Source organism: Sphingomonas sp. (assembly GCA_019635535.1).
GTDB lineage: Bacteria > Pseudomonadota > Alphaproteobacteria > Sphingomonadales > Sphingomonadaceae > Allosphingosinicella.
In genome coordinates, this window is the sequence record JAHBZH010000001.1 from 255,001 (window position 1) to 1,147,090 (window position 892,090).

Genomic DNA, 892,090 nt, shown 5'->3' on the forward strand with positions numbered 1-892,090 from the left:
CCGGGGATGCTGTGGTTCGCGCGCGCCGTCGGCTTCGCGATCGCGGCCAGGCTGTGGATTCGGCCGCGCTTCCGATTCGACGGTGCCGGCGCGATGGCGCGCTATGGCGGGGCGATGACCTTGGTGCAGTGCTGCTGGTTCGTGCAGAGCCAGTCGGATGTGGTGATCGGCGGGCGGATGCTCGATGCCCATATGCTGGGCGTCTATACGACCGGCCTGTTCCTCACCCAGATCATCGCCGCCAAGTTCGTGCCGCCATTGAACGAAGTCGCCTTCGCCGCTTATTCGCGGATGCAGGAGACGCGGCGCGACGCGATGGCGGGCGCCTTTGCCAAGACGGCGCGGCTGATCATGCTGGTCGCGCTCCCCTTCTATTTCGGCCTTGCCGTCACCGCCGAGCCGCTGGTGCTGACCGTGCTGGGCGACAAATGGGGCGAGACCATCGCCGTGATCCCGGTCCTCGCCATGGCGATGCCGCTGATGACGCTCCAGATCCTGTTCGCGCCCGCCACCAACGCGCTCGGGCGCCCGGCGCTCGCGGTCTATACGGGTGCGTTCGGCGCGGCGATGATGGTCGTCGCCTTTCTGATCGGCATCCAGTGGGGCATCATCGGCCTCGCCTGGGCCTGGCTCGGCGGCATGGCGGCCTTGCTGGCGGTGACCGTCGCCATCTCGCTGCCGGTGATCGGCGCACGGCTCGGCGCGCTGGCTGCGGCGGTGCGCCCGGGGCTGGCGGCCGCGACCGCGATGGCGGTCGCCGTGGCGCTGCTCGATTCTGCGCTGCCGCCGCTCGCCAATCCCGTGCGGCTGGCCGCGCTCGTCTCGTTCGGGGCTGCGGCTTACGGCGCTTTGCTGTTCGTCTTCGCCCGCGCCGCGGTTGACGAAGTGATCGCGATCGTCCGGCCGAATCGGGCCGCGCCTCAGACGCTCTGAATGTAATCCAGCATCGCGGCGGCCTCCTGCTCGATCTTGTCGAGCCGGTATTTGACCAGATCGCCGATCGAGACGATGCCGATGATCCGGCCGCCCTCGACCACAGGCAGATGGCGGATGCGCCGCCCGGTCATCAGCGAGAGCGCGCCCATCACTTCCTTGTCCGGTTCGACGGTCAGCGCCGGCGAGGTCATCAGCTCGCCGACCGTCCGATCCAGCGCCGCCGCGCCCTCTTTCTTGAGGCAATAGATCACGTCGCGTTCCGACATGATGCCGACGACGGCGCCGTCGCTCACCACCGGCAGCGCGCCGATCCGCTTCTCGGCCAGCATCGCCACCGCCTCGCGCACCGGCAGGTCGGTGCCGACGGCCAGCACGTCTGGCCCCTTGGTCTTCAAAATCGCGGCAATCGTCATGGCGAGGAGCCCTCCTTCTGCCATCCTCGTCGGACTAACGCCGACTCGCCCCTTGATGATCCCATGGGCGGCGGCCAAATGGAAGCCATGCCCCGCCACGATCCCATACCGCGCCAGCCGGACGCGCCGCATGACGGGAGCGCTCTGGCCTGGGCGCGTTATCGCAGGTTCATGGGTTGGATGGCGTTGCTCGCGCTCGCGGTCGCGCTGCTGGCGGTCGCCTGGCTGGCGACCGGCGACGCGCCGCTGCGGCTGCACATGGTGATCGCCACGATGCTCGGCGTCGGGTTCACGATGCTCGTCGGCACCGGCCTGATGGGCCTGGTCTTTCTGTCGAATCGCACCGGCCATGACGAAGACGCCGCACAAGGAGCGCATGACGATGAACGCTAAGAGCCGCGAACCGATCCTGCGCGTCGCGCCGCGCCCCGGCGACATCAACGCCAACGGCCACATCTTCGGCGGCTGGGTGCTCAGCCAGATGGACATCGCCTCGGGCATCGTCGCCGCGCGCGAGGCGGAAGGTGCGGTCGCCACCGTGGCGATCGAGGCGATGACCTTCATCGCGCCGATCCTGCTGCACGACCTCATTTCGGTCTACGCCGAGGTCGAACGGATCGGCCGCACCTCGATCGCGATCCGCATCGAGGTGATTGCCACCCGCGACCGGGGACGCGAGGAGGTGAAGGTCACCGAAGGCGTCTTCACCTTCGTCGCGCTCGACGAGAATCACCGGCCCCGCCCGGTGAAGCGCGGCTAGTCCGTCTCGCCGTCGGCGCGAATCCGAATCCGGTAATTCAGCGCGGCAATGCCGTTGGCGGGCACGTCGGTTGCCCAAAGCGGGCGGCCGTTGCGCCGGGCGAGGCGGCGGGCCGGGCGGAAGCGCGCATCGGTGTCCATGAATTCCGCCTCGAAGCGGACCGGCACGGGCCGGTCGCTTGCCACGACCAGCCGATAATCGCGCCAGCGCCGGCTTTCCGCGACCAGCTCGATCCGGGTGGTCACTCCGGGCGCCTCATCAAGCTCGATCTCGACATCGTTCTCCACCGCCCGATCGGGCAGGAACCCCTCGCCGATCAGGATCGGCCGCCCCATCGCTTCGGCGAACAGCCGGAAGCCGCCGGCGGGCAAGGGAAGGCCGAGACCGTCGGCGGTGCGGTTGCGCGTGACCAGCATCTGCGTGGTCGGCGCCGGCGTCCCGTCACCATCTTCGTCGTGCGGCATGAGCCAGCTTCGATAGACCAGACCGGCGCGCACGCCCGGGCGGGTCATCAGCGCCACCTGCTTCTGCGCATTGGCGGCGACCGTGACCGGCTCGGGAATGCGGTACAGCTTCAGATCGCCCAGATCTTCCTGCTCGGCGGTCACCACGGCGATCGGGGTGGACGATTCGAGATCGGCACGGCGCATCCGGCTGCCCGTCACGATGATCGCTTCGGAAAGATATACGTCATCGAATGCGACCGCCGGGGGCGCCGGCTGAGGCATGTCCTGAGAGGCGATATCGCTCGTCCGCCCCTGCGGCCAGCATTGCAGGTTGAGGGCGCCGCCCGCGCGCGGCTCGGCGTGGACATCCTCGCGGTTGATGTTTCCCGCGACGGCCTGGGTGTCGGCGTTCGGGAAGCTGGTCTCGTCCTGGCTCGCCAGCGTCAGCCAGGCGAAGAGATCGATGCGCCGGCCGTCCTCCGACAGATGGGCGAGATAATTGGCCTGCCAGTCGAAGCCGCTGGCGAGATAGGAAAGCGTGACGGTGGCGGTGACCGGCCGACCGGCCCGCGCCCGCACGGACAGGGTCGGCCGGGCGGACAGCCCCGCCGGCACGCCGTCCAGGACGAGCGTTTCGGCAAGACCGGTGCAGCGCAGCGCCTCGAAACCCTCGGCGGTCTGGAGCACCAGCGCGCCGTCCGCGCCGCTGCGGATCACCGCCTCCTGCTCGCGCACCTCGCCGGTCGCGTTCGAGGTCCGGCGCAGATGGACGCGCCGGCCGAGCGACTGGCCGATCAGGGTTGCGGGCGACAGCAGCAGGGCGTCGCGGTTGCGCTCGATTATGCCTTCCGGAAAGCCGGTAATGATCGCGCTTTGCGGCAGGATGCCGCCGGCCACGCCTTCGAAGCGGATCGTCGATTCGCCGGCGGGGATGGCGATCGTCCGCGTCTCGCTGATCAGCGCATAACCATTCAGCCAGTCGAGATTCGGCTCCTCATCCGGATCGCGCTCGGGATCGCGATAGACGGTGACCGCCACCCGCTCCGGCGCCGCCGAGGTGACGACCTCCTGCGCGATCGCCTGGACCGCCCACAGGGCAGCAATGCCCGCAAGGAGGACGCGCGCGCGCCGCATCGCTTCAATGCCGCGACTGGAAGGTCACATCGACATCGACCGAGCCGTTGGCCGGGACCGGCACGCGCCAGACCACCTGATCCGCCGACAGCCGCTCGCTCGGCAGGCTTTCCGAGACGATCCGCGTGTCGCCCCAATAATTGCCGACGCCGGACTGGAAGACGCTGACCGTCACCGGCACCGGCCGGGCATTGGAGACGGTATAGCGCATCCGGGTCTGCCAGAAGGCCGTGCGGGTCAGGTCCTCGCGCTCGCCGGTGGTGACGCCGCCCTGCGGATCGACGATCCGGAAGCGCGACGTACGCTGCCATTCCTCGACGCTGATCCGCTCGCGCGCCTCGACGACCGGGCGGACCTGCACGTCGAACGCCTGACCGGTGACCAGGCCCAGCTCTGACCCCATCGGCGTGTGGCCGATCCCGCTTTCGCCGATGAATTGCGGATTGCCGCGCGCGTCGCGCTGATAGACCCGCACCGTGCCCGCGGGGAGCGCATCGCCCAGCCCCTGCGCGCGCGAAGAGGAGAAGCGCAGCACCGTATTGGCGCTTTGCGGCTGTTCCAATGTGGTCAGCCAGCCGAGGCGATATTCATAGGCGCGCTGGGCCGGGGCGCCGGCGACGTCGAGGAAGCTCACCTGCTTGGTCTGGCGGTTGGCGATCGTGGTGCGCTCGGGCAGCGGATAGAGATAGTAATCGCCGATCCGTTCGCGGTCCGCGGTCTCGGTGCCGGCCTGGCGCACGCCCGGCGAGCGCGGCGGCATGGGCGGACGGCCGCGCACATTCTGCGCCTGCCCCTGGCCGACCGCGCCGGCGACCAGCAGGGTGTCGGCATTGGTGAAGGTCGTGCCGCTATTGTTGGTGAGCGTGATCCAGCCCTGCACGTCCATCCGCCCGGCATCCTCGTCGAACAAAGCGACATAATCGGCGGACCAGCCGAGGCCGGGGGTGAGATAGGTGAGGGTGAGCGGTCGCCGGCCGGCGCGCGCGCTCTGCACCGTCACCGACAGCGTCGGCCGCGCGCGCAGATTTTCCGGCACCCGATCGAAGATCACGCGCACCGGCAGGCCGTCGTCGCGCAGCACCTCGATCCGCTCCCCGATCTGCAACACCACGCCGTTGTTCGCGGCCAGCACCCGCGCCCGCTCGCGCAGCTCCTGACCGGTGGCGGGGTTGGTGCGCACCAGAGTGATCGTCTCGCCCACCGCCTTCTGCATCAGCGCCTGGGGCGAGAGCAGGTCGAAATCGAAATTCTGCTCAACGATGCCGATGCCCGGGCCGGTGAGCGTCACCGTCTGCGGCTGGATCTGGGCGGAGACGTCGGGGAATTCGATCCGGGTGCGCCCCGAGGGGACGTCGAGCTGGCGGGCGTCCTGCACCAAGGCGAGATTGTTGTTGTAGATGGTGACGGCGACCTCGCCCTGCGCGGTCTGCGACGGCGGCGGAATCACATTCTGGGCGAGCGCCGGGCCGGCGAACAAGGCGATGGAGACCAAGAGCATCGCACGCATGAAAACGCTCCCCCGAAACAGGTTCGAGGGAGCGTCCTACAGGTCCACGATCAGGTCAAGCGGCGGGCGCGATATCCTCGTCACCGGCGCGGGGACGACGGACGGTCCGGCGGCGCGGGGCGCGGGCCGGCTGATCCTCGTCCCCTTCGTCGGGCGGCGTGGAGGGCGCGATCGACGGCGGCAGGCTGTCGAGGGCGATGCGCTCGCCCGCTTCGTCCTCGCCTTCGGCCTCCTCGTCGCGCTGGCCGCGCGGGCGGCGGGCGCGATATTCGCCGTTGCGCTGGCCGCGATCCTCGCGCTCGCGCGGAGCGCGTTCGCGGCGCGGCGGCGCGGCGTCCTCGGCCTCATTGGCCTCGGCGGCCATTTCGTCCTCGCCCTCATCCTCGGCGTCATCGTCGCCGCGCTGGCGGCGCTGTTCCTCGTAGCGGGCGCGGCTTTCGCCGAGCACGCGGAAATAGTGATCCGCATATTGCAGATAATATTCGGTCTGGACCCGATCGCCCTGCATCTGCGCGTCGCGGGCGAGGCCCTTATACTTTTCGAGAAGCTGGGCCGCGTTGCCGCGCTGCCGGTTGTCCTGGCGATTGCCGGGACCGGGATTGCTGCCGGGCGGGCGACCGCCGCCCCCGCGACCGCGCCTGCGGCCGCCTTGACGATTGTTGATCAAACGAAAATCCTCACCAAGGATGGTTCACTTTCAACCCGGCCGGGCCAATCCCGGCCATTCCATTTGCACGACCCCGCAAGGCTGAATCCGCGCTTTCGGCGCACATCCAGGCACCTCGCCAAATCGCCGTGTCGAGCGACAAGCAATCGGGGGTCGGCGACGTTCGGGCCCTCACGCATCCATGCTGTGGCTGGCCCCGTCCCTGGCCCCTATGTAGCCACCGCGCCGCCCAAATCCAAGGGAAAAAGCTTAATCGTCCCGTAAAAGCCGCAGAACGAGGCAGCGCGCGATCCCCTTAAGGTCGGCGCGTGACGAAATGGTGAATCCCGCCTCGGCGAAGAGAGTGCCCGCCGCCGCCGCCTGTCCTGCGCCGATCTCGACGCAGGCGATGCCGCCGGGCGCCAGCAGCCGTGGCAGCCGGGGCGCGAGGCGGCGATAATCGTCCAACCCGTCGGCTCCGGCATAGAGCGCGCCGGCGGGTTCCCAATCCGCGACATCGGCGGGAAGGGCCGCGTCTTCCTCGATATAGGGCGGGTTGCACAGGACGAGATCGAAGCGCTCTTCGACGCCCTCGTCCCAATCGCCCGGACGGAATTCGGCGCGTTCTGCGAGGCCGAGCCGCTCGGCATTGCGGCGGGCATAGACGAGCGCCTCTTCGGATCGGTCCACGCCAAGCCCGCGCGCGTCCGGCCATTGATCGAGCGCGGCGAGCAGCAAGGTGCCCGGCCCGGTGCCGAGATCGAGGATTGCGGCGGGGCCGTCCGCGCCGAAATGATCGAGCGCCGCCTCGATCAGCGTCTCGCTGTCCGGCCTTGGGACGAGCGCGCCGGGACCGACCGCCAGCTCGATCGTCCAGAAGGCGCGCGTGCCGGTGATATAGGCGACCGGCTCATGCGCCAGCCGGCGGCCGACGAGATCGTCGAAGGACCGCGGCGCCGGATCGCGCGTCCGGCCCAGCAACATCGCCTCGCGCGGCACGCCCAGCGCATGCGCCATCAGCAGTTCGGCATCGAGGCGCGGCGTCACGGACACGCTCTCGAGACGCCGGGCGGCGTCGCGCAAGGCGTTCTGCACGATCATCCCTGCGGCAGGATCAGCCGCGATACCGCGCGGCGATCGCGGCGAGGCCCGCCTGGATGTCCGCTTCGGAGAGCCAGCGACCGTTCACCATCACGCCGGCGCGGCGCCGGACATTGGCGACATCGGCGAGCGGATCGGCTTCGAGCAGGATGAGGTCGGCGCGCCGTCCGGTCGCGATCGTTCCGAACCTCTCCTCCTCGCCGAGGAAGCGCGCGACGTTGCGGGTGCCGGTGAGAAGCGCCTGATAAGGCGTCAGGCCGGATTCGACGAGAATCCGAAGCTCGTGATGGATCGAGAAACCCGGCACCTGGAAGATCTGCGGCGCGTCCGAGCCGAGCAGCAGGCCGGCGCCGGCATCGTGAAGCGCCCTGATCAGCCGGCCGCGCATCTCGACGAAACGCTGCGCCGTCGCCGCGTCGTAGCCCGGCTGGGCCTGCAGGCCGCCTCGCGCCTGCGCCCATTGCGCCCGCATCTGCGGCGGCACATAGGCCATTTCCGGCCAGGCCAGCAGCGCGTCCGTGGTCGGGCTGGCGAGCAGGAGGTGGTGCATCAGGCTTTCGGTCGGCACGTTCCACACGCCGGACGCGACGATGCGCGCGACGAGCGCGGGGATGCGCGCCTCGTCCACCGCATCGGCGTGATTGACGCCGAAGAAGCCGCCCGGCCCGGACGCCGCACCTTCCGGCAACAGCACCGTCACGAAATCGTCGAAATGATCGACCGTCGCCTGCCGCGCCTCCAGCGCGCGCATCAGGCCGACCTCGGCCGGGACATGGCCGCCGAGCGTCATGTTCTGCGCCCGTGCCGCCGCGACGATCGCGTCGTAGCGCGGCCGGTCGAGGCCGGGATGGATTTTCAGGAAATCGTAGCCCGCCGCCCTTTGCTCGGCGACCATGCGGCGCGCATCCTCCGGCGTCGCGACGCTGTTGCCGTTGAGCGAGGGGCCGGACGTGTAGATGCGCGGCGAGACGATCTCGCCCCGCTCCGCCTGCGCGCGCAGGGGAAGATGGTGCGGCGCGCCGAGCATCGAGCGGGCGAAGGTGATGCCGTTGGCGGCGTAGAGGAACAGCACATCGCGCGTCCACTGCGCCTGATCGGCCTGGGGCGGGACATGGGCATGCATCTCGGCCAGCCCCGGCATCAGATAGCGGCCCCGCCCTTCGATCCGGGTCGCGCCCGCCGGGACCGCCGTGCTGGCGGACGGTCCCATCGCCACGATCGTGCCGTCGCGGACGATCACATTCTGGTTCGGCAGATGGCCGTCCCGGTCCATCGGCACGACCGTCACATTGACGATCGCGTAGGTGCCGGCGGACTGTGCAGCGGCCGGCGCGGTGGTGAGCAGGCCGAGCAGGCCGAGCAGGGTCAACAAAGCGGTCAACAGCCTCGGCACGAAATCTCTCCTCTCATCTGTCCGGAGCGCTCCGGCACCGTGCCACGCGCGCCGCGCGGCGGCAACCGGCCCGGCGTCGGATCGCCGGGCCCTTGGAATGTAGGATTTCCCCTGTCATCCTCGCGCCGACTCGGGCCCTGCCCGGCTCGCCGGCTTTTTGAACCGTCCATCTCCATTGCCGCCACGATCACCCTTGCGGGAGGGGCGATGCCCCCCGACAGGGCATGAAGTTAGTCAACTTCCGCGCCGCAAAACGGTCGGGGTGCGCGCAGCGGGGCTCAGCTTTCGTCGAGATGCGCCAGCCGCTCGGCCTCGTCCTCGGCGATCAGGGCGTCGACCAGCTCGTCCATCTGGCCTTCCAGGATTTCGGGCAGACGGTGCAGCGTCAGGTTGATGCGGTGGTCGGTCACGCGTCCTTGCGGGAAATTGTAGGTGCGGATGCGCTCGGAGCGGTCGCCGGAGCCGACCATCGAGCGGCGCGCGCCGGTCCGCTCGGCGGCGAGCCGCTCGCGCTCGGCCTCGTAGAGTCGGGTGCGCAGCACCTTCATCGCCTTGGCCTTGTTCTTGTGCTGCGAACGCTCGTCCTGCTGGATGACGACGATGCCGGTCGGAAGATGGGTGATGCGCACAGCGCTGTCGGTCGTGTTCACGCCCTGCCCGCCGGGACCGGAGGCGCGGTAGATGTCGATGCGCAGCTCCTTCTCGTCGATCTGGACGTCGACCTCCTCCGCCTCGGGCAGCACCGCGACGGTGGCGGCCGACGTGTGGATGCGCCCGCCGCTTTCCGTGACCGGCACGCGCTGGACGCGGTGGACGCCGCTTTCGAACTTCAGCCGCGCGAACACGCCCTGGCCGGTGACCGAGGCGATCGCCTCCTTGAAACCGCCAAGCTCGGCCGCCGTCGCCGACACCATCTCGAACCGCCAGCCCATGGTCTCGGCGTAACGCTGATACATGCGCAGCAGATCGCCGGCGAAAAGCGCCGCTTCGTCGCCCCCTGTGCCGGCGCGGACCTCGAGCATCGCCGGGCGATCGTCGGCCGCGTCGCGCGGCAGCAGCTTCAGCGCCAGCGCCCGTTCGGCCGCCTCGAGCTGCTCGCGGTTCAGCGTCAGCTCCTCGGCCGCCAGCGCCCGCAGTTCCTCGTCCGCCTCCTGCGTCATCTCGGCGAGCGACTTGGCCTCGTCGCGCAGCCGCCGCACCTCGCGCGCCGCCTCGGCCACCGGCTCGATCTCGGCATAGTCCTTGGACAGCTTCACGAACTGGTCGGCGGGCAGATCGCCCGACGACATGGCCTGCGACAGCTCCTCCCGCCGCGCCTCGATCGCGGCAATGCGCTCGGCGGAGATGCGGGTCATTCGTCGTCGCTACCAGATACGATCTGGCGAGGCCCAACGGCCGACACTACCGCCAATCGAATTTCCCGCCGCAAGTCGGATTCGCTCGTCAGATAGCTAATGTGCACCTTGCCTACTGGATCCGACGTCGCACGGACAAATACCACAGCGTGATGGTCGCGCTTTTTCGCGTATTCAACGCGCTTGCGACTATTCCCGCGATAGGCTGTGTCCACGGCAATTTCGTGAGCTCGCAAGCTAGAAGCAATTCGCTGAGCTTCCTCTTCAACCTCTGAATCGTCCGCGATTACTGACAGAACTATCCCTCTTTCCGGCGCCTCGATCATCATCGCCAGCCGCTCGATGCCTGCCGCCCAGCCGACAGCAGGCGTGTGCGGGCCGCCGAGGCTTTCGATCAGGCCGTCATAGCGGCCGCCGGCCAGCACAGTGCCCTGCGCGCCGAGGCGGTCGGTGACGAACTCGAACGCGGTGTGGCGGTAATAGTCGAGGCCGCGCACCAGCCGCGCGTTGCGCGTCCAGGCGACGCCGGCCGCGTCCAGCCCGGCGGTGACGGCGGCGAAGAAGTCGCTGGCCTCGCTGGTCAGGAAGGCGTCGATGTCCGGCGCGCTGTCGGCGATCGGGCGGTCGCGCGGATCCTTGGAATCGAGGATGCGCAGCGGATTCTTGTCGAGGCGCGCGATACTGTCTTCGGACAGATCGCCGCGATGCGCCTCGAAATGCGCCACAAGCGCCGCGCGCCAGGCATCGCGCGTCGCCGCGTCGCCCAGCGTGTTGAGCTGGAGCGTGATGCCGTCCGCGATGCCGAGCTCGTGCAGAAGCTGATCGGCGAGGACGAGCAGCTCCACGTCCGCAGCCGGGGCGTCCGTGCCGATGATCTCGGCGTCCAATTGGTGGAACTGGCGGTAGCGGCCCTTCTGCGGGCGCTCGTAGCGGAAGACCGGCCCGTAGGTCGCCAGCTTCATTGGCGCGTGCTGCTGCCAGCCTTCGCTCAAATAGGCGCGACAGATACCGGCGGTGAATTCGGGACGCAGCGTGACCGAATCCCCGCCTTTGTCGGCGAAGGTGTACATCTCCTTGGAGACGACATCGGTGGTCTCGCCGATCGAGCGGGCGAACACCTCGGTCGCCTCGAACACCGGGATCTCGATCCGCTGGAACGCATAGAGGCGGCGCACGCGATCGAACGCGGCCGTCACCGTGTGGAAACGGTCGGCTTCCTCTCCCCAGATGTCCTGGGTGCCCCTGATCCTCTGCGGCCCCTTGCTCATTGGGCGCCGCCTTTAGCAGCTTTGCCGCGCGGCGGAAGGCCCGCGTAAAATTTGTGCAGGTGCGAAGAAAGCGCTTCCTTGGCCCCGTGCGCAGCGCCTATAGGCGCGCCGTCATGAACATCGACCTCATCCCCGTAGGGGACAATCCGCCCGAATCGATCAACGTCATCATCGAGGTGCCCACTGGCGGCGAACCGGTGAAATACGAGTTCGACAAGAAATCCGGCGCGCTCTTCGTCGATCGCATCCTGCACACGCCGATGCGCTACCCGGCCAATTACGGCTTCGTGCCCCACACGCTCTCGCCGGACGGCGACCCGCTCGACGCGCTGGTCATCGCCCGCTCGCCCTTCGTGCCGGGCTGCGTGGTGCGCGCCCGCCCGATCGGCGTGCTGAAGCTGGAGGACGAAGCGGGCGGCGACGAGAAGCTGATCTGCGTCCCGGTCGACACGACCTTTCCCTATTATTCCGACATCGGCGAGCGGCAGGACCTGCCCTCGATCGTGCTCCAGCAGATCGAGCACTTCTTCAAGCATTACAAGGATCTGGAAGAGAAGAAGTGGGTCCGGATCGGCCAGTGGGGCGACGCCGCCGAAGCGCGCGTGATCGTCACCGAGGCGATCGAGCGGGCAAAGGCGGCGAAGGGCTAGACGCGCCCGCCTCGTTGCGGCAGCGTGCCGGTCCATGATCCGGCATCTGACCATCGGCGCGGCGCTGACCGTGGCCGCCACCGCCGCCCTCTCGCAGACCGAGGCGCCCATGTCCGCATCCGACAGCGCCGAGGCGCGCACCCGCGCCGCGATCGAGCGGATCGAGGAATTGAACCCGCGCCTCAACGCGGTGATCGCCGTCGATCCCACCGCGATCGATCAGGCCCGCGCGCTGGACCGCATCCGCCGCGCGCGCGGCCCCCTCTTCGGCATGCCGATCCTGATCAAGGACAATATCGAGACCGAAGGCCCGCTGCCGACCACGGCGGGCAGCCTCGCCCTCATCGACAATGTGACCGGGCGCGATTCGCCTCTGGTCGCGCGGCTGCGCGCGGCGGGCGCCGTCATCCTCGGCAAGGCCAATCTCTCCGAATGGGCGAACATCCGCTCGTCCGATTCGATCTCCGGCTGGAGCGCGGTGGGCGGGCAGACGCGCAACCCCTATGCGCTCAACCGCAACACGTGCGGCTCCAGCTCGGGCAGCGCGGTGGCGGTGGCGGCGGGCATGGTGCCGGCGGCGATCGGCACCGAGACGGACGGCTCCATCACCTGCCCCGCCGCGCTGAACGGCATTGTCGGCTTCAAGCCGAGCGTCGGCCTGGTCAGCCGCACCCACATCGTGCCGATCAGCCACAGCCAGGACACACCGGGGCCGATGACCCGGACGGTGCGCGACGCCGCGCTCATCATGAACGCGATCGTCGGCACCGACCCGGCCGATCCCGCTACAGCCGAGGCCGACGCCCGGCGCGAGGATTATGCGGCGGCGCTCCGCACCGACGCGCTGCGCGGGCGGCGGATCGGCGTGATGCGCTTCTCGGCGGGCTTCGGCACCGACGTCCCGTTCGAGGCGGCGCTCGCCGTGCTGCGCGCGCAGGGCGCCCAGCTGGTCGAGATCCGCGAGCTGCCGATCAACCGGCAGGACATGGGCCGCAACGAGTTCGCCGTCCTGCTGGCCGAGCTGAAGCACGATCTCGACGCCTATCTCGCCACCACGCCGGCGGCGGTGCGGACGCGCACGCTCGCACAGGTCATCGCCTTCAACGAGGCCCATCGCGACCGGGAAATGCCTCTCTTCGGCCAGGACACGTTCCTTCAGGCGCAGGCGACGAACGGCCTCGACGATGCCTGGCGGGAGGCGCGCGAGACCTCGCTGCGCCTCGCCGGACCGGAGGGGATCGACCGGCTGCTGAGCGAGCACAATGTCGTCGCCCTGGTCGCGCCGACCCGGCCCGCTGCCTGGCTGATCGACGCCGTCCATGGCGACACCAGCCCCGGCGGCGGCCCGGCCGGCAGCCTCGCCGCTGTCGCCGGCTATCCGCACCTCACATTGCCGATGGGCGAGGTGCGCGGCCTTCCGGTCAACCTCTCCTTCATCGGCCCGAAATGGTCCGACGCGCTGATCCTGTCGCTGGGCTATGCCTATGAGCAGGCCGCCAATGTCCAGCTGGAACCGCGCTTCCTCGACTCGATCGAGGAGAGCGGCGAAGTGGCCCCGCATCTGCGGCCGGCGGCACGCTAGCGTTTCTTAGGCCGCTTCTTCGCCGCGCCCCTTAGGCCCGCCGCCACCGCCAGCCCGGCCCAGCGCTGCATCGCCTCGGGATCGTCGTACACATCCGCCGGCGCGCGACGATAGTTCAGCGTCTGGACGGTACCGTCCTTCTCGGTGAAGCTGTAGCGCTCGCAGCCCTCGGCATCCCAGATCGCCTCCGATTCGGCGTCGGCCTTGAACCAGATCTCGTCCTCGACGACCGCGAAGATGGTTCCGTCGAGATAGAGCACGGCTACGCCCATCATCTTGCGCAGCGTCACGTCGCCGATCGGCGAGAGAGCCTCCTTCGCCCATTCGTAAAGGCCCGCGTCGAAGCTCATCCGTGGGTCAGCTTCAGGCCCGCGATACAGGCGACGATGCCGAGGATGAGCAAGGCGCGCACCAGGCCGGCGGGCTCGTCGAAATACCAGATGCCGACCAGCACCGTGCCGATCGCGCCGATCCCGCCCCACACCGCATAGGCCGTGCCCATCGGAATGGTACGCGCGGCATATTCGAGCAAGGCCATGCTGATCCCCACCGAGACGAGGAAGGCGATCGTCCACGGCACGTTGCGGAAGCCGTCGACGAAGCGCAGCGAGGTCGTGAAGCCGATCTCGAACATGCCGCCAAGAATGAGGAGCGCCCAGGCCATGGCGAAAGAATTAGCCTCCGGGACGCTGCCGCGCTAGCCATGGACCATGGCAGGCAGGCCCGCCAGGACGATCGGCAACCGGCTCGCGCCGGCGCGTTTCATCGTCTTCGCGTTGCTGCTCGCCGCCGGCATTCCCGCCGCCGCCTTGTTGCTGGAAGATTGGCTGGTCGGCATCATGCTCGGCTTCGACGGCGCGGCCCTGGTTTTCCTGCTGTCCTGCCTGCCATTGGTCGGCATCGGCGATGCCGCAACGATCCGTGATCATGCCCGCAACAATGACGCGAACCGCACGATGCTGCTCCTGCTCAGCGGCATCGTCTCGGTCGTGGTTCTGGCGACGATCGCGGCCGAGATGGCAGGCGGACAGCAGACGCCTTGGCCGGTCGGCGCGCTGATCGTCGCGACTTTGCTGATCGCCTGGCTGTTCAGCAACATGACCTATGCGCTGCATTATGCTCACCTGTTCTACGGGGGCCGCGGCGGCGGCATCGATTTTCCGAAGACCAGGGAGCCAGTCTATTCCGACTTCATCTATTTCGCCTTCACGCTGGGCATGACCTTCCAGACATCGGACGTGGCGATCGCCGATCCGGCCGTCCGGCGGATCGCCACCCTGCACTGCCTCGCCGCCTTCGTGTTCAATCTCGGCGTGCTCGCCTTCACGATCAACGTGCTGGGCGGCTAACCCGCCGGAAAGTTGCGCGCCATCACGGCGGCGATGGCCGGATGGGCCAGCGCCGCGTCCGCCGCCGCCGCGATGCGCGGGGTTTTTGCGTCGAACCAGGCGCGACCCGGCCGCCAGTGCACCATCGCCGCGACATAGATGTCGAGCGCGGACAGGCGTTCGCCCAGCGCATGCGGTGCGCCGACCTCCGCCTCGAACTGCAGCCAGAGCTGTTGGCGATGCGCCATGACCGACGCGACCAGTCCCTTCTCGTCCGTCGTCCAGCGCTCCGGATAATCGGCATAGGTGAAGGTGGGATAGACGCTCGCCACCAGCCAGATCAGCCGGCGCAGGAAATGCGGCCGCTCCGGCGCCGCCGGCGGCGGGGCGAGCGGCGCGCCGGGCGCCAGCTCGGCGAGCAGGAGCGCGATCGCCGCGGATTCGGTCATCACCGTCCCGTCCGCCAGCACGAGCGTCGGCACCTGTGCAAGCGGATTGAGCGCGATCAGCTTCTCCCGCATCGGGCCGGGGCGGTCGAAGCCGTCGACATCGACGAAATCGTGGGGGATGTCCGCGACGGCCAGCATCGCCTCGACGATCGTCGAGCCCCAGCCGCGCGCGCCATAGAGGGTCATGCGGGTCATTGGCCGATCTCCACTTGCGGCGCCTGGACCATTTTGCTGGGCCGCGCCGCGATCACACAGGCGGCGACGATCATCGCCGCGCCGGCCAATGTAAGCAGGCGCACTGGCTCGGCGAAGATCAGCCAGCCGAACAAGGCGGCCCAGAGGAAGCCGGTATATTCGGTCGGCGCGAGATATTGCGCCTCGGCCCGCGCATAGGCCCAGGACAAAGCCAGCAGCGAAGTGAAGGCCAGCGCCGCCGCGCCGATGATGGCGGGAAGCTCGTGGACCGGCGGCCAGACGGCGAGGAACGGCGCGCCGAGCAGGAAGCAGCTCGTCATGATCGCGCTCATGAAGAAGGCGATCTCCACGGGTTTCGCTACCAGGGCCTGCTGGCGCATCAGGATGATATTGTAGGCGTAGAGCCCGGCCGAGGCGAGGATGGCGAGCGAGCCGCGAAAGGCGTCCGGCCCCAGCTCGGCCCGCGCCTGTCCCGCGAGGATCACCAGCACGCCGGCGAAGCCGAGCAGCGAGGCCAAGATGGCGCTGCGCGCGATCTTCTCCTTGAGAATGATCGCGGCAAGATAGAGCGCGATCAAGGGCGCGACGAAGGCGAGCGCGATCGCCTGCGCCATCGGCACCCGCGCCAGCCCCCAGAAGAAGAGGAAGGCCATCACGGCGGACAGGGCGCCGCGCAGCAGGTGGATGCGCAGGACATGCGGCGCCGGCCAGGACAGGCGGCATCCGAAGAAGATCGCGCCGCCGAACAGCGCACCGGCCATCGTCCGCCAGAGCAAGGCGTTGTAGGTGCCAAGCGCCAGAGCAAGATGCTTCATCAGCGCATCCATCACCGAAAAGAGCGCGATGCCGAGGACCGCGACGGCGAAGGGAATGGCGATTGAGGGCGCGGGCGGCGAGGACATTGGCGGCGCCATAGCGAGCCGACTCAACCGTGGCGAGCCATTCCCGATCAAGGCGCGGCTCGGCTGAGCCGCCGCGCCATTCTATTCGCCGGAATCGGGTCGGACTTCGTCGCGACGGATGACTTTCCCCACCTCCAGCTCGTCGATGCGCAGCTTGCGGATGTGCGCCTTGCCGATCCAGAGACGTCCGACGGCGAGCGCGCCAAGGGCCAACGCTCCCATCGCGGCAGCGCCGAGCGCGGCCGAACCCAGAATCGACATGCCGGTCGCCGATGCGCCGGTTGCCGAAGCTCCCGTGGCGATGGCTTCGCGCGCCTCGGGCGGCGCGTGGACGACGTCCGCCAGGGCGGCCTTGTGCTTCATTCCGCCGCCGCCGGCACGGCCGCGCTGTCCGCCTCGATCTCGGCCGCCTTCGCTTCCACGAGCTTCACGATATGGTCGATCATGTCGGCATCCTGGACATGATGGTCGGTGACGCCGGACAGATAGACCATATGCTTGCCGTTGCCGCCGCCGGTGATGCCGATGTCGGTCTCGCGCGCCTCGCCCGGGCCGTTGACGACGCAGCCGAGCACGGAGAGCGACATCGGCGTGCGGATATGGCCGAGCCGCTCCTCCAGCTTCTCCACGGTGCGGATCACGTCGAAACCCTGCCGCGCGCAGGAGGGGCAGGAGACGACCCGCACGCCCCGGTTGCGGATGCCGAGCGCCTTCAGGATTTCGAAGCCGACGCGCACCTCCTCCTCCGGCTCGGCGGAGAGCGAGACGCGGATCGTGTCGCCGATGCCGAACCAGAGCAGCGAGCCGATGCCGATCGCCGACTTGACCGTGCCGCCGCGCAAGCCCCCCGCCTCGGTGATGCCGAGATGGAGCGGGCAATCGACGGCCTCGGCGAGCTGCTGATAGGCGGCGACGGCGAGGAACTGGTCCGACGCCTTCACCGCGACCTTATATTCGTGGAAATCATGGTCCTGGAGCAGCTTGATATGGTCGAGCGCGCTTTCGACCAAAGCCTCCGGGCAGGGCTCGCCATATTTTTCGAGCAGGTCCTTCTCGAGGCTGCCGGCATTGACGCCGATCCGGATCGAGCAGCCGTTCGCCTTCGCCGCGCGCACGACTTCGGCGACCCGTTCGGACGACCCGATATTGCCCGGATTGATGCGCAGGCAGGCGGCGCCGGCGTCCGCCGCCTCCAGCGCGCGCTTGTAGTGGAAATGGATGTCGGCGACGATCGGCACCTGCGCGGCACGGACGATCTCGCGCATCGCGGCGGTCGATTCGACGTCGGGGCAGGACACGCGGACGATGTCCGCCCCCGCCTCCTCGCAACGGCGGATCTGGTCGATCGTCGCCTTGGGATCGGAGGTCGGCGTGTTGGTCATGGTCTGGACCGTCACCGGCGCGTCGCCGCCGACGGCGACATGGCCGACCATGATCCGCCGCGACGGGCGGCGCTGAATGTCTCTCCAAGGGCGAATGGACATGGCCGCGCATATAGACCTTGCCGGAGGCAGCGCCAAGCGACCGTGAAAACGCGAATCGATCCGTTCGCCGAAGCGCGGCATCGGCAACGCCGTCCGTTCAGGAAATCGCGATTCAAGCTGAACACGGGGCGCGGAAGTTGACGAACCTGACGCTACGCCGGGGATCGGCGCCCCTCCCGCACGGCCCGCCCAAGTCCTGAGAACAGTCCATTTCGGCAGGGCGGACCGGCACGGCATTCCGGCAGCGTGACAGAGGATTTCCTACATTGCCAGAGAGCGGCCTGCCCGAAATTTCCCGCTGTTCGAAGCCGGGAAGGGCTTGCGTCAGCAGGTGACGACCAATCAGGACACCTATCGGCGGCTGTTCGTCTTGGTCGAGCGCACCGCCGCGGAGGTCAGATAGCGCCCAGACGGTGCCGGGTTGACCCGACAAGGTCCGCCGGGGACAATGCGCGACAGCGGGCAATCTGGGAGAGACGGATATGCGCAAACGACTTGCACTGGCGGCCTTGCTGTTCGCCGCGCTGCCGGCAACCGTGGCGGCGCACCATGGCTGGAGCAGTTATGACGCCAACCGCACGATCACCCATCAAGGCACGCTGACCGAACTCAGCTGGTCCAACCCGCACGGCACGGCCAAGACCAATTATCAGGGCCGCAGCTGGGATGTCATCCTGGCGCCGGTTTCGCGCATGGAAGCGCGCGGACTCAGCGAGGCGATGATCCGGCCGGGTCAGCGCATCACCCTGGTCGGCTATCCGCGCCGCGACGGCACGGCGGAGATGCGGATCGAGCGCGTCATCGTCGGCAACGCGACCGTCGAGCTGCGCTGACCCTTGGAGTGGCTGGCGAGCCTGGCGGTCGCACTTGAAGCTTCGGGATTCGGGCAATGGGCCGGGCGGTCAGCATGGGCCTATCCGGCCGCCAATGTCGTCCACGTCTTCGGCATCATCCTGTTGATCGGCGGTATCGGGCTGGTCGATCTCAGAATCCTCGGCGTCTTTCCGCGCCTGCCGCTCCAGCCCTTGTCGCAGGCGCTGACTCCGCTCGCGATCGCCGGCCTGGTGCTGATCGCCGCGAGCGGGATCATCATGTTCGCCGCCGATGCACGCGCCATGGCGGCGTCCGACATGTTCCAGCGCAAGCTGGTCCTCATCCTGATCGCGCTGGCCAATGCGGCGGTCTTCCGCCTCCTCCATCGCGGCGCGGGCTGGATCGATCGTCCGCCCGCCTCCGCGCGAATCATGGCCTTGGCCTCCTTATTGCTGTGGCTCCTCGTCGCGGCGGCCGGCCGGATGGTCGCCTATAGTTGAAAGCCTCAGGTCAGGCTCAGCACCGCCCAGCCGGCCAGCAGCAGGACCAGGAACGCGGCGATCAGCCAGGGGCGGCGCTTGTGGCTCGCGTGAAACATCATGAACATCACTCCTTCTCCTCCTTGGGCGGGCGGCCGCGCTTGCGCTGTTCGGGCGCGGCGACCTTCACCCCGCGCCGCGCCAGCGCCTCGCGCAGCAGCACCTCGATCTCGGCATTGACGCTGCGGAACTCCACCGCCGCGCACCGCTCCAGCGCGTCCCACAGGGCCGGCTCGATGCGCAGCGGAAAGGCTTTCTTCGGCGTGTTGGGCACGAGCCGGCTCCCTTACTGGTAGAGCGAGCCGGCGTTCACCACGGGCTGCGTGTCGCGTTCGGCGCAGAGCACCACCATCAGGTTCGACACCATCGCCGCCTTGCGCTCGTCGTCGAGGTGGACGACGCCCTTCGCCGACAGCTGGTCCAGCGCGGTCTCGACCATGGTGACGGCGCCCTCGACCAGCCTGGCGCGGGCGGCGATCACCGCTTCGGCCTGCTGGCGGCGCAGCATCGCCTGGGCGATCTCCTGCGCATAGGCGAGGTGCATGATCCGCGCCTCGTCGATGACGATGCCGGCGCGCGCCACCCGCTCCTGCAGCTCCTTCTCCAGATCCTCGCCGACGATCTCGGCATCGGCGCGCAAGGTCACTTCCTTATGCTCGATGTCGTCATAGGGATATTTGCCGGCGATCGCGCGCACCGCGCTTTCGATCTGGATGTGGACGAAGTCCATATAGCTGTCGACGTCGTAGAGCGCCTGGGCCGTGTCGGCGACGCGCCACACCACATTGGCCGCGATCTCGATCGGATTGCCGCGCAGGTCGTTCACCTTCAGCTTGTCCGACGTGATGTTGTGGATGCGCGTCGAGATCTTGGAGCGGATCAGCCAGGGCAGCACCCAGCGCAGGCCGGTCGTCCGGTCGGTGCCCTTGTAATCGCCGAACAGCAGGATCGCCGCCGCCTGGTTGGGCTGCAGGAAATAGAAGCCGCACAGGATGAAGATGAAGGCGACGCTGCTCAGGACGAGCAAGGTCGCGCCGATCGCGTCCTGCCCATCGACAAGCATGCTGACGCCCAGGATCCCCGCGGCGATGGAAAGCAGCAGGATGAGCAGCATCACATAGCCGCTGCTGGTCCGCGCCGGGCGCTCGCTGGAGGCGCGCAAGGCATGGATTTCATTCGTCCGGATTGTGTTCGGCATGGTTCGACCTCCTCCTGATTCGCATTAATTCTGATATCATAATTATATTTTTCCGATTTGTACAAGCAAAATCGTTTCGGCGGCATTCGGGCAGGGTCCGACGGGAGTGGCGTGGGAGCGACGATCTGCTATGCGGGGCCGCCTGTGAAAGGGGATTGCCGATGCGTTTCCTGTCCGTCCTGATCGGAGCGATGCTGATGACGACCGCCGCCCAAGCCCAGCAAGCCGCAACGACCGGGGAGCGCCCCGCCTGGCGCCTGGTCATCCATGGCGGCGCGGGCGTGATCGAACGGTCGCGGCTGACGCCTGAGCAGGACCGCGAGATCCGCGCCGCGCTCGACCGGGCGCTGGCGGCGGGGCAGGGCATACTGGCCGGCGGCGGCGCGGCGCTCGACGCGGTCGAGGCGGCGGTGCGCGTGCTGGAGGACGATCCCCATTTCAATGCGGGGCGCGGCTCGGTCTTCACCTGGGACGGCCATATCGAGATGGATGCGGCGATCATGGACGGGCGCGACCGCAATGCCGGCGCTGTCACCGGCGTCACCGCGACGCGCAACCCGATCCGCCTCGCCCGCGCGGTGATGGAGGACAGCCCGCACGTCTTTCTCTCGCGCGAGGGCGCCAATCAGTTCTCGATCGACCGGGGCCTGCCGCAGGAGCCCCCCGAATATTTCCAGACCACCGAGCGCCGCCGCCAGCTCGACGAGCTGCGCTCGCGCCCCAGCGCCGAGCATTTCGACGTGCATCTGAAATACGGCACGGTCGGCGCGGTGGCACTCGACCGGAACGGCCATGTCGCCGCCGCGACCTCAACCGGCGGGCTGACCGGCAAGCGCTGGGGCCGGATCGGCGATTCGCCGATCATCGGCGCCGGCACCTATGCCGACGACCGCGCCTGCGCCGTCTCGGCGACCGGCGCGGGGGAATTTTTCATCCGGGCCGGCGTCGCGCACGAAATCTGCGCGCGGATGCGGATGGGCGGCGAAACTCCGCAAGCCGCCGCCGACTCGGTAATGGCCGAAGTCGCGGCGATGGGGGGATCGGGCGGCGTCATCGTCGTCACCCCTCGTGGCGACGGCATCTACAGCTTCAACACGCCGGGCATGTATCGCGGCGAGGCCTCGCCCGCCGGCCGCTCGGTGGCGATCTATGGCGACGAGGCTGCCGCGCGATGATCCGCAAGCTCTGGCTCGCGCTGCTGATCGCGCTGGCGCCCGCGCCGGCGACCGCCTGGTGGGAATATGGCCATGAGGTGGTGGCGCGGATCGCCTGGCTGGAGGTCAGCCCGCGGACCCGCGCCGAGCTGCGCCGCCTGCTCGCCCAGTCGCGCCTGCTCGACACGCCGACCTGCGGGGCGCACACGATCGAGCTGGCGAGCTATTGGCCGGACTGCATCAAGACGCTGGGCGACCGCTTCAGCTACGCCTCGCCCTGGCACTACCAGAATGTCGATATCTGCCGGCCGTTCGACCAGGCATCGGCCTGCCGCGACGGCAATTGCGTGTCCACCCAGATCGCCCGCAACGCGCGGCTGCTCGGCGACCGCACGGTCCCGGCGCGCGAGCGGCTGATGGCGCTGGCCTTCCTCGTCCACTTCGTCGGCGATCTGCACCAGCCGATGCATGCCGGCGATCATGGCGATCTCGGCGGCAACCGGGTGCGCGTCAGCTACGGCATCATCGCCGGACGCACGAACCTGCATCTCGCCTGGGACGGCTATATCGCCGAGCGCGCCATTTCGACGCCGCCCGGCGGCGCCGACGCGATCCGCGCCGGGCTTGGCGCGGCGGAAAAGGCCGAAATGCGCGGCGGCGAGATCGAGGATTGGGCGCGGGAGAATTGGGAGATCAGCCGCGAATTCGCCTATGGCACGATCCGCGCCGATCCCTGCACCCGCGAAGCGGAGGGAGAACGCCCGGTGATCACCGAGGAGATCACCGGGCGGCTCATTCCGGTCGTGCGCCGGCAGGTGGCTCGCGGCGGGCTGCGCCTCGCCCGCTTGCTGGACGAGGCGCTGTCGCCGCAGGGCTGATTATTCCGGCACCACCGTCACGGCACGGCGGTTCTGCGCCCAGGCGCTTTCGTTCGAGCCGGGCACGGCCGGGCGCTCCTTGCCCCAGCTGATCGTCTGCATCCGGCTGGGATCGACGCCGCGCGACTGGAGATAGTTGCGCGCCGCATTGGCCCGGCGATCGCCAAGCGCCAGGTTATATTCGCGGGTGCCGCGCTCGTCGGCATGGCCCTCGATCGTGACGCGCACATTGGGGTTGCGCGTGAGCCAGGCGGCCTGCGCGTCGAGGATGCGATTGGCCTCGTTGTCGAGCGAGTAGGAATCGAGCGCGAAGAAGACGCGGTCGGAGGTCACGCTCTGCAGGAAATCCGCGCGCGAGCCGGGTACGACGGCGCCGCCGACCGTGCCGTCCTGCTCCCAGTCACCCGGCGTCGACGAGCTCGGCGGCTCGGGCGGCAGATCGGCGGACCGCCGCGCGCAGCCGGCGGTCAGCGAAAGCGCGACGGCGATTGTCGCCAGTCCGGTCATCCTCATTGCTTGTTTCATGTCGTTTCTCCTTGTCCTTGCTTTTCGAAAAACTGCTAATCGCGTAACGGCGACCAGGCCGGATCCGATCCGCCGAGCGGCGTCGGAACCCGGCGCGTGACGCCGGAGCCGACATCGACGTACCAGAGCTCGCCCTGGCTGGCGCCGCGGGTGAACATCACGGCGCGGCCGTTCGGCGCCCAGGTCGGGCCCTCGGCGAAGCCGCCACTGGTCAGGATGCGCTCGCCCGCGCCGTCCGGCGACATCACGCCGATCCGGAAGCCGCTGGTCTTGGTGAAGGCGATCAGATCGCCGCGCGGACTCCAGACCGGCGTCGCATAGCCGCCGCCGCCGAAGCTGATCCGGCGCTGGTTCGATCCGTCCGCGTTCATCACGTAGAGTTGCTGGGTGCCGCCCCGGTCGCTTTCGAAGACGATGCGGCGGCCGTCCGGCGAATAGGAGCCGCCGGTATCGATGCCCGGCGCGTTGGTCAGCCGCTGCGGCGTGCCGCCGGCGACGGGGACGCGATAGACGTCCGTGTTGCCGTTCACGGCCATCGAGAAGATGATGTGGCGGCTGTCCGGCGAATAGCGCGGCGCGAAGGTCTGGTAGGGCGCGTTGACGATGGGGCGGGTGCGCCCCGAATCGAGTTCGTAGATCATCACCCGCGGCCGTTCGCCTTCATAGGTCATGAAGGTGATCGTCTGCTGGTTCGGCGCGAAGCGCGGGGTCAGCACCGTATATTGGCCGTTGGTCAGGAAACGGTGATTGGCGCCGTCATAATCCATGATCGCGAGACGCTTCACCCGCCGGTTGGCGGGCCCGGTTTCCGAGACATAAACGATGCGCGTGTCGAAATAGCCGCCCTCGCCGGTCAGCCGCGAATAGATGGTGTCGGCGCAGCGGTGCGCGGCCCGGCGCCAGTCGCGCGGCTGGACGACATAGCCCTGCCGGGTCAACTCGGTGCGCGCGGCGACGTCGTAGAGATAGCAGCCGACCGTGATCGAGCCGTTGCCGTTGGCCTGGACGAAGCCCTGGACCAGATTCTGCGCGCCGGTGGTCTGGAAATAGGGGAAATCCGGCGCCGTTACCTGCGGGAAGGACACCGGACGCAGGCCACCCGGCCCGATCGGCGTGAACAGGCCGGAATTGCGCAGGTCCGCCGCGATGATGTCGGCGACCTGCCGGCCGAGCGCCTGGGTATTGCCCGCCGGCGTGTCGGTCGGTTGCGGCGTCGGCATATGCGGGATCGCGATCGGCAAGGCGGCGCGCCGGCCGCCAGTGACGTCGACGACGAGCTGGCCCTCGTCCTGGTCCTGCGCCAAAACGGGCGTAGCCAATGTCAGGCTCAAGAGAGCGGCGATGATCGCGAAAATACGCACGTTTCTGATCCTCATCCCGGCAACCGATAGTTCATGGTGAAATTGCTCCAACCGCGCGGCACATCGTACAGTTCCTGCGGAAGGCCCCGGAGCGGGGAGCAGCCGACGAAGGCGGCGACCGCGATGTCGGCGACGCGCTCGGCATAACGGCGGTTCTCGTCATCCAGCCCGCGCTGGGCGCCGACGCGCGGCCGTCCGGCGAGCGAGCCGTCGCGGTTGAGCCGCAGGCTGACCGGCGTGACGATGCGCTCCGCGCCGGGACCCGGATAGACCTGCCGATCGGCGCAGGGCTGGACCTGCCGTGTAATCGCCTGGGCGATGTCGGCGGCGGCCTGTGCGCTCATCGTCGCGGCGGGCGCCGCCTGCGCGCGCGACGGCGAGGGATCGCGGCCGATATTGTCGAGATTGAGGTCGCCGAGTCCCGGCGCGCGGCTGCGCTGCGAGCGGCCGCGCGCCTCCTCCGGGCGGCGGCGGTCGGTCGGGTCCGCCTTGGGCTGGGGCTGGCGCGCGCGCTCGGGCGACGGCGCGGAGGTGCGCGGTGCCGGTTGCGGCGGTGCGGGTTCGGGGGCCGACGGCGCGGCTTCCTCGGGCGGCCCGGCCTCCGGCGCGGTGGCCTGGGCCGGCGGCTCGGCGACCGGCGTCGGCGAGGCGGAGACGAGCGCGATATCGTCGACGAACGACACGGAGATTGCGTCCGAGACGGGCGGCGGCGCGGAGGCGGCGAACAGGCCGAGCGTCAGCGCGGCGAGCAGGGCGGCATGCCCCGTCACCGCGACGCCCAGCCCGGTTGCCTCCGCCCGATCCATCAGCGTGCCCCGGGCATCAGCGCGCCTCGCCCGTCGCGGTGCTGACCAGCGCCACGCGGCGCAGGCCGGCGCGGTTGATCTCCCCCATCACCTGCATCACCCGGCCGTAATCGAGCCCGCGATCGGCACGCAGATAGATGCGCGGCCCGCCTTCCTCGCGGCTGGCGGCGGCGATCGACTGGAGACGCGGCGCGAGGCCGTCATCCCCCATCGGCGCATCGTCGACGAAGATCGCGCCGGTCTCGTCGATCGAGATCGACACCGGATCCTGCTCCTGGTCGAGCGCGGCCGCCTTGCTTTCGGGGAGATCGACCTGGACGCCAGTCGTGAGCAAGGGCGCCGCAACCATGAAGATGATGAGCAGCACCAGCATCACGTCCACCATCGGCGTGACGTTGATCTCCGACATCGGCGTCCTGCGGCCGCGCCGGCCGGGGCCGAGAATGGGGCCCATCGCCATCTAGAATTCCTCCCCGAGATTTCTCGGGGAACGGGACCATGCGCAGCCTGGTGGAGGGGCCCCTCCACCGCACTTCGTGCGGTCTCCATGGGCAGGTTCGGATCGCCCCGCGATCCGAAGCCATGTCCGGGGGACATGGCGACCAGCCCATCCCGCAAAAGCAGGGGAGGACAAGAATGTCGCATGAGCAGGTGCGGATGTCCCCCGGACATCCGCAGCCATGCCAAGGCATGGCAGCCTGCTCATCCCTCCATCTCCAGCTCGCGCGAGAGCGCGCCGTGGAAGCCGTCGGCGAAGCGCTGGAGCTTCGCCTCGATCCGGTTCACGGTGAAGCTGAAGCGGTTATAGGCGATCACCGCCGGGATGGCGGCGAACAGGCCGAGCGCGGTGGCGAACAAGGCCTCCGCGATGCCCGGCGCGACCACGGCGAGGCTGGTGCTCTGCTGCCCGGCAATGTCGGCGAAGGCGCGCATGATGCCCCACACCGTGCCGAACAGCCCGACGAAGGGCGCGACCGAACCGACCGTGGCGAGGATGTTGAGCCGGCCGGCGACCCTGTCGGTCTCCGCCGTCACCGCCGAATGGAGCGCGACGGCGAGCCGGCCGCGCGTGCCTTCCTTGTCGACGCTGCGCCCCGCCGTCGAGCGGCGCCATTCGGCGACCCCGGCGGCCAGCACCTTGGCGGACGGCAGATCGCCCTTGCCCCGGCTTTCGTAGAAGCTGTCGATATCCTCGGATTTCCAGAAGTCGCGCTCGAACCGCTCGTTCTCGCGCGCCATGCGGCGCAGCTTCAGCCACTGGCCGACGATGATCGTCCAGGTCCAGATGCTGGCGAGGACGAGACCCACCATGACCGACTTCACGACGATGTCGGCCTGCATGAACAGGGCGATCGGCGACATCACATCGCCCGTGGCTCCAATATGCGTCACTTCGCTCCTTCCTCTTTCAGCCGCTCGAAACGATCGAGCCACTCGCGCGGCTGGCGCTGCGGTCGGCCGTCCGGCGCGATGAACGCCGCCGTGACCGTCGCGTCGGCGAGGATTTCCCGCCCGCGCATGACTCGTTGATGAATGACGCTGGAGGCGGCGCGCACCTCGACGAGTTCGCTCAGGATCCGAAGATCGTCGTCGAGCTTCGCCGGCGCGCGATACTTGATCCGTACCTCCGCGACGACATAGACGCCGCCGCCAGATTCCAGCGTCGCGCGCTGATCGATGCCCAGGGCGCGCAGCATGTCGGAGCGGGCACGCTCCATATATTTCAGATAGTTGGCATAATAGACGATGCCGGCCGTATCGGTATCCTCGAAATAGACGCGCAGGGCGAAATGGTGGACGCCGTCCACCCAGCCGCCTTCATAGGGCCGGTCGATCTCTCTGCTCACGCGAGCGGCTGTATCGGCGGGCGACTCCGCGGCCAAGCCCCACTCGGAAGCGAGAGACGAAGCGAGCCGAAAGCGCGGCGGGTTAACGCGCCAGCAAAGCCGCGCCCTGCGCCTCCACGATCCGGATGAGATCGCCCTGCGCGACGCTCATGTCGATCAGGTGCGTTCCCCAGCCGGGCACGCGCTGACCCATCATGTAGACATCGCCGGGAATCCGGTCGGTACGCGCGTCGGTCCGATCCGCATGGACGGTGAGCGCGAGCCAGCCCGCCTGTCCGTCATGCGCGCAGGCGCCGGAGACCAGCCCCTCGGTGCGCAGGAAGGGCGCGGCGGGCGGCCCGGCCGAAGACCATGTGATCCGCGGCGCCCCATCCTGCGGCGGCGCAGCGGCGAACCAGATGGAATCGAGCGCGCCGTCGCCGCCGGCGAGGCGCGAAGGATCGGTGCAGGCCGCCGTCATGCCCGGCCGCATCGCCCGGCCCAGGAACGAGCCGCGCGGCGGCGGACTGTCGGCGCGGAAGCTCATATAGGAGATGACGCAGCCGGTCTGGCCGGGCCGCTCGCACAGCGGCGTCGATCGGAACGTGCCGCCGACGACCTGCCCTTCCGGCACCTCCACCGCCCAGCCGAGCAGCAATGCGGAAACCATCCGTTCCGCCTCCGGACGCCCCTCGATCTCCTGCGCCAGCAGGGTCGTCAGGTGGATCGCGCCCTGGCTGTGGCCGATCAGCACGAACGGGCGGCCCTGATTGTGGTGCTCCAGATAATAGCGCCAGGCGTCGCGCACGTCGCCATAGGCCCGCGCCATGACCGGCAGCACGTCCTGCCCCCTCAGCACCGCGGCGATGCTGGCCAGCGTGCCCTGGCGATAGATGGGCGCGAACGGGCGGCAGATGCCGGCGAAGCGCCCAAGCTGGACGGAGGCCGTGCCCTGCTCCTCCGGGCCGGCGTTCATGTCGCTGTTGAGCCCGGGATCGCGCGAGACGGTGGGATAGACGTAGAAGCAGTCGATCGGCGGATCGGCGGCGGGGCGCGCGGGCACGACCGGGCCATAGCCTGCCGGCGTCAGGTCGGCGGTCGGCAGCGGCATGGCGCAGGCGTCCGGCCGCCCCGGCAGGCACAGCCAGCTCGCCGCTTCGGCATAATCGACGGGCGCCGCCGCGTCCTGCGCCAGCGCGGGCGTGGCGGTGAAACCGAGCGCCAGAGCGGCAAGCATAGCCTTCATCGTCATGCTCCTCATTTCCCGTCGAACAGGCCGGACTGCCCGCCCGTGGGCTGCGGCAGGCCGAGATGGGTCCAGCCCGGACCGTTCAGGCAGCGCCCGCGCGCGGTGCGGGCGATCAGGCCCAACTGGATCAGATAGGGCTCGATCACTTCCTCGATCGTGTCGCGCGGCTCGGAGAGACCGGCCGCCAGCGTCTCCACGCCGACCGGGCCGCCGCGATAGATGTCGGCGATCATGGTGAGATAGCGCCGGTCCATCGCGTCGAGGCCGAGATGATCGACCTCCATCCGGTTGAGCGCCGCATCGGCGACCTTCGCGTCCACCTCGGCGGCGCCGTCGGCCTGGGCGAAATCCCTGACCCGGCGCAGCAGCCGCCCGGCGATGCGCGGCGTCCCGCGCGAGCGGCGCGCCACTTCCTTCGCGCCATCCTCGGTAAGCGCCAGACCGAGCAGCCGCGCCGCGCGGCGCACGACCTGCTCCAGCTCGTCCACCGAATAGAATTGCAGCCGCACCGGGATGCCGAAGCGGTCGCGCAGCGGCGTGGTGATGAGGCCCTGCCGCGTCGTCGCGCCGACCAGGGTGAATTTCGGCAGGTCGATCCGCACCGAGCGCGCCGACGGCCCCTCGCCGATCATCAGATCGAGCACCCGGTCCTCCATCGCCGGATAGAGGATCTCCTCCACCGCCGGCTGGAGCCGGTGAATCTCGTCGATGAACAGCACGTCGCCATCCTCGAGATTGGTGAGCAGGGCGGCGAGATCGCCCGACTTGGCGATCACCGGCCCGGACGTAGCGCGGAAACCCACCCCCAGCTCGCGCGCGACGATCTGCGCCAGCGTCGTCTTGCCCAGCCCCGGCGGCCCGAAGAACAGCACATGATCCAGCGCGTCGCCCCGCCCCTTGGCGGCCGCGATGAACACCCGCAGATTCTCCCGCGCCGCCTTCTGCCCGACGAACTCGTCGAGCGTCTTGGGACGCAAGGCGGCGTCGAGGTCTTCGGGCCGGCGCTCCGGCGTGGTGAGGCGGTCGGGATCGGTCAATGCTGACATGCCCCGCTCTGGTAATCCCACGCGCCGCCGGAATCGAGACAGCGATCAACTGCGAACCAGCGCTGCGCCTGAACGAACAGAAGCGCGCCCGCAATCAGGACACCTAGCGGGATTCCCCAGCGTAGAAAGCGCCGGCCGTTCACCGTGCTGCCTTTTTGAGCGCGATGCGGACCAGTGCGTCGAGCGTTGCATCCGGCCCCAACTCCGTTTCCGCCTTGGCCACGGCGGCGGCGGCTTCGGCGGGGCGGAAGCCCAGATTGGCGAGGGCGGAGGCGGCATCTTGCGCCTTGCTGCCGGCCGGAGCGGAAACGGCCGCGCCGCCCGGGCCGAGCGCGATGCCGCCCGCCTTGTCCTTCAGCTCGTTGACGATGCGCTGGGCGAGCTTGGGGCCGACGCCCTGGGCGCGGGCGATCATCGCGTGGTCGCCCGACGCCACCGCGCGGTGGACCTCGTCATGGGAGAGCGCGGAAAGGATGGCGAGCGCGACCCGCGCGCCGACGCCCTGCACGGAGATGAGCAGCCGGAACCAGTCCCGCTCCGCCGCGCTCGAAAAGCCGACCAGCCGCAGGAAATCCTCGCCGACGAGCATTTCGGTGTGCAGCACCACCTCGTCCCCGATCGCGCCGAGCGCGGAGAGGGTGCGCGAGGAGGCCGAGACGAGATAGCCGACGCCGCCCACGTCGATCACCGCGTGATCCGCGCCGAACCCGTCCAGAAGCCCCCTCAGTTTGGCGATCATGACCGGTTGGTAGCCGTTCCTTCCCGTCATTGCGAGCGCAGCGAAGCAATCCAGTCCTGTGCTGGATTGCCGCGTCGCTACGCTCCTCGCAATGACGGATCGCGCGCTGTCATCCCAACCTGCGCGCGCTCGCGAGATGATGCGCATGGGTGATCGCCACCGCCAGCGCGTCGGCCGCGTCGGCGCCGGCGATCTTCGCGGCGGGCAGCAGCCGCTGGACCATCGCGTGGACCTGCGCCTTCTCCGCGCCGCCGGTGCCGACCACCGCCTTCTTGACCAGCCGCGCGGCATATTCGGCGACCGGCAGCCCGCGCCGGGCGGCGGCGAACAGGACGACGCCGCGCGCCTGCCCCAGCTTCAGCGTCGATTGCGGATTCTCGTTGAGGAAGATCTCCTCGGCCGCCGCCTCGCCGGGCCGATGCGCGTCGATGACTTCGCCCAGCGCCGCCTCCAGCGTCACCAGCCGTTCGGCCAGCGGCGCCTTCGCGTCGGTCCGCACCTGCCCGTTGGCGATATGCGACAGCCGGTTCCCCTCGGCCGCGATCACCCCCCAGCCGGTGCAGGCCAGGCCGGGATCGAGGCCGATGATGATCAACACGATTCAAGCCCCTCCCCTTCAGGGGAGGGGGAAGGGGTGGGGGCGGCGGACGAACCGCGCCAGCGATCGGGAAGCAGTTCAAGCATCCGTAGAATTTCGGTCAGCACGCCATGCATATTGGCCATGACATCGTCGTTGGTGAAGCGGATTGTCGTGAAACCCCGTTCCATCAGGAGCCGATCGCGTTCCGTATCTTCTTCGCACGCATGCGTTTCGCCATCGACCTCGACGATCAGCGCCCTGGCCGGGCAGAAAAAGTCGGCGATGAACGGTGGAATCGCGGCCTGACGGCGAAACTTGAATCCGCCCAGCTGCGAATTAGAGAGGTGGCGCCAAAGGCGCTTTTCAGGCTCCGTGGGCTCGCGGCGCATCCGGCGTGCTCTTTCGCGAAGGTCGCGCCCTGATCGCACGCCTGCCCCACCCCTCTATCCCCTCCCCTGAAGGGGAGGGGCTGTACTTCAGCCCAGCTTTTCCAGCACCGCGTCCGGCACTTCGTAATTGCCCCAGACGGTCTGCACGTCGTCATCGTCCTCGAGTGTATCGACCAGCTTCAGGAGCAACGCCGCATCGCTCTCGCCGACTTCGACCGGGGTCTGCGGGCGCCAGGCGAGCTTGACGTTCTCCGCCTCGCCGAGCGCGGCTTCGAGCGCCCCGGCGACAGTGTGGAGATCGTCGATCGAAGTCCAGATTTCGTGGCCGTCCTCGCTCGATTCCACATCGTCGGCGCCGGCCTCGATCGCGGCTTCGAACACCTTTTCCGCATCGCCGGCGGCGGCGCCATATTCGATCAGGCCGACGCGCGAAAAGGCGTGCGTCACCGATCCCGACGCGCCCAGATTGCCGCCATTCTTGGAGAAAGCGGTGCGCACATTGGTCGCGGTGCGGTTGCGATTGTCGGTCAGCGCCTCGACGACCAGGGACACGCCGCCCGGGCCGAAGCCCTCATAGCGGATTTCCTCGTAATTCTCCGCATCGCCCTTCGACGCCTTGTCGATCGAGCGCTGGATATTGTCCTTGGGCATGGACTGCGCCTTGGCGGCGTTGACGGCGGCGCGCAGGCGCGGGTTCATGTCCGGATCGGGCAGGCCCATCTTCGCCGCCACGGTGATTTCGCGGCTCAATTTGGAGAACATGCCCGACCGCTTTTTGTCCTGCGCGCCCTTGCGGTGCATGATGTTCTTGAATTTGGAATGGCCGGCCATCTGTCCCTCCTTCAGGCGAGGCCGAGAGCGGCTTTGTAGGTGTCCAGGATCGCTTCCATCTCCTGGCGGTCGTGCGTTTCCATTTTCCGCAGCCGCACGATCTGGCGCATGATCTTCGCGTCGTAGCCGCGCGCCTTGGCTTCGGCATAGACGTCCTTCACGTCGTCGGCGATCGCCTTCTTCTCTTCCTCGAGCCGCTCGATCCGCTCGATCAGCAGCCTCAGTTCGTCCGCCGCAATGCTGCCTTCCGCCAATTCACGCTCCATCGATTCCGGTTGAGGGGGAGCCTGTAGGATGTGCCGGCGATACGCTCAAGCACCTTGCGCTGTCACAATGACCGTCTAGACATGCCACCGATGTCATCGCCCCAGCTCCTCCCGCGCAATCGCAAGGTGCGCATCCTCGCCACGCTCGGTCCGGCCAGCGACGATCCCGCGACGATCCGCCGCCTCGCCGAAGCCGGCGCGGACGCCTTCCGCATCAATATGAGCCATGGCGGGCACGAGGATCATGCCCGGCGGATCGCCGCGGTGCGCGCGCTGGAGGGCGCGCTGGGCCGGCCGACCACGATCCTCGCCGACCTGCAGGGCCCCAAGCTGCGCGTCGGACGCTTCAAGGACGATCGCGCGACGCTCCTGCCCGGCCAGGCCTTCACCTTCGATCGGAAGAAGGCGCTTGGGGACGCGACCCGCGTCGCTCTGCCCCATCCGGAAATCTTCGTCGCCGTCGAGCCGGGATCGCGGCTGCTGGTCGATGACGGCCGCCTGGTCTTCCGCGTCATGGCCTGCGATGCCGACACGATCGCCTGCGAGGTCGAGGTCGGCGGGATCATTTCCAACAACAAAGGCCTGAACGTCCCCGACGTGGTGCTGCCGCTCGCTGCTCTCACCGAAAAGGACCGGACCGATCTCGTCTTCGCGCTGGAGCAGGGCGTCGACTGGATCGCGCTCTCCTTCGTGCAGCGGCCCGAGGACGTGGCCGAAGCGCGCCGGCTGATCGGCGGCAAGGCGGCGTTGCTCGCCAAGATCGAGAAGCCGGCCGCGATCGACCGGCTGGACGACATCCTGGAGCTGGCCGACGCGGTGATGGTCGCGCGCGGCGATCTCGGCGTCGAATCGCCGCCCGAGGACGTGCCCCCGCTGCAGAAGCGCATCGTCGAGGCGGCGCGGCGGCTGGGCCGGCCGGTCGTTGTGGCGACCCAGATGCTCGAATCGATGATCGTCTCGCCCTCGCCGACCCGCGCCGAAGTCTCCGACGTCGCCACCGCCGTCTATGACGGGGCCGACGCGATCATGCTCTCGGCGGAAAGCGCCTCTGGGCAGTATCCGCTCGAAGCCGTCGCCATGATGGACCGGATCGCGGCCAGCGCCGAGGCCGATCCCACCCACCATGCCCGCGTCCATTTCACCGAGACGCTGCCCGACGCCACCACCAACGACGCGATCGCCCGCTCGGCGGCGGACATGGTGCGGACCGTCGGCGCCTCGGCAATCGTCTGCTTCACCAGTTCGGGTTCGACCGCCCGGCGGGTGGCGCGCGAGCGGCCGATCGTTCCCCTGCTGGTGCTGACGCCCTCGCTCAAGACGGCGCGGCGAACGGGCCTGCTCTGGGGCAGCCACGCGGTGCGCACCCGCGACGTGCACAGCTTCGAGGAGATGGTCGGCAAATCGAAGCGCATGGCGCTGCGCCACGGCCTCGCCGCCGCCGGCGAGAGGATCATCGTCACCGCCGGCGTGCCCTTCGGCGTGCCGGGATCGACCAACGTGGTCCATGTCGCCCGCCTGATCGGCGACGAGCTGGACCGGCACGCCGGCTAGAGCAACCCTGCCGCCACAAGCCGGGCGCGCAGGTTGCCGGCATCGATGAACAGGTGCGCCTGCATCCCCACCGCTTCGGCGCCGGCGACGTTGATCGCGCGGTCGTCGATGAACAGGGCTTCGGCGGGGCGCAACCGGAAGCGGTCGAGCGCGCGGTAGTAGATCGCGGGATCGGGCTTCAGCAGCCTCTCCTCGCCCGACACCACGATGTCGCGAAACCGATCGAAGAAAGCCGCTTCCCGCGTCCGGAAGGGCGGCCAGAAATCGGCGGAGAAGTTGGTGATGCCGAACAGCGGCACGCCCCGGGCATCCAGCTCCGCCACGATCTCGTGCACACCGGGCATCGGTCCGCTGATCGTCTCGCCGAAGCGATCGCTCCAGGCGGCGATCAGATGGGCATATTGGGGGAAGGTCTCGTTGAGCTCGGCCGCCGCTTCGGCATAGGGCCGGCCGCCGTCGAGCGTCTCGTGCCAGGCGTAGAGATCGGTGTCGGCGATAAACCGCAGGCGCGCCGCATCGTCCGCGATCTGCGTGACGAGAAAGGAATCGGGATCCCAGCCGTAGAGGACGTTGCCGACGTCGAAGACGACGGCGGTGACAGGCACCTAGGGGGTCAGCCCTGGCGCGCCTTGAAGCGGCGGTTCGTCTTGTTGATGACGTAGGTGCGGCCCCGGCGGCGGATCACGCGGCAGTCGCGATGGCGCGACTTCAAGGACTTCAGAGAGTTGCGGATCTTCATGGCTGGGAACGCCTGCCTGTCTCTAACGATGCTGTTGTGCGGAAAAAAACGAGGCGTCCACCTAGTCGCCGGGCGTGCCCAAGTCAAGCGGCGCGCCAGGGCGGCGAAACCGTGCGACAATGGAGAATAATCTTTCCTAACGATAAAACCGTCTCTATCGGATTGGAAGATTATTCCAACAGGGAATCATGCATGGACCGTACAGACTATCGCATCCTCGCCATCCTGCAGGAGGACGCCTCGCTTCCGGTCGCCGAGATCGCGAGCCGGGTCAACCTGTCCCAGACGCCCTGCTGGCGGCGCATTCAGAAGCTGGAGGCGCAGGGCGTGATCCAGCGCCGCGTCGCGATCGTCGATCCGGTGGCGGTCGGGCTCGGCATCTCGGTCTTCGTCGAGATCGAGGCGGCCGATCATTCGCCCGACTGGTTGAACGGCTTTTCCGTCACGGTCGCGGCGATGCCCGAGGTGATGGACGTCTATCGCATGGCCGGCGACGTCGACTATCTGCTGCGCGTCGTGGTCGGCTCGATGGCGGAGTTCGACGATTTCTACCGCCGGCTGATCGCCGAGGTGCCGTTGAAGAACGTCACTTCGCGCTTCGCGATGGAGCGAGTGAAGAGCAGCACGGCCTATCCGCTCGCTCGCCATATCGAACGCTGAGGCGCGTTTCACCCGCACGAAAAGACCCCCGGCGGCCAAACCGGGGGTCGATCGACCGCTTCATTCTGGGAGACCTCAGCGGTGCGGGAAAGGAATGGCGATCGATCCGCTTACTGACTGTTCTCCACCGCATTCTCGGTCACGGCATTGTCGGCCGCCGCGTTCGCGTCGGCCTCGTCGCCGGCAGTCTCGCTTTCGAGCGCCTCCGGCGTGAGATTCTGAAGTTCGTCGACGCTCTCGTTGACGGCGACATTCTGCTCCGCGCCGCCCCCGCAGGCGCCGAGCGCGACGAGGCCGGCCGCCAGCAAGGTCGTGGAAATCTTTCGCATCGTTGCAATCCCCCTGACATCGAATCGTGGAGCCTGAAAAGACCATCGCTTCGCCTCCGCGGCAATGCGGGACCGGCGAACGATGCAACTTTGCACGATCCCGCCCGCAGACACGCCGCTTACCGCAATTTCCTTCGCTTCGGCGCGGATCCGATTGGTAGAATCGCCTCCCGCGCCTCAGCCGCGCTCGGCGAGCCTGCGCTCCCAGGCGAGCGCGTCGGCGACGATCGTGTCGAGGTCGTCGCGCGCCGGTCGCCAGGGCAAAGTGGCGAGGATACGGCCATTGTCGGCGATCAGCGCCGGCGGATCGCCCGCGCGGCGCGGCTGCATCCGCCGTTCGATGCGAAGATTCGTCACCCGATCGACGCTGTCGAGCACGTCGAGCACCGAAAATCCCCGACCATAGCCGCAATTCAGGAGGTGGCTGGTGGCCGGATCGGCGATCAGTGCGTCGAGCGCCGCGACATGGGCGGCGGCGAGGTCGCCGACATGGATATAGTCGCGCACGCCGGTGCCGTCGGGCGTGTCATAGTCGGTGCCGTACACATCGACATGGCTGCGCTTGCCGGTGGCGGCCTCGACCGCGACCTTGATGAGATGGGTGGCGCCTGCCGTAGACTGGCCCGCGCGCCCTCGCGGATCGGCGCCGGCGACATTGAAATAGCGCAGCGCGCAATAATTGATCGGATGGGCGAAAGCGGCGTCGGCCAGCATCCGCTCGGTCATCAGCTTGGACCAGCCATAGGGGTTGATCGGCTGGGTCGGCATGTCCTCCCGGACCGGCACGGTCTCCGGCACGCCATAGGTGGCGGCGGTCGAGGAGAAGATGAAGTGCCCGACCCCGCCCCGCACCGCGCTTTCGATCAGCGCGCGGCTCTTCACCGTATTGTTGAGATAATAGCCGAGCGGATCGGCCACCGAGTCCGGCACGACGATCGATCCGGCGAAATGCATGATCGCGCTCACGCCCTGCTCCGCGATGACGCGTTCGACCAGCGCCTGATCGGCGATATCGCCCTCGATCAGCGGCACATCGCCGGGCAGAACCCAAGCGAAACCGGTGGTCAGATTGTCGATCACCGCCACCGGCCGGCCCGCGTCGCGCAGCGCCAGCACCGCATGGCTGCCGATATAGCCCGCGCCGCCCGTCACCAGCACCGTCATCCGCTTCGCACCCCTCTTATCGAGCCGTTGGGTTATTTGCCGCTAAGAATCGTTACACCTTCTGTATAGTGCCATTCGCCGACAGGGAGTGGATCATGAAGAGATCGATCGTGCGTTTGAGCCTCATTCTGGCCGCAGCGGCCACCGCAGCCGGCTGCGCCACCGACACGGGCGGCAGCGCCCAATCGGGCGTCTCGGTGACGCGCTTCCACCTCAATCAGCCGATCGCACGCGGCGAGATCGCGGTCGAGGCATCGGATCTGGAAGACGCCAACAGCATCGCATTCGCCGAGCGGGCGCTCCCGGTCGCGCGCGAGCTGACCCGGCTCGGCTGGACCGTGACGGTGCGCAATCCAAATTCCGAACATGTCGCGGTGGTGCGGATCGAGCAGGGCCGCCGCGCCGCGGCCCGGCGCTCCGGGCTCAGCATCGGCATCGGCGGCGGCACCGGCGGCTATCGCAGCGGCGTCGGCGTCGGGCTGGGTACGACGATCCCGATCGGCGGCTCCGGCCCGATCGTCGTCACCGAGCTGTCCGTCCGGATACAGCGCCGCTCCGACGCGACGGCGATCTGGGAGGGCCGCGCCCAGCTCGAAGCGCGGGAAAGCGCTCCGCTCGCCGATCCACGCAATGCGACGAACCGGCTCGCCGCCGCGTTGTTTGAGGGCTTCCCCGGAGAGTCCGGGCGCACTATCAGGGTCCGGTAACCCCGCTTAATATCAATCAAGGAAACAATGACTCTCTCCATTTCGAGCGCCTTCGACGGCGGCAATATCCGTTTGGTTTCCATCGACGGCGACCGTGTGGACCTGGAAATCGTCAAGGATCACAAGTCCGATTTCTATCAATGGTTCTATTTCCGCGTGACCGGCGCCGGTGGCCGGCCGCTGACGCTGAACATCCTCAATTGCGCCGGGGCCGCCTATCCGCACGGCTGGGACGGTTATCGGGCCTGCATGTCGGAGGACCGCGAGGACTGGGTCCGCGTCGATACCGGCTATGCGGACGGCATATTGTCGATCACCGCGACGCCGCCTTCGGACAGCGTCTGGTTCGCCTATTTCGCCCCCTATACGATGGAGCGCCATCACGAGCTGATCGCCTCGGTGATCGGCTATCCCGGCCTCGCCTACCGCTCGCTCGGCCAGACGCTCGACGGGCAGGAGCTCGATTATCTCGAGCTGGCCGGCGGCCCGCTGCAGGTCTGGCTCTATGCGCGCCAGCATCCCGGCGAGACCATGGCCGAATGGTGGATGGAAGGCGCGATCGAGCGGCTGCTCGACGAGCATGATCCGGTCACCCGCAAGCTGCGCGAGAAGGCCAGCTTCCACATCGTCCCGAATATGAACCCAGATGGTTCACGACGTGGACACCTTCGCACCAATGCGGCGGGCGTCAATCTCAACCGCGAATGGCACGCACCGAGCCTGGAGCGCAGCCCGGAGGTCCATTACGTCCTTGAGGAGATGAAGAAGACCGGCGTGGATTTCGCCATGGACATCCATGGCGACGAGGCGATCGAGGCGAATTTCCTCGCCGGCTTCGAGGGCATCCCCTCGTTCAAGACCGAGCAGCAGGCGCTCTACGACGCCTTCGCCCGGGCGCTGGTCGGCATCTCGCCCGATTTCCAGACCGAGCGCGGCTACGACATCCCGCCGCCCGGCCAGGCCAATCTGTCCATGTCCACCGCCCAGCTCGCCGAGCGGTTCGGCGCGGTGTCGATGACGCTGGAAATGCCGTTCAAGGATTATGACGCGCTGCCGGATCCGGTCCATGGCTGGTCGCCCGACCGTTGCCGGCTGCTGGCCCGCGCCTGCCTCGACGCGCTCCATGCCGTGATCGACGACGTCGCGGCCTATCGCGGCTGATGCCCCGCCTCGTCCTCATCCGCCACGGCCAGTCGGCCTGGAACCTGGAGAACAGGTTTACCGGCTGGTGGGACGTGGATCTGACGGAGCAGGGCGTCGCCGAGGCGAAGACGGCGGGCGAGCTGCTCGCCGCCCGGGGCCTCGATTTCGATCTCTGCTTCACCAGCGTACAGACCCGCGCGATCAAGACGCTGAACATCGCGCTGGAGGCGATGGGGCGGCTGTGGCTGCCGGTCGAGAAGCACTGGCGGCTGAACGAGCGGCATTATGGCGGCCTGACCGGCCTCGACAAGGCGGAGACCGCGGCGAAGCATGGCGCGGAGCAGGTGCATATCTGGCGCCGCTCCTTCGATATCCCGCCGCCGGCGCAGGAGCCCGCCGGGGATTTCGATCTCACCAACGACCGCCGCTATGCCGGCATCGCCATCCCCGCGACCGAGAGCCTCAAGGACACGATCGCGCGCGTATTGCCTTATTGGGAGGAACGGATCGCCCCGGCGCTGCGCTCCAGCGAGCGGGTGCTGATCTCCGCCCACGGCAATTCGCTGCGCGCTTTGGTCAAGCATCTGTCCGGCATTCCCGACGACGAGATCACGAGCCTCGAAATCCCGACCGGCCAGCCGATCGTCTACGAACTGGACGACGATCTCGGCGAGATCGAGCGTTACTACCTCAAGGACCGTTAGGCGGCCTGCGGCAGTCGGCGGGCGGCAAGGCGATCGACGAGGGCGTCGATCTCGGCTTCCGCCTGCGTCAGCGATTCCTCGACCCGCCTGTCGGAAAACTCGTCCCATTCGACCGCGACGGACCAGTTTTCGGCGATGCCGATGAAGCCCAGCGGGACGCGCAGCGACGTCTCCACCAGATTGAGGGCGGCGAGCGGCCCGTCCGGCGCATAGCCCCCGTCGCCCCGCGCGCTGACGATCACCAGCGCCTTGCCCGGCGGCAGCAGCGGCCAGTAGAGATCGTCGCCCTTGCGTGACGGATCGAAGCCGAAGGTCCGCCTGATCCGCACGACATTGTCGATCCAGGCCTTGAGCGTCGAGGGGATGCCGAAATTGTACATCGGCGCGCCGATGACGATCACATCCGCCTGTTCCAGCTCAGCGATCAGCGCATCGCTTTCGGCGAGCACGGCGTCCGTCGCGGCGGTGCGGCGGTGCGGCTTCGCGAAGGCGGCGGCGACCCAGTCGCCGGTGACCGCCGTCGGCGGAGCGATAGCGAGATCGCGCGCGATCACGCGCGCGGCGGGGGCCCGAGCGGTCCAGCGATCGAGGAAGCGACGGGTCAGCCGGCGCGTATGCGAGCCGCGCGCGTCGCGCCCCGACAGGCCCGGTCGGGCGCTTGAATCGATGTGCAGCAGAGTCGTCATCTCCAGTCTCCCATGAATGAACTTGGCTCAGGCAATGCCTTCAGGCCGGGAGATGGCGACATGGAACGCCCTCGACAAAATCGAATTCGTCAGGCAATGGATGAATGAAACTCACTTATGCGACAACTCCCGCCCCTTGCCGCGCTGCGCGCCTTCGAGGCCGCCGCGCGGCATCTGAGCTTCAAGCGCGCCGCCGCCGAGCTGGGCGTGACGCCCACCGCGATCAGCCATCAGGTCCGGCTGCTGGAGGAGGTGCTCGCGCTGAAGCTGTTCGACCGCGGCGTGCGCGAAGTCGCGCTGACTCCGGCGGGGCAGCAGCTTTTCCCCGCCCTGCGCGACGGGTTCGACACGATCGCCGGCGCGCTCGCGGCGCTGCGCAAACCGGGCCGGCGCATGCTGACCCTGACCGCGCTCCGCACCTTTGCCGAATATCGGCTGGTGCCGCGTATCGAGGCGTTCCGCGAAGCCAATCCGGGACTGGACCTCCGCCTGCACGCCTCGGAAAGCGTGCTCGACCTCACCGCCGGCGAGGCGGACGCGGCGGTCCGCTACGGGCGAGGACCGTTTCCCGGGCTCGTCTCGGAACCGCTCTATACTGAACGGTTCGCGCCCTTGTGCAGCCCTTCGCTCGGCCTCGAACGGCCGGAGCAGCTGGCCGACATGCCGCTGTTGCACAGCGAATGGCAGCGCCAGGGGCCGCACGTGCCGAGCTGGGCGCGCTGGGGCGAGGAAGCGGGTCTACGCGGCATCGACTGGCGGCGCGGCACCGTCTTCACCGACGAAAGCCATGCCGTGCAGGCGGCGATCGCGGGCAAGGGCGTCGCGCTGCTCAGCCCGGTGATGCTCGCCGGCGAGATCGCGCGCGGATTGCTGGTCGAGCCATTCGGGCCCAACCTGCCGGGGCTCGACTTCCATTTCGTCCATTCCGGCGATCCGCGCCGGGCCGGGGACATGGCGGCGCTGCGGGCATGGCTCGGCGACGCCATCGCGGCGGTCAGAATTCCTTGACGCGCGCCATGTTGCGCTGGGCGCGGACGAGGACTTCCTCGGCGCCGTCGCCGGGCAGGATCGCGGCCACGCCGACCGTCGCCCTGAGCCCGACCCGGGTGCCGCCGAGGTCGAGCGGCTGGCCCGCGACGAAGCGGGCGATGCGCTCGCCGGTCTCGATCGCCGAATCGGCGTCGAGATGATCCAGGATCAGGCCGAAGCCGCCGCCCAGCCGCGCCGCGACGTCGGTGACGCGGATCAGGCCCTTCAGCAGCCGTGCGATATGGGACAAGGCGGCGTCGCCGGCGATCCGGCCGTGATTGTCGTTGATCGCCCGCAGGCCGCAGACGTCGATCGAGAGCAGGGCCGCCGGCGTGCGATGCCGCTGCGCCTGGCCGACGACCCGGTCCAGCTCGCGGCGGAAGGCGCGGTCGTTGGCGAGGCCGGTCAGCGGATCGGTGTCGACGGCGTCCTCGAGATCGCCCAGCCGGGCGCGCGTCTCCGCGAGGGCGGCGCGCAGCAGCGCATTTTCATCGGCCAGCCGCGACAGCGCCTCGCGCACGTCGGGCGCGCAGGCATCCCATTCCGTTCCCACCGCGAAATTCGGCCGTGCCGTCACAGCTTGCTCCATTGCCCCGACATCCGCCCGGCATAGCTGATATGGGTTAACAACGCGCGAAGGACGGCGGATTGCCGAAGGGCGACAGGCCAGTTAAGGCGTCCGCTTCGTCGACCAGACGGGTTCGAGACTATGACCGCCGGAACGCCTCTCATCGGGATCATCATGGGCAGCCGCTCCGACTGGGAGACGATGAAGGAAGCCGCCGACATTCTGGACGGGCTCGGCGTGCCTTATGAGACGAAGGTGGTCTCGGCCCACCGCACCCCGCAGCGACTCTACGATTATGCGACCGGCGCCGCGGCGCGGGGCCTCAAGGCGATCATCGCCGGTGCCGGCGGCGCGGCGCACCTGCCGGGCATGGCGGCGTCGATGACCCGGCTGCCGGTGCTCGGCGTGCCGGTCCAGTCCAAGGCGCTGAAGGGGCTGGATAGCCTCCTCTCCATCGTCCAGATGCCGGCCGGCGTACCGGTCGCGACGCTGGCGATCGGCAAGGCGGGCGCGGCCAATGCCGGCCTGCTCGCCGCCGCCATCCTCGCCACGTCGGACGATGCCCTGGCGCAGCGGCTCGATTCCTGGCGCCGGGCGCAGACCGAGGGGGTGGCCGAAAGCCCCGAATGATCGTCCCGCCCGGCTCCACCATCGGCATCGTCGGCGGCGGCCAGCTCGGCCGGATGCTGGCGCTGGCCGGCGCGCCCCTGGGCTACAAATGCCACATCTACGCGCCCGACGAGACGCCGCCCGCCGGCGAGGTCGCGGCGCGCGTCACGCGGGGCGGTTTCACCGACGAAGCCGCCTTGGCCCGCTTCGCCGCCGAGGTCGATGTCGTCACCTACGAATTCGAGAATATCGCCGCCGGCCCGCTGCGCGCGATCACCGAGCGGGTGGCGCTCTGGCCGCCGCGCGAATCGCTGGAGATCGCGCAGGATCGGCTGGACGAGAAGCGGTTCGTCACACGCCTCGGCGGCCGCCCCGCGCCCTTCGCCGCCGTGAACGACCGCGCCGGGCTGGACGCGGCGCTGGCCGAAATCGGCGCGCCGGCGATCCTGAAGACCCGCCGGCTGGGCTATGACGGCAAGGGGCAGGCGCGGATCATGGATGCGGGCCAGGCGGATGCGGCCTGGGAGGCCGTGGCGGGGGCGCCGGGCGTGCTGGAGGGCTTCGTCGCGTTCGACGCGGAATTCTCGATCCTGCTGTGCCGGGGCGGGGATGGCGAGATCGTCCTGTGGGACGCGCCGCGCAACGTGCACGAGAACGGCATCCTCGCCCGCTCGATCGTGCCGGCCGGGGAAGCGCTTGCCCCCGCCATCGCCGAAGCCGAGGCGCTGGCGAGACGTGTCGCGGAGGCACTGAATCATGTCGGCGTGCTGGCGCTGGAATTCTTCGCGGTCGGCGAACGGGCGCTGTTCAATGAAATGGCGCCGCGCGTCCACAATAGCGGCCACTGGACGATCGAAGGGGCGGCGACCTCGCAATTCGAAAATCACATCCGCGCGGTCTGCGGCCTGCCGCTCGGCACCACCGAGCGCACGGCGCCGCACGTCGAGATGGCCAATCTGATCGGCAAGGATGTGGAGGGCTGGCGCGGTCTGCTCGCCGAGCCCGGCGCCCACCTCCACCTTTACGGCAAGCACCATGCCCGCCCCGGGCGCAAGATGGGCCATGTCACCCGGCTGACCGGCCGGGCGGACTGAACCGCCCGGCCGTATCGCGAGGCTATTGCGCGGCCGGCGCCGGCGCGCCCTGCGCCGGGATCACCTCGACCGGGATGCCGAGCTGGTCGAGCTGGGCGCGCACCCGGCTCGCATCACCCACCACGACCCAGATGAAATTGTCCGGATTGATGTAGCGGCGGGCGGTCTCGTCGAGCACTTGCGTGGTCATGCCCCGATAGCGGTCGGCGATCGTTTCCCAATAATTGTCCGGACGGCGATAGAGCGCGTTGGAGCGCAGCGCACCGAGCACCGCCGGCGAGGTTTCGAACTGGCCGGGCAGCTGGCGGGTATTGCCCAGGACCGTCCGCTCGAGCTCGGCCGCGGTTACGCCGTTCGCACCGAGGAAGCCGCTCACCTGCTCCCGGATCGCCTGGATCGAATCGCCGGTGCGATCGGCCTGGACGGGCGCCTGGATGATGAAAGGCACCTGATGCTCGCGCAGGTTCGGGCCGCCGCCCGCGCCGTAGGACCAGCCCTTCGTTTCGCGCAGATCCATGTTGATGCGCGCGAGGAAGTTACCGGCGAGCACTTCGTTGGCGGCGGTGAGGTTGAGCAGATCCTGCGTGCCCTCGGCGGGCAGCAGCTGGCCGGCGAGGATGAACGATTGCGGCGATTGCGGCCGGTCGATCAGGACGATGCGCGGGCCGGCCGCCGGCGCGTGCGCCGGGAAGGTCTTGGTGCCGCGCGGCGTCCTGGGCGCCCGCCATGCGCCGAGGCGCGTCTCGAGCTGCGCCACGAACTCGCTGAGCGGGAGATCGCCGACCGCGAAGATCGTCGCATTGTCGGGCCGGATCCAGGCCTGGTGGAACGCGATCAGCTCATCGCGGGTCAGCGCCTGCACCACCGCCGGATCGCCGGTGCCGGTGCCCGGCTTGCCATAGGGATGATCGGCCCCGTAGAGCAGTGCCGGCAGCGCGCGCAGCGCCAGGCCCTGAGGCTGGGTCATCTCCTGTGCGATGCCGGCGAGCTGCTGCTGGCGGATGCGCTCCACTTCGCCCGGCGCGAAGGCCGGATTGCGGATCACGTCCGAAAGCAGATCGATCGACGGCCCCAGATTGGGGGTCAGCGCGGTCAGCGAAACGATCGTCCGGTCCAGGCTCTGGCCGGTGCCGACGGTCGCGCCAAGCCGCTCCTGCGCCTCGGCCAGCTGGGTCGAATTGAGGCTGGTCGTGCCCTCGGTGAGCAGGTTCAGCATCATCGCCTGGGTGCCGAGCCGGGTGCTCGGATCGGCGGCGGCGCCGGCATCGAACTCGACCGCGATCCGCGTGACCGGGACGGTCTGGCGGCGCGCGTAGATGACCTGGATGCCGTTCGAAAGCCGGGCCCGTTCGGTGGCCGGGAAATCGAGCTCGGCAGCGCCGGTCACGCCCGGCGCTTCGCGCGGCGCGAAGGGCAGCGGCGCGAGCGGCTGATCGCCTTCCTGCGGCGGTGCATAGTAACGCGGCCTGTGGCCGGCCGGCTGGGCCTCGCTTGCGCTCCGCGAGCCGGTGACGCCCGGCGCCTCCTCATAGGCTTCCCGCTCGCCGGGATCGACGCGAATGGCGAGCACCGGCCGCGAGAGCCAGCGCTGCGACGCGGCGCGGACCTGGTCCGGCGTGGCGCGAGCAAGCTGCTCCAGCCGGGTCCGATAAAAATTGGGATCGTCGGCATAGAGCATGCCTTCGGCCAGCGCGACGGCCTTGCCGCCGAAGCCGCCGACCTGCTCGAGACCCTGGACGCGGCCGGAAAGCGTCCGCATCACCGTGCGCCGGACCTCGTCCTCGGTCGGTCCGTTGGCGACGAACTCGGCGATGAGCTCGTCGAGCCGGCGCGATACCGCGTCGGCATCCTGCCCCGGCCGCACGTCGACGAAGACTTCGAACAGGCTAACCCGCTGGAAGGGCTGGACGTAGGCGGCCACGCGCGTCGCGGTCTGCTCGCCGCGCACCAGCGCATTGTCGAGTCGCGAACTGGACAGCCCGCCCAGTACGGCGGCGGCGACCTGGAGCGACACCTGGTCCGCGTCGGTCAGGCTCGGCACCACCCAGTTGCGGTAGAGCCGGGTATTGGCGACGCGATCGTGCATGGTGAGATCGACGCGTTCCGGCAGGGTCGGCACGTCGGCCTGCGCCGGGTTGTTCACCGGGCCGCGCGCGATGTCGCCGAAATAGCGCTCGACGAGCGGACGCGCCTCGGCGGCGTTGATGTCGCCGGCGAGCACGAGCACGGCATTGTTGGGCCCGTATTTGTCGCGGAACCACTGATGTACCGTCTCCATCGTCGCCGCCGACAGGTCCGCCATCGAGCCGATCGTCGAGTGGCGATAGGGATGGCCTTCGGGAAACAGCGCCTCGAGCTGGGCATAATCGACCAGGCCGAACGGCTGGTTGTCGCCCTGACGCTTCTCGTTCTGGACAACGCCGATCTGGTTGGTCAGATTCTCCTGCGTCACCGCGCCGAGCAGATGGCCCATCCGGTCGCTTTCCAGGAACAGGGCCTGCTCCAGCGCCGGGCGCGGGACAGTCTGGAAATAATTGGTGCGGTCGAACCAGGTCGTGCCGTTGAGGTCGGTCGCGCCGATCGCGCGGGTATATTCGAAATATTCGCCCGGCGCGTTTTCCGAGCCGTTGAACATCAGATGCTCGAACAGATGGGCGAAGCCGGTGCGGCCGGCCGGCTCGTCCTTGGAGCCGACATTGTACCAGATGCTGACCGCGACGATCGGCGCCTTGCGGTCCTCATGGACGACGACGCGCAGGCCGTTGTCGAGCGTGAAGGTCTCGAACGGGATGTTGACCCGCGCCAGCAGCGCCTGCGGATCGGCGCCCTGGGCCTGCGCGGCCGGCTGGGCGACCGCCGTCTCGCCGGTCAGCGCGGCAATGCCGGCCAGCGATATGCCTGCGGCCAATGCGAACGAAGTGAATAGCTTGCGCATGCGACTCCCCTAGTCTGTCGACGAGACAGTAACGCAGTGTTCGGTTATGGCAAGACACTCCGGGAGGAATTGTCGGCCTCCTCTTGTGTTGCTTCGGGGCAACACTACATCGCGGCAAAGCAGGACAGGGGCTGAAGCGCAATCATGAACCTCGAGAAATTCACCGACCGGGCCCGCGGCTTCCTCCAGTCGGCCCAGACCGTGGCGACGCGGCTCAATCATCAGCGCATCGCGCCGGCGCACGTGCTGAAGGCGCTGCTGGAAGACGAGCAGGGCATGGCCGCCGGGCTGATCGCGCGCGCCGGCGGCGACGCGGCGGCGGCGCGGCGCGAGACCGACGCGGCGCTGGCCAAGATTCCGGCGGTGTCGGGCAGCGGCGCGAACGCCGCCCCGGCGCTCGACGGCGAGACGCTGCGCGTGCTCGATTCCGCCGAGCAGATCGCCCAGAAGGCCGGCGATTCCTATGTCACGGTCGAGCGGCTGCTGCTCGCGCTCGTGCTGGCCACGACCACCGACGCCGGCAAGGCGCTCGCCGCGGCGGGCCTGAAGCCCGAGGCGCTCAACGCCGCGATCGAGGAGCTGCGCGGCGGCCGCACCGCCGACACGGCCGGCGCCGAGGACCGCTACGACGCGCTCAAGAAGTTCGCCCGCGATCTCACCCAGGCCGCGCACGACGGCAAGCTCGATCCCGTCATCGGCCGCGACGAGGAGATCCGCCGCACCGTCCAGATCCTCGCCCGGCGCACCAAGAACAATCCGGTGCTGATCGGCGAGCCCGGCGTCGGCAAGACCGCGATCGCCGAAGGCCTCGCGCTGCGCATCGCCAACGGCGACGTGCCCGACAGCCTCAAGGACCGCCGGCTGATGGCCCTCGACATGGGCAGCCTGATCGCCGGCGCGAAATATCGCGGCGAGTTCGAAGAGCGGCTGAAGGGCGTGCTCGACGAGGTGAAGGGCGCCGAGGGCGACGTCATCCTGTTCATCGACGAGATGCACACGCTGATCGGCGCGGGGAAGTCCGAAGGCGCGATGGACGCCTCGAACCTGCTCAAGCCCGCTTTGGCCCGCGGCGAGCTGCACTGCATCGGCGCGACGACGCTCGACGAATATCGCAAATATGTCGAGAAGGACCCGGCGCTGCAGCGGCGCTTCCAGCCGGTCTTCGTCGGCGAGCCGACGGTCGAGGACACGATCTCGATCCTGCGCGGGCTCAAGGAGAAGTACGAGCTTCACCATGGCGTGCGGATCACGGATTCCGCGATCGTCTCCGCCGCGACCCTGTCGAACCGCTACATCACGGACCGCTTCCTGCCCGACAAGGCGATCGACCTGATGGACGAGGCCGCCAGCCGCATCCGCATGGAGGTGGAGTCGAAGCCCGAGGAGATCGAAACGCTCGACCGGCGGATCATCCAGCTGAAGATCGAACGGGAGGCGCTGAAAAAGGAAAGCGACGAGGCCTCGAAGGACCGCCTCAAGGCGCTGGAGGCCGATCTCGCCAATCTCGAGCAGCAATCGGGCGAGCTGACGGCGCGCTGGCAGGCGGAAAAGGACAAGATCCACGCCGAGGCCAGGATCAAGGAGCAGCTCGACACCGCCCGGCTGGAACTGGAGCAGGCGCAGCGTTCCGGCGATCTCGCCAAGGCCGGCGAGCTGCAATACGGCACCATCCCGGCGCTGGAGAAGCAGCTCGCCGAGGCCGCGACGGCGAGCGGCGACGCGATGCTGCGCGAGGAGGTGACCAGCGAGGACATCGCCTCGGTCGTCTCGCGCTGGACCGGCATCCCGGTCGACAAGATGCTGGAAGGCGAGCGCGAGAAGCTGCTCGCCATGGAGGAGATGATCGGGCGCCGCGTGATCGGCCAGCAGGACGCGGTCGAGGCGGTGAGCCGCGCCATCCGCCGCGCCCGCGCCGGACTCCAGGACCCGAACCGGCCTTTGGGCTCCTTCCTGTTCCTGGGCCCCACCGGTGTCGGCAAGACCGAGCTCACCAAGGCGCTCGCCGGCTTCCTGTTCGACGACGACACCGCGATGGTCCGCATCGACATGTCGGAATTCATGGAGAAGCATAGCGTCGCCCGGCTGATCGGCGCGCCGCCCGGCTATGTCGGCTATGAGGAAGGCGGCGTGCTGACCGAGGCGGTGCGGCGGCGGCCCTATCAGGTCGTGCTGTTCGACGAGGTCGAGAAGGCGCATGGCGACGTCTTCAACATCCTGTTGCAGGTGTTGGACGACGGCCGCCTCACCGACGGTCAGGGCCGCACCGTGGACTTCACCAACACGATCATCATCCTGACCTCCAATCTCGGCAGCCAGTATCTGTCGGGCCTCGGCGACGACCAGCAGGTGTCGGAGGTGGAGGACCAGGTGATGGAGGTGGTGCGCGGCCATTTCCGCCCCGAATTCCTGAACCGGCTGGACGAGATCACCCTGTTCCACCGGCTCAGCCAGGAGAATATGGGGCCGATCGTCGCCATCCAGGTCGCGCGCGTCGGCAAGCTGCTCGCCGAGCGCAAGATCGGCCTGGAGCTGACCGACGGCGCGCGCGCCTGGCTCGGCCGGGTCGGCTACGATCCGGTCTATGGCGCGCGCCCCCTCAAGCGCGCGGTGCAGAAATATCTGCAGGATCCGCTCGCCGACGCGATCCTGCGCGGCGACGTGCGCGGCGGCCAGACGGTCAGGGTCGAGGAAGGCGACGGCGCGCTGGTGCTGCTGCCGGAGGAGACGACTGGACAGCAGGCGGCCTGACCGCGCATCATCGCACCCCATGTCCGGCACCGACGTCAACAGCCTCTTCGCGCGGGCCGAGCGCGCCTTCATGGCCGGCCGGATCGATGAAGCGCGGCGCGACCTGATCGCCGTGGGGCGGGCCGCCGGCGATCACCCGGCCGTGCTGCATCTGCTTGCCCTGGTCGAAAAGAAGGGGGGCAATCTGACCGCCGCGCGCGGCGCCTTCGAGCGGGCCGCGACGCTCGCTCCGAACGATGCGCAATTGCTGGGCAATCACGCCAACCTGCTCGGCGAGCTTGACGAGACGGATGCGGCGCTGGCGCTGTACGCGCGCGCGATCGCGGCCAGTCCCCGCTTCGCCGATGCGCGGCACAACCGCGCGCTGCTGCTGCAACGGCTCGGCCGGCTCGACGAGGCGCTGGCCGAGTTCGACGCGCTGCTTGCCTTGGCGCCGGAGGACGGCCGCGCCCATGCCGCGCGCGGCGCGGTGCTCCGCCAGCTCGATCGGGTAGACGATGCCGCCACGGCCTTTGATGCGGCCCTGCGCGCCGATCCCACCCGCCTTACCGCGCTGCACGGCCGCGCCCGCGTCGCGATGGAGCGCGGCGAAGCCAATGCCTCCGAACTCTATGTTCAGGCGCTGCAACGCAACCCCGGCGATCTCGAGCTGGTGCTGGGCCTGGTCGAGGCTTTCGAGGCCGAAGGCAATCCGCTCGGCCTCGAGCTGCTCACGGAAACCGCCGCGCGCCATCCCGGCTGGATCGCCGGCCAGGAAGTCCTTGCCCGCATGCGCGCGGAGATCGGAGAAACGGAGCGTTTCGCCGATCATTATGTCGCGGCGCTCGCCCAGCGCCCGCACGACCGCGCCCTGCACATGTCGCACTGGCGGAGCCTGGCGCGCGGTGAGCGCCATGGCGAGGCGCTCGCCGCCCTGCGTGCCGCCAGACCCGCGCTCGGCGAGGATGACGACATTCTGCTGATCGAGGCCGGCTTCGCCATGGAAGCCGGTGAGCTGGCCGAAGCACGGGCGCTGCTCGACCGGCTCGATGCAGCGCGGCCCGACATCGCCTTCGCGCGTGGCCGCGTCGCCCTGCGGTCGGGCGATCCGGACCAGGCCGCGGCCTTGTTCGAGCGCGTCGTCGATGCGGACGGCACGTCGATCAACGGCTGGGCCAATCTCGACCTCGCCTGGCGGCTGAGCGGGGATGCGCGGCACGAATGGCTGTCGGGCCAGCCCGGCCTGTACGGCCCGCGCGACATCGGTCTCGACGCGGCGGAGCTGGCGCGAACCGCCGCGCTGCTGCGTACGCTCCACGTCACGCGCGCGCATCCGATCGGCCAGTCGCTGCGCGGCGGCACGCAGACGCGCGGCAGCCTGTTCGCGCGCGGCGAGCCGGAAATCGTCCGGCTGCGGGACGCGATCGCCGAGGCGGTGCGCGCGCATTTCGCCGGGCTTCCGCCGCGCGACGATCGCCACCCGCTGCTGCGTCACCGCGACGCGACGCCCGCTTTCTCCGGCTCGTGGTCGGTGCGGCTCACCGACCGGGGTTTCCACGTCAATCACATCCATCCGCAGGGCATAGTGAGTTCGGCCTGCTATATCGCGCTGCCGGACACGATCGGCGACGATGCGGCTCGGGATGGCTGGCTGGAGCTCGGCCGCCCGCCCGCCGAGCTGGGCCTGTCGCTCGAACCGCTGGCCGCGATCGCGCCCAGGCCGGGGCGGCTCGCCTTGTTTCCCAGCTATCTTTTCCACGGCACCCGCCCCTTCGCGGCCGGCGAGCGGCTGACCGTGGCTTTCGATATCGTCGCCCGATGAGCCGCGGCGCCTGGGACGGCTATTGGGGCAAGGGCGCGTCCGGCTGCCTGCCCGATGCCGATCCGCGCTTCGGCCGCGCGCTCGAAACGCTGTGGCGCGATTTCGCGAGCCGGCTGCCGCGCGGCGCAAAGCTGCTCGATCTCGCCACCGGCAGCGGCGCGGTGCTGCGCGCCATCGCCGCGGGCGGGGCGAAGCTCGATCTGACCGGCGTTGATTCGGCCCGAACCCTCCCGCCCGCGCCCGGCGGCATCCGCCTCAAGGCGGCTGTGTCGATGGAGCGCCTCCCCTTTGCCGACGCCCGGTTCGATGCCCTCACCAGCCAGTTCGGCATCGAATATGGCGATGTCGGGGCCGCCGCTGCGGAAGGCGCCCGGGTGTTGAAGCCGGGCGCTGCCGTCCGCCTCGTCGTCCATCGCGCCGAAGGACCGATCGTCGCGCACAATCTCGCCCGCCGCGCCGCGCTGCACTGGGCCCGGCACGAGAGCGGCGCGCTCGATCGCGCCCGCAAGCTGGCCGAGGCGCGCCGTACCGCCCGCCTCGCGACCCCCCCTTCTTTCCGCGCCGCGCCGGATGAAGCGCTTCGGCGTTTCAACGGACAGGCCGCCGCCGAGTTCATGGCCGCGATTCTCCAGACGCTCGACATGGGCATCGCCCATCCGCCGGCCGAAACGCTGGACGTGCTGGCGGAGCTGGAGCGGCGCGCCGACGGAGAGATCGGCCGGCTGGACGCGCTGGCCGCCGCCGCGCGGGACGAGGGCGCGATCCGCGCCCTCTCGGCGACGCTGCATGGCGCCGGACTGGCGATGCGCGATCCCGAGCCCGTCGCGGCGGGCGGCGACGCCTTCGCCTGGCTGCTGGACGGCATCCGCGTCTAGCACCGCACCGCCGGCCGGAAGACCGCCTGGGATATTCGACAAGAAAAAGGGCGACGGACCGAAGTCCGCCGCCCTCTCTCATGCCTGTCTTCCGGCCAGCGGTTAGAAGCGCAGGCTCGCGGAGACGAAGAAGTCCCGTCCGATCACGTCATAGACGCCGGGATAGGTGTTGGCCTGCTCCTGGTTGTCGCCGATGATCGGCGGCGTCTTGTCGAACAGATTGTTGACGCCCAGGTTCAGCGTGAGATTGTCGTTCACGTTGAACGCGAAGGCCAGGTCGAACAGGTCGTAGCTGCCGATCCGCTCGACGATGAAGTCGGTGGTGTCGTCGTCGTCGCGCACCGAGCCGACATGCCGCCAGCGGAAGCTGGTGGTCATCGGACCGTCCATCCACGACAGGCGGCTCGACCACTTCCACTTCGGCGTCGGATTGCCGCAGTTCAGGCCGAAGCGACCGGCGCACTGGACGATCTCGTCCGGCAGGTCGGTCAGCGGCGTGAAGTTGTTGTCCCAGGAATAATTGCCCAGGAAGAAGAAGCTCAGCCGCGAGCCGCCGGAGCCCAGCAGGCTGGCGTTGAGCGGCAGGCTGTAGTCGATCTGGAAGTCGATGCCCTCGGTGCGGAAGGCCGACAGGTTGGCGTTGGTCGCAGTAACGATGTTCGGCGGCCCCGAGATGATGCCCTGCGCGTCGCGGGAGATCAGGCTGCAGATGCCGCTGCTCGCGTCCTGAACGACATTGTAGCAGAAGTTCAGGATGCTGTTCACGCCGCCGCCGGCCGCCGCGATCGCGTTCTCGATCGTGATCTTGTACCAGTCGACCGTGACGTTGAGGCGCGGAATGAAGCTCGGCCGCAGCACGACGCCCGCCGTCCAGGTGTCGGAGACTTCTTCCTCGAGGTTCGGGTTGCCGCCGAACACGCCCTGGATCTGGGCGTTGGGCTGAAGGAAGGCCTGACCCACGTTGGACGCCGGCACGCCGGTGGCGATGCAGAGCGCGCGGATCGTCGCATCGGTCGCCGCCGAGGCGAGGGCGCACGGATCGGTCGCCGGCGGGAAGCCCACCGCCTGGCCGCCGAACAGCTCGCCGACGTTCGGCGCGCGGACGGCGCGCTGATACTGGCCGCGGAAGGTGATGTCCCGGATCGGGGCGAACTCGGCGCCGGCCGCATAGGCCCACACGCCGCCGACATTGGCCAGCGAATAGTCCGAGTAACGGGCCGCGCCGCTCAGCTCGAACCGGTGGATGAAGCCGTCCTGGACGATCGGGATGCGAACCTCGCCGAACACTTCCTTGGCGTCATAGCTGCCCTCGGTCGGCTGGCCGGCGTTGAAGCCGACCACGTCGCCCGACGACAAAGCCGTGTCGGGGATGAACCGGCCCGACATCGACCGCCACTCGACGCCCGCCGCGAAGGCGACCGGATCGGTGGCCGAGCCGAAGGTGAAGAGCGGGCCCGAAATGCTGGCCTGCGCCACCTGCAGCTGCGAGATGTCCTGGTTTTGCGCCAGGATCGAGATCGCGTCCTGGCACTCGGGGCTGAGCTGCCCCTCGCCGAACACGTTGCAGGTGCCGTCCGCCGCCAGCCGGGTGAAGGCCGAGCGCGACACGTTGCCGAGCTGGACCGACGCGTTCCGCGTGCGGGCGAACATGTAATAGACGTCGTAGGTCAGCGTGTCGGTCAGGTTGCCGCGCACGCCGGCCAGCACGCGGAAGGCGTTGCGGTCGTCGGTGACGTTGCGCGACGCGATGCCGGTGGTGCGGGTGTTGGTCTGGAGCCGCACGAAGCCCGGCTGGAGCGGCCCGAACGTGGCCGTGCCGGCGGTGAAGCCGCCATAGGGGTTCGCGCAGATCGGCACGCCGTCGCCATCGACGCCGCACGCCGCCGCCGCCGCGATGGCGGCCTGCTGGTTGGCGGCGATCTGCGTGAGCTGGGCGAAATCGGCCGCCGAGACCAGGCCCTGGATGGCGGCCAGCTCGAAGTCGACATTCTGCGTGATCGGCGTCGCCGCGAGCTCGTTGGCCACGCGGTTGTTGATGTAGTTCACCTCGGCATAGGCGTTGATGCCCTCGGCGATCTCATATTCGCCATAGCCGCCGAGCATCCAGCGCTCCTGCGGGACCATCAGATAGTTGGCCGGAGCGTAATTGTAGCTGTCGGTGACGCCGTTATAGGGCGTGCTGGTGCCCGGCGTGCCGAAGAAAGCGCCGCCGCCCGGATAGTTGGTGCCCTCGGCGATCGAGAAGCAGCCGGCGTTGCGCGGCGGATTGCCGGTGCCGCCGCAGCTCGCGCCGGCGCCGATCGCGAGTGTGCTCGCCGCCACGAAGCGGCCCTGCGGGACGCCGGCGGAGCCGAGCGGGATCAGGCTGGTGTCGCCGTCGCCGAGCGCGAAGAACGAGAAGTCTCGGTCGGCCTGCATGATCTGGCCGCGATTGAAATATTCGGCGAACACCGCGACGTTGCCGCGGCCGTCGGCGAACTGGGTGCCGATCGCGACATAGGCGTTGTAGCGGCGGCCGTCGCCTTCCTCGGTGATGCTGTACTGGCCGCCCATGAGGATGCCGTCGAGATCGCGGCGCAGGCGGAAGTTGGTGACGCCCGCGAGCGCGTCCGAACCGTAGACCGCCGAGGCGCCGCCGGTGACGACGTCGACGCTGTCGATCAGGAACTGCGGAATGGTGTTGAGGTCGACCGTCTGCGCGGTATCGAAGAAGATGTAGCGGCGGCCGTTGACCAGGACGAGGTTACGCTGCGAGCCGAGGCCGCGCAGGTTGAGCGTGGCGACGCCGCCGCCCGGATTGTTCGAGAAGGAGTTGGCGCCGGGGATCACCTGCGGCAGGGTGTTGATCACCTGCTCGACGTTGACCGCGCCGGACAGCGTGAACTCTTCGTCGCTCACCACCGCCAGCGGGCTGGTGGAGGTGAGGTCGCGGCGCGCGATGCGCGAACCGGTGATGACGATCGCCTCGCCGCTTTCGGCTCCGGTTTCCGAAGATACAGGCGGCTGGTCGTCCTGCGCGAAAGCCGGCGTGGCGATCGCGGCCGCGCCCATCAGCAGCGTCGATGTGAGCAGGCGCTGACGAAGAATCGTCTTCATGTATAATCCCCTAGCAACGGCGGCTAACCGCCTAGATGAAATCGGTCGGACGGCGCCCGTTTTCCCGGGTCGTTCCTCCAGCCGACAACAAACCAAAAAACGGCACGACGGCCGTTTTCAGCGGTCCGTTTAAGACAGCTGACGAAAGTAAGGCAATCACCCTTTACTTTCGTTAGGTGAGTTCTGGGCTGGCTGTAGCAAAAAGGACACAATGGCCCTGCGGCGCGCGCGGCGCGGCGCGGGCATCGGCCTTGCCACCGCGCCGCGCGAACCGCTAACGTCCGCAGGCAACCCTTCCCGGATGAATGTGGAGTCCCCATGCGCCTCATGCCCCTCGCCGCCGCGTTCGCCGCCATCGCATCCGCCGCGCCGGCCACGGCCCAGGACGCGGCGCGCGATCGTCCGGAAATCGTCGATCGGCTCCTCGCCTGTCGCGCGCTCGAAGCTCCGGAAGCGCGGCTGGCCTGCTTCGATCGCGAGGTCGCCGCGTTCGAGGCGGCGCAGGCGGCGAACCAGCTCGTCGTGATGGATCGCGATCAGGTGCGCCGCACCCGGCGCACATTGTTCGGCCTCGTTCTGCCGGATCTCGGCATCTTCGGCGACGACAATCGCGGGCCGGAGGCGGCGGTCTCGGAGATCGAGACGACGATTCGCAGCGCGGCCCAGAACACGCTCGGCAAGTGGATCATCGTCCTTGAGGACGGCGCGCGCTGGATCCAGACCGACACCCGCGATCCGGCGCGCGATCCGCGTGCGGGCATGCCGATCCGCATCCGTCGCGCCGCGATGGGCTCCTATCTCGCCAATATCGACGGGCAGACCGCGATCCGCGTCCGCCGCGAACGCTAGGCGCTATCGCCCCATCGCGCCGGCGGCGGCCTGCGGATCGAGCCGGGCGCCGTTCCAGACGAGGCTCCAGTGGAGATGCGGTCCGGTCGCCCGGCCCGTCGCGCCGACCGTGCCGATCGGCTGGCCCTGGCGCACCGCGTCGCCCTCGCGCACGTCGGCGCGCGCCAGGTGCAGGAAGGCGCTGCTCAGGCCCAGGCCGTGATCGATGATGACCAGATTGCCTTCCAGGCTGAAGGCGGGGGGCGGGGCCAGCACGACCACGCCGTCGGCCGGCGCGACGACCGTGGCACCGGCGCCGGCGGCGACGTCCGTGCCGCTGTGATAGGCGGCGGGTACGCCGCCGCGATAGATGCGCTGCGAACCGAAAACGCCGCTGATTCGTCCCTGCGCGGGCCAGATCATCCGCTGGCTCCAGCCCTGCGCGTCGGTCCGCCGTGCCCGCGCCGCCGCGATTCGCGCCAGCTCGCTTTCGCGGAGGCGCTGATATTCCGGGGTCGGCCCGCCGGACGGGCGCGCCATATTGATCCGCTGAATCGGCCAGCCGCGTGGGGCGACCCGCAATATCTCCACCACCTCGCGCCCGCCCTCGAGCCGGGCGACCAGTCGCGCCGTCTCGCCCGCGTCGCGGTCGATGCCGAGCAGAAAGCGGCCGTCCGCCGCGAACGGCACCTCGCGGCCGTCGAGCGCGAGCGACACCGTGCCCTCCGGCACATTGGCGCGCAACAGCGCGCCCTGGCGCGGCTCGCCGAGGATCCGGAAGGACTGGGCGTGCGCCGCGCCGGCCAGCGCGAGGGCGCACAAGGCCATCGAAAGGGCCGGCGCGCGCATCAGCCGAGAATGCGGACGGCCGCCCGCTCGGCTTCGCTCAGCAGCGGGTTCCAGGTGTCGAGGATCAGGATCGCGCGCGGACGGTCGCTGTCGTTCCAGGCCTCATGCTCGATCGTGTCGTCGAACGCCCAGGCCTCGCCGGCCTTCCATTCGCGGGTTTCCGCGCCGACCCGGAAGCCGCAGCCGTCCGGCACGACCAGCGGCAGGTGGACGGTGGTGCGGGCATTGGCCGAGCCGGTGTGCGGCGGGATGCGCGTGCGCGGCTCCAGGATCGAGAACATCACGGTCGGCGCCTTGCCGGGCACGTCGAGCAGCGGCAGCGTGTCGAGCAGCGCCGCAGTTGCCGGGCAGCGCGCGCAATTCTCCTCCTGCCGCACGCCGTCCTTCCAGAAGAACCAGGCGCTCCAGCGCGGCGAATGGTTGAGCTCCTGCCACTGGTTGACCGGCTGGGTCGGGTCGAAGGCGACATAGGGGCGGAAGCCGTCATTGCCTTCGTCCCACAGCGACAGCAGGTCGCGGGTGATCTCCTCCGTCCCCGCCTCAAGCCGGGGGAACCAGTCGAACAGTGCGCGGTCGAAGAATTCGATCGCCGGCAGATAGGGGAAATGGCCGTCGGTCGGCTGCTGCTGATAGACTTTCCGCCGGCCGAGGCGCTGCTCCGCATAGGCGCGGGCGCGGCTGAGATCGGCAGCCGGAAAAGCGGCGAAGAGATTGGCGAGCGGTCCCTCGATCTTGCGCGCGCGCCGTTCGTCGTCGGCCCGCACGATCGCGCGCCCTTCCTCCAGCGCATGGCGGATCGAGTCGGGAAGCCGCGCCGGGTCCGGCGTGGCGGCGAACAGCGCGCGGTAGACCTCCGCGCTTTCCGCCGTGCGGCCCAGGCGATGCAGCGCCTGCGCCTTCTGGAGCAGCGCCGGCATCATATAGGGATCGAGCGCCAGCGCCCGGTCGAGGCTGGCGATCTCGCGCGCCGCATCGCCGGCGGCGCGGTGGGCGATGGCGAGGTTGAGCCAGAGCGGCGGTGCGGCGGCATCGGCTGCGGTCGCCTGCTCGAAGCTGCGGATCGCGCCGGCCGCGTCGCCGGCGCCCAGCGCCACCAGCCCCAGCGCATTGAGCGCACCGGCATGGCCCGGCTCGGCCGCGACCGCGGTTTCGAGCAGCCGGCGCGCTTCGGCCGCATCGCCCCGGCGCCGCGCGTCGTTGGCGCGTGCCAGCAGCTCGGCGGCGCGCATCAATCCTTGCCTTCGGCCTGCACCGAAGCCTCGGCGGAGACATAGGCCTCCTGCCGCTCGACGCTCCAGTAGCGCAGTTCGGCGAGCGGGATGGACTGGCCCGTCACCGCGCAGACGACATGGTCGCCGGGCACGAGCATCCGGTAGCTGCCGGGCAGATAATGGAGGCGGGCCGGCCGGCCCTTGTTCGACATCAGCATGGCATCTTCCCAATCACAACAGCTTGGGCTGATCAAGCTTGCCGGACGCCGAAGCGCCCTTTCGGGACGATGGCGGTCCGCCCTCGCCGGCCAGCGCGTCGATCTCGGCGTCCTGGAATTTGAGCCGCAGCGCGCGCGCCTGGCGGGCGGCGGCGGCGGAGGTCAGGACGTGGCCGTCCTTGTCCCTGACCAGCGCATAGCCGCGCTTGAGCGGCAATTCGGGATGCGCCGCCTCGGCGATGCGCCAGAGCGCCGCCAGCCGCTCGCGCGCCCTGCGGTGCGCGGCCTGGAGCAGGCCCGGCCGCAGCGCGCCGGCGGCATGGCCCAATTCGCCGCGCGCCCGGTCGATCCGCCCACGCAGGCCCCGCGGCAGCCGTTCGGCCAGCTCGTCCACCCGCTGGCGCTGGGGCGCGAGCAGTTCCTCGCGCGCCGGCCAGTGGCGCAGCAGCGCCTGGAGCTGCTCGCCGCCCCGCTCGGCGGTCCGCCGCGCCATGCGCTCGGCCCGCCCTCCCAGCTCGCGCACCTGCGCGGCCAGCTCGGCGCGCACCGGCACGGCCAGTTCGGCGGCGGCGGTCGGCGTCGGCGCGCGCCTGTCGGCGGCGAAATCGCACAGGGTCGTGTCGGTCTCGTGGCCGACGGCGGAGATGGTCGGAATCGCCGAGCCCGCGACGGCGCGCACCACGATCTCCTCGTTGAACGCCCACAGATCCTCGATCGAGCCGCCGCCGCGCGCGACGATGATGAGGTCCGGCGGCTCCGCCAGCGCGTTCAGCCCCCGCACCGCCGCCGCGACCTTCTCCGCCGCCCCCTCGCCCTGCACCGGCACGGGCCAGAGCAGCACATGGGTCGGGAAGCGATCCTCCAGCCGGTGGAGGATGTCGCGGATCACCGCCCCGGTCGGCGAGGTGACGACGCCGATCCTGCGCGGCGCGAAGGGCAGCCGCCGCTTGCGCCCCTCGTCGAACAGCCCCTCTGCCGCCAGCGCCTGCCGGCGCTTCTCGAGCAGCGCCATCAGCGCGCCCTGCCCGGCCAGCTCCAGCCGCTCGACGACGATCTGGTAGCGCGAGCGGGCCGGATAGGTGGTGAGCTTGCCGGTCGCGACCACCTCGATCCCGTCCTCCGGCTGGAAGCGCAGGCTCCCCGCCTGCCCGCGCCAGATCACCGCGTCGATATTGGCGCTCTCGTCCTTCAGCGTGAAATAGCAATGGCCGGAGGCGACGCGCTTGAAACCGGAAATCTCGCCGCGCACCCGGACATGGGCGAACGCACCCTCCACCGTGCGCTTCAGCGCGGACGACAGCTCCGATACCGAAAGGGCCGGCGCGTTGTCGCCCGGCGCCTCGCTTGCTAGGAGCCCCGCGTCGTCGGGAAGGAAATCGTCGTTCATGAATGTTTTGCTCATCGGTTCAGGCGGACGCGAACATGCGCTCGCGTGGAAGCTTGCGCAATCGCCGCTGCTCGGCAAGCTCCATGCCGCGCCGGGCAATCCGGGCATCGCCGGGGAAGCGGAGCTGGCCGCGCTCGATCCCGCCGATCATCGCGCGGTGATCGATTTCTGCCGCCGCCAGTCGATCGACCTGGTCGTTGTCGGCCCGGAAGCGCCCCTGGTCGATGGCCTCGCCGACAACCTCCGGGCGATCGGCCTGCCGGTCTTCGGTCCGAACCGGATCCCCGCCCAGCTCGAAGGCTCGAAAGGCTTCACCAAGGATCTGTGCGCCAGGCACGGTATCCCGACCGCCGGCTATGTCCGCGTCACCGACCGGCTGGCGGCGGAAGCGGCGCTGGGCGATTTCGGCCTGCCGGTCGTCATCAAAGCGGACGGGCTCGCCGCCGGCAAGGGGGTGATCATCGCAACCACGCCGGAAGAGACCGAAGCCGCGCTCGACACGATGTTCGACGGCACGTTCGGCGCGGCCGGCGCGGAGCTGGTGATCGAGGAGTATATGACCGGCGAGGAGGTCAGTTTCTTCGCGCTCGTGGATGGCGAGACCGTCCTCCCCTTCGGCTCGGCGCAGGATCACAAGCGCGTCGGCGACGGCGATACCGGCCCCAATACCGGCGGCATGGGCGCCTACAGCCCCGCCGCCATCTTCACGCCCGATCTGGAGACGCGCGTGATGGACGAGATCGTCCGGCCGACCGCCCGCGCATTGGTTGAGGCGGGCACGCCCTATTCGGGTATCCTCTATGCCGGCCTGATGCTGACGCCCGATGGGCCGAAGCTCATCGAATACAACGCCCGTTTCGGCGATCCCGAATGTCAGGTGCTGATGCTGCGGCTGGAGAGCGACCTGCTCCAGCTCATGCTCGCCACCGCCAATGGCGAACTCGCCGCCGCGCCGCCGCCCCGCTTTTCCGACGATGCGGCGCTGACCGTGGTGATGGCGGCGAACGGCTATCCTGGCACGCCGGAGAAAGGCGGGGCGATCGACGGCATCGCGGCGGCCGAAGCGAACGGCGCCAAGGTCTTTCATGCCGGCACGGCGCTCGCGGACGACAGGCTCGTCGCCAATGGCGGGCGTGTGCTCAACGTCACCGCCTCGGGCAGGATGGTGCCGGAAGCGCAGGCCGCCGCCTATGAAGCCGTCGATGCGATCGATTTTCCCACCGGCTTCTGCCGCCGCGACATCGGCTGGCGCGAGGTCGCGCGGCTGAAGGGCTGACATGGCCGGGCGTTCAGGGATATTGTGACGGACGCGAACGTTGGGGAAGACGATGCCGGCCTGGGGCAAGTTTCTGATCGGACTCGCGGCGGCGCTCGCCGCCGGCTGGGCGAGCCACGGGCCGCTCGGCCATGGCGCGGCCTTCGTCGACAATCTGCAAGCACAGGGTGATGCCGTGCTTGCGCGGACGGAAGTGCCGGGCGTCGCCGTCCGCTTCGATCGCGATCCGCTACGCCGCCGGGCGATCCTGTCCGGTCCCGCCGACGATTTCCAGCGCGAGGGTCAGGGCCAGTTTCCCGGCATCAACGACCGGATCGCGGCCATTCCCGGCGCCGCCGGCTTCCGTTGGGAGAATGAACCATGATCCCGCTGCTCGTCGAAACCTGGCTGCTCGTCGCCATCGCCTATCTGCTCGGCGTCGGCGTCGGCTGGATCCTGTTCCGGCCGAAGCGCGAGAGCTTCCTGTGAGGCCCCGCATATGCTGACCCTCGCCCAATCCAATCTCCCGCTGCTCGCCGTCGCTTTCGTCATCGGTCTCGCCACCGGCTGGTGGATGTGCCGCCGCCGCAAGCCCAAATAGGAAAGCCTGCCTGTCATGACCTTCGACACCACCACGATCGGCATCGTCCTCGCCGTCCTCGCCGTCCTCGTCGTCGGCTTCCTGGTGATGCGCCCGAAAAAGCCGGCGCCGCGCGTCGAGCGGCGCGAGAGCGAACCCTATGTCGCCGCCACCGATCGCCCCTATGTGAAGGCGAAGGTCGCGGACGGCGGCGAGGGCGATGCGGTCACCGACAGCGCCGCCGCCGCCACCGCCGACGTGGCGGGCGAGGTGCTCGGCGTCGATGCCCATCGCGAGCTGCCCGGCGCTTCGGGCGCGCCCGACGATCTCGGCAAGCTCAAGGGCGTCGGCCCGAAGCTCATCGCCCGCCTCCACGAGCTCGGCGTCAACCGCTTCGACCAGCTCGCCGGCATGAACGCGGCCGAGCTCGCCCATCTCGACGACCGGCTCGGGCCGTTCAAGGGCCGCCTCGCCCGCGACCGCGTCGCCGAGCAGGCCGACTATCTCGCCCGGGGCGACATCGACGGTTTCGAGGAGAAGTTCGGCAAGCTGGGCTGATCTGCTCCCGTCACTCCGCGCGGCGGCCGCGCGGCGATGGCGTGGCGAGCAGCTTGTCGATCTTGCGCCCGTCCATGTCGACGATTTCGAAGCGCCAGCCGCCGAAGGCGAAGCGTTCGCCCACTTCCGGCAGGTGCTTGAGCACCGCCAGCGCCAGGCCGGCCGCCGTCGCATAATCGCGGTCCTCCGGCAGGCGCAGGCCGAGCTGGTCGGCGAGCATGTCGGCGGCGACCGAGCCGGACACCCACCAGCTTCCGTCGTCGCGCTCGACGAGCGGCGGATCGGTGTCCTCGTCCTGGTCGGAGGCGAAGGCGCCGGCCAGCGCGCCGAGCAGGTCGGCCGGCGTCACCAGCCCTTCGAAATGGCCATATTCGTCATGGACGAAGGCCATCGGCACCTCGGCCTCGCGCAGCACGTTCAGCGTGTCCATCGCGTCCATCTGGTCGGGCACGACCGGCGCGGCGCGCATCAGCGCACGCAGGTCGAGAGGGCGGCCCGCGATGAAGGCGGTGACGATGTCGCGCGCCTGGACGACGCCGACCAGATTGTCCACCGAGCCTTCCGCCACCGGCAGCCGGCTGTGCGGCATCGCAAGCAGCGCGGCGCGCACCGCATCCGCGTCGGCATCGGCGTCGATCCAGTCCACCTCGGTGCGCGGCGTCATCACCTCGCGCGTCGGCCGGTCGGCGAGCCGCACCACGCCGGAGATGATCGCCCGCTCGCTTTCCTCCAGCAGCCCCGCCGTCGTCGCCTCGGCGACGACCATATGCAGGTCCTCGGCGGTGACATGATCGGATGATTCGCGCTTGAGCCGGAGCAGGCGGAAGACGAGGCCGGTGGTGCGGTCGAGCAGCCAGACGAACGGCGCCGTTATCCGGGACAGATAGTGCATCGGCAGCGCGATGACGCAGGCGATCGGCTCGGGCGTGCGCAGCGCGAACTGCTTGGGCACCAGCTCGCCGATCACCAGCGAGGCATAGGTGACGAGGATGATGACGGTCGCAAAGCCCAGCGTCTGCGCGGTGGCCGGATCGACGCCGAGCAGCGCGATGCGCTGCCCGATCGGACCGCCCAGGCTGGCGCCGGAATAGGCGCCGTTCAGGATGCCGACCAAGGTGATGCCGATCTGCACGGTGGACAGGAAGCGCCCCGGATCGGCGGCGAGATCGAGCGCGGCCTGAGCGCCGGGCCGCCCGCGCTTGGCCATCGCCTTCAGCCGGGCGCGGCGCGCGGAGACGATCGCCAGCTCGGACATGGCGAACACGCCGTTCACCGCCACCAGCAGGGCGATGACGAGAACATCCAGCCAGGGGAAGGGATCGAGGGGCGCGGACATGGCCTGTCCGCCATGTGTAGCCGCAACGCTTTCGGTTGCACAACAGGTTCGTGAGTTCCGATTCAAGCCGGATGCGGAACAAGCGCGCCCTTACGGCGGTTATCCAGCCGTCCAACGACCATCCTGCCAAGGGGATTTTGCATGACCAGTAGGCTTTTCACCGCCGCCGCGGCCACCGCCGCCTTGCTTGCCACCACCGCCTGCATTTCCGACCCGAACACGGGCGAGCAGCGCGTCTCGCGCGCCGCGATCGGCGCCGGCGCGGGCGCGATCGGCGGCTATCTGCTCGGCGATCTGATCGGCGGCCGGCGCGACCGCACCGAGCGCATCATCGGCACCGGCGTCGGCGCGCTCGCCGGCGGCGCGATCGGCGCCTATATGGATCGGCAGGAGCAGGAACTCAGGCGCCGCACCGCCGGCACCGGCATCGAGGTGGAACGCCAGGGCGACGAGCTGGTCCTGCACCTGCCCGCCGCCGTCACCTTCCCGATCAACCGCTACGACATCCAGCCGCAATTCCGCGCAACGCTCGATGACGTGGCCCGCACGCTCGCCGATTATCCGCAGACCCTGGTCGATGTGTACGGTCACACCGATCCTTCGGGCGGCGATGCGATCAACATTCCGCTGTCGCAGAACCGCGCCCGCGCGGTCGCCGACTATCTCGCTTTGCGGGGCGTCAACCAGGCCCGCATCGCCTCGCAGGGCTTCGGCTCGTCGCGGCCGCTGCCGGGCAACATGAACCGGACCGAGTCCGAACGTCAGGCCAATCGCCGCGTCGAGATCCGGGTGGTACCGTTGACGGCCTAGTCCCGCCGCGCCCGGAAAAAGTCCCGCAACATCGCCCCGGCCTCGGCCTCGCCGATGCCGGGGTAGATTTCGGGCGCGTGGTGGCAGGTCGGCTGCGCGAACAGGCGCGGGCCGTGCAGCACGGCGCCGCCCTTGGGGTCGCCCGCGCCGAAATAGAGCCGGCCGATCCGGGCCAGCGCGATCGCGCCGGCGCACATCGCGCAAGGCTCCAGCGTCACCCACAGGTCGCATTCGTCGAGCCGCGAGGTGCCGAGCGCGTCGCCGGCGGCGCGCAGCGCGACCATCTCGGCATGGGCGGTGGGATCGGACGCGTCGCGCATCCGGTTGCGCGCGACCGCGACCACCTCGTCGCCGCGCGTCACCACCGCGCCCACCGGCACCTCGCCAGCGCGCGCGGCGGCGGCGGCCTCGGCCAGCGCCAGGCGCATCGGTTCGGGCAGCGGAAAGCTCATGGCTCCGCTGCTAGCGGCCCTGCGCCTCCCGCGAAAGTCCGGCTTTACTGGGCGTTCGTCTCGGCCGGCGCCTGGGCGTTGCCGTCGGTGACGGTGATGCTGGGAATGCCGACCTGGCGATTCTCGATCCGGATCGATGGCAGCTGGACGTTGGCCGGCGTCGTGCCGACCTCGATGTCCTTGGTTTCCAGCGAGATGCTGTTGCCCTGCGGGCGCAGGTTGACCATGCCGGTCATCACCAGCGCGATGGCGATGACAAGCACCAGGACGATGAGCAGCAAAAGGGTCCGCAGCATGAAATCCTCCCATTGCGGGCATGAGCTTTGCCGATGAACGAAAAGGCGCCCCTTTGGTTGCCGGGCCGCAACGAAAGCGAAACGCCCCTAGGCGGTTGACGAATCTCCCCATGCCATCTATCTGCGCCCCGCTTTGAAGGGGTCTTTCGGGCCCGATTCCAGGAAGAGATCGACATGTCGCGCATTTGCGAGCTGACCGGCAAGGGCCGGCTGGTGGGCAACAATGTTTCCCACGCCAACAACAAGACCAAGCGCACGTTCCTGCCGAACCTGCAGAACGTGACCCTGATCTCGGACGCGCTCGCCCGGGGCGTGAAGCTGCGCGTGTCGATGAACGGCCTGCGCTCGGTCGAGCATGTCGGCGGCCTCGACAATTGGCTGGCCAAGACCTCGGACGAGAAGCTGAGCCTCAAGGCCCGCCGCCTGAAGCGCGAGATCGCCAAGAAGCAGGCCGAAGCCGCCTGAGCTTTCGCGCGGTGACGGCGCCCGCCGTCACTCGGCCAGCTCGAATTCCAGCAGCAGGGTGCGCTGGAAGCCCATGAAATTGTCGTCGGAGGCGATGCGCACGATCGTGCGCCCGCCTTCGCGCGCCACGCTCAGCGCCTCCAGATTGTCGGTGGTCAGCGGCCGGGCGAATCGCGCCAGCTCGCGCCCCTCGATCGTCGTCCCCCGCCGCCGGTCCGGCATCTCCGCGATCGTCAGCACCGCCGGAAAGCGGCCGAGGCCCGCCCGCCGGTTGAGGATCAGCAGGCGGCCGTCGGGCAATTGCGCCGCGTCGGTCGCCCGGTAGCCCGGCACCCGGCGATATCGCCCGGGCAGCGCGTTCGTACCCGCCATGGCCGGATCGCCGTCGAACAAGGCGATGCGGCTATGATCATCCCCGCCGCCTTCCTCGATCGCCAGGAAGCGCCCGTCCGCCAGCCGCACCAGCGTTTCGGGCCCGCTGTTGCGCCCCCAGTCGCGCATCGCCGCCGGTCGCGCGAAAGCTTCCAGCCGCCAGTCGGAGCGCCGGTGGCGCGCGATCAGGTTGTGCCGCTCGAACGCCACCCAGGCTTGGTCCCCGTGCACCGCCAATGCCTCGGTGTCCCGATCGCGCTTGCGCAACGCGGATGCATGGCCGAGCGGCAGCGCGATCACCCGCACCCGCGCCGGCCCCGCGCCGGGCAGCGGGAACAGCAGCACGTCGCCCGAATCGCTGATCGCAATCACCTGGCCGCCTTCGACATGCATCGCCGAAATCCCGCCGAGGCGCGGCTGATCGCTGGCCAGCGCCCAGCCCCGCCGGAAGATCAGGCCGCCGACGCGCCGCTGCGCCGGATCGTCCGGGTTCAGCGCGACCGGCACAGCGAACAGCCGTCCTTCGGCGGTCTCGGTGCGCTCGGACAGCGGTTCGGGCGCGATGAAGGTGGTCAGCGCGAAGAAGCCCGCCAGCAGCCCGAGCAGCCGCCATGCCTTGGGCGGTCCACGCCGTTCGTTCAGAAAAGTCGCCACTTTTATGAACAATTCCTGTCGGGTGCATTCAGCGCCGGATCAACGCGGGGATGCGAAAAGGCCGTCATGTCATCGACGGACCGCCTCCCGAATCGGGGCCGGCGGCCGGAGATGCGGAAGGAGGAAGATACCATGTTCAAGAAGCTCGCACTCTCCACCGCCGTCGCCGCCACGGCCCTCACCGCCCTGCCCGCCGCCGCGCAGGCGCAGAGCCGTCACGGTTACTACGACAGCCGCGGCTACGACTATCGCAACTATGACCGGCGCTACGACAATCGGCGCTATCAGAACAACCGCTACGACAGCCGGGCTTACTATGCCGGCCGTTACGACAATCGTCGCTACCACAATTATTACGGGCAGCAGCGCTGCGGCGGCGACACCGGCACGATCATCGGCGCCATCGCCGGCGGCCTGCTCGGCAGCCAGGTGGCGGGCCGGGGCGATCGCACTATCGGCGCCCTGATCGGCGGCGCGGCCGGCGCGCTGGCCGGCAACGCGATCGACAAGAGCGATTGCCGCCGCTGACGCTGACCCTCAACCCCAGGTCGTCCTCCTGTTGCGTAACGAGGACGGGGCCGGTCGCCCGAAAGGGCGGCCGGCCTTCTTATTACTCAGGGCTTGTCGAACAGGCTGGCGAGCTGCTCGATCATCGTCCCGCCGAGCTGCTCGGCGTCCATGATCGTCACGGCGCGGCTGTAATAGCGCGTCACGTCATGGCCGATGCCGATCGCGACCAGCTCGACCGGCGAGCGCGCCTCGATCCAGCCGATCACCTGCCGCAGATGCCGCTCCAGATAGGTGCCGGAATTCACGCTCAGCGTCGAATCGTCGACCGGCGCGCCGTCGGAGATGACCATCAGAATCTTGCGGTCCTCGGCCCGCCCGATCAGCCGCTCGTGCGCCCAGAGCAAGGCCTCGCCGTCGATATTCTCCTTGAGCAGCCCCTCGCGCATCATCAGCCCGAGATTCCGGCGCGCATGCCGCCAGGGCTCATCCGCCCGCTTGTAGACGATGTGGCGCAGGTCGTTGAGCCGGCCCGGCTGCGGCGGCCGCCCGTCGGTCAGCCATTTCTCGCGGCTCTGGCCGCCCTTCCACGCCCGCGTCGTGAAGCCCAGTATCTCGACCTTGACGCCGACCCGCTCCAGCGTGCGCGCCAATATGTCGGCGCTGATCGCGGCGATCGAGATCGGCCGCCCGCGCATCGATCCCGAATTGTCGATGAGCAAAGTGACGATCGTGTCGCGAAACGCGGTGTCCTTCTCGACCTTGTAGGACAAGGAGAACATCGGATTGACCACGACCCGCGCCAGCCGCGCGACGTCGAGCAGCCCTTCCTCCTGATCGAAATCCCAGGACCGCGACTGCTGCGCCATCAGCCGGCGCTGCAAGCGGTTGGCGAGCTTGGTCACGGCGCCCTGCAAATGGGTGAGCTGCTGGTCCAGATAGGCGCGCAGTCGCCCCAGCTCCTCCTCGTCGCAGAGCGCATTCGCCTCGACCACCTCGTCATATTGGGTGGTGAAGACCCGATAGTCGAATTGCGGCGCCAGATCGGACAAGGGCCGGTTGGGCCGGAACGGCATCATGCCTTCCTCGCCGTCCTCGCCCATCCCCTCGGCGGCGTCGGACATCTCCTGCTCGGACCAGTCGCTTTCGGATTCCTCGCCCGATTCCTCCTGCTCGCCCCGGATCTCGGCCTCGCCTTGGCCGGAGGCGCCGTCGTCCTCATTCTCCTGGTCGTCGTCGCCGCCTTCCGACTGGTCCTCGCCTTCGCCTTCGTCGCCCTCGTCCGGTTCGGCCGGCGCTTCGGGATCGCCCTCGACCAGCTCGAGATCGCGCAGCAATTTCCCGACCAGGTCCGCGAACGCCGCCTGATCGTCGAGCGCGAGGCCGAGCGCGTCGAGCTGCGCGCCGGCCTTCTCCTCGATCCAGTCGGACACCAGCGCCAGCCCCTCGCGCGCTTCCTCCGGCACCGGCTCGCCGGTCAGCCGCGCGCGCACCATCAGCCCGACGGCGGAGCCCAACGGCACCTCCTCCCGGTTGCGCGCGCGCACCAGCGGATCGGTCCGCAGCCGCAGCCGCGCCAGGCTGGCAAGATTGCCGCGCACGCCGGCCATGCTCCGCGCCCCCAGCGCCTCGCAGCGCGCCTGCTCGGCCGCGTCGAACACGGCCCGCGCCACCTCGTCGCCCGGCGCCCCTTTGGCGTGCAGCTTCGCATTGTGATGCCTGAGGCGCAGCGCCGCCGCGTCGGCAAAGCCCCGCGCCTCGGCCACCTCGGCGGCGGGCAGCCCCCGCCCCGGCATCGGCGCGCGCACGGCCTTGCCCGACGCGCTCGGCGCATCGGTCGTGAAGCTCAACTCCACCTCCCCGTCCGCCGCGATCGCCCGCGTCGCCCCGGCCAGCGCCTGGCGGAAAACTTCGAGGGGATTTTCTTCGGCCACCTAATTCCTCCCCGGAACGGGGAGGGGGACCGTGGCGCGCAGCGGCATGGTGGAGGGGTCGGCACGGTTTCGGAGGCAGCACGGCCCCTCCACCGGCCTGCGGCCGGTCCCCCTCCCCGTTCCGGGGAGGAATGGACTCATGCCTTCCCCACCACGCTTTCCGGCAAGTCCTTGCCGAACACGCGCTGATAATATTCCGCCACGACCGGCCGCTCCGCCTCGTCGCACTTGTTGAGGAAAGACAGGCGGAACGCGAAGCCGACATCGTCGAAGATCAGGGCGTTCTGCGCCCAGGAGATGACGGTGCGCGGACTCATCACGGTGGAGATGTCGCCGTTGACGAAGCCGCGCCGGGTCAGTTCGGCGACCTTGATCATCCGCTCGACCTCTTCGCGGCCGCCCTCATGGTCGTATTCGCCGGACTTGGCGAGGACGATCCGCGCCTCGGTCGCGGCCGGCAGGTAGTTCAGCGTCACCACGATGTTCCAGCGGTCCATCTGGCCCTGGTTGATCTGCTGCGTGCCGTGATAGAGCCCGGTCGTGTCGCCCAGCCCGACCGTGTTCGTCGTCGCGAACAGCCGGAAATAGGGATGGGGGCGTATCACCCGGTTCTGGTCGAGCAGGGTCAGCTTGCCCTCCGCCTCCAGCACGCGCTGGATCACGAACATCACGTCCGGCCGCCCGGCATCATATTCGTCGAAGACGAGCGCGGTCGGCGTCTGCAATGCCCAGGGCAGCAGCCCTTCGCGGAATTCCGTCACCTGCTGCCCGTCCTTCAGCACGATCGCGTCGCGCCCGATCAGGTCGATACGGCTGATATGGGCGTCGAGGTTGATCCGGATCAGCGGCCAGTTCAGCCGCGCCGCGACCTGCTCGACATGGGTGGATTTGCCGGTGCCGTGATAGCCCTGGATCATCACCCGGCGGTTCTTGGAAAAGCCCGCGCAGATCGCCAGCGTCGTGTCCGGATCGAAGACATAGGCGGGGTCAAGATCCGGCACCCGCTCGTCGGCTTCGGAGAAGGCCGGAACCTCCATGTCGCTGTCCACGCCGAACAGCTCGCGCACCTTCGCCATCTTGTCGGGCGCGTCCATCACGGTCGCGGCGCGGCTGTCGGGATTGGTGTTGGGAATGTCTGCCATGGTCTGTCTCGAATGAAATGTCAGGCGAAGGCCGGGCGGCTCTTGAGCGCCGTATAAGCCTCGATGGTCTGCTGCAATGCCTTCTCGTGGGTCCGGTCCCCGCCATTACGGTCGGGATGATAGCGCCGCACGAGCTCCGAATAACGCCGGCGCAGGTCCATGCGGTCCGCGTCCATCTCAAGACCCAGCGTGCGCAGATGCTTGCGGTCGCCGTCGCTGAGCGGCCTGCCGTCCTTGCGCTCCCGTGGCTGCATCGCCTGGAAGCGCGCCCCGATCGCATCCAGCGGATCGGCGAAATCGGCCCATCTGGGCGGCCGGTCGGCCCCGCCGGTGACGAAGGCCCGCGTCTCCCGGTCCCAGCCGCCATAGGGGTTCTGCGCGTCGGCGATCTCGTCCGGCGTCATGCCGTCGAACCAGTTATAGCCGCTGTTGAATTCCCGGACATGATCGAGGCACAGCCAGCGCCACTCGCCCGGCCCGTCGAATCCCGGACGCACTGCCCCGGGCGCGCGGAACTCGCCGGGCGCGTCGCAGCCGGGATGCGCGCAATGCTTGGCGCGTCCCTCGACCCGCCCGTGAAACTGCTCTCTCCTGTTCGAACTCGCCAACCCGACTGCCTTTCCCAATCGACCTCACTATATAGGGCCAATGACCGACACATTCACCGGCCCCGTCGCCGCCGAAATCGAGAAGCGCCTGCGCGCCGCCCTGAATCCCACCCGCCTCGCCGTCATCAACGATTCGGACAAGCATCGCGGCCATGCCGGCCATGACGGCTCCGGCGAAAGCCATTTCACCGTCGAGGTCGAGGCGGTGCAATTCGCCGCCATGACCCGCCTCGCCCGCCAGCGCGCCGTCAACGCCGCGCTGGGCGATCTGATGCAGGAGCGGGTTCACGCGCTGGCGATCCGCGCGACGGCGCCGGGGGAGTAGCTGCGGTAACGATCGTTATAGGTGGAAAGCGGCCCTGAATCCCCCTCCCTTGCAGGGAGGGGAGACAATGACCGCAACGGGTCGAAAGCGGGCATTGCTCCGCAAATGGTATTGCTGCACTCTTTGCAGGTGAACATCTCTTACACTGCCATTGCCATCTTCGGCTCCATCATTGCGGTGACTTCCGGATGCACTGGCACGCAGGAAAATGTTGAGCGTGCGTGCACTCCTCCTCCAACCGAATGGGGGGAGCCACATAATTTTGGAGGACTTCCACGGCTAATTAACCGGGTAGCTGTGGATAGAAACGGCGCTATTTACTGGAACGGTCGACAGTCCAGCTTACGACAGGTGTCGGATTATTTCGACATCATTATCTCAATGAGACCAGAGCCTACAGTATTTCTGGAAACTGAAATGGGTGCGCCTTGCGCCACGGTCGAGACACTCCGGGCGGAGATGGCTCGACGACTGGAATGTGACAGGACGCACATCTGCGACGAAGGCATCATGAGCATTTGGGAAGCCATTCCTGATCCGCCAGGTCGGCCGCCTTCCTAGCGTCTGTTTACGGCCTACATTTCTGCAATAGGTCGAAAGCAGCCCCGCCCCCTACTTCCAATGTAGGAAACCCTCTGTCACGCTCGCCCCGAATCGGGGTTTCGGCCCCGGCTCGCCGGCTCTTTGAATTGTCCGTCTCACGCGTAAAAATCTCGCGGCCCACCATCGCGCATATGGGTGAAGATGCTGAAGTTCCGCACCGACGCCCACCGATCTTGGACTGACTTTTGACTGACTTTTGAACTGCCCGCAGCCACTTCGCTTCGCTTCGTACGCGATCCGGCGTAGGATGCCGCCATGACCGACACTCTCTTCGAGCAGACGCTCACCCCCACCACCCACGATCTCGGCGGCTTCAAGGTCCACCGGACGCTTCCGCACCGCGAACGCACCACGATCGGCCCCTTCATCTTCTTCGATCAGATGGGGCCGGCCCACCTCGCGCCCGGCACCGGCATCGACGTGCGCCCGCATCCGCACATCAACCTGGCCACCGTCACCTATCTTTTCGCCGGCGCGATGGACCATCGCGATTCACTCGGCACCTTCGCGACGATCGAGCCGGGCGCGGTCAACCTGATGACCGCCGGCAAGGGCATTACCCATAGCGAACGCTCGCCCGCCGCGATCCGCGCCGACGGCCCGGAACTGTCCGGCATCCAGACCTGGATCGCCCTGCCCAGCGCCAAGGAGGAGATCGATCCGGCCTTCGAGCATGTGGCGAAGGCCGATCTGCCGGTGGTCGAGGGCGGCGGCGCCACCGCCCGGGTCGTGATGGGCAGCTTGTGGGGCGCGACTTCGCCGGTCACGCAGCACAGCCCGATCATCTATGCCGACATCCATCTCGAGGCGGGCGGCGCGATGCCGATCGATCCGGAAGCCGATGAACGGGCCATCTATCTCGCGGAAGGCGAGGCCTGGCTGGACGGCATGGAGCTGGAGCCGGCCATGCTCTACGTGCTGCGGCCCGGCATCTCCGCCACCCTGCGCTCGGCCGGCGGGGCCCATGTGATGCTGTGCGGCGGCGCGCCTTTGGACGGCCCGCGCCACGTTTTCTGGAATTTCGTCTCCTCCCGCCGCGAGAGGATCAACCAGGCCAAGGAGGACTGGAAAGCCGGCCGCTTCACCCTCCCGCCCGACGACAAGGACGAGTTCATCCCGCTCCCCGAGGTGCCCAAGACAGTGAGCTATCCGTGACCCTTTCGGAGGCCCGCCTCGCTTTGCCCACGGGCGTCACGCTCAACGTCCAGACCGGCGGCGCGCGCGGCGGGGAGCCGATCCTCTTCCTGCACGGCTTCCCGGAATCGCACCGCACCTGGCGCGCGGTCGCGCCGGCGCTGGCGGCGGACCATTTCATCGTCGCCCCCGACCAGCGCGGCTTCGGCGCCTCGGACAGGCCGGAAGGCGTCGAGGCCTATGCGACCGATCGCATCCTCGAGGATCTGATCGCATTGGCCGACGCGCTGGCGCTGGAGCGCTTCACCCTGGTCGGCCACGACTGGGGCGGCGCCGTCGCCTGGCTCGCGGCGCTCCGCCATCCCGACCGGCTGAAGTGCCTGGTGATCGTCAATTCGCCCCATCCTTTGGTCTTCCAGAAGTCGCTGATCGAGGACGAGGCCCAGCGCGCTGCCTCGCAATATATGAACGCCTTCCGCAACCCCGCGATGGAGCAGGGCATCGCGGCGATGGGGCTGGAAACCTTCTTCGACAAGAGCTTCGGCGGCCACACCGATCTCACCGCCATCCCGCCGGACGAGCGCGCCCATTACCTCGCCGATTGGTCGCAGCCCGGCGCACTGACCGCCATGCTGAACTGGTATCGCGCCAGCAGCATCGTTGTGCCGGCACCCGGTGAGGCGGCAGAACTGCCCGCTTGGACAAAAGCGCCTTTCCCGAGCATCACCATGCCCACGCTCGTCATCTGGGGTCTAAAGGACAAGGCGTTGCTGCCGGTCCAGCTCGACGGCCTCGACGCACTGGTCGAGGATCTGCGCATCGCCGCTACGCCGGAGGCCGGCCACTTCATTCCCTGGGAACATCCGGACTTCGTGGTCGCCGCGATCCGGGATTTCATTGCCGAGACAGGTTAGCGACCCTATGGCGCGCGGCATGGCCACCACTCCGAAACGCTCGCGGTCGCGCTCCGCCGCCCGCCTCGCCGCCGTGCAGGCGCTCTATCAGCAGGAGATGGAGGGCACGCCGCTCGCCGCCCTCCTCCACGAGTTCCACCATCACCGCCTTGGGCAGCGGATCGACGATGTCGAATATGCCGATGCCGAGGTGGATTTCTTCGACGACGTGGTGGCCGGCGTCGATGCCCGCCGCGAGGAGCTGGACGGCCTGATCGCGGGCAAGCTCGCCGATGGTTGGTCGCTCGCCCGGCTGGACAAGCCGATGAAGGCGATCCTGCGCGCCGGCGCCTATGAGATCGCCGCGCGCGCCGACGTGCCGGTCGGCACTGCGATCAGCGAATATGTCGATGTCGCCAAGGCTTTCTACGACGCCCGCGAATCCGGCTTCGTCAACGGCCTCCTCGACGCCATCGCGAAAGAGGTGCGGCCATAGACGAAGCCGCCTTCATCGCCGCCCTGCGCGCGCTGGCCGATCATCCGGCGGCGCGGGAGCTTGCCGACGATGCGGCGGTGCTGGAAGTGGGCGGCACCAGCCTCGTGCTCACCCACGACATGATCGTCGAGGGCGTCCACTATCTCGCCTCCGATCCGCCCGGGGACGTGGCGTGGAAGCTGGTCGCGGTGAACCTCTCCGATCTCGCCGCCAAGGGCGCGCGGCCGGTCGGCGCGCTGCTCGGCTATGCGCTGGGCGAGGGCGAATGGGATGCCGCCTTCGCCAAAGGTCTCGGCACTGCGCTCGCCGCTTTCGGCCTGCCGCTGCTCGGCGGCGACACGGTGGCGATGCCGGCGGGCGCTCCGCGCGCTATGGGCCTCACCGCACTCGGTGAGGCGAAGATCGCTCCCTCCCGTGCCGGCGCCAAGCCCGGCGACCTGATCTGGGCCAGCGGCGCGATCGGCGATGCCGGAGCGGGTCTCGGTCTGCTCCGGCAGGGCAAGACCGAGCCCGCCGCCTTGATCGAGCGCTACCGCAATCCCCGCCCCCGGCTGGAGGCGGGCCAGCGCCTCGCGCCGCTGGTCACGGCGATGATGGACGTCTCGGACGGCCTGCTGATCGATGCCGGGCGGATGGCGGCGGCGAGCGGCTGCGCGCTGGCGATCGAGCTCGACGCCGTGCCGCTGTCGCGGGATTATCTCGATCATGCCGGCGGCGATCGCGCCGCGCGCCTGAAGGCGGCGACCGCCGGCGACGATTACGAGCTGCTGTTCGCCGCGCCCGAGGGCAAGGCGGCCGCCATCCTCGCGCTCGCCGAGGAGATCGGCCTGTCGCTGTGCCGGATCGGGCGGTGCGAGGCCGGCGCGGGCCTGTCCCTGCGCGATGCCGCCGGGCCGGTGCCGCTGCCCGCCAGGACCGGCTTCGAGCATGGCCGCTAGGGTCCCGATTCCGCCCGTCGCGCGGGCGGTTGCAACGCCTCTCCTTCCCACCTAGGCTCCGCGCCGCGCGCTTCCCTAAGGCGCCAACGATTCCACAGGGGGAAGGACTTTCATGAACGTCGTGCTCATCGCGATAGGCTGCGGGCTTGTCGCCGTACTCTACGGTATTCTCACCTCGATGCAGGTGCTGCGGGCCTCGGCCGGCAACGAGCGCATGGTCGCCGTCGCCGGCGCGATCCAGGAAGGCGCCAAGGCCTATCTCGGCCGGCAATATACCACGATCGGCATTGTCGGCATCCTCGTCGCCGTGCTGGTCGGCTATTTCCTCGGCACGACGGCCGCGACCGGCTTCGTGGTCGGCGCGATCCTGTCGGGCGCGGCGGGCTATATCGGCATGAACATCTCGGTGCGCGCCAATGTCCGCACCGCGGAGGCCGCGCGCACCAGCCTGCAGAGCGGCCTCACCGTCGCCTTCCGGGCCGGCGCGATCACCGGCATGCTTGTCGCGGGCCTCGCCTTGCTCGCCATCTCGGCCTTCTTCTACGTCCTCGTCGGCACGCAGGGGAATGCGCCCAACGACCGGGTCGTGATCGACGCGCTCGTCGCGCTCGCCTTCGGCGCCTCGCTCATCTCGATCTTCGCGCGCCTTGGCGGCGGCATCTTCACCAAGGCCGCCGATGTCGGCGCCGATCTGGTCGGCAAGGTCGAGGCCGGCATTCCGGAGGACGATCCCCGCAACCCGGCCGTGATCGCCGACAATGTCGGCGACAATGTCGGCGATTGCGCCGGCATGGCCGCCGACCTGTTCGAAACCTATGTCGTCACGGTCGGCGCCACGATGGTGCTGATCGCCCTGCTCGTCGCCACGGGTGCGGAGCAGATGCTGGCGCTGATGAGCCTGCCGCTGATCATCGGCGGCGTGTGCATCCTGACCTCGATCATCGGCACCTATTTCGTCCGGCTCGGCAAGGGCCAGTCGATCATGGGCGCGCTCTACAAGGGCTTCTGGCTCACCGCGGTCCTTTCGGTCCCGGCGATCTGGTACGTGACCCAGCAGACGCTCGGCGACATGAGCGCCGTCATCGGCGGCGCAGCCGGCGATGCGGGCAGCTTCACCGGCTGGGATCTGTTCTATGCGATGCTCGTCGGTCTCGGCGTCACCGGGCTGATCGTGTGGATCACCGAATATTATACCGGCACCAATTATCGCCCGGTGAAATCGATCGCCAAATCCTCGGAGACCGGCCATGGCACCAACGTCATCCAGGGCCTGGCGATCAGCCTGGAATCGACCGCTCTGCCCACGCTCGTCATCTGCGTCGGCATCATCCTGTCCTATCAGTTCGCCGGCCTGATCGGCATCGGCTTCGCCGCCACGGCGATGCTGGCGCTGGCCGGCATGGTCGTCGCGCTTGACGCCTATGGGCCGGTCACCGACAATGCCGGCGGCATCGCCGAAATGTCGGGCATGGAGGATGACGTGCGCACCCGCACCGACGCCCTCGATGCGGTGGGCAACACGACGAAGGCGGTGACCAAGGGCTATGCGATCGGCTCGGCAGGTCTCGCCGCCCTGGTGCTGTTCAGCGCCTATACGACGGATCTGCGCCTGTTCGCGGGTGATCTCGGCGTCGCTTATGCCGACATCGATTTCACTCTGGCCAATCCCTATGTGATCGTCGGCCTGCTGCTCGGCGCGCTGCTCCCCTATCTGTTCGGAGCGATGGGTATGACCGCCGTTGGCCGCGCGGGCGGCGCGGTGGTCGAGGAGGTGCGTGGCCAGTTCCGCGACAATCCGGGTATCATGGAAGGCACGTCGCGGCCCGATTATGCCCGCACCGTCGATCTCGTCACCAAGGCGGCGATCAAGGAGATGATCGTCCCGTCGCTGCTGCCGGTGTTCGCCCCGATCCTGGTCTTCTTCGTCGTGCGCGGCGTGGCGGGACCGGAGCAGGGCTTCGCGGCCCTCGGCGCATTGCTGATCGGCGTCATCGTCTCCGGTCTGTTCGTCGCCATCTCGATGACCTCGGGCGGCGGTGCCTGGGACAATGCCAAGAAGTATATCGAGGACGGCAATCATGGCGGCAAGGGCTCGGAAGCCCACAAGGCCGCCGTCACCGGCGACACGGTAGGCGATCCCTACAAGGATACGGCCGGTCCGGCGGTGAACCCGATGATCAAGATCACCAACATCGTCGCGCTGCTTCTGCTCGCGGCGCTGGCCGGACACGGCGCCGGCTGATTTTCACATGATCGGGCATGGAAGGCCCCGCCCGGCTTGCCGGGCGGGGCCTTTTCTTTGCTTTCGCCTTGCTTTCGATCCGACTCGGGTCCTACCTTGCGACTGGCTTCGATAGTGTTGGGGGGCATCGATGTTCGGGAGATTCTTGGCTACATTGCTGTTTGTTCTCGTGGGCGCTGCACCCGCGCTCGCACAGGCGGCTGCGTCGCGCACCCCCGTCCCACTGGAAGTCTTCGCGAGGCTTCCGGAGACCGAATCGCCGCGCATCAACACGAACGGCACGGCGCTAGCGACCAAGATACGCGCCGGCGGAGAGCAAGTGCTTGCGATCATCCCGCTCGATACGCCCAATGCCCGGCCCATGATCATCGCGCGCGACGGCGAATTCGACCGGCGCGAGGATATCCGCACGATAAACTGGTCCTGGGCCGATCCCGACAACCTGCTGATATGGCTCGCTTCCCGTCAGGATTTCCAGGGCCAACCGGTTGATGTCGTGCGTGTCGTTGGTTTCAATCGACAAACGCGCAGCTTGACGCCCCTTGGCTGGGACGGTGCCTTTCTCAGCGCCGGCCGCGTGATCTGGACATCGAGATCCGGCCCGCCGCGCATCCTGCTCGAGCGTTACGCCATGGAGCGCGGTGAGCGGACGTTCAATCCGGAGGTCGTCGAGGTGGACGTCACGACGGGACGCCATCGGGTCGTTCAGCCGCCGCAGCGTCTGGTTTCAGGCTGGAGCGCCGATGGCGAAGGCAATATCCGGCTCGGTACGTCCTTCGATCGCACGACCGGACGGGTGACCGCGCTCTATCGTTCTGGCGGAACCGGCGCTTTCAGAACGATCATCCGCCAGCGGACGGAGCGTTATGCGGAGCCGCCGCTGCCGCAGATTTTCCTCCCCGGCGACCGGGCATTGGCGCTGAGCCGTCACAGCGGTTTCAATGCGCTGTACGAGCTCGATCTGGAAACGATGGAATTCGGCAGGATGGTGCACAGCGTCGAGGGCTATGATCTCGAGGGAGTCCTGACCAATCCGAACGGCGATGCCCTCGATGGCGTCGTCGAACTGCGGCATCGCCCGGTGCGCCACTGGTTCGACACGCGTTTGCGCGAAATCCAGTCGGTTCTGGACGAAGCGTTCGGGGCCGGAAACGCAACGATCACGTCCGCCGATCGCGCGCGCGAGAATATCGTCGTGCGAGTCGCCGCACCCAGCCAGCCCGGCGGCTTCTATCTGTACCGGACCCAGACGGGCGATGTGCGTCATATCGGCTGGGTCAACACCGAGATTCGCGACACCAGCCTGAACCCGGTGAGCACCATCCGCTATCGCGCCAGCGATGGTCAGACGATCGAGGCCGTGCTCACCCTGCCGCGGCTCCGGGAGGCGCGCAATCTGCCGCTGATCGTCCTGCCGCATGGCGGCCCCTGGGCGCGGGATTATGAGACATGGGACATCTGGGCGCAGCCGCTTGCGGAGATGGGCTATGCCGTGATCCAGCCCAATTTCCGCGGATCGAGCGGCTATGGCCAGGAATGGGAGGCGGCGTCCGACGGCAATTGGGGCATGCGGATGCAGGACGATCTCAACGACGCGGTCAATCATCTTGCCGCCGAGGGCATCGCCGATCCGGGCCGCGTCTGCATGTTCGGCTGGTCCTATGGCGGCTATGCCGCTTCCCGGGCGGCGCAGCGCGACGGCGACCGCTACCGCTGCACGATCAGCGGCGCGGGCGTGCACGATTTGCCGGATATGGTCGCCTATGACCGCAACTATCTAGGCCGCTACGGGTCGCAATATATCGGCAGCGCCGCGACCCGGTTGTCCGACATTTCGCCGGCGCGCAATGCCGGACAATTCTCCGCTCCGATCCTGATCGTCCATGGCGCGCGCGACCAGCGCGTACCGGTCGCGCAGTCGCGCGGACTCGTTCGGCGGCTGCGCGCCGCGGGTAAGGTGGAAGGCCGCGACTTCGTCTATATCGAACAGCCCCGCAATACCCACAACCTCCCGCTTGAGGCCGACCGGCTGCAATTGCTGGAGGAAGCGCGTCGCTTCTTGATGCAGCACAATCCACCGGATTGAAGTGCCCCGACAATGCCGCGATGGCCGGGCTTTCCATTTCCGGGCCCAGCGGCTAAACGCGGCCCGCTCAAATGAAGCTAGCTGGGATGTGAATGGCCAAGGAAGAACTTCTCGAAATGCGCGGGCAGGTGGTCGAGCTGCTGCCTAACGCCATGTTCCGCGTGAAGCTGGAGAACGGCCACGAGATCCTGGGCCATACCGCCGGCAAGATGCGCAAGAACCGCATCCGCGTGCTGACCGGTGACGAGGTTCTGGTCGAGCTGACGCCCTACGATCTGACCAAGGGTCGGATTACATACCGTTTCAAGTAGCGGGGCACCGCATGATGCGGCTCGTCCTCGCTTCCTCCTCACCCCGCCGCCGCGAACTGCTCGCGCGGATTGGCGTCGTGCCCGATCGGTTGGCGTCGCCCGAAATCGACGAGGAACCGCATCCCGGCGAGCTGCCGCGCCCCTATGTGCTGCGCCTCGCGGCTGAGAAGGCGGCGGCGGTCGATCGCGCCGCGGACGAGATCGTGCTGGCCGGCGACACCACTGTCGCGGTCGGGCGACGCATCCTCGGCAAGCCAGACGACGAAGGCGACCTCCGCCGAATGTTGGCCCTGCTCTCCGGACGGCGCCATCATTGCTATTCCGCTGTCTGCGTGATCGGCGCGGACGGACGTCCTCGCACGCGCCTGTCCGACACCATTGTCACCTTCAAGCGGCTCAGTGATCGCGAGATCGACCGCTACGTCGCCAGCGGCGAAGGCATGGGCAAAGCCGGCGGCTATGCAATTCAGGGCCTCGCCGAAGCCTATGTCCGCTATCTGGCCGGCAGCCATTCGGGCGTGGTCGGCCTGCCCGTGTTCGAAACCCGCGCCCTGCTCGAAGCGGCGGGCTACGATTTTGGCTGAGTGGTTCTATGAGGAAGGGATCGGCGAGAATCGCGCGATCCTGGTCGAGGATGGCGCGATCCTCGAAGCCGCGATCGAACTGCCCGCACCTTTCAATGTGGGCACGGTGATCCCCGCGCGCCTCGTCCAGACCCTGATCCCGCGCCGGCGCGGCATTGCCGTGCTGGACGGCGGGGTAGAAGCATTGATCGAGCCGCTGCCGCCCGGCCTCACCGAAGGCGCGACCTTTCATGCAGAGATCGTGCGCGAGGCGATGCCGGAGCCCGGCCATGCCAAGCGCGCCATCGTCCGCGCGACGGACGATGCGCCGCGGCCCGGCCCCACTTTGCTTGAGCGGATCGGGACGGTGGCTCGGCCGACACATGGCGGCGATCCGTTCGAGGCGGCTAGCTGGTCCGAATTGCTGGAGGAAGCCGCCACCGGCGAAATCGCCTTTACCGGCGGCGCGCTGCGGATGAGCCCGACGCCCGCCATAACCTTGTTCGATGTCGATGGCGTGCTGCCTCCGGCCGAGCTGGCCGAAGCCGGCGCAGCGGCGGCGGGCCGCTCGATCCGGCGCTTCGGTATCGGCGGCTCGATCGGCATCGACCTGCCGACCCTGCCCGACCGGGCGGCGCGCCAGCGCGCGGCGGCGGCATTGGACGCCGTTTTGCCTCAGCCCTTCGAACGTACCGCGGTCAACGGCTTCGGCTTTCTCCAGATCGTCCGCCGCCGGACCCGTGCGTCATTGCCGGAAATCGTGCGCGCCGATCCCGCCGGCGCGACGGCGCGGGCGCTGCTCCGGCGCGCCGAGCGGGCGGAGGGAACCGGCGGCCTGATCGTACAGGCCGCGCCGTCCGTCATCGCGTATATCGAAGCGCGACCCGACTGGATCGCGCTGCTGTCCCGCCGCACCGGCGTCGCGCTCGCCTTGCGGGCCGAGCCCGGGCGCGCCATATCGACCGGGTATGTCCACCGTTCCCAAGACTGACGCCTGTCCTCTCTGCGGGAAGCTGGCGGCTCAAGCCTTCCGCCCCTTCTGCTCGCAGGGCTGCCGCGACCGCGACCTTTTGAACTGGCTCGGCGACGCTTATCGCGTGCCCGGCCCGCCGGCCGAGGACGCGGTGGACAGCGAGGGGCTGGACAGGCACGCCGACCCGCCTCTATAGGCGCCGCTTCCGCATTCGCCGGAACGCCCAGGTAGCTCAGTTGGTAGAGCACGTGACTGAAAATCACGGTGTCGGTGGTTCGATCCCGCCCCTGGGCACCACCCCCTTGCCATCGCTATCATTGCAATCATGACGCGTCGGTAACGATTTGGCGGTGCCTCCGCACGCTTGGCTCATGGCAAACGCCGCAGCGTAAAGAGGCTGTTAACCATTGTCCTTCAGATATGACCCCACAGCAACTTAATTCGCGACCGGGGGGATTTCGTGACCAGCAATGATGGCTTCCGCTCGGCGGACGCGGCCCAGTGACGGTGAACGTGGTCGCATCCGGTCCGGAAGCGATGGTGATCGGCGAAACGCCGGCGATCCTCGCGCTTCGCAATCTCATTCGCCATGTCGCGCCGAGCGAGGCTTCGGTGCTGCTGACCGGCCCGTCCGGCAGCGGCAAGGAAGTGGTCGCCCAGGCGATCCATGCGGCGAGCGGCCGGGGCGACAAGCCCTTCGTCGCGGTCAATTGCGGCGCCATCCCCCGCGAATTGCTGGAATCCGAATTGTTCGGGCACGAGAAGGGTTCGTTCACCGGCGCCCATGCCCAGCACAAGGGCAAATTCGAGGAGGCCCATGGCGGCACCCTCTTCCTCGACGAGATCGGCGACATGCCGGCCGACATGCAGGTGAAGCTGCTGCGCGTGCTCGAGGAGCGCGCCGTGCAGCGGGTTGGCGGGCGCGGCCACATCGAGGTGGACGTGCGCATCGTCGCCGCCACGCACCGCGACATCGACCGCGCGATCGACGATGGCAAATTCCGCGAGGACCTATTCTACCGCCTCGCCGTCTTCCCGATCGACATTCCGCCGCTTTCCGAGCGGATCGAGGACATTCCGCTGCTGGTGCAGCACTTCCTGGACAAGCAAGGCAAGCGCGCCACTGGCATGAGCTTTGCGCCGGCCGCTCTGGCGCGGCTCGCCGATCATGGGTGGCCCGGCAATGTGCGCGAGCTGCGTAATTTCGTCGAGCGGGCCTGCATCCTGTTCGCCGGCCGGCCGGTCGGAGCGGACGAGGCCGCCTCGCTGCTGCTGCGCCGCGGCCGGGTCGGCGCGATCGAGCGCGCCGCGCTCTGGGAAGCCACCAATCGCATCACCACCGCAGCGCAAAAGGCCGAGCCCCAGGCCGACGAAGACGAAGACGTCGTCGTGCCGATCCGCGCCGAAGTCGAGATCGCCGATACAAGCGAGCTGGCAGCCGGTCAGCCGGTCGCGCTACGCGACATGCTCGCCGAGATCGAACGTCGCTATATCGAGGAAGCGCTCACCATTTCGGACGGCGTCGTCGCCGATGCCGCGCGGATGCTCTCATTGCAGCGCACGACGCTGATCGAGAAAATGCGCAAATATGAGGTGAAGGCGGCCTGAGGCCGCGACCGCTCAGTCGGCGGGCTGCTTCGCGAGCGCATCCCAGGCACTCGCGATCTCGAACAGCATGTCGCGTGCCTGACCGATCTTGTCGGCGTCGTTCTCGCGTCCGGCAGCGACGAGCAGGCGGCGCGCCTCACGATAGATAGCGACCAGCCCGCGTGCAATCTCCCCGCCCTTCTCGAAGTCGAGGCTGGTCTCTAGCCCGGTGAGGATGGCGAGCGCGCGCGACTGGCGCGCATTGCGCTGGACGAAATCGCCGCGCCGCGTCGCCACCGCCATCGCGTCAATCGCTTTCAAGAGCTCCTCGTACATGACCTGCACGAGTTGGTGCGGGCTGGCGCCGTCGATCCGGCTGGCCAGGTCCACGCTTTGATAGCTCGCCTTGGCGGCCACGAATTTCCCCCGCGACATGTACATCACTCACTCCCGCAACATGTTTTTCATGCCGGACTTTACGGTTTCCGGATCAATCCCGACCGTTGGTCCACATCTTGATCTGCTGATCGAGATAGGACTGGGTCGCCTTGAAGGACGATACGCGCCGCTCCATCGACGTGAAGGTGCTCAGCAGCTGGTTGTAATATTTGTCGGAGCGCGTTTCGAGCTGCTCGCGGTCTTCGGCGATCTTCTTCGCCTCGGCGCGCAGCCGGTCGTTGCTGCCCTCGAAGGGGCCACCCCGGGCGCGCAGCGCATCGCGGATGCCCTGCAGCGCGCCGCCCAGGCCCGGATCGATAGTGATCGTCGCGCTGCCGACCGCGCCGCCGACGCCGAGGATCAGGCCGATCGCCGGCGAACCCGCCCGCGCCACCAGATTGACGCCGACCCCGGTCATGGCGACGCCGTTCAGCATGCCCGAGGCCGGATTGCCGTCAACGGCCGGCACGACGTCGGCGACCGTGTAGACGCCCGGCTTGACGCTGCCCATCGCGCTTTTGATCGTCAGGAATGCGCTGGAGCTGTGCTGTGTCGGATTGAACAGGGCCTCCACCCCGTCCGGATCGCTTGCCAGCGCCTGCTGGAGCTGCCCGACATTGACGCCGAGCGTGCCGTCGCGATTGGTGCGCACGCCGATTTCGGCCAGGGTCTTGGGGCCGGTGCCTTCGCTCGCCAGCATCGTCGAGGGCAGCTGGGCGAGCTGGCGCTGCATCTCGCGCAGGCCGAGATCGCCGCGCAAGGGCCCGCCTTCGCCGTTGACGCCGGGGCGGGTCGCCTCCGCGATCATCGCCATCAGCTCGTTATAGGCCGCGACGAAATCCTGTACGGCCTGGCCGATCGCCTCGGTCGGGCGGGTCACGCCCACCGCGACCGCCTGGCCGGGCGCGGCGCGCTTCAGGTCGATCTGCACGCCGTCGATCAGGTCGCTGAAGCTGTTGGTGGCGCGGCGAACCTGAACGCCGTCGACGACGACGACGGCGTCCTGCGCCGGCTGAGCCTGGGTCATGCCGCCGACGACCGAGGGGCCGAATGCGAACCGCTCCAGGCCGCTGTCCGTCCCGTCCGGCACCGAAAGGGTGAAGGCATTGGCTTCACCGGTCGCGCCCTTGACCACGAGCCGGGCGCCGTCGACGCCCGTCACCACGCTCGCCGTGACGCCGGCACCGCTGGCGTTGATCGCACGGGCCAGGCCATCGAGATTGTCGTTCGCCTCGTCGATCGTGACCGTGAAGCTGCCGCTCGCCGTGGTGATCGTGAGCTCCCCCTGGCCGACCGGATCGGCGCGATTGGCGAGCGGCACGGATGCCACCGTCTGCGCCTGGGCGATCTGCATAACCTCGACCGATGCGGAGAGATTGCCGATCCGCGCGCCGGGCTTGGCGACGGCGGTGAAGACGCTCGGATCAGAAACGCTGGGCTGGCTGAACAGGCTGCCGCCGGAGATCAGCCCGGACAGTGCCGCCGCGAAGGAGTCGATCGCGTTGCTGACCGAGGCCAGGGTCGAAACCTTGGCCGCATTGGCCTGCTCACGCTTGACGATCAGCGCTTCCTTGGGCGCCTTGGCGGCAGCTGCCAGACCATCGACCAGCGACTTGATGTCGAGGCCGGAACCAGCGCCGAGCGCAAAACCGATGGAGGAAGTGCTCATGTCAGAAACGTCCTTGCCGTTCATGTGAAAGGAACGGCGCGGACGGCGGATTCTTTAGCGAAAACGGGGTGGAAAATTCAGCTTTTCAGCATGTGCAGCGTACTCGGGTCGATGCGGGTCTGCGCGCGTAGCGACCGGCCCGGATCGGAGCGCATCCGGCCGGCCATTTCGGCGCCGTCCTGGGCGGCGTTCGAATGCTCTACGCGCAGCTCGCGCGCGAGCTGGTCGACCCAGGGCTCGACGGGAACGCCGATCCGGTTCGCCATCGCCAGAAGGCGCTCGACCTCCTCAAGCGTGAATCGCCGATGTCGCGCCGCGTCGCTCACCCCACCGCCTTTCGAGTTTCTTGCACACTCGATAACGGCGCGGCGCGGCGGCGTTTAAGCTTCCGGTCGGCCTTCGGTGTCGAAGCGCATTTCGGGCGGCAGCTCGATCGGCGGCGGCTGGTTGCCGGCCTTGAGCGTGGCTTCGAGGTTGAACACGAAGGCGAGCACCGTCGCCACCGCCATGTAGAGATCCTCGCGGATGATCTGGCCTGGCTGGCTGGTATAATAGAGGGCGCGGGTGAGCTGCGGATAGGAGAGCATCGGCACGTCGTGCTCGGCGGCGAGCTCGCGGATCGCCTCGGCGGTAACGCCGCGGCCCTTCGCGACCACGACCGGTGCGAAATCCATGCCCTGGCGATAGCGCAGCGCGACCGCGAAATGGGTCGGGTTGGTGAGCACGACGGTTGCCTCGGCCATCGCGCCCCGCGCCGAATTGCGCGCGGTCTCGAGCTGGCGGCGGCGGACGGCGGCGCGCAGCTCCGGCGCGCCTTCGGTCTGCTTGTGCTCCTCCTTCGTCTCCTGGCGGGTCATCTTCAGCCGCTGGAAGCGTTGGTACATCTGCGCCGGCACGTCGATCCCGGCGATCACCGCCAACGCCATGCCCATGACGAGCACGGCAATGACGAAGATGCCGCCAATGTCCGAAATGGCGGGCCGGATGTCCTGCGAAGTCAGCCCCACCATCGTCGGCAGGTTGCTGACGATCACCCAGATCGCCACCGAGCCCAGCAGCAGCACCTTGGCGACCGACTTGCCCAGCTCGATCAGCCCCTGCATCCCGAATATCCGCTTGATGCCGGTGAGCGGATTGAGCTTGTTGCCCTTGAACGCCATCGCCTTGCTGCGGAAGCCGAACGAGCCGAGCATCGCCGGCGTCCCGATCGCGGCGACCAGGGTCACCCCGAACAAAGCGGCGATCGGCAGCACGATGATGCCGAGCAGCCGCACCGTGGCGCTGCCTGGATCGAAATTCCGGATGTCCGAAACGTCGAAGCTCAGCGCATCGACGATCATGATCTCCAGCGCGCCGATCATCATCGGCCCGGCCAGCGCGATCCAGATCGCGCCGCCGATCACGACCAGGGCGGTGCCGAGCTCGCGCGACTGGAGGACATCGCCCTTCTCCGCGGCGTCGCGACGCCGCTTCGGAGTCGGGGCTTCTGTCTTCTGGTCCTTGTCCGCATTTTCGGACATGGCTCAGCCCCCCATCGCCAGCAGGCGCGATTGTTCCAGGCCGAGCCTGATCGCGCCGGCAATGCCTTCGCCCAGCACTGGCGCAGCGATGGCAAGCAGCACGACCCCGGCGAGCAGGGCCGCGGGAAAGCCAACCGCGAACAGGTTGAGCTGCGGCGCCGAGCGCGCCAGCACGCCCATCATGATCTGGACGAGCACGATCGCGAAGGCGACCGGCAGCGCGATCGAGAGGCCGGCGGAAAAGAGCACGCTGCCGAAGAAGACGAGGCCGCGAATGCTTTCCTGGCTCATCCAGGCATCGCCGGGCGGCAGGGCGCGATAGCTTTCGACGATCGTCACCGCCAATGCGAGATGCCCGCCTATGGCGAGGAACAGCAACGTCGCGACGATCGAGAGGAACTGGCCGACCACCGGATTGCTCTGTCCGCTCGATGGATCGACCATCGCCGCGAAGCCGAGGCCCATCGCGTTGCCGATCACTTCGCCCGCGATCACCGCGGCGGCGAAGCCGATCTGCACCGCGAAACCGATGGCGAGGCCGGCCATGATCTCGCCGGCGATCAGCAGCACGCCCTCGAACGAGGCAAGGCCGTCTGCGGGCAGGACGAACTGGGTGGCGCCGAGCGCAGGAATACCGAGCGCGAGCGCGACGATCAGGCGGAGCTGGACCGGGACGGCGGGCGACCCGAAGATCGGCGCGGCCAGCATCGCGGCGCCCGGCCGCAGCATCGCGACCATCCACAGCCAGAGCTGCGCCTCTATGGTCGCGAACGCCGTCGGGATCATCGCGTCAGCTCGGGGATTCGCGCGAAGATGTCCTGGGTGAAATCGGCGATCAGCATCAGGATCGCGCCGCCGAAAATGGCGAGACAGATGCCCACCACGATGAGCTTCGGCACGAAGGTCAGCGTCGCCTCGTTGATCGAGGTGGCGGCCTGGAACATGCCGAGGACGAGGCCGGCGACCAGCGCCGGGATCAGGATCGGCGCCGAAGCCAGCGCCAGGACCCAGAGCGCCTGCTGCGCGACGCCGATGAAATAGGCCGAGCTGTCCATGTCATCCCCCCGCGAAGGATGCGGCGAGCGACCCCATGGTGAGCGCCCAGCCGTCGACGAGGACGAACAACAGCAATTTGAACGGCATCGACACGATCGTCGGCGAGAGCATCATCATGCCCAGCGACATCAGGGTCGACGAGACGACGAGATCGATGATCAGGAAGGGCAGGAATATGAGGAAGCCGATCTGGAAGGCGGTCTTCAATTCGCTGGTGACGAAGGCCGGCAGCAGGATCGAGAAGGGCACCGCCTGCGGCGATTCGAACCGCTCGACGCCGGCGAGATCGGCGAACAGGCGCAGGTCGGTCTCGCGCGTCTGGCGGATCATGAAACCGTGCAGCACCGTGCCGGAGCGCGACACCGCTTCCTCGATGCCGATCTGGCCTGCGCCATAAGGCGTATAGGCGGTCTCGTTGATCTGATCGACCACCGGACGCATCACGAACAGCGAGAGGAAGAGGGCGAGGCCGACCAGCACCTGGTTCGGCGGCGTCTGCTGGAGACCGATCGCGGTGCGCAGGATCGACAGCACGATAATGATCCGGGTGAAGCTGGTCATCATGAGCAGGATCGACGGCAGCACCGTCAGCAGGCTCATCAACAGCAGGATCTGCAAGCTGAGCGAGAGCGGGCGGCCGTCGCCGGCGACCTCGCCGAGCGCGCGATCGAGCGCGCCGGGCTGGCCGCCCGCCTGGGCGAAGGCCGGCACCGCGGCGAACAGTGCCGCGACAGCGAGCAGGATCAGGAATATGGGTCCGGCACGCCGGACCCGGATCAGCGCCTCAGTCATGATGCGACGGCTCCGCTCCGCTTTCCGAGAGGAGCTGGACGCCGCCGCGCGAGACGGCGATCAGGAGGTTCTTGCCGCCGAACTCGACGACGGCGAGGCGGCCGGTGGCGCCCAGAGGCACCGCATCGACCAGCTTCACCAGACGCTCGCGCTGGCCCATGGCCATGCCGGGCTGCAGCTTGCGCCACAGGTAAAGCGCGCCATAGGCCAGCCCCGCGACGAGGGGGATGAGAATGACGAGCTTCAGGAGATAGGCGGTCATCATTTCCGACGCTCGTCGCCCGGGCCGAGCGCCTCTAGCGCGACGACCTCGACCACGCGGATGCCGAAGCGGCCGTTGACGGTCACCACCTCGCCTTTGGCGATCAATGTGCCGTTGGCCATGATGTCGAGCAGTTCGTGGCTCTGGCGGTCCAGCTCGACGACGCTGCCTTCGGCGAGATCCATCAGCTCGGAAAGCTTGAGCGCGGTGCTGCCGACCTCGACCGAGAGCCGGACGGGGATGTCCGCGAGCAGGCCGTAATTGCGGCGCCCCAGCGCCTCGTCCAGCGGGCTGGCCTCGACGATATCCTGGGCTTCCTTCACGACACGAACCTCCTCTGTTCGACCTTTTCGATTTTGAGCGCGGCACGCCCGTCATGCTCGCCGATCGTCCCGATCGCGAAGCGCCTGCCCTCGACGATGAGCGGCACATGCGCCGGCAGGCTGACCGGAATGACATCGCCGGCGCGCAGCTGCATCAGCTCCGACAGCGGCAGTTCGGGGCGCGCCAGCACGGTGCGTGCCTGGATGCGGACCTCGCCGACGGCGGCGTTCATCCGACGGCGCCAGTCGCCGCCGGTGAAGCCGGCCTCGTCGGAGGGCTTGGCGACGAGCATATGCTCGAGCGAGCGCAGACCCGACACGGGGTAGAGAATCTCGACCGTCGCCGGCTGCTCCGGCCAGGACGAGATGGTGAATTGCGAAACCGCCACCGCCTCTTCGGGCTTGGCGAGCGCGGCGAAGCCGGCATGGGTCTCGCGCGAACGGAATTGCGGCTGGACCGGCACGACTTCCGACCAGACTTGACCCAGAGCCGCTGCCAGGCTGTCGGCGATCCGGACGGCAAGATTTTCCTCGGTGGGTGTGAATTCGCGCATTCGGCGGGTCGGCGCATCGCCGGCGCCGCCATAATAGGCATCGACCAGCCGGCCGATGAATTCCGGCTCCAGCCGGACCATGATCGCGCCCTTCATGGGCTTGAAGCCGTAGAGGCTGAGGCTGGCGAACTCGTTCTGCTCGGCCTGCCAGTCGGCGAAGCCGCGCACCACGGTCGGTTCGACCGCGACCTGGGATTTGACCCGGGAAAAGCCCTCGATCAGGTCGCGCACGCGGCGGACCATCCGTTCGTTCAGCCGATCGACCGCCGGCAGGACCGCCATCGGGCGACCGGCCTCGCCGCCGAACGGAAACGGCCGGGTCGAGCCCGGCGGCGCGTCGCCGCCGGCCTCGCTGTCGCCAGCTCCGCTCATGAGGGCCGATATTTCTTCGCCCGAAAGGGTCGGTTTGTCGGTCATTGCGTGACGAAACTCGTGAAGTACACGTCGTCTATGCCGCCGAAACCTTCCCGATTGGTTAACACGTTGTTTATCGCGTTTCGCAACTCCTCCTTAAGCGCTTCCTTGCCGGCGACAGTGGAGATCGCGACCGGGTCCTGTTCGGACAGCGCCAGCAATATCGCCGAGCGAACGGCCATGTCGTGAGTCGCCAAACGCTCGGCGACGCGCTGGTCGTAATAGGTGGAAACGCCCAAACCGATCTGCACGAAGGAATCGCCGCCGCGCATGTTCGACGTGAACGCTCCTTCCATCGGAATATAGGTGGCCTTGAAGATGCGGGGGTCCGGACGGCCATTGGGCGCGCGGGCACGCTCACGCGCTTCTGTCGCCGCGGACTCGCTGACGCCCTCGCGCAGTACCAGCTTGGGTTCGTTCGGATCTTCCTGGCTGGCATGGCCGCCGCCGAAGATCGAGCCATTCATGGCATAGAGCCCGCCGGCCGCGCCGCCGCCGCCGATCACGATCAGCAGCAACAGGAGCACGACGATCTTCTTCAGCTTGCCGCCCTTCTTCTTGACGGGCGCTTCGGCGGCTTCGTTCGGGGTATCGCTCATTTTCGCCTCCTTCAGGCGTATCGGTCTGAACTGGCGCGGCCGGGCTCGGCCACCGGAGCGGCATCGAGACCCACGCCGCGCGCGGTACGGATGAAATTGGGTTGGCGTCCGTCCTCCTGACGCCGCGGATCGCCGGACGCCTGGTGACCGGTGCCGGCAAGGTCGACCTCGGCATGGGCGATGCGCACGCCCTGCGCGCGCGCCTCCAGCAACAGCCGGGGCTGGGCATCCGCGATGATCGCGCGCGCCGCCTCGGTTTCCGCGATGAGCCGTACATTCGTGCCATTATCGCCTTGCGTCAGCTCGATGCGCAGATGACCCAGCGTCTGCGGATGCAGCCTGAAGCGCATCGGGCCGTCATTCGCGCCGGAGCGGACGATGTCGCGCGCCAGGCGATCCAGCCATTCGCTGTCATGGGCGAGATCGAGCTCGCGTTCGATCGCCTGATCGGCCGGCGGCGGCAGCGGCGCCGCGGCGCGCTGCACCGGCGCAGGCTGCACGGTCGAATCGGTGGCGATCGGCGCGGCGACGGCGGAAACGGGCTGGGCCTGTACCGGAACTGACGGTGCCGGCGTCTGGATCGCGGGGGTTGACGCCGACGCGCTGGGGGTAGCCTTCGCGGCCACCGGCCGACCCGCTTTGACGATCCCGGCCGGCGCCTCTGCGGCTTCCGCCTGCCCCGCTTTCGCTCGCGCCAGGGCCGCCTTCAGCGCGGCCTTGACCGGCTGAGGCAAGACAGGCGCATCGCTTTCGGGCGTTTCGCCGTCGTGACCGGGCGACGCGGAGATCGGCACAGTCGGTTGCGGCACGGATTTCGACGCCTTCCCCTCACCTGGCACCGCAGGTGCCGATGCCTCGGCCACAACAGGCTTTAGGGGGACAGGCGCGGCGGGAATCTGCACCTGCGCGGCCAGCAATTCGGCATCCGTCGACACCGGTGCCGGCGTCTGCGCGGGCATCGCGACCGTGACCGTGACGGGATAGCCAGCCTGGGCCTGCAGGATCGGAATGACATCGGCGGCCGGGGTGAAGGCTTGCGGCGCGGCGCCGTCATCCTCGGCCTCGTCGGCCGCATTTGCCGCATCGCCAGCTTCGTCTTCCTGGCCGGCCGACACAGTTTCGCCGTCCGTCACGGGGCGGACCTGCGCGTCGAAGACCGGCACGTCCGCATCGGGCAGGCCAGGGCCATCCAGGATCGTCTCGCCGGACGGTACGATTGAAAGCAGGCTGGCGAAGACATCGCCGCCCTCGCCTTCGGCGGGCGCAGCGGCGCCGGGCACGGCCGGCGGCAAGGCGGTTCGCATGTTCGGGACCGATGCCATCACTCCTGTTCTCCCCGATTGGCGCGGCCGGGCCGGCGCGCATTCTGTTGCAGCCGGCGCTCGGCCAGCTCCTCGGCCAGGCCGATCGCGACCTGCTCCAGTTTCTCGGCGCTCTCCTGATCGCGCCGGGCGGCATGCTGCTCGCCCATCAGCGAGGCGGCGAGCGCGCGCGCCGTTTCGATCGTCGGGCCAAGGCCGTGGCGGGCGGCGTCGAGCCGCATCGCCAGCTCGCCCACCCGCGCCAGCGCGGCGCCGGTGGTCGCGCCCTCGGCGGGCCGCAAATCGCTGCGCATGCGCGCGAGGCGCGCCTGGTTCATCTCCAGCATCGCCACGCGATTCGCCGCCTCGACCGCCGCGCTGGCGGCCAGGCCGTGCTGGATCTTGCGCACCCTCACGATGCGCTGGCGCTGGCTGACGAGCCCGTTCATGACGTCATCAGCCCGGTCAGCGCCGCGACGGAATCGGCGAAGGGCGCGCGTTCGCCCGGCGCCTGGCGCAGGAAATCGAGGATTTCGGGACGACGCAGGATCGCCTCGTCGATCAAAGGATCGCCGCCCGCCGCATAGGCCCCCATGAGGATGAGATCGCGATTCTCCTCATAAGCCGACCACAAGCGGCGCAGCGCCTTGGCCGCCGCCGCATGATCGGGCGCGGCGATATCGGCCATGACGCGGCTCAGTGAACGGCCGACGTCGATCGCCGGATAGACGCCCTGCTCGGCGAGCGAGCGCGAGAGGATGATATGCCCGTCAACGATCGCGCGCGCGGCATCGACGATCGGATCGTTGGTGTCGTCGCCGTCGGCGAGCACGGTGTAGAGCGCGGTGATCGAACCGCCGGTCTGCGCGTCGGCGCCGGCCCGCTCGACCAGCTTGGGGATGAGGCCGAGCGCGGAGGGCGGATAACCTTTCACGGTCGGCGGCTCGCCCAGCGACAGGCCGATCTCGCGCTGGGCATGGGCGACGCGGGTCAGGCTGTCGAGCAGGAGCAGCACCTTGAGCCCGCGCGCGCGGAAGTCCTCGGCGATCGCGGTCGCCCGCATCGCGGCGCGCAGCCGCAGCAGCGGCGCATGATCGGCCGGCACCGCGACGACCACCGCCTTGCGGCGCACCTGCGGCGGCAATTTGGTGGCGAGGAAGTCGCTGACCTCGCGCGAACGCTCGCCGATCAGGCCGACGACAATCACGTCGGCATCGGCACCGGCGATCATCTGGCCCATCAGCACCGACTTGCCGACGCCGGAGCCGGCGACGATCGCGATGCGCTGGCCGACGCCCGCGGTGAGCAAGGCATTGACCGCGCGCACGCCCGTGTCGAAGGGTGCAGTGACGCGGGCGCGATCGAGCGGATTGCCCCGCCGGCCGGCGAGCGGCCATTTGTCGGTGGCCGCGATCGGCCCCAGGCCGTCCAGCGGTTGACCGAGACCATCGACGATGCGGCCGAGCAGCGAGGGGCCGACCTCGACCATCGAGGAGCTCGCGTCCGGCTCGACCCGCGCCCCATTGGCATGGGCCGCATCGCCGTCCAGCGCCATCAGCAAGGTGCGATCGCCGCGAAAGCCGACCACTTCCGCACGCGCGACATGATTGTCGGCCGCGACGATGCGCGCACCGGAGCCGACCGGCCGCTTGAAGCCGGTCGCCTCCAGCATCAGCCCGTCATAGGCGGCGAGCCGGCCCACGCGGCGGGGCCCGTCCTCGCCGGTATCGATCCGCGCCAGCAGGTTGCGCGCCTCGGCCATCAGCGCGCTCATTGCGGCGCCGCCATCTTGTCGAGCGCGGCGCGCAGCCGCTCCAGCCGGATTTCCGGGCCGTCCTCGACCCAGCCATGGCCGGTTTCCAGAACAAGGCTGCCGCGCGGCAGCGAAGGATCGCCCTCCAGCGCCAACTCCAGATCAGCGGGCGCGAGATAGGCAATGTCGTCGGGATGGACGCGCAACTTCGAAGGCTCGACATTCTCGCCGATCAGGGCTGCGGCGGCCTTGGCCCGCGCAAGCAGCCGGGCGGCGTCGACCTCGACCTCGCCGACCGTGTCGCGGACCAGCCGGTCCACGGTTTCGGCGAGCAGCAGCGCCAGCGCATTGGTCGGCTCGGGCTTCAGCACTTCCAACGCACCGACCAAGCGGATCAGCGCGTCGCGCTCGGCGGCGAATTCAGCCTCTACGGTGCGGCGGCCTTCCGCCACGCCCTGCTCATAGGCATCGGAGCGGGCGCGCAACCGCTCCTGCTCCGGCGTCATCGGCGGCATGTCGATATCGACGCGCGAGTCCGGCCTATCACCGGAGCCACGCACGCGAAAGCCGGCATTGGCACGGCGCAGCACGAAGCTGCCCAGGCTGGTCGGCTCGTCGTTCGCGGCCGTGCCGCCGCCCCGCATCAACCTAGACATAATCGTCGCCCCGGCCGGCGAGCATGATCGTGCCAGCGTCAGACAGGCGCCGCGCGGTGGCGAGCACTTCCTTCTGCGCCTCGTGTACCTCTGCGAGGCGCATCGGGCCGCGCTCGGCCATCTCGTCGCGGATCGAATCGGCGGCGCGGCCGGACATGCAGCCCAGCATCTTCTCGCGCAGCTTCTCGTCCGCGCCCTTGAGCGCCACGACCAGGATCTCGCTTTCGACGTTGCGCAGCAGGATGCCGAGATTCTTCTCGTCCAGCTCGTTGAGATTCTCGAAGATGAACATCTCATCCTCGATCCGCGCCGCGAGCTGCCGATCGACCTTGCCGAGCGTGCGGATGATGCGCTGGTCCGAGCCGGGGCGCAGGTTGTTCATGATCTTCGCCGCCTCGCTGGCGCCACCGCGCACCGTGGCGGGCGATGAGGAGACGCGTGCGACTTCGCGCACAAGGATCTTTTCGAGCTCCGCCATCGCCTCGGCGGTCACCGCCTCCAGCTTGGCGATGCGGTAGACGATGTCGGGCTGCTGCTCGGCGGGCAGGAGCTGGAGCACGTCGGCGGCGGCCGGCGGCTCCAGATGGGCAAGCACGACCGCAGCGATCTGCGGATGCTCGTACTCGATAAGGGCCGCGATCGTCTTGGCGTCCATCCAGCGCAGCGCATCGAGCGCACGGCTGCGGGTCGGCGGGGTGATGCGGGCGAGCACGTTCTCGGCGCGCTCGGCGCCCAGCGCATGCTCCATCACCGCGCGGATGCGCGGCGCGGCGCCGAAGCCGATCGTGGTGCGCGCCTTGGCGCGGCCCATGAAGGTGTGGAAGACCTGCTCGACCTCGTTCTCGGACACGTCGGCGACGCCGAACATCGCACTGCCCAGATGCTGGACCTCGTGCGGTTCGAGATGGCTCAGGATTTCCGCCGCCTCGGCATCGCCCAGCATCATCAGCAGGATCGCGGCGGCCTCGCTGCCATTCGGCTCGGCGGCGGTCTGCGCTTCCATCACATTGTCCATGGCTCAGGCCTCCTTGCCGCCATCGGCGCGGATCAGGTCGCGCACCACCAGGGCGGCGCGGGCGGGATCCTGGCGGACGAAGGTGCGGATCAAGGCGGCACGGGTCTCGTAGTCGCGCGAGGCCTCGATCATTTCCAGCGACACCTTCATGTCGTGATCGGCGCGGGCGCGGTCGGCCAGCGCGGTCGCGATCTCGCCGCCGACCTGGCTGCGTTCCGTACGCTTGGTCTCGGCGCGCGCCGCCAAGGCGGCGGTCGTCTTCTTCATCATCGGCCGGCCGATGCCGAACACCACGATGAGCGCGACGATGAGCGCGGTGACGTTGCGGGTGAGCGGCGAGGACCAGACGCTCTCGGCGGTGTCCATCCAGCCCGTCTGCGCCTCCGCAGCCGCGGCGAAATTCCGGGCGGACAGCGCCACGACATCGCCGCGCTGCTGGTCGAAACCGACTGCCCCCTTGACGAGCTGCTCGAGCGACTGGAGCTCCTGCTGGCTGCGGGGACGCGCACCTTCGGGGTTGCGCAGGGCGACCGCGACGGTGAGGCGCTTGACGACGCCGGTCTGCTGGCGCGTCACGGACACCTCGCGGCCGACCGCGAAGCTGCGATTGTAATTCTCGGTCCGGCGACCATTGGCGACGGCGGCCGCGCCCGCATCGCCCTCGGCAGGCTGCGGCACGATCGTGCCGCCCGGCGCGGCCGCGACCTCGGAGGCCGGCGGCGGCTCGTTGGAAAGCGCACCCGGAATGCCCCCCGGAGCGCCGCCGCCGCCGCTGGTGTCGGTGGACAGCTGGCCTTCCTCGCTGCGCAGCGCGCGGGCGTCGGCCGGGAAGCCTTCGCGGGTCGACTGGACTTCCGAGAAGTCCATTTCCGCATGGACCTCGGTGGTGAAATTGTCGCTGCCCACGATCGGCGTCAGCAAGGTCGTGATCGCACGGCGGTAGCGGTCTTCGACAGCGTTCTGTACCGCGATCTGGCGCTCGGCGGCGGCGCCCTCGCCGCCGGAACGCGACAGCAGGCGGCCATTCTGGTCCACCACCGAAACGCCGTCCGGCGAGAGGCCAGGTACCGAGGAGGCGACGAGATGAACGATCGCCTGCACCTGGGAATCGCCCAGCGAACCGCCGGGATAAAGCGAGAGCATCACCGACGCGGCCGGCTCCGCCCGGTTGCGGACGAAGACGCTCGGCGATTCCACCGCGAGATGGACGCGCGCCGTCTGGACGGCGTCGATGCCTTCGATCGTGCGCGCGAGATCCAGCTCGCGCGCCGCGCGGATGCGCTCCGATTCGACCGCGCGGCTGGCGCCGAGCGGCATGCCGGTGATGACCTCGCTGCCATCCTGGCCGCCGCGCGGCAGCCCACGCGACGCGAGCAGCATCCGCGCGCGGTGATAATCGTCCTCCGAAACCGTGATCGACCCGGTCGACCGGTCGATCGAACTGGCGACGCCGGCACTGTTGAGCGCTTCGACGGCGGCGGCCTTCTCCTCGTCGGCCAGGCCGGCGAAGAGCGTGCGGCTGGGCGCGGCGCTGACCGTCATCCAGACGATCGCGGCAAGCGCGACGAGCGCCAGGAAACCCAGCAGCGGCAGGCTTTTCGCGACTGCCGGCTGCGCCATCAGGTTGCGGGCATTCTGAACGACGCCGTTCAGCGGGTTGGGCGCCGCGGGGGCGGCGCTCGCCAGCGGACGGGCGGGGCTCAGGGCCAGATCGTTTGCGGTCGTGTCGCTCATGTTACACCGGCATGCTCATGATGTCCTTGTAGGCGGTCAGGAGTCGGTTCCTGACTTGGAGGGTCGCCTCAAATCCGATCGACGCCTGCTGGCGGGCCAGCATGACGGCGGCGATGTCCGTGGTTTCGCCACGCTCGTAGGCCTCGGTGATCGCCGAGGACTGCGCCTGCATTTCATTGACGCGGGAGACGGCGCTGCGCAGCGCGTCGCCGAAACCGCCGGCGGCCGGCGCACCGCCCGCCTCGCTGGCGCCGCCGGCGCCGCCCATCCCGGCGGCGCGCTGCAGCGCGCTGTTCTGTTCGAGGATGGCGGATCGCAGCGCCATCAATCGGCTGGCTTCGATGGACATCTCTTTTGCTCCTAGGCGGCCACGGCGCGCATTTCGGCGAGCCGGTAGCGCAGGGTTCGTTCACTGATGCCGAGGCGGCGCGCGGCATGGACGCGATGGCCGCCGACTTCCTCGAGCGCGGCGCGGATCGCCTCCGCCTCGGCCGAGCGCGCGGCATCCTCGAGCGACATGGCGACGGCGGGGCGCGGCATTGCGGCGCGGTCGATGATCAGATCGGGCGCGTGGATGCGCTCGCCGGCATGCAGCAGCAGCGCGCGTTGAATGACGTTTTCCAGCTCCCGGCAGTTGCCGGGCCAGACATGGTTCATCAGCCGGTCCATCGCCGCGGCGGTCGGAAACGGCAAAATCATGCCGGCCGGGCAATGGCGCAGCAGCATGGCGGCGGCGATCGCGCGGATGTCGAGCCGGCGCGCGCGCAGCGGCATCAGGTTCACCGGGACGACATTGAGCCGCCAGTAGAGATCGGCGCGGAAACGGCCGGCTTCGACCTCGGCGGCCAGATCGCGATTGGCGCAGGCGATGACGCGCACGTCGATCGGCTCCGCCCGGACGGCCCCGACCGGAAGGATCTCGCGCTCCTGGAGCGCGCGCAGCAGCTTGGCCTGGAGGGGCAGCGGTATCTCGGCGATCTCGTCGAGCAGCAGCGTGCCGCCGTCCGCAGCGCGGAACAGGCCTTCCCCGTCGCCGCTGGCGCCCGTGAAGCTGCCCTTGCGGTGACCGAACAGGATCGCCTCCAGCATCGTTTCGGGCAGCGCGGCGCAATTGACCGCCGTGAACGGCCCCTTCGCGCGCGGCGATACGGCGTGGATGTAGCGGGCCATGCCCTCCTTGCCGGTACCGGTTTCGCCGAGCAGCAGGACGGAGGCGTCGCTGACGGCGATCCGTTCGGCGAATTCGATTGTCCGGGCGCTCGCGGGCTCGCCGCAGGCGGGGCGTCGAGCGGGCCGGACCAGCTCGGCGGCCATCGCATTGCCGAAGGCGAGATCGTCCTGGCCGAAGGATAGACGCGCAGGGGAAGTCGCGGTGGCGCGGGTCAGGGCCGGCGCAGCGCCGAAATCGACGATCAGATCACCCGGCTTCGCGGCATCGGCTTCCTCCGGAGCACGAATGGCGGGGTCTTCGGCCCAACCGGTGTCGGCGGCAAAGCGCACGACAGCGAAACCTGCCCCCTCCAGCCATGCGGCCAGCGTGGGATTGGCTTTCGCTACCGTCTCGCTCACTCCGATCATCAACCATCCCCGGATTAGGTCGGCCAAATGGAAGCAAGCAGCGTGCCAGTTTTGCCAGTCCTCACGCCTTCCTCGCGCACGAGCAATCCGGCTCGGCCCAGTGTCGGCGGATCGACGGACCCAGCGTCGAAAAACCGACACGCGAACAAAATGAAATTAAAAGCCCGAAACGCGCGGTCGTTACTGCAATCGTGGCACGCTTGGGAACGACCCCGGCAGCCTCGAATGAGCGGGAAAGGAACCGACAATGACCGTTATCAACACCAACACTGCCGCCCTGCGCGCGCAGAATGGCAGCCGGGTCGCGAATCAGGCCCTGCAGGTCGCGATGGAGCGTCTCTCCAGCGGCAAGCGCATCAACACCTCGAAGGACGACGCCGCCGGCCTCGCGATCGCGAGCTCGATGACGTCGCAGATTCGCGGCATGAGCCAGGCCATCCGCAATGCCAATGACGGCATTTCGATGGCGCAGACCGCCGAAGGCGCTCTGTCCGAAGTCACCAACATGGTGCAGCGCATCCGCGAACTGGCCGTCCAGAGCGCCAGCGGCACCTATTCCGACGACGACCGGGCCAATCTCCAGGTCGAAGTCGACGCGCTGCTCACGCAGATCGACGACATCATCACCAACGCCAAGTTCAACGGCGTCGAGCTGTTCGGCTCGGGTGCGGACACGATCACGGTCCAAGTCGGCGCCAATGCCGGCGAGACCGTCGATATCGAGTTCGAGGCGCTGGATCTCGGCATCGATGCCATCGACATCAGCGATGCGGCCGACGCCTCCACCGCGCTGGAGACGCTGGACGACGCGCTGACCACGGTTGCCGAACTGCGCGCCAAGCTGGGCGCCGGCCAGAGCCGCCTGGAGTCGGTGGTCAACAACCTGACCAACAACGTCACCAACCTGACCGACGCGCGGTCGCGGATCGAGGACGCCGATTTCTCGGCCGAGACGACCAACCTCGCCAAGGCGCAGATCCTGAGCCAGGCGGCGACCGCCATGCTGGCCCAGGCGAACCAGAGCCAGCAGAATGTGCTGAGCCTGCTTCGCTAAGGCGTTTTCCCGAATGGGAGGCGGGGAGCCCGGCGCGGATCATCGCGCCGGGCTCCTTTCGTTTCAGGCCGTCAGGTCCAGTCGGAAAGCGCGCCGCGCAGCTTGTCGAGTGCGGCTTTCTTGATCTGGCAGATGCGCGCGGCACCGACGCCGAGCGTCTGGCCGATCTCCTCGAGGTTCATCTCCTCGACGAAGTAAAGCTGCAATACCATCGCATCGCGTTCCGGGAGATCGCCGATCGCGCCGGCGATCGCGTCTTTCAGGCGGCCGCGGTCGATCACCTCGTCGGCCCGTTCCTCAAGGTCCGCGAACCACATCGAATGGTCGGAATAGACCTCGTCCATGGATTCATGGTGAACGGCCTGACTGGCGTCGACCAGCTCACGATAGGTGGCGGGATCGAGCCCCATTTCCTCTGCCATGTCGGCATCGTCAGCGCTGCGGCCCAGCCGGGCCTCGAGCTGCTGACGGACCGCCGCGAGCTCGCGACGCCGGCCCATTGCGGCACGGCAGATCGCGGCGTGGCGGCGCAGATGATCGATCATCGCGCCGCGGATGCGCAAGGTCGCATAGGTCGCGAAAGCGTGGCCGCGATCTTCGAAGCCGTTCGCCGCCTCGACCAAAGCGACCATGCCGATCTGGACGAGATCCTCGACATCGATGGCGGAGGCGACGCGGCCGTGCACATGCCAGGCGATCTTGCGGACGAGCGCCATGTGCCCGCGCACCAAGGCGTCGGGTCCGGCCCTCGCCTGTCGCCGATAGGTGGCGACGCCCTCATGCGGATCGATCAGCGCCATCAACCCGCCCCCATCAGGCACAGGCTACGTTCCGCCTCGGCCCGCGGGCGCGAAACCGGGCGCACGAGCTGGCGCGCGAGGCGGGCGAACGCCTTGGCGGATGGCGCGCCGGGAAAGGCCAGCATGCAGCATGTCTTGCGCAGGACCGCTTGGCGCACATAGGAATCGTCCGGCACCGCGCCGGCATAGACCAGCTCGACTTCGAGAAAGCGTGTCACCACCGACTTGAAATGATCGAACAGTTCGCGCGCGGCGATGTCGTGCCGGACCATGTTGGCGAGGACGCGGAAACGCTGCGTGCCGTGGCTGACGGCGAGCGCTTTCACCAGCGCATAGGCGTCGAGGAACGAGGTCGGCTCCGGCGTCAGCACGATCAGCGGCGCATCCGCCGCCGCGACCAGCGCCAGACCGGCGGCATCGATGCCGCTGCCGGTGTCGATGACGATATGGTCATATTCGCGGGCATAGGGCTCCAGTGCGGCGAGCAGCCGGGCGCGCTCGGCGGAGGAGAGGGTCGAGCCGCTACCCGTGCCGCTATGGCCGGGGACGAAGGAGATGCCGCCGGGTCCGGGCTGGACCAGGTCCGCCATCGCGCAGCGGCCGGCGAGCAGGTCGCCGATCGTCCAGCGCGAATCCACGCCCATCAGGATCGCCGCATTGGCGAGGCCCATGTCGCAATCGACCAGCATCACCCGTTCGCCCGCCTTGGCCAGCGCGACGGCGAGATTGACGCTGACATTGGTCTTGCCGACACCGCCCTTGCCGCTGGCGACGGCGATGACCTGGGCGCGGCGGGACAGTTCGAAACTCACAGGGCGGCCTCCGATTCGAGCATGGGCTGTTGCGGTTCGCCGCCGACCACGGCGACGACCTCGACGGGCTTGCCGTCGGGGATTTCGAGGAAGGACAAGACGGGCACGTCCGGCAGATGCGGCGCCAGCAACCGCGACAGCGCGCGACGCGCGATCGGCGAGGTGACGACCACGAAGCGCCGCCCTTCGCCGAGCAATGGCCCGGCGACCTCGCCGATCGCCTGGACGATCTTCTGGCCCAAAGCGGGTTCGATGGGATGAACCGCGTCGCGTCCGGCGCGCACCGCCTGGGCGAGCAGACCCTCAAGTCCGCCGTCGAGCGTCACCACCGGCAGCGGCATCTTCACCGGCACGATGGTCTGCACGATCAGCGCGCCGATCCGTTGGCGGACCGCCTCGACGAGCTGGATCGGGTCGCTCTCCTCGCGCGCGGCATCGGCGGTGGCCTCGGCGATGCGGCGGAAATCCTTGAGCGGCACACCTTCCGCCAGCAAGGCGCGGCAGAGCGCGGCGAGGCTGACCAGAGGCAGCGGCTGTGGCGTCAGATTGGCGGCGAGCTGCGGCGCGCTGTCCTTCAGCGCATCGACCAGCTTCTGGGTCTCGTCCATGCCGAACAGGTCGGCGGCGGCGGTCTGGATGACCTGGTTGAGATGGGTGGCCACCACCGTCGAGGGATCGACCACGGTATAGCCGGCGACCACCGCTTCGGCGCGCTGCGACGGCGGAATCCACACTGCGTCGAGCCCGAAAGTGGGGTCCTTCACCTGGCGGCCTTCGATCGTATCCAGCAGATCGCCGGAATCGAGCGCCAGCAAGTCGTCCGGCCAGATCTCGTCCTCGGCGACGACGACGCCGGCGACGGTGATGCGATAGGTGTTGGGCGCCAGCGCCAGGTCGTCCCGCACCCGCACCATCGGCACGACGAAACCGAGCTCGCGGGAGAGCTGCCGGCGGATGCCGGTGATCCGCGCCATCAACGGCGCGCCTTTGCGCTCGTCGACCAGGCCGACCAGGCCGAAGCCGATGTCGAGGCCGAGCGCGGCATCGTCGCTGACTTCGTCCCAGCCGATCATCGTCGGCGAGGGCGGCGGTGCCGCTTCGACGATCTCGGCCGCAGCGGCTTGCGCCTTGGCCGCCTTGTGCAGCTTCCAGGCGATGAAAGCGGCGCCGATCGCGGCGGGCAGCACGATCAGGTGCGGCATGCCCGGCAATATGCCGAGGAAGAACAGGATGCCCGCCACCGGGGCCCAGGCCCGCGCGGAGGCGAACTGGCTGGTGATCTGGCCGGACAGGTCGAGCGTCGAATTGACGCGCGTGACGACCGAGGCGGCGGCGATCGACAGCAGCAAAGCCGGGATCTGCGCGACCAGCGCATCGCCGATCGACAGCAGGACATAGACCGAAGCGGCTTCCGACAGTGACAGGCCGTGGCTCAGCGTGCCCAGCGTCAGGCCGCCGATGATGTTGATGACGAGGATCAGCACGCCGGCGATCGCGTCGCCCTTCACGAACTTGGAGGCGCCGTCCATCGAACCGTAGAAGTCGGCCTCGGTGGCCACTTCCTGGCGGCGCGCCTTGGCTTCGTCGGGCGTCAGCAGGCCGGCATTCAAGTCGGCGTCGATCGCCATCTGCTTGCCGGGCATCGCGTCCAGGGTGAAGCGCGCCGAGACTTCCGACACACGCCCCGCGCCCTTCACGATGACCACCAGGTTGATGATCATCAGGATCAGGAAGACGAAGATGCCGACGGCATAGTCGCCGGCGATGATGAAGTTGCCGAACGCCTCGATGACATGGCCGGCGGCGGCGGTGCCTTCATGGCCGTTGACCAGCACGACGCGCGTCGAGGCGACGTTGAGCGCGAGCCGCAGCAGGGTCGCGAACAGCAGCACCGTCGGAAAGGACGAGAAATCGAGCGGCCGGGCGACGTTCAGCGCCACCATCAGCACTGCCAAACTGATCATGATGTTGGTGATGAAGCCGATATCGAGCAGCACCGGCGAGACCGGCACCACCATCAGCACCACGAGCAGCAGGGTGGCGATCGGCAGCACCGCGCCGCGCCCCACGCCGAGCCAGGCCTTACGCTTCAACGCGGCCGTGCTCATGTCAGGAAACTCCCAGGCCGGCGAGCATCAGATAGGCGAGCCGGGCCTGATGCGGTGACGGACGGACGAGGGCGTCGCGGTTGGCGAGCAGCTCAGCGGGTTCGACCTCGGCATCGGCATCCGTGTTCAGCGCCGCCAGCCGCGCCGACATCGCCTCGCTCGGCGGGCCGAAAGGGGTGGCGGGCGCGGATGGCGCCATCGGCCCGCTGTCCATGCGCGCGGCGAAGCGCTCGCGGATCTCGGCGAAGCTGCGCGGCGCGCCGGCCCCGTCATAAAAGATCGCGCGATTGGCGCGCGCCGCCGCCGGCAGCAGCCGGGCTGCGGGTGCATCGGGACTGGCCTCATGCGCGCGCAGGAATTGCGCGGCGCCGCCGGCGCCCAGGAAATGGGCGAGATAGAGATCGACCGGTTCGGCCGCACGGCCCAGCCGGCTTTCGAGATGCGCGCGATTGTCGGACGCGAATTCGGCGGCCATCGCCGCCGCCGCCTCGGGCTGGCGGCGCAGATCGAGCACCGCCCGGCGCGTCGCCGGATCGGAAATGTAATGGCGCCCGTCCGGCCCCTGCCGGATCGCGTCGGCGGCCCAGCCCAGGCCGTGCGCGGCGCCATGCTTGTTGACGGTGGCGAGCCAGGTCTGATCGATGAACTGATAGAGGCCGGTCGCGCTGGAGGTCCGGGCGCGGGCATCCGGGTTCAGGCTGCTTTCGATCCGCGCCTGATTGAACAAATAGCGGAAATCGACGCCGGTCCGGGCGGACGCGGCGCGGATGGCGGCGCCGACACGGTCGCCACCGGCTCGCCCGGCCTCCTGGTACATCGTCGTCGAAATCATGACGCCCCTTCCTTGTCGGGGGCATCAAAGCAAAGGGCGTGCCAAACCGTGCCGGACGCCGTCCCGAATAAGGAAGCCGCCGGGGCCAATCCAAAAGTCAGTCAAAAGTCAGCCCAAGAACGGGCGCGCGGGCGGTGCGGAACTTCAGCATCTTCACCCATATGCGCGATGGTGGGCCGCGAAATTTTTTCGCGTGGAGCGGACGATTCAAAGAGCCGGTGAAGCGCAGCCGAAACCCCGATTCGGGGCGAGCGTGACAGAGGATTTCCTACATTGGAAGTGCCAGACCGGAGGCCGGATTCGGCTCACGCGAAGGCGCGAAGGGGCCGAACGCTTCCCGACAGCCGCGAATGGCCCCGGCCGTCTCGCCTCACGGGCACCTTCGCGCCTTCGCGTGAAACCTGAAAGGGCGCGTGGCCGCGCCGGGCCGCGCCTAGCGCGGATTGGCGCTGTAGGTGAGCGTCGGCGCGCGGCCGGCCATCACGGAGAGGGTATCGACGCGGCGGCCGACCATGTCCGTCAGGAAATTGACGCGGCCCTGCGCCGCCTGGGCCAAGGCGGCGAGGCTCGCGAGCCGTTCGCGAAAGCCGGTGCGGTCGGCGGGCATTTCCGTCGCGCGCGCCGCTTCGACCGCGGCGGCGAGATCGGCGGTGGCGCTTTCGATCGCGGCGAGATCGTTCGCGTCGAGCGCAACGATCAGGGCCTCGTGCGACGCGGCCAGGCGATCGAGAAGCTGCAGGCTCATCAGCCGCGCGACGGGATGTCGAGCGCGATCATGCGCTCGGCGATCTTGTTCGCATCGACCGGATAGCGGCCCTCGGCGATCGCCGCACGGATCGCGGCGACCTTGGCGGCATCGACCGGCGGGCCGCTGGAGACGAGCTCGAAGACGGCGCTTTCGACCTGCCCCTGGCGCGCACGAACGGGCGCATCGCCCGCGGCTGCGACCGGCGCGCTCTTCTCGGCGCCACGCGGCAGCTCGATGCGTGCCGGACCGGTTTTTCCCACACCGTCGATCATCTCAAATCCTTTCGCTCCGGGTCTACAAATGGAGCTTCACGACCTGTTAACGGCCGCAATCCGATTCAATTAAATCCGGGCAGCGCGACGCGCCCGTCGGCGGTGACCTGGCCGGTGAACGGCGCGGAGCGGCGGTCGGTCCGCACACGGATGCGATCGCCCGGCGCGCCGTCCTGCTCGGCGGTGCCGAGCGTGCTCACCGTGAAGCTGCTGGTCATCGCCACCACCTCGACCTGGTCGCCGCGCCGGATCACCGGCTCGGCCCGAACCTGCGCCGCGCGCGCCATCGATCCGCCGCCACCGACCAGCGGCACGCGGATGCGCCAGCCATGCGCCACGCAGCGCACCGTCAGCGCGCCCAGCGCCGGCTCCTCGATCGTGGCCGGCTGCGGGCAGGCGGCGAGGCGCAGGCGACGATCCAGCGGCGCCATTGGCCCGCCCGGTTCGCCGACATTGGCGCCCAATGCGGCCGCGATGCGGCTGTCCAGCATCTCGAGATTCTCGAAGCCCTGCGCGACGGCCGGAGCCGCGCTGGCGGCAAGGACCAATAGCGACAGGCGTCGGAAAATCGTCATCATGGCGGTCACTCCAGTCGTTTCGCCGAAGCAAAGCAACTGCCGTGCCAGATTGGTGCTAGCGCGGGACGATGGCGATCGCCTGGCCGGCCGCGTCGCCGGCATCCTCGATGCGGATCTCGATATCGCCCTCGTCGACGCCATGTTCGCCCAGCACACGCGCCGCGGCCGCGCTGCGCGCCGCCGCCAGCTCGAACCGGTCCAGGCGAAGGCCGGCTTCGGTACCGCCCCGGCTGACGATCCTGAGCGGCCGCCCGGCCCAGCGCTCACCCGCTTCGGCCAGCGTCGCGCGGCCATCCTCGTTGAGACGCGCTTCGCCCAGCTCGAACAGGGTGTCGGCGCGATAGGTCTCGCCGAACGGCGCCGCGGCGACATGGCCCGCCGCGCCGTCCGCCTTGGGCCGCGCCGACTCCATCGCATGGAGCATGACGAAACAGCCGATCAGCAGCAGGCCGAGATCGGCGAAGCTCACCGCCCAGCGGGGAACGGCGGCGTTCATCCCGCCTGCCGCCCCTTGCGCTCGCGCCACAGCGCCATCGCATTCGTCTCTTCCACGCGCGCGACTTCGATCAGCCGATCGACGACGCGCTGCTGCCATTGACATTCCGCGCGCGACAGCCGCTCCAGCCGGGTCGCAATCGGCCCGGCGACGCAGGCGGCGACAAGCAGCCCGTACAAGGTGGTCAGCATCGCGATCGCCATGGCCGGCCCCATCGCCGAGGGGTCGCTCATCTTTGCGAACATCGCGGTCAGCCCGATCACGGTGCCGATCATGCCCATGGACGGCGCCAGCTCGGCGGCGTGCCGCCACACGCCGATCGCCGCCGCATGGCGCGCGCGGCGCTCCTCCATCTCCTCGTTCGCCCAGGCCGCGAAGGCCAGCGCGCCCGATGAGTCGGCCAGCCGGCAGGCGGCGCGGTGGACGAAGTCGCCGGGGCTCTTCACCCGGTCGGCGCAGAAGATACCCTTATATTCTGAAATGCGCTCGATCTGGCGGACGGCGCGGCGTGCGGCCTCGCCGTCGGCGACCGGGTCGGCGCGAAGCAGCGGACCGAATGCGCCGAACGCGCGGCCGATGTCGCCGCGCGTCGTCGACAGCAATGTCCCGACGACCGTTCCGCCGATCACGATGAGGACGGCAAGAGGGTCGAAGAACTGATCCAGCACAGCGATCATCTTCGACCCTCCCGTCCTCCGGCAAGACTTTGCCGGTTCCGGCAAGAAACTGCCGACCCCGCCCCTGAACCTTCAGGCGCCACAGTGAATGTTCCGCCCCGCGCCAAATCTGGCACGGGCGTTGCATGAACGAGCGCGGATGCCTCCACCCGTCAAAATAACGGCGGAATGGGGCCGAGCTTTAGGAGGAGCTGTCATGGCTCAGGGCGAAGGTCTTTTCGGCGTGCACGGCACGGCGCTGGCGCTGCGGTCGCAGCGCCTGTCGCTGCTGGCGTCGAACATCGCCAATGCCGCGACCCCGGGCTACCGGGCGCGCGACATCGATTTCAATCAGGCCCTCACGCGCGCGTCGCGCGGGATGAATACGCAGAGCGCAGCGCAAGCCAGCGTCGCCTATCGCGTCCCGATCACGCCGTCGGTGGACGGCAATACGGTGGAGCTGTCCACCGAGCAGACGCTCTTCGCGGAAAATGCGGTCCAGTACCGCACCACCCTCGCTTTCCTGGAAGGCCGGATCTCGACGATCCGCCGGGCGCTCAAGGGAGAATAAGCCATGGACAGGCCCATGACCGTCTTCGATATCGCCGGGCGCGCCATGTCGGCGCAGCTGGTGCGGCTGAACGCCACCGCCTCCAACCTCGCCAATGCGGGATCGGTCTCGGGCAGCGCGGAAACCTCATACCGGGCATTGCGCCCCGTCTTCCGGACGGTGGAAGCGGAGCCGGGCATCGCCACCGTATCGGTCGAGCGCGTCGTCCAGTCGCGCGTCGAACCGACCCGCCGCCACGATCCCAATCATCCGCTGGCCGACGCCAATGGCGACATCTGGGAAGCCGGTGTCGACAGCTCGGCCGAGCTGATCGACATGATCGAGGCGGCCCGCCAGTACCAGAACAATGTGCAGGTCCTCCAGACCGCCAAGACCCTCACCCTCGACACGATAAGGATGGGCCAGTGACCACCATAACCGGCTTGAACGGCTCGTCGAACGCATCGACGACCGGCGTTTCCCCCCAGGTGCTCGGCCAGGCCGAGTTCCTGCGGCTGATGACGACCCAGCTCACCACCCAGGATCCGTTCAACCCCGTCGACAACACGCAGATGGTCGCCCAGATGGCGCAGTTCAGCCAGGTCGCCGGCATCGCCGAGATGAACCGCTCGCTGCAGGCGATCGCCGCCAGCCTCGGCGGCAGCCGTCTGTCCGAGGCGTCGAGCTGGATCGGCCATTCGATGCTCGTCGAAAACGACATCGCGACGCCGCTGCGCGACGGCTCCTATGCCGGCGAATTCTATCTCGAGAACGACGCCAGCCAGGTCACCGTCAGCTTCGTCGACGCGAACGGCGCGGTCGTCCACAGCCAGGCGCTCGGCGCCGTCGATGCCGGCGCCGCCGCCTTCGCCTGGGACGGCAAGGACGCGGACGGCGAATATGTCGCCGGCGGCCCGCTGCGGATGGTCGTGACCGCCAACGTGAACGGCAACACGATCAATCCCGCCACCGCCACCTGGACGTCGATCGGCGGCATCCAGTCGCCCGCCAATGGCGGCGAAAGCCTTCTCGTGACCGGTCTCGGGCTGCTTCGGCCCGATCAGGCCATCCGCCTCGCCTAACCCGATTTCAGCAGGAGCAACGCCATGTCCTTCTATACCTCGCTCTCCGGCCTGCGCGGCGCGCAGACCGATCTTTCCGTCCTCGCCAACAACATCGCCAATGTCGGCTCGATCGGCTTCAAGCGCAGCCGCGCCCAGTTCGGCGACATCACCCCGGCCAGCAGCACCACCGCCGGCCAGGGCGCACGCCTGAAGGGCATCGAGCAGCAATTCACGCAAGGGGGGTTCGAGACCAGCGCCCGCGAGCTCGATCTCGCGATCAGCGGCGCCGGCTTCTTCGTCACCCGCGATGCCGTCGCCAACGGCACCACCTTCTTCTCGCGCAACGGCTCGCTGTCGGTCGACGGCCAGCGTTACCTGCGCGATTCGAACGGCGGCTATATCCAGGTCCTGCCGGTGGACATCGACGGAAACGTCACCGCCACCGGGCTCGAGGCGGCGCGCAACATCCAGCTGCCGCTGACGTCGGGCACGCCGCGCGCGACTTCGCTGGTCGAGCTGACGGTCAATCTGCCGTCCAACGCCGACAAGCCCGAGGATCGCGCGGTCTACAGCCCCAGCAGCCCCTACGCGTTCGACCGGCTCGATCCGAACAGCTACAATTATTCGCAACAGATCACGGTCTATGACGCCGCGGGCAACGCCCAGTCGGGCACGCTCTATTTCGTCCGCACCGGTTCGGTCGCGGCGGGCGATGCCGAAAACAGCTGGGACGTGCGCCTGTTCGTCGGCAACGAGGAGGCTTCGGCCGGCGGCACGCCGACCGTGCCGCCCACCCCGCTGCAGCTCACCTTCGATGCCGCCGGCGCGCTGACCGATCCCACGGCCCCGGCCGCGTTCAGCAGCGTCTTCCCATCGGGCGCGTCGGCGCCGATCTCGCTGACCCTCGACTTCGGCAGCGTGACGGCGCAGGCGCCGGGCGCGTTCAATGTCGCGGCGATCAGCCAGGACGGCATCGCCTCGGCCAAGCTCAGCGACATCTCGATCGGCGAGGACGGACTGATCACCGCCGCGTTCAGCGACGGCACGATCCAGGCGCTCGGCAAATTGCTGATCGCGACCTTCTCCAACCCGGATGGGCTGCGCGAGCGCGGCGACGGCCGCTGGTCGGTGACGGGCGACAGCGGGCCGGCGATCGTCGGCGTGGCCGGCTCGGACGCCTTCGGGCGCATCCAGTCCGGCGCGCTCGAACGGGCCAATGTCGACATCACCGAGGAGCTGGTCGCGCTGATCGCCGCCCAGCGTAACTTCCAGGCCAACGCCAAGGCGATCGAGACGGCCAATTCGATGGCCCAGTCGATCATCAACCTGCGCAGCTAAGGGCACGCGCCCGAAGGAGCCTGAGCCATGGACCGGCTGATCCACACGTCCCTGACGGGGCTGCGCGGGGCGATGGCCCGCCAGACCACGACCGCGCACAACCTCGCCAACGCGAACACGACCGGCTTTCGCGCCGAAATGTCGTCCGCGCGCGCCCTGTGGGTGCAAGGCCAGGGGCTCGAGTCGCGGGCACCCTCCTCGCGGGAAGTGCTGGCCGCCGACATGCGCGCCGGCACCGTGACCGACACCGGCCGCGACCTCGACATCGCGATGCAGGGCGAGGCCCTGCTCGCGGTGCAGGCCGCCGACGGCAGCGAGGCCTATACGCGGCGCGGCGACCTCCAGGTCTCGTCCAGCGGCCTGCTCACCACCGGCGACGGGCGCCCCGTCCTCGGCGACGGTGGTCCGATCACCATCCCCGCGGCCGATTCCATGCGCTTCGCCGACGACGGCACGATCTGGATCGTGCCCGCCGGCGGCGATCCCAACGTGCCGCAGCAGATCGACCGGCTGAAGCTCGCCAACCCCGCCGGCTCGCGCGTGCTCAAGGGGATCGACGGCCTGTTCCGGGTCGAGAATAATGGCATCCTGCCCACCGATCCGGAAGCCCGCCTCATTCCGCGCAGCCTGGAAGGCTCGAACGTTCAGGTCAGCCAGGCGCTGATCGAGATGATCGAGGCCAGCCGGGCCTGGGACACGCAGCTCAACCTCATCACCACCGCCCGCGACATCGACAGCGCCGGCGCCGAACTGATGCGCCTGCCGAGCTAGGCGCCAGACAAGGAGTCACGATATGTCCAACGCAGCCCTCCAGGTCGCCCGCACCGGGCTCGACGCCCAGGCGGAGCGCATGCGCGTCATCGCCAACAACCTGGCGAACGTGAACACGACCGGCTTCAAGCGCGACCGCGCCGAATTCGAGACGCTCGCCTACCAGATGATGACCGCCGCCGGCGCGCGTTCGTCCGGCGACAATCAATATGCGACCGGGCTCAATCTCGGCACCGGCGTGCGCGTCGCGGGTACCGGCCGGATCATGAGCCAGGGCTCGCTCAGCATCAGCGACAATCCGCTCGATCTCGCGATCGAGGGCGACGGTTATTTCCAGATTTCCCGTCCCGACGGCACGATCGGCTTTACCCGGGCCGGCAATTTCAAGCTGTCTTCGGAGGGCGCGATCGTGACTTCCGACGGCCAGCCGCTGCAGCCGCAGATCCAGATCCCCGAAGGCGCGGAATCGGTGACGATCGGCGCCGACGGGACGGTCTCCGTCACCCTGCCCGGCCAGGTCGAGCCGTCGCAGGTCGGCCAGATCGAGGTCGCCCGCTTCATCAATCCGGCGGGCCTGCGCGCGCTGGGCAACAATCTTTATGCCGAGACCGCCGCCAGCGGGACGCCGCAGGTCGGGCCGGCCGGCGCGGAAGGGCGCGGCGCGATCCGCCAGGGCGCGCTCGAATCCTCGAACGTCAGCGTCGTCCAGGAGCTGGTCGACATGATCGAGACCCAGCGCGCCTATGAGGTCAATTCCAAGATGATCTCGGCGACCGACGAGATGCTCCGCAATGCGAACCAGCAGCTCTAAGATGCGGCGCGCCCTCATCCTCGTCCCCGCCGCGCTGGCGCTCTGCGCCTTCCAGCGGCCGTCTCCGGAGCACCGCCCCGCTTATGCGGCGGAGGCGCCGGCGCCGGCCGCCAATGGCGGCATCTTCCAGGCGAGCCGGGGCTATGTGCCGCTCACCAACGGCCAGCGCGCCGGCACGGTGGGCGACATCCTGACCGTCGTGCTGGTCGAGCGCACCCAGGGGCAATCGACCACCACGTCCGGCACCAACCGCGAAGGCAGCATCGGCCTGACGCCGCCGAGCACCGGTCCGCTCTCCTTCTTCCAGCCGTCCGACGTGTCGGCCGGCGGGGCGAACGAGTTCACCGGCCGCGGCCAGACCGCGCAGTCGAACAGCCTGATCGGCGAGATCAGCGTCACCGTCGCCGAGGTCTATCCGAACGGCACGATGCGCGTGCGGGGCGAAAAACAGCTCCGCATCAACCGCGGCAACGAATCCATCCGCCTGACCGGCCTGGTCCGTCCGGGCGATGTCGGCCCCGACAATCGGGTGGCCTCCACCCGGATCGCCGATGCCCGGATCGAATATCTCGGCCGCGGCGAGATCGCGCGGGCCAGCCGCCAGGGCTGGCTGCAGCGCTTCTTCACCATGCTCAGCCCGTTTTGAGGTGTAAGATGATCCGTTCGATCTTCCTCGCGCTCTGCGCCGTCTTCATGGTCGCGACGCCGGCCCAGGCGACGCGGATCAAGGATCTCGGCGCCTTCCAGGGCGTGCGTCCCAACCAGCTCGTCGGCTATGGCATCGTCGTCGGCCTGGCGGGCACGGGCGACGACAATCTGGAATATGCCACCCAGGGCATGACCGGCGTCGCCTCGCGCTTCGGCCTCACCTTGCCCCCGGGCGTCAATCCGGCGCTCAAGAACGCCGCCGCCGTGATGATCACGGCGGAGCTGCCCGCCTTCGCACGACCCGGCCAGCGGCTCGACATCACCGTCTCCGCGCTGGGCCGTGCCCGCTCGCTGCGCGGCGGCACGCTGATCATGACCCCGCTGCGCGGCGCGGACAATGAAATCTATGCGATGGCGCAGGGCAATCTCGCCGTCGGCGGCCTTGGCGTCTCCGCGCAGGACGGCAGCCAGGTTTCGGTCAACGTGCCCTCGACCGGACGCATCCCGGGCGGCGCCACGGTGGAGCGGGCGGTCGAGACCGGCTTCGCCACCGCGCCGACCCTGACCTTCAACCTGTCCGAATCCGATTTCACGACGGCCCAGCGCATCGCCGACGCGATCAACCGCAATCTCGGCCAGCCCGCCGCGCGCGCGCTCGACGGCGTGTCGGTCGCGATCGAGGCACCGCAGGGCGCCGAGGTCCGCGCCGCGATGATGAGCCGGATCGAGAATCTGCCCGTCGAGCCCGGCGACGCGCCGGCGCGCGTCATCGTCAATGCCCGCACCGGCACCGTCGTCATCAACGGCGCGGTCCGGATCATGCCGGCGGCGGTGAGCCACGGCCGGCTGACCGTGGCGGTGCAGGAAAATCCGACCGTGGTGCAGCCGATGCCCTTCTCGCGCGGCCAGACCGCGGTGGAGCAGAACAGCAATATCGAGATCACCGAACGCCGTTCGCCGATGTTCGATTTCGCGCCCGGCGCGTCGCTGTCCGAGATCGTCCGCGCGGTCAATGCGATCGGCGCGGCGCCGTCCGACCTGGTCGCGATCCTCGAAGCGCTGAAGCAGGCCGGCGCACTGCGCGCCGAGCTGGTGATCCTGTGATCGGCCCCGCCGCCGCGACCGGCCCCGCCGCCGGCGCCACGCCCGCCGATCCGGCGGCCGATCGCCAGCGCGCGCAGATGCAGCAGGCGGCGCAGGCGTTCGAGGCGATCTTCCTGCGGCAGATGATCGGTTCGATGCGCCAGGCGCGGCTCGCCGAGGACGTGTTCGGCAGTTCCGCGACCGATCAGTTCCGCGACATGGCCGACGCCCAGCTCGCCGACAACATGTCGCGGCAGAACAGCTTCGGCATCGCCGAATTGCTGACGGCCCAGTTCAACCGGAGCGGGGGTGCGCGATGAGCGACCTGCTTTCCATCGGCTCGTCGGGCCTCGCCGCCTATCGCAGCGCGCTGAACGCGATCGGCGAGAATGTCGCCAATGCCGAGACGCCCGGCTTCTCGCGCCGTTCGGTCGTGCTCAAGCAATCGCTGACCAGCTCCGCCGCCGACATCGCCTATCGCGACCAGATCCTGTTCAACGGCGTCACCGTCGTCGGCGTGCAGCGCGCCTGGGACCAGTTCAAGGCGACCGAGGCGCGCTACGCGAACAGCGCCGCCGGCCGGGCCGAGGTGCGCCAGCAATGGCTGACCAGCGTCGAGGCGGCATTGGGCGACGGGACCTCCGGCATCGGATCGCGGCTGACCACCTTCTTCAACGCCGCGACGTCGCTCGCCGCGAATCCGGACGACCGGCTCGGCCGCGGCGCGATGCTGACCGCGCTGGCCGACGTTTCGACGGCGTTCCGGACCACCGCGGAAGCGCTGGCGCGCGTTTCGGACGGGATCGCCGGCACCGCGAAGCTGGAAGCGACCGCGGTCACCAACGCGCTTGCCGCCTTGCACAATATCAACGGCACGATCCGTGCCTCCACGCCCGGCAGCGCGCCGCGCGCCTCGCTTGAGGACCAGCGTGACCAGCTGATCGACTTCATCGCCGAACGGCTCGACATCGCGGTGACGGTCAGCGCCGACGGCAGCACGCGCATCACTTCGGGCACGGACAGCGGCCTCGCCCTGCTGGACGGCCAGGGCCCGGGCCTGATCTCGGTCGCGACCGCCGCCGACGGCCGCATCGCGCTCAGCCTGTCGGCCGGCGGCACGACCGTGCCGCTGCCCGCATCCGGCGGCCGGCTCGCCGGCCTCGTCGAAGTCGCCTCGACCGCGTCCGACCGGCGCGCCGCGCTCGATACGCTCGCGGCCGATTTCGTCGCCACGATCAACGGCTGGTCCGCCACCGGCCTGGACGCCAATGGCGATGCCGGCGGCGATCTGCTGGAGGCGCCGGGCGGCGCCATTGCCATGCGCGCTCTGGTCAGCGATCCGGATTTGGTCGCCGCCGCCGGCAGCGACGGCACCGCCAACGGCAATCTGCTCGCGCTCGAGGCCGTTCGCACCGCGAGCGGGATCGAGGGCCGCTGGGACAATCTCGTTTCCGACAATGCCCAGTCGCTGGCATCGGCCAGGACCGAGGCCTCCGCTTCGGCGGCATGGCGCGATCTCAGCCGCGCGGCGCTCGACGGCGTGACGGGCATCGATCTCGATTACGAGGCGGCGGAGCTGCTTCGTTTCCAGCAGGCCTATACCGCCTCGGCGCGCATCATCCAGGTCGCGCGCGAGACGATCGACGCGCTGTTCAACGCGCTGTGATGAGAGGAAGAGCAAGATGATCAGCGGCACCCGCTATCAGCTGACGCTGGAAATCAACCGGCAGATGGCGCTCGCCCGCGATATCGCGCGCGGCCAGGTCGAGATTTCCACCGGCAAGCGCATCCAGGCCGCTTCGGACGACCCGGTCGGCGCGGCGCGGGTGTCGGATATCGCCCGGACGCAGGCCAATGACGCGGCCTGGAAACGCAACCTCGATCTCGCGTCCGCGCTCGGCGCGCGCGCCGACACGGTGCTCGCATCGATCGAGACTGCCGTCGGCCGTGCCGGCGAACTGATGGTCGCCGCCGCCAACGGCTCGATGTCCGCCGAAAACCGTGCGACGATCGCGCTGGAGCTGCGTTCGATCGCCGCAGAGCTGGAAGCGCTCAAGACCGCCAAGGATTCGCGCGGCAACAATCTCTTCATGTCGCCGAGCTCTCTCCAGATTCCGGTCGCGCCCGGCTTCACCATCGTCGCAGTCGCAACGCGCGAGGAAGTGTTCGAAAACGTCGCCACCGGCTCCGGCGCACAGGACATCGCCGCGATCGTCGCGGCCGCCGCCGACGCGCTGGAGGAACCTGACCCCACCCTCCGCCAGGCTGCGATCGACCAGGCGCTCGACGATGTGAGCGCCGCCCAGCGCCACGCCGCGACATTGCGCGGCGAGAATGGCGCGCGCGGCAACCGCATCGATCAGATGCTGGAGCGGATCGAGAATAGCGGCCTGCAGCTCGCCGAGGAGCGCAGCGGGCTGGAAGACACCAATGTCATCGAGGCGCTGGCCCGGCTCAACGCGCGCCAGCTGACGCTGGAGGCCGCCCAGGCGGTCTTCGCCCGCATCAACCAGAACACCCTGTTCGACATCCTGCGCTGACGCGCCCTGCGCGCTAAACGCGGTGCACGCCGCGTTAACCCTAAAGTCCCCGCCTCCCTGCCGTTAACTCTCTAGGGAAGGCCAGGTTTCAGCCTTCCGACTGGCCAGTCACGCGGGGATCGGAATGTTCGCAGCCGTCGGCATAATCGTTGTCATCGTGATGGTGTTCGGCGGCTTCCTCGTGAGCGGGGGGCAGATCGGCATCATCGCGCATGCGTTGCCGGTCGAAATGACGATCATCGGCGGCGCGGCGGTCGGCGCGACCATCGCCGGCAATTCGATGCGCGAGCTGAAGGCGTTGCTGGGCGGCCTGGGCAAGGTGTTCAAGGGGCCGACCTACGCCAAGCAGGACTATCTCGACACCATCTTCCTGGTCTCCAAGCTGATGAAGATGTTGCGCACCGACGGCCCGGTGGCAGTCGAGCCGCATATCGAGGATCCCAAGTCGAGCGCGATCTTCGCCGAATATCCCAAGCTCCTGAAGGATGACACGCTGATCCACCTGATCTGCGACACGCTGCGGCTGGTCGTGGTCTCCTCCGGCACGCTCGATCCCCGCGCGGTCGAGGAGGTGATGGACAATGCCATCAAGACGCACCACCACGACGCCGTCCGGCCCGCGGACTCGCTGCAGACGCTGGCCGACGCCCTTCCCGCGCTCGGCATCGTCGCCGCCGTGCTCGGCGTCGTGAAGACGATGGCCTCGATCGACCAGCCGCCGGCCATTCTCGGCGCGCTGATCGGATCGGCGCTGGTCGGCACCTTCCTGGGCGTCTTGCTCTCCTACGGCTTCGTCGGCCCGTTCGCGAACCGCGCCAAGCAGGTGATCGAGGGCGACTCGGCGATCTACCAGGTCGTCAAGCAGATCATCATCGCCTCGCTCCACGGCCATCCGCTGCCGCTGGTGATCGAGGCGGCGCGTTCCGGCATCACCCATTCGAACCAGCCGGCCTTCGCCGACGTGTTCGACGGGATGCGGGGTCGCTGAGCCATGGCCTCGGCCGCCAAGCGCGGGCGCAACGAGCCGCCCCCCATCCAGCCGATCATCGTCAAGAAGGTGGTCGCCGACGGCCATGGCGGCCATCATGGCGGCGCCTGGAAGATCGCCTATGCCGATTTCGTGACGGCGATGATGGCCTTCTTCCTGCTGATGTGGCTGATCGGCGCGACCGACGAGGACCAGAGGCGCGGGCTGGCCGACTATTTCACGCCGACCCTGATCGAATATCGCCGCGACAGCGCCGGATCGGACGGCATTTTGGGCGGCGATTCGATCATCGCCGACGACAATTATCCGCACCGCGCGACCCAGACCGGATCGCGCTCGATCGTCATCCCGCGCGATGTGACCGGCGGGATCGAGGAAGGGCGCCAGCCGACCGCGGAGGACCGCGAGCAGTTCGGCCGGCTGCGCGACGAATTGCTGCGCCGGATCGACCAGACGCCGGAGCTGCGGCGGCTGCGCAGCCATGTCAGCTTCACCCAGAACGAGGAGGGGCTGCGCATCGACCTGATGGACGAGGCCGATTATTCGATGTTCCGGGTCGGCACCGACCAGTTGCTGCCCGAGGCGCAACGGCTGGTCCAGGAGGTCGCGCAGGTGATCGCCGGCGTGCCCAACGCGGTCGTCGTGCGCGGTCACACCGACTCGCTGCCTTATTCGGCGGGCCAGACGATGAACAACTGGCGGCTTTCGACCGGCCGGGCCGAGACGACCCGCGCGACGCTGCAGGGCTCGGGCGTCTCGATCGAGCGGATCGCGCGGATCGAGGGCGTCGCCGATCGCGATCCCTTCGTGCCGCAGGACCGCTACGACCCGCGCAACCGGCGCATCTCGATCACCCTGGCCTGGCGCGGCAGCGCCGTGCGCCGTCCGACGACCAATCTGGCCGAGGCCACCGCACCGGCCGCGTCGGCGGCCGCGGCGCGGCGCCAGCCTTAGGTAAAATTAACCATCCTTCCCTAGGCAGGAACGATGAAAATGACCCGGCTACAGAGCGATGACGACGCCCTTTACCAGCGGATCGGCGCGTTTCTGGCCGAGCATGGCCTGCCGCCGAGCCCCGGCAATTATGCGCTCGCCCATCAGCTCTTCGCCGACGAGGACGCGCCGGCCGCGCGGGCGGTGAAGGCGGCGACCGCCGACGGCGTCCGCCTCACCCAGTGCGAGGCCGACGGAATCATGACCGCGCATGCCGTGCCGGGCGGCGGGCGGTCTTCCGGCGTCGATCCGGCGGTGCTCGGCGCGGCGAAACGGCAGATCGAGGCTTTCGCCGAGATCGTCGAAAGCACGCGTGCGCAGGCCCAGACCTACGGCCGCGACCTGGCCCAAGGCGCCGCCGAGCTGGAACAGTCCGGCGGATCGGCCGAAACCCTGATCGCGATCACCCGCACGATGATCGAACGCACCCAGGCGGCCGAGCAACAGCTCACCGCCGCGCGCGACGAAGCGCAGACGCTGCGCGTCAAGCTCGCCGAAGCCGGGCAGGAGGCACGCCGCGACCCGCTGACCGGCTTGCCCAACCGTCGCGCCTTCGAGGAACATCATGCCGGGCTGGAGCAAGCGGGCGGCCTGATCAGCCTCGCCATTTGCGACATCGACCATTTCAAGCGCGTCAACGACACTTATGGCCACGGCGTCGGCGATCGCGTGCTCAAGATGGTTGCCGACCTGCTGAACGAATGTTGCAGCGGCCATTTCGTCGCCCGGCTGGGCGGCGAGGAGTTCGTCGCCGTGTTCGACGGACTGAACGCGGCCGAGGGCGCGGCCATCCTCGACGAAGCACGCGAGCAGCTTGCTGCCAAGCGCCTCAAGGTCCGCGAAACCGACGCGCCGCTCGGCCAGATCTCCTTTTCGGCGGGGGTCGCCTGCGGAACGTCGGCATCGGCGGACGTGCCGCTCGCCCGCGCTGACGCCCTGCTCTACCAGGCCAAGGATGCGGGCCGGAACCGCGTGCTCTTCGAAGGCGGGCCGGACGAGACCTAGAAATAGCCCGCGCGCTTCTTGCGCTCCATGCCGGCGCCCTCCTCGCGGTCGATCGCGCGGCCCTGACGCTCGGACAGGGTCGAAGCCTCGAGCTCCGCGATGAGCGCCTCCAATGTCGCCGCCTCGCTCTCGATGGCGCCGCTCAGCGGATAGCAGCCCAGGGTGCGGAAGCGGATGCTGCGCGTGACCGGGACCTCGCCGGGATGCAGCGGCAGGCGATCATCGTCGACCATCAGGATGAGGCCGTCGCGCTCGACCGTCGGGCGCGGCGCGGCGAGATAGAGCGGGACGATCGGAATGTCCTCGGCCAGGATATAGTACCAGACGTCGCGCTCGGTCCAGTTGGAGAGCGGGAAGACACGCAGGCTTTCGCCATTTGAGTGACGGCAATTGTAGAGGCTCCAGAGCTCGGGCCGCTGCCGGCGCGGATCCCAGCGATGACCGGCGGCGCGGAAGCTGAAGATACGCTCCTTGGCGCGGCTCGCCTCCTCGTCGCGCCGCGCGCCGCCAAAGGCGAGATCGAAGCCATGGCGGTCGAGCGCCTGTTTCAGGCCCTGCGTCTTCCACATCTCGGTGTGGAGCGGCCCGTGATCGAAGGGATTGATGCCACCGCGCTCGGCCTCCGGATTGCGCCAGACGATCAGCTCCATGCCGTTTTCCGCCGCGACCCGGTCGCGCAGCTTATACATGTCGCGGAACTTCCAGGTCGTATCGACATGGAGCAGCGGGAAAGGCGGCGGCGCGGGAAAGAAGGCCTTGCGGGCGAGGTGGAGCATCACCCCCGAATCCTTGCCGATCGAATAGAGCATCACCGGGCGCCGTGCCTCCGCCGCCGCCTCGCGGATGATATGGATGCTCTCGGCTTCGAGCCGCCGGATATGGGAGAGGGCGGGGGCGTTCATGTACAAGACCCTGCGCGGATCGGCCGGGCAAGACAAGGAGGAGGCCATGTTCGTCGCGGTCTATTGGTGGCGGGTCCATCCGGGCAAGGAGGCGCAGTTCCGCGAAGTCTGGCGGCGCGGGACGGAAGCGATCACCCGCATCTACGGCAGCTATGGTTCACGCCTGCACCGGGATCGCGACGAGCGCTTCGTCGGTTATGCCGAATGGCCCGACGAGGCGACCTGGCGGAAGGCGTTCGACGCGAAGATGGTCTATGACGATGCCGAGGCGCGGGCGATGTTCGTCGATGCCGTCGCCGAAACGCCGCCCGGCAACGCGCCCGTCTTCACCATGACCGTCACCGACGATCTGCTGACGCAAAGTACGCTCGGCACCCGATAGGGCAGCGCCTCAGCGCGCCAGCGCGATCCGCTCCGCGACCGGGCGGATGACCGGGGCCGTACCGTCGCCGACGACCGCGAAGCCCGACCAGTAATACGGATGCGAGGTCGCGGCATCGTCCATCAAGGCGCGTTGCGCGGTCCGCAGCGCCGACGCCGTCCCGGTGCCGCGCGGGGCGGTGAACAGGCCGGAGATCAGCCGTTCGGTGGCATCGAAATCGTCGGGCACCGGCCAGTGGCTCGCCACGATGATCCGGCCGCCGGCGCCGATGAAGGCGCGCACCAGGCCGTCCAGCGCGAAATCGCCGCCGGTGGTGAGGCCGGCCGCGGCGCTCGCCGCCTCGCCCGCCCGCGCCGCCGTGTCGCAGGCCGAGAGGATGACGAGATCGGCATCGAGCCGGAGATCGAAAATCTCGGCGAAGGTGAGCAGCCCGTCCGATCCCGCCTCGCCGAAGCTGGTCATCAGCGCCGGCTGAGTGGGACATTCCGGCCGCGGCGGCGCGACCAGCCCGTGCGTCGCGAAATGCAGGATGCGGTATTGATCGAGATTCTCGCGCTGCTTGATCGCCGTGTCGGTGAAGGCTTCGCCGGTGACGATATCGGTCGATCCGCCGATCGCGCGCTGCGCGGTATAGAGCTCGCTCGCCGAAATCGGCCGGTTCCAGGCGGCGAGCGACCAGTCGCATTCGCCAATGCTGCGCGTCCCCGCGCCCTGCTGGAGAAAGCCCTGCGTCGTCGCATTCTGGCCGAAGCCGAGATATTCGGCGGTGGCCCGCGACGGCGGCGCGGCGCGCACGTCGCGGAAGGCGCGGGCCGAAACCGCGGTGCTGATGTCGCGGTCCCGCCCGAGCCAGGCGACGCCGCGGAAATCGAAGCCGTCATCGTCGGGATCGGCGGCGCGGGCGAGATAGGCATCGACCCCGGCGCGATCCATGACGAGCAGGTTGGGCGGCAGCCTGAGCATCGCGCCGTCGGGCTCGAAGATCAGGTGGGTGACTGCGGCCATCTCGCCGGCGACCGGCGCGAACAGCTCGGTGTAAAGCTGATGCGCGAGGGCGACATCGAACGGATAGGTAATCTGCTGTCCGCCTTCGACAACGCTGATCGTCCGGCGCAACGCATCGACCTGCCGCTCCAGTTCGGCCGGACGGGCGGCGATGCGGAAGGTGCGCGCCGCGCTCGCCGTCGCGAAGATCGCATAGATCTGGTCGCCGACGACGAGCATCTTGTAATAGGCCTCGCCGGGCCGCAGCAGGGCCTGCAGATCGGCCAGCGTGATCGCGCTCGACGACACCGCCCGGTAGCGTGGGAAATCGGCCAGCCGCGCCTGGGTGGCGACCTGATCCTGCTGAAGCCGCGCGATGTTGGAGCGCAGCTCGCCGATATGTTGCAGCTCGGCGGTGGAGGGATTGGTGTTGCCCTCCAGCCGCGCCAGATCGACGCGCGCGCGCTCGATATCGCGGGTGAGATTGACGGACTGGCGGAACAGCCGCGACGCCTCGTCGCTGCCACCCGAAAGCTCGCGCGCCAGCACCGCCTGCGTCTGCGCCACGCCGGGCCGCACCAGCACCTGGCTCGCGGCGAAGAAATCGGCGGCCGCGTCGCTTCGCCCGGAAAGCAGAGCGAAATATGGGTTGAGGATGCGCCGCAGCGTCGCCGAGCTGTCGCCGTTCTCCGCGATCGCCGCGACGATCTCGCGATAGATGGACGCCGCCTCGTCGGTACGGCCGGTGCGCGCGTAGAAGGCGGCGAGACGCCCCTTCGCGCTGAACAGCGCCGAGGAATCCGGATAGTCGCCGGTGAGCAGGCCGATCGCCGCGCGATGCTGGCCCTCCGCGCCGCCCAGATTGCCCTGCGATTCCGCGATCCGGGCGAGATCGCCGAGGATCTGGGCGCGCATCCACACCGTCGCCGCGATTCGCCCGCCGCGGATCGCGACCAGGCTGTCGAGCGCGCGCTGGTAGGTGAGCGCGGCTTCGTCCGCCCGCCCCTGCAGCCGCAGCACCGTGCCCCGCAATTGCAGCGCCTGGCCATCGAGTATCTGGACCTTGTCTTCCGGCGTCAGGCCCTCGAGGCCGCCAAGGCGCCGCGCGCCCGGCGATTCCGCGGTGAGCCGCGCGGCGGTCGCACGATCGAGCTGGAGCGCGCGCACCGCATCGCTCGGCGGCGGGCCGGCCAGCACACGATCCAGCTCCACCAGCGCGTCGGCCGAACGGCCCTGGTTGAGCAGGTGCATGGCCCGATAATTGCGCAAGCGCCGTTCGTTCACCGGATCGCCGCCGGCCAGCACGGCCGCGCGCGCGAACAGGGTGTCCGCTTCGGGATAGCGACCCAGATTGGACTTTTGCAGCGCTTCGTTGGCGAGCGCTTCGGCCCGGTCGGCGGGATCTTCCCGCCGATCGGTGATCGCGGAGAAGAATTCGGCGGATTCGGCGTAATTGCCGGCATTGTTGCGGCGATAGGCTTCATCGAGCGCGCGCTGCGGATCGAGGCTCGCGGCCTGGACGCGCGCGAAGGCGATGGGATCGCCGGCACCGGTCGTGGCGACATCGACCTCGCCCGCGACGACGCGATTGGCGATCACGCTCCTCAGACCCAGCCGCAACACGCTGTCATAGCCGGCCAGCCCCTCGGCCGCGTAGAGGATGTTGCCGGAGGGGACGAGATAGACATTGTAGGCGACGTCGGCATCGGTCAGCCGGCACGACAAGGTCTGGACGGACCCCACCCCTTCGATCGCGGTCGGCGCGCCCGCCGCGCAGGTCGCGCGGCCTGCCCGGGCCGCCGCCAGCCGCGCGACCGGATCGCCGGCGCGGGCGCGCAGCGCATAGATCGATCCCACTGGCACGGTCGCATCGCGACAGGTGATCGAATAACCGCGGTCGAACATGTCCTGGAACACGCGATCGGTGATCGTCGTCTGGGCACTGCACAGCAGACTGCTGCCGGAGCCGATCCGGAAGCTGTCCTGAAGGCTGATCGACTGCGCGGACGCCGGGCCGGCGACCATCGCCGTGGCCGCCGCCGCACCGATGAGGCCGAGGGTACGCCTGATCATCTCAATATCCTCCATCGCCCGCCGGCTCGCACGGCTCTTCGGGCGTGCACACCTCATCCTCGCTGTCCCACACGCCGCTGTCGCCGCCGCTCGTCACCGGCTCCTCGAGCAGGGATTCGGACGCGAAGCTGACATCGACGAACTGCTGCCGGTCGGGGTTCGGCGGCGGCACGCTTTCCTCGACCTCGTCGATCGGGCCTTCGATGATTTCCGGGCCGCCCGGGACCGGCTGCTCCGGGTCGCCGCCGCAGCTGCCGGTCGCGATGAAGCAGGTGTTGAACTGGGCATCGGCGAGATAGCCGGACGACGCGCCGAACGCGACCTCGCGGAAATAGGGCGTGTTGATCACGAACGTGCCATCGGCATTGATCCGCCGGCCGAACGCATAGACGTCGATCGGACCGGACGAACTCGGCTGGACGGTCAGCGTGTTCTGGGTGACGGTGATGCCCGCGAACTGGTCCGCCGTGCCGCTGTTCTGCACGAAGAGCGTGCTGCCGACGCGGAAGAGAATGTCCCCCGCCTCGATATAGCCGCGCTCCTGGACTTCGCCGTCATTGGCGAGCAGCGCGTCGTTGCGGCCCTCGAAATTCGGGTCCTCGATAAGCCGATCGATGATCGACTGGCTCGCCGACCAGATATTGGCCGATTGGATGCCGAGCGATCCGGTCGGAAGGCCGGCGCTGTTCAGCACGCGGATGCTGCCCGCGGGGTTGATGATCTGGACACGCTCGCCGGCGACGATGTCGATGCCGGACGTGGCCGAACCATTCTCGATCCGCAGCGCGCCTTCCACCTGGACGATGCCGCCGGCGCCCTCGCCCGCCGTGACCGAAATCTGCAGCCGGTTGACCGCGGCGCCCGTCTGGGTCGGCGTCGCGCTCAAGGTCAGATCGCGGACGACGAGATCGGCCGGACGGCTCGGCGCGCTGCCGGTGGGCGACGCGTCGATCTGCAGCGAAGCGGTGCGGATCCGGCCCAGCTCGGCCTGGGTCAGCGTATAGCCGGGGCCGGTCGCACTCCCGCCGATCACCGTCTGCGCGCTCTGCGGAGCGACGCTGAGCGTGATCCCCGTGGTGGTGGAATCGCCCAGGAAGCCGGTGCCGGGAATGTCGATGTCGCGCGACGCGATGAAAATGTCCGGCGACACGACCGTGCCGGCGATCGTCGCGAGATTGGCGACGTTGACGCCGATCGTCTGGCTGGCGCGGGTCAGCGTTCCGCTCGACGCCGTGAAATCGCTGCCGAAGACGGTCAGCGAAGCGACATCCACGGTGGGCGCACTGCCCGGCCGGTTGCTGTGCGTGATGACGACGGCGCCGGGCGTGTCCAGATTCCAGGCGCCGCCGCTGAGCCGGCCCGAATCTGTCGCCGCGATCGAGATGCCGGTCTGTGAAACGATATCGGCGCTGCCCTGGAGCGCGATCGTGCCGGCTTCCGGCTCGATGTTGACCGCCGCGACCGAATCCACGTCCAGCGATCCGGTGAAGGTCAGCGTGCCGTCCTGGGCGCGGATATAGACCGGCGCCGCGAGTTCCGGAATTGAGGGTGCCCCCGGCCCGAACGTCGTCAGGCTGGCGCTTCCGAAGGTCGCGGTGCTGCCGAGCACGTCGATGAAACCGGTGCCGTAACGGCTCTGGCCAAACGTCGCACCCGCGCCGCCGGTGCCGCCGGCGACGCCGCTGAACGCGCCGATCGTGTTGGTCGAGCCGATCGTCGTCTGGAAGCGCGTCGTCAGCAAGGCCGCGACACGACCGCCGGAACCGTTGCCGCCCGCGCCGGTATCGCTGGATCCGCCCGTGCCGTTGGCAACGAAGTCCACACTGGTGGCCGTAAGCGTGCCGCCGCGCGAGAGCAGGGTGGCCGAGCCGCCCTGGCCGTCGCCGCCCGCGCCGCCATTGGCACCCCCGGCGCCGCCGACCGCCGAGGCATCGGCGGTTACCGTGCCGAATTCGACCACGCCGTTCGTGTCGCCGCTGCCATTGCCGCTGGTGCCCCCGGCCTGAACGAAGCCGCCGAAGGCGTCGCCGCCGCGTCCGCCGACGCCGGTCGTGCCGGCGCCGCCGGCGCCGCCGACCGCGGTCGAGGTCATGGTGAGCGACGCCACGCGCAACGTGCCGTTCAGGCTGTTCGCTTCTGCGACGATCAGGTCGCCGGCGGCAGCATTGCCGCCAGCGGCGCCGGTGCCGCTCGCAGAGGTGCCGCCGGCACCCCCGACGGCGGAATTGTCGAGACTGGCCGACGCCAGCTCGATCAGGCTGTCTTCCGGACCGTTGAAGGCGGAGATGGCGACCGAACCGCCCTGGCCGTTGCCGCCAGGGCCGGATGCGCCCGCGCCGCCCGTGCCCCGTGATTTCAGGGTCGCGGAATTGCCGGTCACGGTGCCGCCGAACGAGGAAAGGAACGATCCGCCCGAAGGCGCCACGACCGGCGAATTGACCTGTATCCCGCCGGTGCCGGCACCGCCGGTCGCGCCGTTGCCGCCAAGCCCGTCGCTGAGAATGACGGCATCGTCGAAGCTCAATTCGCCGCCAATGGACACATAGACAGTCGCGGCGCCGCCCGTGCCCGCGCCCCCCGTACCTGTCCCGCCCGTGCCGCCAACGCCGCTCACCCCGGCGAAGAGATCGCCGAAGCCCACTTGCCCGCCGCGCGCGGAAATTTCGATGAAGCCACCGGTGCCGTCCCCGCCGGAAACGCCGCCGGCGCCGCCCGCTCCGGACGCGGCGAACACGGTATCCCCGAACGTTGCGCTGGCGGGTGCGCTCGAGCCGTACCCCGACTCTTGCGTTCCGGCGCGAATATCACCGCCGAACCCCGCGCCGCCGGCGTTCGTGCCGGTGCCGCCGAGCCCGTTGGCGCTGGCAGCGACATCACCGAACTCGATCGCACCGCCGCCCTCCTGGGCGACGATGTAGATGGAGCCGCCCTGGCCCTCGCCGCCAACGGCGCCGTCGCCGCCCTCGCCGAACGCGGTGATGGCCACGGAATCAGCCGTCAGGATCGAGCCCGGCGAGCTGAAAGCGATCAGGTCGATCGAGCCGCCCGTCCCCGTGCCGCCGACCGTGCCGTCCTCACTATTGCCGCCGAAGCCGCCCAGATCGACGCTGATCGCGCCGAGGTCGATCTGGCCGGCGCCGGCACCGGCGGACATGAAACCGCCCACCCCTTCGCCACCCGTCGGCCCCGCGCCGCCCTGGCCCGAAAGATCCACCGCCATCGACGAGCCGAGCGCGACGTTCCCGCTGAAGGCGCTGATGAACAGATCGCCGCCGAAGCCAGCGCCCGCGACGGCGCTTCCGTCCGGCTCCTCGATCGCGCCGCCGGTGCCGCGCGCGACGATCTGGCCGGCGCCCGCGAACGAAACGGAACCGGAGAATGCGTTGATCGACACGGTGCCGCCCGACCCGCCCGCGCCCTGGCCGGTTTCCAGCCCGTTCGACCGGCTGCCGGTGCCGCTGACATCGACGAACAGACCGCCGTCGACGGTAATGCTGCCCGTCTGGGCGGAGACGATCGCGTCGCCGCCGAAGCCGTTGCCGCCGAGATCGGGTACATAATCGGTGACCGCGCCTTCGCCGGTCGCCGTCATCGTCAGATCGCCGCCGATCGCGATGGCCCCGTTCCCGGTCGTCACGACCCGGACGATGCCGCCGAAGCCATCCCCGGCCTCGAAATCGTCGTCGTTCTCGAACTCGCCGACCGCGGACGCATCGAGCGAGGCGTTGCCGGCGATCGTGACCGATTCGCCGTTTTCTGCCGTGATCTCGGCGATGCCACCGGTCACGTCGACGCCGAGCGGGGCGAATTCGCCCTGCCCGACACCGGCGCCGACGCCGTAGCCGCTTTCGAATTCCAGTGCGCCATAAGCGGTGAGGCTGACATTGCCGCCAACCGTGACCGTGCCGTTCACCGCGCCGAGCTGTGCCCGTTCAAAGGCCTCGGCGGTATAATCGCCGGTGAAGGACAGGGGACCGTCCTCGCTGGTCGCGATCACGTTGCGCGTCGCCCGCGCGAACACGTCCGATGTGAAGCTGCCGCCCGTGATGTAGATGTTCGATTCGGCATATTTGGCTTCGCTGCCGAGCTGGCCGTTCTCGATGTTGAAGCCGGCGGACAGGACGATCTGGCCATTCTCGATGCTCGCCGAGACCGCCTCGTCGAAGCCGACAGATCCCGAAACCAGCATGTTCGCCACGGCAAAACTGTCGAGCGGCGCTGTGACCATGAAAATCCGGTGCGGGTCGCCTGCGCCCGTGCTGGCCGGCCCGCCGGTCGTCCCGGTATGGATGATCGGCGTCTCGTTGAAGCTGCCGAGGTTGACGACGATGTCGAACAAACCATCGTTGATCGTGTAGGAAACGTCCTGCGCGCCGATATAGGCCGCGGTGCCGTTCACATAGGTGCTGCCGCCATGATCGACGAACGATCCGGCAAGGACCACGTAGCTGCCTTCCGCGGTCGCCCGGATCTGCGCGCCGGGCTCGGTGACGACCCCCGCGCTGGTGAACGAGCCCATGTCGAGGCCGCCGCCGGAATTGATGAAATCGCCATAGCCGGTCTCGTCGAACACATTGAGCGTCGTCAGCACCAGATTGCCGACATCGAACACAGCCGTCGATCCGACGATGATGCCGCCCGTATTCTGGAAGATCACAGTGCCGCCAGGATTGCCGTCGATCCGGCTCAGGACCGTGCCGTCGAAGCGCACCGGACCGCCGTCGAGCGAGAAGATGCGGTTCAGCACCGCGAAATTGGTGACTCCGGAGCCGTTCTGGAACGTCGCCACGCTGCCGGTGGGCAGGAAATCGGTTTCCGCCCTGTTCCAGTTGATGATCGCGGTGGACGAGTTGACCGTGATCGTTTCCGCCCCCGGCGTGGGTGTCGTGTTGCGCGAAAAGTCGACGCTTCCCGCCTGGACGGACGGATTGGCGTCGTTGAGCTGGAACGCTTGGGCCGAGGCTTTGTCGCCATGCGCGGCCAGCGCCAGGGTCGAGGCCGTCGCGCAGCCGACGAGCAGGTGCCGGCGCCAGGCGTCGCGGCGGGTGGCGGCACGACAGGGAACGGGATGAAGGAAGCGAGCCATCATCAGAAACTCCATGGCCACAAACGGGTGGTGAACGTGATCAGGAAGCGGGGATCGCCGCGCTCGACCTGCAGACCAGCGCGTTGCAGCGGCACTGCGAGCGTGGCTTCGATGCGGAACTTGTCGCCATAAGCGGCCCGGACGCCGCCGCCGGCCGAGCTCAATTCCTGACGCGGGACGGGCGCCACGATATCCTCGTTCCAGGCCCAGCCATGATCGAAGAAGACGAACGGCTGAAATGCCCAGGCGTCGCGCGAACGGGGGTAGGCGCTGCCGTAGCGCAGCTCGGCCTGGAAGCCGATGCCGCTGTCGCCCAGGATCGTGCCCGGATCGTAGCCACGGCCGAATGTATAATTGCCGCCCGAAATCTCCTCGAAGGCGAGCAGCGGATCGCCGCTATATTGGGCGCGCGCGCCCAGCGACATGGTGATTTCCGGTATCGGACGATATTCGCCATAAACGCCGCCGCGGATCACCGTCGCGGTCGGATCGCCTTCGAAGCGGCTGGGCGGGACGATTCCCGGCGCCAGGCAGTTGACGAAGCCCGGACCGCACGGATCGGACGCACCGAAAAGATCCAGCCCCTGGCGGATTTCGACATTGCCGCCGAACCGCCAGCGCGGCTCCACCGCCGTGTAGCGCAGATTGCCGGGATCGATTCCGACCGCGTCGAAATCGAGCCGCGCGAAGGCGACGCGCAACCGATCCCGGTTGAGATCCAGTCCGTTGAATTCGACGTCCTGGTTGATGACATCGAGCCCGATCCCGCCGCGCAGCGTCCGATCGATCCGGCGGACGAAAGGGTAGCTCGCCTGCAGGGTCGCGAGCAGGGTGCGCGCGCGGATATCGACATTGGGATCACCGATATCGGGCCGCCCCCAAGCGTAGGTGAACTGGCCGCCGATCGCCAGGCCCTCGCCCCCGATCCGGAAATCGTGCGCGAGCTGGAGCGTGCGCTGTTCCTCGAAATCGGCGGTGGAGAAGAAGGACAGGGTGGTCCTGTCGCCCATGCCGGTCAGACCGAAGAATTGCGCGCGCGCCAGGCCGCCCCAGCGGCCGAGCTGCTTCGATCCGTAATTCTGGATGCTGAGATCGGCGAGCGCGGTGGTTCGCAGCACCGTGACTTCGCCGATCACCTCGCCGCGCGCGGTGCCAGCGGAGCGCAGGGCAAGCCGGACATTGTAGCCCGGCAGGTCACCGGCGAGGAGCAGATAGCGCTCCGCCCGGAAGCGGTTGAACACCTCGTCCTCGGTCAGGCGATCCAGATAGGCCGCGATCGTCCGCTCCGCGCGTCCGGCATCGCCGCGCACCCGCAGGCCGACGAGGCGCGCCTGCAGGACCCGGAAGCGCACATTGCCGTCGGCGATGCGCTGCTCGGGCACCTCCACCACCGCGACATAGCCGGCCTCGCGCAGGATCGCCGCCGCGCGATCGCGGATCTCGCAAACGACCGAAACGGAATGTTCACGCCCGACAAAGGGAAGGAAGGCCGGCCGCAGATCCTGCTGTGACAGCCCGCGCAGATCGTCGAAGACGGCGTCGTTCAGGGTGAAGCGGATATTCGCATATTCCGGCCGGTCGAGTGCGCAGGGCGCCCGGGGCACGCCCTCGTCGATGGTCAGCCGGGCGCGGGGCGGCGGGGCGGAATCGGGAACAGGGCGCTCCACCTCCTCGCGCGTCGGCGGCACAGGCGCGACCTGGGCCTGAACGGCCGTCGCCAGCATCGCGGCGCAGCCCGACACCAGGACGGCACGGATCACACGGAGCGGATGCCCATGAAAATGCCGGCGCGGGACGGCATCGTCCACACGGTCATCTTCCGCCGACAAGACCATATGCACACCCCCCTCATTGGTACACTGGATCTCTATGAGAAGCGGCTGGCATAGCAGATCATATCGGGGGGCCAAACCCCGAATAATCGAATGTTACGGAGGCGTTGCGGAATCTTCCTGCGACGCAAACTGGGGATTGAGGTCGCGCACGTGCAGAAGGAAGGAGCGAGGCCGTTTCATCAGGCGATCGACATATTCGACGCGCAGCCCGACCGTCTCGGCGATCCGCGCGACGAAATGGACGCAGTTGCGCCGGTTGAGATTGTACGACGGCTGGGCGCGATCGCGCCATTCCGCCACCACCGCCATCACCGCATGATATTGCGCATCGTTCAGCGTCAGCGCGAACTGCCGATCGCTGCGCGCGATCTGACGCGGCCCTTCGACGACCACCTCGCCGGCGACCGAGCCCCACAATATCGCCGGCGTGATCGCCTTGGCGGTGAAGCCGTAGCTGGTATCGATCTCTTCGCCGGTCGAATCGATCGTGCCACGCAGGCTGACGAAGGCATGGGGGAAATTGTTGCCGCCGAGCTCACGCGAATAGAAGGCGATCTCGACGGCCGCCTGGGCGGGTGCGCCGATCATCAGCAGCACCAGCATCCACAAGGCGCTGCGGGCAGGCCGCGCGATCGTCAGGAAGCCGGCCATTTCCTTCATCTGCCGGAAAGCCGGGTCATCCCCGGCCAATGACACCCTTCGCCGCGCGCCCGGCGGCGGCGGCAGGCCCCTTTGAGCGTCGCGCGATCGCTTTCAGGCGGCGGCGGCGCAATATCGCGACAAGTTCGATCGCGCCGAAGACCACGAAGGGCAGCGCGCATAGCGCCACCGCCCAGACCCATTCATCCTGCAATTCCAGGTCCCTGTCGATTCATGGACATTGACGGTGTCTGATAGTCGGCCAACCAAGGCGGCACAAGGGCGCCCGCCTCGGGTCAGCGCATCGGAGCGATTGAACGGGGCGCCCGGCGCGCCTATCTGGCGGCCTTCCTCAAGCCTTGCAGCGATTGTTCCGCGACGTTCCAGCCATGCCCGTCCAACGCCTCCTCGATCTCGTCAGGAAACGTCCGTCCGCCGGGGGCAGCATCCCGGACGGGCGGCGCGTCTATGCGGTGGGCGATATTCACGGCCGGCTCGACCTGCTCGACGCTCTGCTCGCGGAGATCGAGTCGGACAATGCCTCGCGCGGACCGGCGGACACGCTTGTCATCTTCCTCGGGGACCTTGTCGATCGCGGCCCCGATTCGCGCGGCGTGGTCGAGCGGCTGATCGCCTACAGCAAGGGCCCGGCTCCCACCCGCTTCCTGATGGGCAATCACGAGGAAGTGTTCCTGCGCGCGGTCGGCGGCGACCTTAAGGCGCTCAAATTCCTCATCCGGATCGGCGGCCGCGCGACGATCCTGAGCTATGGCATCGACGAGGCCGAATATCGGAGCCTCGATTATGACGGCCTTGCGGCGGCGCTCAGGGCGCGGGTGCCGTCGGAGCATGTCGCCTTCCTGTCCGCGTTCGAGGAATGGATCGAGATGGGCGATTATCTGTTCGTCCACGCGGGCGTGCGTCCCGGCGTCGATCTCGCCGAACAGCGCGGCAGCGACCTGCGCTGGATCCGCGACGATTTCCTTCTCCACCGCGACAGCTTCGGCAAGCTGGTCGTGCATGGCCACAGCATCACGAAGGATGTGGACCTGCGCTCCAACCGGATCGGCATCGATACCGGCGCCTATGAAAGCGGCAAGCTGACCGCGATCGCCCTGGAGGGCGCGGAGCGCTGGTTCCTATCGACCTGAATCTTCGCCGGCCGGCGCGGCGATGGGAGGCGCAGGAATTTCGCCAAGCGCGCGGGCGCGGCGCACGGCTTCGACTTCGCGGCGGATCAGCGCCACCCGGGTGCGCCAGCTGCCGTGCGTCGGGCTGCCCAGGAAATTGAGCCCGCGCCGCCCGAAGCGCTCCCAGAAGGCAAGGGCGGCGCCGAGATCGTATCCCGCGCGATCGAGCAGATAGACGGCGAACCGGTCGGCCTCCTGCTCGGTCTCGCGGGTCAGCCGGGCATTGCGCCCGAATTGGCGAAGCACTCCTCGCTGGATGCCGGCCGCGTCCAGACGGGCGCGATGGCGCAGGATGTTGTGCGCGAGCTCGTGGGCGAGCACGGCGGCGAGCTCGTCGTCCGATCCGACATAGGCCCCGATCGCACTCGTCACCTGGACATAGCGCCCGTCGGCCAGCGCGTTGAGCCGGCGCGACGGGATGAGCTGGAACCGCGACGCGCACCCGCGCGCGCCGCGGACCTCGACCTCCAGCCTCCCGCCCCCGCGCCGCAGGCCGATGACGGCGACACGATCGGCAAAGGCCGCCTCGAGCGCTTCCAGAAGCGCTTCCATCCGCTCGAACGTGCGCGGCTCATCCGGCCGGCCGGCCGGCAGGGCGGTGCCGTCGAGATCGAGAATGATGTCGTCGCGGCGCACGCCCGCTTGTTCCGCCGGGCCGCCTTCGGCCAGCGCGAGCACGCCGGGGCCGGCATCGATGCCGAAGGCGCGAATCGCGGCGTCGCGAAAATCGGCGCCATATTGCGACAGGTCGTGAAGCGCGATCCCGGGCAGCCATGCCGTCGTCGCGCACAGATCGACCCCGGCCACCGCGAGCCGATGCCCGACCGTGGCGACGCGCGCATCCAGGTCGCGCATCGCCGACAGGGATTCGATGCGCGATCCCGCCTGCCCGAAAGCAGGCCCGGCAAGTCCGGCCGCAAACATGACGGCGGCAAGGGCAAGTCGCCCCGAGGAAGCAATAGTCAAGATTTCATGCTGCACATTGCTGAAACACTACCTTTGCGATATCTACAATTAATGATGACTTAACCATTTCTGAGCGAAAGCAGGTGCGCGTTACTCCAATCGCGGCCGTCGTTCTCTCGCCGAAATGTCTTGCAAATCGGCAACAGTATGTTTGCGGGTGGTCGGGAGCGCGGTTTTGGGGTTGTCATATCATCATCGCTGTGGCAGTGCCGCTTCTGCCAGCTCAGCAGGGAGTTTGAAATGAGTTTCAAGAAGGCATCTATGGTGGCGATGCTCGCGGTCTCGATGGCCAGCACGCCGGTTCTGGCGCAGACCGCCACGTCTGCCTCCTCGCTCTCGGTAGCGGCTCAGTCGCGCGCTGGTGCGGACATGGATTCGGCCGATGCGGTCAACGGCGGCTGGTTCATCCCGCTGCTCGCGATCCTCGCCGTTGTCGGCGGTGTCATCGCTCTCACCAGCGGTGGTGACGACGCGCCCACGAGCCCGTAGTCGCGCCGACAGGCATGAAAAGAAATAGCGGCCTTCGGGCCGCTATTTTTTCGCCCTGAGATACCGTAGGGCATTGCCGGAGACCAATCGAAATATGGCCGCGCGACCGCGTCGGCTGCAAGGGCCGAGGGCCACAGAGACTTTCCATGGCCACACTTGTTACCGGCGTTGCCGGTTTCATCGGGTTCCACACGGCACGAAACCTGATGGCCCGGGGCGAAACCGTCGTCGGGATCGATGCCATAAACGATTATTACGATCCGGCGCTCAAGACGCGCAGGATCGACGAGCTTCGCAAGCTGAACAGCGGCGAGCTTTGCTTCGAGCGGGTGGACTTCGCCGATCACGAAGCCCTGGAGGCGAGCCTCGCCTCGCACGATTTCGACCGGATCATTCATCTCGGAGCGCAGGCCGGCGTGCGCTATTCGATCGACAATCCCCGAGCCTATATCCAATCCAACCTCGTCGGGCACCTCAATCTCCTGGAAGTCGCGCGTCATCGCGGCGTATCGAATTTCGTCTACGCCTCCTCGTCGTCGGTCTACGGCAGCAACAAGACGCTCCCGTTCCGCGTCGAGGACAGGGTCGATCAGCCCATATCGCTCTATGCGGCGACCAAGAAGTCGGACGAGCTGATCAGCGAGACCTACGCCCATCTCTATCGGTTGCCGCAGACCGGCCTGCGCTTTTTCACGGTATACGGCCCATGGGGCCGGCCCGACATGGCGATGTGGATTTTCACCCGCAAGATCCTTGCCGGAGACCCGATCCAGGTCTTCAATCATGGCAATATGCGGCGCGATTTCACCTATATCGACGATATCGTGAAGGGCGTTGTCGCCTGCCATGACAATCCGGCGCCCGATGACGGGTCGGCCAAGGCGGGCGGCAGCGTCTCGCCGCATCGCCTCTACAATATCGGCAATCACCGCTCGGAAGAGCTGATGCGGATGATCGGGCTGCTGGAAGACGCCTGCGGCCGATCGGCTATTCTCCAGATGGAACCGATGCAGCCGGGCGATGTGGCCGAGACGTTCGCCGACATCGATGCGATCCGCCGCGATCTCGGCTTCGAGCCGACCACCTCGATCGACGAAGGTGTCCCGGCCTTCGTGGAATGGTACAAGGACTATCATCGCCTGAAAAACTGACCTTGGACACGGTGAGTGGAAGCGGAATAAGCGATGACTCACGATGACAGCGCCCGGTGCCGCTGCTAACAGGCCGGCTGTTCGATGGCGTGAACCGTCCGGTAACAGAGAGTTGGATGACCAAAGCCTCAGCAAAGCGCCTGCGGCCGCAAAATGAGTTCGTCAATCACGGCCTGCATTCGGTGGCGCCGGTGGCGTTCATGGGGCGGCTTCGTTACCAATGCCTGCTCGGCATTCTCCTCACGGTTATCCTGCCTCTCTTCGCCTACAGGCTGATGCGCCCGGATTTGGTCTGGGGCGAGCCATATGGCCTGAACACGGCCGGAGGGTCGCTCATCGCCTTCATCATCGCAATCTATCTGTTCCGGCGCGTCGTGACCTTTCCCGGCGTGGGTATCGTCGGCCATGTCCTGCCGGCTCTGACCGCGGGCTACGGCCTCATATTGTCGATCTATTTCGCGCTGCGGCTCGATTACAGCCGCATGGTATTCGGCATGAGCTTTGCGGCCGCGATCATCTTCTTCTTTCTGGTGAGCGCCTATCTTCGCAACCGCAAGGGGCAACGCTTTTACGTCGTGCCGTCGGCAAGTACCGTTAGTGTCGCGGCCATTCCGCATGTCGAATGGGTCATCCTGCGCGAACCGCGGATGCCAACAGATTCCAACGCGGTGCTGATCGCGGATCTGCGCGCCGATCTCGGGCCCGATTGGGAACGGCTCATCGCCGACGTGGCTGTCGCCGGACAGCCCGTCTACCACATCAAGCAGGTGCAGGAATCGCTGACTGGCCGGGTCGAGATCGAGCATTTGTCCGAAAACAGCTTCGGCTCGCTCATTCCCAATCTCAGCTACAGGAAGATCAAGCGCATCATAGATCTGGCGACATCGATCGCACTTCTGCCACTGATCGTCATCCCCGGCCTCATCGTCGCCATCGCGATCAAGACGGATACGCCCGGCCCTGTTTTCTTTCGCCAGCTGCGCCGCGGCTATGGCGGCCGCACGTTCAAGGTTCTGAAGTTCCGGACCATGCATCACGGCGACCCGTCCGAAGCCGTGGATCGCGACGAGGCGATCACCCTGGCTGGCGATCACAGGATAACCAGCGTCGGGAAATTCCTGCGGCGAACGCGCATCGATGAGCTTCCCCAGATATGGAACATCATCAAGGGCGAGATGAGCTGGATCGGGCCCCGGCCGGAGGCGCTCAGCCTATCGGACTGGTACGAGGCCGAACTGCCCTTCTATACCTACCGGCATATCGTGCGACCCGGCATCACCGGCTGGGCACAGGTCAATCAAGGGCATGTCGCGGACCTCGAATCAGTACACTCGAAGCTCCACTACGACTTCTACTACATCAAGAATTTTTCGGCCTGGCTGGACCTGCTCATTCTGGGCAAGACGATTTCCATCGTCTTTTCCGGCTACGGCGCGAAATAGAGCCGCGCGCAGCACTCGCTCGCACGCGTCCCCGACGCCCGTCTTGCAACATATCGCCTCCGGGCACATTCAGGCCCGATCAATCTGCTTCAGGGTAATGGCGCCCATGACTTCGCTGAACCGCCGGCATTTCATCCGCGCCGCCAGCGCCGCCGCCCTGCCCGCTCTCCTGATCAATTGCCGGAATGCGCCGGCCGACGCCCAGCGTCGCCGGGCGGACGATTTGCACGTGGCCGATTTCCGCGCGCCCGGCCTCAGCGACCGCCAGATCCTCGAGCGAGCCTTCGAAGCCTGGACCGGGCAGGGCGGAACGCTTCACCTCGAGCCAGGGCATGTCTACGATCTCGGGGTCCACGCCGACGGCAGCAACGTCTTTGTCGTCTTCGGGCTGGAGGACGCCGTTCTGGCCGGAAACGGGGCGACCCTGCGTCTCCATTCGCGCGGCCATTACGTCTTCAACATCCTCTATCTCGCCCATTACCGGACTCTGCGGATCGAGAATCTGCGCTGCATCGACACTGGCTATCGCGGCATCTACCAGGCTGGCGGCCGGTTCATCGTGCTCGATGCCGGCCAGCGGGACAGCGTCGACGTCACGTTCGACAATGTCGCCGGAGAAAGGCTGGTCAGCTTCATCACCGCCCAGGGCGTGCCGGGTGGTCCCCGCGTCCGCGGCATCCACATCGCGCCCAGTTGCCGGGCCGCCCAGGTCTTCTATGCGATCAGCTGCCAGAACAATGGCGACGATCTGACCGGCGGCCTCAGCACATTCAACTGCGCGCGCTCCTATTATCCGTACGGCGTCTCGAACCATCGCCTCGCGCTGCGCATCCACCATCAGGGCGCCCGCCATGGACCGGTCGCCGACATCGCGGTGCCGATCGTAAGCTACGGCCGCCCCACCTCGCTAATCAGGCTCGATGTTGCTTTCTCCGGGACCCTCGTTTGGGGCCGCGCCTGTGTGGCGCTTACGCACCAGCATGCGCCCGAAGACGGCCCGTCGGTGATCGAGGATATCGATCTGAACATCGTCATCGAGCCGGGAACGACCGCCGAATACGACATCCCCCGCCTCGATTTTCGCAATTATCTCGCCGACAGCACGCCGACGACGGGCCGGACCGCGAACATCTGGCGACGGATACGGATCGGCGGGCAGCTGCGGCCCGGCCGCGCGCCCGCGATCGTTTCGCGGGTCACCCCCGAAACGCCGCCCGATATCACCATCCTGCCCGACACGACCGGGGCGAGCGCCGCCGAGATCGACGTCCCGACCTTCCGCATCAATCGCCTGCGGCGTGGCGGTTAAGCGGCGGTGTTCCGGTCCGGAATGTCCATCGCGCGCAGCATCTCCGCGTTGATCCGCGAGACATCGAACCTTTCTTCGGCCAGCGTGCGACTTTCCTCCCCCATGCGTACGATCAACGATGGCTCATCGATGAACCTGATCATGGCCTGTGCAAGCGCGACGGAATCACGCGCCGGCACCAGAAAGCCGTTCAAACCGTCCACGACCGTGTCCCGACAGCCGGGAACATCGGTAGTGATAACAGCACGTCCCACGGCAAGCGCTTCTTGTGTGCTGCGTGGCTTGCCCTCGCGATAGGATGGCAGCACGTAGACGCTGCTTCGGGCAAGCCACGGACGAACATCCTCGACATGATCATACCAGTGCAGCAGGCCCCCGCTCACCCACGCATCGATTTCCGCGCGGCTTAGCGATCCGGGATTGGGATCAAATCCGCCCAGCAGCACGAAATGCGCGCCGGACCGTTGTTGGCTTACGATCCGCGCCGCTTCGGCATATTCGCGTATCCCTTTTTCGCGCAGTAGACGCGCCATGAGCAGAAACGTGACCGGCCGCAGGGGCGGCGACGACTGCGGCAGCTGGTCGAGATCGACGCCCGTGCCGGCGATCTGTACGACGCGCGCCGGCCCCGTCAGACGCGCCCGGGTGAAGAAGTCAACGTCGTCTCCATTCTGGAAGAAGACGACCTCGCACGAAGCGAAGCCGAGCTTGTACAACCGCATAACCAGCCAGCGCAGCAAACGCCGTCTGACGGGAAGGCTTCCTCCATCTGAAATGAAGACATAGCCCACGCCGGCGACCATCGCGAAGCGCCTTGGCACGCCCACGGCTCTGGCGGCGAGGCTCCCGTAAATCACCGGTTTGATGAAATAGCTCAATACCGCATCCAGTTCGAGCGCGCGCAGCTGACGCGCGAGGCGTATGCTATCCAACAAATCCCGCAAGGGCCGCATCCCCGTCCGTTCCATCGCAATGTCCACGGGCTCGGCGCCGAACTCGCGCACGCGCTCGCGCGTCCGTTCATCGAAATCGGGTGCAAGCGCGAACACGCGGATGCCCCGATCGACCAGCGACCGGATCAGGGGCCCACGAAAATTGGAAAGGGAATAGGCACCATTGGAAAGCACCGCCATCCGCTCGATTTTCCGGTTCTTCCTTCCCTTGCGCGAGAGATCAGGCACGCATCACCTGGGCGAAGGAAGGCAAATCCTGCGTGCGCGGCGGCGCCTGCTCCCGCAGCCAGGCCTGGAACATCAGCGCGGTCCACAGATGATGGTGCCAGCGCCGTCGTCCCGAGACATGCTCCTCCCACAATCGCCGGATGGGCGCGGGATCGAAAAAGCCGTCGTCGCGCAGGCGGCGCGGATCGAGGAGATCCTCGGCCCAGTCGCGCAGCGGACCTCGCAACCATTCGTCGATGGGGACGCCGAAGCCCATTTTCGGCCGTTCCACCAGCGGCTTGGGCACGTAGCGGAACAGCACTTCGCGCAGGATGTGCTTGCCCACCCCGCCGCGAACCTTCGCGGACTGGGGAATCTGCCAGGCGAACTCGATGACGCGATGGTCGAGGAACGGGACACGGCTTTCCAGGCTCACTGCCATGCTCGCACGATCGACCTTGGCCAGAATGTCGTCCGGCAGATAGGTCAATGTGTCCTTGTACATCATCGACTGGCAGAAATCCGGAAATGCCGGCCCTTCCTCATCCAGTATCGACGGCGGCTCCTCCCCGCCCAGAACCAGCATCCGCGGTTCCTTGAACGTGGAGACCAGCCGGCGATAGAATGACGCCGGCGATTGTTCGGACAGGATTTCTCCGACCTTCGGCAAGCGATCCGCGAGATTCAGATTGCGGTAGCGCGGTACCAGGCCGGCAATGCCGGCCGCCATCCTGCCCGTCACCGGCGCGGCGAGCGTCGCCGCCATCGCCCGGCGTGCGCCCAAGGGCAGCCTGGAAATCCGGTTCCAGATCCGCATGCCCAGGAAATAGCGATAATAGCCGGCGAAGAGCTCGTCGCCGGCATCGCCGGAAAGGCTCACCGTCACATGGCGGCGCGTCAGCTCGGAAACGAGATGGGTCGGAATCTGGGACGAATCGGCGAAAGGCTCGTCCCAGATCCGGGACAGACGGGGAATGACGGCCAGCGCATCGTCCGGCGTGACATGCAACTCGGTATGTTCGGTGCCCAGATGCCGCGCCACAGCCTTGGCATGCACGGCCTCGTCATAGCCCTGCTCGCGGAAGCCGATCGTGAACGTGCGGACGGGTCGCGAAGACTGCGCCTGCATGAGAGCGACGATGGTCGATGAATCGATCCCGCCCGACAGAAACGCCCCGAGCGGAACATCGGCCTCCATCCGCAACCGTACGGCGTCTCGCAGCAGGGCATCGAGCCGGTCCACCAATTCCGGCCCGTCGGCGAGAGGTCGGGCGGCGCCGGCCTCGGCGACGGAGCGGAAATCCCAATAGGGGGTCGGCGGACCGATATCCCGCCCCCCGTCGCGGATTTCGATGAAATGCGCGGGCGGCAGCTTGGCGAGCCCGCGCCAGATCGTATGCGGTGCTGGAATGTAATTATAGCGCATGAACAGAGTCAGCGCGTCGCGATCGACATCGCCCGAGAAGCCCGGATACGCCTTGAGCGCCTTCAGCTCCGAAGCGAAAAGGAAGCTGTTCCCCATCCGGCCATAGTAAAGCGGTTTCTCGCCGGCCCGGTCGCGCGCCAGGATCAGCGTTCGCGTCTCCCGGTCCCACAGGGCCAGCGCGAACATGCCGTTCAGGCGGGTCAGGGCATCATGCACGCCCCAGAGATCGATGGCCGCAAGCAGCACTTCGGTGTCGGAATAGCCGCGCCACGGCAGCCCCGGAACCTGCGCCTCGATCTCGGCCCTCAGCGCCCTGAAATTATAGATTTCGCCATTATAGGTCACGACGAACCGGCCGGAATGGGACGCCATCGGCTGATGTCCCGCCTCCGAAAGATCGATGATCGCGAGCCGACGATGGCCGAGCGCGATGCCGGCCTCCTTGTCGAGCCAGTGACCGGAGCCGTCGGGACCGCGATAGGCGATCGCGTCCGTCATCGCGGTGACTGCCCGCTCGGCCCCCGCGAAAGCGCCGGCCGTCAGGAACCCCGCAATCCCGCACATCAGCCGGCCTTCCTTTCAGGACTGCGCCCAGCTGCGAGAGCCCGGCCTCGAATCTGTATCATGGAGTCTATCTCCCGGCCGCCGAAGCTTCGGCGGCTTCCTCGTAAAGCGCATCATAACGCGCGACGACCGCGGACAGCGAATAGTGATGCTCGATCCGCTCGCGGGCTAGCCGGCCGAGATGAGATCGGCCTTGTCCGCCCAAATCTATCATCGCGGATAGCGCGGCTGCGATGGTGGACGGGCGCTTGTCTGCGCAGACCGTCCCCGCATCGCCGACGATCTCACGGCAATCCCCGGCATCGGTGACGACGCAGGGAATTGCGCAGGCCATCGCCTCTCCGATCGTATTGGGAAAGCCCTCGCCATGAGACACGTTGCAGGCGATGTCCAAGGCGTTGGTAATCGCCGGAATGTCGCTGCGGTCTCCCAGCAGGAGCGACCGCTCGGCCAGCCGGGGATCGGCCATGAGATGCGCGACCTGCGGATTCTCCCGCGTCATGCCGCTGCCGGCGAAAAGGAAGCGAACGGCGGGTTGGCCGACCATGAGCTCGCTCGCAGCGGCAAAGAAGCCCTCATGATTCTTCCAGGGATCGAAACGCGCGATCAGGCCGATCAGGATTTCGTCGTCCCGGACGCCCAGATCGCGGCGCATTGCGCGACGGGCGACGGGCGACGGCTGAAAGCGCTCCAGATCGAAGCCGTTGGGAATGATCCGGCGCTTTTGACGGGCATAGCCGATGGCCTCGTGCTCCAGCGCACCCTGTGTAGAATTGTACACTATCGCCGCTGGCCGTCCTGAAAGACGCGCATTGACGGCGATGATCCGCCGGGTGGTCCAGCGATCGCACTTCGGGACCGACAGCGACTGGCGTATGTTCCACAATAACGGGCTCCGGCGACGCGTCAGCCAATGCGCCGCCGTCGCGGCGAGATTGCCGTGGCTCATCCAGCCCTGCACGATGTCGGCCCGCTCTCGATCGACCAGGCCGCCCACAGTGAAGAGGCCGGAGAGATTCCGACCCCGGCGCCCCACATTCAATGCATGGACGCGAATCCCGGCCGCGGCCAATTCTTCGCCCACGGGCCCAATCGCACCGAGCGAGAGCACCATATGCTCGTGCGCTCCCCCGCCCAGTGCCAGCTTCGCCAGCATCGCTTCCGCGCCGCCCCGGCCCAGGCCGGCTATGAAGTGGAGAATCTTCATCAAAATCCATTTGGATCGAAGCCGTTCGACGACATTCGCCAAAGCCACCTAATCCATCGATAGCGTGACCGAAAGCGCTTTTGGCGGTCCTTTCGCGGTAGGGCGGGGCATGCTAGGGGGCACTTTCTTTCTCCCTGCCTCTCCGAGTTCCCTTTCTGCCGATGTTAATGCAGATTCGTTCCTCGCATGTCTTCCAGGCAGCGGTTTTTGCCGCGCTTTTCGTGCTGATCGGCTGGCGCGACATCAACCCGTACGGCTTCTCCGATCTCGAAGCCTATCGTGCCGGGTTTCAGTCCCAATGGTATCTGTTCGAGCTTCTCAACACGTCCCCCATCGAGTTTTTCCTCGGCGAGGGGCTTTGGGTCCGATTGTTCGACACCCTGCACGGAATGGTTGGCGACATCGATGCCGCCTTCACGATCGTTTCGCTGACTTCCGTTTTCCTGATCGGCCTGTTCGTCGTCAAGCGCTCGGGATCCGCCTGGTATCTGCTTTTTCTGTTCAATCCGGCGTTCGTGGAACTCACGCTCTCCCAGATCCGCTCGGGGCTCGCCTGCGCGCTGTTCTGGTCCGCGACGCTGATTTCGCACCGCCCTCTCAAGATTGCCCTGCTCGTGATCGCCGCGGCGATCCACACGTCCTTCTTTCTGTTCGGGCTATTTTATCTCGCCTATGTCGTGCTGGAGAACAGGCGGATATTGGACAACATATCCCGCAATGCGATGGCGATTTTCGTCGCATTTATCGTGATTGGTGTTGCGATCACTTCGATAAGGGTCACAGCCCTTTCGGCAATTAATGACCATCGCGCACTTTATGTGCTTGATCATACATCAGGAATATTGCTCTCTGTCGCATGGCTTTCGTTCGCCGTCACATTCATGATGTTCCGGAACGACAAGAAGATGGGATTCGAGCCGATATTCTATATATTCTGCGCCTCCATGGCGCTTGCATCGGCGGTGATGGACCTTTACGGATCGCGTTTTTCTGCCCTCGCCATTCCCGCGCTCGCCGTGATGGCGGCGGGCCTGGCACCGCAATATCGCTTCATCTACATCTTTCAGTTCGCGTTCTTCACGGCTATATATTTCTATTATTGGCTAGTCTGAGCGCGCGCCGCCAGGGACAGGATCGCGGCGGGACGCAACTCCCATGATCTCAAGATAGCGATCGACCGCTCTCTCCTCGTCGAACAGTGCCGCCCGATCGGCCACCGGCGGATGTTCGCCAGCATCCAGGACCTGCGCGATCGCGCGCGCCAGCGCAAGCTCGTCCTCGACAGGAACGAGCGCCCCCCATTTCCCGTCCTCCAGGACCGCGCGCGGCCCGGAGTGGCAATCCGAGCTGACCACGGGCGTGCCGCATGCCATGGCCTGTATCAGGGCGCCCGGCATCCCTTCGAAACGGGACGGGAGGACGAACACGTCCGCGCGCCTCATCGCGGCAAAAGGATTGGCCGCGAAACCAGGCAATGCGACGCTGTCGCCCACGCCCAGGCGATCGACGAGCCTCTCCAGAGCCGCCCGCTCCTGTCCTTCGCCAAGAAGGACGAGCCGCGCCGCACGGCTTTCACGCAATCGCGCGAAGGCCCCGATCAGGACATCGAAACCCTTTTCCGGGGACAATCGGCCGACGCCCAGCACGACGGGCAGGCCCTTATCCGCCAGCCAGGGATGGTCGGGCACCTCTTCGGCCAACGACCGCAGACGATCTGAGACGATCGGGTTGGGCACATAATATATGCGCCGCGCATCCAGCCGCAGCCCTTCGGCCAGTTCGGCGATGATCGGCTCGGACACGACGGTGACGGCATCCGCCCAGGGATAGGTCACGCGCATGAGGCCCCGCATGATTCTGTTCCTCGGCGTTCGGGCGTAGCGGCGGACGCTGAGGAAGCTGGTACGCTCGCTGATCACCATCCGGCCGCGCCAGCCGGACAGGCGGCGCGCGAGCAAGGCGACGACATTGGCGTGGCTGAGCGCGGAGAGCAGGGCAATGGGCGATTCCCGTCGCAGATAATCGCGCAGCGGTAATATGCAGGTCATGACGCGGCTGCGGCCGAGATCGACGATGCGGACACCGGGGCCAACCTCGTCCATGAAACGACCGCGTGCCGAAGCAAGCACGAGGTCGACGGCGTGTCCCCGCGCGGCGATCGCGTTGGCGAGCGTAATCATGACATTTTCCGCCCCGCCGCCCTCGAGGCTCGGCAGGAAGATGCTGATCGCTCCGCGCGGCTCGTCAGTCATGGTTGCATGGGCAAGCGCCGCCGGTTTCAGCCGCGGCGAAAGGTGAATTCGGCGCAGCCGGTTCCCAAAAGGCCGAAATCCTTCGGCCGCGGCCGTTCGACTATCGGCCTGAAGCCGAGCCGGGCGAAGCATGTCTTCACTTCCTCGGGCGTGGCCGACTCGTAAGGATAGCCGCCGAGCCAATCGTGAACATCGTTATGGAAATTCATGCCGCGCTTTCCCTTGTAATTGGCGACATAGGTCCAGGGATTGCGCCGGGTTACGACGAGACCGACATAGAACGCGGCCTTGTAAATCCCGCGGATCGCCGCCCGCACCGGTTCTGCCATATTTGTATAGAGGCGCTTTTCGAGCCTCCAGAAGCCGCAGGTCGGACGCTTCTGGTAGAGTGCGATCGCGAAATGCCCCCCCTGGCGCACCAGGCCGGCCGCCTTTTCGATCGCGGCCCACATCGCTCCCGTGTGGTGCAGCACGCCCCATGAATAGACAATGTCGAATTCGCCGAGTTCCTCGCGGTGGGCATCGAAAATGCTCAGCTCGCGGATCGTGACCGGCGCGCCCGGCGCATATCTGTTCAGCAAATCGCGCGCGGCGGACACGGAATTCGGATCGATATCCACGGCAACCACCTCGGCGGCGCCCAACCGCAACGCGGCCAGACTGTGCAGCCCGGATCCGCAGCCGATGTCGATGAACCGGCTGCCGGTAATCGCTTCCCGCGGAAGCAGGTCAAGCAGGCCGCGCTCGGCTTCGCGGATCGCGTCATCGTCCACATTGGCAAGATAGTCCCGCCAATTCTCGCCGAACTCGAAGTGGGTTTCGAGCCGCTGCAACCCCGGTTTGTTCATGATCGTAACCTTGTTCGTGTCAGCGACTGCAGAACGCGCGTCGAAGTCCTACTTGGTCCCCGTCGGAATTCAGCCCTGCACCTAAGGCCATGAGGGAAGGGAGGCAATCAGTTTCTCGACAGTGATCGTCAGTGAAATCAAATACATAACTGAAATCGCGATGCGAAAACATGCTATTCGCGCGCTTTCGGCTGGCGGGTTCGCAGGGTCCACAGCAGCACGCCGCAGGAAAATGCCTGCATCGCCGTCGTCGAGACGACCAGGCCGACCAGACCCAATGGGCCCACGAGAATGAAGCTCAACGACAATTTCAGGATCAGGCCGGCGAAAGCCAGCCAGGCCGCCAGCCGGTAGCGGGCAACGCTGTACAGCAGCTGCGACGCCGTGATCATCGCGAAATAGAAGGGCAACTGCGTCAGGCTCCAGCGCAGCACTTCGGTGACCTCGCGCGTGTCGTCCGTCGTGAACGCTCCGCGTTCAAACAGCAGCCGCACGATGTGCTCCGCGAACGGCCAGATCAGCAGCACGGCGCCGGTGCCGGAAGCGAAAAGCAGCCAGGTCCATCGCCGTGCGACGTGGTAGAGCGCATCGGGATCGCTCGCCTTCATCCGCACGAAGACGGGCAGGATCGCGCGCCCGATCGCGGTCGCTCCCAATGCGAGAAAGAGCGCCTGTATCCGCGTCGCATATCCCAATGTGGCGATCGACCCGCCGGCCATGTCGGCCGCGAAGAACTGATCCACAACCGTGGTAAGCGCCATCAGCAGCTGCGTCGCGAACATGATGCCGGCCCCGGCGCGAAATTCCGCCCAGGCGGGCGAGGCGAAGCCGAACCGCGGCCGCGGCGCCTCCCTCCCCAGCAGCAGCATGGTGATGACCAGCTGGGCCGCGAAACCGGCGAGCGTCCCCCACAACAGCACCTGCAACCCGCCGACACTCCACAGCAACAGCGCTCCCAGCAGCACGAGCGCCGGCATCCCTTCCAGCAAGCTGTTGGCGTGGCGCCCCCGGGACATCAGCAGAACGGACCCGGAATTGGCGGCGAGGCCGAGCGGAACCGCGAAAGCGAGATAGTTGACGGCCGTGACCGCATGACGATGCGTTTCGGCCTCGAGACCAAGCGTCGAGAAATCCAGCAACAGCCGCAGCGCCAGCCAAACGACCAGTCCGGTCGCGAATCCCAGCAGGACCACCGCGCCGAGCAGCTCGCCGCGGAATCGCCGTTCCTCGGCCGGCGCGGAATTCCGCAATCGCCCGTCAAGCGGAATGACGACCGCGATGGCGATGCTGTACCAGAGCGCGGCGGGCATCATGATTAGATTGAAAACAAAGAGATAGGCATCGACGACCGATCCGGTGCCGAAGGTCTGGGCAACGACCATTTCCTTGGCGGCGGCCACGCCCTTGGCGATCAATATGAAGATGGCGACGACCGTCATGCCCCGCGCGATCGTGCCGTGCACGCCGGTCCATGCCGACAGCAGGGAGGAGGGAAGCACCCGTTTCAGCACCGAATGATCCCTACCCGCCCGAGCTCGCGTCGCAGGCAATTGCCGGTCGATCTGGAGAAGGCGCGCACGTCAAATGCGCCGCAGCGAAATCGATCCGATCCAGGGCCATTCGGGCACCCCCCGATCAAGGCTCCCCTTGACGCGTATGGCGAACCACTGGTTCGCGCAGCCGGACGGCACGCTGAATTCCATCCCCAGCCGGCGCGCCTCGGCGTCCGCCGGTGGAAAATCTGTTTCGGCCAGGCGCCGTGCCGGCTGACCGGCACATTCGATCCGCACGAGCGGCCGCCGAAGCGCATCCTCGGCAACGCTGCCCACCAATGCCTCCGCGCGATATCGGCCGGGCGGCAGACGAAGCAACTGTCGTGCGACATCGCCGGCCACGCTTGAGCCCGCCGGCACATAGAGCACGAAATCCTGATCGGAACCATCCCGCAGCCGGCGATCCGGAATCAGCTCGCCATCCTCGGCGAACGACCAGTCGAAGGGGGGAAGCCGGCGTTCGACCCGAAAATTCCCGTCCCTGAGCAAGCCTGGCTGCCGAGCCGGCAGGCCTCGCACATCGACATACGCGGCCCAGGCGAGATCATGTCGGCCCGCTCCGCTCAGCCGGCCGAGCAGGATCGTGGCGAGTTCGCGATCCTGCTCATCCGACCAGTCAAGCATCCCTTGGAACACCGTCGCGAATGCAGCGGCGTCGTTCCCTGCGCCGAGATAATAGGTCAGGAAGTTGCGCCACCAGTTCGGCCGCGCAAGCAGGATTCGATTCACTTGTCGGGCGATTTCGGGGGTCTGAGTGGCGTTGGTGAGAATGGGGTAGAGAACCGGCTTCACCTCCTCGGACGTGCGCATGATCGTATCGTAGTGGCGAAGCGCGCCGGCGATATCATCCGCCGCCACCCGGTCCTCGATCAGCCAGAGTTCGGTCAGCATGTCGCGCTTGGTGATCGTCTCCGCATAGGCGAGCAGCCGTCGCGCCTCCAGCCGACGACCCTGCAGATCGGCGACAAAGCCCATCACGCGCAACGCCGCGACCGCCGTCGGATCGCTTCGATAGGCATCACGGGCATATTCGCTTGCCAGCCTTATGGTCTCGGCCGAGGGCGCCTGGCTGGAGGATAGCAGCTGTTGGGCAAGCCCCGCGCGCGCGCGCGCGTCATAGGGGGCGACAGCGAGCGCGATCTGCGGGCGCGCATATCTGAACACGCCGGCCGCCGTCACCGAAACCAGCAGCGCGGACAGGACGAGGCCGGCGATGCCCGCCATCAGCCATCCAAGGAGGCCAGACCGCCCGGTCGTCACACCCATTGCCCGTCCGCCCGCGTCAGCCGTCAAGTCGTTTGCTCGGCATTCCGTCCATAACCATAGCCATATTCATAGCCGTAAGCCGTGCGCCTTGCCTCAAACTTGGTCACGACCGCGCCCAGCATGTGCGCATTGGCCGCCAGTAGCCGGGCGATCGCCACGCGGGCCTGGCCGAGCTTGGTTTCGTTGGCTTCGATCACGAACACCGTGCCTTCCGTGCGACTGGCAAGCAACGGCGCATCCGCCAGGCCCATGACGGGAGGCGAGTCGATGACGATATGGTCGAAACGGTCATTGAGCTGCCGAAGGAGTTCGGCGAGCCGGCCGCCGGAGAGCAGCTCCGCCGCGCTGGGCGGTTGCGGCCCGGCCGGCATGACCGCCACATCGCCCGGCAGGGTGTGGATCATGTCGGACAGATTGTCGTCGCCGGCGAGAAAGTTGCTGAACCCGCGATCATTGGAAAGGCCCAATATGTGGTGGAATGACGGCGAGCGCATGTCTCCGTCGATCAGCAACACGCGCCGGCCGGTCCGCGCCAGGGATCGCGCGACGGCATAGGCCGTGGTCGACTTTCCTTCGCCGGGCCGCGTGCTCGTGATGGCGAGCGTCGCCGGAGCGCCATGATCCGTCGTGAAGGCCAGGCTGGTCTGCACCGCAAGATAGGCCTCGGAAAGATCCGACTTCCGATCGCCCACCAGCGCATAGGGATCCTCGTCGCCGGACGTTCTGGGAACCGTGCCGAGCAAGGGAAGGCCGAACAGATTATGCACTTGCGACGGATCCGAAATGGCATCGTCCATCTGCTCGATCACCAGCGCCAGCACGAAACCCGTAACGCCACCCAGCGCCATGGCGAGCACCAGATAGATGAGAATCCGCGGACTGGAGGGGCGCTCGGGAATCTGCGCGATGTCCACGACCGAAATGTTGTTGATCCCCACGCCGCCGGCAACACCGATCTCCTTGTAGCGCTGCAGCAGCGCGTCATAGAGTTGGCGATTGGTATCAACCTCGCGCTGGTAGATGTTGTACTGAATACTGCGTCGGCGCTGATCCAGCAGGCCCGCCTTGAGCTGCTCCACGCGCCGCGTCAGATTGGCCTCGCGTTCGGTGCTCGCCACGAAATTCGAGCGCAATGTGTCGCGCACCCTGTTTTCCTCCCGCTCGATCGAGCGGTCGAGCTGCTCGATCTGCTGGCGCAGCGCAACCACGGGGGGATATTCGGGTTCGAATTGCACTTGCAGCCGGGCAAGCTCGGCGGCGGATTCCGCGCGCCGCTGCCGCAGGCCGGAAATCGCCTGGTTCTGAAGCGCTTCGCCAACCTGATCGCCGGGCGCGCCGAGGCGGCTTTCGGCCTGCACGCGATCGGCGGTCGCCGTGGTCAATTCCCGATTGAGCGCCGCCAGATCGTCGACAACGAGCGGTCGCTCGCCCATTCCGAACGCCGGGCTGGCCGGCAGGTTCACGAGCCCTTCCCGCTCGGCATAGCCGACAAGCACTCTTTCGGACTCGTCCAGCCGGGTGCGCAGCTGGTCTAGCCGCTGTTCGAGGAACTGGCGCGCATAGGAGGTCGCGGCAAAACGACGCTCCAGCGCCATGCGGATGAAATGCTCGCCCCAGGCATTCGCAACCCTTGCGGAAAAGGCAGGATCGGGGCTCGTAAAGTTGACATGAACGAGGCGCGAAAGGCGGACCGGCGCGACCGAAAGATTGCGCAGCAACTGGTCGGCGACCTTGCGAATCCGTTGCTGGCGCGACGAGGCCCCAGGCCGGACACGGCCGTTTTCAAACCAGGTGTCCGTCTCTCGCATCTCGAACATCTGGAAGAAGCTCGCATCGTCGAAAAGGCGCAGCTCGGTCGCGACGCTGGCCGCCAGCGCATGCGACTGCAGCAGTCCGTATTGCGTCTGGTAGAATTCCATGTCCGCCAGTCCGGTTTCCGGCTCCACGCCCTGCACCCGGACGATATTGTTGCTTTCGCGCTGAATCTCGATCGTCGCGCGCGCGGTATACAGGCGGGTCATCAGCAGGATCACGATGGTTGCCGCCACGATCGCGGTGACGATGCTGCCGAAAATGAGCCAGCGGCGGCGCTGAAAGACAGTCAGATAATGCCCGAGCAGCGGAAACAGCGTCACGGAATCTTCGGCGGCCGGCGCAGGAGCAGCGTTTTGACCTGCGTATCGGAGGTTCATATCGTTCATCTGTCTGATTTCTACCGCCGTTGAATGAGCGCAATGATCGGTGCCGTCAGCAGCGCCGAGCTCTGGATGATATCCCGGAAAATCCGGCGCGCGCGCGATTCGCCTACCAATACGACGTCCTGGGCATAGACTTCCGGATCCTGATAGAGCCCCGCGCGAATGGCGCGGATGTCGTAAAGCGCCGCCATGCGCTGTCCATCGACGGTGCGAAACAGCACGACATGATTCAATCGGGCAAATTCGGTGGCACCCTGCGCGCGGGCGATCGCCTGCATCAGGGTCATGCGGCCCACGATCGGATAGAGGCCCGGGGTGGTCACTTCCCCGTCGATCGTCACCACGCGGCTGACGCTCTCCTCTATGTTTACGGTAACCTGAGGATTGCGGACATATCGCCCCGCCAGGCGCCGCTCGATTTCCTGGGCGACCTGAACAGGCGACAGCCCCCCCGCATGGACCTCTCCGACCAACGGAAACGAAATCACGCCGGCCGCATCCGCCTGGACCGTCCTGGCCAATTCTTCAACGCCGTAGATTTCGATCTGCAGCCGATCGAACGGCATGATGGTGTAGGGCTGCCCCGGCGCTGCCAGATCGGCCGCGGAGGGCGGCGGCAGCACGCCGGTTTCAGAAACCGTGACATATTGAGTGGTCTGCAACGGCGGTGAGGAGGAGCAACCGGCGACCATCAGTCCGCTCAAGGCAGCGGTCGCGCTCCAGAAAAACCTCATCGACTACCTTTCATACGCATAATCGGGGGGTGAACTAGTCGCATTAATCCCGGTTCAAGATGAGCGCAACGCTACGACGCCAGGGCTTCGCTTCGGTTCCGTGGGCGCGCCGTCCCGCCGAGCCATCCGCAGGCGACCGAGAAGAGGACCGTCAGCATCGGCGTTCGGAGAGGATAATCGACAAGGCTGGCGATCAGCAGCAGCAAGACCGTGGCCGAGCCCAGAACGGCATAGGATTCGCCCAGCCGGAACGCCGCAACGCTCCGCCACAGCCACCATCCGATCAGAACGAGTAGCAGGACGAGCGCGGGAACGCCGCCCGTTATCGCCAGTTCCAGCAGGTCGTTGTGCGCGTGATTGAGGTAGCCGGCGGAGAGCAACTCGAGCGGCTCGCCCGCCCGGAAAACGGGATCGAACGAGCCCAGTCCCGACCCGACCGGAAAATAGTCCCGAGCCAATGCGACAAGCCGGGGGAAAATCTGGACACGTTGTTCGACTTGGAAGTCATTGGCGGCCAGCCGTTGCAGGGTTTCGGCCCGGCCGAATGCGAGGAAGGTCAGCGCGCCGCCGATCGCGATGACGGCGACGAAAGCCAGGATGAGGGACCGACCGTGCGCAGCCGGGCGGCCACGGCGCACCGCCCGCTCCTGAATGTACTGAAATCCGGCCCAGAAGCTTGCGACGCCGCCCAGCACGAGCCCCGCGCGCGAGCCGGTGACCATCAGCATCAACAGAAACAGCACCGCCACCAGCACAATGCTCGCGCGCTTGATCTGGCGGGCCTGCGCGTCGCCCCGCATGCGCGATGCCCAGATCGCCAGCATGGGCAGGGTCACAGCCAGCAGCATCGCTTGATGATTTCTGTTGGCGAAGGCACCCACGGCAGCGCCTTCGTTGGTGATTCTGTAGAGATAGAAGGAACTGGCGCCCCCGCTCGCCAATTGCAGCACGGCCAGAAGCGCGCTGAAAAGCGACAGGACGATGATCGGCGTGATCAAATGCTCGCGCTGGGTTGGATCGAGCTTCGCGAACCCGATCAGAGCCGCGAACGGGACGATCATCGATGCCAGCGCGTTGCGGGTGAGATCCGGTGCAAGGCTGATCGGGCGCCAGGGCTGCGAAATGCCCATGAGCTCCGCACCGGGAACGAACGGTTCGCGCCCCGGCAGCGCTGCCCACCAGTCAGCCGGAAGCGGGATCAGATGAATGGCGGTCAGCAACGTGAACCAGACCAGCAGCCAGAACGGCATCCGGATCGCGCGGAAATCGAGCGGGCCGGGAAGGAAAAGAAACGCGATCAGGCAAAGGGCGGCGACGGGACGCACATAAAGCAGGGAGAGAACGTCGTCGCGCGATCCTCCGCCACCCGCGAAGCAGGCTGCCAGCAAGATCAGATAGAGATAGAATGGGAGATTGTTCGCCAGGCCATCGCCGCCGAGCCGAAAAGCCGGACGGCGCGACGTGCCCGACGACGCGGAGCGACCTCCAGCCGCCATCAGGCTCTCGCCCATGCGCGCGGCGTCTTGTCCGGGCTTCTCACAAGGTCCACCGGCCCACGGCTCCCAAATCCATCTCTCGCCACATCCCTTTCAGATCGGCCACCAGGCCGCCTTCATGCACGAGATCGCGTACCCGCCGGGGAGACAGGCTTCTATACGCGTCATGCGACACCGCCGCAAAAATCATGTCGTAACGGCCCTCCAGCGCATCCGCCTTGAGTTCGATCTCATATTCGTGAAGCGCTTCTTCGGGATCCGCCAACGCATCGTGAACCGTCACGTCATGACCGAGCTCGCGCAGACGCCGGATGACATCGACCACCCGGCTGTTGCGCAGATCGGGCACATTCTCCTTGAACGTCAGACCCAGCACCAACGCGGAGCCGGGCCGTTCGCTACGCGCCGCATGCAGGCTGTCCGCGACCCATTCGCCCATGCCGTCGTTCGTCGATCGGCCCGCCAAGATGACATTGGGCTCATGTCCCAGCTCCCGCGCCCGGTGGCTGAGATAATAAGGGTCCACGCCGATGCAGTGCCCCCCCACGAGTCCCGGCTGGAACGGCAGGAAGTTCCATTTGGTCGAGGCCGCATCGAGCACGTCCCAAATGGAAACGTCCATCTTCGCGAAAATCTGCGTGATCTCGTTCATGAACGCGATGTTGATGTCGCGCTGCGCGTTCTCGATGACCTTGGCCGCTTCCGCGACCTTGATCGAAGCCGCCGGAAAGACGCCCGCCGACGTCGCTTTCCCGTAAAGCGCCGCAAGGCGATCCAGCGTGGCGGGCGCATCTCCGGCCACCACCTTCACGATCGCCTCGAGCCGGTGAACCCGATCGCCCGGATTGATGCGCTCGGGCGAATAGCCCACAAAGAAGTCCGAACCATGCGCCAGGCCCGCCTGCCGCTCGATAAGCGGCACGCAAATATCCTCGGTCACTCCGGGATAGACGGTGCTCTCGTAAACCACGATGGGCCGGGCGGATGGCTCCAGCAGCGCCGCCACCGTCCGGGTCGCGCTCAATATCGGACGAAGATCGGGTTCGTTCCGCTCATCCACAGGCGTCGGTACGGTAACGACATAGATGCTCGCCCCCGCGCACTCTTCCGGCTCGCAGGTCAATCGCAGCCGCGCCGCCGACAGCGCGCCGGGCTCGACTTCGCCCGTGCGATCATGACCGCGAGAGAGTTCGGCGATGCGGCCCGCGTCGATATCGAGGCCGGTGGTGTCAAAGGACTTCGCGAGTGCGACAGCCAGAGGCAGGCCGACATAGCCGAGGCCGACCACGACAACTTTTTCTTGATTCATTATACTTGCTTATCTGGGGAAGGAGGCTGCTTCATTCGAGCTGTCCGGCGCTATTTACCTGTCTTCGCCCGGTCCGCCAACCCGAAAGCCAACGCGTCCCATCGGCAATGCCGCGCCGAGCAGCCCACAGACTGCCTCAGGGATCCTGATGCCGCCGCTTTCCCTCGACATGACGTCGGGCGCGACGATGCGACAGGATCGACGGGAGAAACAAGACTGCCGCCGCGTACAAGCCGAGCGCCAGCACAAGAACGATCAGCAGCTTAACCATTTTCGCCCCCTATCCTGTCCATGGTGCACCAAAGGCAGCGTCATCCCGGCCATGCTGAAAGTCCTAGCGTTTCGCGTGCGCGGAGCCAACCCGGAGGTTTGCGACCCGCAAACCGGTGATCAATTGAAGAAATGGGGCGTCATCGGGCAGGTTCCCGCCGGGGAGACGGCGCGCGCGTAACGCTCGCCCAGATGCACATAATAACAAATGCGCCGGTTGCCGACATACGCCTCGCGGCTGAAGATCGCCATCGCGGGTATCGGTCTCACCAGTGGCGAATCCTCCCCCGGGTCCCGGAAGGGACAGCGCTCCTCCAAAGCCACGCGCCGTTCCTGAACCTCCGGTGCGCGAAGGGCGTTCTGGGGCCGGCCTTCCCGATCGCTTCGGGACTGGTCTTCCCGACCGCTACGGGATTGGCCATGGCTCTCCTCCGGGCTCGGCGCCTGGCCGCGAACCATGTCGGGCCGCGAGGAGTTGGGAAGGCCATAGACACAGACCCGCCGCCCCGCATCGACCCGCTGCCGCAGCAGGCGCGAGAGTGTCGGCGGGTTGGGGCCGCGATCGCGGGGCACCTCAATGGCCTGGGGATTGACCTGCAGGCCTCCGGCCAGGAGCAAAGGCAATAGCTGAAGCATCGTGTCTTTGGACCATAAGCCCGCATCGGATGGCGAGTCAAAGTTCCAGTCCTCCCGAAATCCGCCCGCAACGGCGACAGGATCGCCGATCCGCACCGGCAAACATTGACCCGTTCGTCCCGTGAGGGCAGGGCCATGTCGATCATGAGAAAAATGTCTGTTGCGGCCCGCATGGCTGATCGGGGAATAGTGTCGGAAGAGCAATGATGACGGGCAGGAAGAAATATGCACTCGGCCTGCTCGCCGCCTTTTTCATGGGAGGCGTATCCAGCATCATTGCATTGAAGCTGCAATTGCCTCCCTACCACACATTCGCGAACCTGTATTATCAATGGGTACGCCCGACTTTGGTCAAAGACGATCCGGACGAGGCCGTCGTGCCTCATATCCGCATCGCCACGGAAGCGGATGTCGTCCGCACGCGCGAACAGCTCATCGCCTTCTTCTGGCCGGACGGGATCCCGGCCGGCGTCCCCCAGGTCGAAACCGACCTATCCTCACCGAGCAGCCATGCCGCCGAACGCGTGGACAGGTTCACAGTTCGGATGGATCATGGGATAACGTCGATCGCGTATCGGTTCATACCCAAAAACCGGAACGGGCATCTCATACTCTATCATCGCGGCCATGAAGGCAGCAGCCCTCATCACGACCGGAATATCTCCCAGCTGATCGGGCAGGGTTTCGAGGTCGTGGCTTTCTGGATGCCGTTGACCGGAGAGAATTCCCAACCCTGGATCGAACATCCCTCGATCGGCCGGCTCCGCCTGCTGACCCACGATCATTTACGCTTTGCGCATGAAGGCGGACATCCAACGAGATTCTTCATGGAACCTGTGGTCTTCGTCCTGAATCACTTGACCGCGACCGAACGATATCGATCGATTTCGATGATCGGACTCTCTGGAGGCGGCTGGACGACCGCTGTTGCATCGGCGATCGATACCCGCATCCAGTTCAGTTTTCCGGTCGCCGGATCCATGCCGCTTTCGATGCGGAGCGGCGGGGACCTGGGCGATTATGAGCAGGTCTCCTCGCAGCTCTATTCCATCGCCAATTATTTCGAGCTTTACGTGATGGGCGCTTCCGGCGAGGGCCGCCGTCAGCTGCAAATCCTGAACGAATTCGATCCGTGCTGCTTCTCCGGCCGCGCCGCGCTGAACTACGCCGAGACCATCGACAATATCGCGACCGGCAAGTTCGACGTGATGATCGATAGCAGCCACGGCCGTCACGAGATATCGAGAGGGGCATTGACCAGGATTGTATCCGAGATTCTCGGCAATGCGCCGCCGTCTCGGACATGACGTTGGCGCCCCGGCCATTGCGGCGGCGCGTTCCTCGCGGCCGTTGACGAAATGCCTTATATGATCCCGGCCGTTCACCCGTTCGGCGAGTGTCATGCAATGCCGTTTGCGCTGGAGACCGGCTTTGGCCGCTAAAAGGCTTTCAACGCGGGCCGTAAGCCGACCGTGGGGACGCACCGCGTTCCCGGTTGAATTCGAACATGTGCAAACCGATGCCCCTGTCGGCGAATTCTGGTTCATCGATACCGACCGCGACGATGCCCAGCTGCTCGTCAAATATCTCTTCACGTCCGAACGTCTCTCCATCCAGGTCCATCCGGACGATGCGGCCGCGCGCGCACGTGGCCTTGCGCACGGCAAGGACGAGGCGTGGTACATCCTCGACGCTGAGCCCGGCGCAGTGATCGGCCTCGGCCTCACCGAAACCATCCCGCCCGAGGCGCTTCGGACCGCCGCGCGCGATGGCAGCATCGAGGGGCTGATCGACTGGCGCCCGGCCAAGGCCGGCGATCTGTTCTGGTCTCCCGCCGGCACGATCCACGCCATCGGCGGCGGGCTTTCGCTGATCGAGGTCCAGCAAAATCTCGATCTCACCTATCGGCTCTACGATTATGGCCGGCCACGCGAGCTGCATCTCGACGATGCGGTCGCCGTCGCCGATCCGGCGCCAGCGTCCCCGCCGGCAAAGCCGCGCGACCTGGGCGCGGAGCGGTCCGTTCTGGTCGAAGGCAGCTCCTTCATTCTCGAGAAGTGGGCCTTAGCCAGCCGGGCCAGACTGCAGTCGGACGACGGCGAACTATTGCTGATGCCGATTGCCGGCAACGGCCGGATAGATGGCGGGCAATTGTCCCCGGGCTCGGTGTGGCGGGTGGACGGCGAGGCCGAGCTCGACGCGGGCAACGGCCTCGAACTGCTCGCCGCCTATCCCGGAGCGACGGTCGTCGAAGAGATTTGCGTCTTCATCTAGGACGGGTCTGGCACGGCCCTTCCCGACCCGCTAGAGGCGCGCCATGACCACGCGCACCGAAACGGGCGACACGGCCCCAGCGATCGAGAGCCGCGACGATCTCGTCGCCGTCTTCGCCAGGGGCGAAAAGCCGAAAGCCGCCTGGCGGATCGGCACCGAGCACGAGAAGTTCGTCTACCGCTGCGCCGATCATCGCGCGCCTTCCTATGACGAGCCCGGCGGCATCCGCGATCTGCTGGGCGAGATGGCGGCCTATGGCTGGTCGCCCGTTTACGAGGGCGATACCGTCATCGCCCTGTCGGGCCCCGACGGCACGATCAGCCTGGAACCCGCCGGCCAGCTTGAGCTTTCCGGGGCCCTGCGCGCCAGCATCCACGAGACCTGCAGCGAGGCCGGGCGACATCTGGAGCAGGTCGTCGCGGTCGGCGACAAATTGGGGCTCGGATTCCTCGGCCTCGGCATGTGGCCGGACAAGACCCGCGCCGAGCTGCCGCGCATGCCCAAGGGCCGCTACAAGATCATGCTCGATTACATGCCGAAAGTGGGCAGCTTCGGCCTCGACATGATGCTGCGCACCTGCACCATCCAGACCAATCTCGATTACGCCTCGGAAGCCGACATGGCGCTGAAATTCCGGGTCGGCCTCGCGCTCCAGCCGCTCGCCACCGCCCTCTTCGCCAATTCGCCGTTCACCGAAAGCAGGCCCAACGGCTTCCTGTCCTTCCGCAGCCATATCTGGTCCGATACCGATCCGGACCGCACCGGCATGCTGCCCTTCGTGTTCGAGGACGGCTTCGGTTACGATCGCTATCTCGATTACGCGCTCGACGTGCCGATGTATTTCGTCTTCCGCGACGGCCGTTATATCGATGTCTCGGGCCAGTCGTTCCGCGATTTCCTCGACGGGCGGCTGCCGGCACTGCCGGGCGAGAAGCCGATCCTGTCCGATTTCACCGACCATCTCTCGACGATCTTCCCGGAAGTGCGCCTGAAGTCCTTCCTCGAAATGCGGGGCGCCGATGGCGGGCCGTGGAACCGGATCTGCGCGCTGCCGGCCCTGTGGGTCGGCCTGCTCTACGACCAGGGCGCGCTCGATGCGGCCTGGGACGAAGTGAAGCACTGGTCGCTCGCCGAACGCCAGGAACTGCGCGATGCCGTGCCGAAGCTCGGCCTGGCCGCGCCCGTGCCCGGCGGCGGCACGCTGCGCGAGCTGGGCGGCCGCATCCTCGCCATCGCCGAAAGCGGGCTGAACGCGCGCGGCCAGCTCAACTCGTCGGGCGACAACGAATCCGGTTTCCTCGATCCGCTGCGTCAGATCGTCGCCTCGGGGCAGACGCCCGCAGAGCGGCTGCTCGAACGCTATGAAAGCGAATGGGCGGGCGACGTCTCGCGCATCTATGCGGAAGAAAGCTTCTAGCGCTTCGCCGACCGCCGACGCAGGTCCTCAACGCAGCGCGCGGCAGTCCGCCCGTCCCAATGCTCAGGACGCACCGGCGCCCATTGCGATGCGCGTGCCTCACGAAGGGCTTCCAGCAACGTATCGGCATTGACCAGTCGATTGGTCCCTTGCGTGACCGTGATCGGCCGCTCGGTATTCTCGCGCAGGGTCAGACAGGGAATGCCGAGATAGGTGGTTTCTTCCTGGATGCCGCCGCTGTCGGTGATCGCCGCGGCGGCGTTGGAGACCAGGCTCATGAAACGGACATAGGACATCGGCTCCGCGAGGCGGATGCCGGCCTGCTCCAGCCGCGTGCGCAGGCCGAATTCGGCAAGCCGCGCGGCAGTGCGCGGATGGACCGGAAAGACGATCGGCAGTTCCGCCTGGACGGCGATCAGCGCATCGACCAGCGGCGCCAGCGTTGCCAAGCGATCGACATTGCTCGGCCGATGAAGCGTTACGACCGCATAAGACTGTCCCTTCAGCCCGAACGCGGCCGGCGCATGCTCCGCCTCGATCCGTGAACGCACCAGCTCGAAGCTGTCGAGCATGATATTCCCGACCCGGCTGATCCGCGCCTCGGGAATGCCCTCGGCGCGCAGATTCTCGTCGCCGTCGGGCGACGGTGTCCACAGCACATCGGACAGCACATCCGTCACGAGCCGGTTCAGCTCCTCCGGCATCGTCCGGTCGCGGCTGCGCAGCCCCGCCTCGAGATGGACGACCGGAATGCCGAGTTTCGCTCCTGCCATCGCGGCGGCCGCGGTCGAATTCACGTCGCCGACCACGACCAGCCAGTCGGGACGGTCGACCCGCGCGATCGCCTCATAGGCGATCATCACCTTGCCGGTCTGCTCGGCATGGGTGCCCCCGCCGATGCCGAGATGATGGTCGGGCGCGGGCAGGCCCAGCTCTGCGAAAAAGCTGTCGGACATCGCCGCGTCGTAATGCTGGCCGGTGTGGATGAGCACGGGATCGAAATCCCGGGCCGCGACCAGCGCATGCCAGAGCGGCGCGATCTTCATGAAGTTCGGCCGGGCGGCGGCGATCAGGTGGACGCGGGCGAGCGGCATCCGCTTTCCTTATCGGGCGCACGGCGCGGCGCAAAGCCGGTCACTGCGTCAGGACCAGTTCGTCGCTGACGGTCCAGTGGCCGTCAAGCCAGGCGAGGATTTCGCGCGCTGCGGGATGATCGAAGGCGGCATAGCGATCGCGCAGGCCGGCCAGCCGGTCGCCGAGCCGGTCCAGCCCCCGATCCTGCAGGGTCAGCAGGTCGCGCCCGATCCGCTCGGCCAGCGCCTCGCCCAGCACGTCGCGCGCCGCCCGCACGAAGGCGGCGCCATATTCGTAGGCGTCTCCCTTGGCATAGCTTTCCGCCAGGGTCAGCGCCGGGATGCGGCTCAGCATGGGCTGGGAAGCCGGATTGATGCCGTGCCCCGCGATCAGGCCGCCGATCGCCGCCGGCCGGCCGGTAAAGGCGCGCAGATGCAGGTGCTGCGACATGCGGGCACCGTCGTTCACCGGATAATTGTCCCACAGGAAGGGCTTGCGGCGGAGCTGCTCCGCGACCCGGGCGAGATGCCCCGGCGCGATCTCGCGCGCGCAGACCTCCTCGCCCGTCCACATCACGTCGATCGCAGGATCGAGGAGGCGGCCGAGCGTTGCCAGATAATGCGGCGGCCGTGCGCCAAAGGCGACATCGAGGATCGGATCGTCCGAATAATAAGACGGGCACATCAGGATGCGCCGCGCCGCGCCGCGTTCGGCGGCGAAATGGACGATCGCCGCCTGCCGCGCGGCGAGCCCGGGGACGTCGCCGCGCATGTCGTCGAACAGGATGGCGAGATCGTCGGGCTGGAGCTGGGCCAGCTCCACCAGCTTCTCGCCGAACCGGCCCTGCCAGCCGCGTTCGGCCTGCAGGTGCAGTTCGAAAGGCGTCAGGCCGATGCCGAAACGGACATTTTCCAGTCGACAGAAATCGCGGAAGGCGAGGAGTTCGGCGAACTCGCCGCCTGGCCAGGGCTCCTGCCAGCGGCGGCGCAGCCAGACATCGGCCTTGGGCGCATAAAGATAGAAGCCGTAGCCGTGGCCACGCAGGAAGGCGACAGTCTCGCGACGCGCCGCCCAGCTCCAGGGCCGCCCGAAAAAACCTTCGATCAGCCCCAGCTCAGGCGTCATCGCCCGCCTCCAGATCGTTGATCGCCTCGTGCACGGCCACCTCGATCTCGCGTCGGGGCAGGCCGGGGGCGACTGCGGGCAGGAAGCGGAAAGTGACGAGGCCCGGCTTTTTCACGAAGGCATGACGCGGCCACAGCCGCCCGCTGTCCAGCGCGACCGGCGCGACGGCAAGACCGAGCGCGCGATAGAGCCCGGCGAAGCCCGGCTGGAGCGGCGGACGCGTGCCAGGGGCGACGCGCGTGCCTTCGGGAAAAATGAGGATCGGTCGCCCGTCCGCCACCGCCGCCTCGGCCGCGCGCAGCATCCGCCTGAGCGCCGCCGCGCCACCCTGGCGATCGACCGGAATCACCCCATAGCGGCGCACCACCCAGCCCCAGAGCGGAATGTCGGCAAGCTCACGCTTCAGCACGACCGCCGGCTCGTTCAGCAGCAGAATCATCTCCATCGTTTCGAACATCGACTGATGCTTGACCGCGACCAGGACTGCCCCCGGCGGCGGTGCGCCTTCGACGCGTGCGCGGATGCCGAGGATGTGCGCTGCGCACCAGCGATGGAAACGGCACCAGCTATGCGCCCATGACCGGATCGCTCCGGTGCCGAGCAGGCTGATCGGAAAGGATAGGAGGACGGCGATCACCGTACCGCCATAGAAGACCAGCGCGAACAGGGCCGAACGGACGAGAGACATCAAATGCCGATCAGGTCCGCCGCGCGACCGAGCAGATATTTGTTGTACTCCAGGAAGATCGCGCGGAAATCCGGCTCTGTCGGCACGGCATCGACGACGATCCCGATATCGCCGTCGATCCGCTTGCGAAGCTCGTATCGCGCGCGCGGCATGTGCAGGTCGTTGGTGACCAACCGGAGCGAGCGAAAGCGCCGCCGCTCCATCCAGCGCGCCACCTCGTCGGCATTGGATCGGGTGTCGAACGATTCCCGTCCCAGCACGACGCGCTGATCGAACAGATCGGCATAATCGGGATATTGCGCCTTGAGTTCCGACAGCCGCACCGTGCGATTGACACCGGACACCAGCATCCGCTCCGCCCGCCCTTGCCGCAACATCTCCAGCCCCCGTTCCATCCGTCCCGGGCCGCCGGTCAGCACGACGATCGCATCGGTTCGCGCGTCGCCGGCGGGACGCGGCAGCAGCACCGCGAAGGCGGCATAGCCGAGCGCATAAGCGAGCAGCATGAACGAGACGAGGCGGATGAGCGCACGGATCATAGCAACCGCCCCAGTGCGCGCAGAATGGTCACGCGCGCAACCAGCATCGCGAGCAACACACCCAGCAACGGCAGGACCAGCAGCACGCCCCAGCCCAGGGGAGAGATCGACGCCGCGCCGAGCAGCTCCGAGCCCAAAGCGGAAACCCGGTCGCCGAGCCCGATCAGCACGACGCCGGCGAGGATGAAACCGACCAGCCCGCCGAACAGGGCGTCGAGCGCGATCCGGCGCTGAAAGAGTCGCGCGACCTGTATGTCGGTGGCGCCCATCAGATGCAGGATCTCGATCGTCTCGCGATGCGTGTCCAGCGCGGCACGAGCGGCGAGCACGACCGTCGCCGCCGTCGCGCCGACCATCAGCAACACAAGCCCCGCGGCCAGCCATTTGAGCGCGCCGATTAGATCGGCGAGCGGCGCCAGCCATTGCGCATGGTCGTCGACGCGCGCGGAAGGCGCTGCGGCGACGAGCGCCGTGCGCAGCCGACCCGCCTCTCCACCCCTCGCCTCGCCGAAATCGACATCGATCAGCGCCGGAACGGGCAAATCCGCCTGGAGTCCGCCAACTCCGATCCAGGGCTCGAGCAACGCCTGGATTTCTTCGTCCGGCACGATGCGGACCGCAGCGACGCCGGGCACATCGCGCGCCGCCGCCGCCGCCGCGCGGACCTGCGCTACACGCGCGTCTGGATTGGCCTCGACGATCTGGACGGTGAGCCGCCCGCCGATCTGGTCCGACAGCCGCGCCGCCGCGCCCGCCAGCCCCAGCCCCGCCGCCGCCGCGAGCACGGTGAGGAACATCATGATCGCGATCACCCAGGGCATCGGCCCGGCCAGCCGCCCTTCGGGAAGCAAACCGCGCTCCGCTGCGCCGAACTTGCGCGCGCGCGCCTTCATACCCGGCGCCTCATTGATCCACCCGCTTCGGCGGATGCTTGAGCGCGCCGGTGGGATCGGAGATCTGGCCGCGATCCAGCCGCAGCATCTCGGCCCGTTGGACGCGGGCAAGCAGATGGAGATCGTGGGTCGCGACGATCACCGTCGTGCCGAGCTTGTTCAGCGAATCGAACAGATGGAGCAGCCGCAGCGCCATCTCCGGATCGACATTGCCGGTCGGTTCGTCGGCGACGAGCAGCTCCGGTCGGCCGATGACGGCGCGGGCGATGGCGACGCGCTGCTGCTCGCCGCCCGACAGCGTCGCCGGTCGCGCACTCGCCCGGTCGGCGAGACCGACCCAGGCGAGCATTTCGCTCACCGGCGTCTGCAGGTCGCTGTCATCGACTCCCGCGACCCGCAAGGGAAGGGCGACATTGTCGAAGGCGGACAGGTGCGGGACCAGCCGGAATTCCTGGAAGACGACGCCGATCCGGCGGCGGAAACCCGGCAGCCGTCCGCGGGGCATGGTGACGATGTCCTCGCCGAACAGGCGGATGAGGCCCCGGCTCGGCCGCAGCGCGAGATAGAGCAGCTTCAGCAGCGAGGTCTTGCCCGCACCCGACGGTCCGGTGAGGAAGTAGAAACCGCCCTCGCGCAGCGAGAAGCTGAGATCGGACAGCGTCTCGGCGCCCGTGCCGTAGCGCAGGCCCACATTCTCGAAATGAACGATCGATCCGCTCGCGTTCAAGGAAATCGCCTCCCGCGCCATGACGGCGACGCCAGCAATGGCACGGCCATGGGGCCGGCTTCAAGCGGCACGCCATCGCTTCATAAGCTTGCACAAGCGGCGCGCCTGATGTTTAGAGTCATGCGAACGCCAGGGGGTATGCTGCGTCGATGATCCTGTCCTGTCCGTCCTGCCAGACCCGCTACGTGGTGCCGGACAGTGCGATCGGGCCGGCCGGACGCAAGGTGCGCTGCGCGAGCTGTCGGCACAGCTGGTTTCAGGAGCCGGCGCCACTCGATCTCGCCGCCGCCCCCGCCGCGACGATCGGCGCGCCGCCGCGAGCTCAACAAGAGCCTGCGCCATGGCCCGAAGCGGCGGCCGCCGCGCCAGAACCGATCATGCGCGACGCCGACGTCGAGGACAGTTTCACTCGCCCGCGCCGCAATCCGGCACGGAAGTGGACGGTTGCGGCGATGATCGTGGCGATCCTGATGACCGGCGCCGTGTTTGCCATCCAGTATTTCGGGCTGCCGGAGATCGGCCAGCGAATCGGGCTTCCGGTTCAGGCCGGCGACGCCTTGGGGCTCGAAGGGGAAGTCGATCGGCGGCAGCTCGCCAGCGGCAACGAGCTGCTCGAGGTGCGCGGCACGATCACCAACCGTACCGACGAGGTGCAGCGCGTCCCGCAAATCCGCGCCGAATTGAAGGACGCGCAGGACCGCGTCGTCTACAGCTGGTCGATCGCTCCGCCGGTACGCGAGCTGCAGGCACGCGGCGCCGTCACCTTCAACAGTGCCAATGTCGATGTACCGCGCGGCGGGCGGCGGCTCAGCCTGACCTTCGGCCCGGTTTCCTAGAAGCCGAAGCTCAGGCGGATCGCCGCGCCGAGATCGGTGCGCGCGGCCTCGACATGGCCCGGCTCCAGGCGCGCGAAGACATTGGCGCCGAGCGTGCCGCCGCCCCGGAAGACCGACAGGGCATAGGCCGCTTCGAAATCGATTTCCCGGCCGGACGGCGCGAGGCCGAAGACGCGCATCTCGTAGCCGGGCGTCAGCGTCGCATAATCGTAGGAGACGGGCACGTTCATCCGGTAGCCGCCGGCGCGCACGCGCAGCGGCTGCATCGCGCGCAGCGCCAGCCGGTCGCCCGCCACGAACGCGCCGGACCGCGCCAGATCGGCCGACCAGGCGTCCGTCGCGAGGCCGCCGCCGTCGACCAGCGCACCCGTGCCGGGCATCGTCGTCCAGCCGCGCCGGTAGCCCGCCGCGACCGTCCAGTCCCGACCCAGATGGTAGCGCGCGCCGACATCGAGGAACCAGCTCGACGCCCCGCCCGGCGCGAACGCGAAGCGACCGCCGAGCACCGTGCGTTCCTCGGCCAGTCGCGTCAGTCCGAAGCTGAAGTCGGCGCGCCCCAGGCGCCGGTCGGCGACGATCGAGAACAGGCCGTATCCCGGCTCGCGCTGGCCGCGCGTCAGATCCGGCAGCCAGACCCCTCCGCGTTCGCCGGTCGCGGTCAACGCGACGGGGCCGAAATCGTGGCGTGCGCCCACGGCCAGGCCGCTATCGGCGAAGAAGCCGGCACGGTTCATCGGGTCGCGTGCGACCAGGAACGGCAGCGCGACCTGATCCGCCAGGCGTTGCTGCAACGTGCGACCGCTTTCCGAAATGCCGAGCGCGAAGGCGGTTCGCTGCGACAGGCGACTGAGCGCATAGCCGGCGACAGCGCGCGCGGCGCGCGCATCCTCGCCGGTCAGGCTGGTTTGCGACATCCCCACGCGAGGCTGTCCGGCAAGATTGCGACGTACCGTGATCGACACCATCGTGGCACCCGCAACGGCATGGCCGGTGGCGAGATCGCCCTGCAGCAGCCCTTGCTCCAGCGGGCGCTGCGCCGGGGCGCGCTCGATCGTGCGCGCCAGATCGACCGCATAAGCGCGGGCATAGTCGTCGAGCACGATCACTCCGGCCATTTGCGGCCCCGCATCGCCCATCGGATCGGATGCCGCACCCGCGCCCAGGGCATCGATCGGCACGCCGCTGCCCGCCAGGCTCATCGTGCCCTGCGGCTGGAAGGCGCGCGTAATATTGAGGATGCCACGGCCCCAGATCGGATCGACGCCCGCCGCGCCGACGTCATCTGCGGTGGTCAGCAGGAGCTGGACGATCTGTGCGCCGGTCAGATTCGGGAAGGCGCTGGCGAGCAGCGCCACCGCGCCGCTGATCACCGGCGCCGAAAATGATGTCCCCGACCACAGGGTCGCGGTGCCGTTCTCGTCGATCGCGCGCACCCTGACGCCGAGTGCGACCAGATAGTGAGACGCGCCCGATCCGGCACGGTTCGAGAAGCTGGCGAGATTCCGGAATTCGTCCATTGCGCCGGCGATGATAACCTGGCCGCTGCCCGCCTGTGCCGCCGCGACGGCGAAGGCGGACGGATCGAGGGTGCTTTCATTGCCGGCCGAAATGACCACCACCATGCCGGCGGCGACGGCGCGGCCGATCGCGGCATTGACGGCCGAGCTGGGCTGATCGCCGCCAAGCGAGATATTGGCCACTTTCGCGCCGTTCACCCGGGCGATGTCGAGCGCCAGGGCGATATCACTGCCGCGGTGCAGGCAGCCGTCGTCGGGATCGCAATCGTTGGGATTGGCGGTGTTGAGCGACAGGATGCTTGATTCGAAGGCGACGCCCAGCGAGCCCGTGCCGTTGCGCGCCGCGCCGATCACCGCTGAAACGGCTGTGCCGTGGCCTTCCTGATCGACGATCCCGCGATTGGCGGCGACGTCTTGGCTCGCTGGATGGATGCGGCCGGCAAATTCGGCGAGGGACGCGTTGATGCCGGTGTCGATCACCGCGGCGACGACATTCTGCCCGCGCCCGCCCGCATTCCAGGCACTGATCGCCCCCGACGTCACCGCGGCGTTCGAGCGTCGATATTCCGCGTCGTCGAAATTGACCGGGGGAGGGGGTGGCGGCGGCGGAGGGGGCGGCGGTGGAGGGGGTGGCGGCGGCGGCGCGGGTGGGGGTGCGGAAATCGGCTGCGGCCCGGCGCCGCCGGTGCTGCCCCCGCCGCAGCCGGACACGGCGATCGCCGCCGCGCAGACGGTCAGGATGAGCGCCGCTCTGGAAGCCTTCAACGCCATACCCAGAAGCTCCGGAGGTCGTGGTTCGACCTATTTCAGAGGACGGTCATGGGCGCAAATGCTTTCGTTTTGCTGAAAGCGCGATCTGGGTTACGGGCGGCCTCATGATTGCGGGCCTTTCCCATGTCGAAAATTGGATCTTCGATCTCGACAACAGTCTTTATCCGGCCTCCTGCGACCTCTTCGCGCTGGTCGACCGGCGGATCGGCGAATATGTCGCCCAGCTATTCGACGTCGATGCCGTGGAGGCGCGGCGCATTCAGAAAGGCTATTTCGCGAGCCACGGCACGACGCTTGCCGGACTGATGGCCACGCACGGTATCGATCCGCACGACTTCCTCGATTTCGTCCACGACATCGACATGGCACGCCTCGTCGCGGACCCCGGGCTGGTCGCGGCGCTCGACCGGTTGCCGGGGCGCAAGTTCGTCTTCACCAATGCCGACGAAGCCTATGCCCGGCGCGTGCTGGACAGGATCGGCCTCGCCAACGCCTTCGACGGTTTCCACGACATCCACACGATGGGCTATGTGCCCAAGCCCGATCCCAGCGCCTATGCGGCGATCTGCGACCGGCACGACATCGATCCGGCGCGCGCTTTGTTCGCCGACGACATGGCGCGCAACCTCGCCCCCGCCAAGGCGATCGGCATGACGACGCTCTGGGTCGACAACGGATCGGAGCAGGCGGGCGGCGCCGCGCACGGGGATTTTATCGATCACAGCACGGACGACATCGCGTCCTGGCTGCACCGGGCTTTGCGAGAGGAAGTGGCATGACGGAGGAGCTGCGGCGGACCATCGAGGCCGCCTGGGACCGGCGCGAGTCGATCGGCGCGGGCGACGCGGAGCTGAAGGCCGCGGTCGCCGAGGCGATCCGCCGGCTCGACGCGGGCGAGGCACGCGTGGCCGAGAAGGGCGCGGACGGCGGCTGGACCGTCAACCAGTGGCTGAAGAAGGCCGTCCTGCTCTCCTTCCGGCTCAATCCGATGGAAGCGATCCCCGGCGGGCCGGGCGGCGCGGTCTGGTGGGACAAGGTGCCGTCCAAGTTCCTCGGCTGGACCGAGGCCGAGTTCGAGGCGGCGGGCTTCCGCGCCGTGCCGGGCGCGATCGTCCGGCGCGGGGCGCATGTCGCGAAGGGCGCGGTGCTGATGCCGAGCTTCGTCAATATCGGCGCCTTCGTCGGCGAAGGCACGATGATCGACACCTGGGCGACGGTGGGGAGCTGCGCCCAGATCGGGCGCAACGTCCATATCTCCGGCGGCGCGGGGATCGGCGGGGTGCTGGAGCCGCTGCAGGCCGGGCCGGTGATCATCGAGGACGATTGCTTCATCGGCGCACGCTCCGAAGTGGCCGAGGGCGTGGTGATCGAGCAGGGCGCGGTGCTGTCGATGGGCGTCTTCATCGGCGCCTCGACCAAGATCGTCGACAGGGCGACCGGCCAGGTCTTCATGGGCCGCGTGCCGAGCTATTCGGTGGTCGTTCCGGGCAGCCTGCCCGGCAAGGAAGGCGCCCCGTCCCTCGCCTGCGCCGTGATCGTGAAGCGGGTGGACGCCCAGACCCGCTCCAAGACCGGGATCAACGAACTGCTGCGGGACTGAACACCCGCACGATCATAAGCGGCCCTTATTACTTTGGCCGCAGGATTCGTGACGCGTCCGCGCGCCGGAGTCCTATGAACGGCGAATGGCCCTGACCAACCAGATGCGGATGAGCGGCGCCGACTGGGGGGTGCTGCTGCTCCTCTCCGCGATCTGGGGCGCCTCCTTCCTGTTCATCGAGATCGCGGTGGAGACGACGGCGCCCTTCTCCCTGGTGGCGATCCGTCTCGCCCTCGCGGCGCTCGCCTTGTGGGGCGTGCTCCTTATCCGGCGCGAGCGGCTGGACCTGCCGCCCGGCGCACCCTTCGCCTTCCTGATCCTGGCGCTGCTCACCAATGTCGTGCCGTTCATCCTCTTCGCCTATGCCCAGCGCGAGATCACCGGCAGCCTGGGCGCGATCCTCAACGCCACGACGCCGATCTGGGGCGTGATCGTCGCGCACATTGCGCTGGCCGACGAGAAAGCGACGCCCGCCAAGATCGCGGGCGTCATCCTCGGCTTCGGCGGGGTCGCGGCGATGATCGGCCCCGATTTCCTGAGCGAGGTGGGGACCAGCGTTCCCGCCCAGCTCGCCTGCCTCGCCGCCACGCTCTGCTACGCGCTCTCCGGCGTCTATGCGCGGCGCTTCAAGCCGATGGGCGTCCGGCCGATAAGCGTCGCGACCGGTCAGCTCAGCGCCGGCGCGCTGGTGATGATTCCGCTCGTCCTGCTGTTCGAGCCGCCCTGGGCGACGCCCGGCCCCTCGACCGGCGCCTGGGCGGCGCTGATCTGCCTCGCCCTGCTCTGCACGAGCTTCGCCTATATCCTCTATTTCCGCCTGGTCGCCTCGGCCGGCGCGACCAATTCGCTGCTCGTCACCTTCCTCATCCCGGTGAGCGCGATCCTGCTCGGCGCGATCTTCCTCGGCGAGCGGCTGGAGCCGCGCCATGTGCTGGGCCTCGCGCTGATCGCGGCCGGGCTGGCGGCGATCGACGGGCGGCTGCTCAGGCGGCTGAGGCCGCCGGCGCCGACGGAGGCCTGTCCCGAGAGCTAGGCGCGTCGCGGGGCTGGGCCGGGGCAACAAGCAGGCGGCGAAATTCAGCATCTTCGCCTATATGCGCTACGGTGACCCCGCGAATTTTTCGGACGGGACGGACGCTTCAAAGAGCCGGTGAAGCGAAGGCGGAACCCCGATTCGGGGCGAGCGTGACAGAGCATTTCCTACATTGGAAGCGGGTGGCGGAGGGTCGGCTTTCGACCCGTTGCGGACATTGGGTTTCGCTTTCGCCAAAGGCTGGAGCGAGGCAGTTGCGTTTGCAAAACGAACAAGGTAACACTGAACCATATGGTTCAGTGTGTAACGCCTTCCCTCGATCTTTCGTTTGCGGCGCTGTCAGACGCGACGCGGCGCGGCGTGCTTGAGCAGCTCGGCCGAGCGGACGCGTCGATCACCAGCCTGGCCGACAAGTTTCACATGACCCTGACCGGCATGAAGAAGCATATCGCCGTCCTTGAGCGGGCGGGCCTCGTCGTGACCGAGAAGGTCGGACGAGTGCGGGCGTGCAGGCTTGGGCAACGCGGCCTCGTGGCGGAGGCCGAATGGATCGAAGCGCATCGCAAGCTCTTCGAGGCGCGGTTCGATGCCTTGGACAAGATCATTCTCGAGATGAAACAGGAGGAAGAAGATGGACCGGCAAACGAGTCATCACCCGGTTGCGCAGAACCGCACGGCGGTTGAGCGGAAGTCCGACCGGGAGCTGGTTGTCACGCGCCTGTTCGATGCCCCGCCGCACCTTGTGTTCAAGGCGTGGGCCGAAGCCGAGCTGTTCCGCCTTTGGTGGGTTCCGAAGGGCGCCGGCATTACGCTCCTCTCCTGCGAGATGGACGTCCGCACCGGAGGCAAGTACCGGCTGGAGTTCGCCGCCGGCGGGACCGACACCATGACCTTCTACGGCAAGTATCTGGCGGTGGTGCCGGGCGAGCGCATCGTCTGGACGAATGAGGAAGAGGATGACGGCGCGGTCACCACCGTCACCTTCGAGGACCAGGACGGAAAGACGCTCCTGACGTTCCACGAGCTTTATCCTTCCAGGGAAGCGCTCGACGAAGCGATGGCCGGGTCGGCGGCCGGGCTGCCCGTGCAGCTGGATCAGCTGGACGAACTGCTCCCGACGATCGGCGAGTAGCCGCAAGCGGAATAGAAAAAGGGCGGCCCGAATGTCCGGTCCGCCCTTTCGCTCGCTGGTGCTGCTCTTCGATGTTGATCGTTCTGAAACCGGCGTCCGTTTTCCAACCATTGCGGACAGCGCCCGCCGCTATCCCGCGTCCGCCTCGCGGATCAGGTTCGTGGTGCGCTCGTCGCCCCATTCGGCGAGGCCGGTCATGCGCCAGACCTCCCGCCCTTCGGCATCGTAGAGGATGGTGGTGGGCAGGGTGTCGACGCGCAGGCTCATCATGAAATCGAGGCGGGGATCGAGATAGGGCTCGAGCTCGGCGAAATTGCGCTGGGCGAAGAAATCGGTGACCTTCGCCCGCCCGTTCATGTCCTGGCTGAGCGCCAGGACAAGGAGATCGTCGCCCTCGCGCGCGGCGAGCGCGTCGAGCGCCGGCATTTCGACGATGCACGGGCCGCACCAGGTCGCCCACAGATTGACCAGCACGGTGCGCCCCCGGAAGGCGGCCATCGTCACCGGACGGCCCTGCGGATCCTCGAACGGGACGTCGGGCGCAAGCGTGCCGGCATGGGAGCGATCGAGCCGGCCGGTGGGGTAACGCTGCCCGGCGGGCGGCGCGGCGGTTCCGAGGGCGGCCGCCCCGGCGGCGTTGCCTTGCGGGGACGCGGCGTTTTGCCTATCGCATCCCGCCAGTACGAGGCCCGTCGCGAGGGCAGGGAGAAGAGCAATCGTCAGCCGCAAGGACCAGGACTCCAATGCGATGTGGGGCGGGCGCTTCGACGAAGGCCCATCGGCGATCATGCGCGAGATAAATGCCTCGATCGGCTTCGACAAGCGCTTGTGGCGCCACGACATCGCCGCGAGCAAGGTCCATGTCGCGATGCTCGCCGCGCAGGGCATTGTCGAACGGGCCGACGCCGACGCGATCGAGGAGGGACTGGACCGGATCGCCGACGAATATGAGGCGGACGGCGTCCCCGAGGACGCGGCGCTGGAAGACATCCACATGCATGTCGAGCACCGGCTGGCCGAGCTGATCGGCCCGGCGGCGGGGCGGCTGCATACGGCGCGGTCGCGCAACGACCAGGTGGCGACCGATTTCCGGCTGTGGGTGCGCGATGCGATGGACGGCGCGCTGGCCGGGATCGCGGCGCTCCAGCGAGCGCTGGTGACGCGCGCCGGCGCGCATGCCGACACGGTGATGCCGGGCTTCACTCATCTCCAGTCCGCCCAGCCGGTGACATTGGGCCATCATCTGATGGCCTATGTCGAGATGCTGCGGCGCGACGCCTCGCGCTTTTCCGACGCGCGGGCGCGGATGAACGAATGCCCGCTGGGCTCGGCGGCCTTGGCCGGCACCTCCTTCCCGCTCGACCGGAAGGCGACGGCGGCCGCGCTCGGCTTCGACCGGCCGACCGCAAATTCGCTCGACGCCGTCTCCGACCGCGACTTCGCGATCGACTATCTGACCAGCGCGGCGCAATGCGCGCTGCACCTCTCCCGGCTGGCCGAGGAGTTCGTCCTGTGGGCGAGCCAGCCCTTCGGCTTCGTCGCCTTGTCCGACAGCTTCTCGACCGGCTCGTCGATCATGCCGCAGAAGCGCAATCCCGACGCGGCCGAGCTGGTGCGCGGCCATGCCGGGCGCATCCTGGGCGCGATGACGGCGCTGATGGTGACGATGAAGGGCCTGCCGCTCGCTTATTCGAAGGACATGCAGGACGACAAGGAGCCGGTCTTCGAGGCGCACGACCTGCTCACCTTGTCGCTCGCGGCGATGGCGGGGATGGTCGAGACCGTGACCTTCCGCGCCGAGCGGATGCGGGCGCTGGCCGAGAGCGGCCATGCGACCGCCACCGACCTGGCCGACTGGCTGGTGCGCGAGGCGAATGTGCCCTTCCGCGAGGCGCACCATATCACCGGGCGGGCGGTCCGGCTGGCCGACGAGGCGGGCACGGCCTTGTGGGAACTGCCTTTAGAGAGGCTGCAGGAGATGGACCCGCGGATCGACGCGCGCGTTTTCGACGTGCTGTCGCTCGACGCCTCGGTTAGAAGCCGGACGAGCTATGGCGGCACCGCGCCGGAGCAAGTGCGCGAACGGATCGCGGCGGCGCGCAAGGCGCTGGAAATGGACGGGGAATGAAGCCTTTCGCACCTGTGCTGCTGATCGCGCCGCTGATCGCCGGCTGCGGACTGCGCGAGCCGCTCCAGCCCGTCGAGGGCCAGAGCGCGCCGCCCGCGCCCGCCGCGATGAACCGGCCGCTCACCACGCAGGAGATGATGACGCCGCCGCCCATCGCCCGACCGCAGCGGGTGGACGAACTGCTCCGCCGGTCCGAGGAGCGAACCGACGACCGTTTCGACATGCCGCCGCCCGATCTTCCTGTCGACGAGGCGCCGCCGCCGCCAGAGGACGAAGAGCCCCGATGAGGCCTGTCCGCAAGGCTGTCTTCCCGGTCGCCGGGCTCGGCACCCGCATCCTGCCCGCCACCAAGGCGATCCCGAAGGAGATGCTGACCATCGTCGACAAGCCGCTCATCCAATATGCGGTGGAGGAAGCGCGCGAGGCCGGCATCGAGCAGATGATCTTCGTCACCGGGCGGGGCAAGGACGCACTGGAAGACCATTTCGACATCGGTTTCGAGCTGGAACGGACGATGACGGAACGCGGCAAGAGCCTCGATCCCCTGGACGGCACCCGCTTTCCGCCCGGCGCGATCGTTTCGGTCCGTCAGCAGGCGCCCTTGGGGCTTGGCCATGCCGTCTGGTGCGCGCGCGAGATCGTCGGCGACGAGCCCTTCGCGGTGCTGCTGCCCGACGACCTGATGGTGGGGGCGCCGGGCTGCCTCAGCCAGATGGTTCAGGCCTATAACGATGTCGGCGGCAATATCGTCTGCACCCAGGATGTGCCGCGCGAGCGCACGGCGAGCTACGGCATCGTCACGCCCGGTGCGCAGAAGGGCGCGCTGACCGAGGTGGAGGGGCTGGTCGAGAAGCCGCGCCCGGAAGCGGCGCCGTCGACGCTCGGCGTGGTCGGCCGCTATATCCTGCAGCCGGAGATCATGCCGATCCTGGAAACGATCGGGAAAGGCGCCGGCGGCGAGATCCAGCTCACCGACGGCATGGCCGCCCTGATCGGCCGCCAGCCCTTCCACGCCGTCACCTTCGCCGGCGACCGGCACGATTGCGGCGACGCCAGAGGCTTCGTTCTCGCCAATCTGGCGCTGGGGATGGCGCGGGACGACATCGCGCCGGCCTTGCGCGCCTGGCTGGACCAGCGCTGATGGATTTCGCGCTCGTCGTCGGCGACGGTCCGGCGCGGGCGCTGACGCTCGACGAGGCCGCCGCCTACAAGGGCGCCGGCTTCCTGTGGATCCATCTGGAAGGCCGCGACGCGGAGGACCTCGTCCGGCTGAAGGCGCGCGACGACATTCCCGATATCGCCGCCGGCGCGCTGATCGCCACCGAGACGCGGCCGCGCTGCGACGAGATCGGCAATGGCGCGCTCATCAACCTGCGCGGGCCGGGCGACTGCGATCCGGCGGATTCGGACCGGCTCGTCTCGATCCGGCTGTGGGTGACGGACCGGGAAGTGACATCGCTGAGCCGCCGCCCGCTGGGGGCCACGAACATGGTCCGCGCCAAGATGGAGGCGGGCCATGTGGTCGATTCCGGCGATCTGGTCGCCGCCTTCGCCTGGGCGATCTCGACCGAGCTGGACCCGGAAGTCGCGGCGCTGGGCGACGCCCTCGACGAGGTGGAAAGCGACCTGGAGGGCGAGCAACTCTATCGGCTGCGCCGGACGATCACCAGGGTGCGTTCCGACGCGATCGGCTTCCGCCGCTTCGTCGCGCCCGACCGGGACGCGCTGCGCACCCTCGCGGCGCTGGAGTTCGACTGGCTGGCCAAGGACGACCGGCTGCACATCGTCGAGGCGGCCGACCGCTTCGCGCGGATGGCCGAGGAGCTGGAGGCGGTGCGCGAGCGCGCGGCTTTGCTGCACGAGCAGATCACCGATTTGCGCGCCGAGCAGATCGACCAGCGCGCGCTGCTGATCTCGATCGTCGCCTTCATCTTCCTGCCGCTGACCTTCATCACCGGGCTGCTCGGCATGAATGTCGAGGGCATCCCCTATGCCCGCGCGCCCTGGGCCTTCTGGGGCGTGGCCGGCTTCTGCATCGCGATCGGCCTGGGCGTGCTGGTCTGGTTCTACCGGTCCCACTGGCTGCGGCGGTAAGTTTCAAGCCTCCAGCTCGACGTTCCAGTAGAGATAGTCGCGCCAGCTTTCGTGAAGATAGCCGGGCGGGAAGGAGCGGCCATGCTCCTGGAGCTGCCAGGTGGTCGGGCGGAAGGGATGGCGGCGGATGTGCATATGGGCCTGCTTCGGCGTGCGGCCGCCCTTCCTGAGGTTGCACGGCGCGCAGGCGGCGGCCACATTCTCCCAGGTCGTGCGCCCGCCCTGCGCGCGCGGCACGACATGATCGAAGGTCAGCTCCTGGATGCCGCCGCAATATTGGCACTGGAAGCGATCGCGCAGGAACAGGTTGAACCGCGTGAAGGCGGGATATTCGCTGGGCCGGACATATTGACGCAGCGCGATCACGCTCGGCAGGCTGAGCTCCAGATTGGGGCTGTGCACCTTGCGCTGATAGGAGGCGACGATGTCGACCCGCTCCAGGAACACCGCCTTGACCGCCGTCTGCCACGACCACAGGCTGAGCGGATAATAGGAAAGCGGCGTATAATCGGCGTTCAGCACCAGCGCCGGGCAGCTGTTCGGATGACGGAGGAGATCGGGGTGGTACACAAAAAACTCCGTTCCAGGGAGAATCCCCGAAACGCCGCCCCCGATACCGTCGCACCCAGAATGCGGGAGAAAGGCGGCCCGGCCGTCTTCTCCGTGTCGACGCGTCCATGGCTGGTGGACGTGACGCCATGATGACACCATAGGTTGACTCTCGCGGTCAAGCGGGGATTTTTAACATGCAGCCCGTCACCCGTTTCGCCCCCTCGCCCACCGGCCGGCTCCATCTCGGCCACGCTTTCTCCGCGCTCGCCGCGCACGATTTCGCCCGGGAACTGGACGGGAGCTTCCTGCTGCGGATCGAGGATATCGATCCGGGCCGCACCCGCGCCGCCTTCGTCGACGGGATTTTCGAGGACCTGCTGTGGCTCGGCCTCGAATGGGACGGGGAGATCGTCTACCAGTCCGAGCGGCTGGACGCCTATGCCGGGGCGCTGGAGCGGCTGAAGGCGGCGGGGCTGCTCTATCCCTGCTTCTGCACCCGCGCGGACATCGCGGCGAGCGTGAGCGCGCCGCATGGCCCGGAGGGAGCGGTCTATCCGAGGACGTGCCGGGGGCTCGTCGATCCCGATCTGTCGCGGCCGCATGCCTGGCGGCTGGACATGGGCAAGGCCGTGACGCGCGCGGTATCGCTGGAGTGGACCGACCACGGCCGGCCGATCGCCGCGACGCCGGAGATGTTCGGCGACGTGGTGCTGGCGCGCAAGGACGCGCCGGCCAGCTATCATCTGGCGGTGACGATCGACGACGCGGCGCAAGGCGTGACCGACGTAACGCGCGGGCGCGACCTGTTCGCATCCGCCCATGTCCATCGTCTGCTCCAGGCTTTGCTCGAGCTGCCGACCCCGGCCTATCGCCATCACGAGCTGCTGGCCGGCGCGGACGGCGAACGGCTCGCCAAGCGGCACGGCGCGCCGACCCTGGCCGAGCTGCGCGAGCGCGGCGCCGATCCCGCGGCACTTGTCGCCGGACTCAGAACCGGGAAATTGCCGGCTGGATATTCGCTCGGCGAAGCGTAAGGGTGCGCGCATGACCGTTCTTCTCGTGATCCTCCTCGTCCTCGCCGCCGGCGCGACGGCCTATATGCTGTTCCGGGGCCTGCAGGGGCTGCTGCTGGGCAATGTGACGCCCCAGCAATCGCAGAACCTGATGCGCAAGCGCGTGCTGTTCCAGGCGGTGGCGATCATCATCGCCATGCTGATCCTGCTGCTCGCCAGCGGGCGCTGAGGCGGCCCGGATGGTCCGGCTGAACAAGATCTACACGCGCACCGGCGATGCCGGCGAGACCGGGCTGGTCGACGGATCGCGCGTTTCCAAGGCGAGCCCGCGCATGATCGCGATCGGCGACGTCGACGAGGCGAACTGCGCGATCGGTGTCGCCATGCTTCATATCGGCGACGAGGCGGCGGCCAAGCTGGCGCGCATCCAGAACGAACTGTTCGATCTCGGCGCCGACCTGGCCACGCCCGGCGAGGATTTCGCCGCCAGCGAGACGGCGCTCCGCATCACCGCCGGGCAGATCGACCGGCTGGAGGCCGAGATCGACCGGATGAACGCGGACCTGGAGCCCTTGCGGAGCTTCATCCTGCCCGGCGGCGAGCAGGCGGCCGGCCTTCATTTCGCCCGCGCCGTGGTGCGCCGGGCCGAGCGGTCCGCGGTCGAGGCGGCGCAGAGCCTTTCGCTCAATCCGCTCGCGCTCACCTATCTCAACCGGTTGTCGGACCATTTGTTCGTGCTGGCGCGTTGGGTGGCGCGTGACGATGGCGGGGATATCCTCTGGAAGCCTGGAGCGACACGCGCGGGCTGACATTTCGTTCTTGTTATGTTTCGTCGCATGCGATAGCCAATCCCCGGGAGGCACATGATGGCGACACAGGCCCGGCCCGACATGGCGAGCGCGCTCGGCGCGCGTTATGCCGAGGTGCGCCGGCTCAGCCTCGACATCGCCGCACCGCTCTCCGACGCCGATGCGACGATCCAGCCCATGCCCGACGCCTCGCCGGCGAAATGGCATCTGGCGCATACGACCTGGTTCTTCGAGACCTTCGTGCTGCGCGACCATGTGCCGGGTTATCATGTGCGGGACGACGGCTGGGCCTATCTCTTCAACTCCTATTACGAGGGCGAAGGCGAGCGGCAGCCGCGCGACCGGCGCGGGATGCTGAGCCGGCCCTCGCTGGACGAAGTACGGGCGTGGCGAGCCGGGGTGGATGCGGCGATGCTGGATGCGCTGGACGGGCTTTCGGAGGCGGCGCGCGACCTGGTCGAACTGGGCCTCCACCACGAGCAGCAGCATCAGGAGCTGATGCTGATGGATCTGAAGGCGACGTTCGCCGAGAATCCGCTGGCGTCCGCGCTCTGGCCCGCCGCGCCGGAAGCGGCGGGCGGCGATCCAGGGCCGATCGGCTGGATCGAGGGCCGGGAGGGGTTGGTCGAGATCGGCCATGGCGGCGGAACTTTCGCCTTCGATTGCGAGGGGCCGCGCCACAAGGTTTTTGTCCATCGTCATGCTCTCGCCGATCGGCTGGTGACGAACGGCGAATGGGCCGAATTCGTCGATGCGGGCGGCTATCGCGATCCCTTGCTCTGGCTGGCCGACGGCTGGGCCTGGGTGAAAGAGCATGGAATCGAGGCGCCGCTTTACTGGCGGCGGGACGAAGGCGGCTGGCGGCGCTTCGGGCTGGACGGGCTGCGCGCCGTCGATGCCGCCGAGCCTGTCTGCCATATCAGCTATTATGAGGCCGAGGCCTTCGCCCGCTGGGCCGGCGCGCGGCTGCCGACCGAGGCGGAATGGGAGTCGGCGGCGGCCGGGCTGGACCCGGACGGGGGCAATCAGCTCGACCGGGCCGGCGCGGTTCGGCCGCTGCCTTCGGGAGACAGTGCTCCGGGCGTCCCCCGCCAGATGTTCGGCGATGTGTGGGAATGGACCGGCAGCGCCTATCTGCCCTATCCGGGCTTCCGCCCCGCGGCGGGCGCCGTGGGCGAATATAACGGCAAGTTCATGTGCGCGCAGATGGTCTTGCGCGGCGGATGCTGCGCCACGCCGCGCGGCCATATGCGGGCGAGCTACCGCAATTTCTATTATCCCCATCAGCGCTGGATGTTCTCGGGGCTGCGGCTGGCGAAGGATCTGTAACGCATGGATGCCGTCACCCGCCGTCCGGTTGCCGATCCGGCCTTTCGCGCCGACGTGCTGGCGGGGCTCGCCGCGCCGATCCCGGCCATCCCGGCACGCTGGCTCTACGACCATCGCGGATCGGAATTGTTCGAGGAGATCACCCGGCTCCCCGAATATTATCCAACGCGGACCGAGACGGCGTTGCTCGAGCGCCACAGCGGCGATTTCGCGCGGCTGATCGCGCCGGACGCCGCCGTGATCGAATTCGGCTCCGGCTCATCCGCCAAGACCCCGATCCTGCTGCGCGCGATCGACCCCGGCGCCTATGTGCCGATCGACATCAGCGGCGATTTCCTGCGCGAATCCGCCGATGCGCTGGGTGCGGACTTTCCCGGCCTGCCCGTCATCCCGGTCGAGGTGGATTTCATGGGGCCGATCGCGCTGCCCGGCGCGGTGCGCGCGATGCCGAAGCTCGGCTTCTTCCCCGGATCGACGATCGGCAATCTGGTGGCGCGCACCGCCGTCGATCTGCTGCGCGCGATGAAGGAGACGCTGGGCGAGGGATCGCGGCTGCTGATCGGCATGGACCGGATCAAGGATGTCGATGTGCTGCGCGCCGCCTATGACGATGCGGCGGGCGTGACGGCCGAGTTCAATCTCAACCTGCTCCACCGGATCAATGCCGAGCTGGAGGGCGACATTCCGGTGGACGCCTTCCGCCACCGCGCGATCTGGAACGACGAATTGAGCCGGATCGAGATGCATCTGGAGGCGCAGCGCGATGTCGCCTTCTCCGTGGCCGGGGAACGCTTCGTCTTCCGGGCGGGTGCGACGATCCACACCGAGAACAGCCACAAATACGGCCATCGGGACAGCCGCCTGTTGCTGCGCGCCGCCGGCTGGGGCGTGGTCGAGGAATGGACCGACGCAGAGCAATGGTTCTCGATCCTGCTCGCCGAAGCGGAGCCGCCGCGCTTCGCGCCCTGACTTCTTGTATTGCTATTGCGAACTATTCTCATTAATTCGATGAGCAGGAGGATGGCCATGCTCGTCGAAACGCTTTCGCGCACCCCGGATCTGAGGAATATGGCGGCGGCGGAGGCGCGCACCGTGATGGCGATGCGGCTGTGGATCGTGATGGGCAAGCTCGGCCATTGCCCGCTGCGCGCCGTCACCGACCGGCTGGGATCGCCGCGCGCCGCCGCACAGCTTCACCTGCTGATGGCCGAGATCGGCGCCGCCTGGCCCGACCCCTTCTGTGCCGCGCCGCCCTGCTGCCCCCGGCTCAGCCATGACGAGGCGCTGGCGCTCGACATGGTCCGCACCGGCGGGCGCGGCGACCGGCCCTGCTTCGACCGCCTGCTCGCCGACATGCTCCCCGCCGACATGCGCGAGCGGCTCTACCGCTCCGCCATGGTGCTGAGCGACGAGCTGGCGCGGGCGTAATGCGGAAAGCGTAAATCAAGCAATTAGGCGGGTCTCTGGTCCGACACGCGATGCGTCCGCACCCGTTTCGCCACACATGATCGTGGCGAACGCCAACCAAAGCGCATCTCGATCCTGCTGGGCTGCGGGGAACGCTATAAGGAGCGATTGAAATACGTCGCCAGTCGTCCGCCAATTGGGGGCATCTCCATAGTCGAGTGCGACATTGAAGTGTCGCTCCACAGCCTGGATGGCGGCCACTTCATCGCCATCTCCGCCAAGCCCAATTGTTTTCAGAGACTCTGCTGACATGGTTTCGAATTAGCCGTTCTTCGAACCCTTCGGCAATTGCGGTCTTCTACCCTTAGGGAACATCAGACCCACGATACCCTCCTGACGCACATGTCCTAGCATCACCCGCCCCGGCTGCGTTACGCAAGGGACGATTCGCGGGCGGAGGGCTGGGATTGGCCGGGCACCATCATCACGATCATGGCGGCCATGCGCACGGCCACGCCCATGCCCATGCGCCGAAGGATTTCGGCCGCGCCTTCGCGATCGGCATCACGCTCAACGTACTGTTCGTCGCCGCCGAGGCGGCCGCCGGGATCGTCTTCAACTCGATGGCGCTGCTGGCCGACGCGGGGCACAATCTGGTCGACGTGGTCGGCCTCGCCATCGCCTGGCTCGGCGCGGGGCTGGCCAAGCGCGCGCCGACGCGGCGCTTCACCTGGGGCTATCGCGGCGCCTCGATCCTCGCCTCGCTGAGCAACGGCGTGCTGCTGCTGATCGCGGTGGGGGCGATCACGGCCGAGGCGCTCGGCCGGTTCCGCGATCCGCCCGACGTGCCGGGCGGCGTGGTGATCCTGGTCGCGGCGATCGGCGTCGTCGTCAATTTCGGCACGGCCCTGCTGTTCGTCAGCGGGCGCAAGAAGGACATCAACATCCAGGGCGCCTATCTCCACATGGCCGCCGACGCGGCGGTGTCCGCCGGCGTGGTCCTGGCCGGCTTCGCGATGATCTGGACCGGGGCGCTGTGGATCGACCCGGCGATCAGCCTGGTCATCGCCGCGATCATCCTGTGGAGCACCTGGGACCTGCTCAAGCAATCGGTGCTGCTCTCGATGGGCGCGGTGCCGCAGGGGATCGAGACCGAGGAGGTCGAGGCCGCGCTGGCCGAGATGCCGGGCGTCACGGCGGTCCACGATCTCCACATCTGGGCGGCGGGCACCAGCGCGACCGTGATGACCGCGCATCTGGTGATCGACGGGCCCTATCCGGGCAACGGCTTCCTGCAGGACGCGCAGCGGACGATGCACGACCGTTTCGGCATCGGCCACGTCACGCTCCAGATCGAGGTGGAAGGCGGCGCGGACTGCGCCGATTGCGGGGCGCCGGCGCACGGCTATTGAGGCCGCTGGCGGGCAAGGCGGTTTGGCCCTATCCTGCGCCGGTCCCGCTTCCCGCAAGGAGTCGCCCAGACATGCGTGCCCTCGCCCCGATCGTCGTCGCCGCGCTCGCGCTGATGCCTGTTGCCGCCCTGCCGGCCTTGCCCGAAGGTGCCCGCGCCCCCGATTTCACCACCACCGGCGCGCTCGCCGGGCGGCCCTTCCGCCTGCATCTCGCCGAGCAGCTCCGCCACGGTCCGGTGGTGCTCTATTTCTATCCGCGCGCCTTCACCGAAGGCTGCACCGCCGAGGCCAATGCCTTTTCCGAAGCCTCGGCCGAATTCAGCCGGCTCGGCGCGCGCGTGATCGGCATGTCGGCAGACGATTACGACACGCTGCGCCGCTTCTCGGTCGAGGCGTGCCGCAACGCCTTCCCGGTCGCGACCGCCAGCGCGGAGACGATCCGCGCCTATGACGTGCTGCTGCGCGAGGGCGCCAATCTCACCAACCGCACCTCCTACGTGATCGCGCCGGACGGGCGGATTCTCCATGTCCACAGCAATATGGACTGGCGCGAGCATGTGACGAGCACGCTGGCCGCCGTGCGCCAGTGGCATGCGCGGCAGCGATAAGGAGCGTTCCGATTCCGTAACGTACGGATTTGTTGGAACCTTTCGCCGAGACGGCGCTTTGTGACCCCGGGATGCTGGATGTCACGCGGCGTTCCCGGGGCGTCGGGCCTATGGCCCTGACGCCCCGCTTTGTGACGCGACGAAAGGGGTTTCGATGAAGATTTTGACCCAGGGGGCGATCGCGGCGGGCCTGCTCACGCTGACCGCGTGCGGCACCAACACCCCCGCCGAGAACGCGGCCGAAAATATCGAGGCTGTGGCCGACAACCAGGCCGACTATCTCGACAGCCTCGCCGACAACACCGCCGATCCGACGCTCGAGCAGAGCCTCGAGAACCAGGCGGACGCGGTGCGCGAAGCCGGCGAGAACCGCGCGGACGCGGTCGAATCCGGCGCACTTCCGCCGCCGCCCGACACGAACGGCATGTAAGCCGCGGGGCGCCCGCCGTTCGGGCGCCCCTTTTTCCCAGACCCAAGCGCCGGTATGACGGGGGCGATGACTCTTCTCCGCTGCGCCGGCGCGCCGCCATGAGCGGCGACATCAAGCTCCACCAGAGCTGGCTGGCCCCGCTCGCGGTCGAATTCGCCCAGCCCTACATGCGCGTGCTGAAGGATTTCCTGCTGGCCGAGAAGGCCGCCGGACAGCGCATCTTCCCCAAAGGGGGCGAATGGTTCCGCGCGCTCGATCTGACCCCGCTCGGCCAGGTGCGCGTCGTCATCTTGGGCCAGGACCCCTATCACGGGCCGGGCCAGGCGCACGGGCTGTGCTTCAGCGTGAAGCCGGGCGTCGCGATCCCGCCCAGCCTCGTCAACATCTACAAGGAATTGCGCGACGATCTCGGCTTCGCACCGGCGGCGCACGGCTTTCTGGAACATTGGGCGAAACAGGGTGTGCTGCTGCTCAACAGCGTGCTGACCGTCCGCATGGGCCAGGCGGCATCGCACCGCGACCAGGGCTGGGAGCGCTTCACCGACGCCGCGATCGCGCAGGTGAACCGGCAGGCCGATCCGGTCGTCTTCCTCCTCTGGGGCGCTTATGCACAGCGCAAGGCGGCGCTGGTCGACAGCATCGAGACGGGCGGACGGCACCTGGTGCTGAAGGCGCCGCACCCGTCGCCGCTCTCCGCGCATAACGGCTTTTTCGGCTGCCGCCACTTCTCCAAGGCGAACGTCTTTCTCGAAAGCCGGGGACTGGAGCCGATCGACTGGCAATTGCCGGCCGATCCCGAACGCTGATCGACCCGCCCGCCGCGACGAATTTGACGTTGCGCGGCGCAACGCTAACAGGGCCGCCAGGGCATGAAGGACCCCTTTTCGGAGAGCAGGATGAGCGACGACGAATATGTCTATGACGAGGCGCGCGGCGAATGGCTGCCGGCCGCCGAACTGAAGGCGCAGCGGGTCGAGGCGGACGCCGTGGAGGTCCGCGACGCCGTAGGCAACTTGCTCGCGGACGGCGATCAGGTGACGCTGGTCAAGGATCTCGAAGTGAAAGGCGCCGGGCAGACGCTGAAGCGCGGCACATTGATCAAGTCGATCCGGCTGACCGGCGACCCGCAGGAGATCGACTGCCGCTACGAAGGCATCAAGGGCCTCGTGCTGCGCGCCGAATTCGTGAAGAAGCGCTGAAGCAGGCATGACCGGAACGCGACGGGGACGCTGGTGGGCGATTCCGGTTCTGATCGCCGCCGCCTGGCTCTACTGGACCGACGGCCATCTGCTGCCGCCCAGGACCATCCGCACCGATGCGGGTGACCGCGTCGAGGTGATCGACGGCGACAGCCTGCGCATCGCCGGTCGGGTCGTGCGGCTGCAGGCGTATGACGCGCCCGAATATCGGCAGGAATGTGCGGACGCGCGGGGACGGCCCTGGGCCTGCGGGCAGGCCGCCCGCGAGCGCCTGATCGTCTTGGCCGACGCCGGCGGTCTTGCCTGCGCCGATCTCGGCCGCGACCGCTATGGCCGGACGATCGCCCGCTGCCGGACCCGGGACGGCGATATCGGCGCCGCCATGGTCCGCGAAGGCATGGGGCGAAGGCTGCGCGGCGCCCGGGACGACCGTTACGCGAACGAGGAGGTCGCCGCACGTCGGGCCGGGCGCGGCATGTGGCGAGGCACCCACGAGCATCCCGCCGACTGGCGCGACGCGCAGCACCGGTCCTGACACCGATAGGCTAGCGGCCGCGGCGCGGATCCTGCAGGCGCCGGGTGAGATGTCCGGCGAGGGCTCCGGGCAGCGCGGCGACGGCGCCGGCGACGGTCGCGACGGCGATCTCCACCAGCCAGAGATCATGCGATGCCGGATCGCCCGCCCGTTCCACGACCACCCGCGCCACGACCGCCAGCGGCAGGCAGGACGCCATCATCGCCCAGGCCAGCAGCGGCTGCGCGAGCCCGCCCACGACCAGCATCATCGCCATGGCCGAAAGACCGGCGAGGCCGGCGATCATCAACGGATCGATCAGGCCGCCGCTATTGTAGGGAGCGATCCAGTTCGGCAGGCCCGCCAAGCATAGGCCGGCGGCGAAGGCGAACACAAGCCAGGGCACGCGATTTCGAAACATGGCGATGCGATCATCCATCCGGACGATTAAGAATGTGCCACGACTTATGGTTTAGAGCGGGCCATTGGCGCCTTGCCCTTCCGGATTGCGCGCGACATGCGTTTTGAGCCTGACACCGCCGCGCTCGCCAGTTAAGCTGTCGAACAGCGCGATTGGGGAGTTCGCCATGAAGCCTGTGCGTATGGGATTGTTGCTGTGCCTGGCGGCGCTGGTGGCGGCCTGCGGCGGCGGTGGCGGCTCGTCTTCGAACAATTCCGGCGGATCGAATCCGCCGCCGATCTCGACCTGCTCGCTGCGCGACCGTCAGAACTGGGCGGCGGCACAGATCCGCGAATGGTATTTCTTCCCGGAGACGCTGCCCGCCAGCCTCGATCCGGCGCCCTATCCCTCGGTCGACGCCTATATCGACGCGCTGACCGCCAGCGCCCGCGCGCAGGGGCGCGATCGCTTCTTCACCTACATCACCTCGATCGCCGAGGAGAATGCGTTCATCAATTCGGGCCAGAGCGCCGGCTTCGGCATCCGTCTCGCCATCGCGTCCGGCACGCGGCTGTTCGTCGCCGAGGCCTTCGAAGGCGCGCCGGGGCTGGCCGCCGGCATCGACCGGGGCACCGAAATCCTCGCGATCGGCACGAGCAGCGCGAACCTGCGCACCGTTTCGTCGATCCTCGCCTCCGAAGGCAGCGGCGGCATCACCAACGCGCTCGGGCCCAACACCGCCGGAACGACCCGCGTGCTGCGGATCACCGACGCCGGCGGCACCCGCGAGGTGACCGTCGCCAAGGCCGATTTCGAGCTGCTGCCCGTGTCCACCCGCTATGGCGCGCAGATCATCAACGACGGCGGCCGGCAGGTCGGCTATGTCAACCTGCGCACCTTCATCGGCACCGCCGATCCGGCGCTGCGCAACGCCTTCGCCCAGTTCCGCGCGGCGGGAATCACCGAGATCATCGTCGATTTCCGCTACAATGGCGGCGGGCTGGTGCGGATCGCCGATCTGATGGGCGATCTGCTTGGCGGCAACCGCACGGCATCGGACGTTTTCTCCTATACCGTCTTCCGGCCGGAAAAGTCCTCGCTCGACGAGACGCGGCGCTTCCAGGTTCAGCCGCAATCGGTCTCGCCGACCCGGATCGCCTTCATCGGCACGGGCGGCACGGCGTCGGCCAGCGAACTCGTGATCAACGCCTTCATTCCCTATCTGGGGAGCAGCACCGCGCTGGTCGGCACCAACACGTTCGGCAAGCCCGTCGGCCAGGTCGCGATCGACCGCGCCGCCTGCGACGACCGGCTGCGCGTGGTGGCCTTCGCCACCCAGAACGCGGCGCGCCAGGGCGCTTATTATAACGGCCTCGCCGGCGTCATGCCCGCGACCTGTCAGGCCGGCGACGATATCAGCCGGCCGCTCGGCGATCCGCAGGAGGCGTCGGTCGCCCGCGCGCTCGATTTCCTCGCCGGACGGAGCTGCAACCCGATCACCTCCGGTATCGCGGCGCAGACGCTGCGCGCGCCGGACGAGCGGCGCGAGCTGCTGACCCCGGAACGGCCGAGCGCGGCGCAACGCGACGTCCCGGGCCTGTTCTAAGCGCCGAAGTCGAAGCCGAGCTGGCCGGGTTTCTGTGCCGCCGGCGCCCTGCGGCAGAGATTGTGCAGCTCGACCATGTCGAGATGGTCCTTGCCGGCATCGAGCAACAGCAGGCCGAGCTCGTCTTGCGCATCCTTGCCGACGCGGGCGTGCAGCGCGAGCGGCGCTTCGGGCGACAATCTGGCCAGGCGCGCGCTGCAGGCGGCGAGATCGCTCTCCACGATCCGGCGCATGACGAGCAGGCTGCGCCGCCCGTCCGTCACCCGGCCCAGATAGAGATCGCTGCTCTCCTCATAATCGATCCGCCCCGTCGCCGCGTCGGCAAGCAGGAAGGCGACGCGCACCATCCGCCCCCGCCCCGCATCCGGCAGCAGGATCATCGGCCGGCGCGCGGGATCGCCCGGCGGACGCGGACCGTGACGCAGATACTCCGTCGGGAAGGAGAGGCTGATCGCATGCCAAGGCGCGGCCTCCGGCGCGGGCAGCCAGCGGGTCGCGCGCGGGCCGGCGCCGACGAGGCGGCAACCGATCACCGCATCGCCGCCGTCCAAGGCATAAGCGAAGGCCAGGCCCCGGCGGCGCAGCACCAGCTTGATGCAGCCGAACCCGCCCGCGCCGGCGATGCGGAACACGCCGTGCCGGTCGGCGCGCACCGTCCAGGCGCCTGACACCAGCCGTTGCGCCCGATCGGCGACCGCGAAGCGCAGCGCCGGCACCGACACTTCCGCCCCGCGCGACGCGATCCATGCATAGGCGCCCGGCCCGCTCATCCCGACCCCCTTCCCGAACGCATCCTAGCGCCGGAGCCAAGCGGGTCCAGCACGGGCTGGACGCCGGACGCCACGCGTCTAGTCTGGCCGGCATGACCCGCTTGCTCGCCAGCCTCGCCGCCCTGCTCGCACTTGCCGGATGCGGCGGCCCGGAACCGGCGATCGCGCCTGTCAACGAGGCCGAACCGGTCAACGCCGCCGGCGTGGCCGAGCCGGTGCCGGAGCGGGCGCGGGTGCGGCTGGAGACGACGGCGGGCGCGATCGTGGTGGAGCTGGACGGCGCCCGGGCGCCGGTCACCACCGCCAATTTCCTGCGCTATGCCGAGGAGGGGCGGTTCGACGGCACCAGCTTCTACCGCGCCGCACCGACGCAGGGCGCGCGCGAACGCGGCTTCGTCCAGGGCGGCATCCGCCGCTCCTATCGCCGGATGCTGCCGCCGATCGCACACGAGCCGACCGACGAGACGGGCCTGCGTCACGAGGCCGGCACGATCTCCATGGCGCGCAGCGCGCCCGGCATGGCGATGGGCGAATTCTTCATCACCACCGCGCGGATGGAGAGCATGGACGCGCGCGGCGGCGAGCCCGGCTATGCCGCCTTCGGCCGGGTCGTGGAGGGCATGGACACGGTCCGCGCCATCCTCGCCATGCCGACCGATCCGCAAGCCGGCAGCGGCGCGATGCGCGGCCAGCTGCTCGCCGAGCCGGTGACCATCGTCACCGCGCGGCGCGTGGCGGACGACTAGGTAACCGGCTCGATCAGATCCCACAGATTGCCGTACAGATCTTCGAACACCGCGACCTTGCCATAAGGCTGGCGCGCCGGCGGGCGGACGAAGCGGACCCCCTTGGCCGTCATCGCCGCATGATCGCGATCAAAATCGTCGGTGTGGAGGAAGAGGAAGACGCGGCCGCCCGTCTGGTTGCCGATGGCGGCGGCCTGCTCGGGCGTCGTGGCGCGGGCGAGGAGGAGAGTCGCCGAGCCCGCAGGCGCACCGGGCGGGGCGATGACGACCCAGCGCTTGTCCTGCTCCGGCTGATACCTGTCCTCGACCAAAGTGAAGCCGAGCGTGCCGACATACCAGGCGATCGCCTCGTCATAATCGCGCACGACGAGGCTGAGCTGGACGATGGACTGACGCATGGAATTTTCTTCCGTCACCCGCATTGCGTCAGGCTGAGGCCGTTGCCGTCGGGATCGCTGAAAAAGGCGACCTTCGCGGCACCGTCCGGCGAGGTCCAGATGCCGCGCGCATCCTGCCCCATGCCTTCGTAGATGGTCATCGCGACGCCCCTGGCGGCGAGCGCGTCGACGACGGCCGCGATGTCCGCCACCTCCCAGCCCAGCACGGGGTGGGGCGAGGCGGCGTGGCCCGGCACCTCGGTGAGGCGCAAGGTCACGCCGGCGAGATCGAACAAGGCGGCGAAACCGTCATCGCCCGTGCGCTTCAGGCCGAGCGTGTCGGCGTAGAAGGGTTCGGCGACCGCGCGGCTGGCGGTGTTGACCAGGGCGACGGGACGGGCGGTGGCAAGCGGCATGGCGAGTCTCCTTCATGGACGGCGATGCGGCGATCATGCCGCAGCCGGCGGCGCGAAACCATCGCCCGGACGGGTGATTTTCCCCAGGCAGACATGCGCGCGCTACCGGGTGTCGCGGGCGAGACCGAAGCCCGGTTGGGTGATACAAGCGAGTCGCGACGTCCGCCGAATGGATGCGGACGGGCTTTCGGGAGGGACCGATGGACAGACCTCGACTCTTTCTGGGTTCGTCCGGCAAGCAGGAGAAGCTGCTCCAGGCGTTGACCCGCGGGCTTGGCGACATCGCCCGGGTCGAGCCCTGGACGACCAGCTTCAATCCCGGAACATCGACGCTGGAGCGCCTGATCGAGCTCACCCGCGAAGTCGATTTCGCGGCGTTCGTCTTCGCCCAGGACGACTGGACGACGATCCAGGCGACCTCTTCCAAGCCGGAAGCCGGTCAGGCATCGCCGCGCGACAATGTGGTGTTCGAGGCCGGCCTGTTCGGCGGCGTGCTGGGTATGCGCCGCACCTTCATCCTCCATGCAAGCGGGGCGAAGCTGCCGACCGACCTGCTCGGCCTCACCTGCGTGCGCTATCCCGGCGAGATGACGGCGGCCGAGATGCGGACCGTCAACCAGAAGCTGCGCAAGGCGATTGAGAATGAGGGGCGCCTGACGCGCATCGAGGGTTGCTGGTGGCAATTCTCGCTCACCGAGCGCACCGCCAAGGAGCCGTCGGCGCTGAGCCTCCTGACAGTTTCGCGCGACCGGACCGGCGCGCTCGAACTAAAGGGCAGCTCCTGGCGCGAGGACGGCATGCTTTCGGCCCGTTACTGGAGCGAGGCGGCGAAGGAGAGGGAGGCCGGCCTCTTCTATTACTGGAGAGGCGAACGGCCGCTCGACCCGGACGCGCCGGAGTTGCACGGCACCGGCGAGATCCGGCTGGAATCGGACGACCGCGCCGCCGGCTATTTCACCACCCGGTCGGATTCCGATCCGGCGCTCAAGGCACGGACGGCCGGCATCTTCTGGCGCGCCAATGCCGACGATGTCGGGATCATGGAAGGCCGCGACGACAAGCGGCGCGCGGCGCTGATCGCGGAACGGCTGGGCGACTGGAAGGCGGTCAGGAACGCCTGATCCGCCGCCGGGCGCGGGCGCGGGCGGCAACGCGATCTTCACCGGCCAAGGTTATGCCGCGCCGACCATGAGGCGAGCGGGAGCGGGGCGATGGGCGAGATGGCGATTCAGGACCGGAACGCGCGCTATCGCGGGAATATCGACTGGAAGGCCGTGCGCGATTGCTGGGCGACGCGCGCGGCGGACATTCCCGAGGACGCGACGATGGCCGGGCTCGGCCGCGAAAAGGCCTCGCATCGCGGCATCGGCGCGCGGCGCGGACTCACCCGGCTGCTGACCGCCGGGGTCAACCAGGATTTTCTCGACGAGATTTGCGCGCTCGAGCGCCTCGAATATCTCTGGCTCGGCTGGCCGGTGACGGCGCACGATCTGTCCGGCCTCGCGCGGCTGCAGCGGCTGCGCTTCCTCAAGATCGACAGCCCGCGCAACGTGACCGACTTCGGCGCGCTCGCCGACTGCCCGGCGCTCGCCAGCCTGTTCGTCGAGAACGCCAAGCATATGCCCGGCCTCGACTGGCTCGCGCCGCTCGGGCCGCGCCTCGCCGTGCTGGGGATCGAGGGCAGCATGTGGACGATGCAGAAGGTGGAAAGCCTCGCTCCGCTCGCCGGCTTCGCGATGGAGGCGCTGTTCCTCACCTCGGTCCAGCTCAGGAACAAGGACCTGACGCCGCTCGCCCGCTGCCCCAACCTCGCCTGGCTCTCCTGCGCCCGCTTCGCGCCGAAGCCGCGCTTCGAGGAGCTGAAGGCGCTGCGGCCGGACATCGAATGCAGCTGGTTCGACCGCTACGAGATTTGAGGGCGGCGGTTGCCCGCGGGATCAATCGATGATCTCGGCACCCCCCTCGGCCGCCATCCGCGCCAGGGCGTCCTTCATCTCCTTCAGCCGTTCCGGCGAATGGCCTTCCCACTCGGCGACCTCGCCGACGATCCGCAAGGGCGCGCGGGAACGGTAGGAACTGGTCGGATTGCCGGGAAATTTCTTGTCGGTGAGATTGGGATCGTCCTCGAACTCGGCCGTAGGCTCGACGATGTAGATGCGCTCCCGCGCGTTCTCGTTTCCTTTTGGGCCCCTGGCCAGCTCGCAGCCCCAGATCGCCGATTCGAGCGCGCCGGAGAAATAGATCCAGGAGAGCTTGCGGTCGGCATAGTTGGAGGCGAAGCCGGGCGCGAGCAGGTCGCCGACGGACAAGTCGGCGCGGGTGCCGTGGTAGAAGGGCGGGGCGGCATCGCTGGCGTAGGTCATGGCGATGCCAATAGCGGCGGCTCAGGCCGGCGGGAAGGCGCGCGCGGGCGGTGAGGCCAGGGTGACGAGATTGCCGTCGGGATCGCGGACCTGCGCCAGCGTCGAATAATCGCCGGGAATGTCGTCGCCGAGCGCCAGCCCCAAGCCCGCCAGCCGGCGGCGCTCGGCCGCGAGATCGGCGACATAGAGGAAGATCGTGCCACGCCCGGCGATCTCCGTGCTGGTCGAGACCATGAGGCCGCCCGCGTCGGACAGCTCCCAGTTTAGAAGAGTCGGCATCGGCCGGGTATCCGGCCCGCAGCCGAGCAGCTTCGTATACCAGCCCTCGGCCGCCGCGAGGTCGGCGACGAGCAGGGAGGGGTAGGTTTTCTGAAGGTTCATTCTGGGTCTTCGGAGTGGGCCCAGGAAGAGAGGTTAGGCTGCGAGAACTTCACTCAACGGAATACCATAGCTTGCTTTGCCCAAGAGGCTCGAAAAATCTTGGTGCCGGAGCGATAAGTCGATGTCTTCCCAGACTCTCAAGAAAATCAGCTCAACTATACGCTGAGCTGAGTTTGAATCTATGTCAAACGCGCCCCTGCTGCCCGTGTGGACAAGTGCTGATCTAACTCCATAGAGTTTCCTGATATCAGTAGATATATATTGCCTATTCTTATTATCATCTGACAGCAACACCGCAGCATTACGAGAAATTGTTTGAATAACTGGAGATGTTTTATCGGAGTCAGAAAGCAGAGACTCGATTGCTGTGAAAAAATATAGCAATCTATCTGATCGATCTACGCTCCTGCGACCTCTCGTCATCCACCCACATCCTTGATAGAAGCGCTCGGCAACAGATTTAGGTTTTGCCTCAAACACCTTGTCTATTTTTTTCTTAATATCGTGATTTTCAAGGGTGTCGGCGGCTTCCTTCGTTAGACGATAGTCATTCGGTGCGGTCATTCCGCCAAGCTGCGCTTCGCCGTCTTGTTTTAACGTGAAACTGTGGTCTCGCCCATCATGGGGCAAAAATGGATGAGCCTCAACCTTGCCCAAAGCGGGTGCCAATGGGCCAAGATGCTCGTACTTGACAGCCATTCTAAGCAAACTGAGGGCTACGTCAGTCAGCCAGAGGCCCTCCTCCTCACGAATGGGGTCTGCCGCAGCCAAATTGATGGCCCACATCGTAGGAGGAAGCGATGTAACTATGTCTGCTTCTTCAGAGGTTAAAATGATTGATAGAGACCAGTCCTGCCCCACTACAAATTTGAATTGCTTGTTTATTTTTCGAAATTCTTCGAGACGCGCCTCGGCTCGATCAATGGCGACTCGGCCAATTACAATCCGATCCACTCCGGTGGGTAGGCGTACTAATGGGCAAGGTCGGAAAAACTCACTAACTGATGCAGACTTTGCTTCGATTAGCTCAAGTGCGTCATTCAGAAAGTCTATTTGATCAAGTTGAGCATGATTCTTAATTGATATGATAAAATCCCAAAGAGCTTTATCCAAAACCTTTGCATGACCCTTTAACGGACCAAGTTTGTTTATAGCTTTTCTCACGAACAAATGCTGAGCCTGAAGAGCTTCGTCAGAGATTTCAAACGCTACGCCATTGTGAAGACGAAAACGTTCAAACTGCATGGCTCCAACGTCAGGCTCTGAGCACTTCAATGCTTCAATAGCAAAATGCTTCAGAGACTGACGAAGCTCTGGGGTCTTTAGCGACATGTCTTGCTCCGTCTCCTCCTCTGCGATAGAATTGTCGGCACTCTTTCTGCTTTGCGGCAAACTCTCTTACTTTTTAAGTGATTTTCATCGAGCAGAAACTGGCGGTCTTGGCGCCCTCCACGGGAAGGGCCAAATCGAGATATTGCTCGACGGTGTCGGGGTCGAGCGACAGGTTGAACTGGTAGCGCCAGCGGAACTCGAAGCGGGCGACGGGCGCTTCACCCCCTCCCCCGCCTAACCATCGGGGTCTGGAGCGGCGACGTCTCGGTCCTGATCTCGCCGATCTTCTCGAAGCCGAAGCGTTCGTAGAGCGGGATGTTGCGCGGGTTGGAGCTTTCCAGATAGGCGGGGCGGCCGTCGGCGTCGATGCGGGCGATCGCCGCCTCCATCAGGGCGGTGCCGAGGCCCTCGCCCTGGCGGGCGGGATCGGCGGCGATCAGGGGCAGATACCAGTGCGGCTCCTTGGGGTGGAACGCCGCCATCCTGGCGAAGAGCGCGGCCATCTCGGCCTTGCGGTGTTCCGGCGTCTGTTCGTCCAGGATCGCGGCCATGCGTTCGCCGTCCGCCTTCACGCCGGGAGGCAGCCAGGTGGCGACCGCCGCGCCGTCGTCGGCCACGAAGGCGGTGCCGTGATCGAAGGCCGCGCCGCCGAAGGCATCGAAGAACTCGTCGCGCCGGTCGAGATAGAGTGCCGGGTCCGGCGAGGCCCAGCGCGCCATCGGATCGGCGGCAAAGCCGAGCACGATGGTTTGCAGCAGCCGCGCCTTGTCTTCCGGCCTGCCGATGGTGATCTTCGCCATGCCCGCCTGCCTCCGTACCGTGAACGCTCAGTCGTGCTCCCGCCCGCCGGCGCCCATATACAGTTCGCTGCCGGTTTCCTTGAAGACCTTGCTCATCTCGGCCATGCCGGCTTCCGCTTCGGCCAGGGCTTCGGGGGAGGGGTTCGCGTCCGCCGTGCCGGCCCCTCCACCATTCGGCTGCGCCGAATGGTCCCCCTCCCCGTTCCGGGGAGGAATTTCGGTGGCGGCGAGGAATGAGTCGGCGCTCTGATTCTGTCGCGCCGCAAACTCCCTGACCTCCTGCGAAATCTTCATCGAGCAGAATTTGGGGCCGCACATGCTGCAGAAATGGGCGGTCTTGGCGCCTTCGGCGGGGAGCGTCTGGTCGTGGTATTGCTCCGCCGTGTCGGGGTCGAGGCTCAGGTTGAACTGGTCGCGCCAGCGGAATTCGAAGCGCGCTTTCGACAGCGCGTCGTCGCGGAGCTTGGCGGCGGGGTGGCCCTTGGCGAGATCGGCGGCGTGGGCGGCGAGCTTGTAGGTGACGACGCCGACCTTCACATCGTCGCGGTCGGGCAGGCCGAGATGCTCCTTGGGCGTGACGTAGCAGAGCATCGCCGTACCGTACCAGCCGATCATCGCGGCACCGATGCCGCTGGTGATATGATCGTAACCCGGCGCGATGTCGGTGGTGAGCGGCCCCAATGTGTAGAAGGGCGCCTCGCCGCACGCTTCCAGCTGCTTGTCCATATTCTCCTTGATCTTGTGCATGGGCACGTGGCCCGGCCCCTCGATCATCACCTGCACGTCCTGATCCCAGGCGCGCTTCGTCAGCTCGCCCAGCGTGTAGAGCTCGGCGAACTGCGCCTCGTCATTGGCGTCGGCGATGCTGCCGGGGCGCAGGCCGTCGCCCAGGGAATAGGCGATGTCATAGGCCTTCATGATCTCGGTGATCTCGTCGAAGCGTTCGTAGAGGAAGCTCTCCCTGTGATGGGCGAGGCACCATTTCGCCATGATCGAGCCGCCGCGGCTGACGATGCCGGTGACGCGCTTTGCCGCGAGCGGGACGTAGGGCAGGCGCACGCCCGCGTGGATGGTGAAATAGTCGACGCCCTGTTCGGCCTGCTCGATGAGCGTGTCGCGGAAGATTTCCCAGGTCAGCTCCTCGGCGATGCCGCCGACCTTCTCCAGCGCCTGATAGATGGGGACGGTGCCGATCGGGACGGGCGCGTTGCGGAGGATCCATTCGCGCGTGTCGTGGATGTTGCGCCCCGTGGACAGGTCCATGACGGTGTCGGCGCCCCAGCGGATCGCCCAGACCATCTTGTCGACCTCGGACGCGACATCGGAGGCGACGGCGCTATTGCCGATATTGGCGTTGATCTTCACCAGGAAATTGCGGCCGATCGCCATCGGCTCGGATTCCGGATGATTGATATTGCTGGGGATGATGGCGCGGCCCCGGGCGACCTCGTCGCGGACGAATTCGGGGGTGACGTAATCGGGGATGGACGCGCCGAAATCCTCGCCGTCGCGGATGTGGCCGCGCACCTGCGCGCGGCCCAGATTCTCGCGGATCGCGACATATTCCATTTCGGGCGTGACGATGCCGCGCCGGGCATAGTGCATCTGGGAGACGTTCGCGCCCGGCCTGGCGCGGAGCACCTTGCGGCGGACATTGGGAAAAGGAGCGACGCCGCCGGAGCGGTCCGGGCCGAGCTGGCCATTGTCCTCGGGGCGGACCTCGCGCTGGGTCACCTCCTCGACATCGCCGCGGCCGCGAATCCAGTCGCGGCGCAGCTCGGGAAGGCCCGCCATGATGTCGATGCGGGCGTCCGGGTCGGTATAGGGGCCGGACGTGTCGTAGACGCGCAGGGGCGGCTCGCCGGAGGACGGCTCCAGGTCGATCTCGCGCATCGCGACGCCGAGTGGGCCGACATGGATCTTGCGGCTGCCGCGAATGGGGCCGGTGGTGACCTTGAGTTCGGTGCGGGCGGGGACGTCAGCCATCGTCATCTCTCCTTTTTGGGGAGGAGAACGGGCGGGCCGCCTCTCCCTCCCTACGCCGGTGTCAGCCGGATCAGGTTCGGCGGGTCAGGGCTTCAGCCCAATCTCAACCGCTCAGGCGCGGTCCCCCGGGGAATGGGGCCACCCTAGCGGTTCGGGCGCGGCTTTGAAAGCGCGGCGATTGACGCGGCGCGCTGTTGCGGTGCAGCATGGCGGCATGGCCTCCACCCCGCCGCCGATCGCGCAGAATCCCGACATACGCTATCTCGGGCGGGTGCTGGGCGACGTGATCCGCGATCAGGGCGGCCCGGCCCTGTTCGAGCGGATCGAGCGCATCCGTGCCGCTTCGGTGGACGAGCATCGCGGGCGGGCGGACGAGGAGGCGGTGAGCGCGGCGCTGGGCGCGCTCGACCTGGACGACACGCTCGCCTTCGTGCGCGGCTTCATGCTCTTTTCGATGCTCGCCAATCTCGCCGAGGACCGGCGCGGGCTGGCCGCCGAGCCGGGCGCGGACCTTGCGTCGGCGCTGACGCGGCTGGAGGAATTGGGGATCGGCACGGACGCGGCGCTGGCGCTGCTCGAACGGGCGCTGGTCGCGCCGGTGCTGACCGCGCATCCGACCGAGGTGCAGCGCAAATCGATCATCGACCATCGCAACCGGGTGGCGGCGCTGATGCGGCTGCGCGATACGGGCGCGGAGGAGACGGCGGACGGCGAGCCGGTCGAGGCGGCGATCCGGCGACAGGTGTCGCTGCTCTGGCAGACCCGCGCGCTGCGCCGCGAGCGGCTCTATGTCGCCGACGAGGTGGAGAATGCGCTGCAATATCTGCGCGACGTGTTCCTGCCGGCGATCCCGATGCTGCACGCGCGCTGGGAACGGGCGTTCGGCCGGCGCACACCCGATTTCCTGAAGGTCGGCAGCTGGATCGGCGGCGACCGCGACGGCAATCCCAACGTGACGGCGGATTCGCTGCTTTATGCGCTGGGGCGCGCCTCGACGGCGGCGATCCTCTCCTATCTGGCGCAGATCCATGCGCTTGGCGCGGAGCTGTCCATCTCCTCCGAGCTGGCCGCGCCGGGCCCCGAACTGGAGGCGCTGGCGGCGGCGGGCGGCGATCATGGCCGGACCCGCACCGACGAGCCCTATCGCCGCGCGCTGACCGGCATCTATGCCCGGCTCGCCGCGACCTACGAGACGCTGACCGGCGGTCCGCCGCCGCGTGCCGCCGCGATCGCGTCGCGCGCCTATGCGGCGCCGGAAGAGCTGCGCGGCGACCTGGACGTGCTGGCGCACGCTTTGGGCCCGGACGGGGGCGGGGCGCTCGACCGGTTGATCCGCGCGGTCGAGACGTTCGGTTTCCATCTCGCGACGCTGGACCTCAGGCAGAACGCCGACGTCCACGAACGGGTCGTGGCGGAATTGCTGGCGGTGGCAGGGGTCGAGGCGGATTATCGCGCGCTGGACGAGGCGGCGCGGGTAAAGCTGCTGCGCCGCGAGCTGGCCGGCGCGCGGCTGCTGGCCAGCCCGTTCGCGGACTATTCGGAAGAGACCCGGTCCGAGCTGGAGATCGTGCGCGCGGCGGCCGAGGCGCATGCACGCTACGGTGCGGCGGCGATCACCACCTATATCATCTCCAAGACCGAGAGCGTGTCCGACCTGCTTGAGGTCAACATCCTGCTCAAGGAAGCGGGGCTGTGGCGGGACGGCAAGCCGGCGATCATGGCCGTGCCCCTGTTCGAGACGATCGCCGATCTCCAGAACGCGCCGGACGTGATGACGCAATGGCTGGGCCTGCCCGAGATCGCGGCGGCGGCCAAGGCGCGCGGCCATCAGGAAGTGATGGTCGGCTATTCCGATTCCAACAAGGATGGCGGCTATCTGACCTCGGTGTGGAGCCTGCACCAGGCGAGCCGGGCGCTGGCCGAGGTGTTCGAGACGGCAGGCACGGCGATGCAGCTCTTCCACGGGCGCGGCGGCGCGGTGGGGCGCGGCGGCGGCTCCAGCTTCGCGGCGATCCGTGCCCAGCCGCGCGGCACCGTGCAGGGCCGCATCCGCATCACCGAGCAGGGCGAGGTGATCGCCGCCAAATATGGCAATGTTGAAAGCGCCGCGCTCAACCTGGAAGCGATCACGGCGGCGACCCTGCTCGCCAGCCTGGAGGTGCGATCGGCCCGGCGGCGCGATATCTTCTACACGGCGATGGACGGGATTTCCGCCGGGGCCGAGCGCGCCTATCGCGAACTTGTCTACGGGACGCCGGGCTTCCGCGCCTTCTTCCGCCAGATGACGCCGATCGCCGAGATCGCCGACCTCAAGATCGGATCGCGCCCGGCCAGCCGCACGAAGAGCGACCGGATCGAGGATCTGCGCGCCATTCCCTGGGTCTTTTCCTGGGCGCAGGCGCGGGTGATGCTGCCGGGCTGGTACGGCGCGGGCCATGCGCTCGCCGCGTTCGACGACAAGCCGCTGATCCGCGACATGGTCGAGGCCTGGCCCTTCTTCCGCGCGACGCTCGACAATATGGAGATGGTGCTGGCGAAGTCGGACATGGCCATCGCCGCGCGTTACGCCGGACTGGTCGAGGAGCGGGCCGCCGCCGACGCCATCTTCGGGCGGATCAGGGACGGCTGGGAACGCACCCGCGACGCGCTGCTGGAAGCGACCGGCCAGTCGCGTTTGCTGGAGAAGAACCCGGCGCTGGACGAATCGATCCGGCTGCGCCTGCCCTATATCGGGCCGCTCAACCATCTCCAGATCGAGCTGCTGAAGCGCCACCGCGCCGGCGAGAACGATCCGCGCATCCGCGAGGGCATCCAGCATTCGATCAACGCGATCGCGACCGCGCTGCGCAACAGCGGGTAGGAGAGGAGGCGGGCCTTCCACCCTCTCATGCCATCGCGAGGCGCGAAGGGCCGGGCTAAAGCGGCAGCGTTAGGTCGCGGGGTTCCGGGGGCGTCTCGCCGTCCTGGCCGGACAGATTGGACAAAGTGAGGCCGAGCAGGCGGATGCCCTTTTCGGGTGAGAGCAGGGTCCGCAGCAGCGCCACGCCGACGGCGAGGAACTCGTCGCGGTCCGTCACCATGCGATCGAGGCTGCGGGCGCGGGTTCTGATCCGGAAATCGCTATATTTCACCTTTAAAGTAATCGTCCGGCCGGACAGATTCTTCTCGGTGACGCGGCGCCAGACGGTGTGGCTGATCCGGTCGAGCTCGGCGACGAGGGCGGCCTCGTCGGTCAGATCGTCGAAGAAGGTGTCCTCCGCGCCGATCGACTTCCAGGGGCGGTTCGGCTTCACCTGGCGGTGGCAGATGCCGCGGGCGAGATCGTGATAATAATCGCCGGAGCTGCCGAAATTGTCGGTGAGGAACGCCCGGCTTCGCGCGCGCAGGTCCGCGCCGGTGTGGATGCCGAGCCGCGCCATCTTCTCCGCCGTGCGCGGGCCGATGCCGTGGAAGCGGCGGACCGGGAGGGTGGCGACGAACGCCTCGCCCCGGCCGGGCGGGATGACGCACAGGCCGTCCGGCTTGTTCTGGTCCGACGCGAGCTTGGCGAGGAACTTGTTGTAGGAGACGCCGGCCGAGGCGGTGAGCTGCGTATCCGCGCGGATGCGGGCGCGGATTTGCCTGGCGATCTCGGTGGCGATGCCGATGCCCTGCAGATCCTCCGTCACGTCGAGATAGGCTTCGTCGAGACTGAGCGGCTCCACCAGCGGCGTATAATCGGCGAAGATCGCGCGGATCTGCTGGCTGACCTCGCGATAGGCATCGAAACGGGGTTTCACGAAGACGAGATCGGGGCAGCGGCGGATCGCGGTGGCCGAGGGCATGGCCGATTTGACGCCGAACCTGCGCGCCTCGTAGCTCGCCGCCGCCACGACGCCGCGATGCATGCCGCCGACCGCCACCGGCCGGCCCCGCAATGCCGGATCGTCGCGCTGCTCGACCGACGCGAAGAAGGCATCCATGTCGACATGGATGATCTTGCGCACGGACTCGACGGGCGGCGGATCGGCGGCTAAGGCGTTCACGCTTTGTGCTTATACGCCCGTCGGCGCGCCGCAACAGTCCCAAAATGAGGCGGGCGCGGCGGCGATGTGGCGGGCCTGTTTCGAGTTGCGTAAAGGTGTCCGGCTATGGCGAGGGGGAGACGAAGCGGCGTGTTGATCGCCGGCGGCGGGGTCGCCGGATGTCTCGCCGCACTCGCGCTGGCGCGGCTGCGCCCCGATGTGAAGCTGCTGATCGTCGAGGAAACCGAACGGTTCGGGGGCGAGCGGCGGCGGTTGATGTTCGATGCCGAGCTGGACGGAGCGGAGGCGCGCGCGCTGATCGGCGCGCTCCGCGGCGATTCCTGGCCGGGCTTCTACGTCGCGTTTCCGGGCTTCAGCCGGAAATTGAAGGCCGGGCTGCTGAGCTTCGGCCCGGATGCCCTCCACGACGCGATGGTCGCCACGCTGAAGCCGGATCAGTACCGACTCGCCGCCAAGGTGGTCGCGGTGCGCGACGATGCGCTGGTGCTGGACGGCGGCGAGGAGATCAAGGCGGAGGGCGCGATCGACGCGCGCGGCGCGTCGAACCTGTCGATGCTGGAGCTGCTCTACGAAAGCCGGCTGGAGCGCGACTGTCGGCTGAGCGCGCCGCACCGGGTCGATCGGCCGGTGCTGATCGACGCCCATGGCGGCGCGGCCGAGGGGATCGGCCACATACGCTGCGTGCCGATCGACGCGGACCGGATCGCGATCGCCGACATCAGGGTGAGCGAGCTGGCGCAGCCGGACGAGGGCGCGGCGGCGCGGATCGACGCCTATCTGAAGCTGCGCGGCTGGACGGCGGCCGGGATCGAGACCGAACGCAGCGTCTCCCGCCCGCTGCCGATCGGCGGCGATTTCGCCTCCTTCTGGCGGATCGGCGGGGCGCGGGTCGCGAAGCTGGGGCTGCGCGGCGGTTTCGTCCATCCCGCCACCGGACGCGCCACCGCCGATGCGGTCCACAACGCGCTGGCGCTGGCCGCGCAGAAAGACTTTTCCGGTGCCGCGCTGCACGACCTGTTCGAGGGACGCGCGCGGGCCGCCTGGAAGAAGCGCGCCTTCCTGCGCGAGATGAATGCCGCCATCGCCGCCGCCGCGCCGGACCGGCGCCGCGCGATCAGCGCGCGGCTATATGCGCTCGACCCCGGCCTGATCGAGCGTTTCCACGCCGACCGGCTGGGCCTGCTCGACCGGCGCAAGCTGATGCAGGCGCTGAAGGGCTGACTCGGGCCGGCGAGGCGCTATGCTGCCGTGCGAAGGAGCCCCGCCATTCGTGCCCGATCCAGCCCGCTCGCCGCCCTTGCCGGGGCCCTTGTCTTGACCCTTGCCACGCCGACTTCGGCCGAGCGGCCCCGCGCGCGGGAGGCCGGCATCGCGTTCGGCGTGCTGCCGACCGGCCCGAACAACGCGATCACCGATGTCGCCGGGGTGCGCGTCGGCCATGTAACCCTGATCGAGGGCGAGACGGTGCGGACCGGGGTGACGGCGGTGCTGCCCCATGGCGGCAACATCTTTCAGGACAAGGTGCCGGCCGGCTTCGCGGTCGGCAACGGCTTCGGCAAGTTCGCCGGATCGACCCAGATCGTCGAGCTGGGCGAGATCGAGACGCCGATCCTGCTCACCAACACGCTCTCCGTGCCCGAGGCGATGGCGGGGACGATCGCCTGGACGCTGGCCCAGCCGGGCAATGCGGAGGCGCGGTCGGTCAATGCCGTGGTGGGCGAGACCAATGACGGGTTCCTCAACGACATCCGCGCCCGGCGGGTGACGCCGGATCATGCCCGCCAGGCAATCGAGGCGGCGCGCGAGGGGCCGGTGGCGGAGGGCTCGGTGGGGGCCGGGACCGGCACGATCGCCTTTTCCTGGAAAGGCGGGATCGGCACCGCATCGCGCCGGCTGCCGGCCAGCCTGGGTGGGTGGACGATCGGCGTGCTCGTCCAGTCCAATTATGGCGGCGCGCTCGACGTGGCGGGCGTGCCCGTCGGGCGGGCGCTGGGCCGCTATTATCTGATGGACCATGTCGACAGGCCGGCCGGCGACGGATCGGTGATCGTCGTGATCGCGACCGACGCGCCGCTCTCCGACCGCAATCTCACCCGGCTGGCGCGCCGCGCCTTTCTCGGCATCGCTCGGACCGGTTCGCCGATGACCAACGGATCGGGCGATTATGCGCTGGCCTTCTCCACCCATCCGGACGTGCGCCGGACGGCGGCGCGGCGCGCGGCGGAAAGCGTCTATCCGGAGCTGCCCAACGATGCGCTGTCGCCGCTCTTCCAGGCGGCGATGGAGGCGACCGAGGAGGCGGCGATCAATTCGATGTTCGCGAGCGAGGCGATGGACGGCCATCGCGGCCGGATCGAGGCATTGCCGATCGACGAGGTGGTGCGGCTCCATCGGCAAAGCCGCGACTGATACATCGCGCGACAGTTCAGCCACGGTTCATTCCGGCTCTGATGTGATAATGTCACATCATTGAGTGGGAGGTGATGATGCGTGCTTTGGCTTTGGCGTCCATATCCGCTTTGCTGCTGAGCGGCATTCCCCCGGCCCCGATCGATCCGCTGCCCGCCCAGAGCGCGGCGCGGCGCCCCGCGCCGCCGATCGACGCCGATACGCTCTGCGCGCCCTATCTGGACAATTTCGAGAGCGGGATGCGCTATCGCGCGCCGATGACCGGCGCCCGGGCCCAGCGCACGCCAGGCTTTGCACCCCCGGCACCGCCGCCACCGCCCGCGCCGCCACCGCCGCCGCCCAGTGTGGCCATGCCCGACATGGTCGCCTCGGGAACCCGGATCGCGCCGCCGATGCCCGGGCCCTATCCGGCCCCGGCGGAGAATCGCGAGCGTTATGCGGGCGAGGCCGTCTCCAACGTGCTGGCGGTGGCGGAAGCCCCCGTCTCCACCTTCTCGGTCGATGTCGACACCGGCAGCTACGCCAATGTCCGGCGGATGCTGACCCAGGGCCAGATGCCGCCCGGCGCGGCCGTGCGCACAGAGGAGATGCTGAACTATTTCCGCTACGACTATCCGGCGCCGCGCGACCGTTCGCAGCCCTTCACGGTCAGCGCCGACATGACGCTGACGCCGTGGAACCCCGATACGCGGCTGCTGCGCATCGGCCTGCGCGGCTACGATCTGCCGCGCGCCGAGCGGCCGGCGGCCAATCTCGTCTTCCTGGTCGACGTTTCCGGATCGATGTTCTCGCGCGACAAGCTGCCGCTGGTGCAATGCTCGCTGGCGCTGCTGGCCGAGCAGCTTTCCCCGCGCGACCGGGTGTCGATCGTCGCCTATTCGGGCTGGACCGGAATCGTGCTGGAGCCGACCTCCGACCGGCGCCGGGTGATCGATTCGCTGGCGCAATTGCGGGCGGGCGGCGCCACCGCCGGCGGGGCGGGGCTGGAGCTGGCCTATGCGACGGCGCGGCGGGCGATGATCCCGGACGGCATCAACCGGATCGTGCTGGCGACGGACGGCGATTTCAATGTCGGCGTGACCAATACCGAAGCGCTGATCGACCGGGTCTCGCGCGAGCGGGAGAGCGGGATCACGCTGACCACTTTGGGCTTCGGCACCGGCAATTACAACGAAGCGCTGATGGAGCGGATCGCCGATCACGGGAACGGCAATTACGCCTATATCGACAGCCCGCGCGAGGCGCAGAAGGTGCTGGCCGACGAAATGGCCTCGACCCTGTTCACCATCGCGCACGACGTGAAGATCCAGGTCGAGTTCAACCCGGCCTATGTCCGCGAATATCGCCTGATCGGCTATGAGAATAGGGCGCTGCGCGAGGAGGATTTCGCCAATGACGCGGTGGACGCGGGCGAGATCGGCGCGGGACACCAGGTGACGGCGATCTACGAGATCGTGCCCTTCGGCGCGCCGGGCTGGCTGCCGGAACGGCGCTATGGGGCCAACCAGCGGGCGGATTCGCCCGGCAACCCGCAGGGCGAGCTGGCGCATCTGCGGCTGCGCTACAAATTGCCGGGCGAGACGCAGTCGCGGCTGATCGAGCGGCCGGTGGCGGCGGGTCTGGTCCGCGCCGCCCGCGCCCCGGCCGGCGACAGCGCCTTCGCCGCCGCCGTTGCGGCCTATGGCCAGCTCCTGCGCGGCGACACCAATATGGGCCGCTTCACCTTCGCCGACGCCCGCGCGCTGGCGGAGCAGGGCGCGAACGGCAATTGGTGGCGGCGGGAGTTCGTGGACCTGACTCGGCTGGCGGAACGGCAACGTTTCGCGGGCGGGGGGAAATAGGCGGCAGTTGCGAAAACGGGCGGCTTACTGTATATACAGTGTAGATACAGAGGGCCGCCCATGAACATGCATGTCCGCCGATGGGGCAACAGCGCGGCGGTGCGCATTCCCGCCGCGACGCTGGAAGCCGCCGGCCTGAAGCCCGACGATCCGGTCGAGGTGCGCGAGGAGAATGGCCGGATCGTGATCGAGAAGGTGCGACCCGAGCCGGTCACGCTCGATGAATTGCTGGCCGGGATCACTCCGGAGAACCGGCACGAGGAAACCGATTTCGGCCCGCCAGTCGGGAAAGAAATGTGGTAGCCAAGAGCTGGACGCCCGACGCGGGCGATATCGTCTGGCTCCAGTTCAATCCGCAGGCCGGACACGAGCAAGCGGGACACCGCCCGGCGGTCGTGCTTTCCACCGCCGCCTATAACGGCAAGACCGGCCTGATGCTCTGCGTTCCGCTGACCACGCGCGTGAAGGGCTATCCGTTCGAAGTGGCGGTGAAGGGCAAGCGCGGCGGCGTGGCGCTGGCGGACCAAGTGAAATCCCTCGACTGGCGCGCGCGCAAGGCGACACGGAAGGGGAAGGTGGACGCGGCGGAATTGGAGGAAATAAGGGCGAAGCTGCGGGTGCTGGTGGGCTGAAGATCAGCGCAACAATAGCTTCGTCACGACTGCCGACACCTGATTCTCATAGGAAGTACCGGCCAGCTTGGTCAATTCAGCCTTGAGCCAGGCCGGACCCCGGAAGAACCAGTCGCGCTGCCCAAACAGTTCAAGCAGTTTCGATTCATCTCTACCATAGACCTTGCCCGCCACCAGACCGAGCTGGACCTTCACGTCCGGCCGGCACATCTCCTGCTCGACCATTTGATCCCCCAAGCGACGCAGAACCACCTCGCGCATCTTTTGCCGGCGAAACAGCTTGTATGTTTTGCTGTCCGCGTCGCCGCATATCTCGACGTAGGTGACGCCGCGCGAATCCAGGTAGCTTTTGCATTCGAGCGCCAGCAGCCTGTTCGATCCGCCATGATAGGCGACCAGATCGATTTCCGGCCGAGGCATTGAGGGAAGGCCGATCTCCACCTTTTCCGCCTTGCTGAGATCGACCTTCACCGATGTTCGGACCCAGTAGCCCAAACTCCAGAATATCTCGGCGACGACATGCTCGAAGGCGTCCACGCCGCTTAAACGTCCAGATTCGCCACGTTCAGCGCGTTTTCCTGGATGAAGTCGCGCCTCGGCTCGACCACGTCGCCCATGAGCCGCGTGAAAATCTCGTCCGCCAGATCGGCCTGGGCGACCTCGACCTTGAGCATCGCGCGGTTGGCGGGGTCGAGGGTGGTTTCCCAGAGTTGCTCGGCGTTCATTTCGCCGAGGCCCTTGTAGCGCTGCACGCTGAGCCCCTTGCGGCCGGCGGCGAGGATCGCCTCGAGCAGCTCGGTCGGGCGGGTGACGAGCGCGCCGCGCGGATCGGGGGTCTGGCTCTTCGCCGGGCCGCCCTCATTTTCCTCGGCTTCTTCCGCCTCCTCGGTCTGGACGGAAGAGGATTTGAGCGAGACGAGGCGCGCGATGCCGGCATAGGTGGCGGCCTCGGGCACGACCAAGCCGTGCAGCTTGCGCGCCTCGGCGGAATCGAGGAACTTGTGATCGATGACATGGGCGTCGGTGACGCCGCGCCACAGCCGGCGCAGGACATAATCGCCGTCCGCGCCGATCTCGGCGGTCCACTGGCCCTCCTCGTCCACCGCGTTCAGCCAGTCCTGGGTCAGCGCCAGCGCGGCGGCCCGCGCTTCCCGGGCCAGCGAGGGGGCGAGCGCGCCGGTCAGCGCCAGCGCTTCGATGATGCCGGGATCGTAGCGGCGCGGCACATAGGCCATGAGCGACCGCACGCGGCGGGCATGGCCGGCAAGCGCGCGCAAATCGTCGCCCGAGCGCGGCCCCTGCGCCGTCTCCAGCGCGGTCAGCGAGACGCCGGCCTCGATCAGATAATCGTCAAGCGCGGCATTGTCCTTGAGATAGACCTCCGAGCGGCCCTTCGCGACCTTGTAGAGCGGCGGCTGGGCGATGAAGAGATGGCCGCGCTCGATGATCTCCGGCATCTGCCGGTAGAAGAAGGTGAGCAGGAGCGTGCGGATATGCGCGCCGTCCACGTCGGCGTCGGTCATGATGACGATCTTGTGGTAGCGCAGCTTCTCGATGTTGAACTCGTCGCGGCCGATGCTGGTGCCGATCGCCTGGATCAGCGTGCCGACCTCCTTGGACGAGAGCATCCGGTCGAAGCGGGCACGCTCGACGTTCAGGATCTTGCCCTTGAGCGGCAGGATCGCCTGATAATGGCGGTCGCGTCCCTGCTTGGCCGAGCCGCCGGCGCTGTCGCCCTCGACGATGAACAATTCCGACTTGGCCGGGTCCTTCTCCTGGCAGTCGGCGAGCTTGCCGGGCAGCGAGGCGATGCCCATCACCGATTTGCGGCTGGCCTCGCGCGCCTTGCGGGCCGCCTCGCGCGCGGCGGCGGCGTCGATGACCTTCTGGATGATCGTGCGGGCATGGCCGGGATTTTCCTCCAGCCATTCGGAGAGCTTGTCGGCGATCAGGCTCTCGAGCGGCTGACGGACTTCGGACGAGACGAGCTTGTCCTTGGTCTGCGAGCTGAACTTGGGATCGGGGAGCTTGACCGAGACGATCGCGGTCAGCCCCTCGCGCATGTCCTCGCCGGTCAGGCTCACCTTCTCCTTCTTCATCATGCCGGACTTGTCGGCATAATTGTTGAGCGTGCGGGTAAGCGCCGCACGGAAGGCCGCCAGGTGCGTGCCGCCGTCGCGCTGCGGGATGTTGTTGGTGAAGCAGAGGACCTGCTCGTAATAAGAATCGTTCCACTCGAGCGCGACATCGATGCCGATATCGTCGCGCTGGCCTGAGACGGCGATCGGCTCCGGGATCAAGGCGGTCTTGGCGCGATCGAGATATTTGACGAAGGCCGCGATGCCGCCCTCATAATAAAGCTCGTGGCTGACCTCCTCCTCGTGCCGGGCATCGGCGAGGATCAGGCGGACGCCCGAGTTGAGGAAGGCGAGCTCGCGGTAGCGATGCTCAAGCTTCTCGAAATCGAACTCCGTGATCTTGAAGGTGGCGGGGCTGGGCAGGAAGGTGACGCGCGTCCCCTTCTTCCCGTTCGCCGGGCCGACGACCTTGAGCGGGGCCACCGCGTCGCCATGGGCGAAGCGCATATAATGCTCCTCCCCGTCCCGCCAGATGGTGAGATCGAGGAACTCGCTGAGCGCGTTCACCACCGAGACGCCGACGCCGTGCAGGCCGCCGGAGACCTTGTAGGCATTGTCGTCCGACGTGTTCTCGAACTTTCCGCCGGCATGGAGCTGGGTCATGATGACCTCGGCCGCCGAGACGCCCTCCTCGGCATGGATGCCGGTCGGGATGCCGCGGCCATTGTCCTCGACCGAGACGGAGCCGTCCGGGTTCAGCGTGATGCGAATGAGGTCGCAGTGGCCGGCCAGCGCCTCGTCGATCGCATTGTCCGACACCTCGAACACCATGTGGTGAAGGCCCGAACCGTCGTCGGTGTCGCCGATATACATTCCGGGCCGCTTGCGGACCGCGTCGAGGCCTTTCAGCACCTTGATGGAATCGGCGCCGTAGCTGTTTTCATTCGAGGAGGATGCCATGCCGATCATATAGGGAATCGGGGGGCGGAACCCAAGGGAAAAGGGCGGATTCAACGGGGTTCCGGGGCAAGCCTGCGAAAGTGACGAATTTGCCCGCGAACGTCGCTTCCGGACGGGCCGGCGCGCTCGACGGGCTTTAGCGTATCGCTATCGTCCGCGCGGGCGCAACGCCGGGCGACCCGTGATCGCGCCGGCCGGGATAAGGGCGGTAACGAATGGCCGATCTGCTGGCGACAATCGCATTGCACTGGACCTTGATCGGGTTGCTTGCGCTGGCGATCCGATATCTTTTCCGCCAGCCGGTCAATACCGTCGCTCTGGCATGGGCGCTCGGCTGCACATTGGTCTATTTCGTGGCGGTCATGCTGGTCGGCGGCCTTCAGGCGCATCTGCCGCTGCTGGCCGGGCTTCAGTTCAACTGGACCGGCAAGACCATCGCCATCGTGCTGACGCTCGTGATGATGATGGCGGTCCCTGGCGCGACCCGGCAGGAATTCGGTCTCGTGTTGCGCCAGACGCCGGGATCGCTGATGCCCGCCATTCTCGTCACGGCCGGCCTGTGCGCCTTTGCCTGGGGCATAAGATGGCTGCTCGGGGCCCACGGAACGGCGACGCCGGAGGCGCTGCTCTACCAGGCGACGATGCCGGGGCTCGACGAGGAACTGTTCTTCCGGGGCCTGCTGCTCGCCTTGCTGGTGCGCGCCTTCGCCGACCGCTGGCCGCTCGGCGGCGCCGCGATCGGGCCGGGGGCGATCGTCGCGACCTTCCTCTTCGCCGCCGGCCATGCGCTGATGATCCGCGGCGGCGTGTTCATGTTCGAGCCGGTCTTCCTCGCGTTCAGCGCGGTACTCGGCTTCGGGCTGCTCTGGATCCGCCAGCGAACCGGCTCGCTGCTCCTGCCGATTATCGCTCACAACATCATCGATCTCGGCGGCGCCCTGCTGTAAGACGGCTTAAGCGGGCGCGACGACCCCGCCGACCACCTCAAACCGCGCGGCGGCGCCGAGACCGTCGAACGGCGCAGCTTCCGTTCCGGTCATCCAGACCTGCCCGCCGGCCTCGCCCAGCCGGGCGAACAGGGCGGCGCGGCGGACGGGATCGAGATGGGCGGCGATCTCGTCGAGGAGGAGGATCGGGCGGCGCGCGGTTCGCTCCGCGACCAGATCGGCATGGGCGAGGACGAGGCCGATCAGCAGCGCCTTCTGCTCCCCCGTGGAGCAGAAAGCGGCAGGCTGGGCCTTGGCGGCGTGGGTGACGGCGAGATCGGCGCGGTGCGGGCCGGCCAGCGTGCGGCCGGCGGCGGCATCGCGGGCGCGGGACGCGGCGAGATCGGCGGCCTCGCCGCCCTCCAGCGCGATCAGGGCGCGGGCGAAGGGACCGTCCGGCGCTGCGGCGAGGCGTTCGGCGAGCGCCGCGACGGTGGCGGCGCGCGCTTCGGCGAGCGCGGTGCCATGCTCGGCCATGCGCCCCTCCAGCGCGGCGAGCCAGGCCTCGTCCCACGGCCCGTCTTCGGCGAGCAGCTTGTTGCGGGCGCGCATCGCGGCGTCGTAGCGCGCGGCATGGGTGGCGTGGCCCGGCGCCAGCGCCAGCACGAGCCGGTCGAGGAAACGGCGCCGGCCGGAGGCGGGTTCGGTGAAGAGACGGTCCATCGCCGGGGTGAGCCACAGGATCGAGAGCCAGTCGGAAAGCGAGGTGGCGGACCCCTGCGCACCGTTGACTCGCACCTGCCGCCGCTCCGGAGCGGCGGCGAGCGTGCCGGTGCCGAGGTCAACATCGCCGTCCGGCCCGGACAGCCGCGCCGACACCGCGAAACCGCCGGGACCGCCCTTGCGCGCCATGTCGGCGAGGCTGGCGCCCCGGAGGCCGCGGCCGGGGGAGAGCAGCGACACCGCCTCCAGCAAGTTCGTCTTGCCCGCGCCATTCTCCCCGGTGAGGATGACGAAACCCGGCCCAGGCGACACCAGCGCATCGGCATAGGAACGAAAGTCGGTCAGGCTGAGGCGGGAGAGATGCACATCCTTGCTCTACCCTATGCGCGCGCACCTTCAACCTTCCCCGTGCGGCGTCATGGCGCTAGCGTCTCGCCGGGATGGAGGATGCGCCCGCAGACGAGGAGGGAGCGATCCCGCCGATCGAGGTGGCCGGCAACCGGCTGACCCTGCTGCCGGACGGGCCGACGCGGCTCGACGCGCTGATCGCGCTGATCGACGATGCCGAGACCTCGCTGCGCGTCCTCTATTATATCTGGGAAGATGACGCGACGGGCCGGCGGGTGCGCGATGCGCTGGTCGCGGCGGCCGGGCGCGGCGTGGCGGTCTCGCTGCTGGTGGACGGCTTCGGCGCGGCCAACGCGCCCGAGCCCTTCTTCGCGCCGCTGGCGGATGCCGGCGCGCGCTTCTGCCGCTTCATGCCGCGTTTCGGCCGGCGCTATCTGCTGCGCAATCACCAGAAACTGGTGCTGGCCGACGAGACCAGGGTGATGATCGGCGGATTCAACATCGCCGACGATTATTTCGGGACGATCGAGGACGGCGCCTGGCGCGATCTGGGCCTGATCGTCGAGGGCCAAAGCTGCGCCAGCCTCGCTTATTATTTCGACGACCTGTTCAAATGGGCGATGAATCCCGACGGCAAGATGCGCCAGCTGCGCCGCGTGCTGAACAAGCACAGCGTGACCGACGGGGCGCTCCACTGGCTGTTCGGCGGGCCGACCCGGCGCCTCAGCCCCTGGGCGCGGACGGTGCGGCGCGACATGCGCTTCGCGCGCAAGCTCGACATCATCGCCGCCTATTTCGCGCCGGGCCCCTTCCTGCTGCGCCGCTCCGGCAATGTCGCGAAGCGCGGCGCGGTGCGGCTCGTCACCGCCGCGAAATCGGACAATCGCGCGACGATCGGCGCGGCGCGCTACACCTATTGGACCCTGTTGAAGCGCGGCGTGCGCATCTTCGAATATCAGCCGACCAAGCTGCACACGAAATTGTTCGTGATCGACGATGTCGTCCATATCGGATCGGCCAATTTCGACATGCGCAGCCTGTTCCTCAACCTGGAGATGATGCTGCGGGTCGAGGATGCCGGCTTCGCCGCGGCGATGCGGCGCTTCGTCGATGGCGAGATCGCCGAATCCGTGGAGATCACCCGCGAATCCCATCGCGCGCAGATGTCGCTGCTCAACCGGGCGCGCTGGGCCTTAGCCTATTTCCTGGTGGCGATCGCCGATTTCCGGATCACCCGCCGGCTCAATTTCGCCGGCGAGCCAATGCCCGACTGAATAGAGCCCTAACCCGCGTCCTTATGTGCCCAGAAAAGCTGGCAGGGCGGGACATTGATCCATTCGATGCCGCGATCGATCCGGTCGAAATAGGGATCGAGGAAATCGCGGACCTTCGGCGAGAATTGGTAGACCAGGAACGTGCCGCCCGGCCGCAGCGCCGCGTAGGTCGCCTGGGCGATGGCCGGGCCCACGCCGGCGGGCAGCGTCGAGAAAGGCAGGCCGGAGAGGACGTAATCAGCGGCCTCGAAGCCGCAATCGGCGATGATCTGCTGCACGTCGGCGGCCGATCCGGTGACGGCGAACAGCCGGTTGTCGGTGAACTTGCCGCGCAGATAGCGGATGAAATCCGGATTGGTATCGATCGCGATCAGGGTCGCGTCCGGGGCCATGCGCTGCAGGACATGCTCGGTGAAGGTGCCGACGCCAGGGCCATATTCGACGAACAATTTGCAATTCGTCCAATCGACCTGGCCGAGCATCTTGTCGATGGTCGCGCGCGAGGAGGGAATGATCGAGCCGACCATCACCGGATGCTTGATGAACCCGCGCAGGAAATGCCACAGCGGACCGCCGCCCGCGCCGCGCGCGAAGCGGCTCTCCCTACGCGCTTCGTCCCAGGATGCCGACATGCCCAAGTCCAGAAAGTTGCCGCAAAGGTCCGCGTTGGCAAATCGGCGGCGGCTTGGCAAGCGTGAAGGGGCGACCGCGATCCCGATACGGCGCATCGGAACGCGTTCGAAGAGAGAGGAAAATCACCTGATATGAGCGCCTTGGGCCTTTCGCGCGGACGCATGGCGTTGCTTTTCTCGGTGATGCTGGTGGCCGCCGCCGGCAACACCGCGATGCAATCGCTGCTGCCCGCGATCGGCCGGGTGCTCGCCGTGCCCGACCTCTGGGTGGCGCTCGCCTTCAGCCTTTCGGCCATCCTGTGGGTGGCCGCGGCGCCCTATTGGGCGCGCCGCGCCGACCGGCGCGGGCGGCGCGCGCTGATGCGGCTCGGCCTCTACGGCTTCATCTCCTCGATGCTGATTTGCGGCGGCGCGCTCGCCGCAGGGCTGGCGGGGCAGCTCGGCGCTGTCGCGGTGTTTGCCATCTTCATTCTCGGGCGCGGCCTCTACGGCGCGCTGGGCTCGGCCTCGCCGGCGGCGGTGCAGGCCTATGTCGCGGCGCGCACCGACGGGACGCAGCGGGTCAACGCGCTGGCGGTCATCGCCTCCTCCTTCGGGCTCGGCACGATCATCGGCCCGGCGCTCGCGCCCGCCTTCATCTTCCCGCCGCTCGGCCTGTCGGCGCCGCTGATCGTCTTCGCCGGGATCGGCGCGGCCGTCCTCGCTTTGCTGATCCTGCGCCTGCCCGACGACACGCCGAAGAACCCGGCGCGCGGCTCGATCGTCTCCTATCCCTCGATCGGCGGCGCGGACGCCAGCATGCCCGGCGAAAGCGACGCTCCGGCGCCGCTGCGCTGGCGGGACGCGCGGGTGCGGCCCTGGCTGATGGCGGGGATCGTCGGCGGGCACGGCCAGGCCGTGATCCTGACCGTGATCGGCTTTCTCGTCATCGACCGGCTGGCGCTACCGCCCGATCATGCCCAGCAATGGATCGCGATCGTGCTGATCGTCGGCGCGCTCGCCACTTTGCTCGCCCAATGGTGGCTGATCCCGCAGCTCAGCCTGTCGCCGGGCCGGCTGGTGGTCTGGGGATCGGTGGTCGCCGCCGGCGGCAGCGCGATCACCGGGATGGCGGAAAGCGTCTATGGCATCACCATCGGCTATGCGCTCGCCTCGCTGGGCTTCGGCCTGTTCCGGCCCGGCTTCACCAGCGGCGCCAGCCTGGCCGTGGACTTGCACGAGCAGAATGCCGTGGCCGGCATGGTCACCTCGGTGAACGGTCTTGCCTATATCGCCGCGCCGGCGATCGGCGTCGGGCTCTACATGGTGAGCTGGCCCGCGCCGTTCATCGCCACCGCGATGCTGATGCTCGGCCTCGCCTGGTGGGCGATGGTTACTCCGAGCCCTTCGGACCGCGCGGGGTGAGCATGCCGGGCGCGATGAAGCCGATGCCGGCGACGCTGCGCGCCTCCTGCATCAGGCTTTCCTGGATGCGGGCGTAATCCGCCTCCATCTCCGGCGTCACAGAAGCGCGGGTCTCGCTCAGCGCCCTCTCGAATTCGGCCATCGTGACCTTCACCGCGTCGATCCGGGCACGCAGGGCGAACAGGCCCGCGCGGCGCACCAGATCCTCGAGATCGGCGCCGGTGAAGCGCGGCGTGCGCGCCGCCAGCGCGTCCAGATCGACATCCTTGGCGAGCGGCATCCCCTTGGTGTGGATGCCGAGAATGTGCCGACGGCCGCTCTGGTCCGGGACCGGGACATAGACCAGCTCGTCGAAGCGGCCGGGGCGGAGCAAAGCCGGGTCGATCAGGTTGGGCCGGTTCGACGCGCCGATCACGACCACCGACTGCAATTCCTCCAGTCCGTCCATTTCGGCGAGGATGGTGTTCACCACCCGCTCCGTCACCTGCGGCTCGCCCCAGCCGGCGCCGCGCGCGGGGACGAGGCTGTCGATCTCGTCGATGAAGATCACGGTCGGCGCGACCTGGCGGGCGCGGGCGAAGAGGCGGGCGATCTGCTGCTCGCTCTCGCCATACCATTTGGAGAGCAGATCGCTGGACTTGGTGGCGATGAAATTCGCCTCCGCTTCGCGCGCCGTCGCCTTGGCGAGCAGGGTCTTGCCGGTGCCGGGCGGGCCGTAGAGCAGGAAGCCCTTGGCCGGACGGATACCGAGCCGGCGGAAGCTGTCCGGATGCTTCAAGGGGAGCTCGACGCCCTCGCGCAGCCGCTCACGCGCCTCGTCGACGCCGCCGATATCGTCCCAGCCGACATTGGGCATCTGGACCATCACCTCGCGCATGGCCGAGGGCTGGACGCGCTTCAGCGCCTCCTCGAAATCCTTGCGGGTGACGCGCAGATTGTCGAGCACCTCGGGCGGGATCGTGCCTTCCTCGAGGTTCAGCTCCGGCATGATCCGGCGGATCGCCTCGATCGCCGCCTCGCGGGTCAAGGCGGCGAGATCGGCGCCGACGAAGCCGTATGTCTGGCGGGCGAGCTGCTTGAGGTCCACCCCTTCCTCCAGCGGCATGCCGCGGGTGTGGATGGCGAGGATCTCGCGCCGGCCGCTCTCGTCCGGCACGCCGATCACGATCTCGCGGTCGAAGCGGCCGGGGCGGCGCAGCGCCTCGTCGATCGCCTCGGGCCGATTGGTGGCGGCGATGACGATCAGATTCTGGCGCGGCTCCAGCCCGTCGAGCAAGGTGAGAAGCTGGGCGACGAGGCGCTTTTCCGTCTCGCCCGTCACCTGGCCGCGCTTGGGCGCGATCGAATCGATCTCGTCGATGAAGATGATCGCGGGGGCATTGGCGTTCGCCTCCTCGAACACCTCGCGCAGCCTTTTCTCCGACTCGCCATAGGCCGATCCCATGATCTCCGGCCCGTTGATCAGGAAGAATTGCGCATCCGATTCGTTCGCCACGGCGCGGGCCAGCCGCGTCTTGCCGGTGCCGGGCGGGCCGTGGAGCAGCACGCCCTTGGGCGGATCGACGCCGAGCCGCTCGAAAATCTCGGGATAGCGCAAGGGCAGCTCGACCATCTCGCGCAGCTGATCGATCGTGCCGCCGATGCCGCCGATATCGTCATAGGTGACGTCGGCGCGGCGGGTGTCCTTGGCCTCGGTATATTCGGGGCGCAGCTCGACCTCGGTATTGGCGTCGATATGGACGATGCCCTTGGGCGCGGTCGAGACGACGATGAGGCGGATTTCCTGCAGCGCGAAGGCCGGCGCGGTCAGCATCTGCCTGAGCTCGGGCGGGATATCGCCGCGCGGCACCTGCTGCTGGCCATGGGTGGCGACGACGTCGCCGGCCGTCACCGGCTTCATCCCGAAGCTGCGTTTCAGCGCCTGGGCCGAGCCCTGCAGGCGCAGATTCCTTTGTGCGGGCGCGAAGACGACGCGCTGGGCGGGCTTGGATTCGGCCTTGCGCACCTCGACGAAATCGCCCGAGCCGATCTCGGCATTGGCGCGCTGCAGGCCGTCGAGGCGGATGATCGCCAGCCCCTCGTCCTCCGGATAGGGGCCGATGGCGCGTGCCGGCGTGACGCGCTTGCCGACCAGCTCGATCACATCGCCTTCGGCCAGCCCCAATTCGGTCATCAGCGCGCGCGGCAGACGGGCGACGCCGCGACCGCTGTCGTCGGGGCGCATCGTCGCCACCTGGAGGCGCGTCGGCTTGCTTTCCTGATCGGCCATCGGACACCCGTCTCCTTGTTGTCGCCTTTCACATAGGCGCCGCGGCCCGTTCCTCCAACCGGAGGGGCGCGCGCGGGTTACACGGGCATGAAAAAAAGGCCGCCCCGAAGGACGGCCCGGAAGTTTTAGGAGAGGATGCCTGAAAGGCAGGGTCTTTTTTGCGCTTGCACAGTTTTTGTGCAAGTGCGAAGAAAACATGCCTGAGTGCAAAATATGCATCCGCAAATGTGAGGATTTCACATAGCTGTAGTAAAAATAGTGCACTTTGCGCCGCACAATAACACAGAGGATGTCTTCCGGGAGGCGCGAAACGATGAAGAGACTGCCGCCGCTCACCGCGATCGAGGCGTTCGTGCAGACCGCGCGGCTCGGATCGGTCAAGGCCGCCGCCGACGCGCTCGCTCTGTCCTCGCCGGCACTCACCCGGCGCATCCAGTCGCTCGAGCGGCATGTGAGCCGCCCGCTGTTCGAGCGGCGCCACCAGTCGATCCATCTCAATGCCGACGGCGAGCGGCTGCTGCACGAGATCGGCCCGGTGCTCGATGAGCTGACCCGGGCGCTGGAGCGCGCCACCGGCGACAATGCCGAATTGCGCCTGCGCCTCGGCGTGCTGCCGCTCTTCGCCTCCAACCGGCTGATGCCGGGGCTGGCGGAGCTGCGGAAGCTTCACCCGCAGCTCCATATCGATCTCGACACCGGCCCGGACGCGATCGCGCGGCTCGACGACGGGCTTGACGCGGCGATCGTCCTCGCCCGCGCGGTCGATCCCGGTCTCCACGCGCGCCGGCTCGGCGCCAACCGCGTCGTCGCGATCGGCGCGCGCGACCTGCCCGACGCGCCGAAATCGCCAGCCGATCTCGCCGGCACGACCGTGCTCGCCCATCGCGACCTGCCCGACGTGTTCCGCGACTGGTGCCGCGCGGCGGGCGTCCCGGACCTCAAGCCCGCCGCGACCGACATGTTCGATTCGGGCCAGCTCCTGCTCGGCGCCGCCGCGCAGGGGCTCGGCGTCGCCTTCATGTTCGAAATGCATCTGGAGGGCGCGCACGATCCGCGCCTGACCCGCTTGTTCGGAATCGCCGCCGAAAGCCCCTATGCCTATTGGTTCGTCTGTCGCGACGGCGCGCTGAACCGGCGGCCGGTGCGGCTGTTCCACGACTGGCTGATGGGCGAGTTCGGGATCGGCTAGAGTTTCAGGCCGGCGACGATCCGCCGCATCAGCGCGCGGGGCAGGATCCGCGAGGACTGCGCCGTGACCTTGTTCATCAAACCGGGAATGACGATCGCACGATTGCGGTCGAGGCCCTTGAGGCCGGCGCGAACGACGCCGGCGGCATCGGTCGAGAAGCGGTCGAACCGCGCCGAGGTGACGCCGGCGACCGCGCCGAATTCGGTGGCGGTCGGGCCGGGGCAGAGCGCGGTGACGCGCACGCCCGTACCCTTCAGCTCCTGATGCAGCGCATCGGTGAAGGACAGGACGAAGGCCTTGGTGGCGAAATAGACGCCGAAACCGGGGCCGGACTGGAAGGCGGCGGTGGAGGCGACGTTGAGAATCGCGCCTTTGTCTCGGGCACGCATGCCGGGCAAGGCAAGATGGGTGAGCTCGACCAGAGCGGCGACATTGAGGTCGATCATCTCGCGCTGGCGATCGCGCGGCAGATCGGCGAAGCGGCCGACCAGGCCGAAGCCGGCATTGTTGATCAGCGTATCGACGGTGAGGCCCCTGGCCTCGACCTGCGTGATCAGCCGCGCCGCGGCGTCCGGCGCGGCGAGATCGGCGGCGAAGACATGGACCTCGCCGCCCAGCTCGGCGGCCAGCGCCTCCAGCCGGTCGCGGCGGCGCGCGACGAGGGCGAGCGTTTCGCCCCGCGCCGCGCAGGCCCGCGCGAATTCCGCGCCGAGGCCCGCCGACGCCCCAGTGACGAGCGTGACGGGCCGCGCCATGGATCAGTCGCGCAGGCTGGCTTTGACGATCTTGCCCGGGGCGCGCGGCGGCTCGCCCTTGGGCAGCGCATCGACATGCTCCATGCCCTCGGCCACTTCGCCCCAGACGGTATATTGGCCGTCGAGGAAGCGGGCGTCGTCGAAGCAGATGAAGAACTGGCTGTTGGCGCTGTCCGGATTCTGCGCGCGGGCCATGGAGGCGATGCCGCGCACATGCGGTTCGCGGCTGAACTCGGCGGGCAGGTCCGGCTTGTCGGAGCCGCCCATGCCGGTGCCGGTCGGATCGCCGCCCTGCGCCATGAAGCCGTCGATGACGCGGTGGAAGATCACGCCGTCATAGAAACCCTCGGCGGTCAGCTCCCTGATCCGCGCGACATGCTGGGGCGCGAGATCGGGGCGCAGGCGGATGACGACGTCGCCGCCGCTATCGAGATTGAGGACGAGCGTGTTCGAGTCTTCGGACATGTCTTTCTCCTTGGGTTGGGCCGACTTAGGGTCCGTATTCCCCATCCGCAACTCGACAGGCCGGATTCCCGCGCCTAGGAAGCCCCGGTCCAACGCAAATCCGGGGAGACAGCGATGAGCGAAAGCGAACTCGAAGCCCCGGAAGAAGCGGGCGTAGCCGACACCCGGCTGGACGAGGACGACCGGCTGAAGCCCGAATTCGTGCGCGAAGTGCTGGCCGCGCTGGAAGCCGGCGACGCGGACGGCGCGCGCGCGCTGGTCGAACCGCTCCATCCCGCCGACATCGCCGACCTGCTCGAACTGCTCGACCGCGAGCATCGCCGCGCGCTCGCCGCCGCTCTGGCCGGGGTGCTCGACGGCGACGTGCTCGCCGAGATGAACGATTGGGTGCGCGACGAACTGCTCGACGCGCTCGAACCGCACGAAGTCGCCGAGATCGCCGGCGAGCTGGAGACCGACGACGCGGTCGCGATCATCGAGGATCTGGAGGAGGACGAGCAGCGCGCCGTGCTGCGCGCGCTCGATCCCGACGATCGCGCCGCGATCGAGGAGGCTTTGTCCTATCCCGAGGAATCGGCCGGCCGCCTGATGCGCCGCGACGCGGTGGCCGTGCCCGAGCACTGGACGGTCGGGCAAGTGATCGATTTCCTGCGCGCCGGCAAGGAGATGGCGACCGATTTCTGGGAGGTGTTCGTCGTCGATCCCGCGCATCGGCCGGTCGGCACCTGCCTGCTGTCCTGGATTTTGCGCACGCCGCGCCGGATCGCGATCGCCGACGTGATGAAGCGCGAGCAGACCCTGCTCCCGGTCGATCTCGATCAGGAGGAAGTGGCGCTAAAATTCCAGAAATATGCGCTGATCTCGGCGGCGGTGGTCGACCAGGCCGGGCGCCTGGTCGGGATGATCACCGCCGACGACGTCGCCCATATCATTCAGGAGGAAGCCAGCGAGGACGCGCTGCTGCTGTCCGGCGCCGGCGTCGAGGGCGACATCAACGAGCCGGTGCGCGACAGCTACAAGGCGCGCGTCAAATGGCTGGCCGCCAATCTGGTGACGGCCCTGGTCGCCTCCGGCATCATCGCGATGTTCGGCGCGGCGATCGAGCAGATGGTGGCATTGGCCGTGCTGATGCCGATCGTCTCGGCGATCGGCGGCAATGCGGGCACGCAGACCATGGCGGTGGCGGTGCGCGCGCTGGCGATGAACCAGCTGACGAGATCGAACACCTGGCGCACGGTCTGGCGCGAGATCCGGATCGCGCTGTTGAACGGCCTCACCATCGCGATGCTGCTCGGCGTGGGCGCCGCTCTGGTCTATTCCAATCCGGCGCTGGGCGGCGTGATCGCCGCCGCAATGCTGATCAACATCGTGATCGCGGGCCTGTCCGGCGTGGTCGTGCCGGTCGCGCTGGAGCGGATGAAGCAGGACCCGGCGGTCTCGTCATCGGTGTTCGTGACGATGATCACCGATTCGATGGGCTTCCTCGCCTTTCTCGGTCTCGCCGTGGTGTCCGGACTGGTCGGCTAGCGCCCCGTCCCGCAGCGCACCATGCCCGCGCCCAGGCCCTGCACATTGCAGGAGGGGCGGCCCGCCACCGTCACTTCGCCCAGGCCGTTGGCGTTGATCCGCGCGGTGCGGCCGGCGGCGAGCGCGACCGTGCCGGTGGTGCTGGTCGTCGCGGTCACATCTCCGGCGGCGAGCGCGGCGGCGGCGAGATCGCCGGAGCCCTGCACGTCGGCGCGCACCGAACGGGCGCGACCGCTGACCTCGATCCGGCCCGAACCGAGCAGGCCGAGCGAGAGATTGTCGGCCGCCACGCCGGTCGCGGCGAGACGGCCGCTGCCCTCCAGGCTGAGATCGACGCGCAGGCCCTCGATCCCTTCGATGTCCAGCCGGCCGGGGCCGATCACCCGGGCCGAGCGCAGGCTGCGGGTGGACAGTGTGATTTCCAGCACGCCCTGCTGCGCGCCGGGATTGCCGCCCCAGGCGGAACGGTTCGGGCGGATGCGCAGGGTCTGGCCCTGCGTGTCGATGATCACGCGGTCGATCGATGCCTGCGGCCCGCTGGCGCGGGCGGCGGTCGGCCGGCCGGTCACCAGCCGCACGACATAGGGCCCTTCGACCGTCACCCGATCGAAATCGGTGATCGAATAGGTCCGCTCGGCGCCGGTCGCCGGCACGGCGAGCAAGGCGAGGCCGATCAAGGCGGGCAGCGCGCGTGTCATGACGGCGAGCATGACCGCAAAAGCTTAACCGTCAATGGCGAAGCGCCGGACCCGCGTCAGTTGGCGCAGTTCACGCTGCCCGAGCCCATGCGCGAGACCGAGCAGCTCGCCCCGCCGCGCACATTCACGTCGCCCGACCCCATCACCGAGCCCGATACCGATTCGGTGGCGCGCAGCGAGATATCGCCCGAGCCCATGATCCGCACCCGGGCACGGCGCGTCTCGAACCCGCCGAGATCGGCGTCGCCCGATCCGGCGATCGAGATTTCCGTCTCCTCGGCGCCACCGTCCACGTCGATCCCGCCCGAACCCGTGATCGAGAAATCGGCCTGGCGGGCGCGCAATGCGCCGATATCGAGATCGCCCGAGCCGGTCACGCTGGCGGCGAAGCGCTCAGCCTCGGCCCGATCGACGGTCAGATCGCCCGAGCCGGTCACGGATGCCCCTTCGAGCGCCGGCACGGTGACGTGAATGGTCGCGCGGCCGCCCGGCCCGCGCCAGGACCAGCTGCGCTGCGTGCCGACACGCAGCACGCCGTCCTCCACACGGATGTCGAGGCCGTCCAGCACGGCAGTGTCGCCTTCGGCGCGAACCGAGACGGCGCCACCCACGGCGACATTCACGTCATGCGGCCCGAACAGGGTAACCGAGCGGAATTCGCCGACCTCGAAGCTGCGCTGGCCCTGCTCGCCGCTCGCCTGCGCCTGATTGGGCTGGGCACCGACCGAGCAGGCGGCAAGGCCGGCCGCCGCCAGAGCGAGCACCGAGACCATGATGGAATTGCCGCGCATCGCATCCTCCCTAACTGTATTGGTTGGATAATACAGGATGGCCCCGAAAAAGCAATGCAAAAGGCGGCCCCGCCGGGACCGCCTTCGCATCTTATCGTACGGGCCCGTCGGCCCGCCGGAACCGAAGTCCAACCTCAAGCCTCGACGCGGACCTTGTGATGGACCGTCGCAGCCTTGTTCAGGATGTCGAGGATCTTCGCCAGCGCGGTCTTCTCGTCGACTTCCTCCATCGCGCCCAGCTCGCGGGCGAGACGGGTCGAGGCGGCCTCGAAAATCTGCCGCTCGGAATAGCTCTGCTCCGGCGCGTCGTCGGGGCGGAACAGGTCGCGGACCACTTCGGCGATCGACGCGAGGTCGCCCGAATTGATCTTCGCTTCATATTCCTGGGCACGGCGCGACCACATGGTGCGCTTCACCTTCGGCTTGCCCTTCAGGGTGGCCAGCGCCTCCTGCATCGTCTTGTCGGACGACAGCTTTCGCATGCCGACGCTCTCCGCCTTGTTGGTCGGAACGCGCAGTGTCATCTTTTCCTTCTCGAAGCGCAGCACATAGAGCTCCAGCTCCATGCCCGCGATGTCGGTGCTCTGCAGCTCGATCACGCGGCCGACGCCGTGCTTGGGGTAAACGACATAATCGCCAACGTCGAAGTTCAACGCCTTCGTTGCCATCAATCGAAACCTTCCCATGGAAAACAGCCGCCGGAAAGATCGAAAGGTTCCGCGCCTTCCCCCGACAGGCGCGACCGATGCTTCCGAAAATGCGGCAATTCGCTATTGATGGATATCATATAGCAAGAAAATCAAAGGAAATCCACCCCGGCCGCCATAAGCGACCGACGGCGGCTTCCCCGCAAGGCGCGAAACTGCGACCGGTGTCAGGCCGCGCCGCGGCGCCCGTCCAGACTCCAGGCGCCGGGGCCCGAGAACACGAAATAGAGGAAGACGAAGCAATAGAGGATCGCCGCGTCGCCGCCATTGTTGACCGGGAAGAAATCCTGCGGCGCATGCGCGTACCAATAGGCCACCGCCATCGTGCCCGAGGCGAGAAAGGCCGCCGGCCGGGTGAACAGGCCGAGCACGATCAGCGCCCCGGCGGCCAGTTCGACCAGCCCCGCATAGGCGCCGAGATGAGCGAAGGCCGGGCCGCTGCCGGCCATCTGCCCGGCGGGGAAGCTCAGGAATTTCTGGGTGCCGTGGGCGAGGAAGATGAGGCCGCTGACGATGCGCAGCAGGCCGAGAAACTGGGGCGCATATGCGGAAAGGCGGGATGCATCCATGCGGGCGGCTCCATCTTGAGGCACCCTCAAGCTAGCCGCCTGGCCGGAAAAGTCACCTGTCGGTTTTGAGAATCCGCCGTTGCGGAAATCCGATGTGCCGGGTCAGTCGCCCTCGCCCGGTTCGGCCGAGAAATATTTGTCGAACTTGCCCTCTTCGCCCTTATGCTCGTCGGCGTCGGCGGGGCTGTCCTTCTTGCGGGTGATGTTCGGCCATTCGGCGGAATAGGTGGCGTTGAGCTCCAGCCACTTCTCCAGGCCATTCTCGGTGTCCGGCAGGATCGCCTCGGCCGGGCATTCCGGCTCGCACACGCCGCAATCGATGCACTCGCTGGGATTGATGACGAGCATGTTCTCGCCCTCGTAGAAGCAGTCCACCGGACAGACTTCGACGCAATCCATATATTTGCAGCGGATGCAGGCATCGGTGACGACGTAGGTCATGGCAGTCTCTATCTCCCCGATGCCGTCCCTAAGCGGGGGCGCCCGGCTCCGTCAATTCGCAATAGTGCGCCCGCGCCTCGGCCGGGGGGCCGCGGCGAGCCGGCAGCGCCTCGACCTTCAGCACGCGTACCTTGCCGCGTTGCGCGAAGCTCAGCACATCACCGACGCGGATCGGGGCATGGGCGCGGTCGATCACGCGGCCGGAGAGGCGGATGCGGCCCTGCTCGGCCAGTTCCTGGGCCTGGCCGCGCGTCTTCGCGATCCGGGCGAACCAGAGGAACTTGTCGAGCCGCAGGCTGTCAGCCACGCTTTAGCTCCGCGAGTGCGGCGAAGGCATGACCCTTTCCCGGCGGCCTGCCGCGCGGCGAACGCGGGCGCTCCCGCCCGCGCCAGACCCAGCCGGGGCCTTCCTCCGGTGCGTCCGTCACCTCCCGGAAGCCGAGATCGCGCATCAGCCGGGCCAACGCCTCGGGCTTCAGACCCAGCGAGGTGACGAAGGCGCTGTTGACCGGCGGGCGATTGCCACCGTGACGCGCCTCATGCGCCTGGCGCGCGATCCGCTCGGCCATGTCCACCCGGATCCATTGCGGGCCGGCGGCACGGAAGCCGAGCCGCGCTTCGCCGTTCGGCTTGCCTTCCAGCGGAAACACCACGGCGGAGACGGGCGGCAGCGCCGGCATCGGTGCATCGGCCGCGGCGGCGCGCAAGGCGGCGCGCCAGCGCATCGCGTCCGGCTTCAGCGCGGCGGGCATGAAGAGGTCGAGCGCACCGATCCGCACGCCGAGCGCGGTGACGGCGCGGCGCTGCTCCTTGTCGAGCGCGCCCAGCGCCCCGGCCACCGCATCGCGCGTCACGATTCCGCCCTCGTCCACCAGCAAGGCCAGCAGTGCCCGGGCCGGCGCCGGCGTAGCGGGGTTCTGCGCGGCATGGCCGGCGGCGCGGAGCGGCCCCAACACCGTCTCGACCTGGTCGCGCAGCCAATATTTCAGCCTTAAAATAACTGACTCGCGGCCCTGCGGCGAAACGCTGTCGATGCGCCGGTCGAGATGGACGCGGGGGCTGAGCAGATTCTTGCCCGGGCCGAGCCGCGCCACCTCATGCCCGCGCCACAGAACCGTGACCGGCCGACCCGCCTCGGTGCCCAATGCGAAATGATCGTCCGTGTCGGCGACCAGAGCGGCGGCACGCTTCTCATATTCGCCGGCGAGACGGCGCTCGGCGGTGGCGAGCAGCATCTTGCGGTCGGCATGACGGGCGGCTGGATCCACCTCGAAGGCGAAGCCGTTCAGCCGGCCGATCGCATAGGTGCCGACGCTGACCTCGCCTTCGGCGTCGATCTCGACCGGGAAGGCGCCCGCCCCGGCCTTGCCGAGATCGCGCATCAGCACGGCGGTGCGCCGGTCGACGAAGCGCTGGGTCAGCCGCTCGTGCAACGCATCGGACAGCTTCTCCTCGACCGCCATGGCGCGCTCCGCCATCTGCGCCGGCGCGGCCAGCCAGTCCGGGCGGTGCGCGACATAGGCCCAGGTCCGCACGCCGGCGAGCCGATCGGCGAGCGTCTCGATATCGCCCTGCACATTGTCGAGCTTGGCGACCTCGCTGGCGAACCAGTCCGGCGGGATGTGGCCGTCGCCCTCGCTCAGATGGCCGAAGAGGCGCGCGACCAGCCGGGCATGATGCTCCGGCCCGGTCTTGCGGAAATCGGGCAGGCCGCAAGCGGCCCACAGGCGGCGGACCAGATCGGGCGTGGTGGCGCGCGCCGCGACCGGGTCGGCGGACAGCAGCTTCAGCACCGCCAGGTCCTCCGCCTCGGGCGCGGCGCGCAGGCCGCGGATCACCGGGCGGCGCTCCAGCGAGCGGATCAGCGGCGCGACCCCGCGAAAATCCAGCTCGCTCTCGCGCCAGTAGAGGAAATCGAGCGGCTGGAAGCGATGCTCCTCGATCGCCTCGATCTCCTCGGGACGGAATTCGGCGGCATCCTCGCCCTCGAACGTCAGCGAGCCGAACGTGCCGTCGCGCTGGTGACGGCCGGCGCGGCCGGCGATTTGCGCCATCTCCGCAACGGTGAGCCGGCGGCGGCGCTGTCCGTCGAACTTGGCGAGTCCGGCGAAGGCGACATGGGCGACGTCCATGTTGAGGCCCATGCCGATCGCGTCGGTGGCGACGAGATAATCGACCTCGCCCGCCTGATACATGGCGACCTGCGCATTGCGGGTGCGGGGGCTCAATGCCCCCATCACCACCGCCGCGCCGCCGCGCATCCGGCGCAGCATCTCGGCGACCGCATAGACCTGCTCGGCCGAGAAGGCGACGATCGCCGAGCGCGGCGGCAGGCGGGACAGCTTGGTCGCGCCGGCATAGGACAGGGTCGAAAAGCGCGGCCGGGTGACGATCTCCGCCTCCGGCAACAGCGCGCGGACCATCGGCTTCAGGCTTTCCGAACCCAGGATCATCGTCTCCTCGCGACCGCGCGCATGGAGCATGCGATCGGTGAAGACATGGCCCCGCTCAGGGTCGATGCCGAGCTGAGCCTCGTCGAACGCGACGAAGGCGAAATCGCCGTTTGTCGGCATGCTCTCCGCGGTGCACAGGAACCAGCGCGCGTCCTTGGGCAGGATCTTCTCCTCGCCGGTCAGCAATGCGACCTGGTTCGGCCCCTTCATGGCCACCACCCGGTCGTAAACCTCTCGCGCCAGCAAGCGCAGCGGAAAGCCCATCAGGCCGGAGGAATGCGCGCACATCCGCTCGACGGCGAGGTGAGTCTTGCCGGTATTGGTCGGCCCGAGAATGGCCTTGAGCGGCGCGCGGGCGAACGTGGACATGGACGGTAGATCGGCCGCCCGTCGGCAAATCGCAACCTTTTCCGGTGCTTGATGGCCGGACTCGGCTCGTCCGGCAGGCTGGCCGGTTCGTCGCAACAGGGCGGGAGGGGCGAAAGTCGTAATTTGACTTTAACCTCTTTTCTTCACAACCCTCGCCACTTGCCGAGCGGGGATGCGCGGCAGGGGCAAACGGGCGCGGGGACGGACCAGCCTTGTATCGATTCAACGAGATCGTCACCCAGCCGGGGAGCGGCGCGGCCGCGCTCCGCTCCGGCGACGCGCTCGCACGCCCTGCCTCCGCGCAATTCGGCGCCAGGGTCGCCGATCTCGGTGCGCGCGTCGGCGATCTCGATCTCGTCGTCGATCTCGGCCAGCGGATCGGCTCGCGCATATGGTGGCGCGGTCTCGTCACCTGCGCCGCGCTCTGCGCCGTCGCCATTTCCTTCGCCCCCGATCTCGGCCCCGTCGCCGGCCATTCGCCCGCACCGCTGCCCGACGCCCAATTCGCCGAGGCGCGCACGCTCGCCATCGCGCCGCTCGCTTATGGCGGCGACACCGGCCGGCGGATGGCGCCGACCGACGCGGTCGAGCCGCTGACCGACACGCCGGAGCGCCCGATCGTCGAGCTGCGTGCCACCCTGAGCCGCGGCGACGGCCTCGCCCGCGCGCTCGAACGCGCCGGCGTGGGCGCCGCCGAAGCCGCCCAGGTCGCCACCCTGGTCGGCGAGGCCGTCCCGCTTTCCGACCTGCGCGCCGGCACGGTGCTCGATCTCACGCTCGGCCGCCGCCCGAACCGCACGGTTGCGCGCCCGCTCGACGCGATGGCATTCCGCGCCCGCTTCGACCTCAGGATCGAGATGGCCCGGGTGGACGGCCAGCTCGTCCTGCGCCCGATCCCGATCGCGGTGGACGAGACGCCGCTGCGTATCCAGGGCCGGGTCGGTTCGAGCCTCTACCGCTCGGCGCGCGCCGCCGGAGTGCCGGCGCGGATCGTCGAATCCTATATCCGGGCGCTCTCCACCCAGATCGGGGTGCCCTCCGACCTGCGCTCCGCCGACCGTTTCGACATCATCATCGAGCATCGCCGCGCCGAGACCGGCGAAACCGAAACCGGCCAGCTCCTTTATGCGGGCCTCGATCGCTCCTCCAGCCGCGACCTGCAGATGATGCAATGGACCTCCGAAGGCCGTGCTCAATGGTTCGAGGCTTCCGGCGTAGGGCGTCAGCGCGGCGGCATCCAGCAGCCCGTGCCGGGCCGGATCACGTCCAATTACGGCCTGAGGATGCATCCCATCCTGGGCTATTCGCGCATGCATCGCGGCCTCGATTTCCGCGCATCCCACGGCACGCCGATCGTCGCGGCGATGGACGGAACGGTCAGCGGCGCCGGCCGCGCGGGCGGCTATGGCCTGCAAGTGCGGCTCAACCATTCGGGCGGGCTTGCCACGTCCTATTCGCACATGAGCCGGATCGCGGTGTCCCGAGGCGCGCGGGTGCGGCAGGGCCAGGTGATCGGCTATGTCGGCTCGACCGGCCTGTCGACCGGCCCGCACCTCCATTACGAGATGTATCGGAACGGCCAGACCATCAATCCGCGCTCGGTGCGCTTCACCGAGCGGGCGCAATTGTCCGGCACCGAACTGGCGAATTTCCGCGCCCGCCTGCGCACCTTGCTGGCGACCCCGCTGGGCGCCGCGCGGCAGGCCGGGGCCCCGGCCGAAGCCGCGCAAGCCGCGCCCTGAACCGGAACGTCTCCGCGTCGAAAAATTATTTCCGCGTTCGTGTCGAACCTCGTTCGCCGTGGCGATGAACGATGCGCGTGATGATGTTCGTGAAGGCGACCGATGACAGCAAGGCCGGCCTCTAGCCTTCACCTGAGATGGCGAAGGCGTGCGGCTGATCGCCTTTAGCGGCCCTGCGCGCGCCACCTCTTGACGACGCGGCCGACCATCTGATCCTCCTCGCCGCTGTGCCGCCACAGCTCGGAGAAGAGCGGATCGGACGAGGCCGGCCGCCGGTCGCGCTCGAGATCGTCGAACGAGACGCGGATCGGAATCGACACGCCTTCGCCGCAGATGATGCATTCGCGGTTGCGCAGCGCCGGGATGACATCCAGGAATCCGCGCGAGCCTTCCGGCATGGCGGATTTCACGAACGCCTGGTCCCGGTCGTTGTTGAGGCGCATCGCAACGATCGTGCCGCATTGCGAGAGCACGCCTTCGGCAAGATCGGACGGGCGCTGCGTGATGAGGCCGAGCGACACGCCGTACTTACGGCCTTCCTTGGCGATCCGCTCCAGTACCTTGCGCACGGCTTGGCCGGTCGAGGTCTTGTCGGAAGGCACATAGCGGTGCGCCTCCTCGCAGACCAGCAGGACCGGGCGCTGCACCTCGTTGCGCGACCAGATCGCATAATCGAAGACCAGGCGGGAGAGCACCGCGACGACGACCGAAACGATGTCGGTGGGCACGCCCGACACGTCGATGATCGAGATCGGCTTGCCGTTGGCCGGCAGGCGGAAAATCTTCGAGATGAAGGACGACATCGAATCCGCAACGAGCATGCCGGAGAACATGAACTGGTAGCGGGGATCGGACTTCAGCTCGTCGATCTTGCTCTTGAGCCGCATATAGGGCGCCGTGTCGGTCGCCTTGTTGAGCAGGCCCATGTCGTTGGTGATCGCCGCGGTGAGATCCGACAGCGCATAGGGAATGGGCGAATCCACGGTGAGCTTGTTGAGTCCTTCGGCCGCGCGGTTCCTGGTACGGGCCTGGAGCAGGCATTTCGCGAGGATGTCCATGTCCTGCTGCCGCTCGGCGCCCTGCGAGGTCAGGATCACCTCGCAATGCTCCTCGAAGTTCATCAGCCAGTAGGGCATGGCAAGATTGTCGACGTTGAACAGCTCGCCATTGCCCTTGAACGCGGCCGAATATTCGCCGTGCGGATCGATCATCACGATATGCCCTTCCGGGCTCGCATCGCAGATCCGGTGCATGATGAGAGCGGCGGAGGTCGATTTGCCGGTGCCGGTCGAGCCGAGCAGCGCGAAATGCTTGCCGAGCAGCGCATCGACATAGAGCGCGGCCCGGACATCCTTGGTCGGGAAGACGGTGCCGATCTCGATATGGGCGCGTTCGTCGGCGGCGTACATCTGCTTGAGATCGCTGGCCGTCACCGGATAGGCCTTGCTGCCCGGGATCGGATAGGCGGTGATGCCGCGCTTGAAATTGACCAGCTTGCCGGTTGCCGGATCCTCGTCTCCCTCGCCCAAAAAATCGATGTCGGCGACGACGACATCCGCCTCGGCATCGGCGACACGCAGCGCGCCGACATTGGCGAGCAGCCAGCGGCGACCCGACGCGATCTTGATCTGACTGCCGACCTGGCCCGACATGGCGACCGAGGGATCGACATCGCCGGCGACCTCGACGAGCCGGCGGCCGATCATCTCGACAACCGCACCGCTGCCGGAAATCTCGCTGACCGCGCCGAGCGCCTCATGCTGTGCGTTCAGCCCCATCCGGCCGTTCGGCCGCGGCGCGGAATCGACATCGTCAGCGGAGGGAAAGCTGTGGAGGTTCATGGAATCGGTCATCGCGCCCGGGATCCTTCAGGTCGGTTGTCTCCGACCGCCTTAACCGGTCCGGGTAAACAACCGGTTTGCGATCCTGTCTGGAAGGCCGTGAGAGCTTCGCAGAAGCCGCACCGGCCGCAAAAGCTAGCGTCGCTGGAACAAAGCGCTCGCGCCCCAGCCGAGCAGCAGCGACAGGGCGACCGCGACGATGCCGTAGGCAAGCGACCAGCGTTCCGCCGCTTCGGCGATGAAGCGCTCGAAGCCCAGCTTGTCGATACTGATCTCGCGCACGGCGCCGGCGATGACCCGGCCGTCGCGGATCAGGAAGGTCTCGGCGGTATAGTCGCCGACCGGCACGCGCGCCGGGATCGAGATGCGGGCGCGGTAGAGCACGCCCTCGCTGATCTCCACACCGTCCGGAATCTCCTGATAAAGCCGGTGACGCCGGCGCAGGTCGATGAAGCCGCGCTCGAACCGGCGCAAAGTGTCCGAATCGGCGCCGCCGCCTGGCGACAGCTGAAGATTGCCCAGTCCCAGCTCGTAGATCGCCGCCGTGCGCTCGTCGACCAGATCGCCGAGCGGGCGCGACGATACGACCGCGTAGAAGCTCGGCGCCGAACGGAAGCGGACGCGATCGACGTTCATCCAGATTCCGGCGACCTTCTGCTTCTCGCGCACCACGATCGGCTCCATCGGCCCCTTGAGGACAACCGCCACATCCGTGCCCGGCTCCGGCGCGCGCCCGTCCGGGTAGACGATGGCGCCGAACAGCAGCAGCTCGGCGCCGGTGAAGCTGTAGCGTATCTCGACCTGGCGCTGCGATACGTCCGGCACCAGCCGAGGTTGGGCCTGGCCGAGCAGAAGGGGCGCCAACAGGGCGAGAAACAGAAGGCGCGGCCGTCTCACAGCATCTGTACCGTATAGATTTCCTCGGGCTGCCAGCCGAGCTGGAGCGCCATCCTCAGCGCGACGCCGAGCACGACGATGGCGAGAATCATGCGCAGCAGCTCCGGCTTCATCGCCTGGGCGAAGCGCGCGCCATATTGCGCACCGATCACCGAGCCGAGCAGCAGCAGGCCGGCAAGCACGATGTCCACCGACCGGGTGGTGGTGGCATGGACAAGCGTGGTGACGGCGGTGACGAACAGGATCTGGAGCAGCGAGGTGCCCACCACCACCGCCGCCGACATGCCGAGCAAATAGATCATCGCCGGCACCATGATGAAGCCGCCGCCGATGCCGAGCAAAACGGTCAGAACCCCGGAGATGAAGCCGAGCGCCAACGGCGCGAGCGGTGAGATATAGAGGCCCGAGCGATAGAAGCGCCAGCGCATCGGCAGCATCGCGATCAGCGGATTGTGCCGACGCGCCGGACGATCTTCCCCGGTTCGGGAGGATAGAATGCCAAGCGCGGTGGCCGCCTCTCTGGCCATCATCAGCCCGATGCTGCCGAGCAACAGGACGTAGAGGATCGAGATCACCGTATCGATCTGCCCGCCCTGCTGGAGCAGGCGGAAGACGAAGCCGCCGGCGAGCGAGCCGAGCACGCCGCCCGCGATGATCACCGCGCCCATCTGGACATCGACGCCGCGCCGCCGGCGATGGGCGAGCACGCCGGATATGCTGGTGCCGGTGATCTGGGTGGTGGCCGAAGCGACCGCGACCGCCGGCGGGATGCCGTAAAAGATCAGGATCGGCGTGGTCAGGAAGCCTCCGCCCACGCCCACCATGCCGGTCAACAGGCCGACCAGCCCGCCCAGGCCGATGATGACCAAAGCGTTCACCGAGAGGCCAGCGATCGGCAGATAGATGTCCATGGGGCGCCGACCCTAGACCAATATCGATGCCGGCGTCACGCTCCGGGCGCGTCGGGCGCGAGCCATTGCAGACGTATCGCGTCGCCCAGCGCCGCGCCTTCGTCGCGAGCCGTCACCCCGACCTCGGCAAAGGCCGCGATTACGGTCTCGCGCGCCTCGGCATTGCCGCCGGAAACGCCTACCGGGAGGCGCAACCGGCGGGCGGCCCAGATCGCCGCCGTCAGCGCCCGCGCGCCGGCTTCGTCGGGAGCTTCGTCCGCGATCGCAATCTGCGGCAGAGCCGCCGGCGGCGGCGTGAAGGCGAGCGACCAGCCTTCCAGGCCGCGCGTCGCCCGCTCGACGAGCGCATGATAGGTCTCGATCGAGGCACCGGGTAGGGCCGCCATGGTCACCGCCGCGCGCTTGCCGGTCTCATCCATCACGATGGATTCCGGCGCGACCCCGGCCAGCAGAGCGATCCGGTCGCGCAGATCGGCGCCGAGGCGGCGGCGGTCCTCGCCTGCCTGCGCCCGGGCGAGCTGCGCCGATTCGCCCGCGCCGGGCCGGTTGCCGACGAGCACCTGATCGACGCGCAAGTCGATCGGCCGCCCGGTAAGGCGCTGTGCCGCGCGTGCCGCTTGTGCGCTCGCCTGTTCGGACAAAGCGGGGGTGAGCACCACCGCCCGCACGATTACCGGCGTTCCCGTATAATCGATGTCGATCTGGCTGATCCGCGAACCGTTCGGAAAGGGCGTCAGCACCGCATCGCGGATCTGACGGGAGGCCACTGTCTCCCATGCGATCTTGTGAAGCGCGACCCCCAGCGGAACGGCGAGCGCGATCATCACGGCGGTCAGCACAAATCCCTGCAATTGCGTCTGCTTCGGCGACAGGTGGGCGCCGAAGCCGTAGAGCCGGACGAACAGGGCGATCGTCGCCGCCATCGCGATCAGGTTGGTGAAGAACAGTAAGGCGGCGCCGCCGGCCGCCGTCCAGTTCCAGGTCGCCATGCCGAAGCCGACCACGGCCAACGGCGGCATCAGGGCGATCGCGATGGCAACGCCGACCACGGTGCTCCCCATGCCGCGGATCAGGCCATAGGCGCCGGCCAGCGCGGACAGGATGGCAACGAGCAGATCGAACAGGTTGGGCCTGGTGCGCATCGCGATCTCGGCCGTCACCGTCTGAAGCGGCGACATCATCACGAAGATGGCCGAAAAGAGGATGGCGATGACCGAACCCAGCGCGAGCGCGAAGGCGGCGCGGCGCACCTCGATAAAATCGAACGTCGCGAGGCCGAAGCCGAGCCCGACGATCGGCATCATCAAGGGAGAGATCAGCATGGCGCCGATCAGCACCGCCGAAGACGGCAACAGCAAACCGAGTATCGACATCGCGGCGGAGATCAGGATCATGAAGCAATAGCGCGCGCTCCAGCCGGATTCTTCCGCGACCCGGCGCACCACGTCTTCATGATCGACTTCGGCGATCACCGTTCGTCGCCACCACGCCCAGAGCCGGTTGCTCAGGATTCCGTGCGCTTCGACGGCCATGGGTCACTCCTCACGATGCTCGTCCGGCTTTCCCCCCAAACGAAACGTGCGGCAAGATCAGAAATCCGCGCCGATCGTCAGTGCCGGGCCCGACATGGGGCGCGTATCGCCGGCCAGGCGGAAGCGCCAGTCGGCGGAGAGGCGCAGGTTCGCGCCGGCGACGGGCAAGGGCAGCGAAACTTGCGGCCCGGCATCGAGCCGCGCCGCGCCAGGCTGCGCCGCGCCCCAGGCGCCGCCGCCGATCTCGGCCGGACCGAGCCTCAAGCCGACGCGCACGGCGCCGTCGGCGAACAGATCGCGCGAACGGAGGCCGGCCGCGCCGACCTGGGCATAGGCATCGAGCCGCGCGCCAGCCGGCAGATCGATGCTGCCGCCTCCGTGAATCACCGCCGCGAAGGCGGAGCGACCGCCGTCCAGTTCCTGCCGCCGCTCGACGAGCAGATGAACAGGCAGCCGCGCGACCGGACGCCAATCGAACCCGAAGGCGGCCTCGGCGCCCGGACCGCGCAGCGGCGCGGAGATACGAGCCGACAATGCGAATGGACGGCCTGGATCGCCGTTCAGGCGATAGAGCAGCCGCCCGCCCGCCTGGCTGCCGCCGAGGACGCCCCCCGGAGCGAGCGGCTGTGCGCCGCCATCCCGGCGCACGAGGAGCCAGGCCGATCCGGACCAGCGGCGCGATGCACCCGAGGGCCTGGCAAGCGTTTCGGGCCGACCGGCGCCATGCTCCGGGCCGGGCGGCATCGAGGAGGTTGGCGAAGGGGCGGGCATGGCGGGATGCGGTGCCGGTTCCGCAGGTGGCGGCGCCGGAACCGGCATCGGCACCGGATGCAGCCTCATCCCGCTTGCTCCGTACGCCACTGCTGGGCCGTGCCGCCGCATCCGGGAATCCGGCATCGCGCCCATTCGTGTTGCCAGCCGGGATTGCCGGCCAGCCACAGGCGGCTCCATCGCCGCCGTCATCCTCGTCGATTGCGGAGCGGTACTTTCCGCGACGGGCCAGCCGATCCAGACAGCCGCGCGCAACACCGCCCAACCGCCGATCACCAGCGCGAGAAAGCGCAGCGGCGGCGGCGCGTCCCGCCTCATTCGGCCGGCAGACGCGCCGGAAAGGCATGGGCGGTCTTGCCCCAGGCGGTCGCGCCGGTGCGCCGCCCGGTCAGATAGCGCATGACCGCTCTCCGCGCGGCCAGCATGGCGATGATATTGGCGATGACGACGCGCGGCAGCGCGCGCAGCCCCTCGCGCAAGCCATAGGTGCGCGCGACGAAGCCGAAGCGCATCGCCAGGCGCCAGACGAGCAAGCCGAGATTGATGGTCAGCAAAAGAGTCAGGAAGACCGGAATCGGCTGCATCGCCCGGCCGGCGAACAGCTCCAGCGCATAAAGCGCGCCCCACAGAACGAGCGTGGCATAGGCCGCGAACAGGATCAGCGCCGCCAGCACCGCGCGCCGGTCGCGCAGGCGCATCCAGCGTTCGGCCAGACCGCCGCGCCAGCCGAGCCTGTCCCAGCCGGCCAGCGCGATGCCCATCATCCAGCGCGATTTCTGCGCGACCGCCGCATCCAGCGTGGAGGGGAAATAGCCGCGGGTGGACACGACCGGGCGCCCTCGCCCCGCCGGCAGACGGACGAAGGCCGCCCGGCCGCCCATGATGCGCAGTTTGAGACCGAGTTCGTAATCCTCGGTCAAGCTGGCCGGATCGAAAGGCACGCCATGCGCGGCTGCCAAGCGGTCCAGCGCGGCGCGCGCGATCGCGCAGCCGACCCCCGCCGAGGGGATAGCGGCACCGAGCGCTTCGCGCACCACCAGTTCCTTGCCATGCGATTCGGCGAATTCGTCCGCATAATGGCCGCCGATCCAACGCGATTTGGGATCGATCAATGGCACCACCGGGAGCTGGACGAGATCGAACCGCTCGATCAGCGCATCGAACAGCTTGAGCTCCGCCGAATGGACCACATCCTCGGCATCGTGCAGCACCACCGCCTTGCAGCGCCGGCCCTCCGCCGCTTCGTCGGCCCGCATCGCATCCCACAGCCGGTTGAGGCAATCGGCCTTGCTGGTCGGCCCAGGCGCCGGATTGACGACCAGATGGATGCGATCGCCAACGAACGGCCGGACCGCGGCGATCGTCGCCGGATCGTTGGGATAGCAACCGACATAGAGGCGCCAGTCACCCCCGCCGAACGCGGTGCGCGCGTGGGCGAGCATGTTTGCGATCACGCCCCCCTCGTCCCAGGCGGGCACGAACACCGCGATCCGTCCCGACGCGGCGGGCGGAGCTAGGCTTTCGGCGCAGGTCCTGGGCCAATCGCGACCAAGCAGACGCCGCCGCAACGTCCGGCCGATCCAGATCAGATCGATCGCGATATCGCCAAGTCCAAGAAGAAGGAAGCCAACGGCCGCGAACAAGGCCGATTCGCGCATGACGATCTCGCCAGCGGCAATAAAGCCTTCCAGCATACAGACCGAATCTCCCCCGTTTCGGAGAGGGTTTCATCCATTATGAAAATAACGAGTGCAAGTGGATTCGAGCAATGGTGGAACTGATCTAGAATCCGCCAAGGAACGATGCAACATTGCTTCCAATGGCGTCTATCGCATATCCGCCTTCCATTAAGACAAGGCAATCGGCGTTCATATCCGCGATCTGCTGGCCGATAACCGCATAGTCTTCGGTCTTCAGCCGGAAATGGGAAATGGGATCTCCGGCGAACGTATCGGCGCCATAGGAGCAGATCAGCAGGTCCGGCCCGAAGCGCGCGATACGCTCCAAGGCCGCGCCCAATGCGGGGCGATAAGCGGCGAGATCGGCGCCGCGCGGCAGGGGCAGGTTGAGCGTGGCGCCTGCGCCCGCGCCCGCCCCGGCCTCGTCGGCATGGCCCCAATAATAAGGATAGTCGGTCCGGGGATCGGCGTGGATCGAGACGAACAGCACGTCGCCGCGATCGTAGAAGATGTCCTGTGTGCCGTTGCCGTGATGATAGTCCACGTCGAGGATCGCGACGCACCGGCCGGCGGCGGTCGCGGCCTGGGCGGCGATGGCGGCATTGTTGAGATAGCAATAGCCGCCGAGATAGTCGGCGCCGCAATGATGGCCCGGCGGCCGACACAAAGCGAAGGCGGCGCGCTCCCCGGCCAGCACGGCATCGAGCCCGGTGAGCGCGGTCTGCGCCGACCAATAGGCGCCCTCCCAGGTGCCCTCGGCGATCGGGCTGGAGGCATCGAAGCTGAAGGCGCCGAGCCTGGCGTCGATCCGGGTCAGATCGAGCGGGCGGCGGCGCACCACCGGCCAGGCATAGGCGCCGGCATCGCCCGGTCGCCCCGCCGCGCGCCACTCGTCATGGGCCGACCGCAGGAAAGCCAGATAGGCCGGGTCGTGAACGGCGCGCAGCGGCGCCTCGCCATGATCGACCGCCGGTTCGACCGACGCGAGCGCGGCGAGGATCGCCGAGGCCCGCGCCGGGCTTTCAGCGTAAGGCACGAATGCGCCGTTGTGCAGTTCCTGCGTCGGCGCATGAGCAAGCTGGCGCGCGTCGTAAAAGCAGCGCACTTTGGCCGCCTATTTTCCCGCCCTGCGCGCCTGTATCGCCAGCAGCGTCATCGAAGCCCCGATGGCGAGGCCGGCATAGGTCTTGATCGTCGCGGCGCCGTCGTTCCACACGCTAAGCCCCGCCGCGCCGAAGAACAGGAGCGCGGCGGCGGCGAAGAGCAGGCTCTGTTTCATGCGCGATTCCTACAGCTTCTCGGTCAGCTCGGGCACGATCTTGAACAGGTCGCCGACCAGGCCGATGTCCGCGACCTGGAAGATGGGCGCGTCCTCGTCCTTGTTGATCGCGACGATCGTCTTGGAATCCTTCATGCCGGCGAGGTGCTGGATCGCGCCGGAAATGCCGATCGCGACATAGACTTCCGGGGCGACGATCTTGCCGGTCTGCCCGACCTGATAGTCGTTGGGCGCATAGCCCGCGTCCACGGCGGCGCGGCTGGCGCCGACCCCGGCCTTGAGCTTGTCCGCGAGCGGATCGAGCAGGGCATGGAACTGATCGGACGAACCGAAGGCGCGGCCGCCCGAGACGATGATCTTGGCGCTGGTCAGCTCCGGCCGCTCGGACTTGCTGAGTTCCGAGCCCACATAGGCGGACAGGCCCGCGTCGCCGCCGCCGGAAACGGCTTCGACCGTTCCGGAACCGCCCGTCGCCGCCGCCTTTTCGAAGGCGGTGGTGCGCACGGTGACGACCTTTTTCGCGTCCGACGACTTCACCGTCGCGATCGCGTTGCCGGCATAGATCGGCCGGGTGAAGGTGTCGGCGCTCTCGACGCTGAGGATATCACTCACCTGCATGACATCGAGCAAGGCGGCGACGCGCGGCGCGATATTCTTGCCGGTGGTCGTCGCCGGGGCGACGAAATAGTCGCCATGGTCCTTCATCAAGGCGGCGGCGACCGGCGCGACATTCTCGGCGAGATTGTGGGCATAGGCCGCATCGTCCGCGACATGGACTCGTGTGACGCCGGCGATCTTGGCGGCGGCTTCGGCGACCGCGCCGACGCCTTGCCCCGCGACCAGCGCATGGACCTCGCCCAGCTTCGCGGCGGCGGTGACGGTGGCGAGGGTGGCGTCCTTGATCCGGCCGCCTTCATGCTCGACGAGGACGATCGCGACGCTCATGCCACCACTCCCAAAGTCTTCAGCTTGCCGATCAGCTCATCCACGTCCGCGACCTTGACGCCCGCCTGGCGCTTGGCCGGCTCCTCGACCTTCAGGGTCGTCAGGCGCGGCGCCGTGTCCACGCCGTAATCGGCGGGGGTCTTCTGCGCGAGCGGCTTGGACTTGGCCTTCATGATGTTGGGCAGCGAGGCGTAGCGCGGCTCGTTGAGGCGCAGGTCGGTCGTCACCACCGCCGGCGTGTTCAGCTTCACCGTCTCCAGGCCGCCATCGACCTCGCGGGTCACGTCGACCTTGCCGCCGGCCAGCTCGACCTTGGACGCGAACGTGCCCTGCGGCCAGTTCAGCAGCGCGGCGAGCATCTGTCCGGTCTGGTTCGAATCGTCGTCGATCGCCTGCTTGCCCAGGATCACCAGGCCCGGCTGCTCCTCCTCGGTGACCTTGGCGAGCAGCTTGGCGACGGCCAGCGGCTCCATCTCGTCGTCGGTCTGGATCAGGATCGCGCGGTCCGCGCCCATCGCCAGCGCCGTGCGCAAAGTCTCCTGCGCCTTGGCCGGACCGATCGAGACGGCGACGACCTCGGTCGCCGCGCCCTTCTCCTTCAGTCGAAGCGCCTCCTCGACCGCGATCTCGTCGAACGGGTTCATGCTCATCTTGACGTTGGCGAGATCGATGCCCGTGCCGTCCGCCTTCACCCGCGGCTTCACGTTGAAATCGATCACGCGCTTCACGGCGACCAGCAGCTTCATGCTTTCCCCTCTCTACCTGTGCGGGCGCCCGGCCGCTCAGGCGACCTTGGCCACCTCCGCGACAATCTTCCTGGCGGCATCGCCCAGATCGTTGGCCGGCACGATCGCCAGCCCGGAATCGGCGAGGATCGCCTTGCCTTCCTCGACATTGGTGCCTTCGAGCCGGACGACCAAGGGCACCGACAATTGCACCTCCTTCGCCGCCGCGACGATGCCCTCGGCGATGATGTCGCAGCGCATGATACCGCCGAAGATGTTGACCAGGATGCCCTGCACGGCGGGATCGCTGAGGATGATCTTGAAGGCGGAGGTCACCTTCTCCTTCGAGGCGCCGCCGCCGACGTCGAGGAAATTGGCCGGGAAGGCGCCGTTCAGCTTGATGATGTCCATCGTCGCCATGGCGAGGCCGGCGCCGTTCACCATGCAGCCGATATTGCCGTCGAGCTTGATGTAGGCGAGGTCGTGCTTCGACGCCTCGAGCTCCATCGGGTCCTCCTCGGTCTCGTCGCGCAATGCCTCCAGGTCCTTGTGGCGGAACTCGGCGTTGGAATCGAAGCCAACCTTGGCGTCGAGGACGAGGAGCTTGCCGTCATCCGTCACAGCCAGCGGATTGATCTCGATCTGCGCGGCGTCGGTGCCGATAAAGGCGTCGTAGAGCAGGGCCGCGGTCTTCTGCGCCTGCTTGGCGAGATCGCCGGTGAGGCCCAGCGCATTCGCCACCGCACGGCCGTGATGGGGCATGAAGCCGGTCGCGGGATCGACGGTGAAGGTGTGAATCTTCTCCGGCGTGTCGTGCGCGACCTCCTCGATGTTCATGCCGCCCTCGGTCGAGACGACGAAGGCGATCCGGCCGCTGGCGCGATCGACGAGCAGGGCGAGATAGAATTCCTTCGCGATGTCCACGCCGTCGGTGATGTAGAGCCGGTTCACCTGCTTGCCGGCGGGGCCGGTCTGCACCGTCGCCAGCGTGTTGCCGAGCATCTCGGACGCGGCCGCGCGCACCTCTTCGGCCGAGCGGGCAAGGCGGACGCCGCCCTTCGCGTCGGGACCGAGTTCCTTGAACTTGCCCTTGCCGCGCCCGCCGGCATGAATCTGCGCTTTCACGACATAAAGCGGCCCGGGCAATTTGCCGGCGGCGGCCACCGCTTCATCGACGCTCATCGCGGCATGGCCCGCCGGAACGGGGACGCCGAACTTGGCCAGAAGCTCCTTGGCCTGATATTCGTGAATGTTCATCGCGCCGGTCCTAAAGCATAGACTCGCCGCGATGGGAAGCGCTGCGATGCAGCATCCTCAGTCGATGCCGCGATCCGGGTCGGCGCATGCCCGCAAAAAGGCCGCGATCCGCGCCCGGCCTCCATATTCCGCCCAGTCGGCGGGCGTGCCCTGAAACAGACTGTCCTTCAGATCTAGCCGGGCACCGCGCGAGACGAGCAGCCGAACCGTGCCCTCATGGCCGGAAATCGCTGCCTGATGCAGTGGCGTCGAATGGGCGTGCGCCCCGACCGGATTGTAGCGGTCGGGATTCTCGCCGGCATCCAGGAACAGCGCGACGACGTCCGTGCGGCCGTGATGCGCGGCGTTGGCCAAGGCGAGGTGGCGCTGCGGTGCTCCGGCGCCGGGCAGAAGACGCCGGGCATCCTCCGTCAGGCCCAGCGCGGCGGCAACCGGCAAGGTCAGCGCCGCGCCGCGACGGAGCAGCGCGTCGGCCGCCGCAAACTCTTCATGGGCGAGCGCCGGCTGCATCGCCTGGTCCGGATCGCCGCCGTGATCGCACAGCAGGTCGATCAGCGGCGATTGGGCACCCGCCTCGCGCACCACCCGGCCGGACGCGACGAGCGCGAGCGCTTCGTCGACGGCGCCCACGTCCTTGCCGCCGCCGGCATCGAGGATCAGCCGCGCGATTTCGACGATATTGGGCGGCAGGCTGTCGTTGCGAACCGGATTTTCGGCGACGAAGGCAAGCAGCGCCGGATTGCGGAAATAGTTACCGCCCTCGAAGGCGACATGGCGCGCAGCGAGGCCGGGATGCGCGGCGAGATGCGCGGCGAGGGCAGCGGCGTCCCCGTCGTCGATCAGGTCCACCGCGAGGCGGAACGCCGGATCGGCGATCTGATGATGATGGGGAACGTCCGCGCCGGGCGCGGGCGGGCCTTCGACATGCGCCTTGAGGCGCGGCCAGCTGGCGAAGCCGCGTTCGCGCGCGATCGCGAGCAGCGCATCGCTCCATGTCAGCGGCGACGCAACGATGGCCGCGTCGCTCGCGTCCGCCAGGCGCGGGTGGAATTCGCGCAGGCGCTGGCAGGCTTGCGGGTCTCCCCCGGCGCGGGCGCGCAACAGACGCTGGGCGTCGCGCTTCAGGTGGGCGAGATCGGCGCGCGGCGGCAAGGGTTTCACGGGCATGCGAACCTCCTCATGGGCCCGACGTCCGCCTGTGTTCGGGCAAGGAAAGTTCGTGGCTGACGATACGCAACGTCACGGGTGGGCCTTGCCCTTTCCGCGGACCGGACGCGCCCCGATGCGCGTGGGATCGAATTGGCATGGCGCCGCGCCGATGGCAAGCGACAGCCCGCCAGCGAAGCTCAGGCCGCCCGGCCGATCGCCTTCTGGCGCCTCCGCTGCACCGATGAGCCCAGGCCGATCGCCTCGCGATATTTGGCGACGGTGCGCCGGGCGATGTCGAAGCCCTCTTGCCTGAGCATCTCGACGAGCTGGTCGTCGGACAGGATCCGGGTCGGCTCCTCGGCGGCGATCAGCGCCTTGATCCGGCTCTTCACCGCCTCCGACGAAGCCGCGTCGCCGCCGTCGGCCGACTGGATGCCGCTCGTGAAGAAATATTTGAGCTCGTAGAGCCCGCGCTCGCAGGACAGATATTTGTTGGAGGTGACGCGGCTCACCGTCGATTCGTGCATGCCGATCGTCTCGGCCACCGCGCGCAGGGTGAGCGGCTTCAGATGCGCGACGCCATGTCGGAAGAAGCCTTCCTGCCGGGTGACGATTTCGGACGCGACCTTCATGATCGTGCGCGCGCGCTGATCCAGCGCCTTCATCAGCCAGTTGGCGCTCTGCAATTGCTCGCTGAGCCACGCCCTGGACTGCTTGTCCTGCGGCCCGCTGGACAGCTCCTGATAATAAGTGCGGTTGACCAGCAGCCTCGGCAACGTCGCGCCGTTCAGCTCCACCGCCCAGCCCGCGCCGCGCCGGGCGACGAACAGGTCCGGCACGATCGCGTCGATCCGGTCCGAAGCCATGAAGCGGCAGCCGGGTTTGGGATCGTAGGCGCGCAGCTCGCGGATCATGTCCGCCATGTCCTCGTCATCGACGCCGGTGATCCGCTTCAGCGCCGCGATATTGCCCTTGGCCAGATAATCGAGATTGGCGATCAGCCGCGCCATCGCCGGATCGTAGCGGTTCGCATCCTTCGCCTGGAGGGCGAGACATTCGGAAAGGTCGCGCGCGCCGACGCCCGCCGGATCGAAGGTCTGGAGGATGGCGAGCACCCGCTCGACCTCATGCAGCGCCACTCCGAGCCGCTGCGAGATGTCGAGCAGGTTGCCGGTGAAATAGCCGGTCTCCTCGATCTGCTCGACGATGCGCTGGGCGATGACGAGATCGGCGCCGGACAGGATTTCGCCGGCCTGGGCGAGGAGATGATCGTGCAGCGACCGGCTCTCGGCGGCGAAGCTGTCGAAGTCCGGCCCATCCTCCGGCATCCCGGCCGAACCGGAAAGACCGCTGCCGCTGCCCAGACCCAGGCCGCCGTCGAGGCCGCCCAGCGCATCGGCGGGGCCGTCCTGGTGGAAATCCTCGCTGTTGGTGTCGATGTCGAGCGCGGCATCGCCGCCGCCGGCGTCGATCTCGGGCAAAAGCTCGCCTTCGAATTCGAACTCGTCGCCTTCGTATTCGGCCTCCGGCGCGGGCTCCGCCCGGTCCGGGCCTTCGCCCTCGCCGCCGCCCACTTCGAGGAGAGGATTCTTCTCGATCTCCTCGGCGATGAAGGTTTCGATCTCGAGGTTCGACAGCGCGAGCAGGCGGATCGCCTGCTGCAGCTGCGGCGTCATCACCAGCGATTGCGACTGCCGAAGATCGAGGCGGGGCCCGAGCGCCATGGCTACAGCTCGAAGCTCTCCCCGAGATAGAGGCGCCGCACATTCTCGTCGGCGACGAGATCGGCGGGGCTGCCGGCGAAGAGCACCTGGCCGCCATAAATGATGCAGGCGCGATCGACGATCTCCAGCGTCTCGCGGACATTGTGATCGGTGATCAGCACGCCGATGCCGCGCGCCTTCAAGGCGACGATCAGGTCGCGAATGTCCTGGATCGAGATCGGATCGATGCCGGCAAAGGGCTCGTCGAGCAGCATGATCGAGGGATTGGCCGCCAACGCGCGGGCGATCTCGCAGCGCCGCCGCTCGCCGCCCGACAGCGCCATGGCCGGCGCGTCGCGCAGCCGCTCGATATGGAATTCGCCGAGCAGCTGCTCCAGCCGCGCCGTGCGCGCCGCCTTGTCCGGCTCGGCCACCTCCAGCACCGCCATGATGTTCTGGCTGACGGTGAGGCCGCGGAAGATCGAGGTTTCCTGCGGCAGATAGCCGAGCCCCAGGATCGCGCGGCGGTACATAGGCAGGCCGGTAATGTCGGCGCCGTCGAGCAGGATGCGGCCGGAATCCGGCTTCACCAGCCCCATGATCGAATAGAAGCAGGTCGTCTTGCCGGCGCCATTGGGCCCGAGCAGGCCGAGCACCTCGCCGCGATCGACGCCGAGCGAGACGTCGGTCAGCACCGCCTTCTTGTCGTAGGACTTGGCGATCGAGACGACCGAAAGCCCGCGCGCGAGCTCGCCGACGGCCGCATCGGTCTCGGTCCGCTCGATCGGCAGCGTTTCGTTCATGGATACTCCCGCCTGTGTCGGCCTCTAGTTAGGCGTTCGGGCGGAAAGCCTCAACCGGCAAGAGTCTTGCATGGCGGCGATGCGACGCGTCGGGCGGATCAATCGCCCTGCGGGCGCTGCGGCACGGTGAAGCGGCCGGTGACGCGCCCGCCGCTCGCCTCGCCCGGCGCGCCGGACGTGCCGCCGTCCATCACCGCCCGGCCGGTGCTGAGATCGAGCACGAGCCGCCCGCCGCGCACGTTGGAATCGCCCCGCGTCAGCGTCACGCCGCCGATCATCGTCACCAGCCTCCGGTCGAGATCGTAGATCGCGAACTGGCTGCGCGCCGTTTCGGACGGGCTGGTCAGGGTCACGCCGCCGCTCGCCTCCAGCCGCTTGATGTCGATGCCGCTGGTATTGGCATAAGCGACGGTGAGGCGCGGCGAGGCGAGGCGCAGGGATCCCTGCCGCACATCGACATTGCCCGAGAAGACCGCGCGGTCGGCGCGGTCGAGCACCTCGATCCGGTCGGCGGCGACATCGACCGGCGCATTGGTGTCGTGGCCCTTCAGCGCCGAGGCGCCGCTTTGGCCGACCGCCGGCTGCGCGGCGGCCAGGGCCAGGGCCAGGCTTGCGGCCATGCCGGAGGCGGCGAGCCAGCGGGTCATGCTCATCGCATCGCTCCCTGCACGATATGGAGGCGGGGCCGGCCGGTCAGCACGACCCGGCGCTCGCCGAGATCGGCCTCCAGCCGCCCGCCGGAAAAGGTGCCGAGCGGCATCCGCCCCTCGACCGCGCCGTCGCTGGCGAGCCGGCGGGTGCGCAGATCGACCGTCACGTCGCGCGTCTCCATCCGGTAGCCGTCGGCGGCGGTCAGCAGGATCGGGCCGAGGACGTCGACCTTGTCGCCGGCGACATCGTAGCGGGCCCGGTCGGCCCGCAATTCGGCCGGACCGCTTTCCAGATCCATCCGGGCCTGCATGCCGCTGATCTGGACGGGATCGGTCGCGGTTCGCTGCAGCGCATGGCGCGCGTCGATGAGGAAGGCGCGCCCCTGATCGTCGACGCCGCGATATTGCGCGGCCTGGACCTGCATCCGGTCGTCCGCCTGGTCGACCTTGTTCTTGTCGAGCAGGAAGCTGACCTCCTGCTTGTCCTCGAACGGCGCGAAGGCGAGGAAGGCGAGCACGACGCCGATCAGCGCCGGCAGGCCGATCTTCATCGCCTGGACGACGCGGTCGTGGCTGCCGCCGGGCGCCGCCCAGCCGCGCTTGACCAACCGTTCCTGATCGGCCAGCTCAGACATGGCGCGGCTCAGACATGGGCGAAGATGTCCTGTTCGTCCCAGCCGGCGATATCGAGCGCGGCGCGATGGGGCAGGAAATCGAAACAGGCCTGGGCCAGCCCGACGCGGCCTTCGCGCACGAGCCGCTCGTCGAGCTTCTCCTTCAGCGCGTGGAGATAGCGCACGTCGGCGGCGGCATAGTCCTTCTGCGCGTCGCTGAGCTCGGGCGCGCCCCAGTCGGAGCTTTGCTGCTGCTTGGAAATCTCCTGGCCGAGCACCTCCTTGACCAGGTCCTTGAGACCGTGCCGGTCGGTATAGGTCCGCACCAGGCGCGAGACGATCTTGGTGCAATAGACCGGCGCCGCGACCACATCGAGATAGGCCTGGATCGAGGCGAGATCGAAGCGTGCGAAATGATAGAGCTTGAGCCGGGCGGGATCGGCCAGCACCGCCTTGAGATTCGGCGCCGAATAAGCGCTGCCCGGCGCGAAGCGCACCAGATGCTCGTCGCCGCGCCCGTCCGAAATCTGCACCAGGCACAATCGGTCGCGGCCGACCTGCAACCCCATCGTCTCGGTATCGACGGCGACCGGGCCGGGGCCGAGCGCGCCGGCGGGCAGGTCTTCTTGATGAAAATGGATCGTCATGACTGGCCGAGATAGGGCCAAGCGGGCGCACGCTCAATGGCCTGTCGCGGCAAATGGCAAGCGAAGCAGGACGGAGCCACGATCCGGGGCGAGCAATCGCGCGAAGATCGGCGGCAAAACTCCTCGCCGGACAGGCTTTTTTCCGCTATAGGATTCGGCGTCGCGCCGCTTTCCGGCGCGAAGACCTTTGCGCGTTCTGCCCGGCGCGGTGGTTCTGACAGGGGATTGGGCGCTGGAAAGTACTTGAATCAAATGGGTTTCGATAGAGGGCGCCGCGGCGAGCGCGGCGGTCGCGGCAGAGACAAGCGCGACAATATCGGCGGCGGTGAAGATTTCGGCGGCGGTGGATTCGACAGAGGCGGCTTCGGCGGCGGCGACAGGTTCGCCGGCGGCGGCGGTGGAGATCGATTCGGCGGCGGCGGCGGTGGCGGCGGCGGTTATCGCGGCGGCGGCGGCGGCTTCGGCGGCCCGCGCGGCGGCGGTGGTGGTTTCGGCGGCCCCCGTGGCGGCGGCGGGGGCGGGGGCATGCCCCCGCAGGTCGTCGGCGAGGCCAAGGGCGTCGTAAAATTCTTCAACGGGCACAAGGGCTTCGGCTTCATCGTTCGCGACGATGGCGGCGAGGACGTGTTCGTCCACATTTCGGCCGTCGAGCAGGCAGGACTGACCGGCCTGGCCGAAGGGCAGCCGCTCGAATTCACGCTTGTCGACCGCGGCGGCCGTGTCTCGGCGACCGATCTTCGGATCGAAGGCGACCCGCTCCCCGTCGAGGAGAGCAGCCGCGATCGCGCGCCGCAACGTCAGCTGACCGGCGAGAAGGCCTCCGGCACGGTCAAGTTCTTCAACGCTGCCAAGGGCTTCGGTTTCATCACGCGCGATGACGGGCAGCCCGATGCGTTTGTCCACATCTCGGCGGTGGAACGCGCCGGCATGATCTCTCTCAACGAGGGCGACCGGATCGAGTTCGAGCTGGAGGTCGATCGGCGCGGCAAGACCGCGGCGGTGAACCTGGTTCCGATCCAGTAAGCCTCGGCTCACGCGGCAAACGGAAAGGCCGGCCTTCGCGCCGGCCTTTTTCGTGCAGGCGCCGGCCGGCCGCGTTTTAGCTGCGGCTCGCCTCGAACAGGAACCAGGCGCGCTTCTCGGCGCGGTCGGTCCAGTCGTCGAGGATGCCCGAAGTCGCATTGTCCTTCGCCTCGTCGACGATCTCCTTCGCCTCGCGCAGCGCTTCGACCAGCTTCAGATTGTCCTCGCGCAGCTCGGCCAGCATGTCCTTGGCCGACACGAAGTCCTTGTCATTGTCCTTGACGCTCTGCCGGCGCGCGATGTCGCCGATCGAACGCAGGGTGGCGTTGCCGGTCTTGCGCACCCGCTCGGCGATCTCGTCGGTGGTGAGAAGGATGTCGGCCGCCTGCTCGTCGAGCAGCAGGTGATAGTCGCGGAAATGCGGGCCCGAGACGTGCCAGTGGAAATTCTTGGTCTTGAGATAGATCGCATAGCTGTCGGCGAGGATGCCGTTCAGCGCGTCGGCGACCGTCTTGGTGGCGTTGCTGGAAAGATCGGTCGGCGTGTTCAGCTTGGCGGCGGTGTCGGACATGTTTGCCTCCTGGTCAGCGTTGGCACCGAGATAGGAATCGCGAGCGGCGCGGACCATAGCCCAGACCGGCCCGCCCTGCCGACAAATATCGATGGCTGTGATCGACGGGCTTGATCAAGGCTCAGGCGAGCCGGAGCGTCTGCATCGCCACGATGAAGCCGATGACGAGGAACAGGCCGGCGACGGTGAAGCGGATGGCGCGCAGCGGCACGGCCCTGGCCAGGCGATCGCCGAGCAATGCGGCCGGGACGGTCGCGGCCAGCAACCCCGCGCTGGCGCCCGCCATGGCCAGCCAGACCGAATCGAAGCGGGCGGCGAGCGCGAAGGTGAGGAACTGACCCCGGCTGCCGGTTTCGGCGGCAAGGCACAGGATCGCGGCGACGAGGAGAAGCGGCAGCTTCATCGAGCCGAGCGAAGGCGTGCCGCGCGGCACGAAGGCGGCGAGCGCGTCGAGCAGCAACGCCAGCGCGACCATCAGCGACGCGGCGCGCGGCGGGATGGCGGCGCCGATCAGGCTGCCCGCCCAGGCCGCGACCAGGCTGCTCGCCAGCGCCGCGACGATCAGCCCGGCCAGCACGAGCCCAGGCCGGCCGCTGCGCGCGGCGAGCAGGGCGACGATGAGCTGGGTCTTGTCGCCCCAGCCGGACAGGAAGGCGGCGACGAAAGTGGTGACGAGCGGCTCCATCGGCGCCCTCAGGCGCTGAGGCGCACCGAGATCGAGGCGAGCATCGCTTCGCTCGCCGTCGCCGATCCGGTCGGGCCGCAGCCGACCGCGTCGCGCAGCCGATCGAAATAGATGTCGGCCGGGCAGCCGCGCGGATTGGCGCGCACCGCGCGCTCCAGCGCATCGGCGAGGCAGACCACCGGCACCATGCCATAGGCCGCCGCCATGGTGCGGACGGACGCGATCTGCTGGACGAAATCGCGCACCTTCATCTTGCGCGCCGCCCGCTGGAGGCTGTCGAGCCGGTCGCACAGCTCCGAGCGGACCAGAATCATGCCATCGCGTTCCCAGTGCATCTTCGCGGCTCCCCCTGTGGGCACGAGAAGACCATGCGCGCTTATGGTTACCACTGCGTTAAACCGCCGGACGCTTGACAGAATCGCTCGCAATCGTCAGAGGCGAGCCGGAAACGAGGGCGGCGCTGGCGCCGCTTTCTTTTTTTACGCCACCGATTTTTTGAGAGAGGCTGTCATGGCCAAGCCGACCACGGTCAAGATCAAGCTCGTCAGCTCCGCCGACACGGGCTTCTTCTATGTGACCAAGAAGAATCCGCGCAACATCACCGAGAAGATGACCTTCCGGAAATACGATCCCGTTGCGCGCAAGCACGTCGAGTTCAAGGAAGCCAAGATCAAGTGACGACCCGCTAGGGCCGTCATCCCGGATTCGATCCGGAATCCAGCTTGCTTTCGACCGCTTCTCCGCCGCTCCCGGCATCCGGCTCGGGGGCGGCATTTTCTTTGTCCGGCGCTTGCCCATCGGTCGTGCCCGCAAGAAGCTCGCGCACCGCCTCGACGAACTTCAGCACCGAAATCGGCTTGGACACATAGCCTTCCGCACCGGCATCGCGGATGCGCTCCTCATCGCCTTTGGCGGCATAGGCGGTGACGGCCATGATCGGCGTCGTCATCAACTCGCCGTCCATCTTCATCTGCTCGATCAGCTCAAGCCCGCTGACATGCGGCATCTGGATGTCCATGACGACGAGGTCCGGCGCGAAGTCCCGTGCCCGCGCGATCGCCTCGCGGCCGTCGCGGACCGGCTCGGCGGCATAGCCATGGGCGCGCAGCAGGTCGCAGAACAGCTTCAGATTGAGCTCGTTGTCCTCGACAATCAGGATTTTTTGTCCCACGGCCCGTTCCTAGGCGATGCGCGATCAACAAACAAATAACGACGAAGCCTTGGCCTTGTCCGCATTGGGCTGGGCCCTGACCGACGACATGCGGGCCGCGCGCTTCCTGGCGCTGACCGGATTGACGCCCGATGCATTGCGAGGCGGGCTCGGCAAGCGATCGACGCTCGCGGCCGTGCTGCGCTTCCTGGAGGCGCACGAGCCCGACCTGATCGCCTGCGCCGCAGCGATCGGCGCCGACCCTGCCGATCTGCCGGAAACACGGCGGAGACTGGAGGGATGAAGCGACCGCTCCTCATCAGCGATTGCGACGATGTGCTGCTGCACTTCCTGCCTCATTTCGCCGAATGGCTGGACGAGACGCAGGACATTCTCTTCGATTTCGAAATGCCCGGTTTCGCGGGGGCGCTGCGCCACAGAAGCGGCGCGGCAGTCGCCGAAGACCGTATCTGGCCACTGCTCGACCTGTTCTTCCACCACGAGATGCACCGCCAGAGCCTGGTCGCCGGCGCGGCCGAGGCGCTGGGGACGATCGGCGAGGTGGCCGACATCGTCATCCTCACCAATATCGGCGACGCCCATCATGCCGGCCGCATCGCCCAGCTCGACGCCTTCGGCATCCGTCACCGGGTGATCTGCAATCAGGGCGGCAAGGGCCGCCCGGCGCGCAAGCTGATCGCGGAAATGGGCGCGGGCGCGACCGTCTTCGTCGACGATCTCGGCCCGCATCACGAATCGGTGGCGAAGCACGCGCCGGACGTCTGGCGGCTGCACATGATCGCCGAGCCCCGCTTCGCCGCGAAGACCCCGCCGGCCCAGCATGCCCATGCCCGGATCGACCCATGGGACGAGGCTTTGCCCTGGGTGCTGGCGCGGCTGACGGCCGGCAAGGCTTGACCCGGCGCATCCCCGGATGCTTAGCCCTTGGCCATGACCGACAGCATATCCACCCGCCTCGCCGAACTCGGCATCAGCCTGCCCGAACCCGCCGCCCCCGTCGCCGCCTACGTGCCCGCCGTGGAAATGGGCGGCCTGCTCTATCTCTCAGGCCAGCTGCCGTTTGACGCGGACGGCAAGGTGATCACCGGGCGGCTCGGCGAGGATCAGGATCTGGAACATGGCCAGGAAGCGGCGCGCGCCTGCGGCGTCATGATCCTCGCGCAGATCAAAAAGGCGCTCGACTCGCTCGACCGGGTCGAGCGGATCGTTCGGCTCGGCGTGTTCATCAGCAGCGCCGCGGATTTCACCGATCAGCCCAAGGTCGCCAACGGCGCCTCCGAGCTGATGGAGCAGGTCTTCGGCGAAGCCGGTCGCCATGCCCGCAGCGCGGTGGGCGTGCCGGTGCTGCCGCTCAATGCCGCGGTCGAGATCGATGCGATCGTCGCGGTCAAGGCCGGCTAGACTCGTCGCGCTTTTCGCGAAGCCCTTCGCGCATCGCGGCCTCCATGGCCGCGGCCTCGTCGAGAACAGCCGCGCCGCCTTCCTGGCCGCGATCGAGGCCGGTCACGGCATCGAACTGGACGTGCAGGCGAGCGCCGACGGCGAAGCGATCGTCTTCCACGATTACGATCTCGTCCGGCTGGCCGGCGCGCCCGGGCGGCTCGCCGAAATGGACGCCGCCGCGATCCGTGCGCACCGCCTCACCGGCACCGAGGAGACGATCCCTGCACTCCCCGAAATCCTGGCGCTGATCGACGGTCGCGCGCCGCTGCTGATCGAGGTGAAATCGCCGGGCTGGCGGGTCGGGCCGCTCTGCCGGGCTGTGAAAGCCGCGCTCGATGCCTATGTCGGGCCGGTGGCGGTGATGTCGTTCAATCCCCTGATCCCCGGCTGGTTCGCGGCACACGCCCCCGATATGCTGCGCGGGCTGGTCGTGACGGAAGACGGCAATCCCGCGCGCAAGCGACTCCGGCGCAAGGCCGCGCTGGCCTGGTCGCGCGCCGATTTCCTCGCCTGCGACATCCGCGACCTGCCTTCCGCGTTCGCTTCTTCTGCTCGCGCCAGGGACCTGAAGATCGGCACCTGGACGGTCCGCACCGAAGCCCAGCGCGCGACGGCGGCGGCCCATGCCGATCAGGTCATCTACGAAGACCTGCCATGAGCGACGAGCCGGTCGTCGCCCGCATCGCGCCGGGCGTGGCGCGCTTCGCTGCCGAGGACTGGGACCGCTGCGCAGGAACGGAAGACCCGTTCCTCAGCCACGCCTTCCTCGCCGCGCTGGAGGAGTCGGGCAGCGCCACGGCGGAGACCGGCTGGCAGCCCGTGCCGGTCGCGATCGACGGGCCGGGCGGGCGGCCCGACGCGGTGATGCCCGCTTATGTGAAGAGCCACAGCCAGGGCGAATATGTCTTCGACCATGGCTGGGCCGACGCCTTCCAGCGCGCCGGCGGGGCCTATTATCCCAAGCTGCAGATCGCGGTGCCGTTCACGCCGGTGCCGGGCCGTCGGCTGCTCACCCGTGCGCCGGAACTCGCGCCGGCGCTGATCGGCGCGGCGGAGCGGATCGTCGCGGCGCACGGCTTGTCCTCCGCCCACGCCACCTTCCTCCACCCGGACGAGGCGCCCCTGTTCGAGCAGGCCGGCTGGCTGATCCGCGCCGACAGCCAGTTCCACTGGCTCAACCAGGGGTTCGCGACGTTCGACGATTTCCTCGCCACCCTGACCTCGCGAAAGCGCAAGGCGATCCGCAAGGAACGGACCGCGGCGGTGGACGGGCTGGAGATCGTCCACCTCACCGGCGCCGCGCTGACCGAAGCGCACTGGGATGCCTTCTGGGCCTTCTACCAGGACACCGGCGCCCGCAAATGGGGCCGGCCCTATCTCACCCGGCCCTTCTTCTCGCGGCTCGGCGAGACACTTGCCGACAAGGTGCTGCTCATCCTTGCCTTGCGCGACGGGCGCCCCATCGCCGGCGCACTCAACCTGATCGGCGCACAGGCGCTCTACGGCCGCTACTGGGGCTGCGTCGAGGACGTACCCCATCTCCATTTCGAGCTCTGTTATTATCAGGCGATCGACTTCGCGATTTCAAATGGCCTCGCACGGGTCGAGGCAGGCGCGCAGGGCGGGCACAAACTGGCGCGCGGCTATCGGCCGGTGCCGACATATTCCGCCCATCATATCGCCCATCCCGGCTTCCGGCGCGCGGTGGCGGACTTTCTCGCCGCCGAGCGCGCGGCGGTGGCGCGCGAGATCGCGGCGCTGGATGAGCTGACACCCTTCCGGAAGAAGAGTTGAAGACTATGGCTCCGGCGCCAGCCGCAGCGCGACACGATAATCCGTTTCCGGCCAGCGCGGCGCGTCGCACGAACCGGTGTGGAGATTGCCGTCCTGTCCCATACGCGCCGCCACCAGCACTTCCTGGCCCCGCTCATACCAGATCGCGCATTGCGGTCCCGTCCTCAAGGAGGCGTGACGGACCTCGATCCGCTCCGGCGGCAGCGCCCATTGCGACGGCATCTTGAGTGGCGCGAGCAGTTCGAATGTGGTGATCGAGAAGGTCTCGGGACCGGCGGGATCGGGCACGCTCGCCACGACCCGGCCGCGAAAGATCGCGTCGGCATGACCGACATGCTCGGCCGCGCTCGACAACGGTCGACAGGAGCAGGCGAGGGCCGCGGTAACGGGCGACAGGGCAAGGAGGCCGGCCAGCAGGGCAAAAATCGTTTTCATGTCCAACCTCTAGTCCGGTCACCGCAACACGCGCAATGCGCCGCGAAGACACTCCATTTCAGACGGCCTGTTCCGGAAACGGTCGTTTCGGCGCCGTTCATCGCCCGCGCGGCACGTTGCCCGAATCGCTGGCGGGGGAAGCGCGATGATCCGATGGCCCGTTCCTGTCTCTGTCCTGCTTGCCGCGCTGTGGTTGCCCCCGGCATCGGCCCGGACGCTGGAGCCGGCCACCCTGCCGGGCATGTGCGTGACCATCGACCCGGTCGAAGGTTCGGTGAGCCGCCCTTGCGACGGATCGGCGGCGCAGCGGCTGGCGTTGCCGGAAACAGGCCCCGGACCGATGCGTTTGGGCGATGCCTGCCTGGCGCCGCGCGGCGGCGGGAACTACCCGCCGCTCGTTCCGCTGCGCTGCGACGGATCACCCGGGCAAAGCTGGACGATATCCGCCGATCATGTCGTGCGGAACGGCGAGGGACGATGCCTGGCCCTGCTCGCTTTGTCTGCGCGCGATGGCGCGCGCGTCTATGCCGCGCCCTGCCCCGCGCGCTACCCGCCGCAGGCCTGGCGGATCCGGGCCTTCGACTCCCTCGGTTATGCGCCAACGCGCGGGCGGCTGCGCTGGGCGCCTCGGCCCGATCTCTGTCTCTCCCTTGTCCGGCCGGGCACCTTCATCGGGCTGGAGCCGTGCGCCGAGGTGCACCGCTGGGAGCAGGTCTTTTCCTTCGATCGCCGCGGCCCGGGACAGTTCCGGATGTCGGGCACCTGCCTCAGCGGCAATGCCGGCAGCGGCGGGCTCGCCTTGCGCCGTTGTCGGGTGAATCCGGAGATGCACTGGTTGCTGGAGGAAGGTGGTGCACTCTCGAACGGGGCCTCGCATTGCATCGAGCCGCGCCTGACGAATGGACGCTGGGTGGCCGCGCTGACATTGTGTGCCGCAATCCGGGAGCAACGCTGGACCTTCGAGGAGATGGCGCCGCCATGATCGCCTTCCCGGGCGCCGGATGCGGCCCCCGTCGGCGGGTCAGGCGGCCCGGCGTTCGGACGAGAAATCGGCGAGCCAGGCGCGGGCCTGGCGTTGCGCCTCGGCGATCTCCCGCGCGGTCATCTCTTCGGAAATGTCGGCGCGACATTCCTGCGCCAGCGTGCTGCCGTTCAGGGCCGCCAGATTGAACCATTTGTGCGCTTCGACGAGATCGACGGCGATCCCGCCGCTGCCGGTCGAATAGGCGACGCCCAGTTCGTAAAGCGCCTTGACGTCACCCGACGCCGCATCGGCGATGCGGCTTTCGATCAGGAACGCGGCTGCTTTCGCGCTATGTGCCATGGAAAATCCCCCACACCTGCGTGTCCGGGACGATGTCTGGCGCACCACTTCCAAACAAATGGTTAACGCGAAAGTGACAATGTCAGGTGTGCACTAGGCCGGCAGCACCGGCAGATTGTCGATGAGGCGGGTGCGGCCGATCCGCGCGGCGGCGAACAGGCGGGCCGGGCGATCGAGCGCGGCGAGCGGCGCGAGCGTCTTGGCGTCGCACAACGCCACATAGTCGATCGGATCGAAGCCCGCCTCGGCGAGCCGCGCTTCGGCCCGCGCCAGCACCTCCGCGACCGCTTCTCCCTCGCCCAGCGCCCGCGCCGCCTCGCCCAGCGCGCGGGGCAGGGCGCGCGCGGCCTTGCGCTCCTCGTCGGTGAGGTAGGCGTTGCGCGAGGAGAGGGCCAAACCGTCGGCGTCGCGCTGGGTCGGCACGCCGACGATCCCGATTCCCATGTCGAGATCGCGGACCATCCGGCGGATCACGCAAAGCTGCTGATAGTCCTTCTCGCCGAACAGGGCGATGTCGGGCCGAACCTGGTTGAACAGCTTGGCGACGACGATCGCGACCCCGTCGAAATGGCCGGGCCGGGCGGCGCCGTCGAGCCCGTCGGTGATCCCGCCGACATTGAGCGTCGAGGCGAAGCCTTCGGGGTACATGGTCGCGGCGTCCGGTGCCCAGAGGAGCGCGCAGCCCGCTTCCTCCAGCATCCCCGCATCCGCCGCCTCGCGCCGCGGATAGGAGGACAGATCCTCGTTGGGGCCGAACTGGGCGGGATTGACGAAGATCGAGGCGACGACATGATCCGCCCGGGCGCGGGCCTCAGCGACCAGGGCCATGTGGCCGGCATGGAGCGCGCCCATCGTCGGCACGAGGGCGACCGTGCCGCCTTCCGCGCGCAACGCGGCGACGGCGGCGCGCAGCGCCTCGATCTCACGGATGATTTGCACCGCCTGTTGGCCTCCGATAGAGGAAATCGCGCGCGGCTCTTTGGGCGCGCCAAGGTTCAAGATCAAGTCTGGGGCAGCGTCGACATGGCCGGAACGGGCCCGCATTTCCTGGTATTCGCCAACGAAAAGGGCGGCACCGGCAAGTCCACCACGGCGGTGCACAGCGCCGTTGCGCTCGCCGCGCGCGGCCGCCGCGTCGCCGCGATCGATCTCGACACGCGCCAGCGCACGCTCGGCCGCTATCTCGACAACCGTGCCGAGACGGTGAAGCGGCTGGGCGTCGAGCTGCCGATGCCCGCCCACGCCACCTTCCATCCCGACGGCGCGGAAAGCCTCGACGATCTGATCGCGCGCATGGCCGAGGGCGCGGACGTGCTGGTGATCGACACGCCGGGGCGCGACGACCCCCATGCGCGCGCCGTGATGGTCCGCGCCGACACGCTGGTCACGCCGATCAACGACAGCTTCGTCGATCTCGACCTGATCGGCGAGGTCGATGCCGAAACCTACCGGGTGCGTCGCCCCAGCTTCTATGCCGAGCTGGTGTGGAACAGCCGCACCCAGCGCGCCAAGACGCAAGGCCAGAGCGTCGACTGGGTCGTCCTCAGGAACCGCATGCAGCATATCGAGGCGAAGAACATGCGCCGGGTCGGCGCCGCGCTGAACGAGCTGTCCCGCCGGGTCGGCTTTCGCGTCATTCCGGGGCTGGGCGAGCGCGTCATTTATCGCGAGCTCTTCCCCAAGGGCCTCACCCTGCTCGATCTCCAGCAGATCGGCGAAGTCGGCATCGCCCATGTCGCGGCGCGGCAGGAGCTGCGCGAGATGCTCGCCGGCTTCGCCTTGCCCGACGACGCGGCCGACAATCCGCCGCGTATCGCCGCCGCCGGATGATCGTCAAGGCGCTCGTCCTCGCCGCCGTCGCGGCGATCCTCTGGCTGTGGTGGCGGCGCTCCGCGCGGCCGGCGGCGATGACGCCGCGCGAGGCGCGCGAGCTGCTCGGCGTCACGCCCGGCGCGAGTCTGGAGGAGATACGCGACGCGCATCGCCGGCTGATCGCGAAGGTTCACCCCGACAGCGGCGGATCGGACGCGCTCGCCAGCCGGGTCAACCTGGCCCGCGACGCGCTGGTCGCCGAGCTGCGGCGCGGTCCGCCGCGCGCGCCCTGACATTTCACGGAGTTTCCATGAGTCACGTTTTCCACCCCACCATTCTTCGCGAATATGACATTCGCGGCATCGTCGGCGAGACGCTGGGCGATGCCGACGCTTATGCGCTCGGCCGCTCCTTCGGCACTGTGGTCCGCCGCGCCGGCGGCACGCGCATCGCCGTCGGCCGCGACGGTCGGGAAAGCGCGCCGGCGCTGGAGGACAGTCTGACCCAGGGACTGACGGCCAGCGGCGTCGACGTGGTGCGGGTCGGCCTCGGGCCGACGCCGATGCTCTATTACGCCGCGGCCGAGCTGGATGTCGCCGGCGGCATCATGATCACCGGCAGCCACAATCCGGCCGAATATAACGGCTTCAAGATGACGCTCGGCGGCAAGCCCTTCTTCGGCGCCGACATCCAGCAGCTCGGCGTGATGGCGGCGGCGGCCGATTGGGAAACGGGCGAAGGCGCCGTTTCCGACGAGGAGGTGATGGACGCCTATGTCGATCGCCTCCTCCAGGGCTTCGACGGCGCGCATTTCCGGATCGGCTGGGACGCGGGCAACGGCGCCGCCGGGCCGGTGCTGGAGCGCCTCGTCGAGAAGCTGCCGGGCGAGCATCACCTGCTCTTCACCCAGGTCAGCGGCGCCTTCCCGAACCATCATCCCGATCCGACCGACGAGGCGAATCTCAAGGATCTGAAGCAGCTCGTCCACGCCCACGGCCTCGATTTCGGCATCGCCTTCGACGGCGACGGCGACCGGATCGGCGCGGTCGATTCGCTCGGCCGGGTGGTGTGGGGGGACCAGCTCCTGTCGATCCTCGCCGAGCCGGTGCTGGCGGAGCTGCCGGGCGCCACGATCATCGCCGACGTGAAGGCGAGCCAGGTCCTGTTCGACCGCGTCGCCGAGCTGGGCGGCACGCCGCTCATGTGGAAGACCGGGCACAGCCTGATCAAGTCCAAGATGAAGGAAACCGCCGCCCCGCTGGCCGGCGAGATGAGCGGCCATATCTTCTTCGCCCACGAATATTACGGCTTCGACGACGCGCTTTATGCCGCCGTGCGGCTGATCCGCGCCGTCTCGAAGCTGGGCGGCTCGCTCACCGCCCTGCGCTCGGCGATGCCCAAGCTGGTCAACACGCCGGAGCTGCGCTTCCAGGTGGACGAGAGCCGCAAGTTCGCGGTGGTCGAGGAAGTGCTGGACCGCCTCGCCGGCGACGGCGCGCAGGTGGACCGCACCGACGGCGCCCGGGTCAACACCGACGACGGCTGGTGGCTGCTGCGCGCGTCCAACACGCAGGACGTGCTGGTCGCGCGCGCCGAGGCGCAGGACCAGGCCGGGCTCGACCGGCTGGTCGCGCAGATCGACGCCCAGCTCGCCGCCTCCGGCGTCGCGCGCGGGCCGCGGGCGGGGCACTGATGCCGCCCCTCAATCTCGACGCGCTCGCCTTCGCCGTCGCCTGGGCGGCACTGGCGTTGCTCGCCGGCATGGTCGGCGGCTTCTGGATGGGGGGCGGACTGGCGCTGGCGCTGCTCGTCGTGGTGATGCCGCTCAGCGCCTTCACCCTGTCGAAGACGGGCGATTTCGCGCTGGAGCGCAAGGTGCGCTGGGCGATGTTCGCCGCCGCGGCCTTGGGGCTGATCGTCACGCGGGTTTTCTAGGGCAGCTTAAATCGCGGCGGCGTGGCTATATGGTCGGCATGGCGCCCGGCTCCGATTCCTCCCTGCCCGCGATCCTCGCCGGCTGGTTCGCCGCGAAGGGCTGGGCGGTGCGCCGGCACCAGCGCGACATGCTGGCCGCCGCGCGCGCCGGAAGGAGCGCCTTGCTCGTCGCGCCGACCGGGGCGGGCAAGACCATGGCGGGCTTCCTGCCCAGCCTGGCCGAATTGATCGAGACGCCAACCGACGGCCTGCACACGCTTTACGTCTCGCCGCTGAAGGCGCTGGCGGTGGACGTGCGCCGCAACCTGCTGGCGCCGATCGACGAGATGGGCCTGCCGATCCGGGTCGAGACCCGCACCGGCGACACGCCCGCCGACCGCAAGGCGCGCCAGCGTGCCCGGCCGCCGCAGATGCTGCTCACCACGCCGGAATCGCTGAGCCTGCTGCTCAGTCATCCGGATGGCGACCGTTTGTTCGAAGATCTGGGTACCATCGTTATCGACGAGATCCACGCCTTCGCCAGCACCAAGCGCGGCGACCTGCTCAGCCTCGCCATGGCGCGGCTGCAAAAGCTGGCGCCGAGCCTGCGCCGTGTCGGCCTGTCCGCCACCGTCGCCGATCCGGAAGCCTATCAGGGCTGGCTCGCTCCGCATGGCGACGCCTCCGAAGTGGCGTTGGTCCGGGGCGATCCCGGCGCCGAGCCGAAGATCGACATCATGCTGCCCGAAGAGGCGCGAATCCCTTGGTCCAGCCATAGCGGCAAATGGGCCGCCCCCCGGGTGATGAAGGAGATCGAGGCGCACCGCACCACCCTGGTCTTCTGCAATACACGCGGGCTCGCCGAGTTGATCTTCCAGGAGCTGTGGGCGGTCAACGACGCCAATCTGCCGATCGGCATCCATCATGGCAGCCTGGCGGTGGAAGCGCGGCGCAAGGTCGAGGCGGCGGTGGCGGCCGGCAGGCTCCGCGCGCTCGTCTGCACCGCCAGCCTCGATCTCGGCGTCGACTGGGGCGATGTCGATCTCGTCGTCCAGATGGGGGCGCCCAAGGGCGCCTCGCGCCTCATCCAGCGGATCGGCCGCGCCAATCACCGGCTCGATCAGCCCAGCGAGGCGATCCTCGTGCCCGGCAACCGTTTCGAATATCTGGAGGCGCGCGCCGCCTTCGATGCGATCGAGGCGGGCGAGCTGGATGCCGAAACCTTTCGTCCCGGCGCGCTCGACGTGCTCGCCCAGCATGTCATGGCCATGGCCTGCGCCGGGCCGTTCCGCGAAGAGGAGATGCTCGCGGAGGTGCAAGGCGCCGCGCCTTATGCCGGCCTCGACGCCGAGACGTTTGGCCGCATCCTCGGCTTCATCGAGAGCGGCGGTTATGCCCTGCGCGCCTACGACAAGTTCAAGCGGCTGACCCGCGCGCCCGACGGAACATGGCGGGTGAGCCACCCGCGCTTCATTCAGCAGCACCGGATGAATGCCGGCATCATCGTCGATGCGCCCGTGCTCGACGTGCGCTTCCGCAACGGCCGCAAGCTCGGCACGGTTGAAGACTATTTCGCCTCCACCTTGAGCGTCGGCGACACCTTCTTCTTCGCCGGGCTCAGCCTGGAGGTCGAGCGGCTCGACTCCGCCGAGATCGTCGTGCGCGCCACGAAGAAGTCCGCGCGCATCCCGACCTATGTCGGCGCCCGCCTCGCCATGACGACGCGCCTCGCCGACCGGGTTCGCCAGTTCCTTGCCGATCCCGCTTCCTGGGCGCGCTTCCCCGACGATGTGCGCGAATGGCTGGAGGTGCAGGCGCGCCGCTCCGTCCTGCCGCGTCCCGACCAGCTCCTCGTCGAAACCTTCCCGCACGAGGGGCGGCACCATATGATCGCCTATAGCTTCGAGGGCTGGAACGCGCATCAGTCGCTCGGCATGCTGCTCACCCGGCGGATAGAGACGGCGGGGCTCAAACCCTTGGGGTTTGTCGCCAACGATTACGCGCTGGCCTGTTACGGGCTGGAGCCGGTCGCCGACCCCGCCAGCCTGTTCAGCGCCGATCTGCTGGAGCAGGAATTCGTCGAATGGGTGCAGGGATCGAGCCTGCTGAAACGCGCCTTCCGCGAGGTCGCGGTGATCGGCGGACTGGTCGAGCGCCAGCAGCCCGGCCAGCGCAAGTCGGGGCGGCAGGTCACCTTCTCGACCGATCTCATCTACGACGTACTGCGCCGCTACGAGCCCGATCACCTGCTGCTGCGCGCCGCCTGGGAGGATGCGAAGACGCGGCTCACCGACATCGGCCGCCTGTCCTCGCTGCTGGAGCGGGCGGCGGACACGATGCTGCATATCGATCTCGACCGCGTCTCCCCCCTCGCCGTGCCGACGCTCATCATGATCGGGCGCGAGATGGTGCCCGCGGGCGTCGCCGAGGACGAACTGCTGATCGAAGCCGAGGCGCTGGCGGAAACGGCGATGCGGTTGACGGACGCGCCTTGCCGTCCTTGAATATGGCTTCCTCCAGCGGAGTTCGCCATGCGCCTGACCATCGCTTTAGCCCTTGCCGCCTCATTCGCCATTCCAGCCTCGGCCCAGTCCGAGCCCGACGTGACCGGCGAAATCCGCGAAATGCACGAGCGGATGATCGTGCTCGACACTCATCTCGACATTCCGATGCGGTTCGACGACGGCCAGTGGGACTTTTCGCAGCGCAACCGCTTCGAATGGGACGGCAGCCAGGTCGATCTGCCGCGCATGATCGAAGGCGGTCTCGATGGCGGCATGTTCGTCATCTATCTCGGCCAGGGCGACCTGACGCCGGAGGGCTATCGCGAGGCGCGCGACCGCGCGCTGGTCCGCGCCGCCGCGATCCACCGCGTGATCGGCGAGAATCGTGACGCCATGGGCCTCGCGCTGACCGCCGAGGATGCGGAGCAGCTGGTGCGCGAGGGCCGGCGCGTCGCCTTCCTTTCGATGGAGAATAGCTGGCCGCTGGGCGAGGATCTGTCGCTGCTGCGCACCTTCCACCGGCTCGGCGTGCGCATGGCCGGGCCGGTGCACAGCCGCACCAACCAGTTCGCCGATTCCACCACCGGCGAGGCGCGCTGGAACGGCCTGTCGCCGCTCGGAAGGCAATGGGTGGCGGAAATGAACCGGCTCGGCATCGTCATCGACGGCAGCCACAGCTCCGACACGGCGATCGACCAGATGATCGAGCTGTCGCGGGTGCCGATCGTGCTCTCCCATCACGGCGCGCGCGTGCTTTACGATCATCCCCGCAACACCAGCGACGAGCGGATGCGGCGGTTGGCGGCGAGCGGCGGCGTGCTGTTCCTCAACATGGTGTTCCTGGCCGCCGACGACCGTTCGCCGGAGCGGTCGGCGATCGAGCGGCGGCAGGCGCAATGGGATCGGCTTTCGCCCGAAGAACGCCGCCGGCTGATGGCCGACAAGGCGGCGCTGGACGCGCAACGTCCCTTCACAGACGCGGACTTCGAAACCTTCATGCGCGCCGCCCTCCACATCATCCGGGTGATGGGCGTCGATCATGTCGGCTTGGGCGCCGACTGGGACGGCGGCGGCGGCGTGGTCGGGCTGGAGGACATTGCGGGGCTGCCGCGCATCACCGCCCGGCTGCTTCGCGAAGGCTATAGCGAGGCGGACATCGCCAAGATCATGGGCGGCAACCTGCTGCGTGTGCTCCGCTCGGCGCAGGCTGGTGCCGAGCCCGAATTTCGCGTGCACGCGCAAAGACCCACTTCCTGATCGGATTCCCACTGCCCTCCGCTTAGCTCTTTCTTCATAACAAAGAGGGAGTTAGGCTTTCAGGGAAGACCGGCTCTGGAGAGGAGGCCGTCGCACGCGATGAAGTCGATCCTGCCTCCGCCCGATGCCGGCGGCCTGCCCGTTCCGCCGGGCGGCACCGCAGCGGCGGCCTGGGCGCATGACTGGTCCGCGACGCCGCTCGGACCGCCGGCCGGCTGGCCGCGAGGACTGAAGACCGCCGCCAGCATCGTGCTCGGCTCCAACGTGCCGATGTTTCTGGGCTGGGGACCCGAACTGCTGCTCATCCACAATGACAGTTTCGGCGAGATCGTCGGTGACCGGCGCCCCGCTCTGGGCCGGCCGATGCGTGAAATCTGGGCCGATATCTGGCCGCTGGTCGGCGCCAATCCGGAGCGCGCCCTGGCCGGCGAGACGGTCTATATGGAGGCCGATCCCCGGCCCGTCCGCCGCAGCGGGCGCGAGGAGATGATATGGTTCACTTATTGTTACAATCCGGTGCGCGGCGATGACGGCGAAATCGCCGGCATCTATTGCGTCATCACCGCCGCGAACAGCGACGAGCGCACAGAGGAACGGCTGCGTGAGAGCGAGGAGCGGTTCCGCCTGATCGCCGATTCCGCGCCGGTGCCGATGTGGGTGACGAAGCTCGACCGCAGGCGCGGCTTCGTCAACCGCGCCTATGTCGATTTTCTCGGCATCTCTTACGACGACGCGGTGGATTTCGACTGGCGCGAGATCATCCACCCGGATGACGGTGCACGCATCCTCGCGGAATCGATCGCCGGCGAGGCTTCGCTACAGACCTTCGCGCTAGAGGCACGTTTTCGGCGCGGCGACGGCGAATGGCGCTGGCTGCGTTCGATCTCGCAGCCGCGCTGGGGGGCGGGCGGAGAGCATATCGGCTTCATCGGCGTCGCCCACGACATCACCGAATGGAAGCTGGCCGAGCAGGCTTTGCGCGACGTCAACGAGACGCTGGAAAGCAAGGTCGCGGCGCGCACCGCCGACCTCACCCAGGCGCTCGACCGGCTTACCGCCGAGGTGGCCGAGCGCGAACGGGCCGAGGAGGCGCTCAGGCAGGCGCAGAAGATGGAGGCGGTTGGGCGGCTCACCGGCGGCATCGCGCATGATTTCAACAATCTGCTGACGCCGGTGATCGGCGGGCTCGAGATCATCGCCGCCGGGCTCCAGGAGGAACGGCTGAAGCGGATCGCCGAGATCGCGCTGGAGGCGGGTCGGCGCGGCGCCAAGCTAACCTCCCAGCTCCTCGCCTTCTCGCGCATCCAGCGGCTCAACATGGCGCCGGTGGAGGTCAACCGGGTGATCGGCGATCTGCGCCAGATCCTGAGCCGCACGATCGGGCCCGACATCGTGATTCGCACCACGCTCGACGCTGAGGCGGGGTACGCCCTGTGCGACGAGAACCAGCTCGAGAACGCGATCCTCAATCTCGCGATCAACGCGCGCGACGCGATGCCGGATGGCGGCGAGCTCCTCATCTCGACGGAAATTGTCGCCGAGCCGGGCGGCCCGGACCTCGACGCCGGCGACTATATCGCGCTCACCGTCGCCGATACCGGCCACGGCATGGCGCCGGAGGTCGCAGTGCGCGCCACCGAGCCCTTCTTCACCACCAAGCCGTTCGGCAAGGGCACCGGGCTCGGCCTGTCGCAGGTCTATGGCATTGCCCGCCAGGCGGGCGGCACGCTGCGTATCGACAGCCGCGAGGGCGGCGGCACCGCGATCCGCCTGCTGCTCGCCCGGGTCGAGCCCGAAACCGATCGAATCGAAACTGCGGATTCGGGGGCGCGCCATGCGCATGATCCGCATATCGGTGCGCACGTCCTGGTGGTGGACGACGACGCGGATGTCCGCGCCTTCATCGCCGATGCGCTGACCGAGCTCGGCTATCGCGTCGAGACCGCCGGGGATGGCGAAACAGCACTCGCCGCGATCGCGAACGCCGCGCCGGACCTGATGCTGGTCGATTTCGCCATGCCCGGCATGAACGGGGCCGAGGTCGCCCGCGCCACGCGGGCGCTCGAGCCCGATCTGCCGGTAATGCTCGTCACCGGCTATGCCGAAAGCGCGCAGGTCGAATCCGCGCTCGGCGCGAACGTGACCGTGCTGCACAAGCCGTTCGGCACCGAACAGCTCGCGGCCGCCGTCGACGGAGCCTTGCGCAAAACAGATCCTCTTGAACCCGGAACAAGCGCTCCTAAATCCTGATCCGTCGGAAAGCCCGTTCGGTTTCCGATGCGTTGCAGACGGGGCCCGTGCCTCGGGCGCGCCCCGTTCAATGTTGCTCAATGGAGGACTTTGGACATGACACGCTTTGATTTCACCCCCTATCGCCGCTCGACCGTCGGCTTCGACCGGTTGTTCGATTTCCTGGAGAGCGCGAACCGCGCCGAACAGGACAATTACCCGCCGTTCGACATCGAGAAGCTGGGCGACGATTCCTACCGGATCACGCTCGCCGTCGCCGGCTTCAAGCGTGACGAGATCGAAATCACCGCGCAGCAGAACATGCTGATCGTCACCGGCCGCCGCGCGGAGACACGCAGCCGCGACGGCAATTTCCTGCATGTCGGCATCGCCACCCGCGCATTCGAACGCCGGTTCGAACTGGCCGATTTCGTCCGGGTGACGGCGGCCGATCTGAGTGACGGCCTGTTGTCGATCGAACTCGTGCGCGAAATTCCCGAAGCGATGAAGCCGCGCAAGATCGCGATCGGCGGCGGCGCGCCCGCCACGATCGAGGCGGCGCCCGCGGCCCAGCGCGACAAGGCCGAGGCGGACGAAAGGCAAACCGCCTGACCCGAAAGGACCGGCGCCGGAACTTCCGGCGCCGGTTCCGCATTTGGAGCGGATGCTCGATCACGATCCGCTCGCGCTCTTTTCCTGGTCCGAGCTGACGCTTCGGCTGGGCGTCGCCACGTTGGTCGGCCTGTTGCTCGGGCTCGACCGGGAGCTGAACGGCCATGCGGCGGGGGTTCGCACCCATGCATTGGTCGCGTTGAGTTCGGCAATGATCATGGCCTCCTCGCTCATGCTCACCGTCCAGTTGCGCGGCGACGATTTCCAGCCCGATCCGCTGCGCGCGATCCAGGGGCTGTCCCAGGCGATCGGTTTCATCGCCGCCGGCGTCATCTTCGTGCGCGGCGCCAATGTCGTGAACCTCACCACCGCGGCGAACATCTGGGTCGCCGCCGCGATCGGCATCGCTTCGGGCGCGGGGCAATACCGGCTCGTGCTGGTCGGCGCGGGCATGGGACTTGCCTTGCTGACCTTGGCGAAACTGGTCACGCGGTTCCTGCCCGCGCCGGCCGGAGAAGATGAACCGCGTTAAACATCGCGGTTCAGGCGTCGTTTAGACGCAGGCGGCTAGCCAAACTTCGTTCCGGAAGCTAACGGGCGCGCTTTCGCGTCGAGGCGGCCCGGCAAGACGAGACAAGATCAGAGATATGTGATGCGTGTGTGGAAGAAGAAATTGCAGAACCCGTTCGCACTGGTCGGCCAGGGCTTCGTGCTCGGCGGGATTCTCTTCTTCGCGCTCAACGCTCCCGGCGAGGCATCGCCCGTGGTGCCGATTGCCGTAGAGACCGCGCGCTGACCGCTTGAACCCGGCCCGGCCCGCTTTATAGCGGGACCCATGGTTCGCCTTTCGTTCTGTGAACATGAGTTCCGCGCGCTGCCGCAGGGCGCCTTGTTCTGGCCCGCCCGACGCGCCTTGCTGGTCGCCGATCTCCATCTCGAGAAAGCGAGCTGGTTCGCCAAAGGCGGGCAGATGCTGCCGCCTTACGACAGCCTGGCGACGCTTGCCGACCTTGGCGCGCTTGCGCGCGCGACCGAGGCCGTCGAAATCTGGTGCCTGGGCGACAGCTTCCACGACGGCGAGGGCGTGGGACGTTTGCCGGCCGGCGCCCGCGAAGCGCTGACCGCGCTCACTGCCGCGACGCGCTGGACCTGGATCGTCGGCAATCACGATCCCGCGCTCGCCGATGCCTGTGGCGGCCGGGTCGTGGACGAAACGGAGGTGGACGGCATCGTGCTGCGCCACGAGGCCAAGCCGGGCGAAGCGCGCCCCGAGCTGTCCGGCCATTTCCACCCGAAGCTCAGGATCAGCCGGCGCGGCCGGATGGTCTCGCGCCGCTGCTTCGTCGCCACGAAGAGCAAGCTGATCCTGCCGGCCTTCGGCACGCTGACCGGCGGGCTCAATGCCGGCCATCCGGAAATAGCCCGCGCGGTCGGCGCACCCGCAGAAGCATTGGTGCCTTTGGAGGATCGGCTGCTGCGTTTCCCGCTCGCCGCCTAGGCGCACACTGCCGGGATCAATCCGCGTACCGCATTGCCGATCAGGAAGCCGTCGGCGAGGTCGGCCTCGGTCAGGTCCGCTTCCCGTGCGCGGCCTTCCTCAATCAGCCGTTCGCGCAAGATGCCCGGCAGCAGCCCGCGCGACAGCGGCGGCGTGAGCAGCGCGCCGTCCCGTTCGACGAACAGGGACGTGAAGCTGCCCTCGGTCAGGAAGCCGGCGGAATCGCGGAACAGCACTTCGAGCGTGCCTGCCGATGCGCGCGCGTGATCGTAGAAAGCGCGGTCGCTCGTCTTGTGGCGCAGCCGGAAATCCTCGGCCGGCACCGGCAGATCGGCGATCGCCGCCCGCACCGGCCCATCCAGGGCGGGCGGCGGCGCCCTGAGCTCGATCGCCATCGCGCCGCTCGGCGACAGCAGCAGTCTGACGATGCTCGGCCCCGCGCGGAAGGTGGCAGCCTGCAGTTCGTTGCGCGCTTCATGGCGATCGAACGGAAAATCGAGCGCCTCGGCGCTGCGCTTCAGCCGGGCGAGATGGCGATCGAGCTCGGCGATCCCGGCATGAGGATCGAACGCCATCGTCTCAATGAGGTCGAAGCGCCGCGTCGTCGCCAAGAATTCCCCCTTCGTCAGACATTCGCGCCATTCCGGCCCGGCGCGGCTGTCCGCGACGATGCCGGAGCCCAGGCCCAATCGCGCACGCGTCTCGCCCGCTTTGATGACCAGGGTCCGGATCGCGACATTGAACGCCGCCGCGCCGTCCGGCGCAAATCGGCCGATCGCGCCGGTATAGACGCCGCGCGGGCCCTTTTCGAGGGTGTGGATGATCTCCATCGCGCGGATCTTGGGCGCCCCCGTCACCGAGCCGCAGGGGTGGATCGCGGCGAGCAGATCGACCGGCCCGGCGCCCTGCTCCAGTTCGGCCGTGACCGTCGAGGTCATCTGGAGCACGGTCGGATAAGTCTCGACGGCGAACATCTCCGGCACCTTCACCGTGCCGGGCCGGGCGAGGCGCGAGAGATCGTTTCGCAGCAGATCGACGATCATCAGATTTTCGGCGCGCTGCTTGGGATCGTCGCGCAGCGCGGCCGGATCGCTGCCGGCCGGAGCCGTGCCCTTCATCGGGCGGGTGACGACATGGCCGCCGTCGCAGGTGAAGAACAGCTCCGGCGAGAAACTCAACAGCCAGTGATCCCCGGTGAAGACGATGCCGCCATGCCCGGCGCGGGCGCGCTTGCGGATCGTCGCGTAGAGCGCACGCGGGTCGCCCGCTATGCGCGCCTCCGCCTGGAAGGTCAGGTTCGCCTGATAGATGTCGCCGGCGGCGATATGCGCCAGCACCGCGTCGATCGCGGCGCGATAGTCGGCTTCCGCGATCAGCGGCCGGGGCCTGCTCGCCCAGGCCCCGCTGCCATCGGGCAGCAAGGCGGCGGGATCGACCCGTTCGGCCCGGTCGAACATGCCGAACCACAATAATGGGGGCGCGTCCGGCGACGGCGTTTCGGCGCGCGGCGCCAGTCTGTCCTCCAACGCCAGCCCGGCCTCGTAGGACAGGAATCCCGCGGCATGGCGCCCGCGCAGCCGCTCCAGGCAGGCACGTATCTCGGCTGGCTCGTGCGTCGCGACGATCTCGGTCGGGCCCGCATAAAGCCACGCCTCGCCGCCGCCCCGTGCATCGTCGAGCAGCACGAAGGGCCCGGCGCTTGTCATCGCCCGGCTTCCGGTCCATGCCCCCCGGCAAGGAGAGAGCCTTTGGTTTGCAGCGTCTTCGATCTGTTCAAGATCGGCGTCGGCCCGTCCAGTTCACACACAATGGGTCCGATGACGGCGGCGTGCGACTTTGTCGAGGGGCTGCGCGACGCCGGCCTGCTGGAGTCCGTCGTCCGCGTCGAGGCGGACCTCTATGGATCGCTCGCGCTGACCGGCAAGGGTCACGCCACCGACCGCGCCGTCCTGCTCGGCCTGTCGGGCCTGCGCCCGGCCGCGCTCGATCCCGACGAAGCGGAGCGGATCGTGACGCGCATCCGCGACACCGGGCGGCTCATGCTCGCCGGCGCGCACGATCTCGCCTTCGACGAGGCGGCCGACCTGCGCTTCAACCAGCGCGAGCGGTTGCCGCACCATTCCAACGGCATGCGCTTTACCGCCACCGCGGCTTCCGGCGAGGTGGAAAGCCAGGTTTATTATTCGATCGGCGGCGGCGCGATCGCCGATGAAGCGAGCGTGGGCCGGAACGCTCCTCCCGAGGGAGGTTGGGACGTGCCCTTCCCTTATGCCTCCGGCGATGAGTTGCTCGCCATCGCCGCGCGCGAGAGTCTCGGCATCGCCGAGCTCGCCCGCGCCAACGAGCGCGCCGGTCTGTCCGATGCCGAGATCGACGCGGGGCTCGATGCCATCGCCGCCGCCATGTCGGCCTGCACCGACCGGGGCATGGGGCAGGGCGGCATTCTGCCCGGCGGGCTCAACGTCAAGCGCCGCGCGCCGGGCCTCCATGCCTTGCTCACCGAGCGGGCCGAGCGCTGTTTGCAGGATCCGCTCACCGTGATCGACTGGGTCAACCTCTGGGCGCTGGCGGTCAACGAGGAGAACGCCGCCGGCGGCAAGGTCGTGACCGCGCCGACCAACGGCGCGGCGGGTATCGTTCCCGCCGTGCTGCGTTATTATCAGCGCTTCACGCCCCGCGCCGACGCGGCCGGAGTGCGCACCTTCCTGCTCGCCGCGGCCGCGATCGGCGCGCTGTTCAAGGAGAATGCCTCCATCTCCGGCGCCGAGGTCGGCTGCCAGGGCGAGGTCGGCGTCGCCTGCTCGATGGCCGCCGCCGGGCTGACCGCGGCGCTCGGCGGGACGAACGGCCAGGTCGAGAATGCCGCCGAGATCGGCATGGAGCACAATCTCGGCCTCACCTGCGATCCGGTCGGCGGGCTCGTCCAGGTGCCGTGCATCGAGCGCAACGCGGTCGGCGCGGTGAAGGCGATCGAGGCCTCCCGCCTCGCCATGATCGGCGACGGGTCGCACCGGGTCAGCCTCGACCAGGTGATCGAGACGATGCGACGGACCGGCCTCGACATGAACGAACGCTACAAGGAAACCAGCCTCGGCGGCCTCGCCGTCAACGTGGTGGAATGTTGATTTAGAAGAATCGCGTCATCCAGTAGAAGAAGGCGCTGATCAGCGCCGCCGCCGGCATGGTGATCACCCAGGCGACGACGATGTTGCCGGCAACCCCCCAGCGCACCGCCGAGGCGCGGCGCGCGGCGCCGACGCCCATGATCGCGCCGGTGATCGTGTGAGTGGTCGACACCGGGATGCCGAGCCAGGTCGCCCCGAAGAGCATGACCGCGCCGCCCGTCTCCGCGCAGAAGCCCTGGTGCGGCGTGAGGCGGGTGATCTTCGAGCCCATCGTGTGGACGATCCGCCAGCCGCCGAACAGGGTGCCCAGCCCCATCGCCGCCTGGGCCGAGATCACCACCCAGAAAGGCACGTAGAATTCATCGCCCAGCATGCCTTGCGAAAAGAGCAGGACGGCGATGATGCCCATCGTCTTCTGCGCATCGTTGCCGCCATGGCCGAGCGAATAGGCCGCGGCCGACATGAGCTGCATTCGCCGGAAGCTCTTGTCCGCGGTCGGCGCGCTGACTCGTCGGAAGCCCCAGGAGCTCAACACCACCAAGAGTAGCGCGACCAGCATGCCGAGCATCGGCGCCAGGAAGATCGCGACGCTGGTCTTGATCACCCCGGAGGAAACGATGACGCCGAGCCCGCCCTTTGTGATGCCGGCGCCGAGCAGCCCGCCGATCAGCCCGTGGCTGGAGCTGGACGGGATGCCGAGCGCCCAGGTGATCACGTTCCAGGCGATCGCCCCCATCAGCGCCCCGAAAATAACCGCCGGATCGATGATGTCGGCCGAAACGATGCCCTTGCCGATCGTCTCGGCGACATGGAGGCCGAAGAACAGGAAGGCGATGAAGTTGAAGAAGGCCGCCCAGCAGACCGCGACCGGCGGGCTGAGCACCCGCGTCGCCACGACCGTCGCGATCGAATTGGCGGCATCATGCAGACCGTTCAGGAAATCGAACAGCAAAGCCACGCCGATCAGCGCGACCAGCAGCGAGAAGGCGATGGTCGGCTCCATCAGGCGTGGTCGATCACGATGCCCTGGATCTCGTCGGCCACATCCTCCAGCCGGTCGAGCACGCGCTCGACATGGCTGTAGATTTCGCGCCCGACGAAATAGGCCATCGGCCGCTTCGCCGCCTCCTTCTGGTAGAGCGCCTTGAGGCCGGCAGCGTGGAGCTCGTCGGCGCGCCCTTCGAGATGGACGATCGCCTCGGTGATCTGGTGGAGCCGGTGGGCGTTGCGGCCGATATGCTTCATCAGCGGCACGCCTTCCTGCACCAGTCGCGCCGCCTCGGCCGCCATCTTGGCCATTTCGAGCAATTGCGGATCGAAGCGTTCGACCTCGTAGAGCGTGATCGCCTTGGCCGTGCCCCACATCTCGTCCATCGCATCGTCCATCGATGAAGCCAGCGCCGTTATCGCGCTGCGGTCGAACGGGGTGATGAAGGAGCGGCGCACCGCGACCAGCACGTCGCGGGTCACATCGTCGGCGGCATGTTCGTGCTGGGCGATGCGGCGGCAGGATTCGGCGATCCCCTCCTCGCCGGCGAACATCGCCACCATCGCGTCGGTGCCGGAGACGAGGATGTCGGCATGACGGCGGAACATGTCGAAGAAGCGGTCTTCCTTCGGCATGATCGCGCGAAACAGCTTGAGCACGCCGAAGCCGCTCGCCAGCAGGCTCTCGCCGTCGCGCACCTGTCCCGGCGTCATCGGCCCCGCGCCGGGCGGCCGAAAGGCAAGGATGAGGCCGCGCAGGCTGCGCTCCGCCACCGATCCGGCCGCGTCGGCCAGACTGAACCATCGCGTCGAGCGCTCGTGCCGCTCCGCCCAGTCGTCCAACTGTCGGGTCACCTTCAACGGGAAGACCGCCACATCGGCCGGCACCGCGTCGCCGTCGCCGCGCTGCTTCACATAGCGATAGGTGCCGATCGGCTCGGCCGTGACCTCGCCCTCGACGCCGGCTTCCTCGCGCGCCTCGCGCATCGCCGAATCGCGCGGCAGCAGGCCCGGCTCAGGATTGCCCTTGGGAATGATCCAGCGCCCGGTGTCCCGCGATGTGATGAGCAGGATCTTGACCTCCCCGTTCGGCTCGATCCGATAGGGAAGCACACCATATTGTTCGATCACATCGGGCCCCGGCTTGCGTTCGCCGTCATCTAAACGTCACATTTCTGTAAAATGCCAGCACAACATGCATGGGCCGCCGCGCTTGACTCGCGCCCCGTCGAATGGCCTGTAGCGACACATAGGAAGGGGGCTTCCATGGGCGTTTCGATCATCGACGGCGCGATTGAGGCTGCGGACCTCAAACGGGCGACGGGCAGGGTCCGTATCTATCGCAGCATCACCATCCGGCGCGGCGACGGCCAGACCGAGGAAGTGAAGAAGCCCATCGTCCACGCCGATCTGACACCTCATGTCGAGCCGGGCAAAAGCGGGCGTTTCTACCTGTTCCAGTCGATCGATCATCGTGGCATCCATGCCGTCCGCCCGCATGGTGGCGCCCCCGTTTTCCGCTATCCGCGCACCAACGAGCTGGCTGGCATGGGGCTGACCCTCTTCACCGCCGTCTGGATCGCAATCAGCCTCAATTATATCGGCGATTTCTCGATCTTCGCGCTGCTCGGCTTCCTGATCGGCGCGACGGTCTGGGTGTTGAACTGGCGGCTCCGCCGGTCCGCCGAACGGCAATATGCCGATGACAATGGCGGGATGATCTAGTCCGTCCGTAGGCCCTGCCAGCCGCGCTCGCCGGACGCATCGGGATCGGGCCGCATCGTCGCGCCGTCGATGATCGCGGCATAAGCGCGCCCGCCCGCCATGAACCGCAACTTGTCGCCGCGCAGCGTCGCGTCGGACAGCGCGAACGACCGCCCTTGCGCGGTGAGCGTGCCGCGCACCTCCTGGAATCGCTGCTCTAGCTCGAGCAGCATCCTCGTCCCGTCCGCGCCGGTCAGCGCCCACTGGCCCCCGGCGACCGCCGGCACGATCCACAGATAGGCGTTGCGCCCGTCCACCTCGCGATGCGCGTCCGGCTGCCAGTCGCCCATCGCGAAGGCGTGGCTGACGATCCGCGTGCCGGGCCTGAGCTCGGTGAGCAAGCGGGGACGCAGCCGCAGATTGACGTCCGGCAGCAGGTAGATGGCGATCACGCTCGCCTCGCGAATCGGCGTCGCGAACAGGTCCTGCCGGCGAAAGGCGACGCGTCCCTCGACCCCGGCGAAGCGCGCCGCGTTCGCTGCCTCGGCGACACGGTTCGGATCGATATCCACGCCGAGCCCGCGCGCGCCGCGCCGGGCGGCGGCGATCACGATCCGCCCGTCGCCCGATCCCAGGTCGATCAGATAGTCGTCCGGCCCGATTTCGGCCATGTCGAGCATTGCCTCGACCATCGGCGCGGGCGTCGGCACATAAGGCACATCCGGCTCGCGCTGGCTCAGCGACGCGACGACGGGGTTGAGCGGCTGGAAGAGTCCGCCCGCCTGGAAGGCGCAGGCGCCGAGCAGCAGGCTGCCGCCGGCGAGGAGGAGCAACCGGATCATGAAACGGGCTTATCACAAGCCCCGGCGCTTGTATCGCGCGCGACACCGGGCCATGTCCCTGGCATGGCCGCCCCTCCGCTTCGCGCCGCGATCATTCCGGTGACGCCGCTGCAGCAGAATTGCTGCCTGATCTGGTGCACCGCGACGATGAAGGGCGCCTTCACCGATCCGGGCGGCGATCTCGACCGGCTGAAGGCAGCCGCGAAGCAGCAGGGTGTCACGATCGAGAAATTGCTGCTTACCCACGGCCATATCGACCATTGCGGATCGGCCAAGATACTCGCCGATGAGCTCGGCGTGCCGATCGAAGGGCCGCACGAGGACGACCGTTTCTGGATTTCCCGGCTGGAGGATGATGGCCGGTCCTACGGCATCACCGGCAAGCCGTTCGAATCGGATCGCTGGCTGGTCGACGGCGACACGGTGACGGTCGGCGATCTGGTGCTCGACGTCTATCATTGCCCCGGTCACACGCCGGGCCATGTCGTCTTCCACCATCCGGCCTCGAAGCTCGCCATCGTCGGCGACGTGCTGTTCCAGGGATCGATCGGACGCACCGATTTTCCGATGGGCAACCATCAGGATCTGCTCGATGCGATCACTAACAGGCTCTGGCCGCTGGGGAACGACACCGCCTTCGTCCCCGGCCACGGCCCGATGAGCACGTTCGGCCATGAGCGGGCGACCAATCCGTTCGTCGCCGATCGGGTGCTGGCGCGCGGCTGACGGCGGCGTCGCCACGGCCCGTCGCGGGCCATGGAACTTTTTCCGATAAGTGTATCACTGAACTAATACGCTGTTCGGCTGGCGTTCAGGTTCGGCGCGCCAAAGGCGCCTGATCGGCCCGTGCTTCAAAGGGCTGCCAAAGGGAGTTTGAAATGTACAAGTCTGCTATGTTCCTGCTTCTCGCCGGTGCCGCCGCGAGTCCCGCCGTGGCGCAGGAGCCCGCCCCGTTCCAGGGCGCCCGCGTCGAAGGCATCGTCGGCTACGACCGGGTCAATATCGAGGGCGACGGCGCCAATGGCGTCGTTTACGGCGTCGGCGTCGGCTACGATATCCAGCGCGGCCGGGGCGTCTTCGGCATCGAGGCCGAAGTCACCGATTCCAGCGCCGACGCGTGCGTCGGCGATGTCGTGATCGCGGGCGACGCGCTGTGCGCCAGTGCCCGTCGCGACCTCTATGTCGGCGCTCGCGCCGGCGCGGCGGTCGCGCCGAACCTGCTGCTCTATGCCAAGGCCGGCTACAGCAACGGCCGGGTGTCGCTCGACTATGACGACGGCCCGGGCACGACCGTGGCCGACTATCGGATCAGCGAGAATCTCGACGGTATCCGTGTCGGCGCGGGCGCCGAATATGCGATCGGCCCCAATTCCTTCCTGAAGGCCGAATATCGCTATTCGAACTACGAACAGGGCTTCGAGCGTCATCAGGTCGTCGGCGGCTTCGGCTTCCGCTTCTGATCGCTCCGGATCGGAGACCGGAATGGGGCCGGGGCGGCAGCGCCCCGGCCCCTTTTTCATGCAATTGGGCTGGCGACATAGACAAGTCCCGCTATAACAATTTTTCAATTCCGGAATTGCGACCGAGCAGGGGTAATCATGAAGGCGACGATCGAACGGGCGACGCTCCTCAAGGGGCTGGGGCATGTCCATTCCGTGGTGGAACGGCGCAATACGATCCCGATTCTGTCCAACGTGCTGATCGAGGCGGGCGAGGACGGCTCGATCCGGTTGATGGCGACCGATCTCGACCTGCAGATCAACGAGACGGTCGAGGCCAATGTCACCGAACCGGGCGCGACCACGGTGCCCGCCCACACTCTGTTCGACATCGTGCGCAAGCTTCCCGAAGGCAGCCAGGTCGAGCTGATCGCCGCCGAAGGACGGATGCAGGTCAATGCCGGGCGGGCACGCTTCACTCTCGCCACGCTTCCGCGCGACGATTTCCCGATCATCGCCGAGGGGGAGCTGCCGACCGCGTTCGAGCTGCCCGCCGCAACGCTGCGCCAGATCATCGACAAGACGCGTTTCGCCATCTCCACCGAGGAGACGCGCTATTATCTGAACGGCATCTACCTGCATGTCTCGGACGAGGCGCAGCCGGTGCTGAAGGCCGCCGCCACCGACGGCCACCGCCTCGCCCGCGTCACCGTGCCCCGCCCGGACGGCGCCCAGGGCATGCCGGGAGTCATCATCCCCCGCAAATGCGTCGCTGAGCTCAGGAAACTGCTCGATGAGGTAGACGGCTCGGTCCAGGTCTCGCTCTCGGACAGCAAGATCCGCTTCGGGCTCGGCAATGCCGTGCTCACCTCCAAGCTGATCGACGGCACCTTCCCGGATTACAACCGGGTGATCCCGACCGCGAACGACAAGCTGCTCAAGATCGACCCGCGTGCCTTCGAGGAAGGTGTGGATCGCGTCTCGACGATCGCCAGCGAGCGCACCCGCGCCGTCAAGATGGCGCTCGACCGCGATCGGATCACACTTTCCGTCACTTCGCCGGAAAACGGCACGGCGGCGGAAGAGGTGCCGGCGGATTATGCCGCCGACGGCTTCGAGATCGGCTTCAACGCCCGTTATCTGCTCGACATATTGGGCCAGATCGAGGGCGATGCACTCGAGGTCCACCTCGCCGACGCCGCCGCGCCCACCTTGCTGCGCGAGAACGACAAGGCGCCGGCGCTTTACGTGCTGATGCCGATGCGGGTCTAGGAGAGAGGGCCGACCCTCACTACATTGACTCCGCAGGCCCGCGCTGATAGGCGCGCGGGCTTTCCCGCAGGGCCGGATTTTCTGAAGATTGGAGCTGCCGCATGGCGCGCGTAACCGTCGAAGATTGCGTCGACAAAGTCCCCAACCGGTTCGACCTCGTCCTCCTCTCCGCGCAGCGCGCGCGGCAGATTTCGGGCGGCGCCGAGCTGACCATAGATCGCGACCGCGACAAGAACCCGGTCGTCGCACTGCGCGAGATCGCCGAAGAGAGCGTCCGCCCGCGCCATCTGGAAGAGGCGCTGGTCGGCAGCCTACAGCGCGTCCAGATCGATGACGACGACGTCGCGGACGAAGTGGGTTCGCTGAGCGCTTCGGCCGAAGCGCTGCGCCTCACCGCCGCCGCACCCCAGCGCAACACAAATGCCGGTGCGGACTACGACGGCTGACGCAAGTTTCGCTTCCGTAATGATTGCGCGTCCGCAACAATATCTTGAGGATTCACAGGTCTTTTAGGAACATTATCCGCCATTCTGCGTAACTCTTGCCTGAGACATGGCTCGTATGTTGCATTAGGAGGCGAATGTGTACGCAAAAAGACTTTTGACGATCCTGAGCGCATCGACATTGGCCATCAGCCCGATTGCCGTGAGTGCGGCCACGCCCTTGAGCGTGGCGAATGCAAATATGCGCGCCGGCGCCGTCACAACCGACTCCAGCCAGCTTAATGGTGGCGTCGGGATCGGGCTCGGCTTGCTGATCTTTGTCGCGATCATCGCGATCGCGGTATCGAGCGATAGCGAGGGCGGCACGCCGACCAGCCCCTGATCGTCTGTCCTCCGACGTTTGGCCGCCTCCGCATGTCCGGCATGCGGAGGCAATTTGCGTCAGGGCAAGAAAGAGCGCTTCATTCAGGCGGGAGTTGGTCGCGGTCGAGCCATTCCAGTTCTCCCAATTCGAGCGCGCGCCCATCGGCGGCGCGCACCGCGATCGGCGCAATCGGACGTCGGGTGTGGCGATCGACCAGGACCGGATTGCCCGGCACGTCCAGCACCCATTTCTCGCCCCATTGCCGCAGCGAGATCAGCACCGGCAGCAGATCGCGGCCCTTTTCGGTCAGGCGATAGGCGATCTTGCGCCGGTCAGCCGGGTCCGGCTCGCGCGCCAGGATGCCGTGCTCGACCAGCCGAACCAGCCGGTTCGACAGGATGTTCCGCGCGATGCCGAGCGTCGACTGGAATTCCTCGAAATGATGCAGCCCATTGAACGCGCCGCGCAGGATCAGGAACGACCAGCGCTCGCCCACCGCCTCCAGCGCGGCGGCGATCGAGCATTGGCGCAGCAATTCGCGGTGGCGTTCGACGTCGAGCATGAGGCGCGATCCTACGCTGTTTCTGGAGTCATGGATATGGGCGCCGCTTTCCAGTTGCAAATGAAAACTGTAAGCACGCCGCGCGCCGACACATTCTCTACTGATCGAATTCTATTGATCGAAGCGCCTTCGCGCCACATCTTGGCGTCGTGCTCAGGCAGTATGAACTGGTCGAGAAGGTCAAGGGCTATGACCCGGACGCCGACGAGGCGCTGATCAACCGCGCCTACGTCTTCTCGATGAAGGCGCATGGCTCGCAGACCCGTGCTTCGGGCGACCCCTATTACAGCCATCCGATCGAGGTCGCCGGCATCCTGACCGACCTGCGTCTCGACGACGAGACGATCGTCACCGCGATCCTGCACGACACGATCGAGGACACGCTGGCGACGCCGGAAGAGATCGAGAAGCATTTCGGCGGCAATGTCGCCCGGCTCGTGGACGGCGTCACCAAACTCTCCAAGATCGAGGCGCAGAGCGAGAGCCAGCGCGCGGCGGAGAATCTGCGCAAGTTCCTGCTCGCCATGTCCGGCGACATCCGCGTGCTGCTCGTCAAGCTCGCCGACCGGCTGCACAACATGCGCACGCTTCATTTCATCGATAATGAGGAGAAGCGCCGCCGCATCGCCCGCGAGACGATGGACATCTACGCCCCGCTCGCCGAGCGAATCGGCATGTACGAGTTCATGACCGAGATGCAGACCCTCGCCTTCCGCGAGCTCGAGCCCGACGCCTACGAATCGATCACCAAGCGGCTCGCGCAACTGAACAAGGGTGGCGGCAACGATCTCATCCAGCGCATCGGCCGCGGCATCAAGGCGCATCTTGAGGCACACGGCGTTGAGGCCGAGGTGACGGGTCGCGAGAAGCATCCCTTCTCCATCTGGCGCAAAATGGCCGAACGCCATGTCAGCTTCGAGCAATTGTCCGACGTGATGGCCTTCCGCGCGATCGTCGGCAGCGTCGACGAATGTTATCGCACGCTCGGCCTCATCCACCAGCGCTGGCCGGTCGTGCCGGGCCGCTTCAAGGACTTCATCTCGACGCCGAAGCGAAACGGCTACCGTTCCATCCACACCACGATCATCCATGACGAGCAGATGCGGATCGAAATCCAGATCCGCACCGCCGAGATGCACGCCCAGGCCGAGCACGGCCTTGCCGCTCACTGGGCCTACAAGGAAGGCATGGTCGAGGCGAGTGCGGACCATCCCTGGATTCACGACCTGGTCGAAATCCTCGACCATGCCGGCAGCGCCGAGGAGTTGCTCGAACATACCCGCATGGCGATGTACACCGACCGCATCTTCGCCTTCACGCCGAAGGGCGAGCTGATCCAGCTGCCCAAGGGCGCGACGCCAGTCGATTTCGCTTATGCCGTGCACACCGATCTCGGCGACCAGACGGTCGGCGCCAAGGTCAACGGCCGGGTGATGCCGCTGCGCACATTGCTCGACAATGGCGACCAGGTGGAAATCCTGACCTCCAAGGCTCAGCACCCCCAGCCCGCCTGGCTGTCCTATGTCGTCACCGGCAAGGCGCGTGCCAAGATTCGCCGCTGGGTGAAATCCAAGGAGCGCGAGGAAACGGTCTCGCTGGGGCGGAAAATCTATGACGAGATCGTCCAGCGCCTGCCCGCGGCCTTGGGCTGGGAGGCGATGGCCGAAGCGCTGCGGCGGCTGAAGCTGCCCAATGACGAGGCGCTCATGGAGGCGATCGCGCTGAAGCGCGTGGACGACGTGCAGGTCATGGAAGCGCTGATGCCGGGCTCGGCGACGCGCGACGGCGCCAAGCCGCCGCCGCAGCGCACCGCCATCTCGATCAAGGGCCTCACCCCCGGCGTCGCCTTCCAGCTCGCCGAATGCTGCCACCCCATTCCGGGCGACCGCATTGTCGGCCTGCGCCGCGAAGGCGAGGGGATCGAGGTGCACACGATCGGTTGCGACACGCTGGCCAGCGGCATCGATGCCGACTGGGTCGATCTCGCCTGGGGCGACGAGACGGATGGCGGCACCGCGCGCCTGTCGGTTATCGTCAGGAATCAGCCGGGAGCGCTCGCCATCGTCGCCGGCATCCTTGGCACGCACGGCGCCAATATCGTCAGCATGGACCAGACCGCGCGCGACGGCTCGTTCCACACTTTTCATTTCGACATCGAGGTGCACGACGTGCAGCACCTCATGCGCATCCTGGCGGCGCTCAGGGCCACCGACATGGTCTCGACAGCCGAGCGGTTGTAGAGCCTAAACCGCTTCCAACCGGAAGATGTCGCCGCCCAGGCTGACCATGTAGAGATTGCCAGCCGCGTCCGCGCCGAAGGCGACAATATTGTTCAACGTGCCCGCATTGGGCGTGAAATCCGCGCGGCGCAGGAAGAAGCGGTCGCTGCTCAATGTCGTGCCCAGGCTGACCCAGCGCACCGGCAACGACCAGATGTTGCCGCTGATGAAATCGGCGAAGACATATTGGCCGCGCAAGGCTTCGACCGGGCCGCGATAGACCCGTCCGCCGGTGATCGAGCGGCCCTGGCGCGCGCCGCTGCCATGGCTGTATTCGGTGACCGGCGGGGTGAAGCCGGCCTGCGGCGGGCCGGTGAAGTTGAGCGTGCCTTCGACGACGTTCCAGCCGAAATTGGCGCCGCCGTCCTGAGGCCGCATCAGGTCCACCTCTTCACGTGCGCCCTGACCGACATCGCCGATCCACAGATTGCCGGTAGCGGCATCGAAGCTCGCGCGGAACGGATTGCGCAGGCCATAGGCCCAGATTTCGCCCGCGCCACCGCCGCCCGCGAAGGGATTGCCGGCCGGGATGCGATAATCGCGGTTCGGATCGGCCGGAAAGGCATCGCCGGCCGGATCGATGCGCAGGATCTTGCCGAGCAGGGTGTTGCGGTTCTGCCCGTTGCCATTGGGATCGCCGCCACCGCCGCCGTCGCCGGTGCCGAGATAGAGGAACCCGTCGGGCCCGAAGCCAATCCAGCCGCCATTATGGTTGTTGAACCCCGGATGCGGGATGGCGAGGATCAGATCGACGCTGGCCGGATCGGCCTGGTCGCGATTCCCCGCAAGCGTCCGGTAGCGCCTGATCTCGATATTGCCGGCCAGATTGGTGAGGAAAAGATAGAATGTGCCGCTCGCCTGGAAATCGGGCGCGAGCGCGAGGCCGAGCAGGCCGCGTTCGCCGTCCGTGCTGACCTGGGCGGCGATGTCGAGGAAAGGCGTGGGCAGGATCGCGCCGGTCGCCGGATTGAGGATGCGGATGCGCCCGGCCCGCTCGACCACGAGCATACGGCCCGTGCCGTCGGGCAGCGCCGCGATGTCGATCGGCCCCGCAAAGCCGGTGCCCACCCGCGTCACGCGAAAGGCGTCCGGCCCGACATTGGTGACCGTCACCGCGAGATCGAGCGTCACGCTGGTCGTGCCGTCGCTGACCGAAATCTGGACCAGATAGACATTGTTGGCGTCGGCATCGTCGGGCGCCTCGAAATCGGGCGGATCGACGAAGGACAGCGCCCCGGCGGCGGTGATCGCGAAACGCGCCCGGTCGGCGCCGCCGGAGAGCGAAAAGGTGAGCGTATTGCCGTCCGGGTCGCTCGCTGCGGCGGTGTAGATCGTGCCCGCGCTGTTCTCCGGCACGCTGGCGGTGGCCGGCGACGTGAAGGCCGGCGGGCGATTGGCGGAAGGCGGCGGAGTGCCGCCACCACCACCGCCGCCGCCGCAGGACGCCAGCGCCAGAACGAACAGACCTGCCGCGAAATGCCGGCCGAAGCGTACCCCTGTCATCGCCGCCTCCCTCTCCGGACGCCCGGAAGACATATGCAACGCGCGTTTGCCCCGCCCGGTTGCCATGATAGACGTTCCGGCCATGACTAATCCGGAAAACATGACCTACGGCCAGTATCTGACGCTGGACGCCCTGCTCACCGCCCAGCATCCGATTTCGGACCATCATGACGAGCTGCTCTTCGTCATCATCCACCAGACCAAGGAGCTGTGGCTCAAGCAGATCATCCACGAGCTGAAGCTCGCCGTGGAGCTGATCCGCACCGACAAGCTGATCGAGGTCCACAAGAATCTCTCGCGCGTGTCGCGCATCCAGAGCGTGATGACATTGTCCTGGGACGTGCTGGCGACGCTCACGCCCACCGACTATCTCACTTTCCGCGGCGTGCTCGGCGGCTCCAGCGGTTTCCAGTCCGCCCAGTTCCGCCAGGTCGAGTTCCGGCTCGGGCTCAAGGATGCCGGCCACCTCAAATTCCTGGCGGAGGGCAGCGCCGAGCACGCGGCACTGGCCGAGGCGCTCGCCGCGCCGAGCCTGTGGGACGAGGCCAATGCGGCCCTCGCCCGGGGTGGCTTCACACTGCCGGCGGAGGTGCTGGCGCGAGACTGGACGCGCCCTTATGCCCCTTCGCCCGATGTGGAGGCCGCCTGGGCCGATGTCTATCGCGACACGGAGCGATGGTGGCGCTTCTACCAGCTCGCCGAGAAGCTGGTCGATGTGGACGACGCGCTCGCCATCTGGCGCCACAAGCATGCGGTGACGGTCGAGCGCGTGATCGGCTTCAAGCGCGGCACCGGCGGCACCGCCGGCGTCAAATATCTCCAGTCCACGATCGGCAAGCGCGCCTTTCCGGAGCTGTGGACGCTCAGGACACAGCTCTAGCCTCTGAGGCTCGCCCCCAACTTTTCCGCCGCCGCGACGATCTTCTCCGAGATGCCTTTCAGCTCATCGTCGGTGAAGCTCTTCTCCGCCGGTTGCAGGATCACCTCGATGGCCAGGCTCTTCCGGCCTTCGCCCACGCCCGCGCCGGTGAAGACGTCGAACAGGCTTGCTCCCACGATCGCCGCTTTGTCCGCATTCCTGACGGCGCGCAGCAGCTGATCCGACGCCAGTTCGACCGGCATCAGGAAAGCGAAATCGCGCCGGACCGGCTGGAGCGCGGGCGGCGCATAGGCGCTGCGCATCCGGCCCACCTCGCGCTTCGCCGGGATGGCGTCGAGATAGACTTCGGCGGCAACCACCGGTCCGTCGAGATCGAAGGTTTTCGCCACGCGCGGATGGAGCACGCCGAATTCGGCCAGCACCGTCTTCGGCCCCAAGGTCAGCTTGCCGGAGCGCCCCGGGTGATAGACGTCGGACGCCGCTCCCGGCACCTGCAGATTGTCGACCGGCGCCCCCGCCGCCGCGAGCAGGGCCAGCGCCTCCGCCTTGGCGTCATAGGCGTCATGGCCGCGCGCGCCGGGCCGCCGCCAGTGCCGCGCCGCCGCGCCCGCCAGCACGATGCCGACCGTCGGCCGCTCCGCCTCGTCCAGATAGCGCCGGCCGACCTCGAACAGCCGCACGCCTTCCGCGCCGCGCGCCAGATTGCGCCGCGCCGCGCCGAGCAAGCCGGGCAGCAGCGAGGGCCGCATCGCCTTCATCTCCTCGCTGATCGGATTGGCGAGCAGCCAGGCCGCGCCGCCGAACGGCGCCGCCTCAGCCTCGGAGATGAAGCTCCACGTCACCGCCTCGTTCAGTCCGCGCGCGGCGGCCGTGCGCCGCACCCGGCGCTCGGTCCGCTGCTCCGCCGTGGCCGTCGGCCGCGCCACGCCCGGCGCGCGCGGCAGCGACGTGGAAGGCACCTTGTCCAGCCCTTCGATGCGAATCACTTCCTCGACGATGTCGGCCGCGCCGTCCATGTCGCGCCGCCAGCTCGGCACGGCAACGCGCCACGGATCGCCGCGCGTCACGGTGAAGCCCAGCCGCTGCAATATCTGCGCCTGCCGATCCTCCGGTACATCGACACCGGCCAGATCCAGGCATCGCCCGGGACGATAATCGACCACCTTGTCCGGCACCGGCGGGGTGCCCGCCCGCACGATCTGCGAGGGCTCGCCCCCGGCCAGCTCCACCGCCATCTGCGTGGCGAGCTGCAGACCCGCCTCCAGGAAGGCGGGATCGACGCCGCGCTCGAAGCGGCTGCGCGCGTCCGAGGTGAGGCCCAGCTTCTGTCCGGCGAGCGCGATATGCTCCGGATCGAAATAGGCACATTCGATGACGATGTCGGTGGTCGTCTCGGTGACGCCGCTGGCCTCGCCACCCATGATCCCGCCGATATCGTCCGCGCCCTTGTCGTCCGCGATGACCGTGATGCTGGAATCGAGCCGGTAGGTCTTGCCGTTGAGCGCCAGCACCTCCTCGCCGTCGCGCGCGCGCCGCGCCACCAGCGCGCCGTCCAACCGGGCGAGATCGTAGACGTGGAGCGGCCGGCCGTAGCTCAGCATGATGTAGTTGGTCATGTCGACCAGCGCGCTGATCGGCCTCAACCCCACCGCCTTCAGCCGCTGTTGCAGCCAGTCCGGCGACGGCCCGTTCGTCACACCGCGCACGACGCGGCCGTAAAAGGCCGGGCAGCCGGCGGGATCGTCGGTGCGGATCTCGATCGGGCAGGGGAAGGTGCCGGGAATGTCCGGCGCCTCGACCGCCTTCAAAGTCCCCAGTCCGGCAGCGGCGAGATCGCGGGCGATGCCGTGGACGCCCATCGCGTCCTGCCGGTTGGGCGTCACCGAAATGTCGATCACCGGATCGTCCAGCCCGGCATAATCGGCGAAGCTTGTCCCCACCGGCGCGTCGGCGGGCAGCTCGATGATGCCCTCATGATCCTCGCCCAGCTCCAGCTCACGGGTCGAGCACATCATGCCGTTCGATTCGACTCCGCGGATCGCGGCGACCTTCAGCACCATGCCATTGGCCGGCACCACCGCGCCCGGCGCCCCGAACACGCCGACGAGGCCGGCGCGGGCATTGGGCGCGCCGCAGACGACCTGCAGGGGACCGTCGCCCGCATCGACGGTCAGCACCTGCAGCTTGTCCGCCTGCGGATGGGGCGCGGCGGTCAGCACCTTCGCGACGCAGAAAGCACCCAGCTTTTCGGCCGGATTTTCCACGCCTTCCACCTCAAGCCCGATCGCGGTCAGCGCATCGAGCACCTGGGCAAGGCTCGCATCCGTTTCCAGATGCTCCTTCAGCCACGACAAAGTGAACTTCATGCCCCCACTCCTCCGCTGAGCGTGGGCACGTCGAGTGCACGGAAACCGTAATGGCGCAGCCAGCGCAGGTCGCCGTCGAAGAAGGCGCGCAGATCGTCCATGCCGTATTTCAGCATGGCGAGCCGATCGATGCCGCAACCGAAGGCGAAGCCCTGCCACTCGTCGGGATCGAGCCCGCAATTGGCGATCACCCGGGGGTGGACCATGCCGGAGCCGAGCAGCTCCATCCAGCGGTCGCTGCCGCCCAGCACGCGCCGGCCGTTCTCAAGGCGATAGCCGACGTCCACCTCGGCCGAAGGCTCGGTGAAGGGGAAATAGGACGGGCGCAGGCGCAGCACGATGTCGTCGCGCTCGAAGAAGGCCTTGAGGAAGGTCTCCAGCGTCCATTTGAGATGACCGAGCGTGATCCCCTTGTCGATCACCAGCCCCTCGATTTGGTGGAACATCGGCGTGTGGGTCGCGTCGCTGTCGGAGCGATAGGTCCGCCCCGGCGCGATCACGTAGATCGGCGGCTCCTGCGACTGCATCGTGCGGATCTGCACCGGCGAGGTGTGGGTGCGCAGCAGCATCTTGTGCCCGTCCGCGTCCGTGCGATCGAAGTAGAAGGTGTCGTGCATCGCCCGCGCGGGATGGCTTTCGGGGATGTTGAGCGCGGTGAAGTTGCGCCAGTCGTCCTCGATCTCCGGCCCGGTCGCGACCGAGAAACCGAGATCGGCGAAAATCTCCGCCAGCTCGTCCATCACCTGGCTGACCGGATGGACGCTGCCCTCGCCGCCGGCCTCGACCGGGAGCGTCATGTCCAGCCCCTCGGTCGCCAGCCGCCGCTCCAGCTCGGCGCCTTCCAGCGCCTCCTTCTTCGCGGCGATCGCCCCGGTGACGGCCTCGCGCAGCGCGTGGATGCGCGGCCCCGCGCTCTGCCGCTCCTCGGGCGACATCCCGCCCAGCGTCTTGAGCAGCCCCGTCACCGCCCCCTGCTTGCCGAGCGCGGCCACCCGCTCCGCCTCCAGCGCCGCGAGATCGCCCGCCGCCTCGACGCGTGCGAGCCATTCGCCGGTCATGTTCTCAAGGTCGTTCGTCATGCTCCGCCTCTAGAGGAGGATAGGAGACAAAGGGAAGAGCGATCCTTTGCGAGTCGGGGCGCGCGGAGAGGGCGTCAGCGAGTCGCTGTCCGGCGAATCTCCGCAGAGTGCTAAGTTGACAAAGTTGTCGGGGTCGGGGTGTTTCTGGCGGGGCCACGAAGCCGGCGGCGCGGCGAAATTTTCAGCATATTCAAAGAGCCATCGCCCCGACAGCGAGGCCGGGGTCGCGCGTGAGCATGGCAGGCCAAATCCTACTTGTATCCAACAATCGGCGGCGTGCCGTATGAGGTGGAGGAAAACCGCTTGACTAAATTCTACCTATATAGATTTATCATGCGGTGACCCGGAACCGCAGCCTGTCCCCTCACGCCAGAGCCCTACTTGCCATATTGGCGGAGAGTGGCAGCCGCTGGGCGCACGGCTACGACCTGTGCCAGCGCGCGGGAATCAAATCCGGCACGTTGTATCCGCTGCTGATCCGGCTGGAGAAGCAAGGTTATCTGGAAGCAGAATGGCAGAGCCCGGCGGAGCCCGGCCGCCCGCCGCGTCACGCCTATCGGCTGACGTCGACGGGGCGCGCGCTTGCCCTGGAGAATCCTCCGCTCGGCTCGGCTGGCGGGACAAAGCTCTCGGAGGGGCTGGCATGAGCCGCCGGATGCCCGCGTCGATCGTCCGGCTTGCCGCGGCCCTGCTGCCTGCGCCGCTCCGCGACTGGGGCAAGGCCATGCGCGCGGAAGAGGAAAGCATCGAGACCTCGTCCGCCGCGTTTCGCTTCGCGCTCGGCTGCCTCGGATGTGCGATCCGGGAAGCTGCCGCCTTTCATGCCGCGCGGATCGGCGCGCGCGACACCCCTCAATCCGAACCGGAGGACGAAGCCATGTCGATGACGGATGGGACGGGCCTGCGCCCGCGCCTGGTGGGACTGGCCTGCGCGGCCGGCGCGGTGGGCCTCGGCTTCGCCTATCTGGCGGCGGCGGGGGCACCGCCCATTTATTTCGTGATGAACGGGGCCGCGCTCGTGCTGGGCATCGCGCTCGTCGCGGCGCTGGGCGCGATGCCGCGAACGGGGCGGCTGGTTCACGGCATCGTCCCGCTGGCGCTGGCCTTCGCCCTCCTCGCCACCGCGCTCTGGGGCATCGCGGCGGACGGCGCCGCGCGCTGGGTGTCGATCGGCGGCGTGGCGCTGCAACCAAGCCTCATGTTCGTGCCGGTCCTGGCCCTGCGCTTCGCGCGCGCTCCGGACGGAGCCGCGACCGTCGCGGTCGTCATCGCCGCCTGCGCGCTGGCGCTTCAGCCGGACCGGGCGATGGCCGGCGCGCTGCTCGCGGGGACCGGCTTGTTGGTCCTGATGCGGCCGGGCCTGAACATGGGGGCCGCATTCGTGGCGGCGCTGGCGGGATTCGCCGTGGCGCTGTGGCGGACCGATGCCTCCCCCGCCATGCCCTATGTGGATCAGATCTTCTTCTCCTCCTTCGCCGTTCACCCGCTGGCGGGCATGGCGGTCCTTGCCGGATCGCTCCTGCTGGTCGTTCCCACACTCGTCGGCGCCGTCCGCGATCCCGCCCGTCGCAGCACCTATGCGGTCTTCGGCGCGGTCTGGCTGGCCTCGATCACCGCGGCGGCGCTCGGCAATTATCCGACGCCTTTGGTGGGCTATGGCGGCAGCGCGATCATCGGCTATCTGCTCGGCCTCGCCGCCTTGCCGCGCCCGGGCGCATCCCCTGCGGCAGCGGACGCCACGGGCCGGCCGCAGGACGAACGGGACACGGGGCCGCGCGGCGATCTCTCCTTTTCGGCCTGAGGGACGAAGCGGCGATCTCGCCCGGACAGGTGCGGCGCATCCGAAACCCGGCTAAGCTCTCCGCAACATGTCCGGAGAGAAGAGATGAGCGTCGCCTTCCGCCGCGAAAGCGATGAGGAGCACAAGGAGCCGAGGTTCGAGCTGCCGCTGCCGCCCGGCCCCAATCTCGTCACCGCCGCCGGTCTCAAGCAGGCCGAGGACATGGTGGCGGCCCTCGAAGCCGAGATCGCCGCCGAGACGGAAGAGACCGCGCTGGCCGACAAGCAACGCACCCTGCGCTACTCGCGCACCCGCCTCGCCACCGCCGAACTGGCCCCGCCGCCGCCCGACGGCGAAGTCGCCTTCGGTACCCGCGTCACCTTCCGCCTGAACGGTCAGGAACGCACCCTCGCCATCGTCGGCGACGACGAGGCCGATCCTGCGGTGGGGAAGATCGCGTTTTCGGCCCCGCTGGCGCGGGCGCTGATCGGGGCGGGGCCTGGGGATTTCACGGATTTTGGCGGGAAGGCGGATGCGATCGAGGTGATGTCTGTCATCGCGCTTGAGCGCTGAGCGACCGAGTCAGCGTTCGACCCAAGATCTCGCCCGCCGCTGCAACTTTCCGTCACCCCGGCCTTGAGCCGGGGTCCCGCTTTTCACCGGCATCACATCATCGCGTCATACATGTCTCGCCAATCCGGATTGGCGTGCTCGATCAATTCGAACTTCCAAGCGCGCCGCCACTTCTTCAGGCGCTTTTCATGCGCGATGCAGTCTTCGATCGCCGCGCCACGCTCGGCCCAGACGAGCCGGGTGAGACCATAGCGGCGACAGAAGTCTGAGCCATCCCCGTTCCTGTGTTGATGGATGCGGACGACAAGATCGGAGGTGACTCCGACATACATGGCGCCGCGATAACGGTCCGCCATGATATACACCCAGCCGCCGCGCCGCCCCTCGTCCATCCGTCGAACAGAAAAGAAGCGGGACCCCGGGTCAAGCCCGGGGTGACGTAAGGGGTTTCAATATCGGGCGTCGATCCTTGGTCATCCCCCCAGAAACGGAAATGGCGAGATCGTCTTGCGCGTCTCCTGCACGGTCAGCGTCCGACCGGCCGGGGCGGCGGCGCGCTGGGGGCAGCGGGCGCGGGGGCACAGGGTGCAGGCGGGGCCGATCGGGGTGACGTGGGGGCTGGCGAGGTCGAGGCCGGCGGCGTAGGCGATGCGGTTTGCATGCTTGAGATCGCAGCCGAGGCCGATGGCGAGCTGGCTGTCCTCGCGCGGATCGAGACGGACGGAGCGGTCCACCGTGCAGGCGATGGTGAAATAACGCTGGCCGTCGGGCGTCTCGACCACCTGCGTCACGACACGGCCGGGCGTCTGGAAGGCGCTGTGCAGGTTCCAGCGCGGGCAGGTGCCGCCGAAGCGGCTGAACGGGAAGCTTTCCCCGGCGAAGCGCTTCGAGACATTCCCGGCCGAGTCGACGCGCAGCATGAAGAAGGGGACGCCGCGCGCGCCGCTTCGCCCGAGCGTGGTCAGCCGATGCGCCACCTGCTCGACGCTCGCCCCGAATTCCGCGCAGAGGCGATCGATGTCGTAAAGATGCGTCTCGGCGGCCGCCAGGAAGGGCGCATAGGGCATCATGATCGCGCCCGCCGCATAATTGGCGAGACTCATGTGGAGCAGCCGCCGGGTCGGCGCGTCCGGCGGCGCGGCGGCGGCGATCATCCGCTCCAGCAGCGGCCGGAACTCGACCAAAGCGAGCTGGTAGGCGATGGCGAAGGTCCGGCTCTCGCCGCGCAGCAGCGCCGAGAGCATCAGGCGCTTGCGGTGCAGATCGTAATGCTGGCTCGCCCCGTCGAGCAATTCCGGCGGCACCACCCGCGCCTCGATCCCGAACGCCTCCTTCAGCCGCCGCCGCAGCGGTTCGGCGATGGCGAGCGGATCGCCGAGCGCGCCGGCCAGCGTCTCGGCCGCCTCCTCCAGATAGGGGAAATGGTTGCGCTGCGCCTGGATATGATCGCGCACCCAGCTTTCCGGGGTCAGGGTCGGCGCCTCCGGCGCGCCGTCCGCGGGGCGCCGCCGCATCTCCGCATAGGCCGCGTAAAGGCGTGAGACGGCGTCGGCCACGGCGGGCGCGCTGTTGGCGATCTCGACCAGCTCGTAGCGCGGAATGCCGATATCGGCGAACATGGGATCGGCGAAAATCTCGCCCAACTGCTCCGGCCCCGTCCCGTCCGCGCCCTCCGCCGCGAAAGTCTTGAGATCGAGATCGTAGGTCTCGCTGAGGCGCAGCAGCACCTGCGCTGTCACGGGGCGCTGGTTGCGCTCCATATGGTTGAGATAGGAGGGCGACACGCCGATCTCGGCGGCCATCGCGCTTTGGTTCAGCCCCAGCTCGCGGCGCAGGCGGCGCAAGCGCCCGCCAAGGTAGAGCTTCCGATCCGCCATATTTGTATAATTGTCATGAATTCACAAAAGTCGCAAGTCATCTTGCGACTCCATGACCTCTTTCGGAGTGCCGATCCGGCCGGTCCGTGGTTCTTGGGCTAACCTTTGACTAACTTTTGGACCGCCGGATGACCGATTTCGCCGACCTGATCCCCGCCCCGACCGGCCGTTTCGACGGCATCACCCGGCCCTATACACCGGCCGAAGTCGAGCGGCTGCGCGGCTCGGTGGCGATCGAGCACAGCCTTGCCCGGCGCGGCGCGAACCGCCTGTGGGAGTTGCTGAAGTCCGAGGACTATATCAACGCGCTGGGCGCCCTCAGCGGCAACCAGGCGATGCAGATGGTCCGCGCGGGGCTGAAGGCGATCTATCTCAGTGGCTGGCAGGTCGCGGCCGACGCCAACACCGCCGGGGCCATGTATCCGGACCAGTCGCTCTACCCGGCCAATGCCGGCCCGGAGTTGTGCCGCCGGATCAACCGCACCCTGCAGCGCGCCGACCAGATCGAGCATATGGAGGGCGGTCCCCAACGCGACTGGTTCGCCCCGATCGTCGCCGATGCCGAGGCCGGCTTCGGCGGGCCGCTCAACTGCTTCGAGATCATGAAGGCCTATATCGAGGCGGGCGCCGCCGGCGTCCATTTCGAGGACCAGCTCGCGAGCGAGAAGAAGTGCGGCCATCTGGGCGGCAAGGTGCTGATCCCGACCCAGGCGCATATCCGCAATCTCGACGCGGCCCGGCTGGCGGCGGATGTGTGCGGCGTGCCCACCATCCTCGTCGCCCGCACCGATGCGGAGAGCGCCAGGCTCATCACCTCCGACGTCGACGCGCGCGACCATGAATTCCTGACCGGCGAGCGCACGCCCGAGGGCTTCTTCCGCTTGGAAGAAGGCACCGGCGTCGATCATTGCATCAAGCGCGGCCTCGCCTTCGCAAGCCACGCCGACCTGCTGTGGTGGGAGACGAGCCATCCGAATCTGGACGATGCCCGCCGCTTCGCCGAGGCGATCCAGAAGGCCCATCCGGGCAAGATGATGGCCTATAATTGCTCGCCCAGCTTCAACTGGGAAGCCAAGCTCGACAAGGAGACCATCGCCAGATTCCAGCGCGAGCTGGGCGCGATGGGGTACAAGTTCCAGTTCGTGACGCTGGCGGGCTTCCACCAGCTCAATCACGGCATGTTCGAGCTGGCGCGCGGCTACCGGGACCGCGGCATGGCGGCCTATTCCGAGCTCCAGCAGGCGGAGTTCGCCAGCGAGGCGGACGGCTATACCGCGACCCGCCACCAGCGCGAAGTCGGCACCGGCTATTTCGATCTGGTCGCGACCACGCTGGCGGGCGGCGAGGCCTCGACCACCGCGCTCGCCGAATCGACCGAGACCGCGCAATTCCGGAAGGAGGCCGCGTGATGACCATGCGCTACTGGATCGTCGGCGGGGAATATGAAGGGCCGGACTTCCGCGCCCTCATCCCCGGCAGCGAGACGATGATCGGCCCGTTCGACGACGAGCGGCGGGCGCGCAGCGAATGGATGCGGCTGACCTACAGGCCCGGCACCGATCCGGCGACCACCCGCTATTCGATCGCCACCGAGACGGTGCACTAAGCTCCCGGGAGAGGAGCCGAAAGGAAAGGGCGCGAAGGGAAAACCCTCCGCGCCCTTTCGCTTGTTCGGTGCGTGCGGTCCGGCTCAGGCCGGGAGCGCCGCCTTCGCCTGCGCGACGATGCCCCTGAAGGCATCGCCCTCGTGCATCGCGATGTCGGCGAGGACCTTCCGGTCCAGCTCGATGCCGGCCAGCTTCAGGCCGTGCATGAACTGGCTGTAGGTCAGCCCCTCGGCCCGGACGCCGGCGTTGATGCGCTGGATCCACAGGCCGCGGAAGCTGCGCTTCTTCACCTTGCGGTCGCGATAGGCGTACTGGCCGGCCTTCTCGACCGCCTGGCGGGCGATGCGGATCGTGTTCTTGCGGCGGCCGTAATAGCCCTTCGCCTGCTCCAGGATCCGCTTGTGCTTGGCGCGCGTGGTAACGCCGCGCTTGATGCGTGCCATCTGTCAGAACCTCCTTATTTCAGGCCGTAGGGCGCCCAGAGCTTCACCCGCGCTGTATCGGCGTCGGCGAGCACTTCGGTGCCGCGGTTCTGGCGGATATATTTGGCATTGTGGCTGATGAGCCGGTGGCGCTTGCCGGCCACCCCATGCTTCACCTTGCCGGTCGCGGTGAGCTTGAAGCGCTTCTTCACACCGCTCTTGGTCTTGAGCTTGGGCATTTTCGTCTCCTTGCGGCGCTTGCCGACGTTTGAGAACAGCCACGGCAGCCCTTGATGGCCGGGCCGTTCGATTCTTCCAACACTCTGGAAAGCGGGCGCCTATAAGCCGCCGAGGGGCGTCTGGCAAGGAGCGAGTCGATGGCGAACGAAGAGCAGGGTCCGACCGGCGGGGTGACCGCCCATCTTACCATCCGCGACAAGCGCGCCAAGGAGGCGATCGACTTCTACAAGCGGGCCTTCGGCGCCGAGGCCGCGATGGACCCGTTCATGGCCGAGGACGGCGAGCGAATCATGCACGCCCATCTGCTGATCAATGGCGGCCATCTGATGCTCAACGACGATTTCCCCGAATATAGCGGCGGCGAGACGGAGCCCGGCAGCCTGACGCTCCATCTCCAGGTCGCCGACGCCGACGCCGCCTGGGCCCGCGCGCTCGAGGCCGGCGCGACCGAGGTCTTCCCGCTCGCCGACCAGTTCTGGGGCGACCGCTACGGCCAGGTGCGCGACCCGTTCGGCTTCCGCTGGTCGATCGGCGCGCCGGTCAGAAAATAGCGATCACGCTCAGTCGATCACGGCATGGGCGCGAACCGGGAAGGTGCCCATGCCCTTCACCTTGGGCGGCGTCGCGAAGAAGCGGAAGCCCGATTCGGGCAATTGCCCAAGCCCGGTCATGTGCTCGACGATCTGGATGCCGGCGCCGAGCAGCATCGAATGGACCGGCCGCTCGCCGCCCGAGACATCGTCGATGTTGAGTGAATCGATGCCGACCAGGACGGCCCCCTGATCGCGCAGATATTCGGCGGCCGCCTGGGTCAGGAAGGGATGGCCTTCGAAATAGGCGTCGGTCCGCCAGTGCCGGTCCCAGCCGGTGTGGACCAGCACGGCGCGGCCCGCCACGTCGTTCGCGGCGAAATGCGTCCAGTCGATCGCGCGCTCCAGCATGCCAGTCACCCGCACGAGCAGCCCCGGCAGGTTGGCAATCGGCTCCAGCGGCACGCAGGCCAGATCGGCACCATCGGCATAGCGATGGAAGGGCGTGTCGATATAGGTGCCGGTATTGGCGGCCATCTCGATCTTGCCGATGTGGAACTCGGTGCCCGGCGCATAGCTTTGCCGCGAGGCCTCGCGCGACAGCCAGTCGCAGATGATCGGCGCGGGGAGGCCCTTATAGGTCACCATCCCGTCCTCGATCACATGGCTGAGATCGACGAGCCGGCCGCTCGCCGTCGCTCCCCCAGGCGCCGGCGACGCCGTCCGCTTGTGGCGCTCCTCGATGATCTTCTTGCGCGTGATCCGCACCGCGCCGACCATCAGCAGCCGCAGGTCGGCGACGATATGGGCGGCCAGCGCCGCGTCGGAAATGTCGTCGCCGTCGATGTCGAGCCGGAAATCCTGCCCCTGGATGCCGCCGCCGTTCGAGAAGTCGATTTCGAAGTCGAAAACGACCCTTCTGTCCGTCACGCCAGCTCTCCCCGGCTCAATCGAACAGGCTGGAGACGGAGCTTTCGTCGGCGATGCGCTTGATCGCCTCGGCCAGCAGCGGGGCGATGGTGAGGAGACGGATCTTGTCGGTCGCCTCGGCCGCTTCATAGGCGGCGATCGAGTCGGTGATGACGAGCTCGTGCAGCACCGAGCTTTCGACGCGGGAAACGGCCGCGCCGGAGAGCACGCCATGGGTGCAATAGGCGACGACGCCTTCCGCGCCGCCTTCCTTCAGCGCCGCGGCGGCGTTGCACAGGGTGCCGGCCGAATCGACGATGTCGTCGATCAGCACGCAGAAGCGCCCCGCCACATCGCCGATGATGTTCATCACCTCCGATTCGCCGGGCTTCTCGCGGCGCTTGTCGACGATGGCAAGCGGCGCGTTATCGAGCCGTTTGGCGAGCGCCCGGGCGCGGACCACGCCGCCCACGTCGGGCGACACGACCGTGATCGGCTTGCCCGAGAAGCGTGCCTGGATATCGGCGGACATGACCGGCGCGGCATAGAGATTGTCGGTCGGGATATCGAAAAAGCCCTGAATCTGCCCGGCATGGAGATCGACCGACAACACCCGGTTGGCGCCCGCCGTGGTGATCAGATTGGCGACCAGCTTGGCCGAAATCGGGGTGCGCGGGCCGGGCTTCCGATCCTGCCGGGCATAGCCGAAATAGGGCATCACCGCGGTGATCCGCTTGGCCGACGCGCGCCGCAGCGCATCGATGCAGATCAGCAATTCCATCAGATTGTCGTTGGCGGGATAGGAGGTGGACTGGACGACGAAGACGTCCTCGCCGCGCACATTTTCGTGGATCTCGACGAAAATCTCCTCGTCGGCGAAGCGGCGGACGCTCGCCTGGGTGATCGGGATTTCGAGATAGTTGGAAATCGCCTGGACCAGCGGCGCGTTCGAATTGCCCGACATCAGCTTCATGCGGAAACGATCCTCAGCGGGGGGAAGTCCCGCCCTCTTACGGCGCGAAGCCGCGATGGCAAGAGCGTTGCCCGCCGACGCGGCGACGAATAGAGCCGGCGGAGCATGAACGTCTTCACCCGCTTCGCGCCATCGCCGACCGGCCGGCTCCATGTCGGCAATATCCGCACCGCCCTTCACAACTGGCTGTGGGCGCGGCGCCATGGCGGGCGCTTTTTGCTGCGGCTCGACGACACCGACCGGGCGCGCAGCGAGGAGGTCTTCGCCGAATCGATCCGCGCCGATCTCGCCTGGCTCGGCATGGCGCCGGACGCGGAATATCGCCAGTCGGACCGGTTCGGCCTTTACGAGGCGGCGCTGGCGCGGCTGATCGAGGCGGGCCGGGCCTATCCCGCCTACGAGACCGCGCGGGAGCTCGATCTCAAGCGCAAGGTGCTGCTGGGGCGCGGCCTCCCGCCGGTCTACGACCGCGCGGCGCTGGCGCTGACTGATGGCGAACGTGCCGCGCTGGAAGCCGAAGGCCGCCGGCCGCACTGGCGCTTCAAGCTGGATCACGACGTGCCGATCGCCTGGGACGACCTTGTGCGCGGGCCCCAACAGCTCGACCCACACCTGCTCAGCGATCCCGTCATCCGGCGCGAGGACGGAAGCTGGCTCTACATGCTGCCGAGCGTCGTCGATGATATCGACATAAGCGTGACCCATGTCGTGCGTGGCGAGGATCATGTCACCAATACCGGCCTGCAACTCCAGATGTTCGCCGCCCTGGGCGCGGCGCCGCCGGCCTTCGCGCACGAGGCGCTTCTGGTCGGATCGGAAGGCAAGCTTTCCAAACGGCTCGGCTCGCTCGGCGTCGAGGCGATGCGCGAGAGCGGGATCGAGCCGGAAGCTCTGGTCGCCCAGCTGGCGCGGATCGGCACCAGCCAACCCGTCGAGCCCTTCGCCGATGCGGCGCCGTTGATCGAAAGCGTCGATTTTTCGACCTTCGGTCGCGCTCCGGCGCGCTTCGACCTGGACGAGCTGGCCGCGCTCAACGCCCGGATCGTTCACCAGCTTCCCTTCGGACGGGTCGCTTCGCGGCTGCCGGCGGGGATGGACGAGGACGACTGGATCGCGATTCGGCCGAATCTTAGCACCGTCGCCGAGGCCGCCGACTGGTGGGGCATCCTGCACGGCCATGTCGAGCATGAAGTGGCGGCGGAAGATCGCGAGCTGCTCGCCACCGCAGCCGATGCCGCTGCCGAGATCGACTGGCGCGACGCGCCATGGCTTCAGCTCGTCACCCGATTGAAGGAAGCGACGGGCCGCGTCGGCAAGCCGTTGTTCCTGCCGCTGCGCCGCGCACTGACCGGACGGGACAGCGGCCCGGAAATGGCGACTCTGCTGCCACTGATCGGCAGGGACGAGACGATCGCCCGCCTCTCGGCCGCTGCGCGGCAGGCGTAGAACTTCGGTGGTCGATCCGGTTTCGTGGGCAGATTCTCCACAGCAAGAAGGTATAGTATATTGTAACGATATGATGTAACATCCTCTTGTCGCCGACCTGGAGGTGACGCCGGTGACGGGATGAGGAGAGGATCATGTCGTACAGCCAATATCAGCCGCAGCGCGCGAGCCCCGGCGGTTTCGCGCTCATCGTCACCCTTCACGCCATGGCGATCGGCGCGGTCATGCTGATCAAGGGGCCGGATTTCGTCCGCCCGGTTTATCCATCGACGACGACCTATATCGTGCCGCCGGAAGTGGAGCCGGATCCCAATCCGCCCGAGACGCGAACCGATCCGCAGCCCACCCAGCAGGCGATCGCGCAAATCATTCCGGTCATTCCGCCGCCGCCTGTCGAGCGGGGTCCGATTACCCAGAGCGGCGATCCGCCGCCGTCATTCTCCGGAACCGGGCACGACATCGCGACTGTGCGCCAGGCCGATCCGCCGCCGCCTTTGCCGGTGCGGCGCGAAGCCGAGATGGACCCGCGCTTCGCCGCCGCCTTCCGCCCGCCTTATCCCGCGCCAGAGCTGAGGGCGCAGCGCGACGGCGTGGTGCGGCTGCGCGTGACAATCGGCGCCGACGGCCGAGTGCGTGCGGTGGAGCGCCTGTCGGCGACGAGCGACGCCTTCTGGGCGGCGGCCGAGCGCCAGGCGCGCAACCATTGGCGCTTCCGTCCCGCCACTGTCGATGGCCGTCCCGTCGAAAGCGTCAAAGTGCTCACGCTGCACTTCCGGATCGAGGACGCCTGAGCTTACGGGCTGGCGGCAACGGCATCGCGCGACTATCTAGACGCGATGCCGTTGCCCCGCCCCGCTTCTCCGCGCGCCTTGTGGAAGGACATGCGCGAATTCTGGCGCCAGCGGCCGCGCCATCAATGGTTCGCCGGCACGATGGCGCTGCTGATCCCGGCCGGAATCCTCGTCGCCTTCTATTACGACGCGCAGACCAACATCCTTCCGCCCGAGCAGCTCATCTATGTCGACAGCTGGTCCGCGAACCGCAGCGACGAAGAGATCATCGCCAAGCAGGAGGCGGACCTGAAGCAGCGAGAGGAGCTGGAGCGCGAGCGCCAGCGACAGTTCAAGTCCCTGGACGACCGCCTGCGTCGGTACGGCATTTGACCGACGCGGAGGCGATGGCGGAAGCGATCGCGCTCGGCGAGCGCGGCCATGGCGCGACCGCGCCCAATCCGCATGTCGGCTGCCTGATCGTCCGCGACGGCGCGGCGATCGGACGCGGCTGGACGCAGGACGGCGGGCGACCTCATGCCGAGGCGGTCGCGCTGGCCGAGGCCGGCCATGCCCAAGGCGCCACGATCCATGTCTCGCTGGAGCCCTGCGCCCATGAGAGCGCGCGCGGGCCGGCCTGCGCGGACCTGATCGCCGAGGCCAAGCCGGCGCGGGTGGTCGTCGCCTTGGAGGATCCCGATCCCCGCACCGCCGGCCGCGGCATCGCCCGGCTGCGCGGCGCGGGTATCAGGGTCGATGTCGGCGAGGGCGCCGACGCGGCGGCGGCGAGCATGGCCGGCTATGTAAGCCGGGTGCGGCGGGGCCGCCCGCTGGTGACGCTGAAGCTGGCCCTGTCGATCGACGGGCGGATCGCCTTGCCGTCGGGCGAGAGCAAGTGGATCACCGGCGAGGACGCCCGCGCCGACGTCCATCGCGAGCGCGCGCGGGCCGACATGATCCTGGTCGGGCGCGGCACCTATGAGGCGGACGCGCCCCGGCTCGACGTACGGCTGCCGGGGCTGGAGGGCCGCTCGCCGCGCAAGGCGCTGCTGACGCACGGGGCGGCGCCGGACGGCTGGACGCGGCTCGGCGCACCCGAGGAGATAGCCGGGCTCGGCGACGTCAACGAGCTGCTCGTCGAGGGCGGATCGGCCACCGCCTCCGCCTTCCTTGCCGCCGACCTGGTCGATCGCCTGCTCGTCTATCGCGCGCCGATCCTGATCGGCGCCGGCAAATCCTCGGTCGGCTATATCGGGCTCGACGCGCTGGCCGACGCGCACGGCCGCTGGCGCTTCACCGATTCCCGCCCGCTTGGCATCGACCGGCTCGAAGTCTACGAGCGGACGAGGGACGAGGTCTGACATGTTCACCGGAATCATCACCGATATCGGCCGGATCGAAGCCGTCGAGGAGCGCGGCGACCTGCGCCTGCGGATCGCCAGCGGCTACGACATGGCCGGCGTCGATCTCGGCGCGTCGATCGCCTGCTCGGGCGTCTGCCTGACCGTGGTGGACAAGGGCGGTGATGCGAATGGGGGCTGGTTCGCCGTCGACGTGTCCGGCGAGACTCGCGCGCGCACCGCACCCGGCATGTGGGCAGAAGGCACGCGGCTGAACCTGGAACGCGCGCTGAAGGTCGGCGACGAATTGGGCGGCCATATCGTCACCGGCCATGTCGACGGGCTCGGCACCGTTATCGACAGCGCGCCAGACAAGGGATCGACCCGCTACACGATCGCCGTGCCGGGCAAGCTCGCATCCTATGTTTCCGAAAAGGGATCGATCGCGATCAACGGCATTTCGCTGACCGTGAACGAGGTCACGGACGGCACCGGCGGCACAAGCTTCGGCGTCAACATCATCCCCCACACCGCCGAGAACACCGCGATGTTCGCCAGGGGCGACCAGGTGAACCTCGAGATCGACATCCTCGCCCGCTATCTCGGCCGCATGCTGGACGTTCGCAACAGCAGAATGTGATTTTCGCAATGGATTATCACATTACGGTGTGATATCGGCGCCGCATGAGCACGCTTCTGATCGATCGTCTGTCTAATCTCGTCGCCGGGGGCGAGATGAGCCGCGCCGGCCTGGCCCGCGCCGCCGGGCTCCATCCCAATAGTCTGCGCAAGCTGGGCGAGGCGGACTGGAATCCGACCGCCGACACCTTGGTCAAGCTGGAGAAGTTCCTCGCCGGCGGCAGCCGCGACGTCATGGCCTCGGCGGAACAGATCATCGACGAGGCGCGCAACGGCCGGATGTTCATCCTGGTCGACGACGAGGACCGGGAGAATGAGGGCGATCTGGTCATCCCCGCCCAGATGGCGACTCCCGACGCGATCAACTTCATGGCACGACACGGCCGCGGCCTCATCTGCCTGTCGCTGACCCGCGAGCGCGTCGATCAGCTCGGCCTGCCCCTGATGAGCCGCCACAACGGCACGCGGCACGAAACCGCCTTCACCGTATCGATCGAGGCGAAGGACGGTGTGACGACCGGCATTTCCGCCGCCGACCGGGCGCGCACCATCGCGGTGGCGATCAATGCGGCCAAGGGGCCGGAGGAGATCGTCACGCCCGGCCATGTCTTCCCGCTGGTCGCGCGCGACGGCGGCGTGCTGGTGCGCGCCGGCCATACCGAGGCGGCGGTGGATGTCTCGCGCCTCGCCGGCCTCAATCCTTCCGGCGTGATCTGCGAGATCATGCGCGAGGACGGCGCGATGGCGCGGATGGACGACCTGGCCGAGTTCGCCGCCACCCACGGCCTCAAGATCGGCACGATCCGCGATCTGATCGCCTATCGGTTGAAGAAGGACCGGCTGGTCGAGCAGACCGCCGAGGCGCGGTTCGAAAGCCGCTGGGGCGGCGCCTGGACCGCCAAGACCTTCCTCAACAAGGCCTCGGGCACCGAGCAGATCGCCCTGGTGAAGGGCCATGTCGATCCCGCCAAGCCGACCCTGGTCCGGATGCACGCGCTCAGCCTGTTCGCCGACGCCTTCGGCGAAGCCGGCGGGCGCGGCAATCTGCTGGAGGGGGCGATGAAGGCGATCGCGGAGGAAGGCGCCGGCGTTATCGTCGCGATCAACCGGCCGATGGTGCCGGGCGCGCTGGCGCGTGCACTCAAGGTCCGCGCCGGCGAGGAGAGCGGCAGCGACGGCGATCAATTGCGCGATTACGGCGTCGGCGCGCAGATCCTCGCCGCGCTCGGCGTCCACGACATGATCCTCTTGACCAACAGTCACCACACGCCGGTCGCGCTAGACGGCTACGGCCTCGCCATCGTCGGCGAGCGGCCGATTCCGGGAGACGCGTGATGGCCCGCATCCTGATCGTCGAGGCGCGCTTCTACGCCCATCTGAACGACCTGCTGCTCGAAGGAGCGCGCGCCGCGCTGAAGGAGCATGAGGTGGACGTGATCACCGTGCCCGGCGCGCTGGAAGTGCCCGGCGCGATCGCGCTGGCGGCGGAAAGCGGCGCTTATGACGCGTTCGTTGCGCTCGGCGTGGTGATCCGGGGCGAGACATACCATTTCGAGATCGTCGCCGGCGAAAGCGCGCGCGCGCTTATGGCGCTGACGCTGGACGGCCTCGCCATCGGCAACGGCATATTGACGGTGGAGAACGAGGCCCAGGCGCTCGCCCGCGCTCGCCGGGACGAGAAGGACAAGGGCGGCGAGGCGGCCAGGGCGGCGCTGGCCATGCTGGCGCTGAAGGACCGCTTCGCGCGGTGACCGGGCCAGTCCTCCAGACCGAACGGCTGATCCTGCGTCCGCTCAGCGGCGAGGATTTCGATCCCTGGTGCGCGTTCCAGGCCGACCCGGAGACGATGCGCTTCCTGGGCGGCGTGCAATCGCGCGAGGAAGCGTGGCGCAGCCTGTGCGTGATGGCCGGCGCCTGGACCGTGCGCGGCTTTTCGATGTTTTCGTTGATCGAGCGCGATACCGGCCGCTGGATCGGCCGGGTTGGACCGTGGCAGCCGGAAAGCTGGCCGGGCACCGAGATCGGCTGGGGCGTGGCCCGCGAATATGCCGGGCGCGGCTATGCCCATGAGGCGGCGGCGGCATCGATGGATTATGTCGTCAATATACTGGGCTGGACCGACATCATCCATGTCATCGATCCGGAAAATCTGCCGTCGATCCGACTCGCTGAGCGGCTCGGCTCGGTCAATCGCGGGCCGACCCGGCTGCCGCGGCCGTTCGAGGCCATGCCGGTCGATGCCTGGGGCCAGAGCGCCGACCAATGGCGCGCCGCGCGCTACTCCGCCGCCAGCGCGGGATAGTCGGTATAACCTTCCGGCCCCTGGCTGTACCAGGTCGCCATATTGTCGGGATTGAGCGGCGCATCCGCACGGAGCCGTGCGACGAGATCGGGATTGGCGAGAAAGGTGCGGCCGAAGGCGATCGCGTCTGCCGCGCCGGCATCGAGAGCGACCTGCGCGTCCATCAGCCGGTAATCTGAATTCAGCACCAGCGGCCCGGCAAAAGCCTTACGGATATGCGGATGGACCGGCGGCAGCTCGGCCTTGCCGAACGTGCCTTCGAAGCCCGGCTCGCGCAGCTCCAGAAAGGCGATGCCGATCTCGCCCAGTGCGGCCGCGGCGGCGCTGAACAAGGGCACCGGATCGCTGTCATTGACGCCCTGCGAATCCCCATTGGGCGAGAGCCGCACCGCCGTGCGCCCCGCGCCGACCGTGTCGGCGAGCGCCTGCGCCACCTCCCTCAGGAGGCGGATCCGGTTTTCGACCGGCCCGGCATAATCGTCGTCCCGCAGATTGCTGCCGTCGCGCAGAAACTGGTCGATCAGATAGCCGTTCGCGGCATGGACCTGGACGCCGTCGAAGCCCGCCGCAACGGCGTTGCCGGCCGCGTGGACATAATCCTCGATCAGGCCCGGTATCTCGTCGCGCCGCAGCGCCCGCGCCTCGACATAAGGCTGGCGGCCGTCATAGGTGTGCGCCTTGTAGGGCGCGGTGGTCGCCGAGGCGGAGACCGGTGCCGCGCCGCCGAGGTAGCTCGGATGCACGACCCGGCCCATATGCCAGAGCTGCGCGATGATGCGGCCGCCGGCATCATGCACCGCCTCGGTCACCGGCTTCCACGCCTCGACCTGCTCCTTGCTCCAAAGGCCCGGTGCATAGGGCCAGCCCAGCCCCTGCCGGCTGATCCCCGTGGCTTCCGAGATGATCAGGCCGGCCCCGGCGCGCTGGGCATAATAGGTCGCCATCAACGGCGTCGGAACATGCTCCCGCGTCGCGCGTCCGCGGGTCAGCGGTGCCATCAGCACGCGATTGGGAAGATCGAGATCGCCCAGCTTGATCGGATCGAAGAGCGAGGGCATGGCGGGGTCTCTCCTTCTTGCCAGGCGTGCCGGATATAAGGGTTGCGATTCGAAATGCACAACCCCGCCCGCTTCGCTTTTCCAGCCTTGATCGTCGCCTGCCTGTTCCTCGCGGCGGGGCCCTGGATGGTTCGGCTGGCCGATGTCGGGCCCAATGCGTCTGCCTTCTGGCGGCTCGTCCTCGTGCTGCCCATTCTGGTTTTGCTCGCCCTCCGCCAGAGCCGCGGCCGGGTTTTTCCCGGCTGGACGGTGATCGGCGCGGTGGTGCTGGGCGGCCTGTTCTTCGCGGCCGACCTTTCCGCCTGGCACGAGGGCATTTTGCGCACCCGGCTCGCCAACGCGACCCTGTTCGGCAACATGTCGAGCTTCCTGTTCGCGCTTTACGGCTTCCTCGTGCTGCGCGCCTTGCCGCGCCCGCTACAGGCCGCCGCGCTGGCGCTCGCCGCCGCCGGCACCTTCCTGCTGCTTGGCCGCAGCTACGAACTCTCGCCCGATCATTTCACCGGCGACCTGCTCGCCTTGCTCGCCGCTTTCTTCTACGGCCTCTATCTGATCGCGATCGATCGCGCCCGGCGGGCCACGGCGCCCTGGCCGGTGCTCGCCATCGCCACCGCCGCCGGCGCGCTGCCTTTGCTCGCCGCCGCGCTCATCCTCGGCGAGCAGGTGATGCCGACCGACTGGACCCCGCTTATCCTGCTCTCGATCGGCAGCCAACTCATCGGCCAGGGACTGCTGGTCTATGCGATGGGGCATCTCTCGCCGCTCGTCGTCGGCCTCGGCCTGCTTACCCAGCCGGTGGCGGCCGCCGCGATCGGCTGGGCGGCCTATGGTGAACGACTCGGCCTGATCGACCTGGCGGGCGCGCTGCTGATCTGCGCGGCGCTCGTGCTCATCCGGCTGCCGATTCGCGGGGTTGCAACGCCGCCGGGCGAAGCCCATTGAACATGGCCATGATCGCTCCGGCCGACATGAACCTGGACGAGCTCGCCGCCGCGCTGGCGCCCGCGCTGGCGCGCCATGCCGCGTTCGACGGCTGGTCCGACAGCGCGCTCGCCATGGCCGCCGAGGAACTGGGCGTCCCCGCCGAGCGCGCCCGCCTGGCCCTTCCGGGCGGCCAGGCGCAAATGATCGACGCCTGGTTCGATGCGATCGACCGCGCGATGCTCGACGCTTTTCCGCCCGAGCGGATCGCCGCGCTGAAGATCCGCGAGCGCATCCGCGAGCTGGTCCTGTTCCGGCTGGCGACGATCCAGCCTCATCGCGAGGCGCTGCGCCGGGCGCTCGCGGTGCTGGCCCTGCCCGGCAATGTCCCCTCCTCGGCACGCCTGGCCTGGCGCAGCGCGGACCGCATCTGGCGCCTGGCCGGCGACACTTCGACCGACTTCAATCATTATTCCAAGCGGGCCATCCTGATCGGCGTCTACGGATCGACCAGCCTCGTCTTCCTCGAAGACGAGAGCGGCGATCTGGCCGACACCCGTGCCTTTCTCGACCGGCGCATCGACGGCGTCATGCGCTTCGAAAAGGCCAAGGCGCGCTGGACCGGCGGCGCCGACCGGCGCCCGTCGCTTAGCCGCTTCCTCGGCCGGCTGCGCTATCCGGCGGTGTAAAACGGCTTATTGATAATCGTTCGCAAGAGTTCTAGGCCATCGCATCATTCCTTGATGCGGACGGACTCGCGTGGCGCATATCTTGCTCAGATTCGTCGGTTTCTGCCTGCTGGTCGCCATGGTGGCGCCGGCCAATGCCGCTGCCGCCGCCGTCCAGACCACCTGGCGGCTGCTCGACTATATCGCGGTCGATTATCCCGAAGCGGTCGAGGACGGCCGGATCGTCAATCCGGGCGAATATGAGGAGATGCGCGAATTCTCCGCCACGGTCGCGGCGCGGCTGCGCGAACTGCCCGCTCATGCCGCGCGCGATGCGCTGATCGCGGAGAGCGGACGGCTGCGCGCGGCGATCGAAGGACGGCGCCCGCCGGCGGAGATCGCCGCTCTGGCGCGAGGTCTTGGCGACCGGCTGATCGCCGCCTTCCCGGTGCCGCTGGCGCCCACTGCCGCGCCGGACCTGACGCTCGGCGCGACCCTGTTCGCCCGCGATTGCGCCTCCTGCCACGGTCCGAACGGCGATGCCGCCGTGCCGATGGCCGCGACGCTCGATCCGCCGCCGATCGATTTCACCGACCGGGCCCGGGCGCGCGAGCGCAGTCTGTTCGCGCTCTATCAGGTGATCGGGCAGGGCCTGGAAGGCACGGCGATGACGAGCTTCGCCCATCTGTCCCCCGAGGAACGCTGGGCGCTGGCCTTTCACAGCGGATGCTATGCTTATCCGGAATCGCTGGTCGCGGCGGGGCGTGGCCTGTGGGACGGCGATGCCGCATTGCGCGCCCGCATTCCCGACCTGGAAACGCTGGTCCGCCTAACCCCCGCCGCCCTCGCCGCCGAAATCGGGGAGGAACGCGCCGCCGCAATCATGGCCTATCTGCGCGCCAACCCGGCGGCGGTGACGGCACCGGCAAGCGGAGCCGGTCAGCTTGAGCAGGCACGCATCCTGCTCAGGCAGAGTGTCGAGGTCTATCGCAGCGGCGACCCCGTCCGGGCGCGGGAGCTGGCTTTGGCCGCCTATCTGGACGGCTTCGAGCCGCTGGAAGCGCTGCTGGCCGCGCGCGATTCGGGACTGGTCGCGCGGATCGAACGCGAAATGGGGGCATTGCGCGCGGCGATCAGCGGCAATGCGGCGGCGGCGGACGTCGAGGCGCGCGCCGATGCTCTCCAGGCCCTGTTCGGCGAGGCCGAGGCCGCGATCGCGCCGGAAAATGCGAGCGCCGCCGCCACCTTCCTCGGCGCCTTCACGATCCTGCTGCGCGAGGGGCTGGAGGCGCTGCTGGTCGTGGTGGCGATGATCACCTTCCTGATCCGCGCGGAACGGCGCGACCGACTGCCCTTCGTCCATGCCGGCTGGGTCGCCGCGCTCGCCGCCGGAATCGCGACCTGGTGGGCGGCGAGCCGCTTCATCACGATCAGCGGCGCGGGCCGCGAGCTGACCGAAGGGTTCGGCGCCCTGCTCGCCGCGGCGATCCTGGTGAGCGTGGGCATCTGGATGCATTCCAAGGCGCAGGCCGGCGCCTGGCAGGCCTATGTCCGCGACAGGCTGGACAATGCGCTCGGCCGGGGCTCGGCGATCTTCCTGTTCGGCCTCGCCTTCCTCGTCGTCTATCGCGAGGCGTTCGAGACGATTCTGTTCTTCATCACTTTGGGCGCGCAGGGGCAGGGCGGGGCGCTGATCGGCGGCGTGGCGGCGGCGATCTTTGTGCTGGCGCTGATCGCCTGGGCGATGCTGCGGCTGGGCAGGAAGCTGCCGATCGCGACATTCTTCGCGTTCAGCGCGATCCTGATCGCGGTGCTCGGCGTGGTTCTCGCCGGCAAGGGGATGGGCGCGCTGCAGGAGGCCGGGTTGGTCGGCGTCACGCTGTTGCCGGGCGTGCCGCGCATCGACCTGATCGGCCTGTCGCCGACGCTGGAGACACTGGCCGCGCAGCTCGTCACGATCGCCTTGCTCGCCATCGGTTTCGTCCGGGCGCGGCGGAGCGTTTCCGCCACCTGAGTCCGTTGCCGCGCCGGGCGGCTTGTCCTATGCCGGGCGCATGACATTCAGGAGATTTTCGAGATGGCGGGCGTGAACAAGGTCATTCTGGTCGGCAATCTGGGCGACGACCCGGAAGCGCGCAGCCTGAACAATGGCGGCGAGGTGGTGAATCTGCGCGTCGCCACGTCGGAAAGCTGGACCGACAAAGCCACCGGCAACCGCCAGGAGCGGACCGAATGGCACCGCGTCGTGATCTTCAACGAGAATCTCGGCCGTGTCGCCAAATCCTATCTGAAGAAAGGCTCCAAGGTTTATCTGGAAGGCCAGATCCAGACCCGCAAGTGGCAGGACCAGTCCGGCCAGGACCGCTATTCGACGGAGATCGTCCTCCAGCGTTTCCGGGGCGAGCTCGTCCTCCTCGACAGCCGGGGCGGCGGGGGCGGCGGCGACGATTATGGCGATCGCGGCGGCGATTTCGGCGGGGCCCAACGCCAGCCGCAGCAGCAATCGCGCCCGCAGCCGGCTTTCGACAGCGATCTGGACGACGACGTCCCCTTCTAGGGCTTGAGCTTGTCCCTGAGGCTCGCCAGCGCGCCGAACGGGCCGCTCTCCTCCTCGCCCTTCACCCCGGCTGCCTTCAGGGCGGCCCCCGCTTCCTGCGCGCGGGGATAGGGATCGAGCGTCAAAGCGAGCGTCTGCGCCACCGCTTCGCCAAGATCGACTGCGCCGCCCTCGTAGAAGATCGTGTCGAGCTCGCCTTCGTCCAGCTCGATCTCCTCGTCGGGCCGCGCATCGCCCGGCTGGGGCCGGAAGACGATCTCGAACGGCTCGCCGATTTCCTGCGGCACCGGCACGCCGCTGGCGACGCAGCTTTGCATCACCGCCGCCGCGATTCGCCCCGTCGCGGTCACGGCCGGGCCTAAACGCCGCAAGGACGCTTCGGCGGTCAACCGATCGATCGCGGCCAAGCCGAAGCGCCGGGCCAATGCCGCGCGCTCGGCGTCGTCAGCCGTCACGGTCATGGCACGCGGCGCCTCGCCGAGGGTGTCGAGCGCCACCGGCCGGCTGAATTCGGGCGCGTTCATGGCTTGGGCAGCCGTCCGGCGACGAGCGCGTCCACGTCCGCCCCCGCCAATGCGGCATCGAAGGCTTCGAGCCGCGCCGCGACCCAGGCCACCGCCGCGTCGGACGGCGGCGCGTCGTGAAAGACGTTGCGCCGCACCGCCTCGGCCAGGGCGCCATTCTCGCGGGCCGAGCGCAGAGCGCCCAGCCGGCCGCCCAGCGCGCTCATCATCCGCCCGACATGCTTGCCGACCACATAATCGCCGACGCCGATCTGGCGCAGAGTCGCGTCCATGTCGTCGATGAAGGTCTCCGTGAGCAGCGCGGAGGGGCGGCGGCCTTCCTCGCCGGCAGCTTCCAGGCGCAACAGGACCAGGGCGGTCAGCGCCGCGATCATGTCGAAACGGCCGTCCAGCGTGTCGGGTACCTGGCCGTCCCGGTACCAGGCGGGATCGCGCCCGGCCGCGACGATCGCGGTGTAGAGCGGCAGCAGCGCGGCGCGCTCGCTTCTGGCGCCGAAGATGCGTTTCAGAAAGGACAAGGCGGTGACCCGAATATCGCGCGGCTTGCGCCGGTTAGCCGATGTTCATATTGGAGAGGCTAGTCAAGTCCGCCGCCGCCCCACGGGCCGGCGCCCGGACGATCAGGAGTTTCGCCCGCAATGACCTTCCGGCCCGCTTCCCGCGCCTTTCTGGCCGCCACGCTCGGCGCCGCCGTGCTGACGTCCGGCTGCTCGCCATTGCGCGAACAGCAGGGATATGTGGTCGACGAGCCACTGGTCGCCGCGATCCAGCCCGGCGTGGACAATCGCGAATCGGTCGCCGGCACGCTCGGCCGCCCGACCTTCGTCGGCCAGTTCGACCGCCAGGAGCGCGACTGGTATTATGTGTCGCGCTCGACGGCGGCGCTCGCCTTCCGCATGCCCAGGCCTACCGCGCAGACCGTGCTGCACGTCCGCTTCGACGAATCCGGCAATGTCGAGAGTGTCCAGCGCACCGGCCTCGAGCTGGTCGCCAATATCCGCCCGGACAGCGAAACGACGCCGACGCTCGGCCGGCGCAACAGCCTGTTCGAAGAGCTGTTCGGCAATATCGGCGCCGTCGGCCAGGGCGGCCAGCGCGGCCAGACCGCCGACAATCCGCAATAAGCCGTCGGCCGTCTCGTCTCCGGCACCCCACGGCGCCGGAGCTTGAACGAATGGCGCCGCCCTAGCGCACGATCCGCCCCGCCGCGAGGACGGCGAGGGTGACGAGATCGGACGCGGTGGCGGTCATCGGGGCGATCTGTACCTGGCGCTGCATGCCGACCAGCATCGGGCCGATCACCGAATCGCCGCCCAGCTCCTTGACCAGCTTGGCCGAGATGTTGGCGGTCTGCAGGCCCGGCATGACCAGCACGTTGGCCGGCCCGGTGAGGCGGCTGAACGGGTAGATTTTGTGCATCGCCGGATTGAGCGCGACATCCGGCGGCATCTCGCCTTCATATTCGAAGTCGATATCGTCGCGCGCGTCCATCAGCTTCACCGCGTCGCGGATGCGATCGAGGAAGCTGCCCTCCGGATTGCCGAAGGTGGAATAGGACAGGAAGGCGACGCGCGGCTCGTGGCCCATGCCACGCGCGACCTCGGCGGTGCGGATCGCGATCTCGGCGAGCTGCTCGGGGCCGGGGCGCTCCGTCACCGTGGTGTCGGCGATGAACACGGTGTGGGACTGGCCGACCATGACATGGATGCCGAAGGGCGTGACGCCCGGCTGCGGATCGAGCACCCGGCGAATCTGGCGCAGATTCTGGGCATAGGTGCGCGTCACGCCGGTGATCATCACATCCGCCTCGCCCGCATCGAGCAGCAGCGAGGCGAAGATGTTGCGGTCCTGATTGACCACGCGCTCCACCTCGCGCGGCAGATAGCCGCGCCGCTGGAGGCGCTGATAGAGCCGGTCGGCCAATTCTTTCACGCGCGGATAATTGCGGCTGTTGAAGACGGTGAAGCTCTCCGGGTCCTCGACGCCGAGCGCGCGCAGGCGATCGTGCACATCGTCGCGGCCGACCAGCATCGGGATGCCGTAGCCGCCGTCGCGGAAGGCCACCGCCGCGCGCAGCACCACATCCTCCTCCCCTTCCGCGAACAGCACGCGGCGCGGATTGGCGCGGGCGGCCTCATAAGCCAGCGTCAGCACCGAGGTGGTGGGGTTGAGCCGGGCGCGCAGCCGGGTGCGATATTCGGCCATATCCGCGATCGGCAGGCGGGCGACGCCGCTGTCGATCGCCGCCTGCGCCACCGCGGCGGGCACGACCTCCATCAGCCTCGGATCGAACGGCGCGGGAATGATGTAATCCGGGCCGAAGCTGTGCGCCCGGCCGCCATAGGCCGCCGCCACTTCCTCCGGCACCGCTTCGCGCGCCAGCTCGGCCAGCGCCCGGGCGGCGGCGATCTTCATCTCGTCGTTGATCGCGGTCGCCCGCACGTCGAGCGCCCCCCGGAAGATGAACGGGAAGCCCAGCACGTTGTTGACCTGGTTCGGATAATCGGACCGCCCGGTGGCGACGATCGCGTCGGGCCGCACCGCCTTCGCCTCGGGCGGGGTGATTTCCGGATCGGGATTGGCCATGGCAAAAATGATCGGCTTCTTCGCCATGTCCTTGACCATGTCGGGTTTCAGCGCGCCGGCGGCGGAGAGACCCAGAAACACGTCCGCGCCCTTCAGCGCCTCTTCCAGCGTGCGCGCCTCGGTCGGGGCGGCATGGGCGGACTTCCACTGGTCCATGCCCTCGGTCCGGCCCTGGTAGATCACGCCCTTGCGGTCGCACATGATGACATTGTTATGGGCGACGCCCATCGCCTTGATCAGCTCGGTGCAGGCGATCGCCGCCGCGCCGGCGCCGTTCACCACCACCTTCACGTCCTTGAGCTTGCGCCCGGTCAGGTGGCAGGCGTTGATCAGGCCGGCCGCGCTGATGATCGCGGTGCCGTGCTGATCGTCGTGCATGACCGGGATGTTCATGCGTTCCCGGAGCGTCTGCTCGATGATGAAACATTCCGGCGCCTTGATGTCCTCCAGGTTGATGCCGCCGAAGCTCGGCTCCATCAGCGCCACCGCCTCGATGAACTTGTCGGGGTCTTCGGTGTCGAGCTCGATGTCGATCGAATCGACGTCGGCGAAGCGCTTGAAGAGGACGGCCTTGCCCTCCATGACCGGCTTGGACGCCAGCGCGCCGAGATTGCCGAGGCCGAGGATCGCGGTGCCGTTCGAGATGACGGCGACGAGATTGCCCTTGGCGGTATAGTCATAGGCCTTGCCCGGATCCTCGGCGATCGCCCGCACCGGGACGGCGACGCCGGGCGAGTAGGCCAGGCTCAAATCGCGCTGCGTCGCCATCGGCTTGCAGGCGACGATCTCGATCTTGCCGGGCCGGCCCTGGGAATGGAATTCCAGCGCCTCGGCTTCCGAGAATTTGACGTTGCTGCCCTCGCTCATCCCAAGCTCCCTGTTTGGGAAAAGCTTTAGGGTCCGCATTCGATGGCCGCAATGGGCGGGATCGCAGCGGCGCCCGGCACGCCGTGCCGGTTTCTTCGGCGGCGCGAAGGAGGTATCGAACCGTCATGGCCAGCGCCCGCCCCGTCCCGGATTCCGCTCCCACGCCGATGATGGCGCAATATCTCGCGCTGAAGGCCCAGGCCGGAGACTGCCTGCTCTTCTACCGGATGGGCGACTTCTTCGAACTGTTCTTCGAGGATGCCCGGATCGCGGCCGCCGATCTCGACATCGCTTTGACCGCGCGCGGCGAGCATGATGGCAAGCCCATCCCGATGTGCGGCGTGCCGATCCACGCCGCCGAAGCCTATCTCGCCCGCCTGATCCGCGCCGGCCACCGCGTCGCCATCGCCGAGCAGACCGAAAGCCCGGCCGAGGCGAAGAAGCGCGGATCCAAATCGGTGGTCAACCGCGCGATCGTCCGCATCGTCACCGCCGGCACGCTGACCGAGGAAGCGCTGCTCGATTCCCGCGCGGCCAACTGGCTGGCGGCGGTGGCGAAGGCGGGCGAGCGCTACGGCATCGCGGCGGCCGACATCTCGACGGGGCGGTTCGAACTGGGCTCCGTTCCGGCCGGAGCGCTCGACGCCGAGCTGGCGCGGCTCGCCGCGGCGGAGATCATCTCGCCGGAGCCGCTGCCGGACTCGATCGAGCGGCGGGCCGGTTTCGACAGCCTGGCGGCGGAATGCAAGCTCAAGGAGCGGTTCGAGGTCGGCACGCTCGATGGCTTTGGCCAGTTCGACCGCGCCGCCCTCTGTGCCGCTGGGGGCCTGCTCGCCTATCTCGACGAGGTCGCGCGCGAATCGCTGACCTTCCTGCGTCCGCCGGTCGCGGTCGCGCCTGCCGATCATATGGCGATCGACGCCGCCACCCGCGAAAGCCTGGAGCTGACCCAGTCCGCCTCCGGCACCCGCGCCGGCAGCCTGCTCGCCGCCGTCGATCGTACCGTCACCGGCGCCGGTGCCCGGCTGCTCGCCGCCGATCTCGGCGCGCCGCTGCTCGATCGGGCGCGGATCGAGGCGCGGCTCGAGCTCGTCGCCGCGTGCGAGCGGGACGCGGCGCTGCGCGAAAGCCTGCGCCGTCAGCTCCGCGCCCTGCCGGATATCGGCCGGGCGCTCGGGCGGCTGGTCGCCGGACGCGGCTCCCCGCGCGATCTTGGGCAGCTTCGCGACGGGCTGAGCGAGGCGCGGCGGCTGCACGATCATCTCGCGCGCCTGCCCGAACCGCCGGCCCTGTTGGCCGGCCTGCTTCCGGCGCTGACCGGGCATGGCGAGCTAATCGATCTTCTGTCGCGCGCGCTCGTTCCGTCGCCGCCGATCGACGCGGCCCAGGGCGGCTATATCGCGGAAGGGTATGACGCCGCGCTCGACGCGCTACGCGCCACCGGCGGCGAGGGGCGGCGGGCGATCGCGGCGCTGGAGGCGCGCTATCGGACCCAGACCGGGATCGCGACGCTCAAGATCCGGCACAACAATGTGCTCGGCTATCATATCGAGGTGCCAGCCCGGAACGCCGACAAGCTGATGGCGGCGGAATCGGGCTTCACCCATCGCCAGACGCTGGCCGGGGTCGTACGCTTCAACGCGCCGGACCTGCACGAACAGGCGCTGCGCGTTGGGCAGGCCGGGGCGCATGCGCTCGCCGCCGAAGCGGCCCATCTGGAGGAGCTGACCGAAGCTGCACTGAAGCGGGCCGAGTCCATCGCCGCCTGCGCCGATGCGCTCGCCCGGTTGGACGTATCCGCCGCACTGGCCGAGCGGGCTGCCGAAGGCGGCTGGTGCCGCCCCGCTTTCGACGAGGCGAATTGCTTCGAGGTGGAGGGCGGCCGCCATCCGGTAGTCGAAGAGGCGCTCCGGGCAAGCGGCACGCGCTTCGTCGCAAACGACCTCCACCTCGGCGAGAGCTCCCGCCTCTGGCTGGTCACCGGCCCGAACATGGGCGGCAAATCCACCTTCCTGCGCCAGAACGCGCTGATCGCGATCCTCGCCCAGGCGGGAAGCTACGTCCCCGCCGCGCGCGCCCGCCTCGGCCTCGTCGATCGGCTGTTCAGCCGGGTGGGCGCGTCGGACAATCTCGCGCGCGGGCGTTCCACCTTCATGGTCGAGATGGTGGAGACCGCCGCGATCCTGGCGCAGGCGGGACCGCGCAGCTTCGTCATCCTCGACGAGGTGGGACGCGGCACCTCGACCTATGACGGCCTCGCCATCGCCTGGGCGGTGGTCGAGGCGATCCACGACACTGCGCAATGCCGCTGCCTCTTCGCCACCCATTATCACGAGCTCACCCGGCTGGCGGAACGGCTCGACGCGCTCTCGCTCCACCATGTCCGGGCGCGGGAGTATAAGGGCGATCTGGTGCTGCTCCACGAAGTCGCCTCCGGACCGGCGGACCGTTCCTACGGGCTTGCCGTCGCCAAGCTGGCCGGCCTGCCGCCCCCCGTTCTCGCCCGCGCCAAGGCGGTGCTCGGCAAGCTGGAGGAAGGCCGCGCCGCGACCGGGGGCATCGCTGCCGGGCTGGACGACCTGCCGCTCTTCGCCGCCGTGCCCGCCGAGGAGGCCGCGCCCGATCCGCTGCTGGCCGCGCTCGCCGAGATCGAGCCGGACAGCCTGACCCCGCGCGAGGCGCTCGACATCGTCTATCGGCTGAAACGGCTGCAGGCGGAGCGGAGCTGATGGCGACGCGCTTTTCCGCCATCCCCGCGCGCCGCGAGATCATCGACCGGCGTCTGATCGCCGAGCGGATCGCGGACGCGGACCGCGCCGGGGTCACCGCGATCCTCAAGGAGGCGCTGGGCCGGGGCCGCGACGAGATCTCCCGGCGGCTGGCGGACAAGCCCTATGCGGGCACCGAGACGGCCGCCGCCTATGCCTTCCTCCACGATCAGGTGCTGCGCCTCGCCTACGATCATGTCGTCACCCGCGAATATCCGCTCGCCAACCCGACCACGGCGGAGCGATTGATGCTGCTCGCGGTCGGCGGCTACGGGCGCGGCGAGATGGCGCCCTTTTCGGACGTCGACATCGGCTTCGTCACACCGGGCAAGCGGACCGGCTGGAGCGAATCGGTCATCGAATCGATCCTCTACCTGCTCTGGGACCTGGGCCTGAAGGTCGGCCATTCGGCGCGCAGTCTCGACGAGCTGGCCCGCGCCGCTTTGGCTGACCATACCGTGCGCACCGCGATCCTCGAATCCCGCTATCTGTGGGGCGACGAGGCGCTGTACGACGAGGCGCAGACCCTGTTCTGGAAGAAGGCGGCGGGCAGTCCGCGTGCCTTCGTCAAGGAGAAGCTGGACGAGCGCGACGCGCGCCACAAGCGGATGGGGGACAGCCGCTACCTGGTCGAGCCCAATATTAAGGAGGGCAAAGGCGGGCTGCGCGATCTCCACACGCTCTTCTGGATCGGCAAATATGTCCACCGCGTCGGCTCGGTCGCGGAACTGGTCGATGTCGGCCTGCTCTCCGCCGACGAGCTGCGGCGCTTTCAGCGCGCGGAGCGATTCCTCTGGGCGGTGCGCTGCCACCTCCATCTCGTCGCGGGACGGGCCGAGGAACGCCTCACCTTCGATCACCAGCGCGCCATCGCCGAGCGGATGAACTATGCCGACCGGCCCGGAAAATCCTCGGTCGAGCGCTTCATGCGCCACTATTTCCTGCACGCGCGCACGGTGGGCGATCTGACCGGCGTCTTCCTCGCCCATCTCGACGAGAAGTTCGCCGCGCGCGGCCGCCGCTTCACTTTGCCGAGCCTGATGCGCCGACCGCGCCGGCTGGAGGGCTTCATGCTGGAACGGGGCCGCCTGGCGGTCCCCGACGAGCAATTCTTCGCCGCCGATCCGGTGCGGCTCATCCGGATGTTCGCGCTGGCCGACCGGCACGGGCTGGAAATCCATCCCAATGCGATGCGCGCCGCGGCGGCCAACGCCAAGCTGATCGACGCGCATATCCGCGCCGACCCCCGCGCCAACGCGCTGTTCCTCGACGTGCTCACCAGCCCGCGCGATCCCGAGACGGTGCTGCGCTGGATGAACGAGGCAGAAGTGTTCGGCCGCTTCATTCCCGATTTCGGCCGGGTCGTCGCGCGCATGCAGTTCGACATGTATCACCATTATACGGTGGACGAACACACGATCCGGGCGATCGGCCTGCTCGCACGGATCGATAAAGGCGAACTGAAGGAGGATCACCCGCTCTCCACCCGGCTATTCAACCACATCGCCTCGCGCCGCGTCCTCTATGTCGCCGTGCTGCTGCACGATATCGCCAAGGGGCGCGGCGGCGATCACAGCCTGCTTGGCGAACAGGTCGCGCTGGCGCTCTGCCCGCGCCTGGGCCTGACGGCGGCGGAAACCGAAACCGTTGCCTGGCTGGTGCGCTGGCACCTCCTGATGTCGGCGACTGCGCAGAAGCGCGATCTCGCCGACCCCCAGACGATCCAGGATTTCGTCGGGCGCGTGACCAGCCTGGAACGGCTGCGATTGCTCTATATCCTCACCGTGGTCGACATCCGCGCCGTGGGGCCCGGAACCTGGAACGGCTGGAAGGCGCAGCTGCTGCGCACCCTGTTCGACGCCGCCGAGGAGATGCTCCGGCTCGGCCACAAGCAGCAGGGGCGGGCGGCGCGGGTGGAGGAAGTGCGCCGCGCGCTGGGCGACCGGCTGGGCTGGAACGATGCGCGGCTCGTCGCGTATGCCGACCGACTGCCCGACAGCTACTGGCTGGCCGAACCGATCGAGGTGATCGATCGCAATGCGCGCTTCGTCGCGGCGGCGGATAGGGACGGGCCGGCGACGGCGCCCTACGAGACTGGCGCACAGCCGGAACGCGGCGCGACGCTGGTGACGATCTATACGCCCGACCGGCCCGGCCTGTTCTATCGCGTCGCCGGCGCGATCAGCCTGGCGGGCGGCAACATCATCGACGCGCGCATCCACACCACGGCGGACGGCATGGCGCTCGACAATATCCTTGTCCAGGACATGGCGGGCGGTCCGATCGCCGATCACCATCAGCGCGAGCGGCTGGAGCGCGCGGTCGGCGATGCCGTGGCGGGGCAGGAGCCGTCATTGCCGCGCCTCGCCGCGCGGGCGCTCCCGCTGCGCCGGGCCGAGGCGTTCGCGATCAATCCGGCGGTGTTCATCGACAACAAGGCCTCGAGCCGCCACACCGTCGTCGAGATCAATGCCCGCGACCGCGCCGCCTTGCTGAGCGAGCTGGCGCGCGCCTTCCATGAATCGAAGGCATCGATCCGCAGCGCCCATATCGCCACTTATGGTGAGCGCGCCGTCGACGTCTTCTATGTTGCCGACCATGACGGTGCGAAAATCGACGCGCCGGCCAGGCTGAAGGCGCTGGAAGCCCGGCTGCTCAAGGCCGCCGGGGAGGGCGGAACGACGGCGGACCGCAGGGCGGCCTGAGCGCCCGGGATCGGGAATGGCGGATGAAAAAGGCCCCCGCCTTCCGGCGAGGGCCTTCTTCCCCCCAAAGGGACATGGCCTGTTCCTAGAAGCGGAAGCGGCCGGTGATGCCGAACGTACGCGGCTCGGCGAGGAAGCTCGCGAAGAGCTGGTTCGCCGTGCCGAAGCCCTGGGTCGCGCCGAACGAGCGGACCTGGGCGACGCTGTTGCTGCCCTGGAACGGCGCGTTGAACGCGACCTGCTGATATTCCTGGTTGAACAGGTTCTGCGCCCAGAGCTCGACCGCCCAGCGCTGGCCCGGACCGCGGATGCCGAGGCGTGCATTGAACAGCGCGAAGCTGTCCTGCTCCTTCTCCGGGAAGAGATCGGACCCGGTATTGTAATCGGAAGTCAGGCGCGCATCGATATAGACGAGCGCACTGAGCCCCGAAGAGCCGAGCGAGGGCGTCCACGTCAGCGAGCTGGTGACGACGACCTGCGGCGCGTTCGACAGATTGTCGCCGGGCAGCAGGAACAGCGCCGAATCCAGCGGCGCCCCGGTGTCGCGTCCGACCAGGTCGTTGCGATAGCGGGTGTTGGCATAAGTGAAGCCGGCCGTGAGCTGGAGATCGCGGCGCGGATAGATCGCCGCTTCGACCTCGATGCCGGTCGACACCACGCCGGCGCGGACCTGATCGGCCGGACAGGCTCCGGTGGCATTGCTGGCATCCGAATCCGTCCCGCCCAGATCGGCGCCGCAGCCGTTGATGTTCTGGACCAGGAAGACGGAGCCGTTGAACGTGTTGAGCTGGAAATTGTCGAACAGCTGGTGGAAGGCCGCGACGTTCAGGATGAAGCGGCGACGCGTCCACTTCATGCCCAGCTCGAACGCGTTGACGATTTCCGGATCGAACTGGAGATTGCCGGTGCCGAACGCCGCGCCGCGCCCGCCGACATTGCGCGGATCGCTGGGCGCGAAGATCGGCGAGCCGAGCGCCGAGCGATCGAGATTGAAGCCGCCCGCCTTATAGCCGCGCGAATAGCTGGCATAGAGCAGCAGGTCGCTGGTCGGCCGGTAGGAGAGCACGCCGGTGCCGGTGAACTCGTCCTCGTCGCGCTCGTCGGACAGGTTGAGCGCGTTGAGCGCACTCGACGAATTGCCCTGGCACGTCAGGTTGACGAGGCCCGCGACGAGCGGTGCCGCGGTCGCCGGTATCAGGCCGGCGTTGGCGCCTCCCGGGAGGAAGGGCGAAAAGGCCGCCTGCTGGATCGGGCAGATTGTGTTCGTGTTGTTGAAATTGGCTGAAAATTCCTTCTTCTCGCTAGTGTAGCGAAGGCCGATCGTTAGGCTCAGATTGTCGGTGATGTTGAAGATGTTGTGAGTGAAGAGCGCCCAGTTGGTGCTCTCCTGGAAATAATTGGCGTTGCTGTCGCCGACGCTGTTGACCGTGCTCAGGCGATCGAGGCCGCCCAGGAAGAGCGGCGCCAGCGCGCCGAACGCGCCGGTCAGCGTCGCCCGGCCCGCCGGGCTCATGCAGCCCGGCGCGGCCGGATCGCGCAGCACCGAAGCGGCGTTGATCGTCGCGACGAGGCGGCAGGCGGCGAAAGCACCATATTGGGCACCGAAGCGCAGATTGTCGCGCAGCGACAGATCCTCGCTGGCGAAATAGCCACCGACCAGCCAGTCGAGCGCACCGTTGAACGCCGATCCCTGCAGCCGCAGCTCCTGCGTGAAGGTGCGGAAGCGGCGGAAGGCGTTGCCGTCGTCGGCGCGGAACAGGATGTCGACATTGGTGTAGTCGACATCGCCCGGCTGCTCGGACCGGTAGCTGCGATAGGCGGTGATCGCGGTCAGGGTCGCGCCGCCCAGATCCCAGTCGATCTGGCCTGAGAGGCCCCAATCGCGGGTGCTGCCCTCATAAGTTAGGCCGGGCGTGATCGCGATCCGGCGATTATAGGGATCGCCGGCGGACGGAATGACGCCGCCCAGGCTGGTCAGGACGTCGATGATCCGGTTGCTCGGCGCGGTGGAGAAGTCGCCGGGCGCGCCGGGCGTCGGATCGAATGTCTCGGACAGCCCGACATAGACGGCACCGCAGCAGGATTCGTCGCGGCGGGTGTAATCGCCGATCAGCCGGATCGAGATCGCGTCGCTGGGCTCGAACAGCAATTGGCCGCGCACGAACAGGCGATCGCGGTCGTTCACCGTGCTTTCGGTCGCGCCGCCGGCGTTGACGACATCGTAGAAGCCGTCGCGACGCGCGTAAATCGCATCGATACGAAAAGCGGTGTTCTCGCCGATCGGGCCGGTCACCGCGCCGGCGGCGCGGGCATAGTCGTAATTGCCGTAGGTAAGTTCGGCATAGCCGCCGAACTCGAACTCGGGACGGCGGGTGATGACATGGATGAGGCCGGCCGAAGCGTTGCGGCCGAACAAGGTGCCCTGCGGCCCGCGCATGACTTCGACGCGATCGACCTCGCCCAGCTCGTTAAGGCCGATGCCCGAGCGCGAGCGATAGACGCCGTCGATGAACACCGCGACCGAGCTTTCGAGACCCGGATTGTCACCGACCGTGCCGATGCCGCGGATGCGGGCCGAACCGTTCGCTTCGGTGCCGGTCGAGGAGACGAGCAGCGACGGCGCGAGCTGGTTGAGCTGGCGGATGTCGCTGGCGCCAGTATTGGCCAGCGCCTGGCCGCCGACCGCGGACACGGCAAGCGGCACATCCTGGAGGACCTGGCGGCGACCCTGGGCGGTGATGACGATCTCCGCCTGGGTGTTGACGGCGCCTTCCTGCGCGCTGGCGTCGGCGGCCGCTTCCTGATCCTGCGCATGAGCCGGCGCGGCGAGCGCGGCGAAACCGGCGGACAGCAGCCAGAAGGTCTTGGACATGAACCCCTCCCAATATGTTATCTGTTTGGGAGAAGGCTAACCCGGAAGCCACGGCTCCGCCAGCGGAAAAACCGCGGAATTCCTTAGGTCTGGCGGCCCTTATTGCAAATCCGCAACAGATTGGTTGCGAGTTGAAACGGGTGTGATCGGCCTTCCGCTACGGAAAGCTGGCCTCCTTCGCAATCGCCGGATCGGGGCGAAATCGCGGCCGCCGACCGGTTTTCGGACCGCGCGCGCCTTTCGGGGTGAACGGGGGCTTATTTGGGGGCCAGAACCATCAGCATCTGGCGCCCTTCCATGCGCGGATGCTGCTCGATCTTGGCGATCTCGGCGACATCGGCCTGGACGCGCTGCAGGAGCTGCATGCCCAATTCGCCATGCGCCAGTTCGCGGCCGCGGAAGCGCAGCGTCACCTTCACCTTGTCGCCCTCGCCGATGAACTCGACGATCTTCTTCATCTTCGTCCCATAATCATGGTCGTCGATGTTCGGACGCATCTTGATCTCCTTGATCTCCTGCGTCTTCTGGGTCTTGCGGGCGAGGTTCGCCTTTTTCTGGGCCTCGTACTTGAACTTGCCGACGTCGAGGAACTTGCACACCGGCGGATCGGCGTTCGGGGAAACCTCGACGAGATCGAGGCCGACATCGGCGGCCTGCTCGATCGCCTCGGCGGTCAGTAGAACGCCGAGATTTTCGCCATTCTCATCGATCACGCGCACCTTGGGCGCGGAGATGAATTCGTTGAAGCGGGGGCCGCTGAGCGGCGGGGCGGCGGGACGCCGCATCTGGGGGGAACGTATGTTGGCTTCTCCTGATGCCGAAGGGCGGCCTTACCTAGTGAATATGCCGCGCGAATGAAAGATGCTGCTCCACGGGGCCATGATTTTTCGCGCCGCGCTGTGGCGGATCAGTCCCGCAGATCCGGCGCCCGCGCCTCGGCCGTGAGACGATCGACCAGCGCGTCGAGGCCGATCACCTCCTGTCGCGCATCGGCGCCGAGCGGGCGCAGCGCGACGGTGCGCTCGTCGGCCTCGCGCTTGCCGACGACCAGCAGGTAGGGAACCTTGGCCAGGCTGTGCTCGCGCACCTTGTAATTGATCTTCTCGTTCCTGAGGTCCGCCTCGATCCGAATTCCCGCCGCGCGCAGCACGGATTCGACCTCGCGGGCATAATCGTCGGCGTCGGACACGATCGTCGCCACCACCGCCTGGACCGGCGCCAGCCAGAGCGGGAACCGGCCGGCATAATGCTCGATCAGGATGCCGATGAACCGCTCGTAGGAGCCGAAGATCGCGCGGTGCAGCATCACCGGCCGGTGCCGCCCGCCATCCTCGGCGACATAGGAGGCGTCGAGTCGCTCGGGCAGGTTACGGTCCGACTGGATCGTGCCGACCTGCCAGGTGCGGCCGATCGCGTCGGTGAGATGCCATTCGAGCTTCGGCGCGTAGAAGGCGCCTTCGCCCGGCAATTCCTCCCAGCCATATTCGTCCGTGGCGAGACCCGCCGCGACGACGGCGTCGCGCAGCTCGCCTTCGGCCAGGTCCCACATCTCGTCGCTGCCGAAGCGGTTTTCGGGGCGCAGCGCCAGCTTGATCGAATAGCTGAAGCCGAAATCCCTGTAGATGCGGTCGGCGAGCTCGCAAAAGGCGCGGACTTCAGCCGACACCTGATCCTCGCGGCAGAAGATATGGGCGTCGTCCTGCGTGAACTGGCGCACCCGCATCAGCCCGTGCAGCGCGCCGTGCGGCTCGTTGCGATGGCAGCAGCCATTCTCGTAGAAACGCAGCGGCAGCTCGCGATAGGACTTGATGCCCTGGCGGAAGATCAGGACATGGGCCGGGCAGTTCATCGGCTTGAGCGCCATCCAGGCCGCATCGTCCGAGACGATCGGGCCTTCATCCTCCGTGTTCGGCACCTCGTCGGGGATGACGAACATGTTCTCGCGATATTTGCCCCAGTGGCCGGATTGCTCCCACTGACGCGCGTCCATCACCTGCGGCGTCTTGACCTCCTTGTAGCCCGCGCCGTCGATCGCGCGGCGCATATAGGCCTCCAGCTCGCGCCAGATCAGATAGCCTTTCGGGTGCCAGAAGACGCTGCCATGCGCCTCGGCCTGGAGGTGGAACAGGTCCATCTCCTGCCCCAGCTTGCGATGGTCGCGCCTGGCCGCCTCCTCGAGCCGGACGAGATGCGCGTCGAGCTGCTTCTTGTTGAGCCAGCCCGTGCCGTAGATGCGCGACAATTGCGGATTGCGTTGGTCGCCGCGCCAATAGGCGCCGGACACGCGGGTCAGCTTGAAGGCGTCGGGATCGAGCTTGCCCGTGGAGGCGAGATGCGGGCCCCGGCACAGGTCGAGCCAGTCGCCGGTGCGGTACATGGAGATCGTCTCGTCCTCGGGCAGCTCCATCACCCATTCGGCCTTGAACGTCTCGCCCTGCGCGACGAAGAAATTGCGGACCCGCTCCCGATCCCATTCCTCGCGCACCAGCGGCGTGTCGGACCGGATGATGCGCCGCATCTCCTCCTCGATGACCGGCAGGTCCTCCTCGGTGAACGGGCCGCGCTCCGGAGCGGGCGCAAAATCGTAATAGAAGCCGTCCTCGGTCGCCGGGCCGAAGGTGATCTGCGTACCCGGGAACAGGCGCTGCACCGCCTCGGCCAGGACATGGGCGAAATCGTGTCGCGCCAGCTCCAGCGCGTCCGCCTCGTCGCGCGCCGTGACCAGCGCCAGCTCGCTATCGCCGTCGAACGGACGGCCGATGTCGCGCAGCTCGCCATTGACCCGCGCCGCCAGCGCCGCTTTGGCGAGGCCCGGCCCGATCGCAGTCGCCACGTCGGCGGGGGTGGAGCCCGGCGCGACCTCGCGGACCGATCCGTCGGGAAGGCTGATCTTCAGCAATTGCGTCATCGTCTGTCCTGTTCGCGTATCGCGCGCCGGATTACGGGCGCGACGGGCGGGAAACAAGGGGAAGGTGGGAAGGTCCGCCGGCCCTGCCCACCACCGGGCAGCGGCCGGAAACGCCCCGCGTCAGCCGACGCGCACGCTCCGCCGCCCCCGGCCGGGGCGGGTGATAGTCGTCGTGCGGGCGCTGCGCGAAGCCATGTCGACCATATAGGCGAAGCACGGCGAAAAGTCACGGCACCTCTCTTGTAAAGGACAGTTGACAAATGACGAAGTCTTTTGTAAACCTCGCTTGTCATTCAGGCAAGGAAGGTTGACCATATGTCCATCATTCATCAGGCTCTGTTCTGGGCGCTCGCCATCCTGCTCGTCGCGCTGACGGGCGCGACCGGGCTCATTCCGGAGCGGGTGGCCACTTCGCTCGTCACCGTTCTGCCGCTCGTGATGGTCGCGATCATCGCCGGTCGCCGCCGGCGCTGCGCGAAGGCCTGAGCCATGGCCGCGAACCCGGCGCAAAGGCGCTATCTGCGCCGCACGATCCCGATCACGATCGCCTATCTCGCCGCCGTCTTTCTCGCGGCTGCCCTGGTCGATGACCGCGCTTCGGTCAGCGCCGGCGTCGTCGCGCTGGCGCTGCTGCCGGGCATGGCCGCTTTGGGCTGGATCTGGGCGCTGGGCCGGCTGCTGGTCGAGCTGGACGACGAATATCTGCGGATGCTGGAGGTGCGGAAGTTCCTGATCGCGACCGCGATCGTGCTCGCCGTGTCCAGCGTCTGGGGCCTGCTGGAAATGTTCACCAGCGTGCCGCGCCTGCCGGTTTTCTACATCTTCCCGCTCTGGTGCTTCAGCCTGATCTTCGGGCAGCTCCTCAACCGCTCTACACTGGACGACGGAGGCTGTTCGTGAAGAACCGCCTGCGCGTCCTGCGCGCCGAGAGGGAATGGAGCCAGGGCGATCTCGCCGAGCGGCTCGGCGTCTCGCGCCAGAGCGTCAATGCGATCGAAACCGGGAAATACGATCCGTCTTTGCCGCTCGCCTTCCGCATCGCCGATTTGTTCGAGCTCAGGATCGAAGAGGTGTTCGAAAATCCCGCCAAGGAGCCCGCCTGAGAGGCCGCCCAGGCCGTTTCAGCTTCGCCGAAACCGGTCTAAAGCACGGGTATGAGGATCAATTTCAGCGACAATTCGACCAGCGCCGCTCAGCGGCTGGCCCATCATCACCGTGCCGGGCGCGGGCCGACCATCGTCTTCCTGCCCGGCTACATGTCGGACATGGAAGGGACCAAGGCGCTGGCGCTCGATGCCTGGGCCGAGGCCGAGGGGCGGGCAATGCTGCGCTTCGACTATACGGGCTGCGGCGCCAGCCCGGGCGAATTCGAGGAACAGACCCTCGCCCAGTGGCGCGACGACGTGCTGGCGATGATCGACGAAGTGGCGGGCGGGCCGGTCGTGCTGGTCGGCTCGTCGATGGGCGGTTGGCTGATGCTGCTCGCCGCGCTCGCCCGGCCGGAGCAGGTGAGAGGTCTGGTCGGCATTGCCGCCGCGCCGGACTTCACCGGCTGGGGCTTCACCGAGGAGCAGAAGCTCACCATCCTGCGCGGGGGCCGGCTGGTCGAGGAAACGCCTTATGGCGACCAGCCCTATGTCACCAGCCGCGCCTTCTGGGAGAGCGGCGAATCGCTCCGGCTCATGCACGCGCCGCTCACCATCGATTGCCCTATCCGGCTGCTGCACGGACAGGAGGACAGGGACGTAGCCTGGACCTGGGCGCCGGAAATCGCCCGGCTCGCGCGTTCAGCCGACGTGCAGGTGACCTTGATCAAGGACGGCGACCACCGCCTGTCGCGCCCCGGCGATCTCGCTGTGCTGATCGCGACGGTGAAGACGCTGATGGAGCAATTGTGACCCCTTTCCTGATCGCGCTTGCGCTGCAGGGCGCCGCGCCGGCCGCCGAAGACACCGTCGCGCTCGAACGTTATGCCGCCTGCATCGACCTGGTGCAGGCCGACGCGGAGCGCGCGATCGAGATGGCGAGCGCATGGCGGGTGGAGGGCGGCGGCCTGCATGCCCGCCAGTGCCTGGGCCTCGCTTATGTCGCGCTGGAGCGCTGGGCGCCGGCGGCGACAGTCTACGAGCAGGCCGCGCGCGAGGCCGAAGCGGCAAACGATACCCGCCTCGCCGATTTCCATGTGAAGGCCGGCAATGCCTGGCTCGCGGCCAGCGAGCCGACCCGCGCCGTGCAGGCGCTCGATGCCGCACTCGCCGCGCCGCACCTCAGCGACGAGTTGCGCGGCGAGGTCCATCTCGATCGGGCCCGGGCCCTCGTCGCGCTCGGCAGTGTCGCCGGCGCGCGAACCGATCTCGATGAAGGGCTGCGGCTGGTGCCGTCCGATCCCTTCGCTTGGTACCTTTCCGCCGCGCTCGCCCGGCGTCAGGGCGATGCTGCCCGCGCGCGGACCGACATCACCCGCGCGCTGGAGATGGCCGCCGACCATCCCGACATCGTCCTGCTCGCCGGCACGATCGCGGGCGAGGCGGGCGACATGACCGAGGCGGAACGCCTCTACCGGCGGGTCGCCGAGGGCGCGCCCGACAGCGAGGCCGGTCGCATCGCCCGGGCCAGTTTGGATACCCTGCGTGAGGTCGAAGTCGATGCGCCCCGCCCCGCGCCCGCGCCTCAACCCAGATAGAATTCGATCGTCGTCACCACCCGCACTTTCTGGTTGGGCGAGTCCCGTCCGCCATAGCCTTCCTCCGACACGTCGCCGTCGCGCGGCCCGATCGAGAAATAGCCCTGAGTGGCGGAACGGATGCCGCCCACGCTGGTGCCCGAATCCTCGGCGAACTGCTCGGCGCCCTCGCGCGCGTTGCGCGTCGCTTCGGCGATCATCTCCGGCTTGATATCGTTGAGACGGGTGAAGATGTACTGCATCCCCGACCCCTCCTGCAGCCCGACGCCCGCGCGGATCAACTCGAACTGGCGAGCATAAGCGCGCTGGGCGCGGGCGACATCCTCGGAACGGAACTGGAGGCGGCGGCCGACCGTGACGATGTTCGCGCCCCGCTCGCTGCTGTAATAGGAACTGACCGAGCCGCCCGCATCGCTCACCGCCTCGTCCGGAAAGCCGGCGGCGCGGAAGAAGTCGCGGATGCGGCGGGTGTCCTCCTCGATCTTGCCCTGCACGGCGGCGAGCTCGGTGCCGTTAGCGGACAGGTTGATCGTCCAGGTGGCGAGATTGGCGGTCACGTCGCGCTCGGCCAGCCCACGCATCGTCACCGCCCGATCGGCCATGCGCGCCCGTTTGAGCCCGTCGCCGAGCAGATAGCCGCCGGCGATGATGCTGGCGGCAAGGATCAGGACGGCGATCAGGATGGTGGCGCGCTGCTGCTTGTCTTGGATCCCTTCGGACATGGCGATTCCTCCCCGCCCGGCACGAACGCGCCGGGACGATCATCTATCTCACGGCGGCGATGAACCGTGCATTTATGTGGACAAGCCGTTATCCCGGATCGGTCAGCATACGGGTTCGCTGCGCCGTGAGCCAGGCGGCCAGGTGATCGCGCGGCATGGCGGGATAAGCGCGCGCCGCGAAGGCGAGGAAGGTGTCGCGGTAGCGCAGCCAGGCCCGCTGCGCCGCGCGCACCTGCTCCCAAGTCACCGTGCCCCGCGCTTCGCGCCACAGCTCTTCCCGCCGGGCCGTATAAGCCGAGTTGAGCGCCGCATCGGCTTCAGCGAAGGCGGCGGCGGGCAAGCGGCGCGCATCGAGCCGCCGCATCGTATCGAGAAAGGCCTCGTGCGCCGCTTCGCGCGCGCCGATCGATAGCGCGACGCGAAGCGTGCCGGACATATCGACCTCGCCGTCGCCATGCGCGCCGATGAAGGCGTCGCGCGCCGCCTCCAGCGCGGCATAGGCCCGGCGCTGGGGCGGCGTCAGTCGCTCGTTCAGGGCGGCGAGCGCCGCCGCCCGCCCGACCTCGGCGATCCTTGCCTCGTGACCGGCACAATAGCCGGCGGCGAGACCGCTGGTGATGTCGTCGCAATAGTGGAAATCGGTGTCCGTCCAGCCTTGCGCCCTGAGTTCGGCGAGACGAGTCACGCGCCCATGCGATTCCATCGGCGCGCCTTCGACATTGCAAGCGAGGTGCGTCGCGACATCGAAGTCGCGGCGCGCGCCGACGCCGTTGGCGTAAATGGTCATCAGGATCACGCGTCCCGACAGCGGCGCATGATCGCGCTCTTCCGCGATCTCGGCGAAAGCGCAGAGCCGCGCCCGTTCCGGATCGGCCGGCATGCCGATGCCGTAATAGAGCACTTCGGAATCGCAGCCGGCGAGCGACGCGCGCATCGCGGCGTCGGGCCGGTCCGAGGCGGGCGGTTCGCGGTCCCGCACCTGCCGGCACAAGGCGCGCGAAGGCTCGAAAGCCGGATTGTCGGCGAAGACGTCGTCGCCCTCGCCCCAATCCTGGGCCAGCGCGGCGCCGAAGAGCCCCGTCGCCAGCATCGCGGTCAGCACGGCTTTGGTCTTCATGCGCGCCCCCGTCTGTGGCAGAGGAAAATCCTAGGCGCTCATGCGTTTCGCCACAATCCAACGCGGCCGGGCGCCAGCGACAGGGCCGAGCAACGACCATGAAATATCTTCACACCATGATTCGCATTTCCGATCCGGGGGAGACGCTGCGCTTCTTCTCCGTCCTCGGGCTTGAGGAAATCCGGCGAATGGAAAATGAGCAAGGTCGCTTCACCCTCATCTTCCTCGCCGCGCCGGGCGACGAGCAGGCGCAGGTCGAGCTCACCCATAATTGGGACGAGGCGGACTATGGCGAGGGCCGCAATTTCGGCCATCTCGCCTATCGGGTCGAGAATATCTACGAGAGCTGCCAGCGGCTGATGGACGCCGGCTACACGATCAACCGGCCGCCACGCGACGGCCATATGGCCTTCGTGCGCACACCCGACAATGTCTCGATCGAGCTGCTGCAGGACGGCCGGCTGGAACCCGCCGAGCCTTGGGCATCTATGCCCAATACGGGCCATTGGTGATGATCGAAGTCGTCCGCATCCCGGTTCTGTCCGACAATTATGTCTGGCTCGCGCACGAGCCGGAGAGCGGCGAGACGGCGGTGATCGACCCGGCGGTGGCCGAGCCGGTGCTGGCGGAGGCGGCGCGGCGGGGATGGACGATCAGCCAGATCTGGACCACCCACTGGCATGGCGACCACACCGGCGGGAATGCGGCGATCAAGGCGGCGACGGGCTGCACGGTCATCGGCCCCGCCGCCGAGGCCCAACGCATTCCGACGCTGGACCGCCTGGTCGGCGAAGGCGACCGGGTTGCGCTCGGCGAGGCCGAAGCGGATGTGCTGGAGGTGCCGGCCCATACTGCCGGCCATATCGCTTATCACCTGCCCGAGGAGGCCACGCTCTTCATCGGCGACACCCTGTTCGCGATGGGTTGCGGTCGGCTGTTCGAAGGCACGCCGGCCCAGATGCACGCCAATCTCCAGCGCCTTGCCGGGCTGGCGCCCGACACTCTCGTCTATTGCGCGCACGAATATACGCTGGCGAACGGCCGCTTCGCGCTCACCGTCGAGCCGGACAATGATGCGCTGCGCGAGCGGATGGCGAAGGTCGAGGCGGCGCGCGCTGCTGGCGAGCCGACCGTGCCGACCACGATCGCCGACGAAAGGGCGACCAACCCCTTCATGCGCGCCGGCTCGGTCGAGGAACTGGCCGCGCGGCGGGCAGCGAAGGACGCTTTCTAGCGCCGGAAGCTAACGTTTGTAGAGTGCGTCCAGCCGTTCGCCGTACAGCCCCTTGATGACATGGCGCCGGATCTTGATCGAGGGCGTGAGCTGCTCGTTCTCGACCGTGAAGGGCTCGTCCGCGATGATGAAGCGGCGGACCTTCTCGATCACCGACAGCTCCTTGTTCACCCGGTCCACCGCCTCGGACACGGCGCGGATATAGTCCGGGTCCTTGGACAGGACGGCGAAATGGCAGGTCCGCCGGTTGGCGACGCACCATTCGGCCGACCATTCCGGATCGGGAACGATCAGTCCGACCAGATAGGGTCGCTTGTCGCCGACCACCATCGCCTGCAGGATCTCGGCCTGGAGGGTAAGCATCCCCTCCACCTTCTGCGGCGAGACATTGTCGCCCTTGTCGTTGACGATCAGGTCCTTCTTGCGGTCGGTGATGACGATCCGCCCGGCCTCGTCGATATGGCCGACATCGCCGGTGTGCAGCCAGATGCCCGCGCCCGGCTCGCCCTCCGGCGCCTTCAGCACCCGGTCGGTCTCCGCCTGGTTGCGCCAGTAACCGTGCATGACCAGCTCGCCGCGCACGAGGATTTCGCCGTCCTGCGCGATCTTGACCTCGACGCCGTCCATCGGCGGGCCGACCGTGTCCATCTTGAGCCCCGCTTTGGGCCGGTTGCACGAGATGACCGGCGCCGCCTCGGTCTGGCCGTAACCCTGGAGTAAGGTGAGACCGAGCGAGTGGAAGAAGATGCCGACCTCGGGGTTGAGCGGCGCGCCGCCGGAGACCATCGCCTTGATCCGCCCGCCGAACTTCTTCGCGATCTTCGGCCGCAACGTGCGGCTGAGAAACAGGTTCATCGGCTGGTCCCAGACGGGCACGGAGCCGCCATAGTCCTTGGCGCCGATCGAAAGGGCGCGGCCCATCAGGTAGTTGGTCAGCTTCCCCTGCTTTTCCACTTGCTTCAAAATGCGCTGGCGCAGCACCTCGAACAGGCGCGGTACGACCACCATGATCGTCGGGCGTACCTCCTCGATATTGGAGGCGAGCTTCTCCAGCCCTTCGGAATAATATATCTGGCCGCCCAGCCCGATCGGGAACATCTGCCCGCCCGAATGTTCATAGGCGTGAGAGGCCGGCAGGAAGGACAGGAAAATCTCGTCGCCCCAGCCGAAATCCTCGGCGATCAAGGCGGCACAGCCCTCGATGTTGGTCAGGATCGCGCCATGATGCTGCATCACGCCGCGCGGCGCCCCGCCGGTGCCGGACGTGTAGATGATGCAGGCGAGATCGGACCGGGCGAAGGTCGCGCCGGCCGCGCAGGCCTCGGGATCGGTCATCTCCGCCGCGATCAGCGCCCGCCAGTCGTGGAGCCGGACATTGCCCGCCTGGCCGAGGCCGGAGAGCGGCCCGTCGATCATCGCGACATGCTCGCAGCCCGAGCTGCGCACCGCGGCGGGCAGCAGCGTCTTGGCGAGCTTGGCCGTCGAGACGATCACGGCGCGCGCGCCGCTGTCGTCGATAATGTGCTGATGATCGCGCTCGGTATTGGTCGTGTAGGTCGGCACGGTGACGCAGCCGGCGGCCATGATCGCGAGATCGGAGATCAGCCATTCGGGGCGATTCTCCGACACCAGCATCACCCGGTCGCCATTGCCCAGACCCAGCCTGTTCAGCGCCGAGGCGAGATTGGCGACCTGCTCGGCCGCCATCTTCCAGCTTGTCGAGCGCCATTCGCCGTCCTGCTTCGCCCAGAGGAAGGGGGCGTCGCCGCGTTCGCGCGCCCGGACGAAGAACATCGCCACCAGATTCGGAAAATGCTCCAGCCGCCGCATCGTGCCTCCCGTCATCCGCACGGTTTTCCCGCGTCGAAAGAGCCTTCCTAATGTGCGAATCGATGGAGCGCCACGGCGATCAGCGGTGGACGCCTCCCCCCGGCTTGGCTAGGTCCGCCTGACCCTCAGGTGGTGCGAGGCCGAAAGCATGAATCTTCTGTCGCGTCTGCTTTGCTTGTTGGCAGTTCTTGCCCTGCCGGGCTGCGCGACTGCGGCGCCCGAGGTGCGCGCCGAGCCCGCACAGGCACAGACGCAAATCTACGTGATCGCCGCCAACCCGCTCGCGGCCGAGGCGGGCATGAACGTGCTGCGCCAGGGCGGCAGCGCCGTCGATGCCGCGATCGCGGTCCAGGCGATGCTCTCGCTGGTCGAGCCGCAAAGTTCCGGCCTCGGCGGCGGCGGCTTCATGACCCATTACGATGCGGCGTCGGGCCGGGTGAACGTCTATGACGGCCGCGAGACCGCGCCGGCGGGCGCGACGCCGGACATGTTCGTCGGCGGCGACGGCAATGCGCTGCCCTTCCGTGAGGCGGTGGTGAGCGGCCGGGCGACGGGCGTACCCGGCGTGGTGCGGATGCTGGACTTCGCCCATCGCGCGCATGGCCGGCTGCCCTGGAGCAGCCTGTTCGGCGAGGCAGAACGCGCCGCGCGCGACGGCTTCGCGATCAGTCCGCGCCTCGGCCGGTTCATCCACGGCAATGCGCCGCAAAACGCGATGCCGGACGTGCGCGCCTATTTCAGCGGCCCCGACGGCGTGCTGTTGCGCACCGGCGACACATTGCGCAATCCCGCTTATGCCGAGTTCCTCTCCCGCCTCGCGGTGCAGGGTTCGGACGCGCTCTATCGCGGGCCGACCGCCGAGCGGATCGTCGCCCGTACCCGCGCCGGCGCGCTGCCCGGCACGATGACCCTGGCCGATCTCGAAGCTTATCAGCCGGCGCAGCGCGAGCCGCTGTGCGGCGCCTATCGCGCCTACCGGATATGCGTGCCGCCGCCGCCGTCCAGCGGCGTCGCCGTGCTGCAATTGCTGGCGATGCTCGAACATACCGACATCGCCGCCCACGGCCCCGCCGATCCACAAGGCTGGTTCCTGTTCGCGGAGGCGAGCCGGCTCATATACGCCGACCGTGATCTTTACGTCGGCGATCCGGCCTTCATCTCCGTACCGATCGCCGGCTTGCTCGATCCGGCCTATGTCGCTGAGAGGGCCGCGCTGATCGGCCCGCGCGCGGCGGCGCAGCCCCCGCTGCCCGGCACGCCGCCCGGTGCGCCGGTGGCGGCGCGCGATGCGACCCGCGAGCCCGCCGGCACCACCCATTTCATCGTCGGCGACGCGCAGGGCAATGTCGTTTCGATGACCGCCACGGTCGAATCGCTGTTCGGCTCGGGCCGGATGGTCGACGGCTTCTTCCTCAACAACCAAATGACCGATTTCTCCTTCCTGCCGCGCGACGCGCAGGGGCGGCCCGCCGCCAATGCGGTGGCGCCGGGCAAAAGGCCGCGCTCGTCGATGCTGCCGGCGATCCTGCTCGATGCCGAGGGCCGGTTCGCGGGCGCGCTCGGCTCGCCGGGGGGCAATGCCATCCTCGCTTATGTCGGCAAGGCGATGATCGGCGTGGTCGACTGGGGACTGCCCGTGCAGGAGGCCATCGCGCTGCCAAACCTCATCGCGCGCGGCGGCAATTTCAATGGTGAGGCGGACCGGTTTCCGCCCGGCGTGGTCGAGGCGCTCGCTGCGCGCGGCATCGCGGTGCGGCCGGGGCAGGGCGAGGATTCGGGCCTGCACGGCGTCATCCTGCGCGACGGCCGGATCGACGGCGGCGCCGATCCGCGCCGCGAGGGGGTCGTCCTGATCGAGCCGGCGCCGCGCTAGGGCGCGGCGGTGCCGATGGCTTCGGCGACCGAGGCAAAGCCATCCCGCGCCAGCAGCAGCTTCAGCTCGCGACCGATCTCGCCCGCCAGTCCGGGGCCGCGATAGACGAGCGCGCTGTAGAGCTGGACCAGGCTCGCCCCGGAGCGGATGCGATCGAAAGCATCGACGCCGTTCTCGATCCCGCCCGCGGCGATCAGCGGCAGCGCGCCGCCCGTCGCCAGCCGGAAATCGCGCAGCCGCTCCAGTGCCAGCGCCTTCAACGGCGCGCCGGACAGGCCGCCCGCCTCGCCGCGATGGCGCGAGCGCAACATCGGCCGGCTGACCGTGGTGTTGGCGACGATCAGCGCATCCACGCCGCGCTCGATCGAAAGTTTGGAGATCGCATCCACGTCGGCCCGTTCCAGGTCCGGCGCGACCTTCAGGAAGACGGGCGGCCCCGCACCTCGCGCCTCGACCACGGCGGCGAGCAATTCGGCCAGCGCGCCTTCGTCCTGCAGCGCACGCAAGCCCGGCGTATTGGGCGAGGAGATGTTGACGGTAAGATAATCGGCCAGCCCCAGCATCGCCCGCACGCCAGCGGCATAATCCGCCACCCGATCCGAACTGTCCTTGTTGGCGCCGATATTGATGCCGACAACGCCGCGCCGACGATCACGCTTCGCCAGACGAGCGGCGGCGGCGGCCTGACCCTGATTGTTGAATCCCATTCGATTGATCACCGCCCGGTCCTCGGCGAGACGGAACAGGCGCGGTTTCGGATTGCCCTGCTGCGGGCGGGGGGTGAGCGTGCCGACCTCGACGAAGCCGAAGCCGAAGCCGAACATGTGCCGGAAGACCTCGGCATCCTTGTCGAAACCGGCGGCGAGCCCGACCGGATTGGGAAAATCGAGGCCGGCGATGCGGATCGACAGGACCGGATCGGCCTTGGCCGGCAAGCCGGCGGGCATCAGCTTCAGCGCGCGGATCGTCGTCCTATGGGCCCGCTCCGCGTCGAGCGCGAAAGCCAGCGGCCGAACGAGGGGATAGAGCGCCATCGCCCGGCGCTATGGCATCGGGAAAGTGGCAGGTCAAAGCGCGGCCACCGACATGGGTTGATTTCGCCGCCCGATACGACCACATGCCAATCGGAACGAATCAGTCTGATTTGAGAATGGTTCGCAACAAGACACGGAAGATATGCGCCTTTCCAGCCTTGCCGATTATGCCGTCGTGATGATGTCGGCCGCCGCGCGCCATTGCGGCGCGGGAGCGGCGCTTGACGCTGCGACCCACAAAAGGCGCAAGGTCAATGCGACGACCTTGAGCGCTGAGACGGGCATTCCGCTCCCCACCGCGCAGAAGCTGGTCAGCCGCCTCTCCACCGCCGGCCTGCTCGAATCGAGCCGGGGCACGGGCGGCGGCGTCCGCCTCGCCCGCCCGCCCGCCGCGATCAGCCTGGCCGACATCGTCGAGGCGGTCGAAGGCCCGATCGTGATGACGAGCTGTATCGACACGGAGCGCCACGATTGCGCGCTGGAAAGCTGCTGCCAGGTCCGCCCGCACATGAACGTGGTCAATGGCGCCGTCCGTGGCGCGCTTGCGGGGGTGAGCCTCGCCAGCCTCACCTCCCCCAGACCGCTCATGTCGAGCGAAGTCGAGACACCCCTTCGAGCGCAGCCGAGAAATACGCCTCGGCTTCGCTCGGCCGGGTCCCTCGACTTCGCTCGGGATGATCGGATTGAGGGAGTGGCGCCGTGACCGACGTCAAGAACCGCGAGGCGATCGAGGCCGCGGAGCGCGCTGCGAAGTACGAATGGGGCTTCTCCAGCCCCGTCGAGCAGGAATTCGCGCCCAAGGGCCTGAACGAGGACACCGTCCGCTACATCTCGGCCAAGAAGAGCGAGCCCGAATGGATGCTCGACTGGCGCCTGAAAGCCTATCGCGCCTGGCTCGGGATGGAGGAGGTCACCTGGGCGAAGCTCGATATCCCGCCGATCGATTTCCAGGACGCCTATTATTACGCCGAGCCCAAGCAGAAGCCGACTTTGGCCTCGCTGGACGAGCTCGACCCGGAAATCCGCCGCACCTACGAGAAGCTCGGCATCCCGATCGAGGAGCAGAAGGTGCTGGCCGGGGTCGAGGGCGCGCGCAAGGTCGCGGTGGACGCCGTGTTCGACAGCGTTTCCGTCGCCACCACCTTCCGCGACGAGCTGCGCAAGGCCGGCGTCATCTTCCTCTCCATCTCCGAGGCGATCCGCGAATTCCCCGAGCTGGTGAAGAAATATCTCGGCAGCGTCGTCCCTCAGCGCGACAATTTCTACGCCTGCCTCAACAGCGCGGTCTTCTCCGACGGCACCTTCGTCTATGTGCCGGAGGGCGTGCGCTGCCCGATGGAGCTTTCCACCTATTTCCGCATCAACGCCGAGAATACCGGCCAGTTCGAGCGCACGCTGATCGTCGCCGACAAGGGCAGCTACGTCTCCTATCTGGAGGGCTGCACCGCGCCGATGCGCGACGAGAACCAGCTCCACGCGGCGGTGGTGGAAATCTACGCGCACGAGGACGCGGAGGTGAAATATTCCACCGTCCAGAACTGGTATCCGGGCGACGCCGAGGGCAAGGGCGGCATCTACAATTTCGTCACCAAGCGCGCGCTCTGCGCCGGCGACCGCTCCAAAGTGTCGTGGACGCAGGTCGAGACCGGCAGCGCGATCACCTGGAAATATCCGTCCTGCATCCTCAAAGGGCAGGACAGCGTCGGCGAATTCTATTCGGTCGCGCTTACCAACAACAGGCAGCAGGCCGATACCGGCACCAAGATGATCCACCTCGGCAAAGGCAGCCGCTCGACCATCGTGTCCAAGGGGATCAGCGCGGGCAGATCGAACAACACCTATCGCGGCCTCGTCCGCGTGCTGGCGAACGCGGAAGGGGTGCGCAACTTCACCCAGTGCGACAGCCTGCTCTTGGGCGACCAATGCGGCGCCCACACCGTCCCCTATATCGAGGTCCGCAACCCCTCAGCCCAGATCGAGCACGAGGCGACCACGTCCAAGATCAGCGACGACCAGCTCTTCTACGCGATGAGCCGGGGGCTCGCCGCCGAGGACGCCGTCGCCCTGATCGTCAACGGCTTTGCCCGCGAGGTCCTCCAGCAGCTCCCGATGGAGTTCGCCGTGGAGGCGCAGAAGCTGCTGGGGATCAGCTTGGAGGGGAGCGTGGGATGAGCGTGCTGCTTGCTTTGTTAATTGCTCAGATCCCCCCCGCGCCATCGGGCAGGGAATTGCAGTTCGGCGACGTCGAGATTGTTGATCCGATTGCGCCAATGGTGCTGCGATACATGCAGTGTATTAGGACGTCTCTCAACGAGCGCGGCGGTATGAATACATCCGATCGCCCTCGCTTTCGTCGGTCAGTGGATTCCGCGATCCGCGCTTGTGCGGAAACCCGTACCCTTGACGTGGTCCACGCTGATCAAGCTCTAAGCCTGGCGTCAGATTATCAAGATGCCGAACGCCGAAATCTGGCTATTCGTCATGCCTTTGAAGGTTCCGAACAACAGCTTCGCGATATGCCCGAAATCATGGATCGAATAAGGCAACAACGAACAGAAAGTCGGTGATGCTCAAAATCGATAACCTCCACGCCGAAATCGACGGCAAGGCGATTCTCAAGGGGATCAGCCTCGAACTGAAACCGGGCGAGATCCATGCGATCATGGGGCCGAACGGGTCGGGCAAATCGACCCTCGCCTACGTCCTCGCCGGGCGGCCGAGCTATGAGGTGACGGAGGGGTCGGTGACCTTCACCCGTCCTCGTCATGCCGGACTTGATCCGGCATCCACCTTCTCTTCGCCCGACGCACCGGAAGACAGGTGGACCCCGGATCAAGTCCGGGGTGACGAAGAAAGTATCGATCTCCTCGCTCTTGAACCGCACGAGCGCGCCGCGCTCGGCATCTTCCTTGGCTTTCAGTATCCGGTCGAAATCCCCGGCGTCTCCAACGTCCAGTTCCTGCGCACCGCCCTCAACGCCCAGCGCCGGGCGCGGGGGGAGGCGGAGCTTTCGGCGGGGGATTTCCTGCGGCTGGCGCGCAAACAGGCCGATGCGCTCGGGCTCGACATGGAGATGATGAAGCGCGCCGTGAATGTCGGCTTCTCGGGCGGCGAGAAGAAGCGCAACGAGATGGTGCAGATGGGGATCATCGATCCCGTCCTCGCCATCCTCGACGAGACCGATTCCGGCCTCGACATCGACGCGCTGCGCGTCGTCGGCGAGGGGATCAACCGGATCATGCGCAAGCCGGACAAGGCGGTGCTGCTCATCACCCATTATCAGCGGCTGCTCGATCTCGTCCGGCCCGATTTCGTCCATGTGCTGGCGGGTGGCCGCATCGTCCGTTCCGGCGGGCCCGAGCTGGCCGAGGCGCTGGAGCGCGAAGGCTATCGCGAGGTCGCGGCGTGACCTTGCCGCTCCCCAGCCGCAAGGACGAGGCGTGGCGCTATAGCGACCTCGCGGCGCTGGAGCGGATATGGCCGCTGCCGGCGCCGGAAAACATCGTCGTGCCGGCGAGCGGCCGGCTGGAGCGGACCATCGTACAGGACGCGCCGGAAGGCGACGCCGCCGTGCACCAGCTCTCGCTCAGCCTCGGCAAGGGGGCGAAAGCCAGGCTGGACCTGCTCAATCTCGGCGGAGCGTTCGGACGGATCGAGATCGACGCGACCCTGCATGAAGGCGCCGATTTCGCGCTGAACGCGGTGCAGATCGGCGGCGCGTCGCAGGTATTGGAGATCGTCACCCGCGTGCGTCATGCCGAACCGCACGCGACCAGCCGGCAGATCATCCGCACCGTGCTCGCCGGCAAAGCGGTCGGAACCTATCTCGGCAAGGTCGCCGTGGACCGCGATGCGCAAAAGACGGATGCCGAACAATCCGTCCGCGCCATGCTGCTCGACCGTACGGCGACGGCCAATGCGAAGCCGGAACTCGAAATTTATGCCGACGACGTGAAATGCGCGCATGGCGCCGCCGTCGGCGAGCTGGACTCCAGCGGCTTTTTCTACCTTCAGTCGCGCGGCCTGCCGCCCGCCGAAGCGCGCAAGCTCATGCTGCAGGCCTTCGTCGCCGGGCTGTTCGACGGCGCCCCGCATGGGCCGGAGCTGGAACAGGCGGCTCTGGCGAAGCTGGGGGCGCTCGTATGAGCGCGGCCCCCGCCATCGCCGCCCTCCCGCTCGACTGGCGCGCCGATTTTCCGGCGATCCCGGAGGGCTGGGCCTATCTCGACACCGCCGCGACCGCGCAAAAGCCGCAGGTCGTCATCGACGCCATCGCGCGCGGCTATGCCGAAACCTATGCGACCGTCCATCGCGGCGTCTATCAGCGCTCGGCCGATATGACGCTCGCTTTCGAAGCCTCGCGCCGCCGGGTCGCGACCTTCCTGGGAGCCGCCGCGCCGGAGGAAATCGTCTTCGTGCGCGGTGCGACCGAGGGGGTCAATCTCGTCGCGCAGAGCTGGGGCCGCGCGAACCTGAAGCCGGGCGACCGCATCCTGCTGTCGGCGCTGGAGCATCACAGCAATATCGTGCCGTGGCAGATGACGGGCGCGGAAATCGACGTGGTGCCGCTGACCGGGGATCACAACATCGATCTCGACGCGATGGCGGCGATGATCCGGCCGGAGCACAAACTGGTCGCGCTCGCCCACGTCTCCAACGTGCTGGGCTCCGTGCTCGACGCGAAGCGGGCGGCGGAGATCGCCCATTCGGTCGGCGCGAAGCTGCTGCTCGACGGCTGCCAGGCCGTGCCCCGCATGGCCGTGGACGTGGCGGCGCTCGATTGCGACTTCTACGTCTTCTCCGGCCACAAGCTTTACGGCCCCACCGGCATTGGCGTGCTGTGGTCGCGCTCGGAAATCCTCGAGACCATGCCCCCCTGGCAGGGCGGCGGCGCGATGATCGACAAGGTGACGTTCGAGAAGACGACCTACGCCCCGCCGCCGGCGCGGTTCGAGGCGGGGACGCCGCATGTCGTCGGCGTGCTCGGCCTCCATGCCGCGATCGACTATGTCGAGGGGATCGGCCTCGATGCGATCGCGGCGCACGAGGCGGCGCTGGTCGCCGAGACGCGCGCGGCGCTGCGCAATCTCAACTCCGTCCGGCTGTTCGGGCCGGAGGATTCGGCCGGCATCGTCAGCTTCGCGGTCGAGGGGGTGCATCCCCACGATGTCGGCACCATATTGGACGAGAGCCGGGTGGCGATCCGCGCCGGCCATCATTGCGCGCAGCCGCTGATGGCGGCGCTGGGCGTGGATGCCACGGCGCGGGCGAGCTTCGGCGTCTATAATTGCAGACAGGATATCGCGGCGCTGGCCGCGGGGATCGAGCGGGTGACGAGAATCTTCGGATGAACAAGCAGCAGAAGATCGAGATCGAGGAAGTGGACGGCGTGGACGCGCCGCCCAAGGCGCGCGTGTCGGACGTGATCGAGACATTCGAGCGCAAGCGCGACTATCTGGAAGGCTTCCTGTCGCAGAAGCCGGCGGCGTTTTCAGGGACCGAGCCGGGCGGCGATCTGTATGAAGCCGTGATCGCCGCGCTCAAGGATATCTACGATCCCGAAATCCCGGTGAACATCTACGATCTCGGCCTGATCTACGGCGTCGAGATCACGCCCGATCATCACGCCAAGGTGACGATGACGCTGACCACGCCGCATTGCCCTGTCGCCGAATCCATGCCGGGCGAGATCGAGCTGCGCGTCGGCGCGGTGCCGGGGATCGGCGATGCCGAGGTAGAGCTGGTCTGGGATCCGCCCTGGGATCCGCAGAAGATGAGCGACGAGGCCAAGCTGGAGCTCGGAATGCTATGACGACCGAAACCAAGACCCGTGCCCGCCCTGCCGCCGTGCTGCTGACTCCCGCCGCCGAGGCGCGCGTGGCGGAGCTGATGGCCAGGGCGCCCGAAGGCGCGATCGGCGTGAAGCTCTCGACGCCCCGGCGCGGCTGTTCGGGGCTCGCTTATTCGGTGGATTATGTGACCGAAGCCGATCCGTTCGATGAGAAGATCGAGACGCCCGGCGGCGCCTTCTACATCGACGGCGCCTCCGTCCTCTACCTCGTTGGCTCGACGATGGACTGGCGCGAGGACGATTTCGCCGCCGGCTTCGTCTTCGACAATCCCAACGCCAAGGGCGCCTGCGGCTGCGGCGAGAGCTTTACCGTCTGATTCCGTCCGTTAAGGTGCGCGGATGCGCATCGGAATCCTGACGGGGGGCGGCGATGTCCCCGGCCTCAATGCCTGCATCCGTTCGGTCGTGCTGTCCGCCGACGATCTCGGCTGGAGCGTGATCGGCTTCCGGCGCGGCTGGGACGGCGTGATGGCGATCGACCCCGCCGATCCGGCCAGCATCGCCGCCAACACGATCCCGCTCGACCGCGAGCGCGTGCGCGGCATCGACCGGCGCGGCGGCACGATGCTCCACACCTCGCGCGCCGATCCGCGTACGCACAAGAATGGCGACGGCACCAGCCATGTGCTGGAGGTGCTGGAGAAGCTCGGCGTCGCTGCGATGGTGACGCTGGGCGGCGACGGCACGCTGCGTTTCTCCGCCCATCTCGCGACGCAGGGCGTGCCGGTCATCTCCGTCCCCAAGACGATGGACAATGACGTGTTCGGCACGGACTATTGCATCGGTTTCTCCACCGCCGTCAGCCGATCCGTCGAGGCGATCAACGCGCTGCGGACCACCGTCGAAAGCCATGAGCGGATCGGGGTGGTGGAGTTGTTCGGCCGGCGCAGCGGCGAGACCGCCTTGCTGTCCGGCTTCCTCGCCCAGGTCGACCGCACCGTGATCGCCGAGGTGCCGGCCGATCTCGATCTGCTGCTACCGCTGCTCGCCGAGGACAAGGCCTCCAACCCGGCCGGCTATGCGATGTGCGTCATATCCGAAGGCGCCAGCATCGCCGGCATGAACGAGGCCGGCGATCTCTCCCGCACCGCGACCCAGCGCGACCAGGCCGGCGTCGGCCGCCGGCTCGGCCGCGCGATCGAGGCGAAGCTGGGCATCGGCACGGTGATCCAGGAACTGGCCTATCTGATGCGCGCCGGCGCGCCGGACGCGATGGACCGGATGGTCGGCTTCGCCTTCGGCGGCCTCGCCGTCCAGCTCCTCGCGCGCGGCGAGACGGCGCGGATGGTGACGCTTTCCGACGGCAATTACGGCCATGTCCCCAACGATACGCTGCTTCAGGGCACCAAATCGGTGGACGTGACCGCGCTCTACGACAAGGCGGGCTACCGCGCCCGGCTGATGCGGGTCGAGGGTATGCCGATGTTCCTCTATTGAGTGCGGTTGCACGGCCCCGAAGGCTTTGCTAGAGGCCCCGCTTCCTACCGGCGCCGGGCCTCCCGGCGTGCATCACGTGCGGTCGTGGCGGAACTGGTAGACGCGCAGCGTTGAGGTCGCTGTGGCCGAAAGGCCGTGGAAGTTCGAGTCTTCTCGACCGCACCATCATTCGGGCAGTTCGACCCTCGGTCGAACCGCGATGTCCGGGGGACATCGCGCCGGATGATCAAACTTCACCTCTACAGCACATCCAGCACTCCACCATTGCGTATGATCCCTTGCGCGCGCAAAACCGCGCGCAAGGGGGAAATGCCATCATGACGTCATCCGAAGACAAGGCGCGCGCGCTCGGCTTCTGGCTCTGCCTGGCGCTGGTCGTCGGCAACATGATCGGATCGGGCATTTTCCTGCTGCCCGCGCAGCTCGCGCCTTATGGCTGGAACGCCATTTTCGGCTGGCTGTTTTCAATCGGCGGAGTGCTGTGCGTCGCTTACGTTTTCGCCAAACTGGCCGCCGCGATGCCGAAAGCCGGCGGCCCCTACGTCTTCGTCCAGGCAGCGTTCGGGCCCATGCCCGCTTTCGCGGTCATGTGGAGTTACTGGATCGCGACTTGGGTCGGCAACGCCGCGATCGCGGTCGCGGCGATCAGCTACCTCTCCCTGTTCGCGCCGGCGCTCGCAAACGCGCCGGGGCTGGGCGCGGCCGCCACGATCGCGCTGCTGTGGTCGCTGACCGCGATCAACTGCGCCAGCGTGCGCGCGGCCGGCGGCTTTCAACTGGTGACCACCCTCATCAAACTGATTCCACTGATTGCGGTGATCCTGATCTCCGCGCTGGTGGTCGGCGAAGGCCGTCAGGTAGCGCAATTGCCGTTTCGGACCGAGGATGTCAGCCTTGCCGGAATCACCACGGCGGCGACATTGACCTTGTGGGCGTTGCTCGGCGTCGAAGCGGCGGCGGTGGGCGAGGGCAAGGTGTGCGATCCCGCCCGCAACATCCCGCGCGCGACCATGATCGGCATTCTGATCGTGGGCGCGGTCTATCTGCTCGTCTCGACTCCAGTGATCCTGTTGATGCCGGCCGAGCAGGCGGCGGCATCGAACGCCCCTCTCGCCGATTTCGTCGCGCTCTACTGGAGCCCGGGCCTCGCCATGTTCGTCGCGCTGTTTGCGGCAGTGAGCGCGATCGGCACCATCAATGGATGGACTCTGCTTCAGGGGGAAATGCTCCTCACCATGTCCCGCCAAGGCACTTTTCCGCGCTGGTTCGCGAAGACCTCCGCGAACGGCATAGCGGTGAGAGCGCAGATCCTGTCCAGCTCGCTCGCCTCGCTCCTGATCGCGGCCAATTATTCACGCTCGATCGGCGGCCTTTTCACGTTCATGGCACTGGTTTCGACAGCGGCCGCGCTCGTTCTCTACCTCGCTTGCTCACTCGCCGCCTTACGTCTGCAACGGACGGACCGAATGGCCGGATCGGCGGTGCTGACGATGATCGCTTCGCTTGCGGCCCTTTATGCGATCTGGACCTTGTACGGCGCCGGCGCGGAGGCGGTGGCCTGGGGCATCGTCCTGATCGCGGCTGGATTTCCGATCTATCTGCTCACGATCCGGGCAAACCGCTCCAGCCCGGCGGCGGCGGCGAATCCAGCCGCGCTTGGGGAATGATCCGCCTGAGCTTGCGCGCAAAGCTGCGCAGGCAGACCTCGCTCTCGCCGAGCGGTCCCGGCCGATAGAGAGACGAGCTCATACCCTGCTGGACGCGGGTGATCAGCCCGGTGTCCTCGGCATTGACCTGACGGTTGATCCGCCAGTTGAGATAACGCGCCGCCTTCATCTCGCGCCGGCCATCCGGTACGGCATAGCTGATCTCGCGGATCAGCGTCTGCGTCGGCGAGACCGGCACGAAATGCATGAAATCGACCTGGTCGGGATAGATGTCGAACGCGATGTTCGGCCACAGCTTGAAATAGAGCCAGGTCCGTCCGGCGCCGTCGGGCAGAAAGCGCTGATAGGCGCGTTCGGACAGATTGGCAGACGGCCGCTCAAGCAACTCGCCTGCCATGCGGTCGACATGCAGGCCCGCCTCGATCTCGTAGCTGGCGCCGAACAGGCGATCGAGCCCGGGGTGGGCGACATCGATGTGGAGCCCATCCGAATAATTGTCGGCGACATTCTTCCAGTTCACCTCGCGCGGGCGCAACGTGATCCGGCCGATCGCCTTCAAATCCTCGAACCGATGCGGGGCGATATCCGCCTCATGGGGCGCCATCATCTCGGCGACGCTCGGCCCACCGCTTTCCAATCGGACGAAGAGGAAGCCGCGCCATTCCTCCAGATCGACCGGGATCAGCCCGTGCGCGGCCAGGTCCAGCCCCGGATAATCCTCCTTGTGCGGAACGCCGATCAGCCGGCCGTCGGCGGCATAGGTCCAGGCATGATAGGGGCAGGTGAGCCGTTTCGCACAGCCGTCCGTGCCGTCCACTAGCCGCGCGCCGCGATGGCGACAGATGTTGGCAAATGCCCTGGCCCTGCCGTCCGCACCGCGGATGACGATCACGCTTTCGCCCAGGATATCGAGCGACCGCCAGTCGCCCGGTCCTGCCATGTCGCTGACATGGCAGACGATCTGCCAGGCGGGACGGACGACGCGAGCCATCTCGGCCCGGAAAAATTCCGGATCGCGATAGACCCAGCCGGGCAGGCTGAGGTGATCCAGCGGATCGGCGTCGGCGACGGGAAGGCGGGCGATGTCGGACATGGAACCACTCTAGCAACGCGCCGCCGAAATGTCGCGCCAGACGACTTCGGATTTCGTCCGCGCCATCCAGCCGGGGGCAGCAAGATGCTCGGCATTGATCGCGCATGCCGGACGCCCCACATTCGCGTTATGGACAGGATCGACCTTACCGACGCCGAATGGCGCGACCGGCTCTCCCCCGAAGGCTATCATGTGCTGCGCGAGGGTGGCACCGAGCGTGCCTTCACCGGCATCTACTGGGACAATCACGATGAAGGCGGCTATCGCTGCGCTGGCTGCGGCACGTTGCTGTTCGACAGCGACACCAAGTTCGACAGCGGCAGCGGCTGGCCGAGCTTCACCAGCCCGGCGGCGCAGGACCATGTGACGCTGATCGAGGATCGCAGCCACGGCATGGTCCGCACCGAAGTGCGCTGCGCGAAATGCGACAGCCATCTGGGCCATGTCTTTCCAGACGGCCCGGGGCCGGAAGGACTGCGCTACTGCATCAATTCGGCCAGCCTCGATTTCGAACGGCGGGATTAGGATCGTTTTCAGCTTCGCTGAAACAAACCCTGGCCGAAGTAAGCCCCGGTTAAGGCGCCGCGCGCTTCTGCTTGCCGCCATGACTCGCCGCCCCTATCGGTAGCCCTTGATGGCCAGCGCCCCTCCCCGGTCCCGCATCCGGCGGTTCATCGTCTCCAGCTTCAAGATCGCAGCCTATTTGCTGCTCGTCTCGCTCGTCGCGCTGGGCGTCGCGGTCGCGGTCGCGGTCAACCAGCTGCCCAGCTACAGCGAGCTCAGCCGCCGGGACGATCTCGGCCAGATGATCCGGGTGCGCGCCGCCGACGGCACGGTGATCCATTCGATGGGCCCCGTATTCGGTGAATGGCTGCGCTATGACCAGATCCCGCCGATCATGCGCGACGCGATGATCGCGGTCGAGGATCGCCGCTTCCGCTCGCATCCCGGCGTCGATCCGATCGGCATCGCGCGCGGCATCTGGGTGGGCTGGACGGACGGCGGCCGGGTGCGCGGCGTTTCCACCATCTCGCAGCAGCTCGCCCGCAACATCTTCCTCACCAACGACCGCAGCTTCGTGCGCAAGGTGCGCGAGGGCATTCTCGCGCTCGCGCTCGAATGGAAATTCTCCAAGGACCAGGTGCTGGAGCTCTATCTCAACCGCGTCTATTTCGGCGGCGGCGCCTATGGCATCGACGCCGCCTCGCGCCTCTTTTTCGATCACAGCGCCACCGAGATGAGCGTCGCGGAAGCCGCGATCGTCGCCGGCCTGGTCAAGGCGCCGTCAAACTATTCGCCGACCGCCGATGCCGAGGCGGCGCGGGAACGCGCCAGCGTCGTGCTGCGGCTGATGGTGCGCAACGGCGCCATCACGCCGTCCCAGGCGAACGCCGCCAATCCGCAGGACGTCCAACTGGCGCGGCAGGAGCGGCGGCAGGACGTGACGCGCTATTTCGTCGACTGGGTGCTGCCCCAGCTCGACATGCTGATCGACGAGACCAATGCGCCGATCGATGTGTGGACCACGATCGACGCCGGCATGCAGCGCGCCGCCGCCGAAGCGATCAACGCCAATGCGCCGCAGGGCGCGCAGGGCGCGCTCGTCTCGCTCGACCGCGACGGCGCGGTCCGCGCGATGGTCGGCGGCCGCGATTATGCAAGCTCGATCTACAACCGCGCGACCCAGGCGACGCGCCAGCCCGGTTCGTCGTTCAAGCTCTTCGTCTATCTCACCGCGCTGGAGGCGGGCTTCAATCCGAACACGATCGTCGAGGATTCGCCGATCACCATCAACGGGTGGAGCCCGCGCAACGACAATGGCCGCAATGTCGGCCCGGTGCCGCTGCGCGCCGCCTTCGCCTATTCGATCAACACCGTCGCGGTCCGGCTCGCCCAGCAGGTCGGCACCCGGTCCGTGGCGGACATGGCGCAGCGCTTCGGCATCACCACCCGGGTCAATACCAGCCCGGCCATGGCGCTGGGCTCGTCCGAGGTCCGGCTGATCGACATGACGCGGGCCTATGCCGCGGTGGCGCGCGGCGGCGTCTCGGTCATCCCCTACGGCATCCGCCGCGTCACCACCGCCGACGGCACCTTGCTCTACCAGCATCAGGAGGAAGGCGGGCGCGTGCTCGTCCAGCCCTGGGTCGCCGCGCAGATGACCGAGCTGCTCCAGGGCGTCGTCACCAACGGCACCGGCCGCGCCGCCGATCTCGGCCGGCCGACGGCGGGCAAGACCGGCACCACCTCCTCCAACCGCGACGGCTATTTCGTCGGCTTTTCCAGCGGCATCACCACCGGCGTCTGGATGGGCCGCGACGACAATCGCCGGCTGGCCGGCCTCTCCGGCGGCCGCGCGCCGGCCCAGGCCTTCCGCGCCTATATGAGCCGCGCCGTCGCCAACCGCGCGCCCGAGCCCTTCGCGACCGAAGCCTCGGCGCCGGAATGGCAGGTCGATCCGGAAGAGGACCTCTGGTACGCGCCGCCGCAGGACGGGCCGATGATGGACGCCGACGGCAATCCGCTCGCCCCGCCGCCGCCCAGCGACGAGATCATTCTCGGCGACCGTCCGACCCCGCCCGTCCAGGACGAAAAGCCAGACGATCAGCAGCGGCTCGACCGCTCCTGGCTCGAGCGCACGTTGACCCGGCCGCGCCAGAGCGACCAGCCGCCGGCGCGTGAGCCGCCGCGCCGCCCGGAACAGCGCCCCTTCTAAGTCGCGCCGACGAAATGCAGGCCAGCGCCCTCGCGTCTCAGCCAAGCGCGGGCGGGGCGGGGATCGGCGCCGAACAGGTCGGCGACCAGCGCGTGGAAGGCCGGCCCGTGATTCATGTGCACGAGATGAGCGACCTCGTGCGCGACGGTCGCGCGGCGCACGAATTCGGGCGCCAGGATCAGCCGCCAGCTATAGCGGATCGCGCCAGACGCCGCGCAGCTGCCCCAGCGCGACACCGGATCGCCGATACTCACCCGTGACGGCATGACGCCGGCCTTGGCCGCATATTCGCGCGTTTCGGCATCGAGCGTGGCGATTGCCGCCTCTTTCAGCCAGCGCCGCACCCGGCGATCCAGCCCTTCGATCGGCCCACCTGCCAGCAACCGTCCATCCGCCACTTCGATCCGGCGTGGCCGGGCCGACGACCAATCGATCCTGTGCGGGATTCCTTCCACCGGAATCGTCGCGCCGGGTGCGAACGGCACATTTGCGGGCAGCGCCGTCAGCGCGCGCTCCGCCCATTCGCGATGTTCCGCGGCCCAGGCCAGCGCCCGGCGGCGCGAGACGCGGGGCGGTACCGTCAGCAGCAAGGCACGCGCTCGGCGATCGACCTTGAGCCGCAGGCGGCGCGCGCGCGGATCGACCCGGATGGTGAGCGGCAGCCCGTCCAGGTCCGCGTCAGAGCGCGCGATCGACGAGATAATGTTCGAGATCGCCGACATCATCCTCCGACACCGTCCAGCCGCGCACCGATATGCCGGCTTCGTGCACGCTCTCCGGATCGCCGCTGATCAGATAGTGCCAATCGAACAGGGGCTTGTCCTCCGCGCGCAGCCGATAGGCGCAGGTCGAGGGCAGCCAGTCGATCCCGCACAGGCTCTCCGCATCGAGCCGCACGCAATCGGGCACGAAGGCGCGCCGGTTCCGGTAATCCTTGCAACGACAGCTCTTGCGGTCGAGCAGGCGGCACGCGACGTTGGTAGGATAGAGTTCGCCCGTCTCCTCATCCTCAAGCTTGTGCAGGCAGCATTTGCCGCAGCCGTCGCACAAGGCCTCCCACTCCGCCCGGTCGAGCGTTTCCAGCGGCAATTCCCAGAAACGCGTCCTCATCGCACCCAGCGCGCGAGCTCGGCGGCCAGAGCCCCCGGCCCCTCATCATGGGGAATGATGGCGACCGGCTCGCCTTCGGGGTCGTAGAGCACGATGATCCGGCTGTGATCGACCAGATAGGCGCCCTGTTCATTGGGCGTGCCCCGGCTGAAATAGACGCCATAGGCGCGTGCCGCGTCGGCCACCTCCTGTTCGCTGCCGGTGAGACCGATCAGTCGGGGATGGAAGTTCGCGACATAAGCGCGCATCACCTCCGGCGTGTCGCGCGCGGGATCGACGCTGATGAAGAGCGGCTGCACCCGGGCCGCCCGGGCCGGATCGCTTTCCTCGAACTGACGCAGACCCGCGCCGATCACCTGCAGATCGACCGGGCAGACGTCCGGGCAATAGGTGAAGCCGAAATAGACGATCCGGTATTTGCCCGCGAAATCCGCGTCGCTGACTCGCCGCCCGTCCTGGTCGGTCAGTGTGAACGGACCGCCCATCGTTGCACCCTGGAGCGGCGGCGCCTCGGGCGGCGCGGCGTCACAGCCGGCAAGCAACAGCACCAGTAGCAGGGCCAGCAGGGAAAATGGGCGGGTGATCGCGCTTTCGTTCATGGCGCGCCAAGCCTTGCTTTGCTAAGCTGCCGCAATCAAGTCGAATAGCAGCGGGAATTGATTGCAATCATGGGCAAGACCAAGGTTCGCGTCCTCGCGGCGGTGCTGCTGGCGCTTTTCGCCGTGCCGAGCATCGCCCAGATGGGCTTTTCGGAAGGCTTCCGTTTCCTGAAGGCGGTGCGCGAGCGCGACGGCGCCACAGTCGATACGATCACGTCGAACGCCAGCTCGGTCGCGATCAATGCGCGCGAGCAATCGACCGGCGAAGGCGCGCTGCACATATTGGTGCGCGGCCGCGACCTCAACTGGCTCGGTTTCCTGCTGAGCCGCGGCGCGCGTCCGGATCTCCAGAGCAATGACGGCTCGACACCGCTGATGCTCGCCGCGCAGATCGGCTGGCGCGACGGTGCGGAGCGCCTGCTCGCCCGGCGCGCAAGCGTCAATCTCGCCAACAATCGTGGCGAAACGGCTCTGATCCTCGCCGTTCAGCGGCTGGACCTGCCGATGGTGCGGTTGCTGATCTCGCAGGGAGCCGATCCCAATCAGACCGACAGCATCGCCGGCTATTCCGCGATCGATTATGCACGGCAGGATCGGCGCGGGTCGGCTGTGTTGCGCGCGCTGGAAGGCGGCGACCGGTCGGCGACGGAGACCGACGAACCTTGATTCGATCCTAGTCCTGTCCTGCCAGGCCGGAATCGAGATCTCCGGCCAGCCGCCGCGCGGCGCGGCGGGCGAAGCGCAGCGTTTCCGCCTTGCGCCGCGCCGCGGCGAGCGGGTGGCAGGGCGCGGCACGGATGACTTCAGCGTCATAGCGATCGGCGACGATCAGCCCCGCGCGATCGGGTCCGAGCGCATCGCCATCGAACGGATCGAGCGCGAAACCCGCCGGCACCGCCCAGTAGAAATAGTCGCAATAGTCGAGATAGTCGGTCCATTTGCGGTCGCCCATCAGATCGGCTTTCGACACTTTGATCTCGACGATGGTGAGCAGACCCCTGCCGCAGATCGCCATCAGATCCGCGCGGCGCCCATTGGGCAGCGGCGCCTCGCAAATGCCGTAGAGATCGCAGCGGTGGAACAATCGCGTAACGCCGCGCGCGACATCCTGCGCGATCAGCGGCAGATCGGCGAAGCATGGGTGCGACTCGGGCAGGCTGATCATGTCTTTCACTTAGAATGAAACGGGAACAGGCAAAAGCCGGTCGAGAAAAAGGCCCGCTCTCCGGGCACTGGAGAGCGGGCCGATCCAACCGGCCAAGCTACGGAGCCTAGCGGTAGAAGACGTGATTGCCGATCGTGGCGACCCGGGTCAGACGCCAGCGCGGATTGACGTGACGGGCATGGAAGAACAGCGCGTTTGGCGCGCCGCCATCGGCGAGATCCCGGATGGCGATCTGCGCGATCGCGACCGCGATGCGCCAGTCGCGCGAACCTTGCGGCGGGGTCGGGATGACACCACGGCGGACGAACGAGAACTGGCTGGCCTGGCGCACCACGCCGCAGATCGAATCGGGGAACCGACCGGACCGCGAGCGGTTGATGATGACCTCGGCGACAGTGAGCTGCCCCGTGAGCGGTTCGCCCTTGGATTCGTAATAAACGGCGCGGGCGAGACATTCGGCCTCTTCGTCCGGCGTCTCGGTGCCGGCATAATCATCGACCAGCGCCGCCAACGAGCGTCCGTCGCGTTCCGCCTCGCGCAGAATCTCGCCCTGCTCGGCCGGCGCGATCGCATGGGTGGCGATGGGGGTGGAGAAATCCACGTCCTGGGCGAGCCGGGCGGGCTCGTTGGCCGCGTTGAGGCCGAGATCGCCGCTCTGCTGGAGTGCGAGGCCGGCATGGGCGGCATAGGAGGAAGCCGGGGCGCCCGCCGCCTCCGAAGCGATCGAAGGTCCGGCAAAACCGGCCAGGCCGGCGGCCGCGGAAAAACAGATGGCCGCCGCGGCGAGGGCCGCGGTGCGAACGTTGCTTCGCATTGAAACTCTAATCATTGCGGTCGGCCGAGCCATGACGGGCGAGAATCGTTCACCCCGGTCTCCCTCCCGTCTCGCGTGCCGCCTGGTCCTGCCCGGATCGCGGTCGGCCCCCGCTCTGAGTGCTTCAAGCCCGCTAGAGCCGCCCGCCGACCACGTCAACCGAACCCGTTCATTTCAGCGGCGAAGCGTTCGGCCGATACGATATCCAGTTCCACGATCCACAGATCGGGATCGAAGCGCCGCTTGCGTTCAAGCAAGTCGGAAAATTCCATTTCAGTATCAGTGCCTTGCGACGAAACATCTTGCCACGTATAGCGCCCGTCGAGCTGCAATGCGCGCTCGAGCAAAGCGGCGGGACGGCCGCGTTCACGCAGAACGACGGCGATTGCGCCGGCGGTCGCGTCCCCTTTTGCGACAATCGCGCCGAAACCTCCTTCGGACTCAGCGCGGCGAATCAGCGCGCCGACCAGGACCGAGCTCGCCAGCCGCGGCGTCATCGGGCCGGCCGATAGCCCTCGAGGCCGGCGAGCGGGATATGCGAGCGCATGAAGGTGCCGGTGCCGCGGCCGGCCTCCTCGCCGTCGGGCGTTACCAGCCGCGCCTCGCCGACGAACACGCGGCGCTTGCCGCTGATCCAGCGTCCTTCGGCGATCACCGGCCCGGCCTTGAGCGGCCGGGTGAAGACGAGGTTGAAGGCGGTGGTAAGCAGAAAGCGGTCGCTGACCAGGCTGTTGCAGGCGTAAAAGGCGGCATCGTCCATCATCTTGAAATAGACGGTGCCATGCGCGGCGCCGGCGGCATGGAAGCTCTCCGGGACGATCTCGAAGCGGATGCGCGCGAAGCCGGGCTCGACGATCTCGAGTCGGGACTCGAACAGCGCGTTGACCGGCGCGGCGGCGTAGAGGGATTCAAGCGCGCGGAAATGGGCACGCTCGCCCCCTTCAGGCGACATTCCTGGCTTCCTCTCCCGCCAGCAGCGCGTAGAGCGCATCTTTCGAGCCCGCGCCGCGCAGCTTGGCCATGGTCGCGCGGTCGCGGAAGGCGCGGCTGACGCTGGCGAGCGCCTTCAGATGATCGGCGCCGGCATCGGGCGGCGAGAGCAGCATGAAGACGAGGTCGACTGGCAGGCCATCGACCGCGCCGAAATCGATAGGCTGGGACAGGCGCGCGAAAGCGCCGACGACCTGGCCAAGACCCTCGACCTTGCCGTGCGGGATCGCCGCACCGCCGCCGAAACCGGTCGAGCCGAGCTTTTCGCGAGCGTTCAGCGCCGCGACGATGTCCCTTACCGCGATCCCGGTCCTGCGGCTCATCGTGGCGGCCAGCAGCTGGAACAGCGCCTTCTTGTTGGTCACGGTGAGGCTCGCCTCCACCGCGTCGCCGGTCAGTATTTCGTTCAAATCGCTCATCATTGTATCGGGCACGGGCCCGGCCCCTGTTGCGGGAAAAATGGTGCGGAAAGGTCAGGCCTGCTTCGGCTCGACCCAGCCGATCGTGCCGTCGCCCCGCCGATAGACCATGTTGAAGCGGTCTGTCGCGCTGTTGCGGAACATGAGCGCATTGGTGTCGCGCAAGTCGAGCAGCATCACCGCATCAGACACGGTCGCATTCGGAATATCGACGCGGGTCTCGGCGACAACCGGTGGATGATCGACCGGCTCCTCGGTCTCCGGCGGCGGCGCGAACACGGTGTAGGCGGCATCGATCTCTGCTTCGGCATGAGCGACCTGCATATGCCGGTCCTTCAGCCTGCGCTTATAGCGGCGAAGCTGGGTCTCGATCCGGTCGGCGGCCTGGTCGAGCGCCACATGGGCGTCGTTGGCCGCGGCACGACCCTTCAGGACGACGCCCTGCGGCACATGAGCGACGATGTCACAGGTGAAACTTCGGTCATAGGGACCCTTGCCGAACGTCACCTGCGCCGAAACGGCGCGGGAGAAATATTTGTCGGCGATCCCGTTCAGCCTCTGATCGACATGGTTGCGCAGCGCCTCGCCGGTATCGATCTGATGGCCGGAGACACGAATGTCCATCACCTGGCTCCCGATGAAGAGCCCGAACAGGGCCCTGAAATATCACGCCCGGCATGTGGGCGCACGTTCGCGCAAGGTCAACCGCGGCCGCCGAGTCGATTCCAGATCGGATCCTTGATCCCGGCCAGGAATGTCGCATGGCGCGCCAACTCCGCCTCGCTCGGTCCGTGCGGGCGGGGCGGACGCGCGACGCGTACCGACGGCGCGGCTTCGACCAACATGTCGGCGGGCCGGGCTTCCGCCGTGACCAAGTCCGCAACCAGCGTCAGCCCGATCTGCCGGCCGCCGGTCAGCTCGACATAGACCTGGGCGAGCAATTGCGCGTCGATCAGCGCGCCATGCTTGACGCGGAGCGAGCGATCGACCCCAAAACGGGTGCAGAGCGCGTCGAGGCTGTGCTTGGCGCCCGGAAATTTCTGACGGGCGATGGCGAGCGTGTCGACCATTCGCGAATGGCAGACGGTCGGTCGGCCGCAGCCGCCCAGCTCGTGATTGATGAAGCCGAAATCGAAGGTCGCATTGTGCGCGACCAGCGGCGAATCGCCGATAAAGTCGAGCAGCGACTCGCAGATGTCCTCGAAGACCGGCTTGTCGGAAAGGAAGCGTTCGGACAGCCCGTGCACCGCTTCGGCTTCGGACGGCATCGCGCGGCCCGGATTGAAATAGGAATGGAAGGTGCGACCGGTTTCGACCCGGTTGAAGAGCTCGACGCAGCCGATCTCGACCAGGCGGTCGCCATTGACGGGGCTGAGGCCGGTGGTTTCGGTGTCGAAGACGATCTCGCGCATGGCCAGCCTATGAATCCGCCGGCGCGGCGAGGCAAGCGGCGATCACCTTGCGCACCGCATCGCGCGTCGCGTCCATTGAAACATCGGTCGGAATCACGAAATCCGCGCGCGCACGCTTCTCGGCATCCGGTGTTTGGTGCGACAGGATGCGCGCGAATTTCTCGGGCGTCATGCCGGGCCGCGCCAGCGTGCGCATTTGCTGGATGTCTTCGTCCGCCGAGACGACGGCGATCTTGTCGACGACTTCGTCCATACCCGTTTCGAAGAGCAGCGGAATGTCGAGCAGCACAAGCGGCCTTTCGGCATGTTCGGCCAGAAACGCTACGCGGGCGTCACCCACCGCTGGATGAACGATGGCCTCGAGCTGCTTCAGGATCGCCCGATCGGCGAGCACCCGCGCCGCCAGAGCCTCGCGATCAACGCCCTCCGGCCCCGTCGTGCCCGGAAAGGCCGCTTCGATCGCATCGACCAGCATGCCGCCCGGACCCTGCAGGTGCCGAACCGCCGCGTCGGCGTCGAAGACCGGCACGCCTTCGTCGGCGAACATGCGCGCGACCGTGGACTTGCCCATGCCGATGGAGCCGGTGAGTCCCAGGACGATCATGCAGCGATCATAGACCTCTCGCGCAGGAAAGCGAGCAAAGGGATGAGCGGCAGGCCCAGAATCGCGAAATGGCTGCCCTCGATCCGATCGAATAGCTGCGCGCCCGCGCCTTCGATCGCATAGCCGCCGACATTCCAGCGCACCGATTCAAAATTACGGTCGAGATAGGCTTCGAGAAAGGCATCGCTGAAATCGCGCATGACGAGCTTGGCACTTTCGGTCGCCGACCAGACGGGCGTCCCGTTCTGCACGATCGACGCGGCCGAGTGGAGCCGATGGCTCTTCCCCGCCAGCCGCCGGAGCTGATCGCGCAGCTCCAAACGCGATGCGGCCTTGCTCAACACGGCACCCTGCTCGGTTTCCAGCACCTGATCCGCGCCCAGCACCAGCGCATCGGCAGGTGCCGCAGCGCTCAGCGCCTTCGCTTCCGCCAGCTTTCCGGCGAGCATTCGGGCATCCGCCGCGCTTGAGGCCATGACGTCAAGCTTGGCCGCCTCCTCGTCGAGGGACGCATCGACAAGCGCGAAGCGCACGCCGGCATCAGCCAGCATCCGCCGCCGCGTCGCGCTTCTGGAGGCGAGCAACAGCGTCATCCGGCCGCCTTCTCCAACCTCTCCGCATAGAGCTTCGCAATAGCGAGCGCGCTCTCCTCGATCGAGCGGCGCGTCACGTCGATCACCGGCCAGCCCTGATCGGCGAACATGCGGCGCGCGAAGGCCAGCTCGGCATTGACCGCGTCGCCGTCGACATAGTCTGTCTCCGGCGCCTGGTTAAGCGAGAGCAGCCGGTTGCGCCTGATCTGGATCAGCCGTTCGGGATTGGTGGTGAGGCCCACGATCAACGGGTGTTTGAGCAGGAACAACGACGGCGGCGGCGGCGATTCCCGCACGAGGGGCACATTGGCGACCTTGAAGCCACGATTTGCGAGGTAGATGCTGGTCGGTGTCTTTGAAGTGCGGGAGACGCCGGCGAGGATGATGTCCGCTTCCTCCCAGTTTTCCGGGCCGATGCCGTCGTCATGGGCGATGGTGAACTGGATCGCATCGACGCGGGCGAAATAGGCGGCGTCGAGTGCGTGCTGTCGGCCGGACCGCCCCTTCGCCTGCTGCCCGCTCACCGCCGCCAGCGCGTCGAGCACCGGATCGAGCACCGAAACGGCGTGAATCCTGCGCTGCCGGCACTTGCGCTCGAGCTCCTTGCGAATCGTGGGATTGACCACGGTGTAGAGCACCAGGCCCGGCCGCTTTTCGACATCGTCCAGCACCCGGTCGAGATGTCCTTCAGATCGCACCATCGGCCAAGGATGGCGGATCGCCTCGACATCATCGAACTGGGCGAGGCAGGCATTGGCGACCATGTCGAGCGTCTCGCCCGTCGAGTCCGAAATGAGATGCAGATGCAACTGCTTCATCGCGAGAGACGATTCCGGGGGCTGTGGAAAAACATGGGGAAATCGCTAGCGGAAGCCTGGGTGCGGCGGCAAGGACAGGATTCGCCCACGTTCGAACATCAATCGTCCACAGCCCCGCGAACATGGTAAAGAATCCACGACCGAACTGTGGATCGTGGGGATCATGCACGCGAATCCGCACAAAGCCGCGGCTCCCGGCAAGTCAAGCTGTTGGCAAAATATGTGCGAGCCCATAAACCCCGTTTTGCCCACGCCAACTCACTTCAACAGACTCTCTATTATCTAATAAGAATAGAAAGAGAGCGGAGCGCCCAGCCCGTCATGACCGGTTCGTACAAGCCGCTTCTGAACGTCCTAAACGGCGGAAAAACCGAGATAAATCCGGTTTGGCTGATGCGTCAGGCGGGGCGCTACCTGCCCGAATATCGCGCGCTGCGGGCTGAGAAGGGTGGATTCCTCGCGCTGGTCAACGATCCCGAGGCCGCAGCCGAGGTCACGCTCCAGCCGATCCGCCGCTTCGGCTTCGATGGTGCCATCCTCTTTTCCGACATCCTGATCGTGCCGCACGCTTTGGGCCAGGATCTGACTTTCGGCCCGGGCGAGGGACCGCGCCTTTCCCCGCGCTTGCTCGATGCCGCCTTGGCCGGGCTGGAGCGCGTCCCGGCCCGGCTGGCGCCGATCTACCGCACTGTGGAGAAAGTGAAATCGCGCCTGCCCGCCGAAACGACCTTTCTCGGTTTCGCGGGCAGCCCCTGGACGGTCGCGACCTATATGGTCGCAGGCCAGGGCAGCCGCGACCAGAGCGAGACGCGCGGCTTCGCTTATGCCGATCCGGCCGCTTTCGCCGAGATCGTCGACACGATCGCCGACATGACGATCGACTATCTGGTCGGCCAGGCCGATGCCGGGGTCGAGGCGGTGCAATTGTTCGACAGCTGGGCGGGCAGCCTCGCCCCGGCCCAGTTCGAGCAATGGGTGATCGCGCCGACCGCGCGGATCTTCGCCGGCGTGAAGGCGCGGCGACCCGATCTGCCCGTGATCGGCTTTCCGAAGGGCGCCGGCGCCCGGCTCGCCGCTTATGCGCGCGAAACCGGGGTGGATGCGGTCGGGCTGGACGAGACGATCGATCCCGCCTGGGCGGCGCGCGAACTGCCCGAGGACCTGCCGACGCAGGGCAATCTCGATCCCCTCGCCTTGCTGGCTGGCGGCGAGGCGCTTGAAAAAGCGGTGGCGCGCATCCTATCTGTGTTCGCGGGGAGGCCGCATATTTTCAATCTCGGCCACGGCATCATCAAGGAAACCCCGATCGCTCATGTCGAACGCCTGCTCCAACTGGTACGCGATCGGTGATCGATGATTTTGGATGGGCGCTCGGCGTGACCTACGCATGGTTGAAGGCCGGCCATATCATCTTCGTCATCTTCTGGGTCGCTGGCCTGTTCATGCTGCCGCGATTCTACGTCTATCATCAGGAATCGGCGCCCGGATCGGATGAGGAAGCGCGCTGGATCGAGCGCGAGCGCAAGCTGCGCACGATCATCATTACGCCGGCCATGTCCCTGGTCTGGATACTGGGCCTGGCGCTCGCTTATGTGACAGACGCCTGGCAGCAGGGCTGGTTCATGACCAAGTTTGCGCTCGTTTTCGCCCTGTCCGGCTATCATGGCTGGATGGTTGGCTACGGCCGAAAACTCGCCGCCGGCCAGCGCCCGGTCAGCGGGCGCGCCCTAAGGATGATGAACGAGATTCCCGGCATCGCGGTCGTGTTGATCGTCGTGCTGGTGATCGTGAAGCCGTTCTAGCTGTCTTCCCCAGCTTGACTCGCCTTTGGGCGACGCATAACGCCGGTGCAGTCGTTGGCCCGCCGTCCGCGTGGGTGTTCAAGCTGCATCACAATTTCGAACCTTCTGAGCTTTTCAACGCCCAGAATCCGACTCAAGACGAGAAACTAAATGCATCTCAAAGATCTGAAGCAGAAGACGCCCGCCGAGCTGGTCGCGCTCGCCGAGGAGCTCGGCGTCGAAGGCGCCTCCACCCTGCGCAAGCAGGAACTGATGTTCTCGATCCTCAAGGTCCGTGCCGAAAATGGCGACGAGATCATGGGTCAGGGGACGATCGAGGTCCTGCAGGACGGCTTCGGCTTCCTGCGCTCAGCCGATTCCAACTATCTGGCCGGCCCCGACGACATCTATGTCTCGCCCAACCAGGTCCGCAAGTTCGGGCTGCGCACCGGCGACACGGTGGAAGGCGAGATCCGCGGCCCCAAGGACGGCGAACGCTATTTCAGCCTGGTGCGCGTCAGCCAGGTCAATTTCGACGATCCCGAGGCGGTCCGCCACCGCGTCAATTTCGACAATCTGACGCCGCTCTATCCGGACGAGAAGCTGCGGCTCGACACGCTCGATCCGACGCTTAAAGACAAGTCGGCGCGCGTCATCGACATCATCTCGCCTCAGGGCAAGGGCCAGCGCGCGCTGATCGTCGCGCCGCCGCGCACCGGCAAGACGGTGCTGCTCCAGAACATTGCCAAGGCGATCACCGACAACCATCCCGAGGTCTTCCTGATCGTGCTGCTGATCGACGAGCGGCCGGAGGAAGTGACCGACATGCAGCGCAGCGTGAACGGCGAGGTCATCTCCTCGACCTTCGACGAGCCCGCCAGCCGCCACGTCCAGGTCGCCGAGATGGTGATCGAGAAGGCCAAGCGTCTGGTCGAGCACAAGAAGGATGTCGTCATCCTGCTCGATTCGATCACCCGCCTGGGCCGCGCCTACAACACGGTGGTGCCGAGCTCGGGCAAGGTGCTGACCGGCGGCGTCGACGCCAATGCGCTGCAGCGGCCGAAGCGCTTCTTCGGCGCCGCGCGCAACATCGAGGAGGGCGGCTCGCTCTCGATCATCGCCACCGCCCTCATCGACACCGGCTCCAAGATGGACGAGGTGATCTTCGAGGAGTTCAAGGGCACCGGCAATTCCGAGATCGTGCTCGACCGCAAGGTCTCCGACAAGCGCATCTTCCCGAGCCTGGATGTCGGCAAATCCGGCACCCGCAAGGAGGAGCTGCTGGTCGAGCAGGGCACGCTTTCCAAGATGTGGGTACTGCGCCGCATCCTCATGCAGATGGGCACGGTCGATGCCATGCAATTCCTTCTCGACAAGATGAAGGACAGCAAGACCAACGAGGATTTCTTCGCTTCGATGAACCAATAGGCGCGATCGCCGTTGCGTATTTTCTCCGCTTTGCCGCCACCCGCGCCCTCTGTAGAGAAGTGCCGGTGACGGCGGCGGCAAGACGGGAAATGGAAATCGAACGTGACTGATCTTCTTTCTATATTCGCGGTCGGCACTGCCGGGGCCCCCATGGATCTGGGCGGCCTCAGCGGCATGTGGGATCACATCGTCAACGATTTCTCGAACATCACTGACCCCTCGAACATGAGGGCCTTTTTCCTGGTGATCGCGATCGACCTGCTGCTCGCGGCCGACAATGCGATCATCGTCGGCGCTCTTGCCGCCGGCCTGCCGGCGGATCAGCGGCGCAAGGTCATCATCATCGGCGTGCTCGCCGCCCTGGTGCTGCGCATCGCCTTCGCGCTCGTCGTCGTCCAGCTCATGAACATCGTCGGGTTGATCTTCATCGGCGGTCTGTTGCTGCTGTGGGTCGCGTTCAAGATGTGGCGCGAGCTGCGCCATGTCGGCGGCGTCCATTCGCCCGGTTCGCCCGAGGTTCCGGGCGACGAGCATTCTGGCCTCAGGCCGGCCAAGAGCTTCTGGGGCGCGGTCTGGGCCGTCGCGATCGCCGATGTGTCGATGAGCCTCGACAACGTGCTGGCCGTCGCCGGCGCGGCGGGGGACCATCCCGGCATCATGATCGTCGGCCTGGTCTTCGCCGTCGCGCTGATGGGCGTCGCGGCCAACTTCCTCGCCAGGCTGATCGAGCGCTACAAGTGGCTCGCTTATATCGGCCTGCTGCTCGTCCTCTATGTCGCGCTCGACATGATGTACAAGGGATGGGTCAACCCCACCGTGGGCGTCGGGACGTTGTTCGGCTGAATCAGCACCAGGGCGGCTACCGAACGGGAGTCGCCCTGGTCTTTTCAGTTGTCGTCACCCCGCCCTGTCACAAAAGCTCCTTTTTGCGGGTCTACCGGCCAAATTCATGAAGCACGGACCAAACGAGGCCGGCCGCTGCGCGCAATGCGCCTTCTGGCTGCGCATCCTGCTCTGGGCGAGCCGCCGGGCGGGAGCCTGACCGGCTTCAATCCCGGGCGATGTGCGCGGCGAAGAAGGCTTCCGTGCGGCTGTCGGCGAGCCGGGCGGCCGCCTCGCTCCGGCGATTGCCCATCGCGACCGCGAAGCCGTGATCCTCGCCGGGATAATCGTGGAGCGTGACCCGGGGCTCGTCATCCAGCCCTGCGTGGATCAGCTGTTGCTTGTCGGGTGTGACGAAATGATCGGCGCCGGCGATGTGGAGCATGAGCGGGCGGGCGATCGCGTGCTTCTCGCCCAGCAGGCCCTCCAGCCCGACGCCGTAATAGCCGACGCTCGCGTCCACGTCGGTGCGCGCCGCGGTCATGAAAGCGAGCCGGCCGCCCAGGCAGTAGCCGACCGCGCCGACCCTGCCGCCTTCGGGCAGCCGTTTGCGCGCGGCGCGGATCGCCGCCTCGATGTCGGCGACGCCCCGGTCCTGATCGAAGCGGTTCATCAGGGCGAGCGCCTGCTTGAACTCCTCCGGCATGTCCGGATCGAGCTCGACGCCCGGCTCCAGCCGCCAGAACAGGTCCGGCGCGACGGCGAGATAGCCGAAGCCCGCCCAATGATCGCATTTGGCGCGGATGCCGGGATTGATCCCGAATATCTCCTGGATGACGACGATGGCGCCGCGCGGGGTGGATGAAGGCTCGGCGAGATAGCCGGGGAAGCTGCCCTCATGATCCAGCGCGGGAATGTCGATGATGGCCATGCGCGGCTCCTCTCGCTTGCTTTTGGCGGGACTATAGACTTAGAGGCGGAGCGACCAACAGCTGCGAAAGGATCCGGCCCCATGAAAGTCTCGGTCGATGTCGATTGCACGCCGGAAGAGGCGCGCCGGTTCCTGGGCCTGCCCGATCTGACGCCGGTGCACGAGGCCTATGTCGAGAAGATGAAGAGCGTGGTCACCGAAGGCGCCTCGTCCGAGATGTTCGGCGACATGATGAAGGCCTGGGGCCCGATGAACGAGGCGGGGATGAATCTGTGGCGCCAGATGCTGGGGAGCGCCGGCGGGAAGTCGTCCAGCTGACCGACACGATCTACGCATTGTCGTCCGGCGCGCCGCCGGCCGCGATCGCCGTGGTGCGGATCAGCGGGCCGAAGGCGGGCGAGGCGCTGACGGCGCTGGCCGGGACGTTGCCGCCGCCGCGCACGGCGCGGCTGGCGGCGCTCCGGCAGGCGGGCGAAGTGCTCGACCATGCGCTGGTGCTGCACTTTCCGGGGCCGAACAGCGCGACCGGCGAGGACGTAGCGGAGCTCCATCTGCATGGCGGGCGATCGGTGGTGGCCGCCGTGCTGGCGGCGCTGGCGGCGATGCCGGGGCTGCGCGCTGCCGAATCCGGCGAGTTCACCCGGCGGGCGTTCGAGCATGGCCGGATCGATCTTGCCGAGGCCGAGGGGCTGGCCGATCTGCTCGCCGCCGAGACGGAATCGCAGCGCCGCGCGGCGCTGGCGCTGGCCGGCGGGGCGCTCAGCCGGCAGGTGGAGGCGTGGCAAAAGCGGCTGCTCGCCATCGCGGCGGGAATCGAGGCCGAGCTCGATTTCGACGACGAGGGTGATGTCCAAAAGTTAGGCAAAAGTCAGCCCAAGGACGAGGTGGCGGCGCTGGCCGCCGAGCTGGGCGATTGGCTGGCCCGGCCCTCCGCCGAACGGCTGCGCGACGGCGTCCGGGTCGTGATCGCGGGGCCGCCGAATGCAGGAAAATCCAGCCTTATCAATGCTTTGGTGGGCCGCGAGGCAGCAATCACGTCCGCTATCGCGGGGACGACGCGCGATCTGGTGGAGGCGCCGGTGGCGCTGGGCGGCACGCCCTTCCTGTTCACCGACACGGCGGGGCTGCGCGACAGCCATGATGCGATCGAGGCGATCGGCGTGGCGCGGGCGCGCAACGTGATGGACGCCGCCGATATCATTCTGTGGCTCGGGCCGCCGGAGGATTGTCCGCAAACCGAGCGGGCGATCCTCGTCCAGACCAAGGCCGATCTCGATCCGCCGCCGCGCGCGCACGATATCGCGGTATCGGCGGTCACGGGGGCGGGTCTGGCGGAGCTCGCCGCGCTGCTGGTCGCGCGGGCCGCAGCTCTGCTGCCGGCGGAAGGCGAGACGGCGCTCAACGCCCGGCATCGCGCCGCGCTGGCCGAGGCGGCCGACTGGCTGGGCGAGGCGGCGCGGACGGACGATCTGCTGATCGCCGCCGAATCGCTGCGCCAGGCCCGCGCCGCGCTCGACCGGATCACCGGGCGTGCGGGCGTGGAGGACATGCTGGACGCCCTGTTCGGGCGCTTCTGCATCGGGAAGTAAGGCATGTTCCACGTGGAACATATGCGCTAGAGGCGCGCGCGTGACTCGATCTTTCGACATCATCGTGGTGGGCGGCGGCCATGCCGGGACCGAAGCGGCGGCCGCCGCGGCGCGGATGGGCGCGTCGGTGGCTTTGGTCAGCTTCACCCGCGACCAGATCGGCGCGATGTCGTGCAATCCGGCGATGGGCGGCCTGGGCAAAGGGCATCTGATCCGCGAGGTCGATGCCTTTGACGGGCTGATCGCGCGCGCCTCGGACCGCGCGGCAATCCATTACCGGATGCTCAACGCCAGCAAGGGCGCGGCGGTGCGCGGGCCGCGCATCCAGGCCGACCGCAAGCTCTACAAGCGCGCGATCCACGATCTGGTCGGCGCGCAGGCGGGGCTGGAGATTGTCGAGGGCGAGGCGAGCGCGCTGAAGCTCGACGGGCGGCGCGTGACCGGGCTGACACTCGCGGACGGGCGGGACCTGGCGGCGAAGGCCGTCATCCTCGCTACCGGCACCTTCCTCGGCGGCAAGCTGCATTTCGGGATGACGTCCAGCGCGGGCGGTCGCGTTGGCGAGCGGGCCGCGACGGCGCTGGCGCATCAGTTGCGCGCGCTGGACCTGCCGCTGGCACGACTCAAGACGGGCACGCCGCCGCGTCTCGACGGGCGCACGATCGACTGGGCCGTGCTGGAGCGGCAGGAATCGGACGACGGCGACTGGACGATGTCGCCGATGAGCCCCGGCCGCGCCGTGCCGCAGCTTTTCTGCGCGATCACCCGAACCAACGCGCGAACCCACGAGATCATCCGCGCCAATCTCGACCGTTCGCCGCTTTTCGCCGGGGAGATCAGCGGCGTGGGCCCGCGCTACTGCCCGTCGATCGAGGACAAGGTGCACCGCTTCGGCGGCCGGGACGGGCACCAGATCTTCCTCGAGCCCGAGGGGCTGGACGATCCCACCGTCTATCCCAACGGCATTTCCACGTCGCTGCCCGAGGACGTGCAGCGCGATTTCGTCCGCTCGATGCCGGGGCTGGAGCGGGCCGAGATCCTCCAGCCGGGCTATGCCGTGGAATATGACCATGTCGATCCGCGTATCCTGGACGCGACGCTGGCGGTGCGCGATGTGGAGGGCCTCTATCTGGCCGGGCAGGTCAACGGGACGACCGGCTATGAGGAGGCCGCCGCGCAGGGGCTGGTCGCCGGGCTGAACGCCGCCGCCTGGGCCGGCGGCAAGGCGGCGATCATCCTCGATCGCGCGGACTCCTATATCGGCGTGATGATCGACGATCTCGTCCTGCAAGGCGTCACCGAGCCCTATCGGATGCTGACGGCGCGGGCGGAATACCGGCTGCGGCTGCGCGCCGACAATGCCGAGGCGCGGCTGACGCCGATCGCCATCGCGGCGGGCTGCGTCTCGCCGGAGCGGCTGCGGCATTTCGAAGCGGCGCAGGCGGAGCGCGGCCGGATCGAGGCGCTGCTGGCACAGGCGATGCCGGCCAGGCCCCTGCGCGATGCGGGCATTGCGGTTCGCGACGACGGCGTGAAGCGCAGCCTCGGCGAATGGCTGCGCTTTCCGGAGCTGGACGGGGAGGGGCTGAAGCGGCTCGCTCCGGCCTTCGCGGAGGTGCCGGCGGAGCGGCTCGAGGAAGCGATCCAGGACCATCGCTACGCGCCTTATGTCGAGCGGCAGGCCGGGGAGATCGCGCGGCTGCGCGCGGACGAGGCCGTGCGGATTGCGGCCGATCTCGATTATGCGGGCATTGCCGGCCTTTCCAACGAGATGGTCGAGCGCCTGTCCGCCGCCCGGCCCGCGACGATGGGCGCGGCCGCGCGCATCCGGGGCATCACGCCGGCAGCGCTGGCGGCGATCCTCGTATATTCACGGCGCAAGGCGGCCTGATGGACGAGGCGGCGGCGCGTGCCTGGATGGCGTCCGAATATGATGTTTCACGTGAAACATTGGCGCGGCTGGACGCCTTCGCCGCGCTGCTCCGCGAGGAGAATGGGCGGCAGAATCTGGTGTCCAAGGCCAGCCTCGACCGGCTCTGGCTTCGTCATATCGCCGATTCGGCCCAGCTCCTGCGCTTCGCGCCGTCGCCGGAGGCGAGCTGGATCGATCTCGGCAGCGGGCCGGGCTTTCCGGGGCTGATCGTCGCCGCGCTGCATCGGGGACCGGTGACCTTGGTCGAGGAAAGGCGGCTGCGGGCCGAGTTCCTCCATCGCGCGGCGGAGGTCTTGGGCATCGAGGTCGAGATACTGGGCATGAAGGTGGAGCGCGTGCCCGCCCGTCCGTTCGACGTGATCAGCGCCCGCGCCTTCGCGCCGCTGGAGAAATTGCTGACGCTGGCCACAGGATTTTCCACAGGAAACAGCCTCTGGGTGCTTCCCAAGGGACGAAATGCGCAGTCGGAACTGGATGCGCTCGATCCTTCGTGGCAGGGTGACTTCCGGCTCGAGCAGAGCGTCACCGATCCCGAAGCCGGCATCATCGTCGCGCGCGGGGTCAGCAGAACCGGAGGAAAGCGACGATGATCCGGATCGCGGTCGCCAATCAGAAGGGCGGGGTCGGCAAGACGACGACCGCGATCAACCTCGCCACCGCGCTCGCCGCGACCGGCTGGCGGGTGCTGCTCATCGATCTCGATCCGCAGGGCAATGCCTCGACCGGGCTCGGCATCGGCCAGGCGCTGCGCGATCGTTCCAGCTACGAATTGCTGACCGGGCAGGCCACGCTGGAGGAGGTCGTCGTCCAGACAAGGGTGCCGCGACTCGACATCGTGCCGGCCAAGGTCGACCTGTCCGGCGCGGAGATCGAACTCATTGATTTCGAACGCAGAACCCATCGGCTCGACGGGGCGCTGGAAAATGTGCCGCCGGGGCGCTGGGACGTCTGCCTGATCGATTGCCCGCCTTCGCTCGGCCTGCTCACCGTCAACGCGCTGATCGCCGCCAATGCGATCCTGGTCCCGCTCCAGGCCGAATTCTTCGCGCTGGAGGGCCTCAGCCAGCTTCTCCAGACGGTCGAGCGGGTGCGCGGGCGCTTCAATCCCGAGCTGTCGATCCTGGGCGTCGCGCTCACCATGTACGACCGGCGCAACAACCTCTCGTCCCAGGTCGGCGACGATGTCCGCGCCTGCCTGGGCGATCTGGTGTTCCAGACGGTGATCCCGCGCAACGTGCGGCTGTCCGAGGCGCCGAGCCACGGCATCCCGGCGCTCATCTACGATCATCGCTGCCCGGGCTCGGAAGCCTATATGGCGCTGGCCCGCGAGCTGATCGCCCGACTGCCGCGCAAGGCGGAGGCGGCATGAGCGACGAGGCGCCGCGCACGTCCGCAAAACGCCCTTCCGGGCTGGGGCGCGGCCTGTCCTCGCTGCTCGGCGAGGTTTCGCGTGAAACGCCGGTCTCCGGCGGCGGCGTGACCGGCGACGTGCGGCGCATCCCGGTCGCCAGCATCGAGCCCAATCCCGCCCAGCCGCGCCGGATCTTCGCCGAGGACGCGCTGGCCGAGCTCGCCGAATCGATCTCCGCGCGCGGCGTCATCCAGCCGATCATCGTGCGCCCGCACGGCCATCGCTTCCAGATCGTCGCCGGCGAACGGCGCTGGCGCGCGTCACAGAAGGCGCGGCTGCACGAGATACCGGCGATCGTCCGCGAATTCAGCGACGAGGAGACGCTGGAAGTCGCGCTCGTCGAGAATATCCAGCGCCGGGACCTCAACGCGATCGAGGAGGCGCAGGCCTATAAAAGGCTGATCGACGATTACGGCCACACCCAGGACGCGCTCGGCAAGATCGTCCACAAATCGCGCAGCCATGTGGCTAACCTCATGAGATTGCTTGATCTTCCGGCGAAGGTCCAGGTCATGGTCGGCGCCGGGCAATTGAGCATGGGCCATGCCCGCGCGCTCGTTTCCGCGCCCGATCCGGAAGGGCTGGCCGACGAGGTGCTGCGCCGCGGCCTGTCGGTGCGCGAGACCGAGAAGCTGGCGCGCGAGGGCAAGCCGACCCGCCAGCGCCCGCTGCCGATCGAATATAAGGGCGCCCATGCCGACATCGCCGCGCTGGAGCGACAATTGGGCGACATGCTGGGCCTCAAGGTCGCGATCAAGCACAGCCCTAAAGGCGGGCAGGTGACGCTCGGTTACACGACGCTCGACCAACTCGACATGATCTGCCAGCGCCTCAGCGGGGACAAGTTTTAGGATGCTACCGCCGTGGGAGGCGCATCCTGACCTTCCCGAAGGCTCTATTGGCTGGCGAATGGGGAGAGGCGAAGACCATTGGCTCGCCTTTCGCGAGTGGTTTCTCAGCCTTGACGCTGAAGAAAAGGAGGCATGCATCGCCTCACATCCGGAACCTCCCCTATGGAGGGGCTATTACTCCCGCCTGGGTTAACGCAGCCGCGCCGCCTGGCGGCAGATGGCGAAGAGTTCGGCTTCGGCGGCGATCGGGCCGGGGCCGCCGGTGGTCATCACCTGCTTCTCGGTTTCGACCAGGCGCGCGATCGCCTTGGCGATGACCTCGCCCGGCCAGCGGCCCAGCACCCGCTCGATCGCATCTTTTTCCTTCCAGAACAATTGCTTGCCGGCTGACGCCATGACGTCGCGCGGGCGCTTGCCTTGGTCCACCTCGACCCGGTAGCGGGCGAGCATCACCATGCGGCGCAGCATCGCCCGGGTGAGGCCGATGCCGTCGCGGCCTTCGGCGCGCAGGCGGGAAATCTCGCTCGCCAGCGCTCCCGCGTCGCCGCCGAGCACGCTGTCGACCAGTCGGCTGAGATCGCCTTCGTCCGCATCGGCGCCGAGCGCGTCGATCGCGTCATGGTCGAGCAGCCTGGGGGCGCCGGGTGCGGCGTCGAGATAGAGGGCGTATTTCTCCAGCTCCAGCGCGATCAGCGCGCGATTGCCGCCGCAGCCTTCGGCGATCCGCGCCGCGACGTCGCCGCGCACCTCCAGCCCGAGCGGGCGGGCGGCCTCCTCGACGATCCGCGCATGATCGCGCGCGTCGGGCAGGTAGCTCGCGCAGGCCAGGGCCGATTTCGCCCCCTGGGCCAGCTTCACCAGACGCGAGGTGCCGCGCAGCGCGCCGGCGAGGATCAAGACGGGATTGCCGGCGGCGGGCGCTTCGATCAGCGCCTCGACGGCGGGCACGATCTCCTCGCCCGCCTGCTCGACCAGGATCCAGCGTTTGTCGCCGAACATGGAGATGGCGGCGGCCTCGTCGGCGAGCCGGGCCGGATCGGCCTTCAGGTCGGCGCCGGTCAGATCGATCCGCTCGGCGCCTTCGCCCATCGCGGCGGCGAGCAGCTTCATCAGGCTGCGGCTGCCCGCCTCGTCGGGGCCGTAGAGGAGGAAGGCGCGCGTCTCGCCGGGGCTTTTCAGCGCGCGCTCCATCTCAGGGCGCTTCGCCGCCGTCATCGCCGCAACTGCCCGTTCCGGGTGCGCGAGGCGTAGAGAGCGACGCGCGCGACGATCTGGTCGGCGACCTCGACGGCGAGCCGCTCCAGCGCGGTCTGCTCGGCCGCGACCGTGGCATATTCGCTGGAGACGACGTCGATGCCGGCGTCGGAGCCGGCGGTGGCGTCGAGCACGACCGTGCCGAGCTCGGCATCGACGAGGCGGTAGCGGGCGCGCAACGTGCGCCGTTCGCGGGTCACCGCATCGTCCGAGCGGATACCGAAGCCGGTGATATTGTCGTCCAGCGCGACTTCCAGCCGGTAGCGCGGCACCGTATTGCTGCCGAGCCGGTCCTCCAGCGCGGTGCGGACCAGCCAGCCGGCGCGCCCCGGGATCGGCGCCACCGCGACCGATTCGAGCGCCTGCGCGACCGGGCCGCGCGCGCCACCGGCATAGAGCGGACGCAGCGTGCAGCCGGTGAGAGCGAGCGCGATGCCGATCAGGACGGCGCGCTTCATCATGCGACGATGTTCACCAGGCGATCGGGGACCACGATGACCTTCTTCGGCGCCGCGCCGGCGAGGATTCGCTGCACGCTGGCATTGGCAACGGCCATCGCCTCGAGCTGTTCCTTCGGCGCGCCCTTGGCGGCCGTCACCGTGTCGCGCAGCTTGCCGTTGACCTGGATGGCGATCGTCACCTCGTCCTCGACGAGCAGCGCCGGATCGGCCTCGGGCCAGGGCGCATCGGCGATCATGCCTTCGCGGCCCGCGGCGGCCCAGGCCTCCTCGGCGATGTGCGGCACCATCGGCGCGGCGAGGCGCAGCAAAGTCTCCACCGCCGCGCGGCGCGAGGCGGACGGCTGCGCCTTCTCGATCGCGTTGGCGAGTTCGTAGAGATTGGCGACCGCTTTGTTGAAGGCGAGCGCCTCGATATTGGCGCTGACCGCCGCGACCGTCTGGTGCAGCTTGCGGTCGAGCGGCTTGTCTTTCCCGTCTCCGGCCTGATCGCTGGAGAGAATGCGCCAGAGCCTCTGGATGAAGCGCCACGAACCTTCGATGCCCGATTCGCTCCATTCCAGATCGCGCTCGGGCGGGCTGTCGGAGAGCATGAACCAGCGCACCGCGTCCGCGCCGTACTGATCGACGATCGGTTCGGGATCGACCGTGTTGCGCTTGGACTTGGACATCTTCTCGACGCGGCCGGAGACGACCTTGTCGCCCTTGGCCAAAGCGGCCTCCGCCTCTTCGGGCAGCAGCCACTTGCCGGCGGCGTCCTGATAGGTGCGGTGCGTCACCATGCCCTGGGTGAACAGTCCCCGGAACGGCTCGGCCACGTCGATCATGCCGATGCGCTGGAGCGCGCGGGTCCAGAAGCGGGCGTAGAGCAGGTGCAGGATCGCATGCTCGACCCCGCCGATATACTGATCGACCGGCAGCCAGCGTTCGGCCACCGCCTTGTCGAACGGCCGGTCCGCCGGCTGGCTGGCGAAGCGGATGAAATACCAGGAGGAATCGACGAAGGTGTCGAGCGTGTCGGTCTCGCGCACCGCCTTGGCGCCGCATTTCGGGCAATCGACATGCTTCCAGGTGGGATGCCGCTCCAGCGGGTTGCCGGGAATGTCGAAGCTCACGTCCTCGGGCAGCGTCACCGGCAGCTGGTCCTCCGGCACGGGCACCGCGCCGCACGCGTCGCAATGGACGATCGGGATCGGCGTGCCCCAGTAACGCTGGCGCGAGACGCCCCAGTCGCGCAGCCGCCAGGCGGTCGTGCCCTGGCCCCAGCCCTCCGCTTCGGCGCGGGCGATCACGGCGGCCTTGGCCGCCTCGACGTCCTTGCCGTCCAGGAAGCGCGAATTGACCAGGATGCCGTCGCCCGGCTCGGCCGCGTCGCCGATCGGCTTGTCCGCCTCGCCGGCGCTGGGGGCGACGACGCGCTGGATGTCGAGGCCGTATTTGGTGGCGAATTCGAAATCGCGCTGATCGTGCGCGGGCACGCCGAAGACGGCGCCGGTGCCGTAATCCATCAGCACGAAATTGGCGATGAAGACCGGCAGCTCCCAATCGGGATCGAGCGGATGATAGGCCTCGCCGATCTCCAGCCCCAGCTTCTCCGCCGTCTCCAGCTCGGCCGCCGTCGTGCCGCCCTGCTTGCACTTGGCGATGAACGCGGCGACCTCGGGCGAGCGCTCGGCATATTCCTGCGCGAGCGGATGATCGGGCGAGACGGCGACGAAGCTGGCGCCGAAGATCGTGTCGGGCCGGGTGGTGAACACCTCGATCGACTTGATCCCGCCGCGCTGCGCCGGCTCGATCGCGAAGCGGAAGTTCATGCCCCGGCTCTTGCCGATCCAGTTTTCCTGCATCAGCCGAACCTTGTCGGGCCACTGGTCGAGCGTGCCCAGCCCGTCGAGCAGCTCCTCGGCGAAGTCGGTGATCTTCAGGAACCACTGGCTGAGCTTGCGCCGCTCGACCAGCGCGCCGGAGCGCCAGCCGCGCCCGTCGATCACCTGCTCATTGGCGAGCACGGTCATGTCGACCGGGTCCCAGTTGACCTCGCTCTCCTTGCGATAGACGAGGCCGGCCTCGAACAGGTCCACGAAGAGCGCCTGTTCCTGCCCGTAATAGGCCGGATCGCAGGTCGCCAGCTCCCGGCTCCAGTCGAGCGCGAAGCCGAGGCGCTTCAATTGCGCCTTCATCGTCGCGATGTTGGATCGGGTCCATTCCCCCGGATGGACCTGGCGCTCCATCGCCGCATTCTCGGCCGGCATGCCGAAGGCGTCCCAGCCCATCGGGTGGAGCACTTCGAAGCCGTTCATCCGCCGGTAGCGGGCGAGCACGTCGCCCATCGTGTAGTTGCGGACATGGCCCATATGGATGCGCCCCGACGGATAGGGGAACATCTCCAGGATATAGGCCTTCGGGCGCGACGAATCGTTCGAGGCGTGGAAGGTCCCCGCCTCGTCCCAGGCCTGCTGCCAGCGGGCATCGGCCGTCAGAGGATTGAAGCGCGATGCCATCGCGGCGCTGTGTCCTTATGAAATCAGCCGATGGTGGCGGCGCGCCTCAGGTCGCGGGCGCGGGTGAGGATGATCTCCTCGAGCCGCTGGACGGTCGCCGCGGTCACCGGCGCTTCGGTCCACTGGCCGTTCTGCATGGTTTGGCGCGCCGCCGTCACCTGCAACGCGTCGGCGCGCAGGTCTCGATCGAGAATGGCGACGCTGACCCGCACGCGCTCGTTCGGGTTTTGCGGATTGGCATACCAGTCGGTGGCGAGCACGCCGCCGTTCGAATCGCTCTGGACGATCGGCGCGAAGGAAAGCGTTTCGAGCGCGGCGCGCCAAAGATAGGCATTAACGCCGATCGTCGTGACCTGGCTGGCGGCAAGGTCCGCCTGCTTGGCGCGATTCTCGGGCGAGCGGCCGAAGGTGCGGTTGATGTCGTCGCGGATGAACTGGCAGCCGGCCAGCGACACCGCGCAGACAGCGGCCAGGCCGATATGAAGAAGGCGTGCCATTCGTAAAAATCCTCGGAAAAAAACGGGTCCCTTGCCGGCCGTTATAGATATCGGGGCGCCCCCGGCAAGCGCCTCTTGCCGCGCATCGCGCCGGAATCCGGGCGGCGGATCGCAGGACCGGCCGGCGCGGCGGTTGTGGGAAACGTGCAACAGAATGTGCGATTCGGCACGAGTCCCGGGCGCGATGGCCGCCTTTGCTAGGAATCCGGGCCGAGTCGCACTAGATTTCCGCTGGAATTGGAGTCGGATGCCTTGAGCACAGCAAGGACCCTGGGAACGGCAGGAGGCGCATCGCTGGTCGCGGTGGCGCTTTTGCTCGCCCCCGCTCTGGCTGCCGAAACGCTTTCGCGGGGCAAGGCACGCGCCCCCATCGCCGCGACTCAGGCGCGCTCGGTGGGCGCCTTCACGCCCGCAGTCTCCGATCCGCGGCTGGCCGCCGTGCTGGCGCGCAACGGTACGCTCGATACCGATCTGCGCTTTACGCCCGCCGCCGCCGCCACCGATCGCAGCCGCGCCGTCCGGGTCGCGATTCGCGCCCGGGCCAACACGCCGGCGGAAGCGGCCCGCGGTGTCCTTACCGCCACATCGGCGACGCCGGTGACGGCGATCACGCCCAGTTCCTACAATCTCGGCGTTTCGCTGGGCTGGCGGCGCTTCGCCATATCGGGCGACATCGCCCATTCCGACGGCGGCATCGTTCCCGGCGCGCGCGATTCGGCCCAGATCGGCATGAGCTACCGCGCCAATCGCCGGCTGACCGGCCGAGTCGAGGTCGCCGCCGAACGTGCCGAGGGCGCGCAGCGGATCGTCGGCGAGGATGAGGCCTATTCCCTCGACGTCGGCGGCGCCTTCTCGATCACGCGCAATATCGATGTCACCGCCGGCGCCCGCTATCGTATCACGCGCGACAATATCGATTCGATGTCGCGCGACGAGCGCCGCGACAGCCAGGCCGTCTATGTCGGCACGGCGTTCCGCTTCTAACCGCCCAGCCAGGCATCGATCCCCGCCCAGCCATATGCTCCCGCAGCGGCGGTGTCGCGCGCGCGCGACGCGTCCATCCCCCCCAGCGCGATGACCGGGAGCCGGGTTGCCCGGACCAGAGCAGCGAAATCTTTCAATCCCAGCGGCCTCGCGCCCGGATGACTGCGCGTGGCGAAGAGCGGCGAAAGGAACAGGAGATCGGCGCCGTCGCGCTCGGCGGCGCCGATCTCGTCCAGATCGTGAACCGGCGCGCTGCGCAGTCCGCCGCCGGGGCCGCGCCCATGGCTGCCGTCCGCGCCCCAGGCGAGGGCGGTAGCCGCTGGGCCGGCCAGCAGGAGGAGGTGATTCTTCGATGTGGCACGCACCCGGTCGAACAGCTCGCGCCGCTCGGCTTCCGGCAGGCTGTAATGCCGCATCACGATGCCCGAGCCCTCCGGCAGCCGCCCGATCGCGGCGAACAGGCCGTCGCCCATCCGCTCGTCGGTCATCAGCCAGGTCGTCGGCAGGGCTTGGCGGGTCGGCATCCGCCTTCCTATAGCAGCCGCCATGAATGAGGCATCAGCATCTAAACGGCTGGCGGCGGTGGGCGACGGCATCGCCAAAGCGGTGAAGCTGGCGGGACGCCCGGCGGGCGCCGCGACCTTGATCGCCGTCTCCAAGACCCAGCCCGTCGCAGCGATCGAGGAGCTGATCGCCGCCGGCCAGCGCGACTTCGGCGAGAACAGGGTGCAGGAGGCGCAGGCGAAATGGCCGGCGCTGAAGGCGGCGCATCCGGATCTTCGCCTGCACCTGATCGGCCAGCTTCAGTCGAACAAGGCCGAGGATGCGGCGGCTTTGTTCGATGCGATCCATTCGGTGGATCGTCCGTCGCTGGTCGATGCGCTCGCCAAGGCGATGGCGAAGAGCGGGCGGCGGCCGGACTGCTTCGTCCAGGTCAATATCGGCGACGAGCCGCAGAAGGGCGGCTGCGCGGTCGCCGATCTGCCCGCTCTGCTCGCCCGCTGCGCCGAGGCGGGCCTGCCGGTCGCCGGTCTGATGTGCATCCCGCCGGAGGGCGTGGAGGCGGCGCCCTATTTCGCCCTGCTCGCCAAGCTGGCGCGGCGCCATGACGTCACCGGACTCAGCATGGGCATGTCGGCGGATTACGAGACGGCGGCGATGTGCGGGGCCACCCATGTTCGCGTCGGCACCGCCCTGTTCGGCCCGCGTGGATGAGGTTCGACGCTCTGATCTTCGATTTCGACGGGGTGCTGCTCGAAAGCGAATATGTCGGCAACGCGCAGATCGCCGAGTTCCTGACCGCCCGCGGGCATCCGACCAGCGTGGCCGATTCGATGGCCAATTTCATGGGCCTTTCGGGGCGCGATTTCCTCGGCGCGATCGAAAAGTGGATCGGCGGGCCGCTGCCGGAGGATTTCCACGCCGCGCGCAAGGCCGAGGACGAGCGGGTGATGGAACAGGGAATCGAGGCGGTGGCCGGCGCCGTCGCCTTCATCGAATCGCTGCCGCCGGACCTGCCCCGCGCGATCGCCTCGTCCAGCTCGACCCGCTGGATCGCGCGCCATCTCGATCATCTGCGGCTGCGCGATGCGTTCGGCGGCCATCTCTATTCCGGCCGCGAGCATGTCGCGCGCGGCAAGCCGGCGCCGGACATCTACCTCCACGCCGCCGCCGCATTGGGCGTGCCGATCGAGCGGGTGGCGATCATCGAGGATTCGCCGGTCGGCGTCACCGGCGCGCTGGCCAGCGGCGCCACCGTGATCGGCCTCGCCGCGGGGCGGCACTGCCTGGACGGCCATGCCGAGCGGCTGCGCGGGCTCGGGCTCACGCGGATCGCACACGATTTCGAGGAGGTGGCGGCCTTTCTGGCGAAATAGAAGGCTGAAGAAGGGGCGCTCCCAACCGTGCTATAAGGCGTTTGTGGCTGACGACGATCCTAAGCGCGCAACGCTGAACAAACTCGCGCTGCTGCGAACGCGGGCCGTCGACGATTGGGAACTCTCCTCCCTGCTCGCAATGATGAGAGATGCCGATCCTGGCGTGCGCGACTGGGCGACGTTCGCATTGGCGGCGCGAGACGACGATTCGCAAGAGGTTCGCCAAGCTCTTCTGGAACGCGCCGGCGATTCCGATTTTGACGCCAAGAGCGAAGCGCTCTGGGGATTGGCACGGCGGCGCGATACGCGAGCATTGCCACTGCTCGTGGCCTCTCTTGAAGGCGATCAGATCGGCATCTTGTTCATTGAGGCCGCCGCGTATTTCGCTCGGTCGGAATTGCTTCCCGCTCTCGAGGGACTTCGGGATTGGTGGGATCTGGATACGGCCTTGCTCGAAGAAGCCTTGGCGAGATGCAAGGGTTTGTCGGTCCCTGGCGGGAAAACCTGGGACTTGGTGCCCGCGAACGACCGAACCTCCCCTCAAAGCTGATGCCCACTCCGGTAGCGCTTGGTGGCGAGGTAAGCGCGGTTGTGGTCGCCGGGCTCGATCCGGTGGGGGACGCGCTCCGTGACCCTGATCCCCTCCGCCGCCAGCGCGGCGACCTTGGCGGGGTTGTTGGTGAGGAGGCGGATTTCGCGCTGCCCCAGCGCCTTCAGCATCGCGGCCGCCGCGCCGAAATCGCGTTCGTCGTCCTGGAAACCGAGGCGGAGATTGGCGTCAACCGTGTCGAAGCCCTGGTCCTGCAGCGCGTAGGCGCGCAGCTTGTTGACGAGGCCAATGCCGCGCCCTTCCTGCCGCAGATAGAGGAGGATGCCCCAGCCTGCCTTGCCCATCGCGGCGATCGCGCCGGCGAGCTGCGGGCCGCAATCGCATTTCAATGAGCCGAACACGTCGCCGGTGAGGCATTCGCTGTGCAGGCGCACCAGCGGCGGCCTGCCGTCCGGCGATCCGATCAGCAGGGCGACATGCTCGGCCGTGTCGCCGTCGGCGCGGAAGGCGACGATCTCCGCCCCTTCCGCGAAGCGGGTCGGCAGGCGGGCGCGGCTGACGATGCGCAGATCGTCGCCATGGCCGAAGGCGGCGATGTCGGCGGCGGCGACACGCGCCTCGGGCGTACCGGCGCCGCCGATGAAGAAGGCGGGGAGCAGGCCGGCAAGCCGGGCGAGGCGGATCGCCGCTTGCGCCGTCTCTGGATGATCGACAGGGCGCGCCTGGAACGGACCCTTGAGCGGAGTCGCGAGGTCCAGCGCGGGATCGGCGATGGCGATGGCCTCGGCGAAGTCGATCCAAGGCGCGCGGGCGATCCGCACCGGGGCGGTTGGCGTGCCCTCGCGCTGGTTGGCGAGCTTCAACGTCGCGGCGCGGTTGCCGGAGATGAGCAGATCCGCCAGGCCGCCCGCGTCGAAGGCGGCGAGCGCCGCTTCGTCGGCCGTCTCGACCGCAAGCAGCATCAGCCCATCGACCGACACCGGCCAGCCGCGTCGCAGCGCGTCGATCGCGCGGGCAATGTCCCGCGCCGCGCTCAAAATGCGAATTCCGTCATCAGCGGCACATGATCGGACGGGCGCGCCCAGGCGCGGCAGGGCTTGTAGACCTTGTGCGACACGGCCTGCGCCGCGACGTCCTTCGTCGCCCACATATGATCGAGCCGCCGGCCGCGATCGTTCTTGGTCCAGTCCGGCGAGCGATAGCTCCACCAGGTGAACAGGCGCTCCGGCGCGGGGACGAACTTGCGGCCGAGATCGACCCATTCATTGCTCTGTTGCAGCCCGGTCAGCGCCTCCACCTCCACCGGCGTGTGGCTGACGACATTGAGGAGCTGCTTGTGGCTCCACACATCGCATTCGAGCGGCGCGATATTGAGGTCGCCGACCAGGATGGTCGGCTCGCGGCAGGTCTCCGACCAGCGCGTCATCCGCTCGATGAAATCGAGCTTCTGGCCGAACTTCACGTTCAGCTCGCGGTCCGGAATGTCGCCGCCAGCGGGGACATAGACATTTTCAAGCCGGATGCCGCATTCGAGCCGGACGCCGACATGGCGGGCCTCGCCATTGGCCTGCCAGTCCAGCCGGCCGTCCTCGCGCAGCGGCCGCTTCGAGGCGATGGCGACGCCGTGATGCATGGGCTGGCCGCAGATCATCAGGTGATTGTAGCCGAGCCGGCGGAACAGCCCCTCGGGAAACTCGGAATCGCGCACCTTGGTTTCCTGCAGGCACAGAACGTCCGGCGATTCCTCGATCAGGAACTTCTCGACGATCTCGGTGCGGGCGCGGATGGAATTGATGTTCCAGGTGGCGATCTTGAGGGAGGAAGACATGGAAGGTCGCTTAGCGGGCGAGACCCGCCCTGTCGATGATGGGGGCTTGGAGTCGTTTTCGGTGCCGCGCCTGTTTCAGCGAAGCTGAAACAGAGCCCAGAAACATGAAAGGCCCCCGCTCCGGGGGCGTGGAGCGGGGGCCTACCAAGCGTTGCTACGCGAGGTCAGCCACCGGTTTGCCGGTGCGGGCAACAGGGGGAAAACCCGCAACCGAACCTGCGACTGCAACCTCTTTACTAGAGCAACTCACCTGTCGCCCCGATGAACGGTTTCGTCAGCCGCGCGGCCCCTGCCGCCGCGGATCGCGGTAACGGAACAGGCTGTCGGCGACCGGTAGGTTGAAGCGCTGGTTGGAAAGCCGCACGCTGGTGAGGTTGTTCTGCGCGTCCACCGTGTTCCAGCCCTGCAGGATCAGGCCGGACGGCGCGCCCGGAGAGCGGGCAAAGGCGAGCGTGATCGTGCCGAATTCGCGGCGGCGCGGATCGCGCGCCTCGATCATCAGCACCTGATTGTCGCTGCGCACGACGCGGGCGAAGCGCGACAGATCCTGGCTGGGATCGAGCAGCACGGAGAGCGGCGAATCGTTGATCGGCCAGCGCTGCACGTCGCGCACGTCGTAATCGACGAAGGTCAGCGCCCGGCCGTCGCCGACGATCAGCATGTTGGCGCTGCGGCCGTAATCGAAGCGGATCTTGCCCGGGCGCTTCAGGCTCAAGGTGCCGGACAGCGAACGGCCGCGCCGGTCGGTCTGGGTGAAATCGGCGGTCATCGTATCGACGCCGCGCAAATGGGCCTGGACCAGAGCCAGTCCGTCCGAAGCCTGCGCATGGAGCGCGACGGGCGCGGCGACGGCGGCGAGCGTCAGCGGGGCCAAAGCGAGGGCGAGAGCGCGAAGGCGCATATGTCTTTTCCTTTGCGGACCGTTCCGAATTCCGCCGCGCTATGGCGGCGGGTGCTTGAATGTCCAGTGAACGTTGCGGGTTCCGCGTCTGTCACCCGAAACGAAGACAACAATGGCCGTCGCGGCTCATGCTGAAATCGCATTGCCGAAGAATGTCCATGCCGATGAGGGCGTTGAATTCAAACGTATCGGTCAGCTCGATTCCGATCACCTCGTCGAAGACGAAGGGAAAGGCAGGACTGCTTGAGGAGGCCTGATCGGGTTTGAAGCCGATGCGGAATGCATAACGTTCGACCTGGCCAAGCCCCTGCGCGGACTTGAGAGGACGTTTGCCGAGCTGCTTCAGGCCCATGTCTTCCGCAATCCGCGTCGCCACGCCGCTCACCGACGAGCCGGTATCGATAAGCGCGGTGGCTTCCCAGCCGGTCAGATCGGCAACGGGATAGGGAGCAAGGACGATGACAGGCAGGAGGATGCGGCGTGGTTCGCGCCGCCACTCAATGGCCGACATGAGACCAGAAGCCGAGATCGATCGGCTCGTCAGTGACCTCCTGAATAGAAAAGATTTCGTCCGGGAAGAGTTCGGACGCCGCGCAAAGCGCCTGTCGCGGCGTATCATAATAACCGACAATTCGCCCGTCACGCATGAGGGCCAACTGATCCCGATGCTCAGGCAAGATCGCGCCAAGCATCCTCATGAACGCATCATAGTTCCGATCGACTTCTTGTTGCTGGCGCTCGATGTCCATCCTCGGAATCCTTTCGGCTCATCCATAGAATCGCACGGATCGTCGTTCACGCAAAGTGGATTGCGCCGGGCGGAATCGTGCGCGGGACGAACTGCGTATCAGCCCAGCGGCCGCCCGTCGGGATCGACCAGGACTTCGCGGCGGCCGACATGGTCGGGGGCGGAGACGATGCCTTCCTTCTCCATCCGCTCGATCAGCCGGGCGGCGCTGTTGTAGCCGACGCGCAATTGCCGCTGGACATAGGAGGTGGACGCCTTCTGGCTTTCGGCGACGACCTGGACCGCCTTGCGGAAGAGCTGGGTTTCGGCGTCGTCCTCGCCGGTCGGCTGGCCCTCGAACAGATAGCCGCCGTCCTCCGGCTCCTCGGTGACGGCCTGGACATAATCGGGCTGGCCCTGGCCGCGCCAGTAATCGGCCACCGCGCGCACCTCCTCGTCGGAGACGAAGGGGCCGTGGACGCGCACGATCTGCTTGCCGCCGGGCATGTAGAGCATGTCGCCCTTGCCCAGGAGCTGCTCGGCGCCCTGCTCGCCGAGGATGGTGCGGCTGTCGATCTTGGAGGTGACCGAGAAGGAGATGCGGGTCGGCAGGTTCGCCTTGATCACGCCGGTGATGACGTCGACCGAAGGGCGTTGCGTCGCCATGATCAAGTGGATGCCGGCGGCGCGCGCCTTCTGGGCGAGGCGCTGGATCAGGAACTCGACCTCCTTGCCGGCCGTCATCATCAGGTCGGCGAGCTCGTCCACCACGACGACGATCTGGGGCAGGATGTCATATTCCAGCTCCTCCATCTCGTACTGGGGCTGGCCGGTCTCGGGATCGTAGCCGGTCTGGACGCGCCGGCCGAGCGGCTGGCCCTTCATCCGCGCCTCGCGCACCTTGGCGTTGAAGCTGGACAGCTGGCGCACGCCGACCGACGCCATCATCCGGTAGCGCTCCTCCATCTGCTCGACCGTCCATTTGAGCGCGCGGATCGCCTTGGCGGGCTCGGTGACGACGGGGGAGAGCAGATGCGGGATATCGTCATAGACGCTGAGCTCCAGCATCTTGGGATCGATCATGATCATTTTGCACTGCTCGGGCGTCAGCCGGTAGAGCAGCGACAGGATCATGCAGTTGAGGCCGACCGACTTGCCCGAGCCGGTCGTGCCGGCGACGAGCAGGTGCGGCATCGGCGCGAGATCGGCGACGACCGGATCGCCGGCGATGTTCTTGCCCAGGATGATCGGCAGCGAGGCGACCTGATCCTCGAAGGCCGGGCTGGCGACCAGCTCGGCGAGGCTCACCATCTCGCGCTTGGCGTTGGGCAGCTCGATGCCGATCACGGAGCGGCCGGGAATGGTGGCGACGCGGGCCGAGAGCGCCGACATGTTGCGCGCGATATCGTCGGCGAGCTGGATGACGCGGCTCGCCTTGATGCCGCTGGCCGGCTCCAGCTCGTACATGGTGACGACCGGGCCGGGGCGGACCTCGACGATCTCGCCCTTCACCGAGAAATCCTCGAGCACGCTCTCCAGCAAGCGGGCGTTGCGTTCCAGCGCGGCCTTGTCGAGCGCCACATTCACCGGCGGCGGCGCGGGGTTGAGCAGGTCGATCGACGGCAGGGTGTAGCTGTCGCCCAGGGCCAGCGAGGGCTGCCGCTCGCGCAGCGGCCGCCGTTCGCGGTCGCGCGAGGAGGCGCGATCGGCGATGACCGGCGCGCGCTGCGGCGCGGCGGGCGCGACGGCGGCGCGGGCCGGGCGCGGCTCCGTCTCCGGCCGGTTGCCGGTCTGCACCCGTTCGCGTTTCGCCCGGCGCGTCGCGAGCCAGGCCCGCTCCTCGACGGTGAGGCCGAGACCGAGCAGGCAGAGAACGAGTCCGGCGGCGGCCGCGAGCGCGATGACGGCGATGCGGAAGGGCTGAACGATGCTCTCGTCGCCGAGCCGGGCCAGAGCGAGCTCGGTGAGATTGGCGAGGCCGAGCCCGGCGCCGCCGCCCCATCCGGCGGGCAGACCGCTCACCGCCCCGCCGACGACCAGCGCGGCAGCGAGGCCGATCAGCACGATGCCGAGCAAGGTGAGAATCAGCGAGCGCAGCCAGCGCCCCGCCTCGACGCCGCGCGCGATCCTGAGGCCGATGACGAGCAGCAGCGGCAGGACCAGGGCCGAGGGCGGCCCCAGCAGGCTCAGCATCAGGTCCGCCGTCCACGCGCCGGGCGGGCCGATCCAGTTGCCGACCGGACCGGCGGCGGCGGTGTTGAGCGAGGGATCGCTGGTCCGGTAGCTCGCCAGAGCCAGCGCGGCGAGCAAAGCGAAGCCCGCCAGCGCGAGGCCGACGAGTACAGCGCCCGATCGCCGGGCGGCCTGGCTGAGGCCCTCCCGCCACCGCGCCATCCGGCCCTGGGCTGTCGTCGCCGCCATCAATTCGTGCCCCAAATGTTCCTGCCGTCACCATCGCCGCCCTGGACTCCCCGGTCAAGCTTGGCGTGGCCCGCGCGCCCGGCTAGAGCGGCGGAATGCGGCAAGCGGACGTCATCATCCTCGGCGGCGGCCTGGTCGGCCTGACGCTCGCCATCGCGCTCGACCGGCACGGGCTGGCCAGCCTCGTCATCGATCCGGCCGATCCGGAAAAGCAGGTCGCGCCCAGCTATGACGGCCGCGCGACGGCGGTGTCGTCATCGTCCTGGCGGATGCTGGAGGCGATCGGCGTCGCCGGGCGGCTGGCGGGGCGGACCTGCGCGATCCAGGCGATCCGGGTCAGTGACGGTCTCAAGCCCGGCGGCATCCTGTTCGACCCGGGGGCCGACGACGACCCGCTCGGCATCATGGTCGAGAACCGGCTGCTGCGCGCGGCCTTGCGCGACGTGACGCTGTCGGCGGAGCGGATCGACCTCCGGATGCCGGCGCGCGCCGTCTCCATCGAACGCGACTCGGTCGGCGTGCGGATCGCCCTCGGCGATGGCGGCGAGGCGCGCGCGCCGCTGCTGATCGGCGCGGAGGGGCGCAATTCGCCGGTGCGGGAAGCGGCCAACATCCCGCTGGCGCGCTGGCGCTACGATCATGTCGCGATCGTCGCCACCGTGACGCACGAACGCGATCACGAGCGGACCGCCTACGAGATTTTCTATCCCGCCGGCCCGTTCGCGATCCTCCCGATGCAGGCGGGCGAGGATGGCAAGTTCCGCTCGGCGATCGTCTGGTCGGTCTCGGCGAAAGACGGCCCCGCCGTCGCCGCGCTGCCGGACCGGGCGCTGGCGCACGAGATCGAAAAGCGGATGGGCGGCTTCCTCGGCGACGTGGCGCTGGCCGGGCCGCGCTGGTCCTATCCGCTCGGCTTCCACCATGCCGCGCGGATCGCGGACACGCGGCTCGCGCTGGTCGGCGATGCCGCGCACGGCATCCATCCGATCGCCGGGCAGGGGCTCAATCTCGGCTTCCGCGACGCCGCCGCGCTCGCCGAGGTGCTGGTGGAGGGCGCCCGGCTCGGCCTCGATCTCGGCGACGCGCAACTGCTCGATCGCTACCAGCGCTGGCGCAGCCTCGACACGTTCATGGTGGCGCTCGCCACGGACGGCCTCACCCGGCTCTACGGCGTGCCCGGCAAGGCGGCGTCGGCGGTCCGCCGCTTCGGCATGGGCGCGGTGCAGCGGATCGGGCCGCTGAAGGACCGGCTGATGGCGGAAGCGCGGGGCGAATCGGGGGATATGCCGCTGCTGCTGCGCGGGCTGACGATCTAGACCTTCTCGCTGACATGTCGTTCTTCGGCTTTCGCGGTCTTCGCGCTGCGGATCATCAGGAATGTCCCGGACCAGTCCCCGGGGATCGTCCACTCTCCCTCGATCTCGTCGCCGCCCGCCTGGACGATGCCGCGATAATGCGGCGTGGCGCGGCCGAGATCGTCGTAAACCTTGACGAAAGAGACAGAGTTTCCGGTGCGACGGCCCTCGATCACCGCGTGCTGCATCGTGCCCGCCGGCTCGAAATACTCGCCCGGCTGACGGATCACCCCAGTGATCAGGCCGCCGGTCTCGCGAATCGTCGCCTCAAACGTGTTCGGCGGATAGTGCGCCGGATAATTGTACACCCCGGTCCATTGGCCGCTGAGATCGGGATCGCCACTCATTTCAGTATACGGGCCTCTTCGACCAGCAGCACCGGCACGCCGTCGCGAATCGGGAAGGCGAGGCCGGCGGCCTTCGAAACCAGTTCCTCCATTTCCGCGTCATAGCGCAGCGGCGCGCGTGTCACCGGGCAGACCAGCTTGGCCAGCAGCGCCGGATCGAGGTTCATTGCAGCGTCCGCGGGCCGTCGGCGCCGCCCGGGGCCATGCGCTGGAACTGCATGAACTGGACGAGCAGGTCGGCACGGGCGAGCAGATCGGGCGCTTCCAGCAATGCCTGCTTCGACCCGACGTCGAGCGGGGCGATCTGGGCGATGCCGTTCACCAGCATCTCATCGTCCAGCCGCGCGACCGAGTCCCAGTCGACCGCATAGCCGAGCGAATCGGCATAGGCCCGGGCCTCGCGCTCGATCTCGGCGCGATGGGCGATGCCGAGCGGCTCATCCTCCTCGTCGTCGTCGTCGAAGCCGGCGCGATCGGCGTCGATCTGGCGATACAGCGTATCGACCCGCGCTTCGCGCGCGATGCGGAACCGGCCGAGCCCTTCCAGCACGATGTTGAAGCGCCCGTCCTCCAGCTCCTCGCAGCCGTCGATCCGGCCGATGCAGCCGATATCGAACACGGCCGGCGTCTCGCCGTCGCCTTTCGGCTGCACCATCGCGATCAGCCGGTCGCCGTCCAGCGCGTCGCGGACCATCGCGCGATAACGGGGTTCGAAGATATGGAGCGGCAATTGCGCGCGCGGGAACAGCAAGGCTCCGGCCAGCGGGAAGATCGGCACGCGGAGCAGCGTGGCCGCCATGATCAGCCGAACAGGATCTGCGACAGCCGCCGCCGCTGCGCCGCCGCCCAGGGGTCTTCGAGACCGATCGCCTCCAGCATCTGGAGCAGCCGCTGGCGCGCCGCGCCGTCATTCCACTCGCGGTCGCGGCCGATGCTTTCCAGCAATTGATCGGCGGCGGCATCGCGGTTCCCCGCCGCCATCAGCGCGCCGGCCAGTTCGTAGCGCGCCTCATGATCGTCCGGGTCCTTCGCGATCCGCGCCTCGAACTCGGCCGTCTCACCGGTGGGGGCGATCTCGGCGAGCGCGATGGCGGAGCGCGCCTGCGCCACCGCCGCATCCTTCGCCGCCTTCTCCGGCAGCGCGTCCAGCGTCGCCTTGGCCTCGTCGATCCGCCCGGCCGCGACCAGCGCGCGGGCGAGGCCGGCGGCGGCCTCGGGATGCTCCGGCGCCATCTCGACGATCTGGCCGAAAATGTTCGCGGCGCGCTCGGCATCGCCTTCGGTCAGCACCTGCTCGCCCATCGCGATCAGCGGCTCGACCTGCGTTTCGAGTTCCTGCGCCTCGCCCTGGACGGGGAGCTGGGCAAGCAGCTGGTCGAGCGCGCCGCTGATCTGGCCCTCGGTGCGCGCCGAGGAGAGGTCGGCGACGGGCTGGCCCTGGAAGATCGCATAGACGGTGGGAATCGACTGGACGCGGAACTGGGCGGCGATGAACTTGTCCTGGTCGACGTCGATCTTGACCAAAGTCACGCCCCGCCCGGCATAATCGGCGGCGACCTTCTCCAGCACGGGGCCGAGCTGCTTGCAGGGCCCGCACCATTCCGCCCAGAAATCGAGAATGACGAGGCTCGTCATGCTCGGCTCGACGACATCGCGCCGGAATCGCTCGACCGCCTCGCGCTCGGCCTCGGTCATGCCCAATGTCGCCACGTCGAACCTTTCGGAAATGGGATGTCTTCAAAGGTCCTATGTGGGAAGAACGCCCCTCATGCCAACCCCGTTGCGACAGGGCTTGCCGGGCGAGAAAGCCCATGCTAGCAGCCGCCGCCTTACCCGGACCGGCCCCGCCGGTTCCGCCGAGAGCGGGCGTAGCTCAGGGGTAGAGCACAACCTTGCCAAGGTTGGGGTCGAGGGTTCGAATCCCTTCGCCCGCTCCAGTTTTTCAGATTAGGATGACTTTCGCGCGTCGCCGCCGGCTGCACCGGTGGCGCGGGGGAACGCGGATATGCGGATACTGATCGGCATCCTTTTCTGGACGCTCGCGGCGCTCGAAGGGCTGTGGCTGCTCTTCATGCTCATCGCTTCGCTCGCCGCCGGGCCGCGCATGGCAGAGAATGGCGACATGTGGTCGCCCATATTCACCAATATTCTGCTACCGCTGGCCCTGGTGACCGGGGCGATCCTGCTGTTCGCGCTGACCCGGTCGCCGGTAACGCGGGGGCTCGCGCTGCTGGTCGTCCTGGCGCCGGTCGTCTGGCTGTTCGCCGCGCCCGTGGGGGAAGGAAACACGGTCTATACGCGCTTCGTCGATCCGGCGGCGAACGACCTTGCCGGCGGCGAGGCCGCATCCGGCAACATGATCGGCAAACCCGAAAACGGCGTGGATTGATTTCCTGCGCTTGGCGCGGCGCAAGCGACCGCCTATGCGGGCCGCCATGAACAGATTCGCTCCCTCCGCGTTCGCCGCCGCCTTGCTGCTCGCCGGCTGCGGCCAGTCCGATGCCGATCGCCTCGCCGATCTCGCCAACGAACTCGATGCCGCGCGCCAGGCGGAGCTGAATGCGCCCGCGCCGCAATCGGCGACCACGCCGTCCGGCCTGCGCTTCGAGACGCTCAGCCCGGGCAACGGCGCCCGCCCGCAGCTCGGCCAGCCCGTATTGGTCACCTACGAAGGCCGCCTGGCGGACGGCACCGTCTTCGATTCGAGCGAGCAGCCGGTGCCGATGGTGGTGGGGCAGCTCATCCCCGGCTTCAACGAGGGGCTGCTGATGATGAACAAGGGCGGTCGCTACCGCCTGCGCATCCCGCCCGAACTCGGCTATGGCGAGCGCGGCGCGGGCGGCGGCGTGATTCCGCCCAATGCCGAGCTGGATTTCACGGTGACGCTGGTGGACATCGCCAATTCCGGTCCCGCCGGGATGCCGCCGCCCGCGGGAAACTGAGGCACGCGGCTTATTCCTGAGCCGGCGGCGGTACGTCCGCGTTCGGGACAGGCGTGCGCGGCTCAAGCAAGGCGGCCGTCTCGATCGCATCGAGTGCGCGGCGGGCGAGCACATAGCGGCGCGCGTCCATCGCCCATTCGCGCGCGGCGTCGCGGCCGGGCAGGCGCATCACCTCGGCCAGCGCGACATCGACCTGGCCGGCTTCGAGCCGGCGGGTGGCACGGCGCAGCCGCTCGGCCGGGACGGGCGAGGGCGAGCCTTCGCGCCGGACGATGATCAGGCTGCCCAGCTCGGCGCGGATCGCATCCCACCAACCCTGCTCGGACCCGGCCCGGACCAGTAGCGGCGCGGCGCGCTGCAGCCCGTCCTGCAATTCCTGCAGCGTCACCGGCTCGCGCGCGGCGGCGATGATCGTGCCGACCGCCTGCGGCTGGGTCGCGCCGAAGCGCTGGCGCAGCAGCGCCTCGAGAAAGCCGAGCGCCACGCCCCGGTCGAGTGCGCGCCGCGCGGCGAAGGCGACCAGCAGCCCTTCCGCCCGATCGGCATTGCCGACCGCGGCGCGCGATTGCGTATCGACCTGGCCGACCCGCTGCTCCAGCGCCGCGACGCGCCGGGTGATCTCGGGATCGATGACGATGCGCTGCGGCTCGGCGCCCGGTGCCGGTCGGGGCTGGGCGGGGCGCGCCACCTCGGTGCCCGGCTCCGGCTCCGGTTCGCTTTGTGTCGCCGGCTCGGTCACGGCCGGAAGCTCGGGCGCCACGCCGACGAAGCGGGCGGCGGCATCCCATTTCGACAGCACCCAGCCCATCGCCGCCAGCCCCAGCGCGAAGCAGATCAACGCGAAGACCAGATAAGCGGGCCAGCCGCGCCGGCGCGGCTCGGCCATCCGGGTGTCGATCGGATCGTAATCGGCGTTCATGCGTGCGGCGGCCTCATTTCGCGATCAGTCTGGCACAGCTTCGCGGCAAGCTCCAGCAAGGCTTCGTCGCGCGGCCGATCGGCCGCCGCGATCCCGGCCCAGCCGTCTCCGGCCGCCTGCGCCACCGCCTCGCTCAGCGCCGCGACCCGCGTCGTGCGGCGATAGGCGGCGGCCAAGGCGGCGAAACATGCCGCCGCGCGGCGCGAATGGAGCAATGCGACCGCGCCCGCGCGCAACGCCGCGTCGGCCTCTGGCGGCAGGAATTCGATCGGTTCAGCGACATAGACGGGTACGGCCGCGATCCGGATGCCGACATCGTCCGGTGTCGCGCGATCGAGGCCGCAGGGCCACAGGGCCGAACGAATCCCGGCGCCTGCCATGTCGGCCATCAGCGCGCCGCCGTCGGCGGGACCGGTGATGACATCGAGGAATCCGGCTTCGCGCGCCGCCTCCGCCGTCGTTTCGCCGACTGCGTGGCAGGGCAGTTTCAGATATGGCGTCAAGCCGTCGCCGGCATGGCGCGCCGCATTGGCGCTGGTCAGCATCACCGCGTCATAAGATCCCTCGGGCGCCGTCCAGGCAAGCGGACGGACCGTGAAGAGCGGCGCGATGACGGTCGCGAGACCGCGCGCCCGGGCGCGCGCGGCGGTGCGGTCCGCGCCGGGCTGCGGGCGCAGGATGAGGAGGGGCGCGCTCATGCCGAGAACATCGCGCGCAGCGTCGGGCTGGCTTGCGCCAACAAGCGCGCGGCCAGCTCCGCCGGCTCGCCGCCGGCGCCGGCGCGGACTTCGCTGCCGTCCGCGCTCAGGATTTCCGCCTCGATCCGGATCGCGCCGCCGTCGAGCACGGCCCGGGCGGCGACGGCGGAATGACAATCGCCGCCCAGCGCCGCGAGGAAGGCGCGTTCCGCCGCCACGCAGCGATGGGTTTCGGTATGATCGATCGCCGCGATCAGGGCGCGCACCGGCTCGTTCTCCGCCAGCACCTCGATCCCGATCGCGCCCTGGGACGGCGCGGACAGAAAGCCTTCGAGCGGCGTGCCGACCGCGATGCCGAGCCGGTCCAGCCCCGCCGCGGCCAGCAGGGTCGCGTCGAACTCGCCGCGGGCGATCTTGTCGAGCCGGGTCTGCACATTGCCCCGGATGGTGCCGACCGCCAGATCGGGCCGCCGCGCCAGCAATTGCGCCGTGCGCCGGGGCGATGACGTGCCGATCCGCGCGCCCGTCGGCAGCGCGTCGAGGCTGTCGGCGCCGATCAGCCGGTCGCGCGTGTCGGCCCGTTTCAGCATTGCGGCGATCACCAGCCGCCCCGGCCGGATCGTCTCGACATCCTTCATAGAATGGACGGAAAGATCGGTGCGCCCCTCGATCAGCGCGCGGTCCAGCTCCTTGGTCCAAAGCGCCTTGCCGCCCACTTCGGCGAGGGGACGGTCCTGGATCACATCGCCGGTGGTGGTGATCGGCACGATCTCGGTTTCGACGCCGCATGTGGCGTGCAGCGCGGCGGCCACCATATGGGACTGGGCGAGCGCCAGCGGCGATCCGCGGGTACCGATACGAAGGGGATAGGTCATTGCGGCGCTTGTGCTAGCCGCGTTCGCAATGGCAGGGAAGCGCGAGATGACATTGATCCTCGGCATCGAATCGAGCTGCGACGAGACGGCGGCGGCGCTGGTGACGTCCGACCGTCGCATTCTTGCGCACCGGCTCGCCGGGCAGGAAGAAGCGCACCGGCCCTATGGCGGGGTGGTGCCGGAAATCGCCGCGCGCGCGCATGTCGAGATTCTGCCCAGCCTGGTCGAGGAGGTGCTGGCCGAAGCGGGCGTGACGCTGGCCGAGGTGGATGCGATCGCCGCCACCGCCGGGCCGGGCCTGATCGGCGGCGTGATGGTCGGCCTCGTCACCGCCAAGGGCCTCGCGCTCGCCAGCGGCAAGCCGCTTGTGGCGGTCAATCACCTCGAGGCCCACGCGCTCTCGCCGATGCTCGACGCGCCGGACCTCGCCTTTCCCTATCTGCTGCTGCTCGTCTCTGGCGGTCATTGCCAATTGCTGTTCGTCGAAGGCGTCGGCCGCTATCGCCGGCTCGCCACGACGATCGACGACGCGGCCGGCGAAGCGTTCGACAAGACGGCGAAGCTGCTCGGCCTCGGCTATCCCGGCGGCCCGGCGGTGGAGCGCGCGGCCGAGGCGGGCGATCCCGCCGCCGTGCCGCTGCCGCGCCCGCTGGCCGGATCGGACGAGCCGCACTTCTCCTTCGCCGGCCTGAAGAGCGCGGTGTTGCGTGCGCATGAGAGCGGCCGCTACGGCGATGCCGATCTCGCCGCCTCCTTCCAGCGGGCGGTGGTCGATTGCCTGGTGGACCGGACGGCGCGCGCGATCCACGCGGCGCCGGGCGCTACCGCGCTGGTCGTCGCGGGCGGCGTCGCGGCCAACCGGGCGATCCGGGGCGCGCTCACCGAGCTGGCGCGGGGCCACGATCTGCCCTTTGTCGCGCCGCCGCTCTGGCTGTGCACCGACAATGCGGCGATGATCGGCTGGGCGGGGGCGCTGCGGTTCGAACAGGGGCTGATCGACGGTCTGGACGCGCCGGCGCGCGCGCGGTGGCCGCTCGATCCGGATGCGGAAAAGGCGCGCGGCGCGGGGGTGAAGGCATGAGGATCGGGGTTATCGGCGCGGGCGCGTGGGGGACAGCGCTGGCGCAGGTCGCGGCGGATGCGGGCGACGACGTGCGGATCTGGGCGCTCGAGGAGGAGGTCGTCGCGTCGATCAATTCGGCTCATGAAAACGCGCTCTATCTGCCGGGCCAGACGCTCAGCCCGTCATTGCGCGCCACCGGCGATCTCGCCGATCTGGCGGACCGCGAAGCCGTGCTGGTGGTCACTCCGGCCCAGCATCTGCGCCGGGTGCTCGCCCGCCTGCCGGTCGCCCATGTCCCGCTGGTGCTCTGCTCCAAGGGGATCGAGGAGGGCAGCGGCAAGCTGATGACCGAGGTCGCGGCCGAGGCGCAGCCGGACGCGCCGATCGCGGTCCTGTCCGGCCCGTCCTTCGCCGACGAGGTGGCGAAGGGGCTGCCCGCTGCGCTCACTCTGGCGACGGCCGATTCCGCGCTCGGCGACCGGCTCGTGACCCGGCTCGGCCGGCCCCATTTCCGGACCTATTATTCGGATGACGTGATCGGTGCGGAGGTGGGCGGGGCGGTCAAGAATGTGATCGCCATCGCCTGCGGCGTGGTCGAGGGGCTGGGGCTCGGGCTCAACGCCCGCGCCGCGCTGATCGCGCGGGGCTTCGCGGAGATGACCCGCTTCGGGCTGGCCAAGGGGGCGCGGGCGGAGACGCTGGCGGGGCTGGCCGGGCTCGGCGATCTCGTCCTCACCTGCTCGTCCACCAGCTCGCGCAATTTCAGCCTCGGCAAGGGGCTGGGCGAGGGCAAGCGCGCTGCCGACCTGCTCGCCGACCGGCGGACGGTGGCGGAAGGCGCCTTCACCGCGCCGGTGCTGCGTCAGGCGGCGGCCGATATCGGCGTCGACATGCCGATCGTGGAGGCGGTCTGCGCGCTCCTCGCGGACGTGCCGGTGCAATCGGTGGTCGAGGAATTGCTGGCCCGCCCGCTGAGGAGCGAAGGGGTTTAGGTCATACCGACCTAGAAATCCCAGCAGATGCCCTTGTTCTCCCAGTCGCCGTAGCGGGTGGGTTCCTTGCCCTTGGGGCCGCCATGTTCCTCGACGGACGGGGCTTCTTCCGGAACCGGCACGGGCGGGCTCTCGGAGAGATAGGCGGGCGGTTTCACGTGCGGCGGGCGCTCGGCCATGGGGGTTCCATTTGAAAAAGGGACGTCTTTCCCCCACATTTCGGACGAGGAGGACGTTTAGGCAAGATGAGCTTTTTCAGGACGATGCTGCTGCTCGCGGCGCTGACCGCCCTGTTCATGGGCCTGGGCTACACGATCGGCGGGTCGGGCGGCGCGATGATCGCGCTCGTCGTCGCGGCCGGCATGAACGTCTTCACCTACTGGAATGCCGACAGGATCGTGCTGCGCATGCACAATGCGCGCGAGGTGGATGCGCGCGCCGCGCCGCAGCTCCACGGCATCGTGCGCGAGCTTGCGACGCGCGCCAACATGCCGATGCCGAAAGTCTATCTGATCGACGAACAGCATCCGAACGCCTTCGCCACCGGCCGCAACCCGCAGAACGCCGCCGTCGCCGCGACGACAGGCCTGCTGCGCATCCTCGACCATGACGAGGTGGCGGCGGTGATGGCGCACGAGCTCGCCCATGTGAAAAATCGCGATACGCTCGTGATGACGATGACGGCGACCATCGCCGGCGCGATCGCGATGCTCGCCAATTTCGGTCTCTTCTTCCGGGGCAACGGCAACCAGAACATCATCGCCATCCTGCTCGCGGTCATCGTCGCGCCCTTCGCGGCGATGATCGTCCAGCTCGCGATCAGCCGGACGCGCGAATATGGCGCGGATCGCGGCGGCGCGGAGATTCACGGCAATCCGCGCGCGCTTGCCTCGGCGCTCGCCAAGCTGGCGCAGGGCGCGCAGCGCATCCCCAATCCGGTCGCGGCGCGCAATCCCGCCGCTTCGGCGCTCTACATCGTGCCCGGCCTCGCGCGCGGCGGCGATTCGATGTTCTCGACCCATCCGGCGACCGAGAACCGCATCGCCGCGCTGGAGGCGATGACGCGTGAGCCCGGCTTCGCCCAGGTCGCGGCGCCGCCCCGCGAGGCGACGGGGCTGGATGCTGAGCGCACCGTGCGCGTGTCGTCCCTCGATCCGCTCGGACGGCGGGACTGAGCCGCGCCGACCCGCCGGGCACGTCCGCGCGGCGTGCCGCGCTGCGCCTGCTCGATGCGGTGCTGCGCAAGGGGCTGCCGCTCGAAGCGGCGCTCGACGGCGCGGCGCGCGATCTCGACAAAAGCGAGGATCGGGCGCTGGCCCACGCCATCGTCGCGGAAACGCTGCGCCGCCTGCCCGATCTCGACGCGTTGATCGACCGGGCGACGAAGCAGCGGCTTCCCGACGATGCCAAGGCGCGGTTCGCGCTGCGCATCGCGCTCGTCCAGGCGCTGCGGCTCGGCACGCCGCCCCATGCGGCCATCTCCACCGTCCTGCCGCTGGTCGACGGCGGCCCGCGCAAGCTGGTCCATGGCGTGTTCGGGACGGCGATGCGCGGCGGCTGGACGCTGCCGGAGGTGCCGGCATTGCCCGATCCGGTCGCGCTGCGTTGGCACGGCGCCTGGGGCGACGACGTGGTCGCCGCCGCGTCCCGCCTGATCGCCACGCCGCCGCCCATCGATCTGGCCTTCGCGCCGGAGGATGCGCCGGATGTGGAAGGGCTCAGCCTGATGCCCGGCCATCTGCGCTTGCCGCGCGGCACCGACGTCGCCGCCTTGCCCGGCTATGCGGGCGGCCGCTGGTGGGTGCAGGACATTTCCGCCTCGCTGCCCGCGCGCCTGCTCGGCGCTGGCGAGGGCCGTACGGTGCTCGACCTGTGCGCCGCGCCGGGCGGCAAGACGATGCAGCTCGCTGCGTCCGGCTGGAAGGTGACGGCCGTGGACGCCTCGGAAAGTCGCCTCGCGCGACTTTCGGACAATCTCGCCCGCACGGGCCTCGAGGCGGAGGTGATCGCCGCCGACGTGATGACATGGGCCCCGCCCGGCCCGGTCGATGCGATCCTGCTCGACGCGCCCTGCTCGGCGACCGGCATCTTCCGCCGCCATCCCGACGTGCTGCACCGGGTCCGGCCCAAAGCGATCGCCGCGCTGGCCGAAGCGCAGCAGGCGATGCTCGCCCGCGCTTGCCAGTGGCTGAAGCCCGGCGGCGCTTTGGTCTATTCGGTCTGCTCGCTGGAGCCGCAGGAGGGCGAGGCGGTCGCCCGCGCCTTCCTCGAAACCCATCCCGACTTCGCGCAGGAGGAGGAGCAGCGCATCCTGCCCGGCATGCATGAGGCGTCGGGCGGCGCCGACAGCTTCTATCTGACCCGTTTCCGGCGCAATTAGCCGGGGATAAGTCCGCCCCCTTCCTTGCCCCCCGAGTCGCGGGGGTGCTAGATTCGCCGCCGTGCAGCAGAGCGTCCGCATCTCCCCCTCGATCCTCTCGGCCGATTTCGCGCGACTGGGCGAGGAGGTACGCGCGATCGACGCGGCGGGCGCGGACTGGATCCATGTCGATGTGATGGACGGCCATTTCGTGCCCAACATCACGATCGGGCCGGCGGTGGTGAAGGCGCTCAGGCCCCATACGACGAAGCCGTTCGACGTCCATCTGATGATCTCGCCGGTGGACCTCTATCTGGAGGCCTTCGCCGAGGCCGGGGCGGACACGATCACCGTCCATCCCGAGGCCGGCCCGCATCTTCACCGCACGATCCAGGCGATCAAGGCGCTGGGCAAGCGCGCCGGCGTGTCGCTCAATCCCGCGACGCCCGCCAAGGCGCTCGATTATGTGCTGGAGGAAATCGATCTCGTTCTGGTGATGAGCGTCAATCCCGGCTTCGGCGGGCAAAGGTTCATCGAAAGCCAGCTCCGCAAGGTCGAGGCGATCCGCAAGCAGATCGACAGGCTGGGCAAGCCGATCGACCTCGAAGTCGATGGCGGCATCGACCAGTCCAATTGCCGCCGCGTGATCGAGGCGGGCGCCGACGCGCTCGTCGCCGGGACCGCCACCTTCAAGGGCGGCCCCGCCGCTTATGCCGACAATATCCGGGCGCTGAGAGGATCATGAGCCTGCTCGAGCGGATCGACCCCGAGATCGAGCCGGGCGAGATCGAGCAGGGCAAGCGGCTGATCCGGGTCGGCGACGATCGCGGCCTCTCGCTGATCGAGCGGATGAGCTACCGGTTGCACCGGCTCGCCTGGAAGACGCCGCTGCACAAATTGCGCCTGCGCGGCCGGGTGCCGCTGAAGCTGCTCGCCGTGCCGAAGGATCCCGTCGCCGGCGACAAGGCGGCGGGCGAGGCGCTGCTGGAGGGCGTCTTCCTCCACAACGGCCACGAATTGCCGGTGGACGGCGTCGATTTCACCGCCGCCGGCTTTCCCGACGATGTCGCCGATTATCTCCAAAGCTTCGCCTGGCTGCGCGACCTCGCCGCCGCCGCGACCCGCGAGCGCGGCGCGAAGGTCGCCGAAAAGGCGATGCGCAAATGGCTGGACGCTTATGGCGAGCATGTCAGCGAACCGGCCTGGCGCGCCGATCTGTGGGGGCGGCGCATCCTCTTCTGGACGGCCTATGCGCCCTATATCCTGTCGAGCAACGACATCGTCTATCGCTCCTCGGTGCTCTACGCGCTGGCGCGCGGCGCCCGGCATCTCGATCGCGGTGCCGACAAGGTCGTGCCCGGTCTGCCGCGCGTCACCGCCTGGTGCGGCGTCATCGCCGCCGCTCTGGTCGTCCAGGGCGGCCCGGCGCGCCTCAAATCGGGCGAGGCGGGGTTGACCCGCGCGCTCGCCGTCTCGCTGCACGAGGATGGCGGCCTGATCAGCCGCGCCCCGGTCGAGCAGCTCGCGCTCGTGGAAATCCTCGCCCAGCTCCGCTCCGCCTATATCGCCGCGCGGCGCGAGGTGCCGGACTGGCTCGGCGAGGTGCTGGCCGGGACGGTCGGCGCCCTGCTCGCCGTCACGCTCGGCGACGATGCGCTCTCCTCCTGGCAGGGCGGCAACATGGTCCGCCGCCGCCGGGTGCTCGCCGCCGTCGAGGCCTCCGCCGTCACCTCGCGCGCGCTGCGCCAGGCGCGCGGCTGGGGCTATCAGCGGCTCCAGTGCAAGCAGAGCGTGCTGGTGTTCGATGCCGCGCCGCCCCCGCCGCCCCGCGCCTTGTCGGGGGGCTGCGCTTCCACGCTCGCCTTCGAATTCTCGGACGGCGAATCGCGCCTGATCGTCAATTGCGGCGGCGAAGGCGCGGGCAAGGGCACCTTGCCCGAGGCGCTGGCCAGCGGCCTGCGCACCACCGCCGCCCATTCCACCCTGACGCTCGCCGACCGGAATTCGACCGCGATCCACGAGGACGGCTCGCTCGGCAAGGGCGTCGGCGCGGTCGAGATGTCGCGCGATCAGACCGCCGGCATCGCCCGGGTCGAGGCAACGCATGACGGCTATGCCAAGCGCTACGGCCTGATCCACGAGCGCCGGCTGGTCCTCACGCCTGATGGGCGCCAGCTCACCGGCGAGGACATCCTCCACCCCGCGCCCAAGCGCCGCCGCCGCACCGAGCCGGTGCCGTTCGCGGTGCGCTTCCACCTCGCGCCCGCCGTCGAGGTGACGGCCACTGCCGACGGGCAGGGCGCGCTGCTGCGCATCCGGGGCGGCGCCGTCTGGCAGTTCCGCTGCCGGGGCGGCCAGCTCATGGTGGAGGACAGCCTCTGGATCGACGGGGCCGCGCAGCCCCAGCCGACCCTGATGCTCGCCGTCGCCGGCGAGACGCCGCCGGCCGGCATGACCATATCCTGGGAGATGAAGCGGGCCTCATAATATCCGTCATGCCAGCGAAGGCTGGCATCCATGCTGAGTCCGTATGGACCCCAGCCTTCGCTGGGGTGACGGAATGCTAGGGAGCCGCTAAGGCCACGGCGATTCCACCCTTGCAGGACACCTCCATGACCGACGTGAAAGTCACGCGCGCGCTTCTGTCCGTTTCCGACAAGACCGGGCTGGTCGAGCTCGGCCAGGCCCTCGTCCGCCACAATGTCGAGCTGGTGTCCACCGGCGGCACCGCGAAGGCGCTGCGCGACGCGGGGCTGGCGGTGAAGGACGTTTCCGACCTCACCGGCTTTCCCGAGATGATGGACGGGCGGGTCAAGACGCTGCACCCGAAGGTGCATGGCGGCCTGCTCGCCGTGCGCGACGATCCCGCCCATGCCGCCGCGATGGCCGATCACGGCATCGGCGCGATCGACCTGGTCGTGGTCAATCTCTACCCCTTCGCCGCCACCGTCGCGAAGGGCGCGGAGCGGGACGAGATCATCGAGAATATCGATATCGGCGGCCCATCGATGGTGCGTTCGGCTGCCAAGAACCATGAATATGTCGGCATCGTCACCGATCCGGCCGATTATGCCGAGGTCATCGCCGCGCTGGACGCCAGCGGCGGCATGACGTCGCTGGGCCTGCGCCGCCGCCTTGCCGCCAAGGCTTATGCCGCCACCGCCGAATATGACGCGACGATCGCCTCCTGGTTCGCCTTCGCCGATCAGGGGCAGATGTTCCCGCCCCGGCTCAGCGTCCCGCTCCGTCTCGGCCAGAGCCTGCGCTACGGCGAGAATCCGCATCAGAGCGCGGCGCTCTATCTCCCTGCCTTCGCGCCGGGCGGCAGCCTCGCCGATCACCGGCAGGTGCAGGGCAAGGAATTGTCCTACAACAATCTCAACGACGTGGACGCGGCGCTGGAGCTGGTCTCCGAATTCCGCGACGCCGATCCGACCTGCGTCATCGTCAAGCACGCCAATCCGTGCGGCGTCGCCACCGCCGCCACCCTCGCCGAGGCCTACAAGGCGGCATTCGAATGCGACAGCGTGTCGGCATTCGGCGGCATCGTCGCGCTCAACCGCCCGCTCGACGGCGCGACCGCCGAGGCGATCGCCGGCATCTTCACCGAAGTCGTCGCGGCGCCCGACGCCGACGCGGACGCGCTGGAAATCTTCGCGAAGAAGAAGAATCTGCGCCTGATCCTCACCGGCCCCCTGAGTGATCCCGCGCGCGGCGGCATCATGCTGAAGACCATCGCCGGCGGCGCGCTCGTCCAGTCGCGCGACAACGGCATCGTCGCGCGCGACCAGCTCAAGGTTGTGACGAAGCGGGCGCCGAGCGAGCGGGAGCTGGCCGATTGCCTGTTCGCCTGGCAGGTCGCCAAGCATGTGAAGTCCAACGCCATCGTCTACGCCAAGGACGGCGGCACCGCCGGCATCGGCGCCGGTCAGATGAACCGGCTCGAATCCGCCCGCATCGCCGCCTGGAAGGCGAAGGACGCGGCGGAGAAGGCGGGCTGGGCCGAGCCCCGCACGATCGGCTCGGCGGTCGCCTCCGACGCCTTCTTCCCCTTCGCCGACGGCCTGCTCGCCGCGGTCGAGGCGGGGGCGACGGCGGTGATCCAGCCGGGCGGCTCGATCCGCGACGAGGAGGTCATCGCCGCCGCCGACGAAGCGGGCCTCGCGATGGTCTTCACCGGCATGCGCCATTTCCGGCACTGAGGCCGGATCAGCCGTCCTTCCCGCCCGGCACCGGAAGCGTCGCCGTCTCGTCGCCATGTCGGCGGAAGAGCACGCGGTCTTCGTGGGTGAAGCCGCGCAGCCAGATGACCAGCCCGAACGTGAACAGGATGGCGGGGATGCCGAAGGCGAGCTCCACCCATTCGTAAGCGGGCGGGACCTGCAGGAAGGCGAAGCCGACCACCACCGCCGCCGCCGCCGCCCAGATCAGCGGCCAGCGCCAGCCCTGCACCGGCGCGCCGAGCAGCCGAGCCAGCAGGCTGGATTTCAGCACCGAGGCGAGGCCGAGCGCGAGCATCAGGGCGATCGCCGCGCCGGCGGTCTGGAAGGCCTCCGACCAGCCGAGCGTCCGCATGGCGAGGATGATGCCCACCGTCAGCACCGCCTGCACGCCGAGCATGAGCAGCGAGATCAGCAGGTTGCGGTGCCGCGCGACATAGACCAGGGCCGCCTCCGACACCGCCGCCGTCGCCGCCACGACTTCCGCGGCGAGCAGGAAGGCGAGCGCCGCCGTGCCGCCGACGAACGCGCCGCCCGGGCCGACCAGGCCCATCACCGCCTCGCCCGGCAGGCCGAGCGCGAGGCCGATGCCCGCCTGCGCGGCGATGATCCAGAAGCCGACCTGGCGCACCTGCTTCGCCACCGCCTTGCGGTCGTCCTCCGCCAATTTCTGGGTGATGACCGGGGCGAGGATCGGATCGAAGCTGGTCTTGAGCTTCTGCGGCAGCGAGGCGACCTGCTGCGCGACATAATAGACGCCGACCCAGTAAGGCGCGACGAACAGGCCGAGGATCGCGATGTCGAGCCGTCGCGACCCCCATTCGATCGCGTCGGCGGCGGCGAGCGGGATGTTGCGCCGCGCCACCGCCATCAGCTCGGCCGGCCGGGGTTTCCATCCGCGCGGCAGGCCGTAGCTGCGCCCCAGCCGCCAGAAGGCGGTCGCGAGCCCGGCCGCGATCGAGACGACATAGGCGATGATCAGGCCATCGCGCGAGGAGACGAAGACCAGCAGGCCGGCGGCGATGCTGATCGTCCAGGGCTCGACGATCGCCCGGACATGGACGGTCGAGGCGACGTCGTGGCGATAGGCGAGCGCGGCGAGCGCCACGTCCGCCCCGGCGATGCCGAAGATGACGAGCGGCAGCAGCCATTCCGCGCCGCGTATGTCGCCCGACGGGAACATCGCCTGCGGAAAGGCCATCAGGATGAGGCTGGCGGCCGCCGAGGCGATGAAGGCGGCGAGCAGCCCGTCCCACACCACCCAGACATGCGGCCGGTCGGTATTCGACAATTGCTGGGCGAGCCCGCGCTTCAGGCCGATCGTGGCGAGCTGCGCGGCCAGCTCGATGACGATGATCGCATAGGCGAAGCGGCCGAGCAGCTCCGGCCCGTAATAATGGCCGGCGATGAACAGGAAGGGCAGCCGCGCGGCGAGCCGCAGCAGGAAGCCGAAGAAATTGGTCCGCCCGCCCTTCGCCAGCGCGGCGATGTCCTGATCGGGGGCCGACGTCGCGGTCACATTAGCTACCGGAGCGTCCAGACACTCTTCGATCCGACCTTGTGAAAGCCAAGAGCGCCTTTATCCCTCAAGCGCTGGGCGGCCCAGCGCATATCATACTGCCATGAATAGAAATAATCCCCAGCACTCTTCAAATCTGCTTCGTGGTCCAACCAAATCTGACGTGCAACCTCATTGATCGATGCCCGTCCACCCAACTCACCTAAAGCCTCTTTGACCCATTCTTTCAGGTTTTCGCGAAAGCCCATTTTGACCCTCCCTAATGCGCGGCGCCCCAGTTCGGGCCGGTGCCGATCTCGACGCCGAGCGGGACGTCGAGCTTCACCGCCGGCTCGGCGGCGCCGGCCATGACGCGGCGGATCACCGCGCTCGCCGCCTCGACATCGCCTTCCGGCACTTCGAAAACCAGCTCGTCATGGACCTGCATCAGCATACGGACATCGCCCAGCCCTTCGGCGGCCAGCGCCGGGCCGATGCGCGCCATCGCCCGCTTGATGATGTCGGCGGCCGTGCCTTGGATCGGCGCGTTGATCGCGGCGCGCTCGGCGCCCTGGCGCTCGTGCTGGATCTTGGAATCGAGGCGCGGGAAATGCGTCTTGCGGCCGAACAGGGTGGTGGTGAAGCCGGTTTCCTTCGCGCGGGTCAGCGTGTCGCCGATATAGGCGCGGATGCCGGGGAACCGCTCGAAATAGCGGTCGATCATCTCCTGCGCTTCCTCGGGCGTGATCTCCAGCCGCCCGGCCAGCCCCCAGCGCGAGATGCCGTAGAGGATGGCGAAGTTGATCGTCTTGGCACGGGCGCGGGTGTCGCGGTCGACCGTGCCGAACAGCTCCTGCGCGGTGCGGTTGTGAATGTCCTCGCCCGCTTCGAACGCCGCCTTCAGCGTCGGCACGTCGCACATATGGGCGGCGAGGCGCAGCTCGATCTGGCTGTAGTCCGCCGCCAGCATGACGAAGCCCGGCTCGGCGACGAAGGCATCGCGGATGCGCCGGCCGATTTCGGTGCGGATAGGGATGTTCATGAGGTTCGGATCGGTCGAGGCGAGCCGCCCGGTCTGCGCGCCGGAGAGCGAATAGCTGGTGTGGACCCGGCCGGTCGCCTTGTTGATCTGCTCCTGCAGCGCGTCGGTATAGGTGGATTTCAGCTTGGTGAGCTGCCGCCAGTCGAGCACCATCCTGGCGATCGGCACGCCCTCGCGCCCCAGCCGCTCCAGCTCGTTGACGTCGGTGGACCAGGCGCCGGACTTGCCCTTGCGCCCGCCCGACAGGCCCATCCGGTCGAACAGGATTTCGCCCAGCTGCTGCGGCGAACCGATCGTGAAGCGATCGCCCGCTTCCGCCCAGATCTGCTCCTCCAGCGCGGCGATCTGCGTGTTGAACTCGGCCGAGAGGCTGGCCAGCACCTCGCGGTCCACCCGGACGCCAAGCCGCTCCATGCCGCCGATCACCGCGACCATCGGCCGGTCCACCATCTCGTAGACCCGCGTCACCCGCTCGAACGGCAGCCGGCGGCGCAAGCGGTGCCACAGGCGCAGCGCCACATCCGCATCCTCGGCGGCATATTCGGTCGCCCGGTCCACCGGCACCTTGTCGAACGTGATCTGCTTCTGCCCCGTCCCGCACAAAGCCTTGAACGGGATGCATTCGTGATCGAGATGCTTCCTGGCCAGCTCGTCCAACCCGTGGCCGTTCAGCCCGCCGGCATCGAGATTGAAGCTCATCACCAGCGTATCGTCATAGGGCGCGATGGCGATGCCCCGCTGGCCCAGCACCACCCAGTCGAACTTGAGATTGTGGCCGATCTTGAGGATCGCGGGATCCTCCAGCAGCGGCTTCAGCTTTTCCAGCACCAAGGCGGCGTCGAGCTGATCCGGCCGCTCGGCGAACATGTCGTCGCCGCCATGCTCCAGTGGAATGTAGCAGGCCTTGTTGGGGACGGTCGCGAGGCTGATGCCGACCAGCCGGGCGGACACGCAGTCCCGCCCGTCCGTCTCGGTGTCGATCGCGACATGGCCCTGTGCCCGGATATCCGCGATCCAGGCGTCGAGCGCGGCCTCGTCGGCGACCGTCTCGTAAAGCGCCCGGTCGATCGTCGGCTCCGGCGTCTCCACCGCCACCGGCGCGGCCGCGGCCGCGGCTGGCGCCGCCGTCTGCGCCTGCACGCCGAGCCGGGCGAGCAGCGACTTGAAGCCATGCTCCTCGAGGAACGCCTGCAACGGCTCCTTCGGAATCCCCTTCATCGCCAGCTCTTCCAGCGGCTCGGGCAAGGGCGCGTCGCTGACCAGCTCGACCAATTGCCGCGACAGCCGCGCCATGTCGGCATGGGCGATCAGATTGTCGCGCATCTTCGAAGGCTTCATCTCCGGCGCCGCCGCCAGCACCGCCTCCACCGTGCCGAACTCCTGAATCAGCTTGGACGCGGTCTTGGGGCCGATGCCCGGCACGCCCGGCACATTGTCGACGCTGTCGCCCATCAGCGCCAGCACCTCGCCCACCTTTTCCGGCCCGACGCCGAACTTCTCGATCACCTGCTCGCGGCCGATCCGCCGGTCGTTCATCGTGTCGAGCATGTCGATCCGCCCGTCCTCGACGAGCTGCATCAGATCCTTGTCGGACGAGACGATCGTCACCTGCCAGCCGGCGGCGGCCGCCGCCTTGGCGTAGCCCGCGATGATGTCGTCCGCCTCCAGCCCCATCTCCTCGATGCAGGGGATGGAGAAAGCGCGGGTCGCGTCGCGGATCAGCGGGAATTGCGGCACCAGCTCGGGCGGCGCGGGCGGGCGGTTCGCCTTGTACTGGTCGTAAAGCGCGTTGCGGTGGGTGCTTTCCGAGGCGTCGAGGATCACGGCCAGATGGGTCGGCCCGTCCGCCTTGTCGAGGCTGTCGGCCAGCTTCCACAGCATCGTCGTATAGCCATAGACCGCGCCGACATTCAGCCCGTGCCGGTTGGTCAGCGGCGGCAGCCGGTGAAAGGCGCGGAAGATGTAGGACGAACCGTCGACGAGATAGAGGTGCGGGGAGGGCATCGGGCCTGTCTAGCCTGTGCGATTAAAGGCGTGAAGGGTAAGGCTGCGTTCAAGGAAACGAGGTTAGGCCAAGCCGGGTGAAACGCCGCGATTTCATGTTGATGGGCCTTGCGCTGGGGCTGGCGGGCCTGCCCGGCCCCGCCGCCGCGCAGCCCTTCCGGCCGACCCGCTTCTCGGTGGAGCTGCTGGGGCGCGGGCCGGACGTGTTGCTGATTCCCGGCCTCACCTCGGGCCGCGAGGTGTGGCGCGAGACGGCCGCGGCGATGCCCGGCTATCGCTATCATCTTCTCCAGGTCGCGGGCTTCGCCGGCGAGCCGCCGGGCGGCAACCGGGCCGGGCCGGTGATCGATCCGCTCGCCCAGGAGATCGCCCGCTATATCGAGGCGAACAATCTCAGGCGTCCCGCCATTGTCGGCCATTCGATGGGCGGCACGCTGGCGATGATGATCGCCGCGCGCCGGCCGGAGCTGGCCGGGCGGATCATGGTGGTGGACATGCTGCCGCAGCCCGCCGGCCTGTTCGGCGGCAGCGCATCGGGCTGGGGGCCGCTCGCGCGCGATCTCGGCACGATGCTCGATTCGCCCGGCGGGCGGCAGCTTTTCGCCAACATCATGGGCGCGTTCAGCCCGCCGGACATGGCCAACCGCCGCAGCGATCCCGACGTGGTCGGCCGCGCAGCGCGCGACCTCGCCGGGATGGACCTGGCGGGCGATCTCCCCCGCATCCGTGCCCCGCTGACCGTCGTCTATGCCTCGCCCGATCCGCGCGCGCGGGCTGCGATCGACCGCAGCTTCACCCAGGCCTACGCCCCCGCCCGCGGCGCGCGGCTCGTCCGCATCGACGACAGCGGCCACATGGTGATGCAGGACCAGCCGGCGGCGTTCCGCCGGGCGTTAGCGAATTTCTTGCGAAGCTAACAAAATATCGAGTCAAATCATTGATTTGACTCTTCAAATCCATCAACCAGAAACCTTGACTTTTCTCATCAGATTCAATATCTTATTAACTGCTGGGAGAGCGTCACATAGCTCGACGGGACTAAGGTCCCACCCAGCGTCTATCGCCAGCCTTGCTTTGGGCTCTTTACGAGTCCGTACCCTTCGATAGTGCCGGCGGGTCCCGTTCGAAAAGACGGGGCGAGCACATCGAACCATGTACTGTCATCTCGTTCGAACTTTCGCCAAACCGCCCCGGCGGCCAGATCGGCAAGTTGAATGCCGACGCTCATATGCGATGGCGCTAGGAACAAGCCTTCAACCAAGTGCTTGTAATCGGATATAAAATCACCGGTCGAATACAACAGCTTCTGGTGTACTTGTCGCAACAGTCGGTCATCATTGCTGCCTCGATGATCTGCCAGCACGATCCCGAGTTGCTTGCGACCGATTTCCCGGCTTAGGTCCTGTAGGTAGTATTGGAAGCGTTCCGTAATGCCCTTGTATCCCAGATGATAGATGTCCTGCTGCTCGTTCACAGAGTGCATTTCGTAGGCGGCGGCAGTTGAAACGACACAAGCTATTGTTTTGATTGATTTTATGCCGGTGATCAGTCGATAGAGTTCGCTTCGAATTTCGTCCCGGATAGGCTGTGTGAGAGTCCTCATGGGATTCCGACTGTCCTCATTCGCAGGGGCAAAGTATCTCCATTTCATTTCCCCTCTGATCTTACGCCGGATTTTCAGACCCATGAGTCCATCACGCAAGGAATGCCATACTCCCTCCGGCACAATGATTCCCGCCACTACAAAGTATCGAGGGTACTCAACGCCAGGTTTTGGTGGCGTCCCCGATTCATCCATGAAGAGAAGGTGCATTCACCGATACTAACTCATCGTCGGGTGATTGGCGACTAAGGCGCCAGCACCGTGTCCGCCGCCCTGGCCAGCGTCTTCGGATAGTCCAGCGTGTAGTGCAGTCCCCGGCTCTCCTTCCGCCGCAGGGCGGAGCGGACGATCAGGTCGGCGGTCTGGAGCAGGTTCCTGAGTTCCACCAGGTCCGGCGTCACCCGGAAATGGCCGTAATAATCCTCCACCTCGTCGGTCAGCAGCTTGATCCGGTGCGCCGCGCGTTCCAGCCGCTTGGTGGTGCGCACGATGCCGACATAGTTCCACATGAAGCGGCGGATCTCGGTCCAGTTCTGCTTGATGACGACTTCCTCGTCGGAATCGGCCACCCGGCTCTCGTCCCAGGGGCGGATCGGCGGCGGGGGCGGCAGGTCGTCCCAGTTCGCGGCGATGTGCCGCGCCGCCGCCTCGCCGAACACGAAGCATTCGAGCAGCGAGTTGGACGCGAGGCGGTTCGCGCCGTGCAGCCCGGATTCGCTGACCTCGCCGGCGGCGTAGAGGCCGGGCAGGTCGGTCCGCCCGTCCAGATCGATCACCACCCCGCCGCACGTATAATGCTGGGCGGGCACGACGGGGATCGGATCGGCGGTGATGTCGATGCCCAGCTCGAGCAGGCGGGCATAGATGTTCGGGAAATGCCCCTTCACGAAGTCCGCCGGCTGGTGGCTGATGTCGAGATGGACGTAATCGAGGCCGAGCCGCTTGATCTCGTGGTCGATCGCGCGCGCCACCACGTCGCGCGGCGCCAGCTCGGCCCGTTCGTCGAAATCGGGCATGAAGCGGTGGCCGGTGTCGGGAAGCTTGAGCTGTCCGCCCTCACCGCGCACCGCTTCGGTGATCAGGAAGTTCTTGACCTCCAGATTGTAGAGGCAGGTCGGGTGGAATTGCATGAATTCCATGTTCGCCACCCGGCATCCGGCGCGCCAGGCCATCGCGATGCCGTCGCCGGTCGCGCCGCGCGGGGCGGTGGAGAAGAGATAAACGCGCCCCGCCCCGCCGGTCGCCAATATGGTCGCGCGGGCGGTGAAGGTCTCGACCTTCCCTTTGCCGCGATTGAGTGCATAGACGCCCCAGACATGGCCGTCGCCCGAATAGCGCTCGCCATGCCGGCTGGTGACCAGATCGATCGCGACCATGCCGGGGATGAGGGTGATATTGGGATGGGCGGCGGCCGCGCGTTCCAGCGCCTCCTGCACCGCCCAGCCGGTGGCGTCGTCGACATGGACGATGCGGCGGTGGCTGTGCCCGCCCTCGCGGGTCAGGTGCCAGCCGCTCTTGTCCTCGGCGACGTTGAACGGCACGCCCAGCTCCGCCAGCCGCGCGATCGCCGCCGGGGCGTTCTCGACGACGAACTCGACGGTGGCGCGCTTGTTGAGGCCGGCGCCGGCGACCATCGTGTCCTCGATATGGCTGTCGAACGTGTCGCCCGGCTCCAGCACCGCGGCGATGCCGCCCTGCGCCCAGGCGGTCGATCCCTCGTTCAGCGCCCCCTTGGCGATCACCGCCACCTTGAACCGCGGCGCCAGGTTCAGCGCCGCCGTCAGCCCCGCCGCGCCGGAGCCGATGACGAGGATGTCATGGCTGTGCTCGTGATTAGCCAATCACTACCCCCAGAAGCCGTTCGGGCTGAGCTTGTCGAAGCCCTGCCCTTTCTCTTGCCGGAAGAAGGAAGGCCCTTCGACAGGCTCAGGGCGAACGGAGGGAGGGGTGCTAGCCATCGGTGCCGGTCGCCCGGGTGAGGTTCAGGAACACGTCCTCCAGATCGGCCTCGCGGGTCGAGACGTCGACGATGCCGAGCCCTTCGCGCTGGAGCGCGGCGAGCACGTCGCCGGCATTCACCTTGTCCTTGCGATAGGTGATCGCCAGCACCCGCTCGCCTTTCAGCTCCACCTTCTCGAACGGCGCGGCGTCGGGGGGCTGGGCGATGTCGCGGTCGGTGACGACCTCGACCACCTTTTCCTGCGCCATGCCGACCAGGTCGCGCGTCGCCTCGTTCGCGATCACCTTGCCGTGGTTGATGATCGCGATCCGGTCGCACAATTGCTCGGCTTCCTCCAGATAATGGGTGGTGAGCACGATCGTCACGCCCTGCGCGTGGAGCGAGCGGACATAGTCCCAGAGCTGCTGGCGCAATTCCACATCGACGCCCGCGGTCGGCTCGTCGAGCACCAGGATGGGGGGCGAATGAACCATCGCCTTGGCGACCAGCAATCGGCGCTTCATCCCGCCGGACAGGGTGCGCGCATAGGCGTTCGCCTTGTCCTCCAGCCGCACCGCGCGCAGCAGCTCCATCGATCGCCGCTCGGGCTTGGGAATGCCGTAGAGGCCGGCGAACAATTCCAGCGTCTCGAACGGGGTGAAGAAGGGGTCGAACAGGATCTCCTGCGGCACCACGCCGATCGCCCGCTTGGCGTTGCGCGGATGCGCGTCGATGTCGAAGCCCCAGATGGAGGCGGTGCCGCCGGTCTTCATCACCATCCCGGCCAGGATATTGATCGTCGTCGATTTGCCGGCGCCGTTGGGCCCCAGCAGCCCGAAAATCTGCCCGCGCGGCACGTCCAGCGAAATGCCGTCGAGCGCGCGCTTGCCGCCCTGATAGGTCTTCTCCAGATCGCGGATCGAGATCGCGGCGTCGTCCATGGCGAACCGCATAGCCGCCTTCAGGTCCCACGAAAAGCTGGGCGCGCACGGCGGATTGTCGCGCGCGCGGGCGCTTGCTAAGGCGCGCCTCATGGCTGCCACCGATCCCTTCGTGCCCGAAACCGCTTATGTGACCGGCGCCCGCGTCGCCTGCGACGGCGCGACGGAAATCTCGCCCGCGCTCGGCCATCCGCGCGTCTTCCTGCAGATCGACGAGAAGGGCTATGTCGATTGCGGCTATTGCGACAAGCGCTTCATCCTGAAAGGCGGCCCGGCGGACGAGGGTGCACAGGCGGCCTGATCGCCCTATATGAGAGGGATGACACCCGATCCCCGCCGTTTCCTCTATCGCCCCGACGGCCTCGATCCCGATGCCGCGCTGCGCCTCACCGCCGATGCCCTGCAGGGCTGCGACGATGGCGAGCTCTATCTGCAATATACCGCCTCGGAGAGCTTCAGCTTCGACGACGGCCGGCTGAAGACCGCCGATTTCAACACCCAGGCGGGTTTCGGCCTGCGCGGCGTGTCCGGCGAGACGACCGCCTTCGCCCAGGCCAACGACATCAGCGAGGCGGGTATCCGCCGCGCCGCCGAGACGATGGCGGTCCTCGATCCGGCCAAAGGCGCGCGCGCTGCGCCGCCCCGGCGCACCAACGCCAATCTTTACACCGATGCCGATCCGCTGAGCCTGATCCCCTTCGCCAGAAAGGTCGCGCTCTGCCAGCGGATCGACGCCGCCGCCCGCGCCCGCGATCCGCGCGTCGCGCAGGTCTCGGTGAGCCTGGCCGGCACCTGGAGCGTGATCGAGATCGTCCGGCCGGACGGCTTCGTCGCCCATGACGTACGCCCGCTGGTGCGGCTCAACGTCCAGATCATGGTCGAGCAGAACGGCCGGCGCGAGACCGGCTATCACGGCCTTGGCGGCCGCTATCTCTACGACGAGTTGTTCGAGCCGGCGACCTGGAACCGGGCGATCGACGTCGCGCTGGCGCAGGCGCTGGTCAATCTCGATTCCGTCGCCGCGCCGGCGGGAGAGATGATTGTCGTGCTCGGCCCCGGCTGGCCCGGCGTGCTGCTGCACGAGGCGGTCGGCCACGGGCTGGAGGGCGATTTCAACCGCAAGGGCACGTCCGCCTTCTCCGGCCGGATCGGCAGCCAAGTCGCCGCGCGCGGCGTCACCGTGATCGACGACGGCGCGATGGGCGGCCGGCGCGGCTCGCTCACCATCGACGACGAGGGCACGCCGACCCAGCGCAACGTGCTGATCGAGGACGGCATATTGAAGGGCTATATCCAGGACCGGATGAACGCCCGGCTGATGGGCGTCGCGCCGACCGGCAACGGGCGCCGGGAAAGCTTCGCCCATGCCCCGATGCCGCGCATGACCAACACCTTCATGCTCGGCGGCAAAGACGATCCGCGCGAGATCCTCGCCCGCGCGAAGAACGGCATTTACGCCAAAAGCTTCGGTGGCGGGCAGGTGGATATCACCAGCGGCAAGTTCGTCTTTTCCTGCACCGAGGCCTACCGGATCGAGGACGGCAAATTGGGCGCCCCGATCAAGGGCGCGACCCTGATCGGCGATGGCCCGACCGTGCTCACGCAGGTGAAGGCGATCGGCGACGACATGGCGCTGGACGAGGGCATCGGCATTTGCGGCAAGGGCGGCCAGTCCGTCCCCGCCGGCGTCGGCCAGCCGACCCTGCTGATCGAGGGGCTGACGGTGGGCGGCACCGCCGCATGACCTTGCCCTGGACGCGCGATCTGCTCGATTTCTGGTTCGCGCGTCCGGACGACTGGTGGTGTGGAGATGAAGTCTTCGACGACGAGATCCGCACCCGCTTCCTCGATCTGTGGCAGGCCGAGCGCGCGCGTCAGGTGATCGACTTCCTCTACGAGGAAGAGGACTCGCTCGCCGCCGTGATCCTGTTCGATCAGTTTCCGCGCAACATGTTCCGGGGCCATGCCGACCAGTTCGCGACCGACCATCTCGCGCTCGCCGTGGCGAAGAACGCGGTCGAGCTGGATTACGATCACGACATGACGAAGGACCAGCGCGCCTTCCTCTACATGCCCTTCCAGCACAGCGAGGATCCGAAGGACCAGCTCCAGTCGCTGCTGCTCTTCACCGCCTTGGGCGACGACGAGCTGCTCGAATATGCCCGCAAGCATCATGACGTCATCGAGCGGTTCGGCCGCTTCCCGCACCGCAATGCTGTGCTCGGGCGCAAGCCGACCGCGATGGAGCGCGCGGCGGGCGACGTGGTGCCCTGGTAATGGCGCTGGTCGAGATCGGCCGCTACGTCGCCGGCTTCGAGGCGGACATCGACCGGCTGCGGCTGGAGGATGCCGGCATCTACGCCTTCGTCTTCGATTCCGGCATGGGCGCTTTGGTCGCCGGCGTCCGGCTGATGGTCGACGACGAGGATGAGGACGCGGCGCGCGCCTTACTGCTCAGCCAAGCAGATAGGGGCGCAGCGGGCTGAGATCGTAGCCGGCGGCGGCCGCCTGCTCCATGATCGCCGCCCCGTCCCCACCGCGCCGCTTCTCGGCCAGCGCCCACAGGAAAGTGGAGCGCGTCCCCGATTTGCAGAAAGCGAGCACTTTTCCCTCGGCCGCCTCCAGGGCTTCGGCCATCGTCTCCACCTGCTCCGGCGCGAAGCCTCCAGCCACCGGAATATGGCGATAGGCAAGCCCCGCCGCCTCCGCCGCCGCCGCGATCTCGCCGCCCGCCGGCTGGCCCGGCTCCTCGCCGTCCGGCCGGTTGTTGACGATCATCGTGACGCCCAAAGCGGCCGCTTGGGCGACGTCCTCCGATCCGATCTGGCCGGAGACGAAAGTGGAATCATCGAGAACTCTAAACATCCGGTCCCCTCTACGTCATTCCGGCGAAGGCCGGAATGACGATTTATCCCTCGGAACCCCGGATCACCTCGACGAACGCCGCGCCATATTTCTCCAGCTTGGCCGCTCCCACGCCGGAGACCTCCGCCAGCGCGCCGAGCGTCGCGGGCTTCAGCTCCGCCATCTCGCGCAGCGTGCTGTCGTGGAAGATCACATAAGGCGGTACGCCGGCCTCCTGCGCCAACTCTCGCCGCCGTGCGCGCAGGGCCTCGAACAGCGGATCGTGCGGATAGTCCCGCGCCGCCCGCTTGCCCCGCGCGCGCGTCCGCTTCGGCGGCACGACGACCTCCAGCTTCTCTTCGCCCTTCAGGATCGCCCTGGCGCCGGGGCCGAAGGAGAGGCCGCCGAACTCGTCGGCCCTCAGCGCGTCATGCGCCAGCAGCGCCCGCGCCACCGGCTTCACCAGCGCCAGCTCGTCCGCTTCGGCGATGCCGAACACGCTGAGCCGCTGGTGGCCGAAGTTCAGCACCTTGTCGGTCTCCTTGCCCGCCAGCACGTCGGCGAGGTGCCCGAGCCCGAAGCGCATCTCGGTCCGGAACGCGGCGGAAAGCAGCTTCTGCGCCGTGGTCGTCGCGTCCACCGCCTTGGGCGGCTCCAGGCAATTGTCGCAATTGCCGCAGGCCGTCGGCGGGTCCTCGCCGAAATGGCGGAGCAGGATGGCGCGGCGGCATCCCGCCGTCTCGACGAGCGCCGCGAGCGCGTTCAGCCGCTCGCGCTCACCCGCGCGGCGGCTGTCCTCCACCTCGGTCTCGATCCGCCGCCGGGCGCGGGCAAAGTCCTCCGCGCCCCAGAACAGCCAGGCCTCGGCCGGCTCGCCGTCGCGCCCCGCGCGCCCCGTCTCCTGATAATAAGCCTCGATCGATTTCGGCAGGCCGGCATGGGCGACGAAGCGCACGTCCGGCTTGTCGATGCCCATGCCGAAGGCGATGGTCGCCGCCATCACCATCTCCTCGCTGGCCACGAACGCCGCCTGGTTGCGCGCGCGCGCCGGCGCCTCCAGCCCGGCATGATAGGGCAAAGCCGGGCGCCCGCTTGCACCGAGCTGCTCGGCGATCCGCTCCGTCTTGTCGCGGCTCGGCGCATAGACGATGCCCGCGCCCGGCTGGGCGGCGAGCACCGCCTTCAACTGCGCCGGCAGCCCGTCGCGCGGGAGGACATGGTAGCGGATGTTTGGCCGGTCGAAGCCGGCGACGATCAGCCCGTCTTCGGGAATGCCGAGCTGGACGAGGATGTCGGCGCGGGTGCGCTTGTCCGCCGTCGCGGTCAGCGCGAGGCGCGGCACGTCCGGAAAGGCGTCGAGCAGCGGCAGCAGCAGGCGATAATCGGGGCGGAAATCGTGCCCCCATTCCGAAACGCAATGCGCCTCGTCGATCGCGATCAGCGCCAGCTTCGCGCGCGCCAGCAGTTCGCGAAAGCCCGGCCCCGTCGCCCGCTCCGGCGCGGCATAGAGCAGGTCCAGCTCCCCCGCCTTGAACCGCGCCACCGTCTCGGCCCGGTTGGTGTCCACCGAGGTCAGTGCCGCCGCCCTGATGCCGAAGCCCTCGGCGGCGCGGATCTGGTCGTGCATCAGCGCGATCAGCGGCGAGATGACGAGCGCCGTCCCCGCCCGCGCCAGCGCCGGCACCTGGTAGCAGAGCGATTTGCCCGCGCCCGTCGGCATCACGGCCAGCGTATGCCGCCCGGCCATGACCCGGCCGATCACCTGTTCCTGAACGCCCCGGAAGGACGGGAAGCCGAACGTATCGTGGAGGATGGAAGCGGGATCGCGCACCCGCGCGGTCCTAGCCGCAGCGCGCGCCGGAAGTCGAGGGCGTGCGGAACCTTCCGTCCCAGCCTGCGCTCAACCCGGATCGAAATCGGAGACCGTCATGCGCCATACCGGCTATCTTCTGCTGCCTCTATTGCTTGCCACCGCCTCGTGCGGGCGCGAATCCACCGGCCCCGTCGACATCGCCAATGACGTCATGGCGCCCCAGGCCGAACAGAGTGCGCAGGCCGAGCCCGCCGAAGCGATGCTGACCGCCGAGGGCTGGGGACCGCTGCGGATCGGCATGACCCGCACGGAGGTCGAGGCGGCGGCAGGGCCCGATGCCGATCCCGACGCGGTGGGCGGCCCCGAGCCCGATCGCTGCGATCAGTTCCGCCCGGCCCGCGCGCCCGAAGGGCTGCTGGCGATGGTCGAGGACGGTCGCCTGACCCGCATCTCGCTGATCCGCGACAGCCGCCTGCGCACCGGCGACGGTTTCGGCCTCGGCACCCCGGCCGCCGAGATCATGGCCCGGCTCGGCGATGCGGCGCGCGTCAGCCCGCACAAATATGCGGAGGCGCCGGCCGAATATATCGATCATTGGGCGCCGGGCGTCGTCGTGACGCCCAATGTGGAGAATCCCGCGGCGCGCGGCATCCGCTACGAGATCGGCGGCGACGGCAGGGTCCAGGCCATCCATGCCGGCGGCCCCGCAATCCAGTATGTCGAGGGCTGCGCCTGAGGGCTATTCCGCCGCTTCGGCCTTCTCCTCCGCCTCGCGTTCGCTTTGCTGGCGCGTCCACATCTCGGCATAGAGGCCGCCGGCGCGCAGCAATTCGGCATGGGTGCCGCGTTCGGCGACGCGGCCTTCGTCGAGCACGACGATCTGGTCGGCATCGACCACGGTGGAGAGACGGTGGGCGATGACGATCGCGGTGCGCCGTTCGGCGACGTTGCTCAAAGTTTCCTGGATCGCGTCCTCGGTGCGGCTGTCCAGCGCGCTGGTCGCCTCGTCGAGGATCAGGATCGGCGGGTCCTTGAGCAAGGTCCGCGCGATGGCGACGCGCTGTTTCTCGCCGCCGGAAAGCTTCAGGCCCCGCTCGCCGACCTTGGCCTCATAGCCTTCGGGCAGCGACAGGATGAAATCGTGGATCGCCGCGCCCCGCGCCGCCGCCTCGATCTCCGCCTGCGCGGCGCCTTCCCGGCCATAGCCGATATTGTAGCCGATCGTGTCGTTGAACAGCACGGTGTCCTGCGGCACGATGCCGATCGCGGCGCGCAGCGCGGATTGTTTCACACCTGAAATATCCTGTCCGTCGATCGAAATCCGGCCCGCCTGCGGATCGTAGAAACGGAACAGCAGCCGCGACAGCGTCGATTTGCCCGCGCCGGACGGGCCGACCACCGCGACGGTCGTTCCGGGCGGCACGTCGAGGTCCACGCCTTTCAGGATTTCGCGTCCCGGCTCGTAGCTGAAATGGACATTCTCGAAGCGGACATGGCCGGCGCTGACGTGGAGGTCCGGCGCATCGGCCACGTCGCGTATCTCGGCGTTGGTGTCGATCACGCCGAACATCTGCTCCATGTCGATCAGGCCCTGGCGGATGTTGCGATAGACGAAGCCGAGCATGTCGAGCGGGCGGAAGAGCTGGGCCAGCATCGTGTTGACGAACACCACGTCGCCAGTGGTGAAGAGCCCGCGCGACCAGCCCCAGACGCTGTAGCCCATCGCGCCCAGCATCATGATATTGGTGATCAGCGACTGGCCGATATTGAGCCAGGCGAGGCTGGTCTCGTTCTTGACGGCGCTGTTCGCATAGGCGCGCACCGCCGTGCCGTAGCGCTCCGCCTCGCGCGCCTCGGCGTTGAAATATTTGACCGTTTCGTAATTGAGCAGCGAATCCACCGCGCGTGCGATCGCCTGATTGTCGATCTCGTTCATCTCGCGCCTGAGCTTGGTGCGCCACTCGGTGACGATGCGGGTGAACAGGATATAGGCGGCGACCATGACGAGCGTCGCGGCGACCAGGCCGGGGCCGAACTTGAACCAGAAGATGACGCACACCGCCGCCAGCTCGATGATCGTCGGCGCGATGTTGAAGAGCAGGAAGTAGAGCATCGAATCGATGCTCTTGGTGCCGCGCTCGACGATCTTGGTGAGCGCGCCGGTGCGCCGCTCGAGGTGGTAGCGCAGCGACAGCGCATGAACGTGGCGAAACACGTTCTCGGACAATCGCCGCGCCGCGTCCTGCCCGACCCGCTCGAAGATCGCGTTCCTGAGATTGTCGAACAGCACGCTGCCGAAGCGCGCGGCGGAGTAAGCGAAGACGAGCGCGAGGGCGAGGCCGACCGCTGGCTCGAAGCCCGGCGCCATCCGGTCGACCACCGCCTTGTAGGCATAGGGCATGGCGATCAATGTCGCCTTGGCGGCCAGCACCAGCAGCATGGCGATGACGACGCGGGTCTTGAGCGCGGTCTCGCCGGCGGGCCAGAGATAGGGCAGGAAGCGCCGGAACGTCGCCCAGCCCGGATTGTCCTTCACCGCTGCGCTCGTCCCGTTCTCCGCCATGGCGTCCCAGATAGGGCCGGTCGTGCCGGAACCCAAGCGCCGCCGGCATAACGAAGGGAACCCCCGCCGCTCCGCCGCATTGTCGGCTGAGGAAGGAGCCGGCATGGGACCGGTGCTGTTCGTGATGGCGATCCTGGGCTGCGGCGAGAGCGATGCGCGGTGCCGCGAGTTGCGCGTCGGCGAAACGCGCTACCACTCGGAACAGGCCTGCCTGGCTGCGGCCGAAGCGGCGCTGCTCGCCAATAGCGACCTGCCCTATCCCAATATCGTCGCCGATTGCCGCCGGGAAGGCGCGCAGGGCCGGCCGCTACGCGGTAGCGATCTGCTCCGGCCGGAGCCGGGCCGCCTGCCGGACCGCGCCTCCCGTTATGCCGGAGGCACTCCGCTCAGATCGTCCCGCTGATCGAAAGCGTGAAGATCGGGCCATAGGGACGGTCACGATATTCGGTGAAGGCGATGTTGCTGTTCGTCGCGTTGCGGCGCCCGTCGAAGAAGGATCGGCGGAAGCTCTCGTTGGTGTCGAGCAGGTTGTCCACGCTGGCGCGCACCGTCAGCCCCATCACGTCCTTGTGCTCGACGAACAGGCCGAGGCTGCCCGGCGTGTCGAGATACTGGAAGCTCTGATCCAGCCGGAAGCCCTCCGACTGGCGGAACTGGAAGGCGCTGGCGCCCCAGGCCCAGTCGGTGCCGGGGACGTCGTGGCGGAAATTGACCTCCAGCCGGCGCGTCAGATTCTCGTTGATCGGCCGGCGCCGTCCGGTGAGCGGGTCTTCGAGCGAGGTGCGCTGGAACTGGAGGTTCATGTCCAGCCGCGCGCCGCGCCAGCCCAGCGGATCGAAATTGAACGTGCTGGTCCATTGCAGGCCGTAGACCCGCGCCAGCCCGTCGAGATTGCCCGGCGCCTGGCCGGTCGGGCCGATCGGCACGACATCGACCACGTCGCTGATCAGCCGGCCGTAGACCCGCGCCGTCGCCGTGCCCCATGGGCCGAGGTTGCGGGTCACCTGCACCTGCGCGTTCCAGCTCTGCGGCGGCACCAGATTGGCGTTGCCGGCATTGGTCGTGCCGCCGCTGACATTGGTCGAGGCGACGAAATCGAAGAAGTTGAGCTGGCCCACCTGCCGCTCGAGCCGCGCGCTCACGTCGAGATTTTCAACCGGGCGCCAGGCGAGGTTGAGGAAGCCTTTCGGCCGGACGAAGCTGCGGGTCAGCCCGTTCGCGCCGGACTGGGAGATTTCGGAATATTCGCCGCCGATCGAGGCCTGGAGGGTCAGGCTGGGCGCGAGCGGCCGGCCGTAGGTCAGGATCGCCTCGGCCCGCTGCTCCTCCACCGTGCCTTCGGCATTGGGGAAAGGCACGGGCACGAAATCCCCGGCCGGATTGAGCACCTGCAGGCCGTTCTCGATGTCGAGCCGGTTGAGCGCGCCTTCCGCCGAGACCTGCCAGTCGCCGCCGCCGCCGCGCCAGCGATATTCGGCGCGCAGGATCGTCTCCGCCTCGTCCGCCACCTGGGTGAAACGCTGCCCCAAAGTCGGGCTGGCGTCGGCATAGGTTTCGAACAGGGTCTGGGTGAACGGGCTGTGCTCGAAGCGGTGCGATCCGATCAGCTTCAGTCGGCCGCCGCCGAGTCCGAATTCGTAATCGCCGCCGAAATCGTAATTATATTCACGCTCGATCTCGCGGACGGTCCGCACCCGGTCGGGCTGGCCCGTCCCGGACCGCGTTCCGTCCTCGCCGACGGTGGAATGGTAGAGGGCGACGCCGCCGTTGAGGTTGAGCACCGATCCGTCGCCGAAGGCGCGGCGGATCGAGCCGGCGAGGCGCGGCGCTTCCTGGTTGACGAACAGCACCTCGTCACGCCGGTCGATGATCGTGCCGTCGGGCGTGAAGACGATCTCCGGCCCGGCATTGCCGTTGCGTCGGCTGTCGTTGCGCAGGCTCAGCGTATATTGGGTGCCGCCGAGCGCGCCGTTGACCGAGACCTCGCCGTCGAGCAGCCGGGCGGGCGTGCGCCGCGCGCGGATTTGCGGGCGCCAGGCGAAATTGCCCGACAATTGGCGCGACGAGGTGACGACGTTCGCCACCTGGCCGGTCAGGCCGGAGACGTTCAGCGTCGCGCCGTCGACGATCTCGATCCGCACGACATTCTGGGCGCTGATCTGGCGCAGCTCGGTGAAGATGTCGGTGGACCGGCCGAGAAAGCGCTCGCCGTTGATCAGCACGTTGCCGGTCGCCTGGCCGAGCCCGCGGCGGCTGGTGTCGCCGGCGTCGATCGCGAAGCCCGGCACCCGGTTCAGCATGTCGAGCGCGCTGCGCGGCGCGTAGCGGGCGAAATCGGCGGGCGTGTAGGTGCGCGGCCCTTCCGGCGCGGCTGCCGGGGTTTCGCTTTCGGCGGCGGGCGGGGCATTGCTCGCCGGCGTTTCGGCGTCCTGCGCGAAGGCCGGCGCGGCCGAGGCCATCAGGGCAACGGCCAGCGCCCGGCGTGCGCCCGTCATCGTGTCGTATCGCCTCGCAATCATAATCCCTCCCCGATTGCCGGCCGGCAGCCCGCTACATTTGTGGCACACGAGTGGGGCGATGAACCTGAACGCCAGCCTAACGGCTTCACCCCCGAAACGATCGGCTCGACGAACCGGTGTTTTGGCCCGATAAAACACATGCCCGCTGCCTGCCTTTTATTGCGACTCGTTCTCAATTCCAATCCCGGCGGAACCGCGACTGACAGCCGCCGGTTTGTGGCACATCATTGCGAGGAGCGTTCCTATGTCCGCCGACGACATCGTCGAAAAGGTTCGCGAGGGCGATCTGCCCGGCCATGAAAGCCGGCTGGAGCCGAAGCCGGACTGGCGGCCGCGTTTTCCCGGCTCCGGCCGGCTGAAGGGCAAGGTCGCGCTGGTCACCGGCGGCGACAGCGGCATCGGCCGCGCGGTCGCCGCCTTGTTCGCGCGCGAGGGCGCCGACATCGCCATCGCCTATCTGTGCGAGCATGACGATGCCGCCGAGACGCAGCGCATCGTCGAGCGGGAGGGGCGCGAGGCGCTGGCCATCGCCGGCGATCTCGGCGATCCGGCTTTTTGCGAGAAAGTGATCGCCGAAACTGTCGGCCGGTTCGGCCGCCTCGACATCCTGATCAACAATGCCGGCGAGCAGCATCCGGACCAGGACATCGCCGACATCGACGAACATCAGCTCAAGCGCACCTTCCAGACCAACATCTATGCGATGTTCTTCCTGACCCGGGCGGCCCGGCCCCATCTCGGGAAGGGTGCGGCGATCGTCAATTGCACCTCGGTCACCAGCTACCAGGGCTCGGAGGAGCTGCTCGACTACAGCGCCACCAAGGGCGCGATCACCGCCTTCACCCGCGCGCTGTCGGAGAATCTGGTGAGCGAGGGCATCCGAGTGAACGCGGTCGCGCCGGGGCCGATCTGGACCCCGCTCAATCCCTGCGGCGGGGCGAGCGAGGAGAAGATGGAAACGTTCGGGGAATCGACGCCGATGGGCCGCCCCGGCCAGCCCAACGAGGTCGCGCCCAGCTTCCTGTTCCTCGCCTGCGCCGATTCCAGCTACATGTCCGGCCAGGTGCTGCACCCCAATGGCGGCGTGATCATCGGGAGCTGACAGAGGCGCCCTTCCGCCTCCGCCGATCTTGCGATAGGCTCGCCGCGAACAAGCTGGAGGGGCATTATCGTGCGGACTTTTCTCGGCATCGTCGCGGGCATCGTCGCGGCGTTCGCGGTGCAGATCGGCATCGATGTCCTCACCAACAAGCTCTATCCGGTGGCGATCAGCGACATGTGGGATCGCGCGCAGGTGACGCAGGCCATGGCCTCGCGGCCCACCCCCGCGCTGCTGCTCACCGTTCTGGGTTTCTTTCTCGGCGCGCTGGCCGGCGGCTATGTCGCGCGCCGTCTGTCCGGGGTTGGCTGGACGGTTTGGGTGCCGGCGGGCGTGCTGGCGGCGATGGCGCTGATCATTTCCGTCGCCTATCCGGTGCCGGCATGGACCTGGTTCGCCACGCTGGCGGCGCCGCTGATCGGTGGCATGATCGCCGGCCATCTCGGCCCGCGCGCGACGGCGCCGGCAACGGAAGCTTCCGACGATGCGGACCTGTAAGAGCTTCGCCGAATTCTGGCCTTTCTACTTGCGGGAGCATGGGCGGCCGCGCACCCGGGCGCTGCACTATATCGGCACCAGCCTGGTCGTGATCCTCGCGCTCGGCGCGCTCGCCACCGGACGCTGGTGGCTGTTCGCAACCTTGCCCGTCGCCGGCTACGGCTTCGCCTGGGCGGCACATTTCTTCGTCGAGCGCAATCGTCCGGCGACCTTCACCTATCCCTTATGGTCGCTCGCCGCCGATTTCCGCATGTGGGCACTGTGGCTGATCGGCCGGCTCGGGCCGGAGCTGGAGCGCGCCGGCGTCGCGCCGGAGGAATCCGCGGCGCACTGATCTTTTCTGTCCGGAAACGGACAAGCGTTCGGAATCGCACCGCCAAGCCTTGGCGAAATCCGCCACCTGTTGGCACGGCAATTTCCGACAAGTCTCCCGCTAAAATTGAAAAACGTCGGTTTTCCGCCAAAAAACCCGTTTGGCACGCCCCCTGCGAATCATCGGGCATGATCGTCGGATGGTCCGGCGATCGGAAACGGAGACGAAAAATGACGCTTTCTTATGCCAACCTGCAGAACATCGCCGCTTCGGTGATCGCCGCTTTGGTCGCCAGCAGCCTGTTCATTTCCGCCGCCATCGGTCCGGTTCCGGTCATCTGATGACCGGGCCGGCCACCCGCGCCGCCCAATCTGCTTCTGACAGGATCGACGACATGGAAAACAGCTTCGCCCTCGACAAGTCCAACGCCAGGCTGCTCGGCGTCTGCGCCGGCCTGGCCCGGGCCACCGGCTGGGATCCCCTGGCTGTCCGCCTCGGCGCGGTCGCCGCGACATTCTTCCTGTTCGGTCCCTTCGGCATCCTGCTCTACATTCTCTGCGCGCTGCTCGCCGAAAGCCGCTGAGCCGCTCACCCGCCTGCCGGTCCCGTTCAGCGGATCGGCAGGAACAGGCCGAGCACCGACAGGGCGAAGGCCATGGCCGCCACGATCAGCGCGACCCGCGCGATCTGCGCTGCCCCCGCCGCCTCCCGGGCGGCATCTCTTTCATCTTCCTGAGAAATTCTCGCCTCCTTCGGGCCTGGTCCGGTGGAGCGTCCGCCCGCCGGCGCGCAAAGTCAATCGCCGCGCCGCGTTCCGGCGGATGAACCATGGATAACGGGCTCATTCAGCCACCGCTCAATCGCGCTCGGCCATTGGCGTTCCGGGCTGGCCGCCGCGTATCCGCGTCCCGCCCCGGTATCCTGGGTTCCCTCGCGTCGCGTAACGAGGGAGGGGCCGGCCTTCCGCAGGGAGGGCCGGCCCCGTTGTTTTCAGGCCGGCTCCTGTGGGAACAGATGCGCACAGGGCTCGGCTTCCCGCAGCACGCGCGCGAAGCTCGGCCGCGCCTCGAGCCGGTCGAGATAGGCGCCCAGCACGGGCAGGTGCGCGCGAAACGGCTGTACCTTGTCCGCATAATGGAGCGCCGGCGCCGCCGCGCAATCGGCCAGGCTGAAATCCTCGCCCGCCGCCCAGGTCCGGTCGGCCAGTTCCGTCTCCAGCCAGTTGCAGCTCCTGTCGAGCATGGCGCGGGCCAGCGCCACGCCATAAGGATCGCGCCGGTCCGCTGGCCTGATCCGGTCGAACACGATCTGCTGCATTGGCGTCATGACGTAATGGTCGAATATCCGGTCCATCATCCTGACCTTCAGCGCCGCGTCGGGATCGGCATGATGCGGCACCAGGGTCACCGGCCCGCGATGGTGCAGGCCGAGATATTCGATGATGATCGAGGATTCGCCGATCGTCCGCCCCCGGTCGGCCAGCACCGGCATCTTGCCGATCGGCCACAAGGCGGCGAATTCGGCGCCGTTCTCCGGATGCTCCGGATCGAGCTGCCGGAACTCGAACAGCGTGCCGTTCTCGTAGAGCGCGATCAGCACCTTCCAGCAATAGGAGGAGAGCGGATGGGCATAGAGCGTCAGGGCCATGGCGGTCTCCCTCTTTCGGCGGGGCATTCTAGCCTTCCGGAAAAAGCCCGGAAAACCGCCAATGCGACGAACCGAGTCCGTTAACGCGGATTTACCCTCTTGTGTCTGATTCCAGATGAGGCACAATGGCTAGTGGCGCTTCAATGGGGGAGCCGCTAGCGGTTGTGGGAGCGTGACCCGGCGGGCATTTGCCGCCGGGCAAGGCCGGCCTGTCTCTGTGGATATCGGGGACAAGCGCAAAATCGCCCGCCGCTCCCCATATAAGGCGTCTATGATGGCGTATCGTTCCGCTGGAACGTATAAGGAACATGGGGTAGAGTGATGGACCTGTCCGGCAGCAATGAAGTGAGCGCGAACGACGTGACGACGGAGGTGCAGGAGCGTCCGGCCAAGGCCGCCCCCGCCGATTCGAAATCGGTGGCGCCGATCCCCTACGCGCTGGAGCTCGATCGCAGCCGCGACGATCTGCTGACCGATTTCGGCAAGGACACGCTGCAGGACCGCTATCTGCTGCCCGGCGAATCCTATCAGGACCTCTTCGCGCGCGTCGCCTCGGCCTATGCCGACGACGAAGCGCACGCCCAGCGGCTTTACGATTATATCTCGCGCCTGTGGTTCATGCCGGCGACGCCGGTCCTGTCCAATGGCGGCACCGGGCGCGGCCTGCCCATCTCCTGCTATCTGAACAGCGTGTCGGACAGCCTGGAGGGGATCGTCGGCACCTGGAACGAGAATGTCTGGCTCGCCTCGCGCGGCGGCGGCATCGGCACCTATTGGGGCAATGTGCGCGGCATCGGCGAGGCGGTCGGCCTCAACGGCAAGACCAGCGGCATCATTCCCTTCGTGCGCGTGATGGATTCGCTGACGCTCGCCATTTCGCAGGGTTCGCTGCGGCGCGGTTCGGCCGCCTGCTATCTCGACATCTCGCACCCGGAGATCGAGGAGTTCCTGGAGATCCGCAAGCCCTCGGGCGATTTCAACCGCAAGGCGCTCAACCTCCATCACGGCGTGCTCATCTCCGACGCCTTCATGGAAGCGGTGCGCGACGGCACGGAATGGGTGCTGCAGAGCCCGAAGGACGGTTCGGAGCGCGGCAGCGTCGATGCCCGCGCCCTCTTCCAGAAGCTGGTCGAGACCCGCCTCGCGACCGGCGAGCCCTATATCATCTTCATCGATCAGGTGAACCGGTCGATGCCCAAGCATCACCGCGATCTGGGGCTGAAGGTCACCACGTCGAACCTGTGCAGCGAGATCACCCTGCCGACCGGCACCGATCATCTCGGCGCCGACCGCACCGCCGTGTGCTGCCTCTCCAGCCTCAATCTCGAGACCTGGGACGAATGGCACGGCGACAAGACCTTCATCGAGGACGTGATGCGCTTCCTCGACAATGTGCTGACCGATTATATCGAGCGCGCGCCGGACGAGATGGCCCGCGCCCGCTATTCCGCCAGCCGGGAGCGCAGCGTCGGTCTCGGCGTGATGGGCTTCCACTCCTTCCTCCAGGCGCGCGGCCTGCCCTTCGAGGGGGCGATGGCCAAGAGCTGGAACCTGAAGATCTTCAAGCATGTCCGGGCGCAGGTGGACGAGGCCTCGATGCTGCTCGCCAACGAGCGCGGGCCCTGCCCGGACGCGGCCGACATGGGCGTGATGGAGCGTTTCTCCTGCAAGATGGCGATCGCGCCGACCGCGTCGATCAGCATCATCGCGGGCGGCACCTCGGCCTGCATCGAGCCGATCCCGGCGAACATCTACACGCACAAGACGCTCAGCGGCTCCTGGTCGATCAAGAACCCGCACCTCCAGGCCCTGCTCAAGGAGAAGTCGAAGGACAGCGACAGCGTGTGGAATTCGATCCTGGAGCGGGGCGGCTCGGTCCAGCATCTCGATTTCCTCACGAGCGAGGAGAAGGACACGTTCAAGACCAGCTTCGAGATCGACCAGCGCTGGCTGATCGAGCTGGCCGCGGACCGCACGCCCTATATCGACCAGGCGACCAGCCTCAACCTCTTCATCCCGGCCGACGTGGACAAGTGGGACCTCCTGATGCTCCACTATCGCGCCTGGGAGCTGGGCATCAAATCGCTCTATTACCTGCGCTCCAAGAGCGTGCAGCGCGCCGGCTTCGCGGGTGGCGTCGAGGCGGACAACACGCCCGATCTCAAGGAGATCCAGCTCGAAAGCACCGATTATGACGAGTGCCTGGCTTGCCAATGATCCCCCGGATCATCGTCAGTGCGCGGCACTTTGGCCTGCCAGTAGCGCCTCTGCCGGCGCCCCGCGCGGAAGGATGAGCCGATGACGATCGTCGATACCACGAAATTCGCCATCGGCATCCTCTTCGCCGTGATCGGCGTCGGCGTGCTGGTCGTGTCGCGGCGCGAGGGCGGCTTCGGCCAGCGCCGCCAGGCGGGCGTGCTGATGCTCGTCGCCGCCGCCCTGTTCGGCGTCGCCGGCCTCGGTCTGGTGGAGTTCTGATCGCGATGGCCCGGGCCCGCCCGCTCCTCGCCCTCGCCGTGCTCGCCACGCTCGCCGCCTGCGCGACGCAGGCGGGCGACGCGGTGGCGCCGGCCGCGCCGGGCTTCCTGCTCGGGTTGTGGCACGGCTTCATCTTCCCGGTCGCGTGGGTGCTCAGCCTGTTCATGGGCGATGTCGCGATCTACGCGGTGCCCAACAATGGCGGCTGGTACGATTTCGGCTATTTCCTCGGCATCGTCGTCTTCGGCGTCGGCGCGCGCGGCGGCACCCGCGTCGTCTATCGCGACCGCAACCGCATCGTGAGGGTGGACGAGGTATGAGCGCCGTTCGCCAGATCGGATCGGGCGCTTTCCTGCTGATCGCCGGCGGGATGCTCGTCTATGCGGGTCTCGGCCTGGTGCTGATCGCCTCGGCCGATTGGCCGGCGGCATGCGATGCGGCTTTCGCCTCGGGCAAGATGACGAAGCTCATCGGCATCTACCGGTGCAGCCCCGGCCTGCTCGGCGTTGGCGCGGCGGAGATCGCCACCTTCCTCTGGCTCTGGCTGGTTCCGGCCGGCCTCGCCCTTCTGTTTCTCACCCTCGGCCTGCGCGCCCGCGCGGCCGGCACCCGAATGCAAGCGGAGTAACCCCAATGCCCCTTCTTCAGGCCTCCAAGACCTACAAGCCCTTCGAATATCCCTGGGCGTTCGAGTTCTGGAAGCGCCAGCAGCAGATCCACTGGATGCCGGAGGAGGTGCCGCTCGGCGAGGATTGCCGCGATTGGGCGCAGAAGCTGACCGAGCATGAGCGCAATCTGCTCACCCAGATCTTCCGCTTCTTCACGCAGGCCGATGTCGAGGTGCAGGATTGCTACCACGACAAATATGGCCGCGTGTTCAAGCCGACCGAGATCAAGATGATGCTGACGGCGTTCAGCAACATGGAGACGGTCCACATCGCGGCCTATTCCCACCTGCTCGACACGATCGGCATGCCGGAGAGCGAGTACAGCGCCTTCCTCCAGTACAAGGAGATGAAGGACAAGCACGATTATCTCGCCACCTTCGGCGTCGACAATGACGAGGACATCGCCAAGACGCTCGCCATGTTCGGCGGCTTCACGGAGGGGCTGCAGCTCTTCGCCAGCTTCGCCATGCTGATGAACTTCCCGCGCTTCAACAAGATGAAGGGCATGGGCCAGATCGTCAGCTGGTCCGTCCGCGACGAGAGCCTGCATTGCGAGGGCATCACCCGCCTCTTCCACGCCTTCGTGAAGGAGCGGGATTGCCTGACCAAGAGTGTGAAGGACGACATCCTCGACGTCTGCCAGAAGACGGTCCGGCTGGAGGACGCCTTCATCGATTTGGCGTTCGAACAGGGCCCCGTCCCCGGCATGACGCCCAAGGAGATTAAGAAGTACATCCGCTACATCGCCGACTGGCGCCTCGGCCAATTGGGCTTCGCGCCGATCTACATGGTCGACGAACATCCCCTTCCCTGGCTCGCCCCGCTCCTCAACGGCGTCGAGCACGCCAACTTCTTCGAAACCCGCGCGACCGAATATTCGAAGGCCGCGACCCGGGGGAACTGGAACGAGGTCTGGGACAATTTCGACCGGCGGCAGAAGGCGAAGGTGGCCAATGATGCGCCGGAAGGCGAGGGCGGGGACGATATGTTCACCCGCGCTGGGGTGGCGGCCGAATAGGCGCGAAAGGACAATCTCGATCCATGGAAGAAAGCGGCTTCGCCTCATCGCCTGTTAGAAAGGCCTCGGGAGCAGCCCTCTTCTTTTTTGCGATTGTTGGTTTCGTGGCCTCGATCGTAACTATCGTGGCTTTTTTAAAGCCCGATTCCGCTGGAGCTCTACACGTTGAAATAACGCCGAGCTACTTCCAAATACCGATGGAAGTCGCTTCGCCATTTGGCGAAGGAGAATCGGCACGCCGAATGTTGTCGGACCTCAGAAGATCAGCCTGTGAGAGCAATCGTCAGACTTTGCAGTCTGGTGAGGAGCGACGAGAGGATCAGGCAGGAAACGAAGAACGATCGTCGAATTCAGAGACTTCAAATTTATGCGAGGATGCCCGTGCTACGGATCGTGCAGTGGCTTGGCTAGTCGCCTATTCATCGGGGCCGGGAACGCTATATCGATATGAGATCACTAACAATGGAACAAGGTTGGCTCAACAAATACGGATAACTTCTGAGAATGTAGCTTCCTTGCAAATTAGGCGCGGCGGTAATTTCCTAAATATAATTGAAGATGACCAAGGTGAGTATTATCAGTTGCCGGATTTGAATCCGAGAGAGAGTCTCTCTGTCTTGGTGTGGACCGTCAATCCGAGATATGGACTATTATACCAAGGCGCGGAAGATGCCCCGAGGGTTACATTCTCTGGGCATTTAGTAACTACAGAATTCCTCAAACATGTTCCTGATGGTTGGTGGAACATGTATGATTTTACTAGAAACCTACCTACAATTTTCGTAATAGTTTTCGTTGTGGCCTTAGCTTTTGTGATAGTATTTACTATCATTTTCGTCATTGCTATAATGGACGCCATTATCAGAGGCAAGCCGTTGTCGAGCGTTTTCCAAACACAAAAAAAGCAAGATTCGAACGACGGTTCGGGTGAAGATGCTTAAACAGCGGGTCAGGGCTGAGCCGGATTACGGGATTAGGGTGACAGCGCACTAATTTTCGATGCACGAATGGAGGAGACCGCGTTCAAACGTCCTTCGACTTAGTCGGCGGGTTGCAGTGGCGGAAATCTCTCCCTAGCCGAAATTCGCATTGACCTTTTAAGCCATCACCTTAATAGATCTTGTTATGTTCCGCCCCGCCGCCGATCTCTCCGACGCCGGAATCGACCTCCTCGCTTCGGCGCGCGGAAAGAGGTTCGGGACGATCCTCGCCGATCCGCCGTGGCAGTTTCAGAACCGCACCGGCAAGGTCGCGCCGGAGCATAAAAGGCTCGCGCGCTACGGCACGATGACGCTGGACGAGATTTGCGCGCTGCCCGTCGCCGAGATCGCCGCCGAGCCGTCCCATCTCTATCTCTGGGTGCCGAACGCGCTGCTGCCCGATGGCCTGTGCGTGATGGAGGCGTGGGGCTATCGCTACGTCTCCAACATCGTCTGGCACAAGATCAGGAAGGACGGCGGCTCGGACGGGCGCGGCGTCGGCTTCTATTTCCGCAACGTCACCGAGCTGCTGCTGTTCGGTACGCGTGGCAAGAATGCCCGCACGCTCGATCCCGGCCGCAGCCAGGTCAACATGATCCAGTCCCGCAAGCGCGAGCACAGCCGCAAGCCCGACGAGCAGTACAAGCTGATCGAGGATTGCTCCTGGGGTCCGCGCCTCGAAATGTTCAGCCGCGGCAAGCGCCGGGGCTGGACCGTCTGGGGCAATCAGGCCGACGAGGATTACAAGCCCACCTGGGACACCTACAGCTACAACAGCACGGCCATCGCGGCGGAATAGCCGCCGCTCCCATCCCCCCTGCCGTCATTCCGGACTTGATCCGGAATCCAGCTAACCTTCCTCGCTTTCGCCCGGCGCCGCCTCGGTCGCCTCGATCTGCGCGGCCGTCGGTGGTCCGTCATCGACATAGAGTTCCGGCGTGATCGCGAAGGTCAGGATCGGGCATCCGCCCCCGCCGCCGCCCTCGATCCGGGGCCAAAGCTGTTCGTGGTGCGTGGTCGAGCGGCCATAGGAACTGCCCTTGCCCAGCGTCTTGAAAATCGCCTGCAATTCGGTGGCTCGCGTCACGATCACGCCCACGTCGATCGCCCGCAGATCGAACAGCAGCCGGAAGTTGTTGAGGTCGCGGTCGAAGAACGGGTCCTTGTTGTTCCATTCCAGCTCCAGCGCGACCCTGCCCTTGAAGCAGTCCACCTTGTGGGTCGGACTTTCAAAAATCTCGTCGTCAATCTTGATCGCTGTCTCGAACTGCTTCTCTTCCCATCCGCGCGCGTAAAAGCCCCCGTCCATCTGCTTGGCGATGGGCGACTTGTTGCCGCCCGCCGCTTGCACCTCCGAACGCAACAGCCTGAAACCGCGCAGCACCTCGATGATCTCGGCCCATTCATCCGGGCAAGCCGTCGTCAACACGCCGGCAGCGTTACGCCACTCGCGGACATGGTAGAGTTGCTTGAGATCGTCGGGGACAAGGTGCAGCGTGGACATTCCGGTTGCGTAGCGTAATCAGAGAAATAGATCTGCCCCCAACTCGCGGAGAAGCGAAGATGAAGGTCGCTTTTACATGCAGCCTGTGCGGCGGCTCAGACGTCCTGCTGGATGCCTGGGCGCGGTGGGACATCGAAGCACAGGACTGGCTTGTGGCCGATACGCTGACGCAAGCCTATTGCCGGGGGTGCGATGGCGAAACGAGCCTCGTGAAGCGCGAAATCGCCGAAGCTGTGTAAGCCCCTTCTACCTTTCTTCGCGCCTTCGCGTCTCCGCGCGAACCCGTTCCTTCCCCCTCCCGCCTTAAAACCATTTTCCTACAGCTAACCAAATGGGATAAATGATCCGCTCCTTATCGCGATTCGAAGGAGCGAAGATCATGAAGCGTGGCGCGCAAAGAGAGATGAGCCTCGAGGAGTTCGATGCCTGGGTGGCGGCGAGCGACCGCCACGACGCGGTCGCGAAGGCGGCGGACGAGGAGGGCGGGCCGCGCCTTTCGCTCGTGCCGCTGCCCGAACGCGGGGAGGTCTGGCCGACCGATCTGCTTCCGCCCGCCGCCGGCCCCGGATCGCGGGCCGAGGCGGAGGCCGGCGATGCGCCGGCGATTGCCCCGACCCCGTTCGACGGCGTCGAACTGGAGGACAGCCGCAAGCGCTGGGCCGGCTGGAGCGCCGAGCGGCAGCGGCTGTTCCTCGCCAATCTCGCCGAGACCGGCTCGGTCCATCTCGCCTGCGCCACCGCGCGGCTGTCGGCGCGCTCGGCCTATGGGCTGCGGGCCCGCTCGCCGGCCTTCGCCGCGGCCTGGGACACGGCGGAGCAGCTCGCCGTCGGGCGGCTCTCCGCGCTCGCCTTCGATCGCGCGATCCACGGCCGCGTCGAGCAGGTCTGGCAGGAGGGCGCGCTGGTCGCGGAGAAACGGATGCCGAGCGACCGGTTGCTCATGTGGCTGCTCGCCCGCCTCGATCCCCGGCGCTACGCCGCTCCGTGGGAGCTGCGCAAGGACGGCGCCGCCGATCCCCAGGCCGAGGCGCGCCGGGCCTTCCCCGCGCAGCTCGACGCGCTTTCGGACACGGTATCGGAATAGCCGCGCGGCGGCGGCGAAGGCGGGCTCCATGGCCAGTGCGAACATTGGGAACATTCGCGCCACGGCGTCCGGCGAATGCCGAAATGCCCGCCCGCAGGGCAACTTCACTCTTCGCGGCCTTCCTTCACTTCCTTCGCGCCTTCGCGTGAAATAGGCGGCATTGGTTTCACGCGAAGGCGCGAAGAAGAAAGGACGCGAAGGAAGGACCTCCTACCCCCGCAATATCTTCTCCATCTTGCGGCCTTTGGCGAGCTCGTCGATCAGCTTGTCCATGTAGCGCAGCTCGCGCATCAGCGGCTCCTCGATCTCCTCGACGCGGTAGCCGCAGATCATGCCGGTGATCAGCGTCCGGTTCGGGTTCAGCCGGGGCGCATTGGCGAAGAAGTCCTCGAAATTCGTCTTCGCCGTGATCTCCGCCTCCAGGCTCGCCTGGCTGTGCCCGGTCAGCCAGCGCAGGATCTCGTCCACCTCGTCCTTCGTCCGCCCCTTCTTCTCGGCCTTGGCGATGTAGTGCGGATAGACGCTCGCGAAGCTCATCCGGTAGATGCGGTGCTGGGTCATGGCCGGATCCTGCGCGCCGCCGCCGCGCGGGTCAATCTGGCGTTCCGGCGCCCGGTGGGGCAGCACGCCCGTCGCTATCAGCATCAGCATCAGCGCCCCGCCGATCGCGCCGCACATGAAGGCGCGAAGCCGGCTGATCGTCAGGCCGGTCTTGCGCTTCGCCCGCGCGCCGCCATGATGCCGGCGGGAAGAGGAGGATCAAAGGCCTCATGCGCATCATCATCATCGCGGCGGCGACGCTGCTGACGCTTGCCGGCTGCGAGAGAGGGGGCAACGCGCCCGCTGCGGCGGCGAACGCCCTGGCCGAAACCGATGCGGACGAGGCGGCCGCCTCGCCGGCCGATCCGGCGCTGCTCGCCGCGCTGCTGCCCTCCTATCCCGGTGCCCGGCAGGTCCGCGACGGGCGCGGCGAGGGCGCTGTCAGCGGCTCGCTGGCCTTCGCCACGCCCGATCCGCCGCGCCGCGTCGCCGAATTCTACGCCGATGCCGCGCACCGCGCGGGCTTCGTCGTCGATATTCCCGAGACGACCGGGCTGCTGGTGACGATGGCCGCCAACAATGAGGATGGCGGGCTGGTCAGCCTCACCGCCACGCGGGTGGGCGACGTCACCGAGGTTCAGATCATGGCCGCTGCCGGCGGGCGCTGACGGCCGGGGCCGGGGCCGGCGGAACGCGTCGCCGCTAGAGCTCGCCGAAACCGGTCGCGCACCACGGGCTCGCGACCGTGCTCCACGGCCGGGCCAGGCCCTCCGCGACCATCGCATCGCCGAGCGAATGTCCGCCGCGCGAGGCGATGCGTAGCTTGCGCCCCTGCTCGTCGCTGTCGCGGCCGAACGATTCGCTCAGCTGGAACGGCGCCGCGCGCAGCAGCGCCGCAAGCCGCTGGGCCGCCTGGAGACCAAGCGCCGCCTCGTGCGGGCAGGGCGCGCGCAGGTCGGGCGTGTCGATGTCGGCCAGCCGGATCCGCTCGCCATGCAGCGCGAAGCTGCGGCCGTCGATCGGGCGCACCGTCTCCGGGCGCACGGTCACGCCGCGCAGCAGCGAAGCTTCGGCGGCAGGGGCCCGCGGCGCGACGCTCGCGCGTTCGCCAGGCGCGCCGAAGGAAGCGGCGGCGGCAGCGGGGGTCGGCGCGGCGGCGCGTTCGGCTTTCGCCGGTGGCGGATCGCTGCCGAGCATCCCGAAACCGAAGCCGCTGCGCGTCCCTTCGAACAGCACGATACCCAGCCCCAGGCCGATACCGATGATCAGGCGCAGCTCGCGTCCGTTGAAGACGGCGTTGCCGGTGCGGATGCGCTCGCCCGACCGTCGACCGTTCTGATCGATCCGACGTCCGGAGCGGTCGCGCGCGACCATATAGGGATCCCAGTCCTTGCCCATGGTGAGCGCTTAGCAGGCTTGTCCTACCAAGCTCCTAACACGCCGTTTACCTTGCCGGCCGCTCGGCAGGCACGGTCTGCCGCCTGGGCGCGATGCGACGACTCGCCGGGGAAAGGCGATCCGCCGGGAAACAAGCCGGCCGCTGCCTCGTTGTCCGGCACAGGCCCAATGTATGAGGCTTTTGCCCGAAAGGAGCATGTCATGCGTAAGATGATACTCGCCGCCGCCATGGCGGCCGTCGCGGTTCCGTTCGCCGCGCCGCCGGCCGAAGCGCAGGGACGTAACGAACGCCGTGCCGAGCGCGACTGCGAGCGCGAACTGCGCCGCGCCGACAACCGCCGCGAATATCGCCGCGAGCTGGCCGAATGTCGCCGCGAACTTGCCCAGGCGCGCAACCGCGACTGGCGCCAGTACAATCGTTACGACTGGAACCGCCCGCCGGCCGGCGGCGCCTATTATGCCGACGATTATTATCGCGACGGCCGCTATTATCGCGAGCGGCGGCTGACCCGCAACGACCGCATCTATCGCGGCCGCGACGGCCGTTATTATTGCCGCCGCAGCGACGGCACGACCGGCCTCATCATCGGCGCGGGGGTTGGCGCCCTGCTCGGCAACGCGCTCGACGGCGGCCGGTCCAGCGTGCTGGGCACCCTGATCGGCGCCGGCGTCGGCGGCCTGGCGGGCCGCGAGATCGAACGCGGCAACGTGCGCTGCCGCTAAACCTCCGCTGAACGTCCCGCTCGCGCGCGGTTCAGGCAAGCCTGCCTAGGATCGCGGCGAGCGGGCCTGACATGGGAGTAGGATCATGCGTACCATCCTGATCGCCGCCGTCATCGGAGCGCTCGGCGCGACGGCGCTGCCGGCGGCGCCGGCAAGCGCCCAATATTGGCGCGGCGACAATCGCGACCATCGCTACCAGCGCGATCACCGTCGCGACGTCGCCCGGGCGCAGCGCGAATGTCGGCGAGATTTGCGCCGCGCCGATACCCGCCGCGAATATCGACGCGCCCAGCGCGAATGTCGCCGCGAGCTCGCCCAGGCGCAGCGTGGCTACCGCTATGATCGCGGGCGCCATTACGCCCCGCCGCGCGCCGGCTATTATTGGGACGGCTATCGCTGGCGGTCGCGCTGGTAGGACTTTCCCGACCGGGCCGTGAAGAGCCCGGTTGACTTGGATTGCCATCAGGCAGACCATCTCCTTCTCGACACAAGAGGGGGATGGTCGATGGCAAGCGAACCTGACAATGTACCTCCGGCGGGCGAAACGCCGCCCGCCGCATCCGGCGGCGGTCTGCCGCTGTTCAATCTGGCGCGCGGCGCGAAGGGCGTCGCGCTGCTGCTGTTCCTGCTGCCTTGGGTGACGATTTCCTGCCAGGGCCAGGATCTGGTATCGTTCAGCGGCTACAATCTGGCGACCGGGTCGGTTTCCGTGCCGAATCCGATGACCGGCGCCGCCGAAACGCCGCCGGGCGCGGGCGAGCGCGACATTGCGGTTCTCGCCGCGGCGCTGCTGATCCTGCTTTCGATCGCCGCCACATTCGTGCTGAAGCGCGGCCAGGCCGCTTTGGTCGCGGCTGGCGGCGCGGCGGTTGCGGCGTTGTTGATCAGCTATACCGTGCTGGTCAAGGTGCCGGCCCAGATGCGCGAAAGCGCGGCTGCGGAAGGCGGTGCGGGCATGAACCAGCAGGAGCTCGCCAACATGATCAGCGTCGATGTCGAAATCGGCTTCTGGCTGACGCTGGCGGCACTGGTTGCGGCGGTGGTCCTCAACTGGCTGTCGCGGGGTCGTGCTTCGCCCTGAGGCTCAGCGCGGCGCATCGACGAGCGCGGCGATCAGCCGGGTCATGCTGGCGATATAGGTCGCCGTCGAAATGCCCGTCGCCGGTTCGGAATCCGGATAGGGCGAGGTGTCGCTGGCATCGCCGACATGCGTCTCGCGATGGTCACCCGGCGCCGGCTCCGCAGGGCCCGGTCCTGAAGAGGGATGGCTGGTCGTCGCCAGCGGCGTCGGCCACCATCCCTCTTCATTGAGCGCGGCGACGATGCCCGCGAGGTCGAGCCGCGCGGCACCCGTGAAGTCCGATCCCGCCGCAATGCCTGCCAGGATGAAGAGACGCGGCACGCGCGCGTCTTCGCGCAGCGGCGATCCGCGCGTCGCGGCTTCCGGCGACATCGCCCGCAATGCATCATAGTCGCGGCGCAGGCGATCGAGATCGATTGGCCGGAATTGCGAATAATGGGCGATCGGCGCGGCCGGCTCATGATCCGCATAATAAGCGCCGTTGACCACATTCGATCCGCGCCGGTGGACATAGATCGGCCGGTTCGTGCCGATCTCCACGAAGGTGGGGAAGCGCCTGGCGGGCGGCCCGACATCGTCGGGCAGGCGTACCGATGCCAGCCAGTCCAGCGCGGCCGGCACCGCATCGAGGAACCGCGTCTCGCCGGTCAGCCGGTAGAAGTGCATCAACTGCTCGACATTGGCCGCCGTGGTGTGCGTGACCAGCGCCAGCGGCTCGTAGCTGCGCGCACCCGCCGGTTGGAGATCGAGCGTGTATTGCAGCGCCCATCCCGCCTGCGGCGCCGGCAGCTGGGTGATCAGGAAGGCCTCCATCCCCCGCCGCGCCGCCGCGATCAGCCGTGCGTCGCCCAGCGCGCGGCCGGCCATGATCAGGAAGCCGATATTCTCCTTCGCCACATCGTCGTTGAAGGTGATGTAGCCTTGATATTCGGGGTAGCCGGGATCGTAGGGGAAGCGCTGCGGCCAGCCGCCGTTCGGATATTGGCTGTCCAGCACGAAGCCGATCGCGCGGTCGAGCGGCGCGCGGAAGCGATCGTCGCGCCCGGCGAGATGGAGACGCAGCAACAGCTGCATCGTTTCCGCCGTGCCGGCATCGTCGAACGTGGCATTGTCGCTGTAATGCTGGAATTCCTCGAGCCGCCAGCCATTCGCGCCCACCGTTTCGTACCAGCGCCGCGCGCCCTCGGCGCCGCCGAAATGGATGAAATAGTTCCACCCGCCGCTGCTATGCTGCCCGGCGATCAGCGCGTCGGCGGCGCGCGCGGCGGCCTCGTAATAATAATCGTCGCCGGTGGCGTGCCAGGCATCGAGGAAAAGATGGCCCATCGTCGCGGTGCCGGGCGCCTGCACCCAGATCATGTCGGGCCCGGCCTCCATCTCGCCCCAGCGGCGCGAGCCGTCCGGCAGATAGGTCCAGACATAGCCGCCCCGATCGGCGACATGCTCGACCATATATTGGGTGGCGCGGCGCATCGTCGCCTCGATCTCGGCGCGGCTCTGCGCCGGAGCGATGGCCGGGAGCAGCAGCAGGGCAATCAGGGCAAGCGCGCGGCGCATCGAAGCGATCCTAACACAAAAACGGCCCGCTCGCCGAAGCGAGGCGGGCCGCTGTCCTGGCGCCGTCAGTAGGTGAAGCGCACGCCGAAATAGAATTGCCGGCCGGTATGGTGATAGGTGCTCAGCCGGTTGTCGGCGCTGTCGATATACTGATCGACATATTCGTCGGTCAGGTTCACGCCCTCGAAGGTCAGCGAGATGTTGCGGTTGATCGCGACCGAGGCCGACACGTCGAAGTTCAGGCTCGAATTGACGCCTTCGACATCGTTGAAGCCCGGCTGCGCCGCGTTGGGGCTGGTTGCGGCCACGCCGTTGCGGCCGGGCACCTGCTGGAGATAGCCGCTGCGATAGGCGACGGAGCCGCGCAGCCGGAACACGCTGTCCTCGTAATAGAGCGTGAGATTGGCCATGTTGCGCGACAGATTGACCAGCGGCTGGGTGACGACCGGCGCGTTCGGCGCGGTGGTCAGCGGATAGTCGATCTCCGAATCGACATAGGTGTAATTGGCCTGGATCCCCATGTTGCGCAGGAGGCCCGGCAGGAAGCGGAACGGCATCTGCAGGCCGATCTCGATGCCCTTGAGCGTGCCGCCTTCCGAGTTGACCGGCTGGTTGACCGTGAACAGGTCGGTCGGCGTCGCCGGCGTGCCGACGAGCAGCGAGTCGGGCAGGCCGAGCTGATTGAACGGGATCTGCTGCGTCGTGTTGGCAACGAAGGTGCCGATATCCTTGTAGAACAGGCCGACGATCAGCGCCGATTCCGGGGCGAAATACCATTCGGCCGAAAGATCGAACGTGGTCGCTTCGGTCGGATCGATCAGCGGGTTGCCGCGGTTGAAGGTGCGGTTGCCGCCCGAAACGCTGAACGCACCGCCGGGATTGACCGTGCCGATATCGGGTCGGGCCAGCACGCGCGCCGCCGCGCCGCGCAGGATGAAGCCGTTGCCGAGCTCGGCCGCGATGTTGAAGGAGGGCAGGAAGTCGTCATAGGTCCGCCGCGCCTCGACCAGCTCCAGCGTGGTGCCCTGGCCGGTATAGCCCGTGGAGACCTGCCGGGTGCGGACATAGCGACCGCCGATATTGCCGCGCACATCGATTCCGCCGACCGGAATGTTGTAATCGAGCTGGGCATAGAAGCCGAGCGCGCGCTCGGTCACGGTCCGGAAATTGGCCCGCGCCGTCGCATTCTCGATGCCGAACAGCTGAAAGATGCCGGTGTTGGAATAGATGCCGAGCGTGTCGGCGAAGGCATCGAGATTCGGAACAACGAACGCGCGCGGCGTGCCGTCCGGGAGCGGCGTGCCGGCATTGATCAGCCAGATCGTCGAAAGACTGGCGAGCTGGCCGGGCGCGAGCGCCGGCACCACCGTCTCGCTGGCGCGCCGCAGCTCGCGCGAATCGAAACCGTAACGCTTGTAATCGACACCGCCGCGCAAGGTGATCTGTTGCGAGAAATGGTAGGACAGCTCGCCGCGCGCGACCGTGAAATCATTGTCGACGAATTGCGGGCGCAGGCGAATTTCGCCCAGCGTGTAGGCATTGGGATCGGCGACGTTGAGGTTGCCGTAGCTGAAGAAGGGCAGGCGGCCGCCCCGATAGTCGTAGATGTAATTCTGGACATTGAGGACATCGAGCGCGACCGTCGTCTGGATCGGGTTGCGGAACTGCGATTGCGAATAGCCGCCGAGCAATGACAGCGAGAGCCGGTCGCTGAAATCGTGGGTCAGCGATCCGGTATATTGCTGGAAGGTGGTGGTGAGCTCGTCGAAGCGCGATTCGACGCGCACGTCGACATTGTCGAACACGCCGTAGACCAGGCTGTTGCCCTCGACCACGGCGCCGGGGCGGATGATCGTCTGCGGCTTGCCGCCGGCGGCGGCGTTGCGGCTGAACGAGAGCGCCTCGAGATATTGCTCCGCGCGTTCGGACCGGAAGCGCGCATAGAGCGCGTCAACGGTGATCAACGTGGCGTCGGTCGGCTGGAACTGGATGGAGCCGGTGAGGCCGAGCCGCTCGGTCTGATAGCGATAACTGTCGTAGCGCGGAATGCGCGGATGGAAGAATCCGAAATTGCTCGCGCCATTCGGCAGCGTGGAAGCGGCGTTGAAGCCGCCGTCCGCGGTGCCTTGCGCCCAGCGCACCGTGCTCGGCCCCTCCTCGACGATGCCGCGTTCGCTGTAGGATCCGGAGAGCAGGATGCCGACGCGCCCGTCGGCGAAGCGCCAGGATACGAGGCCCGCGATGCGCGGGTCCACCGAATTCGAAAGATCGTTGAGGCCGAGCTGCGCGCTGCCGGCGAGGACGAAATCCTCGCGATAATCGAACGGCCGCGCCGTCTGGAGATCGACGGTGGCGCCGAGCGAGCCTTCCTCGACATCGGCGGTCGCCGTCTTGCGGACCGTGATCGAGTTGAACAGCTCGGACGCGAAGATGTTGAAATCGAACTGGCGGCCGCGATTGGCGCCGCCGCTGGCGTCGGAACCGCCGGTGGTGGACAGGCCCTCCATACCGTTGATACGGACGCGGGTGAAGATCGGCCCCAGGCCGCGCACCGTGATCTGCCGGCCTTCGCCCTGGTCGCGGGTGATCGCGACGCCGGGGATGCGCTGGATCGATTCGGCGAGGTTGTTGTCCGGGAAATCGGCGATGTCCTCGGCGCGGATCACATCGACGATCGAATTGGCCTCGCGCTTGTCGTTCAGTGAAGCGTTCAAGGAGGCCCGGAAGCCGGTGATCGTGATCTCCTGATCGCTGTCCGTGCCTGCGGCGGTGTCGCTGTCCTGGGCATTGGCCGGTGTGGCGATGCCGGTCACCGCAAAAGCCAGCACAAGCGCCGAAGCGGTGCCGAACAGGCGCGCAGCGAAGTGCCCGCGCGCCGCGGTTCCAAGGTTCGAAGCCATCATCCCCTCCCGATTGGTCGCGCCAGGGCGCGATGGTGAGCCGCACGGCGCGTGCGCGCCAGGGCGTTCATTGTGAAAATGGTTATGACACCGGTGTCTTCCGGGCGCGAAAAAAGGCCAGTCGCGCATGTTCGACGCGAATTTCCGGTATGCCATGATGGCCATCGGCGCTGTCCTCCCATATTCGCGCCCGCGTTGACCGCAGGTCGCCTTTTCCCGGTTGCCGTTGTGAAGTAACCGGTGTCATAAGACTTTGAGCCGATGCGCCGGCCATGTCAAGACCATGCCTCGGGAGGGGCAAAAGCATGCCATTCCGCCACTTTTTCACTCTGCTCGCCGCCTTGTGCCTTGCCGGCCCGGCGCTGGCCCAGGCCTTTCCGGGTGCGGTCGGCTGGGCCGCGCAGACGCCGGGCGGGCGCGGCGGCGCTATCCTTCGCGTCACCAATCTCGATGCGTCGGGGCCCGGTTCCTTCCGTGCGGCGGTGGAGGCGCGAGGCCCGCGAATCGTGGTGTTCGAGGTCGCGGGCGTGATCGATCTCGGCCTCACCACGCTCGACATCACCGAGCCGTTCCTCACCGTCGCCGGCCAGACCGCGCCTTCGCCGGGCATCACGATCATCCGCGGCGGCATCGACATCCGCACCCATGACGTGATCATGCGCCACATCCGCATCCGCCCCGGCGCGTCGGGCCAGGCGCGGCGCGGCGGCTGGGAGGTGGACGCGCTCTCCACCGTGGGCGCCCGCAACGTCATCATCGACCATTGCACGATGACCTGGGCGCCGGACGAGAATCTTTCCGCCTCGGGCCCGCGCTTCACCGGCAATACGGTTGAGGAATGGCGCCGCGGCACCAGCCACAACATCACCTTTTCCTACAATCTGCTGGCGGAAGGGCTCGCCGATTCGAGCCACCCCAAAGGCGAGCATTCCAAAGGCTCGCTGCTCCACGACAATGCCACCGGCATCCTCATCTACCGCAACGTCTATGCCCACAATTATGAGCGCTCGCCGCTGCTCAAGGGCGGCGTCCATGCGGCGGTCGTCAACAACCTGATCTTCAATCCGGGCGCGCAGGCGATCCACTACAATCTGATGGACCTCGAATGGGGCGATCGGCCGCACCAGCTCGGCGAATTATCGGCGGTCGGCAACGTGCTGCGCGCCGGCTTCTCGACCCGCGACGACATCGCCTTCCTCACCATCGGCGGGGTCGGCGACCTCAACTATCACGGCCGCGACAATCTCGCCGTCGATCGCCAGGGCCGGCCGCTGCCGATGTTCGGCCGCTACACGACCAGCCCGGCCCGGATCGTCGAATCGGATCGCGCTCTCGTCTGGCCCGAAGGGCTGGAGGTGCTCCCCGCCAATCAGGTCGAAACCCATGTCCTGCGCTTTGCCGGCGCCCGCCCCTGGGACCGCGATGCGCACGACATCCGCGTGATCTTCGATGTGGCGGAAGGGCGCGGTCACATCATCGACGACGAAAGCGAGGTCGGCGGCTATCCGGTGGTGGAGCCGGCCCGCGCACCCTTCGTGGAAGCCGACTGGAACCTCGACACGATGGAGCCGCGCTCCGGCCGCTATCCCGGCCAGCGCGACGACTTCATCCAGCAGCCGACCAGTGCGCGCGACGCGGCGATGCAGGAGGCGCGCTAGCGCCGGACGTCGAAGCCGCCGGCGAGGAAGGCGTCGATATCGGCCTGGCCGAACAGGCTGGCATCGCCCGGCAGCGAATGTTTGAGCGCGGTGAGCGCGAGGCCGGTCCGGGCCATGGATTCGGCATCGCTGCCGCCATGCCAGCCGTGCAGGACGCCCGCTGCGAAGGCATCGCCCGCGCCGATGCGATCGACGATGCCGGCGACCAGCACCTCCTCGGTCTGATGCGATGCGCCGGGCATATCGACGCGCGCGGAAATGCGGTGCCGGTCGGCGTCGTCGACATGGCGGGCGGTGGAGGCGATCAGCTCGAGATTCGGGAAAGCCGCGAAAGCCGCCTCGGCCGCCTCACGTCGCCGCGCTTCGCCATCGCCGTCGAATTCCCGGTCGAGCAGCAGCGAGATGTCGCGATGATTGCCGAACAGGATGTCCGCCTGTCCGACCAGCCGGGTCAGGATGGCTTTCGGATCGCTGTCCCACCGGTTCCAGAGCTGGGCACGGTAATTGCCGTCGAAGGACACCGGGACGCCTTTCGCCCGCGCCGCCTCGGCGGCGGCGATCGCCGCGTCGGCGGAGCGGGGGCCGAGCGCCGGGGTGATGCCGGACAAATGGAGAATGCCGGCGCCGTCCAGCAGCGCATTCCAGTCGAAATCCTCCGTCCCGGCCAGGGCGAAGGCGCTGCCTTCCCGGTCATAGACAATGGCGGACGCGCGCAGACCGGCGCCGGGCGACAGGAAATAGAGGCCCATCCGTCCCGGCGCGACGGCGACCGCCGCGTCATTGACGCCGTAACGCCGCAAATGGCCGCGCGCCGCATCGCCCAGCGCATTGTCCGGCACGCGGCTCACCATCGCGACATCGTGGCCGAGCCGGGCGAGGCCGACCGCGACATTGGCCTCCGCCCCGCCGACATGCGCATGGAGACGGCCCGTCTGCAGCAGCAATTCGCGCCCGGGCGCGGTCAGACGCAGCAGCAATTCGCCGAAGCAGAGGAAACGGCCGTTCACCGCGCCAGCCAGCCGCCGTCCACCGCCAGCACATGGCCCTGCACATAATCGGACGCGGACGAGGCGAGGAACACCGCCGCGCCGCCCAGATCGGCCGGATCGCCCCAGCGGGCGGCGGGAATGCGTTCCAGAATCTGGCGATTGCGCGTCTCGTCCGCCTGCAGGGCGGCGGTGTTGTTGGTGGCGATATAGCCGGGTGCGATCGCGTTCACGTTGATGCCTTTGCCCGCCCATTCGTTGGCAAGCAACTTGGTGAGCCCGGCAATGCCCGATTTGGACGCGGTATAGCTCGGCACCCGGATGCCGCCCTGAAAGCTCAGCATCGAGGCGATGTTGATGATCTTGCCGCCGCCCCCGCCTTTCTCATGATTCGCGATCATGTGCCGCGCGGCCGCCTGACAGAGGAAGAAGACGGATTTGAGATTGGTGTCGATCACCGCGTCCCAGTCCGCCTCGGTGAAATCGACCGCGTCGGCGCGGCGGATGATGCCGGCATTGTTGACCAGGATGTCGAGCCCGCCGAGCGCGGCGATCGTTTTGTCCACCACGCCCTGAAGCGGCGCGACGGTGGAAAGATCGGCGGCGATCAGCGCCGCCTTGCGGCCGAGCGCCTCGATCCTGTCCGCGGTCTCCTCGGCCGGCGTGCGCCCGGCCAGCGCGACATCGGCGCCCGCCGCCGCCAGCGCGAGGGCGATACCCTGGCCGATGCCGGTATTGGCGCCGGTGACGAGCGCCACCTTGCCGGAAAGATCGAAAGGGTTCGTCATGTCGTCCCTCTAAAGGGTCACGCGAGCTGGCAGATGTCCAGCACGTTCATGTCGGTATAGTCCTGATTCTCGCCGGCCATCGCCCAGATGAAGGCATAGGCCCTTGTCCCCGATCCCATATGGATGGACCAGGGCGGGGAGATCACCGCCTCCTCGTTCTGGACGACGAGATGGCGGGTCGCTTCGCCTTCGCCCATGAAGTGAAAGACACGGTCCTTTTCGGCATCGTCCAGCTCGAAATAGAAATAGATCTCGCTGCGCCGCTCATGGATGTGCGGCGGCATCGTGTTCCAGACGCTGCCCGGTTTCAGCACCGTGAGGCCCATGACGAGCTGCGCCGAATCGCACACGCCCGGGATGACGAGCTGGTAGATGGTCCGCTCGTTCGATTCCTCGAGACTGCCGCGGTCGAGCGCGTTGGCGTCCGCGATGCCCAGCTTGCGGGTCTGGAAGGCCTTATGAGCCGGGCAGGAGGCGAGATAGAAGCGCGCGCCCTGGCCGGAAAAGACCACGTCCTTCGCGCCCATCGTGACGTAGAGGCAATCCTTGCTGCCGAGCGTGAACGTCTCGCCATCCACGGTGACAATGCCCTCGGCGGCGCCGACATTGACGATCGCGAGTTCGCGTCGCTCCAGGAAGGGATGGCCGGCGGCGGACGGCGGCTCGGCCTGGTCGGGAAGCTTCACCTCTCCGCCGGCCACGGCCACGCCGCCGATCACGAAACGGTCGGCATGGGTGTAGTTGAGCACGCATTCGCCGTCCCGGAACAGGCCGGGGATCAGGTAGCGATCACGCAATTCTTCGTTGGACACGCACTCCATCATGTCCGGATGGGTGGCGTAATAAGTGCGTTCGAACATCGATCCTCTCCAGTCTTCCGACCATGGTAACCGGTGTCAGCATTTGCCGCAAGGCGGACGCAGTCGGCCTTCAGCCGCGCGGGGGGGCGACGGAGGCGCGCTTGACCAGGGTGGAAGGCAGCTCGGCGGGCTGCGGCTCGGCCGCCTCGCCGCCGACCATGTCGCCGACCAGCTTGCGCGCGGCGGCGCGGGCCATCGAAACGATCGGCCAGCGCACCGTGGTGAGCGGCGGCCAGATATGGGCGGCGATCGGCGTGTCGTCGAAGCCGATCACCGACAATTCTTCCGGAACGGCGATGCCGCGCTCGCGCGCCGCAAAGACGATGCCGGCGGCCATCTCGTCATTGCTGGCGAAGATCGCCGTGGGGCGCGGCGACAGGTCGAGCAGCCGGTTGGCGGCGGTGACCCCGGTTTCGAACGTGTAATTGCCGCGCGCGATCAGGCTGCGCGGCAGCGCGATGCCGGCGGCGGACAGTGCATCCTCGAAACCGCGCCGCCGTTCCTGCGCCGAGCGGAATCCGTCCGGCCCCTCGATCAGGCCGATCAGCTTGTGCCCCTGCGCGATCAGATGCTCGGTCGCCTCCCTGACCGCGTCCCGGTCGTTGGAGGCGACCATATGCTCGGGATCGTCGAGCCTGGCCGAGCCCATCCGGACATAGCGACAACCGAGCTCGTCGCAGAGCGCGGCGAGCGCGTCATTCTCGCTGATCGGCGGCAGGATGACGACGCCGAACAATCGCTGGCGTTCGATGAAGACGCGGATATCGTCCAGCATCATCGACGAGGTGCGATCGACGGGCCGCACGACCATCGCGAAATCGGTGCCCTGCAACGCCTCCAGGATGCCCTGCTGCATGTTGAGCACCATCTGCGCATTGGGATTGTCGTGGATGAGGCCGACCAGGAAATTGCGACGCAGCGCCAGCGCCCGCGCCTGCGGATTGGGCACGTAGCCGAGCTCCCGGATCACCTTCTCGACCCGGCCGCGCGTCTCCTCGTTGAGCAAAGGCGAACGGTTGATGACGCGGCTCACCGTTTTCTTGGACACGCCGGCCAGGCGCGCGACGTCGTTGATCGTCGGCTTGCCGCCCCGTCCATTGCCCTGCGCATCGTCGCTCTTGCCCAAAGCTGCCCCTCTCATCCGGCCCGACTAGCGGCCATCGCCTTGCTTGTTCAAGGCCGCCGCTTGCCCGCATATGTTGCGCCGCCTAGTCTGACACCGGTTTCTGATTGCCTCAAGCGGAGCGTGCTTGCCCATGACCGACATCGATGCCGTCCTCGATCTCGCGCCCGTCATTCCCGTGCTGGTGATCGATCGGGTGGAGGATGCCCGGCCGATCGCCGAAGCGCTGGTCGCGGGCGGGCTGCCGGCGCTGGAAGTGACATTGCGCACGCCGGCGGCGCTCGACGCGATCCGCGAGATGCGCAAGGTGCCGGGCGCGATGGTCGGCGCCGGTACGGTGCTCGACGAGGTACAATTGCGCGCCGCCATGCGTGCCGGCGCACAGTTCATCGTCAGCCCGGGCCTGACCGAGGAGCTGGGCGTGGCGGCCAGCGAGGCGGGCGTGCCGTTCCTGCCCGGCATCGCCAATGCCGGCGATATCATGCGGGCCCGCGATCTCGGCCTCTCGCGGGTCAAATTCTTCCCGGCGGTCGCGGCCGGCGGCTTGCCGGCGCTGCGCGCGTTGGCCGCGGTCTTCGGCGATTTCCGCTTCTGTCCGACCGGGGGGATCACGCAGGACACTGCTTCGGACTGGCTGGGCGAATCAGCGGTCGCCTGCGTCGGCGGTTCCTGGCTTGCCCCGCGCGGCGAGGTGCCGGACGGCCAGGCCATCGCCGCGCGCGCACGCGCTGCCGCCACTCTCCGGAAAAGCTGAAACATTTGATCCCACATATCGAGCCGGTTGCTTATGACACCGGTTTCCTATAGCAGTCCCGAAAAATATGTTCAGGAGCGGAACTTGGCCTTGATGAACGATGTCAGCAGCATTGCCGGCCGATTCCGCGATGCCCGCCGCGCCGCGTCGGGGCTGGATGCCTATCCCGGCGCGCTGCCCGACACTCTCGACGATGCCTATGCGATCCAGGACGAGGCGATCCGCGGCTGGAGCCGCCCGGTCGTCGGCTGGAAAGTCGGCCGCGTGCCCGTGCCGCTTGTCGATCGCTTCGGCACCGACCGGCTCGCCGGTCCGATCTTCGCCGCGATGCCCGCCGCTCGGGAGCCGGTCGACATGCCGGTCTTCGCCAAGGGTTTCGCTGCGGGCGAGGCCGAGTTCCTGCTGCGCATCGGGGCCGTGCCCGAACCCCGCAAAGCGCGCTTCACGCTGGACGAAGCGGCGGACCTGATCGACGCCGCCCATGTCGGCATCGAGATCGCCAGCTCTCCGCTCGGCGCGATCAACGATCTCGGCCCCACCGCCGTCGTCTCCGATTTCGGCAACAATAACGGCTTGGTGATCGGCCCGGAAATCGCGAACTGGCGTGCCAGCGGCTTCGAGCAATGGGACGTGGCGACCCTGATCGACGGCACCCAGGTCGGCGCGGGCCGGGCGGCAAGCTTTCCCGACGGCGCGATCGGTGCGGCCCGTTTCCTGTTCGAGCTGATGGCGAGGCGCGGCATCGCGCTTGCGCCCGGCCAGTGGATCTCCAGCGGCGCCGTCACCGGCGTCCATGACGCCCGGCCCGGCCAGCTGGTGGAGTGCCGTTTCGGCGACCGGCTGGACATCGCCTGCCGGCTCGTCGAAGCCCGGCCGGAATAGTTCAGGCGAACCAGCGCGGCAGCGCCAGCGACAGCTCCGGAATGTAGCTGATCAGCATCAGCGAAACGATCATGGCGAGATAGAAGGGCCAGATCGTCCTGACCGTGCGCTCGATCGGAATCTTTCCGATCGCCGAGCCGACGAACAGCACCGAGCCCACCGGCGGCGTCACCAGGCCGATGCCCAGGTTCAGCATCATGATGATGCCGAAATGGACCGGGTCGATGCCCAGCGGCATCAGGATGGGCAGGAAGATCGGCGTCGTGATGACGATCAAGGGCGCCATGTCCATGAAGGTGCCGAGCAGCAGCAGGATGACGTTGACGATCAGCAGGATGAAGATCGGATTGTCGGTGAGAAAGCCGATCATGGAGGCCATCGCCGCCGGCACTTCGAGGACGGCGAGCGCGAAACCGAAGCCGGTCGCCGCCGCGATGATGAGCAGCACCATCGCGGCGGTCTTCACCGATTGCAGCGCCGCGCCCTTGAACTCCGCCCAGCCCAGCGAGCGATAGACGAGCGCACCGACCAGGATCGTGTAGATCACCGCGATCGCCGAGCTTTCGGTGGGCGTGAAGATGCCGGACAGGATGCCGCCCATGATGATGATCGCGGTCATCAGCCCCGGGATCGCCGCCACGAAGGCGAGCGCGAAGGGCCGCCAGCCAGGGAACACGCCCTTGGGATAGCCGCGCCGGATCGCCACCAGCCAGGCCGTGACCGACAGCAGGAAGCCCGTGAGAATGCCGGGAATGATGCCGGCGAGGAACAGGTCGCCGATCGACACGCCCATGCCGGACGCGGCCGAATAGATGATCATGTTGTGCGACGGCGGGATGAGCAGGCCGGCGATCGCGGCGGTGACGGTGACGTTCACCGCATAATCGGCGCCGTAGCCCTTCTCCTTCATCAGCGGGATCAGGGTCGATCCGATCGCCGAGGCGCTGGCGATCGGCGAGCCGGAGACCGCGCCGAACATCATCGACGCGCCGATATTGACCTGGCCCAGCCCGCCGCGCGTCCGCCCGAACACGGCCTCCGCCACCTGCACGAGCCGCGCGGCGATGCCGGCGCGGTACATGAGATCGCCGGCGAAGATGAAGAAGGGGATCGCCATCAGCGTGAAGACGCTGATCCCGGCGGCCATGCGCTGGAACATGACGACCAGCGGGATGTCCATGACCATGAACGCCGCCAGCGTTGCGCCGATCAGCGCGAAGGCGACCGGCACGCCGATGGCGAGCAGCATCGCGAGCGTGAGGAGGAGGATCGCGAGTTCCATCAGGCGGCCTCCCCGTCCGGCACATCCGCGCTGTCTTCACCGGCGACATCCTCCAGGATGAGCTCGACGGTGAAGAAGGCGATCAGCACGCCCGACAAGGGCAGCGCCAGATAGGCGACGCCGCGCGGCAGGCCAAGCGTGGGGATGACATGGCTCCAGGTCCGCGCCACCAGCTCGCCGCCCCAGATCGCCATGGCGAGACCGGAGGCGCCCACCACGACATGCGCGATCAGCCGCATCAGCCGGCGCGGACGCGGCGCCAGCAGCGATTCGACCAGCAGGATCCGGATGTGGAAGCCTTCGCGCACCCCGGCGGCCGCGGCGAAGAAGACGTACCAGATCATCAGGTTGAGCGCCGCCTGCTCCGCCCAGGGCGGGCTGGAGCCCATCACGTAGCGGCCGAACACCTGCCAGCCGATGATCGCGGTCATCGCGACCAGCCCGGCCGCGCCGGCATCGAGCAGCGCCTTGCTCGCCGCCGCGTTGATCCGCTTCAGCCGCTCAAGCATCGCCGCCCCCCATGGCCAGGATCATGTCCACGAGCCTGCGCTGGTCTTCGCTTGTGACGAAGGCGCCCCAGACCGGGCGCATCCGCTCGCGGAAGGCGGTCAGGTCCACTTCGTTCTCGTGCACGCCGTCGGCCAGCAAAGCCGTGCGTGCCTCGGCCACCCGCGCGTCCCACAGGCCGCGCATATAGGGGACGGACTCGCGCGCGCTCTCCATCACGATCTCGCGATCCGCGGGCGTCAGATCGTCCCAGCTCGTCTTGGACATCAGCAGAACTTCGGGGGCGATCACATGATCGGTCAGGCTGTAATAGGGGGCGACCTCGTAATGGCGGCCGGTCTGGTAGGATGGCCAATTGTTCTCCGCGCCGTCGACGACGCCCTGGGCGAGGCCCTGATAGACCTCGCCGATGTCCATCGGCGTCGCGTCCGCGCCGAGCGCGCGGATCATCGCCACATAGAGGTCCGAATTGGGCACCCGGACCTTGAGGCCGCGCATGTCCTCCGGCCGCATGATCGGCCCGCGCCGGTTGTAGAAGGAACGCGCGCCGGAATCGTAGAAGGCGAGGCCGATCAGGCCGTGCGGCGTTAATGAGGCGAGCAGGCGCCGGCCCGGCTCGCCGTCCAGCGCGCGGCGCATATGCGCCTCGTTCTCGAACAGGAAGGGCAGGGACGGGACGATCGTCAGCGGCTCGATCGAGTTGAGCGGACTCATATTAACCCGGTTGAAGTCGAGCCCGCCGAACACGGTGATCTCCAGCGTGTCGCGCTCCGCGCCCAGTTGGCCGCCGGGGAAGAGCTTCAGCACCATCCGCCCGCCGCTGCGCTGCTCGATCAGGTCGCCGAAGCGGCGGAAGGCCTGCACGGTGGGATAGTCGGCCGGATGAGTGTCGGTGCCGAACAGAGTCGCGCGATGACGGCGGCTGCATCCCGCCAGCATCAGCGACGCCGCGGCTGCCCCGGTGGCGATGAACGCACGCCTGTCGAGGATCGTCACGATGGCTTCCCGTCTCCCGTTTGACCTGCCGCTCCGCGGCGGCTTGCGGCCATGTCTGACATAAGATGACACCGGTTACCAGAGACTTCGTGAAGATATCCATTGCCGATCGACGGGCGCTGCGATTGACTGTTCCTGACCCGCGCGATTGCCGCTAGACTTGGTCTCTGTCTGGCGGAGGGAAGGCCATGGTTCTCGATTGGATCAAGAAGCAGTTCGTCGATGTCATCGACTGGACGGACGAGCCGGGCGTGCTCGCCATCCGCTATCCAATGCAGGATCGCGAGATCCAGAATGGTGCGCAATTGACGGTGCGCGAAGGCCAGATGGCGGCCTTCGTCAACGAGGGTCGCGTCGCCGACGTGTTCGGCCCGGGCCTGCACAATCTGGAGACGGCGAACCTGCCGATCCTCACCTCGCTGATGAACTGGGACAAGGCCTTCGCCTCGCCCTTCAAGTCGGACGTCTACTTCTTCTCGCAACGCGAGCAGATCAATCTCAAATGGGGCACGGCCCAGCCGGTGACGGTGCGCGACAAGGAGTTCGGCGCGATCCGCCTGCGCGCGTTCGGCGCCTATTCCTTCCGCATCGAGGATGTCGCGCCCTTCTCGGTGAAGCTGATGGGCTCGCTGGAGCGGATGACGACGGAGGAGCTGGAGCCGCAGCTTCGCGCCGCCATCGCCACCGCGATCGCGACCGCGCTGGGCGGCAGCGACGTGCCGTTCCTCGATCTCGCCGCCAACCAGACGGCGATGTCGGAAAAGCTCCAGGAGGCGGTCGGCGCCTCCTTCGCCCAATGGGGGCTCGCGGTGCCGAGCTTCTTCGTCGAGAGCGTCTCGCTGCCCGAAGAAGTGCAGGCCTATCTCGACAAGTCGAGCTCGATGCGGGTGATCGGCGATCTCGACAAATACGCCAAGTTCCAGGCGGCCGAGGCGATCGAGACGGCGGCGGCCAATCCCGGCGGAGTCGCCGGGATCGGGGCCAGTCTCGCGGCGGGCGCGGCGATCGGGCAGTCGATGGCGGCGGGACTCACGCCGGGCGCCCCTGGAGCGGCTCCGGCAGCGGCCCCGGCCGCGCCGCAGGAGGATGCGTTCGCGCAAGTGGAGAAGCTGCACAAGCTGCTCACCATCGGCGCGATCACGCAGGAGGAGTTCGACGCCAAGAAGGCCGAGCTGCTGAGCCGGATCCGCTGACCGCAAGATGCAGAAGGTCTCCTGCCCCAATTGCGGCGCGGAGGTCTCGTTCCGCTCGCCCGCTCTGCCTTCGCGCGTGTGCGACCATTGCCGCACCATCCTGGTGCGATCGGGCGGCGGGATCGAGGCGGTCGGCAAGGCGGCGGTGCTGCCCTTCGATGTCAGCCCGATCGGCATCGGCACGCGCGGCACGTTCGACGGGCGCGGCTTCGATGTGGTCGGCCGGGTCCGCTGGGGCTGGACGGACGGATCGTGGAACGAATGGCTGCTGCTGTTCGGCGATGGATCGGACGCCTGGCTGGGCGAGGCGATGGGGCAGTTCATGTTGACCGATGAGCGCGCGCTCGGCGACGTCCAGGGCGACGAGACGATCCGCAAGCTCATCCTGGGCGACCGTGTGCTGATCGGCGCGCGGGCCCTGATCGACGAGGAGATTTTCATCGTTTCCGATGCGCGCGACGCGACCTGCATCGCCGCCGAGGGCGAACTGCCTTTCTCGCCCAAGCCGGGCTGGACGATCCACAGCGTCGATTTCCGATCGGCTCACGGCCGCTGCGCCAGCCTGCAGCGCGAGGAGACTTTGTCGAGCTTCTATCAGGGCCGTTACGTGACGCTGGACGAGCTGGCGCCGCGTTATCTGCGGCCGATCGAGGGCTGGCCGATGCCGGCTTATGGCGGCTGAGATGACCGACGGGGGGCTTCAGGAGCTGGGCATCGCGGCACCGCCGCCGCCGCCCGCGCCGGCGGTGCGGGCGCTGTCCTGTCCGGGGTGCGGCGGTTCGATCAGCGTGCGGGCGGCGGGCTATACCGTCACCGTCGCCTGCCAATATTGCGGCTCGATCCTCGACGTCGCCAATCCCGAAGTGCGGCTCCTCACCGAATATCATCTGGCGATCCAGCAGATCGAAATCCCGCTCGGCACACGCGGCACGCTGCGGGCCGTCGAATGGGAAGTGATCGGCTATCTCAGCCGGTCCGAGCGCGGCAGCTATCCCTGGGAAGAATATCTGCTGTTCAATCCCTATCAGGGCTATCGCTGGCTGGTGACCAACGGGCGCGGCTGGTCGTTCGGCGAAATGCTGACCTGCGCGCCGGAATGGGGGCATCACGGCCCGCGCCTCGATGGCCACGATTATGCGCCCTTCTTCGTCGATGGCCAGGCGCAGGTCGATTATGTGCTGGGCGAATTCTACTGGCGGGTCGCGGTCGGCGAGGAGGTCTCGACCGACGATTATGTCCGCCCCGGCTACATGCTCTCGCGCGAGGCCAATGAGCAGGAAGTGAGCTGGACGCTATCCACCCTGCTCGACGGCGACGAGATAAGCCGCGCCTTCGGCGTCGTGCCGCCGCACAATCCCTGGCCGCCATTGCCGCACCAGCCTTCGCCCTATCGCGACGTGATGCGCAAGGGCGGGAAGATCGGCCTCGCCGTGCTCGGCTTCCTGCTGCTGCTGACCATGGTGATGGGCAGTGGCGGGCAGCCGCTGCTCAGCGAAACGCTGCCGGTCGATCTCGCCGGCACGACGCGGACCGCCACCTTGGGGCCGATCACGGTGACGCGGCCCTATCAGCTCGTCGCGATCCGCGCGCAGGTACCGGGTCTCGAAAACGGCTGGATCGATCTCGATTATGCGCTCGTCGAGCGCGCCACCCAAACCTCCTACCAGGCCTATGGCGCGGCGGAACGCTATTCGGGACGGGATTCCGACGGCGACTGGACGGAAGGCAGCCGTCGCAGGACGGTCAAGCTCGCCTCCGTACCGGCCGGCACCTACGATCTCGTCATCGATTATGCCGGCAACAGCTGGCGCGATTTCTCCCGACCCTATGCCTCCAGCCAGACCGGCGGGTCGGTGATCATCGAGGTCAGCCGCGCGGCGGCCTTCCCCTCGAATCTCATCCTCGCCATCATCCTGATCCTCGCGCCGCTCGTCTATTTCTTCTTCCGTCATCTGTCCTTCGAACAGGCGCGGCAGGACGAAAGCGACATCGGCCGCACCGGCCTCGCCAAATTGTTCACTTCGGAGGATGACGACTGATGGACCGCCGGACCTTCCTCTACGGCCTGTGGTCGCTGGCGACGGCGGGTCTGTTCGTCACCAGCACGATCTATGCATATTCGCCTTTCGCCGACGGCGGACGCGTCGCGCCGCGCGCCGGCGTCTACGGCCCCACCCACAAATAGGAGACGGACATGATCGCCAACACCGCCGCCATCTTGAATTCGCTGATCTTCGCCGGGATCGGCATCGTGGTCCTGGTTCTCGGCTTCTTCATTCTCGACATCCTGACGCCCGGTAAATTGTGGGAGGAGATCAACCACAAGCAGAACCGCGCCGTCGCGACCTTCGCCGGCGCGATCGCGATCGGTCTCGCGATCATCGTCGCCGCCGCCATTCATGGCTGAATCCCGGCCGGCGCTGCGCGCGTCGGCGCCGACTGTCGCGCTCCTCGCCTCGGCCTTCGTCGTCGCCACCTGCGGCCTCGTCTACGAGCTGCTGGCGAGCACTTTGGCCAGCTATCTGCTCGGCGACAGCGTCACCCAATTCTCGACCGTCATCGGCACCTATCTGTTCGCGATGGGGATCGGGAGCTGGTGCTCGCGCTACGTGAAGAAGAATGAGCTCGCCGTCTTCGTGCGGGTCGAGCTGCTGATCGCGCTGATCGGGGGCTTCTCGGCGGCGGGGCTGTTCATGCTCTTCCCGATCATCGATCATTTCCGGATCGCGCTTTATTCGATCGTCTTCGCGATCGGCTTCTTCGTCGGCCTCGAAATCCCGCTGCTGATGCGGATCCTCAAGGATTACGATTTTCGCGAGGTCGTCTCCAGCGTCCTCACCTTCGACTATGTCGGCGCTTTGTTCGCGGCCCTGCTTTTCCCGCTCGTGCTGATGCCCTATCTCGGCATGATCCGGACCGGATTCCTGTTCGGCATCCTCAACGCCGCCATCGCGCTCGCTTTGCTCGTCGTCCTGCCGCGCGGCACGCGCATGTATCTGGAAAAGATCGCCTCGGTCCTCGTCCTCGCCATCCTCATCGCCGGTTTCGCCGGATCGGAGCGGCTGCAGCGCTGGGCCGAGGTGGCGAGCTATCAGGAACCGGTCATCTACGCCGAATCCAGCCCGTTCCAGCGCATCGTGCTGACCCGCAGCGGCGACGATCTGCGACTCTATCTCAACGGCAATCTGCAATTCTCCTCGCGCGACGAATATCGCTATCACGAAGCGCTGGTGCATCCTGCGCTGGGCCGGGTGGACCGACCCGCCAATGTGCTGATCCTGGGCGGCGGCGACGGGCTGGCGGCGCGCGAGGTGCTGCGCCATCCGGAGGTGGAGCGGATCACACTCGTCGATCTCGATCCGGCGATGACGCGCCTGTTCGCGCGCAGCCCGATGCTCGCGGCGCTCAACCAGGGGTCGCTCTCCGATCCGCGTCTCACCGTGATCAATGCCGACGGCTTCCGCTGGGCGCGCGACGCCCGGGAGCAATATGACGCGATCATCGTCGATTTCCCCGACCCGGTCGATTTCTCGGTGGGGAAGCTCTACACCGAAAGCTTCTACCGGGAGCTGTCCCGCCTGCTCGCGCCGGACGGGGTGGCGGCGGTCCAGAGCACCTCGCCGCTGGTCGCGCCGATCTCCTACTGGACGGTGGTGACGACGCTGGAGGCGGTCGGCCTGCACACCCGGCCCTATCATGTCTATGTGCCGAGCTTCGGCGAGTGGGGCTTCACCTTGGCCGCGCATCGCCCGATCGGAACGGAGGCGCGGATTCCGGAGGGGCGGTTCCTCACCCCCGTCATCGCCGAGCGATTGTTCGATTTCCCGCCGGACATGGCGCGCCGCCCGGCGCCGGTGAACCGGCTCGACAATCAGGCGCTGGTCCGCGCCTTCTCCGACGAATGGAGCCGCTATGCGGGTTGACCGCCGCGCGGTCGTCGCCGGCTTGGGAGTTGTCGGCGCGGTCGCGGCGGCGGGCCTCGGCTGGCGCGCCACCCGACCGGCGCCACCGGCGACCACCTTGGCGGGCGCCGACATGGAACGCGGCCATCGCCTGCGCGTCGGCGGCTTTCCGGAACCGTCCGAGACGGAGGAAGCTGGCGTCGTCATCGCCGGCGGCGGCGTCGCGGGGCTGGCGGCGGGCTGGGCGCTGGCCGAAGCCGGGTTCGAAGATTTTCAGCTGTTCGAGCTGGAGGATGCGGTCGGCGGCAATGCGCGCAGCGGGCGCAACGACGTGTCGGCCTTTCCGCTCGGCGCCCATTATCTCCCTGTCGCCAATCGCGAGGCGCGGGCGCTGCGCCACCTGCTCACCGGGCTCGGCATCATCACCGGCGAGGCGGACGGCGCGCCGGTCTACGATCCGCTCCAGCTCTGCGCCGATCTGCAGGAACGCCTGCTCTGGCGGGGAAGCTGGCAGGAAGGCCTGATCCCCCGCACCGGGCTGGAGCCGCGCGACGAGGCCCATCTCGCCGCCTTCGATGCCGCGATGCGCGCCTTCTCCGCCCGCATCGGCGCGGACGGCAAGCCGGCCTTCGCGACGCCGCTCGCCTACAGCTCGCGCGATCCCGATCTGCTGGCGCTGGACGGCACGAATTTCGCCGCCTGGCTCGACGAACAAGGCTGGGATTCGCCGGTGCTGCGCGCACATGTCCGCTACGGGATGCGCGACGATTATGGCTGCGAGCCGGCCGACGTCTCGGCCTGGGCCGGAGTGCATTATTATGCCGGGCGGCGCGGCTGGGCGGCGAACGATGCGGCGGACAATGTGCTGACCTGGCCGGAGGGCAACGACCGGCTGGCGCGCGGCATGGCGGACCAGTTTCGCGGACAGATACGCTCCGGCCGCATCGTCCACCGCGTCACCCGCGACGGCGACCGGATTCTTGTCGATTCCTTCGACGTCTCACGACAGACCACGATCCGCACCCGCGCCCGCGCCGCGATCCTCGCCATGCCCCGCTTCGTCGCCGCTCATGTCGCGCCGGAGCTGCCGCCCGCCACGGCCTTCGGCTACGCGCCCTGGCTGGTCGCCAACGTCACCGTCGATCGCCTGCCTACCGGACGCGGCGCGCCGCTCGCCTGGGACAATGTGTCCTCGACCAGCAATTCCCTGGGCTATGTCGTCGCCACCCATCAGGGGCCGGCGGCGATCCCCGGCGCCAGCGTCCTCACCTGGTATCTGCCGCTCTCCGACATGAGCCCTTCGGAAGGCCGCCGCCTGCTGGTCGAGCGATCCGCCGACGAGTGGCGCGCCGTCGTGACCGACGATCTGCTCGCGACGAATCCCGATCTGGAAGGCGCGATCCGCGCGGTCGATCTGTGGCGCTGGGGCCATGCGATGATCCGGCCCGTGCCCGGCCTGATCTGGGGCGGGGCGCCGGACGCGGCGCGGGCCGAGCCGCCGCTCTTCCTCGCCCATTCCGATCTGTCCGGCCTCTCACTGTTCGAGGAAGCCCATTATCGCGGCGTGCTGGCGGCGGAAGGCGCGATGCGTCATCTCGGACATGGCTTTGAAAGCCTGCTATGAATGCCGCGATGAATCAGGGGCGCCACCTCATCGCCGATCTCCACGGCTGCGTCGGGCTCGACGACATCGACCTGATCGAGGCCGCGCTGACCGACGCGGCGGTGGCGGCCGGCGCGACCCTGCTGGAGGTCCGGCTGCACGATTTCGGGGCCGGGCAGGGCGTCACCGGCGTGGCGCTGCTCGCCGAATCGCACATCTCGATCCATTCTTGGCCCGAGCATGGCTATGCCGCGATCGACATCTTCCTGTGCGCCGAATGGCATGACGTGGAGGCGGGCCTGGCGGTGATCTCCGCCGCCCTGCGCGCCGAGCGGATCGACAAGCAGCTCATCGCGCGCGGCGCGATGGCCGCCGCCGCGCCCGCCTGACCCCGCCGATGGACAGCGCCGGACCGGCGCGGTAAGGCGGCCCGCTCCGCCGGCTGGGGGTGTCGGCGCTACATTCGCGCGACCTTGGAGTGTTCGATGAAAGGTGGCCTGGAGGCCGTCTTCCTGGAAAACCGGATGACGTTGCTGCGCTTCCTGCGCGCGCGCGGCGCCGGCGACGCGGCCGAGGATTGCCTGCAGGAGGTCTGGATCAAGGCGTCGGCCGGCGCGTCCGGCCCGATCGCCGAGCCGCTGGCCTATCTCTACCGCACCGCCAACAATGTGATGCTGGACCGCCGCCGCGCCGAAGCGCGCGCGACCCGCCGCGACACCGCCTGGAGCGAGGCGGCCGACGACGTTCTGCCGGCCGAGAGCGAGGCCCGGCTGATCGCGCGCGAGCGACTGGCAGCGGTGGAATCCACGTTGGCCGCGTTGGGCGAACGCAGCGACGCGATCTTCCGCCGCTATCGGCTGGAGGGCGTGAGCCAGCGCGACATCGCCGCCGAATTCGGCATCAGCCTGTCGGCGGTCGAGAAGCATCTGCAGAAGGCCTATCGCGCGCTGGCGGATCTCAGGGAGCGGCTCGATGTGGATTGAGCGGGGCGGCGGCGTCATGCTGCGGGAAGGGCTGTAGATGGCGGACGTGAACGATCGGATTCGGGATGAGGCGGTGGCCTGGCATGTCCGGCTGCACGGCGATGCCGCGTCCGCCGACTGGGCGGGGTTCACCGCCTGGCTCGAAGCCGATCCGGCGCATGCGCAGGCCTATGACCTGGTCGCGCTCGCCGATGCCGAGCTCGACGATCTCCCGCTCGCGCCTGTGGCGCCGATGCCCGCTTATGTCGAGCCGCACCGGTCGAACCGACGTGCCTTTCTGGGCTGGGGCGGGGCGGCCATTGCCGCCGCTTTGGTCGGCGCGATCACCTTGATGCCCGCCGGCGGCACCTACGAAATCGTCACCGCGCCCGGCGAACGTCGCGTCATCGCGCTCGAAGAAGGCAGCCGGATCGAAGTCAATGGCGACAGCCGGCTGGTGCTCGACCGCGGCGACGCGCGCTTCGCCCGGATCGAGCGGGGTGAGGCCCTGTTCACCGTGGTTCACGACGATGCCCGCCCGTTCCGGGTCGAGGCGGGCGAAGCGCGGCTGATCGATCTCGGCACCGTCTTCAACGTCCTCCATGACGGCGATCGCACCGAGGTCGCCGTTTCGGAGGGCGAGGTGGAATGGCGCCGCGCCAATGCGCGCATGAACTTGACGCCCGGCATGGCACTCAGCCAGCGCGGCACGGAGGATCCGGTCGTGACCCGCCCCGCCATCGCGTCGATCGGCGGCTGGCGGGAAGGCCGCCTCAGCTATTCGGCGGCACGCTACGACGCGGTCGTGGCCGATCTGTCGCGCAATCTCGGCGCCCGCGTGGCGCTGGATGGCGCGGTGGCGGCGCGACGGTTCAGCGGCGTGATCGTGATCGATCGCGATCCGGGCGTGACGCTCGACCGCGCCGGCGCGCTGCTCGAGCTTGACGCCCGACGCGAGGGCGACGGCTGGCGATTGACGGTGGAGCGCGGTGCGCGGCCTTGACCTGATCCTGCCCGCGGCGATCCTGGTTTCCGCCGCTTCGGCGGACGCCTCGGCGCGCCACCGGCTCGATCTGCCCGCCGGACGGCTCGGCGACGCGTTGGTGGCACTGGGCCAGCAGGCGGGGATCAGCGTCGGCGTCGCCGATCCGGCGCTGGCCAATCGCCGCGTCGAGCGCCTGCGCGGCCGGATGACCGCCGCCGCCGCGCTCGACCGGCTGACGCGGGGCACGGGGGCGCGCGCGGTCGCGGTCGACGGGCGCACCTGGCGCGTGGTGCGCGCGCCGGCGCCGCAGCGTCATGCGTCGCGCCCGGCCCGCCGCGAAGCGTCGCCGCCGCGCGAAGCGGAGGTCGAGCAGGCGGACATCGTCATCACCGCGTCCAAGCGCGCCTTCCGTCTCGCCTCATTCCCCGGCTCGGTGATGTTCGTGTCGGGCGAGGATCCGATGGCCGCCGCGCACGGGCGGGGCACGGAGGGGCTGGTCGCGACTTTGCCCGGCCTCAATTCCACCCATCTCGGCACCGGCCGCAACAAGCTGTTCATCCGCGGCATCGCCGATTCGAGTTTCAACGGCCCGACCCAGGCGACGGTCGGCCAATATCTCGGCGAGACGCGGCTCAACTACAACACGCCCGATCCGAATCTGCATCTGCACGACATCGACCGGATCGAGGTGCTGCCCGGGCCGCAGGGCACGCTCTACGGCGCCGGCTCGCTCGGCGGTATCCTGCGCATCGTCCCCAATGCGCCGCGCCTGGGCGTCGTCCAGGGCTCGGTGTCGATCGGCGCCGCCTTCACCCAGCATGGCGATCCCGGCGGCGAGGCGGCGGCGGTGCTGAACCTGCCGATCGGCGATGCGCTGGCTCTGCGCGTCGTCGGATACGGCGCGCGCGAGGGTGGCTATATCGACGACACGCTGCGCGGGCTCGACGATGTCAACCGTACCGATATCCATGGCGGCCGCGCCCGGCTGCGAGCCGAGGCCGGCGACTGGACGATCGGCCTGGGCATCGCCGGCCAGCGCATCCGGGGCAGGGATGGCCAATTCGCCGATCGCGACGCGCCGCCGCTGACCCGCGCCAGCCCGGTCGCCGAGTATTATTCGAACGATTATCTGCTCGGCGACATCGTGGTCGAGCGCGACTGGAGCAACGGCCTGCGCTTCGTCTCGACCGCGGGCATGGTCCATCAGACACTCGACGAACGCTATGATTCGACCCGGCCGGACGGCCCGCCGACCGCCTATCACCAGACCAATCGGCTGAACTTGCTGTCCGCCGAAAGCCGGCTGTCGCGCTCCGGCCCGGAGGGCACCGGCTGGCTGATCGGCGCCAGCTTCATCTCCAACCGCTCGGAGATTTCGCGCGCATTGGGCGACCCCGACGCGCCCGATCCGATCGCCGGGGTGCGCAACAGCGTCAACGAGATCACCGCATTCGGCGAGGCGACGATCGGCATCCGCGAAGGCATCACCGCAACCTTCGGCGGCCGCCTTACCCACAGTCGTCTGTCCGGCGGGGTGCTCGATGCGCCGATGGCGTTTCTGACGATGCTGCGCGAATTGCGCGCCCAGCGCGACGAGACGGTTTTCCTGCCTTCGTTCGCGCTCGCCGCGCGGGCCAATGACGATCTGCTTCTCTTCGCCCGCTACCAGCAGGGTTTCCGGCCCGGCGGTCTTGCAGTCACGTCGCCCTTCATCGCCCGGCTGGTGAACGGTGCAGTCGTGACGACGGAAGCGATGGAGCCGCTTCCCATCGGCGCGAGCTCGGTCGGCCGTTTCGAGAATGACCGTGTGGCGACGATCGAGGTGGGCGCGCGTCATGGCGTGCCGGGCGCGGGACGCTTCGATCTCGCCGCCGCCTTCGCCTATACGCGCTGGACGGACATCCAGGCCGATATCGTCAATCCGTTCGGCTTCCAGACTACGTCCAATATCGGCGACGGGCGGATCTTCACGCTCGATCTGCAGGTCGGCTGGCGCCCGGTGGCGGGCCTCAATCTCGAGGCGGCGGTCGTGCTCAACGACAGCCTGGTCACCAATCCGGCGCCCAGCATCATCATCACGCCGCGCTCGCCGTTGCCCAATGTCGCACGGGTCAATTTCCATCTGGGCGCGGAATACAGCGCCGAGATCGCGCCGGATGCCGTGCTGCGGCTGTGGAGCTCGGCCCGCTACGCCGGCACGTCGCGACTCGGTATCGGCCCGATTCTCGGCGAGAAGCAGGGCGACTGGCTCGATCTCGGCGCCGGCGCGCGGCTCGAACGCGGCCGCCATGCCCTCACTTTGGGCATGACCAATCTCCTCGATGCCGAAGGCAATCGCTTCGCGATGGGCTCGCCCTTCACGCTGGCGCTGCGCCGCCAGATCACGCCGCTGCGCCCGCGCACGTTGCGGGTCGGCTGGGAAGTGCGCTTCTAGCCTTTCTTAGAAAAATTCGTCCGACCGGTGCGGGTCTCCGTGCACGGCGGCGTCATTGGGGCAGAGAGCGGCGCCCGACTCCCCCCACCCCGCGGCGCCGCTCTCCCCCATTCACGGTCCGAGGAACGATTGTGTCGATGCGTCTTCTGCTTGCCTGCACCTGCCTCACGCCCATCGCCATCTTCGCCAGTGCCGGCCAGGCGGAACGCGTCATCGAGACCAAGATCACCACGCCGGTTTCGACCTCTACCGCCAGCAACGGCGCGCCGGACGACATCAAGATCACCTCCGCCGGCTCGATCGTCCCCACCGGCGGAGTCGCCGTCACGATCGACAGCAACAACAATGTCACCAATCAGGGCACGATCCAGATCACCGATGCCAATGACGCGACCGGAATCCTCGCCAATCCCGGCACGGCCGGCACGATCACCAATTCGGGCAAGATCGTCATCGACGAGACCTACGCGCCCAAGGACACCGACGATGACGGCGATCTCGACGGTCCGTTCGCGCAAGGCGCGCGGCGCTTCGGTATCCGTGTCGCGCCGGGCGGGACGTTCACCGGCAACATCGTCAACGGCGGCGAAATCGCGATTGAAGGCAATCAGTCGGCGGCCATCGCCATCGATGGCCGGCTGAACGGTTCGCTCACCAGCAGCGGTACGATCAACGTGCTGGGCGACGGTTCGGCCGGCATCCGCGCCGAGGACATTACCGGTAATGTGCGGTTGACCGGAACGATCAGCGCGCGCGGGCAAGACGCGGTCGGCGTCGCGCTCGACGGCGATGTCGGCGGCGCCGTCAGCTTTCAGGGCACGGTGACCGCCACGGGCTTCCGCGCCGTTCCGCCGCCCGCAGACACATCGAAGCTCGACGCGGACGATCTGCTTCAGGGCGGCCCGGCGATCCGCATTTCCGGCAATGTCGGCGGCGGCATCATCTTCGAGCGGCGGCCCGACGACAAGGATCCAAAGAACGATGACGAGGACGGCGACGGGATTCCCGATGCGCAGGAAGGCACGGCCAACATCGTTTCGGCGGGCGCGGCGGCGGCAGTCCAGGTCGGCGATACGGCGAACGACATCGCGATCGGGCCGGTTGCGGGCAATGTCAACGGCCACGGTCTCGTCATTGACGGCGTGCTTACCGGCGCCGGCACCTACAAAGGCGTGGACGGCAATGGTCTGGTGATCGGCGGCCTGGGCGGCAACGTGACGATCGCGGGAGGGATGACCGTGGGGGGCACGATCAGTGCCACATCGCCGGATGCCAATGCGACGGCGGTGCGGATCGGCGACGGGGCCAGTGTCGCCGAGATCAGGAACAGCGGCGTGATCTCCGCCACTGGCGCCACGGCGGAGGGCAGGCTTGCCCGGGCGCTTCTGGTCGAAAGCGGCGCCGATGTTTCCACGATCCGCAACAGTGGCCGGATCGAGGCGACCGCCGGCAAGAACGGCGGCGCGGGCGCCATCGTCGACCGCTCCGGCAATGTCGGACTGGTGGAGAATAGCGGCCGCATCCGCGCGACCGGCGCGGAGGCGGGGTCGGGCCGCAATGTCGCGATCGACCTGGCCGCGAACGGTGCCGGCGCGATCGTTCGTCAGACCGCTGCCTCGGGAGCCGCCCCGCCGTCCATCAGTGGCGACATCCTTTTCGGTGCCGGTGACGACCTGCTCGACATCGCCGCCGGCACCGTCGCCGGTACGGCCCGGTTCGGCGAAGGCGCCAATCGGCTTCAGCTCGGCGGCAATGCCGCCTATTCCGGTGCGATCGTCTTCGGTGCGGGCGCGGACCGGGTCACGCTGGGCGGCACCAGCGCCTTTGCCGGCAGCGCCGATTTCGGCGGCGGCGCGGACTTATTGGAAATATCCGGCACGGCCAGCTTCCGAGGCGCGACCTCGAACGGCTCGGGCCTCGCCGTGAACGTCGCGGGCGGCCATTTCGAGGCGACCAATCTCGGCACGGTCTCGCTCGCTTCGCTCAACCTGGGTGCGACCGCGACGCTCGGCGTTGGCATCGACGCCGCGGCGGGCACAGGCACGCTCTATGACGTCGCCGGCGCGGCCACGATCGCCGAAGGGGCGGAGGTGCGCGTCCGTCTCGCCAATGTGAGCGCGTCGGAAGGCCGCTTCGTCTTCCTCCGCGGCGGCGCGCTGACCGGAGGCGACACGCTCGGCCTTGGCGAGGCTTCCCTGCCCTATCTGTTCAAGGGCACGCTGGACGCGGAGACGGCGGGCGAGATTGCGGTCGTGATCGAACGGCGGACCGCCGCCGAGATGGGCTTCAACGGCTCGGAGGCGCGTGCCTATGACGCGATCTTCGCCGCGCTCGACAATGACGGCGACATCGCCGACGCCGTTCTCGCTCTCGGCGACGCGGCGGGCATGCGGTCCACGATCCGCCAGATGCTGCCCGATCATGCCGGCGGCGCGTTCGACACGGTGACGCAGGCCTCGCGCGCCACCGCGCGCTTCCTCGCCGATCCGCACACGCCGATCGCCGACATGGGCGGCTGGGGCTTCTGGCTGCAGCAGGTCGCCTGGGGTTCGTCCAAGAATCTCGGCGACACCGCCGCCTACGATATCGCCGGCTGGGGCACGTCCGCCGGCGCCGAAATCCGGGCCGGCGGGATCGGCAATGTCGGCCTGTCGCTCGCTTATCTCAACGGCGAGGATTCGGACGGCGAGACCGACAATCAGGTGCGCGCCGAGCAATATGAGCTTGCCGCCTATTGGCGCGGACAGTGGGGCGGCTTCCGGGCCTTCGCGCGCGGGTCGGCGGCGATCGTCGATTTCCGGGGGACGCGCACGTTCACCGGCGAGGATGTCAGCCGCACCGCGACCGGCGAGTGGCGCGGGCGGCTCTATTCCGCCGCCGCAGGCATTTCATACGAGCATGGCTTCGGCCGGCTCAGCCTGCGGCCGCTGGCCTCGATCGATTATTATCGCCTGTCCGAGAACGGCTATGCCGAGACCGGCGGCGGCGATGCCTTCAACCTTGTTGTCGATGGGCGCACGAGTGATGAGTTCGCGCTCAATGCGACTCTCACGGCCGGCTATGATTTCGGCCGTCGTGAGACTGGCGCCGGCTGGCTACGAACCGAGCTGGAAGCCGGCCGGCGCCAGATCCTGGGTGGCGCGCTCGGCGCCACGACCGCGCATTTCGACGGAGGCGATCCCTTCACTCTGGTGCCGGAAGACCGCACCGACGGCTGGGTCGGACGGCTGCGCTTGACCGGCGGCCAGGGGCCGTTCTCCCTGGGCGGCGAGGCCAGCGCCGAGGAGCAGCTCGGCAAGGCCGCGATCGCCTTTCGTGTCTCGCTGCGCATGGGGCTGTAGCCTTTTCGCGCGGGCCATGTCCGAAAATCGGGCAAGGAGATATTTCCGCGCCGTCCGTGACGGGCTATCGCAGGTCCATGCGCTGCGCGATCCTTCTTGCCGGCCTCATATTGGCAGGATGCCAGACCCGGCCGATCGAGGCGCCGGACGCTGCCGCCGGCGCGACCTATGCCTGGGCCGGTTTCGATGCCACCGGTGTGCGGCGCAGCGATGCCGCGGGTTTGGCCGAGCGCCGACATGGCCGGCCGGCGACGGCAAGCGATCCGGTGCGCGTCGCGTCGGTGTCCAAGCTGGTGGTGGCGCTGGGCGTTCTGCGGCTGGTCGAGCAGGGCCGGATCGATCTGGATGCGGACATATCCGGCTGGCTCGGCTGGGAATTGCGCAATCCCGCCTTCCCCGAAAGGCTGATCACGCTGCGCATGCTGCTGTCGCATACGTCCGGCCTGCGCGATGCGGGCGAGGCCTATGTCATACCGCTCGGCCGCACGGTGCGCGCCGCGCTCGCCGATCCGCGGGTGTTCGATCCGGACCACGTGCCCGGCACCTATTTCCAATATGCCAATCTCAATTTCCCGGTGATCGCCTCGGCGCTGGAGCGCGCGACCGGCGAACGGTTCGATCGGCTGATCCACGGGCTCGTGATGGAACCGCTGGGACTCGATGCCTGCTTCAACTGGACGATGTGCAGCGACGCCAATGTCGCGCGCGCGGTGACGCTGCATCGCGCCGACGGCAGTATCGCGCTCGACGACCTGCAGGGCGCGCGTCCGGCCTGCCCGGTGTTTCGGGAAACCGAGAATTGCGATCTCGTCGCCTATGAACTGGGCGCGAACGGCGCGCTCTTCTCGCCGCAGGGCGGGTTGCGCGCATCGGTTCTGGATCTGGCGACGATCGGACGGATGCTGCTCAACCGGGGCCGCCACGAAGGGACGCAATTCCTGAGCGAGGCCAGTATCGACGCCATCCTGCGGCCGGCCTGGGTCTTCAACGGATCGAACGGCGACACCGACAATGGCTTCTACTGTTCCTACGGTCTCGCGGTCCAAACCCTGCCCGTGCGCGTGGCGGGCTGCAATGACGACCTGTTCGCGGGGCGCGCCGCCTTGGGCCATGCCGGCGAGGCCTATAATCTACGTTCCGGCCTGTGGATCGATCCGGCCCGCAATGTCGGCATCGCCTATTTCGCGGCCAACAACCCGGCGCCTCAGCCGGCGGGGCGCTCCGCCTTTCGGGCGATCGAGGAATGGCTCGCGGCGAAAATCGGCGATTAGCGATCGAGCCAGGGCGGCAGGCGTTCGTCGCCGATCAGCGCATCGACGTCCCGTCGCGGGCGGATCACCGCCCAGTCGCGTCCGTCGACCAGCACCTCCGGCGCGAGCGGGCGGGAATTGTATGTGCTGCCCATCGTCGCGGCATAGGCGCCGGCGGTGCGGATGATCATCAGGTCGCCCGATTCGACCCGCTCCATGTCGCGCGCGGTCGCGAAGGTGTCGCCGGTCTCGCAGACCGGGCCGACCACGTCGGCCGTCATTCGTTCGGCCCGGGGCGACACCGCCTCGATGCCGTGCCAGGCGTCGTACAGGCTGGGCCGCATCAGATCGTTCATCGCCGCGTCGAGGACCACGAAGGGTTGCAGGGCTCCCGGTTTGACCCGGATCACCTCGGTCAGCAGCACGCCGGCATCGCCGACGATCAGCCGGCCCGGCTCGAAGATCAGCCGCGCGCCCCAACCGCGTGTCGCCCGTTCGACGAGCGCGCCATAATCCGCGATTGTCGGGGGCGGAGGCGACGAAGGATCGTAGCGAATGCCGAGCCCGCCGCCGAGATCGGCGGTGCGGATGTCGTGTCCCCGCGCGCGCAATTCGGCGATCATCGTCCCCACCTTGCCGAACGCCGCCTCCAACGGGGCCAGACTGGTGAGCTGGCTGCCGATATGGACCGCGAGGCCCTGGAGCCGCAGCCCCGGCAGCGCCGCGACGCGGGCGCAGGCGTCGGGGGCATCGTCGATCGCTATGCCGAATTTGTTGTGCGCCGAGCCGGTGGAAATCTTGGCGTGGGAGCCCGCCGTCACATCGGGATTGACCCGGAACGCGACCGGCGCGGTCCGCCCCATCGATGCCGCCACCTCGGACAGCATCTCCGCTTCGGAAAGTGATTCCAGATTGAACTGGCAAAGCCCGCCTGCCAGCGCCTGCGCCATTTCCGCCGCCGTCTTGCCGACGCCGGAAAAGACGATCCGCTCCGGCGTGATGCCCGCCGCCAGCGCACGGCGATACTCGCCGCCGGAGACGACGTCGGCGCCCAGCCCTTCGGCGGCGAGCGTCCGCAGCACGGCGCCGTTCGGATTGGCTTTCACCGCATAGGCGATGAGCGGGTCGGGCAGCGCCGCGAGCGCCTCTTGCAAGGCGTGCGCCTGCGCCCGCATCGCAGTGGCGGAATAAACGAAGACGGGTGTGCCGACCGCTTGCGCGATCAGCGGCAAGGGTACGCCTTCGCAACAGGTCGTCCCGTCCTCGAGATGGAAATGATTCATCCGCCGCGCTCCTGGCGCTCCGTTATCCGTTCCAGGGCGCATAATCGAGAGGGGCGGCCGCGATCGATGTCGCGGCCGCCCCTATTTGGGAACGGAGATCAGAATCTCACTTCGGCCGCGAAAGTGAACGACCGCCCACGCGGATCGGCGACGCGCGGCTCCCAGGAGCTGCCCGCACCGGTATTGCTGTCATAGGTGATCGCGAAGGGCGGATCGCGATCGAAGAGGTTCCGGACGCCCGCGGTCAGCCTCAGGTGACGGAAGCCGGTATAGGAGACCGACAGATTGTAGACGATATAATCGCTTACCCGAATGTTGTAATCGGGTCGCGTCGCCGACGCCGGCAGGGCGAAGTTCCTGTAGCCGTTCCGGAAAATCTGCGTGAGCGTGAAGTTCCAGTCGTCGTTCCACCAGCTGATGAACGCATTGTGCTTCCAACGCAGGCCGAGGTCGCCGGTGAAAGTGAAGATTCCGATCAGATCCGAATAGGGCAAGTTGGGCAGCAGCTTCTCGCGCTTGTCGAGCAGATAGGTGCCGTCGAGTCCGGCGCTGAAGACACCGCCGAGCCCGTCGATCGAACCCCGCAGCGTGAAGTCCAGACCCTCGGTCCGCCGCGAGCCGAAATTCCCCGTCCTGAGATCGACCCCGGTGATGATGCCGTTGGTGCGCACGATCCGATCGGGGAAGGCGGTGATGTTCGCCAGCAATTGCGGAATGGTGATCGAGCCGATCGTGTTGTCCACCGCGATCCGCCAATAATCGACCGAGAAGCTGAACCGGTTCGAAGGCTGGATCACCATGCCGACCGTGTATTGCTCGGAGGTTTCCGGCTCGAGGTTCAGATTGCCGCCGCTGAGCGATTCCGGGGTGATGGGCGCGCATTGGGGCTGCGGCCCCGTCGTATTGCCCGTCGGACACAAAGTTGGATCGACCAGGGTGTTGCCGGGATTGGGCGAAACCGTCGTGCCGTTGAATATCTGGTTGAACGTCGGCACGCGGAAGCCGGTACCATAGGAACCGCGGAACATGATCGGTTCCCACGGCCGGAAACGGAACGAGATCTTCGGATTGGTTGTCGAACCGAAGCCGGTATAATCGTCGATACGGCCAGCGGCGATGATATCGAGGCTCGGCAGGATCGGAAACAGCGCCTCGACATAAGCCGCCCGCACGGTGCGGCGCTTCGGCGTCAGCGCGTTGATATTGTCGAATGCCACGTTGAAGATGTCGGGCTGGCCGGCCGCAGCTGCGGGCGAGCCGTTGAACTCATAGCTTTCCCGGCGATAGTCGACGCCGACGGCGAGTTGGACCTCGCGGTTGCCAATGGGGAACAGCCCACCGGAAATCGATGCGTCGAACTGACGCACCTGGTAGCGGCCGCCATAGAGCACCGTCCCCGCGGCCGACACGGCGTCGAGAGCCGCCAGAGCCGCGTCGGTCTGGGTGGCGCTGAACGGATTCAATATGCCCGAGTTGATCAGGCCGATAATCCCCGGGCCGGCGGCACCCGGCGCGGTCGGCGCGCGAGGGTCGTATATTCCGCGGTCGTCTCCCGGCGTCGCGGGATCGTTGACGGTCAGCACGCCGCGGAAGTGATAGCCGGTGCCCAATACCGAACGGGCCTCGCTGCGCGCATAGGACGCGCCTGCGCGATAGTTCCAGCCCTCCCAGAGTGGCCCGTCGATGCCAAGCGCAGCGCGGAACGTCTGCGTGTTGGTCTCATATTCACGCGGGCCGCAGGGAATGCAGCGCCAGCGGCCGGCGATCGGCAGGCCGTAGCGGGCATCGAGCGCTGCCTGTTGTGCAGGATCAGTAAACGCCCCCCGGATCGCCTGGAAGACCTGATTGTAGGTCGCCGCTGTGTCCGCGTTGAGCGGATAGGCCCAGGGGAGATTCGTGGCGTTGGCCGAATATTGGTTGGCGGAGAATTGCTTTGAGGAATCCGCGTCCGACCCGGTGATCTCGAGCGAAAGATTATGGGCGTCGCCCAGACGCACGACGCCGCGGGCGAAATAGGTCAGCGTCTGGATCGGCTGCTGGATCACCGCCGCGCGGCCCGTGTCCCAGGCGCAGGCATATTGCGCCGTCGGCAGCGCCCACAAGACCTCGTCATAGGCCAGACCGCCGTCCACGGAATCGCAGCCGGCGCCGCCCGGAAGATCGAGGATATTGATGCCGCCGGCGGCGCCGTTCGTCCCGTTGGGCAAGGTGAGGGTCAGGCCGCTGAGCAGGGTGCCGCCCGGCGTCTGATTGGGATTGGCCGCGATGTTGAATGCGGTCGCGACCGGCGTACCGCGCGTGTCGATCGAGAGACCGCGATTGGGCTGGTTGCCATTCACGAAATCCCGGTCGGAGCCGCGCAGGATCCGGTTCCAGCTATAGGAGACCGACGCCATGACGTTGAAGCCCTGCTCGTCAAGGTCGCCATAGCCGACGAGCCCGGACAGCCGGTAGATGTTGCCGCCGCCCGCTTCGGTCGCGTCGACGAAGCCGTTGACGCTGATGCCCTCGAAATCGGTGCGGGTGATGAAGTTGATCACGCCGCCGACCGCATCGGTGCCGTAAATGGCCGAGGCGCCGTCCTTCAGCACTTCGATCCGCTCGAGCGCGGCGAAGGGAATCTGGTTGACATCGACGGCCGAGCCCTGAAGTCCGTGCGCGGCGACGCGGCGGTTGTTGAGCAGCACCAAGGTCGACGAATTGCCCTGACCGCGAAGGTTGGCCGACGAGAGGCCGTTCGTCCCGCGCTGCGCCCCGGAGACGACGTCCGCGTTTGAGGCCAGATTGTCCGCCCCGCTGGCATTCGACGGCAGGAACATCAGCAATTGTTCGGGACTGCTGATCGAGTTGCGCTGAATTTCCTGGGTGGTGATGATCTGGATCGGCAGGGCGCTGTTGTTCGGATCCTGCCGAAGACGCGAGCCGGTGATGAGAATGGTGTCATCGTTGTCGGACGACGAGGCCTCGGACTGGGGCGTTATCGTATCTTGCGTGGCCGGGGGTTGCGCCGCGGCCGGAGCCGCCCAGGCACTGGCGAACGCGGCAAGGGCCGTGCCCGAACACAGGACCGGCCTCAGTGACGTGAAAGCGCGCATGATAAGATCCCCCTTGGCTCGTTCATCCGGTAGTAAGTATCAACTTCCACCGCGCCTGCCATAGTTTCTGTTGGCGCCGCCATAACCTCCCGCCATCATCGCCGTCCAAACCAGTGCGGGCGCGGCGACCTGGGCGTTGACGGCGCCGCCGCGCTCGCCAAGCTTCGTGCGGTTCGTTCAAGGGGATATCATGGCGTCAGTGGCACAGGGCAGCGTGGTTGGGGCGGCCGAAGTGGCGCCGAGGGGGATCGGGCGGCAGGCGCTCTATCTGCTGCTCGGCTTCTCGGCGGGCCTGCCCTTCTACATGTTCTCCACCGTGCTGATGCTCCGGCTGCAGGCGCATGAGATCGGCCTGGTCATCATCGGCTTCTTCGCCTGGGTGCAGCTGCTCCCCACCTTCAAGTTCCTGTGGGCGCCTTTGCTCGACCGCTACCAGGTGCCGGGCTTCGGGCGCTTCTGGGGCAAGAGGCGCGGCTGGATCATGCTCGCTCAGCTCGGCATCTTCACCTCGATGGCGGCGATGGCCTTCGTCTCGCCCGAGCGAAGCCTGGCCGTCACCGCTTTGTTCGCGGTTTTGCTCGCCTTCTGGACGACGACGCTAGAGGTCGCCGCCGATGCCTGGCGGATCGAGCTCGCGCCGACGAAAGAGCAGCAGGGGCCGCTCGCCGCCGCCAATCTGTGGGGCTATCGCAGCGCGATGGTCGCGGCCGGCAGCGGCGCGCTGTTGATCGCCGACCAGCCCGGCTGGGGCTGGACCGGCGCCTATCTGGCGATCGCCGCGGCGGCCTTCGCGCCCTTCCCCCTGCTCGCGGCGATGCGGCCCGACCCGGACGCGCGCGGCAGCAGGGGGACGGCGTTGACTATGGGCATCGCCGCGAGCGTCGGCATCCTGCTTGCCGCGACGGCGGTCACCGCGGCGGTCGGCTGGCTGCTGCTCGGCGCGGCGTCCGGCATGGGGATGAGCGGCCAGAGCAATGTCACGCCCTATGTGCTCGCCATCTGCATGGTGCCGTTCCTGATCATGGCCGCCGCCTTGCCGAAAATCCGCAAGCTGCCGGCCTCCTCGCCCGCGCGGCGCTCGGTGGCGATCGGGCCCTATGTCGAATTCTTCTGGCGCTACGGCTTCATGGCGCTGGCGCTGATGGCGTTCGTCTCGATCTACCGGATGGGCGACGTGCTGGCGCTCAATCTTTCCAAGCCGATGATCCGCGATCTGGGCTATTCGCTGAGCGAGATCGGCCGCGCCGATTCCTATGTGGCGCTGGTCGCCAGCATGATCGGCGTCGCGCTGGGCGGGCTGATGGCGGCCCGCTGGCCGCAGGGCTGGACGCTGGCGATCGGCGCGCTCTTCGCGGCATTGGGCAATTTCGGCTTCGTCTGGCTGGCGCATCAGCCGGTGGCGGAAACGACGCTCTACATCGCCACCGCGCTCGACCAGTTCGGCAACGGCATGGCGGGCGCGATCTTCGTCGTCTATCTCTCGATGCTGGTCGACCCACGCTATCCAGGGGCGCAATATGCGTTCCTGTCCGGCTTCGCCTTCCTGCTCCCGCGCCTGCTCTCCGGTTCCGGCGGCGCGATGGTGGAGAGCTTCGACGCGGCGGGCTATCGCGGCTTCGACCTGTTCTTCATCCTCTCCGGCGTGCTGAGCCTCGCCGCCATCCTCTTCCTGCCGCTGATCGCCCGTGCGAAACCGCGCCCGATCGAGGAAGAGGGGACGGCATGATCGAACGGGCCTTCGCGCCGGCGCTGGCGGCGGTCGGGGACGGCCGCATTCCCGGCGCGACATTGGGCGTCGTCACCGCCGACGGCCGCCGCGCCGTGCGCTTCGCGGGCATGGCGGCGCTGGAGCCGGAGCCGGAGGCGCTGACCGAGGCCCACTGGTTCGATCTCGCCTCCGTATCGAAGGTGATCGCGACGACGACGATGGTGCTGACGCTGGCCGGGCAGGGGCGGATCGATCTCGACCGGCCGCTGACCGACACGATCCCGGACCTGCGCCAATATGACGTGGCGGACGCGGCGGAGCGCAAGCTCACCTTCCGCGACTGCCTCGCCCACCGCACCTTCCTGCCCGCCGTCGAGCCGATCTACACCTATGGCGGCGATCCGGAGCGGCTGCGCGCCTTCGTGCTGCAGCGCGAATGGCGGCACGGGCCGCCGGTCTATTCGGACATCAACTATATCCTGCTCGGCATCGCGATCGAGCGGATCACCGGGCAGCCGCTCTCCGCCTGGCCGCTGAGTGAGGGGCTGACCTACGGGCCGCCGCCGGGGCCCGCCGTGGCGACCGAGCGGTGTTCCTGGCGTGGCCGAGTGATGAAGGGCGAGGTGCATGACGAAAATGCCTGGGCGCTGGGCGGCGCGCCGGGTCATGCCGGGCTGTTCGGCACGGTCGCCGGAGTGCTCGACCATGCGGCGGGGCTGCTGGGCGGCACCGCCTCGCCCTTCCTGATCGAGGCGATCCGCACCCCGGTCGAGGGGCACCGCACCTGCGGCTGGGAGATACGCTTCGACGGCTGGAGCGGCGGCGCGGCCTGCTCGGCCGGAACGATCGGCCATACCGGCTTCACCGGCACCGGCCTGTGGGTGGATTTTGACCGCGGCCTCGCCTGGACCCTGCTCACCAACCGCGTCCACCCGACGCGTCATCGCGAAACGGGCATCATGGACCTGCGCCGCGCGACCGGCGACGCGGTGATCGCGGCGTTCGGCTGAAGTCTCCTGCGTTTGATCAAAAGCACCGTTCGCCCTGAGCCTGTCGAAGGGCCGCCCTTCTCTTCTCCACCGCCGAAAGAAAGGGCAGGGCTTCGACAGGCTCAGCCCGAACGGTTGTGGGATTCCCGTCTCGGCTTAACCTAATTCTCCGCCGCGATCCGTTGCAGCACGGCGTCCATCGCCGCTGTCGCGCTGCCGCCGCCGGGGACGTCGTTGGCGAAGAAGGAGAAGATCAGCGTCCGGCCGCTGCGCGCGGTGAGATAGCCGGAGAGCGCGTTGGTCGCGTTCAGCGTGCCGGTCTTGGCGAAGAGCCGGCCCTGCAGCGGGCTGTCGCGGAAGCGGCGCTGGAGCGTCCCGTCCACCCCGGCGACCGAAAAGGTGTCCCGCCATGCCGCACCCCAGCTTTGCGTCGCGGCCCAGCGCAGCAGGGCGGCGACGGCGCGCGGCGACATGCGGTTGTAGGTGGACATGCCGGAGCCGTCGGACAGGTCCCATCCGGTCCTCGGCACGCCCGCCTCAGCCATCATCGCCTCGATCCGGGCGACGCCATCCTCGATCGAGCCGGCGCCTTCGATCAGGCCGAGGCGGCGGATCAGCAGCTCGGCATGGAGGTTCTGGCTCTCCTTGTTGATGCGCGTCAGCGTCTCGGCGAGCGGCGGCGGCGTCAGCCGGGCCAGCAGTTCCGCGCCGGACGGCTCGACGGTGCCGCCGGGCGTCCGATGCCGGACCTGCACGTCGCCGCTCAGCCGCACGCCGCGTTCGCGCAGCAGCGTCGCGAACCGCCAGGCGGCGTAATGGGCCGGATCGTCGATGCCGAGGCGCAGGACGGTCGGCTCCGCGCCGGCCCGGATGCGCCCGGTCAGATAGAGATCCAGGCTGTTCGGCATGCGATCGAAGCTGAGGGATGTCTCGCCTTCCGTCACGGTCACGGCGCGGTTGACGATGCGGTAATAGGGCAAATGGTCGAGCGCGGGCGGCTCCCCCACCGTGCCGGGCGAAACGCGCACATGCAGCTCATTGTCGTCGAGCGTGAGCGCCGAGATCGCCGTGCCGGATCGCGTGGGGATGTTGTTCCAGCTCATCCCGGGACTCCAGCGCTGGTCCGCGAACAGGCTGTCGTCGCCGATCACATGCCGCACCCGCCGGGTCCGCGCCGCCACCGCATCGGCCAGGGCGGCGAGGCAATCGGTGACGCAATCCGCCGCGCTGGACAGGCGGGCGTCGCCATGCCCGATCAGGATCACGTCGCGCCCGTCGAGCCGCACCGCCGCGCCGCCCGCCGTGTCGGGCCGGTCGAGCCCGGCCATCGCCGCGAAGGCGGCGGCGGTGGTGAACATCTTGGTGTTGGACGCCGGGATGAAGCGATTGTCGGGGTTGATCGCGATCAGCTCGCGCCCCTCCATGTCCGTGACCACCAGGCCATAACGCGTGCCGGGCCCAGCGGCGGCGAGCTGCGCCGTCACCTCGCCCTGCAGCGAGGGCTGCCAGGCCAAAGCGGGCGCGGCGACGGCCAGCGCCAATGCCAGCAAGGCGGAGCGAAGCGGGGCCAGCATGTCCATCATTGGCAAATCCCTCCGTCCGAACCGTGCCCGAGCGGGCGCCGCTTTCTTATTCAGAGCGTTTCGGCGGATATAACAAGGGCGCATGTCGGGGCCTGGCGCGCTTGCGCGGGCGCGACGGCGCGGCCCATAGCTGCGCGATGCGGCGCTTCATCCTGAGCCTGTGGCTGGGCCTGATCGGCCTCGCCTTCCTGCCACCGGCCCTGGCCGACGACCGTGATCCGCTGGCCGAGGCGCTCGCGCTGCCGATCGCGAGCGGGCTGACCGGGGCGGCGGATGCGCCGCGTTTCGCCTGGATCGAGACGGCCGCGGGCGTCCGCAACATCTGGACGGCGGCGCGCGGCCAGCCGGCGCGGCGGATCACCGCCTTCAGCGCGGATGACGGGCTGCCGGTCTACGACCTCGCCTTCAGCCGCGACGGCGCGAGCCTCGCCTTCGTGCGCGGCGGCGACGGCGAATATCCGGACGAAGCGAACCCGCCCAATACCGGCGTCTCGCCGCGCGTGCCGCCGCAGGAGCTGTTCGTCGTGTCGGCGGAGGGCGGGACGCCGCTGCGGATCGGCGAGGGGCATTCGCCGGCCTTCTCGCCCGATGGCACCCGCCTGGCCTTCACCCGGCGCGGCGAATTGTGGCTGTGGACGCGCGGCGGCGAGGCGCGGTCGCTGGCGCGGGTGCGGGGCTCCGTAGAGCGCCTCTCCTGGTCGCCGGACGGCGCGCGGCTGCTCTTCTCCGAAGATCGCGGCGATTACAGCTTCGTCGGCCTGTTCGACATTACGGCCGCGCGCCTCACCTATCTCGATCCCGGCCTCGGGGAATCGATCGAGCCGGTCTTCTCGCCCGACGGACGCGAGATCGCCTTCATCCGCCAGCTCGAGCCGCCGGTCGACGCCGCGCCGGACAGCGGCCCTTACTGGTCGATCCGGATCGTGGATGCCGCGACCGGCGCGGCGCGCACGCTGTGGGCGGCGCCGGCCGGACCGGGCGGACGCTATGCCGGGACGCGCAGCCGCAACCTCTTCTGGAGCGCGGACGCCACGATCCTCTTCCCGTGGGAGCGGACCGGGTGGATGCACGTCTACGCGCTCGACGCCCGGCGCGGCGGCGAGCCGCGCGCGCTGACGCAGGGCGCTTATGAGGTGGAGACGTTCCGGCTCGGCCCCGACGGGCGCTCTTTGCTCTACGCAGCCAATGACGGCGACATCGGCCGGCGCGGCATCTGGCGGCGACCGTTGGGCGGGGGCGCGGCGTCGCGGCTCGGCGGCAACGACGCCATGCTGTTCGCGCCCGTCGTCGGGGGCGATGCGGTGGCGGCGATCGCCACCGATGCGCAGCGCCCGGCCCATCCGGTGCTGCTCGATGGGCGGCGATCGCCGCTGGGTGAAGTGCATGTGGCTGGGGTCTTCACCGCGCCGGAGTCCGTCACCTTCCGCGCCGCCGACGGGGTGGAAATCCATGCCCAGCTCTTCCGCGCGCGGGGCCAGGGGCGGCGGCCGGCTTTGGTCTATATTCATGGCGGGCCGCGCCGGCAGATGCTGCTCGGCTTCCACCCCTCTTCTTATTATTCCCACGCTTATGTCGTGAACCAGCATCTGGCTGCGCTGGGCTATCATGTGCTGTCGGTGAATTACCGGGGTGGCACCGGTTACGGCCAGGCCTTCCGCGAGGCGCCGGAGACGGGGCGCGAGGGCGCGTCCGAATATCGCGACATCCTGGCGGCGGGCCGCTGGCTCGAGGCGCAGGCCGACGTCGATCCGGCGCGGATCGGCGTCTGGGGCGGAAGCTGGGGCGGCTATCTGACCGCGCTGGCGCTGGCGCGGGACAGCGACCTGTTCGCCGCCGGCGTCGATCTGCACGGCGTGCATTCGATGCTCCGGCCCGTTCCGAACACCCTGTCGCCGGCCGCGCAGGACCGGGCGCGGCAGCTACAGTGGGACTCCTCGCCGCTGGGCGCGATCGATCGCTGGCGTTCGCCCGTGCTCCTGATCCACGGCGACGACGATCGCAACGTGCCCTTCTCGCAATCATTGGTGCTCGCCCGCGAGCTGGCGGCGCGCGGCATCCCCTATCGCGAGCTGGTCTTCCCCAACGAGCGGCACAGTTTCTTCCGCCACGCCAACTGGCTGGCCAGCTACCGCGCCACCGTCGATTTCCTCGACACGACCCTGATGCGCCGGGAGCCCTTGCCGTGAACTTGGCGAAGCTCGGCTGCATCCTGCTGGGCCTTGCCTGTCTCGGCGCGGCGCCGGGCGATGGCGGAACCTTGATCCGCGACGCGCATGTGTTCGACGGGACGGGCGCGCCGGCTTCGATCGCCGACGTGCTGATCTCGGGAGAAGAGGTCGTAGAGGTCGGCCCAAGATTGCGGGCGCCGCGTGGGGCGCGGATCGTGGACGGGCGTGGCATGACGCTGCTGCCCGGCCTGCACGATCTCCACACCCATCTCCGCTCGCCCGGCGATGGTGGCCCGGAGGATCTCGGCAAGGCCTATGGCGCGCACCTCCTGCACGGCGTCACGACCGTCGCCGATTTCTCGGTGTCGGGCGAAATGCTGGCGCCGATCCGCGAAATGACCGGATCGGGCGCGGTGACGGCGCCGAACCTGCGGCTCGCCATCCGCATCGGCGTGCCGGGCGGGCATGGCACCGAGCGCGGCTGGGGCGACCAGTTCACGCTGGAGGCAAACTCGCCCCGCTCGGCCGCGCTGGCGATGGACCGGGCGCTGCCCTATCGGCCCGACGTCATCAAGGTGTTCGCGGACGGCTGGCGCTACGGCCGGATTCCCGACACCAATTCGATGGACCTGCCGACCCTGCGCGCGATCGTCGAGCGCGCCCATGCGGCGGGCATTCCGGTCATCACGCATACGGTGACGATGGAAGGCGCGCGGATCGCAGCGCGGGCCGGGGTCGATGCGATCGGCCACGGTATCGGCGACGGACTGGTGGACGAGGAGCTGATCGCGCTGATGCGGACGAACGGCACCGGCTATGCGCCGACCATGGTGGTCTACGAACCGCAGCAGGACCGTGCGATGCTGCCTGAGGAATTGCGGGGACTGCGTCCGCCCGAACGGGCGCGGGAGGAAGCGCGCGCCGCCGAGGAGACGGTTCCGGAGCTGGAATCGCGGCGCTGGACCTATCTGCGCGAAAATCTGCGGCGGCTGAAGGCGGCGGACATCCGCGTGGGCATCGGCACCGATGCGGGCATCGAGGGCGTTTATCAGGGTTCTTCGGCGATCCGCGAAATCCGCATTCTCGCCGATCATGGCTTCACCCCGGCCGAGGCGCTGGCGGCGGCGACCGGCGTCAGCGCCGCCATCCTGCGCGAAGGAGATGCTCGCGGGCGGATCGCACCGGGCCAGCGCGCCGACCTGATCCTGGTCGCCGGACGACCCGACCAGCGCATCGAGGACCTTTATCAGATGCGCCGCGTATTCGTCGGCGGGCGCGAGATGGCGCTGCCGCCACTCCGCCGGCTGACCGACGCCGATGCGCCCTCGCCCCTGCCCGTCCACGTCATGGCCGGGCCGATCGACACCGGCGCGCGCGCCGACGGGCGAACCGATTTGGGCACGCTGCCGGTGGCGACGCACGAGGCCGGCGTAGATCACAGCCATCTCCACCTGATCCGCGACGATGCCCGGTCCGGCAGACTCTTCCTGTTCGCGCGGATGGGCGCGGCGCCCCGGCCCTTCGCCAATCTGGTGCTGCCGCTCACGCGCGGCGGCGTCCAGGTCGCCGACGCGCGCGGCTTCGCCGGCATCGCCTTCGATGCGCGGGGGGCGGGGCGTTATGGGCTCGCCTTCGAAAGCTACGGTATCGCGACGCGCAACTCTTTCCGCACCGAATTCGCGGCGGGCGAGACGGCGCGCGAAGTCCGCATCCCGTTCGGTGCGTTCCTCAGTCCCGATGCCGGGGCGCGGCTCGACCTTGCCCGGCTGCGGGGGCTCATCATTCGGCTGGAGGGCGAGACGGGCGGCGCGGCCATGCTCGAGCTGGGCAATGTCCGCTTCTACCGGGATTGAGTGGGGCGCGCCTCACACATAATGGGGTTCGCCCCGCGCGCGCAGCTCCTCGTAATGGACCAATGCCGGCTCGGGTCCGAGCGGCACCGGCTTGCCGTCGCGAAAGGCCCACTCGCCCCGGTCGCAATCCGCCGCGCGGACATAGCCGTTGATGTAGAAACGGCGCCGGTGATCCGCATGATTGGGGCCGGAGCCGTGGACCAGATAGGGATTCCACAGCGCCAGATCGCCCGGCGCGAGATCGAGCTGGATCGCGTCGGCGGCGCGTAGCCCGACCCGCTCCAGCGCCCCGTCGCGCATGGCGGTGCCCAGCACCTCGGTATCGGTATCCAGATCGAGATCGCCATGGACATGGCTGCGCGGCACGAAACGCATGCCGCCCGATTCCGGTCCGTGCGGATCGATGGCGAGGCCGGTCTGGACATAGGCGGTGTCGAGATTGCGGTAGCAGTCCGCCGGCCGGCGGAAGCGCGAATCCTGATGCCAGGCGAAATCGCCGGCGGCGCCCGGCGCCTTCCAGTGGAGCTGGTTGATGATCTGCTTGACGTCGCCCCCGATCAGCGGCGCGAGCAGGGCCGCGAAGCGTGGATCGAGCCGCACCGTATCCAGCGCCGGGCAGTGATAGGCCGGCCATTGCACCATCTGCACGATCGGGCCGTTTGGCCCTTGCGCGATCTTGTAGAAGAGGTTGCCGTGCCGGAAGCTGCGGCCGTGCGCCACGCCCTCCGCATGAACCCGATCGATCTCCGCGCCGATCGCGGCGACCTCGCCGGGCGCGAAGAAACCCCGCACGATCGCATAGCCGTCGCGATGCCAGGCGGCGGGGTCGATCACGGGCAGCTTCCCTCTGGCGGACGGTGCGCCAGCGCCCGCCCGGCCGGCGCGCCGGTCAGCGCGCCATTCTCCACCGCCGGCACGCCGTTCACCAGCACCAGCCGCACGCCTTGGGCCAGCAGGGTCGGCGCGTCGTAGGTCGCGCGCGCGGCATAGCTGCCGGGATCGAACACGAGAATGTCGGCATAGGCCCCGACGCGCAGCCGCCCGCGATCGGCGATGCCGAACGTGTCGGCGGTGAGAGAGGTGCTCCGTTCGATGAAATCGCGCAGCGAGATCGCGCGGCGGGCGACGACATATTCGGCATATTTGCGCGCGAAGCTGCCATAGACGCGCGGATGGCCGGTCGAGGCGTCGGAGCCGGTCATCACCCAGGGCTGGGCCATGAAGGTGACGATGTCCGCCTCGGTCTGGTTGAACGAGGCCACAGCCGGGTCCTGGACGCGGATCACCGCGATCGCCGTCGCGACAGGGTCCGCTCCGCCCGCGACCTGCGCCAGCGTGCGGCCGCGATGCGCGCCTTCGGTAATGCGCAGTGTCTCCGCCCCGCCGCGCCGGCGCAGATTCTCGGCCATCTCGGCATGAAGGCGCGCGGCCAAAGCGGCATCGTCGAAGCGGGCCAGCAAGGCCGCCCGGCCCCCGTCCTGCGCCCAGCGCGGGACGAGCGAGGCGACCAGGCTCGTGCCCGAGGCGGACCAGGGATATTGATCGGCGGTGACCCGCTGCCCGGCCGCCCGGGCGGCCTCGATCCGCGCGACGATCGCCGGTGCCTGGCCGTGCACGTCCACGCCCAGCGCCTTGATGTGGGAGATATTGACCGGCAGGCCCGCCGCGCGGCCGACCTCGATCGCCTCGTCGATCGCGGCGGCAAGGCCGATCGAATAGCTGGATTCGTCGCGGATATGGCTGTCATAGACGCCGCCCCGCACTCCCGCCTCCCGCGCCAGCGCGACCACCTCGTCGGTCGCCGCGAAGCTCTGGGGCGCGTAGAAGAGGCCGGTCGAGAGGCCGAGCGCGCCCTGGCACATGGCGGTGGCGACCAGCCCGCGCATCCGCGCCAGCTCCTCGGCGGTCGGCGCGCGGTCCTCCGCCCCGATCACGGCCCGGCGCACCGCGCCGAAGCCGACATAGGCGGCATAGTTGATGCCGACGGGCCGCTCTTCCGCGCTGCCCAGAACCGCCGCGATGTCTGGTGTCCCGCCGCCGTCATTGCCGATGAAGGCGGTGGTCACGCCCTGCATCAGGAAGGCGGGGACGAGCCGTGCCTGCGCATCGTCCGAGGCGAGCGCGGCTTCGGCATGGGTGTGCGGATCGATGAAGCCGGGCGCGACGATCAGGCCGCGCGCGTCCACGACCCGCGCCGCATCGAGCCGCAATCGCCGTCCGACCGCACGGATGCGATCGCCGGAAATCGCCACGTCGCCGACGAACGGCGCGTCCGATCCGGTATAGACGGTGCCGCCCCGGATGATCAGGTCGACCTGCCGGGACGACGGCCCGGCATCCGCCGCTGCGGACAGCGAGGCGGCGAGCAGCAGCGAAGCGATCCAGGCCCTTTTCATCGCGTTCCCCAGAAACCGGGCGCGGGCGGGCGGATGATGCCGTCCGTCTCGACGATCCCGCCGGGATAATCCTCCCGGAGCCAGAGCGGACCGTCAAGATCGACGAAATCCGACATTTGCGCGATGTGCAGCGCCGGCGCGACCGACAGTGACGAGCTGATCATGCAGCCGGTCATCAGCTTCAGCCCCATGCCGCGCGCCGCCTGCGCGACCCGCAACGCTTCGGTCAACCCGCCGGTCTTGTCCAGCTTCACGTTCACGACCTGATAGCGCCGCGCGACGATGGCGAGATCGGCCGCGACATGGAGCGATTCGTCGGCGCAGATCGGCACCGCCGGCGCGAAATCCTCCAGCCAATCATCGGCATCGGCCGGCACCGGCTGTTCGAGCAAGGCGACGCGCGCCGCGACCAGCACGCTTTGCATCGCCGTCACCCGCTCCCGGTCCCAGCTCTCATTCGGATCGACGATCAGGGCCGGTTCGGGCGCCGCCGCGCGCACCGCGCGGATTTGCGCCTCCGGGTCCGATCCATCCACTTTGACCTTGAGCAGCGGCACATGGGCGAGGCGTCGCGCGGCTTCGGCCATCGCCTCCGGCGTATCGATCGAGATGGTAAGCGCGGTCGCGACCGGCGCCGGCGCCGCGCCGCCGATCGTCTCCGCCACATCGCGCCCGACCTGCCTGGCTTCGAGGTCCCACAAGGCGCAATCCAGGGCGTTGCGGGCGGCTCCGGCGGGCAGCACGGCGAGCAGGTCCTCACGCCCACCGCCCGCCTCGACGAGCGCGCGCACCGCCTCGATCGCTTCGATCGTGCTGTCGAGGCACTCGCCGTAGCGCGAATAGGGCACCGCTTCGCCGCGCCCCGCGACGCCGTCCTCGGCGATCGTGACCGTCACGACGTCCGCCGCCGTCTTGACGCCGCGCGAAATCCGGAACGGCGCGTTCAGCGGGAAATGGTCGCGCTGCGCGTAGAGCGTTCGAGGCATAACAATCGGTCGAGGATGGCATCGACGCCGAAGGCGATCGGATCGGTGCAGGGCAGGCCGGCCTCCGCCTCGGTCGCGGCGCACAAGGCGAGCGCGGCGGACCGCTCCATGCCGGACGTGTTGAGGCAGATGCCCACCGCGCGCACGTCCGGGCGGGTCAGCCGCGCCGCCTCCAGATTGCGTGCCAGACATTCGGCGAGACCGGGCAAGGGGCGCCCCTCTATCCCGCGCAAATGTGGCCGGCCCGGCTCGTGGCACAGCACCAGCGCATCGGGCTGCGCACCGTGCAGCAGGCCGAGCGAGACGCCGGCGAAGGACGGGTGGAAGAGCGAACCCTGCCCTTCGATCAGGTCCCAGCCATCGTCGTCGCGCGCCGGGGCGAGCCGCTCGATCGCGCCCGAGATGAAGTCGGCGACGACGGCATCGACCGCGATGCCGTCCCCGGCGATCAGGATGCCGGTCTGGCCGGTCGCGCGAAAATCGGCGGCGATGCCCCGCGCCCGCAACCCCTCGGTCAGCGCCAATGTCGCGTACATCTTGCCGACCGAACAGTCCGTGCCGACGGTGAGCAGCCGGCGGCCGGCGCGCGGCACGCCCTTGCCGACGACCAGGCCGGCGGGCGGATCGCGCACGTCGAACAGCTGGAGCCCGCGCTCGGCCGCCAGCGCGGCGAGGCGCGGCTGGTCGCGCAGCCGCTCGTGCAGGCCGGAGGCGACGTGCATCCCGGCCGCCAGCGCGGCGGCGGCGTCCTCGATCAGGTCGGCGCCGACCTTGCCGCCCGCTCCGGCGATGCCGAGGATCAGGGTGCGCGCGCCGGCTTCGGCTGCTTCCGCCATGCCGAGCCGGGGCAGGTCGAGCGTCAGCGGGCTGTCGTCGTGCCGGAATTCGCCCAGGCAATCCGCCCGCCGGAATTCGGCGACCCCGCGCGAGGTCTTGATGCCGAGCGGGTCGGTACTGTGGCCGATATAGACGAGATAGGGCGCCGGGATCATCGGGCGGAAACTAGCCCCGGCGTGCGCGGCGGCGCGCATAATGAGAGCGCGGGCCGTCATAGCCCGCCGCTATGGAGCGTCGACGATCCGTCCCAGCGTCTTGAGGAAGTCGTTGGCGAGCGCGCCCGGCGGCCGGTTGATCAGGAACATGGCGTGGATGTCGAAGGTGATGCGCGGTCGCAGCGGGCGCATCGACAGGCCCGGCGCGAGGCAGGCCTGGGCGGTGAAGCTGTCCACGACTGTCATGCCCACGCCCTGCCGCACCAGGGCGCCCGCCATGTAGAAGGTGCGCGCCGATACGACTTCGTCCAGCTCGAGGTCGAGCCGCTCCAGCTCCTGCGCGAAGAGCTGGCCGATCGGACCGCTGGCGGCGAGGCTGATGAAGCGCTGGCCCTTGAGGCGGCTCAGTTCGATGCTGGGCGGCGCGTCGGGCATGTCCTGCTCGCGATAGAAGACGACCAGCTCGCCCTCGCCCAGCCATTGCTGGCTGATCGGTGCCGCGGGAGGGACTTGGCAGGCGACGGCGATGTCGGTCTCGCGTTCGTAGAGCTTGCGCAGCAGATCGTCGTGATGGGCGGTCTGCAGGTCGAATTTTACGTTCGGATGAGTCTGCAGGAATTGCGAGACGGCAGTCGGGATCGCCTCGAGCGCGAGCGAGGGCAGAGCGAGGATGCGCAGCGCGCCGCCGGCGCCGCGCCGCAGGTTCCGGCTCGCCTCGCGCAGCGCGTGGACGCGGTCCTGAATCTCGCGCACGTCGCCGAATAGCAGGTGGGCGTCCTCTGTCGGCACCAGCCCGCCATTGGTGCGCTGGAAGAGCTGGAAACCGAGCAGGCTTTCGGCATGGCGCAGCATCTTGGACACGGACGGCTGCGACACGTTGAGCGCCCGCGCGGCGGCGCTGACCGAGCCGTTCACGTAGACGGCATGGAAAATCTCGATGTGGCGAAGGTTCATGCGCGCCCCGTTCCAACCGCCGGCAGGTTACACCGCCCTTCGCGGGCGGCAAGCGCCGTCTCGATTTCGCGGGATCGACATGGAGCGGGCAAGATGGCGGTGCTGTCAGTCTAATGCTAACTCGTCTCCGGAGTCCCGACGCATTCCGGAGCAACAACGTGAATCCCATTTCCTTCAAGCGGCACCGGTTTCCACCGGACGTTATCCGCTATGCGGTCTGGCTCTATTTCCGCTTCACGATGAGCTTTCGCGATGTCGAGGAGCTGCTCGCCGAGCGGGGCATCGAGTCAGCTATGAGACCATACGATGCTGGACCATCAAGTTCGGACCACAGATCGCCGCGAGCCTGAGGGCGCGCAGGCCGGCACCCTCGGCCGTATTGAGCCGGTGGCGACGATCTGATGCAATCATGAATAACAAGAAGCCCAAGGCGCGGCCCTCAGCTCACTCCGCGCGCCCGCTTGGCCAAAGCCTGCCTCTGGCGGATGGTGATCGTTCCGCGCCCGCCGGTGACCATGCCTTCCTTCTCCCACCGGCTGATCAGCCTGCTGACCGTGTAGAGCGTGGTCGCGGTCAGCTCCGCCAGCTGCTGGCGCGAGACCCGAAGCGCGACGGGCTCTTCGCTCTCGCCCTCGACCGCCCGGTCGCGCAGCCTCAACAGCGTCCGCGCCAGCCTTTGCCCGACCTCCTCGGTGGAGACTTCATGCAGTCGCTGCAGCAGCTCGGTCGCCCGGCCGCCGACGATCGCCAGCGCATTCTCCGCCAGCGCGGGATGCTCCTTCATGAGCGCGGCGATACGGTCGATCGGCCAGGTCATGATGCGGCCGGGAGCAACGCCGGTCGCGGTCGCGGGATAGGGAATCTGCCGGAACACCGCGACGCAGCCGGGAACGTCGCCCGGACCCATGATATGGATGGTCATGGCCGAGCCGCTGAGCGAGGAGCGCCAGATCCGGACCTGGCCTTCCAGGATGACGATCAGCTTCGCCGGAAGATCCCCTTCGTGAAACAAGGTCTGGTCGGCGGCGTACGATCGCACCGAGCCGGTCCGCCGAAGCAGCTCGTGCAGCTTTGTGGGGAGCCCCTCGAAGAGACGGCCGATGGTCATGGACTGCTGATAGGTAAGTTGGCGATGTGATGTAAGAGCCGGCGGCGCGGGCTGGTTCCGGCGCTGCCCGCGCAAGGTTGCAGTGGACGATCCTCCGCCCAGCTGGGAAAAGGGTCCCATGACGGGCAGCGTCGGCGGAACCTTGGAGAGACCATCGCGAGCGCGCGTCCGTCCGGCTCATGCCTATGGCCTGGCGCTTCTCGCCATCGCCGCGGCGCTTGCCGTCAATCTCGGCCTGAATGCCGTGGCCGATGCGCGGGCGACGTTCATCCTCTTGGTTCCCGCGATCCTCGTCGCGGCGATCCTCGGCGGGCTCTGGCCGGCGATCATGGCGACCGTGACGGGCTTCATCGCCGGACTGGCGGTCGAAGCCATGACCGGGGGACTGTCGAGCAGTGAGCTGGCCGACGGGCTCGTGTATCTGCTGGTCGGGGCCATCGTCGCTATTGGGGGCGAGACCTTCCAGCGGGCGGGCCGGCGGGCCGAAGCGATCACCCGCGATCTCGCGGTCAGGGAACAGCATCTGAGGTCCATCCTGGAAACGGTCCCCGACGCGATGGTCGTCATCGACGAACGGGGGCTGGTGCGCGACTTCAGCCAGGCGGCCGAGCGGCTGTTCGGCTGGACCGCCGACGAAGTCTCGGGCCGCAACGTCAGCATGCTGATGCCCTCGCCCTATCGCGAGGCGCATGACGGCTATCTGCAGCGTTATTACCGGACCGGCGAGCGCAGGATCATCGGCACCGGGCGGGTCGTCGTCGGCGAGCGCAGGGACGGCTCGACCTTCCCGATGGAGCTTACGGTCGGCGAGCTTCGCCTGGGCGAGGAGCGTTTCTTCACCGGCTTCATTCGCGATCTCACCGAGCGCCAGCAGACCGAAACGCGCCTGCAGGAACTGCAGTCGGAGCTGGTCCACGTGTCCCGGCTCACCGCCCTCGGCGAGATGGCCTCCTCGCTCGCCCACGAGCTCAACCAGCCGCTCGGCGCGATCTCCAACTATATCGGCGGCGGCAGGATGTTGCTGGCCCGGGAGGTCATCCCGCGAGAGCGCCTGGACGAGACGCTGGAAAAGGCCCGCGATGAAGCGCTGCGCGCGGGAGAGGTCATCAGGCGCTTGAGGGAATTCCTTGCCCGCGGCGAGACGGAGCGCCGCATCGAGAATTTGCCGAAGCTGATCGAGGAAGCGAGCGCGCTTGCGCTGGTGGGGGCCAAGGATTTCGACATCCGTGTACGCTTCGATCTGGACGCCGAGGTGGGCCTGGTGCTGGCCGACCGGGTGCAGATCCAACAGGTCGTGCTCAACTTGATCCGAAACGCGATGGACGCGATGCAGGGCACGGACAGGCGAAATCTCGTCGTTTCGGCCGGGCGCTGGGAAGGGGATATGATCGTGGTAAGCGTGGCCGACAGCGGTCCTGGGATCGATCCGGCGATCGCCGACCGGCTGTTCCAGCCGTTCGTCACCACCAAGGCGGAAGGGATGGGCGTGGGCCTGTCGATCTCGCGCACGATCGTGGAGGCGCATGCGGGGCGCATCTGGGTCGAGCCCAATCCGGATGGCGGCACGATCTTCCGATTCACGCTGCCGCGCGTCGACGAGCAGGAGTTGGCCGACAATGGCTGATCCCGTCGTGCACGTGATCGACGACGACCCCTCCGCCCGGGAGTCGCTCGAGTTCCTGATCGACTGCGCGGGCTTCGGCGTCAGAACCTATGCCTCCGCGCGCGACTTCCTCGACGCCCTGCCGACGCGCGAGCCGGGCTGCATCGTCACCGACGTGCGCATGCCGGAGATGAACGGCGTCGAGCTGATCCGCCGGCTCAACGCGATGAATGTCACTGATCCGGTGATCGTCATCACCGGTCATGCCGACGTTCCCATGGCGATCGAGGCGATGAAACAGGGCGTCTCGGATTTCATCGAAAAGCCATTCGCCGACGAGGCCATCCTCGACGCGATCAGAACGGCGCTGGCGCGCGAGAGCGCCCGCGACGAGGTTCGCCGCGAGCGCGAGAGGATAAGGTCGCTGATCGACGCGCTCTCGCAGCGCGAGCGCGAGGTGCTGGACGGCCTCTACGAAGGCCATGCCAACAAGGTCATCGCCTTTGACCTCGGCATCAGCGACCGGACGGTCGAGATCTATCGCGCCAATGTGATGACCAAGATGGGCGTGAAGACCCTCTCGGAGCTGGTCCGGATGGTAACGGTGGCGCGGCTGGCCGATTGATCCCGCGCGTTGCGCCCGGACCGGCGGCGCCAGTCCGGGCCGTGCCTCCTACATGTAGATCGCCGCGGCGACGCTCATCGCCAGGATGCCGAGGGTCAGCGACACCGGAACGATCAGCATCTGGACCAGGGCCGCGCCGCCGCTGCTGTGGCCGGTCAGCGTCTCCATGCCGTCATGCATGAAGCGGTCTAGGCTCGGCCGCTTGCCGCGCGCCGGTTCGACCTTGAAGAAGATTCGCGGCACCGTGAAGAAGGCGACGAGGAAAAGAGCCGCGATCGCGACCGCGAACGCGGACTCGCGCGAGGCGACGGCGGTGAAGGCCAAAGCAGCCAGAAGCGCGCAATAAGCGGCGACCAGCAGGCCGCCGACTCCGGCGGGAACGTCGTCGGCGGCGGGCGTCGGCCGGAAGGCCTCGACCGACGGGCGTTCCACGATATAGGGAATCGGGAAGGGCGCGAGCAAAGTGCCGGCGGGCCAGACGGCGGCAACGTTGGCCGGGTTGCGATGCTCGTCGGACAGGATCTTCTCGTGAAGCATGGTCGCGCTCCTCGTGGGGACAACAGGATGGGCGCTTCCTAGTCCGGCCGCTCCGCCGCGAGGATTCGGATATTCTCCTTAAGGGGAATCCCGGAGTGGCCCTTCCCGCCGATCGACGCGAGATGCCGCCGGATTCCCCTTGTTCCGCATGGAGAACCGCGCGCGATGATGACCCGAGGTGAGCAGATGCTCGCGCTGCGCCGCTCGCGCATGGCGGCCTCACCGCCCTTCCTTCGCGGCGGCTTCCGGCCCTTCTTCTCCGGCGGCGCGGCCTGGGCGGTCGTCGCCCTGGCCCTGTGGCTGGTCGCGCTCGCCGGAGGGGCCACGCTCCCGACTGCGTTCGATGCGCTCGCCTGGCACCGCCACGAAATGCTGTTCGGCTTCGTCGGCGCGGTCATCGCCGGCTTCCTTCTCACCGCCATTCCCAACTGGACAGGACGCCTGCCGATCGCGGGCCCGCCGCTCGCCGCCCTCGCCGGGCTCTGGCTGGCCGCGCGAATCGCGGTGCTGTTTTCGGCGCAGGTGGGACCGGTCGTCGCGGCGGCGCTCGACATCGGCTTCTATCTCGTTCTCGCCGGGCTGGCGCTGCGCGAAGTGCTGGCCGCGAAGAATCGCAATATCCCGGTCGTCGGCCTCGTGCTGCTCTTCGGCGCGGCGAATGCGCTCGATCACGCGCAGGCGGCTGGATGGGTCGCGACCGGCGAGCTCGGAATCTGGATCGCGATCACCATCGTCACCCTGATGATCTCGCTGATCGGCGGGCGGATCGTGCCATCCTTCACCCGCAACTGGATGCAGAAGCAGGGCATCACGGAGCGCCTGCCGACCCAGCCCGGCCGCTTCGACTTCGCCGTGATCGGCGCCACCGCCGTCGCTCTGCTCGCCTGGGTGATCCTTCCCGAGGCCCGCATCGCCGGCTTCCTCCTGCTCGCCGCGGCGGCGCTGCAGGGGGCGCGGCTGGCGCGCTGGGGCGGTTTGCGCGCGATCCGGGACCCGCTCGTCTTCATCCTCCACGTCGGCTATTTCTGGGTGCCGGCGGGGCTGGCGCTGCTCGGCGCGAGCCTGCTCGGCGCCCCCTTTCCACGGTCTACGGCGATCCATGCGCTGACGGCCGGAGCGATGGGGACGATGATCCTCGCGGTGATGACCCGGGCGTCGCTCGGCCATACCGGGCGCGAGCTCAAGGCGAGTCCGCAGACGGTCTTTCTCTATCTGCTGGTGACGCTGGGCGCGGCCCTGCGCGTCGCGGCGCCGCTCGGCCTGGTCGACTATACGATCGGGATGGAGGTCTCGGCGGTGGCCTGGGCCGGCGCCTTCCTCATCTTTCTCGGCGCCTACGGGCCGATCCTGTTCAGCCGCCGCCCCGACGAACGGAGCTAGGCTCGCCGCTCATCATCCCGGAGCGAACAGGCCGAGCGGGTGGTGCATCCGCGCGACGCTGACAATGAACAGGAAGGTGAGGATTGCGCCGGCCAGGCAGGTCAATCTGCCGCCCAGGCTCGGGCCGCGAAGCGCGCGATAGCCGAGCAGGATGTAGAGGGTCAGCAACAGGACCTTGGCGGTCAGCCAGGCATCCACGAACGGATATTGCCCGACGGTGACGGCAAGCGCGATTGCCGCCGCGAGGAGCAACGTGTCGACCGAATAAGCGAGGATCCGGGCCCGGCGGGCGAGCGGCCAGGCCGCTCCGGCGAAATTGAGCGACGCAGCGCGAACCAGGAACAGGCTGCCGCTCGCGACAACAGCCGCGATATGGACGGTCCTGAACTCGAGAAAATAGTCTTCCATGCGCACGGCCTGAAGCTCCCAGCGGCGGATGAGGCCCTCGGCGACGAATCGGCACCCGCGCAATGCGCTGGATCAATTTGCTCCCAATAGTGGTCGGCTACCCCGGACTCCCACAAGATACGGGGGATGCGATGAGTTTCGAGGTTGCGCTGGCCGAGGAGATCTGGACCGCGAAATATCGCTTCGCGCCCGCGGATGGCGGCGGCGACGAGAACTTCGCCGCGACCGCGGCCCGGGTGGCGGCGGCGGTCGCCGAGGCCGAGATACCCGCGCTTCGCGCGGATTGGGAGGATCGGTTTCGCGAGGCGATCGGCGACTTCGGCTTCATTCCGGCCGGCAGGATCCTCGCCGGCGCCGGCACAGGTCGCGCCGTCACCTTGTTCAACTGCTTCGTCATGGGCACGATCCCGGACAGCCTCGAAGGCATTTTCGAGCATTTGAAGCAGGCCGCGCTGACCATGCAGCAGGGCGGGGGCGTCGGCATGGACTTCTCCACGATCCGGCCGAGCGGAAGCGAGGTCAAGGGCGTCGGCGCCGACGCGTCCGGCCCGCTCTCCTTCATGGATTGCTGGGATTCGATGTGCCGGACCGTCCATTCGGCCGGGCAGCGGCGCGGCGCGATGATGGGGTGCCTCCGGATCGACCATCCGGACATCGAGGCGTTCATCGACGCCAAGCGCGACCCGGCACGGCTGCGCAACTTCAACGTCTCGGTGCTGGTCACCGACGCCTTCATGGCCGCGCTCGGGTCCGACGCGGAGTGGCCGCTCGGCTTCGGCGGCAAGATCTACCGGACGGTGCGCGCGCGCGACCTCTGGGAACGGCTGATGCGCGCGACCTATGACTGCGCCGAACCCGGCGTGATCTTCGTCGACCGGGTCAACCAGCTCAACAATCTTGCGCATTGCGAGACGATCAGCGCCAGCAATCCGTGCGGCGAGCAGATGCTGCCGCCCTACGGCGCCTGCCTGCTCGGCTCGATCAATCTCGCCCGACTGGTCGAGCGCCCGTTCGAGGCGGAGGCGGGGATCGACGAGGCGACGCTCGCCGAGTTTACCCGCACCGCGGTCAGGATGCTCGACAATGTCATCGACATCTCGCGCTATCCGCTGGCCGAGCAGGAAGCGGAGGCGAAGGCGAAGCGCCGGATCGGCCTCGGCATCACCGGGCTTGCCGACGCCTTGCTGTTCTGCGGCGCCAGATACGGCAGCGCAGAGGCGGTCGCGCTGACGCGGGACTGGCTCGAGATCATCAAGCGCGAGGCCTATCGCGCCTCGGCGCTGCTCGCGGCGGAGAAGGGCGTCTTTCCCGCTTTCGATCCGGCCATGATCGAGCGGCCCAACCTTGCCGGCCTCGATCCCGATACCCGCGCCCTCATCGCCGAGCACGGCCTCAGGAACGGCTGCCTCACCTCGATCGCCCCGACCGGCACCACGTCTCTCCTGGCAGGCAATATCTCCTCGGGGATCGAGCCGGTCTTCGCTTATTCCTACCAGCGTCGGATCCTTCAGGCCGACGGATCGGCGAAGGAGGAGCCGGTCGAGGATTATGCGATGCGCGTCTGGCGCCAGGTCAAAGGCGACGCCGAGCCGCCCCACGAGCTTTTCGTCAGCGCCCAGACGCTGAAGCCCTGCGATCATCTCACCATGCAGGCGGCCGCCCAGGCGCTCGTCGACAGCTCGATCTCGAAGACCGTGAACTGCCCAGAGGATATCGGCTTCGAGGATTTCGCCGACATCTATGTCGAGGGCTATCATCTGGGCTGCAAGGGGCTCACCACCTACCGGCCCAATGCCGTGACCGGATCGATCCTGCGGACGGCCGCAGAGCCGAAGCCCGAGCCCGAGATCTCCATCGCCGCCCGCGAAGAGGCGATGCACGGGACCACCTACAAGCTCAAATGGCCCGACAGCGCGCACGCGGTCTATGTCACGATCAACGACATGGAGACCCCATCCGGACGGCGACCGTTCGAGATCTTCATCAACTCCAAGAATATGGAGCATTATGCCTGGACGCTCGGCGTCACGCGCATGATCTCGGCCGTGTTCCGGCGCGGCGGCGACGTGTCGTTCGTCGCCGAGGAGCTCAAGGCCGTCTTCGACCCGCGCGGCGGCGCCTGGGTCGCCGGCAAATATGTGCCGTCGCTGCTCGCCGCGGTCGGCGGGGTGATCGAGCGCCATATGGGCCCCGCCCAGCCTATCCTGCCGCTCGACCTGCCCGACCCGGAGCAGGCCAGGGCGCCAGGCGCCTGCTGTCCGCAATGCGGCGCGCCGGCGGTGATCCGTGTCGAGGGCTGCGACAAATGCCTCGAATGCCCCTATTCGCGGTGCGGGTAACGGCGAGCGCGGGCGGTCCCGCCCGACGGAAAAGGCCTCCTAGCGATCGAACATGATCGTGAGCAGCAGGGCGGACTCCTCGACCGCTTCCACCGCATGCGGCGCGCCGCGCTCCAGATAGACCCACTGGCCGGCCCCAAGCTCGATCTCCCGGCCGGCGTGAAGGATGACGCGACCTTCGAGGCAGAAGAGCGTGATCTGACCGCTGACCGCATGCCGCGGGATCGTCTTGCCGCGGGGAAGGACGAGGCGGACGGCCTCGAATTGCTCGGTCTTCGCAAGGGCGGCCGTTGTCGCATCCGCCAGCGACGCGCCAAGCGGCCGCAGGTCGACGACCTCTCCCGCCACTGCGTGATGTAATGCCATCTGTCGCTCCTTTTTTCTCTGCCGCTCTGCAGTGCCTCAGGCCGCGCGCGAATGCGTCGCCTGGCCCCTGCCCAGATAGGAGTCAAACGCGGCAGCGACGGAGCGGACCAGCGGGCGCGCCTCGGGCGTCACCTTGATCAGATTGCCGTGCCGCTCGATCAGGCCGTCGGCTGCGAGCGGCTCAAGCGCCGGGAGGCCGGCAAACTCGGCCGGATCGGCTCCGAACTGCGCGCACACCCTCTCGAGATCTACCTTGTGGTCGCACATCAGCCGCTCGATCACCGCCGCGCGGAGCTTGTCGTCGGCGCTCACCGCGATGCCGCGAAGGACGGGCAGCCGCCCCTCCATGACCCGCTTCTGATATTCCGAGATGGGCACCACATTCTGCACATAGCCGCCGTCCAGCCGGCCGATCGAGGACGAGCCGAGGCCGAGCAACGCCGGGCAGGCGTCGGTCGTATAGCCCTGGAAGTTGCGGTGCAGCGCCCCGGTCTCGGCGGCGGCGGCAAGCGGGTCGTCGGACTTTGCGAAATGGTCAAGGCCGATCTGCCGATAGCCGGCCTCCGCCAGGGCGTCGGCCATTGCGCGCGATTGCTCGAGCCGGGCGATGCCGTCCGGAAGCATCGACTCGTCGATCTTGCGCTGGTGCAGCTTGAAGCTCGGAACGTGGGCATAGCCGAAGATTGCGATGCGGTCGGGAGCGAGCGCCACCGCCCGGTCTACCGTCTCGAGGCAGGATGCGATCGTCTGGCCCGGCAAGCCGTAGATCAGGTCGAAATTGATGCGCTCGATCCCGCGCCACCGAAGCCCCTCGACCGCTGCGGCGGTCATCTCGAAGCTCTGAATGCGGTTGATCGCGCGCTGGACGACCGGGTCGAAGCTTTGCACACCGATGCTGGCGCGGTTGATCCCGGCCTCGGCGAGGGCAGCGATCATCGGCGCCTCGAGTGAGCGGGGGTCGATCTCGATCGCGATCTCCGCCTCCTCGCCGATCGCGAACCGGGATCCGAGCAAGGCGACGAGGCCGACAAGCTCGGACGGCGACAGCAAGGTCGGGGAGCCGCCGCCGAAATGGATGTGTCCCACCCCCATCCGGTCCGGCAGCGCCTCGGCGACCATCTCGATCTCGCGCGCCAGCGCCGCGACATAGCGGCTGACCGGCGCCGGCCGCGCCGTCACCGTCGTATGGCAGGCGCAGTACCAGCACATCGATCGGCAGAAAGGGATGTGGAGATAGAGCGAGAGCGCCATGTCTCCCGACACGGCCGCAAGCCACTCGCGATAGGTGCGTTCGTCCACCTCCGGCGAGAAATGCGGCGCCGTGGGATAGCTCGTATAGCGCGGCACCTGACCGTCCGCATAACGTCTGATCGCATCCTGTCGCATGGCAGTCTCCCGCCGCGCCCGTACCAGAGCGCGCGGACCGCCCGATGATCCAGATCATCCCCGAGCCCGGAGCCGCGAGCTAGCAGGCGCATCTTGACCGGCCGTTTTTCAGGAGCCTAGCAGGGGCCAGTGCAACCGCTCGTCGCCACGAACGCAAGGGACCTGGTCGATTCGTTCGGCCGCCGGATCAGCTATGTGCGCATGTCGGTCACCGACCGGTGCGACCTGCGCTGCCGCTACTGCATGGCGGAAAGGATGCGCTTCCTTCCCAAGCGCGACATCCTCTCGCTGGAGGAGATCGTCGCGCTCGCCGACATCTTCATCGCCCGCGGCGTCACCAGGATCCGACTGACCGGCGGCGAGCCGCTCGTGCGGCGGGGCATAGCCGAGCTTGTCGAGGCGCTCGGCGCGCGGATCGGGCGCGGCCTCGAAGAGCTCACCATGACGACCAACGGGACGCAGCTCGCGCGCCATGCGGAGACGCTGCGCCGGGCGGGCATAAGGCGCGTGAACGTGAGCCTCGACAGCCGCCGCGAGGACCGCTTCCGCCACATCACCCGCCGGGGCGAGCTCGGCGAGGTTCTGTTCGGCATCGACGCCGCCGCGGTGGCGGGCCTCAGGATCAAGATCAACATGGTCGCCCTCAAGGGACTCAATGACGACGAGATCGAGGACATGCTGCTCTGGTGCGCTGGCCGCGGCTTCGATCTCACCCTGATCGAGACCATGCCGCTCGGCGAGGTCGAGGAGGACCGGACGATTCACTATCTGCCGCTCGATTCGGTTCGGCAGCGGCTGGAGAAAAGCTGCGCGCTGGTTCCGACGCTCGCGCGCACCGGCGGCCCGGCGCGTTATTTCGAGGTCGGCGGGACTTCGATCCGTCTCGGCTTCATCACGCCGCTCACCGGCAATTTCTGCGACGGCTGCAACCGGATCCGGGTGGCGGCGACAGGAACGGTCTTCGGATGCCTCGGCCACGACCAGAAGGTCGAGCTTCGCGATCTTCTGCGCTCCGGCGGTCGAGCCGCGGTGGACGAGGCTCTCGACCGGCTGCTGGCCGGAAAGCCCCGCGGCCACGATTTCCGGATCGGTGCGCCCATGCCCGCGGTTCAGCGGCACATGAGCGTGACCGGCGGCTAGTCGGCCGGTACAAATGATCTGAGTCAATTCGCGGTCTCCGGCGCGGCCTAGTCTCGGCCCATCGCGCACGGCTGCCCCGCCCTCTGCGCTCCGCGCCGCCCCTCGTCCCCGAGCCAAGCGCGGCCTTGAGCCCCGGCCCTTCCCACTCGGCCGGGGCTCGTTTCTTTCCGTGACGATCCGACCGGCCGCTTTCTTCCCATTCGGGTCGAGGGCATCGCCGGTTGTCGAAGGCCCGCCGGCAAGCCGCTTCGTCCGCCGGAACATGCATGGATGACCGGTCCCCGGACCGGGTTCATTCCGCCGGGTCGGACTCGACCAGCCTGAGGCGGGAGTCGCCGAGCGACAGCGTTCCGGGTCGCCGGGGCGACCCGACCGTCTTGCACATGAAAAGCGCCTGCCGGCGAAAACCCGCTCGCCGCCACGTCTCCGGAAATGCGGTTGGACGCCCGTCGCGCTCCCGAACCGGCAGGCTGAGGGCGATGCCGACCGCTTCATGGCCCTCGCACAAGGCCTCGAGCGCGTCGCACAAGGCCGTGCGGACCGGGTTCGCGTCGCTGAGCTCGAGCGCGACCATCATCTCCACGCGAAGCACCCTGCCGAGCCGAAGATCCTCTTCGGGACGCCAGCTCGCGACGCCGTGGAGAGCACCTTCTTCGGCAGACGCCGCGAGCACGCCGCCGCCAAGCCGGATCATCTGGTGGCAATGCGCCGACCAGCGCCTTTCATCGATCCCGGGAACGGCCATCCGCACCAGCGGCAGAGCCTCGCCCAGCCGGTCATGAAAGAGGTCGAAGGTGAGGAATTTCGGCATCGCTCCACGGCTCCAATGGAGTCCAGTCAGCATCGACCATAAGGGGAATCCCGGAGGTGCATTTGAGGCAGATCAACGTACCGGATGAGCCAGATCATCGATCCCCTGAAGATTGGGAGAAGGACCGTGCTCTCGCCCGCCGTGCAGAATGAAGTCGAGCTTCACGACGACCATCCCTGCGCCAGCTGCGCGGTTCGCGAGCGGGCGCTGTGCGGTGTCCTCGATGCGGACGATCTTGCCAGCTATCGGCGGCTCGGCTGGACGCTGAGGCTCAAGCGCGGACAGACGATCTTCCACGAGGGCGATCCGGCCACCCGGGTGTTCACCGTCACCGGCGGCACCGTGAAACTCTATACGCTGCTGCCCGACGGTCGGCGGCAGGTCACCGGCTTCATGTTCCCGGGCGACTTTCTCGGCATCAGCCTGGATGAGGAACATGCGGTCAGCGCGGAAGCGCTCGACGACGTTCAGCTCTGCTGGTTTCCGAGGAACCGGTTCGGGAAGTTCGTCGACCAGCATCCGGTGATGGAGAGACAGCTTTATTGCCTGGCCGCGCACGAGCTCGCCGCGGCCCGGCAGCAGATGGTGCTGCTCGGTCGCAAGACCGCGCTCGAGCGGGTCGCGACCTTCTTCATCCAGCTCCTCGAGCGCTCCGAGCGGGTCGGCGCGGGCGGCAAGGGCTGCTTCGACCTTCCGATGGGCCGATCCGACATCGCCGACTATCTGGGCCTCACCAAGGAGACCGTCAGCCGGGTGCTTGGCCAGTTGCGGGACCTGCGCATGATCAGGCTCGTCACGCTCGACCGCATCATGGTCCTCGATCGCACCGGCCTCGGGCTTCTGGCCGATGGTGCCGGCCAGGCCTAGAAGGCCCATTCCGCCTGAAGCCACAGCTTCCGCGTGTCTGCGCCGAGCCCCCTCGCATCATAGTCGGCATATTTGGCGAGCAGGGCGACCCGCCCGAGGCGGAAGCCGACCGAAGCGTCCCACTCCGTGCCATATTCGACATTGCCGGCGGCGCTGTCGAACTGGTGGAAGGCGAGGCTGAAATTGAGCCCAGGCAGCGCTCGGACACCGTCGAACCGCCTGCCGATCGAGACATAGGCATCCTCGAGCCCCGCCGCCGGCGTGGTGAGGAACAGATCCGCCCAGCCATTATATCTGTGCAAGGTCGCCATCGGCGTCTGCAGGGCGCGCCCATGGTCGCTGCCGAGCCGCTCCCATCCCACCGCGATGGTGAAGCCCGCGAGCGTCGTCCCGCCTTCGAACGCCCAATAATCGGCGGCATAGTCGAACGGATTGCGGCCATGATCGGCCTGGCGCGCATAGCTCGCCCGAAGCGAGAGGCGCGCGTCTCCATGGAGCGGAACCGCTCCGCTCAGGGTGCCGCCATAGGTCTGGCTGCTGTTCGGAAGATTGAAGGCCTCGTCATAATCGAGCAGATAAGCAAACAGCCTGCCTTCGATCGGGCCGACCCGCGACGAGAGGCCGGCGAAGATGAAGTCGCCGCCGAACGCGGTCTGCGGCCCGGCATCCTCGCCGAAGATGGTGCGCTGGTTGACGGCGTAGGTGAGGTCGACCCCGACCGGGCCGAGCCGCGCCTCGGTGCGCACGGCGTCGAAGGTCTGCTCGTTCTGACGCCACCCGACCGACCCCACCCAGCGCTGGTCGTCGAGATTGATGCGCTGGCGGCCGAGGGTGACCGCGCCGCCGGCGAACCGGTATTGCAGCTGCAGCCGGTTGAGCTCGGCATTTTCCGGATCGGCGACGGTCGCAAATTGCGGCCGCCGCTGGCTTGCGTTCGCAATCGGAAAGGGGAAGGCGTTATAATCGTCGGCAGGCGCGAGCGTGCCTTCGGCTTCGGCAAGCAGCGAGAAGGGGCCGTATCGCGCCTCGATCCCGGCTCGCAGGCGGATGGTCAACGCCCCCGCGTCGAGCCCGCCCTGGTCGACATGCTCGTAACGCGCCCGCGCCTCGACAAGCGGCCTCATCCGGACCCGATCGGCGCCTTCGTCGTCGCCACCCGTCTGGGCGGCGGCCGGCATCGCCAGGACAAATGCGGTTGCCGTCGCGAGAATGATCCTGATCATGTCCCCGCTTTCCTTGCTGGTGCAGGTTGCCTAGCGAACCCCGGTACCCGCGGAGTGATCTGGCTCAATATGGACTCATCGACGCTCGTCTGGATCGCCCTGCTGATGGGCTTGGCCGCGGCGCTCTACTCGACCGTCGGCCATGGCGGCGCGTCTGCCTATCTGGCGATCATGGCCTTATTCTCCGTGGCGCCGGAGACGATGCGGCCGACCGCGCTCGCGCTCAATCTGGTCGTCGCCGGGCTCGGCGTCTGGCGCTACGGCCGGGCCGGGCAGATCAACTGGCGGCTGCTCGCCGCCTTCGTCGTCACGGCCGCGCCGGCGGCGTTCGTGGGCGGCGGGATCTCCATTCCGCCCGAAGTCTATCGCCCACTGGTCGGAGTCGTGCTTTGGGCCGCGGCAATCCGCCTGTTCTGGCAGCCGGTCCGGCTCGCCGGGCGGGCGCCGAGCCCGCCCTCGCTCGCTCTGGCCCTGCCCGTCGGCGCCGCCCTCGGGCTGCTCGCCGGGCTGACCGGCACCGGCGGCGGCATCTTTCTCTCGCCCTTGATCATCCTGTTCGGCTGGGAGGATGCGCGCCGGACCTCGGGCGTCGCGGCGGGCTTCATTTTCCTCAACTCGACGGCCGGCCTCGCAGGCAATGTCGCCGCAATGCGCGCGCTCCCGGCGGACATGCCCTGGCTCGTCGCCGCGGTCGCGGCCGGAGCGCTGCTCGGCACCTGGCTCGGCGCGGCGCGGCTGCCGAAGCCGCGGCTGCTGCAGGGGCTCGGCCTGGTGCTGGTCATCGCCGGCGCGAAGCTGATCTTCGCATGACTCCGGCGGTGCTGATCCTCGCCGGCGGCGAGAGCCGCCGGATCGGCGGGGGCAAGCCGCTGCGGCTTCTGGGGGGACGAACTCTGCTCGAGCGCGCGGTCGCGCTTGCGCAGGGGTGGAGCGACAGTGTCACGGTCGCCGCGCGCTCGGCGGCACAGGTGGGCAGCCTGGAGATTCGGCTGCTGCTCGACCCGCCGGGGCTGGAAGGGCCGCTCGGCGGCCTGGCTTCGGCGCTCCGGCTCGGGCGGCCGCTTGTGCTGACGATCCCCTGCGACATGCCGTTCCTCCCCGACGACCTTCCCGCCCGGCTGGCCGCGGCGCTGCCGGGCCATGGCGCGGCGCTCGCGATGAGCGGCGGCCAGGTTCATCCGGTCTGCGGCCTGTGGCGCATCGACGCGCTCGCGCAGTTGCGCGGCTATGCGGGGTCGGGGCGGCGCTCGCTGATCGGCCTGGCCGAGACGATCGGCTATGTCGCGGTCGAATGGCCGGGCGACCCCTTCTTCAACGTCAACAGCCCGGAGGACCTCGCCGAGGCGGAGAGACGTCTCGGCTAGAAGTCGAGCGCGTCGACCTGTTCGCCCGGCCCGCGGGCCGCGTCGCGCGGGCGGCTGCGCAGGAGCAGATCGGCCTCCGCGAGCGCCCTCTGCGCGCTCGAATCCTGGTTGGAGAGCGGTATCGCCCCCGCTTCGCAGCGCCGCGCGCGGTGGAAAGTCTCGCGCTCCCCGCACGCCGGAAGCGGCGCGGCGAGGACCAGGCGGCGCCAGCCGAGCGCACCGCCGCATCCGGCAAGGCGGGCGACGAGCGGAGCGAGGAACAGCCGCGCCGTGACCATCGCCGAGGTCGGATTTCCCGGGAGGCCGAGCACGAATTTGCCGCCGGCCCGTCCGAACCAGACCGGCTTTCCGGGCTTGATCGCGACCTTCGAGAAGATGAGTTCCAGCCCGTGCGGCTCGAACATCGGCTTCGCGAAATCCTTCTCGCCGACCGACGCTCCGCCGGTGACGACGACGAGGTCCGCCTGGCGCAGCGCATCGCCCGCCGCCCGCTCCATCACCGCGAGGTCGTCGGGGAGCCGGCGGGTGCCGAGGCCGCGCGCGCCCCATTGGCCGGCGAGCGCGGCGACGCCGTAAGTGACGCTCTCGGGAATCGCGCCCGGCCGGCCTCGCGCCTCGCCGGGCGGCGCGAGCTCGTCACCGGTGCCGAGGACGATCAGCCCCGGCCGCCGCCGAACCTCCACTTGGCCGACATCGGCGCCGGCCGCGGCGACGAGCGCCCGCGGGTCGAGCCGGCGCCCGGCTTCGAGCAGCATGTCGCCGACGCGGAAATCGGAGCCGCGGAAACGGATGTGGCGCGCCGCTCCCGGGGGATCGTCGATGATCGCAAGATCGCCGTCCCTTCTGACGACCTCCTGGATCACCACTCGGTCGGCTCCGGACGGGATCGGAGCGCCGGTGAAGATGCGCACGCATGTTCCCGCTGCGAGCGCGCCTTCGAAGCTCCGCCCGGCGAAGGACTCGCCGATCACCCGAAGCGTCCCCGGCAGGTCGGCGTCGCGCACCGCATAGCCGTCCATCGCCGACGAGTCGGCGGGCGGCGAATCGATCATCGCCACCACCGGGGTCGCCAGCACGCGACCCGCCGCCTCGGCGACCGGAACAGAGCGGGGGCCGAGCGCAGACGCTTGCTCTTCGATCAGCCGGACCGCTTCGTCGAACGAGATCATTCGCGCGTCCAGCTTCCCGAGCGCCCCCCTTGCTTGGAGGTGACGCGGATGCCGCCGATCTCCATCGTCCGGTCGATCGCCTTCAGCATGTCGAACAGGGTGAGGCAGGCCGCCGAGACAGCGGCGAGCGCCTCCATCTCGACGCCGGTGACCCCGACCGTCTTGGTTTCAGCCGAGACCCGGAAGCCGGGCAGCGCCTCGTCGGCTTCGATCGTCACCGCCGCCTTGGTCAGCGGCAGCGGGTGGCAGAGCGGGATCAGGTCGGCGGTTCGCTTGGCGGCCATCACCCCGGCAAGCTCGGCCGTGCCGATCACCGAACCCTTGGGTGCATTTCCCGCCAGCACGGCTGCGAGTGTGGCCTGGAGGCACGTGAGCCGGCCTTCGGCCGTCGCGGTGCGGGCGGTGGGCGCCTTGTCCGAGACGTCGACCATGCGGGCCCGGCCGTCGCCGCCGATATGGGTCAGGTCGCTCATGCGCAAAGCTCCCTGAGGCGCGGCACCTGCCCGGCCAGCGAGCAGGGACGGTAGCGGCTGTCGAGCTCGAGTCCGAGGATGAGGTCCCAACCGTCGCGACAGGCGCCGGTCGAGCCGGGAAGGCAGAAGATGAAGGTGTCGTCGATCTGGCCGGCGAACGCGCGCGATTGCAGCGTGGACAGACCGACCGTGCCGAAGCTCGCCTGGTGGAAGAGGACCGAGAATCCGTCCAGCTCGCGCCGGCACAAAGGCTTCACGGCCTCGGGCGTCACGTCGCGAGGGGCGAAGCCGGTGCCTCCGGTGGTGAGGATGACGTCGACGTCCGGGTCGGCCGCCCAGGCCCGGGCCTGCGCGCGTATCGCCTCCACCTCGTCGGGGACGATCGCGCGGTCGGCAAGCGCGTGTCCGGCCCCGGTCAGGCGCTCGGCAAGGAGCGCGCCCGACGAATCGCTCTCCTGGTCGCGGCTGTCCGAGACGGTCAGCACCGCGATTCGCAGCGGATAGAAAGGCAGGTCTTCGTTTATTCCGGGCATGACTGGCTCCAGCGGGCAAGGGCGATGCGATCCTCCTCGGTCGGCTCGATCCATTCGGCGCCGTCCGCGCGGTCCTCGCGCTTCCAGAAGACCGCCTCGCTCTTCAACCGATCCATCATATAGTCCACCGCCTCGAGAGCGGCACGCCGATGCCGGGCGGCCGCGGCCGCGAGCACGATCGGCTCGCCGGGCAATATGGCCCCGCAGCGATGGAGGATCAGCACGTCGTCGACCGCGAAGCGCGCGCGCGCCGCGGCCGCGATGGCGTCCAGCGAACGCTTGGTGAGGCGTTCATGATGGTCGAGAAACAGTCCGGTCACGGCGCTGCCGTCGCTCGAGCGCGCGCGCGCTATGCCGGTGAAACTCGCGACCGCGCCCGCGTCGCCCCGGCCGATGAGCCGGTCGAGCTCCTCGGCGGGTGCGAAGGGTTCGAGGCAGAGGCGGGCCGTCATCTCAGCCTCCCGACAAGGGCGGCAGGAATGCGATCTCATCGCCTTCGCCGACGACCCTGTCCTCGTCCACAAGCTCATCGTTGAGGCAGGCGCGGCTCCGCGAGGCCTCGAGGTCACCGGCGGCGGCCGGATAAAGGCGCGCGATCTCGCGCCTCACGTCGGCGACCGAGCAGGGCGGCAAGCCGAGGCTGAGATCGCGGCCGAGCAGGTCGGCGAGCCGGCCGAAGAAGAAAATGATCATCGTCGCTGGCCTTGCCGCATCTTCCCTCAGTCGCAATTGACCTGCGTCAATGGCGACCGGACGGAGACATGACAACAATCGGGCCGAACGGTCAAACCGGTCGCGGCCAACGGTTGCGTACAGGCGAGAGGGTTATCATGTCGAAGCTGATCCGGCGTCTCGCTTATGGGGCGTCTTTGGCCCTGATCACCTCGCTCCCGCTTTCGCCTGCCCTGGCGATCCAGACCGAGCAATGCGCGGACGTCCTGCAATTTCCCTTTGCCGCCAGCCCTGCCGCTGACGCCCAGGCCGGCGGGCGGCAAGGCAGGATCTCCTTGGGACGGGTGACCTGGATCGCCCTCTCGCCGGTCGAAACGCTGACCTGGGCGCGTGCGCCCGAGAGAGTTCCGCCGGCCGGCACGAAAGGCGCCATCGCAGTCGTCGAGATCGCCGAGGAGGGATCGTACGCGATCGCGTTGAGCGACGGCGCGTGGGTGGACGTCGTGGCGCCGACGGGCCACGTTCGCTCGGCGGGGCACGGCCATGGCCCGGCCTGCTCCGGCGTTCGAAAAGTGGTTGACTACCGCCTCGCCCCGGGCAGCTATCATATCCAGCTCTCGGGCGCCGAGGCCGATCGCCTGCGAATCCTGGTCCTTCGTCGCTGAAATTCTCGGCGCGCGATGACGGAATGCGCCCGTCGAGCTGGCCGCGCATTGGTCGAAACACCGCTTGCCCGAGCCGGGACCTGCGCAGTCCTTGATCGCGCTGCCGCGTCGTTGCTTCCGCTGATCGACGCGCTTGACGAATGGGTTTGCCAAAAGAGGGGCGGATGCGAGACAATTGACCTGCGTCAAAGACGCGCCGCTGCCGGGCGTTGAAAGCGGACCGGCACCGCATGCGCGGCATCGGCACGTTCAGGAGACCTGTCGAGCCCGCCTGAAGGGGAGCTGGCGGATGGAGTCCAGAGCCGAAGACGGATTGGCGGACGGCGCCGGCCAGGTTCTCTGGACCAGCACGATCGCCTTCACCGTCTGCTTCGCGGTGTGGACCATCTTCTCGATCATCGGCCTCGGCGTGAAGGACGAGCTTGGCCTCAGCGAAACCGAGTTCGGCCTTCTGATCGGCACGCCGATCCTCACCGGCTCGCTGACCAGGGTCGTGCTCGGCGTCTGGGCCGACCAGTTCGGGGGCCGCCGCGTCTTCGCCGGCGTCATGCTGGCGGCCGCAGCCGCGACCTTCCTCACCTCTTTTGCGGACAGCTATGTCGAGCTGCTCGTCGCGGCGCTGGGCGTCGGCCTTGCCGGCGGTTCCTTCTCGGTCGGCATCACCTATGTCTCGAAATTCTATCCATCGTCGCGCCAGGGCACCGCGCTCGGCATCTTCGGCGCCGGCAATGTCGGTTCGGCGGTGACCAAGTTCCTCGCCCCGTTCGTCATGCTGGCGATGGGCTGGCAGGCGGTGGCGCAGATCTGGGCCGGCGCGCTTGCCGTCATGGCGCTGATCTTTCTGCTGCTCACCCGCGAAGACCCGGACCAAGCCGAACGCAAGCGGGGAGGAGTAAAGCCGGTCCCGATGCGCGATCAGCTGGCGGTTCTCAAGAACATCCAGGTCTGGCGGTTCGCGCTCTATTATTTCTTCGTGTTCGGCGCCTTCGTCGCCCTGGCACTCTGGCTGCCGCGCTACCTGATCGGCGTCTACGATCTCGACGTGAAGTCTGCCGGCATGCTGGCTGCCTTCTATTCGGTGCCGGCGAGCCTGTTCCGGATCTATGGCGGCAAGCTGTCCGACCGCTACGGCGCGCGCGCCGTCATGTACGTCACCTTCGGCGTGTCGGTCTTGTGCACCTTCATGCTCTCCTATCCGCCGACCACCTATATCGTCGAAGGCGTGCGCGGACCGATCACCTTCCACACCGAGGTGAGCCTGGTTCCGTTTCTCGTCCTGATCTTCGTGCTCGGCTTCTTCATGAGCCTCGGTAAGGCTGCGGTGTTCAAGCATATCCCGGTCTACTATCCCAATCGCGTCGGCGCGGTCGGCGGCCTGGTCGGGATGATCGGCGGCCTCGGCGGCTTCGTGCTGCCGCTCGCCTTCGGCGCGCTGCTCGATCTTACCGGCGTCTGGACCAGCTGCTTCGTGCTGTTGTTCGTGCTGGTCACGGTCGCGCTCGTCTGGATGCATGCCGCGATCCGCCACATGGAGCGAAGCGCCGAGCGGCGCGGCCAGGCGGAGTTGGTGCCCGAGCTTCCGGAGATGCAGGGATTCGGCGAGCCCGGGATCGTCGTGCCGCCCCGCCGCGCCGGGCCCATTGCCGACTGGCGGCCGGAGGAGCCGGAATTCTGGCGGTCGGGCGGCCGCGCCGTCGCCCGCCGCAATCTGTGGGTCTCGACCTATTGCCTGCTGCTGTCCTTCGCGGTGTGGATGGTATGGAGCGTCGTCGTCGCCCGGCTGCCGGGGATCGGTTTCGACTTCACCACCGACCAGCTGTTCTGGCTGGCGGCGCTGCCGGGCCTGTCGGGCGCGACCTTGCGCATCTTCTACGCCTTCCTCGTCCCGATCTTCGGTGGGCGGCTGTGGACGACCCTGTCGACCGCCTCGCTGCTCGTTCCGGCATTCGGCATCGGTTATGCCGTGCAGAACCCCGAGACGCCTTATCTGCTGTTCGTCGTGCTTGCGTTGCTGTGCGGCTTGGGCGGCGGCAATTTCGCCTCGTCGATGGCCAATATCAGCTATTTCTTTCCCAAGGCCGAGAAGGGCAACGCGCTCGCGATCAATGCCGGGCTCGGCAATCTCGGCGTCAGCGTCATGCAGTTTCTCGTGCCCGTCGTCATAACGATGAGCCTGTTCGGAGCGCTCGGCGGACAGGCGCAGACGGCCACCGACGGCGCCGAGGTCTGGATGCAGAATGCGGGCTTCGTCTGGGTGCCGCTGATCATGGTCGGAACACTCGCCGCCTGGTTCGGGATGAACGACATCCTCTCCGCCAAGGCCTCGTTCGCCGAGCAGTCGACCATCTTCGGGCGTGCCCATACCTGGCTGATGTGCTGGCTCTACACCGGCACGTTCGGCACCTTCATCGGCATGTCGGCGGGGTTCCCGCTGCTCGCCAATCTGGTCTTCCCAGAGCAAAACGCGCTTCGCTACGCCTTCATAGGGCCGCTGCTCGGCGCGCTGTCGCGCGCCGGGACCGGCTGGATCTCCGATCGGTTGGGCGGCGCTCGGGTGACCTTCTGGGTATTCGTCGTGCAGATCGTCGCGATCCTGGGAATGATCTGGTTCCTAACCGCCCAGGACTTCTGGGGCTTCTTCGCCATGGTGCTGCTGCTGTTCTTCGTCAGCGGCGTCGGCAACGCCTCCACCTTCCAGATGGTGCCTGGCATCATGTGCAGCGCCGTTGACCGCGCCGAACCCGATCGCCCGGAAACCGAGCGGCGCCTCCAGGCGGAGCGCGAGTCCGCGGCGGTGATCGGCTTCACCTCGGCGATCGCCGCTTATGGCGCCTTTTACATTCCCAAGGCCTATGGCTCGTCGATCGAACTCACCGGCAGCGCCACCGCAGCGCTCTGGGGCTTCCTGCTCTTCTACCTCAGCTGCGCCGCGCTCACCTGGTACGCCTATAGCGGCCCCAAGGGCCTTCTTCATGACATCGAACGGCGCGGCAAAGCGCCGTCCCGCGCGCCACTCGCGGCCTGACAAGGAGTCAAGGATGAGCCATTTCCTCGACCGTCTCACCTACTTCCGCAGAGCGCGCGACACGTTCTCGGACGGACACGGCATCACCACCAACGAGAGCCGCGAATGGGAGGACGCCTATCGGAAGCGCTGGGCGGCGGACAAGATCGTCCGCTCGACCCATGGCGTCAATTGCACCGGCTCCTGTTCCTGGAAGATCTACGTCAAGGGCGGCATCGTCACCTGGGAGACCCAGCAGACCGACTATCCGCGCACCCGGCCGGATCTGCCCAACCACGAACCGCGCGGCTGCCCGCGCGGCGCCAGCTACAGCTGGTATCTCTATTCCGGGACCCGCATCAAATATCCGCTGGTCCGCGCCCGGCTGATCCGACACTGGCGCGAGGCGAGGAAGACGATGACCCCGGTCGCCGCCTGGAAGGCGATCGTCCAGGACGGCGACAAGAGGCGCGACTGGGTCTCGAAGCGCGGGCGCGGCGGCTTCGTCCGCGTCGGCTGGGACGAGGTGACCGAGCTGATCGCGGCCGCCAACGCCTACACGATCAAGGAATATGGGCCGGACCGGATCGCCGGCTTCTCGCCGATCCCGGCCATGTCGATGATCTCCTACGCCGCCGGCAGCCGCTATCTGTCGCTGATCGGCGGCAATCTGCTCTCCTTCTACGACTGGTATTGCGACCTGCCGCCCTCGTCTCCGCAGACCTGGGGGGAGCAGACCGACGTGCCGGAGAGCGCCGACTGGTACAATGCCGGCTTCCTCTTGGTCTGGGGCTCCAACATCCCGATGACCCGAGCGCCCGACGCCCATTTCTATTCCGAGGTCCGCTATCGCGGCGCCAAGAGCGTGGTCATCGCCCCCGACTATAACGAGGCGGCGAAATTCTCCGACCTCTGGCTGCACCCCAAGCAGGGCACCGACGCCGCCTTGGCGCTCGCGCTGGGCCATGTCGTGCTGCGCGAATTCTATGTCGATCGGCAGGCCGGCTATTTCGCCGACTATACCCGCAAATATTCGGATTTCCCGCTGCTGGTGAGGCTCGTCGAGCAGGACGGCCGGCTAGTCGCGGACCGCCTGCTGCGCACGGCCGACCTCGAAGGCGCGCTCGGCGAGACCAGCAATCCGGACTGGAAATGCGTCGCCATCGACGAGGGCGATGGCGCGCTGGTCGCGCCGCTCGGCTCCGTCGGCTTCCGCTGGGGTGACCAGGGCAAGTGGAACTTGGAAGAGAAGGACGGGCAGGACCGCGAGGTGCGGCTGCGCACGACCCTGGCCGACGATCATGACGAGATCGTGCCCGTCGCTTTCCCCTATTTCGGGGGGACCGCACCGCACGATTTCACCGCGACCGGCCATGACGAAATTCTCGTCCGCAACGTCCCGGTGAAGGGGGTGACTCTCGCGGACGGCTCGACATCCTATGTCGCGACCGTCTTCGACCTGTTCTGCGCCAATTACGGCGTCGATCGCGGCTTCGGCGGCGGCAATGTCGCCGCGAGCTTCGACGACGACGTTCCGTTTAGTCCCGCCTGGGCGGAGAAGGTCACCGGCGTGCCCCGCGCCGCGATCATCCAGGTCGCGCGCGAGTTCGCCGAGACCGCCGAGAAGACGGAAGGCCGCTCGATGGTGATCCTCGGGGCGGGGCTCAACCATTGGTACCATATGGACATGAGCTATCGCGGGATCATCGCGTTGCTCGTGATGTGCGGCTGCATCGGCAAGTCGGGCGGCGGCTGGTCGCATTATGTCGGCCAGGAGAAATTGCGGCCGCAGACCGGCTGGCTGCCGCTCGCCTTCGCGCTCGACTGGACCCGGCCGCCGCGCCAAATGAACGGCACCAGCTTCTTCTACGCCCATACCGACCAGTGGCGCTACGAGTCGCTGAGAATGTCGGAGATACTCTCGCCGCTGGCGCCCGCGGGCGACTGGTCGGGAAGCATGCTCGATTATAACGTCAAGGCGGAGCGGATGGGCTGGCTGCCCTCCGCGCCGCAATTTGACGCCAACCCGATCGAATGGGGCAGCAAGATCCACGCCGCCGGAGCGGACCCGGCGACAGTGATCGCGGACGCCTGGAAGGCGGGGGACCTCAAGCCTGCGAGCCTCGATCCCGACAATCCGGTGAACTGGCCGCGCAACATGTTCTTCTGGCGCTCGAACGTGCTCGGCGCCTCCGGCAAGGGCCACGAATATTTCCTGAAGCATCTGGTCGGTTCGCTGCACGGCGTCGTCGGAAGCGACGAGGAGGCCGCGAGCCATGATCGGCCGAAAGACGTCGTCTGGCGCGACGACGCCCCGGTCGGCAAGCTCGACCTGATGGTCAACATAGACTTCCGCATGTCGACGACCAGCATCTATTCGGACGTCGTTCTTCCCACCGCGACCTGGTACGAGAAGCACGACCTCAACACGTCGGACATGCACCCCTTCATCCACCCGCTGAGCGCGGCCGTGGACCCGGCATGGGAGAGCAAGAGCGACTGGAACATCTTCCGGGAGATCGCCAAGAAATTCTCGGATGTCGCGCCCGAGGTGCTTGGGCTGGAGCACGACCTCGTCATGACCCCGATCCAGCACGATACGCCCGGCGAGCTCGCCCAGCCCTATGAGCCCAGGGACTGGATGAAGGGAGAGTGCGATCCGATGCCCGGCAAGACGATGCCGAACGTGCAGATCGTCGAGCGCAACTATCCCGAGACGTTCGCCCGTTTCACCGCCATGGGCCCGCTGCTCGAGAAGCTTGGCAATGGCGGCAAGGGGATCGGCTGGGACACCAGGCACGAGGTCGAGCTGCTCGGCGACCTCAACGGCCGCGTGCTGGACGGGCCGGCCGAGGGGCGCCCGAAGATCGATACCGATATCGACGCCTGCGAGACGATCCTGATGCTGGCCCCGGAAACCAATGGCGAGGTTGCGGTCAAGGCCTGGGAGGCGCTCGGCAGGATCACCGGCCGCGACCATGGCCATCTGGCGGAGGGCAAGGAAGAGGAGAAGATCCGCTTCCGCGACGTCACCGCGCAGCCGCGCAAGATCATCTCGTCACCGACCTGGTCGGGGCTCGAGAGCGAGCATGTCTGCTACAATGCCGGCTATACCAACGTCCACGAACTGATCCCCTGGCGGACGCTCTCGGGGCGCCAGTCGCTCTACCAGGACCATCTCTGGATGCGCGCGTTCGGCGAAGGGTTCGTGACCTGGCGGCCGCCGATCGACACGAAGACCGTTCTGCAGGTGCTGGGCAAGCTCCCCAACGGCAACAAGGAGATCATGCTCAACATCCTCACCCCCCACCAGAAATGGGGGATTCACTCGACCTATACCGAGAATCTCATCATGCTGAGCCTTAACCGCGGCGGCCCGACGGTGTGGATCAGCGAGGACGACGCCAAGGCGGCGGGCATCGAGGACAATGACTGGATCGAGGTCTTCAACGTCAACGGCGCGCTGACCGCCCGCGCGATCGTCTCGCAGCGGATCATGCCGGGCTCGGCGATCATGTACCACGCCCAGGAGAAACTGGTGAACACCGTCGGCTCCGAGATCACCGGCCAGCGCGGCGGCATCCACAATTCGGTGACGCGGATAAACATGAAGCCGACCCACATGATCGGCGGCTATGCCCACCTCGCCTACGGCTTCAACTATTATGGCACGGTCGGCGCCAACCGGGACGAGTTCGTGATCCTCAGGAAGATGAGCGAGATCAACTGGTTCGACAAGGCGGCCGACGATACCGCGAACGTCGAGGGCGGCACCGCCGACTGGGGCACCGGCGCCCGTACCGAGGAGGCTGCAGAATGAAGATCCGCGCTCAGATCGCGATGGTCTTGAACCTCGACAAGTGCATCGGCTGCCATACCTGCTCGATCACCTGCAAGAACGTCTGGACCAACCGCGAAGGCGTCGAATATGTCTGGTTCAACAATGTCGAGACCAAACCCGGCATAGGCTATCCCAAGGACTGGGAGAATCAGGAGCGCTGGAAGGGCGGCTGGGTCCGCAAGAAGAACGGCAAGATCGTGCCGCGCCAGGGCTCCAAGTGGCGCATCCTCTCGAAGATCTTCGCCAACCCCCACCTTCCCGAGATCGACGATTTCTACGAGCCCTACACGTTCGAATATGAGTGGCTGCAGGCCGCGCCCGAACTGCAGGCGCAGCCGACCGCGCGGCCGCGCTCGCTGGTGACGGGCGAGCTGCTCAACAAGATCGAATGGAGCGGCAATTGGGAGGACATGCTCGGCGGCGAATTCTCCAAGCGCAGCCACGATTACAATTTCGAAGGCGTCGAGAAGGAGATTTACGGGGACTTCGAGAAGACGTTCATGATGTACCTGCCAAGGCTGTGCGAGCACTGCCTCAATCCCGCCTGCCTCGCCTCCTGCCCGTCGGGTGCGATCTACAAAAGGGCGGAGGATGGCATCGTCCTGATCGATCAGGAGAAATGCCGCGGATGGCGGATGTGCGTGTCGGGCTGCCCCTACAAGAAGATCTACTATAATTGGTCGACCGGCAAATCCGAGAAGTGCATCTTCTGCTACCCGCGCATCGAAACCGGCCAGCCGACGGTCTGCTCGGAAACCTGCGTCGGCCGGATCCGATATCTCGGCGTGGTGCTCTACGATGCCGACCGGATCGAGACGGCGGCGTCGGTCGAGGATCCCAAGGACCTCTATCCCGCGCAGCTCGACGTCTTCCTCGATCCCAACGACGTCGCGGTGCAGGAGCAGGCCCGCCGCGACGGCGTCCCGGAGCAGTGGCTGGAGGCGGCGACCCGCTCGCCGATCTGGAAGATGGCGATGGAATGGAAGATCGCCTTCCCGCTCCACCCCGAATATCGCACCCTGCCAATGGTCTGGTACGTGCCGCCCTTGTCGCCGATCCAGTCGGCGCACGAAGCCGGCAAGATCTCGGCCAGGGACGGCATGCCGGACGTTCGGTCCCTCCGGATTCCGCTCCGCTATCTCGCCAACCTGCTGACCGCCGGCGACGAGGAGCCGATCGCCGCGGCGCTCGAGAGGATGCTGGCGATGCGCGCCTACATGCGCGCCAAGAGCGTCGAGGGCCGGATCGACGAGTCGATCCCGGAGCGGGTGGGACTGACCCGCAAGAAGATCGAGGAGATGTACAAGGTGATGGCGCTCGCCGCCTATGAGGACCGCTACGTCATCCCGACCGTGCGGCGCGAGCTCGACGAGGATGCCTATGTGCTGCGCGGATCGACCGGCTTCGGCTTCCGCGAGGGCACGGACGGATCGACCAAGGCCAATCTGTTCGGCGCCGCCAAGCGAACGCCACGCCATCGTTACATGACGGACGTGCCGACATGAGGCTGACCCTGCGTGCGCTCGCCGCCCTGCTCGGCTATCCCTCGGCGGAGCTTTGCGCGCACGCCGCCGAGCTGCGCGACGCTCTGGCAAGCGAAGGTGGGCTGCCGCGCGCGGAGCGGCGCCGGCTCGAGCCGCTGCTTCACCGCATCGAAAGCGAGGAGCTGCTCGACCTTCAGTCCGACTATAGCGAACTCTTCGACCGCTCGCGCTCGCTCTCGCTGCACCTGTTCGAGCATGTCCACGGCGACAGCCGCGAGCGCGGCCAGGCGATGATCGACCTGGGCCACCAATATATCGAGAAGGGCATATTCCTGGAGGCGAGCGAGTTGCCGGATTTCGTGCCGGTCTTCCTCGAATATGTTTCCTGCCTGGCGCCCGCCGAGGCACGCGAGACCCTGGGCCAGCCGGCCCATGTCTTCGCCGCGCTCGCCGAAAGGCTCGACAAGCGCGGCTCCGATTATGCGTCGATCTTTCACGCGCTCGTCGCGCTCGCCGGCGTGAGGCCGGATGCCGAGGCGCGGGCCGAGATCGACGAGAACACGCCCGAGGACGATCCTTCGCGGATCGACGAGGAATGGGAGGAGGCGCCGGTCTCGTTCAGCACGGGCGGCGCCCACGAAATGGGTGGTCCGACCGGCGTGGTCGCGAAGATCAGGGCTTCGAACCGGTCTGTGAAGAGAGAGGCGGGAGCATGAACGACTTCATCAACCAGCTGGCCTTCGGCTGGTACCCCTATCTGGCGGTGACCGTGCTCGTGGTCGGCAGCATAATGCGGTTCGACTCCAACCAATATAGCTGGCGCTCGCAGTCGAGCCAGTTCCTGCGCCGCAAGCAGATGGTGCTCGGCTCCAACCTGTTCCACATGGGCATCCTGATCCTGCTGGTGGGTCATTTCGTCGGCCTGCTGACGCCGATCAACGTGTTCGATACGCTGGGCGTCAGCCACGGCTTCAAGCAGACTGCGGCGCTGGTCGTCGGCGGCATTGCCGGCCTGGCGGCGTTCGTCGGTTGCAGCCTGCTGCTTCATCGCCGCCTGTTCGACCCCCGCATCCGGCGCAGTTCCTCCTTCGGCGACATTGCCGTACTGGTGCTGATCTGGGTGCAACTCGTGCTCGGCATCCTCACCACCTGGTGGACGATCGAGCATCTCGACGGCAGCGAGATGGTCCGCTTCATGAGTTGGGCGAACGGTATCTTGACGCTCGATCCGGCCGCGCCCGACCAGATTCGCGAGGTGGCGCTCGTCTATAAGCTCCACATCATCCTCGGCCTCACCCTGTTCCTGATCACGCCCTTCACCCGGCTCGTCCATATCTGGAGCGCGCCGATCTGGTTCCTGATGCGGCCGGGCTACCAGATCGTCCGCTCGCGCCGGTCGGTGAAGGCCGAGCCTTCGCCGACGCACGGGCCCGTCGGCGGCGCGCCGAGCTACGGCGGATCGGCAGTGCTTCGCGCGCAGGCCGAGGAAGGGCAGGCAGGCGCATGAGCCGCCGCCTCGACGTCATCAACCTGGGCGATCCCGAGCAAAGCCGGCCCGCGCCGGCCATGCCGAGCGCCTGCGAAAGCCATGGCTGCGGCGGTCCGGAGCCGGCCCTCCCGCCGCCGCCAAGCTTCGGAGAGGTGCGCGTAAACGGCGTCGAGATCGAGCCGGAAGCGATCGCGCAGGAGATCCAGCACCATCCGGCGCCCGACGCGGAGACGGCCTGGGTCGAGGCCGCCCGAGCCCTCGCCGTGCGCGAGCTCCTGATGCAGGAGGCGCGGCGGCTCGGCCTCGAGGCCGAACCGGAAACCGACGAAGCGGGCCGCCTGGAGGCCGAGGACGACGCGCTGATGCGGAGTCTGCTCGAGGCAGAGGTGCGGCCGGAGACCGCCGGCGAGACGGAGTGCCGGCGCTACTACGAGGCACAGCGGCATCGCTTCCGCACACCCGATCTCTTCGAGGCGTCCCATATCCTGATCGAGCCGGACGGCGCCGGCGAAGCGGCCTGGGCCGCGGCCGAAGCGCAGGCGCGAACGATCGCCGCCAAGGCCGGCGATGACCCCAAGGCCTTTGCCGAGGCGGCGCGCGCCTTCTCCAAATGCCCGTCGGCGCAGCAGGACGGCTCGCTCGGCCAGATAAGGCGCGGCGAGCTGGCGGCGCCGGTGCAGGCGGGGATCGAGGCGCTGGCGCAAGGCACGACCGGGCGGGAGCCGGTGCGGTCGCGCTTCGGCTGGCACGTGCTTCGGCTCCAGCGCAGGATTGAGGGACGTATTCTGCCGTTCGAGATCGTCCAGGCACGCATCGCCGACATGCTCGAGGCGCGCAGCTGGTCGCTCGCCGCCGCGCGTTACGTCGCCGAGCTGGCGGCTCGCTCGGGCGTCGAAGGCGTGGTCATCGATTCGGGAAATGGCTTCTGATGGCGATGATGGGCGATCTCCTGGCCGCGGCGCGCCGCTCGGCCGGCGATTTCCAGGCCGGGCTCGAAGCCTCGGATCCCGAGTTCGCGCGCGCCGTCGCGGCGGCCGCGGCGCACGAGGGGCTGACCCCGGGCGGCTTCGTTCGGGCCGCGGTCGCCGACTTCTCCCGCCTCGCCTCGGAAGAGGATTGGGCGACGTTGATGTCTTCGCTGCGCGACAGCCCCGATCCGGGAACCCTGTGCCTGCACGCCATGGTCCACTGGCGCATGACCGCCGGGGGCTGCAGCCGGCACGCCCTGCCTCATACCGACCATCATAGAGGAGCGGCCGATGAGCGACTCGCCACCCGAACCCGGGCCTGACACGCCGCTGAACCCTGCGTTGAAGGCACGCACCGAAACCGTCTACGACACGACATCGACGACCCCGACGCCGTTCGACACCGCCTCGGCCAAGGAAGGGGAAGGCGAAGGCTGGCCGATCATCTGGCTGATCGTCACTTTGGTTTGCGTGGTGCTCGCCGTCTACTTTCTGCTCTGAGGGGTGCGATCGAGTCGCTGCTTGCCGGAGTGCCCGTCACGTAGATGTCATTGACGCAGGTCAAATCTTGGGCCCGGCCTCCGGCCTAAGCTCGTGTGCGGGAGATCGCGCATGATCGAAACCGACCATATGCGCCGAGCCCGGGCCGAGCTCGACCTGGCCTATCGCAGCGAATGCCGCCCGGCGATGGAGGCGGTGCTGTCAGTCTAACCAAATTCTGGCTCGCCGGTTGCAGATCCTCAGCTTCGGGAGATGCCGGGCAGTACACATTCTGACGTTTTATATTGAGCGTGACCAGAACATAGGCGGGCTATTGTCCAGCCTAATCATATTGGGAAAACGCTTTCCCGTTAGCCTGACAGCAACCAGTCCGCGATCGGACGTTATGTGAAATGAACAGGCTCGCGCACGAAGCGACATTCCGCTCGACTATAGGCGCGCTTTACGGCGCCACCACGATTGCGGGGACTACCGGCGAGCGCCGGCCCTCCGAGAATGAATTGGAGGGCGCGCGCCAGCAAGGGGCAATCGTAGCATCTGTGGCATCCAAGCTGGCCGACGACGGCCAAGGATAAAGCGCATCAAGGTGCGGGCGGTTTGATATGAACCCGTCTCCAGCCAGTCTCAGCGAAACCGTTTTCGGCGCACAATTGTCTGACGTATAACGACATTGCCCTCGACTGTGCGCGGGACCCAACCCGTCGTCAGCCGGCGGCAAACAGGCGCGAAAGCTGCTCGAGGCGATAGCAGCCGGTCTGGATATTGAGGGGCGGCTGGACTGGCAAAGCGTCGCGCGCACCCTGGGCCTCAAGCAGGTTCCGAATGCCGATCGCAACACAGCCGAAGAGTTTTTCCGCAATATTCGCGGTGATCTTGAGCAAATGATTGATGCCTGCCCCTCCTCGATCCGGGCTGCGGAGATATTTCGGCTGAGAACCTCACTTCCAGCGTCGACACGCCCCACTCTTCATGAGGTAGCAGAGCGTCTGGGAACGCACGGGCCCAGCGTGAAGCGGGAGGAGACCCGCAGCCTTGCCGACTTCGCGAAGATGGTCGAGCTGTTCGACCGGCACGAGGTCTCGTTCGTGTCGGTCACCCAGGCGTTCAACACCACCTCGTCCATGGGACGGCTCACCCTCAACGTCCTGCTCTCGTTCGCCCAGTTCGAGCGCGAGGTGACCGGCGAGCGCATCCGCGACAAGATCGCCGCATCCAAGGCCCGGGGCATGTGGATGGGTGGTTGCCCGCCGCTCGGCTATGATCCGAAGGAGCGCACCCTCGTCGTCAACGCGCCCGAGGCCGATCTCGTCCGTCACATCTTCCGCCGCTATCTGGAGCTCGGCAACGTCAACCTGCTCGTGGTCGAGCTGGAGCAGCAGGCCATCCGGTCAAAATGCTGGACCTCGCGCAGCGGCGTGGTTCGCGGCGGTGCAGCATTCAACCGTGGCGCTCTGTTCCATCTGCTGCGCAACCGGCTCTACCTGGGCGAGATCGTCCACAAGGATCGCACATATCCCGGCCTGCATCCCGCCATCGTCGATCGCGAGCTGTTCGACGCGGTGCAGGCAAGGCTCGACAGCAACCGGGTGACCCGCCGGCAGCGCACCGAATGCCTCTCGCCGCTGGCAGGCCTCGTGTTCGATGCCGAGGGCCACCGGATGACGCCCGCACATGCTCGCGGCCGCGGCGGACGACGCTATCTCTATTATGTCTCGGCACCCCTGCAGGAGGGGCGCAAGCCGCACCGGGACACCATCCGGCGGGTGCCGGGCGCACGGATCGAGGCTGCGGTGGTCGACAGGCTGCGCCGCTGGACCCGGCAACCCGATCTCGGACGGAACGCCATCGCGGATCATGTCACGCGCGTCGAGGTTCACAATGATGCGCTGGTGATCGAGCTCGCCGCCGGCCCGTTTGCCGACCGCGACCCCGATGCCGGTCCCGACGAGCGATGCACCCGGACATCCGGCGGGAACTTCCGCATGTTCAGTCCCGCCAGATTCCACAGGCGCGGAGGGCGGACATGGCTCACCGAATCGATCGCAGTGCCGCGTCGCGCCCGCCCGGATCGCACGCTGATCGCGGGCCTGCGCCGGGCGCATATGGAACTGGGCAAGCGCGGCATCGACCTGGGCCAGCTGCGCGCGCCCATGCCGCAAGCGCGCGGCGCGGATGATCCCTATATCCGCAAGCTCGTCCAGCTCGCCTTCCTCGCCCCCGATATCCAGAAGGCCATCCTGGAAGGCCGCCAGCCCGAAGGGCTGACCCTTGCCGATATGCTCGACATGCAGATTCCGGACTGCTGGATCGAGCAAAGGATGCGGCTTGGCTTTGCCGGATGATTTATCCGCCTGATACGGGCGACTTTTGATCCTGATATGCGCCTGATCAGCTCCTGATACGGGCCTGTTATTGACCTGTTATGCTCCGGCGGGATTTGCGCATACTTCGTTCATCGCGCCGGAAGAATCCGCGGAAATCCGGGAAATACCGGCACATCCACGTCGGGCAGAGATACCGATGTTGTGTGAAAAATTGCGATAACAGGTGATCCGGCCGGTAAGGTGAAACGGTGTGTGGCTTTTGGCCCGCAGAGACAGGGGCCGAATATGGCGCCAGAAGCGCGTGCCGGGGCGCACGGGTACAGGCCCTCGACACCGTTTGGTGGTCGCAAACGGCGCGGTTCCGCGCCATTTCCGGGGCCATCGCGAGGGCCAGAGCAGAGTTGGACGGGTGTGTGGCGGGCGGTCAGTCACGCGCGAACCGCCACTACCCTTTGGCCGGCACAAGCTCCGGAATAGTCGCCACTATTCCCGCCAGGCCCCGCAAAGAGACCCCGAAACCCCCGAAAACGGCCCACCTGTGACAATCGCCACAACCAGCCCCAAAAGGGTACCGTTTCACGATCCGGTTCGAATCCCGATTGCATCGGGATTAAAAAAGTGAGCTAATACAGGTACTTAGGTTGGCGGTGCTGTCAGTCTAATGCGAACTTGTCTCCTCAGTCTGCGGCCTGAAGGCTAGAGGGAAAGCATGAAGCCTATCTCGTTCAAGCGCCACCGGTTTCCGCCCGATACGATCCGCTTGGCGGTGTGGCTCTATTTCCGGTTCACCACGAGCCTGCGCGATGTCGAGGACATGCTCGCCGAGCGCGGGATCGATGTCACTTACGAGACCGTGCGCTGCTGGGCGAACAAATTTGGCCCCGCCATCGCAGCAAACATCCGGAGACGGCGTGGGCGACCCGATCGTGTCTGGCATGTCGACGAGATGGCGGTGCGCATCAACGGCACACGGATGTTCATGTGGCGCGCGGTCGATCGCGAAGGCGAGGTGCTCGATGTCCTCGTGCAGAAACGTCGGAACAAGGCCGCAGCCCTGAAACTGCTGAGAAAGCTGCTGAAGAACCAGGGGTTCATGCCGGACGAGATCGTGACCGATGGCCTTGCTTCGTACAAGGCCGCAATGCGCGAGATGGGGTGCAAGGATCGCCATCAGCCGGGTCGATTGCGCGACAACAACCGGGCGGAAAACTCGCATCTGCCGGTGCGGCGGAGAGAACGGAAGATGCAGCGGTTCAAGTCCCAGGGCCAGGCTCAACGCTTCGTCTCAACCCACAGCGCAATCTACAACGCTTTCAATACCCAGCGTCACCTGATCTCGAGAAACACGATGCGCCAGTTCCGGGCTGCCGCCATGGAGGAATGGAATGCCGCGTCAGCTGCCGCGAGGTGAGATTTCAAATTCCGCTTCAACTCGCCTGCCAAAAGTTAACCTGACAGTACACGTGCGACCCAAGAAGCTCTTGGGGATACCGTGCGCGGCCGTCAGTCCAATCTTACCATCCTGCGCTCCCTTGCGGATGCGTTCGCGGCTTCGCCGATCGCCAGGGCCCTTATCGCATCGTCATAGCCGATGAGCGGCCGCGCCCCGGTTTCGATCATGTCGGCGAAATGCCGCATCTCGGCCCGGTAGGCCGCGGCGTAGCGATCGAGAAAGAAGTTCTGGAAGGGGGCATGAGACGGTCCGCTTTCGCTCCAGGTTTCGACCGTCGTGGCGCTCACATTGCCGGCGCGGATCAGCCCTCTACTGCAAAAGGCCTCGATCCGCTGGTCGTAGCCATAGCCGGAGCGGCGGCTGTTGCTGATCACGCATATGCGTCCGGTGGCGGTGCGCAGCAGTATCTTGGCGGTGTCGATGTCGCCGGCAGCGGCGATGGCCGGATCGACGAGCGCGGCGCCGGCCGCATAGACCTCGACCGGCTCCTCGCCGAGCAGCCAGCGCGCCATGTCGAAATCGTGGATGGTCATGTCCCGAAACAGACCGCCCGAGACCTTCACATATTCCACCGGCGGCGGCGCCGGATCGTGGCTGATGATGTGCAGCGTTTCGAGTGTGCCCATCTCGCCCGTGGCGAGACGGGCCTGGAGGTCGCGGAAACTGGGATCGAACCTGCGGTTGAAGCCCATGAACAACCGGGCTTCCGGCGCACCCAGAATGGCACCGGCGGCGCGGGCGCGTTCGAGATCGAGATCGATCGGCTTCTCGCAAAACACCGCCTTGCCGGCCTGAAGTGCGGCGATGCTGAAATCGAGATGGGTGTCGGTCGAGCTTGCGACCACGATGCCTGCCACTGCTTGATCGACGAGAACTTCGTCCAGGCTGGCGGTCTCGGCGCTGGTCTCCGCGGCGAGCGCGGCTGCGGCTTCGGCGAGGGGGTCGACGATATAGCGCAGGCTCAGTCCTGGCTCGGCGATGGCGTTGCGGGCATGGATGCGGCCGATCCGGCCCGCGCCGATCACGGCGATGTCGTGCATGTCAGCAACCCTCCGGAGCGATGGCGACGGCGGCCCCGGTGCGGACCGATTCGGCGGCGGCGTCGGCGAGGCGGATCGCGGCGAGGCTTTCGGCGAAACCGGCCAGGGATGTGGCCTTCCCCGCCATCAGGTCGGCGAAATGATCCAGCTCGGCGCGGTAGCCATCGGCATAGCGATCCGGAAAGCCATAGGGGAAAGCCGCTTCGGCCGGCCCGCTTTCGCCCCAGCCGACCACGGCGTTGTTGCGCAGATTCTCAATGCGCAGCGCACCTTTCGATCCGAATGCCTCGATCCGCTGGTCATAGCCGTAACCGGTGCGGCGGCTGTTGCTGATCATGCACAATGCACCGCCGGCGTCGCGCAGGACCAGCTTCGCCGTGTCGTTGTCGCCAAGCTCGGCGATTGCCGGATCGATCAGGCAGGAGGCGAAGGCGAAGAGCTCGACGATCGGGACCGGCATCAGCCAGGCGGCGAGATCGAAATCATGGATGGTGAAGTCTTTGAACAGCCCTCCGCTGCGCGGCACGAACTCCAAAGCCGGCGGCGCCGGATCATGATTGACGATGTGCAGCGATTCGAGGCTGCCTATCCGACCGTTCGCGACTCCGTGCGCGAGCGCCGCGATATGCGGGTCGAAACGCCGGTTGAAGGCGACGAACAAAGGCGGCAAGCCCGGCTTGCGCAGTTCCCCGGCCGCCTCCTCAAGTTCCCCGGCCGAAAGCGAAAGCGGCTTCTCGCAGAACACCGCCTTGCCCGCGCGCAGGCAATCCAGCGTGTTGGCGAGGTGTGCGTCGGTCGAGCTGGCGACGATAACGCCGCGCACCTCCGGATCGGCCAGCACCGTATCCAGGCTCGCGACCGTCGCCCCGGTCTCCGCGGCGAGCGGGGTCGCGAGCGAGAGGTTTGGATCGACGATCCAGGCGAGCTCGATCCGCGAATGCGCGGCCGCGTTGCGGGCATGCAGCCCGCCCATCCGTCCAGCCCCCAACAATGCAACTTTCACACCGCCCTCCCGTCGATGCGCCGTCATAGAAGGAATTTTCTATTTCCTGCAAGAATAGAATGTAGCAGGGGGCAATTGGATGTGGCATGGAACGTTCATTCCAGGACGTTCCAGTTTGTTAGGGGGAAATGATGCGGCAGGAAACCGAAGCGCCGGCCACGGCGGAGGAGTTTCGCGCGAAGCTGCTCGAACGCTATGATGAACTGAGCAAGCGCCTGCAGCAGATTGCCCGCTATGTGCTCGATGAGCCGAATGAGGTCGCGCTCGAGACCCTCGCGGTGATCGCCCAGCGTTGCGGCGTTCAGCCCTCGGCGATCGTTCGCTTCGCCCAGTCCTTCGGCTTTTCCGGCGCCAGCCAGATGCAGCGGCTGTTCCGCGACGGCTTGCTCTCCAACGACGCGGCGCTCGGCTATGGCGAGCGCGTCCGACGGTTCAACGCCGCCGTCGATCGCTCGACGAGCGGACAGGGGCTGCTGCCGGAATTCATCGACGGCAATGTGTTGGCGCTGCAGAATCTCGGGCAGACGGTGAGCGAGGAGGAGATGCGTGCGGCGGTGAAGCTGATCGCCGGCGCCGATCTCATCCAGGTGGCGGGCTTCCGCCGTGCATTTCCCATCGCCGCCTATCTGTCCTACTCGCTGCAGCAACTCGGCAAGCGGGTAATCTTCGTCGACGGCGTCGGCGGCCTTGCCCGGCCGCAGGTCAATACGATCGGGCCAAAGGACGTGCTGATCGCGGTCAGCTACCAGCCTTATGCACCGGAGGCGGTGGATGCGGTGACTTTGGCCGCATCGCGCGGCGCCCGCATCCTTTCGATCAGCGACAGCCATGTCAGCCCGATCGCCAAGGCGGCATCGGTGGTGCTGCAGGTGCGCGATTCCGAAACCCGCGGCTTCCGTTCGCTCGCCGCCTCGATGTGCCTCGCCCAGGCGCTCGTCATCGGCTTTGCCTTCGATGCCGACCAGACCGCGAAGCGCAAGAAGTGAAATGCGTGTTGCAGCAATTCTGATTTTGGAATAAGCGTTTCATACGGGCCGAAACGCGGCTGCAGAGAGGATCATGGGCGAGTCACCGCAACTGGAATTGCTGACGATCGGGCGCTCATGCGTCGATCTCTACGGCGAGCAGGCCGGGGGTCGGCTGGAGGATATGGGCTCCTTCGCCAAATATGTCGGCGGCAGCCCGACCAACACGGCGGTGGGCGCGGCGCGCCTGGGCCTTGGCGCCGGGCTGCTCACCCGGGTCGGCGCCGATCATATGGGGCGCTTCATTCGCGAGCAGCTCCAGCGCGAAGGGGTGGATGTCAGCGGCGTGATCGACGATCCGGCGCGCCTGACCGCGCTCGTCATTCTCGGCATCCGGGACAAGGACAGTTTCCCGCTGATCTTCTATCGGGAAAATTGCGCGGACATGGCGCTGGAGCCTGCCGATCTCGCCGCCATCCCCGCTTTGCCCCGCGCCGTGCTGATCAACGGCACCCACCTTTCCCAGCCGAACGTGCGCGCGCTCAGCGTCGCCGCCGCCGAACGAGTGCGCGCCAATGGCGGCCGGGTCGTGTTCGACGTGGACTATCGCCCGGTGCTCTGGGGGCTCGAACGGCGCGACATGGGCGAGAACCGCTTCGTCGCCGACGATGCGGTGACGGCACGGCTCCAGGAGATCCTGCCGCTTTGCGACCTGATCGTCGGCACCGAAGAGGAAATCCATATCCTCGGTGGCTCGACCGATACGCTGGCGGCGCTGCGCGAGATCCGGGCGCGGACCGGCGCGCTGATCGTCTGCAAGCGCGGACCGCTGGGCTGCGTCGCGTTCGACGGCGCGATCCCGGAGGAGATCGGACAAGGCATCCAGGCGCCGGGCTTTCCCGTGGAGGTGTTCAACGTGCTCGGCGCCGGCGACGCCTTCATGGCCGGTTTCCTGCGGGGGTGGTTGCGCGGTGCGCCCATCGCCACCTGCTGCACCTATGGTAATGCTTGCGGGGCGATCGTCGTCTCCCGCCATGGTTGTGCGCCTGCCATGCCGACTTGGCCGGAGCTGGAACATTTCCTGGCAATGCGCGAGCGGCCGTTCCGCCTGCGCGAGGACAAGGCGCTGGAGCATATTCACTGGGCGACCACCCGCAATCCCGACTATGACGAGCTTACCGTGCTCGCCATCGATCACCGCGCCCAGTTCGAGGATCTCGCCGACGAAGTGGGGGTCAACGACAGCAGCCGGATCGGCGTCTTCAAGGCACTGGCGCTCGGTGCGGTGGACCGGGTGGCCAAAGGCGATCCGTGCTTCGGCATCCTGCTCGACGGCAAATATGGCGCCGATGCGCTCGCGGCGGCGGCCGGCCATCCCTACTGGATCGGGCGGCCGATCGAGGAACCCCGTTCGCGCCCGCTGGCGTTCGAGGACGTAGAGGACGTGGGCAGCGAGATCGCGACCTGGCCGCTGGCTCATGTCGTCAAATGCCTGGTCTTTTATCATCCCGAAGATTCGGAAGAGCTGCGCGCGGCGCAGGAAGCGCGGCTGCTGACGTTGTTCGAAGCGTGCCGCAGGACTCGCCACGAATTGCTCGTCGAAGTGATCGCCCCGCACGGCTCGCCGGTCGATTGCCTGACCATTGCGACCGTGATCCGGCGTCTCTACGAGATCGGCGTCTATCCCGACTGGTGGAAGCTGGAGCCGGACCAGGACCCCGCCGCCTGGCGCAACATCGAGGCGGCGATCCTGGAAAATGACCCTTTGTGCCGCGGCGTCGTGTTGCTCGGCCTGTCGGCGCCGATGCCCGATCTCGTGGCCTCGTTCCGGGCCGCTGCGCCGGTCGGGATCATCAAGGGCTTCGCGGTGGGCCGCACGATCTTCTATGATGTCGCGCGTGACTGGCTTTCCGGCACGATCGACGACGATGGCGCGATGACCGAAATGGCGGGCCGTCTGACAGCTTTGGCCCATGCCTGGCGGGAGGCAAAAGCAGGGGTGGAGAAAGCGGCGTGAGCACGACCCGCCTGACTGCGGCGCAAGCCGCGGTGCGCTACTTGGCCAGCCAATATGTTGCGACGCCGGCCGGCGAGCTTCCTTATTTCGCTGGAATCTGGGCGATCTTCGGCCACGGCAACGTCGCGGGCCTCGGCGAGGCGCTGGCCGCCGCCGGTGACGCGCTGCCCACCTACCGTGCGCATAACGAGCAGGGCATGGCCCACGCCGCCATCGCCTTCGCCAAGCAGCTCAGACGGCGTCGTGCGATGATCTGCACCACATCGATCGGCCCCGGCGCGACCAACATGGTGACCGCCGCTGCGCTTGCCCATGTCAACCGGCTGCCGGTGCTGTTCCTGCCGGGCGACGTCTATGCCAGCCGCCGCCCGGATCCGGTGCTCCAGCAGATCGAGGATTTCGGCGACGGCACGGTGTCCGCCAATGATTGCTTCCGTCCCGTCTCGCGCTATTTCGACCGGATCGTGCGAGCGGAGCAGCTGCTCGACGCATTGCCCAAGGCGATGGCGACCCTGCTCGATCCCGCCGATTGTGGGCCGGTGACTTTGGCTTTCTGCCAGGATGTGCAGGCGGAGGCGTTCGATTATCCCGCGCGGTTCTTCGAAAAAAAAGTGTGGCGCATACGTGCGCCCGTTCCCGATCCGGCGGAACTCGACCGGCTGGAGGACTTGCTGCGCGCAGCCGAGGCACCGTTGATCGTCGCGGGCGGCGGCGTCGCTTATGCCGGCGCCGAGGCACTGTTGGAAGACTTCGCCACGCGCACCGGCATTCCGGTCGCCGAGACGCAGGCGGGTAAGGGCGCGCTCGCCTGGGATCACCCGCAGGCATTGGGCGCGATCGGCGTCACCGGGACGTCGGCGGCGAATGCGGCGGCGGTGGAAGCGGATTTGATCGTCGGCATCGGCACCCGGATGCAAGATTTCACCACGGGATCGCGGGCTTTGTTCGCTCGGCCGAACCGCCGGCTCGTCCAGGTCAATGTCGCCGCTTTCGATGCCCACAAGCATGGAGCGGAACCGGTGGTCGGCGATGCGGGGGCGGTGCTGACGGCACTGGGCGCTCGGCTGGCGGGATGGCGCGCGCCGACGCGGCAATTTGGGATCGCCGCCTGGAATGCCGCATGGGAGGCGGCGACCGCCGCCACCGATGCGGCCCGCCCCTCCGATGCCCAGGTGCTCGGCGCGCTGTGGCGCAAGGCGCATGACGATGCGGTCGTGGTCTGCGCGGCGGGCGGCTTGCCCGGCGAATTGCACAAATTGTGGCGGGCGAGGAAGCCCGGCGTCTACCATGTCGAATATGGCTATTCCTGCATGGGCTATGAGATAGCTGGCGGGCTTGGTGTGAAGCTCGCCGCGCCGCAGCGCGATGTTTACGTGATGGTCGGCGACGGCTCCTATCTGATGATGAATTCGGAACTGGCGACGTCGGTGATGATGGGCGCCAAGCTGGTCGTGCTGCTGCTCGACAATCGCGGCTTCGGGTGCATCAACCGGCTGCAACAGGGCACGGGCGGCGCGCCGTTCAACAATCTTCTTGCCGATGCGAGGCACGAAACCCTGCCCGACATCGATTTCGCCGCCCATGCCGCAAGCCTTGGCGCCGCATCGGAACAGGTGGCGTCGATCGCCGAACTCGAGCAGGCGCTGGACCGGGCGGCAGCGAGCGAGCGGTCTTATGTGATCGTCATCGAGACCGACCCCGCGATCAGCACCGCGGCCGGCGGTGCCTGGTGGGATGTGGCGGTGCCGGAAGTGTCGGACCGCGCCGAGGTGCGCGCCGCGCGGGCGGCCTATGAACGACAGATCGGAAAGAGCCGGTGAGTATCAGATTCGGGGTCAGCCCCATTGCCTGGATCAACGACGACATGCCGGAGCTCGGCGGCGACACGCCGCTGGAGACGGTGCTGGCAGACGCGCGCGATCTCGGTTTTTCCGGCATCGAGCTGGGCGGCAAATTCCCCCGCGATCCGGTGGCGCTCCGCGCCCTGCTCGGCCGCTACGATCTGGCGCTGGTTGGCGGCTGGTACAGCGCCAGCTTGCTCACCCGTTCGGCCGAGGCGGAGATCGAGGCGCTGCAGCCGCATCTCTCCCTGCTCAAGGCGATGGGGAGCAGCGTGTTCATCCAGGCCGAGACCAGCAACGCGATCCACGGCGCCAAAGGCACGGCGTTGGCCACCACCCCCCGCCTCGCCGCGAGCGACTGGTGCGTGTTCGGCCAGCGGCTGAACAATGTGGCCGACTATATCGCCGCGCAGGGCCTGCGCTTCGCCTATCATCATCATCTCGGCACGGTGGTCGAGCGGCCCGAGGATCTCGACGCCTTCCTCGCCAATACCGGCGAGAGCGTCGGCCTCACCGTCGACACCGGTCATGCCGCGCTGGGTGGCATCGATCCGGTCGCGCTGATCCGGCGCGTGCCTTGTCGGGTGGCGCATGTGCACTGCAAGGATGTGCGCGGCCCGGTGTTTGGCGCCCTCAATGACCGGCGCGGCAGCTTCCTCGAAGGCGTGCTGGACGGCATGTTCACCGTCCCCGGCGACGGCGACCTCGATTATGCCGCAGTGATGCAGGCGCTGCGCGATATCGGCTATTCGGGCTGGGTCGTGGTCGAAGCGGAGCAGGACCCCGCCGTGGCCGATCCGCGTGCCTTCGGCGAGATCGGGATCAGAACCCTGCGCACCGAGGCCGAAGCGGCCGGGCTGGAGATCGCGGCATGACGCTGCGCGTCCGGCCGCATGCCGCCGACGCCGACGGCGTCGTCCTCGAGGTAACTCCCGAGAGCGCGGGCTGGACGCACGTCGGCTTCAAGGCGGTGACGCTGGCGCCGGGCGAGGCCTTCGCGGGCGGCGATGCGGCGCGGGAAGCCTGTCTCGTCATCCTCACCGGTACTGCCGATGTGACGGCCGGCGGCGAGCATTATGATGCGATTGGCTCGCGCCGGAGCGTGTTCGACGATGTCGCGCCGGCCGCCGTCTACGCGCCTGCGGGCGTCGACTTCACTGTGACAGCCGTCACTCCCGTCGAGCTGGCAATCGGGAGTGCGCCGGGCCGGTCGGGCGGGTCCCCTCGCCTGATCGACCCGGCGCGCATGTCCCGCGAGGTGCGCGGGCAAGGCACCAATCAGCGCTTCGTCCGCAACATCCTCCCTGAATCGGAGCCGGCCGACAGCCTGCTTGTCGTCGAAGTCGTGACACCGGGCGGCCACTGGTCGAGCTATCCGCCGCACAAACACGATACGCCAACCGAAGGCGAAGAAACCGCGCTGGAGGAAACCTACTATCACCGTCTCAATCCGCCGCAGGGCTTCGCGGTGCAGCGCGTCTACACCGACGATCGCAGCATCGACGAGACGGTGACGGTGGAGGACGGGGACGTCGTTATGGTGCCGCGCGGCTATCACCCGGCCGGGGCGCCGCACGGCTACGATCTCTATTATCTCAACGTCATGGCGGGGCCGAACCGCAAGTGGATCTTCCGTAATGATCCCGCCCACGAATGGATCGTGAAGTCATGAGCGAGATGCGCGTCATCGATCATTTCATCGCCGGCCATTGCCAAGCCGGGGGCAATCGGCGCGGCGATGTGTTCGATCCCAATAATGGCGGCATCCAGGCCAGCGTCCGCTTCGGCACGGCGATCGAACTGGAGCGGGCGGTCGCCGCCGCCGCCGCCGCCCAGCCGGCCTGGGCGGCGACCAATCCGCAGCGCCGCGCGCGGGTCATGTTCAACTTCAAGGCGCTGGTCGAAGCCAACATGGCCGATCTCGCCCTCTTGCTTTCGTCCGAGCACGGCAAGGTGATCTCCGATGCCAAGGGCGACATTCAGCGCGGTCTCGACGTCATCGAGTTCGCCTGTGGCATCCCGCATGCGTCGAAGGGTGAATATAGCCAGGCTGCGGGACCCGGCATCGACGTCTATTCAATGCGCCAGCCGCTTGGCGTTGTGGCCGGGATCACGCCCTTCAATTTCCCGGCGATGATCCCGATGTGGATGTTCGGCGTCGCCATCGTCGCGGGCAACGCCTTCATTCTAAAGCCCTCGGAGCGCGATCCTTCCGTTCCCGTGCGCTTGGCCGAGTTGATGCGGGAGGCCGGACTGCCCGATGGCATCCTCCAGGTCGTCCATGGCGACAAGGAGATGGTCGACGCCATCCTCGATCATGACGGAATCAAGGCGGTCAGCTTCGTCGGATCGAGCGACATCGCCCATTATGTTTACAAGCGGGGCGTCGCAGCCGGGAAACGGGTGCAGGCGATGGGCGGAGCCAAGAATCACGGCATCGTCATGCCCGACGCGGATCTGGATCAGGTCGTTCAGGATCTGGCCGGCGCAGCGTTCGGCTCGGCGGGTGAACGCTGCATGGCGCTTCCGGTCGTGGTGCCGGTTGGCGCCGCGACGGCGGACCGGCTGCGTGAGAAGCTCGTCCCGGCGATCGCTGCTTTGCGGGTCGGGGTGTCGACGGATGCCGACGCCCATTACGGACCCGTCGTCAATGCGGCGCACAAGAAGCGCGTCGAGGCTTACATTCAAATGGGGGTCGATGAAGGCGCGGAGCTCGTCGTCGATGGGCGGGGCTTCAGCCTGCAGGGCCATGAAGAAGGCTATTTCATCGGCCCTACCCTTTTCGACCGCGTGACGCCGCAGATGCAAAGCTACCGGGATGAGATTTTCGGGCCCGTGCTGCAGATCGTTCGCGCCGAAAGCTTCGAGGATGCGATAGGTCTTTCCAACGCGCATCAATATGGCAATGGCGCCGCGATCTTCACCCGCAACGGTCATGCCGCCCGCGAGTTCGCGCAGCGGGTCGAGGCCGGCATGGTCGGCATCAACGTGCCGATCCCGGTGCCCGTCGCTTATTACAGTTTCGGTGGTTGGAAGCGCTCCGGTTTTGGCGATGCCAATCAGCATGGCATGGAAGGGCTCCGCTTCTGGACCAAGGTGAAGACCGTGACCCAACGCTGGCCCGATGGCTCGGCGTCCGGGGAGAACAGCTTTGTCATACCGACCATGGCCTGAGCAGGTGGCCGAACCTTCAGTTCATCTGGCGACGATGCTCGAGGCGGCACGCGTCGCGGGCGAGGGATTGCGCGAGGATTTCCTGCGCATCGGTGCGCTCAACATCCGCCACAAGGCTGGCTTGGCGGATCCGTTCAGCGAGGCTGATCTGCGCGCCGAGGCGACGGTCCGCGACACCCTGGCCGCCGCCTTTCCCGACTATGGCTTTCTCGGCGAGGAGGGCGGCGTGATCGAGGGGGCGGACAAAAGCCATATGTGGATCGTCGATCCGCTCGACGGCACCGCCAACTTCCTGACCGGCAGCCCCTTCTTCGCGGTCAATATCGCGCTTGCCCGCGACGGCGAGGTGATTGCCGGCGTGACCCACGTGCCGATGCTGGGCGAGACCTTTCGCGCGGAGAAGGGCCAAGGCGCCTTCCTCAACGATGCGCCGATCCGGGTGTCGCCACGCACGGAGATGATCCAGGCGGTGCTCGGCGTCGGCATTCCCTTCGCGGGGAAACCGCGACACGAACAATTCTACGCCGAGATGGAGCGGCTGACGCCGCGAGTGACCGGCATCCGCCGCCTTGGCGCGGGCGCGATCGACATGGCCTGGGTCGCCTGCGGCCGCTTCGATGCTTATTGGGAACAGAGCGTCAGCGCCTGGGACATGGCGGCCGGGGTCGCGATCGTCACCGAAGCGGGCGGCGTCGTAACAGGGACGGAAGGCCAGACGCTCGATCTGATGGGCGGCACCGTGCTCGCTTCGACACCGCAGCTTCATGGCGCCTTGCTGGAGGCGCTGCGGCCGGTGGCGGCTTGATGCGGATTGCACTGGCCTTCGTCCTGCTGGCCGGACTGCTCTCGCCAGCACAAGCCCAACCCACCACCGATGGCCTCCAGCTTGAGCGCGTCGTCTTCCTGATGCGCCATGGCATCCGGCCGCCGACCCGCGATCCCTCGCTGGGCGAAAATTATGCCCGCGATCCCTGGCCCGCTTGGCCGGTCGATTTCGGCCTGATGACCCCGCGCGGTGCCGCCGGCATCCGCCTGCTCGCCGAGGCCGACCGCGCTGACTATATCCGGCGCGGCCTATTGCCCGCCGAGGGGTGCCTGCCCGCCGGATCGATCCTTGCGGAATCCTCCGCGAAGTCCCGCGCGATCCGCACCGGCGAAGCCTATGTCGCGGCGCTGCTGCCCGGCTGCGGCATCGCGGTGATCCATCCCGAGCGCGAGGGGCCGGAGGACATCATGTTCCACCCGCTCGATGCGGGGCCGGCCGATTTCGACGGTGCGGCGGCGCTCAGCGAAACCCTGGCGGCAGTCGCGCCGCAAAGCATGGCGGTGGAATCCACACGCTGGCGTGACCAGATCGCATTGCTCGACCGCGTCCTCGGCTGCTGCATGGCGGCGGTCTGCGCAGCCAACCGGGCGCCCTCGCCCTGCACGCTCGCCGACATTCCCAGCGGCCTCAGAGGCAATCCGCACGACCGCCCCGACCTGACTGGGCCCTTGTCGATCGGTTCGACCGCCAGCCAGACCTTCCTGCTCGAATATCTCGAAGGCAAGCCGTTGTCGGAAGTCGGCTGGGGCCGGATCGACCGCGACCAGATCGAAGCCCTGCTCGCGATCAACGTCGCCAAATTCCACTATGAGAATGCCTCGCCCTCCGTGCTGCGCCGCGCCGCCGGCCCGCTCGCCACGCGGATGGCAGAAGCGCTGTCGGCCGATGGCGGTCAGCGTTTCACCCTGCTCTTCGGGCACGACACCAACATCGCCGATGTCGGCCGCCTGCTCGGCCTCGCATGGCGCGTGCCGAGCTATCCCGCGGGCGCGGTGCCGCCCGGCGGCGCGCTCGGCTTCGAACTGCTGCGCGACGCGGAAGGGCGGCGCTTCGTGCGCGCCTTCTTCCGCGCTCAGACGATGGATCAGCTCCGCAACCAGCAGGCGCTCGATCCGGCTGCACCGGGCTATCGCAGCTACCTCGATATCCCCGGCTGCGCGACGCCGTGCATGATCGAGAACTTTACGGCGCTGGTGCACGCGCGGCTGGCCAGCGCAGCTCGACCCTGAGCCCGCCCAGCGACGCGCGGGACAGGCTGAGAGTACCGCCCGTCGCTTCGGCAATCTCTTGCGCGATGGCGAGACCGAGGCCCTGCCCGCCGCGCTCGTCCAGCCGCTTGCCTCGGGCCAGTGCGTCGGCGACTAGCTCGGGCGCGATGCCGGGGCCGTCATCCTCCACCGCGACCACGGCCACCTCGTCTTCCTCCACCCCCACAAACCGGACCTGCCGCGCCGCGTAGCGGACGGCATTGTCAGCGACGCTGCCCAACAGCTCGGTCAGATCTTCCGTCGCAAGCGGAGCGCGCAGCTCGTCAGCTATATCGACATCCAGCACCAGCCGCTCACCGGCCTCGGTCCGTTCCAGCACCGAGACCAGCTGTTCGACAACCGCGCGAACCTCGGCCCGCGCGGACGGATCGTGCCGGACGGCGGCGATGCGCGAGCGGGCCAGTTCGCCGTCGACGACCGCCTTCATCGCATCCAGCGCCTTTTCGATGCCGGACGCCGCCTCGCCGTCGGCGCGGCGAAGTTGCGCCGCCGCGGCCGCCAGCGGCGTCTTGAGCCCGTGGGCGAGATCGGCCGCGCGGCGTCGAGCGCGCCGCAGATCCTCTTCGCGCGCGTCGGCGAGGCTGTTGATCGCGTCGGTGAGCGGACGCACCTCGCTTACCGTCTCGGCAATGAGACGTTCCGACGGGTTCTCCTGCAAGCGTCCAAGTTGTTCGCGAATTCGCCCGAGCGGGCGCAGACCGAGATGAACCTGCAACCACGCCGCTGCCGACAAGACCAGCCAGAGCGCGGCCAGAAACATCGCCAGCTCGCGGCCGAACTCGGCGCGGGCGGTAGCAAGCGCCGTGGCATCCTGCGCCACTTGAACGAGCACCGGTCCGGCGGCCCGGTCCGGAATGACCGTGCGCTCGAGGTAGATCAGGCGGGGCTCATAGGGTCCGGGCCCGATCCGGACGTGCCAGTCCCGGCTCGAATGGATGGGCGGCGGCGCCAGCGCCTGATCCCAGAGGGAGGGCGAGCGCACCTGGTTACGACGGGCGCTGGCCTGCCAGTAGAGGCCGCTGACCGGCGTCTGGAAACGCGCATCGGTGGGTGGCTGATTGACCGAGAGGCGTCCGTCGGGCGCGACGGCGATGCCAGCGACGATCCTGATCGCGTCCTGCTCCAGCTCGGCCGCGAGCCGCCGCTCCAGATGGCGGTCGAACAGGAGCAGCATCAGCCCCCAGGCGAGCAGCAGGGCAAGGAAGATCGCCACGGCGGCGCCGAGCAGCAGGCGCCAGCGCAGCGACCGGACGATCACGCTTTGCCCTCCAGCACGTAGCCGAACCCGCGTCGCGTCGCGATCAGGCCCGCGCCGAATTTGCGGCGGAGGCGGGCGACCAGCGCCTCGATCGCGTTGGCGTCGTTGAGCCCTTCCGTCCCGTAGAGATGGTCGGCGAGTTCACCGGACGACACGGCACGGCCGTCCTGATGCGCAAGATAGTCGAGCAGCCGGAATTCGAGCGGCGAGAGGCGGAGCGGCGTGCCGTTGAGGTCGGCGGCCATGCGGCCGCTGTCGATGCGCAGCGCCCCGACCGTCGCGGCGCTGCTCGCGCGTCCGCCCGCCCGGCGCAGGACGCCGCGTACCCGCGCGATCAGCTCGGCCATCTTGAACGGCTTGCCGAGATAATCGTCGGCGCCGGCTTCGATCCCCTCGACCTTCTCGGTCCAGTCGCCGCGCGCGGAGATGACGATCACCGGAAAGAAGCGGCCGGCGGCGCGCCAGCGCTTCAGGACCGACAGGCCGTCAAGCCGGGGCAGGCCGAGATCGAGCAGGGCGACGTCATAATCCTCGACATCGCCGCGATACCAGGCGTCCTCGCCCTCGACCGCGATATCGACGATGAAGCCGGCCCCCTCCAGCGCGGCGCGCAGGTCGCGGGCGACATCGGGTTCATCCTCGACGACCAGTGCCCGCAATCAATCCTCCTCGATGCGGCGGATCCGCCCGGTGCGTGCGTCGATCTTGACCTCGATCACGCGGCCATTGGCGGTCAGTACCTTGATCTCATATTCGATTCGGCGGCCGTCGTCGTCATCGTCGAGTTCGATTTCGATGACGTGTCCGGGCACGCGCTGCTGGACGATCGGCAGGATGCGCGAGATCGGCAGGATCTCGCCGCGCTGCACGGCCGCACGGGCATGGTCATGGTCCCCCGGTCGCAGCGTGCCGGCGGCGGCCGGGGCAGTTGCGACGACGGCAAGGCCGGCGGGGATGGCGAAGGCCGCGAGGGCGGCGGCGATGAGGGCGGGTTTGTGTGTCATGCCGTCCAGATAAGCCGGCTTGCCTGACACGCCGCTGACACGCGCTGACGGATTGCTGTCAGCCCGCTTCGCCTAGGCCTGCACCCCGACAATAGGGGATGAATATGCCGGGTTTCAGGATTGCACTGCGCACCATGCTGATGGCGTCGGCGCTGGCCGGCGGGGCGGCGGCGCAGGCGCAGGGCGGCGTGATCGCTTTCCCGGCGGCGCATTTCGCCGAGGCGCGCCCGGCCGATGCCTATGACATGATCCGACGCCTGCCCGGCTTCACCCTGATCGAGGGCGACGAAGATGTGCGCGGGCTTGCCGGTGCGCGCGGCAACGTCCTGTTCAACGGCCGCGCCCCGTCCGGCAAGCAGGAAAGCCTTGCCGCGCTGCTCCGCCGTATCCCCGCCGCGTCGGTGGAACGGATCGAGCTGATCCGGGGCGGCGCCGGCGGCATCGACATGGCCGGCTATGACGTGGTCGCCAATGTCGTGCGGGTACAGGCGAGCCGCGCGCGCGCGGCGATCGAGGCGGGGGCCGCAACGGCCTCCGACGGAAACGTCAGGCCGAACCTCAGCATCGAAGGATCGCGTCAGTCCGGGGCCACCCGGATCGAAGGCGCGCTGGCGCTGACCACCGAGGTCGACGACGATTCCGGGCACGGCACGATTGTCGAGACCGACGCCGACGGGGCCGTGACCGGCGTCGAGCAGCGCCGGGCCTGGGAGGTCGAGCGCGTCCTTTCGGCGAGCGGCGAATATCAGACCGCTCTGGCGGGCGGCGAGATCACCGCCAACGCCAATGTCGGGCGCGAACGCACGACCGAGGCGGTGCTGTCCGATGGCGAGCTTTCGGCCGAGCGCGAGACGTTGTGGCGCGGCGAGATCGGCGGACGTTATGTGCGCGATGCCGGCGGCGGGCGGATCGAGGCGGTGATCCTGCAACGGGCCGGCTGGCTGCGCGGGGTGGCGGAGCAGGAGGATGAGCGGTTCAGCGAAGCGACGAACACGCGCGAGAGCATTGCGCGGGTCGACTATCGCCGCGAGCGCGGCCGCCTCTCGTTCAATGCCGGCATCGAAGGCGCGCTCAATCGCCTGGACAGCGCCGCCGCGCTCGAACAGGGCGGCGTGACATTGCCCCTGCCGGGCTCGGCCGTGGAGGTGAGCGAGCGCCGCGCCGAGGCGGTGGCGGGCCTGTCGTGGCGTCCGCGCACCGGGCTGACGATCGAGCCGTCGCTGCGGACCGAGCTTTCGTCGATCCGCGCGGAGGGCGATCTCGCGGCGCAACATCTCTCGTTCCTCTACTGGAAGCCGCGGCTGGCGGCGTCGCTGTCGCGCGGATCGAGCCAGGTCCGGCTTGTCGTCGAGCGCAGCGTCGGCCAGCTCGACTTCAACGATTTCGTCGCCTCCGCGTCGCTGGACCGCGGCGAGGTGAGCGCTGGCGCCGCGGCGCTGCGCCCGCCCCGGACCTGGAGCGCGGCGGCGACGTTCGAGCAGCGTTTCTGGGAGGATGGCGCGCTGATCCTCAGCTATCGTTATGAGCGGATCGACGACGTCATCGATCGCGTCGCGGTGGTCAGCGACGATGGCATTTTCGATGCGGTCGGCAATATCGGCCGCGGCACGCGCCATGTCGGCCGTGCCGAGCTGACCCTGCCGTTTGCCCGCCTTGGCCTGCCGGGCCTGCAATTGCGCGGCGCGCTGACCCTGCTGCACAGCCGCGTCACCGATCCGGAGACCGGCCAGCGGCGGATCATTTCCAAGGACCGCCCGGTCGAGGGTGAGATCGGCATCGTCCACGATCTGCCCGGCGGGCGGTGGAGCTGGGGCGCCGATCTTTCGCTCGCCCATCGCGAGAGCCAGTTCCGCTTCGATCAGGTCCGCACCGAGCGCAAGGGCATCGCGCTTGGCGTCTATGTGGAATTCCGCCCGGCCGCTGCCTGGCGGCTGCGGCTGGAGGCGGCGAACCTGACCGGGCGCACCCTCAGCGAAGTGCGCGAGGATCATGACGGCCCCCGCGCGCTCGGCCCGGTGCAATCGCTGGAGACGCTGCGGATCGATACGACGCCGATCTTCATGTTCAGCGTGCGGCGGTCTTTCGGGGGCTGAATTCAGCGCGGGTCGAACCCGTAATAGCCGCACCCGGCGCGGTGGCGCTCGAGCCGGCGCAGCTCGTCGGGGTCGGCGAGCCGGTCCCAGCTTTGGACACCGTTCCTGAGATCGGCCGGGGTCAGCACCAGCGGATCCCAGACCGGCGCGCCGAGCGCGTCGTGCAGCGTGTAGGTCAGGCGCGGCGTCCGCCCCATTTCAAAGCGCATCATCCCGACATTGACGCTGCGCGACCAGGTGTCGCGGATGCGCATTTCGGGCACCTGGCGCAGCTGCTTCACCGCCGGCATCTGGGCGAGCGGGGAGCTGCCGAGATCGTACATGTCATAGCCGCCCTCGGCCGAGCGCGGGATGCAGTTCAGTTCGCCCATGTGGGAATCGCCGGAGATGCAGACGACGCCTTCGATGCCGCGATCACGGATGAAATCGAAAATCTCGTCGCGCTCGTGCATGTAGACGGCCCAGCTGTCGCCGCCCTCCTCGCGCTCCGCCGACGACCAGCCGCCGCCGGAGACGAGGATCTTGAACGGCGCCCGGCTGCGCTGGAGCTCGGCCTTCAGCCAGGCTTTCTGTGCCGCGCCGAGCATCGTCTTGGCGGGCGTGTCGGGGGCATCGGACGGATCGCGATGATAGCGGCCGTCGAGGATGAAGAAATCGACGCCGCCATAGCTCTGCTTGCACCAGATGCCGGGCGCCCCGTCGGAGCCGTAGGCGGGGTTCGCCCAATAGCTTTTGAACAGGCGCAGCGACTCCGCCTTGGCCGGGCTCAGGCCATCGGAATTGTTGAAGCCGAAATCGTGATCGTCCCAGGTGGCGAGCTGCGGCGTCGAGCGGAGCAGCGGCTCCAGCGAGGCGACGACGCGCTGGCGGCTGTAGAGATCGGACAGCGCCTGCGCCTGATCGCTGTCGGCGTAGATATTGTCGCCCAGCCACAGGAACATGTCCGGTTCGAGCTGGCGCACGACATCGAAGATGCGCTGATCGCGATCGAACTGGATGCGGCAGCACGAGCCGAAGGCGACGCGGAAATCGGCGCGGCCCTGCGGCGCGGTGCGGGTGCGGTGGGGCAAGGGCTGGTGGCGATCGAGGATGCCGTCATAAAGCAGCCGGTAATAATAGGTCTGGCCGGGCCGCAGCCCGTCCTGGCGCAGCGTGACGCAGAAATCCTCCTCGGCCCGCGCCATGGCGGAAACGCCGCGGACGGCATCGGTGAAGTCGCGGTCGGTCGCATATTCGAGCTGGACCGGAAAGGCGCCGCTGGCCCGTGCCCAGATGGTGATATGGTTCGGCCCCGGCGCCCCGACCATCGGCCCGGCCAGCGAACGGGGGTAGCCGAGCGTTTCGGCAAGGCCGCGCGGGGCGAGCGACAGCAGGACGGAGGCGAGGCCGCTCTGGAGGAGCAGACGTCGCCGGATGGGCCATGGAGTCATGCCGAACCCTTTCTCAATGTCCCAAAGCTCAATCCCGAAGTTTCGTCCGCCACAGGGTCGCGGCCAGCAGGGTAGAGAGCACCGAGCAGCCGATCCAGAACCAGATCGCCGGCCCGAAATCATAGATTCGGGTGCCATCGACCATCGTCGTGCCGCGCTCGATCAGGATGCCCGACACCTGCTCCTGGATGCCGGCGCCGATATAGGAGAAGACGCCGATCACCCCCATGGCGGCGCCAGCCACGCGCTTGGGCGCGATATCGACGGCGAAGAGCCCGCCCAGCGAGGTGACGAGACCGGTCAGGCCCATGCCGAAGAGCAGCATGCCCACGGACAGGCTCACAATGCCGGCGGGCCCGAAGAAAATGATCACCAGCCCGATCACCTCGATTATCCCGAACAACAGGTTGGCGGGTGGACGGCGTGCGGAAAAGAGCTTGTCGGAAATGAACCCGAAGGCGACCGCGCCGACGATACCGGCCAGCGTGCTCAGCATCAGCATGGTGCCCGCCGCCGGCAGGCTGAAGCCGCGCGCCTCCTGGAGATAGAGGATGCCCCAGCTGTTGATCGCATAGCGGGTGACGTAGGTCAGCGCGCTGGCCAGCGCGAGCACCCAGATCGCCGGGATCTTCAGGATCGAGAATTGCAGGCCGAGGACGGAGGAGGCGCTGGCCTTCGGCCCCTCCTCGTAGAAATCCTGCTTCCATTCGTTGACGCTGGGCAGGCCCATCGTCTGCGGCCGGTCGCGCAGCAGCCACCAGGCGCCGATCGCGGTGACGACGCCGATCAGGCCCGGGCCCCAGAAGCCCCAGCGCCAGCCGGCGACGGCGACGAGCGTGCCGACGACGAGGAAGGTCAGCCCCTCGCCGATCGAATGGGCGGTGCTCCAGATGCCGTAGGTCCGGCCGCGCTCGCGGTTGGAGAACCAGGCGGTCATCGCCACCACCCCGCCGGGCGCGCCGAAGCTCTGGAACCAGCCGTTCAACCCCCAGATGACCGCCGCAGCGATGACCGTGCCGGTAAAGCCCATGGCGATGTTGCACAAAGCGGTGAGCAGGAAGGCGGCGGTGAGGAAGCGCCGCATGTTGGCATGGTCGGCGAGGAAGCCGTTGGTCAGCTTGCCGATCGCATAGGTGTAGAACAAGGCCGAGCCGATGAAGCCAAGCTCGGCGGCGGTGAAGATGCCCTCGTCGATGAGCGGCTTCTTCACCACGCCGAGCGCGAGGCGGCAGGTGTAGATGAGGCCGTAGCCGAGCGTGATCGCGATCATCACCCGGATGCGGTGGCGCCGGAACAGGGCGTCCACCGCGGCGGTGTCGGTCAACGGCGGCGCATCCCGGCCGGTCGCGAAGAAACGGCCGAGAGTTCCGATCATATCCGCACCTCGCTTGCCTGCCGGATCACCCGCGCCGCGCCGCCGCTACAGCCGGAACTGGATGCCGCCCCGCACAGAATAGCCGTAACGCTCGATCTCATCGAGCCGCCGCGGCACACCCTGATAGAAGCGGTTGGGCGCGTCGTTGAGGTTGGAGCCTTCCACGAAGATGTTGATGTTGCGCGTGATGTCATAGCCGATGCGCGCGTCCCACTGGTGGAAATTGGCGACGTACATGTCGGTATCGGGGTCCTCGCCAAGCTCCAGCAGATAAGCCGAGCGATAGGTATAGGCGACCCGCGCGGACAGGCCGAACTTCTCGAAGGCGAGATAGGCCGACGCCACCCGGTCGGACTGGCTGGCGAGCCGCAGCCGCTCGTCGGGGCGGCCGGGAATGCCGTTCGCCCGGCTGCGCACGAAGGTCAGGCTGCCGCCGATGCTGAACCCGTCGAGCGGGGAGGGGAGGAAGGACAGCTCGTACTGGGCGTTGAACTCGATGCCCCGGACGGTGGCGCTGTCGGCGTTGACCGGGCGCGTCACCTGGGCGTCGACGAGCGCCTGGCCGGCGAAGGTGCCGCTTTCCTCGGTCGTCGCGCTGAAGATCGGGTTGCTGATGTCCTTGTAGAAGGCGGCGACGCTGACGATGCCGCGCCGGCCGATATAATATTCGGCGGAAACGTCGAGGTTGGTCGATCCCAGCGGGCGCAGCGCCGGATTGCCCAGCTCGACCTCGTTGTCCTCGGTGTTGACCACGGTGGTGGGCGCGAGCTGCTCGTAGTTCGGGCGGCCGATCGCGCGGGTGATCGCCGCGCGCAGCACCAGGTTGCGGGCGGCGTTGAGGCGCAGGTTGAGGCCGGGGAACCAGTCCGTATAGCTCTGCGATCCGAACGTGTCGTAGCCGCGATCGAGATCGGCGAGCGTATAGGTGTCGAGCACCGCGGTCGCGGCATAGTCGCTCTTGGTATGCTCGACGCGCACGCCGGGAATGACGGTGAGGTTGCCGAAGCGCAATGTCGCCATCGCATAGCCGGCGATGATCCGCTCGTTGATCCGGTAGTCCGCCGCCAGGCTGTCGCCGACCGTGCCCGCGACATCGACCTCGAAATCGTTGATGTTGCTGCGGAAGAAGCTGTCGGCGACGCTGCGGCTCACGGTCGGGCCGAACGGGAAGCGGGTGCCGTAGATGCTGGCGATCGGCGCGCCGAGCACGTCGGCGAGGGTCAGATCGCCATCATAGCCGTCGTAGACGGTCGCGTTCTCGTCGTTGGTCTTGTTGCGGTCGGTGAGCTTGAGACCGAACTGGAGCGTCGAATCGTCGCCGATGCCGATCGGGGTGCGGAAATCGATCCGCGCCTGCCACAGGGTCTCCTGCGCGCGCCGGCTTTCGTAGCTGGTCTCGTCGAACTCGTAATTGGCCGGATCGAAGGCGGCGGGATCGGAGAAGAATTGCGGGATCGATCCGGAGAGGTCGTAGCGGCCGCTCAGTTCCTCCGCCTCGAATTTCCATTCGTCGCGGTTGGGATCGCGCTTGCGGGCGCGGGTGTAGCTGCCCTCGATGCGCAGCCAGCTCGGCCCCAGGTCGAACTCGCCGCCGATCGAGGCGGTGATGGTGTTTGAATTCTCGGAGCGGCTGCGCAGCGCGCGGGTGCCGTCCGCCTCGGCGAAGTTGCCGCTGGTGGCGGTCTGGTTGGTGATCTCGTCCTCGTCCAGCTCGACGCCGAAGCCGGGGCGGGCCTCCGAATCGTTGAAGCGCGAATAGAGGAGGCGCGCGAAGGTGCGCACGTCGTCGTTCGGCCGCCAGTCGAGGTTGAGGACGGCGCCATAGCGTTCGCGCCGGGTCTGGTACTGGCGCAGCGTCTGCTCCAGCGGCAGCTCGAAACCGTTCACCTCTTCCCAGCTTCCGCCCGACTGGATGTTCTGCGGGGCGATGAAGCGGCGGGAATAATTGCCGGCGATGACGATGCCGAACTGGCGGCCGGGACCGAAGCGGGTGCCGAGCGAGCCGTCGAACTCATACGGATTGCCGTCGGCGATCTGGTTGTAGCCATAGGCGCCGCGCAGGCTGCCGAAGGTGCGCGGGCGATCGAAAGCGGTGACCGTCTCGATGTTCGCGGAGCCGGCGATGGCGTTGGCGTCGAGATCGGGGGTCAGCGTCTTGACGACGGTGACCGCGCCGACCAGCGCGGAGGGGATGTCGTCCAGTTTGACCTGGCGCGCGTCCGGTTCCGGCGCCGCCGCGGTCTGGCCATTGAGAGTGACGTTCAGCAGGTCCGGCGAGACGCCACGCACGGTGAGGTAACGGCCTTCGCCCTGGTCGTTCTGGACGCTGATGCCGGGCAGGCGGCGCACCGTCTCCGCGACATTCTGGTCGGGCAGGCGGCCGATATCGTCGGCGCGCACCTGGTTGACCTGGTTGTCCGCCTCGCGCTGCGCATCGATCGCGGCGCGGTCGGCAGCGCGACGGCCGGTTATGACGATGTCCTCGTCGCCCGGCTGGCCTGCACCGTCCTGGGCGAACACAGCAGCCGGTGACAAAAAGCAGGATGTGACGAGCAAAAGCTTGAGAACGGATTTGCGGCCGCGGACCATGGGTTCCCTCCCCTGTGAAAGCCTCGACTTTGATCGCCGATGTGACTCGTTCCAGGCGATCATATGAACAGAAATTCCATAATGCAACAAAATTGGAATTACCCTTGCAAGATTTGGCCGGCATCCCTACCGATAAGGCCGTTCAGACCCGATTTTCGGAGGAGAGGCCATTATGACACCCCCCCGGCCACGCACCATCCGGCTCGCCGCTAGCGGCCTGCTGTTACAGATTTCGGTCATCGCGGCCTCTGCGGCGACGCAGGCCCAGGCACAGGCTCCCGGGTCGGTTGAGACCTCCGCCGTTACCGCGACGATCGCCTCCGAACCGGTCGCGCAGGGTGAGCCCAATATGGGCGTGATCGCCGCCGATCCGGCCGCGTCGGGCGGGGCGCGAATCATCGGAACGGGCGAGATGGGCGGCCTGGAGCTTTACGACCTGGCCGGCCGCCGGACCGGCACGGTCGCGGCCGGCGAAGCGGTGGGCCTCGATATTCGCGCGGGCATCCCGTTCGGCAATGGCACCGCGACGATCGTCGCTTCGACGGACGTCACCACCAACCTGCTCCGCCTTTATGCCCTGGAGAATGGCAGCCTGCGCGAAATCACGGCGCGCGCCATCGAACTCGGCTTCGCGGCGGAGGGCGTCTGTCTTCATCGCAGTTCGCATGACGGGGCTCTCTATGCCTTCGTCGTCGGCGATGGCGGCGAGGTCGAACAGATGATGCTGTTCGCCACACCGGACGGCCGGATGGACGCGCGGCGGGTGCGGCCCTTGCCGTTGCCCTCGCCGGTCACCCATTGCGTCGCCGACGATCGCAGCGGCGACGTCTATGTCTCGCACGAGGCGGCTGGCATCTGGCGCTTCGACGCCAATCCGGAGGCGGATGCCGCGCCTGCGCTGATCGACGCGGTGCGCCTGGGCAATATTGGCGAGGAGGTGAGCGGCCTGGCGCTTTATGACGGGGGCGAGGGTGCGCGCTGGCTGATCGCGTCGGATGTCGCCGCCGGACGGTTGCTCGTCTACGATCGGAGCAACGATCATCGCTTCGCCGGGGCCGTCGCCCTGCGCGCGCCGGATGGCGGCGAGATCGAGGAGGCTGGTGGCCTCTACGGCACCAGCGCGCCGCTCGGCGCCGCGTTGCCTGCGGGCGGTCTGCTCGTCTCAAATGAAGGCGGCCGAAATTATAGCCTGTTCGGCTTCGATCGGATCGCCACCGCGCTCGGGATCAATGCGGGGACGCCGCAGGGCGTCGCCCAACCCTCGGCGCCGCCTTTCCCCGCCGTCCGCGCGCGGGTCGAGACGGTGCGGGTGCCCTCCCATGGAGACGCCGCCGACGATCCGGCGATCTGGGTCAATCCGGACGATCCCGCCGCCAGCCTGGTGATCGGCACCAACAAGCGCGCCGGCCTCCACGTCTACAACATGCGCGGCGAGGAGCTTTATTTCGCGCAGGACGGCAAGATGAACAATGTCGACCTGCGCGGCGGCTTCCGGCTCGGCGGGCGCGACGTGGTGCTGGTGACGGCGGGCAACCGGACGACGCTGGGCGTCTCGATCTACACGCTCGACACGGCGACCGGGCGGCTGACCGACGTCGCCGACGGGGTGCAGGCGAGCGGCCTCTCCGATCCCTATGGTTCGTGCATGTACCGCAGCCGTTCGGGCCGCACCTATCTGTTCCTCGGCGATCCCGACGGGCTGGTGCGTCAGTGGGAGCTGGTCGCCACCCCGGCCGGCCGGGTCAGCCTCCGCCAGGTGCGCGACATCCGCTTCGGCAGCCAGACCGAGGGCTGCGTCGCCGACGACGAGACCGGCGTCCTCTATGTGGCGGAGGAGGATGTCGGCCTGTGGCGCCTCAATGCCGAGCCGCGCGGGGCGGAGCAGCGCCGCTCGATCGACACGGTCGCCGGCAATCCCCATATCCGCGACGACCTGGAGGGCGTCGGCATTTACGATCTGGGTAGCGGCCGCGGCTATCTCGTCGTTTCGAGTCAAGGCAACGACAGCTATGCGGTCTATCGCCGCGAAGGAAACCAGGAGTATCTCGGCTCCTTCATCGTCGTCGCCGACGGTGCCGCGGGCATCGACGGCATTTCCGAAACGGACGGCCTGGAGGTCACCAGCCGCAACCTCGGTCCAGGCTTCGAGCATGGCGGTATGGTTGCGCAGGACGGCCGCAACGTCCTTCCCGCCGAGACCCAGAATTTCAAGATCGTCTCATGGACCGACATCGCCGCCGCACTGAATCTGGAAATGCGGCGGTGACGGACGTCGCTCTTCGTCTCCGCGCCACCTGAAACATCCGGAACAGGCGCCAGGCCAAACCAAAAGGACGCGACTCCCCCGAACGATCCGGGGCTCCTCGCAATGGTGAAAGGGGTACTGTCAGACCAATGTGGCAGTGTCCGGGCGGCGCTGGTAGTCAGCACGGATGAGCCGCCGATCGAGGGCCAACTCAAGCCGTGGTTGTGAGTGCGATATCCAATTCTTGGATCATCGCTTCGCGCATTCGGAACTTCTGGACCTTGCCGGTCACCGTCATCGGATAGGCGGCCACCAGACGGACGTGCCGAGGAATCTTCTGGTGGGAGATTTGCCCTTCGCAAAAGCGCCGAATGGGTGCTGTCAGTCTAATGCGAACTTGTCTCTGATGGTCGCACCTTTGGTTCGAAGGATGGGATTCAGCCGGCAACGGCCCGCCATTCGGCGAACGCTGCGGCACGGCGCTGTTTGAAGGTCTGACGATCGACGAGATGGCGTTCGAGGTTGAAGTGGTTGTGGACGTTGGCATGGACCGAAGCGAACATCTGTAACGATTTCATTCGCCGAAATCTGAGCATCGCACGCTCGCGTCGTCGGAACGGCAAGTGGCTATTCTCAGCCCGATTGTTGAGCCACTGGCCCATCTCGCGACGGTGGGTATTGCCCAAGTCACGCATGGCCGCCGGATAGGACCGCAGCCCATCGGTGACGATGGCCTCAGGGCGACCATGACGCTTCAGCGCCTTCTTCATGAAGGTCAGCGCAGCGGCTTTGTCCCTGGTCCTGGTGACGAAACTCTCGAGCACCTCACCCTCGTGATCAACGGCGCGCCAGAGGTACACCATCTCGCCGTTCAACTTCACAAACATCTCATCCAGGTGCCAGCGCCAGTGACGGAAGCCACGCATCCGCGAAACACGCTGACCCCGGATCTCGCTCGCGAACATCGGGCCGAACCGATTCCACCAGAAACGCACGGTCTCATGGCAAAGATCGATGCCACGCTCGAACAGCAGATCCTCCACGTTCCGAAGCGACAGCGGAAAGCGCACGTACATCAGCACCACCAGGCGGATCACCTCGGGTGACGAGTTGAAATACCGGAACGGGCTAGCTCGCTTGCGGGGACGTGGCATCCCACCCTGCTAAATCGGTGTCGTTACCGATCGGTGCATTTGCTCTGACAGACCCAGGCCGACGCCATGGGCGGCCTCGATCCGCAGACCCGCAAGACACTCGGCCGCCGCGGGCCCGTCCAGGCCGAAGGCCTCGAGCTTGGCCCCGGCGCGCGGCTGACCCGCATGTGGCAAGGACGCAAGATCGAGGTGATCGTCGAGGATGCCGGGTTCCGCTGGGAGGAGCGGCTCTATCCAAGCCTGTCAGCTCTCGCCACCGCCATTGCCGGAACCCGGTGGAACGGACCCCGGTTCTTCGGACTGCGGGGCAGCGTATGAAGCCACCGGCAAGGCGCTGTGCGCTCTATACGCGCAAAAGCTCCGAGGAAGGGCTCGATCAGGCGTTCAACAGCCTCGACGCCCAGCGCGAGGCCTGCGCGGCTTATGTCACCAGTCAGAGTGGCGAAGGCTGGCGGTCCCTGTCCGATCCATATGATGACGGGGGCTATTCGGGCGGATCGATGGAGCGGCCCGCGCTAAAGCGCCTTCTCTCCGACATCGCATCGGGCAAGATCGATATCGTGGTCGTCTACAAGATCGACCGGCTGACCCGCAGCCTTGCCGACTTTGCGCGCATGGTCGAGCTGTTCGACCGGCACGAGGTGAGTTTCGTCAGTGTCACCCAGGCGTTCAACACCACCAGCAGCATGGGCAGGCTGACCCTCAACGTGCTGCTCTCGTTCGCCCAGTTCGAGCGCGAGGTGACCGGCGAGCGCATCCGCGACAAGATCGCCGCCTCCAAGGCCAAAGGCATGTGGATGGGGGGCGTACCGCCCATGGGCTACGATCTCCCGATCGACCAAAGCCGGACGCTGGTGGTCAACCCGGCCGAAGCGCAGATCGTGCGCACCATGTTCGAGACCTATTTGCAGCTCGGCACGGTCCGTGCGCTCGAGACCTGGCTGGCCAGCAACAATATCCGTTCGCGCCGGCGCACCACCCGTTCGGGCCGCGCGGTCGGCGGGGCGCCGTTCAGCCGCGGAGCCCTGTTCCATCTGCTGCGCAACCGCATCTATCTGGGTCAGATCGTCCACAAGACCAAAGCCTATCCGGCCGCCCATGTCCCGATCGTCAGCCCGGACCTGTTCGACAAGGTCCAGGCGCTGCTGGATGGCAATGCCGCGCCGCGCAGCAGCACAGGGACATCCGGGAACGCGCAGCTGACCGGGCGCCTGTTCGACGCGCAAGGTCATCCGATGTCGCCGACCACCGCGCGCGGCAAGTCCGGCAAGACCTATCGATACTATGTGTCGGCCCCACTGCAACAAGGGCGGGGTAAAGCCGACCCGGATACCATTGGTCGCGTCTCCGGCCCTGCACTGGAGGCTAGTGTCTCCAAGATCCTGCGCAGGGTTGCGCCAACCAATAGTCCGGAACCGTGGTCACATCTGAAACGGGTCGAAGTTCACACGCAGATGCTCGAACTGCACCTTCCACTGCGCTGGCTGGCCCATGCCCGCTCCAGGTTGCTGGACGGCGAACTGATTGTCCAGGATACCGACCGCGCCCGACTGACAGTACCGATCCAGCTGCAGACCCGCGGCGGACGCACCCGCATCGCAGCTGGTCCACCCGGCGTGCAGCGCGATCCCGTTCTGATCCGGGCGCTGCGTCTGGCGCACCGGCTCATCATCACCGATCGCGCTGGAGATCCGATCGTCGAGGCCGCACCGGCCACGCCCTATCATCGCCGGATCATCCGGCTGGCCTTCCTCGCCCCCGACATCCAGCGCGCCATCCTTGCCGGGCGCCAACCGCCCGGACTCACTCTCGAACAGATCTCGCGCGGCGATATCCCCGTCTCATGGCACGCCCAGAAGCACATGTTCGGGTTCGTCTGAGGCGATGCCGAACATCCTTTCCGCCCTGTTATGCCGATTTAGCTTCCCTGTTCTGGAGATGAACAGGAACGGGCATTTTTAAATACACAACCCTCTGACTCGGCAGGATAATTTACCGAAGGGCAGCCGCACACCCCAGAGATATCCCCTGATATCGGGCGGAATCTTGAGAAAAATCCCTGTTAATCGCGAATAACAGGGAAACTGACCCGATGTGCACGACGCCAGAGACTGCCGCCCAAAATCTCCCCGAATCCGTCGCTGAACAGGCCAGTATTACGAGCCATGTGTCGGAATGACGCCATATAAGCCCCTGTTCTCCGAGCATTGGCGGAGGGCTCCGTGACAAGAGACTAGTGTGCGGGGTGTATGGCGGAGCGGGAGGGATTCGAACCCTCGATACGGTTTTGCCGTATACTCACTTTCCAGGCGAGCGCCTTCGACCACTCGGCCACCGCTCCGCATCTCCTGGCAGGCCGCCTCCTCTAGAGGGCGCGTTCGCCTAGAGCAAGCGGCTCGCGATGGCGTCGATCCGTTTGGCCAAAGCGACGTCCTTTTCGGTCACGCCGCCATCGCTGTGGGTGGTGAGCAGGATGTCCACCTTGTTCCACACATTCGACCATTCGGGATGGTGATCCGCCTTCTCGGCTTCCAGCGCCACCCGGGCCATGAAGCCGAAGGCCGCGCCGAAATCGGGGAATTTCAGGCTGCGCACGATGCCGTTCCGCCTGGCGTCGTAGCTCCAGCCCGTCAGCTCCGCCAAAGCCGCATCCCGCGCCGCCGCGCTCAGCACGCCCATGCCTCTTCCTCCTTCCCGTCCGGCGCTCTATGTCCGCATCCATGGCACAGGGTCAAACCCACGCGCCCGATGCGGTCGCGATCGAGCGGCTGGCCGAGGCGGCGATCGCTTCATTGCCGGCGGAGTTCCGCCGCCATCTCGACGGCGTCGTGCTGCGCGTCGAGGAGTTCGCGGACGAGGAGGTGCTGGCCTCCTTCGGCATGGAGGATCCGTTCGAGCTGACCGGCCTCTATTCCGGCCGCTCGCTCGACCAGCGGAGCAGCTGGGTGTCCGGCGAGCTGCCGCCGATGATCCATCTCTATCGCCGCCCGCTGCTCGACGAATGGGTCGATACCGGCGTCGCGCTGGAGGCGCTCATCACTCATGTCATCGTCCACGAGGTCGGCCACCATTTCGGCTTCTCCGACGACGACATGCACGCCATCGAGGACGCGGCGGATTGACCGGCGCGGCCCTGCTCGCGCTTGAGGATGTGACCGTCCGGCGCGGCGGGCGCGTGCTCGTCGCGGGGCTGAGCCTACGGCTCGGGCCGGGCGAGGCGGCTTTGCTCACCGGCCCCAACGGCGTCGGCAAGTCCAGCCTGATCCGCGTCGCCGCCGGCCTGCTCGCCCCCGCCGCCGGAACGGTGGAGGCCGCGCCCGCCGCTCTGGCCGACGAGCGCCTCGCGCTGGACGCGCGGCTGACGCTGGCCCGCGCGCTCGGCTTCTGGGCCGCTCTGGACGGCGCCGCGCCCGCGCTCGACGCGCTCGGCATCGCCCATCTCGCCGATGTGCCGGTGCGGATGCTCTCCACCGGCCAGCGCAGGCGCGCCGCGCTCGCCCGTGTGGTCGCCAGCGGCGCGCGGCTCTGGCTGCTCGACGAACCCGCCAACGGTCTCGACACGGACGGGCAGGCGCATCTCGCCGCCGCCATCGCCGCGCACCGCCTGGCCGGCGGCGCAATCCTCGCCGCGACGCACCAGCCGCTCGGGCTGGACGACGCGGCGACGGTGGCGCTCGGATGATCGCGCTGATCGCCCGCGAATTGCGCCTCGCCGCGACCGGAGGCACCGCTTTGCTCCCGCTCGTCTTCTTCCTGCTGGTCGCGACGCTCTTTCCCTTCGCGGTCGGGCCGGACGGGCCGCTGCTGGCGCGCACCGGCGGCGGCGCGCTCTGGATGGCGGCGCTGCTGGCCGCGCTCCTGCCGGTCGATCGCCTGGTCGCGCCGGACCTCGATTCGGGCACCCTCGATCAGCTCGCGCTGCGCGGGATGAGCGAGGAAGCGGTGGCGGTCGCCAAGCTCGCCGGCCACTGGCTGAGCTTCGGTCCGCTTTTGATGATCGCCGCTTTGCCCGCTTCGGCCCTGCTGAAGCTGCCGGCGGACGTGCTGTGGCGGCTCGAACTCGGCCTGCTGATCGGCACGCCCGGCCTCGCCGCCCTCACCCTCGGCGTCTCCGCGCTTACCGCCGGCCTGCGCCGTGGCGGCGCGCTCGCCGGCCTGCTGATCCTGCCGCTCGCCGTGCCGCTGCTGATCTTCGGCGCGGGCCTCATCGAGCGCGGCAACGACGCGGGCGCGCTGCAATTGCTGGGTGCGACGTCGCTGCTGCTCGTGGCCGGCGCGCCCTTCGTGGCCGGCGCGGCGATTCGGGCCTCACGGGACTGAATCAACCGTCATTGCGAGCGTAGCGAAGCAATCCAGCCCGGTCTCCGAAACCCACTGGATTGCTTCGTCGTTGCACTCCTCGCAATGACGGTTTGGTTCAGCCTCGCGACCACCGCGCGAAGATCGCCGTCGGCAGCAGCAGCCCGCGCGCTTCCTCGCGCACCGCCATGTCGCCGCATTCGATCCGCCCGCCGAGATGGCCGAGCGCCTGACCCAGCAATTCCCCGATCGCCAGCGCCGACATGCGCACCGCATAGACGGTCAGCACCAGGAACCGGCTGTCGCCGTCGAGCAGCTTCGCGCAATCGGCGATCAGGCCCGGCAGGCCCTCCTCCAGCCGCCACACCTCGCCGTCCGGCCCGCGCCCGAATTTCGGCGGATCGAGGATGATGCCGTCATAGCGCCGGCCGCGCCGCACCTCGCGCGCGGCGAACTTGCCGGCGTCGTCCACCAGCCAGCGGATCGGCCTGTCCGCCATGCCGGACAAAGCCGCATTGGCCTTGCCCTGCTCGACCGACTTCTTCGAGGCGTCGACATGGGTGAGCTTCGCCCCCGCCGCGCTCATCGCCAGCGTGCCGACGCCGGTATAGCCGAACAGGTTGAGCGCCTCCGTGCCTTCGCCCAGCCGCTCGCGCATCCACGCCCATTGCGGCGCCATGTCCGGGAAGAAGGCGAGGTGTCGGAACGGCGTGCACTGGGCGGTGAAGCGCGCCTCCTCCCAGCCCAGCTCCCAGCCCTCGCGCGGCACCGGCTTGCCGAACTGCCAGCGCCCGCCGCCTTCTTCGTCGGAGCCGGGCACGAATTCGCCATGCGCGTCCCAATTCTCGGCCGACGGCGCCCACATCGCCTGCGGCTCGGGTCGGATGAAGCGGTATGCGCCGTAGCGCTCGAGCTTCCGGCCATGGCCCGAATCGACCAGGCCGTAATCGGCCCAGGGCTCGGCGATCAGCGTCGAAAGCTTCATGCCGCCTTGGCGAGCCTGCCGCCCACGCTGGCGACGGCGCGCGGCCCGGCCAGGATGCGCGCGCCCGCCGCGCGCACCTCGTCCAGCGTCACCGCGTCGAGCCGCGCGACGATCTCGGCGGGCTCGATCAGCCGGCCTTCGCGCAGCAGCCGGGTCGCGACATAGCTCGCCTGGCCCCAGCAGCTTTCCAGGCTCATCATCATCCCGGCCTTGGCGAGCGCGCGGGCGCGGGCAAGCTCGGCCGGGGTGATGCCGGCGGCGGTTTCGGCGAGCACGCGCTCCGTCTCGTCATGCGCCCAGTTCAGCTGGCCGCTGGCGCAGGCGAGATAGACCCAGAACAGGCCGCAATCGCTGAAGCTCTGCGCCGCGCCGGACACGGTATAGGCAAGGCCCTGCTGCTCGCGCAGTTCCTGGAACAGGCGTGACGAGGCGCCGGTCCCCGCCACGTCGGCGAAGAGCTGCGCGGCATAGGCGTCGGCATCGTGCCAGGCCGGCGCCGGCATGGCGATGGCGAGATGGGCCTGCGCCCCCTTGCGCCGCGCCGTACGGCGGCCGCCGCAGAAGCGCCCCGGCTCGATCGCGCCGCCCGGGCGCGGCCGCATGTCGCCGAACGCCGCCTCGGCGAGATCGACCAGCCGGTCGTGCGCCAGCTTGCCGGCGGCGACCAGGACCAGCCGGTTCGGCGCATAATGTTCGGCCAGCCAGTTGTGGAGATCGTCCACGGTCACGTCGCCCACGCTCGCCTCCGCGCCCAGCACCGGGCGGCCCATCGCCTGGTCGGGGAAGGCGGCGTCCTGGAGCTGGTCGAACACGAAATCGCCGCCAATGTCGCGCGCTTCCCACAATTCCTGCAGCACGACCTGCTTTTCCAGCTCGAGATGCTTGGGCTCGAAATGCGGGCGGCGGACCAGATCGGCGATCAGCGACACGCCGAGCGGCAGGTCCGGGGCGAGCAGGCTGGCATAGAAAGCGGTCAGCTCGCGATCGGTCGAGGCATTGAGATCGCCGCCGACATCTTCCACGGCCTCGCTGATCTCGCGCGCCGAACGGCCGCCCGCGCCTTTGAACACCATATGCTCGAACAGATGCGCGAGTCCGTTCAGCCGCGCCGGCTCGTGGCGCGATCCGGTCTCCGCATAAAGGCCGACGGCGACCGTCTCGACGCTGCGCATTTCGCGGCTGGCGACGCGCAGGCCGTTGGCGAGCGTGGTGAGCTTCATCATGGCGCGCGCATGTAGGCGCTCATGGCTCCGGCGGCAACTTCGGCGCCCGGCGGCGCAGCGCCAGCGCGTAGATGACGACCGCGACGAAGGCGAAGAAGAACCATTGAAAGGCATAGGCCAGATGGTTGTTCGGGATGTCCTCGATATTGGCCGGCGCGCCGGGGTGGAGCGGGGCGCGCGAGGCGGCGGCGGTCAGCGTGATCGGACGCCCCGGCTCGACGGGCCCCAGCCGCCCCGCGACGATGCCGTCCAGCGTCACCCGCCGGGCCTGGTCGGGCAGGGGGGTCCAGCCGGCATTGACGACGATCCGCCCCGCCAGTCCGTCCGCGCCGGGGCGGCACGGGACGAGATGGGCATAGCCGCCCTGGCCCGCGTCGCTCCGCCCGCCGCGCAGCTCCGGCTCGGCGTCGCGCACCTGACAGGTGACGAGCACGCGGCGGAAGGCGAGCGGCGGCATGTCGTTCTCGCTGCCCGCCAGCAACGGATCGAGATCGAGCGCGGGCAGGCTCGCGGCCATCGCATATTCGGCGAGCAGCCGGTCCTTCCACGCCGCGCGCTGGAGCTGCCAGAAGCCCAGCGCGATCATCGTCGCGACGGCGGCGGCGACGATCAGGGTGGGAAGGAAGGGCAGGCGTCTCATTCCCGCTCCTTCAGCCGCCCCTCGCGCGCCCGGTTGCGATATTCCAGAACGAGCAGCAGCGCCTTGCCGAGCCGCAGCAGGCCGATGGTCAGTGCGGCGGTCAGCGGCAGCCAGAGCAGGGCATGCACCCACCAGGGCGGCGCGAAGGCCAGCTCGGTGGTGACGGCGAGCGCGGTCACCAATCCGCCGACGATGAAGATCAGGAAGGCCGCCGGCCCGTCCCCGACATTGAAGCCGTCATAGTCGAGCCCGCAGGCGCGGCAGCGCGGCGCGAAGGTGACGAATCCGGCGAACATCGTCTTCGCGCCGCAGCGCGGACAAAGGCCGCGCAGGGCGCAGATGGCGGTCGCCGGCTCGGTCATCGAACCATCATCCTTTCGGCGGCACGGGCCGCCGAGCGGCGCATCCTAGTGCACCGGCGCGCCCCAACCGCCCCAGAGATAGATGCACAGGAACAGGAACAGCCAGACCACGTCGACGAAGTGCCAGTACCAGGCCGCCGCCTCGAAACCGAAATGCTGCTTCGGCGTGAAGTGGCCTTTGTAGGAGCGGGCGAGGCAGACGATCAGGAAGATCGTGCCGACGATGACGTGGAAGCCGTGAAAGCCCGTCGCCATCATGAAGGCGGAGCCGTAGATGTTCGCCTCCGGCCCGGTGAAGCCGAACGGGGCATGAGCATATTCATAGGCCTGGATGCCGGTGAACAGGAGGCCGAGGCCGATCGTCGCCCACAGGCCGGCGATCAGCCCCTTGCGGTCGCCGTTGATCAGCGCGTGGTGCGCCCAGGTCACGGTGGTGCCGGAGCAGAGCAGGATCATGGTGTTGAGCAGCGGCCAGCCCCACGGATCGAGCACGTGCAGCCCTTCGGGCGGCCAGACGCCGCCGACGGCGTCCACCGTGGACGGGAAGAGCGAGGCGTTGAACCAGGCCCAGAACCAGGCGACGAAGAACATCACTTCCGAAGCGATGAACAGGATCATGCCGTAGCGCAGGTGGAGCTGCACGATCGGCGTGTGATCGCCGCCATGCGCTTCCTTGACCACGTCCGCCCACCAGGAGAACATCGTGAAGACCACGCCGATCAGGCCGGCGATGGCGACATAGGTGCCGGGCGCGTAATCGTGCATCCACATCACGCCGCCGCCGGTGAGCGCGAGCGCGGAGAACGCGCCGATCAGCGGCCAGATGCTCGGCGCCAGGATGTGATATTGGTGGTTCTTCGCTCCGGCCATGGTCGGTTCCGTCCCTGTTTTCGCTTTTGCTCTAGCTGCCGCTTTGCGGCTGGTCCACTGGGTAAAAGGTGTAGGAAAGCGTGATCTCGCTGATGTCGCGCGCGCTCGGATCGTTCAGGATCGCGGGATCGACATAGAAGACGACCGGCATGCGCATCTCCTGGCCCGGCTCCAGCCGCTGCTCGGTGAAGCAGAAGCACTGGACCTTGGCGAAATGCTGCCCGGCCTGGCTCGGCGTCACGTTGAAGGTGGCGGTGCCGACGAGCGGCCGGTCGGAGACGTTGCGCGCGGTGTAGAGCGCGATGTTGCGCGCCCCGATCGCGACCTGGCGGTGGGTGTCGACCGGGCGGAATTCCCAGCCCAGAGCGGGCGAGACATTGGCGTCGAAGCGCACCGAGATCAGCCGGCCGACCGCGCCCGGCGCCTCGGTGCCGACCCGCATCTGCGTCGTGCCGCCGAAGCCGGTCACCTGGCAGAAGAGCTGGTAGAGCGGCACGCTCGCATAAGCGAGGCCGACCATGGCGGCGACGACCAGCGCGAAGATGGCGGCGGTGCGGCGGTTCCGGGCGGCGAGGCTCGTCATCCGCCGTGCACCGCCATTTTCGCGATCGTTATGAAATAGATCAAAGCGACGAAGGCGAAGAGGCCGATCGCCATGATCAGCGCGCGGGCGCGCTGGCGGCGGCGGATTTCCTGCTGCACCGGTTCCTTCCCGCTCATGCGATCAACCAGCGATCGAGGACGAGCGCGCCGAACAGCACGAAGAGATAGAGGATCGAGAATGCGAAGAGCCGTTTCTCCGGCCTCATCCCGGCCGGCTCGGTCGCGCGGTTGGCGGCGACCCGGGCGGCGAGAGCGAAAAAGGCGAGGCTCAGCGCGCTGGCGGTGATGCCGTAGAGCGCGCCGGCGAGGCCGAGCGGCCAGGGCGCGATCGCCGCGGCCATCATCGGCAGCGTGTAGAGCAGGATCTGCAGCCGCGTCGCGCGCGCGCCGGCGACGACGGGCAGCATCGGCACGCCGGCCTTGGCGTAATCGGAGCGGACGAACAGCGACAGCGCCCAGAAATGGGGTGGGGTCCACAGGAAGATGATCGCGAACAGCAGGGCCGGCAACAGCGCCGTGTCGCCGGTCGCCGCCGCCCAGCCGATCAGCGGCGGGAAGGCGCCGGCCGCGCCGCCGATCACGATATTCTGCGGCGTGCGGCGCTTCAGCCAGATTGTGTAGACCAGCACGTAGAACAGGATCGATGCGGTGAGGATCGCGGCGGCGAACCAGTTGGTCGCCACCCCCATCAGCACGACCGAGAAGACGGCCAGGCCCACGCCGAAATGCAGCGCCGACTGGCGGTCCATCCGCCCGGCCGGGAGCGGCCGGCCGGCGGTGCGCTTCATCGCCGCGTCGAGATCGGCCTCATACCATTGGTTGAGCGCGCCGGCCGCGCCAGCGCCGAGCGCGATGCACAACACGGCGGTGAAACCGAGCACCGGGTGGATCGCGACCGGGGCGACCAGCAAGCCGCACAGCCCGGTGAAGACGACGAGCGACATCACCCGGGGCTTGGTGAGCGCCAGGAAGTCCCGCCATTCCGCGGGCATCGGATAGGTGATGGTCTGCGTCGTCATGTTCCGGTTGGCGGCGGCGGGCCGGCGGGGCCCGCCGCGCGGTCGTCAATGATGCTTGCCGTCCTCGATCACCGGCAGCGTCTCGAACTGGTGGAAGGGCGGCGGGCTGGACAGGGTCCATTCCAGCGTCGTCGCGCCCTCGCCCCACGGATTGTCCGGGCACTTCTTGCCGGCGAACAGCGACCAGAGGACATTGATGAAGAAGAACACCATCCCCGCCAGCATGATCAGGTAGCCGAGCGAGGCGATGTGGTTCCAATAGGCATAGGCATCGGCGAAGTCCGGCACGCGGCGCTGGAAACCATCCAGGCCGAGGAAGTGCATCGGGAAGAACAGCACGTTCACGCCGATGAAGAAGGTCCAGAAATGGAGCTGGCCGAGCAGCTCGTTATACTGGCGCCCCCACATCTTCCCGAACCAGTAATACCAGCCCGCGAACAGCGAGAAAACCGCGCCCAGCGACAGCACGTAGTGGAAATGCGCGACCACATAATAGGTGTCGTGCATCACCGTATCGATGCCGCCATTGGCCAGCACGACGCCGGTGACGCCGCCCACGGTGAACATGAAGATGAAGCCCAGCGCCCACAGCATCGGCGTCTCGAAGGTCATCGATCCGCCCCACATGGTGGCGATCCACGAGAAGATCTTGATGCCGGTCGGGACCGCGATCACCATCGTCGCGGCGGTGAAGTACATCTTCGTGTTCACGTCCATGCCGACGGTGAACATGTGGTGGGCCCACACGACGAAGCCGATCACGCCGATCGCGACCATGGCATAGGCCATGCCGAGATAGCCGAAGACCGGCTTGCGGCTGAACGTGGCGACGATCTGGCTGACCATGCCGAAGCCCGGCAGGATCATGATGTACACCTCGGGATGGCCGAAGAACCAGAACAGGTGCTGGTAGAGGACCGGATCGCCGCCGCCGGCCGCGTCGAAGAAGTGCGTGCCGAAATTGCGGTCGGTGAGCAGCATGGTGATCGCGCCGGCCAGCACCGGGAGCGCGAGCAGCAGCAGGAAGGCCGTCACCAGCACCGACCAGACGAACAGCGGCATCCGGTGCAGGGTCATGCCCGGCGCGCGCATGTTGAAGATGGTGGTGATGAAGTTGATCGCGCCAAGGATCGAGCTGGCGCCGGCGAGATGGAGCGAGAAGATCGCCATGTCCACCGACGGGCCGACCGAGCCGGAGGTCGAGAGCGGCGCATAGACGGTCCAGCCGACGCCCGCGCCGAGCCCGGTGCCGCCCGGCACGAAGGCGCTGCCCAAGAGCAGGATGAAGGCGGGGGGCAGCAGCCAGAACGAGATGTTGTTCATCCGCGGGAAGGCCATGTCCGGCGCGCCGATCATCAGCGGCACGAACCAGTTGCCGAAGCCGCCGATCATCGCCGGCATGACCATGAAGAAGACCATGATCAGGCCGTGCGCGGAGATGAGCACGTTCCACATGTGGAGACCTTCGTCGAAGGTCGCCTCGGTGCCGCCGGTCAGGCCGTTGACGATCGTCGCCCAGCCCTGGAGATACTGGACGCCCGGCTCGGCGAGCTCGAGCCGCATCAGGCCCGAAATGCCGCCGCCGATGATGCCGGCGATGATCGCGAAGATCAGGTAGAGCGTGCCGATATCCTTGTGGTTCGTGGACATGAACCAGCGGGCGAAGAAACCCGGCTTGTGATCGGCGTCGTGATGCGCCCCGTGGCCGTGATCGGCCTCGAAATGGGCGGCGTTCGCGGTGGTGTCGGTCATGTGTCTCGCCGCCTCAGTTCGCAGGGATGGCTTGGTTGGTGTCGGCCGCCGGCGCCGCTTCGGCGACGGCGTTGTCGTTGGCTGCTGCCGGTGCCGCCTCGGCGCTCGCGGCCTCGGCGCTCGCCGCACCCGGCATCGTGCCGCCGCGCGCGGCGACCCACTGGGCGAAGCGCTCGCGGCTGACCACCTCGACGGCGATCGGCATGTAGCCGTGGCGCGCGCCGCACAGCTCGTAGCAGACGCCGTAATAGACGCCCTCGCGATCGGTGCGGAACCAGGTTTCGTTCAGCCGGCCCGGCACGGCGTCGATCTTCACCCAGAAGGCGGGAACGCCCCAGGCGTGGATGACGTCGTTGGAGGTGACGATCACCTTCACGGTGGCGCCGACGGGGACGACCATGCGCTCGTCCACCGCGAGCTGGCGCGGCTCGCCATTGGCGATCGCCTCCTCGTCGGGCAGCATGTTGGACACGAGCTCGATGCCGTGGTCGGGATATTCGTAGGTCCAATACCACTGGTTGCCGATCGCCTTCACCGTGATGTCGGCGGCGGGCGGCGAATATTGATTGGCGAGCAGCCGGATCGACGGCACCGCGATCACGACCAGGATCAGCACCGGCACCAGCGTCCAGATCACCTCCAGCGCGGTATTGTGGGTGTTGCGCGACGGGGTCGGATTGGCGGCGCGGCGGTAGCGGACGATCACCCAGCCGAGCAGCGCCAGCACGAACAGCGAGATGACGGTGATCACCGGCAACAGGATGATGTCGTGGAACCAGACGGCTTCCTCGCCGATCGGCGTCACCATGTCCTGCAGGCCGTAGCGACCGTCGGGCTGGCCGATGCCGGGCGTCGGCGCGAGCGCTTCCGGCGCGGCGGGCGCCTCGGTGGCGGTCTCGTTCGCCGTCGCGGCGGCGTCCGCTGGCGCCGCGACGGGCGCGGGTGCGGCCGCGATCGCGGCGGGCGCCAGGCCGAACGCGGCGGCAATGGCGACGAGCTTGAATAGAGTCTTCATCTAAACCCCTGTTGCAGCCGTCGGGGTGGCTGGAATCATCCGCCGACGGGCCCGACGCGGCGCCTTATAGGCAGCACGTCCTCTTGTCTCAAGCATGTTGCGCGCGCGAAGGCCAATGCTTGAAGCGAAGGGCGCCGGCACCTATCAATCCGGCGTGACGCCCGATCAGGAAAGCCGATGACAGAAGACGAGATTCTCGCCGAATTCCGCGCCGCGGGCGCGCTGCTGGAGGGGCATTTCATCCTGTCCTCCGGTCTGCACAGCCCGCGTTACCTGCAATGCGCGCGCGTGCTGATGGACCCGGTTCGCGCCTCGCGCATGGCCGGCGCGCTCGCCGCATCGATCCCGCGCGAGCTGAGATCGCAGATCGAGATCGTCGTCTCGCCGGCCATGGGCGGCGTCGTCATCGGCCATGAAATGGGCCGGGCGCTGGGCGTCGAGGCGCTCTTCGTCGAGCGGCCGACCGGCACGTTCGAATTGCGCCGGGGCTTCGCGCTGAAGCCGGGGCAGAAGGTGCTGCTGGTCGAGGATGTCGTCACCACCGGCCTGTCCTCGCGCGAGGCGATGAAGGCGGTGGCCGAGGCGGGCGGGGAGGTCATCGCCGCCGCGTCGCTGGTCGATCGCTCCGCCGGCGTGGCCGACATGGGCGTGCCTTTCTATCCGCTCGTCTCGCTCAACGTGCCCAGCTATCCGGCCGACGATCTGCCTGCCGAGCTGGCCGCGCTGCCGGCCGAAAAGCCCGGGAGCCGCAAGGCGGCCGCGTGACGTCCCATCTCCGCCTCGGGGTCAATATCGACCATGTCGCGACCATCCGGAACGCGCGCGGCGGGCTCTATCCCGATCCGATTCGCGCCGCCTTGGTCGCGCAGGAGGCGGGCGCCGACGGCATCACCGCGCATCTGCGCGAGGATCGTCGTCACATCATCGACGAGGATATCGCCGGCCTGATCGGCGCGATCGCGCTGCCGCTGAACATGGAGATGGCGGCGACCGAGGAGATGGTGGCGCTGGCGCTCAGGCACCGCCCGCACGCCGCCTGCATCGTGCCCGAGCGGCGCGAGGAGGTGACGACGGAAGGCGGGCTCGACGCCGCCGGCCAGCACAATCACCTGAAGCCGCTCATCGCCCGGCTCGGCGAGGCCGGCATCCGCGTCTCCCTCTTCATCGAGCCCGATCCGCGCCAGATCGAGGCGGCGATGCATCTGGGCGCACCGGTCGTCGAATTCCACACCGGCCGCTACGCCCATGCCGAGGGCGAGGCCCGGGCCGCCGAGCTCCGCCGCCTCGCCGATGCCGCCGCGCTCGCCGCCAAGAACGGCATCGAGCCCCATGCCGGCCACGGCCTCACCTACGACAATGTCCAGCCCGTCGCCGCCATCCCGCAGCTCGCCGAGCTCAATATCGGCCATTTCCTGATCGGCGAGGCGATCTTCATTGGCCTCGACGCCAGCGTCCGGCGGATGCGCGCCCTGATGGACGAGGCGCGGTGATTGCCCCTCTCCCATTTCGGGAGAGGGAGGGGCCCGCCCGCGCAGCGGGTGGGAGGGTGAGGGCTTGTCTTGCCCGATATGCCCTCACCCTTCCGCGCCTGCGGCGCTCCCTCCCTCTCCCGAAATGGGAGAGGGAAAGTGGTGTCATCTCATGATCATCGGCCTCGGCTCCGACCTGTGCAATATCGACCGGATTCGGAACTCGCTGGATCGGTTCGGCGATCGCTTTCTCAACCGCGTCTTCACCGACAGGGAGCGTGCCCGCGCCGAAACCCGCCCGTTCACCCGTGCCGGCACCTATGCCAAGCGCTTCGCCGCAAAGGAGGCGTTCTCCAAGGCGGTCGGCACCGGCTTCAGGCGCGGCGTCTACATGAAGGATATCGGCGTCGTGAACCTGCCGTCCGGCGCCCCCACTTTGGCTTTGACCGGCGGCGCGAAGGAGAGGCTTGACGCGATGACGCCGCCGGGCCACGCCGTCCACGTTCACCTGACGATGACCGACGATCATCCCTTCGCGATGGCCGTGGTCGTCATCGAAGCCTTGCCCGAGGAGCCCCTTACGTGACCGACAACGACCGCGCGGACGCGGCCGAAACCAGCAACGAGGCACGCGGCGACGTCGTCGCGCCGCCGGTCGCGCTCGACACGCCCCCCCCGGGAACCGAGGCGAAGAAGAAGGGCACCGACTGGTGGGGCGAGGTGAAGGCGATCTTCTGGCTGCTTCTCGCCGTGCTCGGCTTTCACTCCTTCATCGCCAAGCCCTTCTACATTCCCTCGGAATCGATGATGCCGGGCCTCTTGGTCGGCGATCGGCTGGTGGTCAGCAAATATCCCTATGGCTGGTCCTGGGTGTCGCCCAGCTTTCATGTCTTCCCGCGCACGGAGGGCCGGATCTGGGGCCGGATGCCCGAGCGGGGCGACATCGTCATCGCCACGCCGCCGGGCGAGAATGCCGATTATATCAAACGCGTCATCGGCCTGCCGGGCGATGCGATCGAGATGATCGACGGCCAGCTCTACATCAACGACGAGCCGGTCCGGCGCGAGCGGCGCGAGCCGGTGATGCTGCCGATCGACGACAATCTGCCCTGCCAGCCGGACGCATTCGGCGATTTCCGCGTGACCGGGCCGGACGGCCGGGCCTATTGCCGTCTGCCGATCGTGCGCGAATATCTTCCCAGCGGTCGCCATTATGATACGATCGACCTGGGCTACTCGCCGCAGGGGGACGATTATCCGCGCACCGTCATTCCGCCGAACCATGTCTTCCTGATGGGCGACAATCGGGATCACAGCGCCGACAGCCGCTTCGCTGCCGGTCTGCCGGAGCGGGGGCTGGGCGGCCCCGTGCCGTGGGAGAATATCGGCGGGCGCGCCGAATTCATCACCTTCAGCCTCGACGGCAGCTCCAGCTACGTCAATCCGATCAGCTGGTTCGCGGCCTTGCGTTCCGGCCGGGCCGGCACCTCGCTGCGCCCCGCCGAAGGCCCGCCGCCGCAAGGCACCGCCCGGTGAGCAGAAGGACGACCCAGGCCGATACGCAGCGCCCGGGGCCGTCGGAATTCCGCGATCCCGTGATCCGCGAGGAGATCAAGCGCGCCGGCGTCTGGTTCGCGATGGGCCTCGCCGTGCTGGCGATCATCTTCCTCGCCCAGCCCTTGCTGCTGATCTTCGGCGGCATCGTCTTCGCCGCGATCCTCGACGGCGGCACGCGCCTGCTCGGCCGGGTGCTGCCGATCGGCCGGGGCTGGCGGCTGCTGATCGTATCGCTCGCCGCGGTCGCCGGCATCGTCGGCACGATCTGGCTGGCCGGCGTCCAGCTCACTGCCCAGTTCGCGGTCTTCCAGGAAACCCTGACGCTGCAGGTCAACCGGCTGCTGGCGCTCGCCGGCGCCTACGGGCTCGGCGTCGACATGGTCGATCCGGCCCAGGTGGCGGAGCAGGTGATGGGTTCGCTCGGCCAGCTCACCTCGGCGGTCAGCACCGCCTTCGGCGCGGTCGCCAACATGGTGATGATCGTCGTCATCGGCCTGTTCATCGCGATCGAGCCGCGCCTCTACGAGCGCGGCGTCGCCTGGATGCTGCCCAGCGCCAATCGCGAGCGCTTCTATCGCACGTCGGACCGGATGGGCTTCACGATGCGCCGGCTGATGGCGGGCCGGCTGCTCGGCATGGCGGTGGAGGGCGTCGGCACCTGGCTGCTGCTGCTCGCCGGCGGGGTGCCGATGGCGGCTCTGCTCGGCCTCTTGACCGGCCTGCTCGCCTTCCTGCCCAATATCGGCGCGATCATCTCGGGCTTCCTGATCATCCTGATCGGCTTTTCGGTGAATGTGGAGACCGGCCTGTGGGCGGTGGCGGTCTATGTGATCGTCCAGGTCGTCGATGGTTATCTGATCGTGCCCTATGTCGCGAAGAAGACGGTCGATCTCGCCCCCGCTCTGGTGCTGGGCGCGCAGCTCATCTTCGGCGCCCTGTTCGGCATTCTCGGCCTCGCGCTCGCCGATCCGATCGTCGCGATGATCAAGGCCGCGCTGGAGCAGAAGTCGGAGGACGACAATCCGCAAGCGGCGAAGGACAAGCCCAAGCCCGTCCCCGGCCGGCGACGAGCCCCTGCCAGCGGCTGATTACTGGCCCGGCGGTACCGGCGGCGCCATCTCGGCGCCCGGGGGCAGGCCGCCATGGGGATCGCCGCCATGCGGGTCGGCGCCCGTCGGGCCCATGCCGCCCATCAGCGATTGCATCGCGGCCAGCCCCGGCGCGACGTCGACGACCTGCACGTCGAAGCTCAGCACCTCGTCGGGATCGAGCCCCGCGCCCTCGGGCAATTCGCCCTGGAAGGCGAGGCGCGGCGGCAGCCAGAAGCGGTAGCGCGCGCCCTTGCGCATCAGCTTGAGGCCCTGGCCGATTCCGGGGAAGAAGCTGTTGTCCGGCGCGGTGGTGACCGGCTCGCGGCCCATGCTCGTGGCGAAGACCGAGCCGTCGGCGCGCCGCGCAACGAAGTGGAAGAGGACGAGATCGGCCGAGGTGATCGTCGCGCCTTCGCCATCCTCCAGGATCTGGTACCGGACGCCGTTCTCGGCGGTGTGCCGCTGCAGCGGGCCGGTGCCCAGCCAGGCCAATGCCGCGCCGCCGGCGACGAGCAGGAGAATCGCGATCCACAATTTCAGGATCGCGCCCTTGGGCAGGGGAAGGATCGGAACGGCGGTGACTGCGGACATCGGCTTCCCCCGGATCAGGCTGGCCCAAACGAAAACGGGCGGCGATGGGTCTATCGCCGCCCGGTCTTTCTGCCAAGCCGTGAAGCTTGGAAGCTTCTACCGCGTGCCGTCGCGCTCGGCGCGCTTGCGCTCCAGCTTGCGGGCGCGGCGGATCGCGGCGGCGCGCTCGCGGGCGCGCTTCTCGCTCGGCTTCTCGTAATGGCGGCGCAGCTTCATCTCGCGATAGACGCCCTCGCGCTGCAGCTTCTTCTTGAGCGCCCGCAGCGCCTGGTCGACATTGTTATCGCGAACGATGATTTGCATAAATGCTCGCCACTCTTTCCCTAAAAGCCGTTCGAATCGCGTGAAAAAAGAATCGCCGGAGGCACTGCCCCTCGGCGCAGGGGGTGCCCCCTAACAGAGCGCCCCCGCATAATCAACCTCTCGCGGCGCGGCGCTTGCCGCCCGCCGGCTTCACCGATTTGGCATAGCGGCCGCGCTGGTGATGCGCCCGGCCGCCGCGCGGGCGTTCGTCGTGGCGCGGGGCCACCCGGTCCTCGAAGGCCGGCCGCGTCGTCCGGCTCGCCTTGATCCGCTCCGCCTCGGCCAGGAAGCCCGCCGGCAGCGGCTCGACGGTGACGCGCTGCCGGGTCAGCTTCTCGATGTCGCGCAGATAGGCCTTCTCGTCGTCCGCGCAGAAGGCGATGGCGACGCCGGCCGCGCCGGCCCGCGCCGTCCGCCCGATCCGGTGGACATATTGCTCGGCGACGTTGGGCAGCTCGAAATTGATGACGTGGGAGACGCCCGACACGTCGATGCCGCGCGCCGCGATGTCGGTCGCGACCAGGATGCGCGTCCTGCCCGCCTTGAATTCGGCCAGCGCGCGCTCGCGCTGCGGCTGGCTCTTGTTGCCGTGGATCGCGTTGGCCGCGATGCCGTTGCCGGCGAGCAGCTTCACGACCCGGTCGGCGCCATGCTTGGTGCGGGTGAAGACCAGCACGCGGTCCATGTTGCCGCGTTCGGAAAAGCCCCAGCGCAGCATCATGGTGAGCAGCGCCTGCTTCTCCGCCTGCTGGCAGAAGGTGACATATTGCGCGACCCGCTCGGCGGTCGTCGCCTGCGGCGCCACCGACACCTGCGCCGGATCGGTCAGGAAGCGGTCGGCCAGCTCCAGAATCGCCTTCGGCATGGTCGCCGAGAAGAACAGGGTCTGGCGGCGCTGGGGCAGCATCTTCACGATCTGCTTGAGCGCGTGGATGAAGCCCAGGTCGAGCATCTGGTCGGCCTCGTCGAGGACGAGGATCTCGACCTCGCGCAAGGTCAGCGCGCCCTGCTCGACCAGGTCGATCAGGCGGCCGGGCGTGGCGACCAGCACATCGACGCCGCGCGCCACGTCCTGCCGGTTCTTGCCGAGCGAGGTGCCGCCGAACACGGTGGCGACGCGCATGCCGGCGAACTGGCCATAGGCCCGCGCGCTGTCGGCGATCTGCCCGGCCAGCTCGCGCGTCGGCGCGAGGACGAGCATCCGGCAGGCGCGCTGCGACGCGCGGCGGTTGCCCGCCGCCAGCCGGTCGATCGACGGCAGCATGAACGCCGCCGTCTTGCCGGTGCCGGTCTGCGCGATGCCGAGCAGGTCGCGGCCGGTCAAAACGGTCGGAATGGCCTGCATCTGGATCGGCGTCGCCTGGTCATAGCCCTTGAAGGCGAGCGCCTGGAGAACGGGCTGCGACAGCCCGAGAGTCTGGAAAGACATTTTAATCCTATACTACTTTATATGCAGCGATCCCACGCAGCCGAAACGGCGCGCGGGATGCGCAGCGGGTGCCTGAACGACCCGCGTGAAAAGGGAAGCTCTCAAAATAACCGAGGCGGAGCCGGCTCCCGATCAAATCCGGAGCAGATCACGCTGCATGACGCCTCGCTGGGCGCTCATATGCATGCTGCGGTGCAAAAAGTCAATGTGGGGGGCGTTTGTCCCGCTGACGCACGGGAGGATTGCGGCACGGTGTGTCCCTTGGGACTCAGAGGTAGACAAATCGTCAGAGGCCCCAATTTCGCCCTTCAAACGTTTAATATAGGGTGCCGCCATGAACGCAGAAGTCGCCCCCAAGCTGCCTTACAATGGCGCGATGATGCGCTGGGCGCGTAAGTGGCGGGGTCGGACCATTGCAGAGGCCGCCCATAAGGTCGGCGTTCCAATCGAGAAGATTGAGGCTTGGGAAGCGGGCGAGGATATCCCAAGCGTTCCCAAAGCACGAAAGCTGGCGGACTTCTACGGGCGGGCCTTTCTCGAATTCTTCTATGACCACGAGCCGGAAATAAAAGAGTCCGGCCTAGTGCCGGACTATCGGATTCATAGGGGTGCATCGGACCCTCGCGCTAACCGCGAGATTCTGGAAATTCAGCATTGGGCCGAAATGCAGCGGATCAATGCGCTTGATCTCTACGAGGACGTGGAAGAGCCCCCGCCATCGTTTCCGAAAGCTCTTCACGCATCGCTGGAAGACAGCGTTGAGGAATACGCTGAGCAGGCGCGCGCCGCGCTTTCCTTCTCGTTCGCGGCACAGCGGCAGATGACCTACCGGGAACGGCAAGACCTTCCCAACGTGCTCCGCGCGAAGATGGAAGATGTGGGCGTCCTAGTGCTTCGTGAGAACGCGCTTTCCAAGTTCGGCGTGAGCGGAATGACCATTGTGCAGTTCCCACTGCCGATCATCGTTTATGCAGCCGAAGCGCCCGCAAGAAGTGCTTTCACTCTTATGCACGAGTTCGGGCACATCGTGCTCCGCGAGAGCGCGATCAGCGGGCCGCAACGGGTGCAGGGCGGCGTCACGCATGAAAGGCGCGTGGAGCGATGGTGCGACAAGTTTGCAGCCGCGTTTCTCATCCCGAAGTCGGCGCTGGAAGACTTGCGCGGGCCGCCTCCAGCAAAGCCCGTGAAGGCAATAGATGACACAGCGCTCGCGGCCATTGCGAAGCATTTCAAAGTCAGTCAGCACGCCTTGCTCATTCGCCTTGTGGACCTCGAATATATCGAGGCGGAATACTATTGGGGTGTCAAACGTCCCCAGTTCCTAGCCGAAGAGGCGAAGTGGAAGAGCAGGGGCATTCCGCGCATCTGGGCGTCCCGCATATGGAATCAGCTTGGGAACCTTTACACCGGTCTGGTCCTAGAAGCGCTTGGGACGGGCAAGATCCAACCTCATCAAGCCCAGACCCTGTTTGGTGTCAGTAATCCCACGCACCTCACAACGATCAGGCAGGAGTTCGGCGGGGCTTGAAGGTTTACTGCCTCGATACGGCGGGCCTCAGCACCCCGCATATGCAGCTGCCAGAGGACGTGCCGCTGTTCCGCCCGATATGGGATTGCGTCATTCGCACCATCGAAAGCGGAAAGATCGGCGTCACCGCCGAAATCTACAAGGAGATGTGCCACCTCACGGGTGACGTGGGCGATTGCATTCGCGCGTCTAAGGATCGGCTTTTGATGGAGGTCGATGACCCCACTTGGGACGGCGCCGGTTACATCGCCCAATTCAACCGAATGAGGCAGGCTCACGCGGAATGGATTGCCGACTACACCATGAAGAGTCCCGCCAAGACGATCAGTCTGAAGGACCTAACTGCGGTGGCACTGGCGAAGAGTCTGAATCTGCCCCTCGTCAGCAGCGAGTCGAGTGCGCGCGACTCTCCTAAGCACAAGCGCATACCGGATATTTGCGCTCTGGAAAGCGTAGTCCCATATAGCTTCAACGAGTTCCTGCGGCTCGAAGGTGGCGGATGATGACTTTGACTCTTGCTGAAGCCTAGGCGTCGGACCTGCCGATCGGCCCGAGTTCGATCGCTGGATGGGGCGCCTCATCAAAGCGCCCCAACTAGGAGATCGAACATCTCGTTCTCCCGCTGGCGATGGTTCTGGCGGAAAGTGAACGCCGACAGATAGCGACCCATGCGCTTCGCTGAAATGCGACTGCGCGTCGAGCGTTTGCCTAAACCGCCAACGCCATGATCCCCGGTCCGATGCTCCGCCACCAGTCGCTGTCGATCAGGAAGGACGTCGCGGCATGGATCGGGACGAGCAGGGCGATCACCCACCAGGTCGCCGGATGGATTTGCCCCGGCACGCGCCGACCGCTTTCAATGTAGGAAATCCTCTGTCACGCTTGCCCCGGATCGGGGTCGAACCCCGGCTCGCCGGCTCTTTGAAACGCCCCGCCCGATGTCCTTCATTGCCGCCCGGCGCCCCCGCCAAAACACCCCCGACCCTGTCAACTTTGTCAACTTAACCGAGACAAGCGCGCGCCGGCGAACCCGTCGTTCTTGGACTAACTTTTGACTAACTTTTGGACCGCCGCTCAATCGTCCAGCGGCCCGAAGCTCGGCTCGGTCTTGCCCAGCCGGGCGCGGATCGCTTCGCCCAGGTCGGCGCTGACGAGCGTGCCGGCATTCCAGGTGGCGACGTCGCGCAGCCCTTCCTCGATCGGCCGCCCCCGGCTGTAATTGAGGCTGCGCTTGGCGCCGGCGACGGCGAGCGGGGATTTGGCCGCGATCGTCCGCGCCAGCTCCAGCCCCGCCGCCAGCGCGCCCGCCGCATCCGCCTCGATCCGGTTGACCAGCCCGTAACGCGCCGCCTCCTCCGCGCCCATCCGCCGGCCGGTATAGGTGAGCTCGCGCACCACGCCCTGCGGGATCAGGTGGGAGAGACGCTGGAGCGTGCCGAGATCGGCGGTGATCGCCACATCGACCTCGGCGACCTGGAAGAAGGCGTCGGCGCTGGCGACGCGCAGGTCGCATGCCGACGCAAGGTCCACGCCCGCGCCGATGCAGCCGCCCTGGATCGCCGCCACCACCGGCGCCCGCGCCGCTTCCACCACGCCGAACGCATCCTGGAGCCATTCGATATGGCGCAGACGCGCTTCCGCCGCCCGGCCCGGATCGCTGCTCGGCGGGAATTGGCGGGAGGCATAGTCGAGGTCGAGCCCGGCGGTGAAATGCCTGCCCCGCCCGGAGAGCAGGATCGCCCGCACCGAGGGATCGCGCCCCAATGTCCGGAACGCCTCGCCGATCGCGGCGAACATCTCGCCGTCCATCGCGTTGAACTTCTCGGCCCGGTCCAGCGCGACATGGGCCACGCCGCCGTCCATCTCGATCGCGATCCGCTCGCTTCCCATGCCTCGCCTCTCCGCTTATGACCCGGCCATGTCCCGCTTTACCGTGAACGGCCAGCCCGTCCACTATCGGATGGATCCCGACACGCCCCTGCTCTGGGCGCTCCGGGAGGCGTCCAATCTCACCGGCACGAAATATGGCTGCGGCACCGGCCATTGCGGGGCCTGCACCGTCCATGTCGATGGTCATGCGGTCCGCTCCTGCCGGGTGGCGATCCGCGACATCGAGGGCAGCTTCGTCACCACGATCGAGGGCCTGTCGCGCGATCGCTCCCATCCGGTGCAGCAGGCCTTTGCCGGCGTCGCGCAGGAGGATGGCGGGGTGACGGACGCGGTGCCGCAATGCGGCTATTGCATCCCGGGCATGATCATGGCCGCCGCCGCTTTGGTCGACCGCAACGATGCGCCGACCGACGCGCAGATCGACGACGCCGTCTCCAATCTGTGCCGCTGCGGCATCTATCCGCGCCTGCGCGAGGCGATCCGCCGGGCCGGCCGGATCAAGGCGGGGCGCGAGCGGGCCGCCGCCGCGCCGCCGCCGGGCGTTTCGCCGGAGGATGCGGCCCGCGAAGTGCCCGCCCTGCGCGTCGAGCCTCGCCCGCGCCGGCTCTAGAAGCTTGCATTCGGCTGACGTGCCGGTTCAGCATCCGCTCATCGACGAATCGGCACAAACGGCTCGTATCCGGCGGAAATGTCCGCTTCGGAGTGTAAGGAGTAAGTCGATGCGCAAGGCATTGATGGGATTTGTGATGGCGGCGACGGTGTTGACCCCGGTCGCGGCCCAGGCGCAGCGCGGTGATCGCGCCGAGCATTATCAGCGGCTCGAGCAGCGCAATCAGCAGCGTTACGGCAACCAGAATCGCGACGGCAATCGCGAGGCGCGCCAGCAGCAGCGTCAGGCGCAGCCCGCGCCGCAGCAGCAGCGCCAGGCGCAGGCGCCCCAGGCGCAGACCGCGCCGGTGCAGACCGCACAGCGCGGTGAGCGTCGCGGCGACGGCAATCGCGGCCAGCGTGGCGACCGTGGTAATCGTGGCGACCGCGGCAATCGCGGGGACAGCGGCTATCAGCGCGGCTGGCAGGGTCCGAACAACCCGGGCACGCAGCGCGACGCCGATCGCTACAATCGCCGCGCCCAGGAAAATGCGATCCGTTACGGCACGCCGGCCCAGCGCCGCGATGCCATCCGTGACGCGCGCCGCGACGACCGCCGCGACTGGCGGGGCGACCGGCGCGACGACCGCCGTGCTGGCAACCGGAACTGGAACCGCGACTGGAATCGCGGCTGGCGCAACGACCGGCGCTATGATTGGCAGCGCTGGCGCTACAGCAACCGCAACGCCTATCGCCTGCCGGCCTATTACGCGCCCTATCGCGGCTGGAACTACAGCCGCTTCTCGATCGGCTTCATGCTGCAGCCGCTCTTCTACAGCCAGCGTTACTGGATCGGCGATCCCTGGCAGTATCGCCTGCCGGCGGCGCCTTACGGAACGCAGTGGGTGCGCTACTATAACGACGTGCTGCTGGTGGACATCTACACCGGCGAAGTCGTCGATGTGATCTACGACTTCTTTTGGTAGTCGCGGATCCATGCTTTGCCCCGCCCTCGCGGCGTGGGCTCGGCAAGCCCGGGGCGATGCGAGGCGCCCCGGGCTTTTCGCTTGCTAGGCGGCGGTCCGCTGGCGCAATGACCCGGCCTGATGTCCGCCCCCGATGCCAAGATCGCGATCGGCAATGAGGTCCGCGCCCGCTTGCTGGCGAATCCGGCGGCGCTCAAGCTGCCGTCGAACGATCTCGACATCTTCATCGTGCGCGACGTGCTCGATGCCGCCATGTGCGCGGGCCTCATCCGTCTGATCGACGCCCGGCGCGCGCCGTCGCAATTGCTCGCGCCCGCCGCCGATCCCGATTTCCGCACCAGCGAGAGCTGCGATCTCGATCCCGCCGATCCGCGGGTCCGCCAGGTGGAGGCCAGGGTTCGCGCGATCACCGGCATCCCGGCGACGCATGGCGAAACGATCCAGGGCCAGCGTTACGCCGTCGGTCAGCAATTCAAGCCGCATCACGATTTCTTCTTCACCGACCAGCCTTATTGGGAGGAGATGGAGCGCAGCGGCGGTCAGCGTACCTGGACGGCGATGATCTTCCTCAACATGCCGGAGGGGGGTGGCCAGACCGCCTTTCCCGGTCTCGATCTCAGGATTGCGCCGCGCGTCGGCAATCTCCTCATCTGGAACAATATGGACGCGCACGGCCTGCCCAATCCTCATTCGCTGCACCAGGGCATGCCGGTCACGGCCGGCGTCAAATATGTCATCACCAAATGGCATCGCGAGCGCCCCTGGGGCACCTGGTCCGCGCCCACTTACTGATCCGCGAGCGGACGCTTGCCGGCCACAAACGGCTGTATTATCCAACCGCCACACTTATCAAAGGATTGCCGCTCATGAATCGTCGCGTCTTCCTGCTCGCCGCTACTGCTCTTGTGCTGACGGCACCGGCCATGATTCCGGTTCCCGCGCTCGCGCAGGCTGCGCCGGCGGCCGAATCGCCAAGCGAGCGGCTGCACCGCCTGTTCCGCGAGAGCGACGAGGCGAATCTTCAACGCAACCCGATCTCGGCGCTGTTCCGGGGGGATTTCCGCTATGCCGACCGGATCGGCAATTATCTCACCGATGCGCATGACGCGGCGGAGAAGGCGGCGGCGGAGCGGGAGCTGGCCGCGCTCGCGGCGATCGACCGCGCCGCGCTCGATCCCACCGATCGCCTTGCCTACGATGTGTTCCGGTTCCGGCGCGAGGACGATCTCGCCGATTATGCGCCCGATCTGCTGGCACTCACCAATGTGCGGCCGATCAACCATTTCAGCGGCCTGCACACTTTCTATCCCGTCCTGGCTTCCGGCCGCAGCGCCGCGCCGTTCCGCAATGTCGAGGATTACGAGAACAATCTGCGGCGCCACCGCGAGTTCGTCGAGATCGTCGATCGCGCGATCGGCCGCTTCCGCCAGGGCCTCGCATCGGGGGTGGTCGATACCCGCCTCACCATCACCAACGTGATCCAGCAGCTCGACACGCAGCTCGCCGACGCGCCGGAGGCGTCGCCCTATTTCGGTCCCGCGCAGAATTTTCCCGAAGCCGTCCCGGAGGCCGATCGCTCTCGGCTGCGCGAGGCGCTCCTGATTTCGATCCGCGACGAGATTTTCCCGGCCTATCGCCGGCTGCGCGATTTCCTCGCGGACGAATATCTGCCCCAGGCTCGTGCCGGCGACGGCCTCGTCCACATGCGTGGCGGCGAGCGGCTCTATGCCCGGCTGATCGAGGCGAATACGACGCTGCCGTTGACGGCGGATTATGTCCACGATCTCGGCCTCAGCGAAGTCGCGCGCATCCGCGGTGAGATGGAGGCGATCCGCGCCCGCGTCGGCTTTGCCGGCACGCTCACCGACTTCTTCGAGTTTCTGCGCACCGACCCGCAGTTCGAGCCGCAAAGCCGCGAATGGCTGCGCGACGAATATTATGCGATCGGTCGCCGGGTGGATGAGCGGATCGGGGAATATTTTTCCACGCTCCCCCGCACCCGCCTGGAAATCCGCGAGGTCGAGGCCTTCCGCGAGCAGAACGAGGCGGCCGGCTCCTATCAGGACGGCACGCCGGACGGATCGCGGCCAGGCGTCTTTTATTACAACGCCTATGATCTGCCTTCGCGGCGGACCTACGGCATGGAGACGCTCTATCTCCACGAAGGCGCGCCGGGTCATCATTTCCAGATCAGCCTGGCCAACGAGAATGAGGCACTGCCCAATTTCATGCGCTACGGCGGCAACACCGCCTTCGTCGAAGGCTGGGCGCTCTATGCCGAGACCCTGTGGGACGAACTCGGGATGGAGACCGATCCCTATCAGCGTTTCGGCGGGCTCAACGACGAGATGCTGCGCGCGATGCGCCTCGTCGTCGATACCGGCATCCATGCGCGCGGCTGGACCCGCGATCAGGCGATCCAGTACATGCTCGACAATAGCGGCATGAGCCGGACCGAAGTGGTGAGCGAGGTCGAGCGCTACATTGCCATTCCCGGCCAGGCGCTCGCCTACAAGATCGGTCAGCTCAAGATCCTGGAGCTGCGCGCGCGGGCCGAGCAGGCGCTGGGCGACCGCTTCGACCTGCGCGAGTTTCATGCCCAGGTGTTGATGACCGGCGCGCTGCCGCTCACCGTGCTGGAGCGCAAGATCGACGACTGGATCGCGGCGCGCCGCGCGGGCTAACCCCGCGCCGCCGCCCGCCGCGCGACGACGAGGCCGAGCGCGGCGCCGCCGAGCAGGATCGCGGCGGCGATCAGGTAGGCGAGCCCCGGCGCCTCGACCCAGGCGAGCGGGCCGACGGTGACCGAATAGAGCCAGCCGAAGAAGAGCGGCGAGGCGATGCCGGCGATGCTGGCGACGCTCATGTTCGCGCCCTGGAGCTGCCCCTGCTCGCGCTCGCTGACCCGCTGGGTCATCAGCGACATGAGCGTCGGCATCGCGAAGCCCCACAGCGCGCTCACCACCAGCGCGGCGATATACTGCCAGGGCGTCGCCGCGAGGCCGAGCCCGGCCAGCCCGACGCCGCCGACCGCGAGCCCGATCAGCATCGTCGCCCGGTCGCCGATCCGCTTTACCACCGGACCGACGAGTACGCCCTGCACCAAAGCGTCGAGCGCCCCCCACAAGGCCAAAGTCATGCCTACTTCCCAGGAGGACCAGCCGAAGCGATAGGCGGCGTGGAGCACGAACACGGCCGAGAAGACGTGATGGGCGAAATAGAGCAGGAAATTGACGATCGAGAGGCCGGTCAGCTCGGGATGCGAGCCGAGCAGCTTCAACGCGCCGAGCGGATTGGCGCGCCGCCACGAAAAGCCCATCCGCCGCTCCGGCGGCAGCGATTCGGGCAGCACGAAGAGGCCGTAAAGGAAGGCGATGCCGCACAGTCCGGCCGCCCACCAGAAGGGGACGCGCGGTCCCCATTCGCCCAGCACGCCGCCGATCAGCGGCCCGGCGATGAACCCGAGGCTGAATGCCGCGCCGATCAGGCCGTAGGCCCGCGCCCTCCGCTCCGGCGGGGTGATGTCGGCCATATAGGCGTAGACGGTGGTGAAGCTGGACGAGGTGATGCCGCCCAGGATGCGGGCCAGCGCCAGCCACCACAGGTTCGGCGCCAGCGCCATCAGCGCGAAATCCGCCGCCAGCCCCGCCGTCGAGATCAGGATCACCGGCCGCCGCCCGAACCGGTCGGACAGCGAACCGATCACTGGCGAGAAGACGAACTGCATCGCCGCCCAGATCGCGACGAACAGGCCGTTATAGATGCCGGCCTTCGCATTCGATCCGGCGAATTCCTCGACCAGGGTCGGCAGCACGGGGATGACGATCCCCATCGCCATGATGTCGAGCACGGCGGTGACGAAGATGAAGGCGATCGCCGGCTGGAATCGAGTGCGGAGCGACATGGGCGCGCCGCCATGCCCGTATAAGACAGTGGCGTCCAGCGGAGACTTTCTACCGGATCGACCGGCTCTGGCCGCCGTCGACGATCAGGGTCGTGCCGGTCACCCAGCTCGCCCGGGGCGAGACGAGGAAGAGCGCGGCATTGGCGACTTCCTCCGGCGTGCCGAGCCGGCCGGAGGGGATGGAGGCGCGGACCTGGGCGTACATTTCGGGCAGGCTTTGCTTCACCTGGTCCCACACCCCGCCCGGAAACTCGATCGATCCGGGCGCGAGGCTGTTTACCCGCACGCCGTTCGCGGCCCAGTTGACCGCCAGCTTCTTGGCATAGGCGATCAGCGCCGCCTTGGTGGCGGTGTAGGCGAAGTCCGGCATCGGGCTGGCGTCGATTCCGGAGATGGACGAGACGAACAGCACAGCGCCGCCGCCGGCCTCGGCCATGCGCGGCAGCACCGCTTCGCAGGCATGGACCGCGCCCATCAGATCGACGTCGAGATTGGCCTTCCAGCTCTCGATCCGGTCGTCCACCGCCAGCGCCGAGGCATTGTGGATCAGGATGTCGATCGTGCCGAGCGCATCCCAGGCGGACGTCAGGAACGCATCGATCGCACCCGGATCGCCCGCGTCGCAGGCTTGCGCATGGACAGTGGCGCCGGACGCGCGAAGGGCGGCCTCCGCATCGGCGAGGCCGGCTTCGCCGCGCGCCGTGATCGCGAGGTTCGCGCCTTCTTTGGCCAGCGCCTCGGCGATCGCCCGGCCGATCCCGCGGCTGGCGCCGATGACGACCGCATTCCTGCCGGCCAGACCCATGTCCATGACGTCTCTCCCCCTAAGCGTTCAGCGCCTCCGCGATCAGCTTGCGGCTGTTGGCGAGGCCGTAGAGCGCGATGAAGCTGCCCATGCGCGGCCCCTGGGCGGAGCCGAGCAGGGTCTCGTAGATCGCCCTGAACCAGTCGCGCAGGGCTTCCTTGCCGTAATGCGCCTTGCCGACCTCGTAGACCTCGTTCTGGATCTCCTCGGGCGAGGCGCTTTCGGCCAATGCCGCCAGCCGCGCGTCGAGATCGCGCAGCGCCTCGGCCTCCTTCGCGTCCGGCGCGCGGCGCTTGAGCGTCGGCGCGACGAAATCGCGGGCATAATTGACCGCGAGGCCGATCATCGTGTCGAGCTCGGGATCGCTCTGCGGCGTCGCGTCCGGCGCGCGGCGCCGCACGAAGCCCCAGATCGTCTCGCGCGACGCGCAGCCGGGCAGGCTGGCGAGATTGAGCAGCAGGGAGAACGTCACCGGCGGGGCGTGGTCCGGCACCTGGCCGTCATGGATATGATGGACCGGGTTGCCCAGCTTCTGCTCGATCGGCTGGCCGGCATAATTGCCGCGGAACTGCCAGTAATCGTCCACCGCGCGCGGGATCACGCCCATGTGCAGCGACTTGGCCTTCTTCGGCTCGCGATAGATGTAGAAAGCGAGGCTCTCCTCGGTGCCGTAGGTCAGCCACTCCTCGATCGACAGGCCGTTCCCCTTGGACTTGGAGATCTTCTCGCCCTTCTCGTCGAGGAACATCTCGTAATTGAAGCCCTCCGGCGGCTTGGCGCCCAGGATGCGGGCGATCTTGGACGACTGGGTGACCGAATCGATCAGGTCCTTGCCGGCCATCTCGTAATCGACGCCGAGCGCGACCCAGCGCATCGCCCAGTCGACCTTCCATTGCAGCTTCGCCCTGCCCGACAGGATCGACTGCTCGATCCGCTGGCCGTCATCCTCGAAGGCAACGATGCCGGCTTCGGCGTCCACCACCTCGACCGGCACCTGGAGGACGATCCCGCTGGTCGGCGAGACCGGCAGGACCGGCGAATAGGTGGCGCGGCGCTCCTCGCGGAGCGTCGGCAGCATCACGCCCATGATCCCGTCCCAGTGGCGCAGCACCAGCTTCAGCGCCTCGTCGAAGCGGCCGGACGTGTAGCAATCGGTCGCCGACAGGAATTCGTAGTCGAAGCCGTAGCGGTCGAGGAAGTCGCGCAGCATCGCATTGTTGTGATGCGCGAAGCTTTCGTACTTGCCGAACGGATCGGGAATCCTCGTCAGCGGCTTGCCGAGATATTCGGCCAGCATCGCCTGGTTCGGCACATTGTCCGGCACTTTCCTGAGGCCGTCCATATCGTCGGAAAAGGCGATCAGCCGCGTCGGAGCGTCGCTCAGCGCATGATAGGCGTTGCGTACCATCGTCGTGCGCAGCACTTCGTTGAACGTACCGATATGCGGCAGGCCCGACGGGCCATAGCCGGTCTCGAACAGGATGCCTTTCTCCGGCGCCCCGTCCGGATAACGGGCGAGCAGCTTGCGCGCCTCCTCATAGGGCCATGCCTTCGACGCCAAAGCGGCCGCGCGCATCTCGGGAGAAACCGGCACCTGTTGTCCTTTCGTTCCGCCTGCTCCAAGGGTGGCGGCCATGGCGGCCTCTTTGCCTTATCCCGCGCTGCACGCAACCCATGCCGGCATCTGGATCGCCTGGCCGGACGGCCGGACGGAGACGGTAGGACGCGGCGCGGCGATCGCGCGGGCGGCGGAAACGCCGATGATCCTGCTCAACGCGCCTTTGATCGGCAACCGGCTGGGCTATCCCGACCTCAGCGGACTCGATCTGCTCGAGCTGTTCGCCTTCGTCCATCCGGCCCGCTTCGCGGTGCCGACGCCCAAGGGCATGGCCGATGCGCTCGGCCTGACCGCGCCAACGCGCGACGAGGATGCGGCGGCTTTCCTGCGCGCGGCGGCGACGACCCTGCTCGCTACGCTCGGTAGCGGGTGGCCGGAGCGGGAAGGGGCCTGGGCCTCGGCGCAGGCGCTGCACCGGCTGCGCTGGCCGTGGGGCGGCGCGGTGGCGGAGCGGCTCGTCCGCCCGGCGCGCGACGAACGCTGGCTGTTCAGCCGCCTGCCGGAATGGGAGGAGAGCGGCAGCCGGCCCGGCCCGCGCCCGGTACGGCTCGATCCCGCCGACATCGCCATCCGGCTGGAAAATCTGGTCGGAGCCGGGGCGGAGGTGCGGCAGGGGCAGCGCGATTATGCCGCCGCCGCCGCTTATGCCTTCGCGCCCCGCCCGGCCGGGGATCGCCCCAACCTGCTGCTCGCCGAGGCCGGCACCGGGATCGGCAAGACCCTGGGCTATCTCGCCCCCGCCTCGCTCTGGGCGGCGGAGGCGGACGGCGCCGTCTGGATCTCCACCTATACCAAGGCCCTCCAGCGCCAGCTCGACCGCGAAGGTGCACGGCTCTTTCCCGATTCCGCCGAGCGCGGCCGCCGGATCGTCATCCGCAAGGGCCGGGAGAATTATCTCTGCCTGCTCAATCTGGAGGACGCGCTGCAAGGCGGCTTCGCCGGCCGCGCCGCGATCCTCGCCCAGCTCGTCGCGCGCTGGGCCGCCTATAGCCGCGACGGCGACATGATCGGCGGCGATCTGCCCGGCTGGCTGACCTCGCTGTTCCGCCGCGCCGGCGCGACCGCGCTCACCGACCGGCGCGGCGAATGCGTCTATGCCGGCTGCCCGCATTACCGGAAATGCTTCATCGAGCGCGCCGCCCGTGCCAGCCAGGACGCCGATCTGGTCATCGCCAATCATGCGCTCGTCATGGTCAACGCCGCGCGCGGGCGGGAGGCCGGCAACGCGCCCACCCGGATCGTCTTCGACGAGGGCCATCACCTGTTCGACGCCGCCGATTCGACCTTCGCCGCGGCGCTGACCGGGCAGGAGACGATCGAGCTGAGACGCTGGCTGCTCGGCCCCGAAGGCAAGAGCCGGGGCCGCCGGCGCGGCCTCTCCGCCCGGTTGATGGACGTCGCCTCCTATGATGAAGCGGGCGCCTTGGCGCTGGAGCTGGCAGTGCAGATGGCCGGCGCACTGCCCGGCGAAGGCTGGCTCCAGCGCGTCGCCGAGGGCGCGCCCTTCGGCCCGATCGAGAAGCTGCTCCACGCCGTGCGCGGCAGCGTCTATGCCCGCGCCACCGCGCAGGATGCGGGCTACGGCCTCGAGACGGAACTGGCCGAGCCCGACGCCGCTCTGGTCGAAGCCGCCGCGCCCGCCGCTGCGGCGCTCGAGCAGCTCCTGAAACCGCTCATGGCGCTCGGCAAGCGGCTGGAGGCGGTGATCGAGGACGCGCCGGACTGGCTGGACGCACAGGCCCGCGCGCGGATCGAAGGCGCGATCGGTGGCCTCGCCTGGCGCGCGCAGACGCTCTCCGCCTGGATCGCGCTCGCGGTGCGGATCGGCGGGCCGGCCGATCCCGATTTCGTCGATTGGCTGGCGGTCGACCGGATCGAGGGGCGCGAGTTCGACATCGGCCTGCACCGCCGCTGGCTCGATCCCACCCGCCCGCTCGCCGAAGCGGTGCTGAAGCCCGCGCATGGCGTGCTCGTCACCTCCGCCACCTTGCGGGGGAGCGAGGATTGGGCGGCGGCGCACGCGCGCACCGGCGCCATCCATCTCGACGGGCCGGTCGCCCATTTCGCCGCGCCCAGCCCGTTCGATTATGCCGCGAACAGCGAGGTGCTGATCGTCACCGACGTGAAGAAGGGCGATGCCGCCGCTTTGGCCGGCGCCTATGCCCGGCTAATCGAGGCGGCGCAGGGCGGCACGCTCGGCCTGTTCACCGCGATCCAGCGGCTGCGCGCCGTTCACGCCCGCATCGCCGATCGCCTCGCCCGCGCCGGCCTGCCGCTCTACGCCCAGCATGTCGATCCCATCGACACCGGCACGCTGATCGACATCTTCCGCGACGATCCCCACGCCAGCCTGCTCGGCACCGATGCGCTGCGCGACGGCGTGGACGTGCCGGGCGAATCGCTGCGGCTGGTGGTGATGGAAGGTGTGCCCTGGCCGCGCCCCGATGTGCTTCACGCCGCGCGGCGGGCGTCCGGCGGTGGCTCGGCCTATGACGACCGGGTGGTGCGCGCCCGGCTCGCCCAGGCTTTCGGGCGGCTGATCCGCCGGCAGGGCGACAAGGGCATGTTCGTCCTGCTTTCCGCCGCGACGCCGACCCGCCTGCTCGCCGCCTTCCCGCCCGGCGTCGGGATCGCGCGCGTGACGCTCGACGCGGCGATCGCACGTGTCGGCGAACGCTTGTCGTCGAAATCCGCCGCCGAACCCGCTACGCAGCCGTCATGAAGACCCTCACCCTGCTGCGCCACGCCAAGTCGAGCTGGGACGATCCGGCGGAAAGCGATTTCGATCGCCCGCTCAACCGGCGCGGCCAGGCGGCGGCGCGGGCGATGGGGCGCGAGATGCGCGCGCTTGGATTGGAATTCGACGCGGTGCGTGCGTCGCCAGCGCGGCGTGTAGTCGAAACATTGCAGGTCGCGGCCGAAAGCTATGGCCGCGATCTCGATACGGTCTTCGATCGGCGAATCTATCTGGCGTCGTTCGACATGTTGCTGGATATCGTGCGCGGCGCGCCCGATGCGGCCGATCGCCTGCTGCTCGCCGGCCACAATCCGGGATTCGAGCGACTCGCGCTGGCGCTGATGCGCGACGATGGCAACCGCATGCGCACCGAAATCACGGTCAAATATCCGACCGCCGCGCTGGCCGAGATCGCGCTGCCGATCGATCATTGGCGCGATGCCGTGCCGGGCATGGGCCGGCTGATCCGTTTCATCCGCCCGCGCGATCTCGATCCGGCGCTGGGGCCGGACGGAAGCTAGACGGCGCTGCCTTCCAGCGCCTCGGCGAGCCGGGCGCGCAGAGCTTTCAGGGCGTCGAGCGGATAGCCGGAATCGGCTGGTGCCGGTGCGGCATGCGGGGCCGGGGCCTCGCGTTCAGGAGCGCTCGCGCCGCCTTTGGCCAGCAATTGCTGGACCCCGCGGATCGTATAGCCTTCCTCGTTGAGCAACCTGTCGATCCGCCGCGCCAGCGCGACATCGTCGGGCCGATAATAGCGCCTATTGCCGGCGCGCTGCAGCGGCTTGAGCTGGGGAAAGCGTGTTTCCCAGTAGCGCAGGATATGTTGGGGCAGGCCGAGTTCGGCCGAAAGCTCCCCGATCGTCCGGAATGCGTGTTCGCTCTTGCCGCTGTCTTGGGCCATCAGCCTCAGCCGCTGCGGGCGATTCGCTCGCGCATGATCTGGCTGGCGCGGAAGGTCAGCACCCGCCGTGGCGCGATCGGCACTTCGACGCCGGTCTTCGGGTTGCGCCCGATCCGCTCGCCCTTGTCGCGCAGGATGAAGCTGCCGAAGCCGGAAATCTTGACATTCTGGCCGGCGGCCAGCGCCCCGCACATATGATGCAGGATGCGCTCGACGATACCGGCGGAATCGGCGCGCGAAAGGCCGATCTCGCGATGGACGATGTCGGCGAGGTCGGCCCGGGTGAGCGTGCCCGCCGGCGGCTTCCTGATCGTCCCTGCGTCGGCCATGGAGCCTTTCCCCCTCCGGTCGTTAAACCGCAACATTAAAGCAGCTTGGCCAAGCGTGCAACGAGACTCTGTGAAGGATGGCCGCCGCCCTCGCGCCCGGGCGCGCCTGCTGCGTCAGCGCGCGACGATCCGCATGACGACATGGACGCGATCGCCCAGGCCGATGCCCTCGCGCTTCTGCACGGCGATCTTGACCGGTAGCCTGTAGCTCCCGTCTTTCGGAAAGAGCGAGCTGGTGAAATCGGTTGCGCCGATCCGCGCCTCGATCGGGACGCAGCCCCAGCCATAGCTGGCCAGCCGCGCGGCATATCGGACCTCGCCCAGCCGATCGTCCGGGATTTCGACGAAGAGATAGGGCGCCGGGCCGCGCCAGTGGATGATCTCGCCGTCGAATGCGATGTGCGCCAGTGGAGTGTCGGGCGCATTCGTCATTTCAGCGCCGGCTCGTCACACTAGTAGCGGACGACCGCCGCGCCCCAGGTGAAGCCGCCGCCCATCGCTTCGAGGACGAGCAGGTCGCCCGGCCTGATCCGCCCGTCGCGCACCGCCGTGTCGAGCGCCAGCGGCACCGAAGCCGCGGACGTGTTGGCGTGGCTGTCGACGGTGACGATCACCTTTTCCGGCGCGAGGCCCAGCTTCTTCGCGGTCGCGTCCAGGATACGCCGGTTGGCCTGGTGCGGCACCACCCAGTCGATGTCCTCCGCGCGGTGGCCGGCGGCGTCCAGCACCTCGTTGAGCACGTCGGCGAGGTTGACGACGGCGTGCCGGAACACTTCCTTACCCTTCATGCGCAGCTTGCCGACAGCGTCGGAGGTGGAAGGCCCGCCGTCGACATAGAGCAGATCGTTGTGGCGCCCGTCGGCGTGGAGCCGGGTGGCGAGGATGCCGCGTTCGCCACCCTCTTCGGCCTTCAGCACGACCGCGCCGGCGCCGTCGCCGAACAGGACGCAGGTCGCCCGGTCTTCCCAATCGAGGATGCGGCTGAACGTCTCGGCGCCGATCACCAGCGCATGGTCGGCCATGCCACCCTTGATCATGTTGTCGGCGACGGAGAGCGCGTAGAGAAAGCCGGTGCACACCGCCTGTACGTCGAAGGCGATGCAATCGGCGATGCCGAGCGCGGCCTGCACTTTGGTCGCGCTGGCCGGGAAGGTCTGGTCGGGGGTCGCGGTGGCGAGCACGATGAGGCCGATCTCGCCGGCGTCGATCCCCGCCGCCGCCAGCGCCTTGCGCGCCGCCTCGGTCGCCAGCGTCGCGGTGGTCTCGCCCTCGGCGGCGATATGGCGGGCGCGGATGCCTGTGCGCTCGACGATCCATTCGTCGCTGGTGTCGATCTGGGCGGCCAGCTCCGCGTTGGTGACGCGGCGGGGCGGCAGCGCCGATCCGGTCCCGGCGATGACGGCGCGGCGGCTCATTGCGCGGCCACCGCGGCTTCGCGGGCCGATACGTTGGCGAGATCCTCGGTGATCTTGCGGGTCAGCTCCTCGCGCACCATCCGGGCCGCGACGCCGATGGCATTGGCGACGCCCTTTTCGTCCGCGCCGCCATGGCTCTTCACCACCAGCCCGTTGAGCCCCAGGAAGACCGCGCCATTGTGGTTGTTGGGATCGAGATGGTGGCGAAGCAGCTCTGTCGCCGGCCGCGAGATCAGGAAGCCGATCTTCGACCGGATCGAGCTGGTGAAGGCGCGCTTCAGCAGGTCGGTGACGAAGCGCGCGGTGCCTTCCAGCGATTTGAGCGCGATGTTGCCGGAAAAACCGTCGGTGACGACCACATCGACATCGCCGCGCGACAATTTGTCGCCTTCGATGAAGCCGTCGAAGCGCAGGTGGAGATGGGTCGAACCGCGCAGGATGGCCGCCGCCTCCTTCAGTTCGTCCGTGCCCTTCAGTTCCTCGGTGCCGATGTTGAGGAGCTGCACGCGCGGCTCGTCCAGCTCCAGCACGACGCGGGCATAGGCCGCGCCCATCACCGCGAACTGGACGAGATTGTTGACGTCGCACTCGGTATTGGCGCCGAGGTCGAGCATGACGAGATCGTTGGCGCCGAGCGTCGGCAGCAGGGCGGCGAGCGCCGGGCGGTCGATGCCCGGCATTGTCCTCAGCGCCAGCTTCGCCATCGCCATCAGCGCGCCGGTATTGCCGCCGGAGACGGCGGCCTGCGTCTCACCGTCCTTCACGGCGGCGATGGCGCGGCCCATCGAGCTGGTCTTGGCGCGGCGGATCGCCTGGCTCGGCTTGTCGGTGCCGGCGATCACGTCATCGCAATGGACGACCTCGCTCACCGCGGCGAGCGAGGGGTGCGCGGCAAGCTCGGCGCCGATCGCCGTCTCGTCGCCAAACAGGAGGAAGCTCAGATCGTCGCGCCGCGCCAACGCGCGCGCCGCGCCGGCGAGCATGACCGCGGGGCCGGTGTCGCCACCCATCGCGTCAATCGCGATTCGCGGCGCTGTGCCCACTTCGGCCGTCTCCCCGTTGCCTGAGCCCGGCGTCTTCTTAGGCGTCGGGCGTCAGGATTTCACGCCCCTTATAATGGCCGCAGCTCGCGCAGACATTGTGCGGGAGCCTGAGCTCGCCGCAATTGGGGCATTCCTGATACTGGGTCGGCTTCAGCGCGTCGTGGCTGCGGCGCATGTTGCGCTTGGACGGCGAGGTTTTTCTCTTGGGGACCGCCATGGTGGCACCTGTTTTCCGTGTTCATCGTTGAAGCGTGCGATCGCGAGGGCAACGGATCAGCGGCCAGCAGGCCGCTGGCCTCGCGGCCGGGAAGCTTTCGCTTGAAGGCTGGGGCCTATAGCGATTTCGCGCGCCGTTGCAAGCATCGCCGCCCCGTGCGAACCCTGTGCGCGAGAGGAGCCTTTCGTCCATGATCCTGCCGATCACGCTCACCATCGCCGGCGCGGCCGCGATTCTCCATGTCTGGCTGTCGCTGCGAGTCAGCCGCCTGCGTCGCCCGCTCAAGGTGGGCGTCGGCGACGGCGGGCACGAGATTCTCGCCCGGCGGATGCGCGCCCATGCGAATTTTTCCGAGAATGTGCCGATCTTCCTGATCCTGCTCGCGCTGATCGAATTCGCCACCGGCGGCAGCCTGTGGCTGTGGGGCGCGGCGATCCTGTTCGTGCTCGCCCGGATCGCCCACGCCTTCGGGATGGATCGGCCCGGCGCCAATCCGCTGCGGGTCGGCGGCATCGCCGTCAGCTGGATCGTGCTGCTCGGGCTCGGCACCTACGCCATCCTGCTCGCCTATCAGAGCCCGCCCCTGCAAAGCGGCATCCAGATTTCGCCGGGCCGCGCCGCTTCGGCTCCGGCGAATCCGGGTGACGCGTCCTGACGGGAATGCGCGGCGGCGTCTTCCTCCTTTCTATCGCGCTGGCCGTTCCGGCGCTGGCCCAGCCCCGCGAATCGCTCGGCGTGTTCGGCACGTGGGGCGCGTTTCGCGGCGACGGCGCCTGTTACGCGATCGCGCTCCCGCACCAGGCGCCCGAGCCGGAGGGCTGGCGGCCCTTCGTCTCGGTCGCGCACTGGCCGGGGCGCAACATCGTCAACCAGCTCCATGTCCGCCTGAGCCGCGAGAAACGCGAGGGCTCGGCCGTGCTGCTGCGCATCGACGGGCGCGTCTTCCAGCTCATCGGGCGGGGCCGCGATGCCTGGGCGCCGGACGCGCGCGCCGACGATGCCGTACAGGACGCGATGCGCACCGGCATCGACCTGGTTGTGGAGACCCGCTCGACCCAGGGAAGGCTGATGCGCGACCATTACCGGCTGCGCGGCGCGGCCACCGCGATGGATGCCGCCGCCATCGCCTGCGCACCGCGGCGCTAGCAAAACGAGGCTTCAGCCACTACATGGCGCGCCTCATGAACGCCGCCATGCCCATTCCCGGCCATATCGATCCGGTGCCCGTGCCGCGCCCGCAAGCGCCGGCCGATGGCGCGCAGGTCGAGCTGGTGGGCCTTTCCAAGGCGGAGATTCGCGCCGCGTTCGCCGGCGCCGGGCTGGACGACAGGCAGGCGAAGCTGCGCGCCAAGCAGATCTGGCACCAGATCTACCATCGCGGCGCCACCGATTTCGCCGCGATGAGCGATATCGCCAAGCCGCAGCGGGCCTGGCTCGCGGAGCGGTTCGCGATCGGCCGGCCGGAGATCGTCACCGCTTTGGTCTCGACCGACGGCACCCGCAAATGGCTGCTGCGTACCGCCGACGGCCACGATTATGAAATGGTGTTCATCCCCGATGCGGACCGGGGTACGCTCTGCGTCTCCAGCCAGGTCGGCTGCACGCTCAACTGCCGTTTCTGCCACACCGGCACGATGCGACTCGTGCGCAATCTCGATGCCGGCGAGATCGTCGGCCAGGTGATGCTGGCCCGCGATTCGCTGGGCGAATGGCCGAGCCAGCCGGAAGGGCGGATGCTCTCCAACATCGTGATGATGGGCATGGGCGAGCCGCTCTACAATTTCGACAATGTCCGCGACGCGCTGAAGATCGTGATGGATGGCGACGGGCTCGGCCTGTCGCGCCGCCGGATCACGCTTTCCACCTCCGGCGTTGTGCCGATGATGGCGCGCGCAGGGGAAGAGATCGGCGTCAACCTCGCCGTCTCGCTCCACGCCGTCACCAAGGAAATCCGCGACGAGATCGTGCCCTTGAACCGCAAATACGGGATCGAGGAGCTGCTCCAGGCCTGCGCCGATTATCCGGGCGCCAACAATGCCCGGCGCATCACGTTCGAATATGTGATGCTGAAGGACAAGAATGACAGCGACGAGGATGCGCGCGAGCTGGTCCGGCTGATCCGCAAGTACAAATTGCCGGCCAAGGTGAACCTCATTCCATTCAATCCCTGGCCGGGTGCCGAATATGAATGTTCGTCGGACGAGCGGGTGCAGCGTTTCTCGGACATCGTGTTCGAAGCGGGCATCTCCGCTCCGATCCGCCGCCCGCGCGGCCGGGACATCATGGCCGCCTGCGGACAGCTGAAGTCGGCGGCGGAAAAGAAGAGCCGCGCCGAGCTCGATCGGATCGCCGCGGAGAAGCAGGCCGCGCTTTCGGATGTTCCGGCTTAATCCGGCGCTCGATCGCAAGACGATTGCCGCGACCTTCGCGGCCGAAGGCCATGTCCAGGTCCGCGATTTCCTCCATCCCGATGACGCAGCGGCGCTCCATGCCGAGATGCGGCGGCGCGAGGACTGGAAGCAGGTCGTCAACAGCGGCGACAAGGTCTTCGATCTCGATCGGCCGACGCGGGCCGCGATGTCGACCGAGCAGCGCGCCGCGCTTGATCAGGCGGTCCACGCCGGCGCGCGCGAGGGTTTCCAGCATCGCTACGAAGCGATCCGCGTGCCCGACGCTGCGGCCGAGCGGGAGGCTTCGGACGATCCCTTCGCCAAGTTCGCGCTGTGGCTTTCATCGGGCGAGGCGCGCGATTTCCTGCGCAGCATCATCGCCCGACCGGAGCTCGACTTCGCCGACGCGCAGGCGACGGCCTATGCGCCCGACGACTTCCTGACCAGCCATACCGACGCTATCGAAGGCAAGGGGCGGCTCGCCGCCTACGTTTTCGGCCTCACCCCGGCGTGGCGGCCCGAATGGGGCGGGCTGCTGCTCTTTCACGATGATGACGGCGATATCGCGCGCGGCCTGACCCCGCGCTTCAACGCGCTCAATCTGTTCGCCGTGCCGCGGCTCCACAGCGTCTCGATCGTGACGCGCGCCGCGCCCTATCGGCGCTATGCCGTGACCGGCTGGCTGCGCCGCGACTGATCGCCCCCTTGCCCCGGCCCGCCGCAAGTATATTCTGCGCGCATGTGGCTGCTCGACAAGATGCTGAAGAGGCTCGTCGTGAAGGGCGAGCTGGTGGTGATCGACCATGACGGTGCGACCCGGCGCTACGGCCGGCCCGAGCCCGGCCGCGACCCGATCGCGGTCCGGCTGAACGACAGGGGCGCCGCCTTCCATATCGCCAAGGATCCGCGGGTCGGTGCGGGCGAGGCCTATATGGACGGGCGGCTGACGGTCGAGCCGCCGCACGACATTCGCGACCTGCTGCTCTTCGCCCGCGAGAACGCGCCCTGGGAGCGGCCCGGCGCGCTCCGTCCGAAAGGCCCCCTGCGCAAGGCCATCGCCGCGATCGCCGGCCGGCTCGACCAGATCAACTGGCGCTCGCGCTCGGCGCGCAATGCCGAGCATACCTACAACCTCACCCGCCGCCTCTACGAGCTGTTCCTCGACGAGGACCGCCAGTACACGATGGCCTATTATCGCGACCCGGCGAACAGCCTGGAGCAGGCGCAGCTCGACAAGAAGGCTCACATCGCCGCCAAGCTGAACCTGAAGCCCGGCATGAAGGTGCTCGACATCGGGTGCGGCTGGGGCGGGCTCGCGCTCTATCTCCACCGCCATTACGACGTCGACGTGCTGGGCGTCGCGCTCGCCCCCGACCAGATCGCCTTCTGCAACGAGCGGGCGGCGGAGCTGGGCGTCGCCGACCGGGTGAAGTTCGAGCTGAAGGACTATCGCGACGTCACCGGCGAGTTCGACCGGATCACCAGCGTCGGCCTGATCGAGCATCTCGGCACGCCCCATTATCCCGGCTTCTTCGCCCACACTCACCGGCTGCTGAAGCCGGACGGGATCATGTTCTCGCATTGCTGCGGCCGGATGGGCGGCCCGGGCCTCACCGACAAATGGACGCGCAAATATATCTTCCCGGGCGGCTATATCCCGGCATTGTCCGAGCTGGTGAGCGAGGCCGAGCGCAACCGGCTGATCGTCGCCGACGTGGAAGCGATGCGCTACCATTATGCCCACACGCTGGAGGAATGGTACAACCGCACCGACGCCCACCGCGAGGAGATCGTCGCGCTCTACGACGAGCGTTTCTTCCGCATGTGGCAATTCTATCTGGCCGGCGCCGAGGCCGCGTTCCGTCATGGCGGCCTGGTCAACTGGCAGCTGCAATATCTCAAGCGTCGCGACGCCGTGCCGATGACCCGCGACTATATGCATGAGGAAGCGTCGCGGCTGCGCGATTCCGACACCGCGCCGGCCTGGCATCTGGCGGCGGAATAGCTGGCGCAGCATCGCGCGCTCCGGAATTTACCGCGCCGTTAACCATTTCTTGAGCGCAAAGTCGTCAATGTCCCGGCGCGGCAACAGCGCAGGGGGATTCATGTCGGATCGCGATTGGCTTGTGCCGAGCATCGCCTTGACCGCTGCCCTCGGGCTGTTCGCGATCGCGCTGATTCCGAGCTATTCCGGGATTCTGCCCGCGATCGGGCTGCTGCCGCTATGGGTGCTGACGGCGGCGATTCTGTCCGGTTTCTATTTCGTCGCCGCGATGATGATCGCGGGCGTTCCCAGCCCTGTCGCGCATATCCGCGGTTTCGCGGCGCGTGAATGGCGCGCAATGCTGGTCTTCGGTTTCGGCATCTTCCTTGCCGGTCTCAACATGACGACGTTCATGTGGACCAAGCCGCTGCTCAATTACCTCGTTCCCTTCTGGGCCGATCCGATGCTGGCGGACATCGACAGGGCCTTGTTTCTCGGCACCGATCCGTGGCGGCTGCTCACCTGGCTGAACTCGACGCCGATGGCGATTTTCTATCATCGGGGCTGGTTCGCGATGATGATCCTGACCTTGATCGCCGTGCTGGCCGCGCGGCCCTCTGCGGAAAAGTCCGCCGCGATGACCACCTATTTCCTGCTCTGGTCGGTGGCGGGCCCGGTGATCCACGCGCTGCTACCCGCCGCAGGGCCGATTTTCTATGCGCAGCTCGGCCTTGGCGATCGGTTTGCCGGGCTCGAGGCGGTGTCCGAGACCGGCCAGGTCGCGACCTATCTCTGGACGACCTATGCGGGCGAGGGTTTCGGTCCCGGAGCCGGCATTTCCGCGATGCCCTCGCTGCACATCGCGACGGTCGCCTGGATGATCATCGTCACGCGCGCCTTCCTGCCGAAGCTGATCGTGCCGATGGCGCTTGCGGGGCTGTTGACCTTCCTGCTCTCCATCGCGCTGGGCTGGCACTATGCCGTGGACGGCGTCGTCGGCGCGGCGGCGGCGCTGGTCTTCCATCGGCTCCTGCTGGCCTATTATGCGGGCAGGACGGAGCGGCGCGCACCGGCGATGGTCGCCGGCTGAGAATTGCGCCCGCGCGACTTTCCTGTTGCAGTTTGGCCCGATTGACGGGAGTCATCGCGCTCGTCTGTTTCCGAGCGCGAGTATATGCAGCCTTCCCAGCCACCGCCGCCCGGCACGCCCCGCGCCTTTTGGGAACGCCGCGATTTCGCGCTGGCGATGGTGCTGCTCGCGGCCCTGCCGCTGCTGTGGCCGGACGTGCCGCCGCTGCTCGATCTGCCCGGCCATATGGGGCGCTACCAGGTCCAGCTCGGGCTCGAATCCTCGGCCGCGCTCCAGCAATTCTATACCTTCGAATGGCGGCTGATCGCCAATCTGGGCGTGGATCTGCTGATCGAGCTGCTCGCGCCGCTGATCGGGCTCGAGGCGGCGGTGAAGCTGATCGTGCTTTCCATCCCGCCGCTCACCGTGGGGGGGCTGCTCTGGGTCGCCAATGAGGTCCATGGGCGAATCCAGCCGACCACCTTGTTTGCCCTGCCCTTCGCCTACAATTTCCCGCTCTTCTTCGGCTTCGTGAATTTCGCGCTGGCGATGGCGCTTGCGCTCATCGCCTTCGCCTTCTGGCTGCGGCTGGCGCGGCAGGGGCGGTTCGCCCTGAGGGCAATGCTGTTCGTGCCGATCTCGCTGGCCTTGTGGGTGGTCCACGCCTTCGGCTGGGGCACGCTCGGCCTGCTCGCCTTCTCGGCCGAGCTCGTCCGGCAATATGACAGCGGCCGCAACGTCTTCGCGGCGGGCTTCCGCGCCGGCCTGCACTGCCTGTCGCTGGTGCCGCCGGTGGCGCTGATGCTGTTGTGGCGCAGCGACTCCGCCGGGCAGACCGGGGACTGGTTCAACTGGGACCGCAAGTGGGACTGGCTGGTCATGGCGCTGCGCGATCGCTGGGAGTGGTTCGATCTCGCCGCGCTTGGCCTCGCGACTCTGGTCATCGCCGCCGCGCCCTTCTTCCGCCGCGTCGTCTATTCCCGCAACCTGTTCGCTTCGGCGCTGTTCCTGATCGCGGTCTACATCCTGCTGCCGCGCATCGTCTTCGGATCGGCCTATGCCGACATGCGCCTCGCGCCCTATCTGTTCGCGATCGCGCTGGTCGCGATCCGTTTCAACGAGGGCGCGAGCCGCTGGCTGATGCGGGCCGTGGCAGTCGCGGGCCTGGCCTTCGTCCTGGCGCGGACCGGCGGCACCACGATCAGCACCTGGCTCTACGACCGGTCCTTCGATCGAGAGCTGGCGGCGCTCGATCATGTTCCGCACGGCGCGCGCATGGTCAGCTTCGTCGGGCGCTTCTGCCGCGAACCCTGGGCCATGTCCCGGCTGCTGCATCTGCCCGGCCTGGCGATCGTGCGGCGCGAGGCTTTCTCCAACGATCAGTGGACGATGGAGGGCGCCCAGCTTCTCGAGGTGCGCTACGCGCCGGGCTGGCCGTTTATCCGCGATCCCAGCCAGGTCGTCACCCACATGCACTGCCGCAGCGAGGTCTGGCGGACGATCGACGCGGCGCTGGCGACCTTCCCGCGCCATGCCTTCGACTATGTCTGGCTGATCGATCCGCCGCCTTATGACGAGGAATTCACCGAAGGCCTCGTCCCCGTCTGGCGCGACGGGCGCAGCGTCCTCTATAGGGTGGCCGGGCCGCTCTCCTGATGGCCCGTTGTGCGAAGGATCGTCCATGCCCGTGCCGCTGTCGATCGTGGTTCCCTGCTACAACGAGGAGGCGTGCCTCGCCGAGCTGCACCGCCGCCTGACCGCCGCGGCGAAGGCGGCAGTCGGCGAGGGCTACGAGATCGTGCTGGTCGATGACGGCTCGCGCGACCGGACATGGGAGATCATGCGGGAGCTGGCCGCGTCCGATCCCCGCCTGGTCGCGGTCAATCTGTCGCGCAATCACGGTCACCAGCTCGCGCTCACCGCCGGGCTCGACCTGTGCGCGGGGGAACGCATCCTGATCATCGACGCGGACCTTCAGGATCCGCCCGAGCTGCTCGGCGACATGCTCGCGAAGCTGGAGGCCGAGCAGGCGGACGTGGTTTATGCAGTGCGCCGAGCGCGCGCCGGCGAGACGGCGTTCAAGCGCGGCACCGCCAAGGTCTTCTACCGCCTGCTCTCCAAGCTCGCCGACATCGAGATCCCGCTCGACACCGGCGATTTCCGGCTGATGAGCCGCCGCGCGCTCGATGCGCTGCTCAGCCTGCCGGAGCAGGCGCGCTTCATCCGCGGCATGGTCGCCTGGGTCGGTTTCCGCCAGGTGCCCATCGCCTACGACCGGGCCGAGCGGCTGGCGGGCGAGACCAATTATCCGCTGCGCAAGATGCTGCGCCTCGCCACCGACGCGGTCACCGGCTTCTCGACCGCCCCGCTCCGCTTCGCCAGCCATATCGGCCTCGCCCTGGTCGCGGCTTCGCTGCTGCTTGTCCTCTATATCGGCGTCGCCTTCCTCACCGGCCGGGCGATCCAGGGCTGGACCTCGCTGATGCTGGTCGTCGTCGTGCTGGGCGCGGTCCAGATGTTCGTGCTCGGCATGATCGGCGAATATCTCGGCCGGCTGTATATCGAGGCGAAGCGCCGCCCACTCTACATCGTGTCCGAAATCGCGGGCGCGGCCGGCGAAGGGCCGCGCCGGCTCGGCCATGTCGCTCAGCGCCGCGAGACGATCGCGACCAGCGAGACCCCCGGCGGAAAAGGCAGGCGGCCGAGGACATAGCGCTCCAGGCCGAACAGTTTCTCGAACAGCGCATTGACCGGGCGCGGCGGCAGCTTGTCGTCGCTGTCCTCCTTGCCGGTCAGGCGTCCCGCGACGCGCGCGGCGGCGGCGAGCGGGAAGAGCAGGCTGTTGAAATAGCTCATCAGCTCGATCGTCAGGCCGGCGCGCGCGATCACGTCGCGCAGGCTCGCCTTGGTGTAGCGACGCTTGTGGTGGTTCACCACGTCGTGTGCGCTCCACATCCAGGGATGGGCCGGTACGGTGATCAGGATATGCCCGCCCGATTTCAGCTTCGCCGCCATGCCGGTCAGCGCCGCCTCGTCCGCCTCGACATGCTCCAGCACGTCGAGGATCGCGATCAGGTCGTAGGCGCTGTCATCGACGCCGGTCAGCTGCGGCAAGGGCGCGTTCATCACCGTCCGACCGAGCCGTCGGCTGGCAATGTCGCGCGCCGCGCCGTCGATCTCGATCGCATCGACCCTCCCGAAGCGACCGAGCATCGCCAGATTGTGCCCGGTGCCGCAGCCGATCTCCAGGATGCGCGCCGGGTCCGGAAGCGCGATCCCGCGCCCGATCAGATCGGCCAGGATGTCGCGCCGGGCGCGATACCACCAGTGCCGCTCGTCCAGCTCGGCCATCCGGTCATAGACGATACGTTCCATCAGCCGAACACCCACTGGCGATTCAGGGTGAACGTCACCAGCGGCGTGACGAACAGGATCGGGATAAGCGGCCACCACCACGGCCCGGCCAGCATGTTCGGCGCCGTGAGGAGGAACACGAACAGTGCGTTGAGGCCGAGGCTGACCAGCGACACGATGAAGAAGCGGCTCGTCGTCCTGGCCGTGTTGTCGCGCGTGCCGTGGCCCCGGAAGCTCCAGCGGCTGTGCAGCACATAGCCGGTGACCATCGCGACGAAATAGCCGGCGAGATTGGCGATCTGCGGCGAGACGATGCCGAGCCCGGCGAGCGGCGAATAGACGAGCGCGTAAAGCCCGGTGACGAAGCCGCCGACCAGGCCGAAGCGGAAAAGCTGTCCGACGATTTCGGCGAATCCGCCGCCGCGCCCCATATCCGGCCGCTCCTGTTCCCGGGCGCTTGCCCTTTGCCCGCGAGGGACTAATGCCGTCGCAAGGGCTTGAAAAGGGGCTTGGCTTTGGATGCGCTGAACCGGCTGGAGAAGCACTGGCGCTGGTGGCTGCTGCTCTTCTGGTTGGCCGTGGCCGGCTATTTCGTCGTATCGCGCTGGGCATCGATCCAGGGCTTCGCGCTCAGCGACACGGACGACAATCTGCGCATGATGCAGGTGCGGGGCCTCATCGAAGGGCAGGGCTGGTACGATCTGCGCCAATATCGGCTGGCCCCGCCCGCCGGCGCGGATATTCACTGGTCGCGCCTCGTCGACCTGCCGATCGCGGGGTTGAAGCTCGCCTTCGCGCCGCTGTTTGGCGGACGGGCTGCGGAACTGATCGCCGTCGCGGTCGCGCCGATGCTGCCGATGCTGGTCGCGCTGGCGGCGCTCGGCGTGGTGGCGCGGCGCCTGGTCGCGCCCTGGGCCTTCCTGGTCGCGGCGGGTCTGCTGATCTGCGCCGGCTCGGCGCGCGGCATGTGGGTGCCGCTCCGGATCGATCATCATGGCTGGCAGCTCGCCATGCTGGCGCTGGCGCTGATGGCGCTGACCGATCCGAAGCGCGCGCGCGGCGGCGCGATCCTCGGCGCGGCGACCGCCGCATCGCTGACGATCGGGTTGGAAATGCTACTCTATCTCGCGCTCGCTGGCGGCGCGACCGGGCTGCGCTGGGTGTGGGACGGTGCCGAGGCGCGGCGGCTGGCCGCTTATGGCGTGACGCTGGCGGGCGGCTGCGCGCTCGGTTTCCTCCTCTTCGCCTCGGAGGCGAACCGCGCGCCGGTCTGCGACGCGCTCTCACCGGTCTGGCTGTCGACGATGAGCGCGGCCGGCGCGCTGGCGGTCCTGCTCGCCATGCTCAACCCCGGCTCGCGGATCGCGCGACTGGGCGTGGCGGCGCTGGGCGGCATCGCGCTCGCCGCCGCCTTCGCGTTCTTCTGGCCGCAATGCCTCGGCCGGCTCGAGCGCACGCCGCCGGAGCTGGACGAATTGTGGCTCAACCGGGTGCGCGAGGCGATGCCGGTCTATCGTCACGGCGCGCAGACCGCGGCGCTCATCTTGACCCCGGTGATCGCCGGCCTCGCCGGCTATGCGCTGATGCTCTGGCGGCACCGCGGCGATGCGGTGCGGCTCATCCCCTGGGCAGCGCTGGCCGCGCCAGCCCTGCTCGCCGCCGCTTTGCTGATGTGGCAGACCCGCGCCGGCCCGGCGGCGCAGCTCCTCTCCATCCCGGGCGCGACGGCCTTGGCCTGGGCATTGCTCGCCTGGCTGCACGGGCAGAAATCGATCCTCGTGCGCGTGGCCGGCATCGTCGCCGCGTTCTTAGTCATTTCGGGCCTTGCCACCGGCGCGCTGACCGAATTCTTCCCGCGCGAGGTCACGGACTATCGCCGCAGCGTGAACCTCGCCAATGCGCGCTGCCCGACGCTCGCGGCGCTGGCGCCGGTGGGGCGCCAACCCAGAGGCATCGTCCTCACCTTCGTCGATCTCGGCCCCCGGCTCATCGCCGTCACCCACCACGACGCGCTCGCCGGCCCCTATCACCGCAATTCCCGGGCGATCATCGATGTGATGCGCGCCTGGCGCGGCGACGATGCCAATGCCCGCGCGACGATCGAGCGCTACCGCGTCGATTATGTCCTGATCTGTCCCAATCTGTCCGAATCGACGGTCTATCGCGCCGAAGCGCCGGCGGGCTTCTACGCCCGGCTGGCGCGCGGAGAGGCGCCGGGCTGGCTCATTCCCGTGCCGTTACCCGAAAACTCGCCCTACAAAATGTGGCGCGTCACAAACTGAAGCTGCGCTCGATCCCGTCCAGCACGAACTGGGTGGCGAGCGCGGCGAGGATGACGCCGAGCAGCCGGGTGATCATCGCCTCCATCTTGTGGCCCAGCCGCCGCATCAGCGGCCCGGCGGCGAGCAGGGCGACCAGGGTCAGCAGCAAGGTCGCGGCCAGCGCGCCGAACACGACCAGCGACTGCGCCGTCCCCTCGGTGCGCGCCATCAGCAGCATGATGGACGCGATCGAGCCCGGCCCGGCGATCATCGGGATCGCCATCGGGAAGACGGAGACGTCGTTCACCTCGCTGGCGCTCACCTCCTGCGCGCGGTTCTCGCGCCGTTCGGTGCGCTTCTCGAACACCATGTCGATCGCGATCAGGAACAGCATGATGCCGCCCGCGATGCGGAAGGCGTCGAGGCTGATGCCCAGCACGCGCAGCAGATCCTCGCCGAGCAGGCCGAAGAAGACCAGGATACCGGTCGCGACCAGCACGGCGCGGATCGCCATCGCGCGGCGCTGCCGGGCTTCGGCCTCGGTCGTCAGGCTGGCGAAGATCGGCGCGCAGCCCGGCGGATCGATCACCACGAAGAAAGTGACGAAGGCGGAGATGAAGAGCTCGGTCACAGTCCCTCCGGGGCCGGCAGCCCGGCCCGCGCGTGGGCCGCGACCAGGGTGTTGCGCAGCAGCACGGCGATCGTCATCGGCCCGACCCCGCCCGGTACCGGCGTGATCGCGCCCGCGACCTCGGCGGCGCTGGCGAAATCCACGTCGCCGATCAGCCGCGTCCTGCCTTCGCCCGCGTCGATCCGGTTGATGCCGACATCGATCACGGTCGCGCCCGACTTCAGCCAGTCGCCCGTCACCATCTCCGGCCGGCCCACCGCCGCGACGACGATGTCGGCGCGACGCACGACACCGGGCAGATCGCGGGTGCGGCTGTGGGCGATCGTGACGGTGCAGCTTTCCCCGAGCAGCAGCTGCGCCATCGGCTTGCCGACGATGTTGGAGCGGCCGATCACCACCGCCTCGAGGCCTGACAGATCGCCCAGCCGGTCCTTGAGCAGCATCAGGCAGCCCAGCGGCGTGCACGGCACCAGCGCCTCCTCACCCACCGCCAGCCGCCCGGCATTGAGGACATGGAATCCGTCCACGTCCTTGGCCGGGTCGATCGCGTCGAGCACCGCCTTCTCGTCGATCTGGGCGGGCAGGGGCAACTGGACGAGGATGCCGTCCACCGCATCGTCGGCATTGAGCCGCGCGACCAGCGCCAGCAAATCGTCCTGGCCGGTCTCGGCGGGCAGCCTGTGCTCGAAGCTCGCCATATTGGCCGCCAAAGTCGCCTTGCCCTTGGAGCGGACATAGACCTGGCTCGCCGGATCCTCGCCGACCAGGACGACGGCAAGACCGGCCGGCCGGCCGGCGCGCGCGGCAAAGGCCGCCGCCGCGATACCGACCCGCGCACGCAGCCCTGCGGCAAAGGCCTTCCCGTCGATGGTTGCGGCTGTCACGTGGTCAGCCCGCCAGCATCATGTCGGCCTCCACCCCGGCGAGGAGGATGCGCAGCACATAGATCAGCAGCAGCACGACAATAGGCGAGAAATCGAGCCCGCCGAAATCGGGCAGGATCTTGCGGACCGGCCGGTAGAGCGGCTCGGTGATCCGGTCGAGCGCGCCCAGGAAGGAACGCACGAAGTCGTTATAGGTGTTGATCACGTTGAACGCGACGAGCCAGGACAGGATCGCCTGGGCGATTATGATATACATCAGCACGCGCAGCAGCAGGTCCGCGACGCCGAACAGGGCCATTACCATCAGTGTCTCCCTTGGGGCTCGTCCCCGCATCTAGCGATGCGATCCCAAGCGGGCAATGCCGCCGCCGGCGCTTCCGCAAGGTGCCAAAGCGCGATAGGCTGGCATCATGATGATGCTGGCCAATGCGAAATGGGACGGGTCGCCTTTCCGCCTCGTGCGGTGCGAGGATGGAGGCGAATATCGCGGCGTCTGCGATTTCATCCGGACCCGTCGCGCCCCATTGGAACGGCCGGAGGCGCCATGACCGATCCCGTCCTGCACGATCCGGCGGTGTCCGCCATCGCCTCGCAGATCCAGCTCGCGGTCGCGCCCGTCTTCCTGCTCGCCGGCGTCGGCGCGATCCTGAACGTGCTGGCCAGCCGCCTCGCCAGGGTCGTCGATCGCGCGCGCAGCATCAATGCCGCTTCCTCCTCGCTCGATCCGGTGGAGCGCGAGGAAGCGGAGCTGGAGCTGCGCCTGCTGGCCCGGCGGATCAAGGCGGCGAATCTGGCGATCATCTGCTGCACGGCCAGCGCCCTGTTCGTCTGCGTCGTCGTCGCCGTCCTGTTCCTGGCCGAGCCGACGCGGGCGGGCGCGGCGCGGATCATCGCCACCCTGTTCATCGTCGCCATGGGGCTGCTGATCGCCGGCCTCATATTGTTCCTCCAGGAGATCCGGCTGGCAATGATGAGCTTGCGCGCGATCTCGAACTGGCGCCAGCACGGGCAATCGGGCCACAATCGGGACATCAATTGACCGCTTCGGGCGGTGGGCCGTTGTCATCCGCCGCCTTCGGGTCCATCTGGGCCCCATGCTTTCTCAACGGACGCGGTACACAATCCGGGCGCTGCTCCATCTTGCCGACCGCTATGGCGAGGGGCCGGTCCAGCTCGGCGAGATCGCGGCCGCGCAGAATCTGCCGCCCAAATTCCTGACTGTGATCCTCTCCCAGATGCGCCGCGCCGGCCTGGTCGAGACGATGCGCGGGCGCGAGGGCGGCTATTGGCTCGCCCGCCCGCCGGAGGAGATCAGCTATGGCGAGATCGTCCGGCTGACACGCGGCTCGATCGGCCTGCTGCCCTGCGCCAGCCGGCTGGCCTATGAGAAGTGCAAGAACTGCATTTCGGAAGACAAATGCCGGCTGCACCGCGCCATGCTGCGCGTCCGTGACGAAACCGCGCGCATTCTCGACGGGCTCAGTCTCGCCGATCCGGTCGCGATCGATCCGCCGGTGGAGCGGGAGACCGCATGAGCGCAGCCCATGTCGCCGTGATCGGCGCCGGCGCCTCGGGCGCGATCCAGGCGCTGCATCTCTTGAAGGCCGGCATCGGCCGCGTCACCCTGGTCGAGCGCGCCCGCGCGCCGGGCCGGGGCGTCGCCTATTCGACGGTGCGGGGCGAACATCTGCTCAACGTCCATGCCCGGCGCATGTCGCCCTTCGTCGACGATCCGGGCCATTTCGCCCGCTGGTTCGAGGCGCGCGGCGGGGATGAGGAGGGCTTTGCGCCGCGCATGGCCTATGGCGAATATCTGGCCGGGCTGGTCGGCGAGGCCGGCGATCCGCTGGAAATCGTGCACGGCGAGGCGGTGGATGTCACGCCCGGCGAAACCGTCCATCTGGCGGACGGCCGGACGATCGCCGCCGACGCTGTCATCCTCGCCCCGGGCAATTTCCCGCCCGCGACCCCACCCGGCATCGATCCCGCCTCCCTCGGGGCGTTCTGGGTCGGCGATCCCTGGGCGGGCGACATGCTCGCCGGGCTCGGCGGCGACGACACGATCCTGCTGGTCGGCACCGGGCTGACGGCGGTCGATGTCGCGATGACGCTGGAAACGGCGGGCTTCGGCGGCCGGATCGTCGCCTTGTCCAGGCGCGGCCTCCTGCCCCGCCCGCACGGGGCGCATGAGGAGCATGTCGACGCCGCGACCGGTCTGCCGACAGGCTGCACCGCCTTGCTTCGCCATATCCGCGCGCGAGGGCGTGAGCTTGGCTGGCGCGGCGCGGTGCATGCGCTGCGCCCGGTCACGCAAAAGCTGTGGATGGCGGCAAGCCTCGCCGAGCGGCGCCGTTTTCTGCGTCACCTTCGCCCCTGGTGGGACGTGCACCGCCACCGGATCGCGCCGGAGATCGGCGCGACGATCGCGGCGATGCAGGCCGCCGGGCGCCTGACCGCGATCGCCGGCAAGATCGCCTCGGCGAAGGCGGGCGACGACGCGGCAATCGTCGTCTATCGCCCGCGCGGGAGCGGGGAGGTGGCGCATCTGCGCGTCGCGCGCCTGATCAACTGCACCGGGCCGGAAATGGACATTTCCCGGTCCGGCGATCCGTTGCTCACCGCGTTGCTCGCTGCGGGCCGGTTGCGGCTCGATCCGCTGTGCATCGGACTCGACGTCGATCCCGCCTGCGCGGCGATCGGTGTGGACGGGCGCGTGTCGGGCCGTCTCTCAGTGATCGGCCCGGTGACGCGCGGAACATTCTGGGAAACCGTCGCCGTGCCGGACATCCGCGTTCAGGCGGACCGCATCGCGCAGCGGCTGGCGGTCGCCTAGATCACGATCCTGAACAGCGCGCCGCCCTCGGCGCCGCTGTCGATAGTGATCGAGCCGCGATGGGCGAGCACGATCTGCCGCGCGAGGCTCAGCCCCACGCCCGTCCCTTTCGTCTTGGTGGTGAAGAAGGGCAGGAAGATGTCCTGCTTGAGCCCCTCCGGCACGCCGGGGCCGTTGTCCTCCACCTCGATCCGCGTCCGGCCCGATCCGGTGCGCGCGAAGCTGAGGGTGACGCGCGGGCTCGCTCCATGGCTGCGCGCCGCGTCGGCGGCATTGCGCAGCAGGTTGATCAGCACCTGGCTCATCAGGTCCGGATCGGCGTCGAGCGGCGGCATCGCCGCCTCCACCCTTGCCTCGAACGCGATGCTCTCCGTCCCGTCGGCGGCGCGGAACAGGGCGTCGAGTTCCCCGGCCCAGGCAAGGATGTCGATCTCGCGGCGGCGCACTTCCGGCGCGCGGCTGATCTGGCGATAGCTTTCGACGAAGCTCATCACGCCGTCCGCCCGCCGCGCCAGCGTCTCGACCGCGGCGCGCGCGTCGGCGATGTCGGCGTTGCCGCCCCTGTCGACGCTCCGCATCAGCCCCGCCGCGCTGTGCGCCAGGCTGGTGACCGGGGTCATCGAATTCATGATTTCGTGCGTGAGCACCCGGATGAGGTCGCTCTGCGCGGCGATCTCGATCGCGTTCAGCTCGCCCTGGATCGGCTGCACCGCGACCACGCGAACCAGCCCGCCCAGCCGGTGCACCACCGCCGCGCTCACCAGCATCGTCTGCGGCACGCCGTCGCTGAGCAGCGGCACGAGGCGCGGGCGCTTGACCGCGCCGCCCGCAAGCGCGTCGGCGAAGGCCTCGCCATATTCGCGGAAATCCTCGATCCGGACGCCTTTGTGGCGGATCAGCAGCCGGCGCGCCGCCTTGTTGGCGAGCTCGACCTTGCCGTCGCCGTCCACCGTCAGCAGCGCGGTCGGCGCATCGTCCAGCACCGCCTCGTAGAAGCGGTTGGCGTCGATCAGCTTGTGCTTGTCGTCGCGCAGCCGCTTCAGCGCCTCGTCGAGCACCCCGCCCAGCTCGGAAAAGCCGCTGCCGTCGCCGCGATGGGCGAAGCTCTGGCTGAAATCGCCGAACTTCACCGCGTCGATGAAGCGCGCCAGCTCCATGTTCGTGCGCTGGACATGCCGCCACAGCATCGCCGCCGCGCCCGCGACGAACAGGCCGGCGACGACCTTGGCGGCGCCGAGGTCGGGCCGCGCCAGCGCCGCGACGAAGGCGAAGGCCGCGATCAGCAGCAGCGCCAGCCGCCACAGCAGGCCGAGCATGAAGCGGTTCCGGAAACGCATGCTAGAGACCGTGCTTCTCCATCCGGCGGTAGAGCGAGGCGCGGGTCAGGCCCAGTTCGGCGGCGGCGAGCGAGATGTTGTAGCTGTGCTTCTTCAGCGCCTGCTCGACCATCGCCTTCTCGTTGCGCTCCAGATTGAGGTCGTCGCGCGCGGCGGCGATCGCTGGCGCCGGCGCGGGCGGCGCGGCACGCGCCGTCGCGCCCGCGCGCGACAGCGAGAAGTCGTCGGTCGAAAAGCTGTCGCCCTCGGCGAGGATCACCGCCCGTTCGGCGGCGTGGCGCAGCGCGCGGACATTGCCCGGCCAGTCGTAATCGGCGAGCGCATCGGCGACATGCGGCGGAATGTCGCGGGCCGGCTTGCCGTATTTTTTCGCGTAGAGGCCGACGAAATGCGCGACGAGCATGGCGATGTCCTCACGCCGCTCGCGCAACGGCGGCAGCTCGATCTCGACCGTGTTGAGCCGGAACAGCAGATCCTGGCGGAAACGGCTTTCGTCGGCGAGCTGCTCGGGCGGGCAGTTGGTCGCCGCGATCACGCGGATGTCGATCGGCACCGGCTTGTTGCCGCCGACCGGCACGATCTGCCGCTGTTCCAGCGCGGTCAGCAGCTTGGGCTGGAGATGGAGCGGCAGGTTGCCGATTTCGTCCAGGAAGAGCGTGCCGCCGTCGGCCGCCTGCATCCGCCCGATCCGGTCGCCCTGGGCGTCGGTGAAGGCGCCCTTCACATGACCGAACAGCTCGCTTTCGAACAGGGTCTCGGCGACCGCGCCGAGATCGACCGAGACGAGCACATTGCCGGCCCGGCGCGACTGGGCGTGGAGTGCGCGCGCCACCAGCTCCTTGCCGGTGCCGTTCTCGCCCAGGATCAGCACATTGGCCTCGGTCGGCGCGGCGCGCTGGATCAGCGAATGGACCCGCGCCATGGCGGGGGATCGCCCCAGCAAAGGCGTTTCGCCGCCCGCCGCCGGCGCCGCGATCGCGGCGCTGCGCTTGCGCTCGGTCTCCACCTGGACGCGCGACGCGCGCAACGCGGCGGCGGTGCGGACCGTCGCCAGCAGCCGCTCGTTCGACCAGGGCTTGGACACGAAATCGGTGGCGCCCCGCTTTATCGCCTCGACCGCGACGGAGATGCCGGCATGGGCGGTGATCATCAGCACCACCGCCTCCGGATCGCGCTTCAAAATCTCGGACAGCCAGTGGAAGCCCTCGGCGGCGTTGGTCGCGCCGCGCCCGAAATTGGCGTCGAGCAGGACGACGTCGGCCGGCTCCTGGTCCATCGCCTGCATCGCCGATTCCGGTGCCTGATAGGTCAGCACCTCGCGGAACATGTCGCGCAGCAGCAGCCGCGCCGACATCAGAATATCCTCGTCGTCGTCGATGACGATGCAGCGCCCGAAGCGCTTGGCCTGGCTCACGTCTTTCCTCCCGCGTTGCGCGATACCGGACAAACAAGCTTCGTGCCAGCATCGCGCTTGCGGCGTCCGGGCGTGGACATTCCTGTCCGGAAGCGCACAGGCGCTGCCACGTCCCGGACACCCCTTATGAATGGAAAATCCCGGAAATCCGCCATTCCCGGCGCCTGGCACGGCTCATGCTGCTGAAGCGGCGCAGGGATCGCATCTGCAAGGAGCAAGAAGATGGCACGGATCGAAACCTTCGCTTTCACGGTCGGCATGGCGCTGACCTCATTCCTCACCCTCGTCGCGCTTCCGTTCGCGTGAGCTGTGGGAAAGTGTGCGGCGGCGGACACTTCTGTCCGGAATCGGACAAACGCCGCCGCCGCATGCTGCAGTGGCAGGGACGGGGTGAATGAGCGTGGTGCGGATGGCCAGGGACGAGCATAAGCCGCAAAGCGGCGGCGGCATGGACAAGGTCGTCGAGTCGCGCGTGCTGCCGTTCCGGATCAAGGCCGCGATCGGCATCGCCGTCTTGCTGCTGCTCGCCGGTCTCTTCTACGCTTTCATGCCCAGCGCCAACAGCCAGACGGTCGATGCCGCGCGCGTCACCATCTCCACCGTCGCGCAGGGCCGCTACGACGATTTCCTGCCGCTTCGCGCGCGCGTCGAGCCGCTCGTCACCGTCTATCTCGACGCGGTCGAGGGCGGCCGGGTCGAACAGGTGCTGGTCGAGGACGGCGTGGCCGTGCAGGAGGGGCAGCTCCTCGCCGTGCTTTCCAATCCCAATCTCCAGCTCAACGTGCTCGCCCGCCAGACCGAGGTGACGCAGCAGATCAATTCGATGCGCAGCCAGGAACTGGCACTGAACCAGACCCGGCTCGCCAACGAGCGCGCTTTGATCGAGGCCGATCTCGCCGCCCAGACGGCGCAGCGTCAATATGAGGTGCAGCGCCCGCTCGCCGAGCGCGGCTTCGTCGCCGGCCGGGTGATCGCCGACAGCCGCGACACCTATGAGGCCAATCGCCGCCGCGCCGAGGTGCTGCGCCGCCAGCGGGCCGAGGACGAGCGGCTGCAATCCAGCCAGCTCGCCCAGCTGCGCGCCTCCGCCTCCGGCCTCAATGCCAGCCTGGAGATCGCCCGCGCCAGCCTCGATTCGCTGAACCTGCGCGCGCCCGTCGCCGGCCAGCTCACCGCCTTCTCGATCCAGATCGGCCAGTCGCTGAACCGGGGCGAGCGGCTCGGCCAGATCGACAGCGCCGGGCGCAACAAGCTGCGCGCCCAGGTCGACGAATTCTATCTCGGCCGCGTCGCCGAGGGGCAGACCGCCAATGCCGAGGCCGGTGGCCGGCAGGTCCGGATGCGGGTCAGCAAAATCTATCCGCAGGTGCGCAACGGCACGTTCGAGATCGACCTGCAATTCGTCGGCGACGAACCCGCCAATCTGCAGCGCGGCCAGACCGTCCAGGTCCGCCTGACGCTTGGCGATCCCTCGCCGGCGCGGCTGATCCCGAACGGCGCCTTCTACAACGAGACCGGCGGCAACTGGGTGTTCGTGGTGGCGCCCGACGGCCGCAGCGCGGTCCGGCGCCAGGTCCGCCTCGGCCGCCGCAACACCGAACAGATCGAAGTGCTCGACGGGCTCGATGCCGGCGAGCGCGTCATCACCTCGCCTTATACCGGGTTCGCCGAACGCGATCGGCTGACCTTGAGCGGACAATGAAGGAGAAGCCGATGCTGAGCATGCGTGAACTGTCGCGGGTCTACCGCACCGACACGGTCGAGACGACCGCGCTCGACGGCATCTTCCTCGACGTGGCGGACGGCGAGTTCGTCGCGATCATGGGCCCGTCCGGCTGCGGCAAGTCCACCCTGCTCAACGTGATCGGCATGCTCGATTCGCCCAGCTCGGGCTCCTACGTCTTCGACGGCACCGAGGTGGCGGGCCTGTCGGAATCCAAGCTCGCTGATTTCCGCAAGCGGAATATCGGCTTCATCTTCCAGTCGTTCAATCTCGTCGACGAGCTTTCCGTTCGCGAGAATATCGAGCTCGCGCTGCTCTACCACAATGTCCCCGCGGCAGAGCGGCGCGCCCGGGTCGACGAGGTGATGGACAAGGTGGGCATCGCCCACCGCGCCCGTCACCGGCCGTCGCAGCTGTCCGGCGGGCAGCAGCAGCGCGTCGCCGTCGCCCGGGCCCTGGTCGCGGCGCCCAAACTGATCCTCGCCGACGAGCCCACCGGCAATCTCGACACCGCCCATGGCGACGAGGTGATGAAGATGCTGCAGGCGCTGAACGCCGAGGGTTCGACCATCGTCATGGTCACGCACTCGCCGTCCCACGCCGATTATGCCGGGCGCATCGTCAACATGCTCGACGGGCGCATCCTGCTCGAACACCGGCGCGCGGCCTGATCGGCGGCGGGGAGGAGAGAGATCATGTGGCGCAATTATCTGACCGTCGGGGTCCGGGCGCTGGTCAAGAACCGGACCTATGCCTTCATCAATATCTTCGGTCTCGGCGTCGGCCTCGCCGCCTGCCTGATGCTGCTCCTCTATGTCCGCTACGAGACGAGCTACGATCAGTTCCTGCCCAATGCGGAGAACACCTACCAGTTCCAAAGTCACTTCCAGAACCCGCAGACCGGCGAGGAAAACCGGCTCCAGATGACCTCCCTGATCGCGGGAGAGCGTTTCCGCAGCGACTTCCCGCAAATGGATCGCTCCGTCTATGCCTGGAACAGCGCGCCGGTCGTCCTGCGCGGCGGTGAAGCGCTGTCGACCGAGAGCGTATTGCTGTCCGACGGCCTGTTCTTCGATGTGCTTCGCTTCCCGTTCGCGCAGGGCGATCCCGCCACCGCGCTGTCCCAGGTCAATTCGGTCGTCCTGACCGAGAGCGAGGCGCGGCGCATCTTCGGCGACGAGGCTGCGATGGGCAAGACGGTCACCATGTCGACGCGGGGCCAGACCGTCGATTATCGCGTCACCGGCATCGCGCGCGATGTCCCGCGCAACAGCCATGTGCGCTTCACCATGGTGATGCGCATCGATCCGGCGAGCTATTTCACCGATACGCCGCAGATCCTGGACAATTGGGGCTGGCAATCGGGCTGGTTCTATTTCAGCCTGCGGCCGGGCACCGATGTCGATGCCATTCGCGCCCAGCTTCCGGCCTGGGAACGCCGCAACATTCCCGATCAGCGGTTCGGCGAGCAGGTGTTCAATCAGGGCGACAATCAGGACTGGCGGATCGTCAATGTCCGCGACGTGCATCTCGGCGACGCCGATGCCGCGACGATGACGCCGGTCAACGACCGGCGGACGATCGTCACCTTTACCGTCATCGCCTTCCTCATCCTCGGCATGGCTTGCGTCAATTTCACCAACCTCGCCACCGCGCGCGCCAGCCAGCGCGCCCGCGAGGTGGCGCTGCGCAAGGTGCTCGGCGCCAACCGCGCGCAGCTCATGACCCAGTTCCTGGCGGAATCGATCCTGATCGCGGGCATCTCGATGCTTGTCGCGCTGGCGATGGTCGAGCTGCTGCTGCCGGCGCTGTCCAACTTCCTCGATGCCGATCTCGGCATGACCTATTTCGGCGCCGAGGGCATGTTGCCGCCGATCCTGCTGCTGACGGTCCTGGTCGGGGCCGCCGGCGGCCTCTATCCCGCGATCTATCTGTCGCGCTTTCAGCCGGCCCAGGTGCTGAAGGCCAACAAGTCGTCGGCCGAAGCCGCCGGCTCCGGCCGGTTGCGCAATGCGCTGGTGATCGGCCAGTTCGCGGTGTCGATCGGGCTCATCATCTGCACCGTCGTGGTCTATGCGCAGACGGTCCATGCGCGCACGGTCGATCCCGGCTTCCAGCGGGACGGGCTGATCCAGATCCAGAATCTGGGCCGCCGGCAATTGCTCGATCGCTCGGACGCCGTCGCGCGGGAAATCGCGCGCGTGCCGGGCGTCGCCGCGGTCGGTCGCTCCGGCATCGGCGTGGCGACGGGCAGTTCCAGCAACGCCGGCGTGCAGGTGCCCGGCCAGACCGAGCCCGTCTCGATCGGCATCTATGGCGTCGATCCCGCTTTCTTCGAGACGATGGGGATCGAGCGCCTCGCCGGCCGCCTCTTCGACGAACGCCGTCCGGCCGACGATATCGATCTGCCGATCAATTCAAGTCCCGAGCAGGAACGCGCGCTCGTCGCGCGGGGCGCCAATATCGTGATCAACGAGCTGGCCGCGCTGCGCCTGGGCTTTCGCAGCCCGGAGGAAGCGGTCGGCAAGACGGTCGGGGTCGCGCTGGTCGAACCGGAGAATGGCGGCGTCGTGCCGGCGCGGATCGTCGGCGTGGTGCGCGACACGCGCTTCCGCTCGATCCGCACGCCGCTGGAACCCCTCATGTTCACCTGGAACCGCAATGTCGCCAATGTGCTGCTCGTCCGTCACGACGGCACCGATCCGCAAGGCACGCGAAGCCGCATCGAGCAGACATGGCGCCGGATCGCACCGGACGTGCCGTTCGATGGGGAGTTCAGCGAAGACCGCGTCGCCGAGCTCTATGAGGCGGAGCAGGCCCGCGCGCAGGTCTTCGCGGCGTTCGCGATCCTCGCGGTGATCGTCGCCTGCCTCGGCTTGTTCGGTCTGGCCGCGTTCACCGCCGAGCGCCGCACGAAGGAGATCGGCATCCGCAAGGTGATGGGCGCGCGCACCCGCGACATCGTCCGGCTGCTCGCCTGGCAATTCTCCAAGCCGGTGATCGTCGCCAATCTGATCGCCTGGCCGGTCTCCTGGTGGGCGATGCGCGAATGGCTGAACACGTTCGACACGCGCATCGAGTTCGGCTGGGCCGATCCCTGGCCGTTCCTGCTGGCGGGCCTCGCGGCGCTCGCCATCGCGATCGGCACGATCGCCGGCCACGCGTTCAAGGTCGCCCGTGCCAATCCGATCGTTGCGCTCAGATACGAATGAGGCCCGTCATGACCTTCGTCGAACCGCGCGGCCCGTCCGCCGAAAGCCCCGCTCGCCCCGGCGCTTCGCCGGTCAAATGGAAAGCCCTGTCATGAGCACGACTCTCATTCTCGCCGCGACCGCGTTGGCGATCACCGCCATGCTCTGTCTCGCCGCGACCCACGCCTGGCGGGGCTGGCTGGAGCTCAGGCGGCACGAGCTGGGCGCCCGCCCCGACGCCGCCGTCTCCGAAAGCGATGCCGGCCTGCGTATCGAGCTGGCCGCCGTGCGCGAGCGGCTCAAGAAGCTCGAGGAAATCGCCAGCGGCGTCGAACTCTGACGCTTAATCCACGCGCGAGTTGACCGGCGGCGGATCGCTCGCCGGGAAGCTCTCGTCGGAGGCCTGGTCGGTCCGTTCCCACTCTTCCGGCGGGTCGCGCATCGCTTCCGGCCCGGCCGAACGCGCCGCGCCGGGGCCTGGCGCGGTCTTGCCGCGCTTGTGGGCGGCGGCCGGGCGCTCGCCGTCGCGCGCGCGCCGGCCATAGGCGAACAGGGCCGCCCCGGCGGCGGCCACTGCGGCGCCGGCGGCGGCGATGACCGTGCGGTTGCGGGTCCATGTCATCAGCGGCTGATCCTCCGTCCCGTTGGTGTCGGCGCGCGGGCCGGGGCGCCGTGTCTTGGTGCTTGCCATGATCGTGCTTTCCGTTCTGATTGCGCGTCTGGAACAACCGGGGCTGGCGGCCGGTTCCGCCTGTCAAGGTGCCCGGTGCGCTTTTTGAGGACGAGATGGAGCAAGCCGCCGAAACCCTTTCACCGGTCCTGCCCGAGGAGTTGGAGGCCGCATTGCGCCGCTTGCTCGCCAAGGCGAGCGAGCGCGGCCTCGCCCTCGCCACGGCGGAAAGCTGCACCGGCGGCCTGCTCGCCTCGCTACTGACCGACGTGCCGGGCGTCGCCCATGTCTTCGATCGCGGCTTCGTCACCTATAGCGAAGCCGCCAAGGCGGACCTGCTCGGCGTCGATCCGGCGCTGATCGAGGCACAGGGCGCGGTGTCGCGCGCGGTCGCCATCGCCATGGCCGAAGGCGCGCTCGCCCGCTCCCGCGCCAACATCGCCCTTGCCATTACCGGCTTCACGGACAAAGGCGAGGAACCGGGGCTGGTCCATTTCGCCTGCGCGCGCGCCGGGCGTATGACGATGCACCGGGAGGAGCGCTTCGGCGTGGTCGGCCGCGGCGCGGCGCGGATCGCGGCGATCGGGACGGGCGTCGAGATGATGACGGAGATGCTGTGATGGCAAGGACCGGCAAGCCGCCATTCGGGGCGATCCACCGCCACGGCTTCGTGCGCGTCGCCGCCGCGAGTCCGCCGGCCTCGACCGGCGATGTGTCCTTCAATGTGGATCAGACGATCGCGCTGGCCCTCGAAGCCGCGAAACGCGGCGTCGATCTCGCCGTCTTTCCGGAGCTCAACATCTCCTCCTATGCGGTGGACGACCTGCATCTGCAGGACGCCTTACTCGATGCGGTCGAGTCCGGGATCGCGCGGCTGGCGAAGGAAACCGTCGATCTCGCCACCGTCCTCGTCGTCGGCGCCCCGCTGCGCCGCGCAGGCCGCCTCTACAATTGCGCGGTCGTGCTGGCGCGCGGCGTCATCCTCGGCGTCGTCCCCAAGACCTTCCTCCCCAATTACCGCGAATATTACGAGAAACGCTGGTTCGCCTCCGGCTCCGGCCTATCCGGGCTCGACATCGACGTGGCCGGGAAGACCGCCCCGTTCGGCGCCGACTTGATCTTCGCCGCCGAAGATCTGCCGGACTTCGTCTTCCATGCCGAGATCTGCGAGGATTTCTGGGCACCGCTGCCGCCCTCCACGCACGGCGCGCTGGCCGGCGCGCTGATCCTCGCCAATCTGTCCGCCTCCAACATCACGATCGGCAAGGCGGACGAGCGCAAATTGCTCTGCGCCTCGCAGTCCAGCCGCGCGCTCGCCGCCTACATCTTCTCCGCCTCCGGGCCGGGGGAGAGCACCACCGATCTCGCCTGGGACGGGCAGGGCTCGATCCACGAGCTGGGCGCGCTGCTCGCCGAAACCGGCCGCTTCGATCGCGCGGCGGAGCTCGCAATCGCCGACGTGGACGTGCAGCGCCTCAGGCTGGAGCGGCTGCGCAACGGCACGTTCAACGATTGCGCCCGCCTCGCCGGCGATCCCGAAACCCGCTTCCGCCGCATCGCCTTCGCGCACGCCCCCGCCTTCGCCGAGATCGGTCTCGAACGCACGCTTGCGCGCTTCCCCTATGTCCCGCACCGCGCCGAGCGGCTCGATCAGGATTGCTACGAGGCGTTCAGCATCCAGGTGCAGGGCCTCGCCCGCCGCTTCGAGGCCACATCGGGCAAACATCTCGTCATCGGCGTGTCGGGCGGCCTCGATTCCACCCATGCCCTGATCGTCGCCTGCAAGGCGTGCGACCAGCTCGGCCTGCCGCGCACCGCGATCCTCGGCTACACCCTGCCCGGCTTCGCCACCTCGGACGCCACCAAGGCCAATGCCTGGGCCTTGATGAACGCGCTCGGCGTCACCGGCGGGGAGATCGACATCAAACCCGCCGCCCGGCTTATGCTGGAGGATATCGGCCATGCCTTCGCGGACGGCGAGCCGGTGCACGACGTGACGTTCGAGAATGTCCAGGCGGGCCTGCGCACTGATTATCTCTTCCGCCTCGCCAATCAGCATGAGGGCTTCGTCATCGGCACCGGCGATCTTTCCGAAACGGCGCTCGGCTGGTCCACCTACGGCGTCGGCGACCAGATGAGCCATTACGGCGTCAATGCCGGCGTCCCCAAGACTTTGATCCAGTATCTGATCCGCTGGGTGATCAAGACCGGCCGTTTCGACGACGCGGCGAACCGGGTGCTGCAGGCGGTGCTCGACACCCGCATCTCGCCCGAGCTGGTGCCGGCCGGCGCGGACGGCGAGATGCAGTCGACCGAGGACCGGATCGGCCCCTATGAGCTGCACGATTTCTTCCTCTACCACATCCTGCGCCACGGCCTGCCGCCGTCCAAGGTCGCCTTCCTCGCCCACGAGGCGTGGAAGGACCGCGACGCCCAGCTCTGGCCGTTCGACTATCCGGAAAGCCAGAAGCGCACCTACGACCTGCCGACGATCCGCAAATGGCTGGAGGTCTTCCTCCACCGTTTCTTCGCCATCTCGCAGTTCAAGCGCAGCGCCATCCCCAATTCGCCCAAGGTCTCCGCCGGCGGTGCCCTCAGCCCCCGCGGCGACTGGCGCGCCCCCAGCGACGGCAATGCCAGGGCTTGGCTGGAGGAATTGCAGGCGGCGTTCGGGGATTAGGCGGCGGTCAGGGCCGCTGCCGAAGCCAAGTCGTCACCCCGGCGAAGGCCGGGGTCCAGTCCAAATATGAAAACGCGGCTCTGGTCTGGATACCGGCCTACGCCGGTATGACGAGTGGCCCTCAAGCCGCTTCGACCGCGAACAGGGTGACGCCCGCATATTTGTCGTCCGCCGGATCGAACAGATCCTCGCGCGCGAACACCCGCTCGGTCAGCGCCACCTCGCTCAGCCCCGCCAGCTTGAACGTGCCGAGCTTCAGTTCGCGCGGCGCCCGCTTGTCCTTCTCCAGCGCGACGGCATCGACGAACAGCTCGTCATGCCGCGTGTAGAGGATGTGCGGCGCCAGGATCATCCGCACCTTGTTGTACACGGCCTCCACGCACAGGTTGCGCGCAATCGCCTCAAGCAGAATCGTGTTCATGACACCGCTTTCTGGACTGTGCGGCGCCCGCGTTCAACGATTTTGTGCATTGCAACAGCATCAACCCGGAGCACCCTGCCTATGATCTATTCCTTGGAGCATGTAAGATAATGGTGCGCCGCAGCATAGTTTCGACTCCACAACGGTGAAGGAACGAGGCAGGTTGCGCGACATGCGAGAAATGCTTGATCGCTGGCTTGCTCGGGTGGGCAGTATCGCGGGCTTGTGGACTCTAGTCCCGCCAGCAGTGGTGGCCGGCTTGAGCGCGTATCTCGCGTCCGGGGTTAGTAGGATGCAAGCGCTCGGCCCGTTTGGCTGGCTTTCTGCCGGGCTCATTGCTTTGCTTGTCTATGCCGGTGTCACGGCGCTCTTCGCGCGAGCCAAGCTCTGGCGGATCGAGGCAAGGCATCAATCACGCTTGATGGGCGACAGTTCGCCTTTCGATCCCATGGATACCGTCTATCGGGACAAGCGTCTCTTTTTGAGAGATTTAGCGCCGCTCGGTCGGAGAGAGGTTAAAGGGAAAAAGTTCATCAATTGTGAGATCATCGGCCCCGGCAACGCCGTACTCGATATCCGATCCGGCGACAATCGGCCGTTCCCGACGATGAAAGACAATTGGTTCTACGATGTGAATTTCATTCAGATTGATTTGAACCAGGAAGGGGGGAGAACCCTTCACAACGTAGTATTTTTCCCCGATTGTGATTTTGAAGGTTGCAGCCTCTACACCATGAACCTGCTGTTTGTTCATCGCTCGAACGAGGGCTTCAACTGGATAACTCCAAGCGTAAGCGCCCCCACGCTAGCACTTGAGGCGAATCCGAAGGCGGAAACCGATGGAGAATGAACGCTTCGATGCCCTGCTAAGCGCCATCGCCCCCGCCTTGCCTGTCTCACCCGAATAGTGCACCGTCCCCCCATCCACGTCGCACCGATCCAGGGGGTTCTCACATGATCCGCAGCCTCGCCGCGCTTTCGCTCGTGCTCGTCTCCACCACCGCGCTGGCGCAGGGCCGGGCGGGGCGCGAGGCGCCGGCCTGGGATGTGAACGCGCCGCCGGGGCAGACAACGCGGCAGGTGCGGATCGCCGTGGACGAAGGCACCTGGATGAATCTCGACGTCAGCCCGGACGGGCGGACGATCGCCTTCGATCTCTTGGGGGACATCTACACCATGCCGATCGCGGGCGGCACGCCCCGGCGCATCACCTCCGGCCTCGCTTACGATCAGCAGCCGCGCTTCTCGCCGGACGGGAGCCGGATCGCCTTCACCTCCGATCGCGGCGGCGGCGACAATATCTGGGTGATGAGCCTCGACGGCTCGGGCGCCCGCGCCATCACCACCGAGACTTTCACCCTGCTCAACAACCCGACCTGGAGCCCGGACGGCCGCTTCATCGCGGCGCGCAAGCATTTCACCACGCAGCGCTCGCTGGGCACCGGCGAGATCTGGCTCTACCATGCCAGCGGCACGGGCAGCGGCGTCGCCCTGGTCGAGCGCCCCAATCCGCAGCACCAGAAGGAGCTGGGCGAGCCGGTCTTCTCGCCGGACGGGCGCCACATCTATTTCAGCCTGAACACGACCTCCGGCCCGATCTTCGAATATGCCCAGGATTCGAACCAGCAGGTCTTCGCCATCCAGCGCTACGACATGCAGACGGGCGAGCGGATGCAGATCGCCGGCGGCCCCGGCGGCGCGGTCCGGCCGCAGCCTTCGCCGGACGGGCGCTGGCTCGCCTTCGTCCACCGCGTCGGCGGGCAGAGCCGCCTCTTCGTGCGCGATCTGCAATCGGGCGCGCAGCGCCAGGTCTATGCCGATCTCGATCAGGACCTGCAGGAAACCTGGGCGGTGCACGGCGTCTATCCGAACATGGGCTGGACGCCGGACAGCAACACGATCCTGTTCTGGGCCGGCGGCAAGATCCGCCGGGTCAACGTGGACGGCTCCGGCGCGGCGGAGATACCGTTCCGGATCGACGACACCCGCGTCGTGATCGATCCGCCCCAGCCCCGTGTCGAGGTCGCGCCGGACAGCTTCTCCACCCGCATCCCCCGCTTCGCCTCCGTCTCGCCGGACGGCGGCCGCGTGGTGTTCGAGACATTGGGCCGGCTCTACATCCGCGACATGGCGGGCAATGCCGCCCCGCGCCTGCTCACCGCGCCGGACGGCGATTTCCAGCTTTTCCCGTCCTGGTCGCGCGATGGCAGCCGCATCGTCTTCGTCTCGTGGAACGATCAGCGGCTCGGCGAAATCCGTACTGTCGCGGCAGACGGCTCGGGCCTCGCCACGGTGACGCGCCAGCCCGGCCATTATCGCCGCCCGCGCTTCTCGCCGGACGGCGCGACCATCGTCTACGAGGCGAACGGGGCGGGCAGCCTCACCTCGTCGCGCTGGGCGGAGGCGAACGGCATCTACCGCGTGCCGGCGGCGGGCGGCGATGCGGTCCGCATCCTTGCCAGCGGCTCCAACCCGCATTTCGGCGCGACGGCCGACCGCGTCTTCCTGGAGGTGGTCGAGCAGCAGAAGCGCAAGCTGGTCAGCGTCGATCTCGCCGGCGGCAACCGGCGCGAACATGCGCAGGGCGACATGGTGACCGGCTATGAAGTCTCGCCCGATGGCGCGACGCTCGCCTTCACCGAGAATTACAACGTCTTTGCGACGCCCTTCTTCACTGGCGTCGGCATGCTGAACCTGTCGGCGCGCGGCGGCCAGATGCCGGTGACGCGCGTCACCCGCGACGGCGGCGCCTATCCGCACTGGACGGCGGGCGGCCGCAGCCTCGCCTGGAGCCTCGGCCCGACCCTCTACAGCGCCGCGACCTCGGCCTTGCTCCGCCCCGCGCCGGGCGGCGAGGCGTACAGCCCGCCGCGCGCCGGCACCTCGCTCGCCATGCAGGTCAGCGCGGACCGGCCGGAGGGCGTGACCGCTCTGGTCGGCGCGCGCATCGTCACCATGGCGAATGTGGACGGCGGCGTGATCGAGGACGGCGTGATCGTGATCGACGGCAACCGCATCCGCGCCGTCGGCCCGCGCGGCGCGGTCGCGATCCCCGCCGGGGCGCGCCAGGTCGATCTCGCCGGACGCACGATCATCCCCGGCCTGATCGACGGCCATGCCCATGGCGCGCAGGGCGCCGACGATCTGATTCCGCAGCAGAACTGGTCGGCCCATTCCCACCTCGCATTGGGCGTCACCACCGTCCACGATCCCTCCAGCACGGCGAGCGAAATTTTCGCCGCCGCCGAGATGCAGCGCGCCGGCCTGATCCTCGCCCCGCGCACCTTCTCCTCCGGCGAGATCGTCTACGGCGCGCGCGCGCCGTTCCGCTATGCGCTGATCGACAGCTATGAGGACGCGCTCGGCCACGTCCGCCGGCTGCGCGCCGAGGGCGCCCATTCGATCAAGAACTACAATCAGCCGCGCCGCAACCAGCGCCAGCAGGTCGCCGCCGCCGCGCGGGCGGAGAATATCATCGTCGTGCCGGAAGGCGGCTCGCTCTTCTCGATGGACATCACGCTCATCCAGGACGGCAATACGACGGTCGAGCACAATATCCCGCAGCAGCGCTTCTACGACGACGTGGTCAGCCTTTTCCGCCAGAGCCGGGTGGCTTACAATCCCACGCTCGTCGTCACCTATGGCGGCCTGGCCGGCGATCCTTACTGGAGCCAGGCGACGCAGGTCTGGAACCATCCCCTGCTCAGCCGCCACACGCCGCCCGACATCCTCGCCGGCCGGGTGCGCGCCACCACCGCGCCGCCGGAGCAGTTCGTCGATCAATATTCGGGCCGTGAATCGGTGCGCCTGTCCCGCGCCGGCGTGCCGGTCGCGATCGGCGGGCACGGCCAGCAGCCCGGCCTCGCCGCCCATTGGGAGATCTGGAGCTTCGTGCGCGGCGGCGCGACGCCGGTGGAGGCGCTGCGTTTCGCGACGGCCGAGGGCGCGCGCATCTACGGCTTCACCGATATCGGCAGCCTGGAGCCGGGCAAGCTCGCCGATCTCGTCATCCTGGAGGCCAATCCGCTGGAGGACATCCGCAACACCGAACGGATCGAGCATGTCATGCTGAACGGCCGCCTCTACGAGGCCGCGACCTTGAACGAGACGGTCACCGGCGACCGCCGGCGCCAGCCCTATCACTGGGAGCAGGAAGGTGGCGCCGGGGCGTCCGCCAATGGCGAGAGTCTTGCACTGGGACATGCGGGACACTGAAGGGTCGCCGCTCATCTTTCGGTAAGCCTTTGACGTCATAGTGCGCCCACAAGCCTGGGGTGGGACGCTATGGCGACACATGCTTTTCAGTTGTCCGGGGACATGGTGACGCGGCTCGAACCGCGCACCGCCGATCACCGTGGCGAGGATCGCCACGAAGGCATGGTCGATTGCGCGACCCTCACCTTCCGCGGCGCCTATTTCGTCGTGCCGGTGGTCAACATCTCCTCGCGCGGGGCAATGATCGAAAGCGATCTGATCCCGCGCCTGGGCGAGAATGTCGTGATCCGCTTCGAAGCGTGCAGCCCGATCCAGGCCTTCGTCCGCTGGGTCCGCGACGGCCGCATCGGCATCAATTTCGGCGGCGAACTGACGGTCGGCTGAGCCTGCCGGATCGACCGGCCCAATGCGCGGTGTGATCGCATCAAGCTTAGAGCCACCCCGCTTCCAATGTAGGAAATCCTCTGTCACGCTCGCCCCGAATCGGGGTTTCTACTCCCCGCTTCGCCGGCTCTTTGAACCGTCCGTCTCGCCGCGAAAAAATCTCGCGGCACACCATCGCGCATATGGGCGATGATGCTGAATTTTCGCACCGCGGCTCCCCCTCCGGCGACCCCGCCAAAACACCCCCCACCCTGTCAACTTTGTAAACTTAGCAGAGGGCGGACCGGTGTTGGGAATCCGCGCGGCGAGCCCTTATACTGTCCGCGACGCCTCCCTTTCGGAGGCCCGAGAGGACCCGCATGAACGAGATGACCCGCATCGCCGCCCAGCCCGCCTACAGCGACGCGGCCCAGGCCTTCCTTGCTCGCGCGCCCCGCCTGTTCATCGGCGGCGAGTGGGTGGATTCGACGCATGGCGAGACCATCGCCGTCTTCGATCCCTCGACCGGCAGGGAGATCGCCCGGGTCGCCGACGCCTCCGATGCCGATGTGGACCGCGCCGTCGCCGCCGCCCGCATGGCATTCGACGACGGCCGCTGGTCCGGCCTGCCGCCCTATCGGCGCCAGCGGATCATCGAAAAGCTCGCCGATCTTCTGGAAGCCGAGATGGAGGCCTTCGCCGAGCTGGAATCGATCGACAACGGCAAGCCGAAAGGCGCGAGCCTCGGCTACGATCTCCCCACCTGCGTGCGCACCCTGCGCTATGTCGCCGGCTGGGCGACCCGCATTTCGGGCGAGCAGGTCGATCCCGCCGCGATGCCGTCCGGCGCCTTCCACGCTTATGTCCGGCGCGAACCGGTCGGGGTGTGCGCGCAGATCGTGCCGTGGAATTTCCCGCTGATGATGGCGGTGCAGAAGATCGCGCCCGCGCTCGCCGCCGGCTGCACGATCGTGCTGAAGCCCGCCGAGCAGACCCCGCTCACCGCGCTGAAGCTGGGCGATCTTATCGCGGAGGCCGGCATCCCGGCCGGCGTGCTCAACATCGTCACCGGCAACGGCCACACAGCCGGCGACCGGATGGTCCGTCATCCGGATGTCGACAAGGTCGCCTTCACCGGCTCGACCGAGGTGGGCAAGCTCATCAACCGCAACGCGACCGACACGCTGAAGCGCGTGACGCTGGAGCTGGGCGGCAAGTCCCCGGTTATCGTCCTGCCCGACGTGGACGTGGGCGCGACCGCCAAGGGCGCTGCGACCGCCATCTTCTCCAATTCCGGCCAGGTCTGCATCGCCGGCTCGCGCCTCTTCGCCCACCGCGATGTCTTCGACCCGCTGATCGAGGCGATCGCCGCCGGCGCGGCCAGGCTGAAGGTCGGACCCAGCCTCGATCCCGCCACCCGGATGGGTCCGCTCGTCTCGACCGAGCAGCATGAGCGCGTCCTGTCCTACATCGATTCCGGCCGGAAGGAGGGCGCCTCCGTCCTGTTCGGCGGCGATGCCCCGGCAGGTGACGGCTATTATGTGAGCCCGACGATCATGGTGGACGTGAAGCCGGAGATGAAGATCGTCCGCGAGGAGATATTCGGCCCCGTCCTCGCCGCCACCCGCTACGACGATCTCGACGAGGTCGCGAAGGCGGCGAACGACACGCCCTACGGCCTGGCCGCGACGATCTGGACCCGCGACGTCTCCGCCATGCACCGGCTCGCCGCGAAGCTGAAGGCGGGCATGGTCTGGGGCAATTGCGCCTCGGCCGCCGACGTGACGCTGCCCTTCGGCGGCTACAAGCAGTCCGGCCTCGGCCGCGAGAGCGGGCGCTCCGGGATCGATGCCTATACGGAACTCAAGACGGTCGCGATCGCTCTGTAGCGGCGGCCGGCCCCACGGCCGCTTGATCGGCGCCGCGCGCGGGTGCATCCCCGCGCGGCTCCATGCGAGGATTTGTCCATGCGTCTGTCTTTCTGGTTGCCTGTCGTCATCGCCGCGATCGCCGTCCCGCCCCTGATGGCGCAAGAGGCGGGACAGTCCGATGCGCCGTCTCCGGCCGGCCTGTCCGATCTGGCCGATACGCTGCGCGATCTGGACGACGCGGTGCCGCAGGAGGCCGAGCCGGAGCCCGATACCGAGGCGACGCCTGCGGTTCCTCCCGCCGAGGCCGAGGCAGCGTCCGCGGCTCTCCAGACGCCGTCCGAGCCGCCGCCGCCACTGACCCGGGAACAGGCCACCCAGCTTGTCGCTGCCGTCCGGCGCGGGCAGCAGCTCGCCGCCATCGCGCGCGCCGGCATCATCGCCACCCAGGACATGCTGAGCCGCGTGTCCGATCCGGAAGGGGCGGGCATCGCCGGCTGGATCGCCGAGCCGGAGGGCAATGCCACCCAGGTCATCTTCTATGCGCATGGCGGAGAGGGCGGCGATCCCGTCGCGGTCTACCGTGCCAACATCATGGGCCCGCGCGTCGTCTCGCGCGAGATCTTCACCGGGGCCGATCGCCCGGCGCTCAATCCGATCGAGGCGCGCATGGCCCGGGCGCGAGACGCCACGGACGCGCTCGATCATCAGACCTGTGGCGGGCAGGCGTTCAACGTCTTCGTCATTCCGCCGGAATCGGCGAGCGCGCCGGTGGACGTCTATCAGATCAGCCCGGCGACCCGGCGCGGCCATTTCCCGCTTGGCGGTCATTTCCGCTCCACGATCGCGGCCGACGGCACGGTTTCCGACGAACGCGGCTTCACCAACAGTTGCGTCGATCTGGAAGCGCCGCCCGTGCCGGAGGGGCAGCAGCCCCGGCCGATCGCCTTCACCCATCTGCTCGATCCCCTGCCGACCGAGGTCCACGTCTTCCTGTCGCAATGGATCGGGCGGCCGCTGCTGGTCGTGGCGGGCGAGCCGCAGCGCATCTTCCTGGTCACCGGCGATCGCATCGCCGAGGTCCGCGATGCGCCGTCCGGGCGCTGACCGGCGAAAGTTCGCAAGAACGATCAGGCGCATCCGCCGAAAAGGTCTTGCCAAGCGCTGTCCGGCGCGGAAGGCATGCGCGCGGGGACGCTATTTGGGGCGGTCGGCGCATGCCGGCCGTGCGGGAGATTTTTACAATGAAGACATCACGTTTGGCGCTGCTGGCTGCCACGGCTCTTGTCGTCGCCGCGCCGGCCCTGTTCGTCCATGACGCCGCAGTTGCGGCGCAGGGCAAGGCCAAGGCCAGGGCGCATTATGGCGATTTCGGCCTTGATCTCGCGGCGCGCGATCTGTCCGTTCGCCCGGGCGACGACTTCTTCGCGCATGCCAACCGGACCTGGCTCGCCAACACGCCGATCCCGGCCGATCGCACCTCCTACAGCTTGTGGACCGTGCTCGACGAACAGATCGAGCAGCAGCTGCGCGCGATCGTCGAAAGCGCCGGGACCGATCCGGTCGGCCAGCGGGTCGGCGATTTCTATGCGAGCTGGATGGACGAGGCGGCGCTGGAGCGGCGCGGTCTCGAAGGCGCGCGCCCGTGGCTGGACCGCATCGCCGCCGTGCGCGATCGCGCCGGCCTGCTGGAGATATTCGCGACGCAGGGCTATCCGGCACCGATCGGGATCGGCATCATCCCGGATCCCGCCAATCCCACGCGCTACACCGCCTTCGCCGGTCAGGCCGGACTCGGCATGCCCAATCGCGATTATTATCTGCGCGAAGGCGAGCAGTTCGATCGCTACCGTGCCGCCTATCGCGATTATGTCGCGACCATTTTGCGCCTTTCCGGCGATGCCCGGGCGGAGGCGAAGGCCGATGCCATCGTCGCGCTGGAGCGGCGGATCGCGGAGGCGCACTGGACGCCGGAGCGCAGCCGGGACATCCGTTCCATCTACAATCCGATGGACCGGGAACAGCTTACCGAGCTCGCCCCGCAATTCGATTGGCCGGCGACGATGGCGCGGCTCGGCCTTGGTGACGTGCCCAGCGTGGTCGCCGCGCAGACGACGGCGATCGCCGCGATCGGTACGATGCTCGACGACGTGCCCCTCGACACGTGGAAGGCATGGACGACCTTCCATTTCCTCAACACATATGCGGCTTATCTGCCGCGCGCGTTCGACGCAGCGAATTTCAACTTCTATTCCCGGACCCTGCGCGGCGTCGAAGAGCAGCGCGACCGGTGGAAGCGCGGCCTGAACCTGCTCAACGGTACGATCGGCGAGGCTGTCGGCGAAATCTATGTCCGTCGCCACTTCCCGGCCGAGAGCCGCCGCCAGATGACCGAGCTCATCGACAATCTGCGCGCCGCGTTTCGCGAGCGGCTGGAGCGGCTCGACTGGATGGACGATGCCACCCGCGCTCAGGCGCTGGCCAAACTCGACACGTTCGAGCCGCGCATCGGCCATCCGGAACGCTTCATCGATTACACGCCGATCCGGATCGAGCGCAGCGATCTCATCGGCAATGTGATGCGCGCCGGCGAGTTCAACTGGAACCTGCAGGTCTCGCGGCTGGGCGGGCCGGTCGACCGCGGCCTGTGGAACATGAACCCGCAGACGATCAACGCCTCCTACAATCCGCTGATGAACCAGATCACCTTCCCGGCCGGCATCCTGCAGCCGCCTTTCTTCGATCCCAATGCCGACCCGGCGGTGAATTACGGCGCGATCGGCGCGGTGATCGGTCACGAGATCGGCCACGGCTTCGACGATCAGGGGCGCCGCTTCGACGCGCAGGGCCGCATCCGCGATTGGTGGACGGCGACGGCGGGCGAGCGGTTCGGCGAGCGCACGGCGCGGCTCGGCGCGCAATATGACGCCTATGAGCCGCTGCCGGGCCTCAACGTCAACGGTGCGCTGACGATGGGTGAGAATATCGGCGATCTCGGCGGCGTCGAAATGGCCTATGCCGCCTATCGCCGCCATGTCGCCCAGCATGGCGAACCGCCGGTGATCGGCGGACTGACCGGCGATCAGCGCTTCTTCCTGTCCTGGGCGCAGGTCTGGCGCAGCCAATATCGCGAAGGCACGCTGCGCGAGCGGGTGCTCACCGATCCGCACAGCCCGGCCGAGTTCCGGGTCAACGGCGTCGTTCGCAATGTCGATGCCTGGTACAGGGCGTTCAATGTCCAGCCCGGCGACCGGCTTTATCTGCCGCCGGAGCAGCGCGTCCGTATCTGGTGACCGATGGCGGAGGAGTGCGCACCGGCGCGCGCTCCTCTCCGTCATTTGTGCAACGCCGGTCGTTGCCACGCGGATCCGATGGGGGAAGGTGCGCGCGGCGAGGTGAATCGGCGCTTCGTCGAACGATGCGCGCCGTGTTGGCGGGGTCCGCCGCATCGGCGGCGAGGAAGTCCGGAGGGTTGACTGCACGTGCCGCGTATCGCCGATCTGGTCGCCAAGCCAGCCTGGCTGCTCCACGAAATGGACATCGGGGCCGATCGGATCGTCTTCCTTCCGGTCGCCCGTCATGTGCTGGAGCGCGCCAATTTCCTTGACGGGCGCATGGAGATCGCGGTCGGCGAGCCTGTTGTCCTGTCGGTCAAGGAAGCGCTCGCCCTTAAGCTCTCCGCGCCGACCGAGCCGGATCGCTTCATCTTCCATGTCTCCTTCTGCGGCTCCACCTTGCTGACCAGGATGCTGGAACGACCCGGTCGGGTGTTGGCGCTCCGCGAGCCGCACGGGCTGGTCGGCCTCGCCGACTGGCAGGCGAAACACGCGCGCCGCCGGGATCAAAGAGTGCCGCGCCTCGCCGATTTCGCGCGGGCGAGCCTGCGCCCGCGCTGGCGGCGGAGCGAGCGGGTGATCGTGAAGCACACCAACTGGGTCAACAATCTGCTGCCCGCGCTGTGCGTCGCGGATGTCCGGCCGCTGTTCATCGGCATCGCCCCGCGCACCTTCCTGCGCGCCGTGTTCCGGGGCAATCGCGATCGTGTCGCTTATACGATGCTCGCCGCCAGGCATTTCGCCGCCGCTCTACCGGCGGACACGGCTTTGCTCGCCGCGGCGGTCCGCGACCTGCCCGATCCGCTCGATCAGGCCGCCGCGATGACGCTCGTCGCTCTGCATCTTCAGCTGCGCGCCTTCCACGCGGCGATGGCGGCGGGCGGCTGGGGGCCGGAGCATGTGATCAGCTACGAACGGATCGTCTCGGCGCCCTTGGAGACGGCGCAAGCCGTCAGCCATGCGCTCGATCTCGGCCTCACCGGCAACGAGATCGCCGAGAGTATCGCGCGCAACGCGGATCGCGACGCAAAGCTCGCCGGCCACAGCTTCTCGGCCGAAGGGCAGGACGGCGTGAACCACGCGATCGAATATGCCCATGGCCGCCATTTCGATGCCGCTATGGCCTGGGCCGCCGTCACCGTTCCCGGCTGGAGCACCGGGGCGCCGGACACCGCGTCGCGGAGCGCGGCCGGCTGATCGCCGGCCGTCCCGGTTCAGCCGGCCTTCTCTTCCTCGAACAGGACAGCGACGTCGCCGTTCGCGGACAGGCGAACCGTGTCGCCTTCGACCCCGGCGATGAGGCCTTCGGACAGGTAATGATGGTGGCCTTCGTGGCTGCCCTGGCCGCTGTCCTTCTTGGTCAGCTTGATCCGGTTGCCATCGATCCGGTCGACCGTGCCGACATGCACGCCGTCCGCGCCGATCACTTCCATGCCTTCCTTCACAGCGTCGATGCCCATGATCGTTCTCCTCGGATGGTTCATCCGCCCCGAAACCGCTCCACCCACAACGCGAAGGCCGCCAGATATTTCCCGAGATAGGTGCGGGTCGCCGCGTCGGTCAGCGCGCCGTTCTCGGCGAACTTCTCATGCGCCCGATAGACCAGCAATTCGGGCTGCGGCATGCAGAAGCTGTCGGTGAACTCGAAGGCCTGGCGGAGCTGGCTCTGGCCGCGTGCCGTGCCGGTCATGCTGGGAGAGGCGCCGATCAGCCCGACCGGCTTGCCGCCCAGCACGGCGCCGCGTGGCGGGCGCGAGGCCCAGTCGACCGCATTCTTCATCACGCCCGCCACGCCGTGATTATATTCGGGCGTCGCGAAGAGGACGCCGTCGGCGCGCGCGATCGCTTCCTTCATCGCCGCGACGCCAGGCGGATCGCCCGCCGCCTCGACATCGCCATTGTAGAGCGGCACGTCGGCGAGATCGAAAATCTCGATCCGCATATTGTCAGGCGCCAGCTCGGCGGCCGCGTGGAGCAAGGCGCGATTGTAGGAGGCGACCCGCAGGCTGCCGGCGATGCCGGTAATGGCGAGATGCGTCATTCGGCCATTTCCCGCGCCGGCGCGGCCGGCGTCAAGGCGGGCGGGGGAAGATCGGCCAAGTAGCGGTGGATCGCCGCGACGACCTGAGCGCCGTCGCCCACCGCGGCCGCCACGCGCTTGACCGAGCCCGATCGCACGTCGCCGACCGCGAAGATGCCGCGCCGGCTGGTCTCCAGCGGGAGACGGTCCTCGCCCGCCTCGGCGCCCGTCAGCACGAAGCCGTGCGCATCGCGAGCCAGGCCGGATTGCGCCAGCCAGTCGGTATTGGGCTCGGCGCCGATGAACAGGAAGAGCTGCCGCACCGCGCGCCGCGCTTCCTCTTGCGATCCGCGCCGGCACCAGCGTATCGCCGAGAGCGCGCCGTCCGCCCCTTCCAGCGCGCAAATCTCCGTGCCGGTCACGACCTCGACATTGTCGAGGCCCGCGATCCGCTCGACCAGATAAGCGGACATGGTTTCTTCCAGCGGCCGCCGGGTGAGCAGGGTCACATGGCCGGCCTGCCCGGCGAGGAAGACGACCGCCTGCCCGGCCGAATTGCCGCCGCCGACCAGCGCCACATTCTGCCTGTCGCAGAGCCGCGCTTCCAGCGGCGAGGCCCAATAATGGACCGACGTCCCCTCGAATGCGTCGAGATCGCGCACGTCGAGCCGGCGGTAGCGCGCGCCGGTCGCGATCACCGCCGCGCGCGCCTGCACCCGCTCGCCATTGGCCAGCAGCAGGTGCAGCGGATCGTTGCCGCACTCCATCCGCACCGCCTCGTCCGGTATCGCCATCTCGACGCCGAACTTCTGGGCCTGGCTGAAGGCGCGGCCGGTCAGCGCCATGCCGGAAATGCCGGTCGGGAAGCCGAGATAATTCTCGATCCGGGCGGACGCCCCCGCCTGGCCGCCGAACGCCCGGCAATCGAGCACCAGCACGGATAGCCCTTCCGAGGCCGCATAGACGGCGGTCGCCAGCCCGGCGGGTCCGGCCCCGACCACCGCGACGTCGTAGAGCTTGTCGGGGTCGATCGCCTCGACCATGCCGATGCAGCGCGCCAAGGCATTTTCGGTCGGATTGCGCAAGATTTGCCCGCCCGGGCAGAGCACGATCGGCAGCTCCTCCGGCTCGACCCGGAAGCGCGCGATCAGCGTGTCGGCCGCCTCGTCCTCGGCGGGGTCCAGGCTCTGATGTGGATGGCCATTGCGCCGCAGGAAATTTTCGAGCCTGAGCACATCGCCATGTTCGGCCGGTCCGACGATGATCGGTCCCGCCCCGCTCTCGATCAGATTCACCCGCCGCAGGATCAGCGCGCGCATGATCCGCTCGCCGAGATCGGCCTCGGCGGTGAACACGGCGCGCAGCTTGTCGGGCGGGATGAGCAGCAGCTCGGTCTCGCGCACCGCCTCGGCATCGACCAGCGAGGCGCGGCCGGACAATTGCGCCAGCTCGCCCATGAAGCCGCCCGGCAGGTGGGTAACGATCGGGATTTCACGGCCGGTCTCGTCGCACTGCCAGATTTCGACCGCGCCGGAGAGGACGATGGCGATGCCGTGGCCGCTCTCGCCGGCCCGCGTCACCGCCTCGCCCTCCGCATAAGTGCGCGGCATCCCGAACCGGCGAAGGCGGGAAACCTCCGCCTCCGTCAGCGTCGGGAACATCTGCGCGCCGCGCGTCGCGATCGTGGTGCGCGCCGGATCGTCGCTGGGCGCGGTTTCCTCGCTCATTAGGATGCGGGCGTGACGATCAGGCTTTCCGTTCCGGTCGGCAGCGACAGCGTTTCGAGGAAAGCGAGCAGATCGGCATTGAATGCGTCCGGATGAGTCTGCGGATAGCCATGATTGCCGCCCGGCCATTCCTTCAGCGTCGCGCCGGGCACGAGCTTGACGGCAGTGCGCGCCGCCGCGTCGATCGGCACGATCTGATCGTCGGTGCCGTGCAGGAAGAGGGTGGGGACGTCCACTTTCCTCAGGTCGCCGCTGTAATCGACCTCGGAAAATTCATGGATGCAGTCATATTGACCTTTCAGGCCGCCCATCATGCCCTGCAGCCAGAAACTCTCGCGCAGCCCTTCCGAAACCTCCGCCCCGTCGCGGTTGAAACCGTAGAAGGGGAGGGTGAGGTCCTTGAAGAATTGCGCCCGATTGTCACGCGTACCCTTACGGATGCCATCGAACACGTCGATCGGCAGGCCGCCCGGATTGGCGTCGGTCTTCACCATGAGCGGCGGCACGGCGCCGACCAACACCAGACCGGCGATCCGCGCCGTGCCGTGGCGACCGATATAGTGTGTCACTTCGCCGCCGCCGGTCGAATGGCCGACCAGGACGAGGTCGGTGAGGTCGAGCATCTCGATGAGCTCGGCCAGGTCGTCGGCATATTGGTCCATATGATTGCCGTCCCAGGTCTGGGAGGATCGGCCATGGCTGCGCCGGTCATGCGCGATCACGCGATAGCCCTTCTCGCCGAAGAACAGCATCTGGTTGTCCCAGGCGTCGCCGGTCAGCGGCCAGCCGTGGGAGAAGAGGATCGGGCGACCCGAGCCCTGGTCCTTGTAGAAAATCTCGGTGCCGTCGCGGGTGGTGATCGTCGCCATGTCGGTATCTCCCGTGCGAGGATGCCGCCGCACCCGTCTCGGAGCCGCACCGCGAGTCGGGACGATCGGTGCGCCGAAATTATCACGGATCGCGTGACGCGCCCATGACCTGTGAAGGTTGCATGGGCTGGACTTGATCATGGCGCCCATTCAGTCGATCCTTTCGGCAAAGAGGAGGGCGAATGCGTATAGCGGCATTATTGGTCTGGCTCGTCGCGGCGGCATGGACGCCTGCTTTTGCCCAATCCGATGAAGAGTCCGCGCGTATCGCCTGGACGCTTGAACGCGGCCGCCTCTTGTTCGAGATCGATCGCGCCGCCTGGGTCACGACCGACGATCTCACCGCGCGGGTCGGCGACCTGAATCGCGCCGGCGTGCGCGGCTGGACGGTGGAGCGCGAAGACGACGGCTACCGCGTCATTTATTATATCGGCGAAGGCGAAGCCCGCGTCGCGCTTTATCATGGACGGGTCGAGAACAGGCGAGTCGTATCGGCGGAAGTCTTTCCCGCAGGCGCCCGTCCCCCATTAACGGTCATTCAGCACCGGCTCGCCGATGCCCGTGGGGCGGTCGGGCGGATGGAGTTGCGGGCTTGCGCATCTTCGGGGCTCAATCTCGCCATCATCCCGCCCGACGTTTCGGACGATCCGCTGGATATTTATGTGCTGACTCCGCAGGCCCAGAGCGGTGTCTATCCATTCGGCGGGCATAGCCGCGCCACCGTTTCTGCGAACGGCGAGATCGTGTCGCAGCGCGCCTTCACCAACAGTTGCATAAACGTGAGTGACGGCACCGACGGGGAAGGAGGGAGGCCGGTGGCCTTGTTAATCACCCATTTGCTCGATCCAGTGCCGACTGAGATCCATGTTTTTCTCTCGATCTGGATCGGGCTTCCAATTTATGTCAGCACCGCCGAACCCCAACGCGTATGGGAAGTGACGGCCGAGCATATCCGGCTTGTTGACCAACCCCGCTGAACCGAAAGGGACATCGATATGCAATTCTTCGCGCTCGCCGTACTCGTTTCTCTGGCCGCTTCCGCCGCCGCCCAGTCCGGCGAGTGGCGTCCCGCGCCAGTATCCGGCGCGATCGAGCCGTCGGAGATCGTCGCCAATTCGGCTCTATCCGACTGGAGGGAGATCGCGCCGGACAATCTGCTCGTCATGGAGCTGGCGGACGGCGGCCAGGTGGTGATCGAACTCGCACCCGAATTCGCGCCGGTCCATGTCGCCAATGTCCGCCATTTCGCCCGCGCCGGCTGGTGGAACGGCGCGACCGTCTATCGGGTGCAGGATAATTATGTCGCCCAATGGGGCAATGGCGATGCGGAGGTGGCGCTGCCCGAAGGCGTGGTCCGCCGCCCGCCGGCCGAATATGAGCGCCCGCTCGCCGGGCTCGGGCTCCGTCCGCTCGGCTATCCGGACAGCTATGCACCGCTCGCCGGACATACCGATGGCTGGCCGGTCGGCTGGGACCCGGAGAGCGGCATGGCCTGGCTCGCCCATTGCTACGCATCGGTCGGCGTCGGGCGCGATCTGGCACCGGACACCGGCACGGGCGGCGAGCTTTATGCCGTGATCGGCCATGGCCCACGCCATCTCGACCGCAATATCGCCACGATCGGGCGGGTGATCGACGGCATCGGCCATCTTTCCGCCCGCCCGCGCGGCACCGGGGCGCTCGGTTTCTACCAGGCCGAGGCCGGCGAGACGCCGGTGCCGATCGCCCGCCTCCGCCTCGCCGCCGACATGCCGGCGGGGGAGCGGCCACGCTACCAGGCGATGCGCACCGATACGGAGGCCTTTTCCCGCTACGTGACCGGACGTGCCAATCGCGGCGGCGCCTTCTTCCAGGCGCCGGCCGGCGGCGTCGATCTGTGTAACGTGAACGTGCCGGTGCGTCCGGTTCCCGCACCCTGACGAATCCTGATGCGCGCCGACCCGCGCGGCGCTAGCCATCCTTCACGACAGGAGAATAAGCCGCATGCCGGGTGGATTGGTCGCGCTGCTGGACGATGTCGCGGCGCTCACGAAGGTCGCCGCCGCGTCGCTCGACGATGTCGCGGGCGCGGCGGGCCGGGCGGGCGCCAAGGCGGCGGGCGTGGTGATCGACGATGCGGCGGTGACGCCGCGCTATGTCGTCGGCCTGTCGCCGGAGCGCGAGCTGCCGATTATCGCCAAGATCGCGCGCGGCTCACTCCGGAACAAGCTCTTCTTCCTGCTGCCCGCAGCGGTGGCGCTCAGCCTGCTCGCGCCCTGGGCGATCATCCCGATCCTGATGGTGGGGGGCGCCTATCTCAGCTTCGAGGGCACCGAGAAGGTCGTCGAATCGCTGAAAGGCGTGGATCACGCCGCCGAGGTGGTCGAGATCACCGATCCGCAGGAACTGGAGGACCGTCAGGTCAGCGGCGCGATCCGCACCGATTTCATCCTGTCGGCCGAGATCATGGCGATCGCGCTGGCCGAGCTGCCCAATCAGTCGGCGACGATGCAGGCGATCGTGCTGGCGGTCGTCGCGGTCGGCATCACCGTCGCCGTCTATGGCGCCGTCGCGCTGATCGTGAAGATGGACGATTTCGGCCTTCATCTCGCGGCGCGCGAATCGCCGGGGGTACGCGCCTTCGGCCGGGGGCTGGTGAAGGCGATGCCGAAGCTGCTGAAGGCGTTGTCGATCATCGGCACGGCGGCGATGATCTGGGTCGGCGGCGGCATCATCGTGCATGGGCTGGAGGTGTTCCACCTGACCCCGATCCCGCACTGGATCCATGATGTGGCAGAAGTCGCCGGCCATGGCGTTCCGATCGCGCAGGGATTGGTGGGCTGGCTGGCCGGGGCGATCGGCTATGGCATCGTGGGGCTGATCGTCGGCGGCGTCATCGTCGCGATCATGCACCGGATGAAGGCGCACAGGGCGCATTGATGAAGGGCCGCCCGGCTTCCCGAACGGCCCAGTCATCGGATCGCGTCAGGCTCAGCGCTGCTGGCGGTGCTGTTCATCCTGTTGCCCGCCTTGCTGTTGCTGCCGGTCCTTGTCCGGCTGCTGCTGACGGTTCTGGCCGCCTTGCTGCCGATGGCGATCGTTGTTCTGGTTGTTCATGACTTCGCTCCTCGTCCAACCCCTGCCGCGCACCAACGCGCGGACCCTCGGGCCGTTCCGATAAGCTTATGTTCCGAAACGAATTTCGGTTCAGCGTAGGATCATGGTGTCGCCGCGCATCTCGACGCTGCCGACGCGCTGCAGGAAGCTCTGACCGAGCAGCGAGACCGGCAGCCGATCGGCGACCGCGCCGCGTACGTCACGCGCCTCGAGTGGGCCGATCGCGAGCCGGTCGATCGTCACCGGCGCGAAGGCAACCTCGCCGCCCGCGCCCTGTGCCCGGCCAGTAACGTCGCCTATGGCGATGCCGGCGCGGCGGGCATCCTCCGGGGTGAGCGCGACCAGGCTGGCGCCGGTATCGACGAGGAAGCGGATGCGCGCGCCGTTGACCTGGGCTTCGGCATAGAAATGGCCGTCCTCGGCGCGCGAGATCGTCTGGCCGGCGCTGCCGTTGCCGGCGCGTGCCGTCGGGATGGGCGCGGGCGCGGCCGGCCGCGCCGGGACGGGTGTCCGCGCGACCGGCGCGTCGCCGTCGCCCGGCAGGCCGGGCGCGAGGAGCGCTGCACCGATCAGGATGGCGCCGGCCCAGAACAGGGTTTTGCCCATCGACATGGCGACGCCATGCCATGGACGTCGCCAAGACGGAGTTAACGCCGTGGCCGGGTTCAGTGGACCAGCGCCGGCTCCTCGCCAAACGGATGGCGCCGGACCGTGCGGATGATCTGGCCGCCCGCGACCAGGGCCGCGTTCTCCAGCGGCAAAGCGGTGCCGCAAAAGGCGCATTCGGCCATGATCCGGCCGATATACCAATGGGCGCGGCCGCAGCCGGGACAGTGGTTGGTCTGATGATCGCGATAGACGATATGATAGCCGCGCTGTGCGGCCGGAGGGACGAGGCTGCCGCCACGATCCGCGAGGATGTTCGTCGCCATTACATCGGCTCCTTCTTCACTCGAACCTGCGCGCCTCAACGCCGGCGAAGGCCTTCCGGTTGCGTGGGAGCGACGAACCGAGCCAGCCCCGTAATTCCACGGGATTGATGGTAACCCGCTAATTAACCAAAGCTTGTCAGACAGCGGTATGCACGCCCGCCCCCCGAGCGTGCTCCGCGAGAGGGCTCGCCGCCACCGGTCGCGGCGGGCCCTCTCTTTTTCCCTCCCTTTCCCGCCGGCCTCGGGCTTGCTAGACGCGCCGCAATACTCAATCTCGGCGCGCGCCGCGCGCTTGCGATTGAGCTCCACGGGAAGGGAGCGGCAAGATGACGGCTGTTGGTCAGGACACGCTGGGCACGCGCGACACGTTCAAGGTCGGCGGCAAGGCTTATACTTATTATTCGCTGCCCAAAGCGGCGGAGAAGCTGGGCGACGTTTCGCGACTGCCTTTCTCGATGAAAGTGCTGCTGGAGAATCTGCTGCGCTTCGAGGACGGCGATACGGTGACGGTCGAGGACGTGCAGGCGCTGGTCGACTGGCAGAAGGAGCGCCGTTCGGACCGCGAGATCCAGTATCGCCCGGCCCGCGTGCTGATGCAGGATTTCACCGGCGTCCCCGCCGTCGTCGATCTGGCCGCGATGCGCGACGCGATGCGCAGGCTCGGCGGCGATCCGCAGAAGATCAATCCGCTCGTCCCCGTCCATCTCGTCATCGACCACTCCGTCATGGTCGACGCCTTCGGCACGCCGCAGAGCTTCGAGGAAAATGTAAAGCTCGAATATCAGCGCAACATGGAGCGCTACGAATTCCTGAAATGGGGCCAGAGCGCCTTCGACAATTTCGAGGTCGTGCCGCCGGGTACCGGCATCTGCCACCAGGTGAACCTGGAATATATCGCCCGCGGCATCTGGTCGTCGGTGAACAAGGGTTCGGGCGACGAGGTCGCCTATCCAGACACGCTCGTCGGCACCGATTCCCATACGACGATGGTCAACGGCCTCGGCGTGCTCGGCTGGGGCGTCGGCGGGATCGAGGCCGAGGCCGCGATGCTGGGCCAGCCCGTCTCCATGCTGATCCCCGAAGTGGTCGGCTTCCGCCTGACCGGCGCGCTCAAGGAGGGCATCACCGCTACCGATCTGGTGCTGACCGTCACCCAGATGCTCCGCGCCAAGGGCGTCGTCGGCCGCTTCGTCGAATTTTACGGCCCGGGCGTTTCGGCGCTCAGCCTCGCCGACCGCGCGACGATCGCCAATATGGCGCCGGAATATGGCGCGACCTGCGGCTTCTTCCCGATCGACGAGAAGACGCTCGATTATATGCGCCTCACCGGCCGGCCGGAAGAGGACATCCTGCTCACCGAAGCCTATTGCAAGGCGCAGGGCATGTGGCTGGTCGCCGACGGCGAAGAGCCGGTCTTCACCGAGACGCTCAGCCTCGACATGTCGACGGTCGAGCCCAGCCTCGCCGGCCCGAAGCGGCCGCAGGACAAGGTGACGCTCGCCCGGCTGGACGATGAATTCGTCGGCAATTTCCAGAAGGAATTCGGTCTCGATTCATCGGTCCTGTCAAAGCGTGCACCCGTGGCTGGCGCCGAGCACGATCTCGGCCATGGCGACGTGGTGATCGCGGCGATCACAAGTTGCACCAACACCTCAAACCCGGCGGTGCTGATCGCCGCCGGCCTGGTCGCCAAGAAGGCGCGCGCGCGGGGCCTCAATCGCAAGCCCTGGGTCAAGACCAGCCTCGCGCCGGGCTCCCAGGTCGTCACCGATTATCTCGAGAAATCCGGCTTGCAGGCCGATCTCGACGCGCTGGGCTTCAATCTCACCGGCTATGGCTGCACGACCTGCATCGGCAATTCCGGCCCGTTGCCGGAGGCGATCAGCCAGGCGATCAACAAGAGCGACCTGGTCGCCGCCTCGGTGCTCTCCGGCAACCGCAATTTCGAAGGCCGCGTCTCGCCCGACGCGCGCGCCAACTATCTCGCCTCGCCGCCGCTGGTCGTCGCCTATGCGATCAAGGGCACGGTGGCGTCCGACATGGTCGATGAGCCGATCGGGCAGGGTGCTGACGGCAATGACGTCTTCCTCAAGGACATCTGGCCGTCGAACGAGGAGGTGCGCTCCTACATCGATTCCTATGTGAACGGAGACATGTTCCGCGCGCGCTATGCCGACGTCTACAAGGGCGACGCGCGCTGGGGCACCATCCCCGTGACGGGCGGCGACACCTATGGCTGGCCGGCCGGCTCCACCTACATCGCCAATCCGCCCTATTTCGAGGGCATGTCGATGACGCCGACCGCGCCGACCGACATTATCGGCGCGCGGCCGCTGGCCTTGCTGGGCGATTCGATCACCACCGATCACATCTCGCCCGCCGGCTCGATCAAGCTGGACAGCCCGGCCGGTGTCTTCCTGACCGAGCATCAGGTGGCGCGCGCGGACTTCAACTCCTACGGCGCGCGGCGCGGCAATCACGATGTCATGATGCGCGGCACCTTCGCCAACATCCGCATCAAGAACAAGATGGTGCCCGGTATCGAGGGCGGCATCGCCAGGCATATCCCGTCGGGCGAGGTCATGCCGATCTACGACGCGGCGATGAAGTACAAGGCGGAGGGCACGCCGCTCGTCGTCATCGCCGGCAAGGAATATGGCACCGGCTCGTCGCGCGACTGGGCGGCGAAGGGCACCAATCTCCTGGGCGTGCGCGCCGTCATCGCCGAAACCTATGAGCGCATCCATCGCTCCAACCTGGTCGGCATGGGGGTGATCCCGCTTCAGTTCGTCGGCGACGTGCCCGAATTCGACGGCACCGAGACCTTCACGATCACCGGCGTTGACGATCTCACCCCCCGCAAGGAGATCGCGGTGAAGGTCGATCGCGCCGACGGCACCGGCTTCAGCTTCGCCGCGCGGGTGCGGATCGACACCGCCAACGAGCTCGAATATTTCAAGCATGGCGGCATCCTGCATTATGTGCTGCGCCAGCTGGCGCGGGGCGGGACCGCCTGAGCGGCTGGACGCTCGCGATCGAGGCGATCGGCTGGGCCGCGGCCCTGTCGATCCTCGCCGCTTATGCCCTGCTCACCGCCGGCAAGCTCACCGCGCGCTCGCCCGTCTATCAATGGATGAACGTGGCGGGCGCCGCCGGCTTCATCGTGAACAGCGGGGTAAACGGGGCCTATCCGTCCGCCGTGCTCAACGTGATCTGGATGGGCATCGGCGCGGTCGCGCTCTGGAACATCGCCCGGACGGCGCGCCCAGCGGCCTGACCATCGCGGTCAGGCGCCGCGCGTGCGGTGGAAGGCCTTGAAGCAGATCTCGCTGACCCGGAAGCTGCCGTCCGTCGCGCGTACGGTGGCCCCCTGCGGGTTCAGGATCGGGCCGCCGATATGGGGGACGGCGAAGCTGCGGCCGGCGACCGGGGCGCGCCAGGCGAAATCGCGGTGAACCAGGCCGAAGCCGACGCCGAAGACGAACATCGACATGGCGCCCGGCGCGTCGGCATCGCCGGCCACGGTCGCGAAGGTGTGCTCGCGCGCGCAGCCGGCCGCACCGGTTGGCATGGCGCGTATCTGTTCGCCTGTCGCGATCGTGCCATCATTCATCGGCAGGTCTTCGCCGGTGGCGGTCTGGCGCTGGAGCGTGAAGCATTGCCGCGCTCCGGGCGGCGGCGCGACATAGCCGCAGGAGGCGTAGGGCGCACCCGAGGCGGAGGGGTTGGCGATCGGACCGATGACGCCGCAACCAACGAGCGATCCGAGCATTACGAAGCCCGCGGCCTGTCTCGAAAATCTTTTCCCCACTCCCCGTCTCCCCCTCGCAGCGCGCGCAGTTTACACCGATTTGGGCATGAATGAAGGCGGCAATCCAACGATCACGCCTTCAGCGCCGCCGCCAGCCAGTCCGGCATGATCGCCTCGCCGAGATCGTCAATCCGGCGATGCTCCACGGAAAGGCCGAGCTCAGGATAATGGATGCGGGCGCGGGGTCCCGGTGCATCGGTCGGCACGACGACCAGCCGCCGGTTCACCTTGTTGCGCCAGTTCATCCGGGCGGTGTTCTCCTGCCCGACATAGCAGCCCTTGCCGAAGCTGACGCCATTGAGCTCGGCGGCATTGCATTCCAGCCAGAGCGTCTTGTCGGCGCCCAGCTCGGCCGCGCCTTCGGTGACGCCCAGCGACAGGCGATGCTTGAGCCAGGCGGCGTCCGCGCCGGCGCCCGAATCGGGTGCGAGCCAGCGCCGGCCAAGCGCGGGCAGGCGGGGATCGGATATGCCTTCATCGCCATCCGGCGACCAGTGCGCATAAAGTTCCGGCGCGGGCGCGATCGTGATCGGACGGCGCAGCCGGTAGAGCGTCAGCCGCCTTACAAGATCGCCTGCTGCGCCCCGCTCGCAATCGATCAGCACGTCCTCGCCGTCCGCCCAGAGCAGGAAATCGAACAGCGCCTTGCCCTGCGCGGACAGCAAGCCCGCCCAGAGCGGTGCTTCAGGGGCCAGCGCGGCAACGTCATGGGTAACGAGCCCCTGCAGGAAGCCGCGTACATCTTCGCCCGAAAGACGAATCAGCGCACGTTCGACGAGGGTGGTCGCGGTCATCCAAGCCAGTTAGGGAGGCGCGAGCCGGAAATGAAGAAGCAAAGATGACCCAGATTCAGCGCCTCACCATCCGCCGCCCCGACGACTGGCACGTCCATCTGCGCGACGGCGAGATGCTGAAGGCGGTCGCGCCTTACACCGCCCGCCAGTTCGCCCGCGCGATCGTGATGCCCAATCTGGCGCCGCCGGTGACGAAAGTGACGGCGGCCGAAGCCTATCGCGATCGCATCCGCGCCGCCGTTCCGGCAGAGGCGGGCTTCACCCCGCTGATGACCTGCTATCTTACGGACGATGCCGATCCGGCGGAGCTGGCGCGCGGGTTCGAGGCCGGCGTGTGGGCGGCGGCGAAGCTCTATCCGGCCCATGCGACGACCAACAGCGCGCATGGCGTCACCGACATCGCCAATCTCCGTCTGGCGTTGGAGGCGATGCAGCGGATCGGCATGCCGTTGCTCGTCCATGGCGAAGTAACCGACGCCGATGTCGACATCTTCGATCGCGAGGCGGTGTTCATCGATCGCACCCTGACCAACCTGGTGCGCGAATTCCCCACGCTCAAGGTGGTGTTCGAGCATATCACCACAGCCGAGGCGGTGGGCTTCGTCGAGGCGGCCGGGCCGAATGTGGCCGCGACGGTGACGCCCCAGCATCTCGTCATCAACCGCAACGCGATGTTCGCCGGCGGCATCCGTCCCCATGCCTATTGCCTGCCCGTCGCCAAGCGTGAGGCGCATCGCCTGGCCGTGCGCCGCGCCGCCGTGTCGGGCTCGCCGAAATTTTTCCTGGGCACGGACAGCGCCCCCCATGCGATCGAGAAGAAGGAGGCGGCCTGCGGCTGCGCCGGCATCTTCAACGCCGCTTATGCGCTCGAATCCTATGCGACGGTGTTCGACCAGGAGGGCGCGCTGGACCGCTTCGAAGCCTTCGCTTCGGAGAACGGGCCGAACTTCTATGGTCTTCCGCTCAATGAAGGCACGCTCACGCTGGAGCGCGTGGCGATCGAGATCCCCGATACGCTGCCGGCACCCGGCACGTCACTTGTGCCGTTCCACGCCGGAGAGAAGCTGCCCTGGCGATTGTTAGAAGGGTAGCCAGCGGTTGCGCTCGGAAAAGCGCATATAGCCGGCATTGACGCCGAGCCGGAGGCCGACGCCGAGCCGCACCGGGATCAGCACCACGTCGCCGCGCCGCATATATTGGGCCGTGAAGCCGCCAACGAAATAGGCGTTGCCCTCGGCGCCCGGATAGCGGCGGAACAGCTCCTGCCCGTCATGCAGGTTATAGACGAGGATGAAGACCTTGTTGGCATCGGCGCCGGCGTCGAAGCCGAGCGACGGGCCGGTCCAGTAGACGGTGCGGTCGCCCTCGATCTGATGGCGCATCACGCCTGATCCGTAGCGCACGCCGAAGACGAAGGCGCCGCTCGCCTCCTGGCCGGAAATATAGGCGCTGGGCTCGCCCCGGTCGCGCAGGATGTTCTCGATGATCCCGGCCAGCCCCTCGGTGCCGCGGCCGAACACGCTCTCGGCGGCGGTGAAGACGTCCTCGCGCGGCACCGTCGTCCGATCCGCGGGTGGCGTATAGGCGTCGCGCGGCGGCGTGACTTGCGTCCGTTCCGTTTCGATCGGCGTCCAGTCCGAGTCGGGCTGGGGCGGGGAGGGAGTATCGCCGCTCTGCCATTCCGGATAATCCGACGGCTCGTTCTGCCACTCGGGATAATCCTGGGTCGACTGGTTGGGATCGACCGTCTGGATTTGCTGCGCCAGTGCCGGCACAGCCGTCAGCAGCGCCGCCGCAGCCGCGATTTTCGCGAATGTTTTCAACATGCCGTATTCCCCGCACAATCCTTCTCGGCAAGATTAATGCCGCTCTGCCTTGCCCCGCAATGAACGAGAGCCGAGGCGAGTCGATCTTGCGGCCAAGCGAGTCGTTCCCGCGCCATGAGCCAGGCCATGCCTTAAGGCGGGCCGCTTGCTGCCGTTACGCAAGAGGTTCGATGGCGAAAGGGGGCGATTGATGGCGTTGCGCTGGCTTCTTCTTGGACTGGCCACTCTTCTGCTGGTGCCCGCAGGGGCGATCGCGGCCGAAATCAGCCTGTCGCCACGCTTTGTCGTCTATTTCGACAATGGCGAGCAGCGCCAGCAGGGGATCGGTGCCTTTCCGATTCCCGCCGATGCGCTGGCCGAACTCAGTGACCAGATACGGGCGCTGGCCGGTCCAGACGCGGCCCTGTCCGGTGCGGTCGGCGAAGGAGGTGGCAGCGCCCGCCAGATCGTCTTCCCGATGTTCGGCGGGGCGATCTCGGTGGGCGGACAACGCACCCAGTTCACATTCACCGCGCTTTACGGAGAAGCGGAATCCCGCTCGCGGATCGTCGTGCCGCTGACGCTTTCGCTCGACGCCGGCGGCTTCACCGCTACGGACTTGCTGACATCTGTGTCGGAAGGCAATGCCAGTTACCGCCGGCTCGACCTCGAACTCACAGCCCAGCATCGCCTGGACGAGCGGTTCGCGCTGATCGGCGGCGTTCGCTACGAGCGCGTACGCGGCGGCGCGACACTCGATTCCGCCTCCACATCCTCGAACAATATCGCCAACCTGACCGCCTTGCTCTCCGGCGCCGGTCCGGTCGATCTCGGTTTGTCGCAAGGCGCGGAGCGCCTCGACTTGCGCTCCGGGTCGGAAACATGGAGTCTGCGTGCCGGAGCGGCGGCCTTCGTGCCCTTCGCACGCCGACAGCTCGCTTATGTCAACGGTATGATCCATGCGAGCCACACGCCGCCACGCCGCGGCGCGGCGGTGTTGACCGACCTGGCCGGAGGGGGCGCGCTCGATCTGTCCGCCGATCTCGCTGCCGAGACTGCGACCGGACCGGATATATCGGTCGGCATACTCACACGCTTGGGCGACCGGCTGGCGCTCGACGTGCGCTATCGCGGCATCTTCTATTTCCCGTTGAGCGGGGTTCGCAGCTTCAGCGACCCGCGCGTCAATCACGGCCTCAATCTGGGTCTAACCGTCGCGTTGGGGCGCTGAGCGCGCCCTGTCTCTTCGGCACGGGCGCGTTTCGTCGGCGCCGGAGCGACCGCGCAGCGCGGTTGAACCTTTGAATTCCCGCCTATATAGGCCGCATCCTTGGCCGGCTCGGAGACGTGGGTGAGTGGCTGAAACCAGCGGTTTGCTAAACCGCCGTAGGGGGATTACTCCTACCGAGGGTTCGAATCCCTCCGTCTCCGCCAGCGGCTCGATGCCCTTGAGGCCGGTTTGACATTGTAACAGATCAAGCTAGCCTAGGTCCCGGGGCATATTCGGATGTCGCCTGGCGGGCGAAATCAATGATTCAGCAGATTTTTCAGCACCGGTCGGGTCGGGTCATATCGTTGAGTCGCGTGTTGCTGGGCACCGTGTTTCTGACCGGCATAGGGCTCGATCCGGCGCAGCCCGTCCATCATGCCGGCATCGCCTATTCGCTGCTGCTCGGTTACCTGCTGCTGGCCTCTTTCTGCCTTGCCGTGACCTGGAGCGATTGGCGGCTGGAAACCCGGCTGGCCTTGCCGGCGCTGATCGTCGATCTCGCGCTCTTCACCGCCCTCGCCTTCCTTACCCAGGGTTATGCCAATCCCTATTTCCCCTTCTTCGCGTTCATCATCCTTTCTGCGGCGCTGCGTTGGGGCTGGCGAGAGACGGCGGCTACCGCCGCCGTGCTTATCACATTGTTCGTGTCGGCCAGTCTGGCCGGGGTGCTCTGGGAGGCGGCGGAGCTTGATCCGCGCCGTTTCTTCTACCGGACCACCTTCCTCCTGGTCCTTTCCTTCGTGCTCGTCTGGTTCGGGCTCAATCAATTGCGTCCCAAGATGCCGCGTCTCGATCAGGGACAGCCGGCCGATCCGTCGCGCGCCGCCGATCCGCCGATCCGCGCCGCAGCTGATTTCGTTGCCGCGAACACCAGCGCCGGTCGCGTCGTCATCGCCTGGTGGAATTATGAGGAGCCGTGGACCAACGTCGCGGTGCTGGACGAGACTGGCTTTGCGGAGCATCGCCACGATCCCGGCCGTTTCGGTCTGCTGGTCGACCGGCGATGGGCGCGCGCGCCCTTCCTGTTCGATTTCGACCGGCGCCGACTGCTTTTGCGGGAAGGGCGGTCGCGCAGGGTGGAAGTGCTGGACGGCGTGATCGATGAGGATTTCGCGCGGGCATATCTGTCCGGTCGCGGGATTGTGGTGCCGGTTGAATCGGGTGGCTATGGCGGGATCATATTTGCCATCGGCATGCCAGGTCTGTGCTCGGACGACGTCGCCAAGGGCGAGAGCCTGGGCGAGGAAGTTTCGGCCGCTTTCGAGCGCGCAGGTGCCATGGCCCTGCTGGCCGACGCGGCCTCGACGCGGACACGACTTTCATTTTCGCGCGATCTCCATGACAGCGTGCTGCAACTGCTTGCCGGCACCTCCTACCGCCTCGAGGGCGTCAAGAAGTCCGCGCGGGCGGGGCAGGCGATCGAGGCGGAGATCGATGCGTTGCAGGACGATCTCGTCGCAGAGCAGCGCGAGATGCGCATGCTGATCGGCCAGCTGCGCGGTTGTCCGCCGGGCGCGGCCACGGATCTGCGCCAGAGCCTGAAGGAGCTGGCCGCGCGGATGTCGCGGCAGTGGGATGTGAATTGCAGCGTCGATCATTGCTCCTCTGAAATCGAGACTCCGGTTCCGGTCGAAAGAGAGTGCCGCCAGCTGGTGCGCGAAGCCGTCGCCAACGCCGTCCGCCATGGTCGGGCGAGCAGCGTCGCGATCGAGGTGGAGGCTGTCGCCGATACCATACGGCTGGTCCTCACCGACAATGGCTCCGGTTTTCCGGGTGACGGGCATTTCGCGATGGATCGGCATGGCAAGGTGCCCTGGTCGCTGAGTGAGCGCGTGCGGGCGCTTGGCGGGCATATGTCGCTGGCGTCCGGCAATACCGGTTCTCAGATCACCATTTCGCTTCCGCTCGGTCGCGCCGCATGATCCGGCTGCTCGTCGCCGACGACCATCCGATCATCCTGTCGGGGCTCGAGGCGATCTTTCGCGACACCGATTACGAGATCGTGGCGACCGCGCCGGACGGCGGCGTAGTGCTCGCGCTGATCGAAAGCGCGCGACCGGATATCCTGATCCTTGACGAACGCATGCCACCGCCGGGCGGGGTCGAGCTGCTGCGCCAGCTGCGCGCGGCTGGTGATGCACGGCCGGTGGTGCTTCTCACCGCGGACCTGGGAGATGGCAAGCTGCTGGAGGCAGTCGAGCTGGGCGTGGAGGGCATCGTCCTCAAGGAAAGCGCGCAAAGCCGGATGATCGCGTGCCTTGACGAGGTTTCGCGCGGCGGGCGCTGGCTGGAACCGTCCCTCGTCCAGCAGGCGCTCGACCTGAAGCTGCGCGAAACCGCATCCGCGCATCGCGGGTTCGCGGCGCTCAGCCGGCGCGAGGCGGCGATCGTCGATCTGGTCGCGCAAGGGCTGCGCAATCGCGAGATCGCGGCGCAACTCGGACTGACGGAAGGGACGGTCAAGGTCTATCTCCATCGCATCTACGAAAAGCTGGAAGTCACCAACCGGACCGAGCTTGCGATCCGGGTGCGCGGGGCGGACGCCGCAAGGCGCTGAAACCAAGGCAATCCGGTGAAATATCTGTTGCAGCGGCGCAACGCCGGACGAGTTTTGATAGGCCCGAAAGCCCTGTTGGATGCGCTCTCTCGGCGCTGTTCTCTCATGGTCCGCGCATTTTTATAACTAAAGTTATTCAACTGAATAACCTTCGACAAATCGTGGAGCCCTGCACTTCCTGATACGCCCCCGCTCCATCCAGCTGGTGTGAGACCTTTCCCTAAGGAAGGCCGCCAGTTGTCTCGCCGTCGCTGATGCGGTGGCGAGCAGGACAACATCGCAACCCAAGGGGGTAGGAATGACCGTTACCAAGACCAGGAAAATTGCTTTGCAGGCTGCCTTGCTGAGCACGGCGGCGCTTGTCTGCGCCACGCCGGCTTATGCCCAGGACGATGCCTCTTCCGCGGAAGCAGGCAGCAACGAAGCGATCGTCATCACCGGTTCGCGCATCGCGCGCCGCGACCTCACCTCCACCAGCCCGCTGACCGTGGTGGGTGACGAAGAGTTCACGCTGTCCGGCTCGGTCAACGTCGAGCAGGTGATCAACACCCTGCCGCAGGTTGTCCCGGGCGCGACGGCCTTCTCGAACAATCCGGGCGGCGGTATCGCCACGCTCAACCTGCGCGGCCTCGGCTCGCAGCGTAACCTCGTCCTGGTCAACGGCCGCCGCTACATCTTCTATTCGACCAACCAGGTCACCGATCTCAACACGATTCCGCAGTTCCTGATCGAAAGCGTCGACGTCGTCACCGGCGGCGCCTCGGCGGTCTACGGTTCGGACGCGCTCGCGGGCGTCACCAACTTCCGCCTGCGCCGCGATCTCGACGGCATCCTCATGGGCGGCCAGTACAGCATCACCGAGGAAGGCGACGGCCGCCGCTACAACGCCTATGTGGCGATCGGTTCCCAGTTCGCCGACGGCCGCGGCAACGTCGCGGTGTTCGCCGAATATTACAATCGCGGCCAGATCATGCAGGCCGACCGCGACTTCTCGTTCTTCGCGCTCGGCGACAGCGGCAGCAGCCTGATCCCGCTCGGCTCCGCCGGCGTCCCGCAGGGCCGCTTCGTGGCCGTCGGCCCGGCCTCGGTCGGTGCGGGCACCAATTATGCCGGCTCGGGCGCCTTCTTCGGCACGCCGGGCACCAGCACGCCGTACAACGGCACGACCGACAGCTACAATTACGCTCCGGCCAACTATCTGATGGTCCCGCAGGAGCGCTGGCTGCTCGGCGGCTATGGCGAATATGAGATCGCTCCGGGCATCAACGCCTATGCCGAGATCACCTATGTCAACAACCGCGTTGCCAACGAGCTCGCGGCGACGCCGGTCACTCAGGTCACCGACTTCCAGCTGGCCGCTATCCAGGGCCTGGTCTCGGCCGCCGATTTCGCGCAGCTCCAGACGATCGCGGCGCGGCAGCAGGCGGCGATCGCGGGCGGTTCGCTCGCCTTCGGTCCGGTTGCCGCCGGCACGCTGACGCTTCCGGCGCTCAATCCGGGTTGTACGGACGTCAACGACCCCACCACCTGTCAGGTGGTCCGGCTGCAGGCCAACACCCGCACCACCGGCATCGCGTCGCGCAACGTCACCGACGACCGCAACGCCTTCCGCGTGCTGGCCGGCGTGCGCGGCGATCTGACCGACACGCTGACCTACGACGTCTACTACATGTTCTCGCGCACGCGGAACGCGTCGGTCCAGCTCGGCAACGTGTCGCGCTCGGCCTTCACCCGGCTGGCGGGGAACGGCACCTGCAACGTGTTCGGCGAGAATCAGCTGAGCGAGGACTGCATCCGGCAGATCTCGATCCTGGCGCAGAACGGAACCATCTCGCAGCTGCAGGTGGCGCAGGCCAGCATTTCGGGCCCGCTCTTCACCTTCGGCTCGGCCACCGATCCGGTCGCCTTCGCGGCGGGCGTCGAGTGGCGGTCGATGGGCGCCGAGTTCATCCCCGACACGGCTCTGTCGTCGGGCGACGTGGTCGGCTTCAACGCCGGCCAGCCGACCGCGGGCAGCTATGACGCCAAGGAAGCATTCCTGGAGCTTCGCATCCCGATCGTCCAGGACGGCTTCATCCACCGGTTCGAGCTGAGCGGCGCGGTCCGTTACTCGGATTATTCGCTCGCCAATGTCGGCGGCGTGTGGGCCTATGCGGCCGGCGCCGAGTTCGCTCCGGTCCGCGACATCACCTTCCGCGGCCAGTATCAGCGCGCCATTCGCGCGCCGAACGTCGGCGAGCTGTTCGGCGGTCGTTCGGTCGGCTTCCCGCCGGCGACCGATCCGTGCGCCGGCGCGGCGGCCATCCCTGCGGGCCCGCTGCGTGATACCTGCATCGCCACCGGCGTTCCGGCCTCGGCGCTGGGCACCGGTCTGATCCTTCAGCCCAACGCCCAGATCCAGGGAGCGTTCGGCGGCAACCCGAACCTGCAGGAAGAGGTGGGTGACACCTGGACGGCGGGCGTCGTGCTGCGGCCGAGCTTCATTCCGCGCCTCAACATCACGGTCGACTGGTACGACATCCGTATCCAAAACTCGATCGCGGCGGCCGGCGGCGGCGTGAACAACATTCTGAATCTCTGCTACAACGTGATTCAGAACGCGAGCAGCGGCATTTGCGGCCTTATCAGCCGCGATCCGCTCGGCGTCATTTCCGGGCCGCCCTTCGTGGTGACCGCGACGCTGGCCAACCTGTCCGAGTTCAACACCGAGGGCATCGACTTCCAGATCGACTACAGCCTCCCGATCAACACGAGCCTGTGGGGTTCCGGCACTTCGCGGCTGAGCTTCTTCCTTCTGGGCAATTATTCCTGGAACAACAGCTTCACGCCGCTTGTCGATCTGCCGGACGATGTGGTCGAATGCGCCGGCTTCTTCGGCCTGAGCTGCGGCAATCCGACGCCGACCTGGAAGTGGTCGAGCCGCCTGTCGTGGATGGACGGTCCGATGACCACCAGCCTGCGCTGGCGGCATGTCGGGGCGGTTGACGACGACAATCCCGGCACGGTCTTCGTCGTCGATCGGATCGGCAGCTACGACCTGTTCGACCTGTCCTTCGGCTTCAACGTGAACGACAACCTCACGCTGAACCTGGGCGTCAACAACCTGTTCGACAAGTCGCCGCCGATCATCGGCAACAACCAGGAGCAGGCCAACACCTATCCCGGCGTCTATGACGTGATCGGACGGGACTTCTTCGTCTCCGCGAGCCTGCGCTTCTAAGCGGGTGATCGAAACCCGGTTCGACGAATGGTTCGGGGCGGCCCCCTAGCCCGCTCCGGACAATTCGGAAGAGAACCAAATTTGGGCCGGGAGCGCGTGTCGCTCCCGGCCCTTTCTTTTCGGGCGTTCGGCAAAGGTATCGGCCGAAGCGGCTTGCGTCGCTCGCGCCGCCTGCCGTAAGCCTGCGCCGCCGCGCCGCGGTTTCAGCAATCTCCAAGGTGGCGTCCCTTGCTCAGCCTGCAATTCATTCGCGACAACCCCGATGCGGTCCGCACCGCGATCGCGCAGAAGAATGTCGCGATCGATCTCGACGCACTGCTCGCCCTCGACGGCGAGGTGCGTGGCCTCAAGACGCGCGTCGACACACTGCGAGCCGAGCGCAATGCGATCAGCGACGGCTTCAAGAGCGCCGCGCCGGAGGACCGCCCCGCACTGGGCGCCAAGGCCAAGGCGATCGGCGGGGAGATCGGCGTCGTCGAGGGCGAGCTGGACGGCAGGCAGGCCGATCTCGACGCGCTAATGCTGCGCGTGCCCAATATCCCGTGGAGCGGCGCGCCGGTCGGGCCGGACGAGAGCTTCAATGTCGTCGTCCGGCAGGAAGGGACGATCCCGCAGTTCGATTTCGAGCCGCTCGATCATGTCGCTTTGATCGAGAAGAACGACTGGGCGGACCTTGCCCGGATCACCCAGGTCGCGGGATCGCGCACCTATTGCCTGAAGGGCCGGCTCGCGATGCTCGAGCAGGCGCTGATGCTGTGGGCGCAGCAGCGGCTTGCCGCCGACGATTTCACATTGATGACCGTGCCGGCGCTTGCCCGGCCCCAGGCCTTCGTCGCCACCGGCCATTTTCCGGGACACGAGGAAGAAGCCTATCACATGCCCGCCGACGATCTCTATCTGGCGGGCACGGGGGAGATCGCGCTGACCAGCTTGCACAGCGGCGAGATCGTCGAGGCCGACAAGCTGCCCATCCTCTATGCCGGCTATTCGCCCTGTTTCCGCCGGGAGGCGGGCAGCGCGGGGCGCGACGTGCGCGGCCTCTTGCGCGTCCATCAATTCTACAAGCTCGAACAATATGTGATCTGCCGCGACGACGACGCGGAAAGCGCGCGCTGGCACCGGCGCCTGCTCGCCAATGCGGAAGGGATGCTGCAGGCGCTCGAAATCCCCTATCAGGTGATCGAGGCATCGACCGGCGACATGGGCAACGGCAAGTTCCGGATGAACGACATCGAATCCTGGGTGCCGAGCCTCGGCAAATATCGCGAGACGCACAGCTGCTCGACCCTGCACGACTGGCAGGCCCGTCGCGCGAATCTACGCTGGCGCGACGAGGAACGGAAAGTCCGCTTCGTCCACACGCTGAACAACACCGCGCTTGCATCGCCGCGTATCCTCGTGCCGCTGCTCGAGAACCACCAGATGGCGGACGGCCGGGTGAAGCTCCCCGCGCCGTTGCGCGAGATCATGGGCGGCGACCATCTCTAGCCCTTCGCGCGACGACAGGGCGCCGCCCGGCTGGATGCGGGCGCGCGAGGCGGCGGCGCTCGCATCGCGCTTCTATCGGGCGTTCGGGAGCCTCGACGAACGCGGCCCGGCCGGAGGCGCGAAGCTGATGGTCATTCCGGGCTTCCTCGCCACCGATCGCACCACTCTGGGGCTGCAACGGGCGCTCGCCTCGGCCGGCTTTCGCGTCGCCGGCTGGGGGATGGGGCTCAATCGCGGCGTGACCGAGGACATCGTCGATCGCATCGCGGCGCGTGTCGAGCGGTTCGGCGCGGGCGAGAAGGTCATCCTCGTCGGCTGGAGTCTCGGGGGCATATATGCCCGCGTCGTCGCGCAGGACCGGCCCGAGCTCGTCGGCAAGGTGGTGACGCTCGGCTCGCCTTTTTCGGGCGACCGCCGCCTCAACAACAATGTCTGGCGGCTCTACGAATGGGTGGCCGGGCATCCCGTGAACAGCCCGCCGATCGACAGGGATCCGCAGTTGAAGCCGCCGGTGCCGACGCTCGCCATCTGGTCACGCCGCGACGGGATCGTCTCTCCGGCCGGCGCGCGGGGCGAAGCGCACCAGCGCGATGCCGAGCTTGAGGTCGCCTGCAGCCATATGGGCTTCGGGGTCAGCGGCCGCGCCTATCCGGCGATCGTGCGGGCGATCCGGGAATTCAGCTGAGAAACGGCGCCGCCACCTCGGGCGGCACGCGCAGCGGCCTGCCGGTCGCCTTGTCGAGGATCGCCCAGGTCGTCCGCGCGCGCACCTGGACCTTGCCGTCGTCGCCGGTGAATTCGACATGCCGGTCGAAGCGCGCACCCTTCGGCGCCTCGCCGACCCAGGTGCGCCCCGTGACACTCTCGCCGGGGCCGAGCGCGCGCAGATAGTCGATCTCGTGCCGGGTCACGACCCAGACATAGGCATCGACATGGGCGGGATCGGCAACCGCCCGCCAGTGCGCCGTCGCCATGTCCTGAATCCAGCGCACCCAGGCGGCGTTGTTGACGTGGCCGAGCTCGTCAATGTCCTCCGGTCCGGCTGTGATCCGCTTCTCGAACGGCGTCATCGCAGTCTCGGCACCCCATCCTCGCCCGCCGTGAACGGCACGCCGGTGCGGCGGAACAGTGCAGCGATCCGGGCGGCCGGGTCGGGCGCGCCGCTTTCCAGCCAATCGCCGATGTCGCGGGCCAGCGCCGGATCGCCGGACGCGCGGGTGAGGGCGGCGAGCCATTCCTGGCGGGTGAGGATGCCCCCTTCCCGGTTGGCGTCGATCAGTCCGCGGATGAAACGGCTGAACGGCCGGCGCGACGCCGCCTCCGCGACGAGGCCGAAGACGGCGCCGCAGGCATAATAAGCGCGATGCTCGTTGCGCTCGGCCGCGCTGCCGATGGCGTTGCGGCCGAGCGCGGCGCAATCGTCCACCGAGCTTTGCAGCGTTTCGCGTCCCGAATAGCCGGGATCGGCCGCCTCGATGGCGCGAACGGCCAGCAGATCGGCCCCGCCCTCCGTGATCCACGCATCCTGGGCACGCTCGTAGCGCACGGCCTGGCCGAGCCAGAAATGCGCCGCCTCGTGGGCGATGAACCAGCGCGCATATTGGCGCACTTCCTCCGTTTCCGTGATGATGCCCTCGCCTTCGAAGGTCATCACGATTAGCCCCCTCAGTACGCTGCCGCCCATGCTTCTGAGGCCCCGGGTCGGGCCTGCCCAACTCACCATCAGCGTCGGCCGCGCCTGGCCGGAAGCGCCCAGTTCGCCGGCATAATGAGCGAGCAAGGCCGGCGTCGTCTGCGCGATCTCGCGCCGTATCCATTCGGGCAGGCCGGGATCGAGCACCGTCGCGATGGCCGGGCTTTCGACCTGCTCTCCCGGTCCGAACAGCACATAGGTGCCGTCGCCGCTACCGGCGACCGTCGCCGCCGCGACACGGCGGCCGGCGTGGAGCACATGGCCGTTGCGGTCGCGCAGCCTGATCCGCGTCGGCGATTCCGGCAGGTTCGCTGCGTTGAGATCGATCGGCAGCCGCGCCGCCGCCGCGGCCGAGGCGACCGGCATGGCTTCGAACTGCTCGGTGAAGACAGCGACGGAGCCGTCGGTGAAAATGAGCGCCGGCTCGTAATCCGCGATGAGATCGCCGGAGAAGGGCGTGAAGCGGATGCGTACCCGCGCCGGCACAGCGCCGCGCTCGGCGACGAGCATGTCATACCAGCCATGCCGCTCCAGCCGCACGCCGGGCGTCTCGACCGTCCAGCTGCGCGGGCGCCAGGGCCGGTTGTCCGCGCGGGCGAGCGCCGAGCGATGGAAGAGCCAGGCCGGCGATGCCCGATCGAAGCGGAACTCGGCGCTCCAGCGGTCGCCGTCGCGCACGACCTCGACTTCGGAGGCGAAGGACGTCCTGCTGTCCGTCCCGGCCGGTTGCGCCGTCGCGCAGCCGGCCAGGATCAGGAGCAGGGCGGCCGCAAACCGGATCATTCCCCGCCGTTCTGGGTCAGGACGAAGGCATAGGCCTCGGCGATCTCGGTCAGCCGCGACCAGCGGCCGGACTGGCCGCCATGGCCGGCGCCCATATTCATCTTCATGAGCTGGAGATTGCCGTCCGTCCGCGTGGCGCGGAGGCGCGCAGCCCATTTGGCCGGCTCCCAATAGGTGACGCGCGGATCGTTGAGGCCCCCGGTGATCAGCAGTGGCGGATAGGCCTGCGCCCGCACATTGTCATAGGGGCTGTAGCTCAGCATGTAGCGGAAGGCGGCGGCGTCCGTGATCGGATTGCCCCATTCGTTCCACTCCCCGGGCGTCAGCGGCAGGGTGTCGTCGAGCATCGTGTTGACCACGTCGACGAACGGCACGTCGGCGACGACGGCGCCCCACAGCTCCGGATCGCTGTTCACGACCGCGCCCATCAGCTCGCCGCCGGCCGAGCCGCCCTGCGCGGCGATGCGACCCGCGCGGGTGTAGTTCGCCGCGATCAGGCCGCGCGCGGCATCGACGAAATCGTTGAACGTGTTGGTCCGCCGATCGAGCTTGCCGTCCAGATACCATTGATAGCCCATATCGTCGCCGCCCCGGATATGGGCGATGGCAAAGGCATAACCGCGGTCGAGCAGGCTGATCCGGTTGGTATTGAAGCCCGGCGGCATGGCGATGCCATAGGCGCCGTAGCCGTACAGGAAGACGCGCCCCTCGCCATTGCGCTGGAAATCGCGGCGATAGACGATCGAGACCGGGATCTGGCGCCCGTCGCGCGCGGGCACCATCAGCCGTTCCGTCGCATATTGCGTGGGATCGTAGCCGGACGGGATCGGCTGGACCTTCAGCACTTCCAGCCGGTTTTCGGCCGGATGATAGTCATAGACCGTGGGCGGCGTCACCATCGAGCTGTAGCCGAGCCGGTAGGCCGCCGGCGCATATTCGGGATTGCCGCCCAGGCCGACCGTATAGCTCGCCTCCGCGAAGGGAATGCGCCGTTCGGCGCCGTCATAGGCGCGCAGGCGGACCTGATCGAGGCCGTTCACCCGTTCGGTGACGACGAGATGGTCGCGGAACGCGGTGATGCCGCGCAGATAGACCTCGTCCGAACCGGCGATCACGCTGCGCCAATCGTCCGGGCGTTCGGGCGTCGCTTCGGCGATGCGGAAATTGACATGATCGTCGTTGGTCAGGATCCACAGCTTCCCGTGGCTGGCGTCCACGGAATATTGAATGTCGGGGCGCCGGGCGGCGATCAGGGTGAGCGGCGCTTCTGGATTGCCAGCGGGGACGAAGCGGATTTCGTTCGAGCTATTCTCGCCGGTGCCGATCAGGATGAAGCGCCGGTCCTGGGTGAGATCGACGCTCACCGTGAAGGCGATATTCTCGGTCTCCTCGTAGAGCGTCCGGGCATTTGCCGGCGGCTGGCCGACCCAGTGCAATTGGGCGCGATAGCTGCGCCAGTTCTCGTTCACCTCGGTGAAGACCACGCCGCGGCTGTCGGCGGTCCAGACGGGTCGGCCGATGCCGACCTCGGTCACGGTCTCGATGTCCTGACCGGTGGCGAGGTCGCGGATGCGCAGCTGGAAGCGTTCCGAGCCATCGTCGTCGATCAGGATCGCGGCAAGCCTGCCGTCCGGGCTGACCTGCATCGCGCCCAGCCGGTAATAGTCCTTGCCCGCGGCCTCGGCGGCTTCGTCGAGGATCACCTGCGGCTCGCCGCCGGCCGCTGGCCGGCGATACCAGGTGCGGTACTGCGCGCCGGGCTGGAAGGCCCACCAATAGGCGTAATCGCCATCGCGGACGGGGACCGAGCTGTCGTCCTCCTGGATGCGGCCGCGCATTTCCTGGAACAAGGTGTCGATCAGGGGCCGGTGTGGCGCCATCGCCGCCTCGAAATAGGCGTTCTCGGCGCGCAGATAAGCGAGCACATCCTCGTCATCGACCGTCGGATAGGATTGGTCGCGCAGCCAGTGCCAGGGATCCTGGACCGTCACGCCGTGGCGTTCGAAGCTGTACGGGCGCTGCTCGGCGCGCGGCGGGGAGGGGAGGCTGGGCTGGGCGGTCATCGTCTCACTCTGGGGCTGGGCCGCGGCGGAAGTGCCGGCGAGCAGGAAGGCGGCGAGGAAAAGGCGCATGGGCGATCATCCTGGGCTAGGGCGCCGGGCTGGCGCGCGCGTCGGAACGCGCCTATCTAGCGGGCGTTTCGCCAATCGGGAAAGACCCCAATGTCCACTTATGAAGCCCGGCTCGCGGCGCTGCGCGCGCAACTGAAGGCGGATCGGCTCGACGGCTTCGTCGTGCCGCTCACCGACGAGCATATGAGCGAATATGTCGGTTCCTATGCGCAAAGGCTCGCCTGGCTGACCGGCTTCCAGGGCTCGGCCGGATCGGCCGTGGTGCTGCCGGAGGAGGCGGCGATCTTCACCGACGGGCGCTACACGCTGCAGGTGCGCGATCAGGTGGACGGCCGGCACTGGAGCTACCAGTCCGTGCCGGAAACCAGCATCGCCGATTGGCTGAAGGACCATGCGCCGGACGGCGGGCGGATCGGCTACGATCCCTGGCTCCACACCAAGGAGTGGGTGACGAAGGCGCGCGCGGCGCTGGCCGACCGCGGCGCCGAGCTGGTCGCCGTCGGCCGTAATCCGGTCGACGCGGTGTGGGCGGACCAGCCGGAGCCGTCGCGGGCGCGGCTGATCGTCCATCCCGATCGTTATGCCGGCAAATCCTCCGCCGCCAAGCGACAGGAAATGGCGGACTGGCTCAAGGCGCAAAAGGCCGATGCCGCGGTGCTGGCGGCGCTCGATTCGATCGCCTGGACGTTCAACGTGCGGGGCCAGGACGTGGAGCGTACGCCGGTCGCGCTCTCCTTCGCGCTCGTCCATGACGACGGCACCGCCGACCTGTTCGTCGCCTCCGAGAAGGTCGTCGACGATGTGCGCCAGCATCTGGGCAACGGCGTGCGGCTGCACGAGCGCGATGCGTTCGAGCCCGCGCTCGCCGCGCTCGCCGGGAAAACGGTCGCGGTCGATCCCGAACGCTCGGTCGCCGCGATCTTCGAGGCGCTGGAGGGCGCCGGCGCCCATGTCGTCGCCAGGCGCGATCCGGCGGTGTTGCCCAAAGCGATCAAGAACGAGGTCGAAATCGCGGGCCATCAGGCCGCGCAGGCGCGCGATGGCGCGGCGCTGTCGCGGTTCCTGCACTGGCTGTCGATCGAAGCGCCCAAGGGCGGTGTGGACGAGCTCTCGGCCGCCGCCAAGCTTCAGGATTTCCGCCAGCAAGGCGGGGACCTGCGCGATTTGAGCTTCGACACCATTTCCGGCGCCGGGCCGAACGGGGCCATCGTCCATTATCGGGTGAACGCGAAGACCAACCGTCCGCTGGAGATGGATTCGATCTATCTCGTCGATTCCGGCGGCCAATATCCGGACGGTACCACGGACGTGACCCGGACCGTGGTCATCGGCACGCCGACGGCGGAGATGCGGGATCGCTTCACGCGGGTGCTCAAGGGCCATATCGGCATCGCCCGCGCCCGCTTCCCTGCCGGCACGCGCGGCTCGCAGCTCGACAGTTTCGCGCGGCAATTTCTGTGGGAGGCCGGGCTCGATTACGCGCACGGCACCGGCCATGGCGTCGGCAGTTTCCTGGCCGTGCATGAGGGACCGCAGCGCATCTCTCCCGTCGGCTCAAGCCAGCCCGGCGGCGACGAGCCGCTGCGCGCGGGCATGATCCTTTCGAACGAGCCCGGCTATTACAAGACCGGCGCCTATGGCATCCGGATCGAGAATCTAGTGCTCGTCGTGCCGGTCGAGATCCAGGGCGCCGAGAAGGACCTGCTCGGCTTCGAGACGCTGACCTTCGCGCCGATCGAACGCCGGCTCATTGATGTCGGCCTGCTCGGCGACGGCGAGCGCGCCTGGGTGGACGCCTATCATGCGAAGGTGCTCGACATTGTCGGCCCGCAACTGGACGGCGAGGCGCTGGCCTGGCTCGAGGAGCAGTGCGCTCCCCTGATTTGAAGAGCCTGATTGTCGGACATCAGGTCCCGGCCCTTGGAATGTAGGATTTCATCTGTCAGGTTGCCGCGATTCGGGGCTTTGCTCCGGCTCGCGGCTCTTTGGATCGTGTATCGCGCCACCCTTTCCCGAAAGCTCTTTGGGGAGAGGGACTCAAACCCGACGTAGCGTCAGGTTAGTCAACTTCCGCGTTCCGGACGGCCCTCATGGCCGACGCTTGCTGTCCTGGTTTTCGGGGGCATTGCCGATCGGTGCCGAAACGTCGGATGGTGTGGCGCGCGCCTGCGCCTTGCGGCGCTTCAGATTTTCGCGCAGCGCCGCAGCGAGGCGTTTCGCCCGGTCTCCGTCCGTCTTGGTCATCCCGCCGCCTTGACATATATGGCGGCCAGCGGCCATAGCGCCGCGTCCCGGGGGGCTCTGCTCCTCCAGGCGATAAGCTGCCGTAGCTCAGTGGTAGAGCGCATCCTTGGTAAGGCTGAGGTCGTGAGTTCAATCCTCACCGGCAGCACCATCGCCCGCGCAGGGCCTGGCGATCAGCCGACGAGCTGACCTTCCTCGCGCGGCACGCGCAGCGCCGCCTTGCGGGCGAACAGGCTGGCCAATTCGTTATGGCGCTCGCGGGCCGCTTCCGTCACCGCGCGCGCGGCCCGGCGGCGCTCTTCCGCGGCGCGCCGATGATAGTAACGATGATCAGATTCCATGCCGTGCCTCCCAAACGACTCGGCATGCTTAACATAGGTTTTTGGATTCATCGAATCCGCGAGGAGACGTTTCAATCCTTGGCGCGATGGATGATCATGTCGAGCACGGCCGGATGCAAAGGCCGCTCGAAAGCGCAACCGGCGACATAACCTTCCACCCAGGCAACCTTGGCGTGGCAGGGCTCGAGACTGGGCAAGCGCAGCCAGACATCCATGCCGACGGCAAGGTCGAGCAGGCTCTCGATCCGGAATCCGTGCGTCGACAGGTCGAGAATCTGGACGGAAACGACAGAATAGCCGCCGCGGGCCCGCAGCCCGGCATCCAGGCTGACCGGCACGCGCGCGGACTTGCGTGCCTTTTTGCCGGCATCGGAAACCGTGACTTGGATGGAGAGTTCACCCGTGAGCGAGCAGGCACCTTCTTGGCCGGGAGCAGGTTCGTTCTTGTCCTGCGGACTCATTCAATTCTTCTCTCAATCCCCCCGCTCCGGCAGGGTTAGCCCGACGGTCACGCTCCACGCCTGCGCGGCTTTCCGCTCTTTCGCATTCATACCCAACGTCAGCGCCGCGCGGCCAAAACGATAAGGCGAGGCGGGCGGTTCCGTCCGGCGCCCAATATGGACGAGCAACTCGTTCTCGTCGATCATGTAATGGAATTCCAGCCCGAGGCGTCCATGCGCTGACCAGGCGACATTGGCCGGAACCTTGGTCGCGCCGCGCTCGAACACCACTTCGGTGCCTGACGGCGGCGTTGTCGCACATTCCAGCAACGCGCCCTTGCGGGACAAATCGCGCAACCTTGCGGTGAGGGTGCCGGCGGGTGTCTTGAGCTTGGCGGAAAGCAGCACGCGCGCGCGTTTGGCCGTGCGCTTGCCGCTTGTTCCGGCCTGCAAGAACGATACGTCACCCATTGCCCGCCATTCCTCCTCACTCTTGATCTATGACAAGAGATGCGATGCAAAAATTTTCTTAAAGATTCGTTTAAAATCCCGACCCACCGTTCCCCATTTTCAAGCATGGTGGATTGGTTCTATGGCGCTGGCCATGCGCTTTTTTTCCGACAATGCGGCGGCGGCCTGCGCGGAGGTTCTGGCGGCGATGGCGGCGGCCAACCGACTCGACACCGCCTATGATGGCGATGGCTTCAGCGCGCGGCTTGACGGCGTGCTGTCCGATCTCTTCGAAACGAATGTGGAAGCCTTGTGGGTAGCGACCGGAACTGCGGCGAACAGTCTCGCCCTCGCCGCTCTGTGTCCGCCGCACGGCGCGATCGTCTGTCATCGCGACGCGCATATCCAGAATGACGAATGCGGCGCCCCGGAATTCTACACCCATGGCGCGAAGCTGCTGCTTGCCGAAGGCGCGGGCGCGAAGCTGACGCCGGACGGCGTGACTGGCCTGCTCGCGGGCGTGCGCGACGATGTCCACCAGGTCCAGCCCGCGGCGCTGTCGATCACCAACGCCACCGAATATGGTCTGGTCTACACGCCGGACGAGACGGCGGCGCTCGGGGAGTTGTGCCGCGCCCGCAGCCTCGGCTTCCATGTCGATGGCGCGCGGTTCGCCAATGCGGTGGCGCGATTGGGCTGCACCCCCGCCGATCTCACCTGGAAAGCGGGAGTGGACGCCTTGTCCTTCGGTTTCGTCAAGAATGGCGGGCTGTCGGCCGAATGCCTCGTCTTCTTCCGCGAAGGGCTGGCCGGCGCGACGCGCTATCGCCGCAAACGGGCCGGGCACCTTTTGTCGAAGGGCCGCTACATGGCGGCCCAGATCCTGGCGATGCTGGACGGCGATCTGTGGCTGCGCAATGCGCGCGCCGCCAATGGGGCCGCCGCCCGGCTTGCCGAGGCGGCCGGCGCGGATCGGATGGTCTTGCCGGCCGAGGCCAATGAGATTTTCATCCGGGTAACGCCGGGCGAAGCGGCGGCGTTGCGCGCCCAGGGCTTCGATTTCTACGATTGGGGGCCGGGCGAGGCGCGGCTGGTGACGAGCTGGGACAGCGATGCCGGTCATGTCGCGGCATTGGCTGCGGCGATCGCCGCGCTGTGAGCGAGGCGGCGGGGTTCCGCGATCCGAGGGTTCTGATACCTTTTCTCCTGGTCACCCTGATCTGGAGCTCGACCTGGATTGTCATCAAGGACCAGATCGGCACGGTGCCGGCGCCCTGGTCAGTGACCTATCGCTTCCTGATCGCCGGCGCCGCGATGTTCGTGATCGCCCTGGCGAGCGGCGCGCCGCTGCGCATCGACGCGCGCGGCCATGGCTGGGCGCTGGCGATCGGGCTTCCGCAGTTCGCGGTCAACTTCAATCTCGTCTACACCGCCGAGCATTACATTACCTCGGGTCTGGTGGCCGTCCTGTTCGCCTTGCTGATGGTGCCGAACACCCTGCTCGCCTGGGCGCTGTTCGGACAGCGGCCGACGGCGCGCTTCGTGATCGGCTCGGCGGTCGCGTTGGGTGGCATCGCCCTGCTTTTCGTGCAGGAGGCGCGGGTCGCGGCCGTTTCGACCTCGGCGGTGCTGGCCGGCATCGGCTTCACCCTGGTCGCGGTGCTCGCCGCTTCGGCCGCCAATGTCATGCAGCTCTCGCCGGGCGTGAAGAGCCGGCCGATCGTCGTGATGCTGGCCTGGGCGATGCTCTACGGCGCCTTGTGCGATGGCCTGTTCGCGCTCGCCGTCCACGGCCCGCCGGTCGCCGAGGCGCGGCCCGGCTACTGGCTCGGCGTCCTCTATCTCGGCCTTGTCGCCTCGGCGCTCACCTTCCCGCTCTATTTCAACATCATCCGCCAGATCGGCCCGGGCAAGGCGGCCTATTCGAGCGTGCTGATCCCCATTCTCGCCATGGCGATCTCGACGGCGGCGGAAGGCTATCGCTGGTCGGCGCTGGCGGCGGCCGGCGGGATGCTCGCCATCGCCGGTCTGATCATCGCATTGCGCGCCGGACGCGCCCCCGCAGTGGCCGCGCCGATGGAATCGTGCGGCAATTGTGGCGAGGAAGAAGAGGATGGAGCGGGTAGCGGGAATCGAACCCGCATCACAAGCTTGGAAGGCTAGTGCTCTACCATTGAGCTATACCCGCGAAACCATGCGCGCGCCCAGTGCCATTACCGGGGTGGCGGCGTCAACATCGGTTCCGCGGATGCTCGCGCCGGCAGAGGGCGGTCCTCGAACTTTCTCAATGGACGCCAGCAGACATGGCGCCGGCGTCCCGATCGGAATCGAGAGCGGCCACGATTAACCGGCGCCGAGATTCGCGGCCAAAAACTCCTCCAGCTCGCGCAGCATCTGTATGCGCGTTTCCGCGTCTGACAACCAATGATCGTCGCCGCGCAGCTCCACGAAGCGGACATCCCTGCCGGCGGCGCGGAGACGATCGAGCATGCGTCGCGACTGCGCGATCGGCACCACGGTGTCGTCGCTGCCGTGCATCAGGAGGATCGGGATGCGGATGCGATCGGCCATGTGCACGGGGGAGACATCGCGAATTCGGTCGCGATCTTCGGCGCGATCCCCGATCGACAGCCGCCACCAGTCCGACGTCATGCTTCTCTCCCCGGTCATCGCCTGACGCTGGCGCAGGAATTCGTTGAGATCGGCCACTCCCGCGACGCTGGCCGCGCATCGATACAGATCGGGCGTCAGGGTGGCGCCGGCGAGCGCCGCATAGCCGCCATAGGAAGCGCCGACGATGCACACGCGCCGCGGATCGGCGATGCCGGCGCGGACAAGCGCGGCGAGGCCGTCTTCCACATCGTCTTGCATCAGGCCGCCCCATTGCCGCCGGCCGGCACGCTCCCAGCTCGCGCCATAGCCGGTCGATCCTCGGAAATTGGGTTGCAGCACGGCATAGCCCCGGGAGACCAGGAAGGCCGCCCACCAGTCGAAGCCCATCGTATCGCGGGCGTGCGGGCCGCCATGGACGAGCAGGACGAGGGGCAGGCCGCGCGCGCCGGCCCCGGGCAGCGTCAGATAGGCGGGAATCGCCGTGCCGTCGCGGGCGCGGTAGGTGATGGAATGGCGCACGCTGCCGCTCACGCCCGTAATGTCCGGGTAGAGCATGCCGATCCGCTCCAGCGTTTCGTCGGCGGGGGAGAAGACGTAATAGCCGCCGCCGTCGAGGCTGCGTTCGCCATAGACGAGGATGCGCCGTCGGTCCCTCGACCATGACTGGAGCATCACCGTGCCGCCGGCGAAGCGCGCCGCGATCGCGTCATGGGCCGCCTGCAACGCGGCATCGAAGAAGCGCTGCTTCGCGTCTTCCTCGGTCCAGTGGACGCCGACGACCCGGCGTGTCCATGGATCGACGATCGCGCCGCCGACATCGTGGTTTTCGGCCGCGAACAACAGACTGCGCTGGCCGTTGGTGCGATCGATGGCGAAGAGACGGCGGAATTCGCCGGCCTCGTCCTCGTCCAGGACCGCGATCCGGCCGTCGGGCAGCAGGCCCAAAGCGGAGATTGGCGCCCCCGTTTCGGACACGTCCTGCATCAGCAGGCGCTGGCTGTCCCTGTCATAGACGAACAGACTCCATCGGTTCGACATTTCGTGGGAATCGAAGCGCGCCACGACCGTACCCCGCTCATCGAGCAGGAAGCCCAGCGTGTCCGCGTTCGCGCCGGGAACACGCATCGTCTGCGCCCGGCCGCTCGCCAGATTCACGCGGAACAGCGTGGCCTGGCTTCCTCGGGCCGTCGATGTCGCTCCAATCAGGCGGCCATGGCCCTGGTCGCCCTCGATGGGCGCGATCAGGAAGGCGCCTTGATCCTGCCATTGCTCCTGCTGGTTGGTGGTCAGCAGCTCGACCCGGCGCGTGGCAAGATCGAGCACGCCCGTCCGATAGTAATCGACGCGGCGGGGCGCGCCGCGGAACCGGACATATTCGGGCAGCACGCTTCCCGGGCGAAATGTCCGGCTGATCTCGAACGTCACGCGGCCGTCATCGGCCCAGCCGACGCTGCGCAGCCGGCTATGGTCGGGGACCGATGCCCGAAGGACGATCTGCCGCGCATCGAGATCGACGACATGGATGAAGGCGCCATCGGCGGCGGAAGTCGCCAGCGCGACCCGATTCCCGCTCGGAGAGATGGCCGCATCAGCGATGGCGGGCAAGCGCCCGAAAATCTCGGCTTGGGAAACGGGTTGGGCAATCGCGGGGACGCTTGGCCAAAGCAAAACGAACCAAATCAGCCGCGCCCAGATCTTCATCTACTGTTCCCCCTGTCGGAAGGCGCATTAGCTTGGGAATATGAGGCACATCAAGAAGCGCCGTTATTCGGTTTCAATGAAGATACGCTCTGGTTCCCGGCATAACGGCCGGTCCCAGCCTGCCCTTCGCGCGGCGCGGCTTGATGGCTGGCCGGCAAGGTCTTAAATCTCGCCGCACGGCGTGTGCTGCGTGCGCCCGGGCCATCGGTCCGAATACGGAGAACGGTTCGCAATCGTTTTTCGGAGTTTCGCGCCATGTCTGTCCCATCATCCGCAAAACCCGCCGACAGAGCCCGGGCACCTTCCGCGCTCCGCCATTTCCTCGACAGCGAGGCGGCGGGCGGCATCCTGCTGATGGTCGCCGCGGCGCTGGCGCTGATCGTCGCCAACGGCCCACTTGGCGCGGCCTATCAGCATATCCTCCATGTCGAGACCGGGCCGGTGCTCACGCCGAAGCTCGGGCCGATGACCGTGCATCTGTGGATCAACGATGGGCTGATGGCGATCTTCTTTCTGCTCGTCGGGCTGGAGATCAAGCGCGAGTTCGTCGACGGGCGGCTCGCCAGCTGGAGCCAGCGGCGCCTGCCGATGGTGGCCGCCGCCGCCGGCATGGCGGTGCCGGCGATCGTCTATCTCCTCATCGCGACGCGCGCGCCTGGCCTCGCCAATGGCTGGGCGATCCCGGCGGCGACCGACATCGCCTTCGCGATCGGCGTGCTCGCCTTGCTCGGCAGCCGCGCGCCGACGTCGCTGAAGCTGTTCCTCACCACCGTCGCGATCGTCGACGATCTGGGCGCGGTGGCGATCATCGCGCTGGCCTATACCGACAGCCTCGACACGCTCGCGCTCGGCGTCGCGGCGGGCCTGTGGTTCGCCATGTATGCGCTGGGCAAGAGCGGTGTCAGGCGGCTCTGGCCGTTCCTGCTGCTCGCCGTCGGCCTGTGGTATGCGGTGCTGCTCTCCGGCGTCCATGCGACGGTCGCCGGCGTGCTCGCCGCCGCAGCCATTCCGATCGTGAAGACGCCGGGCTCGCCGGACGCGCCCCATTCGCCGCTGCACCGGCTGGAGCACGCGCTGGCGCCCTGGGTCGCCTTCGGCATCGTGCCCTTGTTCGGTTTCGCCAATGCGGGCGTTTCGCTCGCCGGCATCGGGCTCGGCGATCTGCTCGCGCCGCTGCCGCTCGGCATCGCCGCCGGCCTGTTCCTCGGCAAGCAGATCGGCATTTTCGGCGCGGTCTGGCTGGCGGTGCGCTTCGGCCTTGCCGCCCGGCTGCGCGGGGCGACCTGGGTGCAAATCTACGGTGTGTCGCTGATCTGCGGCATCGGCTTCACGATGAGCCTGTTCATCGGCGGTCTCGCCTTTCCGGGCCGGCCGGAGCTGGCCGAGGAGGCGAAGATCGGCATCCTGCTCGGCTCGCTGGTCTCGGCGGTGGCGGGCTATCTGGTGCTGCGCTTCGCCAGCCCGCATCCCCGTCAGGACGAAGCGGCAGCGGGCATCCGCGCGGAGATCGCGGAAGATGGCGATGCCGCGACGCTGGAAGCGCGCTGATCGCGCTCTGGTGGACAGGGCTGGATTCGAACCAGCGTAGGGGCAACCCCGGCAGATTTACAGTCTGCTGCCTTTAACCACTCGGCCACCTGTCCGTGCTGAGCGTTCCGACAAGGAAGGCGGCTCCCTTGGCGAAAGGGAGCGCCGCTGTCAACGCATCCGGCCGTCACCGGAGGCCGGTCATCATGTCGGTGAAGGCGAACCAGGCGGGCGTCGTGGACAGCGGGAGACGCAGGAACTGGACCAGCACCGTCGCCGCCCCGCCCCAGATCCAGACCCGGTGGACGCGCCCACGGTTCGCCCAGTCATAGGCGATGCCGGCCAGGATGAAGAGGTCCGTCGCCAGGAAGAAGCCGGGCGGGCCGAGCGGACCGATGCCGGGCACGCGCGCGAAGGCGGCGCCGAGCAGCGAGATCGAGGCGAGCAGCATCAGCCTTTTGTGCGTCTCCGCCGCGTTGCGCCAACAGACGCCGAGGCCGACGAAAAGCCCGAACATGACCGCGTCGAAAAAAGGCAAAGCGAAGAACATCCGCGCGTCGGGAAGGCCGATCGGCGGGCCGCCGCGCTTCACCGATTCGATGGCCGCGACGATGGCGAGCGGCACCATCAGCGCGGCGAGCGCGGCGCCGGCATAGCCGAGACGGCGATGCAGCGTCCTGCGGCCGCCGGCGATCAGCATCGGCTGCCCGGCCGCCAGCAGGAACCAGGCGGTGAAGACGAGGCCGTGGACATGCAGCGTCGTCGTGAGCGGCGGCATGCCGGGCGGCGGCGTCATCCAGTGCGAGAGATAGTAGCTGCGCGAGAAGCCGATGAAGACGACGGCGAGCGCCAGCAGGCCCATCGATGTGTAGAATAGGCGGTCGTTGCGCCATCGCACGGCGGGTTGAGCGGCACTTGCCATGATCCGAGCCCCCTCAGATGCCCGGGATGACTATCATGGTGGCCAAGCCGCGGCAACGCGGCCGCTTGCCATCGCCGGCGGAGCGCGCCAAGGCGGCGCGATGCGACGCAAGGCCCGCCAGGCGACGAAGCCCGAGAACCGCCCCCGTTTCTGGGGCCGCCACGCCGTGGGCGCGGCGCTTGCCAATCCCGAACGCGCGATCGTCCGCATCTGGGCGACGCGCGAGGCGGCGGGACAGCTCGATATCGATGCCGGTATCCCGGTCACCTTCGCCGACGTCGCCGATCTCGGCCGGCTGGTGCCGCACGACGCGCCGCACCAGGGCGTGGTCGCGGAGGTCGAGCGGCTGGAGGATATCCTCCTCGCCGACCTGCTCGACCGAGCCGAGGACGGCCGGCCGCTGCTGGTGCTCGATCAGGTCACCGACCCGCACAATGTCGGTGCGATCCTGCGCTCGGCCGCCGCGTTCGACGCGCTCGGCATCGTCACGCAGGACCGGCACGCGCCGGGCGAATCGGGCGCGCTGGCCAAGGCGGCGAGCGGGGCGCTGGAGACGGTGCCCTGGGCGCGCGTGGTCAATCTCTCCCGCGCGCTCGACGACATGGCGGCGGCGGGCTTCTGGCGGATCGGTCTCGCCGGCGCGGCGGAGGCGGGCCTCGCCGAGGCGCTGGGCCCGGCGCGGGTCGCCTTGGTGCTGGGCGCGGAGGGCGAGGGGCTGCGCCACAATGTCGCGGCCCATTGCGATTCGCTGGCCCGGCTGCCGATCAGCGACAGAGTGGAGAGCCTCAACGTCTCCAACGCCGCGGCGATCGCTCTCTACGCGGCGAGCATCGCCTGAAGCTCAGTCCTCCGGCGCGATCGTGACGCGCAGGCCGTCCAGTTCGGCGGTGAACAGGATCTGGCAGGAGAGGCGGCTGGCTTCGGTCCTGTGATCGGACGTGTCGAGCAGGTCGTCCTCGTCCGCCTTGGGCGCGCCGACCGCAGCTATCCACTCGCCATCGACATGGACGTGGCAGGTGGCGCAGGAGCAGCAGCCCCCGCACAAGGCGAGCAGCTCGTCCACGCCGGCGTCGCGGATATTCTCCATCACGCTCCAGCCGGCCTTGCCTTCGACGGTGCGTTCGGTGCCGTCGCGCGCGACGATGGTGAGCTGGGGCATCGGGATATCCTGATCGCAAGAAAGAAGAGGCGGTCGCGCGGTCCTATGCTAGGCGCATGGCCGAAGATCAAGGAGCGACGATGGGACTGACGGCGGAGCAATTGCGGGCGTCGCTCGACGCGCTGGGCGGGATCGAGCCGGCCTTCGCGGCGGCGCGGGCCCGGATCGGCGATCCCGAGCCGCGCATTCGTGAGCGGGGCTACGAGACGCTGCTGCGCGCGATCGTCGGCCAGCAGGTCAGCATCAAGGCAGCGGCCTCGATTCTCGCCAAGGTCGAGGCGGCGACCGGCGGCATCGCCGATCCGGCCCGGGTCGCCGCCACGTCCGACGCCGACCTGCGCGCCGCCGGCCTGTCGGGCCAGAAGGTCCTCTATGTGAAGAGCCTGGCGGAAGAGGTGCTCGCCGGCCGGCTCGATCTCGCCGCCTTGCCGGCGGACGACGAGGCGGCGATCGCGGCCCTGACCCAGGTAAAGGGGATCGGCCGGTGGAGCGCCGAGGTCTATCTGCTGTTCGCGGAAGGGCGGCCGGACATCTGGCCGGCGGGCGACCTGGCGGTGCGACAGGAAGTGGGGCGCATCCTCGGCCTCGCCGATCACCCGACGGAGAAACAGGTGCGCGAGCTGGCCGAAGCCTGGCGCCCCCATCGCGGCGCGGCGGCGATCTTCGCCTGGCATCACCGCCATATCGTGGCGCTCTGAAGGGGCGCGAGTATCGAGCGCGATACGGTCCGGGCCGGATCGGCCCTCTCTCTGTTAAGTTTACCAAGTTGTCGGGGTCGGGGGTGTTTTTGCGGGTGCTTCCAAGACGATCGGACTGCGCATTTCAAAGAGCCGGCGAATCGGAGCCTGACCCCCGATTCGGGCACGAGCCTGACAGGGCATTTCCTACATTGGAAGCGGATGGCGGGAGGTCCGCTTTCGACCTGTTGCGGTCATTCGCGTTCAATGACAATTCTCTCCCTCATGCAGATAATCATCAGACGCCGCCCGATCGGCGAGGCACCGGAATGGGTTCGAAACGCTTGGATAGGTTTGACCCTTCCAACGATCTCGAAGAGCGAGGGTAGCTGGGCCAGCTATGGTGTTCTCAGTGGTCCCCACGACATGTTCGGACAGCTTTGGGCACTCTTCAGAGGCAAGTCGCCCCGAATCCGGGGTCATATAGTTGCCGCAAAAGCAGCGGTTGACCTGTTGGCCGAGACCAGGCCCGATGCGGCTGAGTGGTGGCGTCAGAATACGCCAAAGCTGGTCAGCGGGCGCCATCAGTTTCTTTTCGATGCCGATTGCTGCGAGCCAATATAGTTCGCGACCCTCTCCCTCAAGGGAAGCGGGCGCCAGCTTTGTTATGAACTATTCCGCCGCCTGGCTCAGATAGCCTTCCTGGGCGCTCTGGCGGAGCAGCGGGAAGACGTCGGCATAGCCGTAATCGACCACCGCGCGTAGCCGGTAGGAGATAGCGGCCGGGCGGCGCGGGGCCGGTGTCGCGATCGGCGGGACGAGGCGCGGTCGGCCCTGCGGGCGGCGCACGACCATGTCCTTGAACCATTCGCCGACATAGGTGCCGTCGAAGCGGTGCACCCGCGAGCCGACGATCCGCGCCAGCGGCAGTCCTTCCAGATCGTAGATGTTCATTTCGAAAACGAAGCCGACGGGCTCGCCGTCGGTGCTGTAGACGTACATCGCCATGGAGTGAATGTGCCCCGATCCCGAACGGGCCGGAATCGCGGCCCGTCACGGGTGAACCTGCGCAGCTTTCGCCCCGTCGCGCGAGGGCGGCTGCGGCGGGTTGTTTTCCGGCGTCGGCGAGTGGATGATCGGACGTGAAGAACCCCGTAATAACCGTATAAGCCATTGGAATAGTGGTAAGTTGGAGAACCTGGGATGCCGCCGAGAATCGCTCTTCCCATCGCAATCGCGCTGGCCGCGGCCGCCGCGCCGCTGGCCGCGCAGAACAGCACGCAGCCCCAGGCCGCGCCGCCGCCGGCGACGGGCGCGCCGCCGCCCGCCGCGACACCCGTCCAGCCCCCGGCCGGTACCCAGCCCGCGCCGACGATCGTGACCATCCCGCCCGATCAGGCGCCCCCCGCACCCGAGCCGGTCGAGGCCGCGCCGCCGCCCGCGCCGGAGCCGGCACCGATGACGATCTCGCCGGACGCAGCCTATCCGAACGGCTTCGCCGATCCCGACGATCCGTTCGGCAACGATCTCTCGCTCGCCGATCATGGCGAGAGCGGCGGGTTCGATTGGGGATTGCTGGGGCTGCTCGGCCTGTTGGGGCTCATCCCGCTTTTGCGCAAAGGCGGCCGGACCACCCGCACGGTCTATGTCGACCGCGACGATCCGAAGCGAGTGATCCGGGAAGAGGTGGAGGACTGAGGCCTTCTCCCTCTCCCCGGCGGGGAGAGGGGGTGAAGCAAGGTCGCGCCCTAGCGCGCATCGACCAGGACGATCTCGGCTTCCTCGATCGCCTCGATCGTGACCTTCGCCTCGCCGGTGACGGCGACGCCGTCGCGGGCCTCGGCGCGCACGCCGTTGACCGCGATCGCGCCTTGGGCGGCGACCAGATAGACGTGCCGCGACGGATCGAGGCTGAGCTCCGCCGTCTCGCCGACCTTCAGCGTCGCGCCCATCACCCGGGCGGCCGAATTGATCTTCAGCGCGTCCGCATCCTCGGCATAGCCGCTGGCGAGCGTGACGAACCTGCCGGAACGGTCCGCTTTGGGGAACTTCATCGCGCCCCAGCTCGGCTCCGCGTTCGGCGTGTCGGTCAGCACCCAGATCTGGAACAGCGTGGTGGCCTCGTCCTCCAGATTATATTCGGCGTGACGCACGCCGGTGCCGGCGCTCATCACCTGCACGTCGCCCGCTTCGGTGCGGCCTTTGTTGCCCATCGAATCCTGATGGGTGATCGCCCCGGTGCGGACATAGGTGATGATTTCCATGTCGCGGTGCGGATGCGGCGGGAAGCCGGACTTGGCGGCGATCTCGTCGTCGTTCCACACCCGGATCGCGCCCCAGCCCATCCGGGCCGGATCGTAATAATCCGCGAAGGAGAAATGGTGGCGGGCGTTCAGCCAGCCATGGTCGGCATGGCCGAGCGTCGGGAATTTGCGAACGTCGATCATGATGTCTCTCCTGGCATGCGCCCCTCCCTTTGGGGGAGGGGCGGCTTATGGACGGAGCGGCGCGGACGCCGGTGGGGGGAAGGCGTCGGGCGCCGCCCCGTCCTGATGTCCCTCCGGGATGGGCAGGGAGGGACGTCGTGAGCTTCAGGCCGCGAGCGGCAGCTCGTCGCGGGCGAATTCGGCCAGTTGCCCGCTTGCTTCGTCGATCGAGGCTTCGGCGGCCTCGGGACCGAAGGCGAGCTTTTCGGCACGCACCCAGGTCACGTCGGCAAGGCCCATGAAGCCCAGCATCGCGCGCAGATGCGGCTCCTGGGCGTCCATGATTGCCGCCGGGCCCTCGCTGTAGAGGCCGCCGCGGCTTTCGATCACCACCGTCTTCTTGCCGGTGAGCAGGCCCACCGGGCCGTTCTCGCCATAAGAGAAAGTGACGCCCGCGCGCAGGACATGGTCGAACCAGGCCTTGAGCGTGGACGGGATACCGAAATTGTACATCGGCGCGCCGATGACGACGATGTCGGCCTGCTGCAGCTCCTCGATCAGCGCATCGGACAGCGCGCGCGCCTCGAGCTCGGCCGGGGTCTCGGGCTGGCCCTTGATCGCCTTCACCGTCTCGGCGGTAAGATGTGGCAGCGGATTGGCGCCGACATCGCGCAGCACGACATGGGCGGCGGGATTGGCGGCGCGGAGGTCGTCGATGAAGCGCGCCGCGAGGCCGCCGGAGACGGAGCTGCCGGCATTGGCGCTGCTGTTGATGACCAGGATATTCATGGCGTTTCCCCTTGGGTTTCGTGTTTGCGAACCCGGAGATAATCGAGTAGCAGCGTTGTCAGAAGATCACGCTCGATCATCATGGTGTTACGGAATATGGAACGCTCATCCACCGATCTCGTCGATGTTCTCTCGTTCGTGCGGGTGGCGGAAACCGGCTCCTTCGCCCGTGCTGCGGAGCGGATGGGCCTGTCGAAGCCGGTCCTGTCGCGCCGCGTCGCGCGGCTCGAGGAGCAACTGGGCGCGCGCCTTTTGACCCGCACCGCCCGGGGCGCGCAGCCGACCGATATCGGCCAGGCTTACTATGCCCGCGCCGCCAACATCCTGGCCGAGCTGGACGCGGCGGAGGAGGTGGTGGCCGAGGCGGTGACGCAGATCGCCGGGCCGATCCGGATCACCGCGCCGCTCACATTCGGCACCGCCCATCTCGCGCCCGCGCTGGCGGAGTTCGTCGAGGCGCATCCCAAGGTCGAGCTCGACATCGAGCTCGAGGACCGCAATGTCGATCTTGCCGGCGGCGGCTACGATCTCGCGGTCAGGATCGGGCGGCTGGCGGATTCGGCGCTGATCGCCCGCCGGATCGCGCCGGTGCGCAAGCATGTGATCGCCAGCCCCGCCTATCTCGCGCAACGCGGCCGGCCGGGAAGGCCGTCGGACCTCGCCGACCACGACATCCTCATTTACGCGCACGAGCAATGGCGCTTCAAAGTGGGCGATCGCTGGGAAACGCCGCGGCTGGCGCCGCGCCTGCGCAGCAACAATGGCGACATGCTGCTCGCCGCCGCCGAGGCGGGGCTGGGCCTGTGCCTGTTGCCCAGCTTCATCGCCGCCCCCGCCTTCGAGCGTGGCGCGGTCGAGCCGGTGCTGATGGATTTCCCGGTCGAGGAAGGCGCGCTCCACGCGGTGATGCCGCCGGGCCGCGCGACCACCGCGCGGGTGCGGGCTCTGGTCGATTTTCTGGTCGCCCGCTTCGGTCCAGAGCCGAGCTGGGACCCGTGCTGGGCGGCGGCGCAGGCCACGCCGGCCGCCTGATCCACAAGCTGCGACAAATCGGGACAAATTGGGGCTTGGTCTGGCTGCGATCGGTCCATAGGCTGATGGCAGGGCGTGGTTGGGGCTGCCCTTCGTTGGGGAAACGAGGAGAGACCGAGATGATCGACCGCCGCACCCTGCTGACCGGCATGGCCAGCCTGCCTTTCATCGCCAAAGCCGCCTTCGCCCAGGCCCCCGCCGCCGGCGCGCTGCGCACGATCCGCATCCCGGGCGCCGACGAAACCGTGCCAGCGATCGGCATCGGCACCGCGCGCCGCTACAGCGACCCGCAGGGCGAGGAGCAGCTGGCGCCGCTGCGCGCCGCGATCGCCCGCTTCGTCGAGCTTGGCGGCAAGGTGATCGACACCGCGCCCTCCTATGGACGCGCCGAGGAAGTGGTCGGCCAGCTCGTCGCGGAGCTGGGCGTGCGCGATCGGCTGTTCCTGGCCACCAAGGTCGGCGTCAATACGCGCGAGGAAGGCGTGGCGCAGATCGAGGCCAGCTTCCGCAAGCTCCGCACCGACCGGCTCGACCTCATTGCGGTCCACAATATCCGCGACGTCGACAACCAGCTCGCCATCCTGGGCGACCTGAAGAGCGCCGGCCGCATCCGCTCGCTCGGCATCACCACCTCGGCCAAGCCGCAATATGAGGCGTTCGAGGCGGTCATGCGCCGCGCCGAGCTCGATTGCATCCAGATCGACTATGCGATCGACAATCGCAGCGCCGCGACACGCATCCTGCCGCTGGCGCAGGAAAAGGGCTGCGCGATCATGATCAACCTGCCTTTCGGCCGCGAGCGGCTGTTCGCCGCGACCCGCGACCGGCCGCTGCCCGATTGGGCGGCGGAGATCGGCGCGACGAGCTGGGCGCAGGTCTTCCTCAAATATGTGCTGTCGCACCCGTCCCACCCGATGCCGATCCCCGGCATGGCGCAGGCCCGTTACATCGACGACAATCTCGGCGCGGCGCGCGGCCCCCTTCCCGACGCGGCGCTGAGAACGCGGATGGAGCAATATATCGATGCGCTTTGAGGCAGCGCCGGGGACGGGGCTGCTCGGCAAGCTGATCGCCGCGGATCGGGACGAGGTTCCGGCGGTCGCCGCCGGCTTCCTCGTCTTCTTCCTGGTCTTCGCCTCCTTCTTCATGCTGCGCCCGGTGCGCGAAGCGTTCGGCAGCGTCGGCGGCGGCGAGGATCTGCCCTGGCTGTTCACCGGCACCTTCGTCGCGACGCTCGTCGTCGTGCCGCTCTACGGCTGGGTCGCGGCCCGGATGCCGCGCCGCCGGCTGCTGCCGATCCTCTATGCGATCACGTCCGTGGTGATGGCCGGCTTCGCGACCAGCCTGGCGCTCAATCCGGAGAGCGTGTGGACGGGCCGCGCCTTCTACATCTGGTATTCGGTCGTGAACCTGTTCGCGATCTCGATCGCCTGGAGCCTGATGGCCGACCTGTTCGAGCGCGAACGCGGCCACCGCCTGTTCGGCCAGATCGCGGCGGGCGCCAGCCTGGGCGGGCTGACCGGGCCGATCCTCTCCGGCGCCCTGGTCATGCGGGTCGGCGAGGCCGGGTTGCTGTTCATCTCCATCGGCCTGTTGCTTTCGTCCCTGATCTTCGTGCGCGCGCTGCTCGGCTGGCGCGACCGGATGGGGCCGCGCACCGATGTGCCGCCGCCCGACCGGATCGGCGGCTCGATCTGGGCGGGCCTGACCCTGGTCGCGCGCTCGCCCTATCTGATCGCGATCGCCGCCTTCGTGCTGCTGCTCACCACCGCCACCACCTTCCTTTATTTCGAGCAGGCGCGGATCGTCGAAGCGGCCTTCCCGGATCGCGCCGAGCGCACGCGGGTGTTCGCCGCGATCGACACGCTCGTCCAGTCGCTCACCATCCTGATCCAGATTTTCTTCACCGGGCGGCTGGCCAGGCGGCTCGGCGTCACCGTGCTGCTCGTCGCGGTGCCGGCGACGATGATGTTCGGCTTCGGCCTGCTCGCGCTCGCCGCGACCTTCCCGGTGCTCGTCTTCGTGATGATCGTGCGCCGGGTGGGCGAATATGCCCTGGTCCGGCCGGGCCGCGAGATGCTGTTCACGCCGGTCGATGCCGAGACCAAGTACAAGGCCAAGAACGCGATCGACACCTTCGTCTATCGCGGCGGCGACGCGATCTCCGGTTGGGCCTATACCGGCATCGTCGCCATCGCCTCGACCGGCGCGGTCGCGATCGCGGGCGCAGTCGTGGCCGGGACCTGGGCGGCGCTCGGCTATGCGATCGGGCGCCGGCACGACGGCGCGAGGCCGGACAGTGGACCCGCCGGCCCAAGCCGCTAAAAGACCCCCATTCACCCAGACCGAGGACAGACGCTTGAAGCTCCATCTCCCGCTTGCCGCCCTGCTGCTCGCCAGCGCGGGCATCGCCGTCGCCCAGCAGCAATCCGCGCCCGCTGCGCCCGCCGCCACCACGCTCTCCGCCGAGGACCAGCGGCTCATCGCTTTCCTCGACGCCGCTTTCGACGAGGCCATCGCGAACAATCCGCAGATGCTCACCAGCCTCGGCTCCAAGCGTCTGTATGACCGGCTCAACGATTATACCGACGCCTTCCGCCAGTCGCAGCGGGCGCTGCGCGAGCGCCAGCTCGCCCGGCTGCGCGCCGAATTCGATCCGGCCCGCCTCGGCCCGTCCGGCCGCCTCTCCTATCGCCTGTTCGAACAGCAGATCGAGGATGAGGGGCGCGCCTTCCAGTGGCGCTGGCATGGCTTTCCGGCGACCACCAACGGCAGTCCGATGGGGAATATCCCGGTCTTCCTGATCAACAACCACCGCATCGACAATGCGGCCGATGCCGAAGCCTATGTCGCGCGTCTCGTCGATGTCGAGCGCGCGTTCGGCGAGATCGCGGCGAACATGCGGCATCAGGCGAGCCTGGGCATCGTCCCCGCCCGCCTCAACTTCGCGCCGGTGCGCCAGGACGGCCTGCGCATCCTCTCCGGCGCGCCGTTCACGGGCGAGGGTACCAATGTCGTGCTCGCCGATTTCACGACCAAGGTGAACCGGCTCGATATCGCGCAGGGCGAGAAGGACCGGCTGATCGCCGCCGCGCGCGACGCGCTCGCCGGGCCGTTCCGGCGCGGCTACGACACGTTCTTCGCCGTCCTCGACGAGATCGAACCGCGCGCGACGGGCAATGACGGCGCCTGGAGTCTGCCCGACGGCGCCGGCTTCTACGCCCAGCGGCTGCGCCAGTCGACGACCACCGATCTCACGGCGGAGCAGATCCACCAGACCGGATTGGAACAGGTCGCGCGCATCCACCGCGAGATGGAGCGGATCAAGGCCCAGGTGGGCTTCACCGGCTCGCTCCAGGACTTCTTCCGCCACATCAACACCGGCGCCGAGTTCAAATATCCGAACACGGAGCAGGGGCGTGAGCAGTATCTGGCCGACGCGCGGGCCTTCGTCGCGCAGGTGATGGAGGTCGCGCCGCAATGGTTCCGGCGGCTGCCGCAGGCCGCGCTGGAGGTCCGCGCGGTCGAGCCGTTCCGCCAGGAGACGGCGGCCGTCGCCTTCTACAACCGGCCGACGCCGGACGGTTCGCGCCCCGGCATCTATTATGTGAACCTCGCCGACATGAACCAGGTGCTGCGTCCGCAGACCGAGGCGATCTCCTATCATGAGGGCGCGCCGGGCCATCATTTCCAGATCGCGCTGGCGCAGGAGTTGCCGGGCGTACCGCGCTTCCGCCGCCTCGGCGGCTATGGCGTCTATTCGGAAGGCTGGGGCCTTTATGCCGAGGGGCTCGGCAAGGAGATGGGATTCTATCAGGATCCGATTTCCGAGTTCGGCATGTATTCGACCCAGCTCTGGCGCGCGATCCGCCTCGTGGTCGACACCGGCCTCCACCACCATCGCTGGAGCCGCGAGCGGGCGATCGCCTATTTCACCGAGAACGGCCTGCTGTCCGAGCGCGACGTGATCAAGGAGGTGGAGCGCTACATCAACAATCCCGGCCAGGCGACGAGCTACATGATCGGGCAATTGAAGATCCTGGAGCTGCGCGACCGCGCGCGCCAGGCGCTCGGCGACCGCTTCGACATCCGCGATTTCCACGCGGTCGTGCTGGAGAACGGCGCGGTGCCGCTCGACGTGCTCGAGGAGATGGTCGACGCCTGGATCGCGGCGCGGAGGAACGGCTGATGTCCGCTACGCCCCCCGATCGCCTGTCCAACAATCCGCGCAGCCCGCATTTCGACATGGCGGCGCTGCAGCGCGGCGTCGGCATCCGCTTCAAGGGCCGCGAGCGCGAGGATGTCGAGGAATATTGCGTCTCCGAAGGCTGGATCCGCGTGGCTGCCGGCAAGGCGGTGGACCGTCACGGCATGCCGGTGACGGTGAAGCTCAATGGCGAGATCGAGACCTGGTGGCGCGAGGAAGGTGAAGGCGAGGACGCGGCGGAAGACTGAGCCGCGGCGCGCTTGCCAAGGCGGGCCGGCTTCGGCAAGGAGGCGGCGCATTTTCGCGAAGGCTGCTCACAGATGACCGTAAAGACCGACCGGCTGGTCACGCTCTTCGGCGGCGGCGGATTCGTCGGCCGCTACGTCGTCCAGGCGCTGCATGCGCAGGGCGCGCGCGTCCGCATCGCCTCGCGCACGCCGGAGCGGGCCTGGTTCCTGAAGCCGCTGGGCGGCCTCGGCCAGACCCAGTTCGCCCGCGCCGATATCGCCGATCCGGCCTCGGTCGCCGTCGCGGTGGCGGGCGCGGATGCGGTCATCAACCTGGTCGGCATCCTCAAAGGGCGCTTCCAGGCCGTGCATGTCGACGGCGCGCGCAACGTCGCCGAAGCCGCGGCCGCTGCCGGGGCTTCCGCGCTGGTTCAGGTCTCGGCGATCGGCGCCGATCCCGAAAGCGCCAGCGCTTACGGACGGTCCAAGGGCGAGGGCGAGGCGGCGGCGCGCGCGGCCTTCCCCGGCGCGACGATCCTGCGCCCGTCCATCCTGTTCGGGCCGGAAGACGATTTCGTGAACAAGTTCGCCCGGATGGCGCAATGGCTGCCCGCCCTGCCGGTGATCCGGGGCGACTGGAAGGTGCAGCCGCTCTTCGCCGCCGATCTCGGCAAGGTGGTCGCCGCCGCCGCGCTCGATCCGGCGGCGCATGGCGGCAGGACCTATGAGCTGGGCGGGCCGCAGGCGACGACGATGCGCGCGCTCAACCAATGGGTGGTGGAGGCGACCGGCCGCCGCCGCGCCGTGTTCGATATTCCGGACGCGATCGGCCGCCCGATGGTCCGTCTCACCGGCTGGGCGCCCGGCGCGCCGATGACCTGGGATCAATGGCTGATGCTGCAACAGGACAATGTCGCGGACCCGGCCCTGCCCGGGATCGACGCCTTCGGGATCCGCCCGATGCCGCTCGCCGCCGTCGCGGACAGCTGGCTCAGCCCCTATCGGCGCAACGGCCGCTTCGGGATGCCCGCCGCCGGTTGAGTCGCCGGCCTTGCGTGGGCGGCAACGGTGTGCTACAATTGTAGCACACCACGGAGGGTTCATGACATTCTTCATTTCACCGGCCGCGCGGCTTCGTCGCGCCATCGCCGGTATGTTTCTTTGCCTGTTCGCGATCGCTGCCGCGCACGCCGACTCTCCGGCCGCGCCGCAGGGGCCGACGCTCGCGCTCACCGGCGGGCTCTGGTTCGACGGCGAGCGGTTCGTGCCGGCCGCATGGTATGCGGTCGGCGGCCGGCTGACCGCGACGCGGCCGGAGCGGATCGATGCGACCGTCGATCTCGCCGGGCGCTATGTGCTTCCGCCCTTCGTCGAGGCGCACAATCACGACATGCAGAATGCCGGCTTCGCCGCGGTCTCGATCGGCAAGAATCTGCGCCAGGGCGTCTTCTATTCGGTGCAGATGTGCTCGAAGCCGGGCAATGACCGCGCCTTCTCGCGCCTGTTCAATACGCCCGGCACGATCGACATCCTCTATGCGGAGGCGTGCATCTCCAGCTCGGACGGGCATCCGCTGGGCATCAGCCTCGCTTCCTATCGACAGGCGGGGATCGAACCGGATGCGGACGAGGCGAGGGCCCGCTTCGATCCGATCGACTCGCTCGAGGATTTCGAGCGGCTCTGGCCGGAGATCGCCGCGCGCGAACCGGCGCTGATCAAGGTCATCCTGGTCAACAGCGAGCGGCAGGCCGCGAACCGCGCCGATCCCGACACGTTCGGCTTTCGCGGCATCGATCCGGAGCTGCTCGCGCCGATCGTCGCGCGGGCGCGCGAAGCCGGCATCCGCGTTGCGGTTCACGTCGACAGCGCCGGCGATTTCGCCACCGCCGTCGCCGCAGGGCCGGACATGATCGTCCATCTGCCCGGCTATCGCTTCGCGCGCGGCTTCGGCGCGGCGGATTACCGCATCGCGGACGATGTGGCGGCCGAAGCGGCGCGGCGCGGCATCTTCGTCATCACCACCGCCAATGTCGCCTCATTCTCGGCGCGCCAGCCCTGGGCGGCGGAGCTGCGCGCCATGCAGATCGAAAATCTGCGCCTGCTGCGGGAGGTGGGCGTGCCGCTGATCATCGGCAGCGACAATGTGATGGGCACGGTGGTGGACGAGGTGCTCTATCTGGACGGGCTCCAGATCATGCCCCGCGCCGAATTGCTGCGCCGGGCGACGATCGACACGGCGGAAGCGATGTTCCCTGGCCGCGAGATCGGCGCGTTCCGCGAGGGCGTGGAGGCCAGTCTGATCGCCTTCGACGCCGATCCGCTGGAGACGCCCGACGTGCTACGCAGCCCCGCCGTTCGCATCCGGCAGGGTTCGCTGCTGGCGAATTGAGCGGGGGCGTTATTCCGGCAGGAAGCGGCGCACGACGTCGCGGGCGAGCCGCGCCGGGCGCAGGGTCGCGGCATCGAGACAGCACCAGGAGGATTTCACCTCGGCGAGCACCTCGTCGCCGCGCTGGATCAGGGTGCTGAAGAAGGTGCGCGCTCCGCGCACGCCTTCCGCCATCACCACCGCCGCGATCGCGTCGTCGAGGAAGGCGGGGCGGCGATAGGTGATCTCGTGCTTGATCGCGACCCACAGATGCTGTGCGACCGCCTCGGCCGGCGCGACCTTCCGCCAATAGGCGACCACGGCTTCCTGCACCCATTTGAGATAGACCGCATTGTTGACGTGGCCCATGAAATCGATGTCGCCGGGCGCGATGGCGAGCGGATGGACATGGGCGGGCGCGGCTGCGGAGGGCATGCCAGCACCTTACACTGACAAACGTGTCAATAATGCGGCGTCAGAAAAAGGCGAGCAGCGCCGCGCCCAGCGCCACCCGATAGACCACGAAGACCAGCATCGATGCGTGGCGCAGGAAGCGCATCAGGAAGGCCATGGTGGCGAAGGCGGCGACGAAGGTCATCGCGCCGGCGATCAGCGCGTCCCGCTGCATCTGAGCGGTGGCGTCGGCGAGATCGAGCATGGCGAGCGTGCCGGCGCCGGCGACGGCGGGGATGGAAAGCAGGAAGGAGAAGCGCGCCGCCTCGACCCGCTCATAGCCCAGGAAGCGCGCCGCCGTCATCGTGACGCCGGAGCGGCTGGTGCCCGGGATCAAAGCGAGCGCCTGGGCGAGGCCGACCAGGATCGCGTCCTTGAGGCTCATATCCTCATAGCGCTTGTGGCGCGGCCCGATCCGGTCGGCGAGGCCGAGCAGCAGGCCGTAGGCGATGAGGTTGATGCCGACCAAAGTGGTCGAGCGGAACGTGTCGAGATAGCCGCCCTGCTTCAGGAAATAACCGAGCAGCACCGCCGGAATGGTGCCGATCACGATCCACCAGAACAGCCGGCGCTGCGCGGGCGCCTGGCCGATGCCCACCGTCGACAGGCCGCCGCGCGCCAGCCCGATCACCTCGCGGAAGAAGAACAGGATGATGGCGAGCAGGGAACCGACATGGACCGCCACGTCGATCAGCGGCCCCTGATCCGGCATGTGCGTGAATTGGGGAATGAGGATCAGGTGACCGGAAGACGAGATGGGCAGGAATTCGGTCACGCCCTGGACGATGGCGATGATCAGCAATTGCAGGAAGGTCATGGGAAGGGCCCGTTTTTCCGGTTCGTCGAAGGTCTTAGCAGCGCCCGGCTCGCTGGCAACCTCCCTGCGCCGTTCAGGCCAAGGTCATGGAGATTTTGCGACAGATACGCTATATCCGGCGTGCCGCTCGTGTCGGCGCGCCCGTCCGCGTATCGAGGAGAATGTCATGCACAAGCCGCTGGCCGCTTGCATCGCCGCCCTTCTCGCGGTCTCCCCCGCCGCTGCTCACCCCGCCGACGACGAGGATTCCGCCCGGCTCTTGCCCTCGTCGCGCGATGTCGCCGCGATGGCGCCGGCGATCGATCGGATGGTCGGCGTCTTGCTCGATGTCGATGTCGGTCCGATCGTCGATGCCGCCGATCCCTATGCGCGCCATCCCGGCTATGGCCTGCCTGGCCGCTCGCTCGGCGCGCTGGGGCGCAGCCGCGATCCCGATTTCGACCGGCGCTGGCGCGGCGCGCTCTACGGCGGCACGGCGCGGCTCGGCGCGATGATGGATTCGCTCGCCGCGGCCGCGCCCGCTCTGCGTCGCTCGCTGCGCGAGGCCGAAAACGGCATCGCCGCCGCGATCGGAGAGTATCGCGCCCGCCGCGGCGATCCGCGCGGTCCTTATTACGAGGATGACGACGATCCTTTCGAGGATTGAGCCCCGACCGCAAATGAGCGGTGGACTGGCGCGCGAGGCCCATTAAAGGTCTGCCGCGATCATGTGGCAGCTCTATCAATTCCCTCTATGTCCCTATTCGCGCAAGGTCCGGCTCCTGCTGGCCGAAAAGGGCGTCGCGCACGAGCTGGTGCGCGTCTCGCCCTGGGAGCAGGACGACGAATTTTCCGATCTCAACCCGGCCGGCGAGACGCCGGTGCTGGTCGAGGCGGGCAAGGGCATCGCGCTGATCGATTCCGGCGCGATCTGCGACTATTTCGAGGAAACGGTCGATAAGGCGCCGATGATCCCCGGCACCGCCAAGGATCGCGCCGAGATCCGCCGCCTGGTCGCCTGGTTCGACGGGCGGATGCACCGCGAGGTGGTCGAACCGCTGATGCGCGAGCGGATGCACAAGCGGCTGATCCATCGCGCCTCGCCGGACACAAGCGAATTGCGCAAGGCGATGACCGCCTGCAACGCGCATCTGGATTATATCGACTATCTGCTCGATCACCGCCGCTGGCTGGCCGGCCCGGCCCTGACGCTGGCCGATCTCGCCGCCGCCGCGCAGCTTTCGGTCGCCGATTATCTGGGCGGGGTCGATTGGCGCGGCCACAAGCAGACGGCGGACTGGTATGCGGTGATGAAGTCCCGCCCCAGCTTCCGTCCCCTGCTCGCCGAACGGATGGAGGTGATCCAGCCGCCGTCGCACTACGACAAGCCGGATTTCTGATCTTGATCAGAGACGCGGCACCGCCCACATCGCTCCCATGCTGATCCAGACCGAAACCACGCCCAATCCGGCGACGCTCAAATTCATGCCCGGCCGGGCCGTGATGGACCATGGCACCCGGGATTTCGCGACGCCGGAGGATGCCGAGGCCTCGCCGCTCGCCGAGGCGATTTTCTCGACCGGCGAGGTGGAAGGCGTGTTCTTCGGGCGCGATTTCGTGTCGGTGACGGCGGCGCCGGGCGTCGAATGGCGCCAGCTGAAGCCGCAGGTGCTCGAAGTGCTGCTCGATCATTTCGCCAGCGACGCCCCCCTGTTCCGCGCCGGCAGCGCGGCGGGCATCGCGGTCGCGCCCGAGCCGGAGATCGACGACGATCCCGCCGATGCCGAAGTGGTCGCCCAGATTCGCGAGCTGATCGACACCCGGGTCCGCCCGGCGGTGGCGAAGGACGGCGGCGACATCGTCTATCGCGGCTTTCGCGAGGGTACGGTCTATCTCGCGCTGCACGGCGCCTGCTCGGGCTGCCCCTCCTCGACGATGACGCTCAAGAACGGCATCGAAAGCCTGCTCAAACATTATGTGCCCGAGGTGGAGACGGTCGAGGCCGTCTGACCCTTCCGCCTTCAAGCCGGCGCAAACTCCCTCTGGACTTGCGCGCGCGCGCGGGTGACGAAGGGGCGATGGGGCGTATGCGTAAATGTTGCTGGTGATCGACAGCGCGACGGCGGCCTGCTCGGCGGCTTTGCTCGGCGACGACGGCGGCCTGATCGGCGAAAGGCACGAATTGGTCGGGCGCGGCCATGCCGAGCGGCTGATGCCGATGATCGCCGATCTGCTGGATGGCCGCCGGCCGGACGCGATCCTGGTCGATTGCGGGCCGGGCAGCTTCACCGGCGTGCGCGTCGGACTCGCCGCCGCCCACGGCCTCGCCATCGGCTGGGGCGTGCCGATGAGCGGCTACAGCGCGATGGCGCTGCTCGCCGCCGCGTCCGGCGCGGTCCCCGTGGCGGTGGCGCTTCAAGGGGGACATGGCGAGCTTTTCGTGCAAAGCTATGGCGGTGATCCGATCGCGCCTTTGGATGAACTCCGCTCTCTCGCGCCGGAAGCCGCCGCGTCGGCGATCGATGCCGATCCCGTCGTCGGCTCCGGTGCCGAGGCGCTGGTCGCGGCGCGGGGCCGGGGCGAATGGCGCGATGCCTTGCCCCGTGCCGCCGACGCCGCCTTGCTGCCGGCGCATCTGCGCGACCTCCCGCCGCGTCCGATCTACGGCCGCGCGCCCGATGCGAAGCCCGTCCAGTGCGGCGTCGAAGGGACGATGAGATGAGCATGGCCGCCATCCGGTTCAGCGAAGGCGGCCTCGCCGATCTGCCGGCGGTGATGACGGTAATGGACGACAGTTTCGAGCCGCGTTTCGGCGAGGCCTGGACAGCGTCGCAATGCGCCGGGTTGATGTCGATGCCCGGAGTCTGGCTGACGCTGGCCGGCGGCGAGGACGGCATGGTCGGTTTCGCGCTCGCCCGGATCGCCGCGGATGAAGCCGAATTGCTGCTGCTGGCCGTGTGCCGGGCGGCGCAACGCCGGAGCGTGGGCCGCACTTTGCTCGCCCGGTTCGAAGCGGCCGCGCGCGCGCGGGGCGCCGCGCGCGTTCATCTTGAGGTGCGCGACGGCAATTCCGCCGTGATCTTGTATCGGAACGCCGGCTTCGAATTGGTCGGCCGCCGGCCGAATTACTATGAAGGGCCGGACGGGCAAAATTTCGATGCGCTCACCTTCGCCAAGTCGATCGGCGACACTGCGGGCATTTCTGCATTTTAACAACATTGTCACTTGTCACCATGACGTCAAAGGACTTATTCCTGACAAGTCTGTCACGGCCAATGACAGACCCCTCTGGCTATAGGAAAGTTGGTGCCTCATCATGGAAAATCAGGACAATTTCGGGGAGACGTTGATCACCCTCACCGCCGATATCGTGTCGGCGCATGTCAGCAACAACAGCGTGGCGGTCTCCGACCTTCCGTTGCTGATCAATAACGTCCATGGCGCGCTCAGCACGCTGGGCAGCGGCAAGGACGAGCCGGCACCGCGGCCAGAGCCGAAGGTCTCGATCCGCGCGTCGATCAAGCCCGACTACATCGTCTGTCTCGAGGACGGCAAGAAGCTGAAGATGCTGAAGCGGCATCTGATGACGCACTACAACATGACTCCGGAAGATTATCGGCAGAAATGGGGTCTTGCCGCCGACTATCCGATGGTCGCGCCGAATTATGCTGAGCAGCGCCGGACGCTGGCCAAGAAGATCGGTCTGGGCACCAAGCGCAAGCGCGCGCCGCGCAAATAGACTGGTTTTCCGTTCAGCAAATGCGCCGCTTCGCTTGCGAGGCGGCGCATTTCCATATGTCGCGCGCGGGCTTTGCGTGCCGCGTCATTCTGCTCTAGAATCGGTGTCATGACCCGAAATATCGACGTAGAGACGCTGTGCGCCGAAAAGGGCCTGCGCCTGACCGAGCAACGCAAGGTGATCGCCAAGGTCCTGTCCGAGGCCGAGGACCATCCCGACGTGGAGGCGCTGCACGCGCGTTCCGCCGCGATCGATCCCGGCATCTCGATCGCCACCGTCTACCGCACGGTGCGCCTGTTCGAGGAGGCGGGCATCCTGGAGCGCCACGATTTCGGCGACGGCCGCGCCCGCTACGAGGCCGCCGCCGAGACCCATCACGACCATCTGATCGATGTCGAGACCGGCAATGTCGTCGAGTTCGTCGACGAGGAGCTGGAGGAATTGCAACGGCGCATCGCCGCCAGGCTCGGCTTCCGGCTGGTCGATCACCGCATGGAGCTCTACGGCGTCGCCCTCTCCCGCGACAACTAAGCCGCTGCGCATCGCATGGCGCACGGCCGGCATCGCCGCCGGCCTGCTCGCCTGCGTGCCCGCCCATTATCTCGCGCGGCTCGCCACCGGCGGCTCGGGCTGGCCGCGCCGCTTCCTCGGCCATGCCGGTCGCCGCGCCGGGCTGCGCGTCCGGATCGAGGGCAGGCCGCTCGGCAGTAACGTCCTGTTCGTCGCCAATCACGAAAGCTGGCTCGACATCCTCGCGCTGGGTGGCGCGACCGAATTGTCCTTCGTCGCGATGGAGGAGCTGTCGCGCTGGCCGGTGGTGGGCTGGCTCGCCGGACTGAACCGTACCATCTATGTCGCCCGCGCCGAACGCGGCGCGGTGAAGGGGCAGGCCGACGCGGTGCGCGCAGGCCTGGCCGAGGGGCTGGCGGTGGCGCTGTTTCCGGAAGGCACGACCGAGGGCGGGCGCGGCGTGCTGCCTTTCCGCCCTAGCCTGCTCGCCTCGCTCTATCCGCCGTTGCCGGGAGTCAAGGTGCAGCCCGTGGCGATCGACTATCATCTTCACGAAGCGGAGATCGCCTGGATCGGCGACGAGCCCGCCGGAGCCAATGCGAAGCGGATGCTGTCGCGCAAAGAGCCGATCCCGGTCACCCTGCGCTTTCTCGATCCGATCGATCCGGCCGAGGCGGGGGACCGCAAGGCGCTGGCGGCGCAAGCCCATGCGGCGGTGGTCGCGGCGCTCGGCGCTTCCGTGGCCGCGCCCGATCCCTTATAGGCCCGGCGATGACCAAGCCCGAATCCCGCACCTTCGCGGTCAAGTCCTACGGCTGCCAGATGAACGTCTATGACGGGGAGCGGATGGCCGAAGCGCTTGCCGCCGATGGCTATGCTCCGGTGCCGGAGGGCGCGGACGCCGATCTGGTCGTGCTCAACACCTGCCATATCCGCGAGAAAGCGACCGAGAAGGTCTATTCCGAGATCGGCCGGCTCAGGCGCCGCGAGAGCGGAGCGCCGATGATCGCCGTCGCCGGCTGCGTCGCGCAGGCGGAGGGCGCGGAGATCGCGCGCCGCGCGAAAGTGGACGTGGTGGTCGGCCCGCAGGCCTATCACAACCTGCCCGCTCTGGTCGCGAAGGCGGCGCGGGGCGAGGGACTGGCGCTCGACACGGACATGCCGGCCGCCTCCAAGTTCGGCGCGCTGCCCGCCCGGCGCAAGGTCGCGCCGTCGGCCTTCCTCACCGTGCAGGAAGGCTGCGACAAGTTCTGCACCTATTGCGTCGTGCCCTATACGCGCGGCGCGGAGGTCAGCCGGCCCTTCGCCGCGATCCTCGACGAAGCGAAGGCGCTGGCCGATGCCGGCGCGCGCGAGCTCACCTTGCTGGGGCAGAACGTCAATGCCTGGGCGGACGGCGGCAACGGCCTGCACGACCTGATCGAGGCGATCGCGGCGATCCCGCAGGTAGCGCGCATCCGCTACACGACCAGTCATCCGGGCGACATGACCGACGGCCTGATCGCCGCGCATCGCGATGTCGAGAAGCTGATGCCGTTCCTCCATCTGCCGGTGCAGGCGGGGAGCGACCGGGTGCTGAAGGCGATGAACCGCAGCCACACGACGGCATCCTATCTGGAGATCCTCGATCGCGTCCGCGCCGCGCGCCCGGACATCGCGCTGTCCGGCGACTTCATCGTCGGCTTCCCCGGCGAGACCGACGCCGAGTTCGCGGAGACGCTGAAGCTGGTCGAGGAGGTGCGCTACGCCCAGGCCTATTCCTTCAAATATTCGCCTCGACCGGGCACCCCGGCCGCGGATATGGATGGCCAGGTGGCACATGAGGTCATGGATGAGCGGCTGCAGCGGCTCCAGGCACTTCTGAACGCGCACCAGCTCGCCTTCAATCAGGCCAGCGTGGGCAAACGCACACAGGTGCTGCTCGAGCGCCCCGGCCGCCGCCCCGGCCAGCGCGTCGGCAAGACGCCGTGGCTGCAATCGGTCCATCTCGAAACCGCCGCGAAGATCGGCGACATCGTTGAAGTCGAATTGCGCTCCGCCGGCCCCAACAGCCTGGCCGGCGCCGAGCTTGTGAAAGAAGCGGCCTGATGGCGCAGAACAAGAAAACCGAAACCTCTGCCGGCCCCCGCGCCCGGGTCGAGATCGAGTTCGAGCAGGCGCATCTGCTCGGCCCCCTGTTCGGCGAGTTCGACCGCAACCTGGTGGCGATCGAGGACCGGCTCGGCGTCTATATCGCCGCGCGCGGGACCAAGGTGCAGATCGAGGGCGAGCCCGAGGCGGCGGCCCGCGCGCGCGAGGTGCTGCTCGGTCTCTACAACCGGCTCGACGAGGGCCAGGACATCGACGCCGAATTGGTCAACGCGATCATCGCCATGTCGGGCCAGCCGACGCTGGAGGGGATCGTCGCGCCGGACGTGGCCGATCCGCCCAAGGTGATGATCCGCACCCGCAAGAAGACGATCGTCCCGCGCTCCAAGACGCAGGCCGTCTATATGGAGGCGCTGGCCCGCGACGAGATGATCTTCGCATTGGGCCCGGCGGGCACCGGCAAGACCTATCTCGCCGTCGCGCAGGCGGTGCAGCAGCTCATCGGCGGCTCGGTGGATCGCCTGATCCTGTCGCGTCCGGCCGTCGAAGCCGGCGAGCGGCTCGGCTTCCTGCCCGGCGACATGAAGGAGAAGGTCGATCCCTATCTCCGCCCGCTCTACGACGCGCTCTATGACATGCTGCCGACCGAGCAGGTCGAGCGGCGCATCGCGTCCGGCGAGATCGAGATCGCGCCGATCGCCTTCATGCGCGGCCGCACGCTCTCCGACGCCTTCATCATCCTCGACGAGGCGCAGAACACCACGCCGCAGCAGATGAAGATGTTCCTCACCCGTTTCGGCATGCGCAGCCGCATGGTGATCTGCGGCGATCCGCAGCAGGTGGATCTGCCCGATGTCGGCAAGTCCGGCCTCGCCGACGCGGTCGCCAAGCTGGAGGGGATCGACAAGATCGCCACGATCCGCTTCGGCCCCGGCGACGTGGTCCGCCACCCGCTGGTCGGCAAGATCGTCGAGGCTTATGAGGGCAAGGCATGACGATCCTCGTCGAAGCCGACATGTCCGAGGACTGGGACTCTAGCACCGACTGGCCGGCGCTCGCCGGCCGGTCCGTCCATGCCGCGATCCTCTCCAGCCGCCACGCCGCGCTCGCCGACAGCGAGGCGGAGGTTTCGGTCAAGTTCACCTCCAATGCCGAAGTCCATGCCCTGAACGCCGAATGGCGCGGCAAGGACAAGCCGACCAACGTCCTCTCCTTCCCGATGGCGGAGGAGGACGAACTCGCTCAGGCGCCCCTGCTCGGCGATATCGTGCTGGCGCATGGCGTCTGCGCGGCGGAGGCCGCCGACAAGGCGATCCCGGTCGCCGATCATGCCGCGCATCTGATGGTGCACGGCATGCTCCATCTGCTAGGTTACGATCACGAAACGAGCGATGCGGACGCCGAGGAGATGGAGGCGGCCGAGCGGCGCGCGCTCGCCTCGATCGGCATCGCCGACCCCTATTCATGAGATTTCGTCAACAATACGAGGTGCAACCTTAAACCCCATGGAAGACGACAGTCCCGGCGTTCGGCAGGAGGAACGGACATTCTGGAGCGGCCTGAGGGCGTTCCTGTTCGGGAATGGCGAGGCGACGCTTCGCGACCAGATCGAGGAGGCGATCGAGAGCCGCGAGGGCGAGGCGCCGCGGGTCGGCGATCTCAGCGATGCCGAGCGGCTGATGCTTCGCAACATCCTCCATTTCGGCGACAAGACGGCCGGCGACGTCGCCGTCCCGCGCGGCGAGATCGTCGCCGTGCCCAGCACCATCTCCTTTACCGATCTGGTCGAGGCGCTCCGCGAGGCCGAGCACAGCCGGCTGCCGGTCTACGAAGGCAGCCTCGATACCGTGATCGGCATGGTCCATATCAAGGACGTCTTCTCCTATCACATGTCGGACAAGGCGCCGCCGGCGGACATCCGCATGCTGATGCGCGCGCCGCTCTACGTGCCGGAATCGATGGGGATGCTCGATCTGCTCGCCCGGATGCGCGCGGGCCGGGTCCATCTCGCCATCGTCGTCGACGAATTCGGCGGCACGGAAGGGCTGCTCACCATCGAGGATGTGGTCGAGGAGATCGTCGGCGATATCGAGGACGAGCATGACGAGGAATTGCCCGGCCAGCTCATCCCGCTCGACGACGGCGTTTGGGACGCGGACGGCCGGGCCGAGCTGGAGGATGTCGCGCAGGTGATCGACGCCCGGCTCGGCGTGACCGAAGAGGATGTCGAGACCTTGGGCGGTCTGGCCTCGCTGCTCGCCGGCGGCATCCCCCGGCCCGGCGAGGTGCTGGATCATCCGAGCGGTTGGCGGCTGGAGGTGACGGACGCCGACACGCGCCGGGTGACGCGGCTGCGCCTCCATGCGCCGGTCGAGACGGTGGAGAGCGAATGAGCTACGCACAGATCAGGCTGGAGATCGGCGCCGATCGTGTCGCGACGCTGACGCTGAACCGGCCCGACAGCCTGAACGCGCTTACGTCCGCGATGCTCGACGAGATCCGTGCGGCGGTGGAGAGCCTGCCGGAAGCCGGCGCACGCTGTCTGCTGCTGACCGGGGCGGGGCGGGGCTTTTCGAGCGGCGCCGATCTCGCTTCGGGCGGCGGCCTGCCCGACGATGTCGGCGCGGCGCTGGAGGCGCATTTCAATCCTTTGGTCGAGGCCCTGTTCGCCTGCCCGCTGCCCATCGTCGCGGCGGTGAACGGGCCGGCGGCCGGGGCGGGATGCAGCCTCGCGCTCGCCGCCGATATCGTGATCGCGGGCGAGTCCGCCTATTTCCTCCAGGCCTTCATCAATATCGGCCTCATCCCCGATGCCGGCGCGACCTGGCTGCTGCCCCGCCTGGCCGGCCGGGCGCGGGCCATGGAGATGATGATGCTGGGCGAGCGCATCCCGGCCGCCAAGGCCGCCGAATGGGGTCTGATCAGCCGCGTCGTGCCGGACGAGGAGCTCGCCGCCGAGGGCGCCGCGCTTGCCGCGCGCCTCGCGCAAGGCCCCACCGTTGCCTACGGCCTGCTCCGCCGCCTCGCTCGCGAGGCCGAGCAGCGGACGCTGACCGAGGCGCTCGGCGCCGAGCGGATCGCCCAGCGCGACGCTGGGCGATCCGAGGATTTCAGGCAGGGCGTCATCGCATTCCTGCAGAAGCGCCCGCCGAGCTTCGACGGGCGCTAGGCCCGCTCGAGATCGTTTTTCAGCCGGTCGAGCAGGCCGACGGCGCGGGCCGCATAGGGGCCGATCCAGCGGTCGTGGATGTGCTTGATCGGGAGCGGATTGAGGTGATTCCACCGCTCCCGCCCCCGGCGCTCGGCGATCACCAGCTCCGCCTCTTCCAGCACCTTCAGATGCTGCATCACCGTGCAGCGGTCGAGGTCCGGGAACGACGCGCACAGCGTGCCGGTGGTCTGCGGATCGTCCTTGAGCAGATCGAGGATCGAGCGCCGCGTGGCCGCCGACAGCGCCTTGAAAATCCGGTCGTTCCGCGCCTCGATTGACATGTTATAGCTTTATAACATATAAGCGCGGCGATCAAGGAGAATCGCCATGGATCTCAGGTTCAGGATCAGCGGCTTCATCGCCCGGCCCGTCCACGAGGTGTTCGAGGCGGTGGCCAATCCGGACACGCTGTCGCGCTATTTCACCACCGGCGGTGCCAAGGGCCGGATCGAGCCGGGCGCGACCGTGATATGGGATTTCGCCGATTTTCCCGGCGCGTTTCCCGTCGAGGTGGTCGAGGTCGTGCCCGACCGCAGGATCGTGCTGAAATGGGAGGCCTATGAGGGCCCGCCGCCTGACGGGGTGAGCGATGCCCCGGCGGAAGCCCCGTCCGGCTATCAGACGACGGTGACGATGACCTTCGAGCCGAAGGGCGACGAGCGCACCTTCGTCACCATCGCCGAGGAAGGCTGGCGGCAGACCGAGCGCGGCCTGCAGGGCAGTTATGGCAACTGCCAGGGCTGGGCGCAGATGCTGTGCGCGATGAAGGCCTGGGTCGAGCACGGCATCAATCTGCGCGAGGGCTTCTACAAATAGCCCCGCCACACGCGCTTGACCTTTGTCGCGGCAAGGTCTTTCACCATGCCCATGGCTACGACGATCGAAGAACTGGAGCGCCGCCGCGAGCAGGCGCGCATGGGTGGCGGCGAAAAGCGCATCGCGGCGCAGCACGCCAAGGGGCGGCTGACCGCGCGCGAGCGGCTGAGTGTGCTGCTCGATCCGGGCAGCTTCGAAGAATATGACATGTATGTCGAGCACAACTGCGTCGACTTCGGCATGGCGGAGCAGAAGGTGCCGGGCGACGGCGTCGTCACCGGCTCGGGCACAATCAACGGCCGCCTTGTCTATGTCTTCGCGCAGGATTTCACCGTGTTCGGCGGCTCGCTGTCCGAGCGCCACGCGCAGAAGATCTGCAAGATCATGGACATGGCGCTGAAGGTCGGCGCGCCCGTGATCGGCCTGAACGACAGCGGCGGCGCCCGCATTCAGGAGGGTGTCGCGTCATTGGGCGGCTATGCCGAGGTGTTCCAGCGCAACGTGCTCGCCTCCGGCGTCGTGCCGCAGATTTCCCTCATCATGGGCCCCTGCGCGGGCGGCGCGGTATACAGCCCGGCGATGACCGACTTCATCTTCATGGTGAAGGACTCATCCTACATGTTCGTCACCGGCCCGGACGTGGTGAAGACCGTCACCAACGAGGTGGTGACGCAGGAGGAGTTGGGCGGCGCCGTCACGCACACCACCAAGTCCGGCGTCGCCGACGTGGCGTTCGAGAACGACATCGACGCCTTGCTCGCCACCCGCGACTTCTTCGATTTCCTGCCGCTCTCCAACCGGCACGATCTGCCCGAGCGGCCTTGCGACGATCCCTGGGACCGGATCGAGGACAGCCTCGACACCCTGATCCCGGACAGCGCCAACAAGCCCTACGACATGCACGAGCTGATCGCGAAGACCGTCGACGACGGCGATTTCTTCGAGGTGCAGCCGACCCATGCCGCCAACATCGTCACCGGCTTCGGCCGGATCGAGGGGCGCACGGTGGGCATCGTCGCCAACCAGCCGATGGTGCTGGCCGGCGTGCTCGACATTAAATCGTCCAAGAAGGCCGGCCGCTTCGTCCGCTTCTGCGACGCCTTCGAGATTCCGATCGTGACCTTCGTCGACGTCCCCGGCTTCCTCCCCGGCGTCGCGCAGGAGCATGACGGCATCATCAAGAACGGCGCGAAGCTGCTCTTCGCCTATGCCGAGGCGACCGTGCCGAAGATCACCGTCATCACCCGCAAGGCCTATGGCGGCGCCTATGACGTGATGGCGTCCAAGCACCTGCGCGGCGACCTCAACTATGCCTGGCCCACCGCCGAGATCGCCGTGATGGGCGCCAAGGGCGCGGTCGAGATCATCTTCCGCAAGGACATCGGCGACCCCGAGAAGATCGCCGCGCGCACGGCGGAATATGAGGAACGCTTCGCCAATCCCTTCGTGGCGGCGAGCAAGGGCTTCATCGACGAGGTCATCATGCCGCACTCCACCCGACGGCGGATCGCGCTGGGATTGAGGAAGCTGCGGGATAAGCAGTTAGAGAACCCGTGGAAGAAGCATGATAATATTCCGCTTTAGCGGCATCGTGCATATTCGAGGGGAAATCAGATGAAAAACCAGCGCGCAGCTTTTGTCGCAGGCATCGCCATTATGAGCCTGTGTGGATGTGGCGGGCAATCCGATGACGGTGTGGTCTATGACGCCAATGCCCTCCTAGACAGTGCAATCAGCGAAACCGTGACCGTTCCGGAAGGTGAGGCAGTGCCTGTGCCATCGGACCCTAGAGCCTCTTACAGATTGGTGAGTTGGTCCCGAATGGAGAACGGAAATCTCGAAGCTCTGACCCGGAGAGATGGTCCGTCTGGCACCAGTTTTGCCCGTCGTGAAATTGACTGTGATGCGATGACCTTCCGTTATCTCGGTGAAGGGGACACTTTGGCTGAAGCTGAAGCCGATAGCCCGAACCTAGGGGAGATGAGCGCACTATTGCCGGGTTCCATCTCGACCGAGGTTTCCGAATTCGTATGTCGCAGGGCGAGAGTATGAAGCTCGGCCGTCTGAATCATGTAGGCGTGGCCACCCCCTCGATCGCGCAATCGATCGCCACCTATCGCGACCTGATGGGCGCGGAGGTGGTGCGCGAACCGTTCGATCTGCCCGAGCAGGGTGTGAAGGTCTGCTTCATCGACACGCCGAACAGCCAGATCGAGCTGATCGAGCCGCTGGGCGCGGACTCGCCGATCGTGAAGTTCCTGGAGAAGAATCCGCAGGGCGGGCAGCATCATGTCTGCTTCGAGGTGCCGGACATCGAAGCGGCGCGGGCCTGGTTCGAGGGCAAGGGCGCCCGCATCCTCGGCCCGACGCGGACGGGCGCGCACGGGACGCCGATCTTCTTCCTCCACCCGAAGGATATGGGCGGGGTGCTGACCGAGATCATGGAGACGCCGCGTGGTAATCACTGATCCCCTCCCCCCTTGCGGGGGAGGATACCGCAGCTTGGCGGCGTGCCGCCTAGCGGAGGTTGGAGAGGGGGGCGCTCGCGGCGCGAGCGCACGGGCGCAAGTGCGCCCGCCTCACCCTCTCCCAGCTTCGACTAGGGCCGCGCAAAAAGGCGCGACCCAAGTCTGCGCAACCCTCCCCCGTCAAGGGGGAGGGAGGATGGCGGCATGACCGACAAGAAACCCACCCCCGCCGATTGGGAAGCCCTTGCCGCCAAGGAGGTGAAGGGCCGCGATCTCGTCTGGCATACGCCCGAGGGCATCGACGTGAAGCCGCTCTACACGGCGGACGACACGGCCGACCTCGACCCCGGCCTCCCCGGCTTCGCCCCGTTCACGCGCGGGGTGCGCGCCTCCATGTATGCCGGGCGTCCCTGGACGATCCGCCAATATGCCGGCTTTTCCACCGCCGAGGAGAGCAACGCCTTCTACCGGCGCAACCTCGCCGCCGGGCAGAAGGGGCTTTCGGTGGCCTTCGATCTCGCCACCCATCGCGGCTATGATTCCGATCACCCCCGCGTCGTCGGCGATGTCGGCAAGGCGGGCGTGGCGATCGACAGCGTCGAGGACATGAAGATCCTGTTCGACGGCATCCCGCTCGACCGGATGAGCGTCTCGATGACGATGAACGGGGCGGTCATCCCGATCCTCGCCTTCTTCATCGTCGCGGGCGAGGAGCAGGGCGTCCCTCGGGAGAAGCTGGACGGCACGATCCAGAACGACATCCTGAAGGAGTTCATGGTCCGCAACACCTATATCTACCCGCCCGAGCCCTCGATGCGGATCGTCAGCGACATCATCGCCTATACCTCGGCCCACATGCCGAAGTTCAATTCGATCTCGATCTCCGGCTATCACATGCAGGAGGCCGGGGCGACGCAGGTGCAGGAGCTCGCCTTCACCATCGCCGACGGCCGCGAATATGCGCTGGCGGCGATGGCCTCCGGCCTCGACATCGACAGGTTCGCGGGCCGCCTCAGCTTCTTCTTCGCGATCGGCATGAACTTCTTCATGGAGGTCGCGAAGCTGCGCGCCGCGCGCATACTCTGGCACCGGGTGATGACGCAGCTGGGCGCGAAGGACGAGCGGAGCAAGATGCTGCGCACCCATTGCCAGACCTCGGGCGTGTCGCTGACCGAGCAGGACCCCTACAACAATGTGATCCGCACCACGATCGAGGCGATGGCGGCGATGCTGGGCGGGACCCAGTCCCTGCACACCAACAGCCTCGACGAGGCGGTGGCGCTGCCCACCGATTTCTCCGCCCGCATCGCGCGCAACACCCAGCTCGTCATCCAGGAGGAGACGGGCATGTGCAACGTCGTCGATCCGCTGGGCGGGTCTTACTATGTCGAGGCGCTGACGCAGAGCCTCGTCGACAAGGCGTGGGAGATCATCGATCGGGTCGAGGCCGAAGGCGGCATGGCGAAGGCCGTGGCGGCCGGCTGGCCCAAGGCGATGATCGAGGAAGCGAGCGCCGCCCGCGCCGCCCGGGTGGACCGGGGCGAGGACGTGATCGTCGGCGTCAACAAATATCGCAAGGACGGCGAGGAGGAGCTCGACATCCTCGACGTCGACAATCACGCCGTGCGCGAGGCGCAGATCGCCCGCATCAACCGGGTCAAGGCCGGGCGCGACGAAGCCGCCTGCCAGGCCGCGCTGGCCGCGCTGCGCGAGGGTGCGAGCGGCAAGGGCAACCTCCTCGCCCTCGCCGTCGATTGTGCCCGCGCCCGCGCCACTTTGGGCGAGATCAGTTCGGCGATGGAGGATGCGTTCGGCCGCTACGGCACCAACCCGACCCCCGTCTCCGGCATCTATGGCGGCGCCTACCGGGACGACCGCCGCTGGGCGCGGCTTACCGAGGGGGTCGAGTCCATCGGCAAGCGGATGGGCCGCAAGCCCAGGATGCTGGTCGCCAAGATGGGGCAGGACGGCCACGATCGCGGCGCCAATCTGGTCAGCTCCGCCTTCGGCGATCTCGGCTTCGAGATCGTCCCCGGCCCGCTCTTCCAGACGCCCAGGGAAGCCGCCGAGCTGGCGATCGAGAAGGGCGTTGACGTGGTCGGTGCCTCCAGCCTCGCGGCGGGTCACAAGACGCTGATCCCCGAGCTGATCGGCCATCTGAAGGATGCCGGCCGCGCCGACATCAAGGTCGTCGCCGGCGGCGTCATCCCGACGCAGGACTATCAGTTCCTGCGCGACGCCGGGGTGCAGGCGATCTTCGGCCCCGGCACCAACCTGGTCGACGCGGCGGGCGAGGTGCTGAAGCTGCTCGGCCACAACATGCCGCCGGAAGACGTAGAGGAGGCCGCGCAATGACATGCCCGAAACGCATGAGATTGCTCGCGAGCGCCCTCGCGATCGCTGCTCTCGTGTCTCCCTTTTCGCATGGTGCTTGGGCAAGTCAGGCGATCTCTTCCGAACCGGTGCGGATTACGCGACCGCAGCTGATCCGGATTGTGCCGATGCCGTTGGATAACGCGCTGGAGCTGTTCAGGGCCGCGTGTATCGAGACCTTCCCCGACCCCTCCGCATTCGATCATGCGGTTGAGACGCTAGACATGGGGTTCGAAAGATCGACGGACGTGGCTCCGGGAACTCGGCAGTGGAGAGAGGGCGAGCGATATTTCACGCTCGAAACCGCGTCGGGGAGACAGGGGTGCTCGTTCAGGGTAGCCGTCACCGAGCGGTTCTCCCGACCTGAGCTCATCATGCGCATCGGCACGGCTGTCGCCCCCGATCAGGCGGTCACGGATCGGACATTCTTTGCCTATTGGGATCTTGGTCAAACGGGTTGCAGAATCGAGTATCTGCCCGCGTCCGAGGATTCGCGCGTTTTCACGCTCATGCTCCGGGCTGGAGAAAGAGGCGATTGCTGATGCGAGCGGGAGTTATCGTATGACCGGCCCACGCACCGACTGGACGCGCGCGGAGATCACCGCCCTCTTCGATCGCCCCCTCCTCGACCTCGTCTTCGAGGCGCAGCAAATCCACCGCGCCCATCACGCGCCGAACGAGGTGCAGCTCTCCACCCTGCTCAGCATCAAGACCGGCGGCTGCCCGGAGGATTGCGGCTATTGCTCGCAGTCCGTCCATGCCGACAGCGGGGTCAAGGCGACCAAGCTGATGGACGTGCGGCAAGTGCTGCAGGCCGCCGCGCAGGCGCGCGATCACGGCTCGACCCGCTTCTGCATGGGCGCCGCCTGGCGCAATCCCAGGGACCGCGACATGCCGGCCATCGTCGAGATGGTGAAGGCCGTGCGCGCCATGGGCATGGAAACCTGCATGACGCTCGGCATGCTGAGCGAGACGCAGGCCCGCACGCTCGCCGCCGCCGGCCTCGATTATTACAACCACAATATCGACACCGCGCCCGAACGTTATAACGAGGTCATCACCACCCGCGTGTTTGAGGACCGGCTGGAGACGCTGGACCATGTCCGCGCCTCCGGCATGAACGTGTGTTGCGGCGGGATCGTCGGCATGGGCGAGACGCGCGAGGACCGGGTCGGCTTCCTCCATGCCCTGGCGACCCTGCCCGAACATCCCGGCAGCGTGCCGATCAACGCCCTGGTCCCCATCAAGGGCACGGTGCTGGGCGACATGCTGGCCGACACGCCGCTTGCGAAGATCGACGATATCGAATTCGTCCGTACCGTCGCGGTGGCGCGGATCAGCATGCCCGGAAGCATGGTGCGCCTGTCGGCGGGGCGCGAGAGCATGAGCGAGAGCACGCAGGCGCTCTGCTTCATGGCGGGTGCCAATTCGATCTTCACCGGCGACAAATTGCTCACCGCCCCCAATGCCGGCGACGACAATGACGTCGCGATGTTCGCAAGGCTCGGGCTGAAGGCGATGGCCGCCGAAGCCCCCACGCAGGTGGCGGCGGAATGAACGCGGAAGGAAAAGGCCGATGATGTCCTTGCTTTATGCCCTTGCGGCCCTGTCTGCCGCGCAGGCCGCGCCGGATTGCCGCAATCCGGTGACGCAGGCGGACATGAATCGCTGCGCCGCGCTCGAGTTCGCGGCGTCGGACGCGCAGCTCAACGCCGCCTGGCCCGGCGTGCTCGCTTATGCCCGCGCGCAGGACCAGGCGAACCGGACGACCGACAACCGGCAGGGCGCGGCGGCGCGGCTGCTGCAGGCGCAGCGGGCGTGGATCACCTTCCGCGATGCCCATTGCACGGTCGAAAGCTATCAGGCGCGCGGCGGCTCGATGGAGCCGTTGCTCTACAACACCTGCCGCGCCCATCTCACCCGCCAGCGTGTCGCGCAGCTTCACGCACTCCAGGTCGAATAGGGGGACCATGTTTTCCAAGATCCTGATCGCCAATCGCGGTGAAATCGCCTGCCGCGTCATCAAGACGGCGCGGCGCATGGGCATCAAGACGGTCGCCGTCTATTCGGACGCCGATGCGCGCGCGCCGCATGTGCTCATGGCGGACGAAAGCGTCCGGCTCGGCCCGCCGCCGGCCGCCGAATCCTATCTGAAGGCGGACCTCATCATCGAGGCGTGCCGCGCGACCGGCGCGGAGGCCGTCCATCCCGGCTACGGCTTCCTGTCCGAACGCGAAAGTTTCGCCAGGGCGCTGGCCGAGGCCGGCATCGCCTTCATCGGCCCGCCGCCGAACGCCATCGCCGCGATGGGCGACAAGATCGAATCGAAGAAGCTGGCCCAGCAGGCCGGCGTCAATGTCGTCCCCGGCTATCTGGGCGAGATCGCCGACACGGACGAGGCCGTCAGGATCGCCAACGACATCGGCTATCCGGTGATGATGAAGGCCAGCGCCGGCGGCGGCGGCAAGGGCATGCGCCTCGCTTATTCCGAGCAGGATGTGCGCGAGGGCTTCGAGGCGACGAAGCGCGAAGGCCTGAACAGCTTTGGCGACGATCGCGTCTTCATCGAGAAGTTCATCCTCAGCCCCCGCCATATCGAGATCCAGGTGCTGGGCGACCGGCACGGCAACATCGTCTATCTTGGCGAGCGCGAATGCTCGATCCAGCGCCGCCACCAGAAGGTGGTGGAGGAGGCGCCGTCGCCCTTCGTGAGCCCCGAGATGCGCAAGGCGATGGGCGAGCAGGCGGTCGCGCTCGCCCGGGCCGTGGGCTATTACAGCGCCGGCACGGTCGAGCTGATCGTCTCGGGCGCCGACGCGACGGGGACAAGCTTCTACTTCCTGGAGATGAACACCCGCCTCCAGGTCGAGCATCCGGTGACCGAGGAGATTACCGGCCTCGATCTGGTCGAGCAGATGATCCGCGTCGCCGCCGGGGAAAAGCTCGCCTTCACCCAGGACGATGTGACGCTCACCGGCTGGGCGATAGAGAACCGCGTCTATGCCGAAGACCCCTATCGCGGCTTCCTCCCCTCCACCGGTCGGCTGGTCCGCTATCGGCCGCCGCAGGAAGGGCGCGGGCCGGAGCTGCGCACCCGCGTCGACGACGGCGTCGCCGAGGGCGGCGAAGTCTCGATGTTCTACGATCCGATGATCGCCAAGCTCGTCACCTGGGCGCCGACGAGGCTGGCGGCGATCGACCGGCAGGTCCGCGCGCTCGACGCCTTCCGCATCGACGGCATCGGCCACAACATCGATTTCCTCTCCGCCTTGATGCAGCATCCGCGCTTCCGCTCGGGTGACATCACCACCGGCTTCATCGCCGAGGAATATCCCGAAGGCTTCGCCGGTGCGCCGACCGGCGAGGCGCTGCTCGCCGATCTCGCCGCCATCGCCGCCCTGGTCGGCCATGAAAATGACCGCCGCGCGGCCTCGATCGGCGGCCAGCTCGGCGATCCGGTCGCCGCGCCGGACGATCTGGTCGTCCGCATCGCCGGCACCGAGCATCGCCTGCGCGTCGAGCCTGCCGAGGGCGCGACCCTGATCCACCGCGCCGGCGAGGATCACCCGCATGAGATTCTCGGCGGCTGGCAGCCGGGCGAGCTGCGTTTCAAGGGTGCGGTCGACGGCCGGCCGCACATCGTCCAGATCGCGCGCGCCGGGCGCAAATGGCGCCTCGCCAGCCACGGCGCCAGCCACCTGGTCGAGGTGCTGCCCGCGCATGTCGCCGAGCTGTCGCGCCACATGATCGAGAAGGTGCCGCCCGATCTCTCCAAGTTCCTGATCTGCCCGATGCCCGGCCTGCTCACCGCCTTGCATGTCGCGGCGGGCGACACGGTGGAGGCCGGCCAGCCGCTCGCCGTGGTCGAGGCGATGAAGATGGAGAATATCCTGCGCGCCGAGAAATCGGGGACGGTGAAGACGGTTCAGGCGAGGCCCGGCGACAGCCTCGCCGTCGATGCCGTGATCCTGGAATTCGAATGATCCTCGTCACATCGGCGCAACAAAGTCCGCATCGGGCCGTTCTGGCGCGATGACGATGTTTCGCTCCTGTCGCGTTCTCGTGTTCGCCGCCGCAGCCCTGCCGCTTGCCCTCGCCGGGCCCGCTTGGGCGCAGGATCGTGACGAGGAAAAGCCTGGCTGGATCGTCACGGTCGGCGGCGGCGCGCAGGTCTTTCCCGGATATCCCGGCGCGGACGGCGTCGATGTCTTCCCGTTGCCGATCCTCGGTCTGCGCCGCGAGGGCCGGCCGATGGCGTTCGAAGCGCCGGACCAGGGTTGGGGCTTCGGCCTGCTCGGGTCCGACAGCCCGTTCGATTTCGGTCCGGCCATGCAGTTCCAGAACAAGCGCCGCGATCGCGATGTCGGCGCGCCGGTCGGCGAGGTCGGCTTCACGGTCGAGGCCGGCGGCTTCGCGCAGGCGTTCGTCACGCCCAATCTGCGCCTGCGTGTCGAAGGGCGGCGCGGCATCGGCGGCCATGATGGCTGGGTCGGCGACATTTCCGCCGATTTCGTGATCCGCGACGATGACAATATGATCTTCTCGATCGGCCCGCGCGCCCGGATCGCCGACGGCGGCTATCATCGCGCCTATTTCGGCGTCACGCCCGCCGCCGCGACGGCGACCGGCCTGCCCGAATACCGCCCCGGCGGCGGTTTCTACGCCATCGGCGCCTCGGCAGGGCTCACCCGGCGCCTGTCGCGCGAGTGGGGAATCTACGCCTATGCGGGCTATGACCGGCTGATCGGCGACGCGGCGGATTCCCCGCTGGTCCGCACCTTCGGCTCGCGCGATCAATTCTCCGGCGGCATCGGCCTGTTCTACGAATTCACCGTCCGGCCGTAGAATTCGCCAATCCATCCGCCTTGAAATGCCTGTTCCCTTTTCGTCTCGGTGGATCAAGCCCTAGCCGACCCGCATCCCCTCCGTTAGGTTCCCGCCTCCGCCATCCGCCAGGAGCCCCGCATGAAGCCGATCGCCTTTCTCGCCCTGTTGCTGTGGGTGCCAGCCGCCGCGCACGCCTCGCTGACCGGCGCCGAACGCCGGATGGCGCAGACGGTGACGCAGGAACATGCGCGCACGATCGGGTTCCTGGAGCGGATGGTGAACGTGAACAGCGGCACGCTCAATCTGGCGGGCGTGGCGGAGGTGGGCGAAATGGTCCGCGCCGAGCTGGAGCCGCTGGGCTTCGCGGTCGAATGGCTCGACATGCGCGAGACGGGCCGGGCCGGCCATATCGTCGCCAATCATCGCGGCAACGGACGCGGCAAGCGCCTCCTCCTCATCGCCCATCTCGACACGGTGTTCGAGGCGGACAGCCCGTTCCAGACCTTCACCCGCGAGGGCAATCGCGCCACCGGCCCCGGCATCGGCGACGACAAGGGCGGCATCGCGGTGATCGTCGCGGCCCTGCGCGCCATGCATGCGGCCGGCACCTTGCGGGACGCCGATATCCGGGTCGTGCTGACCGGCGACGAGGAGCGGCCCGGCGCGCCGCTGGACGTCGCCCGGCGCGATCTGATCGAGGCCGGGCGCTGGGCGGACGTGGCGCTTGAATTCGAAGGGCTGGCCCGCGAGAACGGCGTCGATCACGCCACCATCGCCCGGCGCAGCTCGGGGACGTGGACGCTGACCACGACCGGCCGCTCGGGCCATTCCTCGGGCGTCTTCTCCGACACTCTCGGCTATGGCGCGATCTACGAGCTGGCGCGCATCCTCGATGCCTTCCGGCGCGAGCTGCCGGAGGCCAATCTCACCTACAATGTCGGCGTCATGGCGGGCGGCACGCCGGCCGAGATCGACGCGGACGGCTTCCGCGTCGCCGCCTCGGGCAAGACCAACATCGTCGCCGAACGGGCGATCGCGCGCGGCGATCTTCGCACCCTGACGCCGGAGCAGGACGCCCGGGCGCGCGAACGGATGCAGGCGATCGTCGCGCAGCACCTGCCGCAGACCTCGGCCGAGCTGGTCTTCACCGGCGACGGTTATCCCCCCATGGCGCCGACCGAGGGCAATCGGGCGATCCTCGCCCGCCTCAATCGGGTCAATCGCGATCTCGGCCTGCCGGAAATGCCGGAATTCGACCCCGCCCGGCGCGGCGCCGCCGATTCCGGTTTCGTCGCGGCGGACGTTGACACGCTCGCCGGTCTCGGTGCGGCCGGCGGCGGCGCCCACGCGCCGAACGAATGGCTCGATCTCGACAGCCTCGTCCGCCAGTCCCAGCGCGCCGCCATCCTGATGACCCGGCTCAGCCGGGAGCCGCGGGAATAGGGGACGGACATGTAAGGAAGATATCCGTTATGACTGGGAATCGAACGATTGCTGCGATAACCTTTTGATAATGCAACAGGTCGCCTTGTTCTTGATAGCTGCGCTGACTTCCGCTGCGCCCGCTCTGGCCCAACCAGATGTCGAACGTGGCTTTGCAGGAGTGTTGAGGGGCTGCGAAGAATGGGTTCTCCAGCCAGCGAGTTGGGTGGATGGGGCCGAACCTTTCATTGCCGCGGTAGGTCTCGGAAATGAGATGAGTCTCGTCGAGAATGTACCGGAAGTATCCCTGCCACCAACGGAACTCCGACATGGGAATCACTATTGGCACGTCAATTCGACTGAAGATGCAGGGTATTTTCTGGTGGTCTCCGATCAGCTTCCAATGTGTCACATCACCGGCGGTGGAAACACGGACCTGCAACCAGCGATCGAGGCGATTCTCGCATCGGAAACCTTTGGAATGCGCTGGCGGCAGATTTCAGACAGCACAAGAGAAGGCATGATAACGACAGTTTTCCAACACCGCGAAAACGAATCTTTCTCCATCGCAATCAGTCGCGCGAGACAGCCGAACCAGAGACTGGACCGCGTGCAGGTGCTGGCAACGGCGACCTATTCCACGACGAGCCGCTGAGAAGGTCTGCTTGGGGCCGAAAGTAACTCTCCCGCCCGCTTCCAATGTAGGAAATGCTCTGTCACGCTCGCCCCGAATCGGGGTTCCGGCCTCGCTTCGCCGGCTCTTTGAATCGTCCGTTTCGCGCGAAAAATTCTCTCGGCCATGCCGTCGCGCATATGGGTGAAGATGCTGAAGTTAAGTGCCGCCGTGCCCGGCTCGGGTGCCGGCCGGAAACACCCCTCACCCTGTAAACTTTGTCAACTTATCCCTCTGCGCGCCGCGCCGTCAGCAGATAGTTGAGCGATACGTCCTCGCCGAGCTGGAAGCCCCGCGTCGGAGTCCAGCCGAGGCCGGTCACGTCGGTCACCTCCAGCCCCGCTTCGGCGAGATGCGCGGTCAGCTCGTCCGGCGTCAGGAATTTGCCCCAGTCGTGCGTGCCTTTCGGGATTTGCCCCAGTCCCTCGCCGATCCCGATCATCACCAGCCGCGAGAGCGCGGTGCGGTTCGGCGTGGACATGACGAGCAGGCCGCCCTCGACCAGCGCGCCAGCCAGCCCCGCGACGAAGGCCGGCACGTCCGCGACATGCTCCACCACCTCCATCGATGTGACGAGGTCGTAGCGCCCGGCCAGCGCCTCCGTCCCGCCGACGCGATAGTCGATGGCAAGGCCCTGGCCTTCGGCATGGAGCCGCGCCGCCGCGATATTCTCCGGCGCCGCGTCCAGCGCCGTCACCGCCGCGCCCAGCCGGGCCAGCGGCTCGGCGAGCAGCCCGGCGCCGCAGCCGACGTCCACCGCGCTCCTGCCCGCCAGCGGTTTCAAATCATGCTCGTCCACCCCCCAATGGGCGTCGATCCGCGCACGCAGATAGGCGAGGCGCACCGGATTGAGCCGGTGCAGCATCGCCGAGCTGCCCTTCGGGTCCCACCAATCGGCGGCGAGCGTGCCGAAATGGGCGGCTTCCCTGGGGTCGATCGTCGTCGCGGTCATTGCCGTCACCCTTGCATGCATAACGCCCCGGGGAAAGAGCCGCGCCGCTTGCCATCGCGTCGTCCGCTCCCTAAGCGCGCGTCCCATGGCCCGCATCGTCATGAAGTTCGGCGGCACGTCCATGGCGGGGATCGAGCGGATCCGCCATGTCGCCGCGCGCGTGAAGGCGGAGACGGATGCGGGCAACCAGGTCGCCGTCGTCGTCTCGGCGATGGCGGGCGAGACGGACCGGCTCGTCCAGCTCTGCCGGGAGGCCGCCTCGCTCTACGATCCGCGCGAATATGACGTGGTGGTGGCCTCGGGCGAGCAGGTGACGAGCGGCCTGCTCGCGATCACGCTGCAGGGCATGGGCCTCAATGCCCGCTCCTATATGGGCTGGCAGCTCCCGATCCGCGCCTCCGGCCACGCCGCCGCCCTGATCGAGGGAATTGACGTGGACGTGCTGGAGCGCGTCTTCGACGGCGGCGGCATCGCCGTCATCCCGGGCTTCCAGGGCGTCACCACCGACGGCGCGCTGGCGACGTTCGGCCGGGGCGGCTCGGACACGTCGGCGGTCGCGCTCGCCGCCGCCATGCAGGCCGACCGCTGCGACATCTACACCGACGTGGACGGCGTCTACACCACCGATCCGCGCATCGTGCCGCGCGCCCGCAAGCTCGACCTCGTCACCTATGAGGAGATGCTGGAGCTGGCGAGCGTCGGCGCCAAGGTGCTCCAGACCCGCTCGGTCGGGCTGGCGATGCGCTACAACATGCCTCTGCAGGTCCTGTCCTCGTTCGAGGACGGGCCGGGGACGATGATCGTCGGCGACGAGGCAATCGAGGGAAGCGACATGGAACGCAACGTCATCACCGGCATCGCCTACGACAAGAACGAGGCGCGCGTGACGCTGACCGGAATTCCGGACCGGCCAGGCGTCGTCGCCGCCGTTTTCGGGCCGCTCGCCGAGGCGAACATCAATGTCGACATGATCGTCCAGAACATCCCGCGCGCGGGCGAGGCGAGCGACCTCACCTTCACCGTGCCGACCGCCTCGCTCGCCCATGCGGCGGCCGAGCTGGAGAAGCTCAAGGGTGCGATCGGCTTTGCCGAGATGCTGACCGACACCAATGTCGTGAAAGTCAGTGCGGTCGGCGTCGGCATGCGCTCCAATGCCGGCATCGCCGCGACCCTGTTCAGGACGCTCGCCGATCGCGGCATCAACATCGTCGCGATCACCACCTCGGAGATCAAGGTCTCGGTGCTGATCCCGGAGGAATATACCGAACTGGCCGTGCGCGTGCTTCACACCGCCTACGGCCTCGATGCCGAGGAGGATGCGGCGTGAACGATGTGAGCGCGAGTGTCGGCCGCGATCGGCTGAAGCGCCTGATGGCGCGCGGCGCCGATTTCCTCGGCTGCGACCATGCCGTGCTCGGCGGGGCGATGAGCTGGATTTCGGAGCGCAGCCTGGTGTCCGCGCTCAGCAATGCCGGGGCGTTCGGCGTGATCGCCTGCGGCGCGATGACGCCGGACCTGCTCGACACCGAGATCGCCGAGACCAGGGCGCGCACGTCGCGGCCGTTCGGCGTCAACCTGATCACCATGCACCCGATGCTCTCCGAGCTGACCGACGTCTGCGCGAAGCATGAGGTCGGCCATGTCGTGCTGGCCGGCGGCCTGCCGCCGCCCGGCGCGATCGATCGGATCAAGGGCGGCGGGGCCAAGCTGATCTGTTTCGCCCCCGCTTTGGCGCTGGCCAAGAAGCTGATCCGCTCGGGCGTCGATGCGCTGGTGATCGAGGGGATGGAGGCGGGTGGCCATATCGGCCCCGTCTCGACCTCGGTGCTGGCGCAGGAGATCCTGCCGCCGCTCGCCGCCGAAGTGCCGATCTTCGTCGCCGGCGGCATCGGCCATGGCGGCCTGATCGCCGGCTATCTGGAGATGGGCGCGGCCGGCGTGCAACTGGGCACCCGCTTCGTCTGCGCCACCGAATGCATCGCCCATCCGAATTTCAAGAAGGCGTTCATCCGCGCCTCGGCGCGCGATGCGATCACCAGCGTCCAGATCGATCCGCGCCTCCCCGTCATCCCGGTCCGCGCGCTCAAGAATCGCGAGATGGAGAGCTTCGCCGCCAAGCAGCGCGAGGTCGCCCAGCTGCTGGATGAGGGCGCGGTCGAGATGATGGAGGCCCAGCTCCAGATCGAGCATTACTGGGCGGGCGCGCTGCGTCGCGCGGTGATCGAGGGCGATGTCGAGACCGGCTCGGTGATGGCCGGCCAGTCGGTCGGCATGGTCAAGGACGAGGCGCCGGCCGCGTCCATTCTCGCCCAGCTGATGGACGAGGCGGCGCTCGCCCTAGAGCGCCGCTCGGCTTAGGTACAAAGCGACAGCCAGGCGATCTGCATCACGGTGCCGTCTTCCACGGGAAGGGGGTTGTCCGGATAGTCCTGCCGTTCGGCGATATCGCCTGTTTCGTCGAGCCGGCGCCGCTCGGTCGCGTTGATCGTGCGGCGCGGGCAATCCACGACGAGGCGGAAGATGTTCGCGCTGGGACTCTCGCCCGGATTGGTCAGCCGGAACCAGGCCGATCGGGTCCCGTCCCGTTGCTCGATGCTCGCCGCGTCGATCGCGATCGACTGACCGGATTCGGCGGCGCCCAGATTGAGCCAGGCCGCTGGCTGCGCGACCGGCGAAGGCGGTGCGACCGGAACGGGAGGCGGTGGCGCCGGCTCCGCCGAAATGTCGCAGTCGCGATTCGCCCGTTCGAGCGCGGCCAGGGTCTGGGCGCCCTGCGTCGTTGCAACCCACAGGAGATCGCGCGCCGTCATCTCCGACGTTGTGTAATAGCCTTGCCGGACCGCGCCCGCCGCGGTGGCGAAATCGCGCAGCCGGCGGGGGCTCAGCGTGGTGCCGAGCGTTTCGCCCACACACCGCGTCTGGATCAGCGTGTAGCCGTAACGGATGAGCTGGGGCGTGATGATCGTCGAGCGCGGGCCGACATAGTCGGCGACATGGCCGGCGCACGCGGCGAGCAAACCGGACAGGAGAAGAATGGGCAAGGCACGCATCGGCAGTGTGACTATCAACGCACGGCGGCGATTGCACGTTGCTTGATGGAGTGTGCCGCCACGCTTAACATCCGCCTCCGAAAGGAATGACGATGGGCACAAGACGGCGCGAGCTGCTGGCGGGCGGGCTGGCGCTTGCGCTGGCGGGCATCCCCGCCGTCGCGAGGGCGGAACAAGGGAACGGCATGTTCGGCCTGATCGGCAAGATGCGTGCCGTCGCGGGTGAGCGCGACGCGTTGATCGCGTTACTGCTGGAAGGCACGCAGGCCATGCCCGGCTGCCTTTCCTACATTGTTGCGAAGGATTCGGCGGACGCCGATGCGATCTGGATCACCGAAGTCTGGGATAGTCGCGACAGTCACCGCGCCTCGCTGCAACTGCCCGCGGTGCGGGCGGTCATCGCCCGTGCTCGCCCACTGATCACCGGCTTCGAGAGCGGTACGCAGACAGAGCCGGTGGGAGGCGTGGGGCTGGCGCGTTAAATCCTCACCGGCGCATTGGAAACGCCCGGCGCTTTCTGATAGCGATCGCCCATGCCGACCGCTTCCGTCACGTCCGCCCGTGAAATCCTGACGGGGCTGCATGATGTGATGGCCTCCAGGCTCGGCGCGCAGGCCAAGCTCAACAAGGTCGTCAAGATCATCGCCGAGGCGATGGCGAGCGAGGTCTGCTCGATCTACCTGCTGCGCGACGGCGTCCTGGAGCTGTTCGCCACGGTCGGCCTCAAACAGGAGGCCGTGCACGTCACCAAGCTGGCGCCGGGCGAGGGGCTGGTCGGCACGATCGCGCAGGGCGCCGCCGTGCTCAACCTCGCCGAGGCGGCGAGCCATCCCGAATTCGCCTATCGCCCCGAGACGGGCGAGGAACTCTATCACAGCTTCGCCGGCGTGCCGGTGATCCGCAAGGAGCGGGCGATCGGCGTGCTCGCCGTCCAGCATGCCGATCCGCGCGCCTATGACGAGATCGAGATCGAGGCGCTGCAGACGGTGGCGATGGTGTTGTCCGAGCTGATCGCCAATGCCGGCCTTGCCGATCGCGCCGCCGGCGCCGCCGAATCCGCGCGCGACTCCGGCATGGCGCGCCTGACCGGGCAGCGGCTCGTGACCGGCATGGCGAAGGGCCACGCCGTCTATCACCAGCCGCGTATTCTGATCGAGCACACTGTCGCCGACGATATCGAGGCGGAGCGCCACCGCTTGGTCTCCGCCTTCGGCCGGATGCGCGAGCAGATCGACGCGATGACCGGCCAGGCCGAGTTCGGCACGGTGGGCGAGCATCAGGAGGTGCTCGAGACCTACAAGATGTTCGCCTATGACGAGGGCTGGTCGCGGCGGATCAACGAGGCGATCGAGTCGGGCCTCACCGCCGAGGCGGCGATCGAGCGGGTGCGTCAGCGCATGCAGCAGCGCATGCGCCAGATTTCCGATCCGTTGCTCGCCGACCGGATGCACGATCTCGACGATCTGTCGAACCGGCTGCTGCGCATCGTCTCGGGCCAGCTCGGGACGGCGGCGCAGGGCGGCCTGCCGCAGGACGCGATCCTGATCGCGCGCAATCTGGGGCCGGCCGAGCTGCTCGAATATGACCGGCGCAAGCTGAAGGGCGTCATCCTGGAGGAAGGATCGCTGACCGCTCATGTGACGATCGTCGCCCGCGCGATGGGCGTGCCGATGATCGGTCGGGCGCGCATTGTGCGCCAGCAGATCGCCGAGGGCGATCTCGTGCTGCTCGATGGCGGCGAGGGCAGTGCCTTCGCCCGGCCGACCCCGGCGGTCCATGAGGCGTTCGACGCGCGTTTCGCCGCGGGCCAGAAGCGCCGCGCCGAATATGCCGCAGCCAAGGATTTGCCGCCGGTCACGACGGACGGCGCGCGTATCGCGGTGATGGTCAATGCCGGGCTGCGCGACGACGTCGCCGCGCTCGACGCGGTCGGCGCCGACGGCATCGGCCTGTTCCGCACCGAATTCCAGTTCCTGGTGTCCGCCACCCTGCCGCGCCGGGAGAGCCAGCAGCGGCTCTATCGATCGGTGCTGGAGGCGGCGGGCGGCAGGCCCGTGATCTTCCGCACTGTCGATGTCGGCGGCGACAAGCAGCTCCCCTATCTCCACGCCAGCGAGAATGGCGAGGAGAATCCGGCGATGGGCTGGCGCGCGCTGCGCCTCGCGCTCGATCGCGACACGCTGATGAAGGCGCAGGCGCGCGCGCTGCTCGAGGCGGCGGCGGGCCGCGAGCTGAACATCATGTTCCCGATGGTGTCGGAGCCCTGGGAGTTCGACGCGGCGAAGGCGCTGGTCGAGCAGCAGCGCGCCTGGCTGGCGACGCGGCGCAAGCAGCTGCCCACCCAAATCCGCTACGGTGCGATGCTGGAGGTGCCGGCGCTGGCCGAGATGCTCGATCTGCTGCTGCCGCGGCTCGATTTCATCTCGGTCGGGACCAACGATCTGACGCAATTCCTGTTCGCCGCCGACCGCTCCAATCCCCGCCTCGCCGAGCGCTACGACTGGCTGTCGCCGGCGATCCTGCGCTTCCTGAAGCGGGTCGTGGCGCAGGCCGATGCGCATGATGTCCCGATCGGCGTGTGCGGCGAAATGGGCGGCCGGGCGCTGGAGGCGCTGGCTTTGATCGGCATCGGCATCCGGCGGCTGTCGATCACGCCGGTCGCGGTCGGCCCGATCAAGGCGATGATCCGCTCGCTCGATGCGACGGCGGCGGTCGTCCTCATGGAGGGGTTGCTGGCATCGCCGCCTGCGGACATGCGCGCCGCGCTTGCCGCCTGGGCGGAAAAGAATGGCGTCGCCGTCGGTTGACATTGCCGTCGCACTTCGCCGAAGGCTTGCACCGACCGAGAGGCGTCTAACGAGGAAGCGATAACGGGCAGATGGCGCAAGACGATCCTGAGGACCCGTTCATCCCCCAGACGGTCGGGGATCGGCTGCGGCAGGCGCGCGAGGCGGCGGGCCTCTCGCTCGATCAGGTCGCCGCGCAGACCCGCATCCCGATGCGTCATCTCCAGCATATCGAGCGCGAGGAATGGGACGCGCTGCCCGCCGTCACCTACTGTGTGGGCTTTGTCCGGTCCTACGCCAATGCGATCGGGCTGGACGGCGCCGAGCTGAGCCGCGAGGTGCGGGACAAGCTGGGCGGCCTGCGCACCCCGGTGCAGGCGGCCGAATATTACGAGCCCGCCGATCCGGCCCGGGTGCCGCCGCGCACGCTCGCCATCGTCGCGGCCCTGATCGCGGCCGCCCTGGTCGTCGGCTATCTCGTCTGGCGCGGCACGCTCAACGACGAGGCGCCGCTGCCGGGCGGGGTCACCGTGCCCTTGTCCGAAGCCGAAGCGCCTGCCGCCCCGCCCGCCGCGCCACTGCCGTCGCCGGCCGTGGCCGGGCAGGGCGTGGTGCTGACCGCGACGCAGGAGGTGTGGCTGCGGGTCAGCGACGCTTCGGGCGGTCCGGCCTTGTTCAACGGCACGATGACGCCCGGCCAGACCTTCGATGTGCCGGCGACGGCACAGAATCCGGTGATCCGCACCGGCCGGCCGCAGGTGCTGCGCGTCTCGGTCGGCGGGCGTGACATCGGCCCGCTGGAGCCCGCCGAGCGCACCATCGCCGACGTCAGCCTGCGCGCCGAGGATATCGTCGCCCGGATTCAGGGCGCCGCGACGGCCGCGCAGCCGCCGACGCCCTAACCGCCGCTTCAGGCTGGCGAAAGGCGCCGCCGGCGAGACAAGGTTTCACTTCTTGCGTTTCGGGGATTGATCATGCGTTTCCACCTTCTCGGACTACTTCTCATCGGCGTCGCCATCACGCCGGCGGCGGCGCAGCGCGATCCGGTGGAGCAGCGGGTGAACCGGTTGGAGCAGGAGATGCGCGCGGTGCAACGCCGGGTCTTCCCGGATGGCCGCAGTCAGTTCGTCGAGCCGGAGCTGCGGCCCCAGGCGCCGGCCGGGCCGGGCGGCGTGCCGGCCGGCGATGCGATTTCGAACCTCAATTCCCGGGTCGATGCGGTCGAGGCGCAATTGCGCTCGCTCACCGGCCAGATCGAGGAAAGCGACAATCGCACCCGCCAGCTCGAACGCGAGATCGCCCGGCTGCGCGCCGACCTCGAAGGCCGGCTCGATCGTGTGGAACGGCAGGGTGCGCCGGCGCAGGTTGAGCCGCCGCCGATCGCTTCACCGACCCGCCCGGGACGCGATCCCGCGCCCGTCGCGCCGACGCCAGCGCCAGCGGTGCCCGCCGCGCCGGCAAGTGGGGTACCGGACGATCCCGAAGAAGCCTATAATATCGGGTTCAGGATGTGGAATGCGGGGCAGCATGTCGAAGCGCAGCGCGCGCTCGAAGCGGCCGCCGCACGTCATCCCAACACGCGCTGGACGAGCTGGATGCGCAATTTGCAGGGCCGCGCCGCCCTCGATGCCGGCCAGCCGGCGACCGCGGCCCGCATCCTGCTCGCCAATTACCAGGACAATCCGCGCGGCGAGCGGGCCGCCGACAGCCTTTTCTATCTCGGCCAGTCGCTGACTCGGTTGAACCGGCGTCCGGAAGCCTGTCGGGTCTATGACGAGCTCGCGCAGGTCTATCCCAACATGCGCGATTTCATCCGCACCCGCCTGCCGCAGGCCCGCACCGACGCGCGCTGCGCCAACTAGGCGTTTCCGGCCCGAACGGGCGGGGCTAGGATGAGGGGATGACCGTCCTCCGGCCCGCTCCCGACGTCGTGGCGCGCTTCGGCGCGGATCTCCACGCGCTGGCCGGCGATGCGCCCTGCGCGCTGGGCGTCGCCGTGTCCGGCGGACCGGACAGCATCGCGCTGCTGCTGCTCGCCCATGCCGCGCGGCCGGGCGCCGTGCAAGCGGCCACGGTCGATCACGGCTTGCGCCCCGAAAGCGCGGCCGAAGCCGCCTTCGTCGCCGGGCTTTGCACTCGGCTCGGCGTGCCGCACGTCATTTTGCGCGCCGATGCGCCGCTCGCCGGCAACACCCAGTCTTTTGCGCGCGCGGTGCGCTACCGCCTGCTCGGCGGCTGGTCGCGCGAAGCGGGCCTCGCCTGCCTGCTCACCGCCCACCATGCCGACGACCAGGCGGAAACGCTGTTGATGCGGCTGTTGCGTGGGTCCGGCGTGGCCGGGCTGGCCGGTGTGCGGGCGCGGGCCAGGATCGACGGGATGAAAGTGATCCGACCGCTGCTCGGCTGGCGCCGCGCCGAGCTGGCGGCGGTCGTCGCTGGAGCGGGCATCTCCGCCGTCGACGATCCGAGCAACGACGATCCGCGCTACGATCGCGCTCGGCTGCGCAGCCGGCTCCGCGAGGCGGACTGGCTGGATGCGCCGGCGCTGGCGCGCAGCGCACGCGCGCTGGCCGAAGCGGAGGAAGCGATCGACTGGGCCGTCGGCCGGCTCCATGCGGAGCGCGCGCGCGCCGCAGGTGCGACGCTGCGGATCGACATGCGCGATCTGCCGGCGGAGCTGCGTCGACGGCTTGTCCTGCGCGCGCTCGCCGCCTTGGCGCCGGACGCCGCGCCGCGCGGGGCGGAGGTGGACCGGCTGCTGGCATCGCTGGCGGCGGGACACACAGCGACGCTCGCCGGAATCCGCTGCGATGCGGACGCGGATGTCTGGTGCTTCGCCGCCGCGCCGCCGCGCCGCCGCGGCTGAGCTCAGGCCGGACCGGTCCGGAAGGCGCAGAACTTGTTGCCTTCCGGATCGCGGAAATAGGCGCCGTAAAAGGCCCGCTCGCCCTCCGGCGAACGCAGCCCCGGCGCGCCTTCGTCCGTGCCGCCCAGCTCCAGAGCTCTGGCGTGAAAGGCATCGACCTTCTCGCGGCTGTCCATGACGATCGCGATCATGTTGCCGTTGCCGGCGTTCGCGGGCTGCTGGTTGTAGGGACGGGTGACGGCGATGCCGGGCCGGTGCCAGTCCACGCCGTAGAGAGTGAAGCCGCCCTGATCCTCGGGGAATTCCATCAGGCGCGTGCCCCCGATGAAACCGAACAGGGCGTCATAGAAGCCGCGCGCCTTTTCGAGGTCGTTGGTGCCGATGCAGGCATAGCCGATCATGGTCCCGTTCCTTCCTTTCTCATTCGCCGGCCGGTCTTGCGGGGCAGCCGCCGATCCGCTGTCCCAGCGTCCGCGTTTCGATCTCCATTGTCGCGCCGTCCGGCAAGGGCGTCTCGATCGTCATGTCGAGCCGATAGCTGTCGAGGCGGTAATCGCCGGTCATCCGGGCCAGCGTCTCGCCGCCCTCTGGCTCGGCGCAGCGCATCGTTCCGGTCATCCGGCCATTGCCCATCGCGAAATCCGCATAGACGCAGCCATTGTCGCCACGACCGGCCAGAAAACGCGCGCTGGGCCGCGCCGCTTCTTCCGGTGACAGGCAGGTCCGGTGCTGCCGGCGCGGCCCGATCATGCGGTCGCGGGCCTCGATCGGCAGATTGGGCGCGCGGACCGCGACCACCTCGCTCGCCACGTCCCACAGGCCCGGCGCGATCGCCAGGCCCTTCAGCTCGGCGGCGACCTCGTTCGCCGTCATCTCGCCACGCTGCTGCACGCCGCAGCCCGCCAGCAGGGCGAGCAAGGCGGGCAGCAGCGCGGGCCTTCGCATCGCCTCGCGCTAACCCGCCGGCGCGGCGGCATTGTCTTCGCTGTCGTTCGCTTCCGGCGCGCAATCGCCGGTCCGCCGGCCGGTGACGTTGGCGGAAATCTCGACATCGCCATCGCCGACGAGCACCGTGCGTATCGTGCGCGTGAACTCCACGCCGTCGGCCGTGATCCGCCCTTCCGCGCTGATCGGGATCGATCCCGAAAGCCCTTCGCGCGTACAGGCCAGGGTCACGTTGATCCGGCCGTTGCGGACATAATAGGCGCCATATTCGCAGGCATAGCCCTCGCCGGCGAAGAAGGCGGTCGGCGGACGGGTGTCGGCGCCGACGCACGCGGCGCCGGTGGACCGCGTCCCGACCGGCGTGTCGATCGTGGGTTGGCCCTGGTCGACGCTGCGGAAATCGGTCACTTCGGAAGCCAGCTCCCATTGGCCGGCCACGATCGTCGTGGCCACCGGCGCGGCTTCGTTGACTTCGGCCTCGCCGCCTCCGCAGGCGGTCGCGAACAGCAATGGAAACATGCAGGCAATCGCACGCATCGTCATCCCCTCCCGTTTGTTATGGGGCGGAAACGTAACGAGCGTCGCAAGGCTTGGCTATAGCTGGGGCGACGCCCCGATTCAGCTGGCGGCACAATCCCCAACGCGCTGGGACCGGATGCGGGTTTCGCCGTTCATCGTCATGTCTTGAGCGGTGGTCTGGGTCCGCGAGGTCATCTCGAAGCCCGTGGATGAGAATTGCCCTTCCATTTCGGACCTGACGGTGGTGCCCTCGACAGAGCAGATGATGATGCCGCTGACCCGGCCGTTGCCGATGGTGAAATTCTCCCGCTGGCAGGCGGAATTGTCCGGATTCCCGGCGAAGAATTCGGCGGGAGGCTGGGCGGCCTCTTCCGGAGTCACGCAATGGCGGGTGGTCGTCGCCGGGATGGCCGGCGCGGGCATGCCCGCCGGCATGCCGGGCATTTCCATGCGCAGGATTTCAACCGTCGTTTCCCATTCGCCGGGCTGAAGCGCGGCAAGGGCCGGGCCGGACGCGCCCGTCGCGCCGGTGGAGGCGGAGTCTTCGGCGCCGTTGGCGGCCGCCTCGTTGTCGCTCTGCCCCGAACAGGCGCCGAGCAGCAGCGAGGCGGCGAGAATGGCAGCGGTCGAACGGTAGGTCATGCGTCCCTCCTGTCTTGCGGAAGGGACGCTAGCGCGCGGCGCGCGGAATGGCCATATGGCGGCAATGGCCATTCAGATCCGCACCAGCCTCGATGAGCCGGACACCGGCCAGTCCTTCGTGCCGCATCGCCCACAGCGCCCCGAAAAGACCGAGGCGAGCCGGCCGCTGCGCGTCGTCTCCGACTATCAGCCTTCGGGCGACCAGCCGCAGGCAATCGCCGAGCTGGTCGATCAGGTGAAGGCGGACGAGAAGACGCAGGTCCTGCTCGGGGTCACCGGGTCGGGCAAGACCTTCACTATGGCCAAGGTGATCGAGGCGCTGCAGCGTCCGGCGCTGGTGCTGGCCCCTAACAAGATCCTCGCCGCCCAGCTCTACGGCGAGTTCAAGAGCTTCTTCCCCGACAACGCCGTCGAATATTTCGTCTCCTATTACGATTATTACCAGCCCGAGGCCTATGTGCCCCGGTCGGACACCTACATCGAGAAGGAAAGCTCGGTGAACGAGGCGATCGACCGGATGCGGCACAGCGCCACCCGCGCGCTGCTGGAGCGGGACGACGTGATCATCGTCGCCTCGGTCTCCTGCCTCTACGGCATCGGCTCGGTCGAGACCTACAGCGCGATGATCTTCGACCTCAAGAAGGGCCAGAGCGTCGACCAGCGCGAGATCGTGCGCAAGCTCGTCGCGCTCCAGTACAAGCGCAACGATGCCGGCTTCGCGCGCGGCAATTTCCGGGTGAAGGGCGACAATCTGGAGATATTCCCGTCGCACTATGAGGACAGCGCCTGGCGCATCTCCTTCTTCGGCGACGAGATCGAGGAGATCGTCGAGTTCGATCCGCTGACGGGGAAGAAATCGGCGGCGCTCGACCATGTCCGGGTCTATGCGAACAGCCACTATGTGACCCCCGGCCCGACGCTCAAGCAGGCGATGGAGGCGATCCGCTTCGAACTCGCCGAGCGGCTGAAGGAGCTTCAGACGGAAGGCCGTCTCCTCGAAGCGCAGCGGCTGGAGCAGCGCACCAATTTCGATCTGGAGATGATCGCCGCCACCGGCTCTTGCGCCGGCATCGAGAATTACAGCCGCTTCCTCACCGGCCGCCTGCCGGGCGAGCCGCCGCCGACACTGTTCGAATATCTGCCCGACAATGCCCTGCTCTTCGTCGACGAGAGCCACCAGACCGTGCCGCAAATCGGCGCGATGGCGCGCGGCGATCATCGCCGCAAGATCACGCTCGCCGAATATGGCTTCCGCCTGCCGTCCTGCATCGACAACCGCCCGCTGCGCTTCAACGAATGGGACGTGATGCGCCCGCAGACCGTCGCCGTGTCCGCGACGCCCGGCCCGTGGGAGATGGAGCAGGCGAGCGGCGTCTTCGTCGAGCAGGTGATCCGCCCCACCGGCCTCATCGATCCGCCGGTCGAGATCAAGCCGGTCGAGGATCAGGTGGACGATCTGATCGCCGAGGCGCGGGCGGCGGCGGCCAAGGGCTATCGCACCCTCGTCACCACGCTCACCAAGCGCATGGCGGAGGATTTGACCGAGTTCCTCCACGAAGCGGGCCTGCGCGTGCGCTACATGCACAGCGACGTCGAGACGCTGGAGCGCATCGAGCTGATCCGCGACCTCAGGCTCGGCGTCTATGACGTGCTGGTCGGCATCAACCTGTTGCGCGAAGGGCTCGACATCCCCGAATGTGGCCTGGTCGCGATCCTCGATGCGGACAAGGAGGGCTTCCTGCGCTCCGAAACCTCATTGATCCAGACGATCGGGCGCGCCGCCCGCAACGTCGAAGGCAAGGTCATCCTCTACGCCGACCGCAAGACCGGCTCGATCGAGCGCGCCCTCGCCGAGACCGGCCGCCGCCGCGAGAAGCAGGAGGCCTATAACGCCCTCCACAGCATCACCCCGACGACGATCAAGCGCGACATCGCCGACATCCTGTCCGACGTCTCGAACCGCGATTCCGTGACGATCGACACCGGCGACGAGGACACCCCGCACCTCGTCGGCCACAATCTGCGCGCCTATATCGAGGAGCTGGAAGCCCGCATGCGCAAGGCCGCCGCCGACCTCGAATTCGAGGAAGCCGCCCGCCTGCGCGACGAGATCAGACGGCTGGAGAATGACGAGCTCGGCCTCCCCGACGCGGAGCGCAAGGCGCCGGTCATCGGCCATTCCAACGAGGGCAAGCCGGGGACGCGCAAGATGCGATATGGGAAAACCCAGCGGAAGTGGGCGGGAGGCCGTGGAAGGCGAGGGCAATGAATTTGCCGAAAAGTCGATTGGGTCTACTGGGCTTGGCGTTGGCGCTCGGCGCGCTGATCGTCTTGCTCGGCAATGCGGCAACGGATTTCGTACTCGGGCGGATGCCGCTCGCAGACGGGACGTTGGGGTCGATCGACGTTCCCGACGTCGCGGTCCTGCATCTTGTGTTCACATCAATTCCATTAGTCGTTCTCGCGCTCGTGCGTTCAAGGTCGCGACCGCTATGGGCAATCGCGACCCTGCTGACCGCACTCTTCTCCACCTATTTCGTCTGGCAGATATGGCGGGATTCGCTGGCCGGTTTTGCAGGTGGTGCCAATATCGGCTTGGAGCTCATCATGATGGCTTCGCCGTTCGCCATATTGATCATTGTCGGCATCGTGGCGCTGCTACTTCGCGGCGATGTCAGGCCGATGGATTGAACGCCCCGATGATCGCGCCCATGAGCGTGAATTGCAGGACGAAATAGCCCCCGTTGATCAGCCACAGGCTTAGCGGGCGACGCTCGAACAGGTAATTGACGCCGAGCGCGGTCGCGACCCAGGCGAGGCCGACCGAGCCGCCCGCGAAGACGGCGAATTGCAGGTCGCCCTGGCCGATGAACATGGCGAGCACGAAGGCCTGGATCAGATTCAGCACAAGCGATCCGCCGAAGATGATCGCGGGATTGCCGGATTTGAGCGTCTCTTCGCTCTGCCCGCTCGCCGCCATCCATTGCCGGCCGAACAGCCCAGAATACCAGATGCCGCCGAGCACGAAGGCGGACAGAGCGGCGGTGACCACCGCGATATAATTGACTTCGGGCATTATCTTCCTCCCCCTGTTGGCAGCCTCAGGCCGGCGCCTTCTCCTGTCGGGTCCGGTCCATCAGCATGTCGAAATGCGCGCGCAGCACCGCGATGTTGCGGTCGAAGCTCTCGATGTCGCGATAGGTGCGCGCCTGCATGATCGCGCCTTCCATCACCGTCAACGTGAACTCGGCCAGCCGCCGCCGGTCGAGGTCCGCGGGGAGCCGGTCTCCCGCCGCGTCGAGACAGCGTTCGATCGCGCTCGTCCAGTTGGCGAAATTGATCGCGAGCAGCTCGCGGATCTTCGGGTCCGGCTCGCTGATCTCCAGCGCCAGATTGCCGATCGGGCAGCCACAGGTGCAATCGGTGGTGACGAGCTGGGTGCGATAGCCGCCCAGCAGCGCGAAGATGCGCTCGACGGGATCGTCCACGTTGCCCCATGCGGGCTTCAGCAGCCACTCCTCGATCCCGTCGCGATAGGCTTCCAGCACGGCGATCAGCACGTCCTGCTTGCCGGGGAAGAAATGGTAGAGGCTGCCCGAATGGAGCTGGGTGCGCGACAGGATGTCGGCGATCGATGTGGACTGGAAACCCTTCTCCCAGAACAGCTCCAGGGCGGTCATCACGATGCGTTGGCGAGTATCGACGTTCATCACTTGATTGAGCGCTCAACTAAGTGATTCGTCAAGGGATTTCGCAAGCGGCATCATGTTCCTGTCCAACGCGCCGCGATTGCCTCACAGGCCGGGCGGCGTCACCCTGATCCGCGCGATTCGATGGGAGAGCGAAGATGCGACGCGACGATTTCGATCCCGAAGGCCGGCGGCTGCCGATCAAGATCGATCGGGCCTCCAACGGCGAATATCTGCCGCCTTTGCTTACGCCGACACAAAGGCTGGCGAACCGGCTGGCGCACGAGGCGGCGGGCGAAAATGCCCGGCGGCTCGGACTCGGCCGCCGCGCCTTTCTTGTGTCCGCCGCGGGTGCCGCGACCACCCTGCTCGCCTGCAACCGCGCCGCCGAGGCGAACGGCATGAAGGGCGGCGGCTTCGCGATCGATGCCGAGGCGGCGCTCGATCAGCAGCGGGCCGAAGCGGCGGTCGGCGGCGACGAGTTCATCTTCGACGTGCAGACCCATTGCGTCGAGCCCGCCGGCCGCTGGGCGCAGGGCGCGGACGGCGAGCGCTGGTCGATGGTGCTCCAGCGCGTCTTCGGTCAGGCGTCGAAATGCACGTCCGGCAGCTTCGACTGCTATTCGGCCGAGATGCTGGCGAAGGAGGTGTTTCTCGACAGCGACACGGATGTCGCGGTCGTCTCGGCGCTCTGGGGGCAGCCCAATCCCACCCCTGTCGAATATGCCCATGAGGCGCGTGACATCGTCGCGGCGATCGGCGGGGAGGGCGCCCGCGCGCTGATCCATGGCGGCGTCTTTCCGCAGGAAGCCGGCGCCATCGAGGCGATGGACGAAATGGTCGAGCGCTACCGCGTCGAGGCCTGGAAGCTTTATCCGCAATATGGCTCGAGCGGGCGCGGCATCTGGCTGGACCAAAGCGAAGATGCGAACCGCTTTTACGAGAAAGCACGGCAACTGGGCGTGAAAACGGTTGCGGTCCACAAGGGCGTGCCGCTCGGCGGGCTCGAATATGAATATAGCAGCCCGCGCGACATGGGGCCGGCGGCGCGCGCCAATCCCGATCTCACCTTCCTCGTCTATCATGGCGGGTTCGAGGGCGGGAAAACGGAAGGGGTCTACAATCCGGACAGCCCCGAAGGCGTCGATCGCCTGATCAAGTCGCATCAGGAGGCCGGTTTCCGCCCGAACGAGGGCAATCTCTATGCGGAGATGGGCTCGCTCTGGCGCTATTTCATGACGCGGCCGGAGGAGGCGGCCCATGTGATGGGCAAGCTGCTCAAATATTTCGGACCGGAGCGGATCATGTGGGGCACGGATTCGATCTGGTACGGCAGCCCGCAGGACCAGATCCAGGCGTTCCGCGCCTTCGAGATCAGCGCAGAATTCCAGGAACGTCACGGCTATCCCGCGCTCGACGCGGCGGCGAAGCGGCGGATTTTCGGCCTCAACGGTGCGGCGGTCTACGGCATCGACGTCGCCGCGCTTCACAATCGCGGTTCTCTGGCCGAGCGCCGCGCCGCCTATCGCGCCGATCCCAATCCCAGCTTCGCGACCTTCGGCCCGAAAAGCCGTCGCGAATTCCTCGCGCTATGGGATGCGCGCGGCGGCGTCCCGGGCTAAAGGGGGCGGGAATGGCTCAGCCTGGAAGGACAGACATGCCCCGCTTCGCGCTTCCGATCACTCTTGCGATCCTGCTCGCCGGCTGCGCGCGCTCGGAAGACGCCAGCGTGATCGCCGACATTAACGGCGTCACCCACTCGGTCGAGCGGGTGAGGCCGCCAGTGCTCGATGAGGATGAGCTGGCGCTGGGGAACTGGAACGATTCCCTCCAGGACGAGTTCGCCGCGCTGGAATTCGGGCCGGACGGCGCGGCGCCGGTGTTCAGCCTGCGCTGCGACGGTCGGCGCGGCGCCTTCCTGCAGCGGCATGGCGCGGCGCTCGCCGGCGATCTGCCGACCATGCTGGTGACGGTCGGCAGTGACACGCGCCGTTTCGCCGTCACCAGCGCTGGCGGGACGATCCCGATGTTGCGCGCCACGCTCACCTCCGGCGATCCGTTCCGCCAGACGCTGACCGCCGCCGACAGCCCGATCGTCATCAGGATCGGCGATTCGCCGCCTTTGGCGCTGCCGCCCAGCGAGCGGATCGGCGCTTTCCTGGACGGCTGCGCATCGCCCGAGGGACGCCCCGCCGCGGGCGCGGCATCGGCACCGGCCGAGGCGAATGGTGCCGCGTCCGCCGCGAACGGCGCCGATGGCCAGTGACCCGGCCGCGCCCGAAGGGCTAAGGAACGGCATGATGCGGACGCGCAGGATTTCCGTCGCCGGGCTCGGCCTGCTCTTTCTCGGTCTTGCCGCCTGCGTGCCGCGCGCCGCCGCGCCGCCGCCGGAGCCGGCGCCCCCGCCACCCCCGCCGGCTCCCCCACCGCCCCCGCCCGAACCGGCTCCCGAGCCGCAGGGCGATTGGCGTGACGTGCCGCTCAGCGCGGGCGACTGGTCGCTGCAGGGGCGGACCGCCAGCTTCGGCGCGCCCGGCGCGATGCTTTTCGCCCTGCGTTGCGATGGCGGGCGGGTCAGCCTTGCCCGCCTGGGCGCGAACGGGCGGACGCTGACGGTGCGCACGACTTATGGCGAGCGCGCCTTGCCGGCGAATGGCGAAGGCGATGCGACGGTCGCCACGCTCGCCGCGAACGACGCTTTGCTCGACGAAATCGCGTTCAGCCGGGGCCGTTTCCTGGTGCGGACGGAGGGCGCCGCGCCGCTCTTCCTGCCGGCCTGGCCGGAGACGGCACGGGTGATCGAGGATTGCCGGGGTGCATGAAAAAGGGCGCCAGGGGCGCCCGCGCGAAGCATGGAATCTTATCGGCAAAAAAAACGAGTTCAAGTCTTGATCGCCGATTCGCCGCGACTCATACAGGAGGCAACTTCAACGCAGCGAAAGGAGGTGATCCGATGTCTCATGGTTCAGCAGAGAGGTCGGTCAAGTCCGTTCGGAGGATGAAAGCTTAAGCTTTCCAGTCTCTTCCGGGCAGTCGGCTTCCGGCCGCTGACCATGTGAAAAGGCCGTCGGGAACCTTCCCGGCGGCCTTTCGCTTGTGCGGCATGGATACGCAGCCAAGGAGCCGACCATGCCTGGAGACGATCGTTTGAACCCCGATGCGCCGCGCCATCCCTTGCCGGCGAGCGACGAGGCGCGGCGCGAGGAACTCCCCGAAAATCTTGTCGATGGCAAAGGCACGGGCGATGATGGCGTGGCAGCCGTGCAGCCCGCCGACCTGCCGTTCTCTCCCGACGGCGAAACCTACGGCGATGGCGAGCGGCGCAGCTCCGTCGAGCAGGTCGATCGGCCCTGACGCCAAGCGCGGCGGAACTGTTCGCCGCTTCGCGTGTCTGTTACGCAAAGGATACGAACCGCAGGAGATGCCATCATGGCCAAGTCCACAACCGGCAAGACGACCGGACGGTCGACCGGCAAATCGAACGCCAGACCGGGCAACAGTCGCAAGAGGGCGGACGCGATCCCCGACGCGCTGCGCGAAGCGGGGCGCAAGGCCGCCGAGCTGGCGCAGAATCCGGTCGCGCGCAGCCTGCTCGCCGCCGGGCTGGTGACTGCCGCTGCGGCGCTTGCCGCCAACAAATCGGTGCGCGACACCGCCAAGCGCAGCGCGCGTCAGGCACAGGACGCCGCCGAAGCCGCCGCCGACGCGGCGGCCGATCATGCCAGCAAGATCGGCGCGGCGATGATCAATGCCGCGACCGAAGCGGTCCGGCGGATGGTGGGTGAAGGCGCGGCCGCGCCGGCCTCCGCCGCCGCCAAGCCGGCCGCGCGTCGCCCGGCCGCCAAAAAGGCACCGGCGAAGAAGGCAACCGCGAAGCCGAAAAGCGCTGTTGCCAAGAAGCCCGCTGCCCGCAAGAAAGCGCCTGCCCGCCCACGCGGCGGTGCGACGCCCACGAGCGGCAGCTAAGCAAAAAGGGGCGCCCCACAGGGCGCCCCTTTCTTTTCATATCGACAGCCGGTCAGCGGCAGCGACGGCGATTGCCGCGATCGACCTCGCGGCCGATCAGCGCGCCGGCGGCGGCGCCGACGATCGTGCCGGTGGTGCGGTCGCGCCCGCCGTCGATCTCACGACCGATCAGCGCGCCCGCGGCGCCGCCGATGAGCAGGCCGACGGTGCCATCGGAACGGCGGCAGCGCTCGCGGCCGCGCCGGTCGCGCCAGGTCGGGCCGCTATAATAGCCGTTCCGGTCGTAATAGCGGCGCTGGGCGTCCGCGGACTCGGTCGGCAAGGCGAAGGTGACGGGGATCGCCATGGCCGATGCGGCGATGGCCAGAGTGAGATGACGCACAATATCCTCCCTTGCTTCAGGTAAAGGTCGGCGGGACAACGCGGCGACGGTGCGGCTGGTTTCATTAACCTCCCACAACGACTCCGCAGGCTTGCGGCGGGCCGTGGCTGGACGGCGATGGCCTTGGCGATTAGGGAGCGCCCGTTCCTTTGAAGGAGGCTTCGGGCTTTGGCGAACGTAACCGTGATCGGCGGCCAGTGGGGCGACGAGGGCAAAGGCAAGATCGTCGACTGGCTGGCCAGCCGCGCCGATCTGGTCGTCCGCTTTCAGGGCGGCCACAATGCCGGCCATACGCTCGTCATCGACGGCAAGACCTACAAATTGTCGCTGCTGCCTTCCGGCATCGTGCGCGGCACGCTGTCGGTGATCGGCAATGGCGTGGTGCTCGATCCGTGGGCGCTGAAGGCCGAGGTGGACAGCCTGGCCGAACAGGGCGTGGCCGTGACGCCCGAAACGCTGCGTATCGCCGACAATTGCCCGCTCATCCTCCCCATCCACCGCGATCTCGACGCGCTGCGCGAGGATGCGTCGGGGCAGGGCAAGATCGGCACCACGCGCCGCGGCATCGGCCCGGCCTATGAGGACAAGGTCGGCCGCCGCGCGATCCGGGTGTGCGATCTCGCCCATCTCGGCCAGCTCGGGCCGCAACTCGACCGGCTGTGCGCGCATCACGACGCGCTGCGCGCCGGCTTCGGCGAGCCGCCGGTCGATCGCGCCCGGCTCGAGCGCAAGCTCGGCGAGATCGCCGATTTCGTCCTGCAATTCGCCCGCCCGGTCTGGAAGACACTGAACGAGGCGCGCCTCAAGGGCGACCGCATCCTGTTCGAAGGCGCGCAGGGCGTGCTGCTCGATGTCGATCACGGCACCTATCCGTTCGTGACCTCCTCCAACACGATCGCCGGGACTGCGGCGGCGGGCACCGGGCTGGGGCCCTCGGCCGCCGGCTTCGTGCTCGGCATCGTCAAGGCCTATACGACCCGGGTGGGCTCCGGTCCCTTCCCGACCGAGCTCGACGACGCGATTGGCCAGCGGCTCGGCGAGCGGGGCCGCGAATTCGGCACGGTGACGGGCCGCAAACGGCGCTGCGGCTGGTTCGATGCGGTGCTGGTGCGCCAGTCGATGGCGGTGTCCGGCGTCACCGGCATCGCGCTCACCAAGCTCGACGTGCTTGACGGGCTCGACGAGATCCGGATCTGCACCGGCTACCGGCTGCACGGCGCGACGCTCGATCATTTCCCCGCCCATGCCGCCGATCAGGCCGCCGTCGAGCCGGTTTACGAGACGATGGCGGGCTGGAGCGAATCGACGGCGGGCGCGCGCAGCTGGGCGCAGCTTCCAGCCCAGGCGATCAAGTATATCCGCCGGATCGAGGAACTGATTGCCTGCCCGGTCGCTTTGGTGTCCACGAGTCCGGAACGGGACGACACGATTCTCGTGCGCGATCCCTTCGCCGGCTGAAGTTCAAGGGTAAGGTTTCACCCCATATGACGACGCGCGAAGCCACCGGTCTGCTGCCCCGTATCGGCGACACGCTGGTGATCGGCTGGGACGGGCGCTCGCTGTCCGACTGGGCGGCGATGCTGGCTTTCGGCACGGTCCAGTGGCCCTGGCTGCTGCGCAGCCTTCACGGCGGCCGGCTCGCGGACAAGCATGATCTGCTCGACCGGCTCGATCTGCCTTATGACGCTTTGCCCTATCTGGGGAGCTGGAAGGCCGATACCGGCTTGCTCGCCCTGCTCGTCGATCACATTTTCGCGGAGCGGCCGAAGCTTGTCGTCGAGTTCGGCGCCGGCGCCTCGACCCTGATCCTTGCCCAAGCGCTGCGGAAAGCGGGCGGCGGGACGCTGATCAGCTTCGATCAGCATGCCGATTTCGTCGCCGCGACGCGCGACTGGCTCGCCGATCACGGGCTTTCCGCCGATCTGCGCGCGGTGCCGCTGCGCCCCTCGCCGCAGGGTTGGCCGGGGCTGTGGTACGATCATGGGCCGTTGCCGCGCGACATCGATCTGATGCTGATCGACGGCCCGCCCTGGACGATCCATCCCTTCACGCGCGGCGCCGCTGCCTCTTTGTTCGACCATGTCGCGCCGGGCGGCACGGTGATGCTCGATGACGGAGCCCGCCCCGGCGAGCGCTTCGTCGCCCGCCGCTGGCGCCGCGCCCATCCGGAATTCGATTTCCGGCTCGATCTCGGCGGCACCAAGGGCACCCTGATCGGCCGGAAGAAGAGCTAGAGCGTCGGCATCTGGACAAAGCCGGCGATCACGGCTTCGTTCGTCTCCTCGACCTCGACGCGATCGACCCGCGCCAGCCTCGGCCCTTCGCGGCATTGCGCGATCATCGCCTCGACCGCATCCGGCGGCCCCGCGACGATCATCTCCACCCGGCCGTCGAGCCGGTTGCGAACCCAGCCGTCGAGGCCGAGCGACCGCGCGGCACGGACCGCCCAGTCGCGATAGGAGACGCCCTGGACCCGGCCGTGGACGAAGACGCGTCGGAAGGCGGTGCCGTTCACAGCACGCTGATGTCGGGCGCGTCCTCCGCCTTCATGCCGACCACGTTATAGCCGGCATCGACATGGTGGATTTCGCCGGTCACGCCCGCCGAGAGATCGGACAGGAGGTAGAGACCGGCGCCGCCGACATCCTCGATGGTGACGTTGCGCCGCAGCGGCGCATTATATTCGTTCCACTTCATGATATAGCGGAAATCGCCGATCCCGCTCGCCGCCAGTGTCTTGATCGGGCCGGCGGAGATGGCGTTCACCCGGATATTCTCCGGCCCCAGGTCCATGGCGAGATATTTGACGCTGGTTTCCAGCGCCGCCTTGGCGACGCCCATCACGTTGTAATGGGGGATGACCTTCTCGGCGCCGTAATAGGAGAGGGTGAGCAGGCTGCCGCCCTCCGGCATCATCGCCCGCGCCCGCCGCGCCACCGCGACGAAGCTGTAGGCGGAGATGTTCATGGTCATCAGGAAATTGTCGAGGCTGGTATCGACATAGAGCCCGCGCAGCTCGTTCTTGTCGGAAAAGCCGATGGCGTGGACGACGAAATCCAGGCTCGGCCAGCGTTCGGCGAGCGTCGCGAAGGCGGCATCGAGCGCGGCCATGTCCGACACGTCGCAATCGATCAGGAAATCGGAGCCCAGTTGCTCGGCGAGCGGCGCGACGCGCTTCTGCAACGCCTCGCCCTGATAGGAAAAGGCGAGCTCGGCGCCCTGCTCGGCGAGCTGCCTGGCGATGCCCCAGGCCAGCGAGCGATCATTGGCCAGGCCCATGATCAGCCCGCGCTTCCCCTTCATCAAGCCGGTCATGTGTCCTCCCGTCCGCTTTCGGCCTGCGCGTCCTCGACGATGGCGATGGCTTCCGATTTTTGTTCGGCCGCGAGCGCGGCCTCCTCGTGCACCACCGCTTCGACATCTTCTTGGCGAGGCGCCGGCGTCTCCGCAAGCGCCGCATTGAGCTCCGCGCCGATGACGAGGCCGAGCCCGACGATGAAGAAGAAGATCAACGCGATCATCACGCCGGCGAGGCTGCCGTAGGTGAGGTCGTAGCTGCCGACCTGCGCCAGGGCGAGCGGCAGGAACCAGGCGGTCGCCACCCACCAGGCGGCGACGAAGGCGGCGCCCGGCCATTTCGGGCAACCGAGGCGATAGCGCTTGGGCGTCAGCACATAGAACAGGGCGTAGATCGAGCCGAACAAGGCCAGCGCCGGCACGACCTGGAACAGCGTGAGCAGGTTCACCAGCCGGTCCGCGCCGGGGATGAGGCCGACGAGAAAGCCCTGGATGCCCGAAGCCGCGACCGACAGGCTGAGCGCGACCATCGCGACGATCACGGCGACGAAGATCATACCGAGCGAGCCCAGCCGATATTCCCAGAAGGGGCGGCTGTAGCTGACACCATAGGCGCGCCGGATGATGTCGCGGATCGTCTCGATGAAGCTGCCGGTGGTCCACAGCCCGATCAGCGCGCCGAACCAGAGGAGATTGCCGGATCGTGCCTCGATCACGTCGTGGATCGGCGTTTTCAGCACCATGGCGACATTGTCCGGCATGGTGAGGAGCAAGGCGTTGACTGCGTTCAGCCCTTCCTCGGTCTGGCCGAACAGGCGCGCGACCGCGGCGGCGACGATGACGAAGGGGAAGATCGACAGCAAAGCGAGATAGGCGAGGTTGCCGGCATGGATGAAGCCGTCGGAATAGACGCCCACCGCGACGCGCTTGACCACCTCGAACGGCCGCCAGCCGGAGCGAACCTTGGCGCGGATCGTGCCGAAATGGGCCGCCGTGCTCGCCAGCCGCTTGCGCCTGGCTTCCGGGGATTCGGGGGAAATGTCGCGCACGAGTCTCTAGACGCCCAAACCCGCTCTGGGGTTGCCCTTCCCCTTCCCGTTCCAGCCTTCGAGGAAGGCTGCCAGTTCCGCATCGTCCGGCACGTCCACCATTAGGGTGACGAGCTGGTCGCCGCGCTGGCCGCTTTTGCCGGTGAAGCCCTTGCCCTTGAGCCGGAGCACCTTGCCGGAGCTGGCGCCCCTGGGCACGCTCAGCATCACCGGTCCGTCCACGGTCGGCACCCGCACCTTGGCGCCCAGCACCGCCTCGTCGATCGAAACGGGCAGGTCGATGCGGATATTGTCGCCCTCGCGCCTGAAGAAACGGTGCGGCAGGATCGCGATGGTGACGATCGCATCGCCATTGCCGCCGGGGCCGGTCTGGCCCTGCCCGGCCAGGCGGATCTTGGCGCCGTCCTCGACGCCCTTGGGCAGCTTGATGTCGAGCGTCTTGCCGCCGGCCAGGGTGACGCGCTGGCCCTTCAGCGCGGCGGCATCCTCGAACGGCACTTCGAGCCGGTAACCGACATCCGCGCCTTTTTGCGGCGGCGCGCTGCGTCGTCCGAAGCCGCTGAACGGCCCGGCCCCGCCGCCGCTGCGCCGTCCGCCCAGGCCGCCGAACAGCCCTTCGAACAGGTCGGAAAGATCGGCCGCCTCGCCGCCGCCGCTGAATTCGAAGGGTTCGCCGTTCGGGCCGCGAAATTCGGGACCGCCGCCGCCGCTCGTCCGGCGTCCGCCCGCGCCGAAGCCGAAGGGCATGCGCGGATTGCCGTCCTCGTCGATCTCGCCCCGGTCGTACTGGGCGCGCTTGTCCTTGTCGGTCAGGATGTCATATGCCTGTGTGACCTTGGAAAAGCGCGCGGTCGCGTCCGGATTGCCCTTGTTGCGGTCCGGATGCAGCTCCTTGGCGAGCTTGCGGTACGCCTTCTTGATGTCGGCCTCGCCCGCGCCGCGCGCCACGCCCAGGGTCGAATAAAGGTCGGCCATGCCGGTTTCTTCTCCACTCCTTGCGAAAAGTCCACACCCGCTTGCCGCGCCGGCGATATGGGGCGTAGAGCGCGCGCATGGAACCTGCCGATCCTCATGCCCTGTTCGACGCCTGGTTCGCCGAGGCGAAGGCCGTCGAGGTCAATGATCCCGACGCGATGGCGCTGGCCACCGTCGATGCGGCCGGCCGCCCCTCGGCGCGGATGGTGCTGCTGAAGGCGCATGATGTGCGCGGCTTCGCTTTCTATTCGAACAGCGAGAGCCGCAAGGGCCGCGAGCTCGCCGCCAACCCCCATGCCGCTCTGGTCTTTCACTGGAAGTCGCTGCGCCGCCAGGTCCGCGTCGAGGGCCGGATCGAGCCGACCGGCGCGGCCGAGGCGGATGCCTACTTCGCCACCCGCTCGCGCGATGCCCGCCTCGGCGCCTGGGCGTCGGACCAGTCCCGCCCGCTCGAAAGCCGCGAAGCGTTCGAGGCGCGCTATGCCGGGATGGTCGCCGAGTTCGAGGGCAAGGAGGTGACGCGCCCGGCTTATTGGTGGGGGTATCGCCTCGTGCCGGACCGGATCGAATTCTGGACCGATCGTCCGCACCGCCTGCACGAGCGCCGCCTGTTCGTGCGCAACGGCGGCGACTGGGCGGAAAGCCTCCTCTACCCATGACGTCCGACCGCGCCACGCTCACCTCCCGCGCGGCGCAGGCGAGCATCGCGGTCGCGCTCTTCCTGCTGGCGCTGAAGGCCTGGGCGGCGTGGCGGACCGGATCGGTGGCGATGCTCGGCTCGCTCGCCGATACAGGGCTCGATCTCATTGCCTCGGTCATCGTTCTCGTCGCCGTGCGGGTCGCCGCGCGGCCGCCCGATCACGAGCACCGCTACGGCCATGGCAAGGCCGAAGCACTGGCCGCCTTGGCGCAGGTGACGATCATCTCGGTCTCGGCGACGGCGATCGGCTGGCGCGCGGTGCAGCGGCTGGCGGCGGGCGAAACGACGGCCGATGCCGAATATGGCATCGGCGTCTCGTTGGTCGCGATCGCCGCGACGCTCGGCCTGATCGCCTATCAGAAACATGTCATCGCTCGCACCGGCTCGATCGCGATTCGGACGGACAGGCTCCATTACCAAAGCGATCTGCTGCTCAATTCGGCGGTGATCGCGGCGCTCGTCCTCGATCAGCTTCTTGGTTTCTCCGGCGCCGATCCGCTGTTCGGCATCGCCATCGCCGGCTGGCTGCTGTTCGGCGCATTGCGCAATGCGGCGGGCGCGATCGGGCAGCTGATGGACCGGGCTTGGCCGGACGATCGGCGCCGCCGGCTGGTGGAGATCGTGGCGCGCCATCCGGAGGTGCGCGGTGTCCATGACGTGCGCACCCGTTCCAGCGGTCCGGTCGAACATGCCCAGTTCCACATCTGGGTCGATCCGGCGATGCGCGTGGCGCGGGCGCACGACCTGATCGAGGCGATCGAGGGCGATCTCGCCGCCGAATTTCCCGGCGTGGACGCGATCGTCCATGTCGATCCGGAGGGGCAGGTGGACGAGCCGGGCAATCCGCTCGCCGAAAATGACGAAAGCAGGATTTTGAAATCATGACCGAATTGCGCCTGATCCAGGTTGACGCCTTCGCCGATGCCCCCTTCACCGGCAATCCTGCCGCGGTGATGCCGCTCGACGCCTGGCTGCCGGACGAGACGCTCCAGGCGATCGCCATGGAGAACAATCTCAGCGAGACCGCCTTCACCGTCCCGGACGCGACCGGCGATGCGGATTACGAATTGCGCTGGTTCACGCCGACGGTCGAGGTTGCCCTGTGCGGCCATGCCACTTTGGCCAGCGGTCATGTGCTGATCGGCGATCGCGATGCGATCCGGTTTCGCACGTGTCACGCGGGTGTCCTGGCCGTGGCGCGGGACGGCGATACGCTGACGCTCGATCTGCCGGCCACGCGCGTGGTGCCGGCCGATGGTGCTGACGTGCTGGCGGCGCTCGGCCTTCCTGCCGCGCCCTATTTCCTGTCCCATGAGGGCGCCGAGCGAACCGCGATCGTGCTCCTGGACAGCGAGTCCGCGGTGCGGGCGCTCGATCCGGACATGGCGGCTTTACGCCATATCGACATCATGGCGATCGCGACCGCGCCGGGCCAGGCGCCTCATGACGTGGTCAGCCGCGTCTTCGTTCCCGCCTGGGGGGTGGACGAGGATCCGGTCACCGGCTCCGCCCATTCCGCGCTGACGCCCTTCTGGGCGGCGCGGCTGGGCCGCGACGGCTTCACGGCCTTTCAGGCGAGCCGGCGCGGCGGCCGGGTCGATTGCCGTCTGGCCGGGGATCGCGTGCGGCTCGGCGGCCGCTGCCTCACCGTGATCGAAGGCGTGATGCGCTTCTGAGCGGCCTTATCGGCGCACGGGGCGCTGGCGCCATTCCTCGCGCGTCTTGCAGACCCGGACGCTGCGCACCCGTTCCCCGATACGCGTGGCTTCGACAAACTGGCGGCGGCAGATCACCTCGTCCTGCTCGTCTTCCTCGATTTCGGTTTGCACAGGAGCGGCCTGTTCGGCCGGCACGGCCGGCGACGCGAGCATGAGAACGGCGATCAAGGGCAGCATGAATGTCTCCACAGGGTTTTTGCACTGCGGCAAATATCGCGACTCATGCGTGCTGTGAAGGCGAGATAATCACGTGGCGTCAGGCGCTCGCCAGCGGCGCGAAGGTCAGGTCGAACTCGATCGGCCCGCTGCCGGCGAAGCCGGGCGGCACGCTGAGCGGCGCGCAGCGCAGCACGGACTGGATCGCGGCGTCGGCCATGCGTTCGGCATAGAGGCGGTTGAGCGGCGTAATGCCATCCTGGGCGATGACGACGGGGCGGCCGTCGATCAGGCCGTCGGGCGTCACCATGACGCGCAGCCGGGTGATGATCTGCCGTCCGGCATGGCCGACGCGCGGGCCGCGATAGCAGCGCCGCACCTGGCTCGCCGCGCCGTCCAGCAGCGTCCGCCAGCCCGGATCGGGCGCGGCGATGCGGGTGCCGGTGACGGAAGCCGTGTCCGGTCCCGTCCCGCCGCCGGACACGCAGCCGGCGAGCAGCGGCGTGGCCGCCATCGCCGTCAGCACGCCGCGCCATCGTCGTGTATCCGCCATTGCTCCTTCCCCTCCCGCCGCACCTTATCCGCGACGTCGCACCGGGCAAATGCGGCTTCGACGAACCGGCCGTTCAGCCGGCTGGAGGCGCCGGCGCCTTCGGCGGCAGCGGGAAGCACTGGACGAAGCGTTCGGCCAGCGCCCGGTCGCCGGCGATGACGAGCGCGCCCTCGGCTTCCAGTGCCGCCAGCGGCACGCCGCCATAGACCGCCGCGGCAATGGCGCGCGGTTCGCCTCGAAACAGCAGGTCGGTCGCTTCCAGGCTGTCTCGGGCCGGGCTGATCGCGCCTTCCCTGATCGTCGCGACGAAGGTTTCGCGGCCCAGCTCGAAGCCGATCCGCGCCGCGATCCCGGCGAGCAGGGCCGGCTGGCCCATTGCCTGGAAGGACAACATCAGCGAGACGGCGCTGAAATGCCGGGTGGGATCGTGGCCCGGCGAGCGCGTCGCCCAGCGGCCCAGCGCCCCCATGATCGGACGCGACTGATAGCCCCATTCGGTGAGCTCGTAGACCTGGATCGCGGCGGGCGGCGGGAGCTGGCGGCGGACCAGGATGCCGGACGCCTCCAGCCCCTCCAGCCGCTGGGTCAGCACATTGGCGCTGATGCCGGGAAGGTCGGCGCGCAGGTCGGAGAATCGCTTGGGCCCCAGCATCAGCTCGCGCATCACCAGCAGCGCCCACCGCTCCCCGACCAGGTCCATCGCGTGCGCGGTGCCGCAGGCGTCCTCATAGCGCCGCCGCGACGAGTCGTTCTTTTTGAAGGTTATTTTTTCTAACGACATAGTTGCTTTTAATAACTCATAGGCGCATCAGCGTCAAACCCGATTCGCCGCGAGGCGAGCGGGTGGAGCGCCGGAAGGAGGATACGCATGTCGTCGAAAATCCCGCCTCGTTCGTTGAACGCGGGTTCGGACGGGCCCGTCCCGCCTTTACCTCGAAAGGAAGTGACGATGGCCGCTTTCCCTTCTCTATCCCCGGCAGCCGGCAACTGAATTCCAGCTCGAAAAAGCAAAGTGGGAGCCTCTCATGTCCAAGCTTATCTTCGTGAACCTGCCGGTCGCCGATCTGCCGGCGGCCAGGGCCTTCTACGAGGCGATCGGCGCAGTGAACAATCCGATGTTCACCGATGAGACCGCCGCCTGCATGGTGCTGAGCGACACCATCCACGTGATGCTGCTCACCCACGCCAAATTCGCCCAGTTCACGCCGAAGAAGGTGGCCGATGCCCATGCGACGAGCGAGGTGCTGATCGCGATTTCCGAGGGCAGCCGCGAAGGGGTGGACGACATCGCCGATAAGGCGCTCGCCGCCGGCGGCAGGGAGCCGCGCGACAGGCAGGATTTCGGCTTCATGTATTCGCGCAGCTTCGAGGATCCGGACGGCCATATCTGGGAGCCGATGTGGATGGACATGGCAGCCGCCGGCGAGGCGATGGGCCAGGCCGAGACGGCGGACGCCTGAGATCTTGGCAGCGGCGCCGGTTCCACCCCCTTGGAGCCGGCGCCGTTCATCCCGACCGCCAGCTCGGCCATATGGGAGAAAGACGATGACCGATATCAATGCCGCCCCGCCCCGCCTCACGGCCTTCGACTGGGTGCCCGATTTTGCCCGCGGCTATGTCCGTGACCTACGCCCGCGCTGGGCCTGCGCCGAGATCGGGCTTTCCTATTCGACCCGGCTGATCAACGCCGTCGACCGGCCGCCGGACTATTTCGCCGAACAGCCGTGGGGCCAGGTGCCGCTCTTCGAGGACGGCGGCCTCGCGATCTTCGAGAGCGGCGCGATCCTTCTGCATCTGGGCGAGAAGGACGAGCGCCTGCTGCCGCGTGACCCGAAGCGCCGGATGGCGACGATCTCCTGGCTGTTCGCCGCCTATAGCAGCATCGAGCCCTGGATTTTCGAGATCTCGAACGTGGAGCTGTTCTCGGCCGACCAGGAATGGGCGAAGCTGCGACGGCCGGGCCTGTTGGAGGATGCCGGCCGGCGGCTCGACCGTCTCGCCGACGCGCTCGGCGATCGCGACTGGCTGACGGGCGATTTCAGCATTGCCGACATCGCGATGGTCACCGCGCTGCGCGACGATTGCGACACGGGATTGATCGCGCAGCGACCACGCCTGGCCGCCTATCTCGAGCGTGGCACGGAGCGTCCCGCGTTCCAGGCTGCGCTCGCCGCGCAGCTTGCCGATCTCAAGCCGGAGCCCGTCGCGGCCTGATACAGAAGGAGAGAGACGATGACCTATATCGAAGGATTCGTGGCCGCGGTGCCGACGCAGAACAAGGAAGCCTATCGCAAGCATGCCGCAGACGCGCTGCCCTTGTTCAAGGAGTTCGGCGTCGCCCGCATGGTGGAAAATTGGGGCGATGACGTGCCGCACGGCAAGGTCACCGACTTTTACGGCGCGGTGCGGGCGAAGGACGATGAGACCGTCGTCTTTTCCTGGTTCGAATATCCCGACAAAGCGGCGCGCGACGCCGCCACCCAGAAGATGATGAACGATCCGCGCATGAAGCAGATGGGCGCCGAAATGCCCTTCGATGGCAAGCGCATGCTCGTCGGCGGCTTCGAGTCGATCGTCGACGAGCGGGCGGACGGCGCGACCGGCTATGTCGACGGCTATCTCCTCCCCGTGCCCGAGGGCAAGAAGGAGGCGTATCGCGCGCTGGCGCAAAAGGTTTCCGGCAAGTTCAAGGAGTTCGGTGCTGTCCGCGTCGTCGAGGCGTGGGGCGACGACGTGCCTGAAGGCAAGGTCACCGACTATCAGCGCGCGGTGAAAATCCAGGACGGCGAGGCGATCGTCTATTCCTATGTCGAATGGCCGGACAAGGAGACCCGCGACACGGGCTGGGAGAAGATGATGTCCGATCCCGACATGCAGCCGGGCGCGGGCGAGGAGATGCCCTTCGACGGCCAGCGCATGTTCTGGGGCGGCTTCCGTCCCATCGTCGACGCCTGACGACGGCGGCAGGGAGGCATCTCATGGCCAATCCGCATGGCAGCTTCATCTGGTATGAGCTGATGACCCGCGATCCGGCGGCGGCGCGTGCTTTCTACGAGGACGTGGTCGGCTGGTCGATCGACGCCGCCGCGCCGCCCGGCCCGATCGACTACCGGATGATCGCCGCGCCCGACGGCAAGGCCGGCGGGATGATGACGCTGACCGACGCGATGTGCGACCGGGGTGCGCGGCCCTGCTGGCTCGGCTATATCGGGGTCGACGATGTCGATGCCGCGGTGGCCGCCGTCGCGGCGGACGGGGGCACGGTGCTGATGCCTGCATCGGACATTCCCGATGTCGGCCGCATCGCGATGGTGGCCGATCCGCAGGGCATCCCCTTCTACGTGATGCGCGGCGCCAGCGACGGGGGCAGCCATGCCTTTCAGCGGACCGGCATGGGCCATGTGAGCTGGAACGAGCTGGTCACGCCCGATCCGGACGCCGCGCTCGCCTTCTACGGCCGCCGCTTCGGCTATGCCAGGCAGGGCGGCATGCCGATGGGCGAGCTGGGCGAATATGCCTTCCTCGCCCATCATGGCGAGGAGGTCGGCGCGATGATGCCCCAGGGCGCAGAGAGCGGGCCGCCCGGCTGGGGCTTCTATTTCCGCGTGCCGGACATCCATGAAGCGAAGATGCGGGTCGAGACCGGTGGCGGCACGGTGATCTTCGGTCCCCAAGAGGTGCCGGGCGGCGAGCAGGTGCTGAACGCCGTCGATCCCGAAGGCGTGCCGTTCGGACTGGTCGCGCCCGGCGCGAACGAAGGAGAGAGAGAATGACCAACGAGTTGATCACCTGCCTGTGGTTCGATCACGGCCAGGCCCGTGCGGCGGCGGACTTCTACGCCGCCACCTTCCCCCACAGCCATGTCGGCGCATCCCACTACGCTCCCTCCGATTATCCGGATGGCACGACGGGCAATGAGATCACGGTCGATTTCACCGTGATGGGCCGGCAATGCGTCGGCCTCAATGGCGGCTCCGCTTTCCGCCCGAACGAGGCGGTCAGCTTCATGGTGCTGACCGAGACGCAGGAGGAGACCGACCGCTACTGGAACGCGATCGTCGGCAATGGCGGCGCGGAGAGCCAGTGCGGCTGGTGCAAGGACCGCTGGGGCTTCTCCTGGCAGATCACGCCGCGCGTGTTGCTGGAGGCGATGGACAATCCGGACCGGGCCGCGGCGAAGCGGGCGTTCGAGGCGATGATGACGATGGGCAAGATCGACGTCGCCGCGATCGAGGCCGCGATCGCCGGCGAACCCGCGCCGGCCTGAACGGAAAGCCAGAGGCCGAAGGGCGGCGAAGGTGCCTGGCCGGGTATGCCCGCCTGATCACGCCTTGGCCGGGCTCGGCGTCGATCCCAGCACGCTCGCGGCCAGCTCCAGCATCTTGGCCGCCGTCTCGCGCTCGCCCATCACGACATGGCCGGCGCCGAGCTTCTCGAGATGCTCGACCTCGGCGTCCGAATGGGCCCGGGCGATGATCGGGATGTCGGGGCGCATCGCCTTCGCGCGCTGGGCGATCACGCCGCCCTCGAAGCCTTCCGGGATCGCGATCAGCAGCTTGGAGGCTTTTTCGATCCCCGCCTCGCGCAAGGTCTGCTTGTCCGTGGCGTTGCCGATCAGCACCTGAAGGCCGTCCTTCTCGGCATCGCGCGCCACGTCCGCTTGATCCTCGATCACGATCGGCGTCTTGCCGCGCGCCATCAGCCCGCTCGCGATCAGCCGCCCGACGCGGCCATAGCCGATCAGGATGACGTGGCCGTCGCGCCGTTCCGCCTTGGCCGCTGCCGCCGCCTCTGCCGCTGCCTCCGCTTCGGCCGCCGCCTCGTCTTCCAGCTCCTGGTCACGCTTGCTGCGCGCGGCCACCAGCGAGAACAGGAAGGGGTTGGCCAGGATCGACAGGATCGCGCCGGCGAGGATCAGGTCGCGCCCTTCCGGGGGCAGGATGGCGAGCGACGTGCCGAGCCCGGCCAGGATGAACGAAAATTCGCCGATCTGGGCGAGGCTGGCCGACACCGCCAGCGCGGTCTGGGTCGGATGGCCGAAGGCGCGCACGATCAGGAAGGCGGCGACCGATTTGCCGAACACGATGATCGCGACGGTGGCGACCAGCGGGCCGGGCTGGGCGGTGATCACCGATGGATCGAACAGCATCCCCACCGACACGAAGAACAAAACCGCGAAAGCGTCCCTGAGCGGCAGCGTCTCCTCGGTCGCGCGGCGGGACAGCGGTGTTTCGCCCAGGATCATGCCGGCGAAGAAGGCGCCGAGCGCGAAGGACACGTCGAACACGAAGGCCGCGCCGAAGGCGACGCCGAGCGCGATCGCGAGCACCGCCAGGCGGAACAGCTCGCGCGATCCGGTATGCACGACCCAGTGGAGCAGCCAGGGGATGATCCGCCGCCCGATCAGCAGCATCAGCGCGAAGAAGCCCGCGACCTTGAGCGTCACGATCACGAACGACCGGCCAAGATCGCCGCTCGCGCCATCGCCCGTCGTCGCGCCGGCCAGCGCCGGCAGCAGGACGAGCGCCATGACCATCACCAGATCCTCGACGATCAGCCAGCCGACCGCGATCCGTCCCCGTTCGGTTTCCACCAGGTTGCGCGATTGCAGCGCGCGCAGCATCACCACGGTACTGGCGACCGACAGGGACAGGCCGAAGACGAAGCCGGCGACCGGCGTCCAGCCGAGCGCCCAGCCAAGCGCCATGCCCATCAGCGTGGCCGCGCCGATCTGCACCACCGCGCCGGGCACGGCGATATTCTTCACCGAAAGCAGGTCGCGCAGCGAGAAATGCAGGCCGACGCCGAACATCAGCAGAATGACGCCGATCTCGGCCAGCTCGGCGGCGAGCTCGGCATCCGCGACGAAGCCGGGCGTGTAGGGCCCCACGATCACCCCGGCCAGCAGATAGCCGGCGATCGGGGAGATTTTCAGCCGCTGCGCGAGGGCCCCCATCGCAAAGGCGATGACCAGGCCCGCGACGATGGTTCCGATCAGCGGCGTGTGATGGGGCATCCACTCTCCTTCCGGTTACGGCGTCGGACCTTCGATATGCCAGCCTCCAGGGGCGCCGCGCAGGATTCGGCCTATCGCGCCGCCATCCTACGGGAGGATGACAGCGGCGAGGACGATCACGACCAGCGCCAGGATGATCCCCATCTCCCGCTTGCCGATGATGCAGGCGTTCGAATGGCGACCATTTGCTTCATTGCCGGTTGACGCGACAACTGCAAGAGGGGGCGGCAATTAAGCGCGCGAGGAGCCGTCGTTCATGAGCCTGGAATCGGTGCGTGCCTGGTTGGCCACGCATGCCCCCGATCTGCCGCTGATCGAGGTGACGGACAGCACCGCGACGGTCGCCGAGGCGGCGCGGGCGCTCGGTGTCGCGCCGGGGCGCATCGCCAAGACGCTGGCCATCCGCGTCAACGGGGAGGTGCTGCTGCTCGTCGCGCGCGGCGATGCGCGGCTCGACAATGCGAAGGCGAAGGCCGCGTTTGGCGGCCGGCCGCGCATGCTCGGGCCGGAAGAGACGCTGGCGCTGACCGGCCATCCGGTCGGCGGCGTCTGCCCGTTCGGCCTGGCGACGCCGTTGCCGGTCTGGTGCGATGTCTCGCTCAGGGGCTTCGACACGGTCTTCCCGGCTGCCGGCTCCCTGAACAGCTCGGTCGAGGTCGCGCCGGAGCGGCTTGTGGCGCTGGTCGCGAAAGGCTGGGTGGACGCCTGCGTGCAACCGGAGGCGGCGTCGGGGGTTTGATCGGCGACACCTCAGGGAGCATTTCATGGCCGACGCCCGCATCTTCGCCGATCTCAAGGCCGATCACGACCGCCACCGCGAGCTGCTGGCGCAGCTCGCCGACACGAGCGGCGACAGCGCCGAGCGGCGCAGCCTGTTCGAAGCCTTCCGGATCGAGGTCTCCGCCCATGCCGCGGCCGAGGAGGAGGCGCTCTACGCCGCCATGCTCGCCAAGCCCGAATTGCGCGACGAGGCGCGCCATTCGGTCGCCGAGCACAAGGAGATCGACGATTTCCTCGCCGATCTCGTCGAAACCGACATGAGCTCCCCCGGCTGGCTCGCCCGCTTCAAGGAGATGCGGCACCGCTACGAACATCATATCGACGAGGAAGAGGAAGACATGTTCCCGGCCGCGGCCGAAGATCTGCCCAAAGCCGAGCAAGCCCGGATCGCCAAGGTTTTCGAAGCGCGCAAGCCGAAGGAGATCGCGCTCGCGGCGGAGGCCGAGCCCGGCGACGAACGGGAATAGCCGCGCCGAGCGATCAGGCGCACGATGGCACCTGCTGCCGGAACGATCGGCCATCGTCCGACACCTTCATCCTTCTCTCCCTCTCAAGGAGAAAGAAGGGAAGGAAGCATGTCGATTGGTCTTGGCGATATCTCGGTTTGAATGACCGTTATGGGTGGAAAGCGGACATTCGTGTTCTAACGACAGGATCGGTCGTCAAGTTTGAACTCGAACCGCTGCTGGGCACCTGGTGTCACGTATCCGATGTGACAGGTGACGATCTGTCTTCCTTCATCTTGATACTGAACCCGTATCTCGCCCGAACCCTCACAATCGATCTGGCGACGTGCTTGAAAGCTGGAATCTACGAGCTGTAAGGGTGTCTCGGACCCGCAGATGTCGAGAACGGCCGAATTGGGAACTGCCCCCTCGAAGTTCACTTGGAAACTATTGGTTCGGCGTTCGCAGGCCGAGCAGAGTGCCCCAACGGCAAGGAGCAGGGCGATACGTGGAAGCTGCATAGCGTGAATAGTGCCTGCCTGATTGATCGTCCGCAACGGGTCGAAAGCGGACCGTCCGCCACCCGCTTCCAATGTAGGAAATGCTCTGTCAGGGTCGCTGCGACTCGGAGCGCGCTTGACCTATATTTCCCTGCCTCGCCCTTCCCGTTTCTTCTGCCATGAACATTCTTGCGGGAGGGGGGCTCACCCCCGACGGGGCGTCAGGTTCGTCAACTTCCACGCCCCGAAATCCTCTGCCCCGCGCTGTGCGGATGAAGGGCGTTGCGGCTATTGGGTACGGACCCTAGAGCCGCACGAGCATCTTGCCGGTATTGCCGCCGCTGAACAGGTCGAGAAAGGCCTGGGGCGCGGCTTCGATCCCGTCATGCACCGTCTCGCGCGAAGTCACCTGCCCGCCGGCGATCCAGCCGCCCATGTCGCGATAGAATTCGCCCATCTCGCCGAGATAGTCGGTGTAAATGAAGCCCTTCAGCATGATCCGCGCGCCGATGATCCGCATGATGTAGCGCAAGGCGTGGGTCGAGCCGCTGTTATAGTCGTCGATCATCCCGCAGATCGCGAAGCGGGCATTCTGCCGGGCGACGGCGAGGGCGGCGTCGAGATGCTCCCCGCCGACATTGTCGAAATAGACGTCGATGCCCTTCGGCGCGGCCTCCTGGAGCTGGGGCAGCAGCGGCCCGGCCTTGTAGTCGACCACGGCGTCCGCCCCGAGCTGCTTGACCCAGGCGCATTTGTCCGCCCCGCCGGCGGAACCGATCACGGTCATGCCTTTGGCCTTGGCGATCTGCACCACCGCCGATCCGACCGCGCCGGCGGCGGCCGAGACGAAGACGATGTCGCCGTCCTGCGCCTGGCCCGCGCGCAGCAGTCCGAAATAGGCGGTGCCGCCGGTGAGGCCGAGATTGCCGAGCCATTGCTGTGGCGCGACGCCCAGCGGCGGCACCTTGTTGAACGTCTCCGCCGGCGCAGCCGCCTGCTCGCGCCAGCCGAGCATGTGGAAAACCGTCTCGCCTTCCTTGAAATGGGGCGAACGGCTCTCGATCACGGTGCCGACCGCGCCGCCCTGCATGGGCTCGTCCAGCGCGAAGGGCGGGACGTAGCTTTTCACGTCGTTCATCCGCCCGCGCATATAGGGATCGACCGACAGCCAGTCGTTGCGGACCCGCACCCAGCCCTCGGGCAGGGGCTCTTGCGCAAGCGCCTTCAATGCGAAATCGTCCATCGTCGGCAGCCCCTGGGGGCGCGACATCAGGTGCCAGGCGCGGTTCGACATATGCTTCTCCCTCGCCCCGGTTTCGCCCGGCTTCGCATCGCTGTCAAAGGCGCGAATTTTGCGGCAAGAGCGCCATTGCAACGGGGAACGACCGCCGCTATCTGGAGCGCCCACGACTGATGGGGCCGTAGCTCAGCTGGGAGAGCGCTGCAATCGCACTGCAGAGGTCAGGGGTTCGATTCCCCTCGGCTCCACCATCCTCTTCAAGGAAATCAGCAAGTTAAGCCCGATTCGGGCGTGCCTCGGCATCGACGGCTGGGTGTAAGCCGGAACGGGGCCGTGTGCCCCATGCGAATATGAAAATGGTCGGGGAGAGAGGATTCGAACCTCCGGCCCCTGCCTCCCGAAGACAGTGCTCTACCAGGCTGAGCTACTCCCCGACCGAAACGCGCGACCCTTTGGAAGGGCCGGCGGGGCCGGGCGTCTATAGGGGCGGCTTCGCGGGAGTTCAAGCGGCCTTGCCGGGTCGCGCCTGGCAAAAGCGCGTCCCTCAATAATGGCCCTGCGTCTCGCGCATTTCCTGGTCGGTCAACGGCGGCTTCTCGCCGGCCGGCGCGGCCTGTCCGTCCGGCGGGACATAGGCCGGCTGGGCGCCGCTGTCGGCACCGACTCCGCCGGTCTGTTCGCGCTGCGCCTGGTTCGCCGCGCCGATGGCCGCGAGCAGCACCAGCAATCCGGCGATACCCAGGAGAATGTAAAGCGCGACCCGGGAGGTGCCGCCGCGTGCCTGCAGCGCCTCGGCTCGCGCCGGGCCAGCCAGCGCGGCGGTCTCGGCGATCAGGCGATGCGTCTGCTTGCGATAGAGCAGGTTGCCATAGGCGCCGGTGACGAAGGAAATGCCGATCGTGATCAGGAATGTGATGTTGCCGGCGGCCGGGCTGGCCGCGCCGATCGCGCTCAGCACCAGGAAAACGAAGAGGAGGCCGATCATCGGCGCCCACATCTTGCGATAGGCGAACCAGAACAGGTTGACGAGGCAGGCTGGCCAGTTCCAGCTCGCCGATGCGCCGCGCTCGTCCATCTGGCGCCAGCGCTCCAGATAATAAGCCGAATTGGGGCCGATCGCCGCCAGCAGCAGCGATTCGTCTGCCGCCGGCGCGGGCGGCACATGATGTTGCGGGGACGGCGGCGCGGGCGGGGACGCCGCGACGGGTGGCGCGGTAACCGGCGGCGCGGTGACCGGCGGATCGACCGGCGCGCCGGTCACCGCCTGAAGCTCGCGCGCCAGACGCGCCAGGCTCGCGTCGCGGCCGGGGCCGAAGGCGTCGGTCCAGTGGCGGATCTTGAGGAAGAAGGCGAGGCCGGGCGCGGGCTGAATGTCGGAGGTACGGAGCGGGAAGATCGGCTTGCCGGTGCTGAACGCCATTTCGGTCTCGGCGCGCACATAAGGCGATTTGTTGGCCTTGTCGGTAATCAGCACGACGAAGGCGGCGCAGCTTTCGATCGCCTCCTGGAGCTGTTCGGAATAATCCTGTCCGGGCCGCACGTCGCGCGGCGCGATCCAGGCACGCACGCCCTTCGCTTCGATGAAGCCGGCCAGCGATTCGGCGTCCTGGCTGTCCTCCGATCCATGGCTGACGAAGACGTGGCCGCTCATTCCACTCCCCTCCGGCGGATGCAACCGAACGCTATCCGCTTCGTCGTGCGCTTGAAAGGCCTCATCGCCCGAGCGCGCCCAACATATCGGCAATGGCGATGAACTTCTCGCGCGGGCTGCCTTCGCGTGCCCGACCCGCTTCGGCCTCCTCGATCTTCAGCCAGTCGCGGAATGTGACGACATCGACGCCGCGCGAATCGAGTAGACGATCGAGGCCCGGACGGCCCTCCTTGCCGCCGCCGCGCGCGGCGAGGTCGGCGGCGATCTTCTCCGCCACTTCATAGCCGTCGGGGCGGTTCGTCCCGATCGTCCCGGTCGGCCCGCGCCGTGCCCAGCCGACGCAATAGAGCCCGCCGCCGATCACGCCCTCGCTGTTGGCGAAGCGGCCTCGGTCCGGCTCATAGGGCACGCCTTCGATCGGCGGGGTGCGATAGCCGATGCAGGTCACCACCATGCCGCAGGGAATTGCATAGGTTTCGCCGGTGCCGACCGCTCCCCCGCGCTCGTCGAGGCGGGTCTTCTCGACGATGACGCGCTCGACGCGGCCGTCGCCCTCGACGGCGACCGGCATGGCGAAGAAATCGAAATGGACCGTCTTCGCCTTGCCGCCGGGCAGGCTGGCGAAGTCGCGCAGATGCGTGACCGACTTGCGCTGGCCCGGCTCGAGCAGGGCGTCGTCCAGTTCGGGCGGGAAATCGACGAGGTCCACCTTGGGTGCCGCATCCTCGAGATGGCCGAGCTCGCCCAGCTCCTTGGGCGTCATCGCGATCTGGTGCGGCCCGCGCCGGCCGAGCACATATATGTCGCGGATCGCCGCATTGCCGAGCGCCGCGAAGGCGTGGGCGACGATGTCCGATCCGGCGAATTCGGCGGGCGTCTTGGCGAGGATGCGGGCGACATCGAGCGCGACATTGCCGTTGCCGATCACCGCGGCGGCACCGACGTCGAGCGGCGGATCGAGATCGGCGAATTCGGGATGACCGTTATACCAGCCGACGAAGGCCGCCGAGCCGATCACGCCGGGCAGCTCCCCCCCCGGCAGTTCCAGCGGCCGGTCGTTGGGCGCGCCGGTGGCGAGGATGACGGCGTCGTAAAGACCGAGCAGATCCGGGATCGTCACGTCGCGGCCGACCAGTACGTTGCCGACGAAGCGAACCGTGTCGCTGAGCGCGACCTTCTCATAGCGCTTGTAGACGCCCTTGATCGATTGATGGTCCGGTGCGACGCCGAAGCGGATCAGGCCATAGGGGACCGGCATCCGATCGATGATATCGACGCGCGCCTCGTCGCCGAACTGCTTCTGCAGGGCTTCGGCGCTGTAATAGCCGGCCGGGCCCGATCCGATTATCGCGACATGACGCATCGTCTCTCCCGCTCGCGCGCTGTGCCTTGTGGCGGCGATGCTAGCGTGGGCCGGGCGCGAGGCAAGGGGGAAGCGCGGCCGGATCAGCCGTCCCGCCGCGTCCGATCCTCGAGCAGCGCGCCGCCGCCCCGGCGCAGGCCGGTTTCGACGACGCCGCGAAAGAAGCCCAGCGCCGGTGGCAACAGCACTTCGACACGCACGAACGTCTCGTGCACGTCGAGCGAGGCATTGACCTCCTGGCCGAGCGCCGCGACGGTCAGGCCCAACCGGTCGCCGGACCAGGCCGCGCGAACATCCGCGGCGGCCGGGATGTGGTCCTTGAGGCTGCCGATGCGGCTGTCGATCCGCCGCCGCGCCTCCTCGGCGCCGAGCTGGTGCGGCAAGTCGATGGATATTGGTGTATTGCTCATACAAGACAGTATAAGCCGGCTCGCGGCGCTTTGCACCCCCTCGCGTGCGATAAATGAATTGGCCGGTCAGGCTTGGAAAAGATTGCAGGTACGGCGCTGTCCGGCGGGAATGTTGCCGACATTCTTCATCGCCTGGTCATTGCGCTGGCGCACGTTGAAGGCGCTTTCGTAACGGATCTGGCGACCTTCCAGGAACGAATTGGGAATGATCGGCTGATAATTGTAGACGACCTCCACCATCATCACCGCAGTGCCGGGTTGGGCGGCGATCGGGTTGGTCGGTGGTCCGACGCTTTGAAGGGAGGCATTGTTTTGCCCGGTCCCTTCGCCGCCGTAGCGCGACGCGGTGCTCCGCAGCCCGTCGCACCTTTGCCAGCGGATCCACTGCCCCGTGCCGCCCGGATTGATCTCGAGGCTCGACAGGATGATCCGCCCGTTCTGGCCGAATTGAATCCCCGATCCACTCATCTTTGCGCCGAGTAGCAATTCGATGACGTCCGCCTCGTCGATGCTCTCGCGCACACGCGCGGCATTGTCGGCGGTCATCATCGCGATATTGCTGACGCGCAGATGGGCCATCGCGAAATTGGCCGATTCCAGGCCGAGCAGGCCGAGCCCCAGCAGGATCGGCAGCGAGAAAGCGAATTCGGTGAGCGCGAGACCGCTGGTGCAGACGCGCAGGCGAATCAGTCGCCGCGCGGCACGGCGCATGGCGCGGGGCGCGGCGATCAGCATCGAACCACCACCCCGGTCGGCCGCGCCGCGAAGGGCTGGTTGCGCAGCATCGTGTTGGAGACGATCGTCACGTCGTCGGTCCAGCCGAGCAATTTGCCGACCGGGAACATGCGCGGATAGCTGAGCGTGACTTCATAGCGCACGACATCTTCGGCATTGCCGGTACCGTCGCGCCCGCGATCGAGATCGTATTGGCCGTTGCCGTTGGCGTCCTCGTAGCAGTCGCCGGGATTGTATTGGCCTAGCGGCGCGGTGTCCTGCACGATACGCTCGGGTTGGCGTACGCCGATGAAATCGAAATAGCTCTGCGTGCGAGTTTCCAGCTCGGCGCTGTGCATGAAGGCGCTGAGGCGCTGGCGGACGCGGGCGTCGATCTCTTCGTTGGTGAAGCCGCCGACCGTGGCCATGCGCGCCGCTTCGTGCAGCGCGCCCTGGACGACCGATTGCGCGTAAGAGCGATAGCCCATGTCGAACAGGCCCATCAGAAGGATGCACAGCACGGGCAGTACCGCCGCGAACTCGACGATGGTGACGCCGCGCGCGTCCCCGCCCAGGCGCAGGAGCGTGGCCCTCTTCATTGCGTCAGCCTCAAGGCGCCGATCTGGTTACCGATCTGGCGGAAGCGGGCGATGAGCTGGTCTCGGTTACCGGAGGTTGAGGCCTGGCTGGCGTTGCTCGCACAGTTGCGCATGTCGTTGCTGAGCGAAGTGCCGAAGGCGATCACCCAGACCGATACGTTCATCCCCTTCGCCGCGTTGCAGATCATCCGGAAGCGCTGGAGATGATTGTTGGTGAGGTTGCCGGTGCCGGTGGTGCCGGTGATCCTTTGGTCGAGATTCTCGATCCCGTAGGCCGAATAAACGCTGGCGCTCGGCTCCATCTGTCCGTCGGTCATGAAGATGATATGCCGATTGACCGGCATGCCGTTGAACGTATCGGGGCTGTCGCCGAACGGTCCAGTGTTGGAGATCAGCCGCGCCCCCCAGATCATGCCGATGTCATGATAGGTGTTGCCGACCGGGAGAAGGCTGTCGATATAGTTCTGCATCTCCGTGCGATTCCACGCCTGCAAGCGCTCTACCTGAGCGGGACAGGGCGCGCTCGACATCGAGGAGCCGCTCGTCGTCTCGGTGGTTCCGGTCGTGCGGGAATAGACGATCGCCGGCCATTGCGGGCGCCAGCGCGTGTTGGCGTCGTTCGGGATGAGATTGATGTTGAGATCGTAGGCGGCCTCGGGAAGGTTGAAGCCGCTCGAACTGTTGATCGACGAGACGGTGGCACGCTCCTCGATGCAGCCGTTCCATGTCATCGTGGTGTAGGTTGGCGCGGTCGTGCTCGGGGTCGTGGTGACATGCTCGACCAAGCCTTCCAGCTGCTGGATGGTGTAACGACCGGCCGTTTCGACCGTACCTCCGGTGTTGGCGAGCACTCTCACCGCGCTTTGCGACTTGAAGGTGCTCGTGTCGAATTCGACGCCTTCCTCATAATACCACCGTGTGAAGGCGAAGCGCGTCGTGTACTCCGTCGTCGAGACGGTGCGCGTGCGGCGGCAGCTGCGGTTGCTGGTGGTTGTCGCATGTGCGCCGGGCCAGCCCCAGTCATTGGCCACATTGTTGTTGTAGGTGGTCCGCGTGGTTGGCGTCGGAGCCGGCCCGCCGCCATTGACCGCCGACGAATTGCCCCAGCTGTTGCACTGGCTCGATGTGCGTGTGAACGTGGTGGGCGTGGGCGAGCCAGCGCCTGAGCTGCCGTTATAATATTCATATTCCGTCGACGTGACCGTCGGCGTGCCCGCCACATAGCGAGGTGTGTCGTAGAGCGCGCGACGGGACTGATAAGCCACGCTGTCGCTCAAATAGGCGGCACCGACCTCGAGAAGGGCTGGGCCGACATGAACGGTCGTGGAATAAGGCACCACGCCGTAGCGCAGCCTTAGGCCGTTCGATTCGAGCTGCTGCTGGACCGGCGCCAGCTCGTCGTAGAGCGCCATCACAGCATCGCGCAGCGACACGATCTTTTGCGTCCCGGACAGGTTGTTGCCCATCGAGCCGGTGACGTCGAGCACCAGCATCACGTCCGTGTTGACGAAATTGAGCGAGGCTTCGCAGCTGACGTTGAGCGGCAGCGAACCGATGCCGAACATCGACATGATCGTCGTCGGAATACGCGTGCTCGTGGTGATCGCCACAGAACCGGCCTGCGGCCGCGTGACGGTCAGCTCATAAGCCTCGCTGTTGTAGAGGCCCTGGGGAAAATTGAAGGTGAAGAAGCGGGCGGCTTCGGCGCGGACCGCGTCGGTCATCTGGTCGTCGGTCATCACGCGCCGGGCGGCGAGCGAGGCGGCGTCGCAGGCGCTCTGCAGGCGCGTCTTGGCCATGTAGGCGCGGCTCATGTCCAGGCCGGAGCCGATCATCGCGGCCAGCGGCACCAGTGCCGCACCAACGATGGCGAGCGTGTTGCCGCGCGTGTCGCGCTTCAGGCGGGTCAGAAAGCCGTCCGTGCGGCGATCCTGAGCTTGCATCGGGGTCCCTCCCGAGCCCAGTCCGGGCCCATTAGCGGACCGCCATTGCGCAAGTTCGGCTAAGCTTCGCTCAACCGACATGGTTAACGAGCGATTGAGGCGCCGTGCGGTCCCGATCCGGGACATGCGCCGACGGGGTGCAACCGGCCGGTCTTGCGGATATAGGGGGAGGCAATGCGCTGGCTGGTTGCTCCTTGTCTGCTCGCTCTCGCCGCCCCCGCCGCGGCGCAGGAGCTGCCGGACGCAGGCCAGAGCGAGGCCGCCTATCATGCGTGGCTCGACAGCGAGCCGGGGCTACGGGGCGAGATATTGTCGTTCGAATCATGGCAGGACGCCGCTGGCGTGCGGGGCGTGCTCCCGACCTGGCAGCTGGTGCGCACCGCCAGCATGTGGCGGGAATGCAATGGCCCGCCCTTCGAAGTGCCGCCCTTCCGCCTGTGGCCGGGCATGACCGACACGCTGCGCGCGATCCGGGATGCCGTGAAGCCGGCGGTCGGCGAGGTCGAGGCGGTGTCCGGCTATCGCAACCCGTCGCTCAACGAATGTGCGCGTGGCGCGCGCGGCAGCGCCCATCTCGATTTCTTCGCGCTCGATCTGGTGCCGCTCCAGTCGATCCCGCGGGGCGATCTGATGCGGCGGCTGTGCGCAATGCACGCGCGATCGGGCCGGCGTTACGATATCGGCCTTGGCTTCTACGCCTTCACCCGTTTCCATATCGACACGCGCAGTTTTCGCCGCTGGGGATCGGCGGGACCGCGCGGCAGCGAAAGCCCGTGCGCGGTAGTCGAGCGCGGCGAGGATCCGGAGGCGCCGCCGCTGCCGGGTCCGGAGCCCGCGTCCGTGCCGCCGACACCGGAACACAGCCAGCAGGAGCCCGTTCACCAGCCATAACAAAGGAGAGGGAAGATGACCAAATGCCGGATGCTGACCGTCGCGCTCGCGGTGCCGCTGATCCTGGTCGCCTGCGGCGACATGGGCCAGGATCTCGCCCGCGAACGCGCCGCCAACGAAGCCGCCGCCGCTGCCAATGCGGCGCAGCCGCCGGGCACGGTGGTGGTCGACGTCTCCTACACCTGCCAGCCGGCGATGACGCTGGCGGTGCGCTACGACAACAGCGATCCCGCCGCCTCGACCGCCCAGGTCACGCTCGACGGCGCGCAATATCAGATGGCGCAGGTTCAGGCCGCCGACGGGGCGAAATACATGTCCGGCACGGGGCGCGCCGAAGGCCGCACTTTGGCCTGGTGGAACCGGGGCAATGAAGGGACGCTGCTGGAAGGCAGCGCGTCCGATCCGACGGTGCCGGAAACCGAGGTCGCGACCTGTACGGAAGCCGCCGCGCCCGCCGCCGAATAGGTCGCGGCGCCCGATCGAAGGCCGCCGCCCGCGACGCGGCGGCCTTCGCGATCACGGTTCTGCGATGCGCGGCTTTGCCTTGCCGCGCGCGTTGCTGGCGGCGCTGCGGCAGGACCGGCCTTTCGCGCATCCGCAATTTCAGCATGATCGCCCATGTCGACCATGGCAATCGACGCTCGCCGACCGCCGATCCGCACGACGTCTGCTTCGATTCCGCAAGGCAAATCAATTGCGAGTGTGTTGTGCGGGTGATACAGCCGACTCGGACTTAACCATGAAAGTCGTGCAAGCGTGATCAAGGGGTGGGGAAGCAGCCGCGCGCTGCTATTGTGTGCAAGCGCGACGCTTGGCCTGCTGGTGCCGGCGACGGTTGCATGGGCGCAGGCGGGCAATCCGCCGCCGCCGCCCAGTCCGCCGCCCGCGCCCAATCCCGCGCCCGCGCCGAGCCCGCCCCCCGAGGCCCAAGCGGAAGCCGAGCCCGAACCGCAGCCCGGCCAGGACGACATCGTGGTGACCGCGCCCACCCAGCAGAGCTCGATCGACCGGCAGACCTATATCGTCCGCGACACCGCGGAGGCGCGGAGCGCGACGACGACCGACATCCTCGCGCGGATTCCTTCCGTCGAAGTGCAGGCGGACGGCGCGCTCCGGCTGATCGGCGCCGGCAATGCGACGGTGCTGATCGACGGCCGGCGCGTCGCCGATCCCCAGACGGCCCTGCGCAACATGACCGGCAACCAGATCGAGCGGATCGAGGTACTGACCAACCCCGGCGCGCAATTTCCGGCGCAGGGCACGGGCGGCATCGTTAACATCGTCACCCGGCGCAACACGCAGAACGGCCTCGGCGGCTCGGCGACGGCCAGCGGCGGTTCCTATGGGAGCTATGACGTCAGGGTCTCGCCGACCTATGGCGCCGGCAACTGGACCTTCACCGGCAATGCCGGCCACGGCAGCGGCGAAAATCGCACCCGCTTCGAGCGCGAGCGCGTCTCGCTGCAGCCGGGCGGCCCGGTCCCGCTGTCGACCGAGGAGGGGCGGCAGATCGACGAGTTCCGCTATTATTACGGCAACGCCTCGGCCAGCTACCGGCCGAGCGACCGCCAGACCTTCACCCTCGCCGGCACCCTCGCCCATACCGACTTCACCCAGGAGCGGCCCTCCGTGCTGACCGCTGCTTCGGTCCCCGGCGGCAGCGCCGACCTGCTCTCGACCAACGACGCGGACTTCAACTATCGCGACCTCGCGCTCGACTATCGCGGCACCACGTCCCGGCAGGGCGAGATGCTGACCGCGTCGGTGAAATGGGCGCGGTTCAGCGGCGCGTTCGACAGGCTGTTCTCGACCGATCCCGCCGGCGGCCCGGAGACCCGCTTCCAGCAGCGGCAGACCCTGTCCGACGAGAACTGGACGGCGAAGGCCGATTATGTACGGCCCTTCGGCGGTGCCCGGCGGCTCTCCCTCGGCGCCCAGCTCGTCACCACCAGCAACCGGCTGGCCCAGACCGCGACCGGCACCCTGCCGTCCGGCGCGCCCTTCGCCGCCGCCTCCCTGGTCGAGGGCAGCTGGTTCGAATATGCGGGCTATGTCACCTACCAGTTCGCGCTTGCCGGCTTCACCGTCATGCCCGGCGTCCGGGTCGAGGGCCGCGAATATGATCTGGGGGGCACGACCGGCGTGCCCGACCTCAAGACCACGAGGCTCTTCCCGAGCCTGCACATGGAGCGCCAGCTCGCCCCGTGGCTGACCGGCACGGCCAGCTATTCGCGCCGGATCACCTATCCGCCGATTCAGCTGCTCAACCCCGCCTTGAACTTCAACGACGCGACCACCGCCCAAGCGGGCAATCCCCTGCTCCAGCCGCAGCTCACCGACTCCTACGAGATCAGGCTCCGTGGCGCTGTGGTCCGCCACAATCTCGAGCTCACCGCCTTCCGGCGGACGACCGGGGACATCTGGTCCTTCCGCGGCGAGGTCGATCCGGACGGGGTGCTGGTGACTCGGCCGTTCAACTTCGGGTCGCAGGCGCTGACCGGCGCCGAGATCTCGGCGCGCGGGCCGATTGTCGCGGGCCTGCGCTACGTGCTCACCGCCAACCTCTCGGACCAGAGCCTCGATCCGGACGCCGGCGGACCCCTGCCGAGCCGGCACAGCGCCACCTGGTCGGGGACCGGCCAGCTCGAATATCGGGACGGCCAGGACGGAAGGCGCGGCGCCGACCGCGTCAACCTGACGCTGCGCTATTTCGGTCCCGCCGACACCGGCTTCACCCGCAATTCCGCCATCGCTCTCGCCACCTTCACCTGGTCGCATGCCTTCACCGACCGGTTGTCGGGCGTGCTGACCGTCGCCAATCTCCGGCTGTCGGAGGGGCGGGAAACGACAACCACCGGCATCACCAGCCAGTCGCGCGACCTGTTCGCTCCCGCCTCGCCCCAGCGCGTGACCTTGTCCCTAACCTGGAGCTTCCGCCCGCCGGGCCAGGGCCCGCGCGTGCAGCAGCAGCCCCAGCAGGCGGGCCCGCCAATCCCCGTGCCGCAATAGGCGCGGCGCCCGCCCGCTTTGCCATGGACGCGCCGCCCTGCTAAGCGCCGCCGCGCATGACCATCGGCCATGCCCGCACCCGCAGAAAAAGCGCCTCATGACCGATCTCGAAAAACTCAGAAATTTCAGCATCATCGCCCATATCGACCATGGCAAGTCGACGCTCGCCGACCGGCTGATCCAGCAGACGGGCGGGCTGACCGCGCGCGAGATGACCAGCCAAGTCCTTGATAATATGGAGATCGAGCAGGAAAGGGGGATCACGATCAAGGCCCAGACCGTCCGGCTGGACTACCAGGCCGCGGACGGGGAATCCTACGTCCTCAATCTGATGGACACGCCGGGGCATGTGGACTTCGCCTATGAGGTGTCGCGCAGCCTCGCGGCGTGCGAGGGCGCGCTGCTGGTGGTGGACGCGGCGCAGGGCGTGGAGGCGCAGACGCTGGCCAACGTCTACCAGTCGATCGAGCACGACCATGAGATCGTGCCGGTGATCAACAAGATCGACCTGCCCGCCGCGGACGTGGACAAGGTCCGCAAGGAGATCGAGGACATCGTCGGCCTCCCCGCCGACGACGCGGTGCTGACCAGCGCCAAGACTGGGATCGGCATCGCCGAGGTGCTGGAGGCGATCGTCACGCGCATCCCCCCGCCGAAGGGCGACCGCGCCGCGCCGCTGAAGGCGATGCTCGTCGACTCATGGTACGACCCCTATCTCGGCGTCGTCATCCTCATCCGCGTGATCGACGGCGCGATCAGGAAGGGCCAGCAGATCAAGTTCATGCAATCCGGCACCACCCACCTGGTGGACCGGGTCGGCGTCTTCCGCCCGAAGATCGAGACCCTGCCGGAGCTCGGCCCGGGCGAGATCGGCTTCATCACCGCGCAGATCAAGGATATCGGCCAGACCGCCGTGGGCGACACGATCACCGACGCGAAGAAGCCGGCGGCGAGCGCGCTGCCCGGCTTCCGCGAGGTCCAGCCGGTCGTCTTCTGCGGCCTCTTCCCCGCCGACGCGGCGGATTTCGAGAAATTGCGCGAATCGATCGCCAAGCTGCGGCTCAACGACGCCAGCTTCTCCTACGAGATGGAGACCAGCGCCGCGCTCGGCTTCGGCTTCCGCTGCGGCTTTCTGGGACTCCTCCACCTCGAGATCATCCAGGAGCGGCTGACCCGCGAATATGACCTGGACCTCATCACCACCGCGCCATCCGTCGTCTACGACGTGACGCTGACCGACGGGACGCGCCGGGAGGTCCACAATCCCGCCGACTGGCCCGAGGCCAATCATATCGTGGACGTGGCGGAGCCGTGGATCGAGGCGGTGATCTACGTGCCCGACGACTATCTGGGGCCGATCCTGAAGCTCTGCCAGGACCGGCGCGGCATCCAGAAGAACCTCACCTATGTCGCCGGCCGCGCCCAGCTCACCTACGAGCTGCCATTGAACGAGGTCGTGTTCGATTTCTACGACCGGCTGAAGAGCATCAGCCGGGGCTATGCCAGCTTCGATTATCACCAGATCGGGACCAGAGAGGGCGACCTCGTCAAGATGAACATCCTGGTCAACGGCGAGCCGGTCGACGCGCTCTCCATGATCGTCCACCGGGGCGCCGCCGAAGCGCGCGGTCGCCAGCTCTGCGAGCGCCTCAAGGATCTCATCCCCCGCCACCTCTTCAAGATCCCGATCCAGGCCGCGATCGGCGGCAAGGTCATCGCCCGCGAGACGATCGCCGCGCTGCGCAAGGACGTGACGGCGAAATGCTATGGCGGCGATATCACCCGCAAGAAGAAGCTGCTGGAGAAGCAGAAGGCCGGCAAGGCGCGGATGCGCGAATATGGCAGCGTGAGCATTCCGCAGGAGGCGTTCATCGCGGCATTGCGGATGGGCGAGGAGTGAGGTTTCCGCTAAAGCTTGCTGCGAAACTGAACATCTAGAACTCATGTAAAATTCAATTATGAGTCAGTGACGATTGGATCAGTTCTGCGGGGGCGCAATGCTGGGAGAAATTCTAACCGAGATCGCAGCCAAGCGAGCCGAGCACGCCAAACGCAACAAGGCTTACGACGAGGAAACTTTCGAGAAGGCTTTGCAGGCCACACGGGAAGCCCAAGGCTGGACCGTGCAACGTGAGAACAAGACCAGCCTGAGGATGCGGCATCCTAAGCGTTTCGACGAAGTTCTCGAGAATCGATTCTGGAATGTCCTATATCGGTTGGGATATGCGGAGCTTAACGCGGGACGCCACTTCACAGTCATCGTGGGCAAGGGCGAGGGAGGTACAACAAAGCAAGTCGATGTCTTTGGAAAGGATGACGAAACCATCGTCATAGCCGAGTGCAAGGCGTGCCAATTCCCCACTAAGCGATCCCTCCTCAAGGACCTTAATGAGCTTGCCGGACTAATGAAACCGATCGCTGATGCGGTAAGGTCGCATTATGGAAGTGAGTTCAAGCCAAAATTCATATGGTGCTTTGTAACAGACAATGTGCGATGGTCGACAGAGGACTTAAAGCGGGCCAAGGAGCATAATATCAAGGTCATTAGAGAGCTTGAGCTTCTCTATTTTGAAGAATTCTCGAAAAAAATTGGCCCTGCGGCTCGATTTCAGTTTCATGCAGAGTACCTTGAGGATCAGAAAGTTCCGGCTCTTAGCGGTCGAAAAGTTCCTGCTGTTAAGACGAAGCTGGGCGGTACGACAGCGTATATGTTTTCTGCTTTAGCCAAAGATATTCTGCGTATCGCTTTTGTAAACCATCGTGACCTACGCGACCCTTCTGGGGCACCTTCTTATCAAAGAATAGTATCGCCACGGCGTCTAAAGCAGATTGGCGCTTTCCTCGACGGCAAGGGCTTTTTCCCGAATACAATTCTGCTTAACTTTCATCGATCTCCCGGCTTTGAGCAAAAAGCTCGTGATGAGACATCGGGCATCGCATTTGGACACCTTTTGCTGCCTGACAGATACAAGAGCTGTTGGGTGATTGATGGCCAGCATAGGCTGTATGGAACGGCTTTTGCGTCGGAGGAATATAAGGCTCCGTTGTTCTTTGTGGCCTTTGATAAGGTGACTCCCGCTGCCGAGGCCAATATCTTCGTTGAGATAAATGCGAAGCAGGCGACCGTTCCACCAACACTGCTTTCTGCGCTGGACGGCGAGGTCAAGTGGGATTCTGAAGACCCGAAGGAGCGGCTTGCGGCCATCGCCTCGCGGGCAGTGGACTTGATGAACACTCGTGGCAACGGCCCGCTGGAGGGGAAGGTCGTTTCGCCAGGTATCACCGCTGGCACAAGTCAGCCTCTCAATTTACGAAGCATTCAGGAGAGAATCGGTCTATCCGAGCTCCTGGGATCGGTTCACCCTAAGACTGGAGAGATCCTGCCCGGTCCGTGCTGGATGGGCTCATCGGAAGATAGCTTATTGCGCCTCGTGGCTCTCCTCAATCTTCATTTTGAGTATATTCGCGAGGCCAATCCGGAGCGATGGGAGGCCGGCCGCCTTGGCTCACTGTGCACTAATCTTGGAGTGGGAAGCCAGATACGGCTTCTAAGTGAGCTTATAAGGTATGTCGCATATCGTGACGACCTGCATCCTTCGTCTATCGAAGTAGAACAGTTGTACGGACTCATTCATCCACTTATGGCAAGAATGTTCGATTACATCAAGGCAACAGATGATGAGGAGTTTAAAACTCGTCTCACAGTTATTTTTGGTAGCAGCGGGTATCATCAATATTTCTTTCGCCTGTTCGAGCTGATTGAGCCAGATGTGCCTGACCTGAAACCTGATGGCTTTGAAGAATATCAGAGAGTCACTTCGGAGGAAATTACTGAACAAGCAGACCGACAGGTAAAGTGGATTCAAGCAGTTGTTCCGTCATATATAAAAGACGAACTACGACATAAGTTTGGAGACGACTACTTTGACGTCGTGGTTCCAAAGGAAGTGCAGAAAGCTTGTCAGACCAAAAGAATTGACGACGATTCTGAAGAGAAGCTTCCTGTTGAAGAGTATCTTGATTGGATTCAGTTCGCTAGGCTTGCTGGAATGAAGGAGCTCCGTGACGAGGTTAAAACGGCACTGAGCATTCGGTTGCCTTCAGATGGTTCGGGAAAGCATTTCTACGCGAGTTGGTTTGACGCTGTTAACAAGATCAGGCGGGTGGCTGCTCATCCAAGTGGACGCGCATACAAGCCGGCTGATATCGAGATATTAGCTATCGTTGTTGATCACCTCCGAAGCAATTTGCCTCCGGCCTATGCCGACGGAGGCTTTTGATGCGTCCATTCCTTAGATGGGCGGGAGGCAAGCGTTGGCTTGCCAGCACCGGCTCAGTCCGCTTTCCCAAGGCCAGGCGCTACGTAGAGCCTTTCTTGGGCGGAGGAGCGATTTTCTTCTCACAGGATGCCTCAGGTGCCGTGCTGTCTGATCTCAACCCATACCTAATCAACGCCTATCGCTGGATGAGAGACGACCCATCTCACCTATGTGAGGCGCTTCAAAAGCACTTTGATCTTCACGACAGCGATTATTACTATTCAGTCCGCGGCCAGCTCGGCTTCGTATCATTAGACGATGCTGCTGCCATGATCTACCTCAACCGTGCCTGTTTCAACGGCCTGTTCCGCGTGAATTTAGCCGGGAAATTTAACGTGCCGATAGGTACGAAGCTCTACGAGCTTCGAGATCGACAGGAGTTTACGGCTTGGTCTGAGAAACTTAAGACGGCAGAGATTATAGTAGAAGATTTTGAGACAGTGATTGACCGATGTGAAGATGGGGATTTTGTATTTTTGGACCCTCCATATACTGTAAAACACAACGGCAATGGCTTCATCGAATATAACGAGAAGATATTTAGTTGGGATGATCAAGTACGATTAGCAGCGTGCTTATCGAGGGCGTCGGATCGGGGCGTAGAATTTTTGCTTACGAATGGGGATCACGATAATGTCCGTGCCCTGTATTCCGACCGCTACACTTTGGTTTCACAGGAACGCGGAAGCGAGATGGCCGGCAAGGCAGCCCATCGAGGACAGACGACCGAGCTACTAGTTGCCTCGTCGCACGACTTGGTTTTCAATGGGCAGTTGCTGTAGCTAAGCAGTAACGGTGGGTGTGGCCAGCCCTCGCAGGACTCAAATCGAACCGGCTTAGGCCTTCCTCCTCTCGCGCCGCGTCGCCTCAGCCTTCGCAGCCTCGCGTCTTTGCGCCGCCACCTCCTGGCGGGCGCGGGCTTCGGCGGCCTCGTCCGGTGCCGTGAAAGGCGGCTTGGGCCGGCGCTTCCTGTAGGGTTTGCGCGGTTTGCTCCCGGCCTTCGCCGGGGCCGGGCCTTCGTTCTTGATGGGGCGAGGTGAAAGGACGGCCTCTTCACCTTCCGCCTTGCCCACCCCTTGATGCCCTTCCGCAAGCGGGAGGGGAGGCAGTGGCGGCACATATTCGCCGGTTTTCCAGTTGCGCCAATCGAGTTGCGGGTCGTCCGCTTCGACGCCGTCCGGGACAGGTGCCGGGAGGGCGTTCGTCCGGTGTTCGATGCTGGCGGCGGTCGCGGCGCGGGCGGCAGCTACGTGGGCGGTGCGCGCTTCCGGCCCTTCGACAGGCTCAGGACAGGTGCCTTCGCTGGCGAGGCGGGCTTGCATCTCCTCAACCACGCGGTCGATTTCCGCCGCATGGCCGCCTTCGCCCAGGCTTTCCCAGCGATGCTCGCCATCGGGGCGGTGGGCGATCTCCTCCGGGGCGTCGCCGATCTCCAGCTCGCCGACATAGGGGCCGGCCTCGTCCGCGCCGACATACCAGAGCTCGGGGTCCTCGGCCGGATCCGCCTCCAGCGCGCGGCGGCGCTCGGCGGCCTGTTCGAGGGCGCGGTAGATGTCGGCCTTCGCCTGCGCGTCGAGAGCGACGCCGGCGAAGCTTTCGAGGAGGCGGGCGGCCTCGCCACCGCCGGGGCGGGCTTCGGATGGGCCGGGCGTGCCGGTGATGACGGTTTTCACCGTGGTGGTGGCGGCTTCGGCGGCGGTGAGGGTGGGGCTTTCGACCCCTCCACCATGCTGCGCATGGTCCCCCTCCCCGTTCCGGGGAGGATTTGCTGCCGCTCCCGCCGTTGCCTTCGTCGAGAAGTAATTGATGGTGGTGCGGCGGCCGCTCGCGTCCTGGCCGTAGTGGCGCAGGATGAACATCAGCAGGCGGTCGTTCTTCTTGCGGCGGAAGCCGATCAGCTTGCCGGCGACGAAGACGGGGACGAGCTGGCCGTGCATGGCGCGGTGGAAGGCCTCGTCCTTCACGACCTGGAGGCCGAGGCCCTGCGCCGCCTCCCATGCCTTGCGGAAGCTTTCGGCGCCCGGCGCGCGGCGGAGCATGTAGGCACTTTCGGGGCTCATGTTCACCATGCGCGCGGCGATCGCCACGCAGCCCGTGTCGGCCAATGCGGCAACGAAGGCGCGCTGGCGCTCCGGGGTCCAGCCGTCATGGCGCGGGCATTTGCGGGGGACGGGGGCGAAATCGGGGAGGGTGGCCCTGGGCGTGGGGAGGCGCTGCGTCTGGTCCTGCATGCCTGGTTCCTTTCAAAACCGGAACGGGACGCGAACATTTCCTACATTGCAAGGTTGTGGCGGCGGCGGATTTTTCTTTCTGGTCTCAAAGGCTTCGGTCCGCCGCAGCGGCGGGGAACGGACGGCGCCTCCGCGCGTCTTGACGGGCGGACATGTATGTCCGGGAGTCTCGTCATGCGCGAAGCCCTGGGGCTGGGTTTGCTCGCCCTCGTCCTGCTCGCCGCCGCGATCGCGCTCGCCGTCCGCCTGCGCCGGGCGCGGATCGAACGCGAGTTCAGGCGCGGGCATGGCGATTACCGCAACGTGAAGCGCCCGGGCGGCGGCTGGTTCGGCTGAAGCGGCCACCGGCTTGCGCGAACCTTCCCTTGCCGCGGGCGTTGGGCTAGCCATGCCGACCTTTCCTTCCCCCTTCGCCGGAGCCCGCCGATGCGCCGCCTGATTCTCGCCGCCCTCACGCTCGCCCTCGCCGCCTGCACGGTGCCGGACGGGAACGGGCAGAATATCGCGGCGGAAAGCGCGCGGACGGTGGCCCCGGTGCTGAGCGGGCCGGACGCGGTGGATGGCTCGACCTACGCCCGGCCGGAAGTGGCGCGGGTGACGCATGTGGCGCTCGATCTCGACGCGGATTTCGAAGGGCAGCGGATGCGCGGGACGGCGACGCTGGACATCCAGGCCGCGGACGGCGCGCGCGAGATCGTCCTCGACGCCAAGGGGCTGGAGATCGAGAGCGTCACCGACGGGGACGGCCGGGCGCTCGAATATGCGCTGGGCGCGAACGATCCGGAGAAGGGCCAGCCGCTGACCATCCGGTTCGGCGAAAGCGGGGCGCCGGCGCGGATCGCGATCCGCTATGCCAGCGCGCCGGATGCCGAGGCGCTGCAATGGCTGACGCCGGAGCAGACGGCGGGCGGGCGGCATCCCTATCTGTTCAGCCAGGGCCAGGCGATCCTCAACCGGACCTGGATCCCGACCCAGGACAGCCCCGGCATCCGCCAGACCTGGGAAGCGCGGATCACCGCGCCGGAGCCGCTCAAGGTCGTCATGTCCGGCGAGCGGCTGACGCCCGAGGGCGAGCCCGCCGGAGAGGGATGGCGGGCCTATCGCTTCCGGATGAACAATCCGGTCGCGCCCTATCTGATCGCGATCGCGGCGGGCGACATCGCCTTCCGGGAGCTGGGGCCGCGCACGGGCGTCTGGACCGAGCCGGAGATGCTCGACCGCGCCGCGGCGGAGCTGGCCGACACCGAGGCGATGGTCGAGGCGGCGGAGCGGCTCTACGGGCCCTATCGCTGGGGCCGTTACGACGTGATCGTGCTGCCGCCGAGCTTCCCTTATGGCGGGATGGAGAATCCGACGCTCACCTTCCTGACGCCGACCTTCATCGCCGGCGACAAGAGCCTGGTGGGCCTCGTCGCGCACGAGCTGGCGCATTCGTGGTCGGGCAATCTCGTCACCAACGCGACCTGGCCGGACGGCTGGCTGAACGAGGGTTTCACCTCCTATTTCGAGAACCGGATCATGGAGGCGATCTACGGGCGCGCGCGGGCCGAGCAGGAGGCGGCGCTTTCGTTCGCCGAGATCGAGAAGGCGCTGGCGGAGCTGGGCAACGACGCGCCGGGCACGCGGCTGCGCGGCGACGGCGGGCCGGACGACGGATCGAGCGGGATCGTCTACGACAAGGGCGCCTTCTTCCTGCGCACGATCGAGCGGATCGTCGGGCGCGATCGGTTCGACGCCTATCTCACCTCCTATTTCGAGCGGCATGCGTTCCAGCCGATGACGACGGCGCGTTTCCTGGCCGACATCCGGGAGCATCTGGTACGCGGCGATGCGGGGCTGGAGGCGCGGCTGCAGCTCGATCGCTGGGCCTATCAGCCGGGCCTGCCCGACAATGTCGCGCGGCCCGATCCGGCGGCCTTCGCGGGCGTGGACGAAGCGCTCGCCGCCTATGGCCGCAGCGGCGCGTCGGCGGACGTGCCCTATCGCGGCTGGACCACGGCGGAGCGGCTCAGGTTCCTGAACGGATTGCCGCGCACGATGCCGGCGGACCGGCTGGCGGCGCTCGACCGGGCCTTCGGCCTGACGGCGAGCACCAACGCCGAGACCCTGTTCGCCTGGTTCCAGCTCGCGCTCGCCAATCGCTACCAGCCGGCCGTGCCGGCGGTGGAGCGATTCCTGGCCGAACAGGGCCGGCGCAAGTTCGTGCTGCCGCTGTTCGAAACGCTGTATCGCGACGCGGCCTGGGGGCGGCCGATCGCGCTGCGCCTCTACGATCGGACCCGCGCCTCCTATCACAGCGTGACGCAGGGATCGGTGGATCGCGCCTTGGGACGGCAAGGCTAGCCGGATTTCAAGATGTTAGGACCGATTCGGATTTAACGATCCATCAAGCCCTGCGGGCGTAGGGCGAGCCGGTGTTCGACAAGCCCGGCAACCCATGATTCACGCCCCGGTCTCCCGCGAGGATTTCGACCAGGCCCAGGCCGCGGACGCGGGCGTGGATTCGCTCGCGTTCGACGTGGCGACCGAGCGGCTGCGCGACGCGCACCTGCATAACGGCCAGGTCGAGGCGCGGGGCCTGTTCGCCGGCTTCTTCGCCATCGCCGCGAGCGCGGCGGCGGCGATCACCGCCTGGGCGATGGCGGGCACGTTGCGGGACGATCTGGTGATCGGCTGGGCCGCGCTGGTCGCGTTCGCCAATCTCCTGTCCTACCGGCGGGCGATGTTGGCGGCATCCTGGGGCGGCGGCCGCAATGTGCGGCTGGGCGCGCGCTGGATCGCGGTGGCCGAGTCGGCGGCGCTGGCGGCTTTGTGGTGCGCGCTGCCGGTTTACGGTTTCGCCACGCAACCGCCGCACGTCCAGGTCGTGATCGGCGGCGCGATGGCGACGATGATCGTCGCCGCGGTCGCGCTGGCCGCGATCCCGGCCGCGGCGGTCGCCTGGATCGCCACCTTCACCGCGGCCTTCTCGATCGCCCATTATTTCGGCAGCGGTTCGCTCGATCTCAAGATCGCGCTGACCTTCGTGCTGATCGCCGGCGTCGCCGCGTTCGGCGTGGCGCGGCTGAGCCGCTGGATCTACGGCCATCTCAAGGCCAGCGCGCGCACCCGCACCCAGTGGGAATCGGTGCGCCTGCTGCTCAACGAATATGAGCATCGCGGCGTCGGCTGGCTGTGGCAGGTCGATGCCGAGAACCGCGTCGCCTATATCTCCGCGCGGATGACCGCGCTGCTCGGGCGCTCGACCAGCCAGCTCGTCGGCCATTCGCTGCCCGCCTCGCTGGGCGGCAGCAGCGCGCTGGGTCGTACCCTGCTCGCCCGCCAGCCCTTCTCGAATCTCGAAATGGAGCTGAAGACCCGGCACGGCACGCGCTGGATCAGCCTGTCCGGCGACCCGATCGTGGACATGGCCGGCCAGTTCCAGGGCTTTCGCGGCGTCGGCCAGGACGTGACCGAAGTGCGCAAGAACCAGGAACGGCTGACCGAGCTCGCCAACAAGGACGCGCTGACCGGCCTGCCCAATCGCGGTCGCGTGCGCCAGTTGCTGGGCGAAGCGCTGTCGGCGGCGAACGCCAGCGGATCGCCCTGCGCGATCATGTTCCTCGACCTCGACGGCTTCAAGCCGGTCAACGACACGTTCGGCCATCCCAAGGGCGATGCCGTGCTGAGAAGCGTGGCGGAGCGGCTGAAGCACGAGGTCGGCCAGGCAGGTCTGGTCGGCCGGATGGGCGGCGACGAATTCGCCGTGGTGATCCGCGAGGCACGCAGCCGCCGGGTGGTCGACGCGCTGGCCCGGCGCGTGATCGCGGTCATCGCCGAGCCCTATCATGTCGGCAAGGCGGAGCTCAGGATCGGCGTGTCGATCGGCTGCGCCTTCGGCCCGCTCGACGGGCAGAGCGTCGACGATCTGATCCTGAAGGCCGATCTCGCGCTGTATCAGGCGAAGGCGAAGGGACGCGGCACCTGCTGCTTCTTCGACGCGGACATGCAGAACGAGGCGGACGACCGGCTCCGGCTGGAGCGCGATCTCAAGGCCGGCATCGCGCTCAAGCAATTCCGGCTCCTCTACCAGCCGCTGATCAACGCCGCCGACCAAAGCCTGGTCGGCTTCGAGGCGCTGATCCGCTGGCATCATCCGACGCGCGGCATCGTCCCGCCCAACCATTTCATCCCGATCGCCGAGGAATCGGGACTGATCATCGAGCTGGGCGAATGGGTGGTGGACGAGGCCTGCCGGGCGATGGCCTGCTGGCCGGAGCAGATCAGCGTCGCGATCAACATTTCCGCCAAGCAGCTCGTCTTCCCCGCTTTGCCCAACACGATCAGCGAGGCGCTGGGCCGCCACCGGCTGCCGCCGAACCGGCTGGAGCTGGAAGTGACCGAATCGATCTTCCTGGGCGACAGCGCCGGCGCGCTCGACGTGCTGAAGCGGCTGCGCGCGCTCGGCGTCGGCATCGCGCTCGACGATTTCGGCACCGGCTATTCGTCTTTGGGCTATCTGAACAAGGCGGTGTTCCACAAGCTCAAGATCGACGGCAGCTTCGTGCGCGAATCCGCCAGCGACCGTGAGACGGTCGCGATCATCCAGGCGATCGTCCAGCTCGCCAAGAGCTTCCGCATGACCGTGACCGCCGAGGGCGTCGAGACGGCCGACGATTTCACCCGGATGCGCGAGCTCGGCTGCCAGCAGATCCAGGGCTATCTGTTCGGCCGCCCGATGACTTTCGAGAAGGCGAGCGAGCTCGTCGTCGGACAGCAGCAGCAGCGCCGGCTCAGCGCCTGATTCCAGTGCCGAAAAAAGGCCGGCCGCGGACGCGCCGGGCCGGCCAGGGGTTCAATCGGCGATTGCCTGTCGGGACTGGGCCTATCGGGTCTGGGCGACGGTCCGCGATTCGGCGGCGAGGCGTGTGGCGTTGGGCGGGGTCAGCTCCGCGGTGACGATCCGCCCAGCGCCGTCCGCGACGCAATCGAACGTGTAACGCCGATCGGCATTGGCATAGAGCGTCACGCGGGTCTGCCGCGCATTGCCGGAGATCGCGCCGACGCGCTGCGAACGGAGCGCGCCTTCCGGGAACTGGCGCGCCAGCTCGGCGCGACACTGGGCGACGGCGCGGCCTTCCGCCTCGGACGCCGCGAAAGCGGGCGACAGCGCGGGCAAAGCGAGCCCCAGCGCGGCGGCGGGGAAGATCGCGAGAACGTGGCGAAGGGGACTGGTCATCGGAACCTCCATCTGCTATTTATGTACCATACCGTATAGTATAGAAATGCCGACGGCAAGGTTTTTATAACGCATGGTACAAAAAAATCCGGCATCGCCCCGCGGCCGCCCGCGCAGCTTCGACACCGACCAGGTGCTGGACCGGGTGCGCGATACCTTCTGGAAATACGGCTATGCCGGCACCTCGATGGATCAGCTCGCCGCCGCCACGGGCCTGCACAAGCCCAGCCTCTACGGCGCGTTCGGAGACAAGCGGAAACTCTATCTGGCGGCGCTCGACAATTATCTCGCCGACATCCGCGCCGAATTCGCCGAGGCCTTCGCCATGCCCGATCTGACCGAATCGCTGCGGGCGATGACGGAATGGTCGATCGACAAGTTCATGGGCAAGGACGAGCTGGGTTCCGGCTGCTTCATGATGCACACCGCCATGCCCGAAGCGTCCGAGGATCCGGAAATCTCGCGCACCGTGCGCGAAGCGATGGACTCGCTCGACCGCGCCCTGGTCCGCCGTTTCGAGAAGGCGATCGAGGCGGGCCAGATTTCCCCCGACGCCGATCCGCACGCGCTCGCGATGGTGATGGTCGCCAATCATTACGAGATTTCGGGCCGCGCCCGGGCGGGCTATTCCCGCGAGGAATTGCGCGCGCTGGCAAACAGGGCGCTCGACCTGGTGGCCGCGCTGAGCCGCTGAGCCTCGTCGCGGGACCCCTCCGGCCCGAAACTGAAGCGGCTCCCCTCTCCTTGGGGGAGAGAGAGGAGCCGCGCCGCCCCAGCTCGCCGCGGGGCGGAAGCCGATCCGGCAATCAGCGGTCGGTCAGCTGCTCGAGGCCGCCGGCGGCCTCCCACTGGCTTTCCGTCTTGCAGATCCTCCGCGGGATGCGGGTGCCGGTATAGGCGGCGTCCACGCAGATGCGCCGTTCGCCCGCACCGGCCCGATTCCGGCGCGGCGCCGGCGCGCTCGCGCCGCCGCCGTCGGCGCTGCTCGACAGGCCCGCGGACGGCGATGCCGAGGTCGCGCCCTGGTGGGCGGCGGCGGGCACGGCGAGCGCGACCGCGACGATGCTGGCGCCGACGAATGCGATATGGCCGAGGGTGCGGCGCGAGATGAATTGGGTGAAACCGATCATGACAAATCCGATCCTGTCAAATTGCACATCGCACGGGCGCGCCCCTCCCGCCGTGCGCAGCTGTCTTACTATGCTAAGACAGGCGGCGCACTGACCGGCATTGCTAATTTTGTAGCAGGCTGCCTGTGGGAAGGCGCCCTGGCCGCGGCGTCAGTCGCGCCGGGCCCGCCGCTCCGCATACCATTGGCGGATCATCTGCTGCATGCAGCCGGTCTGGCCATAGCTGCCGACGACCGAGCAGCTGTCCGGCCGGCCATCGCGCGAGGCATCCTCCAGCGCCTCGACCCGCGATCCCCAGGCGACTTCGGCGGGCGCGGTCTGGCGCAGCGGCGCGGGGATGCGGTAGCGCTCCTCCTCCGGCCGGCGGGCGCAGACCACGATCTCCGCGTCCTCGCCGGCATCCGCGGCCGGCGCCGGACAGGGATCGTCGCCATAGACGACGACGCTGGATTCCCGCTCGGGCGGGCCATTGGCGGCCAGAGCGGGAGACATGCACAAAGCGCCGACGAGCGTGCACGAGGCCGGAAAACGGATCATGGGTTCAGCTTTGATGACCGGCGCTTCCTGAACGCCGGCTGGCTTTCTTGGTCCGCAGCGTCGGATCGGCGGCGGCGGGATCGTCGGGCCAGGGATGCCTGGGATAGCGCCCCCGCATCTCCTTCGCCACCGCCGCCCAGGAGCCGCGCCAGAAGCCGGGCAGGTCGCGCGTCGTCTGGATCGGCCGGCCGGCCGGCGAGGTGAGGGCGAGAACGAGCGGGGTGTCGCCGACTTTCGGATGCGCGGCGAGGCCGAAAAAAGCCTGGACGCGGGCGGTGACGGTGGGGCCGGCCTCGGCCTCGTAGTCGATGTCGTGGGTGGAGCCGGCGGGCGTGGTGAACTGCGCGGGGGCGAGCCGGTCCACCGCCCGGCGGGCGTCCCAGCCGAGCAAGGCGTCGAGCGCGCCGGACAAAGCGGCGGGATCGATCTCCGCGAGGCGCTTGCGGCCCGTCAGCAGCAGGGGGAGCCAGGCGTCGAGCCCGGCGAGCAGCGCGGCATCGGAGAGATCGGGGATCGCGGGGTCCGCCTGCCGGGCATAAGCGGCGCGGCGGCGCAGCGACGCGGCCTTGTCGCTCCAGGGGAGCAAGGCGAGGCCGTGGGCGCGCACGCCGGCCAGCAAGGCGGCCTCGATCGCGGCGGGATCGGCGCGGCTGTCCTGGCCGCCGGAGAGGCGGATCGCGCCGAGATGGCGGCCATGGCTGGCGCGCACGCCGCCGGTGGCGGGATCGAAGGCGATTTGCGCGCCGGTGGCGATCCGGCCGGCGAACAGGGCCTCCACTGTGGCGAGGTCGATGGCGGCGGCGGAGAGGATGCGCGCGCCCGACGCCGCGCCGCCGACTTCGGCGACCGCCAGCCAGTCCGCGCGGGCGAGCGGGGAGGCGGGATCGAGCCGGAAGCCCCGCCCGCCGGCGCTGATCCAGTCGGCGCCGGTGGCGTCACGGCGTTTCGAGAGGCGATCGGGGAAAGCGAGGGCGATGCAGGCGCCGACGATGTGGCCCCGCGGAGGCGGGGCACCAGTCGGGCGGCCGTCCTGGGCCCCCGCCTTCGCGGGAGCACGGGTGAGCTTGAGCCAATTGCGCGCCAACCCTCTTGCGGCCTCCGCGCGCTTGCCGCGCTCGCCGCGCCATCGGCGCAGGCGCAGCTCCAGGTCCGCGTCGCTGCCGCCCAGGCCGCGCTCGGAGAGCAGCACGGCGGTGTCCGCCGCCGTCTCGCCCCATCCGCGTGCTTCGGCCGCGATCAGCATATGGGAGAGACGTGGCGGCAGCGGCAAACCCGCAATCGCCTGGCCGTGCGGCGTGGGGCGGCCGTTCTCGTCGAGCGCGCCGAGGCCGGTCAGGCGGCGGCGCGCCTCGTCGATCGCCGCTGAGGAAGGGGGATCGAGCCAGCGCAGGGTCCGGGGATCGCCGACGCCCCACAGCGCGCAATCGAGCAGCAAGGCGGAGAGGTCGGCCTCCAGGATTTCGGGCGGATCGAAGCGCGGCAGGCTCTGCGTCGCGGCCTCTTCCCACAGGCGATAGACCGTCCCCGGCCCCTGCCGCCCGGCGCGGCCGGCGCGCTGCGTCACGGCGGCCTGGCTGGCGCGCTCGGTGACGAGCCGGGTCAGGCCGGCGGCGCGGTCGTAGCGCGGCCGGCGGGCGAGGCCGGAATCGACGACGATCTGCACCCCGTCCAGCGTCAGGCTGGTCTCGGCGATCGCGGTGGCGAGGACGAGCTTGCGCCGGCCCGGCGGCGCGGGCGCGATGGCGATGCGCTGGGCGGCGGGATCGAGGCCGCCGTGCAGGCGGTGGAGATCGATATCGGCGGGGAGGCCGGTCAGCCGCTCGGCGGTGCGCTCGATCTCCGCCACGCCGGGGAGGAAGGCGAGCAGGCCGCCCCGCGCCTCGGCCAGCGCGCGCCGGATCGCGGCGGCCATCTCGTCCTCGATCCGTTTCTCGGCGGCGCGGCCGAGATGGACGAGGGCGATCGGATGGCCGCGGCCCTCGCTCTCGATGACGGGCGCATCGCCCATCAAGGTGGAGAAGCGGGCGCCGTCGAGCGTGGCGGACATGGCGAGGAGGCGCAGGTCCGGGCGCAATGCGGCTTGCGCGTCGAGGGCGAGGGCGAGCGCGAAATCGCTGTCGAGGCTGCGCTCGTGGACCTCGTCGAACAGGACGGCGGAGATGCCGGCCAGCTCCGGATCGGCCTGGATGCGGTTCAGGAAGATGCCCTCGGTGAGGACGGTGATGCGGGTCCTGGCCGAACGCTTGCTGTCGAGGCGCGTGGCATAGCCGATCGTCTCGCCCGGCCGCTCGCCGGCCAGCTCGGCCATCCGCTCGGCCGCCGCGCGGGCGGCGAGGCGGCGGGGGGAGAGGAGCAGGATTTCGCCCGCGCACCAGGGCTCGGCCAGCAAGGCGGGCGCGACCGCCGTGGTCTTGCCGGCGCCGGGCGGCGCGACCAGCACCGCGTTCGGGGCCGCGCGCAAGGCGGCGAGCAGGTCCGGCAGGACGGCGTGGATGGGCAGCGCGGTCACGAACGCCTCCCTATCGGCGGCATTTGCAAATGGCCAATCGGGGTTCATACCCGCGCGGATCGCGTTGGGGGGAGACGAGGAATGACGCAAGCGAATGTGGCTCTGATCCGGGGGATTTACGACGGCTTCGCGGCCGGCGATGTCGGCGCGGTGCTGGGCGCGATGCAGCCCGGCATCGTGTGGAACGAGGCCGAGAATTTCCCCTATGCGGACGGCAATCCCTATGTCGGGCCGCAGGCGGTGGCCGAGGGCGTGTTCGCGCGCTGCGTCGGCGAGTGGGACGGCTTCGCGGTGGCGATCGACGAGATTCTCGACGCCGGCGACACGATCGTCGCGCTCGGCCGCTATCACGGCACGCACAAGGCGACCGGCGTGCCGATGAAGGCGCAGCTCGTCCATGTCTGGCGGGTCGCGAACGGCAAGGTCGCCGCCTTCCAGCAATATGCCGATACCTTGCAGGTCGCGCGGGCGTCGGGGGGCTAAGGGTTGCTTGGTATCTGTTTCAGCAAGGCTGAAACAGACGCGGCGCCGGCCCGCACCCCCACCCGGCCTCCCAATTCACGTTACTGTCGTTGGGAGGCCGGGTGGGCGTCCGGGCCGGCGCCGAAGCGCCGAAGCTGAAAACGGCCCTAGAAATCCACCCATTCGGTGCCGCCGGGCCAGAAATGGTCCTCGATCCGGTCGCCCAGCCAGACGATGGCCGACAGGATCAGCGCGAGCCCCACAAGGTTGAGCAGGATCACAGCGCCGAACGCGACATAGGGATGGAACAGCCCGACGCGGTCGAAGCCGTTCTTCATCGGCGCGCGGGTCGGGCGGCGGCGCATCAATAGGCCCGCTGGATCGCGAACTGCACCGCCTCGGTCAGCGCCGCTTTGGCGCGGCCGGCGGGGAACGGGCCGAGCGCGTCGAGCGCGCGGCGGCCGTAATGGCGCGCGCGCTCCAGCGTGTCGTCGAGCGCGCCGGTCGCGCGGAGCAGCGCCGTGGCGTGGGCGAGATCGGCGTCGGTCGCACGTTCGCCGCTCATCGCCGCGCGCCAGAAGGCGCGGTCCCCGTCCTGCCCGCGCGCATAAGCGAGGATGACCGGCAAGGTGACCTTGCCGTCGCGGAAATCGTCACCCACGCCCTTGCCCATCGTCGCGGCATCGGAGGCGTAGTCGATCGCGTCGTCGATCAGCTGGAAGGCGATGCCCAGATTGCGGCCATAGGCGTCCAGCGTCTCCTCCGTCGCCTCGTCGCGCTCGGCGACCACCGCCGCGATCCGGCAGGCGGCGGCGAAGAGCGCGGCGGTCTTGGCGGCGATGATGTCCAGATACTGGTCCTCGCCCGTCTCGATCCGGCGCTGGGCGGTAAGCTGGTTCACCTCGCCCTCGGCGATCACGCTGGAGGCGCGCGACAGGATCTTCAGCACCTTGAGGCTGCCGTCCTCGACCATCAGCTCGAAGCTGCGCGAGAAGAGGAAATCGCCGACCAGCACGCTCGCCGGATTGCCCCAGATGATGTTGGCGGTGCGCTTGCCGCGCCGCAGGCCCGAGCCGTCGACGACATCGTCGTGGAGCAGGGTGGCGGTGTGGATGAACTCGACCGCGGCGGCGAGCTTGTGGTGGCGCGTGCCGGGATAATCGAGCAAACGGGCGCAGGCGAGGGTGAGCATCGGGCGCATCCGCTTGCCGCCGCCGGCGATCAGGTGGCCGGCCAGCTCCGGGATCAGCGCCACCTCGCTCTGCATGCGATCGAGGATGACCGCGTTGACCTGGTTGAGATCGGCCGCGACGAGCTGGATCATCGGATCGAGCGAGGGCGCGGGGCCGGGGGCGAGCGGGAGGACGGACGCACTCATGGCGCGCGCTGTGCGCCCGCGAGAAGCCAAAGGCAAGTGGGAGGGGAGCAGCTCAAGCCGTCATCGCGAGGCGCGACAGATGAGCAGGTGTGAACGTCCCCCGGACGTTCACAGCCGTGTCCGGGGGACACGGCGACCTACTCATGTGGCGATCCAGAGTCCCGGCTGGATTGCCGCGCCCTTCGGGCTCGCAATGACGAACAAGGGTCAGCGCCGGCCCGGGTTCAGCACCAAGGCCGTCATCTCCGCGACCGGGAGTTTCAGCCGGGCCATCAGGCCGCCCAGATCCTCGCTTTCCTCCAGCGCGACCGAGCCGCCGTAGATTTCGGCGACGTCGCGGACGATGGCGAGGCCGAGGCCGGTGCCGGGCTTGCCGGTGTCCAATCGGGCGCCGCGGTCGAAGATCGCGGCACGCTGCGCCTCGGGGATGCCGGGGCCGTCATCCTCGATCTCGATCTCCACGACATCGGGCGCGGCCTTCACCGTCACGAAGACGCGGCCACCGCCATATTTGGCGGCATTCTCGATCAGATTGCCGAGCATCTCGTCGAGATCCTGCCGCTCGACCCGGACGATCGCATGTTTGTCGCCGCAAATGTCGACCGTGACATGCTCGTAGAGGCGGCTGACCGCGCGCTCGACCGATTGCAGGCTGGGCCAGACCTCGGCGCGGGCCTGGGCATTGGCGCGCCGGCCGATGGCGCGGGCGCGGGCGAGATGGTGATCGACCTGGCGGCGCATCGTGCGCGCCTCGCGGATCACCGTGTCGGCGAGATCGGGCGCATGGGCGGTGGCATCGTTGGTGATGACGGTCAGCGGCGTCTTCAGCGCATGGGCGAGATTGCCGGCATGGCGGCGCGCCTCCTCCGCCTGCGTCTCGTTATGCTCGAGCAGCGCGTTCAGCTCCTCGGTCAGCGGCTCGATCTCGCGCGGGAGCTGTTCGTCGATCCGCGACTTCTCGCCCGAGCGGATCGCGACGATCGCCCGGCGCATTCGCCGGAGCGGCCACAGGCCGTAGATCGCCTGGAGCGCGCCGAGCACGATGAGGCCGAGCCCCAATATGCCGAAGGAGCGCACCAGCGTCTTGCGCAGCACGCCGATCTGCTGATCGAGCGCGTCGCGGTTCTGGGCGAGCTGGAAGCGCCAGCGCACCGCCGAGCCGGGCAGGCGCACGTCGCGCTCGATCACGCGCAGCCGCTCCATCGGGAATTCGTCGCTGTCGTAGAGATGGATGCCGCTGTCGCTGTAGGAGGGGCCGACGGTGAGCCGCCGGTCCCACAGCGAGCGCGACGGGAAGGGATCGAAGCCCTCGCCGCTGATTTGGTAATAGAGGCCCGAATAGGGCTCCAGGAAGCGCTGGTCGGCGGGCGCGCGGTTGAACAGCACCTCGCCTTCCGGGCCGATCTCCGCCGCGGCGACCATGGAGGTCAGCACATAATCGAGCTGCGAATCGAAATTGTCGGTGATCGCCGACGTCAGCACGCGGTCGAGCGTGAAGCCGCCGACGCCGAGCAGCAGCGCGATCCACAGCGCCGAAACGCCGATCATCCGGCGCGTCAGCGATCCCGCGCCGCGCGGACGGAAGCGCACCAGGAAGCGCCGCGAGATATCGAATAGCTTCATCGCCGGATCGTCATCGCCTGCCCCCGCTGTCGGGGGCATGACGCGCGGCGCATGAACATCGCCTGAGGGCGCACACCCCCGGCCGTCGGGGACCGGGGGCGCACGCCCTAACCCCTCGGGTCCTCGAGCGAATAGCCGAGGCCGCGGATGGTGGTGATGACGTCGGGGCCGAGCTTCTTGCGGATGCGCGTCACGAACACCTCGATCGTGTTCGAATCGCGATCGAAATCCTGGTCGTAGATATGCTCGATCAGCTCGGTGCGGCTGACCACCTTGCCCTTGTGGTGCATCAGGTAGGACAGCAATTTATATTCCTGCGCCGTCAGCTTCACCGGCTCGCCGTCCAGCGTCACCTTGCCCGAGCGGGTGTCGAGCCGGACGTCGCCGGCGATGAGCTCGGAGCTCGCATTGCCGGACGCGCGGCGGATCAGCGCGCGCAGCCGGGCGATCAGCTCCTCGGTCTGGAAGGGCTTGGCGAGATAGTCGTCGGCGCCCGCGTCGAGACCCGCCACCTTGTCCGACCAGCTGTCGCGCGCGGTCAGCACCAGCACCGGGACCTTCATCCCCTCCCGCCGCCAGCGATCGAGCACGGTCAGCCCGTCCACCTCGGGCAGGCCGAGATCGAGGATGATCGCGTCATAGGTTTCGGTGGAGCCGAGATAATGGCCGTCCTCGCCGTCCGTGGCGAGATCGATGGCATAGCCCGCGCCTTCCAGCGTCGCGCGCAGCTGGCGCCCGAGATTGGGCTCGTCCTCGACGATCAGAACCCGCATGATCTTTTCCCTTCACTCCGGCCGGCGCGGACCAAAGCCGCGCGCCCGTCATATGTTCCGCGTACGTATATGGGAAGAGGAGGGCGGCGCGCCAGCATGCGCCGCGCGATGGGACGCTTATTGCCGGCCGATCACGCGGCCGGTGCGGGCGTCGACGTCGATCCAGATCACTTCGGAGCCGCGCATATATTTGAGGCGGTAGACGCGGCCGTCGAAATCGGCGCCGATGAACTCGGCATTGGGTACGCGCACGCGCGCGCGGATTTCCGGCAGCGACAGGATCTCGCCGTCGCGATTGGCGCGATAGGCCTCGATCTGCTCGCCGCGCATCGGCGACAGGCGCTGCGCATCGGCCGGAATGGCGGCGAGCGCCGCGACCGCGGCCAGGAGGGTGAAAACGGGACGCATAAGCTCGTGAACTCGACTCTTGTCAGAAAAGCATCGTGCGGGGCAATAGCAGAAGCCATTGAATAGGCCATGAATAGGGCGGTAGGCTCGCCTTAAGATTTGGCGCGAAACGAAAAAGGGGACGGGCGGATGGGATGGCGAAAGATCGGCCTCGCGGCCTTGCTGGCGACCGTCCTGGCGCCGGCCCCGATCGCGCAGGCGCAGGAGCGCGAACGGATGGAACGCGTGCCGGACCGCCAGCCGGGCGAGGGCGCGGGGCCTTATCGCCGGCTGGTCATCCGCTCCGCGATGCTGATCGACGGCTCCGGCGCGCCGGCGCGCGGGCCGGTCGACATCGTGATTTCGGGCAACCGGATCGAAAGCATCCGCTCGGCCGGCAATCCCGGCCTGCCGATGCGCGAGAATCGCGAGCCGCGCGACGCCGATCACGAGATCGACGCCAGCGGCATGTATGTGATGCCGGGCTTCGTCGACACGCACGGCCATAATGGCGATCCCGACAAGGCGCCCAACGCGACCTATGGCTACCGGCTGTGGCTGGCGCACGGCGTCACCACGGTGCGCGGCGTCAGCCTCTATTTCGGGCGCGACAACATGTCGCTGTCGGACCGGCAGCGGAGCCGCGACAACAGCATCGTCGCGCCGCGCCTGTTCGCCTATCTCTCGCTCGGCGACGGCTGGGACAATGGCCCGGTCACGACGCCGGAGCAGGCCCGCGCCTGGGTGCGTTGGCTGGCGGCGCAGGGCTATGACGGGGTCAAGTTCTTCAACGATCCCCCGGCCATCACCCGCGCCGCGATCGAGGAAGCGCGCCGGCTCGGCCTCGGCACGGTCGCACATCTGGGGCAGGGCGGCGTCGCCGAAGTGAATGGCGACGTGGCGAGCGAGATGGGGCTGGCCGGCATCACCCATTTCTACGGCCATTTCGAAGCCCTGCTGCGCGACCGACGGCTGCCCTCCTACCCGGCCGAATACAACATGGCGGACGAGCAATGGCGCTTCTCGCAAGTGGCGCGGCTCGCCGACCAGATCGTCGAGCCGGGTGGGGAGGAATGGCGCGCCTATCTGGGCCGGCTGCTGGAGCGGGGCGTCACCCTGTCGCCGACCTTCAACATCTATTCCGCCTCGCGCGACGTGATGCGCGCGCGCACCGCCGACTGGCATGCGCGCTATACCCTGCCCTCGCTGCAGCGCTTCTTCGATCCCAGCATGGTCCATCACGGCTCCTATTTCTGGGACTGGACGACGGCGGACGAAGTGGCGTGGCGGCGCTTTTACGGCCCGTTCATGCGGCTGGTGAACGATTACAAGAATATGGGCGGGCGGGTCACGGTCGGCTCCGATCCCGGCTATATCTACCAGAATTGGGGCTTCTCCTATGTGGGCGAGCTGGAGATGCTGCAGGAAGCGGGCTTCTCCCCATTGGAGGTGATCCAGGCGGCGACGATCAACGGCGCGCGCGAAATCTACGCCCCGCGCGGCGAGGAGCCGCCCTTCGGACTGGTCCGCCCCGGCATGCTCGCCGATCTCGTCATCGTGCCGGGCAATCCGCTGGAGAATTTCAAATTGCTCTACGGCACCGGCCATGTGCGGCTCAATCCGGCGACGCAGCAGGCCGAGCGGGTCGGCGGGGTGAGGTGGACGATCAAGGACGGCATCGTCTACGACGCGCCCGCCTTGCTCGAAAGCGTCGCACGAATGGTCGAGGAGGCGCGGGCGCGCGAGGGCGCCCGCTGACCTCCTACCGGCTGCGCGCGGGCAGCAGCTTCGGATTGCGCAGCAGCGCCGCCGACACCAGGGCGGCGATCAGGCCGACCGGGAAGACCTCGGTGAAGGTGAGCGGGACGCGGATCAGCGGGTTGGGATAATTGACCCGCACCCATTCGTAATCCGCCATCGCCGCGGCGATCTCGGCCGGGCTCTTGCCCTGCGCGGCGAGCGTCCCGGCGATGCCGGCGAGATAATCTTCGATGAAGCGATAGCCGGTCGAGGCGAGGTAGATTTCCCACACGACGACATAAGCGAGGCCCGCCACCACCGCGATGCCGAGCCCCATCTTCAGCGCCGGCCAGAAGCGGATGACGCCGCCATGCTCGTTGTCGCGATAGCGCTTCACGCCGACGAACATGAAGGTCATCGCCACGAGCATGACCAGATAGCCGAACCACATCGAGGCGAAGGCGCTGTCCTGCCCGCCGGCAAGGATGCCGGCGAGCATGACCGAGATGATCACCATGCCGGCCAGCAATCCGTAGATGAGCGCGTATTTCATGAGCGGCGACTCCCACCGTTGTCGTGACGGGCGAAGCATAAGGCGGTTCGCATAGGCGAAGCTATCGCCCGGACGGGTGATTGGCCGAAAATCGTCTCAGGGGATGAGGCTCAATCGCCGCGCCGTTTCGATCGCCTCCACGCGGTTGCGCGCGTCGAGCTTCTCATAAACCCGCGCGACATGGGTCTTCACCGTATTGGGCGAGATGCCGAGCGTGCGGGCCAGCTCCTTGATCGACTGGCCGGAGGCGAGGAGGTCCAGGATCTCGCATTCGCGGGGGGAGAGGCCGAGGGTGCGGATCGCCGCCTCGTTGCGCGCGAAGCCCGGCGCGGCGGGCCGGGGCGTGAGCCGCATCCCCGCCCACAGGCCGAGCAGGACGAAGGCGGCGGCGACGATGGCGACATAGATTTCGGTCGAGAAGGTCTGGAGCACATAGCGATGCTCGAGCCATTGCAGCGCGCCGACCGCGAGCGCGAGGCCGAAGGCATAAAGCAGGATCGTGCGCCACATCGGCCATAGCTGCCAGAAAAGGAAAAACAGGGCCAGCGGGGTCGCTTCGCCTTGCCCCATCCGCTAGGCGGAGGGATGGACCGGACATCGATCGAACCCCGCCATGTCGAGCTGCGCCCCGCCGCCGAGCATGGCCGGACCGAGCTCGACGGATTGTCCGGCCAGCACCATTTCTGCTTCGCCGGCTTCCAGCGCGCCGACCGGATGGAATGGGGCCTGCTGCGCGCCTTCCACGAATTCACTCTCCAGCCCGGCGCCGAACGGACGCCCAGCCTCCATGCCGGTTTCGAGATCCTGACCCTGGTGCTGGACGGGCGGCTGCGGCGCACCGGTCGCTGGGCACCGCGCGCGCCGATGATGGCGGGTGCGGTCGAGCTCGTTCACAGCGGGGTCGGCGCCGATCTCGGCGTCGCGGCCATCGGCGACGTGCCGGCGCGCTATATCGAAATCTGGGCGAAGGCGCCGCGCATCCATGGCGAACCGCGCCGCACGGTCCGCCCCCGCGCGCCGCGCGGCTTCGCCCGGCCGATCGCCTCGAACCGGCCGGCGAGCGCCGAGACGCTGCGCTGGGCTGCCGATGCGCGGGTGGCGCGGGCCACGCTCGCCGCCGATGCGATGCTGAAGCGGCGGCTGGAGCCGGACGATTGCCTCTATGTCGTGCTGCGCGCCGGGCGGCTGGAGGCCAATGGGGTGGTCGCCAATGCGGGGGACGCGCTGGCGATATCCGGGCCGGGCCGGCTGCGCCTCGCCGCGCGGCTGCCGGCGGATTTCTACTGGTTCCGCGGAAGGGGCAACGCCGAGGGCTATTGAGTGCGGACCCTGAACGGCGCGGGAGGAGAGAGTCTCCCGCGCCGCCCCCGCAGGGCTCTGAATCAGTTCGTCCCGGTCGCCTCGCGGATCAGGCGGCGGGCCTCGGCGATCGCCGCCGGGGTCTGCAGCTCGCCGGCGGCGATCTCGGTGCCCATTTCGAGCAGGCGGCCGGCAATGACGTTGCCGGTCTGCGCTTCCTCCTGGATGCGGATGCCGCCGGTCGCCGTCTGGACGCGGTCCCATTCGGCGCGCACCGCGGCCCAATAGTCGCTGGAGGCGGCCCAGTAGCGATCGGCCGCCGCCACGTCATAATCGTCGAAGGGTCGATAGGTGTTCAGCAGCGATTCCTGCACGAAGGGGACGAGATCGCCCTCGACCAGGCCCATCTTCTGGTTGTCCTGCCAGTGAATCCAGCCGCCGTCCGGCGTCGGCGAATGGCGGTTGATGGCGAGATAGCGGTCGTAGCGCGGGCTGCGGATCGCATCGCGCCGGGCGAGCGGCCGCCACGTCCAGTCGGAGCGCCAGCGGCGCACCCCGCCCGTCTCGGTCCAGCGGCCGTAGGAACCGTAGCGCGGGCTGTCGTCCACCTGCCAGACGGTCTGCGTCCACACGCCCCGGCGACGTTCCTCCGGGATGCGCTCGACCCGCCACTGGCCCTGGCCGGCATAGGCCAGATAGGTTTCCGGCTCGTAGGTCCAATCCTGCCGCCAATGCTTGATGATGTGGGTCTGCCCCTCATGGGTGACGACCAGCAGATGCTGGAGGCTGATGAAGCGGCCGGTATCGGCGATCACCCGCACGACCTCGTGCCCGCCCGAGGTCGAAGCGTCGATCGGCGTGTAGTCCTCGCGCCAAGACGTCTGCTCGCGCATGTCGAAGCGAACCCGGAAATTGCCGGCCATGGCGAGGATCGACGCGCGGTCGGCCTCGAAGGTCGAGGGCGCGACGACGTTGGCCTGGACCGGCGGCTCCGGCGGCTGGGCGAAGGCGGGCGCGGCGATGCCGGCCAGCAGGGCTGCGATGATGGCGGTCGGTTTCATGTCTCTCCCCATGGTTGAACGTAATCAGAAGCGCGCGGTCAGCGACACCCGGAAATTGCGGCCCGGCTGGGTGTAGGCGTCGGTGACCGTCGAGGTGGCGGCGAGGCCGGCGACGTCGCTCCAATAGGCGTAAGCCTCGTCGGTGATGTTGAAGAGGCCGGCGCGCAGCGTGAAAGCGTCGCTGATCCGGAAGAAGGCGGTGGCGTCGAGCACGGTCGAAGCCGCGGGGCGGAAGCAGGAGGGCGTGCACAGGGCCGCCGTGCTCTCCAGCGACTTGCGGTCGGCATGGGTCAGATAGAGAGTGCCGCCGAAGCGCCCGTCCGGCGCGCGATAGCCCACGCCCAGCACGACCTTGAGCGGATCGATGCTCGACAAGGGCGCGGTCGCGCCATTAGGCTGAACCACCTCGCCCGTCGCCCAGGCGAAGGCGAAATCGGCGGTGAAGCCACTCGGGAAATTGAGGCCCGCACGGCCCTCGATCCCCTCGATCTCGACGCGATTGAGGTTGATGAACTGGTACACCGCCGGATCCGCGGGCGTGAAGCTGCCCGACACCACCTGCTGGCTGATGAAATCGTCATAGCGGCCGACGAAGCCGGTCAGCGAGGCGGACAGGATCGGCCCCTGATGGCGGATGCCCGCTTCCCAGGTTTCGCTGGTTTCGGGGCGCAGATCGGGATTGGGGATCGAGGTGTAGCCGAAATTCAGATTCTCGAAGAACTGGTTCACCTGGCTGGGCGAGGGCGATTTGAAGCCCTGCGCATAATTGGCGTAGAGGCTGAAGCCGCGCCCCACCCGCCAGATCGCGCCGAGCCGGGGCGTGACGCGCGAGCTGCTCTGATCGGCGCCGGCGAAGCCCGGCAGCAGCGGATCGTCGAGCGCGTTCAGGTCGTAATGATCGAAGCGCAGGGCCGGAAAGAGCGTGAAGGCGCCGTCCGCAATGCCGATCTCGTCGCCCAGGAACAGGCCGGCCATCACATAATCGGTTTCCGGGAAGGCGCGGGACGGGAACACGTCCGGCGGGGTCGGCACGGTGCCGTCGCGCAGGCCCTCCTGATGGGTGCGGGAAATATCGCCGCCGAAGACGATGGTGTGGCTGAACGGGCCGGTCGTGAAGCTCGCCCGCGCCTCGGCGCTGGCGCCGATCACCTCGTTGTCGAAGCTGTTGATGCGGGTGCGGTCCGCGGCGGTGTTGCGGTCCTCGGCGGTGAACTGGCGGTTCTCGCTGTCCTGCCAGTAGAGCGCGATCTGAACGAAATCGAGCGCACCGCCGCCGTCATGACGCCAGTCGAGGCTCACCCGCTTGCGCCGGGTCGTGTCGCGTCCGGTGAGATCGATCACCGCCGTTGCCGGCAGCGGACCGGAGGCGGGCGGCGCCGTGCGGCCGCTCAGCACGTCGGTGTCGATGCGGCCGTCGCCATATTCGGCGGTGAGCCGGAAGTGGTGCGTGTCGCTGGGGGCGAAGACCAGCTTGCCGAGCACGGCGTTGGAGCGGGTGTCCTGCGGATTGGGGGCGGTGCGCCGCGAATCGGGGGAGGCGTTCGTGCCCTGATTCTCCAGCTCGCTGCCGTCGCGGCGGGTATAGGAGACGAGCGCCGACCAGGCGCCCGAACGTCCGGCGACGAGCGCCGTCTCACTGAATTCGTCGCTCGACGAATCGTAGCCCGCGCGCAGCATGCCGGTGACCGAGCGGCCGCCGGCGAGCAGATCCTCCGGGTCCGAGGTCAGGAAGCTGACCGCGCCGGCCAGGCCGTCCGAACCGTAGAGCGCCGAGGCGGGGCCGCGCAGGATCTCGACCGAGCGGACGATGCCGAGATCGACATAATCGCCGCGCCCGGTGAGCTGCGCGCCGAAGGAGAAGCCGTCCGGCACGCGGATGCCGTCCACCTGGATCAGCACGCGATTGCCGCCAATGCCCCGGATGCGGAAGCCGGAATTGACGTCGCGGCCGGTGGCGCCCAGCGCCGCGCCGAAGCGGGCGGGGGAGCGCGGCACGGAAACGCCGGGCTCGAAGCGGACCAGATCGCGCGCATCGCCGGCGAGCTGATCGGCGATCTGCTCCGCGTCGATCACAGAGACGGTGGCGGGGACGTTCTCGATCGGCGTCGGGGTGCGCGTCGCCGTGATCGTGATGGTCTGGCCGCCGGCGTCCGCCGATTCGGCCTCGGTCCCCGTTTCCGCCCAGGCCGCGCCCGGCATCGTTGCCGCCAGCATCGTTCCGGCCATCAACAGCACGCGTGTCATCTTTCCCCCGCTTTCTCTTGCTAATGCGAATGATTCGCAGTCGCTATTAATCGGAAATGACGGTGCGTCAATCGGGGGATTGCGTCGGGGCTGGAGAAAACGCGCGTAGCTGCCTACATCGCCGCCCATGTCCGCACCCGTTCTCGCTTATGAAAGTCTCGGCCTCGTCCAGGGCTCCGGCTGGCTGTTCCGGGGGCTCGACCTGTTCATCGGCGCGCGCGACCGGCTCGCGCTGATCGGCCGCAACGGGGCGGGCAAGACGACCCTGCTCAAATGCCTCGCCGACATGATCGAAACCGACGAGGGACGCCGCACGATCCAGCCCGGCATCAGGATCGTGCTGCTGGAGCAGGACCCGTCGCTGGCCGGCTTCGCCACCCTGCGCGATTTCGCTCTGGCCGGGCCGGACGCGCCGGCGGCGCACGAGGTGGAGGCGGCGGCGACCCAGATCGGGCTCGATCTCGACCGCGACGCGGCGACCGCCTCGGGCGGCGAGCGGCGCCGCGCCGCGATCGCCCGGGCGGTGGCGCAAAACCCGGACGTGCTGCTGCTCGACGAGCCGACCAACCATCTCGATCTCGCCGGCATCGAATGGCTGGAGGACTGGCTCGGCCGCTATACCGGCGCGTTCATCGTCATCAGCCACGACCGGACCTTCCTGAAGCGGCTCACCCGCTCCTCGCTCTGGCTCGATCGCGGCAGCCTGCGCCGCGCCGAGGTCGGCTATGGCGGCTTCGAGGCCTGGACCGAGAAGGTCTATGAGGAGGAAGCGCGCAACGCCGAGCGGCTCGACGCGAAGCTCAAGCTGGAGCTGCACTGGCTCCAGCGCGGCGTCACCGCGCGGCGGCGGCGCAACCAGGGGCGGCTGACCAAGCTCCACGAGATGCGCGCCGTTCGCGCCGCGATGCTCGGCCCGGCGGGCACCGCGAAGCTCGCGCTGGCGACCGACGACGTCCGCACCAAGACGGTGATCGACGCGGAGAACGTGACGAAGCGCTTCGGGGATCGCACGATCATCCGCGACTTCTCATTGCGTATCCAGCGCGGCGACCGGATCGGTGTGGTCGGCGCCAACGGCACCGGCAAGACGACCCTGCTCAGGCTGCTGACCGGCGAGATCGCGCCGGACGAGGGCAGGGTGACCCGCGCCAGGACGCTGGCCGGCGTGATGATCGACCAGCAGAGGAAGCTGCTCGATCCCGACAAGCGCGTACGCGACATCCTCGCCGACGGCGGCGACTGGATCGAAGTGCGCGGCGCGAAGAAGCATGTGCAGGGCTATCTGAAGGAGTTCCTGTTCGAGCCGACCCTGATCGACGCGAAGATCGGCACGCTCTCGGGCGGCGAGCGTTCGCGCCTGCTGCTCGCCCGGGAATTCGCGCGCGCGTCGAACCTGTTGGTGCTGGACGAGCCGACCAACGATCTCGACATGGAGACGCTCGATCTGCTGCAGGAAGTGATCGCCGATTATGAGGGCACCGTCCTCATCGTCAGCCACGACCGCGACTTCCTCGACCGCACCGTGACGATCACGCTTGGCCTCGACGGCTCCGGCAAGGTCGATATCGTGGCGGGCGGCTACGAGGATTGGGAGCGGAAGCGCAAATCCCCCCTCCCGCGTGCGGGAGGGGCCGGGGGTGGGCAATCGCGGACGCCGCAGGCTCACACCCCTGCCCGCAAGCGGGAGGGGGGGGCGAAACTCTCCTACAAGGACCAGCGCGATCTCGACCTGCTGCCGGCGCGGATCGAGGAGCTGGAGGCGGAGATCGCCCGCGACGAGGCGGCCTTGTCCGATCCCGATCTCTACAGCCGCGACCACGGCCTGTTCGAGCGGCTGAGCCAGGCCGTTGCCTCGGCCAGGGCCGAGCGCGACGCGGCGGAGGAACGTTGGCTGGAACTGGCGGAAAAGGCCGAGGCGCTGGCGGGCTAACCCGCCCGCGCCCGCTCAAGCCGCCTGCGGATATCCGCGTCGGAGGGCGCGCCGCGCGCGGCCTGCTCCAGCAGCACCAGCCCTTCGGCGCGGCGGCCGGCCCTGAAAAGGATCCAGCCCAGCGTGTCCGCCGTCACCGGATTGTCGCGGTCGAGCGCATAAGCGCGCCGGGCGAGCGGAACGGCTCGGTCCACCGCGCCCGTCTCCGCATAGGCCCAGGCGAGATTGTTGAGCACGGTCGCGTCATTGTCGCCGAGCCGGGCACGCAGGCTTTCATAGGCGCGGATCGCGCCCGCCCAGTCTTCGGCCAGCATCGCGCGGTTGGCGTAAATGTTGAGCGCGGGCACGTTGCGCGGATTCTGGCGCAGGAACAGTTCGAGCACCTGCCCCGCCGCTTCCGCCTGGTCGGAGCGCTGCAGCGCCTCGATCAGGCGCAGCGCCACGCTTTCGGAAAAGGCGATATTGGCGGCGCGGCGATACTGCTCGGCGGCGCCGGCGAAATCGCCGCGCACGCCGAGCGCGTCGCCGACCAGCATATGCGCCTCGGGCGCGCCCGGGCTGGCGGCCTGGAGCCGCCGGGCACGGGCCAATGCCTCCTCGCCCAGCCCGCGCGCGAGCAAAGCGGAGACGAAGCGGACCTGCAGCGGGCCGTCATCCGGCCGGGCATCGGCCTCGTCGCGCAGCCGGGCGAAGGCGCCGTCGTCGATCCGCTCGATCGCGGTCAGCGCGACCGGGGCGGGGTTGGCGGCGCGGGCGAGATAGTGGGAGGCGCGGGCCGCATCGCCGGCCCGGGCCAGCGCCCGACCCATCAGCGACAGGCTGTAGGAATCGGCGTCCGGCAGATCGACGAAGGGGGCGAGCGCGGCCATCGTGCCGGGCGCATCGCCGAGCCGCCAGCGGACGGCGGCGAGCAGGCGGCGGGCCTTGCGGTTTCCGCCCTGCCGTTCGACCAGGGTTTCGAGCCGCCGCGCCGCGCGCTCGGCATTGCCGGTCTCGATATCGATCGCGCTGGCGAGCAGCATGCCGGCCGGCAGCTCGTCGAACGCGCCGCGCGTCCGGTCGTAGAGCGCGCGGGCCAAAGTGAAATTGCGCGCGCGGGCGGCCAGCATGGCCTGCAGATAATAGGCATTGGCATGACCGCCGGTCAGCCGATGCACCTCGCGCGCATCGGCCAGCATCTCGCGCATCCGGCCCATGTCGCCATAGGTGATCGCCCGCTCCAGCCGCGCGCCGACATGGGCGGGATCGACCTCTAGCGCGCGGTCGAACCAGGGCAGAGCGGCGGCGAGGCCATATTGGCCGCGGGTCAGTTCGGCGCGCAGCAGCAAGGCGTCCACGGATTGCGGGGCGGCGGCGACGGCGCGGTCGGCGGCCTGGATCGCGCCGCCGAGATCGCCGGACGCGCGGCGGAAGCGGCCGACCTCGACCCAGGTGCCGCCATCCTGGGGCGCCAGTGCCAGCGCACGTTCGAAGGCGGCGGCGGCATTGGCCTGATCGCCCAGCCGCAGCCAGGCCTGACCCCGGATGCGCGCGGCATAGGCTTCGTGCGCGGCGGGCGCGGCTTCGGCTTCGGCCAGCGCGCCCCGCGCATCGCCCTGCAGCAGCCGGGCATGGGCCATCAGATGCCGGGTGCGCTCGATCGGCGCACCGGACTGGCGGGCGCGGGCGATCTCCGCCTCGGCGCCGGCGCCGTCGTTCAGGCCGAGCAGCACACGGGCCTGCATGATCCGCGCGGCGGCATTGTCCGGATCGGCCTGGATCGCGTTCATCAGCTCGACTCGCGCGGTGCGCAGGTCGCCGGCCTCGAACGCGGCGACCCCGCGCTCGTACGCCGTGCCCGACCCGCCCGAACAGGCGGCGAGGAGGAGGGTTAGAGACACGAGGCCGGGCAACCCCCACCCGTTCGGGCTGAGCCTGTCGAAGCCCTGCCCTTTCTTTCTTCTGAGTGAAAAGAAGGACAGTCCTTCGACAAGCTCAGGACGAACGGTGTGGGTGGAGAGGCGGGAGTGAGGACTCAAGGCTGCAGCCCATATTGCTTCAACAGGTCGTAGAGCGTCGGCCGGCTGATGCCGAGCAGACGGGCGGCGCCGGAAATGTTGTTGTCGGCCTGGGCCAGCGCCTTGCGGATCGCGCGGCGGTCCGTCTCCTCGCGTGCGGCCTTGAGATTGACCGGCAACGCCTCGGCCTCGTTCGCGGCCAGGTCCAGATCCTCGGCCGACACGAACTTGCCGTCGGCCATGATCACGGCGCGCTTCAGCCGGTTCTCCAGCTCGCGGATATTGCCCGGCCATGGCCAGTCTTCGATCGCCGCCAGCGCGCCGGGCGCGAAGCCCTTCACATGCGGGTTCATCTCCCGGGCGAAGCGGGCCAGGAAATGCTTGGCGAGCAGCGCCGGATCGCCCGGCCGCTCGGCGAGGCTCGGGATACGCACGACGATCTCGGCGAGGCGGTAATAGAGGTCTTCGCGGAACGTGCCTTCGGCGATCATCGTCTCCAGATTCTGGTGGGTGGCGCACACGATCCGCGTATCGACCGGGATCGGCTTGCGCCCGCCGATCCGCTCGATCACCCGTTCCTGGAGGAAGCGCAGCAGCTTGACCTGGAGCGCGAGGGGAATGTCGCCGACCTCGTCGAGAAAGAGCGTGCCGCCATGGGCGAGCTCGATCTTGCCCTCGGTGGTGCGCACCGCGCCGGTGAAGGCGCCCTTCTCGTAGCCGAACAATTCGGCTTCCAGCAGGTTCTCGGGGATGGCGGCGCAGTTGATCGCGACGAAGCCGGCATGGCGCCGCGCGCTCGCCTGATGGAGGCCGCGTGCCAGCAATTCCTTGCCGGTGCCGCTGGCGCCGAGCAGCATCACCGAGACATTGGTGTCCGCCACCCGCTCGATCGTGCGCGCCACCTTCGCCATTTCCGGCGCGGCGGTGACCATCGTGCCGAGCACCTTGCGCTCGTCGCCGACCTCGTTTTCCAGCCGCCGGTTCTCGGTCTCGATGCCGTGGAGCTGGAAGGCGCGGCGCACGATCAGGCCGAGCTGGTCGATGTCGACCGGCTTCTGGTAGAAATCATAGGCGCCCGAGGCGATCGCCTTCAGCGCGCTTTCGCGCGCGCCGTGGCCGGAGGCGACGATCACCTTGGTCTCGGGCTTCAGCGACAGGATCGTCTCGAGCGCGGCGAAGCCCTCGGTGACGCCGTCCGGATCGGGCGGCAGGCCGAGATCGAGCGTCACCACCGCCGGTTCGGCCGCGCGCAGCAGATCGATCGCGGCATTACGGTCGGAGGCGATCAGCACCTCGTAATCGTCATAGGCCCAGCGCAGCTGACGCTGCAGCCCCTCGTCATCCTCGACGATCAGCAGCTTGGGTTTCACATGCATGGTCATGCGCGCATCCGTTCGAGATAGTGGGTGCCCTGGCCGGCAGTGCCGGGCAGGAGCAGGGTGAAGCAGCTGCCTTCGCCTTCGGCGCTTTCGACCTCGAGCCGCCCGCCCATCGCCTGGACGAGCGCGCGCGCCTCATAGGCGCCGATGCCGAAGCCGGTTTCCTTGGTCGAGACGAAGGGCTGGAAGAGGCGGGCGCGGACGAATTCGCCCGACATGCCGGCGCCACGGTCGGCGACCTCGATGACGACGTCGCCGCCGCTTTCGCGGGCATTGAGCTGGACGGGCACGCCCGGCTGGCTGGCGTCTATCGCGTTCTGGACGAGATGGGCGAGCGCCTGTTCGAGGCCGATCGGCCCGGCGACGCATTCCAGGCCCGGATCGCAGGCGACCTCGACCGGATGGGTCCGCGCCTTGCTGTCGGCCAGGTTGCGCAGCAGCGGCTCCAGCGCGACCGCGCGGGGCGGATCGGCGTCGCGCGCCGCGCCGGGCGACAGGCGCACCAGCAGGTCGTTCATCTTCCGGACCGAGCTTTGCAGCGTTGCGATCATGTCGGCACGGAATTCGGGATTGTCGGCGTGGCGCTCGGCATTGCGGGTGACGAGGCTGAGCTGGCTCACCAGATTCTTGATATCGTGCAGGATGAAGGCGAAGCGGCGGTTGAATTCGTCGAAGCGGCTGGCGTCGGCCAGCGCCTGCTGCCCGCGCGCTTCGGCGATATAGCTCGCCGCCTGCACGCCGGCGGTGCGGAACAGGTCGAAATCCTCCCAGTCGAGCGGGCGCCGCTCGGGCGGATGATCGAGGATGACGAGGCCGACCAGCCGTCCGTTGTGGATCAGCGGCACGCCCGCCCAGGCGCGCTCCAGCCCCGCCAGCCAGGCCGGCACGGGCAACGTGCAGCCGTCGATGGCGAGCGCACCGGCGCGCGCCGCGTCGAAATCCAGCACGAAGACATGGGTCTCCATATGGCGCAGCAGGGCATCCGCTCCGTCGCCGGTGGCCGGCAGATACGCGTCCGAGTTCCAGCGCGCAGCCGGGGCGAGCCGATATTGCGCGTCGGCGATGAGCAGCATCCCGGCCGAGGCGCCGCCGATATCGGCCAACGCCTTCACCACCCGCTCCTCCAGCGGCGCGCCGTCGGTGCCTTCGCGGTTGAGGGTGGCGACGAAGCGCAGCCATTCGCGGCGATAATCGTAGCGATGCTCGAAGACATGCTTGGCGAGGAAGACGCGCAGCCAGGCGCGCGCCCGGCCCGAGGGCAGCAGCACGAGCGCCGCGAAGGTCATCGCGAAGACGATGCCGAACTGGGCGACGAGCCCCCAGCTGCCGCCGACGATCTCCATCGCCCGCGCCGCCGCCATCATCACGGCGAGATAGGCGAGGATCGCCACCGCCGAGACCGACTGGAAGGTGGCGGCGCGCGACAGCTGGAGCCGCAGCGCCGCGCCGCCGCGCAGGCCGAGCGCGAACAGGGGTGCCATCAGCGCCAGCACGATCCCGCGCAGCGCGAACAGGTCGTCGGCAAGGCCGTGGGTGAAATAGGCGATCGTATAGAGATGCAGGTCGTAGGCCCACATCAGGGCGAGCGCGAGCATCGGATATTTGAGCGCGTCGCGCGAGCCGTGCGAGGCCTGGCCATAGAGATTGTGGACCAGGATCAGCGCCCCGGCGGCAGCGGTGAGGCCGAGCAGCCGGCCGGTCGCGACCAGCGCCTCGAAGGCCGCCGGCAGGTCGCCGAATTGCGGGATCAGCCCGCCGACGACGATCTGCAGGCCGACCACCGCGGCGACGGCGGCATAGACCGCGCGGATCGCGCGCTGGCCGCCGCCCTCGCCTTTGTCCGCCTCGCGCAGCAGCGCGTAGAGGAATGCAAGGAAGGCGAGATTGCGCCCCCCCTCGGCGAGCAAGGCGAGCGGGCTGTAGCCGCCCGAAGTCGCCAGCGACAATGCCCAGACCGAGACGATCGCGAAAGCGGCGGCGAGCGGACGGTTGCTCGGATCCTCCTTCCAGTGCCGCGCGCGCGCCAGCGCCAGCATGGCGAACAGCACGGCGGCGAGGAGGTGGCCCCACAAGGCGAGCACGGCCGGCATCAGCGCGCGCCCGTCGGCCAGAGAATGACCCGCGCCGTCTGGAGCAGGATCAATATGTCGAGGAAGGGCGTGTAGTTCTTCGCGTAATAGAGATCGTATTCCAGCTTCTCGCGCGCATCCTCGACGCTGGCGCCATAGGGATAGTTGATCTGCGCCCAGCCGGTGATGCCCGGCTTCACGACATGGCGCTCGGCATAATAAGGCAGGCGCACCTCCAGGTCGGCGACGAACTGGGGGCGTTCCGGACGCGGGCCGACGAAGCTCATCTCCCCTTTGAGGACGCTCCACGCCTGGGGCAGCTCGTCGATCCGGACCTTGCGGATGAATGCGCCGATCCGGGTGACGCGCGGATCGTCCTTCTGCGCCCAGACCGCCTTGCCGCCCACTTCGGCATCGGTCCGCATCGAGCGCAGTTTGACCACCTCGAACGCCTCGCCATAGCGACCGATGCGGCGCTGGCGATAGAAAGCCGGGCCCTTGCTCTCCAGCTTCACCGCGATCGCGGTGACGAGGATGAGCGGCCAGGTCAGTGCCAGCAGCAGCGCGCTCGCCACCACGTCGAACAGCCTTTTGCCCCAGCTCGACAGCCGCCGCCCCGCGGAAAAGCCGTCGGAGAAGATCAGCCAGGAGGGATTGAGGCTGTCGAGATCGACCCGGCCCGTCTCGCGCTCCAGGAAGCTGGAGAAATCCTGGACGTGGACGCCGGTGGTCTTGATCCGCAGCAGATCGCCCAGCGGCAGCGCGTTGCGTCGTTCCTCGAGCGCCAGCACAACCTCGCCGGCGTTCAGCTTCAGCAGGTGATCGGGCAGGCTGGCGATGTCGGCGCGGTTGACGGCGCGCGCGACCTCGATCGGCCCGTCGTTCATCGCGACGAAGCCGACCGCCGCGAAGCCGGCGTCGGGCCGGGCCGCCAGCGCCTCGATCCGCGCGGCGCGGGCGCCGCCGCCGAGCACCAGCAGCCGCCGCTTGAACCGGTCGCCGCCGAGCACGCCCTTGAGGGCGAAGCGCACGCCGATCGTGCCGGCCAGCGCCAGCCACATCGCGTAGAGCAGGCTGGAGCGCCAGAAGCTGACCGGCGGCACGATGAAGAAGACCAGTGACAGGAAGAGGATGGCGAGCATCGCCGCGACCACCAGCCGGGCGATCGCGAACCGCAGCGAACGCAGCGCCTCGGTGCCATAGACGCCGACCGCGATCATCGCGACCTGCAGCGCGCCGGCGAATGCGAGGAGATTGGGCAGCCGCTCCCCGCCCGGATCGAAATCGCCGGACAGCTGCCACAGTCGGAGCGTCCAGCCGATCTCCGCGGCGAGCATCAGCAGGGCGAAATCGATCGCCCCCAGCAGCAGCACCGCATAGGGAATATAATGCTTGAACAGCCGGATCACGGGCGGGGCCCTCCGGCTGCACGCTTATGTGTAAGGCATCCCGACACGCCGGGAGTGTCGGAGAAATTGACAAATTATCGGTAAAGAAGAAGCAAGAACGGGGGCGGCGCCTGAGAGAGGGGGAGGGCGCCGCCCCCGCCCCGCTCAGCCCGCCAGATACCAGGCGAGCAGGAGGATCGGGCCGACCACGGCGACGGCGAACAGCAATTGCGCCGCCACGCTCGGCCGGAACCGGGCGGCGTGGAGGCGGCGGAAGGCGGCGAGCCGGGGAGCGAGGCCATCGCGGCCCGACACGGTCCCGATCTCCATCTGGCTGCCCTTGGTGAGGAACCGGATCAGCTCCTCGGTCTCCTCGTCGCCGATCTGCGGGTGACGGCGCAGCAGTGCCTCCATCCGATCCATCCGCGCCTGGGCGCTATCGGCATGAGTCTCGGCGCGCGGCTCCAGCACGCGCGCGCTCGCGATATTTGCGGTCTTCATGATTCAATTCACTTTCCTGTGTGGCCGGGGCGCGCGCTGCGGCGCGGCCCGTCCGGCCGGTTCATCCGATGGTGCAAGAGGGCCGGGCGATGCCGGCCCGGTCGTCAGCCGCGCGGCGGAGCGCGGGCGTGAAAGCCGCTCGCGCTGTGCGCGGCGAGCGGATCGGAGGACAGGGAAGGAAGCGGCGTTTCGGCCCGCTCGGGAAGGGGAAGCGCGGCGAGGGCCGGTGGGAGGACCGCCGCGCCGCCGCCGTCGATCGGGTCGTCGGAACGGATGTCGGGCCGGGAGACCCCGCTGTCCGTCGCCTGCCGGGCCGCGAAGCGCGGCGCCGGGGCGGAATCGACGATGGTCGGCGATCCGATCGTGGCGCGGCCGAGCGGGTTGGAGATCGGTGTGGCGGCGTCGCCGACCAGGGCCGCGAGCCATGCGGCGAGGAACAGAAACGCCGCGACGGCGCCCTTCCTCGGGCCGGGCCGGTCTTCGGCGGCAAGGCGCGCGGCGTGACTCACGCCGCCGACATAGGAGGCCCCGGCGCAAGCGCAAGACGGCTTGCGGCGAGCGGGGCTTCCGGCAACCGGCGCGAACGGGCTAGGATGAGGCATGATCATCTCATCCGATCCGTGCGTCACGCCCGTCATCCTCTGCGGCGGGGCGGGCACGCGGCTCTGGCCGCTGTCGCGAAAGGCCAGGCCCAAGCAGATGCTGGACCTCACCGGCGCTGGCACCATGCTGGCGCTGACCGCCGCGCGGGTCGGCGATGCCTTGCTCTACACGCCGCCGCTGGTGGTCGGCGCCGCCGCCCAGGCCGATGCCATTGCCGCCGAAGTGGGCGATGGCGCGACCCTGATCCTGGAGCCTTCGGCCCGAAACACCGCGCCCGCCATCGCGCTCGCCGCGCTGAACGCCGCGCCTGGGGCGGTGCTGCTGGTCCTGCCGAGCGACCAGCATATCGTGGACTGCACGGGGTTCGATGCCGCCGTGCGCCGGGCGCTGCCGCTGGCGCTGGACGGCTGGATCGTCACCTTCGGCATGACGCCGGACCGGCCGGAAACCGGCTATGGCTATATCAGGCGCGGCGCGGCGCTGGGCGAGGGGCTGTTCGCGGTCGATCGCTTCGTCGAGAAGCCGGACGCCGCCACCGCCGCCGCCTGGCTCGCCGAAGGCGGTCATGACTGGAATGGCGGCATCTTCCTGATGCGCGCCGACGCTTTGATCGACGGGCTGGCGGCCCATGCGCCCGACATCCTCGCCGCCGCGCGCGCCGCCGTCGCGGGGCAGAAGGCGGACGGCGCGCGCATCAGCCCCGACGCGGCGGCCTTTGCCGGGGCGCCGTCCATCTCGATCGACTATGCGCTGATGGAGAAGGCCGAGAAAGTAGCCGTCGCGCCGGTCGCCATCGGCTGGTCCGACATCGGCGGCTTTACGGCCTTGCGCGACATCATGGCGCAGGACGCGGCGGGTAATGCGATCGCGGGAGACGTGCTGGCGCTCGATGCCGACAATTGCCTGATCCGCTCGGACGGCCCGCTCGTCGCGGTGGTCGGGGTCAAGGATCTGGTGGTGATCGCGGCGGGCGGCGCGGTGCTCGTCGTGCCGCGCGACCAGAGCCAGCGCGTGAAAGAGATCGTCGAGCGATTGAACGCGGAAGGACGCGACACATGGACATGAGGAAGCTCGGCGCGAGCGGCTTCGCAACGCCCCGGCTGGTACTCGGCGGCAACGTGTTCGGCTTCACTGTGAAGGGCGGGGAGGCGTTCGATGTGCTCGATCGTTTCGTCGCGGCCGGCGGCACGATGATCGACACGGCGGACGTCTATTCGAACTGGGTGCCCGGCCATGTCGGCGGGGAATCGGAGACGCTGCTGGGCGAATGGCTGAAGCGGCGCGGCCGGCGCGACGACGTGCTGATCGCGACCAAGGTCGGCTACGACAAGGGCCTCGCGCCCAGCCATATCGCGGCGGCGATCGACGCCTCGCTGGCCCGGCTCGGCACGGATCGTGTCGATCTCTATTATGCGCACAAGGACGATCCCGGGACGCCGCTCGAAGAGACGCTGGCCGCGTTCGACGGACTCGTGAAGGCCGGCAAGGTCCGCGCGATCGGCGCGTCCAATTATTCGGCCGCGCGGCTGGCCGAAGCGCTCGACGTCTCCATGCGGGCGGGACTGGCGGCGTTCACCGTGCTGCAGCCCGAATACAACCTGATGGCGCGGGCCGGTTTCGAAGGGCCGGTGCAACAGCTCTGTATCGAGCGCGATCTCGGCGTGCTGCCCTATTTCGGCCTCGCCTCCGGCTTCCTCACCGGCAAATATCGCGGCGAGGCGGATTTCGGCAAAAGCCCGCGCGGCGCCGGCATGAAGCGCTACCTGGACGACAAGGGGCGCGCGGTGCTCGCCGCGCTGGACGAGGTGGCGGCCGAAACCGGCGCGACCCAGGCCCAGACCGCCCTGGCCTGGCTCGCCGCCCGCCCGGGCGTCACCGCCCCCATCGCCAGCGCCACCAGCCTCGCCCAGCTCGACGAGCTGCTCGGCGTCCTGACGCTTGAGCTGAGCGGAGCGCAGGTGGAGAGGCTGGAGACGGCGTCGGCGGAATAGGGGTGAGGTCCGCTATGGGTGGGGAGTGGACACTTCTTACCCCTCCCTTGAAAGGGAGGGCTGAAGGACCGCAAAGGGTCGATGGCAGACCTCCGACCCCCCGCTTCCAATGTAGGAAATGCTCTGTCACGCTTGCCCCCGACTCGGGGTCTCGGCTCTGGCTCGCGGCTCTTTGAAAAACACCGGCTCCCGTCCGGACGGCGCCCCGCGAAAACACCCCTCACCCTGTCAACTTAGTAAACTTAACACTCTCCAAGCGTGGTGGCGAATGGCCTGTTTTGTCGCGGCTCAGCGCCTCCCGAATACGCCCAGCGCGGCCACCGTCATCGCCTCGACGGCGGTGGCGATGGTCGGCTCGGGCTCCGGCGCCCAGAAGGGGCTGTGGAGCGAGGGGAGCTGCGACATGTCGCCGGCCGCCGCGTCCCAGCGCGCCTGAGGCACGCCGCCGACCCAGAAGATCAGGCTCTCCATGCCGGGATTGGCGAGCCGGTAGCGGCCGAAATCCTCGCCGGCCATGACCGGGCGGATCGGGCGCACCCGGTCGGCGCCGAAATGGTCGCGGAAGCCGGCGATGACGCTGGTGGTGAAGGCGTCGGTGTTGACCGTGGCCGGCGTGGCCTCCGCCTCGCGCACGGTGACGATCGGCATCCGGTCCTCCGGCACGCCGGCGGCGATCGCCTCGCCGCGCGCGATCCGGGCGATGCCGTCCAGCAACTGGCGGCGGATCTCCGGCGTGTAGCTGCGCACCGTGATGAGCAGGCGCGCCTCGTCCGAGATGATGTTGTGCTTGGTGCCGGCCTGGAAGGAGCCGACGGTGACGACCGCGCTGTCGAGCGGATCGAGCTCGCGGCTGACCAGCGTCTGGAGCGAGGTGACGATGCGGGCGGCGAGGACGACCGGGTCGCGCGTCGTGTGCGGCGCGGCGCCATGGCCGCCCAGCCCGCGCACCACCATGTCGACGCTGTCGACATTGGCCAGCGCCGGCCCGTCCGACCAGCCGATCACGCCCGCCGGGAGTGTCGCCGAATCGTGGAAGGCGATGGCGTGGCTGGGGCGCGGGAAGCGGGTGAAGAGGCCGTCCTCCAGCATCGCGATCGCGCCCTGGCTGGTCTCCTCGCCGGGCTGGGCGATCATCACCAGCGTGCCGGACCATTGGTCCCGCATCGCCGCCAGCCGCCGCGCCGTGCCGACCCAGGCGGCCATATGCGTGTCGTGGCCGCAGGCGTGCATCAGGGCGGTGTCCAGCCCCTCGCGCGTCGTGCCCCGCGCGCGGCTGGCATAAGGCAGGCCGGTCTGCTCCTCGACCGGCAGGCCGTCCATGTCGGCGCGGATCATCAGCACCGGGCCGGGGCCGTTCTCCAGCACCGCCACGACGCCGGTGACGCCGACGCCCGTGGTGACGGTGAAGCCGAGTGATCGCACCGCGTCGGCCATCAGCTCGGCGCTGCGCGTCTCCTGCATCGACAGCTCGGGATTGGCGTGCAGGTCGCGATACAGCTCCAGCAGGTCGGGCATGTCCTGCCGGATCGCGGAGCTCAAATCCTGGGCGTGGACGGGCAAAGCGGTGGCCATGACACAGGCGCATAGCATGGCGGCGAGGCTTTTGCGTCTCATCTTCGTCCTTTCTTAGGGGCGTCCGGCGGGGACCAGCTCGATCACGTCGATCCGGGATTCGAATCGCGGAGACGGGATGGCGAGACGCCAGCGCCGTTCGCCGATCCGCTGCATCATGCCGATCATGTCGCGATCGGCGTCGATGCCATATTGATAGGCGCGCCGCTCGTCGCCGAGCTGCATCGTGCCGATGAAGATCATGCGGGTCGATTGATCGGCATAAAGCCGGCCCCGCGGGCGCTGCGATCCGGTCAGCTTCGCGAAGAGCAGCGAAGTGCCCTCGGCGCGGATGCGGCAGCGGAAGGCGGGATAGGCGACATAATCGAGCGATCCGGACTGGCTGCCGATCTTGATCACGCGGCACGCATACTCGCCGGGCGGCGGCGCGGGATCGGCCAATGCCGCGTCGGGATCGAGCAGCGCGCCTTCGCCCGCGATCAGCGCGTCATGGCCGCTCTCGCGTGCCTCGGCGAGTCCCCGCGTCCAGGCATCGCGCCAGTCGCGCAGCCGGCGGCGATCATCGGCGCTGGCCACCGTCCGCCAGCTCTGCCCCGGCGCAGGCTCCGGCGCCGGGGCGGGCTGGGCGAGCGCCGGCCCGGCAAGGAACGCGAGAAGGAGGGTGCGGAGCATGGACGGCAGCTTGCGCTGGATCGGCGGGCAAGGGCAAGCCCGTCAGGCCGCCGTCCAGCCGCCGTCCATGCCGAGATTGGCGCCGGTGATCTGCGCCGCCTCGTCGCGGCACAGGAAGACGGCCAAAGCGGCGACCTGATCGGGCTGGACGAACCGCTTGGTCGGCTGGGCGGCGAGCAGGACGTCGTTGATCACCTGATCGCGGGTGAGGCCGCGCGTCTTCATCGTGTCGGGGATCTGGTTTTCCACCAGCGGCGTCCAGACATAGCCGGGACTGATGCAATTGACCGTGATTCCGGCCTGCGCGACCTCCAGCGCCACCGTCTTGGTGAGGCCGGCGATGCCGTGCTTGGCCGCGACATAGGCGGACTTGTTCGGGCTGGCGACCAGGCTGTGGGCGGACGCGGTGTTAACGATCCGGCCCCAGCCGCGCTGCTTCATCCCCGGCACGGCGAGCCGGGTGGTGTGGAAGGCGGCGGAAAGATTGAGCGCCAGGATCAGGTTCCACTTGTCGACCGGGAATTCGTCCACCGGCGCGACATGCTGCATGCCGGCATTGTTGACCAGGATATCGACCCCGCCGATTTCGGCCATCATCGTCTCGATCGCATCCGCCTTGGTGAGATCGGCGCTGTTGTAGCGGACAGTCGCGCCATGCACCTCGGCCAGAGCGGCGCGTTCCTGCTCGATGGCATCCGCATCGCCGAAGCCGTTGATGACGATGTTCGCGCCTTCGGCGGCGAGTGCCTTGGCGATGGCGAGCCCGATGCCGGAGGTGGAGCCGGTGACGAGTGCGGTCTTGCCCTTGAGGAACATGGCGGAGAGGTCCTTTCTACGTGGCGAGGTCGAAGGCGGCGGTGCGGCCGTCGGCGATGTTGCGGGCGAGGAGGGCATCGTGGCGCATCGTCTCGGCGATGGCGGCAACGCCTTCGGCCCAATGATGCTCCATCGTCGCGCGCGAAAATTCGAAATCGGCCGCGCCACCCTGCCAGCCCTGCTTGCGGTAGATGAGATGGACGAGGCTGACCGCATGTTCGGCCGCCATCCCGGCGAGCCGCTTCGCGTCGGGATCGTCGGCCAGCTCGGGCGGCAGCCTGGCGATCAGGGTGCGGATCGCCTCGCGCTCCTTGCGCAGGCGCAGCAGCTGGTCGGTCACCTGGCGGGTGCGGCTCGAATAGCGGATGTCCTTCTCGCGCGCATAGACGTCCATGATCGTCGCCGGCATCTCGCCGCGCGCGGGGAAGAGATCGACCTGGAAGACCAGCATGTCCTCCCGCTGGTTCTCCAGCACATGGCCAAGCGGCGTGTTGGAGACGATGCCGCCGTCCCACCACCAGCCGCCGTCGATTTCGATCGGCGGCAGGCCGGGCGGCAAGGCGCCCGACGCCATGATGTGCCGCGCGTCGAGCCGCTCGCGCTTCGTGTCGAAATAACGGAAATTGCCGGTCTCGACATTGACCGCGCCGACCGAGACCCGGACCGGGCCGTCGTTGAGCAGATCCCAATCGACATATTCATCGAGGGTCGCGGCGAGTGGATTGCTGTCGTAGAAACTGAGCGCGCCGGTGCTCTTGGCGGGCGCCAGCATCGGGCTGAGCAGGCGCGGCGTGAAGAAGCCGGGCACGCCCTGCGCGGCGACATAGCCGGCGGACATCAGGTGCACCCATTCGCGCCATTCGTCGCCGCCCCCGGCCAGCGGCAGCACGGGCAAGGCTGCCGTCACCTGCTCCCAGAAGCCGCGCAGCTTCGCGGTGCGCGCCGCGGGCGGATTGCCGGCGATGATCGCGGCATTGACCGCGCCGATCGAGATGCCGGCGATCCAGTCCACCGCGATCGCCCGCTCGGCCAGGCCCTCATAGACCCCGGCCTGGTAGGCGCCCAGCGCACCGCCGCCCTGCAGGACGAGCGCGACCATGTCGGGAAGCGGCATCCGCTCGGGCGTACGCGCGCGGCGGCGGGGCTGGGCGTCGGCCATGTGCGGCCTTCTCCTTTGCTGCGGCGCAATATGCAAGTCGCGTCGTTGCAACCAAGCGGAGGCAGGCGCATTGTGCGCAGGACAGCGGAGGAGTGCGTCGAATGCGTTTCGGGGACCGCAGGACCAGCGACAATGTGGAAAGCCAGCGCGGGCAGAGCTTCGGCGGGCGCGGCGGCGGTGGGCTCGGTGGTGCCGGCGCGAGCATGCTGTTCGGCCTGGTCGCCAGCCGGTTCGGCATTGGCGGGGTCATCGTGCTCGCCCTCCTCTTCTTTGCCTTCGGCGGCGGATTGGGCGACCTGCTCGGCGGCGGCGGGCAGCGGGCGCTGGCGCCGCAGGAGGCACGGCCAGGGGCGCAGCCGGCCGGCAATGTCTGCCAATCGGACGAGGTGACGCGCTTCTCCTGCCAGGTGCTCGCCTCCACCGAGGAGCAATGGGGCGCGATGTTCGCCGCGAACGGATCGCGCTACACGCCGCCGCGCATGGTCTTCTACGACCGGCGCGGCAGCTCGGGCTGCGGCGCGGCGGATTCGGCGATGGGGCCGTTCTATTGCCCAGCCGACCAGCGCATCTATCTCGACACCCAATTCTTCCGCGAGCTGGCGCAGCGTTTCCGGGCGCCGGGCGATTTCGCCCAAGCCTATGTGATCGCGCACGAGGTCGGCCACCATATCCAGACGATCACCGGCGTCACCGATCAGGTCCGCCGTGCGCAGCAGGCGGTCGGCCAGACGCAGGGCAACGCCCTGCAGGTGCGGATGGAATTGCAAGCCGATTGCTATGCCGGCGTCTGGGCCTCGCGCGAGCGGGGCATCATGGACGAAGGCGATCTGGAGGAGGGCATGGGCGCCGCCGCCGCGATCGGCGACGATACGCTGCAGCGCGCCGCGCAGGGCACGGTCGTGCCCGAAAGCTTCACCCACGGCACTTCGGCCCAACGCCAGGAGGCGCTGATGCGCGGCTTCCGGGGCGGCGGGCCCGCGGCGTGCGATGCCTATATGCAGGGAGTCTGAGCATCGGGTCGCACGCCCGCATGTCGAATAGAAGAGCGCCGGCGTGGCGGCTGCTGCCACGCCGGCGCGGACGGACGAGCAAATGGGGAGAGTCGTCCATCTTTTCGAAGCGGCCCGGAGATACGCGATCGGACCGTTCGAGCGCCTCTTCTCACTAATGCGAATTAATTGCAATAGTGATTTTCAGCTATTCCGGATGCAATGTCGATTTCGGATTCGAGTATGACCGATGATCCCACTTTCTTCTCCGACGAGGCCGCGTTCCGCCGCTGGCTGGCAGCGAACCACGCCGATGCGGGCGAGCTGATCGTCGGCTTCTGGAAGAAGGGCAGCGGCACGCCGTCGATCGACTGGCCGCAGGCGCGCGACCAGGCCTTGTGCTTCGGCTGGATCGACGGGGTGCGCACCTCGCTCGGGCCGGAAAGCTACAAGATCCGCTTCACGCCGCGCCGGCCGGGAAGCATCTGGAGCCGGGTCAATATCGCGCGGTTCGAGACGTTGAAGGAGGCGGGGGCGATGACGCCGGCCGGCGAGAAGGCTTTCGCCGAGGGCAAGGAACGGACCGACCATTATTCCTACGAGAATGAGGAGCGCGCGCTGAGCGCCGAGGAAGAGGCGCTGTTCCGCGCCAACCCGGCGGCCTGGGCCGATTTCGAGAAGCGCCCGCCTTCCTACCGCAAGCCCGTCCTTCACTGGGTGACGAGTGCGAAGAAGCCGGAGACTCGCGCGCGGCGGCTGGCGACGTTGATCGCGGACAGCGCGGCGGGGCGCAAGATCGGAGGCATGGAGATCGGCCGGAAGAAGGGCTGATCCTATTCCGCCGCGAGCAGGCGCTCGGCCCCGCCCAGATCGACGCTGACCAGCCGGCTGACGCCCTTCTCCACCATCGTCACGCCGAACAGGCGGTGCATGCGGCTCATCGTCACGGCATTGTGAGTGACGATGAGGTAACGCGTGTCGGTCTCGCCCGTCATTCGGTCGAGCAGATCGCAGAACCGCTCGATATTGGCGTCGTCCAATGGCGCGTCCACCTCGTCGAGGACGCAGATCGGCGCCGGATTGGTGAGGAAGAGCGCGAAGATGAGGGCGATGGCGGTCAATGCCTGCTCCCCGCCGGACAGCAAAGTGAGGGTGGCGAGGCGCTTGCCGGGTGGCTGCGCCATGATCTCCAGCCCCGCCTCCAGCGGATCGTCCGATTCGACCAGCTCCAGATGCGCCTGGCCGCCCTCGAACAAAGTGGTGAAGAGGCTGCGGAAATGGCGGTCCACATCCTGGAACGCGGCGAGAAGCCGGGCGCGGCCCTCACGGTTGAGGCTGCCGATCGAGCCGCGCAGGCGGTGGATCGCCTGCCCCAGTTCCTCGCGTTCTGCCTGGCTGGCGAGATGGCTCTCCTCCAGCTCGGTGAGCTCGCTTTCGGCGACGAGATTGACCGGGCCGATCCGCTCGCGCTCCTGATTGGCGCGCTCGAGCCGGGTCGATTCGACCTGGACGACCTCGATCGACTCCTCCTCGAAGCCGACTCGTTCGGGGAGCAAAGGCGGCGGACATTCGAACTTCTCGCCGGAGATGCGGGCCATTTCGATCCGCCGGGCGTCCTGCGCCTCGGCGCGGGCGGCGGCGCCGGCGCGCGCCTCGCGGCAGGCGGCTAGCGTCTCGCCGGCCTCGGCCAGTTTGACCTCGGTCTCACGCAGCCTGTCTTCGCCCGCCCGCTCGTGCGCGGCGGCGGCACGCGCGGCTTCGGCGGCCTCGGCCGATTCGTCGGTCAGCGCGGCGATGCGCTGCTCGAAATCGTCCGGCGCGGCGGCGAGCGTTTCCGCTTCCTTCTCGGCATCGGCGATGCGGCGGCCGAACTCGGCGTCGCGCTTCTCGGCGTCGCCCGCCCGCGCGCGCCAGTCGGCCTGCTCCTTCCTGGCCGCCTCGGCGCGCTGTCGGTCGGCGGCGACGCCTCTCGCATGCGTGGCGGCCTCGGCACGCAACTCGGCGAGCGCGGCCTGCGCGGTCTCGGCGGCGGCGCGCAGCTCGGCCACCTTCACCTCGGTCGCGGCGGCATCGGGCAGGGTGGCCCAGAGCGATTCCGCTTCATCGCGGGCCTTCACCGCGTCGCGCAGATCGTCCTGTGCGGCCTCGGCACGTTCCTTGAGGCCGACGCGGCGCACGTCGAGCCGCTCGATCTCGACCGTGGCGGCATTCTCCGCCCGGCCAGCCTCGCGGATCGCCGCACCGGCTTGGGTTTCGCCCCGCCGCGCGGCTTCGGCGGCGGCGCGGGCGGCGTCCATGACCGCCAGCGCCTTTGCGGTGCGCGTTTCCGCATCTTCCACCGACCTGGCGGCGGCCGGCATGGCCTGCTCAATCTCGGCGAGGCGGTTGACCCGGATCAGCCGCTCGGCGGCGGCGGCGCCGAGGCCGCTCGCGACATAGCCGTCCCAGCGGCGCAGCTTCCCATCCAGGGTGACGAGGCGCTGGCCCACGGCGAGCGCGATCGTGCCGTCGTCGCTCTCGGTCACGCCGATCTGGCACAGGCGGCGCAGCAGGGCGGCGGGCGCCTCGACATGGTCGGCGAGCGCGGCGCAGCCGGCGGGCAGCGGCGGATCGCCCGGCAGCGGCGCGGCCCCGGCCCAGCGGCGCGGTCCGTTCTCGGTCAGCGCGGCATCCAGATCCTCGCCCAATGCGGCGGCGAGTGCGCGCTCATAGCCCGTCGCGGCGCGGACATGATTGATCGCCCGGTCGCCGCCGGAGGTCTCGACCGCCTTGATCAGCGCCTTCGCCTCGGACTGTAACGCCGCCAGCGCGGCGCGGGCGGCGGCGGCTTCGCTTTCGGCGGCGTCGCGCGCTTCGGCGGCCTGCTGCCGTTCGGCTTCGGCCGCCGCGATCGCCGTGCCCGCCTCGGCGAGCCGCGCTTCGGCGGCTTCGCGGTCGGCGCGGGCCTGAGTCAGCGCCGCGTGCAGCGGCGCGGCATCCCCAAGCGCGGCGACCTGATCGCGGATGCGCTGCGCTTCGCTTTCGGCGCGGGCGAGTTTCTGTAGCGCCGCGTCCAGCGCGGCCTGCGCCACCCGTGCCTCGGCCTGTTCGGCGGCCTGGACGGCGCGGGCCTGACCCAAGGCGGTTTCGGCCGCGCGGGCGGCACCCTCCTGCTCGACGGTGCGGATGTCGATCGTGCCGCGCCGGCTTTCGGCATCGGCGAGGCGGGCGGCGATGCTGGTCAACTCCTCGTCCAGCCGGGCGAGCGCCGTCGCCGCGTCGTCGCGCAATGCCGCCTCGCGTTCGCGGTCGGCGACGAAGGTGCGCTGCCGCGCCGCCAGCTCGTCGATCCGGCGCCGGATGCCGTCTTGTTCGGTGCGCAGGGCGGCAAGCTTGTGGGCCAGATCGGAGGCACGCTCACGCGCCGCTTCGGCGGCGCGGCGCTTGTCGGCGAGCTCGGTGGCGGCCTGGGTCTGCCAGGCGGCGGCGGCGCGCTGCGCCTCGGCCGCGATGCCGACCGCCGCCCCGGCGGCCTGCGCCTCCTGCTTCGCGGCCTCGGCGGCGGCCGCCGCCTCGCGCCAGCGCGCGAAGATCAGCCGGCCCTCGGCCACGCGGATCTGATCGGACAGCTTGCGGTAGCGTTCGGCGGCGCGGGCCTGGCGCTTCAGCGCGCTGGCGCGCAGCTCCATGTCGGCCAGCACTCCGTCGAGCCGGACCAGATTGGCCTCGGTCGCGCGCAATTTCTGCTCGGCATCCTTGCGGCGGACATGGAGGCCGGAGATCCCCGCCGCCTCCTCCAGCATCATCCGCCGCTCGGTCGGCTTGGCGGCGATGACGGCGCTGATCCGGCCCTGGCTGACCAGGGCCGGTGAATGGGCGCCGGTCGCGGCGTCCGCGAAGAGCAAGGCGACGTCCTTGGCGCGCACGTCGCGGCCGTTGACCCGATAGGCGGAGCCCGCGCCGCGCTCGATCCGTCGGGTCACCTCGACCTCGCCGGCCGGGGCGAAACCGGCATCGCCGCCGACATCCCCCTCCTGCCGCTCGACCAACAGCGAGACTTCGGCGAAATCGCGCGGCGGCCGGGTCGCGGTGCCGGCGAAGATCACGTCGTCCATCCCCGCGCCGCGCATCGATTTGGGCGAGCTTTCGCCCATCACCCAACGGATCGCCTCCAGCACGTTGGACTTGCCGCAGCCATTGGGGCCGACCACGCCGGTCAGGCCGGGCTCGACGATCAGCTCGGCCGGCTCGACGAAGCTCTTGAATCCCGAAAGCTTGAGGCGTTTTACCTGCAACGCGATCCCCCGGGGCGCATCACCGCGCGGTTCTCAACAGCGGTTCGAGCGAGGCCCAGTCATGGACGCTGCCGGCCAGCCTGCCGTTGATCGCGAAGCTGGGCGTACCCTGGACACCGAAACTGGAACCGGCGCGCTGCATCTCGACGATCCGCTCTAGCCCGGCCTGGTCGGCGAGACAGGCCCGCGCCCGCGCGGCATCGACGCCGTGGCGCGCGGCGATGTCGTCGAGTCCGGCAATCTCGACCACGCGGCGCATCGTCTCCAGCGGCGCCAGTCCCTCCATTGCCCGGCGCTGTTCGGCCGGCATCGCCGTAATCCGGCCCATCCATTGCTGCTGGCTGGCGAGGATGGCGTGATTGAGCGCGAAATAGTTTTCCGGCGCGGCGCAGCGGCTGACGAAGGCAGCGGCGAGATCGAGCCCGTTCAGCACGAAATTGCGATATTCGAAGCTGACCCGGCCGGACCGGACATAGGCGTCGATCAGCCGGGGCGCGCCCGTGGCGGCGAAATCGGCGCAATGCGAACAGGTCAGCGAAAAATATTCGACCAGCTTCACCGGCGCCTGCGGATTGCCCATCCGGAAGCCGCCTTCCGGCGTCATGACGATCACCCGGCTCCAGTCGCGCTGCGCTTGCGCCAAGGCGGGCGCGGCGGCCGGTGGCGCGGTCAGAACGAGACCGCCGATCACGGCAAGCAGCGCGGCCGGCAGCCGGGCCATCATGTCAGCCGCCGATCGCCGCGCGCAGCCGCGGCTCCAGCGAACGCCAGTCGGACACGTCCTGACGCTGTCCGTTGATGAAAAAGGTCGGCGTGCCCTGCACCTGTTCCTGAGTCACCGCCCGGTTGGTGCCGTCGGACAGGCGCTGCATGTTCTGTGGATCGGCGATACAGGCGCTGAACCGCGACTCCGGCATGCCGCGCCGGGCGAAGAAGGTGTCGAGATCCATGGCACGGGCGAGCGGCGCGATCATCTGCTCCGGCGGCAGGGCATTGAGCTGCTGCGCTTCCTGCTCATCGACCGCGCCCAGCAATTCCCGCTGCTGCGCGAAGAGCTGTTCGACGGTACGGAAATAGGCTGGCAGCGGCTGGCAGCGGACGAGCACCGAAATGGCTGCGTCATAGGGGTTGAGCAGGAAATGGCGGAACTCCCAGCTCACCTGGCCGGAGCGGATATAGGTGTCGCGCAGCGTCGTCGAAGCCTGATCGGAGAAGGCTTTGCAGGCCGGGCATGTCATCGAGGCATATTCGACCAGCTTCACCGGCGCGTCGGGATTGCCCATGCGGATGCCCCCTTCGGGCGTCTCGCTCACCGTTTCGGTCCAATCGCCGTTGTTCGGCGCCGCGATCTGGGTCAGCGGGGCGCCGCCATTGCCGGACGTGGCGTTGACATCGCCGCCGCCGCTGTCGCCGCAACCGGCGAGCGTGAGGGCGAGGGCGGCCAGGCTGGCGCCGATCTTGATCTTCATGTCTTTTTCTCTCCACCAATTCTGCCGACGACCGGGATCGCCGTGACGACCGGCGTTCCATCGCCGGACGTAAGCCCGCGCGCAAGCGATTCGAGGCAGGCGCGCAGCTCCGGATCGGCGACCGCGCGCAGGGATTCGCCCATCTCCACAGATATCGGCCGCAGCGAGGGCGATGCCTTGCGCGGCTTCGCCTGTTCGGCGCGGACAATGCCCTGGCGGAAGCTGATCCGTGCCACGGCCGCATAGCCGAAGAAGCGGTTGACCCGTTCGGCGATCGCCGGCGCGACATGCTGGATCATCGGCGCATGGGCGCCTTCCACCACCAGGGTCAGCACGCCTTCGCTTTTCCTGCCGGGCGGGAAGCGGATCGATTCGGGCGCGGAGACGGCGGCATAACGCGGTCCCACGATCTCGCGCCAGCGGCTGACGATCGAGGACTGGACGAAGCCGAAGCGGCGAAAGGCCGCGCCGCCCACTTCGGGCACGAGATCGCTGACCGCGCGCATGCGCCGCGCGCGCTCGGGCGGCGCCGATGATTTCCTGCGCGTTCCGGCCGGTTTCGTCATCGCGCGAAGCATGGCATAGCCGCCCCATGCCCGTCGATGCCTCGCAGGCGCTTTTGTGTTGGTATGCTGTGGATAAGCGACGCCTGCCCTGGCGCGCCGAACCCGGCGATACGCCCGATCCCTATCGGGTCTGGCTGTCCGAGATCATGCTCCAGCAGACCACGGTCGCGGCGGTGAAGCCTTATTTCGAACGGTTCACGACGCGCTGGCCCAGTGTCGTGGCGCTGGCCGCCGAGGAGGACGACGAGGTCATGCGGGCCTGGGCGGGGCTCGGCTACTATGCCCGCGCGCGCAACCTGCTCGCCTGCGCCCGCGCGATCGTCGCCGATCATGGCGGGCGTTTCCCCAACGATGAGGCTGCGCTGCTCAACCTGCCCGGCATCGGCCCCTATACCGCCGCCGCGATCGTGGCGATCGCCTTCGGGCGGCGCGCGGTCGCGGTGGACGGCAATGTCGAGCGGGTGGTGGCGCGGCTGTTCACGGTGGCTGAGCCGCTGCCCGGCGCGCGCGCGCATATCAGGGCGCTGGCTGACAGCCTCGTGCCGGACGAAGGCGCGGGCGATTTCGCGCAGGCGATGATGGATCTGGGCTCGGCGATCTGCACCCCGCGCAATCCCGATTGCCCGCATTGCCCGCTGCAAAGCTATTGCGCGGCGGCGCGGACGGGCGATCCGACGCGCTGGCCGATGAAGGCGCCGAAGGCCGCCAAGCCGAAGCGCGACGGCCTGGCCTATTGGCTGGAGCATGACGGCGCGGTGCGGCTGGTGCGCCGGCCCGGCAAGGGGCTGCTCGGCGGGATGTTCGCCTTGCCCGAAGCGCCGCCTATGCCGGCCGACTGGTGCGAGGCCGGGTCGGTTGACCATGTCTTCACCCATTTCGCGCTCAACATGAAGCTGCTGTGCGCGCGGGCCGAACGTCGCGACGACGGGCTGTGGTGGCCGGTCGAGAGGATCGGCGAAGCAGGCCTGCCCACTTTGTTCGCCAAGCTGGCCGCCCGGGGCGTTGCGTGGCGGGAAAGCGGGCAGCCGGCCCGGCGTGGGAGAATGAAGGAGACCGTATCTTGAACCTGCGCCTTTCGGGCCTGGCCGCCATTTTCATGCTGCTGCTGGGCCCGCCGCTCGCCGCTCAGGCGCCGGCCGCCACGGCCGAGATCGCCTATGGCGCCGATCCGCGCCAGCGGCTTGATTATACGCGGATCGAGGGACGGGACGCGCCGCTGGTGCTGTTCGTCCATGGTGGCGGCTGGCGGCGCGGTGACAAGAATCTGGCGGTGCATATGGCCGCGCATTTCCATGAGCAGGGCTATGCCTTTGCGACGATCAACTACCGGCTGGTGCCGGACGCGACGGTGGACGGGCAGGCCGCGGATGTCGCATCCGCCATCGCGCGACTACGCCGCGAGCCGGGCGTCGATCCGCGTCGCATCCTGCTGATCGGCCACAGCGCCGGCGCCCATCTCGTCGCTCTGGTCGGCACCGATCCCGCCTATCTCGGCGCGCACCGGATCGCGCTTTCGGATCTGGCCGGTATCGTTCCGCTCGACGGTGCGGGCTATGATGTGCCCCGCCAGATCGCCCAGAGCGGACCGCTGCTGCGCCACCTCTACCGCAACGCCTTTGGCGACGATCCGGAATTTCAGCGCCGTGTGTCCCCCATCGCCCATGCCGCCGCGCCCAACGCGCCGCGCTTCCTGATCCTCCACATCGCCAGCCGGCCGGACGATTCCGGCGCGCAATCGGAAGCGCTCGCCGCAGCGCTGCGGACGGCAGGGACGCCGGCGGAGGTGGCGAGCGTCCCGGGCAGCCATTCCGACATCTTCCGCAATTTCGGCCGGCCCGGCCATGAAGCGACGGCGCTGGTCGACGCCTTCGCCGCCGACCTTTTCGCGACGGAAGCGCGCTGACATGGCCGAACCCGGCTTCACCGGCGCCAGCCTCGATCGCGCCGATCATCTGCGGCTCGATGCCGAGCGGATGGCCGACATGATGGCCAATGGCGACGCGCGGCTGCTCGATCTCGCCGAGCTGGACCCGGTGCTCGAGCCGGAGGGGACGCTGCACTGGACGAGCTTCGCCGAGGCGCATGTCGATGAGACGATCTTCCTGGGCATTCGCGACGGGGTGCCGCTGTTCGCGCCGCTGGTGCGCACGCGGGCGCTCGGCCGCCGCTCATGGAATGTGATGCGGCTGATCGACCGGATGAGCCCGCGCGACGCGGCGATCTGGGGCGCGGCGCGCAGCCTCAACGAATGGCACAACAAGCATCGTTTCTGCGGCGTCTGCGGCACGGCGACGGAGACGTTCCGGGCGGGATGGGGACGGCAATGCCCGAGCTGCGGCGCGGAGCATTTCCCGCGCGTCGATCCGGTCGTCATCATGCTCGCCGAACATGACGGCCGCGTGCTGGTCGCCCGGCAGCATCAATATCCGCCCGGCCGCTATTCCGCGCTGGCCGGCTTCGTCGAACCGGGTGAATCGATCGAGGAGGCGGTGGCGCGCGAATTGATGGAGGAGGCTGGGCTCGCCGTGCGCGACGTCGCCTATGTCGCCAGCCAGCCCTGGCCCTTTCCCGGCTCGCTGATGATCGCCTGTCTGGCCAAGGCGGACACGGACGCTATCGTGCTTGAGTCGAACGAGCTGGAGGACGGTTTCTGGGTCGATCGCGCGGGAGTGCGGGCCGCGCTGGCGGGAGCGCCCGACGCGCCGTTCCAGGCACCACCGCCTTTCGCCATTGCCAATACTTTGCTGACCCGCTGGGTCGAGGGGCGGGAAGAGGGAGAACGGGGATGAAGGCTTTGGGGATCGGCGCGACCGCGCTGTTGCTCGCCGCTTGCGCGACCAATTCGCAGAATCAGCGCGCCGAACTGGCGGTGACGCTGACGGGCCTGCAGGAAGTGCCGGGACCGGGCGACACGGACGGTACGGGTACCGCCTTGATTCGCGTCAATCCCGGCGAAGGCCAATTGTGCTGGGATCTCTATGCCCGCCAGATCGGCCCGGCCACGGCTGCCCATATCCATCGCGGCGCGGCAGGTTCGGCGGGGCCGCCGGTGGTGACGCTGGCCACGCCCGACGCCGCCGGGCGGAGCCAGGGCTGCGTCGCGATCGAACAGGGGCTGGCGCGCGAGATCGCGTGGCGCGGTCACGAATTCTATGTGAACGTCCACAATGCCGAATATCCGGCCGGCGCGATCCGCGGCCAGCTGCGCGGCGGCGCGATCAGGTCGCAACGCCAGCGGGACCGCTAGGCTTCCGGGGCTTCTGCTTTTTCTTCGGCGCAGCTGGTGTCGCCACCGGCGCGGCATCGACGGTGACGTTCGTGCGCTGCAGCCCTTCCTCGAGCCCCTCGAGAAAGCGTCGCAGGCCGTCGATCGCGGCGGCGCGCAGCGTCTCGCCCAGATGCTCCGCGTCGATGCTGATCCGCGCGCCGAACTGCCGCGCGTCCTCGCGCGCCTCGGCCGAAGCTTCGCGCGCGGCGCGCTGGCCCCGCGCGGCGGTCGCGGCCGCCGCCTGGGCGAAGGCGCGGAACGAATCGCTCTCCGCCATCTTCACCACCTTCTTCGCCCGCTTGCGGACCTTCTTCGGGATTTCGATGCCGCCGACGCGCTTGGGAATCCGGACCTTGGCCATGAGTCGATCTCCTTGTGTATTATTCACATAATACACAAGGAGATCGGTTTCAAGCACTCCTCGCGAAACGCAGCGGCTTGACCCTTTTCACGCCGGGCAGCGCCTCCAGCCGCCGGACCAGATGGTCGGCGATATGGCCGTCCACCGACACCAAGGCCACCGCTTCGCCGCCCACTGCGCGGCGGCCGAGATGGAAGGTGGCGATATTGACCGCCGCCTCGCCCAAGGCGGTGCCGAGCCGGCCGATGAAGCCCGGTCTGTCCTCGTTGACGAAGTAGACCATTTCGCCGGCCAGGTCGGCCTCCACCGCGACGCCGAACATGTCGACGAGGCGAGGCGCGGCATTGCCAAACAGGGTGCCGGCGACGCTGCGCGGACCCTCCGGCGTCGCGGCGGTGACGCGCAGGAGGGTGTGATAGTCGCTCTCATGCGCGTGGCGCACCTCGCGCACGTCGAGCCCACGCTCCTTCGCGAGGAAAGGTGCGTTCACCATGTTCACCGTGTCGGAATAGACCGCCATCAGCCCGGCGAGCACGGCCGCCGTGATTGGCTTCTGGTTCAGCTCGGCCGCCGCACCCTCGACCTCGATCGAGACCTTCTGGATGCGGTCGCCATCGACCTGGCCGAGCAGCGAGCCGAGCTTCTCGGCCAGCTCCATATAGGGGCGCAGCTTCGGCGCCTCCTCGGCGCTGAGCGAGGGCATGTTGAGCGCGTTGGCGACGCCGCCGCGCACCAGATAATCGGCCATCTGCTCGGCGACCTGGATGGCGACATTGACCTGCGCCTCGGTAGTGGAGGCGCCGAGATGGGGCGTGGCGACCAGGTTCGGCGCGCCGAACAGGGGATTGTCGGTGGCCGGCTCCTCGACGAACACGTCGAGCGCCGCGCCGGCGACATGGCCCGATTCGAGCGCCCCGCGCAGCGCCGCTTCGTCGATCAGGCCGCCGCGCGCGCAATTGATGATCCGCACGCCCTTTCGGGTCTTCGCCAGATTCTCCGCCGACAGCACGTTGCGGGTCTGGTCGGTGAGCGGCGTGTGCAGGGTGATGAAGTCGGCGCGGGCGAGGAGCTGGTCCAGCTCCACCTTCTCGACGCCGAGATCGACGGCGCGCTCGGGCGTGAGGAAGGGATCGAAGGCGATCACCTTCATCTTCAGGCCCAGCGCCCGGTCGGCGACGATCGAGCCGATATTGCCGCAACCGATCAGGCCCAGCGTCTTGGCGGTGAGCTCCACGCCCATGAAGCGGTTCTTCTCCCACTTGCCCGCCTGGGTGGAGGCATCGGCCTGGGGCAGCTCGCGGGCCAGCGCGAACATGAGGGCGATGGCGTGCTCGGCGGTCGTGATCGAATTGCCGAAAGGCGTGTTCATGACGACGACGCCGCGCGCGGTGGCGGCGGGGATATCGACATTGTCGACGCCGATCCCGGCCCGGCCGATCACCTTGAGCCTGGGCGCGGCGGCGAGCAGGTCCGCCGTCACCTTGGTCGAGGAACGGATGGCAAGACCGTCATAGTCGCCGATGATCGCCTTGAGCTCGTCCTTGGCGAGGCCGGTCTTCTCGTCCACCTCGACCCCGGCGGCGCGGAAAATCTCGGCGGCCTTGGGGTCCATCTTGTCGGAAATCAGCACCTTGGGCATTTCGCTTTTCCTCTGATCGGGGCGTTGCTGCGAAAGCAGGAACCCAGAATTGGTGTGTGAAGCTGGGCTCCTGCCTTCGCAGGAGCACGGGAGGTCAGGACGACTTCGCCTCGGCATAGGCCCAGTCGAGCCAGGGGCCGAGCGCCTCGATATCCGACGAATCGACCGTCGCGCCGCACCAGATGCGCAGTCCCGGCGGGGCGTCGCGATAACCGGCTATGTCGTAGGCGGCGTCCTCCGCCTCCAGCAGCGCGGCCATCTTATTGATGAGCGCCGCGTCGGCACCCGCGACGGTCAGGCACATGCTGGTCTTCGACCGGCTGGCCGGATCGGCGGCGAGATGGCCGAGCCAGGGGCGCGCCTGCACGATGGCGTCGAGCGCGGCGGCATTGGCCTCGGTGCGGCGGAGCATCGCGGGCAGGCCGCCCAGCTCTTTCGCCCATTCCAGCGCGAAGATCGCATCCTCGACGGCGAGCATAGAGGGCGTGTTGATCGTCTCGCCCGAGAAGACGCCCTCGATCAGCTTGCCGCCTTTGGTGAGGCGGAAGATCTTGGGCAGCGGCCAGGCGGGGCTGTGACCTTCCAGCCGCTCGACCGCGCGGGGGCCGAGGATGAGCACGCCGTGCCCGCCCTCGCCGCCCAGCACCTTCTGCCAGGAGAAGGTGGCGACATCGATGCGGTCCCAGGGCAGATCATAGGCGAAGACCGCGCTGGTCGCGTCGGCGAAGCTCAGCCCCTCACGGTCTTCGGCGATCCAGCCGCCGTCCGGCACGCGCACGCCCGATGTCGTGCCGTTCCAGGTGAACAGCACGTCATTCGTCCAATCGACCTGCGAAAGATCGGGCAGCGCGCCGTAATTGGCACGCAGGACGGTCGGGTCGAGCTTGAGCTGCTTGACCGTGTCGGTCACCCAGCCCTCGCCGAAGCTCTCCCAGGCGAGCGTCGTCACCGGCCGCGCGCCCAGCATCGTCCACATCGCCATTTCGAAGGCGCCGGTGTCGGAGCCCGGCACGATGCCGATCCGGTGCGTGTCCGGCAGGCGCAGCACGTCGCGCATCAGATCGATGCAATAATGCAGGCGCGCCTTGCCGAGTCTGGAACGATGCGAACGCCCCATGCAGCCGGTCACGAGCTTTTCGGGAGACCAGCCCGGCGGCTTCGCGCAGGGACCGGAGGAAAAATACGGACGCGCTGGACGCACGTCTGGCTTCAGCTCAGTCATGTCAACGACTCTCCTTCCAGAGAGCCCGCACCGCGTTGGGGCGGCGTGGCCCGTCGATGGCGTTACGGGAGAAGGGCATCCGCCGCAAGCGCCTCTCGCTTCGACTCGTCTTTCTTGACCGCCGCGTCCGCGCGAATCAGGCTTGGGTCATGCGGCGGGGGCTCCTCCTGGCGACGATGCTGGTGTTGGCGGGATGCATCCCGCGCAGCGAGCCGCGCGCGCCGCCGCGGTCGGAGCCGCCGCCGCGCGCCACGGCCCAGCCCGATGCGGCGACCCGGCAATGCTTTGGCGAGCTGGCGCGCGAAGGCGTGCGCTTCCAGCCGCTGCCGGACCGGCATTTCCAGAACGGCTGCTCGGCGCTCGGCGCGGTGCAGCTCGAGGAGATCGGCACGCCCGTCGCCAATCTCGGCGCGATGACCTGCCGGCTCGCCCGCCAGTTCGCGCGCTGGACGCGCGAGGCGGTGCAGCCCGCCGCCGGCCGCTTCCTGGGATCGCCGGTGCGGCGGATCGAGACGTTCGGCACCTATTCGTGCCGCAGCGTCAACAGCCGCCCGGGCGCGCGCCTGTCCGAACATGCCTATGCCAATGCGGTGGACGTGGCCGCCTTCGTCCTTGCCGACGGCCGGCGCGTCACGGTGGAGCAGGGCTGGCGCGGTGGCCTGGACGAGCAGGATTTCCTGCGCGCGATCCATCAGGCGGGTTGCCGCCGTTTCAGCATCACAATCGGACCCGACGCCGACGCCTATCATCAGGACCATCTCCATTTCGATATGGGACGCGGCCCCTATTGCCGCTGAATCAGGGGCTTGGAGGTTAAGGATTCACCTTCGGCCGAAACCGCTCTAAAGCCGGGTGATGACAGACCCAGTTCCGCCGAAGCGCGTTTTCCATCCCGCCCGCGAGGAGGCCGCGACGGCCGCCCACGCGACCGTCAGCCCGCAGACCGTCACGCCGGCCTATCGCCTGGCTTTTCAGGACATGGATTTCCTGCTGCGCGAGGATTTGCGGCCGGTCCGCTTCCAGCTCGAACTGCTCAAGCCCGAGCTGCTGCTCGACGAGGCGAATATCGCGACCACCTTCGTCTTCTACGGATCGGCGCGGATTCCGGAGCCGTCCAAGGCGCAGGCTTTGGTCGATGCCGCCGCCACCGATCATCAGCGGCTGGTCGCCGAACGGCTCAAGGCGAAAGCGAAATATTATGACGAGGCGCGCAAGCTCGCCCGTATCGTCAGCCGCGTCGGCCCGGACACCGAAGGGCGCCGCCAGTTCGTCGTCTGCTCGGGCGGCGGGCCCTCGATTATGGAAGCCGCCAATCGCGGCGCCACGGACGAGGGGAAAGAGTCCATCGGGCTCAACATCGTGCTGCCGCACGAGCAGCATCCCAATGCCTATGTGACCCCGGACCTGTCCTTCCAGTTCCACTATTTCGCGCTAAGGAAGATGCACTTCCTGCTGCGTGCGCGGGCGGTGGCGGTGTTCCCGGGCGGGTTCGGGACGTTCGACGAATCGTTCGAGCTGCTGACCCTTATCCAGACCGGCAAGATCAAGCCGATGCCGATCATCTTCTTCGGCCGTGAATTCTGGGACCGGGTGGTCAATTTCCAGGCGCTGGTCGACGAAGGCGTGATCTCGCAGGCCGATCTCGACCTGTTTTCCTTCTGCGAGACGGCGGAAGAGGCCTGGGAGATCGTCTGTCGCCATTATGCGGAGACGCCGGGGGCGATCTGCTGACATGGGCTGGTTCGGCCCGAAGCTGCCGATCGACCTGGACGAGCTGGATTTCCAGCTCGCCACCTTCAAATGGCTGATCGCGCAATTCGGGCCGGTGGGCGGGCAATTGCTGATCCTCCCGACGCGCGCGTTCTTCCCGCTTTCCGGCGCCGGCGGAGAAGCCGGCGTCCTTGAAATTTTCGAAGCGGTGCGTGGTCATGCGGGCATGGCGGACTGGCCCTGCGAGCTGCAGGGCGGCCAGCAGAATCGCCCCTTCGACGTGGGTAACAACATTTTCCTGAAGCATAGCGGCAGCGCGCCCTGCGGGACCTTCGAGATCGGCGAAGGCCCGACCGGAACTTGCGGCATCATCACCTACAATCCCGACATGGCGCACGACATGGCGGGGCTGGCGGCGACCTTCGCGCACGAATTCGGCCATTATCTGATGGCGACGGCGACGACCGCCCCGCCGGGCGGTTGGGACCTGCATGAGCTGCACACCGATCTTGCCGCCATCTATCTCGGCTTCGGCATCTTCCTTGCCAATCACGCACGCTCGTTCGAGCATTTCGCGACCGAAGGCAGCACGGGCTGGCGCAGCTCTATCCAGGGCTATCTGAGCGAGCAGGCGCTGGTGACGGCCCTTTGCATATTCCAGCGTCTTGCCGGCCGGGAACCGGCCGAGGCGGAGCCCCACCTGAAGCCCTATCTGACGAGCGTCCTCAAAAATGCCGACAAGGCACTGCGCAAGACCGCGCCGGATATGATGGCGGCGGTCGAGGCGATGAATCTCGACGATTTCGCCTGAATCACTCGGCGGCGGGCGCGGCCGCGTTGGCTTCGGCCGGCGCGGCCTCATTGCCCTCCGCGGGTGCCGCTTCGTTGCCCGCTTCGGCCGCCGGCTCCTCGACCGCGGGCGGCGGCGGGAGCTGCAGATTGCCCCCCTGCTGGTTCATGTAGAGCAGCAGGTCGGCGCGTTCCTGCGGATTGGACAGGCCTGCGAAGGTCATCCGGGTGCCCGGCGCGAAGGTGCGGGGTGAGGCCAGCCAGGCGCTCATCGTGTCCCAGTCCCAGGTGCCGCCGCGCGAGCGCAGCGCATCCGAGAAATTGAAGCCGGCATGACCGGTACCGACGGCCTCGCCCATCACGCCGTAGAGATTCGGGCCGAGGCCGTTGGCACCGCCCTGGTTGATCGTGTGGCAGGCGGCGCACTTGCGGAAGGCGCCTTCGCCGCGGGCCGCATCGGCGGTCTGCAGGAAGTGGGCGATCGGCGGCTCCGCGTCGGCGGCGCCGGACGATTCTTCCTCCACGCCCTCGATCGGATAGCCCATCGTTTCGGGGCGTTCCGACTTGAAGACCTGCCCGGTGACCAGCGTGCTGCCCAACAGGACGATGCCCGCGCCCAGCACCCATCCCGCAATCGTGTTGAACCGATCGTCCATGCCGCTTTCTTGCCTCCGAAGGTGCGCGGCCTCCCCTGGCCGGCTTCAAGCTGATTGGCGCCCCCTTTATGCGGGCGCGGCGCGCGCCGCAAGCCGGGCACGCACCTAAGGCGAAAGCGGGCCGGCGCACTTATTCCCGTTATCCTCATTATCCACAGGCGGAATCCGTTTGGTGCGACTCACTTTTCATGACAGCCTTCCTTCCGTGGCAGAGACGATCGACCGGCAACGGACGAGAGCCTTCCCAGCCACGGCCCGAGCGAGGAGCCCTTGCGTCCCACCAGACGAAAGGTCCGAGCGGAGGCGGGGCGGCTGACGAAGCCGCCGCCAGGCGGAAGCTGCGGACTTGTCCTTTGGCGGATGCGAAAGCGGCAGGCTTCGTGAAGCGCCCAACCGGAACCGGAGGCCTTCGGGCGGACGGGACCGGGCAGGCAGGAAGAGAATCCTTCGGGGTTCGCGAACTGCCCGGTGGAAAGCGGGATCTTCGGATTTACGCACCGCCACCGGCGAGAAGGGAGGTTTCGGCCGAACGGATTGTCGGGCAGGACCGGGCCTGGTTCCCGGGAGCTGCGAAACCGGCGAGAGCCCAGGGCTTCGGCTCATGGCTCGCCAGGCGGAACCAGCGGCTTCGGCCAAGGATCCCGCCGGCTCCGGCACCAAGGCTTCGGCGGCGGTGACGGGAAGGCGGGAAGCGGAACGCGAGTTCCAAATCCGCCAAGCGGCGAACCGCCAGGGCTTCGGCCCTGACGGGGAGCCTGCGGGGAAACCCGAACGAAGCTCACGCTTCGGGAAGGGACTCCGGGAACCGAAGCCAAGGCCCCCGGCCTGGTCAGGTTTCGAAATCGCCCTCGCGGACTGCCTCGCCTCCCAGGCTTGGTGTTCACCCGCGGCGGGACAGTGGGGGCCGGCGGCAACGCCGGCCCCCATTGCTGTTTCGGCCTTGGCGCCGCCCGGCGCGCCCGATCGGCCCTGCTGCGGTTTCCCCCTGCTTGATCTGGCGCAAGACAGGCGCGATAGTCCCCGCCAAGCGAGGAGGGGCCACATGTTCTCACGCAAGGATTCGAAGCCCGGCACGCGGTCCGGCCGATCGTCGTCGTCCGGTCTGTCCTTCATCGGGCCGGAGGTGGTGATCAGCGGCGATCTGACCACCAGCGCACAGCTCCATGTCGACGGGCGCATCGACGGCCATGTCCGTTGCGGCCAGCTTTGCCAGGGCGAAAGCGGAATCATCGCCGGCGATCTCACCGCCGACGAGGCGCGAATCGCGGGCCTGATCGAAGGCACGGTCAACGCCGCGACGCTGGTCGTCGAGGCGACCGGGCGGATTGCCGGCGACGTGACCTACGAGACGATCAGCATCGCCGCCGGCGCGCGGATCGACGGCCGGCTCGCCCGGCGCGCGGCGCTGGCGGCCGGGCCGGGTGCCGACGACGTGCTGATCGCGACGCCCACCACGCCCGCCGGCAAGGGCAAGGCCGCCAGCAGCACCGACCTCTTCCCCGCCGGCAGCAAGCCCGAGGCGCTGGTGGTCGATTGATGGCCAAGCATGTCGCGACGATCGACTGGTCTTCGGACGGCCAATTCGCCAGCGGGCGCTACAGCCGGCGTCACGAATGGCGCTTCGACGGCGGCGCCGTGGTGCCGGGCTCCGCGTCGCCCGACGTGGTGCGTGTGCCCTTTTCCGATCCCGCCGCAGTCGATCCGGAGGAGGCCCTGGTCGCCGCAGCCTCGTCCTGCCACATGCTCGCCTTCCTGTGGGTCGCGCACAAGGCGGGGTTCGAGGTGGCGAGCTATCGCGACGATGCGGAAGGCACGATGAGCGAGGTCGCGCCGGGGCGCCTGGGCATGACCCGGATCGTGCTGCGGCCCCGGATCGTCTTCGCGGGACGCGCGCCGGCCGGCGAGGAGCTGGACCGCCTCCACCACGACGCGCACGAGCAGTGTTTCATCGCCAATTCGATCAAGAGCGAGATCGTCATCGAAGTCCCCGCCGAAGCTTGAGCTAAAGGCCCCACCAGGGCAGCTTGGCGTAATAGCCCGTCACGTCCTCATAATCGCGCGGTTGCGGCCGGTCGGCCTGGTCGAGCCGCATGGTCGGCGCCACTTCGAGTTGCTCGCGGGTGAGATCGATGGCATAGGCGTCGAGATCGACATCGTAGGTCAGCACTTCCCACGGCACCGGATGGGCCTTTTCGCTCAGCCCGAGAAAACCGCCGAAGCTCAGCACCGCATAGGCGACCTGGCCGCTGCTTTTGTCGATCATTACCGAATGGATCGCCCCGAGCCGCTCCCCAGCGCGATTGTAGACCGGCGTGCCCTCGACGCGCCGTGACGAGATCAGCGCGTTCCGCCGATCGAGCGCCTCGCTTTCGTTGAGCAGGGGCCGCGCATCCTGAGACATGGTCCGTCTCCTTTCCGCCCCCGGAGCGATCGAATATAGCAGGATCGACCGGCGAAAGCACGCTTTCCCGGCGGGCGCTATGGCGCAGGCGGATGTCTGGAGAGGCTCGATACCGCTCAAAGCAATGGGGGCCGACGTCGCCGCCGGCCCCCACTTCGCCCGAATCCAAATCCCGCGCCGGTGAGGGCTTGGGCTCGTCCCGGGAGAGGTTCCGGCCGAGGCCTCGCGGCCCCGGTCGGTCCCTTGGGTTCCATCTGAACGGTCTTGCGACCTTCGTCCGGTTCCCTGACCTGAAATGTCCCGAAGCATTGCTGCCTCGTCGCCTTTCAGATCGAGATCAGATCTCGGCCGAAGCTTCGACATGATCCCTTCGCGTTCCTTCCGTCCGAAGACTTCCGGTTCACCGGAGCAGCTGGAAAAGTGGGTTCGGCTTTCGCCTCGCGCTTCTTTCCGCTTCCCCGTCCAGCGCTTCTTCAGCTTTCTTCCTTGCGGAATTCCGCCATTTCCACCCTGGTCGCTTTCAGCCCTGCTCGTCCGTTGCCGGCCGATCATTCCTGACCGCGAAGTTGCAGGCTGACTCGGTTTCCCGAGTCGCGCCAAGCGGAATCTTGCGTATCCTGCCTGTGGATAACGGGGATATCGTGGATAAGATTCAAGGGGCGGGCTTGGCGCCACCGTCGCCAACCGGCGGGGCGTTGCCGCCCGGCACCATGGCCGCGGCCCCCGGGACGATCTCGCGGATGCACTGCATCGTCGCGTCCTGAGCGCCGGAGCGGGAGACATCGTCGCCTTCGTTCATCAGGTCGCGGGCGCTCTTGCCCGTCATGTGCCGGTCGACGGCACATTCGCAGATCCGCTGGAAGTCAACGCCGGCGGGCGCGGCTGCGGCCCGTGAGCCCTGGACGCAGCCCTCAACCGCCTTCTCGCGATAGGATTCGCGGAAGCTGTTGTCGAACGCGCTGCCCGGGCCGCAAGCTGCGAGCAGAACGATGACGGAAACGGAGCCGATGCCGATTGCGAGACGCATGACCTTGATCCCCCTGTCGATTCAAGCGAGCCCCCCGATCCTCGCCGGACCCTTCGCTTGTAGTCGACCGGACGCGGTGATCCTAGAGCGGCATCAAGGCGGCGGCGATCCAGCGGCCTTCCCCGCGCAGCAGCCCCCATGCGCGCGCCGCCGCGCGGCTGTCCATTGCCTCGACGCCGATGCCCCGCACCTCCAGCGCGAGGACCAAGGCGCGGGGCGGAAAGACCGTTGCCGGACCGGTGCCGAGCAGCAGGAATTCCGGCGGCGGGGCGAGCGCGAGCAGCGGGGCGACGTCCGCCGCGCCGAGCGCGTCGAGCGGCGGCGGCGACCAGGGCAAGACCCGTTCCGGGGTCAATAGAACGCCGGCATATCTTTCGTCGCCGATCCGCAGGAGCTTTCCAGCGAAGCCCCGGACGCACGGCCCCGTCGCGGCTGGCGTCCGTTCAAACCTGGGCGCCGTCATAGCCTTCGTTGCGTGCGCCCTTCTGGGCGCGGCTGACCGGATCCTTGGGCAGGAAGCTGTCCGGTGTCACTTTCAGCCAGATCAGCCAGGGCGAGGCCACGTACATCGTCGAATAGGCGCCGACGATGACGCTGATCAGCAGCGCCGCGTTGAAGCTGAAGATCACGTCCGGCCCGAGGAAGAAGAGCGAGCCGAGCGCCAGCAGCATCGCCATGTTGGTGGCGACGGTGCGCGACAGCGTCTCGTTGATCGACAGGTTGATGAGCGCGGTCATCTCCATCTTGCGGTATTTGCGCAGATTCTCGCGGATGCGGTCGAAGATGACGATATTGTCGTTCAGCGAATAGCCGATCAGCGTCAGCAGCGCCGCGATCACGTTGAGGTCGAACTCGAGCTGGGTCAGCGCGAGGAAGCCCAGGGTGATCGTGACGTCGTGGAACAGCGAGAAGAGCGAGGCGATGCCGAACTGCCATTCGAAGCGGAACCAGATGTAGATCGACACGCCGAGCATCGCGAAGAGCAGGGCGAGCGCGCCGGCGCGCACCAGCTCGTCCGACACCTGTCCGGACACGGTTTCGACCGCGTCGATGCGCGCGCCCGGATAATTGGTCTCGATCGCCTCGCGCACGTCGCTCGCCGCCTGATTCGCCGCTTCCTCGCCGCCGTCGGGCAAAGCCATGCGGATCGAGATGTCGCGCGGGCTGCCGAATTCCTGGACGGTGGCTTCGGGATGACCGGTGTCGGCGATGCGCTGACGCAGCTCGTCGATGCGCGGCGCCTCGACGAAGGTCACGCGGATCATCTGCCCGCCTTCGAAGTCGATGCCGAAATTGAGGCCGCGGACCACCAGCAAGGCGATCGAGGCGGCGATCAAGAGGCCGGAGATCGTGAAGGCGATCCCGCGCCAGCGCAGGAAATCGAGATTGGTGTTGTCCGGAACGAGCTTGAGCAGACGCATGGCTTTACCTCACAGCACCAGTTCGCGCGGCCGCGTGCGCAGCCAGAGCGAGGCGAACATGCGGGTGACGGTCACGGCCGTGTAGACCGAGGTCACGATGCCGATCATCAGCACCACCGCGAAGCCGCGGATCGGCCCCGAGCCGAAGTAGAAGAGCAACATGCCGGCGATCACGTTGGTGATGTTGGCGTCGAAGATCGCGGAGCGCGCTTCGTTATAACCGTGCTCGACCGCCTGGACGATGTTGCGCCCTCGTCGCTGCTCCTCGCGGATGCGTTCGTTGATGATGACATTGGCGTCCACCGCGGCGCCGACGGTCAGCACGAAGCCGGCGATGCCGGGCAATGTCAAAGTCGCGTTCATCAGCGCCATGACGCCCAGGATGATCGCCACGTTCAGGAAGATCGCGATGTTCGCGAAGATGCCGAACCGGCCATAGGTGACGAACATGTAGAGCAGCACGAGGCTGCTCCCGACGATCAGCGCGATGATGCCGAGCCGGATCGAATCGTAACCGAGATCGGGGCCGACGGTGCGCTCCTCGACCACGTTCAGCGCGACCGGCAGGCGGCCGGAGCGCAGCGAGATGGCGAGCTGGTTGGCGGTCTCGACCGTGAAGCCGCCGGAAATCTGCGCGCTGCCGCCCAGAATGGGCTCGTTGATGTTGGGCGCGGAGATGACGATGTTGTCGAGGATGATCGCGAACGGGCGGTTCACATTCTCCTGCGTCACCCGGGCGAAGCGGCGGGAGCCGGCGCCGTCGAAACGGATCGTGACGACCGGGGAGCCGTTCTGCGAATCGAAGCCCTGCTGCGCGTCGATGATCTGGTCGCCCGAGATCATCGCCCGGCGCTGGACGGCGATGCGGCCGCCTTCGCCGGCGTCCGGATAGGGCAGGATCTGGCTGCCCACCGGCGCGCGACCGGAGGCCAACTGCTCCGGCGTCGCGCTGCCGTCGACCAGCTTGAACTCGAGCCGTGCGGTGCGCCCGATCAGCGCCTTGAGCGCCTCCGGGTCCTGAAGGCCCGGCACCTGGACGACGATCCGGTTGCTGCCCTGGCGGATGATCGTCGGCTCCAGCGTGCCCAGCGCGTTGATGCGCCGATCAACGATGTCGCGCGCGACCTCCATCGCCTGATCGACCGCCTGGTTGAGCCCCGCCTGGGTCGGGCGCATGACGATGCGCTCGCCCACCAACTGGACCGACCAGTCCGGCTGGCCGGCGAAGCCGGCGGGCTGGCTCTGGCGCCGCGCAATATCGCGTGCCGCACCGGCCTGGGCCGGGTCGCGCACCGTGAAGCTCAATTGCTCGTCGGCGGTCGAAAGCTGGGAAATTTCGATGCGCGGGCTGGCGGTGCGCAGCTCGCGCCGCATGATCTCTTCCATCGATTCCAGCCGCTGGCGGGCGACGTCGCTGACATCCGCCTCGAGCAGCAGGTGGCTGCCGCCGGCGAGATCGAGGCCGAGATTGATTTTCGGCACCAGGATCGCCGGCATGTGCCGGGTGACGGTTTCAGGCAGGAAGGAAGGGAGCGCGTACCAGGTGCCGATCACGAGCGAAAGCGTGACCGCCCAGATCTTCCAGCGGGGAAAATCGAGCATGAGGAATCAGGCCTGGTCGTTGGCGGGCTTAGACCCGTGCGGCCGCACGTCGCTCAGCATCGATTTGACGACGCGCACCCGCATGCCCGTCGCGACTTCCAGCTCGATCTCGTTCTCGTCGACCTTGGTGACCTTGCCGATCAGGCCGCCGCTGGTGACAGCCGTATCGCGCGGCTTCACCGCCATGATCATCGCCTGGTGCGTCTTCATCCGCTTCTGCTGCGGCCGGATCAGCAGGAAATAGAAGATGATGAAGATGAGGACGAGCGGGAAGATCTGCACGAAGAAGGAGGCGCCTCCTCCGGCTGCGGCGCCGCCGGTCGCGGCATAGGCTGGCGATTCGAACATGTTGTCCTAACCTGAAATGGAGCGCGCGCGAGAAGCCGCGCGCCTTCAAAAGCGCGAGGCGACTATCATGGGGAGGGGCGATTGCCAAGGCAAGCCGCCGACCCCTGCTGTGACCGCTTGGCCACAGTCGCGCCGTCCGGCTCCGGGGCGGTCAGCGGGAGGGAAAGATGATCAGCGTCGAGGTGCCGTGCGCGAGCAGCTTGCCGGTGGCCGATCGCAGAAACGCCTCGGCCGTGCCGATCTGGCGGCCGCGGCTGAGCACGCGGCCTTCGCAGCGGATCGGGCCGCCCTCCGGGTCGATCGGCCGGGTGAAGTTCACCTTGGTCTCGATCGTCGTGTAGCCGATTCCCCCGCCCAGCTCGGTATGCAGCGCGCAGCCCGCCGCGCTGTCGATCAGCGTCAGCGCATAACCGCCATGGACGGAGCCGAGCGGATTGAGCAGATGCGGTCCCGGCATGCCTTCGAACATCGCCCGGCCAGGCTCGACCTCGACCAGCCGAAACCCCATCGTCGCGGAAATCGGCGGCGCCGGCAGGCGGCCGGCGATCATCGCGCGCAGCATGTCGATGCCGGCGAGGTCCCGCACCTGATCGGGGGTGGCGATGCCAGAGTTCATGCGCGGCTCCATAACTTCGTTTCGAAACGAAACTAGTATGGTCGGCGCTTCTGTCAATCCCGTGCCGTGCCGCCGCGCTTGCCATCGCGGCGGTGCCCGCCTAAATGCCCGGCCTCTGGTCGGGGCGTAGCGCAGCCTGGTAGCGCATCACACTGGGGGTGTGGGGGTCGCTGGTTCGAATCCAGTCGCCCCGACCATGATCCTGGACACTAGGGCGCCGCGTCGGATGTGCCTGGGGCCGCGACATAGAGCGCGACGGCGGCCGTCGCGGCGATGCCGATAGCGCCGGCGATCACGATCGGCAGCCAATTTGACTGCCGGTTGGCGCGCGGCATCGGCCTGGGTGGCATGGTGAGCGAGCGGCCGCGCACGGATTCGCCGTCGAGCAGCCGGTCCGCCGCCGTGGCCAGATAGGCGAAATGCGAGTCCAGCGGTGCGGCGACGGGCCCGATTTCGTGGGCCGCGCCGATCGCGGCGGCGAGCGCCTCGGTCGGCACGGCGTCGGAGAGCCGGAACGTCATGAGCGGCAGGCCGGCGTTGGCGGCACGTTCGGCAACCTCCCGCAAAGCGGGTGAATTGACACTCGTGCGCGACAGGATGAGCACCACGAGACGGCTGGCGCGGATCGCATCAAGCGCGGCGATATCAGGTGCCACGCTCTGCGGGTATTCGCGTGCGGCGAGCCAGCAGCGATGCCCGCCCCGCTCCAGCGCGGTGCAGGCGGCTTCGGCGACGCCTGCATCCGTTGCCGTATGACAGATCAGGATATCGTGCGACATTGGACGCGGCCCCCTTTCGCGCCCCGATAGCCCGAACCCGCTCATCTGGCCAACTTTCCCGGCGTGGCGCCCCGGCCTGCAGATGGGATCAGATGCGAGTGAGCGGGATCGCCGTCACGTTTCCGGCCCAGAGCGCCCGGGCGCGGGCGAGATTGCGCGCCGCCGCCTCGGCTCGCCCGGTGGCCTGCTCCGCCTGCGACAGGGCATAGAGCGCCAGCGGATCGTCGGGCCAACGGGCAAGCGAGGCTTCGAGCTGGCGCCGCGCGCCGCGCGCATCGCCGCCGGCGAGCAGGGCGGCGCCAAGGCTGCGGCGCACCGAATACCAGAAGGGCGGCGGATCGTTGCCGGCGTCCATGGCGAGTTGCGCCTGCATGCCGCGCCGATAGGCGGCGGCGGCCTCGTCATAGCGCCCCGCGACCATCGCCGCGCGCCCGTCCAGGACATGGCGCAGGATTTCGATCAGAGGCGTCGCCGGCCCGAAGCTCGCCTCCGGGCCATCGAGCAAGGCGGCAATCGCCCCGGCCTCTTCCGCCACGCGCCCCGCATCGCCGAGCCGCGCATGGATCTCACCGCGCGCGTAATGGCGAAAGGCCTTGTCGGCAGCATGCTCCGGCACATCGCCGGCGAGCACGTCCTCGGGCCCGCCATGCAGTCCGTCCGCATACCAGGCGGCCCCGCCGATCAGCCGCGCCCATAGGCTGATCTCGCCGGTCATATGCGTCTCGCGATAGCGGCGGGCCATGTCGAGCGCAGTGGCGCCGTCGCCGCGGATCAGCGCGCTCTGGATGGTGAAATGCATATTGTGGCGGTCGAGCCCGGTCCGATAGGCGGAGGCCGGCGGACGCACCCGCGCGATATAGGCGCGGTCGGCGGCGATCGCCGCCACATTGGTCGCCGCCGCTTCCTCGTAGCGCCCGACGCCGTAGAAGGTGTGGGACGGCATGTGGACGAGATGGCTCGCCGCCGGCGCGATGGCGGCCAGGCGTTCGGCATAAGGCACGGCCAGATGCTGCCGGTCGATCCAGTCGGTGAGGTGGATGTAGAGGTGGATCGCGCCGCCATGGCCCGGATTGCGCGCCAGCACGCGTTCCAGCAAACGCTGTGCCGCCGGGGCGGGCCGCGCGCCGCGCTCGGCGGCGATCATATGCGCATCGGCGGCGAGCACGGCGATCATGTCGTCGTCCGGCATCCGCCGCGCCGCGCGGTCGAGGAAATCGGCATAGGCCCGGTTGGAGAAGTCCTCGCCGTCTCGGGTGCGCAGCACCGCCGCGTCGATCAGCACCCGGTCGCGCGGCGACAGCCCCTCGGCCAGCGCCAGCGCGCGTCGGGCGGCGGCGCGGGCGGCTTCTAGTTCGGGCGTGCGCGGCTGCAGGTTCAGCGTCGGCGAACGCGCCCAGGCCTCGCCGAAGAAGCACAAAGCGCAAGTCGGATCGGCTCGTTGCGCCTCGGCGAAGGCACGGATCGCCTCGGCTTCGTCGAACGCCCAGATCAGCTGTACGCCCTGCGCGAACCAGGTGCGCGCTTCGGCGATGTCGCTGTCCGGCGCGATCCCGACATAGCCCAGCCCCTCGACCAGCACCGGCGGCGGTGTTGCGGCGGCGGCCTCGGCCAGCGGCTCGGCGGGCAGGCAGGTGCCGGCGGTGACTGTCTCGGTCGAACGCAGGCTTGCGTCGGGTGCTGTCTGTTGAGCAATCGCCGCGCCGGCAAGCGCCGCGCCGATCAGCGCGCTCCGGCGGATCATGAAACGCAGCATGCCGTCTCCTCTTTTGACCGGAGCCTAACGTTCCAAAGCGCGGCCGAAAACCGATAAAATCTTGCGTCAGGCACCTTGCCGTTTGCGCATCGTCAGGATCGCCCAGTCGCCATTGTCGATCCGCGCGACGGGCATCATCCGCCGCCGGCGATAGGCGGCGGCGACGCGCGGAGCCTGTTCCTTGAGCAGGCCGGCGAGGATCAGCCGCCCGCCCGGCGCCACCGCTCCGGCCAGATCGGGTGCGAGTTCGATCAGCGGCCCGGCAAGGATGTTGGCGATGAGCAGGTCGTAGGGTGCGCGGGCGAGGAGACGGGAATGGCGCATGCCCGGCGCGACCGCCAGCTCGACCTGGCCGCGCGCCCGGCCGATCGGAATATGGTTCACCCGCGCATTGTCCGCCGCGACCTCGATCGCGACCGGATCGATGTCGGAGGCGATGGCGCGCGCGGCAGGCCAGAGCCGGAGCGCGGCATAGGCCAGCAGCCCGGTGCCGGTGCCGATGTCGGCGGTGTTTTGGAAGTTCGCGCCGCCACGCTTCAGCCGATCGAGCGCGGCGAGGCAGCCGGCGGTGGTTTCGTGATGGCCGGTGCCGAAGGCGCGGCCGGCGTCGATCTCGAACGCGATGCCGTCCGGCGGCACCTCGCCGCGATGCGCCGGGGTGTGGACGAAGAAGCGCCCGGCGCGGATCGGCTCCAGCCCGGCCTGGCTGAGCGTCACCCAATCCTCGTCGGCAATTCGTTCGACGACCGGCTTCACGCTTCTGGCGCTGGGCACGAGGCCCGTGAGCAAGGCAAGATCGGCCTTGGCGGGCTTCGCCTCGAAATAGGCGTCCAGCCGCCACTCGTCCGGCCGCGCCGGGTCCGGCTCGCTGGTCATCAGCACCGGCGGCGCATCGAGCAGGGCGAAGGCGATGATGTCCCCTTTCAGCAGCTCGGCCTCCGCCTTGGTGCAGGGCAGGGTGACGCGCCAGCTATCTGACAAAGCTGGCCCCGTTCACGTCGATCGCCGAGCCGGTCGCGGCCGGCGGGGCGTCGAGGGCGAGCCAGCGGATCGTTTCCGCCACTTCGTCGGCGGTGGACGGGCGGCCGATCGGCAGATCGCCCAAGGCCGCGATGCCGCCCCGGCTGGCGATATACTCGTCGACCATTCCGGTGACGGTGAAACCGGGGCAGACGGTGAAGGCGTAGATGCCTTCGGCGGCATAGGCGCGCGCGATGGTCTTGGTCATCGCGATCATGCCGCCCTTGGACGCGGCATAATGCCAGTGGTCCGGACTGTCGCCGCGATAGCCGGCGCGGCTGGCGACATTGACGATCCGGCCGCCTTCCCCGCGCTGGCGGAAATGGAGCACCGCGAGCCGGCACAGCTCGCCGGCGGCAGTGAGGTTGACCCGCATCGTACGCTCCCACCCCGCCGCCCATTCGGGATCGTCGGCCGCGATCGGCGCCGCCTCGAAGATGCCGGCATTGTTGATCAGCACGTCGATCCGCCCGTCGAGCGCCGCCATCGCCTCCCACCACAAGGCGCTGGCGCCCTGGGGATCGCCGAGGTCGGCGGCGATGCGTCCGTCGCCGCCCGCCGTGGAATGGCCGAGGACGCGTTGATTGGCGAGCGCCCTGACGGTCGCGGCGCCGATACCCCGGCTGCTGCCGGTGACGAGGATGTGAAGTGGTTCGCTCATGCGCGCTGGATAGGCGCGCATGGGGGTTCGGGAAAGTCCGGTTTTACGCTGCGAAGGTCTGGACGAACTTGCCGGCGGTCGCCTTGAAGCGGGCCATCTGCTCGTTCACTTCGGCGAAGTTCTTCTCGACTTCGTCGATCTCCGCGGCGACGCTTTCGGTGTCGGCGCGGATCGCGGCGATGGTGGATGACATCGAATCGGCGGCGAGCGCGGTCTCATCGACGGCGGCGGTGATCATGGTCACGGTCTGCGCCTGCATCTCCATCGCCTTGCGGATACGATCGGCGCTGACCTGAACCTCCTCGACAGTGGAGGAGATCGAGTCATTGGCCTCGACGGTCTGCTTCGTCGCGGACTGGATCGCGGAAATCTTCGCGGTGATGTCGTCGGTGGCGCGCGCGGTCTGGCTGGCGAGGCTCTTCACCTCTTGCGCGACGACGGCGAAGCCGCGGCCGGCATCGCCGGCACGGGCCGCCTCGATCGTTGCGTTGAGCGCGAGCAGGTTGGTCTGGCCGGCAATGTCGCGGATGAGGCCGAGGATCGATTCGATCGCCTCGACATGGCCGGAGAGCGCCTGGCTTACCTGGACCGCTTCGTGCGCCTGATCGCCGGCGCGGGTGGCGACGCCGGCGGCGACCTCCACCTCGTTGCGGGCTTCCTCGATCGCCATGATGAGACCGGCGGCGGTCTGCGCCGCCTCGCGCATCGCGACGGCGGATTGCTCGGCGGCGGCGGCGACCTCGCTGGTCTTGCCCAGCATGCCGCGCGCGGCGGTGCTGGCTTCGGCCGCTTGATCGCGCAGCTTGCGGCTGCCGCTGGCGGTCGTTTCGACGACGCTGACGATTTCCTTGTTGAAGTCGCTGCCCTGCGCGCTGCGGCGCTCGCGCTCCGCCTTGTCGCGCAGCAGGTCGTAATAAGCCGTGAAGACGTCGATCTCGATCGCGGTCAGCCAGATCAGCGCCTTGCTCAGCTTGTTGCGCTGTTCCGGCTGATCGGCCAGCGCGACATCGAGCAGCGCCTGGATCTTGTCGGCGCAGGCGGCGACGCCGGCATAAAGGGTCGAGGGCGCGACCTGGCCGCGGGCGGCGGCGTCGACATAATCGCGCACCCGGTTGGCCCAGGTGGAATCGGCGAGATTGGTATATTTGCCTTCGATATGGGGGAGGATGCGGGTGGTCAGCTCCTCCATCTTGTCGGCGTTGATCGCCCGGGTGATTTCCGGCGCGCGGGCATATTGCTCCCAATAGGCGCGCGCCACGGCGCGCTTGTCGGGCTCGATGATCGCCCAGATTTCGCGGCACAGCTCGGCCAGATCGCCGCGCGTGTCGAACAAGGCGACCCGCCCCTTCAGATCGATCTCGTCCCGCTGTCCCGTATTGCCGACCATGTCTCGCATTCCCTTCACGCACCGTTGCGCGCGCCCAGTTAGAAGCGAATTGGTTAAGATGGCGTTAGCCATTGCTCCGGCGCGCGGCACGGCCTTGCAACGTCCGCCTATCGGCCTAAAAGCGACCCCAGCGAAGGGGAGCGTCGCTTCATGCATCGAAATCCGTCCCGGCCATTGTCGCCGCATCTCACCATCTGGCGCTGGGGACCGCACATGCTGGTCTCGATCCTGCACCGGGTCACCGGCTCCGGCCTGGCCGTGATCGGATCGGCGATCCTGGTCTGGTGGCTGGCCGCCGCCGCGAGCGGGGCCGAGGCCTATGCGACCTTCACCGGCTTCATCGGCTGGCTGACCGGCGCCGCCGCCGCCGACAATGCGGGCGCGGTCGACTGGCTGCTTTATGCGCTGGGCGTCGCGGTCGGCGTCGGCCTGGTCTGGGCCTTCTTCCAGCATCTGCTGTCGGGCCTGCGCCACTTCGTCATGGACGCCGGCGCGGGCTACGAGCTCAGGACCAACCGTTTCTGGTCGATCGCGACGATCGTCGGCGCGCTGCTGCTGACCGCGGCGATGTGGGGCTGGATCGTGTTCGGGAGGGGCGCATGAGCATGGAAACCCCGCTGAAGCGGGTGCGGGGCCTCGGCGCAGCTCGCTCCGGCGCGCATCATTGGTGGCTGGAACGGCTGACCTCCGTCTCGACCCTGGTGCTGTTCGGCTGGTTCATCGTCTCGCTGATCCGCCTCCCTGCGCTCGATCGGACGACGGTCGTCGAATGGCTCGCCTCGCCGCTCGCCGGCGTGCCGATGGCGCTGCTCGTCGTCTCGACCTTCTGGCACCTGAAGCTCGGCCTCGCCGTCGTCGTCGAGGATTATGTCCATGACGGCGCGCGCCTGTTCTGGCTGACGTTGATCAACTTCCTCAGCCTGCTCGGCGCGGGCATCGCCCTGTTCGCCATCCTCAAGATCGCCATCGCCGGGAGCGCCGCATAATGGCCGAGGCCTACAAGATCATCGATCACACTTACGACGTCGTCGTCGTCGGCGCCGGCGGCTCCGGCCTGCGCGCCACGATGGGCGCGGCGCAGGCGGGGCTGAAGACCGCCAACATCACCAAGGTCTTCCCGACGCGCAGCCACACCGTCGCCGCGCAGGGCGGCGTTGCCGCGTCGCTCGGCAATATGGGTCCGGACCACTGGACCTGGCACATGTACGACACGGTCAAGGGCTCCGACTGGCTCGGCGACCAGGACGCGATCGAATATATGGTCCGCGAGGCCCCGGCCGCCGTCTACGAGCTGGAGCATTTCGGCGTGCCGTTCAGCCGCACCGACGAGGGGCGCATCTACCAGCGCGCCTTCGGCGGCATGATGCAGAATATGGGCGAAGGCCCGCCCGCCCAGCGCACCTGCGCGGCGGCCGACCGCACCGGCCACGCCATGCTGCACGCGCTCTACCAGCAGAGCCTGCGCTACGACGCCGATTTCTTCATCGAATATTTCGCGCTCGACCTCATCATGGAGGACGGCGCGTGCCGGGGCGTCGTCGCCATGTGCATGGAGGACGGCACCATCCACCGCTTCCGCGCCCAGGCCGTGGTGCTGGCGACCGGCGGCTACGGCCGCTGCTACTTCACCGCGACCAGCGCCCATACCTGCACCGGCGACGGCGGCGGCATGGTGCTGCGCGCCGGGCTCCCCTTGCAGGACATGGAGTTCGTCCAGTTCCACCCGACCGGCATCTACGGCGCCGGCGTGCTGATCACCGAGGGCGCGCGGGGCGAGGGCGGCTATCTCACCAACAGCGAGGGCGAGCGGTTCATGGAACGCTATGCCCCGTCCGCCAAGGATCTCGCCAGCCGCGACGTCGTCTCCCGTTCGATGGCGATGGAGATGCGCGAGGGGCGCGGCGTCGGCCCGCACAAGGACCATATCTATCTCCACCTCGATCATATCGACGAGAAGATCCTGGCCGAGCGGCTCCCCGGCATCACCGAATCGGGCAAGGTGTTCGCGGGCGTCGATCTCACCCGCCAGCCGCTGCCCGTCACGCCGACCGTGCACTACAATATGGGCGGCATCCCGACCAACTTCCACGGCGAGGTCGTGACGATCAAGGACGGCGATCCGGACAGCGTTGTCCCCGGTCTGTTCGCGGTGGGCGAGGCGGCCTGCGTCTCCGTCCACGGCGCCAACCGGCTCGGCTCCAACAGCCTGATCGACCTGGTCGTGTTCGGCCGCGCGGCGGGCCTGCGCCTCGCCGAGACGATCAAGGCGAACAGTCCCAAGCCGCCGCTGCCCGCCGACAGCGCCGATCTCGCGCTCGCCCGGCTCGACAGGTTCCGCTTCGCCAGCGGCGGCTCGCCGACCGCCGAGGTGCGCGTCGAGATGCAGCGCAACATGCAGACGCATTGCGCCGTGTTCCGCACCGACGAGTTGCTGGCCGAAGGCGTGGACAAGCTCGCCAAGACCTATGAGCGGATGAACGACCTCAGCGTCACCGATCGCTCGCTGATCTGGAACACCGATCTCATCGAGACGCTGGAGCTGGACAATCTGATCAGTCAGGCCAGCGTCACCATCGCCGGCGCGCTCAATCGCAAGGAAAGCCGTGGCGCCCACGCGCACGAGGATTATCCCGAGCGCGACGACAAGAACTGGATGAAGCACACCGCGTCCTGGTTCGAAGGCTGGGGCGGGCAGGGCGGCAAGGTCACGCTCGATTACCGTCCGGTCCACGAATATACGCTCACCGACGAGGTGGACTATATCAAGCCGAAGGCGCGGGTTTATTGAGTGGCAACGGTCGCGCCGTTGGCGAGGCGATAAGGAAATTCTTCGCGTCTCCGCCTCAGGAATGCGGGCGGCTTTTAAACGAACGCGCGCTCCAGCTGGAATTGGCTTACTGGTTTCGGTTACGCGGTTGGGGCGTTCGTTTTGAGGTTCCGATGTTCGCGCCGCGTCTTGCGGGTTCGACGTTGCGAGCCAAGACTAACCTCGATCTGCTCGTGGAAGTTGACGGCTTCAAGGTTGCTATCGAACTGAAGGTGCCGCTGAACGGGCAGCACCCGGAGACGATGTATTCTTTTTGCGCTGACCTCGAATTCGTGGAGGCCATCAAGCGCGCCGGAATGACGAATAGCGGCTATTGCGTGATGGCCACGCCCGATGCCGCATTCTGGCGGGATTCCGGCCGGGGTAGTTCGATACACAATCTATTCCGCGCATCGGGTGGCGTGCTTTCTGGGACTATCGGTAAGCCAACCGGTGCGAAGGATAGTTGTGTGATTCTCCAACATCGCTACGTCGCATCTGGGGCTTGGCGTGATCTTGACAACCGCTTGCTAGAGCGGGGTCGATACTTGCTTCTCGAAGTTTAGAGCACATCACCGAAGGCGCAATGTTACTGAGATTGTCGATGCTCACGCCGTTTTCCTGAACCGCTCCACCCGTATCTCCTCCTCGTGCGCCCGGGCCTGCGCCAGTTCATAAGCCGTCTGCATCCGCAGCAAGGTATCCGCCTTCACGCCGAACGCCTTCTCGAAGCGGATCGCCATGTCCGCCGACAGGCCGGCGCGGGCATTGAGCAGGTTGCTCATCGCCTGGCGCGTCACGCCGAGATGGCGGGCGGCCTCCGTGACGCTGAGGCGGTGCGGCTCGACGATCTCGCCGCGCAGCCACGCGCCCGGGTGGACGGCGAAGGCGGGGGACATGCGAATGGTCATTCAAAAATCACCCTCCAAATCTTCATGTAGTCGAAGGAGCTTGACGACGAACCGTGCATTATGCACGATGAGTTGAGTTTCAAAGGAGCGCCCTCATGTCCTTTTCCGCCACCGAACGATCGCCGGGCGCCAAGCTCGGCTTCGCCCTGCTGATCGGTTTCCTGCTATCCTTCCCGCTCTTCACGGTCTGGCTGCTGGTCTACGACCGGCAGATGCAGTCGGAATATGCGCAGGCGGGCATCGTCGAGGGCTGGGGCGGGCCGCAGGTGATCGGCGGGCCGCTGCTCATCATCCCCTATCGCGAGAATGTCGTCGAGACGGTGACGGAAAACAACCGTCCGGTCACGCGCACGCGCGAGGTGTGGAAGGAGCTGACCCTCTCGCCCGAACAGTCGCGGATCGAGACGCAGGTGCGCCCGGAACGGCGGGTGCGCTCGATCTACGAGGCGGTGGTCTACGAGGCGGAGGTGTCGGGCCGGTCCCGCTTCGCCATGCCCGCCGATCTGGCGCGCTTCGGCGTCACCGTGGCGCAGATGGACCTGACCCGCGCCGAATTGCGCTTCGGCCTCTCCGATCCGCGCGGGCTCGGCGCCAATCCGCGCGTCAATGTCGGCGGGAATGCGCTGCGGCTCCAGCCCGGCGGCGGCACGCGCGGCAGCGGCGGGGCGGGCTTCTTCGCCTGGCTCGACGCGGCGGCGCTGGCCGGCGCGCCGGTCGAGGTCGATTACGCCTATTCCTTCCGTGGCAACCGCTCGCTCGGCCTCATGCCCCAGGCGGGCGAGACACACTGGCGGCTGATCTCCCCCTGGCCGCATCCCAGCTTCCAGGGCGGTTTCCTGCCCATCGAACGCGAGGTGGGCGATGCCGGCTTTACGGCGATCTGGCGGGTGGGCAATCTCGCGCTCGGCCAGTCACTGGTGACGGCGGGAGAAGCGGACGGTCCGGATCGATCGGCGGCGGCGATCGCGGCGGGCGGCGGCCATGTTGCGCAGGTCAGCCTGATCCAGCCGGTGGACCTCTATTCGCGGGTGAACCGCTCGGTGAAATACGGCTTCCTGTTCATCGGCTTCACCTTCCTCGCCTTCCTGATGTTCGACGTGATCGGCGGGCAGCGCGTGTCGGCGGTCGAATATCTGCTGGTGGGCGCGAGCCTGGTGCTGTTCTTCGTGCTGCTGCTCGCCTTCGCCGAGGTGATCGGGTTCACATGGGCCTATCTCGTCGCGGCGGGCGCGATCGCCGGGCTCAACACGGCCTATTCCGCCGCGGTGCTGAAAAGCTGGCGGCGCGCGGGCGTGATCGGCGCCTTGCTCGTCGGCCTTTACGCAACGCTCTACGTGCTGCTCAGCCTGGAGGCCTATTCGCTGCTGATCGGCGCGCTGATGCTCTTCGTCGCGCTGGCGGCGGTGATGTACGTGACCCGCAACCTCGATTGGGGCGGGGTGCGGGAGGAGGCGGTGGCTCAGACATAGAGCACCGTTCGTCCTGAGCCTGTCGAAGGACTGTTCTTCTTTTCGCCGGAAGAGAAGGGCAGGGCTTCGACAATGGCCGGGTGCGAATGTCCCCCGGACATCCGCAGCCAAGCCGGGGGCTTGGCGGCCCGGCCATCAGCCCGAACGGGTCTGGGGTTGAGAGACTGCCGTCTCACCGCCAGCGCAAATTGTCGCGGCTGAGTTGATCGAGTCTTGTGATGCCCATCAGGCGCATGCCGCGGGCGATCTCGGCGTGGAGCTTGCCCAGCACGCGCTCCACGCCGGCCCGGCCGGCGGCGGCCAGCGCGTAGAGATAGAGCCGCCCGCCCGAGCAGGCCGTCGCGCCGACGCTGAGCGCCTTCAGCACATGGCTGCCGCGCCTGATGCCGCCGTCGCAGATCACCTCGATCCTGTCGCCGACCGCATCGACGATCTCGGCGAGCTGGTCGAACGGCGCGCGGCTGCCGTCGAGCTGGCGGCCGCCGTGGTTGGAGACGTAGATGGCGGTGGCGCCGATCTCGACCGCGCGCTTCGCATCGGCGACCGACATCACCCCCTTCAGCGCGAACGGCCCGCCCCAGTCGGCGCGGATCGCCTCGGCCGCCCGCCAGTCCATCGCCGGATCGAACATCCGGTCGATATATTCGGCGACCCCCATCGCGACCGAGCTGCCGTGCGTCACATAATCCTTGATGTTGGCGAGGCTGAACGGTTCCCGGCACAGATAGTCGAAGGTCCAGCGGGGATGCGCGGCGAAGCTGGCCAGCGCGCGCGGCGTCCAGCGCGGCGGGGTGGTGAAGCCGGTCCTCAGGTCGCGCTCGCGATTGCCCCCGACGATCGTGTCGACGGTCAGCGCGATCGCGTCGAACCCGGCGTCCTTGCAGCGTTGGACGAGCGCGCGGTTGAGCCCCGGATCGCGGTGGACGTAGAGCTGGAAGAGCTTGGGCGTGGACACCAGCCGCCCGATCTCCTCGATGCTCACCGTGCCGATCGTGGAGATGCCGAACCAGGCGCCGAACTTCTCGGCCGCCGGCGCGACGGCGCGCTCGCCCCGCCAGTGGAACAGCCGCTGCATCGCGGTCGGCGAGAGCATCAGCGGCGTCGGCACCGTCTTGCCCAGCACAGTCACCGACATGTCGATGTCGGTGACACCGGCCAGCACGCTGGGCACCAGATCGCAATCGTTGAACGCCTCGGTGCTGCGTCGGAGCGTCACCTCGTCGTCGGCGCCGCCGTCGATATAGTCGAAGACCGGGCCGGGCAGGCGCCGCTTCGCCAGCCGCCGGAAATCCTCGACATTGTGGCAGTGATCGAGCCGCATCGCCCCTCCCGCGCGCCATGGTTGGCGTTCGCCACGGCCCGGCGCAAGAGCGCTGTTCACAACATTTGTTTTTCGCCATGTTCGGCCGCGAGCGTTGCGTGCCCCTGCGGGCGGGACTAGCTGCCCGGCGTTCAGCCCTCTCCGTTGGAGGCTCCGGCTCCCTTGTCCAGTATCGAACCGCGCGTCATTCCCCCTCAGGATCGGGAGCGGCTGCGCATCCTGTTCATGGCCAAGCACGCCTTGTGGGGCGGCGGCATGCACCCCGAGGACGGCAACCACGCCATCTATCATCACGAGGTCCGCACCGCGCTGGAGGCACTGGGGCTGAATCTCCAGTTCGCCAACCGTTACGACGTGCTGTTCGAAAAGCCGGACGTGGATTTCGTCTTCCCGCTGCTCAACCGGGGCGGGTTCGTCAATTCGGAGATGCTGATCCCTTTGCTCTGCAACAAGCACGGCCTGCCCTATATCGGCGGCAGCCCGATCGTGCGCGGGCTGGGCGACGACAAGCATCTGTCCAAGCTGGTCGCCGAGCGCGCCGGCGTGCCGACCGCGCCCTGGACCTGCTATCGTCGCGGTGCCCCGGTAGAGGAAAGCGCGCTGCCCAAGGCGGAGCGCTGGGTGATCAAGCCGGTCGCCTCCTCCGCTTCCTGGGCGATTTCCGACGCGTTCGACTGGGCGGGCGTCGCCAATGCCGTGGCCGACATCCATGCCCAGGGCCATGACGCGATCGTCGAGCCCTATCTGGACGGCTATGACGTGCAGGTCGCCTTCATCACCAACGACCGTCCGGCGATGCTGCCGATGCTGATCTACGAGCGCGAGGATACGACGCGCCTGTGGACCTATTACGAGAAGCGCGATCTCATCCAGAACAACGAAAAATCCTCGCTGAAGCGGTTCGACGATCCCGAATTCGCGCCGATCGTCGCCGATTATGCCGCCAAGGTTGCCGCCGCCTTCGATCCGTTCGATTACGGCCGGATCGAGTTCCGGCTCGATCGCGCCAAGGGCGAAGTCAATTTCATCGAGATCAACCTCAACTGCAATCTGTGGTCGGAAAAGGTGATGGCCAAGGCCGCCGCCGCCGCCGGCTTCAGCCACGGCCAGCTGCTCGAGACGATCATCGCCGAAAGCATGCGCCGCCAGGGAGTGCTGTCCTTTGGCTGAGTCCTTCAACGTCATCGTCCTCGCCGCCCAGCGCGACGGCAAGCTCGACCCGCTCGCCGCCGAGGCCGGGGTCAGCCACAAATGCCTGGTGCCGATCGGCGGCAAGCCATTGCTCGCCCATGTGCTCGATGCGCTGGCCGGGGTCGAGGGGATCGAAAGCGTGCGCGTCGCGGTCGAGGCGGGCGCCGAGGCCTTGCTCCGCCCGATCGCCGAGGCGTCCCGCCTGCCGGTGGTCTTCACGCGGGCCGCGCCCAATCTCGCCGACAGCGTCTATGCCGCCGCCGAGGGCGCGTCTGGCAATTTCGTCGTCACCACGGCGGACAATGTGCTGCTGACGCCCGGCGCGGTGCGCGGCGTCGCGGACCGGCTCGCCGCCGGCGACGACGTCGTCGTCGCCTTCGCGCGCAAGGAAGCGGTGCTCGCCGCCCATCCCGAAGGGCAACGCAATTTCTACCGCTTCCGCGACGGCGGCATCTCGAACTGCAACCTTTACGGCCTGTCGCGGCGCGGGCTCGGTGCGGCCGAAAGCTTCCGGGGCGGCGGCCATTTCTTCGCCCATCCGCTGCGCATCGCGCGCGCGTTCGGGGTGACCAATCTGGTGCTGATGCGGCTCGCGGCGCTCACCGTGGAGGCGGCGATGCGCCGGATCGGCCGCCGCTTCGGCGTCGCCGCTTCGGCTGTGTTCCTCGACGATGGCGCCCATGCGATCGACGTCGATAACGAACGCACCTACCGGATTGCCAGCCTGCTGCTCGAAAAACGCGCCGCCGCACCATTGAGCCTGAGCGCCTGACCGGCTATCCCCGCCGCCAGGGGAGACGCGCATGGCCGAGTTCACGCTTCCGAAGAACAGCAAGATCACCAGGAAGGGCCGCCATCACGCGGCGCCGGAGGGGGCGGCGCGCACCCGCACCTTCAAGGTCTACCGCTACGATCCGGACAGCGGCGAGAATCCCCGCTACGACACGTTCGAGGTCGATCTCGACAGCTGCGGCCCGATGGTCCTCGACGCGCTCATCAAGATCAAGAGCGAGCAGGATGCTACGCTCACCTTCCGTCGCTCCTGCCGCGAGGGCATTTGCGGCTCCTGTTCGATGAACATGGACGGCAAAAACGGTCTGGCCTGCACCACCGCGATCGAGGATCTGAAGGGCGATGTGCGGATCACGCCGCTGCCGCACATGGACGTGATCAAGGATCTCGTGCCGGATTTCACCCATTTCTATGCGCAATATGCCTCGATCGAGCCCTGGCTGAAGACGAAGACGCCGACGCCGACGGGCAAGGAAAGGCTGCAATCGCCGGAGGACCGGTCCAAGCTGGACGGCCTGTACGAATGCATCCTGTGCGCCTGCTGCTCGACCTCCTGCCCGAGTTACTGGTGGAATTCGGACCGCTTCCTCGGCCCGGCGATCCTGCTTCAGGCCTATCGCTGGCTCGCCGACAGCCGCGACGAATATACCGGCGAGCGGCTCGACGATCTGGAGGATCCGTTCCGCCTCTATCGTTGCCACACGATCATGAACTGCGCGAATGTCTGCCCCAAGGGCCTCAGCCCCGCCAAGGCGATCGCCGAGACCAAGAAGCTGCTGCTGGAGCGCGCGGTCTGATCGGCGGCGGCGTCCGCTGATCGGGCGGGAACCGGGATGAAGGACGGCGAACCAGGCAAACCGCGCAGCTGTCCGTCCTGCGGCGGCATGGGTTTGATCACCCAGCTGGTCGACGGCGTGATGCTGACGGTGCCATGCGCCTGCACGCGGCAGGGCCGGCAAGGGCATTTATGGCCCCCGCGCAGGGGGTAGAATCGTTCGCAGCTTCGCTGAAGCGGGCGGAGCAGCCCAAGGTTCCGGCGATGCGCAGCATCGTTGGAATGTCTGCGTAGGGTGGTACCGCCTCTGTTTCAGCAAAGCTGAAACAGACTCTAACGGCGGGGTCGCGCATCCATCCCTCGTCTTGCGTGGCGTGCGCTTTCCCGCCACTGCACCACCATGCACACCCACCCGCTCGTCGGCCATGCGCCCGATCCCGATCATCCCGGCTGGTGGACATGGGATCTGCCGCGCGACGGGGGCTATTACGCCAATGTCGGCAAGCTCCTCGTCCGCGCGGACGGGCCGGGGCGGGCATTGTTTCGGATGTTCCCGGACGACAGCCATCGCAACCTGGAGGGCGGCGTCCATGGCGGGGCGCTGATGACCTTCATCGACATGGCGATGTTCGCGGGCGGCACGCTCGCCACCGGGACGGCCGTGATGGGTGTGACGCTGGATTGCCATGTGCGGTTCCTCGCGCCGGTCCGGCCGGGATCGCCGATCGATGCCGAGGTCGAGGTGCTGCGCCAGTCCGGCCGCACCCTGTTCGTCCAGGGGCGCGTGATCCAGGACGGCGAGACGGTCGCCTCCTATACCGGCGGCCTGCTCCGGACGGCCGGCGCGTGACCCCGCTCGCCGAGCGTTATCGCGCGCTGGTCGCGGCGGGCGAGCTGCGGCCCGACGCGGATCAGCAGCGGGCGGCGGCGGCGCTGGACAGGCTCGCCGTGCAGCTCGCCGAAGTGCCCAAGAAGGGCAGCATCCTGTGGCGGATCGCGGGGCGGAAGGTGCCGCCGCCGGGCGGACTCTACATGTGGGGCGGGGTCGGGCGCGGCAAATCCATGCTGATGGACCTGGCGTTCGACACCATCACCCATGAGCCGAAACGCCGCGTCCATTTCCACGAATTCATGCAGGAGGTGCACGAGCGGCTGCGCGCCGAGCGGGCGAAGGAAGCGGGCGATCCCATCCCGCCGGTGGCGAAGGCGATCGCCGCCGAGGCGCGGCTGCTCTGCTTCGACGAGATGGTGGTGAACAACAGCGCCGACGCGATGATCCTGTCGCGCCTGTTCACCCAGCTCCTCGACGCGGGGGTGACGGTCATTACCACTTCGAACCGGCCGCCGCGCGATCTCTATCTGGGCGGTCTCAACCGCGAGCTGTTCTTGCCCTTCATCGCCCTGATCGAACAGAAGCTGGAGGTGGTCGGCCTCAACGGCCCCACCGATTACCGGCTCGAGCGGCTGGGCGGCATGCCGACCTGGCATGTGCCGAACGGGCCGCCGGCGTCGGCGGCCTTGTCCGAAGCCTTCTTCCGCCTCACCGATTATCCGCCCGAGGATCGCGCCCATGTGCCCACGGAGGAGCTGGCCATCTCCGGCGGGCGCAGCCTGCATGTGCCCAAGAGCCTGAAGGGCGTCGCGGTCTTCTCGTTCAGGCGGCTGTGCGGCGAGGCGCGGGGCGCGGCCGACTATCTCGCCATCGCGCGCCATTTCCATACCGTCCTGATCGTCGGCATTCCGCGCATGGGGCCGCAGAACCGTAACGAGGCGGCGCGTTTCGTCACGCTGATCGACGCGCTCTACGAGCACAAAGTGAAGCTGCTCGCCGCCGCCGATGCCGCGCCGCAGAACCTCTATGTCGCCGGCGACGGCGCCTTCGAGTTCGAACGCACCGCCTCGCGGCTCATGGAGATGCAGAGCGCGGACTACATGGCCAAGGGGCATGGCTTGGGATAGCGGGCTGGGGTATAAAAAATATAACCTAGACAGTAAAATTTTATGTTGAAAACACATAAAAGCTGTTCTAATAGGAAATATGCCAGCCCTAATGAAAGGGCAAACGGCATTGCCTTAGACAGGAGAAAACGCATGCGCATTTATCTTCCCCGCAACCTCTTCCCGCAGATTCACGAAGATCCCGCTGTCAATCCAACGAGCCGCCGGAAGGTTGTCCTGCCACGGATCACCCGCCAGATCATGGAGGGGCAGGGCTATGTGTTCGGCAACAAAATCCGGGTGCCTGGCGGTTATGCTTTCGAGGCCACGGACCCGAACGGTCGTGCTTTGAAGATCGGTCTCAAGACGGCGGTCAACCGTTGGCTCAATACCGCGACGACCTTGGTCGAAATGGTCGATACGGTAATCGTAACCACGTTCAAGTGGAATGAAGAGGACGAAAAGCCCGAGGCGCTGGAGCTGATTGAGGTTGCATCGGCCGATCTGCTCGGGATGGTTAAAAAGGTCCGGAGCGCCGCTCGCAAGGAAGGCCGGGATCCGAACGGCCATTACTACATGCCGCTCGATGAGGAGCTGATTGAAGGCGACAGTGTATGGTGCGCCGCCGGCGCGGTAATGAGCGTTGGCCGCCGTATCTTCCGGTCCGAACCGGTCATCTGGGTTGCCGACGAGTGGGGCCGGACCGAAGCGACAAATGCTGGCACGCTCGCCGTCACTCCATCCGTCGAGGCATCGGCCCGGCCCGTCGATGTCGCGGCCATCGTGGCAGAGACGAAGGCTGTGCTCGCCGCCCAGCTCGGTGTGCCGACGAGCAATATCGATCTTTCGATCCGCTTCTGACCGCGTGCGACGACCGGTTGGCCGGTCGCCGCTGCCTAAGCGTCCAGGGCCCAGGCCTTGGACGCTTAGCGCAGCGCGGCCGCCAGTTCCTCTCCTCGCCCCGTCAGTCCGTAGATCGGCACCGGCGGGAAATCGTCCTCCAGCGCACGGCTGACCAGATCGGTCGCGAGCATCTGCTTCAGCGTCAGCGACAGCGCGCGCGGCGTCACCGGCGTCAGCGCGCCGCGCAATGCGGTGAAGCGCGCCGGCGCCTCGCGCAATCGCGCGACCACGGGCAGCGACCAGCGCGGCATCTGCCCGGGCTCCAGCCCCAGCCGCTCCCGCCCGGCCATCACCCGCGCGCAGAAGGCGGCGACCGGCGCGCCCGCCCCGGTCAGCACATATTCGGGGCGAAGCGGGTGGCCATGTCCCGGATTGCGGGCGAGCCAGCCGGCCGCTTCGAGCTGCGCCAGGCTCGTCGCCAGCGTGGAACGCGGCAGGCCGAGCCGCGCCAGCATCGCCGCGAAGCGCGCGCCGCCGCCCTCGTCCAGCACGGCCATCAGCGGGATCAGCCAGCGCCCCGCGATCAGCCGCCGCAATGCCTCGTCGCCGATCATGCCCTCTTGCTACTACGCCCGAAAAGTATATGCGATATAAAAATCGAACTTAGATGATTCGAAAGGGTGGGACATGGCGATCGGTTATGACGGCGGGCTGACCTGTGCGCTGGGCGTGAAGAGCCTGGATGCGGCCATCCCCTGGTATCGCGACGTGCTCGGCTTCGAGCTCATCTACCGGTTGGAGGACATGGCCTGGTGCGAACTCAAGAGCGGTGTCGAGCGCGTCAATGTCGGCCTGTCCGAGGTCGAGGAGGCCGGCGGCAAGGGCGGCGCGACGCTCACCTTCGGCGTTCACGACATCGAGGCCGCCAAGACCGAGTTGGACCGCCTCGGCGTTCGTCAGGACGGCCCGATCCAGGACATTCCCGGCATGGTCCGCCTGCTCACCTTCTACGATCCCGACGACAATGCGCTGATGTTCTACCAGGATCTGAGTCAGGCCCATGGCTAGGCTGCTGGCGGCCCTGCTGCTGCTCATCGCCGGGCCCGCGGCGGCGCAGGAGGCTACCCGCTCGCCTGGCTGGAGGGCCGCTGGCAGGGGCCGGGCACGATGCTCGGCAATGCCAGCGAGGCGGTGCTGGAGGTGCGACCCGCGCTTGGCGGCCGTTTCCTCGAATTCAGCTACCGCGCCGGCCGGTTCGAGGGCCGCGCCTTCTATCGTCCGGACGGCGAGGGCCGGTGGCGGGCGACCTGGTTCGACAATCGCGGCATCAGCTTCGGCATCGCCGCTGTGCTCGCCGAACGCACGCTCACCTCCGACTGGGGTTCGGCCGAAACCGAGCGCGGCCGGACCGTCTACCGGATGCTCGACGACGGCCGGCTGGAGGTGGTCGATACTGTGACGGCCCACGACGGCCAGGCCCGTGAATTCGCCCGCCACATCCTCTCCCGCGCGTCCTCGACCGAATAAGTCGAAAAAGGCCGCTCTCCCCGGTTGCCCCTCGCGCGCAGGGGGATTAAGCCCGCGCCACGTCCCGGCCGCCTTGCGCGGCCTCTTCGCATGTGACTCGCTCAAGCACGGGAGGGCTTCATGGCTCGCAAGAAGATCGCGCTGATTGGCGCCGGCAATATCGGGGGAACGCTCGCCCATCTGGCGGCGATGAAGGAGCTGGGCGACATCGTCCTGTTCGACGTGATCGAGGGCGTGCCGCAGGGCAAGGCGCTGGACCTCAGCCAGTGCGGCCCGATCGAGGGCTTCGATGCGAAGATCACCGGCTCCAACGATTATGCCGACATCGCCGGCGCGGACGTGATCATCGTCACCGCCGGCGTCGCCCGCAAGCCGGGCATGAGCCGCGACGACCTTATCGGGATCAACCTCAAGGTAATGAAGGCGGTGGGCGAGGGCATCAGGAACAATGCCCCCGACGCCTTCGTGATCTGCATCACCAATCCGCTCGATGCGATGGTCTGGGCGCTGCGCGAATTTTCCGGCCTGCCGCACGAGAAGGTGGTCGGCATGGCGGGCGTGCTGGATTCGGCGCGCTTCAGCCACTTCCTCGCCGAGGAATTCCAGGTCTCGGCGCGCGATGTGACGACCTTCGTGCTCGGCGGCCATGGCGACACGATGGTCCCGGTCGTCCAATATTCGACCGTGGCGGGCATTCCGGTGCCGGACCTCATCAAGCAGGGCCGCTCGACCCAGGAGCGGATCGACGCGATCGTGACGCGCACCCGCGGCGGCGGCGGCGAGATCGTCGGCCTCCTGAAGACCGGCTCCGCCTATTACGCTCCCGCCACCAGCGGCATCGCGATGGCCGAAGCCTATCTCGGAGACCAGAAGCGCCTGCTGCCCTGCGCCGCCTATGTCGAGGGCAAATACGGTCTGGACGGCCTCTATGTCGGCGTGCCGGTGATCATCGGCGCCGGCGGCGTCGAGCAGATCGTCGAGATCGCGCTGGACGACGAGGCGAAGGCCAATCTCCAGGTGTCGGTCGACGCGGTGAAGGAACTGCTCGACGCCTGCAAGGGCATCGACGGCTCGCTGGCGTAACGAGTTTCGCGAGGGGTTCGGGATGAACAAGCGCGCATTTTTGACGGCAGCCGTTATGTTAGTCGCTTGCCCGTCTCATGCGGGCGCCGAACTTCAGCCTGAAGATGCCGGTCTTGTGCCGATGTTTTTGGAGACATGCACGCGTCCGGACATGAATGCGGACACCATTCTGTCAGGAGTCACCAGTTCCCCGGAATGGACCGAGGTCCCAAGCCCCGATGTGGATCTGCCCAAACTCGATCAGGTGCCGAGCCGTTTGGTTTCGGGCGCATATCGACGGCCCGATTCTGTTCGTCAGTGGCAGCGTACGCTTAATGGCCGGATGGTGACCTTGGTGATCGCGACGCTTCCGGCGCGCAACGTGTGTCGCCATGTCTGTGTCGTCTTCGCGCCAGATATTCGGAATGCCATGCCGTACCTTGACGCCATGGGCGAAGGCATGCGCGCTCTCGGGTTGTCTGGTCGGAGTACTGACCTGCCACATTACCGCGAATATGGGACGAGGCTAGCAGATCGTCGCCACGCGCATGCGGATATCTTTTCTCGATCGCAAGCCGTGTCGACAGCACGGACTATGCATCTCGCTATCATTTATCAATGACAGTTAGGGCGATTCGACAACCTGTCACTTTCGCCTCGAAGCCAGAATTAATCGAAGGAATACGATGTCCATTCTCGTTAATTCCAACACCAGGGTCATCACCCAGGGGATGACCGGCGAAACCGGCACTTTCCACACTCAGCAGGCCCTCGCCTACGGGACGAAGATGGTCGGCGGCGTCACGCCCGGGAAGGGAGGTCAGACCCATATCGGCCTGCCCGTGTTCGACACGGTCGCCGAGGCGGTCGCGAAGACCGGCGCGGACGCGAGCGTCATCTACGTGCCGCCGCCCTTCGCCGCGGATTCGATCCTGGAGGCGATCGACGCCGAAGTGCCGCTGATCGTCGCGATCACCGAGGGCATTCCGGTGCTCGACATGGTGAAGGTGAAGCGCGCGCTCACCGGTTCGAAGTCGCGTCTGATCGGGCCGAACTGCCCGGGCGTGCTGACCCCGAACGAGTGCAAGATCGGGATCATGCCGGGCAACATCTTCCGCAAGGGCTCGGTCGGCATCGTCAGCCGTTCGGGCACGCTCACCTATGAGGCGGTGTTCCAGACGACCAATGCCGGGCTGGGCCAGACCACGGCGGTCGGCATCGGCGGCGATCCGGTGAACGGCACCAATTTCATCGACGTGCTGGAGCTGTTCCTGGCCGACGACGCGACCGAGTCCATCATCATGATCGGCGAGATCGGCGGCGATGCCGAGGAGCAGGCCGCCCAGTTCCTCGCCGACGAGGCCAGGCGCGGCCGGTCGAAACCCACGGTCGGTTTCATCGCCGGGCGCACCGCGCCGCCGGGCCGTCGCATGGGCCATGCCGGCGCGATCGTCTCGGGCGGCAAGGGCGGCGCCGAGGACAAGATCGCCGCGATGGAAGCGGCTGGTATTCGCGTCTCCCCGAGCCCATCTGAGCTGGGCGAGACTTTGGCCGCTCTTTTGAAGGGCGAAGAGTTGGTCTAGGCGCGTATGCGACGGCGTTGGAAAGCGTAGGCACGGGCATGTACGGAGACGGCGAACAGGAGCGGGGCCCGAGCTGGGCGCGGGCGGGCTGGCCGCTGACCGATCTCGACGAGCGCAATGCCGGCCTCGATCCGACGCTGATGGCGATCGAGAAGGTGGCGGAGAAGGCCAAGGCCGCCGCGTCCGCCGCCGGCAGGACCGGGGCCGAGGTCGAGCAGGCGGCGCGCGACGCCATCCAGGCGATGATGCTGATCCGCACCTATCGGGTGCGCGGCCATCTCGCCGCCGATCTCGATCCGCTGGGCCTCGTCCAGCGCGAGCTGCCCGCCGATCTCACCCCCGAATTCCACGGCTTCACCGGCGCCGCGCTCGACCGGCCGGTCTTCCTCGACGGCGCGCTCGGCTTCGAATGGGCGAGCGTGCGCGAGCTCGTCGCCGTGCTGCGCCGCAATTATTGCGGCAAGGTCGGCCTCGAATATATGCACATCAACGACCTCGCCGAGCGCCGTTTCCTGCAGGAGCGGATGGAGGGGCAAGAGGCCGAGATCCGCTTCACGCCGGAGGGCAAGCAGGCGATCCTCACCAAGGTCGTCCAGGCCGAGCAGTGGGAAATCTTCCTCGCCCGCAAATATGTCGGCACGAAGCGCTTCGGGCTGGACGGCGGCGAGTCCATGGTCCCCGCGCTCGAGGCCGTCATCAAATATGGCGGCGGCTACGGCGTCCAGGACATCGTGATCGGCATGGCCCATCGCGGCCGGCTCAATGTCCTCTCCAACGTGATGGCCAAGCCCTATCGCGCGATCTTCTCCGAATTCGCCGGCGGCTCGGCCAATCCGGAGGATGTCGGCGGCTCGGGCGACGTCAAATACCATCTCGGTACCTCGTCCGACCGCGAGTTCGAGGGCATCCGGGTGCATCTGAGCCTCGTGCCCAATCCGAGCCACCTAGAGGCGGTCGATCCGGTCGTGCTCGGCAAGGCGCGCGCGCAACAGGTGGCGCGCGGCGACAGCGAAGGCGCGACGGTGCTGCCCGTCCTGCTCCACGGCGATGCCGCCTTCGCCGGCCAGGGCATCGTCGCCGAATGTTTCGGTTTCTCGGACCTGCCCGGCTACGACACGGGTGGTTGCCTCCATTTCGTGATCAACAACCAGGTGGGCTTCACCACCTCGCCGCAATTCGCGCGGTCCTCGCCTTATCCGTCCGACATCGCCAAGATGGTCCAAGCGCCGATCCTGCACGTCAACGGCGACGATCCCGAGGCCGTCACCTTCGCGTGCAAGCTGGCGATGGAATATCGCCACAGCTTCAAGCGCGACGTCGTCATCGACATGTGGTGCTACCGCCGCTTCGGCCATAACGAGGGCGACGAGCCGAGCTTCACCCAGCCGCTCATGTATGCCGAGATCCGCAAGCATCCGCTGGTGTCCGCGATCTATTCGGCCCGGCTGCGCGAGGAAGGCATCATCCCGGAAGGCTGGGTGGAAGGCGAGATCGCGGCCTTCACCGCCTTGCTCGAAAGCGAGTTCGAGGCGGCGAAATCCTATCTGCCCAACAAGGCGGACTGGTTCGAAGGCCGCTGGACGGGCCTCTCCAAGCCCAAGGGCGCGGAGGACGAGCGCCGCAACGCGCCGACCGGGGTCGATCCCGAGGTCATGGCCGATGTGGGCCGCACACTTACCACCGTTCCCGACGATGTCGCGGTCCACAAGACGCTGCGCCGGATCATCGGCGCGCGCGCCGAGATGTTCAAAAGCGGCGCGGGCTTCGACTGGGCGACCGCCGAGGCGCTCGCCTTCGGCACGCTGCTGCGCGAGGGCGTGCAGGTGCGCCTGTCGGGTCAGGACAGCGGGCGCGGCACGTTCAGCCAGCGTCACTCCGTCTGGGTCGATCAGGAGAACGGCGCCAAATATATCCCGCTCACCAAGGTCGGCCCCGGCCGCTTCGAGGTGCGCGACAGCCCGCTCTCCGAATATGGCGTGCTCGGCTTCGAATATGGCTATGCCAGCGCGGACCCGAAGACGCTCGTGCTCTGGGAAGCGCAGTTCGGCGATTTCGCCAACGGCGCGCAGATCATGATCGACCAGTTCATCGCCTCGGGCGAGGCGAAATGGCTGCGTGCCAACGGCCTCGTGATGCTGCTGCCGCACGGCTATGAAGGGCAGGGGCCGGAGCACAGCTCGGCCCGGCCCGAGCGGTTCCTGCAGCTCTGCGCCGAGGACAATCTCCAGGTCGCGAACTGCACGACGCCGGCCAATTATTATCACATCCTGCGGCGCCAGATGCATCGCGGCTTCCGCAAGCCGCTGATCATCATGACGCCCAAGTCGCTGCTCCGGCACAAGCTCGCCGTGTCGAAGGCGGAGGAATTCACCGGCGAGAGCCATTTCCGCCGCATCCTCTCCGACCTCGCGCCGCCGGCTGACAAGGATGTGAAGCGGCTCGTCCTGTGCACCGGCAAGGTCGCCTACGAGCTGATGGAGGCGCGCGACGCGGCGGGCGACAGGAACACGTCTATCGTCCGGATCGAGCAGCTCTATCCCTTCCCGTCGGAGCCGCTCGTCCAGCGGCTGAAGCGCATGATCAGTCTCCAGGAGGTGGTCTGGGCGCAGGAAGAGCCGATGAACCAGGGCTATTGGGATTTCGTCGATCCGCGTATCGAACGCTGCCTCGACGAAGCGGGCGTGAAGCCGCGCCGCCCGGTTTTCGCCGGCCGCGCGCCCTCGGCCTCGCCGGCGACCGGCCTCGCCAAGCGCCATGCGGCGGAGCAGGCGGCGCTGATCGCCTCGGCGCTGGGTCACGACATCAAGGCGGCGCCGCGCCGCAAAGCGAGCTGAAGGGTAGAGAATGGCGAGCGAAGTCAAGGTTCCGACGCTGGGCGAATCGATCACCGAGGCGACGCTGGGCGCCTGGCTCAAGCAGCCGGGCGACGCGGTGGCGGCCGACGAGCCGATCGCCAGCCTGGAGACCGACAAGGTCGCGGTCGAGGTCAACGCGCCGTCCGCCGGCGTGCTCGCCGAGCAGCTGGTGAAGGAAGGCGACACGGTCGAGGTCGGCGCGGTGATCGCGCGGATCGAGGCGGGCGCGGGCGCCGCGCCCGCGAAAGCCGAGCTGCCCGCTTCCTCGCCGGTCAATCCGAGCGGCGCGGGAGAGAATATCGAGGTCAAGGACGAGGCGGAGGCCGGCGACGAGGATGACGGCACCAATCTGACCCTGTCGCCCGCCGTGCGCCGGATCGTGCTGGAGCATCATCTCGATCCCAGCAAGATCAAGGGCACCGGCAAGGACGGCCGCCTTACCAAGGACGACGTGCTCGCCGCCGCCAAGGCGCAGAAGGCCGAGGCGCCGGCGCAGGTGTCGGCTCCGGCCGCGGAGGCTGCTCCTGCGCCCCGCGCCGCAGTTGCGGGCGAGCGCCGCGAGGAGCGCGTCCGCATGACGCGCCTGCGCCAGACCATCGCGCGCCGGCTCAAGGAAGCGCAGAACACCGCCGCGATGCTGACCACGTTCAACGACGTGGACATGTCGGCGGTGATCGAGGCGCGCGCGCGCTACAAGGATCTGTTCGAGAAGAAGCACGGCATCCGCCTGGGCTTCATGGGCTTCTTCGTGAAAGCCGCCGCGCTTGCCGCGCGCGACGTGCCGTCGGTCAACGCCTCGATCGAGGGCGACGAGATCGTCTATCGCGACTATCTCGACGTCTCGGTCGCCGTCTCGGCGCCGCAGGGTCTGGTCGTGCCGGTGATCCGCGACGCCCAGTCGATGAGCTTTGCTGACATCGAAAAGACGATCGCCGATTTCGGCAAGCGCGCGAAGGACGGCACGCTGAAGATGGAGGAGATGCAGGGCGGCACCTTCACCATCTCCAACGGCGGCGTGTTCGGCTCCTTGCTCTCCACCCCGATCATCAATCCGCCGCAGAGCGCTGTGCTCGGCATGCACCGCATCGAGGACCGCCCGATCGCGAAGGACGGCCAGGTCGTCATCCGCCCGATGATGTATCTCGCGCTCAGCTACGATCACCGTCTGGTCGACGGCCGCGAGGCGGTCACTTTCCTCGTCCGCATGAAGGAAGCGATCGAGGACCCGACGCGGTTGCTGATCGATTTGTAAAGTCAGTTCCCCGGCGAAGGCCGGGGTCCAGGCGGCGCTACCGCGCCGTCTTTTGTTCAGGACTGGACCCCGGCCTTCGCCGGGGAACGAGGTAGAGAATGGCAGACACCAATTTCGACGTGATCGTGATCGGCGCGGGGCCGGGCGGCTATGTGGCCGCGATCCGGGCGGCGCAGCTTGGTCTCAGGACCGCCTGCGTCGAAAGCCGCGAGACTTTGGGCGGCACTTGCCTCAATGTCGGCTGCATCCCGTCCAAGGCCTTGCTCCACGCCTCCGAGCTTTATGAGGAGGCCGCGCACGGCACGCTCGCCAAATGGGGCGTGAAGACCAGCAAGGTCGAGCTCGATCTCGGCGTCATGCACGATGCGCGGCTGGAGGCGATCAAGGGCCTCACCCAGGGCATCGCCTTCCTGTTCAAGAAGAACAAGGTCGAATGGCTGAAGGGCCATGCCAAGTTCACGTCGAAGAATGCGATCGACGTCGCCGGCACCTCCTACACCGCCAAGAATTTCATCATCGCCACCGGCTCGTCGGTGACGCCGCTCAAGGGCGTCGAGGTCGATCAGAAGCAGATCGTCGATTCCACCGGCGCGCTGGAGTTGGCCAAGGTGCCGGAGCATCTCGTCGTCATCGGCGGCGGCGTGATCGGGCTGGAGCTGGGCAGCGTCTGGCGGCGGCTGGGCGCGAAGGTGACGGTCGTCGAATATCTCGACCAGATCCTCCCCGGCATGGACGGCGACGTCCGCAAGGAAGCCGCGAAGATCTTCAAGAAGCAGGGCTTCGAGATCAGGACCTCGACCAAGGTCACCGGCGCCAGCGCCAAGGGCAAGGCCGTCACGCTCACCGTCGAGCCCGCCGAGCCTGCCCCGGCGAAGGCCGGGGGCGGCAAGGCGGAGACGATCGAAGCGGACGCCGTGCTCGTCTCGATCGGCCGCAAGCCCAATACGGACGGGCTCGATCTCGCCAAGGCGGGTATCGAGGTCAACACATACGGCCAGATCGAGGTCGATCACGATTTCCGTACCGGCACGGCCGGCATCTACGCGATCGGCGACGTGACGCCCGGCCCGATGCTCGCCCACAAGGCGGAGGACGAGGGCATCGCCGCGGCCGAGATCATCGCGGGGCAGGTCGGCATCGTGAATCACGACGTGATCCCGAGCGTCGTCTACACCATGCCCGAAATCGCCGGCGTCGGCCTCACCGAGGAGGACGCGAAGGCGAAGGGCCATGAGGTCAAGACCGGCAAGTTCCCGATGATGGCGAACAGCCGCGCCAAGACCAACAAGGAGCCGGACGGCTTCGTGAAGGTGATCGCGGACGCGAAATCGGACCGGGTGCTCGGCGTCCACATCATCGCCTCGGTCGCCGGCACGATGATCGCCCAGGCCGCCCAGGCGATGGAGTTCGGCGCCACGTCCGAGGACATCGCCTACACCTGCCATGCCCACCCGACCCACAGCGAGGCGGTCAAGGAAGCGGCGATGGCGGTGACGGGCCTGCCGATCCACATCTGAGTTAATCTCCCCTCCCTGAAATCAGGGAGGGGAGGAAGATCGCCGTCTGTGATAAGGCGCTCGCCATGCCGCCCACCTTCCCAGACGCGCTCGGGCCGACGCTCGATCTCCTGAACCTCGCCGGGATTGCCGTGTTCGCGGTGTCGGGTGCGCTGCTCGCCGCGGAGAAGCGCCAGACGCTCGTCACCTTCGCCTTCTTCGCGGTCGTCACCGGCGTCGGCGGCGGCACGGTGCGCGACGTGCTGATCGGCGCGCCGGTCTTCTGGGTGCATCACAATGTGACCTTGCTGATCTGCCTGGTCGGTGCGCTCGCCGTCTGGGCGCTGCCGCGCCGGCTGTGGCACGACAAGGCCCTGCTCTGGTTCGACGCGATCGGCCTCGCCGCCTTCGCCGCTTTCGGCGCGGCCAAGGCGATGGCGTTCGGCATCGCGCCCTTGCCCGCCTTCGCGATGGGCGTGCTCACCGGTTGCCTGGGCGGCATCATTCGCGACGTGCTGGCGGGCGAGCCGTCGATCCTGATGCGCCCGGAGCTTTACGTCACTGCCGCCGCGCTCTCCGCCGCCGCGATGGTCGGGCTGAGCCTCGCCGGCCTGCCCGGCGGCGTGGCCGGGCCGGTCGCCGCCCTGCTCGGCTTCGGCCTGCGCGGCGCGGCGATCTGGCGCGGCTGGTCGCTGCCCGGCTATCCCGAGCTGTCAGCCCCGCACAAGCCAGGCGACTAGGCTGGCCAGCATCCCGCCTTGCGCGCGGCGAGCGGGCGGCGGCGCGCTCGCCGGACATTCCAGGCAGCGGGCCTGCATGACGGGGCCGTCGAGCAAGGTCTCGGTATCGGCGATCACGCGCGCCATCACCGCATCCGGGCGCGTGCCGGCCTGAGCGAAGATGTCGCGCGCGCTCGCCGGCGCCCGGGTCTGGGACATGCCGGCGAAAACGCTCGCCAGGAATCCGGGCGCCTTTTCGAGGAAGACGGGGCGGGCGGTGTCCGGGTCGATTTCCGCCCGCCGCGCCGCCTCGGCGATTGCCTCGGGCAGCGATCCGAAGCTGTCGACCAGCCCGATCTGCCGGGCGGTGCCGCCGTCCCAGACACGGCCCTGCGCGATTTCGTGGACCCGCGCGACGGGCAGGTCGCGGGCTTGCGAGACAAGCGCGACGAAACGGGCGTAGAGGCTGTCGATGCCCATCTGCAGCATCGTGCCGGCTTCGTCCGAGACCCCGCGCAGGATGTCGGGTTCGCCAGACAGCGGCGTGGTCCGCACGCCGTCCGTGCCGACTCCGATCCGGCGCAGGGTTTCCTCGAAGCTGGGCAGAACGCCGAACACGCCGATCGAGCCGGTGATCGTGGCGGGCTCGGCCAGGATGGTGTCGCCGGCGGTGGCGATCCAGTAGCCGCCGCTCGCGGCCACCGATCCGAACGAGACGACGACCGGAATACCGCGGGCCCGCACGGCATGGATGGCGCGGCGGATCCGTTCGGAGCCCGTCGCCGATCCGCCCGGCGAATCGACCCGAACCACCAGCGCGGAGAGCCGGTTCCCCCGTATGCCCTGCTCCAGATTCTCGACGATCGTCTCGGCGCCCGCATTGCCGGGAGAGGAGCGCCCGTCCGTGATGACTCCGGCGACGGTGAGCACGCCGATCCGTCCGCCCGGCCGGCTCGCCGGATTGTCGGCGAGGAAGGCGTCGTAGCGGACCGCGCGATAGGCGCCGGGCTGGCCGGAAGCGTCGCGGCCGGCCAGCTCGGCCATGCGTCGGCCGAAGGCGGTGCGGTCGCCGACATGATCGACCAGCCCGGCGGCGAGCGCCGCCCGGGCGAAATCGTTGCCGGCGCTGCGCAGGAACGGCATCGGATCGCGGACCCATTCGGCGACCCGCGCGTCGGGCCTGACCTGGCGGACATCCTCCTGCCAATTTTCCCACAGCGCGTCCGCGACCGCCTGATTGGCGCGCCGCGCCTCGGGCGACATGTCGTTGCGCGCATAGGGCTCGACCGCGGATTTGTAGGCGCCGGCCCGATAGATGTGGGCGGTGATGCCGAGCCGCTCCATCAGCCGCGCATAATAGAGCCCGGTCCCGCCCGGCCCGGCGATCCACACCGCCCCCATCGGATCGAGCCAGATCTCGTCGGCATGGGCAGCGAGCTGGTAGCTGTCATAGGTGTAGCCATTGCCGTAGGCGACCACCCGCTTGCCGGCGCGCCGCACCCGGTCGAGCGCGTCGCCGATGTCGCCGATCGCCGCCTGCCCGCCGCCGGTGAAAAGGTCGAGATCGAGCGCGACGGCCCGGATGCGGTTGTCGCCCGCGGCGCTGTCGAGCGCGTGGACGATCTCGGCCAGCCGATATTCGCGCGTCATCGATCCGGCGATGGCGTCGAGCGGGCTGACTTCGGAGGGCTGCTCGACAATCGCGCCGGCGAGGTCGAGCACCAGTGCGCCGTCGCGTGCGCTGTCCCGGTAGGGGCTGGATGACAGCGCCGCGTAAAGGCCGCCGAAGAAGACCAGCATGACGATCAGGACGAGCCCGTCCTTGATCCCGACCAACAGTCGCCAGACCTTGCCCGCGAAGCTCATTTCGTTCCTCCAAGCCGTCCTGCCGGGCTAACGCACCTGGGCGGCTGTGTAAATCCGCGACGTTTGCGCCATGTCCGCTGCGTTCTCTATAAGTAATCAATATTAAAATATATAGTTAATTATTCTTAACTATTTGAATCTGTTGTATCCATTTCGGCTTAGATACTTGTGTCGTCCAAGTAGAATTCATGTACAGTTTGGCTTCTTCCAATGAATGAGAGGAGCAGAGCTCATGTCGTGGACAAATGGAAAGGCAATGACGGCGCTTTCGTCGGTCGTTCTCCTGATGGGTCTGACGGGCTGCGAATCGAACGGCTCGACTCGCTTCACCTCGGTCGGCCAGGCGGGCCCGCCGGGCGCGCAGGGCCCCGTCGGCCCGCCCGGCGCCCAGGGGCCGGCTGGTCCGGGCGGTACCGCGGGCTCCGGCGGGCCGGGAGGTCCGGGCGGCTTGCCCGGCGCCGGTCCGCTCGGCGCATTGGCGGTCGGCGGTCTGATCGGCCCCAGCGGCATCGCCGGCACCGGGTTGCTCGCCAATACCGGCGATCCTGGCGGCAGCGTTCCGGTCGCGTCCGGGGTGCTCGTCGCGGCGGGCGATACGGTCCGGCGCGTCTCCGGCGGCCCGGTCGCGATCCTCGCCGAACGGGTCGATGCGGCGTTGCCTGGCGCGGTGCCGATCGCGGGCCGGGTGGTCGAAGTGATCGCCAATACAGGCCAGGCGCTGGTGCGCACCGGCAACGGCCAGGATTATCTGGTCGACGGCCTGACCGCCGCGCCCGGCGCGCTCGTCAATCTCTCGGTCGGCAATGCCCGCGTGCTGGGCGCGCAGGGGCAGTCGCCGCTAGCCGGGGTCAGCGCGCTCTCGGGCACCCAGAATCAGGGTGAGGGGCTCAGTGTCGGGCTCGGTTCGGACGGCCGCGTGCTGGCTCTCGCCGCGCCGGTCGCCGGTGTCGGCGCGGATGGTCCGGTCGGCAATGCCGTCGGCGCCGTCACCGATGCGGTGGCCGGACTGGTCGCCGGTGCCACGGGCGGCGCCGAAAACGCGCCGGCCAGTCCGGTTCAGGGGCTGGTCCAGTCCGTGACCGGGGCATTGCAGCCACCCGCCGCCGGTCCGTCGCGTCGCCCGCTGGGCGGCATTTTGGGCGGCGTTCTCGGCGGTTCGGCCAGTCCCCCGGGCGGCAACGACTGAGGGGTGTGCGAGGCTTCTTGTGGGGAGGAGCCTCGCCGTCGCCGCCAACAGGAAGGATTCCCCACATGTGCCGAATCTCGCTTGGCGCGCTCGCGCTCGCCGGCTTCGCGGGCGCCGCCGGCGCCCAGACCAGCACGCCGATCGACCGCGAACGGGTGGATCGCGCCCAGCCGGTTGCGCCGGCGGTGGCGGAAGAGCCCGCCCAGGCGCCGGCCGCCGCGATCCGGATCGCGACCGGGGAGGCGGCGGACGCGGCGCCGATCCGCTCGGTCCGGTTCGAGGGCAGCGACGTGCCCGCCATCGTCGCCGGCGCCGCACGCACGTTCATCGGCCGTCCGGCTTCGCGTGCCACGCTCCAGGGGCTCGCCGACGCGATGTCGCGCGCCTATGGGCGCTCGCCTGTCGCGCTCTTCACCATCGCGATTCCGGAACAGGACCTGGCTTCGGGTGACATCCTCGTGATGGTGGCGGAAGGCCATGTCGAGGCGGTGGTGCTGACCGGCGAGGTCGAAGGGCGCGCGCTGGAGCTGGTCACCGCTTATGCCGATCGACTGACTCGCGAGCGGCCGACCAGCCGCCGCGTGCTCGAACGCCATCTCTCGCTGATCCGCGACATTCCGGGGCTTACGACCCGGGCGCGGCTGGAGATGGGCGACACGCCGGGCGGCGTGCGGCTGATCCTGGCGCTCGATTATCGCCGGCCGACCCTGTCGTTCAGCTTCGACAATCGCACGACCCGGCTGGTGCGCGACGGCCAGGTCCAGGCTTCGGCGCGCGGCTACGGCCTGCTCCGCGAGGGCGACGAGACGCAGGTCAATGCCGCCGCCTCGGTCGATTTCGACGATTATGTCTATCTGGGCGCCAGCCACTCCACTCCGGTCGGGCGGGAAGGGACGCGGCTCGCCGGCTCGGTCGGCTATCTGGTAACGCGCCCGGCCGCTACCGGCCGCACCGGCGAAGCGGTCTCCTTCGGTCTCGTCCTCACCCATCCGCTGATCCGCGCCTATCGGCGCAATCTGTCGCTCAGCTTCTCCTTCGATGGGCTGGACAGCCGGAACGCCGCCTTCGGCGCGCTGATCGCGACCGAACGGACCCGGGCGCTGCGCGCGGCCGCCGGCTTTTCCGAGCTGGCGGAGCGTCGTACACTGAGCGGCGGCGTCACTCTCAGCCAGGGCCTCGGCCTGTTCGGCGCGGACGTGGCCGAGGTGATCGGCGATGCGGCCTTCTTCAAGATCAACGGCCGCGCCGCCCTTGATCAGGCGCTGGGGCGGCGGGCGGTCCTGCGCTTGCGCGGTGCCGGCCAGTGGACGAACGATCCGCTGCCTGCGGCCGAGCGGTTCGGCGTCGGTGGCGCCGAATATGGCCGCGCTTTCGAAACCGCCGTGCTCGGCGCCGATCGCGGTCTCGCCGGTCTCGCCGAGCTGGCCTGGCGACCGCTGCGCGTGCCCCGCCTCGCGGGCAGCGAGCTTTACGGCTTCGCCGATCTGGCCGCCGTCCGGCTGCTCGAACGGCCCGGCTTCGCCGGTCAGGACTTCGATCTCGCCTCGGCCGGCGGCGGGGTCCGCTTCGCCTGGGCCGACCGGGCGCTGCTGGAGCTCGAATATGCCCGCGTGGTCGATCGGCCGTTCGAAGCCTATGCCGGGGACTGGCGGATCTCGGTCGCCTGGCGGCTCTCGCTCCGCCCCTGATACGTCCCGCCCGGAAGAAAAGCGCGCTTGCGCTCTTGACCCTGTCCCGGCTGCGCCTAAATCAGCGCGCGTTGGCACTCGCCGTTCGGGAGTGCTAACACGCGAATCATTCGGCGCGGCTGTCCATATGCGGGCGGCCGCGCGATCAGGAAAGGGTTGGATATATGGCTTTTCGTCCGTTGCACGATCGCGTGCTGGTCCGCCGCGTGGAGGCCGAGGAGAAGACGGCCGGCGGCATCATCATCCCCGACACCGCCAAGGAAAAGCCCCAGGAGGGCGAGGTGGTCGCGGTCGGCGCCGGCGTCAAGGCCGAGGACGGCAAGATCACGCCGCTCGACGTCAAGGCCGGCGACAAGATCCTGTTCGGCAAATGGTCGGGCACCGAGGTCAAGATCGACGGCGAAGACCTCATCATCATGAAGGAAAGCGACATCCTCGGGATCGTCGGCTGAGCGGGGAGGGACTCCCCCTCCACGTAGCGTCAACTTCGTCAACTTCCAGATTTGAAAGGTAAGCCACATGGCAGCCAAAGACGTACGCTTTTCGCGTGACGCCCGGGAGCGCATCCTGCGCGGCGTCGACACCCTCGCCGACGCGGTGAAGGTCACCCTGGGCCCCAAGGGCCGTAATGTCGTCATCGACAAGAGCTTCGGCGCGCCGCGCATCACCAAGGACGGCGTCACCGTCGCCAAGGAAATCGAGCTCAAGGACAAGTTCGAGAATATGGGCGCGCAGATGCTGCGCGAGGTCGCGTCGAAGACCAACGACCTGGCCGGCGACGGCACCACCACCGCCACCGTGCTCGCCCAGTCGATCGTCCGTGAGGGCATGAAGTCGGTCGCGGCCGGCATGAACCCGATGGACCTGAAGCGCGGCATCGATCTCGCCGTCACCAAGGTCGTCGAAAATCTCCAGTCCCGCTCCAAGCCGGTCGCCGGCTCGAGCGAGATCGCCCAGGTCGGCATCATCTCCGCCAATGGCGACACCGTCGTCGGCGAGAAGATCGCCGAGGCGATGGAGAAGGTCGGCAAGGAAGGCGTGATCACCGTCGAGGAGGCCAAGGGCCTCGAGTTCGAGCTGGACGTCGTCGAGGGCATGCAGTTCGACCGCGGCTATCTCTCGCCCTACTTCATCACCAATCCGGAGAAGATGACGGTCGAGCTTTCCGATCCGTACATCCTGATCCACGAGAAGAAGCTCAGCAACCTGCAGGCGATGCTTCCGATCCTGGAAGCGGTCGTCCAGTCGGGCCGTCCGCTGCTCATCATCGCCGAGGACATCGAGGGCGAGGCGCTGGCCACGCTCGTGGTGAACAAGCTGCGCGGCGGCCTCAAGGTCGCGGCCGTCAAGGCGCCGGGCTTCGGCGACCGCCGCAAGGCGATGCTGCAGGACATCGCGATCCTGACCGGCGGCGAGATGATCTCGGAGGATCTCGGCATCAAGCTCGAGAGCGTGACCGTGAACATGCTCGGCACCGCCAAGCGCGTCTCCATCGACAAGGACAACACCACCATCGTCGATGGCGCGGGCGAGGCCGATCAGATCAAGGGCCGGATCGAATCGATCCGCCAGCAGATCGAGATCACCACGTCCGATTACGACAAGGAGAAGCTCCAGGAGCGCCTGGCGAAGCTGGCCGGCGGCGTCGCCGTCATCAAGGTCGGCGGCGCGAGCGAGGTCGAGGTGAAGGAGCGCAAGGACCGCGTTGACGACGCCCTCCACGCCACCCGCGCGGCGGTCGAGGAAGGCATCGTCCCCGGCGGCGGCACCGCTCTGCTCTACGCCACCAGGGCGCTCGACGGCCTGAAGGGTGCGAACGACGATCAGACCCGCGGCATCGACATCATCCGCAAGGCGCTGCAGTCGCCGCTGCGGCAGATCGCCGAGAATGCGGGCAGCGACGGCGCGGTCGTCGCCGGCAAGCTGATCGATGGCAATGACGAGAATCTGGGGTTCAACGCCCAGACCGACACCTACGAGAATCTCGTCGCCGCCGGTGTGATCGATCCGACCAAGGTCGTCCGCACCGCGCTCCAGGACGCGGCCTCGGTCGCCGGTCTGCTCATCACGACGGAAGCCGCCGTGTCCGAGCTGCCGGAAGACAAGCCCGCCATGCCGGCGATGCCGGGCGGCGGCATGGGCGGCATGGACTTCTGACGAAGCCGGCCGGCGCGCGAATTCACTTCGCGCCGCTGCCAAGACAAAGAGAAAGGGCCGGGGAAGCGATTCCCCGGCCCGTTCTCTTGCTTTGCCTTCAGGCGCCTACTGGGCGTTGCCGGACCCGTTGCTTTCCGATGCCGCCTCGCCATTCTCCGGCACGGTCTCCTCGGCGACCAGGCTGTCGGCGGAGGTGTCGAAGACATTGTCCTCCAGCATCGCAGCGGCCTCGTTGAGCTGGCGGTCTTCCTCGGCGGTCAGCGCGCCCTGACGTTCGCCGCCGCAGCCGGCGAGTGCCAGTGCGAGCGCGAGGCTGGCGGTTCCCAGGGCCGTTCTCGTTGTCATCTCGATCCTCTCCTTTCGCCCGGGCGGGTCTTAACCCGATACGCAGGCAAAGAAAAAGGGCCGCGCGCCGAAATGGCGCGCGGCCCTGTCGCATCGAGATGCGAAACGCTTACTGCGCGTTGGTGGCAGCGGCGTCGACGGTCTCGGCAGCGGCATCGACCGCGTTGCCGGCGGCGTCGGCGACGTTGGCGGTCGCGTCGGCGGCCTGGTCGAGCAGGTTGGCGGCGGCGTCCTGCGCGTTGGCGAGGTCGCTGTTGGCCTGGTCGATCACGTTCTCGGCGTCGGTGGTCGTGTTGGCGGTTTCGGTGCCGCCGCAGGCGGCCAGGCCGAGCGCGGAAACGGCGACGAGAGCAAAGGCGATCTTCTTCACGATGCTTTCCTTCATTGGTTGCGAGGAGAGAACAATATAATCGCTGGCGAGCGCCGATCGGGCACGCAAGGCCCCCCTCCGGCCCTCCAGCGAACGGCGTTTGTAAGTTATGTTACGGCGAGAGTCTAGCGTTTCTCTACCTTTGCGGTTGGGAAGCTGGTTGCCCGCTTTTCGGAAATTGTCGCGGGACATTGTCGGGTCATATGGGTTGACCATGATATAAAGATATCTTTATATCCGAAAATCATGGCCGACGCGCCCAAGATCTTCGCTTCACTCGCCGATCCGACCCGGCTGCGTATCCTTGCCCTGCTGCGGGCGATGGAGCTCTCCGTCGGTGAGATCGCGCAGGTGCTGGGGCAGAGCCAGCCGCGGGTCTCGCGCCATGTAAAGATTTTGATCGATGCCGGCCTCGCCGAACGGCGCAAGGAGGGCAGCTGGGTGTTCGTCAGCCTCGGTGCGCGCGAACGGGTCGAGCCTCTGTTCCACCTCATCGACTGCTGGACCGGGCTGGACGGCGAAAATGCCTGGACGGTGGCCGACGCCGCCCGGCTGAAGGCGGTGCGCGCCGATCGCGCGACGGCGGCGGAGCGCTATTTCGCCGGCCATGCCGAGCAATGGGACGCGCTGCGCTCGCTCCATGTCGCCGAAAGCGAGGTCGAGGCGGCGATCGGCCGGGCGCTGGGCGGCGCGCCGCTCGGCCGGCTGGTCGATATCGGCACCGGCACGGGACGGATGATCGAATTGTTCGGCCCGGCCTCCGACGGCGCGCTCGGTATCGATCGCTCGCCCGAAATGCTGCGCCTCGCCCGGGTCAAGCTGGCGGAGGCGGGTCTCGATTCGGCCGAACTTCGGCAGGGCGATATGTATGCCCTGCCGCTGCCGTCGGGATCGGCGGACACCGTCATCATCCACCAGGTGCTCCATTATGCGCAGAACCCGACCGCCGCGGTGGCCGAGGCGGCGCGGCTGCTCGCACCCGGCGGGCGGCTGCTGATCGCCGATTTCGCTGCGCATGAGCGCGAGGAGCTGCGCGCCCGTGCCGCTCATCTTCGCCTGGGTTTCGCCGACGAGGCGATGCTGCGCTACCTCGCCGATGCGGGCCTCGAAGGCGAAGTAGTCGAGCATCTAGAGGGTGGCGAGCTCACCGTCACGATCTGGCTCGCCCGGCGCACCGACGCGCGGCTGAAGGTGGTGGCATGAGCCCCGCCGCGCCCGCGCTGGAGCGGATCGGCCGGCCGCTCTTCGCCGACGCGGCCGGCGACATCGCGGTCAGCTTCGAATTCTTCCCGCCGAAGACCGAGAAGATGGAGGCGACGCTCTGGGACTCGATCCAGACGCTCGCCCCGCTTGGCCCGCGCTTCGTCTCCGTCACCTACGGCGCCGGCGGCTCGACGCGCGAGCGCACCCACGCCACCGTCGCGCGGATCGTGCGCGAGACGGCGCTGACCCCCGCCGCGCATCTCACCTGCGTGGATGCGACGCGCGAGGAGATCGACGAGGTGGCTCGTGCTTATTGGGAGGCCGGGGTGCGCCACATCGTCGCCCTGCGCGGCGATCCGCCGGAGCCCGGGGCGGCCTTCGTCTCGCCCGCCGACGGCTATGCCAATGCGGCCGAGCTGGTCGCGGGCCTGAAGCGGATCGCGCCGTTCGACATCTCGATCGCCGCCTATCCGGAATGCCATCCGGATTCGCCGACCCGCGCCGCCGATCTCGACAATCTGAAGCGCAAGATCGACGCCGGCGCCGACCGGGCGATCACGCAATTCTTCTTCTCGCCCGAATGCTTCCTGCGCTTCCGCGACGAGGCGGCGGCGGCGGGGATCGACGCGGAGATCGTGCCCGGCATCCTGCCCGTCTCCAACGTCGCCCAGACCCGCAAGTTCGCCGGCATGTGCGGCGCCGCGATCCCGCTTTGGATGGACCGGCTGTTCGAAGGGCTGGACGATCTGCCCGATGCCCGCAAGCTCGTCGCCGCCACCGTCGCGGCGGAATTGTGCGCGCAGCTTTACGCGGGCGGGGTGCGCAACTTCCATTTTTACACATTGAATCGCGCCGAACTGACCTACGCGATCTGCCATCTGCTCGGCCTCAGGCCCGGGCCGGCGCGCGAGGAGAGAGCGGCATGAGCGCGCGGGAACGGCTGAAGGCCGCCGCCGCCGGGCGCATCCTGCTCACCGACGGCGCGTTCGGCACCGAAATCCAGAACCGCAAGCTCGGCGAGGCCGACTATCGCGGCAAGCTCGTTCTGGCGCGCGACCAGAAGGGCAATAACGATATCCTGGCGCTGACCCGCCCCGACATCGTCGAGGAGATCACCCGCGCCTATCTGGCCGCCGGCTCCGACATCGTCTCGACCAACACGTTCAGCGCCAACGCGATCAGCCAGGCCGATTATGCCGCCGAGCATCTGGTCGCGGACATCAACATCGCCTCCGCCCGGATCGCCCGCGCCGCCGCCGATGATTTCGAGGCGCAGGACGGCCGCCCCCGCTTCGTCGCCGGCGCGATCGGCCCGACCAACAAGACACTGTCGCTTTCGCCCGACGTCAACGATCCGGGCTTCCGCGAGATCGATTTCGACGGATTGAAGGCCGTCTACCGCCAGCAGGCCGATGCGCTGATCGCGGGCGGGGCGGACTTCATCCTGATCGAGACGATCTTCGACACGCTCAATGCCAAGGCCGGCATCATGGCGGCGCGCGAGGCGGGCGCGGCGCTCGGCCGCGACGTGCCGCTGATGATCTCGATGACGCTCACCGACCTCAGCGGGCGTAACCTCTCCGGCCACACGGTCGAGGCCTTCTGGCACGCGGTGCGCCATGCCGACGCGGTGACGATCGGCCTCAACTGCTCGTTCGGCGCGCAGCAATTGCGGCCGCACGTCCAGGCGCTGTCCGGCATCGCCGACACGCTGATCATGGCCTATCCCAATGCCGGCCTGCCCAACGAGCTGGGCGAATATGACGAGCTGCCGGAGCAGACGGCGGCGTTGCTCAGGGAATGGGCGGAGGCCGGCTGGGTCAACATTATCGGCGGCTGCTGCGGCTCGACGCCGGCGCACATCGCCGCGATGGCGCAGGCGGTGGCGGGCTTCGCGCCGCGCAAGCTGCCCGTGCCGCCCGTGGTGACCCGGCTTGCCGGCCTCGAGCCGATGACGCTCGCTGCCTGATATCATGGCCGATCAGCCCCGCGCCACCTTCGTCAATATCGGCGAGCGCACCAACGTCACCGGCTCCGCCCGGTTCAAGAAGCTCGTCATGGCCGGCGATTATGCCGCCGCGGTCGAGGTCGCGCGCCAGCAGGTCGAGAACGGCGCGCAGGTGATCGACGTCAACATGGACGAGGGCCTGCTCGATGCCGAGCTGGCCATGACCACCTATCTGAAGCTGATCGCGGCCGAGCCGGACATCGCGCGCGTGCCGGTGATGGTCGATTCGTCCAAATGGGCGGTGATCGAGGCCGGGCTGAAATGCGTGTCCGGCAAGCCGATCGTCAATTCGATCAGCATGAAGGAGGGCGAGGAGGAATTCCTGCGCCTCGCCCGCAAGGTGCGCGGCTATGGCGCGGCGGTGGTCGTCATGGCCTTCGACGAGACCGGCCAGGCCGACACCGCCGCGCGCAAGATCGAGATCTGTTCGCGCGCCTATGACCTGCTTGTCGCCGACGGCTTCCCGCCCGAGGACATCATCTTCGATCCCAACATCTTCGCGGTCGCGACGGGGATCGAGGAGCACCGCACCTATGCGGTCGATTTCATCGAGGCGTGCAAGATCATCCGCCAGCGCTGCCCGCACGCCCATATCTCCGGCGGCCTGTCCAACCTCAGCTTCTCGTTCCGGGGGAACGAACCGGTGCGCCGGGCGATGCACTCGGTCTTCCTCTATCATGCCGTCCCGGCCGGGCTGGACATGGCGATCGTCAATGCCGGCCAGCTCGACGTCTACGACACGATCGATCCGGTGCTGCGCGAGGCGTGCGAGGATGTCGTCCTCAACCGCCGTGAGGACGCCACCGAACGGCTCGTGACGATCGCCGAAAAATATCTGGGCAGCGATCCCGTCCGCGAGAAGGCCGAGGCGGAATGGCGCGGCTGGCCGGTCGCCAGGCGGCTGGAACATGCCCTGGTCAAGGGCATCGACGCTTATGTGGTCGAGGACACGGAGGAGGCGCGCCAGTCTGCCGCTCGCCCGATCGAGGTGATCGAAGGCCCGCTGATGGACGGCATGAACGTCGTCGGCGACCTGTTCGGGTCCGGCAAGATGTTCCTGCCGCAGGTGGTGAAATCGGCGCGCGTGATGAAGAAGGCGGTTGCTTATCTGCTGCCCTTCATCGAGGCGGAGAAGGACGAGAACGCCAAGGGCAAGGGCCTGGTCGTGATGGCCACGGTCAAGGGCGACGTCCACGATATCGGCAAGAACATCGTCGGCGTCGTGCTCCAGTGCAACGGTTTCGAGATCGTCGATCTGGGCGTGATGGTGCCCTGGCAGGACATCCTGAAAGCCGCCAACGAGAACGAGGCGGACATGATCGGCCTCAGCGGCCTGATCACCCCGTCGCTCGATGAGATGGTGACGGTGGCCGAGGAGATGCAGCGCGAGAAGATGACGATGCCGCTGCTGATCGGCGGCGCGACCACCAGCCGCGTCCACACCGCGCTCCGGATCGATCCCGCCTATGACGGTCCCGTGCTCCACGTTCTCGATGCCAGCCGCGCCGTCGGCGTCGCTTCCAGCCTCGTCTCCGACACGCAGAAGGCGCCGCTGGTCGACAAGACCGCCGAGGATTATGAGGCCATCCGCATCGCGCGCTCCAATAAGGGGCAGAGCGCGCTGGCGACGCTCGCCGAGGCGCGCGCCAACGGTTTCGCTTACGATCCGGCCGGCAAGGCACCGCCGCCGGCGCGTCCCGGCGTCCACCATTTCAACGACTGGCCGCTGCGCGAGCTGCGCGACAGCATCGACTGGACGCCCTTCTTCCGCGCCTGGGAGCTGGCCGGCACCTATCCCGCGATCCTCGACGACGAGGTGGTGGGCGAAAGCGCGCGGTCGCTGTTCAACGACGCCCAGGCGATGCTCGACCGGATCATCGCCGAGCATTGGCTGACGGCGCGCGCCAGCGTCGGCCTGTGGCGTTGCCGCCGCGAGGGCGACGATGTCCATGTGCTGGCCGGAAACGACGAGACGCGACTCGCCTTCCTGCGCCAGCAGGTGAAGAAGCGCGAGGGGCGGGCGAATATGTGCCTGGCCGACTTCATCGATCCGGCGGGCGACGACTGGATCGGCGGCTTCGCGGTCGGCATCCACGGCATCGACCGGCATCTCGCCCGCTTCAAGGAACAGAGCGACGTCTATTCGGACATCCTGCTGAAGGCGCTGGCCGACCGGCTGGCGGAGAGCTTCGCCGAGACATTGCACGCCCATGTCCGCGATTCGATCTGGGGCTATGCACCGGACGAGCATTTCACCAATGCCGATCTCATTCGCGAAACCTATGCCGGCATCCGCCCTGCGCCCGGCTATCCGGCCTGTCCCGATCACAGCCTGAAGCCGGTCCTGTTCGCGATGCTGTCCGGGCAGGGCGCGAATGAAGGCCCGGCCGGGGTCCGCCTCACCGATTCCTACGCGATGCTGCCGGCTTCGGCCGTGTCCGGCTTCTATTTCGGACACCGCGACAGCCAGTATTTCGGCGTCGCCCGCATCGGCCCCGACCAGCTCGAAGACTATGCCGTTCGCCGCGGCGTCGACGTCGAGCAGGCCACACGCTGGCTGCGGCCGAACCTGGACTGATCTCCTCGCTCCCGGCGAAGCCGGCCAGTCATTCTTCTTCGCGTCTTCGCGCCTTCGCGTGAAAAAGCTGCTTGGTTCACGCGAAGGCGCGAAGACGCGAAGGAAAGGAATGAGGTTCCGGCTCCGCCGGGAATGAGGTGGAATGTCGCGCCGGTTTTCGTCCCGATCCGGGGCAGGATTTTGTTAACCGCGTTCCGGCCTCGACAGCGGGGGGTGCGAGCCGTCACTTCCCGCGCCATGGATCGGCGTTTCCTCATCGCGCTCGCGGTCGCCTGCCTGATCGTGGCCATGCCCACGTCGGCGCAGACGGCGGACGCGCCGTTCACCGTGGCGGAGACGGGGCGCGGCTATGCGCGACTCGCCGATGCGGTCGCCGCGATCGGCAATGGCGAGGGCACGATCCTGATCGCGCCGGGCCGCTACCGCCAGTGCGCGGTGCAGGAGGCGGGCAGCATCGCCTATGTCGCGCGCGAGCCCGGCACTGCGATCTTCGACGGCGTCGCATGCGAGGGGAAAGCGGCGCTCGTCCTCGACGGCCGCGCCGCCCGCGTGGAAGGCCTCGTCTTCCAGAATATCCGTGTGCCGGACCTCAATGGCGCGGGCATCCGGCTCCAGTCCGGCGAGCTGGTGGTGCGCGAGACGTTGTTCCGCGAGGGCGAGAACGGCATCCTGGTCGCGATGGATCACGACGCGCCGATCCGGATCGAGCAGTCGACCTTCTCGCGGCTCGGTCTTTGCCCGGAAGATGCCGGCTGCTCGCACGGCATCTACAACAGCGGCACCGGCGCGCTGACCGTCGTGCGTTCCCGCTTCGAGCGCGGCACGGGCGGCCATTATCTCAAGAGCCGGGGCCGGCGGATCGACGTCACCGAATCCTCCTTCGACGACAGTGCGGGGCAGGCGACCAATTACCTGATCGACCTTTCCAACGGCGCGACCGGCCGGATCGCCGGCAATGTCTTCGTGCAGGGCGCGAACAAGGAGAATTACAGCGCCCTCATCATGGTCGCCCCGGAAGGCGACGAGCACAGCTCGGCCGGCCTCACCATCACCGGCAACCAGGCCAGCCTCGCGCCGGGCGCGCGCCGCACCACCTTCGTCGTCGACGGCAGCGGCGAGCGCATCGCGATCGAGAACAACCGGCTCGATCCCCAAATCGCCCGGCTCGAGCGGCGCTAGGGTCGTTTTCAGCTCCGCTGAATCGGCACCGGCCCGCACCCCCACCCGGCCTCCCATAGCATAAGCTGTCGTTGGGAGGCCGGGTGGGGGTGCGGGCCGGTGCCGCCCCTGTTTCAGCTTTGCTGAAACAGGCCCAAGGCCGCGCTCTTCCCGTTTCCGGAAGCGGCGGGCTATAGCCGCTGCCATGAATCGCCTCCGCGCCATCTTCCTCTTCGCGCTGATCCTGCTTGGCCTCGCCGTTCCGGCCGGCGCGCAGACGCGGATGAACGTGATGCTGGCGGCGGAGACGCAGAGCGTGCGGCCGGGCGAAAGCGTCACGATCGCCTTCGTCATGCGCCCTGCCGCCGGCTGGCACGGCTATTGGCGCAATCCCGGCGATGCGGGCGCCGAGCCGATTGTGCAATGGGGCCTGCCGCCGGGCTGGCAGGCCGGGCCGCTCCAATATCCGGTGCCGGCGCGCAAGACCCTGCTCGGACTGATGAACTATGTGTTCGAGGGCGATTATGCGCTGCTGGCGACGCTGCGGGTGCCGGAGACGGCCGAGCCCGGCGTCACTGTGCCCGTCGATGCCCGGCTCGATTATCTGGTCTGCACGGCGGAATTGTGCGTGCCGGAGACGGCGAACGTCTCGATCGAGCTCCACACCATGCAGCCCGGCGCGCGCGACGCGGCCTTCGAAGGCTTTCGCCGCGCCTTGCCGCGCCCGCTCGGCCAGCCGGCGCGCTTCGCGGTGTCCGGCGATCGGGTGCGCATCGCAGTCCCCTACCCCGCCGCCGCGCCGATCGCCGATCCCTATTTCTTCCCGGCCACGGTCGAGGCGCTGAACCATGCCGCCGCGCAGACCGTCTCGCGCGCGGGCGATTATCTGATCGTCGAGACGGCGGGCGGACGGGCGGCCGCATCGCTCGAAGCGCTCGAAGGCGTGCTGGCGATCGGCGACGGCGCGGGGCTGGAGCTGACCGCCATGCCGGGCGAAGTGCCGGCCAGGGGCAATGTCATAGCGACCACCAGCGGCGACAGCGCGCCTGCCGGTGGCGACATGGCGGGCGGCGGCGCTTCGATCCTGCTCGCCCTGCTCGGTGCGCTGGCCGGCGGCCTCATCCTCAACGTGATGCCCTGTGTCTTCCCGATCCTCAGCCTGAAGGCGCTGAGCCTGGCCCGCGCCGGAGCGGACGAAGGCGCGGCGCGGAGCGAGGCCCTGGCCTATGCGGCGGGCGTGATCGCCGTCTGCCTCGCGCTCGGCGCCGCGCTGCTCGCCCTGCGCGCGGCCGGCGTGGCGGCGGGCTGGGCGTTCCAGTTGCAGGAGCCGCGCGTCATCCTTTTCCTGATGCTGCTTGTCACCGCGATCGCGCTCAATCTCGCCGGGCTGTTCCACCTGCCCGCGCTGGCGGGCGGCGACAAATTGGCCCAGTCCGGCGGCGCGCGCGGCGCCTTCTTCACCGGTGCGCTCGCCGCCTTCGTCGCGACGCCCTGCGTCGGGCCGTTCCTCGGCCTGGCGCTCGGCGCGGCGCTGGTGCTGCCGGCCTGGGCGGCGCTCGCCGTCTTCGCCGGGCTCGGCCTCGGTCTGGCTTTGCCCTTCCTGCTGCTCGGCTTCGTGCCGGCCCTGCGCCGCCGCCTGCCCAAGCCCGGCGCGTGGATGGCGCGCTTCCAGCGCATCCTCTCCATCCCGATGTTCGCGACCGCGCTCGGCCTTTTCTGGGTGCTGGGGCGTCAGGCGGGGGTGGACGGCATGACGCTCGGCCTCGGCGCGGCGATCCTGCTCGGACTCGGCCTGTGGTGGCTCGGGCGGCGGCAGGAAAGCGGGCGCATCTGGCTCGCGCTCGCGCTGGTCGCCGCCGCGGTGCTCGCGCCCATGCCCTTCATCCGGACCGCCGAGGTCGCACCCGCCGGTCCGGACGCACTCGCCTCGGAGCCGTTCAGCGAAGCGCGCTTGGCCGAACTGCGCGCCGCCGGCACGCCGGTCTTCGTCAATTTCACCGCCGACTGGTGCCTCACCTGCAAGGTCAACGAGCGCGCCGCCTTGCATCAGGACGAGACCGCCGCCGCCTTCCGCGCCAAGGGCATCGCGGTGCTGACCGGCGATTGGACGCGCGGCGATGCCGACATCACCCGCTTCCTGGAGCGCCACGGCCGCTCCGGCGTGCCGCTCTATCTCTATTACGCGCCGGGGCGCGAAGCGGAGATATTGCCGCAGATCCTGACGGTCGGCCGGCTCACCGCGTTGGGAAGCTGAGCGGAGGCGATAGGCGGCCAGCGGCCAGCGGGTTGCGCGGCGCGGAAGTTGACGAACCTGACGCTATGTCGGGGAGCATCCCCCCTTCCGCAAGAATATTCATGGTGGAAAGAACAAGAGGGTCGAGGCAAGGGGCCGTAGATCAAGCGCGCTCCGAATCGCGGCGATCCTGACAGGACAAATCCTACATTCCAAGGGCTGCACATGCCGGCGGCCCGGATGTCGGGCTGGCAAAGGCCGAGCCCGCCGCCGCGCGTCGCGTCTCCCTAACGCCGCTCGTTATCCGATTGCCGCGCGGCGGAGACGGCGCGGCCCCAGACCTGCCGGCCGCCCAGCCAGGTTTCCAGCACCTGCGTCTCGCGGATCGCGGTCGGGCTTCCGGCGGTGAAGATGTCGCGGTCGAGGATCACGAAATCGGCCATCCGCCCCGGCTCCAGCGTGCCGATCCGGTCCTCGGCGAAGGAGGCGAAGGCCGCGCCCCGGGTGAAGGCGTCGAACGCCTGTTCCATGCTCAGCCGCTGTTCCGGCATCCATCCGCCCGGCGGCTGGCCCTGCGCGTCCTCGCGGCTCATTGCGGCGGCGAGGCCATGGAACGGATTGGGATCCTCGACCGGGAAGTCGGAGCCGAAGGCGAGCGGCACATCGTTGGCCAGCATCGAGCGCCAGGCATAGGCGCCGCCCAGCCGCTCCATGCCCATCCGGGCCTCGGCCATCCGCCAGTCGGAGGTTTCGTGGACCGGCTGCATCGAGGCGATGATGCCGTGGCGGGCGAAGCGGGACAGGTCGGCCGGATCGACGATCTGGGCATGCTCGATCCGCCACCGCCGGTCGCCGGTATAGGTGGCGGCCAGCTCCTCGATCGCGCCGAGCAGCTCGGCATTGGCCGCGTCGCCGATCGCGTGGACGGCGAGCTGGAAATTGTCCATCGCCGCGCGACTCATCAGATTCTTGAGCATCGTGTCGCCCATCAGCGGCAGCCCGCGCTGGCCGGCGGCGTCGCGATAGTCCGCCTTGAGCCAGGCCCCGCGCGAGCCGAGCGCGCCGTCCAGATAGAGCTTCACGCCGACCATCCTGAGCCGCCCGTCATATAGCCAGGGCGTCGGCCGCGTGCCGGCGATGGCGATCATGTCCTCGACGCTGGAGGCGTAGGAAATGACGCGCACGTTCAATCGCCCGGCATCGCCGGCGCGGCGCATCACGTTCCAGCCCTCCGCGTCGGTGCCCATGTCGGCGACGGCGGTGAGGCCGTTGGCGAGCATGATCTCCTGCGCGCGGGCCAAAGCGCGGTCCTGATGGACCGGCAGCGGCGGCGGCACGATGCGGCCGATGAGCGGCATGGCGGCATCGACGAAGACGCCGCTCGGATTGCGCCCGGTCCGCTCGATCCGCCCGCCGGCCGGCGCCTGCGTCCGGGCGTCGATCTCCGCCTCGCGCATCGCGGCGGTGTTGGCCCATCCGGCATGACCGTCCACCCGGACCAGCCAGACCGGCCGGTCCGGCACCACAGAGTCGAGATCGGCGGCGGTCGGGAAGCGGCCGAGGCCCCAGCGTTCCTGGTTCCAGCCGCGCCCGACGATCCAGCGCGGGGAGGGGTTGGCGGCGGCATATTCGGCGATACGCCGCTGCGCCTCCTCCAGCGAATTGGTGTCGGAAAGGTCCAGGCTGAGCGCGCCGAGCCCGAGACCCATGACATGGCCGTGCGCGTCGATCAGGCCGGGAATGATCGTGCGCCCCTGCCCGTCGAGCAGATAGCGGGGCCGCTCCGGCCGGCGGTCGCCGCGCTGGAGGAGCTGCTTCACCCGCCCTTCGTCGTCGATCACCATGCCGGTGAAGCGGTGCAGCCGCCCGTCCGCGCGCATCGTGTAGCCGTTGATATTGTCCACCAGCGAATCCGCGAGCGCGGGCGCGGCGGCGAGCAGGGCCGCGAGGAGCAGAAGGAAACGCTTCAAGGTTCGAGCCTCCGGATGAGGGAAGAGGTGTCCTGCCGCGCGCCGCCCAGGGCCTGCACGTCGGCATAGAATTGATCGACCAAAGCGGTGAGCGGCAGGCGGGCGCCGTTGGTCCGCGCCTCCTCCAGCGTCAGGCCGAGATCCTTGCGCATCCAGTCCACCGCGAAGCCGAAATCGAATTCGCCCCGGTCCATCGTCGACCAGCGATTGTTCATCTGCCAGCTCTGCGCCGCGCCGCCCGACACCGCCTCGAACACCTTGTCGGCATCGAGCCCGGCGCGATGGGCGAAATGGATCGCCTCGGACAGACCCTGGACCACGCCGGCGATGCAGATCTGGTTGACCATCTTGGTGAGCTGGCCCGCGCCGGCCGCCCCGACATGGACGACCCGCGCCGCATAGGCCTGCATCAGCGGCGTCGCCGCGGCCAGCGCCGCTTCGGTCCCGCCGCACATGATGGAGAGCTTGCCGCTCTCCGCCCCGGCCTGCCCGCCCGAGACCGGCGCATCGACGACCAGCAATCCGCGTGCCGTGCCGTCCTCCGCCAGCCGCCGCGCGATCCGCGCCGAGACGGTGGTATGATCGATGAAGACCGCGCCTTGCGTCATCGCGCCGAACGCGCCGTCGGGGCCGAGCGTCACCTGCGACAGGTCCGGGTCCGCGCCGACGCAGGCGATCACCGCGTCGGCGCCCGCCGCCGCCTCGGCCGCGCTGGCCGCCGCCGCGCCGCCCTGCGCCGCGACCCAGGCGCGCGCTTTATCGGGGCTGCGATTGTAGACGATGAGCTCGTGCCCCGCCCCCGCGAGATGCCGGGCCATCGGCGCGCCCATCACGCCGAGCCCGAGAAAAGCGATCCGTGCCATGCCGGTGGCGATAAGGCCTGTTTGCCGTCCGCGCCAGATGGTCTAGACCTCCCGCCATGGCGAGCCCGGCGCGCGCGACGAACGCGATCATCACTTTTCCGGATATCGAGGCGGCCGCCGCGCGGATCGCAGGCGCCGTCATGCGCACGCCCACCATGCGCAGCGCGGTCCTGTCCGAGCGCACCGGCGCGGACGTCTTCCTCAAATTCGAGAATCTCCAGCATACCGGCGCCTACAAGGAGCGCGGCGCGCTCAACAAATTGCTGCTGCTCGATCCCGAGATGCGGGCGCGGGGCGTGATCGCCGCCTCGGCCGGCAACCATGCCCAGGCGGTGGCCTGGCACGCCCGGCGGCTCGGCGTGCCCGCCGTGATCGTGATGCCGAAAACGACGCCGACGGTGAAGATCAGCCAGACCGAGGCGCATGGCGCCGAGGTCGTGCTGCACGGCGAATTGTTCGACGAGGCCTATGCCGAGGCACTGCGCCTCGCCGAGGCGCGCGGCCTCACCTTCGTCCATCCGTTCGACGATCCGGCGGTGATGGCGGGGCAGGGAACGGTGGCGCTGGAATTGCTCGCCGACGCACCCGATCTCGATACGCTGATCGTCCCGATCGGCGGCGGCGGCCTGATCGCCGGCATCGCGACGGCGGCCAAGGCGCTGAAGCCCGGCATCGCGGTGATCGGCGCGCAGGCCGAGCTCTATCCCAGCATGTATGCCCGGATCGCCGGCAAGGAAGCGACATGCGGCGGCGACACGATCGCCGAGGGCATCGCGGTGAAGGCGCCGGGCGAGGAAACGGCGCGGATCATCGCCGAGGTCGTCGACGACATCCTGCTGGTCGGCGAGCGCGAGATCGAACATGCGATCAGCCTGCTCGTGCGTGCCGCCAGGACCGTGACGGAAGGGGCGGGCGCCACCGGGCTCGCCGCCTTGCTGGCCCATCCCGAACGCTTCGCCGGCCGCCGTGTCGGCCTGGTCCTCAGCGGCGGCAATATCGACACGCACCTGCTCGCCAATGTGCTGCTGCGCGATCTCGTCCGCTCCGGCCGGCTGACGCGCTTGCGCATCCATCTGCAGGACCGGCCGGGCGCGCTGGTCGCGGTGATGAAGATCTTCTCGGCCTGCCAGGTCAACATCGTCGAGATCAATCACCAGCGCGTCTTCACCTCGCTGCCGGCCAAGGACGCGGCGATCGAGGTTGCTTGCGAAGCCCGCGACGCGGCCCAGATCGAAAGGCTGATCGCGACGCTCGCCGAGGAAGGCTACAAGGCCCAGACGGTAGCAATCGATTAGCGTCCGTCCCGCCTTGATACGTCCTGCGCGGCCCGTCTGCCCGCCCTTTCCAAGCCCCTGGCCAGGGCTCATAAAGACCGCAGCAACCGCCGAGCCGCCGGAGTCGAATTGAGCGCACCCTTCCGCTTTCCGCGTTTCTTCGTGACGACGCCGTCGCCCTGTCCCTATGTGACAGGCCGGACGGAGCGGAAGGTCTTCACCGAGCTGACCGGCCCCCATGCCGGCGATCTCAATGACGCGCTCGGCCGGATCGGCTTTCGCCGCAGCCAGAACGTCGCCTATCGCCCGTCCTGCCTGGGCTGCACCGCCTGCGTCTCGGTCCGTGTCATCGCCGGCGAGTTCCGGCCGAGCGCGACCCAGCGCAAGACATTGAAGCGCAACGCCGATCTGGAGGTCACCGCCTGCAAGGCGTGGGCGACGGAGGAGCAATATGACCTGCTCCGCCGCTATCTGCGCCAGCGCCATCCCGAAGGCGGCATGGTCGACATGGACGAGCACGACTTCGCCGACATGGTCGAGCAGAGCCCGGTCCGCACCTATATCGTCGAATATCGCGAGCCTTCGGAGAACGGGCGCCCCGGCCGTCTGGTCGGCGCCTGCCTGACCGACCAGCAGGCCGACGGCCTCAGCATGATCTACAGCTTCTTCGAGCCGGACAGCGACCGGCGGTCCGGTCTCGGCACCTATATCATCCTCGATCATATCGTCCGGGCGGGGCGGGCGAACCTGCCCTATGTCTATCTCGGCTACTGGGTCGAGGAATCGAAGCGCATGGCCTACAAATCGCGCTTCCGCCCGCTCGAGAAGCTCGGTCCCGGCGGCTGGCGCCGCTTCGATCCCGAGCAGCGCGAACTGGCCTTCTAGGCTCGTCAGCCCGACGCTTTTGAATTAGCCTCTGTGCTCCACGATCGGGGGGCGAGGCATGCGGGGTTCCTATGTCTGGCGGGTGCTGGAGCAGGCGCGGACGCTCAATCTTCGCGACGATCGCGAAGCGCCGGCCCGGCCCGGCGGCGACGGCATCACCCGGCGGCGCGTGCTCGCCGCGCTCGGGGGCGGCGCGGGCGCGCTGCTGTTGCCGCGCATGCCGGCCTTCGCGCAGGCGCCGCCGCGCATCGTCGTGGTCGGCGGCGGGCTCGCCGGGCTGAGCGCGCTTGACACCCTGGCATCGCGGGGCGTCGCCGCGACGCTCTACGAAGCGCGCGGCGCGGTCGGCGGGCGCACCCGCAGCGTCGCCGGCGTGTTCGGCGAAGGCTTCGCGTTCGACGAGGGCGGCCAGCTCGTGAACAGCGATCATGCGGACATGATCCGCCTGATCCGCCGCTTCGGCCTCAGGCTGGTCGATCGCAAGGCGTTCGGCGCCTATCACGAGGTGCAGATCGGCCGCGACGGGCGCGCCGTTCCCGAAGCGCGCCTCGCCCGGGCGCTGCGCGGCATCGCGGCGCAAATCACGGCGGATTCGGATCGGCTGGACGAGGATTACGAAAGCGTGGCGCGCGAGATCGACGCGCTTTCCGTCGCCGACTATCTCGACCGCCACGGCCTCGCCGCCGGTGACGCGCGCGATGCACTGGAGGCCGGCATCCGCACCGAATATGGCGCCGAGCCGCACGAGGCCTCGGCGCTGGAGCTGATCTTCAATCTGCCGACGGTCGATGGCGCGCGGCTGACCCGCATCGGCCTGTCCGACGAGCGCTATCTGGTCTCCGGCGGCACCGACCAGATCGCCCGCGCGCTGGGCCGCCAGCACGAAGCGGCGATCCGGCTCAACAAAAGGCTGGCGTCGCTCGACGTCTCAGGCCCCGGCGTGCGTCTCGCCTTCGCCGATGGCGAGGAGGTCGCCGCCGATCGCGTCATCCTCGCGCTGCCCGCCCCGCTGATCCGCGAGGTCAGGATCGAAGGCGAGGTGCCGCCACTCTGGCGCGCGCTGATCGACGAGGTGCGGCTGGGGCGCAACGAGAAGCTGGTGGTCGGCTATTCCGACACGAGCTGGCGCCGCACGATCGGCTTCGGCGGCGCGCTCTGGGCCGGCCAGCCCTTCGCCGCCGGCTGGGACGCGGTCTCGCTCTCGCCGGCCGAGAGCGGGCCGGGGGCGCTCTGCTATTTCCTCGGCGGCGATCAGGTCGATGCCGCCGCCGCGTCCGAAAGCGCCGCGCTCGCCGCTTCCTGCCACGCCGCCGCGCGCCGCGTCCTGCCCGGCCTCGCCGCGCCCAACGGCATCGTCCGCCGCACCCGCTGGTGCGACGATCCGCTGACCAGGGGCGCCTATGTCAATTACCGCCCCGGCCAGATCACCCGCTTCGGCGAACTGATGAGCGTCGAGGAGGACGGCGAGGTTCGCGCCAGCGGCTTCGGCCCGGTCCATCTCGCCGGCGAATGGCTGTCCGATGCCTGGCCCGGATACATGAACGGCGCCGTCCAGACCGGCCGGCTGGCGGCCGAAGCCGTGCTGGCAGGGGCGTCGGTCTCCGCCTAGCCCGTCAGCTCCCGCATGAAGGGCGGATCGGGGATGGCCGCGGTGGCGTCGTGGAGCAGATCGCCCCAGCGCGCCGACAGATCGTCGAAATAGGCGTCATCCTGGCCGATCCGGCGGGTCAGCACCTTCGCCCCAGGCGCGGTCGGCATCACGATCAGGTCGAGCGGCCGCGCCACGGCGAGGTTGGAGCGGATCGAGGAATCGAAGGACAGGAAAGCGATCTTCATCGCCTCGCCCAGGCTGGTCGCGGGCTTGATCGTCCGGTCCAGGATCGGCCGGCCATATTTGGTCTCGCCGATCTGCATGAACGGCACGTCCGGCTTGCACTCGATGAAATTGCCCGCCGAATAGATGAGGTAGAGCGCCGGCGGATTGTCGCCGATCCGCCCGCCGAGCAGGATCGAGGAGGCGCCGCTGATCTTGATCGAGGCGAGCGCCTTGCCGACCGTCTCGTTGGCGAGCTGGACCGCCTCCCCGACGAGCTGGGCAGCGCGGAACATGCTGGTCGGCTCGTTGATCGTGCGCAGCATCCCGGCATCGTCGTCGCTCGGCAACCCTTCGCGCAGCAGGCTGATCACCGTCTGGGTGGTCGAAAGATTGCCGGCCGAGGCGGCGAAAATGCAGCGGTCGGGCGCATCGACCAGGCAATGCAGCTTGCGGAAGGAGGAGATGTCGTCGACCCCCGCATTGGTGCGCGTGTCGGCGATCAGGATCAGCCCGGCGTCGAGCAGCATGCCAAGACAATAGGTCATCCGTCTTTCAGCACCCCTTCGCGCGCTCAGTTCTGGGCCTGGGCCTGGGCCTGCGCGGCAATATCGTTGATGCGCACTTCTACGGCCATATCCTCCGCGCCGCCACCGGAACGTGCGCCCGCCACCGGCGCCGCGCCCAGATAGTCCAGCGCGCAGGCGACGCGGACATAGGCATCGTCGGTGCAGATGCCGTTGACCGGATCGAAGCCGACCCAGCCCAGATCCTCCACCCAGCCTTCGGCCCAGGCATGGCCGGCCTCCTGCGCATGATCGCCGTCGCGCCGGAACAAATGGCCGGAGACGTAGCGCGCCGGGATGCCGATCCGGCGCGCCGCGGCGATGAAGATGTGGGTGAAATCCTGGCACACGCCATGGCCTTCGGCGCAGGCTCGCTCGGCGGCCGTGTCCACGGCCGTCGCCTCGGTGTCGAAGCGCAGGTCGTCGTAAAGGCGGGCGGCGAGCCGGTGAAGCCGGTCGAGCGCGCTCCCGCCGGCGCCGGCAATGCCTTCCGCCAGCGCGTCGATGGCGGGGCCGGCTTCGGTGAGCGGCGTCGAGCGCGCGAAGACCTGGGGCGGCAAATCGTGGGCGAGGCCCTGGGCGATGCCGGCCCGGTCCTCGGTCAGCACCTTGCCGGCCACGGTCAGCCGCAGCGTCTGCACCGGCCGGTCGACATAGAGCATGTGGGTGATGTTGCCGAAGCCGTCGCGGCCCTCGCGCAGCCGGACGTCGCAATCGGCGTCGATCCGCCAGTCGAGCACGCTCTGCCCGGCGAAGCTGGGCGGCGTCACGCGCAGGAGCTGGATCACCCGGCGGACCGGCTCGGCATAGGAATAAGCGGTGGTGTAGCGGACGGAAAGCTGCATCAGGCGAACCGGAATTGCTGGGCGACGGCCTGGTCCAGCGCCGCATTCTCGCCGATATAGAGCTGCAGCCATTCGTGCAGCCCCTCCTGAAACACTTTCGAGATCGCGAGATCGCCGATCCGGCCCAGCCGCTGGCGGGCCAGCCGGTCGGCGGGGCCCTGCCGGCCCGAGCGGGCGGCGAGATGGCCGAGCAGGTCCACCGTCTCGGCCGCCGAGGCGGCGAGCGAGCGCGGCATCTCGTCGCGGAAGATCAGGAAGTCGGCGACCAGCCAGGGCTGCAGCGCCTCGCGGTAGATGTGGCGATAGGCGGTCTTGGCCGAGACGATCTGGAGGATCGTCGTCCACTGGTCCCGGTCGAGCGCGCCGCCCACTTCCTGCCCCGGCGGGAGGAGGAGATAATATTTGACGTCGAGCAGGCGGGCGGTGTTGTCGCCGCGCTCGATCGCGGCGCCGAGGTGGAGGAACCACAGGCCCTCGCTGCGCAGCATCCGCGCCACCGCGCCCTCGAAGCCGCGTATCTCGGCCTTCAGCCCGTCGACCAGATTCAGGGTCGCCTGCGCGCCGCCGGGGCTGGCGCGGTCGCGGATCAACAGCCAGGCGCGGTTGATCGCCTCCCAGGCCTCGACGGTGAGCGCGGTGCGCGCGGCGCGGGCATTGTCGCGTGCCGCAGCGAGGCAGGAGCGGATCGCGCTCGGATTGTCCTCGCTCAGGGTCAGGTGGCGCCGGGCGTTCATCGCGCTGAACCCCTCGCCGGACGCCGCGAAGGCATCGAAGGCGCCGACCACGCGCAGCGCGCTCGCCCAGGCCTGGTCGCCCTCGTCATGGTCGCCGAGCGCGCTCAGCCGGATCGTCGCCTCGACGAGCCGGGTGATGAACTCGGCCCGCTCCATGTAGCGGCCGATCCAGTAGAGGCTGGCGGCGGTGCGCGCGAGCATCAGCTCTCCCCGTCCGCCTCGAGGACGAAGCTGTCCTTGGTGCCGCCGCCCTGGCTGGAATTGACCACCAGCGAGCCCTTGCGCAGCGCCACGCGGGTGAGGCCGCCCGGCACGATCGAGACGCCGTGCGCGCCGCTCAGCACGAACGGGCGGAAATCGACATGGCGCGGCGCCAGGCCGGCCTCGGTGAAGGTCGGCACGGTGGAGAGCGCGAGCGTCGGCTGGGCGATATAGCGGTGCGGTTCCGCCTTCAGCGCGGTGCGGAAGGTCTCGATCTCCTCGGCGCTCGCGGTCGGGCCGACCAGCATGCCGTAGCCGCCCGAACCGTCGACCAGCTTCACCACCAGCTCGCCGAGATGATCGAGCGTGTATTGGAGCGCCTGCGGCTCGCGGCAGCGCCAGGTCTCGACATTGGGCAGCTTCGCGTCCTCGCCGGTATAGTAACGCACGATTTCCGGCATGTAGGAATAGATCGCCTTGTCGTCGGCAATGCCGGTGCCCGGCGCGTTGGCGAGGGTGACGTTGCCGGCCAGATAGGCCGCCATCAGCCCCGGCACGCCGAGCGCGGATTCGGGATTGAAGACGAGCGGGTCGAGAAAGGCGTCGTCGATCCGCCGGTAGATGACGTCGACCCGCACCCGCCCGTCGATCGTGCGCATCCAGACCACGTCGTCGTCGACCTCCAGGTCGCCGCCCTCGACCAGCTCGATGCCCATATTGTCGGCAAGGAAGCTGTGCTCGTAGAAGGCGGAATTGTAATGGCCGGGAGTCAGCAGCACGCAGGTCGGCTCGCGCGCGCCGTCCGGGGCGACCGAATAGAGCGTCTCGCGCAGCAGTTCCGGATAGGAATCGACCGGCGCCACCGGCAGCGCCTCGAACAGCTCCGAGCACAGCCGCAGCATCGCGTCGCGATTCTCCAGCATGTAGGAGACGCCCGACGGGGTGCGGGCATTGTCCTCCAGCACGAAGAAATCGTCCGGCCCGGTCCGCACCATGTCGATTCCGCAGATATGGGCATAGACGCCGTGCGGCGGCCGCGCGCCGGCGACGGCGGCGCAATATTGCGGATTGGCGAGGACGATGTCGGCGGGCAGCGTGCCATCGGCGAGGATGCGCCGCGCGCCATAGACGTCGTCGATGAAGGCGTTGATCGCCCGCACCCGCTGCTCCAGCCCTTCGGCCAGGCGCGCCCATTCGGCGGCGGAGAAGATGCGGGGCACGATGTCGAACGGGATGATCCGCTCGGCCGCTTCCGCTTCACCATAGACGGCGAAGGTGATGCCGAGGCTGCGGAAGGCGGTTTCGGCGGCCTGCTGGCGGCGCTCCAGCTCGGAAAGCGGGGTTTCGGCCAGCCAGCCGGCGAGCGGCTCGAAGCCCGCGCGCGGGGTCTTGCGCCGGCTCGCGCCCCACAATTCGTCGAAGGCGACCCTGTTACCCATGCACCTCGCAGCCCGAACGCGGCTGCCTGCGAAGATGCACCAATTCGCGCCGCCCGCAAACGCGTTTTTGCGATGCAACATGGGCTGGGCGGGATGGACTTGCCCCGGCCCCCGGCCTAGCCTCGATCGTCATGACGACCGAGCTTGTTGTGCTGGCCTGGGGATGCGTGCTCGCGCTGGTCCACATTTTCGCCGCCGTCCGGGTCAAGACGCGGCAATATGGCACGAAATGGAATATGGGCGCGCGCGACGAGGACCTGCCGCCGCCCGAACCGCTGGTCGGCCGGCTCGCCCGCGCCCAGGCCAATTATTTCGAGACCTTTCCGGTGATGATCGCGGCGGTGCTGATCGTCACGGTCGCCGGCCTGGCCAGCCAGTGGACGGCGATCGGCGCCTGGCTCTGGCTCGGCGCGCGGGTGATCTACCTGCCGCTTTACGCGATCGGCGTGCCGGTGGTGCGCACCCTGGCATTTTTCGCCAGCATGGCCGGCATTGGCATGGTGCTCTGGCCGGCGTTGGCGGCGGGGTTCTAACCCCTGCAAAAAACCGGCGCCCGTGTCGCCACGGACGCCGGCCTTGCCAAGCGCTTGCGCCTATGGGTCAGGCGACGGCCGCCGCCTCGGCCTCTTCGGGTTCGCGCAGCACATAGCCGCGGCCCCAGACCGTCTCGATATAATTGTCGCCGCTGCAGGCGAGGGAGAGCTTTTTCCTGAGCTTGCAGATGAAGACGTCGATGATCTTCAGCTCCGGCTCGTCCATGCCGCCATAGAGGTGGTTGAGGAACATTTCCTTGGTGAGCGTCGTGCCCTTGCGGAGCGAAAGCAGCTCCAGCATCGCATATTCCTTGCCGGTCAGGTGCACGCGGGCGCCGTCCACCTCGACCGTCTTGGCGTCGAGATTGACCGCCAGCTTGCCGGTACGGATGACCGATTGCGAATGGCCCTTCGAGCGGCGGACGATGGCGTGGATGCGCGCGATCAGCTCGTCGCGGTGGAACGGCTTGGTGACGTAATCGTCGGCGCCGAAGCCCAATGCCCGGACCTTCGAATCCAGCTCGCTGACGCCGGAAAGGATCAGCACCGGGGTGCCGACCTTGGCCGTGCGCAGCTTCTTCAGCACGTCATAGCCGTGCATGTCCGGCAGGTTGAGGTCCAGACAGATGATGTCGTAGTCGTAGAGCTTGCCGAGGTCCAAGCCCTCCTCGCCGAGGTCCGTCGTATAGACGTTGAACCCCTCCGTGGAGAGCATGAGCTCGATGGCCTTCGCCGTCGTCGGCTCGTCTTCGATCAGCAGCACGCGCATGAAATCGTCCTCCTGTCGTCGGGACGGACCAGCGGCCCCTTCATCGCCCCACGCAGTTCATTAACCTTTAGAGATGTGAACGCAAAAGGTTAATTTGATGTTAATGCGATGGAATCGTTGAAAAAGCGTAATGAAGGCGGCGCGGCCGTACTGGCGGCGATTCGCGGGAGGCGGGTTTGATTCAGGACAAGGTCCTTTTCATCGACGGCGAAGCGATCGTCCTCGACAAGCCGGCGGGGCTCGCCGTCCATCCCGGCACGCGCACGCCGGAGAGCCTGGAGGATTATCTGCGCCACCTGCGCTTCGGCTTCCGGCGCGAGCCGCTGCCGGTCCACCGGCTCGATCGCGACACGTCCGGTTGCCTGCTGCTCGCCCGCAATCCCAAGGCGCACAAGGCGTTCCAGCGCGCGTTCGAGGAGAAGCGCGTCGGCAAGACATATGTCGCGGTGCTGGACGGCGTGCCGGCGGCGGAAAGCGGGGCGATCGATCTCGCGCTCGGCAAGACCTCGACGGCCGAGGCGGGCTGGCGGATGGTGCCGGACGAAGCGGGCAAGGCGGCGGTGACGCACTGGCGGATCGCGGCGGTGCGGGACGGCCGCGCGGTGATCGTCTTCACGCCGGAAACCGGGCGGACCCACCAGATCCGCGTCCACGCCGCCTCCGGCATCGGCCTGCCCATTTCCGGCGATCCGGTCTATGGCAGGGGCAAGGGGCCGATGCTGCTCCACGCCTTGTCTTTGCGCGTCGAGCGCGGTGCCAAGCCGCCGATCGAGGCGACCGCGCCGCTGCCGCCGACCTTCCTCAATGCCGGGTTCGACGATGTCGGACTATGAGCTTCCCGAAGCGGCGCTGAGCGAGACCTTCCTCGCCGCGACCGGGCCGGGCGGGCAGAACGTCAACAAGGTGGCGACGGCGGTGCAGCTGCGCTGCGACGTGTTCCTCCTAGGGCTCGCGCCGCACGTCTATCAGCGGCTCAAGGAGGTGGCCGGCAGCCGGATGACCGACGGCGGCGAGATCGTCATCACCGCGCGCAGCCACCGCACCCGCGAGGCCAATCGCGAGGACGCGCGCGCCCGGCTGGCGGAGCTGATCGCGAAGGCCCATATCCGCCCGCAGCGGCGGGTGAAGACCAGGCCGAGCAAATCGGCCAAGGCGAAGCGCGTCGATACGAAGAAGCAGCGCGGTTCCGTGAAGCAGGGGCGCGGGAAGGTAAGGCTGGACTGATATCCCCTCCCCGGCAAATGCCGGGGAGGAAGGTGAGGACGAAAGCATGTACGACTTCAGGATCGAGGCGGCCGACAAGTCCGCGCTCTACCGCGCGCTGACCGAAGCCGCCGATGCGCTCACCGCCGGCGAGCCGGACGGCATCGCCAACATGGCCAATGTCGCGGCCCTGCTGTGGGAAAGCCTGCCCGATCTCAACTGGGCCGGCTTCTACCGCAATGTCGGGGGGGAACTGGTGCTCGGCCCGTTTCAGGGCCGTCCCGCCTGTATCCGCATCCCGTTCGGCACGGGCGTATGCGGCGCGGCGGCGGCGACGCGCGAGGTACAGTGCGTGGCGGACGTCCACGCCTTTCCCGGTCATATCGCCTGCGACGCCGCCAGCCGCTCGGAGCTGGTCGTGCCGATCGTCGTTGGCGACGGGCTGATCGGCGTGCTCGATCTCGACAGCCCGCTGCCCGCCCGCTTCGACGACGCGGACGTGGCGGGCTGCGCCGAACTGGCGCGGCGTCTCGCCGGCCGGCTCGGCTGAAGCCGGAATTTCAGGCCAGCCGGTCCAGCGCCTCGTCGCCCAGAGTGGCGGGAATGATGATCAGCGGGCAGGGCAGGTTCGCCGCCGCCGATCCGGCGAAATGGCCGATCAGCGGCCCGGGCGCGCCGGTCGCCGCCGTCGCCAGGACCAAAGCGGCGATATCGTCGCGTTCCTTCAGCAATTCGGTGATCGCCTTGGCGGAATCGCCCTGCTTGACGGTGATCGACGGCTTGATGCCCGCTTCCTCGGCGATCGTGCCGGAGGCTTCGGCCAGCATCGCTTCGGCGCGCAGCTTCGCCTCCTCCTCCATCGCCGCCTGGACGGCGCCCCATTGCGAGAATTCCGCCTGCTCGACCAGCGCCAGGATATCCACCCCGCCGCCGGTCCGCGCGGCGCGGCGCGCGGCGAAGCGCAGGGCGGCGCGGGATTCCTTCGTCCCGTCCATCACCACCAGATAAGAGCGCATTGCGTCTCCCGAAATCGCGTCGCGTCAGCGCCGGACGGTGCGCCAGATCGGGGCCGCGCACAAGCCTCCCCCTTCGACAGCTTCGGACAGGCCTTGACCGGAAGCGGTCCGATGCTGTTTGGACAGGGTTTGCGGCCGCGCGCGAACAGGAAAGCCTCTTCTCATGCCGATCGAACTCAAGATGCCCGCTTTGTCTCCGACCATGGAGGAAGGCACGCTCGCCAAATGGCTGGTGAAGGAGGGCGACACGGTCGCCTCCGGCGATGTGCTGGCGGAGATCGAGACCGACAAGGCGACGATGGAGTTCGAGGCGGTGGATGAGGGCACGATCGCGAAGATCGTGATCGCCGAGGGCACGGACGGCGTGAAGGTCGGCGAGGTGATCGCGCTGATCGCGGAAGAGGGCGAGGACGCCTCCGCCGCCGCAGCCCCCGCGCCCAAGACCGAAGCGAAGAAGGAAGAGCCCAAGGCCGAAGCACCGGCACCGGCGCCTGCACCCAAGGAAGAGCCGAAGGCCGAAGCACCGTCTCCCGCGCCTGCCCCTGCTGCCAAATCCGCCGATGGCGACCGGGTGAAAGCGAGCCCGCTGGCCCGCCGCCTCGCCGAGGCGCAGGGTATCGACCTCGCCGGCCTCAGCGGCACCGGCCCGGGCGGGCGGATCGTCAAGGCCGATATCGAATCCGCGTCCGGCAAGGCGCCGGCAAAAGCGCCCGAAGCCGCGCCTGCCGTCACACCTTCGGCCGCCGTCGCCGCGCCCGCCGCGTTCGACACCGAAATCCCGCACGAAGCGGTCAAGCTTTCCAACATGCGCAAGACGATCGCGCGCCGCCTGACCGAGGCGAAGCAGACCATCCCGCATATCTACCTCACAGTGGACGTGCGCCTCGACGCGCTGCTGAAGCTGCGCAGCCAGCTCAACGCCAGTCTCGAAGCGCGCGGCGTGAAGCTCAGCGTCAACGACATGCTGATCAAGGCGCTGGCCGTCGCTTTGATCGAGGTGCCGGAATGCAATGTCTCGATCTCGGGCGATCAGCTCTTCAAATATAACCGCGCCGACATCTCGGTCGCCGTCTCGATTCCCGGCGGGCTGATCACCCCGATCATCCAGGGCGCGAACACCAAGGCGCTCAGCGCCATCGCCACCGAGATGAAGGACCTCGCCGCGCGCGCCCGCGAGGGCAAGCTGCAGCCGCACGAATATCAGGGCGGCACCGCGAGCATCTCCAACATGGGCATGTACGGCATCACCCAGTTCGACGCGGTCATCAATCCGCCCCAGGCGATGATCATGGCGATCGGCGCGGGCGAGAAGCGCCCCACCGTGATTGACGACAGCCTCCAGATCGCCACGATCATGAGCGTCACCGGCAGCTTCGACCACCGCGCCATCGACGGCGCCGACGGCGCGCGGCTGATGCAGACGTTCAAGAAGCTCGTCGAGGATCCGATGGGGATGCTGGCATGAACGGCCCCTCTCCCCTTGCGGGAGAGGGGTTGGGGAGAGGGGATATTTCTCATCCGACGCCGAAGCTCCTTCGTCAGCGCGCCAAGGCAATGCGCAGCGCGCCGACGGACGCGGAGCAGAAGCTGTGGACGATCCTGCGTGCAAAGCGACTGGCGGATTACAAGTTCAAGCGGCAGGTTCCGATCGACCATTACATTGCCGATTTCGTCTGCTTGCGACAGCGTGTGGTTGTCGAGGCTGATGACGGACAGCATGGCGCGTCGTTGGATGCCACGCGTGACGCGTATCTCCGCGATCAGGGCTTCCGGATTCTTCGGTTCTGGAACAACGATATTCTGACCAACGAAGAGGGCGTGAGCCGGCAAATCCTCGATGCGCTGGAATCCCCTCTCCCCAACCCCTCTCCCGCAGAGGGGAGAGGGGCTAAAGGAGTTTCCCATGCCTGACACCTACGATCTCATCGTCCTCGGCTCCGGGCCCGGCGGCTATGTGGGGGCGATCCGCGCGAGCCAGCTCGGGCTCAAGGTCGCGATCGTCGAGCGGGAGCGGTTGGGCGGCATCTGCCTCAATTGGGGCTGCATCCCGACCAAGGCGCTACTCAGGACCAGCGAAATCTATCACTACATGACCCATGCCGCCGCCTACGGCCTCACCGTCGAGAAGCCCGGCTTCGATCTTCCCGCCGTGGTGCAGCGCAGCCGCAAGGTCGCCGATCAGCTCAATGCCGGCGTCAAGGGGCTGATGAAGAAGCACAAGATCACGGTTTACGAGGGCGACGGCGCGCTGGCGGGGAAGGGCAGGCTGACCGTCACCAAGGACGGCAAGAAAACCGAGCTGGCGGCGAAGAACATCATCGTCGCGACCGGCGCGCGGGCCCGCGATCTGCCCTTCGCCAAGGCGGACGGCGAGCGGATCTGGACCTATCGCCATGCGCTGGTGCCCAAGGAGATGCCGAAGAAGCTGCTCGTCATCGGCTCCGGCGCGATCGGGGTCGAGTTCGCCAGCTTCTATGCCGATCTCGGCGCGGAGGTGACGATCGTCGAGATGCTGCCGCGCATTCTCCCCGTCGAGGACGAGGAGGTCTCCGCCTTCGTCCACAAGGCCTTCGAGAAGCAGGGGATGAAGATCCAGGTGGGCGCCGGCGTCGAGAAGCTGGAGACGTCCAAATCGGGCGTGAAGGCGACGATCAAGGGCAAGGACGGCAAGAGCGAGACGAGCGAATATAGCCACGTCATCGTCGCCGTCGGCATCGTGCCGAACACCGAGAATATCGGGCTGGAGGCGCTCGGCGTGAAGACCGATCGCGGCCATATCGTCGTCGACGGCTATGGCCGCACCAATGTCGACGGCATCCTCGCTTTCGGCGACGTGACCGGCCCGCCCTGGCTCGCCCACAAGGCGATGCACGAGGCGGTGGTCTGCGTCGAGAAGCTGGCCGGCGTGAAGGACGTCCACGCCTTCACCAGCGGTAACATTCCCGGCTGCACCTATTCGCGCCCGCAGGTCGCCAGCGTCGGCCTGACCGAGGCGAAGGCGAAGGAGGCCGGCTACAAGGTGAAGGCCGGCAAATTCCCGGCGATCGGCAACGGCAAGGCGATCGCGCTGGGCGAGGCCGAGGGCTTCATCAAGACCGTGTTCGACGAGGCGACCGGCGAATTGCTCGGCGCCCACATGGTCGGCGCGGAAGTCACCGAGCTGATCCAGGGCTACACCATCGCCCGCGAGCTGGAGACGACCGAGCTGGAGCTGATGGGCACCACCTTCCCGCATCCGACGCTCAGCGAAATGATGCACGAGAGCGTGCTGGCGGCTTATGGAAGGCCGCTGCATATCTGAAGGCTGCAACCGGCATTTCCGCCGCTCGTTTGAGGTGCCATGCCTGGGCTCGACAAGGACAACGTGTATCGCGAATTCGCCGAGGTGGTGAACATGACACCGGCCGAGTTGGAAGAATGGCTCAAGACCGACGAAAGCCGCAAGGTCGGCTGGAAGGGGCGGGACGGCACGGCCGCCGAAAGCGTCGGTCATGCTTCGGGGCGGCGGATCGTCGCGATCCTCGGCAGGCGGCCGGACGAACTGACCGACGACGATTACGCCCATATGCGCAAGGTGGTCGGCTATGTGCGCCGCCATCTCGCCCAGCGACCGGAGAATCAGGTCACGTCGCGTTGGCGCTACAGCCTGATGAACTGGGGGCACGACCCCATCGCCGATCGCGCGGGCGTCGCGCCGTGTCCCCCGAAGCTACCCCGTTGACCCTTTCCGCCCTCGCCGCTATAGGCCGCGTCGCTCGCGGGCCGGTCATGGAGTCTCATCCAGGCACCGTCCCAGGCGGGCGTTTTTAGAGCTGAACGCTGCTGCAATATGGAGCAAGGGCCTGGGGGGCCGGATAGGCCGCCGGGCTTCTTGCGCATTTTGTGTTGCAGTAGAGTAACTTAGGTGAAGGGTTCCAATGCCGACGATCAACCAGCTGATCCGCAAGGGTCGCGAGCCGCAGAAGGCCAAGTCCAAGGTCCCTGCGATGGAGCAGAATCCGCAGAAGCGCGGCGTCTGCACCCGAGTCTACACCACCACCCCGAAGAAGCCGAACTCGGCGCTGCGCAAGGTCGCCAAGGTGCGCCTGACCAACCAGCGCGAGGTCATCAGCTACATTCCGGGCGAGGGCCACAACCTGCAGGAGCACAGCGTCGTGCTGATCCGCGGCGGCCGTGTGCGCGACCTTCCGGGCGTGCGCTACCATGTGCTGCGCGGCGTGCTCGACACGCAGGGCGTCAAGGACCGCAAGCAGAGCCGTTCCAAATACGGCGCCAAGCGTCCGAAGTAAGGGGAGACCAGAGCAATGTCCCGTCGTCGTCGCCCCGAGAAGCGCGAAATCCTCCCCGATCCGAAGTTCGGGGATGTCGTCCTGTCGAAGTTCATGAACAACATCATGCTCGACGGCAAGAAGTCCACCGCCGAAGGCATCGTCTATGGCGCGCTCGACAATGTCGAATCGCGTGCCAAGAAGGATCCGATCGGCGTGTTCCATGAGGCGCTCAACAATGTGAAGCCGGGCATCGAGGTCCGCTCCCGCCGGGTCGGCGGCGCGACCTACCAGGTGCCGGTCGAGGTGCGTCCGGAGCGCGCCCAGGCGCTCGCCATCCGCTGGCTGATCTCCGCCGCGCGCGCCCGGTCCGAAAAGACCATGGCGGGCCGCCTGTCCGGCGAGCTGCTCGACGCGTCGAGCAATCGCGGCAACGCGGTCAAGAAGCGCGAGGACACGCACCGCATGGCCGAGGCGAACCGCGCCTTCAGCCACTACCGCTGGTAAGACAGACACCTATATTGTGGGGAGCCGGATCGCCCGGCTCCCCGCATCGCTAAGGAATTACGACATGGCCCGCAGCCATCCGCTCGAACGCTATCGCAATATCGGCATCATGGCCCACATCGATGCCGGCAAGACGACCACGACCGAGCGCATCCTCTATTATACCGGCAAGTCCTACAAGATCGGCGAGGTCCATGAGGGCACCGCCACGATGGACTGGATGGAGCAGGAGCAGGAGCGCGGCATCACGATCACGTCGGCCGCGACGACCTGCGTGTGGAAGGCGGAAGAGGGCCAGGGCCCCGAGCACCGCATCAACATCATCGACACGCCCGGCCACGTCGACTTCACGATCGAGGTCGAACGTTCGCTGCGCGTGCTCGACGGCGCGGTCGCCTGTTTCGACGGCGTTGCCGGCGTCGAGCCGCAGTCCGAGACCGTGTGGCGTCAGGCCGACAAGTACGGCGTGCCGCGCATGTGCTTCATCAACAAGCTCGACCGCACCGGTGCCAATTTCGACTATTGCGTCGACTCGATCGTCGAGCGTCTCGGCGCGACCCCGGCCGTCCTCTATCTGCCGATCGGCCTTGAGAGCGATTTCAAGGGCCTGGTCGATCTGGTCGAGCAGCGCGCGATCATCTGGCTCGAGGAGAGCCTGGGCGCGAAGTTCGAATATCAGGACATTCCGGAAGAGCTGAAGGCCAAGGCCGCCGCCGCCCGCGAGAAGCTCGTCGAGCTCGCCGTCGAGCAGGACGACGACGCGATGGAAGCCTATCTGGAGGGCAACGAGCCGGACGTCGCGACGCTGAAGGCGCTGATCCGCAAGGGCACGCTCGCCATGGCGTTCGTGCCGGTGGTGTGCGGCTCGGCGTTCAAGAACAAGGGCGTGCAGCCGTTGCTCGACGCGGTGATCGACTATCTGCCGAGCCCGCTCGACGTTCCCGCCATCAAGGGCGTCAAGCTCGACGGCGAGACCGAGGACTCGCGCCCGTCGTCCGACGACGCGCCGTTCGCGGCGCTGGCGTTCAAGATCATGAACGATCCGTTCGTCGGCTCGCTGACCTTCGCGCGCATCTATTCGGGCAAGCTCGCCAAGGGCTCCTACCTGAACTCGGTGAAGGACAAGGACGAGAAGATCGGCCGCATGCTGCTCATGCATGCGAACAGCCGCGAGGATATCGACGAGGCCTTTGCCGGCGACATCGTCGCGCTCGCGGGCCTCAAGGAGACCACGACCGGCGACACGCTCTGCGCGAAGTCGGCGCCGATCATCCTCGAGCGGATGGAATTCCCCGAGCCGGTGATCGAGCTTTCCGTCGAGCCGAAGACCAAGGCCGACCAGGAGAAGATGGGCATCGCGCTCAACCGCCTGGCCGCCGAGGATCCCTCGTTCCGCGTGTCGACCGATCACGAATCGGGCCAGACCATCATCAAGGGGATGGGCGAGCTCCACCTCGAGATCCTGGTCGATCGCATGAAGCGCGAGTTCAAGGTCGAGGCCAATGTCGGCGCGCCGCAGGTCGCCTATCGCGAATATCTGAAGAAGCCGGTCGAGCTGACCTACACCCACAAGAAGCAGTCGGGCGGCTCCGGCCAGTTCGGCGAGGTGAAGGTCAAGGTCAGCCCGGGCGAGCGCGGCTCCGGCTTCGTCTTCGTCGACGAGGTCAAGGGCGGCAACATCCCGCGCGAATATATCCCGTCGGTAGAGAAGGGCATGCGCGAGACCGCCGAGACCGGTTCGCTGATCGGCTTCCCGATCGTCGACATCGAGGTGCACCTGATCGACGGCAAGTATCACGACGTCGACTCGTCGGCGCTCGCGTTCGAGATCACGGGCCGCGCCGCGATGCGCGAAGCGGCGCAGAAGGCCGGCATCACGATCCTCGAGCCGATCATGAAGGTTGAGATCGTGACCCCGGAAGACTATCTGGGCGACGTGATCGGCGATCTGAACAGCCGTCGCGGCCAGATCCAGGGTACGGACAGCCGCGGCAATGCCCAGGTCGTCGAGGCGATGGTGCCGCTTGCGAATATGTTCGGCTACGTTAATGAGCTTCGCTCCTTCACGCAGGGACGCGCTCAGTACACGATGCAGTTCTCGCATTATGATGAAGTGCCGGCGAACGTCGCCGAAGAGGTGAAATCGAAGCTCGCCTGAGCGTGCTTCCTTGAACGTGAACAGAAAGACGAGGGTTAGGGAAAATGGCGAAAGCTAAGTTCGAGCGGACGAAGCCGCACTGCAATATCGGCACCATCGGTCACGTCGACCATGGCAAGACGTCGCTCACTGCGGCGATCACGAAGGTCCTCGCCGAGACCGGCGGCGCGACGTTCGTGGACTATGCGAACATCGACAAGGCGCCGGAAGAGCGTGAGCGCGGCATCACCATCTCGACGGCGCACGTCGAGTATGAGACCGGCGCGCGTCACTATGCGCACGTCGATTGCCCGGGCCACGCCGACTATGTGAAGAACATGATCACCGGCGCCGCCCAGATGGACGGCGCGATCCTGGTCGTGTCCGCCGCCGACGGCCCGATGCCGCAGACCAAGGAGCACATCCTGCTCGCCAAGCAGGTCGGCGTGCCGACCATGGTGGTCTTCCTCAACAAGGTCGATCAGGTCGACGATCCCGAGCTGCTCGAGCTGGTCGAGCTCGAAATCCGCGAGGAGCTCTCCAAGCGCGACTTCGACGGCGACAACATTCCGATCATCGCGGGCTCGGCGCTCGCCGCCCTCGAGGATTCGAACGACGAGATCGGCAAGCAGGCGATCCTGAAGCTGATGGCCGCCGTCGACGAGTGGATCCCGCAGCCGGAGCGTCCGCTGGACAAGCCGTTCCTGATGCCGATCGAGGACGTGTTCTCGATTTCGGGCCGCGGCACGGTCGTCACCGGCCGTGTCGAGACCGGCGTCGTCAAGGTGGGCGAGGAAGTCGAGATCGTCGGCATCAAGGACACCAAGAAGACGACCGTCACCGGCGTCGAGATGTTCCGCAAGCTGCTCGATCAGGGCGAGGCGGGCGACAATATCGGCGCGCTGATCCGCGGCGTCGGCCGTGAGGAAGTCGAGCGCGGCCAGGTTCTGGCCAAGCCGGGTTCGATCACGCCGCACACCGAGTTCACTTCGGAAGTCTATGTGCTTTCGAAGGACGAGGGCGGCCGTCACACGCCGTTCTTCGCGAACTATCGTCCGCAATTCTACTTCCGGACCACGGACGTCACCGGCGAGGTCATCCTTCCCGAGGGCACCGAGATGGTCATGCCCGGCGACAATGTTCAGCTTGCCGTCAAGCTGATCGCGCCGATCGCCATGGACCAGGGTCTGCGCTTCGCGATCCGCGAAGGCGGCCGGACCGTCGGCGCGGGGGTTGTCGCGTCGATCACGAAGTAATATAGGGCGAGCCGCTCGGGTCTCTCGGGAGATTCGGGCGGCTCGCTTTTTATGAGTGTGTCAGGCCATTCCGGGCCTTTCGGGTCCGGACCGGCCATATTTGTTTTCGGCCCTTCGGGGTGGCTCTTTCGCATCGGTAATGGACATGGAAACGCAGAATATCCGCATTCGCCTGAAGGCGTTCGATCATCGTGTGCTCGATCAGGCCACCGGCGACATCGCGGACACCGCGCGCCGCACCGGCGCCCTCATTCGCGGCCCCATTCCACTGCCGACGCGCATCGAGAAGTTCACCGTCAACCGGTCGCCGCACGTCGACAAGAAGTCGCGCGAGCAGTTCGAGGTGAGGACGTACAAGCGGCTGCTCGACATCGTGCAGCCCACGCCGCAGACGGTCGACGCGCTGATGAAGCTCGATCTGGCCGCCGGCGTCGACGTCGAGATCAAGCTGGCGTAACGCCAGCCCGAGACAGGGATACCGCCGGGCTTGCCCGGGTCTGCGTCCCCGCCGTTTCGCCTCCGGGCGGGACTTTGGCCCAGGCGGGGCACGCATCGTTTTAGAGGGTCAGCACGCCCCCGAGCCGTTTCGGATCGGGGGCCTCTGTATGAGGAGTATGGATCATGCGCACTGGCGTGATCGCGAAGAAAGTGGGGATGACCCGCCTGTTCCAGGAAGATGGCCGGCACGTGCCCGTCACCGTCCTGGCGCTCGACAATCTGCAGGTCGTCGCCCGCCGCGAGGAAGGGCGCGATGGCTATAATGCCGTCCAGCTCGGCGCGGGCGCGGCCAAGGCGAAGAACCTGACCAAGCCGGAGCGCGGCCATTTCGGCAAGGCCGAGGTGGAGCCCAAGGCGAAGGTCGTCGAATTCCGCGTCGCCGAGGATGCGCTCCTCGACGTCGGCTCGGAGATCGCCGCCAGTCATTTCGTCGCCGGCCAGCTGGTCGATATCCAGGGCGTGACCCAGGGCAAGGGCTTTGCCGGCGCGATGAAGCGCTGGGGCTTCGGCGGTCTGCGCGCCACCCACGGCGTCTCCGTTTCGCACCGCTCGCACGGCTCGACCGGCAACCGCCAGGATCCGGGCCGCGTCTTCAAGAACAAGAAGATGGCCGGCCATATGGGCGCGCGCAATCGCACCCAGCAGAATCTGGAAGTCGTGCTGACCGACATTCCGCGCGGCCTGATCTTCGTGAAGGGCTCGGTGCCCGGTCACAAGGGCGGCTGGCTGATCGTCAAGGATTCGGTGAAGGTCGATCGTCATGCCGATGCGCCCTATCCGGCCGGCCTCAAGGAACTGCTGAAGAAGGCGGATCTGGAAGAGGCGCCGATCGCGGGCATGGTCGATGACGGCGCCGTCCACGAAATTCCGGCGCTGCCGAGCGACGAGGAAGTCGCGGCGATCGCCGCCGAGCAGGAAGCCGGCGCGATCGAAGCCGAGGCCGCTGCCGCCGCTGAAGAGACTCCCGCCACCGACGAAGCGACGCCCGAGGGCGACGCGCCGGCGGCCGACGAAAGCAAGGAAGGCTGACATGAAGGTCAAGGTCCAGACCCTCGACGGCAAGGGCAAGGGCTCCGACCTGGAGCTCAACGATGCCGTGTTCGGCGTCGAGCCGCGCGCCGACATCCTGCACCGGGTCGTCACCTGGCAGCTCGAGAAGCGCCGCGGCACCGCCCGCGCCGCCCGCGAGCGGTCCGATGTCGCCCGCACCGGCAAGAAGTTCGGCCGGCAGAAGGGCGGCGGCACCGCCCGTCACGGCGATCGCCGCGCCCCGATCTTCATCGGCGGCGGCAAGGCCCACGGGCCCCGCGTCCGCGATTTCGATCCGTCGCTGAACAAGAAGGTTCGCGCGCTCGGCCTCAGGATGGCGCTCTCGGCGAAGGCCAGGGACGGCAATCTGGTCGTGCTCGACAATCTCGATCTCAGCGAGGCGAAGACCGCCGCGCTGCAGGCGCAGCTCGGCAAGCTCGGCCTCGGCAAGACCGCCCTGGTGATCGACGGCGACGCGCTGAACGTCGGCTTCGCGCACGCTTCGGCCAATCTGCGCGAGATCGATCTCCTCCCGGCGATCGGGGCGAACGTCTACGACATCCTCAATCACGAGACTCTGGTGCTGACCCGCGCCGCGGTCGAAAAGCTGGAGGCCCGGTTCAATGGCTAAGGCGAAGCAGAGCGCGGCGCCGAAGATCGACGTCAATCATTACGACGTCGTTCTCGCCCCCCACATCACCGAGAAGTCGACCCTGCTCAGCGAGCACAATGCGGTCGTCTTCAAGGTCGCGGGCGGTGCCACCAAGCCGCAGATCAAGGCGGCGGTCGAGGCGCTGTTCGGCGTCGGCGTGACCGGCGTCAACACGATCACGTCGAAGGGCAAGACCAAACGCTGGAAGGGCAAGCCCTACACGCGCTCGGACGTCAAGAAGGCGATCGTCACCCTGAAGGACGGCGATAGCATCGACGTCACCACCGGTATCTGAGGCGCGGAACATGGCACTCAAGCAATATAACCCGACGACCTCGTCACAGCGCGGCCTGATCCTCGTCGACAAGTCGGCGCTCTGGAAGGGCAAGCCGGTCAAGGCGCTCGTCGAAGGCAAGCGCAAGACGGGCGGCCGCAACAACAAGGGCCATGTGACGTCGCGCGGCATCGCCGGCGGCCACAAGCAGAAATATCGCGTGATCGATTTCAAGCGCCGCAAGTGGGACCAGCCCGCGACGGTCGAGCGCCTGGAATATGATCCGAACCGGACCGCGTTCATCGCCCTCGTCAAATATGAGGACGGCGAGCTGGCCTATATCCTGGCGCCGCAGCGTCTCGCCCAGGGCGACACGGTGATCGCCGGCAAGAAGGTCGACGTGAAGCCGGGCAACGCGATGGAGCTGGGCCAGATGCCGGTCGGCACCATCGTCCACAATGTGGAGATGAAGGCCGGCAAGGGCGGCCAGATCGCCCGCGCCGCCGGCACCTATGTCCAGGTCGTCGGCCGCGACAAGGGGATGGTGATCGTCCGCCTCAATTCGGGCGAGCAGCGCTATATCCACGCGGCCTGCATGGGCACGGTCGGCGCGGTGTCCAATCCGGACAACCAGAACCAGAATTTCGCCAAGGCCGGCCGCACCCGCTGGAAGGGTCGTCGTCCGCTCACCCGCGGCGTCGCCAAGAACCCGGTCGATCACCCGCATGGCGGCGGCGAAGGCCGCACCTCGGGCGGCCGTCACCCGGTCACTCCGTGGGGCAAGCCCACCAAGGGCGCCCGCACCCGCAAGAACAAGGCGACGGACAAGATGATCATCCGTTCGCGTCACGCGAAGAAGAAGAGGTAGTCATGGCCCGCTCCGTCTGGAAAGGTCCGTTCGTCGAGCTGTCGCTGCTGAAGAAGGCAGAGACCGCGCAGGAGGCCGGTGGCCGCGCCCCGATCAAGACCTGGTCGCGCCGCTCCACCATCCTGCCGCAGTTCGTCGGGCTGACGTTCAACGTCTACAATGGCCGCAAGTTCGTGCCCGTGTCCGTCAACGAGGACATGGTCGGCATGAAGCTCGGCGAGTTCGCGCCGACCCGCTACTTCCCGGGCCACGCCGCCGACAAGAAGGGCAAGAGGTAAGTCATGGGTAAGCCAAAGGCACCCCGCCGCGTCGCCGAGAATGAGGCGCTGTCGGTCGGTACGCAGATCCGCGGCTCCGCGCAGAAGCTCAATCTCGTCGCGGGCCTGATCCGCGGCAAGAAGGCCGACGAGGCGCTGAACATCCTCGCCTTCTCGCCCAAGGCGATGGCGCGCGATGTCCGCAAGGTGCTCGCCTCGGCGATCGCCAATGCGGAGAACAACCACAATCTCGACGTCGACAGCCTCGTCGTCGCCGAGGCCAGCGTCGGCAAGAGCCTGTCGATGAAGCGGTTCGCCACCCGCGCGCGGGGCCGGTCGACCCGGATTGTCAAGCCGTTCAGCCGCATCCGCGTCGTCGTGCGCGAGCAGGAAGAAGCATAATGGGTCAGAAAACCTCTCCGATCGGCCTTCGCCTCCAGATCAACCGGACCTGGGACAGCCGCTGGTATGCGGACGGCGACGATTACGGCCGGCTGCTGCTCGAGGATCTGAAGATCCGCAAGTACATCCTGGAGACGCTGCCGCAGGCCGCGATCTCCAAGGTGGTGATCGAGCGTCCGGCCAAGCTGTGCCGCGTCTCCATCTATGCCGCGCGCCCCGGCGTGATCATCGGCAAGAAGGGTTCGGACATCGAGAAGCTGCGCAAGAAGCTGGGCTCGATGACCTCTTCGGACGTGTCGCTGAACATCGTCGAGATCCGCAAGCCGGAGATCGACGCCCGCCTGGTCGCGCAGGGCATCGCCGATCAGCTCGAGCGCCGCATCGCCTTCCGCCGCGCCATGAAGCGCGCCGTGCAGTCGTCGATGCGCCTGGGCGCCGAGGGCATCCGCGTCGTCTGCGGCGGCCGTCTCGGCGGCGCCGAGATCGCGCGGACCGAGGGCTATCGCGAGGGCCGGGTGCCGCTGCACACGCTGCGCGCCCATATCGATTATGCCGAAGCGACCGCGCAGACGACTTACGGGGTCTGCGGCGTGAAGGTGTGGATCTTCAAGGGCGAGATTCTCGGCCACGATCCGCTGAGCCAGGACCGGCTGATGATGGAGGCCCAGACCTCCGGCGTCCGTCCGGCCCGCGACGACCGCCGTTAAGGAACGAGTACAATGCTGCAACCCAAACGCACCAAGTTCCGCAAGGCGTTCAAGGGCCGGATTCACGGCGACGCCAAGGGCGGCACCGCGCTGAACTTCGGCGCCTTCGGCCTGAAGGCGATGGCGCCGGAGCGCATCACCGCGCGCCAGATCGAAGCGGCCCGCCGCGCGATCACCCGCCACATCAAGCGCCAGGGGCGCCTGTGGATCCGCATCTTCCCGGACGTTCCCGTCTCGTCGAAGCCGGCCGAAGTCCGCATGGGCTCGGGCAAGGGCTCGCCGGAATATTGGGTCGCCCGCGTGAAGCCCGGCCGCATCCTGTTCGAGCTGGACGGCGTGCCCGGCCCGCTCGCCAAGGCCGCGTTCGAGCGCGCCGCGGAGAAGCTGCCGATCAAGACCAAGGTGGTCGCCCGCCTTGGCGAATCCCTGCTTGAGGACGCCTGACATGGCCAAGTTCGACGAGATTCAGAAAGAGACCGACGACCAGCTGAGCGATCGGCTGATCGAGCTGAAGCGCGAGCAGTTCAACCTGCGCTTCCAGGCGGCCACCAATCAGATCGAGAAGCCGTCGCGCGTCCGCGAGGTCCGCCGCGACATCGCCCGCATCAAGACGGCGCAGAACGAGCGCGCCCGCGCCGCCAAAGCGCAGGCCTGAGGAGTATATCGATGCCCAAGCGCGTCATGACCGGCACCGTGGTGTCCGACAAGACCGACAAGACCGTGGTGGTCCTGGTCGAGCGGCGGGTGAAGCACCCGCTCTACGGCAAGATCATCAAGCTCTCGAAGAAGTATCACGCCCATGACGAGGCGAACGAGTTCAAGGCGGGCGAGACCGTGCGGATCGAGGAGACCGCGCCGATCTCGAAGCTGAAGACCTGGAAGGTGCTCGACCGGGTCGACACCCATGCGACGCCGGAAAAGGCGGCGCCGAAGGGCAAGAGCAAGGCGAAGAAGGCCGACACCGAGGCGCCCGCCCCGGCCGAGGCCGAGACCGCCGAAGCGTAAGCGAGTTCAACTGATCGCCGGACGGGTTCCGGTTGAAGTGAAGAGAAGGAATTGGATCGATGATCCAGATGCAGTCCAACCTTGAGGTCGCCGACAATAGCGGCGCCAAGCGCGTTCAGTGCATCAAGGTGCTGGGCGGTTCGAAGCGGCGCTTCGCCGGCGTGGGCGACATCATCGTCGTCTCCGTCAAGGAAGCCGCGCCGCGCGGCCGCGTGAAGAAGGGCGACGTCCACAAGGCCGTCATCGTCCGCACCGCCAAGGACATTCACCGTCCTGACGGTTCGACGATCCGCTTCGATTCGAACGCGGCCGTGCTGGTCAACAACAATCAGGAGCCGATCGGCACCCGCATCTTCGGGCCGGTCGTCCGCGAATTGCGCGCGAAGAAGCACATGAAGATCATCAGCCTCGCGCCGGAGGTGCTGTAATGTCCGCCGCCAAGATCAAGAAAGGCGACAAGGTCGTCGTCCTGTCCGGCAAGGACAAGGGCCGTCACGGCGAAGTGACGAAGGTGATGCCGAAGGAGGGCAAGGTGCTCGTCTCCGGCGTCAACGTCGCGGCGCGCCACCGCAAGCCGAGCCAGGCCAATCCGCAGGGTCGGATCGAGCGGAGCGAGGCGCCGCTGCATGTGTCGAAGGTCGCGATCGAGGATCCGAAGTCGGGCAAGCCCACGCGCGTCCGTTTCGAGGTCCGCGACGGGAAGAAGGTCCGGGTCGCGGTCCGGTCCGGGGAGCTGATCAATGGCTGACGCCAAATATGTCGCGCGGATGCGCGCCGATTACGACAATCGCATCGTTCCGGCGATGATCGAGAAGTTCGGCTACAAGAACAGGCTCGAAGTGCCGAAGCTCGAGAAGATCGTGCTCAACATGGGCGTCGGCGAGGCGACCCAGGACAAGAAGAAGGTCGAGACGGCCGCCGCCGAGATGGAGCTGATCGCGGGCCAGAAGCCGGTGATCACCAAGGCGAAGAAGTCGATCGCGCAGTTCAAGCTGCGCGAGGGCATGCCGATCGGCGTGAAGGTCACGTTGCGCCGCGAGCGGATGTACGAGTTCGTCGACCGGCTGGTCACGATCGCGCTGCCGCGCGTGCGCGACTTCCGCGGCCTCAACCCGAAGTCGTTCGACGGCCGCGGCAATTATGCGATGGGTCTCAAGGAGCAGATCGTGTTCCCGGAGATCAACTATGACCGGATCGAGAAGGTCCGCGGCATGGACATCATCGTCACCACCTCTGCGAAGACGGACGAGGAAGCGCGCGAGCTGCTGCGCCTCTTCAACTTCCCGTTCCCGCAGGATCAGGATCAGAAGCAGGCGGCCTGAGGCCCCTGCTTGGATAAGAGGAAGAGAACTTAAGTCATGGCGAAACTGAGTTCCGTGAACAAGAACGAGCGTCGCAAGAAGCTGGCGAAGAAATATGCCGGCCAATATGCGAAGCTGAAGGCGATCGCGAACGACGAGAGCAAGGACGACACCGAGCGTCTCATTGCCCGTCTCAAGATGGCCGAAATCCCGCGCAACGCGAACCCGACCCGCATCCGCAACCGGTGCGAGCTGACGGGGCGCTCGCGCGCTTATTATCGCAAGTTCCGGCTGTCGCGCGTCATGCTGCGCGAACTGGGCAACAAGGGCCTGATCCCGGGCCTCACCAAGTCGAGCTGGTAAGGGCAAAGATATGCCGATGACCGATCCTTTGGGTGATATGCTCACCCGCATCCGCAACGGCCAGCAGGCGAAGAAGGACTCCGTCCTGTCGCCGGCATCGAAGCTGCGCGCCCGCGTGCTCGATGTGCTGCAGCGCGAAGGCTATATCCGCGGCTATTCCGAAGAGGCGTTGGGCGCCCACAAGGGGCTGCGGATCGAGCTGAAATATTTCGAGGGCCAGCCGGCGATCCAGCACGTGGCCCGCGTGTCCAAGCCGGGCCGCCGCGTCTATTCCGGTTCGCAGGAACTGCCGCGCGTGCGCAACGGCCTGGGCATCACCATCGTCTCGACGCCCCGCGGCGTTCTGTCGGACGCCGAAGCGCGGTCGCAGAATGTCGGCGGCGAAGTGCTCGCGGAGGTGTTCTGATGTCCCGCATCGGTAAGCGGCCGGTGGAGCTTCCGTCCGGCGTGACGGCCACCACCGAAGGCCAGATCCTGTCGGTGAAGGGGCCGAAGGGCACGCTCACGCTGCAGATGCGTGACGAGATCAGCTACGAGATCGGCGAAGGCGCGATCAGCGTTCAGCCGGCCAATGCGACCAAGCAGGCGCGGGCCTTCTGGGGCATGCAGCGCACCCTGGTCCAGAATCTCGTGACCGGCGTGACCGAGGGCTTCACCAAGGTCCTGGAAATCACCGGCGTCGGCTATCGCGCCGCGGCGCAGGGCAAGAATCTGCGCCTGCAGCTCGGCTACAGCCACGACGTCAACATCGCGGTGCCGGAAGGCCTGGAGGTGAAGACGCCCGATCAGACCACGGTCGAGATCAGCGGCATCGATCGCCAGAAGGTCGGCCAGCTCGCCGCCGAGATCCGCCGCTGGCGCAAGCCCGAGCCCTACAAGGGCAAGGGCATCAAGTATCGCGGCGAATATATCTTCCGCAAGGAAGGGAAGAAGAAGTAAGCCATGGCGAAGATCAACAACTTCGATAAGCGGCGCCAGCGCGTCCGCACGTCGCTCCGCCAGCGTGCTGGCGACCGCGCCCGCCTCAGCGTCTATCGCTCGGGCCGGCACATCTATGCGCAGGTCATCGTCGATGGCGAGGGCCGCACGATCGCGTCCGCCTCGACGCTGGAGAAGGACGCCCGTGCCAAGACCGGCGCGACCGTCGCCAGCGCGCAGGCCGTGGGCAAGCGGCTCGCCGAGCGTGCCAAGGCCGCCGGCATCACCAAGGTCGTCTTCGATCGCGGCGGCTTCCTGTTCCACGGTCGCGTGAAGGCGCTTGCCGACGCCGCCCGCGAAGGCGGATTGGAGTTCTAAAGACATGTCCGACGAAAACACCCAGACCCCTGAAGGCGAGGCAGCAGCCCCCGAGGCCGCGCCGGTTCAGGCTCCGGCCGAAGGCGGCGATCGCCCCGAAGGCCGCGGCCCGCGCGGTCCGCGCGGCGGCCGGGGCCGTGGCGGCGGCGATCGTGGCGGCCGTGGCGGCCGGCGCGACGACAATCGCCGTGGCGGCCGTGGCGGCGACGAGGAGGGCGGCGAGGAGCTGATCGAGAAGCTCGTCCACATCAATCGCGTCTCCAAGACGGTGAAGGGCGGCAAGCGCTTCGGCTTCGCGGCGCTCGTGGTGGTCGGCGACGGCAAGGGCCGTGCCGGCTTCGGCCACGGCAAGGCCCGCGAAGTGCCGGAGGCGATCTCCAAGGCGACCGCGGCGGCCAAGAAGGCGATGGTCCGCGTGCCGCTGCGCGAGGGCCGCACCCTGCACCATGACGGTCTCGGCCATTTCGGCGCCGGCCGCGTCTATGTCCGTTCGGCCCCGGCCGGCACCGGCATCATCGCCGGCGGCCCCATGCGTGCGGTCTTCGAGAGCTTGGGGGTGGCGGATGTCGTCACCAAGTCGATCGGCACGTCCAACCCCTACAACATGATCCGCGCGACCTTCGAGGCGCTCGGCGAGCAGACCTCGCCCAAGAGCGTCGCGCAGCGCCGGGGCAAGAAGATCGCCGACCTGATGGCGCGCCGCGAAGGGCTCTCCGCGGCGGAAGCCGAGGCTCAGGCCGAAGCGGTCGCGGAGTGAGCGAGATGGCGAAGCTGAAGATCACCCAGACGGGTTCTCCGATCCGTCGCACCAAGGACCAGCGGGCGACGCTCGCCGGCCTGGGCCTGAACAAGATGCACAAGACGGTCGAGCTGGACGACACCCCCGAGGTGCGCGGCATGATCCGAGCGGTGCGGCATATGGTGACGGTCGAGGGCTAAGTCCTCCTCCGATCCTGCGCGACAAAAGCGAAAGCGAGTGCAAAGACGATGAAACTCAACGACATCCGCGACAACAAGGGCGCCCGCAAGAGCCGGGTGCGCGTCGGCCGGGGCATCGGCTCGGGCCTGGGCAAGACCGCCGGGCGCGGCCAGAAGGGCCAGAAGAGCCGCTCGGGCGTCTCGATCTGGGGCTTCGAGGGCGGCCAGATGCCGCTCCACATGCGGCTGCCGAAGCGCGGCTTCAACAATCCGTTCGCCAAGGATTATGCCGAGGTGAATCTGGGCGCGGTCCAGAAGCTGGTCGATGCCAAGAAGCTCGATGCCAAGGGTGTCGTCGATCATGACGCGCTGAAGGCGGCGGGCGTGGCGCGCGGCGGCAAGGACGGGGTCCGGCTGCTCGGCAAGGGCGCGCTGACCGCCAAGCTCAGCTTCAAGGTCGCGGGCGTCTCGAAGGGCGCGCGCGAGGCGATCGAGAAGGCCGGCGGCTCCGTCGAGGTTATCGAGATCGTGCCGGCCGCCGACAAGGCCGCCGCCAAGAAGGGCAAGAGCGAGCGCCGGGCCAAGAAGGCACAGGCCTGAACCCCGTCGCTTGCGGTAAAGGCTGACAAGCCGGAACCGGTCACTATATGAAGCGGCGGGGGGTCGAACGGCCCGCCGCCGCTTTCATCTTTTGCAAGGCAAGAACGACCCATGGCATCCACCGCCGACCAGATGGTCGCCAATCTCAACCTGGCGAATTTCGCCAAGGCGACCGAGCTCAAGAAAAGGCTGTGGTTCACGCTCGGCGCGCTCGTCGTCTTCCGCCTGCTGTCGTTCGTGCCGCTGCCCGGCATCGATCCGCGCTCGCTGGCCGCCTTGTTCGATACCACGCGCGGCGGCGTGCTCGATTTCGTCAACATGTTCTCGGGCGGCGGCCTGGAGCGCATGAGCCTGATCGCGCTGGGCGTGATGCCCTACATCACCGCGTCGATCGTCATGCAGCTCGCCAGCTCGATGTCGCCGACGCTCGCGGCCCTCAAGAAAGAGGGCGAGAGCGGGCGCAAGAAAATCAACCAGTACACCCGCTACGGCACCGTTTTGCTCTGCACGATCCAGGGCTATTTCATGGCCGTGGCGCTGGAAAGCTGGGGTGCCGGCTCCGGCCAGTCGGCGGTGATCGATCCCGGCATGATGTTCCGCATCACCGTGGTGATCAGCCTGGTCGGCGGCACGATGTTCCTGATGTGGCTGGGCGAGCAGATCACCAGCCGGGGGGTCGGCAACGGCATCTCGCTCATCATCATGGCGGGCATCGTCGCCCAGCTGCCCACGGCGCTCGCCCAGCTGTTCGAAGGCGGCCGCACCGGCAGCCTCGATCCGTTCATCATCTTCGTCATCATGGCGCTGGCGGTCGCGCTCGTGTTGTTCATCTGCTTCATGGAACGCGCGCAGCGCCGGGTGCTGATCCAGTATCCCAAGCGCCAGAGCGCGCGCGGCCAGATCCAGCAGGAGCGCAGCCACCTGCCGCTCAAGGTCAACAGCGCGAACGTGATCCCGCCGATCTTCGCCTCGTCGCTGCTGCTGATGCCGCTGACCATCGCGCAATTCGCCGGTCAGCAGCAGGAAGCGGATACCGTCTGGGGCGAGTTCATGATCACGCTCACGACGTCGCTGCAGCACGGCGCGCCGCTCTACATGTTCCTCTATGGCGCGCTGATCGTCTTCTTCTGCTTCTTCTATACCGCCGTCGTCTTCAATCCGGAGGAGACGGCCGAGAATCTGAAGAAGCATGGCGGCTTCATTCCGGGCATCCGGCCGGGCAAGCGCACCCAGGAATATCTGGATTACGTGCTCACCCGCATCACCGTGGTCGGCGCGTCCTATCTGACGCTGACCTGCCTCATCCCGGAATATCTGATCGCGCGGGCGGGCATCCCCTTCTATCTGGGCGGCACCAGCCTGATCATCGTCGTCAATGTGACGATGGACACGGTGACCCAGATCCAGAGCCACCTGCTGGCGCATCAATATGGCGACCTCATCAAGAAGGCGAAGCTGAAGAGCGGGGGACCGCGGCGCGTCTAGCCGCGTGGCGCAAGCGGGGGTCGGATCATGACGGCGATGAACATCATCCTGCTCGGGCCGCCGGGCGCCGGCAAGGGCACGCAGGCGGACCGGCTGGTCGACGATCGCGGCATGGTCCAGCTGTCCACCGGCGACATGCTGCGCGCCGCCGTCAGGGCCGGCACGCCGGTCGGGCTCAAGGCGAAGGCGGTGATGGAGGCGGGCGAGCTCGTCTCCGACGAGATCGTCTCTGCGCTGATCGACGACAAGCTGGCGGAGATGGGCCCGGACACCGGCGCGATATTCGACGGCTATCCGCGCACCGCCGCCCAGGCCGACTCGCTTGAGGACATCCTGGCGAAGCATGGCCGCGCGCTCGATCATGTGATCGAGCTGGAGGTGGACGAGGACGCCCTGGTCGATCGCATCACCGGCCGCTTCACCTGCGCAAGCTGCGGCGAGGGCTATCACGACCGCTACAAGCGCCCGGCGGTGGACGGCACTTGCGACGAATGTGGCGGCCACGACTTCAAGCGCCGGCCGGACGACAATGAGGAGACGGTGCGTACCCGCATGGCCGAATATCGGGCCAAGACCGCACCGATCCTGCCGCTCTACGAAGCGCGCGACCTTGTCCGCCGCGTCGACGGCATGGGCACCATCGCCGAAGTCGGCGCCGCCGTGGACGCGATCCTGGACGGCTGACCGCAGCACTTGAACGATCGTTCAAACGATGCTTTCCTTGCTTGGCAGGGAGGGGAAGAATCATGCGCATCGCGATCCTGACCGCCGCCTTGGCGCTTGCCGCGCCCGCGGCCGGCGAGGTCAAATCCGTCTCCGCCGCCGGCTTCGAGGTCGAAAATCGCGTCACCGTGCCCGCCCCGCCGGCCGAGGCGTATGCGGCGCTGGCACGGATCGGCCAGTGGTGGCCGAGCGATCACAGCTGGTCCGGCGCAGCGGCGAACATGACGCTTGACCCGCGCGCCGGCGGCTGCTTCTGCGAGGCGCTGCCCGGTTCGGGCGGCTCGGTCGAGCATGGCCGGGTCGTCTTCGCCCAGCCGGGGCAAATGCTGCGCCTCAACGCCGCGCTCGGCCCGCTGCAGGGCGAAGCCGTGACGGGCACGCTCACCTTTGCCTTCGCGCCGGCGGAGGGCGGCGGCACGGAGATCGTCATGAACTACCTCGTCGGCGGCCTGATCCGCGGCCCCGGCCCGGAGGGTTTCGCGCCGATCGTGGACCGGGTCACGGCGCTGCAACTCGATGGCCTTCGCGCGCATCTGACGCGCTGAGCGGGAAGGCTTGGAATCGCCGAAAAAATGCTATGCTCCGGCGCCGCGCGACTCCGGTTCTCCGGCCGGCGCGTCATCATATGAGCGAGGGGGTAGGGTATGAGCACGGGTGCCAGCGAGCATGTCGATCTTTCGGGCTTCATGGAGGGCGTGAAGCGGCGCAATCCGGGCCAGCCCGAATTCGTCCAGGCGGTCCAGGAGGTGGCCGAGGACATTTTCGAGTTCATGGACGACAAGGAAGATTATCATCGCTGGCAGATCCTGCGCCGCATCGCCGAGCCCGACCGGATCGTTTCCTTCCGCGTCTGCTGGGAGGACGACAATCACAATATCCGCGTCCAGCGCGGCTATCGCGTCCAGAACAACAATGCGATCGGCCCCTATAAGGGCGGTATCCGCTTCCATCCCAGCGTGAACGAGAGCATCCTCAAGTTCCTCGCCTTCGAGCAGACCTTCAAGAACGCGCTGACCGGCCTGCCGATGGGCGGCGGCAAGGGCGGCGCGAACTTCAATCCGAAGGGCAAGTCGGACGGCGAGATCATGCGCTTCTGCCAGTCCTTCATGACCGAGCTCTACCGCCATATCGGCGCAGACGTGGACGTGCCGGCGGGCGATATCGGCGTCGGTGGGCGCGAGATCGGCTACATGTTCGGCCAGTACAAGCGGATCACCAACCAGTTCACCGGCGTCCTGACCGGCAAGGGCATGGAATATGGCGGCTCGCTGATCCGCCCGGAGGCGACCGGCTATGGCGCGGTCTATTTCCTCGAGAACATGCTGAAGACCAAGGACCGCGATCTCACCGGCCTGTCCGCCGTCATCTCCGGCTCCGGCAATGTCGCGACCCATGCGGCGGAGAAGATCAACCAATTGGGCGGCAAGGTGCTGACCCTGTCCGACAGCCAGGGCTTCGTCCACGATCCGGACGGCATCACCCAGGAGAAGATCGACTGGGTGAAGGCCCACAAGACCCGCCGGCGCGGCCGGATCGCCGATTATGCCGAGGAATACAGGAACGCGACCTTCCACGAGGGCAAAACGCCCTGGGGCGTGACATGCGACGTGGCGCTCCCCTGCGCGACCCAGAACGAATTGCTCGGCGAGGATGCGCGCACCCTGGTCAAGAACGGCTGTATCGGCGTCAGCGAAGGCGCCAACATGCCGACCGACCTGGAGGGCGTGCACGTCTTCAAGGACGCGAAGCTCCTCTACGCCCCCGGCAAGGCCTCCAATGCCGGCGGCGTCGCCGTCTCCGGCCTGGAGATGAGCCAGAACAGCGAGCGCCGCGCCTGGAAGGAAAGCGAGCTCCAGCAGATGCTCAAGGACATCATGGAGGGCATCCACAAAAGCTGCCTGGAATATGGCGACCGCGGCGGCGGCTATACCGACTATGTGAAGGGCGCGAACATTGCCGGCTTCAAGAAGGTCGCGGACGCGATGCTGGCGTTTGGGGTCGTTTGAAGCCCCGAGCTTAAGCCGGAAAACGCGAATGCGGTTTCCGGCTTAAGCGAAGAGAGGCGGAAAACCGGACGGCGGGTCGGCTCCGCCGAACCCGACCGACGGCGCGGCTTTGCCGCGACGCTAGCCCATTCCCCTCACACCCGTTCGGGCTGAGCTTGTCGAAGCCCTGCCCTTCTCTTCTGCCGCAAGGAGGGACAGCCCTTCGACAAGCTCAGGGCGAACGGTGCGGGAGAAATCCCCGGAGCTACCCTCGCCGCCCCTTCGCCTTCGCTCCCTTCCGATACGGCTTGGCCTGATGCCGCGCCGGCGGCGGCCCACCGCCGCGCCGGTTCGCCCGCGCCGCCTCGCGCGGCGACCCCTGCACCGGTTCGATCCGGATATCGCCCTCGCCGTCCGCGTCCCGGCCCGCAGTCCGCTTCAAGGCCGCGGCGAACTTGCCCGCCGCCTCGCGCCGCACCTCGAACATCGTCTCGTTCGCCGCGATCCGGATCGCGCCGATCTCGCTCTTGGTGATGTGCCCGCGCCGGCACAGCAAAGGCAGCAGCCAGCGCGGATCGGCGTTGTGCCGCCGTCCGACATCCATCCGGAACCAGATCGTGTCCTCGAAGCCGGGGCGCGGCCCCTCGGGGCGCTGCGGCCTGGTACTGGCGTCGGACAATTCCTCCGCCGCCGGCAGCCGGGCGCGATGCGTGCGGACCAAGGCGGCGGCGATCTCCTCGGGCGATTTCTCTTCGAGCAGCCGCGCGGCCAGCTCCCGATCCTCGTCCTCGATCTCGACCGGCGCGAGCAGGGCCGCCAGCATCCGCTCGCGGTCGGCCCGCGCGATGTCCGCCGGCGTCGGCGGCGCGATCCACTGCGTCTCGATCCGCGCGCCGCGCATCACCACCTCGACCCGGCGACGGCGCGGATAGGGGACGATGAGCACGGCGATGCCCTTCTTGCCCGCCCGTCCGGTGCGCCCCGAACGGTGCTGGAGCGTCTCCGCGTCGCGCGGCAGCTCGACATGGACGACCAGGCTGAGCTTCGGCAGGTCGATCCCCCGCGCCGCCACGTCGGTCGCGACCAGGATGCGGGCGCGCCCGTCGCGCAGCGCCTGCAGCGCATGGTTGCGCTCGCTCTGGCTGTGCTCGCCGGACAGCGCCACGGCGTTGAAGCCGCGCTCGGTCAGGCTGGAATGGAGCCGCCGCACATTGTCCCGCGTGGCGCAGAACAAAAGGGCCGAATCCGCTTCGTGCAGCCGCAGCAGGTTGACCACCGCATGCTCGATCTCGGCCGGCGCCACGGTCATCGCCTGATAGGTGATGTCGCCATGGCCGCGCTCTTCGCCGATCGTCGAGATGCGCAGCGCGTCGCGCTGATAGCGTCTGGCGAGCGCCACGATCGGCTTCGGCATGGTCGCGGAGAAGAGCAGGGTGCGCCGTTCCTGTGGCGTCGCGTCGAGGATCTCCTCCAGATCCTCGCGAAAGCCCATGTCGAGCATCTCGTCCGCCTCGTCGAGCACGGCGACCCGCAGCGCCGAAAGGTCCAGCGCGCCACGCTCCAGATGGTCGCGCAGCCGTCCCGGCGTGCCGACCACGACATGGGCGCCGTGGGACAGGTTGCGGCGCTCCTTCGACGGGTCCATCCCGCCGACGCAGGTCGCGATCCGCGCGCCCGCCTTGCCGTAGAGCCAGATCAGCTCGCGGCTGACCTGGAGCGCCAGCTCGCGCGTCGGCGCGATGACCAAAGCCAGCGGCGCGCCGGCCGGAGGAAGGGCGCCGCCCTCCAGCAATTGCGGCGCGATGGCGAGGCCGAAGGCGACGGTCTTGCCGGAGCCCGTCTGGGCGGAAACGATGAGGTCGCGGCCATCGGCCTCGGCCTCCAGTACGGCGGCCTGCACCGGCGTCGGCGCCGCATAGCCGCGCGCGGCAAGTGCCTCGCCGAGCAGCGGCGGAAGATGTTCGAATGTCATATGTCGTCCAGTTGCGGTGTCGGCGCGGAGCGCGCCCGCGCACCATGTCATGCGGGCAAAGGCTGGGACTCACCCTACAGCGCCTGCCCGGCGGCCCACCCGCTAGCCCATGCCCACTGAAAATTATAGCCCCCCAGCCATCCGGTGACGTCCACCGCCTCGCCGATCGCGTAAAGGCCGGGCACCTTGCGGGCCTCCATCGTCTGCGAGGAGAGATCGGCGGTGCTGATCCCGCCCACCGTCACCTCCGCCTTGGCGAAGCCCTCGCTGCCATTGGGCCGGAAGCGCCAGTCGGCCAGCCGCGCCGCCGCCGCGCGCAGCTTGGCGTCGGGCAGGTTGGCGAGCTCGCCCCGCAGGCCGATCCTCTTCGCCAGCGCTTCGGCCAGCCGGTCCGGCAGCAGCTCGCCGATCAGGGTGTGGAAATGCGTCTTCGGCCGCGCGCGCTTGGCCGCGACCGGCCAGTCCGCCGCCTGGCCCGGCAGGAAATCCACGCCGATCTCCTCGCCTTTGCGCCAATAGGAGGAGATTTGCAGGATCGCCGGCCCTGATAAACCGCGATGCGTGAACAATGCCGCCTCGCGAAACGCCGCCTTGCCCGCCCGCGCCACCACCTCGGCGGAAACGCCGGACAGCTCGCGGAACAGCAGATCCTCGCCGCTCAGCGTCAGCGGCACGAGCGCCGGGCGCGGCTCCACCACCTTGAGCCCGAATTGCCGGGCGAGATCGTAGGCGAAGCCGGTCGCGCCCATCTTCGGGATCGACGGCCCGCCGGTCGCGATCACCAGCGCCGGCGCCGTCGCGGCCTCGTCGCCGTATCGCACCGTGTAAAGCCCGTCCGCATGGCGCACCTCCGCGATCGGGCGCCCCAGCGCGATCCGCACATTTCCCTTCGCGCATTCGGCCATCAGCAGCCCGACGATCTCCTTCGCCGAACCGTCGCAGAAGAGCTGCCCCAGCGTCTTCTCGTGCCAGGCGATCTTGTAGCGATCGACCAGCGCGATGAAGTCGGCCGGCGTGTAGCGTCCCAATGCCGACTTGGCGAAATGCGGATTGGCGGAGAGGAAGCGGTCGGGCGCGGTGTGGACATTGGTGAAGTTGCACCGCCCGCCGCCGGAGATCAGGATCTTCTTCCCCGGCCGCTCGGCATGGTCGATCACCAGCACCCGCCGCCCGCGCTGCCCCGCCACCCCCGCGCACATCAACCCGGCGCCGCCCGCGCCGAGGATGATCGCGTCATAGGTGGTGGGCGCCGTCATGCCGCGCTCATGGCAGGCCGATATGGCCGCGTCACCCTCCATCAAAAGCGCAAGATCGATCAGCATGCCCGCCTTGCCGGAGCCCCGCCGCCCTGCTTTAGTCCGGCAACACACGCGGGGAGGGGCTTTCATGCGCATTCTGAACGGGTTCGTCCTGGCGCTCGCCGCCGCGTTCGGCACGGCGGCGTCGGCCGCCACATTGAACGACCGCGACCGCGCCGCGATCGAGGCGTTGGAGCAGCGCGTCGTGCCGCTGCCCGGCCCGCGCGTTCCCGGCGACGGCCCGGCGCCGCTCGCCCGGCGCATGGCGGAGCGCAACGTGCCGGCGGTCAGCGTCGCCTATATCGAAAATGGCCGGGTCAAATGGACCCGCGCCTATGGCGAGGCGGTCGCCGGCTCGGGCCGCGTCGCCACGCCCGACACGCTCTTCCAGGCCGCCTCGATGAGCAAGGCGGTCGCCGCCGCCGGCGCGCTGCGCCTGGTCGATCGCGGTCGCCTGTCGCTCGACGAGGACGTCAACCAGCGCCTGCGCGGCTGGCGCGTGCCCGATGCGCCGGAGGCCAGCCCCGAGCGCGTCACCCTGCGCCGCCTGCTCAGCCACACCGCCGGGCTCAGCGTCGCCGGCTATCCCGGCTATGCCGCCGGCGCGGGCGCGCCGCGCATCGCCGACAGCCTTGCCGGGCGAGCGCCCGCCAACACCGCCGCGGTCCGCGCCTTCGCCGTGCCGGGCGCGCAGCTCGCTTATTCGGGCGGCGGCTACAGCGTCGCGCAGCTTCTGATCGCCGAGCAGGCGGGCGGCGATTTCGCCCGGGCCATGCGCGATGCCGTGCTGCGCCCCGCCCGGATGACCCGCTCGACCTTCGATCAGCGCCTGCCGGCCAACGCTGCCCACGGCCACAACGGCCAAGGCGTGCCGGTGCCGGGCGGCGCCAACACCTATCCCGAGTTGGCCGCCGCCGGCCTGTGGACGACGCCCGCGGACTATGGCCGCTTCCTGATCGCGCTGCAGGACTCCTGGGCCGGCCGGCGCGGCACGCTGCTCACCTGGCGGAGCGCCCGGGCGATGACGGCGCCGGTGCAGGCCCATTACGGCCTCGGCGTGATGGTCGGCAACAGCGACGGGCGCACGATCGTCACCCATGGCGGCTCGAACGAAGGCTTCCAGTGCCGCTTCGTCGCCTTCCTGGACGGCGCGCGCGAAGGGCTGGTGATCATGACCAACGGCGACAATGGCGGCGCGCTGGCCGCCGCCATCCAGCGCACCGTCGCCGACGCCTATGGCTGGGGCAACACCGCGCTCCCCCCCGTCCCCCGCGCGCCGGACGATTGAGGAGGGCGCGCGCGCAACGCCATAACGGGACACCATGCTTGCCAGCATGTGCGCGGGCCGCCTAACCCTGCGGGCGGCGCCGGCCTTGGGGCGTCCGGTCAGTCGCAGGAGTCACGATGTCGCATCCGTTCATGTCGTCCGCCCGAGCCTCTCTTGGCCTCGCCGTCCTGCTGCTCGCCGGGCTCGCGGCCTGCGGCGACGAACGGCCCTTGACCTATCGGCCCCCGCCCGAGGCGAGCGGCGTCAATCTGCGCTGCGGCGGTCTCGATATCGACGCCTTGGCGCGCGATGGCCGGCTGCAGGTCACGCCCGCCGGCGGCGATCCGGTGATGCTCGACACCCATCGTCCGGCGGCCGACGGCAGCGTCGTCCATGCCAAGGACGACATGCGGCTCGTCCGCCATCATGACGGGCGCTGGACGATGCACGACGGCGCCCGCGCGGCCGTCTCGTGCGAGGAGCGGGCGCGCTAGGCTGCGTCCTGGCGCGAAAGCTCAGGGAACCGGGAAGCTCTGCATCCCCGCGACATAGACGTCGAACGGCAGGTCGCCCTGGCGCCACGGCGATTGCCGGCCCTGGGTCGATCGGTTCACCGCGACGGCGATCCGCCGGAAGGCGGTGTCGAGCGACTGGCGGCGGCGCAGCTCCGTCGCGGCGACATTGGCGAACGGACTGCCGGCGCCGGGCGTGCCGTCCTCCGCGACATTGCCCGGCTCGGTCGAGAACAGCACCACCGCCGACAGGCCGCGCAGATTGCCGAGCTGGCTGAGGCCGCGATGCGAGGCCTGGAGCTCGGGAATCGACACGGTCGCGATGTCGCGGGTGTCGCTTTCCGGCCGGTCGATGCGCACGGTCTGCGAAGGCGCATTGCGCTGGAAGGGATTGTTGCGGCAGGCGTCGATGATCATCACCGTGCCGCGCGCCCGCTCGGTCAGCCGGGGCATCACCTGCTCCACGTCGATCAGCGCGGTGCCGTCGGCGGTCAGGAAATAGTTACGCCCCGACACCTGGATGGCGTGGCCCGCATAATAGACCAGGGCGATGTCCGCCGGCGCCAGGCGCGCAATGAAGCCGGCCAGCTCCTGCTCCCAGCGCCGTTCGTCCGGCTCCTCGACGAGCCGCACGTCGGTCAGCCCGGCCTGGCGCAGCGAGCGGGCGATGGCGCGGCCGTCGACCAGGGTGTTGGCGAGGCGCAGTTCGGTATTTTCGGCCCCGTCATAGCTGATCGCCAGCACCAGCGCCCGCACCTCGGCGCTGGCGGGCACGGAGGCGAAAGCGGCGACGAGCGCAAGCCCCAGCAGGATCCATCGCTTCGTGGCTTGCGCTCGTGCTCTCATATGCGGCTCTCCCCCGCCTGCCTCTACAAGGAGAAGGTCAGGCCGATATTCAGACCGTGATTGACCCGCGGGTCGTCGAGCGACCTGGGTCCCGATATCGGGAAATAGAAGATGCCCCGGTAGCGCAGGTCAAGTGCCACATTGTCGCTCATGCGCAGCAGCATGCCCACCGAAATGTCCGGGCCGAATGCGGTTTCCCCGCCGATCCGGCTTTCGGCCGTGGACACCTGGCCGTCCGGGGTGGTGAGGATCGTGGTGCCGCCGGACGCGGGCGAGTGGCTGAGATGCACCAGCCCGTTCACATAGGTCAGCACCGATCGGCTGACCGGCACGAAGGCCGCGGCGCCGGCGCGGATCGAATAGGTCTCGCTTTCGCTGGTGTTGATGAAGGTCTGCGCCTGGCTGCCGATACCGATGTCGATATCGCCGTCGCCGGCCGCGAGGCTGATCAGGTTCGAGATGTTCGACGAGGAGGTGGTCGTCCCCGTGAACGTGCCCCGGCCGGTCACACGCTCGTAGCGGACGCCGCCGATCAGCGCGAAGGTTTCGTTGAGCCGATGCTGGGCGGTCAGTTCGAGGTCGAGGCGCTTGTACCTGGAATTGCCGGTCGTCGCCGTCACCAGCTGGTCGGTCGCCTCGAAGCCGAACGCCTCCAGCGTCAGCGTCTGGGTGGTGATCGTGCGGATCGTTCCGGTCGCCTTGCCGTAGAGGCCGGTGAAGGTGACCTGGGTGCGTTCGCCGCCGATCGTGACCGAAGCGCCGAACAGCGGGAAGAGCACCTGGGTGGACGCGCCCGCGCCTTCGCCCGGCGTCAGCGTGAAGCCCGGCGCGGTCGGGTCCAGGATCCGGATCAGTTCGTCGAGATCGGCCAGATCGGTATCGGCCGTGGTCTCGATTCCGCCGAAACCGGACTGGCGTTGCTCGGTATTGTCGAAATAGAGCCCGAAACGCGGCGTGATGCTGATCTCCGCCGCCTGCGCGCCGACGGCGCCGAACATGGTTGCGAGCGCGAAGCCCGACATCAGCAATTGCTTTTTCACTTGGTTCTCCCCCTCTGGCGCACGATCGTGCGATCCCGTCCCGCGCCGCCGGAACAGCGCAAAGGCTTTCCGGGGCGATCCTGTCTCGTGCGCCTGCCCGCGTCCGTCATCCCACGATCAGGGTAAGCGGCGCCGGTTTCGCGCGGCGGCGGCCCCGCCAAAGAAAAAGGGCCGCCCCATCGGGACGGCCCTTCGCATGTCACGCTTGGCGCAGGCTTCAGCCCAGCAATTCCTGCTCGAGCTTCTTGGCCATTTCCTCGATATTCTCCGGCGGCCAGCCGGGGATGTCCATGCCGAGCCGCAGGCCCATGCTCGCCAGCACTTCCTTGATCTCGTTCAGGGACTTGCGGCCGAAATTCGGCGTGCGGAGCATCTCGGCCTCGGTCTTCTGGACCAGGTCGCCGATATAGATGATGTTGTCGTTCTTGAGGCAGTTGGCGCTGCGCACCGACAGCTCCAGCTCGTCCACCTTCTTGAGCAGGTAGCGGTTGAGCTGGTTGGCGTCGGCCTCGCTCTGCTCGGCGCTCGGCGCGGCGATGCCGGCCATGGTCGGCACGCTCACCATGCCCTCGTCGAAATGGACGAAGAGCTGGAGCTGGTCCTGCAGGATCCGCGCGGCATAAGCGAGCGCGTCGTCCGGGCTCACCGTGCCGTCCGTGTCGACGGTCAGCGTCAGCTTGTCATAGTCGAGCTCCTGCCCGACGCGGGTGTTCTCGACCTTGTAGCTGACCTGGCGCACCGGGCTGAACAGCGCGTCGACCGGGATCAGGCCGATCGGCGCGTCGGCCGGGCGGTTGGCGGCGGCGGCGACATAGCCCTTGCCGGTCTCGGCGACGAGCTCCATGTTCAGCGTCGCGCCCTCGTCGAGGTGGCAGATGACGAGATCGGGGTTCATCACCTCGATGTCGCCGGTCACCGCGATCTGGCCGGCGGTCACCTCGCCCGGGCCGGTGGCGGAAAGCTGGAGCCGCTTGGCGCCTTCGCCTTCCATCTTGAGCGCGATCTGCTTCACGTTGAGCACGATGTCGGTCACGTCCTCGCGGACGCCCGCGAGGCTGCTGAACTCGTGCAGCACGCCCTCGATCTTGATCGAGGTGACGGCGGCGCCCTGGAGCGAGGAGAGGAGGACGCGGCGGAGCGAGTTGCCGAGCGTCAGGCCGAAGCCGCGCTCGAGCGGCTCGGCGACGAACGCGGCCTTGCGGCGGCTGTCGCCTCCGGCCTTCTTCTCCAGCGCGTTGGGCTTCTTCATTTCCTGCCAGTTCTTTGCGTTGACGGCCATGATGTTCCCTTGGCTGTTGGGGAAGCTGGGACGGCTTCCCTGGGTATCTCGAAACTGTGCGGCGGCCCGCCGGGGCGGGCGCGCCGGAATCAGACGCGGCGGCGCTTGGAGGGGCGGACGCCGTTGTGCGGGATCGGGGTCACGTCGCGGATCGAGGTGATCGTGAAGCCGACCGCCTGGAGGGCGCGCAGCGCGCTTTCGCGGCCCGAGCCCGGACCCTTCACCTCGACCTCGAGCGTACGCACGCCATGCTCGGCGGCCTTCTTGCCGGCGTCCTCGGCGGCGACCTGGGCGGCATAGGGCGTCGACTTGCGGCTGCCCTTGAAGCCCATCATGCCGGCCGACGACCACGCGATGGCGTTGCCCTGGGCGTCGGTGATGGTGATCATCGTGTTGTTGAAGCTGGCGTTCACATGGGCGACGCCGGCGGTGATGTTCTTGCGCTCGCGACGGCGGAGGCGCTGCGGTTCACGTGCCATCTGACTTTAATTCCCTGATCCGTTCGGGGGCCGTGTTGCGTGCCCCCTGAAACCCGTTCGGGCTGAGCCTGTCGAAGCCCTGCCCTTGCTTGAAGCCGGATGCCTCCGGCGGAGAAGAAGCTGCTACTTCTTCTTCCCGGCGATCGGCTTGGCCTTGCCCTTGCGGGTGCGCGCGTTGGTGTGCGTGCGCTGGCCGCGGACCGGCAGGCCCTTGCGATGGCGAAGCCCGCGATAGCAGGCCAGATCCATCAGCCGCTTGATGTTCATCGCCGTCTCGCGCCGCAGGTCGCCCTCGACCATGTGGTCGGCGTCGATCGTCTCGCGCAGGTGCAGGACTTCCTGGTCGGTCAGGTCCTGGACGCGGCGCTCGGCGGGGATGCCCAGCTTGGCGGTGATGGCCTTGGCCTTGGTGCGGCCGATGCCGTGGATGTAGGTCAGCGCGATCTCGACGCGCTTGTTGGTCGGGATGTTGACGCCCGCGATACGTGCCATATTCTTCTATTCTCCTGCTCCACGGGCCGCATGGCGGAGCGGCCCATCTCAGCGCTTCGAAAAACCCGCAAACAGGCAAAGCCGACGCGCGCACAGGTGCGCCGCCGGAGGACCGGTTAACGGGATGGAGCGCAGATAGGTTGTGCGACAGGAGGAGTCAAGCGCTCCCGAAGCGCCTTCCATCCGATTCTGACAGCGCTGTCAGCGCCCCGTGCGCGTGCACAGCGTGTCGGCGAGAAAGACCTGCCGGTTCACCGTTTCGAGCGCTTCGCGGGCCGAGCCGTTCCAGCCGCGCTCGCGGCAGAAGCGGTCGGCGGTCTGCGCCGCGCAATTGGCGGTCGCCTGGCCGCGCTCGCAGGCCGGCACGCGACGGCCGTTGCGGACCGGCGCGGGGAAGAATTCGGCGGCCATGCCGCGCAGCGAACGCTCCTGCGCGGGCGGCTCCGGTTGCCAGCCGCCGGGCAGCGGGCGCATCGAGCCCACCCGGTCGAGGAAATTGACCTGGCGCCGCAGGTCCGCCGAGTCGCGATCTACGGTCGTGCAGCGCCCGCGATAATTGGAGAGGGTGCACAGCTCCCAGCGACCCTGGCGCACCCGGATCGAACGCACCGGCCAGGCGAGCCGGAGATCGGGCTCGGCCCGGCTGACGTTGACTGCGGGGCCGGCAAATCCGACGTCGCGATAGATGATCGCCTCGCCCCGGAATCCGGGGCTTGGTCGGCGCTCCTCGGGCTGCGCGCCGGCCGGCGCGGCGAACGAAAGAACGGTCAGGCCGACAATGATGCCAAGGGTCGGGACAGGGCGTTTCATGGCGCTCTCCATCATTGCCCCCCAAGGCCTTCATAACATGAGCCGCGCGCATTTCGAAGCGCGTGGGGATCGCCCGGATCAGCGCGCCGGGTCCGCCAGCCCCACGCTGATCGTCGCGCGCGCCGTATCGGCTTCCGAGCTGGTTACCGGATAGGCGCAATAATCGGCGGCATAATAAGCGCTCGGGCGGTGATTGCCGCTAAGGCCGATGCCGCCGAACGGCGCGGTCGAGGGCGCGCCGTTGGTCGGGTTGTTCCAGTTGACGACGCCGGCGCGGACATTCGCCCAGAACCGGTCGTAGAGATCGGGGCTCCCGCCCACCAGGCTGGCGGACAGGCCGTAGCGGGTCGCGTTCGCTTCGGCGATCGCGGCATCGAAATCGTCCACCCGGATCACCTGCAGGACGGGTCCGAACAATTCGGCATCGGGACGCTGCTCGACATCGGTGACGTCGATCAGCGCCGGGGTGAGGAAGGGCTTGTCGGCATGGGGCCGGTCGAGCCGACGGATGGCGCGGCCGCCCTTGCCGAGCAGGTCGAGAAAGGCCGCCTGCAGGCCGTCCGCCGCGTCATTGTCGATCACCGGGCCCATGAACGGCGCCGGATCGGCGTGCGGATGATCGACGATCAGCCGCTCCGTCAGCTTGACGATCGCCTCGATCAACGGCTGGTGATCGCCGTCGCGCACGATCAGCCGGCGCGCGCAGGTGCAGCGCTGTCCGGCGGAAAGGAAGGCGGATTGCACCGCGATCGTCGCGGCGGCCTGGATGTCCTTCGCGTCCCACACGACGAGCGGATTGTTGCCGCCCATCTCCAGCGCCAGCATCTTGCCCGGCGTCTCGGCGAACTGGCGGGCGAGCGCGCCGCCGGCCCGCGCCGATCCGGTGAAGAGCAGGCCGTCCAGGCCGGGATGTGTGGCCAGCGCCTTGCCGGTTTCCGGCCCGCCCTGGACGAGCCGCAATGCGCCTTCGGGCACGCCCGCCTCGTGATAGAGGGCGGCGAGATATTCGCCGACCGCCGGGGTCTTCTCGCTCGGCTTGAAGACGATCGCGTTGCCGGCCAGCAGCGCCGGAACGATATGGCCGTTCGGCAGGTGCGCGGGAAAATTGTACGGCCCCAGCACGGCGAGCATGCCATGCGGCTTGTGGCGGACCGACACACGCGCGCCCATCGCGCCTTCCAGCCGCCGCTGCGCGGTGCGCTCGGCATAGGCCGCCACCGAAATATCGACCTTCTTGATGACGATCTCGACCTCGCTGCGGGCTTCCCAGAGCGGCTTGCCGGTCTCGCGGGCGATCAGGTCGGCGAAAGACTCCAGCTTGGCGCGCGCGGCATTGGCGAAGCGGCGCAAAGTCTCGACGCGATAGGCGAAGGGCCGGGCCGCCCAGCCTGCCCAGGCGGCGCGGACGGCGGCGATCTCGGCATCGACGTCGCCGATCTCTCCCGTCCAGAGGGTCGCGCCGGTGGCGGGTTCTGTCGATGTGAGGCTGGCCATGTGCGCCCTACTTGCCGGGATGCGCGGATTTTTCAAGCATTTGCGGACGGGCGGCCCGCCGCCGCCTCAGCGCGTCGGGAGGGACGGCACGTTCTGGCCGCCGGCGGCGCGCGCGCAATCGAGCAGCCGGCGCATGGCGCGGGCGCTGTTGTCGAGCGGAACGCGGGCGAGCAGCCGGCCGTCGCGGTAGAAATTGAGGCTGGACGCCTCGGCGAAATCGGTCAGCATCGGTCCGATCGCGTCGGCGCTGAACGGCATGGTGACGACGCCTCTTTTCTCCTCGCCCGGTTCGCCTTCGTCCGGGAAGGTGGAGCCGCTGAGATCGACCCAGTCGCCGGACGCGCCGACGAACTGGACGCGGTAGCCTGCGACATTTTCCTCCCGCACCATCCAGGCCGGATCGGAGAACAGCAGCAGCAGCGGGTCGCCGTCCTTGCTCGTCCTGTAGAAGACGGTGACGATGGTGCTCGAGGCATCGGAAAAGGTGAAGCAGCCGTCGGTGCGGCGGACGACGGTCCAGCCCGGAATGCCGTTGTCGAAGGTGGAGAAGGCCGTATCGTCCTGCATCGCGGCAGCGGCCAGAGCCGCGCCGGCCATCATCTCGAACAGCATGTTCCCCCCCTCGCTTGTCGGGAGAGCATCACATTGACGCCCCCGGCTTGGCAAGATGCCTCTGGTTCAAAGCCGGTGCGCCTCGCCCATGCGCCGGAGCGCGGCGATCTTGGCATGGAAGGCCGACCAGTCGCCCGCTTCGTCGATCCGGGCCCAGATCGCCTCGACCTCGTCGATATGCATCGCGCAGGGCTCCGCATCGGACCAGTAAGCGTGGTCGGCCGCGCCCGGCAGCGGCCGTTGGCGCGCCATCAGCGCCCGCAACTCCGCGAAATCGTCATAAGCGGGCAGGGAATTGCGCGGCGCCCCGCCGCGCCAGTCGAAGAAGAAGCGGTCGATCGTGACCGCGCGGTGCCCCAGCGCCTCCTCGATGGCCGCGACCAGCTTCATGTCCTCGCCCAGTTCGCCTGGCGCGATGCCGAGCCGGGCGAAGACCGCGTCGCGCAACCCCTCCTGGAACAGGCGCGGAAACGCCTCCAGCTCCGCCGTCAGCACATCGGCTTCGGCGACGCTCCGCAAGGCGATGGCGAGCTGCACCAGATTCCAGTGGATCGCCTCGGGCTGGCGGCCGAACGCATAGAGCCCGGCATGATCGAAATAGGCCGCGGTGAAATGCGGCTCCCAGTATGGTGTCCAGCGCCACGGGCCGTAATCGAAGCTCTCGGCGGTGACGTTGATATTGTCGGAATTGAGCACGCCATGGACGAAGCCGGCGGCGATATAGCTCCCCGCCAGCCGCGCCGCGCCCCTGACGACATGGCGCAGCAGTCTTTGCGGGGCATCCTCGCCCCTTTCCTCCCCGAAGAAGTGCCCGAGGCAGTAGTCGGCGAGCTTCCCGATATTCGCCGTCTCGCCGATCGTCGCGAGGCGCTGGAAGCTGCCGATCCGGATATGCCCATGGCTGAGCCGCACCAGCACGGCACCGCGTGTGGGGGAGGGCTCGTCGTTGCGCTCCAGCGCTTCGCCCGTCTCGATCAGCGAGAAGCTCTTGCTGGTCTCGACGCCCAGCGCCTCCAGCATCTCGGTCGCCAGCAGCTCGCGCACCGCGCCCTTCAGCGTCAGCCGCCCGTCCCCGAAGCGGCTATAGGGCGTCTGCCCCGATCCCTTGGTGCCGAGATCGAGCAGCCGCCCGTTCCCGTCCCGCAGCTGCGCGAACAGGAAGCCGCGCCCGTCGCCGATGTCCGGATTGTACACGCGGAACTGATGCCCGTGATATCTGAGTGCCAGCGGCTCCGGCAGATTGTCCGGCAGCGCCTCGAACCGCCCGAAATGCGCGATCCACTCGGCGTCGCTCAACCCCGCCAGTCCCACCGAAGCCGCCCAGCGATCGTTGCGAAAGCGGAGGATCGCCTGCGGAAAGGCCGCTGCCTCGACGGGATCGTAATAATCCGCGCCGAGTGACAGGATGGCGGGATCGGGCCGGTACGCGCCGGGTTGCGGAAGCGTGGTCATCGGTGGATACGGGGCACGGTTTCAAAGGGGTGCGGCATGGCGGGTTGGTCCGATGGCTATTGGTGGTCGAACGATGGCCTTCGGCTTCACTATCGCGACTATACCGGCGATGCGAGCCGTCCGCCGATCCTGTGCATACCCGGCCTGACCCGCAACGCGCGCGATTTCGAAGGCGTCGTCGGCCGGCTCGCCGGCGACTGGCGGGTGATCTGCGTGGACCTGCGCGGGCGCGGCGAGAGCGGCTATGCCAAGGATGCGATGAGCTATGTGCCGCTCACCTATCTCCAGGATCTCGAGGCGCTGATCGCCGAGCTGAAGCTGGAGCGCTTCGTCCTGTTCGGCACATCGCTGGGCGGGATCATGTCGATGCTGCTGGCGATGGGCGGCGCGGAGCGGATCGCCGGCGTGCTGCTCAACGATATCGGCCCGGTGCTGGAGGCGCGCGGGCTGGAGCATATCCGCTCCTATGTCGGCCGGCCGCAGAACTGGCCGACCTGGATGCACGCGGCGCGCGCCATCGGCGAGGCGCAGGGCGATCGCTATCCCGGCTGGGACATCGACCAGTGGCTGGTCTATGCCAAGCGCGTCGCCAGGCTCGGGCAGAACGGCCGGATCGTGTTCGATTACGACATGCGGATCGCCGAGCCGTTCAAGGTGCCTGGCGGCGAGGTCGGCGTCGATCTGTGGCCCGCCTTCCGCGCGCTGGCCGGCCGGCCCGTCACCCTGCTGCGCGGCGAGCTCACCGATCTGCTCAGCGTCGAGACGGCCGAGCGCATGCGGGCCGAACATCCGGAGCTGGAGGTCGTCACCGTCCCCGGCGTCGGCCACGCCCCCACGCTGGACGAGCCGGAATCCGTCGCCGCGATCGACGCTTTGCTGGCACGGATATTGTCGGCGAAAGCATAGTCCCCGTCATTGCGAGCGTAGCGAAGCAATCCAGTATGGCTGGATTGCTTCGTCGCTGACGCTCCTCGCAATGACGGAAAGTGGTTCGAGCCGCTACAGCCCCAGCCGCAGCGCCAGGAATCCCGCCACGTCATTGCCGTCGTCGCGGCTGATCGAGGTCGATCCCTGCACCTGCAGGCTTACGCGCTCGCCCAGGCTGAAATTCACGCCCGCCGTGATTCGCCCGTACACGTCGTCGGACCGCTCCGGCAGCACCCAGCGGTTGACGATCTCCGGCGCGGCGGTGAGCGAATAGAGGAGGGTGCGCCCGTCCCCGTCGAACTCGCGCTCCACGGTCGCCGCCGCATAGGGCCGCACCGCGAGCCCGCTTATGTCCAGCTCGCCCCTTGCCTCCAGGCCGAGGCTGCCGACCAGGCTCTTGATCCCCTGCTCGCGCACGTCGAGGGTCAGCGCCGCGTCGCCCGTCTCGGTGAAGGCGTCCACATCGGCCTCGGCATAGTGCAGCCCGATCACCGGCCCGACCCGCCAGCCGCCCAGGCCGAACAGATAGCCCGCCCGCGCCCCGGCGGTGACGACATTGCCGCCCGGCTCGGCCGCGATCGTGTCGATCACGGCGTCGCGCGTGATGTCGTAATCGAGCCAGCCATAGCCGGCATGGGCCTGGACGAAGGCGCCGCCGCTCGCCCAGCCGCCATAGAGGCCGACCTGCCAGGCGCGCGCCTCGGCCCGGCCGGTCCCGGTGTCCATGTCGGCTTCGGAGCGCGAATAATTGACCGCTGCGCCGAAGATCGCGCCCGCGCCCGTGTCATATTCCGCGCCCAAAGTGCCGCCGAACACGTCCATCGAATAGCCCAGCCGCATCATCGCCGGCGCGCGGGTCAGCCCGGCCGTATTGCCGCTGACATAGAGATTGAGACCGCGCTGCGAAGCCGCGCCGAAGCGGCTGTCGGACAGGTCCATCCGGCCCTGCAGCGTCGATCCGAAGGCATTGGCGGCAAGCAGGCCGAGATCGGCCTGCGCCTCCAGGTGGAGCGGCGCCTCGAGCTGGCGCAGCGCATAGCGTCCGACGATCGCGAAGCCGGCCGAGGTCAGGTGCACCTGATCGACATAGAAGAGATAGCGGTCGAGCAACTCCGGATTGGTGGTGACGCAGGCGATCGGGCAGGCGCCCGCGCTGTCCAGCCCGAAGGCGGCGAGATTGGCCGCCACCTTGTCGCCGATCAGGTTGAGATCGAGATAGTTCACGATCACGCCCTGATTGGCGAGAGTGCCGAGCTGGGTGCGCATTCCGGCGTTGAAGGCGGCGGAAAAGGCGGTGCCGGGCGCCGCGGCGGGCGTGCCGGCCACTTCCGGCAGCCGGCCGACGTCGCCGGCGAGGAAGGTGATGTTGCGCGCCCCGGCATTGACCAGGGCGTTGATGCCCGCCGTCGCCTCGGCCACGCTGATCGCCGCCGCCGCCGGCGCTCCGGCCACGGTGCCGCCGGTCACGCGATAATAGCGCGCGTCGTTGCCGCCGATCGAGATGACGATCAGGTCGTCCGGCGCGAAGGTGCCGTTGGTGCGCGGGAACGCGGCCGGGCCGCCGCCGGCCAGATAGGATTGCCATTCGGCGACGAAGCCCGGAATGCCCGGCCCGTTGATATTGTCGAAGCCGCTGTTGCCCGGCCCGGTGAAGGCGCCGCCGATCGCGAAATTGTCGATCTGCACGTTGAGCGCCTGGCCCATCGTGTCGACGAAATTGGTGCCGTTGCTGAAGCGCCCGCGCGGATAGACGGCGGGCGGCGCGATGCCGAGCAGTTCGAAGAGATTGCCGTCGTCGGCATAGGAATCGCCGAAGGCGACGATCTTGCCGACGCGCTGGGCGGAGGCCGGCGCGGCCAGGCTCATGGCGGTCGCGATCGCCGCGCCGGCGCACAGCATC

The 892,090-nt window shown here is 67.8% G+C and carries 904 protein-coding genes, 11 tRNA genes and 1 riboswitch (2 of these 916 running past the window's edge); of the genes, 497 read left to right on the forward strand and 418 right to left on the reverse strand.

Going from position 1 to position 892,090, the window contains the following annotated elements; translation table 11 throughout:
- A protein-coding gene (locus tag KF780_01335; protein ID MBX3560428.1) for a lipopolysaccharide biosynthesis protein crosses the window boundary here: on the forward strand, window positions 1–933 show its 3' portion. The gene continues 507 nt to the left of window position 1, outside the view; only the last 933 of its 1,440 coding nucleotides appear in the window; its start codon lies off the left edge, out of view; it ends in the stop codon at window positions 931–933.
- Here the strand turns inward: KF780_01335 and KF780_01340 are convergent.
- Window positions 921–1,349, reverse strand: coding sequence for a CBS domain-containing protein (locus KF780_01340; protein MBX3560429.1), 429 nt, complete (start codon window positions 1,347–1,349; stop codon window positions 921–923). The genes KF780_01335 and KF780_01340 overlap by 13 nt on opposite strands.
- Before the next feature lie 78 nt (window positions 1,350–1,427).
- Between KF780_01340 and KF780_01345 the strand changes: the two genes are divergently transcribed.
- Together KF780_01345 and KF780_01350 are read left to right on the forward strand one after the other, a co-directional pair.
- Window positions 1,428–1,742, forward strand: a complete 315-nt coding sequence (locus KF780_01345) for a hypothetical protein (protein MBX3560430.1) — start codon at window positions 1,428–1,430, stop codon at window positions 1,740–1,742.
- Window positions 1,726–2,109 (forward strand): acyl-CoA thioesterase, encoded by a 384-nt coding sequence (locus tag KF780_01350; protein ID MBX3560431.1) that lies wholly within the window; start codon window positions 1,726–1,728, stop codon window positions 2,107–2,109. The genes KF780_01345 and KF780_01350 overlap by 17 nt, the downstream gene beginning before the upstream one ends.
- Here KF780_01350 and KF780_01355 read toward each other — a convergent pair.
- The 7 genes from KF780_01355 to hisS all read right to left on the reverse strand — a co-directional run bounded on the left by KF780_01355 (window position 2,106) and on the right by hisS (window position 10,959).
- Entirely contained in the window at window positions 2,106–3,689 is a 1,584-nt protein-coding gene (locus KF780_01355) for a hypothetical protein (protein ID MBX3560432.1), read from the reverse strand. The two genes, KF780_01350 and KF780_01355, sit on opposite strands and share 4 nt — an antisense overlap.
- Window positions 3,690–3,693: 4 nt before the next feature.
- A complete protein-coding gene (locus KF780_01360; GenBank protein MBX3560433.1) occupies window positions 3,694–5,196 on the reverse strand; it encodes a DUF4139 domain-containing protein in 1,503 nt (500 codons plus the stop codon).
- A 55-nt stretch (window positions 5,197–5,251) separates the two neighbouring features.
- Complete coding sequence (locus tag KF780_01365) at window positions 5,252–5,863, reverse strand: DUF4167 domain-containing protein (GenBank protein ID MBX3560434.1); 612 nt, start codon at window positions 5,861–5,863, stop codon at window positions 5,252–5,254.
- A gap of 249 nt (window positions 5,864–6,112) precedes the next feature.
- Window positions 6,113–6,943 (reverse strand): peptide chain release factor N(5)-glutamine methyltransferase, encoded by an 831-nt coding sequence (gene prmC / locus KF780_01370; protein ID MBX3560435.1) that lies wholly within the window; start codon window positions 6,941–6,943, stop codon window positions 6,113–6,115.
- Between the two features lie 13 nt (window positions 6,944–6,956).
- On the reverse strand, window positions 6,957–8,336 hold the full coding sequence (locus tag KF780_01375) for an amidohydrolase family protein (GenBank protein ID MBX3560436.1): 1,380 nt from the start codon (window positions 8,334–8,336) through the stop codon (window positions 6,957–6,959).
- A gap of 278 nt (window positions 8,337–8,614) precedes the next feature.
- Entirely contained in the window at window positions 8,615–9,691 is a 1,077-nt protein-coding gene (prfA, locus tag KF780_01380) for a peptide chain release factor 1 (GenBank protein MBX3560437.1), read from the reverse strand.
- A complete protein-coding gene (hisS, locus tag KF780_01385) occupies window positions 9,688–10,959 on the reverse strand; it encodes a histidine--tRNA ligase (protein MBX3560438.1) in 1,272 nt (423 codons plus the stop codon). The genes prfA and hisS overlap by 4 nt, the downstream gene beginning before the upstream one ends.
- Before the next feature lie 113 nt (window positions 10,960–11,072).
- Here hisS and ppa point away from each other — a divergent pair, with 113 nt between their 5' ends.
- The gene (gene ppa, locus KF780_01390; GenBank protein ID MBX3560439.1) at window positions 11,073–11,609 is read left to right on the forward strand and encodes an inorganic diphosphatase; all 537 of its coding nucleotides are present in this window, start codon (window positions 11,073–11,075) and stop codon (window positions 11,607–11,609) included.
- A 34-nt stretch (window positions 11,610–11,643) separates the two neighbouring features.
- Window positions 11,644–13,191 carry an amidase gene (locus KF780_01395; protein ID MBX3560440.1) on the forward strand — a complete coding sequence of 516 codons (1,548 nt, stop codon included), beginning with the start codon at window positions 11,644–11,646 and terminating at the stop codon, window positions 13,189–13,191.
- On the opposite strand, the gene KF780_01400 is transcribed toward KF780_01395, so the two are convergent.
- Window positions 13,188–13,541: a TfoX/Sxy family protein gene (locus tag KF780_01400; protein ID MBX3560441.1), complete on the reverse strand. Its 354-nt coding sequence runs from the start codon at window positions 13,539–13,541 to the stop codon at window positions 13,188–13,190. The genes KF780_01395 and KF780_01400 overlap by 4 nt on opposite strands.
- Complete coding sequence (locus tag KF780_01405) at window positions 13,538–13,855, reverse strand: multidrug efflux SMR transporter (GenBank protein ID MBX3560442.1); 318 nt, start codon at window positions 13,853–13,855, stop codon at window positions 13,538–13,540. Before KF780_01405 ends, KF780_01400 begins: the two co-directional genes overlap by 4 nt.
- A gap of 46 nt (window positions 13,856–13,901) precedes the next feature.
- Between KF780_01405 and KF780_01410 the strand changes: the two genes are divergently transcribed.
- On the forward strand, window positions 13,902–14,540 hold the full coding sequence (locus tag KF780_01410; GenBank protein MBX3560443.1) for a DUF1345 domain-containing protein: 639 nt from the start codon (window positions 13,902–13,904) through the stop codon (window positions 14,538–14,540).
- Here KF780_01410 and KF780_01415 read toward each other — a convergent pair.
- The 4 genes from KF780_01415 to ispG all read right to left on the reverse strand — a co-directional run bounded on the left by KF780_01415 (window position 14,537) and on the right by ispG (window position 17,549).
- A complete protein-coding gene (locus tag KF780_01415; GenBank protein ID MBX3560444.1) occupies window positions 14,537–15,163 on the reverse strand; it encodes a glutathione S-transferase in 627 nt (208 codons plus the stop codon). The two genes, KF780_01410 and KF780_01415, sit on opposite strands and share 4 nt — an antisense overlap.
- Window positions 15,160–16,065: a DMT family transporter gene (locus KF780_01420; GenBank protein MBX3560445.1), complete on the reverse strand. Its 906-nt coding sequence runs from the start codon at window positions 16,063–16,065 to the stop codon at window positions 15,160–15,162. The genes KF780_01415 and KF780_01420 overlap by 4 nt, the downstream gene beginning before the upstream one ends.
- Window positions 16,066–16,146: 81 nt before the next feature.
- Complete coding sequence (locus KF780_01425; protein ID MBX3560446.1) at window positions 16,147–16,428, reverse strand: hypothetical protein; 282 nt, start codon at window positions 16,426–16,428, stop codon at window positions 16,147–16,149.
- The gene (gene ispG, locus KF780_01430; protein MBX3560447.1) at window positions 16,425–17,549 is read right to left on the reverse strand and encodes a flavodoxin-dependent (E)-4-hydroxy-3-methylbut-2-enyl-diphosphate synthase; all 1,125 of its coding nucleotides are present in this window, start codon (window positions 17,547–17,549) and stop codon (window positions 16,425–16,427) included. Before ispG ends, KF780_01425 begins: the two co-directional genes overlap by 4 nt.
- Window positions 17,550–18,031: 482 nt before the next feature.
- Here ispG and KF780_01435 point away from each other — a divergent pair, with 482 nt between their 5' ends.
- Both KF780_01435 and KF780_01440 read left to right on the forward strand, forming a co-directional pair.
- Window positions 18,032–18,382 carry a hypothetical protein gene (locus tag KF780_01435; protein ID MBX3560448.1) on the forward strand — a complete coding sequence of 117 codons (351 nt, stop codon included), beginning with the start codon at window positions 18,032–18,034 and terminating at the stop codon, window positions 18,380–18,382.
- Window positions 18,383–18,385: 3 nt separating this feature from the next.
- A complete protein-coding gene (locus KF780_01440; GenBank protein MBX3560449.1) occupies window positions 18,386–18,862 on the forward strand; it encodes a hypothetical protein in 477 nt (158 codons plus the stop codon).
- Window positions 18,863–18,968: 106 nt separating this feature from the next.
- Here the strand turns inward: KF780_01440 and KF780_01445 are convergent, their stop codons facing one another.
- The gene (locus tag KF780_01445; GenBank protein ID MBX3560450.1) at window positions 18,969–19,175 is read right to left on the reverse strand and encodes a toxin-antitoxin system HicB family antitoxin; all 207 of its coding nucleotides are present in this window, start codon (window positions 19,173–19,175) and stop codon (window positions 18,969–18,971) included.
- A gap of 12 nt (window positions 19,176–19,187) precedes the next feature.
- Entirely contained in the window at window positions 19,188–20,099 is a 912-nt protein-coding gene (locus tag KF780_01450; GenBank protein MBX3560451.1) for an SPFH domain-containing protein, read from the reverse strand.
- 161 nt (window positions 20,100–20,260) lie between these two features.
- Here KF780_01450 and KF780_01455 point away from each other — a divergent pair, with 161 nt between their 5' ends.
- Both KF780_01455 and KF780_01460 read left to right on the forward strand, forming a co-directional pair.
- Window positions 20,261–21,274, forward strand: coding sequence for an isoaspartyl peptidase/L-asparaginase (locus KF780_01455; GenBank protein MBX3560452.1), 1,014 nt, complete (start codon window positions 20,261–20,263; stop codon window positions 21,272–21,274).
- Window positions 21,271–22,131: a S1/P1 nuclease gene (locus KF780_01460; GenBank protein MBX3560453.1), complete on the forward strand. Its 861-nt coding sequence runs from the start codon at window positions 21,271–21,273 to the stop codon at window positions 22,129–22,131. Before KF780_01455 ends, KF780_01460 begins: the two co-directional genes overlap by 4 nt.
- Here KF780_01460 and pal read toward each other — a convergent pair whose 3' ends face one another.
- The 13 genes from pal to KF780_01525 all read right to left on the reverse strand — a co-directional run bounded on the left by pal (window position 22,132) and on the right by KF780_01525 (window position 31,737).
- Complete coding sequence (pal, locus tag KF780_01465) at window positions 22,132–22,644, reverse strand: peptidoglycan-associated lipoprotein Pal (protein MBX3560454.1); 513 nt, start codon at window positions 22,642–22,644, stop codon at window positions 22,132–22,134.
- 47 nt (window positions 22,645–22,691) lie between these two features.
- Window positions 22,692–24,032, reverse strand: a complete 1,341-nt coding sequence (tolB, locus tag KF780_01470; protein MBX3560455.1) for a Tol-Pal system protein TolB — start codon at window positions 24,030–24,032, stop codon at window positions 22,692–22,694.
- A complete protein-coding gene (locus tag KF780_01475) occupies window positions 24,029–24,823 on the reverse strand; it encodes a cell envelope biogenesis protein TolA (protein MBX3560456.1) in 795 nt (264 codons plus the stop codon). Before KF780_01475 ends, tolB begins: the two co-directional genes overlap by 4 nt.
- 16 nt (window positions 24,824–24,839) lie before the next feature.
- On the reverse strand, window positions 24,840–25,283 hold the full coding sequence (gene tolR / locus KF780_01480; protein ID MBX3560457.1) for a protein TolR: 444 nt from the start codon (window positions 25,281–25,283) through the stop codon (window positions 24,840–24,842).
- Window positions 25,284–25,525: 242 nt separating this feature from the next.
- Window positions 25,526–26,185, reverse strand: coding sequence for a protein TolQ (gene tolQ / locus KF780_01485; protein ID MBX3560458.1), 660 nt, complete (start codon window positions 26,183–26,185; stop codon window positions 25,526–25,528).
- Between the two features lie 26 nt (window positions 26,186–26,211).
- Window positions 26,212–26,670: a tol-pal system-associated acyl-CoA thioesterase gene (gene ybgC, locus KF780_01490; protein MBX3560459.1), complete on the reverse strand. Its 459-nt coding sequence runs from the start codon at window positions 26,668–26,670 to the stop codon at window positions 26,212–26,214.
- An 82-nt stretch (window positions 26,671–26,752) separates the two neighbouring features.
- Window positions 26,753–27,895, reverse strand: coding sequence for a DUF3089 domain-containing protein (locus KF780_01495; protein MBX3560460.1), 1,143 nt, complete (start codon window positions 27,893–27,895; stop codon window positions 26,753–26,755).
- An 11-nt stretch (window positions 27,896–27,906) separates the two neighbouring features.
- Entirely contained in the window at window positions 27,907–28,935 is a 1,029-nt protein-coding gene (ruvB, locus tag KF780_01500) for a Holliday junction branch migration DNA helicase RuvB (protein ID MBX3560461.1), read from the reverse strand.
- 148 nt (window positions 28,936–29,083) lie between these two features.
- Entirely contained in the window at window positions 29,084–29,683 is a 600-nt protein-coding gene (gene ruvA / locus KF780_01505) for a Holliday junction branch migration protein RuvA (GenBank protein MBX3560462.1), read from the reverse strand.
- 109 nt (window positions 29,684–29,792) lie between these two features.
- The gene (ruvC, locus tag KF780_01510; GenBank protein ID MBX3560463.1) at window positions 29,793–30,278 is read right to left on the reverse strand and encodes a crossover junction endodeoxyribonuclease RuvC; all 486 of its coding nucleotides are present in this window, start codon (window positions 30,276–30,278) and stop codon (window positions 29,793–29,795) included.
- Complete coding sequence (locus KF780_01515) at window positions 30,275–30,691, reverse strand: endonuclease domain-containing protein (protein ID MBX3560464.1); 417 nt, start codon at window positions 30,689–30,691, stop codon at window positions 30,275–30,277. Before KF780_01515 ends, ruvC begins: the two co-directional genes overlap by 4 nt.
- A 48-nt stretch (window positions 30,692–30,739) precedes the next feature.
- Window positions 30,740–31,483, reverse strand: coding sequence for a YebC/PmpR family DNA-binding transcriptional regulator (locus KF780_01520; protein ID MBX3560465.1), 744 nt, complete (start codon window positions 31,481–31,483; stop codon window positions 30,740–30,742).
- A gap of 11 nt (window positions 31,484–31,494) precedes the next feature.
- Window positions 31,495–31,737 (reverse strand): DUF2312 domain-containing protein, encoded by a 243-nt coding sequence (locus KF780_01525; protein MBX3560466.1) that lies wholly within the window; start codon window positions 31,735–31,737, stop codon window positions 31,495–31,497.
- Window positions 31,738–31,839: 102 nt separating this feature from the next.
- On the opposite strand from KF780_01525, the gene pyk reads away from it, so the two are divergent.
- Window positions 31,840–33,300: a pyruvate kinase gene (gene pyk / locus KF780_01530; GenBank protein ID MBX3560467.1), complete on the forward strand. Its 1,461-nt coding sequence runs from the start codon at window positions 31,840–31,842 to the stop codon at window positions 33,298–33,300.
- Here the strand turns inward: pyk and KF780_01535 are convergent.
- Window positions 33,297–33,905 carry an HAD family phosphatase gene (locus tag KF780_01535; GenBank protein MBX3560468.1) on the reverse strand — a complete coding sequence of 203 codons (609 nt, stop codon included), beginning with the start codon at window positions 33,903–33,905 and terminating at the stop codon, window positions 33,297–33,299. The two genes, pyk and KF780_01535, sit on opposite strands and share 4 nt — an antisense overlap.
- A gap of 8 nt (window positions 33,906–33,913) precedes the next feature.
- Window positions 33,914–34,039 (reverse strand): type B 50S ribosomal protein L36, encoded by a 126-nt coding sequence (gene ykgO / locus KF780_01540; GenBank protein MBX3560469.1) that lies wholly within the window; start codon window positions 34,037–34,039, stop codon window positions 33,914–33,916.
- A 192-nt stretch (window positions 34,040–34,231) separates the two neighbouring features.
- Between ykgO and KF780_01545 the strand changes: the two genes are divergently transcribed.
- Window positions 34,232–34,699, forward strand: coding sequence for an Lrp/AsnC family transcriptional regulator (locus tag KF780_01545; protein ID MBX3560470.1), 468 nt, complete (start codon window positions 34,232–34,234; stop codon window positions 34,697–34,699).
- A 110-nt stretch (window positions 34,700–34,809) separates the two neighbouring features.
- On the opposite strand, the gene KF780_01550 is transcribed toward KF780_01545, so the two are convergent.
- Both KF780_01550 and galE read right to left on the reverse strand, forming a co-directional pair.
- Entirely contained in the window at window positions 34,810–35,028 is a 219-nt protein-coding gene (locus KF780_01550; GenBank protein MBX3560471.1) for a hypothetical protein, read from the reverse strand.
- A gap of 177 nt (window positions 35,029–35,205) precedes the next feature.
- Window positions 35,206–36,192 carry a UDP-glucose 4-epimerase GalE gene (gene galE, locus KF780_01555; GenBank protein ID MBX3560472.1) on the reverse strand — a complete coding sequence of 329 codons (987 nt, stop codon included), beginning with the start codon at window positions 36,190–36,192 and terminating at the stop codon, window positions 35,206–35,208.
- 95 nt (window positions 36,193–36,287) lie between these two features.
- Between galE and KF780_01560 the strand changes: the two genes are divergently transcribed.
- From KF780_01560 to gpmA, 3 genes are read left to right on the forward strand one after another with little or no spacing between them, the layout of a single operon-like run.
- Complete coding sequence (locus tag KF780_01560; GenBank protein ID MBX3560473.1) at window positions 36,288–36,899, forward strand: DUF4136 domain-containing protein; 612 nt, start codon at window positions 36,288–36,290, stop codon at window positions 36,897–36,899.
- Window positions 36,900–36,926: 27 nt separating this feature from the next.
- Window positions 36,927–38,060 carry a hypothetical protein gene (locus KF780_01565; protein MBX3560474.1) on the forward strand — a complete coding sequence of 378 codons (1,134 nt, stop codon included), beginning with the start codon at window positions 36,927–36,929 and terminating at the stop codon, window positions 38,058–38,060.
- The gene (gene gpmA / locus KF780_01570) at window positions 38,060–38,746 is read left to right on the forward strand and encodes a 2,3-diphosphoglycerate-dependent phosphoglycerate mutase (GenBank protein MBX3560475.1); all 687 of its coding nucleotides are present in this window, start codon (window positions 38,060–38,062) and stop codon (window positions 38,744–38,746) included. The genes KF780_01565 and gpmA overlap by 1 nt, the downstream gene beginning before the upstream one ends.
- Here the strand turns inward: gpmA and KF780_01575 are convergent.
- Window positions 38,743–39,432 carry an NAD(P)H-dependent oxidoreductase gene (locus tag KF780_01575; protein MBX3560476.1) on the reverse strand — a complete coding sequence of 230 codons (690 nt, stop codon included), beginning with the start codon at window positions 39,430–39,432 and terminating at the stop codon, window positions 38,743–38,745. The genes gpmA and KF780_01575 overlap by 4 nt on opposite strands.
- Before the next feature lie 117 nt (window positions 39,433–39,549).
- On the opposite strand from KF780_01575, the gene KF780_01580 reads away from it, so the two are divergent.
- Window positions 39,550–40,440 (forward strand): LysR family transcriptional regulator, encoded by an 891-nt coding sequence (locus tag KF780_01580; GenBank protein MBX3560477.1) that lies wholly within the window; start codon window positions 39,550–39,552, stop codon window positions 40,438–40,440.
- Here KF780_01580 and KF780_01585 read toward each other — a convergent pair.
- Window positions 40,427–41,038 carry a GGDEF domain-containing protein gene (locus tag KF780_01585; GenBank protein ID MBX3560478.1) on the reverse strand — a complete coding sequence of 204 codons (612 nt, stop codon included), beginning with the start codon at window positions 41,036–41,038 and terminating at the stop codon, window positions 40,427–40,429. The two genes, KF780_01580 and KF780_01585, sit on opposite strands and share 14 nt — an antisense overlap.
- Before the next feature lie 132 nt (window positions 41,039–41,170).
- Between KF780_01585 and purE the strand changes: the two genes are divergently transcribed.
- Entirely contained in the window at window positions 41,171–41,659 is a 489-nt protein-coding gene (gene purE, locus KF780_01590; protein MBX3560479.1) for a 5-(carboxyamino)imidazole ribonucleotide mutase, read from the forward strand.
- A complete protein-coding gene (locus tag KF780_01595) occupies window positions 41,656–42,732 on the forward strand; it encodes a 5-(carboxyamino)imidazole ribonucleotide synthase (protein ID MBX3560480.1) in 1,077 nt (358 codons plus the stop codon). Before purE ends, KF780_01595 begins: the two co-directional genes overlap by 4 nt.
- A gap of 22 nt (window positions 42,733–42,754) precedes the next feature.
- On the opposite strand, the gene KF780_01600 is transcribed toward KF780_01595, so the two are convergent.
- On the reverse strand, window positions 42,755–45,667 hold the full coding sequence (locus KF780_01600) for an insulinase family protein (GenBank protein MBX3560481.1): 2,913 nt from the start codon (window positions 45,665–45,667) through the stop codon (window positions 42,755–42,757).
- Between the two features lie 144 nt (window positions 45,668–45,811).
- Between KF780_01600 and clpB the strand changes: the two genes are divergently transcribed.
- The 3 genes from clpB to KF780_01615 are packed head-to-tail and all read left to right on the forward strand — an operon-like array spanning window position 45,812 to window position 51,091.
- Window positions 45,812–48,415 (forward strand): ATP-dependent chaperone ClpB, encoded by a 2,604-nt coding sequence (gene clpB, locus KF780_01605; protein ID MBX3560482.1) that lies wholly within the window; start codon window positions 45,812–45,814, stop codon window positions 48,413–48,415.
- A 19-nt stretch (window positions 48,416–48,434) separates the two neighbouring features.
- Window positions 48,435–50,216 carry a tetratricopeptide repeat protein gene (locus tag KF780_01610; GenBank protein MBX3560483.1) on the forward strand — a complete coding sequence of 594 codons (1,782 nt, stop codon included), beginning with the start codon at window positions 48,435–48,437 and terminating at the stop codon, window positions 50,214–50,216.
- Window positions 50,213–51,091 carry a methyltransferase domain-containing protein gene (locus tag KF780_01615; protein MBX3560484.1) on the forward strand — a complete coding sequence of 293 codons (879 nt, stop codon included), beginning with the start codon at window positions 50,213–50,215 and terminating at the stop codon, window positions 51,089–51,091. The genes KF780_01610 and KF780_01615 overlap by 4 nt, the downstream gene beginning before the upstream one ends.
- Before the next feature lie 102 nt (window positions 51,092–51,193).
- On the opposite strand, the gene KF780_01620 is transcribed toward KF780_01615, so the two are convergent.
- Complete coding sequence (locus KF780_01620; GenBank protein MBX3560485.1) at window positions 51,194–54,187, reverse strand: TonB-dependent receptor; 2,994 nt, start codon at window positions 54,185–54,187, stop codon at window positions 51,194–51,196.
- A gap of 318 nt (window positions 54,188–54,505) precedes the next feature.
- On the opposite strand from KF780_01620, the gene KF780_01625 reads away from it, so the two are divergent.
- Window positions 54,506–55,036 carry a hypothetical protein gene (locus KF780_01625; protein MBX3560486.1) on the forward strand — a complete coding sequence of 177 codons (531 nt, stop codon included), beginning with the start codon at window positions 54,506–54,508 and terminating at the stop codon, window positions 55,034–55,036.
- A 3-nt stretch (window positions 55,037–55,039) separates the two neighbouring features.
- On the opposite strand, the gene KF780_01630 is transcribed toward KF780_01625, so the two are convergent.
- The 4 genes from KF780_01630 to KF780_01645 are packed head-to-tail and all read right to left on the reverse strand — an operon-like array spanning window position 55,040 to window position 58,680.
- The gene (locus KF780_01630; GenBank protein MBX3560487.1) at window positions 55,040–55,864 is read right to left on the reverse strand and encodes a M23 family metallopeptidase; all 825 of its coding nucleotides are present in this window, start codon (window positions 55,862–55,864) and stop codon (window positions 55,040–55,042) included.
- On the reverse strand, window positions 55,864–57,093 hold the full coding sequence (locus tag KF780_01635; protein MBX3560488.1) for an aspartyl/asparaginyl beta-hydroxylase domain-containing protein: 1,230 nt from the start codon (window positions 57,091–57,093) through the stop codon (window positions 55,864–55,866). Before KF780_01635 ends, KF780_01630 begins: the two co-directional genes overlap by 1 nt.
- Complete coding sequence (locus KF780_01640; GenBank protein MBX3560489.1) at window positions 57,093–57,293, reverse strand: DUF2093 domain-containing protein; 201 nt, start codon at window positions 57,291–57,293, stop codon at window positions 57,093–57,095. Before KF780_01640 ends, KF780_01635 begins: the two co-directional genes overlap by 1 nt.
- A 13-nt stretch (window positions 57,294–57,306) precedes the next feature.
- A complete protein-coding gene (locus KF780_01645; GenBank protein MBX3560490.1) occupies window positions 57,307–58,680 on the reverse strand; it encodes an exodeoxyribonuclease VII large subunit in 1,374 nt (457 codons plus the stop codon).
- On the opposite strand from KF780_01645, the gene purD reads away from it, so the two are divergent.
- The 3 genes from purD (at window position 58,679) to KF780_01660 (ending at window position 61,073) form a co-directional block, all read left to right on the forward strand.
- Window positions 58,679–59,956: a phosphoribosylamine--glycine ligase gene (gene purD, locus KF780_01650; protein MBX3560491.1), complete on the forward strand. Its 1,278-nt coding sequence runs from the start codon at window positions 58,679–58,681 to the stop codon at window positions 59,954–59,956. The genes KF780_01645 and purD overlap by 2 nt on opposite strands.
- A gap of 40 nt (window positions 59,957–59,996) precedes the next feature.
- On the forward strand, window positions 59,997–60,320 hold the full coding sequence (locus tag KF780_01655; protein MBX3560492.1) for a hypothetical protein: 324 nt from the start codon (window positions 59,997–59,999) through the stop codon (window positions 60,318–60,320).
- Window positions 60,321–60,551: 231 nt separating this feature from the next.
- Window positions 60,552–61,073 carry a hypothetical protein gene (locus KF780_01660; protein MBX3560493.1) on the forward strand — a complete coding sequence of 174 codons (522 nt, stop codon included), beginning with the start codon at window positions 60,552–60,554 and terminating at the stop codon, window positions 61,071–61,073.
- A gap of 10 nt (window positions 61,074–61,083) precedes the next feature.
- On the opposite strand, the gene KF780_01665 is transcribed toward KF780_01660, so the two are convergent.
- A complete protein-coding gene (locus KF780_01665; GenBank protein ID MBX3560494.1) occupies window positions 61,084–62,409 on the reverse strand; it encodes an HlyC/CorC family transporter in 1,326 nt (441 codons plus the stop codon).
- 141 nt (window positions 62,410–62,550) lie between these two features.
- On the opposite strand from KF780_01665, the gene KF780_01670 reads away from it, so the two are divergent.
- A complete protein-coding gene (locus KF780_01670; protein ID MBX3560495.1) occupies window positions 62,551–63,219 on the forward strand; it encodes an OmpA family protein in 669 nt (222 codons plus the stop codon).
- Here the strand turns inward: KF780_01670 and KF780_01675 are convergent.
- Together KF780_01675 and KF780_01680 are read right to left on the reverse strand one after the other, a co-directional pair.
- Window positions 63,216–63,671 (reverse strand): nucleoside deaminase, encoded by a 456-nt coding sequence (locus KF780_01675; protein ID MBX3560496.1) that lies wholly within the window; start codon window positions 63,669–63,671, stop codon window positions 63,216–63,218. The two genes, KF780_01670 and KF780_01675, sit on opposite strands and share 4 nt — an antisense overlap.
- A 44-nt stretch (window positions 63,672–63,715) precedes the next feature.
- A complete protein-coding gene (locus KF780_01680; GenBank protein MBX3560497.1) occupies window positions 63,716–63,967 on the reverse strand; it encodes a hypothetical protein in 252 nt (83 codons plus the stop codon).
- A gap of 174 nt (window positions 63,968–64,141) precedes the next feature.
- Between KF780_01680 and rpmB the strand changes: the two genes are divergently transcribed.
- A complete protein-coding gene (gene rpmB / locus KF780_01685; protein ID MBX3560498.1) occupies window positions 64,142–64,432 on the forward strand; it encodes a 50S ribosomal protein L28 in 291 nt (96 codons plus the stop codon).
- 27 nt (window positions 64,433–64,459) lie between these two features.
- Here the strand turns inward: rpmB and KF780_01690 are convergent, their stop codons facing one another.
- Window positions 64,460–65,458 carry an esterase-like activity of phytase family protein gene (locus KF780_01690; protein MBX3560499.1) on the reverse strand — a complete coding sequence of 333 codons (999 nt, stop codon included), beginning with the start codon at window positions 65,456–65,458 and terminating at the stop codon, window positions 64,460–64,462.
- Window positions 65,459–65,590: 132 nt separating this feature from the next.
- On the opposite strand from KF780_01690, the gene KF780_01695 reads away from it, so the two are divergent.
- Window positions 65,591–65,986: a glycine zipper 2TM domain-containing protein gene (locus tag KF780_01695; protein MBX3560500.1), complete on the forward strand. Its 396-nt coding sequence runs from the start codon at window positions 65,591–65,593 to the stop codon at window positions 65,984–65,986.
- 86 nt (window positions 65,987–66,072) lie between these two features.
- On the opposite strand, the gene cobT is transcribed toward KF780_01695, so the two are convergent.
- The 3 genes from cobT to KF780_01710 form a co-directional block, all read right to left on the reverse strand.
- Complete coding sequence (gene cobT, locus KF780_01700; protein MBX3560501.1) at window positions 66,073–67,899, reverse strand: cobaltochelatase subunit CobT; 1,827 nt, start codon at window positions 67,897–67,899, stop codon at window positions 66,073–66,075.
- A gap of 137 nt (window positions 67,900–68,036) precedes the next feature.
- A complete protein-coding gene (gene cobS / locus KF780_01705; protein ID MBX3560502.1) occupies window positions 68,037–69,041 on the reverse strand; it encodes a cobaltochelatase subunit CobS in 1,005 nt (334 codons plus the stop codon).
- A gap of 20 nt (window positions 69,042–69,061) precedes the next feature.
- Complete coding sequence (locus KF780_01710; GenBank protein MBX3560503.1) at window positions 69,062–69,649, reverse strand: J domain-containing protein; 588 nt, start codon at window positions 69,647–69,649, stop codon at window positions 69,062–69,064.
- 40 nt (window positions 69,650–69,689) lie between these two features.
- Here KF780_01710 and KF780_01715 point away from each other — a divergent pair, with 40 nt between their 5' ends.
- From KF780_01715 to KF780_01775, 13 genes are all read left to right on the forward strand, one after another.
- Window positions 69,690–69,974 (forward strand): BolA family transcriptional regulator, encoded by a 285-nt coding sequence (locus KF780_01715; protein MBX3560504.1) that lies wholly within the window; start codon window positions 69,690–69,692, stop codon window positions 69,972–69,974.
- Between the two features lie 858 nt (window positions 69,975–70,832).
- Complete coding sequence (locus KF780_01720) at window positions 70,833–71,732, forward strand: pirin family protein (GenBank protein MBX3560505.1); 900 nt, start codon at window positions 70,833–70,835, stop codon at window positions 71,730–71,732.
- A complete protein-coding gene (locus KF780_01725; GenBank protein ID MBX3560506.1) occupies window positions 71,729–72,625 on the forward strand; it encodes an alpha/beta hydrolase in 897 nt (298 codons plus the stop codon). Before KF780_01720 ends, KF780_01725 begins: the two co-directional genes overlap by 4 nt.
- A gap of 19 nt (window positions 72,626–72,644) precedes the next feature.
- Complete coding sequence (nusB, locus tag KF780_01730; protein MBX3560507.1) at window positions 72,645–73,100, forward strand: transcription antitermination factor NusB; 456 nt, start codon at window positions 72,645–72,647, stop codon at window positions 73,098–73,100.
- Window positions 73,097–74,038, forward strand: a complete 942-nt coding sequence (gene thiL, locus KF780_01735) for a thiamine-phosphate kinase (GenBank protein ID MBX3560508.1) — start codon at window positions 73,097–73,099, stop codon at window positions 74,036–74,038. The genes nusB and thiL overlap by 4 nt, the downstream gene beginning before the upstream one ends.
- Window positions 74,039–74,150: 112 nt before the next feature.
- Window positions 74,151–76,280, forward strand: coding sequence for a sodium-translocating pyrophosphatase (locus KF780_01740; protein MBX3560509.1), 2,130 nt, complete (start codon window positions 74,151–74,153; stop codon window positions 76,278–76,280).
- Between the two features lie 319 nt (window positions 76,281–76,599).
- Window positions 76,600–78,366 carry a S9 family peptidase gene (locus tag KF780_01745; GenBank protein ID MBX3560510.1) on the forward strand — a complete coding sequence of 589 codons (1,767 nt, stop codon included), beginning with the start codon at window positions 76,600–76,602 and terminating at the stop codon, window positions 78,364–78,366.
- Window positions 78,367–78,458: 92 nt separating this feature from the next.
- Window positions 78,459–78,677 carry a translation initiation factor IF-1 gene (gene infA, locus KF780_01750; GenBank protein MBX3560511.1) on the forward strand — a complete coding sequence of 73 codons (219 nt, stop codon included), beginning with the start codon at window positions 78,459–78,461 and terminating at the stop codon, window positions 78,675–78,677.
- A 14-nt stretch (window positions 78,678–78,691) separates the two neighbouring features.
- Window positions 78,692–79,261 carry a septum formation protein Maf gene (gene maf / locus KF780_01755; protein ID MBX3560512.1) on the forward strand — a complete coding sequence of 190 codons (570 nt, stop codon included), beginning with the start codon at window positions 78,692–78,694 and terminating at the stop codon, window positions 79,259–79,261.
- Window positions 79,254–80,231 (forward strand): ribonuclease, encoded by a 978-nt coding sequence (locus tag KF780_01760; protein MBX3560513.1) that lies wholly within the window; start codon window positions 79,254–79,256, stop codon window positions 80,229–80,231. The genes maf and KF780_01760 overlap by 8 nt, the downstream gene beginning before the upstream one ends.
- Window positions 80,209–80,409, forward strand: coding sequence for a DNA gyrase inhibitor YacG (gene yacG / locus KF780_01765; GenBank protein ID MBX3560514.1), 201 nt, complete (start codon window positions 80,209–80,211; stop codon window positions 80,407–80,409). Before KF780_01760 ends, yacG begins: the two co-directional genes overlap by 23 nt.
- 25 nt (window positions 80,410–80,434) lie before the next feature.
- Window positions 80,435–80,510: transfer RNA gene (locus KF780_01770), tRNA-Phe, on the forward strand.
- 240 nt (window positions 80,511–80,750) lie between these two features.
- On the forward strand, window positions 80,751–81,821 hold the full coding sequence (locus KF780_01775) for a sigma-54-dependent Fis family transcriptional regulator (GenBank protein MBX3560515.1): 1,071 nt from the start codon (window positions 80,751–80,753) through the stop codon (window positions 81,819–81,821).
- A 12-nt stretch (window positions 81,822–81,833) separates the two neighbouring features.
- On the opposite strand, the gene fliS is transcribed toward KF780_01775, so the two are convergent.
- The 19 genes from fliS to KF780_01870 form a co-directional block, all read right to left on the reverse strand.
- A complete protein-coding gene (gene fliS / locus KF780_01780) occupies window positions 81,834–82,241 on the reverse strand; it encodes a flagellar export chaperone FliS (GenBank protein MBX3560516.1) in 408 nt (135 codons plus the stop codon).
- A gap of 49 nt (window positions 82,242–82,290) precedes the next feature.
- Window positions 82,291–83,907: a flagellar filament capping protein FliD gene (gene fliD, locus KF780_01785; GenBank protein ID MBX3560517.1), complete on the reverse strand. Its 1,617-nt coding sequence runs from the start codon at window positions 83,905–83,907 to the stop codon at window positions 82,291–82,293.
- A gap of 77 nt (window positions 83,908–83,984) precedes the next feature.
- Window positions 83,985–84,233 carry a hypothetical protein gene (locus KF780_01790; protein MBX3560518.1) on the reverse strand — a complete coding sequence of 83 codons (249 nt, stop codon included), beginning with the start codon at window positions 84,231–84,233 and terminating at the stop codon, window positions 83,985–83,987.
- 54 nt (window positions 84,234–84,287) lie between these two features.
- On the reverse strand, window positions 84,288–85,427 hold the full coding sequence (locus tag KF780_01795; protein ID MBX3560519.1) for a flagellar biosynthesis protein FlhB: 1,140 nt from the start codon (window positions 85,425–85,427) through the stop codon (window positions 84,288–84,290).
- 3 nt (window positions 85,428–85,430) lie between these two features.
- Window positions 85,431–86,213 (reverse strand): flagellar biosynthetic protein FliR, encoded by a 783-nt coding sequence (gene fliR / locus KF780_01800; GenBank protein MBX3560520.1) that lies wholly within the window; start codon window positions 86,211–86,213, stop codon window positions 85,431–85,433.
- On the reverse strand, window positions 86,210–86,482 hold the full coding sequence (gene fliQ, locus KF780_01805; GenBank protein ID MBX3560521.1) for a flagellar biosynthesis protein FliQ: 273 nt from the start codon (window positions 86,480–86,482) through the stop codon (window positions 86,210–86,212). Before fliQ ends, fliR begins: the two co-directional genes overlap by 4 nt.
- A 1-nt stretch (window position 86,483) precedes the next feature.
- Window positions 86,484–87,275, reverse strand: coding sequence for a flagellar type III secretion system pore protein FliP (gene fliP, locus KF780_01810; protein ID MBX3560522.1), 792 nt, complete (start codon window positions 87,273–87,275; stop codon window positions 86,484–86,486).
- A complete protein-coding gene (locus tag KF780_01815) occupies window positions 87,268–87,540 on the reverse strand; it encodes a FliO/MopB family protein (GenBank protein ID MBX3560523.1) in 273 nt (90 codons plus the stop codon). Before KF780_01815 ends, fliP begins: the two co-directional genes overlap by 8 nt.
- Entirely contained in the window at window positions 87,537–87,860 is a 324-nt protein-coding gene (fliN, locus tag KF780_01820; protein MBX3560524.1) for a flagellar motor switch protein FliN, read from the reverse strand. The genes KF780_01815 and fliN overlap by 4 nt, the downstream gene beginning before the upstream one ends.
- Window positions 87,857–88,786, reverse strand: coding sequence for a FliM/FliN family flagellar motor switch protein (locus KF780_01825; protein ID MBX3560525.1), 930 nt, complete (start codon window positions 88,784–88,786; stop codon window positions 87,857–87,859). Before KF780_01825 ends, fliN begins: the two co-directional genes overlap by 4 nt.
- Window positions 88,787–88,827: 41 nt before the next feature.
- Entirely contained in the window at window positions 88,828–89,427 is a 600-nt protein-coding gene (locus KF780_01830; protein MBX3560526.1) for a flagellar basal body-associated FliL family protein, read from the reverse strand.
- 11 nt (window positions 89,428–89,438) lie between these two features.
- Complete coding sequence (locus KF780_01835; GenBank protein MBX3560527.1) at window positions 89,439–90,707, reverse strand: flagellar hook-length control protein FliK; 1,269 nt, start codon at window positions 90,705–90,707, stop codon at window positions 89,439–89,441.
- 41 nt (window positions 90,708–90,748) lie between these two features.
- On the reverse strand, window positions 90,749–91,177 hold the full coding sequence (locus KF780_01840) for a hypothetical protein (GenBank protein ID MBX3560528.1): 429 nt from the start codon (window positions 91,175–91,177) through the stop codon (window positions 90,749–90,751).
- Window positions 91,174–92,502, reverse strand: a complete 1,329-nt coding sequence (locus KF780_01845; protein ID MBX3560529.1) for a FliI/YscN family ATPase — start codon at window positions 92,500–92,502, stop codon at window positions 91,174–91,176. The genes KF780_01840 and KF780_01845 overlap by 4 nt, the downstream gene beginning before the upstream one ends.
- Complete coding sequence (locus KF780_01850) at window positions 92,499–93,137, reverse strand: hypothetical protein (protein MBX3560530.1); 639 nt, start codon at window positions 93,135–93,137, stop codon at window positions 92,499–92,501. The genes KF780_01845 and KF780_01850 overlap by 4 nt, the downstream gene beginning before the upstream one ends.
- On the reverse strand, window positions 93,130–94,140 hold the full coding sequence (fliG, locus tag KF780_01855; GenBank protein ID MBX3560531.1) for a flagellar motor switch protein FliG: 1,011 nt from the start codon (window positions 94,138–94,140) through the stop codon (window positions 93,130–93,132). The genes KF780_01850 and fliG overlap by 8 nt, the downstream gene beginning before the upstream one ends.
- A gap of 15 nt (window positions 94,141–94,155) precedes the next feature.
- Complete coding sequence (fliF, locus tag KF780_01860) at window positions 94,156–95,886, reverse strand: flagellar M-ring protein FliF (protein MBX3560532.1); 1,731 nt, start codon at window positions 95,884–95,886, stop codon at window positions 94,156–94,158.
- Window position 95,887: 1 nt separating this feature from the next.
- Window positions 95,888–96,211 carry a flagellar hook-basal body complex protein FliE gene (gene fliE / locus KF780_01865; GenBank protein ID MBX3560533.1) on the reverse strand — a complete coding sequence of 108 codons (324 nt, stop codon included), beginning with the start codon at window positions 96,209–96,211 and terminating at the stop codon, window positions 95,888–95,890.
- 35 nt (window positions 96,212–96,246) lie between these two features.
- Complete coding sequence (locus tag KF780_01870) at window positions 96,247–97,464, reverse strand: sigma 54-interacting transcriptional regulator (protein ID MBX3560534.1); 1,218 nt, start codon at window positions 97,462–97,464, stop codon at window positions 96,247–96,249.
- 247 nt (window positions 97,465–97,711) lie between these two features.
- On the opposite strand from KF780_01870, the gene KF780_01875 reads away from it, so the two are divergent.
- On the forward strand, window positions 97,712–98,518 hold the full coding sequence (locus tag KF780_01875) for a flagellin FliC (GenBank protein MBX3560535.1): 807 nt from the start codon (window positions 97,712–97,714) through the stop codon (window positions 98,516–98,518).
- Between the two features lie 71 nt (window positions 98,519–98,589).
- Here the strand turns inward: KF780_01875 and fliA are convergent, their stop codons facing one another.
- The 9 genes from fliA to KF780_01920 form a co-directional block, all read right to left on the reverse strand.
- On the reverse strand, window positions 98,590–99,318 hold the full coding sequence (gene fliA / locus KF780_01880) for an RNA polymerase sigma factor FliA (protein ID MBX3560536.1): 729 nt from the start codon (window positions 99,316–99,318) through the stop codon (window positions 98,590–98,592).
- Window positions 99,318–100,130, reverse strand: a complete 813-nt coding sequence (locus tag KF780_01885) for a MinD/ParA family protein (GenBank protein MBX3560537.1) — start codon at window positions 100,128–100,130, stop codon at window positions 99,318–99,320. Before KF780_01885 ends, fliA begins: the two co-directional genes overlap by 1 nt.
- A complete protein-coding gene (gene flhA / locus KF780_01890) occupies window positions 100,127–102,238 on the reverse strand; it encodes a flagellar biosynthesis protein FlhA (GenBank protein MBX3560538.1) in 2,112 nt (703 codons plus the stop codon). The genes KF780_01885 and flhA overlap by 4 nt, the downstream gene beginning before the upstream one ends.
- Before the next feature lies 1 nt (window position 102,239).
- Window positions 102,240–103,070, reverse strand: coding sequence for a transglycosylase SLT domain-containing protein (locus tag KF780_01895; protein ID MBX3560539.1), 831 nt, complete (start codon window positions 103,068–103,070; stop codon window positions 102,240–102,242).
- 433 nt (window positions 103,071–103,503) lie between these two features.
- Window positions 103,504–103,815: a hypothetical protein gene (locus KF780_01900; protein MBX3560540.1), complete on the reverse strand. Its 312-nt coding sequence runs from the start codon at window positions 103,813–103,815 to the stop codon at window positions 103,504–103,506.
- On the reverse strand, window positions 103,815–104,090 hold the full coding sequence (gene flgM, locus KF780_01905) for a flagellar biosynthesis anti-sigma factor FlgM (GenBank protein ID MBX3560541.1): 276 nt from the start codon (window positions 104,088–104,090) through the stop codon (window positions 103,815–103,817). The genes KF780_01900 and flgM overlap by 1 nt, the downstream gene beginning before the upstream one ends.
- A 65-nt stretch (window positions 104,091–104,155) precedes the next feature.
- On the reverse strand, window positions 104,156–104,668 hold the full coding sequence (gene flgA, locus KF780_01910) for a flagellar basal body P-ring formation protein FlgA (GenBank protein MBX3560542.1): 513 nt from the start codon (window positions 104,666–104,668) through the stop codon (window positions 104,156–104,158).
- Window positions 104,669–104,723: 55 nt separating this feature from the next.
- Window positions 104,724–105,164 carry a flagellar motor protein MotB gene (locus KF780_01915; protein MBX3560543.1) on the reverse strand — a complete coding sequence of 147 codons (441 nt, stop codon included), beginning with the start codon at window positions 105,162–105,164 and terminating at the stop codon, window positions 104,724–104,726.
- Window positions 105,161–105,838, reverse strand: a complete 678-nt coding sequence (locus tag KF780_01920) for a MotA/TolQ/ExbB proton channel family protein (GenBank protein MBX3560544.1) — start codon at window positions 105,836–105,838, stop codon at window positions 105,161–105,163. Before KF780_01920 ends, KF780_01915 begins: the two co-directional genes overlap by 4 nt.
- Before the next feature lie 199 nt (window positions 105,839–106,037).
- Between KF780_01920 and flgB the strand changes: the two genes are divergently transcribed.
- The 14 genes from flgB (at window position 106,038) to KF780_01990 (ending at window position 117,611) form a co-directional block, all read left to right on the forward strand.
- On the forward strand, window positions 106,038–106,391 hold the full coding sequence (gene flgB, locus KF780_01925; protein MBX3560545.1) for a flagellar basal body rod protein FlgB: 354 nt from the start codon (window positions 106,038–106,040) through the stop codon (window positions 106,389–106,391).
- 3 nt (window positions 106,392–106,394) lie between these two features.
- Window positions 106,395–106,799 (forward strand): flagellar basal body rod protein FlgC, encoded by a 405-nt coding sequence (flgC, locus tag KF780_01930; protein ID MBX3560546.1) that lies wholly within the window; start codon window positions 106,395–106,397, stop codon window positions 106,797–106,799.
- Entirely contained in the window at window positions 106,796–107,452 is a 657-nt protein-coding gene (locus KF780_01935) for a flagellar hook capping protein (protein MBX3560547.1), read from the forward strand. Before flgC ends, KF780_01935 begins: the two co-directional genes overlap by 4 nt.
- 24 nt (window positions 107,453–107,476) lie before the next feature.
- Entirely contained in the window at window positions 107,477–108,772 is a 1,296-nt protein-coding gene (locus KF780_01940; GenBank protein MBX3560548.1) for a flagellar hook protein FlgE, read from the forward strand.
- A gap of 27 nt (window positions 108,773–108,799) precedes the next feature.
- Window positions 108,800–109,543, forward strand: a complete 744-nt coding sequence (locus tag KF780_01945; protein MBX3560549.1) for a flagellar basal body rod protein FlgF — start codon at window positions 108,800–108,802, stop codon at window positions 109,541–109,543.
- A gap of 22 nt (window positions 109,544–109,565) precedes the next feature.
- The gene (gene flgG / locus KF780_01950; GenBank protein MBX3560550.1) at window positions 109,566–110,354 is read left to right on the forward strand and encodes a flagellar basal-body rod protein FlgG; all 789 of its coding nucleotides are present in this window, start codon (window positions 109,566–109,568) and stop codon (window positions 110,352–110,354) included.
- 1 nt (window position 110,355) lies between these two features.
- Window positions 110,356–111,000 (forward strand): flagellar basal body L-ring protein FlgH, encoded by a 645-nt coding sequence (locus KF780_01955; GenBank protein MBX3560551.1) that lies wholly within the window; start codon window positions 110,356–110,358, stop codon window positions 110,998–111,000.
- Window positions 111,001–111,008: 8 nt separating this feature from the next.
- Window positions 111,009–112,106: a flagellar basal body P-ring protein FlgI gene (locus KF780_01960; GenBank protein ID MBX3560552.1), complete on the forward strand. Its 1,098-nt coding sequence runs from the start codon at window positions 111,009–111,011 to the stop codon at window positions 112,104–112,106.
- 77 nt (window positions 112,107–112,183) lie between these two features.
- Entirely contained in the window at window positions 112,184–112,405 is a 222-nt protein-coding gene (locus tag KF780_01965) for a rod-binding protein (GenBank protein MBX3560553.1), read from the forward strand.
- Window positions 112,402–113,751, forward strand: a complete 1,350-nt coding sequence (gene flgK / locus KF780_01970) for a flagellar hook-associated protein FlgK (protein ID MBX3560554.1) — start codon at window positions 112,402–112,404, stop codon at window positions 113,749–113,751. Before KF780_01965 ends, flgK begins: the two co-directional genes overlap by 4 nt.
- Window positions 113,752–113,767: 16 nt before the next feature.
- On the forward strand, window positions 113,768–114,625 hold the full coding sequence (locus KF780_01975; protein ID MBX3560555.1) for a flagellin-like protein: 858 nt from the start codon (window positions 113,768–113,770) through the stop codon (window positions 114,623–114,625).
- Between the two features lie 124 nt (window positions 114,626–114,749).
- Window positions 114,750–115,613: a flagellar motor stator protein MotA gene (gene motA, locus KF780_01980; protein MBX3560556.1), complete on the forward strand. Its 864-nt coding sequence runs from the start codon at window positions 114,750–114,752 to the stop codon at window positions 115,611–115,613.
- 3 nt (window positions 115,614–115,616) lie between these two features.
- Complete coding sequence (locus KF780_01985; protein MBX3560557.1) at window positions 115,617–116,567, forward strand: OmpA family protein; 951 nt, start codon at window positions 115,617–115,619, stop codon at window positions 116,565–116,567.
- A 39-nt stretch (window positions 116,568–116,606) separates the two neighbouring features.
- Window positions 116,607–117,611, forward strand: coding sequence for a GGDEF domain-containing protein (locus tag KF780_01990; protein ID MBX3560558.1), 1,005 nt, complete (start codon window positions 116,607–116,609; stop codon window positions 117,609–117,611).
- On the opposite strand, the gene cysD is transcribed toward KF780_01990, so the two are convergent.
- Complete coding sequence (gene cysD / locus KF780_01995) at window positions 117,608–118,513, reverse strand: sulfate adenylyltransferase subunit CysD (GenBank protein MBX3560559.1); 906 nt, start codon at window positions 118,511–118,513, stop codon at window positions 117,608–117,610. The two genes, KF780_01990 and cysD, sit on opposite strands and share 4 nt — an antisense overlap.
- Before the next feature lie 46 nt (window positions 118,514–118,559).
- Here cysD and KF780_02000 point away from each other — a divergent pair, with 46 nt between their 5' ends.
- Complete coding sequence (locus KF780_02000) at window positions 118,560–118,895, forward strand: antibiotic biosynthesis monooxygenase (protein MBX3560560.1); 336 nt, start codon at window positions 118,560–118,562, stop codon at window positions 118,893–118,895.
- A 9-nt stretch (window positions 118,896–118,904) separates the two neighbouring features.
- On the opposite strand, the gene KF780_02005 is transcribed toward KF780_02000, so the two are convergent.
- From KF780_02005 to KF780_02020, 4 genes are all read right to left on the reverse strand, one after another.
- Entirely contained in the window at window positions 118,905–121,952 is a 3,048-nt protein-coding gene (locus tag KF780_02005; protein MBX3560561.1) for a CHAT domain-containing protein, read from the reverse strand.
- A 1-nt stretch (window position 121,953) separates the two neighbouring features.
- The gene (locus KF780_02010) at window positions 121,954–127,041 is read right to left on the reverse strand and encodes a hypothetical protein (protein ID MBX3560562.1); all 5,088 of its coding nucleotides are present in this window, start codon (window positions 127,039–127,041) and stop codon (window positions 121,954–121,956) included.
- A complete protein-coding gene (locus tag KF780_02015) occupies window positions 127,041–128,873 on the reverse strand; it encodes a ShlB/FhaC/HecB family hemolysin secretion/activation protein (GenBank protein MBX3560563.1) in 1,833 nt (610 codons plus the stop codon). The genes KF780_02010 and KF780_02015 overlap by 1 nt, the downstream gene beginning before the upstream one ends.
- 93 nt (window positions 128,874–128,966) lie before the next feature.
- The gene (locus KF780_02020; protein MBX3560564.1) at window positions 128,967–129,476 is read right to left on the reverse strand and encodes a hypothetical protein; all 510 of its coding nucleotides are present in this window, start codon (window positions 129,474–129,476) and stop codon (window positions 128,967–128,969) included.
- A gap of 425 nt (window positions 129,477–129,901) precedes the next feature.
- On the opposite strand from KF780_02020, the gene KF780_02025 reads away from it, so the two are divergent.
- Complete coding sequence (locus KF780_02025; protein MBX3560565.1) at window positions 129,902–130,663, forward strand: serine/threonine protein phosphatase; 762 nt, start codon at window positions 129,902–129,904, stop codon at window positions 130,661–130,663.
- Here KF780_02025 and KF780_02030 read toward each other — a convergent pair.
- Window positions 130,652–131,626 carry a M48 family metalloprotease gene (locus KF780_02030; GenBank protein MBX3560566.1) on the reverse strand — a complete coding sequence of 325 codons (975 nt, stop codon included), beginning with the start codon at window positions 131,624–131,626 and terminating at the stop codon, window positions 130,652–130,654. The two genes, KF780_02025 and KF780_02030, sit on opposite strands and share 12 nt — an antisense overlap.
- A 282-nt stretch (window positions 131,627–131,908) precedes the next feature.
- Between KF780_02030 and KF780_02035 the strand changes: the two genes are divergently transcribed.
- The 4 genes from KF780_02035 to KF780_02050 all read left to right on the forward strand — a co-directional run bounded on the left by KF780_02035 (window position 131,909) and on the right by KF780_02050 (window position 136,059).
- A complete protein-coding gene (locus tag KF780_02035) occupies window positions 131,909–132,157 on the forward strand; it encodes a hypothetical protein (protein MBX3560567.1) in 249 nt (82 codons plus the stop codon).
- A 146-nt stretch (window positions 132,158–132,303) separates the two neighbouring features.
- A complete protein-coding gene (locus KF780_02040) occupies window positions 132,304–133,308 on the forward strand; it encodes a GDP-mannose 4,6-dehydratase (GenBank protein MBX3560568.1) in 1,005 nt (334 codons plus the stop codon).
- 116 nt (window positions 133,309–133,424) lie between these two features.
- Window positions 133,425–134,750 (forward strand): sugar transferase, encoded by a 1,326-nt coding sequence (locus tag KF780_02045; protein ID MBX3560569.1) that lies wholly within the window; start codon window positions 133,425–133,427, stop codon window positions 134,748–134,750.
- Window positions 134,751–134,856: 106 nt separating this feature from the next.
- Window positions 134,857–136,059, forward strand: coding sequence for a hypothetical protein (locus tag KF780_02050; protein MBX3560570.1), 1,203 nt, complete (start codon window positions 134,857–134,859; stop codon window positions 136,057–136,059).
- Here KF780_02050 and KF780_02055 read toward each other — a convergent pair.
- The 3 genes from KF780_02055 to KF780_02065 form a co-directional block, all read right to left on the reverse strand.
- Window positions 136,056–137,240, reverse strand: coding sequence for a glycosyltransferase family 4 protein (locus tag KF780_02055; protein ID MBX3560571.1), 1,185 nt, complete (start codon window positions 137,238–137,240; stop codon window positions 136,056–136,058). The two genes, KF780_02050 and KF780_02055, sit on opposite strands and share 4 nt — an antisense overlap.
- The gene (asnB, locus tag KF780_02060) at window positions 137,233–139,209 is read right to left on the reverse strand and encodes an asparagine synthase (glutamine-hydrolyzing) (GenBank protein ID MBX3560572.1); all 1,977 of its coding nucleotides are present in this window, start codon (window positions 139,207–139,209) and stop codon (window positions 137,233–137,235) included. The genes KF780_02055 and asnB overlap by 8 nt, the downstream gene beginning before the upstream one ends.
- Before the next feature lie 67 nt (window positions 139,210–139,276).
- Window positions 139,277–140,416, reverse strand: a complete 1,140-nt coding sequence (locus KF780_02065) for a glycosyltransferase (GenBank protein ID MBX3560573.1) — start codon at window positions 140,414–140,416, stop codon at window positions 139,277–139,279.
- 161 nt (window positions 140,417–140,577) lie between these two features.
- On the opposite strand from KF780_02065, the gene KF780_02070 reads away from it, so the two are divergent.
- Entirely contained in the window at window positions 140,578–141,528 is a 951-nt protein-coding gene (locus KF780_02070) for a hypothetical protein (GenBank protein MBX3560574.1), read from the forward strand.
- On the opposite strand, the gene KF780_02075 is transcribed toward KF780_02070, so the two are convergent.
- The 9 genes from KF780_02075 to KF780_02115 all read right to left on the reverse strand — a co-directional run bounded on the left by KF780_02075 (window position 141,520) and on the right by KF780_02115 (window position 153,080).
- Entirely contained in the window at window positions 141,520–142,668 is a 1,149-nt protein-coding gene (locus KF780_02075) for a glycosyltransferase (protein MBX3560575.1), read from the reverse strand. The two genes, KF780_02070 and KF780_02075, sit on opposite strands and share 9 nt — an antisense overlap.
- 26 nt (window positions 142,669–142,694) lie before the next feature.
- Window positions 142,695–143,516, reverse strand: coding sequence for a class I SAM-dependent methyltransferase (locus KF780_02080; protein ID MBX3560576.1), 822 nt, complete (start codon window positions 143,514–143,516; stop codon window positions 142,695–142,697).
- 173 nt (window positions 143,517–143,689) lie between these two features.
- Complete coding sequence (locus KF780_02085) at window positions 143,690–144,931, reverse strand: polysaccharide biosynthesis C-terminal domain-containing protein (protein MBX3560577.1); 1,242 nt, start codon at window positions 144,929–144,931, stop codon at window positions 143,690–143,692.
- A gap of 165 nt (window positions 144,932–145,096) precedes the next feature.
- Window positions 145,097–146,293, reverse strand: a complete 1,197-nt coding sequence (locus KF780_02090) for a hypothetical protein (GenBank protein MBX3560578.1) — start codon at window positions 146,291–146,293, stop codon at window positions 145,097–145,099.
- A 65-nt stretch (window positions 146,294–146,358) separates the two neighbouring features.
- Complete coding sequence (locus tag KF780_02095; protein MBX3560579.1) at window positions 146,359–148,470, reverse strand: polysaccharide biosynthesis tyrosine autokinase; 2,112 nt, start codon at window positions 148,468–148,470, stop codon at window positions 146,359–146,361.
- Window positions 148,471–148,547: 77 nt separating this feature from the next.
- Entirely contained in the window at window positions 148,548–149,267 is a 720-nt protein-coding gene (locus KF780_02100; GenBank protein ID MBX3560580.1) for a polysaccharide export protein, read from the reverse strand.
- Between the two features lie 71 nt (window positions 149,268–149,338).
- Window positions 149,339–150,778: an O-antigen ligase family protein gene (locus KF780_02105; GenBank protein ID MBX3560581.1), complete on the reverse strand. Its 1,440-nt coding sequence runs from the start codon at window positions 150,776–150,778 to the stop codon at window positions 149,339–149,341.
- 25 nt (window positions 150,779–150,803) lie between these two features.
- Window positions 150,804–152,072, reverse strand: coding sequence for a nucleotide sugar dehydrogenase (locus tag KF780_02110; protein ID MBX3560582.1), 1,269 nt, complete (start codon window positions 152,070–152,072; stop codon window positions 150,804–150,806).
- 390 nt (window positions 152,073–152,462) lie between these two features.
- Complete coding sequence (locus KF780_02115; protein MBX3560583.1) at window positions 152,463–153,080, reverse strand: hypothetical protein; 618 nt, start codon at window positions 153,078–153,080, stop codon at window positions 152,463–152,465.
- A gap of 101 nt (window positions 153,081–153,181) precedes the next feature.
- On the opposite strand from KF780_02115, the gene KF780_02120 reads away from it, so the two are divergent.
- The 3 genes from KF780_02120 (at window position 153,182) to KF780_02130 (ending at window position 156,669) form a co-directional block, all read left to right on the forward strand.
- The gene (locus KF780_02120; protein MBX3560584.1) at window positions 153,182–154,285 is read left to right on the forward strand and encodes a hypothetical protein; all 1,104 of its coding nucleotides are present in this window, start codon (window positions 153,182–153,184) and stop codon (window positions 154,283–154,285) included.
- 124 nt (window positions 154,286–154,409) lie between these two features.
- Window positions 154,410–155,252: a class I mannose-6-phosphate isomerase gene (locus tag KF780_02125; protein ID MBX3560585.1), complete on the forward strand. Its 843-nt coding sequence runs from the start codon at window positions 154,410–154,412 to the stop codon at window positions 155,250–155,252.
- A gap of 43 nt (window positions 155,253–155,295) precedes the next feature.
- Window positions 155,296–156,669, forward strand: coding sequence for a glutamate--cysteine ligase (locus KF780_02130; protein ID MBX3560586.1), 1,374 nt, complete (start codon window positions 155,296–155,298; stop codon window positions 156,667–156,669).
- Here the strand turns inward: KF780_02130 and wecB are convergent.
- From wecB to ftsE, 6 genes are read right to left on the reverse strand one after another with little or no spacing between them, the layout of a single operon-like run.
- Entirely contained in the window at window positions 156,666–157,763 is a 1,098-nt protein-coding gene (gene wecB, locus KF780_02135; protein ID MBX3560587.1) for a UDP-N-acetylglucosamine 2-epimerase (non-hydrolyzing), read from the reverse strand. The two genes, KF780_02130 and wecB, sit on opposite strands and share 4 nt — an antisense overlap.
- Window positions 157,764–157,803: 40 nt before the next feature.
- Window positions 157,804–158,868 (reverse strand): beta-N-acetylglucosaminidase domain-containing protein, encoded by a 1,065-nt coding sequence (locus KF780_02140; protein ID MBX3560588.1) that lies wholly within the window; start codon window positions 158,866–158,868, stop codon window positions 157,804–157,806.
- Window positions 158,858–159,556, reverse strand: a complete 699-nt coding sequence (locus tag KF780_02145; protein ID MBX3560589.1) for a 1-acyl-sn-glycerol-3-phosphate acyltransferase — start codon at window positions 159,554–159,556, stop codon at window positions 158,858–158,860. The genes KF780_02140 and KF780_02145 overlap by 11 nt, the downstream gene beginning before the upstream one ends.
- Entirely contained in the window at window positions 159,556–160,095 is a 540-nt protein-coding gene (locus tag KF780_02150; protein MBX3560590.1) for a YdcF family protein, read from the reverse strand. Before KF780_02150 ends, KF780_02145 begins: the two co-directional genes overlap by 1 nt.
- A complete protein-coding gene (locus KF780_02155) occupies window positions 160,092–160,988 on the reverse strand; it encodes a cell division protein (GenBank protein ID MBX3560591.1) in 897 nt (298 codons plus the stop codon). Before KF780_02155 ends, KF780_02150 begins: the two co-directional genes overlap by 4 nt.
- A 10-nt stretch (window positions 160,989–160,998) precedes the next feature.
- The gene (ftsE, locus tag KF780_02160; protein ID MBX3560592.1) at window positions 160,999–161,736 is read right to left on the reverse strand and encodes a cell division ATP-binding protein FtsE; all 738 of its coding nucleotides are present in this window, start codon (window positions 161,734–161,736) and stop codon (window positions 160,999–161,001) included.
- Between the two features lie 128 nt (window positions 161,737–161,864).
- On the opposite strand from ftsE, the gene KF780_02165 reads away from it, so the two are divergent.
- Window positions 161,865–162,551, forward strand: coding sequence for a zinc-ribbon domain-containing protein (locus tag KF780_02165; protein MBX3560593.1), 687 nt, complete (start codon window positions 161,865–161,867; stop codon window positions 162,549–162,551).
- Here the strand turns inward: KF780_02165 and KF780_02170 are convergent.
- Window positions 162,548–164,839 (reverse strand): S8 family serine peptidase, encoded by a 2,292-nt coding sequence (locus KF780_02170; protein MBX3560594.1) that lies wholly within the window; start codon window positions 164,837–164,839, stop codon window positions 162,548–162,550. The genes KF780_02165 and KF780_02170 overlap by 4 nt on opposite strands.
- 104 nt (window positions 164,840–164,943) lie before the next feature.
- On the opposite strand from KF780_02170, the gene KF780_02175 reads away from it, so the two are divergent.
- The 5 genes from KF780_02175 to KF780_02195 all read left to right on the forward strand — a co-directional run bounded on the left by KF780_02175 (window position 164,944) and on the right by KF780_02195 (window position 168,604).
- Complete coding sequence (locus KF780_02175; GenBank protein MBX3560595.1) at window positions 164,944–165,618, forward strand: pyrimidine 5'-nucleotidase; 675 nt, start codon at window positions 164,944–164,946, stop codon at window positions 165,616–165,618.
- A complete protein-coding gene (gene dapD, locus KF780_02180; GenBank protein ID MBX3560596.1) occupies window positions 165,615–166,439 on the forward strand; it encodes a 2,3,4,5-tetrahydropyridine-2,6-dicarboxylate N-succinyltransferase in 825 nt (274 codons plus the stop codon). Before KF780_02175 ends, dapD begins: the two co-directional genes overlap by 4 nt.
- Before the next feature lie 85 nt (window positions 166,440–166,524).
- Window positions 166,525–167,472: a DMT family transporter gene (locus KF780_02185; protein ID MBX3560597.1), complete on the forward strand. Its 948-nt coding sequence runs from the start codon at window positions 166,525–166,527 to the stop codon at window positions 167,470–167,472.
- A gap of 291 nt (window positions 167,473–167,763) precedes the next feature.
- A complete protein-coding gene (locus KF780_02190; protein MBX3560598.1) occupies window positions 167,764–168,156 on the forward strand; it encodes a helix-turn-helix transcriptional regulator in 393 nt (130 codons plus the stop codon).
- Window positions 168,104–168,604, forward strand: coding sequence for an SRPBCC family protein (locus tag KF780_02195; protein ID MBX3560599.1), 501 nt, complete (start codon window positions 168,104–168,106; stop codon window positions 168,602–168,604). Before KF780_02190 ends, KF780_02195 begins: the two co-directional genes overlap by 53 nt.
- Window positions 168,605–168,733: 129 nt before the next feature.
- Here KF780_02195 and KF780_02200 read toward each other — a convergent pair whose 3' ends face one another.
- Window positions 168,734–169,354 (reverse strand): TlpA family protein disulfide reductase, encoded by a 621-nt coding sequence (locus KF780_02200; GenBank protein MBX3560600.1) that lies wholly within the window; start codon window positions 169,352–169,354, stop codon window positions 168,734–168,736.
- Between KF780_02200 and argH the strand changes: the two genes are divergently transcribed.
- From argH to KF780_02220, 4 genes are read left to right on the forward strand one after another with little or no spacing between them, the layout of a single operon-like run.
- Entirely contained in the window at window positions 169,353–170,732 is a 1,380-nt protein-coding gene (gene argH / locus KF780_02205) for an argininosuccinate lyase (GenBank protein MBX3560601.1), read from the forward strand. The two genes, KF780_02200 and argH, sit on opposite strands and share 2 nt — an antisense overlap.
- On the forward strand, window positions 170,729–171,019 hold the full coding sequence (locus KF780_02210) for a hypothetical protein (protein MBX3560602.1): 291 nt from the start codon (window positions 170,729–170,731) through the stop codon (window positions 171,017–171,019). The genes argH and KF780_02210 overlap by 4 nt, the downstream gene beginning before the upstream one ends.
- Window positions 171,016–171,873, forward strand: coding sequence for a UTP--glucose-1-phosphate uridylyltransferase (locus KF780_02215; GenBank protein ID MBX3560603.1), 858 nt, complete (start codon window positions 171,016–171,018; stop codon window positions 171,871–171,873). The genes KF780_02210 and KF780_02215 overlap by 4 nt, the downstream gene beginning before the upstream one ends.
- Window positions 171,873–172,826 (forward strand): zinc transporter ZntB, encoded by a 954-nt coding sequence (locus tag KF780_02220; protein ID MBX3560604.1) that lies wholly within the window; start codon window positions 171,873–171,875, stop codon window positions 172,824–172,826. The genes KF780_02215 and KF780_02220 overlap by 1 nt, the downstream gene beginning before the upstream one ends.
- 3 nt (window positions 172,827–172,829) lie before the next feature.
- Here the strand turns inward: KF780_02220 and KF780_02225 are convergent, their stop codons facing one another.
- Complete coding sequence (locus KF780_02225; protein ID MBX3560605.1) at window positions 172,830–173,396, reverse strand: HNH endonuclease; 567 nt, start codon at window positions 173,394–173,396, stop codon at window positions 172,830–172,832.
- A gap of 176 nt (window positions 173,397–173,572) precedes the next feature.
- Here KF780_02225 and gluQRS point away from each other — a divergent pair, with 176 nt between their 5' ends.
- From gluQRS to KF780_02285, 12 genes are all read left to right on the forward strand, one after another.
- The gene (gene gluQRS, locus KF780_02230) at window positions 173,573–174,412 is read left to right on the forward strand and encodes a tRNA glutamyl-Q(34) synthetase GluQRS (protein ID MBX3560606.1); all 840 of its coding nucleotides are present in this window, start codon (window positions 173,573–173,575) and stop codon (window positions 174,410–174,412) included.
- 10 nt (window positions 174,413–174,422) lie between these two features.
- Window positions 174,423–174,620 (forward strand): HIG1 domain-containing protein, encoded by a 198-nt coding sequence (locus KF780_02235; protein MBX3560607.1) that lies wholly within the window; start codon window positions 174,423–174,425, stop codon window positions 174,618–174,620.
- A 10-nt stretch (window positions 174,621–174,630) separates the two neighbouring features.
- Window positions 174,631–175,200 (forward strand): cob(I)yrinic acid a,c-diamide adenosyltransferase, encoded by a 570-nt coding sequence (locus KF780_02240; GenBank protein MBX3560608.1) that lies wholly within the window; start codon window positions 174,631–174,633, stop codon window positions 175,198–175,200.
- Window positions 175,201–175,257: 57 nt separating this feature from the next.
- Window positions 175,258–176,529, forward strand: a complete 1,272-nt coding sequence (gene egtB / locus KF780_02245; protein ID MBX3560609.1) for an ergothioneine biosynthesis protein EgtB — start codon at window positions 175,258–175,260, stop codon at window positions 176,527–176,529.
- A 3-nt stretch (window positions 176,530–176,532) separates the two neighbouring features.
- The gene (egtD, locus tag KF780_02250; GenBank protein MBX3560610.1) at window positions 176,533–177,498 is read left to right on the forward strand and encodes an L-histidine N(alpha)-methyltransferase; all 966 of its coding nucleotides are present in this window, start codon (window positions 176,533–176,535) and stop codon (window positions 177,496–177,498) included.
- 39 nt (window positions 177,499–177,537) lie between these two features.
- The gene (locus KF780_02255; protein ID MBX3560611.1) at window positions 177,538–177,957 is read left to right on the forward strand and encodes an addiction module antidote protein; all 420 of its coding nucleotides are present in this window, start codon (window positions 177,538–177,540) and stop codon (window positions 177,955–177,957) included.
- A 446-nt stretch (window positions 177,958–178,403) separates the two neighbouring features.
- On the forward strand, window positions 178,404–179,348 hold the full coding sequence (locus tag KF780_02260) for a cation transporter (GenBank protein ID MBX3560612.1): 945 nt from the start codon (window positions 178,404–178,406) through the stop codon (window positions 179,346–179,348).
- A 71-nt stretch (window positions 179,349–179,419) separates the two neighbouring features.
- Window positions 179,420–179,956, forward strand: a complete 537-nt coding sequence (locus KF780_02265) for a peroxiredoxin (GenBank protein ID MBX3560613.1) — start codon at window positions 179,420–179,422, stop codon at window positions 179,954–179,956.
- Window positions 179,957–180,110: 154 nt separating this feature from the next.
- Window positions 180,111–180,386, forward strand: a complete 276-nt coding sequence (locus tag KF780_02270) for a hypothetical protein (protein ID MBX3560614.1) — start codon at window positions 180,111–180,113, stop codon at window positions 180,384–180,386.
- A gap of 98 nt (window positions 180,387–180,484) precedes the next feature.
- On the forward strand, window positions 180,485–181,192 hold the full coding sequence (gene ung, locus KF780_02275) for a uracil-DNA glycosylase (GenBank protein MBX3560615.1): 708 nt from the start codon (window positions 180,485–180,487) through the stop codon (window positions 181,190–181,192).
- Between the two features lie 90 nt (window positions 181,193–181,282).
- Window positions 181,283–181,585 carry an alkylphosphonate utilization protein gene (locus KF780_02280; protein MBX3560616.1) on the forward strand — a complete coding sequence of 101 codons (303 nt, stop codon included), beginning with the start codon at window positions 181,283–181,285 and terminating at the stop codon, window positions 181,583–181,585.
- A gap of 7 nt (window positions 181,586–181,592) precedes the next feature.
- Window positions 181,593–182,120 carry a thermonuclease family protein gene (locus tag KF780_02285; GenBank protein MBX3560617.1) on the forward strand — a complete coding sequence of 176 codons (528 nt, stop codon included), beginning with the start codon at window positions 181,593–181,595 and terminating at the stop codon, window positions 182,118–182,120.
- Window positions 182,121–182,130: 10 nt separating this feature from the next.
- Here the strand turns inward: KF780_02285 and KF780_02290 are convergent, their stop codons facing one another.
- On the reverse strand, window positions 182,131–182,520 hold the full coding sequence (locus KF780_02290) for a hypothetical protein (GenBank protein MBX3560618.1): 390 nt from the start codon (window positions 182,518–182,520) through the stop codon (window positions 182,131–182,133).
- Window positions 182,521–182,686: 166 nt separating this feature from the next.
- Here KF780_02290 and KF780_02295 point away from each other — a divergent pair, with 166 nt between their 5' ends.
- Complete coding sequence (locus tag KF780_02295; GenBank protein MBX3560619.1) at window positions 182,687–184,105, forward strand: peptidase S41; 1,419 nt, start codon at window positions 182,687–182,689, stop codon at window positions 184,103–184,105.
- On the opposite strand, the gene KF780_02300 is transcribed toward KF780_02295, so the two are convergent.
- Window positions 184,102–184,875 carry a hypothetical protein gene (locus KF780_02300; GenBank protein ID MBX3560620.1) on the reverse strand — a complete coding sequence of 258 codons (774 nt, stop codon included), beginning with the start codon at window positions 184,873–184,875 and terminating at the stop codon, window positions 184,102–184,104. The two genes, KF780_02295 and KF780_02300, sit on opposite strands and share 4 nt — an antisense overlap.
- A 92-nt stretch (window positions 184,876–184,967) precedes the next feature.
- Here KF780_02300 and KF780_02305 point away from each other — a divergent pair, with 92 nt between their 5' ends.
- Window positions 184,968–185,621 (forward strand): peptidylprolyl isomerase, encoded by a 654-nt coding sequence (locus KF780_02305; GenBank protein ID MBX3560621.1) that lies wholly within the window; start codon window positions 184,968–184,970, stop codon window positions 185,619–185,621.
- Here KF780_02305 and KF780_02310 read toward each other — a convergent pair.
- The gene (locus KF780_02310; GenBank protein MBX3560622.1) at window positions 185,618–186,043 is read right to left on the reverse strand and encodes a VOC family protein; all 426 of its coding nucleotides are present in this window, start codon (window positions 186,041–186,043) and stop codon (window positions 185,618–185,620) included. The genes KF780_02305 and KF780_02310 overlap by 4 nt on opposite strands.
- Window positions 186,034–186,414, reverse strand: coding sequence for a VOC family protein (locus KF780_02315; protein MBX3560623.1), 381 nt, complete (start codon window positions 186,412–186,414; stop codon window positions 186,034–186,036). The genes KF780_02310 and KF780_02315 overlap by 10 nt, the downstream gene beginning before the upstream one ends.
- A gap of 200 nt (window positions 186,415–186,614) precedes the next feature.
- On the opposite strand from KF780_02315, the gene KF780_02320 reads away from it, so the two are divergent.
- Together KF780_02320 and KF780_02325 are read left to right on the forward strand one after the other, a co-directional pair.
- Window positions 186,615–187,535, forward strand: a complete 921-nt coding sequence (locus KF780_02320; protein ID MBX3560624.1) for a nucleotide-binding protein — start codon at window positions 186,615–186,617, stop codon at window positions 187,533–187,535.
- 90 nt (window positions 187,536–187,625) lie between these two features.
- The gene (locus KF780_02325) at window positions 187,626–188,330 is read left to right on the forward strand and encodes a hypothetical protein (GenBank protein ID MBX3560625.1); all 705 of its coding nucleotides are present in this window, start codon (window positions 187,626–187,628) and stop codon (window positions 188,328–188,330) included.
- Window positions 188,331–188,351: 21 nt separating this feature from the next.
- Here the strand turns inward: KF780_02325 and arr are convergent, their stop codons facing one another.
- The 5 genes from arr to thiC all read right to left on the reverse strand — a co-directional run bounded on the left by arr (window position 188,352) and on the right by thiC (window position 193,276).
- Window positions 188,352–188,777, reverse strand: coding sequence for an NAD(+)--rifampin ADP-ribosyltransferase (gene arr / locus KF780_02330; protein MBX3560626.1), 426 nt, complete (start codon window positions 188,775–188,777; stop codon window positions 188,352–188,354).
- A gap of 21 nt (window positions 188,778–188,798) precedes the next feature.
- A complete protein-coding gene (locus KF780_02335) occupies window positions 188,799–189,158 on the reverse strand; it encodes a VOC family protein (GenBank protein ID MBX3560627.1) in 360 nt (119 codons plus the stop codon).
- A gap of 33 nt (window positions 189,159–189,191) precedes the next feature.
- Complete coding sequence (locus KF780_02340; GenBank protein ID MBX3560628.1) at window positions 189,192–190,490, reverse strand: hypothetical protein; 1,299 nt, start codon at window positions 190,488–190,490, stop codon at window positions 189,192–189,194.
- A 218-nt stretch (window positions 190,491–190,708) separates the two neighbouring features.
- Window positions 190,709–191,290, reverse strand: coding sequence for a GNAT family N-acetyltransferase (locus KF780_02345; protein MBX3560629.1), 582 nt, complete (start codon window positions 191,288–191,290; stop codon window positions 190,709–190,711).
- A gap of 27 nt (window positions 191,291–191,317) precedes the next feature.
- Window positions 191,318–193,276 carry a phosphomethylpyrimidine synthase ThiC gene (gene thiC / locus KF780_02350; GenBank protein ID MBX3560630.1) on the reverse strand — a complete coding sequence of 653 codons (1,959 nt, stop codon included), beginning with the start codon at window positions 193,274–193,276 and terminating at the stop codon, window positions 191,318–191,320.
- Window positions 193,277–193,306: 30 nt separating this feature from the next.
- A riboswitch (TPP riboswitch) is annotated at window positions 193,307–193,414 on the reverse strand.
- Window positions 193,415–193,490: 76 nt separating this feature from the next.
- On the opposite strand from thiC, the gene ppc reads away from it, so the two are divergent.
- Window positions 193,491–196,136: a phosphoenolpyruvate carboxylase gene (ppc, locus tag KF780_02355; GenBank protein ID MBX3560631.1), complete on the forward strand. Its 2,646-nt coding sequence runs from the start codon at window positions 193,491–193,493 to the stop codon at window positions 196,134–196,136.
- 55 nt (window positions 196,137–196,191) lie between these two features.
- Here ppc and dinB read toward each other — a convergent pair whose 3' ends face one another.
- The gene (gene dinB, locus KF780_02360) at window positions 196,192–197,238 is read right to left on the reverse strand and encodes a DNA polymerase IV (GenBank protein MBX3560632.1); all 1,047 of its coding nucleotides are present in this window, start codon (window positions 197,236–197,238) and stop codon (window positions 196,192–196,194) included.
- Between the two features lie 192 nt (window positions 197,239–197,430).
- On the opposite strand from dinB, the gene crtY reads away from it, so the two are divergent.
- The 5 genes from crtY (at window position 197,431) to mazF (ending at window position 202,183) form a co-directional block, all read left to right on the forward strand.
- Window positions 197,431–198,522 (forward strand): lycopene beta-cyclase CrtY, encoded by a 1,092-nt coding sequence (gene crtY / locus KF780_02365; protein ID MBX3560633.1) that lies wholly within the window; start codon window positions 197,431–197,433, stop codon window positions 198,520–198,522.
- Window positions 198,523–198,567: 45 nt separating this feature from the next.
- A complete protein-coding gene (locus tag KF780_02370) occupies window positions 198,568–199,710 on the forward strand; it encodes a P1 family peptidase (GenBank protein ID MBX3560634.1) in 1,143 nt (380 codons plus the stop codon).
- A 239-nt stretch (window positions 199,711–199,949) separates the two neighbouring features.
- On the forward strand, window positions 199,950–201,551 hold the full coding sequence (locus KF780_02375; protein MBX3560635.1) for a von Willebrand factor type A domain-containing protein: 1,602 nt from the start codon (window positions 199,950–199,952) through the stop codon (window positions 201,549–201,551).
- A 60-nt stretch (window positions 201,552–201,611) separates the two neighbouring features.
- Window positions 201,612–201,854, forward strand: coding sequence for an AbrB/MazE/SpoVT family DNA-binding domain-containing protein (locus KF780_02380; GenBank protein MBX3560636.1), 243 nt, complete (start codon window positions 201,612–201,614; stop codon window positions 201,852–201,854).
- The gene (gene mazF, locus KF780_02385) at window positions 201,848–202,183 is read left to right on the forward strand and encodes an endoribonuclease MazF (protein MBX3560637.1); all 336 of its coding nucleotides are present in this window, start codon (window positions 201,848–201,850) and stop codon (window positions 202,181–202,183) included. The genes KF780_02380 and mazF overlap by 7 nt, the downstream gene beginning before the upstream one ends.
- 3 nt (window positions 202,184–202,186) lie before the next feature.
- On the opposite strand, the gene KF780_02390 is transcribed toward mazF, so the two are convergent.
- Both KF780_02390 and gyrB read right to left on the reverse strand, forming a co-directional pair.
- Complete coding sequence (locus KF780_02390; protein ID MBX3560638.1) at window positions 202,187–202,720, reverse strand: hypothetical protein; 534 nt, start codon at window positions 202,718–202,720, stop codon at window positions 202,187–202,189.
- Window positions 202,721–202,725: 5 nt separating this feature from the next.
- On the reverse strand, window positions 202,726–205,221 hold the full coding sequence (gene gyrB, locus KF780_02395) for a DNA topoisomerase (ATP-hydrolyzing) subunit B (GenBank protein ID MBX3560639.1): 2,496 nt from the start codon (window positions 205,219–205,221) through the stop codon (window positions 202,726–202,728).
- A gap of 215 nt (window positions 205,222–205,436) precedes the next feature.
- Between gyrB and KF780_02400 the strand changes: the two genes are divergently transcribed.
- Window positions 205,437–206,168 carry a CPBP family intramembrane metalloprotease gene (locus KF780_02400; GenBank protein MBX3560640.1) on the forward strand — a complete coding sequence of 244 codons (732 nt, stop codon included), beginning with the start codon at window positions 205,437–205,439 and terminating at the stop codon, window positions 206,166–206,168.
- A gap of 6 nt (window positions 206,169–206,174) precedes the next feature.
- Here KF780_02400 and recF read toward each other — a convergent pair whose 3' ends face one another.
- Window positions 206,175–207,236: a DNA replication/repair protein RecF gene (gene recF, locus KF780_02405; protein ID MBX3560641.1), complete on the reverse strand. Its 1,062-nt coding sequence runs from the start codon at window positions 207,234–207,236 to the stop codon at window positions 206,175–206,177.
- A gap of 74 nt (window positions 207,237–207,310) precedes the next feature.
- Here recF and KF780_02410 point away from each other — a divergent pair, with 74 nt between their 5' ends.
- Window positions 207,311–208,492: a phosphatidylserine/phosphatidylglycerophosphate/cardiolipin synthase family protein gene (locus tag KF780_02410; protein MBX3560642.1), complete on the forward strand. Its 1,182-nt coding sequence runs from the start codon at window positions 207,311–207,313 to the stop codon at window positions 208,490–208,492.
- An 8-nt stretch (window positions 208,493–208,500) separates the two neighbouring features.
- Here KF780_02410 and KF780_02415 read toward each other — a convergent pair whose 3' ends face one another.
- Window positions 208,501–209,124, reverse strand: a complete 624-nt coding sequence (locus tag KF780_02415) for a methyltransferase domain-containing protein (GenBank protein MBX3560643.1) — start codon at window positions 209,122–209,124, stop codon at window positions 208,501–208,503.
- A 132-nt stretch (window positions 209,125–209,256) separates the two neighbouring features.
- On the opposite strand from KF780_02415, the gene KF780_02420 reads away from it, so the two are divergent.
- A complete protein-coding gene (locus KF780_02420; GenBank protein ID MBX3560644.1) occupies window positions 209,257–210,528 on the forward strand; it encodes an MFS transporter in 1,272 nt (423 codons plus the stop codon).
- On the opposite strand, the gene KF780_02425 is transcribed toward KF780_02420, so the two are convergent.
- Window positions 210,497–212,797 carry a CDC48 family AAA ATPase gene (locus KF780_02425; GenBank protein ID MBX3560645.1) on the reverse strand — a complete coding sequence of 767 codons (2,301 nt, stop codon included), beginning with the start codon at window positions 212,795–212,797 and terminating at the stop codon, window positions 210,497–210,499. The genes KF780_02420 and KF780_02425 overlap by 32 nt on opposite strands.
- Before the next feature lie 313 nt (window positions 212,798–213,110).
- Between KF780_02425 and KF780_02430 the strand changes: the two genes are divergently transcribed.
- Entirely contained in the window at window positions 213,111–213,986 is an 876-nt protein-coding gene (locus KF780_02430; protein MBX3560646.1) for a LysR family transcriptional regulator, read from the forward strand.
- Here KF780_02430 and KF780_02435 read toward each other — a convergent pair.
- Window positions 213,983–214,741 carry an SDR family oxidoreductase gene (locus tag KF780_02435; protein ID MBX3560647.1) on the reverse strand — a complete coding sequence of 253 codons (759 nt, stop codon included), beginning with the start codon at window positions 214,739–214,741 and terminating at the stop codon, window positions 213,983–213,985. The two genes, KF780_02430 and KF780_02435, sit on opposite strands and share 4 nt — an antisense overlap.
- Before the next feature lie 3 nt (window positions 214,742–214,744).
- A complete protein-coding gene (locus tag KF780_02440) occupies window positions 214,745–215,206 on the reverse strand; it encodes a peptidylprolyl isomerase (protein ID MBX3560648.1) in 462 nt (153 codons plus the stop codon).
- A gap of 114 nt (window positions 215,207–215,320) precedes the next feature.
- On the opposite strand from KF780_02440, the gene mgtE reads away from it, so the two are divergent.
- On the forward strand, window positions 215,321–216,733 hold the full coding sequence (mgtE, locus tag KF780_02445; GenBank protein ID MBX3560649.1) for a magnesium transporter: 1,413 nt from the start codon (window positions 215,321–215,323) through the stop codon (window positions 216,731–216,733).
- Here mgtE and KF780_02450 read toward each other — a convergent pair.
- The 7 genes from KF780_02450 to KF780_02480 all read right to left on the reverse strand — a co-directional run bounded on the left by KF780_02450 (window position 216,730) and on the right by KF780_02480 (window position 222,761).
- Entirely contained in the window at window positions 216,730–217,431 is a 702-nt protein-coding gene (locus tag KF780_02450; GenBank protein MBX3560650.1) for a DUF2807 domain-containing protein, read from the reverse strand. The two genes, mgtE and KF780_02450, sit on opposite strands and share 4 nt — an antisense overlap.
- A 56-nt stretch (window positions 217,432–217,487) precedes the next feature.
- The gene (locus KF780_02455; GenBank protein MBX3560651.1) at window positions 217,488–218,222 is read right to left on the reverse strand and encodes a DUF2807 domain-containing protein; all 735 of its coding nucleotides are present in this window, start codon (window positions 218,220–218,222) and stop codon (window positions 217,488–217,490) included.
- Window positions 218,223–218,356: 134 nt separating this feature from the next.
- Window positions 218,357–218,890 carry a CarD family transcriptional regulator gene (locus KF780_02460; protein MBX3560652.1) on the reverse strand — a complete coding sequence of 178 codons (534 nt, stop codon included), beginning with the start codon at window positions 218,888–218,890 and terminating at the stop codon, window positions 218,357–218,359.
- A 206-nt stretch (window positions 218,891–219,096) separates the two neighbouring features.
- Window positions 219,097–219,498 carry a DoxX family protein gene (locus tag KF780_02465; GenBank protein ID MBX3560653.1) on the reverse strand — a complete coding sequence of 134 codons (402 nt, stop codon included), beginning with the start codon at window positions 219,496–219,498 and terminating at the stop codon, window positions 219,097–219,099.
- A 102-nt stretch (window positions 219,499–219,600) separates the two neighbouring features.
- The gene (locus tag KF780_02470; protein ID MBX3560654.1) at window positions 219,601–219,939 is read right to left on the reverse strand and encodes a ferredoxin family protein; all 339 of its coding nucleotides are present in this window, start codon (window positions 219,937–219,939) and stop codon (window positions 219,601–219,603) included.
- Between the two features lie 28 nt (window positions 219,940–219,967).
- Window positions 219,968–220,234: an RNA-binding S4 domain-containing protein gene (locus KF780_02475; protein MBX3560655.1), complete on the reverse strand. Its 267-nt coding sequence runs from the start codon at window positions 220,232–220,234 to the stop codon at window positions 219,968–219,970.
- A 4-nt stretch (window positions 220,235–220,238) separates the two neighbouring features.
- Window positions 220,239–222,761: a helicase gene (locus KF780_02480; protein ID MBX3560656.1), complete on the reverse strand. Its 2,523-nt coding sequence runs from the start codon at window positions 222,759–222,761 to the stop codon at window positions 220,239–220,241.
- A gap of 230 nt (window positions 222,762–222,991) precedes the next feature.
- Here KF780_02480 and KF780_02485 point away from each other — a divergent pair, with 230 nt between their 5' ends.
- Window positions 222,992–224,503, forward strand: coding sequence for a M23 family metallopeptidase (locus tag KF780_02485; protein MBX3560657.1), 1,512 nt, complete (start codon window positions 222,992–222,994; stop codon window positions 224,501–224,503).
- A 164-nt stretch (window positions 224,504–224,667) separates the two neighbouring features.
- Here KF780_02485 and KF780_02490 read toward each other — a convergent pair whose 3' ends face one another.
- The 17 genes from KF780_02490 to KF780_02570 form a co-directional block, all read right to left on the reverse strand.
- Window positions 224,668–226,344 (reverse strand): DUF87 domain-containing protein, encoded by a 1,677-nt coding sequence (locus KF780_02490; GenBank protein ID MBX3560658.1) that lies wholly within the window; start codon window positions 226,342–226,344, stop codon window positions 224,668–224,670.
- A gap of 135 nt (window positions 226,345–226,479) precedes the next feature.
- Window positions 226,480–227,241: a TIGR02186 family protein gene (locus KF780_02495; protein MBX3560659.1), complete on the reverse strand. Its 762-nt coding sequence runs from the start codon at window positions 227,239–227,241 to the stop codon at window positions 226,480–226,482.
- Window positions 227,238–228,152 (reverse strand): sulfite exporter TauE/SafE family protein, encoded by a 915-nt coding sequence (locus KF780_02500; protein ID MBX3560660.1) that lies wholly within the window; start codon window positions 228,150–228,152, stop codon window positions 227,238–227,240. The genes KF780_02495 and KF780_02500 overlap by 4 nt, the downstream gene beginning before the upstream one ends.
- 35 nt (window positions 228,153–228,187) lie before the next feature.
- Window positions 228,188–229,684, reverse strand: a complete 1,497-nt coding sequence (locus KF780_02505) for a DUF389 domain-containing protein (protein MBX3560661.1) — start codon at window positions 229,682–229,684, stop codon at window positions 228,188–228,190.
- A gap of 57 nt (window positions 229,685–229,741) precedes the next feature.
- Window positions 229,742–230,332 carry a hypothetical protein gene (locus KF780_02510; protein ID MBX3560662.1) on the reverse strand — a complete coding sequence of 197 codons (591 nt, stop codon included), beginning with the start codon at window positions 230,330–230,332 and terminating at the stop codon, window positions 229,742–229,744.
- A gap of 437 nt (window positions 230,333–230,769) precedes the next feature.
- A complete protein-coding gene (locus KF780_02515) occupies window positions 230,770–232,149 on the reverse strand; it encodes a glycosyl transferase family protein (protein MBX3560663.1) in 1,380 nt (459 codons plus the stop codon).
- Between the two features lie 88 nt (window positions 232,150–232,237).
- A complete protein-coding gene (locus KF780_02520; GenBank protein MBX3560664.1) occupies window positions 232,238–233,239 on the reverse strand; it encodes a histone deacetylase family protein in 1,002 nt (333 codons plus the stop codon).
- A 9-nt stretch (window positions 233,240–233,248) separates the two neighbouring features.
- The gene (locus KF780_02525; protein MBX3560665.1) at window positions 233,249–233,413 is read right to left on the reverse strand and encodes a hypothetical protein; all 165 of its coding nucleotides are present in this window, start codon (window positions 233,411–233,413) and stop codon (window positions 233,249–233,251) included.
- A 9-nt stretch (window positions 233,414–233,422) separates the two neighbouring features.
- Window positions 233,423–234,358 (reverse strand): electron transfer flavoprotein subunit alpha/FixB family protein, encoded by a 936-nt coding sequence (locus KF780_02530; protein ID MBX3560666.1) that lies wholly within the window; start codon window positions 234,356–234,358, stop codon window positions 233,423–233,425.
- Window positions 234,355–235,104 (reverse strand): electron transfer flavoprotein subunit beta/FixA family protein, encoded by a 750-nt coding sequence (locus KF780_02535; protein ID MBX3560667.1) that lies wholly within the window; start codon window positions 235,102–235,104, stop codon window positions 234,355–234,357. Before KF780_02535 ends, KF780_02530 begins: the two co-directional genes overlap by 4 nt.
- A gap of 36 nt (window positions 235,105–235,140) precedes the next feature.
- Window positions 235,141–236,340, reverse strand: coding sequence for an ADP-forming succinate--CoA ligase subunit beta (gene sucC, locus KF780_02540; protein MBX3560668.1), 1,200 nt, complete (start codon window positions 236,338–236,340; stop codon window positions 235,141–235,143).
- Window positions 236,341–236,397: 57 nt separating this feature from the next.
- Window positions 236,398–237,507, reverse strand: a complete 1,110-nt coding sequence (locus KF780_02545; GenBank protein MBX3560669.1) for an ankyrin repeat domain-containing protein — start codon at window positions 237,505–237,507, stop codon at window positions 236,398–236,400.
- Window positions 237,508–237,686: 179 nt separating this feature from the next.
- Window positions 237,687–239,213: an RNA polymerase factor sigma-54 gene (rpoN, locus tag KF780_02550; protein MBX3560670.1), complete on the reverse strand. Its 1,527-nt coding sequence runs from the start codon at window positions 239,211–239,213 to the stop codon at window positions 237,687–237,689.
- Window positions 239,214–239,215: 2 nt separating this feature from the next.
- Window positions 239,216–239,995 (reverse strand): LPS export ABC transporter ATP-binding protein, encoded by a 780-nt coding sequence (gene lptB, locus KF780_02555; protein ID MBX3560671.1) that lies wholly within the window; start codon window positions 239,993–239,995, stop codon window positions 239,216–239,218.
- Between the two features lie 98 nt (window positions 239,996–240,093).
- Window positions 240,094–240,642, reverse strand: coding sequence for an LptA/OstA family protein (locus KF780_02560; GenBank protein ID MBX3560672.1), 549 nt, complete (start codon window positions 240,640–240,642; stop codon window positions 240,094–240,096).
- A 2-nt stretch (window positions 240,643–240,644) separates the two neighbouring features.
- Window positions 240,645–241,280, reverse strand: coding sequence for an LPS export ABC transporter periplasmic protein LptC (gene lptC / locus KF780_02565; GenBank protein MBX3560673.1), 636 nt, complete (start codon window positions 241,278–241,280; stop codon window positions 240,645–240,647).
- 8 nt (window positions 241,281–241,288) lie between these two features.
- On the reverse strand, window positions 241,289–241,906 hold the full coding sequence (locus KF780_02570) for a ribonuclease D (protein ID MBX3560674.1): 618 nt from the start codon (window positions 241,904–241,906) through the stop codon (window positions 241,289–241,291).
- Window positions 241,907–242,158: 252 nt separating this feature from the next.
- On the opposite strand from KF780_02570, the gene KF780_02575 reads away from it, so the two are divergent.
- The gene (locus KF780_02575; GenBank protein ID MBX3560675.1) at window positions 242,159–242,929 is read left to right on the forward strand and encodes a CspA family cold shock protein; all 771 of its coding nucleotides are present in this window, start codon (window positions 242,159–242,161) and stop codon (window positions 242,927–242,929) included.
- 76 nt (window positions 242,930–243,005) lie between these two features.
- On the opposite strand, the gene KF780_02580 is transcribed toward KF780_02575, so the two are convergent.
- From KF780_02580 to KF780_02590, 3 genes are all read right to left on the reverse strand, one after another.
- Window positions 243,006–243,500, reverse strand: a complete 495-nt coding sequence (locus KF780_02580) for a DNA starvation/stationary phase protection protein (GenBank protein ID MBX3560676.1) — start codon at window positions 243,498–243,500, stop codon at window positions 243,006–243,008.
- A gap of 121 nt (window positions 243,501–243,621) precedes the next feature.
- Entirely contained in the window at window positions 243,622–244,185 is a 564-nt protein-coding gene (locus KF780_02585; protein MBX3560677.1) for a TMEM165/GDT1 family protein, read from the reverse strand.
- 8 nt (window positions 244,186–244,193) lie between these two features.
- Entirely contained in the window at window positions 244,194–244,520 is a 327-nt protein-coding gene (locus KF780_02590; protein MBX3560678.1) for a hypothetical protein, read from the reverse strand.
- A gap of 175 nt (window positions 244,521–244,695) precedes the next feature.
- Between KF780_02590 and rpmG the strand changes: the two genes are divergently transcribed.
- Window positions 244,696–244,863 (forward strand): 50S ribosomal protein L33, encoded by a 168-nt coding sequence (gene rpmG, locus KF780_02595; GenBank protein ID MBX3560679.1) that lies wholly within the window; start codon window positions 244,696–244,698, stop codon window positions 244,861–244,863.
- Between the two features lie 16 nt (window positions 244,864–244,879).
- On the opposite strand, the gene KF780_02600 is transcribed toward rpmG, so the two are convergent.
- Complete coding sequence (locus KF780_02600; protein ID MBX3560680.1) at window positions 244,880–245,356, reverse strand: response regulator; 477 nt, start codon at window positions 245,354–245,356, stop codon at window positions 244,880–244,882.
- A gap of 16 nt (window positions 245,357–245,372) precedes the next feature.
- Between KF780_02600 and KF780_02605 the strand changes: the two genes are divergently transcribed.
- The 5 genes from KF780_02605 to KF780_02625 are packed head-to-tail and all read left to right on the forward strand — an operon-like array spanning window position 245,373 to window position 248,593.
- Window positions 245,373–245,639 (forward strand): DUF3572 family protein, encoded by a 267-nt coding sequence (locus KF780_02605; protein ID MBX3560681.1) that lies wholly within the window; start codon window positions 245,373–245,375, stop codon window positions 245,637–245,639.
- Complete coding sequence (locus KF780_02610; GenBank protein ID MBX3560682.1) at window positions 245,636–246,253, forward strand: HAD family hydrolase; 618 nt, start codon at window positions 245,636–245,638, stop codon at window positions 246,251–246,253. Before KF780_02605 ends, KF780_02610 begins: the two co-directional genes overlap by 4 nt.
- Window positions 246,254–246,286: 33 nt before the next feature.
- Entirely contained in the window at window positions 246,287–246,757 is a 471-nt protein-coding gene (locus KF780_02615) for a RidA family protein (protein ID MBX3560683.1), read from the forward strand.
- Window positions 246,711–247,457: a glycerophosphodiester phosphodiesterase gene (locus tag KF780_02620; GenBank protein MBX3560684.1), complete on the forward strand. Its 747-nt coding sequence runs from the start codon at window positions 246,711–246,713 to the stop codon at window positions 247,455–247,457. Before KF780_02615 ends, KF780_02620 begins: the two co-directional genes overlap by 47 nt.
- Window positions 247,454–248,593, forward strand: coding sequence for an N-acetyltransferase (locus KF780_02625; protein ID MBX3560685.1), 1,140 nt, complete (start codon window positions 247,454–247,456; stop codon window positions 248,591–248,593). Before KF780_02620 ends, KF780_02625 begins: the two co-directional genes overlap by 4 nt.
- A 3-nt stretch (window positions 248,594–248,596) precedes the next feature.
- Here KF780_02625 and KF780_02630 read toward each other — a convergent pair whose 3' ends face one another.
- Window positions 248,597–249,028, reverse strand: coding sequence for a hypothetical protein (locus tag KF780_02630; protein ID MBX3560686.1), 432 nt, complete (start codon window positions 249,026–249,028; stop codon window positions 248,597–248,599).
- Window positions 249,029–249,173: 145 nt separating this feature from the next.
- On the opposite strand from KF780_02630, the gene KF780_02635 reads away from it, so the two are divergent.
- Complete coding sequence (locus KF780_02635) at window positions 249,174–250,010, forward strand: RICIN domain-containing protein (GenBank protein ID MBX3560687.1); 837 nt, start codon at window positions 249,174–249,176, stop codon at window positions 250,008–250,010.
- A 39-nt stretch (window positions 250,011–250,049) separates the two neighbouring features.
- Here KF780_02635 and KF780_02640 read toward each other — a convergent pair whose 3' ends face one another.
- Both KF780_02640 and panC read right to left on the reverse strand, forming a co-directional pair.
- Window positions 250,050–250,352: an SEL1-like repeat protein gene (locus KF780_02640; GenBank protein ID MBX3560688.1), complete on the reverse strand. Its 303-nt coding sequence runs from the start codon at window positions 250,350–250,352 to the stop codon at window positions 250,050–250,052.
- A gap of 93 nt (window positions 250,353–250,445) precedes the next feature.
- Entirely contained in the window at window positions 250,446–251,291 is an 846-nt protein-coding gene (gene panC, locus KF780_02645; GenBank protein MBX3560689.1) for a pantoate--beta-alanine ligase, read from the reverse strand.
- An 84-nt stretch (window positions 251,292–251,375) separates the two neighbouring features.
- Between panC and KF780_02650 the strand changes: the two genes are divergently transcribed.
- The 11 genes from KF780_02650 (at window position 251,376) to pdeM (ending at window position 262,178) form a co-directional block, all read left to right on the forward strand.
- Entirely contained in the window at window positions 251,376–252,182 is an 807-nt protein-coding gene (locus tag KF780_02650) for an AAA family ATPase (protein ID MBX3560690.1), read from the forward strand.
- Window positions 252,179–252,457, forward strand: a complete 279-nt coding sequence (locus KF780_02655) for a DnaJ domain-containing protein (GenBank protein ID MBX3560691.1) — start codon at window positions 252,179–252,181, stop codon at window positions 252,455–252,457. The genes KF780_02650 and KF780_02655 overlap by 4 nt, the downstream gene beginning before the upstream one ends.
- A 17-nt stretch (window positions 252,458–252,474) precedes the next feature.
- On the forward strand, window positions 252,475–253,857 hold the full coding sequence (locus KF780_02660) for a phosphomannomutase/phosphoglucomutase (GenBank protein MBX3560692.1): 1,383 nt from the start codon (window positions 252,475–252,477) through the stop codon (window positions 253,855–253,857).
- Window positions 253,857–254,099, forward strand: coding sequence for a hypothetical protein (locus KF780_02665; protein ID MBX3560693.1), 243 nt, complete (start codon window positions 253,857–253,859; stop codon window positions 254,097–254,099). Before KF780_02660 ends, KF780_02665 begins: the two co-directional genes overlap by 1 nt.
- Before the next feature lie 38 nt (window positions 254,100–254,137).
- Window positions 254,138–256,582, forward strand: a complete 2,445-nt coding sequence (locus KF780_02670) for a ligase-associated DNA damage response DEXH box helicase (protein ID MBX3560694.1) — start codon at window positions 254,138–254,140, stop codon at window positions 256,580–256,582.
- Between the two features lie 27 nt (window positions 256,583–256,609).
- Window positions 256,610–257,839: a dipeptidase gene (locus tag KF780_02675; protein MBX3560695.1), complete on the forward strand. Its 1,230-nt coding sequence runs from the start codon at window positions 256,610–256,612 to the stop codon at window positions 257,837–257,839.
- Between the two features lie 99 nt (window positions 257,840–257,938).
- Window positions 257,939–260,089 carry a response regulator gene (locus KF780_02680; protein ID MBX3560696.1) on the forward strand — a complete coding sequence of 717 codons (2,151 nt, stop codon included), beginning with the start codon at window positions 257,939–257,941 and terminating at the stop codon, window positions 260,087–260,089.
- Between the two features lie 96 nt (window positions 260,090–260,185).
- Window positions 260,186–260,680 (forward strand): Hsp20 family protein, encoded by a 495-nt coding sequence (locus KF780_02685; protein MBX3560697.1) that lies wholly within the window; start codon window positions 260,186–260,188, stop codon window positions 260,678–260,680.
- 52 nt (window positions 260,681–260,732) lie between these two features.
- Window positions 260,733–261,212 (forward strand): MgtC/SapB family protein, encoded by a 480-nt coding sequence (locus KF780_02690; protein MBX3560698.1) that lies wholly within the window; start codon window positions 260,733–260,735, stop codon window positions 261,210–261,212.
- A 120-nt stretch (window positions 261,213–261,332) separates the two neighbouring features.
- A complete protein-coding gene (locus KF780_02695) occupies window positions 261,333–261,476 on the forward strand; it encodes a hypothetical protein (protein MBX3560699.1) in 144 nt (47 codons plus the stop codon).
- Window positions 261,477–261,515: 39 nt separating this feature from the next.
- Window positions 261,516–262,178: a ligase-associated DNA damage response endonuclease PdeM gene (pdeM, locus tag KF780_02700; protein ID MBX3560700.1), complete on the forward strand. Its 663-nt coding sequence runs from the start codon at window positions 261,516–261,518 to the stop codon at window positions 262,176–262,178.
- Here pdeM and pabB read toward each other — a convergent pair.
- Window positions 262,175–263,884, reverse strand: coding sequence for an aminodeoxychorismate synthase component I (gene pabB, locus KF780_02705; GenBank protein MBX3560701.1), 1,710 nt, complete (start codon window positions 263,882–263,884; stop codon window positions 262,175–262,177). The two genes, pdeM and pabB, sit on opposite strands and share 4 nt — an antisense overlap.
- A 42-nt stretch (window positions 263,885–263,926) precedes the next feature.
- On the opposite strand from pabB, the gene KF780_02710 reads away from it, so the two are divergent.
- Window positions 263,927–265,303: an L-serine ammonia-lyase gene (locus KF780_02710; GenBank protein ID MBX3560702.1), complete on the forward strand. Its 1,377-nt coding sequence runs from the start codon at window positions 263,927–263,929 to the stop codon at window positions 265,301–265,303.
- Window position 265,304: 1 nt separating this feature from the next.
- Here the strand turns inward: KF780_02710 and KF780_02715 are convergent, their stop codons facing one another.
- A complete protein-coding gene (locus KF780_02715; protein ID MBX3560703.1) occupies window positions 265,305–266,306 on the reverse strand; it encodes an inorganic phosphate transporter in 1,002 nt (333 codons plus the stop codon).
- Window positions 266,306–267,418 (reverse strand): DUF47 family protein, encoded by a 1,113-nt coding sequence (locus tag KF780_02720; protein ID MBX3560704.1) that lies wholly within the window; start codon window positions 267,416–267,418, stop codon window positions 266,306–266,308. The genes KF780_02715 and KF780_02720 overlap by 1 nt, the downstream gene beginning before the upstream one ends.
- A 138-nt stretch (window positions 267,419–267,556) precedes the next feature.
- Here KF780_02720 and KF780_02725 point away from each other — a divergent pair, with 138 nt between their 5' ends.
- Window positions 267,557–268,015: a hypothetical protein gene (locus tag KF780_02725; protein MBX3560705.1), complete on the forward strand. Its 459-nt coding sequence runs from the start codon at window positions 267,557–267,559 to the stop codon at window positions 268,013–268,015.
- Here the strand turns inward: KF780_02725 and KF780_02730 are convergent.
- A complete protein-coding gene (locus KF780_02730; protein MBX3560706.1) occupies window positions 268,012–268,836 on the reverse strand; it encodes a class I SAM-dependent methyltransferase in 825 nt (274 codons plus the stop codon). The two genes, KF780_02725 and KF780_02730, sit on opposite strands and share 4 nt — an antisense overlap.
- Before the next feature lie 63 nt (window positions 268,837–268,899).
- On the opposite strand from KF780_02730, the gene KF780_02735 reads away from it, so the two are divergent.
- From KF780_02735 to KF780_02755, 5 genes are all read left to right on the forward strand, one after another.
- Window positions 268,900–269,562, forward strand: a complete 663-nt coding sequence (locus KF780_02735) for an MBL fold metallo-hydrolase (protein MBX3560707.1) — start codon at window positions 268,900–268,902, stop codon at window positions 269,560–269,562.
- Between the two features lie 152 nt (window positions 269,563–269,714).
- Window positions 269,715–270,296: a porin family protein gene (locus tag KF780_02740; GenBank protein MBX3560708.1), complete on the forward strand. Its 582-nt coding sequence runs from the start codon at window positions 269,715–269,717 to the stop codon at window positions 270,294–270,296.
- Window positions 270,297–270,434: 138 nt separating this feature from the next.
- A complete protein-coding gene (locus KF780_02745; GenBank protein ID MBX3560709.1) occupies window positions 270,435–271,547 on the forward strand; it encodes a DNA polymerase III subunit beta in 1,113 nt (370 codons plus the stop codon).
- A 101-nt stretch (window positions 271,548–271,648) separates the two neighbouring features.
- Entirely contained in the window at window positions 271,649–271,993 is a 345-nt protein-coding gene (gene rpoZ, locus KF780_02750) for a DNA-directed RNA polymerase subunit omega (protein MBX3560710.1), read from the forward strand.
- A gap of 154 nt (window positions 271,994–272,147) precedes the next feature.
- A complete protein-coding gene (locus tag KF780_02755) occupies window positions 272,148–272,372 on the forward strand; it encodes a hypothetical protein (protein MBX3560711.1) in 225 nt (74 codons plus the stop codon).
- A gap of 79 nt (window positions 272,373–272,451) precedes the next feature.
- Here KF780_02755 and KF780_02760 read toward each other — a convergent pair whose 3' ends face one another.
- Window positions 272,452–272,916 carry a helix-turn-helix transcriptional regulator gene (locus KF780_02760; protein MBX3560712.1) on the reverse strand — a complete coding sequence of 155 codons (465 nt, stop codon included), beginning with the start codon at window positions 272,914–272,916 and terminating at the stop codon, window positions 272,452–272,454.
- A gap of 149 nt (window positions 272,917–273,065) precedes the next feature.
- Between KF780_02760 and KF780_02765 the strand changes: the two genes are divergently transcribed.
- The gene (locus KF780_02765) at window positions 273,066–275,156 is read left to right on the forward strand and encodes a bifunctional (p)ppGpp synthetase/guanosine-3',5'-bis(diphosphate) 3'-pyrophosphohydrolase (GenBank protein ID MBX3560713.1); all 2,091 of its coding nucleotides are present in this window, start codon (window positions 273,066–273,068) and stop codon (window positions 275,154–275,156) included.
- Window positions 275,157–275,159: 3 nt separating this feature from the next.
- Here KF780_02765 and KF780_02770 read toward each other — a convergent pair whose 3' ends face one another.
- On the reverse strand, window positions 275,160–276,698 hold the full coding sequence (locus tag KF780_02770) for a PQQ-dependent sugar dehydrogenase (protein MBX3560714.1): 1,539 nt from the start codon (window positions 276,696–276,698) through the stop codon (window positions 275,160–275,162).
- A gap of 82 nt (window positions 276,699–276,780) precedes the next feature.
- Between KF780_02770 and KF780_02775 the strand changes: the two genes are divergently transcribed.
- Window positions 276,781–277,578 carry a tryptophan 2,3-dioxygenase gene (locus tag KF780_02775; GenBank protein MBX3560715.1) on the forward strand — a complete coding sequence of 266 codons (798 nt, stop codon included), beginning with the start codon at window positions 276,781–276,783 and terminating at the stop codon, window positions 277,576–277,578.
- Here the strand turns inward: KF780_02775 and pheT are convergent.
- Both pheT and pheS read right to left on the reverse strand, forming a co-directional pair.
- Entirely contained in the window at window positions 277,575–279,944 is a 2,370-nt protein-coding gene (gene pheT, locus KF780_02780; GenBank protein ID MBX3560716.1) for a phenylalanine--tRNA ligase subunit beta, read from the reverse strand. The two genes, KF780_02775 and pheT, sit on opposite strands and share 4 nt — an antisense overlap.
- On the reverse strand, window positions 279,941–281,023 hold the full coding sequence (pheS, locus tag KF780_02785; protein ID MBX3560717.1) for a phenylalanine--tRNA ligase subunit alpha: 1,083 nt from the start codon (window positions 281,021–281,023) through the stop codon (window positions 279,941–279,943). The genes pheT and pheS overlap by 4 nt, the downstream gene beginning before the upstream one ends.
- Window positions 281,024–281,361: 338 nt before the next feature.
- Between pheS and KF780_02790 the strand changes: the two genes are divergently transcribed.
- The 3 genes from KF780_02790 (at window position 281,362) to KF780_02800 (ending at window position 283,376) form a co-directional block, all read left to right on the forward strand.
- A complete protein-coding gene (locus KF780_02790) occupies window positions 281,362–281,670 on the forward strand; it encodes a helix-turn-helix transcriptional regulator (protein ID MBX3560718.1) in 309 nt (102 codons plus the stop codon).
- Entirely contained in the window at window positions 281,667–282,824 is a 1,158-nt protein-coding gene (locus tag KF780_02795; protein MBX3560719.1) for a hypothetical protein, read from the forward strand. Before KF780_02790 ends, KF780_02795 begins: the two co-directional genes overlap by 4 nt.
- Before the next feature lie 84 nt (window positions 282,825–282,908).
- Entirely contained in the window at window positions 282,909–283,376 is a 468-nt protein-coding gene (locus KF780_02800) for a GreA/GreB family elongation factor (GenBank protein ID MBX3560720.1), read from the forward strand.
- A 92-nt stretch (window positions 283,377–283,468) separates the two neighbouring features.
- Here KF780_02800 and KF780_02805 read toward each other — a convergent pair whose 3' ends face one another.
- Window positions 283,469–283,768, reverse strand: a complete 300-nt coding sequence (locus KF780_02805) for a GIY-YIG nuclease family protein (protein ID MBX3560721.1) — start codon at window positions 283,766–283,768, stop codon at window positions 283,469–283,471.
- Between the two features lie 81 nt (window positions 283,769–283,849).
- Window positions 283,850–285,253 carry a DUF2083 domain-containing protein gene (locus tag KF780_02810; GenBank protein ID MBX3560722.1) on the reverse strand — a complete coding sequence of 468 codons (1,404 nt, stop codon included), beginning with the start codon at window positions 285,251–285,253 and terminating at the stop codon, window positions 283,850–283,852.
- 128 nt (window positions 285,254–285,381) lie between these two features.
- Between KF780_02810 and aceA the strand changes: the two genes are divergently transcribed.
- Both aceA and KF780_02820 read left to right on the forward strand, forming a co-directional pair.
- Window positions 285,382–286,662, forward strand: coding sequence for an isocitrate lyase (aceA, locus tag KF780_02815; protein ID MBX3560723.1), 1,281 nt, complete (start codon window positions 285,382–285,384; stop codon window positions 286,660–286,662).
- Window positions 286,662–286,859 carry a hypothetical protein gene (locus KF780_02820; protein MBX3560724.1) on the forward strand — a complete coding sequence of 66 codons (198 nt, stop codon included), beginning with the start codon at window positions 286,662–286,664 and terminating at the stop codon, window positions 286,857–286,859. Before aceA ends, KF780_02820 begins: the two co-directional genes overlap by 1 nt.
- Before the next feature lie 84 nt (window positions 286,860–286,943).
- Here KF780_02820 and rplT read toward each other — a convergent pair whose 3' ends face one another.
- Both rplT and rpmI read right to left on the reverse strand, forming a co-directional pair.
- Window positions 286,944–287,303, reverse strand: coding sequence for a 50S ribosomal protein L20 (gene rplT, locus KF780_02825; protein MBX3560725.1), 360 nt, complete (start codon window positions 287,301–287,303; stop codon window positions 286,944–286,946).
- A 14-nt stretch (window positions 287,304–287,317) separates the two neighbouring features.
- Window positions 287,318–287,521: a 50S ribosomal protein L35 gene (gene rpmI / locus KF780_02830; GenBank protein ID MBX3560726.1), complete on the reverse strand. Its 204-nt coding sequence runs from the start codon at window positions 287,519–287,521 to the stop codon at window positions 287,318–287,320.
- A gap of 138 nt (window positions 287,522–287,659) precedes the next feature.
- Here rpmI and KF780_02835 point away from each other — a divergent pair, with 138 nt between their 5' ends.
- Window positions 287,660–288,073: a glyoxalase/bleomycin resistance/extradiol dioxygenase family protein gene (locus KF780_02835; GenBank protein MBX3560727.1), complete on the forward strand. Its 414-nt coding sequence runs from the start codon at window positions 287,660–287,662 to the stop codon at window positions 288,071–288,073.
- Window positions 288,074–288,082: 9 nt separating this feature from the next.
- On the opposite strand, the gene KF780_02840 is transcribed toward KF780_02835, so the two are convergent.
- Together KF780_02840 and KF780_02845 are read right to left on the reverse strand one after the other, a co-directional pair.
- Window positions 288,083–288,832 carry a cyclase family protein gene (locus KF780_02840; GenBank protein ID MBX3560728.1) on the reverse strand — a complete coding sequence of 250 codons (750 nt, stop codon included), beginning with the start codon at window positions 288,830–288,832 and terminating at the stop codon, window positions 288,083–288,085.
- A 166-nt stretch (window positions 288,833–288,998) separates the two neighbouring features.
- A complete protein-coding gene (locus tag KF780_02845) occupies window positions 288,999–289,934 on the reverse strand; it encodes a ribose-phosphate pyrophosphokinase (GenBank protein MBX3560729.1) in 936 nt (311 codons plus the stop codon).
- Between the two features lie 105 nt (window positions 289,935–290,039).
- Here KF780_02845 and KF780_02850 point away from each other — a divergent pair, with 105 nt between their 5' ends.
- From KF780_02850 to KF780_02885, 8 genes are all read left to right on the forward strand, one after another.
- The gene (locus KF780_02850) at window positions 290,040–291,380 is read left to right on the forward strand and encodes a glutamate--tRNA ligase (protein MBX3560730.1); all 1,341 of its coding nucleotides are present in this window, start codon (window positions 290,040–290,042) and stop codon (window positions 291,378–291,380) included.
- Between the two features lie 134 nt (window positions 291,381–291,514).
- Window positions 291,515–292,171: a TonB family protein gene (locus KF780_02855; GenBank protein MBX3560731.1), complete on the forward strand. Its 657-nt coding sequence runs from the start codon at window positions 291,515–291,517 to the stop codon at window positions 292,169–292,171.
- Window positions 292,172–292,216: 45 nt separating this feature from the next.
- Complete coding sequence (locus KF780_02860) at window positions 292,217–292,543, forward strand: hypothetical protein (GenBank protein MBX3560732.1); 327 nt, start codon at window positions 292,217–292,219, stop codon at window positions 292,541–292,543.
- Window positions 292,544–292,557: 14 nt separating this feature from the next.
- Complete coding sequence (gene ribD, locus KF780_02865; GenBank protein ID MBX3560733.1) at window positions 292,558–293,511, forward strand: bifunctional diaminohydroxyphosphoribosylaminopyrimidine deaminase/5-amino-6-(5-phosphoribosylamino)uracil reductase RibD; 954 nt, start codon at window positions 292,558–292,560, stop codon at window positions 293,509–293,511.
- 1 nt (window position 293,512) lies between these two features.
- Complete coding sequence (locus KF780_02870) at window positions 293,513–294,130, forward strand: riboflavin synthase (protein ID MBX3560734.1); 618 nt, start codon at window positions 293,513–293,515, stop codon at window positions 294,128–294,130.
- 44 nt (window positions 294,131–294,174) lie between these two features.
- On the forward strand, window positions 294,175–295,464 hold the full coding sequence (gene ribB / locus KF780_02875) for a 3,4-dihydroxy-2-butanone-4-phosphate synthase (protein ID MBX3560735.1): 1,290 nt from the start codon (window positions 294,175–294,177) through the stop codon (window positions 295,462–295,464).
- Entirely contained in the window at window positions 295,464–295,880 is a 417-nt protein-coding gene (locus KF780_02880; protein MBX3560736.1) for a 6,7-dimethyl-8-ribityllumazine synthase, read from the forward strand. The genes ribB and KF780_02880 overlap by 1 nt, the downstream gene beginning before the upstream one ends.
- Window positions 295,877–296,431, forward strand: coding sequence for a GNAT family N-acetyltransferase (locus KF780_02885; GenBank protein ID MBX3560737.1), 555 nt, complete (start codon window positions 295,877–295,879; stop codon window positions 296,429–296,431). The genes KF780_02880 and KF780_02885 overlap by 4 nt, the downstream gene beginning before the upstream one ends.
- Here the strand turns inward: KF780_02885 and KF780_02890 are convergent.
- The gene (locus tag KF780_02890; GenBank protein ID MBX3560738.1) at window positions 296,407–297,489 is read right to left on the reverse strand and encodes an alkene reductase; all 1,083 of its coding nucleotides are present in this window, start codon (window positions 297,487–297,489) and stop codon (window positions 296,407–296,409) included. The genes KF780_02885 and KF780_02890 overlap by 25 nt on opposite strands.
- 54 nt (window positions 297,490–297,543) lie before the next feature.
- On the opposite strand from KF780_02890, the gene KF780_02895 reads away from it, so the two are divergent.
- The 4 genes from KF780_02895 (at window position 297,544) to ssb (ending at window position 301,635) form a co-directional block, all read left to right on the forward strand.
- The gene (locus tag KF780_02895) at window positions 297,544–298,431 is read left to right on the forward strand and encodes a DMT family transporter (protein MBX3560739.1); all 888 of its coding nucleotides are present in this window, start codon (window positions 297,544–297,546) and stop codon (window positions 298,429–298,431) included.
- Window positions 298,432–298,457: 26 nt separating this feature from the next.
- A complete protein-coding gene (locus KF780_02900) occupies window positions 298,458–299,099 on the forward strand; it encodes a COQ9 family protein (GenBank protein ID MBX3560740.1) in 642 nt (213 codons plus the stop codon).
- Between the two features lie 118 nt (window positions 299,100–299,217).
- Window positions 299,218–301,092: a cytochrome c/FTR1 family iron permease gene (locus tag KF780_02905; GenBank protein MBX3560741.1), complete on the forward strand. Its 1,875-nt coding sequence runs from the start codon at window positions 299,218–299,220 to the stop codon at window positions 301,090–301,092.
- 63 nt (window positions 301,093–301,155) lie between these two features.
- Window positions 301,156–301,635 (forward strand): single-stranded DNA-binding protein, encoded by a 480-nt coding sequence (gene ssb / locus KF780_02910; protein MBX3560742.1) that lies wholly within the window; start codon window positions 301,156–301,158, stop codon window positions 301,633–301,635.
- Here ssb and KF780_02915 read toward each other — a convergent pair.
- Both KF780_02915 and KF780_02920 read right to left on the reverse strand, forming a co-directional pair.
- Window positions 301,632–302,159 carry a DUF177 domain-containing protein gene (locus KF780_02915; protein MBX3560743.1) on the reverse strand — a complete coding sequence of 176 codons (528 nt, stop codon included), beginning with the start codon at window positions 302,157–302,159 and terminating at the stop codon, window positions 301,632–301,634. The genes ssb and KF780_02915 overlap by 4 nt on opposite strands.
- Window positions 302,156–302,677 (reverse strand): ubiquinol-cytochrome C chaperone, encoded by a 522-nt coding sequence (locus KF780_02920; protein ID MBX3560744.1) that lies wholly within the window; start codon window positions 302,675–302,677, stop codon window positions 302,156–302,158. The genes KF780_02915 and KF780_02920 overlap by 4 nt, the downstream gene beginning before the upstream one ends.
- A 120-nt stretch (window positions 302,678–302,797) precedes the next feature.
- On the opposite strand from KF780_02920, the gene KF780_02925 reads away from it, so the two are divergent.
- On the forward strand, window positions 302,798–303,283 hold the full coding sequence (locus tag KF780_02925) for an outer membrane protein assembly factor BamE (GenBank protein MBX3560745.1): 486 nt from the start codon (window positions 302,798–302,800) through the stop codon (window positions 303,281–303,283).
- A gap of 61 nt (window positions 303,284–303,344) precedes the next feature.
- Here KF780_02925 and KF780_02930 read toward each other — a convergent pair whose 3' ends face one another.
- Window positions 303,345–305,612, reverse strand: a complete 2,268-nt coding sequence (locus tag KF780_02930; GenBank protein ID MBX3560746.1) for an NADP-dependent malic enzyme — start codon at window positions 305,610–305,612, stop codon at window positions 303,345–303,347.
- 167 nt (window positions 305,613–305,779) lie between these two features.
- Between KF780_02930 and mutS the strand changes: the two genes are divergently transcribed.
- A complete protein-coding gene (gene mutS / locus KF780_02935; protein ID MBX3560747.1) occupies window positions 305,780–308,341 on the forward strand; it encodes a DNA mismatch repair protein MutS in 2,562 nt (853 codons plus the stop codon).
- Window positions 308,341–311,085 carry a [protein-PII] uridylyltransferase gene (locus KF780_02940; GenBank protein ID MBX3560748.1) on the forward strand — a complete coding sequence of 915 codons (2,745 nt, stop codon included), beginning with the start codon at window positions 308,341–308,343 and terminating at the stop codon, window positions 311,083–311,085. The genes mutS and KF780_02940 overlap by 1 nt, the downstream gene beginning before the upstream one ends.
- A gap of 85 nt (window positions 311,086–311,170) precedes the next feature.
- On the opposite strand, the gene KF780_02945 is transcribed toward KF780_02940, so the two are convergent.
- The 3 genes from KF780_02945 to thrS form a co-directional block, all read right to left on the reverse strand.
- Window positions 311,171–313,957, reverse strand: coding sequence for a TonB-dependent receptor (locus KF780_02945; GenBank protein ID MBX3560749.1), 2,787 nt, complete (start codon window positions 313,955–313,957; stop codon window positions 311,171–311,173).
- A gap of 257 nt (window positions 313,958–314,214) precedes the next feature.
- Window positions 314,215–314,742: a translation initiation factor IF-3 gene (gene infC / locus KF780_02950; GenBank protein ID MBX3560750.1), complete on the reverse strand. Its 528-nt coding sequence runs from the start codon at window positions 314,740–314,742 to the stop codon at window positions 314,215–314,217.
- A gap of 122 nt (window positions 314,743–314,864) precedes the next feature.
- Complete coding sequence (thrS, locus tag KF780_02955) at window positions 314,865–316,865, reverse strand: threonine--tRNA ligase (GenBank protein ID MBX3560751.1); 2,001 nt, start codon at window positions 316,863–316,865, stop codon at window positions 314,865–314,867.
- A gap of 315 nt (window positions 316,866–317,180) precedes the next feature.
- On the opposite strand from thrS, the gene KF780_02960 reads away from it, so the two are divergent.
- The 5 genes from KF780_02960 to KF780_02980 all read left to right on the forward strand — a co-directional run bounded on the left by KF780_02960 (window position 317,181) and on the right by KF780_02980 (window position 319,548).
- Window positions 317,181–317,351: a hypothetical protein gene (locus KF780_02960; protein ID MBX3560752.1), complete on the forward strand. Its 171-nt coding sequence runs from the start codon at window positions 317,181–317,183 to the stop codon at window positions 317,349–317,351.
- 3 nt (window positions 317,352–317,354) lie between these two features.
- Window positions 317,355–317,765 carry a hypothetical protein gene (locus KF780_02965; GenBank protein MBX3560753.1) on the forward strand — a complete coding sequence of 137 codons (411 nt, stop codon included), beginning with the start codon at window positions 317,355–317,357 and terminating at the stop codon, window positions 317,763–317,765.
- Window positions 317,762–317,968 carry a helix-turn-helix transcriptional regulator gene (locus tag KF780_02970; GenBank protein ID MBX3560754.1) on the forward strand — a complete coding sequence of 69 codons (207 nt, stop codon included), beginning with the start codon at window positions 317,762–317,764 and terminating at the stop codon, window positions 317,966–317,968. Before KF780_02965 ends, KF780_02970 begins: the two co-directional genes overlap by 4 nt.
- A gap of 51 nt (window positions 317,969–318,019) precedes the next feature.
- A complete protein-coding gene (locus KF780_02975) occupies window positions 318,020–318,763 on the forward strand; it encodes an alpha/beta hydrolase (GenBank protein MBX3560755.1) in 744 nt (247 codons plus the stop codon).
- A gap of 122 nt (window positions 318,764–318,885) precedes the next feature.
- Window positions 318,886–319,548 carry a tetratricopeptide repeat protein gene (locus tag KF780_02980; GenBank protein MBX3560756.1) on the forward strand — a complete coding sequence of 221 codons (663 nt, stop codon included), beginning with the start codon at window positions 318,886–318,888 and terminating at the stop codon, window positions 319,546–319,548.
- Here the strand turns inward: KF780_02980 and KF780_02985 are convergent.
- Together KF780_02985 and KF780_02990 are read right to left on the reverse strand one after the other, a co-directional pair.
- The gene (locus KF780_02985; GenBank protein MBX3560757.1) at window positions 319,536–320,270 is read right to left on the reverse strand and encodes an SIMPL domain-containing protein; all 735 of its coding nucleotides are present in this window, start codon (window positions 320,268–320,270) and stop codon (window positions 319,536–319,538) included. The genes KF780_02980 and KF780_02985 overlap by 13 nt on opposite strands.
- Before the next feature lie 88 nt (window positions 320,271–320,358).
- Window positions 320,359–321,387 (reverse strand): DUF1311 domain-containing protein, encoded by a 1,029-nt coding sequence (locus tag KF780_02990; protein ID MBX3560758.1) that lies wholly within the window; start codon window positions 321,385–321,387, stop codon window positions 320,359–320,361.
- A gap of 98 nt (window positions 321,388–321,485) precedes the next feature.
- On the opposite strand from KF780_02990, the gene KF780_02995 reads away from it, so the two are divergent.
- Both KF780_02995 and gloB read left to right on the forward strand, forming a co-directional pair.
- On the forward strand, window positions 321,486–321,899 hold the full coding sequence (locus KF780_02995) for a VOC family protein (GenBank protein ID MBX3560759.1): 414 nt from the start codon (window positions 321,486–321,488) through the stop codon (window positions 321,897–321,899).
- A complete protein-coding gene (gene gloB, locus KF780_03000; GenBank protein MBX3560760.1) occupies window positions 321,899–322,621 on the forward strand; it encodes a hydroxyacylglutathione hydrolase in 723 nt (240 codons plus the stop codon). Before KF780_02995 ends, gloB begins: the two co-directional genes overlap by 1 nt.
- A gap of 9 nt (window positions 322,622–322,630) precedes the next feature.
- On the opposite strand, the gene KF780_03005 is transcribed toward gloB, so the two are convergent.
- Window positions 322,631–324,451: a long-chain fatty acid--CoA ligase gene (locus KF780_03005; protein MBX3560761.1), complete on the reverse strand. Its 1,821-nt coding sequence runs from the start codon at window positions 324,449–324,451 to the stop codon at window positions 322,631–322,633.
- Between the two features lie 148 nt (window positions 324,452–324,599).
- Here KF780_03005 and ggt point away from each other — a divergent pair, with 148 nt between their 5' ends.
- A complete protein-coding gene (ggt, locus tag KF780_03010) occupies window positions 324,600–326,324 on the forward strand; it encodes a gamma-glutamyltransferase (GenBank protein MBX3560762.1) in 1,725 nt (574 codons plus the stop codon).
- Here ggt and KF780_03015 read toward each other — a convergent pair.
- Window positions 326,321–327,358, reverse strand: a complete 1,038-nt coding sequence (locus tag KF780_03015; GenBank protein MBX3560763.1) for a quinone-dependent dihydroorotate dehydrogenase — start codon at window positions 327,356–327,358, stop codon at window positions 326,321–326,323. The genes ggt and KF780_03015 overlap by 4 nt on opposite strands.
- 142 nt (window positions 327,359–327,500) lie before the next feature.
- On the opposite strand from KF780_03015, the gene KF780_03020 reads away from it, so the two are divergent.
- The 11 genes from KF780_03020 (at window position 327,501) to KF780_03070 (ending at window position 336,313) form a co-directional block, all read left to right on the forward strand.
- A complete protein-coding gene (locus tag KF780_03020; GenBank protein ID MBX3560764.1) occupies window positions 327,501–328,061 on the forward strand; it encodes an Rrf2 family transcriptional regulator in 561 nt (186 codons plus the stop codon).
- Window positions 328,058–329,530, forward strand: coding sequence for a Fe-S cluster assembly protein SufB (gene sufB, locus KF780_03025; GenBank protein ID MBX3560765.1), 1,473 nt, complete (start codon window positions 328,058–328,060; stop codon window positions 329,528–329,530). Before KF780_03020 ends, sufB begins: the two co-directional genes overlap by 4 nt.
- On the forward strand, window positions 329,527–329,925 hold the full coding sequence (locus KF780_03030; GenBank protein ID MBX3560766.1) for a hypothetical protein: 399 nt from the start codon (window positions 329,527–329,529) through the stop codon (window positions 329,923–329,925). Before sufB ends, KF780_03030 begins: the two co-directional genes overlap by 4 nt.
- Window positions 329,925–330,767, forward strand: a complete 843-nt coding sequence (gene sufC / locus KF780_03035) for a Fe-S cluster assembly ATPase SufC (protein MBX3560767.1) — start codon at window positions 329,925–329,927, stop codon at window positions 330,765–330,767. The genes KF780_03030 and sufC overlap by 1 nt, the downstream gene beginning before the upstream one ends.
- Complete coding sequence (locus KF780_03040) at window positions 330,764–331,504, forward strand: SufD family Fe-S cluster assembly protein (GenBank protein MBX3560768.1); 741 nt, start codon at window positions 330,764–330,766, stop codon at window positions 331,502–331,504. Before sufC ends, KF780_03040 begins: the two co-directional genes overlap by 4 nt.
- Window positions 331,501–332,709, forward strand: a complete 1,209-nt coding sequence (locus KF780_03045) for a cysteine desulfurase (protein MBX3560769.1) — start codon at window positions 331,501–331,503, stop codon at window positions 332,707–332,709. The genes KF780_03040 and KF780_03045 overlap by 4 nt, the downstream gene beginning before the upstream one ends.
- On the forward strand, window positions 332,706–333,170 hold the full coding sequence (locus KF780_03050) for an SUF system Fe-S cluster assembly protein (GenBank protein MBX3560770.1): 465 nt from the start codon (window positions 332,706–332,708) through the stop codon (window positions 333,168–333,170). Before KF780_03045 ends, KF780_03050 begins: the two co-directional genes overlap by 4 nt.
- Window positions 333,167–333,526 (forward strand): iron-sulfur cluster assembly accessory protein, encoded by a 360-nt coding sequence (locus KF780_03055; GenBank protein MBX3560771.1) that lies wholly within the window; start codon window positions 333,167–333,169, stop codon window positions 333,524–333,526. The genes KF780_03050 and KF780_03055 overlap by 4 nt, the downstream gene beginning before the upstream one ends.
- Window positions 333,527–333,548: 22 nt before the next feature.
- Entirely contained in the window at window positions 333,549–334,646 is a 1,098-nt protein-coding gene (locus tag KF780_03060) for an ATP-dependent 6-phosphofructokinase (GenBank protein ID MBX3560772.1), read from the forward strand.
- A gap of 78 nt (window positions 334,647–334,724) precedes the next feature.
- Window positions 334,725–334,811: transfer RNA gene (locus tag KF780_03065), tRNA-Leu, on the forward strand.
- A gap of 152 nt (window positions 334,812–334,963) precedes the next feature.
- Complete coding sequence (locus tag KF780_03070) at window positions 334,964–336,313, forward strand: amino acid permease (GenBank protein ID MBX3560773.1); 1,350 nt, start codon at window positions 334,964–334,966, stop codon at window positions 336,311–336,313.
- Here the strand turns inward: KF780_03070 and KF780_03075 are convergent.
- Window positions 336,249–337,406, reverse strand: coding sequence for an aromatic ring-hydroxylating dioxygenase subunit alpha (locus KF780_03075; protein MBX3560774.1), 1,158 nt, complete (start codon window positions 337,404–337,406; stop codon window positions 336,249–336,251). The genes KF780_03070 and KF780_03075 overlap by 65 nt on opposite strands.
- 129 nt (window positions 337,407–337,535) lie before the next feature.
- On the opposite strand from KF780_03075, the gene msrB reads away from it, so the two are divergent.
- Together msrB and KF780_03085 are read left to right on the forward strand one after the other, a co-directional pair.
- Window positions 337,536–337,931 (forward strand): peptide-methionine (R)-S-oxide reductase MsrB, encoded by a 396-nt coding sequence (msrB, locus tag KF780_03080; GenBank protein ID MBX3560775.1) that lies wholly within the window; start codon window positions 337,536–337,538, stop codon window positions 337,929–337,931.
- Window positions 337,932–338,040: 109 nt separating this feature from the next.
- Window positions 338,041–340,122: a PBP1A family penicillin-binding protein gene (locus tag KF780_03085; GenBank protein ID MBX3560776.1), complete on the forward strand. Its 2,082-nt coding sequence runs from the start codon at window positions 338,041–338,043 to the stop codon at window positions 340,120–340,122.
- On the opposite strand, the gene KF780_03090 is transcribed toward KF780_03085, so the two are convergent.
- The 3 genes from KF780_03090 to KF780_03100 are packed head-to-tail and all read right to left on the reverse strand — an operon-like array spanning window position 340,119 to window position 341,831.
- On the reverse strand, window positions 340,119–340,844 hold the full coding sequence (locus KF780_03090; GenBank protein ID MBX3560777.1) for a M48 family metallopeptidase: 726 nt from the start codon (window positions 340,842–340,844) through the stop codon (window positions 340,119–340,121). The genes KF780_03085 and KF780_03090 overlap by 4 nt on opposite strands.
- Window positions 340,801–341,232, reverse strand: a complete 432-nt coding sequence (locus KF780_03095) for a YcgN family cysteine cluster protein (GenBank protein ID MBX3560778.1) — start codon at window positions 341,230–341,232, stop codon at window positions 340,801–340,803. The genes KF780_03090 and KF780_03095 overlap by 44 nt, the downstream gene beginning before the upstream one ends.
- Window positions 341,229–341,831, reverse strand: coding sequence for an SCO family protein (locus tag KF780_03100; protein ID MBX3560779.1), 603 nt, complete (start codon window positions 341,829–341,831; stop codon window positions 341,229–341,231). The genes KF780_03095 and KF780_03100 overlap by 4 nt, the downstream gene beginning before the upstream one ends.
- Before the next feature lie 69 nt (window positions 341,832–341,900).
- Here KF780_03100 and KF780_03105 point away from each other — a divergent pair, with 69 nt between their 5' ends.
- Window positions 341,901–342,497, forward strand: a complete 597-nt coding sequence (locus KF780_03105; protein MBX3560780.1) for an ankyrin repeat domain-containing protein — start codon at window positions 341,901–341,903, stop codon at window positions 342,495–342,497.
- Between the two features lie 7 nt (window positions 342,498–342,504).
- Here the strand turns inward: KF780_03105 and KF780_03110 are convergent, their stop codons facing one another.
- The 10 genes from KF780_03110 to KF780_03155 all read right to left on the reverse strand — a co-directional run bounded on the left by KF780_03110 (window position 342,505) and on the right by KF780_03155 (window position 348,646).
- On the reverse strand, window positions 342,505–342,996 hold the full coding sequence (locus KF780_03110) for an MmcB family DNA repair protein (protein ID MBX3560781.1): 492 nt from the start codon (window positions 342,994–342,996) through the stop codon (window positions 342,505–342,507).
- Between the two features lie 106 nt (window positions 342,997–343,102).
- Window positions 343,103–343,810: a cell wall hydrolase gene (locus KF780_03115; GenBank protein MBX3560782.1), complete on the reverse strand. Its 708-nt coding sequence runs from the start codon at window positions 343,808–343,810 to the stop codon at window positions 343,103–343,105.
- Between the two features lie 155 nt (window positions 343,811–343,965).
- Window positions 343,966–344,307 (reverse strand): DUF1491 family protein, encoded by a 342-nt coding sequence (locus tag KF780_03120; protein ID MBX3560783.1) that lies wholly within the window; start codon window positions 344,305–344,307, stop codon window positions 343,966–343,968.
- Window positions 344,304–344,762 (reverse strand): PaaI family thioesterase, encoded by a 459-nt coding sequence (locus tag KF780_03125; protein ID MBX3560784.1) that lies wholly within the window; start codon window positions 344,760–344,762, stop codon window positions 344,304–344,306. The genes KF780_03120 and KF780_03125 overlap by 4 nt, the downstream gene beginning before the upstream one ends.
- Window positions 344,752–345,219: a PTS sugar transporter subunit IIA gene (locus KF780_03130; GenBank protein ID MBX3560785.1), complete on the reverse strand. Its 468-nt coding sequence runs from the start codon at window positions 345,217–345,219 to the stop codon at window positions 344,752–344,754. Before KF780_03130 ends, KF780_03125 begins: the two co-directional genes overlap by 11 nt.
- 54 nt (window positions 345,220–345,273) lie before the next feature.
- Window positions 345,274–345,843, reverse strand: coding sequence for a ribosome-associated translation inhibitor RaiA (gene raiA, locus KF780_03135; protein MBX3560786.1), 570 nt, complete (start codon window positions 345,841–345,843; stop codon window positions 345,274–345,276).
- Between the two features lie 77 nt (window positions 345,844–345,920).
- The gene (dnaQ, locus tag KF780_03140; protein ID MBX3560787.1) at window positions 345,921–346,631 is read right to left on the reverse strand and encodes a DNA polymerase III subunit epsilon; all 711 of its coding nucleotides are present in this window, start codon (window positions 346,629–346,631) and stop codon (window positions 345,921–345,923) included.
- Between the two features lie 7 nt (window positions 346,632–346,638).
- Window positions 346,639–347,235 (reverse strand): dephospho-CoA kinase, encoded by a 597-nt coding sequence (gene coaE, locus KF780_03145; protein ID MBX3560788.1) that lies wholly within the window; start codon window positions 347,233–347,235, stop codon window positions 346,639–346,641.
- Window positions 347,232–347,828, reverse strand: coding sequence for a Maf family protein (locus KF780_03150; GenBank protein MBX3560789.1), 597 nt, complete (start codon window positions 347,826–347,828; stop codon window positions 347,232–347,234). The genes coaE and KF780_03150 overlap by 4 nt, the downstream gene beginning before the upstream one ends.
- Window positions 347,825–348,646 carry a kinase/pyrophosphorylase gene (locus KF780_03155; protein MBX3560790.1) on the reverse strand — a complete coding sequence of 274 codons (822 nt, stop codon included), beginning with the start codon at window positions 348,644–348,646 and terminating at the stop codon, window positions 347,825–347,827. Before KF780_03155 ends, KF780_03150 begins: the two co-directional genes overlap by 4 nt.
- 321 nt (window positions 348,647–348,967) lie before the next feature.
- Between KF780_03155 and hemE the strand changes: the two genes are divergently transcribed.
- From hemE to KF780_03175, 4 genes are all read left to right on the forward strand, one after another.
- Window positions 348,968–349,996, forward strand: a complete 1,029-nt coding sequence (gene hemE, locus KF780_03160; GenBank protein ID MBX3560791.1) for a uroporphyrinogen decarboxylase — start codon at window positions 348,968–348,970, stop codon at window positions 349,994–349,996.
- Window positions 349,996–350,448: a CopD family protein gene (locus KF780_03165; protein MBX3560792.1), complete on the forward strand. Its 453-nt coding sequence runs from the start codon at window positions 349,996–349,998 to the stop codon at window positions 350,446–350,448. Before hemE ends, KF780_03165 begins: the two co-directional genes overlap by 1 nt.
- A gap of 150 nt (window positions 350,449–350,598) precedes the next feature.
- Complete coding sequence (rho, locus tag KF780_03170) at window positions 350,599–351,855, forward strand: transcription termination factor Rho (GenBank protein ID MBX3560793.1); 1,257 nt, start codon at window positions 350,599–350,601, stop codon at window positions 351,853–351,855.
- A 150-nt stretch (window positions 351,856–352,005) separates the two neighbouring features.
- Window positions 352,006–352,698, forward strand: a complete 693-nt coding sequence (locus tag KF780_03175; GenBank protein MBX3560794.1) for a TerC family protein — start codon at window positions 352,006–352,008, stop codon at window positions 352,696–352,698.
- Between the two features lie 205 nt (window positions 352,699–352,903).
- Here KF780_03175 and KF780_03180 read toward each other — a convergent pair whose 3' ends face one another.
- Window positions 352,904–353,608: a dienelactone hydrolase family protein gene (locus tag KF780_03180; GenBank protein MBX3560795.1), complete on the reverse strand. Its 705-nt coding sequence runs from the start codon at window positions 353,606–353,608 to the stop codon at window positions 352,904–352,906.
- An 81-nt stretch (window positions 353,609–353,689) separates the two neighbouring features.
- Between KF780_03180 and KF780_03185 the strand changes: the two genes are divergently transcribed.
- From KF780_03185 to KF780_03210, 6 genes are read left to right on the forward strand one after another with little or no spacing between them, the layout of a single operon-like run.
- On the forward strand, window positions 353,690–353,926 hold the full coding sequence (locus KF780_03185; protein ID MBX3560796.1) for a hypothetical protein: 237 nt from the start codon (window positions 353,690–353,692) through the stop codon (window positions 353,924–353,926).
- Window positions 353,923–355,197, forward strand: a complete 1,275-nt coding sequence (gene mnmE, locus KF780_03190) for a tRNA uridine-5-carboxymethylaminomethyl(34) synthesis GTPase MnmE (GenBank protein ID MBX3560797.1) — start codon at window positions 353,923–353,925, stop codon at window positions 355,195–355,197. The genes KF780_03185 and mnmE overlap by 4 nt, the downstream gene beginning before the upstream one ends.
- A gap of 40 nt (window positions 355,198–355,237) precedes the next feature.
- On the forward strand, window positions 355,238–357,088 hold the full coding sequence (gene mnmG, locus KF780_03195) for a tRNA uridine-5-carboxymethylaminomethyl(34) synthesis enzyme MnmG (GenBank protein ID MBX3560798.1): 1,851 nt from the start codon (window positions 355,238–355,240) through the stop codon (window positions 357,086–357,088).
- Window positions 357,088–357,720 (forward strand): 16S rRNA (guanine(527)-N(7))-methyltransferase RsmG, encoded by a 633-nt coding sequence (gene rsmG / locus KF780_03200; protein MBX3560799.1) that lies wholly within the window; start codon window positions 357,088–357,090, stop codon window positions 357,718–357,720. Before mnmG ends, rsmG begins: the two co-directional genes overlap by 1 nt.
- The gene (locus KF780_03205) at window positions 357,717–358,499 is read left to right on the forward strand and encodes a ParA family protein (GenBank protein MBX3560800.1); all 783 of its coding nucleotides are present in this window, start codon (window positions 357,717–357,719) and stop codon (window positions 358,497–358,499) included. Before rsmG ends, KF780_03205 begins: the two co-directional genes overlap by 4 nt.
- Complete coding sequence (locus KF780_03210) at window positions 358,496–359,392, forward strand: ParB/RepB/Spo0J family partition protein (GenBank protein ID MBX3560801.1); 897 nt, start codon at window positions 358,496–358,498, stop codon at window positions 359,390–359,392. Before KF780_03205 ends, KF780_03210 begins: the two co-directional genes overlap by 4 nt.
- A gap of 189 nt (window positions 359,393–359,581) precedes the next feature.
- Here KF780_03210 and holA read toward each other — a convergent pair whose 3' ends face one another.
- From holA to KF780_03230, 4 genes are read right to left on the reverse strand one after another with little or no spacing between them, the layout of a single operon-like run.
- A complete protein-coding gene (gene holA / locus KF780_03215) occupies window positions 359,582–360,607 on the reverse strand; it encodes a DNA polymerase III subunit delta (protein MBX3560802.1) in 1,026 nt (341 codons plus the stop codon).
- The gene (locus KF780_03220; protein MBX3560803.1) at window positions 360,604–361,104 is read right to left on the reverse strand and encodes a hypothetical protein; all 501 of its coding nucleotides are present in this window, start codon (window positions 361,102–361,104) and stop codon (window positions 360,604–360,606) included. Before KF780_03220 ends, holA begins: the two co-directional genes overlap by 4 nt.
- Window positions 361,104–363,605 (reverse strand): leucine--tRNA ligase, encoded by a 2,502-nt coding sequence (gene leuS, locus KF780_03225; GenBank protein ID MBX3560804.1) that lies wholly within the window; start codon window positions 363,603–363,605, stop codon window positions 361,104–361,106. The genes KF780_03220 and leuS overlap by 1 nt, the downstream gene beginning before the upstream one ends.
- Window positions 363,606–363,628: 23 nt before the next feature.
- Window positions 363,629–364,102 (reverse strand): DUF3576 domain-containing protein, encoded by a 474-nt coding sequence (locus tag KF780_03230; GenBank protein MBX3560805.1) that lies wholly within the window; start codon window positions 364,100–364,102, stop codon window positions 363,629–363,631.
- Window positions 364,103–364,372: 270 nt separating this feature from the next.
- Here KF780_03230 and KF780_03235 point away from each other — a divergent pair, with 270 nt between their 5' ends.
- Window positions 364,373–365,086 (forward strand): hypothetical protein, encoded by a 714-nt coding sequence (locus KF780_03235; GenBank protein MBX3560806.1) that lies wholly within the window; start codon window positions 364,373–364,375, stop codon window positions 365,084–365,086.
- Here KF780_03235 and KF780_03240 read toward each other — a convergent pair.
- Window positions 365,083–365,559: a thiamine phosphate synthase gene (locus KF780_03240; GenBank protein MBX3560807.1), complete on the reverse strand. Its 477-nt coding sequence runs from the start codon at window positions 365,557–365,559 to the stop codon at window positions 365,083–365,085. The genes KF780_03235 and KF780_03240 overlap by 4 nt on opposite strands.
- Before the next feature lie 73 nt (window positions 365,560–365,632).
- Here KF780_03240 and KF780_03245 point away from each other — a divergent pair, with 73 nt between their 5' ends.
- From KF780_03245 to KF780_03255, 3 genes are read left to right on the forward strand one after another with little or no spacing between them, the layout of a single operon-like run.
- A complete protein-coding gene (locus tag KF780_03245; GenBank protein ID MBX3560808.1) occupies window positions 365,633–366,301 on the forward strand; it encodes a YggS family pyridoxal phosphate-dependent enzyme in 669 nt (222 codons plus the stop codon).
- Window positions 366,298–366,963 carry an HAD family phosphatase gene (locus tag KF780_03250; protein MBX3560809.1) on the forward strand — a complete coding sequence of 222 codons (666 nt, stop codon included), beginning with the start codon at window positions 366,298–366,300 and terminating at the stop codon, window positions 366,961–366,963. The genes KF780_03245 and KF780_03250 overlap by 4 nt, the downstream gene beginning before the upstream one ends.
- Before the next feature lie 43 nt (window positions 366,964–367,006).
- A complete protein-coding gene (locus KF780_03255; protein MBX3560810.1) occupies window positions 367,007–367,513 on the forward strand; it encodes a HEAT repeat domain-containing protein in 507 nt (168 codons plus the stop codon).
- Here KF780_03255 and ribA read toward each other — a convergent pair.
- The 5 genes from ribA to KF780_03280 form a co-directional block, all read right to left on the reverse strand.
- Window positions 367,504–368,775, reverse strand: a complete 1,272-nt coding sequence (gene ribA, locus KF780_03260) for a GTP cyclohydrolase II (protein MBX3560811.1) — start codon at window positions 368,773–368,775, stop codon at window positions 367,504–367,506. The two genes, KF780_03255 and ribA, sit on opposite strands and share 10 nt — an antisense overlap.
- An 840-nt stretch (window positions 368,776–369,615) precedes the next feature.
- The gene (locus KF780_03265) at window positions 369,616–370,242 is read right to left on the reverse strand and encodes an outer-membrane lipoprotein carrier protein LolA (protein MBX3560812.1); all 627 of its coding nucleotides are present in this window, start codon (window positions 370,240–370,242) and stop codon (window positions 369,616–369,618) included.
- Window positions 370,243–370,333: 91 nt separating this feature from the next.
- Window positions 370,334–370,753 (reverse strand): aspartyl protease family protein, encoded by a 420-nt coding sequence (locus KF780_03270; protein MBX3560813.1) that lies wholly within the window; start codon window positions 370,751–370,753, stop codon window positions 370,334–370,336.
- Entirely contained in the window at window positions 370,740–370,991 is a 252-nt protein-coding gene (locus KF780_03275) for a hypothetical protein (protein MBX3560814.1), read from the reverse strand. Before KF780_03275 ends, KF780_03270 begins: the two co-directional genes overlap by 14 nt.
- 98 nt (window positions 370,992–371,089) lie before the next feature.
- Window positions 371,090–373,363, reverse strand: coding sequence for a DNA translocase FtsK 4TM domain-containing protein (locus KF780_03280; protein ID MBX3560815.1), 2,274 nt, complete (start codon window positions 373,361–373,363; stop codon window positions 371,090–371,092).
- Between the two features lie 122 nt (window positions 373,364–373,485).
- On the opposite strand from KF780_03280, the gene KF780_03285 reads away from it, so the two are divergent.
- On the forward strand, window positions 373,486–374,706 hold the full coding sequence (locus KF780_03285) for an FAD-dependent monooxygenase (GenBank protein MBX3560816.1): 1,221 nt from the start codon (window positions 373,486–373,488) through the stop codon (window positions 374,704–374,706).
- Here the strand turns inward: KF780_03285 and KF780_03290 are convergent.
- From KF780_03290 to KF780_03305, 4 genes are read right to left on the reverse strand one after another with little or no spacing between them, the layout of a single operon-like run.
- Window positions 374,703–375,092 carry a hypothetical protein gene (locus KF780_03290; GenBank protein MBX3560817.1) on the reverse strand — a complete coding sequence of 130 codons (390 nt, stop codon included), beginning with the start codon at window positions 375,090–375,092 and terminating at the stop codon, window positions 374,703–374,705. The genes KF780_03285 and KF780_03290 overlap by 4 nt on opposite strands.
- A complete protein-coding gene (locus tag KF780_03295) occupies window positions 375,089–375,259 on the reverse strand; it encodes a Trm112 family protein (GenBank protein MBX3560818.1) in 171 nt (56 codons plus the stop codon). The genes KF780_03290 and KF780_03295 overlap by 4 nt, the downstream gene beginning before the upstream one ends.
- Window positions 375,256–375,891: an LON peptidase substrate-binding domain-containing protein gene (locus KF780_03300; protein MBX3560819.1), complete on the reverse strand. Its 636-nt coding sequence runs from the start codon at window positions 375,889–375,891 to the stop codon at window positions 375,256–375,258. Before KF780_03300 ends, KF780_03295 begins: the two co-directional genes overlap by 4 nt.
- A gap of 2 nt (window positions 375,892–375,893) precedes the next feature.
- Window positions 375,894–376,787, reverse strand: coding sequence for a tetratricopeptide repeat protein (locus KF780_03305; protein MBX3560820.1), 894 nt, complete (start codon window positions 376,785–376,787; stop codon window positions 375,894–375,896).
- Window positions 376,788–376,954: 167 nt separating this feature from the next.
- On the opposite strand from KF780_03305, the gene KF780_03310 reads away from it, so the two are divergent.
- From KF780_03310 to KF780_03320, 3 genes are all read left to right on the forward strand, one after another.
- Window positions 376,955–377,029 (forward strand) — tRNA-Gly (locus KF780_03310).
- A gap of 68 nt (window positions 377,030–377,097) precedes the next feature.
- Window positions 377,098–377,481, forward strand: coding sequence for a hypothetical protein (locus KF780_03315; protein ID MBX3560821.1), 384 nt, complete (start codon window positions 377,098–377,100; stop codon window positions 377,479–377,481).
- A 34-nt stretch (window positions 377,482–377,515) separates the two neighbouring features.
- Entirely contained in the window at window positions 377,516–378,034 is a 519-nt protein-coding gene (locus KF780_03320) for an FKBP-type peptidyl-prolyl cis-trans isomerase (GenBank protein MBX3560822.1), read from the forward strand.
- Window positions 378,035–378,044: 10 nt separating this feature from the next.
- Here the strand turns inward: KF780_03320 and KF780_03325 are convergent, their stop codons facing one another.
- The 3 genes from KF780_03325 to hemC are packed head-to-tail and all read right to left on the reverse strand — an operon-like array spanning window position 378,045 to window position 380,526.
- Window positions 378,045–378,953, reverse strand: coding sequence for a hypothetical protein (locus tag KF780_03325; GenBank protein MBX3560823.1), 909 nt, complete (start codon window positions 378,951–378,953; stop codon window positions 378,045–378,047).
- A complete protein-coding gene (locus KF780_03330; GenBank protein MBX3560824.1) occupies window positions 378,950–379,651 on the reverse strand; it encodes a uroporphyrinogen-III synthase in 702 nt (233 codons plus the stop codon). Before KF780_03330 ends, KF780_03325 begins: the two co-directional genes overlap by 4 nt.
- Entirely contained in the window at window positions 379,648–380,526 is an 879-nt protein-coding gene (gene hemC, locus KF780_03335; protein ID MBX3560825.1) for a hydroxymethylbilane synthase, read from the reverse strand. The genes KF780_03330 and hemC overlap by 4 nt, the downstream gene beginning before the upstream one ends.
- 46 nt (window positions 380,527–380,572) lie before the next feature.
- On the opposite strand from hemC, the gene tsaD reads away from it, so the two are divergent.
- Window positions 380,573–381,607, forward strand: a complete 1,035-nt coding sequence (gene tsaD, locus KF780_03340) for a tRNA (adenosine(37)-N6)-threonylcarbamoyltransferase complex transferase subunit TsaD (protein ID MBX3560826.1) — start codon at window positions 380,573–380,575, stop codon at window positions 381,605–381,607.
- Complete coding sequence (locus tag KF780_03345; GenBank protein MBX3560827.1) at window positions 381,604–382,581, forward strand: NAD(P)-dependent glycerol-3-phosphate dehydrogenase; 978 nt, start codon at window positions 381,604–381,606, stop codon at window positions 382,579–382,581. Before tsaD ends, KF780_03345 begins: the two co-directional genes overlap by 4 nt.
- Before the next feature lie 11 nt (window positions 382,582–382,592).
- Here the strand turns inward: KF780_03345 and KF780_03350 are convergent, their stop codons facing one another.
- Window positions 382,593–382,760 (reverse strand): DUF1674 domain-containing protein, encoded by a 168-nt coding sequence (locus tag KF780_03350; protein MBX3560828.1) that lies wholly within the window; start codon window positions 382,758–382,760, stop codon window positions 382,593–382,595.
- Between the two features lie 66 nt (window positions 382,761–382,826).
- Between KF780_03350 and htpX the strand changes: the two genes are divergently transcribed.
- The 5 genes from htpX (at window position 382,827) to purH (ending at window position 389,142) form a co-directional block, all read left to right on the forward strand.
- Window positions 382,827–383,756, forward strand: a complete 930-nt coding sequence (gene htpX, locus KF780_03355; GenBank protein ID MBX3560829.1) for a zinc metalloprotease HtpX — start codon at window positions 382,827–382,829, stop codon at window positions 383,754–383,756.
- The gene (locus KF780_03360; protein MBX3560830.1) at window positions 383,753–384,961 is read left to right on the forward strand and encodes a methyltransferase domain-containing protein; all 1,209 of its coding nucleotides are present in this window, start codon (window positions 383,753–383,755) and stop codon (window positions 384,959–384,961) included. The genes htpX and KF780_03360 overlap by 4 nt, the downstream gene beginning before the upstream one ends.
- A 61-nt stretch (window positions 384,962–385,022) precedes the next feature.
- Window positions 385,023–385,685 carry a ribulose-phosphate 3-epimerase gene (locus KF780_03365; protein ID MBX3560831.1) on the forward strand — a complete coding sequence of 221 codons (663 nt, stop codon included), beginning with the start codon at window positions 385,023–385,025 and terminating at the stop codon, window positions 385,683–385,685.
- A complete protein-coding gene (locus KF780_03370; protein ID MBX3560832.1) occupies window positions 385,682–387,427 on the forward strand; it encodes a heparinase II/III family protein in 1,746 nt (581 codons plus the stop codon). Before KF780_03365 ends, KF780_03370 begins: the two co-directional genes overlap by 4 nt.
- Window positions 387,428–387,552: 125 nt before the next feature.
- Window positions 387,553–389,142, forward strand: a complete 1,590-nt coding sequence (gene purH, locus KF780_03375; GenBank protein ID MBX3560833.1) for a bifunctional phosphoribosylaminoimidazolecarboxamide formyltransferase/IMP cyclohydrolase — start codon at window positions 387,553–387,555, stop codon at window positions 389,140–389,142.
- Window positions 389,143–389,149: 7 nt separating this feature from the next.
- On the opposite strand, the gene KF780_03380 is transcribed toward purH, so the two are convergent.
- Genes KF780_03380 through polA form a run of 3 tightly spaced genes read right to left on the reverse strand, consistent with a single transcriptional unit; the run spans window position 389,150 to window position 393,704 of the window.
- Window positions 389,150–390,679 carry an oligosaccharide flippase family protein gene (locus KF780_03380; GenBank protein MBX3560834.1) on the reverse strand — a complete coding sequence of 510 codons (1,530 nt, stop codon included), beginning with the start codon at window positions 390,677–390,679 and terminating at the stop codon, window positions 389,150–389,152.
- Window positions 390,680–390,684: 5 nt separating this feature from the next.
- Window positions 390,685–390,927, reverse strand: a complete 243-nt coding sequence (locus KF780_03385; protein MBX3560835.1) for a hypothetical protein — start codon at window positions 390,925–390,927, stop codon at window positions 390,685–390,687.
- Window positions 390,928–390,938: 11 nt separating this feature from the next.
- Window positions 390,939–393,704 carry a DNA polymerase I gene (gene polA / locus KF780_03390; GenBank protein MBX3560836.1) on the reverse strand — a complete coding sequence of 922 codons (2,766 nt, stop codon included), beginning with the start codon at window positions 393,702–393,704 and terminating at the stop codon, window positions 390,939–390,941.
- 95 nt (window positions 393,705–393,799) lie between these two features.
- On the opposite strand from polA, the gene KF780_03395 reads away from it, so the two are divergent.
- A complete protein-coding gene (locus KF780_03395) occupies window positions 393,800–394,621 on the forward strand; it encodes an alpha/beta hydrolase (GenBank protein MBX3560837.1) in 822 nt (273 codons plus the stop codon).
- A gap of 140 nt (window positions 394,622–394,761) precedes the next feature.
- On the opposite strand, the gene KF780_03400 is transcribed toward KF780_03395, so the two are convergent.
- The 3 genes from KF780_03400 to KF780_03410 all read right to left on the reverse strand — a co-directional run bounded on the left by KF780_03400 (window position 394,762) and on the right by KF780_03410 (window position 398,187).
- On the reverse strand, window positions 394,762–395,517 hold the full coding sequence (locus KF780_03400) for a DUF3800 domain-containing protein (protein MBX3560838.1): 756 nt from the start codon (window positions 395,515–395,517) through the stop codon (window positions 394,762–394,764).
- Window positions 395,518–395,552: 35 nt separating this feature from the next.
- The gene (gene nadB / locus KF780_03405) at window positions 395,553–397,148 is read right to left on the reverse strand and encodes an L-aspartate oxidase (GenBank protein ID MBX3560839.1); all 1,596 of its coding nucleotides are present in this window, start codon (window positions 397,146–397,148) and stop codon (window positions 395,553–395,555) included.
- Window positions 397,149–397,257: 109 nt separating this feature from the next.
- On the reverse strand, window positions 397,258–398,187 hold the full coding sequence (locus tag KF780_03410) for an ABC transporter ATP-binding protein (GenBank protein ID MBX3560840.1): 930 nt from the start codon (window positions 398,185–398,187) through the stop codon (window positions 397,258–397,260).
- Window positions 398,188–398,278: 91 nt separating this feature from the next.
- On the opposite strand from KF780_03410, the gene KF780_03415 reads away from it, so the two are divergent.
- From KF780_03415 to KF780_03430, 4 genes are read left to right on the forward strand one after another with little or no spacing between them, the layout of a single operon-like run.
- Entirely contained in the window at window positions 398,279–398,488 is a 210-nt protein-coding gene (locus KF780_03415) for a zinc-finger domain-containing protein (protein MBX3560841.1), read from the forward strand.
- An 18-nt stretch (window positions 398,489–398,506) separates the two neighbouring features.
- Entirely contained in the window at window positions 398,507–399,931 is a 1,425-nt protein-coding gene (tldD, locus tag KF780_03420; GenBank protein ID MBX3560842.1) for a metalloprotease TldD, read from the forward strand.
- The gene (locus KF780_03425) at window positions 399,928–400,464 is read left to right on the forward strand and encodes a DUF924 domain-containing protein (GenBank protein MBX3560843.1); all 537 of its coding nucleotides are present in this window, start codon (window positions 399,928–399,930) and stop codon (window positions 400,462–400,464) included. The genes tldD and KF780_03425 overlap by 4 nt, the downstream gene beginning before the upstream one ends.
- Window positions 400,464–400,673 carry a DUF2007 domain-containing protein gene (locus KF780_03430; GenBank protein ID MBX3560844.1) on the forward strand — a complete coding sequence of 70 codons (210 nt, stop codon included), beginning with the start codon at window positions 400,464–400,466 and terminating at the stop codon, window positions 400,671–400,673. The genes KF780_03425 and KF780_03430 overlap by 1 nt, the downstream gene beginning before the upstream one ends.
- On the opposite strand, the gene KF780_03435 is transcribed toward KF780_03430, so the two are convergent.
- Window positions 400,642–401,052: a TIGR01244 family phosphatase gene (locus KF780_03435; GenBank protein MBX3560845.1), complete on the reverse strand. Its 411-nt coding sequence runs from the start codon at window positions 401,050–401,052 to the stop codon at window positions 400,642–400,644. The genes KF780_03430 and KF780_03435 overlap by 32 nt on opposite strands.
- Before the next feature lie 43 nt (window positions 401,053–401,095).
- On the reverse strand, window positions 401,096–402,862 hold the full coding sequence (recQ, locus tag KF780_03440) for a DNA helicase RecQ (GenBank protein MBX3560846.1): 1,767 nt from the start codon (window positions 402,860–402,862) through the stop codon (window positions 401,096–401,098).
- A gap of 97 nt (window positions 402,863–402,959) precedes the next feature.
- On the opposite strand from recQ, the gene KF780_03445 reads away from it, so the two are divergent.
- On the forward strand, window positions 402,960–403,580 hold the full coding sequence (locus KF780_03445; protein ID MBX3560847.1) for a hypothetical protein: 621 nt from the start codon (window positions 402,960–402,962) through the stop codon (window positions 403,578–403,580).
- 3 nt (window positions 403,581–403,583) lie between these two features.
- Here the strand turns inward: KF780_03445 and KF780_03450 are convergent, their stop codons facing one another.
- Entirely contained in the window at window positions 403,584–405,407 is a 1,824-nt protein-coding gene (locus KF780_03450) for an ABC transporter ATP-binding protein/permease (protein ID MBX3560848.1), read from the reverse strand.
- On the opposite strand from KF780_03450, the gene KF780_03455 reads away from it, so the two are divergent.
- Complete coding sequence (locus KF780_03455; GenBank protein MBX3560849.1) at window positions 405,406–405,810, forward strand: hypothetical protein; 405 nt, start codon at window positions 405,406–405,408, stop codon at window positions 405,808–405,810. The genes KF780_03450 and KF780_03455 overlap by 2 nt on opposite strands.
- On the opposite strand, the gene KF780_03460 is transcribed toward KF780_03455, so the two are convergent.
- Window positions 405,794–407,926, reverse strand: a complete 2,133-nt coding sequence (locus KF780_03460) for a TonB-dependent receptor plug domain-containing protein (protein MBX3560850.1) — start codon at window positions 407,924–407,926, stop codon at window positions 405,794–405,796. The two genes, KF780_03455 and KF780_03460, sit on opposite strands and share 17 nt — an antisense overlap.
- Window positions 407,927–408,170: 244 nt before the next feature.
- Between KF780_03460 and KF780_03465 the strand changes: the two genes are divergently transcribed.
- The 4 genes from KF780_03465 to KF780_03480 all read left to right on the forward strand — a co-directional run bounded on the left by KF780_03465 (window position 408,171) and on the right by KF780_03480 (window position 410,419).
- On the forward strand, window positions 408,171–409,028 hold the full coding sequence (locus KF780_03465; protein ID MBX3560851.1) for an SDR family oxidoreductase: 858 nt from the start codon (window positions 408,171–408,173) through the stop codon (window positions 409,026–409,028).
- A gap of 69 nt (window positions 409,029–409,097) precedes the next feature.
- Complete coding sequence (locus KF780_03470) at window positions 409,098–409,523, forward strand: hypothetical protein (protein MBX3560852.1); 426 nt, start codon at window positions 409,098–409,100, stop codon at window positions 409,521–409,523.
- On the forward strand, window positions 409,510–409,857 hold the full coding sequence (locus tag KF780_03475; protein MBX3560853.1) for a DUF962 domain-containing protein: 348 nt from the start codon (window positions 409,510–409,512) through the stop codon (window positions 409,855–409,857). Before KF780_03470 ends, KF780_03475 begins: the two co-directional genes overlap by 14 nt.
- A 373-nt stretch (window positions 409,858–410,230) precedes the next feature.
- A complete protein-coding gene (locus KF780_03480; protein ID MBX3560854.1) occupies window positions 410,231–410,419 on the forward strand; it encodes a PspC domain-containing protein in 189 nt (62 codons plus the stop codon).
- 407 nt (window positions 410,420–410,826) lie between these two features.
- Here the strand turns inward: KF780_03480 and KF780_03485 are convergent, their stop codons facing one another.
- Window positions 410,827–411,477 carry a glutathione S-transferase family protein gene (locus KF780_03485; GenBank protein MBX3560855.1) on the reverse strand — a complete coding sequence of 217 codons (651 nt, stop codon included), beginning with the start codon at window positions 411,475–411,477 and terminating at the stop codon, window positions 410,827–410,829.
- A 327-nt stretch (window positions 411,478–411,804) separates the two neighbouring features.
- Here KF780_03485 and KF780_03490 point away from each other — a divergent pair, with 327 nt between their 5' ends.
- From KF780_03490 to KF780_03520, 7 genes are all read left to right on the forward strand, one after another.
- Entirely contained in the window at window positions 411,805–413,700 is a 1,896-nt protein-coding gene (locus KF780_03490) for a ribonucleoside-diphosphate reductase subunit alpha (GenBank protein MBX3560856.1), read from the forward strand.
- 81 nt (window positions 413,701–413,781) lie between these two features.
- Window positions 413,782–413,961 (forward strand): hypothetical protein, encoded by a 180-nt coding sequence (locus KF780_03495; GenBank protein MBX3560857.1) that lies wholly within the window; start codon window positions 413,782–413,784, stop codon window positions 413,959–413,961.
- 5 nt (window positions 413,962–413,966) lie between these two features.
- Window positions 413,967–414,281 carry a hypothetical protein gene (locus tag KF780_03500; GenBank protein ID MBX3560858.1) on the forward strand — a complete coding sequence of 105 codons (315 nt, stop codon included), beginning with the start codon at window positions 413,967–413,969 and terminating at the stop codon, window positions 414,279–414,281.
- Window positions 414,278–414,589 (forward strand): hypothetical protein, encoded by a 312-nt coding sequence (locus KF780_03505; GenBank protein ID MBX3560859.1) that lies wholly within the window; start codon window positions 414,278–414,280, stop codon window positions 414,587–414,589. The genes KF780_03500 and KF780_03505 overlap by 4 nt, the downstream gene beginning before the upstream one ends.
- 5 nt (window positions 414,590–414,594) lie before the next feature.
- Window positions 414,595–415,647 carry a ribonucleotide-diphosphate reductase subunit beta gene (locus KF780_03510; protein ID MBX3560860.1) on the forward strand — a complete coding sequence of 351 codons (1,053 nt, stop codon included), beginning with the start codon at window positions 414,595–414,597 and terminating at the stop codon, window positions 415,645–415,647.
- A gap of 23 nt (window positions 415,648–415,670) precedes the next feature.
- Window positions 415,671–416,588: a hypothetical protein gene (locus KF780_03515; GenBank protein ID MBX3560861.1), complete on the forward strand. Its 918-nt coding sequence runs from the start codon at window positions 415,671–415,673 to the stop codon at window positions 416,586–416,588.
- A gap of 184 nt (window positions 416,589–416,772) precedes the next feature.
- Window positions 416,773–417,426 (forward strand): S-adenosylmethionine-binding protein, encoded by a 654-nt coding sequence (locus KF780_03520; protein ID MBX3560862.1) that lies wholly within the window; start codon window positions 416,773–416,775, stop codon window positions 417,424–417,426.
- 51 nt (window positions 417,427–417,477) lie between these two features.
- On the opposite strand, the gene KF780_03525 is transcribed toward KF780_03520, so the two are convergent.
- On the reverse strand, window positions 417,478–418,131 hold the full coding sequence (locus tag KF780_03525) for a hypothetical protein (protein ID MBX3560863.1): 654 nt from the start codon (window positions 418,129–418,131) through the stop codon (window positions 417,478–417,480).
- 59 nt (window positions 418,132–418,190) lie between these two features.
- On the opposite strand from KF780_03525, the gene KF780_03530 reads away from it, so the two are divergent.
- Window positions 418,191–418,370 carry a hypothetical protein gene (locus KF780_03530; GenBank protein MBX3560864.1) on the forward strand — a complete coding sequence of 60 codons (180 nt, stop codon included), beginning with the start codon at window positions 418,191–418,193 and terminating at the stop codon, window positions 418,368–418,370.
- Window positions 418,371–418,510: 140 nt separating this feature from the next.
- The gene (locus tag KF780_03535; protein MBX3560865.1) at window positions 418,511–419,215 is read left to right on the forward strand and encodes a hypothetical protein; all 705 of its coding nucleotides are present in this window, start codon (window positions 418,511–418,513) and stop codon (window positions 419,213–419,215) included.
- A 210-nt stretch (window positions 419,216–419,425) separates the two neighbouring features.
- Here the strand turns inward: KF780_03535 and KF780_03540 are convergent, their stop codons facing one another.
- Window positions 419,426–419,776, reverse strand: coding sequence for a DUF2200 domain-containing protein (locus tag KF780_03540; protein ID MBX3560866.1), 351 nt, complete (start codon window positions 419,774–419,776; stop codon window positions 419,426–419,428).
- A gap of 209 nt (window positions 419,777–419,985) precedes the next feature.
- Here KF780_03540 and KF780_03545 point away from each other — a divergent pair, with 209 nt between their 5' ends.
- Complete coding sequence (locus KF780_03545) at window positions 419,986–420,423, forward strand: hypothetical protein (protein ID MBX3560867.1); 438 nt, start codon at window positions 419,986–419,988, stop codon at window positions 420,421–420,423.
- A 34-nt stretch (window positions 420,424–420,457) separates the two neighbouring features.
- Here the strand turns inward: KF780_03545 and KF780_03550 are convergent, their stop codons facing one another.
- Window positions 420,458–420,775: a thermonuclease family protein gene (locus tag KF780_03550; protein ID MBX3560868.1), complete on the reverse strand. Its 318-nt coding sequence runs from the start codon at window positions 420,773–420,775 to the stop codon at window positions 420,458–420,460.
- 579 nt (window positions 420,776–421,354) lie between these two features.
- Here KF780_03550 and KF780_03555 point away from each other — a divergent pair.
- From KF780_03555 to KF780_03565, 3 genes are all read left to right on the forward strand, one after another.
- A complete protein-coding gene (locus KF780_03555; protein ID MBX3560869.1) occupies window positions 421,355–421,876 on the forward strand; it encodes a glycine zipper 2TM domain-containing protein in 522 nt (173 codons plus the stop codon).
- Between the two features lie 85 nt (window positions 421,877–421,961).
- Complete coding sequence (locus tag KF780_03560; protein MBX3560870.1) at window positions 421,962–422,291, forward strand: hypothetical protein; 330 nt, start codon at window positions 421,962–421,964, stop codon at window positions 422,289–422,291.
- Between the two features lie 90 nt (window positions 422,292–422,381).
- On the forward strand, window positions 422,382–422,957 hold the full coding sequence (locus KF780_03565) for a hypothetical protein (GenBank protein MBX3560871.1): 576 nt from the start codon (window positions 422,382–422,384) through the stop codon (window positions 422,955–422,957).
- A gap of 3 nt (window positions 422,958–422,960) precedes the next feature.
- Here the strand turns inward: KF780_03565 and KF780_03570 are convergent, their stop codons facing one another.
- On the reverse strand, window positions 422,961–424,514 hold the full coding sequence (locus KF780_03570; protein ID MBX3560872.1) for a hypothetical protein: 1,554 nt from the start codon (window positions 424,512–424,514) through the stop codon (window positions 422,961–422,963).
- Window positions 424,515–424,579: 65 nt separating this feature from the next.
- A complete protein-coding gene (locus KF780_03575; GenBank protein MBX3560873.1) occupies window positions 424,580–427,414 on the reverse strand; it encodes a TonB-dependent receptor in 2,835 nt (944 codons plus the stop codon).
- 305 nt (window positions 427,415–427,719) lie between these two features.
- Between KF780_03575 and KF780_03580 the strand changes: the two genes are divergently transcribed.
- Window positions 427,720–429,072 (forward strand): pectate lyase, encoded by a 1,353-nt coding sequence (locus KF780_03580; GenBank protein MBX3560874.1) that lies wholly within the window; start codon window positions 427,720–427,722, stop codon window positions 429,070–429,072.
- Here KF780_03580 and KF780_03585 read toward each other — a convergent pair.
- From KF780_03585 to KF780_03600, 4 genes are all read right to left on the reverse strand, one after another.
- Window positions 429,069–430,091 carry a sugar kinase gene (locus KF780_03585; GenBank protein MBX3560875.1) on the reverse strand — a complete coding sequence of 341 codons (1,023 nt, stop codon included), beginning with the start codon at window positions 430,089–430,091 and terminating at the stop codon, window positions 429,069–429,071. The two genes, KF780_03580 and KF780_03585, sit on opposite strands and share 4 nt — an antisense overlap.
- Complete coding sequence (gene kduD / locus KF780_03590) at window positions 430,076–430,846, reverse strand: 2-dehydro-3-deoxy-D-gluconate 5-dehydrogenase KduD (protein MBX3560876.1); 771 nt, start codon at window positions 430,844–430,846, stop codon at window positions 430,076–430,078. Before kduD ends, KF780_03585 begins: the two co-directional genes overlap by 16 nt.
- A 17-nt stretch (window positions 430,847–430,863) precedes the next feature.
- On the reverse strand, window positions 430,864–431,706 hold the full coding sequence (gene kduI / locus KF780_03595; GenBank protein MBX3560877.1) for a 5-dehydro-4-deoxy-D-glucuronate isomerase: 843 nt from the start codon (window positions 431,704–431,706) through the stop codon (window positions 430,864–430,866).
- 70 nt (window positions 431,707–431,776) lie between these two features.
- Window positions 431,777–432,847, reverse strand: a complete 1,071-nt coding sequence (locus KF780_03600) for a LacI family DNA-binding transcriptional regulator (protein ID MBX3560878.1) — start codon at window positions 432,845–432,847, stop codon at window positions 431,777–431,779.
- 115 nt (window positions 432,848–432,962) lie between these two features.
- On the opposite strand from KF780_03600, the gene eda reads away from it, so the two are divergent.
- Window positions 432,963–433,583 carry a bifunctional 4-hydroxy-2-oxoglutarate aldolase/2-dehydro-3-deoxy-phosphogluconate aldolase gene (eda, locus tag KF780_03605; protein ID MBX3560879.1) on the forward strand — a complete coding sequence of 207 codons (621 nt, stop codon included), beginning with the start codon at window positions 432,963–432,965 and terminating at the stop codon, window positions 433,581–433,583.
- Window positions 433,584–433,676: 93 nt separating this feature from the next.
- The gene (locus tag KF780_03610) at window positions 433,677–434,465 is read left to right on the forward strand and encodes a 2-keto-4-pentenoate hydratase (GenBank protein MBX3560880.1); all 789 of its coding nucleotides are present in this window, start codon (window positions 433,677–433,679) and stop codon (window positions 434,463–434,465) included.
- 1 nt (window position 434,466) lies between these two features.
- Here the strand turns inward: KF780_03610 and KF780_03615 are convergent, their stop codons facing one another.
- From KF780_03615 to KF780_03625, 3 genes are read right to left on the reverse strand one after another with little or no spacing between them, the layout of a single operon-like run.
- Window positions 434,467–435,747 (reverse strand): TRAP transporter large permease, encoded by a 1,281-nt coding sequence (locus tag KF780_03615; GenBank protein ID MBX3560881.1) that lies wholly within the window; start codon window positions 435,745–435,747, stop codon window positions 434,467–434,469.
- Entirely contained in the window at window positions 435,747–436,256 is a 510-nt protein-coding gene (locus KF780_03620; GenBank protein ID MBX3560882.1) for a TRAP transporter small permease, read from the reverse strand. The genes KF780_03615 and KF780_03620 overlap by 1 nt, the downstream gene beginning before the upstream one ends.
- Window positions 436,249–437,193 (reverse strand): TRAP transporter substrate-binding protein, encoded by a 945-nt coding sequence (locus tag KF780_03625; GenBank protein MBX3560883.1) that lies wholly within the window; start codon window positions 437,191–437,193, stop codon window positions 436,249–436,251. Before KF780_03625 ends, KF780_03620 begins: the two co-directional genes overlap by 8 nt.
- A 245-nt stretch (window positions 437,194–437,438) precedes the next feature.
- Here KF780_03625 and KF780_03630 point away from each other — a divergent pair, with 245 nt between their 5' ends.
- The 13 genes from KF780_03630 to KF780_03690 all read left to right on the forward strand — a co-directional run bounded on the left by KF780_03630 (window position 437,439) and on the right by KF780_03690 (window position 452,941).
- On the forward strand, window positions 437,439–438,443 hold the full coding sequence (locus KF780_03630) for an SPFH domain-containing protein (protein MBX3560884.1): 1,005 nt from the start codon (window positions 437,439–437,441) through the stop codon (window positions 438,441–438,443).
- 7 nt (window positions 438,444–438,450) lie between these two features.
- A complete protein-coding gene (locus KF780_03635) occupies window positions 438,451–439,125 on the forward strand; it encodes a DUF4178 domain-containing protein (protein MBX3560885.1) in 675 nt (224 codons plus the stop codon).
- Window position 439,126: 1 nt separating this feature from the next.
- Window positions 439,127–440,482 (forward strand): DUF4178 domain-containing protein, encoded by a 1,356-nt coding sequence (locus KF780_03640; GenBank protein MBX3560886.1) that lies wholly within the window; start codon window positions 439,127–439,129, stop codon window positions 440,480–440,482.
- The gene (locus tag KF780_03645) at window positions 440,482–440,628 is read left to right on the forward strand and encodes a hypothetical protein (GenBank protein ID MBX3560887.1); all 147 of its coding nucleotides are present in this window, start codon (window positions 440,482–440,484) and stop codon (window positions 440,626–440,628) included. The genes KF780_03640 and KF780_03645 overlap by 1 nt, the downstream gene beginning before the upstream one ends.
- 9 nt (window positions 440,629–440,637) lie before the next feature.
- The gene (locus KF780_03650; GenBank protein ID MBX3560888.1) at window positions 440,638–440,850 is read left to right on the forward strand and encodes a DUF350 domain-containing protein; all 213 of its coding nucleotides are present in this window, start codon (window positions 440,638–440,640) and stop codon (window positions 440,848–440,850) included.
- Window positions 440,843–442,366, forward strand: coding sequence for a polyamine aminopropyltransferase (locus KF780_03655; GenBank protein ID MBX3560889.1), 1,524 nt, complete (start codon window positions 440,843–440,845; stop codon window positions 442,364–442,366). Before KF780_03650 ends, KF780_03655 begins: the two co-directional genes overlap by 8 nt.
- Complete coding sequence (locus tag KF780_03660; GenBank protein MBX3560890.1) at window positions 442,356–443,969, forward strand: FAD-dependent oxidoreductase; 1,614 nt, start codon at window positions 442,356–442,358, stop codon at window positions 443,967–443,969. The genes KF780_03655 and KF780_03660 overlap by 11 nt, the downstream gene beginning before the upstream one ends.
- Window positions 443,966–444,337, forward strand: coding sequence for an adenosylmethionine decarboxylase (speD, locus tag KF780_03665; GenBank protein MBX3560891.1), 372 nt, complete (start codon window positions 443,966–443,968; stop codon window positions 444,335–444,337). Before KF780_03660 ends, speD begins: the two co-directional genes overlap by 4 nt.
- 96 nt (window positions 444,338–444,433) lie before the next feature.
- Entirely contained in the window at window positions 444,434–444,931 is a 498-nt protein-coding gene (locus KF780_03670) for an RNA polymerase sigma factor (GenBank protein ID MBX3560892.1), read from the forward strand.
- A 37-nt stretch (window positions 444,932–444,968) separates the two neighbouring features.
- On the forward strand, window positions 444,969–445,913 hold the full coding sequence (locus tag KF780_03675; protein MBX3560893.1) for a FecR domain-containing protein: 945 nt from the start codon (window positions 444,969–444,971) through the stop codon (window positions 445,911–445,913).
- 4 nt (window positions 445,914–445,917) lie between these two features.
- Window positions 445,918–448,329 carry a TonB-dependent receptor gene (locus KF780_03680; protein ID MBX3560894.1) on the forward strand — a complete coding sequence of 804 codons (2,412 nt, stop codon included), beginning with the start codon at window positions 445,918–445,920 and terminating at the stop codon, window positions 448,327–448,329.
- Window positions 448,330–448,466: 137 nt separating this feature from the next.
- Window positions 448,467–451,670, forward strand: coding sequence for an autotransporter domain-containing protein (locus tag KF780_03685; GenBank protein MBX3560895.1), 3,204 nt, complete (start codon window positions 448,467–448,469; stop codon window positions 451,668–451,670).
- A gap of 77 nt (window positions 451,671–451,747) precedes the next feature.
- Window positions 451,748–452,941 carry a beta-lactamase family protein gene (locus KF780_03690; protein ID MBX3560896.1) on the forward strand — a complete coding sequence of 398 codons (1,194 nt, stop codon included), beginning with the start codon at window positions 451,748–451,750 and terminating at the stop codon, window positions 452,939–452,941.
- Here the strand turns inward: KF780_03690 and lysA are convergent.
- Window positions 452,938–454,203, reverse strand: coding sequence for a diaminopimelate decarboxylase (lysA, locus tag KF780_03695; GenBank protein MBX3560897.1), 1,266 nt, complete (start codon window positions 454,201–454,203; stop codon window positions 452,938–452,940). The two genes, KF780_03690 and lysA, sit on opposite strands and share 4 nt — an antisense overlap.
- A 98-nt stretch (window positions 454,204–454,301) precedes the next feature.
- On the reverse strand, window positions 454,302–457,298 hold the full coding sequence (locus KF780_03700) for a TonB-dependent receptor (protein MBX3560898.1): 2,997 nt from the start codon (window positions 457,296–457,298) through the stop codon (window positions 454,302–454,304).
- 304 nt (window positions 457,299–457,602) lie between these two features.
- On the opposite strand from KF780_03700, the gene KF780_03705 reads away from it, so the two are divergent.
- Together KF780_03705 and KF780_03710 are read left to right on the forward strand one after the other, a co-directional pair.
- Complete coding sequence (locus KF780_03705) at window positions 457,603–459,024, forward strand: permease (protein ID MBX3560899.1); 1,422 nt, start codon at window positions 457,603–457,605, stop codon at window positions 459,022–459,024.
- Complete coding sequence (locus KF780_03710) at window positions 459,021–460,016, forward strand: serine hydrolase (protein ID MBX3560900.1); 996 nt, start codon at window positions 459,021–459,023, stop codon at window positions 460,014–460,016. The genes KF780_03705 and KF780_03710 overlap by 4 nt, the downstream gene beginning before the upstream one ends.
- A gap of 140 nt (window positions 460,017–460,156) precedes the next feature.
- Here the strand turns inward: KF780_03710 and dacB are convergent, their stop codons facing one another.
- Window positions 460,157–461,575 (reverse strand): D-alanyl-D-alanine carboxypeptidase/D-alanyl-D-alanine-endopeptidase, encoded by a 1,419-nt coding sequence (gene dacB / locus KF780_03715; GenBank protein MBX3560901.1) that lies wholly within the window; start codon window positions 461,573–461,575, stop codon window positions 460,157–460,159.
- Between the two features lie 203 nt (window positions 461,576–461,778).
- Here dacB and KF780_03720 point away from each other — a divergent pair, with 203 nt between their 5' ends.
- Together KF780_03720 and KF780_03725 are read left to right on the forward strand one after the other, a co-directional pair.
- Window positions 461,779–463,764, forward strand: a complete 1,986-nt coding sequence (locus tag KF780_03720; GenBank protein ID MBX3560902.1) for a S9 family peptidase — start codon at window positions 461,779–461,781, stop codon at window positions 463,762–463,764.
- Entirely contained in the window at window positions 463,761–465,599 is a 1,839-nt protein-coding gene (locus KF780_03725; protein MBX3560903.1) for an amidohydrolase family protein, read from the forward strand. The genes KF780_03720 and KF780_03725 overlap by 4 nt, the downstream gene beginning before the upstream one ends.
- 12 nt (window positions 465,600–465,611) lie before the next feature.
- Here the strand turns inward: KF780_03725 and KF780_03730 are convergent, their stop codons facing one another.
- The 6 genes from KF780_03730 to KF780_03755 all read right to left on the reverse strand — a co-directional run bounded on the left by KF780_03730 (window position 465,612) and on the right by KF780_03755 (window position 472,035).
- Window positions 465,612–466,433 carry a phytanoyl-CoA dioxygenase family protein gene (locus KF780_03730; protein MBX3560904.1) on the reverse strand — a complete coding sequence of 274 codons (822 nt, stop codon included), beginning with the start codon at window positions 466,431–466,433 and terminating at the stop codon, window positions 465,612–465,614.
- Entirely contained in the window at window positions 466,430–467,995 is a 1,566-nt protein-coding gene (locus KF780_03735; GenBank protein MBX3560905.1) for an amidohydrolase family protein, read from the reverse strand. The genes KF780_03730 and KF780_03735 overlap by 4 nt, the downstream gene beginning before the upstream one ends.
- Window positions 467,992–468,981, reverse strand: coding sequence for a dipeptide epimerase (locus KF780_03740; protein MBX3560906.1), 990 nt, complete (start codon window positions 468,979–468,981; stop codon window positions 467,992–467,994). The genes KF780_03735 and KF780_03740 overlap by 4 nt, the downstream gene beginning before the upstream one ends.
- On the reverse strand, window positions 468,939–469,973 hold the full coding sequence (locus KF780_03745; GenBank protein ID MBX3560907.1) for a DUF1611 domain-containing protein: 1,035 nt from the start codon (window positions 469,971–469,973) through the stop codon (window positions 468,939–468,941). The genes KF780_03740 and KF780_03745 overlap by 43 nt, the downstream gene beginning before the upstream one ends.
- 69 nt (window positions 469,974–470,042) lie before the next feature.
- On the reverse strand, window positions 470,043–470,927 hold the full coding sequence (locus KF780_03750; protein MBX3560908.1) for a LysR family transcriptional regulator: 885 nt from the start codon (window positions 470,925–470,927) through the stop codon (window positions 470,043–470,045).
- Window positions 470,928–471,366: 439 nt separating this feature from the next.
- Complete coding sequence (locus KF780_03755; protein ID MBX3560909.1) at window positions 471,367–472,035, reverse strand: Crp/Fnr family transcriptional regulator; 669 nt, start codon at window positions 472,033–472,035, stop codon at window positions 471,367–471,369.
- A 118-nt stretch (window positions 472,036–472,153) separates the two neighbouring features.
- Here KF780_03755 and KF780_03760 point away from each other — a divergent pair, with 118 nt between their 5' ends.
- Both KF780_03760 and KF780_03765 read left to right on the forward strand, forming a co-directional pair.
- Window positions 472,154–473,659 (forward strand): PAS domain S-box protein, encoded by a 1,506-nt coding sequence (locus tag KF780_03760; protein ID MBX3560910.1) that lies wholly within the window; start codon window positions 472,154–472,156, stop codon window positions 473,657–473,659.
- Window positions 473,652–474,263 (forward strand): response regulator, encoded by a 612-nt coding sequence (locus tag KF780_03765; GenBank protein ID MBX3560911.1) that lies wholly within the window; start codon window positions 473,652–473,654, stop codon window positions 474,261–474,263. The genes KF780_03760 and KF780_03765 overlap by 8 nt, the downstream gene beginning before the upstream one ends.
- A gap of 48 nt (window positions 474,264–474,311) precedes the next feature.
- On the opposite strand, the gene KF780_03770 is transcribed toward KF780_03765, so the two are convergent.
- Complete coding sequence (locus KF780_03770; protein ID MBX3560912.1) at window positions 474,312–474,800, reverse strand: hypothetical protein; 489 nt, start codon at window positions 474,798–474,800, stop codon at window positions 474,312–474,314.
- 165 nt (window positions 474,801–474,965) lie between these two features.
- On the opposite strand from KF780_03770, the gene KF780_03775 reads away from it, so the two are divergent.
- A complete protein-coding gene (locus tag KF780_03775) occupies window positions 474,966–476,180 on the forward strand; it encodes an NnrS family protein (protein MBX3560913.1) in 1,215 nt (404 codons plus the stop codon).
- Between the two features lie 12 nt (window positions 476,181–476,192).
- Here the strand turns inward: KF780_03775 and KF780_03780 are convergent, their stop codons facing one another.
- Entirely contained in the window at window positions 476,193–476,588 is a 396-nt protein-coding gene (locus tag KF780_03780) for a SirB2 family protein (GenBank protein ID MBX3560914.1), read from the reverse strand.
- Window positions 476,589–476,719: 131 nt separating this feature from the next.
- Between KF780_03780 and KF780_03785 the strand changes: the two genes are divergently transcribed.
- Window positions 476,720–478,927 (forward strand): adenosylcobalamin-dependent ribonucleoside-diphosphate reductase, encoded by a 2,208-nt coding sequence (locus tag KF780_03785; GenBank protein MBX3560915.1) that lies wholly within the window; start codon window positions 476,720–476,722, stop codon window positions 478,925–478,927.
- Between the two features lie 39 nt (window positions 478,928–478,966).
- Here KF780_03785 and KF780_03790 read toward each other — a convergent pair whose 3' ends face one another.
- On the reverse strand, window positions 478,967–479,293 hold the full coding sequence (locus KF780_03790) for a cupin domain-containing protein (protein MBX3560916.1): 327 nt from the start codon (window positions 479,291–479,293) through the stop codon (window positions 478,967–478,969).
- Window positions 479,294–479,329: 36 nt separating this feature from the next.
- On the reverse strand, window positions 479,330–480,679 hold the full coding sequence (gene hemN / locus KF780_03795; protein ID MBX3560917.1) for an oxygen-independent coproporphyrinogen III oxidase: 1,350 nt from the start codon (window positions 480,677–480,679) through the stop codon (window positions 479,330–479,332).
- Window positions 480,680–480,841: 162 nt separating this feature from the next.
- Between hemN and moaA the strand changes: the two genes are divergently transcribed.
- A complete protein-coding gene (moaA, locus tag KF780_03800; protein MBX3560918.1) occupies window positions 480,842–481,819 on the forward strand; it encodes a GTP 3',8-cyclase MoaA in 978 nt (325 codons plus the stop codon).
- A 292-nt stretch (window positions 481,820–482,111) separates the two neighbouring features.
- Here moaA and KF780_03805 read toward each other — a convergent pair whose 3' ends face one another.
- Window positions 482,112–482,663: a hypothetical protein gene (locus KF780_03805; protein ID MBX3560919.1), complete on the reverse strand. Its 552-nt coding sequence runs from the start codon at window positions 482,661–482,663 to the stop codon at window positions 482,112–482,114.
- Between the two features lie 51 nt (window positions 482,664–482,714).
- Here KF780_03805 and KF780_03810 point away from each other — a divergent pair, with 51 nt between their 5' ends.
- Window positions 482,715–483,497: a cyclic nucleotide-binding domain-containing protein gene (locus KF780_03810; GenBank protein ID MBX3560920.1), complete on the forward strand. Its 783-nt coding sequence runs from the start codon at window positions 482,715–482,717 to the stop codon at window positions 483,495–483,497.
- On the opposite strand, the gene KF780_03815 is transcribed toward KF780_03810, so the two are convergent.
- Window positions 483,494–484,720, reverse strand: coding sequence for an alginate export family protein (locus tag KF780_03815; GenBank protein ID MBX3560921.1), 1,227 nt, complete (start codon window positions 484,718–484,720; stop codon window positions 483,494–483,496). The two genes, KF780_03810 and KF780_03815, sit on opposite strands and share 4 nt — an antisense overlap.
- Before the next feature lie 54 nt (window positions 484,721–484,774).
- On the opposite strand from KF780_03815, the gene KF780_03820 reads away from it, so the two are divergent.
- Window positions 484,775–485,530 carry a sulfite exporter TauE/SafE family protein gene (locus KF780_03820; protein MBX3560922.1) on the forward strand — a complete coding sequence of 252 codons (756 nt, stop codon included), beginning with the start codon at window positions 484,775–484,777 and terminating at the stop codon, window positions 485,528–485,530.
- Window positions 485,527–486,084, forward strand: a complete 558-nt coding sequence (locus KF780_03825; protein ID MBX3560923.1) for a molybdenum cofactor guanylyltransferase — start codon at window positions 485,527–485,529, stop codon at window positions 486,082–486,084. Before KF780_03820 ends, KF780_03825 begins: the two co-directional genes overlap by 4 nt.
- Here KF780_03825 and KF780_03830 read toward each other — a convergent pair.
- The 5 genes from KF780_03830 to KF780_03850 are packed head-to-tail and all read right to left on the reverse strand — an operon-like array spanning window position 486,081 to window position 488,952.
- Window positions 486,081–487,253, reverse strand: a complete 1,173-nt coding sequence (locus tag KF780_03830) for a molybdopterin molybdotransferase MoeA (GenBank protein MBX3560924.1) — start codon at window positions 487,251–487,253, stop codon at window positions 486,081–486,083. The two genes, KF780_03825 and KF780_03830, sit on opposite strands and share 4 nt — an antisense overlap.
- Entirely contained in the window at window positions 487,250–487,726 is a 477-nt protein-coding gene (gene moaC / locus KF780_03835) for a cyclic pyranopterin monophosphate synthase MoaC (protein ID MBX3560925.1), read from the reverse strand. Before moaC ends, KF780_03830 begins: the two co-directional genes overlap by 4 nt.
- Window positions 487,723–488,259: a molybdenum cofactor biosynthesis protein B gene (gene moaB, locus KF780_03840; GenBank protein MBX3560926.1), complete on the reverse strand. Its 537-nt coding sequence runs from the start codon at window positions 488,257–488,259 to the stop codon at window positions 487,723–487,725. Before moaB ends, moaC begins: the two co-directional genes overlap by 4 nt.
- Window positions 488,247–488,789 (reverse strand): molybdenum cofactor biosynthesis protein MoaE, encoded by a 543-nt coding sequence (locus KF780_03845; GenBank protein MBX3560927.1) that lies wholly within the window; start codon window positions 488,787–488,789, stop codon window positions 488,247–488,249. Before KF780_03845 ends, moaB begins: the two co-directional genes overlap by 13 nt.
- Complete coding sequence (locus KF780_03850) at window positions 488,713–488,952, reverse strand: MoaD/ThiS family protein (GenBank protein MBX3560928.1); 240 nt, start codon at window positions 488,950–488,952, stop codon at window positions 488,713–488,715. Before KF780_03850 ends, KF780_03845 begins: the two co-directional genes overlap by 77 nt.
- A 137-nt stretch (window positions 488,953–489,089) precedes the next feature.
- Between KF780_03850 and KF780_03855 the strand changes: the two genes are divergently transcribed.
- The 9 genes from KF780_03855 (at window position 489,090) to KF780_03895 (ending at window position 500,883) form a co-directional block, all read left to right on the forward strand.
- A complete protein-coding gene (locus KF780_03855) occupies window positions 489,090–489,596 on the forward strand; it encodes a hypothetical protein (GenBank protein MBX3560929.1) in 507 nt (168 codons plus the stop codon).
- 289 nt (window positions 489,597–489,885) lie between these two features.
- Complete coding sequence (locus KF780_03860; protein MBX3560930.1) at window positions 489,886–492,621, forward strand: MFS transporter; 2,736 nt, start codon at window positions 489,886–489,888, stop codon at window positions 492,619–492,621.
- 13 nt (window positions 492,622–492,634) lie between these two features.
- The gene (locus tag KF780_03865; GenBank protein MBX3560931.1) at window positions 492,635–496,420 is read left to right on the forward strand and encodes a nitrate reductase subunit alpha; all 3,786 of its coding nucleotides are present in this window, start codon (window positions 492,635–492,637) and stop codon (window positions 496,418–496,420) included.
- Window positions 496,417–497,946: a nitrate reductase subunit beta gene (gene narH, locus KF780_03870; protein ID MBX3560932.1), complete on the forward strand. Its 1,530-nt coding sequence runs from the start codon at window positions 496,417–496,419 to the stop codon at window positions 497,944–497,946. Before KF780_03865 ends, narH begins: the two co-directional genes overlap by 4 nt.
- The gene (narJ, locus tag KF780_03875) at window positions 497,943–498,641 is read left to right on the forward strand and encodes a nitrate reductase molybdenum cofactor assembly chaperone (GenBank protein ID MBX3560933.1); all 699 of its coding nucleotides are present in this window, start codon (window positions 497,943–497,945) and stop codon (window positions 498,639–498,641) included. The genes narH and narJ overlap by 4 nt, the downstream gene beginning before the upstream one ends.
- Window positions 498,638–499,432 (forward strand): respiratory nitrate reductase subunit gamma, encoded by a 795-nt coding sequence (narI, locus tag KF780_03880; protein MBX3560934.1) that lies wholly within the window; start codon window positions 498,638–498,640, stop codon window positions 499,430–499,432. Before narJ ends, narI begins: the two co-directional genes overlap by 4 nt.
- Window positions 499,429–500,343: a peptidylprolyl isomerase gene (locus KF780_03885; protein MBX3560935.1), complete on the forward strand. Its 915-nt coding sequence runs from the start codon at window positions 499,429–499,431 to the stop codon at window positions 500,341–500,343. The genes narI and KF780_03885 overlap by 4 nt, the downstream gene beginning before the upstream one ends.
- Window positions 500,343–500,705 (forward strand): hypothetical protein, encoded by a 363-nt coding sequence (locus KF780_03890; GenBank protein MBX3560936.1) that lies wholly within the window; start codon window positions 500,343–500,345, stop codon window positions 500,703–500,705. The genes KF780_03885 and KF780_03890 overlap by 1 nt, the downstream gene beginning before the upstream one ends.
- The gene (locus KF780_03895) at window positions 500,674–500,883 is read left to right on the forward strand and encodes a hypothetical protein (protein ID MBX3560937.1); all 210 of its coding nucleotides are present in this window, start codon (window positions 500,674–500,676) and stop codon (window positions 500,881–500,883) included. Before KF780_03890 ends, KF780_03895 begins: the two co-directional genes overlap by 32 nt.
- A gap of 704 nt (window positions 500,884–501,587) precedes the next feature.
- Here KF780_03895 and KF780_03900 read toward each other — a convergent pair.
- Window positions 501,588–501,764, reverse strand: a complete 177-nt coding sequence (locus tag KF780_03900) for a hypothetical protein (protein ID MBX3560938.1) — start codon at window positions 501,762–501,764, stop codon at window positions 501,588–501,590.
- Window positions 501,765–501,890: 126 nt separating this feature from the next.
- Between KF780_03900 and KF780_03905 the strand changes: the two genes are divergently transcribed.
- Entirely contained in the window at window positions 501,891–503,225 is a 1,335-nt protein-coding gene (locus KF780_03905; GenBank protein ID MBX3560939.1) for a recombinase family protein, read from the forward strand.
- Window positions 503,226–503,916: 691 nt separating this feature from the next.
- Window positions 503,917–504,618 (forward strand): IS6 family transposase, encoded by a 702-nt coding sequence (locus tag KF780_03910; protein MBX3560940.1) that lies wholly within the window; start codon window positions 503,917–503,919, stop codon window positions 504,616–504,618.
- A gap of 92 nt (window positions 504,619–504,710) precedes the next feature.
- On the opposite strand, the gene iolG is transcribed toward KF780_03910, so the two are convergent.
- Both iolG and KF780_03920 read right to left on the reverse strand, forming a co-directional pair.
- Window positions 504,711–505,700 (reverse strand): inositol 2-dehydrogenase, encoded by a 990-nt coding sequence (iolG, locus tag KF780_03915; GenBank protein MBX3560941.1) that lies wholly within the window; start codon window positions 505,698–505,700, stop codon window positions 504,711–504,713.
- A gap of 1 nt (window position 505,701) precedes the next feature.
- Window positions 505,702–506,673, reverse strand: coding sequence for a Gfo/Idh/MocA family oxidoreductase (locus KF780_03920; GenBank protein ID MBX3560942.1), 972 nt, complete (start codon window positions 506,671–506,673; stop codon window positions 505,702–505,704).
- Window positions 506,674–506,834: 161 nt separating this feature from the next.
- On the opposite strand from KF780_03920, the gene KF780_03925 reads away from it, so the two are divergent.
- From KF780_03925 to KF780_03960, 8 genes are all read left to right on the forward strand, one after another.
- Window positions 506,835–507,689, forward strand: coding sequence for a MurR/RpiR family transcriptional regulator (locus tag KF780_03925; protein MBX3560943.1), 855 nt, complete (start codon window positions 506,835–506,837; stop codon window positions 507,687–507,689).
- Between the two features lie 73 nt (window positions 507,690–507,762).
- Window positions 507,763–509,685: a 5-dehydro-2-deoxygluconokinase gene (iolC, locus tag KF780_03930; protein MBX3560944.1), complete on the forward strand. Its 1,923-nt coding sequence runs from the start codon at window positions 507,763–507,765 to the stop codon at window positions 509,683–509,685.
- Entirely contained in the window at window positions 509,682–511,505 is a 1,824-nt protein-coding gene (iolD, locus tag KF780_03935) for a 3D-(3,5/4)-trihydroxycyclohexane-1,2-dione acylhydrolase (decyclizing) (protein MBX3560945.1), read from the forward strand. Before iolC ends, iolD begins: the two co-directional genes overlap by 4 nt.
- Window positions 511,502–512,401 carry a myo-inosose-2 dehydratase gene (iolE, locus tag KF780_03940; protein MBX3560946.1) on the forward strand — a complete coding sequence of 300 codons (900 nt, stop codon included), beginning with the start codon at window positions 511,502–511,504 and terminating at the stop codon, window positions 512,399–512,401. Before iolD ends, iolE begins: the two co-directional genes overlap by 4 nt.
- The gene (iolB, locus tag KF780_03945; GenBank protein ID MBX3560947.1) at window positions 512,398–513,198 is read left to right on the forward strand and encodes a 5-deoxy-glucuronate isomerase; all 801 of its coding nucleotides are present in this window, start codon (window positions 512,398–512,400) and stop codon (window positions 513,196–513,198) included. The genes iolE and iolB overlap by 4 nt, the downstream gene beginning before the upstream one ends.
- 5 nt (window positions 513,199–513,203) lie before the next feature.
- Window positions 513,204–514,700, forward strand: coding sequence for a CoA-acylating methylmalonate-semialdehyde dehydrogenase (locus KF780_03950; protein ID MBX3560948.1), 1,497 nt, complete (start codon window positions 513,204–513,206; stop codon window positions 514,698–514,700).
- 34 nt (window positions 514,701–514,734) lie between these two features.
- A complete protein-coding gene (locus KF780_03955; GenBank protein ID MBX3560949.1) occupies window positions 514,735–515,505 on the forward strand; it encodes an inositol monophosphatase in 771 nt (256 codons plus the stop codon).
- Window positions 515,505–516,755, forward strand: coding sequence for a histidine-type phosphatase (locus KF780_03960; protein ID MBX3560950.1), 1,251 nt, complete (start codon window positions 515,505–515,507; stop codon window positions 516,753–516,755). The genes KF780_03955 and KF780_03960 overlap by 1 nt, the downstream gene beginning before the upstream one ends.
- Here the strand turns inward: KF780_03960 and KF780_03965 are convergent.
- The 3 genes from KF780_03965 to KF780_03975 are packed head-to-tail and all read right to left on the reverse strand — an operon-like array spanning window position 516,709 to window position 519,056.
- A complete protein-coding gene (locus KF780_03965) occupies window positions 516,709–518,052 on the reverse strand; it encodes a sensor histidine kinase (GenBank protein MBX3560951.1) in 1,344 nt (447 codons plus the stop codon). The genes KF780_03960 and KF780_03965 overlap by 47 nt on opposite strands.
- Window positions 518,049–518,711, reverse strand: a complete 663-nt coding sequence (locus KF780_03970; protein MBX3560952.1) for a response regulator transcription factor — start codon at window positions 518,709–518,711, stop codon at window positions 518,049–518,051. Before KF780_03970 ends, KF780_03965 begins: the two co-directional genes overlap by 4 nt.
- Window positions 518,712–519,056: a PepSY domain-containing protein gene (locus tag KF780_03975; GenBank protein MBX3560953.1), complete on the reverse strand. Its 345-nt coding sequence runs from the start codon at window positions 519,054–519,056 to the stop codon at window positions 518,712–518,714.
- A 104-nt stretch (window positions 519,057–519,160) separates the two neighbouring features.
- On the opposite strand from KF780_03975, the gene KF780_03980 reads away from it, so the two are divergent.
- Window positions 519,161–521,149, forward strand: a complete 1,989-nt coding sequence (locus tag KF780_03980) for a hypothetical protein (GenBank protein MBX3560954.1) — start codon at window positions 519,161–519,163, stop codon at window positions 521,147–521,149.
- Window positions 521,150–521,151: 2 nt separating this feature from the next.
- On the opposite strand, the gene KF780_03985 is transcribed toward KF780_03980, so the two are convergent.
- The 3 genes from KF780_03985 to KF780_03995 are packed head-to-tail and all read right to left on the reverse strand — an operon-like array spanning window position 521,152 to window position 526,474.
- Complete coding sequence (locus KF780_03985; GenBank protein MBX3560955.1) at window positions 521,152–522,579, reverse strand: alkaline phosphatase D family protein; 1,428 nt, start codon at window positions 522,577–522,579, stop codon at window positions 521,152–521,154.
- Between the two features lie 28 nt (window positions 522,580–522,607).
- Entirely contained in the window at window positions 522,608–523,954 is a 1,347-nt protein-coding gene (locus KF780_03990) for an MFS transporter (protein ID MBX3560956.1), read from the reverse strand.
- A 45-nt stretch (window positions 523,955–523,999) separates the two neighbouring features.
- Window positions 524,000–526,474 (reverse strand): TonB-dependent receptor, encoded by a 2,475-nt coding sequence (locus KF780_03995; GenBank protein MBX3560957.1) that lies wholly within the window; start codon window positions 526,472–526,474, stop codon window positions 524,000–524,002.
- 241 nt (window positions 526,475–526,715) lie between these two features.
- Between KF780_03995 and KF780_04000 the strand changes: the two genes are divergently transcribed.
- Complete coding sequence (locus KF780_04000; protein MBX3560958.1) at window positions 526,716–528,809, forward strand: phytase; 2,094 nt, start codon at window positions 526,716–526,718, stop codon at window positions 528,807–528,809.
- A 416-nt stretch (window positions 528,810–529,225) separates the two neighbouring features.
- Here the strand turns inward: KF780_04000 and KF780_04005 are convergent, their stop codons facing one another.
- Entirely contained in the window at window positions 529,226–529,942 is a 717-nt protein-coding gene (locus tag KF780_04005; protein ID MBX3560959.1) for an IS6 family transposase, read from the reverse strand.
- Between the two features lie 66 nt (window positions 529,943–530,008).
- On the opposite strand from KF780_04005, the gene KF780_04010 reads away from it, so the two are divergent.
- Window positions 530,009–530,260: a DUF2924 domain-containing protein gene (locus tag KF780_04010; GenBank protein ID MBX3560960.1), complete on the forward strand. Its 252-nt coding sequence runs from the start codon at window positions 530,009–530,011 to the stop codon at window positions 530,258–530,260.
- A complete protein-coding gene (locus tag KF780_04015; protein ID MBX3560961.1) occupies window positions 530,257–531,822 on the forward strand; it encodes a recombinase family protein in 1,566 nt (521 codons plus the stop codon). The genes KF780_04010 and KF780_04015 overlap by 4 nt, the downstream gene beginning before the upstream one ends.
- A 370-nt stretch (window positions 531,823–532,192) precedes the next feature.
- Here the strand turns inward: KF780_04015 and KF780_04020 are convergent.
- Window positions 532,193–532,283 (reverse strand) — tRNA-Ser (locus KF780_04020).
- Between the two features lie 41 nt (window positions 532,284–532,324).
- Window positions 532,325–532,621, reverse strand: a complete 297-nt coding sequence (locus tag KF780_04025; GenBank protein MBX3560962.1) for a 4a-hydroxytetrahydrobiopterin dehydratase — start codon at window positions 532,619–532,621, stop codon at window positions 532,325–532,327.
- A gap of 41 nt (window positions 532,622–532,662) precedes the next feature.
- On the opposite strand from KF780_04025, the gene KF780_04030 reads away from it, so the two are divergent.
- The 3 genes from KF780_04030 to KF780_04040 are packed head-to-tail and all read left to right on the forward strand — an operon-like array spanning window position 532,663 to window position 534,262.
- The gene (locus tag KF780_04030; GenBank protein ID MBX3560963.1) at window positions 532,663–533,064 is read left to right on the forward strand and encodes a metallopeptidase family protein; all 402 of its coding nucleotides are present in this window, start codon (window positions 532,663–532,665) and stop codon (window positions 533,062–533,064) included.
- A complete protein-coding gene (gene ccmA, locus KF780_04035; protein MBX3560964.1) occupies window positions 533,061–533,624 on the forward strand; it encodes a heme ABC exporter ATP-binding protein CcmA in 564 nt (187 codons plus the stop codon). Before KF780_04030 ends, ccmA begins: the two co-directional genes overlap by 4 nt.
- Window positions 533,621–534,262, forward strand: a complete 642-nt coding sequence (locus KF780_04040) for a heme exporter protein CcmB (GenBank protein ID MBX3560965.1) — start codon at window positions 533,621–533,623, stop codon at window positions 534,260–534,262. The genes ccmA and KF780_04040 overlap by 4 nt, the downstream gene beginning before the upstream one ends.
- Before the next feature lie 97 nt (window positions 534,263–534,359).
- Here KF780_04040 and KF780_04045 read toward each other — a convergent pair whose 3' ends face one another.
- The 10 genes from KF780_04045 to coxB are packed head-to-tail and all read right to left on the reverse strand — an operon-like array spanning window position 534,360 to window position 542,710.
- Window positions 534,360–535,226, reverse strand: coding sequence for a class I SAM-dependent methyltransferase (locus tag KF780_04045; protein MBX3560966.1), 867 nt, complete (start codon window positions 535,224–535,226; stop codon window positions 534,360–534,362).
- Window positions 535,223–536,449, reverse strand: a complete 1,227-nt coding sequence (locus KF780_04050; GenBank protein MBX3560967.1) for an insulinase family protein — start codon at window positions 536,447–536,449, stop codon at window positions 535,223–535,225. Before KF780_04050 ends, KF780_04045 begins: the two co-directional genes overlap by 4 nt.
- A 19-nt stretch (window positions 536,450–536,468) precedes the next feature.
- Window positions 536,469–537,089: an SURF1 family protein gene (locus tag KF780_04055; GenBank protein MBX3560968.1), complete on the reverse strand. Its 621-nt coding sequence runs from the start codon at window positions 537,087–537,089 to the stop codon at window positions 536,469–536,471.
- Entirely contained in the window at window positions 537,086–537,451 is a 366-nt protein-coding gene (locus KF780_04060) for a DUF983 domain-containing protein (GenBank protein MBX3560969.1), read from the reverse strand. Before KF780_04060 ends, KF780_04055 begins: the two co-directional genes overlap by 4 nt.
- Window positions 537,452–537,496: 45 nt before the next feature.
- Window positions 537,497–538,321 carry a cytochrome c oxidase subunit 3 gene (locus KF780_04065; GenBank protein MBX3560970.1) on the reverse strand — a complete coding sequence of 275 codons (825 nt, stop codon included), beginning with the start codon at window positions 538,319–538,321 and terminating at the stop codon, window positions 537,497–537,499.
- Window positions 538,322–538,352: 31 nt separating this feature from the next.
- Window positions 538,353–538,904, reverse strand: coding sequence for a cytochrome c oxidase assembly protein (locus KF780_04070; GenBank protein MBX3560971.1), 552 nt, complete (start codon window positions 538,902–538,904; stop codon window positions 538,353–538,355).
- On the reverse strand, window positions 538,901–539,041 hold the full coding sequence (locus tag KF780_04075; GenBank protein ID MBX3560972.1) for a hypothetical protein: 141 nt from the start codon (window positions 539,039–539,041) through the stop codon (window positions 538,901–538,903). The genes KF780_04070 and KF780_04075 overlap by 4 nt, the downstream gene beginning before the upstream one ends.
- Window positions 539,038–539,943: a heme o synthase gene (locus tag KF780_04080; protein MBX3560973.1), complete on the reverse strand. Its 906-nt coding sequence runs from the start codon at window positions 539,941–539,943 to the stop codon at window positions 539,038–539,040. Before KF780_04080 ends, KF780_04075 begins: the two co-directional genes overlap by 4 nt.
- A gap of 45 nt (window positions 539,944–539,988) precedes the next feature.
- Window positions 539,989–541,695: a cytochrome c oxidase subunit I gene (gene ctaD, locus KF780_04085; protein MBX3560974.1), complete on the reverse strand. Its 1,707-nt coding sequence runs from the start codon at window positions 541,693–541,695 to the stop codon at window positions 539,989–539,991.
- A gap of 13 nt (window positions 541,696–541,708) precedes the next feature.
- The gene (gene coxB, locus KF780_04090; GenBank protein ID MBX3560975.1) at window positions 541,709–542,710 is read right to left on the reverse strand and encodes a cytochrome c oxidase subunit II; all 1,002 of its coding nucleotides are present in this window, start codon (window positions 542,708–542,710) and stop codon (window positions 541,709–541,711) included.
- 177 nt (window positions 542,711–542,887) lie between these two features.
- Between coxB and pyrE the strand changes: the two genes are divergently transcribed.
- The 5 genes from pyrE to KF780_04115 all read left to right on the forward strand — a co-directional run bounded on the left by pyrE (window position 542,888) and on the right by KF780_04115 (window position 546,824).
- The gene (gene pyrE / locus KF780_04095) at window positions 542,888–543,475 is read left to right on the forward strand and encodes an orotate phosphoribosyltransferase (GenBank protein ID MBX3560976.1); all 588 of its coding nucleotides are present in this window, start codon (window positions 542,888–542,890) and stop codon (window positions 543,473–543,475) included.
- Window positions 543,472–544,200: a pyridoxine 5'-phosphate synthase gene (locus tag KF780_04100; GenBank protein MBX3560977.1), complete on the forward strand. Its 729-nt coding sequence runs from the start codon at window positions 543,472–543,474 to the stop codon at window positions 544,198–544,200. Before pyrE ends, KF780_04100 begins: the two co-directional genes overlap by 4 nt.
- Window positions 544,201–544,351: 151 nt before the next feature.
- Entirely contained in the window at window positions 544,352–544,765 is a 414-nt protein-coding gene (acpS, locus tag KF780_04105; GenBank protein ID MBX3560978.1) for a holo-ACP synthase, read from the forward strand.
- Entirely contained in the window at window positions 544,762–545,715 is a 954-nt protein-coding gene (lepB, locus tag KF780_04110) for a signal peptidase I (GenBank protein MBX3560979.1), read from the forward strand. The genes acpS and lepB overlap by 4 nt, the downstream gene beginning before the upstream one ends.
- Window positions 545,716–545,816: 101 nt before the next feature.
- A complete protein-coding gene (locus tag KF780_04115) occupies window positions 545,817–546,824 on the forward strand; it encodes an AI-2E family transporter (GenBank protein MBX3560980.1) in 1,008 nt (335 codons plus the stop codon).
- Here KF780_04115 and KF780_04120 read toward each other — a convergent pair whose 3' ends face one another.
- The 3 genes from KF780_04120 to KF780_04130 all read right to left on the reverse strand — a co-directional run bounded on the left by KF780_04120 (window position 546,825) and on the right by KF780_04130 (window position 549,150).
- The gene (locus KF780_04120) at window positions 546,825–547,418 is read right to left on the reverse strand and encodes an FKBP-type peptidyl-prolyl cis-trans isomerase (GenBank protein ID MBX3560981.1); all 594 of its coding nucleotides are present in this window, start codon (window positions 547,416–547,418) and stop codon (window positions 546,825–546,827) included.
- Between the two features lie 96 nt (window positions 547,419–547,514).
- A complete protein-coding gene (gene rpsU / locus KF780_04125; GenBank protein ID MBX3560982.1) occupies window positions 547,515–547,721 on the reverse strand; it encodes a 30S ribosomal protein S21 in 207 nt (68 codons plus the stop codon).
- A gap of 112 nt (window positions 547,722–547,833) precedes the next feature.
- Window positions 547,834–549,150, reverse strand: coding sequence for a DEAD/DEAH box helicase (locus KF780_04130; GenBank protein MBX3560983.1), 1,317 nt, complete (start codon window positions 549,148–549,150; stop codon window positions 547,834–547,836).
- Between the two features lie 334 nt (window positions 549,151–549,484).
- Here KF780_04130 and KF780_04135 point away from each other — a divergent pair, with 334 nt between their 5' ends.
- Together KF780_04135 and KF780_04140 are read left to right on the forward strand one after the other, a co-directional pair.
- On the forward strand, window positions 549,485–550,678 hold the full coding sequence (locus KF780_04135; GenBank protein MBX3560984.1) for an ImmA/IrrE family metallo-endopeptidase: 1,194 nt from the start codon (window positions 549,485–549,487) through the stop codon (window positions 550,676–550,678).
- Window positions 550,675–551,181: a DUF4411 family protein gene (locus KF780_04140; GenBank protein ID MBX3560985.1), complete on the forward strand. Its 507-nt coding sequence runs from the start codon at window positions 550,675–550,677 to the stop codon at window positions 551,179–551,181. Before KF780_04135 ends, KF780_04140 begins: the two co-directional genes overlap by 4 nt.
- A 571-nt stretch (window positions 551,182–551,752) precedes the next feature.
- Here KF780_04140 and KF780_04145 read toward each other — a convergent pair.
- The gene (locus KF780_04145) at window positions 551,753–552,568 is read right to left on the reverse strand and encodes an enoyl-CoA hydratase/isomerase family protein (GenBank protein MBX3560986.1); all 816 of its coding nucleotides are present in this window, start codon (window positions 552,566–552,568) and stop codon (window positions 551,753–551,755) included.
- Window positions 552,569–552,596: 28 nt separating this feature from the next.
- On the opposite strand from KF780_04145, the gene KF780_04150 reads away from it, so the two are divergent.
- The 4 genes from KF780_04150 to KF780_04165 all read left to right on the forward strand — a co-directional run bounded on the left by KF780_04150 (window position 552,597) and on the right by KF780_04165 (window position 556,826).
- Window positions 552,597–553,178, forward strand: coding sequence for a (2Fe-2S)-binding protein (locus KF780_04150; protein ID MBX3560987.1), 582 nt, complete (start codon window positions 552,597–552,599; stop codon window positions 553,176–553,178).
- Window positions 553,179–553,287: 109 nt separating this feature from the next.
- Window positions 553,288–554,142, forward strand: coding sequence for an RcnB family protein (locus tag KF780_04155; GenBank protein MBX3560988.1), 855 nt, complete (start codon window positions 553,288–553,290; stop codon window positions 554,140–554,142).
- Between the two features lie 120 nt (window positions 554,143–554,262).
- Window positions 554,263–554,934 carry a 2OG-Fe(II) oxygenase gene (locus KF780_04160; GenBank protein MBX3560989.1) on the forward strand — a complete coding sequence of 224 codons (672 nt, stop codon included), beginning with the start codon at window positions 554,263–554,265 and terminating at the stop codon, window positions 554,932–554,934.
- Window positions 554,935–555,008: 74 nt separating this feature from the next.
- Entirely contained in the window at window positions 555,009–556,826 is a 1,818-nt protein-coding gene (locus KF780_04165; GenBank protein MBX3560990.1) for a DUF885 domain-containing protein, read from the forward strand.
- On the opposite strand, the gene KF780_04170 is transcribed toward KF780_04165, so the two are convergent.
- Genes KF780_04170 through KF780_04180 form a run of 3 tightly spaced genes read right to left on the reverse strand, consistent with a single transcriptional unit; the run spans window position 556,823 to window position 560,487 of the window.
- Window positions 556,823–558,046: a TCR/Tet family MFS transporter gene (locus KF780_04170; protein ID MBX3560991.1), complete on the reverse strand. Its 1,224-nt coding sequence runs from the start codon at window positions 558,044–558,046 to the stop codon at window positions 556,823–556,825. The two genes, KF780_04165 and KF780_04170, sit on opposite strands and share 4 nt — an antisense overlap.
- 49 nt (window positions 558,047–558,095) lie before the next feature.
- Complete coding sequence (locus KF780_04175; GenBank protein MBX3560992.1) at window positions 558,096–558,857, reverse strand: SDR family oxidoreductase; 762 nt, start codon at window positions 558,855–558,857, stop codon at window positions 558,096–558,098.
- Window positions 558,858–558,870: 13 nt separating this feature from the next.
- Window positions 558,871–560,487 (reverse strand): lysine--tRNA ligase, encoded by a 1,617-nt coding sequence (locus tag KF780_04180; GenBank protein MBX3560993.1) that lies wholly within the window; start codon window positions 560,485–560,487, stop codon window positions 558,871–558,873.
- On the opposite strand from KF780_04180, the gene KF780_04185 reads away from it, so the two are divergent.
- Window positions 560,486–563,191, forward strand: coding sequence for an ATP-dependent DNA helicase (locus KF780_04185; protein ID MBX3560994.1), 2,706 nt, complete (start codon window positions 560,486–560,488; stop codon window positions 563,189–563,191). The two genes, KF780_04180 and KF780_04185, sit on opposite strands and share 2 nt — an antisense overlap.
- Window positions 563,188–563,727, forward strand: a complete 540-nt coding sequence (locus KF780_04190; GenBank protein MBX3560995.1) for a histidine phosphatase family protein — start codon at window positions 563,188–563,190, stop codon at window positions 563,725–563,727. Before KF780_04185 ends, KF780_04190 begins: the two co-directional genes overlap by 4 nt.
- On the opposite strand, the gene KF780_04195 is transcribed toward KF780_04190, so the two are convergent.
- The 6 genes from KF780_04195 to rpmF all read right to left on the reverse strand — a co-directional run bounded on the left by KF780_04195 (window position 563,724) and on the right by rpmF (window position 567,111).
- A complete protein-coding gene (locus tag KF780_04195; GenBank protein ID MBX3560996.1) occupies window positions 563,724–564,107 on the reverse strand; it encodes a MerR family transcriptional regulator in 384 nt (127 codons plus the stop codon). The genes KF780_04190 and KF780_04195 overlap by 4 nt on opposite strands.
- Window positions 564,108–564,112: 5 nt before the next feature.
- On the reverse strand, window positions 564,113–564,436 hold the full coding sequence (locus tag KF780_04200) for an integration host factor subunit alpha (protein MBX3560997.1): 324 nt from the start codon (window positions 564,434–564,436) through the stop codon (window positions 564,113–564,115).
- 114 nt (window positions 564,437–564,550) lie between these two features.
- Window positions 564,551–564,868: a DUF1905 domain-containing protein gene (locus KF780_04205; GenBank protein ID MBX3560998.1), complete on the reverse strand. Its 318-nt coding sequence runs from the start codon at window positions 564,866–564,868 to the stop codon at window positions 564,551–564,553.
- A 20-nt stretch (window positions 564,869–564,888) separates the two neighbouring features.
- Entirely contained in the window at window positions 564,889–565,851 is a 963-nt protein-coding gene (locus KF780_04210) for a ketoacyl-ACP synthase III (GenBank protein MBX3560999.1), read from the reverse strand.
- Window positions 565,848–566,894: a phosphate acyltransferase PlsX gene (gene plsX, locus KF780_04215; protein MBX3561000.1), complete on the reverse strand. Its 1,047-nt coding sequence runs from the start codon at window positions 566,892–566,894 to the stop codon at window positions 565,848–565,850. The genes KF780_04210 and plsX overlap by 4 nt, the downstream gene beginning before the upstream one ends.
- Before the next feature lie 37 nt (window positions 566,895–566,931).
- Window positions 566,932–567,111 (reverse strand): 50S ribosomal protein L32, encoded by a 180-nt coding sequence (gene rpmF / locus KF780_04220; GenBank protein ID MBX3561001.1) that lies wholly within the window; start codon window positions 567,109–567,111, stop codon window positions 566,932–566,934.
- A 190-nt stretch (window positions 567,112–567,301) separates the two neighbouring features.
- On the opposite strand from rpmF, the gene KF780_04225 reads away from it, so the two are divergent.
- The 8 genes from KF780_04225 to KF780_04260 all read left to right on the forward strand — a co-directional run bounded on the left by KF780_04225 (window position 567,302) and on the right by KF780_04260 (window position 575,267).
- Window positions 567,302–567,766, forward strand: coding sequence for an MAPEG family protein (locus tag KF780_04225; GenBank protein ID MBX3561002.1), 465 nt, complete (start codon window positions 567,302–567,304; stop codon window positions 567,764–567,766).
- Between the two features lie 5 nt (window positions 567,767–567,771).
- Window positions 567,772–568,257 carry a hypothetical protein gene (locus tag KF780_04230; GenBank protein ID MBX3561003.1) on the forward strand — a complete coding sequence of 162 codons (486 nt, stop codon included), beginning with the start codon at window positions 567,772–567,774 and terminating at the stop codon, window positions 568,255–568,257.
- Between the two features lie 47 nt (window positions 568,258–568,304).
- Entirely contained in the window at window positions 568,305–569,501 is a 1,197-nt protein-coding gene (gene rlmN, locus KF780_04235) for a 23S rRNA (adenine(2503)-C(2))-methyltransferase RlmN (protein MBX3561004.1), read from the forward strand.
- Window positions 569,488–570,198 (forward strand): 2OG-Fe(II) oxygenase, encoded by a 711-nt coding sequence (locus KF780_04240; protein ID MBX3561005.1) that lies wholly within the window; start codon window positions 569,488–569,490, stop codon window positions 570,196–570,198. Before rlmN ends, KF780_04240 begins: the two co-directional genes overlap by 14 nt.
- Window positions 570,199–570,240: 42 nt before the next feature.
- Window positions 570,241–571,506: a class I SAM-dependent methyltransferase gene (locus tag KF780_04245; GenBank protein MBX3561006.1), complete on the forward strand. Its 1,266-nt coding sequence runs from the start codon at window positions 570,241–570,243 to the stop codon at window positions 571,504–571,506.
- 100 nt (window positions 571,507–571,606) lie between these two features.
- Window positions 571,607–572,575: a phosphatase PAP2 family protein gene (locus tag KF780_04250; GenBank protein ID MBX3561007.1), complete on the forward strand. Its 969-nt coding sequence runs from the start codon at window positions 571,607–571,609 to the stop codon at window positions 572,573–572,575.
- A gap of 84 nt (window positions 572,576–572,659) precedes the next feature.
- Window positions 572,660–574,210, forward strand: coding sequence for a hypothetical protein (locus KF780_04255; protein ID MBX3561008.1), 1,551 nt, complete (start codon window positions 572,660–572,662; stop codon window positions 574,208–574,210).
- Window positions 574,211–574,235: 25 nt separating this feature from the next.
- Window positions 574,236–575,267, forward strand: a complete 1,032-nt coding sequence (locus tag KF780_04260) for a glycosyltransferase family 2 protein (GenBank protein MBX3561009.1) — start codon at window positions 574,236–574,238, stop codon at window positions 575,265–575,267.
- Here KF780_04260 and KF780_04265 read toward each other — a convergent pair.
- Window positions 575,201–575,929, reverse strand: coding sequence for a class I SAM-dependent methyltransferase (locus KF780_04265; GenBank protein ID MBX3561010.1), 729 nt, complete (start codon window positions 575,927–575,929; stop codon window positions 575,201–575,203). The two genes, KF780_04260 and KF780_04265, sit on opposite strands and share 67 nt — an antisense overlap.
- Window positions 575,929–576,339 (reverse strand): GtrA family protein, encoded by a 411-nt coding sequence (locus tag KF780_04270; protein MBX3561011.1) that lies wholly within the window; start codon window positions 576,337–576,339, stop codon window positions 575,929–575,931. Before KF780_04270 ends, KF780_04265 begins: the two co-directional genes overlap by 1 nt.
- 78 nt (window positions 576,340–576,417) lie before the next feature.
- On the opposite strand from KF780_04270, the gene KF780_04275 reads away from it, so the two are divergent.
- Window positions 576,418–578,190 (forward strand): AcrB/AcrD/AcrF family protein, encoded by a 1,773-nt coding sequence (locus tag KF780_04275; GenBank protein MBX3561012.1) that lies wholly within the window; start codon window positions 576,418–576,420, stop codon window positions 578,188–578,190.
- On the opposite strand, the gene KF780_04280 is transcribed toward KF780_04275, so the two are convergent.
- The 3 genes from KF780_04280 to KF780_04290 are packed head-to-tail and all read right to left on the reverse strand — an operon-like array spanning window position 578,180 to window position 579,988.
- Window positions 578,180–578,800, reverse strand: coding sequence for an NAAT family transporter (locus KF780_04280; protein ID MBX3561013.1), 621 nt, complete (start codon window positions 578,798–578,800; stop codon window positions 578,180–578,182). The two genes, KF780_04275 and KF780_04280, sit on opposite strands and share 11 nt — an antisense overlap.
- On the reverse strand, window positions 578,797–579,684 hold the full coding sequence (gene folD / locus KF780_04285) for a bifunctional methylenetetrahydrofolate dehydrogenase/methenyltetrahydrofolate cyclohydrolase FolD (GenBank protein MBX3561014.1): 888 nt from the start codon (window positions 579,682–579,684) through the stop codon (window positions 578,797–578,799). The genes KF780_04280 and folD overlap by 4 nt, the downstream gene beginning before the upstream one ends.
- A gap of 4 nt (window positions 579,685–579,688) precedes the next feature.
- Window positions 579,689–579,988 (reverse strand): YggT family protein, encoded by a 300-nt coding sequence (locus KF780_04290; protein MBX3561015.1) that lies wholly within the window; start codon window positions 579,986–579,988, stop codon window positions 579,689–579,691.
- Between the two features lie 240 nt (window positions 579,989–580,228).
- Between KF780_04290 and KF780_04295 the strand changes: the two genes are divergently transcribed.
- The 3 genes from KF780_04295 to KF780_04305 are packed head-to-tail and all read left to right on the forward strand — an operon-like array spanning window position 580,229 to window position 582,517.
- Complete coding sequence (locus KF780_04295) at window positions 580,229–580,723, forward strand: DUF2721 domain-containing protein (GenBank protein MBX3561016.1); 495 nt, start codon at window positions 580,229–580,231, stop codon at window positions 580,721–580,723.
- A gap of 55 nt (window positions 580,724–580,778) precedes the next feature.
- Window positions 580,779–581,219 carry an Rrf2 family transcriptional regulator gene (locus tag KF780_04300; protein ID MBX3561017.1) on the forward strand — a complete coding sequence of 147 codons (441 nt, stop codon included), beginning with the start codon at window positions 580,779–580,781 and terminating at the stop codon, window positions 581,217–581,219.
- Window positions 581,216–582,517, forward strand: a complete 1,302-nt coding sequence (locus KF780_04305) for an FAD/NAD(P)-binding protein (GenBank protein ID MBX3561018.1) — start codon at window positions 581,216–581,218, stop codon at window positions 582,515–582,517. The genes KF780_04300 and KF780_04305 overlap by 4 nt, the downstream gene beginning before the upstream one ends.
- Here KF780_04305 and KF780_04310 read toward each other — a convergent pair.
- The gene (locus KF780_04310) at window positions 582,514–583,854 is read right to left on the reverse strand and encodes a PAS domain-containing protein (GenBank protein MBX3561019.1); all 1,341 of its coding nucleotides are present in this window, start codon (window positions 583,852–583,854) and stop codon (window positions 582,514–582,516) included. The two genes, KF780_04305 and KF780_04310, sit on opposite strands and share 4 nt — an antisense overlap.
- A gap of 1 nt (window position 583,855) precedes the next feature.
- On the reverse strand, window positions 583,856–585,268 hold the full coding sequence (locus KF780_04315; GenBank protein ID MBX3561020.1) for a sigma-54-dependent Fis family transcriptional regulator: 1,413 nt from the start codon (window positions 585,266–585,268) through the stop codon (window positions 583,856–583,858).
- A 448-nt stretch (window positions 585,269–585,716) separates the two neighbouring features.
- On the opposite strand from KF780_04315, the gene KF780_04320 reads away from it, so the two are divergent.
- The 4 genes from KF780_04320 to KF780_04335 all read left to right on the forward strand — a co-directional run bounded on the left by KF780_04320 (window position 585,717) and on the right by KF780_04335 (window position 590,522).
- Window positions 585,717–586,970: an efflux RND transporter periplasmic adaptor subunit gene (locus tag KF780_04320; GenBank protein ID MBX3561021.1), complete on the forward strand. Its 1,254-nt coding sequence runs from the start codon at window positions 585,717–585,719 to the stop codon at window positions 586,968–586,970.
- 11 nt (window positions 586,971–586,981) lie between these two features.
- Entirely contained in the window at window positions 586,982–587,662 is a 681-nt protein-coding gene (locus KF780_04325) for an ABC transporter ATP-binding protein (protein MBX3561022.1), read from the forward strand.
- A gap of 24 nt (window positions 587,663–587,686) precedes the next feature.
- Complete coding sequence (locus tag KF780_04330) at window positions 587,687–590,203, forward strand: ABC transporter permease (protein ID MBX3561023.1); 2,517 nt, start codon at window positions 587,687–587,689, stop codon at window positions 590,201–590,203.
- 91 nt (window positions 590,204–590,294) lie between these two features.
- The gene (locus KF780_04335; protein MBX3561024.1) at window positions 590,295–590,522 is read left to right on the forward strand and encodes a hypothetical protein; all 228 of its coding nucleotides are present in this window, start codon (window positions 590,295–590,297) and stop codon (window positions 590,520–590,522) included.
- Between the two features lie 3 nt (window positions 590,523–590,525).
- Here the strand turns inward: KF780_04335 and KF780_04340 are convergent, their stop codons facing one another.
- Window positions 590,526–590,804, reverse strand: a complete 279-nt coding sequence (locus KF780_04340) for a hypothetical protein (protein MBX3561025.1) — start codon at window positions 590,802–590,804, stop codon at window positions 590,526–590,528.
- A 164-nt stretch (window positions 590,805–590,968) separates the two neighbouring features.
- Between KF780_04340 and KF780_04345 the strand changes: the two genes are divergently transcribed.
- The gene (locus KF780_04345; protein MBX3561026.1) at window positions 590,969–591,472 is read left to right on the forward strand and encodes a CinA family protein; all 504 of its coding nucleotides are present in this window, start codon (window positions 590,969–590,971) and stop codon (window positions 591,470–591,472) included.
- Complete coding sequence (locus KF780_04350; GenBank protein MBX3561027.1) at window positions 591,472–593,532, forward strand: NAD(+) synthase; 2,061 nt, start codon at window positions 591,472–591,474, stop codon at window positions 593,530–593,532. The genes KF780_04345 and KF780_04350 overlap by 1 nt, the downstream gene beginning before the upstream one ends.
- Window positions 593,533–593,653: 121 nt before the next feature.
- On the opposite strand, the gene KF780_04355 is transcribed toward KF780_04350, so the two are convergent.
- A complete protein-coding gene (locus tag KF780_04355; protein ID MBX3561028.1) occupies window positions 593,654–593,953 on the reverse strand; it encodes a hypothetical protein in 300 nt (99 codons plus the stop codon).
- A gap of 163 nt (window positions 593,954–594,116) precedes the next feature.
- On the opposite strand from KF780_04355, the gene KF780_04360 reads away from it, so the two are divergent.
- From KF780_04360 to KF780_04390, 7 genes are all read left to right on the forward strand, one after another.
- The gene (locus KF780_04360) at window positions 594,117–594,803 is read left to right on the forward strand and encodes a hypothetical protein (GenBank protein ID MBX3561029.1); all 687 of its coding nucleotides are present in this window, start codon (window positions 594,117–594,119) and stop codon (window positions 594,801–594,803) included.
- A 104-nt stretch (window positions 594,804–594,907) separates the two neighbouring features.
- Window positions 594,908–598,168, forward strand: a complete 3,261-nt coding sequence (locus tag KF780_04365) for a PD40 domain-containing protein (GenBank protein MBX3561030.1) — start codon at window positions 594,908–594,910, stop codon at window positions 598,166–598,168.
- A 102-nt stretch (window positions 598,169–598,270) separates the two neighbouring features.
- Complete coding sequence (locus tag KF780_04370; protein ID MBX3561031.1) at window positions 598,271–598,552, forward strand: PilZ domain-containing protein; 282 nt, start codon at window positions 598,271–598,273, stop codon at window positions 598,550–598,552.
- 368 nt (window positions 598,553–598,920) lie between these two features.
- Window positions 598,921–600,420, forward strand: coding sequence for an aldehyde dehydrogenase family protein (locus KF780_04375; GenBank protein ID MBX3561032.1), 1,500 nt, complete (start codon window positions 598,921–598,923; stop codon window positions 600,418–600,420).
- Between the two features lie 78 nt (window positions 600,421–600,498).
- Window positions 600,499–601,506: a hypothetical protein gene (locus KF780_04380; GenBank protein MBX3561033.1), complete on the forward strand. Its 1,008-nt coding sequence runs from the start codon at window positions 600,499–600,501 to the stop codon at window positions 601,504–601,506.
- 137 nt (window positions 601,507–601,643) lie between these two features.
- Window positions 601,644–603,692, forward strand: a complete 2,049-nt coding sequence (locus KF780_04385; GenBank protein MBX3561034.1) for a M13 family metallopeptidase — start codon at window positions 601,644–601,646, stop codon at window positions 603,690–603,692.
- Window positions 603,693–603,881: 189 nt separating this feature from the next.
- Window positions 603,882–604,931, forward strand: coding sequence for a hypothetical protein (locus tag KF780_04390; GenBank protein ID MBX3561035.1), 1,050 nt, complete (start codon window positions 603,882–603,884; stop codon window positions 604,929–604,931).
- A 17-nt stretch (window positions 604,932–604,948) separates the two neighbouring features.
- On the opposite strand, the gene KF780_04395 is transcribed toward KF780_04390, so the two are convergent.
- Genes KF780_04395 through KF780_04410 form a run of 4 tightly spaced genes read right to left on the reverse strand, consistent with a single transcriptional unit; the run spans window position 604,949 to window position 608,350 of the window.
- Window positions 604,949–605,218, reverse strand: a complete 270-nt coding sequence (locus KF780_04395; GenBank protein MBX3561036.1) for a DUF2171 domain-containing protein — start codon at window positions 605,216–605,218, stop codon at window positions 604,949–604,951.
- A complete protein-coding gene (locus KF780_04400) occupies window positions 605,215–605,775 on the reverse strand; it encodes an NAD(P)H-dependent oxidoreductase (protein MBX3561037.1) in 561 nt (186 codons plus the stop codon). The genes KF780_04395 and KF780_04400 overlap by 4 nt, the downstream gene beginning before the upstream one ends.
- Window positions 605,772–607,481 (reverse strand): FAD-dependent oxidoreductase, encoded by a 1,710-nt coding sequence (locus tag KF780_04405; GenBank protein ID MBX3561038.1) that lies wholly within the window; start codon window positions 607,479–607,481, stop codon window positions 605,772–605,774. Before KF780_04405 ends, KF780_04400 begins: the two co-directional genes overlap by 4 nt.
- Window positions 607,481–608,350, reverse strand: coding sequence for an alpha/beta hydrolase (locus KF780_04410; GenBank protein ID MBX3561039.1), 870 nt, complete (start codon window positions 608,348–608,350; stop codon window positions 607,481–607,483). The genes KF780_04405 and KF780_04410 overlap by 1 nt, the downstream gene beginning before the upstream one ends.
- A 182-nt stretch (window positions 608,351–608,532) precedes the next feature.
- Here KF780_04410 and KF780_04415 point away from each other — a divergent pair, with 182 nt between their 5' ends.
- The 3 genes from KF780_04415 (at window position 608,533) to KF780_04425 (ending at window position 611,269) form a co-directional block, all read left to right on the forward strand.
- Window positions 608,533–609,327 (forward strand): hypothetical protein, encoded by a 795-nt coding sequence (locus tag KF780_04415; GenBank protein MBX3561040.1) that lies wholly within the window; start codon window positions 608,533–608,535, stop codon window positions 609,325–609,327.
- An 18-nt stretch (window positions 609,328–609,345) separates the two neighbouring features.
- A complete protein-coding gene (locus KF780_04420; GenBank protein MBX3561041.1) occupies window positions 609,346–610,269 on the forward strand; it encodes a peptidylprolyl isomerase in 924 nt (307 codons plus the stop codon).
- Window positions 610,270–610,333: 64 nt separating this feature from the next.
- Window positions 610,334–611,269, forward strand: coding sequence for a DUF808 domain-containing protein (locus KF780_04425; protein MBX3561042.1), 936 nt, complete (start codon window positions 610,334–610,336; stop codon window positions 611,267–611,269).
- A gap of 267 nt (window positions 611,270–611,536) precedes the next feature.
- Here KF780_04425 and KF780_04430 read toward each other — a convergent pair whose 3' ends face one another.
- Both KF780_04430 and KF780_04435 read right to left on the reverse strand, forming a co-directional pair.
- Window positions 611,537–612,058, reverse strand: coding sequence for a TIGR02281 family clan AA aspartic protease (locus tag KF780_04430; GenBank protein ID MBX3561043.1), 522 nt, complete (start codon window positions 612,056–612,058; stop codon window positions 611,537–611,539).
- Window positions 612,059–612,111: 53 nt separating this feature from the next.
- Window positions 612,112–612,378 carry a hypothetical protein gene (locus tag KF780_04435; protein MBX3561044.1) on the reverse strand — a complete coding sequence of 89 codons (267 nt, stop codon included), beginning with the start codon at window positions 612,376–612,378 and terminating at the stop codon, window positions 612,112–612,114.
- A gap of 326 nt (window positions 612,379–612,704) precedes the next feature.
- Between KF780_04435 and acnA the strand changes: the two genes are divergently transcribed.
- Together acnA and KF780_04445 are read left to right on the forward strand one after the other, a co-directional pair.
- Window positions 612,705–615,395 carry an aconitate hydratase AcnA gene (acnA, locus tag KF780_04440; protein ID MBX3561045.1) on the forward strand — a complete coding sequence of 897 codons (2,691 nt, stop codon included), beginning with the start codon at window positions 612,705–612,707 and terminating at the stop codon, window positions 615,393–615,395.
- A complete protein-coding gene (locus KF780_04445) occupies window positions 615,392–615,655 on the forward strand; it encodes a hypothetical protein (protein MBX3561046.1) in 264 nt (87 codons plus the stop codon). The genes acnA and KF780_04445 overlap by 4 nt, the downstream gene beginning before the upstream one ends.
- Before the next feature lie 9 nt (window positions 615,656–615,664).
- Here the strand turns inward: KF780_04445 and KF780_04450 are convergent, their stop codons facing one another.
- Together KF780_04450 and KF780_04455 are read right to left on the reverse strand one after the other, a co-directional pair.
- Complete coding sequence (locus tag KF780_04450; GenBank protein MBX3561047.1) at window positions 615,665–616,150, reverse strand: hypothetical protein; 486 nt, start codon at window positions 616,148–616,150, stop codon at window positions 615,665–615,667.
- Between the two features lie 110 nt (window positions 616,151–616,260).
- Window positions 616,261–616,983, reverse strand: coding sequence for a folate-binding protein YgfZ (locus KF780_04455; GenBank protein MBX3561048.1), 723 nt, complete (start codon window positions 616,981–616,983; stop codon window positions 616,261–616,263).
- Between the two features lie 44 nt (window positions 616,984–617,027).
- Between KF780_04455 and pyrC the strand changes: the two genes are divergently transcribed.
- Entirely contained in the window at window positions 617,028–618,074 is a 1,047-nt protein-coding gene (gene pyrC, locus KF780_04460; protein ID MBX3561049.1) for a dihydroorotase, read from the forward strand.
- Here pyrC and KF780_04465 read toward each other — a convergent pair.
- On the reverse strand, window positions 618,063–618,809 hold the full coding sequence (locus KF780_04465) for a DUF1134 domain-containing protein (GenBank protein ID MBX3561050.1): 747 nt from the start codon (window positions 618,807–618,809) through the stop codon (window positions 618,063–618,065). The genes pyrC and KF780_04465 overlap by 12 nt on opposite strands.
- Window positions 618,810–618,999: 190 nt before the next feature.
- Between KF780_04465 and KF780_04470 the strand changes: the two genes are divergently transcribed.
- The 7 genes from KF780_04470 (at window position 619,000) to KF780_04500 (ending at window position 628,008) form a co-directional block, all read left to right on the forward strand.
- Window positions 619,000–620,019, forward strand: a complete 1,020-nt coding sequence (locus tag KF780_04470) for a hypothetical protein (protein ID MBX3561051.1) — start codon at window positions 619,000–619,002, stop codon at window positions 620,017–620,019.
- Window positions 620,020–620,129: 110 nt separating this feature from the next.
- Window positions 620,130–620,222: transfer RNA gene (locus KF780_04475), tRNA-Ser, on the forward strand.
- A gap of 141 nt (window positions 620,223–620,363) precedes the next feature.
- Complete coding sequence (locus tag KF780_04480; GenBank protein ID MBX3561052.1) at window positions 620,364–621,980, forward strand: hypothetical protein; 1,617 nt, start codon at window positions 620,364–620,366, stop codon at window positions 621,978–621,980.
- Window positions 621,977–622,615: a response regulator transcription factor gene (locus KF780_04485; GenBank protein MBX3561053.1), complete on the forward strand. Its 639-nt coding sequence runs from the start codon at window positions 621,977–621,979 to the stop codon at window positions 622,613–622,615. Before KF780_04480 ends, KF780_04485 begins: the two co-directional genes overlap by 4 nt.
- Window positions 622,616–622,913: 298 nt before the next feature.
- On the forward strand, window positions 622,914–625,835 hold the full coding sequence (locus KF780_04490) for a TonB-dependent receptor (GenBank protein ID MBX3561054.1): 2,922 nt from the start codon (window positions 622,914–622,916) through the stop codon (window positions 625,833–625,835).
- A 228-nt stretch (window positions 625,836–626,063) separates the two neighbouring features.
- Complete coding sequence (gene serS / locus KF780_04495; protein MBX3561055.1) at window positions 626,064–627,323, forward strand: serine--tRNA ligase; 1,260 nt, start codon at window positions 626,064–626,066, stop codon at window positions 627,321–627,323.
- 34 nt (window positions 627,324–627,357) lie between these two features.
- On the forward strand, window positions 627,358–628,008 hold the full coding sequence (locus tag KF780_04500) for an alpha/beta hydrolase (protein MBX3561056.1): 651 nt from the start codon (window positions 627,358–627,360) through the stop codon (window positions 628,006–628,008).
- Here the strand turns inward: KF780_04500 and KF780_04505 are convergent.
- Genes KF780_04505 through KF780_04515 form a run of 3 tightly spaced genes read right to left on the reverse strand, consistent with a single transcriptional unit; the run spans window position 628,001 to window position 631,862 of the window.
- Window positions 628,001–628,393, reverse strand: a complete 393-nt coding sequence (locus KF780_04505; GenBank protein ID MBX3561057.1) for an acyl-CoA thioesterase — start codon at window positions 628,391–628,393, stop codon at window positions 628,001–628,003. The genes KF780_04500 and KF780_04505 overlap by 8 nt on opposite strands.
- Entirely contained in the window at window positions 628,390–629,799 is a 1,410-nt protein-coding gene (locus KF780_04510) for a hypothetical protein (protein MBX3561058.1), read from the reverse strand. Before KF780_04510 ends, KF780_04505 begins: the two co-directional genes overlap by 4 nt.
- Window positions 629,796–631,862 (reverse strand): S9 family peptidase, encoded by a 2,067-nt coding sequence (locus KF780_04515; protein MBX3561059.1) that lies wholly within the window; start codon window positions 631,860–631,862, stop codon window positions 629,796–629,798. Before KF780_04515 ends, KF780_04510 begins: the two co-directional genes overlap by 4 nt.
- Window positions 631,863–632,021: 159 nt before the next feature.
- On the opposite strand from KF780_04515, the gene KF780_04520 reads away from it, so the two are divergent.
- On the forward strand, window positions 632,022–633,818 hold the full coding sequence (locus KF780_04520; protein MBX3561060.1) for an aminopeptidase P family protein: 1,797 nt from the start codon (window positions 632,022–632,024) through the stop codon (window positions 633,816–633,818).
- A 201-nt stretch (window positions 633,819–634,019) separates the two neighbouring features.
- Here the strand turns inward: KF780_04520 and KF780_04525 are convergent, their stop codons facing one another.
- Complete coding sequence (locus KF780_04525; GenBank protein ID MBX3561061.1) at window positions 634,020–634,211, reverse strand: hypothetical protein; 192 nt, start codon at window positions 634,209–634,211, stop codon at window positions 634,020–634,022.
- Window positions 634,212–634,251: 40 nt separating this feature from the next.
- Here KF780_04525 and KF780_04530 point away from each other — a divergent pair.
- Window positions 634,252–634,326: transfer RNA gene (locus tag KF780_04530), tRNA-Thr, on the forward strand.
- 22 nt (window positions 634,327–634,348) lie between these two features.
- Here the strand turns inward: KF780_04530 and KF780_04535 are convergent.
- The 3 genes from KF780_04535 to KF780_04545 form a co-directional block, all read right to left on the reverse strand.
- Window positions 634,349–634,516, reverse strand: a complete 168-nt coding sequence (locus KF780_04535; protein MBX3561062.1) for a hypothetical protein — start codon at window positions 634,514–634,516, stop codon at window positions 634,349–634,351.
- A 71-nt stretch (window positions 634,517–634,587) separates the two neighbouring features.
- Entirely contained in the window at window positions 634,588–634,977 is a 390-nt protein-coding gene (locus KF780_04540) for a PilZ domain-containing protein (GenBank protein ID MBX3561063.1), read from the reverse strand.
- 12 nt (window positions 634,978–634,989) lie between these two features.
- The gene (locus KF780_04545) at window positions 634,990–635,427 is read right to left on the reverse strand and encodes a PilZ domain-containing protein (protein MBX3561064.1); all 438 of its coding nucleotides are present in this window, start codon (window positions 635,425–635,427) and stop codon (window positions 634,990–634,992) included.
- A 133-nt stretch (window positions 635,428–635,560) separates the two neighbouring features.
- Here KF780_04545 and KF780_04550 point away from each other — a divergent pair, with 133 nt between their 5' ends.
- Together KF780_04550 and KF780_04555 are read left to right on the forward strand one after the other, a co-directional pair.
- Window positions 635,561–636,565, forward strand: coding sequence for a low specificity L-threonine aldolase (locus KF780_04550; protein MBX3561065.1), 1,005 nt, complete (start codon window positions 635,561–635,563; stop codon window positions 636,563–636,565).
- Window positions 636,562–637,569, forward strand: a complete 1,008-nt coding sequence (locus KF780_04555) for an EamA family transporter (GenBank protein ID MBX3561066.1) — start codon at window positions 636,562–636,564, stop codon at window positions 637,567–637,569. The genes KF780_04550 and KF780_04555 overlap by 4 nt, the downstream gene beginning before the upstream one ends.
- Here the strand turns inward: KF780_04555 and KF780_04560 are convergent.
- Both KF780_04560 and KF780_04565 read right to left on the reverse strand, forming a co-directional pair.
- Window positions 637,521–637,594 (reverse strand) — tRNA-Gly (locus tag KF780_04560). The two genes, KF780_04555 and KF780_04560, sit on opposite strands and share 49 nt — an antisense overlap.
- Before the next feature lie 155 nt (window positions 637,595–637,749).
- The gene (locus tag KF780_04565) at window positions 637,750–639,624 is read right to left on the reverse strand and encodes a S9 family peptidase (GenBank protein ID MBX3561067.1); all 1,875 of its coding nucleotides are present in this window, start codon (window positions 639,622–639,624) and stop codon (window positions 637,750–637,752) included.
- Window positions 639,625–639,975: 351 nt separating this feature from the next.
- Here KF780_04565 and nhaA point away from each other — a divergent pair, with 351 nt between their 5' ends.
- Window positions 639,976–641,268: a Na+/H+ antiporter NhaA gene (nhaA, locus tag KF780_04570; protein ID MBX3561068.1), complete on the forward strand. Its 1,293-nt coding sequence runs from the start codon at window positions 639,976–639,978 to the stop codon at window positions 641,266–641,268.
- Between the two features lie 8 nt (window positions 641,269–641,276).
- On the opposite strand, the gene KF780_04575 is transcribed toward nhaA, so the two are convergent.
- A tRNA-Tyr gene (locus KF780_04575) sits at window positions 641,277–641,363 on the reverse strand.
- A gap of 71 nt (window positions 641,364–641,434) precedes the next feature.
- Window positions 641,435–642,169, reverse strand: coding sequence for a hypothetical protein (locus KF780_04580; protein ID MBX3561069.1), 735 nt, complete (start codon window positions 642,167–642,169; stop codon window positions 641,435–641,437).
- Between the two features lie 100 nt (window positions 642,170–642,269).
- Between KF780_04580 and rlmB the strand changes: the two genes are divergently transcribed.
- A complete protein-coding gene (gene rlmB, locus KF780_04585; protein ID MBX3561070.1) occupies window positions 642,270–643,007 on the forward strand; it encodes a 23S rRNA (guanosine(2251)-2'-O)-methyltransferase RlmB in 738 nt (245 codons plus the stop codon).
- 3 nt (window positions 643,008–643,010) lie between these two features.
- Here rlmB and KF780_04590 read toward each other — a convergent pair whose 3' ends face one another.
- Complete coding sequence (locus tag KF780_04590) at window positions 643,011–643,328, reverse strand: 2Fe-2S iron-sulfur cluster binding domain-containing protein (GenBank protein ID MBX3561071.1); 318 nt, start codon at window positions 643,326–643,328, stop codon at window positions 643,011–643,013.
- An 80-nt stretch (window positions 643,329–643,408) separates the two neighbouring features.
- On the opposite strand from KF780_04590, the gene KF780_04595 reads away from it, so the two are divergent.
- Window positions 643,409–644,026 carry a DNA-3-methyladenine glycosylase 2 family protein gene (locus KF780_04595; GenBank protein MBX3561072.1) on the forward strand — a complete coding sequence of 206 codons (618 nt, stop codon included), beginning with the start codon at window positions 643,409–643,411 and terminating at the stop codon, window positions 644,024–644,026.
- Between the two features lie 651 nt (window positions 644,027–644,677).
- Here KF780_04595 and KF780_04600 read toward each other — a convergent pair.
- Complete coding sequence (locus KF780_04600; protein ID MBX3561073.1) at window positions 644,678–645,013, reverse strand: hypothetical protein; 336 nt, start codon at window positions 645,011–645,013, stop codon at window positions 644,678–644,680.
- 195 nt (window positions 645,014–645,208) lie between these two features.
- On the opposite strand from KF780_04600, the gene KF780_04605 reads away from it, so the two are divergent.
- Window positions 645,209–645,703 (forward strand): hypothetical protein, encoded by a 495-nt coding sequence (locus KF780_04605; GenBank protein ID MBX3561074.1) that lies wholly within the window; start codon window positions 645,209–645,211, stop codon window positions 645,701–645,703.
- 50 nt (window positions 645,704–645,753) lie between these two features.
- On the opposite strand, the gene KF780_04610 is transcribed toward KF780_04605, so the two are convergent.
- Window positions 645,754–646,452, reverse strand: a complete 699-nt coding sequence (locus KF780_04610) for a pirin family protein (GenBank protein MBX3561075.1) — start codon at window positions 646,450–646,452, stop codon at window positions 645,754–645,756.
- A 144-nt stretch (window positions 646,453–646,596) separates the two neighbouring features.
- Window positions 646,597–647,220: an FMN-dependent NADH-azoreductase gene (locus KF780_04615; protein MBX3561076.1), complete on the reverse strand. Its 624-nt coding sequence runs from the start codon at window positions 647,218–647,220 to the stop codon at window positions 646,597–646,599.
- A gap of 96 nt (window positions 647,221–647,316) precedes the next feature.
- Here KF780_04615 and KF780_04620 point away from each other — a divergent pair, with 96 nt between their 5' ends.
- The 7 genes from KF780_04620 (at window position 647,317) to KF780_04650 (ending at window position 655,075) form a co-directional block, all read left to right on the forward strand.
- Window positions 647,317–648,252 carry a LysR family transcriptional regulator gene (locus tag KF780_04620; protein ID MBX3561077.1) on the forward strand — a complete coding sequence of 312 codons (936 nt, stop codon included), beginning with the start codon at window positions 647,317–647,319 and terminating at the stop codon, window positions 648,250–648,252.
- A gap of 119 nt (window positions 648,253–648,371) precedes the next feature.
- Entirely contained in the window at window positions 648,372–649,286 is a 915-nt protein-coding gene (locus KF780_04625; protein ID MBX3561078.1) for an aldo/keto reductase, read from the forward strand.
- Window positions 649,276–650,577, forward strand: a complete 1,302-nt coding sequence (locus KF780_04630; GenBank protein ID MBX3561079.1) for an MFS transporter — start codon at window positions 649,276–649,278, stop codon at window positions 650,575–650,577. The genes KF780_04625 and KF780_04630 overlap by 11 nt, the downstream gene beginning before the upstream one ends.
- Window positions 650,513–652,441 carry a DUF885 domain-containing protein gene (locus KF780_04635; protein MBX3561080.1) on the forward strand — a complete coding sequence of 643 codons (1,929 nt, stop codon included), beginning with the start codon at window positions 650,513–650,515 and terminating at the stop codon, window positions 652,439–652,441. The genes KF780_04630 and KF780_04635 overlap by 65 nt, the downstream gene beginning before the upstream one ends.
- A complete protein-coding gene (locus tag KF780_04640; GenBank protein MBX3561081.1) occupies window positions 652,441–652,707 on the forward strand; it encodes a DUF3297 family protein in 267 nt (88 codons plus the stop codon). Before KF780_04635 ends, KF780_04640 begins: the two co-directional genes overlap by 1 nt.
- Window positions 652,708–652,779: 72 nt before the next feature.
- Complete coding sequence (locus KF780_04645) at window positions 652,780–653,727, forward strand: NAD(P)H-binding protein (GenBank protein ID MBX3561082.1); 948 nt, start codon at window positions 652,780–652,782, stop codon at window positions 653,725–653,727.
- Window positions 653,728–653,788: 61 nt separating this feature from the next.
- Window positions 653,789–655,075, forward strand: coding sequence for an amidohydrolase family protein (locus tag KF780_04650; protein ID MBX3561083.1), 1,287 nt, complete (start codon window positions 653,789–653,791; stop codon window positions 655,073–655,075).
- A 9-nt stretch (window positions 655,076–655,084) separates the two neighbouring features.
- Here the strand turns inward: KF780_04650 and KF780_04655 are convergent, their stop codons facing one another.
- Together KF780_04655 and KF780_04660 are read right to left on the reverse strand one after the other, a co-directional pair.
- The gene (locus tag KF780_04655) at window positions 655,085–655,489 is read right to left on the reverse strand and encodes an acyl-CoA thioesterase (protein ID MBX3561084.1); all 405 of its coding nucleotides are present in this window, start codon (window positions 655,487–655,489) and stop codon (window positions 655,085–655,087) included.
- Window positions 655,490–655,529: 40 nt separating this feature from the next.
- Window positions 655,530–656,324, reverse strand: a complete 795-nt coding sequence (locus KF780_04660; GenBank protein MBX3561085.1) for an undecaprenyl-diphosphate phosphatase — start codon at window positions 656,322–656,324, stop codon at window positions 655,530–655,532.
- Between the two features lie 166 nt (window positions 656,325–656,490).
- Between KF780_04660 and KF780_04665 the strand changes: the two genes are divergently transcribed.
- The 13 genes from KF780_04665 to KF780_04725 all read left to right on the forward strand — a co-directional run bounded on the left by KF780_04665 (window position 656,491) and on the right by KF780_04725 (window position 665,809).
- A complete protein-coding gene (locus KF780_04665; GenBank protein MBX3561086.1) occupies window positions 656,491–656,970 on the forward strand; it encodes a hypothetical protein in 480 nt (159 codons plus the stop codon).
- Between the two features lie 61 nt (window positions 656,971–657,031).
- The gene (locus KF780_04670) at window positions 657,032–657,703 is read left to right on the forward strand and encodes a glutathione S-transferase family protein (GenBank protein MBX3561087.1); all 672 of its coding nucleotides are present in this window, start codon (window positions 657,032–657,034) and stop codon (window positions 657,701–657,703) included.
- A 37-nt stretch (window positions 657,704–657,740) separates the two neighbouring features.
- Window positions 657,741–658,313 (forward strand): NifU family protein, encoded by a 573-nt coding sequence (locus KF780_04675; protein MBX3561088.1) that lies wholly within the window; start codon window positions 657,741–657,743, stop codon window positions 658,311–658,313.
- Between the two features lie 85 nt (window positions 658,314–658,398).
- The gene (gene tsaB / locus KF780_04680) at window positions 658,399–659,025 is read left to right on the forward strand and encodes a tRNA (adenosine(37)-N6)-threonylcarbamoyltransferase complex dimerization subunit type 1 TsaB (protein ID MBX3561089.1); all 627 of its coding nucleotides are present in this window, start codon (window positions 658,399–658,401) and stop codon (window positions 659,023–659,025) included.
- Window positions 659,022–659,516, forward strand: coding sequence for a GNAT family N-acetyltransferase (locus KF780_04685; protein MBX3561090.1), 495 nt, complete (start codon window positions 659,022–659,024; stop codon window positions 659,514–659,516). The genes tsaB and KF780_04685 overlap by 4 nt, the downstream gene beginning before the upstream one ends.
- Window positions 659,517–659,619: 103 nt before the next feature.
- Window positions 659,620–660,042 (forward strand): MucR family transcriptional regulator, encoded by a 423-nt coding sequence (locus KF780_04690; protein ID MBX3561091.1) that lies wholly within the window; start codon window positions 659,620–659,622, stop codon window positions 660,040–660,042.
- Window positions 660,043–660,150: 108 nt separating this feature from the next.
- A complete protein-coding gene (locus KF780_04695) occupies window positions 660,151–660,573 on the forward strand; it encodes a transcriptional repressor (protein ID MBX3561092.1) in 423 nt (140 codons plus the stop codon).
- Between the two features lie 4 nt (window positions 660,574–660,577).
- The gene (locus KF780_04700; GenBank protein MBX3561093.1) at window positions 660,578–661,315 is read left to right on the forward strand and encodes a 1-acyl-sn-glycerol-3-phosphate acyltransferase; all 738 of its coding nucleotides are present in this window, start codon (window positions 660,578–660,580) and stop codon (window positions 661,313–661,315) included.
- Complete coding sequence (miaB, locus tag KF780_04705; GenBank protein ID MBX3561094.1) at window positions 661,312–662,640, forward strand: tRNA (N6-isopentenyl adenosine(37)-C2)-methylthiotransferase MiaB; 1,329 nt, start codon at window positions 661,312–661,314, stop codon at window positions 662,638–662,640. Before KF780_04700 ends, miaB begins: the two co-directional genes overlap by 4 nt.
- Window positions 662,640–663,635 (forward strand): PhoH family protein, encoded by a 996-nt coding sequence (locus KF780_04710; GenBank protein ID MBX3561095.1) that lies wholly within the window; start codon window positions 662,640–662,642, stop codon window positions 663,633–663,635. The genes miaB and KF780_04710 overlap by 1 nt, the downstream gene beginning before the upstream one ends.
- A gap of 20 nt (window positions 663,636–663,655) precedes the next feature.
- Complete coding sequence (ybeY, locus tag KF780_04715) at window positions 663,656–664,108, forward strand: rRNA maturation RNase YbeY (GenBank protein ID MBX3561096.1); 453 nt, start codon at window positions 663,656–663,658, stop codon at window positions 664,106–664,108.
- A gap of 37 nt (window positions 664,109–664,145) precedes the next feature.
- The gene (locus tag KF780_04720; protein MBX3561097.1) at window positions 664,146–665,033 is read left to right on the forward strand and encodes an HlyC/CorC family transporter; all 888 of its coding nucleotides are present in this window, start codon (window positions 664,146–664,148) and stop codon (window positions 665,031–665,033) included.
- Entirely contained in the window at window positions 665,030–665,809 is a 780-nt protein-coding gene (locus KF780_04725; GenBank protein MBX3561098.1) for an enoyl-CoA hydratase/isomerase family protein, read from the forward strand. Before KF780_04720 ends, KF780_04725 begins: the two co-directional genes overlap by 4 nt.
- Here KF780_04725 and KF780_04730 read toward each other — a convergent pair.
- Window positions 665,806–666,132 carry a helix-turn-helix transcriptional regulator gene (locus tag KF780_04730; GenBank protein MBX3561099.1) on the reverse strand — a complete coding sequence of 109 codons (327 nt, stop codon included), beginning with the start codon at window positions 666,130–666,132 and terminating at the stop codon, window positions 665,806–665,808. The two genes, KF780_04725 and KF780_04730, sit on opposite strands and share 4 nt — an antisense overlap.
- A 46-nt stretch (window positions 666,133–666,178) precedes the next feature.
- Between KF780_04730 and KF780_04735 the strand changes: the two genes are divergently transcribed.
- The 12 genes from KF780_04735 to KF780_04790 all read left to right on the forward strand — a co-directional run bounded on the left by KF780_04735 (window position 666,179) and on the right by KF780_04790 (window position 678,412).
- Window positions 666,179–666,667 carry an SRPBCC domain-containing protein gene (locus tag KF780_04735; protein MBX3561100.1) on the forward strand — a complete coding sequence of 163 codons (489 nt, stop codon included), beginning with the start codon at window positions 666,179–666,181 and terminating at the stop codon, window positions 666,665–666,667.
- 51 nt (window positions 666,668–666,718) lie between these two features.
- Window positions 666,719–668,251, forward strand: a complete 1,533-nt coding sequence (locus KF780_04740; GenBank protein MBX3561101.1) for an acyl-CoA carboxylase subunit beta — start codon at window positions 666,719–666,721, stop codon at window positions 668,249–668,251.
- Between the two features lie 30 nt (window positions 668,252–668,281).
- Window positions 668,282–668,719, forward strand: a complete 438-nt coding sequence (locus tag KF780_04745) for a hypothetical protein (GenBank protein MBX3561102.1) — start codon at window positions 668,282–668,284, stop codon at window positions 668,717–668,719.
- Window positions 668,716–669,135, forward strand: a complete 420-nt coding sequence (gene mce / locus KF780_04750) for a methylmalonyl-CoA epimerase (GenBank protein MBX3561103.1) — start codon at window positions 668,716–668,718, stop codon at window positions 669,133–669,135. Before KF780_04745 ends, mce begins: the two co-directional genes overlap by 4 nt.
- A gap of 204 nt (window positions 669,136–669,339) precedes the next feature.
- Window positions 669,340–671,490 (forward strand): methylmalonyl-CoA mutase, encoded by a 2,151-nt coding sequence (gene scpA / locus KF780_04755; protein ID MBX3561104.1) that lies wholly within the window; start codon window positions 669,340–669,342, stop codon window positions 671,488–671,490.
- Window positions 671,491–671,504: 14 nt separating this feature from the next.
- The gene (locus KF780_04760) at window positions 671,505–672,050 is read left to right on the forward strand and encodes a hypothetical protein (GenBank protein ID MBX3561105.1); all 546 of its coding nucleotides are present in this window, start codon (window positions 671,505–671,507) and stop codon (window positions 672,048–672,050) included.
- Between the two features lie 19 nt (window positions 672,051–672,069).
- Window positions 672,070–673,065: a biotin synthase BioB gene (gene bioB / locus KF780_04765; protein ID MBX3561106.1), complete on the forward strand. Its 996-nt coding sequence runs from the start codon at window positions 672,070–672,072 to the stop codon at window positions 673,063–673,065.
- Window positions 673,066–673,084: 19 nt separating this feature from the next.
- A complete protein-coding gene (locus tag KF780_04770) occupies window positions 673,085–673,471 on the forward strand; it encodes a DUF1311 domain-containing protein (GenBank protein MBX3561107.1) in 387 nt (128 codons plus the stop codon).
- A 7-nt stretch (window positions 673,472–673,478) separates the two neighbouring features.
- Window positions 673,479–675,491, forward strand: a complete 2,013-nt coding sequence (locus KF780_04775) for an acetyl/propionyl/methylcrotonyl-CoA carboxylase subunit alpha (GenBank protein MBX3561108.1) — start codon at window positions 673,479–673,481, stop codon at window positions 675,489–675,491.
- A gap of 49 nt (window positions 675,492–675,540) precedes the next feature.
- Window positions 675,541–676,353 carry a MipA/OmpV family protein gene (locus KF780_04780; GenBank protein MBX3561109.1) on the forward strand — a complete coding sequence of 271 codons (813 nt, stop codon included), beginning with the start codon at window positions 675,541–675,543 and terminating at the stop codon, window positions 676,351–676,353.
- 120 nt (window positions 676,354–676,473) lie between these two features.
- The gene (locus tag KF780_04785; GenBank protein ID MBX3561110.1) at window positions 676,474–677,778 is read left to right on the forward strand and encodes a M20/M25/M40 family metallo-hydrolase; all 1,305 of its coding nucleotides are present in this window, start codon (window positions 676,474–676,476) and stop codon (window positions 677,776–677,778) included.
- Window positions 677,779–677,848: 70 nt separating this feature from the next.
- Window positions 677,849–678,412, forward strand: coding sequence for a hypothetical protein (locus KF780_04790; GenBank protein MBX3561111.1), 564 nt, complete (start codon window positions 677,849–677,851; stop codon window positions 678,410–678,412).
- Between the two features lie 244 nt (window positions 678,413–678,656).
- On the opposite strand, the gene ubiG is transcribed toward KF780_04790, so the two are convergent.
- Window positions 678,657–679,382, reverse strand: a complete 726-nt coding sequence (ubiG, locus tag KF780_04795; protein MBX3561112.1) for a bifunctional 2-polyprenyl-6-hydroxyphenol methylase/3-demethylubiquinol 3-O-methyltransferase UbiG — start codon at window positions 679,380–679,382, stop codon at window positions 678,657–678,659.
- A gap of 85 nt (window positions 679,383–679,467) precedes the next feature.
- On the opposite strand from ubiG, the gene KF780_04800 reads away from it, so the two are divergent.
- Window positions 679,468–680,709, forward strand: a complete 1,242-nt coding sequence (locus tag KF780_04800) for an aspartate kinase (GenBank protein ID MBX3561113.1) — start codon at window positions 679,468–679,470, stop codon at window positions 680,707–680,709.
- Between the two features lie 44 nt (window positions 680,710–680,753).
- Window positions 680,754–681,740 (forward strand): nitronate monooxygenase, encoded by a 987-nt coding sequence (locus tag KF780_04805; protein ID MBX3561114.1) that lies wholly within the window; start codon window positions 680,754–680,756, stop codon window positions 681,738–681,740.
- On the opposite strand, the gene KF780_04810 is transcribed toward KF780_04805, so the two are convergent.
- Window positions 681,737–682,423 (reverse strand): hypothetical protein, encoded by a 687-nt coding sequence (locus KF780_04810; GenBank protein MBX3561115.1) that lies wholly within the window; start codon window positions 682,421–682,423, stop codon window positions 681,737–681,739. The two genes, KF780_04805 and KF780_04810, sit on opposite strands and share 4 nt — an antisense overlap.
- 101 nt (window positions 682,424–682,524) lie before the next feature.
- Between KF780_04810 and KF780_04815 the strand changes: the two genes are divergently transcribed.
- From KF780_04815 to tilS, 5 genes are all read left to right on the forward strand, one after another.
- Window positions 682,525–682,914, forward strand: coding sequence for an antibiotic biosynthesis monooxygenase (locus KF780_04815; GenBank protein MBX3561116.1), 390 nt, complete (start codon window positions 682,525–682,527; stop codon window positions 682,912–682,914).
- Between the two features lie 51 nt (window positions 682,915–682,965).
- Window positions 682,966–685,239 (forward strand): phosphoenolpyruvate--protein phosphotransferase, encoded by a 2,274-nt coding sequence (gene ptsP / locus KF780_04820; GenBank protein ID MBX3561117.1) that lies wholly within the window; start codon window positions 682,966–682,968, stop codon window positions 685,237–685,239.
- A 71-nt stretch (window positions 685,240–685,310) separates the two neighbouring features.
- Window positions 685,311–686,120 carry a helix-turn-helix domain-containing protein gene (locus KF780_04825; protein MBX3561118.1) on the forward strand — a complete coding sequence of 270 codons (810 nt, stop codon included), beginning with the start codon at window positions 685,311–685,313 and terminating at the stop codon, window positions 686,118–686,120.
- A 72-nt stretch (window positions 686,121–686,192) separates the two neighbouring features.
- Complete coding sequence (locus tag KF780_04830; protein MBX3561119.1) at window positions 686,193–687,080, forward strand: tetratricopeptide repeat protein; 888 nt, start codon at window positions 686,193–686,195, stop codon at window positions 687,078–687,080.
- Window positions 687,081–687,118: 38 nt separating this feature from the next.
- Window positions 687,119–688,084 (forward strand): tRNA lysidine(34) synthetase TilS, encoded by a 966-nt coding sequence (tilS, locus tag KF780_04835; GenBank protein MBX3561120.1) that lies wholly within the window; start codon window positions 687,119–687,121, stop codon window positions 688,082–688,084.
- A 2-nt stretch (window positions 688,085–688,086) separates the two neighbouring features.
- Here the strand turns inward: tilS and KF780_04840 are convergent, their stop codons facing one another.
- The 4 genes from KF780_04840 to KF780_04855 all read right to left on the reverse strand — a co-directional run bounded on the left by KF780_04840 (window position 688,087) and on the right by KF780_04855 (window position 690,262).
- Window positions 688,087–688,485 carry a VOC family protein gene (locus KF780_04840; protein MBX3561121.1) on the reverse strand — a complete coding sequence of 133 codons (399 nt, stop codon included), beginning with the start codon at window positions 688,483–688,485 and terminating at the stop codon, window positions 688,087–688,089.
- Window positions 688,486–688,504: 19 nt separating this feature from the next.
- On the reverse strand, window positions 688,505–689,029 hold the full coding sequence (locus tag KF780_04845) for a DUF3617 family protein (protein ID MBX3561122.1): 525 nt from the start codon (window positions 689,027–689,029) through the stop codon (window positions 688,505–688,507).
- Between the two features lie 9 nt (window positions 689,030–689,038).
- Entirely contained in the window at window positions 689,039–689,566 is a 528-nt protein-coding gene (locus tag KF780_04850) for a DUF3617 family protein (GenBank protein ID MBX3561123.1), read from the reverse strand.
- 81 nt (window positions 689,567–689,647) lie between these two features.
- Window positions 689,648–690,262 (reverse strand): DUF3617 domain-containing protein, encoded by a 615-nt coding sequence (locus tag KF780_04855; protein ID MBX3561124.1) that lies wholly within the window; start codon window positions 690,260–690,262, stop codon window positions 689,648–689,650.
- Between KF780_04855 and uvrB the strand changes: the two genes are divergently transcribed.
- Together uvrB and KF780_04865 are read left to right on the forward strand one after the other, a co-directional pair.
- The gene (uvrB, locus tag KF780_04860; GenBank protein ID MBX3561125.1) at window positions 690,255–692,459 is read left to right on the forward strand and encodes an excinuclease ABC subunit UvrB; all 2,205 of its coding nucleotides are present in this window, start codon (window positions 690,255–690,257) and stop codon (window positions 692,457–692,459) included. The two genes, KF780_04855 and uvrB, sit on opposite strands and share 8 nt — an antisense overlap.
- A 2-nt stretch (window positions 692,460–692,461) precedes the next feature.
- Complete coding sequence (locus KF780_04865) at window positions 692,462–692,881, forward strand: hypothetical protein (protein MBX3561126.1); 420 nt, start codon at window positions 692,462–692,464, stop codon at window positions 692,879–692,881.
- On the opposite strand, the gene KF780_04870 is transcribed toward KF780_04865, so the two are convergent.
- On the reverse strand, window positions 692,865–693,266 hold the full coding sequence (locus tag KF780_04870) for a DUF1761 domain-containing protein (protein ID MBX3561127.1): 402 nt from the start codon (window positions 693,264–693,266) through the stop codon (window positions 692,865–692,867). The two genes, KF780_04865 and KF780_04870, sit on opposite strands and share 17 nt — an antisense overlap.
- A gap of 25 nt (window positions 693,267–693,291) precedes the next feature.
- Window positions 693,292–693,900, reverse strand: a complete 609-nt coding sequence (locus KF780_04875; GenBank protein ID MBX3561128.1) for a TetR/AcrR family transcriptional regulator — start codon at window positions 693,898–693,900, stop codon at window positions 693,292–693,294.
- 137 nt (window positions 693,901–694,037) lie between these two features.
- Here KF780_04875 and KF780_04880 point away from each other — a divergent pair, with 137 nt between their 5' ends.
- The 5 genes from KF780_04880 to KF780_04900 all read left to right on the forward strand — a co-directional run bounded on the left by KF780_04880 (window position 694,038) and on the right by KF780_04900 (window position 697,845).
- Complete coding sequence (locus KF780_04880) at window positions 694,038–695,501, forward strand: amidohydrolase family protein (GenBank protein ID MBX3561129.1); 1,464 nt, start codon at window positions 694,038–694,040, stop codon at window positions 695,499–695,501.
- Window positions 695,502–695,536: 35 nt separating this feature from the next.
- Complete coding sequence (locus tag KF780_04885; protein MBX3561130.1) at window positions 695,537–696,145, forward strand: hypothetical protein; 609 nt, start codon at window positions 695,537–695,539, stop codon at window positions 696,143–696,145.
- A gap of 34 nt (window positions 696,146–696,179) precedes the next feature.
- Window positions 696,180–696,701, forward strand: a complete 522-nt coding sequence (locus tag KF780_04890) for a hypothetical protein (protein MBX3561131.1) — start codon at window positions 696,180–696,182, stop codon at window positions 696,699–696,701.
- A gap of 307 nt (window positions 696,702–697,008) precedes the next feature.
- Window positions 697,009–697,233 (forward strand): hypothetical protein, encoded by a 225-nt coding sequence (locus KF780_04895; protein ID MBX3561132.1) that lies wholly within the window; start codon window positions 697,009–697,011, stop codon window positions 697,231–697,233.
- 75 nt (window positions 697,234–697,308) lie between these two features.
- A complete protein-coding gene (locus KF780_04900) occupies window positions 697,309–697,845 on the forward strand; it encodes a hypothetical protein (protein ID MBX3561133.1) in 537 nt (178 codons plus the stop codon).
- Between the two features lie 52 nt (window positions 697,846–697,897).
- Here KF780_04900 and KF780_04905 read toward each other — a convergent pair whose 3' ends face one another.
- Window positions 697,898–698,191, reverse strand: a complete 294-nt coding sequence (locus KF780_04905) for a glycine zipper 2TM domain-containing protein (protein ID MBX3561134.1) — start codon at window positions 698,189–698,191, stop codon at window positions 697,898–697,900.
- Window positions 698,192–698,395: 204 nt separating this feature from the next.
- Here KF780_04905 and KF780_04910 point away from each other — a divergent pair, with 204 nt between their 5' ends.
- Complete coding sequence (locus KF780_04910; GenBank protein MBX3561135.1) at window positions 698,396–699,685, forward strand: adenylosuccinate synthase; 1,290 nt, start codon at window positions 698,396–698,398, stop codon at window positions 699,683–699,685.
- Between the two features lie 26 nt (window positions 699,686–699,711).
- The gene (locus KF780_04915; GenBank protein ID MBX3561136.1) at window positions 699,712–700,461 is read left to right on the forward strand and encodes a class I SAM-dependent methyltransferase; all 750 of its coding nucleotides are present in this window, start codon (window positions 699,712–699,714) and stop codon (window positions 700,459–700,461) included.
- Here KF780_04915 and KF780_04920 read toward each other — a convergent pair.
- From KF780_04920 to KF780_04935, 4 genes are read right to left on the reverse strand one after another with little or no spacing between them, the layout of a single operon-like run.
- Window positions 700,458–700,742: an acylphosphatase gene (locus KF780_04920; protein ID MBX3561137.1), complete on the reverse strand. Its 285-nt coding sequence runs from the start codon at window positions 700,740–700,742 to the stop codon at window positions 700,458–700,460. The two genes, KF780_04915 and KF780_04920, sit on opposite strands and share 4 nt — an antisense overlap.
- Window positions 700,739–701,542, reverse strand: coding sequence for an enoyl-ACP reductase FabI (gene fabI / locus KF780_04925; protein MBX3561138.1), 804 nt, complete (start codon window positions 701,540–701,542; stop codon window positions 700,739–700,741). Before fabI ends, KF780_04920 begins: the two co-directional genes overlap by 4 nt.
- Entirely contained in the window at window positions 701,539–702,573 is a 1,035-nt protein-coding gene (locus KF780_04930; protein ID MBX3561139.1) for a YihY/virulence factor BrkB family protein, read from the reverse strand. The genes fabI and KF780_04930 overlap by 4 nt, the downstream gene beginning before the upstream one ends.
- A 6-nt stretch (window positions 702,574–702,579) precedes the next feature.
- Window positions 702,580–703,548 (reverse strand): J domain-containing protein, encoded by a 969-nt coding sequence (locus tag KF780_04935; protein ID MBX3561140.1) that lies wholly within the window; start codon window positions 703,546–703,548, stop codon window positions 702,580–702,582.
- 77 nt (window positions 703,549–703,625) lie between these two features.
- On the opposite strand from KF780_04935, the gene pdxH reads away from it, so the two are divergent.
- Genes pdxH through KF780_04950 form a run of 3 tightly spaced genes read left to right on the forward strand, consistent with a single transcriptional unit; the run spans window position 703,626 to window position 705,924 of the window.
- The gene (gene pdxH / locus KF780_04940) at window positions 703,626–704,207 is read left to right on the forward strand and encodes a pyridoxamine 5'-phosphate oxidase (GenBank protein ID MBX3561141.1); all 582 of its coding nucleotides are present in this window, start codon (window positions 703,626–703,628) and stop codon (window positions 704,205–704,207) included.
- Window positions 704,204–705,133, forward strand: a complete 930-nt coding sequence (locus KF780_04945) for a cation diffusion facilitator family transporter (protein ID MBX3561142.1) — start codon at window positions 704,204–704,206, stop codon at window positions 705,131–705,133. The genes pdxH and KF780_04945 overlap by 4 nt, the downstream gene beginning before the upstream one ends.
- Entirely contained in the window at window positions 705,130–705,924 is a 795-nt protein-coding gene (locus KF780_04950; protein ID MBX3561143.1) for a PhzF family phenazine biosynthesis protein, read from the forward strand. The genes KF780_04945 and KF780_04950 overlap by 4 nt, the downstream gene beginning before the upstream one ends.
- A 6-nt stretch (window positions 705,925–705,930) precedes the next feature.
- Here the strand turns inward: KF780_04950 and KF780_04955 are convergent, their stop codons facing one another.
- From KF780_04955 to KF780_04965, 3 genes are all read right to left on the reverse strand, one after another.
- On the reverse strand, window positions 705,931–706,143 hold the full coding sequence (locus KF780_04955) for a hypothetical protein (GenBank protein ID MBX3561144.1): 213 nt from the start codon (window positions 706,141–706,143) through the stop codon (window positions 705,931–705,933).
- A gap of 79 nt (window positions 706,144–706,222) precedes the next feature.
- Window positions 706,223–706,675, reverse strand: a complete 453-nt coding sequence (locus KF780_04960; GenBank protein MBX3561145.1) for a hypothetical protein — start codon at window positions 706,673–706,675, stop codon at window positions 706,223–706,225.
- 73 nt (window positions 706,676–706,748) lie between these two features.
- Window positions 706,749–707,456, reverse strand: coding sequence for a helix-turn-helix transcriptional regulator (locus KF780_04965; protein MBX3561146.1), 708 nt, complete (start codon window positions 707,454–707,456; stop codon window positions 706,749–706,751).
- Window positions 707,457–707,700: 244 nt separating this feature from the next.
- On the opposite strand from KF780_04965, the gene KF780_04970 reads away from it, so the two are divergent.
- The 5 genes from KF780_04970 to KF780_04990 all read left to right on the forward strand — a co-directional run bounded on the left by KF780_04970 (window position 707,701) and on the right by KF780_04990 (window position 710,942).
- A complete protein-coding gene (locus KF780_04970) occupies window positions 707,701–708,135 on the forward strand; it encodes a lactoylglutathione lyase (GenBank protein MBX3561147.1) in 435 nt (144 codons plus the stop codon).
- Window positions 708,136–708,220: 85 nt separating this feature from the next.
- On the forward strand, window positions 708,221–708,889 hold the full coding sequence (locus KF780_04975; protein MBX3561148.1) for a glutathione S-transferase family protein: 669 nt from the start codon (window positions 708,221–708,223) through the stop codon (window positions 708,887–708,889).
- A gap of 18 nt (window positions 708,890–708,907) precedes the next feature.
- Window positions 708,908–709,630, forward strand: a complete 723-nt coding sequence (locus KF780_04980) for a DUF1428 domain-containing protein (GenBank protein MBX3561149.1) — start codon at window positions 708,908–708,910, stop codon at window positions 709,628–709,630.
- 23 nt (window positions 709,631–709,653) lie between these two features.
- The gene (locus KF780_04985) at window positions 709,654–710,448 is read left to right on the forward strand and encodes a VOC family protein (protein ID MBX3561150.1); all 795 of its coding nucleotides are present in this window, start codon (window positions 709,654–709,656) and stop codon (window positions 710,446–710,448) included.
- Window positions 710,445–710,942, forward strand: a complete 498-nt coding sequence (locus KF780_04990; protein ID MBX3561151.1) for a VOC family protein — start codon at window positions 710,445–710,447, stop codon at window positions 710,940–710,942. The genes KF780_04985 and KF780_04990 overlap by 4 nt, the downstream gene beginning before the upstream one ends.
- 57 nt (window positions 710,943–710,999) lie before the next feature.
- Here KF780_04990 and KF780_04995 read toward each other — a convergent pair whose 3' ends face one another.
- Entirely contained in the window at window positions 711,000–712,691 is a 1,692-nt protein-coding gene (locus KF780_04995) for a Kef family K(+) transporter (protein MBX3561152.1), read from the reverse strand.
- Between the two features lie 256 nt (window positions 712,692–712,947).
- Between KF780_04995 and KF780_05000 the strand changes: the two genes are divergently transcribed.
- Entirely contained in the window at window positions 712,948–713,430 is a 483-nt protein-coding gene (locus KF780_05000) for a YbaK/EbsC family protein (GenBank protein MBX3561153.1), read from the forward strand.
- Between the two features lie 25 nt (window positions 713,431–713,455).
- Window positions 713,456–713,938 carry a hemerythrin domain-containing protein gene (locus KF780_05005; protein ID MBX3561154.1) on the forward strand — a complete coding sequence of 161 codons (483 nt, stop codon included), beginning with the start codon at window positions 713,456–713,458 and terminating at the stop codon, window positions 713,936–713,938.
- A 783-nt stretch (window positions 713,939–714,721) separates the two neighbouring features.
- Here KF780_05005 and KF780_05010 read toward each other — a convergent pair.
- Entirely contained in the window at window positions 714,722–715,711 is a 990-nt protein-coding gene (locus tag KF780_05010; protein ID MBX3561155.1) for an NADP-dependent oxidoreductase, read from the reverse strand.
- 121 nt (window positions 715,712–715,832) lie between these two features.
- Here KF780_05010 and KF780_05015 point away from each other — a divergent pair.
- A tRNA-Ala gene (locus KF780_05015) sits at window positions 715,833–715,908 on the forward strand.
- Window positions 715,909–716,014: 106 nt separating this feature from the next.
- Here KF780_05015 and KF780_05020 read toward each other — a convergent pair.
- The 7 genes from KF780_05020 to KF780_05050 all read right to left on the reverse strand — a co-directional run bounded on the left by KF780_05020 (window position 716,015) and on the right by KF780_05050 (window position 722,337).
- Window positions 716,015–716,091, reverse strand: a tRNA-Pro gene (locus KF780_05020).
- Window positions 716,092–716,201: 110 nt separating this feature from the next.
- Complete coding sequence (locus KF780_05025) at window positions 716,202–717,308, reverse strand: TIR domain-containing protein (GenBank protein ID MBX3561156.1); 1,107 nt, start codon at window positions 717,306–717,308, stop codon at window positions 716,202–716,204.
- Window positions 717,309–717,369: 61 nt separating this feature from the next.
- Window positions 717,370–718,671, reverse strand: coding sequence for an FAD-dependent oxidoreductase (locus KF780_05030; protein MBX3561157.1), 1,302 nt, complete (start codon window positions 718,669–718,671; stop codon window positions 717,370–717,372).
- Between the two features lie 83 nt (window positions 718,672–718,754).
- A complete protein-coding gene (locus tag KF780_05035; protein ID MBX3561158.1) occupies window positions 718,755–719,081 on the reverse strand; it encodes a polyhydroxyalkanoic acid system family protein in 327 nt (108 codons plus the stop codon).
- Between the two features lie 66 nt (window positions 719,082–719,147).
- Window positions 719,148–719,792 carry a pilus assembly protein gene (locus KF780_05040; protein ID MBX3561159.1) on the reverse strand — a complete coding sequence of 215 codons (645 nt, stop codon included), beginning with the start codon at window positions 719,790–719,792 and terminating at the stop codon, window positions 719,148–719,150.
- A 17-nt stretch (window positions 719,793–719,809) separates the two neighbouring features.
- Window positions 719,810–720,394, reverse strand: coding sequence for a pilus assembly protein (locus tag KF780_05045; protein MBX3561160.1), 585 nt, complete (start codon window positions 720,392–720,394; stop codon window positions 719,810–719,812).
- Window positions 720,391–722,337: a TadE/TadG family protein gene (locus KF780_05050; GenBank protein MBX3561161.1), complete on the reverse strand. Its 1,947-nt coding sequence runs from the start codon at window positions 722,335–722,337 to the stop codon at window positions 720,391–720,393. The genes KF780_05045 and KF780_05050 overlap by 4 nt, the downstream gene beginning before the upstream one ends.
- A gap of 174 nt (window positions 722,338–722,511) precedes the next feature.
- Here KF780_05050 and KF780_05055 point away from each other — a divergent pair, with 174 nt between their 5' ends.
- The 6 genes from KF780_05055 to KF780_05080 all read left to right on the forward strand — a co-directional run bounded on the left by KF780_05055 (window position 722,512) and on the right by KF780_05080 (window position 731,338).
- Window positions 722,512–723,228: a hypothetical protein gene (locus KF780_05055; GenBank protein MBX3561162.1), complete on the forward strand. Its 717-nt coding sequence runs from the start codon at window positions 722,512–722,514 to the stop codon at window positions 723,226–723,228.
- A gap of 15 nt (window positions 723,229–723,243) precedes the next feature.
- Window positions 723,244–723,693, forward strand: a complete 450-nt coding sequence (locus KF780_05060) for an MliC family protein (protein MBX3561163.1) — start codon at window positions 723,244–723,246, stop codon at window positions 723,691–723,693.
- A 291-nt stretch (window positions 723,694–723,984) separates the two neighbouring features.
- Window positions 723,985–726,237 carry a TonB-dependent receptor gene (locus KF780_05065; GenBank protein MBX3561164.1) on the forward strand — a complete coding sequence of 751 codons (2,253 nt, stop codon included), beginning with the start codon at window positions 723,985–723,987 and terminating at the stop codon, window positions 726,235–726,237.
- Window positions 726,238–726,334: 97 nt separating this feature from the next.
- Entirely contained in the window at window positions 726,335–728,137 is a 1,803-nt protein-coding gene (gene lepA / locus KF780_05070) for a translation elongation factor 4 (protein ID MBX3561165.1), read from the forward strand.
- Between the two features lie 73 nt (window positions 728,138–728,210).
- Window positions 728,211–730,517: a DGQHR domain-containing protein gene (locus KF780_05075; GenBank protein ID MBX3561166.1), complete on the forward strand. Its 2,307-nt coding sequence runs from the start codon at window positions 728,211–728,213 to the stop codon at window positions 730,515–730,517.
- Window positions 730,517–731,338, forward strand: a complete 822-nt coding sequence (locus tag KF780_05080) for a Dam family site-specific DNA-(adenine-N6)-methyltransferase (protein ID MBX3561167.1) — start codon at window positions 730,517–730,519, stop codon at window positions 731,336–731,338. Before KF780_05075 ends, KF780_05080 begins: the two co-directional genes overlap by 1 nt.
- A 54-nt stretch (window positions 731,339–731,392) precedes the next feature.
- Here KF780_05080 and KF780_05085 read toward each other — a convergent pair whose 3' ends face one another.
- Window positions 731,393–732,787 carry a hypothetical protein gene (locus KF780_05085; GenBank protein ID MBX3561168.1) on the reverse strand — a complete coding sequence of 465 codons (1,395 nt, stop codon included), beginning with the start codon at window positions 732,785–732,787 and terminating at the stop codon, window positions 731,393–731,395.
- Between the two features lie 174 nt (window positions 732,788–732,961).
- Between KF780_05085 and KF780_05090 the strand changes: the two genes are divergently transcribed.
- The 3 genes from KF780_05090 to KF780_05100 all read left to right on the forward strand — a co-directional run bounded on the left by KF780_05090 (window position 732,962) and on the right by KF780_05100 (window position 737,570).
- Window positions 732,962–733,123 carry a hypothetical protein gene (locus tag KF780_05090; GenBank protein ID MBX3561169.1) on the forward strand — a complete coding sequence of 54 codons (162 nt, stop codon included), beginning with the start codon at window positions 732,962–732,964 and terminating at the stop codon, window positions 733,121–733,123.
- A gap of 90 nt (window positions 733,124–733,213) precedes the next feature.
- Window positions 733,214–735,130, forward strand: a complete 1,917-nt coding sequence (locus tag KF780_05095) for a M1 family metallopeptidase (GenBank protein MBX3561170.1) — start codon at window positions 733,214–733,216, stop codon at window positions 735,128–735,130.
- Between the two features lie 94 nt (window positions 735,131–735,224).
- Window positions 735,225–737,570, forward strand: coding sequence for an EAL domain-containing protein (locus KF780_05100; GenBank protein ID MBX3561171.1), 2,346 nt, complete (start codon window positions 735,225–735,227; stop codon window positions 737,568–737,570).
- 81 nt (window positions 737,571–737,651) lie between these two features.
- Here the strand turns inward: KF780_05100 and KF780_05105 are convergent, their stop codons facing one another.
- Entirely contained in the window at window positions 737,652–738,005 is a 354-nt protein-coding gene (locus tag KF780_05105; protein MBX3561172.1) for a hypothetical protein, read from the reverse strand.
- 73 nt (window positions 738,006–738,078) lie between these two features.
- Between KF780_05105 and KF780_05110 the strand changes: the two genes are divergently transcribed.
- Window positions 738,079–738,699 carry a TetR/AcrR family transcriptional regulator gene (locus KF780_05110; GenBank protein MBX3561173.1) on the forward strand — a complete coding sequence of 207 codons (621 nt, stop codon included), beginning with the start codon at window positions 738,079–738,081 and terminating at the stop codon, window positions 738,697–738,699.
- A 112-nt stretch (window positions 738,700–738,811) separates the two neighbouring features.
- On the opposite strand, the gene KF780_05115 is transcribed toward KF780_05110, so the two are convergent.
- The 3 genes from KF780_05115 to hrpB form a co-directional block, all read right to left on the reverse strand.
- Complete coding sequence (locus tag KF780_05115) at window positions 738,812–739,135, reverse strand: hypothetical protein (GenBank protein MBX3561174.1); 324 nt, start codon at window positions 739,133–739,135, stop codon at window positions 738,812–738,814.
- A 150-nt stretch (window positions 739,136–739,285) separates the two neighbouring features.
- On the reverse strand, window positions 739,286–739,672 hold the full coding sequence (locus KF780_05120; GenBank protein MBX3561175.1) for a hypothetical protein: 387 nt from the start codon (window positions 739,670–739,672) through the stop codon (window positions 739,286–739,288).
- Between the two features lie 4 nt (window positions 739,673–739,676).
- Window positions 739,677–742,229: an ATP-dependent helicase HrpB gene (gene hrpB / locus KF780_05125; protein MBX3561176.1), complete on the reverse strand. Its 2,553-nt coding sequence runs from the start codon at window positions 742,227–742,229 to the stop codon at window positions 739,677–739,679.
- Window positions 742,230–742,262: 33 nt separating this feature from the next.
- On the opposite strand from hrpB, the gene KF780_05130 reads away from it, so the two are divergent.
- A complete protein-coding gene (locus KF780_05130) occupies window positions 742,263–742,664 on the forward strand; it encodes a nuclear transport factor 2 family protein (protein ID MBX3561177.1) in 402 nt (133 codons plus the stop codon).
- Window positions 742,665–742,810: 146 nt separating this feature from the next.
- Here KF780_05130 and KF780_05135 read toward each other — a convergent pair whose 3' ends face one another.
- From KF780_05135 to KF780_05155, 5 genes are all read right to left on the reverse strand, one after another.
- Entirely contained in the window at window positions 742,811–743,008 is a 198-nt protein-coding gene (locus KF780_05135) for a hypothetical protein (GenBank protein MBX3561178.1), read from the reverse strand.
- Window positions 743,008–744,021 carry a polyprenyl synthetase family protein gene (locus tag KF780_05140; GenBank protein MBX3561179.1) on the reverse strand — a complete coding sequence of 338 codons (1,014 nt, stop codon included), beginning with the start codon at window positions 744,019–744,021 and terminating at the stop codon, window positions 743,008–743,010. The genes KF780_05135 and KF780_05140 overlap by 1 nt, the downstream gene beginning before the upstream one ends.
- 207 nt (window positions 744,022–744,228) lie before the next feature.
- Window positions 744,229–745,569 carry a sensor histidine kinase N-terminal domain-containing protein gene (locus tag KF780_05145; protein MBX3561180.1) on the reverse strand — a complete coding sequence of 447 codons (1,341 nt, stop codon included), beginning with the start codon at window positions 745,567–745,569 and terminating at the stop codon, window positions 744,229–744,231.
- A gap of 182 nt (window positions 745,570–745,751) precedes the next feature.
- Window positions 745,752–746,417 carry a response regulator transcription factor gene (locus tag KF780_05150; protein ID MBX3561181.1) on the reverse strand — a complete coding sequence of 222 codons (666 nt, stop codon included), beginning with the start codon at window positions 746,415–746,417 and terminating at the stop codon, window positions 745,752–745,754.
- Between the two features lie 117 nt (window positions 746,418–746,534).
- Complete coding sequence (locus KF780_05155; GenBank protein MBX3561182.1) at window positions 746,535–746,825, reverse strand: hypothetical protein; 291 nt, start codon at window positions 746,823–746,825, stop codon at window positions 746,535–746,537.
- A 129-nt stretch (window positions 746,826–746,954) separates the two neighbouring features.
- Between KF780_05155 and KF780_05160 the strand changes: the two genes are divergently transcribed.
- Window positions 746,955–748,562, forward strand: coding sequence for an amidohydrolase family protein (locus tag KF780_05160; protein ID MBX3561183.1), 1,608 nt, complete (start codon window positions 746,955–746,957; stop codon window positions 748,560–748,562).
- A 4-nt stretch (window positions 748,563–748,566) separates the two neighbouring features.
- On the opposite strand, the gene KF780_05165 is transcribed toward KF780_05160, so the two are convergent.
- Both KF780_05165 and KF780_05170 read right to left on the reverse strand, forming a co-directional pair.
- Complete coding sequence (locus KF780_05165; protein MBX3561184.1) at window positions 748,567–749,097, reverse strand: DUF4199 domain-containing protein; 531 nt, start codon at window positions 749,095–749,097, stop codon at window positions 748,567–748,569.
- A gap of 96 nt (window positions 749,098–749,193) precedes the next feature.
- Window positions 749,194–749,607 carry a response regulator transcription factor gene (locus KF780_05170; GenBank protein ID MBX3561185.1) on the reverse strand — a complete coding sequence of 138 codons (414 nt, stop codon included), beginning with the start codon at window positions 749,605–749,607 and terminating at the stop codon, window positions 749,194–749,196.
- Window positions 749,608–749,682: 75 nt separating this feature from the next.
- On the opposite strand from KF780_05170, the gene KF780_05175 reads away from it, so the two are divergent.
- A complete protein-coding gene (locus KF780_05175; GenBank protein MBX3561186.1) occupies window positions 749,683–750,417 on the forward strand; it encodes a hypothetical protein in 735 nt (244 codons plus the stop codon).
- A gap of 62 nt (window positions 750,418–750,479) precedes the next feature.
- Here KF780_05175 and KF780_05180 read toward each other — a convergent pair whose 3' ends face one another.
- Window positions 750,480–751,457, reverse strand: coding sequence for a hypothetical protein (locus KF780_05180; GenBank protein MBX3561187.1), 978 nt, complete (start codon window positions 751,455–751,457; stop codon window positions 750,480–750,482).
- A gap of 24 nt (window positions 751,458–751,481) precedes the next feature.
- Window positions 751,482–753,701, reverse strand: a complete 2,220-nt coding sequence (locus KF780_05185) for a TonB-dependent hemoglobin/transferrin/lactoferrin family receptor (protein MBX3561188.1) — start codon at window positions 753,699–753,701, stop codon at window positions 751,482–751,484.
- 127 nt (window positions 753,702–753,828) lie between these two features.
- Here KF780_05185 and KF780_05190 point away from each other — a divergent pair, with 127 nt between their 5' ends.
- Entirely contained in the window at window positions 753,829–755,631 is a 1,803-nt protein-coding gene (locus KF780_05190) for an ATP-binding cassette domain-containing protein (protein ID MBX3561189.1), read from the forward strand.
- Here KF780_05190 and KF780_05195 read toward each other — a convergent pair.
- From KF780_05195 to KF780_05220, 6 genes are all read right to left on the reverse strand, one after another.
- Entirely contained in the window at window positions 755,628–757,511 is a 1,884-nt protein-coding gene (locus KF780_05195) for a tetratricopeptide repeat protein (GenBank protein MBX3561190.1), read from the reverse strand. The two genes, KF780_05190 and KF780_05195, sit on opposite strands and share 4 nt — an antisense overlap.
- Before the next feature lie 134 nt (window positions 757,512–757,645).
- Complete coding sequence (gene prsR, locus KF780_05200) at window positions 757,646–759,004, reverse strand: PEP-CTERM-box response regulator transcription factor (GenBank protein ID MBX3561191.1); 1,359 nt, start codon at window positions 759,002–759,004, stop codon at window positions 757,646–757,648.
- Between the two features lie 2 nt (window positions 759,005–759,006).
- A complete protein-coding gene (gene prsK / locus KF780_05205) occupies window positions 759,007–761,097 on the reverse strand; it encodes a PEP-CTERM system histidine kinase PrsK (GenBank protein MBX3561192.1) in 2,091 nt (696 codons plus the stop codon).
- Complete coding sequence (locus KF780_05210; GenBank protein MBX3561193.1) at window positions 761,097–762,485, reverse strand: TIGR03013 family PEP-CTERM/XrtA system glycosyltransferase; 1,389 nt, start codon at window positions 762,483–762,485, stop codon at window positions 761,097–761,099. Before KF780_05210 ends, prsK begins: the two co-directional genes overlap by 1 nt.
- Before the next feature lie 144 nt (window positions 762,486–762,629).
- Window positions 762,630–762,965, reverse strand: coding sequence for a hypothetical protein (locus tag KF780_05215; protein ID MBX3561194.1), 336 nt, complete (start codon window positions 762,963–762,965; stop codon window positions 762,630–762,632).
- A 104-nt stretch (window positions 762,966–763,069) separates the two neighbouring features.
- Window positions 763,070–763,474 (reverse strand): hypothetical protein, encoded by a 405-nt coding sequence (locus KF780_05220; protein MBX3561195.1) that lies wholly within the window; start codon window positions 763,472–763,474, stop codon window positions 763,070–763,072.
- Between the two features lie 91 nt (window positions 763,475–763,565).
- Here KF780_05220 and KF780_05225 point away from each other — a divergent pair, with 91 nt between their 5' ends.
- Both KF780_05225 and KF780_05230 read left to right on the forward strand, forming a co-directional pair.
- Window positions 763,566–764,633: a mannose-1-phosphate guanyltransferase gene (locus KF780_05225; protein MBX3561196.1), complete on the forward strand. Its 1,068-nt coding sequence runs from the start codon at window positions 763,566–763,568 to the stop codon at window positions 764,631–764,633.
- On the forward strand, window positions 764,624–765,559 hold the full coding sequence (locus KF780_05230; GenBank protein ID MBX3561197.1) for an aldo/keto reductase: 936 nt from the start codon (window positions 764,624–764,626) through the stop codon (window positions 765,557–765,559). The genes KF780_05225 and KF780_05230 overlap by 10 nt, the downstream gene beginning before the upstream one ends.
- Window positions 765,560–765,847: 288 nt before the next feature.
- On the opposite strand, the gene KF780_05235 is transcribed toward KF780_05230, so the two are convergent.
- From KF780_05235 to KF780_05250, 4 genes are read right to left on the reverse strand one after another with little or no spacing between them, the layout of a single operon-like run.
- The gene (locus tag KF780_05235; GenBank protein MBX3561198.1) at window positions 765,848–767,149 is read right to left on the reverse strand and encodes an amidohydrolase; all 1,302 of its coding nucleotides are present in this window, start codon (window positions 767,147–767,149) and stop codon (window positions 765,848–765,850) included.
- A gap of 36 nt (window positions 767,150–767,185) precedes the next feature.
- On the reverse strand, window positions 767,186–767,803 hold the full coding sequence (locus KF780_05240) for a DUF4893 domain-containing protein (GenBank protein MBX3561199.1): 618 nt from the start codon (window positions 767,801–767,803) through the stop codon (window positions 767,186–767,188).
- A gap of 42 nt (window positions 767,804–767,845) precedes the next feature.
- Complete coding sequence (locus tag KF780_05245) at window positions 767,846–768,619, reverse strand: 3-hydroxybutyrate dehydrogenase (protein ID MBX3561200.1); 774 nt, start codon at window positions 768,617–768,619, stop codon at window positions 767,846–767,848.
- Window positions 768,620–768,635: 16 nt separating this feature from the next.
- Entirely contained in the window at window positions 768,636–769,778 is a 1,143-nt protein-coding gene (locus KF780_05250; GenBank protein MBX3561201.1) for a patatin-like phospholipase family protein, read from the reverse strand.
- A gap of 101 nt (window positions 769,779–769,879) precedes the next feature.
- On the opposite strand from KF780_05250, the gene KF780_05255 reads away from it, so the two are divergent.
- Together KF780_05255 and KF780_05260 are read left to right on the forward strand one after the other, a co-directional pair.
- Window positions 769,880–770,788 (forward strand): neutral zinc metallopeptidase, encoded by a 909-nt coding sequence (locus tag KF780_05255; protein MBX3561202.1) that lies wholly within the window; start codon window positions 769,880–769,882, stop codon window positions 770,786–770,788.
- Between the two features lie 222 nt (window positions 770,789–771,010).
- Window positions 771,011–771,598, forward strand: a complete 588-nt coding sequence (locus tag KF780_05260) for a YdeI/OmpD-associated family protein (protein ID MBX3561203.1) — start codon at window positions 771,011–771,013, stop codon at window positions 771,596–771,598.
- Between the two features lie 2 nt (window positions 771,599–771,600).
- Here KF780_05260 and KF780_05265 read toward each other — a convergent pair whose 3' ends face one another.
- Genes KF780_05265 through KF780_05280 form a run of 4 tightly spaced genes read right to left on the reverse strand, consistent with a single transcriptional unit; the run spans window position 771,601 to window position 777,088 of the window.
- Entirely contained in the window at window positions 771,601–775,041 is a 3,441-nt protein-coding gene (locus tag KF780_05265; GenBank protein MBX3561204.1) for an AAA family ATPase, read from the reverse strand.
- Window positions 775,042–775,060: 19 nt separating this feature from the next.
- A complete protein-coding gene (locus KF780_05270; GenBank protein MBX3561205.1) occupies window positions 775,061–775,765 on the reverse strand; it encodes a thioredoxin domain-containing protein in 705 nt (234 codons plus the stop codon).
- Between the two features lies 1 nt (window position 775,766).
- Window positions 775,767–776,510, reverse strand: coding sequence for a thioredoxin domain-containing protein (locus KF780_05275; protein ID MBX3561206.1), 744 nt, complete (start codon window positions 776,508–776,510; stop codon window positions 775,767–775,769).
- Complete coding sequence (locus KF780_05280; GenBank protein ID MBX3561207.1) at window positions 776,507–777,088, reverse strand: DUF721 domain-containing protein; 582 nt, start codon at window positions 777,086–777,088, stop codon at window positions 776,507–776,509. Before KF780_05280 ends, KF780_05275 begins: the two co-directional genes overlap by 4 nt.
- 14 nt (window positions 777,089–777,102) lie before the next feature.
- Between KF780_05280 and mutY the strand changes: the two genes are divergently transcribed.
- From mutY to KF780_05300, 4 genes are read left to right on the forward strand one after another with little or no spacing between them, the layout of a single operon-like run.
- On the forward strand, window positions 777,103–778,140 hold the full coding sequence (gene mutY / locus KF780_05285; protein MBX3561208.1) for an A/G-specific adenine glycosylase: 1,038 nt from the start codon (window positions 777,103–777,105) through the stop codon (window positions 778,138–778,140).
- A gap of 2 nt (window positions 778,141–778,142) precedes the next feature.
- The gene (locus KF780_05290; protein MBX3561209.1) at window positions 778,143–778,979 is read left to right on the forward strand and encodes an alpha/beta hydrolase; all 837 of its coding nucleotides are present in this window, start codon (window positions 778,143–778,145) and stop codon (window positions 778,977–778,979) included.
- Between the two features lies 1 nt (window position 778,980).
- On the forward strand, window positions 778,981–779,865 hold the full coding sequence (gene nudC / locus KF780_05295; GenBank protein ID MBX3561210.1) for an NAD(+) diphosphatase: 885 nt from the start codon (window positions 778,981–778,983) through the stop codon (window positions 779,863–779,865).
- The gene (locus KF780_05300; GenBank protein MBX3561211.1) at window positions 779,862–780,323 is read left to right on the forward strand and encodes a CHRD domain-containing protein; all 462 of its coding nucleotides are present in this window, start codon (window positions 779,862–779,864) and stop codon (window positions 780,321–780,323) included. The genes nudC and KF780_05300 overlap by 4 nt, the downstream gene beginning before the upstream one ends.
- Here KF780_05300 and KF780_05305 read toward each other — a convergent pair.
- From KF780_05305 to KF780_05315, 3 genes are all read right to left on the reverse strand, one after another.
- A complete protein-coding gene (locus tag KF780_05305; GenBank protein ID MBX3561212.1) occupies window positions 780,295–780,705 on the reverse strand; it encodes a hypothetical protein in 411 nt (136 codons plus the stop codon). The two genes, KF780_05300 and KF780_05305, sit on opposite strands and share 29 nt — an antisense overlap.
- Before the next feature lie 49 nt (window positions 780,706–780,754).
- Window positions 780,755–782,344 carry a phosphoglycerate dehydrogenase gene (gene serA / locus KF780_05310; protein ID MBX3561213.1) on the reverse strand — a complete coding sequence of 530 codons (1,590 nt, stop codon included), beginning with the start codon at window positions 782,342–782,344 and terminating at the stop codon, window positions 780,755–780,757.
- Window positions 782,345–782,438: 94 nt separating this feature from the next.
- Window positions 782,439–783,566, reverse strand: coding sequence for a phosphoserine transaminase (locus KF780_05315; GenBank protein MBX3561214.1), 1,128 nt, complete (start codon window positions 783,564–783,566; stop codon window positions 782,439–782,441).
- Window positions 783,567–783,715: 149 nt separating this feature from the next.
- On the opposite strand from KF780_05315, the gene KF780_05320 reads away from it, so the two are divergent.
- The 3 genes from KF780_05320 to KF780_05330 are packed head-to-tail and all read left to right on the forward strand — an operon-like array spanning window position 783,716 to window position 786,087.
- Window positions 783,716–784,363, forward strand: coding sequence for an extensin family protein (locus tag KF780_05320; GenBank protein ID MBX3561215.1), 648 nt, complete (start codon window positions 783,716–783,718; stop codon window positions 784,361–784,363).
- Between the two features lie 58 nt (window positions 784,364–784,421).
- Complete coding sequence (locus tag KF780_05325; protein MBX3561216.1) at window positions 784,422–785,297, forward strand: LOG family protein; 876 nt, start codon at window positions 784,422–784,424, stop codon at window positions 785,295–785,297.
- Between the two features lies 1 nt (window position 785,298).
- Entirely contained in the window at window positions 785,299–786,087 is a 789-nt protein-coding gene (locus KF780_05330; protein ID MBX3561217.1) for a hypothetical protein, read from the forward strand.
- Between the two features lies 1 nt (window position 786,088).
- Here the strand turns inward: KF780_05330 and KF780_05335 are convergent, their stop codons facing one another.
- On the reverse strand, window positions 786,089–786,721 hold the full coding sequence (locus KF780_05335) for a cytochrome c family protein (GenBank protein ID MBX3561218.1): 633 nt from the start codon (window positions 786,719–786,721) through the stop codon (window positions 786,089–786,091).
- Window positions 786,722–787,763: 1,042 nt separating this feature from the next.
- Here KF780_05335 and KF780_05340 point away from each other — a divergent pair.
- Entirely contained in the window at window positions 787,764–788,258 is a 495-nt protein-coding gene (locus KF780_05340) for a polymer-forming cytoskeletal protein (GenBank protein MBX3561219.1), read from the forward strand.
- Window positions 788,258–788,722 carry an OsmC family protein gene (locus KF780_05345; GenBank protein MBX3561220.1) on the forward strand — a complete coding sequence of 155 codons (465 nt, stop codon included), beginning with the start codon at window positions 788,258–788,260 and terminating at the stop codon, window positions 788,720–788,722. The genes KF780_05340 and KF780_05345 overlap by 1 nt, the downstream gene beginning before the upstream one ends.
- Window position 788,723: 1 nt before the next feature.
- Here the strand turns inward: KF780_05345 and KF780_05350 are convergent, their stop codons facing one another.
- From KF780_05350 to KF780_05380, 7 genes are all read right to left on the reverse strand, one after another.
- Window positions 788,724–789,122 (reverse strand): PRC-barrel domain-containing protein, encoded by a 399-nt coding sequence (locus KF780_05350; protein MBX3561221.1) that lies wholly within the window; start codon window positions 789,120–789,122, stop codon window positions 788,724–788,726.
- A 652-nt stretch (window positions 789,123–789,774) separates the two neighbouring features.
- Window positions 789,775–790,149, reverse strand: a complete 375-nt coding sequence (locus KF780_05355) for a hypothetical protein (protein ID MBX3561222.1) — start codon at window positions 790,147–790,149, stop codon at window positions 789,775–789,777.
- A gap of 82 nt (window positions 790,150–790,231) precedes the next feature.
- On the reverse strand, window positions 790,232–790,612 hold the full coding sequence (locus KF780_05360) for a hypothetical protein (protein MBX3561223.1): 381 nt from the start codon (window positions 790,610–790,612) through the stop codon (window positions 790,232–790,234).
- Window positions 790,593–791,570, reverse strand: coding sequence for a protein translocase subunit SecF (gene secF / locus KF780_05365; GenBank protein MBX3561224.1), 978 nt, complete (start codon window positions 791,568–791,570; stop codon window positions 790,593–790,595). Before secF ends, KF780_05360 begins: the two co-directional genes overlap by 20 nt.
- 9 nt (window positions 791,571–791,579) lie before the next feature.
- Window positions 791,580–793,172, reverse strand: a complete 1,593-nt coding sequence (gene secD / locus KF780_05370) for a protein translocase subunit SecD (GenBank protein ID MBX3561225.1) — start codon at window positions 793,170–793,172, stop codon at window positions 791,580–791,582.
- A gap of 6 nt (window positions 793,173–793,178) precedes the next feature.
- The gene (yajC, locus tag KF780_05375; protein MBX3561226.1) at window positions 793,179–793,520 is read right to left on the reverse strand and encodes a preprotein translocase subunit YajC; all 342 of its coding nucleotides are present in this window, start codon (window positions 793,518–793,520) and stop codon (window positions 793,179–793,181) included.
- 151 nt (window positions 793,521–793,671) lie between these two features.
- The gene (locus tag KF780_05380) at window positions 793,672–794,136 is read right to left on the reverse strand and encodes a PaaI family thioesterase (GenBank protein ID MBX3561227.1); all 465 of its coding nucleotides are present in this window, start codon (window positions 794,134–794,136) and stop codon (window positions 793,672–793,674) included.
- 120 nt (window positions 794,137–794,256) lie between these two features.
- Here KF780_05380 and KF780_05385 point away from each other — a divergent pair.
- Window positions 794,257–794,333, forward strand: a tRNA-Pro gene (locus tag KF780_05385).
- 12 nt (window positions 794,334–794,345) lie between these two features.
- Here KF780_05385 and KF780_05390 read toward each other — a convergent pair.
- From KF780_05390 to KF780_05410, 5 genes are all read right to left on the reverse strand, one after another.
- Window positions 794,346–794,915 (reverse strand): toll/interleukin-1 receptor domain-containing protein, encoded by a 570-nt coding sequence (locus tag KF780_05390; GenBank protein ID MBX3561228.1) that lies wholly within the window; start codon window positions 794,913–794,915, stop codon window positions 794,346–794,348.
- Between the two features lie 88 nt (window positions 794,916–795,003).
- Window positions 795,004–796,668: a hypothetical protein gene (locus tag KF780_05395; protein MBX3561229.1), complete on the reverse strand. Its 1,665-nt coding sequence runs from the start codon at window positions 796,666–796,668 to the stop codon at window positions 795,004–795,006.
- 66 nt (window positions 796,669–796,734) lie between these two features.
- The gene (locus KF780_05400) at window positions 796,735–797,649 is read right to left on the reverse strand and encodes a 50S ribosomal protein L11 methyltransferase (GenBank protein ID MBX3561230.1); all 915 of its coding nucleotides are present in this window, start codon (window positions 797,647–797,649) and stop codon (window positions 796,735–796,737) included.
- Window positions 797,639–798,349 (reverse strand): SDR family oxidoreductase, encoded by a 711-nt coding sequence (locus KF780_05405; protein ID MBX3561231.1) that lies wholly within the window; start codon window positions 798,347–798,349, stop codon window positions 797,639–797,641. The genes KF780_05400 and KF780_05405 overlap by 11 nt, the downstream gene beginning before the upstream one ends.
- A gap of 43 nt (window positions 798,350–798,392) precedes the next feature.
- The gene (locus KF780_05410; GenBank protein MBX3561232.1) at window positions 798,393–799,745 is read right to left on the reverse strand and encodes a chemotaxis protein; all 1,353 of its coding nucleotides are present in this window, start codon (window positions 799,743–799,745) and stop codon (window positions 798,393–798,395) included.
- Window positions 799,746–799,886: 141 nt separating this feature from the next.
- Here KF780_05410 and sdhC point away from each other — a divergent pair, with 141 nt between their 5' ends.
- Genes sdhC through KF780_05430 form a run of 4 tightly spaced genes read left to right on the forward strand, consistent with a single transcriptional unit; the run spans window position 799,887 to window position 803,108 of the window.
- Entirely contained in the window at window positions 799,887–800,339 is a 453-nt protein-coding gene (sdhC, locus tag KF780_05415; GenBank protein ID MBX3561233.1) for a succinate dehydrogenase, cytochrome b556 subunit, read from the forward strand.
- Window positions 800,336–800,722 (forward strand): succinate dehydrogenase, hydrophobic membrane anchor protein, encoded by a 387-nt coding sequence (sdhD, locus tag KF780_05420; GenBank protein ID MBX3561234.1) that lies wholly within the window; start codon window positions 800,336–800,338, stop codon window positions 800,720–800,722. Before sdhC ends, sdhD begins: the two co-directional genes overlap by 4 nt.
- Complete coding sequence (locus KF780_05425; protein MBX3561235.1) at window positions 800,722–802,524, forward strand: succinate dehydrogenase flavoprotein subunit; 1,803 nt, start codon at window positions 800,722–800,724, stop codon at window positions 802,522–802,524. Before sdhD ends, KF780_05425 begins: the two co-directional genes overlap by 1 nt.
- The gene (locus KF780_05430; GenBank protein ID MBX3561236.1) at window positions 802,521–803,108 is read left to right on the forward strand and encodes a hypothetical protein; all 588 of its coding nucleotides are present in this window, start codon (window positions 802,521–802,523) and stop codon (window positions 803,106–803,108) included. The genes KF780_05425 and KF780_05430 overlap by 4 nt, the downstream gene beginning before the upstream one ends.
- Before the next feature lie 42 nt (window positions 803,109–803,150).
- On the opposite strand, the gene KF780_05435 is transcribed toward KF780_05430, so the two are convergent.
- A complete protein-coding gene (locus KF780_05435; GenBank protein ID MBX3561237.1) occupies window positions 803,151–803,453 on the reverse strand; it encodes a HigA family addiction module antidote protein in 303 nt (100 codons plus the stop codon).
- Between the two features lie 95 nt (window positions 803,454–803,548).
- Between KF780_05435 and KF780_05440 the strand changes: the two genes are divergently transcribed.
- Window positions 803,549–804,922, forward strand: coding sequence for a cell envelope integrity protein CreD (locus KF780_05440; protein ID MBX3561238.1), 1,374 nt, complete (start codon window positions 803,549–803,551; stop codon window positions 804,920–804,922).
- 172 nt (window positions 804,923–805,094) lie between these two features.
- Here the strand turns inward: KF780_05440 and KF780_05445 are convergent, their stop codons facing one another.
- The gene (locus KF780_05445) at window positions 805,095–806,243 is read right to left on the reverse strand and encodes an alpha-hydroxy-acid oxidizing protein (GenBank protein MBX3561239.1); all 1,149 of its coding nucleotides are present in this window, start codon (window positions 806,241–806,243) and stop codon (window positions 805,095–805,097) included.
- Between the two features lie 225 nt (window positions 806,244–806,468).
- Between KF780_05445 and KF780_05450 the strand changes: the two genes are divergently transcribed.
- From KF780_05450 to KF780_05475, 6 genes are all read left to right on the forward strand, one after another.
- Window positions 806,469–807,413, forward strand: a complete 945-nt coding sequence (locus KF780_05450; protein ID MBX3561240.1) for a phosphoribosylglycinamide synthetase — start codon at window positions 806,469–806,471, stop codon at window positions 807,411–807,413.
- Window positions 807,406–808,206 carry an NTP transferase domain-containing protein gene (locus KF780_05455; GenBank protein MBX3561241.1) on the forward strand — a complete coding sequence of 267 codons (801 nt, stop codon included), beginning with the start codon at window positions 807,406–807,408 and terminating at the stop codon, window positions 808,204–808,206. The genes KF780_05450 and KF780_05455 overlap by 8 nt, the downstream gene beginning before the upstream one ends.
- A gap of 31 nt (window positions 808,207–808,237) precedes the next feature.
- Window positions 808,238–809,023, forward strand: coding sequence for a succinate dehydrogenase iron-sulfur subunit (locus KF780_05460; protein ID MBX3561242.1), 786 nt, complete (start codon window positions 808,238–808,240; stop codon window positions 809,021–809,023).
- A 378-nt stretch (window positions 809,024–809,401) separates the two neighbouring features.
- Window positions 809,402–809,851: a PaaI family thioesterase gene (locus KF780_05465; protein MBX3561243.1), complete on the forward strand. Its 450-nt coding sequence runs from the start codon at window positions 809,402–809,404 to the stop codon at window positions 809,849–809,851.
- Window positions 809,848–810,960, forward strand: coding sequence for an AFG1 family ATPase (locus KF780_05470; protein MBX3561244.1), 1,113 nt, complete (start codon window positions 809,848–809,850; stop codon window positions 810,958–810,960). The genes KF780_05465 and KF780_05470 overlap by 4 nt, the downstream gene beginning before the upstream one ends.
- A gap of 132 nt (window positions 810,961–811,092) precedes the next feature.
- A complete protein-coding gene (locus KF780_05475) occupies window positions 811,093–811,800 on the forward strand; it encodes a hypothetical protein (GenBank protein ID MBX3561245.1) in 708 nt (235 codons plus the stop codon).
- Between the two features lie 65 nt (window positions 811,801–811,865).
- Here the strand turns inward: KF780_05475 and KF780_05480 are convergent, their stop codons facing one another.
- Complete coding sequence (locus tag KF780_05480; protein ID MBX3561246.1) at window positions 811,866–812,396, reverse strand: winged helix-turn-helix transcriptional regulator; 531 nt, start codon at window positions 812,394–812,396, stop codon at window positions 811,866–811,868.
- A 73-nt stretch (window positions 812,397–812,469) separates the two neighbouring features.
- Here KF780_05480 and KF780_05485 point away from each other — a divergent pair, with 73 nt between their 5' ends.
- From KF780_05485 to KF780_05525, 9 genes are all read left to right on the forward strand, one after another.
- Complete coding sequence (locus KF780_05485; GenBank protein ID MBX3561247.1) at window positions 812,470–812,850, forward strand: VOC family protein; 381 nt, start codon at window positions 812,470–812,472, stop codon at window positions 812,848–812,850.
- Window positions 812,851–812,949: 99 nt separating this feature from the next.
- A complete protein-coding gene (locus KF780_05490; GenBank protein MBX3561248.1) occupies window positions 812,950–813,309 on the forward strand; it encodes a hypothetical protein in 360 nt (119 codons plus the stop codon).
- 120 nt (window positions 813,310–813,429) lie between these two features.
- A complete protein-coding gene (gene mdh / locus KF780_05495) occupies window positions 813,430–814,392 on the forward strand; it encodes a malate dehydrogenase (protein ID MBX3561249.1) in 963 nt (320 codons plus the stop codon).
- A gap of 22 nt (window positions 814,393–814,414) precedes the next feature.
- Window positions 814,415–814,993 (forward strand): hypothetical protein, encoded by a 579-nt coding sequence (locus KF780_05500; protein MBX3561250.1) that lies wholly within the window; start codon window positions 814,415–814,417, stop codon window positions 814,991–814,993.
- A gap of 64 nt (window positions 814,994–815,057) precedes the next feature.
- On the forward strand, window positions 815,058–815,954 hold the full coding sequence (gene sucD, locus KF780_05505; GenBank protein ID MBX3561251.1) for a succinate--CoA ligase subunit alpha: 897 nt from the start codon (window positions 815,058–815,060) through the stop codon (window positions 815,952–815,954).
- Between the two features lie 38 nt (window positions 815,955–815,992).
- Window positions 815,993–818,788 carry a 2-oxoglutarate dehydrogenase E1 component gene (locus KF780_05510; protein ID MBX3561252.1) on the forward strand — a complete coding sequence of 932 codons (2,796 nt, stop codon included), beginning with the start codon at window positions 815,993–815,995 and terminating at the stop codon, window positions 818,786–818,788.
- Between the two features lie 10 nt (window positions 818,789–818,798).
- Complete coding sequence (gene odhB, locus KF780_05515; GenBank protein ID MBX3561253.1) at window positions 818,799–820,061, forward strand: 2-oxoglutarate dehydrogenase complex dihydrolipoyllysine-residue succinyltransferase; 1,263 nt, start codon at window positions 818,799–818,801, stop codon at window positions 820,059–820,061.
- Window positions 820,062–820,159: 98 nt separating this feature from the next.
- Entirely contained in the window at window positions 820,160–821,578 is a 1,419-nt protein-coding gene (lpdA, locus tag KF780_05520; protein ID MBX3561254.1) for a dihydrolipoyl dehydrogenase, read from the forward strand.
- A 65-nt stretch (window positions 821,579–821,643) separates the two neighbouring features.
- Window positions 821,644–822,297, forward strand: coding sequence for a trimeric intracellular cation channel family protein (locus KF780_05525; GenBank protein MBX3561255.1), 654 nt, complete (start codon window positions 821,644–821,646; stop codon window positions 822,295–822,297).
- Here the strand turns inward: KF780_05525 and sppA are convergent.
- A complete protein-coding gene (gene sppA, locus KF780_05530) occupies window positions 822,271–824,142 on the reverse strand; it encodes a signal peptide peptidase SppA (protein ID MBX3561256.1) in 1,872 nt (623 codons plus the stop codon). The genes KF780_05525 and sppA overlap by 27 nt on opposite strands.
- Before the next feature lie 256 nt (window positions 824,143–824,398).
- Here sppA and KF780_05535 point away from each other — a divergent pair, with 256 nt between their 5' ends.
- The 4 genes from KF780_05535 (at window position 824,399) to groL (ending at window position 829,173) form a co-directional block, all read left to right on the forward strand.
- Window positions 824,399–825,328: a hypothetical protein gene (locus tag KF780_05535; GenBank protein ID MBX3561257.1), complete on the forward strand. Its 930-nt coding sequence runs from the start codon at window positions 824,399–824,401 to the stop codon at window positions 825,326–825,328.
- 65 nt (window positions 825,329–825,393) lie between these two features.
- Window positions 825,394–827,016 (forward strand): ShlB/FhaC/HecB family hemolysin secretion/activation protein, encoded by a 1,623-nt coding sequence (locus KF780_05540; protein MBX3561258.1) that lies wholly within the window; start codon window positions 825,394–825,396, stop codon window positions 827,014–827,016.
- A gap of 164 nt (window positions 827,017–827,180) precedes the next feature.
- A complete protein-coding gene (gene groES, locus KF780_05545) occupies window positions 827,181–827,468 on the forward strand; it encodes a co-chaperone GroES (protein MBX3561259.1) in 288 nt (95 codons plus the stop codon).
- 67 nt (window positions 827,469–827,535) lie between these two features.
- The gene (gene groL / locus KF780_05550) at window positions 827,536–829,173 is read left to right on the forward strand and encodes a chaperonin GroEL (GenBank protein MBX3561260.1); all 1,638 of its coding nucleotides are present in this window, start codon (window positions 827,536–827,538) and stop codon (window positions 829,171–829,173) included.
- 105 nt (window positions 829,174–829,278) lie between these two features.
- On the opposite strand, the gene KF780_05555 is transcribed toward groL, so the two are convergent.
- Both KF780_05555 and KF780_05560 read right to left on the reverse strand, forming a co-directional pair.
- Entirely contained in the window at window positions 829,279–829,518 is a 240-nt protein-coding gene (locus KF780_05555) for a hypothetical protein (GenBank protein MBX3561261.1), read from the reverse strand.
- Window positions 829,519–829,627: 109 nt separating this feature from the next.
- On the reverse strand, window positions 829,628–829,903 hold the full coding sequence (locus tag KF780_05560; GenBank protein ID MBX3561262.1) for an entericidin EcnAB: 276 nt from the start codon (window positions 829,901–829,903) through the stop codon (window positions 829,628–829,630).
- 231 nt (window positions 829,904–830,134) lie between these two features.
- Between KF780_05560 and KF780_05565 the strand changes: the two genes are divergently transcribed.
- The 6 genes from KF780_05565 to KF780_05590 all read left to right on the forward strand — a co-directional run bounded on the left by KF780_05565 (window position 830,135) and on the right by KF780_05590 (window position 839,089).
- Complete coding sequence (locus tag KF780_05565) at window positions 830,135–831,091, forward strand: metalloregulator ArsR/SmtB family transcription factor (GenBank protein MBX3561263.1); 957 nt, start codon at window positions 830,135–830,137, stop codon at window positions 831,089–831,091.
- Entirely contained in the window at window positions 831,088–832,017 is a 930-nt protein-coding gene (gene metF, locus KF780_05570; protein MBX3561264.1) for a methylenetetrahydrofolate reductase, read from the forward strand. The genes KF780_05565 and metF overlap by 4 nt, the downstream gene beginning before the upstream one ends.
- Window positions 832,014–833,060, forward strand: a complete 1,047-nt coding sequence (locus KF780_05575; protein MBX3561265.1) for a homocysteine S-methyltransferase family protein — start codon at window positions 832,014–832,016, stop codon at window positions 833,058–833,060. The genes metF and KF780_05575 overlap by 4 nt, the downstream gene beginning before the upstream one ends.
- 4 nt (window positions 833,061–833,064) lie before the next feature.
- Window positions 833,065–835,677 (forward strand): methionine synthase, encoded by a 2,613-nt coding sequence (gene metH / locus KF780_05580; GenBank protein MBX3561266.1) that lies wholly within the window; start codon window positions 833,065–833,067, stop codon window positions 835,675–835,677.
- Window positions 835,678–835,965: 288 nt separating this feature from the next.
- Window positions 835,966–836,856 (forward strand): right-handed parallel beta-helix repeat-containing protein, encoded by an 891-nt coding sequence (locus tag KF780_05585; GenBank protein ID MBX3561267.1) that lies wholly within the window; start codon window positions 835,966–835,968, stop codon window positions 836,854–836,856.
- Window positions 836,857–837,040: 184 nt separating this feature from the next.
- On the forward strand, window positions 837,041–839,089 hold the full coding sequence (locus KF780_05590; protein ID MBX3561268.1) for a thioredoxin family protein: 2,049 nt from the start codon (window positions 837,041–837,043) through the stop codon (window positions 839,087–839,089).
- Window positions 839,090–839,355: 266 nt separating this feature from the next.
- Here the strand turns inward: KF780_05590 and KF780_05595 are convergent, their stop codons facing one another.
- On the reverse strand, window positions 839,356–840,948 hold the full coding sequence (locus KF780_05595; GenBank protein ID MBX3561269.1) for an amidohydrolase: 1,593 nt from the start codon (window positions 840,946–840,948) through the stop codon (window positions 839,356–839,358).
- A gap of 86 nt (window positions 840,949–841,034) precedes the next feature.
- Window positions 841,035–841,901: an NAD(P)-dependent oxidoreductase gene (locus KF780_05600; GenBank protein MBX3561270.1), complete on the reverse strand. Its 867-nt coding sequence runs from the start codon at window positions 841,899–841,901 to the stop codon at window positions 841,035–841,037.
- A gap of 56 nt (window positions 841,902–841,957) precedes the next feature.
- Between KF780_05600 and KF780_05605 the strand changes: the two genes are divergently transcribed.
- From KF780_05605 to KF780_05615, 3 genes are all read left to right on the forward strand, one after another.
- Window positions 841,958–843,196 carry a threonine ammonia-lyase gene (locus KF780_05605; protein MBX3561271.1) on the forward strand — a complete coding sequence of 413 codons (1,239 nt, stop codon included), beginning with the start codon at window positions 841,958–841,960 and terminating at the stop codon, window positions 843,194–843,196.
- 108 nt (window positions 843,197–843,304) lie between these two features.
- Window positions 843,305–844,060, forward strand: a complete 756-nt coding sequence (locus tag KF780_05610) for an arginyltransferase (GenBank protein MBX3561272.1) — start codon at window positions 843,305–843,307, stop codon at window positions 844,058–844,060.
- Between the two features lie 58 nt (window positions 844,061–844,118).
- On the forward strand, window positions 844,119–845,669 hold the full coding sequence (locus KF780_05615; protein MBX3561273.1) for an FAD-dependent oxidoreductase: 1,551 nt from the start codon (window positions 844,119–844,121) through the stop codon (window positions 845,667–845,669).
- Here the strand turns inward: KF780_05615 and KF780_05620 are convergent.
- The 4 genes from KF780_05620 to KF780_05635 are packed head-to-tail and all read right to left on the reverse strand — an operon-like array spanning window position 845,666 to window position 849,658.
- Window positions 845,666–846,421 (reverse strand): peptidase, encoded by a 756-nt coding sequence (locus KF780_05620; protein MBX3561274.1) that lies wholly within the window; start codon window positions 846,419–846,421, stop codon window positions 845,666–845,668. The genes KF780_05615 and KF780_05620 overlap by 4 nt on opposite strands.
- A 26-nt stretch (window positions 846,422–846,447) precedes the next feature.
- A complete protein-coding gene (locus KF780_05625; protein ID MBX3561275.1) occupies window positions 846,448–847,284 on the reverse strand; it encodes a transglutaminase family protein in 837 nt (278 codons plus the stop codon).
- Window positions 847,284–848,219, reverse strand: a complete 936-nt coding sequence (locus tag KF780_05630; GenBank protein MBX3561276.1) for an alpha-E domain-containing protein — start codon at window positions 848,217–848,219, stop codon at window positions 847,284–847,286. The genes KF780_05625 and KF780_05630 overlap by 1 nt, the downstream gene beginning before the upstream one ends.
- A complete protein-coding gene (locus tag KF780_05635; protein MBX3561277.1) occupies window positions 848,219–849,658 on the reverse strand; it encodes a circularly permuted type 2 ATP-grasp protein in 1,440 nt (479 codons plus the stop codon). Before KF780_05635 ends, KF780_05630 begins: the two co-directional genes overlap by 1 nt.
- Window positions 849,659–849,789: 131 nt before the next feature.
- On the opposite strand from KF780_05635, the gene KF780_05640 reads away from it, so the two are divergent.
- The gene (locus tag KF780_05640; GenBank protein MBX3561278.1) at window positions 849,790–850,191 is read left to right on the forward strand and encodes an MAPEG family protein; all 402 of its coding nucleotides are present in this window, start codon (window positions 849,790–849,792) and stop codon (window positions 850,189–850,191) included.
- A gap of 67 nt (window positions 850,192–850,258) precedes the next feature.
- On the opposite strand, the gene KF780_05645 is transcribed toward KF780_05640, so the two are convergent.
- Window positions 850,259–850,960: a response regulator transcription factor gene (locus KF780_05645; GenBank protein ID MBX3561279.1), complete on the reverse strand. Its 702-nt coding sequence runs from the start codon at window positions 850,958–850,960 to the stop codon at window positions 850,259–850,261.
- 176 nt (window positions 850,961–851,136) lie between these two features.
- Here KF780_05645 and KF780_05650 point away from each other — a divergent pair, with 176 nt between their 5' ends.
- The 3 genes from KF780_05650 to KF780_05660 are packed head-to-tail and all read left to right on the forward strand — an operon-like array spanning window position 851,137 to window position 852,713.
- Window positions 851,137–851,793 carry an RNA pseudouridine synthase gene (locus tag KF780_05650; protein MBX3561280.1) on the forward strand — a complete coding sequence of 219 codons (657 nt, stop codon included), beginning with the start codon at window positions 851,137–851,139 and terminating at the stop codon, window positions 851,791–851,793.
- Entirely contained in the window at window positions 851,780–852,184 is a 405-nt protein-coding gene (arfB, locus tag KF780_05655; GenBank protein MBX3561281.1) for an aminoacyl-tRNA hydrolase, read from the forward strand. The genes KF780_05650 and arfB overlap by 14 nt, the downstream gene beginning before the upstream one ends.
- Window positions 852,185–852,230: 46 nt before the next feature.
- Entirely contained in the window at window positions 852,231–852,713 is a 483-nt protein-coding gene (locus KF780_05660) for a GAF domain-containing protein (GenBank protein ID MBX3561282.1), read from the forward strand.
- 10 nt (window positions 852,714–852,723) lie between these two features.
- Here KF780_05660 and KF780_05665 read toward each other — a convergent pair whose 3' ends face one another.
- Window positions 852,724–853,179 (reverse strand): universal stress protein, encoded by a 456-nt coding sequence (locus KF780_05665; GenBank protein MBX3561283.1) that lies wholly within the window; start codon window positions 853,177–853,179, stop codon window positions 852,724–852,726.
- Between the two features lie 163 nt (window positions 853,180–853,342).
- Here KF780_05665 and KF780_05670 point away from each other — a divergent pair, with 163 nt between their 5' ends.
- The 33 genes from KF780_05670 to gdhA all read left to right on the forward strand — a co-directional run bounded on the left by KF780_05670 (window position 853,343) and on the right by gdhA (window position 875,731).
- Entirely contained in the window at window positions 853,343–854,644 is a 1,302-nt protein-coding gene (locus KF780_05670) for a pyruvate dehydrogenase complex dihydrolipoamide acetyltransferase (GenBank protein MBX3561284.1), read from the forward strand.
- Window positions 854,641–855,090 carry an endonuclease domain-containing protein gene (locus KF780_05675; protein ID MBX3561285.1) on the forward strand — a complete coding sequence of 150 codons (450 nt, stop codon included), beginning with the start codon at window positions 854,641–854,643 and terminating at the stop codon, window positions 855,088–855,090. The genes KF780_05670 and KF780_05675 overlap by 4 nt, the downstream gene beginning before the upstream one ends.
- Window positions 855,083–856,480 (forward strand): dihydrolipoyl dehydrogenase, encoded by a 1,398-nt coding sequence (gene lpdA, locus KF780_05680; protein ID MBX3561286.1) that lies wholly within the window; start codon window positions 855,083–855,085, stop codon window positions 856,478–856,480. The genes KF780_05675 and lpdA (KF780_05680) overlap by 8 nt, the downstream gene beginning before the upstream one ends.
- Window positions 856,481–856,519: 39 nt before the next feature.
- Window positions 856,520–856,900, forward strand: a complete 381-nt coding sequence (locus KF780_05685; protein MBX3561287.1) for a DUF3140 domain-containing protein — start codon at window positions 856,520–856,522, stop codon at window positions 856,898–856,900.
- A gap of 196 nt (window positions 856,901–857,096) precedes the next feature.
- On the forward strand, window positions 857,097–857,468 hold the full coding sequence (rpsL, locus tag KF780_05690; GenBank protein ID MBX3561288.1) for a 30S ribosomal protein S12: 372 nt from the start codon (window positions 857,097–857,099) through the stop codon (window positions 857,466–857,468).
- A 15-nt stretch (window positions 857,469–857,483) separates the two neighbouring features.
- Complete coding sequence (gene rpsG / locus KF780_05695) at window positions 857,484–857,954, forward strand: 30S ribosomal protein S7 (protein MBX3561289.1); 471 nt, start codon at window positions 857,484–857,486, stop codon at window positions 857,952–857,954.
- Between the two features lie 64 nt (window positions 857,955–858,018).
- Window positions 858,019–860,112, forward strand: a complete 2,094-nt coding sequence (gene fusA / locus KF780_05700; protein ID MBX3561290.1) for an elongation factor G — start codon at window positions 858,019–858,021, stop codon at window positions 860,110–860,112.
- 44 nt (window positions 860,113–860,156) lie between these two features.
- Complete coding sequence (tuf, locus tag KF780_05705) at window positions 860,157–861,347, forward strand: elongation factor Tu (GenBank protein ID MBX3561291.1); 1,191 nt, start codon at window positions 860,157–860,159, stop codon at window positions 861,345–861,347.
- A gap of 145 nt (window positions 861,348–861,492) precedes the next feature.
- A complete protein-coding gene (gene rpsJ / locus KF780_05710) occupies window positions 861,493–861,804 on the forward strand; it encodes a 30S ribosomal protein S10 (GenBank protein ID MBX3561292.1) in 312 nt (103 codons plus the stop codon).
- A 164-nt stretch (window positions 861,805–861,968) separates the two neighbouring features.
- Entirely contained in the window at window positions 861,969–862,874 is a 906-nt protein-coding gene (gene rplC / locus KF780_05715) for a 50S ribosomal protein L3 (GenBank protein MBX3561293.1), read from the forward strand.
- 1 nt (window position 862,875) lies between these two features.
- Window positions 862,876–863,505, forward strand: a complete 630-nt coding sequence (rplD, locus tag KF780_05720) for a 50S ribosomal protein L4 (protein ID MBX3561294.1) — start codon at window positions 862,876–862,878, stop codon at window positions 863,503–863,505.
- Complete coding sequence (locus KF780_05725) at window positions 863,498–863,821, forward strand: 50S ribosomal protein L23 (GenBank protein MBX3561295.1); 324 nt, start codon at window positions 863,498–863,500, stop codon at window positions 863,819–863,821. Before rplD ends, KF780_05725 begins: the two co-directional genes overlap by 8 nt.
- 10 nt (window positions 863,822–863,831) lie before the next feature.
- Complete coding sequence (gene rplB / locus KF780_05730) at window positions 863,832–864,668, forward strand: 50S ribosomal protein L2 (protein ID MBX3561296.1); 837 nt, start codon at window positions 863,832–863,834, stop codon at window positions 864,666–864,668.
- Window positions 864,669–864,670: 2 nt separating this feature from the next.
- A complete protein-coding gene (gene rpsS / locus KF780_05735; protein MBX3561297.1) occupies window positions 864,671–864,946 on the forward strand; it encodes a 30S ribosomal protein S19 in 276 nt (91 codons plus the stop codon).
- A 3-nt stretch (window positions 864,947–864,949) separates the two neighbouring features.
- Window positions 864,950–865,327 carry a 50S ribosomal protein L22 gene (gene rplV, locus KF780_05740; GenBank protein ID MBX3561298.1) on the forward strand — a complete coding sequence of 126 codons (378 nt, stop codon included), beginning with the start codon at window positions 864,950–864,952 and terminating at the stop codon, window positions 865,325–865,327.
- Window positions 865,327–866,034, forward strand: a complete 708-nt coding sequence (gene rpsC, locus KF780_05745) for a 30S ribosomal protein S3 (GenBank protein ID MBX3561299.1) — start codon at window positions 865,327–865,329, stop codon at window positions 866,032–866,034. Before rplV ends, rpsC begins: the two co-directional genes overlap by 1 nt.
- A gap of 12 nt (window positions 866,035–866,046) precedes the next feature.
- Window positions 866,047–866,478 (forward strand): 50S ribosomal protein L16, encoded by a 432-nt coding sequence (gene rplP / locus KF780_05750; protein ID MBX3561300.1) that lies wholly within the window; start codon window positions 866,047–866,049, stop codon window positions 866,476–866,478.
- A gap of 1 nt (window position 866,479) precedes the next feature.
- Window positions 866,480–866,689 (forward strand): 50S ribosomal protein L29, encoded by a 210-nt coding sequence (gene rpmC, locus KF780_05755; protein ID MBX3561301.1) that lies wholly within the window; start codon window positions 866,480–866,482, stop codon window positions 866,687–866,689.
- 11 nt (window positions 866,690–866,700) lie between these two features.
- Window positions 866,701–867,039, forward strand: a complete 339-nt coding sequence (gene rpsQ / locus KF780_05760) for a 30S ribosomal protein S17 (protein MBX3561302.1) — start codon at window positions 866,701–866,703, stop codon at window positions 867,037–867,039.
- A gap of 59 nt (window positions 867,040–867,098) precedes the next feature.
- Window positions 867,099–867,467, forward strand: coding sequence for a 50S ribosomal protein L14 (gene rplN / locus KF780_05765; protein MBX3561303.1), 369 nt, complete (start codon window positions 867,099–867,101; stop codon window positions 867,465–867,467).
- Complete coding sequence (gene rplX / locus KF780_05770; protein ID MBX3561304.1) at window positions 867,467–867,787, forward strand: 50S ribosomal protein L24; 321 nt, start codon at window positions 867,467–867,469, stop codon at window positions 867,785–867,787. Before rplN ends, rplX begins: the two co-directional genes overlap by 1 nt.
- Window positions 867,780–868,361 carry a 50S ribosomal protein L5 gene (rplE, locus tag KF780_05775; GenBank protein MBX3561305.1) on the forward strand — a complete coding sequence of 194 codons (582 nt, stop codon included), beginning with the start codon at window positions 867,780–867,782 and terminating at the stop codon, window positions 868,359–868,361. The genes rplX and rplE overlap by 8 nt, the downstream gene beginning before the upstream one ends.
- A gap of 36 nt (window positions 868,362–868,397) precedes the next feature.
- Window positions 868,398–868,703: a 30S ribosomal protein S14 gene (gene rpsN, locus KF780_05780; GenBank protein ID MBX3561306.1), complete on the forward strand. Its 306-nt coding sequence runs from the start codon at window positions 868,398–868,400 to the stop codon at window positions 868,701–868,703.
- Window positions 868,704–868,713: 10 nt separating this feature from the next.
- Window positions 868,714–869,109: a 30S ribosomal protein S8 gene (gene rpsH / locus KF780_05785; protein ID MBX3561307.1), complete on the forward strand. Its 396-nt coding sequence runs from the start codon at window positions 868,714–868,716 to the stop codon at window positions 869,107–869,109.
- The gene (gene rplF / locus KF780_05790) at window positions 869,109–869,642 is read left to right on the forward strand and encodes a 50S ribosomal protein L6 (GenBank protein ID MBX3561308.1); all 534 of its coding nucleotides are present in this window, start codon (window positions 869,109–869,111) and stop codon (window positions 869,640–869,642) included. The genes rpsH and rplF overlap by 1 nt, the downstream gene beginning before the upstream one ends.
- 3 nt (window positions 869,643–869,645) lie before the next feature.
- Window positions 869,646–869,999, forward strand: a complete 354-nt coding sequence (gene rplR, locus KF780_05795) for a 50S ribosomal protein L18 (protein MBX3561309.1) — start codon at window positions 869,646–869,648, stop codon at window positions 869,997–869,999.
- A gap of 226 nt (window positions 870,000–870,225) precedes the next feature.
- The gene (gene rpsE / locus KF780_05800; protein MBX3561310.1) at window positions 870,226–870,756 is read left to right on the forward strand and encodes a 30S ribosomal protein S5; all 531 of its coding nucleotides are present in this window, start codon (window positions 870,226–870,228) and stop codon (window positions 870,754–870,756) included.
- 5 nt (window positions 870,757–870,761) lie between these two features.
- On the forward strand, window positions 870,762–870,938 hold the full coding sequence (rpmD, locus tag KF780_05805) for a 50S ribosomal protein L30 (protein ID MBX3561311.1): 177 nt from the start codon (window positions 870,762–870,764) through the stop codon (window positions 870,936–870,938).
- Between the two features lie 48 nt (window positions 870,939–870,986).
- Window positions 870,987–871,517 (forward strand): 50S ribosomal protein L15, encoded by a 531-nt coding sequence (rplO, locus tag KF780_05810; GenBank protein ID MBX3561312.1) that lies wholly within the window; start codon window positions 870,987–870,989, stop codon window positions 871,515–871,517.
- Window positions 871,518–871,628: 111 nt separating this feature from the next.
- On the forward strand, window positions 871,629–873,002 hold the full coding sequence (secY, locus tag KF780_05815; GenBank protein ID MBX3561313.1) for a preprotein translocase subunit SecY: 1,374 nt from the start codon (window positions 871,629–871,631) through the stop codon (window positions 873,000–873,002).
- 36 nt (window positions 873,003–873,038) lie between these two features.
- Window positions 873,039–873,686 carry an adenylate kinase gene (locus KF780_05820; GenBank protein MBX3561314.1) on the forward strand — a complete coding sequence of 216 codons (648 nt, stop codon included), beginning with the start codon at window positions 873,039–873,041 and terminating at the stop codon, window positions 873,684–873,686.
- Between the two features lie 62 nt (window positions 873,687–873,748).
- Window positions 873,749–874,270, forward strand: coding sequence for an SRPBCC family protein (locus tag KF780_05825; GenBank protein MBX3561315.1), 522 nt, complete (start codon window positions 873,749–873,751; stop codon window positions 874,268–874,270).
- 141 nt (window positions 874,271–874,411) lie between these two features.
- Window positions 874,412–875,731 (forward strand): NADP-specific glutamate dehydrogenase, encoded by a 1,320-nt coding sequence (gene gdhA / locus KF780_05830; protein MBX3561316.1) that lies wholly within the window; start codon window positions 874,412–874,414, stop codon window positions 875,729–875,731.
- Between the two features lie 244 nt (window positions 875,732–875,975).
- Here the strand turns inward: gdhA and KF780_05835 are convergent, their stop codons facing one another.
- Window positions 875,976–877,682, reverse strand: coding sequence for a DEAD/DEAH box helicase (locus tag KF780_05835; GenBank protein ID MBX3561317.1), 1,707 nt, complete (start codon window positions 877,680–877,682; stop codon window positions 875,976–875,978).
- Between the two features lie 74 nt (window positions 877,683–877,756).
- Window positions 877,757–878,938 (reverse strand): NAD(P)/FAD-dependent oxidoreductase, encoded by a 1,182-nt coding sequence (locus KF780_05840; GenBank protein MBX3561318.1) that lies wholly within the window; start codon window positions 878,936–878,938, stop codon window positions 877,757–877,759.
- A 130-nt stretch (window positions 878,939–879,068) separates the two neighbouring features.
- Here KF780_05840 and KF780_05845 point away from each other — a divergent pair, with 130 nt between their 5' ends.
- Both KF780_05845 and KF780_05850 read left to right on the forward strand, forming a co-directional pair.
- Window positions 879,069–880,268 (forward strand): beta-lactamase family protein, encoded by a 1,200-nt coding sequence (locus KF780_05845; protein ID MBX3561319.1) that lies wholly within the window; start codon window positions 879,069–879,071, stop codon window positions 880,266–880,268.
- 116 nt (window positions 880,269–880,384) lie between these two features.
- Window positions 880,385–880,741 (forward strand): hypothetical protein, encoded by a 357-nt coding sequence (locus KF780_05850; protein ID MBX3561320.1) that lies wholly within the window; start codon window positions 880,385–880,387, stop codon window positions 880,739–880,741.
- 21 nt (window positions 880,742–880,762) lie between these two features.
- Here the strand turns inward: KF780_05850 and KF780_05855 are convergent, their stop codons facing one another.
- The 9 genes from KF780_05855 to KF780_05895 form a co-directional block, all read right to left on the reverse strand.
- Window positions 880,763–881,533, reverse strand: coding sequence for a caspase family protein (locus KF780_05855; GenBank protein MBX3561321.1), 771 nt, complete (start codon window positions 881,531–881,533; stop codon window positions 880,763–880,765).
- Between the two features lie 95 nt (window positions 881,534–881,628).
- The gene (locus KF780_05860) at window positions 881,629–882,645 is read right to left on the reverse strand and encodes a hypothetical protein (protein MBX3561322.1); all 1,017 of its coding nucleotides are present in this window, start codon (window positions 882,643–882,645) and stop codon (window positions 881,629–881,631) included.
- 217 nt (window positions 882,646–882,862) lie between these two features.
- Entirely contained in the window at window positions 882,863–883,924 is a 1,062-nt protein-coding gene (locus tag KF780_05865; protein ID MBX3561323.1) for a DNA-directed RNA polymerase subunit alpha, read from the reverse strand.
- An 89-nt stretch (window positions 883,925–884,013) separates the two neighbouring features.
- Window positions 884,014–884,403 (reverse strand): 30S ribosomal protein S11, encoded by a 390-nt coding sequence (gene rpsK / locus KF780_05870; GenBank protein MBX3561324.1) that lies wholly within the window; start codon window positions 884,401–884,403, stop codon window positions 884,014–884,016.
- A gap of 123 nt (window positions 884,404–884,526) precedes the next feature.
- Window positions 884,527–884,895 carry a 30S ribosomal protein S13 gene (gene rpsM, locus KF780_05875; GenBank protein ID MBX3561325.1) on the reverse strand — a complete coding sequence of 123 codons (369 nt, stop codon included), beginning with the start codon at window positions 884,893–884,895 and terminating at the stop codon, window positions 884,527–884,529.
- A 201-nt stretch (window positions 884,896–885,096) separates the two neighbouring features.
- Window positions 885,097–885,705, reverse strand: coding sequence for a hypothetical protein (locus tag KF780_05880; GenBank protein MBX3561326.1), 609 nt, complete (start codon window positions 885,703–885,705; stop codon window positions 885,097–885,099).
- 78 nt (window positions 885,706–885,783) lie between these two features.
- On the reverse strand, window positions 885,784–887,199 hold the full coding sequence (gene astD / locus KF780_05885; protein ID MBX3561327.1) for a succinylglutamate-semialdehyde dehydrogenase: 1,416 nt from the start codon (window positions 887,197–887,199) through the stop codon (window positions 885,784–885,786).
- 66 nt (window positions 887,200–887,265) lie between these two features.
- Entirely contained in the window at window positions 887,266–887,811 is a 546-nt protein-coding gene (locus tag KF780_05890) for a hypothetical protein (GenBank protein ID MBX3561328.1), read from the reverse strand.
- A 66-nt stretch (window positions 887,812–887,877) separates the two neighbouring features.
- On the reverse strand, window positions 887,878–889,263 hold the full coding sequence (locus KF780_05895) for a YdiU family protein (GenBank protein MBX3561329.1): 1,386 nt from the start codon (window positions 889,261–889,263) through the stop codon (window positions 887,878–887,880).
- 36 nt (window positions 889,264–889,299) lie between these two features.
- Here KF780_05895 and KF780_05900 point away from each other — a divergent pair, with 36 nt between their 5' ends.
- The gene (locus tag KF780_05900; protein MBX3561330.1) at window positions 889,300–890,169 is read left to right on the forward strand and encodes an alpha/beta hydrolase; all 870 of its coding nucleotides are present in this window, start codon (window positions 889,300–889,302) and stop codon (window positions 890,167–890,169) included.
- A gap of 93 nt (window positions 890,170–890,262) precedes the next feature.
- Here the strand turns inward: KF780_05900 and KF780_05905 are convergent, their stop codons facing one another.
- Window positions 890,263–892,090, reverse strand: the 3' portion of a protein-coding gene (locus KF780_05905; GenBank protein MBX3561331.1) for an autotransporter domain-containing protein. 20 nt of this gene lie beyond the right edge of the window; only the last 1,828 of its 1,848 coding nucleotides appear in the window; the start codon falls outside the window, past its right edge; it ends in the stop codon at window positions 890,263–890,265.

Excerpts from the sequence above, each read along its gene's own strand:
- KF780_04370 (MBX3561031.1), top strand. The coding sequence starts at position 598,271 with ATGGTGACGCGGCTCGAACCGCGCACCGCCGATCACCGTGGCGAGGAT.
- KF780_04615 (MBX3561076.1), bottom strand. The coding sequence starts at position 647,220 with ATGAATATCCTGGTCATCAACAGCAGCGCCAATGCCGGCAGCTCCGTC.
- KF780_04170 (MBX3560991.1), bottom strand. The coding sequence starts at position 558,046 with ATGTCGCTCCGCACTCGATTCCAGCCGGCGATCGCCTTCATCTTCGTC.
- KF780_02505 (MBX3560661.1), bottom strand. The coding sequence starts at position 229,684 with ATGGCCGTCGAAGCGCACGGAATCCTGAGCAACCGGCTCTGGGCGTGG.
- KF780_03435 (MBX3560845.1), bottom strand. The coding sequence starts at position 401,052 with ATGTTTAGAGTTCTCGATGATTCCACTTTCGTCTCCGGCCAGATCGGA.
- hemE (MBX3560791.1), top strand. The coding sequence starts at position 348,968 with ATGACCGGTTCGTACAAGCCGCTTCTGAACGTCCTAAACGGCGGAAAA.
- KF780_04895 (MBX3561132.1), top strand. The coding sequence starts at position 697,009 with ATGCCTGGAGACGATCGTTTGAACCCCGATGCGCCGCGCCATCCCTTG.
- rpsK (MBX3561324.1), bottom strand. The coding sequence starts at position 884,403 with ATGGCACGTGAACCGCAGCGCCTCCGCCGTCGCGAGCGCAAGAACATC.
- asnB (MBX3560572.1), bottom strand. The coding sequence starts at position 139,209 with ATGTGCGGGATTGCGGGGTTCCTGACGGCCGGCGCTTTCGCGGGGGCC.
- nhaA (MBX3561068.1), top strand. The coding sequence starts at position 639,976 with ATGTCTGTCCCATCATCCGCAAAACCCGCCGACAGAGCCCGGGCACCT.
- flgK (MBX3560554.1), top strand. The coding sequence starts at position 112,402 with ATGAGCGACCTGCTTTCCATCGGCTCGTCGGGCCTCGCCGCCTATCGC.
- KF780_03210 (MBX3560801.1), top strand. The coding sequence starts at position 358,496 with ATGAGCGACGAGGCGCCGCGCACGTCCGCAAAACGCCCTTCCGGGCTG.
- KF780_05895 (MBX3561329.1), bottom strand. The coding sequence starts at position 889,263 with ATGACCACGCTTCCGCAACCCGGCGCGTACCGGCCCGATCCCGCCATC.
- KF780_02850 (MBX3560730.1), top strand. The coding sequence starts at position 290,040 with ATGAACGTCTTCACCCGCTTCGCGCCATCGCCGACCGGCCGGCTCCAT.
- KF780_02740 (MBX3560708.1), top strand. The coding sequence starts at position 269,715 with ATGTACAAGTCTGCTATGTTCCTGCTTCTCGCCGGTGCCGCCGCGAGT.
- prsK (MBX3561192.1), bottom strand. The coding sequence starts at position 761,097 with ATGCCGGCCGTGCTCGCCTTGTGGGGCCACCTCCTCGCCGCCGTGCTG.
- KF780_03530 (MBX3560864.1), top strand. The coding sequence starts at position 418,191 with ATGAAGGTCGCTTTTACATGCAGCCTGTGCGGCGGCTCAGACGTCCTG.
- KF780_02605 (MBX3560681.1), top strand. The coding sequence starts at position 245,373 with ATGCGCGATCAACAAACAAATAACGACGAAGCCTTGGCCTTGTCCGCA.
- KF780_05110 (MBX3561173.1), top strand. The coding sequence starts at position 738,079 with ATGGTACAAAAAAATCCGGCATCGCCCCGCGGCCGCCCGCGCAGCTTC.
- rlmN (MBX3561004.1), top strand. The coding sequence starts at position 568,305 with ATGCCCATTCCCGGCCATATCGATCCGGTGCCCGTGCCGCGCCCGCAA.
- KF780_04255 (MBX3561008.1), top strand. The coding sequence starts at position 572,660 with ATGCAGCCTTCCCAGCCACCGCCGCCCGGCACGCCCCGCGCCTTTTGG.
- KF780_04735 (MBX3561100.1), top strand. The coding sequence starts at position 666,179 with ATGGATCTCAGGTTCAGGATCAGCGGCTTCATCGCCCGGCCCGTCCAC.
- pdeM (MBX3560700.1), top strand. The coding sequence starts at position 261,516 with ATGGTTCGCCTTTCGTTCTGTGAACATGAGTTCCGCGCGCTGCCGCAG.
- KF780_02675 (MBX3560695.1), top strand. The coding sequence starts at position 256,610 with ATGCGCCTGACCATCGCTTTAGCCCTTGCCGCCTCATTCGCCATTCCA.
- KF780_03115 (MBX3560782.1), bottom strand. The coding sequence starts at position 343,810 with ATGCGAAGCAACGTTCGCACCGCGGCCCTCGCCGCGGCGGCCATCTGT.
- KF780_05560 (MBX3561262.1), bottom strand. The coding sequence starts at position 829,903 with ATGAAGGAAAGCATCGTGAAGAAGATCGCCTTTGCTCTCGTCGCCGTT.
- KF780_02990 (MBX3560758.1), bottom strand. The coding sequence starts at position 321,387 with ATGAAGACCAAAGCCGTGCTGACCGCGATGCTGGCGACGGGGCTCTTC.
- KF780_01680 (MBX3560497.1), bottom strand. The coding sequence starts at position 63,967 with ATGCTGCGGACCCTTTTGCTGCTCATCGTCCTGGTGCTTGTCATCGCC.
- KF780_03755 (MBX3560909.1), bottom strand. The coding sequence starts at position 472,035 with ATGACCATCGGCCGTCTCTTCGAGGGGCTCCCCACAAAGCTGCACGAG.
- lpdA (MBX3561254.1), top strand. The coding sequence starts at position 820,160 with ATGGCAGACACCAATTTCGACGTGATCGTGATCGGCGCGGGGCCGGGC.
- KF780_05820 (MBX3561314.1), top strand. The coding sequence starts at position 873,039 with ATGAACATCATCCTGCTCGGGCCGCCGGGCGCCGGCAAGGGCACGCAG.
- KF780_02905 (MBX3560741.1), top strand. The coding sequence starts at position 299,218 with ATGGTGGCGCCGGCCAATGCCGCTGCCGCCGCCGTCCAGACCACCTGG.
- KF780_03770 (MBX3560912.1), bottom strand. The coding sequence starts at position 474,800 with ATGCTTCACGAGAAGATCCTGTCCGACGAGCATCGCAACCCGGCCAAC.
- sdhD (MBX3561234.1), top strand. The coding sequence starts at position 800,336 with ATGAGCATGGAAACCCCGCTGAAGCGGGTGCGGGGCCTCGGCGCAGCT.
- lysA (MBX3560897.1), bottom strand. The coding sequence starts at position 454,203 with ATGAATCATTTCCATCTCGAGGACGGGACGACCTGTTGCGAAGGCGTA.
- KF780_04135 (MBX3560984.1), top strand. The coding sequence starts at position 549,485 with ATGAACGCAGAAGTCGCCCCCAAGCTGCCTTACAATGGCGCGATGATG.
- KF780_05045 (MBX3561160.1), bottom strand. The coding sequence starts at position 720,394 with ATGAAGAGGGCCACGCTCCTGCGCCTGGGCGGGGACGCGCGCGGCGTC.
- tolQ (MBX3560458.1), bottom strand. The coding sequence starts at position 26,185 with ATGTCGCCGATCGCCCTGTTCATGCAGGCCGACATCGTCGTGAAGTCG.
- leuS (MBX3560804.1), bottom strand. The coding sequence starts at position 363,605 with ATGGCATCGCGCTTCAATCCTCTGACGGCCGATGCCCGCTGGCAGCAG.
- KF780_01740 (MBX3560509.1), top strand. The coding sequence starts at position 74,151 with ATGAACGTCGTGCTCATCGCGATAGGCTGCGGGCTTGTCGCCGTACTC.
- KF780_01795 (MBX3560519.1), bottom strand. The coding sequence starts at position 85,427 with ATGTCCGAAAATGCGGACAAGGACCAGAAGACAGAAGCCCCGACTCCG.
- KF780_05645 (MBX3561279.1), bottom strand. The coding sequence starts at position 850,960 with ATGCGCGTGCTGCTGATCGAAGACGAGCCGACGACGGCGAAGGCCATC.
- KF780_04160 (MBX3560989.1), top strand. The coding sequence starts at position 554,263 with ATGTCCGCCCCCGATGCCAAGATCGCGATCGGCAATGAGGTCCGCGCC.
- narH (MBX3560932.1), top strand. The coding sequence starts at position 496,417 with ATGAAGATCCGCGCTCAGATCGCGATGGTCTTGAACCTCGACAAGTGC.
- KF780_05145 (MBX3561180.1), bottom strand. The coding sequence starts at position 745,569 with ATGATCGGCGTTTCGGCGCTGTGGATCGCGCTGCTGCTCGGCGTCGGC.
- KF780_04790 (MBX3561111.1), top strand. The coding sequence starts at position 677,849 with ATGCAACAGGTCGCCTTGTTCTTGATAGCTGCGCTGACTTCCGCTGCG.
- KF780_02025 (MBX3560565.1), top strand. The coding sequence starts at position 129,902 with ATGCCCGTCCAACGCCTCCTCGATCTCGTCAGGAAACGTCCGTCCGCC.
- KF780_04025 (MBX3560962.1), bottom strand. The coding sequence starts at position 532,621 with ATGGGCGTGCTGAGCGCGGCGGCGCGGGATGCGGCTTTGGCGGAGCTG.
- KF780_02575 (MBX3560675.1), top strand. The coding sequence starts at position 242,159 with ATGGGTTTCGATAGAGGGCGCCGCGGCGAGCGCGGCGGTCGCGGCAGA.
- KF780_05120 (MBX3561175.1), bottom strand. The coding sequence starts at position 739,672 with ATGATCCGTTTTCCGGCCTCGTGCACGCTCGTCGGCGCTTTGTGCATG.
- KF780_04815 (MBX3561116.1), top strand. The coding sequence starts at position 682,525 with ATGGGCACAAGACGGCGCGAGCTGCTGGCGGGCGGGCTGGCGCTTGCG.
- KF780_05360 (MBX3561223.1), bottom strand. The coding sequence starts at position 790,612 with ATGACGGCGCCCAGGTTTGAACGGACGCCAGCCGCGACGGGGCCGTGC.
- KF780_03185 (MBX3560796.1), top strand. The coding sequence starts at position 353,690 with ATGAAAGTCTCGGTCGATGTCGATTGCACGCCGGAAGAGGCGCGCCGG.
- KF780_05600 (MBX3561270.1), bottom strand. The coding sequence starts at position 841,901 with ATGGCACGGATCGCTTTTCTCGGGCTCGGCGTGATGGGCGCGCCGATG.
- KF780_03325 (MBX3560823.1), bottom strand. The coding sequence starts at position 378,953 with ATGAACGCCGATTACGATCCGATCGACACCCGGATGGCCGAGCCGCGC.
- KF780_02020 (MBX3560564.1), bottom strand. The coding sequence starts at position 129,476 with ATGCTGGTGCTGCTGATGATCGGCGCACCCGCCCAGGCGGCCGTCGAG.
- rpmB (MBX3560498.1), top strand. The coding sequence starts at position 64,142 with ATGTCGCGCATTTGCGAGCTGACCGGCAAGGGCCGGCTGGTGGGCAAC.
- KF780_03030 (MBX3560766.1), top strand. The coding sequence starts at position 329,527 with ATGAGCGTGCTGCTTGCTTTGTTAATTGCTCAGATCCCCCCCGCGCCA.
- KF780_05390 (MBX3561228.1), bottom strand. The coding sequence starts at position 794,915 with ATGTCGCACGATATCCTGATCTGTCATACGGCAACGGATGCAGGCGTC.
- rho (MBX3560793.1), top strand. The coding sequence starts at position 350,599 with ATGCATCTCAAAGATCTGAAGCAGAAGACGCCCGCCGAGCTGGTCGCG.
- KF780_02050 (MBX3560570.1), top strand. The coding sequence starts at position 134,857 with ATGACTTCGCTGAACCGCCGGCATTTCATCCGCGCCGCCAGCGCCGCC.
- KF780_04185 (MBX3560994.1), top strand. The coding sequence starts at position 560,486 with ATGGCGGCCTCTTTGCCTTATCCCGCGCTGCACGCAACCCATGCCGGC.
- KF780_03300 (MBX3560819.1), bottom strand. The coding sequence starts at position 375,891 with ATGGCGGCCACGCTGCTCCGCGTGCCGATCTTCCCGCTGGCCGGAGCC.
- rplD (MBX3561294.1), top strand. The coding sequence starts at position 862,876 with ATGAAGGTCAAGGTCCAGACCCTCGACGGCAAGGGCAAGGGCTCCGAC.
- flhA (MBX3560538.1), bottom strand. The coding sequence starts at position 102,238 with ATGAGCACGGCCGCGTTGAAGCGTAAGGCCTGGCTCGGCGTGGGGCGC.
- ispG (MBX3560447.1), bottom strand. The coding sequence starts at position 17,549 with ATGTCCATTCGCCCTTGGAGAGACATTCAGCGCCGCCCGTCGCGGCGG.
- KF780_02665 (MBX3560693.1), top strand. The coding sequence starts at position 253,857 with ATGCCGCCCCTCAATCTCGACGCGCTCGCCTTCGCCGTCGCCTGGGCG.
- KF780_04970 (MBX3561147.1), top strand. The coding sequence starts at position 707,701 with ATGTCCAAGCTTATCTTCGTGAACCTGCCGGTCGCCGATCTGCCGGCG.
- KF780_01475 (MBX3560456.1), bottom strand. The coding sequence starts at position 24,823 with ATGGATCGGGCGGAGGCAACCGGGCTGGGCGTCGCGGTGACGGGGCAT.
- KF780_05345 (MBX3561220.1), top strand. The coding sequence starts at position 788,258 with ATGGCCAAGCATGTCGCGACGATCGACTGGTCTTCGGACGGCCAATTC.
- KF780_03500 (MBX3560858.1), top strand. The coding sequence starts at position 413,967 with ATGGCCCGGGCCCGCCCGCTCCTCGCCCTCGCCGTGCTCGCCACGCTC.
- KF780_03975 (MBX3560953.1), bottom strand. The coding sequence starts at position 519,056 with ATGACACACAAACCCGCCCTCATCGCCGCCGCCCTCGCGGCCTTCGCC.
- KF780_02255 (MBX3560611.1), top strand. The coding sequence starts at position 177,538 with ATGAGCAGGAGGATGGCCATGCTCGTCGAAACGCTTTCGCGCACCCCG.
- ppc (MBX3560631.1), top strand. The coding sequence starts at position 193,491 with ATGGCCTCCACCCCGCCGCCGATCGCGCAGAATCCCGACATACGCTAT.
- KF780_01985 (MBX3560557.1), top strand. The coding sequence starts at position 115,617 with ATGGCCTCGGCCGCCAAGCGCGGGCGCAACGAGCCGCCCCCCATCCAG.
- KF780_02320 (MBX3560624.1), top strand. The coding sequence starts at position 186,615 with ATGGACAGACCTCGACTCTTTCTGGGTTCGTCCGGCAAGCAGGAGAAG.
- KF780_04080 (MBX3560973.1), bottom strand. The coding sequence starts at position 539,943 with ATGACGACGCAGACCATCACCTATCCGATGCCCGCGGAATGGCGGGAC.
- KF780_04845 (MBX3561122.1), bottom strand. The coding sequence starts at position 689,029 with ATGCGAAGGCCCGCGCTGCTGCCCGCCTTGCTCGCCCTGCTGGCGGGC.
- KF780_03270 (MBX3560813.1), bottom strand. The coding sequence starts at position 370,753 with ATGTCGGCCATTGAGTGGCGGCGCGAACCACGCCGCATCCTCCTGCCT.
- KF780_04320 (MBX3561021.1), top strand. The coding sequence starts at position 585,717 with ATGGACAAGGTCGTCGAGTCGCGCGTGCTGCCGTTCCGGATCAAGGCC.
- KF780_01550 (MBX3560471.1), bottom strand. The coding sequence starts at position 35,028 with ATGCGAAAGATTTCCACGACCTTGCTGGCGGCCGGCCTCGTCGCGCTC.
- KF780_05090 (MBX3561169.1), top strand. The coding sequence starts at position 732,962 with ATGCGCGAAGCCCTGGGGCTGGGTTTGCTCGCCCTCGTCCTGCTCGCC.
- KF780_02005 (MBX3560561.1), bottom strand. The coding sequence starts at position 121,952 with ATGATCAGGCGTACCCTCGGCCTCATCGGTGCGGCGGCGGCCACGGCG.
- KF780_01420 (MBX3560445.1), bottom strand. The coding sequence starts at position 16,065 with ATGTCCTCGCCGCCCGCGCCCTCAATCGCCATTCCCTTCGCCGTCGCG.
- KF780_02120 (MBX3560584.1), top strand. The coding sequence starts at position 153,182 with ATGATGACGGGCAGGAAGAAATATGCACTCGGCCTGCTCGCCGCCTTT.
- arfB (MBX3561281.1), top strand. The coding sequence starts at position 851,780 with ATGTCGGACTATGAGCTTCCCGAAGCGGCGCTGAGCGAGACCTTCCTC.
- KF780_05500 (MBX3561250.1), top strand. The coding sequence starts at position 814,415 with ATGAACAAGCGCGCATTTTTGACGGCAGCCGTTATGTTAGTCGCTTGC.
- KF780_03105 (MBX3560780.1), top strand. The coding sequence starts at position 341,901 with ATGGGCAAGACCAAGGTTCGCGTCCTCGCGGCGGTGCTGCTGGCGCTT.
- KF780_04635 (MBX3561080.1), top strand. The coding sequence starts at position 650,513 with ATGCGATCGGGCGCCGGCACGACGGCGCGAGGCCGGACAGTGGACCCG.
- rplP (MBX3561300.1), top strand. The coding sequence starts at position 866,047 with ATGCTGCAACCCAAACGCACCAAGTTCCGCAAGGCGTTCAAGGGCCGG.
- KF780_02895 (MBX3560739.1), top strand. The coding sequence starts at position 297,544 with ATGCACAACCCCGCCCGCTTCGCTTTTCCAGCCTTGATCGTCGCCTGC.
- KF780_01410 (MBX3560443.1), top strand. The coding sequence starts at position 13,902 with ATGGCAGGCAGGCCCGCCAGGACGATCGGCAACCGGCTCGCGCCGGCG.
- KF780_01850 (MBX3560530.1), bottom strand. The coding sequence starts at position 93,137 with ATGTCTAGGTTGATGCGGGGCGGCGGCACGGCCGCGAACGACGAGCCG.
- coaE (MBX3560788.1), bottom strand. The coding sequence starts at position 347,235 with ATGATCGTCCTGGGACTCACCGGCTCCATCGGCATGGGCAAGTCCACG.
- KF780_04650 (MBX3561083.1), top strand. The coding sequence starts at position 653,789 with ATGACATTCTTCATTTCACCGGCCGCGCGGCTTCGTCGCGCCATCGCC.
- secY (MBX3561313.1), top strand. The coding sequence starts at position 871,629 with ATGGCATCCACCGCCGACCAGATGGTCGCCAATCTCAACCTGGCGAAT.
- ybeY (MBX3561096.1), top strand. The coding sequence starts at position 663,656 with ATGTCCGAGGACTGGGACTCTAGCACCGACTGGCCGGCGCTCGCCGGC.
- KF780_05250 (MBX3561201.1), bottom strand. The coding sequence starts at position 769,778 with ATGGCCGACGCCCAGCCCCGCCGCCGCGCGCGTACGCCCGAGCGGATG.
- tuf (MBX3561291.1), top strand. The coding sequence starts at position 860,157 with ATGGCGAAAGCTAAGTTCGAGCGGACGAAGCCGCACTGCAATATCGGC.
- KF780_02210 (MBX3560602.1), top strand. The coding sequence starts at position 170,729 with ATGAAGCCTTTCGCACCTGTGCTGCTGATCGCGCCGCTGATCGCCGGC.
- KF780_04325 (MBX3561022.1), top strand. The coding sequence starts at position 586,982 with ATGCTGAGCATGCGTGAACTGTCGCGGGTCTACCGCACCGACACGGTC.
- KF780_02965 (MBX3560753.1), top strand. The coding sequence starts at position 317,355 with ATGGCCGCGAACCCGGCGCAAAGGCGCTATCTGCGCCGCACGATCCCG.
- KF780_03370 (MBX3560832.1), top strand. The coding sequence starts at position 385,682 with ATGAGCCTGCTCGAGCGGATCGACCCCGAGATCGAGCCGGGCGAGATC.
- rpmD (MBX3561311.1), top strand. The coding sequence starts at position 870,762 with ATGGCGAAGCTGAAGATCACCCAGACGGGTTCTCCGATCCGTCGCACC.
- KF780_01450 (MBX3560451.1), bottom strand. The coding sequence starts at position 20,099 with ATGCCGAACACAATCCGGACGAATGAAATCCATGCCTTGCGCGCCTCC.
- KF780_02530 (MBX3560666.1), bottom strand. The coding sequence starts at position 234,358 with ATGAGCGTCGCGATCGTCCTCGTCGAGCATGAAGGCGGCCGGATCAAG.
- KF780_05245 (MBX3561200.1), bottom strand. The coding sequence starts at position 768,619 with ATGTTCCTCAAGGGCAAGACCGCACTCGTCACCGGCTCCACCTCCGGC.
- KF780_05095 (MBX3561170.1), top strand. The coding sequence starts at position 733,214 with ATGCGCCGCCTGATTCTCGCCGCCCTCACGCTCGCCCTCGCCGCCTGC.
- KF780_04935 (MBX3561140.1), bottom strand. The coding sequence starts at position 703,548 with ATGGCCGACCTTTATTCGACCCTGGGCGTGGCGCGCGGCGCGGGCGAG.
- KF780_05590 (MBX3561268.1), top strand. The coding sequence starts at position 837,041 with ATGAATCGCCTCCGCGCCATCTTCCTCTTCGCGCTGATCCTGCTTGGC.
- KF780_04355 (MBX3561028.1), bottom strand. The coding sequence starts at position 593,953 with ATGAACACGATTCTGCTTGAGGCGATTGCGCGCAACCTGTGCGTGGAG.
- KF780_05595 (MBX3561269.1), bottom strand. The coding sequence starts at position 840,948 with ATGCGCGCGGACGGGCGGCTGCACCGCTTCACCGGCATGGTGATCGAC.
- KF780_04630 (MBX3561079.1), top strand. The coding sequence starts at position 649,276 with ATGCGCTTTGAGGCAGCGCCGGGGACGGGGCTGCTCGGCAAGCTGATC.
- clpB (MBX3560482.1), top strand. The coding sequence starts at position 45,812 with ATGAACCTCGAGAAATTCACCGACCGGGCCCGCGGCTTCCTCCAGTCG.
- sucC (MBX3560668.1), bottom strand. The coding sequence starts at position 236,340 with ATGAACATTCACGAATATCAGGCCAAGGAGCTTCTGGCCAAGTTCGGC.
- KF780_02375 (MBX3560635.1), top strand. The coding sequence starts at position 199,950 with ATGCGCTATCGCGCGCCGATGACCGGCGCCCGGGCCCAGCGCACGCCA.
- KF780_05585 (MBX3561267.1), top strand. The coding sequence starts at position 835,966 with ATGCCCACGTCGGCGCAGACGGCGGACGCGCCGTTCACCGTGGCGGAG.
- KF780_02345 (MBX3560629.1), bottom strand. The coding sequence starts at position 191,290 with ATGGCGAAGATCACCATCGGCAGGCCGGAAGACAAGGCGCGGCTGCTG.
- KF780_05025 (MBX3561156.1), bottom strand. The coding sequence starts at position 717,308 with ATGAGCGGCCACGTCTTCGTCAGCCATGGATCGGAGGACAGCCAGGAC.
- KF780_01630 (MBX3560487.1), bottom strand. The coding sequence starts at position 55,864 with ATGCGCGCGCCGGCCCTTTCGATGGCCTTGTGCGCCCTCGCGCTGGCC.
- KF780_04545 (MBX3561064.1), bottom strand. The coding sequence starts at position 635,427 with ATGGGTGACGTATCGTTCTTGCAGGCCGGAACAAGCGGCAAGCGCACG.
- ung (MBX3560615.1), top strand. The coding sequence starts at position 180,485 with ATGAGCGGCGACATCAAGCTCCACCAGAGCTGGCTGGCCCCGCTCGCG.
- KF780_04505 (MBX3561057.1), bottom strand. The coding sequence starts at position 628,393 with ATGACGCCGTTCGAGAAGCGGATCACAGCCGGACCGGAGGACATTGAC.
- KF780_01355 (MBX3560432.1), bottom strand. The coding sequence starts at position 3,689 with ATGCGGCGCGCGCGCGTCCTCCTTGCGGGCATTGCTGCCCTGTGGGCG.
- rsmG (MBX3560799.1), top strand. The coding sequence starts at position 357,088 with ATGGACGAGGCGGCGGCGCGTGCCTGGATGGCGTCCGAATATGATGTT.
- KF780_02725 (MBX3560705.1), top strand. The coding sequence starts at position 267,557 with ATGGGCGTTTCGATCATCGACGGCGCGATTGAGGCTGCGGACCTCAAA.
- KF780_01545 (MBX3560470.1), top strand. The coding sequence starts at position 34,232 with ATGGACCGTACAGACTATCGCATCCTCGCCATCCTGCAGGAGGACGCC.
- KF780_04670 (MBX3561087.1), top strand. The coding sequence starts at position 657,032 with ATGTGGCAGCTCTATCAATTCCCTCTATGTCCCTATTCGCGCAAGGTC.
- KF780_02630 (MBX3560686.1), bottom strand. The coding sequence starts at position 249,028 with ATGAAAACGATTTTTGCCCTGCTGGCCGGCCTCCTTGCCCTGTCGCCC.
- KF780_03100 (MBX3560779.1), bottom strand. The coding sequence starts at position 341,831 with ATGAACGAAAGCGCGATCACCCGCCCATTTTCCCTGCTGGCCCTGCTA.
- lptB (MBX3560671.1), bottom strand. The coding sequence starts at position 239,995 with ATGAACGAAACGCTGCCGATCGAGCGGACCGAGACCGATGCGGCCGTC.
- fliR (MBX3560520.1), bottom strand. The coding sequence starts at position 86,213 with ATGATCCCGACGGCGTTCGCGACCATAGAGGCGCAGCTCTGGCTGTGG.
- KF780_03285 (MBX3560816.1), top strand. The coding sequence starts at position 373,486 with ATGCGGCAAGCGGACGTCATCATCCTCGGCGGCGGCCTGGTCGGCCTG.
- rplE (MBX3561305.1), top strand. The coding sequence starts at position 867,780 with ATGGCTGACGCCAAATATGTCGCGCGGATGCGCGCCGATTACGACAAT.
- KF780_02890 (MBX3560738.1), bottom strand. The coding sequence starts at position 297,489 with ATGCCCTCGCTCTTCGATCCGATCAAGCTGGGCGATCTCGATCTTCCC.
- KF780_01405 (MBX3560442.1), bottom strand. The coding sequence starts at position 13,855 with ATGGCCTGGGCGCTCCTCATTCTTGGCGGCATGTTCGAGATCGGCTTC.
- fliE (MBX3560533.1), bottom strand. The coding sequence starts at position 96,211 with ATGGCGCTGCGATCCGCCATCCTCGAACAGAACAGCGCGCTGCAGCGC.
- KF780_05340 (MBX3561219.1), top strand. The coding sequence starts at position 787,764 with ATGTTCTCACGCAAGGATTCGAAGCCCGGCACGCGGTCCGGCCGATCG.
- KF780_01520 (MBX3560465.1), bottom strand. The coding sequence starts at position 31,483 with ATGGCCGGCCATTCCAAATTCAAGAACATCATGCACCGCAAGGGCGCG.
- KF780_01455 (MBX3560452.1), top strand. The coding sequence starts at position 20,261 with ATGCGTTTCCTGTCCGTCCTGATCGGAGCGATGCTGATGACGACCGCC.
- KF780_03175 (MBX3560794.1), top strand. The coding sequence starts at position 352,006 with ATGGATCTGGGCGGCCTCAGCGGCATGTGGGATCACATCGTCAACGAT.
- KF780_05180 (MBX3561187.1), bottom strand. The coding sequence starts at position 751,457 with ATGAAACCGACCGCCATCATCGCAGCCCTGCTGGCCGGCATCGCCGCG.
- KF780_03505 (MBX3560859.1), top strand. The coding sequence starts at position 414,278 with ATGAGCGCCGTTCGCCAGATCGGATCGGGCGCTTTCCTGCTGATCGCC.
- KF780_03610 (MBX3560880.1), top strand. The coding sequence starts at position 433,677 with ATGAACGATGTCAGCAGCATTGCCGGCCGATTCCGCGATGCCCGCCGC.
- KF780_04040 (MBX3560965.1), top strand. The coding sequence starts at position 533,621 with ATGATCGCGCTGATCGCCCGCGAATTGCGCCTCGCCGCGACCGGAGGC.
- KF780_03895 (MBX3560937.1), top strand. The coding sequence starts at position 500,674 with ATGAGCGACTCGCCACCCGAACCCGGGCCTGACACGCCGCTGAACCCT.
- groL (MBX3561260.1), top strand. The coding sequence starts at position 827,536 with ATGGCAGCCAAAGACGTACGCTTTTCGCGTGACGCCCGGGAGCGCATC.
- KF780_02090 (MBX3560578.1), bottom strand. The coding sequence starts at position 146,293 with ATGGCGGGCATCGCCGGCCTCGTCCTGTCCGCGCTGCTGGTTTCGGTG.
- KF780_05260 (MBX3561203.1), top strand. The coding sequence starts at position 771,011 with ATGACCGATGATCCCACTTTCTTCTCCGACGAGGCCGCGTTCCGCCGC.
- KF780_03095 (MBX3560778.1), bottom strand. The coding sequence starts at position 341,232 with ATGAGGACGCGTTTCTGGGAATTGCCGCTGGAAACGCTCGACCGGGCG.
- KF780_04900 (MBX3561133.1), top strand. The coding sequence starts at position 697,309 with ATGGCCAAGTCCACAACCGGCAAGACGACCGGACGGTCGACCGGCAAA.
- KF780_01340 (MBX3560429.1), bottom strand. The coding sequence starts at position 1,349 with ATGACGATTGCCGCGATTTTGAAGACCAAGGGGCCAGACGTGCTGGCC.
- KF780_04830 (MBX3561119.1), top strand. The coding sequence starts at position 686,193 with ATGCGTTTCCACCTTCTCGGACTACTTCTCATCGGCGTCGCCATCACG.
- narI (MBX3560934.1), top strand. The coding sequence starts at position 498,638 with ATGAACGACTTCATCAACCAGCTGGCCTTCGGCTGGTACCCCTATCTG.
- KF780_04525 (MBX3561061.1), bottom strand. The coding sequence starts at position 634,211 with ATGGCCGCTGGCCGCCATATATGTCAAGGCGGCGGGATGACCAAGACG.
- rpsC (MBX3561299.1), top strand. The coding sequence starts at position 865,327 with ATGGGTCAGAAAACCTCTCCGATCGGCCTTCGCCTCCAGATCAACCGG.
- KF780_02415 (MBX3560643.1), bottom strand. The coding sequence starts at position 209,124 with ATGTCGGCATCCTGGGACGAAGCGCGTAGGGAGAGCCGCTTCGCGCGC.
- KF780_03480 (MBX3560854.1), top strand. The coding sequence starts at position 410,231 with ATGGAAAACAGCTTCGCCCTCGACAAGTCCAACGCCAGGCTGCTCGGC.
- hisS (MBX3560438.1), bottom strand. The coding sequence starts at position 10,959 with ATGAGCAAGGGGCCGCAGAGGATCAGGGGCACCCAGGACATCTGGGGA.
- KF780_04985 (MBX3561150.1), top strand. The coding sequence starts at position 709,654 with ATGGCCAATCCGCATGGCAGCTTCATCTGGTATGAGCTGATGACCCGC.
- flgG (MBX3560550.1), top strand. The coding sequence starts at position 109,566 with ATGTCCAACGCAGCCCTCCAGGTCGCCCGCACCGGGCTCGACGCCCAG.
- KF780_03250 (MBX3560809.1), top strand. The coding sequence starts at position 366,298 with ATGAGGTTCGACGCTCTGATCTTCGATTTCGACGGGGTGCTGCTCGAA.
- KF780_02130 (MBX3560586.1), top strand. The coding sequence starts at position 155,296 with ATGACCACGCGCACCGAAACGGGCGACACGGCCCCAGCGATCGAGAGC.
- KF780_02730 (MBX3560706.1), bottom strand. The coding sequence starts at position 268,836 with ATGATCCGGTTGCTCCTCCTCGCCGGCGGCAGCCTGCTGCTCGGCGCC.
- yacG (MBX3560514.1), top strand. The coding sequence starts at position 80,209 with ATGTCCACCGTTCCCAAGACTGACGCCTGTCCTCTCTGCGGGAAGCTG.
- KF780_03950 (MBX3560948.1), top strand. The coding sequence starts at position 513,204 with ATGCGCGTCATCGATCATTTCATCGCCGGCCATTGCCAAGCCGGGGGC.
- iolG (MBX3560941.1), bottom strand. The coding sequence starts at position 505,700 with ATGCACGACATCGCCGTGATCGGCGCGGGCCGGATCGGCCGCATCCAT.
- ftsE (MBX3560592.1), bottom strand. The coding sequence starts at position 161,736 with ATGGCGCGGGAGGCGATTTCCTTGAACGCGAGCGGATCGATCGTTCAT.
- KF780_04745 (MBX3561102.1), top strand. The coding sequence starts at position 668,282 with ATGAAAAACCAGCGCGCAGCTTTTGTCGCAGGCATCGCCATTATGAGC.
- KF780_03450 (MBX3560848.1), bottom strand. The coding sequence starts at position 405,407 with ATGGCGGAGAACGGGACGAGCGCAGCGGTGAAGGACAATCCGGGCTGG.
- KF780_02400 (MBX3560640.1), top strand. The coding sequence starts at position 205,437 with ATGGCCGATCTGCTGGCGACAATCGCATTGCACTGGACCTTGATCGGG.
- KF780_04600 (MBX3561073.1), bottom strand. The coding sequence starts at position 645,013 with ATGGCGATGTACGTCTACAGCACCGACGGCGAGCCCGTCGGCTTCGTT.
- KF780_04005 (MBX3560959.1), bottom strand. The coding sequence starts at position 529,942 with ATGCCACGTCCCCGCAAGCGAGCTAGCCCGTTCCGGTATTTCAACTCG.
- KF780_02030 (MBX3560566.1), bottom strand. The coding sequence starts at position 131,626 with ATGTTTGCGGCCGGACTTGCCGGGCCTGCTTTCGGGCAGGCGGGATCG.
- KF780_03410 (MBX3560840.1), bottom strand. The coding sequence starts at position 398,187 with ATGGACGACGCCGCGATCTCGATCCGCGATCTGGAGAAGACCTATCAG.
- thiC (MBX3560630.1), bottom strand. The coding sequence starts at position 193,276 with ATGGCTGACGTCCCCGCCCGCACCGAACTCAAGGTCACCACCGGCCCC.
- KF780_02450 (MBX3560650.1), bottom strand. The coding sequence starts at position 217,431 with ATGACACGCGCGCTGCCCGCCTTGATCGGCCTCGCCTTGCTCGCCGTG.
- KF780_05395 (MBX3561229.1), bottom strand. The coding sequence starts at position 796,668 with ATGCTGCGTTTCATGATCCGCCGGAGCGCGCTGATCGGCGCGGCGCTT.
- KF780_05510 (MBX3561252.1), top strand. The coding sequence starts at position 815,993 with ATGTACGGAGACGGCGAACAGGAGCGGGGCCCGAGCTGGGCGCGGGCG.
- rplT (MBX3560725.1), bottom strand. The coding sequence starts at position 287,303 with ATGGCACGCATCAAGCGCGGCGTTACCACGCGCGCCAAGCACAAGCGG.
- KF780_01460 (MBX3560453.1), top strand. The coding sequence starts at position 21,271 with ATGATCCGCAAGCTCTGGCTCGCGCTGCTGATCGCGCTGGCGCCCGCG.
- KF780_02045 (MBX3560569.1), top strand. The coding sequence starts at position 133,425 with ATGACCAAAGCCTCAGCAAAGCGCCTGCGGCCGCAAAATGAGTTCGTC.
- KF780_04980 (MBX3561149.1), top strand. The coding sequence starts at position 708,908 with ATGACCTATATCGAAGGATTCGTGGCCGCGGTGCCGACGCAGAACAAG.
- KF780_02235 (MBX3560607.1), top strand. The coding sequence starts at position 174,423 with ATGACCGTTCTTCTCGTGATCCTCCTCGTCCTCGCCGCCGGCGCGACG.
- fliQ (MBX3560521.1), bottom strand. The coding sequence starts at position 86,482 with ATGGACAGCTCGGCCTATTTCATCGGCGTCGCGCAGCAGGCGCTCTGG.
- KF780_04740 (MBX3561101.1), top strand. The coding sequence starts at position 666,719 with ATGGCTACGACGATCGAAGAACTGGAGCGCCGCCGCGAGCAGGCGCGC.
- KF780_02215 (MBX3560603.1), top strand. The coding sequence starts at position 171,016 with ATGAGGCCTGTCCGCAAGGCTGTCTTCCCGGTCGCCGGGCTCGGCACC.
- astD (MBX3561327.1), bottom strand. The coding sequence starts at position 887,199 with ATGGCCAGCCTCACATCGACAGAACCCGCCACCGGCGCGACCCTCTGG.
- flgA (MBX3560542.1), bottom strand. The coding sequence starts at position 104,668 with ATGATGACGATTTTCCGACGCCTGTCGCTATTGGTCCTTGCCGCCAGC.
- KF780_05615 (MBX3561273.1), top strand. The coding sequence starts at position 844,119 with ATGCGGGGTTCCTATGTCTGGCGGGTGCTGGAGCAGGCGCGGACGCTC.
- rpsL (MBX3561288.1), top strand. The coding sequence starts at position 857,097 with ATGCCGACGATCAACCAGCTGATCCGCAAGGGTCGCGAGCCGCAGAAG.
- fliP (MBX3560522.1), bottom strand. The coding sequence starts at position 87,275 with ATGACTGAGGCGCTGATCCGGGTCCGGCGTGCCGGACCCATATTCCTG.
- KF780_02335 (MBX3560627.1), bottom strand. The coding sequence starts at position 189,158 with ATGAACCTTCAGAAAACCTACCCCTCCCTGCTCGTCGCCGACCTCGCG.
- KF780_03070 (MBX3560773.1), top strand. The coding sequence starts at position 334,964 with ATGACGTCATCCGAAGACAAGGCGCGCGCGCTCGGCTTCTGGCTCTGC.
- KF780_04165 (MBX3560990.1), top strand. The coding sequence starts at position 555,009 with ATGAATCGTCGCGTCTTCCTGCTCGCCGCTACTGCTCTTGTGCTGACG.
- KF780_03845 (MBX3560927.1), bottom strand. The coding sequence starts at position 488,789 with ATGAGCTTGTGGACGAGGACAGGGTCGTCGGCGAAGGCGATGAGATCG.
- yajC (MBX3561226.1), bottom strand. The coding sequence starts at position 793,520 with ATGTTCGAATCGCCAGCCTATGCCGCGACCGGCGGCGCCGCAGCCGGA.
- KF780_05085 (MBX3561168.1), bottom strand. The coding sequence starts at position 732,787 with ATGCAGGACCAGACGCAGCGCCTCCCCACGCCCAGGGCCACCCTCCCC.
- KF780_05000 (MBX3561153.1), top strand. The coding sequence starts at position 712,948 with ATGAGCCTGGAATCGGTGCGTGCCTGGTTGGCCACGCATGCCCCCGAT.
- KF780_02460 (MBX3560652.1), bottom strand. The coding sequence starts at position 218,890 with ATGGCAACGAAGGCGTTGAACTTCGACGTTGGCGATTATGTCGTTTAC.
- KF780_02070 (MBX3560574.1), top strand. The coding sequence starts at position 140,578 with ATGTTAATGCAGATTCGTTCCTCGCATGTCTTCCAGGCAGCGGTTTTT.
- holA (MBX3560802.1), bottom strand. The coding sequence starts at position 360,607 with ATGACGGCGGCGAAGCGCCCTGAGATGGAGCGCGCGCTGAAAAGCCCC.
- KF780_03495 (MBX3560857.1), top strand. The coding sequence starts at position 413,782 with ATGACGATCGTCGATACCACGAAATTCGCCATCGGCATCCTCTTCGCC.
- KF780_04200 (MBX3560997.1), bottom strand. The coding sequence starts at position 564,436 with ATGGCCGACGCAGGGACGATCAGGAAGCCGCCGGCGGGCACGCTCACC.
- KF780_04510 (MBX3561058.1), bottom strand. The coding sequence starts at position 629,799 with ATGATCCGGTTTGCGGCCGCCCTGCTCCTGATCCTGGCCGGCTGCGCG.
- KF780_01675 (MBX3560496.1), bottom strand. The coding sequence starts at position 63,671 with ATGAGCTTTCCGCTGCCCGAACCGATGCGCCTGGCGCTGGCCGAGGCC.
- KF780_05435 (MBX3561237.1), bottom strand. The coding sequence starts at position 803,453 with ATGACCATTCGCATGTCCCCCGCCTTCGCCGTCCACCCGGGCGCGTGG.
- KF780_03240 (MBX3560807.1), bottom strand. The coding sequence starts at position 365,559 with ATGGGCGACGGCCTGTTCGCCGCGATCGGGCGGCTGCCGGAGGGCTCG.
- KF780_04340 (MBX3561025.1), bottom strand. The coding sequence starts at position 590,804 with ATGACATGGACCCGCAACCGCACGGTCATCGCCGCCGCCGGCGCCGCA.
- KF780_05410 (MBX3561232.1), bottom strand. The coding sequence starts at position 799,745 with ATGCGAGACATGGTCGGCAATACGGGACAGCGGGACGAGATCGATCTG.
- KF780_01825 (MBX3560525.1), bottom strand. The coding sequence starts at position 88,786 with ATGAGCGGAGCTGGCGACAGCGAGGCCGGCGGCGACGCGCCGCCGGGC.
- KF780_03475 (MBX3560853.1), top strand. The coding sequence starts at position 409,510 with ATGCGGACCTGTAAGAGCTTCGCCGAATTCTGGCCTTTCTACTTGCGG.
- KF780_02480 (MBX3560656.1), bottom strand. The coding sequence starts at position 222,761 with ATGTCCACGTTCGCCCGCGCGCCGCTCAAGGCCATTCTCGGGCCGACC.
- KF780_04685 (MBX3561090.1), top strand. The coding sequence starts at position 659,022 with ATGAGCATGGCCGCCATCCGGTTCAGCGAAGGCGGCCTCGCCGATCTG.
- KF780_05865 (MBX3561323.1), bottom strand. The coding sequence starts at position 883,924 with ATGGCCGTCAACGCAAAGAACTGGCAGGAAATGAAGAAGCCCAACGCG.
- KF780_05165 (MBX3561184.1), bottom strand. The coding sequence starts at position 749,097 with ATGAAATACGCGCTCATCTACGGATTGCTGGCCGGCATGGTGATCATC.
- KF780_02470 (MBX3560654.1), bottom strand. The coding sequence starts at position 219,939 with ATGACCTACGTCGTCACCGATGCCTGCATCCGCTGCAAATATATGGAT.
- KF780_03005 (MBX3560761.1), bottom strand. The coding sequence starts at position 324,451 with ATGCGGCGGCTGGAGCATTTTCCGAATCTGGTGGCGATGTTCTTCGTC.
- ssb (MBX3560742.1), top strand. The coding sequence starts at position 301,156 with ATGGCGGGCGTGAACAAGGTCATTCTGGTCGGCAATCTGGGCGACGAC.
- KF780_03620 (MBX3560882.1), bottom strand. The coding sequence starts at position 436,256 with ATGCTTGAGCGGCTGAAGCGGATCAACGCGGCGGCGAGCAAGGCGCTG.
- KF780_02065 (MBX3560573.1), bottom strand. The coding sequence starts at position 140,416 with ATGAAGATTCTCCACTTCATAGCCGGCCTGGGCCGGGGCGGCGCGGAA.
- KF780_01900 (MBX3560540.1), bottom strand. The coding sequence starts at position 103,815 with ATGAGCCTGCAGCTTCTCGATCGCCTGGCCGCGTCGCACGAGGCCCTG.
- hemN (MBX3560917.1), bottom strand. The coding sequence starts at position 480,679 with ATGCGACAGGATGCGATCAGACGTTATGCGGACGGTCAGGTGCCGCGC.
- KF780_02590 (MBX3560678.1), bottom strand. The coding sequence starts at position 244,520 with ATGCACTGGGAACGCGATGGCATGATTCTGGTCCGCTCGGAGCTGTGC.
- KF780_04875 (MBX3561128.1), bottom strand. The coding sequence starts at position 693,900 with ATGAACGTCGATACTCGCCAACGCATCGTGATGACCGCCCTGGAGCTG.
- KF780_04455 (MBX3561048.1), bottom strand. The coding sequence starts at position 616,983 with ATGACCGCGACCACCCTCGTCGAACGTGCGCTGATTCGTCTTTCGGGC.
- KF780_04490 (MBX3561054.1), top strand. The coding sequence starts at position 622,914 with ATGACCGTTACCAAGACCAGGAAAATTGCTTTGCAGGCTGCCTTGCTG.
- KF780_01830 (MBX3560526.1), bottom strand. The coding sequence starts at position 89,427 with ATGAGCGATACCCCGAACGAAGCCGCCGAAGCGCCCGTCAAGAAGAAG.
- KF780_05465 (MBX3561243.1), top strand. The coding sequence starts at position 809,402 with ATGCACACCCACCCGCTCGTCGGCCATGCGCCCGATCCCGATCATCCC.
- sufC (MBX3560767.1), top strand. The coding sequence starts at position 329,925 with ATGCTCAAAATCGATAACCTCCACGCCGAAATCGACGGCAAGGCGATT.
- KF780_03545 (MBX3560867.1), top strand. The coding sequence starts at position 419,986 with ATGCGCATCATCATCATCGCGGCGGCGACGCTGCTGACGCTTGCCGGC.
- fliG (MBX3560531.1), bottom strand. The coding sequence starts at position 94,140 with ATGGAAGCGCAGACCGCCGCCGAGCCGAATGGCAGCGAGGCCGCCGCG.
- KF780_03540 (MBX3560866.1), bottom strand. The coding sequence starts at position 419,776 with ATGACCCAGCACCGCATCTACCGGATGAGCTTCGCGAGCGTCTATCCG.
- KF780_05880 (MBX3561326.1), bottom strand. The coding sequence starts at position 885,705 with ATGAAACGCCCTGTCCCGACCCTTGGCATCATTGTCGGCCTGACCGTT.
- KF780_01620 (MBX3560485.1), bottom strand. The coding sequence starts at position 54,187 with ATGAAGACGATTCTTCGTCAGCGCCTGCTCACATCGACGCTGCTGATG.
- KF780_03600 (MBX3560878.1), bottom strand. The coding sequence starts at position 432,847 with ATGAGAGGGGCAGCTTTGGGCAAGAGCGACGATGCGCAGGGCAATGGA.
- KF780_05300 (MBX3561211.1), top strand. The coding sequence starts at position 779,862 with ATGAAGGCTTTGGGGATCGGCGCGACCGCGCTGTTGCTCGCCGCTTGC.
- KF780_03760 (MBX3560910.1), top strand. The coding sequence starts at position 472,154 with ATGACGGGCAGCGTCGGCGGAACCTTGGAGAGACCATCGCGAGCGCGC.
- motA (MBX3560556.1), top strand. The coding sequence starts at position 114,750 with ATGTTCGCAGCCGTCGGCATAATCGTTGTCATCGTGATGGTGTTCGGC.
- tilS (MBX3561120.1), top strand. The coding sequence starts at position 687,119 with ATGACCGTCCTCCGGCCCGCTCCCGACGTCGTGGCGCGCTTCGGCGCG.
- KF780_04010 (MBX3560960.1), top strand. The coding sequence starts at position 530,009 with ATGGGCGGCCTCGATCCGCAGACCCGCAAGACACTCGGCCGCCGCGGG.
- KF780_03855 (MBX3560929.1), top strand. The coding sequence starts at position 489,090 with ATGTCGAAGCTGATCCGGCGTCTCGCTTATGGGGCGTCTTTGGCCCTG.
- KF780_04045 (MBX3560966.1), bottom strand. The coding sequence starts at position 535,226 with ATGAAGCTTTCGACGCTGATCGCCGAGCCCTGGGCCGATTACGGCCTG.
- moaB (MBX3560926.1), bottom strand. The coding sequence starts at position 488,259 with ATGCCCGGAATAAACGAAGACCTGCCTTTCTATCCGCTGCGAATCGCG.
- KF780_05630 (MBX3561276.1), bottom strand. The coding sequence starts at position 848,219 with ATGCTCGCGCGCACCGCCGCCAGCCTCTACTGGATCGGCCGCTACATG.
- KF780_02945 (MBX3560749.1), bottom strand. The coding sequence starts at position 313,957 with ATGTCCAAGACCTTCTGGCTGCTGTCCGCCGGTTTCGCCGCGCTCGCC.
- lpdA (MBX3561286.1), top strand. The coding sequence starts at position 855,083 with ATGCCTGACACCTACGATCTCATCGTCCTCGGCTCCGGGCCCGGCGGC.
- KF780_02735 (MBX3560707.1), top strand. The coding sequence starts at position 268,900 with ATGGCCGCCCCTCCGCTTCGCGCCGCGATCATTCCGGTGACGCCGCTG.
- KF780_01625 (MBX3560486.1), top strand. The coding sequence starts at position 54,506 with ATGCGCCTCATGCCCCTCGCCGCCGCGTTCGCCGCCATCGCATCCGCC.
- KF780_04120 (MBX3560981.1), bottom strand. The coding sequence starts at position 547,418 with ATGTCCGCAGTCACCGCCGTTCCGATCCTTCCCCTGCCCAAGGGCGCG.
- KF780_03655 (MBX3560889.1), top strand. The coding sequence starts at position 440,843 with ATGGCTGAATCCCGGCCGGCGCTGCGCGCGTCGGCGCCGACTGTCGCG.
- KF780_01870 (MBX3560534.1), bottom strand. The coding sequence starts at position 97,464 with ATGATCGGAGTGAGCGAGACGGTAGCGAAAGCCAATCCCACGCTGGCC.
- KF780_05425 (MBX3561235.1), top strand. The coding sequence starts at position 800,722 with ATGGCCGAGGCCTACAAGATCATCGATCACACTTACGACGTCGTCGTC.
- KF780_03700 (MBX3560898.1), bottom strand. The coding sequence starts at position 457,298 with ATGCGCGCTTTCACGTCACTGAGGCCGGTCCTGTGTTCGGGCACGGCC.
- KF780_02800 (MBX3560720.1), top strand. The coding sequence starts at position 282,909 with ATGAGCGTCGCCTTCCGCCGCGAAAGCGATGAGGAGCACAAGGAGCCG.
- KF780_01915 (MBX3560543.1), bottom strand. The coding sequence starts at position 105,164 with ATGAACGCCGCCGTTCCCCGCTGGGCGGTGAGCTTCGCCGATCTCGGC.
- KF780_04580 (MBX3561069.1), bottom strand. The coding sequence starts at position 642,169 with ATGGCAAGTGCCGCTCAACCCGCCGTGCGATGGCGCAACGACCGCCTA.
- KF780_03385 (MBX3560835.1), bottom strand. The coding sequence starts at position 390,927 with ATGGGCTTTCGCGAAAACCTGAAAGAATGGGTCAAAGAGGCTTTAGGT.
- rplO (MBX3561312.1), top strand. The coding sequence starts at position 870,987 with ATGAAACTCAACGACATCCGCGACAACAAGGGCGCCCGCAAGAGCCGG.
- KF780_04890 (MBX3561131.1), top strand. The coding sequence starts at position 696,180 with ATGCGGACGCGCAGGATTTCCGTCGCCGGGCTCGGCCTGCTCTTTCTC.
- KF780_03670 (MBX3560892.1), top strand. The coding sequence starts at position 444,434 with ATGAAAGGTGGCCTGGAGGCCGTCTTCCTGGAAAACCGGATGACGTTG.
- gloB (MBX3560760.1), top strand. The coding sequence starts at position 321,899 with ATGATCGAAGTCGTCCGCATCCCGGTTCTGTCCGACAATTATGTCTGG.
- htpX (MBX3560829.1), top strand. The coding sequence starts at position 382,827 with ATGAGCTTTTTCAGGACGATGCTGCTGCTCGCGGCGCTGACCGCCCTG.
- KF780_04535 (MBX3561062.1), bottom strand. The coding sequence starts at position 634,516 with ATGGAATCTGATCATCGTTACTATCATCGGCGCGCCGCGGAAGAGCGC.
- iolC (MBX3560944.1), top strand. The coding sequence starts at position 507,763 with ATGGGCGAGTCACCGCAACTGGAATTGCTGACGATCGGGCGCTCATGC.
- KF780_01670 (MBX3560495.1), top strand. The coding sequence starts at position 62,551 with ATGACCAGTAGGCTTTTCACCGCCGCCGCGGCCACCGCCGCCTTGCTT.
- flgB (MBX3560545.1), top strand. The coding sequence starts at position 106,038 with ATGGCTCAGGGCGAAGGTCTTTTCGGCGTGCACGGCACGGCGCTGGCG.
- KF780_03320 (MBX3560822.1), top strand. The coding sequence starts at position 377,516 with ATGCGGGCCGCCATGAACAGATTCGCTCCCTCCGCGTTCGCCGCCGCC.
- KF780_01945 (MBX3560549.1), top strand. The coding sequence starts at position 108,800 with ATGGACCGGCTGATCCACACGTCCCTGACGGGGCTGCGCGGGGCGATG.
- KF780_02770 (MBX3560714.1), bottom strand. The coding sequence starts at position 276,698 with ATGACAGGGGTACGCTTCGGCCGGCATTTCGCGGCAGGTCTGTTCGTT.
- speD (MBX3560891.1), top strand. The coding sequence starts at position 443,966 with ATGAATGCCGCGATGAATCAGGGGCGCCACCTCATCGCCGATCTCCAC.
- KF780_05135 (MBX3561178.1), bottom strand. The coding sequence starts at position 743,008 with ATGCGCCGCCGCCCGACCCGCGCGCCGATGAAGAACGGCTTCGACCGC.
- ctaD (MBX3560974.1), bottom strand. The coding sequence starts at position 541,695 with ATGACCGACACCACCGCGAACGCCGCCCATTTCGAGGCCGATCACGGC.
- KF780_02155 (MBX3560591.1), bottom strand. The coding sequence starts at position 160,988 with ATGAAGGCGCGCGCGCGCAAGTTCGGCGCAGCGGAGCGCGGTTTGCTT.
- KF780_01640 (MBX3560489.1), bottom strand. The coding sequence starts at position 57,293 with ATGCTGATGTCGAACAAGGGCCGGCCGGCCCGCCTCCATTATCTGCCC.
- coxB (MBX3560975.1), bottom strand. The coding sequence starts at position 542,710 with ATGAAGACTCTATTCAAGCTCGTCGCCATTGCCGCCGCGTTCGGCCTG.
- KF780_03465 (MBX3560851.1), top strand. The coding sequence starts at position 408,171 with ATGTCCGCCGACGACATCGTCGAAAAGGTTCGCGAGGGCGATCTGCCC.
- KF780_03295 (MBX3560818.1), bottom strand. The coding sequence starts at position 375,259 with ATGAACCTCGATCCGGCGCTGCTGGCCAAGCTGGTCTGCCCGGTGACA.
- KF780_01660 (MBX3560493.1), top strand. The coding sequence starts at position 60,552 with ATGACCTTCGACACCACCACGATCGGCATCGTCCTCGCCGTCCTCGCC.
- KF780_04430 (MBX3561043.1), bottom strand. The coding sequence starts at position 612,058 with ATGTCGATGGGCAAAACCCTGTTCTGGGCCGGCGCCATCCTGATCGGT.
- KF780_05305 (MBX3561212.1), bottom strand. The coding sequence starts at position 780,705 with ATGGCCAAGGTCCGGATTCCCAAGCGCGTCGGCGGCATCGAAATCCCG.
- KF780_02140 (MBX3560588.1), bottom strand. The coding sequence starts at position 158,868 with ATGACGCCTGAGCTGGGGCTGATCGAAGGTTTTTTCGGGCGGCCCTGG.
- metF (MBX3561264.1), top strand. The coding sequence starts at position 831,088 with ATGAGCCCCGCCGCGCCCGCGCTGGAGCGGATCGGCCGGCCGCTCTTC.
- dinB (MBX3560632.1), bottom strand. The coding sequence starts at position 197,238 with ATGGATGCCTTCTTCGCGTCGGTCGAGCAGCGCGACGATCCGGCATTG.
- KF780_02570 (MBX3560674.1), bottom strand. The coding sequence starts at position 241,906 with ATGACGATCCATTTTCATCAAGAAGACCTGCCCGCCGGCGCGCTCGGC.
- KF780_02835 (MBX3560727.1), top strand. The coding sequence starts at position 287,660 with ATGGCGAACGAAGAGCAGGGTCCGACCGGCGGGGTGACCGCCCATCTT.
- KF780_04380 (MBX3561033.1), top strand. The coding sequence starts at position 600,499 with ATGCGTCTGTCTTTCTGGTTGCCTGTCGTCATCGCCGCGATCGCCGTC.
- KF780_04050 (MBX3560967.1), bottom strand. The coding sequence starts at position 536,449 with ATGATGAAGCTCACCACGCTCGCCAACGGCCTGCGCGTCGCCAGCCGC.
- KF780_03445 (MBX3560847.1), top strand. The coding sequence starts at position 402,960 with ATGCGCCATACCGGCTATCTTCTGCTGCCTCTATTGCTTGCCACCGCC.
- KF780_03645 (MBX3560887.1), top strand. The coding sequence starts at position 440,482 with ATGGACCGCCGGACCTTCCTCTACGGCCTGTGGTCGCTGGCGACGGCG.
- KF780_04590 (MBX3561071.1), bottom strand. The coding sequence starts at position 643,328 with ATGCCCCAGCTCACCATCGTCGCGCGCGACGGCACCGAACGCACCGTC.
- KF780_04710 (MBX3561095.1), top strand. The coding sequence starts at position 662,640 with ATGGCGCAGAACAAGAAAACCGAAACCTCTGCCGGCCCCCGCGCCCGG.
- KF780_04990 (MBX3561151.1), top strand. The coding sequence starts at position 710,445 with ATGACCAACGAGTTGATCACCTGCCTGTGGTTCGATCACGGCCAGGCC.
- KF780_04950 (MBX3561143.1), top strand. The coding sequence starts at position 705,130 with ATGACCGAATTGCGCCTGATCCAGGTTGACGCCTTCGCCGATGCCCCC.
- nusB (MBX3560507.1), top strand. The coding sequence starts at position 72,645 with ATGGCCACCACTCCGAAACGCTCGCGGTCGCGCTCCGCCGCCCGCCTC.
- secD (MBX3561225.1), bottom strand. The coding sequence starts at position 793,172 with ATGCTCGATTTTCCCCGCTGGAAGATCTGGGCGGTCACGCTTTCGCTC.
- egtD (MBX3560610.1), top strand. The coding sequence starts at position 176,533 with ATGGATGCCGTCACCCGCCGTCCGGTTGCCGATCCGGCCTTTCGCGCC.
- KF780_04770 (MBX3561107.1), top strand. The coding sequence starts at position 673,085 with ATGATGTCCTTGCTTTATGCCCTTGCGGCCCTGTCTGCCGCGCAGGCC.
- rpsS (MBX3561297.1), top strand. The coding sequence starts at position 864,671 with ATGGCCCGCTCCGTCTGGAAAGGTCCGTTCGTCGAGCTGTCGCTGCTG.
- KF780_04115 (MBX3560980.1), top strand. The coding sequence starts at position 545,817 with ATGGGCCTCGCCGTGCTGGCGATCATCTTCCTCGCCCAGCCCTTGCTG.
- KF780_03735 (MBX3560905.1), bottom strand. The coding sequence starts at position 467,995 with ATGAAAAGGGCCTGGATCGCTTCGCTGCTGCTCGCCGCCTCGCTGTCC.
- KF780_02465 (MBX3560653.1), bottom strand. The coding sequence starts at position 219,498 with ATGGATGCATCCCGCCTTTCCGCATATGCGCCCCAGTTTCTCGGCCTG.
- KF780_03400 (MBX3560838.1), bottom strand. The coding sequence starts at position 395,517 with ATGCACCTTCTCTTCATGGATGAATCGGGGACGCCACCAAAACCTGGC.
- fliA (MBX3560536.1), bottom strand. The coding sequence starts at position 99,318 with ATGGCGCTGATCGATCCGCATGAGGGCGTCGCCACCTATCGGCGACAG.
- KF780_01960 (MBX3560552.1), top strand. The coding sequence starts at position 111,009 with ATGATCCGTTCGATCTTCCTCGCGCTCTGCGCCGTCTTCATGGTCGCG.
- KF780_04730 (MBX3561099.1), bottom strand. The coding sequence starts at position 666,132 with ATGTCAATCGAGGCGCGGAACGACCGGATTTTCAAGGCGCTGTCGGCG.
- KF780_03535 (MBX3560865.1), top strand. The coding sequence starts at position 418,511 with ATGAAGCGTGGCGCGCAAAGAGAGATGAGCCTCGAGGAGTTCGATGCC.
- KF780_03570 (MBX3560872.1), bottom strand. The coding sequence starts at position 424,514 with ATGCGCCGCGCGCTTGCCCTGATTGCCCTGCTGCTGCTCCCGGCCATC.
- KF780_01645 (MBX3560490.1), bottom strand. The coding sequence starts at position 58,680 with ATGAACGACGATTTCCTTCCCGACGACGCGGGGCTCCTAGCAAGCGAG.
- KF780_03640 (MBX3560886.1), top strand. The coding sequence starts at position 439,127 with ATGACCGACGGGGGGCTTCAGGAGCTGGGCATCGCGGCACCGCCGCCG.
- KF780_05725 (MBX3561295.1), top strand. The coding sequence starts at position 863,498 with ATGGCTAAGGCGAAGCAGAGCGCGGCGCCGAAGATCGACGTCAATCAT.
- KF780_02430 (MBX3560646.1), top strand. The coding sequence starts at position 213,111 with ATGAAGAGACTGCCGCCGCTCACCGCGATCGAGGCGTTCGTGCAGACC.
- KF780_01360 (MBX3560433.1), bottom strand. The coding sequence starts at position 5,196 with ATGCGTGCGATGCTCTTGGTCTCCATCGCCTTGTTCGCCGGCCCGGCG.
- tsaD (MBX3560826.1), top strand. The coding sequence starts at position 380,573 with ATGACATTGATCCTCGGCATCGAATCGAGCTGCGACGAGACGGCGGCG.
- pal (MBX3560454.1), bottom strand. The coding sequence starts at position 22,644 with ATGAGGATGACCGGACTGGCGACAATCGCCGTCGCGCTTTCGCTGACC.
- KF780_03860 (MBX3560930.1), top strand. The coding sequence starts at position 489,886 with ATGGAGTCCAGAGCCGAAGACGGATTGGCGGACGGCGCCGGCCAGGTT.
- KF780_03625 (MBX3560883.1), bottom strand. The coding sequence starts at position 437,193 with ATGCTGGCGGGATGCAGCCGCCGTCATCGCGCGACTCTGTTCGGCACC.
- tldD (MBX3560842.1), top strand. The coding sequence starts at position 398,507 with ATGACACCCGATCCCCGCCGTTTCCTCTATCGCCCCGACGGCCTCGAT.
- KF780_01715 (MBX3560504.1), top strand. The coding sequence starts at position 69,690 with ATGACCGACACATTCACCGGCCCCGTCGCCGCCGAAATCGAGAAGCGC.
- KF780_05160 (MBX3561183.1), top strand. The coding sequence starts at position 746,955 with ATGGGATGGCGAAAGATCGGCCTCGCGGCCTTGCTGGCGACCGTCCTG.
- KF780_05665 (MBX3561283.1), bottom strand. The coding sequence starts at position 853,179 with ATGCGCTCTTATCTGGTGGTGATGGACGGGACGAAGGAATCCCGCGCC.
- KF780_03150 (MBX3560789.1), bottom strand. The coding sequence starts at position 347,828 with ATGACGCTGTTGCTCGCCTCCAGAAGCGCGACGCGGCGGCGGATGCTG.
- aceA (MBX3560723.1), top strand. The coding sequence starts at position 285,382 with ATGACCGATTTCGCCGACCTGATCCCCGCCCCGACCGGCCGTTTCGAC.
- pyrC (MBX3561049.1), top strand. The coding sequence starts at position 617,028 with ATGACCCAGATTCAGCGCCTCACCATCCGCCGCCCCGACGACTGGCAC.
- KF780_05100 (MBX3561171.1), top strand. The coding sequence starts at position 735,225 with ATGATTCACGCCCCGGTCTCCCGCGAGGATTTCGACCAGGCCCAGGCC.
- KF780_05175 (MBX3561186.1), top strand. The coding sequence starts at position 749,683 with ATGGACCGGACATCGATCGAACCCCGCCATGTCGAGCTGCGCCCCGCC.
- KF780_02640 (MBX3560688.1), bottom strand. The coding sequence starts at position 250,352 with ATGGCACATAGCGCGAAAGCAGCCGCGTTCCTGATCGAAAGCCGCATC.
- KF780_04190 (MBX3560995.1), top strand. The coding sequence starts at position 563,188 with ATGAAGACCCTCACCCTGCTGCGCCACGCCAAGTCGAGCTGGGACGAT.
- KF780_02435 (MBX3560647.1), bottom strand. The coding sequence starts at position 214,741 with ATGGCGCGGCCCGTCACGCTCGTCACTGGGGCGTCGGCGGGCCTCGGC.
- KF780_05150 (MBX3561181.1), bottom strand. The coding sequence starts at position 746,417 with ATGCGGGTTCTGATCGTCGAGGACGAGCCCAATCTCGGGCGCCAGCTG.
- KF780_04335 (MBX3561024.1), top strand. The coding sequence starts at position 590,295 with ATGAGCACGACTCTCATTCTCGCCGCGACCGCGTTGGCGATCACCGCC.
- KF780_02535 (MBX3560667.1), bottom strand. The coding sequence starts at position 235,104 with ATGAAGCTGCTGGTCGCCGTGAAGCGCGTGATCGATTTCAACGTGAAG.
- KF780_05140 (MBX3561179.1), bottom strand. The coding sequence starts at position 744,021 with ATGAGTGCGTCCGTCCTCCCGCTCGCCCCCGGCCCCGCGCCCTCGCTC.
- KF780_02175 (MBX3560595.1), top strand. The coding sequence starts at position 164,944 with ATGATTGCGGGCCTTTCCCATGTCGAAAATTGGATCTTCGATCTCGAC.
- KF780_03205 (MBX3560800.1), top strand. The coding sequence starts at position 357,717 with ATGATCCGGATCGCGGTCGCCAATCAGAAGGGCGGGGTCGGCAAGACG.
- KF780_02940 (MBX3560748.1), top strand. The coding sequence starts at position 308,341 with ATGGCGACGCGCTTTTCCGCCATCCCCGCGCGCCGCGAGATCATCGAC.
- KF780_05005 (MBX3561154.1), top strand. The coding sequence starts at position 713,456 with ATGGCCGACGCCCGCATCTTCGCCGATCTCAAGGCCGATCACGACCGC.
- KF780_02290 (MBX3560618.1), bottom strand. The coding sequence starts at position 182,520 with ATGTTTCGAAATCGCGTGCCCTGGCTTGTGTTCGCCTTCGCCGCCGGC.
- KF780_01425 (MBX3560446.1), bottom strand. The coding sequence starts at position 16,428 with ATGAAGCACAAGGCCGCCCTGGCGGACGTCGTCCACGCGCCGCCCGAG.
- KF780_05040 (MBX3561159.1), bottom strand. The coding sequence starts at position 719,792 with ATGCGCCGTGCCGCGCGGCGACTGATTCGCCTGCGCGTCTGCACCAGC.
- KF780_04075 (MBX3560972.1), bottom strand. The coding sequence starts at position 539,041 with ATGAGCGGGAAGGAACCGGTGCAGCAGGAAATCCGCCGCCGCCAGCGC.
- arr (MBX3560626.1), bottom strand. The coding sequence starts at position 188,777 with ATGACCTACGCCAGCGATGCCGCCCCGCCCTTCTACCACGGCACCCGC.
- KF780_02040 (MBX3560568.1), top strand. The coding sequence starts at position 132,304 with ATGGCCACACTTGTTACCGGCGTTGCCGGTTTCATCGGGTTCCACACG.
- KF780_03555 (MBX3560869.1), top strand. The coding sequence starts at position 421,355 with ATGCGTAAGATGATACTCGCCGCCGCCATGGCGGCCGTCGCGGTTCCG.
- KF780_04395 (MBX3561036.1), bottom strand. The coding sequence starts at position 605,218 with ATGAACCATCCGAGGAGAACGATCATGGGCATCGACGCTGTGAAGGAA.
- KF780_03780 (MBX3560914.1), bottom strand. The coding sequence starts at position 476,588 with ATGGAAGACTATTTTCTCGAGTTCAGGACCGTCCATATCGCGGCTGTT.
- KF780_02660 (MBX3560692.1), top strand. The coding sequence starts at position 252,475 with ATGAGTCACGTTTTCCACCCCACCATTCTTCGCGAATATGACATTCGC.
- KF780_03275 (MBX3560814.1), bottom strand. The coding sequence starts at position 370,991 with ATGGACATCGAGCGCCAGCAACAAGAAGTCGATCGGAACTATGATGCG.
- KF780_03865 (MBX3560931.1), top strand. The coding sequence starts at position 492,635 with ATGAGCCATTTCCTCGACCGTCTCACCTACTTCCGCAGAGCGCGCGAC.
- KF780_04775 (MBX3561108.1), top strand. The coding sequence starts at position 673,479 with ATGTTTTCCAAGATCCTGATCGCCAATCGCGGTGAAATCGCCTGCCGC.
- KF780_05825 (MBX3561315.1), top strand. The coding sequence starts at position 873,749 with ATGCGCATCGCGATCCTGACCGCCGCCTTGGCGCTTGCCGCGCCCGCG.
- KF780_05490 (MBX3561248.1), top strand. The coding sequence starts at position 812,950 with ATGCTCGGCAATGCCAGCGAGGCGGTGCTGGAGGTGCGACCCGCGCTT.
- KF780_03575 (MBX3560873.1), bottom strand. The coding sequence starts at position 427,414 with ATGGCTTCGAACCTTGGAACCGCGGCGCGCGGGCACTTCGCTGCGCGC.
- dnaQ (MBX3560787.1), bottom strand. The coding sequence starts at position 346,631 with ATGCGCGAGATCGTCTTCGACACCGAAACCACCGGCCTCAGCCCCGTC.
- KF780_04675 (MBX3561088.1), top strand. The coding sequence starts at position 657,741 with ATGCTGATCCAGACCGAAACCACGCCCAATCCGGCGACGCTCAAATTC.
- KF780_02985 (MBX3560757.1), bottom strand. The coding sequence starts at position 320,270 with ATGTCCGAAGGGATCCAAGACAAGCAGCAGCGCGCCACCATCCTGATC.
- KF780_01560 (MBX3560473.1), top strand. The coding sequence starts at position 36,288 with ATGAAGAGATCGATCGTGCGTTTGAGCCTCATTCTGGCCGCAGCGGCC.
- rpsG (MBX3561289.1), top strand. The coding sequence starts at position 857,484 with ATGTCCCGTCGTCGTCGCCCCGAGAAGCGCGAAATCCTCCCCGATCCG.
- rpsJ (MBX3561292.1), top strand. The coding sequence starts at position 861,493 with ATGGAAACGCAGAATATCCGCATTCGCCTGAAGGCGTTCGATCATCGT.
- KF780_03650 (MBX3560888.1), top strand. The coding sequence starts at position 440,638 with ATGATCGCCAACACCGCCGCCATCTTGAATTCGCTGATCTTCGCCGGG.
- KF780_02900 (MBX3560740.1), top strand. The coding sequence starts at position 298,458 with ATGAACCTGGACGAGCTCGCCGCCGCGCTGGCGCCCGCGCTGGCGCGC.
- KF780_03710 (MBX3560900.1), top strand. The coding sequence starts at position 459,021 with ATGATCGAACGGGCCTTCGCGCCGGCGCTGGCGGCGGTCGGGGACGGC.
- KF780_03460 (MBX3560850.1), bottom strand. The coding sequence starts at position 407,926 with ATGATTGCGAGGCGATACGACACGATGACGGGCGCACGCCGGGCGCTG.
- infA (MBX3560511.1), top strand. The coding sequence starts at position 78,459 with ATGGCCAAGGAAGAACTTCTCGAAATGCGCGGGCAGGTGGTCGAGCTG.
- KF780_03560 (MBX3560870.1), top strand. The coding sequence starts at position 421,962 with ATGCGTACCATCCTGATCGCCGCCGTCATCGGAGCGCTCGGCGCGACG.
- ribB (MBX3560735.1), top strand. The coding sequence starts at position 294,175 with ATGAGCACGCTTCTGATCGATCGTCTGTCTAATCTCGTCGCCGGGGGC.
- rpoN (MBX3560670.1), bottom strand. The coding sequence starts at position 239,213 with ATGGCGCTCGGGCCCCGCCTCGATCTTCGGCAGTCGCAATCGCTGGTG.
- KF780_02860 (MBX3560732.1), top strand. The coding sequence starts at position 292,217 with ATGCCGTTGCCCCGCCCCGCTTCTCCGCGCGCCTTGTGGAAGGACATG.
- KF780_04245 (MBX3561006.1), top strand. The coding sequence starts at position 570,241 with ATGTGGCTGCTCGACAAGATGCTGAAGAGGCTCGTCGTGAAGGGCGAG.
- KF780_03890 (MBX3560936.1), top strand. The coding sequence starts at position 500,343 with ATGGCGATGATGGGCGATCTCCTGGCCGCGGCGCGCCGCTCGGCCGGC.
- KF780_04000 (MBX3560958.1), top strand. The coding sequence starts at position 526,716 with ATGACACCCCCCCGGCCACGCACCATCCGGCTCGCCGCTAGCGGCCTG.
- KF780_03015 (MBX3560763.1), bottom strand. The coding sequence starts at position 327,358 with ATGGCGCTCTATCCCCTCGTTCGGCCGCTGGCTTTCGCGCTCGACGCG.
- hemC (MBX3560825.1), bottom strand. The coding sequence starts at position 380,526 with ATGACCTATCCCCTTCGTATCGGTACCCGCGGATCGCCGCTGGCGCTC.
- KF780_04550 (MBX3561065.1), top strand. The coding sequence starts at position 635,561 with ATGCGCTTTTTTTCCGACAATGCGGCGGCGGCCTGCGCGGAGGTTCTG.
- KF780_02500 (MBX3560660.1), bottom strand. The coding sequence starts at position 228,152 with ATGGACATCTATCTGCCGATCGCTGGCCTCTCGGTGAACGCTTTGGTC.
- KF780_01565 (MBX3560474.1), top strand. The coding sequence starts at position 36,927 with ATGACTCTCTCCATTTCGAGCGCCTTCGACGGCGGCAATATCCGTTTG.
- KF780_05460 (MBX3561242.1), top strand. The coding sequence starts at position 808,238 with ATGGCCGAGTTCACGCTTCCGAAGAACAGCAAGATCACCAGGAAGGGC.
- KF780_03490 (MBX3560856.1), top strand. The coding sequence starts at position 411,805 with ATGGACCTGTCCGGCAGCAATGAAGTGAGCGCGAACGACGTGACGACG.
- KF780_05660 (MBX3561282.1), top strand. The coding sequence starts at position 852,231 with ATGTACGACTTCAGGATCGAGGCGGCCGACAAGTCCGCGCTCTACCGC.
- KF780_02080 (MBX3560576.1), bottom strand. The coding sequence starts at position 143,516 with ATGAACAAACCGGGGTTGCAGCGGCTCGAAACCCACTTCGAGTTCGGC.
- KF780_01615 (MBX3560484.1), top strand. The coding sequence starts at position 50,213 with ATGAGCCGCGGCGCCTGGGACGGCTATTGGGGCAAGGGCGCGTCCGGC.
- KF780_03520 (MBX3560862.1), top strand. The coding sequence starts at position 416,773 with ATGTTCCGCCCCGCCGCCGATCTCTCCGACGCCGGAATCGACCTCCTC.
- mce (MBX3561103.1), top strand. The coding sequence starts at position 668,716 with ATGAAGCTCGGCCGTCTGAATCATGTAGGCGTGGCCACCCCCTCGATC.
- KF780_05450 (MBX3561240.1), top strand. The coding sequence starts at position 806,469 with ATGGCCAAGCACGCCTTGTGGGGCGGCGGCATGCACCCCGAGGACGGC.
- KF780_04880 (MBX3561129.1), top strand. The coding sequence starts at position 694,038 with ATGCGACGCGACGATTTCGATCCCGAAGGCCGGCGGCTGCCGATCAAG.
- KF780_04195 (MBX3560996.1), bottom strand. The coding sequence starts at position 564,107 with ATGGCCCAAGACAGCGGCAAGAGCGAACACGCATTCCGGACGATCGGG.
- KF780_02845 (MBX3560729.1), bottom strand. The coding sequence starts at position 289,934 with ATGAAGCTGATGTCGGGCAATTCGAACGCGCCGCTGGTCCAGGCGATT.
- KF780_05535 (MBX3561257.1), top strand. The coding sequence starts at position 824,399 with ATGACGGCGCTTTCGTCGGTCGTTCTCCTGATGGGTCTGACGGGCTGC.
- KF780_03675 (MBX3560893.1), top strand. The coding sequence starts at position 444,969 with ATGGCGGACGTGAACGATCGGATTCGGGATGAGGCGGTGGCCTGGCAT.
- KF780_02855 (MBX3560731.1), top strand. The coding sequence starts at position 291,515 with ATGTCGTACAGCCAATATCAGCCGCAGCGCGCGAGCCCCGGCGGTTTC.
- KF780_02620 (MBX3560684.1), top strand. The coding sequence starts at position 246,711 with ATGCCGCGGTCGAGATCGATGCGATCGTCGCGGTCAAGGCCGGCTAGA.
- KF780_01815 (MBX3560523.1), bottom strand. The coding sequence starts at position 87,540 with ATGATGACCGCCTATCTCCTGAAGCTCGTCATTCTCATCCCCCTCGTC.
- KF780_04410 (MBX3561039.1), bottom strand. The coding sequence starts at position 608,350 with ATGGCGACGATCACCACCCGCGACGGCACCGAGATTTTCTACAAGGAC.
- KF780_02000 (MBX3560560.1), top strand. The coding sequence starts at position 118,560 with ATGTTCGTCGCGGTCTATTGGTGGCGGGTCCATCCGGGCAAGGAGGCG.
- acnA (MBX3561045.1), top strand. The coding sequence starts at position 612,705 with ATGACGGCTGTTGGTCAGGACACGCTGGGCACGCGCGACACGTTCAAG.
- KF780_05640 (MBX3561278.1), top strand. The coding sequence starts at position 849,790 with ATGACGACCGAGCTTGTTGTGCTGGCCTGGGGATGCGTGCTCGCGCTG.
- KF780_03985 (MBX3560955.1), bottom strand. The coding sequence starts at position 522,579 with ATGACTCCATGGCCCATCCGGCGACGTCTGCTCCTCCAGAGCGGCCTC.
- KF780_04665 (MBX3561086.1), top strand. The coding sequence starts at position 656,491 with ATGCACAAGCCGCTGGCCGCTTGCATCGCCGCCCTTCTCGCGGTCTCC.
- KF780_05050 (MBX3561161.1), bottom strand. The coding sequence starts at position 722,337 with ATGCAAGCTCAGGATCGCCGCACGGACGGCTTTCTGACCCGCCTGAAG.
- KF780_01975 (MBX3560555.1), top strand. The coding sequence starts at position 113,768 with ATGATCAGCGGCACCCGCTATCAGCTGACGCTGGAAATCAACCGGCAG.
- KF780_05010 (MBX3561155.1), bottom strand. The coding sequence starts at position 715,711 with ATGTCGAACCGCGCCTGGCACCTGATGTCGCGCCCCCAGGGGCTGCCG.
- ggt (MBX3560762.1), top strand. The coding sequence starts at position 324,600 with ATGAATCTTCTGTCGCGTCTGCTTTGCTTGTTGGCAGTTCTTGCCCTG.
- KF780_01940 (MBX3560548.1), top strand. The coding sequence starts at position 107,477 with ATGTCCTTCTATACCTCGCTCTCCGGCCTGCGCGGCGCGCAGACCGAT.
- KF780_05055 (MBX3561162.1), top strand. The coding sequence starts at position 722,512 with ATGCGCTGGCTGGTTGCTCCTTGTCTGCTCGCTCTCGCCGCCCCCGCC.
- KF780_04420 (MBX3561041.1), top strand. The coding sequence starts at position 609,346 with ATGCAATTCTTCGCGCTCGCCGTACTCGTTTCTCTGGCCGCTTCCGCC.
- KF780_03350 (MBX3560828.1), bottom strand. The coding sequence starts at position 382,760 with ATGGCCGAGCGCCCGCCGCACGTGAAACCGCCCGCCTATCTCTCCGAG.
- KF780_02455 (MBX3560651.1), bottom strand. The coding sequence starts at position 218,222 with ATGCGCGGCAATTCCATCATGGTCTCGGTGCTCGCTCTGGCGGCGGCC.
- KF780_01990 (MBX3560558.1), top strand. The coding sequence starts at position 116,607 with ATGACCCGGCTACAGAGCGATGACGACGCCCTTTACCAGCGGATCGGC.
- odhB (MBX3561253.1), top strand. The coding sequence starts at position 818,799 with ATGGCGAGCGAAGTCAAGGTTCCGACGCTGGGCGAATCGATCACCGAG.
- KF780_05475 (MBX3561245.1), top strand. The coding sequence starts at position 811,093 with ATGCGCATTTATCTTCCCCGCAACCTCTTCCCGCAGATTCACGAAGAT.
- KF780_04145 (MBX3560986.1), bottom strand. The coding sequence starts at position 552,568 with ATGGGAAGCGAGCGGATCGCGATCGAGATGGACGGCGGCGTGGCCCAT.
- KF780_04305 (MBX3561018.1), top strand. The coding sequence starts at position 581,216 with ATGAGCGCAGCCCATGTCGCCGTGATCGGCGCCGGCGCCTCGGGCGCG.
- KF780_04225 (MBX3561002.1), top strand. The coding sequence starts at position 567,302 with ATGATCCTGCCGATCACGCTCACCATCGCCGGCGCGGCCGCGATTCTC.
- KF780_02805 (MBX3560721.1), bottom strand. The coding sequence starts at position 283,768 with ATGGACGAGGGGCGGCGCGGCGGCTGGGTGTATATCATGGCGGACCGT.
- KF780_05215 (MBX3561194.1), bottom strand. The coding sequence starts at position 762,965 with ATGAAGACCGCAAATATCGCGAGCGCGCGCGTGCTGGAGCCGCGCGCC.
- lptC (MBX3560673.1), bottom strand. The coding sequence starts at position 241,280 with ATGTCTGAGCTGGCCGATCAGGAACGGTTGGTCAAGCGCGGCTGGGCG.
- KF780_04470 (MBX3561051.1), top strand. The coding sequence starts at position 619,000 with ATGGCGTTGCGCTGGCTTCTTCTTGGACTGGCCACTCTTCTGCTGGTG.
- ribD (MBX3560733.1), top strand. The coding sequence starts at position 292,558 with ATGGCGGAAGCGATCGCGCTCGGCGAGCGCGGCCATGGCGCGACCGCG.
- KF780_02820 (MBX3560724.1), top strand. The coding sequence starts at position 286,662 with ATGACCATGCGCTACTGGATCGTCGGCGGGGAATATGAAGGGCCGGAC.
- KF780_05190 (MBX3561189.1), top strand. The coding sequence starts at position 753,829 with ATGTCCGCACCCGTTCTCGCTTATGAAAGTCTCGGCCTCGTCCAGGGC.
- KF780_02035 (MBX3560567.1), top strand. The coding sequence starts at position 131,909 with ATGAGTTTCAAGAAGGCATCTATGGTGGCGATGCTCGCGGTCTCGATG.
- prsR (MBX3561191.1), bottom strand. The coding sequence starts at position 759,004 with ATGCATGTGAAACCCAAGCTGCTGATCGTCGAGGATGACGAGGGGCTG.
- KF780_03120 (MBX3560783.1), bottom strand. The coding sequence starts at position 344,307 with ATGACGCCGCGGCTGGCGAGCTCGGTCCTGGTCGGCGCGCTGATTCGC.
- KF780_03395 (MBX3560837.1), top strand. The coding sequence starts at position 393,800 with ATGTTGATGGGCCTTGCGCTGGGGCTGGCGGGCCTGCCCGGCCCCGCC.
- KF780_04345 (MBX3561026.1), top strand. The coding sequence starts at position 590,969 with ATGGAGCAAGCCGCCGAAACCCTTTCACCGGTCCTGCCCGAGGAGTTG.
- KF780_03825 (MBX3560923.1), top strand. The coding sequence starts at position 485,527 with ATGACTCCGGCGGTGCTGATCCTCGCCGGCGGCGAGAGCCGCCGGATC.
- KF780_03180 (MBX3560795.1), bottom strand. The coding sequence starts at position 353,608 with ATGGCCATCATCGACATTCCCGCGCTGGATCATGAGGGCAGCTTCCCC.
- KF780_02305 (MBX3560621.1), top strand. The coding sequence starts at position 184,968 with ATGACCCGCTTGCTCGCCAGCCTCGCCGCCCTGCTCGCACTTGCCGGA.
- KF780_03775 (MBX3560913.1), top strand. The coding sequence starts at position 474,966 with ATGATGACCCGAGGTGAGCAGATGCTCGCGCTGCGCCGCTCGCGCATG.
- KF780_03345 (MBX3560827.1), top strand. The coding sequence starts at position 381,604 with ATGAGGATCGGGGTTATCGGCGCGGGCGCGTGGGGGACAGCGCTGGCG.
- KF780_04655 (MBX3561084.1), bottom strand. The coding sequence starts at position 655,489 with ATGCCCTCCGCAGCCGCGCCCGCCCATGTCCATCCGCTCGCCATCGCG.
- KF780_01965 (MBX3560553.1), top strand. The coding sequence starts at position 112,184 with ATGCAGCAGGCGGCGCAGGCGTTCGAGGCGATCTTCCTGCGGCAGATG.
- KF780_05625 (MBX3561275.1), bottom strand. The coding sequence starts at position 847,284 with ATGCAGCTTTCCGTCCGCTACACCACCGCTTATTCCTATGCCGAGCCG.
- KF780_02670 (MBX3560694.1), top strand. The coding sequence starts at position 254,138 with ATGGCGCCCGGCTCCGATTCCTCCCTGCCCGCGATCCTCGCCGGCTGG.
- gyrB (MBX3560639.1), bottom strand. The coding sequence starts at position 205,221 with ATGGCATCCTCCTCGAATGAAAACAGCTACGGCGCCGATTCCATCAAG.
- rpmI (MBX3560726.1), bottom strand. The coding sequence starts at position 287,521 with ATGCCCAAGCTCAAGACCAAGAGCGGTGTGAAGAAGCGCTTCAAGCTC.
- KF780_04450 (MBX3561047.1), bottom strand. The coding sequence starts at position 616,150 with ATGCTCGGATCGCTCGTTGGTTGCGGCGTCATCGGTCCGATCGCCAAC.
- fliF (MBX3560532.1), bottom strand. The coding sequence starts at position 95,886 with ATGAGCGACACGACCGCAAACGATCTGGCCCTGAGCCCCGCCCGTCCG.
- KF780_04180 (MBX3560993.1), bottom strand. The coding sequence starts at position 560,487 with ATGGCCGCCACCCTTGGAGCAGGCGGAACGAAAGGACAACAGGTGCCG.
- KF780_03090 (MBX3560777.1), bottom strand. The coding sequence starts at position 340,844 with ATGTCGGCGATCTCGAACATTATCTCGTCGATCGCGCGCTCTGACGCG.
- KF780_05845 (MBX3561319.1), top strand. The coding sequence starts at position 879,069 with ATGCGCATTCTGAACGGGTTCGTCCTGGCGCTCGCCGCCGCGTTCGGC.
- nudC (MBX3561210.1), top strand. The coding sequence starts at position 778,981 with ATGGCCGAACCCGGCTTCACCGGCGCCAGCCTCGATCGCGCCGATCAT.
- KF780_05670 (MBX3561284.1), top strand. The coding sequence starts at position 853,343 with ATGCCGATCGAACTCAAGATGCCCGCTTTGTCTCCGACCATGGAGGAA.
- KF780_04230 (MBX3561003.1), top strand. The coding sequence starts at position 567,772 with ATGCGCGGCGGCGTCTTCCTCCTTTCTATCGCGCTGGCCGTTCCGGCG.
- KF780_02265 (MBX3560613.1), top strand. The coding sequence starts at position 179,420 with ATGCGTGCCCTCGCCCCGATCGTCGTCGCCGCGCTCGCGCTGATGCCT.
- KF780_01600 (MBX3560481.1), bottom strand. The coding sequence starts at position 45,667 with ATGCGCAAGCTATTCACTTCGTTCGCATTGGCCGCAGGCATATCGCTG.
- KF780_03765 (MBX3560911.1), top strand. The coding sequence starts at position 473,652 with ATGGCTGATCCCGTCGTGCACGTGATCGACGACGACCCCTCCGCCCGG.
- KF780_02105 (MBX3560581.1), bottom strand. The coding sequence starts at position 150,778 with ATGGGCGAGAGCCTGATGGCGGCTGGAGGTCGCTCCGCGTCGTCGGGC.
- KF780_04785 (MBX3561110.1), top strand. The coding sequence starts at position 676,474 with ATGAAGCCGATCGCCTTTCTCGCCCTGTTGCTGTGGGTGCCAGCCGCC.
- KF780_02715 (MBX3560703.1), bottom strand. The coding sequence starts at position 266,306 with ATGGAGCCGACCATCGCCTTCTCGCTGCTGGTCGCGCTGATCGGCGTG.
- KF780_05225 (MBX3561196.1), top strand. The coding sequence starts at position 763,566 with ATGATCATCTCATCCGATCCGTGCGTCACGCCCGTCATCCTCTGCGGC.
- KF780_05840 (MBX3561318.1), bottom strand. The coding sequence starts at position 878,938 with ATGACGGCGCCCACCACCTATGACGCGATCATCCTCGGCGCGGGCGGC.
- KF780_04350 (MBX3561027.1), top strand. The coding sequence starts at position 591,472 with ATGGCAAGGACCGGCAAGCCGCCATTCGGGGCGATCCACCGCCACGGC.
- wecB (MBX3560587.1), bottom strand. The coding sequence starts at position 157,763 with ATGCCGCTCGCCCGCGTCCACCTGATCGCCGCCGCCCGGCCGAACTTC.
- KF780_02170 (MBX3560594.1), bottom strand. The coding sequence starts at position 164,839 with ATGGCGTTGAAGGCTTCCAGAGCGGCGCTCATCCTGACCGTCTGCGCG.
- KF780_03925 (MBX3560943.1), top strand. The coding sequence starts at position 506,835 with ATGCGGCAGGAAACCGAAGCGCCGGCCACGGCGGAGGAGTTTCGCGCG.
- KF780_02795 (MBX3560719.1), top strand. The coding sequence starts at position 281,667 with ATGAGCCGCCGGATGCCCGCGTCGATCGTCCGGCTTGCCGCGGCCCTG.
- KF780_04625 (MBX3561078.1), top strand. The coding sequence starts at position 648,372 with ATGATCGACCGCCGCACCCTGCTGACCGGCATGGCCAGCCTGCCTTTC.
- fliD (MBX3560517.1), bottom strand. The coding sequence starts at position 83,907 with ATGAGCACTTCCTCCATCGGTTTTGCGCTCGGCGCTGGTTCCGGCCTC.
- ruvA (MBX3560462.1), bottom strand. The coding sequence starts at position 29,683 with ATGATCGCCAAACTGAGGGGGCTTCTGGACGGGTTCGGCGCGGATCAC.
- KF780_02880 (MBX3560736.1), top strand. The coding sequence starts at position 295,464 with ATGGCCCGCATCCTGATCGTCGAGGCGCGCTTCTACGCCCATCTGAAC.
- KF780_04385 (MBX3561034.1), top strand. The coding sequence starts at position 601,644 with ATGAAGACATCACGTTTGGCGCTGCTGGCTGCCACGGCTCTTGTCGTC.
- KF780_05240 (MBX3561199.1), bottom strand. The coding sequence starts at position 767,803 with ATGCTCCGCACCCTCCTTCTCGCGTTCCTTGCCGGGCCGGCGCTCGCC.
- KF780_01345 (MBX3560430.1), top strand. The coding sequence starts at position 1,428 with ATGGAAGCCATGCCCCGCCACGATCCCATACCGCGCCAGCCGGACGCG.
- KF780_03110 (MBX3560781.1), bottom strand. The coding sequence starts at position 342,996 with ATGATCAGCCTGCCCGAGTCGCACCCATGCTTCGCCGATCTGCCGCTG.
- KF780_04240 (MBX3561005.1), top strand. The coding sequence starts at position 569,488 with ATGTTCCGGCTTAATCCGGCGCTCGATCGCAAGACGATTGCCGCGACC.
- KF780_04825 (MBX3561118.1), top strand. The coding sequence starts at position 685,311 with ATGGCGCAAGACGATCCTGAGGACCCGTTCATCCCCCAGACGGTCGGG.
- KF780_02195 (MBX3560599.1), top strand. The coding sequence starts at position 168,104 with ATGGACCGGCAAACGAGTCATCACCCGGTTGCGCAGAACCGCACGGCG.
- rpmF (MBX3561001.1), bottom strand. The coding sequence starts at position 567,111 with ATGGCGGTCCCCAAGAGAAAAACCTCGCCGTCCAAGCGCAACATGCGC.
- KF780_02190 (MBX3560598.1), top strand. The coding sequence starts at position 167,764 with ATGGTTCAGTGTGTAACGCCTTCCCTCGATCTTTCGTTTGCGGCGCTG.
- infC (MBX3560750.1), bottom strand. The coding sequence starts at position 314,742 with ATGCGGCGTCCCGCCGCCCCGCCGCTCAGCGGCCCCCGCTTCAACGAA.
- KF780_04780 (MBX3561109.1), top strand. The coding sequence starts at position 675,541 with ATGACGATGTTTCGCTCCTGTCGCGTTCTCGTGTTCGCCGCCGCAGCC.
- prfA (MBX3560437.1), bottom strand. The coding sequence starts at position 9,691 with ATGACCCGCATCTCCGCCGAGCGCATTGCCGCGATCGAGGCGCGGCGG.
- KF780_02930 (MBX3560746.1), bottom strand. The coding sequence starts at position 305,612 with ATGAGCGAGGGCAGCAACGTCAAATTCTCGGAAGCCGAGGCGCTGGAA.
- KF780_03615 (MBX3560881.1), bottom strand. The coding sequence starts at position 435,747 with ATGGAACTCGCGATCCTCCTCCTCACGCTCGCGATGCTGCTCGCCATC.
- pdxH (MBX3561141.1), top strand. The coding sequence starts at position 703,626 with ATGGAACCTGCCGATCCTCATGCCCTGTTCGACGCCTGGTTCGCCGAG.
- rpmC (MBX3561301.1), top strand. The coding sequence starts at position 866,480 with ATGGCCAAGTTCGACGAGATTCAGAAAGAGACCGACGACCAGCTGAGC.
- KF780_04155 (MBX3560988.1), top strand. The coding sequence starts at position 553,288 with ATGCGCAAGGCATTGATGGGATTTGTGATGGCGGCGACGGTGTTGACC.
- KF780_04870 (MBX3561127.1), bottom strand. The coding sequence starts at position 693,266 with ATGCCCGAAGTCAATTATATCGCGGTGGTCACCGCCGCTCTGTCCGCC.
- KF780_01720 (MBX3560505.1), top strand. The coding sequence starts at position 70,833 with ATGACCGACACTCTCTTCGAGCAGACGCTCACCCCCACCACCCACGAT.
- acpS (MBX3560978.1), top strand. The coding sequence starts at position 544,352 with ATGATCATCGGCCTCGGCTCCGACCTGTGCAATATCGACCGGATTCGG.
- KF780_03045 (MBX3560769.1), top strand. The coding sequence starts at position 331,501 with ATGAGCGCGGCCCCCGCCATCGCCGCCCTCCCGCTCGACTGGCGCGCC.
- KF780_04290 (MBX3561015.1), bottom strand. The coding sequence starts at position 579,988 with ATGGTAATGGCCCTGTTCGGCGTCGCGGACCTGCTGCTGCGCGTGCTG.
- KF780_04065 (MBX3560970.1), bottom strand. The coding sequence starts at position 538,321 with ATGGCCGGAGCGAAGAACCACCAATATCACATCCTGGCGCCGAGCATC.
- pyrE (MBX3560976.1), top strand. The coding sequence starts at position 542,888 with ATGACAGAAGACGAGATTCTCGCCGAATTCCGCGCCGCGGGCGCGCTG.
- KF780_04915 (MBX3561136.1), top strand. The coding sequence starts at position 699,712 with ATGACGACGCGCGAAGCCACCGGTCTGCTGCCCCGTATCGGCGACACG.
- KF780_05850 (MBX3561320.1), top strand. The coding sequence starts at position 880,385 with ATGTCGCATCCGTTCATGTCGTCCGCCCGAGCCTCTCTTGGCCTCGCC.
- KF780_05555 (MBX3561261.1), bottom strand. The coding sequence starts at position 829,518 with ATGACAACGAGAACGGCCCTGGGAACCGCCAGCCTCGCGCTCGCACTG.
- KF780_05170 (MBX3561185.1), bottom strand. The coding sequence starts at position 749,607 with ATGTGGCGCACGATCCTGCTTTATGCCTTCGGCCTCGCGCTCGCGGTC.
- KF780_05890 (MBX3561328.1), bottom strand. The coding sequence starts at position 887,811 with ATGCTGTTCGAGATGATGGCCGGCGCGGCTCTGGCCGCTGCCGCGATG.
- rlmB (MBX3561070.1), top strand. The coding sequence starts at position 642,270 with ATGCGACGCAAGGCCCGCCAGGCGACGAAGCCCGAGAACCGCCCCCGT.
- KF780_04130 (MBX3560983.1), bottom strand. The coding sequence starts at position 549,150 with ATGTCTTTCCAGACTCTCGGGCTGTCGCAGCCCGTTCTCCAGGCGCTC.
- fliS (MBX3560516.1), bottom strand. The coding sequence starts at position 82,241 with ATGTACATGTCGCGGGGGAAATTCGTGGCCGCCAAGGCGAGCTATCAA.
- sucD (MBX3561251.1), top strand. The coding sequence starts at position 815,058 with ATGTCCATTCTCGTTAATTCCAACACCAGGGTCATCACCCAGGGGATG.
- KF780_04500 (MBX3561056.1), top strand. The coding sequence starts at position 627,358 with ATGCGGGCGCGCGAGGCGGCGGCGCTCGCATCGCGCTTCTATCGGGCG.
- KF780_04620 (MBX3561077.1), top strand. The coding sequence starts at position 647,317 with ATGGAACGCTCATCCACCGATCTCGTCGATGTTCTCTCGTTCGTGCGG.
- KF780_05130 (MBX3561177.1), top strand. The coding sequence starts at position 742,263 with ATGACGCAAGCGAATGTGGCTCTGATCCGGGGGATTTACGACGGCTTC.
- KF780_02615 (MBX3560683.1), top strand. The coding sequence starts at position 246,287 with ATGACCGACAGCATATCCACCCGCCTCGCCGAACTCGGCATCAGCCTG.
- KF780_05230 (MBX3561197.1), top strand. The coding sequence starts at position 764,624 with ATGGACATGAGGAAGCTCGGCGCGAGCGGCTTCGCAACGCCCCGGCTG.
- KF780_02015 (MBX3560563.1), bottom strand. The coding sequence starts at position 128,873 with ATGGTCTTGTCGGCGGAAGATGACCGTGTGGACGATGCCGTCCCGCGC.
- KF780_02310 (MBX3560622.1), bottom strand. The coding sequence starts at position 186,043 with ATGCGGGTGACGGAAGAAAATTCCATGCGTCAGTCCATCGTCCAGCTC.
- KF780_04605 (MBX3561074.1), top strand. The coding sequence starts at position 645,209 with ATGCCGCCGAGAATCGCTCTTCCCATCGCAATCGCGCTGGCCGCGGCC.
- cysD (MBX3560559.1), bottom strand. The coding sequence starts at position 118,513 with ATGAACGCCCCCGCCCTCTCCCATATCCGGCGGCTCGAAGCCGAGAGC.
- raiA (MBX3560786.1), bottom strand. The coding sequence starts at position 345,843 with ATGGACATTCGTGTCTCCGGCCATCAGATCGATACCGGCGAGGCGCTG.
- rplX (MBX3561304.1), top strand. The coding sequence starts at position 867,467 with ATGTCCGCCGCCAAGATCAAGAAAGGCGACAAGGTCGTCGTCCTGTCC.
- KF780_05325 (MBX3561216.1), top strand. The coding sequence starts at position 784,422 with ATGACAGACCCAGTTCCGCCGAAGCGCGTTTTCCATCCCGCCCGCGAG.
- prmC (MBX3560435.1), bottom strand. The coding sequence starts at position 6,943 with ATGATCGTGCAGAACGCCTTGCGCGACGCCGCCCGGCGTCTCGAGAGC.
- rpsM (MBX3561325.1), bottom strand. The coding sequence starts at position 884,895 with ATGGCACGTATCGCGGGCGTCAACATCCCGACCAACAAGCGCGTCGAG.
- KF780_01495 (MBX3560460.1), bottom strand. The coding sequence starts at position 27,895 with ATGAAGGCTATGCTTGCCGCTCTGGCGCTCGGTTTCACCGCCACGCCC.
- KF780_02110 (MBX3560582.1), bottom strand. The coding sequence starts at position 152,072 with ATGAATCAAGAAAAAGTTGTCGTGGTCGGCCTCGGCTATGTCGGCCTG.
- KF780_03980 (MBX3560954.1), top strand. The coding sequence starts at position 519,161 with ATGCCGGGTTTCAGGATTGCACTGCGCACCATGCTGATGGCGTCGGCG.
- argH (MBX3560601.1), top strand. The coding sequence starts at position 169,353 with ATGTGGGGCGGGCGCTTCGACGAAGGCCCATCGGCGATCATGCGCGAG.
- KF780_04330 (MBX3561023.1), top strand. The coding sequence starts at position 587,687 with ATGTGGCGCAATTATCTGACCGTCGGGGTCCGGGCGCTGGTCAAGAAC.
- rplF (MBX3561308.1), top strand. The coding sequence starts at position 869,109 with ATGTCCCGCATCGGTAAGCGGCCGGTGGAGCTTCCGTCCGGCGTGACG.
- mgtE (MBX3560649.1), top strand. The coding sequence starts at position 215,321 with ATGAGCGAAAGCGAACTCGAAGCCCCGGAAGAAGCGGGCGTAGCCGAC.
- KF780_02285 (MBX3560617.1), top strand. The coding sequence starts at position 181,593 with ATGACCGGAACGCGACGGGGACGCTGGTGGGCGATTCCGGTTCTGATC.
- KF780_04365 (MBX3561030.1), top strand. The coding sequence starts at position 594,908 with ATGATCCGCAGCCTCGCCGCGCTTTCGCTCGTGCTCGTCTCCACCACC.
- KF780_04720 (MBX3561097.1), top strand. The coding sequence starts at position 664,146 with ATGGAAGACGACAGTCCCGGCGTTCGGCAGGAGGAACGGACATTCTGG.
- KF780_03330 (MBX3560824.1), bottom strand. The coding sequence starts at position 379,651 with ATGAGCGCGCCCCTCCTCATCCTGCGCCCGCAGCCCGGCGCGGACCGC.
- pheS (MBX3560717.1), bottom strand. The coding sequence starts at position 281,023 with ATGACGAACGACCTTGAGAACATGACCGGCGAATGGCTCGCACGCGTC.
- KF780_01395 (MBX3560440.1), top strand. The coding sequence starts at position 11,644 with ATGATCCGGCATCTGACCATCGGCGCGGCGCTGACCGTGGCCGCCACC.
- KF780_04250 (MBX3561007.1), top strand. The coding sequence starts at position 571,607 with ATGTCGGATCGCGATTGGCTTGTGCCGAGCATCGCCTTGACCGCTGCC.
- KF780_03050 (MBX3560770.1), top strand. The coding sequence starts at position 332,706 with ATGAACAAGCAGCAGAAGATCGAGATCGAGGAAGTGGACGGCGTGGAC.
- KF780_05255 (MBX3561202.1), top strand. The coding sequence starts at position 769,880 with ATGCGTTTCGGGGACCGCAGGACCAGCGACAATGTGGAAAGCCAGCGC.
- KF780_02915 (MBX3560743.1), bottom strand. The coding sequence starts at position 302,159 with ATGAACGCGCCCGAATTCAGCCGGCCGGTGGCGCTCGACACCCTCGGC.
- rplB (MBX3561296.1), top strand. The coding sequence starts at position 863,832 with ATGGCACTCAAGCAATATAACCCGACGACCTCGTCACAGCGCGGCCTG.
- rpmG (MBX3560679.1), top strand. The coding sequence starts at position 244,696 with ATGGCCAAGCCGACCACGGTCAAGATCAAGCTCGTCAGCTCCGCCGAC.
- KF780_01635 (MBX3560488.1), bottom strand. The coding sequence starts at position 57,093 with ATGCGCGCCGCCGAGCTGCTGGCACGCGCCAACGACGCGCGGCGCCGG.
- KF780_02870 (MBX3560734.1), top strand. The coding sequence starts at position 293,513 with ATGTTCACCGGAATCATCACCGATATCGGCCGGATCGAAGCCGTCGAG.
- metH (MBX3561266.1), top strand. The coding sequence starts at position 833,065 with ATGGCCGATCAGCCCCGCGCCACCTTCGTCAATATCGGCGAGCGCACC.
- rpsQ (MBX3561302.1), top strand. The coding sequence starts at position 866,701 with ATGCCCAAGCGCGTCATGACCGGCACCGTGGTGTCCGACAAGACCGAC.
- gluQRS (MBX3560606.1), top strand. The coding sequence starts at position 173,573 with ATGCAGCCCGTCACCCGTTTCGCCCCCTCGCCCACCGGCCGGCTCCAT.
- KF780_05440 (MBX3561238.1), top strand. The coding sequence starts at position 803,549 with ATGTCCTTTTCCGCCACCGAACGATCGCCGGGCGCCAAGCTCGGCTTC.
- KF780_02185 (MBX3560597.1), top strand. The coding sequence starts at position 166,525 with ATGGCCCTGACCAACCAGATGCGGATGAGCGGCGCCGACTGGGGGGTG.
- KF780_02075 (MBX3560575.1), bottom strand. The coding sequence starts at position 142,668 with ATGACTGACGAGCCGCGCGGAGCGATCAGCATCTTCCTGCCGAGCCTC.
- KF780_04265 (MBX3561010.1), bottom strand. The coding sequence starts at position 575,929 with ATGGAACGTATCGTCTATGACCGGATGGCCGAGCTGGACGAGCGGCAC.
- KF780_05620 (MBX3561274.1), bottom strand. The coding sequence starts at position 846,421 with ATGACCTATTGTCTTGGCATGCTGCTCGACGCCGGGCTGATCCTGATC.
- KF780_04425 (MBX3561042.1), top strand. The coding sequence starts at position 610,334 with ATGCCGGGTGGATTGGTCGCGCTGCTGGACGATGTCGCGGCGCTCACG.
- KF780_05280 (MBX3561207.1), bottom strand. The coding sequence starts at position 777,088 with ATGCTTCGCGCGATGACGAAACCGGCCGGAACGCGCAGGAAATCATCG.
- flgC (MBX3560546.1), top strand. The coding sequence starts at position 106,395 with ATGGACAGGCCCATGACCGTCTTCGATATCGCCGGGCGCGCCATGTCG.
- KF780_03920 (MBX3560942.1), bottom strand. The coding sequence starts at position 506,673 with ATGGGCGGGCTGCATGCCCGCAACGCGGCCGCGCATTCGCGGATCGAG.
- lepA (MBX3561165.1), top strand. The coding sequence starts at position 726,335 with ATGACCGATCTCGAAAAACTCAGAAATTTCAGCATCATCGCCCATATC.
- KF780_03020 (MBX3560764.1), top strand. The coding sequence starts at position 327,501 with ATGCGCCTTTCCAGCCTTGCCGATTATGCCGTCGTGATGATGTCGGCC.
- fabI (MBX3561138.1), bottom strand. The coding sequence starts at position 701,542 with ATGACCGGCTTGATGAAGGGGAAGCGCGGGCTGATCATGGGCCTGGCC.
- KF780_05355 (MBX3561222.1), bottom strand. The coding sequence starts at position 790,149 with ATGCGTCTCGCAATCGGCATCGGCTCCGTTTCCGTCATCGTTCTGCTC.
- KF780_03075 (MBX3560774.1), bottom strand. The coding sequence starts at position 337,406 with ATGTCCGACATCGCCCGCCTTCCCGTCGCCGACGCCGATCCGCTGGAT.
- KF780_04965 (MBX3561146.1), bottom strand. The coding sequence starts at position 707,456 with ATGTCGTTAGAAAAAATAACCTTCAAAAAGAACGACTCGTCGCGGCGG.
- ppa (MBX3560439.1), top strand. The coding sequence starts at position 11,073 with ATGAACATCGACCTCATCCCCGTAGGGGACAATCCGCCCGAATCGATC.
- gdhA (MBX3561316.1), top strand. The coding sequence starts at position 874,412 with ATGGAGGGCGTGAAGCGGCGCAATCCGGGCCAGCCCGAATTCGTCCAG.
- KF780_02685 (MBX3560697.1), top strand. The coding sequence starts at position 260,186 with ATGACACGCTTTGATTTCACCCCCTATCGCCGCTCGACCGTCGGCTTC.
- KF780_05080 (MBX3561167.1), top strand. The coding sequence starts at position 730,517 with ATGCGTCCATTCCTTAGATGGGCGGGAGGCAAGCGTTGGCTTGCCAGC.
- KF780_05485 (MBX3561247.1), top strand. The coding sequence starts at position 812,470 with ATGGCGATCGGTTATGACGGCGGGCTGACCTGTGCGCTGGGCGTGAAG.
- rplR (MBX3561309.1), top strand. The coding sequence starts at position 869,646 with ATGGCGAAGATCAACAACTTCGATAAGCGGCGCCAGCGCGTCCGCACG.
- KF780_03885 (MBX3560935.1), top strand. The coding sequence starts at position 499,429 with ATGAGCCGCCGCCTCGACGTCATCAACCTGGGCGATCCCGAGCAAAGC.
- KF780_04840 (MBX3561121.1), bottom strand. The coding sequence starts at position 688,485 with ATGATCGGCTATGCCTGCATCGGCACCAACGACCTCGAAAAGGCGCGC.
- mutS (MBX3560747.1), top strand. The coding sequence starts at position 305,780 with ATGATGGCGCAATATCTCGCGCTGAAGGCCCAGGCCGGAGACTGCCTG.
- KF780_05575 (MBX3561265.1), top strand. The coding sequence starts at position 832,014 with ATGAGCGCGCGGGAACGGCTGAAGGCCGCCGCCGCCGGGCGCATCCTG.
- rplC (MBX3561293.1), top strand. The coding sequence starts at position 861,969 with ATGCGCACTGGCGTGATCGCGAAGAAAGTGGGGATGACCCGCCTGTTC.
- KF780_04760 (MBX3561105.1), top strand. The coding sequence starts at position 671,505 with ATGAGATTGCTCGCGAGCGCCCTCGCGATCGCTGCTCTCGTGTCTCCC.
- KF780_04595 (MBX3561072.1), top strand. The coding sequence starts at position 643,409 with ATGGGACTGACGGCGGAGCAATTGCGGGCGTCGCTCGACGCGCTGGGC.
- secF (MBX3561224.1), bottom strand. The coding sequence starts at position 791,570 with ATGCGTCTGCTCAAGCTCGTTCCGGACAACACCAATCTCGATTTCCTG.
- KF780_03960 (MBX3560950.1), top strand. The coding sequence starts at position 515,505 with ATGCGGATTGCACTGGCCTTCGTCCTGCTGGCCGGACTGCTCTCGCCA.
- KF780_04435 (MBX3561044.1), bottom strand. The coding sequence starts at position 612,378 with ATGGCGACGAACATCCTCGCGGATCGTGGCGGCAGCCTCGTCCCTCCG.
- KF780_01955 (MBX3560551.1), top strand. The coding sequence starts at position 110,356 with ATGCGGCGCGCCCTCATCCTCGTCCCCGCCGCGCTGGCGCTCTGCGCC.
- rplN (MBX3561303.1), top strand. The coding sequence starts at position 867,099 with ATGATCCAGATGCAGTCCAACCTTGAGGTCGCCGACAATAGCGGCGCC.
- ptsP (MBX3561117.1), top strand. The coding sequence starts at position 682,966 with ATGCCGACCGCTTCCGTCACGTCCGCCCGTGAAATCCTGACGGGGCTG.
- KF780_05060 (MBX3561163.1), top strand. The coding sequence starts at position 723,244 with ATGACCAAATGCCGGATGCTGACCGTCGCGCTCGCGGTGCCGCTGATC.
- KF780_04520 (MBX3561060.1), top strand. The coding sequence starts at position 632,022 with ATGTCCACTTATGAAGCCCGGCTCGCGGCGCTGCGCGCGCAACTGAAG.
- KF780_03990 (MBX3560956.1), bottom strand. The coding sequence starts at position 523,954 with ATGATCGGAACTCTCGGCCGTTTCTTCGCGACCGGCCGGGATGCGCCG.
- dacB (MBX3560901.1), bottom strand. The coding sequence starts at position 461,575 with ATGGACATGCTGGCCCCGCTTCGCTCCGCCTTGCTGGCATTGGCGCTG.
- KF780_05315 (MBX3561214.1), bottom strand. The coding sequence starts at position 783,566 with ATGACTGAGCTGAAGCCAGACGTGCGTCCAGCGCGTCCGTATTTTTCC.
- KF780_02840 (MBX3560728.1), bottom strand. The coding sequence starts at position 288,832 with ATGGTCGGCGCGGTGCGGATCACGCGCAAGAAGATCATCGAGGAGCGC.
- uvrB (MBX3561125.1), top strand. The coding sequence starts at position 690,255 with ATGGCCATTCAGATCCGCACCAGCCTCGATGAGCCGGACACCGGCCAG.
- tsaB (MBX3561089.1), top strand. The coding sequence starts at position 658,399 with ATGTTGCTGGTGATCGACAGCGCGACGGCGGCCTGCTCGGCGGCTTTG.
- KF780_04725 (MBX3561098.1), top strand. The coding sequence starts at position 665,030 with ATGAGCTACGCACAGATCAGGCTGGAGATCGGCGCCGATCGTGTCGCG.
- KF780_05445 (MBX3561239.1), bottom strand. The coding sequence starts at position 806,243 with ATGCGGCTCGATCACTGCCACAATGTCGAGGATTTCCGGCGGCTGGCG.
- rpoZ (MBX3560710.1), top strand. The coding sequence starts at position 271,649 with ATGGCGCGCGTAACCGTCGAAGATTGCGTCGACAAAGTCCCCAACCGG.
- KF780_02925 (MBX3560745.1), top strand. The coding sequence starts at position 302,798 with ATGACCTTCCGGCCCGCTTCCCGCGCCTTTCTGGCCGCCACGCTCGGC.
- KF780_02690 (MBX3560698.1), top strand. The coding sequence starts at position 260,733 with ATGCTCGATCACGATCCGCTCGCGCTCTTTTCCTGGTCCGAGCTGACG.
- KF780_01350 (MBX3560431.1), top strand. The coding sequence starts at position 1,726 with ATGACGATGAACGCTAAGAGCCGCGAACCGATCCTGCGCGTCGCGCCG.
- cobS (MBX3560502.1), bottom strand. The coding sequence starts at position 69,041 with ATGGCAGACATTCCCAACACCAATCCCGACAGCCGCGCCGCGACCGTG.
- serA (MBX3561213.1), bottom strand. The coding sequence starts at position 782,344 with ATGCCCAAGGTGCTGATTTCCGACAAGATGGACCCCAAGGCCGCCGAG.
- KF780_04375 (MBX3561032.1), top strand. The coding sequence starts at position 598,921 with ATGACCCGCATCGCCGCCCAGCCCGCCTACAGCGACGCGGCCCAGGCC.
- KF780_04030 (MBX3560963.1), top strand. The coding sequence starts at position 532,663 with ATGGCACAGGGTCAAACCCACGCGCCCGATGCGGTCGCGATCGAGCGG.
- KF780_04210 (MBX3560999.1), bottom strand. The coding sequence starts at position 565,851 with ATGAGCCGCCGCGCCGTCATCGCCGGGACCGGATCGGCGCTGCCGCCC.
- KF780_04690 (MBX3561091.1), top strand. The coding sequence starts at position 659,620 with ATGGAAAATCAGGACAATTTCGGGGAGACGTTGATCACCCTCACCGCC.
- KF780_02420 (MBX3560644.1), top strand. The coding sequence starts at position 209,257 with ATGAGCGCCTTGGGCCTTTCGCGCGGACGCATGGCGTTGCTTTTCTCG.
- KF780_02960 (MBX3560752.1), top strand. The coding sequence starts at position 317,181 with ATGTCCATCATTCATCAGGCTCTGTTCTGGGCGCTCGCCATCCTGCTC.
- KF780_02300 (MBX3560620.1), bottom strand. The coding sequence starts at position 184,875 with ATGAGCGGGCCGGGCGCCTATGCATGGATCGCGTCGCGCGGGGCGGAA.
- KF780_04310 (MBX3561019.1), bottom strand. The coding sequence starts at position 583,854 with ATGCGTTTCCGGAACCGCTTCATGCTCGGCCTGCTGTGGCGGCTGGCG.
- KF780_02745 (MBX3560709.1), top strand. The coding sequence starts at position 270,435 with ATGAAGGCGACGATCGAACGGGCGACGCTCCTCAAGGGGCTGGGGCAT.
- KF780_02340 (MBX3560628.1), bottom strand. The coding sequence starts at position 190,490 with ATGTCGCTAAAGACCCCAGAGCTTCGTCAGTCTCTGAAGCATTTTGCT.
- KF780_04800 (MBX3561113.1), top strand. The coding sequence starts at position 679,468 with ATGGCCCGCATCGTCATGAAGTTCGGCGGCACGTCCATGGCGGGGATC.
- KF780_03060 (MBX3560772.1), top strand. The coding sequence starts at position 333,549 with ATGCGCATCGGAATCCTGACGGGGGGCGGCGATGTCCCCGGCCTCAAT.
- KF780_05115 (MBX3561174.1), bottom strand. The coding sequence starts at position 739,135 with ATGATCGGTTTCACCCAATTCATCTCGCGCCGCACCCTCGGCCATATC.
- KF780_01435 (MBX3560448.1), top strand. The coding sequence starts at position 18,032 with ATGCGCAAACGACTTGCACTGGCGGCCTTGCTGTTCGCCGCGCTGCCG.
- KF780_02995 (MBX3560759.1), top strand. The coding sequence starts at position 321,486 with ATGAAATATCTTCACACCATGATTCGCATTTCCGATCCGGGGGAGACG.
- KF780_02680 (MBX3560696.1), top strand. The coding sequence starts at position 257,939 with ATGAAGTCGATCCTGCCTCCGCCCGATGCCGGCGGCCTGCCCGTTCCG.
- ribA (MBX3560811.1), bottom strand. The coding sequence starts at position 368,775 with ATGGGTCGATCTCGGCCGCAAGTTCGTCCCCGCGCCGGAGCGCCTGTT.
- KF780_03415 (MBX3560841.1), top strand. The coding sequence starts at position 398,279 with ATGGCTGCCACCGATCCCTTCGTGCCCGAAACCGCTTATGTGACCGGC.
- moaC (MBX3560925.1), bottom strand. The coding sequence starts at position 487,726 with ATGAGCGACCTGACCCATATCGGCGGCGACGGCCGGGCCCGCATGGTC.
- ykgO (MBX3560469.1), bottom strand. The coding sequence starts at position 34,039 with ATGAAGATCCGCAACTCTCTGAAGTCCTTGAAGTCGCGCCATCGCGAC.
- KF780_03910 (MBX3560940.1), top strand. The coding sequence starts at position 503,917 with ATGAAGCCTATCTCGTTCAAGCGCCACCGGTTTCCGCCCGATACGATC.
- KF780_04645 (MBX3561082.1), top strand. The coding sequence starts at position 652,780 with ATGACCGTAAAGACCGACCGGCTGGTCACGCTCTTCGGCGGCGGCGGA.
- KF780_01840 (MBX3560528.1), bottom strand. The coding sequence starts at position 91,177 with ATGAACGGGCTCGTCAGCCAGCGCCAGCGCATCGTGAGGGTGCGCAAG.
- rpsH (MBX3561307.1), top strand. The coding sequence starts at position 868,714 with ATGCCGATGACCGATCCTTTGGGTGATATGCTCACCCGCATCCGCAAC.
- KF780_01610 (MBX3560483.1), top strand. The coding sequence starts at position 48,435 with ATGTCCGGCACCGACGTCAACAGCCTCTTCGCGCGGGCCGAGCGCGCC.
- KF780_04175 (MBX3560992.1), bottom strand. The coding sequence starts at position 558,857 with ATGGACATGGGTCTGGCCGGCAGGAATGCGGTCGTCATCGGCGCCAGC.
- KF780_01845 (MBX3560529.1), bottom strand. The coding sequence starts at position 92,502 with ATGAGCGCGCTGATGGCCGAGGCGCGCAACCTGCTGGCGCGGATCGAT.
- KF780_01595 (MBX3560480.1), top strand. The coding sequence starts at position 41,656 with ATGATCGTCCCGCCCGGCTCCACCATCGGCATCGTCGGCGGCGGCCAG.
- KF780_04400 (MBX3561037.1), bottom strand. The coding sequence starts at position 605,775 with ATGACGCATCTCGCCATTACCGGCATCGCCGGCAGCCTGCGGGTCGCC.
- kduI (MBX3560877.1), bottom strand. The coding sequence starts at position 431,706 with ATGTTCGAACGCACTTATTACGCCACCCATCCGGACATGATGGAGTGC.
- KF780_03565 (MBX3560871.1), top strand. The coding sequence starts at position 422,382 with ATGGCAAGCGAACCTGACAATGTACCTCCGGCGGGCGAAACGCCGCCC.
- KF780_05330 (MBX3561217.1), top strand. The coding sequence starts at position 785,299 with ATGGGCTGGTTCGGCCCGAAGCTGCCGATCGACCTGGACGAGCTGGAT.
- KF780_03125 (MBX3560784.1), bottom strand. The coding sequence starts at position 344,762 with ATGTCGCCTGAAGGGGGCGAGCGTGCCCATTTCCGCGCGCTTGAATCC.
- fusA (MBX3561290.1), top strand. The coding sequence starts at position 858,019 with ATGGCCCGCAGCCATCCGCTCGAACGCTATCGCAATATCGGCATCATG.
- hrpB (MBX3561176.1), bottom strand. The coding sequence starts at position 742,229 with ATGAACCCCGATTGGCCATTTGCAAATGCCGCCGATAGGGAGGCGTTC.
- KF780_04945 (MBX3561142.1), top strand. The coding sequence starts at position 704,204 with ATGACGTCCGACCGCGCCACGCTCACCTCCCGCGCGGCGCAGGCGAGC.
- KF780_03790 (MBX3560916.1), bottom strand. The coding sequence starts at position 479,293 with ATGGCATTACATCACGCAGTGGCGGGAGAGGTCGTCGACCTGCGGCCG.
- KF780_03305 (MBX3560820.1), bottom strand. The coding sequence starts at position 376,787 with ATGACCGAGGCCGAGCGCGAGGCGGTCGAGCGATTCCGGCGCGATGTC.
- KF780_04805 (MBX3561114.1), top strand. The coding sequence starts at position 680,754 with ATGGCGCGCGGCGCCGATTTCCTCGGCTGCGACCATGCCGTGCTCGGC.
- KF780_02650 (MBX3560690.1), top strand. The coding sequence starts at position 251,376 with ATGGCCGGAACGGGCCCGCATTTCCTGGTATTCGCCAACGAAAAGGGC.
- KF780_02150 (MBX3560590.1), bottom strand. The coding sequence starts at position 160,095 with ATGATCCGTGCGCTCATCCGCCTCGTCTCGTTCATGCTGCTCGCTTAT.
- KF780_02490 (MBX3560658.1), bottom strand. The coding sequence starts at position 226,344 with ATGAACCTCCACAGCTTTCCCTCCGCTGACGATGTCGATTCCGCGCCG.
- KF780_02145 (MBX3560589.1), bottom strand. The coding sequence starts at position 159,556 with ATGTCTCTCGTCCGTTCGGCCCTGTTCGCGCTGGTCTTCTATGGCGGT.
- KF780_03805 (MBX3560919.1), bottom strand. The coding sequence starts at position 482,663 with ATGCTGACTGGACTCCATTGGAGCCGTGGAGCGATGCCGAAATTCCTC.
- KF780_03785 (MBX3560915.1), top strand. The coding sequence starts at position 476,720 with ATGAGTTTCGAGGTTGCGCTGGCCGAGGAGATCTGGACCGCGAAATAT.
- KF780_02165 (MBX3560593.1), top strand. The coding sequence starts at position 161,865 with ATGATCCTGTCCTGTCCGTCCTGCCAGACCCGCTACGTGGTGCCGGAC.
- KF780_05275 (MBX3561206.1), bottom strand. The coding sequence starts at position 776,510 with ATGAAGATCAAGATCGGCGCCAGCCTGGCCGCCCTCGCCCTCACGCTC.
- KF780_02775 (MBX3560715.1), top strand. The coding sequence starts at position 276,781 with ATGACTAATCCGGAAAACATGACCTACGGCCAGTATCTGACGCTGGAC.
- KF780_05900 (MBX3561330.1), top strand. The coding sequence starts at position 889,300 with ATGGCGGGTTGGTCCGATGGCTATTGGTGGTCGAACGATGGCCTTCGG.
- KF780_02610 (MBX3560682.1), top strand. The coding sequence starts at position 245,636 with ATGAAGCGACCGCTCCTCATCAGCGATTGCGACGATGTGCTGCTGCAC.
- KF780_01895 (MBX3560539.1), bottom strand. The coding sequence starts at position 103,070 with ATGATTTCGACGACGATGTACCAGGAGGCCGGGCGAGCCGGTGGCGAC.
- KF780_05035 (MBX3561158.1), bottom strand. The coding sequence starts at position 719,081 with ATGAGCAATACACCAATATCCATCGACTTGCCGCACCAGCTCGGCGCC.
- KF780_05350 (MBX3561221.1), bottom strand. The coding sequence starts at position 789,122 with ATGTCTCAGGATGCGCGGCCCCTGCTCAACGAAAGCGAGGCGCTCGAT.
- KF780_04540 (MBX3561063.1), bottom strand. The coding sequence starts at position 634,977 with ATGAGTCCGCAGGACAAGAACGAACCTGCTCCCGGCCAAGAAGGTGCC.
- KF780_04260 (MBX3561009.1), top strand. The coding sequence starts at position 574,236 with ATGCCCGTGCCGCTGTCGATCGTGGTTCCCTGCTACAACGAGGAGGCG.
- KF780_02810 (MBX3560722.1), bottom strand. The coding sequence starts at position 285,253 with ATGGCGGATCGGAAGCTCTACCTTGGCGGGCGCTTGCGCCGCCTGCGC.
- pheT (MBX3560716.1), bottom strand. The coding sequence starts at position 279,944 with ATGAAGTTCACTTTGTCGTGGCTGAAGGAGCATCTGGAAACGGATGCG.
- KF780_03280 (MBX3560815.1), bottom strand. The coding sequence starts at position 373,363 with ATGGCGCGGTGGCGGGAGGGCCTCAGCCAGGCCGCCCGGCGATCGGGC.
- KF780_03430 (MBX3560844.1), top strand. The coding sequence starts at position 400,464 with ATGGCGCTGGTCGAGATCGGCCGCTACGTCGCCGGCTTCGAGGCGGAC.
- KF780_02295 (MBX3560619.1), top strand. The coding sequence starts at position 182,687 with ATGAAGCCTGTGCGTATGGGATTGTTGCTGTGCCTGGCGGCGCTGGTG.
- galE (MBX3560472.1), bottom strand. The coding sequence starts at position 36,192 with ATGACGGTGCTGGTGACGGGCGGCGCGGGCTATATCGGCAGCCATGCG.
- KF780_04415 (MBX3561040.1), top strand. The coding sequence starts at position 608,533 with ATGCGTATAGCGGCATTATTGGTCTGGCTCGTCGCGGCGGCATGGACG.
- pabB (MBX3560701.1), bottom strand. The coding sequence starts at position 263,884 with ATGACAAGCGCCGGGCCCTTCGTGCTGCTCGACGATGCACGGGGCGGC.
- KF780_04055 (MBX3560968.1), bottom strand. The coding sequence starts at position 537,089 with ATGAGACGCCTGCCCTTCCTTCCCACCCTGATCGTCGCCGCCGCCGTC.
- KF780_03425 (MBX3560843.1), top strand. The coding sequence starts at position 399,928 with ATGACCTTGCCCTGGACGCGCGATCTGCTCGATTTCTGGTTCGCGCGT.
- purD (MBX3560491.1), top strand. The coding sequence starts at position 58,679 with ATGAATGTTTTGCTCATCGGTTCAGGCGGACGCGAACATGCGCTCGCG.
- KF780_03690 (MBX3560896.1), top strand. The coding sequence starts at position 451,748 with ATGCGCTGCGCGATCCTTCTTGCCGGCCTCATATTGGCAGGATGCCAG.
- KF780_05105 (MBX3561172.1), bottom strand. The coding sequence starts at position 738,005 with ATGACCAGTCCCCTTCGCCACGTTCTCGCGATCTTCCCCGCCGCCGCG.
- KF780_03155 (MBX3560790.1), bottom strand. The coding sequence starts at position 348,646 with ATGAAGCAGTTGCATCTGCATCTCATTTCGGACTCGACGGGCGAGACG.
- KF780_05185 (MBX3561188.1), bottom strand. The coding sequence starts at position 753,701 with ATGACACGCGTGCTGTTGATGGCCGGAACGATGCTGGCGGCAACGATG.
- KF780_05380 (MBX3561227.1), bottom strand. The coding sequence starts at position 794,136 with ATGAACTCTGGCATCGCCACCCCCGATCAGGTGCGGGACCTCGCCGGC.
- KF780_02425 (MBX3560645.1), bottom strand. The coding sequence starts at position 212,797 with ATGGCCGATCAGGAAAGCAAGCCGACGCGCCTCCAGGTGGCGACGATG.
- KF780_04405 (MBX3561038.1), bottom strand. The coding sequence starts at position 607,481 with ATGAGCGAGGAAACCGCGCCCAGCGACGATCCGGCGCGCACCACGATC.
- KF780_02440 (MBX3560648.1), bottom strand. The coding sequence starts at position 215,206 with ATGTCCGAAGACTCGAACACGCTCGTCCTCAATCTCGATAGCGGCGGC.
- KF780_03455 (MBX3560849.1), top strand. The coding sequence starts at position 405,406 with ATGGCGTCCCAGATAGGGCCGGTCGTGCCGGAACCCAAGCGCCGCCGG.
- KF780_05235 (MBX3561198.1), bottom strand. The coding sequence starts at position 767,149 with ATGCTATGCGCCTGTGTCATGGCCACCGCTTTGCCCGTCCACGCCCAG.
- KF780_02325 (MBX3560625.1), top strand. The coding sequence starts at position 187,626 with ATGGGCGAGATGGCGATTCAGGACCGGAACGCGCGCTATCGCGGGAAT.
- KF780_04850 (MBX3561123.1), bottom strand. The coding sequence starts at position 689,566 with ATGCGTGCGATTGCCTGCATGTTTCCATTGCTGTTCGCGACCGCCTGC.
- KF780_01415 (MBX3560444.1), bottom strand. The coding sequence starts at position 15,163 with ATGACCCGCATGACCCTCTATGGCGCGCGCGGCTGGGGCTCGACGATC.
- KF780_04610 (MBX3561075.1), bottom strand. The coding sequence starts at position 646,452 with ATGATCGACGTTCGCAAATTCCCGACGCTCGGCCATGCCGACCATGGC.
- KF780_05565 (MBX3561263.1), top strand. The coding sequence starts at position 830,135 with ATGGCCGACGCGCCCAAGATCTTCGCTTCACTCGCCGATCCGACCCGG.
- pyk (MBX3560467.1), top strand. The coding sequence starts at position 31,840 with ATGTCATCGCCCCAGCTCCTCCCGCGCAATCGCAAGGTGCGCATCCTC.
- KF780_03510 (MBX3560860.1), top strand. The coding sequence starts at position 414,595 with ATGCCCCTTCTTCAGGCCTCCAAGACCTACAAGCCCTTCGAATATCCC.
- gpmA (MBX3560475.1), top strand. The coding sequence starts at position 38,060 with ATGCCCCGCCTCGTCCTCATCCGCCACGGCCAGTCGGCCTGGAACCTG.
- thrS (MBX3560751.1), bottom strand. The coding sequence starts at position 316,865 with ATGACGCAATTGCTGAAGATCAGCCTTCCCGACGGATCGGTCCGCGAG.
- groES (MBX3561259.1), top strand. The coding sequence starts at position 827,181 with ATGGCTTTTCGTCCGTTGCACGATCGCGTGCTGGTCCGCCGCGTGGAG.
- KF780_04270 (MBX3561011.1), bottom strand. The coding sequence starts at position 576,339 with ATGGGGCGCGGCGGCGGATTCGCCGAAATCGTCGGACAGCTTTTCCGC.
- KF780_05635 (MBX3561277.1), bottom strand. The coding sequence starts at position 849,658 with ATGGGTAACAGGGTCGCCTTCGACGAATTGTGGGGCGCGAGCCGGCGC.
- msrB (MBX3560775.1), top strand. The coding sequence starts at position 337,536 with ATGGACAGGATCGACCTTACCGACGCCGAATGGCGCGACCGGCTCTCC.
- KF780_02580 (MBX3560676.1), bottom strand. The coding sequence starts at position 243,500 with ATGTCCGACACCGCCGCCAAGCTGAACACGCCGACCGATCTTTCCAGC.
- KF780_05335 (MBX3561218.1), bottom strand. The coding sequence starts at position 786,721 with ATGGACGATCGGTTCAACACGATTGCGGGATGGGTGCTGGGCGCGGGC.
- KF780_03130 (MBX3560785.1), bottom strand. The coding sequence starts at position 345,219 with ATGAGCGATTTGAACGAAATACTGACCGGCGACGCGGTGGAGGCGAGC.
- KF780_03850 (MBX3560928.1), bottom strand. The coding sequence starts at position 488,952 with ATGATCATTTTCTTCTTCGGCCGGCTCGCCGACCTGCTCGGCCGCGAT.
- bioB (MBX3561106.1), top strand. The coding sequence starts at position 672,070 with ATGACCGGCCCACGCACCGACTGGACGCGCGCGGAGATCACCGCCCTC.
- KF780_03750 (MBX3560908.1), bottom strand. The coding sequence starts at position 470,927 with ATGAACCTTCGCCACATCGAGATTTTCCATGCCGTCTACGTGAACGGC.
- mutY (MBX3561208.1), top strand. The coding sequence starts at position 777,103 with ATGCCCGTCGATGCCTCGCAGGCGCTTTTGTGTTGGTATGCTGTGGAT.
- kduD (MBX3560876.1), bottom strand. The coding sequence starts at position 430,846 with ATGACGAACCCTTTCGATCTTTCCGGCAAGGTGGCGCTCGTCACCGGC.
- mdh (MBX3561249.1), top strand. The coding sequence starts at position 813,430 with ATGGCTCGCAAGAAGATCGCGCTGATTGGCGCCGGCAATATCGGGGGA.
- KF780_03810 (MBX3560920.1), top strand. The coding sequence starts at position 482,715 with ATGAGCCAGATCATCGATCCCCTGAAGATTGGGAGAAGGACCGTGCTC.
- KF780_05030 (MBX3561157.1), bottom strand. The coding sequence starts at position 718,671 with ATGCGTCATGTCGCGATAATCGGATCGGGCCCGGCCGGCTATTACAGC.
- KF780_04905 (MBX3561134.1), bottom strand. The coding sequence starts at position 698,191 with ATGGCGATCCCCGTCACCTTCGCCTTGCCGACCGAGTCCGCGGACGCC.
- KF780_05480 (MBX3561246.1), bottom strand. The coding sequence starts at position 812,396 with ATGATCGGCGACGAGGCATTGCGGCGGCTGATCGCGGGGCGCTGGCTG.
- KF780_03245 (MBX3560808.1), top strand. The coding sequence starts at position 365,633 with ATGAATGAGGCATCAGCATCTAAACGGCTGGCGGCGGTGGGCGACGGC.
- KF780_03660 (MBX3560890.1), top strand. The coding sequence starts at position 442,356 with ATGCGGGTTGACCGCCGCGCGGTCGTCGCCGGCTTGGGAGTTGTCGGC.
- KF780_03315 (MBX3560821.1), top strand. The coding sequence starts at position 377,098 with ATGCGGATACTGATCGGCATCCTTTTCTGGACGCTCGCGGCGCTCGAA.
- rpsU (MBX3560982.1), bottom strand. The coding sequence starts at position 547,721 with ATGCAAATCATCGTTCGCGATAACAATGTCGACCAGGCGCTGCGGGCG.
- KF780_02515 (MBX3560663.1), bottom strand. The coding sequence starts at position 232,149 with ATGCTGGAAGGCTTTATTGCCGCTGGCGAGATCGTCATGCGCGAATCG.
- KF780_04855 (MBX3561124.1), bottom strand. The coding sequence starts at position 690,262 with ATGGCCATTGCCGCCATATGGCCATTCCGCGCGCCGCGCGCTAGCGTC.
- KF780_02560 (MBX3560672.1), bottom strand. The coding sequence starts at position 240,642 with ATGACCCGCTGGCTCGCCGCCTCCGGCATGGCCGCAAGCCTGGCCCTG.
- KF780_04995 (MBX3561152.1), bottom strand. The coding sequence starts at position 712,691 with ATGCCCCATCACACGCCGCTGATCGGAACCATCGTCGCGGGCCTGGTC.
- KF780_02625 (MBX3560685.1), top strand. The coding sequence starts at position 247,454 with ATGAGCGACGAGCCGGTCGTCGCCCGCATCGCGCCGGGCGTGGCGCGC.
- KF780_03815 (MBX3560921.1), bottom strand. The coding sequence starts at position 484,720 with ATGATCAGGATCATTCTCGCGACGGCAACCGCATTTGTCCTGGCGATG.
- KF780_04885 (MBX3561130.1), top strand. The coding sequence starts at position 695,537 with ATGCCCCGCTTCGCGCTTCCGATCACTCTTGCGATCCTGCTCGCCGGC.
- KF780_03740 (MBX3560906.1), bottom strand. The coding sequence starts at position 468,981 with ATGCCTCGAACGCTCTACGCGCAGCGCGACCATTTCCCGCTGAACGCG.
- KF780_05320 (MBX3561215.1), top strand. The coding sequence starts at position 783,716 with ATGCGGCGGGGGCTCCTCCTGGCGACGATGCTGGTGTTGGCGGGATGC.
- KF780_03745 (MBX3560907.1), bottom strand. The coding sequence starts at position 469,973 with ATGATCCCGGCGCCCTATCTCGTCTATATCGGCCACAGTACCGACCCG.
- KF780_04060 (MBX3560969.1), bottom strand. The coding sequence starts at position 537,451 with ATGACCGAGCCGGCGACCGCCATCTGCGCCCTGCGCGGCCTTTGTCCG.
- KF780_02980 (MBX3560756.1), top strand. The coding sequence starts at position 318,886 with ATGGCGAGCGCATGGCGGGTGGAGGGCGGCGGCCTGCATGCCCGCCAG.
- dapD (MBX3560596.1), top strand. The coding sequence starts at position 165,615 with ATGACGGAGGAGCTGCGGCGGACCATCGAGGCCGCCTGGGACCGGCGC.
- KF780_02280 (MBX3560616.1), top strand. The coding sequence starts at position 181,283 with ATGAGCGACGACGAATATGTCTATGACGAGGCGCGCGGCGAATGGCTG.
- maf (MBX3560512.1), top strand. The coding sequence starts at position 78,692 with ATGCGGCTCGTCCTCGCTTCCTCCTCACCCCGCCGCCGCGAACTGCTC.
- KF780_03515 (MBX3560861.1), top strand. The coding sequence starts at position 415,671 with ATGGAAGAAAGCGGCTTCGCCTCATCGCCTGTTAGAAAGGCCTCGGGA.
- KF780_02270 (MBX3560614.1), top strand. The coding sequence starts at position 180,111 with ATGAAGATTTTGACCCAGGGGGCGATCGCGGCGGGCCTGCTCACGCTG.
- KF780_04300 (MBX3561017.1), top strand. The coding sequence starts at position 580,779 with ATGCTTTCTCAACGGACGCGGTACACAATCCGGGCGCTGCTCCATCTT.
- sppA (MBX3561256.1), bottom strand. The coding sequence starts at position 824,142 with ATGAGCTTCGCGGGCAAGGTCTGGCGACTGTTGGTCGGGATCAAGGAC.
- KF780_03525 (MBX3560863.1), bottom strand. The coding sequence starts at position 418,131 with ATGTCCACGCTGCACCTTGTCCCCGACGATCTCAAGCAACTCTACCAT.
- KF780_01400 (MBX3560441.1), bottom strand. The coding sequence starts at position 13,541 with ATGAGCTTCGACGCGGGCCTTTACGAATGGGCGAAGGAGGCTCTCTCG.
- KF780_03830 (MBX3560924.1), bottom strand. The coding sequence starts at position 487,253 with ATGATCTCGTTCGACGAAGCGGTCCGGCTGATCGAAGAGCAAGCGTCT.
- ubiG (MBX3561112.1), bottom strand. The coding sequence starts at position 679,382 with ATGACCGCGACGACGATCGACCCCAGGGAAGCCGCCCATTTCGGCACG.
- rpsN (MBX3561306.1), top strand. The coding sequence starts at position 868,398 with ATGGCGAAACTGAGTTCCGTGAACAAGAACGAGCGTCGCAAGAAGCTG.
- egtB (MBX3560609.1), top strand. The coding sequence starts at position 175,258 with ATGGCGACACAGGCCCGGCCCGACATGGCGAGCGCGCTCGGCGCGCGT.
- KF780_03085 (MBX3560776.1), top strand. The coding sequence starts at position 338,041 with ATGGCCAGCGCCCCTCCCCGGTCCCGCATCCGGCGGTTCATCGTCTCC.
- KF780_03685 (MBX3560895.1), top strand. The coding sequence starts at position 448,467 with ATGCGTCTTCTGCTTGCCTGCACCTGCCTCACGCCCATCGCCATCTTC.
- KF780_01575 (MBX3560476.1), bottom strand. The coding sequence starts at position 39,432 with ATGACGACTCTGCTGCACATCGATTCAAGCGCCCGACCGGGCCTGTCG.
- KF780_05540 (MBX3561258.1), top strand. The coding sequence starts at position 825,394 with ATGTGCCGAATCTCGCTTGGCGCGCTCGCGCTCGCCGGCTTCGCGGGC.
- KF780_04485 (MBX3561053.1), top strand. The coding sequence starts at position 621,977 with ATGATCCGGCTGCTCGTCGCCGACGACCATCCGATCATCCTGTCGGGG.
- KF780_05675 (MBX3561285.1), top strand. The coding sequence starts at position 854,641 with ATGAACGGCCCCTCTCCCCTTGCGGGAGAGGGGTTGGGGAGAGGGGAT.
- KF780_05270 (MBX3561205.1), bottom strand. The coding sequence starts at position 775,765 with ATGATGGCCCGGCTGCCGGCCGCGCTGCTTGCCGTGATCGGCGGTCTC.
- KF780_03705 (MBX3560899.1), top strand. The coding sequence starts at position 457,603 with ATGTTCTCCACCGTGCTGATGCTCCGGCTGCAGGCGCATGAGATCGGC.
- KF780_03290 (MBX3560817.1), bottom strand. The coding sequence starts at position 375,092 with ATGAGTGGCGATCCCGATCTCAGCGGCCAATGGACCGGGGTGTACAAT.
- KF780_01775 (MBX3560515.1), top strand. The coding sequence starts at position 80,751 with ATGGTGATCGGCGAAACGCCGGCGATCCTCGCGCTTCGCAATCTCATT.
- KF780_05405 (MBX3561231.1), bottom strand. The coding sequence starts at position 798,349 with ATGAGCGAACCACTTCACATCCTCGTCACCGGCAGCAGCCGGGGTATC.
- KF780_03630 (MBX3560884.1), top strand. The coding sequence starts at position 437,439 with ATGGTTCTCGATTGGATCAAGAAGCAGTTCGTCGATGTCATCGACTGG.
- KF780_02525 (MBX3560665.1), bottom strand. The coding sequence starts at position 233,413 with ATGAAACAGAGCCTGCTCTTCGCCGCCGCCGCGCTCCTGTTCTTCGGC.
- KF780_04015 (MBX3560961.1), top strand. The coding sequence starts at position 530,257 with ATGAAGCCACCGGCAAGGCGCTGTGCGCTCTATACGCGCAAAAGCTCC.
- KF780_02315 (MBX3560623.1), bottom strand. The coding sequence starts at position 186,414 with ATGCCGCTTGCCACCGCCCGTCCCGTCGCCCTGGTCAACACCGCCAGC.
- KF780_05835 (MBX3561317.1), bottom strand. The coding sequence starts at position 877,682 with ATGACATTCGAACATCTTCCGCCGCTGCTCGGCGAGGCACTTGCCGCG.
- KF780_03055 (MBX3560771.1), top strand. The coding sequence starts at position 333,167 with ATGACGACCGAAACCAAGACCCGTGCCCGCCCTGCCGCCGTGCTGCTG.
- KF780_04150 (MBX3560987.1), top strand. The coding sequence starts at position 552,597 with ATGTCCCGCTTTACCGTGAACGGCCAGCCCGTCCACTATCGGATGGAT.
- KF780_02010 (MBX3560562.1), bottom strand. The coding sequence starts at position 127,041 with ATGATGGCTCGCTTCCTTCATCCCGTTCCCTGTCGTGCCGCCACCCGC.
- scpA (MBX3561104.1), top strand. The coding sequence starts at position 669,340 with ATGACCGACAAGAAACCCACCCCCGCCGATTGGGAAGCCCTTGCCGCC.
- KF780_04465 (MBX3561050.1), bottom strand. The coding sequence starts at position 618,809 with ATGTTGAAAACATTCGCGAAAATCGCGGCTGCGGCGGCGCTGCTGACG.
- KF780_04695 (MBX3561092.1), top strand. The coding sequence starts at position 660,151 with ATGACCCGAAATATCGACGTAGAGACGCTGTGCGCCGAAAAGGGCCTG.
- KF780_03265 (MBX3560812.1), bottom strand. The coding sequence starts at position 370,242 with ATGCGCCTTCGCGCTCTCGCCCTCGCTTTGGCCCCGCTGACGCTCGCC.
- KF780_01695 (MBX3560500.1), top strand. The coding sequence starts at position 65,591 with ATGTTCAAGAAGCTCGCACTCTCCACCGCCGTCGCCGCCACGGCCCTC.
- KF780_02695 (MBX3560699.1), top strand. The coding sequence starts at position 261,333 with ATGCGTGTGTGGAAGAAGAAATTGCAGAACCCGTTCGCACTGGTCGGC.
- KF780_02545 (MBX3560669.1), bottom strand. The coding sequence starts at position 237,507 with ATGCCCGTGAAACCCTTGCCGCCGCGCGCCGATCTCGCCCACCTGAAG.
- KF780_02380 (MBX3560636.1), top strand. The coding sequence starts at position 201,612 with ATGAACATGCATGTCCGCCGATGGGGCAACAGCGCGGCGGTGCGCATT.
- KF780_02220 (MBX3560604.1), top strand. The coding sequence starts at position 171,873 with ATGGATTTCGCGCTCGTCGTCGGCGACGGTCCGGCGCGGGCGCTGACG.
- rplV (MBX3561298.1), top strand. The coding sequence starts at position 864,950 with ATGGGTAAGCCAAAGGCACCCCGCCGCGTCGCCGAGAATGAGGCGCTG.
- KF780_05155 (MBX3561182.1), bottom strand. The coding sequence starts at position 746,825 with ATGCGTCCCGTTTTCACCCTCCTGGCCGCGGTCGCGGCGCTCGCCGCC.
- polA (MBX3560836.1), bottom strand. The coding sequence starts at position 393,704 with ATGCCCTCCCCGCACCTCTATCTCGTCGACGGTTCGTCCTACATCTTC.
- KF780_02585 (MBX3560677.1), bottom strand. The coding sequence starts at position 244,185 with ATGGAGCCGCTCGTCACCACTTTCGTCGCCGCCTTCCTGTCCGGCTGG.
- KF780_05685 (MBX3561287.1), top strand. The coding sequence starts at position 856,520 with ATGCCTGGGCTCGACAAGGACAACGTGTATCGCGAATTCGCCGAGGTG.
- eda (MBX3560879.1), top strand. The coding sequence starts at position 432,963 with ATGACCGACATCGATGCCGTCCTCGATCTCGCGCCCGTCATTCCCGTG.
- KF780_03580 (MBX3560874.1), top strand. The coding sequence starts at position 427,720 with ATGCCATTCCGCCACTTTTTCACTCTGCTCGCCGCCTTGTGCCTTGCC.
- tolB (MBX3560455.1), bottom strand. The coding sequence starts at position 24,032 with ATGAGGATCAGAAACGTGCGTATTTTCGCGATCATCGCCGCTCTCTTG.
- KF780_01665 (MBX3560494.1), bottom strand. The coding sequence starts at position 62,409 with ATGTCCGCGCCCCTCGATCCCTTCCCCTGGCTGGATGTTCTCGTCATC.
- tolR (MBX3560457.1), bottom strand. The coding sequence starts at position 25,283 with ATGGCGATGGGCCCCATTCTCGGCCCCGGCCGGCGCGGCCGCAGGACG.
- sdhC (MBX3561233.1), top strand. The coding sequence starts at position 799,887 with ATGCATCGAAATCCGTCCCGGCCATTGTCGCCGCATCTCACCATCTGG.
- KF780_03635 (MBX3560885.1), top strand. The coding sequence starts at position 438,451 with ATGCAGAAGGTCTCCTGCCCCAATTGCGGCGCGGAGGTCTCGTTCCGC.
- KF780_04640 (MBX3561081.1), top strand. The coding sequence starts at position 652,441 with ATGTCCGCTACGCCCCCCGATCGCCTGTCCAACAATCCGCGCAGCCCG.
- KF780_05525 (MBX3561255.1), top strand. The coding sequence starts at position 821,644 with ATGCCGCCCACCTTCCCAGACGCGCTCGGGCCGACGCTCGATCTCCTG.
- KF780_02635 (MBX3560687.1), top strand. The coding sequence starts at position 249,174 with ATGATCCGATGGCCCGTTCCTGTCTCTGTCCTGCTTGCCGCGCTGTGG.
- KF780_04295 (MBX3561016.1), top strand. The coding sequence starts at position 580,229 with ATGACCGATCCCGTCCTGCACGATCCGGCGGTGTCCGCCATCGCCTCG.
- KF780_04205 (MBX3560998.1), bottom strand. The coding sequence starts at position 564,868 with ATGACGAATGCGCCCGACACTCCACTGGCGCACATCGCATTCGACGGC.
- KF780_03955 (MBX3560949.1), top strand. The coding sequence starts at position 514,735 with ATGCTCGAGGCGGCACGCGTCGCGGGCGAGGGATTGCGCGAGGATTTC.
- KF780_01875 (MBX3560535.1), top strand. The coding sequence starts at position 97,712 with ATGACCGTTATCAACACCAACACTGCCGCCCTGCGCGCGCAGAATGGC.
- KF780_02410 (MBX3560642.1), top strand. The coding sequence starts at position 207,311 with ATGGAGGATGCGCCCGCAGACGAGGAGGGAGCGATCCCGCCGATCGAG.
- KF780_02760 (MBX3560712.1), bottom strand. The coding sequence starts at position 272,916 with ATGCTCGACGTCGAACGCCACCGCGAATTGCTGCGCCAATGCTCGATC.
- KF780_04070 (MBX3560971.1), bottom strand. The coding sequence starts at position 538,904 with ATGACGAGCCTCGCCGCCCGGAACCGCCGCACCGCCGCCATCTTCGCG.
- iolB (MBX3560947.1), top strand. The coding sequence starts at position 512,398 with ATGACGCTGCGCGTCCGGCCGCATGCCGCCGACGCCGACGGCGTCGTC.
- KF780_02100 (MBX3560580.1), bottom strand. The coding sequence starts at position 149,267 with ATGAGGTTTTTCTGGAGCGCGACCGCTGCCTTGAGCGGACTGATGGTC.
- KF780_01580 (MBX3560477.1), top strand. The coding sequence starts at position 39,550 with ATGCGACAACTCCCGCCCCTTGCCGCGCTGCGCGCCTTCGAGGCCGCC.
- KF780_04515 (MBX3561059.1), bottom strand. The coding sequence starts at position 631,862 with ATGACCGCCCAGCCCAGCCTCCCCTCCCCGCCGCGCGCCGAGCAGCGC.
- KF780_04660 (MBX3561085.1), bottom strand. The coding sequence starts at position 656,324 with ATGACCTTCCTGCAATTGCTGATCATCGCCATCGTCCAGGGCGTGACC.
- purH (MBX3560833.1), top strand. The coding sequence starts at position 387,553 with ATGACCGACGTGAAAGTCACGCGCGCGCTTCTGTCCGTTTCCGACAAG.
- KF780_02975 (MBX3560755.1), top strand. The coding sequence starts at position 318,020 with ATGAGGATCAATTTCAGCGACAATTCGACCAGCGCCGCTCAGCGGCTG.
- KF780_02240 (MBX3560608.1), top strand. The coding sequence starts at position 174,631 with ATGGTCCGGCTGAACAAGATCTACACGCGCACCGGCGATGCCGGCGAG.
- narJ (MBX3560933.1), top strand. The coding sequence starts at position 497,943 with ATGAGGCTGACCCTGCGTGCGCTCGCCGCCCTGCTCGGCTATCCCTCG.
- KF780_02655 (MBX3560691.1), top strand. The coding sequence starts at position 252,179 with ATGATCGTCAAGGCGCTCGTCCTCGCCGCCGTCGCGGCGATCCTCTGG.
- purE (MBX3560479.1), top strand. The coding sequence starts at position 41,171 with ATGACCGCCGGAACGCCTCTCATCGGGATCATCATGGGCAGCCGCTCC.
- KF780_05605 (MBX3561271.1), top strand. The coding sequence starts at position 841,958 with ATGGCGAGCCCGGCGCGCGCGACGAACGCGATCATCACTTTTCCGGAT.
- KF780_04975 (MBX3561148.1), top strand. The coding sequence starts at position 708,221 with ATGACCGATATCAATGCCGCCCCGCCCCGCCTCACGGCCTTCGACTGG.
- flgM (MBX3560541.1), bottom strand. The coding sequence starts at position 104,090 with ATGATCGACGGTGTGGGAAAAACCGGTCCGGCACGCATCGAGCTGCCG.
- KF780_04960 (MBX3561145.1), bottom strand. The coding sequence starts at position 706,675 with ATGGCGGATACACGACGATGGCGCGGCGTGCTGACGGCGATGGCGGCC.
- KF780_03220 (MBX3560803.1), bottom strand. The coding sequence starts at position 361,104 with ATGAAGCGCGCCGTCCTGATCGGCATCGCGCTCGCTCTCACCGGCTGC.
- KF780_03230 (MBX3560805.1), bottom strand. The coding sequence starts at position 364,102 with ATGGCACGCCTTCTTCATATCGGCCTGGCCGCTGTCTGCGCGGTGTCG.
- KF780_04955 (MBX3561144.1), bottom strand. The coding sequence starts at position 706,143 with ATGCTGCCCTTGATCGCCGTTCTCATGCTCGCGTCGCCGGCCGTGCCG.